Below are 922,746 nucleotides of genomic sequence, written 5' to 3'. Positions count from 1 at the left end.
AAAGAAAACATCATGCGTTAGTAAAATCCATTATGAAAGAAATGGGGGCTAATGTTCAAATTCTTGGCGAACAGTCCGGACTTCATATTGTTTTATGTGTCCATAACAGTATGAATGAAAACGAACTGATTGAATCCGCTAAAAAACAAAGCGTTAAATTATACCCGCTTTCTCCATATGATTTCGTGAATGATTTACGTAAGGAATCATACGTATTACTCGGTTTTGGTAGTATTCCAGAAAATAAAATTGAAACGTTGGCTACATTATTGAAAGACGCTTGGTTCCCTAGTTGCAAGGAAACTTGTTAACAGTGGGTTTAACTTGTAACATACTAACAATTCAACAAAATAAAAAAGAAGGCTGTTCCAAAATAACTTTTTGGACAGCCTTCTGCTAGTTATTCACCTGACCTAGCTTTCCTTCCCGGACGTTTCACACCAGTCGTTTCTGTTGAATAAGAAGCTTCAATTATAGCGGTTGGATCTACAGAGAGAACGAGATCTTTCATTTTCGGATAAATGAATCGGTTTGTAATGCAATAAATGATTCTCTTATGCTCCCCTAAAAAACCACCTTCTCCATGTAGATACGTAACAGATAGTTGCAATTCTTTCATAAGTAAATCGCCTATTTCTTTATTCTTACCAGAAATAATCATAACGCTCTTACCTTGATTTATACCATCTAATATAAAATCAATCATTTTCGTAACAATATAGAAAATGGCTAATGAGAACATCGCTTGTTCGATTGAAAATAAAATGGCAACAAAGATGAAAATAACTGCATTTACTGCAAGTAAAAATGTACTAATCGGTACATTAAAGTGTTTATTCATCCAAACTGCTAACATTTCCGAACCGTCAATTGCTCCACCCATTTTAACAACAATCCCAACACCAATTCCGAACAGCACTCCACCATAAAGTACAATTAATAACTCAGAAGTCGTAATTGCTGGAAATGGTTTTAAATAAATTAATCCGAGTGTTGTAACTACATTCGCATAAGATGTACGGATAAAAAATTTCTTTCCCATTACTTTTGCAGTAAATAATAAAATTGGGATATTAATTCCTAAGAACACACCATAAAGCGGCAATCCTGCGACTTTATTTGCCATAATAGCAATAGCCGTTACCCCGCCATCTACTAATCCATTAGGTGCTAAAATAAGCTCTAATGAACCTGCTACTATAATTGAGCCAATTGTTAATAATACGTATTCAAATACTTTCTTCATTCATTACCCCCAAAACTTATATATTTTCTTAGTATTATTTTAACGTAATTTTACTACTAATTCAAAGGTATCGATTTATATACAAAAAAGTTTCACCTTTATCGCTATTTTTATGTAACACGTAATACTAGAAACACACTTACAAATTAAAAGTAAGTGTGTTTCTAACATCTATTTAATCTTTACGTATGGCTTCATTTTTAATTCAAATATTTCCTCAACTGCCCTTTGATATCCACCAGCATTTCTAAGCGACTCTCCCACTTTACGACTATTTTCCTTAAACGTCACATCATCCATTACTTTCTTTACAGTTTCACGTAACAATTCAGAAGTTAAATCGTTACGATTAAGTGTTATGCCTGCCCCTACTTCAGTCAATCGTTTTGCAACGAATGGCTGATCTCCTGTTACCGGAATTACAACTAATGGAACACCGTAATATAACGCTTCACTCGAACTATTCATACCACCATGTGTCACGAATACATCAGCATGCTGTAAAACTTCTAATTGCGGGACATAATTATACAACTTAAAGTTTTTCGGGATATTTTCAAATTGACTTATATTTATCTTCTTACCAACGACTAATACGACTGTCGCATCTACATCTTTAAACGCTTCAAAACATTTTTCATACAAAGCAGGTTGTTCATTAAAAACTGTTCCCATAGAAATGAAAATCACTTTTTCATTTTTTAAATCTTCGGTAGGAAAACTCCCCACTTCTTTTCGAGCAGCAATTGATGGACCTACAAATTTATACGATTCATCAAATAAATCTGCACGCGGCTGATATTCTTTTGAAGTATATACAATCGTAATATCACCAGGATGGTTCATAATATCATACATACTATTACATTTCATTCCATACTGCTTATTCCATCTTTCCATTCCCGCTAAACAAGATTGATATAATGGATTCATTTCGTCTACTTGTCTCGATTCTTGCCCATCATGAAAATTAATGTACTGATTAACAGCAAACGTTGTACAAGATGAAACGCTTGGTAATTGTAAAATATTCGCTATAATACGCCCTACTGGAAAATGATTATCATATATTAAATAATCGTATTTTTCCTCTTTTGTTTCCTCTACAATTTGAGTAACAATACGCTCTGATGCTTCAATCATATGAGATAGCATCGTCAAAGGGCTCCCACCTTCATTTACTCGTTCCATAATATTAATTTGAGAGAGAAAATTCTCAAACACTCGGAATTCCGCACCTGTTGCTTCAATCTTCTTTCTATAATCTTCAATACAATAAGAAACAACTGTTTCCCCTCGTTGGATTAACTCACTTACAATAGCTAAAGTCGGATTAATATGACCTTCCCCAGGGAAATTTATTACGAGTACATTTGCCATAATATTCTCTCCTATCCAATCAATCTTATAAAGTTAACAATTAATTATATTAATTAATTTAAGTCTATTATAAATGAATGCATTCTACTTCTTCATGCTTTTCTCTTCATTTTATTATTGAGAAATATTTTCTATAGTCTACATTATTGTGATTCACAATCTTATAAATGAATGCTTAATTTTACTTTTACTCTTCATAGATTTAAAGATATGAGTCTTACATTCAAGTCTTACTACTGTATTTTCAGACAATTCACACAAAAATGTAGAAATATAATGTTTTTAATGAATTTTCGCTATAAATGTAACTATGCTTTCAATCTTTTTATCTTTATCCTCCTAACACATCATCTGTTATATAATTAATTTATAGAATTTACAGAAAAGGGAGTCTTTTCATGCTACAACAACTATTCAATTCACCTATTCTATCCGTTCAAGCCTTGCACCCAGGTTATGAAGATCATGCAAGTGATGTTTTTCTCGTTCAAACAGAAGATACAGAAGTTATCGTTCGTACTTCTAAAATAAATGAAGAACCAAATAATGATTTTTGGTGGGGATGTAAAAATCTATTTGGAATTGATCCAAGGAACGTCCATCATTTAGAAACTGTACATACATTGCTACAAGAACATACGAATCTTCCTATCCCAACAATATTAGAAAAACATGTTTTAAATGGCCGTGAATTTGTGGTGGTCGAAAAGTTAGTAGGTAACACAGTTCAATCTTTTATCGAGCAACCAGATTCTATTTTATTTAGCCTAGGAAAAGGACTTGCAGAAATACATAAGTTTAAAGCCGATTTTATAGGAAATCCGTCAGGCACGTTCCAAGTTCCACTAGATGAATTCCAATCACATATTTTAAACGTGAGTAAAGAGCTTGTGAATATGTTTTATTCCGATGATGAAAGCATACAAAATGCTTTTCCTACCTTTGAATCACAGCTTTCTTCCCTGTCCATACCAAAAGAAGCTACACTCGTCTTACTTGATATGGACCCTACCCAATTTTTATATGACGGTACAACTATTACGGGTTTAGTAGATACTGAAGCTTACGCGGTTGCCCCGCGAGAGTTTGATTTTATCGGACTAGAATATGTACTTACCGAAAAAGAAGCACATGCCTTTAAAAGTGGTTACGAAACAATTATGCCTATTCCTCATCTTGAAGAATGTAGACGACCATATCGTTATTTATACCGACTGTTATCTGTGCAAGGTAGTGTGGAATTAAAGGAATGGTTAAGTCACCCATCCTATTTTTAAATACAATTGAGAGGGAGTATACAATGGATATTCAGAAAAAGCGTTCTGTAACAGAAAGTGAAATACAGCAAATGAAGGATTTGGCTTATATTTGCGGGCAACAAGACAATCTTGATTACTCTTCAGATTTACATATCAACTTTTTAAAAAATCGAAATGAAGATCATATAAACGATTTTCTTCTTTATAACGGTACTCAATTAATTGGCACTTTAAATATGTATGATTTCGAAAGACCAGCAAAGCTTGAACTAATAGGCTTTGTACATCCTCATTTTAGAAAACAACGTTTCGGAACTACCCTTTTACAAACTGCAATGAAAGAAATACAAAATAGAGAGGCAGATGAAGCTCTTCTTATTATCAATGGGGATTCTATTTCTGGGAATGAATTTGTAAAACATATGAAGTTACCGTATTTATATAGTGAATATAGTATGGAGTTCAAAATAAACGAAATTCAAAAAACAACAGAAAGTAATATACAGCTTACTCTTGCAGCTTCAGAATCACTTCTTGACCTTATTGAAATTTCTAGTAAAGCTTTTGGTGATTCAGTAGACAATACGGCTACATGGTTACAAAAAATGATGACTTCACCTTCTCATAAAGTTTACAGTGCTCTTATTAACGAAAAAGCTATTGGAACAATTACAGTTACTGAGCAAGAACAATCTACTACACTATCAGGATTCGCCGTTCATCCTTCTTATCAAGGTAAAGGATATGGAAAAGATATTCTTAGTTATATGGTACATACCCTTATTACAGAAGGAACTTCAACAATTGAATTAGACGTCGAAACGAAAAATAACCATGCTTTAAAACTATATACACAATGTGGTTTTAAAATTAAAACGAAGCATGACTATTATAATTTAATGAATAGCACGGAGAATATTTATGTCTAAAAAACTTATTTATTCTGATTACGATATTTTCGCATCTATTTATAATAAACATTGGGGACATTTTGCCGAACACTCCTATCTTGCTTTTGAAAAACTCGTTTTACAATATGCACAACCACATTCTCATATTTTAGATCTTTGTTGCGGGACTGGTCATCTTACTAGGAAACTACTTGATAACAATTTTGTAGTAACTGGTATAGATGGTTCTACTCAAATGATTGAATATGCACGTGAAAATGCGCCAGATGCAACCTTTTTCGTCGATGACGCTCGCTATTTCAATATAAATGAGCAATTCCACTACGTCATCTCTGCCGGTGATAGTTTAAACCATATTATGAATTTAGATGAACTAAAAAGTGTGTTTCACAACGTTTACTCCGTATTACATAACGAGGGTATATTCGCATTTGATATGAATATGGAAAAAGGATTTCTTGAAAACTGGATTGCTTCGTTTCATATTTCAGAGAAAGAATATGTTTGTACGATTGACTCTACATTTAATAATAAAAACAAAAAAGCAGAAATGAATTTCATATTATTTACACGTGATACAAATGATATTTGGAAAAGAAGTGACTTTTCTTTTAAAGAAACATGTTACACTAAAGACGAAATTACTCATGCATTACAATCTGTAGGTTTTAAAAATATTCAATCGTACGGTACAAATAGAGCATTTTTCACTTGCCAAAAATAAAAAAACTGAATCTAAATGATTCAGTTTTTTCTTAATATATTTACAACTGCAGTTGTTTCGTCATTTTCTTTATAAACACGCGGAATTCTTCTATCTAGCATACATGTAACTTCATAGTTTATTGTACTTAACATATCCGCTATTTCTTCTACTGTGATATTTTCTTCACCTTGTTTACCGTAGAATACTACTTCGTCTCCTACTTGTACTGGCATCGCTTTTGAAACATCCAACATTAACTGATCCATACAAACACGGCCAATTACAGGTACTCGAACCCCGTTAATTAACGCATAGCCTTTATTAGATAATTGACGATTATAACCATCAGCATAACCAATTGGTACAGTCGCAATCCATTCTTCACCAGTTGTTACATACGTATTCCCATAACTTACACCACGATTTTTCTTCGCATGTTTAATATGAGCCACTTTTGATTTTAACGACAACGCAGGCTGTAAAGAAACGACTGAATGATCCACCTCTTTTGATGGATACATACCGTACACTCCTATTCCAACGCGCACCATATTTTGAAATGTGTTACTTAATTCCATTGATCCTGCACTATTTGAACTATGAATATATGGTATTTGAATTCCTAATTCTTTCGCTGTATTAACAGCTTTTTCAAATAAACTTGTTTGCATATTCGTATATGATTTATCGATTTCATCTGCCGTAGAGTAATGCGTAAATATCCCTACTACTTCTATATACTCCATACGGTTTAATTCTTCTAAAAATGGTTTAACTTCTTCTTCTTGTAAACCGATACGACTCATTCCCGTATCAATTTTCACTTGAATTTGTACTTTCTTTTGAAGACGGTTTGCAATTTCATTTATACCATGTAAATCTTCTACTCTATAAACAGTCATCATAACGTCATATTGAATTACATCTTCTACAGCCGCTACTGGTGTGTATCCTAAAATTAAAATCGGCACAGTAATTCCTGCTTCTCTTAATTCTATTGCTTCATCTACAAATGCAACTGCAAGTTGATTTATTCCAGCTTCAATTGCAGCTTTGGCAACTTCAACTGCCCCATGGCCATACCCATTCGCTTTTACAGCAGCCATCATCTTAATTTCTTCATCATTTACATGTTTTTTAAATTCTTTTACATTATGTTTTACAGCATTTAAGTCAATTTCTACAATTGTATCTCTTCCATATTTCAAACTCATTGGTCTAACTCCTAACTCAATAATTGCATTCCATTCTATTTCACGTTTCATATGACCTTTTACAATATAATACTTTTCATTATGCTAGTCAAACTACTAGAATTTTCGGAATTTTGAGTATGATATAATATCCTCAAGAAACTATTATATACGGAGACAAGGAGAATTACAATGTTTGTTCAATCTGCATTACATCAACTAAAAGTTGCTATTGATACTTCTATTTATATGCTTAACCAATATAGTGAAAACGATTTAAAAATACAACCGATTCACTCAAAACGATCATTATTTGAAATGTGTACACATCTTTCTCTTATTTGTCATGCTGATTTGCTCATTTTAAATGGTATTCCAGAAAAAGAATTACATACCTTTTATATAGAACATACGCCCGTAACAGTTGCTCAAATGCAACAAACGATGATTGAAGGATACAACCTTCTCTCCAAAACATTTCTTTCCTACTCCCAAATAGAATTAGCAGAAGTTATGACTGCCTATTGGGGTATTTCTTATTCGCGCTTTGAATGGTTACTTGAAATCGTTGCACACTTTTATCATCATCGTGGACAAATTCATCTTTTATTATGTGAGCATATGAAAGATCCTCGCATTCCTTTATTTGAGTGATTTTCCACTTATTCATTAATTATAAATAGAGAAGCTACAAAACCAATAAAAAGTAGCATTCCTAATAAAATAAATGTTTGAGCATACCCTCCTATTTTCATTAGATAAATAGAAATGATAGGTCCTATACTAGTACCTAAAAATAAAATAAAAGTATAAATAGATACTGCTATTCCCCTCGCTTTCCCTCCTAATTGACCTACAAGAGAAACTAAAGACGGAACGGATATAGCAATACCTATTACAAAACAGACACTCATCATTACAAGTAGAGATAGATACGAAACAAAGCCCATTGAACTTAGACTAAAAATAGCGATCAACAATCCTCCCTGAAGAACTTTTCTTACTTCAAACCTCTTCGTTAAACGACCTGCAAGCGGTGATAGCAACATACCAAATAGCCCCGCTAAGCGAAAATAAAGAATTTGTTCTGCAGTTAAATTGTAAGTAGGAGAGCTCAAATAATTCCCTAAAACAGTATACATATTAACAAAAGCCATTAATAAAACAAATGCAATTATATAGCTTAATACTAAGCTTTTATTTGTAAAAACTTTACCCATCTGTTTAATTGGCCCCAAAATATCAGTATAGGATTGAGACGTCTCTCCTTTCGGAAGAGAATAATAAACCCATATAGCAGTACTTATATAGACAATGCTAAGAAGAATGAAAACCATATGCCATCCAAAATGCTGACTAACAGCAGTACTTATTACCTGCCCTACAATTCCAGCTACTAAAAAACCAGTACTAACAAATCCTATTGTTGTAACCCTTCTTTCTACTGGGAACATTTCTACAACGTAGGCTAGCGCTACTGGAGAAAATGTAGCTGCTGCTATCCCTTGTATACCTCTAAAAATAACAAGCCAAAATAAACTATCTACAAACCCTAAGCAAAAAGAAACAATCGACAGTGCAAGCAATCCAATAAAAATCACTTTTTTTCGTCCATATTTATCAGAAATTGCCCCAAATAACAAACACCCTATAGCAAAGCCAACAGAAAATATACTTCCTGTAGCTGCCGATTGTGCTAATGACGTATTAAAAATGTTTGAAAATAGAGAGATTAAAGGTATTGTTACATATAGGCTAGACATAACTACCATACCCGACCAACATAATACTGCTGTCATTATTGTATAATTCTTTTCACTATTTACTTCCTTTCCTATTTCCATCATAAACTCTCTCCCTTATTACGATTTGTTTTTATTAGTTTAAACTCTCTAAATTACTAAAATAGCATTCCTTTAACTCTTATTTATTTTAATTACATAGCAAAAATTATCACCGTTCATAAAGTTAGTTAAGCATATAATAAGGTAAGCTAATTATATGTCCAAATAAATAAGTTGATCTTCATAATCAACTTATTTACCTACCTTCTCCTAATTTCACCTGCATAGTTGTTTGCATTTTATTTAATAACTTTTCTAAAACTTGACGCTCTTCTTGATTAAAGCCATCAACTAACGAAGCGCAAGATAACCAAAAAGTTGGTAAAGAATGTGTAACTAGTTCTTTTCCTTTCGGAGTAATTTTCACCTTTAATCTTCTTCGATCTTCAGAATGGTGGAATCTTACGATTAACTCTCGTTTCTCCATCCAATCTAATAAGCCAGTGACAGAAGCACGTGTAATCCCTAATCGACTCGCAATATCCGAAGGACTCATGTTCACCTCTTCCCCATTCGCTTCCATTTCACGCAAAATAAACAATAGTAAAAAATCTAATTTACTCTCTGAAATACCAAGCGGAGCTAAATCTACGTCAACCGCATCAAGAACATTATCAGACGTCCATAACATTAACAAACCAAGTTTTGCTGCGATTGGATCCGTTTCCGCTGATGCTGTCTTTTTGATTAACTCTGCGTACGGCTCAATCCCTAAAGGAAGAGAATCTTTTCTTGAATCCATTCATCTTCACTCTCCTTTCTCATTAAATAATTAGCTTACCTAATTACTTTCTCATTATACTCATATTTTTCCTTTTATTGCAAGCACATTGTTGAACAAAAAAATCCTATTATTAAAACAGGATTTTTCACACTGACTAGCTATCAGTTTTAAATAATGTGCAACTTCTTTAAGGCATAAGAAATTCCGCCTTCACTCGCCTTCGTTGTAACGAAATCAGCCCTTCTCTTCAACTCCTCTCCACCATTTCCCATCGCAACTCCTAATCCTACATACTGCAACATCTCAATATCATTTCCACCATCACCAAAAGCAATGGCTTCTGATTTACTAATATTTAAATGTTCCAATACTTTTTGAATTGCAGTTAGCTTCGATACTTTACTATCTTCCAATACATTCATAACGTAACCATGAAAACGGTCAAACGTAAGTGCTGGATATCTTTCAATGAATTTTTGAGCTTCTGCTTCATCAGCATACAGACATATGCAATACATCTCATCTGACAAGTTTTTAACTTTGTCAGGATACCTCTCTAAATTTAAAGTTTCATTTAACGCTCGTATGACACGTTCATCTTTGGAGGCAATATCATTCATTGCAAATTCTTCTGTAAAGTAAGAAACACTGTGACCATGTAATTCAGCAAAAATTGAAATATCATGAACGATTTCGCTTGAAAGTACTGATTTATGTATAACTTTTTCCCCACATTTTATATGTGCACCATTTGCAGAAATATACGTTTTTATGCCTAGCCCCTTAAATTGTGAGCATAAACTATATGGTCTCCCTGTTGTAACAACTACGTGAATCCCCTTATCTATTAATCTTTGTACCGCTTCTTTTGTACTTTCGTGCATACTTCTATCAATCTCGCTTAAAAGCGTACCGTCAACATCAAAAAATGCAACTTTGTACATAAGTCTTTACATCCCGTCCAAATGATTCGTATCATTAATGAAATGCACCGTTTTTTGTTCACCCTCAATTTCAATTAAACTTATTCCCGTATCTCCCATTTTGAAATAGTAGTCCATTGAAATTGGCATTTTGAAAAATGCACGTAATAGACTATTAATTACGCCTCCATGGGCAACAATTGCAATTCGATCATATGTATTCTCTGTCATAATTTTAGAAAAAATCCCTTCTATTCTCATTCGGAACTCAATAAATGACTCTCCGTTTTCAAAACGGTCATGAAGAAACTTTGGCTCTGGATATTTCTTTGCTTCTTCAAATGATAAACCAGCTTGTATTCCATTATTAAACTCCATTAATTCCTCTTCTAATTGAATTGGACAACCAATTGCTTCTGCTAATGTTTCACCCGTTTCGCGAGCGCGTTTTAATGTGCTTGCCCAAATGAAATCTGGTGCAAAATCTTTTTTCACTTTCTGTACAAGTCTTTGTACTTGTCGTCTCCCTTTGTCAGTCAACTCAAAATCAGCTCGTCCTTCATGCACATGTAAAATATCAGCTTCTGATTCTCCGTGGCGTATTAGTAGTATTTGCATGTTTCTCTCTCCCCCTTTATTTAACATTCACAAAATTCTATTATATCACATTTTAAGATTTCAAAATAAAAAGGAACGGTCTCCCGTCCCTCATCCATTCACTTTTTCCGCATCATTCCAATAATATTTACTAAACGCTTCTGTTAACACATCAATTGTGTTATATAATTCATCTAACGTATTATCAACACCACCAACTTCAATTAACATCGCATTTTTCGATAGATCTTGGTTATAAACGCCATTTCCATCTTTTTTATACTTCGGAAAAATCCCTCTACTTAATCCGTAATAGTTTTCATCTAAATAACTATTGATCGCTCTTGCAATTTTTTCATTTTCAACACGGCCTTCATTTTCCATCCCAATAATAAAATATAATCTTGCATACGATTTTCCATTAATTACTTTTGTTGTTACTTTCTTACGCTGATCATCACGATGTATATCAATCGGAAACGCAATTTTATTATTTTGTGCTAATGCTCCTTTTACATATTCATGAGATGCTTTATATGACTGATACCATACCCACTTTTTACTCGCTAATAAATCACCCATATTCGTTTTATCGTGAATTACTGGAATTCCTTGCCCCTCAAGTTGTTCCTTCATACGTTTTCCTAGTAAGGACACATTTACATCTGGGCTAGATGGATCAGTTGCCCCTGGTAATAATGGAAAGAAGGATTCCCAGCTATGTGTATGATAAATATATACTGCACTTTCACCTTTTTTCGCTCCGTTCTTTTTCTGAACCGGATTATTCTTTTCCGCTTCTGTAACTTTATCTTTTGCTACTTCCCGTTCTTTCGTTACTTCTTCAATCGGTACACTAGATTCATTTGGGATATTCGTCAAGTTTGTCCCTTCCCCAGCTACGATAATATTAGAATAATACTTTGACATACCAGGTACTTCTTTACCGACGAATGTTCTTAAATCTTTAATTTTCAAATCTGTCGCAATAGAGAACATTAAATTCCCAACTGACTCTCTTTTATTCTGCTTAAAATAATCAAATCCGTAATAGTGATTCTCACTTTCTATCATTTGAACAAAACCTTGCATCGATACTTTTCCAAACCATTGATTTGCATAATTCGATTTCATTGTATGTAAAAGTGACGTCAAAATCGACGCTATTATAATTACTATTAGCGCATATAAAAGGAGTAACGAAATTAATTTCTTCCCATGTATTCGAGTTGCATACTTTTTCACTGCATCACCTTCTTTATACATGGATATGTACAAGCTTTTCGGAATATACGCACAAAAAAAGAGAAATGGCATCCCATTTCTCTTCCTCACTTTTATTGTTCTTTTCCTGTATCATTTGAAGGTAGTTTCTTCGCTTGTTTTTCTTTAAATATTTCTCCAATTGCCCCAAGAGTACCAAGTGTTTCAATTGCATTAGACGGAATAAAGACTTTATTTGCTGGTCCTTTTGCAACTTCAGCTAATGATTCGAATGATTTGTAAGCAAGTATGCGCTCATCCAAATTCGCTTCACGAAGCAATTCAATACGGTTTTGTTCTGCTTTTGCGATTTCTTCAATTGCTCGCGCTTCCCCTTGTGCCTCTAATTCTTTTGCTTCTCTTATACCTTCAGCTTCGCGAATACGCGCTTCTTTATCCCCTTCAGCCATCAAGATTTTACTTTGCTTTTCCCCTTCAGCACGAAGAACTTTATCTTGTTTTGCTGCTTCAGCTTCTAAAATAATTGCACGTTTATTACGCTCAGCCTTCATTTGTTTTTCCATTGATGCTTGCACATCTTTTGGCGGGTTAATATCAACAACTTCGACACGTTCAATACGTACGCCCCATTTTTCTGTTGCTTCATCAAGCGCTAAGCGGATTTCTGTTGAAATTTTTTCACGACCAGATAACGTTTCATCCAGTTCCATTTTACCGATAATTTGACGCATCGTTGCTGAAGTAATATTACGAACACCATATTCATAGTTTGAAATACCATATGTCGCAAGTTCTGGTTCAACAATTTGATAGAAAATAATTGTATCTATTTCTACTTGAACATTATCTTTCGTAATTACTTTTTGCGGTGGTACATTCGTTTGTTGAATACGTAAGTCGTGATATACACGAACACGATCTACAATTGGGATTAAAATATTTAATCCTGGGTGCATGATACGTTGAAACTTACCAAATCTTTCAACAACCCCAACTTTTTGCTGAGGAATAATTTTAATTGTTAATGCGATAAATGTAACTACAATTAGTGCGAATATAATCGTTAACGTTAATGCTACCATATTTATTCACTCTCCTTTTTTACTTGTAATATAGTACTATGCCTCTTTATAACAACGACTTTTTCTCCAGCATCAATTGAAGAATCTGCAATAGCTGTCCAAGTATCTCCATCCACCTTTACAATACCATTCGCTTCATTTGTAATCGCTTGCATAACAATCCCTTTTTTACCAACAAGCATATCTACTGTATCCGTAAAACCTTTTGCTTCTCGAAAGTTTTTTGAAATTCTTTTCGTAAAGAATGTCAAAGTTAAACTTACAATTGCGCCAACAGTAACTTGTAACAGTAGTGCATCAGGAGCAAACAAAGCAATAAGACCTCCGACAACAGCTCCAATTCCAAGCCAAAGCATGTAAAATGTAATCGACAACATTTCTGCAATAAATAAAATACCAGCTATTATAAACCAAATTACCCAAGCAGCCATATGCAACCCTCACTTTCTTTCTCATTTTCTATATGTATATGAAGAAAAGAATGGTTTATCCGCCCTTTCTTACACTTGGGCGTTTGCTACAAGCTATTGTACATACTCACTGTTACAATAATTATTAATATAATACTATATCAATATATTCTTCATTATACATGAAAATTCCTTTCAAAAAGTGACAAAAAATTAAATTCTTTAAAAATTTCATTTTTTAAATTACAATTATTCTAATTACTAAATACTATTTTTATAGAGGTGTTATTCTTATTGAGAAACCTGTCACTAACCTACTACTTAGGTTCCAAAACATGCATTACTCTCGCTGACATCGTATATGTAATGATTATTACAACTCATATTTATATAGCAACTAAATCAGCTACTATTACTGCTCTTTTTCCATTATTACAAGTTATCACAAATCTAATTGCTAACATCTCTGCACCACTAATAATAAATCGTTTTCCATCTTATACGTTGTTATATACGCTACAATGGCTAAAAACAGTCTTTTTACTATTATTAATGATTTTGTTTCCAGTCTTATCCACAAACATTATAGCTCTATTAACTTTTATTTTTTTCATTTCATTATGTAGTGGATGGAGCGCTCCATTACTATACAGCATTCTTCCGCGCCTTACACCGAAAGAAAAATTAGTAAAAGTAAATAGTATCTTTTCCTTTTCAACACAAATTGCGCAAGCCGCCGCTTATTCATTTACGAGTGTTATCGTTCTTCTCATTGGCGCTACATCTACACTCATGATTAATAACATGTTAATGATTTTTGGATGTATTGCATTACACTTTTCATTACGTACCATACATACTGAACGAATAGCAGATCCTCCCTCTTCAAAAAGTACTGCTTTATCGGAAGGTTGGAAACTCTTATTTCAAAATCCTTCTCTCCGTACCGTTACATATATGGACTTAATTGAAACTTTCGCCGGGACAATATGGATTGGTGCTATTACGATGGCATATGTTACGACTATCCTTCATAAAGGCGAGGAATGGTGGGGATATATTAATACAAGTTATTATGTTGGCACGTTAATCGGTGGTCTATTGGCATGGAAAATCAGTTCCTATATTCAAAACAATTTAATACGCTCCATGTCAATAGGCTCTCTTATGTTTAGCATTCTTACATTTTTATATGGTATGACAAGCAGCGGATTTATTGCGCTTTTTCTATGTGTTCTAATGGGACCATGTTATCAAATTAGAGATATTTCTCAAACGACTGTTTTACAATCAAGTGTCACCCCTTCTTTATTATCAAAAATGTATACAGCACATGGCGCCCTTCTTTCAACAGCTTCTGGTCTTTCTATGCTTAGCGTTGGCATTATTACCGATATGTTCGGTGTTCGTACAATTTATATCATCGCATCTATTCTTATTTTATGTTCCGCTTGTTTATCTTTTAGTTTATTAAAATATCATAAAACAGAGCAGAACGATATTTCACTTTAATCACTAAAACAAAAAGGACAGGCATTCCCTGTCCTTTTTATTTATTCTATTCATGACAAGTTTGGGATTTTTCTATGTTTTGTCGCCTGTTCAAAAGCGTAAGCTAGCTTAATTAACATCCCTTCACTAAAGGCAGTACTTGCAATCGTAATTCCAAAAGGTCTCCCGCTTTCCATATACCCTGCAGGTATTGCTATAGACGGATAACCCGCTTTCGCACATATAGTAGAAGCTATATAGGAAGGAAACAGTATCGCATCAAGATTATATTTTTCCAATGCAAAATCAATGCCTTGTTCTTGTGAAAAATATATATCTTCTAATCTTGCATTTAAATATTCTGGATTTCGTAACGTATTAGGAAAATCTTTTCTTCCCTCTAACTTAGTTTGTCCATATTTTAAAGCTCTTTCTGCTATGTTTTTATTAAACTCCATTAACTCCGAAATAGAATGTACCGGAATAGTAGAAGGTAATTTAGAAAGATAGTTATCTAAACTATGCTTCAGTTCATAAAGCGGCACTCCCCAACTCCATTCTCTATGAAAAGAAGGAATATTAATATTTTCTACTACTGTCGCTCCTTCATTACGTAATACTTGGATCGTTTCCTTAAACAAGATTTCATCATACTCACCATTTTCGTAATAATCTTTTGGTGCATCGTTAAACACACCAATCTTCGCTCCATTTAAGCCATTAACATTAAGATATTTTGTATAATCCTGCTCTGCCCTACCTTCACTTCTATGAGTAGCAACATCTTTCTCATCTACTCCAATTAAACTCCCTAGCAAAATAGCAGCATCTGTTACCGTTCTAGCAAATGGTCCAGCTGTATCTTGCGAATAAGTAAATGGAATAATTCCTCTACGACTAATTAAACCGACAGTTGGTTTAATACCTACTACAGAATTTTGAACAGCGGGGCTCAAAATAGAAGCATCGGTTTCTGTCCCAATAGATACTACTGTAAAGTTAGCGGCAACTGCTATCGCAGATCCTGTACTAGATCCGCCAACAAACATATGGTCCTTGCCCGTTCCGTATGGATTGATTGTTTGACCACCTCTTGCACTATATCCAGCCCACATTTCAAAAGACATTGCATTTGCTAATTCTGTCATATTTGTTTTTCCTATTATTACTGCTCCGGCTTCTCGTAATTTTGTAACGAGAAATGCATCTTCACTGCTTATATTTTGTTCTAGAGCAATCGTACCTGCACTTGTATGCATGGAGTCATTCGTTTCAATATTGTCTTTAAGCAAAACAGGTATACCATGTAATGGACCCCTTATACCTTTTGTCTTTCTTTCATAATCTAACGCTTCTGCAATAAAAATAGCATCTGGATTGATTTCTAAAATAGAATTAATTTCCGGTCCGTCTTGGTCATACTTTGCGATTCTATGAAGATAATACATCACTAATTCCTTTGAAGTTAACTGCCCAGATTCCATTTCGGTTTGTATATCATGAATTGTTAATTCTTTTTTTAATACTGGATTAAACTGAATCTCCATTTATATTCTCCCTTATAGCAACTTTTTTGCGTATAACTCTTACTTTTTCATCTTTTCACCCCAACTATTCCAAACTAATATTCCTTTAAAGAAATTCAATTTATCTATTCAAAAAGCCTTTAATTTCCCGAAAAATAAAAAGAGTCTGAAACGAATGAACTTTCGCTTCAGACTCTTTTATTACTTTACATATATCTCATCTAATAAGTGTAAAAACTCTCCTTGTTTCCCTGCTAATTCAGAGCATTTTGCAATATTAACCCATTCGTAGCTAAACGCTAAACCTTGATCTTTCTCACCAGCACTTACTATATGTTCCCATGTATCTTTTACATCAGTTAGTAAAGTTACATGAAAAAAGTGACGTTTTTCATATTCCTGTTTTTCCTTCACATGTATAATGTAATCTGCTAAAAAACGCTCTATACATAAATGACGTAATCCGGATTCTTCCTGTACTTCACGCAATATAGCCGCTTCTAACGTTTCACCTTCATCAACCGTTCCCCCTGGCACTTGAATACCAGCTTCATGTATATCACGATGTTTAAAAACCAGTAATTGCATAACCCCCTCTTTTTCTCTTGTAATATATGCATGTACTTTTTTCTTATATAACATCGTCATTATACGTCTCTCCCCTCAATCATTTACTCTGTTACTTCTTCAAGCGTCAGTTGATTATCATACAAATATGTAGCTTGTGGATTTCCCACATACCTTACGTGCCATGGTTCATACCGATAGCCCGTAATCGTTTCTTTCGCTTTTGTGTATCGAATCACAAAACCAAATTTATGGGCATTTTCAGAAAGCCACTGACCTTCTTTCGTTTCCCCAAAAACCGTCTCTAACTGAAATTTAGCAGATTGAGACGTAATATCCATAGCTAATCCAGTTTGATGCTCACTTGTGCCAGGAACCGCGCTAGACATTGCTGTTTTTGCTTCCCCATCTTGTTTTTTATACATCGTATTTAATGCTTTTTGTCGATCAAAGGATCTAAATCCAGAAACTGCAAAAAGGAAAATACGCTCGTTGTTAGCTTGCTGGAACATTTCCTCAAGCGCCCTCGCTGCCTCTTTTCTCATCTTTTTCTTTTCTTGATCACCTTCACTAGAGTAGCGCACTTTCGGAATAACTAAATCTGGCGGTCTATAACCATCTGGTAAACGCCTACTTTTATTCACAAGTACAAGCATTGAATTCGGATTATTAATTACCGCAATATCCCCATCCATATTAGCAATCGTTTCTTTCGCTTTTGGAAATATACTATTTACACTTACTTCCCGCGCCTGCTTATCCTTATACATTTTATAATTGATTCCTGCTACTCCAACAATAATTATTGCAGCTACGATACCGAGTAGTGCCCATCTTTTTTTCATATAACGACCTCTTATTTTAATAATTTGGCCATTTCATACTCATCGATGTCCTTTCCATCGATAATAAGAGCAGCTTTTTTGACACCTTCTTTCTCAAATCCAGCTTTTTTATATAGTGCCTGAGCTCTTGTATTGTGGGCCATTACTGTTAATTCTAAACGCCATACATCATGTAATTTTGCCCACTTCTCAACCTCTTTAAACAATCTCGTCCCAATACCTCGCCCGTTATACTCTTGCAAAATACCAATTACAATGCTTGCCACATGCCTCTTTCTTTGAATGTTATTTCCATTCACTAATATAAAACCTATTATTCTCTCATCTTCAACTGCTACAAATATTGTTGCATATTCATTTTCTATAAATCGCTGGATCATTTTTTCTTGTTGCTCAGCTGTAGTTTTCCTTTCTCCTGGTTCATATAACATAAACTTCGTTTCTTCATCTAATTGCTTACTTAATTGCAAAAATGATGCTGCATCTTCTACTTTGATCTCCCTAATCACCTAAATCACCCTATCAATTTCATAATATAAAAATTTTCCTTGTAAAAAGATTTTCTCTGCCATTTCAAAAATCCCTTTCTAATTCTCCTATTATAATTAGACAAATTTCGATATCGCTATAATAATTATTAATCATGTCCATTTTGTGAAATCTTGCTATCCACATTTCAAACCAACACAAAAAACGTAAGCATTACACTTACGCTTTTCCAAGATTGAAGTGAGCTAATAATTATCGATAGATACCCTGGCTAATTCAAGTTTCACTTTATCCATTCACTTTTTCTGCCTGCCAAAAATATTCACCAAATGCTTTAGCAAGTGCATCAATTGATCGATTCAATTCTTCCTCCGTATTATCTACACCGCCAACTTCTATTAATATCGCTTGTCCTGATAAATCTTGATTATAGATTCCATTTCCTGTTTGGAAACCTTTTTGAATGACCCCACGACTCACTCCTGGATATTTCTTATTAATCGCCTCATGTAAAGCTGTCGCTAATTGTAAGTTTTTTTCATAATTTTTATTTCCTTTCCCTACTACAAATGCAAGCTTCGCATATGATTTATCTCCAATTGTTTTTGTCGTTACATTCTTTCGAGCACTATCACGATGCAAATCAAAAAAGTATTGAAGATCTTTATTTCCAGCCATAGCTTGCTGCACAATTTCTCGTGACATTTTATACGAACTATTACTGTTTAAACCCTTACTTATTAACTTTTGACCAACATCACTCTTATCGTTAGTAGCTCCAATCCCTTCACCTTCTAGTTGTTCACGGAAACGATCTCCTAATATAGAAATATTCGATACAGAACTCGTTGCTTTATTCGGATTCGGGTCATTCGTTAAGTTAAGTAAAGGTAAATAAGATTCCCAGCTATGTGTATGATAAATAAACGCAACTTGTCTTTTCCCGGTCGTTTGGGACGGCTGTTTTTTCTCTTTATTCGTATCTTGTTTAGGTGCTTGTCCAGTTCCACTAGTCCGTTCTTTCACTACTTCTTCAAGAGGTACACTCGACTCTATCGGTAAGTTAGAATAGTTTGTGCCCTCACCCGCAATAACAATTTCTGTATCGTACTTACCAAACCCGGGTAGCTCTTTCCCGACAAAACTGCGTACATCATTAAAGCGAATATTTGTAGCCATAGAAAAGAGAAAAGAAGAAATTGAAAAATCTTGATTCAAATTTCGATACTCCTGTGTAAAATAATGATTCTCTTTTCCAAGTACATACATGTAACCATTCATCGATAACTCATTTAACCAATTATATAAATACGTTGACTTCGTCTCTTTCATAGAGGTTACCATCATACTAATAAGAAAAAAAGTCGCTAGCACTGTAGTAATAACAAATAAAACTAACTTACGCATACTTGTAAACTTCATAAAAAAAAAGCCCCGATTCATACTATCACCTCTCTATTTCAAGTTATGTACAAGCCCTAGAGAATAGACCGTTAAAATTTCGGCTATATTGTTAATGAGGTGAAATGAATTGAAGCTATTAATAGGAATATTACCAATCGCTCTATCATTCATTTTTTATTTGTCCGCTAAGCATCCAAAAATCTCTATTGTACTACATATTTCTGCGTACTTGGCACTGTATGTACTCGGTACAATTATTTCCATTAATATATACGATGTTTTAATACAAGATTTAGTTTTCATGACGAGCATTCATGGGATTTTACTGAATCCATTTTTCCTTATTGCAGGAGCGTATATAGGAACATACACGTTGTACCTACTTATGTCTCACATTATTATAAAAATAAAAAATGGAGCGTAATGAAATGCAACCAACATTTATCTGTCATACATGCAAAAAAAGAATTGTGAGAAAGAAAGATCTTATTACCGCCACATGGTACTTCCGCTTTTATTTATTTCACAGTGATTGTTTTAAACGACAGCAAGTGTTCCTCTCACGATTTATCCCAGTGAATACACTTTTCAATTTCTTTCTTATTATGTATGGACTTATTTTTGGCAGCATTCTTTTGATTACAGAACCATCTATTATTTGGCTGATTTTCTTATTTCCCATTTTTTATCGGTTTCTTTCTTATTATTATGTGGAACGTTTTTTCTCTACATAACGTGCAGACTGACCTCTCGGAATACTTAAACATTCCCACTCATTTTCTTTTAACATCTTCCCAATATAAATAATCTGACCAATATGCAATGCATAATGAGAAATTTGCCTTTCAATTGCTTGCATGACAGTATGTGCTTCACCGCGAATGTATACCGTCTTCAATAAGTGCTCCGGCGCTAAAGTATTCATCGTATTAAAAACATATTTCCATCCTTCTTGCCAAGCTATAAGGGCTTCTTCTTTTGAATGATAGCATCCCTCAAATTCACCATCTCGATTACGATCTGTTTTTTCACCATCAGACGTTAAAAAATCCGTCCATCTAGAACGCATATTACCGTGCAGATGCTTAATAATAATCGCTATACTATTTGTTTCTTCATGAGAAGACCATTGTATTTGTTCATATGATAATTGAGAAAGTGCCCGTTCCCCTTGTTTCTTTGTTGCTTCAAAGTTCGAAATCGCACATTGCAAATATTCTCGTCCGATATCCATATTAGCCCCTACCTTCACCCTAGCTAATTTTTGTTCCATTTGGCAATTCCATATTAGGCTGAAGTAACACGACATCATCAGCTTCAGGAACACCACCAAGCACAAGCACTTCTGATTTGAATCCAGCTACACGCTTCGGTGGAAAGTTTACAACCCCAACGATTTGTTGACCGACTAAATCTTCTGGACTGTACCTTTTCGTAATTTGGGCACTTGACTGCTTTATCCCGATTTCTCCAAAATCTATTGCTAGTTTAATCGCTGGTACTCTCGCTTCTTTAAATTCCTCTGCATGTATTACAGTTCCAATTCTCAAATCCAAATTTAAAAAATCTTCAAAATTAGCCATTTATCATTCCCCCCAATTATTACTTAGACAAAATTCAAAAATCCCCTTCAAAAAAAGAAAGGTGCCTAAGCACCTTTCTTTTGTAATTCACTTGATTCATTTGATTTATAGAAGAAGAAACCGAGAATCCCGCCAATACATGATGGAATTAACCATCCGATTCCTTCGTTATATAACGGTAACATTTGTAGTACATTAGAAATCGCGTCAATTTTAATTTTCGCACTTTCTAAACCGTTAAAGAAACTAATTAAAAATGCACCTAAAATAGCTCCAATATAAATTGTATTACGCTTCCCAATCCACTTATGGAAATACGAAAGTACGATTAATACAATTGCAACTGGATAAATGATCATTAACACAGGTAATGTTACTGCGATTAATTGTGTTAAACCTAGGTTAGATACAATTAAACTAAATACACATACCATTGTTACAATCGTTTTATGCGAAAGTTTTGGGAATAAGTTTGTAAAGAAACCCGCACACGCCGATGTTAACCCAACAGAAGTTGTTAAACAAGCGAGTATAATAACAAGTCCTAATAAAACTTTACCACTCGTCCCATATAGCTCATTTACAACATTCGTTAAAATAAGACCACCGTTTTCTGAGACACCAAGTGATGTACTTGTTGAACCAAGATAAGCAAGTGATAAATAGATTAACGTTAAACCAAGTACAGCAATAATACCTGATACGACTGTTATTTTTGCAATTTGGCTACTCTCTTTTATCCCTTTAGAGCGAATAACTTGTACAACGACAATTCCAAATACGAGAGCACTAATTGCATCCATCGTTAAATACCCTTGAATAAATCCACCAAAGAAAGCATTCTCTTGGTAAGCAGCTAACGGCGCAGCCGGCTCTCCAATTGGATCAATAATTGCCTTTCCGACAATAACAGCAACAATTAATACTAATAATGGAGTAAGAAACTTCCCAAACCAATCCACTAATTTAGATGGATTTAATGATAAATACCACGTTATTCCGAAGAAAACTATCGTGAAAAGAAATAGCATGTACCACTCTGAAACCATTGCCTCTGATAAAAACGGCTTCATACCCATTTCAAACGAAACAGCTCCAGTACGAGGAATCGCGAAAAATGGTCCAATTGCTAAATAACTAATCAATGGGAAAATAAACGCAAATATAGGGTGGACTCTAGAAGATAGCGCTTTCAAGTCCCCCTCTACAAACGCGACAGCTGTTACAGCTAGTAGGGGTAATCCGACTCCCGTTACAAGGAATCCTATTGTAGCAATCCAAACATTCTCTCCTGCTTGTTGACCTAAAACTGGCGGGAAAATTAAATTTCCTGCTCCTAAAAATAATGCAAATAGCATCAAACCAATTGCTACCGTATCACCTGGCCTTAAACGTCCCTTCATGCTCTTCATTTGCATAGCATTTTTTCATTGTTTATCTCTATATTTTACAATATGCTATGCATCCTCCTCTCTGCTCAAGATGATAAAATATGCCCCTTACAAAGCAGTGTCTTTCTCCATAATTTCTCCATTCCCCTTATTTTTACTCTAATCATTAATACAATTGTTATTTTTGAATTTTGAGTTTTTTGAATTTTTAAATCATTAGAGTGTTATTACGTGGAGTATAGTTGTCAGACCTCTTTGTTTTTATCACACATATAGTAACATATTTAGTTGCAAAATAAAAACATATTTTCAAATTGATTTTTTTGAAAATCGAAATTATCTACATTTTTTATTCTCTTACACAAATATTGTTATAATCTCACCTATTATCTTGTCGTTATTTTAAAATAACTTTACACACGTAACATAACAAAAGCCATCCAAGATAATTAGATGGCTTTTGTATGTTACTCTATCGTTTCAACTTCACGTGGATTTTTCATCTCTTCCACATATACAACTCTAAATCCGTGATCTTCTAAATCTTTCAATAATGTCTCTAATTCACCGTCGTTAAACTCTTCTCCTAATGTAAACATAATTCTACGAACTAATAAGGCATCATTATCAAAAGTCATCAAACTTTGAATACCAGTGTATTTCTTTAAAACTGTCGATAACTTTTGGATTGCTCCATTATAGTCTTGCGTTCCAATCATGACAGAGTATTTACTAGAGTGAACGCCCCATGCATCCTCTAATAACTCAAAAACTTTTTTATGCGTTAAAATTCCAAGGAAAACCCCTTTTTCGTCAACTACTGATAAATAAGGCAATTTTTTTATTGTAAAAAATACTTTAAAGAAAGAAGAATCTTCTCTCACAAATCCCTCTTTATCGTTTAATAATTGCATTACACTCTCGTCAAGTGATCCTTTATATTCTAAAATATCTACTTTATATATATTCCCTAAAAATTTCTCTTTTTTTTCATCTAAAACTGGTACACAACGATACCCCGTTTTATTTAAATGCTCTAACGCTTCCCCTATCGTAATCGAACTTGAGCACAGTAAAACTTCCCTTTTTGGCACGTAATTCCCTTTAATCCTCATAAAAAGCCTCCTTATGTTAAAATACTTTCTGTGCCATAACTATATTATATTTTCAGAAAAAAATAAATAATTTATTTTATTTTTCTGAAAATTATTCATTTTCTTGTCATAATTTATTCATGAATCCTTCACTTGCACTTTCTTCCGCATCCAAAACCCTCCCTCTGAATTCTGAATCACTTCAATGTATCATTGTACGGACCTAATTGTTTTTTAGAAAAGTAATAATTTGTCTCCTTACTTTTCATTAACATATTTCCTTTTATAATTAAAAAATAGGTAGCTATTAGAAAGTAGATCACCCCAAATAACCAATCCAAATTTGTAGCCAGATTGTGTAAAAGAATATACCTCATATATACATAACCAATTGGAACATGTAGTAATACAACCGCACCTAATCCCGGATTATATATTGTTTTAGCTTTTATATTCGCAAAAATACCATGCCATATGAATTGAAAAAATCCCATTAAAATAGGTGCCAACCCAAGCCATATTATATTTTGAAAAAAAACCGGGAGTAAATAAAAAACATACGCAATCAAAATATTTATTACCATAGCAGATTGCGTATTTAATGGATAGCGGTCTGGTATATCACTTTTAAATATAACTACATTAAACAGACCAGCAAAATAACCTGGCCAACGATACTCTTCAAATTGATGCACTAAAATGGCCACAAAACTTAACCCTAACAGTACTTTTATTTCACTCATTTCTCCCAAATTCGCGACTAAAGAAACAACGACAATAATAGCGACAACTAACCCTATATCACACCAATGCTTTCTAAAGAAACTAGCCACCTCTATCACCCACTATCTCAATTTTTATAAAAATAGCGTTCAAATAGGAAATCAATCTGTTTTTCTACAGATGGTACTTTTATATCTGCCCCTGATTCGAGAATTGGCATCATTAATGTGGGAAGAAAAATGGATCCAAATATTTGCACCGTCATCATCATTAAAATTTCCCGATCCGTTTCATTTGTTATCTCGCTCAAAATATTCTTCACTTTACTGAAACCTAGCCTCTTCAAAAAATCCCCATATTCGTATTGAGATGTAAATACCGTAGTTCCCATTGCAATAATCTTCCTAACTAACTCCGGATATTGCCGAATTACTAGTACATAATCCAATAAAAATATTTTTAATCTTTCTTTTGCTGGCACTGTAATATTATCTAAAATAGAATAAGTGCCTTGAAAGCTAATTAATAAAACTCTAATCGTCTCACTAATTAACTTTTCTTTTGAACCAAAATGGTAATTTACTAGCGCTATATTTACATCTGACAATGCTGCAATTTTTCTTATCGTTACCTTTTCAAAACCTTCTTTTTTAATTAATTCCAATGTTGTATTTAAAATCTTTTCTTTCGTTGATACGTTTTCATTCCCCCCCAATTCATCTCCCCCTCTAGAATGTATCAGTTAAACAACGATTTAAACATCGTTTAATTTTATGGTATCACTTTCCAATTTTAAAAATCTATTTAATACTTTCGACATTTCCCTACATTCTCTTCATTCCACACAAAAAGCGTGAAAATGCAAAACTGTTCACGCTTTTTGTATTTGTACTGTTACATACCAGTTTCTGCTTTATATTCCACACATAAAATAGATTTCTAAATACAATTTAAAATTATCCATATGCCCATACATGAAGAAAAATATATTGTAACTTGCTCCAAAAACGGCTAAAATAAGAATAAGAATTTTCTGAATATTCAAAGAGTAGGTGGTTTATATGTCCTTATTACGCTCACATATATGTAAATTTATAATTGGTGTTATTGTTATTTTTGCCATAAGTCCTATTCCAGCTGTTTTTATTACACACAATTACTCTTATCAAAATGGATTTATTAGCATTTTTCAAAACTTCGCACAGCTTTCTTCTATATCAATTCCAAAGGTTGATTGGATGCATGAATCTATCTTTTTCTCAGCAAATCAAATGATACATACTTCTAATCATTCAACACCATTATTCCCTTACATATGGGAAATATATTTTATATCGATTGTTCGTTTTACTTTTACCCTTGCGATCGGATTTTTCATAAGTTTGGGTATCGGCCATTTATTTTTCAAAGTACCTAACTCGTTTAAAAAGTTTACTACTGTATTGAATTGGATACCTTACTCTTTTTGCACTGTAGTATTACAATGTTCAGTCTTATTACTACTTCTATACGTCGCACAATTTATAAACCTTCCTTACTACTCATCTTTTATCATCGTATGTAGTACTTCCATGATTATCGTTATGCAAGCAGTAAAAAAATGGATTCCTTTCTTGAAAAACACAAATGAATATGAAATAAAACATGATTCTTTTCTTGTGGATACATTGTTTTTGGCGCTTACTTCGAACCATAAATCAATTTTAGGTTCCATCATTCTTTCATTCGTTTTTATGGAATGCGTTTTTCATGCAAGTGGACTGTTACAATTTATCGTTCAATTTGGCGGAAATTCACCCATAATTGTTACAATCGGCTTATTACTACTCTATATCCCATATAGCATACTTTCTTTCCTTCAAACACTATGGACCACAAACTACTCCAAGCAACAGTCATACACTTTAACGAGAAGTGTTCCAAAACCTTAATTGAAATAACCCTCTATAATCTAAAAGTAGGGGGTTATTCCTTTTGTATAGCGGACAAAATAACAGCAAATTCAAAAACTATTACAGAAACATACCAATATTTGCCCTTTTCCTTTGACTATTCTTTTCATTTGGATTTATTATAAAAGTATAACATAATTGCAGGAGGTGACATCTTTATTCCAAACCTTGGAATGGAGAACACACTTGGACATATTAAATATTTTTCTCATCTTTGTACTTATTCTTATTTCTGGCTTTTTCGTTGCATCAGAATTCGCTGTTGTAAAAGTACGAAAAAGTCGAATTGACCAACTTGCAAATGAAGGTAATAAACAAGCTTTAGCTGCAAGAAGCGTCCTATCTAATTTAGATGTTTATTTATCAGCTTGTCAGCTCGGGATTACGATCACTTCTTTAGGGCTTGGTTGGCTTGGTGAACCGACTGTGGAACATATACTACGACCGCTCTTTGAAAAAATTAATATTACTGGAACAATGGCTAACACTTTATCTTTTGTTATTGCTTTTAGTGTTATTACATTTTTCCACGTTGTATTAGGTGAGTTAGTTCCAAAGTCTTTCGCAATTCAAAAAGCAGAAGCAATCACACTCAAATTTGCAAGACCTCTTATTTTATTTGATAAAATTATGTATCCATTTATTTGGTTACTCAATAGTGCAGCTATATTTTTCACAAAACTACTCGGATTAGAACCTGCCAAAGAAAATGAACTTGCTCATTCTGAAGAGGAATTGCGACTCATCTTAGGTGAAAGTTTTAAAAGCGGTGAAATAAACCAAACCGAATATAAATATGTAAATAACATTTTTGAATTTGATGATCGAGTTGCGAAAGAAATAATGGTTCCTCGTACCGAAATGATTTGCTTATCTACTGAAAATACGTTAGAAGAAAATATGGATATCGTCGCAACTGAAAAATATACACGCTATCCAATCATTGAAAAAGATAAAGATGATATCATCGGGATGATTAATACGAAAGAAGTATTCCATGATCAAACGAAAGGTATTTATAAACCACTTGAATCTTATATACATCCTGTTTTAACAGTATTTGAAACAGTTCCAATTCGTAAAACGTTAGTCCATCTTCAAAAAAATCGCGTTCAGATGGCAATCGTTATGGATGAATATGGTGGCACTGCCGGACTTTTAACGATGGAAGATATTCTTGAAGAAATCATTGGAGAAATTCAAGATGAATTCGATGCGGATGAATCACCTATGATTGAAAAGCGTACACCTAAGCTTACTGTTTTAGATGGAAAGGTGCTCATTTCTGAAGTAAATGATATGTTTGGCCTACATATTGATGATAGTGATTTAGATACAATTGGAGGATGGCTTCTCTCTCAAGCAGTTGACTTAAATATTGAAGCTGGTTATTCCATTGAATATGCTGGTTTTCAATTTAAAGTATTAGAACTTGATGGACATCAAGTCAAAAAAGTTGCTGTCCATAAACTAGATATTAAAAAGGAGCTATAAAGTGACTGTTTTATTAACAATTTGTATCATTGCCTGTTTCCTTGTTTCATTTCTCGCCTTTATTTATCCCATTATCCCTGGCATATTTGCTGTCTGGGCTGGATATTTAATTTACCATTTCGGTATAAATGGAGGAGAATTAACAACTTCTTTTTGGATTATTCAAGTCATTTTCACTCTTTTCATTTTCGTTGCTGATTTTATTGCAAATGGATATTTCTTAAAAAAATACGGTAGTTCTAAATGGGGCGAACGTGTCGGAATGATTTCTATCATTGTCGGATCGTTCTTCTTCCCACCATTCGGACTTATTATCATACCGTTTTTATCAGTATTTATAACAGAACTAGTGCATAAAAAAGCGCCAAAAGATGCCTTTCTAGTTGGAGTCGCTACTGTAGTTGGTTTTTTAAGCAGTACAGTAGCGAAAGCAATTCTCCAAATCATTATGATTGTCATCTTCTTGTGTTATATCATATTTTAACCATCCCGACTTCGGGATGGTTTTTTAATATGCAATACCTACTCGACTATTTTCATATATGTTTTTCTTACATAGATCCCATGCAAAGTGTGCTGTATCACCCACTGTAATTTTTGATCCACCTTCTGGCAATATATCTTTTTCAGTTCGATATACCTCTGTCGCCTCACCGTCTATTAAATGTGTCGGACAAACAACTGTCCAACATAAATTATTACTATTACTTAGTACTTTATATGCAGCCAAATGATCTTCTGCTGCTGTTGTCGTTTTCCTTTTTGATTCCGTTGATTGAAAACGATATAAATTTAGATCCGTTCTTGCTTGTAAAATACCAGCCGTTCCTATTGTTATGATCTTATGAACCCCTTCTTCTTCCATTTGCTTAATAATTTGCGGCATACTCTTCGCTAATGTTCCATTTTGATCCGTTCCAAGTGCACTAATTACTATATCGCTTCCTTCTATCGCTTTTTTTATATCATTTTCGTTCAATACATTACCTTCTATCACTCGTAACCTTTCATGTTGTATTTCTATTCTATTAAAATCACGCGCTAATGCAGTCACTTCAGCTGAATCCTTTAATGCTAAATTAATTATGTTTGAACCTACTCGTCCTGTTGCTCCCAATATACATACTTTCATTTGTTTTCCCCCTCTTTCATTCTCTTTCTATTTTTCAATAATATCAATCAATTTACAACAAAAAAGCTTCCTCATATATGAGAGGAAGCTTTATTATTACTTTATTTTTTCTCTTTAGAATCAGTAGACTTCTCGGTTCCGCTTGTTTCTTTATCCTTTTTATCCTCTTGTTGTGTTGTTGTGTCGTCTTCTTTCTTCTTGTCTTCACCTTTACTACAACCTACCATTAATAAAGAACTTGCAAGTGCCATAGCAGTTAATGATTTAACCCATTTGTTCATTTGCGTTTCCTCCCTGTGATAGAATATGTACAACCTCATATTACTCTCTATTTTTAAAGGAGAGATTGAAAAACAGTAAATATACGGTAAATTTTTGTAAATCTTCTGATAACAAAAACTAATTTAAATTTACATATTTCATTTCCAATCGATACACAATAAAACTAATTTTTTTCTCTAAATGGACATAAAAAAACTAAGGCGCATACCATTCCGCCTTAGTTTCTCATGCAAACTTTTCATTTTCATATAGATGTGTAATCTTATATTCCTTCTTCATAACATATTGCCACACACTATAAGCGTAACGGTTCATTTTCAGGAAACAATTTTCCAAAAATGAGCGGAACTCCGGATTAGCAACTTCCACTGCAACTTGAGCAAACTTTAGAGCTAATCGTTTTAAGTGCGCAATATAACATGTTGCAATATGAATATCCCCTGTATATTTACTAACTGTTTCCTTTTCCATTTCATGCAAACCAAACTCCGTTGTTTCACAGGTTATATGTTGCACATTCTCTCCTTCTTGAAAATTTACTTGTTCATTATATGCTTGTAACATATATGGTAAATGGTGCTGTAATAGATTTTTTAATTCTTCGTCTCTGACCTTTCCAGCATACTCTCCAACCTTGTATATTAGCATATAACTATATCTCATTAACTCTTTCATACAATCCATGAAAGTGCCTCCCTTCTCTAGGGTCTATATGTTATAAATATGATGCTAAAACATTTGCTATTCTTGCTAAAAACCAATCCCATCTACTAATTTTCTCAAAATCTTCTTCAGAAAATCGTTTTGATTTATGAAAGTCTACCTTTAATCGACTCCATACTTCATCAACAACTGTTTTATCATATATGATACAGTTAGACTCACAATTTAAATAAAAACTTCTATTATCAAAATTCGCTGTCCCAATATCAACAATTTCTCCATCAATGATTGTTACTTTCCCATGAAAAAATCCATTTCGATATTGATAAATCTCCGCTCCAGCATGTAACATATCTTTCAAATATGGATAGGCAGCTTGTTTTAACAATATGGCATCACTTTTAAATGGCACGAGAATTTTCACATTAACACCACGATTTAATGCAGCTTTTAACTCTTTCACCATTTCTTTACTTGGTACAAAATATGGTGTAGCGATAATTAAAGACTTTTTAGCCTTTTTTAAAAGTGCCCCATACTTTTCCCATAAGCCTTTTCCATTTGAAAATAAATATTGATATTTTACATTCCCTAATGTCGGTATACTTTCATGTATAGGCATTTTTTCTCCTGTATCTTCTTTCCAATCTTCGGCGAACTTTCTTTCCATATCCGCTGCACCCTCACCATGGATGCGCATGTGATAATCACGCCATGGCCCAAACTTCGGATCTTGTCCAAGGTACTCCTTTCCGATATTAAAACCACCGACGTATGATACCTTTCCATCTATCGTAACAATACGTCTATGATTTCGTTGATGCAAAGAATAGAAAACATTTTTCAGTTTCGGTTTTTTACTAAATGTAAACTTCACACCGTTTTCCTTTAATCGGCTAATTACCTTTTTCTTCAGCTTATATCCACCTATCCGATCGACTGACAATTTCACTTCTACTCCACTAGATGCTTTTTTCTCTAATAACTGTAAAAACTCTTCGCTTATTTCATCTTTTCCTACAATATAAAAATGGATATATATATACTTTTCTGCTTCGTTTATATCCTCAAATAATTTTCTATATAACTCTTCACCGTTCGTATATAGTTGAAATTCACCTAATCGAACTTGTCCTAATTCATATTCACTAGCCATTTCCTTCCCCATTTCCACATCGATGTTCATCCAAATGAATACACCTATTAAACAAAGGATTATAGCGAAAAAGTGCTTCATGGATAAATTCCTTTCTCCACTTACTGTTATTTCTATATCTTCCCTTTTTTATTACATTATCATTCAAGAAAATATGTCATTGCATGATATATGTCCATATCAAACAATAGCTCATTTGCATATTGTATGTTGTATCTTAAAATAAAAGGAGGAAATAACAATGGGCTTCGCACATGGTAATGGATTTGCGCTATTAGTCGTATTATTTATCCTCTTAATCATCGTCGGTGCTGCTTGCTTCTGCTAAGTAGCTACTGTCATATGATATGTGGATGAAAAAACTATAAAAGCGGACACCTATTTTTAGGTGTCCGCTTTTCATTTTAAAACCATTTCCGCCTGCTATTGTAACTTAAATGGCTAAACATTTATCTCAAAAGGTTAACAATGTAGCTACTTTCTTACTCTCTGCCTTACGTATATGACGCTGCTCTGCACGTAACACTGCAATACGATGTAATTCTTTCTCTTCTTCTGTTTCAGGGATAACACGCGGTACTGGAACTGGATTATTTCCCTTACTAAGTGCAACAAAAGTAACGAATGACGTTGCCGCTATACGCTTCTCACCTGAAATTAAATCTTCAGCCACTACCTTCACAAACACTTCCATCGAAGTTCTTCCCGTCCAAATTACGAAAGATTCATAACTAACACAATCTGAAGAACGAACAGGATGTAAGAAATCAACCCAGTCCATAGATGCTGTGACACATTCCTTTCTCGAATGTCTGGATGCTGAAATAGAAGCAACCATATCCATCTCCGCTAATATCTTCCCACCAAATAGCGTGTTATGATCATTTAAATCTGTTGGGAATACCCGGCTCGTTTTGAACACCCTTGACTCATTGGCTGTTTTCCCCTTTACTTCTGTCATTGTTATCACCCCTTTAATGATCTATCCCTAATATTTCAATAATCCCTATACCAAATGAACTACACGTTTAATATTAGCAACATTCAGAACTTTTAGTCCACAAAAAAGAACCGATTTTATCAATCGGCTCCTCTAAATACATATTGTTCTTTCGGCTGTTCAACTTTATTCCATTTTGTTACTTCTAATACAGGAATATTCGCATGAAACGGCTGATAAAACTCAGTAGTTATCTCTCCTTCTACTTGAATCCAGTCATCATTATTCCACTCTACGCCTTCTGGTTTTTTCACTAACATACCATATACACCAGAATCCGCTACACAGTGTATAATACCGAAACGGAATAAGAAATATTGTTCTTTTTTAGAAGAATCATCTCTAAAAACAAACCCTTTAAAAGATAATTTTTTCCCAGTAAACTCGCCAGGATAATTATAAATTGTTTCCATACCCTTTAGGAAGTCTTCATCTTTCAAATTAATATTGTCTTTCGTAACAAACTCTTTCTTCCCTTTTTCCATTACACCGCGGTATCCTTCTTTCCCGTAATAAATGCTCGTATCAGGTCTTAGAAATTGTCTTGTCATAAATGGATCCTTACTTTCTGCTTGTGCAACAGGAAAATGAAATCCTTTCGCCTTAACAATATCTGAATCTAACGTTGCAATCGGGAAAAATAAGCCTGAGATAATTGGAAAACAAAACAAGGAGTACGAAAATGCTTTTTTCCACCATGTATTCTCATCTTTTGAATGATCATGTCCGCAATGGCTATGGTCACAACTGCAATCATTTTTCTCTTTTTCCTTTTGGTGCTCTTTTTGGAAAACGACGATAATTTGTACAATCGTTAAGAAACCTAAAATAATTGCTGCTGTTGTTGATAAATAGGCATACTTCATATTGATATACTTCGTAATGTTACCGGAAATATGAAGCTGCGCAATTAATATTGTAAAACCTAATAATATATATGCTCGAAACATAACCTACCACCCCATCGCATAAATGAGTAGTGAGCTTGCATAAACAACAAGAGTAACTGTAACTATAACAACAATTACAAATTTAGTTTTAAATGTCGCAAGCATCATAAACATATTTTTAATATCCACCATCGGTCCGTAAACGAGGAACGCGACAAGTGAAGCTGTTGAAAACGTACTTTGGAACGAAGAAGCGATAAATGCATCTGCCTCTGAACAAAGTGATAATATATAAGCAAGTCCCATCATAACAGCTGATGAAGAAAACGGACCTTGTCCAATAGCAAGAAGTGTTGAAGTTTGTACAAACGTTTGTACCGCTGCTGCAATTAACGCACCTAGTACTAAATATTTTCCCATTGAGAAGAATTCCTCAACAGCGTGTGTACATACATCCCACATTTTTTTACGCAGTGGACGCTTATTATTCACTTCTGGGAAGTGATCATCTCTTAATTGATGTTCTTTAAACATAAAGGATAATATAATTCCAACGATAATGGCTACGATAATCGCTACAATAGAACGATACCATACCATGTGCATACTACTCCCAAAGGCAACGTATGTTGCAAATAAAACAACTGGATTAATAATTGGACCAGTTAACATAAATGCAATCCCTGCGTATGGTGGAACGCCTTTTCCGATTAATCGTCTTACAATCGGAACAATTCCACATTCACAACCTGGAAACAACATGCCTAAAAAAGTAGCTAATAAAACAGACAGAAATCGGTTCTTCGGCATCCATTTAGCCACCATATCTTCTGTCACGAACATTTGAATGAATCCTGAAATAAATACACCAATTAGCACAAACGGAAGTGCTTCGATCAATATGGAGATAAAAATTGTATTCATTTGCAGGAATGCTTTCGGTAATTGAAACAATTCCATGATGTATTTCCTCCAACTTTTCATTAACAATATGTAATTTTAACCCCATTTCATTAATTGGACAAGGTTTATATGGCATACATACCCTTTATATACATTACATTGTACAAGTTATATTCTATTCAAAATTTGAGATTTCATAGCAAAAAAGCTGCTCTAGCGTAGTTATATAACTATGCTAGAGCAGCTTTCTTATCGTTAAAAGTAACGTTTCTTCCAAAAAACAAAAGCTAACGTGAAAGATAGTGTTACACATATGATGAGTACAATTACAAAACCGTGGGCTTCCCCTTCAAACGGAACCTTTACGTTCATTCCAAAGAAACTAGAAACCATCGTCGGTAAAGATAAAATGATCGTAATTGACGTTAACAGTTTCATAACACTATTTAAATTATTTGATATAACGGAGCTAAAAGTATTCATCATTCCACTTAAAATGTGACTATATATTTCCGCCATTTCAATAGCCTGTTTATTTTCAATTAATACATCTTCTAATAAATCTTGATCATCTTCATACATTTTTAAAAATGTACTATTACGCATTAACTTTTGAATTACAATTTTATTAGCCTTTAATGACGTTGTAAAGTATACTAAACTTTTCTCAAGGCCTAATAATGTGAAAATCTCTTTATTTTTCATTGACTGATTTAGTTGATGCTCTAAATCAATTGTTTTTCGATTTATTTGCTTTAAGTATCTTAAATAATAAGTAGAAATCGTATATAAGAGCTGAAGTGCAAAGCGCGTCTTTTTAAACGTATAAAATTCTTTAATACGTTGATTAATAAAACGTTCAAAAATTGGATTCTCTTCTAAGCAGATTGTAACAAAACAATCCGGCATCACAATCATACCTATTGGAATCGTGTCATAAATCGAATTTCCTTCTTCGTCATGTCTAACTGTCGGAATATCCACGATAATTAAAGTATTATTGTCTTCCTTTTCAATACGAGAGCGTTCTTCATCATCCAAAGGGTCTTTAATGAAATCTAAGTCTACATTTAAAGTTTGTACTAGATATTGAATTTCTTCTTCTGTTGGATGAAGTACATTAATCCAGCACCCCTTTTGCATTTCCTCAATCTCTTGTAGTTTTCCGTTTCGGTCTGTTAAATATATATTTAACATACTATCACCCCGATTCTTTTTACATGTAGGAATCTACCTCTCTTAAATCACAGTTTTTAAACCGCCATTCTCAGCATATGAAACATACGTTTAAATTTCAATAGAAAAATTATTTTGAAAACGTTTTTATAGGAAAAATATTATAAAGTGAAACTTTAATCAGTGGGTGGCTTCATCCCCCCACTGATTATTAGCCCTCACAAATCGGGCTTTTACAGGCTACCCGCCCCCAACCAAACTTCTTTTCTTTCGCTGAATTTTGAGGTGAGGGTCTCACTGCCCGTTAAAGCGGGATAAACATAGAAAAAGACAGAGTGCTCTCTGCCTTAAAAGCTTATGTTGCCTTTATAACATATTTAGAAAGCATCCACAAGTTAAAACCGACTGAAATCGTATAGCCAGCGTATGTTGAAATGATAAAACTTACATAATCGAAATACGGAAGCAATACAATATTTAAAACTATCTTCACAATAATTCCAATCACTAGTCCTAGCACCGTCTTCTGCTGTTGATTGATTCCTTGTAGCATAGCAGCCGTTACTGTAAAAAGAGAAAATAGTATGCAAGCGGGAGCATAATACTGTAAAATGATTCTCCCCATCTCTGGATCATTTCCAGCACCGAATAAAAGAGTATATACAGGTTTGGCTAACACCATCATTCCAATTGCCGCCGGTACCGTAATTGCTACTACTAATACATTTGTTCTCGTAAAATGTTTGTACAATAGCTTCGTATTTCCTGCTGTGTAAGCTTTCGTCATCTCTGGTACGAGAGACATACTAAAAGCTGTCGCAACGGATACCGGGATAAGCACAACCATTTGAACAAGACCAATTATCGCATTAATTTTTTCCGCTTCTCCTTGCATATACCCTATTTGTATAAGTAGTTTATTAATTGTAAATGTATCAATCGTCTGATACAACGGAATTGCTAAGCCCACCACAACAAAAGGAATAGAATATGTAAAGAGCTCCTTATACAATGAGAAAAAAGATTTCGTTGTTTGTGGTATACTTTCCATCTCTTTTTTCTTTAAGTGCCTTCTCCTTCTTATATAATACGCACTTAAAACAGTTAATCCACCAACCGCTCCCATAAAGGCACCAAATGTTGAAATACCAACTGCTAGCGAGACAGATACTTTTAAAATATATAAAACGACAAAGCTTCCTATTAAAATGGTTAAAACCCGAAAAAATTGCTCTACAACGACACTTAATGCAGAAGGCCCCATCGATTGGAATCCTTGAAAGAAGCCCCTTAATAAACTCATTACTGGCACAAGTATTAACGCAAAACTTACAATTCGAATATTAGTAGTAACCGCTCCTACACTATTCCCCGTTTGATCATTCCCATCGATGACAAGCTTAGCTAAATGCGGAGCTAGCATATATAACGTAAAACACGAAATGACTCCCATTATAAACATAAACACGATTCCACTTTTCAACACTCTCTTAACCGTATGATAATCATTCAGTTGATCATATTTTGATACCATTTTTGAAACTGCAAGTGGTAATCCCATTGTCGCAATGCTGAGCATAATGGTATAGGGACGATATGCATACGTGTATAAAACATACCCACTCGTACCGACCATTGCTGTAAATGGTATAACATATATAAATCCTAACATTTTTGATATCATCGTTGCCATCGTTAAAAATATAGTTCCACGTATAAACGGTGACCCTTTCATCACATTCCTCCGCTACGCTTTATTATTACACATTATGGACAACTCCTTTTTTTTAGAACCGGAAACAAATAAAAAAGCCAATGAAAAATCATTGACTTTAACGCGCAGCTTTTTTCTTTTTGAAATACTTTAAACCAAAGTATAGAGCAATAAAAAGAACAGCTCCTATAATTATGTAATGTGTGTAATCAGATGCATACTCTTTAATTTGTCGCCAATTCCCACCAAGTTTTTCACCTAAGTATATAAATAGAATTGACCACGGAATGATCGCTACAACCGTATAAAGTGTAAATAGTTTTAATGGCATCTTAGCTAGTCCTGCTGGAATAGAGATCGCATGACGTACTACTGGTATAAAGCGCGCAGAAAATATTACGCCTGCTCCATAACGTTTAAACCAACCTTCTGCTATGTCTAAATGATGTTTATTAATAAGTAGATATTTCCCGTATTTCTCTACAACCGGACGCCCTCCGTAGTATCCAAGCCAGTATAAAAAGATTTGTGCTAAAGTACCACCAATCGTTCCGGCGATAACTGCACCAACAAAACTAATTTTACCATTCGCTACTAAAAAGCCAGCATACGAAAGTACAATTTCACTTGGGATTACTTCAATCATTAAAGCAAGAGCTACTCCAAAGTAACCTAAGCTTGCAAAAAATTGCAATAACTGATCTATTATGTTTGCTAACATGTTCTTTTTTATCTCCTTTTTTCTTCACATACCATCCCATTATTACATAAAGGCTGCAATCTGCCAATATCTTCATTTTAACAATATGTACAATTCAAGCAGGATTAATCTATTAATTTCTCTTTCTGTGGGTCTTTCATGTAGGCAAACATCTCTTTAATTTGGTCTTCTGTATTTCTAGCAATTGATAAATTAGGCAATTCATTTTCACCAAAAAACTCCACCTCTTCTGTTTCAATGCTAGTTTTCTTTTCTCCACCAATAATCTCGCATCCAATGAAAATCTTATATACATGCGTCGCCGATGGAGATGGTTGATGTTTTTCTTTATCAAATATAGCTAGTAACTTAAAATGATCTACCTCATAACCAGTCTCTTCGAAAACTTCTTTTGCTGCAACTTCGGTTGGCGTATAACCGACATCAGCCCATCCACCTGGCAATGCCCATTTTCCATCGCTTTTTTCTTTCACAAATAATAACTTTTCATTTTGAAAAACAACCGCTCTTATATCAACTTTAGGTGTTTGATAGCCTGTCTCACTTGCAAATAATTTCTCTACGACTTCCCAATCTGTTTTCGTGTAATGTGACATCATTGAAATAGAAATATCTCGTAATTGCTGGAAACGCTCAATATCATACACATCCTTAGAATACGTTAAACCCGCTTGAGCTATAGATTGTATTTGTTTTACCCAATCAATCCATTTAATCGTCATATATCCGCATCCCCATTCTCTATCAAATATATTACTTCATTTTTATTGATACATCTTTATTATACAAAAAAAAGAGATTGATAACGTTTCAATCTCTTTCAAAATTAATCCAATTCATGTAAGTGGTCTTGTATATACTTTCTTCTTTTATTTATATATTTATAAATCATATCAGCCTCTTGATCAAATGTTTCTAATTTTTCTTTCATGTATGGATCTTGTAGTAAATATGGGCGAATCAATTCACACAACCCTTCTACTTTCGGCCTCATAAACGAAACTGTAAATTGATTTTCTAATATTTCTTCCAAAATACTTCGATACTGCTTTCTAAATACAGGTATGTCTAGCAATCTTGCACTTAACGTATTATACCCTTGAATGCGAATATATTCATGATTAAGTGGTCTCCCTTGTACATCTCGCCCCCAAGTCGCATCATAATCCCACGGTATAACTTCAAATAAATTTGTTTCATCGTTATGATATAGTGCATAGTTATGAACGAAACCATCAAAGTTTTGCGTAAAAATAACTCCTGCTAACCATCGTAAATATTTATCTACATGTAGAAACTTCCCAATTTCTTTTTCATAGGCTTCCCTCGTCAAAGTATTCGCTTGAAATACAAATTCACTCAGTTGTTCTTCACTATTTTTATTCGAATATTTAAATTCATAACCCGCAAAGAGCTCTGTCTTAACATCTTTATCTCGTTCACTCATTAATGAAAAATTCGCATCATCATCTATCGCATAATAAATAGAACCACTCGGTAATCCTCTATTTTTCAAAAAATTTTCATCAACCGATTCTAACTGTAAATACACACCTTGAATTTGACCATTAATTTTTATAAATACATGTTGTGATTTTGGCGAAAGTACACCAATATCATGAAAAAAATCTAAAGATAATTTATTTCGTATGAGAGACGGATCCATAAACTCCGAATTTAAATGAAACTCTTTCGCACCTTGAAATTTTTTAGGCTTATAAAACATAACATGATAAGACTTTTTCTCAAATTCGCGAATATGAGCCCCACGGTATACGATATCAATGTCATACTTCTTTTTTCCATAAGTTAATTTTGCCGGCACTGGACTATCTGACCAAATGTCCTTTTTCAATTCCACTAAGTACATTGGATGAACAAAAAAATCATATGAAGGCAGCATGTTTTCTCATCCCTTCTCAGTTCTCTTCATTCAATGTATGCGCCTTGTCTTGTCCATACATCCGCAATCATCTATTTATATAAAATTACACTCTTGTCCTGTTCAGAAAGATGCCTACATACATATCATGTTAAGGAAAAAGAATACCTTTTCACTTTAATACATGATAAGGAGGATTTCTATGAAACGTGATATTAGAAAAGCTGTCGAAGAAATCAAAAGTGCTGGGATGGAGGATTTCTTACACCAAGATCCAAGTACTTTTGAATGCGATGATGATAAATTCACTCATCATCATTGTACAACTGGATGTAAATGTACAACTGGGGGTAAATGTCCAAGAACAAGATGTACTCGCGTGAAACATTGTACGTTCGTTACAAAATGTACACATGTAAAAAAATGGACATTCGTTACGAAATGTACTCGTGTACGTGTTCAAAAATGGACGTTCGTTACGAAAGTAACGCGTAGAAAAGAATGCGTTTTAGTTACAAAACGTACTCGCAGAAAACATTGCACTTTCGTTACAAAATGCATACGCTTTGAAAAGAAATTTTTCTGGACAAAACGAAGTTTCTGTAAAAAATGCGAATTCTTCCCTAACAGACACGGTCACTCTTGCGATGGTTCATGTGATCATGGTAAAGACTGTCACGATAGCGGACACAAATGGAATGATTGCAAAGGCGGACATAAATTCCCATCTTGCAAAAATAAGAAATTCGATCACTTCTGGTATAAAAAACGTAATTGCTAGTTTTTATACCACCAAAAAGGGCCGCTTTGCGGCCTTTTTTTCATTCATTGAAAGTGACTTATATCTGCAAATTGTTTCACTTTACCAATACCCTCTTCAAATTCTATTATGCTCAAACTGGCACTATGCATAAATGGATCATCCCACACATTTTCTATTTCAATTCCCGCGAAATGCCCTACAAGTAATTTTGCTGCTGCCGCATGAGAAACAATCAATATGTTTTGTCCTTTATGCTTCTCTAAAAGAAGCTGCATCCCTTCAATTACTCTTTCATAAACGGCCTCGAAATTTTCGCCTGATGTTGACTGAAAAAGATGTGGCTCATTCCAAAATAGATGTACTTCTTCTGGAAATTGCTTTTCTATATCCGCGATTGTTTGTCCTTCCCATATACCCATGTTGATTTCATAGAAATGCTCATCCGCTATAATGGGTATATCACGTTCCCCTTTTATTAACTCTGCCGTATGAAGTGTTCTTTCGCTCGGACTACTATAGATCGCATGAATTGGTAAATCTTTCATTCGATTCCCTAATTGTTTTGCCTGAACTATACCATTTTCAGTTAAAGCAGAATTTTTCCGTCCCTGCATTCGCTTCGCTACATTCCACTCTGTTTCACCATGCCTTGTTACATATATAGTTGTTTTCATTTCTTACTCCCCCTCACCATGTTGGTTGTAATTCCCACGGTTCAACTCTCCCTACAATCCACTCCGCTCGTTTACTTTCAATCCCTTTTATAACTCCATCAGCTATCTCTTCATGCGTAAGCCATCTTCCATATGTATCTTCTAAAATAAAACCTAAAATAATTCTATAATAAATACATCGCGTACTTCCTATTTTTTGTGCAGGCATACGTGATGCTTTACTACCTAAAATATGAAATAAACTATATGTTTTAGACGACAAATCTAGTTCTTTACAAATATTTGATAGTGCATGCTTTGCACTTGTGTGTACCCATGCAACAACTAATGTGATCGGGCCATTTTTCTTAATTGTACTTTTAATAGCTAGCTTTACATCTTCATCATTATGATAATCTAACGAAAGGCATGTAATATTTTCTGGTGCAGAACTCATTCGCTTAACATTTTCTAAATTCACTTCATCTCGCCCGATAATAGAAACATAAAATCCTTTCTCACAAAGCCACATAGAAACTTTCTTTAGCATTCCTGTTCCACCAATTACAAGTGCATGCAAATGCTATTCCTCCCTAATAAAATGTCATATGAGGTTTCTCATCCCTATAATAATTTAAACGGTCTTGCAGTGTCCCTGAGTGAAACTCAAATTTATGACCGTCAGGATCAACAAAGTATATAGATTCACAATCTCTGATATCACGTTCTCTTCCTTGTAAAATATGAACATCATTTTCTTCTAATCGCTGTATTAAACATTCAAAGTCTTCTCGTTCAACAGAAAATGCAATGTGCGTATAGGATTGATGAATCTCATTTCTCGGAATATGCGTCTCTTCATTAAGCGCTATCCATACTCCACATATGTTAAAATAAGCCAATTTTCTTCCTTTAACTAATAATTCTCCTTCTAATACTTTTTCATAAAACATAATAGAGTTTTCTAAATTAGATACCGAAAAACAAATATGATTGATTCCCCTTAACAACTATAATTCCTCCTTATACAAATAAAAGATGAGCGAAAATTCACTCATCTTTTATTATACTATTTTTTTGTAATATATGCCCATTTATAACTGAAGTCCCCACCAAACGTATGATTAGCAATACCTTTTACAAATGGCTTCTCTAAATAAGCTGTACTTTGTTGGTACGTAGGAGAAATTGCTGCGTCTTGACCAATTAAGATTTTTTCAGCTTCCGCAAGTGCATTCCAGCGTGCTTTATCATCTTTTAATAGCTCTCCTTTTGATTTCGCTACTAAATCATCATACTTCGGATTAGAATAATCCATTTCATTAAATGAGCTTCCAGTAACAAACATATCAATATAAGTCATTGGATCCGGATAATCAGGGCTCCATGCAGATAATGAGAATTCATATTGGAATTTCTTTTCTAAATCTAGCTTTTGCTTGTATGGTTGCTGTTTCAAATTCACTTTAATACCAGGCAAGTTTTTCTCTAGTTCTTCCTTAATAAAGTCACCCACTTTTTTCCGGCTACCGTTATCATCGTTTAGTAATTCAACTGTAATTGTATCTTGACCAAGCTCTTTCTTCGCTTCTTCCCATAATTTTTTTGCTTTCTCTGCATTATCTTTACTATCACGGAAGTTTTTATTTACAGAGCGGAAATCTTTTCCATCCGGACCTGTCGTGAATTTTTCAGGTACTAAGAAATATGCTGGCAATGAACCGTCATTTAAAATGACATCAGCAATTCCTTTTTTATCGTATGCTAAATCAATCGCTTCACGTACTTTTTGGTTTTTAAATGTTGCATTTTTTTGGTTAAAACGCAAGAAATATATGCGTGGATCTAACTTCGTTTTAAATTCATCTGGCTTATTCTTTTTATATTTATCAACAAATTCAGAAGTTAAAATAACTCGATCTGCTTGATCACTATCATATAAATTTACTCCCGTGCTTGTTTCCTTCACAATACTTACATTAATTTCGTCTAATTTTACAGTATCTTTATCCCAATAATTAGGATTTTTCTTCAACTGATAATTTTGTTCATGTTTCCATTGACTCATTGTAAATGGTCCATTATATAATAATTTATCTGCTTCTAATCCGTATTTATCTCCTTGCTCTTTCACATATTTTTCATTTAATGGGAAAAATGTAGGGAACGACGTAAGCTCAAGAAAATAAGGTGCTGGTTGCTCTAATTCTACTACCAACGTTTTATCATCCTTCGCTTTAACACCCAATTGATCTGCCGGTAATTCACCTTTATTTACTTTCTGTGCATTTTTCACATCAAATAAAATGAATGCATATTCTGCCGCTAATGCTTTATCTAATGTACGTTGCCATGCATATACAAAATCTTGTGCTCGAACTGGATCACCATTTGACCATTTCGCATCACGTAATTCAAATGTATATGTCTTTTTATCTTCACTAATCTTCACATCTTTTGCCATACCTGGTGTTGGTTTATTATCTTTATCTAGACGATATAAACCTTCCATTGCATTTACAAATACACGGAAAGATACAGAATCCGTTGATTTAGATGTATCCATTGAAGGAATTTCAGCTGTTTCTAGCAAATTTAAAACTTGTTTATCGGCCATTCCCTTATTCGATTCTTTCTTCGTTGTCGAAGCCTTCTCACCATTCCCACATCCTGCAACCAATACACTTGTCGTTAACGCAAGTGCAGCAATTGTTGTTGTCTTTCTCTTCATTCTTCCTTCCCCCAATCTATATGTATAAGTTAAATCCTATATAATATATTTCATTATACAAAAGATTCTGATTATTTTAAATATTTATTTTAACAAACATAGAAAAAAGCGATCGGAAATTTCTTTCCAGTCGCTTTCTTGAATAGCATTTACTTGTAATCCATCCTCTATATCAAATGGATTTTGAACTTTAAATATTTCTTCCATCAGCTTCAAAAACTCTTCTTCAGTTTTAGATTCACCATTAACCATAAGTGAGTATGGTTCCACTTCACCTAATTTATAATCGACAACAAATTGAATCTTCACCTTTTGTCTTGGCGTTCCGGTGTTATATCCTTGGAATTCTACTAATTCTAACCCTTCCGTTCCACGATAATATATCCAACCTGAATTTTGAAAATAATTTTCGAAAGATTCACCTATTGAAAAGAAAGGATATTCATAAAGCGAGCTTGTACGAACCTTTTGAATAACGTCTCGATCAGTCGGAAAAAAGAAATGACTAAAAAATATGCTAGCAACTGCTAAAATAGTAACAATTGTCGCTCCCATTTTGCTCGTTCCGCCGCTATCATTGATTAGATAGTTTTCAACTGATTTATCTTTTATTTCTCTTGCTTTTATTCGGTATATACGTCTTTCCGCAAATTGATAGTATAATCCATTTGCAAAAATCCCCATTCCAAACAGAATAAAAATGAGTAATAAAAACGTCAGAGGCACCATATTAATGATTGGCAACGCTACATTAAATCCCATATAGTACGAAAATGCATCACAAGCTACTAATAACAGCATAAATAAAGCAGCTGGTATATAATATTTACGATATCCTAGCCAGCCTATATTGAAAATAGCAGCCCAACCATTCCAACTCCACCTAGCAATCCGCTTATTCTCAAGCTCCCATTTCCTTTGATAATACGGATATTGTCTCCCTACATATACTTCCAGTTCATTATCTATTAACGAGCTACCTTCCTCTTGTTCATTATCCAAGTTTCGCTGACAACTTGCACAATTTAACTGTTCCTCCTCGCAAGGTTGCCCACAATTTATACATTTCAAAACAATCCCTCTTCCCATCCATACGTCATTTCAAAATACCTTCGTGTTTTAATAGCCACTCTTTCCTCCATAAACCACCAGCATATCCAACAAGCTTTCCACTCTTTCCTATTACACGGTGACATGGAACAATTATTGAAATTGGATTCCGACTATTCGCCCCTCCTATTGCCCGTACAGCTTTTATATTTCCAACTTTCTCTGCAATATCTAAATATGAAGCACTTACGCCGTATGGAATAGTATAAAGTGCATCCCATACATTTTTTTGAAATGCTGTTCCCTCTGCAGACAGCGGGACCGTAAACTCTTTTCTTTTCCCTTTAAAATATTCATCTAACTCATTTATACATTGTTCTATCATTTCATTTTTATTTTCTTCTTGTCGTTCATCAACAAATATAACAGACGTAATTCCTTCTTGATTCGCTTTAATTTCAAGCAAACCTACTTCGCTTTCATAATAAGCCTGGTACATATGCCATCCTCCAATTCAGTTCATATTAGTCATTGTAACACGAATATACAAAATTTTTCGTATAAGCGTTTTATTAGAGAAACAAAAAAGAGAATGGTAAAATATAAGAAAATTCAATCAAGGAGGCTATTTGATGAATTCCAAGCTTTTTTCACCTTATACAATTAAGAACGTTACACTAAAAAATCGTATCGTTATGTCGCCTATGTGTATGTATTCGTCGGAAAACGAGGATGGCCAAGTAACAAATTTCCATCTCATTCATTATGGAACAAGAGCTGCCGGTCAAGTTGGTTTAGTTATGATTGAAGCAACAGCCGTGTTACCTGAAGGTCGAATTTCTAACAAAGACTTGGGCATTTGGGATGACAACCTAACTGAAGGCTTACATAAAACGACTACTTTTATACATGATAACGGCGCAAAAGCTGCCATTCAACTCGCTCACGCCGGAAGAAAAGCTGAATTAGATACGAATGCTTTCGCTCCTTCTGCAATTCCTTTTAATGATAAGATGAAAATACCAGTAGAAATGAATATACAGCAAATCAAAGAGACTATATTAGCTTTTCAGAGGGCCGCGTTACGTTCAAAACAAGCCGGATTTGATGTTATCGAATTACATGGCGCTCACGGTTACCTTATCAATGAATTCCTATCACCACTTACTAATAAACGAACGGATGAATACGGCGGCTCACCTGAAAACCGCTATCGTTTCTTACGCGAAATTATCGACTCTGTAAATGAAGTTTGGGACGGACCAATATTCGTTCGTATTTCAGCAAATGATTATCATCCTGACGGGCTAACAGTTCAAGATTATGTTCAGTATACAAAGTGGATGAAAGAACAGGGAATAGATTTAATCGATTGTAGTTCTGGTGCAGTTGTACCAGCACATATTGATGTGTATCCTGGTTACCAAGTACAATACGCCAAACATGTTAAAGAGCATACTAAGATTGCAACTGGTGCAGTTGGATTGATTACGACTGGGTCACAAGCAGAACAAATTTTAAATAAGAACGAAGCAGATTTAATTTTCATCGGACGTGAGTTACTTCGCAATCCGTACTTCCCAAGAATAGCGGCCAATGAACTTGGCTTTGAATTGCAAGAACCTCACCAATATAAGCGAGCACCAGGAAAAATTCATACGAATAAATAAAACCGAGAAGTCATTCTTCTCGGTTTTATTTATTCTATCGTTGTAATTTCATTTGAATTATAAGTATGGATACCCGATTCTTCTCGCAGCGCGGTTATATACATACCTTTCGCCACATCTTTAGCTGAAATTGGTTTATACTTTTTGAAAGCCCCTTTAAAAATAAAAGGAATAATACGAGATAACTTTTCAGCCATTCGTTCGCCGAAACGAAATTCTTGTCGGTTTCCTACTAATAATGATGGTCTAAAAATGTGAATACCACCGATCACTAACTTTTGCAATTCTTCTTCCATTTTTCCTTTCACTTGTGAATAAAAGAAAAATGATTTAGGATTCGCTCCCATAGAAGACACAACAAGGAAATTTTGCACCCCTTGTTTTTCAGCTAAACAAGCAGCTCGTAACGTATATTCATAATCTACTTTTTTAAAATTTGCTTTTGTTTTTGCTTTTTTTATTGTTGTTCCTAAGCAACTAAAAACATCATCCACAGCAAAGAACTCTTTATATTCCTCTAATACCGAAAAATCAACTTGTTTCTGCTGTAACTTCTCATGTTGCAATTGCATTGGCTCTCTTACAAAAATAGTAACCGAATCGTAGTAATCTGATTCAAGTAATAGACGCGTTATCTCTTGTCCAACTAAACCACTTGCACCAAGTATTAACGCTGTTCGCTTATTCATATATGCATATACCTCTTATTTTACTTTTCTCTCCTTCAGTAAAATACAACCTTTAGGAGTTTCCTGCTCTTATTTTACCACAAGTAAAACACTATGCGTACGCATAGTGCTTTACTCACTCTTTTTTCTCATCTCTCTCTTGTAATTTCGTTATTGTTGTAGCGTCCCCTAAATTACTTATTAATCTTCTTAAAAAAATTAATACGAAAGATAATGGCAATACTACCGCTAATATTAATAAAATAGCTTCCATTAAGTAACCCAAGCGCTCATCCCCCTCTTTACCTCCTTTTCAATATATGAAAACAGCGTTGTCACATATGCATGCATTTGCAAAAATAATACACCTATATTTGACAACTTTATAACAAAAACAAATCGGAATGATTATTATTTATTGCAACTTTATTAAAGATGTATTATACTAAGTTCGCAAACTAAAACGTAATTATTCCGTTTTGTATTAAAATGATATTTTTCTTCTATAATTGGGGAAAATATATCCGTAAAAAAGAAAAGAGGAGAACTTCATGCCTAAAAGATTGACTATATTTTCATTCTTACTTATTTTTACCTTAATTTTCGCTGGCTGCTCAAATAAAAAAGAAAGTAATGCCAAGAAAGATGGAAAGCTAACAGTTTATACAACGATTTTCCCACTTGCTGATTTCGCAAAGAAAATCGGTGGCGACTATGTAAATGTTGAAGCAATTTACCCACCTGGTGCAGATTCACATACATTTGAACCAAGTCAAAAACAAACAGTACAAGTTGCAAAAGCCAATTTATTCGTTTATAACGGCGCTGAATTAGAACCATTTGCTGAAAAAATGGAAAAAACATTACAAAAAGAAAATGTTAAAATTGTAAATGCATCTAAAGGTATTGAGCTTCGTGCTTCTACTGAAGAAGAGCATCATGATCATGGAGATGGCCATAAAGAAGATGAACATCATCACGATAAAGACCCACATGTTTGGTTAGATCCTACTCTAGCAATGAAACAGGCAGAAAAAATTAAAAATGCACTTGTAGAATTACAACCTGAACATAAAAAAGAATTCGAAAAAAACTTTGCAGCACTTCAAACTAAATTTACTGATTTAGACGATCAATTTAAGGCAGCTGTAGCGAACGCAAAAACGAAAGAAATTTTAGTTTCTCATGCTGCCTATGGTTACTGGGAACAACGATACGGCCTAAAACAAATTCCTATCGCTGGAATTTCAGCTTCTGATGAGCCATCTCAAAAACAGCTTGCTGACATTACAAAAACAGTAAAAGAACATAATCTAAAATATATTTTATTCGAAACTTTCTCTACTCCAAAAGTAGCATCTGTTATTCAAAAAGAAACTGGTACAAAAGTTTTACGCTTAAATCACTTAGCTACTGTTTCTGAAGATGATGCAAAAAATAATAAAGATTACTTCACTTTAATGGAAGAAAACGTAAACACATTGAAAGAAGCAACAAACTAATACATTATATTTTCTAGGCAGCTGAATCTAGTATTCAGCTGCCTTTTTATGTATTTATCCTTGACTTGACCAAAATAACAAGTAAAATTATCCATATTAGCTTTAAAGCTATATTAATTTAGAAGGTGAGTTGGAATTATGAATCTTCACATTTGTGAAGTAACAGCAAAAAATTGGCGTTCAGTAGTTGCTTTAGACGTCGCAAAAGATCAGCAACAATTTATTGAAAGTAACGCGTTTTCTTTAGCAGAATCATTATATGAAGGAAACGGAACGTCAGTAGGTTTATATGATGGAGAAACACTTGTAGGTTATGCAATGTATGGATGGTATTCAGTAAAACATAAAAGTGTATGGCTCGATCGCTTTATGATTGACCAACAATATCAAGGAAAAGGATACGCAAAACGTTTCCTTCGCTTACTCATTCAATTCTTACAAGAAAAATTTGAATGCAAAATAATTTACTTAAGTTTACATCCAGCCAACAAACTTGCAATGGGACTGTATGAATCATTTGGTTTCCGCTTAAATGGTGATATTGATGATGAAGGTCCAGTTGTGGGTGTTGTAATGGAGTTACTAATAGACGAAAATACAAGCCTGTGAAAACAGGCTTTTTATTATACATGTATCAATTTTTAGTTTCTTTCCCTTATTTAATTCTGTTTTGTAATCTAATAGAATGCTCATAAAAAATAAGCCTGCAATTTACGCAGACTTATTTCACACACTCCTCGAAATGTTCTTGGAACCACTCTTTATTAATATCTCTTCCGATAAAAACTACTTCACTTACTCGCTCTTCACCCTCTTGCCACTCTCTATCGTACGAAGCGGCAAATAACGTATGTACACCTTGGAAAACGATACGTTTATCTACTCCGTCTATCGATAAAATTCCTTTGTAACGATATAAATATTCCCCTAGCTCTTGAACGACAGCTGACATCCACTCATTAAGCTTTTGTAAATCCAGCTGACGTTCTTCACGTAATACAAATGATTTCACACCTTCTAAGTGGTTATGTTCTTTATGAGGGTAAATTTGCAACGTATCTTTCGTTTTAAACGTTTGAATTTGTAATAAAGATGGTATATCTACCTCACAGTTAGTCGCCTCGATTAACTTTGCAGTCGGGTTAATTCCTTGAAGTTCATGCAAAAGATTTTCTTTCTCACTCTCTTCAATTAAGTCTAATTTATTTACTAAAACGACATCAGCAAACGCAATTTGCTCTTTTGCTTCTAATCCTTTTTCAAAATGTTTATGTATATGATAACTATCTACCACCGTTACAACACCATTAATTTGGTATGCAGATTGAATGACTGGATCTAAAAAGAATGTTTGAATAATCGGCCCTGGATTTGCAAGGCCAGTCGTTTCAATTACTAAACCATCAAAATCCATTTTCCCTTCCGCTTTTACGTCCAGTAACTGTTTTAAAGCAACGAGTAAATCTTCACGTACAGTACAGCATAAACAGCCATTTGTCATTTCCATAATTTCTTCTTCCACATTCATAATCAACTGATTATCAATGCCAATTTGCCCTATTTCATTTACAATCACCGCTAATTTCTTACCGTGATTTTCTGATAAAATACGATTTAATAATGTCGTTTTCCCAGATCCAAGAAAACCAGTTAATATTGTTACTGGAATCATTTCGTACATCTCCTTCTAGCTATATGTTTCTACATTATAGCATATGAACACTCCCCCACTTAGCAAATCTTGAAGTGGGGGTTTCTAACGTTTCGACCTAACGGACGATTAACGTGAGGGGAGTTAACACATTAGCGAGCTGTTTCACGCCTAACCCCTCTATCCCATTTGTCCATGCATTTGGGATTACCTTTCGTAAAATGTTAGCCGCAGCATTTACATCTGCATTAATTAAAGTTTTATTTGCTGAACGATATATGCCGCGCTCTATTCGTTTTCCTGAAAAAGTTGTATTTTGGTCATTTTCTCCATACGTTGGAATGAAGTCGTTATCCAGAAAACTTGCTTTCGATGTATATGATTCTTCAGTTACAACAACTTGAATGCCTACAGCATTTGCTTTGTATGTAATCATTTGAATCAATAAACTATGTGGGATATGACAAAACGTTTGGTTATTTCTTTTTCCCATATTCGTTTCTTGTTTCCAACTTTTGTTTTGACCAATAACAATTTTACAAACTTCTTCTTCTTGAGCTAGTTTTACGATATGGTGACTAACTTTATGGAAGACGTCTTTTATTTTCAAGTAACGTTTTTGATGAAGTTTTTCTATCCTTTTAGAAGTAAAAGGCCCTTCATTCGTTTGTTTTCCATTTCTAAGAACGCTTGTAAAATGACTCTTCATTTTGTTGTAATATTGATTTATGCTTTTGACATGTTTGCCCTTAACAAGGACAGGTTTCATACCTGTGTTTGTTACGATGGTTGCAAGGTTATCAATCCCTAAATCAATACTCATATAACGAGCATTCTCTTCAATCATTTGTTGTTCAGAAGGAACATCAATTACCAATTCCACTACATATTCATTGTATTTTGGAATCACACGAACTTGTTTCAGTTTACCCTCAGTGAAACCTAGTTTCCCAATATTTAATTGCAATTTCGTCTTTGGAAACTTTAAAAATCTATCGTTTTTAATGATGCAATCTTGGTTTGTATACAGAATCTCTTTTTCAGAAGAACGAATATACTTTGGAATTCTAGGCGGTCCAGCATATTTGTTTGGATTCTTTTTATAGTCTTTTAAACTAGCAAAAAAAGATTTCCAATTTTGGAACAAACCTTTCATGATTGACTGGCTACATTGCGTAGGCAAAGCTCGATAATCATTTTGAATCATAGCCTTAAATAGTGCATCTAGAAAGTTGTAATCTACATAAGGTTTTTCAAAATTAGGTTCTGAAAACAAATTACATGTAATCTCTTTCTGTTCTTCTTTAGGCTTTAATTTCTCTTTTTCCAATTTCTTCTGATAGGCAAGACGTTGTGTGTCATTCATCTTACCAATATTTTTATGAATATGATCCAGAACTTCTTTTTGCAAAGGCTGCAACTCTTTTTCTTGCGTTAATCCAGTGTACACCTGGCGTATATAAAAGTTTGTGGTGTTGTACATGTTCTTAGCGTTATGACAACATTCTTGAAAATAAGAATACATACGATGCCCTTTTTTAATCCAGATTTGAAGAGTTTTATAGTTTGATGGATTTTCCTTTGTCATTTTATTCACCTCCTGTTAAGGATATTATAGCAAAAACGGAACATACGTTTCTGTTTTTTTGCTTGAAAATAAAATATTTCTTTCGATTCACCTCACCACCTTCATTTACGTTTAGAGGTGGGAGTCCTCTCGAAAGGCATGATAGAAAAAATCGTTTTTATAGCAAAACATATTTATTGTTTGTACACCTAATTAACTATATAATAATATGTAGTAAGAAAGCCTTTTCAAAACATTATTATTCATCAAGGGGGTACTTATAATGGAGCGAGTTCAAATGGCTGAAACGCTAGAATTTTCTCGTATTATTCAAGGATTTTGGCGTTTAGCAGAATGGAATATGACAAAACAAGAATTACTTTCTTTCATTGAAGATTGTATGGATATGGGAATTACTACTTTTGATCACGCTGATATTTACGGCGGATATACGTGTGAAGGGTTATTTGGCGAAGCTTTACAATTAAAGCCTTCCTTACGAGAAAACATGCAAATTATTACAAAGTGTGGAATCGCTCCCCCATCACCGAAATTTCCAGAGCGATATGTTGCTCACTACAATACTAGTGCAGAGCATATTATGCAAAGTGTAGAAGCATCACTTAAAAATTTACATACAAATTATATTGACGTATTACTTATTCATCGTCCCGATCCTTTTATGGATCCAAATGAAGTGGCAAAAGCATTTACACAATTAAAACAAGAAGGAAAAGTTCGTCACTTCGGTGTATCTAACTTCTTACCTTCACAATTTAATATGTTAAGTTCGTACTTAGATTTTCCACTTATTACGAACCAAATTGAAGTTTCTGCATTGCAGCTTGAGCATTTTGAAAAAGGAACAATTGACTTATGCCAAGAAAAACGAATCAATCCAATGATTTGGTCACCTCTTGCTGGTGGTGAGATCTTTACTGGTCAATCAGAACGTGCTGTACGTGTACGCGAAACTGTGCAAAAAGTTGCTACTGAGCTAGGTGTTTCTAGTATCGATACGGTTATGTATGCTTGGTTACTTGCTCATCCAACTAATATGATGCCAATCGTTGGCTCTGGTAAATTAGATCGCGTAAAAACTGCCGCTCTTGCTACAAAAGTTAACTTAGACCGTCAACAATGGTTTACAATTTTCGAAAGCTCTAACGGACATCCTGTACCATAATGCATAAAAAGAAGAGCTGTTTTCTTACAGCTCTTCTTTTTCATATGTATTTCTAGTCATGGCAAATACACACATATCCCTTAATCCGTTTCCATCTACCGCAACACTCGCACTTTCTAACGTACCTTCTAACTTAAAGCCTAATTTCTCAGGTATCGCTCTACTCTTTTTATTTAAAGAATCACAACGAATTTCTACACGGTTTGCTTTCAATTCAGAAAAAGCGTAATCCGTTATACCTTTCGCAGCCTCTACCATATAGCCTTTTCCGCTAAACCTTGTATCAATCCAATATCCGATTTCAAATTGAGGTATATCCCAATTAATACGATGTAATCCGGCTGAAGCAATAAATTCACCTGTTTCTTTCGAAAACACTAGTAATCTTAAATCCTCACGTTGCAAAAATTGAATATGTGATTTTCTAATACTTTCTTCTATTTCTTGCTCTGTTTGCTCTTTTTGTGCAAACACCATCCAAGGTTTTAGTTCTTCTATTGAAGCCTGAATTGCATCATATACAACTTTACCATCTCCTGGTTTCGGCATTCGAATAAAAAGCCTGTCAGTATAAAATTCAGAAGGAAAATCGAATAATAACGGATTCACTGTAAACACTCCCCATAATTCTTTTATATATAATAATATCCATCTCAAGTTATATAGTAAAGAATTTTCTGAATTGAAAACCTTTTACTCATTCACTTCCAACGCTACACGAATTCCAGATTCAATCGCACCTTGAATCCATCCGTGATATAGCGTTGTATGATCTCCAGCGAAGAATATTCTCCCCTCTGGTTTGACAATCGCTGGTTGCAGCTCAGATTCTTGACCTGCTTGAAAAAGTGCAAACCCTCCAAGCGCATACGGATCCAATGTCCAGCTTTTTGATATTCCAGCTATGAACTCATCATACACTTGACCACCTAATATTGTTGCTAAGTTGTGTAATGCGTAATAAATACGATCACCTTTTGATAAACCATCCCATAACAATGCGTCATAAGACCATGTATAGCTACCTAACATCATAGCCGGTCCTTTCTCACCAATTCCATAACTTGGATAATAGGCATAACGAATTGGCAAATCTGTTATAATTCTGCCACCTAATTGTCCTTGTTCTTCCCAAAATCGGCTTTTAAATTGAATTCCTATTTTCGTCGCAGGCATATAATGTAATTCACGAATTGCTTTCCATTTTTCATGAGATATAGAATCAAACGGATCTACTTCTACAAAACGCATTGTCGAAAACGGAATGGTAACAATAACTAAATCTCCTGTAATACTGCTATATTCAAAAGTTTCCTCGTTCCGATAGAAAGCTGTCACACCATTATCGTGTTGATGTAGCTTCATTAATTTTTGATTATATATAATATTCTCTTCTAATTGCGGTAAAAATGACTTTGGCAATCTATCGTTCCCGCCCACAATTTCACAAAATCCGCTCTCCTCTTGCATAATGTATAGAAAGCGTAAAGTCTCTACAAACGATCGTTCCAAAAAACCTTCTAAATCTAATAGAACACCAATCATCTCAATTGTTACTGGCGAAAAGTAAGTATTATACTGATAAGGGTGATACTTCAAAAATTGTCCTGTGGAATATCTCCCAAAATCCTTCACTACAACATCCCAATTTTTCTCTGGATTTCTTTTAATAAAATTTATTATCGGCTGTACTGCTAATAACAATAGTTCTTCAGACGTTTTTCCCACTTCATTCATTTCCACAGGATACCTTAAAATACTTGGATTCTTTTCATATTGTTTCAACGTCGTTTTCCGTCCATTTACGTATATAATATCCGTCTCATTTCTATTAATAAAAGGACTCACCTGTAGCCCAAATTTTCTTATATACGCCATCGTTAATGTATGTGAATACGGAATTCTCATTGCTCCGACATCTAAATATAATCCGGTATCTTCCATTCTAACCGTTTCTATACGGCCACCTACCCGGTTGTTTGCTTCAAAAATTTTCACATCATGTCCTGCAGCCTTTAATAAAGATGCTGAAACTAATCCAGCCATACCAGCTCCCACTACAATAATTTGTTTTGGATTTATCGTCTTCTTCAATCCTTTATCTATAACTTTTAACGCTTCATCCATTTCAGTGTTATACATTATATCTTTCTGCACAATTCCACCCCTTACTTCATCAAATGGACGTTAGTGGTTTAGTGCATTTTATTCATAAATCTCCATAAACATAACACCCTTGCAATTTGAATATTCACTAAAAGTACATAAGAGACAGATTTCATATTTCTTTATGCTTCGTATAATATAGCAACCGCAACGAAGGAGTGACTAAAAAATGAAACATACTTATGATTACCACGCTACAAAAAAGCATTTAGAATTAAAGAAACAAAACTTATGTAAAAAACTTAGCAATATGACACTATCTGAAAAAGAACGTGAACAGCTAAAATGTGAAATTGACAACTATGAATATATTTTAAATCTGGTCGAAATGAATCATTATGAACGCGGATTTTCTCGTTAAAAGCGGAAATAGGATTATCCGCTTTTCATTTTGAGCATTTCACTACGCATTTTTCATAAGTAAATATATAATAGGATGTACATTAAGATTGAGAGGTATATTCTATGATCAAGTTAAGTGTATTAGACCAATCACCTATTTCAGATGGTAGCACAGCAGCCCAAGCTTTTTCACATACAGTTACGCTTGCACAAGAAGTTGAAAAACTCGGATTCACACGTTTTTGGGTATCCGAACATCATAATTCCGTAAGCTTAGCTGGTTCAAGTCCAGAAATACTTATTTCTCATATTGCCGCAAAAACGGATCGTATTAGAGTCGGTTCAGGTGGTGTTATGTTACCACATTATAGCCCATATAAAGTTGCTGAGAATTTCCGTGTTCTAGAAGCACTGTATCCGAACCGCATCGATCTCGGTGTTGGTAGAGCTCCTGGTGGTATGCCAATAGCAACTCGCGCACTTCAAGAAGGAAAAATGGTCTCACTTGATCAATATCCAGAACAAATTGCAGACGTTGCAATGTACTTACATGATCAAATACCAGAAAACCATCACTATGCAAACTTAAAAGCTACTCCAGTTATCCCAACATCTCCTGAAATGTGGATGCTCGGTTCTAGCGGAGAGAGCGCTAAAATTGCTGCAAACAACGGAGCTTCTTTCGCATTTGCACAATTTATTAATGGCTTCGGAGGCCCTGAAGTTATGAGGGCTTACCAAGAACAATATCAGCCTTCATTTTTAGGAGATAGGCCTAATTCAATCGTTGCCATCTTTGTTATATGCGGAGAAACAAATGAAGAAGCGGAAAAAATTGCTTCTAGTTTAGATTTATCAATCTTATTATTAGAGCAAGGAAAACGAACTACTGGTACACCTTCTATTGAAACTGCTCAAAATTATTCATACAGTGCTTATGATTTATTCCGTATAAAAGAAAATCGTCAACGTATGATTGTTGGTGATCCGCCTTCTGTAAAAGAAAAAATAATAAACTTAAGCAAATCATACAATACTGACGAATTTATGATTGTCACGATTACCCATCAATTTGAACATAAATTAAAGTCTTATCGCTTACTAGCAAATGCTTTTAATTTATAACTCTAAAAAGAGATGCATCACATATGATGCATCTCTTTTTCTTACTACTTATTGTTTTTATTTCCTATATATTCAATAGCTTCTTTTAATAGCTCATCAAAGTTAATAGGATAATCATGATCTAAGTTAGGCACAACTTTATACTTATGTTCTATATTCTTATCTCTTAATAATCGTACAAATTGCTGCGTGGATTCGAAACAATCTTCATCTTGATCCCCGCATACTATATATCCTTTTATATGTTTATCCTGCAGCACTCTTAGCAACTCATCCCATTCTTCAATCTCAGGAAGCCATGGTGCCATAAAAATAAAACCATCTACATCTATATCTTTTTGTAAAATCGTATATAAAGCTACTCTTGCCCCTGCAGAAAAACCACCAATTATCACATTTTCTACTGTATGATTTTCTATAAACTTATTGTAATGCTCTTTTAATTCCCCTTTCCCTCTCTCTAAATCATCCCAAACAAATCCATCTGAAAACTGAATTTGTGAAGACTGTAGTAAAGCTAACGTGTAATCTTGTGTCAAAACTGATTTCCAATATGGCTCTATTATTTGAATATTTTCTTGGTCACCATGTATTGTAAGTAGTAGATTCCCCTCTTTCTTGCTATATATATATTTCACATCTGGTCTTTCCTTTTTATGTGCTAATTCTTCTCTTTCTTTACATAATTGCACCATTGTATGAAATTCTTTAAATTTATGTAGTGATTTTAAATCTTCGTCGGAAATTAAATATTCATTTCCATACCAGAATCCCTTTTCTATAATGGCCTCCCTCATTAAATGTAATGCTTCTTTTTCAAGTCCTGATGCACTTGCGAGCGCATACTTAAAATTATATATTTGCGCCTCATTCCCTATTACACCTATAGCGTTTTCCATTATATAATTGTACGCTTCAAAACTTCCTTTATTTGCATAACAACGTAACGTTTCATTTAATAATTGAATGTAAGTCATACTATTTTTCATGTACCAATTCCCCCGAAACTTTTTATAATATTTATTTTGCGAATCTTTATACCACTTTGTGAAGATTTTATATAACTCGCCCTAGCAATATCTTATTCTCCGAATGATACTTAATAGTTATCCTTCCCTATCCAATACATTTAATATAAATATTAATAAACTGAAAAGTCAATATTTTAACAAACAAAAAAAGACAACAATATATGTATTGTTGTTTTCATTACGTCTACCCGCTCTTTTGTTTTTTTCTATCTGGTTTACTTGAAACTAAATAATGTTTTTCTGAAATATATAAGTCTCTTTTTAAGCTACGATTTAAGTAAGGTCCTAGTTTCATTCCGCATATGAGGCGATCTTCGCTACCTTCAACAATTGGGAACATTTCTTTTTCTGTTACGTATTGATCTACTGCCTTTTGTACGACATCAATTTCTTTCACTAGGTTTAAATTTTCTGCTGTATGTTCAAATACCTCAAGCGTTTCCTTCGTTATGAGAAAATCATTTGTTGGAAATGCAGGTAAATACGGTTTTAACAAATCATAATTTACTGTATAATCTTCATTTACTAATACTGTATAAACGATATTAGCATTCGTTTCTAAAAACTGAGCCATCGCTTGTTCTAATTCATCTTTCGTAATTTCCCGCTCTTCTTTTCCAGTTCTGAAAAAGCGAAACATCGCATCGCCTCCTTTTTACTATATTATAGCATATAAGAAAACTGAAAAATCATAAAAAAACCCATTGAAATAATTTTTCAATGGGTTTCTTTATATTTTTTATCGTTATTTTAAGAATGCACTTAGCATCCATACATGTTGTTCTAATGTTGTATGAATTGCTAACAGCATGTCAGCTGATGTTTCATCGCCAGCTTCGCCCGCAACTTCCATACCTTCTTTTAATTCTTGAATAAGTGCAGAATAATCATTCACTAATGTTTGCACCATTTCTTCTGCAGATTCTTTGCTTGTCCCTTCGCTGACACTAGATGTTGCAAGATATTCTTTCATTGTCGCTAATGGTTTACCTTCTAAAGCTAAAATACGTTCTGCTAACTCATCAATATACGTTCCAGCTTCATTATAAAACTCTTCAAATTTCTCATGTAATGTAAAGAAGTGTGGCCCTGTCACATACCAGTGATAATTATGTAGTTTCACATATAACACATTCCAGTTTGCTACCTGCTTGTTTAATACTTCAACAACATTTGTTTTCGTACTCATACAATCCACTCCTCTTATCATTTTGTAATGTTTATCTTTTAATAACCTAATTACATTTTACCATACATTCCCTTTCCTTTCGAACAATCGGCTTATATGTAACAAAGTTTTAACACCTTTAATACTTCCCTAATATCATTTAATTCATGTATTTTTTCAAACACTTCATACGTCTAATTGTCCAAGCTCATACATATGCATAATAGTACATCAAGCTCATCATAGTAGAAAGAGGGATAACATGGACAATCAACAATGGCAAGTAGCAAAGAAAGTAGCCGCTACTTATATCGGAACTGTCGTTGGAGCTGGATTTGCTACTGGACGAGAAATTGTTGAATTTTTCACAGTGAATGGATTATACGGGACAATTGGCATATGTGTAAGTGGATTTTTTTTTATTTGGCTCGGCACAAAGATGATGTTACTTTCATCACAAATCGGGGCATTTTCAGCGCAAGAATTTAACAAGTATTTATTTGGGGATGTATTTGGGAATGTTGTAAACACATTATTATTACTCGTTTTATTCGGCGTAACGAGCGTTATGTTATCAGGGGCTGGTGCAGTATTTGAAGAGCAACTTCGCTTACCAAGACAACTCGGTATTCTCATTACAGTTATCGCTTGTCTCATTATAAGTAGCCGCGGATTACAAGGTGTTTTTGAAGTAAATACACTTGTCGTACCTATTATGATGATTTTTATTATCGGACTTGCTATTACAACCTTTTTTCACGGTACACCTTCCATTAATAACACTATTCCTGCAGAGAGTTGGAATATGAAATGGATTACTAGCCCTATTACATATGTCGCCTTAAATCTTTCTCTTGCCCAAAGTGTTCTCGTCCCATTAGCCAGTGAAGTAAAGGATCGAAAAGCCATTTTTTGGGGTGGGATTTTAGGTGGTGCTGGACTTTCTTTAATTTTATTATGCAGCCATTTAGCAATCTTATCAGTCGATCAATTTTATCAATATAACATCCCAATGGCTGAAGTCATAAGAAGATTTAATGCAACTTTTCACTTCTTCTTCGTTCTCATTATTTTCGGTGAAGTTTTCACAACTTTAGTTGGTAATGTGTTCGGGATGACAAAACAGATGCAATCTATTACCGGGTGGAAAAATAACAATATTATTTTCTTCATTTTACTAATTAGTTATTGCTTTAGTTACATCGGTTACAGTGACTTACTTCACATTCTATATCCTATCATCGGATGGGTAAGTATTGTTATACTTCCAATCATTGCGTTTAAACAACTTCAAAAAACATAAAAAAGCATCCATGTTATTGGATGCTTTTTTATGTTCATTCACAATCATCACATACTTCCCAGTACGGCCCCATTTCTAATGCTAAATATGGCTTTAATTGCAACCGAATCATTCGACTAGGCATGCGCTCTAAAACAAATTGAATACCCTCTTCATCTTCGTCTAATTCAACTTTTGAAATCACAATTCTTTGTATAGTCGTAATGGGAATTCCATCTTTATATAAAGTGATTTTCACCTCATCGTATTCATTAAAATACAATTCGACACTCATTTGATTTTTCAGTATTTCATCAACAATTTTATATGTATCATTTTGTTCTTGGATTATATATTTCCATCCGCCTCTATCTTCTTTCGGAGCTGTTTGAAATAATGTCTCCAAATCCTCGTATAGCATAAGATAACCCCTCTCTTACTAAAAAACGATGAGTATTTTATATACCCTTTATCTCTATCACTATCCATAGCTATTGTACCATATATCACCGTTCTTACCGTATTCATTTGCTTCATAGATACTTATAAAATAACTAATTCTATCTCCATTATTATGTATATTACCTCATTACTCCATACACTCTTACAAGTTTAAATAGCGTCAGACTTTAATCCATGCAAATATTGTCTACTCTCCGCTTTTATTAGCTCACAGCATTCATACTTTTACATATAATAAGACTACCACAAATAAAAAAGGAGAGTGACTTATACCACTCCCCTTAAAAGAACTTCCCTATAGCTGCTAAAACTAATACGATTATTAAAATTGCAAATAATAATGAGACAATGAAACTAAAAATAGGTAACGCTTTCTTTTCATTCTTCTTAAATAGTAACTTTAAACTAAGAAAAATATTTACTGGTACAAGTATAAAATAAAAATATTTAACAATTTGTACCGAGCTATTCGAAAGTGTTTTTAATATAAACACTTCAATTAGAAAAACAATAAAAAATGAAATACTTAGCCAAAATGAGACGTAACTAAGCCAAGAATGTCTTTTTGTCCCCCAATACACTCCCATAATACTCTCCTTTTATTTGTATTCTATACGTTAATAATTATACACAAAGCTAACAAATACCTCTATTTTTCGACAAACATTATGTAAAATGCCATTTTAAACGTCATAAAGAAAGTCTACATCCCTATTTGATTTTACACAATAAAACAGACTACCCTCTAGTGGCATAATGCTACTAGGGGATAGTCTGTTCTCTATTAAACTTTAAATCTGTCAATTAGTCCTTGTAACTCTTCAGCCATTTGAGATAGCGTGCCCGCTGCGGATCCAATTTCCTCCATCGAAGCTAGCTGTTCTTCAGCTGAAGCCGCAACGTTTTGTGTGCTTGTCGCATTATTTTGCGCTGTCATTGCAATTTGTCCTACCGAAATAGATACTTCATTTGCCCCTTTTGACATTCCATTAGCCGTTTCAACCATCGTCTTAATTTGATTAGCTATTTCATTTGTAGATTGTAAAATTTCAGCAAAGTTTTGCTTCGTTTCATTTGCGATAACAAGTCCAGATTGAACTTCCTCATTTACATGATTCATAGATTTGACTGTCTTACCCATATCATCTTGTATTTCACATATTAATTTACTAATTTCACTAGAAGATACGCTAGACTGCTCTGCCAATTTACGCACTTCATCTGCAACAATTGCGAAACCTCTTCCATGCTCACCGGCTCTTGCGGCTTCAATCGCCGCATTTAAAGCTAGAAGGTTTGTTTGATCTGCAATATTTTGAATTACTTCTAAAATATCACCAATTTGTTTTGATTTATTATTTAGTAATTGTATAACTGCATCTGATTGTGACACAGATTCTGCAATAGACTGCATCTGGTTTACTGTTCTTCCTACTAGTTTCCCACCATCTTCTGCTTTTTCACGAGTATGTGCAGAAGCCGTATTAATAGATGATGAACTATTTGCTACATGCTGAATTCCTTCTGTTACATTAAACAGTAACATAGCACCATTTTCTACACTTGTTGTTTGCGTCGTTGCCCCACTTGATATTTCATCCATTGCGATTGTGATTTGCTCAGTCGCTTCACTTGCTTGCCTTACACTTGCAGTTAGCTCTTCTGATGCCGCTGCAACATGCCCAGCTGAATCGTTAATTCTTCCGATTAACGTCCGTAACGAATTCGTCATCTCATTAAATCCTTTAGCAAGTTGGCCGATTTCATCATTAGAATGAATTTCAATTGTTTGCGTTAAATCCCCTTCACTTATTTCTTTAGAGGTAACAACTAATCTCTTTAAAGGCTTCGTAATTGAAAGTGTTACAAAATAAATAAGTGCTCCACCTATTACTAATGAGATAAGCATAACAATTAACATATTATAAAATACAGGTTGAGCAGCTTCAATTACTTCACTTGAGTACATAGTCCCACCAATTTTCCAACCTGTTTTTACATTTGTAGCAAATACCATATTCTTTTCACTACCGCCATAAGAATATGAAAAAGCACCGTGATTATCTTCATAAATTTTCTTTGCCCAAGAATCAGCCGCTTTTTCCCCTGATTTTTCTTGTGGATGAGCAATTATTTTTTGCTTTCCATCTAAAATGAAGGCATATCCTTTTTTACCAATATTAATTAACTTTGATGTTTTTAATAAATTATCTAAACTTAAATCTAGCGCAACAACCCCATTTTTATCTTCTGTTTGTTTTGCGATTGTTACAACAATATGTCCATTTCCTTTTGCCTTATATGGCTCAGTAACAACAATACCACCTTGTTTTGCAACTGCATCTTTATACCAAGAACGCTCTGTTGGATCATAGTCTGCTGCCATTTGTATATTTGGTTCTTGTACAAATTTTTTATCATTTCCGGCAACATATACTTGTTCAACATCTTTATTTAAATTTATATATTGAGATAACATTTTTCTTAATTCATCCTGATTATCTCCTTGATACATATTCCCCTGAATCACCCGTGCAAAATTATTTACATCATTAAATTTTGCATCAATCATTTGATTGATTAAATTATCCAGTATTTTTATATTGTCGTTGGCACTACTCTTAATTTGCGATTCAAAATTCTTTTTGGCTGTTTGATAAGACATGCCTCCGATAATAGACACAGCCGCAATTAAAATTACAAAGAATGAAATTAATAGCTTTTTTGCTACTTTCATATCACGAAACAAATTTAATAGTTTATCCATTATGAACCTCCTAATTTTCAAATTTTAAAGTTAAATTGAGTTAATTATGAATATTTCCCAATCCCTAATTATTATTTTCATAACCCATTATGATGAATACTTTGTAAAGTTTAAACAATTAAGTTCCCTTTGTCTATATATATGAATAATATTATTATAAAATTTACAAATAGAAAAAACCAAAGGGGCACCCTTTGGTTTTTACATTTTTTTATGTTGTTTAGAAAGCTTTTTCCACTTATCACGCTCTGCTCTGGCAAGGATTACATCTTGTTTTCTCATAAAATACGCCAGTTCTCTTTGTAATTTTTTATAGCTTTTCAAACGATCTATCGTAATAAGTCCGTTATCAATTGCACTATGCACCGCGCATCCTGGTTCATCCTCATGCTTACAATCACGAAAACGGCATGTTGTCGCAAGTTTTTCAATATCAGAGAATGTTGTTTGAATCGCTTCGCTTCCTTCCCAAAGTTGCAATTCTCTCATGCCGGGAGTATCAATTACGAGAGCACCACTTGGCAATTGAAATAACTCTCGATGCGTTGTCGTATGCCTCCCCCTACTATCCTCTTCACGTATATCTCCCGTTTTTGCTACCTCAATTCCTATTAGCGCATTTAATAAAGTTGACTTTCCTACCCCTGATGACCCAACTAAAGCAATTGTTTTCCCTGAAGAAACGAATTGTTTCAACGAATCAATACCTGTATGCTCTAAACTATCAACAACGAAAATAGGAACACCAATTGCTATAGCTTCCGTTTCTACAATTTTCTGTTCTACATCATTACATATACTACTCTTTGTTAAAACAATAACTGGCATAGCGCCACTTTCATACGCTAATAATAAATAACGTTCCATCCTTCTAACATTAAAATCATGATTAAGTGCATTCACTAAAAATAAATAATCTACATTTGCTGCTATTACTTGTTCTTCCGTTCGAGTACCAGCTTCTTGTCTAGAAAAAGAGCTTCTTCTCGGAAAAACACGATGAATAATAGCTTTCTTTTCATTCTCTATTTTCTTTATATACACCCAATCACCAACAGCTGGATAATCTCCCTTCGTTACTGCTTCATGCCGAAACTTTCCAGACAGTTCTGCCATATATTCACCATCATTACAAATAATTCGATATATATGCTTATGCTCAAGTAAAATACGCCCTACTTCAAAGTTCTCTACAGCTTGTTCCTCAAAAAAAGAATCCCAGCCATACGATTCTAAAATATTTTGATTCAAATTGATATCCTCCCTAGTTTAAGCTAAGTGGAAGGATAGTGCGCTCACTTATATCGTTTCGCCCTTTCCATCCACCTTTGTATTTGGTTTATTATTCATATAAGTTATTTTCGCCATAATACATCACCCCGTTCTTATTTTAATTACTCTCATTATATGGAATTCTCCTATAAAAAGCTACATCATTTAACGTAATTTTCAAATAACTTGTTTTTGAGCATTCTAATTTGTCCTCGGTGACTAATTTCATCTTCTAGCACATGAAACCAAAGATAGTGCTGGTTATATACTACACCGTTAGGCCACTTTCTTTCTGACATGAGCCACTCATTACCTTGTTCACTTAAATACTTCAGAGATTCTTCTCGAACACTTTGTAGAAGTTGTACATAATACTGTATTTCATGACCACAGATCGCTCTACCTGCTTCCCCTAAATACAATGCATCTTCCCATATTTCTAATTCTTCTTTTGTAAAGTCACGATCTTGAAATGAAATAAGCTGATGAACTTTTTCAATAGCTGCTATATGCTTTAATAAGGCGCCAATTGAATTTCCGCTGCTCTGCATAATTAAATCTAATTGCTCAACTGATAAATTTTTTACTTCGCCTAATGTTACAGCTCTCGTATGCTCAAGCATGCTTACTAATTCCCCTATTTTTTTTGTATAACCATCTACACTTCTTATTCGATAATCTATATTCATATGACGCACCCCTTTCTGCATTCATATTATTGTAAAAATGATTCATATAATAGACTGAAATCTATCGGAATTTTCTGTTATAATTAAATTGAATACAAAATATACCCAAACAAACTTTCTCAATATGCTTATATGAAATATTAAAAGGAATCAATATAAAATAATCGAATCTTATTCACTAAAAGGAGTGGATTCGATGGAAATGTATCAATGGCTAACCGCTGTTCTCGTTGGTGGCATTACTGGCTTCGTTTCCCATCTAATCAATAACCAAGGTAAGTTATTGCTTCCACGCCGTTTGAAAACTTTTTTTCACTTTGGATTTTTAACTGATGTTTTTACCGGTAGCCTAGCTGCACTTCTTGGACTCGTTTTATTCGATGTCACCGCAATAAAAGAAATTATAAAAGTATCCATTGTAACTGCTATTTCCGGTCAAACTTTCTTACTACATCAAGCTCTTGGTGGCGAACAGGCTAAAAATACGCAAATTGGGAAAGCTGATGAGAAGATTCAAGAAATTGACAAATTATTGCGACGTTAGTGTATACTTTCTTTTAAAATTATTGTTATAATGAGAAATAAATATTTTCTATTGCGTCGTTTGTCAGGAGAAAGGGTGTTTCGTATGACAAAAAAGAAAATAGAAGATTTCTTAACAAACTCCGAAAAAGAGGAACTGCTAGAAAACTATAAATGTTTACGAGAAGCCCGCACAAAAAGCGAAGCTAACTATTTTGGTGAAGCAGTAAACCATCTATTAAATAAAGCAAAACAACGAATTATTAAAGATGCAGGTATACATGATGAAAATGCTGCAACTGTTCAATCAAAGAGAAAAGCACTGTTTTAGCTACATTAGCTAAAACAGTGCTTTTTATTACAACATTTTTCACATTACTTTCACATCTATTTCACAATTATAAGTACTCCTATATGTTAAACTAGGTATATCCTTTTCCGAGGAGCTATATGCCGATATATAAACCCCTATCTATATAGGGGTTTTTTATTTCCCCATAATTTTATTACAAATCCTTTTCAATCATACAGCTCAACGACGAATTATTAAAAATACAGCAACTATGCAATCAAAAAGCACCTTTTTAACTTATCCTAAAAAATTGTTTTTTGATTTACTAAAACTTTATGATGCAATTCCTTTTTCATTATCTTTACTAATGTTTTCACCTTTTCTAAACAGAAATAAAGCTACAACATATAATAACGCTGTAAAGCTACCTACTAGTATAAAATTGTGAGATGTTGCAAATAACATTCCTGCTATTACCGCACCAATCATTTGGCCAATGTACATCGAGGCGTTAGCAAGGGCAGCACCTGTTCCCCGTGCTATAGTAGACATGTTTTGTAAATGTCCCATCATTAATACAAACAAAATTCCTGTCACAAAAAATAAAACAAAGAAAAAGAATTCAACAAAAATAAGATTCTTTAAATAGGGAAGTATTACATATAACACTGCCGTAAATACAATTCCACCATAGAAAGAAAGATTGTATCCAATTTTATTTACAAGTCTAGGGCCAAAAATATTACCAGCTAAATTTCCTAATCCTAGTGCAAGCATAGCCGTACCTACTTCATGAACCTGTAAGCCAAATTGAATGGAAAGCCATACACCAAAAAATGAAAATGCAGCAAAATTTCCGGTTTGAAAAACAAAGTATGCAAAATAAGAAAGTGAAACCTTTGAATCTGTAAGTAATTGTTTATAACGCTGTAAAATCACTTTTTTATTTCCACCTATATGAACCGACTGTATTTCTGGTAATACAACATAAATAAGAATAACAAGTAGTGCTGATAATATACCAATGAAATAGAATGGGATTGTATAATGTATCGTTGCTAAATAAGCTCCCAGTGGCAGCCCTAAAATTTGAGAGATTGATAACCCTGCTGTTGCAACCCCAATTGCTTTCACAATTTGCTTTTTCTCTATAAGGAGCGGAATGGATGCCCACACTTGTGGAGATACAAAAGCTGCACTTACACCTGCTAAAAATCTAAATGTTAGCATCCATAAAAAACTCGGTGCAATTCCACACAAAAACGTACTTATTGCAAAAAAACTCATACCTAGTACCATCACTTTTTTTCTGTTTAATCCATCTGATATAGGACCAGCAATAAGCGCAAATCCAGCATACCCTAAAGCATACGAACTCACCATCCATCCTGACAACTCGGTTGAAACATGATACACCTGTTGTAATGTCGGCAACAGTGGTGAAATTAAGAAAGTGTCTGTACCGATCATAAACATTATCGTGAAAAATACAGCTAGTACTCTATTCATTTAGACCTTCTCCTTATATAAACAGAGGGTACTATCCCTCTGTTTCACTAATCTTCTAAAATAGATTGGATTTCTTTCATGACTCTTTCATTCAATGAAACGTCTACCGCTTTCACACTTTCTCTTATTTGCTCTGCCCGCTTTCCACCAGGTATAACTGTATCAATTCCTTCTTTATTTAATAACCATGCTAACGCTAAATGAGACACTTCAATATCATTTTCTTTAGCTAGCCCTTTTAACTTTTCCACTTTCTTAAAATTACTCTTATATGTATTTTCTTCAAATAGATTTACATTTTGGCGCCAATCAACTTCGTTCAATTTAAAATCTTCTGTATATTTTCCGCCTAATATTCCAAAAGCAAGAGGCCCATATGGAATAAATGAAATACCCGCTTCTATACAATACGGCAACAGTTCTTCCTCAGCCGTACGTTCTAACACATTGTACGGAGATTGTACAACATCTATATGACCATGTTGGTTCGCTTCTTTTAATTGTTCTATGTTTACGTTCGATATTCCAATTGAACGAATTTTCCCTTCTTCTTTTAAACGAGTAAGCTCTCCGATTGAATCTATGTAACTTGTTTCAGGATTTGTAAAATGTAAATAATATAAATCAATATAATCAGTCTGTAATCTTCTTAAGCTATTCTCCACAGCATTTCTTAAATAACTTGGTTCATTGTTAATATAAGTTTCTCCATTTAACAACGGTTGAATTCCACCTTTTGTAGCAAGTATAAACTCATGACGTTTTCCCTTTAATACTTCTCCTACTAATTCCTCTGATCTACCGAAACCATATGAATCTGCTGTATCAAAAAATGTAATCCTTTGCTGAATAGCTTCTTCTACTAATCGCTTTCCTTCTTCTTCATTCACATCAGCATATAAATTATGTCCCCCTACTGCATTTGTACCTAAACCCAACTTTGAAATATTTAATCCTGCCTTTTGCAATTTTGTATACTTCATTTTTTCTCCCCCTATATTTCTATTGTTCGAATATTTTCGAACAATAGAAATATACCACTTTATATGTTATAGTGCAAATATCTTAACTTATACAAGTAGGTGAAATATGCGTACACTCTATCATCCAAATCGAGAAGAAATTCAATTTTCTTCTGTCTTATATGCACTTAGCGATCAAATTCGTTTACAAATTGTAAATATGTTACTAGAGAAAAGTGAACAATCTTGTGGTGCTTTAAACATCCCTATTGCGAAATCAACTTTATCTCACCATTTCAAAGTTTTACGTGAGTCAGGTGTTATGTACACGCGCCTTGAAGGAACACAACGTTTCATTTCAATTCGTGAAGAAGATTTAAATGCTAGATTCCCAGGTTTGTTACAAGTTGTATTACATGCGACAAAGCCATATTAAAAAACATCTCATATTCATATGAGATGTTTTTTAATATGGCTATTCTTTTAATAAATCTATTAATCCATTCCCTTCAGATGTACGTTCGTACCCTAAAGGTACAGTTCTTTTAATAAGTTGTGCATATATTTCCGGCTCTGATAACTTTCGACCGTATTCTTTCTCACACTGTTTAATGAGCAAGGCGAGCGCCCCAGCAATATGCGGCGTCGCCATAGAAGTTCCACTTAACACAGCATATTTCCCATCTGGATACGTAGATAATATTTCATCACCTGGCGCTACTAGATCAATTTCTTGATTTGAATTACTAAAACATGCAATCTTCCGCTCTAAATTAACAGCACCAACTTCAATTACCTCAGAGTAAGCACCTGGGAAATCTAATTCCTCTGTTTCATCATCGCAATCTCCATTATTTCCAGCAGCACATACAACGAGAACATCCTGCTTTACCGCATTTTGAATTGCTTCATGTAATTCTGGAACATCTTGCGGACCACCAAGTGACATTGAAATAATTCTCACTTTCTCTTGATTCGGCCCTCTCCAATTTACAGCATAATGAATTGCCTCAATAATTTGCTCATAACTTCCAGAACCATCTCCCGCTAAAACTTTTAATACTAACATTTTAGCAAGTGGTGCAACTCCTAATACACCGACACCATTTTCAGTCGCGGCAATCGTCCCCGCTACATGAGTACCATGTCCGTTATTATCAAGATACACATTTGGATCAGCTTCATAATCTTTTGTGAAATTTCTTCCGTCGATAATACGATCTTTTAAATCTATATGATTAGTATCACACCCTGTATCTAATACGGCAACGACTACATCTTGCCCCTTCACACTCTTTTCCCATACTTGCGGAGCGTGAATCATTTGTACACCTGGTGGAATTTCATTTACTTGTTCTACCACCTTATTTACGGTAAACGGAATCAATTGTATACCTTTTTGTTTATTCACTGTACTACTCATCGTAATCCCTCCTGAAAATGTATTATTTTCATTTCAGACCACTTTTGAATACGTGTAAATGTAACATTCGTTTTATTCTTTTTGTTTTCCTTCTTTTCAAATATTTCTCAACATCATTTACTAACTCTATACTACTTTTTTATTTTCCCTATGATTTGTAGGAAGTAACACCCCATGTCGTTCAACTACTAACCAAAATAAGAGAACCAATTAATGGTCCTCTTACAGTCTTTTAAAAGAATGATATGTAATTTGAAAAATAATATAAATTAAGACTAAACCTCACTCTTGTTTAAAAACTTTTCTATTTCTTTTACTAAATATTCCGCTCCCTCTATCCCAACAGTAATATTTCCATTTGCTAATGATATGTTCTGTTCTGAAACATCACCTGTGATTTGGCAAGCATTGTAAGGTTGATATTTTTGTAAAATGATTTTATCTGCTTCTACAAAAATTTCAAGCGGTGATTTGATTTGTATTCCCAATACATCGCGTAATTCTTTAGGGATAACAATTCGTCCTAATTCGTCTACTTTTCGAATAACTCCTGTTGCTTTCATATTTCTCCCCCCCTTACTCTATATTAATTTTTTCACCTCGCTTTTTCCATTTTATCACTTTTTGGCAATACTTGCCTCTTTTTAGAAAATTTTGTACTCGAGTTAAAAAAACACATTTAATGCATACGTAATCTCTCTTTCAATTGTTTTACATAACGGGATCTTATAAGTAAGAAGTATACAATTTGAATACCTATGAAAATACTTAATACAACTGTATTTTCTTTAAACAATGAGTACTCAAACATTTGCCCTAACGCAGTTAAGGCTACTGCCCCATGTAATGTTGCAACACCAATTGGAACGAAGAATAAAAGCGCCAATCGAATCGTAACTACCTTCGATAATTCCCCACTCGTCAATCCAACTTTTCGAATCATTTCGAACAAGCGAACATCATCCTCCAAATCGGAGAATAAACGGAAGTAAAGGAAACTTCCTGCGCAAACGAAAAATACTATACCAATAAAGAAACCTACAAATAAAATCGGTCCTGCAATTTGTAAACTTTGGTTTTGTTCGTACTCTTCCGCACTAAACGTTGACTGTTCTTGATACGGTTTAATTTGATGAGTAAGCTCTTTACCAATTTCAATCTCATCTTTCGTTCTTTCAGTTTTATACATATAATCTTTTGTCTCTATAAATCCATCTTGTAATGAATCATATTGATTATTAGAAATTACATAAACATTTCCTCTTAATATTTTCCCCAATGAAGATGAAGTAACTTTTTTCACCTTTAAACTTTCATTCATATTGGGTAAAGTAATTTCTTTTCTTTCTTTCATCGCTGGCCCTGGTATATCAGCTGACAAAAATACAATCTCTTTATTGGCTACAGTATTAAATGGTTCTCCTGTTAACTTTGCATATTCCTTATAATCTGATTCTTTTATAAAAGTGGCGCTTCTTAACGACTGTTCCTCCGTTTTCTTTGTCGAAATATTAGTTTTTGAAGCTGCTATATTATGTTTCTTTAATCCTTTGTCAATCATTTGTATATGTTGTGATTCGTTACTATTCCCTTGCTTAGAATGGTAATGAAACGCAATTGGTCTCTCCATTATCCCTTTCGTCATGGATGCGAATCCGACTAATGTCCCTATTGCGGAAAATGCTACAGTAGAAATAATGGTTACAATAAAGAACATTCTTGCGTTATCTCTCATGCGATACGCTAAATCTGATAACGTAATAATATTAGTCTGTGTCCAATAGAAACGTTTACTTTTTTTACATAATCGAATAATAAAGACACTCAGCTGCTTGTACAACAAATACGTCCCAATAATAACTACCGTTGTAACAGGAATCATCATAATAAATACCATTGCGCCATGCGATAGAAGAGCTCCTACATAGCCAGCACTAAGCAATACTACTGCTAATATTGAAGAAATGATTGATGCTTTCGGTTCCGGTTTTGCCTCTGCTGACCCTCTAAACAACTTCATAATTTTATTTTTACGAATCATTCCTGCACTAAACAATGATATGATCATAAATAATATGAAAAACATAATACTTGTTACAACAATTGCTTTCATCGGTATGTAATAGGATAAGGATATATCTAGTTTTAATATCATCGGGGCGACAAATAGTAATACCCCTGAAAATAACATACCTGAAAGAATACCAAAAATAATTGCCCCTATTCCAATCATAATATTTTCAAAAAAGATAAGACGCTTTAATTGATATTTCGTCATACCTAGCATCATTAAAATTCCTAGCTCACGCTTTCTCGTTTTTAAAAACATTCCCATCGAATATAAAATAAAGAAGAATGTAAATAAATAAATAATAGACTGTGCAAAAGACATACTTACGAATACGTACTGACCCAATTCTCCTGCACTTAATGCCGGATGAAACGCAAAAAATGAATACACAAAAAAGGCCATAATAGCAAATGCACTACTCAAAAAATAGGCTGAGTATGTCCGTCTATTTCGCGTTACATTCCGATATGCGAGTTCTCTAATGTTCATATTACTTCTCCGCCCTTCTTTCTACTAACTATGTTTTTATATTAGTAAAGTACGGAAATACCTTCCATCGATTCAAATGACAAAAACCTTACAGTTTTGAAAGGTTTAAAAAAATTGCTTATACGTAGTACTTTATTTATAATGACTACATTCATATTCATACACACATCCTATTGTATATTCGTTAGTTTTGCGAAATAATAAAGGATAGAAGTATGTACCATTATACATATAAACTTATTTACCGCTTTAATATGAATAGGAGGAAAACATAATGACATTACAAGAACAGATTATGAAAGCATTACATGTTCAGCCTGTAATTGATCCAAAAGTTGAAATTCGTAAACGAGTTGATTTCTTAAAAGATTATGTAAAAAAAACAGGCGCAAAAGGATTTGTACTTGGTATTAGCGGCGGCCAAGACTCTACATTAGCAGGACGCTTAGCACAACTTGCAGTTGAAGAAATTCGTAACGAAGGTGGTAATGTAACGTTTATCGCCGTACGTCTTCCTTATAAAGTACAAAAAGATGAAGATGATGCACAATTAGCATTACAATTCATTCAAGCAGATCAATCTGTTGCATTTGATATTGCTTCAACTGTTGATGCTTTTTCAAATCAATATGAAAACTTATTGGGTGAATCATTAACAGATTTCAATAAAGGTAACGTGAAAGCACGTATCCGTATGGTTACTCAATATGCAATTGGTGGACAAAAAGGGCTACTTGTTATCGGAACAGATCACGCTGCAGAAGCTGTAACAGGGTTCTTTACAAAATTCGGAGATGGTGGTGCAGATTTATTACCATTAACGGGATTAACGAAGCGCCAAGGACGTGCATTATTACAAGAGTTAGGTGCAGACGAGCGACTTTACTTAAAAATGCCAACAGCTGATTTATTAGATGAAAAACCAGGTCAAGCTGACGAAACAGAGTTAGGTATTACTTATGATCAATTAGATGATTATTTAGAAGGTAAAGCAGTTCCAGCTGACGTTGCAGAGAAAATTGAAAAACGTTACACAGTGAGTGAGCATAAAAGACAAGTACCAGCGTCAATGTTTGATGATTGGTGGAAATAAAACATAAAAAAGAAGCTAATCTCATTTAGCTTCTTTTTTATATGTTAACGATATACCCCTACTCTTTTCTCCAATAAATCTTGCAGGCAATCTTCATGCTGTTTACAAAATAACGGTGGCATGTCGTCTAACGGGAAAAACTTCAAATCCAACGTTTCATCACCATCTACTTTTTTGTCGCCCCCAACTATTGAGCATGAAAAACACATCACAATTGACTGTGCCTTGTCTCCATTTGGATATGATTGAAAATATTTTGTATACACTCCAATAAGCTCATTTATTTCTACATCATACCCGGTTTCTTCTTTTATTTCTCGGATTGCAGTTTCCGCAGCCGATTCTCCTATCTCCATTGCGCCACCTGGAAAGCCCCAAGCGTTAAAGTCTCCTCTTTTTTGCAGTAATACTTCTCCTTCTTTATTAAATACACAACCACCGGCAAAGTTTAAGAAAACATAATCATGCCCTACTTTTTCACGTAATTCTTTTATATAATTCGCCATTCTCTTCCCCTTTTCATACTTCTTCTATCGCTATTTCTCATCTTTTTCAAGCAATTCAATAATTCGATCTAGCTTCTGGTTCATATTAATCACGTGGTGTTTCTTTGCAACGCTGCTTTGTAATACTCTTCTAATAAACAAAGTAAATGATATGAAAAACAAAACGATAAGTCCGATTACTAAACAATTATATATCAATATGAAAATATTACTTTCGAACAAGTTCATTCAGCATTCACATCCTCTCCTTTTTATTTTATCACATAATTCCCAATATTTTAAAGTAATCAACAAATATAAAAAGAGCATCTTTTACAGATGCTCTTTCTCATTGCTTAATACGTAAATGTAATTGTCGCCAATGAATAACCAGCCAATGCACTATAAGGTGCTACTTGATAAGACACACGCTTTGCACCTTTTGGCCAATTTATTTCATTTAATACTTTCTTTATATCTTGCATCGTTCCATCCATGGACTGCTTATATCGTACTTCTACTTTTTCTGGTTTGACTGCAAACTGTTGCTGCAACTTTTGCTTAAATTCATTATAATTTTCTGCTCCGTATTCTGCAGATAAGTATTGTAAATTTGTTTCTTTTAACATCTGCTCATATACAACAGTTTTTGAGCTACCAGCTTTTATTTTATTTGTTAATTCACCAAAATAACTTGTAGTAGCCGCTGGATATTTGCTACGATCCCATTCGTGATCTTTACTTAACTGTTCGTCAGACATATTAAAATATGAGTAAGTTATACGCCCTGCTTTATCTGGTACTGGATCATCAAATGTAGTATCTAGGTGATACCATTTGTTTTCGATGTTCACTAAATTCCACGCGTGAGCTTGTCCATTTCCTGTGCCTGTTACAATATGGTTTTGAATACCTGCCTCTTTTAACAACTCATACGTTAATAAAGTATATCCTTGGCAAACGGCAGAACGATTCGCTAACGCTTCATATGCTGTATACGCTTGATAAGACGTATCATAAGACACATGCTTCACAACGTAATCGTGAATAGCTTTTACTTTCTCATGCTCATCCATCCCTAGTTTTACAATTGATCCAACAATTGCTTTCGCCTGCGCTTTTACATATTGAGTTTGTTCTTTTGATTCACGGTATTTTACTTGCAGTGTAAACGTATAGTTCCCTGGCATTCCTTTAATAGAATATCTAGTAGACGCTACATTATATTTTACATACTCATCAGCATCTACAATTTTATTAAACTCACCATACAATTGATCCATAATATTTCTAGCATTTCTATCTTTTGTTTTATATGTGATTGTAATATTTTCTTCTCGATTATCAATCTGTTTTTTTAATTCTTTTCTGAAATCATCTAATAACTTTACATCTGATTGTGCTGTCACTGCAGTCGGATTTGTAGCTGCATAAGATACAGATGACGCTTGTAAGCCTCCCATTACTATAGTTGAACAAAGTGCGGCAGCTGTCACATACTTGCTTGTCTTTCCCATCTTGTCACTCCTTACATTCTATAACTATACGAAAAAGTATCGTATAGTTTCAGAGTATACAATACTTTTTCGTATAGGTCATATGAGATTATGCATATTAACTAATTCACATAAAAAGGTTGTTCTTTTTAAAAGAACAACCTTTTTTCATTAGCAAGTTTGTAATACGCAGCATGTATTTTCAAAACGTTGATTTTTCAAATCTTCATTACTAATACAGAAATATAGCATCCCTAGTTCTCCCCAAACCATATTACAATTTTTATGATCTGAATCAATTTGGAATAAAAGAGTCATTTGCTGCGGGTTTACTCCCATATATTCTCCTGTCTCATATAACACTTCTTCTTGTACAGAGAATGGTTCACCAAACATTTGATGGTTATCGTAGTTATCCGGAATTAGCTCTTCAAGTAATTGTAAGAAACGATCTGAATCAGCCTCATCTTCAATGAAAAGCTCTGGTAATTTGTATGTCAGTTCAAAAGTAATTGCACACTGGTTATATTTCGTTTGTATTTCATTTTCTCTTCGTAATTGCTCTACAGGAACATCATAATAAAGTGCACGCCCAGCTTCTGTTAGATTCACATTTTCTTCAAAATAATTTTCAATGTAAAAGAAATACAGCATCCCCGTCTTAGGAAGATTGTGATCCATACCAACGTTTTGTAAATCACTTAAGTTAAATTGCGCGATAAATTGTAGCGGCTTTCCTTTATGCTTTGGATATTCAAACAAAGCTGGTAAATCAGGAACTCCCCCCATTTTCGAACTACCTATCGCAACAGTTTCCTGCTGCTTTGGCACAACTTTTATACAAGGAAATACAGTATTAATAAGTTCCTCTTTCAAGTGTGTTAGTTCATATTTATCAATTAATACTTCAATTTTTTTATTCATAAATTCTCCTTACATTTACATACTTATTTATATCATAGTACAAAGATTATACTTCATTCTTTACAAAATCAACAAGCCTCCAAAAAACGGGCTTATCCTTCGTACGCGAACAAGTTTAAAAAAGCATACTATACATTGTTCCTACAAACACGATAATTCTTTAGTTCTTCCAGTACATTTTCCCCTCGTTCATTTTCATTTTTAATATAAGGAGGAATTCCACATGGGTTACGGATATAGTTGCGGCGGTTACGGTTACGGCGGTAGCTGTGGTGGTTGTGGTTACGGAGGTTTCGCTTTATTAATCGTTTTATTTATCCTTCTAATCATCATCGGAGCTAGCTGTTGGGGCGGCTTTGTAGGCTGCTAGTAAACTTAAAAACTATTGTAAAAAAGCACGTACCATACGTGCTTTTTTGCCATTTCCAAATCTTTCATTCGAAAGGAAGTATGTTTAATGAAGATTGATGGTGTTTTTGAAGGAGGCGGTGTGCGTGGTATTGCGCATGTCGGGGCAATTTGCGCGTTAGCCGAAAAAGGTTATGAATGGGAACGTGTAGCTGGTACATCGGCTGGTTCGATTATTGCAGCGCTCCTAGCAGCAGGATATTCTTGTTCAGAGTTAAAAACGATTATTACTGATATTGATTATAATAAATTTACGAAAAGAACTTTTATTGATAGAATTCCTTTTATCGGTAAGGGACTAAGTGCATGGACTACTCTAGGTATATACTCTAATGTATTTATAGAAGAATGGATTGAAGAATTACTTCGAAAAAAAGGTGTTCATTTATTTACTGATTTACCAGATCTAAACAAACTCAAAATCATTGCCTCTGACATTAGTAATGGTAAAATGGTTGTCTTTCCTGACGACTTACCAAACTACGGATTTTTAAATTATCGCTTCTCTATCGCTAAAGCGGTAAGAATGAGTAGTACAATCCCCTTCTTCTTTGAACCCGTAAAATGGAGAACTCCAAAATGGAAGCAGCCTTGTTATATGGTTGATGGAGGAATTCTAAGTAATTATCCAATTTGGATCTTCGATTCACCTACCGCTCCTCGCTGGCCGACTTTCGGATTTCATTTTGTAAAAGATGAGATTCAAGCTGACCCTGCTCACTATAACGAGCCTATTTCTATGTTCAAAGGACTATTTAAAACAATGATGCAAGCTCACGATTTACGTCATTTAGATAAGGAATCAAAAGCAAGAACCATTACAATTCCAACAGGAACGATTACAAGTACTAATTTTGAACTGACAAAGGAAGAAAAAGAATGGCTTTACAATTCTGGTTATAACTCTGCTAATAAATTTTTACAAGCTTGGAACTTTAGGCAATATATTGATGAATATAGAAAAGGAAATCAAGACCGAAAGACAAATCGATTTTTTCGTCAACTTGACTCATAATATTATTATTTTGCATACAAAAACGTTTGACAAATTAATAGTAAATAAGCCTAGTAATTTCTTATATTACTAGGCTTATTTACTTCCTATACAATCTCGTACATTGTTTAAGGGTACGATAACCCTTCGGCTTCTTCTGCAGTAATAACTATGTAACGATTTCCCGTTCTTAATCCTAACAGTTCTGCTTTTTCAATTGCTTCTTGCTGCGTCTCCGCATAAGCAGCTAAATATTTTTCTCCATTGATCATTTGGCAAATTACATATTGTTTCATTACTTTCTCCTCTTACTTTTTCATTAGTTGTGCAAGTTTTTTTATACCTATTTCAATTTCTTCTAACGTTGCGTATGAATACGATAGGCGCAAAAATTGATTTGCACTTCTATCATATAAAGTACCTGGGTTTAATAAAACCTTTTCTTGCAGAGCTTTATCAAATAAACTGCGATATGAAATGGGTATTTTTATATGTACCCATATATAAAACCCGCCTGTTGGTTCATGCCAAGTTGCTATTTCATGAAGATATTTATCTAACATTAGTAACATAAAATCTCTTCGTTTTTTCAATTCACTTCTTACAAATCGCAAATGCTCATCATATAGACCATTTGTAAACCACTCTGCTGCAATTTGCTGAGATATAGTGCTTGAACCATAATCTGTTTGCATTTTTATGTCTGACAATCTTTGAATTACTGGCTCGGGTCCAACAATCCATCCAATTCTTAAACCTGGACTAATTACTTTGGACATGCTTCCAATATGTAGTACAATTCCATTTTTATCATAGGCTTTTAAAGGTTTCGAACTAGGTACATCAAACCATAAGTCTTGATACACTGCGTCCTCTATAATAGGTAATCCAATTTCATTACATACTTCCATTATTTCTTTTCGCTTCTTAGTATTCATACTAAAATTCGTCGGATTATGAAAAGACGGGATTGTATATAAAATAGAGGCATTGAACTGCTTCTTATATTTCTTAATATATGATGTATGTAACCCGCTCTCATCCATTGGGATTCCAATTAAACGTACTCCTGCTGATTGAAAAACATTAAGCGAATATAAATAGGATGGTTTCTCTAATAAGATTGATGCCCCTTTCGAAAGAAGCCCCATAGAAATAAGTTGCAACGCTTGAATTGCTCCTGAAACAATTAATATAGAGGCAGGAGATACATATACGCCATGCTCCTTTAAGTATTCGGAAATCTTTTCCCTTAAATACAGATTTCCTTTCGGCTCTTCATACCCAAGCGTCACATTTGACTTTAAAAGCTTATTCATAATTTCTTTCATCTTTTTCTCAGGTAAGAGACTCGGCGCGAGCTCACCTGTTCCTAACCGAATTACATGTGGATAAAATTCAGCTTGATTAATCTCTTGAATAGCTGGGAGATTCGGATAATGAACTCCTGTTTCTACATAAGACTGCCAATTAGGCGGGGATGCGTAAGTTGAAGCATTCTCATTATTATTTACAACAATTGTTCCTTTCCTGCCATTCCCTTCAATATATCCCTTCGCAACTAGTTCATCGAAAGCCATTACAATTGTGCTTCGATTCACACCAAATGTATGGGCCAAATCTCTTTGTGAAGGTAATTTCGTTCCAACGGTCCATTCTCCATTAACGATCCTTTCTTTTATATACGTTTCTATTTGTTTATACAGCGGCGTCGCTAGAGACATATCCGGTTTCCAAACGAATCTTTCCATCATATCACCTTATATTCTTTTTGGTTGGTAAACTCCCCAACCATATGGATGGATACAAATTTTCATTTCTTCTATACAATATACACTATCATAATGAATTAAAATAGGAGGTAATATAATGAGTGAAGCAATTATTCATGGTATCATTCTTGCATTTGGACTTATCATTCCATTAGGTGTACAAAATGTTTTTGTCTTTAACCAAGGCGCTAGCCAACCAAACATTTGGAGGGCAGCCCCTGTAGTATTAACTGCCTCTATATGTGATACGTTACTCATATTGATTGCGGTGCAAGGTGTCTCCCTTGTACTCCTTACTTTTTCTTGGCTAACTAACTCGTTATATATAATTGGATTTTTCTTTCTCCTATATATGGGCTTTGTTATTTGGAGAAGTAACCCTTCCAACGATGTAAAACAAGAAAAAAGTATGCCCTTAAAAAAGCAAATCCTTTTCGCAGCATCAGTTTCGTTATTAAATCCACATGCTATTTTAGACACAATCGGTGTAATTGGAACAAATTCTATTCAATACATAGGAAGTGAAAAATGGGCTTTCACACTTGCAACTATTATCGTTTCTTGGATTTGGTTTATAAGCTTAGCTTTAGCGGGGAAATTTCTAAAAAGACTAGACTCAACCGGAAAGACAATTTTATTATTAAATAAATTTTCTGGTCTCATCATATGGGGTGTCGCACTTTATATGTTAAAACAAGTTATTTATTCTTAATGAACGAAAGAGAATTGCATGTTACTCAAAACATCATGCAATTCTCTTACAAATTATGAAGTAGGTTCCGGTTTCTGTTTTACCGCCTTTGCATCTTTTGCTGGTTTAATCCAAATGATTGCTATAACAGCACCAATGGCAGCGAAAATACTAGTCAAATAAAACACTTCATGGTCCGCCCCTTTCATGAAAAAAGAATATAAAGGTGGTCCAGCTGCTACACCGATAAATCGCATTGAACTGTAAAATGACGTAACTGTTCCCCTTTGCTCCTTTTCAATTCCTTGTGTAATGAGGGCATCTAAACATGGGAGTGCCATACCAATCCCTATCCCCATAATAACGAGACAAAGAAGTAGTAAATAAATCCCTTTTATAAATAAAGGAATGATGACTGATGCAGCTGCCATTAAAAAACCAATATAAATACACTTCTTCATAACATTTTGATTATCTCCAATTTTTTTACCGGCCATATAGGAACTAAGTGACAGTACAAGTAACGGGATAGCAAGCACACACCCTTTCCATATACCATGAATGTCATACTTTGATTCCAGTATAGTCGACAAATAAAAGAGAATTCCGAATAAAATAAGCATAATAATTGCACCTAATGCAAAAATGGCAATTAACCATCTTCCTTTTTCTCGAAACGTAGACAGAATAGATTTTATAAACTCTTTAAGTGGTGGTACTTCTCCTTCTTGTTTCTTTGCCTTTACTAGAACAAGTAATAAAACAATTGATACTACGCATAAAATTGGAATCGCCCAAAATGGTAAGAACCATACAACGGCAGCAAGAGCAGACCCTAAAATAGGGCTCAGCACTTTCCCAAATGTATTAGATGTTTCTATGATTCCTAAACCTGTACTAACTTGTTTTTCGTCTTTGTATAAATCACCAACACACGGTATAACAACTGGCATTGCACCAGCAGCACCAATACCTTGAATCGCTCTACCAATCAATATCCAATTGTAGGGATTATCAACTTTCCAAGATACCCAACCAGTTATCGCTCCTCCTATAGCTGCAATCAGCAAACTCGGAACCATTACCATCTTTCGTCCCCATCTATCTGATAAATAACCAGCAATCGGTATAAGTAGAATGGCTACGATAGAGTAAATTGTAATAATCATGGATACTTGAAACGATGAAATATGTAATTTCTTTTCAATAGTCGGCAAGATTGGGATGAGCATTGAATTCCCTAATGTCATAACAAGTGGAACTGATGCAAGCGCAATTAAACAACAGTTTTCTTTTTTTAACATGTTGGCTTCGAAACCTTTCATCATATATTTCTTACCATATAATAGCCCCGCTGGAACGTAACTTTTCATTCCACCAGGGCTATTACATCTTTACTACTTCCCATTCACAACAAAAGAAATTGGGGAAATTATAGTATTATTCCTATTCTTTGAATCCAGTTCACAATATATCCATACCAATTAATTGAAAAAAAAAGAAAGGAAGAATCCTTCCTTTCTCCTATAACCTTCTACAATTAGCGAGTATATCCGCCACCAAGTTGTTGTTCTGCCATCGCTACAAGGCGTTTTGTAATTTCACCGCCTACAGAACCGTTTGCACGTGAAGAAGTATCAGCGCCAAGTTGTACACCAAACTCTTGTGCAATTTCATATTTCATTTGATCTAAAGCTGCTTGTGCTCCATGTGATGCTAATTGATTAGAATTACGATTTCTAGCCATTACCAATCACCTCCTTATTTATATATAAATTGTGTTAAATTCAAATTAAAATACATGGAAATTTTTGGTTATTTTTTACCATAAAAAAAGAGCCTCTAAACGAGACTCTCACATCATTTCACATTACGAAGTTACTACTTCTAATTTTCTATTTATTAATACTTTCATTTCTTCTTTTAATATCTCTTTTGCATTATGTCCAAACCATTCTAAGGAAACAAAAAGATCCGTACCTCTCACTTTCTGAATAATCTCATCATAATTTACAATACCTTCAAATAACGGAACCATACCAATACGACTTCCTGCTGCAGCATATACATTATTAGGTTCAAACACATGCAAATAATCCGCTGAAGATATATTCTTAAAATGGTAATGTAGTATCCACGGCTTTAATCGATGGAAACTGTCTATTGGATCTGCGCCAGACTCCCATATATGAAGAAAATCAAGATTTATTTTTAAATTCGGATGGTTTACTTCTTCTAATAACTCTATAGTAGAAGGCAATGTGTCCGTTAGTGTATTGGGATGTGTTTCTAACAGCACATACATATTGTTCTGAGCAAACACATCACAAATCTTACGTATTCGCTTCACATACTCTTTTCTCTCTTGTTCCGAGAAGTCCTTGCTCCCTTTTTGCCCAGCAAACGTGCGAATTTTATTCGTATTAAACCAATTAGCTAGTACTACAAGTTGTTCACTTTTCTCTATCGTTTTTTCAAAATCTGCTGATAATGATATATCTAAGTAATCACTTATCATCGTAATTTCTAAGTTTTTATCCTTTAGAAAATTCAATTCTCGTTCTGTCGTTTCACGTTCTTGCATGTACAAATTTTGTGCATGCGTCCCCCATAATTCAATTCCTTCAAAACCGTTTTCATATGCAAATTGAACAATATCAGTAAATGAAATTAATTGATGACGAAATGAAATGGTACATAGCGAATATTTCATAGCATTAAACTCTCCTATCTTAAATTCAGTTAGCTTATTAAAGAGTTGCGACAGATTGATTTGTTTTCATACCTTTCCATGATAGAAACTGTCTCTCTAATTCCTTCTTAATTTGCAGTTCAATTGCATTCATTTCATCCAGTTTTTCAATAATCGATACTAGCATACCTTTATTATTCGTCATTGCCATTTTAATTGCACGATACTGTACATTTGTAAATCCTTGTACAATATCCTCTACTCGATCACACCAATAATCAAATTCTTGCTCCGAATATTGCAACGTTTCACGGAAGTATGCAAAGGCATGCTCATAACTATATTTACGAATTGCAAGTACTGGTATTTGTTTTACTGCTGCTACAAGTCCAGAAAGCGCATATCCTTCTTCCTCATTTGCCATTTTTACAATTAAATTTTTCAGTTCCATAGTCAGTTCATTGTCGTTCTTTTTGAATGTTTCTGTGAAATAACTAGCTACTGTTTCTTGCGTTGGCTCTCCAATTCCTTCTATATCAATGAAATAACCTCCACCAAATGGGTTATCTTGAATAGAGTGAAGTACTTTTTCTCTTTCCATATTTCCTTCCCAACGAAAATCAGGATCTAGCATGAACCATTCTTCTTCTTTCTCTGTTTTTGATATCATTAAATAATGTGGAAACGGTTTTTGATGAAATTTATTTTCCCTCTCTGGTAATAGAGACATATCAACCATTACAATGACATAACGATTTTCCGGCTTGTTTTCTACTAATTCTAAAAACGTTTCTACATTGCTATCTTTATCTTTTGCATGATCATACCATTCGTTTACTTTAATACCGTACAATTTTTCAAACCAAAGTAAATAATGATCATGGTTAATGTTTTCAGAGTGATATGAAATAATTCCGCCTTCTGTTATATCAAAATCTCCATCCCATAGTCCAAAATAAAATGGACGAAAATCAATGTCGCTACGCCTTTTTATAATTTCACAAAAACAACTCACTAAACAGTGCACTTTAATTGAAGTCATACTCTCATCCCCTTTCCTAAAGGTTAGTTATTCACATTTACTTCCTGTAACGGCTCTAACTCTTCCATAAAATCAAGCAAAGATCCTACAGTAAGAAATGCCTTTGGGTCTACCTCATCCTCTGGAACGCATAGCTTTACATCCATTTCTATGTATACAATAAGCTGTAACATCATTACCGAATCTATATATAAATCTTGATTTAAGCGCATCGTTTCTTCTAAATGCGTTACATTTTTCAGTTCCATTTTTTCTATCATAATTTTTAACACGGCATTCTTTAACGCTTCCCGTCTCATGTTGTAACCTCTCCCATCTCTAGTAACTTTCTACTTACTTTTCCAGTTTTATTTTTAGGAATTTCATTTACACTTTCAATTTCATACGGAACTTTATAAGAAGGTAAGTGCTGAATACACCATTCTCTTATTTTCACTGGATCAACATGAGAGATCACTTTCGCTTTAACTATTTCGCCCATCACAGGATGTTTCCCTCGATATACAATTGCCTCTTGCACACCTTCCAATTGAAGCATCGTTTCTTCTACCTCTATAGGAAAGACTTTTAATCCTGAAACATTAATTACATCGTCCATACGCCCCATAAAATGAATGCCACGCTCAGATTTATACCCTAAATCTTTCGTGAAAATTTCCTTATCATTCATTTTCACGACGATTTCTTCCGGTGCATTTTCATCTGAACCTATGCTTATACTCGCATGAGATAGAGGGTTTCCTAAATCTAAATGGCTCTTCATATCATGACATATACTAATACAACCTGCTTCAGAACAACCGTATTGCTGCATCATATATGTTGTCATTTCTTTTAGTTTATAAAATAGTGCTTCTGGCAAAGGCGATCCTGATGTCATAATTTTATGAAACTGGAACGTTCCTAATGGAAAACTCCCCATAATGTGTAACATAAGTGGTACTGCATATATGATATGTTTTTCTGTATTGCGAACTATATTTAATGCGAATTTAGGATTTTTGTTCGTAATAATTACAGGTTTGCTCCCCCTCGTAATTGCGGATAACGTACCACATATTAGTCCGTATGAATGTGAAACAGGAGCCATAACGATTGGCACTTCATCTACTTCACAGTTTAAAGCTTCATTATAGGCAGTAATTTCTGTATCAACTTCCATCCATGCTCTACGAATCAGTTTCGGTTCTCCCGTAGTTCCCGAACTATATTGCAATAAAGAAGGCTCTTCTAGTAAAAAGTTCCCTACTTCTAATTTTGTAAAATCGCCATATTCTCCATATAAAATCCCTACACAATTTGCACGCTTTGCCATTTCAATAGCCGTTTCTTTTGGCGTATCTTCATGTATAAGTAATACTGATGATTTCTTTTCTTTTAAGAAAAACACAAGCGTAATAATATCGAATGGATCTTTCAGACAAAGTGCAAATCTATTTCCTTCTGCTTTTTGAAATTGTTCCATTTCCTCATAAACTTGTAATCTCAATTCAAAATCACTTTTGCTATACTCTTGTTTATTAACAATTAGCATAATTTCCTCCTGTAACAACTGATTTTTGTTTCATAAGTTGTCTTACTCTATACAATGGATTTGGAACTTCATGAACAAGCGATTCCACATCCATATATAATCGACGTTTCGTTAATTGTTCAGCATAGAATGTAGGTGCATATAATTGAATATTTTCAAATCTACCTTTCAAATGTGGATATATTCTTAAATGATCTTCAATTTCTTCAACAACCATCATCCAAAAATGTTCTTCTTTCAATCCATACTCATCCGCAAGTACGAATGCTAATTCTCCTAAATTAAACAGGAAAAGTGCATCTAACACCATCTCTTGCAAACATTCGATGCGATCCATTTCAAAGAAATCATTCATTTTTCCATTCGCATATGTTTTATGCATTTTAGTAAAGTCGGGACATTTGTCAACTTCTTTCAAATATGGACGATAAAACTCAAGCCCTTCATGAAAATCCTTTAACGCAATACGAACAGGCACCCCTTCTTTATGGACTAGAATCATATTTTGTCCATGTGATTCCATTGCGATACCATGCTCTACAACAAGATGTATAACTGGTATTATCGCTTTTTGAATAAGTAATTGTAGCCAATCCTTCATTCCATATTTGTTCAACCACGCATCAATAATTGGTGTACCATCTTTCTCTTTAGCGTATAAACCATTAAAAGGAATTGCATCCTCTTGTGCATCTAAATACTTATGAATGCTTTCGCGCCAAATACATCCTAATGAACCATATATAGCTTTCTTATTCGTGTCATAAGTTACACTTGAAAACTCGCTTAACAAGATTAAACGTGCTTCATCCATTAAATAAGCGTCATTACTTACAACATCATTTAACCAATTTGATATTGCTGGTGCACTCACAACAGAGTATGGTTTCAGTGTACGGAGTGTTGAAGTGTTGAGTAAATTCATCGATAATTTAACGTACGGTTTCTTTGGACTAGTAATATTTCTTAACGTTCTCATTGACTGTTGCGCGCAATAATCGTCCTCTGATGTTCCTAAATAAATAATAAAATTACCCTGTATATGATCCCCATAATTTGAAATGATGAAATTCTCCCACTGCCATGGGTGAACAGGTATAAACACGTACTGTTTTGGATAACATCCCCTATTACGAATTCGTTCCATAAACTCTTCTAATTTACGATCGCCAATCTCCTCTTTTAAAAGGTCGTTATACATCACTTCATTCTCATAACCTACAGTCGCATAATTCTTATGCGCTGCAATCCATATGAGTTTTATTGGCTGCATAAATTCATATCCATATTGAAAATTGTCACGATATTGAAATCCAACACGTGCTTTATAACTAGGGTGATATGGATGGCCGTCTATTAAATGGCTTTCAAACTCATCGTAAGATTTTTGAGTATATTCTTTCTTATTATTTCTTTCATATTGTGCAATCGTGTCTTTAAATATTGTTTGTTCTAATTCGTGCATAAAAGAATCTAATTTAGCTTGTTCTATACTAGCAACCCGAAAAACTTCTTCTAGAAATTGCGAGACAGATTGTATTTCTTGCTGTTCATCTTGGACTCTTACTATTAATGAGTCTAACGAAATACGTCCAAATGTCATCCGTTCCCTGCCATAGCATTTGTACGTGACACTTTTGTCTTCTTCATCAAGTCCTTGTATTATAAAAAGAATTTGTTCTTCTTTTTCTATGCGAACCGGTGTAATAATCCCCTCATAAATTAACGATTCTACTAATTGACGTAGCACTCTTCTTCGTACTGAAATGTAATCTTCTGATTCGAGCGCCTTCAATACTTTCGTATGATACATGTCCACTCTCATAAAACCCTCCACCTTATGACAAAATACCATTATTTGTATTACGTGAAATTTTAACGCTATTTATGAACGAACAATCACTTCTCTAACGAGCGGATTATGTACTTGCACATAAATTGCTTGCTCTAATGGATTACTTAACTCATCGACATCGAAAAATCTCGTTAGTAAATTTGCTTTACACGCTAACTTATCTTCGTCCAATAATTCTCTTAAAAATGTTGAAGGTTCCCGGTTATACGGAAGGAATGATTCAAGTACAGACCTTAATTCCAAGAGAAGAATTTCCTCCTTAATTAATCCTGCTGTGCCAAAACCATTAATGAGGCCAAACATATGATTGAAAATTAAGTAGTAACGAAATCTCTCATCCACAATATAGTCGTCATATAAATTTCCAGTACGTTCTCCAATACCAACTAATTCATTATTAAGCATCTCTTTCATTGAATTACAGAAATAAAATCCTTGATTATCACGGAAATAATATTTGACCGGATAACCATCTTTTAGTTGAACAACGCTATTTTGCTGATGAGCTTCTAATGCAACACCATACTGTAAATACATCCATACCATTGGCTTTAAAGAAATATTCATATATCGTCTAAACCACTCTAAGCTTACTTCTTCACAGCTTTTACTTTCTAAATCTGCTAGGCGATGAATAATATTCGATAACCGCGTACGCTCCCCAGGTATAGCGTCTTGAACTAGCCCAGCAATTAATGTTGCGTCGTTTGCATGTTCACTATAAAAAGGGTTCTCGCGAATAATCACTTCAAATCCAGATTCTTGTGTTCCATAATTTAATGTAATATAGGCTGGATCACAAATAAAATCAAAGCCTGGAAATCTTTCTCGTACTTCACCAATAGCCGTCTTTAACATTTCCTTCCCTTCAAGACCACTCTCAAGTTCTTTCAGTTTATTAATACGCATTGAATTCGTTACTTTCACCGGAAATGAAAACTTAAGCATATACTTCGAATCGGGATGATACAGTGTCCTTAGTGATGATGTTGCCATATAATACTTACCTACAGGTCCAATATACTCAAGCAATTCTTGAACTATCCAATCTTGTACGTAAGTTTGATGCAAGAGCCATTCTGACTGAAGCGGATGAATTGGAATTAATGCATATTGATCTTCCTTACAGTACTTCTCTATAAATTCCTTACTAACCATCTCATCATTACTTAATTCTTCTTTTATAATCGTTGTTGTAGAATCTGATAATAATGATTTTTCATTTACTATACTTTTATGGGCCCGAAAATAATGAAGCTGACATTCTCCTTTTAATTCTGGAGAATACATTGCATTTTTCCAATCCAATATCCCCTGTCTACTCTTTGGTGTAGGATGAGTTAAATGCCCAAATAATAAAGACTGCTCCGCTTCTATAAAAGTTGTATGGAAACCGTATAATGCGGACGTATCTTCTATTCTCTCTTTTGTAAATTCCTCAATATTTTGACAACTATGGATAACTCGAAGCATAAGTTCCGCAGGATTCGTCCCTTCTCCGTAGTTGATAGACATCTCTTTTATTAAAAATGTAATAACTGTAACGTAATCTGCTTTAATAACAGAATTACTATCTCCAATTTGATAATAAAATTGTTCTCCAAACAAATGACGATCTGTTGATGATTTATATATAACTTCTCCATACAAAGTAACGTTCTGTGCCGATAGCCGACAACATAAATATGTGGGGACTGTATCTCTATTCAACGTATTACTGAAGATAATCTTCATTCTTTCATCCTCTGTAATCCATTCTCCACTCCCTGTTTCTCTTAAATAACAGTTTAAAAAGCTTTGTAATGTTGCATGTTCTGCGATTTGTTTCGCATGCTGCATGTTGGTCCTCCTCTTTATATTAAAGCTATCGAAATTTTATATAATAAACGATAATTGAATGTCGTTATCAATTACGATTCTAATTGATAATGATATTCAATTCAAGAGTATATTTCAGAATTTTTTTATCTGATTTAATTTTTCTTGTTTTCTCTCTTTTCTTTAATCTAGTTAAAAATACACGAAAAAAATACTCAGTTTCATACTACATACTTACTATTTTTCATTAGTAATCTATCCAAAATGGTTAAACAAAAGAGGTATACCTTAATTGGTATACCTCTTTCAAACATAAAGTTTACATAATAATATTATTTAAGCAAATCTATATAACTTTTTGTATAACAAATTCAAATCTCTCCAACAATACGCTGTTTCTTCTACCCTTACTCTCTCTAAAAATTTCGTATCAATTTTTTCAGGGTTAAATTTTTCATAAAACTTTTTAGAAGGATTATTCGTAACAACCCAAACTAAAAGTGATTGCATATCATTGTTTATACAATCCGATAATAAAGCTTGAAATAACTTTTGTCCTATTTTCATTCCTTGATACTCTTGTAAAAGGTAGATTGCATATAATTCTCCATCACAATTATATGTACCAGTTCTTTCTACTCCCCCATCGACGAATCCAACTATGTCTCCATTTAAATTCTCTGCTACAAATCTAAATTGATGATTACCTTCTTTTTGAAAAATATCTTCCCATTGTTTTTCTCGTTTCTCATATGCTACATTATCTAGAATTTCGTCAGCAAATATCCCTTTATACGTTGTTTTCCAACTATCAACATGCACCTTCGCTATACCTGGTATATCATCCTTTATTGCTCTTCTAATATGTATTCCCATCATTTCTCCCCCTTGTTACTCATCATTATATCAATTTCATTCCTTAAAAATCCAAATAAAAAAGAGTGAATTCACTTCACTCTTTTTTATCACAATTATCTACTTTCCACTTCAACTGAAACTACTCGATCAATCTCTTTCAGGGAACTATATAACTCTGTTGTATATAAATCTTCTGGAGCTAAAATAACCATCTCCAGTTGCTGAAATGCTCCACTATCTATATCTTTAATTTTCACGCGTTTCACATGCATGCCTAAATTTTTAATTTGCTTAAATATACCATCTAACTCATGATGCTCTTTAACAGTAATTTTTATAGATAAATCCTTTTGTCTTAATGAATACGGTCCTGCAATTTTCACAAGTTGCGGAAGTACATTAATCGCTAAAATAATTAAAACCATAGCAACTGTCGCTTGTAAATAAAATCCCGCACCAATTGCGATCCCTAAAGCTGAAGCAGCCCACACCATAGAAGCTGTTGTTAATCCAGAAATAACATCATTACTTCTTCGTAAAATGACACCTGCGCCAAGAAAACCAATTCCACTAACAATTTGAGCGGCCAGTCGCATCGGATCCATATTTGTATGTCCTGGAACAGAATATACATGCACAGATTCAATTGAAACCATCGTAATTAAACAACTTGCTACAGAAATAACCATACTTGTTTTCACACCAAGTGGTTTATTCTTTAGCTGCCTATCTATCCCGATGAATAATCCTAAAAAGAGTGCTAAACCTAATTTGAGTAAAAATTCATATGACATATTTCCATTCTCCTTACTTTACAATGTTTCCCTTAGAATAACTCACTATAACTCTTTTATGATATCAATTCCAGTCTTTTCTATTCATTTAACGTAAAAAACCGAAAAAACATTTATAACGATGTTTCTCCGGCTTTTTATTACACTTTAGATTCTTCTTTATTTCTGATCTTTAATCTTAATTTCTGCATCTTTGTAGAATGCTAATTTACTGTCATTATACTCTTTTGTAAATTTGTTAAACTGCTCTTTCGACTTTTGTGCTTCCACATTTAATTCATTAACAGTTTTAACTTTTTCACCGATTTCTTTTAATTTCGTTTCTTTTACTTTTAATTTTTCATACAGTTCTTTTTCAGTCGCTAACACTTTCGTGTAATTTTCATGCATCTTTTTGAATGCATCATAACGATTTTTATACGACTCTTCTACTGCTTTTGCTTGTTTTTGTAACTTCTTATCTTCAATCTTCTCTATATTACTTTGAACAGATTTCGTTTCCTTCTGTGCTTTTTCTAACATTTCTTTTTCACTTTTCAATACTTTTTCACGATCATCTACATTTGCAGTAGCTTGCTCTATTTTCTTCACAACTGCTTCATTATGATCTTTACCTTCTTGCAAAATTTGAGCATATAATTCTTGCCCTTGTTTCTCTAACTGCTCTAATTTTTTTGCTTCATCCACTAAAGATTTTTCTTGTGTTGCTGCTGTTTCAAAAGCTGTATATAAATTTTCTTCTGGTTTTTCACCGAAACAACCTGTTAAAAGTCCTACTGATAATGCTCCAACTACTGCTACTTTTCCATACTTCAACGTTCATTCCTCCATTACATACGGTTATCATGCCAGAAGTTCACTGGGAAGTGACTCTCTTCATGATAAGCTTCAAACTCATAACCCTTTTCTTTTAGCCCCTTTAAAATTGCTGGCACAGCAGCAACTGATTGCGGGTGAATATCATGCATTAAAATTACTTCCTGCGGTTTTGTTGCGTTTGTTAATACGTTTTGAGCAATTTGTGCTGCAGCTGCATCAACTGGCATTTTATTGTATTTCCAATCTAATGAATCAATTGTCCAATCCCATACTTTAAATCCGCCTTCTACCACTTTATTTCGAAGACCTTCATTCAATCCAGGCATCGAACCATATGGAGGACGTGTTAATTTAGGTGATTTCCCAATAATATTAGCGATTAAACCTTGATCTTCTTTCATCTCATTTACATACTCGCCATTTTTATATAACTTTGCAAAATTATGTGTCATACTATGCATGCCTACATAATGACCCTCAGCATTTTCACGTTTCACTAAATCAGGAAATTCTTTGACATTCGCTCCAATTAAAAAGAACGTCGCCTTCGCATCATGTTGTTTTAGCGTATTTAATAATTCAGCCGTATATTTCCCTGGCCCATCGTCAAATGTAAGATAAGCAACTTTTCTTTCTTTTCCATTAAAACGACTTGGTGCCGTTTTATTCATTTCAACTTTCGGCTGTTCACTTGCAAGCTGCACTACATTTTCTTGTTTCGCAACAGCTTTTGCTGGTGAAGTAATTGATTGAAACATGTAATACCCAATAGCTACTGCGGCAATCGCTATTAAAACGACTACTATTTGTTTAATTTTTAAAGCTTTTTCCATTCTATCGAATTCCTCTCCCTATTAATCTTATATATAAATCGCCCAATATAATTATACATCTATTTATTTTTATTTCACCATGTAAACAGATTTTTTTGTATTATAATGGGAGTTTTATCAAAAGTATTGTTCCATGTGTTTATACGACTAAACGTATCTCCATGAAGGTCCACCATTTTTTTTGACGATAGCTAAGCACCTATTGTTTGATTATTAATCTGGTAAAATAGCTGGTCAATATATGATACATGATCTTTCGCAATTACTATCTCTTCGTCTTTCACCTTAATCGCTTCATTGTGTATGAATATGTAATTGCATTTTGAACAGTCTTTCTTTAACCTGTTTCAATTTCCACCAATTCAATTGTTCTATAAATAGTGATAAATTGAATTTCCTTCCCTTCAACTTTAGGAGCTAATTTCCAAATAGTCCCCTCTAGTATATCGTATAATTACACCTTTTGTTTATATAAATTAAAATGATTTTAGTATAATTTTTCCGCAACAAAAAAACGTTATTAAAAAGTTGCTAATCCACTTCAAAAAAAAGATTGGCAAAAGCCAATCTTTTTTTATTATTCGTTTCGAACTGGTTTTGGCGTTACACCTAAATGATCATTTAATTTTTTTGAAATATCTTTTACATTTTTTTCATTTGGAATGTAATAATAAATACCACCGATACGTTTATCTGTACCTTCTATTTGCATTTTTTCCATTTCCAAATTAGATCCTGCCATATTTTTTGTAATGGCAAGCATATCGTCAAATGTTAAGTTCGTTTTCATGTTTTTATCAACCGCATCTAGTAAAGAGCCCATTTTGCTAATTGATTGAACAGACATTGCTTTTTTAGCAATTGCTTCTATTACAAGTTGCTGTCTCTGTCCACGCATTGCGTCACTATCAATTTTACGCGTTCTTGCAAGTGCAAGTGCTTGTTCTCCATTTAAATGTTGGTAACCTTTTTCTAAATGGATCATACCAGCTTGGTCTTTACTATCTTGTTCAGTGAAAGTAACTGGTACATCAATATCAATACCACCAATTGAATCGACAATTTGTACGAATGATTCAAAGTTAAACTTCACATAATAATCAACAGGGACATTTAAAAATCTTTCCACTGTATCGCGTGTGCTTTCTACGCCACCAAATACGTGAGCATGAGTAATTTTATCTAATTTTTTTCTAGTTGGAATATAAACACGTGAATCACGTGGAATACTTACTAGCTTAACAGACTTATCATCTTTATTAATTGTTGCTAATAAAAGTGCATCTGTTCGAACTGCTTCGCCATATTGGCTTTTTCTCATTTCACTTCCATCTACACCCATGATTAATATTGAAATATTATCCTTTAAAGGTTCAACTTCTTTATCACGCTTTGATGACTTTTCAATTTTCGCATACGCATCATTTACAACAGCTTTTGCTTTATTATATATAAACGAACCATATCCTATTCCTCCAAAAATAAGTAGGAAAAATGGAATTAATATGAACCATTTTATTGACTTTCTTTTAGAACGCTTTTTATTACTTCTAGTATTTTGTTCTAATTCAGAGCTCATACCCATTCGCCTCTCTTTCTCTTTACCAAGTATAATGTAAGTCTATTTATCTTCATATTGAATTTCCTTTCATTAACCTTACAATTTTGTAAGGTTACTACTTAAACCCAATATGTATTCCATTTCACATTATACTCTCGTACTTATTTTTGGCAAGTCACTATTTACCAATTTCAAAAATTTAACACTTCGCAACATGCAAATTTATAAATTCATTAACTCTTTCATTTTAAATTAGGATATCTTTTTCCAGATAAACGATATGAATAAAGAGTCCAGCTAATGATAAAACCTCTATGAATACAGTATATTTCACGTTATTATTTCTCAAGCGGCGTATACATGCTTTTCTTCCCCTGATTATCAATAAAAGCCGACTTTGCTTTTATTTTCGTTTTTTCTACTTCCATATCTTCATTTGAGAAGTTCACAATGATTTTAATATTTTTTCCATAAGAAACAGATTGTACTAGCTTATCTTCTGACAAATACGCAAAATTCGTCATCTCTTCTTTTACTGCTTTTTCATGAACTTCATTCCAAACTTTTAGATGCTCTGTAATTTCTTTTTTATGTTTATTCCACTCTACTTCATCTAAATGGTACAACGGAGGAACATTATACAATAATTCAGACAGCATTCGATTTCCAACTTCACCTTTTACCTTTAAACTTCCCCATTCCCAATGGTGCGTTGTAATAACGGAATCATTGTATACTAATTTATATAATGGTACCGAATATACTGGGTTTAAATATACTTGTTTATATTCTTCTTTCAATGGTACTTGTTTTGCATATTTTTCGGGAACATTTTGATTTGGTGACCAATATCCACCGACATAATACGGACTTGTTTTATTTTTCCGCATATCTTCATCGTCCCATTTAATAACAGGTGTTTCAATTCCGTGTGCAAATGCAATCGTACTACTAGCAAAATCATTTCCACCTTCAGAACCAACGACCATACCCTTTTCTTGCGCAATGTAGTCCATTCGTTTTAAACGTGCTTTTAAATCTTGTTCTTGTGTCGTTATATGTTTCGCTGAATAGTCATCGTAAATTTCACCTGTCGCATCACAATCAATAAACCATGAATTATATTTAGGACCATTTTGTAATATATCATTCATGCGTTCCTTTACACTAGGCAGTGATAAAGTCGGGTTTAACTTGCGACCTCTGCCTAAAAAGCCTTGCACCTTTTCTCCGTTTTTCTTCGTTACAGTAGCCTCATCATATAGTGATGGGTCATTAAAGGATGCTGTGTTCCAATTTTTATCACTTTTTTCGTGAATGGAATGATATGAATCATACGGACCAACTAAATACCCCATTTCCTTAGCTTTTGTCACGAAATTAGGTTGCATAAATCCTTGTTCCCAGTTCGGCAGACCAATCCACGCATTTTCTATTCCTACCTCTTTCATTTCCTTTAGTATGTCCGTTCCATCTGCATTACCCCATTTACTTACCTCTTCAACCGCATCACCAAGTAGCGACTTTAATAAATGCTTATTTAAGCTATACAATTCTGTGTTCGTTAAGTGACCTACACCTTTCTTTAATAGCACACTAGCTTCCTGATCAACGTTTTGAAAAATATCCTCTTTATAAAATTCCTTCATGGATAATACTTCGTTTGTATAACGTAAAATAACATTTTTTTGATACTTATCAATGAAATCTTGTTTACTTACTTGATCTAATACATTCAGTTCCCCAGGCTCTGAACTATTCTTTTGAATAAGTTCTTTTAAATGACTAAACAGCGAGCTATTTATTTGTTCCCTTAGTTTTGGCCAATTTATATTACTTTCTGATAAACCATTTTGATTCCAAAAATAAAAATGCGCCGCTCCATATAACTTTTCGATTTCTTTATTTTTTCTAGCCTTTTCTTGTAATGTTTTAAATTCACCTTTTCGAACAATATCATCCTTATACAGTTTAGCAATGCTTACCGCATCATTATTTGTCACATATAATTGAAATCCATATGTTTTATTTTTATTTATGCTCGGAAATTCATGTGTAAAATCAAATCCTATTTTCGGATCCGAATGAAATTTCAATTCATTATTAAACATATTGTTTGCAATATATACAATTGAATATTTCGAACCATTTAATGCGAAAAACTTCATAGAAAATGATTCAGCAAATGAATATGCATCATCCTTTAAAAACTTCTTCCAATTCTCATCATTGCTCGGAATTTGCTTACCCTCCCATAACGGAAGTGTATAATTTTCAGCTTCTACTTTCGGCCATGTAAAGCTTTCTGCACCAGTCGATTCCACTTCAATGTTTAAGTGGTCTTTTTTCTTTTCTAATTTTATTTTCACTTTTTGATCTGGATATTCCCACGATGTACGATCCTTTTCTTTTTTTACATTCGATACCTTCATTTTCGGTAGGGGTTGTGATGCCTGTTCCTTTACCCCCTCATGTTCTACAGTTAATGTGAATGTTTCTGGATTTACATCATAAGTAAAATCTTTATACGTCGATTTCTTTATTTTAGACTCTTGTACAGCATTACTACCTTTTACGTCACAACCGACTAAAGTCGAAAATGGCATAGTTGTTAGAAGACATATCGCTATCATTTTTTTCATCCTCTGCACCTCCACCAATGAATATACAGGTGGTTTGTTACAGGAATGTGGCAAAAAATAATAGAGCTAGCATTTTGCTAGCTCTATTTGGAGTATTAAAAGTTGATATGAACAACTATAATTTGCTTAGAAGATATGTAATACAGTAACTGCATTTTTTCTCAACAATTATGAAACTAAACAAATCAAAATTTTAACAAGCATTCTTTAACTGAAAAAATAAGTGTATACAATGTATCCTAAAAGTAGTACTAAAATGATTATCCCTGTAGCTTTCCAATTCATACCGCCTGCTATATCAACTGGACTACCTGTTTCCGCTCTATTGAGTCCGTCATGTAAAGAACCCGTAGGATTACTTTTTAATTCACTTTGTCTCATACGCTCTCTTTTTTCTTCTGGTGACTCTTTATTCATTTAATCACCTCCAAAATGAATACACTCTTTACTTACATTATTCAAAATCAACATTTGTTTTATATTTTTTTCCGAAAAAACCTAATTTAAAATAGGTTTGCAACGTAAAGAAAGCTAGCCATGCCAGCTTTCTTTACGATCCAATATGCTCTTCCTTATTTACAATAATACCTTTATGGTCGATTTCAAGCTCACATACTTTCATATCTGTAAATACTCTCGCTAATTGCTCAGCGATTTCTTGACGTTTCTCATATGGCGTTAATATAAAAATAGATGGTCCCGCACCGCTAAGTGCTGTGCCGTACGCACCAAATTCTTTTGCGCATTTACGAATAGATGGTAATAACGGTACGAGTTCTAAACGATATGGCTCGTGAAAATGGTCTCTCTCCATCATTTCACCTACAACTTCCCACCGCTTTTGACATAATGCAGCTACTAATACGTTACTTATCGCACTAGCTTTAACTGCCTCATGAAACGGAAACATCTTTGGTAATACAGAGCGACTTTCATCTGTATTTAATTCTTCATTCGGAATAAGAGAAATTACCCCTAATTCCTTGCTCTCAATTCTTACGACGGAAATATCCTTTCCATCAAGTGCTCCGATTACAGTTCCACCTAATATAGAAGCAGCAACATTATCAGGATGTCCTTCAAAATTTGTAGCAATTTGAACTTTTTGATCAGCAGTTAAGTTCAAATTGCCTAGTTGATTCGCAAGCTCTATCCCAGCTACAATCGCTGATGCACTACTTCCTAGCCCTCTTGTTAATGGGATATTACTAGTAACTTCTATTATATGGGGTGATATAGAAGGACATACTTTACATGCCGTGCTAACGATTAAATTTTTATCGTCTGTCGGAATTGATTCTTCAAAGGAATGGATTACTTGCCATTTATCAGCTTTTTCTTTAACCACCACATCTAAATACAATGACAAAGCTATTCCAACTGAATCAAATCCAGGACCAACATTCGCCGTACTAGCAGGGACACGAACACTTAATGGTATCACGACATAATCACCCCTTTAATATGATCTTTAATTTGTTCTATATCATTTGACACACTTGCGATGTCTAGTTGATTTGAAGAAATAGCGATATCAGGATCCTTCAAACCATTTCCAGTTAATACTGCAACAACTGTTTCTCCCTTTTTGATTTTTCCAGATTTAACATGCTTAATTACGCCGGCTAATGAAGCATTTGATCCTGGTTCAGCGAAAACTCCTTCAGTTTTTGCCAATAACCTATACGCATGTAAAATTTCTTCATCTGATACCATATCTATTTCACCACAAGACTGCTCGGCAGCCTCTACTGCATACGACCAACTTGCTGGGTTACCAATGCGAATTGCTGTTGCAATTGTTTCAGGCTCTTCAATTACATGCCCTTTTACAATTGCCGCTGCTCCTTCTGCTTCAAAGCCATGAATTCTTGGCTTCTTATAACCTTTTTCTTTCTCATATTCACAGAAGCCTTTCCAATATGCTGTAATATTCCCTGCGTTCCCAACAGGGATAGCTAGAACATCTGGTGCATTTTGCAATTGGTCACAAATTTCAAATGCTGCTGTTTTTTGTCCTTCAATTCGATAAGGATTCACTGAATTTACTAATGTAATCGGCTCTTCTGCAGCAATATTTCTTACAGCCTTAAGTGCATCATCGAAATTCCCTTCTATTGAAATAATTTCAGCTCCATAAGCGACCGCTTGCGCTAATTTTCCATGCGCAATCTTTCCTTCAGGGATTACGATTATACATTTCATCCCAAGACGTGCCGCATATGCTGCAGCTGATGCTGATGTATTACCTGTTGATGCACAAATGATTGCTTCTGAACCTTCTTCTTTCGCCTTAGCAACTGCCATCACCATACCACGATCTTTAAAAGAACCTGTCGGATTCGCTCCTTCGTACTTACCATATAGCTGAATCCCTAATTGCTTTGATATATTTAATAACGGAATAAGAGGTGTGTTTCCTTCCATTAAACTGACATCAGGTGTGTTTTCATTCACCGGTAAATAAGAAGCATATTGTTTTAATAGTCCTTTATACATATTGTTTTTCCTCCTCAATAATGTAGTAACTGTTTATTTCACTTGCGACAGCTTCTATCGCTCCTAAAACTCGTTCGAATTGATACTTGGAAGTTCGATGTGTCACAATAACAACTTCTGCCAGTTCACGGTTTAAAGGTAATTGAATAACTTCTTTTAAACTTACAGAGTAATTAACGAAACATTCTGTTATTTTTTGTAACATCCCAGGCTCATCTCGTAATGAAATACGCAAGAAATATTTCGAAACTACTTCTTCATCACCTTGTAATTCATAAGGAACTGGTTCTTTTAACGCACTTTTATTTTTCGGCACTTGATTCATATTTTTAACGATGGAAATAATATCACTTACTACAGCAGAACCAGTTGGCAACTTTCCAGCTCCAGGTCCGTAAAACATTACTTCTCCTACCGCTTGACCGTGAACATATACTGCATTAAATTCATTATTTACATTCGATAATGGATGACGACTTGGTAAAAGTGTCGGTTCTACACTTAAATGAATGGCTGATCCTTGTTTTTCTGCTTTCCCAATTAACTTCATAGTAAATCCCAACTTTTCAGCCATTTGTAAATCTTCTTTTTCAACCTTTCGAATCCCTCTTACTTGCACATCATCTAATGAAACATTCATCGAAAAACCTAAGTTTGCAAGAATTGCTACCTTTCGCGCCGCATCTAGTCCATCTACATCTGCTGTCGGATCCGATTCTGCAAAACCTAATTTTTGCGCTTCCTGTAAAGCCTCTTCATAAGACCACCCATTTTGACTCATTTTTGTTAACATATAATTTGTTGTACCATTTACAATTCCCATTATTTTTTCAATTTGATCTGATGCTAGCCCGTCAGTTAGTCCTCTTAACACTGGAATACCGCCTGCTACGCTCGCTTCATAACATAAATCACAATCATTATCGTTTGCCAGTTGAAGAAGCTCTGCACCATATACAGCCATTAAATCTTTATTTGCTGTTACGACATGTTTTTTATTTTCTAAAGCCTTAACAATATGCTGTTTTGCTTCTTCAATTCCGCCCATTACCTCTACTACAATATCAATATTTGAATCATTTAGAACTTCATCTGCATGACTTGTGACTGCAATTCCGTCAATACAAACATCGCGTTCTTTTTCCAAATCACGTACAACGACTGTTTTCACTTTCACTTCGTATCCTGTATCAAGAGCGATTTTTTTATAATGTTCTTTCAAAATATGAACAACACCACTTCCGACCGTGCCTAAACCTAATACCCCAACATTTATAACGTTATTCATCTTCTAATCTCCTCCTAAAAGTTTAATTGTTACACCTATAAATCACCTTACTCTGCTTTTTTGTCATGCAGGTGGTGGTTATTTCTGTACTTATAAATAGTTTCATGTTACCGCACCTCCCTTCAAAGTAATAAAAAAACACACCCATCCCTAGGAAAGGGACGAATGTGTTTTCGTGGTTCCACCCTTGTTCCAATCTAGACGTATTTCTCCCTAGATTGCTCAAGTTCAGATAACGGCTGATACCGTCAATAATTACTAGATTACTCGTTCACTATTGAAGTTCAAAGGTGGTAAAATCATTTCTCGTGTTAGGAAGCTCACACCCTTGGCTTCCCTCTCTGTAAACCGTAAAAATGATTTCTTGTCCTTATCGTTACTTTTTCGTTCATGTTTATTTGTTAACTCATTATACTCGCATAAAAAACAAAATCAACACTATTTTTTAATTATTTTAAATTTTCAATCTCTAAAACCGTAAAAAAACACACTCATCCCTAGGAAAGGGACGAATGTGTTTTCGTGGTTCCACCCTTGTTCCAACCTAGACGTATTTCTTCCTAGATTGCTCAAGTTCAGATAACGGCTGATACCGTCAATAATTACTAGATTACTCGTTCACTATTGAAGTTCAAAGGTGGTAAAACCATTTCTCGTGTTAGGAAGCTCACACCCTAGACTTCCCTCTCTGTAAACCGTAAAAATGATTTCTTGTCCTTATCGTTACTTTTTCGTTCATGTCTATTTGTTAACTTATTATAGTTATCAACTTTTTAAAAAGCAAGCCTATTTTTACTAACTATTTTCAAGAATTTTTTTTATAATATTTTACAATAGCATTATGCAACCGCCACTCAATTTACCTATTTTGTTATTTCTCCATTTTATAAATCAACGGTTCATATATAAATTCCCCATTCTAAAACCCGTACATATCCGCTCTACAAAACTATATTAATAAAATTTCTAATACAATCTTTTTGTATAACTTTCTTCTAAAGAACGTGCAACATCTTCTTCTGAAGTATTCACTTTCGCATGCTCCAGCAACATTTTTGCTGCTGAAGGTAACTCTTTTTTATTTAACCAAGATTCTGGATCCCACATCTTAGAACGAATAAAAGCTTTTGCACAATGAATATAACACTCTTCTATTTCAACAACAATTCCAAGCAACGGATTGCGTCCATTCGCCTGCATTTCTTTCAAAATTTCTTCGTCGTTTATAATATACGCTCGGCCATTTATTCTGAGTGTCTCCCCAAGACCTGGAATAAAAAAGATTAGTCCTACACGTGGATTTGAAATAATATTCAAAATGGAGTCTATACGACGATTTCCTGGTCTTTCTGGAATGATAATTTTATTATTATTGAGTACGTATACAAATCCAGGTGCGTCTCCTCGCGGCGAGGCGTCACACTCCCCTAACTTATTTGCAGTAGATAATACTAGAAAAGGAGATTTAGAAAGGAAATCTACACAATGGTGGTCTAATGATGAAATAACTTTTTTCAATGCTCGCTCACTTGGTTGCCCCAATATTTTCCGTAACTCTTCCTCTGTTGAAATAATCGATTTTATTTCCGTACGCTCTATCCCCACTTATAACCACTCCTTTTTCTTTATTTTCCCAAAATTCAATACAAATATTGTATAATAAAATTTGAGGAAAGGGGAATTAAAATGACAGAGTGGTTAACAATATTTGATCCTGAAAGAAATACACTTGGGAAGAAATTACGTGATGAAGTGCATCGTGACGGCGATTGGCACGAAACATTTCATTGCTGGTTTGTAGAAAAAGATAATGAAGATATGTTTTTATATTTCCAATTACGCTCTAAAAATAAAAAAGAAGCTCCATGTATATGGGATATTACTTCAGCTGGACATATTATGCATGATGAAGATGTACAAATTGGTGGTCTTCGTGAAATTGAGGAAGAATTAGGGCTTTCCTTTCAAACTAATGATTTAACATACAAGGGAATCTTTAAAATAGATTATGAAATTTCAAATCTTACTGATCGCGAGTTTTGTCATATGTATTTTCACAACGTCATCAATCCACTTCCATTCGCACCAGGTGAAGAAGTAGACGATGTGATGAAAGTACATGCAACTTCTTTTCTACAACTATTAAAAGGAGAGATTTCATCTTTAACGACTATTTCAGTCTTAAACAATACACCGATTACGATAACATTTGAAGATATTTATCCGTATGATCTTGCATACTATGAATTTGTTATAGAGCAAGGAAAAGAATTATTAAAAAATAATAGTTAATAAATAAAATAGGACTCCTAGCAAAATATTGCGTAGAGTCCTATTTTTTTATTATTGTTCAAGTATTTTTAATCTACTCTCTACTTGTATAAATAAACGAATGATTAATAACAGCATAACCACTATAATCGCTATTATTGTATGTGGATATCTAAACAGTATACTAATAACACTTCCAATTAACATCATGATAAATCCGTTTTGCTTCATCACTTCTGCACTATACCTGTTACCCGCATCCCATAATTCCTTATTTTTCATAGATCGTTTCGTACGATAACCATATGCCGCATTAATATCGGTCGGTGGATTTTTTTGAAGAATAATTGCCGCAAGTATAAAAATAATACCAATCAATATGCTTATTCCTATGTTTACTAGTGCATCAATCAATTATATCCCCCCCTAACTTACACTTTCATTATACGACACAACCCTTATTTTTCCAATTTATAACACGTTCACTTTCTTTCTTTCGATGTCTGGAACATACTTGGAAGTGTTACAAAACGTGCCCCTTTCGTTTTTAACTGCGGAATAATTTTGTCTAGTGCATCAACAGATCCTTGTAAATGCCCACCTGGAGTAGAATGCTGCAGTATGACACTACCTGGAAATGAATTCCCTAACACATTATTTGTAATCGTATCGGCACTTACACCTTTCCAATCAACTGTATCAACACTCCACTGTACAATCATAAAATTTTGCTCAGTTGCCCAATTCAATTGATTTTCAAGTATTTCACCATACGGTGGACGTATAAATTTAGGAGCATAGCCGGCTAAACGTTTTAATATTTCTTCCGTTTTTATAATTTGATTACGGTACTCAGCGTCATTTACTTTCGCTAAATTCGGATGACTGTACGTATGATTACCAATTACATGCCCTTCATTTGCAATACGCTTTACTACATTCGGAAATTTTTCTGCGTTTTCACCAAGTAAGAAAAAAGTAGCTTTTACATTATGTTGTTTTAACTTATCTAATATTTTTGGCGTGAATTCAGAATCTGGTCCATCATCAAATGTAAGAGCTACTTCCGCTTTATTATACGGTCCTGAAAATGCGTACGCATATTTTTCAACCCATGTAAATGGTGTCCACGATCCACGATCATCTGCTTTCATTTGTACTTCATAGCTTTGAGGGATATATGCGTATGGCAATGCGCTTATATAGTCTCCATAATAAAATGAGTTATATGGCATATAAGCATACGAAACATCTCGTTCTAGTCCCCATTGATATGGAGCAAACATTTCTGGCGAATAAAAATAATACATGATAAAAAACCTCCCTAAATTTTCATATGTGATTCATCTGCACTTTGTTAGAGAAATTGTTATTCATAAACAAAAATAAGACTGTCCTTAATTAGGACAGTCTTACTGCTTACTATTATTAATAAATCGATGTACTATCTTTTGGCAAAGCTTTCACATATTTTAAATAGTTCGTCACTTTATCATCATCATCTTGCGGATATTGATATTCATATTTGTTAGCGATTTCGTTCGCCACTTCCCTAAATAAATCACCCATGACAAAGAAAGACTCCCATATGTTTTCATATTCTGCATTAGAAAATGTTCTTTTAAATTGCACCCACATATCTTTTTCAATATATTGCTCGAAATGCTTTCCAAACTTCCCTGCATTAACTGTAAAATCTGTTTTCATACCAATATACCATTCTAGCATTACGATGAACATATCTCGCACTGGTCCCTCAAGCATTCCTTTTGCATAAGAAAGCTCTTCTCTCCATAGCCCTTTTGCCACATTCGTACTACACCACCAAAATTCATTACAACAATCCAAAAACTCTTTTTCTGTAGGCTTTTTTATTAAGTAATCTTTATCGCTTGCTGGCGGGAATCCTTCCATACAATTATCTTTATCGAGAAGTAATTTACTTAAACTATCTTGTCCAACGAACTTTTTTATTAACTCAACTGGAACTAGCGTTAAATCAATCCGATTCCCATCCATGAACTGCATTAAATACGGAAACTTCCCATCTTCATCTGGTTGAACTAACGACATTTCTTCTGGCATTTGTACTATCATTATTTCTCCAAATCTATGAACCCAATTATGATTAGACGTAAAAGATTGTATATCATTTACAACATACATAATATCATAGTCTTGAAAACAATCTCTTTTCACATTTGGATTTACACGCGATCCATTCATGATAACTGCTCGAATTCTTCCATCCTCTTTTGCTGTATTAATAATTAAGTCTAGCATTTCTTTTTCAGTTCTCATCTACTTATAGCCTCCAATTTTTTGATATATAATATAGTGTTATGTATGTCGGAGGCCCACGAGCTAATCTCGTTATACAAGATACATGTTATAATTTTTCAAACATCTTTTTCATTCTATCTATCTCCTCACCTCATTCTTTTACGATTGCCATTACAAATCCATCGTATCCCTTACTTCCGACAGTTTGAAGCGCTGTAGCACTAACACGTGGCTCAGCAGCTATTAATTCATAGAAACGACGTATCCCTTGTACACGAGGATCGGTACTAGTATTGTCAATAACTTCTCCTTCACGTACTACGTTATCCCCAATAATTACAGTACCCGGTCGTGATAGTTTTAGTGCCCATTCAAAATAAGCAGGGTTATTTTGTTTATCAGCATCTATAAAAATAAAATCAAACGGTTCATACTTCTCGTTTTCTATTTGTTGTAAAGAATCTAACGCTAATCCTGTTCGTATTTCAATTTTATCAGTCAAATTAGCACGCTCAATATTGCTACGTGCAATTTCAGCATGTTTTTCACTTGCTTCCAATGTAACAACTCGGCCTCCAGATGGCAATGCTCTAGCAAGCCATATCGTGCTATACCCGCCTAGCGTGCCAATTTCTAAAACATTACGAGCCCCTTGAATTTGTACTAATAGTTGTAAAAACTTCCCTTGCATTGGTGATACATCATGTGCTGGCAAATTAGCTGCAACATTAGTTTGAAGAACCCCTTCTAATGTAGAATCTTTCGGTATTAATACATCACTCATATATTGATCAACAGCCGTCCATTTCTCAATTGTACTCATGTAAATACCATCCCTTTCAATTTCCCAATGCTTTCTACCATTCACTTTTAATTATACCGAAAATTCTGTCTCCAATACAAAAAATAAAGAAGGTACATCTACCCCTTACAGAATAGATATCCCTTCTTTTAAAGTTAAATTTACTTCCTATGGATTAGTAGACCAAAGCCCAGCAGATTTAATAAATGTACGTTTATTTAATTTCAGCTGCGCTACGATAAATTCTGCAATATCTTCTGCTTGCATTACTTTATCAGGGTTTCCATCAGTTAATCCTAAATCTACAGCCATATCAGTCGCTACTGTACTTGGAGTTAAAGCTGTTACACGAATGTTATGTTTGCGAACTTCCATCGCTAACGATTCTGTTAGGCCAAGGACACCAAATTTAGACGCACTATATGCACTTGTTACAGGTGCACCTTTTTGTCCTGCTGTAGATGAAATGTTAATGATATCACCAGATTGTTGTTCAATCATGCTCGGTAAAGCAGCACGAGTTGCATAATATACACCCATTAAGTTTACTTGAATGATTTTTTCCCAATCAGCAACATCTAATTCTAAAAACTTACCGAACTTAGAAATACCAGCGTTATTAATTAAAATATCGATAGATCCTAAACCATTTTTTAACGTTTCAATCGCAGTAGTCACTTCTTCGTATGAAGAAACATCAGCAGTTGCAATAACAGCTTTTACACCTTCTGCTTCTACTTCTTTCGCTACAGCTTTTAAGTTTTCTTCTGAACGAGCTAATAGTCCTACATTTACGCCTTCTTTCGCTAATGCGATTGCGACAGCGCGACCAATCCCTCTACCTGCTCCTGTAATTAAAGCATTTTTGCCTTGTAATAATTCTGCCAAGTATAACACTCCTTAATCATCTCAGTTATGTATTATATTAAAATTGTATCTATGTTTATGTAAAAAGGCAATGATGCACTTTCATGTGCGTAGGTTACTTGTAGGTAACTATAGAAAGTTTTTATTTATAAGTTTCATTTTTTTACCATTATTCATGTAAAATAAAAACAAATCCAGCATAGGGGAGTGTATGAGTATGAAAAGAAAAAAATGGGTCTTGTTACTAACTGCAGTCGGACTATTTATCATATTGTTTGCCCTGTACTTTATATTTGGTAATCCACTAAATTATAAAGTAATAGAAAAAGATACTAGCAATTATCTCCATATTAAAAAAGGTTATAAGCAAGAAGAAATACAAGACATAACCGGAAAATATACTCCCATTTATAATATTGGCTATTATGCAACAGTAGTATATAAAGACGAACCATATTTTACATACTCTTATACATACGATGATAATAAAAAAATAATACAAGACAACGGTATTTTAGGAAGACATACTGAGTCATTTGAACATCTTAATTTAAACTGGTCGTTGTTTGACCAGTTAGTAGATGGTATTCATACAAACTTGCAAGGAAGAGGTTTAAAAGAAAAGAAAGATTATTCTATACGAAACGTTCAATTCATTGATATAGATGACGATAAAAACGGTGCAGAAGCATACGTTGACTTTAAGAACGATAAAGAATCTGATTACTCATACCGTATGAATAGCGAAGGAAAAGCTTATCAATATAATTGCAGTAACGGTAAATGCATTTTTAAAGAGAAATAGTGTTAGAAGGTTCTCCTTCTAACACTATTTCTCTTCATGATTCGGCATACGCACAATAAATTCAGTACCTTTTCCTTCCTCACTCTCCACTTTTATCTCTCCTTGATGAAGGTCGAGTACTTTCTTTACAATAGCTAAACCTAAGCCACTTCCTCCATAGGCACGATTTCGTGAAGAATCCGCTTTATAAAAACGCTCAAAAATATGTTGTTTCTGTTCTTCTGATATACCAATTCCTGAATCACGGATACGCACTTCCACTACTGTCTCATGTTCCTTTAACTGAATAGTAATCGTACCACCGCTTGGAGTAAATTTAATACTATTATGAATTAAATTAATCCACACTTGACTCATACTTTCTTGGTCAGCAATAACATGTACTTTTTCTAAATCTAGTTCTAACTCGATTTCTTTTTCAGCCCAGAGTGGTTCACTATTTAACACAATTTGCTTTAACTGCTGATCTAATCGATAACTCACTCTTTCTGGTATATACTCTTCTGATTCTAAAAGAGTTAGCTTCAATAAGTTTTGACTTAGTTTAGATAATCTCGTTGTTTCAGTTTCAATAATGGTAAGATAATGTTTTCTTTTTTCCTCAGAAAGATTATCGTCTTGTAGTGCTCTAGCAAATCCTTTTATAGAAGTTAATGGTGACTGTATTTCATGAGAAACATTCGATACAAATTCTTGTCTCATTTTCTCCATCGTATTCAGTTCATCTGTCATATCATTTATACTTTTTACGAGCACACCAATTTCTCCATCATACTTTTCTTCATTTCGTATTTTTACGGAGAAGTCTCCTTTTGCAATTTTTTGTATCGGTTCAATAATAGTCCAAATCATTGCCTCTCGTTTTGGCCTCATTAATATTCCAATTAATGTCCAAATAAGAATAATAAATACAAAACCGACCATATCACTAATTAGAAAGGCAACAAATGGCGATACGTTTACGTCAAAAGCATTCAATATACTAGTTGCTACATAAAATGCGATAGACCAAATGATAGTAAGAAAAGAAAAGAGCGCTAATACCGCTCCAAATACTTTCAGCATCTTCAACTTACTCATTCGTTTTCTTTTTCTCATTTACTTACCTCTAAGCGATACCCTAATCCTCTTATTGTTTTAATACTAAATTTCGACTGCTCTTCTTGAAACTTCTCACGTAACCGATTAATATGAACGTCTAGTGTACGTTCATTCCCTTCAAAATCATATCCCCATATTTCTTCAATTAATTGCTCTCTCGAACAAGTTCTTCCCGATTTAGACCCTAAAGTAAAGAGCAGCTCAAATTCTTTTAACGGTAACATAACCGTTTGTTCTCCAGATGTAACTTCGAATGTTTTACGATTTAATAATACATTTCCAACTTGAATCGATTGTGAAACTGTAATTTGGTAACGTTTCAATAATGCCTTTACTCTCACTACTAGTTCTATAGGGTCAAATGGCTTTACAAGATAATCATCTGTCCCAAGGTGAAATCCTTTTACTTTTTGTGATGTTTCCCCTTTGGCAGTTAGCATCAGAACCGGGATATCATAGTATTTTCTTAATTCAAAACATACATCAAATCCATCCATATTTGGCATCATGATATCAAGAATAACCATATCGACTTTTACGTCATCCATTTTCCGAAGTGCATCTACTCCATCAATTGCCTCATATGTTTGAAAACCTTCTCGTTCTAAAAATACAGAAACGAGTTCCCTAATGTGTGGATCGTCGTCTACTATTAAAATTTTAGGTATCAAAGGAACCATTTCCTTTCTACTTAGCATCTAATATATTTTTTTAAAATGCACCCTCTTTAATTTTCAATTGTTGCGTTGCAAACTCACGATACATATCATGCGTCTGTAATAATTCATCATGCGTACCACTACCTGTAAGATTCCCTTTTTCAATAAAGATAATTTTATCTGCATCTACAACAGTAGAAAGTCTATGCGCAATCACTAACGTTGTTCTGCCTTTCATTAAGTTATTTAACGCTTTTTGAACGACAGACTCAGATTTACTATCTAAGCTTGAAGTTGCCTCATCGAGCATAAGAATTTGCGGATTTCGAAGTAACGCTCGGGCAATGGCAATTCGCTGTCTTTGTCCACCAGAAAGCTTCACACCGCGTTCTCCAACTTCTGTTGCATAACCGTTTGGTAAGTCATGAATAAATGCATCAACATATGCCATTGCTGCTACTTTTTCAATTTCTTCATCCGTTACTTCACCTTCAACGCCGTAACAAATATTATCACGAATCGTTCCATCGATTAATGGACTATCTTGTGATACGTAACCGATTTGACGTCGCCATGACTGTAATGAATAACTCGTAATTGATTCTTTTCCTAATTTAATGGCACCACTAGTTGGCTCATAAAAACGTTCCAGTAATGAGAATAACGTTGTTTTCCCACTACCACTTGGTCCTACAATCGCTGTCACTTTTCCAGATTCAATTATGAAATCAATATTTTTCAAAACTTGCTCTTCTTCGTTATACTCAAAATGTACATTTTCAAGAACGATCGGCTGCTTAGCATTTGTTACTTTCACACCAGTTTCATGATCTTCTACTTTATATTCTAAAATCGTACTAATTCTTTCCGTTGCACCAATTGCCTTTTGGAATTGTGTAAAGAACATAGATAATTGACTCATCGGCATTACAATTTGAACTAAATACAAAATAAACGCTACAAGTTCACCAGTTGTTAATGCACCGCTAGAAACTCTCATCCCGCCATATCCTACGATAATAACAAGTAGTGCCATTAAAACAAACGACATAACTGGCGAAATTAATGCTTGCACTTTTCCTTCTTTCAAACCAAATTGTAATAACTTTTGTATACCTGTATTACCCGTTTCATATTCTCTTTTTTCTGTATTTGAAGATTTCACTAAACGAATTTCTGATAACACTTGCGTTAACACACTTGTAAAAGATGCCGTTTCATCTTGAAGCGCTTTTGAAATCTTATACATTTTTCGTCCGAGTGGAACTAAAATTAATACAGACAACGGAATAACCGTTAAAAGTAACGCAGTCATTTTCCAATCTAACACAAATAATACAATTAACGATCCAACAATTGAAATACCACCTGTTAATAAGTTTGACAAATGCTCAGAAATTAACGTTTTCACAACACCTGTATCATTCGTCATACGGCTAATGGTATCACCTGTTCTATTTTGATCGTAATAAGATACCGGCAAGATAAGTACCTTTTTCCACAAACGTTCTCTTAGTCCCGCTACAATCTTCTGCCCAATATAATTTAGTAAATATATAGACAACCCTGCCGCAATAGTTTGCATTACAAAGAAAGCAACTAACCCAACAATTTGTCCTGCACTAATTGAAGAAAGCGAAAAATTATCTACTAATCCTTTTGTTAGCATAGGAATAAATAAACTCGCTCCCGTAGAAAGCAAACTCATTAATAACGCAAAAACTAAAATTCCTTTCGGAGGATTTGTATCTTGAATAAGGCGTAAAAACTGCCTCCAGCTCCCTTTTTTCTTCATTTCATTTCTAACTTCCATTCCTGTTCATCTCCTCATGTTAAACCAAACTATTCTTTCTAAAATTAGAATACGATACAAATGTAAACTGAATGTAAACACACTTTTTCTATTTTTACAAAATATACATAAAAACTCATCTTTACAACAGGTATAAACATCTGATATTATTACCTGGTACTTAATATTATTCTATGTGAATTATAGATAAATAATTTAAAACACGATATAAATCTCCAGTTAGTGAAAGGAGTATCCTTTTTGCAAACAAATATACATTCTGAAAAGGAAACAATTATTTTTATTCATGGATTAGTTGGCAATCGTCGCGCCTTCAAAAAGGAGCAAAAACGATTTTCTGCCTCCTACAACATTATAACTTATGACTTATTAGGTCACGGTGATGATAAAGGAGAAGCAATCGACTTTTCATTACAGCGTCTCGTAGATCAATTATTAAACTTATATGAACAAGAAGGTATTAAAAAAGCTCATATTTGTGCGCTAAGTTACGGCTGTTACATCTCTACAATTTTTGCACAAATGCATCCAGAAAAAGTATTAAGTATTTGTCATATTGGAGGACATTACAATAACCCTTCTCGCTTATATAGCGTATTCCAAAATTTTTGGGAGAAGCGAGGGGATGAATACTCTAAATGGCTCTCTCAATACGCAAATACTATTTTTCCAAGTGGTATACTAAAAGCAAATCCGTTTGCAGTCATTTCAAGAAATATTTACTACCGTTTCGGATTACAATTACATTCATCCATTATTGCCCAGTCATTACGACATCGGTTAGACTTCGATTTAAAGTCTAAATTAAAATCACTTCCTCACCCTATACTATGGGTAATGGGCGAGCATGATCATCTCTATAAATCTTGTCTATTTGATTTGAAATCTATTTTACCTAACGTTCTATATAAGGAAATACCTTTAGCAGGACATGCAGCGAACTTATTTCGTCCTAACTATTTCCATGACTTATATGATCGATTTTTAAATGGAAATTTAAAATAAAAACTATTAAACTTCCAATTTATACAACTATAAAAAGGCTTCCCAAGTTTCCTTGGAAAGCCTTTTCTCTATACGAAAAGTATATAAAACTACTTTTTTTTAGTATGCTTTTGTGTAACCTAATAGGTGCTTGCTCCAGTAAGAGTTACTTACAGAACTAATACGTACACCAGTTGCATCTGTTTCTGCACTAATGAACTGACCGTTTCCTAAGTAAACACCCATGTGAGAAGGACCTGATTTATAAGTATTTTGGAAGTATACTAAATCACCTGGTTGTGGATTACTAGTTTTTGTTTTAGAGCTCCAGTATCCAGCAACTGTTTGACGAGCGCCTTTATGACCAGTTTGATTTAATACGTAGTGAATGAATCCACTGCAGTCAAAACCAGCAGGTGTTGTACCAGCAGTTCTGTATGGTGAACCATTTAAAGATCTAGCGAATCCAGCGATTGAAGATGTATCTCCACCTGTTGTTGGTTTTTGTACGTCTTTACCTGGTTGTTGAACGTTATTTGTAACGTTATTGTTATTGTTATTGTTATTTGTAACGTTGTTTACTCCGCCTTTTACAAACTTAACGAAGTCTGCACTTACGTAACCCGTGCGGCCGTTATGGTTAATTTTGTACCAGCCATTTTCAGCGCCAGTAACGTTTAGTACTTTACCATTTGTTACTCCACCGATTACAGCGTTGTATGTAGCTGGGCCTGTACGTACTTTTAAAGCACCAGTGTTAACAACATAAGAACCACCAGTTTGAACTGTTGTAGTATTGTTGTTTGTAGTTGGTTGTTGTGTTTCGTTAGATACAGCAGAACCACCTTTTGTTACGAAGTCTTTGCTTACGTATCCAGTTCCACCATTGAAGTTGATTTTAAACCAATCTTGTACTTCACCTACAACTTGTACTGTTTTACCTTTGTTTACAGAACCTAATACTGTATGAGATGTACTTGGGCCTGTACGTACGTTAAGTGAAGAAACGTTTACTGTGTAAGTACCTGTTCCTTGTTGAACAGTCGTTCCTGTTTTGCCACCAGTCGTTACGAAGTCACCACTTACATAACCTGTTTGACCATTTACGTTTACTTTGAACCAACCGTTTTCTTGTCCAACTACTTGTAGCACTTGACCTGATTTCACTTTAGAAATAACGTTATGTCCTGTACCAGCACCTGAACGAACATTTAATACATCAGCAGTTACTGTGTATTTTAATTCAGAAGTTGTTTCTACAGTTTTTGTTTCAGTTACAGTCGTTTGAGTTTGAGTTTGTCCATTAATTTCTTTTAGCGCTTCATTTGAAACTTGTGCATGAGCAGAATCCATTCCTGGAACTGCAACGCCAGCTACAGAAGCTGCTGCTAAACCTGCAATTACTTTTTTCATAAGTTGTCTTTACTTCCTTTCCCTACTATCCTCTTAAAAAAACTTAAAACTTTAATACTTTACAATATTATCAAAGTAAAATATTCATCCAGTTCCATTTTTTAGCAAGAGTTTTATTTTTCACACAGAGTTCATTTTAAATGAACAAAGTGAAATCCGTGTGAACTTCATGTGAACTTTATCATTAATTATAGTGTTTTTGCAATGATTTTTTCAAATTTCTTATATATCGCATGAAAATTCGACATTTCATTTAATATCTCAATATAAAACATCCCTTTTCTATCTTCTATAAAAAATTCTATTAACCTAATACAAACCACACTATGTATTTCCTTATAAAGCTCCTTACATGAAGTATACTTTCATCATGACAAAAATCACTCTATTTATCAATAGTATAATATTTTTAGAAAACTAAATTTCTATACTATCTACAATTTTGAAATAATTTGACGAATTGTAAGATTTATTTCACAAAAACCATTTCTCCTTTAAAGAAAACACACACTATACCAACTGTTTTCTTTTCCGATAATGGAATTTATAAGATAATCATAGTATTATATATCATAATAAAATAAAACTTTAATTAGTAAAGGTTTTATCCCCCCGCTAATTATTAACCCTCACTACTCGGGCTACCCATTAATGCGGAATTTTATTGGAATAAAAAGAGGAGGCATATTTGTGAGAAATATAATAGATGATCCATTACAAAAAAATATAGAGCCATACTATGCTTTTATTCAATTCGTTTCAATGATAACATTACAAAAAGTATCAGCTATTGAAATACGTAAAAATGAATTAAAAAATCAGATGAAAAATGCTGGACAAAAAAACCCTTATTACGTATAAAAAAGGTGAACAGGTTATATTCCTGTTCACCTTCTATCAAATTATTTTATTTATAAATTTTCACACGGTTTTCTAACGGTTGGAATTCTTTTTCACCAGCATGTACTACCGGTTTACCAAATGGCATTTGCGCAGCGAGCTTCCAATTTGCTGGAACATCCCACTCTTTTCTCACTTCTTCATCAATTAGCGGATTGTAATGCTGCAACGTAGCACCAAACCCTTCAATTTCTAAAGCTGTCCAAATTGCAAATTGTAACATTCCTGATGATTGCTGAGACCAAGTTGGGAAATTATCTTTATATAATGCAAAGTTTGCTTGAAGTCCTTCCACAACTTCACTGTCTTCAAAATATAAAACCGTTCCATAACCACTTTTAAATGCATTCATTTTTTCTTCAGTAGGTGCAAAGTTATTTTCAGGTACAATTTTTCTTAATGTTTCTTTCGTAATATCCCATAATTTATCATGTTGTTCTCCTAATAAAACAACAACGCGAGCACTTTGAGAATTAAAAGCTGAAGGTGTATGTTTTACAGCATGATAAATCACTTCTTGAATTTTCTCATCAGAAACTACTTGCTCTTTACTAATTGCATAAATAGATCTTCTGTCTTCAATTGCTGAGTAAAAATCTTTTGCCATCATAATTCCCTCCAATTTTCAATTGAGGCTATTTCATATGTATATGTCATATTACGCCCCTTAAACTTATTATTAATAAGCTTATAACTTTATAATATCACAGCAACAAATAAACTCAAATGATAACACTTGTATTTAGAATCTTTTTCCTTTTTAAAGTTAAAATAAAAAGACCGTTTGTTGTTATCTAAAATTAGTAACAACAAACAGTCTTACTTATGTAGCGATCTAGATTCGTATTTTACTTACTTAATTAACTAAGCCAAATGCATACGACATTAACTTATTTGTCTCTGTAAAACGTTTTGTTTTACTTGATGTCCCCATGACCACTGTAATAATTCGATTATCACCTTGCTTTGCAGTCCCCGTAAAACAATATCCTGCACTATCTGTAAATCCTGTTTTTAGTCCGTCCATTCCTTCTATATATAAACTTTTATTATTTTTGTTTAACATGTCGTTTGTGCTTATAACATTTATATTATTAAATGCTAGCTGACTTTGACGCAAGTGAGTCACTTCTAATATTTCCGGATAATCTTTTATAAGATGATACGCCAATTGTGCTACATCAGCAGCCGTCATTTTTGTTTCACTTCCATCTGGCTCTTGTAATCCAGAAGCATTTGCAAATTTAGCATGTTCCGACATTTTTAACTGTTTCGCTTTTGCATCCATAAGCTGAACGAAATCTTTCTCCGATTTTGCCATATGTTCTGCTAAAGCCACAGCTGAATTATTAGCTGACTCAATCATTAATGCATGATATAAATCTTTAACAGTTAATGTGTCATTAACTTGTACTGGGATTCTCGCTCCCTCTGTTTGTGCCGCCTTCGCACTCATTTTAACTGGATCTTCCCAGCGAACTTTCCCGTTATGTATACTCTCTAGTAGGAGATACGCTGTCATCATCTTAGACATACTAGCCGGTGCAAAAGCTTCATTTTCATTATATTGATAAATAATATCTCCATCACTCGCATCGATAATCATAGCCGCTTTTGCGTTAATTTCTGGTGGGATGTACTTTGGCGGGACTACTTTTTCAGTAAATCCTGCTTTAGGTAGTTCTGCCACTTGCAAAGGTTGTCCTTCTACATTCGCTACGCTCTTTTGATTTCCTTGGAATAAGAACCAACATATCCCTAAAATAATGACTAATAGGACTGTCATCCTTCCCCATTTTAACCGATTCATTTCAAAACTCCTTTAGCAAACCTTTTATACACTCACATTTAACCTTAACAACAATTCCTTTATACAGTCAAGGTAAAAAGTATATTTATTCATATACAGTAATTATTATTTTAATTTGTTTATGTTACACTTATAATACTGAAATATAAGAATATTCAACAATAAAATCTTGTAAATAAACTATTTAATAGAAGGGATTCATACAAATGCTACTTCCAAAATCATTAAAATATGGAGACACAATTAGGATCTACTCCCCTTCTTCACCAGTAACCTACACTTCTCCAAAAAGATTTGAACGAGCAAAATCTTACTTACAACAGAAAGGGTTTCGTATATTAGAAGGTTCATTAACAAGTCGATATGATTTTTATCGTTCTGGTAGCATACAAGAGCGTGCTGATGAACTAAATACCTTGATAAGAAACCCTAATATTTCTTGTATTATGTCAACAATTGGTGGGATGAATTCAAATTCAATATTACCTTATATTGATTATGACGCTTTTCTAAATAACCCTAAAATAATGATTGGATATTCAGATGCAACTGCTTTATTACTAGGAATTTATGCTAAAACAGGAATCCCTACATTTTATGGGCCCGCTCTCGTCCCTTCCTTTGGCGAATTTGAACCTTTTGTTAACTGCACATACAAATATTTTGCAGAAACTTTACTACATGATCAATCTCTTCCTTATCATATAAAACAACCATTATTTTGGTCAGATGAATTTATTAATTGGGAAGAAAAGACGAAGGAGAAAGAACTTCGACCAAACAATTGGATTTCAGTAATTGAAGGAAAAGCTACTGGGCGTATTATTGGCGGGAATTTAAACACGATACAAGGAATTTGGGCTAGCCCCTATATGCCACATATTCAAGAAGGCGATATTCTCTTTATTGAGGACAGTTCAAAAGATGCAGCTACTATCGAAAGAAGCTTTTCATTCCTTAAAATTAACGGTGTATTTGATAAAATTTCAGGTATCATTCTTGGAAAACATGAGCAATTTGATGATTGTGGTACAAATCGAAAACCTTTTGAAATACTGTTGGAAGTACTTCAAAATCAAAGAATTCCTTTTCTAGCTGACTTCGATTGTTGTCATACACATCCAATGATTACTATACCTTTCGGTGTTCAAGTAGAGTTGGATGCAACAAATAAAACGATACATATTGTAGAATCTTGGAAAAAATGAATGCATGGCTTCTATTGTTTTACAATAAAAGCCATGATACTATATAATTTGGAATGTGAAAGATTAAACAAAATATATTTCTATATCTATCATTAAAAAAACAGATATAAATAGATATTTATATGTAAAAGAGAGTGAATAAATGAAACCAACTATTAAAAATTATGTATTTTTACATGTAGCTTTTTTGATATATTCTATCATTATGGTTTACATGAAATGGGCAGCTCAATTTCCAATTGCTTCAATCTCATTTTTTGTTGCTTATTTCGGACTTGTTTTACTTTTATTCGGATATGCAATTTTATGGCAACAAGTAATTAAACATTTCGAAATTTCAAAAGCATATTCACATCGAGGGATTATTATACTATGGTCAATGCTTTGGTCAGTATTTCTATTTGGAGATACAATTCAGTGGAATCATTTACTTGGTGCAGCTATTATTATCGTCGGAATTGTGGTGGTGACAAAAGATGAATAGTTATATGCTATTGTTTATTTTCGGGATAATTTTAGCAAATTACTCACAAATATTATTAAAAAAAGCTACTTTACAACAATACGATTCTAGAATAAAAGAATATGTGAATCCTTATGTTATTATCGGTTACTCTTTATTTGTACTTAATGCTGGATTAAATGTAATCGCCATGAAGGGCATGGAATTAAAACAAGCATCAGCATTAGAATCCTTAAGTTATATCATCATATTAATTTTCGGTTGGTATTTCCTAGGGGAAAAAATAACGAAACGTAAACTCATCGGCAACATGATTATTATCGTTGGTGTAATCGTTTATTGTATCCAATAACAAAAAGCTCCGTTTGTAACAAACGGAGCTTTTTGTTATTGACCTAAATTTTGCACCTTATCTTTCAAATCACGAACTTGATCTATCGTCTGCATGAGCTCTGAGTTTTTAAATTGCTCTACGTCCATTTTTCCTTCTTCTATCTTTTTCATAGACGTATCAATTAACGAATTTAGCTTTTCATTATATCCAACGATTTGTTGATGAAGATCCTTCGCCACATCTGGTGGCGTTAATTCATTGAAAGCTGGTATATCTTGTTTAATTTCATTCAGCTTCGTTTCTAATTCTTTTCGAGCTGTCCCATCGTTAATAGCTTTCTCTGCTAATGCCGGTGCTTCATTTGCAAATGCGCTTATTTCATTTACATAGTCTGTCGCCTTTTGAGCATAATCTATGGAGTTCTTTCCTTCCTCCACTATTGAACATCCCATTAAACCAATTGAAACTATAAATACTAATAAAATTGATTTTATTTTCATTTCAGACTCCCTTCGTCTTTATAATTGTCTATAATTTTCTCTATCATAACTTCTAGCTAAATTGCTTACAACCTTTTTTCAAATAGCTATTTATACTCTTACATGCCCTATTATCGTTACAACATCTATTTCTATATGTACGCTTATAATATCTTCAATTATATCCATATATCCTTGTCCTATAGCTGCTCCATAGTGTAATGTAATCCCCTTCTTTTCATACACTGACTGTGGCACTAAAAAAATAAATCTCCTCAAGTTTCTTTCATCAGCTGGTTCCATAATTAAAACAATCCCATCCTCATCAAACATATACGCTCGCCCTCCAACTTTACATTCACTATGGCTCAGTATTGCCTTGGTCAGCAAAATTTAAAACATAATAAGTTTAGATACACTCTGCTCTATCATAAAGTGAAACTTTAATCAGCTCCCACCTAATTTCTTTGCTTTCGCTGAATTTTGAGGTGAAGTCTTACTGCCCGGCAAATAGCGAGATAAAAATAAAAAGCATTCATTCTTTTTTATTAAGAATGAATGCTTTTTAAAAAATCAATTTCCAACTCTAGCATCTTTTTTTGACGAGGTTTTACTTTCCTTACGGGAACTCCAGCGTAAATATACCAATCATCTAAACTCTCTTTTACCATACTCATCGCGCCGACTGCCGTTCCTTCTCCTACCGTTACATTTGGAAAAATAATAGAATTAGCACCAATAATCACATGTTTTTTTAAAATAACTTTTTCTGCTTTCACATTCCTATATTGATTCGGGACGGTTGGCCCCATTAATGTATTTCCACTGAAATCATCAAGTACTGCATATACGATTGTTTTAGCTGAGATGTTTGCAAAATCATGCATTTCAATCCCAACTTCCCCTCCATATAACGCTGTATACGCTGATATGTGCGAATAACTTCCAATTGTAATTTTACCACTTAAAATGCAAAAATCATCAATTCTTACATGATTGCCAACTGATATAGCACTCGGATTATATATACTTGCTTTTTTACTAACCAATACATTTTTCCCAACAGATAAAAATCCAATTTTCTTTAGTTCTTCTTGACTATAAAAACTATTCATCTACCGACACCACCTTCTGCTCTAAACAGATTACAATTTGCTCTACTAGTTCTTTCGTCATTCCTTCCCATAAAGGTAAACTTACGATTCGTTTTGCTATTTTATTCGTTTTTGTTAAATCTGTAGACTTATAGTTTTTAAAAAGAACTTGTTGGTGGCAAGATGGTGAAAAGTATAATCTAGCTTCTATTTTCTGTTTTTTCAGTTCTTCTATTACTTGTATGTTGCGAACTTCTTCTGGACAAATGATAGGCATAAATTGGTGAATAACTGCTTCTGTCTTTTGGACTTTCCACCCTTTTTTCATTAACCCAGTATTTTGTAACAACTGTTTATACCATTCAGAAATACGGGTGCGTTCTTTTAATTTTTGATCCCACTTTTTTATAGTCGCAATCCCAATAGCTGCTGCGTATTCAGACATTTTACAATTAAACCCCATCATCGTGCATTCACGATTTTTATCAAATCCGAAATTCCCCATTCTTTTAATACGTTGTATATCTTCTTCGTTTTTACTATATATGAGCCCTCCTTCACCAATTCCGAACGGCTTTGTTGCATGAAAGCTATATACGATCATTCCAATAAAATCTTGACCATAATGCATCCCTCCATTCATTAATCCAAATCCCGGCGCCGCATCTACGACAACCGGAATCCCCTTCTTCTCTAATTCTTCATATTCTTCTAAGTTCATCCATGATCCAAAGGTGGCGTACGGGACAACAATCGCAACCTCTTCTTTTAATTCTTCTATCTTATCCAAAAGTACCGTTTTATCCATATACCAATCATCTATTGAAATATCAATAAAGTAAGGTTCCAATCCACACCAAATAGCGGCTAAGGCAGTCGCAGGGAATGTAAAGCTAGGCATGAGAGCATACTTTCCCTTTCTTCTTTTCTTTAGTTGAATAGCCGCCATTAACCCTAACGTTGCGTTTGCTACTGTTGTAACAGCTCCCCTGTTTTGAAAAAATGACGACATAATTGTTTCCTCAAAACGTTGATTTATAGGTCCATAATTCGTATATATGTGAGATGTATCAATTTCCTTCAATTCGTCCAAATACTCACTTACAGGTACAGTTGAAGCACGTAAAAAAGGAATATTCTCCATATCTATCTATTCCTTCCTATCATTTTCGGACAATATAGAGCATATCTGTTTCAGATAATCCAAATTTCCTAGCACTTTTCATTCCTTGTTTTTCCGCTATGTTATATAATTCCACCTTAAATCCTGCATTCATTAATCTTTGAATAAATCCCGATTGATTATAAATTCTCACATGATCTTCTTGACCAAAAGCTAGTTTCCTCAATTGTGGTGTTACAATTAATTCATTCTCTACAATAAAATCTATATTCATTACGATTGGTACTTGAATAATTCCCCATCCATTTGGCTTTAATACTCTATATAACTCTCGCATTGCTTTGTCATCATCAGGAACGTGTTCTAACACATGGCTACATAATATTACATCAAAAGTATTACTATCATATGTAATCCTTGTAACATCAATTTCCTTCATTAATGGATCCTTTGGTTCTAAGTCACCACATACATACGTAATATTTTTATACTCGTTAAACCAATCTCTTAACTTCGCTTCAGGTGCAATATGAAGCATTGTATAGTTTCTATTTAACAAGTCCGTTTCCGTTTCAATGTACGCACGATACAATCTTTCACGATCCATCGAATTACAAACTGGACATATCCCTGTATCTTTATTCCACATCTCAAATTTATATTTCGGAAAATCATAATGTGCTGGCCAAGGTGAAAATTTTTCAAATTGTTTATTGCAATATTGACAATAACAAGATTCTTTCTCGAACATATGAGCAACTAACTTGTTTAATCCTTTTTTTATCTTTTCATTATAAATTTGATCTAGTTCGCCATTTCTTACTGCATCCTTAACTATAAATCCCGCATTTTCTAAACAATAAGATAAACTCTCTTTATACTCACTTTCGGAACTTAAAAATCCACTATTATATGCATCTATAATTAATTCAATCCACTCTTCAATTGTCATTAAAATAAAATGCATTTGTTTTTGATTTTGTCCACTATGTTGTCTAAAATAACTAAGAGGTTCTTGTATATAAACTACTTTTCCTTTCCTCATCATATCTAGCCAAGTTGCAATGTCATTAATAGCAGAATAAGCCTTTCCTTTAAAATATCCAAACTTCCCGTCAAACAAATTCCGATTAAACAAAACAGTTGTCGGCTCACCAACTACATTTTTCAAGTTTTTTAACATATAATTCCCTAATTCTTTTCCTTCAAAAAGTGTAGTTTCTTTCGCGATTTTCATATTTAATGTTGAAGGGGGTAATATCTCTCCATTCTCATCAATCAGTTCACGATATGACGTCACAAATGAAATATTTTCTAACGTCAAAAAGTATTGCATCATTCTCTCGATCTTTTCATGATGAAATAAATCATCATCTAATAAAAAGTTTATATAATCACCATTCGCAAGTTCTATACACTTATTAAAGTTTTCGGCAACTAATGGCGTTTCATTTTTAACATATGTAATACACTCATATTCACGTAAGTACGGTTGAATCATAGCATTGACTTCATTATTTGTACTGTCGTCAGAAATAATAATTTCTATATTTTCATATGTTTGATTCAGAGCACTGTTGAGCGCTAATTCCAAGTAATAAGGTCTATTGTACGCAGGAATAAGTATACTTACTTTCGGTAAAGAAGAATTATTATTTATATGTTGTTTTTTCTTTTCTATGTTTATTTTCTTCGCTCTAATTTTTTGGTAATAGTCTAATGTATATAATATGGATGATGGAACTATCCTTCTTGCATAATCTAGAAAATTAGTTACCGCTTTGTCTAACTCTTTTTCGGTGGATAAGAAACCATATTGTTCTCCTGCTATAATACTGTGTGAAAAATCTTCTAACCCATCCATCATTTTATTAGATTCATTTAACTGTTGATCTGGATGTAATCGAAAGTAACTAAGTGTTTCTGCTATATATACTGCTTTTCCTTTACTTAATAAAGATAACCATGAAGCTATATCTACGTTACATAAATACCGCCTCTTATCAAAAATCCCATATGGTTCTTGTAAATCATTTTTACGAAATAAAACTGTTGTCGGTTCTCCAATATAATTTTTTTGATCCACTATTACCTTATTTCCTAATTCTGTTCCCTCTATAATCGTATCTTCATCAAATAAACGGACAGTTGAATAAATATGTCGCAGTTCTTTCCCTTTATCATCAATTACTTGACGATGAGATGTTACAAGCTTAATTTCATTATCTAAATCATTGAAAAAATACTTCATCATTTTTTCAATTTTATTTACATGAAATACATCATCATCCATTAAAAAATTTATATACTCACCGTTCGCTTCATGAAATAACATTAACGCATTTTCAAATTGTCCGAGAGTTGATCTATTTTTTATATACATAATATTTGAATGATCACATAAGTATTTTTGTAACACTTTTTCTGTTTCATCATTCGTGCTGTCATCTCCAACTATAATTTCTATATTAGGGTATGTTTGTTCTAATACACTACATAACGCCTTTTCAAAGTAACGAGGACGATTATACGTAGGAATTAATACACTTACCAACGGAAGTTGCTCTACCACCTCTTCAGTTCTTTCAATACGAGTTCTCATTTTAACTCTCTCACCTCTTCGCATATTATTTATATACGCGACACAAAAATCACATTACTTTAACTGTATGGAGCCTATATACATTTATGCAAACATGAAACAAAATATCATACTTTTCGTTCCTGAATAAACATATTTAATAACGCGGACATTTTATTTGCACCTTTTTTATTCATATGATCACTATCATAAAAATCATCCTCACAAAATAATGGCGAATCAAATAGATCTATAATTTGAAAAGAATATTGAGTTTGAAACTCATTTATAACTTTATAAAAATCTTCTTTTAATTTCTTACTACTACAATTGAAATAATGTGAAGTAACAGGGAATACAACAATTAATGGCTTTATATCGTTTTTTAACAGTAATTCTAAATATTTCTTAAAAATCATTTTATTTTCAACTAAAGTATGAGGATACGCCAATTTAGCATGTGAAGCTGCTCTTATTTTCCCGTGTTCTTCAAAAGGAATGTGAAGTGGAATGATATTCCATTCAGCATTTATCCAAGGCAGTATCAATGATTCATCTTTTAGTTCATCTAATAAAATATATTCAAAATGCAAATTAAAAATAGAAAGAAGTGGTTTCGGAGTATTTAGATGTAAGAATCCATCAGTGGGTAGAGGAGAATGAACTACAGTATGATGACCATCTTGAAACAATGGATAATATACTTTGTGAATTCTATACGATTCAGATGATAACGACATATCAAAGAAAAACGAGAAATAGGCTATTCCTATTAAACAATATTGAAATGAATGAGTGTTTGATAGAAGTTGTGACGCTATTAAATAATCATAGTATAGATCTTGAGATGGAAGTGTTAATTTTATTGACTTTTTTGAGAGGAGCTCCGTACTTATGCCACAATGTGGATAAGACAAACCGGTAGCAAACAATTCATACGTCGGATCACTCTTTGCTTTTTTCATAGAAATGTATAAAGACATAAGATCCGGATTTATTTGATAGATAGAAATTAATTTGTCCTTCCATTCATACATGTATTTTGTTAAATTAATAATTTTTGAACTTTGCACGCCCCTATTTATCAATTCATTTGTAAGTTTTTCTGCGTCCACTCTCCAAATGACTATATATTGAAAAGAATTTTCTATTCGAACAACATCTGAAACGTCTACAACATGAACTATTGTTTTACATTTATTTTTGTCTAATGTATTTCGAATCCTATCCCCTGATAATTCATCACTTAAAACAATGATTTTATATTGCTCCTTCATGTACATCCCTCCATTATATGTATAATATGAAATTCATTTTTAATTCGTAACAATCATATACACCTGCAATCTAACAAAAAAAAATAGCTTCACCATTAGGCGTAGCTATTTTTACAATTATTGCTTATTCAAATTATATTCCTTTATCTAACTCATAAAGTTTACGATACTTTTCATTTTCTTTCAGAAGTTGTTTATGACTACCTTGCATGACAATTTGGCCACGATCAAGGAATATAACTTCGTCTACATGTTCTATTCCTACAAGATGGTGCGTAATCCAAATAACCGTCTTTTCTTCCGTTGCAGAAAACATTGTTTCAATTAAAGACAATTCTGTTTTCGGATCTAAACCGATAGTCGGTTCATCAAGTACAATGATGGGTGTTTCTTGCATAAGAGTTCTAGCAAAAGCAACCCTTTGTCTTTCCCCACCAGAAAACCGCTTTCCCATTTCATGCATTTTTGTTTGTAATCCGTCTGGAAGAGAAGTAACATGTGAAGCTAGTTGTGCTTTCTCTAAAGCTTTCCATATCTCTTCATCCGTCGCCTCTGGTTTGCCAATTCGTACATTATTTCCAATTGTCGTATCAAACAAATGCGGCTTTTGATTTAATACAGAAATATATTTAGATAAAAGATTCGTATGAGCTCGTTCACCATTCAATACAACTTGGCCATTTACTGGGCTTAACGCCCCTGTTAACAATTTTAGTAAAGTAGATTTCCCTGTCCCACTTCTCCCTAAAATAGCAATTTTCTTCCCTGCTTTTATTTGTAATGATACATCTTTTAATACAATCTCATTACTATCTGGATAACTATACGATACGTGATTCAGTTCAATATCTACACGTTTTGGTTCAATATAATCTTTCTCTCCATGCAAATCCATTTCATCGTGTAAAACACTATCACTTTCTACGCCATTAAGACGATGGGTAGATTCTACATACGACGGGATTCGATCGATGGCATCTGCAATAGGAATAAGCGCGTTCGTTACAGATAAAGTCATTAATACGAAAGCTGCGATAACTGTAGGAGCAATTTGTTCACTTGCCGCTCCATTCCCAGTCCATATGATCATCGAAATAACTACAATACCTACTACTAATTGAATGATACTGTCCCGAATATGATACCAGCGTTTCACTCTCTTTTCGATTTTTAACAACTGATCATTTTGTTTTACATACTCATTAATAAATTCATCTTTACGACCACTTGCTTGCCAATCAGATAATCCAAAAACAGCATCTGTCAGTTGTTGATACAAACGGCTTCTGCCTTGCTTTAAAGTAACATGGTGTTTCTTCATCAAAAGTAATGATACAAATGGAAGAAGAAACACGATAATAGCTAACATACAACCTACAATAAGTGCAAAAACAAAATCAAATGCACCGATAACAAGTACGAAGATACTATAAACAACTAGCGCTAATATACTAGGAAATATTGTACGTAAATATAGGTTTTGCAAATGCTCTATATCTTCGGATAACACTCCTAACATATCACCCGTTTGAAATCGAGAACGGAAAAATAACGCCTGTGGTTCTACGATTCTATATAGCTTCGTTCTCATTTTTTCTAATATACGTAGTACGACATCATGTCCGACTAAGCGCTCTATATAATGAAACACAGCTTGCCCTATACTAAACGCTCTTGTTGCAACAATAGGAACATATACAGCCATTACATTTTCTGGTCTAAGGGCAGATTTTGAGATTAAATAACCTGAAATAAAAAGTAACATCGCTCCTGAACTAACTCCAAGAAGACCAAGGAAAATAGTTAAAGTCATTCTACCTTTATTTTGTTTTATATAAGGTTTAACCCAGTTACTCATTTCTCTCCCCTCTCTTCCCTATGAAAATGTAATGTCTCATTCTCTAAAAGTTCTTCATACGTCCCACTTTCTTTCATTTCCCCTTTATTTAAAATAAGGATATGGTCCATATGTTTCATCCAATGTAGACGGTGAGTTGCTAAAAATACTAACTTTCCATTAAATAGACGTAACATCGCTTGCTTTATTTCAAATTCGGTTTCAATATCAAGATGTGCCGTAGGCTCATCTAATAAAATGATTGGTTTTTTACTTAAAAGCGCACGCGCCATAGCAACACGCTGTTCTTGTCCGCCACTTAGCATACGTCCACCTTCTCCAATTCTTTCGTGCATCCCATTTGGAAGTGATGTAACGAGTGAACAAAGGCCGACTTCATTAATAACTCTTTCAACTTCTTCATCTGTTGCATTTGTTTCATAAAAACGAATATTATCCTTTAATGAAAGCGGAAAAATATAAGGTTGCTGCGGAATATAAGCAATATTTTTTTGCCAATCTTCACGAGTAGATCCATCAACTTCTACACCATTTACTAAAATCTTTCCACTCGAAGGAGATAAAAAACCTGCTAATACGTCGATTAACGTCGATTTCCCTGCACCACTTTCACCAATAACACCAATAGCACCGTTACCTTCCCAAGTAAAATTAATCCCTTCTAATATAGCCTTTTCAGATTCAGCATTATTAACTTTGATATCTTGTAATTTCAAGCTACTAGAGGCATTCCATACTATATCTTCATTTAAATCTTTCTTTTGTATTCCTTTTTGTTGTTGCAAAATCTCTTCTATTTGCTCCATCGCAATTTGTCCATCTAATGTCGCATGATAATTTGCTCCCACTTGTTTAATCGGCAGAAAATATTCCGGAGCTAAAATCAAAATTGTAAGGGCTGGTAATAGTATAATCGTTCCATCTATTAAACGTATCCCTAATCCAACTGCAACAAACGCGATTGATAAACTCGTAAAGAAATCTAATGCAAAAGAAGAAAGAAAAGCAACTCGCAAAGTACGCATCGTTGCTTTTCTATATCTTTTACTTACTTTTTCAATCTTTCCTTCGTGCTGTTCACTTTTCCCTAAATACTTTAATGTTTCTAAACCTTTTAACGTATCTACAAAATGATTCGAAAGTACACGATATATCTCATACTGACTATCTGCCATTTTTTGCGCTGCTAATCCGAGAAGAATCATAAATATGATCACGATAGGAATCGTTACAACTAAAATGATTCCAGACTCAATATCTAGCGTAAAAACGTATAGTACAATTAGACCTGGAACGATACTACTTCTAATCATTTTAGGAATCGTTAATTCAATATATGTTTTAAATTTCTCAATCCCCTCAATTGATAAGGTAACCAGATGACCAGTTCCAACAGTTTGAACATACCTTGGACCTAATGTGAAATATGCCTCTATCAATTGTTTTCTTAGTAACGACCCTGTTTTTTCAGCAAAACGTTCCACTAATATTTGTGATGTTCGAACTACTATGTTACGCGCTGCAAACGCGATACCAAAATAAACAACTTCACTTAATATTGTTTGTACTGTCTCTCCATGAAATAAAAACGTAATAGCTCGTGCTAAAAAGATTGTTTGCGCAATAATACTAAAAGCTTCTAAAATACTAATAATCGTTAACGCTACATATAAAATACGGCTACCGGGATAAGACGGAAGTCCTCTTTTTCTTTTCATTAGTACTCCAAATCGTTGTCTGACTTAACAGGTTGTCTAAATACATAATAACTCCATATTTGACTTCCGATAACGAAAGGCAAAATAGCAATCGCAAAGTAAGTCATAAGTTTTAATGCATAAGCTCCTGATGCTGCGTTGTAAATTGTCAAATCATTCATTGCTCCTAAAGAGCTAATCATAACACGTGGGAACATACCGATAAATACACTCGCACTTAGTAAAATGATCGTTAAACTCGTCATAAAGAAAGCCCAACCATCTCTTCTTCTTTTATTTAATAAAGTGGACACTAATAGTGCTACAAAAGCTCCGATTGGTACCATAATCCATTCTGTTCCATGAGCAGTGAAAATGTCGGTTTTCCATAACCCCACACCAGCAAAAACAAGAAGTGTAATTAATGAAAATGGTGCAATTTTTATTGCAGCAATTCGTGCACGTTCTCTCAATTTACCAGTTGTACGTATCGTAAGAAATTGTAATCCGTGAACAATACATAGTAGGAGAAACATTACTCCTCCAAGTAACGCAAATGGATGAAGTAATTGCAAGAATCCACCTACAACATTTTTACTCTCATCAATAGGTACACCTACCATAAAGTTTGCAATCGCAACTCCCCAAAGGATAGGAGGTAACATACTTCCAATAAACATCCCCCAATCCCATGCGCTCTTCCATTTATGATTATCTATTTTCGCACGAAATTTAAAGGAAACACCTCTTAAAATTAAAGCAAGAAGCATAAATACAAATGGAATATAAAAACCACTAAATAAAGTTGCATACCAGTGCGGAAATGCCGCAAACATGGCTCCACCAGCACAAACAAGCCATACTTCATTCGCGTGCCAGAACGGTCCTATTGTATTTAAGTAAACTCGTTTTTCAAAATCATTTTTTCCTAAAAACCTCGAAACCATTCCTACACCAAAATCGAAACCTTCCAGTACGAAGAATCCAACAAACAAGATTGCAATAACTAAAAACCACAACTCATTAAGAGATAACATACTCTTCCTCCTTATCAAATGGATCATGGCTTTGATAATCCTTTTTCGTTTTCTTATTCGTGTGGCCCTTAATGGTACGAACAAATAAGTACACACAAATTCCACCCATAATTAAATACATTGATGTGAATGAAATAAGTGAGAATAATACTTCACCGAATGTTACATTTGGTGATACAGCATCTTCTGTTTTCATTACACCAAATACTACCCAAGGTTGACGACCCATTTCAGTCATAATCCACCCTACTGTATTACCGATGAATGGAAGAGAAATTGCATACACCATTAATTTTAAATACCACGTTTTTTCAGCTAAACGATCTTTTCTTGATAAGAACCATCCGTAAGCTCCTAGAAGAAGCATGAATGTTCCACTCATTACCATCGCTCTAAAACTCCAAAACATTGTATGCACTGGAGGAATATAATCTCCAGGTCCATATTTTTCCTCATATTGTTTTTGAATTTGATTCATCCCTTCAACTTGACCGCTAAACTTATCATACGATAATAGACTTAGCATATAAGGGATTTGAATTTCAAACGAATTTTCTTTCTTCTCTGTATCAATTTTCGAAAATACTGTAAATGGTGCTGGATCCTCACTTGTATTCCATAGCGCTTCAGCTGCCGCCATCTTCATTGGATGTGTCTTAATTAATTGTTGCGCTTGTGCATGACCAAAGAACAATACAAGCGCCGTTGTAATTGTTCCAACAATGATAGAAATTCGGAAAGATTTTTTAAATACTACAGTTTCTTGTCCTTTTGTAATTTTCCATGCACTTACACCCGCAATAAAGAATGCACCTGTTGCAATTGCCGCTGTAATTGTATGCGGGAATTGTACCCATAGTTGTGGGTTTTGAATAATGGCTAAGAAATCATTCATTTGCGCACGACCATCAGCTGCCATTTCATACCCGACAGGTGACTGCATAAATGCACTTGCAGTTAAAATCCAGAATGCTGATAACATCGTTCCAATTGAAAGGAGCCAAATACACATTAAGTGAATTCGCTTCGGTAATTTATCCTCACCGAATACCCATAAACCTAGGAATGTAGACTCAATGAAAAATGCCAGTAATCCTTCAATTGCAAGCGAGGGACCAAATACATCACCTACAAAACGTGAATACGTTGACCAGTTCATACCAAACTGAAATTCTTGTAAAATACCTGTTACTACACCTACTGCAAAGTTAATAAGGAATAATTGCGTCCAAAACTTTGCCATCTTCTTATATACTTCTTGTCCTTTTACCACATACAACGTTTGCATGATCGCAATAATAAAAGCTAAACCAATTGACAGCGGAACAAAAAAGTAATGGAAAATCGTTGTTGATGCGAACTGTATTCGTGCCAATTCGAGCGTTTCCATACTAAAATCACTTCCTTCATAATTTTTATAATAAAAGTTAATTGAGCAATCTTATCAAACTCAATTATTAAGAAATACGAAAAGACAAAAACATTTTGTATGTATTGTCGAAAAATATGAAGTTTCAGTTTTTCAAACTATTGCAATGCTAATTTTTACCTTTTCACTATTTCTGTAGTGTTTTATTCGTTAATCGAATTGTATAATATACCTGCATAGTAAATTCAGGTTATTTTTGACGTATTATTGACATCATTTTGTCTGAAATATGTCTTTTGTCATTTTTTTGAATCAGATTTTTTTCATTAGCAAAATGTGTTTTTTCAATATACTTCTTACTTTTATATCTATAAAACAATCGTTTTTTCTTCATACACTTGACTTTCAACCGAAAAAATGTCCTCGAAACTACCCTCGATAAATGCTTATTTTTTGTCAAGAGAAAAATGTATTTTCAAAATTCAAACTCGAAATAATGTTATTCAAAAATAGAAAATAACTTCCCTCTCCCTCGACTAAAAGTTCATTTTTTTGTCATTTTCCCATAACAAATAAAAAACTGAGAGTCAATTAGACTCCCAGTTTTTTTATTTATTTTGCTGTATGTTTTCTAACGGCTGGTAATATTTCAGTAGCAATTAATTCAATATTTTTCTCAATTTTATCAAATGGTACACCGCCAAAATCAATTTGTGCCATAAAGCGTTGTTGGCCAAACAATTCATATTGGTAAAGCATTTTCTCAATGATTTGTTGTGGGCTACCAACCATTAAAGCATCACGGTAATCTATTGCATTTGTAAATTGCTGTTTCGGATACCCACCACCGCGCAGTGTAAGCATACCAGCATTAATGTGAGGATAATATTCACTAAGTGCATCTTGTGAATTTTTTGCCGTATAAAATAAACTCGTTGTCGCAACTGGTAAACTAGCTGGATCAAATCCACTTTGCTGAGCAGCCTCGCGGTAAGCATCTACTGACACTTTAAAGTTAATTGCTGGACCACCAAGTGTTGTTATCATCATTGGCACACCTGCACGTCCTGCTTTAATTGCACTAGCTGGTGGACCTCCAACTGCACGCCAAATTGGTAAGTTATTATTTTTCGCTCTCGGAATAACCGATGCATGTGCGAGCGGTGCTCTGAACTGTCCATTCCATGTGACATGTTCCTCGTTATTAATTTTTAATAAAAGATCCATCTTCTCTTCGAATAATTCTTCATAATCATTCACGTCATAACCAAGTAAACTATATCCCCCAATACGAGATCCACGACCAGCCACAATTTCTGCACGTCCATTAGAAATCAAGTCAATTGTAGCGAAATCCTCATATACTCGAACTGGGTCAGATGTACTTAATATCGTTGCTGAACTTGCAATTTTTATATTTTTCGTAGCTTGCGCGACCGCACCTAAAATAACTGTATGAGCTTGCGTTGTAAAATGTGTTTGATGACTTTCGCCGACAGCAAACACATCAAGTCCTGCCTCATCTGCTAACTTAGCTGTATCAATTAGTTCGTGAATTCTTTTCTCTGGCGTAATTTTCTCCCCATTATGTGGATTTAAAACATGATCACCAATTGAATATAACCCAAACTCAATTCCTTTTCTTGTATCTATACGGTATTTTTCCATAGTTACTCTCCCCTTTAATACTGTAGTATTAGTTTTTCTTCTAAAAACGTTGGTAAGTCAAGTATATCTCCGTATTACCTATCTCATCACTTGATTAGTCAATTGATGATGTAAAAAAAATTACTCTTGCGGTAATTCTTTTTTTTCGCTATGCTTATGAACTTTCGTCATCAGCTCGTATAATATTTTCTGCTCTTCTTCATTTAATACATCATCAAAAAACGAAGATTGAAATGCAAGTTGCTCTGGCAATGCTCTCTCTAAAGCTGCTTCTCCTTGCTCTGTAAGACTAATTGTTTTCGTTTTCCAATCTTGTTTTCGTACAATATATCCTTCTTTTTCAAGACGAGTTAACATTCGAGAAATGCCACCTTGTGTAACAGTTACCTTTTCAGCTAACTCCATTTGTGTGAGTGGTTGATACGTACGTATTTGCAAAAGCACATCAAATTGAGCTGTCGTTAAATCAAAACGTTTTAAAAACTCATTTGACATTTGATTACTTTGGTTCGTAAATCGTATTAAACGTAACCATATTAATGATCCTATCGTATTATCACGCATGTTTCATCACTTCCTAGCGTTCATCTTACTATCACTTTACTACGCAAGTGATAAAAAAGCAAGATAAAATGTAATAAATATAGCGATAGAGTATTGCATAAATAATGATAAGTAAGAATTCATATAAACATGAATTCTTACTTATCATTATTCTTAACTTTTCATTTCATTCATTACTATATTTAAAGCTGCCATAGCTTTTGGCCAACCAACGTAAAAAGCCATATGTGTTATTAATGCAACCAATTCATTCTCCATAACCCCATTTTGTTTAGCTAGCTTCAGATGAAATTGTAATTGTTCTGTATTACCGAGACTGATTAGTGCTGACACAGTACACAAACTTCTTTCTCTTAATGTTAAAGTGGCATCCCGCCACACTTCCTCAAATAATATCTTTTCACTATAATGAGCAAATGCAGGTGACATTTCTCTCATTTTCTTTTTAATATGTACTTCAATAAGTTCATTTTTCATTTTTTTCTCCCTTTATTTTCACCATTTGTGCTATTCCTTGACCAAATGACCAGTTTTCAGCAGCTGTCTCATTTAGTGTAATAAAAATATCCGAAGTTTTAACGTCGGAATATTCCGTAATTTTCAAGGATACCGATTGATACAAATCTTTTTTCTGTTGCACCGTTCTTCCCGGTCCACATGTAATAGAAACATAAATCATATTCTCTGTTCTCTTTTCTCCTCTTTCCAACAAATAATATGGATTATATAAAAATTTGTTTTGTTGGTAAGGTAAGAACATTTGAAAATAATCATTTTCAGGGATGTTAAAATGTTCAATTAATGAAAGATGGATACATTCACCCATTTTTTCCAACTCTTCTTCATTTAATATGTTTTCAGAATAATAAATCTTCACAAAAGGCATAGACTTTCATTCCTTTTCTTATTTTTAATATACAACAAAATTTCATCGTGAAATGTGTAAAATCTCATATACTGTAACACCCTTATTCACTACAATATCAGGCTTCTCTTCATAAAACTCAAACCTACTATACCCCCATTTATCCGAATTATAAACGATTACATTCCCTAAACACTTTTCGTTGTTTTGTACATCTTCATTCATAGTGCTTAATTGAGTCCCAATCAGTGTTTTACTTTGAGAAATACTTCCTGCATATTCAACAACATATCTACTTTTCTTAAATCCATCACTTAGATTAACCACTAATGGAACACCTATATGTATTTGTTGCCATCCAAAAGATTGTAAAATGTTATCGTAATACCCTTCAAAGATAAATTTATTCATCCCTTCATGACCATTCCAAATATATAAAGGTGCATAGCAGTTATAAAAATTCCCGTCTTTCTCCGTTTCCGTAATTAAATAAGCTTTAAAATTTAGTTCTTGGAAACCATCAGTTTTATAGCCATTATCCTTTACCCTTTTCTTAATAATTTCCATGTCATAATCCTTTGGAAGAATGACCTTATATTGCATTCCAATCATGTTTATCACTCGCTTTCAATCTTATATACATTATGATAAATCGATAAGCGGCTAACGTAAAATAGGTATAAATTATGTTTGGTATCATTTATAATGATAGTGCATAAGGGGCTGAGATACATGGAAATAAATGATCTTATTATATTCAAAACTGTGGCCAGTGAGGGTTCTATTAGTAAAGCTGCTAAAGAGTTAGGATATGTTCAACCGAACGTAACTGAGCGAATCAAAAAATTAGAACAAGAATTAGAAACGCCTTTACTACATAGAGATAACAAAGGTGTTTCCTTGTTACCTGCTGGTGACATTTTATTAGATTACACGAATAAAATATTAACTCTATTAGAAGAAGTAAAAGATGAAATTAAAACGAGTGGTTCTTCTTATATAATAGCGACGTCACAATCTATTTTGACAAATTATTTAAGTAAGCGTATTAAAGTAAATTTCAGAAATTATCAAATATATGTAGAAAGTAGTAGTCATTTGCAAAAATTACTGCAGCAACAAAAAGTTGATATGGTCTTAACTTATGAGGATTATCCTGACGCATCGTTTAAAAAAGTGTTCACAACCTCAATTTCTGTAGGCTTATTAAAAGCGAAAGAAAAATGTACCATTGATTATTCAAAAGAAATTTTCTTCGTTAGCAATGACAAAAAGTGCCCTTTTAGGAATAAGACAATACAATTTCTAAAAGAAAACAATCTATCTCTGCGACAACTTCAACAGTTGGATTCTTATTCGCTTATGGAAGAGTTTATTAATGATGGAAAAGGAATAGCTTTTTTACCGATTAAAAATGATACATTAGTAATAATTGAAGATGTTCCCCTTGAGAATTTAGCTGTTCATTTTTTTACGAATCAAACCTTTATAAAGCATATCCCTGATGAACTATTTGATTAATAAAATGACTTTGATTACAAACTTTTTTCAAAATAAAAATCCCTCTTTAACGAATATAAAAGAGGGATTTTTATTTTGTATACAATTGATTTTTCACACGTTTTGCTCCACTTCTGTACTTTTCTCCTTTTTATTCCTTTTAAAACTCTTCAATTTCTTAACCGTCCCAACCAATCCTTTCGGAAAAACGAGTAGCACGATAATATACAATAAACCTAGAATAATCGTCCATCTTTCAAAAATCGGATATTCCGTCGCTAGTTCTGATAAATAATATTTTAGTGATTCAATAATCCCAGACCCAGCAATAGCTCCAATTAATGTTCCCACTCCTCCAATCATTGTCATTAAGAGTGCATTTAGTGTCATTTCAATTGAAAATACAGTCGTATTGACAAAGCGCAATGTAATAACAAATAAACCACCGCTAATTGCAGCTACTATTCCTGCGACTACACTTGCGATTATTTTATAATGGAGGACTTTATATCCAAGTGCTTCAACACGTTGTTCATTTTGTGAAATTGCCTTTAATACTTTCCCAATAGAAGACTTTGTAAAAAGACGTAATAGAATAAAAATGAAGCATAAACATACAAGTGATACATAATAAAAAGTAAAACGATCACGGAATATTTCTGGTACCCCAAATGTAAAACCATCTCCTCCGTGAGTAAGCCCACGCCATTTTTCAGCAAGTACGAAAAACAACTGTGAAATAGCAAGTGTTAACATTGCATAAAAATGACTTTTCAATCGTAAAGAAAGTAAACCAATTATATAACTAACGATTGCTGAAATGATAATTGCAGCTACTATTCCAATTAAAAAGTTCGTTATTGATACGCCTTGTCGATCAAATAAAAGCGCTACCCCATATGCTCCTATACCAAAGAACATACAATGACCGAACGATACAATTCCTGTATACCCAAGCAATACATCAAAACTCATTGCAAAAATAGCAAAGATGAAGATTTGAGTGAACAAAATTAACAGGCTCCGTGAATCATTTACGAACGGAAATACACTTAAACAAATGAGCATACATACTCCGAAGTATACTTTAATTCGGTCCAATGTGTTGTTCACCATTTCACCCCTTTTCACCAACAAGCCCAGTTGGCTTTACTATTAAGAAAAATAGTAACATTAACATATTAATTGCAAGTGATAAATCTGGTATAAAATACGCTGTAAAAGCACCAGCTAATCCGACAATTAAAGAAGCAATAGCTGAACCTTGTACGCTTCCTAATCCTCCGATAATTACTACTATAAAAGCTAAAATTGCATACTGCATGCCCATCTCGGCGAAAATAACGCCCGAATACGGTGCTAATAAGAAACCTCCCAAAGCTGCCATCCCTGCTCCTAATAAAAAGACGAAAGAAAATATCGCTTTTACATTAATGCCAAGCGCTTGAACCATTTCTTTATCCATTACACCTGCACGGATCATAAGACCTATCTTCGTCTTTTTGAGTAATAATAGTAGTGCAATGTAAATAATTACCCCAATCAAAATAACAAATAGACGATATTTAATTAATATAATACCTCCGGATGTAAAACTTCCTTGTAACCATAACGGTAATTTTGCACTAATAGGGTTTGGCCCCCAAAATATTTTAATACACTCACTAAGAACGAGCATTCCCCCAAGCGTAACGAGCAGCTGTCGAACATGATTTCCATATACTGGTCTAATAAGAAACCTTTCTAAAATAAATCCTAGGAACATTCCCATAGCTACTGCTCCAACTAAAGCTAATATATAACTTCCTGTCATATTAAATAACCAAACACCTGTAAATGCTCCCCACGCAAATAAACCACCGTGTGCAAAGTTTAAAACGCTCATTAGACCGAAAATAAGTGAAAGACCTGATGCTAACAAAAAAATGAGCATCCCTGTTGAAATCCCATTTACAAATAAATTGATTAACACATCCATCCTTTTCACCTCGGATTCATGTTAAGAGATTCCTAAATATTTATGACACATTTCCTTATCCTTTTTTAATTCATTCATAAAACCGTTATGAACAATTCGTCCGTTATCCATAATGTAAAAATAATCGCCAATTTGACTAGCCATCATAAAATTTTGCTCAACAAGTAAAACTGTTGTTTTCTCTTTCATCTTCAAAATAGCTACCATTAATTTCTCCACCATTATCGGGGATAGCCCTTTGCTCGGTTCATCAATAAGTAATAATCCATCACTATTAATAAACGCTCTTGAAATAGCCAACATTTGCTTTTGCCCTCCGCTCAAGAGCCCACTTTTCTTATTCCAAAACTGCTTTAAATCCGGAAATAGTTCTAGCATCCACTCTATTTTCCCTTCTACTTCTTCACCTTTCCCCCTAGCAAGAGCGAATGTTTCTTCTACTGTCAAATCATGAAAAATACCTTGATTTTCTGGTACATATCCTATTCCTTTCCTTGAAATTAAATGTGTAGGTAATCCACTTACTTTTGCACTATCATAATAAATTTCACCATCTGCAATGCGGTGAAACCCCATCACTGAACGTAATGTCGTTGTTTTCCCTGCCCCGTTTCTACCAAACAGTACAGTAATCGTCCCTTTCTCAACAGTAAGAGATACTCCTTGCAAAATATGAAACTGATCTAAATACGTTTCTATATTATTCACTTGTAATAGTGCCACTATATAATCCCCCTAAATAAGCACTTTGTACACGCTCATCTTTCATAATTTCTTCTGGCAATCCTTCAGCCAATAACTCTCCATGAAATAAAACGATAAGATGATCTGACAAACCTAGTATCATATCCATTTTGTGTTCGATAAGTACAATTGTGCTCTCTGGATGTTTCTTAATATTTTCAATCACTTGTAATATAGCAGGGACCTCTTCAATCGAAATACCTGCCGTCGGCTCATCAAGTAATAACACATCCGTTTTTAAAGCTAATAACATCGCAAGTTCTAGCTTTCTTTTCTCTCCATGTGCCAAATCTTTCGCTAATACGTTCTCTTTCTCGTGAAGTAATACTGTTTTTAAGAAACGTCTCGCCTCTCCAACTTGTTGCTTTAATTTTGCTGAACTCGGGAAAAAACTATAGTAATCTTGTACGAATGATTGAACACTTAAACGGACATTTTCAAGTACCGTTAATTCTGGGAATATGTTTGTAAGTTGAAAAGAGCGACCGATTCCTAAGCGTGTTCGATCTGAAATCGATAGTTTTGTAATATCTTGCCCTTTAAAATACACTTCACCTGTTGTGGGTGAAATCTGTCCACTTAGTAAATTAAATAATGTTGTCTTCCCCGCACCATTTGGCCCGATAATAGAAATGAGCTTTCCTTTTTGGACAGTTAAATTTACATCTTTAATAACATGATGTTCACCAAAAGATACGCTAAGATTTTTCGTCTCTAGCAAATGTGTCACGAAATCCCTCCCTTTAAAGCCGTGAGTATGAAAGAAATATGTATAAAGAGGGTCCCCCCTCTTTATACAAAAACAACAGAAAATTCAGTCTATTTATTTTGAACTGGTGGTTCTGTTTCTTTCATCGTTAATTCTCGCTCTAACACTGGCACCGGATAATCAACACCGTCTTGCTTTTTCAATGTGATAGAATACAGTGTCTGCATCGCTTGGTGGTCCTTCTCTCTAAACTTCATCTTTCCTTTCGGTGTATCAAATTCCATTCCTTCCATTTTCTTAATCAAGGTATCTACATCTGTATCACCTTTTGTTTTCTTTAAGGCTTCTACAATAGAAATTGCTGCTGACATTCCTCCCGCTGTAAACAAATCTGGCACTGCACCATTAAAACGTTTTTTATGCTCTTCAACTAGCCAATCATTCACTTTATTTTTTGGAAGTGTGTGATAATATACAGAAAAACCTTGCATACCTACTAATGCATCCATTGTTTTTAATGCTGGTATATCTGGCGCACCTGTAGAAATTTTAATACCTTGCGCTTCCACATTCATATCTTTCAACTGTTTCCAAGGTGAATTTGCCCCTGCCCAAACGATAAATAAATAATCTGGTTTTGAACTAATGATATTTTGAATATTCGCTGTAAAATCTGTTGAATTTGTATCCGCGTATTGCTCATTCACAATGTTCGCACCTAATTTTTTCGCACCCGCTTTAAATGCAGCAATCCCTTCACGACCAAAAGCGTTATCTGGGGCAAATGTCGCAATCTTTACATCTTTTTTCGCAATTGCTGCTGCTCCTGCAATCGCATCTTGTGAGGAACTTCTTCCGGTTCTAAAAATATATTTATTCCAGTTCTTCCCGGTAATACTATCCGCAACTGCCGGTTCTACAACCATAATCTTTTCATATTCTTCAGCCAGTGGTAAAACCGCTAACGTATCACTTGAACTAGACGATCCAACTAAAAAATCAACTTTCTCTTCTTCTAATAACTTCGTAGCTTTTTTAACTGCTACATCCGCTTTCGTTTCTGTATCTTCTACAACAACCTTAATCTTTTTCCCATCTACTTTCCCAGTTCCACCAGTTGCATAATCTAACCCTAATTCAAATCCGTTCACTGTTTGTTTTCCATACGATTCTAGCGGTCCTGTTAAAGAAGCAAGGACTCCTACCTTAATCGTTTTTTCATCCTCTGTACTTGTTTTCTTTCCTGAACAAGCTGCCGTTATTAATAACGAACCTAAAACACAACCAGTAAACATTATCTTTAGCCACTTACGTTTTTTCATCGACATTGTGATCCTCCCCATACTTTACTTTCTGATAGAATCAAACACGCCAAAATCCCCTGTCCGTAATCATGACTAACTAATTCGATAGATAATGGAAAACTCTTGTAGTACCCTCTACATTCGGCACAAATATATAATCACCTTCCTATGTAATGGAAACGGACATACAATCAATATATATTCTGCAATCCAATTGAAAATACTGTTTCATTTCAGTAATGACCATACAAAAAGACTAACTTATTTTTAAGTTAGTCTTTTCCCCTTAATTAGAGTTAAGTTCTACTTTCTCTAACCCTTCAGCCAATTGTTTCTTATCTAGTCCTTCTCCTATTACTACTAAGTTTGTCGGGAAACCGAAGTCTTGTTCTAGTAAAGTTGGTACTCCGAACGAATATTGGAATAGGTGAGGGTATTTATCTCCATGGAATTTCACAAAACCTTTCACTCGATAAATACTATCTGGTAAATTCGAAAGCCATTCATATAATTTGTCTTGATCAATCGGTTTCGTAAATTGATACGTCATCGTTTGTATATGTAAATGCTGTTTGACATGTAGTGTCTCATGTTCCTCATCATTCGGAAATTCTGCTTCCTCTATATCTTTTAAAGATATATTGCAATACTTTGTCTCATACATTTTCGCATGATCATTTATTGCCTTTACTTCTTCAAATACTGTGTTCTTATCTTCATCTGTTAGTAAATCTGCTTTATTAACAAGAATGTGACTACCAAATTTCAGTTGCTCATGCAATAGCTGTTGTACATTTGCACTTAATATACTTCGGTTTAACCACCTTACTGCATCTAAAACGACTACAATTGATTTTACTTCCAGAAAAGGAGCTAAAATTGGCGAGACACACGCGTCTAACACTTCAATTGGATGCGCAACACCTGTCGTTTCTATATAAATTACATCTGGTCTTTCTTGTTGGTATAACGAATGTAATTGTATTTCAAGCTCTTCTTTTAATGTACAACAAATACATCCTTTAAGTAGTTCTCTTAAAACATTCTCTTTTCCAATAATATCTGTATCTACCGAGTATTCACCAATTTCATTCATTAATACTGCAACTTTTCTATTCTTCTTTTTCTCTGCTAACAATAAATTTTGTAATAATGTTGATTTTCCACTACCTAAAAAACCACCTAATATATGAATCTCCACTTTATTCATTCAACCGACCATCCATTTCTTTACTTCAAATGTATTCAAAGCGTAATAATTACGATTTATATTTATCATTTTATTAAAAGAATGACCATTTGTAAATATAAGAGATTCACTGTTCATTTACTTCATATGCAACTCTTACTCCAGACTCAATTGCCCCTTGCATCCATCCATGTGTTAATGTCGTATGCTCTCCTGCAAAATGTACTTTTCCAGATGGTGGTGTAATATACGGAAATAACTCGAGCTCTTGGCCTGGTTCGAAAGCTGTAAATGCACCGCAAGAATACGGATTTTTACTCCAGCTAAAAGATGTTCCAGTGACAAACTCACTATAGACGATGTCACCGTATATTTCCGCTAAATTTTTTAATGCGTAACGAATACGATCTCTTTGCGGGAGACTATCCCATGTTAACGCCTCATCTGCCCACGTATAACTTGCTATTACGATAGCTGGTCCTGGAGTATGAATGCCATAACTCGGATAGTATGTAAACCGTATCGGTAAATCAGTAATAGATTTACCGCCACACTGTCCCGCTTTCTCCCAAAATCTACTTTTAAACTCTATTGCAATTTTAGTTGCAGCAATATAATTTAATTCACGAATTGCTCTTTTTTTAAAATAAGAGAATAAATAGTATGGCTGAACTTCTACAAATCTTAACGCTGAAAATGGAATTGTAATAATAGCAAAATCACTTGTTATTGTAAATTGCTCTAACGTTTGTTCATGATTTCCTTGTAACATTACTTTATTATCTTCTTGTATGATTTTATCAACCTTATACGGCATTAAAATATGTTCTCTTAATTGTGGTAAGAATGCATTCGATAACTTATCCATTCCACCAGTTATTTCATAATATTTCGTTGTTGAAGTAAAGAAAATCATTTCACGTAATACTTCAATTAAGGACATTCCCATATAAGCTTCCATATCAAGAAGTACCCCAATCATATCTATTGCACCATCTGAATAATACTCCATTAAAAATGAACCAAGCGAATACGTTTTATACTTTTTTTCAACAATAAGCCAGTTTTTATCAGGATCCTTCTTAATATAATTTAGTATTGGTTCTAATACCTCAATCATTAGCTCTTCTGCCGTTTTTCCTTTTTCTTTATCCAAAACCGGATATTCAAGTACACTTGGATCATTTTCAAACACATTCAATCTCGTTTGAATGTTATTCGTATAAATGATATCTGCAAAAGTTTTATTTATAAAAAGGTTTAAAGGTAGTTTAAATTTATGAATATACGCTAAGGTTAACTTATGGGTATCAGGGATTCTCATCGGTCCCGCATTAAAATATAAACCCACACTAAATGGTTCCTGAATCGTATACACCCTGCCACCTATTCTGTTATTTGCTTCTATAATCGTTACTTCGTGCCCAGCCTCTTTTAATAAAGAACCTGCAACTAATCCAGAAATCCCTGCACCTGCAATCGTAATCCGTTTTGGGTTATTCTTTTTAACAAGCCCTGCATGAATAATATGAAGCATTTCTTCCATTGCTAATGGATTCCCCATGCCATTTCCCCTTTTACAAAGGATTTTACTGAATTATATTCGGTTCACTGAATTCCTATGTTTTGTTCGCGGATTTGCACGGATACATTTTCAAATACTTGAATATCTTTTATAAAATGTAATAAACTAGATATGACTCTATAGAAGTAAGACGTATTATCTTACATAATAAAATCAATGAAATTGCGAGGAATTTTGAAATGAAAAAAGGGATTAACCGTGTTGTATTAGTAGGAACAGGAGCAGTTGGATGTAGTTATGCTTACTGCATGATTAACCAAGCTGTAGCTGAAGAATTTGTTTTAGTCGATGTAAATGAAGCAAAAGCTGAAGGAGAAGCAATGGATTTAAGTCATGCTGTTCCATTCGCACCAGCTCCAACTAGAGTATGGAAAGGCAGCTACGAAGATTGTAAAGATGCTGACCTTGTAGTTATTACAGCTGGATTACCACAAAAGCCAGGCGAAACACGTTTAGATTTAGTTGAGAAAAACGCTAAAATCTTTAAACAAATCGTTCGCAGTATTATGGATAGCGGATTTGATGGCATCTTCTTAATCGCAACAAACCCTGTAGATATTTTAACTTACGTAACTTGGAAAGAATCTGGTTTACCGAAAGAACGTGTAATCGGTTCTGGTACAACGCTTGATTCTGCTCGTTTCCGCTATATGTTAGGTGAGTACTTCGATATTGGTCCACACAACATTCACGCTTATATTATCGGAGAACACGGCGATACTGAACTTCCTGTTTGGAGTCATGTTTCCGTTGGTATCCAAAAACTACAAACACTGCTTGAAAAAGACAACACGTATAATCAAGAAGATTTAGACAAAATTTTCATAAACGTCCGTGATGCAGCTTACCATATTATTGAGCGTAAAGGCGCAACTTATTATGGTATCGGTATGTCACTTCTACGTGTTACAAAAGCAATTTTAAACGACGAAAATAGTGTATTAACTGTATCAGCTTACTTAGAAGGGCAATATGGTCAAAAAGATGTTTATATCGGGGTACCTGCTGTTTTAAATCGTGGCGGTGTTCGTGAAATTTTAGAGGTTGAATTAAGTGAAGAAGAAGAATTAAAATTCGATCACTCTGTTCAAGTATTAAAAGAAACAATGGCTCCGGTTCTTTAATTAAGATAAAAAAGCAATCCAATTTATTTTGGATTGCTTTTTTATCTTAATTATCCCCTATGACCTTTTAATGATTTTCTATCATTTCTTATTTTTTAGTCGCATCCTCATTATTTATATCAAGTACATCTAATAAAAAGATAAAGATTGGTATCCCGATAATAAGCCCCCATATTCCGAGGAAATGCTCTGAGAAGATGAGAATCATAAATGTATAAAAGATTGGTAAATTTGTTTTTGCAGACATAAACTTCGGATTTAAAAAATAACTTTCAAGAGCGTGGATTACTGTTATGAACACGAGTATGTATACTACGTACATAACTCCGCCTACGTTGTAAGCAATGATACAAAGTGGAAACAAAGAAATAATCACACCTGCAACAGGAATCAACCCTAGTAAGAAAACCATAACAGCTAATACAAGTAGCTGTGGAAATCCTAAAACAATTAATGCAATGACAGTAAGAATACAATTTACAACGGCAATTAAAAACTGAGCTTCAATTACTTTTCCGAACGATCTTGCAAATCTTTCACCAAAATATGCAATTTCCTCATAAAAGATTTTTAACTTACTATCTTTAAACTTAGATGTAAATGTAATAATACGCTCTTTTTCTAATAAGAAAAATAAGCTTAAAATTAGAGATAATAATATTTGTAAACTTACCTTCCCTATATTTGCTATTGATTGATATATAACATCTACACCTTGTTCTATATATTTTGATACTTCCATCCCATTAATTGTCGAAAGTACATATTTAACGATTTCATTATCAGGTGGATTTTGAAAAAATAGTTTAAATTGATAAATTAATTGTGAAATTTGTATCGTCAGCACAGGTAAATATTTATATAACGTTGTGCCTATAAAGGAAACTAGTATTATATACAAACATGCAATAACAATTTTCCGGTTTACTTTCAATTTTCTTGAAATAAAACGTTGAAATCGATCCATTAAAAACGTCAGTATAAACGTAATTAATATTAAATTGATCATACTTTTTAATGCGTATAATACAAGCGCTACTATTATTAAAACGAGAAACCGTTGAAACCCTCTACTTCGAAAAAAACTCTTTACTTCATTCATTAAGAATTAACCTCCCCCTTCAATGGATGGAAATTGAATATATTACATTTTATGAACTCCTATAGACAATCTTTCTTACTAATTGAGAAGAATCCTTTTTTTCTTTTCATATTGTTAGATTCGTTTAACTGGAATCCACCAACATAATTTCGGTGGATTCCAGTTATTTTTCATATAATCTTTTATAAACTAGGTGATTTTCTATTTTTAGACTGCTGTTCATACGCATATCCCATATTGAAAAGCTCTCTTTCACCAAACTGTTTCCCTACAAACACTACACCGATTGGTTCTCCATTTTTATCATATCCAGCAGGAACCGCTAATTCCGGATAACCAGCTACAGCTGATAGAAGAACTTCATCGTTATTAATCATAACTAGAGCATCCAAACCTTTTTCTACTAAATACCTATCTAGCTCTTTTTTTGCATTTGCTTGACTCGTTTGTACTACGTTTTCGAACTCTTCTTTCGTTATAGCAGATTTTTCAGACCCCTCAATTAATGTTTGTCCGTATTTTATTCGTCTTTTACTATCCTTTTTATTAAACGCTATAATCTCTTCTAACGATTTTACCGGTACATTCTTTTGCTGTGAAAGATAGTCGTTTACATTATGCTTGAACTCATATTCTAATGTTTGCAAATTATCTACACCCTCAGCACTTAACTGGATATTATCAGTTAATATCGCACCTGCATCTTGAAGGTCTTTTCTAATTTTTTCTGCTACTACTTTTCTATTTTCATCTTGTTGGTCTACAGAAAAAAGAAGCCCTATCTTTTTCCCTTTTAATCCATCTATTGATAAATCCTTTGTATAATCAATTCTTTCTTTATCTTTCATTTTTTCTGTCATAACATCTTTTTCGTCATAACCTATCATTGCATTAAATAACGTTGCTACATCTTTTACTGTTCTTGCCATAGGTCCTGCTGTATCAAGAGTTTCAGCTAATGGAATAATTCCTGTTCTACTTACCCTACCTAAAGATGGACGTAACCCAACTACTGATTGCTGCGCCGCTGGTGCAACAATCGATCCCGTCGTTTCTGTTCCAATTGCAAGCGGCGCAAAATCTGCTGCAACTACTGTAGCAGATCCTGAACTTGATCCTGAAGTATCGAATGTAATCGGACCGTACGGGTTTAAATTTTGTCCTTTCTTCCCGCTATACCCGCTTGGCATTGTAAAAGATAAATAGTTCGCCCACTCAGACATATTCGCTTTTCCTAAAACAAATGCTCCTTCTTCTTTCAACTGCTTCACAATTGTTGCGTCTTGATCTGCAATCCAATCTTTTAATACATAAGTTCCTGCACTAGTCGGCATCACTTTTTCCGTCTGTACATTATCTTTTACAACGACAGGAATACCATATAAATTCGAATTTTTGTTTCTACCCCGCTCTTGATCTAACTTTCTTGCTTCTTCCATCGCATTAGGATTTATCTCTGTAACAGAATTTAATGTTATTCCATTTTGATCATGTTCTTGTATTCTAAAGAGATAAATACTCGTTAATTCTTCATATGACAACTTTCCATCATCAATCATTTTTTGAAGCTCATCTACATTCGCATTTACGACTTCTCTTTCTTTTATCTTTACATTTTCTATATTGATTCCTTTAAGCTGATTATGTATCGGTTGTAGCACTCTTTCTTTATCATATACAATACGCTCAGGTTCCTTTGGAAAATAATTTTTATACACGTAATATCCGCCGGCACACGCTAATAAGACAATGCCTCCAGTGATAGACAGCGTTACCTTTACCCATTTCTTCATGTTGCTTCCTCCACTCTATAAGATGCTTAGCTATACAAAAAAGAGAGTTACCTTTTACTTAACTCTCTCCAATCAAAATGCTAAATGAAAAAATGAAAGATTTCAATCTAATTACTTCTTTTTTTGCATTTGCTTTGCTAACATTTCTTTCACTTGATTATACGTTAACCCTGAATTTTTATTTAAACGCTTTACTTCCTCAACATCAGTACCTACCACTGTATATTTTTTCTCATCATTCATTTTTCTAATTCCCTTCTCACCGGATTATTTCTTATATTTCTTCCCTAAATGCACATAAATTAACACCACTACAAAAAAGGAAGCTGTTTTTAAGCACAGCTTCCTTCTCGTTACATATTGTATTTCTTAATAAAATTTCACTACATCTTCAGTAGGCAAGAACGTTCTTTCTGCTGGTTGTTCGTTTGGTTCACCAAATGGCATTTGACCTACTAAGCTCCACTCTGCCGGAATGTTCCAAGTTTCTTTCACTTCAGCATCTACGATTGGGTTGTAATGTTGTAATGACGCCCCAATTCCTTCAGCAGATAATAGCATCCACACAGTATGTTGTAACATCGCATTTCCTTGATGAGACCAGAATGGGAACTGATCTTTGTATAATGGGGCATTTTCTTGCATTTTTTCTACAGTTGCTTGATCTTCAAAAAATAGAACTGTTCCTACACCTGCATGGAAGCCTTTTAGTCTTTCTACAGTCGCTTCAAAGTTTTCTGCTGGTACGCGTGCTCTTAGTGTTTCTTTAACGATATCCCAAAACTTTTCATGCTCTCCATCCATTAATACAACCATACGACCACTTTGCATATTGAAAGATGTTGGTGCGTGTAAAGCTGTTTTTAACACTTCTTCAATTCTTTCTTTCGTAATTGCATCGTTTTTTGTTACTTTACGAATTGAACGGCGGTTCACGATTGCTTCTTTTAAGTTTGTTGTAGTTGCTGACATTTTAATTCCTCCAAATGTTTGTTTTATCATTTATTTTGTTATTTCATAACAAGCGAATTAGCAATAACCATCGGTATTACATTGCATACCTTCAAATGAATTTGTTTTATCCTTTTCAATTTCTTTATCAATGACCCTTTCTAGTGTTTCTTTACTAGCAAGCCCTTGAATGACTTCATCTCCAATCATGACAGTTGGAACAGCCATAATATTCGCTTCATCATATGCGTGTTGAATTGCTTCTTGATGCTTTTCTTTATATTTACGAGTTACTAAAGCATCTTTAAATTCCGCCTCAGGAAGTCCTACTTCTACCGCTAATTTTGTTAACACATCAATATCTTCAATGTTTTGCTCTTCTTGGAAAAATGCTGTGAATACGCGGTGATGATACTCATTACCTAGTCCACGTTCTTTCGCAAATTGACATCCTTCGAAAGCTAAATGTGTATATGGATGTGGTGAAACACGTGGCAAGCGCATATCAATTCCAAACTTCTTCGCTGTCGGAAGAATGAAAGCATCCCATGAACCTAATTTTTCTGGTTCATTCCATGGATCTATTTTTGAATATGGACTTGGACGTAATTCAAATGGCATCCATTCAATCTCTACACCTTTCTCTTTCGCTACCTCATCTAATGGACCTTTTGCTAAAAAACAAAACGGACATATAAAATCTGAGTATACTTTCATTTTTACAGTCATAACTTTTACACCTTACCTTATCGTTGTAATCAAACCAGTTACATTAATGATAAAAAAATATAAATATTATTTAAACATTCATTTTTTCTTGCAAAGTTTCAAACAACTGCCCCATCGTAATATTTCTCAAAACTTCTTCCATCGCGGATTGTGCTTGAATTAAAATAATTTCTAACACCGCTTGAATGTTCGCCCCAATTGGACAATCTGGATTCGGTTGCTCGTGAATATGAAATAGCTTGTCTTCTTCGACTACGTTCACTGCATGATACACATCTAACAATGTAATTTCATGTAAATCCTTTAGTAATCCCGCGCCACCCGGTCCACGATTTACGTAAACAAAGCCAGCTTGTTTCAAGTACGACATGATTTTACGAATGACTACTGGATTTGTATTGACACTCTCAGCCATATAGTCTGAAGTACAAAGTGAAGATGGATTGTTTTTCAAAATAGATAAAATATGAACAGCTATGGAAAAGCGGCTACTAATTTTCATCGTAATCATCACCTCGATGTAATTATTATAGTTACAACTAAAAAATAAGTCAATCCTTTTCATAGATTTTTTATAAGTAAATTAAAAAGTGTCCCATTATGATATATGAGACACCTCTTTTTATTCTGCGAATAGCGCTTGAAATTCTTCAATAAATAGCTGCACAGCGATTGAAGAATCCTTTAATGAAGGAACAGCTAAAGCAATTTCTCTCCATACTTGTGGTTCCAATTCTCTCGTTTGCACATTTTTTGGTAAATTCGTTAAAGATAATTCAGCTAATATTGCAATGCCTAATCCTTCTTGAATCATATTTAAAGCTGTAGTAACTGTCGAAATTACATACTCAGCCCGAAGTGGTACATTTACTTGTTTAAACATATCAATAATAGGTGGTTCGTATCCGCCCTTACATAATATGATCGGTTCATTCTCTAAATCACTAATTGTAATAAAGTCCTTCTTACAGAGAGAATGATCCTCTCTTAAGATAGCAACCATTTTCCCCTTCGTTAATGGAACAATCTCCATATCTTTATTAGGCAAAATAACAATCCCTATATCAATAACCCTCGATACTAACCAATCTTCAACTTCTTTAATCGTTCCTTCACAAAGAACCACTTCTAATTTCGGATACTTCTCCTTAAAAAGGTTTATCATTTTGGGTAAGAAATGTGCAGAAGCACTCGGAAAACTACCAATTCGAATCGTCCCAACTTCGTGTCCTTTCTCCATCGCAACTTCTTGTTCAATCTTCTCTACACCGTTCAAAATCTCTCTAATATGTACAAGAATCCTGTTTCCTACATCCGTAACGAGGAGCCCTTTTCGTTTATCACGTATAAGAATAGTAACTCCTAACTCTGACTCAATACTTGAAATCGCATGACTAACAGCTGGCTGCGTCATATTTAATACCCTGGCAGCTTTCGTAAAACTACCTAACTCAACAGTTTTTATTAATACTTGCAGTTGTGTAATGGTCATAACTAATCACTTATACTCCTCATAAAAAAGATTCATTTTATTTATTACAGTCGATATCATATCATAGTGAAATGAATAACAACAAGGAGGTCTTTCAGTGACACAGCTTTCTCGAACTAAGACGGCCATAATCCTTACCTTTCTCGTTTTCATGTGGGGAATCAATTGGCCTTTATCAAAGTTTGCCCTGCATTATACACCACCTGTTTTATTCGCAGGCGTTCGAACTTTAATTGGAGGATTCATTTTACTCCTGTTCGCATTACCGAAATACAAAGAGTTACATTTAAAAGAAACGTGGCATTTATACGTTATTTCTTCTTTACTTAACATCATTATATTTTACGGATTACAAACTGTCGGCCTTCAATATATGCCTGCTGGGTTATTTTCCGCCATTGTATTTCTACAACCAGTTTTACTCGGTATTTTCTCGTGGATATGGCTTGAAGAATCAATGTACGGCTTGAAAATTTTCGGGCTTGTTCTCGGATTTATTGGTGTAGGCGTTATTAGCTCAAGCAGTTTAACAGGACATATTTCTGTTATTGGAATCCTTCTCGCGTTAGGATGCGCTATTGGCTGGGCACTTGGCACAGTATTCATTAAGAAGACTGGTCACCGTGTTAATGCCATTTGGATGGTAACACTTCAGCTTATTATTGGTGGCCTTTGCTTAATTGGATTTGGTTCAGAGTTTGAAAGCTGGTCTAGTATCGCTTGGAGTATGCCATTTGTTAGCGTACTTCTCTTTATTTCATTCTTTGTTATTGCAATGGGGTGGCTTGCATACTTCACACTTGTTGGAGCTGGTGAAGCAAGTAAAGTTGGGGCTTATACATTCCTCATTCCACTAATAGCTATTATTGTAAGTTCAATTTTCTTACATGAGGCTATTACCATTAGCTTATTCATCGGACTATTATTTATTGTTGTGAGTATTTGTTTTGTAAATATCAAACCGAAAACACTTGCTGTAAGGCAGCAAGTTGAAATGAAATAAACGTAAGAAAGAGCCTACTGTTTGTAGGCTCTTTCTTACGTCTTACTTTTTACGACGTACTACAAGAACACACGCACTTACCGACGATACTATCGCCAAAATAGATAAGACAATTGCTATCAATTGCATATTACTAGTACCTTCATTCTTTTCTACACTAGACACTTCACCATGTTCTCCTGTTAATGACGTACCTTTTGCAATTGTAGTAAGTGAATGCGGTTTTTCAGCTTTTTCATCACCTGTCCATTCAACAATTTCTCCGTCTTTATATTGTTGATATGCGTCCCAAGCTATTTTTTGCTCTTTATCCGGATTTTTAGCGACGAAAGTAAATCGCTGGAACTGGCCGGTTAAAATCCCTTCTCCTGTCGCTTCCCATACTACAGTTTTAACTTTTCCGGCTGTATCTTTTTGCTCCTCAACTTTCCATCCTGGGACTGGTTCATACTGTTGGAACTCTACTCCAGACGGTATTTTCAGTGTAACTTTCGTCGTTGCTTCATTTTTTTCAACTGGTACTTTTATCGTATAAGTCTCCCAAGAACCAATATCAGAAGTTGCTGGTTTTACAGTGACGTGCGCACTAACAGGTAACGAAAAAATTCCCATTGCAATAATTGTTGCGATCATTGTTGTTCCTAATTTTTTTATACGTTTCATTTTCTATTAGCTCCTTTTCATACATAGCTTCTTTTTATCTGCCACCGACAATAAATTTAAAATCTGTATCGAAACTATCAAGAGATTTTGTTAATCCATGAACATGTATATTCCAGTTTCCTGTCATGTTAATATACATACCTTCTGCTTCATATTCTCCCGGTGAAACTACTGAAACTTTAAATGAACCTTTTCCCATGTTCATATCTAATGATTGAGTCGTCAATATCATTTGTTCCATATCAGTAATAGGCTGTCCCTTTTCATCCTTTAGTGTAATATGGAATTTATTTTGTCCTACCTTATTCGGACTTACATTTAGCGTAAGTTCATATCCATTATCTAATTGCTTACTCTCTGTAAAAGGTCCAGTAGGAGGCATCGGTGGTGTTTGTACGTTTGTCATAAAAGCTACGATGACGAAAATGATAATTCCAATGATAAACTCTACTTTCACCGTAGCTCCTAATCCTTGCTGCGCTCGCATTCTCCCTTTCACATAATGAATAATTCCCAATATCCCCATGAAAATGAATAAAAGTATCTTTGTTAATAAAGCCAATCCATACTTCGTATCAAATAACGAGTGGATTGTTGGAATAAAAAATGTACTGTTAAAAAGGCCTGTTATTAAAATCACGATGACAGCACCTGTTGCCCACGGTGAAAAACGCTTAATCATATCCCAATACATATGCCACTTGTTATCCTCATTACGTAAAAGAAGAATAATAGATGATAAACCACCCACCCATAATGAAGCTGCGAATAAATGTAGAAAATCCATAACGACAGCAATGTCTTTAAACTTTAAACCGTATGCGTGACTATTAAAGGCCTTCATAACAAGTAACCCTATAAACAATAGTATTGGAATACTCCATACTTTAAACGACGAAAACTTCTCATGCTTCACCACAAAATACGTAACAATTATAAGCGTACTAATGAGAACCATTTGAGTAATCCATACATAACCAAAAACAGAAAGCTGTAATGTTTCTTTTAATAGTAAAGGGTTGAATGCTTCTAGCCATGAAACATCAGCATTTATTTTCGCTTGCAGTGGTAGATTGAATAACAAGCTAATCAATATCCCAAATAAAGAGATCCATATTATGTTCTTACTCCTTAATCGAACCGAGGTTGCATTCCCTTTATACATAATAAGATTAAAGAAGAGAACTCCTAAAAATAGCGAGAAACTCGTATATAGAATCCCACGTTCCATAATCATATCGATTTGCGGGACATACCCCATCTCTTCCACTTGTACATCGTCTGTTCCCGCTTCCGCTAATCCAATACGGAATGGAATAACCCCTTGAATTGGATGCCCATCAGCTGAAATAGCTTTCCACTGAATAGAGTAGAGACCATTTTTGAGATTTTCTTTTAATCCGGCTTCTAATAGTTTTTTATTTTTTTTATCAATATGAGCATCTTTTAAATCGACTCTTTTACCTGATGTATCTCTCACGTACAATGTATTAAAACTTGAAACTTGTATGTCCTCATCGAATTCGATTTTTACAACAGATGGTGCTTTCTTCAATGTTTCATTTTCAGTAGGGTTTGATTTCACAACGTACGCATGAGCAGATGCACTTTGCGGTATCAATATGATAAGCACACACACAAGTAATAGCCATGTCCCTAATCTTCTCATTACTTTCACACTCATTTCACTTCTTTCTTCCTCATTGCTCTATTTTCATTACTTTAACTTCCGAAGTTTGATTCTCGGGCGAAATATTAACCTGATTAAATATAAACTTCTATAAAGTATAACTCTTATTTCTCTTCCACCTCTAAACTTCTAATATAATAGTAACTATCACGATAGATACAACTTACATTTTTAAAGCTGATTGTTATTATATCATAAAATATATTTATGTAAGTTATCAAAGAAGAAAAGTTATCGTGAATCATTTGTGAAGAAAATGTGAAATACATAAATAAAAAGGTATTACGTTATTACGTAACACCTTTAAAAAAATATCCCTCTTCTATTTCTCTTCCGGATAATCACAATACTCGATAATCGTTCCTTCTGTATCCGCTGGGTTAAGATAAATTAACCTTCTACCGTGCTTATTAATGCGTAGTGTATGCTCTAATGTCCGAATACCTTGTTCTTTTAACTCTTCTAGAGCCACATCTAAATCATCGACACGATACGCAACGTGATGAACACCTTTACCTTTTTGTTTAATAAAACGGGCAATTGGAGATGTTGTATTATTCGTCGGTGCAAGTAATTCAATTCTATCTCCAGCCACTTCAAGAATGGCTACTTCGCTTTCCACACCAGGAGCTTTACTTACGTAACGATCTATTAATTCTCCTGATAGAACCTGTTCATAAAAACGTATCGTACTATCTATATCACGAACTGCGATTCCGATATGATCAATTGTTTTTTTCATTTTATTTCCCCTACTACTTTATTTTTTCTATCCTTATCAATAGTAACAAAAAAAGTTATAGAAACAAGTTCTATAACTTTTTTATTTAACCTATTTTCTTATCCGCTCTAGTTGCTGGTTGAACTTGATTTTTTGCTTTTACAACGCTAATGCCATATCCGATAAATCCACCGATAATCGCTGGGAAGATCCAGCCTAATCCTACTTCCTGCATCGGAAGGAATTTAGTGAACACTTGGCTTACTACTTCAATGTTAACTCCAGCTGCACTTAATCCATCGAATAAGCTGATGATAAATGTTACGATTAAGCTCACTTGATAAACTTCAGCTCTTCCTTTGAATAATGAATGGAAGAATGTTAAGAAAATCAATACGATTGCTAGTGGATAAATTGCTGTTAATACTGGAACAGAAACTGCGATTAACTGTGTTAATCCTACGTTTGCAACAATTGCACTAAATACACATAGTGTGATTGCAATTGCTTTGTAAGGAACATTTGGGAATAACTTATGGAAGAATGAAGAACATGCTGATACAAGTCCCACACTAGTTGTTAAACAAGCTACTGTAATCATTAATCCTAATAATACTCCGCCATATGATCCGAAATAGTAGTTAGAAACTTTCGCTAATACTTCTCCGCCGTTTTCTAAATGTCCAAGCTTTGCAACACTTGAAGCACCCATATAAGAAAGAGCTGTATAGATAATTGCTAAAATAGATGCTGCAATTATTGTCGCTTTTGCACAAACGACCATAATTTGTGTTTTCGTTTTCGCACCTTTTTCTTTAATAGCATTGATAATGATAATCCCGAATACGAATGATGCAAGCGTATCCATCGTTAAGTATCCTTCTTGGAATCCTTTAAAGAATGCATGTGATGTATAAGCTTCCACTGGTGCTTGCATATCTCCAATCGGATGTATAAAAGCAACGATTACTAAAATACCGATGAAAGTCAACTTAATTGGCGTTAAGATTTTTCCAACAATATCGACAATTTTCGCGGGATTTAGCGAAAAAAAACAAGTGATACTAAAGAATATAATTGTGAAAAGAATTAAAGGTGTAGAACCTACTCCTTCTGGCATAAACGGCTTAAGACCAATTTCATAAGAAACATTTCCTGTTCTAGGTATTGCAAATAACGGACCGATTGCTAAGTATAAAACTGTTGTAAACACAATCCCGAACACTGGGTGAGCGCGACTTGCTAATGACTGTAAATCATCTTTACCTGAAAAACCAAATGCTAGTACACCTAGTAATGGTAATCCAACACCAGTTACTAAAAATCCAGCGTTAGCAATCCATACATTCTCTCCTGCTGATTGACCAAGCATCGCTGGGAAAATTAAATTTCCTGCTCCAAAAAATAGTGCAAATAACATTAATCCAATAACTACTATGAACGAAAACGGTACTTTATTCGCCATAATATAACCCCCATTCAAATTTCCTTATCTCATTTTCCAATTTTAACTAATTGAATTTTCTGAATATTTAATTTAAGTATCAACTATTCTTGAACTCATTATAGTTTGCTATATAATATTTTGCAATACTATTTTCGAACTTTTCTTTTATTTTATAAATATACATTTTTTAACATGAAAAATAGACTAAAAAACCAACACGGTCATCCATGTTGGTTTTTCCATTTACTATCATAAATTAAAATTTCGCTGCTACTTTTTTAACGTTTTCTAGACCTTCTTCAACAATTTGTTGTGAACGATCTGGATATTGATTGTGTCCTTCAATTACAACTGTCTCTGGATTTGTAATTCCCCAGAATCCAAGTACAGTTGTTACGTAATTAACTGCCATTTCCATAGGAGCCATTTGCTCTGAAGAGTAATCTGAACCACGAGCACCTAACACAACTACTTTCTTACCACCAACTAAACCTTCTGGGCCATTTGCTGTATATTTAAACGTTTTTCCAGCTTGAGATAAGTATGAAATATATGTGATTAATGGTGCTGGTACTGTAAAGTTCCATAATGGGAATGCAAATACAACCTTATCAGCTTCTAAAAACTGATTTAAATATTGATCTACTGTAGCAACTGCCTTCTCTTCTTCAGCTGTTAACTCCATGCCTTGGCTACGTTTATATCCACCTGAAATCGCGATATTTCCGTAATAAGGAAGATCTAATGCAAATAAATCTAATTCCGTAATTTCTGTATTTGGATTTGCTTCTTTATAAGTACTTACAAATGTTTCATACATTTTTGAACTAACTGCTTGCTCCGCTGGACGATCGTTTGCTTTTACAAATAATACTTTTGACATTTTTTTATTCCCCTCTACATTCGTATTTTCTTCTTTTTTACCAAATAATGAGCTAAATAGTCCCATTTTCTTCACCTAATCTTTCTTTTCATATTCATTATTCATCATCATAAAAATTCTTATTCTAAGAAAAAGTTCCAATAGATACCTTAAGTTAAGCCGCCGAAACTTTTTGTTATTTAATTACCTTATGTAAGTGATTGTAATATAGTCACTTACTTTAGTCAAGTAACTTTTAATAAAAAATAAAATCTCAATTTAAAAATATTAACTAAAATACAATTGAACACCAAATACATCTTTATTACTTGTATAATAAACTTAGAGAGGAAAATTCATATATAGAAAGGATTTATTCATGAGCACTATAGAAAAGATTCAAACTTTTATTATTCTTTTTGCTGTTACATGCGGCATCGTACTCGGACAATTTAATATGATACATACGTATTCAGACCAGTTTATTGTCCCCTTCTTATTTTTCATGCTATATGGATTATTCCTCAGCATCCCATTAAAAGAAATAAAAAACGGATTTCGTAATTTAAAATTTGCTGGAACAAGTCTTACTATTAACTTCTTATGGACACCTTTACTCGCTTGGGGATTAGGAGCACTATTTCTTTCAGATCATCCAGCACTTTGGGTTGGATTTATAATGTTAATGGTTACTCCATGCACAGATTGGTACTTAATCTTTACTGAAATAGCGAAAGGAAATGTAGCACTTTCTACTGCAATTTTACCTGTAAATTTAATTTTGCAAGTACTACTCCTTCCAATTTATTTATTTTTATTTGCTGGTGTCATGAAAACTGTAGCGGTTTCTGTTTTAGTAGAAAGTATTGTTATCGTAATCGTCTTACCATTTATACTTGCACACGCTACAAAATTCATTATGAATAAAATGAATAAAGCTGAAACTCTCGAGAATAAACTCATTCCGTTTTTCAGCTCTGCTCAAATTGTATTTTTAAGTTTAGCAATAGTAGCGATGTTTGCATCACAAGGTAAATATTTACTGCAAAATATGAATGTCGTTTTATTATTACTCGTTCCTGTTCTATTGTTCTTCATCATTAATTTTTTACTAGGACAATTTATCGGGCGCATCATGCATTTATCTTACAAAGATACAGTAAGTCTAAGCTTAACAACGTTAGCAAGAAACTCACCTGTTGCACTCGCTATCGCTGTAACAGCTTTTCCAGACGAGCCTCTTATCGCACTTGCACTCGTTATTGGACCGTTGATTGAGTTACCGGTACTAGCTTGTGTTTCACAAGTTTTGTTGCTTATTAAGAAAAAACGGCAATACGCATAATAAAAAACCGTCCCATTTTGGGACGGTTTTTATTATGGAAAGATTACATACAAGACTTATTTCTTATTTATCAATACAAATGAAATTACCGAAACTACAAACGTAATAATACCAATTGTAATATAGTGAAACTTTAATCATTGGGGGTTTTGTTCATCCCCCAATGATTATTAGCCCTCACCACTCCCGCATTAACAGATCCTTTCTAATTAAAAATGATAGGAAACGTAAATATAACGAAAGCTGCCCAAAGTCCGTATATTGGCAAAAACTTCGTAACGGCATCTTGGATAGCTTTTGGTCCTGATTTATTTTGCAAGAAACGCATATAGGCAAACATAATCCAAATGAGATTTGCCCAAATCACTATGTTTACACCTAAAACAGCAAGTCTATTAGGTGTAATCCCGTAAGAAGAAAGTCTAAATACTATGGCTGACAATGCGACAGTGTCAATAATAAGCGCCAGAACAATTAAGGAAAAATTTATATAATCTGAAATATTCTTTTTCTCGTCCGAGTCACTTTCAACGATAGAAAATATGGTAACAGCCAATACACCAAGGAGGATTCCGTTGAAGGCCATTAAGAAATTGCGATCCAAGAACGGATTTTTCCCGACCCAAATTACCGTTATAAGATAGATAAGCAACGTGATCAGGACGAGAGGACTAAAAATTTTAGATATGTATGGTGTAATATTTTTAGCAAACTTAAGATTCATTGATACTAAGTATGCAGCCACAATAGCGAGAGCCGCTGCTCCAAATAAAACAACATTACTAAAATAGAATTCTCCTATATCTAAGTCAACAAAGCTAAATAAACGCATGGTGAATACTGCTAGTATCATTCCGCTCACTGCCATGCTGGCGTAGAGAAGACAATATTCTAAATTAAATTTTATATAGGCTAATCTTGTACTGCCTTTTGAATATTCATTTCCTGTAAACGCAAGCCCTACTAAGACCCATAAAAATATAGGAAGATGTAAATAAGCAAGAATGGTACTGTCTTTATAATTTAATGGCAACGTATTAAGATACATCCCGGAAATTAGGAACAACGCTGCAAGGGAATAAATAATACTTTTTTTGGAAGTATTATTGTAAATAAAATAAGCAGCAATAAAGGGAATTACACCAAAAGCCAAGTTAATTGGAGCAATTGCTTCCTGCTCAACAAAGTGGAAAATGATCCTGGTGCTTATGCCGGCCAGAATAGCTAAAAGGCCCATGAATAAGAAACCTTTTTGAAACAAAGATGTTTTTTCTTTATTTACTTTCTCCTTGAAATGCAACCTTTCATACCAAGCACCTAGAATCTGAGAATCAGGGTTTTGGTCCCATGCTTGTGAGAATGCTTTTTTAAAAGCTTTCGGATCTTTTCTATACATCTTCTCCAACTCATGGGGGTTATCCATATTTTTAACAATCAAATTGTTAATGTTCATAGTTATACCTCCTCTAATTTTAAAAATAAGGTTGTTACCTTTTAACAAAAGCACCTCACTCATTTATTATGATTTTGATTTTAATACAAAATTTATCGTTTTACAATAAAAAATTATTATTTAAAAGATTTTTTTTATCGTTAAATTTTATATAAAAGAAAAACAAAAGAGCATGACAGTTTTATGTCATGCTCTTTTAACAAATTAATTCTCAAATACAAAATTAATCTTATTATCTTTCCACTCTAATTTCGCATCAAACGTTTTCTCGCCCTTTTTAAAGCCTCTAATTAAATCAGTCTTTTCACCTTTTAAGAGCTTTGTCATATTCTTTTGCGAAATTGTTTTACTTAATATCTTCTTTGAAATGGTGAAATCACATTGCGTTGTATTATAGTTAGAACAACCGTAAAACGTTGACTTATCAATTACATCACCATCACATTTTTTACAGCTACCAACCTTTTTACCCGTTGTAAATTTCGATCCTTTCCGTTCAATCGATTCAACATGTAGTCCCGTGAAATCCCACTTCTCAGACATTTCCACTGCATCTTCAATAATTTTAGCTGATAGCTTTTTCGTCTGTTCCATAAATGTAGCTGGTGAAGCTGTACCTTCACCAATTTCCGCAAGACGTTGTTCCCATTTCGCAGTCATTTCCGGTGAAGCTAGTATTTTATCACCAATTGCGGTAATTAATACTTTTCCTTTATCAGTCGCATACACTTGGTTTTTCTTTACATCTATATACTTACGGTCTTTCAGCATCGTAATAATACCTGCGCGAGTCGCTTCCGTACCTAAACCTTCTGTTTTCTTCAATACCTTCTCTAGCTCTTCATTCTCTAAATACTTACCAGCTGTTTTCATTAACGTAATAAGTTGTCCTTCTGTATAGCGCTTCGGTGGCTGTGTTTTTCCTTCTTTCACTTTCACCTTTACAACTTTTCCTTCTTCGCCTTCAGCTACAATTGGAAGAATGGTTTCGTCATCTTTATCGTCTTGGAAAATAACTTTACGCCAACCTTCTTGAATTTGCTGTTTTCCTTTTGAAATGAATTCAGCACGTTCATCTACAAGCGTTACAATCGTTGTATAGTCAAAGATTGCAACTTCATAATGAGCTGCAATAAGCCTTCTTACGATCATATCGTATATTTTCTTTTCATCACCTGATAGTCTGCTTGGGTTTGTAACTTGCTCTGTCGGAATAATTGCGTAGTGATCTGTTACTTTCTTTTCATTTACATAACGCTTGTTATTCATAATGGATTCAACCGGAGCCGGTAATAAGCCTTTATATTCATCAAACTGACTTAACTTCTGTAAAATATCAGGGAACGTCGCTGCTTCTCCTTGTGTAACATAGTTAGAATCTGAACGTGGATAAGAAACAATCCCTTTTTGATAGAGTGCTTGCGTTATATCAAGCGTCTTTTTCGGTGAAAACTTAAAGGCTTTATTTGCCGTTGCTTGCAGTGATGATAAGTTAAATAAAAGCGGCGGCTGAAACTCTTTACGCTCCGTTTTCATTTCCTTCACAACAGCCGGTTTCCCTTGGCAAAATGCCGCAATTTTATTCGCCATATCAGGGTCTTTTAAGCGGGATTCATTATCCTTTTCCCATTTTCCGTCATATTTCTTTCCTTCTATATTAAAGGTTGCAAACACTTCCCAGAAAGGCTCTGACTTAAAGTTTTCAATTTCTTTCTCTCGCTTTACAATCAATGCTAACGTTGGTGTCTGGACACGACCAGCAGAAAATACATCATTCATTCCTTTTTTCTTTAGCAAAATACTAAAGACACGTGATGCATTCATACCAACAACCCAGTCAGCGCAAGATCTTGTATATGCTTCGTAATACGTATTAATTGTATCTGATTCATCAAGTAAATTTTTAAACCCCTGATAAATAGCTTGCTTCGTTAAAGACGAAATCCATAGACGCTTCATCGGCTTTTGCACGTTACAAAGATTAATAATATTTCGTACGATCAGTTCCCCTTCACGCCCAGCATCGCCTGCGTGAATGATTTCTGTTACCTGTGGATTATGTAACAGCTGTTTCACAACGTTAAATTGCTTATACTTTGACTTTGTTACTTCAAATTGAAAACGTTCTGGAATCATCGGTAATGTATTAAGTGACCATTTTTTCCACTCTGCGTGATAATGCTCTGGATTACATAACTGCGTCAAATGACCAATTGCCCATGTACAGTACGCTCCATTTGGAAATAACTCATTCGCTTCTACCTCTAAATATCCATCTTTCCGGCGATATTTAAACTGTGAAACAAGAGCCAACCCTTGATCTGGTTTCTCGGCAATAATTAATTTCATTTTATAACTCCCTATCTGTATTCCAGTGTTACTTTCATTATATATATGTTTAGAAGCGATGATAAAACAACAATCTTATTTATCATTCGCGGTTTGTCTCGCAAATGTGAGACCTATAATATTATACGCTTATTCTTTATGGCTTCACAATAGAAACTCATAATATAACAATTTCTTTCACATGCTTATAATTAAAAAAGACGCCCTAAAAAATCAAGCGTTCCTTTGCTTACATCTATGAAATTGTGCAGATAATATGCAGATATTAATAAGCATAAGTACCCTCCATATAAACATATGATGAAATGAACGATAGGACAAGGAGGTATCATAATGTTTGCTTATACGTTAACTACCTTAACACTTTGCTGTACCTCGATTCTTATTACATCCTATATTTCTAAACGTAAGGGTACCCTAATGGAGTATATGGTATTTATTATGTCTTTTAGTATGAGTATCGGTTTAAGTATTGGTTTTTACTTAGGCATTCTCTTTAAGGGGGAATTACTATATTCTACTTTGCTTGCTATTTTAATTAGTGGTTTTATCGGTTTCTTAATCGGTCTACGTTTTCACCTATATACTGCTTTAGAAGGAATGTTCTCTGGATTAATGGCAAGTATGATGGGAGCAATGATTACAGAAATGTTAAACGCTCAACAAGCTCATAGTATATTGTTCATTAGCCTTTTACTTACTATAACGATTACTATGTCCTGTGTGATTCAATTATTATCGGAGAACTTTTCTACTTTTATCCAACAGCGTTTTTTGTTATTACTTTCAATTAGTGTAGTAATTATCGTTGCCGTATTCGCGACATTCCCAAATCATACTCCTTCACCTGGGCATAATCAACATATACATTAGTACTTGCAACAAAAATGAATAAGCAGCTATCCATAGGATAACTGCTTCCTATTATTCTGGCTTATTAGGAATGTTTTGGTTTGGAACATAGTCAGATTTATAATCTGTATAGTTCACTTCCGTTACCATCCCTGCTGAAGCATGGTGTAAATCGTGACAGTGGAACATCCACTCACCCGGATTGTCTGCTACAAAGGCTACTTCATATTCTTCACCCGGTTTTAAGTTCAATGTATCTTTTACAATTGGAGAACCTTCTAGCGGTTTTCCATCTTTACTCAACACCTGGAAAAAGTGTCCGTGTAAATGCATTGGGTGATCATCCATTTTAGAACGATTTACCAATCTCACTTTTACTAAATCACCCTTTTTCACTTGAATTGGGTCAATATCCGGAAATACCTTTCCGTTAATTGTATATACCATTTCATTTCCATTCATTTGCGTATTTAAGTCCATATTATATGTGGCAGTATACTCTTGATTTAACGTGAAATTACCTAATTTTTTAGTACCATATTTCATTATATCTACTTTCGGTAATTTTTCTTTTTCGTCTGTTTTATCTTTCATCTCTTTGCTGCCATCATACTCAATAACAGCTTTCATTCCTTTTGCACCTTTATTTTTTGAATGGTCTTCAACATACCATTTCCCAGGATTATTAGCAGTAAATTCAATATCATAACGTTCACCCGGTGCGATTGAAATTACTTTATCCTTTATAACTTTTGGATCGTTTATTGGTTGACCATCTGTCGCAATTACTTTTATATCATGGCCATGAACATGTATATCATGTGATAGATAACCAGCATTGACGAGTCTAAGACGAACGTTATCTCCCTTATTCACTTTTAATGGCGCTATTAAATCACCGCTTTTTCCATTGATTGTGAATAAATCGTACATACTCATATCATGACCTTCCATCTTCATATTTCCATGGTCCATTCCTTCCATATTACTAGAGTCTTTTTTATCACTGCCCATGTTCATATCAGAATGATCCATGCCGTTCTTATCATCATTCTTTTCCCCATTTTCATTACCTTTAGATTTATTACCTATTTGCCCTTTTGTCATTTCTTTTAACTGCTTATTAATTTCTTCTTTATCTGTAACCCATTCATCCAACATTAATGTGTAATCTTTATCATATTTTTCCTTTGTATCTTCTACAATGAGCACTCCATACAAACCTCTATTTAATTGATTTACAGAATCTTGATGCGAGTGATACCAGTACGTTCCTGGTACGTTCGCTTCAAATTCGTAAGTGAAACTTTTTCCTGGTTCAACTGCATCTTGTGTCACGCCTGGAATTCCATCCATGTTATTTGGGACAGGATATCCATGCCAATGAATAGATACTGGTGCAGATAATTCATTTTTTAATGTCACTTTCACCTTTTCACCTTTTTTCACCCGAATTTCTGAACCAGGAGATGAGCCATTAAATGTCCAGACTGGAACAATAACACCGTTACTTAATTTTTGCTTTTCTTCTTTCGCTATTAAAGTAACTTCTGGTCCTTTTTCAACCTTCAATGGTGTTGTAGCTGTTTCAGTCTGTAGTGTTTTTTTATCATTCATATTTTTATGATCATTTGTTGTATTTGTCGTCACAGAACAGGCAGCAATTAAAAATATTACAGAGACTGTAATGGCTGCTAATACAAATCGCTTCATGGAAAATCCCCCCTTTTTCTTTTTCAAAATCATTATAGAAGTTGATTTTCAAGAAAATAAGGAGATGTAATTAGATCTTACGTAAGCTAATTGGAAGATTACTAAAAGCGGAGACATTACAAGAGGCGAATATTTTAGAAATACAAAATATTTTCCTTGTAGCGACTATACTAGCCGTTCTCGTATTTGTTTTGACGTTATTTCTTAAGAAACAATAACACTGCTATTATTAAATAAGAAAAATGTAGCTAAAATGCTCTTCACAAAAGAACTTAGATTTTTGTATAATAAGAACTAATGTTCCTTACAGACAATGTACTCAAATTACACAAATATATCAAATAGAAGAGGATTGATATACGATGAAAATTGATAGACCAAAAATTTCACCAGAGTTATCTTCAAAGAATTTTCAAGATATTTTTTATGAAGAAGATCCAACATTAGAAGTGTGTGAAATTATAGACTCCACTTTCGAAAATGAATCTGTAGATAGAGTGCGATTGTATGATGCAGTGATAAAGAATTGTAAATTCACTAATACAGACTTTAGCAATATTGATATTACAGATGTTTGTTTTGAAAACTGCGATTTATCAAATGTTAATTTAAGCAATTCTTCTGTTCATAGAGTCGAATTTAAAAATAGTAAATTAATCGGGGTTAATTTTGCAGAATCTAGCTTAGGAAATGTTAAATTTGAGAATTCAATTTTGAATTTAGCGGCATTTGGAAATTCTAAACTAGAAAAAATTATATTTAATGAAACTTCATTAAATAATGCAGATTTTTTTGACTGTAAACTTAAAAAAGTTGAATTCCAATTATGTAGTCTTGATGAAGCTAATTTTGATCAGACATCACTGAAGGGGATAGATATTAGTTCTTCTACCTTTGATACACTTACAGTTTCAGTGAACGATTTAAGAGGATGTAAAGTATCAACATATCAAGCTGTTCAGTTTGCTACTTTATTAGGATTGATAATTAAAGATTAGTATTTCGAAGAAAAGAACCTTATCCCGAATCATGGATTTTTTAATTGTCCACGATTCGAGATAAAGTTCAAATAAATTAGTGATGACTCTTTTATTATTTAACTACAGCTTGGTTTCCTTTTACATGTTCATTATTTACACTCATAAATTCTTCAATTTCTTCAACTTCTCTAATGATATCTTTTGACAAGTTTTCATACCCGTCTTTCGTTACAAGAATGTCATCTTCAATACGAATTCCAATTGATTCTTCTTCAATATAAAGACCAGGTTCAATTGTTATAACCATACCTTCTTCTAACATTCTATCTTTATATGTTCCTACATCATGTGTATCTAAACCAAGGAAATGGCTGACACCATGATAATAGTATTTTGATAACTCTTCATCTTCTTGAATTAAACCAATTGCTTTACACTCTTCTGCCAGTACCTTTTTTGTATGCTCATTTAATACAGCGAACTTTAATCCCGGCTTAATAATCTCTGTTGTTTCTTTTAATGCTTTTAATACAATATTATAAATTTGTTTTTGACGACTAGAGAATATTCCATTTGCCGGGAATGTATAACTAATATCAGCGTTATAGTAGTCTTTTTGAGCACCTAAATCTAGCAATACTAAATCACCATTTTGAATTTGTGCATCATTATCTTCATAGTGAAGAACTGTAGCATTTTTACCACTTGCCAAAATTGTATTGAACGCATGATGCTTAATGCCAGATGATTTCAGTGTAAAATCAAATTGAGCTTCTAATTCATACTCCATCATGTCTGCTTTTGCATGCTTAAGTACGTTGTAAATACCGTCTTTCGTTATAGCAATCGCTTCTTTAATAATTTCAATTTCTTCCTCGGTTTTAAAAACTCGTAATTCACAAATGTTCGGATATACATTACCAATTGTTACGTGTGGATATTTTTCTCTTACATGTTTAGCAAATGCTAATGTTTTTGTCTCCGTACCATTCCACTCGCGACGTTCTATATCTAAATATAGATGCTTCGCATTTTCTGTAAAGAGTATATTTGATACTGCTTTTTCAAAGCTATCTAAATATAAAACTTTCTTTATACCTGAAATTCCCTCTGCTTCTTCGCTAGAAACTGTCTTCCCAACCCATTTTTCCATTACTGGATCTGATTTTTCAATGAAAAGTGTCTCTTCTACACTATTCCCAAACTTTTTCAGCATAAAAATAACATTTGGTTCATCGATTCCCGTTAAGTAGTAAAAATTACGATTCGGTACAAATTTATAATGTGCATCAGCTGACATATGCGGTGCTTGTCCCGCAAATAAAATCGTAACGGATTCATCAGGTAATGTTTTCGTTAGTCTTTCTCTATTTTGAGCAAAAAATGTTGATTTCATAATAATCCCCCTAGTGTCCTATGTATGCTTGTGAAACTAATCATCAATACAATTTATTCTATTATTGTTATAATTTTTCGTCAATTAATTATACTCATAGCGAAAGGAGAATTTTCATTACTCGGGCCTCTTCCACGCTAAATTATGCATACCACTCCACAATTTCTTGATATTTATTCCATATACTTAAAATCTCATATATAGGAAAGGAGCCATAACTTTGAAACATTATGTAGCAACAGGGTTAGCAATTACTTCTTTATTAATAATTTCAGGATGTTCTAGCAACGTCGAAACAGCATCAGTGAAAAAAGAAACGGTGCAATCTCAGCCAAAAAATATAGAAACAGCAAATACGAGTCCGCAAGACTTCTATAAAGAAATTACATCTGGAAAAATCGAGCACATTCACGGAATTGGCTATGCAGGAAATATGTCTGGGGTTTCTATCGCCACTCATAGCGGGATAAAAGTTTATCAAAATGGAAAATGGCTTGAAGCTAAAACTGGACTACATGATTATATGGGCTTTCAGGCAACGAAGAACGGGTTCTTTGCCAGCGGTCATCCTGAACCAGGAGCAAATTTAAAAAATCCTTTAGGATTAATGAAAAGTTCTGATGGTGGTAATACTCTCGAAAAGCTAGCTTTTTATGGAGAATCTGATTTTCATAACCTTGCTGTCGGATATAATACGGAAACAATTTATTTATACAATGAACGTCCAAATTCTAAATTGCAACAAGGTTTTTACTTCAGTACGAACAATGGACAAGAATGGAAAACTAGTAAATTGAAGGGGCTTTCAAGTGCAATCCACTCCTTTTCAGTACATCCAGATCAATCTAGTGTAGTCGCGGTAAGTGCTAAAGATGGTGTTTACTTATCTACAGATTACGGAAATACATTTGAACTATTCTCTAAATCACTTGAATCGACCGCAATTACATTAAGTAATGAAGATGTTATTTACGCCCCTATTAATAAGCAAATCGTAACGAAGAAATCAATTGCTACAAATGAAGAAACAAACATACAAATTCCACCTTTAGATTCTAAAGATGCAATTATGTATATTTCACAAAACCCTCAAAATTCAGCCGAAATCGTATTTGCTACAATGAAATCAAATGTATTCCTCTCTACAGATGAGGGTAATACGTGGAAGCAGATTGCTAATGAAGGAACATTCCAATTTAAGTAGAAGGGTGAATATAACGTGTTTTCAACAATAAGTGAATGGAGCTATCAACTCATGTCTCCTTTAATGGATGCCGCGAATGCTACGAAATCTGTACCTCTTTTATTTTCGTTTTTATTAGGCATAGTAGGTACCCTTGCTCCTTGCCAATTAACAGGAAACATTAGTGCTATTACACTTTATAGCAACCAATCTTTACAAAAGGGACATGTATGGAAACATATACTTTTATTCATTTTAGGAAAAATAATGGCTTTTACGACGCTTGGACTATTAGTATGTTTTTTAGGAAAAGAGATTCAGCAAATATTGACTTTGTATTTTCCATGGTTACGAAAAATGATGGGACCCCTATTAATTTTAATGGGGCTACTGTTGTCAGGTATTATAAAAAGAAGATATTTCTTCTCGATTAAATTTATACGAAATCAAAATGAAGTTGGTTCATTTTTACTCGGATTCTTCTTTTCCTTAGCTTTTTGTCCGACTATGTTCGTTCTATTTTTTGGAACGTTAATCCCTTTATCTTTATCATTTAATTACGGGTACTTGTTTCCAACGTTCTTTTCGATAGGAACTGCTCTTCCTATCGTCGTATTAATGTCCTTCATCTCCTATCTGGGATTAAACGGGGCATTACTAAAGAAGAGCAGGAAAATAGGAAATAGCATTCAGCGTATAGCTGGTTTTCTCCTTATTTTAATCGGATTTTATGATACTGCTCTTTATTGGTAATACATACAAAAGATAAGCTCTAGTGAAATGAGCTTATCTTTTGTAATATTATATTCATTTTTTCTTTTGCTGTAGTTGAGCTAATAAATTCTTAACAAACGCGAGAAACAGCGGGTCATTCTCTTTTTTAGGTGACCATTGCATAATAAGTTGTCGTGGAATTGTAATTTCTATCGGCTGTACAATGAAGTCATGAATAATTTGCTTATGTAGTCCTGATAACGGAACGATTGTTATGCCATTAACTTGTATAGTAAGTGCTAATGCTGAACTAATTGATTCTGACTCCATCACTTTATTAACTGTTATTTCATTTTTCATCAAATACGGTTCGAGCACTTCTTTGCAACCAGAAAGTGGCATAATAAAAGGATAATTTTTTATATCATTAATAGTAAGGTTAGGCGGAACTTTTTTTGAAGAAACCATAACATACGGATCTTCACCAATGACATCATAATGAAATCCTTGTATTAAATTTTCTTTTATAGAAATAGAAAAATCTGCACTACCTGATGATAGCCAATCTAACACTTCTTGATAGCTTCCTTCTCGAACTGCAAGTACATATTGACTATGATCAATATTCCCTAGTTGAATACACTCCGCCAAACAATATACAGTAACGGAAGGATACGTAGCTAGTACAATTTTATACAAGCTTTTATTCTTCAACTGGAAAGCTGTTTCCTCAAGTTTTTCATACTCCATTAGAAGTCGATTCACACCAACTAAAAATTCTTTGCCATTTTCAGTTAGAATCGTTCCTTGTCTAGAGCGATCAAATAACGTTATAGCATATCGTTTCTCTAATTTGTTAATAATATGGGTTATTGCTGGCTGTGTCATATGTAATTCCTTTGCTGCCAGACTAATACTATTTAAACGAGCCACATATGTAAAGACTTTAAAATCAAAAACATTCATTCTGTTCTCCTTATATAAAATATATTTATATCATCTATAAATAACCTTCATTATATTTATGAAACCACTTCATTTACACTGAGTATACATCATCAATATTACAAATAGATGAAACTTATATACCCTAGAGGAGTGTTGATTAAATGAGTACTTACATTTTAGTACATGGAGCATGGCAAGGTGAATGGGCATGGGAATTAGTAAAACCTCAACTAGAGGCTTTAGGTCACACTGTTATTACACTAGACTTACCTGGAAGTGGGAAAGATACAACTCCTTCACAAAATATAACGTTAGATTCCTATGTTGATGCAGTAACAGCTAATATAAATCAACAAAATGAAAAGGTTATTCTTGTTGGACATAGTATGGGTGGAATCGTTATTACTCAAACTGCTGAACTTATACCAAATAAAATCGATAAATTAGTATATCTTTGTGCTTTCTTACCACGAAATGGAGAAAGTCTTGGTAGTAAATTAGACGGAGAAGATGGCCCGCAATTCACTATAAATGAAAATGACTTGACTGCTGAACTTATACCTAATCTAATTGAACAAACATTTTTAAATGCTACAGAAGACGGTTCTATTAAAGAAGCATCTTTTAATCAAATGCGTCCTCAACCACTAGGACCCTTCCAACAAGAGCTGAAAATATCTGAAGAAAACTTTGGAGCCATAGATCGCATTTATATTGAAACGACTCTAGATAGAGCGATTCCAATTGATTTTCAGCGCCGAATGAATACAGAAACACCTTGCAAGAAAATTATTACTTTAGAAGCTGATCATTCTCCATTTTTCTCTAAAGCATCGGAACTTGTTCATTACTTAAATGAATTAAACTAAATTTTTCATAAAATAAATAGACACTCACAGGTGTCTATTTATTTTACTAATTAAAAGCTATCTTTACTCTATCTACATTGCCATGCCCTTTTGCTTCATCTCCCACTTTTTATACAGTAGTACTGCACCAAATAAAAATACTCCCGCAACAAATGAAGCTACTGGTAACATCTTTATCATTCCATCTGGAAATACGAGCGGCAATAATGGAAATGCATACACTGCTGGAATACGTACACCAACAATTTTTAATAAAATAAGCATTAATATCATATTTAATAAAGTGACTACAATCCATGAATCAATCGCAAAGTACAATATTGTTCCAACAGTTGCAGATGTAGTTAATACTACTATTTGTTTAAAAGCCATTTTTTCATTGTACATCGGCTTTTGAAGTGATTCATATACAACAACTAATATTGGTGGAATAACTGCTAATTGTTCATAACCAGTTATCCAACATAAACTAATCCATACGAAATTTAGTATGAGAAATACAGTCATATATTTATACTGTATTTGCACTTTTCGCTTAATACCGTTATTCAATTTAAATATAAGAACACCAACCATTAAAATAAATGTTAAAGCGAATACCGCGATAACAAATGACCATTCCGTCGCATTTGTTACTAATGGTAATAAACCTGTCGCAATAGATGGTGCTAAATTGGATTGAATTACACGTAAAAAAAGCATCATGAATACAAGCGTTAAACTTACTTTCCCTAAATAAGCAATATCCATTTGATTCACCATAAAACCAATCACAGCTGTTATTGACGGTGCAATGAAGATTTTTTCTGGTTGCCTTAACCATCCTGGCTCACGATACGCCCATAAAGCAATTGCCATCGCTGCTATTTCCGGCAAAATAACTTCCGGATCATTTAATAACACACCCGCTGTTACCATGGCTAAAATAAATAAAATAGCAATCGTATATGAGATGATTGTTTCTTTCTTTGAAATTACTGCATTCATTATTACATACTCCTTATTGCTTTCATAATGTAAAACAACAACTTAATATACCCTACCATAGTATTGTATATTAACATCTTTTCTATTTCAAGTATTAGTAGTCATTTACATTCTCTCTCACCCCATACACTTACAAAACAAGGCATTTTATAGACATTGACACTTATTAAAAGATAGGTTAAAATAACTATACATTAGTAAGTAGCTAATGTAATTAAATCTAACTAGAGGTGAAACAAATGAAAAATATTTTATTCCGTATTAACGAATTGTCCAAAAAAGAAAAAGCAACTGGATTAACAGTTGATGAAAAACAAGAACAACAAATGTTGCGTCAAAACTATACACAAACATTTCGTGGAAGCTTAGATTCCATTTTATTAAACACAAAAATTGTTGATCAAAATGGTCTTAACGTTACACCAGCCGCATTACAAGATGCTCAAATACGTTTAAAATTAAGCAAATGAGTTCCGCGCTAAAGAATTTTAATAAAACATAAACAGAGCTGGATTTCCTATATAGAAATTCCAGCTCTGTTTATTGTCTTTTCTAATTTAGTAAACGAGCGATACATCGCAATTCTCCACGACACAATCATCGCAAATGCAAGTAAGAAAAACATTCCGCTTAACTCTGCCAAATCAATTGATTGGCTTAAATATGACTTTAATGCCACGCGTACAGCTAATAAGCCTACTAAAATAAATATGAATACTTTTGACGGTTTCATAAATATATGTTCGCCTTTTATTTCGAACTTAGTTGTTTTAATAAGAAAAATAGAGAAAATAAGCCCTATACTAATTGCCTCGACTATTTCTAACGATGTTAATCGAAACTCTGGTAAAAAGTACATCATCGCGCCTGTACTCATAAAAATTGGCGGCAATATAATTTTCTTTTTCGTTACCGGCTTTTTCGCTGCTTTAAAACGTAGAAACATTACCCCAACAGCCATACAAACTGCTACGACACTTGATAAAAGTGCTATCATACTTTCCACTCCTATCTATTTAAATGACTTTTTTAACAAAATCATAAACCAAATGAGCCCTACACTTATAATAACGTGACCTACCCCAGCCATATGGCTTAAACCGTTAAAGTCAGTTCCGTTTACTTGTAATAGACCTCTAAATAGCATTGTTGCAATATTAAAAATTAATCCTACATTATAAACAATAAACCATGCACGAAAGCTCTTTGTTTCTTGTACATGAAACACTTTACATAAAGCGAAAGCAATTAAAAAAAATAAGAAACCAAGCACTAGTACATGTGTATGTACTAATTGCAACATTGTGGATCCTTTAATTCCTTGTGCTTTCGAATACTCTCTTGCAAATACTCCTGATAATAAACCGATAATTAAGTAAATGAATGATGCATTATATAAATTCTTCATTTTATTCCTCCTATTGTAAACTTTCCATATTCGCTACAATCATTTTACGGAAAGTTTATGAACGGAATATGAATAAAATATTACATCCTATTTTCAAATAAAAAACCATTTTGTTTATATTGGTTTACCCATTTCAAAATTACGGTGTCTCTTATACCAATAGCTTTACTAATTTCTCGGTAACTTTCATTTCCGTTCAAATAACGTTGAACGATGTATATTTTTTCATCAGTTGTGAATTTAACCATAGAAAAACTGCACCTCCAATTGTTAGACTGTGTCTAACAATTGGAGGTGCAGTTTTTAATGGTGGGATGCTCTTTTATAATTTATTCATTATTGATTATTTTCCATCCTGTAAGTTTCTAGTTTAATTTAAACCATTGCTTCAGTTTCTATAATTACTAAAATTACCCTTTTCTCATAACCGTCTAATATTCCTAGAATTTCCGGGATTTTTGAGTTCATGCGGTTAAGCCCTCTCAATTATTTTAGAACTTAACTAATCTCAGTTTGCAACTCCATTCCAAACATCGACATCATTATCATCTAAAATGGCTTTGATTTTATCTTTCTCAAAAACTACCAGATATTCATAAGGTAAGGCTAAAACTTGAATAATTGAAGGTCTAATTTTTAGTAGCTGATATGCGTAATATGCTTCTAATTCACCGTCAGTTTCTTCTGTTTCATCGACAGGACCGATATACCAACCAGAATCACCTTTATCACAATCCCTAGCTCTTTGTAAATAAACCTCATCTAGTTGTAACACATTTTTTGAAGTCACTATTTTATCGCTAAACTTTATTGTTTCACCGTCAATATTTAACTGACGTAAACAATGTACTTGTTCTAATTGCACCCATAAAGCAATTGTTAGATCATTTGTAGTATCCTTAAATGGATTTTTTGTATAATCTGGGGCAATAATGTGATACCCATCTTCACGTTTGGATAGAACAAAAATAGACCAACCAACTTGCATAGAAAATCTATCAACTAATTTGTTATCTTCTACTTTAGTTAGCAAATACAATAACTTTTCTATCTGGGGGCCTAAATGTTCTTCTGCTGTAGCTATTATCTTTTTACCACCTATATTTTTAACTATTGTTTTCAATGGGTTGTAACCTCTCTTTTATTGATTTTTTCAAAGCTTCTCTAGCCACTGCTTCACGTTCTAACATTTCTAGTCTTATAATTTCCGGAACCTTACCGTATTTAGGGTGCCCCGGCCATGTACTCCAATCTTTTGCATTCTTAGAAGCATTTGTTGGTAGGGTGTTTTTTAGAGTACGAAAGGTAATTCAATTATAAAAATAGCCTATCATCTTTTAATATTAATTGGGAATTTATATTGTACTTACACTACATTAATATTTAATTTTTAAAATTTCACATGTGATAAAATAATAAATTGATGAAAAAGGGGACGAAATATCAGTAAATAATTCACCGCAATATAAAGTAAAAAAACTGCCCCTCCAATTGTTATGCGTTTCTAACAACTGGAGGGGCAGTTCACTTTTCAACTTATTTTAGATTTTCTATTGTGAAAGCACCTGGAAGTAATTGCTCAACAGTCACTTCTTTTTCATCACCTTTTACATTCGTTAGTAATACAGGCATTTTCGGATCACAGAATTCAACAATTACTTGTCTACACGCACCACATGGTGAAATCGGTCCATCAGTTTCTCCTGTAATAACTAAGTAACTAAAATCGCGCTCACCTTCTGATACTGCTTTAAATATTGCTGTTCTTTCTGCACAGTTACATAAACCATAAGAAGCATTTTCTATATTACAACCAGTATAGATTTTCCCTTCTTTCGTAACTAACGCTGTGCCAACAGGAAATTTAGAATACGGAATATACGCTTTCGATAACATCTTGTTTGCTTCTTCAATATATTTTTTCTTATCCATATTATTTCCCCCTCAAAGTAAATGAAATGATCATTAGTCAGTAATAACTGTATGAACTAATTTAGGAGCCACTGCTGTTTCAGCGATAGAGATGTTCTCATAAATTTTTGCTTTTACATCTTCTACATTTTCACGATTTGCGTAGATTGTTACGAACGGCTCGCCTTCTTTTACTGCATCGCCAACTTTTTTACGTAACATTAATCCTACTGCTAAATCGATTTCATCTTCCTTCGTTGCACGACCTGCACCAAGTAACATAGCTGCAATACCAATCTCATCTGCAACAATGTTAGAAATAACACCTGAAGTTTTTGCAGGTACATCAATTACATACTTCGCTTGTGGCATTTTTTCTGGATTGTCTACAATTGAGCTATCTCCGCCTTGATTGCTTAAGAACTCTTTAAATTTCGCAGTTGCTTTTCCGTTTTTCATCACTTCAATTAGCATTTCACGAGCTTCTTCTAACGTATTTGCTTTTTTCGCAAGTACGACCATTTGACTTCCTAATACAAGTACTAATTCTGTTAAATCTTCTGGACCTTCACCTTTTAACGTATCAATCGCTTCTTTCACTTCTAGAGCATTACCAATCGCAAATCCAAGAGGCTGTGACATATCTGAAATAACTGCCATTGTTTGACGTCCTACGTTATTTCCGATACGTACCATTGCATGTGCTAATTCTTTTGCATCTTCTTCTGTTTTCATAAATGCACCAGCACCTGTTTTTACATCAAGTACGATTGCGTCAGCACCAGCTGCAATTTTTTTACTCATAATTGAACTTGCGATTAAAGGAATTGAGTTAACAGTTCCTGTTACGTCGCGTAATGCATAAATCTTTTTATCTGCAGGTGTTAAGTTTCCTGTTTGTCCAATAACAGCTACTTTGTCACGGTTTACAATATCAATGAATTGTTCTTTCGTAATTTCAACGTGGAATCCTTCTACCGCTTCTAATTTATCAATTGTTCCGCCTGTATGTCCTAAACCACGACCAGACATTTTTGCTACTGGTACATCTAAAGCAGCTACTAACGGTCCTAATACTAATGTTGTTGTATCACCAACACCGCCAGTTGAATGTTTGTCTACTTTAATTCCTTCAATTGCTGATAAGTCGATCGTTTCTCCAGACTCAACCATCGCCATCGTTAAATCTGCACGTTCGCGATCTGTCATATCTTTAAAGAAGATTGCCATTGCAAGCGCACTCACTTGATAATCAGGAATACTTCCGTCTGTATATCCATTAATAAAGAATTTGATTTCTTCAGTCGTTAATTCTTTGCCGTCACGTTTTTTTGCAATAATATCTACCATTCTCATTACAATCACCATTCCTTTTTATATTATATAAATCTATTAAAATAATAAGCCAACGATTGTTGCTGATAAGAAACTTACTAATGTTGCACCGAATAGTAATTTCAAACCAAATCTTGCGACTACATTCCCTTGCTTTTCATTTAAGCTCTTAACTGCCCCTGCAATAATCCCAATTGAAGAGAAGTTTGCAAATGAAACTAAGAATACAGAGATAATCGCTGTCGTTCTATCTGAGAAATTAAAGTTTCCTTGTGCTAAATCTGTCATAGCGACAAATTCATTTGATACTAATTTTGTTGCCATAATATTTCCGGCATTAACTGCTTCATGCCAAGGTACACCCATAATAAATGCAAATGGTGCAAATGCATAACCAAGAATTTCTTGGAATGAAATACCGATTACACCTTTAAATACTGCATTAATGAATGCGATAAGAGCAACGAAACCGACTAACATAGCTGCTACTGTAATCGCAACTTTAAATCCATCAATAATGTATTCCCCTAATACTTCAAAGAAGGTCTTCTTCTCTTCTTCTTGTACTTCTAACATATCTTCTTCCTCAGTAACTTCATATGGGTTAATGATAGAAGCAATGATGAAACCACCGAATAAGTTAAGCACTAAAGCGGTTACAACATATTGTGGTTTTAATAACACCATATATGATCCAACGATAGACATAGAAACTGTAGACATTGCTGATGCACATAATGTATACATTCTTTTCTCTGGCAATAACCCTAGTTGTTTCTTAACTGAAATAAACACTTCAGATTGTCCTAAAATCGCAGATGCAACAGCGTTATATGATTCTAGTTTCCCCATTCCATTTACTTTACTTAATGCTAGACCGATAGATTTTACAATAATAGGTAATACTTTAATATGTTGCAAAATACCTATTAAGGCTGATATAAATACGATTGGCATTAATACACTTAAAAAGAACGAAAACTCTTTTTGATTTACTAATCCACCAAATACGAAATTCACACCGTCAGCGGCATATTTTAATAGCTCTCCAAAACCATCTGCTATTCCGCTAATTAATATATTCCCTACACTTGTATTTAATAATAGAAACCCCAAAATGAATTGTAATATAACCATCGTTATGATTGGACGATATTTGACTTTCTTTCTATCATTACTAGCAAGCCAAGCGATACCTAAAATCAATACGAGGCCAAAAACACCGATTAAGTATTTCATAAGCCGTTTCCTCCCATTCGTATCCGCTTACATTTTTTTCAATTATTAAAGCAATAGATATACTTTAAACGTATATCTATTGCTTTAAGCTTTTATCGATTAGTAGTTATCTGTAGCACCTTTTGCATCATTTAATACGATTGCAACACTAGCACTTGCTCCAACGCGAGAAGCTCCAGCAGCTACCATTTTGTCTGCATCTTCACGTGTACGAACACCGCCAGATGCTTTTACACCAACGTTTGGTCCTACTGTTTTACGCATTAATGCGATATCTTCAGCAGTTGCTCCGCCAGTTGAGAATCCAGTTGAAGTTTTTACGAAATCAGCACCAGCTTTTACTGATAATTCACAAGCACGTACTTTCTCTTCATCTGTTAATAGGCATGTTTCAATGATTACTTTTACAAGAGCTTTTCCTTTTGCTGCTTGTACTACTTCATAAATGTCTTTTTCAACAAATTCGTTATCGCCATCTTTTAAAGCGCCTACGTTGATTACCATATCAACTTCAGTTGCACCTTTTGCGATAGCATCTTTTGTTTCAAATGCTTTTGTTTCAGTAGTGCTTGCTCCTAATGGGAAACCGATTACAGTACAAACGTCTACATCATGTCCAGCTAGTTCATCAGCCGCTAATTTTACCCATGTTGGGTTAATACAAACAGAAGCGAATTTATATTCCTTTGCTTCTTCGATTACTTTCATAACATCTTCTTTAGTAGTATTAGCTTTTAAAATTGTATGGTCAATTAACTTTGCAATGTTCATTATCTTCACTCCTCATATCTTTTAACAACTTCATTCTAACTCTTAGTTGAACAAATGTAAATACACTTTTGAAATTTTGTTCATTCTTTTTTAAAAGGCATTTTCTTGTAGTAAATAAAGCGTATTCTAACAAAGAACACTTCATATATAATCAAATTTTCTATGTTAACAATGGTAGTATGTATCTCCATATCCATAATTATTTTTAAAAAGGCAATTTGTGTTCAAAAAAGACTCCTATCATTCATACATAACAAAATAAAAGGAGTTCTCAAAATTAACATTTTGAGAACTCCTTTTATTTCTAACCTTTTTCATAATGTAACAGTTCTTTTGCTGTATGCTGATCGATAATTAATACATTTGCATACCCGCCACGTAACGCACCATCAATTGCTTTTATTTTTCTATTACCACCTGCAACTAAAATAGAGCGTTTCTTTAATTTCAGTTCCTCTAACTCAATTCCAATTGTACGCTGATTAATCTCTTCGCTACTAATATTTCCGTCTCCATCAAAGAAACGTGAACAAATGTCACCGACTGATTGTTTTTTGAGTAAACTTGTTTCATCCTTATCGAAATAACCTAATCGGAATAACAGCGCTTCGTCTCGCACTGTTCCTACAGTGAAAACTGCAATATTCGCTTGTTTCCCCATTTCGATAATGTGATGAATATGTCGATCCTGCTCTACTAATTCTTTTGTCACTGCATTATCAAATATAACTGGAAGAGGTAAATTTCTTGGCGTCGTTTGAAAAGCATCTGCAAATAAAGCTATCGTCTCATTCGCATATGTATTTACACTCGAATGACTAATGCCACCTTTTAGCTGGACAACCTCTACCCCTTTTACATGTTGCGGTACGATTTTTCTAGCAATTTCATACATCGTCATTCCCCAGCTTACACCAACAATATCACCGTTTTTAACCGTCTTTTCCATATACTCAGCAGCATATTTACTTATATACTCTGTAATCGTTGCATATTCCGGTACTGGAGAAAACACAACATGTGCCTCTAACAAGTTGTACTTTTCTTTCAGTAAATTCCCAACGTTATCTAAATCCGCAAATGGATCGGCGATGCTAATTTGAACAAACCCTTTTTCTTTCGCGTACTTTAACAATCTAGAAATCGTCGGTCTTGAAATATTTAATTTGTTAGCAATTTCTTGCTGACTATAATCTGATTGATAATATAATCTTGCAACTTCAACGCTTAATTGTTGTTTATCTTTTTCCATAGTAACTCATTACAAATCCCTTCCTGTATTTCCCTTTCGTTACAAGCATTATACAGCTTTATGCAAAAAAATTCGACTACCGAATTTTATCTAACTGAACTTCTATTCTACGTATTATATACAATGAAACCTTATTGTGTAGATTTACAAACTCAATATAGAAACACTTACAACATATAAATCAGTTTATATGTAATTCATTCTTTATTGCTTTTCCTGTAGTAACGATAACAAAGCCGTTCAATAAGAAACATGAAACATCGTCTAAAAGCTATTCAAATACCCCTCATAAACAAAAGATACTGTTCATAAGGGGTATGTATTCAATTTAAGTTTATAAAAATCGGATGGAAACACTGCAAGTTCTCACTTATTTAGAATAAGAGAAAAGATGATGTTTTATTTGTTCAATAAAATAATGATGGTGTATATTATCGTTAGATACGCGACTTGCCATAATAGCTCCCTCCATTGAAGATGCAAGAAAAGAAGCGAGCGATATAATATCTATATCTTCTTTAAGTTCTTGTTTCTCTATTCCTTCTTTTATGAGAGAAGCCATTAACATTACTGTATCATCATAACCTTTTGCTGCTGCTTTTTGTAATTCTAGAAATACTCCAGTACTTTCAATTGCGCTATTAAGTAATGGACAGCCTCCAGCAATAGGAGGATTATTAGCTGCATCTTGATATACAAGGAAAATTGCAAGGATTTTATCAATTGCTGTCTTTTTATTTTCCATTGCTTTATGAAAATGACTCCACATAATCTCACCACTTTTGTCGTAGGCAGCAAGGACAATTTCTTCTTTACTTTTGAATCTACGATAAATAGATCCTTTAGGTAATTCAGTAGCTGTCATTATATCCTGGATGGATGTGCGAGTTATCCCATTAGTATTAAATAAATATAAAGATGTTTCAATAATTTTTTCTTTAACCTTATCAACTTTAGTCATGCTTTGTAATCCTCCTAATAAAAACGAGCTTAATATTTCAGGTGATATTTACCATCTATTTTCTTGGATTTTTTTGTAAGTATAAAGAAGTTTGGAACAAAAATATCTTATCAACCCCTATATTATCTGAACCTCAAACAATACGGTTTGAAAAGAGGTTAATCAAATTGTATTATCTATATCACTCAAATAAATTTTCTGTCAAAATTAACATGACCAATTATTCAATTCAGTCATGTTATACAACTACTTTCACCTAACTTCGTAGCAGGGGTAAAAATATATAGTTAATTTTAACGTATAGACATATGATTATTATATATAATTTTTATTAATATGTTTAGCTAAAGTGTTCGAACTCCCCCCACTTTCACTTCATTCTATAAAAGATTAATCATTAATGATTACTGGAATTAAATTGTAACAAAGCAACTGAGATATAAATATATTTGCTTTGTTCCATTTTGATTTTGTTAATACTTTGTAAAAAAGGTTTAAAAAACTAGAAACTTGTAGTATTATTAGATTTTAATTCAGACCGAACCGTCCGGTTTTTAATATAAATATATTTAGAAGGAGAACGTTATGCAGAAAGAAAAATCAAAGATTATAGGTAATTTAATTACGGGGGCAATAAAGTGAACTTTATAAAAATGAATAAAAAAGAAATTATTATGCTAATAGTTTATACAATGTTTGCACTACTCCAAATTGGCTTGTTCATATTATTTGGCCTATCACTTTTAACTAACAGTAATTTAGTTGAATCAGAATTTGCTCTTAGTGCCATCGGTTTGACTGTACCTGCTATTGTAGGAATAATTTTCTTTAGGAAAGAAATTATTGAAAGTTTTACTTATTTTAAAGAGAAAACAATTTTGAAAATAGTAAGTATTCCTATGGTGGTTTTATTTACGGTAATTGTGGAACAGTCTGTTATGCATTTTCTAGCAACTGCCCAGCCAGAGAACCAAGAACAGCTCCTTGAAACAGGCACGGGGATACCTCTTATTTTTACATTGCTAGTATTTGGTATTCTAGGGCCATTGCTTGAAGAAATTGTGTTTCGTCATATAATATTAAATCGTTTTTCACATTATATTGGTACTGCTATTGCATCTATCATTTCGATTATAATTTTTACAGTTCTTCATACGAATCAGCTTTCGGATATTGCTATTTATTTACCTGGCTCGGTGATACTTACTGTAGCTTATCTTATTTCTAAGAGATCCATTGCATATGTTATGGCGATACATATGTTAAACAATTGCATCACTTTCATTCAATTGCATATGTCATAGCGATACATATGTTAAACAATTGCATCACTTTCATTCAATTGCATATGTCATAGCGATACATATGTTAAACAATTGCATCACTTTCATTCAATTGCATATGTCATAGCGATACATATGTTAAACAATTGAAGGTTTTGATGCAAAAATACTCTATGTTTCTATCGAGTATTTTTGGCACCAGAACCACTTTTTCTAAGGCATAAGAAATCTTATCAAAACTACAACTTATTAGGAGAGTGTCAGTCATGATTGTAACAACAACTTCTGGAATTCAAGGTAAAGAAATTATTGAGTATATCGATATTGTAAATGGTGAAGCTATTATGGGTGCAAATATTGTCCGCGATTTATTCGCTTCAGTTCGTGATGTTGTCGGTGGCCGTGCTGGTGCTTATGAAAGTAAGCTAAAAGACGCTCGTGATATTGCGATGGACGAAATGAAAGAACTTGCAAAACAAAAAGGTGCGAACGCTATCGTTGGTATTGACGTAGATTACGAAGTTGTACGTGATGGAATGTTAATGGTTGCTGTAAGTGGTACAGCTGTACGTATATAAGTAAATAAAAAAACGGTTCCTCCCTTGAAATTTATACTTTGAGGGGGGTCCTGGTTCTGTTGCAGATTTTAAAGAATAAAAAGAGATGTTGATAAATCATTGTACGTTGAAAAAACACAGTTTGAGTGTAAACTGTGTTTTTTTATATAGAGGCCCCATCCCATCACTATCAAGCTAAAATTTTGTGTTAACTTGTACAAAATGTACATTTTTTACTTTGGGGTAATTTTGAATCCTTAAGTTTATGGGCATGTGGTAGTACCCTCTAATACTGTACAAATTTTTTATAAATGGTTGTAAGGTTCTACGTTTTTGACCATTCTGTACAACGATAACTTTGGTTTATTGATTTCACCTGTAATCTGGTAGCCTATCCTCTGATACAATTTAATGGCAAGTTGGTTCTCTTTCTTTACTGTTAGAGAGCATTTGGCAAAGCCTTGCAGCGAAGCTTGTTCCTCAGCAAATTCAATTAGTCTGGTACCTATCCCTAGTCCTCGACTTTCGGGCAGTAAGGCAATTGTTCCGATGTGAAACTCGTCATCTTCTCCCTCCTTCAAGGTAAACATGGAATAAAGCATTTTGATATTCAGAATGTTATAAACAACAAAACCCAGCTTTCGGAACGAAAGCAGCTGTTTAAAAGTGGGCCAGGCAAGACGATTTAAAACGGATATGGGATAGCAAGTAATCATCCCTAAAGTTTTCCCATCCATTTGAGCTTCATAGGCGTATTGATGACTAAAACGGTTGTTCTCCTGCCGCCATAGCTTACAAAATGTCCAATCGACTGTGTTCTTCTCCTCAGATCCTGCAAGTGGAAACGCCATGTATTCCAATGCCATTACATTTAGCTGGGCGCCGACCATGGATTGATGAACAGCCTTTACAATAGAGATTTTATTCATTATCCTATTGCTCCTTTTCACTTTCTATATTATCAATATTGATTATCATGGATTTGAATCAGTTCACTTCCCTCTCAATTCATCCTTAGCTTTGAAACCATAATAAAATGTATTTAAAACAAGCTCTGCAGCAGATTTTTTAGCCACATTTCCTTCATGTACCTGTTCCCAAGTATGGAAAAGCAGAGCATAAAGCGTATTCAAAATCCATTCACTGCTAACTGTTTGCTGAAAGTAACCTCTTTGTTGTAGCAATTCAATAACGCGTCTTAAGGGTTCCCTCAGCTTCTCTTCTGCTTCACCTAATTCTTTGTTGTTAAATACAGATGCATCATGACCTAGAAAATAGATTTTGTCACCTAAAGGGATTAACGCTTCAATGAGTTCCGGGATATAGTTTTCGCTTCTTTCCTCATCCAGTGGAATCTGGTTTACAGTATCACTTACCAGTTGTATAGCCCGATGGCCCAAGAACAGCATCAATTTCTCCCTGCTTTCGACGTAGCGATGGAGTGTAGCAATTCCAATTCCCGCATATTCCGCAATTTCATTCATCGAAGCAGTAGGATTTTCAACAAGCAATATAGTAGCTGAATCAAGAATTGCATTAAATCTCGCTTCCTTCAACGCTGACAAGTCTTTCTTCATCGTCAATCTCTCCCTTTTTCTGTATAAAGTCGTCATTTTTGATAGATAAATATATCATTTGATATTATAATAAACAATCTCAAATAAAGTGTCCAGCTGCTGAATGTAGCTTTTCAAAAAGAATTATATTCCTGAAACTGATAGTACTTTGAATGTTTCATTTTTAGCATTTCATTATTTAGATAACGATGAAGAAATTAAATTCTTTAATGTAATAAATACAAGAGCCAAAGGAAATGGTACGAATCGCTTTCTTAGTAGAAAAAATGATTACCTTATCTGGTTTTTTTAACTATTTTTATGACGAATTAATAATTACAGTAATTTTTCTACTTTTATTAAATCCGTTTGCACTTCATTTAATTATTGAATATTTTATAATGAAGTTACTTTCTGCATAAAGTTATCGGTTTACTTTAAAATTCACTTCCGGGTATTTGGTCATCAGCCTTTTAAGGGTTGAGCCGTCATCCTTCTGTTTTACATACTGGTCAAAAAATGCCAGGCTGAATTCGTTAATAATACGATGGACTTCCTTTGGATTTTCACCTGGGCTCTGCAACAGAGGTGAGAACAAATGTAAATCGGTAAAGCTTGTATGATCCGTATGAGGAATGACCATTGACATACCACCACCAGCTAACCCACGTCCGTATCGCTCCCTCACTTCAAAGGGATCTGCTTCATCAGGCTCTTCTGCACTCATGAGCAGAAATGGTTTTCCAATGCCACTTTCAGGCAAGATTTCACCATACAATGTACCATCCATATTGATAGCTGCTTTGACACGAGAATCTTTTGCAAGTATTTGTGCTGCGGTAGCTCCACCGTAAGAGTGGCCAAACATTCCAATTCGCGAGGTATCCAGTCTTCCTGTAAAGAAACCAGTCTCATCGTTTTCGTTAAGTTTCTCTATCTGATTAAGGACAAAGCTGACATCTTCCTCCCATAATTTTATGTGACTATCTCCTTCATCAGTTAAATTAATGGGCTGTACGTAAGCAGTTCGACCACCTGGAAAGACGGTAGCTGCAGCATCGAAGGTATGATCGATACTTAGAACAATATATCCTTGACTAGCCAACTCCTCAACTTGAAACGTGTTTTGATTACGAAAACCATTAAAACCATGAGAGAAGAGTAATATGGGATAGTGATTCTCTGAGTCTGAGAGTTGTAAATCCATAAACGAATGAGACTTTACCAATTCCATGTGGCTGAATGCAAATGCAGGAATAGACAATGTTTTTTCCAATCCCTTGGAGAGCTCATTTATGTTACGAATATAAGGTTCTGGATCCCCCTTGCTTTTTTCAGCTGCAGGATACCAAATTTGCACCATCAGTTCGCGCCGATCATTTGGATTTTTCGAATATGGTTCATTTCTCTGATGATCAACCCAATGATATAGCTTCGTACCGATCTTATGTGGACCAGTTGGTTCTTCAAATGAAAATACTGGCATAAGTAAGGGTAGCGCAACTGCTACAAACAAATAGATACATAGTAACGAAGTCTTAACTATGAATATACCCGAACTTCTAAAGCCCTTTTTCCGCCCAGTTAATAAATAGCATAAAATTAAGATAACTGGGGATACATATGCTGGAATCATCTGCCACCTAAAACCTTCTGCCAATAACTGAACTGTAACCATTACAACGGCAATCAAAGTAGCTAATTTAGACCACTTTTTCGTTTCTCTGCCTATTAACAGTATCCAACTCAATAGACTAAAATTCACTACTATCAAAACAACTTCCCAGAAATTCATTGGCCTATCTCCTTTGCATGCATTTTACTTCTAATTAAAGAGGTAGTTTTCAGCCTAAGCAAAAGCAGGTGAAACACCTATATAGTTGCACCAATTATGCTTAGTAACCGTTTCATCCACTCTACTCCTTTATTCAAATTAAAAACTTAAAATGCCCAGCTACCTTTACGGAAAATTGGTTCTACAGTTCCATCTGGTAGAATACCGTCGATATCCATCTCACTGCTGCCAATCATAAAGTCCTCATGTGTTATTGAAATATTTGCCCCTAACGTTTCAAGCTGATCGTTTTCTAAATCTCTTCCATCCTCTAAGCAAGTTGGATAAGCTTTACCAATCGCTAAATGGTTCGATGCATTTTCATCAAACAATGTATTAAAATATAAAATTCCCGATGCTGAAATTGGTGATTCATGTGGTACAAGTGCTACTTCACCTAAATAGCAAGAGCCTTCATCCACATTAATAAGCTCCTGTAATAAATCATGTCCTACCTGTGCTTCAGCTTTAACAATTTTTCCTTGTTCAAATGTCAGTGTAAAGCCATCGATAATATTCCCTTGATAAACTAATGGTTTTGTATTGCTTACATAGCCATTTACACCTTGTTTCATCGGTAACGTATAAACCTCTTCTGTCGGCATATTAGCCATAAAGATAGTATCATCAGGAGTTTTACCACCTCCAGTAACCCATTTATGCTGTGGTGCTAATGCAATTGTTAAATCAGTACCTGGCGCTGTATAGTGAAGCTTCATGTATTTTTTATTGTTCAGTAGGACCGCACGAGATTCTAAATTTGTTACATGTTCACGCCATTTTTCAATAGCACTGCCGTCACCAATACGAACAGCTTTAAAAATAGCCTCCCATAATGCTGGTACTTGATCCTCAGTTGCTAAACCTGGGAACACCTTCGATGCCCACTTTGGTGAAGGAACTGCTACCATCGACCAAGCTATTGAATCCTTCATTACGGCGTTGCGATTGTTTCTCAGAGCAGCTCCTGCTACCTTTTGATAGGTAGCTAGGCGATCAGATGAAATACCTGTAAATTTATCAGGATCTGTAGCATCTATCATTAATAGTGCTCCTTTACGTTCGATCAGCTCATCATTCATTTTGACTATCCACTCTGGGAAGCGATTAAATTCTTCATCTGAGGCATAATCAAAGTAAGCACGTTCCATTTCTTCATCCGAAAAATTAACATGAACACGCCCTGCCCCAGCCTTATAAGCCTCTTTCACAATTATACGGGCGAAATCCAATGCATCCACTGATGTATTGACTAATAAGTATTGCCCTGGTTGAATATTGACACCGATTTTCACCGTAAGTTCTGCATATGCTTGTAATTTTTCTTCAAAAGTCATATTATTTACCTCGCTTTTATTAAATTGGTTTTGAATTCCCCTCACTAACTTACTTTCATACCATACTTTCTGAACAGGTTTTCTCAGAATTTCCATTTTCTATTTTTTACATTTTTTTATCAGGACATGATAACAACTAATGGATTTTTTCTACTACTCATATATTTAATTTCTAAACTTTGATTCAATTAATATTGATTTGTTTTTCAAAAAATCTAATCGAAGGGTATCAAACACTACATAAAGTTATAGAGTTCTTTATTGTGAAAGCTCACTCATTTCTTCCCAAACTTTTCAATGCTGCTGTACCTAAAGACTTACCATCAATAGGGCGTTTAACATTCTCAATCACTCCTTTATCTTTACAAAAGCATTTTTGATAGATAAACATATCATTTGATATAAGATTAAATCATTTTAAATGAATTATCAAGCCTTAAAATTTAATTTTTAAAAAATTCGGTAAAAAAACCATATGAAAATGGATTCTATCAAAGGGAGCGATAACAAAAAGATTTTTATACACACATGGATAAAACACATGACAAACTTATATATAATTGCAAGTTCAACTCTCACAAAAAACAGGATAAAAAAATAAACAGCAGAACTAGTCCACTGTTTACTTTGCCACACCTTCATGTAATTTTTCTGTATAATCCTTTACATCTTTCCAGCTATCTTTCGCTGTATGTAAATCTTCTTTTATAAACGTAAACTCTTCTGGAGTAATTCCTTTTACGTTTTGTAGTAAATTATTATATTTTGCACCTACTGTATACCATTGATTTGATATGTTTTGTAGTGCTGTAATTGCTGCATCAATTGTTTCTGTCATGTTTGTTGTTTTATTTTTTACATCAGTCAAAATTAAGACTTCTGCTTGTGCTCCTGAAATTCTATCTTTTAAATTGGCGATTTCTCTTTCTGCATTTGCGATATCTTTTTTCGCAACCGCAATCATCGGCCCGCCAGCAAGACATGTTATTAGCGCTACGCAAAGTACGCCACCAGCAATGACCATATCATTACTCTTTTTAATTGAATCGTTATATGTATTTATTTGTTGCTCTAGAGCTGGAATACCAGCATTCGTACTTGCCAATATCGCTGTTAACTGATTTGTATCCTCTTTGAAACTATTTGTATCTTTCGCCATTCTATCGCGAAAAGCTTTCAAATTTCCTAATAATCCATCTACCTCATTTTGATTCTTTACAATATCCGCATACAACTTTTCTAAATCCGCTTTTAATTTTCCGCTATCCTTTTGATCAATCGCTATTAACATGTCATTATAATAAGATTGGAAAGTATTATTGTAATTAATAATATTTTGATCCGTTTTCATAATTTGAGGCTTCATATTATTTAACCAATATGCTGCATTAACTTTTGCATCTCTTTGATGCTGAATCATATTCCCTTTAAATTCACTATTAATCGAACTTATTTCACTTAAATCCGTCTCTTGTTGATTTTGAATTAATTTTGCATATGAATCCATTGCAAATATACTTGATGTTGTTTGTGCCATTACATCTTGGAATCCAGCTGGTCCAAGAGAATAGTTTTTCACATTTTCTTGTAGCACCTTTACATTTTGTTCTGCTGCAAAAGGATGTAAAGGGAATGCGTTACTCGTTGCCACCCCAGCAATCATTACCACTAAAAGACATTTTTTATAAAAACTTTTCTGCATATTTTTCACCTATTCTCTTTATAAGGATATCAAAAGCTCCTGCTCACAACTGAACAGGAGCTTCAAATCATTCATCAACACTTAACGCTCTAACGATTCGTATTCGATTATGCTTTTTTCGTATCTACTACTTTAATATCTTCAGCATAAATCTTTTCTGCATAGTCTTTAATGTTTTTCCAGCTATCTTTCGCAATGTTTAAATCTTCTTTAATGAAAACTAGGTCGTTTGGACTAATAGAATCTACATTTTGAAGTAAAGAATTGTATTTTGATCCCATTGTGTACCATTGGTTTGAAATATTTTGTAACGCTGTAATTGCAGTATCAATTGTATTTGTTAAATACTCTGTTTGTGTTTTAATGTTCGTTAATCCTGCTACTTCTAATTGCGCAGTTGTAACTTGTCCTGTTATCTTTTGAATTTCTGCTTGTGCATTATCAAGCTCTTTCTTCGCTAATACGATTCCAGCTGTACCACCGCCTACAGCTGCTGCACCACCTGCAATTAATGCTACTCCTAGCGGTGTTCCTGCGCCCGTAGCAATAACTACTGCACCACCGATAATTGCAATTGGTCCTAGAGCTGTCGCAACAGATGAACCGATAATAATTGCATTATATTTACTAATTGCTTCATTGTACGTTGTAATTTGATTTTGCAGAAGCGGAATTCCTGCATCTTGACTAGCTAATATAGATGTAATTTGATTTGCATCACCCTTGAAGTTTTGCGTATCCGAAGTCATTTTATTTCGGAATTTCTTCAAGTCTTCTACTAACTGATCCACTTGCGCTTTATTTTCATTAATACTACTTGATAATCTAGTTAAGCCTTTCGTAAGAGTCGCTTTATCCTTTGCATCAACTGCAGCAACTAAAGTATCATAATAGTTTTGGAATTTCGTATTGTAGTTAATGATATTTTGATTCGTTGAAATAAGCTGTGGTTTTAATACATCTAACCATTGCTTCGCATTTCCTCTAGCTGTATCTTGGTGCTGAATTACTTTCCCTTTTAAAGCCGCATCAACAGACGATACATTTCCAAAGTTAACATTACCTTGTTTAATAATTGTTAAAGCGTACAGATCCATTACTAAAGCATTTGAACCTGTTCTTTCCATTGCATCTTTCAAGCCTTCTGGTCCTAATGAGTATTCTTCATAGTCATTATAAGCTTTTGCTACCGCATGAACTGGAGCTTGTTTCACTGTACTTTCAGCTGCATACGTATGAGCCGGCAAAATATTTCCTGCTGCAAATACTGCCATAAGTGCTGATAGAGCCATTACTTTATAAGGTTTTTTTGTCATTTTTCTTCTCTCCCTATATCGCTAATTATTTTTCTGTTTAATGTACTTCAACGTTTGTAACGTAATCTTCAAATTGATTTGTTTGCTTATTCATTTCATCACTTACTTTTTTAATTTGATTGAAATGTTTTTGAAGTAAACTACTGTCTGTATACGTGCCTTCTTCAACATTCTTTTGAATTTGAATCATATTATTATTTAAAACTTTCCAATCCGTTAATAACGTTTCTAAAGTTGTAATTTGACGATCAATTAATTCTGTAAAGCTATTTACTTGATCTTCAACGAATGTAATTTGAGTCGCCTCTGCTTCAGTTTGTGATAACTTTTGAATAAGTGGTAATAACTCTTTTTGCTTTTGTTGAATGCGAAGAGCTGCTTCTCTCGTTTGACTATCTGCAGCATTTACAATTTCATTACTTAAAGTACCGATAGAAACAAAATCGATTGTTTTCGTTTGTGCAGTTTGATTTGTGATTGTAAATACTTGTTTACCGATATTAATAGAACCTTTAATGATTTCTTGAGGTCTATTCAAAATAGTAGTTAGTTCAGCTTGAATTTCCCCTTGAATTCTTTTAATATCTTCTCTTAATTTCACAATATCTCCACTTGATCCTTGCAGTGTTTTTATTGCTTCATCGGCTTTAATTGATAAGTTGTTACTATCTTTGTCTAATACTGTTTTAAATCGATTTAACTCTAATAAATCTTGCTCCATACTCTCTTGGATGCTTTGTACTTGCAATTGTAATTTTCCATATGCACTCATAAAATCTGCTTTTGCTTGCTGATCTTCATTTACGTTTCCTGCTAGTTCATAGAGCTTACTATAATAGCTATTAAATCTAGTGCTGTATCTCATCATTTCTTGATTTAAGTCAATTAGCTTCGGATTATATTCATCAATCCACTCTCGCACATTCGCCTTTGCGAACTTTTGATGATTCGTTAAGCTACTCATCGCATTTACCTTAATGTCTGGCTGTTGCAAAATAATTAATCCGTATGCTTGAATAAGCGGTGATTGTGATCCTAACATTCTAATTGAATTGGATAATGTATTTGGAGCAATTACATTTTGCGCATATACTGTTTTCACTTCCGTTTGCCCCTCCTTAGCGTAAGCGCTTACAGGAATGAAGCAACTCGTAGATACTGCTGTAACCAATAACCCTGTAATTAAAGTCTTTTTCACTTTAACTCCTCCTATGTATTAGCAACTATTACTATCGCATTTTATTATTCTATTTTTTTGCCCATAACTTGAGATGGTTAAAATAGAGAACGTCCTCACCACGATCCATGTATGAACCACCTCTCTCATATTGCTACAGTACTTACTTATCGCCACAAAACATTTCATTATTTTTCATATGTGTTTAGTATGAATAATATTGTATAAATTTTCTATTTCATCGAAATTCCCACATTCACATAGTGAATATATTACGTAAAAATATTATTCATTTTAAACTAAAAAACATGCGTAAATATGAAATTTCGTTTTGTTTTCATATATGTTTTGTACTGTAAGGTCATTTAAACACAGCTGTTTATATAACGTAAAGAAGTATTTTCATTCCCTTTATTTCCAAGCTTTCATGTCCTTATTTCAAAATATAATCCGATTCACTTTATCGATTGAAATATCTATATATCACAACAGAAAACACTACTTATAAATAACTAATAAAATTATATCCATATAACTTTTAAACCCATATGCAATTATGCATAGCATATACACAAAAAGGATAGCTTCATTTTCACGAAGCTATCCTTCAAAAATCTTCTTATTTTTTTAAATGATATGGAACTGTCGTAATAACAACATTTCTTTTATAAAGTAAATACGCACGTATGAGTAAACTGGATTGATTATGAAGAATGTTATGCCAACCTTTTTTCGGAATAAACTGTGGTATAACGACCGTAACGCGGTAATTCGATTCACTTGCCTTATATTGCACTGTATCAATGAACTTCGTTAACGGCTGAATAATACTTCTATAATGAGAATGTAATGTAACAAGCCTTACTTCAGGTTGCCACACCTTCCATTTCTCTTCAAATTTCTTTTCCTCTTCTCTGTCAAAAGCAACATATACAGCGATAACTTGATCTGCAGAAAGAGATTTCGCATAATTCAATGAATTTTCTACTACATGCGTCATACCTGCTACAGGAACGACAATTACATTCCCCTCAATTGGAATAAGAGGCTCGCAAGTTTTTAAACTTAATTGATCACCCACTGCATCATAATGCTTCTTAATTCGATGGAATAAGAAGATAATAACTGGTAAGAAAATAAGAATCGACCAAACTTGTGCAAATTTAGTTAAAAAGAACATGCTCATTACGATAAAACTAATAACTGCACCAATTAAATTAACCGTTAATTTTAAAGCCCATCCTTCAGGTTTTTCACGAAGCCACTTTAATACCATCCCTGTTTGAGAAAGTGTAAATGGAATAAATACACCTACTGCATATAACGGAATTAAATGTTCTGTTTGTCCTTGGAAAGCTACAATTAAAATAATCGAAGCAACTCCAAGTATTATAATACCGTTTGAGTAACCTAGACGGTCTCCTCTAATCGTAAACATTCTCGGTATGAATTTATCTTTTGCGAGGTTAACCGCTAATAAAGGAAATGCAGAATAGCCTGTATTAGCTGCGAGAATTAATATTAAAGCTGTTGTACCTTGTATGAAATAGTACATGAAATTACGTCCAAATGTTTGTTCAGCAATTTGAGAAACAACTGTTACTTCCTTACTCGGCGTCACTCCGTAATAATAAGCTAAAAATACAATTCCTGAAAATAACACAGCAAGTAATGCACCCATTGCAAGCAATGTTTTTGCAGCATTGTTTGGCGCAGGATCTTTAAAGTTCGGAATTGCATTTGAAATTGCTTCAACACCTGTTAAAGCAGAACTACCTGATGCAAATGCTCTTAACAGTAAAAACAAACTAATACCCGCAACCGGCGTTCCGATCGGCGTGTGTAAAGTTGGTGAAACGTGACCAGTCAAAATATTATATATGCCTACACCAATTAATATAAATAGGGCTAAAACAAATAAATAAACAGGATATGCTAAAACAGAAGCTGATTCCGTTACTCCTCTTAAATTTAAGATCGTAATAAATATAACAAATATAATCGCAATGATTACATTATGTGCATGTAAACTAGGAAAAGCAGATGTTAGCGCATCTGTACCTGCAGATACACTTACCGCAACAGTTAAAATATAGTCGACTAATAAAGATCCTCCAGCAATTAAGCCTGGATTCATCCCTAAATTTTCTTTTGATACAACATACGCTCCCCCGCCATGCGGATAAGCAAAAATAATTTGACGATAAGATAAAATAAGGGCTGTCAATAATACTAATACCCCAACAGCGATCGGAATGGAATACCAATAAGCGATCGCTCCCACACCTGCTAAAGCAATTAAAATTTGCTCTGGACCGTAAGCAACTGATGACAATGCATCAGAAGATAAAATAGCTAAAGCTTTCGTTTTATTAAGCTTTTGTTCTCCAAGCTCTGTTGATTTTAACGGTCTTCCAATTAAAAATCTTTTAATAGATGAAACCAATGCTGTCCACTCTCCAATAATTTTGTACGAACTTTTCTGCTTGTTACAGCCAGTAAACGATTTCTTCAGAAAACAAAAAATGTCTACAAGCCATAGCGAAATAGACTTGTAGACATTATTTTTTTTGTCGCACAAGCTCCACCTTCCTTCTCAATATAACGCTTACGAGGTTAGCTGTCGGATTCGGGCCTATGAGTAGCCCTACCTTTTTCAAGGATTCACCCCATCGGATTATGTACTAATCCGTAAAAACGGGTCCCCCGTACCATGCGGTTTCAGCGATTTAGAAAATTGAAACTGTGGATTATAATACTCCTTTATTTTCAAAAAGTAAACAAAAATTTTTAATAAGAAAAAAATTAAAATGATTGCGCATAATCCGCTGAGAAATATACATAATGAATATTAAAAATCCGCAAAGGAGACCCATATGTCTAAAGAAAAGAAGCCTATTTTTTCCGATTCATATTTAGATGCAGTAGCAAATGAAATTAATCAGTTATATGGTAAACGTGAACAGGAAATAAATTTGACAGATAGAACGAAAAGAAATAAATAATTTATCATACAAAAAAATAAAAAAGATAGCAATACACTTATATATTGCTATCTTTTTTATTTTTTCATACATCTAATTCTATTACAGATTTGTTAAAGGTCATCTCTTCATACACCTTTAAATTTTGATATATAGATTCTAATAATGGTGCCGCTATAGAAAATTTCTCTGCTACATCCAGTAAATATCCTTGCAAGTGCTTCCCTTCAATAAACGAACCCTTTTCCATATCACGTTGCATTGATGACTTCATATCATACGAAATTTTATCAATCGTTTTCATATGTTCCTGGGCAATATTAGCCTTTACTGGAGCTCCTAATACTCTCATGATTTGTACAGATTCCTCAAACACATTACGGATAAAATCACGGCCGCCTTCACTTTCACGGATTGGTCCAATTGGTGCACGCATTAACGTTGTCACACCTGACATTACAGTAATAAATAAATATTTATGCCACATATCTTGCGTAATATTTTCACTTAAAACAAAACTAGACTTCGTACCTGAAAATGCTTTAGAAATATGCTTTACTCTCTCTGAATTTTGAGACTTAATTTCTCCAAACACAAGTCTGTTGGCAGCGCTAGTTTGTACAATTTCTCCTTGATCGTTTAACGTCGTCTCGATAAAGCATAAACCGCCAATTACTTTTTCTTCGCCGAATTCTTTTTGTAGTAGTGATAAATGAGCGATACCATTTAACAATGGAATGATTACAGTATTATCGTCAACAAACGGCTTCAAATCTTGAATAGCCTCGTTTAAGTGATACGCTTTTGTTGAAAATAAAATAACATCAAATTGAGAAGTTCTCTCTTCTTTCGTTATTAATTTCGGTTGGAAGGAAAAATCCCCGTTAACACTTCGGATTACAAGTCCTCTTTCCTCTAATTGTTTTTTCCGTTTACTACGAACAAGAAACGTGACATCTTCTCCCTTCTCGACTAATCTGCCACCAAAAAATCCTCCGACTCCACCAGCGCCTAATACTAAAATCCTCATACAGCATGCCCCTTTTCAAAATACAATTTTATAACTTTTAGTATACATAACATTATACATGTCCTCTACTAAATAAGCTGAATTTTCACTCTCAATTGAGTATAAAAGAGTGGTTATTTTCAAATAAATTTGGGCATGTTGTTTCTATAGCATATATGGAAAGGACACAATGTAGATGGAGGCAATACAATCAATTGAGGAAAAAGGTGTAGCAACAGCTATATTCCAATTTATATTCCCGTTTTCGTTTAAAGCTGGATATGAACAAAATATGTTCCCTTTCTTACAAAAAAACGATTTTCTTCCTTTTCGGCTCGATCATCTCGATGATGAAAATACATATTATGGGGAGTTTAAAGTTTCACATCAAAATATGGAAGCATACTATCTTTCATTTACAAATAAAATTCTCTTTCCTCATTCAGAGCATCAAAAGGGCTTGCAACGTTATTCAAAGGACCTTAACTTAACTGGACATTTAACTACAAACCTTATTTCAATCCCATTCAAGATACACTCTATTGATGTAACACTTTGTCCTTATGAACTTGGCTTCTTAACAATTCGAAGAGAAGTAAACACTGCTCCAAACATGACTTTATCTGAAGCAATCGAATTCGCTGCTCGCTTCCGTGTACTTGAAACTAAAACTGATACAAATGAGTCTATTTGTATTGAATGTAACGGAAAAAAGTATTCCCAAGTTGAAAAATTCATTTTTGGTTATTTATTTCATGGCGTAACTGATTTCTTTGAAAAGAAGAGATTAAGAAGTTCATACTTTCAAACCTTCCCTTTCTTTGAAGACCAAAGAATGTACGTTCAAACTTTATTGTCACTAAAAGAAGGTATGGAACTTAATGAAGTGGATGTTTATCGTACTTCCAGTCTTTCCGGATTAACAAGTGATGGTAAACCATATGTAAGTGCAAATAACATTCCTTACATTCATGACTATTTAAAAAAACACGCTTACCAGAGATGGGCTCCAAATCGTTATTTCATTATGGAAGAACATATTTTTACATGTGTAACAAATGAAGGCGAACGCGAAATCTCTAAACTTGCTAGTCAAATGTACGGAGAATTTTATTACGCTTTATTATTAAACCTATTCCATAAAATTGTTTTATTAAAAATGGCAAACGCCTATGCTGAGCTAAACATTGAACAAGATACTAATGAAATAGAGAAATTAATTTATTCGATCAATTCGTTCACTGCTAATTATTTTTCTTTAGAATTAGTATCCCAATCACAAAGTGAAGATATTTTCTTCCGCTTAAGAAAACTTTTTAATATTGAGGTTCTATACTCAAACGCGAAACAAAATCTTGATAGTTTGTTTAAATATCAAGAAAATGTCGCCTCTAAAAAAGATAGCCTTTTATTATTAATTTTAACGCTCTACTCTGTAGTGGGCCAAATGTTAGGGTTTACTATGATTGACCTTTTAAGAAACACCGATTCAAACAAAATATCGTCCCCTCTTGAATTTTTCGCTCTATTAATTGCGATTAGCGGCATTGTCATTTCACTTATTTTAGGAGCCCAAAGTTTATATCAATGGGGTCTACAGCATAAACAAAGAAAAGCTTGGGTAAAACAAACGGTACTTTCTGCCGTTAAAGAGAAAGAGGATAAAAACTAAAGAAGGTGATTTTCAAATTCTTGGTGTGCTGCAGTAAGTGAAATTTTTATCAGCGATTTTCCGATTATATCAGCGCAACTCGAAATATATCAGCGATTTTTTAAATATATCGACTTACCGACAAAAAACGACAAATGACAGGACTGTATAATGAAAAAAGGGTGCTCCAAAATAAAACTTGGAGTACCCTTTTTATTATACGAATTCAGCTTACTTCCCTGCTTCGATTTTCTCTAATGCAGCAGCTACTTGCTCTTCCGTTAATTCATGTTGTATTACGTAGCGGTTACGTGGACTTACACGACATTCATGAGAACATGCACGTAAATATTTCGCTTCGTTTTCTTCAGAACATAAAATTTTCTTATTACATTCTGGATTTGAACAGTTTACATAGCGCTCACATGGTTCACCTGTAAAGTGATCTTTACCAACGATAACATGTTCTTTTTGGTTTACTGGAACAGCGATACGCTCATCAAACACGTAACATTGTCCATCCCAAAGCTCACCTTGTACTTCTGGATCTTTTCCGTACGTTACAATTCCGCCGTGAAGCTGACTTACATCTTCAAAACCTTCACGAACTAACCAACCAGAGAATTTCTCACAACGAATTCCACCTGTACAGTAAGTTAAAATCTTTTTACCTTCAAGTGTTTCTTTGTTTTCTCTAATCCAATCTGGTAATTCACGGAATGATTCGATATCAGGTTTAATCGCACCTTTGAAGTGTCCTAAATCAAACTCATAATCATTTCGTGCATCAATGATAACTGTATCTTCTTGTTTCATTGCCTCATAAAAATCTTTTGGCTCTAAATACTTCCCAGTTATTTCATGTGGGTTAATGTCATCTTCTAGACGAAGTGTAACTAATTCTGGACGAGGACGTACGTGCATTTTCTTGAATGCATGCCCTTCTTCTTCATCTATTTTAAATACGATACCATCAAAACGTGGATCATTATTCATTGCTTCCATGTATTTCTCTGTTTGCTCTACAGTTCCAGAACAAGTTCCGTTAATACCTTCTTTTGCTACAAGAATTCTTCCTTTTAATTCAAGTGCATTACAAAATTCTAAATGCTCTGCAGCAAATTCTTCTGGGTTTTCAATTGTTGTGTACATGTAATATAGTAATACTCTGTATGGTTTTGTAGTTGCCAATGTATTTCTACCACCTATCTAATTTTTAAAATCATGTATAAGTTAACGTTCATATCAAAACATATATAATAAGAAAATGAATCCCATTTTCTTTTCTTTATACTATTTTCTATCAGTTAACAAAAATAAAAAACAAGATTACACATCATAACACTATGGTTATGTTGTAATCCCAATATATTATATATCATACAATTGCAATTCCATCAATTAATATGCTGTATTATCAGCTTTATGTTCACATAAATTTCAAAAACAGCCCTTTAATTCACTATGTTTCCCCATGTCACCACACCATAAACTCCCAATTCATTTTACATTATCACACCATCCATTGCATAAAGGCATATAATTTGCATTAAGGAAACTTTCGTGTTCAAATGAAATTATCACATAACATATTTAAATGTATTGAAATAATGAGTAAGAATAAATACAATAATTTCATCAAGTTAACATTTTAAAGGGGAAAACTACTATGAATAAAGATATAACAAAAGATAAACATCTCCCTTCTGAAAGTACAACTGTACAATCAGCTCACTTAGCTTTAAGTGGAGAAACAAAAGGCTGGAAAAGACTGTTACCATTTTTAGGACCCGCTTTTATCGCGTCCGTTGCTTATATTGATCCTGGCAACTTTGCTACAAATATCGCAGCTGGTTCACAATATGGATATTTACTATTATGGGTTATACTCGCTTCTAACTTAATGGCTGTATTAATCCAAACTTTATCAGCTAAATTAGGAATTGCTACAGGAAACAATTTACCCGAAATAGCTCGTGAAAACTTTCCAAAGCCTGTGTCTATCGGCTTATGGATACAAGGTGAACTAGTTATTATGGCTACAGATTTAGCGGAATTTATTGGAGCTGCATTGGGGCTTTACTTACTATTTGGAATCCCCATGCTACCTGCCGCTTTAATTACAGCAGCCGGATCATTTATTATCCTTGAATTTCAACGTAGAGGATTTCGTCCACTAGAAGCTATTATTACAGGAATGATTTTCATTGTAGTAATTGCTTTTGGGATTCAAGTTTTTTATGCAAAACCAGAATTAAGTCCCCTTCTTTCAGGACTATTTATTCCAAAATTCCAAGGTGTAGACAGTATATTACTTGCAGCAGGGATTTTAGGTGCGACAGTTATGCCGCATGCAATATACTTGCATTCTGCATTAACACAACGCCGTGTGGTCGGAACAACTGACGAACAAAAGAAAAAGATTTTTCGTTTCGAATTTATCGATATTATTATTGCAATGGTTATTGCTGGAGCAATTAATGCAAGTATGTTAATTGTAGCAGCTGCACTATTTTTTAAAAATGGCTTGCACGTTGAAGATTTAGATGTTGCTTACACTCAATTTACCAATTTAGTAGGTCCTGTATCGGCTGCATTATTTGGGATTGGACTTTTATCAGCAGGACTATCTAGCTCTTCTGTCGGTACAATGTCGGGTGATATTATTATGCAAGGTTTCATTCGCATGCATATTCCGTTATATTTACGCCGATTTATTACAATGATTCCACCACTAGTAATTATCGCTTTAGGTGTAAATCCAACATACGCTCTAGTCATGAGCCAAGTCGTCTTATCATTCGGTATTGCATTTGCACTTGTACCACTTATTATGTTTACAAGTAATAAAAAGATTATGGGTGCACTCGTTAACCACCGTATAACAACATTTATCGCATGGATAATTGCTGCTCTCGTTATCGTTTTAAATATCTTCTTACTGTATCAAACATTTGTAGGGTAATGAAAAAAGGGTATTCCAATTTTTATTTGGAATACCCTTTTTCAATTCATTATTTGTATTAATCCTATAAACTCTTTTTAAGATAAATTATATAATCTATTTCCAGACAATAATTCCCTTACGCCTTGAATAATCTTTATTTTCAGATTAAATTATATAATAACAAATACATTCTATTTTCATGTGAAAAGGAGCGAAAATATGTTTCCTTTATTAAAAACTGAAAGACTCATTTTAAGAGAACTTACCGAAAAAGATGCACCACGTATACTACAATGCTTTTCTAATACTAATGTACTGCGCTATTATGGCCAAAAACCGTTACAAGATGTTGATCAAGTGAAACAAATCATTCATAACTTTAAGTTGAGCTACAATGCAAGAAGCGGTATAAAATGGGGAATCGAATTAAAAGACAAGAAAGAACTCATCGGTACCATTGGTTTTCACGATTGGTCTTCTGAGCATAAACGAGCCAATATAAGTTATGCCTTTTTGCCTGAACACTGGGGAAAAGGATATGCGACTGAAGCTGTTTCTGAGGTTATATCATACGGTTTCCATACGATTCATTTAAAGCGGATCGGGGCAATTGTATTTCTTGAAAATGAAGCTTCCAATAAAGTACTATTAAAATTAGGCTTTGAAAAAGAAGGTGTTCTAAAAAATTATATGTATCAAGATGATATCCCATATGATACGAATTTTTACGCTTTATTAAAATCAGTTTAATAGAATTTATGTGTAAAAAACCTTACTTTTAAAAAGTAAGGTTTTTTGTATTTATTCATTAGCAATATAAGCATTCTTATAAGTATAAATACCACCAAATTGATGTTTTTCAATCCCTTTTACATAATCCTTTTGTACATACGCTGAGCCAATATGATAAAGCGGTGCCACAGCTGCATCTTCTAATAATACCTGCTCAGCTTCTCGCAACGCTTCCCATCGTTTTTCCGTATCTAGTACAAAATCCGTTTTCGCTTTCTTTATTAATTCATCGTAACGAACATTAGAATAATTCATTTTATTATTCGGATTCCCTGTCGTAAATAACTCTAAATAACTAATTGGGTCTTTATAGTCAGGTCCCCAATTTGCCATAGTTATATCGTAATCACCTATTTGTTCTAACTGTAATTTTTGCTTAAATGGCTGTTGTTTAATTTGTATCGTTAACCCTTGCAAATTCTTCTCTAAATCACCTTTTATATATTCTGCCATACGTATTGCGTTATCTTGTTCGAACGTTAAGAACTCTAGGTTTACTTGTTCTACCCCAAGCTCTTTTTTCGCTTCTTCCCAAATTTTTTTCGCATTTTGCAAATCATATGAGGAAATATCTCCATTTTCTTTTCTAAAATCTTTACCAGTCACTTCATTTACATGACCAACTGGTACAAGTCCACTTGCAGGTTTTGCTCCGTTATTAATAAAGTGAGCAACGAAATCATCTTTATTTAACGCTAATGAAATAGATTGACGCACCTTTTTATTTGCTAACGCGTTATTTTTTTCATTAAAACGAAGCATAGCAATTCCAGGATCACTCGACATATGTAATTCCTTATTCCCTTTATACTTGTCTACAACTTGCGAATTAATAGGTACTCGATCCAAATCTCCGGCTTCATATAAATTTACAGCTGTCATTGTATCCTTTAGGATATGAAAGTTTATTTCATCTAATTTCACTTTCTTTCGATCCCAATATGTAGTATTTTTCTTTAATTGAAACTCTTGTTCATGCTTCCATTTTTCTAATACAAATGGACCGTTATATATGAGATTACTAGGTTCCAATGCATAATTGTTTCCTTGTTCTTTCAAAAATGATTCATGCTGTGGTAAGTATATAGGTAGTGCTAACAACTGTAAAAAATACGGAACTGGCTGTTCGAGTTCAACTTCTAACGTATAATTATTTATCGCTTTAACCCCAAGTGCATCAAGAGGCATTGTTCCCTTATTGATCTCTTTCGCATTTTTTACATAAAAGAGCATGGACGCATATTGAGAGGCTGTTTCAGGGTTAATTGCACGTTTCCAAGCAAATATAAAATCATTTGCTGTTACATTATCCCCATTTGACCATTTTGCATCTTTACGCAAGTCAAATGTATATTTCTTACCATCTTCACTTCTTTTAAACGATTTTGCTATGGCTGGAGTAGGCTGATCTTGATCGTTTAATACATATAACCCTTCAAATATATTCTGCATAATGTGTGCTGATGTACCATCTGTTGTTTTCACAGTGTCCAGAGAAGGAATTTCTTCTGATACTGTTACATTTAACACTTGTTTTTTAACCTCTGTGTCACTTTTATCCGCTTTATTATTACAAGCTGTTAATAATAAAGATGTAACAAGTGCCATTACCATTAAATGACTCTTTTTTCGCTTCATGAGTTGTTCTCCTTAAATATAAAATATTATAAAGCGTAATATATTATAGCAGAAATACTAACAGAAAGACGCGACATTCTTTTGAATATTTATTCGTTCAAGAAAAAAGCTATCCTTTTAAAAGGATATGGATTACCTTGGAATCTTTTCGATTTTTAACGAAAAAAACATATAAACTAATAGGAGCTTAACTTTTCCTCAATAAAATCGAATTTAATTGTCGCTTCAATACATACTTTCTATTTTATAGCATCTAAATACCACAATACCAAATTAACATTTACGGATATTTTACGAAACTTTCGGAAATTAAGACGAATATTCTGGACTTATCGTTCCGGAATATTTATACTAAGTTACATGAATGGAGGTGTTATAAATTGGGTAGAAGTATTAGTTTTAACAAAGAACACGCTTTAAATAAAGCTATGCATTTATTCTGGGAAAAAGGTTATGATGCTACATATATATCAGATCTTATTGAAACGATGGGTATAAGTCGATCTACTCTCTACGATAGCTTTGGAGATAAGGATGCACTATTTAAACTAGTTTTGGAACATTATAAAAATTATGGCTCTCAAAAGAGAAATTTACTTTTTAGTGGTATAAACACAAAAGCATCACTTAAATCCTTTTTTTATCAACATATTGAAAAATGTTATTCAGGTGAAATTCCAAAAGGTTGTATGATAACTAATTCTTCACTGCTTATTGGACAAATTGACCCTGCCATAGAAGAAATACTCATAAATGATTTTAATGAACTTGAAAAAGTATTTAAGCAAGTTATCGAAGAAGGAAAAAAGAAAGGAGAAATTTCACAAGAGGTTGATACTGAATTAGTTGCATATTCTTTATTAAGTTTAAATCATAGTTTGAATGTAATGTCTAAATATAAAAAAGAGAAAAATTCAGCCTATCATCTAGTAGATAAGACTATTGCAGACCTATAGTCTTTCTTTTTTAATGATTCCGGAATGAACGTTCCAAAAAGAAAGGAATGATAAAATTGACTAAAAAGACAAATTTTCTAATATTTATTTTAGCAATTAGTTGTGGTTCACTTGCTGCAAATATTTATTATGCACAACCAATTGTACAATTCATTGCAAAAGATCTGAACATTTCTTCTGATTTATCTGGATTGCTCACTACTTTGACACAAATTGGGTATGGATTGGGGTTATTTTTTATCGTACCGATGGCTGATTTATTGAAAAGTAAGAAAATAATAGGAATTCTTATCGGGTTAACTATTTTTTCATTAATTGGTACGCTAATTTCGACAAACGGAATTATTTTTTTACTATTAACAACTATAATTGGCATTGGGGCCTGTGCAGCTCAAATGTTAGTTCCACTAACAATGAGAATCGTGCCAATTGAAGAGGCAGGTAAATATGTGGGTAAAGTGATGAGTGGTTTATTGATTGGGATTATGATTGCTCGCCCATTATCTATCGGAATAACAGAGTGGTTTAGCTGGAGAATGGTATTTCTTTTTTCATTAATAACCCTAGTTACCGTATTACTGTTAATTCTAAAATTTTTACCCAACTATGAAGTTATCTCAACTAGTAACATGACATATCCAAATTTAATAACTTCTATGGTAAAGCTACTAATAAATACTTCTCCTTTACAACAAAGAGCTTTTTATCACGCATGTTTATTTGCTGCATTTAGCCTTTATTGGACAGCTATTCCAATTTTATTAAGATCAGAGCCATTACATTTTTCAAATAATGAAATTGCATTATTTGGCTTTGTTGCAATTGCTGGAGCTTTATTAACTCCTACTATTGGTAAAATAGCAGATAAAGGTTATATTTTTACAATGACTAATGTATCATTGGCACTCGTACTATTATCGATCGTACTATTATTCTTTGTTCAAGATCATTCACTATTTAGCATAATTTTAATTCTTATCTCAGGTATCTGCATTGATATTGGTGTAGCAGGAAATTTATTATTAGGTCAAAAAATTATCTTTGGTTTGAATCCCGAGATAAGAAACAGACTTAATGGATTATATATGACTATTTTCTTTTTGGGAGGAGCCTTTGGTTCATGGATTGGAAGTTATACTTACTATAAATTTAATAGTGAAGTAACTTTACTCATTGGAGCTGCTTTACCTTTAATCGCCTTAATAGTTCATTTAATACACAATAATACAATAAGTTTATTAAAAACCAAAAATAAATACATGTCCTAACTATCAATGTACTCTAAAACTAGCGTCAACATCTAATTTTTTGGGTAGTGTTAGCATTATCACTTCTGTTGCAAAGTTTTAAAAAATATAGTGAGGTTTACAAATTAGAAATAGGCTGTGGAGAAGATTCTCTCCACAGCCTAAAAAAGTTATCTTTGTAAACCTCGTTTATATCGACTTGCTTCAAATATAATACGCTCTTCATCTAACGTTTTACATTCACCATTCCAAACGACACGTTTTCCGTTAATAATTACATCGCTTATATCTTTCCCACTCGCAGCATATACAAGGTGTGATAACACTTCATCCGCTGGTTGTAGATGCGGCTTATTAGACGGGTCAATCGTAATAAAATCAGCACACTTACCAGCTTCTAGTGACCCTGTTTGTTTCATCCCGATTACTTCCGCAGCTCCTTTTGTCGCAAGAGAAAGAGCTGTTTCAACTGGTAATGCTGTTGCATCTTGGTGAATACCTTTTTGTAATAAAGTCGCTATGCGCATTTCTTCAAACATGTCTAAATTATTGTTAGATGCAACACTATCTGTTGCAATTCCTACTTTTATTCCTGCTTCTAGCATCGCTTTTACATTCGCTATACCAGAACCTAGTTTTAAATTACTATTTGGGTTATGTGCTACTCGAACATCATGTTCTGCTAAAAATGCACGCTCATCATCATTTAATACTACACCGTGTGCAATAACTGTTGGGCGTTTAAACAATCCGCAGCTCGCTGCATATTCTACTGGACGTTTTCCGTACTGTGCTTCAATATCACGTACTTCACGCTCTGTTTCAGAAAGGTGGATATGAACCATTGTTTGATTCTCTACTGCAATACGAGCACACTCTTCTAACAATTCTGTACTACATGTATATGGACTATGTGGTGCAACCATCGTAGTTAACATGCCACTTTCTTTATAATAACGCTTCACATATTTCTCAGCTTCTTCAATCGCTTTCTTTTCATCGTCTTTCGTTCCGAAGCTAAATAAAGTCCTTGAAACAGCAGCTCGCATCCCGCTCCTTGATACCGTTTCCATAATTGCGTCTTGATCCACTCCAATTGGATTAAACATGTCAGAGAATGATGTTGTACCACTTTTCACCATCTCAAGTAATCCTAATTCCGTACTAGCGACCGCAAGCTCTGGAGTAAATTGACTTTCCAGTGGCCAAATTCTCGTCTCAAGCCATGGCTGTAATAACATATCATCTCCAATACCTCTTAGGAGACTCATTACAACGTGTGTATGTGTATTTACAAGCCCTGGTAAAACCCACTTTCCTTTCATGTCAATTACTTCATCTACTTCAAAATCATTTGCAAATTCTCCGCTCTTTACATCTATAATTTGATCATTTTCTACAATGATATATCCATTTTCTATCACTTCGTTTTGTTCATTCATCGTTACAATTGTAGCGTTTACATAAGTTGTTTTCAAAAGTATTTCCCCTTTCAACTCTATGAAGTTCCCTTTAATAAGTTACCACCATTATAGTAACTTATCAAAGATTAAGAGTCAAAAGATAATTTTAATTCTTTCGTTATTTTTCCCTTCAAAATGCTATATTGTTTTTCATTTGTATCTGCAAATGCTTCTTCCCGATTTGACTTTTCATCCATATAATTCAATTTCCCATTGAATTGAGTCTCTGTAAAATCAAATCTCTGCCCATCTATAAAGTTATAAAAGTGCCATACCTCTCTTACTTTTGTCTTTTTAAATTCTCCTCCGTATATGTCTTGAACGACAAGAGCTGTAACACCACATTGTCCCTTTGCTGGGTTTTCAATTGTCCACTTTGAACTTGTTTCTATTGACCAAGATCTTATTAACGCCTCATATATTTGCTTTTTCTTTACATCATCCATTCTAATCTTCCCCTACTATTAATAGTTTTACACATCATATTTCAAAAGAGGCAGTAAACGACCCTTAAAGACAGTTGATGGTGTCTCTCCTATTAACTGTGCTCCCATTTTCAAGTAATATCCTTTTGCATTCGGATCACTATCAATTGTAAAACTTTTTAATCCTAGTTCATTGGCTTTTTCTATTACATACTCCCAAAGTATTTTCCCGTAACCTTTTCCTTTGTAATGAGGATGAATGTACAAGAAATCGAGAGCTTTATCATTACGTAAAAATGAGAAAAAACCAATCTTCGCATTATCGTTTACTAAAACATATACAAAATTATTTTTTATGTACTCTTCCGTAATTGTTAAATCTTCCTTACAAGCAAGTATGAATTCTTCACTATAATTCCACGTTGCTTTTGAATGTAGTGCGAGTTCACTTAATTCATTTGCTTCACTTAATAATGCTTCTCTTATCTTCATGGTTCTTTTTCCTCACTTTCAATATGTACACTACTAAATTGATTCGGAAAGCACTTCAAAAAAACCTTTAATTTCCATAAATTAGAAATTATTTTCATAAATCTTTATTATAATCAGTACGATTTTCAACAAATTTTTTAAAGAAAAAGAACGCCATCCCTAAAAGTTGGCGTTCTCTTTTTCTAAAATTTAATCTTCAAACTCACTCATTCGTTTTACTATTTCGTACGATACAAACCTATACAGTTTCTACTACCGCTTCAAGCATTGTTCCATTTTTAGCATAATTCGTATGCCAAGAAAAAGCTTTTTCTAAAATATGAGGAGTTTGTCCACCTCTTGTTTTTGCTTCTTCGTAATAAGCACGTAGTTGATCACGATACATTGGATGTGCGCAATTCTCAATAATAAGTTCCACTCTTTCTCTTGGCGCAAGCCCTCTTAAGTCAGCATACCCCTGTTCAGTGACGATAACATCTACATCATGTTCTGTATGATCTACATGTGAAACGAAAGGAACGATGCTTGAAATGTTCCCACCCTTCGCAATCGATTTAGTAACAAAGATAGCTAGGCGGGCATTTCTTGCAAAATCACCAGACCCACCAATACCATTCATCATTTTTGTACCTAAAACGTGAGTAGAGTTAACATTACCATATATATCCAATTCTAAAGCAGTATTAATTGAGATTAATCCAAGGCGACGAATGATTTCAGGATGATTGGAAATCTCTTGTGGACGCATCATTAATTTGTCACGATATTTTTCAAAGTTAGAAAATACTTGTTGCATTTTCTCTTCAGAAAGCGTGATAGAACAACAAGAAGCAAAATTGACTTTTCCAGCATCCATAAGATCAAAAACTGCATCTTGCAAAACCTCGGAATATACTTCTAAATCTTCAAATTCTGAACCTAACATTCCATGCAATACTGCGTTAGCCACTGAACCAATTCCTGATTGTAACGGCGCTAAACGATTTGTTAATCGGCCTACTTTGACTTCTTCTCGAAGGAATTCTATTAAATGCTGTGCCATAATAACAGTTTCTTCATCCGGAGGAACAATTGTCGATGGCGAATCCAATTGATTCGTAAACACAATTCCCTTTACTTTTTCAGGATCAATTGGAATACCGATTGTTCCAATTCGGTCATCCGTTTTCACAAGCGGAATTGGAAGCCTCTCTCCTTGTTTACCTGGTTCATATAGATCATGTAGCCCCTCTAATTGCGCGGATTGAGCCATATTCATTTCAATAATAATAGACTTAGCATTTAAGGAAAACGCTAAGGAATTTCCAATTGAAGTGGTTGGAATAATCATTCCGCCCTCTGTAATCGCAACCGCTTCCAAAATAGCGAAATCTATATCTAGAACGTCAGCACGAAGTAACTCTGCTGTATGAGATAAGTGCTGATCTACAAATAAAAAGTCTCCGTTATTAATTCCTTTTCGCATTGTCGCATCAGCTTGGAAAGGCAATCGTTTCCCTAAAATTCCTGCCTCAGCAAATAATTTGTCTACATCCGAGCCTAAAGAAGCCCCAGTATAAACATTTACTTTAAAAGATTCATCATTCTTAACTCGGTTTACAAGCGCAAATGGGACTGCTTTCACATCACCTGCACGTGTAAACCCACTTAAGCCTAAAGTCATTCCACTTTGAATCCAGGAAGCTGCTTCTTCAGGTGTAACTACCCGATCTTTTAGACGTTGATCTCTGATTCTATCTAAATTGTTCTCCATATGTAATCCCTCTCTCATTGAATATTCATAATTATTTTACACATTAACACTATCAAAATAGGGATTTTAGTATACAATGCCGAAAATTCAGACAGAACAGCAAATCTAGGTTCTAAAGCAGAGAAATTTAGAATCCTAGAAGTTTACGGAAATAACTAGCGTATGATTGACTAACTGGTACTCTCTCACCATTATCCATCGAAAGTACAAAAGTAGAATGGGTATCAGGATAAATCGCTTTAATATGATTAACATTTACAATAAACGAACGGTGACATCTAATAAATGAATCTTTCGGAAGCAAGTATTCGAATTCTTGCAGAGAGTATTTATGTGTTCCTGATAACTCTTCTGAATTCACATACGTCTTTTTATCTTTAGCCTCTAAATACATAACCTTTGAAAAAGGAACCGGAATCCAGCCGTCTGTTGTTTTTAAAGTAACAACTGACTTTCCATCCGTTAAAGCTGGATAAATTGCCGTTACGCACCCTTCAAGCTTTCCATTGTTTGAAAATGGTACAGCCATTCCATGATAAGGAATACCAAAAACATCCCGATTAATAAACTCAGAGGTTTTTTGATTCATCACCATCGCTTTATGAGCAATCGTTCCTTCCTTTATAGGATCCCCGACACTAATCTTTAAATCAATTCGTTTACTTGGCCGATAGTAAATATATTCTTTCGTATTCGAAACAGCAATTGAAATTTCATCTGAAAATAATTCCCCAACAACATCTAGTAATAAACCTAACGTTCTATCTTCCATTCTATTAACACCTCATTCACTATTATACTACTATTATGAACGAGCATCTGTTGCTTTATAAAAAGTTTGATTTTAAGTTACTTTTAAAATTAGTTTTATTCACTATTACTTCGTTACTACAAAAAACCTCACTTCAGAAAAGTAAGGTTTCCTCTCATACAATATTTCTTTATTTTTTTAACGACTCTAGTAACTTTTTAACAAAATAAATTGAATTATGCGAAGCAGATACACAATTATCTTCGAACACTTCTATGCCAGAAGCTTCTTCTGTATCTGTTATTGATCTCACTGCTAAAAACGGAATCGTATTTGCATAGCAGACGTGGGCTATACTTGCAGTTTCCATATCTACACAAAGTGGATTGTATTTAGAGATTATTTCTGTACGACCACTCTCACTAATAAACGCTTCTCCAGTAACAACTTTTCCAAAATAAACATTTTGAGCGAATTGATTGTTCTCAACCACTTCTCTGCTTAATTCAAGCAGGTTTCTATCCGTTCTAAAATATACACTTTCCATCCAAGGATGATATTCAGTTAATATCCCTTCATCAACATCATGATATGCTATTTCTGTTGAAATTACTGTATCTCCAATTTTCAATACTTTGTCGATTGCTCCTGCAACACCTGTGACAATAATATGCGTTACATTGAATTTATCGATTAATATTTGAGTTGCAATAGCTGCATTAACTTTACATACACCACAATATAAGGCAACAACTTCTACATTCTCATATTTCCCACTGTGAAATGTTAACATCGCAAGATTCGTTATTTCCTTATTAGACATTTCTTCAATAAAAGGCGTAATTTCATCTTCTGATGGACCGATAATTCCAAATCTCATACATTCATCTCCTTACTTACACAGAGCTTGCTATCTGTTTAATTATATAGAATAAGATTTATTTTTTATTAAGTAAAGTGAATTTAAGAATTTATTGCCCCTATTTCTGTAAAATATATAAGCCCAAACTACAAACAGTTTGGGCTTATTTTTCTCATTTATTATGCTCATCTAACCACGAAATTAAATCTTTAAATACTTCATCCTTATTTACTTCATGAAACATTTCATGTCTACCATTTTCATATAAACGTAGTGTCACGTCTTTCACACCACATTTTTTATAATTTTCATATACTTCTTTTACACCTTTCCCCATATCGCCAACAGGATCACGATCACCAGAGAATATATGTATTGGAAGATTCTTTGGCGTCTTCTTGTATTCTTCTAGTTTATTTACTTCTAATACTCCAGAAAATAATTCTCGGTAAAAACTCGTCGTACAAATGAAACCACATAACGGATCCGCAATATATTTATCAACTTGATTATTATCTGAAGATAACCAATCAAATTTTGTACGATTTGGCTTAAAGTTCGAATTGAAGTTTCCGAAAGATAAAAAGTTTAACATTGGACTTTTCGTTTTTGCCCCGCGCAATTTCATTTCGATTGTTGCTACTTTATGACCAATAGCTCCTAAAAGCCCTGGATTTCCACCTGTTCCTGAAATTAGAAATCCATCATATAGTTCACCCCTAAGTTGTACAGCACGTCTTGATAAAAAAGAACCCATACTATGTCCAAGTAAAAACAAAGGACTTGACTGTTCTTCTTTTATCCTTTCTGAAACAAAGATAACATCCGATACAACTTGATTCCACCCTATATTTGGTTCAAAATGACCATAATCTTCTTCTTTTTTTACTGTTTTCCCATGTCCTTTATGATCATGCGCATAAACACCATACCCTGCTTCCAATAAAGCATCTACAAATTCTGTATACACCCCTGCATGCTCTGTCATGCCATGTGCAATTTGAATAATTCCTCTCGGATCTCCTTCTGGTAACCATTTACGCAAATAAATTTCCGATCCATCCAATGCCGTAACGAAACTTTCCTGTACATTCATTTCGTCAGCCCCCAAATTTATTATGTATACCTTTAAGAAAAATGAATATCCATTCACTTTTCTTATTTTATATTATATGTAATTGCTTTCATTATGACAAATGATGTATTTTTCAGACTTGCTTTCAAACTAATCTCTTGACGAATCAAAAATAAAATTATATAGTTACTTACATAAAGTAATTATATAATTTTTAGGAGGTTTCTACTATTATGATGCCATCACTATTTTTAGCACATGGTTCGCCTATGCTCGCTATTCAAGATACAGACTATACACGATTTTTAAAAACACTTGGAGAAACATATAAACCGAAAGCAATTGTTATTTTCACTGCTCACTGGGAAACTGAAGTATTAACGATTTCCTCATCAGATAACGAATATGAAACAATTTATGATTTTGGAGGTTTCCCCCCTGAGTTATACGAAATCAAATATCGTGCGAAAGGCTCTTCTAGCATTGCATCTATGTTAGAAACAAAATTTAGAAACAAAGGTATTCCAGTCCATCATAATATGACGAGAGGTTTAGATCATGGTTCATGGACACTCCTGCACCGCATGTATCCAGAAGCAAATATTCCTGTCGTGCAAATATCAGTAAATCCATTCCTTTCTGCAAAAGAACAATTTGAAATTGGAGAAGCACTTAAAGGACTCGGACAAGAAGATATTTTAGTAATCGGTAGTGGCGTTACCGTTCATAATTTACGAGCACTGAAATGGAATCAAACTACACCTGAAAAATGGGCAATTGAATTTGATGATTGGATTATTAAACATATGCAGAATAACGATAAAGATGCATTGTTTAATTGGGAGAATAATGCTCCTCATGCACAATTAGCCGTACCAAGAGCAGAGCATTTTGTTCCTTTGTTTATTGCAATGGGAAGTGGCGAGAATAGCGGTGAAGTCATTCACCGTAGTTATGAGCTTGGTACATTAAGTTATCTCTGTCTTCGATTTTAAAGAAAAAGGATGAAGCACATGTTGCTTCATCCTTTTTCTTTTTCATTCACTTAGTTAACTAACTTCCAAACGTTGTTTCTCTGATACTTCTTCGTTCTTATTATGAAAATAAACCCAAATACACGCAATAAATAATAGTGATGATGTAGAGAGGAAAACATATTGGAAGCCTGCATGCGCTGCAATTTGTCCCCCGAGCACTGGACCAATCATATTTCCTAAAAACTGAAACGACTGATTATATCCAAATATTCGTCCCGTAACATGAGTTGGTGTATGTTGTTTTAGTAGAGTTTGTACGGAAGGCAATAATCCTGCTTGTGCGATACCTAATAAAAATCGAAGAATTAATAGTTGCCAAGCTGAGGTTACAAATGCTTGCGGGATAAAAATAATTCCTGCTGCAAATAACGCTACAACTAACGTTTTTTGAGGACCGATATGATCTGATAATCTTCCTAGTCTTGGTGCTGCCAAAATAACTGCTAATCCTGTTGCTGACATAACTGCTCCCGCAATTGTTTCAATATGTGCAGTATGAGGACCTACTAAATTTTTCACGTACAATGTAACAATTGGTTGAACCGACATATTAGCAAGTTGAATAATAAATGTTGTTACAAATAAACTAATAATTAAATGCTTCGCTGGGACCATCGTCCATACTTTTTTCGGCTGTGTTTTTTTTGCTTGAGCAGAGTGATTTTCTTCATGCAAGAAGAAAAAAACGATGAGAAAGGAAAGGAATAAAAAAGCTCCTGTAACAAGAAAGACATGACGCATTCCAATTAACTCAGACAAATAACCTCCAAGTAACGGGCCAAGTAACGAACCGCTCACACCACCAGTTGAAATTGTGGAAATCGCCCAACCTGAATGTTCTTTCGGAGTTTCTGCTGCAATAAATGTCATTGCGGTTGAAAGGAAACCAGATACTGCTCCCATTAAAAATCTTAGTGCGACTAGTTGATACACATCCGTTACAAACCCCATAAGCGTCATAATAATCGCCATGCCAAGGCTAGCACGAATAAGCATCAATTTCCGTCCATGTATATCACCAAGCTTCCCCCATATTGGTGATACGATCGCACCCATTAAAAATGTTACACCAAATGCAAGTCCCGACCACTGTGCAATGCTTGAAGTGCCAGTTACTCCTAATTCCTCAATATAAAAAGATAAGAAAGGAATTACTAAACTCATACCGGCTGCAGTGGTAAAACAACCTAGCCAACAAATCATTAAATTCCGTTTCCAGCTGGCCATTTTCACACCTTCTTTCTTTAGATACCCATTCTACACCCTTTCTTGTAAAAAGTTTAGTAATTTGCTTTATATGCAAGATTTACTACAAAACCCGCTATTTTCTAGTAAAAACCACTACATCTCTACATCATTTTCATAATAAAACCAACTCCTCTATATGAAGTTGGTTACTTATTATCTATCGGTATTAAACGAGCATTACAATTTCTCTCGTAAAACTCAATGGGACCTGCTTGTCCAATAATCGCATATTCATATCCATCTTGCTTCATATTATATAAACAATGATGCAATAATTCTTTTCCTACACCTTTCACACGATTTTGTTTCGCTATGCCCATTGGACCAAACAAGCCTTTCTTTCCTCTCACTACATCGTAACAGGCGAAACCAACTATTACTTCCTCCTGCTGTGCAATATAGATAGGTAACTTTTCGTTATATGTCCGAAATCCATAATCAACCGACTGTAACCACCGTTCACCAAATTCGTCCACTACAAATCGTGATAACTTATCAAAATCAGAAGGACTAACTCTTCTTACATGACAAAATAATGTATTATAAGTAGATTTAAAACTATTTAAATCAACCGCTAAGTCTCTCGGTGCAGCTGTAATACGTAATATATCTTTTTGCATTTGTGTATGTATAAATCCACCAATATTTGTATCTACACGAAATAATGCATACATAACATGTCCTTCATTTACTACTACTTGCTGAAAGCGTTCCATACGTTTCTTCGCTATTTGTAAAATTTCTATCGCCTTATAAGATAGTTTATATTGCCCTATTTTTTTATACTCTTGATTATGTAAATCGAATCGTTTTCGTAACGAAAGTTTTTCTAAAAAATCTGGACCGACTTTATGAAACAAATACATAAATAACTCAGCGCAAACTCCTGTACCTTCTTTACACATACCTATAAACAGATGGACTGGTTGAATTATGTTATACTCACTCTCTTTTGCTGCAATCTCCAATATTTTATGCACACGTTTTGTAAATTGAAATTCCTCCATATGTGTTTCCATCCTCTACTAATTTACTAACAAACCGTAACCATAAATAATTGAAACAATTACACCCACTACCAATATACCTGGAAGTAAATTTGCCACCTTGATTTTAATAATACTAAGCAAGTTCAATCCAATAGCAGATATCATAATGCCACCCGTAGCCGTCATCTCCACTATAAATTGGTTCATTAATTCTTTCGGGACAAAACTATTAATTTGTGTTGCAAAAACTGCAATACCACCTTCATATAAAACAACTGGAATCGCCGAAAATACTACGCCAATTCCTAGAGTTGTCGTTAATATAATAGAAATAAATCCATCGATAATCGCCTTTGTAAATAAAATATCATGATTTCCGCGAATCCCACTGTCAAGTGCACCAAGTATCCCCATCGCGCCAATTGCAAAAATTAAAGTAGCTGTTACAAAACCTTCTGATATGCTACCTTTCCCTTTCGATCCAACTTTATTTTCTAGCCAATCCCCTAAATGTTTTAACTTTTCTTCTAATTGTAACCATTCTCCAATTACCGTACCAATCACTAAACTCAGTATGACAACAAGAAAGTTTTCACTTTTTAATGCCATTTGAAGCCCAAGCACAGTAACCGCTAAACCGATTGCGTGCATTATCGTCCCTTTCATACTTTCTGGAATCCTACTAAATAATTTACCAAGTAAAGTACCAAATATAATACAAATCCCATTTACAACTGCTCCTAATATAACCATTTCTCATTCTTCACCCTTCGAATTCTTTATTTCTATATTTTGGTTTATACATTGATTTACAGGTTATCTATATGTTAACTTAATATTGAGAATATTAACAAATGTTTTCCACTACATAACCCGCTATTTTTTGTAACTTTAATTACCTTTAATAGATTCAGTGTTAATTTAATTGCGGGATAATATTAAAAGGGAAGGTATATATGAAAACTTTACTAAAACGATTTTTGTTAATAGCCTTTTTCATTACACCGATTGTTTTATTAATCAATTACTCTTTTATTTCAAAAGCAAAAGACAAACCCGATTTGCAAAACAAATCTAGTAAAACCGCTTCAAAAAGCGAAAAGAAAATAGAAGACCAAGAAATCACACTCACCTTCTCTGGTGATACAATGTTTGATTGGCAATTACGTCCTATAATCGAAAAGAATGGGGCTGATTACCCATTTCAACATGTAAAAGAAGAAATAAAAAAAGCTGATATTTCTTTTGTGAATTTAGAGTCGGCATTTACAACGAAAGAAAAGAAAGCACCTGGGCAACTGTTTTGGATTAAAAGTGATCCATCTACACTACAAGCTATTAAAAACACTGGATATGACATCGTAAATATTGGGAATAACCACACACTTGATTATGGGCAAGATGGATTATTAGATACGATTTCTCACGTAGAAAAATTAAAGTTCCCTTACATTGGAGCCGGAAAAAATGCGAAAGATGCATATACAGCACGAGAAATGACCGTAAAAGGGAAAAAGTTTAAATTTCTTTCCTTCGTTCGATTTATGCTTGATTCTAATTGGGTAGCTGGTGAGAATAAACCTGGCGTTGCGAATGGCTATGATTTAAATCTTGTAACAAAAACAATTAAAGAACAAAAACAAGATGCAGACTATTTAATCGTCTATATGCATTGGGGCGTTGAAAAATCAAATCGTCCGGTAGAATACCAAAAGCAATATGTACCTAAAATGGTTGAAGCAGGAGCTAACGCAATTGTCGGAAGCCATCCACATTGGTTACAAGGGTTTGAGTATTATAATAAAGTTCCTATCGCTTACTCATTAGGTAACTTTTTATTCCCGAGTTATGTGAATGGGAAAAGCGCTGAAACTGGCGTATTAACTTTAACTTTTAAAGGAAAGGATGTCCAAATGTCATTCAATCCTTATATCATTCGCAACAACCAAGTTTCCCCTGTAAATGAGGGAGAAAAGAAAAAAGCTCTTCAATATTTACAAACAATTTCAACTGATGTAGAAATTGATGATACAGGGAAAATAAAAAACAAACGAAACTAGACAGCTCAAGATCTATTTCTCTGTAATATACTTTACAGAATAGGTGATAAACATGCTGAAAGACTTATTAGAAAATGTAAGTTTGTTAGAGAACGTTTATAAAATGTCTATAGCAATCCTACTTTTATGTTCCTTTTATTCTGTGAGACTATTTAAAAAAATAAAGCGAGAGAGAAATCTTACTCCCTTTGAATTTACAATGTATGTAATTATTCGCATTGCGATATTTTTTTGGTTAGCTAGCTTTATTCTTCTTGAATTTAATGAGTACCTAGTTTAACTATAAAAAAGATAGAACAAGCACTATATTTCCTCGCTTGTATCTATCTTTTTTATTTTAATTACAATCGGATTCTAACTCTTTCCTTCTATTAAATAAGTAAATCAAACAAAACAGGGTTTTTATTAAGCTCCATAAATTGAATATTATTTTCTTTAAAGCGAGTAATTAATTGCTCATAATCTTCTTTATGTTTTAATTCTACGCCGACTAATGCTGGACCATTTTCTTTATTATGTTTCTTAATATACTCAAAGCGCGTAATGTCATCTTCTGGTCCTAATCCTTTATCAAGAAATTCTCTTAGCGCACCTGAACGCTGTGGAAATTCAATGATGAAATAATGCTTTAACCCTTCGTAAATGAGAGAACGTTCTTTCATTTCTTGCATTCTATCAATATCATTATTTCCACCACTTAGCGTACATACAACTGTTTTACCTTTTATTTCATCCCTGTATAGATCAAGGGCTGCAATAGAGAGTGCACCAGCCGGTTCAGCTACAATCGCATTTTTCTTATACAGTTCTAAAATCGTCGTACAAACTTTCCCCTCTGGTACTAAAATAATATCGTCAATTACATCTTTACAAGTTTCAAATGTTAACTTTCCTACTTTTTTAACAGCTGCCCCATCAACAAAGCTATCTATTTTCTCCAATGCTACATTTTCATTTTGAAGAAAAGCCTCTTTCATAGATGCAGCTCCCATTGGCTCTACACCAATAACCTTTGTAGTAGGACTAACACCTTTTACATATGTACCAACTCCTGATGCTAATCCACCACCACCGATTGCTGTAAAGATATAATCAACCGGTTTCTCCATATCATGCATAATTTCAACTGCCACTGTCCCTTGACCAGCAACGACATACGGATCATCAAACGGATGAACAAATGTCATTCTATTTTCTTCACAATAACACTGTGCTTCTTGGAAAGAGCTATCGAATGTATCACCAACTAATACAATCTCTGCGAAATCACCACCGAAAAATTGTACTTGTGATACTTTTTGTTTCGGTGTTGTTGTGGGCATAAATATTTTTGACGTAATCTTCAATAAATTACACGTATAAGCAACTCCTTGCGCATGATTACCAGCACTTGCGCAAACAACACCGTTTTGTAATTTTTCTTTCGGTAAGCTTTGAATTAAATTGTACGCACCACGAATTTTGAAAGAGCGAATTAATTGTAAGTCTTCTCGTTTTACATAAACGTCACAATCATATTTCTCAGATAAAACTGTATCACGTTGTAACGGTGTTTTAATAACGATATCTTTCAGGCAATTATGAGCCATTAAGATATCTTCAATTTTCACTCTCTCCTTTACCTTTTGCACCATTATATATCATCCTTATCTCTTTTAAATTGGCTCAATCAAAATGTGGGATTTTCAGGACAGCCCCTGTATTCGCCGATGTTACCATTTGTGCATAACGTCCGAGCCAGCCAGTTTTTACTTTCGGTTCTGGTCGTTTCCATTCTTTTTTACGCTTATCTAATTCTTCATCACTCACTCTTACTTCTAGCAAGCGTTCTTCAACATCAATACATACAATATCCCCTTGTTCAAGAAGTGCAATCATCCCGCCAGCTGCTGCTTCTGGTGAAATATGTCCTACTGAAATTCCACGTGAAGCTCCAGAGAAACGTCCATCCGTTAATAATGCAACCTCAGCACCTAATCCCATTCCAGCAATTGCTGATGTTGGTGCTAACATTTCTGGCATACCAGGGCCACCTCTTGGTCCTTCATAACGAATGACAACTACATCTCCTTTTTTCACTTTCCCAAGCATAATGCCAGCAAGTGCCTCATCTTGTGAATTAAAAATAACGCAAGGTCCTTCAAAACGCTTTACTTCTGTTGCACCGCTTTTAATAACTGCTCCATCTTTCGCAAGGTTGCCTTTTAATATACGCAATCCTCCTTCCTCACTATGAGGGTTTTCGAGAGAGTGAATAACTTCCTTATCTTTAATCTCTGCCTCAGCAATATTTTCTCTTAATGTTTGCCCAGTAGCAGTTATTCGATCAAGATGAAGTACTCCTTCTTTCCGGCTCATCTCTTTCAAAATTGCACTAATCCCGCCCGCACGATCAATATCTTCCATATGCCAATTTGAGGCTGGACTTACTTTACATAAATGAGGTACACGTCTTGAAACTGCATCAATACGGTTCATATCATAATCTAGTCCTGCCTCTTGTGCGAGTGCTAGCGTATGTAATACTGTATTCGTTGATCCGCCCATCGCCATATCAAGTGCAAAAGCATCGTCAATTGCTTCTTCTGTTACAATATCACGCGGCTTAATATCTCTTTCAATTAAAATTTTCAATTTCTCTGCTGCTTGTTTAATTAACTCTTCGCGTCTTGGATCAATTGCTAAAATACTCCCGTTACCAGGAAGAGCTAAACCTAACACTTCACATAAACAATTCATAGAGTTCGCGGTAAACATACCCGAACAAGAGCCACAAGATGGACAGCCATGATCTTCAATATCTTTTAATTCTTCTTCTGAAATTTTCCCAGATTGATAAGCTCCTACTCCTTCAAAAACGGAACTCAGATCAACAACTTCTCCTTTAGATGTTTTTCCTGCTGCCATCGGGCCGCCTGAAACAAACACAGTCGGAATATTAATACGTAGTGCAGCCATCATCATACCTGGTGTAATTTTGTCACAGTTTGGGATACAAATCATGCCGTCAAACCAGTGTGCATTTACAACCGTTTCTACTGAATCTGCAATAATTTCACGACTCGGAAGAGAATAACGCATACCGATATGTCCCATCGCAATACCATCGTCAACTCCAATTGTATTGAATTCGAATGGTACCATACCTGCCGCGCGAACTGCCTCTTTTACAAGTTTCCCAAACTCGTTCAAGTGTTTATGCCCTGGAATAATTTCAATAAAAGAATTACAAATCGCTATGAAAGGTTTATCAAAATCTTCATCTTTCAAACCAGTTGCTTTTAATAAACTACGGTGCGGTGCTTTATCAAAACCTTTTTTAATCATGTCACTTCTCATCTTGTCAAATCCCCTCTTACATATTTTTCATTTATACTCTCTTACTCTATTTCTTTACTAATTCTTTCGGTGCATGAATCCAGCTCATCATTTCACGAAGCTCTGCTCCCACTTTTTCTAATTGATGATTTTGTTCTGCTTTTTTCATTGCGTTATACGTCGGACGCCCTGCTTGATTTTCTAAAATCCATTTCTTCGCAAATTCACCTTGCTGAATTTCTGTCAGAACACGCTTCATTTCCTTCTTCGTTTCATCTGTAACAATTCTCGATCCTGTTACATAATCTCCAAACTCTGCCGTATCTGAAATAGAATGGCGCATAGTCGTTAATCCACCTTCGTACATTAAGTCAACAATTAGCTTTAATTCATGCAAACATTCAAAGTATGCAATTTCAGGACGATATCCACCTTCCGTTAACGTTTCGAACCCGGCCTTCACAAGTGCAGTTACCCCGCCGCAAAGTACAGCTTGCTCACCGAATAAATCCGTTTCGGTTTCTTCTTGGAATGTCGTTTCAATTACCCCCGCACGTGTACACCCTACACCTTTTGCATACGCCAGTGCTACATGTAGCGCTGTTCCCGTCGCATCTTGATGCACTGCGACTAATGCTGGAACACCATTTCCTTCTTGAAATACACGGCGAACGAGATGACCTGGACTTTTTGGCGCGACCATCGCTACATCTACGTAACTTGGCGGATTAATTTGTCCGAAGTGAATGTTAAATCCATGTGAGAAAAGTAACATTTGTCCTTCACGAAGATTCTCTTCTACCTCTGCTTTATACACATGAGCTTGCTGTTCATCTGGCAATAACATTTGTACAACTTGTGCGGTTCGAACCGCTTCTGAAACAGACATTACTTCAAATCCATCCGCTTTCGCTACTTCATACGACTTACCAGGACGAACACCAACTACAACCTCTACACCAGAATCACGTAAATTTTGTGCTTGCGCATGACCTTGTGATCCATAACCAACTACTGCAACAGTTTTTCCTTGTAATAACTCTACATTTGCATCTTTTTCATAATATGTTTTCATATTCCATACACTCCTTATAATTTATTTACTTGCAGAACATCAATTAATTTTTTCAACTGACTAACAAGTAATGTCGCTTCATTTTCAGTACAAACTGCTGTGAGTTTCATTTCAGAAACACCACTAGTATCTCTTTCTTTTAAATGTAAAGAAGAAATATAATAACCACGCCGAGCAAAAATCCCACTTATACGTAATAAGACGCTTGGCTCGTTATGAATAACGAGTGAAAAAGTATGACTCATTCTTCCCACCTCTTCATAATCATTTCGTTATTCCCTTTGTTTGGCGGAACCATCGGAAATACGTTTTCACCTTCTTCTACACAAAAATCAACTACGACAGGACCTTCGTGAGCAAATGCTTCTAACATCACTTGTTTTGCCTCGGTTGAATTTGTTGCTCTTAATCCCTTTACTCCATAAGCTTCTGCTACTTTCACAAAATCTGGTGATCCAATTTTTGATTCTGATAAACGATTTTCATAAAACATTTCTTGCCATTGCCTTACCATCCCTAAAAATTTGTTATTTATGATAAATACTTTTAAAGGGATGTTATTTTCAGCAATTGTTTGTAGTTCTTGAATGTTCATTTGAAAAGAAGCGTCACCTGCAATACAAATGACAAGTTCTTCTTTTTTAGCTAGCTGAGCACCAATTGCTGCTGGAAAACCAAACCCCATTGTTCCTAATCCTCCAGAGGTAAGGAACGTCCGAGGTTTTCTTGCTTTATAGAAGTGAGCAGCCCACATTTGATGCTGACCTACTTCTGTTGTGACAATCGCTTCACCATTCGTTAATTCACTTACTAAGTTGATCACATGCTGTGGTTTTAACTCAGATTCTTTTTGCTTATAAGAAAGTGGATATTCTTCTTTCCATGTCTTTACTTTCTGAAGCCATTCGTCTGTTTGTGTATAAATAGACATATGTAACAGCATGTGTAACGCTTTTTTTACATCACCAACAATCGGATGTTCCACAGTTACATTTTTATGAAACTCAGAAGAATCAATATCAATATGTACTTTTTTCGAGTTCGGAGAAAAAAGTTCTAATTTTCCTGTTACACGATCATCGAAGCGAACACCTAATGCAAGTAGTAAATCACATTCTGTTACCGCCATATTAGCAGCGTATGTCCCATGCATACCAAGCATCCCTAGAAACAATGGATCATCCGGTGGATATGCACCAAGTCCCATTAAAGTTGAAACGACTGGAATACGGTTCTCCCTTGCGAATTCGAAGAGTTCATCGGATCCACCTGAATGAATGACACCTCCTCCAATATAAAGAAGTGGACGCTTAGATTTTGAAATTGCTTTAGCCACCTCTCTAAGTTTCATGCTGTCTGGTACAAGTTCTGGTTTGTACCCCGGAATATCAACTTCTTCATTAAAGAAACTGGTGACTTTTGCATTTTGAATATCTTTTGGAATATCAATTAATACTGGTCCCGGGCGCCCGCTTTTGGCGATGTAAAAAGCTTCTTGCACAATTCGTGATACATGATTCACATCACGAACCTGGTAATTATGCTTCGTAACAGGTACTGTAATTCCGACAACATCCGCTTCTTGAAATCCATCTTTACCAATTAAAGGCGTTGCAACTTGCCCGGTAATGACGACTAAAGGAATCGAATCCATATAAGCGTCTGCTAAACCCGTAACTAAATTTGTCGCTCCTGGGCCAGAGGTAGCAAAGACTACCCCGACCTTTCCAGAAGCTCTCACATATCCTTCAGCCGCATGAATGGCAGCTTGTTCATGACGAGTTAAAACATGTTTCAAACCACTTTCGTATAACGCATCGTATACTGGTAAAATCGCTCCGCCTGGATAGCCGAAAACGGTCGTTACACCCAATTTCTTCAAACATTGAATCACGTGCCCAGCGCCTGTCATTTCTTCATACTGTAATTTCTCATACGCTGTATACTGCTGCTTCATTTCCATTAACTCCTCTCCTTATTTACGCTAAGCTTTCCGTCAGCCCGGGAACACGTACTCCTCTTTCTCTCGTTAATTTTTTAAATTCTTCGGTCAATTGTTTCGTTACACTTCCTGGTTTCCCATCTCCAATTTCTCTGGAATCAACTTTTACAACTGGAATTAACTCCGCTGCTGTTCCTGTTAAAAATACTTCATCCGCTACATATACATCATGGCGAGTGAACGGTCTTTCCTCACACGGAATACTCAGTCGCTCACATAGCTCGATAACACTATTTCTCGTAATACCTTCTAATGCTCCTAAATAGGATGGCGGGGTTAATACTTTTCCATCTTTCACAACGAAAACATTATCACCAGAACCTTCACAAACATATCCTTGTTGATTTAACATAAGAGCCTCTAACACTCCTGCTTGTGCTGCTTCAATTTTTACAAGTACGTTATTTAAATAATTCATTGACTTAATACGTGGATCTAACGCATCTGGCGTATTACGTCTTGATGCAACCGATACAACGCTTAGCCCATTATCATAAAATTCTTGTGGGAATAACTTTAATTGTTCTGCAATGATAATTACGCTCGGCTTCACACAACTTCTCGGATCGAGCCCTAAGTCACCTTTTCCTCTTGAGACAATTAAGCGAATGTAAGCATCAGTATATTCGTTTTTTTGGAGTGTATGTAAAACTGCTTCTTCCATTTCTTCTACCGTCATTGGAATTGTTAGTAAAATAGATTTCGCTGATTCATACAATCGTTTCACATGTTCTTTTAAACAAAATACATTTCCTCCGTAACTACGAATCCCTTCAAATACACCGTCTCCGTATAAAAAACCGTGATCATATACTGAAACAACTGCCTTTTCTTTTTCTACAAATTCCCCATTCATGTAAATGTACTGGTTTCCCATCTCACATCGCTCCTCTTTTTTTCTCTATTTTTTGCAATCTATTTCTACATCGATTGCTGAGATGAGTATTTTTAACAGAATATTCAGTATATAAACCTTAAAAATATACTCGTCTCAACAATCGATTACTTACATACTTGTAGCAATCCATTGCTGAGACGAGGGAATCGTGGTACCACTCAGCTTCCTTATACTTCTCACGAAATATAAGCTCTGCAAGTCCAATTAGACTTTTGTTTTTCTATCGGGAACAACCCCGCTACTTTTTACTAGTTTTCAAAAGTAGTGCTCCAAGGTGATTTTCAATGAGTGAATTGTTACCACCCTCACAGCCTCGGGGCAGCTCTCTGAAACAATCTTTATCATTTACTCTCCTCTTCTACGCATTCTCTTCTTCTATTTTTAAAAATAAAAACTCTCGCCTCAGCAATCAACTACTACAATTTAGTAGCTTTGATTGCTGAGGCGAGAGTTTCGCGTTACCACTCAGCTTCCTTATACTTCTCACGAAATATAAGCTTTGTAGGTCCAATCAGACCTCCGTCCTTTTACCGGAGACGATGCCGCCGCCCTCTACTCAGTTTCCCTTTCGCAAGCGATGCTCCGAGGTGATCTTCAATGATTCGATTGTTACTACCCTCACAGCCTTGGAGTAGCTCTCTGAAACGATCATAATCATCTACTTTCCTCTTCTTTGCATATACAACATATAAAGTTAGAAAATTCTTAATTAACTTTTATTTGTTACACGTATTATAGGACGTTGTTCTTTTCCTTGTCAACATGTTTTTTCAAAAAAATCAAAATTCATTCTATTTATTTTTTCTCAAATCAAAATTGGAATGCATTACTTACATACACTCATATATTACTTAAGTATGTTTGCATTACTACATAAAGAAAAACTTATAAAGTTTATGAGGAGATGAGGAAACTATGTTAAAAGGGAAAGTAGCGTTAGTTACAGGAGCAAGCCGAGGAATTGGACGAGCAATCGCTAAACGTTTAGCAAATGACGGTGCATTGGTTGCTGTTCATTACGGTAATCGAAAAGATGACGCTGAAGAAACTGTTCATGAAATTCAATCAAATGGTGGCCAAGCTTTTTCTATCGGCGCAAATTTAGAATCCTTACACGGTGTAGAAAACCTTTATAAAGCTTTAGATACTGAATTACAAAAGCGCACTGGTGAAACACAATTTGATATTTTAATAAACAATGCTGGCATTGGTCCTGGTGCTTTTATTGAAGAAACGACTGAACAATTTTTTGATAGAATGTTTTCAGTAAATGCAAAAGCACCATTCTTTATCATTCAACAAGCACTGCCACGTTTACGTGACAATAGCCGAATTATTAATATTTCATCCGCTGCCACCCGCATTTCTTTACCTGATTTTGTTGCATATAGTATGACGAAAGGCGCTATTAATACAATGACTTTTACGCTAGCAAAACAGCTTGGAGCACGAGGAATAACGGTGAATGCAATACTTCCAGGATTTATTAAAACAGATATGAATGCAGAACTCTTGAGCGACCCGATGATGAAGCAGTACGCTACTACTATTTCCGCTTTCAATCGCTTAGGTGAAGTAGAAGACATTGCCGATACTGCTGCATTCCTTGCTTCTCCAGACAGCCGCTGGGTTACTGGACAATTAATTGATGTGAGCGGAGGATCTTGTTTATAAAAAACATATATTTTCAAATCTTTTTTATTGCGCAATAAAACAATTTATATAATACTATATAAAACATATACATTTAGGAGGATTACAGCAATGTCCGAAAAAACATACGAACTCGCAACCTTCGCAGGCGGTTGCTTTTGGTGCATGGTAAAACCATTTGATGAACTTCCTGGTATTCATAAAGTACTTTCTGGCTATGCAGGAGGTCATGTAGAAAACCCAACATATGAACAAGTAAAAGCTGGAACATCTGGACATTTAGAAGTTGTTCAAATTACATTCGATCCTTCTATTTTTCCTTATCAGAAATTACTAGACTTATATTGGCCACAAATCGATCCAACTGATGATGGCGGACAATTTTTTGACCGTGGTCCATCTTATCGTACCGCTATTTTTTATCATAACGAAACACAAAAAGGGCTTGCTGAAAAATCAAAACAAGCTCTTGCAGAAAGCGGTATGTTTAAAGATCCAATCGTGACTGAAATTCGTCCTGCTGCACCTTTTTACGAAGCAGAGGAATACCACCAACATTTCTATAAAAAGAATCCAGAGAAATATGCTACTGAGCAAAAGGAATCTGGTCGTGAAGACTTTATAAAAGAAAATTGGCAAAAAAAATAATAAAAACGCATCGTGCTTTTTGAGTACGATGCGTTTTTATTTTTGATAAAAGTACCATACAATTAATAGAACAATTGCTGTTAGTGACCAAAGTACTATCTCGTTTTTCACTCTATTCTTTTTCTTAGTCATTTCATTCCCTCCTAATAACTATTAAACATATTCAATTTTTTCTTTGTTTAATTGTCCATCTTATATACGTGAATACATCCTTACAAATTCTAATAGCAAGACCACCAATAATTCCGATTGCAATGGAAATTACTAGCATCTGTCCAAAACTAAAAGAATTTGTGTACATTATGTAGAGAACGATACATATAAGTAAAACATCCGGTAAAGAAAGTAAAAACCTTTTAAGCATTCCTTTATCTCCTCTATACTTTTTAATTTATATCTTCTACTGTAATTTTGAAATAAAATTTGTTCAAAAATTCCATTTATACCCTCATTTTATGAAAAATAATAAGAATCCCTTTTCAAAAGAGATTCTTATTCAGCAGATTTAAGTTTAATTATTTTCTACATATCCTATTCCATAATTACTCCTAAAATAGAATAATATTACTAATGATTTATTGTAAATTGACTATTTGCCAGGCAACCGAATGTCGCGCCAGCTACCTACATCGCATTGGCCAAATTCATTATTACCTACCGCGATCACCGTGCCGTCTGATTTTAGTCCGACTGTATGTGCACAACCAGCCGCTATCGCTACAATATCTCTCCAATCACTTACGTTACATTGACCATACTCATTCCAACCCACTGCCACCACGGTACCGTTTGATTTAAGTCCGATTGTATGATTCGTACCAGCCGCTATTGCTACAATATCTCGCCAACCACTTACATCACACTGGTTATGTTTATCATTCCCCATTGCTGTCACCGTACCGTCTCGTTTAAGACCAACAGTATGAAGATACCCAGCCTTGACCGCTACAATACCTCGCCAGCTACTTACATTGCATTGACCATATCGATTATTCCCCACAGTCGTCAATGTGCCGTCCAATTTAAGACCGACTGTATGCCAGTCACCCGCTGTGACTGCCACAATACCTTGCCAACTGCTTACATTGCATTCTCCTTCTTTATTTCGGCCCACCGCTACTACCGTGCCATCCGATTTCAGGCCAATAGTACGACGCCACCCTGCCGCAACCGCTTCAATATTATGCCAATCGTTTACATCACATTGTTCATGCTTATTCCAACCCACTGCTACCGCAGTACTGTCACATGTAAGACCGATTGTATGAGCATTACCCGTGTTCGTTGCCATATGAACATTGCCCACTGCGACTGCTTCAATATCTCGCCAGCCACTTACATTACATTCCCCTTCTTTATTCCGGCCCACCGCTACTACCGTGCCATCCGATTTCAGGCCAACTGTATGACAACGCCCCGCCGCTATCATATCTTTGGGCCATCGCTTCACTTTTTCTTTCGATAAAAGGTAATCCATGTTTTACCTCCTTGCATATAAGCAACTGTATCATAATAGATATTTTTATCAAATTTCATTATAAATCTACATTTACAAAGAAAGCTTATTTTACTTCTTCAAAAAATAAAAACCTCCAGTTTAAATACTAGAGGTTTTCTCGTTATTTCTTCAAGCGTTCAATAAAATCGTTCAATTTACCTAGCGATTTCATATTCTGATTGCAAGCTACACCATCTTTGCAAATGTAGTTTCCCTTTTTAACAAAAGTTCCTGGTACATCGCCTTTAATTTCAACTAAAAACATTCCTACTTCTTCATGTCCATGACATAACGAACAAATGCTTTTTTTATTTAAACTTTGGAACGTTCCTTGCAGACCAACAAATTTATTTTTATCATTTTTCGCTATAATAAATTTCCTGCTTGACCCCTTATCAATCCAGCTTAAATAAGATATTTCTTTCATATCCATTTCTTCCATATCAGGAAGTTTTAACTTTTTCGCTTTAGGAAATAATTTTTTTAATGTTTGTGCTGTAACTTCTTGAAACGGAATTACATACGGATTTATTTTCATTAAAAATGATTCTGCATCTTCTCTATTTTGAACTGTTAATACCGTATCAATTAACTCTTTCTGTTCATCCGTTAAATTCTCAAATACATGTATTATCTTTTCAATCGCAAGCGATTTTAACGCTTGAATTACACCTCTATCATTTGCCGTTGCATGCCCGTTTGCTAAAATATAAGCTTGTGATTTTATAAAATTATATTGATCACTTCTAATAAACGCTTCCATCTTTATCACTCCATACAAATTGTTGATCTAGTTTTATTGTATACAATGATTACGTTTTTTGATATGTAAAAGATAACTTAGAAACAAACATTACATATATCACTTATTCTCTACCGCTGCATTTCCTGACAAAAGAAGCCATCATCTGTTTTCCATTCCGCATATAATACGTCTTCAAATTTAGTAATTCCTTTTTGCTTTATTTGTTTATAAAGCCATCCTTCATCAAATCCCGCTTCCCTCAAATTATCCTTAACTACTTTTCCATCACTAATTAATGAAATTGGTAAGTATACAGGCTTATGTTTTAAACTTAAATCATTTATAGTAGGAGATTCGTATTTACTTTTTTTCAGAACGCTTATGTTTCCGTTCGGTTCCAATATCATATATTCAACTTCTCGGATTGAAAATATATCTTTTTGTTGCCTAAGCATTTGTTGTAATTGGTTTATATCCAAATGATTTACGCTTAATTGTTCACGATCAATCTTTCCGTTACGAATAATAATTGAAGGATACCCTTCAAAAAACCTTCTTGTTCCTCTTACTTTTTGTGTTATCACTTCTATAGTATAAATTAAAATTACCCAAACAAATACTGAATATAAAATAGACCATACTTTAATTTTAGGATCATATATTGAATTTCCAACGAGCTCACCTAGGACGATTGCAGAAATAAAATCAAATGGCGTTAGCTGAGATATTTGTGTTTTCCCTAATATTTTTGTAGCAATTAATAGAACAAAAAAACCAACTAAAAGCTCTATCGTTATTTGTCCAATATGATTCATATATGTTCACCTTTCTACTTTTCAAGTGCTCTGTATACCATTTAATAAAAAAACGGCACATTTTTTCTATTATCATGCCCGTTCACACCTCATATATCCAATACACATAAAACAAAAAGAGTCTGATTCAAAGTAATATATGAATCAGACTCTTTTCCTCTTATTTAGAATACACAATCTTTTTAATCGTTTCCCCAGAAAGAAAATATTCTTCTGCAAGTTGATGAATAGCAATCCCACTTTTAAACGCTTCTTTAATTGCTTTATTTCTTTCATCTAGTTGTTTTCTTCCGCCAGATCGTGTACCCCATTTATAATGTTTCGTTTCTTGTTTCGGAATGTAAATTGTTTCACCTTGTATATACTTTTGAATTTCAGTAATTAAACTCTCTGGTAAAACAGCATTAGCTTTTACGTATTTCATTTCTGCTCGCCCCTTATTTTTTATGGTCCATTTCAATAAGGTGCAAAGCCAAATATAAAAAATGATACGAGCTCATATAGGCGATTGTATATTACTTGTCTACCTCACGCAAAGTATCGCCATTTCCATACTTGGCTTTGCATGAGACGTTGCAGTGTCTGGCAATTGAATTATAATCGCCATATAAACACCTCCTAATATACCTTTTGCATTTTATTATATGATAAATTCCTTCTCCTTGCATCCACACCCTTCTTAAAGCACGAAATTACTTAGTTTGATATAATACTTTTTAACTGAATTAAAAATCATTGTGAGGTTACATTATGAAGAAAAAAATTATCATTACAATCGTTACACTATTCTTTATTATCACGGCATTATTCGGAACATACAAATTGATGAACGCAAGAAGCTTTCAATTATTTGGAGATTTAACACAACGCGTAGAAACAAATGAAAAAGTGATTGCTTTAACTTTTGATGATGGCCCTACTAACAATGTAAAACAAATATTACCGCTACTAGATAAATACAACGCTAAAGCTACTTTCTTTTTAATTGGAAATGAATTAGAGCAAAATTTATCGTTAGGAGAAGCTATCGCGCAATCTGGGCACCAACTTGGAAACCATACATATTCTCATAATAGAATGGTTTTCAAAACACCTTCTTTTATTAAAGATGAAATAGAAAAAACGAATTCATTAATCCGCCAAACAGGATTTACAGACGAAATTGATTTTAGGCCCCCTAACGGAAAAAAATTAATTGGACTACCATATTATTTAAATAAAAATAATATCGAAACGATTATATGGGATCTTGAGCCCGATACTTTTTATAAATCTGCAGCTGATAAAATTGAATATGTTAATAAAAATGTAAAACCAGGTTCTATCATTTTACTGCATTCTATGTATGATGAGTCTAATGAAAATTTTAAAACGATTGAAGGTATTTTAGATTCTTTATCTAAGAAGGGCTATCAGTTCGTAACAGTAAATGAATTGCAAAAAAGAGCAAAATAAAAAGGTAGCGTATCTATGTATGATACGCTACCTTTCTTTTTATATAATGCCAAGTACATTTAAGAATACGATAATAATCGCAATTGGTGCGATAAAGCGAAGTAAGAATAACCATAACACAAATAGTTTGTATCCTTTATTTTTACTTACACCTAGCTCTTTCATTAATACATCTTTCTTCATTTTTAAAGGAACAAAGATAGAAACTAATAATACACCAAGTGGCATTAAAACGTTACTTACTGCATAGTCCGCTAAATCAAAGACTGTCTTTCCGAAAATCTTCAGATCACTTAATATACCGAATGATAATGCTGATGGTACCCCAACAACGAAGATTAATAACCCTACGATTAAGGCCATTTTTTCACGTTTCCCTTTACCTTTTGATGTTAACGATGCAACACTAATTTCTAACATCGAAATTGCTGATGTAATCGTAGCGAAGAAGAATAGTAATAAGAAAACAATGAAGAATAATTTTCCGAACGCCATTTTACTGAAAATAGCTGGCAACACGATAAATAATAGTCCCGGCCCTTGAGATGGTTCCATTCCAAATGCGAACACAACTGGGAAAATTGCAAGTCCTGCAAGTAATGTAATAACAAGAGTTAAGGCTACGATAGAAAATGCTGAACGTGGTAAGCTTTCTTCTTTCGGTAAGTATGAGCTATACGTTACCATAACGGCTACCCCGACAGATAATGAGAAGAACGATTGCCCCATTGCGTATAATATAACTTCTGATGTTACATGTGAGAAATCAGGTTGTAAGAAGAAACGAACGCCTTCTCCAGCACCATCTAATGTAAGTGCACGAACGATTAATACAAAGAATAAAACGAATAATGCTGGCATGAAATATTTATTTACTTTTTCAACACCATTTTGTACACCTTTACTAACGATGAAAATAGTAATAAGGATGAATAATAGCTGTGATCCAACTGCTAAATATGGATTGGAAATGATTTCACCAAACGTAGCTTCGTATGCTCCATTTCCTTCCCATAGTCTACCTGTAATTGCATTCCATAAATATAATAAAATCCAGCCTCCTACAACACTGTAGAAAGAAAGTAATATGAAACATGTTACAATTCCTAATTTACCTAACCAAGGCCATAACGTTTTAGGAGCAATCTCTCTATATGCATCGACAGCCTCTTTTTGTGTACTTCTTCCAATAACAAATTCAGCTAATAATAGCGGTAAACCAATTAATAATGTGAAACCGATGAAAATTAGGAAGAACGCTCCGCCTCCTCCAATGCCGGCCATATATGGGAATTTCCAAATCGCCCCAAGACCAATTGCCGAACCTGCTGCAGCTAATACGAAACCTAATTTCGATGTCCATTGCTGTGAATTCATTTGTTAATCTCCTCTCTATCTCTTTTTCTTTGTTACAACTCGGTATTTATATTGTTCTATCAATACTCTTTTCTAATACGTTCACTTCCTCCCTAATAATAAAAAACGCCCCTACGTAAATACGTAGGGACGACAAAAATATCGCGGTACCACCCTAGTTGTGAAGAACACTAAGAAACCACCTAAATAAAAACGCCCCTACGCAAAAACGTAGGGACGATAAAATATCGCGGTACCACCCTAGTTATGAAGCCACACCAAAGTTAGGACCTAAATAAAAAACGTCCCTACGTAAATACGTAGGGACGATAAATATCGCGGTACCACCCTAGTTGTGAAAAGATCTTCACCACTTTATTTGATAACGGTATAAACTACCGTCTTTCATTTCCTCATAATGTGAGATTTATGAAAGATGCTCCAGGACGAACTTCATGAATAATCTATATACTGATTCACACCAACCATCAGCTCTCTGAAATAGGGAGATATTCACTACTATACCCTTTCATTGCCCAAATATTATTTTCCGAATTGATTACTATTATTTTTATCACACATTAAAAATAGTGTCAACTTATATTTCGAATTTTTATGTATTACAATCTATTTCAAAATTCAAAATGTGAGTTTTCTTTTAGGAACAATCGATAAAAATCTATTTTCTATTTCACAAAATAAAAAATAGATTTTTCTTGCTCATCCACATTTACTCCTGGCGCGTATGTATGAACTTGTTGCAACACTTCTTCTATTAGCAACTCTAACTCCTGCACACTATTTTCTGGATTCCCTATTAATGTATCTGCCATACGTTCATATAATTTTTCAGGTTTAATAGTCATTCGTTCCACGTTATTAGGCATCCATTTAAACGCTGGATGATGTACATACATTTTATTCAAACCAAATAAAACACCGAATACGTTCCTTTGTACTTCGCAAATAACGTCATAAAGCATAAGCCAATCTTTCCGTTTTAAAAGCGCCTTTCGATTGTGCCAACGATTACTTAACCATAGATTTTCTGAAATCATTCGTTTTGCTAGTTCATCTGGATATGCCGCTACTCTATCTTTTAATTCATTCACTTTCCCTTCTCCATACAAACTAACACCATCATGAACGGATGATACAATACATTGTTTTTCATAACTTATATCATATTGATTCACCACATCCGAAATCACTTTCTCTACTGTCTCTGTTAAAAAGTTACTAATCTCTAATTTGATTCCCTCTTTCGTTAAATACGTTTCCGACCATTCTTCTTCCTCATACGGATGATACGATAATATTGTCCCATCAATATGATGAATAGGAGCCCTACGGTCCTCATCTTCTGGCGGTGTTGACCATAAAATATGTAATTCTATATCTGAATGTTCATCTTCTAGCTTTCTAGCTACTGAACCTGCTAAAATAATAGCTTCTACTTTCGGATTTTGCCTATAAATCCCTGACATCTCTATTGCTTTCTCTTTTAATCCCATTTCATTTCCCCCTAAAATTGCAGTAATCCCCTATATTTCATTTATCTATTTCGATATTACAGCTTGCATTACCTTTTCAAATTTCTACCAAATCATATTTCTACCCAATAACGTTGAACAATTTCACCAGTATGAGAAGAAACTACTTCATTTTCTAACACACCACCAACCTTTTGAATCGTTTTAGCAGAACCGATATTGGATTTATCGCAAGTTATTAACACTTTCTGTAATCCTAATTTTTGCGCTTCAGCTAATGCAAGCTTTAGTTGTTTCGTAGCGTAACCGTGGCGACGTTTATTTGGATGGACACTATATCCAATATGACCGCTTTCCCGTAATAATTCTGGATTTAATCTATGTCTAATATTCACAAAGCCTATAAGTTCCCCTTTTTCAAAACTTAAAAACTGGCTAGATGGCACTCGATTAGCTAGTAAATTTTCTCCTAGTTCTTGTTTACTCACTTTTTCAAACCATTCATCAAGAGAATCAAAGTTTTGTAAAGAACTACTTCCATGTGGTTGTTCCCCTGAGTTTAAAAACGCGTGTCTATACGCTGTAATATGCTCACTATATTCATGGGTTGGTTTTAATAGTTTCATTGTTCTTCTCCCCCTCTTCATTCCATAAAACAAACACCTTAATAGCAGCTATTCACTATTAAGGTGCTTCTATCCTTTTTATTCAAATAACCCCATGCTCAAATAACGTTCACCTGTATCAGGCGCAATACATAAAACTTTTTTACCAGCGCCTAGACGTTTCGCTATCATGATTGCAGCGTAAACAGATGCTCCAGAAGACGGCCCAACTAATAATCCCTCTTGTCTAGCTAAGTTTCTCATTGTCGTTAAAGCCTCTTCGTCTGCAATTTGAATAATTTCGTTATACACTTCTATATTTAAGTTTTTCGGGATAAACCCTGGGCTTGTTCCTACTAGTTTATGAGGACCTGGCACACCACCTGATAAAACGGGTGATCCTTTCGGTTCCACTACTGCAATATATAAGTTTGGTAATTTCTCTTTTAACGTTTCACCAGTCCCTGTAATCGTTCCGCCTGTTCCTGCCGTTGCAACAAAAGCGTCCAGCTCTCCATCCATTTGTTCGTAAATTTCAAGCGCAGTCGTATAACGGTGAATATTCGGATTAGCTGGGTTTTCAAATTGTTGCGGAATAAAACTATTCGGTATTTGCTTTTGCAATTCTAACGCCTTCGCAATTGCTCCTGGCATTCTTTGTTCTGCTGGTGTTAAAACTACTTCTGCTCCGTATGCTTTCAATAAATTAATACGCTCTTTTGACATATTATCTGGCATAATTAAAATCGCTTTATACCCTTTAGCTGCTGCATTCATCGCTAAACCAATCCCTGTATTCCCGCTTGTCGGTTCAATAATTGTATCTCCTGGTTTGATGAGACCATTTTCTTCTGCAACGTGAAGTAAATTATAAGCAGCACGGTCTTTCACACTGCGCGATGGATTAAACATTTCTAGTTTCACATACACATCTGCTGCGTCTTCCGGAATAAATTTAGATAATCGGACGACAGGTGTATCTCCTATTAATTCCGTAACGTTTTCACACAATTTCATAGCGCATCCCCTATTCTATCGTTTTCTTATCACTTGGCAGTAACCATGAAGTGAGTCCAATTAATGGTAGACAACTACATAATAGCATAATAAATTGCAGGCTATATATATCTGCTAATTTCCCAAGAACTACAGCACCTAATGCTCCAAGTCCAAACGCAAGACCTACGATTAATCCTGACACCATTCCCACTTTTCCAGGTACAAGCTCTTGTGCATATACAACAATTACACTAAAACTACTTGAACTAATAAAACCGATACATAAAAATAACGGTACGACCCACACAAGTGAGACATGTGGTAATAACAGTGCAAGTGGCGCTGAACCTAACATTGAAAATACGATGATATTTTTCTTACCAAATCGATCTGCTAACGGTCCTCCGAAGAAAGTTCCTAACACACCAGCAATCATAAATGCGAATACGAAATACTGGGCATTTTTTATAGATAAACCGTAATGCTCTATTAAGTAAAATTGATAGAAATTCCCGATACCAGCACCGTACCAAGAGCGTACAAAAGTAAGAAAAACAAGAAGTATAATAACGAATTTAATGTGTGTACTTACAATTGCATTTTCCGCCTCAAGTGCAGCCCTCTTCTTCCTTCTTACAGCACCGGTTGCTAATTCATTTTTGTACCAATTCGATACGAAAATTAATAATACAATTCCTACTGCTGCAAATGCTGTAAAACCTAATGAACCAATTTGACCGAGTGGAACGAAAATTAGCGCTGTAAAAATAGGAGCTAAAGAATTCCCCGTGTTTCCCCCAACTTGATAAATTGCTTGCGCTAACCCTCGTTTTGCACCTGCCGCCATATACGCAACACGAGCGCCTTCTGGATGAAAGACCGCGGAACCTAAACCAATAAATAAAACAGAAATAATAACAATAATAAAGTTTGGTGCAAACGCGAGTCCAATCATTCCAAGCATACTTGAAAACATGCCGAGTGGTAATAAAAATGGTGACGGCTTCTTATCTGAATACATACCAAACACCGGTTGCATAATCGATGACGTCATATTTAATGCAAACGCAATCCACCCTACTTGCATATAGGATAAATTCATCGTTTTTTCCAAAATAGGAAACAACGCCGGCACAACTGCTTGCATCGAATCATTTAAAAAATGCCCAAAGCTAATCGCAAATAAAATTCGATATATTGTCGGTGTTTCTACAGTTTTTTTGTGTGAAACTGCCTGCATATGTGAATCTCCCCTTTCTGTACAAAATATATATTTATTACAGTAGGTGTAATAAATTCTGACTTTTGAAACATTTCTATTCTATACTGCTTTCATTTCTTTTTCCAGAAATATAACTTAACTCCCGTCATTGGCTTGCATCCTTGTAACTTTCAGCGGTAAAACAGTACAAAAAAAAGACAACCCAATCACATACTGGGTTGCCTCTTACATTAAATTGCAAAATGCTTATACTTCTCGTAATCACTCGTCTTACATTCTATTTCTAATTTGGTACCCTCGTTTTCGTAACTCGTAGATAAAACGTGTGCATGATTATTGAAATACGAAACTACCTGTCCTTGATCATATGGAATTAACATTTCACACTTCGTATATTCTTTATAGATGTGTGAGCGAATCATTTCTACAAGTTCTTCAATTCCAACATGTTTCTTCGCTGATAAATAAACGCGATCTTCTTGCACTTTCGGAATTTCAACATCTACCATATCTGATTTATTATAAGCATAGATCGTTGGAATATTTTCTACTCCAATTTTCTTTAACGTTTCATTTGTAATATCAATTAATTGTTCATAATTTGGATTTGCGTAATCTACAACGTGAATAAGTAGGTCTGCTTCCGCTACTTCTTCTAACGTTGAACGGAACGCCTTCACAAGATGATGTGGTAATTTACTTACAAATCCAACTGTATCTGTTAATAAAAATGATTTATTATCTGGCAAATCAATATTTCGTACAGATGTTTCTAACGTCGCGAATAACATATCTTTTTCAAATACTTGTTTTTCTTCTGTACCATTATAAATTTCAAGCATTGCATTCATCGTCGTTGACTTTCCTGCATTCGTATAACCTACTAATGCTACAACAGGTATTTCATTTTTCTTACGCTGCTTTCGCTGCGTTTGACGCTGGGCAACGAGCGCTTCTAAATCTTTATTCAAAACTGAAATTTGTTCTTCAATTTTACGACGGTCTAACTCTAACTTCTTTTCACCGACACCTTTATTTTTCGTACCAACGCCGCCGCTCTGTCTCCCTAACGATTCACGAAGACCGATTAAACGAGGCATCATATACTGAAGGTGTGCTACTTCTACTTGTAGCTGTGCTTCTTTCGTTTTCGCACGTTGCGCAAAAATATCTAAAATTAAAATGGTACGATCAATTACCTTACAATCTAAATCCTCTTCTAAATTTCGAATTTGTGAAGGAGATAATTCATCATTAAAGATAACCATATTCGCATCTATTTCTTGTACATACGCTGCAACTTCTTCAATCTTTCCTTTTCCGATATAATGCGATGGATTTACTCGTTGTAAATTTTGCGTTACTTGCCCAATTACCTCTACATCACAAGCTTCCGCAAGATTTGTTAACTCTTCCATCGAATATGCAAAATCATCTTCATTACCTACATTTACTCCAACTAAAACTGCTCTTTGTAATACTTCTTCCATATATTTATTCCTCCATTTCGATTACGTAAAATAAAAAACACAGGTCGCTGCCTGTGTTTTCGTAAACGGATAAGGGTTCACCAAAGAAATAGAAGAAAGCTATGCTTTCATCCTATTTTATAGTCAAAAAGTCCCAAGATTGTATACGTATCCACAGTAAGTGTTCACTTATACAATCCCATTCTATTTATAAAGGCAAAACAAAAAGAGGGCGTATTCGTCCCTCCCTCTTTTTCACATATAAGCTTAATAAAGGGTTCCTTTAAAATAGGCAGACCAATCCCGTTCACTCTGTACACAGACAGAGCCTTTGAGCGCTATTCAATTATTGGCACAAAGTATTGAGACGTAATCTGATTAAGATCAAAGGAAGCCCCTCCGTTCATTTTAAGTTACATAAAGTGTAGCATAAGTAATTCGCTTTCACAAGGTTTAACAACCTATATCACACTAAAGAGAATCTTTATATTTTTACTTTAATCGTCATTTTTTGCGAGTTTTTCTCACAATAAAAATAACAAAAACAATCATCAATAACAAACCAATGGAAATAATAGCAACTTGCCGCCAATTTAAACCGCTCACCATCTCACCTTTTAAATCCACTTTCTTCGTCGGAACAGACTCTTTTGCAATTTGACTTAAAGCCGCTTTGTCCGCCCCTGCCTCATCCAATCTCTTCGTTCCACTACAACTATTTGTGTGTAATTGTTTTTCTGATCCTCTTTGAGTAGAAAATACTAAGTACTCTCCTTCTTCTACAAAGCGAAACATACAATCACCACCCTTTGTATATACGATAATTTGCGAAGAAGTTGTCCCTTTCCAAATTTTCTTCACTTCAAATAACACTTCAGTTCCAACCTCTTCTTTCCTTCCAACCTCAATTACCTTTCCCTCAAACACTACATCGTTTTTTTGAAATGCATCTTCTGTTGATACTTTAATACAATCACAAGCATAAGATTTCTCAGGAAAAATAATAAGAATAAAGCTACAAATGATGACGACAGGAAACATGTGTAAAATCCTTTTCAAGGAGCTTAACTCCCTTCATTATCAATTTTAGAAACTTCTCGTATATTATTTTTACAGCACTCGCCAAATTCCTTCATAGTAAGTTAAGTATTATCGTTTTAATACAACAAAAATCTTTATTGACATTTTTATAACCTAATATTAGTATCAGGTTATAAAAATAAAAGTTAGGAGATGTTCCTATGCATTCTAAATCTCGTATTACTGCAATTGGTACTTATGTTCCAGATCAAATATTGTCTAATAACGATTTAGAAAAGATGGTCCATACGAATGATGAATGGATTGTACAAAGAACAGGAATGAAGGAAAGAAGAATCGCTAGCGACGAAGAATACTCCTCAAACTTAGCCATTAAAGCAATTGAAAATTTATGTACAACATATAAGAAAAACTTAGAAGATGTCGACTGTATCATTGTCGCTACTACTACTGCTGATTACGTTTTCCCTAGTGTTGCTTGCCAAATACAACAATACTTCAACATACCTCATACACTAGCTTTTGATTTAAATGCAACTTGTGCTGGTTTTACATATGGACTACACGTCGGTAATAGCTTAATCACTTCTGGATCACATGAAAAAGTACTTGTCGTAGCGACAGAGACATTATCTAAAGTTACTGATTATACCGATAGAACGACCTGTATTTTATTCGGTGATGGTGCTGGAGCTATTTTATTAGAAAGAGATGAAAACACCCAAAGCTTTATCGCTGCTCACATGGGAACAAACGGTGATGGCGGCATTCATCTATATAGAACAAACTTATCTACTACTATGAATGGCACACCACTGCAAACAAATGAAAAAATCGTTCAAAATGGAAGAGAAGTATATAAATGGGCAACACGCACGGTACCAAAAGGCATAAAAAATTTATTACATACCGTAAATATGCAAGTAGATGATATAGACTGGTTCATACCCCACAGCGCTAACTTACGAATGATCGAATCTATTTGCGAAAAATCTCAAATTCCAATACAAAAAACATTAACGAGTGTGGAATATATGGGGAATACCTCTTCAGTCACCATTCCACTCGCTTTAAATTTAGCTATAAAAGAAGGGAAATTAAATAACGGAGACACACTTTTACTATACGGATTTGGTGGCGGACTTACGCATTTAGGGCTTATTGTAGAGTGGAATTTAATTTAAGTGTATAAAAAGAGGCTCTAGTCAGTAACTAGAACCTCTTTTTCATTTAATTTCTTGCCCCTTTTCGAGACCATATCACAACAGGAATAAGTAATAACGCTAACACGCCTCCAGCCAATGACAATGCCGCATAACTTGAATTCGCTACTACCATACCTGACATTGCTCCACCAGAAGCTCCAGCTAGCGCAATAAAAACATCTATTTTCCCTTGTGTTTTAGCACGTGTAGACGGTGTTGTGGAATCAACGATTTGTGCTGTACCACTTATCAATCCGAGGTTCCATCCTAGCCCAAGTAAAGACAGAGCAACGATTAATAATAATAAAGAATCACTTGGCGCTATCGCAGCTATGACACCCGCTGCAAGTAAAATCACTCCACCAGCTATGCTCATTGTAGTTCGGCCAATTTTATCAATTAACATTCCTGTAACGAGAGATGGAAGATACATTGCACCTACATGAAAACCTATCACAAGTCCTACTGCACTTAAACCGTGACCGTGGTGTCCCATATGAACTGGCGTCATCGTCATAATCGCAACCATCACTATTTGCGTAAGTATCATTACGATTGCTCCAACTGTAATACCTCGTTTATTTTCTTTCGCTTCTTCTGTTATTGGTTGTCCTTTATATGTATGTTCCTGTTTATATCTTTCTATAATGTTAGCAATAATCAAAGGATCTGGACGAAGCATAACAAAAAGAACTAGACCCGCCAGTATAAATGCTGCTGCCGATAGTATGAACGGACCTGCAAGTTTAGGAACTCCAATTGAATGAGCAAAACTTCCCATTACCCCTACTAAATTTGGTCCTGCAACTGCACCGAAAGTCGTCATTACCATCGTAATACTAACAGCCGTTGCTCTCTGCTTCTTATCTGCTAAATCTGTACCTGCATAACGAGCTTGTAGATTTGTGGCTGTACCGGCACCATATATAAGTAAAGAAATAAGTAAAAGAATAATACTATTTGTTAAAGCTGCCATTACAACACCAATTGCTCCAAATCCGCCTACTATAAACCCTGTTGCAAGACCTATCCGGCGTCCATATCGTTGCGAAAGCTTCCCTACTATGAAAGCTGCTAATGCCGATCCTAATGTAAACATAGCAGTTGGTAATCCTGCAAATGCATCTGTTCCAAGCATTTGCTGCGCAAGAAGTGCTCCCACTGTAATACCAGCAGCTAGTCCTGCACCGCCAAACATTTGTGAAATGCTGACGATTATTAACGTTCGTTTGTATAGTTTTTGTTGCTCTTCTTCTGTGTACACATGATTATCTATTAAAGCCCCTGCCTTATCTAGCAATTCCCCATCCTCCTTTTAAAATTAATCCCTCTTGTTAATGTACTATGTATAACGTTACATATTCAATGGCATTTTCCATTCCTTCCTTTCATTCTAAAAAACTTTCTAATCATACTCGACTTATCCCATGCTATATTAAAAATACTACTATTCACAATATGCAAGGAGAAAACAATGAAAAAAACAGTAGAATTATGTGAAGCTTGCAAACATGATCCAGTATATAAAATAGAAGAATCCGATCAAGCAAATCAACCTTATAAATTATGTAACCAATGTCATGAGCGTCTTATTTCGTTATCTTTACATCCTAAAGAATGGTACCACCTTGTAATGATTCACTCACCTTATAAATATTATTTGCATGATAGTTTCTATGAAGAAGATGGTAAAGCGAAGCAACCAAAATTAGAGATGAATGAGCACAAACTTACACCCGTGCCCACTTTAGAAGAAGTTCGTTCTAGTTTAGAGGAATTACTTGATTACACCATGACTAGATGGTTTCTTCAAGAAGCAGAAATTGAAGCTCTTAATAGGTACGATCAAAACGAAGTACTAGATGCTGTTATAAACCGCTTTTCAAACACAATGAATGGTGTAATTAAAACTAGATTACTTGAGATTGTTATATGTATACTAGGAGAATTCGCCTCAGATTGGATAAGAAAACTGTGGAAGGCATTTGATGAAGATTTACTTGCACCTCTTTCTCACGCTGCAGCTTATTGTTTACCATTTGAAGAAGCCTTTCCTTTAGTAATAGAAAGGCTAAAAACAGTATTAAAAAGTGAGCTTCCGACCACTTCCTTCATTTGTCTGCATTCTTTTCAATCCTCAGAAACATTAGATTGGATAGAGGAACATGCAGTATCATTTCATAACGATTGGGCGCGATTAGCTGCAGTATCACAACTAACTTGGAGACGAATTAAGTCTTGGCTAACAAAAGGACACCCTTTAAGTTTAATAGCACTTGATGCAATGGTTAGCTGTATACCTGCAAATGAAGATGTACTACATGAAATGGATCCAAAAATTTTATTAGCAGATCCGTCAGAAATAAAGTCAACCTTAATAGCTTACAAACAAAGAGACAATGTTCCAACTGTCAAAAGAATTGTTGAAACTATTTTAGAAAACAAGACAGAAATATTTCAATACATGAATCCTTTACAAATATCTATCAAAAAGAAACCACAAAACTTTTTAGTTATGGATGGCACAGTACAAATCCATGAAAACAGACTGGATGAATACGTAGACTTCATTAATACAAACAACTTTACTGATGTTTACATTAATGATCTTAGGTATAGTTTGCACCATATTAATTTTCTTGAACACTGCCCGCAAATTGAAAGCCTACACATTAGTAGTATATATATTACTGATTATTCAGCCCTATATAAATTAAAAAACTTAAAATCTTTATCACTAGAAGAACCACAAGTTCCACTAAACTTAACAGAGCTAGAAAGCTTTACAAATTTAGAGGAACTTCACATAAAGTGTAATAAAAACATTAAAGGCTTCGAATCTTGTCCTAACTTAAAAGAACTATACATTTGGAAATACAAACCGAAACAAAAGAACCTTGAAGAATTAATGTCTTTACAAAAAATTGAAAAACTAAGCATTACACAAGGGAACATTAATTCATTAAAAGGATGTAGGTCATTACCTAAATTAAAGCATTTAGAACTCAATTATTTAAGAAATTTAGAGCATATTGATGAAATTGAAAACAATGCTTCAACTTTAAAACACATCGAATTCGACCATTGCAGTAAGCTTAAAAACCACGAATATTTGCGCTATTTAACGGAATTAGAAACTCTCATCTTATCAAGTTGTGGTAACATACGAAATCTACAATTCATTAAAGAACTACAAAAATTAAAACATTTAAGCTTCGTGGATTCTACGATTGTAGACGGAAATTTAGAATCTTGCGTCGGAATTGATTTTGTTGGTTTTAATAATAAAAGGCATTATAGTCATAAATTTAAAGAATTAAATCCAGATTTTTCATACTAAAGTAAGGAAAACAGGCTAATAGCAGCCTTTTTTCCTTTACGCTTCTTCTACTATCCTTCCCTTTCTCTTTTTACTCAAAGCTTTCCCTTCCCAAAACAACAAACTTACGAAAGCACAAATTAAAATAATTGGCACACTTGCTTTATATAAATCTGTAAAACTCATAGCCATCTGATTCTTGGCATAATGATTCACATCATTTGAAAATGTGAGTACTTCTTTCTTTATACTTTCCTCTTGTTTTTCAACTTCTTTTGTCACTTGCCTCATAACTTCTTCTCTTTTTACATCTCTATATTCTACTGGAACTTTTCTTAATATTTCATCCGTCTTGTCGCGAATCAATTCTTCCTTTTTCTCTTTACTTAATCCCATTGTCATTGCATTTTGTTTCTTATTTATATTCGACTCTAAACTTTGATTCTCTATTTTTTCTTTAGTCATTTGTAAAATTTCAGTTTGCTCAGTACTATTCACATGAATAGTACGCACCTTTTCTTCTGCATAACGATATACTTTTTCTTTATTTACAGTTAAATTGTGAGTTAAGTTAGAGACAAATATTGCGACTGCCAATACAATTCCGACTTGTCGTAACATTGATACAACACTTTGAGAAGCAGTTAACAATTCTCCTTCAAACGAAGACGCACTTAAAACTGTAATTGGCCCCACTACTAAACCATATCCAACACCTAATATCATACATGGAATAATAATTTCTATATTTGTTGAATGAACATCAATCATTTGCAACCAATAGTAGGAAAGCCCCATAATAAGAAATCCTGACAAAATAATAGTTACTTTTCCGAGTTTTTTAATTAAAGTTGCTGCAACTGGTGAGACAAAAAATATCATTGCTGAAATAGGTGTCACTAAAAAAGCCGCTTCAATTTCCGTTCGACCTTGTAGTTTCGTCAAGAACGTTGGAAGCAATACAGTAACTCCAATTAAAAATAAATTACTTAATATAACAACGATAGACGCTCCGACAAACATTCGATCTTGAAATAACTTTAAATTCACCATTGGATTATGAATCTTTCGTTCTACTAAAACAAATAGAATAAGAGAAATAGTGCTAATTGCATAACAAGACAAAGCAATATTACTTTGCCATCCCCATGTATTACCTTTTACTAATATGAGAGTAAATGAAAAAATTGCTGTGCTACTTAATAGTAGTCCTATCCAATCTATTTTTGAGATAATACGTTCTTCATTTTTTATTTGTAGCATGATGCAACATAACACGATTCCTATTATACAAACCGGAACATTAACGAAAAACACCCATCTCCATCCTAAATTTTGCGTAATAATTCCACCTATTACTGGTCCCATAGCAGCTGACAATCCTTGTGTTACTCCTAAAATTGCAAGCGCAACATGCCTCTTAGCTAATGGCATAGCTGATACACCAATTACCATACTTGTTGGAAATAAAATCGCTGCCCCAATACTTTGTATAAAACGAGAAAAAATAAGAAAATCACCTGTATTAGCAAAAGCGCAAAGTACCGATCCACCACCAAAAATCACCAGACCAAGAATATACATCTTTGCTTTTCCAAAGATATCAGCTATCCGCCCTAACGGAATGGCAAGTACTGCAATCGTCATTGTATAAACATTTAATACCCAAGACATCTTTTCTAACGAAGTATTTACACTCGATTGTATTGCCGGTAAAGCTATATTCATAATTGTCGTATCAATCATACAAAGAAAGATACCTAGACACATTAAAAAGACAATCTTAATACCCTTTGATTGCTCCATCTTTATATACCCCTTTATTTATTGTGAACGCGTTTTTCATTCTTCTGTTTTATTGTTTTCTTTCGCCTCTAACTCTTCTAATTTTTTCTTCAAAGTCTCCACTTGTGCACTATACGATGCAATACCTACATCTAGTGAAATTTCTTCGACGAAAGTAATACCTACTCTCCACTTTTCATATTTCAATCGAAGATCTGCAATGTACGCTTCTTTTCTTTCAATTTCATCTTTAATCCATTTTTTTATTGTTACATCATCACTATAGTTACCAAAATACATTCTCATTAAAAAATCCGAACGTAAAACATCCTTCTCTACAGGTGTCTGCATGTATTGATAAAATTCTTCACGCCCCTCATCTGTAATAAAGTACATTTTCTTATTCGGTTTTCCCTCTTGCATGACAACCTCTTTTTTTATTTTCCCTTCATTCTCCAATTGTCGTAACGTTGGATAAATCATTCCAAAACTTCCATCAAAAAAATGAGTAAATACGTCTTCAAACACAATTTTAATATCGTAACCAGACAATTCCTTTTCCATTAATAAACCTAAAACAACATCTCTTCCCTTCAAAGTAAAACCCCCACATAGTATATAATCAATAATCATATTAACAATGTTAATATGATTATTGATTATATACCTTATTCTGTTAATTGTAAAATGTTTCTAAATAAAAAAGCCCCATAATTTGGTTTCACCAATTCACAGGACCATTTTCTTTTTTACTCTTTAACACCTACATCTTGCAAAACTTCAATATCCTCTTTCATTTCATAATAATAAGAAGGCAATTCTATACCATGTTCTAAGAAATAATCCTCAATGAATGAAATAATGATTTTTAACGTTTTCACACGGGCATACAATTTATCGTTACTTTCAATAATATGCCACTTCGCATTTGGCTTACTTGTTTTTTCAAACATGTCTTCCATTGCTTCAACATATTCATCCCATTTTTCACGATTACGCCAATCTTCGTCTGTAATTTTCCATCTTTTCAAAGGATTTTTCTCTCTATCTTTAAATCTCTTTAACTGTTCCTCTTTACTTATATGGTAGAAGAACTTCCCTATTATGTAATGGTCATCTGTTAGTAGTTTTTCAAAATCATTAATCTCATCATATGCTCTCATCCACTCTTCCTTTGTAGCAAATCCTTCAACACGCTCAACTAACACACGACCGTACCATGAGCGATCAAAAATGGTGATTTGCCCGTACTGTGGAATTTTGCGCCAGAAACGTTGCAAATAATGGTAACGTTTTTCATGAGTTGCAGGTGCTCCAATTGGATTTACTTGGAACCCACGTGGGTCAAGATGTTCCGTCACCCGCTTAATTGCCCCACCTTTACCAGCCGCATCCCATCCTTCCATAACAAGCATAACCGCGATTTTTTCTTCTTTCAAAATTTGTTGTAATGCTAATAAGCGCCTTTGATATTTTTCGAGTTTCTTGTTGTACTTAGATTTTGATTCAATTTTTTTCGTTAAGTCTACTTTAGCAAGATGTCCATTTTCCATAAAACAAATCCCCCTTGTTGTATGACAATGTTATTTTAACATATTTTTGGAAATTTTTTCATATCCTAAAAAGCTGTGTAGAAACATCTCTACACAGCTTCCTTCTCTAATTTCACATATATAAGCACATTTAACTACATTAAAATAAATAATTTATACGGAACTCTTAGGATATTCTTTTTATTAAAACGTAAAAATAGCCCTTTTAAAAAGGGCGGCAATCTAAGTATAGAAAAAATAAATTTATTCTTTCTTACTACATACGTAATTATGCCAGCTATAAGAGTAGTGAATAAGATATTAATTCACTACTCACAATAACCACTTTACATTATATGGTATATTCACTCGTAAAAAGAAGATAATAACAAGTAAATCCATTAAAGAATGGGAGCTCTCAAAAAATGAAACGAAAAATATTAACTCTCTTTACGCTTATATGTTTAGCACTACCAATGCAAGCTAGTGCTTACACATTTCAGTCACTACCGATTGCATCAAAGTCTAAACAATGGTATGTCGAAATTGATAAATCTCATAACTCAAACAAGCAAGCAATCCAGCCGAAACAAGGTGTATTTGATACGTATAGTTTACTCGTAAAAAACATCGGTCATGATGTATCAAACGTATCCGTGGAAATACTTGATAACAATCCTACCTCTAAGGCTACCTTTAAACCTACTACACCTAATGAAAATATTTCTAAAAGTCATACAAGCTTTGACTACATGGTATTCCCATTAGACTTTAATAGTCATAATTTTAAAGTTGTGATCACTTGGGAAGAAAAGAATTTCTCTTATAACGGCCATCCGGTAAATGAAGGTAAAAAAATGAAACAAACATTTGTATTTAATGAAGAATAAGTCCTAATTTCTTTAGGGCTTATTCTTCTTTTTTGAAACCTGCTTGTATCGCTTCCATCACTTCTTTTGTGATTTCCAATTCTGTTGCTTCCATACTAATTTTTTTGTGCCAAATATGTATGGAAGGTTTTTCATTACAAAGATGTTTTATTAATACTAGTTGATTATATGCTAAGTTATTTTCTATTTGGGTAGAGATATAGACTGTAAAATTTTTTGCTTCAAAGACCTTTTCTTCCAAAATGTATTTACTCTCTAATTGCCTTGTTACTATATCTTTCAAGTTTTCTATAGTCATGCATATCGCCCTCTTTTCCCATATAATCAATCAAATCGACGAATACTCGGTACAGACAATGCGATTCCAATTGTTAAAATTACTAAACTAGCTAGTGTTATAATAGTTATCTCGCCACCTATGACAGTAGCTAACCAGCCTACAACTACGTACCCTAATGGCAATAAAGCAAAAGAACCCAACATATCAAGGCTTGCCACTCTTCCGAACGCTTCTTCTGGTACAAGCTCCTGTAAACTCGTTTCCCAAATGAGTCCAAATATCATCATGCCGAATCCTTCAATTGCCATTAAGAATATTAAAGCAGGTGCCCAAGAAATGAATGGCATAATTAATAAAGCAATCCCACTAATTAAAACACCTCCATAAGCCAGTAATCCTCTCTTCTGCCACCGCTCTTTCCCACCAAATATTAATGCAGCAATTACAGCTCCACCACCAGAAAAGGCCATGCCAAGTCCATACACGTAAGCTTCAAAATGATGATGAACATTAAATAACCATGGAATTAATACGACGATAATGCCGGCATAACAAATATTTATAAAAGAAAAGACTAAAATTGTAATCCATAGCCAAGGATGACTTTTTAAAACGAAAACACCTGCCATAAACTCTTGTTTGTAATCAATGTTACTCTTTTCAATAGACTTTACTTTTTTAAACTTAATTTCTTTTAAAAATAATAAACATAAAAATGATAATAAGTACGTTACTGCATCTAGTCCGAAGCCTATCCCTGCAGACGCAACCGATACGATTAACCCACCAAGTGCTGGTCCAATTAATCGTATACCTTGATTACTCATTTGAGTGAGTGCGTTAGCTGCATTACGAATTTCAGGAACAAATACTTTCGCTCTTACAGCAGCATATGCTGGTTGGAATATCCCTTCCATAAGTCCGTATAAGGCAACGAGAATATATAAAATTGTAATTGTTAATAAATCCATAAATATAAGCGATGCAAGTAATAGCATTAATATACAGCGGATTATATCCGTAAATAACATTAATTTAACCCGATCAATTCGGTCTACAACTAAACCCGCAAACGGTAAGGCAAGAATATTAGGTAGCATGTACATTGCCATCGTCATCCCCATTACAACTGTTGAACCAGTTAATGAATACACAACAACTGGGAGTATGACCATAGTTATCGAACTACCTAAGACCGAGAGTAATTGTCCAATCCATAAAAATTTAAAGTGTGGTGATACTTTAACCGGTAATAATAATTTACCAACATAACCCAAACTTTTCTCCTTTTGTATTTCTCCTTGCATGTCTCTCCCCTCTTTTCGAATGACTATAGAATTTATAATATATAACTGAAAATTTATAACATTCCATTTCTAATTATATAAGAAACAATTATGTTATGGTAAAATTATCAAAAAAATATAAAGGAGAATACATCATTATGCCTCCAAATTCACATAACATCGAACATCAGATCTATACAATGTGTATGATCCAACGTAACAATGAAATTTTACTCATAAAACGCCCCAGCCATCGAGGTTTCCCTGGCTACATCGCTCCTGGCGGCAAAGTAGATTTCCCCGAAAGTATCGTTCAAGCCGCTATAAGAGAAGTAAAAGAAGAAACTGGATTACTTGTTTCCAATTTAACTTTTAAAGGATTAGATGAATATGTCAATCCGAAAGGTAATGTTCGATATATGGTATTTAACTATTGGACAGACTCATTTGAAGGTGAACTTCTTTTGAATCCTCCTGAGGGTGAATTATTATGGATACCAATCGATACAGCACTAAAGCTACCTATGCAAACTTGGTTTAAAGATAGATTCCCATTATTTTTTGAAACAGGCACTTTTGAAATTCAACGTGTTTGGGATAATGAGCTAAATAAACAAATTTCTATGACAATTACCCATACATAAAAAAGCTTGGAAACCCATCCAAGCCTTTCTTACTTCTGTGCAATTTTTTCAATCTTATAATGAATATGTAAAAATTCAAGTCCAAATAGCCACATGCTATGATGAGCTGTTAACATTTTATCCTTATCCTCTGTAATGATGATAGTCTCTGCTAACGGTAAACGGATTGTCAAGAACCGAGTATGTAAATAAATCCCCTCATCTCCCTGACCATTTTCTCTTAACTTACTAGTAATAATTAAATCATGACTATCATTATATAGTTTCAAAATACCAGTCATATTCGAATAAGGTAAAGGTAAGGCGATATTCATATATGTCTCATTCTTATTTGTATGCTTTGAATAAAGAGCTACAAAAATAGATTTACCTGCTTCATTTTTTCTTAGCCAAGCCCTTACATTCTCTCTTCCATCTTTCTCATCTATGACACTAATGATAGAGCCATGCATCGTTTCCCAATTGCCGCCCATCCCTAAATGTATTTGTTCTACACGCTTACTCATTTTCTCATAGCAAAGTGCGAACGGACGGAACCAACGAGCCCATTTAATATTCGATTGCAATTCATACTCTGCTGTATTTTCATAAAAATGAATAATACTTAAAGGAACCTTCTTCACATCAAATGCCTCACTATGAAAGTCATTTACTTTATCAACTAAACCGTTGTATTCCTTACTGTCTACTAAATTGCTGCTATATAAATAAGCCTCACCAATTGCCATATTTCCTCTTAACTTACTCATTGGTTTCCCATAGTATTTATAATTCGGAACACTCTTTTCGATCACCCAGCCGACAAATGCCGGTAACGCTACTCCAATTCCGTTGACAACACCGTGAATCCAAACCATTTGAGCAATGGTAATCGTCAAGACATGCTTCAAATTCCCGTATGAATATATAAGTGAGAACATAATTGTAACCATGAGTGTACTAGACGAAACGATTAGAAGAATCTTTGCACTGATAGCATTAAATTTTGCTCTCCAAACGTAAAATCCATACCCATAAATCGCACATAAATATAGGAACACTGCAAAAAATTCAAATATTCTTGAGTATGTAATTCCTATTGCAACTGTCATAGGTGAAATCATGATGATAAACATAATAGCATCATACACTTTACTTCTCTTTTCTCTTTTTCTCCCTATTAAACCAGCTGATAATGGCAATAGAAACGCCGAATAATGAAAATGTGCAGCTGTGAGTAAAACAATGTCAGAGCTAAAATGCATAATTGAAAGTTTTGCTACTGAAGCAAAAAACCAAAAACCACCTAAAAACAAATAAATAAACGCACTATCTATGACGGTCTCCTCTAACGGCTTCCATCCTCTTTCTAGCAATCTACTTACACCAAATAACGCAACAATTCCTGTATATACAAACCAAACTAGCGCAAATAAATAGTGATTTGTGACGAAAGCTAGCATTGCACAAATTGCTGCGATTGGATATAAAAACGATACGAATTTATAAAATAATAAATACGATCCATCTCTTTTTCTTTTATCACTAATACAAAGTGACATTGGTATAAATAATAAAACAGATAATAATATAATTGCTTCAACAGGATTTATATTCGACCACTCATATATTAGAAAAACAACATAACAAGCAAGCCCAAATATTATATTTTTCATATCGTTTATTTCCTTTCCACAAATGTTCCCTTATATGAAAAAAGCGAGCCAATTAACGGGTTTCGTACTTGTACATGAATTCGAAAACACTGTAGTGTTGCATCATAACTTTCAACAATTTTTGCTTCACCATACAAAAATTTTGGTAACGGCATTTTTCTTCCAAACATATAAAACCATTGTTTCTTTGAAGAAATATGCATTGCCCCTAACTCATCGATATGAAAATGCAGTGTAGAAACGAGTAAATGTGGTTCGCCAAAATAATCTACAATTTCATTTTCGTTTCCATCCAATTGCATAACTGCGTTAAAATATCTTTTCTTATTATGAAAATAAAAAGTACGGTTCCACCTTACTAATTCTTGTCCATATTCATCTCGCTCAGCTATGTTTTGTATCGTAAATGGGATTTCCTCTCCTCGTTCCGAGAAAAACATTCGAAACTTCGATGCAATTTTTAATATAAATTTCACGAAAAAAGAGCCACCGTAAATTTCATCCATCTTTCCTTCACCTGTAAAACTATTCTCTTCTGTAATCGCATAACGCTTCTGCAATTCAGGATGAAGATTTTTATAGGTATCCCCTAATAATCGTTCATATATATTAGCCATACACTTATCCCTTTCTCGCCCTATTGCAATTTTTCGCTCTTGGTAAATCGAAACTATTTATATAACCGACAATTGATAACCCCATTAGAAGAACATTTAATGTAATCGGATTAAACGGCCCTGTAAAGCTTGCAATATTCGTAAATCCTGCCGCTAATGTTAAAACTAGTAATACAATAATATGCAGTATAAATAATTTTCGTTTTGTTATTGGCAACAGCCATACAACACCGAAAATTATTTCTAACACCCCAATTATTTTAAGTATATATACACTATTTTCATTTGAACCGATTAATACAGAAAGCATCTTTACTTCTTCTAAATGAGTAAAAAGTAGTTTTGGCACTATCCCTTGATATATCCATACAAAAGCAAATAAAAAACATACGAGCCAATACGTCATTGTTCTTCTAATTAGTAACCTAGGATGAAGCCCCTTTTCTAACCATAATTTTAAGGCATCAAAACTCCAAGCAGTCGCCCAACCTAATAACGGACGAAAAATATAGGAATCTATCACATTTCCTATACGACCAAATCTTGTATCATAATCATATTGTGTCTCAAAATGGATGTATTCTTTATTCGGCGTATACTTCCAATAACCACGTCCTATTTTAATAAGAGATAATGTATTATCCGTCCAAAATTTTAAAGAAGAAATTCTTTCACCAGTTTCTTTTCTTATTTCACCTATTGATTCCCCTTCTCCAGCTATTTCAAGCCCAAATCCAATCTTTGTTTTATACAAAAACTTCTGTGGTTCTCCTTCTTTTTTCTCTAAATACGAAATTTCAGTAAAGCGAGCATCCCACTCTGTATGTATATCTGGTTCTTGCGTATATTCCCATAATTTTCCCATCGTCGTGTTCATTTTTGTCGCAACATAAATAGGCTGTTTCCTTTTCATTCTCCCACCTCCTATGCACTATAAGTTTAATGTACATGCAATGAATTTATTTTGCTACATTTTTCACAAACTCCCTCAGAAAAAGAAAGAATTTTTAAAATATATACAAAACACTTGATTCCCCGAAAAATTTAAATTATTATAAAACAAATGTTACCAACAACTTCATAAATCAAACACTCTCGCCTAAAACGTGAGATAGAGGTTGCGATACTTATGAGTATTCTAATGGAGACACAGAGATGTCTATGAACTTAGATGAAAGGAAGTATTGCCGAAATTGATAAGTTTCTCTGCATTTATCAATTGGGGCTGTTTTCGAATAGAAACAGAACTGTCATATGTACAGACGTGTACGTATGAAGAGCTATCTACAAAAAAGAGATATCATTTTTTATGATATTCCTTTTTTGGCGGTTTTTTTATTAGCTCCGTTTTCTGTTTCCCTTTTCCTGTAACAGCACCATCCTCACTTATTTGAGATGGTGTTTTTTGTTTGTCTTTCTGGTAACTACAGGAGTATTGGGATTTATATATTTCCTAATCTATTCTTAAAAATAGACGAAAGAAGGAATTTGTAATGGAAACAACTGTTCAAAAATTTGGTGGCACTTCTGTCGGAAGCGTCGAGCGCATTCAACATGTAGCAAATTTAATTATTGAAGAATATGAACGAGGTCATAGCGTTGTCTCTGTCGTTTCAGCAATGGGAAAAAGCACGGATGAACTTGTCGCACTCGCTAACGTTATTACAGAAAATCCAAGTAAACGTGAAATGGATATGCTTCTATCTACAGGAGAACAAGTAACTATTTCATTATTAACAATGGCACTGCAAGCAAAAGGCTATCGTGCAATTTCATTAACAGGGTGGCAAGCTGGTCTTACGACAGAATCTGTACATAGTAGTGCACGGATTACTGACATTCATACAGATCGTATTCAATCTTATCTTGCTGAAGGCACAATTGTTATCGTAGCTGGTTTCCAAGGTATAAGTGTAGAAAATGAAATTACAACGCTTGGCCGTGGTGGCTCTGATACGACTGCTGTCGCACTAGCCGCTGCACTTAAAGCAAAAAAATGTGATATTTATACGGATGTGACAGGCGTATATACAACGGACCCACGAGTTGTAAAAGACGCTTACAAATTAGACGAAATTTCTTATGACGAAATGTTAGAGCTTGCTAATCTCGGTGCTGGCGTATTACACCCGCGCGCTGTTGAGTTTGCTAAAAATCATAACGTAGTTTTAGAAGTTCGCTCAAGTATGGAACAAGAAAACGGAACAATTGTAAAAGGAGAATGTAACATGGAACAACAATCAATCGTTAAAGGTATTGCATTTGAGGATAACATTACACGTGTCACAATTAAAGGACTAGAACAAGGCTCGCTTTCAACAGTTTTCTCTACATTAGCAGCAGCACACATTAATGTAGATATCATCATTCAAAGTATTACAAATGAAGGAACTGTACATCTCTCTTTCTCCATTCACTCGAATGATTTAAGAGAAACTTTAAAAGTTTTGGAACAAAATCAAGAAACTCTCCACTACGAATCTGTAGAACATGAAAATCACTTAGCAAAAGTATCAATCGTAGGATCTGGCATGGTATCTAACCCTGGTGTCGCTGCAAATATGTTTACTACTTTAAAAGAAGAAGATATTCATATTAAAATGGTAAGTACATCAGAAATTAAAGTGTCTGTCGTTATTGACCGCCTTCATTTAGTAACAGGGGTTGAGGCGCTACATCAATCATTTATGGCGAAAATTGGGCCTTTAGTACAAATGAGCTAATTTGATATGCTCAGTAACACTTATAAAAAAATCATATTAATCTACTTCCTTCCTATTAAATAAAAGCTGTTCGTTAACAAGATGCTATATGACATATAAAAAAACACCTTGTCACATTTTCCTATACTATGACAAGGTGTTTTTGACTGAAAGGAATTTGTAACTACTTAGTAGTATAATTATGAGGATGATTAAATAATAAATTTTTATACATAAGGAGATAAGACTATGGCAAAAAACAAATTACTACGAATGGACAATGTCAGCATCGTTGTAGAATCCCTTGATGACGCAATCTCTTTCTTTGAGGAGATTGGCTTGAATCTCGAAGGTCGAGCCAATGTCGAAGGTGAATGGGCTGGTCGCGTAACTGGACTCGGTTCTCAGTGCGTAGAGATTGCTATGATGGTCACTCCAGATGGCCACAGCCGAATTGAACTTTCGCGATTTCTCACCCCTCCTACTATAGCAGATCACCGAAAAGCTCCTGTAAACGCCCTCGGTTATCTACGCGTCATGTTCACCGTTCAAGATATTGACGAAATGGTATCCAGACTCACTAAGCATGGTGCAGAGCTCGTTAGCGAAGTAGTTCAGTACGAGAACTCGTATCGTCTCTGCTACATTCGTGGAGTCGAAGGAATTTTAATCGGTTTAGCGGAAGAACTCGGTAATAAATAAGCAAGTGACGTTTTATAAAAAGGCACTATCATTGAATAAAACGTAGACTCTTAAGCGATTTTATTATTATATTTTGAACCCCGTCCTAGCTTTAGAACGGGGTTATGCTTGTTTGAGCTTTTAAAATTAAATAACTTTATTATCATTTTACATATAGATTTCAAGGATCTACCCAAATAGCTTTCATATTACCGATATCCTAAAATCATTATAATACAATGAAAATATTCGTTATACCCTTTCCTAGGAAATATAACTAACTCTTCTCACTTTTTATCACATATATCTTTTCACTCTTTCTCTTGAAAAAACGATCTATATTCATTCAAAATAACTTTCTTCACATTCGAATAAAAAACCATCATGAATAGTGCAACTCCTAATACAAATACTTGTATTCCTTCATAATCAATGAATGCACTCATAATTAGCAATCCAAACCCAATATAAAAGCCAAAATCATTCTCTTTCTCAAAATCCTCATCTTCTTCATCAATATGTATTTTTTCTTTAATATTCTGTTTCCCTTTTATTAACTCATCAAGCGTAACATTGTACATTTCGCTTAGTAAAATTAGATTATCAATATCAGGATAACTTTTATCATTTTCCCATTTGTACACTGCTTGCCTCGTCACACCAATCTTTTTAGCAACATCCTCTTGCGAAAACCCCTTTGATTCTCGTAGTTTTTTTAGCTGCTCTCCTATGCTCATAACGTCCCCTCCTTTAACAAATTATTACATAAAAAGAGATATAAATGAAAGAAACCATTAGTAAAACTCTCTGTAAACCATTCGTTTACACAATTAAAAAAAGAGGGAATAGCTCTATATTTAAGCTATTCCCTCACTTCTATTAAAACAGATGAATGTTTTCTTTTTTACAAGCTGCACGTAAATCGTCAGGCCATACAGAAGATTGAACTTCACCGATATGTGCTTTACGTAAGAAGTACATGCACATTCTTGATTGTCCAATGCCACCGCCGATTGTTAATGGTAGTACGTCTTCTAATATACCTTTATGGAAATCATACTCACGTTTGAAGTCTTCACCAGTTTTCGTTAACTGCTCATCAAGCGATTTACTATCAACACGAATTCCCATTGATGATAACTCAAATGAAGATTGTAGTACTGGGTGCCAGAATAAAATGTCACCGTTTAATTTCCAATCGTCATAATCAGCTGCGCGTCCGTCATGCTTTTCACCTGAACGAAGTGCATCACCAATTCCGATAATGAAGACTGCACCGTGTTCTTTTGCAATTGCATGTTCACGATCTTTCGGTGTTAATTCTGGATATTTATCTTCTAATTCTTGAGAAGTAACGAAAACAATTTCTTCCGGTAAATACTTTCCAAGGAACGGATATTTTTCAAATAAGTGATCTTCTAAATCTTTGAATATTCCATAAATTGTTTGTACTGTTTTTTGTAAGTATTCAACAGTACGCCATTCTTTTTGAACGATTTTTTCCCAATCCCATTGGTCAACATAAATGGAATGCGTTGCATCAAGTTCTTCATCACGACGAATCGCGTTCATGTTTGTATATAAACCTTCACCAGCTTCATATCCGTATTCATGTAATGCAAATCGTTTCCATTTCGCTAGTGAATGAACAATTTCTAATTCTTCTCCTGAATGTAACATATCAAATTCAATTGGACGTTCTACACCGTTTAGGTGATCGTTTAATCCTGATTTTTTCGTTACGAATAATGGTGCAGATACGCGGAATAGTTCAAGGCGTTTTGCTAATTGGTCCTCGAAGAATGTTTTAACTTCCTTAATTGCGATTTGAGTCTCTCTTACTGTCATTAATGATTGATACATGGTGGTTTCCTCCTAAAATGTTTGGATGTTGTGAAAAGAAGCCAACAAAAAAAGCCCTTCTTTCCCAAAAAACTGGGACGAAAGGCTTTGGTTCCGCGGTACCACCCAAATTAGCAACAGAGGTTGCTCACTTATACAATACGGAGATGAAATATCTCGATACTGTTCTTCTTGTAACGGCGAAGTTCCCGGCTAAGTCTACTTTCCTATAAAGGATTTCGGTTAGCAACTCCAGGAGGTTCTTCATAATAGGCTTCGTATCAGGCTCACACCACCCCTGACTCGCTTAAACTACGTCCTACTACTACTCGTCCTTTCATAGTCGTTTTGTTGTCACATCTCTGAAACATTTTATTAATGATTATTCTATACAAAAAATAAAGAAAGTCAACAAAAAGTTTTAAAATGTTTTTCAATTCTTTATTTTACGGCTTTATTGATTGTTGTTAATTTAACATCTTTACTTTTTCTGCCTCGTCAATCCAAAAAATGTTTCACTGACCGAAACTAACATATACACAACAATTAATGTGATCGTTCGGAATATAGAATCTGCAGTATTTCTTATTATTTTCATTTTCTTTATAATTCCTTTCAGTTTACTTGCAAATTCATGTTATACTATAGCATTCAAGCAGTTTATTTTTACTTAAAGCAATCATAGTCATTTATAAAGAGTATTTTCTAAATCATTGACTATTATCAAATAAGATTTTTATATAACGGAGTGATCATATGAGTAAAACGAAAGCAAAACCGAAAAAAGGTGTAGGACAAGGTACAGGAAGTAAAGGATGGAACCGTTGGCAATCAAGTGCAAAGAAAAAGGCAGCTGCCAAACCATACAAAAGTAAAGGTACAAAGAAGTAATTTAAATAACATTTGATTTCTTTACTTTGTACAAAACAAAATATAATTATTACAACAAAAAGCTATGCCCTCATAAATTTGAAGGCATAGCTTTTTTATATTAAATCATTAAAATATCTCGAATTTCTTCCTCTGTGATTGAGGACAATTTCTCTTCTCCCGGCTCAATCACTTCAGCGATTAAATTTTTCTTACTTTCTTGCAGTTCATGCATTTTCTCCTCAATTGTTCCCTGAGCTACTAGCTTTATAACTTGCACTGTATTTTTTTGTCCCATTCGATACGCCCTATCGGCCGCTTGTTGTTCAACAGCTGGATTCCACCATAAATCATATAATATTACTGTATCTGCACCAGTTAAATTAAGTCCGGTACCACCAGCTTTTAAAGAAATGAGAAATAGATCTCCTTCTCCTTCGTTAAACCGATCGCACAGCTCTACACGATCCTGCGCTGGTGTACTCCCGTCTAAATAAAAGTATGGAATTGCTTGTCGATTTAACTCACGACCAATAATGGAAAGCATCTTCGTAAATTGAGAAAAAATTAATATTCTCTTCCCTGTACTTCTACATTCCTCTAAAATCTCTAACAGCTGTTCAAATTTAGCTGAACTTCCTTTGTAATCATCAACAAATAAAGCGGGATGACAACAAATTTGTCGCAATCTCGTTAAACCAGCTAAAATTCTAATTTTATTTTTACGTAACGTGTCTTTGTCTAAATGCTTTAACGTTTCTTCCCTTAACTTCGCTAAATAAGCAGCATAGAGACTCTTTTGATCGGGTAATAACTCCGATGATTGTAAGTGCTCTATTTTCTCTGGCAACTCATTTAATACGTCCCCTTTTAATCGTCTTAATACGAATGGTTTCACTCGCTTCGCTATATCTTCACGCCTTAAATCACCGAACTCTTTCCTTCCTGGTAATAATTCCGGGAAGACGACATGGAAGATAGACCATAGCTCTTCTAATGAATTTTCTACAGGTGTACCAGTTAGTCCGAAACGGTATTCAGCTTGAATTGTTTTCACAGCTCTTGCCGTTTGCGTTGTAGGGTTTTTAAACGCCTGTGCTTCATCAAGAAATAGTGTATGAAATGGTCTTGCATATAATCTTATATCTCTTCTCAGTAATGGATATGACGTGATTACGACATCAAATTCCGTTATATCTTTCAAAATTTTCCGACGCTCTGCTTGGTTTCCATCTGCAATAACTGCTCTAATATGCGGGGCGAATTTTTTCAATTCACTAAACCAATTATAAACAAGAGATGATGGTGAAACGACTAATATTGACAGTTTCTTTTCTCGAATCTCAGTCAAAACAGAATCTATAAAAGCAATGCTTTGCAACGTTTTTCCAAGTCCCATATCATCTGCTAAAATACCGCCAAAACGGTAATGAGCAAGTGTTTTCATCCATTCGAACCCATATACTTGATACTTTCTCATTTCTGCATTTAAAGTATTTGGCACAGCAAACTTTAATTTTTTCGGGTTTTGAATGTTTTCTACTAACTCTTGAACTGAATCATCCAAACTTAAAACATTGCCTTCGTGAAGTCCGTTCATCCATTTTACACTCCGAATAAGCGGAACATTTACCTCTTCTCCATGTAAAAATTCTTTCCGAATACCTGATTCTTTTATAAACTGATTAATTTCATTAAACTCTTTACTCTCTAGCGACAAAAACGAACCGTTCGCCAATCGATAATATTTACGTTTCTCTTCAAGGGCCGCTAATACACCTTTAATTTCTGCTTCTGGTATTCCTTTTATATCAAAACGAAATGACAACCAATCAATTCTTTCTTTTCTTCTCACTCTAATAAGAGGAACTGCATCCCCTTTACTAATTCGCAATTTGATTGCTGTCGTCGCATAAATATCAACTAAACCTTTTAATGTTGGCACGACGTGATATAAAAAGTTATACTCAGCTTCTTCATTATGCATAAAGTAACCGCCTTCTGTTTTTGCAAAGGCACTTTCACTCATAATGTCTAAAATCTCTTTTTCTTTTTTCTCATCACGATTAAAAACAGACGGCTGTCCATCCTCTTCTAGCGGATTAATCATGACATTCCCATAGTGAAATTCAAGACCTGCTAATAAGCGATTTTTCACGCGGTCTAAATACAATTTCGCTTTTAGCGAAGGTGTTTCAACACGATCCGATATTACTTCATCAATGTGTACAGTTCCGAGCTTCATTAATCCTGGTACAACTTTCGCGACGAAATGTTCCATCTTACTTTCTGGAATATAAAACTGATTACTATTTGAGCGACTCATCATCTTTTGTAATTCAATAAGTCGCATACAATCTTCAATGTGTAAGTGATATAATTTCCCACCATAAAGTGCATTGTTATACATATCCATAACTTGTACACGATTTAGACCATCTATATGAAGTGTAAATCCGCCATTATTTCCCTTCGTAAATTCAAAGTGTAACGGCAACAAACCTTTTGAAACTTGTAATCCCTGAAACAGTTGTTTATTTTGTTTCAGCTGTACATATTCAACTTTAGAAAGTGAAGAGAGCATATCTTTCCATGAAGCTGGTGGTATAAATATCATACTTTCATCTTGTTTCGCATGTACTTCTAGCGCATCCTCATACATTTTTTCGTTATGATACATTTTAATGAGCTGCTGAATAATTGCATCCGTTTCTTGTTTAAAACTATGTACATCTGGTGTATATGTAAATTCATTTGAACAATGAAAAGACTCTCTTTTCTCCACCTTAGAAAGAAATTCTCTAATATGATTTATGAAATACACCTTGGCAAGTTTCAATTGAATTCCAAGAAGAGCACCACCACTTCTCGTAGCTACTGGTCTACATATAAACTCAACATCTAATATTTCACGTGTATCAAAACGGTGTTGTTTACTTTTTGGCCTCAGTGGTTTGTCTGCAAACAGCTGAAACATACCACTTGTCAATTGATCATTTCTGTTACTAGTGGAGCTCATTCCACCTGTTTGTTGATTATAGTTTATTTGTATTAATACTGCTGCAACATGTTGACAGTACGTTTGAAAAGACGCTAATGAAGGACAACTACATTTTGCAACAACATCACCCTTTTTGGCTTTTGCTACTGTAACATGGAAATCCTCGTTCCCTTTTACTGTCGCCTCACAAATTTCTTTATTTTCATCGTAATGATCTATTATCACTTTATTTGATTTATAATAGGTTTCACCTCTTTTATATGAGGTCTCTCCGCACACTTCTTTAATAATCGATTTATTCAATGTGAAACTCATCGCTTTGACACTTCCTTAATATAAAACCATTTTCTCTTACTTAACATTTTACATGCTCCACGAGAAAATATAAAATGTTGATTTAACAAAAAAAGATGCTTATTTATAAGCATCTTCTTCACTCTATCTCCATCAACCTCTTCGCCTCAAAATACAACACTTGAATAAACTTCTTCGTATTAATTCGCGTATGACCAGAAGATGCGAGTTCATCTTTCGTCATTTCTGTCATCCGTTTTCTAACTACGGTGAAATCGAAAAATTTTGGAGCATAGCTTTCAAATTTTGGATTTGAAAAGTCTGTTAGTCCTAAAGAAGCCAAATGATTTAACGACTGATAAATAGCTCGACGTACTCTTTGTTCAGACGCTTTTTTCTCTTTATCAATATCCGCACCTAAAGCTAGATCCCCTAATTTCTTTATCGTAATATGATGAAAAATTTCTTTTAACGCAGGAAAGCCAAACTCAAATGTCTGTGCCTTTTCTTGACCATATAAATATTCCAGCATACTAAGTAAATCTTTACTTCCATTCTCTCCCGCAATACCGAGTTCTGATAGTAAAAAGCGTCCTAAATCCCCTATCTTTTTTCCTTCTTGCACTGGTTCAGTACGCAATTGCGGTTTTTCCCACTGAAACACGTTATTCAATGATTTTTGAATATCATGTATAGAACGCTCCAATCTAATACGCTCCATCACTTTGCGTACAACAGATACAACTTCGATTTTATTTAATGGTTTTGTAATATAATATTCTACACCAAGTGTATATGCCTCACCTATAAGCTGCTTCGATTCCACTTGAGAAATCATAATGATTTTCCCCGTGAAAGTTGACGCAATGTGACGAACTGTTTCAATTCCGTCCCTCATCGGCATCAACAAATCAATAAATAAAATATCTACTTTTTTAAAATTTAGTTGATCGGCTTCAATAAAAGCTCCGTCATCCGCCTCACCAATTACTTCTCCAAGATCTCCATCTTCAATAATTTGCGAAAGCATCGAACGAAAAACTTCATCATCGTCTACGATATAATAAAACAAATCTATTCCCCTTCCCGCTTTAAACTATCCTCCGGTAAACAAACGATAAACTTACATCCTCTTTTATTTTCTCGGTCTTCTAATTTCACTTCTCCGCCTAGCTCTGTTACCATTTCATTTATGTAAGAAAGCCCAATACCAGTTGACGGTGTTCCCGTTTGATCATACTTAGAAGTAAATCCTGGCTTAAATACTAATTTCTTATACTTTTGTGTAATACCAGGCCCATCGTCAATTACTTCAAAAAATATATGCTGATTTCTTTTATATAGCTTAATAATAACGAAACCTTTATCTTCAATTGCTTCAACTGCATTCGCAACTAAGTTATTAAAAATTGATAACACTGTATACACATGGTATGCAGCATGCTCACCTTCTATATGTTTAGAAAAACGTATATCCTTTTCTAGCATTTCAGCATACTTCTCGTTTATTCTAACAATCATTTCTGCTAACTCATGTCCTTCTACATATTCAGCCACATTTTTATCTAATAACAGTTTAGATAACCCTGCAAATATCCTTTGATTATCCTTTTTTATTTCATGCACTTCCCCCGCTATTTTCAATGCTGTTTTACTACTTGAATCAGCGCTTACTTGTAAATTTCGATATAGTTGATATGCTTCTTGTGTAATTAACTCCGCATTTTGTAACGTCTTTTTCAAATGAACAGATTCCACATATAAATTAGAAAGATGCATTAACATATTTTCATTTTCTTTTCGAACTTGCGATTCTTTTAATTTCGTTTCATATAAATTCATCATATTTAAAAAACCAAGTGCAAAGAAACTACGAAAAATAGCAATAATAATAAGTTTATTCACTTCAGAAATCGTTATTGTTGTACCTAGTACTAACATGTGATAAAACGCAAGTTCTGACATACTTGCAACAATTTCAATTGAAATTCCAAGGCATCCAATAATGATTGGTTTCTGATGGAACTTATTTACCCTACAAAGCGAAAAAAAACTGCCATAAATAAAATAATAGAAGAACACAGGATAACGCAAATAAAATGATTCTGTCATATGAAATGAACCTTGCATGATCCAGTCAAGACATACTCGGAATAAGACTACAGATATACCAACAAGAATACCTGCAACTCCTGCTGGTACTCTTCTTAAAAATAATAATAAAAAGAAGAATAGCGGTGTACCGAAGCTAACTCGAAACGTATCATTAAAGGGATGAAAGTTCAGCTCCCCAGCAATCGGAACAACGACCATTAATATAATTAAAAGGGACATATCTTTCTTCCATAATTGATTCCAATTCAAAGGTGACACTTCCTATACTTTTTTTCAGTAGTAAAAGTGAAAGCCCGCTTATTGTTATAAACGGGCTTTTTTTCTATATTCTAACCTTTTCTACCGCTTTTATTTGGCGATACTCTGGCTTCCACATTGCTTCTTGCACTGCCATCTTGATATCGTTATCACTTAAGTTCACTCTTGCAACACCTTCTGCAACTGCAACTTTCGCTACTTCAATTGCAACCATTTCTGAGATATTACGTAATTCTTCGACCTCTGGTAAAATAGGTGCTCCTGGCTGACTTGTATCTACCATACTTGCAACTGCTTCAGCAGCCGCTGCGAACATTCCATCCGTCATGACGCTTGCTCGTACTACAATTGTTCCAAGACCAAGCCCTGGGAAAATAAGTGCATTATTTGATTGTCCAATCACATACGTTACACCGTTATATGTAACTGGTTCAAATGGACTTCCTGTTGCAACTAACGCTCTTCCTTCTGTCCACTCGATTAAATCTGCTGGTTTTGCTTCAGCAAGCGGCGTTGGATTCGACATTGGTAAAATGATTGGTCTTTCTACGTGAGAAGCCATTTCTTTAATAATCTCTTCTTTAAATGCACCTGCAACAGTAGACGTACCAATTAAAATTGTCGGTTTTACATGTTTCACAACTTCTGCAAGTCCGATCACATCATTTTCTTTCCACTCACTTACTTCTGCTTCTTTTCTTGCGTACGGAATTTGGAAATCAAGAAGATCTTCCATGTTATCTGTAACTAATCCGTTTCGGTCAATACACCAGAAACGATTATGTGACTCTTCTTCTGATAAGCCAGCACGGACCATTGCATCTCTTACTTGATCTGCGATACCGATTCCAGCTGTACCAGCGCCAAACACAACAACGCGGTGTTCACTCAGTGGTACACCAGAAGCTTTCACCGCTGATAATACAGCAGCAAGTGAAACTGCACCTGTACCTTGAATATCATCATTAAATGTACAAACGTCATGACGGTATTTATCTAAAATTTTTCGTGCGTTACGAGAGCTAAAGTCTTCCCAATGTAAAAGTGCTTTCGGGAATTGTTTATTTACCGCTTGTACAAACGTATCAATAAATTCATCGTAAGCTTCACCTGTTATACGAGGGTGACGATTTCCAATATAAAATGGATTGTTTAATAGTTCCTCACGGTTTGTACCTACATCTAAAATTACCGGTAATACGCGGCTAGGATCGATTCCAACTGCGGCCGTATAAACAGCTAGCTTTCCGATTGCAATGTTAATACCACCAACGCCCCAGTCACCAATTCCTAATATGCCTTCTCCATCTGTTACAACGACTAAATCAATGTTCTCAGCTGTTGCACCAATATTGGTGAATGCTTCTTCAATACCTGATGGATCGTTAATCGATAAATAAACACCACGTGGTTTACGATATTCATGACTATATCTTTGAATTGCTACACCGACAGTTGGTGTATATACAATCGGTAACATTTCACGTAAATGATCTGTTAATATACGATAAAATAATACTTCATTTCGATCATGTAACGCAGTTAAGTATACATTCTTTAATAAATCATCCGGCTGAGAACTAAATTGTTCGTATGCTCGGCGTGCCTGTTCTTCTAACGTTAAAACCGCTGGCGGTAATAACCCTTTTAAACCTAACTCTTCTCTTTCATTTTGTGTGAAAGCTACCCCTTTATTTAAAAGTGGTGTTGATAATACTTCTGCTCCTCTTAATGTGGTTTCTAATGCACCATTAGAAGCTACTGTAAACTTGCTCATAACATCCCTACCTCTATTCATATATAGCATTTCTATATTGTAAACAAAAAAGAGAGGCTTGTCCCCCCTCTCCTTTTAATTTTTCTTTAAAAGAGTTGCTCCTGCAATCCCTGGGTGCGTCATTTCGAATGGATCTAGAATTAACTCTAAGTCTTCTTGTGACAGTACACCATTTTTCACACAAAGTTCTCGAACGGATTGCCCTGTCGCGATTGCTTCTTTCGCAACGCGAGCTGCTGCTTCATAACCGATATGAGGGTTCACGGCTGTAATAATCCCTACACTCTTCTCAACATACTCTTTTAAGCGATCTTCATTCGCTTCAATTCCTTTTAAGCAATTATCTGTAAAGGCACGGAAACCGTTATTCATAATGCTAATCGATTGCAGTAAGTTGAAAACAAGTACTGGTTCCATAACGTTTAATTCTAATTGTCCTGCTTCTGAAGCAAGGCAAATTGTATGATCATTACCTATTACTTGGAACGCAATTTGATTAATAACTTCTGGCATAACAGGGTTTACTTTCCCTGGCATAATAGATGAACCTGGTTGACGAGCTGGTAACATAATTTCTGCTAAACCAACACGTGGACCTGATGCCATTAAGCGAAGGTCATTCGCAATTTTAGACATATTCATCATACATACTTTCAGTGCTGCAGATACTTCTGTGTATGCATCTGTATTTTGCGTTGCATCTACTAAGTCTTCTGCACCAACTAGTGGTAGTTCACTAATTGCAGCTAAATGTTTTACAACTGCTTCAATATATTCTGGGTCTGCATTTAAGCCTGTACCAACTGCAGTTGCTCCCATGTTCACTTCATATAAGTGTTGACGTGATTGCTGAATTCGTTTCATATCACGTTCAAGTACACGAGAGTACGCTTTAAATTCTTGTCCAAGGCGAATTGGCACAGCGTCTTGTAAATGTGTACGACCCATTTTAATCACATGATCGAACTGTTCTGCTTTTAATTCAAATACATCGTGCATATAACCCATCGTTTGTAATAAGCCTTCTAATGCATTTAACGTTGCGATATGAATCGCCGTTGGGAATGCATCATTTGTTGATTGCGCCATGTTTACATGACTATTTGGACTAATATAGTGATAGTCTCCCTTTTCCATTCCTAATAATTCAAGAGCACGATTGGCAATGACTTCATTTGCATTCATGTTCATTGAAGTACCTGCTCCGCCTTGAATTGGATCTACGATGAAATGATCATGCCATTTTCCATCAAGAATTTCTTGAGCAGCTTCTGCGATTACGCCACCCTTGTTCAATTCCAATCTTCCTACATCTGTATTCGCAAGTGCTGCTGCTTTTTTTACAATTGCGAACGCTCTAATTAAGCCTTCATGGATTTTGTATCCTGTAATTGGGAAATTTTCAACTGCACGCATTGTTTGTACGCCGTAGTATGCATAGTTTGGTACTTCTTTTTCACCTAAAAAATCTTTTTCAATTCGAACACCATTTTTAACTTCAGTTAATGTTGCCATGATTATTCACTCCTTAACGATTTCTTATGCTGCTTTTGTTTCTTTGACTGTTTCTACATATTGTTTTGCTTTCTCATTATCGAATTCGCCTTCCCACTTCGACATAACAATGGCCGCTAATGCATTTCCTAATACATTGACAGATGAGCGAATCATATCTAAAATGCGGTCAATTCCCGCAATTAACGCGATACCTTCTAGTGGTAGCCCCATTGAACCTAACGTTGCTAATACAACAACGAACGATGCACCTGGAACTCCCGCCATACCTTTGGATGTTAACATGAGAACGAATAATAACGTTATTTGCTCCGTTAGTGACATGTGCACACCGTACATTTGTGCAACAAACAATGCCGCTAACGCTTGATAAATAGCCGATCCAGTCAAGTTAAATGTATAACCTGTCGGAATTACGAAAGAGGCAACTGCCTTTGGACAACCGAACTCTTCCATTTTTCTCATTATATTAGGTAAAACAGCTTCTGAACTTGCTGTCGTAAACGAAAGAATCAGTTCTTCTTTTAAAATTTTTATTAATGTAAAAATGTTTACTCCAACCATTCGTGCATTAATACCTAATACAATCACAACGAATAGTATAACAGTTACGTATACAGCTAGCACTAGTTTTCCTAGCGGAAGTAATGTTGCTACACCAAATTTTGCAACTGTAACGGCAATTAATGCGAATACACCAAATGGTGCAAATTTCATAACTTGATTTGTAACCCAAAACATTGCTTCGAGTACGCCTTCAAAGAAGTTAAAAACAGGCTTTCCTTTTTCCCCAATTGCCGCAACTCCTAAGCCGAATAGTACTGAGAAGAATATAATCGGTAATAGGTCACCTTGTGCAATCGATTCAAATACGTTTTTTGGTACAATGTGAACAATTGTCTCAGCAAAACCTTTCTTCTCCGTTGCATCTGCTGTTTGTTTATAAGAAGAAATATCACTTTGCTGTAAATTACTCATATCAACACCAGTACCTGGTTGGAATATATTCGCTGCAAGTAATCCCATTAAAATAGCAATCGTCGTAATAATTTCGAAATAAAGAATTGTCTTACCGCCCAGTTTCCCAAGCTTTTTCATATCTCCTACACCAGCTACCGCAACAATTAAGGCTGAAATAACAATTGGTACTACAATCATCTTAATTAAGTGAATAAATATATCCCCAATTGGTGTGATATAAGAAATCGCCGTTTTATTGCCATAAAAGACTGCCCCTACTACAATCCCTAAAACAAGCGCGACAAAAATTTGTGTTGCCAATCCGAATTTTTTCATTTATGTTCATCCCCTTCATGCGAACGCTTTCAATTTGAATTTATAAAAGCTACTCACACATCTTATAAGCGAACCTACAAAATCATACAAAAACCTACAAGTTCGTCACAAAAAATTCAAATATTTTTCTTCTTTTTTTCATTGACACCATTTTGTTAAAAAACGATAAAATAAACTTGATAAGTAATCAGATTGTTTCGTATAATCAAAAAGATATATACTTAAAACAAATCAAAATGAAAAGGAGTGGATGTTATGAAAAACTATACAAAGCAATTCGTCCTATCTTCTTCTTTTCTTTTTCATTTTCTTAAAAAGGAACAAAGGCATTCGCCTTTGTTCCTTTTTTATTGCGATCTATATAGGGGGAATTGTTATGAGACCATATAAACGTGTCTTAATTAAATTAAGCGGCGGTGCACTTGCCGATCAAACTGGAAATAGCTTTAACTCCAAACGATTAGAACATATCGCAAACGAAATTTTATCCATTGTTGATTTAGGTATCGAAGTATCCATCGTCATCGGTGGCGGTAACATTTTTAGGGGACATCTAGCTGAAGAGTGGGGAATTGATCGCGTAGAAGCTGATAATATCGGTACGTTAGGTACAATCATTAACAGCTTAATGCTTCGCGGTGTTTTAACAAGTAAAACAAATAGAGAAGTACGCGTTATGACTTCCATTCCATTTAATGCAGTAGCTGAACCATACATTCGCTTGCGTGCAGTCCACCATTTAGATAACGGTTATATCGTTATCTTTGGAGGCGGTAACGGCCAACCGTTCGTGACGACAGATTATCCAAGTGTACAAAGAGCCATCGAGATGAATAGTGATGCCATATTAGTCGCAAAACAAGGGGTCGATGGCGTCTTTACAAGTGATCCAAAGCATAATAAATCAGCAAAAATGTACAGCAAACTAAACTATAATGATGTCGTTAGACAAAATATACAAGTCATGGATCAAGCGGCATTACTGCTTGCCAGGGACTACAATTTACCAGCACATGTCTTTAACTTTGATGAGCCTGGTGTCATGAAGAAAATATGTTTAGGCGAACATGTGGGGACGTTGATCAATGATGATGTTACGATGCTGGTGCATGAGAAATAATGATTTCCCACCAAAAAGGGTGCCTTTTGTAGGCACCCTTTCCTAATTCATCGTTACAAATAAAAATCAAACAATCCCGCCACTTTCTCCTTACAACGCTCCCAAAAAGATAACTTCTCAAAAAACTCTTTCGTCATTTCTTTTGAATCACGAAAATCCTCTGTTAACGCCTTATTCACGTCCGATACAATAGTCCCGCCATGAATATACAAATTCATCTCATCATTTATATAGAAGCTACGGGCAGTAAAGTTTGTTGTACCTATAACAGTTAACTCATTATCAATTAGCATTAACTTTCCATGAAACATCCCTTTTTTATAACCATATACCGTAATCCCGTTATTAACAGCTTGACGTATATACGGATATGCCGCCTCTTTAATAAGGGGGATATCTGGTTTATATGACCAAAGTATTTTTACTGTAACACCACGTTTTTGCGCTTCAATTAAAGCATTCATTAATTCTTTATTTTTCGCTATAAAATAAGGTGTTGTAATGACGATTGAATGCTGCGCTTGCTTTATTAGCTGTATATATGTTTCAGCGACGTAATGCCCATTGTAACTAGTCATAGTATGTAAAGTATTCCCTTTACTAGCTTTATTCGTACTTCTCTTTATCTCTTCTTTCGTATCTCGTTTCCAATCTAAAGCGAATTGCTGTTCTAAATCTTTTGCCCCTTCTCCTTTAAGACGTACATGATAATCACGCCAATATCCAAATCGCTTATCTTTCCCTAAGTACTCATCTCCTATGTTAAATCCGCCTGTATAGCCAATCTCCCCATCAATCGTCGTAATACGGCGATGATTACGATGGTGAAGTGAATAAAATCCGAATGGTAATGAAGGTTTTCTACTATATGTAAAATGTACACCACTTTCCCGCAATTCATTTATCCCCTTTCTTTCAAATGATAAATCATTAATGCGATCAACTGATAAATAGACGTTTACTCCTTCTTTTGCCTTCTCTTTTAATAAGTTTAAAAAAGTATGGCTACTTTTATCATCCGACAAAATGAAGAAATAAGTGTAGATGGAGCTTTTCGCTTCTCTTATATCAGTAAATAATTGTTTATAAAAAGACTTCCCTTCTACATATAATTGAAAGTCACTATAATGAGATGCATACTCTGTCGGCATGTTTTTCCCAGCTTCCATTTTCCTACCTAAGGTAACATCGATATGCATCCAAATTAAAATAAAAACAAAAATAGCAATAATAATAGAAGTAACTCGTAATATTTTTTTAATCATTTTGATTTCCTTCCGATCAAATTACTTTCTACTCTGTAGTGTTTCATTTAAATATGTTTTCATACGAAATGTATTTCTATTGATACCAAACGATTAAAGGAGAGAGAAATATGAAAAGAGGAAAAATCCCTATTGTTTTTATCCCAGGTCTTTTCGGTTCAATGAGTAATATTATCATTCCAGGTACTGGTAATTGGAGTTTTGGACTTTCTGCATTTGTTTACGAACCATTCATCATGATGTTAGAAAGTATGGGGTACGAACGAAATAAAGACTTGTTCATCTGTTTTTATGACTGGCGGCAGCGCATTGTTTTTTCTACACAAAAATATTTATTACAAACAATTGCCTATGCTAAAAAAATTACAGGGTGCGATAAGCTAAATCTAATGTGTCATAGTATGGGCGGGCTTCTTGGACGTTCTTACGTTCAAAGTGAAACATATAAAAATGATGTGAATCAACTTATAATACTCTGCACACCAAACGCTGGATCTCCACCAAATTATAGTTATTGGACTGGAGGTAGTCTCCCTATCCATGCCTCTTCTAAAATAAATATCGTTCATTTTTATATGGAACAATATATTCGTTACTTAAGCATCTTACATAAACTGAATAAGGTTGAGGCGATACATCTTTACTTTCCAGGATTACAAGATGTTATTCCTTGTAAAGATTACGGAAATTATTTATTTATAAGATCTGACTCTTCTCTTACATTTCTTCCTTATAGTAATATGCAAACGAAAAACCCTTTCCTCGATACATTAAATGAAAATAGATTTATTATACAAAAAAGAAATATTGAAACTACACTCATTGCCGGAGATGGAGAGGAAACAATTCAATATTTACAAGTTGTCCCTTCACACTCCAAACTGAAATGGACAGACGGCAAAGTCGTCGGTGATTTACTTACAAAACATGGTGACGGCAACGCTGTTTTACATAGCGTTTTTCTTCTAGAGGGAAATAAATATGTTGTGCATGCTTCACATAACGAAGTGCTCTACAAAAGCATTCCTATATTACAAAAGATACTCTAAATTACAAACAAAAAAGGTATGGCATTAAGCCACACCTTTTCACATTAAACAAAATTCCTCGCATCATTATTTCTTCCAAACTTATAAATCGCAATTAAGAAGAATGCAATTGCGAAAGCAAATAAAATTAAAATGTTTAAATACAACTCCGAGAATGGTATTCCTTGTTGTAGTTTCGATACTGTATCTAACAACCAGCGCTGTGGAAGAAAATTAGCTACTTTTTGTACTGCACTTGGCATAATGTCATATGGGAAATAACATCCTGCAAGTAAGCATGTTGGTACAATGACCATGTTTTGCATCGCATTTGCCGATGCTGAGTTTTTCGAAAAAGCTACAAGGACTAATGATATTCCAATTGCGATTAATGCAAATAGCATTAGTACGCCCATCATCACTATAAAAGGCATATTGATATTCGTATGAAAAACATTCGTTAGGAATAGGATTGTAATCAAAATTTGTACTGTTAGTATTATCATATTTACCCCGACATTAGATAATATGAACTTCTTCCCATCTATCGGCGTTGATAATAGTCTAAAGTACGTTCTATTCTCTTTTTCTTTTAAAATATGACCTGATAAGTTCGCTGCTGAAAACAGCATAAACATAATAAGGTAACCCATCGTTTGATTTGTCATATCTTTATTTTTCGAAGTATCTTCTAGCGTCTCAGTTTTCATTTTAAATGAACTTTTTTGATACCCTGCGTACATATTGTCGAATGTACTTTGATCTGTTCCTGCTACTTTACTAATAGCTGCTATATTATCAATATAATTATATAAATATGATTTTATAAATCCTGTTACTTGATCACCTTTAATCGATGAAATTTCAATATGCTCTGGTTTCCCTTCTCGAACACTTTTTGAAAAACCAGAATCTAATGTAATAACTCCATCAAGTTTTTTGGAAGTGAGTTTATCTTCTACTTCAGACTCCTTAACCTTACTCACATTCACATGATTTAATCCTTCTAAAAACTTTATCGTATCATTTGCTATCGGCTCATTTTCTTTATTTACAATCCCGATATTTAACGTTCCTTGCCCTGCATTTCCGTATATCGAGAAGGAAATGAGCGTCCCTATTATCGGCAAGCTAATTATAATGAGTAAACTTTTTTTATTTTTCAAAAGCACAGATAACGTTTTTTGTATGAGCCATAAAATATCCTTCATACTATAGCCCCTCCCGTCTACGTAATGCAATAATTGCAATTAATAAAAAGAGTGCTGAAATTCCAAGGTTTAAAGAAATGACTGGTAATGCTGCCCCTACATCATTTGCATAAATAATTTTCATAACAGCTGTATTTGCCCAAGTTAATGGTGATAAATTCGTAATGAAATTTTCTTCTATTACGAAATATGCACCTCCAAAAATAGAAGCTAATTGCACAACAACCATAATAATTGCCCTAGACGCTTCAGCTGTTTTCGTAATATATCCGATTCCTAAACCGAAGCTAATTGCTAGAAAGACTTCTGTTAATAAAATAAGAAATATGATTCCAAGATGGTCGCCCCAATTCGCTTGAAAAACAAATTTACTAAATAACATGACGAGTAATATGCACAGGGCATTCGCTACTATGCTACCAAGTACTTTTCCAATGAATATTTCAGCTTTACTTATAGGTGCAGCAATGAGACGATCTCCTGTTTTACGTATTCGTTCTCCTCGAATTAAAGAACTCGCTCCCATCGCAGCATATAGTGCAATCATCGTTGTCATTACAACCGCATAGTAATCCATAGAACCTGGTTTTTTCGCAGCTTGTAAAGATGTTTCTTTTATATAATCATTATGATTTCCGTTTGAAATAACCGTACTAACCTTAGTAGGATCTACTTTTGCAACTTCGACCGCTACATTGTACTTATCAACAAATGTTGTAAGCATTCCTTCCACAATACTTCCCTCAATACTACTTTTGTCACTTCCATAAAATTTTGCACCATCTTTATTTAACTCTACATAAGCGGCATATTTATTTTGCTTCACTTCTTCTTTCCCATCTATACTGCCGGAAGCTTTTTTAAAATGAATACCTGATTTATCCACTTCTTTCGTAAATGCTTCAAATGATTGAGAAAACGTGCTACTCGCTTCATCTTTATATAGCACTTGTATATCTTTAATCGAATGACTATCACTATTAAATGCGTTGGTTAACGCTGTTCCTAACACAAGCATAAGCACAATCGGAAATGCTAACATAAAAACTAAAGTCCTTACGTCTCTGAAATCTCTTTTAATATGCATAATTGCAATATTGAAGATGTTCAATTGATGAACCTCCCTTTACCTTTTCTTCATTTACTTTTTATTTATCTCGTAAGTTTCTTCCCGTCAATGTAAGAAATACTGTTTCTAAGTTGGGAGCCTGCTCCTCTAATGAACGAATTTCAATATCATGATTGATACAGTGTTGAATGATTTTATTTAAATTATTTAATCCCGCATCAGAATTCACTTTAATTACGTTTTCTTCAATTTGAACTGCTTTCACACCGTTTATCTCTTTTAATTTTTCCACGTCTAAATTTTCCACCGACTTCACTTCAATCCAAATATCTTTCGTATCAGTAATAATCGATTTTAGTTGTTCTTTCGTACCTTCTGCAATTACTTTACCGTGATCTACTATTGCTATTTTCGTACAAATCTCTTCTACCTCTTCCATGTAGTGACTCGTATAAATAATTGTACTTCCCATTTCATTTAATTTACGTACTGACTGCAAAATGTAGTTTCTTGACTGTGGATCAATTCCAACTGTCGGCTCATCCATAATAATTAACTTCGGTCTATGAGCAATTGCACAAGCGATATTCAGTCTTCGCTTCATCCCACCAGAAAAGTTCTTCGGATAGCTTTTCTGTTTATCACTAAGTCCTACAAATTGAAGAGCTTCCTCTACCCTAGCTTTTAATTCGGTTCCTCGTAATCCGTACAATCCAGCAAAGAATTTCACATTTTCATAGGCAGTTAGCTCTTCATAAATCGCAATATCTTGTGGAACAATACCGATATTCATTTTCGCAAATCGATTATGTTTCTTTATATTTTTTCCTAGTATGCTAATTTCACCTTCATTACTTCTTAACAAACCAGCAATCATATTTATCGTTGTACTCTTACCAGCACCATTTGATCCTAAAAAGCCAAATATTTCTCCTTCTTTAATAGATAAAGACATATTATCAACTGCGATGAAATCACCAAATTTTTTCGTTAAATTTTTAATTTCTAATGTATTCATCATTTTCACCCCTATTTCGGTTTCTCTGCTATTAGTATAAACAAAAAGAATGAACCTGCTCAGTGCAGAAGTTCATTCTTTTCACATGAGAATATTCACTTTTTTCATATGAGATGGTTCATCCTCGTCCCATTCTCTTTATATTGGCAACAACATCGTTACTGAAAAACCACTTGTCCCATCTACAATAATTTTTCCGTTTACAGACGCCGTTCGCTCCTCCATCCCCATAATACCGAGACCTTTTTTAACAAGTACTGCACCTTTGCCGTTATCCTTCACTTGTACCTTTACCATCTTGTTAAGTACATGAATATCTATAGAAATGACTGTCGCATCAGCATATTTCATTGCATTTGTTAGTGCTTCTGTAACATTCTCACCGATAATTTTCCACTGAATGGGAGAAATCATATCTAAGTTCCCTTTGTACACAAAAGGAATATTCACATTATTCTTACCGGCAAATTCCTCTATGAATAATTTCATACGATGAATGCCAATTTGCTCAGTTGGTGGTTTCATATTTTTTAATGTAATCCGAATGCTTTCAATACCATCTTTTGAAATGTGAATTGCATTTTGTAATAACTCGGCTGATTTTTCTTTATCTATCTCCATTAACCTCTTTGCTGCTTCCATTTGAATAAGTGCACCTGTCATCGAGTGGCCAATTTTATCATGAATTTCTTGAGAAAGTCGATTTCTCTCTTCTAACTTAAATGTGTATTCTGATTGCCTTATGTACTCTTTATTTTCATGTAAGCTTTTCGTCAATCGCTGCATATCTTTTCGCATCTTATCATTTTGTGATTCAAGCTTTACTACACGTGATATATATCGATCTGCCATAGTTAAAACGAGAAAAGTAAATGCAACAATTAATCCATAAGTCATTCGAATACTTTCATCTGAAATCGTAATTGGGAGCATCATAATGACAAAGCGTGGCCAATTCTTTTCTATGTAATAGAATGTAATTTCGTATAAATTCAAAGGTAAAAACAAAATAAAAAATGGATGAACCCTCCATGTAAATAACATAACTACACCAATTGACATACAGATTAATATTTTTTTATACGTATCTTTTTTAAATATAGAAATCATTACGTTTACAGAGAGGTAAATAAGTAAAGTAAATATAACCCACGATAAATTTGCTACATTTGCGTAAATATAACTAAACACAATATATAAAAAGACAATTAATTTACTTACAGTTAACCAAAATTCCATATCATTAATCTACTTTCCCTGTTAAGTAATAAATCGCAATTTGTGTGCGATGTTCAAGTCCAGTTTTCCCTAAAACTGATGTAATATAATTTGCGATTGTTCCTTCAGATATAAAAAGCTGCTTCGAAATTTCTTTATTTGAGAAACCTTTTGCAATTAATGCGATAATACTAAGCTCCCTTTCTGTGAAAAGGCTCTTATCAATTTTACATTCTTCCTCTTTACTTTCCATTAAATTAGACTTAATTTTATCGAGGACAACATCTTGCATAACAGTTTGACCGTTATATACTCCTTTTATCGCATCACGAATCCGCTCCGGATCGTTATTTTTTAATAAATAACCTTTCGCTCCGTTTTTTACTGCATCCAAAATATATTCATCATCATCAAACGTCGTCAAAATAAGCGGTTTTGTTTTCGTCTCTTCACAAATGAACTTCGTCGCCTCTACCCCGTTCATATTTGGCATGCGAACATCTAATAGAGCGATATCAACATCGTTCTTTTTGCAATACTCCACTGCTTCTTTTCCATCATTTACTGTATCTACAACTTCAAACTCTTCATATGTATTTAAAATAATTTTCATGCCTTCTCTAATAAAAGAGTTATCATCTGCTATTAATATTTTAATTTTCATGTTTGTTAGTATGGACCATCCGTACTAACATTCACATCCTTTCTTCCCGTAACATTTCCTACTTGCTCATTATATACTTCTCTTTACCATTTTTTCACACCTTTTTTCATCTAGCTCTCCTGCAAAAAATATATTATTCTTTTTTTATAAAATGTGTAGGGTGACTTATCATTCTTTACGTCTATATAATAGAATGCGTCAAAAAGGAGGGAGAGACCGATTGAGGAAAAACAATTAATTGAAAAAGCACAGCAAGGAAGCGAGCATGCTTTTCGTATCCTTGTACAAACATATCGTCATTATATTTTTCAAGTTATCTTTTCTATTTTAAGACATGAAGAAGATGCTAAAGATGTTACACAAGAAGTATTCGTAAAAATTCATACCTCTCTCCCAAATTATCAATTTCGCGGATTAAAAACGTGGATGGCACGTATTGCCACCAATCACGCTATTGATTATAAGAGAAAGAAAGCTAGAGAACACGAAGAACTCTCCTTATGTAAAGAAACAGAGGAAAATATAAAATCCTCTCATAACATTGAAGCTTTACTATTGACGAAAGAGCAAAAATTACTTATTGCTCAAAAACTGAGAGAACTTCCGGAAAATTACCGTGACGTTGTTCTCGCGCATTACTTGGAGGAAAAAAGTTATCAAGAAATTGCTTTCCAAGAAAACATCGAAGTGAAAACAGTAGAAATGAAACTGTATCGGGCAAGAAAATGGATAAAAAAACATTGGAAGGAGGAAGAGTTTCTATGATGCATTATTCAAAAGAAGATTGGCGCAATTATACATTAGATTTTATAGAAAACAATGAACGTGAATCTATGGAAGAACATCTTTATGAATGTGATCATTGTTTAGCACTTTATATGGAAAGTATTGATGAACAACATGAAAACCTTCCAATGATAAATGATGATTCATTTACGAACGAAGTTATGACGCAAATTAATTTTGAAACGCTACAACCTAATGAAAATATAAAAACAAACTCACTAAAACGCACAATTATTCACTACATAATTGCGACTGCAGCTACAATTATTTTTATGGTAAGTGGTTTATTCCAATATATTTTTACAGCGACATCAAATTTCGAGAAATCTTCAAAACATAACGAGTCTTCTATCTCACAACAAATTGTAAACAAATCGGTAGATACATCAAAAAAGGACGGAGGTTTAAAGCATGAATAAAAACCCCTTTTTAGCACTTGTATTAGGGCTAATTCCTGGGCTTGGACATTTATACTTAAAAAAGCTAGGACGGTTTATTCTATATAGCGGAGGATCTTTATTTCTATTCTCCTTTGCAGTATTTTGTACCATAGTAGTAAGAGGACGTGATATTGCTTTTCTTTCTCTATTTTTACTAGCTGTTCTATGGGTAATTAACTTACTAGATTTAGTTATCACCATTATAAAACAAACGAAAAAACAAGAAGCTGGAGAATTGATAAATTCTTCTAAAGAGAGCGAACGATTTTATATCATTCTCCTATCCATCATCCCTGGACTTGGCCATTTCCAATTAGGACTTATGCAACGCGGTCTTACGTTTTTAGTCGCTTGCGCTGGCTTAGGCAGCATGATTATATTTGTAACATTATTAACATCTCAAGGAAGTTTCCTTATCTTTCTTATTACGTTACCTGTTTTATGGATTTATAATTTCTTTGACGTTGTTCAGCAACTACAGAAAAAAGAACGCGACGAGCAATTAATTGACCGTACTATTTTCGAAGATTTTGAAGAACATCGAGAGCAAGGAAAGAAAAGTAAAACATTTGCTTCTATTTTAGCGATGTTCCCTGGAGCAGGTCATATGTATTTAGGTTTACAACGCCGTGGTCTTCAGCTTATGGCAGCCTTTTTACTATCTATTTATTTACTCGACTTATTAAGACTTTCTGCGTTTTTATTTTTAGTACCAATCATTTGGTTCTATAGCTTTTTTGATGCGTTACAGCAAACAGCAAAATACGGAAAAGAACGAATACAAGACGAACCCATTATCGATTATTTTATAAATCATCAAAGATGGATTGGTATCGGATTAATTACACTCGGTGGTTATTATTTATTAAATCAAACAGTCCTTCCTATTTTGAATGATTATTTTGTAACTATATTTAATATTCATCTTAGTGAACTATATTATCGCTATTTCCAGACATCTATCGTTGCGCTCCTTTTAATTGGTGGCGGCTTTAAATTGTTACTTGGAAATAAAGAAAACAAAGGTGGGACAAGCGAATGAGGACTTGGCGTGTTGGAACATTCTCAATGGGGCTTTCTATTATATCGTTAGGATGCTTTTTACTATTTTCAGTAGTAAAAGGAATTCAAGTATTAGATACACTAACTGCATGGTGGCCAGTTTTACTTATCATACTTGGAGCTGAAGTTTTACTATACCTTCTATTTTCTAAGAAGGAACAATCATTTATTAAATATGATATTTTTAGTATTTTCTTTATCGGTGTTTTAGGAAGCGTCGGAATTGCTTTTTACTGTTTATTATCAACTGGATTACTAGAAGAAGTTCGTCACTCTATTAACACAACGAGGCAAACGAGTAATATTCCAGACGGACAATTTGATATACCTGAATCTATCAAAAAAATCGTAGTAGATGCAGGACATCAGCCTCTAACGATAGAGGGAAATAATACAAATCAAATTCACCTTTTGGGAACTTATGAAATGACGACGAAAGCAAATGAAAAACTCAATTTAAAACGAGATGATTTCCTTTCGGTTCAAACGGCTGGAGAAACGATGTACATCGCTTTAAAATCATTACCTGTTCAGCATACGTTATTTAACTCAGCACCACAGGTGAAACCTACGCTTGTTCTTCCGCAAAATAAAAATGTGGAAATTCGCGCTTCAAATAACGAGCTATCTCTTTATCCTGGCCAATTACAAAATAATTGGTTTGTACAAAACAACTCAAGTGTATCTGTTCATTTAGCTAAAGAAAGTGATGTTTCTTTAACAGCAATAACAAATCAAAAAGAAACACACGGAAACACACCTTGGGAGCAAGTAGAAGATTTAACGAAAAAAGAAAATAATTCTTCAGAAGAACATCCAGAATTAAACGAGCAAGAACATTGGTATAAAAATTCGATTAAAACTGGAAATGGGACGTACAAGTTAAATATTGAGAAAGCTTATAATTTGAATATGAGCGTTATCGAAAAATAAGAAAAACCTTCCACAATTGTGGAAGGTTTTTCTTATATAATCGCTTTAATTCCTTCTAATATTAATCCAATCATAAATCCACACACAGCACCGTTCACACGGATCCACTGCAAATCTTTACCGACATTATTTTCAATCATTTCGATTAATGTTTTATCATCTAACTTATCCAGGTTTTCTTGTACAAGCTTACCGATTTTCGAATGGTTCTTCTCAACAAGATTCACAACTTGTTTTTGTAACCAATCTTCTATTTTTTGAACAGTCATTTCGTCTTCTTTTATTTTATTCATTTGTTTTTGTAAAAATGGAATAACATATTCATCAGCAAATTCTTCATTATTTACAAAAGTAACTGCTCTTTGTTGCACTTGCTCTAGCATCTCTTTTATTTTGTCAGTAGCATTCCAATTCGCAATCCACTTTTCTTTCCAATTTTCTAATTCCTTTAATAAGGCTTCATTTTCTTTTACATTGATAATTTCTTGACGAATCTTCGCTAATATAAGTTGTCTTGTGCTATTATCAGCCTCTTGTAAGCTGTTAATATTACTAATGATAAACTTCTGCAAAATGCCGCCAATTTTATCTTCATCTACAATATTCATAAATGATTTCAAAGTAAACTGCAAGAATCCATCTACTTTTATATTTTCCATCGCCTTCATACCTAAGCTACCGAGCTGGTAACGAGCTTCATCTTGCGCTGTCCAATCTTTTACCTTCACTAATATGTAATCAAGTGTCTTTTCATCATATTCTTGCACAACTAATTGATCAACAAGCACTTGTAAAATGTTACTTGTATTAATTGTATGCAAATATGTTTTTAATTCTTTTTCAATAATAACAGCTAACTTTTCTGTATCTATTGTAACAATTGCTTTCTCTGCAATCGTTACAATCCCCTTTTTCACAGCATCAGACTGCATTTCTCTCTCAGCAATTTGCAGTACCATTTGTGCTAACTGCATCTCTTTTACTTTATTCGTAATACTTTCTTTCGTCAGCCATTCATTTTCTAACGTATGAATGAGCCCTTTCGTTACCCGTTTACGGTTTTTAGGTAACAAAGCTGTATGCGGAATTGGTATTCCCATCGGATGACGGAATAAAGCAGTAACCGCAAACCAATCCGCAAGTCCACCAACCAATCCAGCTTCAAATCCCCCTTGTATAATCTCTCCTGCTACCGTTCCTTGAAAAGGGATAGAAGCCGCAAAGCCGACACCCATAACCCCAAGCGAAATACCCGCTATATATTTAGTCTGTAATGACATCGTATACACATCCTCTTATTATGTAAAATAAAGCTTTTTTGTTGTATTTATTCAATATTAGTTATCCTTTATATATACTATAAAGAACTATTGTGAAAATAACAAAGATTTTTATGTACATGAAAAAATGAGGCTACAACTAGCCTCATTTTTCTTATACCGTTAAATCCAAACCTTTCCTATAATACTCATTCATTACATCTTTTGGAACCATACTTCCACCCGTTCCCCACACAATATGAGTACCTTTTTTCACCTTCTCTGTTACCTGTTGCTTTTGTAAATACTCACCTTCTTTGCATACTTTCATTGGCCCTATCATACCTGCTAGTGCAGAAGGCTCTAAATAAATATTTTCCGTATCAGCTAGTTCTTTTAACAATCTATATAACTCTTCATCGCTTACTGTGTAATTCCCACTCAAAAATGGTTCCATCGTTTTACCGACAAATCCAGATGGCCTTCCTACCGCAAGTCCATCCGCATCTGTTACATTATCAATTCCGATATCTTGAACGGAAATTTTGTCATGAAGGCCTGTCATTAAGCCGAGTAACATACAAGGAGAATGTGTTGGCTCTGCGAAGAAACAATGAACATTGTCTTTATACAATAACTTTAAACCGAATGCTACTCCGCCAGGTCCTCCTCCTACTCCGCACGGAAGATAAACAAATAAAGGATGATTTTCATCTACTACCACCTCTAACTCTTCTAATTGCTTTTGTAATCGTGATGCTGCTACTGCGTATCCTAAAAATAAATCATGCGAGTTTTCATCGTCTACAAAATAACAGCTAGGATCCGCATCCGCTTGTCTTCTTCCTTCTTCTACTGCTTTGCTATAATCATCTTCATATTCAATAACGTTTACACCTTTACTTCTTAATAAATCTTTCTTCCATTTTTTTGCGTCTGCTGACATATGAACAGTTACATTAAAACCTAGATTCGCACTCATAATCCCTATGCTAAGTCCTAAATTCCCTGTAGAACCTACTGCAATTGAATATTTCGAGAAAAACTCTCTACATGTATCACTATCTAAAACGGAATAATTATCTTCTTCTGTTACCATTCCGTGCTGCAATGCTAGTTGCTCAGCATGTTTCAACACTTCATAAATGCCGCCCCTAGCTTTAATTGATCCTGATATTGGAAGATGACTATCACATTTTAATAATAATTCTCCTAAAATAGGTTGCTCATATTTTCTCTCTAAAGCTTCTTTCATAGAAGGTATTTTCACTAAAGGTGATTCGATTATGCCGTTCGCCCCTTTCGTTTCAGGAAAAACTTTCGCAATATATGGTGCAAAACGCTTTAATCTCTCTTCCGCATCTTTTACATTCTCTTCATTAAGTGGTGAATCTTTTATTGCTGTTTCATACTTTTCTATGTTTGGATTTATCCAAAATACTTCTTCTGTTGCAATAAGCTTATTCACTAATGGATATTCTGCTTGTAATGCCCCTATTTCTTTCATTTTGTTTCCTCCTTATATCCTTGTAGCTCACCATACAATAAATTATAATTAAATTAATTTTAATATAGTTTAACACAAATAATCCAATTAAGTTAATTTTAATTTAATTTATTTAAATATAATTTAATAATTATTAAGGAGATTTTCATTATGGAAAATATAGATATTGGTAAAAAAATTGAAAAACAAAGAAAAGAAAAAGGTTTAACTAGTAAAGAACTAGCAAAGATGGCCGATATTACACCATCAATGTTAAGTCAAATTGAGCGCGGGTCCGCTAACCCTTCTATCCAAACATTAAAAGTGCTTGCTAAAGCTCTTGATGTGCCAACATTTAGCTTTTTACTTGAAGATACAAATACAGACGATTTAATTGTACGTTCCCATAAACGAAAGAAAATGATTATTGATAATTTATCATATGAAATGCTTTCACCTGATTTCACTGGAAATTTAGCAACAGCAATTATGACCGTCCCGCCTAATACAGCTTCATCAGAAAATGTGCTAGAACATAAAGGAGAAGAATTAGCATTTGTCTTAGATGGGAAAATCACATTATATTTAAATGAGGAAGAATACGTATTAGAAACTGGCGACAGTGTAAAAATACCTGCTTATTTAAAGCATAAATGGGTGAATCATTTTGAAAAAAACGCGATAGTCTTATTTTCTGTTACTCCGCCGATTTTTTAATATATGTAATAAAAAATAGCCATGTACGGAGAATATCCGTTAATGGCTATTTTTTATTTTTTAGGCACCAACAAAATCCCTAAACTAATAATACAAAAGCTCATTATTTGCTCTGCTGATAGACCAAACAGAACCGAATTTTGTTCACTAACAAGCGAAATAATAATATGAGCAAACCCCTCAATAATTAGAAAAACACTTATATTCTTTCCATTTCCGAGCCTTTCATTTTTCATCCATAACAAGCCCATTATACAAAGAGCAAGGATGATCTCGTATACGAATATAGGGTGATATAAAAGTTTAGATTCATATATTTTCATTCCCCATGGTAGTGTCGTTTGTGCACCTACTTCATGATGTAATAGAAAATAAAAGATAATACTCACACACAGACCAAAAGGCAATGCATCAAGTAAAATACGAAGCGAAAATTGCTCCTTTTTACTTTTCCAAACAATGTATACACTCGCAATTACGCATCCTACTACAATATGTTGCATACTTCCAACAGCTAATATTGCTTGCACTGGCGCCCCAAAGGCCCATACAGGATTTAAAATTGCTGGTGCAAACTTCCATACAAATACGATGATAAGAAAAGCATTTGTTACGGCATCCATCATTTTTTCATATGATACATTTTGATGCCTCATCTTTCGTTTCATCAACATAAATCCAAATAGACTTCCAATTATAAGAGATATGGGTTGTAACCTCACGATCCACTCCATCGTCACCAAATCTCCTTTTAATTCTCAATCAATTTCTTAAATTTCTTTTCTAATTGATCTGGTGGTAATACACCTCGTACATGATCTACTATAATTCCATCTTTATTAACAAAAAATGTCGTCGGTAAAGAGAATACTTTATAATCTAGTCCAGCTACTCCGTCCATATCTAGTAGAACAGGAAACTCAAAACCATAACGATTAGCAAATGCGCTTGCTTCTTGTACTGGGTCACTAACAGTTGCATTCACCGCAAAAATTTCAACATCCTTTTTATATTTATCATACATATGAACTAAGTCAGGTGCCTCCATTTCACACGGCCCACACCATGATGCCCAAAAATTAATAATATACGGTTTTCCCTTTGCATCATTTAACGACTGTAACTTTCCGTCTAATCCTTTTAATGTGATGCTAGGTGCTTTAAAACCGACTTGTGGTAATACTTCTTTCTCCTGTAACTCTGCTTGCTTTGCTTTTCTTTCCTTCTCTTCTTTCTTTGAATTATAAAAGTTAACCCCCGCCCAAACGAGTGCCCCTACTAATATAATAGCAATTAGTTTCTTCACTTTTCTTCCTCCTCATTTTTAAAAACCTGTAAATCCACCGAATAGACGAATAAAGAATGCTGTAATTTTCGTCATTTGATTTGTATACAATAAAATACCTGTTACAATCATCATTCCACCGCCAATTTTCATCATGACATTGGCATATGTAACAATCCATTTTACCTTCCCAATAAAGAATGCCATCACGAAAAATGGAACCGCAAACCCAAGAGTATACGCTGTAATATAAAGAAGTGCCCCTTCAGGATTCGTCGCGCCAAGCATGAGTACAGCTGAAAATATCGGTCCAACACATGGCGTCCAACCTGCTGCATATGTCATACCGACTAAAATCGAGCGAATATATCCAGTCGATTTACTTCTATACTGCACCTTTTTCTCTGCCATAAGCCACTTAGGCTGAAACAAGCCCGTCATAAATAGCCCCATTAAAACAATAAAAATCCCACCAATTTGTTGAATCAATTTTTGGTTAGATGAAAATGTTATTCCAATCCAGCTTACCGATAAACCTAACGCGTAAAATATAACCGAAAATCCGATCATAAAAAATACTGTATGTATAATCGCTGATTTTTGCATAATCCCACGATTTTCTTTTAAATCTTGGATAGACACACCTGTAATATAAGATAAATAAGATGGATATAGCGGTAAAGAGCACGGTGATATAAATGACAATACTCCCGCCCCAGCCACAAGCCAAATTGTTAAATCTGCTGCATTCATTTTATTCCCCCCTAAAACACTACAATGGGTAGTGTTTATTCTTAAAAAAAGAGGCTATATGCACTCTCCGACAATAAGTACAACCGACATACAGAATAAACCTACTGTTACATATCCCGAATTCGTATGTAACGGAATAGTAAGCTTAACAACCTTTTCATTTAACACTTGCTCGATTCGTAAATTTATTGCTGTTTTTGCAAATAAAGCTGTAACACATCGATTTTCCATTGTCTTTATTTTAATTAATTTTAATAACGCGCTACCTAACTCAAGTGAGGATTCCATTTTTTGCATCGCATATTTATCAGCAGCTAGTTCCTGATACGTATGATATCGCTGTAACAACCCTTTTAATATTGGTATGTACATCATTCCTTCTGCTAATAGCGTAAAACAAAATAATTTTAGCGGATCCCAATTCTTTTGATGATATTCTTCATGGAAAATAATTGCATCCATTTCTTCATCTGAAAATGTTTGAAGCATCCCTTCTGACATGACAACTTTCGGACGAAATAGCCCAATTGTAAATGCCGCAACTTCCGTAGTCGGCAATATATATATTTGTTTTCCTTTTCGGATGAAAGGGATAAGTACTTTTTGTAATTTTTTACTATAGAAAAATTGTCGCCAAATTCTTTTGCACACGATTAATACAGTAAGTAATAATAATCCAGCGATTATTATACGAATCAGCGATAATTCTTTCATATGTTTTTCTAACTGGAACAAGCAAAATTTTGAAAGAAGGAACATCTTATTTTGAAACAGAAATGGATATGTAACGTAATACAGTAACAAGCTGAAAAAGAGGGTACTAACAATTACTGCTAACAATACGATTTTACGCATTTGCCATTTCATTTCATTAATCCTCTTTTTTTAACTGACTCAATTTGTCTTCTAACTTTTTTATTAAAGTCGGATCAGCCTGCTCTAACTCATCTAACATATGATTTACAACTAAATCTCCAAATTCCCCCATCAATTCCTGTGTCATTTTCTTCGTTTGATTGGATAAGAATTCTTCTTTCGTTTGTACAGCACGATATATGCCACTTCTTTTCACAGTCTGTTTTTCTAAGTGTAATTTCTCTACTAACCTGTTCATAACTGTCATAACAGTGTTAAAATTCACAGGTGATTCTTCACTTAATTTCTGCTGCACTTCTTTAATCGTAATACCATCGCTAGACCAAACAATCTCCATAATTTTTGCTTCAAGCGGTCCAAAGAAATGATTTAACCCGTGCTCATTTAACTTATAGTTTTGAGTAAACATTGTACAACTCCTTTCACACTACGAATTGTAGTATAAATTAAATGAAAGGTCAAACGTAAATGATATATACGAAAATTAACTACCTATAAATACATAGGCTATTCCATTCATTTTAAACCTAATTTTTCTCCAAATGTATCAAAAAGGTACTGCTCTAATATTTGTACACTAAACTTCTCATTACGCCCAAGGGCAAATAATTCCCGATCTTTCGCTACGATAGTATCTAACGGAATAACTACATTATCCACTATTTTTACAATTTCAATTATATTACTTTTCACATTCACTTCTGTTTTAAATTCAACGTTTTCTAACACTATATGTGAACGTCTTCCTGATGCAAAAAAAGTAAAATTAGGATTTTTAACAACGCCAATTTCAGTCTCTAACGCATATAAATAGTGAAAAATTACATCTCTATGTCCATCTTTTATTATTTTTTCATCCTTCTCATCGTCTAAGTATTCTTTCAGCTTCGTTGTAAATTCAAATCGAAAATCCACTTTTTTCACGCTCCTTCTTTGTATTTCATATTAAATAAATATATTGAAATAATTTTACCATATTGTAATACAACTTCCTATTAAAAGTAAAAACTGTTTTAGAAAATCGCTATTATTTCCGATACCCTTTTAAAATATAAGTATAAATTCAATATGAACGAATGCGTCATTATATCTATTTAAACATATTTTTTCCATATTTTGAAACATTAGTATGAAATATTATATATCAATGAATGGTTTCTAATGCATTGGTATATATAGTCAGTAGTTTCTTTACTATTCCGATATACTTAAGCTATATTTTCTAATTATTGATTACATTACGGAAGGAATGTAACTCTCTTCTATCGAATTTTTATATAACAAAAATGATTAGGTGGTGCTTTACTATGAAATTAGCTGTCATTGGTGGCGGTGATTTACAAGATTCAAATCACTTGCCTATTAATGAACGCCTTATAGAATTAACAAATAAACAGTACCCAAAAATATTGTTTATTCCAACGGCTAGTCATGATGATGAAAGCTATATAAAATTATTTTTAGACACGTTTGAAAAACAATTACATTGTGAAGTACAAATTTTACGTACTACAACAGATTCACCTTCTAAGTATGAAATAGACGAGATGATTCATTCAGCCGATTTAATTTATCTAGGTGGCGGGAACTATATTCACATGCTTACGCAATGGAAAGAACATAGACTCGATGAAAAATTATTATTGGCTCTGCAACAAGGAACACTTATTGCTGGTTATAGCGCTGGTGCTATGTGTTGGTTCACGTCTAGTATCCGATCAGATTATGAAGGTTCTGGTTATATAGAAAGTAACGGATGGGGTATTGTTAATAAAAGATTTTGTCCACATTATAATCAATTAAACAGAATGAACGCCTTCCATTCCTTTTTACAAAATCATCAAGGGAATATAGAAGGAATTGCACTCGAGGATAATTGCGCTTTATATATTACAGAAGAATCCTTTGAGATTATCGGTGAACCGGAAAAAGCGTGGGAGTTTTATATGAGTGATAAAACACTCATTAGACAACATTTTGATATCACTTTAAAAAGCTATTTGTAAACCTGCACTTACGAAAAAATGTCCCTAAGTCTAATAACTTAGGGACATTTTTTCTATTTAGCTAACTAATCGTGTAATTCGTTTCTTTTGCCATGAAAGCTTATAATATGCATACTGTAATATTAAGCTGACAATAAATGCTGCTGGATACCCGATCCAGATGCCTTCTATTCCAAGACTTGTATGGTAAGAAAGATAATATGCTACGGGTACTTCTACAAGCCAAATTGAAACAACTCCAATAACAGTTGGCCAAAGTACTGTACCGCTCGCTCGCATTGTCGCACTAATAATTTGTGCATGACCGAAAATTAAATAACTCCATAACGTAATCATAACTAAGCTATGAGCAATTTCAATTGTAGTTTGACTTGTTAAAAATAGTGATAAGATGTCTCTTGAGAATAAGTAAATAAGAGATATTAACACACCACCGATGACGTAGTTCATAATAATTCCAGCCTTCACAACTTTCTGCAATCGATCAAATTGATTCGCACCAATCGATTGTGCCGCAAAAATGGAAACTGTAATACCAAGGCTAACTGCTGGCATTTGTACATAACTTGCAACTTGATTCACAACGCCGTAAGCAGCTGTTGCATCCGAACCGTAACGATTTACAAATGCGATTACGGCAATCTCAGATAATGATACTAATATCATATTTATACTTGCTGGTATACCGAGCCTTAGCAATAGCTTTAATAACTCCCCATCCATTCGAAGGTATTTTCTAACCGTGCCATCTAGTTGTAATGGGTGATTTTTCTTCTTTAAATACACAAGCATGACAATAAACGTAATAACTGTAGATATAACAGATGCATAGGCCGCTCCATACACATCTAATTTCGGAGCTCCTAACCATCCAAAAATAAGAACTGGTAATAAAATCATATTTAGCGCTGTACTTACAATTAAAAAGTAAAATGGCGTTTTAGAATCTCCTGTACCTCTCATAAATGTTGTATATGCGAAATATAAAAATAATACTGGCATCGATATAAATAAAATCCGTGCATAATGTACACTTATTTCAATAATATTTTCTGGCGTTCCCATTAGACGCATAATATCCATCGCAAAAATACTACCTATTATCGCCAACACAACTCCAATAATAAAGGTAAACGTCAACGTCGTACCAACGATAGCTTTTAAACGATCTTCGTTTTTAGCACCAAACGCCTGACCAATTAAAATAGAGCTTCCTGAACCGATACCAATTACAAATGAAACGAGCAAGAAAAATAATGGGAAGAATGCTGATATAGCCGCTAAATCATTAACTCCAAGCCATCTTCCTACTACTACCATACCAAATAATTGTCCAACTGATTGTAGTACATTACTTAATAATAACGGTACTAAAAACATCGACATCGATTTCCAAATCGGTTTACTCTCACTTTCCAACTTATGTGACTCCGCACCTTCTTTATTGTTATCTGCAGGTGGTTTCAAATTTCATTTCTCCTTTTATTAAACATCTATTTTCAATCTCTATCTCTTTGTATAGTTGTTATAATACTGTGCTTCTATTCATTTTCTTTTCGTATGATTATAACTTCACCCAATATTGACTTCCATCGGCTGTTCGATCTAAAAATCCATATTCGATTAAATATCTTCTTAATGTTACAAAATCAGGGTATACATTTTCTATCACTGTATTTACTTCTTTTTCAGTATACTTTTTATTACTATCAAACTTCTTCACTAAATGGCGCAATATAATTAATTTACGCTTTTGTTTCTTCGGAAATTTAGAGAGAGGTCCATCTAATCCTTCTGTAAAATGAGCTTTTAATACTTCATCATTTTCTTCTTCCGTAATATTGTATCGATCATCCACCATCGTTGCTGTTCTATGAATTGGCACAAATTTCGTTTGTACTTTTGATTTTTCTTCTGATAATTCCATTAGCGCTAAAAATACTTTTGCTTGCTTCATTTTCTCTCGCAGTGTAAATCGATGATTACGAATTGTTGATGTACTTCCGCCATCCATTTCTTTTACAATTTCTTTATCATTCAGTCCCATATGGAAAAACTGAACCATTTTCTTTTGTAAATCCGTTAAACCAGTAAATTTCTTATCCATATTTAACAAATAATCAAACATAGACGTATGCTCATTTTGAATATGCAATTGGACGAACTTCTCTGCTTCATACAAAATTTGGTTATCTTGATAAATAACACCTTTAATAAATGTTTCACCACAAGCTAAGCAAATGTACTCCTCTTTTTCTTCATCAAACACATACCCTTTCTTTAATTCCTCTATTGACGCATCCCAAAACTTCTCTGAAATATCACTCATACTAAACACTCCTTTAAAATATTTATTTAAAACCAAACAAATCAGCATAACGTTTACTATCACTTCACCATCTTATCACAACGCAAACAAACATTTCAATGTTTCGTTTACCCATTTTATAAACTTTTATAAAAACATCTAACAAAAGGGTTTAATACAAAGAAAAGCGAATATGTTTATACAAATTCATTTTATAGGATGTGAAATAGAACATAAATATTCTTCAAGACCCTTAGTTTACCGATAAACAAATTGCACAGAATACATATGCGATTAGTGAATATGGAACTGGTATTCACTCATTCCAAAACTTCAGTATTCAATTTTAACTACAAAAAAGATGTTTTCGTATAAGAAAACATCCTTTACTTTTTATATATTCTATTTACAGTCTCTACTAAAACCTTACTTGCTTGTACAAATGTATGCTTTCGATTTCTATTTTCAACAAATTTATTAGCACAACTACTCATAATCATCATACAACTAATTATGACTAACGCTATCTTTCTATTCTTGTAAGTCACTTCATGCCACTCCACTATTACAAAACTTCTTTTGAATTTATCCCATCAAGAAATTTTACATGAATAATAAAACGTGTGAATATGCAATTCTGCATATTCACACGTTTTATCACAATGTTATGATTTAATTTAGTTAAAGAACAAGTATACCGAGGTGACAAACTTGAAATTTAAAGCGAAAAAAAATCCATTCCACGTCATTTTCATTACATTATTTATAATTATTTTTTTCGTTTCGTTATTCTTCCAAAATGAAAATTCTATTTTTTTCACTCTCATGATGCTGCTAAATATCGTGAACCTTTCTTCATTCTATTTCTCTCACTACAACGTAACGGAATCATCTCTTGTTGTAAAACACGGTTTCATACTTCGTACTGAAATCCCATTTAAAGACATTCGTCATATTAAGTACTCTGGCAAAAAACTTCGTTCAAAAAAATGGACGAGGCAACAATTAGAAATTAATTATAATTTATTTGACTCAGTGACCACTTTCGTACCACAAGAAGAAGAAAAATTCATTTCACTCTTAAAAGAGAACTGCCCACAGATGAAAGTAATGAATACGCCTGCTAACAAATAATATATTTTGAAGCTTGCATTATTGCAAGTAGATGAAACTTAAAAATGAACATCAAAAAAGCCAAGATTCTATACTAAGAATCTTGGCTTTTTCTATTACTCTTTTGGAGCAATCATTTTCTTTGGATCTACAATTTCATCAAATTGCTCTTCTGTTAGTAGTCCAGATTGCAATGCTGCTTCTTTTAAAGTTAATCCTTCTTTATGAGCATGCTTCGCAATTTTCGCTGCATTTTCATATCCGATATGTGGGTTTAGCGCTGTTACAAGCATTAGTGAACGATTCACATTTTCATTAATTACTTCTTCATCTGCTTCAATACCAACTGCACAATTGTCATTAAACGAAACAATTGCATCCGCTAATAAGTGAGCTGATTGTAAGAAGTTATAAGCAATTACAGGTTTAAATACGTTTAACTCAAAGTTACCTTGGCTCGCAGCAAATCCGATTGTTGCATCATTCCCCATCACTTGCGCTACAACCATCGTTAATGCTTCACTTTGCGTTGGATTTACTTTACCAGGCATAATAGAGCTCCCTGGTTCATTTGCTGGAATAATAATTTCTCCAAGACCACTACGTGGACCACTTGCAAGCCAACGTACATCGTTAGCAATCTTCATTAGATCCGCAGCTAATGCTTTTAATGCACCGTGAGTATATACAACTTCATCATGGCTCGTTAATGCATGGAACTTATTTGGTGCAGAAACAAATTGTTTACCTGTAAATTGACTAATTTCCTCTGATACCATCTCACCAAATTTAGGATGAGCATTAATACCTGTTCCAACCGCAGTTCCACCAATTGCTAACTCTTTCATATATGTATTGCTCTCTGCAATCATACGCTCTGTTTTTTCAAGCATACGGTGCCATCCGCTAATTTCTTGCCCTAAAGTTAACGGCGTTGCATCTTGTAAATGTGTACGACCAATTTTTATAATATGTTCAAATGCAGTTACTTTTTCTGCTAAAGTTTCTTTTAATTTCGTAATTGCTGGTAATACGTGATTTTCTACTGCGATTACACAAGCTACATGAAGCGCCGTTGGAAATGTATCATTTGAACTTTGTGACATGTTCACATCATCATTCGGATGAATGTGTACGTCAGATCCCTTCTCTTTCAAAATTTGATTCCCACGATTTGCAATTACTTCATTCACATTCATGTTTGACTGTGTACCACTACCTGTTTGCCATACGACAAGCGGAAAATGTTCATTCCATTTCCCTGCAATCACTTCATCCGCAGCTTCTACAATTGCTTCTGCTTTTTCTTCTGATAGCTTTCCTAATTTTTGATTGCTAAGCGCTGCACTCTTCTTTAAAATTGCAAATGCTTTTACAATTTCAAGCGGCATTGGCTCTGTTCCAATTGGAAAGTTTTCTTTACTACGTTGTGTTTGTGCTGCCCATAATTTATCAGCTGGAACTTTTATTTCTCCTAATGTATCTCTTTCAATTCTGTACTCCATGTTTTCATCCCCTTGAAAATATAATACCTACATCTCTTATAATAACAGACTTTCTCTTAAATGATAAGAATTCTCACTCTTATATATAGATATTCTATATTTATTTTAAAAAATTCCTCTTGACCTAAACTTAAGTTTAGGCTGTATCCTTTCCATTGTAACCTACTATAACACTACTGGAGGAATTCAATATGAAAAAATATGCTTTTATAACAGGTGCGAATAAAGGAATTGGATATGAACTTGTTCGTCAATTAGCAGAAAAAGATTATCACGTATTTTTAGGTGCTCGTAATGAACAACTTGGACAACAAGCCGTAGAATCTTTAAATGTTTCAAACGTTTCCTATATTCAAGTAGATATTTCAAATTCACAATCCATTCAAGAAGCAACAAAGAAAATTTACGAAACGACTGACCACTTACATTTATTAATTAATAACGCAGGCATAGCGCTAGACTTCAATACGCTACCTAGTGAATTAAATATTGAAACTTTACGCCAAGGATTTGAAGTTAACTTTTTTGGAACTTTCCAAATGATGCAAGCCTTTTTACCATTATTAAAGAAATCAAGCAACAGTAAAATCATAAATGTAACAACTGACATGGCCTCACTAACAATGTTTGCTAATGGTGAAACACATCCAATTAATACACTAGGATATAATTCTTCCAAAACAGCTATTAATGCTTTAACATTAGCTTTTAGTAAAGAATTTGCCACTAACGGTCCACAAGTATTTGGGGTAACTCCTGGTTTTACAACTACGGATCTTAATGGAAATTCCCCCGGTGGCCATACAACCACTGAAAGTGCTAAAATTATTATTAAATATGCATTAAGTGAAACAAATTATAATGGTAAAATACTAAATAAAGATGGCATTATACCTTGGTAATAAAAGGATGAATGATATGTATTATACAATTGGGCAAGTCGCCAAAATGCAACATTTAACTATTTCTCAAATACATTATTACGATAAACAAGGACTGTTCCCTTTTCTTCAAAGAAATGAAAAAGGAGATCGAGTTTTTGACGAAGAAGCACTGAAATATTTAGAGATGATTTTGTGTTTAAAAAACACTGGTATGCCAATTCAAAAAATAAAACAATTTATCGACTGGTCTATGGAAGGAGAATCTACTATCTTTCAACGGCTGGAATTAATGAAACAACAGGAAACCAATGTCTTACAGCTCATTCAAGACACTGAAAAAAACTTAAAAAAGATACAACAAAAAATTGCTAAATACGAGAATGAAATAACTTCAGAAAATGCTATTAAAAAATAAAAAATCACCTTCTACATATTGTAGAAGGTGATTTTTATTTTATGATGCTTGCTTTCCTTTATCTGCATCATCTACATACCAGATGAATTTGCCTGTATATCCATAAATAACTGCTAAAATTAACGATACGAAGCTTAACCACATAAACGGAACGTATGAGAACGTTGCTACACCTAAAATACCAGCCATAAAAATACCATTATCAGACCATGGAACCATACCTGAAGTTAACGTTCCACCTACTTCTGAGTTACGCGCTAATACACGACGGTCTATTTTTAATTTATCATAGCTATCTTCCATAATTTTTGGTGTTAAAATTAGTGATACATACATCGCACAACCAAATATATTAGCTAAGAATGCCACGATTAAGGTAGACAATGTTACATTACCTGCAGAATTTAATTTCTTCTCGAATTTTGATACGATTACTTTTAAAACACCTAATTTTTCAAGTAATCCACCAAATCCTAAACCGAAAATAATAACGGCTACTGAGCCAAGCATGCCGTTAATTCCACCACGGTTTAATAACTTGTCAACAAACTCAACACCAGATTGAATTGAGAATCCGTTATAAGCTGTTCCAATCGCCTCTCCAAAGTTCATCCCTTGGAAAAGAGTTGCCCAAATTGCACCAATTAAAGCTCCCATTGCAATTGTTGGCATAGATGGTTTCTTCATCGCTAATAGAACGATAACAATGACCGCTGGAATAAGCATCCATATTTTAATATCAAATTGCTTTAATAAAGCTTCTTTTAAAAATTCTACTCGATTCAAATCTACATTATCGCCGCCATACATCCAACCAGCTACAGTAAACATAATACTAGTAATAATATAAGCCGGAACATCTAATACGAGCATAGCTCGAACGTGAGCAATAACATCTACTTTCGCCATAGAAGCTGCAAGAACTGTGCTATCAGAAAGTGGTGATAATTTGTCGCCGAAATAAGCTCCTGAAAGAACTGCACCAGCAACAAGCGGAAGTGGTAAACCAAGTCCTTCACCAATCGCCATCATAGCAATACCTGCTGTTCCCACTGTTCCCCAAGACGTTCCTGTTGCGATAGAAGTTATAGAACAAATAATTAATGTTGCTAATAGGAATATGCTAGGGTGAATAAATTCTAATCCATAATAGATTAATGTTGGTACTACCCCACCAGCAATCCATGTTCCAATTAAAGCACCTACTGCAACTAAAATCAGTATTGCTTCTAATCCGTTAGAAATCCCTTTCGTAATTGCATCTTGCAATTCTTGATAACGAAATCCTAATCTTAATCCAAGCGCAATTACTAAAAACCATGAAATAAATAGCGCTAATTGAATTGGGAGATCAAAAATCGTTTGGAAGGAAAAGACAACAGCAAGAAATAGTAATAAAAGAACTATGATTTCTAGCATCGATGGTAATCTTACACTTTTCATTTTTTTCTCTCCTTACAAGTCGATAACATGACGTATGTCGTCTTACATGTATGTAATATACAATTAGCGAAGACAAAACAAAATTTTCATATTATTTCGATTTATTTTTCCAGTATAATATATTCACAACCCTTTCTATTGTAAAAGTAGATTACGTTTTTCGCAATGAAAAATATAAAAAATGTTGTATTTTTATTTATCCCGATATTTTCGGTCAATAAGACCCTTGTATCAAAATTTAGTAAGTGCAAAGCACTTAGTTAAGAAATTAACTACTGTAAAATCCCGAATTGACATGAACCTATTAAAGCTTCACTTTATTTACAAAAAACAATCCCATACTAACTCTTTTAATATTTGCTGCAACAAAACTTTTTACAACTATCTTCACTTTTTAATTCAAACCATAATTCCCCAAACAAAAATAGGGCACACATCATTAAAATGATGCATGCCCTACCTTTATTTATACATATTTTGTATTTCTTCTTTATTTTTAAGTATTTCCTCAAACTTATCACTACAACCCTTCGGAAATAACACTCCCAGTCCATATGAATGCGCAAATTGAAAATGAGGGTACTTCGCTTTTACCTCATCCCAAAACTTATATACGCCGAAATCACCACTTCTAACTTCAATATCATGAAATAATACAATACCGTTTTTCGCGACTTTCGGTAGCCATGTATTATAATCGTGAGAAACAGCTTCATACGTATGATAGCCATCAATATGCAAAAGATTTATCGTTTCATCTTGAAACCGCTCTACAGCATCATCAAAAGTAGATCGAATTAAATTTCCTATATTAAGGTAGTTATCACTCACTACTTTTTCTACTATTTGAAAAACCCCTTCTCCATATGGACCTGTATGCCCATCTCCAGCCCAAGTATCTACTGCAAAGCATTTAGTCGATAACCCTCCATCTTTTACTCCTTGACAAAAACTGAAGAAAGAAGCACCTAGATGTGTACCTAACTCAACTAAAGTTTCTGGTTTTTCAAATCGTACTAAGTCATATGCAAAATCTAAATGTCCACTCCACGCAGATTGTGACCGAATAATAGGACTAAATGTTTCAAATTCAAATGATGGTTTATGAGTAACCCAGTTCATCGCATAACTCCTTCTGCACATATTTTTAACAAACCAAATTACTCTTATCTTTATTTTTTTATCGCCTTGATTATGATTCTATTTCATGAAAATATGAAGAATTTATTCTTTTCTATTAAGGTAAAGCATCATATACATATGGGTCAGTTGGCTTATTAATTTTCTCGATTTTGTTTACTTTTACAAGTGGAAAGACTGTTCCTTTATATGTCGTTTCATCTAATAATCCTGTTATTTTCACCCATGTTTCTTCTGGAGTTTTTTCAATATTTTTCCCGGTAACAATCATCCCCCAGACTGATGCATCCGCAATACAACAAGTTATACCATATCGAGCCACTACTGCTTTATTACCCGTCACATCTTTATCCTTATATATAAACCCTAAGAATGTAATTTCTTTCCCTTTAAACCAATTAACATTTTGACCAATTACATTCATTGTTTGAACATAGTCCTTATCCTTTACTTGTAGTTTACGCTGTCCTAACATACTTTTTACTACTTGCTCTTCCGTTTTATAAGTCGTTGATAAATTTGATGTTTCTTCTGGATCAACGGATACTTCTCGCCCATCAAACTTAACCTGTTCCCCCTCTTTTTCGTTCCTTTCTAGACTTCTCGCCTGTACACTTTGATTCATACCCCTTTTTCCTGCTAAACTTCCATCAATTGTTACACTTCCAAAGAGAAAAGCACTAACTATCGGAACGACAAATAAAACATATACAAAGAAACTTTTTATCCCTGATTTTGATGTTGTATGATGTTTACAACAATTACAATCATGCTGTTTTTCTCTTCCATCTCCCAAAACTTGCACAGTACCAACAATTAAAATTACTACAAAAGCTATATACGTAAATTTGATCATTTTTGGAGCGATAAAATTATAAATATTCCCTGTTACAAGTAGCTTAAATAAGAGCATTGCTAAACCAATTAAAATAATGCCACGTATATAGCGATGATATGCCTTCCGCTCCTCTTTCTCCATTCTTTCTCACCTCCTATAACATTATGATTTGCAGGATGGTATACACAGATGCAATGACAATTCCTATCAAAAAGAATACAAATCTCTTTTGAAAATATGCAAATAGCATTAACGTATTTTTCATATCAAGCATAGGCCCAAACACAAGAAATGCGAGAAGTGCCTTTACCGAGAAAACATTTCCAAAAGATGCCGCTATAAAAGCATCTGCTGCAGAGCAAATTGATAGAACATAACCAAATCCCATCATAATAAAGGGGGCAATTACTTCGTTATGTGCTATTGCATCCAGTACATTCCGATCAAAAAACGTTTGAAATACACTTGCTAAAAAAGCACCAATCAATAAATACTTACCAGTATCAAAAAACTCATCTACAATATGATTCATAACATCTTTCCAACTCTTTTTTTTGCTTGTTTGAACTGAAACCTCTACATCTTTTAAAACATTTCTTTCGCGATAGCAATAATACACAATTAGACCTATGAATAGAGCAACTAAAATTGTTATCCCAAAGCGTGCATATACTACGTAATCATTTTTTGGAAACGCATATACAGTAGATAAAAGAACAACTGGATTCATAATGGGTGCACTCAGTAAAATAACAATGCCTACATGAAGTGGTAACCCCTTTTGAATGAGCCTTCTTACAATTGGTATAATGACACATTCACACATTGGAAAAAGAACTCCCACAAATACTGCCGGAATCATTGCAACAATCGGAGATTTCGGCATTACTTTTTGAATCATATCTTCCGTCACAAACACTTGAATACATGAAGAAACAATTACCCCTAATAAAATAAAGGGTATTGCTTCAAAAATGATACTTAAAAATACTGTATTCACATTCAACCATTCCTGTGGCATATTTTTGTGCAAATTTGCTAGACTTGTAAAATCTACAAAAAATAATAAAAAGAGAAACATAGCGATAAGAGCTATGCCTACTAATTCTTTTGAAACTCTATTAAAGACCAAGCTTCTCGCCTCCATTTTATTTATATGTAAACATGTGCTTGTCCAAATGCTCCATACTACAGCACAAATTTTATAGTCTATTTCTATTCTTAAATCGTAATCATTATGATTTATTCTTGCTTTTTCTTTTCTCATCGTTTAACATAAAACGTAATCATTACGATTTAAAGGAGAGATCATTTCATGAAAAAAGTACCTATCACTGTATTAAGTGGTTTTTTAGGATCTGGAAAAACTACCTTACTACATCACATCTTGACTAATAAGAATAACTTAAAAGTAGCTGTCATCGTTAATGATATGGGCGAAGTAAACATTGATGCATCTCTTATAAAAAAGGGTGGTTTTTCACGTACGGAGGAAAAACTAGTAGAAATTCAAAATGGCTGTATTTGTTGTACACTACGAGAAGATTTAATGATAGAAGTGAATCGTCTTGTTGAAAATGGTGATATTGACTATATTATTATTGAATCTTCTGGTATAAGTGAGCCTATTCCAGTTGCTCAAACATTTACTTATACAGACGAAGTTCTTAACATTGATTTAACGAGAAATTGTCGCCTCGATACGATGGTTACAGTTGTAGATGCAAATAGGTTTTGGGATGATTTTGCAGACGGAGAAAGTTTATTAGACCGAAAACAAGCAATCGATGAGAATGATACCCGGGAAGTTATTGATTTATTAATAGATCAAATTGAGTTTGCAAACGTAATTATTCTTAATAAAATAGATTTGCTAGAAAAAGAAGATGTGATAGAGCTTCATCATTTACTAAAAAAATTAAATCCTAATGCAAAAATTCTTGAAGCTTCGTTTAGCAAAGTACCATTACAAGAAATTTTAAACACAAATCTATTTAATTATGAAGAAGCTAGTCAATCGGCCGGCTGGATACAAGAATTAAATAGTGAACATCATACACCGGAAACGGAAGAATACGGTATCAATTCCTTTGTTTACCGTCGCAAATATCCTTTCCATCCCGAGCGCCTTATGAATTGGCTAGAAAAATGGCCTTTAGATGTTGTAAGAGCGAAAGGATTCTTCTGGCTCGCATCTCGTAATAATATGATAGGGCTTCTATCTCAAGCAGGTTCCTCTATTACAATTCAAGGAGCCGGTGAATGGATAGCCGCATTACCTGAAACTGAAAGAAATCAAATGATTGCAGAAGAACCTGAAATATTAAAAAACTGGGACGAGCGATATGGAGATCGAATAACTGAGCTCGTATTTATCGGTATTGATATAAATCGTTCTGTGATTGAACAATCATTAGATGATTGTCTATTAACAGAAAAGGAAATGGAACAAAAGTGGAATACATTTATTGATCCTATTCCGGCTTTTACTTATACTTCATAATAATTAATAAAAAGGCTTCAGTAGAATGAAGCCTTTTTATTTTATAGCACTCTTATTTAATAAGTTTGCTTTAATTATAAATACAACTGTACCTAAAACAATTAATATAGCATATATGATACCAACTACATCACCTATTTTTTCTAAGCCAAGCGGTAATATTATAGTAGCAACTCCAACTATATAAGAAAATGCTCCTGAAAGCTTCGCTAATTTATTTTTATCTCCAACAAACGTTTCTTCTTGATATCCTGCTAACAAAAACAACCTCTTTTTCACATGTATTTGATACACTAAAAAAATGATAAGTAACCCAACAAATAAACAAACTAAAAATCCAGCTAACATATACTCCCCCTCCTCTACAATATTTTACTATACATAAAAAACAAATTAGAAATTTCAGTTTATTAACGAGTCATTCTGTGATATATTGCATATTGTATTCAATTTATATTTTTAGAAAGGAGAATTTTAGATCATATGGATTCAAATCGATTAAAAGGAATTATAATGGTCATAATCGGTGCTTGTTTATGGGGCTTGTCTGGTACAGCTGCACAACAACTTTTTCAATATGACAATGTTTCAACCGAATGGTTAGTTACGATCCGTTTACTTATATCTGGAATTATTTTGCTCATTATTTCCTCATTCGGAACGAGAAAAAAAGAGATATTTGGCATTTGGAAAAAAAAATCTGATGCTATTAAAATGATTTTGTTTGGTCTATTCGGTATGCTTGCTGTACAGTATACGTATTTCGCTTCAATTAAAGAAGGAAATGCTGCCGTGGCAACATTATTACAATATTTAGCTCCTATATTCATCACTGTATACTTACTTTTCAAATGGAACGTTCGTCCATCAAAAATTGATTTCATTTCAATTACCCTTTCATTAGTAGGCACTTTTCTCTTACTAACAAACGGGTCTGTTCATAACTTGGCTGTTTCTACACCAGCTATTATTTGGGGTGTTTTATCTGGATTATCTCTCGCTTTTTATAGTTTATATTCAAAGGAATTGTTAGAAAAATGGTCTTCCTCCGTTATCGTTGGATGGGGCATGATTATTGGGGGTATTGGTGTAACGATTGTACACTTTATTTCTACAAACGAATTCATTTTATTATCAACTATGAAATATGTAAAACTAAGTACCCTACCGCTCATCACATTTGTCGTCATTTTCGGGACACTTATTGCCTTTTATTTATACTTAGACAGCATAAGATACCTGACTCCGAAAGAAACAACATTATTTGGTTGCACAGAACCACTCGCAGCTATTATTTCTTCTGTACTTATATTGCACGTGCCATTTCAATCTTTTCAGTTATTAGGCGCTTTTTGTGTCATTGTAATGGTGCTCATCTTAAGCCAAAAGCCGGATGAAGGGAAAGAAAAATTAAAGCTTGTTCATGCAAAAAAGGAAAATATACAATGAAAGGATTGAATTCACTATGCCTGTCCCTCAAAATTATAAAAAACCAGGAAGAATTTCAGCAAAATCACTCGTTTTAAATCAACTACAAAATTGGATTATTAAAGGTGTACTGAAGCCCAATGAAAAAATTAATGATGGGGAATTGGCTGAGGCACTAGGAGTAAGCAGAACACCTGTAAGGGAAGCACTTCAAATATTAGAGCTTTCTGGATTAGTGGAAATGGTACCAGGGCAAAAAACGAAAATTGCTCCTATTAAGTTAGACGACGTATCTATCATTTATGAAACGATGGCTGGTCTTCACTCTATTATAGGAAAGCAAGCTCTTCAAAACATTACAGACGCTGATATTCAACTACTTTCTGAAATAAATGATCATTTTCAGCACTCTATAGAGAAAAAAAACGCAAAACAAGCTTTAGAATTAGATATACAATTCCACAATACAATTTCTTCTATTGCTAAAAATCAATATATTGAACCCTTTCTAGAAAATATGCAACTTCACGTTTTACGTCTTGAATATTTGTTTTTCCAAAACTTTGTTCCAGCAAGTCAATCTATTGAAGAACATCACTCTATCATTCAAGCATTGCAGAAGCAGGACGAAAAACAAATGGAACAAATAATGACTCAAAACTGGCTCCGTCCCATGAAAGAAATACAAAAAATAATTTCTACGAAATAAAAAGAGAGCTGGTTACACAAAATCGTAACCAGCTCTCCTTTTACTAATCTATATAGCTACGCCTGAATATTTGCATAATCTTCCATATCTTCGTACTCTTTTTCCAATTCCTCTAAAGACAGCTCGTATAATTGTCGGTCGCGAATCTTAAACACACCTGCTCCAATTAACTCATCAATTAAATGCCTCTTACGATTTTCAACAGCAAAACGGAGTTGACTACTCATCTTTTAAAAAACTCCTTTCTACGATCATTGAAAATGATAATCTTTATCAATTACCACTTTTGATTATAAAAGATGACTCTTTATAAGTAAAGTAATTTCATGAAATATTTACCTTGCAAAGTATTTGTGGCCACATTATATATATGTATGCCGTGCGAAAAATGTTATGACACTTTTTCTTATCCTTTTTCTTTCATACTTTGCAAGTTGTCTCATCATGATTAAATTCACCATCTATTTCTACTTGAATGGTGACATGTTCTACATGAAATTTCTCCTTTAATACATACGTAGCCTCTTTTAATACACTTTGCGTTTCATTCCCTTTAATAATAAGATGACATGTTAATACTTGAAAATCTGATGTGACAGACCATATGTGCAAATCATGAACTTCTTTGACAATCGGAATATTTAATAACGTACTTTTTACCTCTTCAACATTTATGTGCTGTGGTGCACCTTCCATTAATATATGAACCGTATCACGTGTTACACGCCATCCACTAATAATGACTAAAATAGACACAAAAATACTAGCAATCGCATCTGCAGCAGTCCATCCGAAAAATTTAATAAGTAACGCAGCAATGATCGCTCCGACGGAACCCAATAGATCGCCTAGTACGTGTAAGAAAGCGCTTCTTAAATTCAAATTACCTTTCACATCTCCGCCTCTCATTAATATCCAAGCTGATAAAATATTAATAAGCAGACCAAGGACTGCAATAATGAGCATCCCATTACTAGCAATCTCAACTGGTTCTTTAAAACGACGGATTGCTTCAATAAAAATGTATACCGAAATGACAATAAGAACGACACCGTTACATAATGCTGCTAACATTTCGACTCGCTTATATCCATATGTTTTCACAGTTGTTGCTGTTTTTTCTCCGAGCTTAAACGCAAGTAAACTTAAAGCTAAAGATACTGCATCACTTAGCATATGCCCCGCGTCAGATAGTAGTGCTAAGCTATTTGTTACAAATCCACCAATAACTTCTGCAATCATAAAACTTGTTGTTAGTAGGAAGGCAATTAGTAACGCCTTTTTATTTTTTGAATGACCATGATCATGCGAATGTCCCATACTTATACTCCTTTAAGTACAATATCTGTATGTTAGTATGAAACAAACTCCCCATCTTTATCCCGAATTGACTGATTGTAAACGCCCGCTTCCTCTATATACACACTTCGCTACTTTTTAAACAATCCCTTTTTCTCAAATAAAACAAGACTACTTCTTTTTTATTTTCATATTGTTTACTAATGAAAGATTTTTTAAGGAGGTTACTTAAATGCAACGTTTATTTCTCTGTATGGAACGTGAACTTGTTGTAGTGAAAGAACAATATGATAACTATGAAACGACTTACCACTTACAAAATATGCAACCTACCTGTATCGCTGTTGATCCGTTCCACCCAAACCGTGTATATTGCGGAACATTTGGACGAGGTTTATGGTTAAGCGATGATGGTGGGGATTCTTGGCGACCAATTGGGGATTCCTATCGTTACTTTGATTTCCCTAAAGAAGATGGTATTTTGCACTCCTCTATCACTTCCATAACAATAAGCTCAAATGAACAAGTGAACGGATATGGGGTCGTTTATGTCGGCACAGAACCGAGCGCTTTATTTCGCTCTGAAAATGGTGGTGAAACGTGGACTGAACTTAAAAATATGAAATCATTATTATCTTCTTATACGTGGGCTTTCCCGCCTAGACCTTTTACCCATCACGTACGCTGGATTACAGTTGATCCAAACAACCCTAATACAATACACGTTTCAATCGAAGCTGGTGCTGTTATTCAAAGTAATGATAAAGGGCATACATGGATTGATAAAAAATTCGGTGCTCCTATCGATGCTCATCAATTACTTATGCACCCTGAAGCACCAAATCGTCTTTATGCATCATGTGGTGACGGATTTATGGGCGGACCTGATCGTGCTTATCTTGAAAGTTATAACAATGGAAACAGCTGGATCTCATGTAGTGAAGGACTTGAACATCATTATTTATACAGCATGGCAATTGATCCAGCTGATTGTAATACGATTCTAGTTTCTGCCGCGCCAAGTGCTGATCTGGCTCATCACCGTATCCCTTATGAATCTTATATTTATCGAAAAACGAAAGATACTCCTTTCCAGCAAGTACAACAAGGACTACCATCTGCAATCGGTACAGTCATTTCAATGTTTGCGACAAACAAGGCTGAACCACATACGTTTTACACGTTAAATAACAATGGCGTCTTTCAATCCAATGATAGCGGCGAATCGTGGGAACAACTAAATATTCCGTGGAAAGATGAATATAAAACGCAGCATCCGCATGCATTGCTCGTTACTAGTTCTTAACGAAAAAAAGACTGCCTAAATGGTTTTAGGCAGTCTCTCTTTTATTTCTTTAAATCAATGACAATATCATCTAACACAATATCTTTACTCTTCGCTTCTTTTTTCGGCACTTCTATTTTCTTCTCTTTCCCATTCACATATTCTACTCCACCATGATTTTCAGGTGTATGTACTCGCAAGTGCACGCGAGGTGTAACGATAAGCTTTGTTGCATTTTCGTTTAACTTTTTGAATGTAGCACTCCAACTACTTTTATGTGGCTCCGCTACTGTACTACTTCCGCCATTTCCTTCACCAGCATAATGATTTCCTAAATCATCTTTTATTTCTAACTCAACATCCGCACTATCCCATATATTTCTTAATGCCTTAGATTCTTCCTGATTGAAAAAAACGATATATGACATCGGGGTTACTTCCATTTTGTCTATATTTACTTTTATTAATTCATTTTCAGACACCTTATTAACTTTTAATTCCTTACTATCCATTGCTTTTAAACTAAGCGCGAAATTCCAGTTCCCCTTTATTGCCTTACCTTCATAATCCAACTCAATTGCCTCTATATCCCACCAAACATTTGCAACATCTAACCTTTCACTACCATGACCACTCATCGTAGTCATACCTACATATTTTCCCTCTCCAACTTTTGTAACGTTCGAACTACCTCCTCCGCCATTAAAGCCCCTAACTTGCGGACTTCCAAATGGGAACGGTTTCTCTCCTAAATCTTTTTCGCTTTCAATAGAATATGTGATTGTAATTGTTCTACCATCAAACACAGCATCATTAATGGTAACCTTAACTCCATTACTCTCTCTCGTCATATTCAACTCAGTCGAAAATTCTTTATAATTTTCATATAACCCTGTTCTACCATTATCTAAAAATCGGAATATGTCACCGACAATTGGCAATCCCCCCGCATATGTAGGAAATCCGATACCGAGTGTTGCAACTGATAATCCTACTAACATAGATGCAGCAGCGACACCTTTTTTCCAACTTTTCATCTTTTTCTTCGTACGTATCGATTGTTTTACATTTCGTTTTACTTTTTCCTTTTCAATTTCAGAAGCCTCAATTTCTTCTAGTTCTTTTTCATCTATATCAATATCATTTAATAGTTCATAAATGTCTTTCATATCGCACTACCTCCAAAACTAATATTCGTAGCATTTTGTTGTAGTTTCTTTTTCCCCCGGTACACTCGATTATCAATTGCTGCCCGAGTTAATCCTAACTTGTCACCTATTTCCTCTGTCTTCATACCAAGTAAATATTTCATAATGAACACCTTTTGATCTAGCGGTTCTAATTGATTAATGAGCTTCAATAATTCTTCCCTATCTTCCATAACGATTAATTCGTCTTCTGCTGATTTTTCTGTACTGATATGAAACTCATCTGAAATGATTTCTACTGTTTTAGTCGATTTCCGGTAATAATCAATTGCTTTAAACTTCGCAATCGCTGCAATCCACTTTTTAAAATCGCTCGGCTCTCCATGAAATTTATTTGCGTTATTCCAAATGGAAAGAAATATATCGTTTATACATTCCTCTATGAGTCCATCATTTTGAATTGGAAGTAGAACTTTATGCGTGATTCCCTTTATGAGTGGTAAGTATGTATCGACAACAAATTCTAACGCGTCTTCTTTTTGCCGTTGTAATCTTTTTATAAAATTTTTCTCATTTGATTTCATGTAGCGATTCCCCTTATTGTTTTGTAAAAGCTTTTACACCCTATATAACGTCTGAGAAAATTTTTTCTCTCATCTTTTTTATTTTTTGTATGTAATGGAATACTTTTCCTTAGCCATTGTCTCACATAACTATGCGTTCAAAGAAAATTTTCTCAAGTCTACAATTTGGTTCATGTAGTACACTATTTATATAGTCATTCTTTAACTTGGTGTATATTTTATTTCGTTAATCTACTATTTTAAATTAGGAGATGAGATATGTATGTGTGGAATTACAGGTTGGGTAGATTGGAAAGAAGACCTTTCAAATCAACATGTTATTTTAAAAAAGATGGCAAATAGTATTCAGCATCGTGGTCCGGATGCTGAAGGATTTTGGTTTTCACCTCGCGCAGCTTTTGCACACCGCCGATTAATCGTAATAGATCCTAAAGGAGGAACGCAGCCAAAAACATTTCGTGCTGGTGATTATACGTATGCTCTTACTTATAATGGAGAAATTTATAATTTCCGTGAACTTAGAGAGCAGCTTCAAAAATGTGGGCATGCATTTGAAACCCATTCAGATACAGAAGTATTACTACATGCTTATTTAGAATGGAAAGAAGACTGCGTACGACATTTAAACGGAATTTTCGCTTTTGCCTTATGGGATGATCAGAAGCAACAATTGTTTTTAGCACGAGATCATTTAGGTGTAAAACCACTCTTTTTTACAGAAAGAAATGGCAGTATTATTTTCGGCTCTGAAATTAAAGCATTATTAGCGCATCCATCTGTCCCTGCTGAAATTGATGCGGATGGAATAAATGAAGTATTTGGATTAGGCTTATTTCGCACTCCAGGATGTGGCGTCTTTAAAAATATTCAAGAAGTACGTGCTGGACATTCTATAACATTTACACGTCATAAAAAAGTAGTTACGAAGTATTGGAATTTAGAAAGTAAGTTCCATACAGACTCTATAGAAGATACATCTTCGCATATTTTATCTATTTTACAAGATACAGTAAAAAGACAATTAATTGCCGATGTTCCTCTCGTTTGTATGTTATCAGGCGGATTAGACTCTAGCGGTATTACTGCACTTGCGGGTAAAGAATTTGCTGCTGAAAATAAAACACTTCATACGTATTCTGTTGACTTTGTAAATAGCGCAAAAGACTTCGAACTGACATTTGCTCGCACTGGTTTAGATGCACCTTGGGTAAAACGCGTTTCTGAACATGTCGGGACAGCGCATCATGATATTATTGTGAATGCTGAAGAATTAGCAAATCAATTATTCGTTCCCCTTCATGCAAAAGATTTACCGAGTGCTGGTGAAATGGAAACTTCACTATATTTACTATTTTGCGAAATGAAAAAAGATGCGACCGTAGCTTTATCCGGCGAATCGGCTGATGAAGTATTCGGTGGATATCCTTGGTTTCATCAAGAAGAACTACTATATGTAGATAAGTTTCCTTGGCTAACAAATTGGAAAAATACATCTCCTCTTCTACTAAATGAGGTAAGTAACCAATGTAATCTAGAAGACTATATTGATACACGATTCCAAGAGGCGATACTTGAAGTACCTACTCTTGAAGGCGAAAGTAAAAAATCCGCGAAACAACGCCAAATGTTTTATTTATTTTTAACACGATTCCTTCCTTTCTTACTTGACCGTAAAGATCGCATGAGTATGGCTGTTGGATTTGAAGTTCGTGTACCGTTTTGTGATTATAGATTAGTTGAATATTTATGGAATGTTCCTTTCAACATAAAAAGTATTGATAATATTGAAAAAGGCATTTTACGTAGAGCACTACAACCAGCTTTACCTGACGATGTACGCAATAGAAGAAAAAGCGCTTATCCAACTTCACAAGATCCACTCTACTTACAAACAATCCGTAATTTAACACTTGATATGTGTAACAATAAAAACAATCCTATTTTCTCACTTATTAACCATTCCATCTTACTTTCAATTGCTGATCAAAGTAATAAAGAGATTAACAATTTTGAGGCAAGAAGTGCCATGGAGTATATGCTACAAGTAAATGAATGGTTGAAAACATATCACATCCATATTGCTTAACAAAAAGGAGTTCAAGGATAAAAACCTTGAACTCCTTTTATATTAATTAGCACATTGTTTATTATCAGTATCAATAGACCATCCAATAATCGTGGCACAGTCTCTACCTTTCCACTGCAGTACATTTGTTAATACGGGCTCAATCTGCAAGCTATTTCCGTCGTGTAATATTTCTACTAAAGATTGATCATCATCAAACCTTCGTTTGTCACACTCTAAAATACCGTCTGTTGCCATTACAATGTGATTCATTCCTTTTTCTAATCCTCTTACACCTGACGTAAAGCAAGGTGTATTTGCTGCAAAAATATTTTTCCTGCCAATATATTCGTAATTTTTCCGTTTATTTAATCGTCCTTTTCCATTTTTCGTTTTCTCAGAATGGAATAAATACGCGAAACAATCACCAACTGATAACCAATATAAAAATTCGCCTTTTCGTAAACAAATTAAGCAAGCGAGTTCCTCATCATCTTGATCACACTTTTTAATAAATAACTCATCTGTAAATAACGCTAATAGGTACATATGTGTATGATGGAAAGCTAAATGTATTGGATATGAGAATAACTCTTTTAGTTTTTCTTTTCTTTCCGAAATCGCTTCTATTATATAATCTATATTTTTTGTTTTGTGATGTGTATCAAAAATCATAACAAATTCAAATTGTAATTCAGGATCCCACCAAGCCAGCACCGCATCTCCTCGTTCATATGCATCACTCTCTTGATTTCCCCCATATACGCCGACTGAAAGAGGACCACATTTTTCAACATGTATTTCATCTACATACATCTGTTCATGACTAATCCATTTGAATGTATTCACAGCTATCATCCTCTCTCTTGCTAAATGTATACCTTTACACATAGATTACCTTATATTTCAATAAAAATAAACTTTTTCAACATTTTTTATCCAAATAAAAGGATTTTATTTCTAAAACAACGAATATATCTTACTATACGATATAAAAAAGGGGATTTATTATTATGAACAACATTAATCAACATTGGGAGAGCATTTATTATCACTTACGATACGAATACGAGGACAACCTTTCCCACCAAGCAATTCGTATTTTACAAATCGTTTCTCGTGAGAAAGGTATAACAATTGGAAAAGTCGCTACTGAGCTTAGTCTTTCTCATAACACAGCGTCTGAACACATAAAGCGCCTTATTCAAAAGGGCTTCATCATTAAAGAGCGAAATAAAAAAGATGAAAGAGTTGTAAATCTTACATTAACAATTGAAGGAATTGAAGTATTAGAAAAACATACTTTACTAGATAAAGAAAAGATAAAAATATTAGAATTACAGTTATCAAAAGAAGAACAACAATTAATTGAAAAAGCATTTTCGTTATTAGCGAAGGAGGCAAAATATGCATTTCCTCGTTAAAGTAATCGTTTCGGCACTTATTATCGGCATTATCACTGAAGTTGCTAAACATTACAGTACGATAGGTGGCTTTATTGCTGCCCTTCCTCTCGTGAGTTTACTTAGTTTATTTTGGATTTCATTCGAAGGCGGAAATAAACAAGAATTGAGTCAATTTGCTTTAGGGGTATTATATGGATTCCCCGCATCAGCACTACTATTATTTATCGTCTATATTGGTTTAAAAAATTCATTTACACTTAGTACATCTGTCCTACTTGGTATAGGTGTTTGGTGTATCGTTTTTGCTTGTCAAAAATTATTTCAAGCTTAGGAGGAATTAACATTCATAAATTTGTAGAAATAATGGGGCAAAATATAGAAGTACATATAAAAGGAGGTGGTAAACAAACTGTAGTCATTCAAACCGGAATGACTTGCTCATTTTATGATTGGTTTCCTATTATAGAAAAGCTTTCAGAGCACTTTACAGTCGTTTCATACCATCGCCCAGGTTACGGAAAAAGTGATTTAGGCAATCAGCCGCGTACAATAAGGCAAGTTACAAAAGAGCTACATATGTTACTAAACAAACTAGCTATTCAAGAGCCATTTATTCTAATCGGTCATTCCTATGGAGGATTATGTGCACAACATTTTGCGATGTTACATGGAGATAAGCTGCAAGCACTTATTTTAGTTGATTCTACTTCGATGAACTTACACCGTTTAGATGAACTTCATTTACCAATTTCTGATCAAACTGATTCTGATGATGTTTGGTTTCAAAAATATAATATATATTCCAAAATGGATGTAGACACACTTTATAATGAACTAAAACCTATGCTCACCGATCAATCAAAACAGCAAATTGAATTCTCTACCTCGCCTTCATTATATAAAGCGACAGCTTCTGAACTATCGGAGTGGAAAAACTGTGCTCTCTCACTAAAAGAGCTATGTAAAACATTAGAAATACCATTAATCGTTATCGGTAGAGATCCTCAATATTCTATTACTCAATTGACTAATGGCGGCATGCCTAAAGAGGAAGCAACACAACTTGAAGCAATGTGGCAAGAACTAATTCACGAACAATTACACCTCTCAACTAACAACCAATATATGCTTGCCGAACATGCGAGTCACGGTATAGAAAATGATCGACCAGATATTATTATTGAGGCGATTCATTTCTTACAAATAAAAAAAGGAAGCAACTAAAGCTGCTTCCTTACTTATCTATTCATAATCTTCTTCATCATCGATTTCTTCGTAATATGAACTTCCATTACTTACATATATAGGGCCATTCGCAACATCAATACGTAGTACCCACGCCCATGGCACAGCTAAACGTTTATGTATCGCTCGCCAAAAGCTCATTGATTTTCTTTCGTACTCCTGGAACTCCTGAAGTAACTCTTTGTAGGAGGAACCGTCTAACTGAATATTTGCTTCTAACAAACGAGAATGGGCATAGTACTGTAACTCTAGTTCAGCAGCAATTTCCATTTCTTCTTCCGTTGCCATACCAATAATTGTTCCATCTTCTGGTGCAATTTCATATACGTTTTGAACTTCAATAAGCCCTTCTTTCTCTTTCTCAAACATGTAAACAGCCTCCTTTAACATATATTTTTTATGTTACAAAGTCATACTTCTACAATAACTTCTCTCTTTCCTCTTTTTTTGATAAACTTTTACAAAATATTTAACCGATGACCTGTTTTCTCTATTCTTTCAGCAGAAATGAAACGATTTTTATCAAAATTTAATTGATACACATCAGGCATATGAAGTGTTTTCCAAAACTCTAAATCATATTTCGAATTAAAATAATTCATGAGTAATACCATAATATTTCCATGCGTACCTATTACAATATTCTTACCTTCATATTGTTTTAATATATTTTGCATACATATTACAGCGCGCCTTTGTGCGACATCATTCGATTCTCCGCCTTCGTATGCAAAACTCCAATCTTCCCACACATTCTGCATAGCATCATTAAAATTTGATACCGGCTCTGTGCTCAATAATCTTTCACGCAAATCTTCTTCTGTTTGTATTGATAATTTATATGTATTCGCAATTCCTTGTACAGTTTGGATTGCTCTTTTATACGGGCTAGAAATCACAACCTCAATATGTTTATCTTTTAATAAGCGTGTTACATTCTCTGCATCTAAGTACCCTTTTTCAGATAAAGGTCGCTCCCGTTCTTCTTTTGTATAGGTAGAATGGGCATGGCGAACGAAATATATTGTTGTCATTTTTCAACCTCCTTTCTTATTTTCAATTTATATTCAATAACAAGATTGGAAAATCCTGTATTAAAAAAGAGCGCTTTGCATAAGCGCTCTTTTGTTTACATAATAAAATTATTTCATTATAATTTATTTCTGAATTCCTCACTTATGGCAATGTCTCGAATAAAGTAATCCATATTACTTAGAAGTTTTTCAAATGCTTTTTCACTCAAATTGTTCATCATAAAGACAATCTCAATCTTATTCCCTTTTTTATCAGTACCATAGAAACTATTTGTTAATACAAATGCCGTAGAACCACCTTTCTGTCCAGCAAATTCGAACATACCCTCTCCTACGGTTCCTTTAAATATATTCTCAATCTCACCTTGCATTTGTGGTGTAAAATAATTTCTGCTATTTATCTTTTCCAGTAAACTCATGTAATCCTTCGCATTTGCACCTATAAACCGATCTGACCAAATACGCTGAAAGTCCATATCGGCTTTTAACGATATCTCGCGTTTTGTCCATTCTTTCTCGTCTTTCATCCATTCATGTATTTGCCATACATGCTTAACATATTCATCATTAGACATATTACGTAGCTTGTCCAATGCTTTATTTTGAGGAATATGCAGTTCTTTTTCAACATAGCCCCTCATATATAATGCCCCTGTATACGTTGGATAAAATTCATCGTGACTATTTAAGCCTAACTCTTTCAAACTTTCATTTATCCGCGCTGCTCCAAGCTTGTCCAATAAATATGATGTATTCGCATTCGAACTATAATGGATCATTCCTTTCACTACTTCTTCTAAAGAAGTTTGACCACCCTTCACTAACTCTTTAACTTTTACATCATCTAGCCATGCAGGGTGTGCACCACCATCAGTATTTTTCACATAGTATTTTTCTAATTCTTTCAATGAAATTTGCTCGTCTTTTCTTATTTTCCCTTCAGCTACTTGCTTAGCATATTCAATTGCTATAACGATTTTCGACATACTTGCTAGCGGTAGTTTTTCTTTTTCATTTATTGATGTCAATGTTTCACCATTTCTTTTAACAATTAAAGAAGTTGTTTTATCATCCTTATGTTCTTTTATGTAATTTAGCACATAATTAGAGTCTTCTTTGGAATTGACATATTCCTTCACTGAAAAGAAAGCTATACAGCCTACTATAGTAATTCCAGCTATAATTCCAACAACTTTTAATCCCCTCATGATACTCCCCCTAAAATAAACATATTATATATTATACTAAATAAATTTCCCTTTTTAAGTAATAATTAGATTATTTATACAAAAATACTTCTTTTCTTAAACAACAAAAAAACATGCCTTCATTAGAAAAGCATGTTTTGTGATATTCTTCACATTGTTTCGTTAAAAAATTATCTTTTTATTTACCATGATGTAACATTAAATCACTAAGTTCTTCTTCAATGTGATTTAATTTCGCAACGCCTTCTTTCCATTTATGAATATAACGTGAAACCCCAACGAAAAACAAAACAATAATTGTGGAAAGAATAATACCATATACGATTGCTACAGTACTCATAGTTACACTTCCTTATAATTAGTAATGTGGTTATTAGTTATATTTTTATTATAAACCTTTTTCTTTTAAAATACTTCGATTTCAACTTTTTGTAACAAAATTGATTTTTCTAACATTTTGTTCGTAAAAATGGCATATTTTTCACAAATTATACAAAACTTCACCATATGTACTATTACCATATGAGTTATATTATTAAATAGAATAAAGGGGATGATATACTATGACGACTTGGTTTATTGTGATGTTAGTTGTATTTGGAGCATTTAAAATTATCGTTTCTAGCCTTCCTAACACTGTTATTGAATCCATTATTAGCAAGTACGAAACACATCCACAACTTGACGAAGAGAATGTGACTATTACAATTCACGGAAATAACGTAGAAGGCGAAAAGAAATCAAAAATTATTCATGATTTTAACGAAGGTTTATTTTTAGATCGCTATTATGCACCACCCCATAATGAAGGCACTCCTTTAATTATCAATGCAAAACGTGGTAAAAAAGATTTCACATTTTATATTTACAGTCATGAAGAGCATGTTGATGTTGTAAAACAATATAAAAAGAAGGTAGTTGCTTATAGTTTACGCTCTAAAAATCTTCAAAACAGTGATATGTTCGTGTCAGCTGATTTGTATAGTGATAATAAAGTTATTGAATTTTGACTAAAAAAGATAAGAGGCTTACTACATTCTATATGCAGCAAGCCTCTTTAAAGTTGTTTCAAATTATATCCATCTGCTTATGTAATGCTTAAAAAATGAATAATAAAGTTGTTTACTTCTTATTGAACTAACGCCCCCGTTAGTTTAAGTGTAACTCTTCACAATTATTTCATATTATATAGGTAAATAGAAAGATAAATTAGAATTTAGTTTATAGTTATAAAAATAAGTTATTTATATCCTTATAATTCTTCAAAAAGGAGAGTGTATGAAAAAGACTATTGTTTTTGTATTAACGATATTTATATTATTCCCAGGATTCGCAACACAAAGTTATGCGTTGTCAGATTCGAAATCTGAGGCAATACAAGCATTGCTAGATGATGCCTGTCGTACATCAGGTGTGCCTGGAATGTCAATCTCAATACTTGCTGATGGTGAAGTGTTCTACTTTTCTTCTGGGTATGCAGATCTTGAAAAGGGATTGTCTGCAAGTGAAAATACACTCTATGAGTTGGCCTCGGTGAGTAAAGCTTTTACTGGTATGGGGATTTTGCTATTGGAAGAGCAAGGGCTGCTATCAATGACTGACCCTATCCAAAAATATTTACCTTGGTTTACGTTAAAGTATCAAGGTAAACCTGTTGATATGCAAAACCTTACACTAAATAACTTTCTTCACCATACCAGCGGCCTAACAAATATTAGACATCTTCAAAATATTCCACAAGGTAATACGCCTGATATGTTGCAAAAGACCGTGGAAACGCTGGTAGATGCAGAATTGGCGTTCTCTCCCGGTGAACAATATAACTATGGAACCGTTAATTATGACGTATTGGGTTTGGTTATTGAGATTGTATCACGACAAAGCTATGAAGACTTTATGAAGGAGCAGGTATTTATACCCTTAGGTCTTCACCAGACGTATGTTTATAAAGAAGATGCTCAAGCCACTGGACAGTTAGCACAGGGCTACCGTTCTTCCTTTTTTATAACAACTCCATTTAACGCTCCGGATTATGCTGGGAATAAACCTGCCGGCTATATCATTTCTAATACAAAAGATATGGCGCGTTGGATGGGCATACAGATGGGTATTGTGCAGGACATACCCGAAATATTTCACAGGGCTATCGAAAAATCACATAGGGGTGATATGTCTGTTTCGGCTGTCAATGATATGTATTATGCGGCAGGTTGGTCGGTAAACGCCGAACAAACGTTTATAGAACACACTGGGGGTAATCCAAATTTTAGTACCGAAGTAGCCATACTGCCAAATGAAAGAACAGCCATCTGCTTACTGAGCAACGGCGCAAATACCAATATAAACCTGGTACTAAAAGTTAAAAATATATTAAACGGCAATCTAACTCAGTCATATGAGATAAGCGGCACACAGCTTTTGGACATCATTTTGTCGTCTACCACAATTATTCTTTGCCTATTAGCCGTTCTGTTATTTTTCTTAGGATTAAGAAAAAGGAAAACGAATGAGCAGCAGCCAATGACAAAAAAGAGAACAATCGTAACAATTATTTTCCTAATCGCTACGATTGCCCAGTGTATAATGTTTTTTGCCCTCGATTGGTCAACGATACTTATTTGGCAAACATATAGTGTTCTTACAGCTTTAATTTCGTCAACATTATTAACAGCAAGCATTACTTGGTTTGTATATACTCACCGATTAGATGCCTCGGTCCGAAAATAAGTATAATGTTAAGTAAATAAATCCTAATTTATCGATATTTTTAATTTAAAAAACAGAAGACACCTCGGTGTCTTCTTTAATGTCATCGACACTTCTCCTAGTTAAACCCACTTGCTATTTCTTCCACTAACCTGCCTCGTTAGTAGAAGAAGGATTTTTAAACAACTATATTATTTTTTAAATGACTTTATTGTAAATTAAACAACTTTATTATCTCTGTACATGATTTAGCTTAATACTCATATATAAAAAGGAATCCACGAAATATGGATTCCTTTTTTCTCATTTACTGAAAAATAAGCTCTGTCTTTAAACTATCTTTCGGTAACAACCAGTCTTTTTTCTCTAAACTCCCCATTAATAATTCCCTTTGTTTTGTCGCAATACTTTCTTCATTTGTTTTAAATGACACTTCTATTACGAAGTCATCTTCTAATTTTCCGGTATTACTTAATGGCCAAATTTCAATATTTGCTTTTATGTTTTCAAACTCTCCTGTATATCGTTTCATTAATACAGGACCGTAAATACGGGAATTCTTTAACATCTCTTCTCCCCAATTTGTATACAACCATTTGTTCATTTTCCCTGGTAACTTTTCTATTAACATGTTTTGAGCAGCTTGTTCATTTGGTAAATCAAGTACCCCATATCCTTTAGCACTGTAGCTTTTCTTATTTGAAATGCTTAATGTTTTCTTCTCAAATCCCCAATCTATTTCCGCCTCATAACTATCCGTATTACTATCGAATCCTTCTTTTTTAGCTACTTCTAGTGCATCTTGAATTACACCATTTTGAATAGGGTATCTTTTTTTATATGTTAGTTCAAAATCTTTACTAAATTCTTTTTTTCGAATTCTAGCAAACCAACCTTCATCGCTTAAACTTTTATTCGCAGTATCTAAAAATTGCACTTGTATTCTTTCATATTTTGTACCAGCATGGAAATGTTCTAGCACCTCTTGCTTCATCTCTTTGTTATAACCTAATACTTGTTCTGGCTTTAATAATAACTTCACTTCAAAACTAGGTTTCATTGGACTAGCAGTAAACCCTTCCTTAACGTTATAAAGGAAACAACAAAAGAAAATGCTTACGAATACAAATACTTTTTTCATATACCTATCCCCTTTGTATTTTAAATGACTTCTATACGTTCCATTGCAAGTGAATATACATTTTCATATCCTGCTGTACTTAGCTTTTGTTGTAATCGATCTGTATCCTCTTTCAAAGCGTGTACTAGCACCGTATGTTCTGGTAATAATGTATTTAACATCTTTTTAACGTCTCTTATACTTTGGTGAACTTTATACGAAACTCGATTCACCCTACATGTACTCCTTACATGTTCTTTCATAACTCTTTCTGCAAAACTCCCTTTAGCAATATGCCCAGTAAAAATAACGGAATTACGTTTTTCATTCCGAAGCTGTCCATAGTATAACTGTGCTCGTTTCGTTTGCATATTCGCATCACTCATTACAACTATTCCGTAACTATTTTGCATACAAATGTCATTATCCATAACTATTATGTTTCTTTTTAGACTCTTCATAACCCATTTAAGTTCTTCATTATTTTTTATCCAATCTTTGTATACGAACATCTCTTCAAATCCAGCCAAGATTTCTTTATCTACTATAAGAGGAAATTCTTTATATCGTTCATATAAATACAATACTATATCTTGCGCCCTACCAAGTTGTGGCAGCGGTAATAATGCTATTCCTTTATTTTGCATAACTCGTTCAATTTCTGCACATAGATCGTCTAATCTTTCATTTTGCGAAACATCATCTGTGTGATAAGCGGCATCTACAATTGCAACTTTTATATTGTGATCCAATTTCTCAGGTAAATTAGCTCGTAGTATATTAGACTCTGCTGAATAGTCGCCTGAATAAAATACGTATGTATTATACATATCAACTAAAAACCAAACAGCTCCCAATACATGCCCACTATATCCCCATTGAAACCGCAATGTAGGAGTAATTTGTACCCATTCATTTGGATTGCTAATCTCATCAATACATACATAATTTAAATCTTTTATATTTTGGTCGATATAAGGTAAATTCCACCCTTTCATCACATTATAGTTTCTCCATTTTTCATAATATAACGGCAGTTGCTCCTTCGTATAACGAGTCGTCCAAATTTTTTTCTTATATCCATACTTCGCTAATAAAGGTAAACCCATCGTATGATCTTCATGAATATGTGATAAAAATACCGCATCTAAAAACGGAACAGCTTCTCTCTCTATTTTTGGATAACTATTCTCATATGATCGATTAATACCACAATCAAATACTATTTTCGCCTCTTTATTTTTTACAAAATAGCAGGAGCGACCGTATTCTCCTGCTCCTCCCCATACTTCCACTCTCATCATGCTACCCCTTTTCGTTTTTGCTCCATATGTTGCAGCAGTAATAAGCATATTGTTGTAAGTCCAACAGAAACAACGGCCATCGCCATTCCTATAGATACTTCACCCTGTTCAAATTGAGCAAAAATAAATGTTGCTGAAGTTTCTACTGATGGAGGTAATACGAGAAGCGATGCTACTAACTCTCTTATCGAAATTGTAAATGTCATCGCCCATCCAGCAAGAATGCCTGGGATAATAAGAGGCAATATTATTTTTCTAAAAATATAAATATAATTTCCAGAAAAAACACTTCCTGCCTGCATGAGAGAATCATCAATTTGTCCGAGTGATGATTTTACATATTGCACCGTGTAAGGTAAAAACAGCACAACATACGTTACGATAACCATAACTGGTGTATTGTAAATTGACATAGGCATATATGGTGAATTCCAAAATAGAATAAGACCTACAACCATAACGATTCCTGGTACCATATTCGGTAACATACCGCACATATCAAGCCATTTTTCAGAGGTTTTTTTCCCCTTTCGAATCATAAGTGCCAAAAAGACTCCAATCATTACCGCGATAATCGCTGTTACGAGTGAAAAAAGAAAACTATTCCATAAAGCCTCTAATCCCGGAGATCCTATTGTAAACAATGCCTCATAATGGCTTGTTGTAAAGTTATTTACATGTAAACCGCCGCCTCTTAATTTTGACAAAGAAGCAATAAGTATAGAAAAGTATGGAATTCCAATTGATACGATTAATAAACCAATTACATACATCCATGCTACAACGCGCGTAAATATAGACAAAGTATATCTTTTAGATTTCACACCTTTTCCACTAACCATTGCATATGAATACTTTCGATTCAATACATTTTGCATATACCAAATAAGCATACAAGCACTAAGTAATAAAGAAGATAATGCTGTTGCACTACTAAAATCAATTGGCCAACTCGAAATAAATTTATGGATTTCTGATGTTAACACGTGGAATCCTATTCTACGTCCGAATGTAGCCGGTGTTCCAAATTCAGCAATCGTCTTTACGAAAATGAGTAAAGCACCCATTACATAACTTGATACTAATAACGGCAATATTATTTTTCTTAAACGATAGAAAAAACTTCCGCCATGAACTGCTGCAGCTTCTTCTTTACTACTCCCAATCTGAAGTAACGTGTTTTTCAGCATGAAATAAAGGAATGGGAATAAATGCAGACTCATAATTAAGACCATACCTCCTAAACTAAAAAACGATGATGAAACTGTCTTTAGCATCGGAAAAAATTGTTCAAAATAGCCGTTAGGTTGCATGAACAAAATCCAGCCCATTGATCCAATATACGGCGGTGTCATAAATGGAATCATAAAAACAATATCTAACTTACTATACTTTCCTACATCTGTTTTGCTCATAATAAACGCCAATGGAAATGCAAATATTGTAGCTCCTATTACAACGAGTACACCTAGAAGCAGCGAATTCAGAAAAATCCCAGCTAATCCACCACTCTGCATCACTTCAAAAGGCTTTAAAAAGTTCCAACTGCTATTTTCATATATACTAGAAAATAAAATAAGAAAAAGGGGAATGACGATTAACATCGCCACAAGCAATAACGCTACCGTCATTCCAACTTGCCTTACTGATACGAATCGATTTACCATGGAATCACCATCTTATTGAAATACTTTCTTAAATTGTTTTCCTATTTCATCTTGCTCTTTCTCAACTGTTTTCCAATCAATATTTAATACTGGAATCTCTTCTACATTTGGTCTATTTTCAGCTTTTATATCTGTTCTACCAGGCAATAAATACGCTTTAGAAACTTGTTTTTGTACATCATCGGATAATAAATAATCAATAAACTCTTTTGCGCCTTCTACATTTTTACTATCCTTCAAAATTCCCGCTGCGCGTGGACTAATAACTGTTCCGCTTTTTGGATATACGATATCAACAGGTTCACCCTTTGCTTTTGCGCTGTACGTCATATAATCAACACCCGCAATTACCATATCTTTCGCACCTGTTACAACTGGGTCTAACGCTTCCTGATTTGCTCCTGCTACTGTAACTTCATTTTTCTTAAGTTGTTCAAATAAATTCCATCCATCTTTTCCATTCTTTTTCACGTATCCTGTTACAAAGTCTAAAGCTGAACCTGAAAGTGCTGGATCTGGAAAATTCACTTTCCCTTTCCATTCTCCTTTCGTTATATCGCTCCAATCTTCAGGCGCTGTCTTCACATTTTTTGTATTGTACACAATCCCTAATGCTGAAGCACTATACCCGAAATAATATCCTCTATCATCTGACCATTCAGAACGCAGCTTATCAGCTTGTTTCGCTTCTTTATAAGCTAACGTTTGACCCTCTTTCTTTAATCCTTCCATCGCTGGTAATGATGCAAGTACGACTACATCAACGACTGGATTTTTCTTTTCAGCTTCCATTCTCGCTAAAATTTTACCAGTTGTCCCTTGAAACATTTCCACCTTTATACCAGTTTTCTTTTCAAAGTCTTTTTGAATTTTTTCTGCTAACCCTTTTGGCCCTGCACTATATACAACAATTTTCTTTTCAGTCGTATTTTTACTTTTTGCATCTGCATTGCCTGTCTTTGAACTACACCCTGTTACTACAGCCGAAAATAATAAAGTACATACAAATAAAGACTTAAGCGAACTGAATTTCTTCATATGATTCTCCCCCTATATGATGAATACATTTTTTTGGCACATATAACGATACTGGTTTACCGATGCTTAATTTACTATTGTGATAAGCTGTCCATATTCCGAGTGCCCCCATGTTTACTTTTATTTCATACCGTTCTCCTACATATGTAACGTGCTTAATTTCACCTGTATACATTTCGCACACTTCATTTTTCGTCCAGCTCACATGCTCTGGACGAACCATTTTTTTACCCTCTACAAGCCAATTCGCCTTACCAACAAATTTGGCAACAAATTCATGAGACGGTTTCACATAAATATCTTCCGGTGTTCCTTTTTGTAATACTTCTCCTTGCTTCATGACAATAATTTGGTCTGACATTGACATTGCTTCTGTTTGGTCGTGAGTGACATACAGTGCAGTTAAACCAATGGAATGAACGATATCCATAAGCTCTATTCTCATTTCTTCTCGCAAAATTGCATCGAGTGCACTTAGCGGTTCATCAAACAAAATAAAATGAGGTTTTGTTACAATTGCTCTAGCGAATGCGACACGTTGTTGCTGTCCACCAGAAAGTTCGTGTGGATACCTTTTCTCCATACCTTGCAGGCGAACTCGCTTTATCGCATCTTCTACTTTTTCTCGCAATTGATTCGTTTGCTTTGTAGCTCTTAAACCAAATGCAACATTTTCAAAAACAGTCATGTGCGGCCATAAAGCAAAATCTTGAAATACCATACCGATATTCCGTTCATGAGGAGATGTCTTTATCTTTTTTGTAGCAGAATACATGCACTGTTCTCCAAAATATATTTCTCCCTTATCCGGTTCTTCAAGCCCTGCTATCATTCTAAGTAAAGTCGTTTTCCCACACCCCGAAGGCCCTAAAAGTGTAGTGAATTCCCCTTGTTTCATTACAATCTGCAACGTCTTTAACGCCTGTATTTTTCCAAATGCCTTTTCTAATCCACTAATTGTAATATCCATTGCTTCACCTCTCTCCCCTCATTCTTAACCTGCTTTCATTCTATATGGAAGATTTATACTGAATGTTAATGTACTGTAAAGATTAAATTAAAAAACTTCTAATAAACTATTTATTTCTATAGATTTTTTCTATAGTTAAAATAAAAAAGGCGGCAATTCATAATGAATCTCTTAAAATTAGAAATTGTAGTACTTATTAAGAAATACAAAAAGCTTACAATCGTTGCAGAAAAACTTGGCGTTAAACAACCAACTATTACATTTCATATAAAAAGCTTAGAAGAAGAACTCGGTGTATCTCTATTCGAATTACGTTCTGGAAGGTATTTCTTAACAGAGGCTGGTGAGGCTTTGCACCATTATGCTTGTAAAATAGATGCACTTATGAAAGAAGCTAGACGTGTCACGCAAGAGTTTAAAGATTTTCATAAAGGTGCTATAACAATCGGCGCTAGTTATGTACCAGCGACTTATCTTTTGCCAGAAGTCGTTCATCAATTTCAATGTGAATTTCCCAATATAAAAATAACGCTACTAGTGAAAACAGCCCCTGAAATTCGAATGATGCTACAAAATCACGAAATCGATCTTGGGATAATTTCCGCTGCTCCATTTGATGAACCACTTTTAAAACAAACGAATATAATGCCCGATACACTTGTTCTTGCCTTTTCCAAAGAACATCATTTTTCAAAGAAAGACAATGTATCGTTACAAAATATCGAAAAGGAACGCATACTATTGCATCGTAATCCATCTACAACGAGAGATTTACTTACACAATGGACGTTGGCGCACAACATTACATTCCAATCTGAAATTGAATTAGACTCATTAGAAACGATGAAACAAATTTTAAAATATGGTAATGGAATTGCCTTTATTTCTAAACTTGCTATCGAGCAAGAAATACAACGAAATGAGCTATGCTATATACCAATCCCTGAATTTGAATTTCAGCGTAACATTTATACGATTCATCATGAGGACAGATGGAATTCTAAAATCATTTCTTTTTTACTACAGAGCATCACTTCATTTGCAACAAAAAATTAAAAGGCTGTCGTTATGCACGACAGCCTTTCAAACTATAAATCTATTTATTTTTCTTTGCCTCAATTTTTGCTTGCGCCTCTTCAGCCTTATCTAATGCTTCTGATACTTTCTTCTCTTTTTCTTTCACTTCATCTATACTATCGACAGCTTTAATAATTTTATCGATTCCTTCTTCTTCTACCTTTCTACGCTTTGCCACTCTTTCATTTACTTTCTCTTCCACATCTTTTGCTTTTTGAAGCATATTCTCTGCATTTGATGTTACAGCTTTTTCAAGTTCAGCATCTTTTTTCTTTTGTAACACTTCATTTGCAATGTCTTTCGCTTCTAAATACTTACCATCTTTTAATGCTGTTGCTCCGTGATCCATTTTCTCAGCAACTTCTTTATATGATTTCGCTTCATTTCCTGATTTCTCTTTTTCTGCTTTTTCGAACCACATTGTTGCATCACTATACTTTTCATCTTTCAATGATTGCATACCTGTTTCAATATATGTGTCATAATTGCTACATCCAGCCATTACGACTAATAGAAAAAGCATAACAAAACTTAATTTTTTCATGCTGTTGTCTCCTTTTCTTTGCAAGCTCACTTTACTTTAACATACATGAAAAAGAGTTTCAAAAACTAAAATACTAATTTAGTCATTTTTATAATGATAAGTCAAATTTTTATTATTTTCTTATTTTTAAGCGGACACATCTACTTGTTTTTTCGCCATATGTTGCTTTACTCCAACTAATACAACTAACAATAAACCTCCGCCTATTGTCATCATAACAATGCTAGTTGGCAACATATCTAATAGTAGTCCATATACAATCATACCAAGTGGTGCGATTGCAGTCGCAATTGTTTCAAGTAGGCCAAACACACGCCCTAGGTAGCTCGGATCTGTCGTTTTTTGCATATGTACTTGCATTGGAATGTTTACAATCATAATTGCTATACCAGTTAACATCATAAAAGCAATATAGTAAATAAAACTTGCTACTTTTGGAATGACAACTAACAACGGAAAGACTGTACATAAACTTAAACCTGCAAACAAAAACAGTCCAGTATAAATAGAACGAAACGGATTATTCACTTCTTTACGCACTGATAAAGCAATCGCTCCCATTAGCATCCCGACTGCTAACATTCCCTCTACAGTACCGAGTTGCTTTGAAGATAAATGCAATGTATGGACGATAATGTATGGAAGTGCAACTGTTAGACCACACGCAAAAAAGTTTACCCACAATGCTATTTTCATTAAACCATATATTTCACGTTGTCTTTTTACATATAAAAAACCTTCTTTTATACTCGTCAAGAAATGCTCTGTACTCTCAGCCACTTCTTTTTTATATAAATCAAATACGATAAATAATTGCAAAATAACTGCTAAAAAGAACGTAATACTATTTAATAGGAAAAACGATTTAATTGAAAAGAAACCATATACAACTCCGCCAATAATCGGCCCTAAAATATTTGATAAAGAAGCCGCCGTTTGATTTAAAGCACTCGCTTTTTGAATACGTCCTTCATCTACTAAACTCGGAATAGACGAAGTTAATGCAACGGAATAAAAACTTGCACAAATTGATAATAATGCTGCTGAAATATAAATAAAAAGAAGTGATGGTCCAAATATAGTAGCAAGAATAAACATACTAAGCATCGTTAAACTACTTAATAAATCAGTACCAATGACAAGCCATTTTCGATTCACACGGTCTGCTACAGCACCAGCAATTGGGCCACAGATCATCCTTGGAAGTGATCCGCAAACGAGCGTAATTGCAAACCCCATCCCTGAACCAGTAGTCTTTAATACATATAACCCCATTGCGAACGTATAAATACCTGCGCCTAATAAAGACGTCATTTTTCCAATCATCATTAAAATGATATTTCTAGTTGCAATCTTCATTCTTGAATCATGTTGTCCTATACTTATATCTCCCATTTTTGACTCTCTCCCCTTAAAAGTTAAATTGTGTTAAACTTATTATATAATCAACTTTCCAATTTTCACAACAAAAAGTTAAATACAATTAAACTTCTTGAATATAAAGGAGCAATAATATGGCAACTCTCGGTGAAAAAATTAAAGCATTACGAAAAGAAAAAAAGCTTACGCAAACAGCACTGGCAGGTTCGGAACTGACAAAAAGTATGCTTAGTCAAATTGAAAATGGAAAAGCTACACCTTCTATGAAAACATTACAATATATTGCGGAAAAACTTGAATGTGAAACGAGCTTTTTATTAGAAGAAGATGAAGAAGAAATTGTGGAACTCATTCAAAAAATGGAGCCATTAATAAAATCAAATAAATGCGATGAAGTATACAAGACTTTACTACCTATCGTTCAAAAAGAACTACCCCTTACTTTAAACACAGCACGTTTATATAAACAGTTCATAACTGGAGCGGCCATTATGAACGATTACAATATTGAATATTACGTTGAAACAGCTGTTTCTATATTTGAAAAATATACTTTGTATCGTGAAAGTACTGAAACGAAACTACTGTTTTACTATATGCTCTACAAACGGAAAAAATATAAAGAATGTTTACAGTTGATTACCAAAATTCGCGATGAATATAAAACGAAGAATTTAGAAATGGATCTCATTACACATATACAACTATACTTAAAAGAAGCCATTATTTTACTCGCATACGGCAATTATAAAAAATGTGAAAAAGTCATTTTAGATGCACTTGCATTTTCAAAAAAACATCAAGTGTATTATAAAACAGATGAATTTTATCGCATTTTATCTTACCAAAAAGTCATTACAGCTGATAAAGAACAGTATTTATATTACATAAAAAAATCGGAGCAATTTGCCATTTTTACAGAAGATATTCTATCCATTGCGATTATTGATATTTTAAAAGCTTACTACTACAACACAATTACTAATGAATATACAATCGCATTAGAACATCTAGAACAATTCCGAGAAAAACTAAAAGATGAACCAATCTTTCAAGACGATGGATTATATTATCTTGAAAAAGGAAAATCTTTGTATGGCTTAAAACGTTATAAGGAAGCTTTGGCAATATTAAAACACGCTACCATACCAGATTATATGACTCATCCACTTGATCAATCGTGGGTATTAACAGCCGGGTCTTATCGTGCCCTGTGTCATATAAAACTTCAAGATAAACCAGCTGCTCTGAAAGAAGCAAAAGAAGCAGTTCAAACGATAGATGGTTATCCTGATTCCATCTTCACTTCATTTATTAAAGAAACATTACAAATAATACAAAAACTTTAAGAATGTCTCTAAATGGTATATTATTCCTCTTTTTTAGCAAAGATAATAATGATGGGAGGAATATAAATGAATATACAACGTGCAATAGAGCTTTCTGTGTCAGCGGAACAAGCCAATGTCAGTTTTCAAGGCATGCCTGTTATGATTCAACACGTCGATGAAAGCAATGAAACCGCCCGCATATATGAAGTAAAAAACCCAGGACGCGAATTAACTGTTCCAGTTAATAGCTTAGAGGAAATATAAGAAATGCCACTTCTCTTTTGAAGTGGCATTTTTCTTATGAATCAAAAATATAACTATTATTTCTTCTAATTTTTTAAACTTATAATAAGAAAATGTAAAATTTATACTCTAAACCTATATTTTGTGATAATGTATGATTTGGAAATAACTAAATCTTTATAAACGAATAATATAAAGTTTTTCCTGTTTCCCACTCTACACATAAAGGAGGAATTGTATGAGCCTTTCTATATACGAAGGTTTAGGTATTATTTTTTTCGTAATCATTATGACTTACGCCCTTGCACACAAATATTTATGGTCAAAAAAATTACTTATTATTCTATTTCTCATTTGTAATGCTATTTATCTTATTTGGCGAACTTTTTATTCGTTACCAACTATTAATCTCATAAGTATTATCGCTGGTATTATATTGTTAATTACAGAATGGGCTGGTTACTTACAATCTATCGTTTTCAGCATTGTTTCATGGAAGCCATATAAACGGAAAGAAGTACCATTATCCACTTTCGAAAAACTACCCACTGTCGACATATTTATTGCAACTTACAATGAACCGATCGATTTATTAAAACGTACTGTAGCTGGTTGTACGTTGATTACTTATCCGAAAGAGTTACTAAACATTTATATTTGTGACGACGGGCGCCGTGAAAGTGTAAAGCAACTTGCGGCAGAGTTTTCTGTTCATCACATAACTCGCACCGAAAATAAGCATGCAAAAGCTGGAAATTTAAATCATGCGATGCTTCATTCAAAAGGTGATATTATCGTAACAATGGATGCTGATATGATACCACGAGCTAACTTTTTAGAGCGAACGATTGGTTATTTTTCTAAAAATAATGTTGTATTCGTTCAAGCACCACAAGTTTTTTACAATGCTGATCCTTTCCAATATAATTTGTTTTTTGAAGATAACATCGCCAATGAACAAGATTTCTTTATGCGCCAGTTAGAAGAAGGAAAAGATCGCTTTAATGCTACGATGTATGTTGGTAGTAACGCTCTATTTCGCCGCACCGCTCTTGAAGAAATTGGAGGATTTGCGACTGGAGTTATTACTGAGGATATGGCAACTGGTATGCTACTACAAGCTAACAAATGGGAAACTATATTTGTCAATGAAACACTTGCTGTTGGATTATCCCCAGAAACATTTAGTGATTTATTAAAACAACGGGACCGCTGGTGTAGAGGGAATATTCAAGTCGTAAAAAAGTGGAATCCTTTCACTATAAAAGGATTATCTTTTATGCAGCGTCTTTTATATGCAGATGGAATTCATTATTGGTTTTTCGGTGTTTATAAAATGATATTTTTACTAGCACCGCTATTGTTTTTAATATTTGATATTTATAGTTTAGAAATTAATTTTATGCACTTATTTATGTTCTGGGCACCTGCTTTTTTAACATCACAGCTTATTTTCAAAGCTGTTTCTAATAAAAAACGAACAACTACGTGGAGTCATGTGTACGAAGTTGCTATGGCTCCTTATATGGGATTTGCTATTTTATCAGAAACTTTCTTACGTAAAAAATTTCAATTTCATGTGACAAGAAAGGGAGTTCAAAATAATACAAGGCATTTTTTATGGATTGCAAGCGTCCCTCACCTCGTATTACTCATTTTAACAATTATTGCACTGATTCGGGCAACACTTATGCTCTTATATCCTGAGCAATATCATATTGAAAGAGAGAGCTTATATATTAATATTTTTTGGGTACTATATAACGGGATAGCTATTGTCACTTCACTATTTGTAGCATTTGAAAGACCGCGTTTTCGAAATTCAGAACGTTTCGTAGTAAATTTACCAGGTACTTTATATGCCGAAGATATGATCATTTCTTGCCATGTCCTTGATATTAGTGAAACGGGGGCACGTTTTGAATTAGATCCCTCCATTCCATTTGAAACTTTATCAAGTCTATCTTCCTATACGCTATCTTTTGGCGAGGTAGAAAAGATTCATAGTACAAAAAAATGGATTCGGAGACAAGAAAATTCTGTACAAGTTGGTGTATCATTTGATGATGTATCCCATGAGCAATATTGTAAACTCATTCTTCATCTATTTAGTAAACCGGTTAATGACCGGGTGGAAAAGGTGTACGATAAAGTATTTCTTACACTAGCAATTGCATCTTTCATAAAAAATACCAAAAAAGCACCAAGACAATTTCGCAGGCAACATATACGTGAGCAACTGATGTCTTCTGGAACATTGCATATGAATGGGATGCCGATTGAAGCGACCATTGTCGACTATAGTACAGGTGGGTGCCAAGTACAAACGAACATCCCTCTTGTGATTGACCAAATTATACAAGTAACAATGGAAGAACGTAATATTCAAAAGAGAAATGCACAAGTATGTTGGATTCAAAAAAAGGGTCGTAAAATATATGCTGGATTAAAATTCACAGCGTAAAAAAAGAAAAGAAGCGTACTGCTTCTTTTCTTTTTTACATGCTAAAATACTTATTAAAGGGGGATTTTATATGGAAAATGCTTCACAAAAGGCGAATCATTATTATGCGGTGATATTCACTTCTAATTTATCAAATGATACAACAGACTATAATACCGTTGCCGAAGAAATGGAGGAACTTGCAAAGCAACAACCTGGATTTTTAAGTGTAGAAAGTGCACGAGGTAATTCTGGACTCGGAATAACAATTTCTTATTGGGAATCACTTGATGCGATTGAAAATTGGAAAAAGAACACCTTACATAAAGAAGCGAAAAAAAGAGGTCGTGAGCAATGGTATGAAAACTTCCACCTGCGTATCTGCCTTGTTGAGAAAGAATTTAAGTTTCAAAGAGGCACAATATAACTATGAAGAAAAAAGTAGCTCTCGTTATTGTTCATGAAATATATGGTGTGAACGACCATATGCATCACGTTACCAACCACTTTACTTCATCTCATATAGACGTATTCTGTCCTAACCTTCTACAATCGCAACATGCATTTCATTATAGTGATGAAGAAAAAGCATATGAACATTTTGTAAATCATATTGGATTTGATTATGGAAAAAAGCAAATTGAAGAATTCATTTCTCATCTTTCTAGTAGTTATACACATATTGGTCTTATCGGCTTTAGCGTTGGAGCTACCGTCTCATGGCTATGTAGTAACAATCCGAAAATAGATTTTATTATCGGATGTTACGGTTCTCGTATACGCGACTATGTTCACATAAAGCCTACATGCGCTACACTACTTATATTTCCTGAAAAAGAAGCTAGTTTTTCAGTATCCTCTTTAATTCAAACATTGCAGCAACAAAAAAATCCTTTATTAGAAATAAAACAACTACACGGTGAACATGGATTTCTAAATCCGTACACTGAAAAATATAACAGGCACTCTACAAAACAAGCATACAATTTAATAGATTCATTTCTTGTAAAGTAAAACTTCAATCAATGGGGGATGTTCATCCCCCACCTAATCTCTTTTCTTACGTTGAGTTTTAAGGTGTGGGTCTTACTGCCCATGCGTGATAAAAACAATCTTATAAAGGAGAATCAAATGACGCTGACATTACTCTTACTTATTTTCATACTCATTGCCTTTATCTCAGCGCTAACTATCATTTTTAAAACCGTAAAAAAAGGGAGATTTTTCAACCGCCCCTACCTACAATCTATTATCATTTGCATTTTATTTTTTACTAATTGGATTTTATATGTAACAACTTTTTATTCGTTACTCCCCGAGAAAGTTAGCGAGTTCATATTCCTGCCCATTTGGTTTTTCCTTTGTATTTTAGGATTTATCGCTTTTTGGCACGAATGGAGAAATAATCGTGTGTTCTCGATATGTATTGGTTTTCTTTCCTTTATTAGTTTTCTATTTGGGCTGTTGTTGTTAGTTCTTTCGGGGATGTAATAGAAGAAGGAAGAAAAGCCAACTTTCAACTTTTCTTCCTTCTATGTTTACCTTTAGCTTTCACTGTCACTGATTCACAAGGTGTATAATATATTTGAGGCGTCGCCTTATCAACAAACATCATAAATGTAATAAAACCGAGAATAAAGAAAATAAACAACGTTAACAAAATTGCTCCTATCGTTAAAAGTATCATAACACCACCCCTATATTTTTCATGTTATTACACTTTTCGCTATTATATGAGCGTAATCCTTTTTAGAAAAAGAAACGTAACAAAATAATCACAAACACTCCCGTTAATACTGTACCTAATAAACTACGAGTATATATTGCAACAAGAAATGTTGGGATTGCTGTAATAAGATAATCCCACTGCATCGTCTCATGCATAAATAAAACTTGTGCTAAAAGCGCTGCTAATATCGCAATTGGTATGTAATTTAACCATTTTAAACCCCAGTCAGGAATTTGTAGTTTACTAAATACGAGTAGAGGTAAAATACGTGGCACGAGTGTAACAGCTCCTGCTGCTAGTAAAAGTAATAATACATCTAATCTCATTTCCATTTTTCAATCACCACTCCAATCGTCGCAGCTAGTAATGTTGCGATAATAACCGCTATACTATCTGGCATAAATAGGTGTGAAACGTATGCGATAATAATCGCTACAATTGCAACACTTAAATGAATTGCTAGCTTTGGTTTACTACTTATGAGCTGAAGTACAAATAACCCGATAAACATCGCTGGTAATGCATAATCCATCCCATATGTATGCGGGTCTGGTATCCACTCACCAAATAGCCCGCCAATAATGGTAGCAAGTATCCAATTTAAATACGCTGTTACGTTAAGCCCAATCATCCATCTTTCACCTAAATATCCTTTTTGCGCTGCATGCTGCACTGCAACGCCGAAAGTTTCATCTGTAATTTGAGAACTGATAATGACGTTTTTTAATAGAGGTAGTTTCGTAAAGTACGGTGCGAGGGCAGCACTCATTAATAAATGGCGTAAATTAACAAAAAATACAGTAAAAATAATTGCGGAAGCAGGAGCACCGGCTGCATACATACCAGCTAATATAAATTGGGCAGAACCTGCATAAATTAAAGTGGACATAAATGCAATTTCAATGATAGAAAAACCTGCTGTTTTTGCAATTACACCAGCTGCTATACCGATGCTCAAATAACCAAATACAGTTGGTAAACAATCTTTTACTCCTTGCTGAAATGTATCATCGCTCTGCAAAGCTACATGTGCCTCAGCTTTACTCATCTCTATCATCCTCCATTCCTTCTAAAGTTCGTTTTCCTGTTACGACATGAACTAAATCTATATTTTCACGCCATAACGTATCTAACTTATCAGCTCCAAATTCCTTTGTGATTTCTTCAACCATAATATCGTGCCGCACATACTCTGTCGCAACGAGAACTAGCGCTGGGTCATACGTTGTAACGGCCCATGAAGTGCTATCATTTGAGAAGTTCGCAATTAATACTTCCTCTCCGTCACGAGCAATAACAGTTAAATGACCACCCATTCTCTTTTCAACAACGTGGGGCGTCATATAATTATGATGAAACGTGGCTCCTATTTTTGTTTCTGGAGCTCCAAATAAGATTGAAAATATATGTACGCCTTCCTCTTCCTTTTGATGAATGTACGGCTCAATTTCATGCACTTGATCTTCCCATACAGAAATCCATAATTCTTCCTTTGCCCTATTAATTATATTGCATATTTCTTTTAAAACACGATCATTTGAGCGAATATGCGAAATTACATCTATTTGTCGCTCTTGTTCTAAACAATTTAGTTTCTCATCTAAAAATTCAAAGGACTTTTCAAAGTCTTTTCGCATTCGATTCATTAATTCGGTAGCTGGTACTGGTACATATTTAACTGGTTCAGAAGGTACAATATGCACCGCTCCTTTATCCATTAACTTACCGAGTACCTCGTAAATCATAGAACGAGGTACTCCTGTTTGTTTACTCACTTCATAGCCTGTTACTGGGGAGTGTTTTAACAATCCAATATACGCTTTACATTCATACTGGGAAAATCCTAACTTTTGTAATTCCTTTATAATTTCATCCATCGGTAACCCCTCACAATCTAAATCGCCCTTACTTCAAAACGACGATTTTGCTTCCCTTTACTTTTCACTTTATCAATAACAAGTGTTCCTATTTCACTCGTATTTTTCACATGTGTGCCTCCACAAGCTTGTTCGTCTAAATTTTCAATTGTAACAATGCGGATTTCTTGGATAGTAGTTGGCAGGAGATTTATTGCTGTTTTAATCATTCCTACAGCATTTTCTGCTTCTTCGCGGCTCATATAACGAGTGGAAATTTCTTTATTTTGCTCAATAAGTTTATTCACTTCCTCAACAATTTCTTCTACTTCCACGCTCGATAACTCTTGTAACTCATTAAAATCGATACGTGCTTTATCAGGATAAATTTGGTTTCCGGTGCATAGTGCTCCATACTTTTCATAAACAACAGCTCCGATAAGATGCAGTAAAGAGTGATGACGCATTAAATTATGACGTCTTTCCCAATTAATCTCTAATTTAACTGGACCTAATTTTACTTGAGATTCATCTTTTATATAGTGAACTATTTCTCCCTGCTCCCTCTTTACTTTTTCAACTTCAAATACAGACCCATCTTGTACAATGACACCCGTATCACATTCCTGCCCTCCACCAGTTGGATAAAAAACTGTTTCTTTTAGAAATACTTTATTCCCTTCTACTTTTATCACTTCTGTTTCGCAACTCGTTTTGTATGCATCTTCTAAATATAATGCCGTTGTCATACTCTCACCTCTTTAGTAGTTATAGTTATACCTACTAATATAAAAAATAACATTCATACAGTCAACTCATATTTCAGAATTTTTAATTTTAAACAAAAAAAGCCTTTTACAATAAGGCTTTTTTCTACATGCTATTATTTTAACTGTAAAGTATTTAATATGTTCCCCGCCAAATGCTCCCGTAAAGTAGAACCTGTATACTCTTCCCTAAATACACCCGCCTTCACAAATAAAGGGATGACTTCACTAAAGAATAGATTTAGTGACTTTGGAGGTCCTCCTGGAATAGCAATAAATCCATCTAACGCCCCTGCCTCAAACCTATCCATAATTTGCTTCGCAACGTCCTGTGGTGTACCAACCGCAACCCAATGAGCCGATCCAACAACTTCTGGTCGTTCTAGTATTTGTTCAACTGTTGGTTCATTTTTAATAATGAAGTTCCGTAATAACTCGGCATGAGTTTTACTACGTACAGTTTGATCCCGACTTGGCAGCATCTCTTCCGTAATTTTACTTCCTAGCGGAATCCCTCTCGCATCTAATCCGAGAACCATTTCAAGTAACGTATATCTCTTCTCTTTTGTGAGATGTTGATGAGCTTGCCTATGCATTTCTAACGCCTCTTCATATGTATCACCTATAAAGAAATATAATCCAGGTAATACGCGTATAGCATCTTGCTTTCGGCCATGTTTTTCTGCTCTTCTTCTTAAATCTTGACGAAGTTCAATACCTGACTCTACATCTGGCGTTGCAGCAAAAATTGCATCAGCAACAGAAGCAGCAAAATTCCGACCAGACTCAGAAGCACCGGCTTGAAATAATGGCATTTCTCCTGATATATGCTGCGGAATATTAAGTGGACCTTTTACCTTAAAGTACTCACCATTATGCTCAATAGGCTTTACCATCTCTCTAATAATATCAGGATTATCTACTTTCAATACTTCATTAGGGTGACTCCTCCAAAGTTTTCTTACTAACTCTGTACATTCTGCCGCTTTCGCGTATCGTTCCTCAGATGATGGCATCCCTTCCTCACCAAAGTTTTCAGCACCGTCAATGGATGTAACAATATTCCACCCTACTCGGCCGTTACTAATCCAGTGTAACGATTGTAATTGCCTTGCTAATATATATGGTGGATAAAACGAAGTTGAAGCAGTTGTAACGACTCCAATTTTTTCTGTCGCATAAGCAATAGCAGTAAACAGTAACGTCGGGTCTAAAATGACACTCCCTTTATTACGAGCAATTAAATCTGGGTGCGCCACTAAATAATCGGCTTTAAAAACAAAATCTAACTTAGCCTTTTCTGCCTGTAGTGCCAACTCTACTTGTTCATCAATTCCGGAATTAAACTCATTCAATTCTTCTTTCTTTCTAGAAATTAAACATAATCCAATGCAAAGTTGATTGTTTGTAGACATATATACACCATCCCCTTGTTTTTAATTCACTTAGTTAAACAAATGTTGCTGTCATTATGAAATTCTATTCTTATGAAAATAGATAGAACGATATTGATAATCATTATCATTTTATGATGTAACTGTAATAAAAGTAATAACAAAAAAGACTCCCACTTTTGGAAGTCCTTTATCTCAATATTTCATTCGCTTCTTTTTCATAAATTTTATCAAATGACGTCATAACGCGCTGTGATGCTTGAATCATCTTTTGATCTGTCATAAGATCTGCCATCTCTTTCGTCATATCTACATTTGAATTTTCTAGCATATGATTTTTTACTATTCCTGTTCCGTTCGGTAAATTAGCAATGTTTCCTTCTGCTAGTGTAAAGCTTTTATTTTCACGTTGCACGAGTCGAGCATTCGTTTCTGCATCTACTGTTTTTGTTTGTAAACGAGCAATATTATTTTGTGTTACTTCATCATATAATGTACCGTCTGCTTGTACAGCAACCTTTGCTCCTTCTGGAATACGAATACGCTCATTATTCTCTCCCATTACGAAAGCACCTGAAGAAGTTTGTAAATAACGATCACTATTTAATGTGAAACTACCATCTCTCGTTAAAAACGTTTCATTATTTTTAGAAGTAACGAAAAATGATGTTGTGCCGGCTGCGCCGTCATCTAAAAAGAAATCTGTAGCGCTATTTGTCATTTGTATATTTCCTTGTACTAAATTCACATGTGTTGCAGCTGGTACTACAGCATAATCGACCGAACCGATATTTGTTACCGCCCCATCTCCGCGGCGATATGTGTCTTGTACATCAAATACTTTAGACGTCATATTTTCTGCTTTAAATCCTGTCGTTTGAGCATTTGCAACGTTATTCGAATGAACATTAATTCGCTGCATGTAGTTCATCATACCCATAGAACCTATATAAAGACCGTTCATATTCGTTTGAATAAGGCAAGCGCCTTATTCTTCACCTCTTTTCTACGATGTTTGTAACATTTGTTTCGCTAAATGTTCAGCTGTAGCGATATGTATATTTTTCCTTATGTCTTGGCCGTCTGTCATTAATACGATAGGAGCTGATGATACTGCTGGAATTTTCAACAATTCACCACTACTTGCTGTTTCATCAAATTTTGTAAACACAATACCATCTATATGAATATCTTTAAAGTTTGTAATGATTTCAATCATATCTTTACTTTTCATCGAAGCTGATAACGTTAAACAAATATAATCTGGTTCTACTTGTCCCATTGTTTCAATCATTTCTTCTACTGTTTCTGACGTACGATAATTTTTTCCAGCTGTATCAATTAAAATATAATCGACGCGCGCTTCTTCTTTAAAATACGTAAGCGCTCTTGTCATTGCAGCTTCATCACGCACAGCAATTACTTCCGATCCAATTGTCTTTACGTTATCTTGCAATTGCTGCACTGTCCCTATGCGCGAATGATCTGTCGTTATAAAACCAACTGTTTTGTTCTTATCGTGAAATTGCCATGCCATTTTCGCAAGCGTCGTCGTTTTACCAACACCAGTTGGACCGATTAATGCAATTGTTTGTACTTCTTTTTCAAAGACGTTTTCCGTATTGAAATGAGATTTCATATCTTCCAATATGTACCTAATAACTTCTTCTTCCGTAATCATCGTTGCATTTTCAAACTTTATTTTTAACTTTTCAGCATATGCATAAATGAAATATTGTTCCACATCGTTTTGTTCTAGCATCCGAATTACCTTTTGAATAATAAACGGTACAGATTCTTGACTTTCTTTCTTTGGAACTACTTCTTCTTTCTTTACCGGAACGACTTGTTTCACAACTTTTTTCTTTTTCGGTACTTCCGTTTCTTTCGTCTGTTTCACCACGACAATTCCTTTTTCAAACAGCTTTAATAGTTTTTCTTTTTTTCTTGCCCATTCTTCACTATTTCCTGTTTGCATTGCCGCGTATGACATAGAAGTCGTTACGTTTTCTAAATTGTGCAGTACTGATTGAATTCCATTCGCCTTCACAATTTGTTCTGAAGGATCATTCACGACATCCATTAACTGTTCATGAAATTGTGCTGTACCTTCATTCACTTCTTCCTGTTTTTCTTCTGGAAAAGCAACTAACATTTCATAATCCTTTTTCCAGAAAAACGGTATATTTCGTTTTACACTTTCATCGACAACGTAATAATAATCTGTACCATATTGGTCAAATAACTTTCGATACAATTCATTTTTCGAAGCTGCTTTTATTCGCATTAACGCTTCTTTCTTTTCTGTACTTTCCATTACTTCACCCCCTACTATTCAATATAGGCAATTTGATCCACAACAATTTCTGGTGCTAATTCGCTAATACAAAGTACTTGTGCTTCCACTTGATAACGTTCTAGCAGTCTTACAATCGCAAATCTAAAATCTTTTCTACGTGTTAATAACACTGGTTCTCTTCCCATTAAACGTGCTTGCTTAAAGACGCGTTGCACTTGCTCAACGACACGTGTTTCTAAATCTAAATCCCAGTTTAATAAGTAACCTTGATATGAATTATTCACAACATCCGCATCTAACTCAATTGAATCAGAGAAGAGCGCTGCATATATTTTTCCGTCCGGATTTTTCGCATTTTCACAAATAACTTTTGAAATACATTCACGAACAAATGATGTCACACCGTCAACGTGGTTTTGATAAATTTCTTTGCCGTCAATAATACCTTCAATAATTGTTGGTAAATCACGAATAGAAATACCTTCTTTTAGAAGTTGTTTAATAACATTTTGAACGAGTGATAAATCAATTTCTTTCTTCTTAATCTCTTCTAATAGAACGCCATTATCATTTTCAAGCGAGTTAATTAAGTCTTTTACATGTTGACGCTGAATTAATTCATGAAGATTACGTCTAACGATAACATCTAAATGTGTAATTAATATGCTAAGTGGCTCTAACACTTGATAGCCTTTCATTTGTGCATCTTGCACCATATGCTCTAAAATCCAATATCCATCTTCACCGAAAATTGGATCTTTCGCTGGCTCTGCATCTAAATCAGCCATTACGTTCGGTGTTTTCAGTGCTAATAAATAACCTGATTTTAAAACACCTTCAGCCGCCTTCGCACCTTTAATACGAATAATGTAACGACCACGTGGTCTAAAACTCGTATTATCTTTAAAGTTAATTCCAGGAACGTTAATACCAAGGTCAGTAATAATCGACTTCCGCATAAGAACAACTTTATCACGAGCTGTTTCCCCGTTAATTTTCTGCTTTACAAGTGCTGCTAAATCTAAACCAAGCTCTACTATAATTGGATATTTATCCGTAAATACTCCGAATGAATCTTCCACTTGTTGTAATTGCTCATCTTCGCCTTGAATCATTTCTAATTCTTTTTGGAGCTCGTCTTCTTTTTCTTTCTTTATTCGATTTTTATTACGAATGCCTAAGAAGATAATCGTTCCACCAACGAGTGCGAATGGTAGAAACGGTAGCGGAGTAAAAATACCCATTGCGATAAATAAACCACCTAGTGCATATACTTCATGCGCTAATAACTCTTTAAAGATACCTTCTGTTACTGTATCCGGTGAGCCGTCAAATACACGCGTTACGATAATACCTGTTGAAATTGCAAGCATTAATGAACCGATTTGGTTTACGATTCCGTCACCGACAGTTAACTGTGTATAATGAAGAGCTGCATCTGCAAAGCTCATTCCTTGCTGCATCATTCCGACAATTAAACCGAAAATAATATTTACGAATAAAATGACAATCCCGAAAATAACGTCCCCTTTAATGAACTTCCCGGCACCATCCATCGCTCCGTAAAACTCTGTTTCCATATTTAATTTTTTACGTTTTGCCTGTGCATCTTTTTCTGAAATAATACGCTGGTTTAAATCAGCATCGATAGACATTTGTTTCCCTGGTAAAGAATCAAGTGTAAAACGAGCTGCTACTTCAGCTGTACGAGATGCACCGTTTGCAACGATAAACTGGAATATGATTAATACTGTAAAAATAACGATACCAATTAATAAGTTTCCGCCAATTACGAATTGGCCGAACTCTTCAATAACATGACCGGCATTTCCATCTGTCAAAATCGCTCGCGTCGTCGAAACGTTAATCGATACGCGGAAAATCCCGATTAATAACAACATCGTCGGAAATGACTTTAATTCATCCCACTCGTTAATACTTGTCGCTCGCATATAAATAAGTACTGACATACTTAGTAGAAAAACGATAATGATATCAAGTATAAATGGTGGAAGTGGAATTAAGAGCGCCACTACGAATGACGCTGCTAAAAAGATAGAAAAATAGGTTCTTGCAGAATCTATCTTAAACAAAGAGATCTCCTCCAAACGCGCTATTATACTTCAAGTTCATTCGTCTGAATTAAATAGCGCATAACTTCAATTACAGCTACGTATAAATCTTCAGGAATCGTCTCATCTTCCTCGACTTGATAATATAAAGAACGAGCAAGCGGACGGTTTTCCACCATTGGTATTTCTTGTTCACGGGCAAGTGTTCGTATATATAATGCGAGCTCATCTTCCCCTTTTGCAACGACAATTGGTGCTGCATCAACATGTTTATTGTAACGAAGTACGACCGAAATATGAGTCGGGTTGTTTACAATAAACGTTGCGCCATCCATCTTCTTCGCAATTGTTCCTTGCAAGATTGCATGCATAAAGTTTTTTCGTTTCCCTTTTACTTGCGGGTCCCCTTCATTATCTTTATGCTCCCTTTTTACTTCTTCTTTTTTCATCTTAATATCTTGTTCGTACTCCCATTTTTGGTAAATGAAATCAATAATAGAAAGAATGATTAAAATAATTAAAATGGCTAAAAAGATAAATTTAATTTGGCTAATAATTTCAGTAAGTGACGCTGTCCAGTTAAATCCAATCATACTAACAATCTTCTCTAAATTCTTTTTAAAGAGAACGTACGAAACGTAACCGATTAATCCCATGTAAAACAGTGATTTCAAAATATCTACTAAACTTTTACGACTAAACAATCTCGTAAAATAGTTTTTCGGATTAATACGTGACGCTTTCGGTTTAATGACTTTAGAAGAAAATAGGAAGCCGACTTGAATCATATAATTGAATAAATGAAAAGCATATACGAGTATTAATATCGGAGCCGATACTTTCAGTAATAAAATCCCCATTAAATAAAAATACTCGGTTGAATCTGTATTTTTTCCAATTTGATCAAACAGTACCGCTACGGAATTCGCAATCTCAAACCCTAGCCAATCTCCGAAAAAGTAAACGACAACTGCTAATACGAGAATGGAAAATAAATTATTTAAATCTTTACTCCGGGCAATATTCCCTTCTTCACGCGATTTTTTACGCTTCTGCGGGGTGGCCTTTTCTGTTTTATTATCCTTTGCCATGCGCGTCCCCCTACTTCGTTAAGAAAAAGTTAAATAGTTTCGTATATTCTTCAAGTAATACATCCGTCATATTTTTAAACACATAACCGAGCATCGGTACACTCATCGCAATAAACAAAATACCACATGTAATTTTAATTACATATGCATTCATAAAAACGTTTAATTGCGGAGCGTTTTTTGCAATTAAAATTAGAACAAAGTTAATGATGAATAAACTTCCCATAAGCGGAAGAGCAATTTCAACCGCTGATGTGATCGCAAATAATAACGTTGCGAGTAGACTATCTAAAAAACTAGTCGTCAACAATTTTGAAATCGCCTCTGTATATTGAAACGACTTTAAAATCGTGGCAACGAAATAGTTAATGCCGCCAAGTGAAATAAAAATAATGAGAAAAAATATATCAAAAATGGTTGATAGTAAAGTAGACTGTGAGCCCGCATTTACATCAAACAAACTTGCTTGTGATAAACCAATATCAAAGTCTAAAATATGCCCTGCCATTTTCGGAATGTTCCACAGCATCTCTACAATTTTTGAAAGTGATAAACCAATTACAATTTGCGTTCCTGCATAAGCTGCAACATCCCAAACTGTCTTGATGTGAGAGACATCCACTTGATCGGCCACTGTAATTGAAAGAGCAAGTCCAACTGTAACCTTCGCCATTGCTGGAATGGATCGGCCTGAGAAAAACGGTAAAAAATATAAAAATGAAGTAATGCGACAAAACGCAAAAAACGTTGCCGCCCATAATTCCATATTCATTTCAGTTCACCTATCTTAGTACGAACGCAATAGCGATGGGATTTTATCAAATAAATCTAAAATAAGCATCGTTAACTCTTGGAACATCCACGGACCTAAAATGATAATAACGAGCACAATACTCGCCATTTTCGGTAAAAACGTCAGCGTTTGCTCTTGAATTTGCATCATTGCCATAATAACCGCGATAATAATAACGACAATCAGACTTACAACGGCAATCGGCATTAAAATCATAACCCCTTTATAAAAAAAGGTTTGGAAAATATCTATAATTGGTGACGTATTCATTTATATGACTCCTATCACATAGCATCAAACGCTTCAGGCGACCGTCTTAAACATAATATCGACGATTTTTGTATATCCACCTAAATATACGAAAACGAGTATTTTAAACGGTAAACTTAAAATCATCGGCGGTACCATCATCATCCCGAGGTACATTAAAAGTGTACTAATAATCAAATCTATAAATACAAACGCTAAATAAATGAACATCCCTGTTAGTAAACCTTTTTGAATTTGCGTTAACGTAAAGGATGGTACGAGTGTAAATAAGGAAAGATCTTTCAAATCTTTCGGTAACTCTTCTCCGCGTACTTTCAGCATCATTTTCAAATCATGCTTATACGTATGCTTTGACATATATTCTTTCATAATAGGAGCTGTCGTTTCCGCAGCTTGGCTTACTGTTATTTTCTCTTTCGTCATCGGATCCCACACATCGCTCTTCAGTTGCCCGAGTACAGGCTGCATCGTAAAGAGTGATAAAAATAATGCAAGTCCAACAAGCACTTGGTTTGGTGGTAAATTCATTACCCCAAGTCCTTGACGTGTAATCCCAAGAACGATCATAAAATAAGTAAAATGTGTAAATAATAGAACGATAGAAGAAGATAATGATAAAAGGGTAACGAGCGCAAATAGTTGTACACTTGAATTACTCGTAAACTCTTTTCCATTTTCGAAATTAATAAAACCGTTCGGGGCCGCATACGCTGGATTTACAAAAATAATTGAAAAAACGATAGAAAATACGAAAATAACGGCTAATAATGATAACTGTTTCTTTATTCTCATGATGGATCCTCTACTTTTTTGGTTTCAGTCTTCACCGCGTCTTCTAGTGCTTGTTGAAACTGATTTCCTGTTCCCGTTAATTGCACAGACTGCACACCGTTATTACTAATAACAGTGAACACTTGCTTTCCGTCCACTTCAAATAAAAAGGCACTCGTTTGATGATTTAAATACACGCCGTCTTTTACTTGAATATGGCCATTTTCACCCTGCTTAAAAAACTGCTGTTTGCGCGTCTTTTTCGTCATATAATATGCACCGTAACCGAGCGCACCAAACAGTAAAACGACTTGAAATAAGGTCGTCATATACGACATATGACTCCTCCTCTACTCTTTATCTTGCATTTGACTTTGCGCTTTCATAAGCGCCGCTTGTTTCTTATCAGCTTCAATTTCAGAAATGATAATACCGAATTTCTCGTCCATTACAATTGCTTCACCGATGCCGACTTTCATATTACTTAAATACACATCTACTTTATGTCCTAAGTTTTTCTCTACTTCAAGAACATCGCCAACTTTTAACTGCTTTACATCACCAAGCGTAATAGATGACTTTCCAAGCTTTACACCAAGTTCAATCGAAATATCTGAAACAGTATCGATATGTGCTTTGCCTGCTTCATTTCGCTTTCCTGCAAAATCTTCTAATCCCATTAATGACACAGGAGATACTTCATGCTTCATATGGATCCTCCTACTCTACAAAACTTTTAAATAGGAGCGCCTTACGCGTTCCATCTTTTCCAATAAAACAATTAAATTTATGCTTTCCATCTACATAACCAAGTAATTCATCCGAAACTTTCGTATGAAGCGGAATAATATCGCCTTCTTCAATTTGTTCAATCTCACTCATTGTCATTTTCTGCTCACCAATCGCAACGTGAACAGGTTTGTACACTTGATTTACTTTCACTTCCACTTCAGACGTATACTTCCTACGTTTGTCTGAAGAATGTTCGACAATATTTTCAGACGTTAACTTATCCATAATTTCTTCAACAGATAAGAACGGAATCCCGATACGCACCGTCGTATTCCAGAAATCTGTTTTCATATTTACGTTAAGTAATGAAATTATATCGCTCGCTGTCGTAATCTTTAATGCATTCGGATCTGTTTCCGTCGTTACAAATTTTGGTTCAATCGCAACAACACTTTCAAATGATTGCTCTAAATTTTTACAAAGAAGCAAGAATATATTATCAAGCGTTAAAAACTCAAATGCTGTTAACGGTCTGCGCATCGTAAAGTTACGCTTACTATCTCCGCCAAGCCAACATTCATGAATATAAATAACGAATGCTAAATCAATCTCAATAACAATTTCTCCAAGCTCTGGTAAACCGAGATCAATCACGCAATATAAATAATAATCTTTCGGCATTTTCTCCACATACTCACTCGTAAATGGAACTTGCTCAACTGTTGAAGGCTCTAGTTCAATTGGAATACGCATACGCGCTGATAACGTCTGTGACGTCTGTTTTCCAAACGTAGAAGCAATCGCTTGCAAACTACGTAAATGCTCAACACCGAACTTCTCTGGTCTATTAAAATCATACTCTTGAAATTTCTCTTGCTTTCCTGCTTCTTGTGCGAAAGCTGGCATTTCCTCGCCTTCATTTACCGCCTTCAGCAGGGCATCAATTTGCTCTTGGCTTAATTTTTCGCCACTCATGACAATCCCCTTCCCTACCTTTTCAATTCAACGATTTCAACGTACATCTTCCCATTCTTCGTTAAAATCTTTCCGGTTCCAATCTCTTCATTCTCAAGCATAAGACGCACCGTATTTTTCGTTGAATTTTCAAGACGATACAATGTACCTTTCGTAATATGAAGCAGATCTTCAATTTTCTTTTTCGTATTTCCGATTTCAAAATAAATTGTTAACGGAATATCATCTTGTAATTTCAAATCTAGCCAACTCCCATATCATGTTCACGAAGATTTCATGTTCTCTCTATATATGAAACTTCTTATTTTGAAACGTCGATATTTAATATTTTTTTAATATATCCTTGCGTTTCTTTAAATGGCGGTACGCCTCCGTACTTTCTCACATTACCAGGACCAGCATTGTAAGAAGCAAGTGCCAATACTAAGTCACCGTTATTTTTCTTTAAATAACCACTTAACTCTTTCACGCCACCTTCAATACTTTCAGCTGGTGAAAAGGGATTCTTCACACCCATCTCCTTCACATTCGCTGGCATAAGCTGCATAAGACCCATCGCACCGGCATGTGATACCGTTTTCGGATTAAAATTAGACTCTACTTCAATCATTTTTTGAATTAACGTTTTTGGAATTCCGTATGTACGACTTACACGATCAATAATGTCCTCATACTTCCCTTCATTGGAAGAACGTATTTTTTGAATATTATACTTCTTCGTTAATTCCCACGTATCAGCAGCCTCATTTTTCGTTTCTGGGAAACGTCGTTCAAACTCTTTTTGCGCAACTTGCACTTCATCTGCTTTCTTCGTTTCAACCTTTTCTTCAGGCTTACTCGCTTCCTCTACTTTATTAATAGTTTCTGCCGGCTTATTAACAACCGCTTCTATTTTCGTAGATTGTACCGGCTGACTCATATCTTCTACTTTTGCCGGCTGCGTAGTAGCCTTCGTCTCCTTCGCAGGTTCACTCTGCAACTTCTCTTGAAAACGACTACTAACAAATGCTTGTGGACTACTTAGCTTTTGCTGAATTTGTCCTTTTTTATATGCAAGCACTTCTTTTACTATATTTCCAACTATCATAATATCACCTTTTCGGTAAACAAAGATAATCTAATATTAGAGTTTTTTTTTAAAGTTTGCAATAATCCTTTTGATAATATTGTAATAAAAAAATGAACAAATAGGAAATTATCATTTTTTTATATTCATTAATTACAATTATTCGTTGACACGATATATACCAAGGATTACAATTAATCTCGAAATTGATTTTTTTGCATATTTACGTTTAACAATTAACAGAAAAATCAATATAAAAAAATGGGGGTTTCTTAACATGAGAATTAATACAAACATTAACAGTATGCGTACGCAAGAGTACATGCGACAAAACCAAGACAAAATGAATACTGCGATGAATCGTTTATCTAGCGGTAAATCTATTAACAGTGCAGCTGACGATGCGGCTGGTTTAGCTATCGCTACTCGTATGCGTGCAAAAGAAGGCGGATTAAACGTCGGAGCTCGTAACACGCAAGACGCTATGTCTGCTTTACGTACTGGTGACGCTGCTTTAGGCTCAATTTCTAACATCTTACTTCGTATGCGTGATCTTGCTACACAAGCTGCTAGTGGTACGAATAACGTTAAAGACTCGGCTTCTTTAAACAAAGAGTACCAACAATTAGCAAAGGAAATTGACCATATTGCTGAAAAAACTAACTTTAACGGTAATTCATTCTTAAACCAAGCTGGTGGTGGTACAGATATTAAGATTCAACTTTCTGACGCGGCAAACGATACACTTGATATTACAGCTATTAATGCAAAGGCAGATACATTACTTGGAGCGGCTGTTGGAACTTTAACTGGTGCTGATACAGCAGCTGCTGTAACTGCAGCAACAACTGAAATGGGTAAAATTGATACTGCTATTCAAGCTGTCGCTGACGCCCGAGCAACTTTCGGTTCTCAATTAAACCGCTTAGACCATAACTTAAACAACGTAACTAGCCAAGCTACTAACATGGCTTCTGCTGCTTCTCAAATCGAAGACGCTGACATGGCAAAAGAAATGTCTGAAATGACTAAGTTCAAAATCTTGAACGAAGCTGGTATCAGCATGCTTTCTCAAGCTAACCAAACACCACAAATGGTTTCTAAATTATTACAATAAGCCATTTGATTATATAAATCTCTTTGTAATCAAAGAGATTTATATATAACTAAAAATTCAAGATAAAAAATGGAGGTTCTTTATATGAGAATTAATACAAACATTAACAGTATGCGTACGCAAGAGTACATGCGACAAAACCAAGACAAAATGAATACTGCGATGAATCGTTTATCTAGCGGTAAATCTATTAACAGTGCGGCTGACGATGCGGCTGGATTAGCTATCGCTACTCGTATGCGTGCGAAAGAAGGCGGATTAAACGTCGGAGCTCGTAACACACAAGACGCTATGTCTGCTCTACGTACTGGTGACGCTGCTTTAGGCTCAATTTCTAACATCTTACTTCGTATGCGTGATCTTGCTACACAAGCTGCTAGTGGTACGAATAACGCAAAAGATACTGCTTCTTTAAATAAAGAGTATGAACAATTAAAAGGTGAAATTGATCATATCGCTGGAAAAACTAACTTTAACGGCAATGCATTCCTAGACAAAGCTGATCCTACTAATCCAGGTAAAGATATTACGATTCAACTTTCTGATGCGGCAAACGATACACTTGTTATTGAAGCTATCGATACAAAGGCACTTACAAGTGGAACCTTATCAACTTTAGCAGACGTAGCTGGTGCAACAACTGAAATGGGTAAAATTGATACTGCTATTCAAGCTGTCGCTGACGCCCGAGCAACTTTCGGTTCTCAATTAAATCGTTTAGACCATAACTTAAACAACGTAACTAGCCAAGCTACTAACATGGCTTCTGCTGCTTCTCAAATCGAAGACGCTGACATGGCAAAAGAAATGTCTGAAATGACTAAGTTCAAAATCTTGAACGAAGCTGGTATCAGCATGCTTTCTCAAGCTAACCAAACACCACAAATGGTTTCTAAATTATTACAATAAGCCATTTGATTATATAAATCTCTTTGTAATCAAAGAGATTTATATATAACTAAAAATTCAAGATAAAAAAATGGAGGTTCTTTATATGAGAATTAATACAAATATTAACAGTATGCGTACGCAAGAGTACATGCGACAAAACCAAGACAAAATGAATACTGCGATGAACCGTTTATCTAGCGGTAAATCTATTAACAGTGCGGCTGACGATGCGGCTGGATTAGCTATCGCTACTCGTATGCGTGCGAAAGAAGGCGGATTAAACGTCGGAGCTCGTAACACGCAAGACGCTATGTCTGCTCTACGTACTGGTGACGCTGCTTTAGGCTCAATTTCTAACATCTTACTTCGTATGCGTGATCTTGCTACACAAGCTGCTAGTGGTACGAATAATCTTAAGGACTCAGCTTCTCTAAACAAAGAGTACAAACAATTAGCTGAAGAAATTGACCATATTGCTGAAAAAACTAACTTTAACGGTAATTCATTCTTAAATCAAGCTGGTGGTGGTACGAATATTAAGATTCAACTTTCTGACGCTGCAAATGATACACTTGATATTACAGCTATTAATGCAAAAGCAGCTACATTACTTGGAGCGGCCGTTGGAACTTTAACAGACGCTGCTGATCCAGCAGCTGCTATCACTGCAGCAACAGCAGAAATGGAAAAAATCGACACAGCTATCCAAGCTGTCGCTGATGCTCGAGCAACTTTCGGTTCTCAATTAAATCGCTTAGACCATAACTTAAACAACGTAACTAGCCAAGCTACTAACATGGCTTCTGCTGCTTCTCAAATTGAAGACGCTGACATGGCGAAAGAAATGTCTGAAATGACTAAGTTCAAAATCTTGAACGAAGCTGGTATCAGCATGCTTTCTCAAGCAAACCAAACACCACAAATGGTTTCTAAATTATTACAATAAGCCATTTGAGTTAGTTTCCTGAATAAACCTCCCTGCTTGCAGAGAGGTTTATTTATTCTATATAGATAGATTAATTATAAAAATTTCTTTTTTATGTGGAAGAGAGTATCCGCGATGCTTAGAAGCGGTCAGTGCTTATCTTAATCCCCTCTTATGTTAAAACACAAACAGTAAATAAGCATAAGCCCCTCTATCCTTCCATAACTGTTTATTAGATTAAAAGATACCGATTCTATTAATCTATAAGGAGTGTCTATTATGCGTATTAGTACGAATGTTTTAAGTATGAATGCTAGGCAGTCGTTGTATGAGAATGAGACACGTATGAATGTGGCAATGGAGCATTTGGCGACCGGTAAGAAGTTGAATCATGCTTCTGATAATCCTGCTAATATTACAATTGTGACTCGTATGCATGCGAGAGCAAGTGGTATGCGCGTGACGATTCGTAATAATGAGGATGCAATATCGATGCTTCGCACGGCAGAAGCTGCTCTTCAAACTGTGATGATTATTTTGCAGCGTATGCGTGATTTAGCTGTTCAATCTGCGAACGGTACAAATTCAAATGCAAATCGTGATTTGCTGAATAAAGAGTTGCGCTTAGTATGGTTTCACAAGCAAATTAAATTCCGCAAATGGTTTCTAAACTACTACAATCGTAAAAATTCATCTTCCTTCTTTGGAACGATTCCATACAAAATAAAAGGGAAATACATATAAACTATGTATCTCCCTTTTATTTTGTACCCAAATTTTATTACTGTGTTACGGTCATAACTTGTCCGCTACGATCAACCATAATTTTCATTTTACCGTCCTGTGCATTATATAGCCCTAGTTTATGTAATTCCATTTTACAATCTTGTACGAAAGTTGGTAATTTACGTATTTGATCAATATCAGAACTTGTAATGAAATGAATTAAAAGCTGCGTCATACCTTTAATATCTTGTACAAGATCTTCTTTCTCTCGTTTTAGCCTTTCATTTTCTAGTTGTAACGACTGCAATTCATCTTCTAAGCTACGTGTATTCTTTGCTTCTCTAGAACGCCCTGCCGCCATACTAGAAAGCTTATAAATACCTTCCATAAACTGATGTAGTTCGTCTTCTTTCCTTTCACTACATTGATTAATTGTTTCAAAGTTATCAACGATACCAGATATAACTGTTACAAGATTTTTTTCATCCTCTTTATGCTGGATTTCTTCTTTTAATTCGTACTCGTTTTCTTGTTTTCTTGCAACGATTGTCTCTTTTACTGGTATATATTTTCGCTTTCGTCCCGGTTTTTGTTTTTCAATATTTTCAAACGGTATTTCACGTTTTTTCAATTTATAATACGTATTTTGCAATTGACTTTCCGTTTTAGGAAAAAGATTTAGTTCATTTTTACTTACGTATTTTGAAATATTTAAAATGTTTAAACCGTGACGCTGACAAAATTGATACACTTCATACAGTAGCTCTAGTTCAGACTTCAGCCATGTAATTGTTGATTTTTCATATGCTCGCATCCCGCCATTTTTTTCTATATCTATTTGGAATAATACCATTCTATTATGTAAATCAACTAATTCTTCATACTTTACTTGGAATTCTTTTTCTATTTTTTTAAATTCCACCTCTAGTTGCATATCGTTCATTTTATTATTTGACATGTTTTGTAAAAGACCTAATACATTAATTGCTGTGTGGTGATACATAATCTGTGCCACTCCCCCTCATCCTTTCACAATTCTCATCTGACTCCCATGTCTTTCAAGAAAATAGCAATTTTTACATATCCATATTATAACAGTTCGAAATTATCTGTCAAATAATAAACATACAAAAATGTATAGAAAGTATAAAAATTTGGAAAATATTTTTTAATTAATATGTAAAATTGCATATTAATTACATTTAATTATATTATATGGTATTTTACATGTTTTTTCACCGAAAAAATTTGCGTTACCACGAAAATATTACTAAAATAATCCAAAAAATACGTTCTCTTATATTTTCAAATCAAAAATCTTCAAATGAAGATTATACTTACATTCAGCGACAAACACCTCAGAAACCTTTTATTTTTCTGCCAGCTTAAAGTATAGAATACTAAAAAGGAACTAGCCAATGCTACACATGGCTAATTCCTTCCTCTCTCTAACAGAATAGAGTTATAAACCCAGTCTTCAAATCCTCAATCGAAGTCTCACTTCTTCTTACCTAAAACTACTTCATACCTCTGAACTCACATCGCATGAGACTCTATTAAGCACTGAAAACTTCCTTACATTAGTAGTTCCTCTATTCCTACTAAATAGAAAAATGTTATACACCAGCTCTTCTACTTACCTATAACCACTCCATATCTCTGGTCTCAACATCGCATAGGGCTCTATTAAGCGTTGATCGCTCAACACTTGGCTAGAGCTTCTATTCCGGCTAAATAGAAACTTTTAAAGTACTAACTTATCAACTAAACCAATTAGCTCTTGAATATCTGGCTTACTTACTTGAGCATTTGCTCCTACAGCTTCACCTTTATGGAATAATTCATTTGTAATTAATGAAGAGAAAATAATGACTGGTAAACGATTCATTACTTCACTATCCTTAACTACTTTTGTTAAATGATGTCCATCCATTTTTGGCATTTCAATATCCGTAATTAGCAGGTGAATATGTTCAAACATTTTTTCGCCTTGCTCTTTCGCTAATTTTTCAATTTGCGCTAACGCTTCTGCACCATTGCTGAAGAAGTTCATTTTCGTATATCCAGCTGATGATAATGTTTCTTCTAATATTTGACGAAGCATCGCTGAATCTTCTGCAATATAAATTACTTTTTCAGCTCGATCTGTTTTTTGTTCTAACCCTGCAATTGATTTATTGTCATAACCAGTGCCGCTAATTTCACATACAATTTTTTCATAATCTAATAGTAAGATGATTTTGCCATCTAGTTTTACAATACCAGATGTCGTTTCTTCTAGTCCCATAGATAATGAAGCTGGTTCATCAATTTGTTCCCACGAAATACGTTGAATACGATGCACTTCATCAACGCGGAAAATAACTTTCATTTGGTTTAATTCTGAGATGATAAATTTCGTTTGATCAAGTGGCTTTGTTGACTTTAAATTAAGAGCCATTGCCAAGTTAATAACAGGTAAAATTTCACCACGTACTTGAACAACACCTTCAACTGCATGATGAGATTCTGGCACAGTTGTAACAGGGAATGGATTAATGATTTCACGTACTTTCATTACATTAATACTAAATAAGTTTTCACCAACAGTGTACGTAACAATCTCTAATTCATTTGTTCCGCTTTCTAATAAAATACTTTGTGCTTGTGACATAAAGGTGTCGCTCCCCTTCCATTAATTCCGTATATCTAATTATTAAGCTTTATAAAAGAGAAAAAGTCAACTACCTATATAAAAAACATAGATAGTCGAACGATTCATTTTATTAAAAAACAATTAATCTTGTATAAACGAAGCAAGTGCCTCTAATAACACTTCTTGTGCTCCTACAATTTCCGTCGGCATTGCTTCCCATTTTTTCGAAAGCTCCGTCTCTACTCTTATTCTCAGCTCTGAATTCATTTCTGCTAGCACATATTCTTTCGTTGCTATATCAACATCAAGTAGCGCGAGTGCATATAGTTCCGGGTCATTTATTTTTTCGAATAATCGTTTTAATACTACTGGTGCTATATGTTTTAATTTTTCAATATGAATTTCCTTATCCGAAAATAGTAACTCATATTGAATAAACGTAACATTTTCTTTAATCACTTTAAAATAACAATTATTTTTTTTATCATTCACAAAATAACCATTTGGATCTGCGATAATACTTTCTACTTTACGAATTAAATCTGGCAAACTATTCGCTGCCATTACAGTCCGCTGCTCAACCTCACTCGGCGAAATGAATGTAACGCGATACTTATTTTGCGCCATCCTCCTCACCTCTCCTTTTATAAAAATCTATCATCACAAACATATGAAATGAAACTAGCATACTCTCATTTCATTGCCCTATTGTCACAACTCACAGGCTATAAAAAAGTACTGGCTTGCTATAAAGAGATTATTGTTCAACCATTCCAGTAGATTTCTATAGTTCTCTTCTTACAGCTCCGAGCCACCTAAGCCTAAAAACATTTTTAAGCGCCTTTAAGCAACTCGATATTGTTGAACCAAAACGCAATTTGCTGATCTGTAATGCCTGATAATGTAACAAAAAACTCACGGCACTTCATCTCGTCCTTAAACAGTTGATACTTCCATGCGCCATCACTGCCAACACTGACGAAATAAAACTCATGAATACGACCAATAATCGCTTTCTTTTCAGCAAATGAATACGGGGGCACTTGCTTAATTTCAAATTGATCTGGTAAATATACATGCTCTTCTCGTTCCATTTTTAGCACTTGCTCAGCAAGTTCACGTTTATTCTCGAAAAATGGCAATTGTAAAATTCGTTCTTGTCTTGTCATACGAATAAAAACCCTTTCTACTACATTACGATCTTTCTTTATAATATATTATCGAATTAAGTTTACAACTTCATTTAATACTTCATCTGACACTTTAATTACTTTCGCATTTCCTTGGAATCCACGTTGATATAACATTAAATCAACGAATTCTACAGATAAATCTACGTTTGAACTTTCTTTTGCTGAACCCCTTACATTACCTGCACCATTCTCACCAGCAACACCTATCCCTGGAATCCCTGCTGATGGTGTGGCAATGTAATTGCCATTCCCAGTTTTCATTAATCCACCTGAATTAGGGAATGTAGCTACAGCTAGTTGTCCTACAACCTTCATACTACCATCCGAATATCTCATCATAACGAAACCACCGTCAGAAATTGAATAGTCATTTGCAATTGCAGCTGGACGCCCCGTTACTTCTGTTGTAGAAATAGTTTTCCCTGTCGGATAATTTGTTAAACCACTTAAGTCCAGTGTCAGTCCCTTACCAAAAGGAATTTTAACCGTTCCACCTTTAGTAATTTCACCAGTTACTGGATTTTTTTGTACAGCTTCATCTGTCTCCTTTAGATTTCCTAATGTATCAAATTTAAGATTTTTTTCGCCCGTCATGCCTTCAACCGGCTTAAACTCTTTTTCGTTTTTAGAATCATTTCTTACAGAAACTGTATACGTATATTCACCTGGCACAGGCTTTTCAACTTCTTTACCATCTACAGTCTCTTTTGTAGTCTTTTGTTTAATATTTACACGTAACGTTAACGAGTTCCCTTCCTCATCAAAAACTGTGAATTCGTGAGATAATGCATTTTGATTTCTAGGAAGGTTTCCACCTATTGTTGCTTTATCTGTTTGAATCCCACCAACAGCTGATCCCATTGGAATATGAATTGGACTTGGTCGTGAAGAAAAATCTATTTCTTGAGTTCCTGTTTTCACACCATACCCTAGCACATACTGACCACTTGTATTTGTAACATAGTTATCTTTCGATACACCGAAAGACCCTTTTCTCGTATACTCTACATTTCCGCTATTACGATCGCCAACTAAAAATAAACCATTTCCCTCTATGGCTGTCTCCATTTTATCACTAGTTAAAGTAATAGAACCATCACTAAAATCTGTAGATGTCCCACTAAACTTTACACCGTTACCAATACTCTTTGGATTCGTACCAGCATAAGCACCATCCCCACGTGAACCAACCGTATTATTATATAGCAGATCATCAAAAATAGCTTTTTGCTTTTTATATCCAACTGTTTGTGCATTTGCAATATTATTTGAAGTAACACTTAATGCATTTTGTGCTGCATTCATCCCTGTAATACTTGTATATAACGCTTTAATCATAACCTATATACACTCCTTTTATTAATTTTGCTTAACCTCTTCATTTTTTTCTATATCATCTTTCTTCTCATCTTCTGGATTTGCTTCTACTATCGGTTTATCTGAAACCCTTTCTACAAAACGAAGTGAGACAACTTGATTATTAACAATAAGTTGTACATCGTTATTTTCGGCAAGTCGAACTGTTTCCACTTGACCAGTCACTTGCTCTCCCTTATTGTTTATACCTCTAACATACTTTCCTAAAAATTTCATCCCTCCATCAAGAGCTGTCGTATACATCGTTGATTGTAGTTTATCTACTGCTTTCGTCATATTTTGTACTTGCTCCATAAGCGATAGTTGAGCCGTTTGATTCATCATTTGGTTCATATCCATCGCATTAAACGGGTCTTGATGTTGAAAGCTTGCTAAAAAAAGTTTCAGGAAATCATCTTTATCCATAATACCGGGTGTTTTTTGATTACTTGCTGATAATCCGTTTGTTTGTTGCACTGGCGATTGTACACCATTAACAGATGCGTTTTTTGCTTGCGCTCCTGCTTGTAACGGAATATGATTTGTACTCGTTGTATTTAACCCAACTGTTGGCACGCTTTATTCCTCCAATAATCCCGCAAATTCTGTTGATTGTTGTTTTTCATGATTTGTATTTGCTAATTTCTGTTTTTGCCTTTGCTCTTGTTCTCGCTGTTCTTTACGATTTTCATCTTTATCTGAATAGCTAATTTGAATATTGATTTCTTTTTCTTTTAACTTTAATTTCAATTCATCAAAAATGATTTCAACACGTTTTTTCGCATCGTGTTTTTCCATTTCTACGTGAACGTCAATTTGATCTCCTTGTTTTTTCATAAACACTGTTAATGTACCAAGTTTTTCTGGATTTAACTGAAATAAAACACGTTCTTGTTTCACTACAAATTTTTGCAAGGCTTCTACTTGCGCTTCCATTTTCTTTCCTAAATCAGGTAATGAAACTTTCTCAGCACCACTATTTGATTTCCCTACTTGTTCGGTACTTGTCGTTTTATTTAATAACTCTGCACCTGCAGAGCTCGAATCATTTAATGCATCAACCTCTGGCAACTCTACCTTTGCATCATCGCTCTCAAGTTTCGGAAGATCTACCTCTTTAGACTCTTCTTGTTCCTTTGCAATATTACAAGTTTCTGTTTCTACAACTTTCAATGCTTGCATCGTTTGCTCTGGCATCTTCATTTTGTCTAATACCATTTGCATTGTATCTTCTAAACATATAGCATTTTTGATATTCATATTTGAAAGAAGTTCTTGTAATTGTTGTAATTCAGCTGCAGGTAATTCATTAAGTTTAATATTGCCATATTCTTTATATAGCTCTTGTATTTTTTGTATGTATTGATATAACAATTCCGGCTGCACATGTAATTGCTCAATTGCAACCATTTGCTCAGATACAGCTAATAACAACTGTTCTGTCTCTTTTTTTTCTTCTTTCTTTACATTTGGTTCTTCTTTCGTTACCGATTTTTTAGAAAGAATATAATCTTTTTTCTCTTCTGTTGGTGCTTCTTCTCGTTTCGTTTTCTCCGTTTGCGGCTGTTTTTTATTTTCCATTCTCATCGTACGATCGAATGAAGAATCTTCATTTTTTGATTGTACTTCTAGCCCTTTTTCTTTTTGCGGAGGTAAACTTTGTTGCACCGGTAATACAGACTGTATCACTACATTCACCTCATCCATTCATACACATTTTCAAATCCAGAAGCATTTTTTCTTCCAGCTTTTCTTGTGCTTTCGCAAGCTTTTTACAATTTTCTTGATACATCTCATCAATGACACGTTCTTTTTCTTTTACTTGCTCTAAAAGGCTTTCATTTTTTTGAATAAAACCTTCTGTTTTTTTAATTCTTCGATTCCATTCTTCTATTCTTTCAGGTGAAAACGTATGTGAAGAAAGCATGCCAGCCATAATACGTTGCCCAGTTTGTACGACTTTACTACGCGATTTCACAACATATAAATCATATTCTTTTTTTTGTTCTATTTTTCTTTTTTCAGCTGTTAATTCATACACTTCTTTTAAAATATGCTCTTTTTCTTGATTTATTTGCAATTTTATTGTGTCGTACTGCTGTTTATCCACCTGTTTTCATAGCCCCTTTCTATTATAACGTTCTCTTTTTCTATTATATAGTTTTTTCCCAAAAAAATCTGTGAAATATTAAAAAACAAAAAAATAAGACCTCTTGGGCAGAGGCCTTATACTATATGGTGTATCGCTTCAACGATATCATCAAATGGGAAACTATCCGATCGGCCTTGCTTTAAAAATGTATTTATGCCTTCTACTTTATTTTTACATTCAAAAATATAAGCATTTTCTTCATTTTCTTGAATCGTTCCTAGCTTAAAATACAATTCATTTTCTTTATAAATTGATAAAATCTTTCTCATTTCATTTGCAAGTTGCCAATGATGTGGCGAAACAATTTCTTCCATAATCCTACTTACTGAATCTAATACTGAAATTGCAGGATAATGACTAAGCGTTGCAAGCTCACGCTTTAATACGATATGTCCATCTAAAATACCACGTGCTAAATCTGGTACAGGGCCATTTAAATCATCCCCATCAACAAGCACCGTATAAATACCTGTTATAGATCCCTTCTGTGTTTTCCCAGACCGCTCTAACAACTTCTTCATATAACTTTCCATTAACAGTGTTTTACCACCAATCGGTAACTCTTTAACAGCAATATCAACACTTCTTCGTGCATCGGCAAAACGAGTAACAGAGTCCATCATAAGTAATACGTTATTACCTTGATCACGGAAGTATTCAGCAATAGACGTTGCAAGTTTCGCTGCACGAAGTTGCATAAGATGACTTTCATCTGACGTCGCTACAACAACGACGCTTTTTCGCATCCCTTCCTCGCCTAACTCTTTTCGAATAAAGTCTTTTACTTCCCGGCCACGTTCTCCTACTAAACTAATAACGTTTATATCAGCTTTTGCATTTTTTGCTATCATTCCAAGTAAAGTTGATTTACCAACACCTGACCCAGCAAAAATACCAATCTTTTGACCGATACCAATTGTTAGCATAGAATCAATTGATTTTATTCCTGTTTCAAATACATCGGTAATCTCTTCACGTTCAAATGCATGTATAGGCGGTGCATCTAGTTTGATTTTCTGTAATGGAATGTTTTCAGCTTTCTCATTTAACACTTCACCATTTGCACTTAACACTTTTCCGAGCAAGTGATTACCACGTGGTACAACAACATCTTCTGAAACTAATGTCACTGAATCTCCATAACATACTTTTTCTGTCTGTTCAAATGGAAGTAGCATATTATTTTCTTTTTCAATGGCAATCACTTCACATAAGACGTTATGTTCTCCCACGAAGCAAACATCACCGATCTTCGCTTTCGGCCCTTTTGCTACGAAAAACTGTTCTTGTACACTATGAACTTTGCCTACTTTCGTATACAGCGGTGTTTCAATGAACTTATTCCATTTTTCGTTCTCATTCATTAACAGGCGGCTCATACATTTTGCTCCTCAAATAACTTCTCTTCTTCCCATTTCTGACGAAGTTTCGCAAATATAGGTGCAAATTTAAATTCAAAGAACTCTTTCTCTTCTTCCAGAACAAATTCACCAAACTGCAGGGAGAAATCATATTTCCATTCTACTAATTGTAGCAACCAATATTCTTTCGTATTCTCCTTCTCTTCTTGAATACGTTCAAACGTTTCAGGATGTACTGTAATGATTAATTTTTCAAACGAAGTTGGCAATGTTTGCACGATGCCAGTTAAAATAGGTAACACATCAAGCAATCGTGAATCTACCGCTTGATTCACGATTTTTTCTGCTAAATGAAATGATTGATCCCATAATAACTCTGTCCATTCATATGCTATTTCTTGTTGTTCTTTTTGAAACTGCACACGCGCTGCTTCCATCTGTTCCATTTGTTCATGAATATGCATTTGAAATTGTTCTTTATCTTGTAATAACTGCTGACGCTCTCGTTCTAGCATTTGCTGCTCTTGCCTTAGCTGATTCATTTCCATATGTAATGATTCTTGCTGGGCACGAAGCTCTGCATGATCTGCTTGTAATTCTTCCTCTTCTATTTGAACTGAAGCTGGTTTTGGAAATTGTAATTCATACGTTTCTTCAGAAAAAGAAACAGAATTCTTCGGAATTCTGTTTTTAAATAAGGACATCCTCTTCACCTCTTTGAACGATAATTCTTCCTTCTTTCTCTAGCTTTTTCACTGTACCAGTGATCGTTTGCTGCGCTTTTTCAGCATCCGTCATCTTAAGCGGTCCTAAGCCATCTAATTCTTCTAGAATCATCTCTTTACGGTTTGAAGACATACATGTAAATAATTTCTCTTTAATTTCTTCTTTTGCAATTTTAAGTGCTTTCGCAAGAACACCGTTATCTGTAATTTCTTCTAATACACGGCGAAGCGCAAGATCTTCAAGACCAAGTAAGTCTTCAAAGACAAACATATTTTCTTTAATTTTCTCAGATAACTCATAATCGACTTCATCCAGCTTTTGAAAGACTGTTTTTTCAACACCTCGTGAAACATTATTTAAAATGTTTACGATTGTTTTCAAGCCATCAGTTTTATTAATTGCACTAAATGCCATATTATTTAATTTCGTTTTTAACAACTCACCAATTTGATTAATTAATTCACCATCAACTTGTTCTAGTTTCGCAATACCCATTACCGTTTCTACTCGCTTATGATCTGGCAATCTCTCAATTAATTGAGACGCAAGTTGCGGTTTAATATAAGAAGCGATAATTGCAATTGTTTGTGGTGACTCATCATTAAGCACTGTAAGAAGTGGCTCTAAATCTGTAAGTGAATTTAAGAATTCAAATGGATTATCTTTGTTATACCAAAGATCTTCCAATAATTTTTCAAGTTCGTCTTCTGGCATGTTTTTAAATATGCGACGAATATACTCTTTATCTGGAGTGACTAAGTTCAATTCTTTTACATTTAATTCATATAAGAACTCTCCTAGTACATTTTCTAACGTTTCTGGTTTGTATACACGAAACTTTGCGATTTCACGAAGTAATACTTCTTTTTCCTCAGCTGTCATATATTCAATGACTTTTGCTGCCACCCCTTCTTCTAATGTACGAATAAGGATGGCAGCTTTTTCTTTGGAGGAGATTTCATCTAACATCGTTGTTCCTCCCTTACTGTCCGTTTAACCATTTTTTAATTACTTTTGCAGTTCCTTCTACATGTTCTTTCGTAGCATCCTGCACTTGTTCATCTAACGTTGGTTCTTTCGGTTCTTCTGGTTCAGGTTTTGGCTCTGGCACTATTTTTTCTTCAGGAATTTCCAAGATACTTTCATTACTTGCAGCAATTTCCTCTTCTGCTAAGTATTCTTCATATTCCTCTTCTTCTTTCTTTCTCTTACGTCTTGCTAATAAGAACCATACTAGGCCACCAATCGCTAATAAGCCAGCTGTAATTCCACCGAATAACCACCAGTTCATACCACTTTTTTCTGGTTCTTTCTCTTTTTCGGCTTTCGGCTGATCGAACTGAACAGTTACAACGTTAACTTGACCATTTATAAAGTTACCGTTCGGATCAGCTTGAAGTCCTGCCGCTGTTCCGATTGCTTCTTTAAAAGTTGTCATATCAATTCTACGTTTTACTAGCGTATCATTATCTACCCATACAACAACATTTGTTTTCGTTAATTCTGGGTGTTTCTTAATTGTTTCAACTGTTTTATCTATTTCATAGTTTTCGATTTTGTTACCATTTTTATTATCATAGACAACTTTACCATTTTGATTATTGTTCGTACCGTAGTTTGGCACTTCACCGTTCGCTGTAATACCAGCACCTTGCTTCATATCTGCCCCTTCTTGCGCAGTAGAGCTTTCCTCTTGCTCTTGTTTACTACGAAGTACACCTTTATCACCATACTTTTCTGACTGACGTGTAACTTCATCGTAGTTTACAGATACTTTCGTATTCACTTTATATTCATTCGGTTTAAACATCGTCATTAACGTTGCATCAATATCTTGCTTTAATTTACCTTCAAGTTGGTGCTGCATCTCTACTTCTTTCTCGTAAGAAGAGGAACTACTAGAATGTGCTTCATCTGTACCTTTTGAGATAACACCTTTTTTACTATCAATAACACTTACTTCTTCTGCCTTCACACCAGGAACTGCTGCACTAATCATTTGCTGTATACCTGCAACTTGATCAGCTGTTAACAATTGGCCACGTTTCACTCCAACCGTAATCGCTGCTGTTCCTTTTGCTTTTTCTTCATCAAAAATTGTCTCTTTTTCAGGCAATGTAATTTGAACATTTGCCGTTTCAACTGTCGCAAAGTTTCTTACAATATCTTGCTCCAATTGCTTCTTCGTCCCGACAATTTGCTTCATTTTTTTATCTTGTTCACTTGAACCGAGCGAGCTTTCTAATAAAATTTCTTCACCGCTTTTCGAATTAAACGGTAAGCCCATCCCATTCATTTCTTTTCGAACCCATGGAGCATCATTCTTTTGCACACGAATTGAACCATCGGCCGCTAATTGGTAATCGACACCTAACTTCGATAATTCTGCTGTAATCTCTTGTTTATCTGCATCATTTAAATTTTGATATACAACAACATATTTATCTGGCAAGGTGAAGTATAAAAGTGCTCCTGTTACAATCGCTAAAAGCGCAGCACCGATTACTAACTTATGCCACGTTTTTAACGATTGGATAACATTTTTCATCTTTTCCATTTAAACACACCCGTCCACTTTCCTAAATTTGCATATTAATTAGTGACTTATAATTTTCAATAAGATTATCACGTACGAGAGCAGCCGTTTTCATTTGAGATTCAGCTTTCTTTTGCTGAATTAAAACGTCATGTGTTTCTCCTACCCCTTTAGTTAGTAAATCATATACTGCTGTTTGTGCATTGTTTTGCGTTTGATTCATATCTTCCAATAAATCAATAAACTTTTTCCCCTCAACTACAGATGTTTGAGAAGTTTTCAGTGCACCAATTGACTGAATTGCTCCAAATGGTTGTGTATGTAACATTGGTTGAATTTTCATATTACTATCTTCCCCCTTATCCTCGGCCGATTTCTAAATCTTTATCAAGCATTTTTTTATTCGCATTTAATACACTCGTATTCGCTTCATACATTTTTTGAGCAACCATTACATTCGTCATTTCAGCAGTTACATCAATATTAGGATAACGTACATATCCCTCTTCATTTGCGTGCGGATGCGTCGGATCATACACTAAATTTTCCGTTTTATCTGCTTCAATACTTTTTATTTTTACTCCGTTAGTAGGAGCCCCATCTAGCATACTTGCAAAACTATTGTTTGATTCTAGCACTACACTACGACGCTCATATAAATCTGCCCCCGGAGCCGCCGTCGTATTTGCATTTACAATATTGTTAGAAGTAACTTCCATCCACTTTCTCGCTGTCGTTAGCCCTGAGCCACTTGCATTAATTGCCTGAAACATCCGTTGTCTCTCCCTCTACTTTTAACGTCCGCGTGCCGCTTGGTTAATTGCATATTGTGTATTAATTGCGTTAATTGAAATACCGTATAACTGATTTACTTTCATTAAATCTAGCATTTCTGTCGTAACATCCACACTATTTCCGTCTTTATTCGTTTGCATTGATTTTGTTTGAATCTTTGCATATGTATTTTTCGTATTTACTGTCGGTAAGTGCATTTCATTCGTTTGATATAAATCTGGATTGCTCTTTAAATCAGCCGCATTATTTTTATATAACGCACTACTTTTATTCATCTGCTCAGCAAATGTTACATCTTGTGCTTTATAGCCAGGTGTATTCGCATTTGCAATATTACTAGAAACAGTATTTCGTTTCGTCACTAAATAATTCATATAATGGCTTACATCACTCACTAAATCTGGCATATTCCACACCCTTCCTTTTCTAACGTAATGATCCACTGATAGAAGTTTCACTTCATTATTTATTTTCTTATATGCGTTTATTAAAATATTTACTATTATGTACCCTTACATATTTTATTCCATTTTTTCATTGTTGTCTTTAGAAAAATACAAAAATATAAAAAAGAATGCAAAAAAACTGTATACACATAGTAATCTATAGAACATTTCAATAGATAAACTACAAACTAAAGTCCATTTTTCTATTATTTAGATTACTATTATTGTTTCATCACAGTCATAAAATGAAACCTCAATCAGCGGAGTTCTTTATGTAAACGAAGGAATAGACCCCCTTTTAAAAGGGGAATCTGTTTCCAAACATTATTATTAATATTTACCGTAAAATGAATTAGCCTTCATTCGCCCATCATTTGCCATTATCATTTCTTCCAAAATCTTTTGCTTATCTCGAATGTGCTGTGCTGCCTTAATAATGAATGGGCTTACTTCTGCTGCAACTTGTGCACGTCTTTCTTCATCTAGTGTCATCATCCAGCGATTTAACATCTCACTCTTCTCAGCAAACTCTTCATCTGACACTTGTAATTCACCGATTTCATTAAAACAACTGACAAACGTTCGATAAATATCATTGTTCATTTTCAAGCGCTCCACGGTATCCATCTATTAAATCTTGTAACACTTGCACAATGGCATCAATGTCTTTTACTTCACGCGTGACTTTCATCGTTTGAATTTGAATGCTAATCCAATCATATAAACCAAATAAACTATCGTATAAATCTTTCGTAATATCAGGATTTAACTGGAGCTTCAACTCTTCAAATATACGTTCTAACTTTTCAAGAAGTTCATCACCATCTTGAAGTTTGAATGTATTTAAAAGTTCTTCCAATTTACGAAACTCAATGATGCATCTTTCATAAATAAATATTGTATTTTTAATTGGATTACTCGTCATAATATCATTTTGCATATAACGTTGCCATGCTTGCATACAATCACTTCCTCAGCTTTCATTAGTCATCACTTTTTGTTTTTGTCATTGCTTGAATTGTCTTCAACTGACTATCAAGCAATGCTAACTGACTTTCTAATTTTGCATATTTATCAATAATTGTTTTTTGTTTTTCCTTATTAACTGTATCAATATCTTGAATTTTTCTCTCTAAATCAGTTACTTGCTTTTCAATACTTTTAGAACGTTTCCCGATAATTCCTTCATCTCCAAATATCCCGTCTAACTTTTTCTCTGTATCATGACCTAGACCATTTAAGCCAAAGAAAAATTGTTTGGTAGATTCCGGATTCTCTTTAAAAGCTGTTTTTAATTTTTCTTCATCAAGAGTCATATTACCTTTTTTATCAATTTGAATTCCAAAAGAAAATAAATACTTATCATCTTGGGAAAATTTAAAAATACCTGTCATTGCATTATTGATAGCAAATGACACATTATTCCCTTGCATTACTCCATCTTCTCCAGCAAATAAATCTAAACTCTTAACAGCCTTATTATACTCGTCTTTCATTTTTTTTATTAAATCTATCGAATTTTTTATATCAGAATCTTCAATAGTTAATTTTATTGGTTCTGTAGTTTCCTTTTCTAAATTGATAGTTAATCCTGGAATTGTATCAATCTTATTTGTTTTACTAGTCCCTTTAATTCCATTTATTGTATACTCAGCATTTATTGCTCCTGTCACTTGATGTGCAACAACATTCGTTCCATCCGTATTTTTTGCAGAAGTAACTAGCCCTATATTTTGTAAAAAACCATTGGCACCATCCGTTAATTTCAGCTCCCCAGCTTCTCCTGCAGTAGTCGATGTAAAAAATAGTTGATCTCCTAATGTATATACTGACGCACCATAATTCCCATTATTTATCTTATTGACCAGATCTTTATACGTCATATCTTTCGAGATTTTAACTTCTTTTCCATTTATCTGAAATACATCATCTACTCCAAGTTTTAAATCTAAACTAAATTTTTGCTCCATACCTTCAGGAGTTTTTGAAGGAGTAAGTGGAGCTGTAGTTATTTGATGTCTTTCAGCTACCCGTTCTACTGTAATCGTGTATGTTCCGGGAATTGTAGCAGTGTCAGCTTGTGCTTTTATAAAACCATCTTTGGATAGAGTGGTTTTCTTTTCATCACCTTTAAATGCGTATAAATCTTTGAACACTTGTACAAGATTTCCAAATTCTTTTTTCATACTTGCATACACATTTTTTTCATTTGTTAATGTTTGTTTTTGTGTAGTATAAGGTGATTTTTTCATTTCCAATGCTTGTAACTCTAAATCTACTAACTTCTTTGTATCTATTATGTTATTTCCTAAATTCCATATTTGTTGTCTGCCACCATAATCAGATATTGTTCCTGCCATATTTTTCACTCCTTATCATTTACATGTAATCTAAAATACTCGTTTTACTCATTGTACTAACAGCTTTTAATGTCGCTTCGTACGTTGCGTTTATATAAGCTAAATCAGAAATTGCGACCGCTAAATCAACATCCTCAATTTCTTTACGGTTTTCTTGAAGTGCTACATTTTGCTCGCTTAAAATTGTTTTAAACGTCTCCATTGTGTTCATTGTTGAACCAACTTCAGTTGTACGGTTAATGATGCCATCTAAGTTTTGCTTATTTCCTTCTAATAACGGTTTTAGTGCTTTTTGGTCACCGTTTTGCATCGCTTCACTCATCTGTTTTAACGTTTTTATAACAGGGGATAATAATGCTTCACCGTTACGGAACGCTTTGAATTCATAACCGTCATTTAGTTTCCAGTTCACATCATTTTTTCCACCCTGGTACGTACCATCTTCTGTAAATGGCAGATTTTCTGCACTATCACCACCGAAAATATAACGACCTTGTTCTTTTGTATTCGCTAAATAGACGACCTGTTTTAAAATTTGATCAAGCTCTACACCAATAGCCTGCAATTCTTTTTCACTATTTGTACCATTTAACGCTTGTACTGTTAATTGGTCTGCTCTTGTTAAAGATTTCAAAACACCTTGTAAAGTATTTTCAGTTTGTGTTAATACATTTTTCGAATCCGCTATATCTTTCTGCATTTGCTCCATATTTGCCAATGAATGTTGAATCGCAAATGATTTACTTGCTGCAAGTGGATCTTCACTCATAAGAAGGTTCTTCTTCCCTGAGGTTACTTGATTTCGGTGGTATTGCTGTTGCACATTTAAATCCATCAACTGATTCTTTGCCCAGTTTGCATTTTGAAATGTAGATACTCTCATTTCTATCTCCTCCTTAAATATTTCCAATTACCAACTATACATGACTACTCCTTATCTAATAATCGAAAACAAACTATCAAACACTTCATTCATCGTAGTTATAGCTTTAGAATTCGCCACGAAGTATTTCTGGAAGGCCATTAAATTAACCATTTCTTCTTCCATATTTACGCCCTCGATGCTCATCTTTTCTTGCTGGATACCTTCTAATAAATCCTTATGAATATTTTGATATGCATTTACTGAACTTTTATCAGAGGCTACCCCAACTAAAAATTGATCTAAGGCTTGCTTATATGTAAGTCCATCCTTATAGCCTTTATCTGTAATAGCCGCAAGGTTGTTGGCAGTTTCAGCCGAAATTTTCATTTTTGAAATATCTTTTATAAAATCAGGATTCAATTCAAGTTTCTTCGCATCTTCTCCTACAAAAAGTTCTTTCTTCATAGTATTATTCACTTGTTTTTTTAACGAATTTACAAACTCATTCAGATTATCTTTATAATTTGTAATCTTTGCTTTCGTATCAATTGCCGATAAAATTGTTCCACCACTTAATGGGATATCTGTTCCAGATATTTGTACAGACATTGGCTTTTTATCCTTCTGTAATTGAAGTGGATATGTATCTTGACCATTTACAGTTAAAACACCATTCATCCTAACACTTGCAATATTAGGATTTGTAGCTTCATAAGATACTTCTATATCTGCATACTGAGACATTTCTGTCATAATACGATCACGTTCATCTAATAATTGATTTGGTACTTGTGTACCAGCTTGTCCAATTTTCTTGTTCGCTTCTGCTAAACTAGCAGCAAGTCGATTAAATTCATTAACATGCGCTTCAATATCTTCTGTCGTCTGTGCTTCCACTGTATCTAAATTTTTCGCTAGACGACTTACTTGACTTGTGAACTTCCCCGTTTCAGCAATTAATGTATCGTAGTAATTTGATTGCTCCGGATTTTTTGCAACTTCACGAAAAGCATTGAAAAACCCATCCATTAAACTAGATAATGAATTTTTACCTGTCGTTCCTACCATAGACTCTACTCGCGACAAAGTAGAATTCATATATGCATAGTAAGAGAACTGTGACATTTGATCATTATATTGCTTTGCCTTCACTTCATCTGTAATACGATCAACACCTAATGTTTGTACACCATACCCTATGCTTTGTTCTGGTGCATACCCTTTACTCCCTCCAGCAGATCCGTAATTCACCATTTGACGAACATAACCCGGTGTATGAATGTTAGACAAGTTTTGTTTTGTTGTTTGTAACCCCATTTGAGCCGCTAACATACCCGATAGCGGTGTATTATAATCAGATAATCTCATAAAGCTTCACTTCTCCTTTACAATAGTTCGTTCATAAAGATTTGCGAATTATTGTTTCGCTCTAAGTTATATTCAGAAACAGAATCCACAATACTTTCTGTAGTTTTTAATAGTACGTTTAAGTAATATTGATTTTTCAAAAGAATCATTTTTACATTCTCTTCTAATTCAGTTACGTTTTTTTGTAATTCTTCCATTTTTTTAATTTCTTCTTGAGAAAAATACGAAAATAACGCACTTACACGAAACGATTCAACTCCTTGTTCTTTACAGAACTGAACAACCATTTCTTCAAATGAGCTTGATAACCCTTTTAAACCATCAATGTACTGCAATTGCTCTACTTGTAACTTTTGAACTGCATTTACATTTTTGCTTTTTAAATTCTCATATATTTGCTCTCCAAGCGCTTGAATATTTTCATACGCTTTTTGAATAATAACGAGTTTTTCATATAATTGTATGTACATATAGCTTCCTTCCTTTTACAAGACTAAATTCACAATTAAACCATGGATTTCTCCAATTTGATTTAACATTTCTAAATGTCCTGTTTTCGTATTAATTAAATTCATCACATCTTCTAATTCATTCAATCCCATTTCTGCCTGTTTCACAATCGTCATTTTCTGTGAATATCCGTAACGTGGGTGACGAGACATGACATCTTTATACTGCAATACATTATCAACGTAAAAATTCAAAAATGATTTTACTGTATTTTTGTATTCCATTACATTATCAAGCGTTAATTCCATTTCAATTTTCTCTTTAATTTCTCCAATATTATCGACAAACGCTTCCATTTGTTCTAGTAATTTATCTTTTTTCGGATCTGCATGCAAATTATCCGAAAATGCAAGTCCTGTCCTGACATTTGCTTCTTTCGGCATTTGAGTAGCAGGCGGTATATGCGATAAAATTGGATTATGCGAGATAGAACGTAGCATATATATCACCTATTTATTTTTTTATTTCTTCCTAAACTTAATCGTAAAATCCAGTTATTTATAATTATACTCTGAACAGTAATATTTTGCAGTTATTTTTTATAAAAGATATGTTACAATTTAGCATGAGGTGGCACAATTCTATGAATATTTTCCTTTGTGGTTCAAATCAATTAACAGCATTAGATCAAGAAGAAATTAAAAAATTTTTAACTGACTATGCTCACAAACATAAAATTTACATATTATGTTATAAATCTATTGAAAATGAGGTTCTTCGTTTTTTCGTTGAGAATGAAAGACTCGCTCAAAATTTATGCCTTTACACGCTGCAACCATTGCAAGCAATAACAGATGAATTTCAAGAAGTCGTTGATTACTTAAAAAAACACGGAGCCGAATATGTTGCTTTTGATCATCCTTCTGACTCCATTTACCGATCAGATTATATGTTTTTTGTTAAACAAATTATTGAAGACACTGATTTAGTTCTCTGTTTTTATAATGGGGACAAACATACATCTGTCATCCCTGTCGATGTTGCAAAAGAAGCAGGTATTGATGCTGTCATTTATGATTTACCAGGATTACATGAAAAGCAAATGAAAAAAAGCTTTGAACAAAAAATTCGTATGATGTAAAGGGGGAGGCACAATATCATTATTGTGCCCATTGTAAATATGATAATTGAACAAGATTATGATCATTTTATCGCGAGTTTTAAACAACAATTCAATATGGATATCGCTTCTTATAAACAAGATAGAATGCGCCGTAGAATCGATGCTTTCATTTCGAGAAAAGGCTTCGAAAACTACACTAATTTTTTAAACAAATTACGCGCTGATCAAAATTTATTTTTAAATTTTATTGACTATATTACAATTAACGTTTCAGAGTTTTTTAGAAATAAAGAACGCTGGCAAACTTTAGAGTCGAAAGCACTACCAAAATTACTCGAACAAAATAGCGGAAAATTAAAGGTATGGAGTGCCGCTTGCGCTGCTGGTGAAGAACCGTACACACTCTCTTTAATTTTATCAAAGCATCTAGCTCCATTTCGTTTTGAAATTCAAGCAACAGATCTTGATTTTCATATTTTAGAAACCGCAAAACGCGGTCAATATACAGAACGTTCTCTGAAGGAATTACCTAATGATTTGAAAGAACGTCATTTCACAAAAGAGAATGGTCTATATTCATTGCATCAAAACATTAAACAAAACGTCTCGTTTAAACAACATGACCTTTTAATGCAGTCATTCGATACAAATTATGATTTGATTATTTGTCGTAATGTAATGATATATTTCACAGAAGAAGCAAGAATAAAACTTTACGAAAAATTTAGTCGTTCTTTACGAAAAGGCGGTGTACTATTTGTTGGTAGTACGGAACAAATTTTAACACCCGAACGTTACAATCTTCAGCGATTTGATACATTCTTCTACGAAAAAATATAAAAGAGGTCGTCACAATGGAGTGACGACCTTTTTACATAACTCGAATTAAAATAATACCGACAATCCATATGAAGAGAAAAAGAAACGTCATAGACCATTTATGTTCTTGCATCGTTTGTTTCAATGCCTGTGATAATTGTGTCATGTTCATTTCCGCAAGCGCTCTCCATACACTTACATCCCGATCTTTAGCAATGCGGTCTGTAACGCTAATTAAAATCGTTTCGTTAGACAATTTCGTTATATAAGCAGTAATAACCGTTACCATCAAATTTATATTTCCTTCTGAAGAATCACTTTCCACTCTAGAGATGAGTGCACTTACATCTAGTAAAGGAATATGTACTTTTCTACCAAATGATAGTTGCACTTCAGCGAAATCATATGTTCCATCTAACAAAGGAAGTTCTTTTATATGCGCCTGCTTAATAAGTCCTTGCAGGCTTCTAATTACTTGTTCAAACACTTTTTCTGATTGCTTTCCTTCTTCAGATAACGTATGTAACTTTTTAAAAAGTTGTAACACTGTATCCATCTCTTTAGAAAGCATTTCCTTCATAATCTTTCCATCACTTAAACTTGCAAGTAAAATACCTATCTCATTATTTTTCGAAATAATTTTAGACTGTCCAGTAAACACTAAATTGCTACGCTTTCGTTCTTTCTGGATTTCATGTTCCGAAATAGCTGCAGGCTGTTTTAATGGTTGTAGCGTCTTATCTTCAATTGTCGTACGTTTAATCTCCATTTAAGCGCCTCCACTACTATGAAATAATTAGCCCCATTCTTTATTACTCTTTAAAACTAAAAACAGTACGAACAAACCTGACATGATAGTAAATACATCCGAAGCTTGTACTCCCTGTTCACCTTTTTCTTCTTCCTTGTCTTTCGTTTCTTCTTTTTGTTCTTTCTTTTTAGAGACAACTTGTTTGTTATTTTTCTCTTTTTGGTCCTTCGCCTTATGTACTTCCTTGTTGTCTTCGAACGGCTCTTTTATAACGTAAGTAAATTTCTCTTTCTCTTTCAACGGTTCTTTTATAAACTTATTTACTTTCTCATCTTGCTTCGGAATTTGAACAACCGGCAATTTTTCTTCTAGAAGCGGGTTTTTGATTTTCAAATCTTCTTGCTTCTCATTTTCTTTCTTATCTTCTAATTCATTTTCTAGTTTATTATCTAATTTCTCTTCTTTCTCTTCTATCTTTTTATCATCTTCGTTTTTTGGCGCCAAAACAGAAATGGTATATTCACTTTCTTCAACAAGTTTATTACCTGCTGCATCTATTATCTCTACAAGTAATTCGTATGGCCCAGCCGTCAATGCTTCTGTTATTTCAAATACTTTTTGCCAATCCATATCATGCTTGTTGTAGTCTAATAAAAACGAAAGCTCTTTATTTTCTTTCCCTTTTAATGTAACGCGCACTTCTTTTACAACCGATTCTATATCTGACGCTTTTACTCGTATATGTATAGAATCTCCCTGTTTTCGTTCAACTAAGTTCTCTTTTACTTCATCAATAGTAACTTTCTGTAACTTTGGCAATTCTTTATCTATAGTTGGCGTTTCATTTTTAATACGAATGAGCGGGACTTTCACTTCATTTTTTACGATTTCTTCTTTCTCATTCTCTTTGTAACTTTGAACGAGCTGAAGATTCCAATCACCTTGCAAATCAAAATTCCCTGCTTTATAGTTAGCAACCCAGCTCTTCGTTTCTTCATCATACTCAAAAGATAGTATTCTTTCTTGCGCATATTGCTCGCCATTTTTTTGTAGCTGCAATATACCTTTCATACTTTGAATGTTTTTCCCATTTGGTTCTACAGCAATTCGCACTTCTTCGCCAACTTTAAGCTCCGGCTTATTTACTGTAATAATTCCCTGTTCTGTTTCTATCTTTCTTTCACTCAATTGTTTATTTGCTACTTCTTGTTGTTCTGCTTCTTTTTGTTTCTCCTCTTTTTGTTTCTCTTCTTTTTGTTTCTCTTCATCTTGTTTCGTTTCCACTTGCTCTGGCGGTTCTTGAGATTCCTTATTTTCTTCTTGTACATTCACTTCATTTATTTTTTGATCTGGCTCAATTTGTTCCTCAGCCTGACTTTGCAAGGGGAAGAACAAGCACACATGTATGCATAGCCAAGTCATTAGAAAAAACTTTACGTTTTTCATCTACTAGTTCAAACTCCTATTTCAATGCCTTATAGTGATTTCGTCACTTTTACTCCGAAAAATCCATCTACATTTACAAGTTCACCATACGCCACTAATACATCATTTACATAAATACGAATTGGTTCATCAATATCCTCATCTAGTACAACTGCTTCATTTTCTTGTAAACTTAATATATCTTGAATCGTTTTTACTGTACTTCCAAATACAAATTTCACGTTCATTTCTACATTTTGTAGAATGGACGTGTCCATATATACTGGTTCCATTTGTTTTACTTCTTTAAATTCAATAGGTTGCACAACTGGTTCTACAATTTTTTCTTCTTCAATTTCTTCTGTGGCAATCTCTTCTTCCACCATTGGATACAGAAGTCGCCTTACCATTTCTTTCGCTTCAGAAATCGGCAAAATTTGATACATTTTCGATTGAAGCAGATCACCAATTTCAAGATTGAACGTAATTTGAACGAGTTCGTCCACTTCCATTGACTCTCCCAAATACTCCATTTCTTCTTTTAACGTTACAAATTTAACATTTGGCGGCGTCATGTCCATTTTTTCTTGGAACATTTCTGACATCGCCGTAGCAGCGTGACCCATCATTTGGTTCATTATTTCTTTAATACCGCTCAGTTCTAATTCAGTAAGCTCTTTTTCCGGATCAACTTCCCCTGTTCCCATCATCATTAAATCTACCATTGTTAAGGCGACATCTTTCGTAAATACGAATACATTCTCATTCTTTAGCCCTTCAACAAAGTCAACATTTAAAATAACAAATGGCACTGGTACTCCATCATAATGACGAACATTGATTGCTTCCACATTTGGTGTACTAATTGTAACTGGCTGATTTAAAAGCGTTGACAATACTGTTGAAGCGGAACCAATTGAAATATTTGCAATTTCACCAAGCACATCTTTCTCTTCTTGTGTTAAATGCTCTTTTTCAACTTCTTCTACAATCTCAGTTTCCACTACTTCTGCTGGCTCGTCTTTTTCTTCTACTCCACCAGATAATTGCATTAATTTATTTACCATTTGTTTCGCATGCTCAACTGAAACAATTTGTACAAGTTTAGAGTTTACAAGATTATCTATCTTTAAATCAAACGACACTTTAACAATCGTATGATTCCCATCGATTTCAGAGATTTTCTCCATTTCTTCTGATAACTTTACAACATTAATCGTCGGCGGAGACATATCTACTGTATCTTGGAAGAATTCCGACATAGATGTAGCTGCGAATCCCATCATTTGATTCATCGCTTCTTGTACAGCACTTAGTTCTAATTCACCAAGTTCTTTTCCATCCTCCACTTCACCTGTTCCCATCATCATTAAATCAGCAATGGACAATGCAACATCTTGTTTAAGAACAAGAAGGTTTTCCATATCTAATCCTTTTGTAAAATGAATGTTTAATACAACATGTGGAACTTCGACATCTCTTGAATCATATAAATCTACCAACTCTATGCGAGGAGCAGTAATGCTTACTTGCCTATTTAAAATCGTTGATAATACAGTCGAAGCTGAACCAAATGATATATTTGCAATTTCGCCAAGAATATCGCATTCTTGAGGCGTTAAATGCTCATTTTCTTTTTCTAGCACAATCGTGCTCGTATCCCCTTTTGTGTGTTGCTCAGGCATTTTCCCTGCCTCCTCATTTCTGTTTTTCTATCAAATAATATAAACTCTCATTTGATTTTAGCAAACTTATTATATAAAACGTTAATATGTATGTATTCCCATTATTAGATTGGTAACGATTAGCCAAAAAGCTCCCCAATTGTATACAAGTGGGGAGCTTTCCTTCATTCCTATTATAAACCTTCTGGGTTTAAAATGAGGACCACTCGTCCATCACCGAGAATCGTCGCACCAGAGAAATAGTTAGAACTCTCTGCAAAGAAGTCACCTAATGACTTTAAGACTATTTCTCTTTGACCGATAATTGTGTTTACAATAAGTCCATAGCTGCGATGTGTATTACGAACAATTAACACAGGAACCATTTGACCATCATATGACGCAAACGCCTCATCTACTGTTTTTTCACCAAATACAGTACTTAAATGTTTCACTTCAATAATTTGATTACGATAATTTAACACATCTTTTCCTTGTAAGGATTGGATGTCTTCTCTCTTAATTCGAATTGCTTCAACGATATTTCCAAGAGGTAAAGCATAACGCTTATCATTCGTTTGAACAAGCATAGATTGAATAATAGACAACGTTAACGGAAGTTCAATTCTAAATGTACTTCCCTTTCCTTCCTCAGAATCAATGATTAAATGTCCACCTAAACTATGAATCGTATGTTTTACAACATCTAATCCGACACCGCGTCCAGAAAGATCTGATACAACTTCAGCTGTACTAAATCCTGGTTGGAAAATAAGATCAAACACTTCACGATCTGTTAATCTATTTGCATCTGCTTCAGTTACAACGCCATTTTTAATCGCTTTTTCTAATACTTTCCCTTTATTAATACCGTTTCCATCATCCGTAATTTGAATAACGACATGATTTCCACTATGAAAGGCTTCTAATTTAATAGTACCTGTCTCATTTTTACCTGCATCACGTCGTTTTTCAACAGTTTCAACACCATGATCGATTGCATTTCGAATTAAATGAACGAGTGGATCACCGATTTCATCAATAACAATTTTATCTACTTCAGTATCTTCACCTGTAATTTGTAAATCGATTTTTTTCCCTAAATCTTTCGCTAACATACGTACCATACGTGGGAAACGATTGAACACAGTTTCAATCGGCACCATACGCATATTTAATAGTACGTTTTGAATATCTTTTGAAATATCGCCTAATCGATTTAAATGTTCAATTAACTCCTTGTTTTGAATCGTTTGAGCCAATTCATCAATGCGCCCCCGTTCAATTACACTTTCTTCAAACATATTCATTAATCTTTCGATTTTCTCTAATTGAACACGAATTGAACGATTCTCCACTTTAGCATTTTTCGTTTTTGTAGTACTTTTAGCTGGCATAGCACTTGTAGGTTGATTCGTTGCCACTATCGGTGATTCTACCTGCGTAGCCACAGCTGGTTGTAGCATTTCTTCTACTTGCACAACTTCTTGTGTAACAACTTTTTTAGAAGCTACTTCCCTCGATATAGGTTCTCCTTGCTTTACTTCCACTTTCTCAATTTCAGAAACATGAAGTACTACTTGTTTCAATTCTTCTATACTACAATCAGTATCCATAAATACTGTAAATTCAAATCCGAAAGCATCTGCTTCAATTTCTTCAATACTCGGAGCTGTTTTTTGTATATTCCCTACATTCTGCAATGCTTCAATACACATAATGGCACGTACTGCTTTTAAAATTGCTTGCTGTTCAACTGTTATATGCACTTCATGTGAAACTGCATCATCATTGTCTATATGATTTTGCTCTACATGTTCCGTAGGAGTTTCTACATTTCCGTTCAATAATGCTTCTAATTTCTGTTTAGTTGAGACTACATCAATATTGCCCATTCCACCTTGTTGCACATCTGCAACCATCTTCTCCAAATTATCAATGCACTCAAAAATCACATCAATAATATCCGCATTTACAACTATATTTCCATGACGAATTTCATCTAACACATTTTCCATCTTATGCGTTAAATCAGCCATCTCTGTAAATTCCATACTCGCAGACATACCTTTGAATGTATGAGCGGAGCGGAATATTTCTCCTACAACATCCATATCAGCAGGATTTTGCTCTAACACTAGCACATTTTCATTTAGCGACTGTAAATGTTCTTCTGACTCTTCGAAAAATATATTTAATAGATCTGTTTGCATTTTTATCCCCTACCTGTCTAACAAACATTTCATTTATGTATAACAATTTAGTGTTTTATAATGAGAAAAAAGGGGGCCACACGTCGATCCGCTATCACTGTTTTGATTCCTTGTGGCACCCCTTCTATATTAACTATTTGCTACTTTTGTTAAAGCTTCAATTACACGATCCGCTTGGAATGGCTTTACAATAAAGTCTTTTGCCCCGCCCTTAATTGCATCTAATACCATACCTTGTTGTCCCATTGCAGAACAAATAACAACCTTTGCACTTGAATCAATTTTAATAATTTCTTTTAATGCTTCAAGCCCGTCCATTTCTGGCATAGTAATATCTAATGTTACAATATCAGGTTGAAGTTCTTTATATTTTTGAATTGCTTCTACCCCATTCTCTGCTTCGCCGATAACTTCAAATTCAGCATTACTTTTTAATAAGTTTTTAATCATCGTTCGCATAAACATCGCATCGTCTACTACTAAAATTTTATGTGCCATTCTTTTTAATTCTCTCCTTCTATGTATAAATATATCTTAATATTTCACCTTATCATTCTCACTCATTATACAAAATAAAATGATAAAATTTAATATTTTTTTAAAAGAATTTTCGTATTTTTATTATTTTATTATTAAAATAATAATATACTACTCTTTTATATAAATAACAACGCGACGGTTTTTTTCCCAGTTTTGCGGTGAATCATTTGGTACAATTGGCTTTGTGTCTGCATATCCTACCGCAGCTAGCCTTTTATCATCCACATTATACACTTCAATTAAATGGTGAATCATATTTGCCGCTCGTGCTGAAGATAACTCCCAATTAGAAGGGAATTTCTCGTTATGAATAGGTCTACTATCTGTATGTCCCTCTACAACAATTGGGTTAGGTACGGATTGGAAAAATCCAACTAATTGACTTATTATCCCTTTCGCTTCGGGCTTAACGTTCGCATCGCCTGTATCAAATATTAAATTATCTACTATAACGACGCTTACCCCTGTATCCTCTCGATATACATTCACTTGACTAATACCGTTATTATCTACATACGCTTTCAACTTCTTATATAATTCATCCATTCTCTTTTTTGAGATCATTTTTTCATCATTTTTTTCATGTGAAATATCTGGTATTGTATTTTCCATTACTTTTGCATCTACTTGCCCCGTATCACTAAACTTTTCAAGCATCTTTGACAATTTTACTGCATCTTGCTTTGATGTAGCAACTAGTAATACGAAGAAAGTTAATAATAACATCGTTAAATCTGTAAAAGTCGTCATCCAACGAGGCGATCCCTTTTGCGGTCCTTTACTCATCATACCACTCCTTGAAATATTAGGCTGCTCCTTTTACCTTTTTTACCTTTGTTTCGTATACGTATGTATCCAGTTTCAACTTTAATTTAGAAGGGATTTGTCCGCGATACAATTCTGAAATTGCTTCTATTACAAACTTCTTCTCTGTATATAAATCTTCAATACCACGGTATACTTTTTCCGACAGAGGGATTGCAATCATATTCGCAAGTACAGACCCATATAATGTCGTTAACATCGCAACTGCCATCCCTGTACCAATTTGCGATGTATCTTGTAAGTTTTGGAGCATAATGATAAGACCGATTAACGTACCAATCATTCCCCAAGCTGGAGCAAAATCACCAATTTTATCTAATAATGCTGCTCCTTTTCTTAACTCATACACTTCCGTTTCAATATCTTTCAATAACACTTCTTTTAATTCATCTTCATCGTAACCGCTTAACATTAATCGAATTCCTTTTTGAATAAAAGGATTGTCTACTTGCTCTCCATCAACCTCTAAAGAAAGTAAGCCATTCTTTTTAGACTTTTTCGAAAAATCAACAAACAAATCCGTTAACTGTTCTAAATCTTCTTCTCTTCTATGTAAAACAGTGAAAATACTTTTCGTATATTTTTTTATTTCTCCAAATCGATATGCCACAACAATTGTCGCTGTCGTTCCCCCTATGACAATTAAAATAGATGAAATATCTAAAAAGTTTTTGAAAGCTTTTATTCCACCGCCGCCAAGCATAATCGCCGCTATCACTATGATGAAACCTACTATGATGCCCACTGGGCTAGAAATATCAAACTTCCTTTTTCTTCTTTGTGGTCTAGCTAACACTTGATTTTTTTCTCCCATATTTCTGCCCTTTCCTTTCCATTTTCATATAACATTTTTTTATTTTAATAATACGTTTTCACATATAACATGTATTATACGCTTATCATCTGTTTATCGCAATATACTCATGAAATTGACACATTTCATTTCTATATTAGAATTATGGTATAAAAACATGAGGAGGCTCACGATGGAACACAACATTTTACAAGTCATTGCATTAGCAGAAAAATTAAAATATGAAATGCGACACAGCTGGCTTTCCAACGGACGTCAAGAAAGTGTTGCCGAGCATACATGGCGTATGTCTCTAATGGCCATTTTAGTTGAACCTTATTTGGATCAAAAAGTAAATATTGAGAAATTACTTAAGATGGTTATTATTCACGACCTAGTCGAAGCCGAAGCTGGTGATATCCCTGCATTTGATACGATGAATAGTCACGAATTACAGCTACAAAAACAAAAAAATGAACTAGAAGCTATTTTAAATATTAAACAAACGTTAACAGGTTCTCTCGGTGAGGAATTATATGACTTATGGATGGAGTTTGAAGCAAAAGAAACGTACGAAGCAAAAGTTGCTAATGCACTCGATAAACTTGAGGTGAAAATCCAGCATAACGAAGCTGATATTGATACGTGGCTACCAATTGAACATAAAATGACATTCCAAGTAGCAAAGCATACAAACTTTGATTCTTTCCTATCTAAATTACAAAAAATTATTGAACAAGATGGAGAAAAGAAGTTAATTGCTGCCGGCATTGATGTTGAGGCATGCAAGCAATAATGAAATAAGACACTCAACAAGAGTGTCTTATTTCATTATTGTTGATATAGCCTGCTTATAAATAAGCTGCTGTTTTCCATCCACTAAAATTAAAACTGTAAATTTATCTACTCCAACAACTTCTCCTACTATTCTAACGCCACTCTTTAAGAAAATTGTAACTGTACCTTTTTCTTCTTTTATTTGTTTATACAATTCTTCCTGTAAATGTTCCAATTACTGTCCTCTCCTTTCTGTGAAACATCTTAATATAAAAAACTATAAATTTTTTATTTATGCACTTTGTCTTTTATATTCATAAACTTATTAATTAGTATATCTAAATCACGACTAAATAACAAAACTTTATCATGATCCAATCCGTGTCTCGCAACAAGTTGAATTAACTCTTTCTTTTTGTTTTCTATTTTATTTTGTAATTGTCCCATCTCCATCTCTATACTAAAACTCCCTTTTCCCATAATATTACTTGTAAAATTATAGTACATATTCTCTCATAAAAAAATGGTTTTTTTTACAATTTTTATTTTTCTATGCCTAAATTACGAATCATGTAAAGGTTTATTTACAAATCACTAACATACAATCCTAATGAATCTACAGGCATTTGTCTAATTATAAATGAGACTGGCTCGTTTTCTATACAAAAAACATACTGTATATAGTAGTCCATGAACCATATAGATTAACTTACTAAAAAGGAGGAAAACATATGAGTTATGGTGGAAGTTGCGCTGGTTTCGGCGGTGGATTTGCTTTGCTTATCGTACTATTCATCCTTCTAATCATCATCGGATGTAGCTGTTGGGGTGGCGGCGGATACGGATATTAATATATCCTATCCTTGACAAATGAACTAAAAACTATAGAAAAACAGCTCATATTTGAGCTGTTTTTTTCATACTTTCGTATGAATTTATATCCCTCTTATTTGCGATTTCAACTAGCAACATATTGTTTACTATGGAATAAGAAACATTTTTACTAAGGGGGATTACAATGATTAGATGTCTTTACGAAGCACATTTACCTGTCCGCAACTTAAAAGTATCAATACCTTTTTATGAATCACTAGGGCTAAAATTATATAAACGAGGAGATAATATTGCTTTCTTTTGGATTAAAGAAAATGAGAGTTGGCTCGGCCTTTGGGAAGGCACAGAATACAAAGTGAATTATCACCCCTCTTTACGACATATCGCCTTTCAAGTAAGTTTACATGATTTAGAAAATGCGATTCGTTGGCTAAATCAAAAAGGAATTTCAGCACGAAAAGACTTTGGAATGGAACCAATTGAACCGATTGTTTTTCCGGAATTAGCACATGCAGCCGTATACTTTAACGACCCTGATGGAAATAGTTTAGAATTGATTGCACAATTACCTGTTGGACTTCCTACAGCGGAAAAAGTGTATTTAAGTGAGTGGAAAGAACAAATTCAAACATCGTCATTACATAAGGAGTAATCTATTTATGTCGGTTTCTTATTCCACACTTCTTAAAACAAATAAAAACTTCAATAAACTATTTTATGGGCAAACATTAAGTGTACTTGGGGATTGGTTCCATACGGTAGCTTTATTAACATTTGTCTACAGCATAACGGAATCGCCGTTTATGATCGCACTTACTTTTATAAGTAAAAGTTTACCACAGCTTCTTCTTAGTCCATTCATAGGCGGAATTGTAGATCGTTTCTCTAAAAAGAATATTATGATTTTTACCGATATTACACGGGGAATTCTAGTCCTTACTTACTTACTCGCAGGCTATAAAATTGAGATTATTTTCATTGCTAATATATGTTTATCTGTACTTGCTTGTTTATTTGAACCGGCTAAACAAGCAACCCTAAAAAATATCGTACACCAAAATCATTTCGTAATTGCTAACTCTCTTTCTAGTACAATTAATGGTTTTATGTCTATTATGGGGGCTTCTTTGGGCGGAGTAATTGCACAATCTTTACATATTGAGTTCGCTTTTTTAGTAAATAGCCTATCATACTTTCTTTCAGCCTATTTTATTTATAATATGAGTATTCCTGCTCATGATACTTGTAACAAGAACAAAGCCTTTTTCACTGATATAAAAGGTGGTTATACATACATATTACAAACAAAAATCATTTTAACATTAATTCTTGTCGGCATTTCATGGGGGATTATTGGAGGCGCTTATCAAATACTTCTAACGACCTATGCCGAAAAAATTTTCCATACGAACATTGGGATTTTATATACAGTTCAAGGGGCTGGACTTATGATAGGAAGCCTTCTCGTTAATCTTTATATATCCCATAATAAAGAAAAAATGAAAAAAGTATTCGGTTGGGCCTACTTATTACAAGGAATTTTCTTTCTCGGATTCATTCTATCCGATCAACTTATTATCGGTACCATTACTTTATTTTGTATGCGTATAGCAGGAGGAATCATCGTTCCACTTGATACGACATTACTTCAAACTTACACACACGAAAATATGATAGGTAAAGTTTTTTCATTCCATTATTGTATTTACGGATCTCTTATTCAGTTATCGATGTTTTTTACAGGAGGGCTGTTAGAAATTCTTTCTCCTCAAATGATTGGCAGTTTATTAGCTACATGCTGTATTTTTGTAAGTTTTATATGGCTGTTCTTGTTTTATCGCGGGGATCTCAGTGAATAATTTAATGATAATCAATAAATTTTGATCCCATTCATTATTTGTTTCCCAATAATAAAATTGTTTAAAAATGGCAGTCTGATTTTTTAGTTAAAGAGCCTTATATGGCAACACTATTTGAGAAAAAACTAGATATTTATGTTAAAATATAAACAAGTTTGTGAAATATTGCACTTAAATAATAGACTTTAACTAGTTAAACTGAATTAAATAGGAGGGCTTTTTTGGGTATCACATTCATTTTCGTATGTATTATATTAGTGGCTTCTATTCTGCAAGCAAGTACAGGTTTTGGCTTTTCCATAATGGCAACCCCTTTCTTACTTATGTTATTTCTGCCACAAGAAGCTATACAAATAAACATTATTTTATCTTTAATTATTTCCATTTCACTCATTTGGAAAATAAGAATGGATGTTGATTTTATTCTACTGAAAAGGTTTATTTTTGGAAGTATAGTTGGTGTTCCTTTTGGCATTTTCATTTTCACTTCCATTAACATCAACACTTTTAAATTAGCAATTAGCATCCTGCTTTTACTATTAACGTTGATGCTAATATGCAACTTTAAGATTAAATCAACAAAATCTAGAGATTTCTTAGTGGGCGGATTATCCGGTCTTTTAACGACAAGTATCGGTATGCCAGGACCACCCCTGTTACTTTACTTTACAGGAACTGATACGAAAAAAGAGAAATTGAGAGCAACTACTTTAGCTTTTTATCTATTTATATATTTCATTAGCCTACTAACTCAAATACTCTTTACTGGCACAAACAAAACAATTTGGGAATCAAGTTTTTACGCTATTCCAATCGTATTTCTAGGTTTGTATATAGGGCAAATTATTTTCAAACGGCTTAATCAACGAATTTTCAAAATATTTACGTACATCCTTTTAAGTTGCACGGGTATGTATCTTCTTATTGAAAGTTTGCATTTATTATAAGTAAGTTTTTCAAAATACAAAATCATAAATAAAATACTAACCAAACGATAAAAAGCGGCTATTATGCCGCTTTTTATTTTCACATTAAATATTTTAAAACTAGAAGCCCAGCTATCGCTATTACAAACACATTGAAAAAAATCATCCAACTTTTTTCGAAATCTTTATATCTCTCTTCTTTCACTCCACATTGTTTTAGCTTTCCAATTAAAACTGTTAATTCTTGATTATACTCTTTACTTCCTAATTGTATATAATTGTTATTTATTTTAATTCCATATACATTTTTCATTTTTTTATGTTGCGAAACTGCTTGAATTGAGTTTACTAATACACTGTATTCATTTAACTTTTTAAAATAACAATCTAACGCTATAATTTGTAACCTTGTATTAGTTAAAACAATGTAATAATAAAATGTAGCACCTGTGGTTAATATATTAGGTATAACTTTAGAATTTACAAGACTTCCTTCTTCCACTAATATTTCACATTGTATTTCCTCTCCTTCTTGCAACTCTTTCCGAACTGATTCTTCCAACATTTGCACCGTTAATTTCTTCAATAACTCCCCGTTTTTCACATAATACTTATCTATATTGATAGACTCATTTGCTTCTTTCTCTAAACGTGTAATTTCTTCCTCTGAATATTGGAGCTCATTTAACATCGATAATAATCTTTTATCCATATTACACACTCCCTTTCCACAGTTTTTGAAGTTTTTTCTTCCCACGAGAAATTCGATTGTATATATAATCTGCCGTTACTTTTAATTCTTTTGCAATATCGTCAATGGAATACCCATCAATATACCTCTTTAAAAAGATATACCGATCTTTCTTATTTAAATCTTGAACAATTTCCATAATCTCTTCTTCTTGTTCTATTTCATACCTATCATGGACACTTGTATCTATTTCTACGTCCTTATCGATTTTATTCTCTTTATATACTTTCTTTTTATATTCCAATACCTTCAATTTAGTAATACCAATCATCCAAGATTTTAAGTTTCCCTTTTCTGTATCAAATTGGTCGATATTAAACCAAATAACAGTAAATACATCGTTATAACAATCATCCACATATTGTTTTTCAGTAGGGGTACTTAATGATTTATGAATAATGTACAAAATTAATTTTCCATATTGATCAATCACTTCTTTCAAAGCATCTTGATCATGTTTTTTCATAGCTATAATTAAATCCTCTTCAGAATCGAAAATCATATGCATCTTCCTTCCTCAGTTCCCCTTTAGCAGCTGCCTTTACTTACTATTGGTATTTCATTCTCATTTTCTATCACTTTTGTAAAAATTTATTAACTTTTATTTCTATGTATATGATAACAAATAAAATACCTAAGTTCAGAAAGTGGTATCTACATTCTGAACTTAGGTATTAATAATTAAATAATTAAATTATTCATTTATACTAACGTTTCATCACAAAGCTCTGTTACATTTTTAAAGTATTGCAAGTTCTCCTTCGCTTCAACTTCATTAAATAAATTGAGTTGCTTCATTATTTCAGCAGCAAATTCAACGTACGCAGACCCTACCGCTGTTATGATTTTCCCATCCACAGTTACATCTTTATTTTGTTTATATTCCCATTCATGTAAATGTGCTAAGTGTTTTTCATCTGATGTTAATGATGTTGAGAATTTCTTCTTATTCAGCACTCCTGCCGCATGCAGTAAAGATGTTCCTGCACAAATACCCGCTATCCATTTGTTCTGCTTATGTAATTCGTTCACGCTAGATAACAATTGTTCATTTTCTAAATGGTCAAAGATATGTCCTCCTGGTATGATAAGCACTTCATAATCCGCTACTTCAATATGCTCGATAGAGACATGTGGTTGACACAAAAACCCACCTTCTCCTGTAACTGTTTTTCCGTCTACAGTTGCTGTTATGATTTCAAATTCCTTACTTATCAAAAATAAACTCGCTATATTCACTTCAAATTCTGCAAATCCATCAAATAAAAAGATTAAAGCTTTTTTCATAGTATCGCCTCCCTCTATACTTATTCGAAGACAATCACTTTTCTCCTCCAAAAAGGGCAAACCCGCATCACAGGTTTGCCTCTTTACTCACTTCTTATTTAATCCTTTTTCACTTAAAAACTCTTTCATATGCATTCTTTTTTCTTTAGACATAAACGAACTCATTGATTCCGTCCATGTTACGCTTTTCTTGTTTGATGATCTTTCTTTGTAATACGAGTTCATCGTTTCATCATATTCATTTAATAATTCATCATATTTCTTTTCATCATATCCATTTTCATGAAGAACCGCTGCTACCGGTAAGCGTGGTTTAACTCCATGTTCTTCATCTGGTACACCGACTGTCATTCCGAATACAGGATATACTTTATCTGGTAAATGAAGCAATTCGCTCACTTCTCTCGGATTATTACGAATACCACCAATATAACAAATACCGTATCCTAATGACTCTGCTGCTAACGCTAAGTTTTGCGCAAAAAGTGAAGCATCTACCGTCGCAACGATAAAGTCTTCCACCCCTTCATGCTTTATCTCTGTACCATGTTTTTCACATGCAATTTCAAGTCGTTTTAAATCTGCACAACAAACAAAGAATGCTGCGCAGTCTTTCACATGGCGATTTCCGGATAACTCTGCTAATTTAGCCTTTAATTCCTGATTTGTTACATATATGACAGAATACGCCTGTACAAAATGTGATGAAGCCGCATGCTGTGCAGCGTGCACCATTTTTTCTACTACATCTTTCGGAATTGATTCTTCTTTATATTTACGAACTGAAACGTGTTGCTCCATCTTATGTATGATCTCATTCATGAAAATCACTCCTTTTTTCTCTTCATAATGAAAAATTAACATATCTTTTTTAATATTCACAACTTATAAGCACAAAAAGAGCAATTCTTTTTTTGAATTGCTCTTTTTTTAAAACGTCTATGAATACGGTAAATGAAATTTTTCATTGTCTTATTACGCCGTTTTCAACACTTTAATACCTTTTACGATATTCCAAATGAAATAGTAAATTCCTACAAGAATGAACACTGCATATGTGATAATCATTCCAATTCCAGCACCGTCAGATTGATTAAAACCTAAACTGTACATGCCTGATACTGCTAGTCCTCCAAATAAGATTGCGTATGGGAAAACATGTGACCAAAATGCTTTTTTCGCGTGATATTTCACTTCATCTTCTGCAACAAAGTACACGATAATCGGTAGTAAAAATGGTGCAAAAAAGATACTAAAGTAACATAACGAAGATAAAATATTATTTCCTTTCATCCGATTCACCTCTAAATAGTTTTTGTTACCTTCATTATGTCAGGAAACCATTCTAGAAACTATCGCTTTACCTTTCACTAACGTGACATATTTGTAAGATTTTCCTCAAATTAAATCCCGTCTGAATTTTCAGGCGGAATCACTTTCACTATATTCGATTCATAAACCAATACTGTGTAATTGCTAAATATTCTCGTACATTCGATGGAATGATGATTGGTTTCGGTGTTTTTGCCGGAAGACCTTCTAATTGTAAACCTTGTTTGGCCGCTATTTTTTTCGCTCTAAACATATGAAAATCGTTTGTTACGATCATACCTTTTTTCATATCGGCTGGAATTAACGTTTTTGAGAATGTAATATTCTCATCTGTACTCGTAGATTTGTCCTCCATTATAATACGGTCTTCTGCGATGTTTTGTTTTATTAGTCCTTGTTTCATTGCTAATGCTTCTGAAATGTCTTCACCTTTTCCTTGTCCTCCAGATACGATAGCGATTGTTTTCTCATGTGATTTTAAATATTCAGCTGCTTTATCAATACGATATTGCAATGAATAAGATGGTTTCGTTCCATTTACTTTCGATCCTAGTACAATTATGTACTCAGCATCGTCACTTGCATTCATATGTCCATGCTTATAAATGTGATATTGTAAAAACCCCGCATATACGGCGCAAATTATTATAACAACTAAAATACACTTTATTATTTTCTTCTTTCTCATACTCATATACTCCTATTTTCTTTTACTTCCTTCATGATAATATCCATTTATTTGTTTGTATACAGACAAATTCCAATAAACCCTAAATTATCCTCTGAAAGGTAATATTTATATTACTTTCGGGAATAGTAAGTACAACTTTACACCAAGGAGTGTCTCTATTGCTTCTCTTTTTATGTAACGTGTCGTTCTTTTTCATCTTATTTTTACTATCGCTTAAGTTACTCGGTAAATCCGCGTTAGCACAACTAACTCCTCATGATTTTGGGGCTATAATCTTTTTATCTTATTTAGCTTTCCAGGCCATACCCGTCTCTGGTGCTTTACAAGCATTTCTCGGTATGGTTGTTATTACATGTTTACATTTACTCCTTACAAAATTAAGCCTATTCAACAAACTAAATCGTTTTATTCTCGGACACCCTATCATTTTAATTAAACATGGTGATATTATTTTTGAGAACTTACAAAAAAGTAGATATCCCATTGCCGAACTACTTTCTAATCTTCGCGTTGCAGGATATCCGAGTGTTCATGAAATTGAATACGCCATTTTAGAAGCGAACGGAGCTATTAGTATTTTACCAAAAAGAGAACTTGTACCATTAACTCCAAAAGATTTAAACATAGATGTTAAGTATGCTGGATTACCAATTGCACTTATCGTCGATTCACAAATTCAATACGATAACTTAAAGTTAATCCATAAAGATGAAAAATGGTTATATAAAGAATTAAAAGAAAAAGGAATTACAAATATTAAAAACGTTGCTTTCGCTTCTGTTCAAGAAACGGATGGATCTTTTGCGATTAGTTTAAAGGAATAAAAAAATCCCCTTAATTGCTTAAGGGGATTTTCTTCATCATATCGCTTCTTTCTCTCCTGCCATATTTAATGGAACAGGATGTTTCATACGATTCATCGTAAATACGATAATTGCTGTCATTACTTCAGCAACTGGCATAACGAGCCAAATTCCGTTTATCCCAAATAATTTCGGCATAATCCATAACAATGGAATGATAAATAGTAACCCTCGGCTCATTATAATCAGTACTGATTTCTTCGTTTGTCGCACTGATTGGAAGTACTCTCCATACACAATGTTATAGCCTAAAAATACGTATTGAATAAAGAATAAGCTAATACCCGTTAATGTTAACTCCAATAATTCTGGAGATTGGACATCAAATAGACCAATGATATATTTCCCGAAGAATAATCCGACAATTATCGCAATGCCCCCAAGTACAACAGCAATTTTCACAGCAAACTGCAATCCTTCACGCAATCTTTCTGATAAGTTTGCCCCGTAATGGAAACTAGCAATCGGTTGCAATGCAGCACCTACACCGAAGAATAATAGTAATGCCATTGCATGAATACTATTCACCATCGCATAGGAAGCTACTCCTACTTCTCCTGCATATTGGACGAATGCGATATTAAAACCAATCGTTACGATTGCAACCGTACTTTCTGCTGTAAAACTTGGGAAACCAATCACCATAATTTGTTTGACAGTATCCCATTCAAAATGGAATTTCGTCCATTTTAAAATACTACTTTTTCTAAAGAAATGAGTTAATAATACAAGGAAACCAATCGCTGCCGAAAGAATAGTCGCTGAAGCAGCACCTGTTACCCCCCATCCAAAGATAAAAATAAAGATATAGTCAAATACTATATTTAATACAGCCGTTACAACAAGACCTGCCATTGCTAAATTAGGATTTCCATCATTTCGTATAAATGTACTTAAAATATTTTCTAAAACGTATATCATTCCAAATGTTAATAATACGTGTAAATAGTCTAACGCATATGGTAAAATCACTTCATTTGCACCAAATAAGTACGCTAAATCTTCTATTCTCCATAAACAAATAGCCGCTAAAACACCTACGATAACAACTGCTACCGTCATGGATTGAGTAAAAATAGACCTTGCTCTTTCTCGTTTATTTTCACCTAATGCAATGGAATATAACGTTGCCCCGCCCATTCCGATCCATAATGAAATAGAGAAAAAAATCGAAAACGCTGGAATAGCCACGTTTACTCCTGCTAAACCGTTCGCCCCAACTCCTCTACTAATCATGACCGCATCAATTACAATATTAACTGACATTAATACCATTCCTAGAACAGCTGGTATTAAATAAGAAATAAATAAACTTTTTATCGGTTTTTCTCTTAATTTTTCTGTTGCTTCCATACTCTAATATGCTCCTTTTTTCAACTCTCTTTCCTTAGTTTAAACCTTCAAGTAACTTGAAGGTCAATAGAGAATTAAAAAATAGGTAACTTAATTATCGCGTTTGATGCTCATTTGTAATTATACGAGTCCTATAACTTATTGCTTTGTTTTTTCATTATAGGAATTTGAATTTCTGTTACTTGCTCCTCTGGATTTTCTGTTACAGACCAATCAATTAATGCAATCTCAATCGAATCTCCGTCTATTTCATATCCTTCTTGATCAATATATTTTATTAATTTCTTATATGTTTCATCAGTTTCTTCATATGGCCCGTGGTGATATACACAGGCAAACATACCTGCTTTAATTTCATCTGAACTATTCACTTGAAAGGGCATGTAATCCAAAAGAATGAAAACACTACTATATGCTTGAAACTCATTTTGCATTAATCCTTTTTTCGCAACAGTTACACCAATATCTCCAGAAAATAAACTATCATCCATTTGCCTCATATTTTTTTGCAACGAATGGATGTAGTACTCAAACATATCATCCGTCGTATTTGGAGCAACCGCAATTGCTGTAATTTTCCGCTGCGGGATCTCTTTAATTACCATTTGTTCAGCTTTTGCTTTTGTTGCTTCCTTAATTAAATGAATTCTATGTTCCATTTTTGCTAAAGCATATTCAATTTCTCTTTGTTTCTTCAGCATCATTTCTTGTTGTTTTTCCAGTAAATTGAGTGCGTATGTTGGATTTCTTTCATCAATATATTTCTTAATTTCCTTTAACGGAATATTTAACTGGCGTAAAAATTTAATCGTATCTAACAGTGAAAATTGATCGATTGTATAATAACGATAATTCGTTTGAGGATCAACAATGGACGGATGAAAAATTCCTTTTTCATCATAATACCTCAATGTAGATTCTGCAATATTATGCATTTTTGCCATTTCTCCAATTGTAAAGCGTTTATTTAATAACATGTTTCCTTCTCCAATTCATTAAAAATATTGCCTTATTTCTTCTTATTATATAGCCATTCCCTTCATACCTAAATCAAATTCCATCATGAAAATCTGCTATTTTTTCATTGATTTTTAATAAATTTTATTATATATTAATTACAGGTTCAAATTACGAGTTCAAAAGAACTCGTAATCAGACCCTTTTGTTTAATGGGTTTTACATATTTTCATTAGGCAAATTCCGAGAAATCGTATGATAAAATTAAAAATGACGAGGAGAGGATCAGATGGAATTCGAATTTTTCTTTCAAATTGCACTTATTTTATTAAGTACAAAGCTTGCTGGTGATCTTAGTGTTAGATTAGGTCAACCTTCTGTACTAGGTAAATTAATTGTCGGTATCGTTATCGGTCCAGCTGTATTAGGTTGGATTGAAAATTCAGAGCTTCTAACTCAATTAAGTAATGTCGGAGTTATTCTTTTAATGTTTATGGCTGGACTTGAAACAGACTTAGAAGAATTAAACGCAAATCGTAATTCTTCTTTAGCAGTTGCACTCGGAGGTATCATTCTTCCATTCGTAGGTGGTTACGTTTCCGGTCTTGTTATGGGAATGGAACAAGGAAACGCTGTATTCTTAGGATTACTTCTATGTGCGACAAGTGTTAGTATTTCCGTACAAACACTTCGTGATTTAGGTAAAATGAAAACACGTGAAAGTACGACGATGCTTGGAGCCGCTGTATTTGATGACATTCTTGTTGTTATTTTATTAGCATTTGCAATGAGCTTCTTAGGTACTGATGATGTTAACTTAACAATGGTTATCTTGAAGAAAGTAGTATTCTTCGCTTCTATTATTTTAATCGGATGGAAAGGTGTTCCTGCGATTATGCGCTGGTTATCACCACTGCGCGTATCTGAGTCTATCGTGAGCGCGGCTCTTATCATCTGTTTCTCATTCGCATATTTCGGCGAATTATTAGGAATTGCTGGTATTATCGGTGCTTTCGCTGCTGGTATTGCAATTTCTCAAACAAACTACAAACATGAAGTAGAAAAGAAAGTAGAACCAATTGCTTACGCTATGTTCGTTCCCGTATTCTTCGTTAGTATCGGTATGAATATTACATTTGACGGTATCGGCAATCAAATTTGGTTCATCTTAGCATTAACTGTTATCGCTGTATTAACGAAATTAATCGGCTGTGGATTCGGTGCTCGAATGACTGGATTTGACGCTAAGTCTTCTGCAATTATCGGTGCTGGAATGGTTTCTCGTGGTGAAGTTGCACTTATCATCGCAGGAACAGGACTTTCTTCAGGTCTATTGGCACAAGATTACTTTACAGCAATCGTTATTGTCGTTATTTTAACTACAATGATTACACCACCAATGTTAAAATACACTTTTGGTGCAAAAGATAAAGCAATGAAAGCAAGTAAATAAATTTACTATAATAAAAGGAGATTGCTATTTTATAAGATAGCAATCTCCTTTTTGTTTTATCTTTAAACAATCCCGTTCTTTTTTAACCATTTTTCAAAAATAATTCGTGCTTCATCATCATCAATATCATTCCCAAATGAATACACCATAATGCCATAATCATCTATATATTTACCTAGCTTCATTCCCTCCACTTTCTTATAAAAATCGTCTGCCTCATAGTGCGGAATATAAGCATCCCAAACTGGTTCATTTATTCTTTTGTACGCCGTCACTTCTAAATCATATCCGTCTTCATAATATCCGATGTGATAATGTTTGTTAGGATCATATTTCTCCATTAAAAGTCCCCTCCTACTAAACAAGAGCGAGCCTTATATTACAGCTCGCTCCTCTCTCTATTTATTAAATACGCTCCATCGCTGTCTTCAACGTTCCAACAACGAAAGCAATCTCTTCACTTGAAATAACAAGAGGCGGCGCTAATGTTAAAACGTTATTATATCCTGCTGTTGTCATACCGTTTCGTCCTATAATTAAGCCCTTTTCTTTACAAGCATTTACAACACTTGCTATTTTATCATTATCAATTGGCTCTTTCGTCTCTTTATCATTTACTAATTCAATCCCAACTAATAGACCTTTTCCTCTAATATTCCCAACAAGTGGATGTTCCCCAATTTCATCTTTTAGTTGCTCTAATAAAAGGGAACCCATTTGTGCAGATCGCTCAATTAAATTTTCATTTTCCATAATCTCTAAATTTTTAAGTGCTAATGCACAAGCTGCTGGATTCCCACCAAATGTATTAATATGGCGGAAAAATTCATATTCTCCTTTACCTTTAAAAGCCTCATATATTTCTTTTTTCACAGCTGTTGCAGATAATGGTAAATATGCGCTCGTAATACCTTTTGCCATTGTAATAATATCTGGCTTCACATCATAATTCATAAATCCGAATGCTTTTCCTGTACGTCCAAAACCGCAAATCACTTCATCACTAATAAGCAAGGCACCGTGTTTTTGACACGTCTCATGAACAGCTTTCATATAGTCTTGTGGTGGCATTAATATGCCCCCGCCTGTAATAATAGGTTCCATAATAAACGCAGCAATTGTTTCACTTAATTCCCACGTCATAACACGATCGACTTCTTTCACACATTCTACATCATAAATATGCTGCCCTTCAATTTCAGGCATACGGTAACAATCCGGTGGTGTTACATGTAAAAAACCTGAAGCAAACGGCTCATATTGATATCTACGCTGCGCTTGTCCCGTCGCTGCCATTGTCGCCATTGTATTCCCGTGATACCCACGGTAACGTGACATAAATTTATAACGATGTGGTTCACCTTTTTGAGCATAGTATTGTCTTGCTATTTTAAAAGCTGTTTCGTTCGCTTCTGAACCACTATTTGAGAAGAAAATAACATACTCTCCCCCAAGCCACTCATTTAACTTTTCAGCAAGCTTTATAGCTGGCTCATGGGATTGTGACATTGGAAAGTATGATAATGTTTGTAATTGCTTATAAGCCGCTTCTGCGAGCTCTTTTCTTCCATATCCACTATTCACACACCAAAGGCCACTCATACCATCTAAATATCTTTTTCCTTGTATATCTTCAACCCAGCACCCTTCAGCTTTTGCCCCTACCATTGTACTATTTGGACTAAAGGGACGCATTCCGTGCCAAACATATTGCTCATCTTTTGCTAATAATTCATCAGTTTGCTTCGTTTTCATCATTACTTCCACCTTCCATAACAACTTATTTTTCACAAAAGCTGCGCTGGTGCCATGATGACTTAAATTTCTCCCTGCTATTTTCATTCCACAAAATTAAGACAAATCCTACTTACAAATCAGTAATATTTACAAGAAAATGACAAAAGAAAAAAGAGCTTTTCTTATCTATCGAAAAGCTCCTCTTTTATTTAATGTGAAGACGCATCGCTAATGCCATGACCAGTATTAGATTTCACGAGAATTTCATCAAATTTCGCTGCATCTTCTTTCTTACTAGATAAAACCGTTCCTAAATATGCTGCAAGAAATCCGAGTGGAATTGAAATAATTCCTGGTGTCGTATATGGGAATAACGCTTCCCCAACAAAAATAGCTTTTCCAGCTACAGGGTTCCAAACATTCGGACTCAACGCTACGAGAACAATTGCTGATACGAGACCTACAATCATACCCGAAATAGCACCCGTTGTATTAAAACGCTTCCAATATATTGTAAATAAAATTACTGGTAGATTTGCACTCGCTGCAACTGCAAATGCTAATGATACTAAAAATGCTACGTTTAATGTTTGGGCAAATAATGCAAGTATGATAGATAGTATCGCTACTCCAATAGATGCATAACGAGCCATGGATACTTGCTCTTTTTCCGTTGATTTTCCTTTACGAATGATTTCATTATAAAAATCATGAGCGAATGCTGATGCTGCTGTTAATACAAGACCTGCCACTACAGCCAAAATCGTTGCAAAAGCAATTGCTGATACGAAAGCAAATAAGAAGTCTCCACCTAACGCTTTGGCTAATAAAGGTGCCGCCATATTACCAGCTGGGTTCGCTTTAATAATCGCTTCATTTCCTACAAACGCTGCCGCACCAAATCCTAAGAAAATCGTCATAATATAAAATGCACCAATTAACCACGTCGCATATACGACAGATTGACGCGCAGTTTTTGCATCACGTACTGTAAAAAAGCGGACAAGTATATGTGGTAATCCAGCTGTACCAAGTACTAGTCCTAAATTTAAAGAAAGTGTATCAAGACCATCCTTATACTTTACACCTGGATTTAAAAATGAATCTTTTAAAGGTGTAGCTGTTTTCATTTGAGCGAACATTTCAGTCACGCTGAAGTTGAATTTTGCGAAAACGATAACAGAAATAATAAACGTACCAGCCATAAGCAATACAGCCTTTACGATTTGTACCCAGCTCGTTGCTGTCATACCTCCAAAAATAACATATACCGTCATAAGTGTTCCAACGATTAATACAGATGTCGTATATTCAATTCCTAATAATAATTTAATAAGTGCACCCGCGCCAACTAATTGTGCAATCATATAAAAGATAGAAATCGTCATCGTATTAAGAGCTGCAACTCCGCGAACTTTTTTCGCATCAAAGCGTGCTGCAATCATATCCGCCAAAGTGTACTTTCCTAAATTTCTAAGCGGTTCTGCAACAAGATACAGTACAACTAAATAAGCAACTAAAAAACCGATACTATAAAAGAATCCATCAAACCCAGTTAATGCGATTGCTCCGGCTATACCAAGAAATGAAGCAGCAGACATGTAATCTCCAGCGATGGCCAAACCATTTTGCCAACCAGTTAATCCCCCTCCGGCCGTATAAAATTCACTCGCATTTTTCGTTTTTTTCGATGCAAAATATGTTATGACGAGCGTACCAAGAACAATAATTAAAAATAGTGCAAATGCAGTAGTATTCAAGTTCAGCCCCTCCTTTTTTGCATATCTTGCAGAATTTTTTGGGAGATTTCATCAAATGACTCTGCTTTTTTGCTATAAATCATACATAGTGCCCATGTCATAATAAATTGGGAAAAAGCAAATACCCACGCCCATGTAACGTCACCAAATGCAGGTGTATTAAGCACCTTTGAATACGACGTTAAAATAGGTAATGCGATAAAAAAACTAAAAAAGAAAATACTCATTGGAATGATAAACTTCTTTTTCGTATTTAATAACAATTGAAATTCTTCCGACTGAACAACCTCTGTATAATTCACCTCATTTTGCAACTTACGTGCTGACGTATCATCTCGTTTCATTAACCGATCCCCTCTCTTACTTGAAATACACTTCCCCCTTGCATACCTAAAGACTAAATTTTATAAATATTCAGAAACTTATACTCATTTTAGACAATCCATACATTCATGCAAAGATTTTTCGATAGACATTTTTCGGCAATTTCCCCCAAATTTTTAATATACTTTTTCAAAATAAAGTGACACCTTACTTTTTTTCTTCATTAAGACAAAAGCAGTGCTTAACGCACTACTTTTGTCTTTTTTTCCTTTTCCAAATTACGAGCTGTTTCGCTTAACTCAACATCTTTTCCGTCTTTAAGTGTTCCAAATATAAAATCGAATACTGGATTTGAAACACCAAACCAAAACTTTTCGTTTTTATAATGGTGTAATATATGTTGTTTTTTTAGCCATCTTCCAAACTTAGTGACGGGACGAATCGGTCTATGGGCAATATAATGTTTCCATTCGTAAACGAGCAGCATGATAATCATTCCGATTCCAAATGAAAGTGTAATAGTAACACTTTTTGCAATACCAAATGCTATAAGCAAATAAATAGTAAAACTAGGTATACTAAACCATACAGGTAAAAACAAAAGTTTTAAATCCTCTGGATATACGTGGTGATCATAATGTAATCTTCTTAACATTTTTAATAGAAATGTGTTTTTAGGTGGTTTTATATGGAATAAAAAACGATGTGTCATATATTCATTAAGTGTATAGAAAACAATCCCAAACATACATGCTAACATGCCAACCCAAGAGAAAAGTTGCATTTTTAAAATAATAATGAAAATAAATAGAATGCTATACATAATAACGATATCATGTTGTAAAAAGAACTCTTTCCCCACTTTCTTCATCTTGTTTCCCCCTTTTCCCAAAAAACAGCCGCAACATATCGTTACGACTATTTCTTTTCTATTCTTATTCTATTCACTTTACAAATTTGCCTGCTGTTCTATTGTCGAGAAAAAATTATTTGGTCCAAATATATTTTGCTTCGAAATAATATGTTCCACTGCAAACACTGTTACTTCTCCTCTTTGCACTTCTCCAATAATGAGACCAAATATTTCATGATTTACTGCAAACGTCGGTTGCTTTGTTTGTAGCAATCTTGCAGCATTATGAAATACCGCTTCATATAGTGGATTTCTATCAGTAATTTCTTTTCGGATTTTTGGCGCTAACGTAATGATAATTTCTTTTCCGTCAATAGTGGTTCGATACATAAAAATCTCCCCTTCAATCTTATGTGAACAACTGTAAAGCTTTGTATGCAAAATGTATAGAGTAACCTACTAAAATAATACCTGCTCCAGCTGTTATGTAGCCAAGTGCTTTTGGTTTTAATAAAGTTCTTCCAAAATGTACAGAAAAAGCAATATTTAAATTCCATAAAATAATGCCAGCAATAATGCAAAGACTGTACAAAAAAGCTTCTTGTTTCGTTACCTTCGTAAGTAATGAGCTAAGTGTACTTCCGTATATACCAAACCAAAAAACAAGATTTAATGGATTGGATATCGCAATTAAAAATCCTGCCATAAACGATTGCTTAAGGCCACCTACCTCTTCTTTTTTATATTCCATATTCGAGTGGAAAATTCCTTGTTTTACACTTTGAAATCCTAAATAAAATAACAAGAAAAAACCCGTGCAATACATGAAGGCTTGTACATATGTATACATAAACACAGAAGATAAACCGAAATAAATAAGTAACATAAATAAAACATCTGCAGTCATTCCACCAATTCCAACAACCCAAGCATGCCAAAACCCACGTTCAATTCCTCGTTTTAACATTTCAATATTAATCGGCCCTACTGGTGCAGCTAATGAAATACCTAATACGATTTGCTGTATAATTGCTCCAAACATCGCTCTATCCTTTCTACTCTCTTTATTACTAGTTAATGATATAATTTGAAAAAATAGACTAGCTTTCGTAATAAAATACCCTTTTTTATCCAAAATATACAAAAGAGCCATCTAGGTGATGGCTCTTACTTTTTTATCTTATGAATAAAAGGGCATTTCCCTTTTATTGGTTCTACATCGTCTCCTATGAAATATTGTTTCCATTCACGATGCTCTGGGTCACCATAATGACTAATGTTAGGATGTTTCGGCAATTGATCCCACTTTTCAACTCGCTCACGGACCATTTGTCTTGAATATGCTCCTTTAGGACGATCTCCCTCTAATCCATCAAAAATAGTGCGTGGCTGAAACCCAATAACGAGAGCATTCCCTAAATGTCTAGTTTTTCGTTGTTTATAAGCTGGCGCATTTCCAAATGCGAATATTGGCTCACCACCAAATGAAAATTCCCATAAATAATGGTCTGGATCTTCAGGAATTTGCTTTGGCCATGCTTGATCATCGTTTTCATGCAAATACTGTAGCACTTTCCAAAAAGAATCGCGGTAATATTCGAGTGATTGTTCTTCACATTCCGGTTCTATAAAAAGGAAAAAGCCCCTTCTTACAATCGGCCTCTCTTTCATTAACTCTAAAAAAGATAACATTGTATGCGGCAAATGACTCCAATCATTATGAGAAAGAAATGAATAACGAAGTTCATTCTTTTTCAAAGCTGTTAAACCGAAATAACATGGAAAAGTTGGTTCTAACACAACACTTGAAAAAATCTCAAATTCTTTTGCAACCCAATCCGGTATGTCGGTTCTCGTTCTCATTTCTTCATTATCTAATAAGTAAGACTTATTCATTCTTTCACCTCATTATGTATAGCATTCAATTAAGAATATTACATACTCGGCCTGTCCTATACCTATTTAAAAATTCGACTGAAAAATTATTTAAAAATACAAAAAATAAAATCGCTTACTTGACTAAATTCTCCCAATTCGTGTATATTTAAATTAATCATTTAGCAGAATATTCAAGAATATAGCATTTTTAGTTTATATTATTTTTCAAATGAATTTCACTAAATGAAAATAGTAAACGCTTTTAGGAGGAATTATAACATGCAAGGAAAAGTAAAATGGTTTAACAACGAAAAAGGTTTTGGATTTATCGAAATGGAAGGCGCTGACGATGTATTCGTACATTTCTCTGCTATTCAAGGAGATGGCTACAAAGCTTTAGAAGAAGGTCAAGAAGTATCTTTCGACATTACTGAAGGTAACCGTGGACCTCAAGCTGCTAACGTAGTAAAACTTTAATCCAACATATAACAGGAGGTTACCTTACTTGGTAACCTCCTTTATTATTCCTTTGTATATTTCCGTTTTACAGAGCAAAAACTATGTGAAATGCGCAATATACAAAGGAGGCAGTAACAATGGGATCAGAAGTAAATGATTTTGAAGAAGTAAAATTCCGTGTAGAAACAGCACAAAAAATGGTAGGCTCAGCAACAATTTCAATGGATCCAGATACATTAGAGCATGCTACTACTGCAGTAGAAGCAGCTCGCTCACAGCTTGAAATTATGAAATCTGTTGCAGTAGATTTAGATGAACCATTTTTAATGAACGAGGAAAAGAAACTAAGCAAATGCGAGCAGCAATTAAACGAAGCAAAGCACTAAAAAAACATCCAGAGAATTTTCTCTGGATGTTTTTTCATGACAACTGTTCTCCATACTTTTTCAATGTTTCACCAACTGTACATTGCCTTATACAAAATGAATGAGCATAATACTTACTATTTGTCTTTCGATTATGTTCTCGCAAAAAACATCCTTCACAATACGTTTCTAATAAGTCATTTACCTCTGTAATGAGTTGCTTTTTATCCACCTTTGCACCTCTCTATTCGGTTATTTCTTTATGACTATCAATAACTGTTCCTTCTAATGCTTGCGTTGCTAATTGATGTGCTTCTTTATTTTGTTTTCTAGATATCGGTTCACATACAAGTTTTAATTTCATTTGCTTCGCCTTTTGTTCAATTTGATCTAAATAATGGTTTAAATGCTCATCATAACAAGGCCATTCTCCGGCTAATTGCTGCAGTACCACTTGTGAATCTCCGCGAAGTGTAACTGCTTCATACTTAATCCCTAGTTCCTCGAGTATATTCATACCGTATAATAATGATGCATATTCCGCTTCATTATTATCATATATACCTTCTATATATGCATTGCGGCGAATACGGTAGTTTGTATTTCCTTTTTTATAATACACACATATACCAACGCCAGCTTCTTTCGTTTGCACATCATACCCCCCATCAAAATAAACGAGTATTTCTTGGGGCTCTTCCTCTACTTGCTTACTTAACTTTTTCATCTCTTTTAATGACCATTCTGCGTCCATTTCATCGTAAAATAAAAGTTCCTTAGCTCTTCCTGTTTTCTCAAAATCCTCTGCAAATTGAAGTACTTCTTCTATGTTCATATACTCTGTTGTTAATTCCGTCTGCAATCCACGCTTCGTTTTATACAACCAATGAATTTTATATTTCATACTACATTCCCCTTATGTAAGACTTCTTATATATATCCGGCTAATTGAAGCCTCACTTTATTTTATTATATTTTATCTAGAGTCACAGCATTATATTCAATATGATTACATACAAAAAGAGCTATCCCTATAGGAATAGCTCTTTCATCTATTACATAAATCTTTCAAATTGTACTCGCTTATTAATCCAGTACATTACAGGCATACCGATCGCCATGACAACAAATTCACCAATTGCACAAGTTAACCAAGACAACATAAATGGTAAACCCAATGCAAGATGAAGTTCAATTGCAATCATAAACATTGTAATCGTAAAGATAACTGTATTAAAAATCATACGAGCCCAAACACCTTTAATAAATCGCATAGAAATAATCGTTGCAACTAACGCAAGAATAGATTGCCCTACTCCAAATACTAAATCGTAAGCGATCATAGGTGAGAAAAAGAGATTCGTTAAAAATACACCTAATACAATTCCGTAAATTGCTTTCTTGTTAAATACAACGAGATGATTAAACATCTCTGAAATACGAAATTGTACATTCGTAAAGCCAAATGGCTGAATAAGCATAGAAACAGCAATATATAATGCCGCTAAAATACCATTACCGACTAAAGTTCTAATATTCATGACAAAATCTCCTTAGTTTTTTTACGTGGGATGGTTTCGAACCACGTTATTCGTTTTTTAAGCAACAAGATTATATTTTACGTGGTAGCCCCTCTTTCGTCAATAGATTCCTATCATAAACTACCTTTTTCCTTTTAGACAACGTATAATGAAACATATGAAAGATTTAGGAGGTTTCACTTCATGACAGCAACAATTCAAAATGAAAAAGTGATCGTTTCCATTTCTGACAAAGGTGCAGAATTACAGAGCGTTCGCTTAAAAGAAGACAACACAGAATATTTATGGCAAGGTGATTCTACTTATTGGGGACGCCGTGCACCAATTTTGTTCCCAATTGTCGGCCGATTAGTAGATAATACATACTACGTAGACGGTAAATCATATTCATTAACACAACACGGTTTCGCTCGTGATCTTACTTTCTCTGTGAAAGAACAAAGCGAAACAAAAATCACTTATATCGTTACTAGTAATGAAGAAACATTAAAAAAATACCCATACGAATTCGAACTACTCGTTTCTTATGAGCTAGATGGACAAATCGTTCATGTAACATATGAAGTAAACAATCCTACTTCAAAAGAGATGTTCTTCTCAATCGGAGCACATCCTGGCTTCAACTTCCCTTTATTGGATGGTGAATCATTTACAGATTATCATTTATCGTTTAATGGTTCGGAACGCTTAGAAACAAGCGTATTAGAAGGACCTTATCTTTCAAACAAAAAGCAATTAATCGCTGAAAATACAACTGAATTGCCACTTACATATGATTTATTCAAAAATGATGCGCTTATTTTTGAAAATATGAATACGAATGAAATTTCGATTCGTTCTCATAAACATAATAAATTTGTAAAAGTAGAATTTGATGGCTTCCCATTTGTCGGCGTATGGACACCAGGGGATAACGCACCTTTCTTATGTATTGAACCTTGGTATGGAATCGCTGATGAAATAAATCCAGCAAAAGATTTCAAGGACAAAAAGGGAATTCAATCGTTACAAGCGAATGAAACATTTACATGTTGTTATAGCATCACAATCGGATAACTACTCTATCCCCTACTTCAAAAAGCATTTAAGTAGGGGATAATCTTATAATTTGGAGGTTTCTCATTTTGATTGAAGTATATATTGATGGTGCATCAAAAGGAAATCCTGGTCCTTCTGGTGCAGGAGTGTTTATTAAAGGCGTTCAGCCGCCTGTACAATTATCATTACCACTTGGAACAATGTCCAATCATGAAGCAGAATACCGCGCTTTACTTCTAGCATTAAAATATTGCATCGAGCATAATTATAGCACTGTCTCTTTTCGTACAGATTCCCAGCTTGTCGAACGGGCTGTTGAAAAGGAATACGCAAAAAATAAAATATTTGCACCTCTTTTAGATGAAGCACTGCAGTACATAAAAAACTTCGATCTCTTTTTTATTAAGTGGATTCCAAGTAGTCAAAATAAAGTAGCTGATGAATTAGCTAGAAAAGCTATATTACAAAATTAACGGGGGTATGAGTGTGAAAAAAGAGTGGATTGCTCCTCTTGCTTTATTATTTGTCTCTTTTATTTGGGGAGCTACGTTTGTTGTCGTTCAAAACGCTATGTCTTTCGTTGGTCCATTTACGTTTAATGGTATTCGCTTTTTATTCGCTGGAATTATTTTATTATTCGTTCAAATTATTTTCTCACAAAAAACTTCAAAACAAGATATAAAACATAGTAGCACGGCAGGGATAATCGTTGGTTTTTTCTTATTTGTCGGTTATTTATTGCAAACATTTGGCTTACTCTATACAACATCTTCAAAAGCAGGTTTCTTAACTGGGCTAAGCATTGTTATGGTCCCAATCTTATCATTTATCTTTTTAAAACAAAAAGCTACCATTTTCATCGTACTTGGTATTGCTGTAGCTACAACAGGTTTGTACTTATTAACAGCTGCTGATTCTTTCCAATTAAATATAGGAGATATACTTGTTCTCGGTTGTGCAGTCGCTTTCGCTGCCCATATTCTTATTAACGGCTTCTTTTCTAAAAAAATATCACCTTTATTATTAAGCACATCTCAAGTATTAGCTGTTGGTATATTTTCTTCTATTTGCGCTTTCTTGTTTGAAGATTGGGAAAAGTTATTTTCAGTATCACTATGGACGAATCAATCCTTTTTATTCGCACTCTTTCTAACTGCTCTGTTTGCAACATCTATTGCTTTTTTCATTCAAACATCGGCACAAAAACACACTTCTCCAACGAGAGTAGCAATTATTTTCGCAATGGAGCCCGTTTTTGCTGCCTTAACAGGCGTTCTCGTTGCAAATGAACAACTTTCTATTTCTGCTATTATCGGATGTCTATGTATTTTCCTAGGCATGATTTTTGTTGAATTACCTTCCAAAACAAAAAAAGAAGCGCAGGCTGCGTGAAGTTACGCTTGTAACTTCCGCATAAAAGCCTTAGCGCTTTTTTTATCTGTAATTTCTTCTTCTTTCAATCGTTCTAATAACGCAACGAAATAACTACCATCAAACTGCAATTGATGTTTAATTGTCGCTTCTATTGCTGCGTTCACAATCCCATCAGACGCTCCAGTATATCCTTGTCCAAACATAATAAACCCCTGTGCTTCCTCTGATAATTTAAATCCTTTCGTATGTAAGAATGAAAGATAATCTTCTACTGTTTGCATGTTATTCCCACCTACTCAAAAATTCTCCATCTCCTATCATACATGTTTTTACACGCTATGAGAATGAAATTTCTTTGACAACTTTGTAAATCAATCTTCTACTTCGCTTACAATGGAGGATTTTCTAACAATCTGAAGGAATATGTAAAGTGGAACTTATTTCATATTAAAGGGGAGACACGATGAAACAAGCACTATTAATTATCGACGCTCAACAAGAATTAATTGATGGAAATGAGCAAGAAAATGAAGTTTTTCGTAAAACCGAGCTATTATCTACACTAAATATAGCACTGCAGAAAGCAATAGATTCAAATGCTCTTATTGTTTTCGTAAGAGATATCGATGTTGCTTCTGGTAGTGGCGAAGGATTTGAAGTACATAATCAAATTCAAGTACCCCAGTCTGCAATCCTTATTAATAAAGCAGCAACCAATTCATTCTACGGCACTTCTTTACTTGAGCTTTTAAAAGAAGAAAACATTAATCATATTGTTATAGGCGGATGTAAAACAGAACATTGCATTGACACTGCGGTTAGGACAGCAACTGTACAAGGATTTGACGTTACATTAATTAAAAACGGTCATTCAACAACTGATTCTAACGTATTGTCTGCAGAGCAAATTATTGGTCATCACAATAAAACTTTACACGGCCATTATAACGTTGATCATTTTTCAGTTGTTAGAGATGTCGAGGAAGACCTCTTTCAACCTACTCATGACCAATATCGTGATTAAGTTGGCTATAAAAAAGAATCCTTTTCACGAAAGGATTCTTTTTTCACCCAAAAACTTGTGCTGCAATGCTATACAGTTCATTACTCCTTTTTAATAATTTATCGCTATTTTTCATCATAATTGGCGGTGTATTCACCTTTTTAAAACCAGCAATCTCTAATTCTTTCATGAAACCGTTTTTTCCTTCTGGTACATCCATTCTTAATTTTCCATTATGCCCTCTTGCTAAATCATGTACTATTCTCATTGCCATCGCATTATTTTTAGCAACGACTGGTCCTATTATTTTATTTTCCGACGTTTGTATACTTATACCGTATCCTACTACATCTTCTTTCGTATCCTTTACAACGACACACCGCTCACTTTGCATAATTCTTTGTTTTAAAAACCCGTTTCGGCTTGTCCCAAATGCGCCTTCATCTATTTTTATTATTCCTTCTAAATCACTCTCTCTATAAACCATCATATATTCTTCATTTTCTGCACATTTATGATTGGCATTGTACGAGTTACAAATATATTTAGAAACATAGCTTACTACCCTAAATCCTAATTTTTCATATAAGGGCTTCCCTTCATCCGTAGCAATAAGCATAATTGGAGTTTGAGCTGATACGCTATTCATGCATGAATTCGTTATCACCTTTCCAATTCCTCTTCCCTTATAATCTGGATGTACAATTACCATTCCGATAGATGCTAACGCCTCCCCATATAATATTATTGCTGCGCTAGCAATAAGTTCTTTTCTCTCATTCCATACACCGTATACAATACCTGAGTTGAAAATTGTTTCAACTTCTTCTCTGTTATAATCCCATCCAATATAAGAAGATAATGCTACAATATCGCCTATTTGTTCTTTCCTAAGACACTCCACCCTAATTTCTAATTCAACCATACTCCATCCCCTTATCTAGACATTTAAATCATTATTACGAAATCAACTTGTACATGTTTCCCTTTATTTGTCACACACATATGTTATTTTGACCAAGACTATATTGTAAATGAGGTGACAACATGCCCATTACGAATCGATTTTCTACCACCACTAACGGCGCACTCGCTATTACAGGCAATACTTTAGGCTTAAGTAAAATTAGTAATCAAAACCGTGCTGGTACAATCGGGGCAATTGGTGCATTCGTAACTACGAATACTGCTTTACAAGTAACTACTTTTCCTGCTGGTACAACGTTAAACTATACACAAAATAGTTCTACCGCTATTTTAAATATCCCTGCTGGTAGTACTATTCTTTACGCAGAACTCGTTTGGGGTGGAAACTATTTATCTCGTGATCAAAACATTACGAGTGTATTAGGAAACCCAGTTTCTTTTACAACACCTGTTTCAACATACTCGATTACTCCTTCAGCTGTTACAGCTTCAAATCAAACATTCGTTTCAAACTCTATTACATTTGGCTTTTACACTCGTTCAGCAGACGTAACAACTCTTATTCAAGCGGGAGGTTCTGGTTCCTATACTACAGGAGCGGTTCCTGGACTTGTAGATCCTATAGATGCTTCTAATGGAACAATTAATTCGGCTGGATGGACGCTTATCGTCGCTTATCAAAACGGGACATTGCCAGCAAGAAACTTAACCATTTATGTAGCTGGTAACCGTGTTTCTGCAGAAACTGGTAGTGCTGATGTATCTGTTTCTGGATTTTTAACACCTTCAGGTGGACCAGTAAGCGGGAGATTATTTTTAAGTTCTACTGAAGGAGATGCAGATTTAACCGGGGATCAAGCTTTATTTGGACCAAATTTCAGTTCATTAAATGCTTTATCTGGACCAAACAATGCTATAAATAATTTCTTCGGTTCTCAAGTTAATAATGCTGCAGGAAACTTAGATACAACAGGGACATTTGGAACGCGAAATCAAAGTGCTTCTACAAGTACAAACATCTCCGCAGGAAGACAGGGCTGGGACATTACTTCCATTGATATTTCTCCTTATTTAACAAACTCACAAGTATCCGCCGCAATCCGTTTAACTACTAACGGAGACGCATATATGTTAAATACAGTAGGCTTACAAATTAATATAAACTCACCAAATATACAAGCGACGAAAAGCGTGAATAAAAGTGTTGCTGCAATTGGAGATATTCTCACTTATACAGTTACTATCCCTAACACCGGGCTTCTTCCTGCCAATAACGCTATTTTTATAGATAGTCTCCCTAACGGTACTTCTTTTATACCCGGCACTGTAACAGTAGATAACGTACCACAAACAAATGCAAATCCTGCGGCTGGTATATCTCTTGGAACAATTAATAATGGTGCTTCTCGTATAGTAACTTTCCAAGCTACTGTCGTTTCTCTTCCAAGTCAAAATCCTATCTCTAACACTGCTAATATTACATTTCAATATACACCAATCGCCGGAGGAACAACTTTTAATGGTCTTGCAACAAGTAACTCTGCTGGAACACAAATTAACCTTGCAGATATTAATGGAACAAAATCAGTTAACAAACTTTTTACCGATATTGGTGAAACATTAACTTACAGTATTGCCTTAGCTAATATAGGAAATATCGCTGCAACGAATGTGATATATACGGATCCGATTCCTAGCGGGACTACTTTCATTCCAGGGAGTGTAACTGTGAACGGAGTTACTCAAGCTGGCGCAAATCCTGCTAATGGTATACCAATTGGTTCAATTGCCGCAAATTCCACTACTACTATTTCATTCCAAGTGCTCGTTCCTTCTATCCCTCAAACAAACCCAATATTAAATAGTGGAACAACAACATATCAATACATTCCTGTACCTAATCAACCAGCAGTAAGTGGGACTGATACGACAAATATTGTCTCCACTCAAGTGAATAATGCTACTGTAACAATGACGAAAGCAGTAGATAAAAATTTTGCAGATATTGGTGATACACTAACGTACACTGTTTCCTTTACAGGTACAGGTAATACAAATGCGAACAATGTTATTTTTACAGATGTCATCCCTACTGGAACAACTTTCGTTCTAAACAGTTTAACAATAGATGGCACGACACAAGTGGGCGCAAATCCCGCTACCGGCGTGAACATTGGATCCATAACAAGCGGCACAACAAAAAATGTTGCATTTCAAGTAGTAGTAAACACAATACCCACGTCAAATGTCGTATCTAATGGATCAAGCGCTTCTTATCAATATACTGTCAATCCTAGCCAATCACCTGTTACAAAAAATATTTCTTCGAATCTCGTTTCCACTCAAATTAACAATGCGAATGTAACATTAACAAAATCAACTAACAAACAATTTGCCACAATTGGCGAAACGATAAGTTATACAATCCTTATTACAAACAGTGGAAATGTAGCCGCTAATAACGTGCAACTAACTGATCCACTTCCAAACGGAACGATATTGACTCCTGGTACTGTAACACTAAACGGAGTTTTACAAAATGTAGATTCTCTCGTTGCTTTACCTATCGGCACAATTCCTGGTGGAGCTACTTTTACCTTATCCTTTCAAGTAACAGTCATTAACATTACTGCCCAAAACCCTATTATTAATAACGCTTTCGCCTCTTATATTTACACTGTAAATCCAAGTTTGCCACCGACTTCAAAAACAGCAAATTCTAATTCTGTTACATCAACAATTAGACTAGCAAATCTCCATATTAATAAATCTGTAGATAAAACGTTTGCGGAAGTTGGCGATGTATTAACTTACACCTTTGCTCTTACTAACGATGGAAATGTTGCAGCGAACAATATATTACTATCTGATTCAATTGCGAATGGAACCGCCTTTGTCCCAAACAGCGTTATAGTTAACAGTGTTACTCAGCCAGGCGTTACACCAGCTAGCATCAATATTGGTAGCATCAATGCTAATACTACAATTACAGCTTCATTCCAAGTAGTAATAACTAGCATTCCAAATCCAAACCCTATTTCAAATAGCGCTTCCATCTCCTATAACTTTATCGTTGATCCAAACACTTCACCTGTAAGTAAGAACACTACTTCAACCACTACATTTACTCAAGTAAACGATGCAAATGTCATTTCAGCCAAAACAGTGGATCGAGAGTTCGCTACCGTAGGGGATATATTAACTTATACTGTTACTTTGACGAATGCAGGAAGTGTTTCTGCTGATAGCCCTACTTTCGTAGATACGAATCCAGACGGTACTACCTTTATTCCAAATACTTTTCTTATTAATGGTGTACTTCAAAATAACGCAGATCCAAATATAGGTGTTCCGCTACCTTCCATTGCTGCTAATGGCTCACTTACTGTCTCTTATCAAGTAACCGTCAACTCTTTACCAACACAAAACCCAACATTAAATTCATCTAGTACACAGTATAGCTTTATTCTAAATCCGGGCGATCCACCAACTATAGAAACATCTGTAAGTAACACTGTAAGTACACAAATTAATTTAGCAAATGTAGTGATTGTCAAAGAAGTAGATTTAACTATCGCCGATGTCGGGCAACCAATCACATATACAATTTCTTTAGCTAATCTTGGCAATACTACAGCAAATAATGTTATTGTTACCGATATAATCCCTAATGGCTCCACTATCGTACCAAATAGTATTTTTATAGGTGGTACTTTACAACTAGGTGCAGACCCTAGTACCGGTCTCCAAGTGGGCTCCATTCCTTCGGGTGGTTTTACAACGATTGTTTTTCAAATAAGTACAAATGGGCTACCTTCACCAAACCCAATTCAAAACAGCGCTGTACTTCAATATAGCTTTATCGCTGATCCAAACTTACCTGCTCTTGTTAGAAACACTGCTAGCAATATAGTAACTACACAAATTAATACTGCTAATATCGTTGCTACAAAACTAACGAGTACAAACTTCGCTGATATTGGTGATGTAATACTATATGCGACTATTTTAACGAATAACGGGAATACCCCTGCTGCTAATGTAACATTTACAGATATCATTCCAGCGGGTACCCTCTTCATTCCTAATACTGTAACGATTAATAATGTCCCTATAGCTAATGCAAATCCTGCTAACGGCATTTCAATTGGTACGATAGGAGCGAGTTCATCAAGCACCGTTGCATTCCAAGTTTTTGTACCAACTATCCCTGCTGTAAACCCGATTACAAATCAATCCGGCACAACATTCCAATATACGTATGATCCATCCAAACCAGCTGTAATGCAGATGGTTGCTTCTAACACTGTACAGACAACTATTAATAACGCCTCAATTGCCGCTACTAAATCGGCAGATAAACAGTTTGCTAACGTAAATGATATTATTACGTACACGACTACTTTAACGAATAACGGGAACACACTTGCATCAAATGTAATATTTACAGATGTAATTCCAAACGGGACATCGTTCATCCCTAATAGTGTTACTGTAAACGGGAATACACTGCCTAATGTCAATCCAGCAAGCGGAATTGCAATCGACCCAATAAATCCGAATGCAAATACGATTATCTCATTCCAAGTACAAGTAAATTCTATCCCGAATCCAAATCCAATCCCGAACCAAAGCAATACAACGTACCAGTATGTCGTAGATCCTAACTTACCTCCAGCATCCGCCAATACGTTAAGTAACGTAATAACAACTCAAATTAATAACGCTACTATTGTCGCTACTAAGTCTGTGAATACACCGACAGCTGCAATTGGTGATATCGTTACCTATACGATTGCAGTAACAAATACGGGTAATATCCCTGCTAGTGCAACTGTTTTAACAGATGGGCTTGGCGCAGGAGCTTCATTTATCCAAAACTCCGTAACTATCAATAATGTTCCACAACCAGGATTAGATCCGTCACTTGGTGTTCACTTGGCAGATATTTCGCCAGGAGATACTGTATTCATTACTTTTCAAGCACAAATTTTAGCTATACCACCTAGTGGCACATTAACAAATAATGCTCTTGTAAATTATGAATATACCGTGAATCCAAACCAATCTCCTGCTGTTGGTAGCACCGTAACAAATACAACAGTTACACCAATTATTGACGCTACTTTAGTAATAAATAAAAGCGCTAGTACAACTTTCGCTACAATTGGTGATACAATTACATTCACTTCATCTATTACAAACACCGGAAATACTATTGCGAACAACATTATTTTTACTGATACAATTCCAAACGGTACTACCTTTATCCCAAATAGCTTTAAGATAAATGGTGTAACCGTTCCGAATGCAAATCCACAAAACGGTATCAATATTGGTAACTTGAATTCAAATGCATCTGCTACACTCAGTTTTCAAGTAAACATTACAACACTTCCAAACCCTAATCCAATCCCGAACAAATCATCGCTTCAATATAGCTTTATTGTAGATATAAATGAACCGCCAGTTTCACGAACAATTAAATCTAATAAAACTTTTACACAAGTAAATACTGCTTCTGTTATCGCAACAAAAACTGCAAGCAGTGCTTTTGCTGCTGTCGGAGATACAATTACGTATACAACTACCCTCACTAATAGCGGAAATACTACCGCAAACACACCTGTTTTTATCGATATATTACCACCTGAACTTTCATTCATTCCCGATAGCGTACAAATTAATACCATCCCACAACTTGGATTTAGACCAGATAGCGGGATTTCTTTAGACTCAATTCCAGTTGGAGGAACGACAACAATTAGCTTTCAAGCTATCGTTGGCTCAATACCAGTTACAAACCCAACTTTGAACCAGTCTAGCACGACATACTCGATCATTGTTGATCCTACCCAGCCGCCGGTGACAGAAACAGCTACAAGTAATCCAACTTTAGTTCAAATTAACGAAGCGATTATTCAAGCAACGAAAAGTGTGGATCGGCTATTTTCTGACATAGCACCTGGAAATTCATTTTTAACGTATACAGTTTTATTAGAAAATGTAGGAAACACAACTGCTACGAATATCATTTTTACAGATCCGATTCCAAATAACGCAGTATTTATAGAAGATAGCGTTCGAGTAGGTGGAGTTTTATTACCTGGAGTAAATCCAGCGAATGGGATACCAATTGGGGATATTATTGCAGGAGATTTTATAAACGTTACCTTCCGTGTGCAAGTAGTTAGCATTCCAAATCCAATTTTCACAATTGGACCAGGCGGACCAAACTCACCGGTTGTAAACGGCGCTTCCATTAATTATCAATTTATGACAGGTCCAAACTTGCCACTCGTTTCAAGAAGTACGACATCCAATCCGGTTTCGACACAAATAAATTCTGGGGAAATTGTGGCAATCAAATCTGTAGATAAAACTTTCGCTACAATTGGCGATACAATTTCTTATACGATTACATTAAGTAACCCTGGAAATGTCACTTCACAAAATATAATTTTTACGGATACTTTACCTGATGGAACGACATTCATATCTGGCACTCTTACAAACGATTCTGGTACACAGCAAATCGGAAATCCAACTAACGGGATTCAGATTGGAAATATAAATCCGAGTGGAACGGCCATTATTACTCTCAATGTACTTGTTACAAACATTCCAAGTATAAACCCAATTTCTAATTTTAGTTCTGTACAATTTCAGCATATTGTCGATCCAAATCAACCAGTTATAACTCAAACTGCTTCATCGAATACCGTTACTACGACAATAAATAGCGCAATATTAACTACCACAAAAAATGCTGATAAATCCATTATTTCTGTTGGCGATACGATTACGTATACATCTACTATTACAAATACAGGAAATACAACAGCAACGAATATTACATTCACAAGCGCTATTCCAGCTAACACTACATTTATACCAAATTCTTTCACAATCAATGGTATACCGCAATTTGGTGCACGGCCAGCGCTCGGAGTAACTATACCAAATATCGCTACTGGTAAAACAGTAACCGTTACTTTCCAAGTAAATGTTATTTCTGTGCCTCCTTCAAGTTCAATTATGGATAACGATACAATTTTATACTCTTATACTGTTGATCCAAGTGCCGCTCCTATTACAACTTCTACTTCAACGAATATCGTTACAAACCCGGTACTAGATGCTATGATAACGATGGTAAAATCGGTCGATCAAACAATTGTTACACTAGGTGATACTATTACCTATACAACCATTTTAACGAATAATGGCAATACAAATGCAACGAATATTACTTTCACTGATCTTATTCCAGACGGCACAACTTTCATTCCGAATAGTGTCACAATCAATGGCAGTACACACATCGGACTCGATCCTAATACAGGTATAACAATCGGATCAATTGCTCCTAACAACTCAATATCTATCGCATTTCAAGTTACTGCTACTTCTACACCAAACCAAAATCCTGTAGCCAATTCCGCTACTGCGTCTTACACATTTATCGCTGATCCAAATGCACCGATCGTTTCAAGAAACGTTACTTCAAACACAGTGTTTACTACGATTAATACAGCTAACATTCTTTCATTAAAACAAGTCGATAAATCCTTTAGTCGTATTGGAGACACACTCACTTATACTGTCGTTTTAACAAACAATGGAAACTCATCTGCACAAAATGTTATATTTACAGATACAGTGCCAAGCGTCACTACATTTATTGCAAACACATTTTCTATTAATGGAGTTCCTCAAAGTGGGGCGGATCCATCGAACGGTGTGAATATTGGGACAATAACAGCCGGGACTACAGTAACAGTTTCGTTCCAAGTTACTGTAACATCATTACCAAACCAAAACCCAATTGTAAATTTCTCATCAACATCGTATCAATTAGTCTCACCGCCTGATGCAGAAACTTCAATTAGTAATCCTGTTTCAACACAAATTAACGAAGCAATATTGTCTATGACGAAAAATGAAAGTGTATCCTTTGCAGATATCGGGCAAACTGCTTTTTATACTACTTCTATTACCAATGTAGGCAATACCGATGCAACTAATATTGTATTCACAGATGCATTACCAAGTGGACTCACATTTGTTCCTAACACATTAACTGTCGATGGCGTTTTACAACCTAACGCGGATCCAAATACAGGTGTATTACTTGCAACACTTCCACCAAATGAAATATATAGTATCGTCTTTCAAGTTACAGTAAACAATATTCCTCCTAGTAACCCAGCACCAAATACAGCATCAACGACGTATGAATTTACTGTTGATCCTGTTAATCCTCCCGTTTCAAGTGCAGCTACTTCCAACACTACACTCCTTCAAATAAACAACGCAACTATTATTAGCACCAAAACAGCAGATCTTACTTTTGCGGATGTTGGTAATACAATAACATTTACACTTAACCTCCCTAATACTGGGAATGTGACCGCAACTGATGTAACTATTATCGATATACTTGATAGCAATTTAAGTTTCGTTCCAAATAGTTTCACAGTTAATGGGCAAACCATTCCAAACGCCGATTTATCAACTGGTGTAAATATTGGTTCCATTAATGGTGGTAATACGGCAATCGTTACATTCCAAGCAACTGTTATTACACTTCCAACACTTAATCCCATTTCTAACTCTGCTTCTACCACATATCATTATGTCGTTGATCCTAGCCAGCCACCTATTACAACTTCCAATCAATCTAATACAACGACAACACAAATTAATAGCGCTATCCTTACTGCACAAAAAAATTCAAATGTATCTACGGTAGATATCGGGCAGGATATTACCTACACCGTTACAATTACAAATAGCGGAAATGTGAGTGCAACGAATGTTATTTTTACCGACCTTATTCCAGACGGAACTTCCTTTGAACCGAATAGCTTTACACTGAACGGAACTAGCATCCCAAATGCAGATATCATTACAGGCGTTCCAATCGGTGATATCGCGCCAAACGAATCTGTCATCGTAGCATTTCACATTATCGCCAATGGAATTCCGCCCATAAATCCAATTACTAATCAAGCTAGCGTTAGCTTTCAACATATCGTTAATCCTGCTAATCCTCCAGTTTCAAAAAATATTATTTCTAACAACTTTACAACAAAAATTGAAAGTGCTATTTTAAATACTATTAAAATAGGAGATAAAACTTTTGCAACGATTGGTGATACAATTACGTATACAACGACTATTACGAACACAGGCAATATTCCTGCTAACAATGTTGTATTCTCAGACCCTATACCATCGTGGACACAATTTGTTGTAGGATCAGTTATTGTTGATGGCACTCCATTACCATCGGCTTCTATCATTGACGGTGTTGGCATAAATACAATCAATCCAAATCAAACTGTTACAATCATATTCCAAGTACAAATCGTAAGTAATCCAACAACGTTCACACCTGAACTCCAAAACTTAGGATTTGTTAACTTCCAATATAACGTAGGCAATGTATTACTGGCTCAGCCTGGCAATGTGGAAACGAATGTCTTCGTTACTTCTATTAATACAGCAATACTTTCAGCTGTAAAAACTGCTAATACAGCCTTTGCAAATATTGGAGATACGATCACTTATACAGTTTCGATTCAAAATAACGGCAATACAAACGCTACGAATGTAAATTTCTCAGACCCAGTTCCAGCAGGAACAATCTTTGTTGAAAATAGTTTTGCTGTAAATGGAAATACACTTCCAGGTGCAAATCCAAATAACGGAGTGAATATCGGAACAGTTAGCGCAGGTAGTTCCTTAACCGTTACTTTCCAAGTCATAGTTACATCAACTCCACCTTCAAATCCGATTACAAACGTAGCATCTATTCAATACGCATTCATCGTTGATCCGGCCTCTCCTCCTGTTACAGGCACGATAAATTCTAATAGCGCTTCAACACAAATTAATAACGCAACTGTTACAACTGTTTTACAAGCAAATCGAACAATCGTATCTATTGGAGATGTAATTACGTATACAGCGACATTAACAAATACTGGAAATTTTCCTGCAAACTCTGTATTACTCATTAACGGAGTTCCTGAAGGAGCATTATTTGTTCCAAATAGTGTTACGCTCAACGGAATTTCACTTCCAGATGCAAGTCCAACTCTCGGTATTCCAGTTGGTATTATCGCACCAGGTGATTCTGCTACTATTACGTTCCAATTTCTTGCAAGTTCTATCCCGCCGCAAGGAGCGATTATAAATCAAGCACTTACAAGTTACACGTATATTGTCGATCCAAGTCAACCTCCAGTTACAGCAACATCCTCATCTAATACAGTTAATACAGCTGTTGTTGATGCATCATTATCCGCAATTAAAAGTACAGATTCTCTCGTACAATCTACTGACGGTACAATCACTTACACAGTAGTCGTTCAAAATAACGGAAATACTACTGCAAATACAGTTACTTTAACAGATTTGGTCCCAGAAGGAACTGCATTTATTCCGAATAGCGTAACTATTAATAGCGTTTCCGTTCCAGATGCTGATCCTAACGTAGGAATACCATTAAACTCCATCACACCGTCAGAAATCGTCACTGTAACATTCCAGGTTATCGTTCAATCTATTCCAAGCGTGAACCCAATTTCTAATACAGCCCGTATTGACTACACTTTTATCGCCGATCCAACTGCTCCTATCATCTCTCGAACAATTACGTCTAATCCCGCTTTCACACAAATTTCAGATGCGACTATCCTTTCTTTAAAAGGAGTCAATGCACAACAAGCAACAACAGGTGATATTTTGACTTATACGATAACACTAGAAAATACCGGAAATATTCCAGCTACTAATCTCATATTTTCAGATACTATTCCCCAAAATACTACATTCGTAGAAAATAGTTTTACACTTAATGGAACAACTATACTTGGTGCCAATCCAAATGTAGGTGTTACTTTGCCTACCCTAGTAGCAAACGCTACTCATCTTATTTCGTTCCAAATTCTTATTAACGATTCATTCTCGCAAGAATCGATTACAAATCAATCCAATACAACATATACAATCCAACCAGACCCAGGGCAACCGCCTATTACTGAAACATCTACTAGTAATATCGTCATTACAAATTTCGTGCAAGCACAATTAACAATTATAAAAACATCCAATCCAACAACTGTAGATATCGGTGGAACTATACTTTATATTTCTGAAGTGAAAAATATCGGTAATGTTGACGCAATAAATATTAATTTCACAGATTCTATCCCAGCTGGGACTACATTCGTTCCCGATAGTGTCACAATTAACGGTGTCCTTCAGCCAGGTGTAAATCCTGAAAACGGAATACCGATTGGAACAATTCCAGCAAGCAGTTCCAAAACGATACTATTTCAAGTGCAAACAAATAATCCACCGAATGAAACTGAAATTGTAAATCAATCTTCAGCAACTTACCAATATGTAAGTATTCCTACAGCCCCACCAGTAAATCGCTCTGCAAATTCTAACATTGTTACAACATCACTTCAAAATGCAAATATTATTTCTGTTAAAAGCGCGGATGTAAATTTCATATCAATCGGGCAAATGATTACCTACACAAATACACTACAAAATATAGGAACCGTTCCAGCTAACAATACCGTGTTCATTGATAACATTCCAGAAGGTACTATATTCATTGAAGATAGCTTAGCAATAAATAATGTAATTCAGCCTGGCGTGAATCCTGAAAACGGAGTAACTCTCGGCACGATACAACCAAATGAAACAGTCACTATTTCATTCCAAGTACAACTTACAAATATACCAGAGGGCAATACAGTCATTAATATTTCAGACACTTCGTACGAATACCAAATTGACCCTAGTTCTCCAATTATTCAGCGTAGATCGTTATCAAATGCAGTAAATACTGAAGTGCGAACGGCAAATGTTAATGCAATTAAATCTGCTAACAGATCCATTACACGTATCGGTCAAATCATCACATATACAGTCGCAGTTACAAACGCCGGTACAATACCTATTACAAATACTCTCCTACTTGACGCAATTGCTTCTGGCACCACATTCGTTCCAAATAGCATTCTTGTAGATGGCGTACCAAGACCTAACGAAAATCCAATTACCGGTATCAATCTTGATATAATTCTTCCAAATAATACGATTATTGTTACGTTCCAAGTAAGCGTAGTTTCTATACCGCCACAAAATAACATTAATAATATCGCCGTCATTCACTATGAGTATCGACCAGACCCAAGCACACCACCAATTTCAGAAACGACCTCTTCCAATGCTACAAACATACAATTTATTGATGCTATTCTTATTGCTACAAAATCTGCTAATACTGTATTAGCTACTATTGATGAAACCATTGAATATACAGTATTCATTCAAAATAATGGATCGGCTACAACTAACTCCATCTTTTTTACAGATACTATAGCAGATGGAACAGTATTTATTCCAGGAAGTGTAATAGTTAATAATACTGTACTTCCTGCAGCAGATCCGAATATCGGCTTTTCCATTCCTAATGTCGCAGCAGGTCAAATGGCTACAATAACATTCCAAGTTTCCGTTACGAATTTACCTACTGTAAATCCAACACCTAATACTGCAAACATCGCCTACGACTTTATTTTCAATCCTGACTTTGCACCAATTCAAAAATCTACTACTTCCAATACTACTTTCGTTCAAATTAATGATGCTGATATCGTTTCACTTAAAACTGTTGATTTAACCTCTGTAACGATTGGTGACATTTTAACTTATACAACAACTTTAACGAATACAGGGAATACGGATGCCACTGCTGTTGTATTTACAGACAATATACCTGATGGAACAACCTTTATTGACGGTAGCGTTTTAGTAAATAACATTCCTCAGCTTAACGCCAACCCAAGTGTAGGTATACTTGTGGGAACGATTGCTCCTAACATTTCTATCCCAGTCACATTTTCTGTTACCGTCGTAGCTCTTCCTGCTAGCGGTCATGTTCAAAATCAATCAACTTCTCGTTATACAATAAACGTGGAAGAACAAATATCGACTAGCAATATTACCTTCACTGAAGTTATTTCCGCTAATGTAATTGCGACAAAAACAACACCTATCCAATATGCTGACTTACAAACTATCATCCCTTATACAATTTCCATCATAAATAACGGAAATATACAAGTCGAAAACATTATTGTTACAGATATTATCCCGGCAAATACGAGCTTTATAGAGAATAGTGTTATCGTGAACGGCAACGCTCGGCCAAATGACAACCCTCTTAACGGTATACAAATTGATACCATTCCACCTAATACGACAGCAACCATTCTATTCCAAGTACGGGTTACTTCGATTCCACAAACAAATCCAATCTCTAACACGAGTACAATTGAATATGAATACACGGTACCAGATCGACCACCTATTACCGAAACTATTATTTCATCAGCTGCCGCAACAGAAATTAATCACGCAAATTTGAATAGTAATAAAGCTGTTGACCTTACATTTGCAACGGTTGGTGATACGTTAACGTATACGATTACACTAAGTCAAACCGGTAATGTTGCAGTAAATGATGTAATCATTCAAGATATTATTCCTCAAGGTACTACGTTTATAGAAAATAGCGTCATTGTAAACGGAGAAACTCTTCCAGGAGTGAATCCAGTAAGCGGCATACCAATTGGTACTATAACTATTGGTGGAGATGCTATCGTTTCATTCAAAGTAACTGTGACTTCTATTCCAACACCAAATGAACTAAACAACAACGCAATTACTACTTTTAACTATATAGTCAACCCAAATAACGTACCTGTTACAAATACGACTACAACAAACACCGTCACAACTACTGTCCAAAATGATAATGTCATTGCCATAAAATCTGTTGATGTAACGAATGCCTTACCTGCTCAAACTTTAACGTATACAATTACGATTATGAATAGCGGTAATGTAACGATTGAAGACCTTCTTGCTATAGACACCATACCAATAGATACGACTTTTGTTGCTGGTAGTGTTACAATTAACGGAATCAATCAGCCTAATGAGAATCCTGAAAATGGTATTACGTTAGGAAATCTTGCTCCTAATGACTCTGCTATTATTACGTTCCAAGTGACAATATCTTCTTCTACTCTTCAACCTACAATTAATAACGATGCTTCTGTTTCCTATACCGTTATCATTGATCCAACAAAACCACCTATTACAATTACAAAGCAAACAAATACCGTTACAACGACAGTCATTGATCCGATGGTTCGTATTGAAAAAACAACTGACAAATCTATTGTCGTTATAGGGGATATCATTACATTCACATTAGCGGTATTTAATCACTCCCCAATTCCGACAATCAGCACTTCTGTTATAGACACAATTCCAGCTGGTACAACATTTATAGAAAACAGCGTAACAATTAACGGTACTCCCGTTCCAAATGTTCGTCCAGACACTGGTATTAATATCGGCTCTTTACCTGCAGATTCAGTAGCAACTATAACATTCCAAGTTCTCGTAACTTCTATTCCTTCAAATAGTACAATTATAAATTCTGCAACAGTTACCGCTGCCTTTCAATTGACACCACAGGATCCAATTATTACTTTCATTGTTAATTCAAATATCGTTCGTATACCAGTTCAATTTATAACTACAACAGTCACGAAAAATGCTTCCGTCAGCTCAGCTTATTTAAATCAATATTTTGATTACACGGTGCGTATTACAAATACTTCCGAAATTTCACTCTCAAATATTTCTTTACAAGATACCATTCCAGCAGGTTTACAATTTATAAACGGCACTGTCTTTATTAACGGTGAACGCTCTCCACTAGCGAATCCGAATATCGGTTTCCTAGTTGCCACTAATTTAGAGCCAAACGAAACAATTATCGTGTTATTCACAGTACAAGTAATAAGTCCACCTGTTAATAATCAATTTAAAAATACGGCCAATATTTCGTTACAACTTCAAGTCTCGCCTACCGATCCACCAATTACAGTAACCGTTACAAGTAACGAAAACATCGTCACCTTTGTTCCAGAAAATCCAGATGAAACACTTCCAAATTTAAATTGCTTCTTTGACGGTGAACGCTTCATTCGCATTACTCCTCGAAATGTACGAAATTACCTTTGGACTTGGATTTTGTGGAAGTAATTTAAACAAAAAAAGAGATTGTAGTTTGGTTGAAACCAAATTACAATCTCTTTTTCATTACCTTTATCACACTACAATGGAACTCGTCCAAGGATATATAATTAAATATCATCTTAAGTTACCTTAGTCGTAATAAGTTGGCCAGCTTCATTAATAGTAACTTTCCACTTCACTCCACTAGCAGTCTTCATGATTATACCTTTACTTGCCTCTATTTCAATATCTCCAAACATTCTTCCGCCAGTTGTCGCTAACCAAGCACTCCCATTTTCCATAGAAGATCTTGCAAAGATACGATTAATTCGAAAACGTTTATGATCTTGGGAATAACCACTTAATGTAATTCTAACTTTATATAACTGACTCGCCTTCATATTCGATATAATTGTATCACCAACGTTTAATGGAACATCCAACGCGATAACCCAACTTCCAGTTGCACTTAATGCATATTCAATTTTAATTTTCTTTGGACTCTCTCCCCACCCAAAATACATTCCAAAACAATTTAACATTTGTATTGGTTTTTTCGTAAAATCCAGTTCAATTACAACTGGATTACTATCTGGAACGTCAATATAGTTTACACTTTGTTCATCTATTAAATTAAAGCAATTTGTGAGATTCCCCCCGTACGGCACTTTCCCACTTACTTGCTTAACATTATATTTCTGCTGAGCATTTACTAAAATATCATCTTGGTTTCCTATTAAATGAGGTCTATTTAACGTCAACGGTAACTGAATTCGTAGGGATTCTTCATAAGTAGACTTACAAACATTGTATTGTCCTTTATCTACAATAGTTGTCGAAAGCAGATTTGAAAAAAGGTAGTTACGATGAGAATTGGAAGAAAATTCAATAACAATTTGTTCACTACTCATCCGGTACGTATCCCAAATCATACAATCAAATGTATTATATGCACCTGAGCAACGAATTGCTTTTTTCGTTTGTTGTCTACATTGCACTTGAATATCATGAAACGTATTTCCTGAACTTTCATTTGGCAAATCACTATTTCCATCGACTTCAATCCCATACACACATCCATCAATAAATATAGATTGAAATACATTGGCGTTAATCCAACAAGGTGTATTGATATCATCTATATACTCTGTTTTCAAATATATTGCAGTTTGAAAGTTTTTAATTTGAATAAATTTAACTTGAAAGAAACTAATATAATCCCATGCCTTTTGACAATAAAAATGTATAGCTTTTCCTTTATACGATGGAGTTGTATTTATTATATTTATATTTGATATAACAGATTGATTAGGTAGTTCGATTTGTTGTGAACCAGAAACATAAATGACAGCAGATTGAAACAATGAATTTATAACTTGAATAGTACCACCAACAATCGAAGCGTTACTTTGTAGCTCAAACGCATTAAAATCCCCATCAATTTGCAGCGTTACGGTAGGATCTAATTCTAATCTTACGTTTGATTTAATAACAATCGGCTTTACAATTTTGTACGTATTTACCCCTGTAATTCTAACCGTCGAAATTCGATTCGCTACACAATAATCAATAGCTTGCTGAATTGCTAATGAGCTATCATTTCCCGAGTTTGGAACTGCGCCAAAACAATCGATGTGAACGCTACCTTCTGGCGCACAATCTTCTTGGGAAGAAATATATTCTGACAAAATAAATTCACTCCTCATATTACCTTTTTTCATATAATATGTGAGTTCTCTCTTAAAAGTTTCTATAATAAAAAAAACAAACGACCTACCCGGTCATTTGTTTAACTCATATATATTTTTCGTTTCTTCTATCATTTTAGTTAACGAGAAATACCTCACTGCTTTCTCTCGTGCTTTCAATCTAATATCATTTACCCTTTCTTCATTCCCTTGTAGTTCTTCAAGTGCACTTGCGAATTCAGATTCGCAATATTCAGATATTAAAACACCTGATTCTCCATCTATTACCGCTTCATGTATTCCGCCAACATCTATTGAAACAATTGGTGTCCCTGTAGCCATCGCTTCAATTACTACCATTGGAAACACTTCACGAAAAGATAATAAAAGTAAGGCATCCATATTCCCAATAAACTCATGCGGCTCTGAAATATTCCCTAACATCTTTACACTCTGTTGCAATCCATATTTTTCTATTTCTTTCATAATCGATTCTTTCTCTGGTCCATCACCAGCAATATAAAACATAAAATCATTTCTCTTTTTCAATACATTTGCAATTTTGACAAATAGTTGATGGTTTTTTTCTTTGGATAATCTAGCTAATATCCCTATTTTATATGTAGATTCTTTCTTCTTTTGCTGGAATAAAAACTTTTCAATATCGACACCGTTATAAATTGTATTTATTTTTTCTTCTGCTACATGAATTGAAATTAAATTATTCTTTTCAAACTCACTTACTGTAATAATATTGTTTACATATTTATTCATGAAATAACGAAAAAGCGTTGGCATTTTCTTTTCTAATATCGTTACATTATGTTTCGTATAAACAATTTTCATCTTTTTTTTAATAAACTTTTGAATTAGAAAAGCATATAATACCATTCGCAAACTATTTGCATGAATAAGTTCTATCTTTCGTTTACAAATTTCGTTTCGTAAATAATAAATATTTCTCAAATGATTCCATCGACTAAGTAATATAAAATTTTCTTTTCTAGTAAGAGATTCATATAGTTCTCCATCACCTGCAGCTGTATAAATCTTAAAATCATCATAACCCAAATTACTTTCCAATTTACAGAAATAGCTCTCAGCTCCGCCAGTTATCAATTTATCTGTCATCAACAGTATATTCATAATTGCGTCTTCCCAACTACATTGATTTTATTTTTTTTATAAGCATGATAAGCATACTTACTAAAATAGTAAAAAATTTGCACCGAATTCAGTCGTTCTTGTTCCCTTAACAATTTCCAATACCGGAAAGCTGCTCTAATTTTATTTCTAGAAACAGAATTTGTAACAATTCTATATTTTGCTAACACTTGCTGTATCCCTTTTGCTTCATACCCTTCATGTAATAAGTTCAGCCATAACGCTGTATCTTCCGGCTGTATACTAGGCATTTCGACATACGGAATTTTTTTACGATCAATCATCACTGTTAAACAACCGATAATTGTATTTCCTACTAAATAATGATAGTCAACAGATTTTGGTGCACTCACTTCGCGATTTAATTCATTACCATTTTCATCAATTAAACTATACGACGCATATGAAAAAGCAATATTCATTTCTTCCATAAATAACAATTGTGTCTTCAATTTATGTGGCAACCATATATCATCACTATCTAAAAAGGCAATGTACCTTCCTCTTGCCTCTTTGATCGCTAAATTCCGAGCTTTAGCAGCACCGACATTTTCTTTTAATGATAATAACCTAATTCGTGAGTCTCCTTCTATTATCTCTTTAATTTTTGCGGCAGATTGGTCGGTTGAACAGTCATCAACGATAATCATTTCCCAGTTTTCATACGATTGATTCTGTACAGATGAAATTGTCTCACCTATAAATCGTATACTATTATAAGAAGGTGTTATTACAGAAACATAAGGCGGCTCGTTATGTGCTGATAGACATTTTACCATCTATCTTTCCCCTTCCTTCATATATTGAAATATACTTCACAACAACTGCTAAAAATAAAAAGAACGCTTCGTTAATAATGAGTGACAATGACATCATCTGAAATAAAAATGCAATCATAGTCAATAGAAGATATGGTTTTTCACGAAACAAAGTATGCTGCGCTAACTTGAACATTAATATGAATAAAAACGCGCTATATAGAAGAAAACCAATTGTACCCGATTCAGACAAAATTTCTAAAAATGTATTGTGTACAAATAATTTTTCATTAAATTGATACTCATAATAATTCGAAAAGTTAAAAGCGCCAATTCCAATATATGGATTGGATAAATAATATTTAAAAGCAGCTTCCCATAATGTAAATCTACCACTTCCATTATCATGGGAAAAATCAGAAATTCGTTTATTTAATATGTCATCTAATTGGCCCCCCATTACACTGTTCGATAAACTAAAAATAACTACACTAAACAATACTAAACTCATAATTATTTTTATTTTTTTGGCGAAACTAGACATACATATATATACAAAAACGACAAGCACAAGCGCTAATATCCCCCCCCTTGAAAAGGTTAATAAACTCGTCGTAACACATAAAATTAACCCTAGGATGTTAGTGATATTTTGTAAATTCGTCATATAGTACATAAAAAATATTGTATTATAGAAAATAAAAATGTTAGGATCATCTAGCAATCCAATTAACCGTGGATATCCTCTATCAACTAATAACCCGGCAAAAATTTCTCTCTCTTCTCCACCGTATAAACTAAAGTATTGTAAACCGATTATATAGAGTATTAGACTTACTACATTAAATACTACTCCTACATAAGCAATAGATGATTCAAGTACCACTATTTCAGTATTGCCCAATAAATTCCTCATTATAAAATAGCATCCTAAAACAAGTAGCACGCCAAAAATCATACGAATACTAGCATTTAAATACATAGAAAGAATTCCACTCGAACAATAAATGAAATAAAACAGTAAAAATATAACTTCATGAAAATATAACTTTTGAATATGAAAGTCTTTAATTGTTAAACAAAAATATATGACTAAAAAAATCATATATATTTTCAATGAAAATCCAATATATAAATTGTATTTACTTAACATAACAAATAATATTAGAAGAATAATCCATCCCATCGATACTTTCATATTATTTTCCATAGGCTATATCCCCTGTTTCGTAATATAATCCTTTTTGCGTATTTTTCTTATAAAAGAAAGAAGAAGTTTTTTTAGCTCATAATCATATAGGAATATGGCAGCTACTACAATTAGTATATTAAGAACAAGCGCAATTAAATGATATGTATGTAATATATATTGCACTCCAATAAAGGTTACACCAAAATAAATTGTATACGGTATTACAATTTGGAATACAATTTTTTTCTTCACTACACTCACCGCTATATATCCCACTAAAGCGACTATTTCAAATAAAACCATAGCGTATGCCGCTCCTATCACTCCACCAATACTACTAAAGCTATAAAGCATAACTCCACCGATCACCAATGCTACACACTGCACAACAGTCCTCTTATTTTGACATCCACTCGTCGTTAAACCGTCAGCAATAGCAATATTTAAACTTTGTAGCACAATAAGAAATGATAATATTTGGAGTGGTTCTACTGCATTGCGCCATTCTTCATGAAAAAATATAGAAATAAAGTATGGTGCTAAATGATATAAACCGATCGTCATACATATTCCTACAATCGCCATTGATTTAATTTGAAGCAAATTTAATTTCGTATGCTCTTCTATATTATTCTGGTTATAATGCTTAAAGAGCACTGGAAAAAATGCACCTGCAATTACCCCTGGTACTTGATATAAAGCTGCCGGCATTCGGTACGCCACTGCAAAAACACCTACCATACTTAATGGCAATGTATAGTTAAGCAAGATAGGTGCTAATTGTGGCGTACTCATTATTAAAAAACCGCTAATAATAAAGGGAGTTAATTGCCAAAATAAAGCTTTATGAATTACGACTTTCATATTCATTTTCGTCTTTCTTCTCATGATATATATACTGAATAAACCACCGATCATATACCCAAAAGCATATAAGCGAGCCGTTACATACACCGGTAACTCTCCGAAAATACAAAAACATGTAATTATAATGACAACCGATGCTGATACAACTTTAATGAGCGCTATATACTTCATACGTTCCGTCAGTTGAAAATAGGCAATTCCTATGTTTTGCCAAGTTAATCCTATTAACATGAAAAACATTACGTTTATCATCATATAAATTAAATTTTTATCCGCATACATATAATGAATAACAATATAACCGATTATAGAAATAAGAATAAGTAGAATCATCCTTATTTTTATATACGATGATAAAATCTTCTCTAAATCTGCTCCATCCTTTGCCCCTTCTCGAAGAAACGTATTACTAAGTCCTAAGTCTGTAAAAAATAACATAACAAACGTCACTGCTATGGCAACACTAAACATCCCATAATGTTGTGCGTTAAAAAAGTTTGCTAAAACAATTAAACTGACGGCCTGAAGAAGGTTAGCTAAAATCGTACTATAAAATAGATGGATAATATTGTTTAGAATAGATCTACCCATACAAGTTCTCCTTTGCAAGTAACCTACTTACATATGTTGTTTGTTTACATATATATTTATCTTGCACCATTACCGTTCAATACAATTAAAACGGTTTTACATAAAATACGGATGTCCAGCCGAAATGTTTTCATTTCAATATACTCCATGTCCAGCCTCAACTTTTCCTTTGGATCAAGATTATATCCTCCATTTATTTGTGCCCATCCTGTTAATCCTGGTTTTACCATTAAACGATCCTTAAATTCTGGAATAAACGTATCAAACTCATTATAAAAAAACTCTCTCTCTGGTCTAGGGCCTACAAAAGACATATCTCCTCTTAAAATATTTAAAAGTTGTGGTAATTCATCAATTCTCGTTTTTCTTATAAACAATCCAACTTTTGTAATTCTTGAATCATGTTCTTTTGCCCATTGTGGGCCATTTATTTCAGCATCCTTTACCATTGATCTTAATTTAAATACATTAAACTTCTTCCCGTTTATACCTAAACGTTCTTGAAAGTAAATTGGAGCCCCTGATGTTTCTAAAGTAATCATAATACAAAAGAACAACATAATTGGTATCGTTAATAGTAACAATATGATTGAAAATATAATATCAAACAAGCGTTTTACACTTCGATTCAATATGCTAGGCTTTTCTTGAGCCGGAATCGTATACAACTTGGCTTGATTTGTTTCACGAATCATGGATCGTTACCCCCACATTCAAGAATATAAAATTATACCTATTAATTCACATTCTTTCCTATTTATATCCGCTATTACTTTTTGCACTGTACGTAGTGAATCTTTTCGCTTTTTAACTGCTAAGACCATTCCATCGCATTTCTCTGCAATAATGTGCGTAGCAGGAAGATCAAATACTTCAGAAGAATAAAAGAAAATGTAATCAAAATCTTCTTTCCACTTAGCAATCGCATTATCAAATTCATCCATAGCAACTAAGGGCGTCCCTGTGTGTACTGTTTTTTTTGCAGGAATACAATATAAGTATTTAGACAAATTACTAGAAAAAGATTCATAATTGCAGGGGAAAGAGCTTATTATATCGTTTACGGTTATCATGTGATCACTTTGTAATAATACATGTAATTTAGGGTCAGAAAAATTCACATCAATAAGTAACACCTTTTTCTTCATTTCTGCAAACACTAGACCCATATTTACTATAAGTGAGGCAACAACCCCTCTGTCCTTCGTTGAACTAACTGTGAATAGTTGTTTTCCAGATTTTCTCAGCTCGTGATACACCGTATAAAACTGCTCTTTCATCAGATCATCATGCAAATCGAATGGCAGCTGTTTCTTTGTCCTAAACATCGACATGTTCACCTCGATATATAGATGATTGTTTATCAATCTCTGTAGATTTCTGTTTTCTATTCGGTTTCACATTTATGTGACCAATAACAGAGACTGTTGTTATTTTCTCTAAATCTTGTTCCGTGTATATACGTTCATCAAAATAATCTCGAAATACAGCTAAACCTATCCCAACAAAAAAACTAACAATTAAAGAAATAGGAATGATCAGTTGAAATTTCGGAAACAATTTTTCAGCCTGTTCCTGTAACTCAGGATCCGTCAACACTTTCACACCTTGTACATTTGTGTACTGTTGAAAACTTTGTTGTGATTGCTCTGCCAATGTCTTTACAATGTCTTTCACGACTTTCGGATTGGAATCTTTTACTGTAACAGTTACAATTTGTGAATTGTCCGTATTCACTACCGAGATTTTTTGTGCTAATTCATAACTTGATTGCTCTAATTTCAAAGTTTTTTTGACTGTTGAAATAATTAATGGGCTTTTTAAAATATCAACATACGATGTTACTAGTTGCTTATTTTCTTGTGTTTTATTTGTTGAATTTTCCTTATTAAACTCATCTAAATTCCCAACAAGAATTTGCGTTGAATATTGATATGACGGCTTTAAAACATACATAGAGATAAGAACTAAAGAAGCGGTTAAACAACACATCGTTAAAATAATCGTTACGAATCTTCTTTTCAATAATTGTTGAAAATCTTTTATACTCATTTCTTGCTTCAATTATTTCACCGCCCTTTTCTGAATAACATCCTGCAAGTCACTCTTTACAGATACCCCTCTCTTCTTTCTATCCACTTGTTTTGTTACATACTTTCCGACTCTGAATGCAAATTTTTCTACATATATATACGAAAGTATTGCAAGTATAAACGAAAATATAAGTGAAAAAATTAAAATAATAGGCAACGGTAATATTTCATGGAACATGTATATAAGGGAAAACAACGATATAATATGGTATAAATAAAGACTGTAAGAAATCTTCCCCAAATATAACAAGTATTTATTGCGTAGCAAGGATGACAAAGTTGATATTGACAAACTTAATATGACAAATAGACTTGCACTTATCGCCACTACGTAGTCTCGAAATATAAAATTATTGAGTACTTTAATTTCTCCAATAAGTCCTTCATACATAAAAAGTAAAATCGCAAATAAAAACCATGCAATTTTCGTGTTTTTAGTACAATTACTATAAAAAACTATTAAATTATTTTTATACTTCGCAACTAGTGCCCCCAATAAAAACAGCACCGTATAATGCAACGTTAATGCATAGCTTGTTAATGTTAAGCCCGAGCGAAACAAAAATAATATTACGACAGAACATATACTAAAACTAAACAATAATAGTAATGAACACCTTAACGTTTTTCGTAAACAAATCATCAAAATTAACGGAAAAATTATTGATATTCGCATTTCATGGACAAGTGACCAAATCACACCGTTATATGCATCTGTATTATATTTCCCAACCAATAAAATATGTTGCGCTATTAAGCTTGGAGAACTTTCAATCGTCCATGAGCGATTAAACCATTCACTTAAATAAGAAATACCATATTCACTAATTGTAGCCTGGCATATAATAGCTATAATTATTGCCACAATATAAGGAATATATATTCTGCATATACGTTTTAAAAGGTATGACCCATAGCTACTATAGGTTTTTTGAATAGATTCATACAAAACAAATCCGCTCAAAACAAAAAAGATAATAACAGATTCGTTACCACTACTAAAAATAAGACGAGCAGGCGTTTCTTTTAATAGATACACAACAAATGGTTTATTATCTTCATAGCTGTAATTTTGAAATGCTGAAAAAATCATTAAATGATGACCGATCATTACTATTAATGAAGAAATCCCTCTTATAGAATCCAATTCCTCGTATCTCTTCATCTTTTTACATCAACTCCTAATGAAATGATAATAATCATTTCAAAGCGACATCTTTATTCATATTCCTCTCCTTTCTTTTCATTCCAATTTTTCATATTAAAATGATTTTATAGTATAAATTTGAGTGTATTGTAACATTTTTTGTAATATTATGAATAGCGAATCTCAAAAATTGGTATATACCAATTTCAACCTCGAAAAATGAGTAATATTGATAGAAAAACACTATAAAAATTTCTTGCATATTTACAAAATTAAAGAGATGAATAGCGTTTTTTCAATATAAAATAAAAAAGATAGCCTACATAGGCTATCTTTTTTATTTTATTTAATTACTAGCACCACTATATGCTACATGTCGTTTCTCAATTCTCTCTTCAATTTCTTTCATATTTTCTTTATTATTTAATAGTGATTGTTTATTTTCAATTAATAATTGTTTAAAAGATTTTCTCACTTTTTTTCTCATTTTCATTGTCCTCCTTGGGGGATGGTTTATATAAAAGATAAAGAATTATCTGTGTGTCCTTATAATAATTGATTGTTGTGAATTCTATTTGAACTTCATATGAAAATTCCATTTATTTTCTGACAACTTTGTGAACATGAAAAAAAGACTCTCTAAAACTATGTTGAAATTAATTCACTTCATTATAAAAATTACTATTCCCATCAACTTTTATCATTATATCTTGTCGAAACATTTATATATTTAAAATTGAGTTCGACATAATTTTATTTACTATAATACTGTTTACAAAAACAAAAAGAAGGTGTCACCAAGTCAAATTTCGACTTATGCAACATCCCTCTTTCCAAACTATTTATAGCATATTTATTAATATTTCAGGTCTTCCCCAATTCATTTCTTCACAAACAAATCTAAGTTTTTCTTCATCCATTGTGTGTAATCCCTCTTCTAGTAAACATGAAATTGGAACTTCACAGTGAATTTGTGCTAATTGCAACGAAATATTTAAGTTCTCTAAATCACTTTCAATCTTCGTACGCTGCGCTTTTGTTAATGATTCTACATTTTCTAGTACAGCGGATACTGTTCCGTGCTCTTGAATAAGCTTATACGCTGTTTTTTCACCGATACCTTTTACACCTGGATAATTATCACTTGTATCTCCCATGAAAGCTTTTGCATGGACGATTTGCCACGGCTCTACACCTTTTTCTTCCATGATTTTCTCCGGTGTGTAATATTCGTAATTTCCAATTCCTTTACGCAGAAGCATAACCGTAACGTTCTTATCAACAAGTTGAAGTAAATCTGTATCACCAGTTAAAATATAAACTTCAGCTTCATTGCAGTATTGTTTTGCAAGCGTACCGATACAATCGTCCGCTTCGTAGCCTTTCATACCGATAACTGGAATGGATAATTTCGCAGTCATTTCTTGTACTAAATCAAATTGAGGAATTAATTCTTCTGGTGGCGCTGCACGATTTGCTTTATAATTCGAGAACGATTCTGTTCTAAATGTCGTACTTCCCATATCCCAGCATGTAACGATATGTGTTGGTTCAATCGCTTGCGTAGCTGTTAACAAGTGTTTCATATAACCATGAATCCCATTCGTAGGGGTTCCATCTTGTCGTTTCATAAATTGTCCGTAGACACTTGTTGCGTAAAAAGCACGAAATAATAGTGCCATACCATCAACTAATAATACTTTTTTCATAATTCCTCTCCTATTAAAAAAATAATAACCTCACGTTATCACGTAAGGTTATATAAATAGATTACCATTCTACGTTTTTGCTCAACTTTGTCTATTATACATTGTTTTTGTATATTTAGCACCATTAACACATTAAGACGTTCTACTACAACAAGTATGCAATATGCCTGAATACGTATTTTTTCCAGTAGAAACAACGACAGCCTTTGCACTTCCACTAACGATATGTGAACCTTTAAAACATACATTTTCAAGCTCAAGTGGATTATAATCTTTCATCCGTTTTAATGGAATAAATCGTTTACGTTCAAGGTGATAGCAGCTTTCAAACTTCTCTATACTCGCTTCGTTTCCCGTTAACACAGACTCATTCACTAATAAATCATCTGCATAAATAATACGTACATCAGCTGGCACAGCATCTCCAGCCGAAAGAAAAATCATATCTCCAGGTACAAGTTCTTGCACTGGTATCTCCATCATTTTCAGTTCACTATTTAGCCCTGTACTACTAGAACATTCTACTCTAGATACAGTAATCGTTTCACGTTGTAATTCATCACACACACGTTGTTTTGAAAAACCTGGAATCATGCCACCAAGCTTCATCATTACTTCTGCAAGAATTGCTCTTTTTGAAGTTAGTTCATTTCGGCCATATACTTGAATACGTTTTTGCGCCTCTTTCATTGATAGTCCGTCTCTTGTTGTTTTAAAATATGCAAATACAGATTTTACATCTCTTGTTGCAATTTCAATTAATAAATCTTTATTTTTTTGGAGCATTGTTTGTTCTTTTATTGATTTTTTATTTAGTTTATATGACGTGTTACCCACAGTTTTGTTTGCATATAACATATTATCGTCTCCTCCTTTACAACATAGGAAGAAACGCTTTGTTTCTCAATTTATCCACTTTACTGTGAAAGTGTCTAGCGCTTTATAAACGCTACATTGTGATAAATATAGAGGGAGGAACAAATCGTTTCCTGCCTACATCATATATTTTTGATTTGAAGTATATGGGTAACGGAACCGAGTCAGAATTTGACATGCTCCTCACCTCCTCGTTTAATTTTATAGTTTATACTATGAAATTACTCATAGCTTGGTAACAAAAAAGACCCCTACCCTTAAGAGAGTAGTGGCCATTACATACACAAATAAACGATTTCTAATATAATTAGAAATCTACGGACCTCTCCCTCGCCGAGTTTTAGCACTGTATAGCATAGGTACATTACCAGCTACGTTAAGAAAAACCTTAATTCGATCATTCCTGTTGACCCATTGGCGTCTCTCGACATTTTTGGGCAGTAGCATTTCTCTATACAGGAGCCTCACCTAACAGAGACTTATTTTCATTACATTGAAAATGTTACTCTTATTTAAAATAGATGTCAACCGTAGCCTACAATTTTTTCAAAAGGTATGGCAAACTAACGTATATAAAGTGAAACTTTAATCAGTGGGGGTTTTGTTCATCCCCCACTGATTATTAGCCCTCACCAATCGGGCTGCCCGGCAAATAGCGGGATAAAATTAAAAACTTTACGTTTAAACGTAAAGTTTTTAATAAGTTATACAACCAGCGATTACAATCCCAATCGAAAGCGATAAAAACATAAGAAAAAGACCGACTGCTTGATTATCTTCTTCGAGACTTTTGTTTATATTAAAGCGTGGTGTAAGCCACTCAGCTAAATAAAAGACGATAATTTGAGCCAAAATCCCAACTGCTCCCCACGAAATCATATCAAGAAGTGAAATTGAATTAGCTGCTGTCGAATATAAAACAACAGCTAACCCAAGTAATCGTCCTCCAAGCACATAGCTTACCGCCTTATTTCCTTGAGCCATTAACTTAAATTCCTTTACTTTCGTTGTCACTTCCATCAAGAACAGACCTATACATAAAAGGCCGAGTGTTACTGCTAAATATAATAAAAAATTAATCATTTTTCCCCCTCCTTTTTATACCTACCGGTAAATAGTACGATTCATTTCCTGTAATCTTTTCTCCCGCACGAATACCGATACTACTCGCTTTTCCAGCAATTAAAAACGAACCAAACACATATGACAGTTTCTCGATCCCTTTTTCTGTTTCCAAGGATACGACTGGCAGTTCGGTATACTTTTGAAATATCGGCAGTGACGCTTTATACGTTTCGTATGCATTTTGAAGCATAATATTTTCGTCTTTATCGCGAATCGTAATTGTATCTCCTTCTCTCCCAAATGAAGGTTTTTGAACGAAAGAACCTTTTCCTAAAAATAAATCTGGTTCTAAATATGTAGGTAACATATATTCTTTAATCCACTGTTGTTCCTCATTTGTATAAAAGACCTCTTCTTCTGCTAACCCCCAAATAAGGCACTGAATTGATTTTGGCTGAAGTAAAAATGCTGACAAAGGATTTATTATAAAAAGCTTTCCGGCTTTTACAAGTTGTAACAGTTCCACACCTACCAAATCTCCTGTTTCAGGATCTTGATCCTCAATTAAATCTTCTATCGGATATGTTTGGCGATATAAAACATCAATCTTCGCCCCATCTTTATCGACTAGAGCATCCTTTGTAATTCTAAGTTCTGACATTGGCACTACTTTATTTTCAACATGGCATAGCTGACTTAAATACATAGTGGTATTCCAATCCTCGATATGTTCATGATGTGCTGTAAAAACAACATTTGGATTATCTAATCCCTTTGTCGCTTCCATTACTGCTTTCGTTACACCAGAAGATAGCAATCGTTCTTGATCCGAGTTTGGATCATCATAGCCTAGATTTTCACATACTTTCCCATTCATTCGAAAACATTCCACAATAAAAGTTGGTGTATCACTATTAAACTCAAGCATTTTGATTTTATTATCCTCTGTTACAGCAAAATCAAATCGCGAAATTACAGATTCAGGATAAAGCCCTTTCATTCTAATGAATGATAAACTCGCGGATGGAAAGCCAAGATCTAGAAGCTGTTCGTCACTTAAATTACGCAGCAGTCTAGCAGTCTTAAAAAATATTTTCCCCATTCGTTCAGTCGCTAAGTGTAATTGGTCCAAAGTCTGATTTGTTATAGAAAAAACATGAAACAAACTATACTCACATTCATATAAATCCGACCAAAAATTCGGATATTTTAAATAAAATTCTTTTCGATTTCTTATGTATTGCGACATATTTTAGCCCCCAAATCCTCCCTTTGAACCGCTTCCAATTCCACCTTTAAATTCAGCAGACGATTGATACGATTTAAACGCCGATGAATTTTTAAAGGTGGACTTATTTTGATAGTATCGCCCACCATAGAAATAATGCCCACGATAACCTGAACTACTATCATCACACTGCCATACCCCAAGTTCATCATCCCAATCCCAATCAGAACAACTATTATCATTCGGTTTTGGGGGAAGATCTTGTGCGCAGCCAAATAAAGTGCCAGTCATTAAAGATGTTACGACACCACCTACTAGCCATTTCGTTTTTGTCACCTTCGCACTCCCCTTTTTAAATTCTATTCCTATTATATAGGATGGCATGATAAAGTAGAAGAAAAAGGAAGAAGAGGGATTAAATGCGCTTAGAATATCGACTTAATGATGAAACGAAAGGGTATCCTGCTTTATGGAACTACGCCAATATTTCTAATTCTGAAATTATCGCACGCATGACTTGTGAATATTTTATTAAAGAGAAAAATACTTATGTTGTTACTGCAACTTCGGTTGATCCAGACGGAACAGCGGTTATTTATATTCAAAAAGAAGTTTTCGTCAATGACCCTTCAGACCCTACATACTCCCACATCGGTTTTGAAATTAGAGAACTAAGTGAAACGAGTTCAAGCTTAGTAGATAGTCAAGATGTATGGAACTACGAAGAAATTTTACCATCTCTTCATTCAGATATTATATATATTCAGCGAGACGGCATGTCTATGGAATTCTCCTTGGATTCAAGAGGGATTGATGAAGACAGAAAGTGCTACATTTATTACGGAAACTTCACAGGTGAATCAAGATAATATTGATATATCTATGCAACAAAAAAACCTTACGTATAAAACGTAAGGTTTTTATATAGCCCCACATATGCCGTTCTCTCTAGATGTCCATAAACCTGCTCTCACAGGTGGATGCTCTCACAAATGTTTGTAACTTCCTTCTTAAAAAGATGGCATGTTAGCTACATTTAAATATTGAACTTCCATATTAAACTTATTGGTTTAAGACATGCATAAGCTACGTACACCGTAGGAATTTTATATAAGGTTAGTTGAAATAAGACCCCCGCACGTGCCGCTCCTCGTAAATGTCCAAAAACCCGCTACTCGCAGGTGGATGCCCTCACAGTTACCGTACATCTTCCTCCACAAGGAAGGCTTGATGATGGTCGCTAAATATTGAGCTTCCGTATAACTAACATCGGTTTTAGACATAAATAAGTTACGTACACCGCAGGATGTATTATTTACTTGTCGTTATATTATCACATTGTTTCCAATGTGTAAAATACAAAGTTTTTCGAGCAATCTCTTGCTTGTGACCTTATTTTAATACAAATTATTTTTGCATGCAAGTGATTAATCTTCTTCTTTTGCAATTTGATTTTCTGGATAAGAAATCCAATCACTCCAGCTACCTGCATACAATTTAACATTTTGGAATCCAGCCAATTTTAACGCAATGATATTTGGACATGCCGTAACACCAGAACCACAATATACAATGGTTTCCTTATCTTTCGACAGATTTTGGAATCGTTCTTGTTGCTCAGCTTCATTCTTAAATTGTCCTGATTGCAATATTCCATCCTTCCAAAAATAGTTTGTTGCTGTCGGAATATGTCCTGCTTTATGATCGACAAGTTCCTCTACACCAGCATAACGTTTTGGCTCTCTTGAATCAATTAACGTAACATCTGCACCTGCCTGGATATTCTCTCTTACTGTTTCCATCGATACAAGCATATGATCTTGTATGTTTGTTTTAAATGTTTTTCGTATAACAACAGGAATTTCCGTTGTTGTCGGTAGTCCCTTCTCTTTCCAAACCGGGAAACCACCATCTAATATATATACTTTCTCATGTCCTACATAGTTATATAACCACCATAAACGAGCAGCATTTGCACCAGCTTGACTGTCATACGCAATTACTGTCGTATGTTCATCAATACCAACCTCCGAAAGCTTGTCCGCAAACTCTTCAATGCTTGGCAACGGATGGCGGCCACCATGTTCTGCTATAGGACTTGATAAATCTAAATTCAAATCAAAATATAACGCATGAGGAATATGTTCTTCTTCATACTTTTCTCTACCCCAATTAGGATTCGCTAAATCAAAACGACAATCGATTACACGGACGTTCTCATCTTCTATATGCTCACGTAACCATTCGACTGTAACTATCATCTTTAACGACCTTCTTTCTCTTGTAAACGACTTACATACTCCATAACCATTTCTTCTGTAACATATTTACGCTGCAAGGTAACACCATTTTTTGCAAGATCATTAATTTGCTTTGTTACAACATTAATGACATCAACCGAAAATTCTTTCCCATTTGACGCAAGAGATACGGCTGCTTCAATAGCTGCTTCACGCTGCGCATCTAATTGTAAACATGCTTTTACACTTTCATTTTGTTTACGAGAATGTGCTGTAATTGCTTTATGTACTTCCATCTTCTCTTCCCCCTAAATAAGTTATACGTTCTAATTCAATTCCATTGCAAGCCGAATCATATCACGGCATACAATGCCATTTTCAATAATCTCTTCTTCATAATGCTTCGAAAAGTAATCAAAATCAATAGAAAAAATACGAAATCCACATTTTTGATATAAAGCAAGTTGTGAAACACTAGAATTTCCTGTACCAATTTCAAGTTTTGACATACCATATCCTTTAGCAGTTTCTACGGCATGCCTTAATAGCTTCTTCCCAATCCCTTTTCCTTGCAAATGCTCTGCAACCGCAATATTCATGATTTCCATCGTCTTCGGCCTTGTTTCCAAAAGAACATACACACCGATGATGCTGCCCCCTTGCTTTGCTACGTATGTTAACCCTCTTTGTACATATATAGCTATTTGCCGTTCACTTGGATCAGCAAGTAGCAATAAAGACTTCGGTATAGCCTCTTTTAAAATACGTTCTATTACAAAAGACATAAAAAATCCCCCCATCTCTATTGTTCTAAACCCTCCTTGTCTACCATAAATAATAGAAAGGAGGGATTCACCATGGACAACAATGAGAAAAAATGCAACGTCATCTCTATTGATGGAAAGAAGAAGAAAAGCGACACGTATTCCTATCCAAAATTAGTAGTTGAAAATAAAACATACGAATTTTCTTCATTCGTCTTATGCGGTGAAACACCAGATGGCAGACGACTCGTTCTTACTCATATGATTTCTACCGATGAATTTGCTGGATTTGTCAAATCTTTAGATACTGTACTGCAAAAGAAAATTGAACGAATCTTTTTCTCATAACGACTATATAACATAAATTTCTTTTTCAATCTCTACTAACTGATTGTGCAATTGTTCTTTACTTTGTTCATATAGAGATACATCGATCGTTTCAGCCAATGCAAACAATATACTTTCATAATAGTTCATTACATCTTGTTGCATCACTTTTTGGAATAAGTTCCACTTCATATCCCATTCTTGCTTATAATGATGGACAAATAAATCTTTTTCATCGGCTACATAGTTTGATACAAGCGGTTCTAATACAAATTTAGCGTCTTCTTGCATAAAAGCTTTGTCATTCTTTTCAAAAAAGCTTTTCTCATTTTTAAAATGTGCCAGTGCTTTTTTGAAATCTTTTATTTCAACTGAAGGGAACGGTTCTTTATGTGTAATATCTTTATATTCATACTCAACTGTTCCATTCATAGAAATTGATTGATTTTCTACTTTACAGTTCACTACAATTTCGTCCTTTACACGCTTCATCGCTTCGTCTATCCATTTTTCAAGACGTAATGATGTCGCACGCATTTCTTGTAATAAATCATGCTGAATAAATGCTACTAATTCCATAACACACTGTTGCAATTGTGTTTTCACATTTCCATCCGTTCGAAGTGACGCCGGATTAATAAATTCAGTAAACACATCGTTATAACGTAGGAATAGACGCTGTTGCACGTAATAAAGCAACTCTTTCACTTCATTTTGCATCGCCTGTTCTTCAGCAAGTACACTATATGATGAAATAATATGAAGTAGTTGATCACGCTCTGCTTCATATTTTTTCGTTTGCTTCTCTTTCTCTTCATTCCCCTGCTTTGCACCATTTATCATGTTTACTAAAAGCTGATTTGCCCCTTGCAACGCACCATATAGAGCATGCACAGAAACAAGCATTAAATCTCTCATCATAAAGGACGTAAATGATTCCTCAAACTTAGTAATTCCAGAGTTTTGTAAAATACCATACTTCTCTTTTTCAACATTCTTTCCTTGTTTCTCTTCAAGCGCACATAAACTTGAAATTGCAAATAAACGCGGATTTCTAATACCGTATTGCAGTAGCTGATCTGCGATATAACCTTTTACCATTTCAAGTTCTTCTTCAGACTCTGCTAAATCCGCCGCATTAATTAAGAAGAACATTTTATCAAGGGCAAAAGTATCCTTTACACGCCCAAGCTGAATTAAAAATTCACGATCAGCACGAGAGAATACATGGTTATAATATGTTACAAATAAAATAGCATCTGCATTTTTAATATACTGGAATGCAACATCCGTATGGCGAGCATTAATAGAATCCGCTCCAGGTGTGTCTACAAGCGCTACTCCCTGCCTTGTTAAAGCACAATCATAATAAAGCTCCATATACTCAACGAAGCATGATTTTTCTTCATTCGCTACATAATCAGAGAACTCTTCTAATGTGACTTGTACTTGTTCTCCTAAATAAGTAGAAACTGCATCATACCCTTTTTGTACCGCTCGTAAAAAGCTAAATGTTGTTTTTTGCTTCCCAGTCGGTGAAGGATATTTCATAACTTTATCAATTTGTGCTAACGCCTCATCTAACGTAGTAATCTCATAATGAAACAGCTTATAAACAGCTTTCATATCTTCTAATAGAGCTTGCTTTGATTTGAATTGAACCATTACTGTTCCGTGTGGTTTTTCCTCTGTAACCGGCAATATTTGATTAATCGTTGCCGTCGTCGGATTTGGTGATACAGGAAGTACCTTCTCACCAAGTAAGGCATTGGCAAATGATGATTTCCCAGCACTAAAAGCTCCGAATAACGCTACTGTAAATTGTTTCGTTTCCACACGACGCCTTTTTTCTATCACCTCTTGCTGTACATGTTTCAGCGCTGGCAATGGCTCTAATATCATTTCAGCTTTCTTCACTTTCTCTAATATACGCTGAATATTTAAAGCTGCCGTTCCTTTTATCTCTTCTTCATGAGCCGCTACGTTATCATTTACCATTTCCTGCTCTTGTAGTGTGAATTTCTCACTAACAATTTGTTTTTCACGTTGCAATATCTCCTCTATTTGCAATCCTTCTGGTGTAGCAACACGCTCGTGCCAAACATTTTGTAAATAACTTTCATATGTCTCTAAATTGTTACTGTATTGTAATTCCGTCTCTTTTGCCGTTTGCAACATCGTATATTTTTCAATCTCTTCTTCCATACGAGCAACTGCTTCCTTCACTTTTTGCTTTAAAACAACTGCACTTTTATCAAAAATTTGCTGTGCTTTTGTAAAATAACGTTTCTTCAGTTCATTCGCTACATCCGCTGTATAAAGAAGTAAGTAATCACCTGTGAAACCTGCACCTTGTTTAATGACTTCAGCTAACATTTCTGGTCCAAAAGCGATTTCTAAAGCATATATGTCTTTCCCAATTTCCTCCGTGAACAATCCTTCTTCTTTTAAGAAGGCTACAATAAATTCTTTCACATGAAAATCAAGTTGCGTTTCAACAGTCTTTTGAAGGGCAGAATAAAACGCCTCTACACGTCTTTGTTTTTCTTGCTCCGTCTTTCCTTTCGCAAATAGCAAACCAACTTTAAACTTTGTTAATTTCGTTTCTAAATATGCATTTGCCAATTCTCTCATTTCAAATGGCATTAAATACGCGTTATCTAATATAGCTTGTAAACCTTTTATAAATTCGTTTCTCACATGAGATTCTTTACTAGCCTCGCGATGTTTAGTTTCCGTTAGCTCTTCTTTCTTTTCAACTATTTCTGAAATCAAAAGCGGTGATGCTAACTCTTCCTCATATGTCAAAAGAGCTTTTTCATTTTCAGAAACAATAAACGAGAAATGTTCTCCCATTAAATGTTCTGTTTCTCGCTCCATTCCCTCTCTTACATACTGCTCTTTTTCTTTCATAATAGAAGTAATTAATGTTTCTAAGCTTCCAATTTCATTATGTGGATGGTTCATCATTCGTAATGACGTATAATAAACTCCATCTACTTCAATATCCCAGTTAGAGAACGATTGTTTCACACTATCTTTATAATCCTCAAATGATAATTCATTTTCTTTATGTTTATCTATTTGATTTACAACGAGATAAACCGTTTTATTACGTTGTTTCAATTCTTTAACAAATTGCAAATTCACTTCCGATTGGACGTGATTATAATCCATCATATAAAAAATTACGTCTGCTAGATGTAGCGTTGATTCTGTCGCTAGTTGATGGGCATCATCTGTTGAGTCAATCCCTGGTGTATCAACTAACATAACACCCTCAGGAATTGGTGCATCATTCCGATAAATATGAACACCAATTACCTCATCGCCATCTTTACAAATTTGCTTTAATTCTTCTGCTGAATATGCACCGTCATATTCGTACTGTTCTCCAGATTTAATCGTTACAACAACACGATCAAATCCCTTTTCAATTTTAACGACGTTAGCGCTTGTCGGAATTGGACTTGTTGGTAACAACTGCGCTTTATATAGATGATTCATCATCGTTGATTTCCCTGCTGAGAAGTGACCGCAGAACGCTATCATAAGCTGCTCTCGTTTATATTTTTGAATTACTTCAAACAACTTTAAGCTATTCTCTGCATCGCCGTGTTTTTGCCACTCTTCATAAAAACAAACAAGTTTTTTCATACCGTTTGTCTGTACTATGTTTGTCATCCCCTTGTTCCCCTTTATCCAAGATGTATATACTTTTCCCCGCTAATTGCGAGCTCATAACCAGTGAGAGTTACACATACCCATTGATTACAGTTTCACTTTACTATCATACTAAATTTTCAGCATATTCTCATTAAAAATAAAAAATCCCTTTCATTCTTTTTACAAATGAAAGGGATTTTATGTCATATCACTCATTTTGCTGTTCCTACTCCATTTAAAACATACTTTGCAATAACTGCATATACAGCAACTGTACCTGCTACTAATGCATATACCATACTCATGCACCAACCTTTTTTTGATAATGATTATCACTTTTGAATACATTTTATCATTAAAGAGAATCATTATCAACACTTTTCATAAAGAAAGCTCCTTATAAGAAGGAGCTTTACTGCCTGTTTTGAAAAAGGTTAAAACTTGTTGTGCACTCTTATTATATCTCATCCTACATAACTTAACAGTTTAAAAAAATGGAAATATCCCCTATCCCCTCCATCTTACATTTTGTATAATAAAAGGGAATTACTTAACAAGGAGGAAAAAAATGACACAAAATCTCACACAAGGCGAGAGGATACACTCCATTGATATTATTAGAGGAATAGCTGTATTAGGTATTTTTCTTGTTAACTGGCCAATTATTGCCGGGGTTGACTCACGTGATATTACAGGAATTTACGAAGGGATAGACAGCTATATTCGCCTATTTTACGATATGTTTATTCAAACGAAATTTTATACAATTTTTTCGTTTTTATTCGGATTAGGTTTTTATATTTTTATGAATCGTGCTGAGGCGAAGACCGATCGTCCAAAAACTTTGTTTGTTCGCCGCTTACTTATCTTATTATTATTCGGGTTCTTACATTACGTTCTTTTATGGGACGGTGACATTTTACATACTTATGCAATTACCGGGTTTTTCTTATTTTTATTTTACAAAAGAAAGACACGTACTATTTTAATATGGTCAATTGTACTATTAAGTTTCATGCAATTGTTCACATTATTAGGTTCTCTTGTCATGTTATTAGTGCCGGTAGATGAACTAGGCCTTTCCATAGCCATTATGCCGTTAGAAAACTGGGGCTTACAAATTACAGACAGATTCTATTCATTCTATTCTGAAGCAATAAGTAACAGTCTTATTATGCTGCCTGAAACACTAGGATTGTTTTTACTCGGATTATATGCCGGTAAAAAAGACATTTTCCGCCGTGCTAAGGAATTAGATCCAAAACTTAAAAAATGGCAAATCATTATGTTCATTTTAACATTACCGATGTGGTTTATTATGGTTTACTTCTTTATGAACAATCAACCATACACACCATTTTCACTTATGGGCATTACGATGATAAGCGGAAAGACATTGTTCATCTTCTACATTGTCACGTTAATGCGTTTATTACAAAAAGAAAAATGGCAAACGTTATTACGTCCATTCCAATACGTTGGACGAATGGCATTAACAAATTACATCTCGCATACAATTGTTACATTACTTGTATTCGGGCTATTGTTTAAAAATGATTATCTGGCTCCACTATGGGTTGGACCACTATTCTGCATTAGTTTCTACACGTTACAAATCTTTATTAGCCGCTGGTGGCTTTCACATTACCAATACGGACCACTTGAGTACATTTGGCGTCTTGGTACTTACGGGAAAATGATGCCACTTAAAAAGAAAAGCAAGGTCTCATAACGAGACCTTGCTTTTTTACGCTTCTCTTACTGCACTTTGCATAGACACCGGCTCTTCTTTTACTTTCACTTTACGCTGCGGCACCATATTAAATACGATATTTAAAAGTACTGCTGACGCACTTCCAAGTACAATTCCGTTATCTGTTAAAATACGAATGTTTTCAGGAAGTTGTGAGAATAATGTAGGAACAACTGTAACCCCAAGCCCAATTCCGACAGAACATGCAACAATTAATAAGTTTTCTTGTTTGCCAAAATCAACGCTACTTAACATTTTAATACCATATGCCATTACCATACCGAACATTGCGAGCATAGCACCGCCAAGTACTGATTTCGGAATGATTGTTGTAATAGCTGCGATTTTAGGAATGAATCCAAGAACGATTAACATACCACCGCAAGTATAAATAATAACGCGATTTCTTACTCCAGTTAATTGAACAAGTCCTACGTTTTGAGAGTAAGTTGTATATGGGAACGCGTTGAAAATGCCACCTAACACCATCGCTAATCCTTCTGCTCGATAGCCCTTTGTTAATTCTTTTTCACCGATTTTTTTATTGCAAATATCAGATAATGCAAAGTATACACCCGTTGCTTCCACAATCCCTACACAAGCAACGAGAATCATCGTAATAACTGGTGTTAATTCAAATGTTGGTGTACCAAAGTAAAATGGTTGAATACCATGGAACCAATCAGCCTCTCCAACCGCTTGCAAGCTTACTTTCCCCATAAACGCTGCAACGATTGTACCGAACAATAGACCTAGTAAAATAGAGATTGAACGAATAAATCCATCAAAGAAACGATACATAATGATGATAAATAGTAACACACCAAATGCTAATGCTAAATTTTCAAGACTACCGAAATCCTTACTTCCTACTCCGCCAGCCATATCATTAATTGCTGCTGGAACAAGTGTAACTCCAATTACAGTAACAACAGATCCTGTTACAACAGGTGGAAATAGTTTTACAAGCTTTCCAAATAATTTCGCAAAAATAACAACGAATAACCCAGCAGCAATAATTGCTCCATAAATAGAAGACACACCGTATTGTTTTCCAATCGCAATCATCGGTCCAACGGCTGTAAATGTACAACCGAGTACAACGGGAAGTCCAATACCGAAAAAGCGATTTGATAATGCTTGTAAAATTGTTGCAACGCCGCACATTAATAAATCAATTGAGACTAAATATGTTAATTCTTTTTGATTTAAACCAAGTCCACCGCCCACAATAAGCGGAACGATAATTGCTCCAGCATACATTGCAAGCATATGTTGCATACCAAGCGATGCAATTTTAAATGGATGCTGCTTCATCGTTTATTTCACCTCCGCAGTTTCTTGCTGTACAAATGTAACTGTGCCGTTATCAAGTGATGCAATTTCTGCTAGTGATTCAACACGAACGCCTTGTTCACGAAGCTTCTTTCCTCCATCTTGAAATGCTTTTTCAATAACAATTCCAATTCCTGCAATACTTGCTCCTGCTTGCTCTACCAAACTCATTAAACCTAAAGCAGCCTGACCGTTTGCTAAAAAGTCATCTATGATTAGCACGCGATCATTTTCATCAATATGATTTCGAGATAATGAAATTTCATTTGTTTCTTGTTTTGTAAATGAATATACGTTTGCAACGTACATATTATCTTGTAACGTTAACGATTTACGTTTTCTTGCAAAGATTACTTTTACACCAAGCTCTAATGCAGCCATAACAGATGGTGCAATGCCTGAAGATTCAATCGTCACGATTTTTGTAATGTTCTCTTCTTTAAAACGTTTAGCAAATTCTTTTCCGATTTCTTGCATAAGTACTGGATCAATTTGGTGATTTAAAAATGCATCCACCTTTAATACGTCACCAGATAAAACCTTTCCTTCATTCAAAATCTTTTCTTGTAATACTTTCATGTTTGTTCCCCCTCTTATGCAATAAAAAAACTCCAAAAGCCGCCACCACTCGTTACAAGTGAGAGACGCGCTTTTGGAGTTTCGCAAAAAAGAATGCCAAACAAGCAATTATATTCGTCCTCACTCATAGTCAAAGTATTTACGGTACTTCGGTAGAAACTTGCAGGCCATATCCCCGCGATTATATGAGTGTAGCTAACTATTTATTTTATAGAAGGATTATAACGCACTTTTTATACTTTGAAAAGCATTTATCGAAAAAACACGTACAAATTTTAAAAAACTACTATTTTTGTTCGAGTTTTGCAAACTCTTTCATTTCCAATTACAGCTTCGTTAAAATGATTGGTCCATCTTTTGTAATCGCAATTGTATGCTCATATTGAGCTGATAATTTCCCATCCATCGTTCGTGCAGTCCACCCATTTAAATCTACTTTAGAATATCGCATACCTACATTGACAATCGGCTCAATCGTAATCACCATTCCTTCTTGTAACTGAGGCCCTTGTCCTTGTTTCCCAAAATGAAAAATTGCTGGTTCTTCATGAATCTCTTTACCAATTCCATGTCCCGTAAAGTCTCTTGCGACAGAAAAACCTTCATTTGTTACATAACTTTCAATTGCATAGCCAATGTCTCCTACATGATTACCAATTACCGCCTGATCAATTCCTTTATACAAAGCATTCTCAGCTACTAGCAACAACTTTTCTGCTTCATCAGAAACTTTTCCAACTCTATACGTCCAAGCAGAATCTGAAAGACCCCCATTTAAGTTTACTACCGTGTCAATTGTTACAATATCACCCTCAGTTAAAGGAACATCGGCCGGAAACGCATGACACATTTCATCGTTTACAGATGCACATATCGCATATGGATAACCATTGTAATCTTTCTGTTCAGATGTGGCACCATGCTTTTTTAAATACATTTCAACAAACGTATTAATCTCTTGCGTCGTTATACCTGACTTTATCATTTTCGCAATTTCTTTATGACATGAAGCAAGTAATTTTCCAGATTCATGCATCAAATCTATTTCATTTTTCGTTTTAATTGTAATCATACTACCTCTACCTTTCCTTGCTAAACCTACTATTCGCTACTAAACTTCTATCATACACATCCTTTACCAAAATTTCAAAACCCTCAATTACAACAAGTAAAAAAATATGTATCATATATTTCTAAATCAAAATAAAAAAACAGAAGATCCCTCTGTTTTTTAATCACGTTTACATATATAGTTCATTTTCAAAAACTCAAAACAACTACCATTTGTTTTCTGTATAAACGTTCCAACCACTTCAAATCCCGCCCTTTTATACACTTTTATCGCTCTCTCATTAAATGTCGCTACTGATAGTGTTATATATTTGCATCCGTATTTTTCTTTGCTAAAAGCTAGTCCAGCATTCACGAACTGTAAACCAAATCCATTGCCAGTTATATCAGGTCTCATTCCAAGTCCTATATCAACCGTTCCATCATTCATTTTACAAACAGTAAAAAAACCAATGAGAATGCCATTTTGCTTCACAGAAAATGTATGATCTCCTCTACTCTCACCATGTAAAAATTCAGCTAAATCTTCTTCATCTGCCTCTATATCATAAAAAGAATATTTCCCTTCATAATGCCAGTTATACGCAATTTCCTCCGCTTCTTCTTGCTTCATTACTGTATATGTATAACCCATTCTATCATCCCCTTTAATAAAAAGAGCTGCAATTAAGCAGCTCTTTTTTTACAACTCATAAATCGCTCTATATTTCGCTTCTAAATAATCGGCTAAGTAGTTTGCATTTAAGCCTTCACCTGTTACATCTTCTAAAATTTCAAGCGGCTTTTTCGTTTTACCATATTGGTGAATATGTTCTGTTAACCATTCACGAATCGGTGTTACGTTTCCTTCTTCTAATAATGCATCAAAGTTCGGAATGTCTTTTAACATTCTTTGCTTAAATTGCGCTGCATACATGTAACCAAGCGCATAAGATGGGAAGTATCCAAATGAGCCACCAGCCCAGTGAACATCTTGCAATACACCTTGCGCATCATTTTCCGGACGAATTCCTAAATATGCTTCCATCTTATCATTCCAAGCTGCTGGTAAGTCCTTCACTTGTAATGTACCATCAAATAATTCTTTCTCTAATTCATAACGCACCATAACATGAAGCGGGTATGTAAGCTCATCTGCTTCTATACGAATGAATGACGGCTTCGATTCGTTAATTGCATCATAAAACTCATCGACTGACATATCATCAAATTGACCATCGCTATACTCTTTTAATAAATCATAATTTTTCTTCCAGAATGATTTATTACGGCCGATAAAGTTCTCAAAGAATAATGATTGTGATTCGTGAATACCCATAGATGTACCACTGCAAAGTGGTGTACCTTCAAATTGTTCTGCAATGTTTTGTTCATATACTGCATGACCACATTCATGAATTGTTCCAAATACAGCCATACGGAAATCTTTTTCATCATAGCGTGTCGTAATACGAACATCCCCTCTATTTAATGTAATTTCGAAAGGATGTACTGTTTCATCAAGACGACCTGCTTCAAAGTCATAATTCAATTGCTTTAATAGTTCTAATGTAAAGTTCTTTTGTTTTTCTTTTGAAAACTGTTCCGATAAAGCACTTGTTTTTAATCCTTTTTTAGACTCAGAGATTTCTTTTACAAGCGGCACGATACGCTCACGAAGTTGACCAAATACGTGATCTAAAACTTCTACTGTAATACCTGGCTCATACATGTCTAATAATGTATTGTATTTATATGTTTCATAACCCCAATATGTAATAAATTTCTTTTTAAATTCAACAATTTTTTCTAAGTACGGGCGGAACATTTCGAAATCAGATTTTTCGCGAGCTTCTTCCCACACACTCTCTGCTTTCGCTTCTAATTTCACATAAGCCTCATATTCAGCTTGTGGAATTTTTTTATTTCTATCATATTCTTTCCGACACTCTTCAACCATTTTCGTTGTCGTTTCAGAAAGTTTATCTTCACGTATTAAAGCTTCAAGTTCTGTTAAATAGTTTCCCATCTCATCTGAAGTCGACATAGCAAACACTTCTGACGAAAGCATACCAATTACTTCTGAACGCTGATCTACACCTTTTTTTGGTGCACCTGTTCTTAAATCCCAAAACATTAAACTTAATGCTTCTCCGTAATTCTGTATCTTCTTCACGTATGTTAAAAATTGTTTTTCTACCTCATATGTAGCAACTGTCATCGTATAAAAGCCTCCTTTTTCTACCTCAAACTTAATTCGACACGGAAACATAAATTCCTTTTATAATAGAAAAAAAGCTTGGCAAGCGCCAAGCTTTCTCCTTATAATTCTTTACCTTCTACTGGCAGTACATTTTTCACAGCTGCAACTACTTTCTCATCTTCTGAATCAGATAAGAAGATTGATATAGCACCTTTATCTTCACTTGTACGAATTAAACGCCCAATTCCTTGACGAAGTCGTAAAATCATATATGGTACATCTACATCCCAGAATGGATCATTTACGTGCTTACGTTTCGCTTCAAACACAGGATCGTTTGGAGGGAATGGTAATGACCAAATAATAACGTGTGATAATGATGAACCAGGAATATCTAAACCTTCCCATAAATGAACCGCACAAAGTACAGTCTCTTCTTCATTTTGGAAACGAGAAACGAGCTGGCTAATTTCCTGATCTCCCTCATATAAGAACGGAACCGACATTTGCTCCTTACTTACATACTCTTTGAACGCTGCAAGCTCTTGCGTTGTACGGAATAATACAAGCGTACGTCCATTTGTTTTTTGTATATTTTCAAGTGTATATTGACACTTTCTTTCCCATTCATTTTCTTTCGTATGCGATAGTAAGTTTACTGCCATTTGCTCTTCGTAATCAAACGGTGAAGCAACTGAGAATGATAAGTAATCTTTTACCCCTAGGCTATTAGCTGTAAACGCGAATGAATCATTGTTCGATAATGTCGCAGAAGAGAAAATATACGGTATTTTCTTCGAGAACACTTTCTCTTGTAATACTTCTTCAACTGCACGCGGCATAATCACTAACGTGAAGGCACCATCACCTTCTTCACCCCAAGTAATTACATTTTTCTCGTGCATGAACAGACGAAGTGAATGTTCTAATACATCTAAATGCTCATCAACAATATTTAAATCATACGTGTTTACTGTATGCATTTCACTTTCGAATACTAATGCATCTCCAACTTCACCGATTTTTGCATAAAGTCGTTTCGCTTCAGCTGTTACTTTTTCTGTCACAGTAATTTCTAAACGATCAGAACCGGCAATTTCTTTTTTGTTTTCTTGTAACACATCAAAGAATCGCTCTGTTTGCCAAATTGTTTCTTCTACTAAATGTGCAAACTCCTCACGAATATCGTTTTGTAGCAATCTCGTTAAAAGTTGCTCCATCATCGTTTGCTTTAAACGGTATGTTAAAGCTTTTTGAGCTGCATATTCTACAAGATGTCCTTCATCGAATACAACGCAGCTACTTTCTGGTAATAATGGAATTTGTCCTTCACGCTTACGAGCATCGTACGTCCAAATATGATCCATATAGAAATCTTGAGAACAAATAATTAAATCTGCTGCTTTACGATAATGTTCACGAGAAAGAGTTTGTCCACAACGATGACGAGAATCACAAGTAAAGCAATCTTGGAAGTAATCCCAATTTACTTTTGACCATTCTTCGTCATTTAACAGTGGAAATTCTTTTCTGTCACCATAGTGAGTAAAGTTTTGCATCGTACCATGATCGAATACAAACTGTGGTAACTCATAATATACGTCTTCAATTACTTCTGGAGCTCGTCCACTCATAACATCTTCAAGTTTACGTAAGCATAAATAATTATCCATTGATTTTGCAAGCCTTACATCAACAGATAGCCCTAATGCTTCAGATAACTTAGCGATGTCCCCTTCTTCTTTCACAAGCTGCTCAATTAACGTTTCATCTGCACAAGCAATAATAGCTGGTTTCCCAGTATAACGCGCGTAACAAATTGCATATAGAAGATATACAATTGTTTTCCCTGTTCCTACACCAGCTTCTGCGAACATAACTTTCTTTTCTTGGAAAGCGCGTTCTAACTGAAACGCCATAAAAATTTGTTCATCACGCTCTTCAAAGCCTTTTTCCGGAAGGATGTCGTAAAACACATCTCCAATCCACTCATTCAACTTATCATAAAAATTATCTTGTTTTCCTACTTCAAATGGTAATCTCTTCTCAGTAAACATCCTTAGCCTCCAACCAAAAAGTTTTTCTATAAAAAGATAATAGCAACTGCTACGCATATGTATGCATTTGCTTTCCCCTGTTGCAATACATAGAAATTCACGAAAAAAAATTTTCCTTTCGAAAAAGGAAAATTTTCTTCTATATTAATGACTTTAAATACCGTTTATCAATCGCTGTTTCATGTGAAAGAGCTGACAAATATTCTTCTTGTGCTTTTTGTATTTCATCTACAATCGCACCTTGACTATCCACTTCTTTTCCGAGCTCATCATACGTACGGTGAATAGCTTTTTGAATCATTGATAATTGGAAATTATCCATATCACTTCCTCCTTTACGCATTACATAATAGCCAGTATATGCGCGCTGGAGGAGTTTTATACTATGAATTACGCGGTGGACGTTTTCCGAAGTATTGGTAGTAATCTGTACGGATAAATCCGTTAAACAGTTTACGCTTCTTCGACGCATCTTTTCCGTAACACTTCTCAAATGCTTCGTAGCTTGTTAATACATACGCTGACCATGTATCTAACGGGCGGAATACTTGTCCCATTTCTTTATACAGTTGTTCAACGAGTGCTTTTTCACTTAAACGTTCTCCGTATGGAGGATTCGTTACAACGTAGCCATAATCCTCTTTTGTTGTGAAATCTTTTACTTGCATTTGTTTAAATGTAATTAAATCGCCTAAGCCCACTTCTTCTGCGTTATCTTGAGCAACTCGAATCATACGATGATCAATATCTGATCCAATGATTTGTAATCGTTGATCATAGTTCGCTAAATCTTCAGCTTCTTGACGAGCTTCACGCCAGTTTTGTTTACCTACCCAGCCCCACTCGTCAGATGCGAAACCACGGTTAAATCCTGGTGCAATGTTTTGTCCAATTAATGCTGCTTCAATTGGAATTGTACCTGATCCACAGAATGGATCAACAAATGGACGATCTGGCTTCCAGTTTGTTAATTTAATTAAAGACGCAGCTAATGTTTCTTTTAACGGAGCTTCCCCTTGATCCATACGGTATCCACGTTTATGAAGTCCAACACCACTCGCATCAATTGTTAATGTTGCAATATCCTTGAGCATTGCAATCTCGATACGGAATAACGGACCATCTTCTTCAAACCAAGTTGTACGTTTATATGTTGTTTTTAATTTTTCAACGACAGCTTTTTTAACGATACGTTGGCAATCCGAAACACTGAATAATTCAGATTTTAAAGATTTACCGATAACAGGGAACTCGCCATTCTCTGGAATATAATCTCCCCAGTTTAATGCTTTCGTTTTTTCAAATAGCTCATCAAATGTTGTTGCTTTAAATTCGCCAACTTTAATTTTTACACGGTCCGCAGTGCGTAACCATAAATTCGTGCGACAAATCGCCTTTTCATCTGCTTCAAATGTTACTTTGCTGTTTTCTACTTGACATTCATAACCAAGATCGCGAACTTCTCGGGCAACTAACGCTTCAATACCCATTGCCGCTGTTGCAATTAAAGTAACTTTTCCCATTTGCATTCACCTCTTATGTATATTCAAACAATAATTAATAGCAATTGGTCCTATTAATCATTACATTTTACGAAAAATTTTCTCATTAAACATTTTAACTCATACTTTATAACTTCATACAAATAAAAAGCCCTCCTCTAACAAAGGAGAGCTGAGTTATTTCATAGTTGGTTCATAACGTTCTGTAAGCCATGTTCTGTTCCTTTGTACTACAAACGGCCCACGCCTCGTACTCCGGTGGCAATCATCTATCTACAGGTTATAAAACCTGTCCTTTCCCGTCGTTCATTTCCTTGGAAAAGATTCCCCTACCATTATTTGGGTTTCTCGCTCGTGGGGTTTACCTCGTTCCACTCCTATCATTTCTTCAAGGACTTCGTCACTGTGGCACTTTAAAGGTAGTCAAACCATATCCGAAAGGACTTAGGTTTTTTCCCTGCCGTTAAACCAGCATTACAGCCAGAATACCCTAGCTTATGAATTGGCTAGGCACGAACACTACAGCCATCTCAGGCCGTGCGAGCATGGACTTTCCTCTACAACGTTGGCGTTGCAGCGATTACCCAAACGTTATGACATCCATTAGTATAGTGGAAACAAAAAGATTTTGCAACGTTTTTTTCTATGTAAAACGCTTAAACCTTTTCCCACCTTACATCATTCGTATAACTTACTTCCAAATACAGCTTTTTCTAAGTTAGATAAGCGTTTTAAAATATCCGTATTCGTGTTGTTATAAACCGGTTGTGCAACTGGTGTTTGTACAGGTTGTTGTGGAACTTGCGTTACTACTAGTTTTTGTTCCTCTAATTCACGCTTTAAACGAGCATTTTGTTGCTTTAATTGCTCAAACTCTTTGTGGAAAGCTTCATAGTCTTTAATGATCATATCAAGAAACTTGTCTACTTCTTCTTGCTGATAACCTCTCATACCTGTTTTAAATTCTTTTTCTAAAATATCTTTCGCTGTTAATTTAATTTTATCCGAAATCATTTTCTTCACCTCAAATTTTTACCAAAACTTTCATTAACTAAATTTTTTCAGAAACAATGCTTTTTGTCAATCATATATACGAGTACTATATTACATATTACTCTGCATTATTCCACTGTTCCTCTTCTATTATATCTTGTAAATCAGAAAAAAGAATGAAATAACTGTGATAATTTTCTATTTCCCCTTTTTTCTTTGCTGCTTCTACAATATATTTGGGACTTCCTGGTTTTTCTTCATCATATACCGCTAAAAGCGCATCACTTTTTTCAATAAAAAATTGATTTTTTAATTTAAATTGTTCTGGGCTTTCATACTTCCGTTTCGTGATACTATCAACATGGTCTGCTTGAGAAAGAATAAATTCGTAATATTCACGATTATCTTCTTTCCAATTTTCTTCTTGTTCTAAAAACGGAGTAAATACCGCTAATTTTAAGTCTGGATATTCTACTTGAATTTCAAAAACAACTTCAGCAGCCCATAATTCTACACCTAACTGGCCGCTTATTATAACCCACTCTAAACCATCTTCTACAAAAGTGGTTAATTTGCGGTGTAATGCCTTTTTTATACACTCCACCCCTGGATGATCATTTTTAAATATTCCAAGTTCAAATGGCTTATATCCTGTTACTGCAATAACTTTCATATCAACACTCCAATTACAAAAAAAGAACTAGCATTTCGCTAGTTCTAACATATCATTTACTTTTTAAATATTCCACCAACGTTTGGTCCGATATTTGGACCTACTGGTGATACATTGTTTGGTAAAAACGGTGATACATTTGGTCCTGGTCCAAACGGTGATACATTCGGTCCTGGCCCAAATGGAGATATTTGATGACCGTGGTGATGATGACCATGGCCACACGGTCCACATCCACCGCCGAATCCTGGGTCGATTGGGTCCACAACATTTACATTTGAATTTGTTTGTGGGAAGAAGTTTTGGTTTTTAATTTGTTGATGATGTACATGTGTTGTATGTGTTGGGAAAATGTGTGGCACCACCGTTGTTGAAAAAGAGTGTGTTACGCATTGTTTCGTCGGATGAACGACAGGAGCAGTTGTACAAATAGGTCCTACAGGCTTATGCCCTCCAAAACAAGGATGACAATGATGCATAGTTTTTTTCTCTCCTCTCTCGTTAAAAAAATCTGATTACACTTTACAGTATGAGAAAAGAGAGAAAGCCGTTTGTTATATATACCCATTTATTACAAGGAAATTTGTCTAGTCCTTTATTTCATATACAATACTTTCATAGACAACCCTTCAACATTACTTACCAAAGAAGCCTCCAACTTGCTTTACAATACCTGTCACCTGATTCATCGCATTCATCATCTGGCCAGCTGTGTTCATCATTTTATTTACATCATAGTTACCATCTGATGTTTTAAATTGAGAAACAAAACTAGAAAACTGACTTGGCTGTTGTTGCTTTTGTTTACTCTGCGTCGGATACGGTTGTTTTGGTGGATAAAACATCCCTTGTTGATTAGCATAGGGCGCTTGTGGTGGCATATAATATTGTGAATTCATATAAGGCTGCTGCTGTTGTTGATTCATGTATGGTTGCTGAGCTTGTGATTGTTGAGCTTGATTCACATAAGGTTGCTGCTGTTGTGGTTGTTGGGCCTGATTTACATAAGGTTGCTGCTGTTGTTGAGCTTGATTCATAAATGACACTTCAAACGGTTGATAATAATTTTGATTTCCATAATAAGGCTCGAAAGGATACATATTATACCGTAAATATGTATCCGTATTATATTGGTACATATTTTGCTGTGCATATGGATACGTTTGCTGATATACGTTAGATTGTTGAAACATGCATTCTCTCCTCCTTTACATAAGTTTCTACATATATAATATGTACCTATAAAATAATATGTGTGATGGAGTATCTGTCTATTTTTGTCGGAAGTTTAAATTTTTAAAAAATTAAAAAAGAAAACCCTTCCATGCTATGATAATTAAGAAGAAGATTCTCATGGGGGAGGAATCAACATGGTATTAGGGGATTTAAAACAAGCGTTTTCTCAAAAAAAGGGGTATTGCACAGAGAATGCAAATGAATTATTAGACTTTGCGAGACATTGGTATCTCGAAGGAAAAATATGCATATCAGATTATCGAACATTAATAAAAGAATTAGAAATAAACGGCGCAACAAAACCTACAACAATGACAGAAGCATAAAAATAACAAGAGGGTTCTCCCTCTTGTTATTTACATTGCTCAACTATATTTTGCAAAGTATACGAAACGGCTTGGTGTGTTTCAAAGAATCGTTTACCTTTACCTTTATTTACAAAGCATTGTAACACATTCGTTTGTAAATTATCGTATACTTGATCAATTTGCTGTACATGTATATACTTTGGCTTTTCTTCTTTAATCCACGTATAAGCTAATTCTTTCCACTTCTCTAATTCCTCATCTACCATATCTACAAACGGTTTCATATCCTTATAAAAATCGTATTCAATCAGTTCTCTTTTTTTTACATTCGCTTCATTATTATACTGCATGAGTTTTTCTGAAGACTGTATTAATGCTTCATTCTTCATTTCTTTCCCACCTTATTATGCACTCACTACGACGTTTTGAAATGTCTTTACCCAATTCCCTTTTTCTTCGTGATGCACTAATTTATTTTCCATATGTTCAATATGCATTTCTGTTATTTCTATCTTATTGCATATTTTTTCACTCGCATCCTTTAATGCATGATTCATTCTAATCCCTATATTCATTTCCAGCAAATCGAGAGAACTTAACATTTGATCCATTTTTTTCATTACATCTTCCTTCTGAACCATCGCCATATACAAAACGCCTCCTTCTTTGCTTTTCCTTTGTCATGTAATTTCGCCGAATGATTCACCACTCCTGCCCACATGACAAAACTAGTTGTTATTCGTCAAAGAAATCATTTCGTATGTCATTTATAGAAATGGTAACAATACAAAAAGGAGGTGTATTACAATGGCAAAGAACAAAAATGAAAAAAAGAAAAACCAAAACAAACAACAAAATAAACCCGAGACTGGCAATCCAAAGCTAGATGGTCCAAACTTCCCTGCTACATAAAGCGAGACTTTATTACGAACAGGTAGATTTCAAATCATCCTTAATCTCCTACTAGCATTACGTTTTGAAATTAAAGTTGTAGCACTCATAGCAGGATTGTTTCAAATTAAGAAGTCCCGTCTTCAAAATGGAAGACGGGACTTCTTTTTTATTATATCATGAACTCATCCATCCTTTTAGCAAAACGATTTACGATAGATAGCCTATAGATTTGTTCTCTCTTTCTTCTATACCATTCTGTTATATTAACTTCCTCTTTAGGTTCTTCAAGTACAAATAGCACATTCATTTTCATATTTGCACAAAACCAATCTCTCATTTTTATTTCTTCATGTAAAATAACAGGATAAATATCTCTAAGTGTTGGCGTATAAGACTTTCGAGTTTCCTGTGCGTAAACTTCATAATCTTCTCTAGACCCAGTATGTGTAGTTTGCAATGCGAATTTATAAAACGAACCATTATAAATTGGATGAAACAATAACCATGCTAATTTTTTTCCTAGTTCTATACGCTGTTGTAACGTTTCAAATTGATAAACCGAAAATCCATACATCCTCCCTTCAATTGTTGGGAAGATAACTGCACTAATATGAAATCTTTCTTGTACTTTAAAAAGTGCAGTATGGAATACATGTTTTTTAAAATATGTGTTCTCAATGACTGGTTTTTGAATTTTATTTTGTTCATTTATAATAAGCGCTGTCATAAGCCTATTCATATCTCTTCTTTCCCAGAAAAGTAACCATTCTTTTTCCATAAAAATTGATACGCTGAAATATTGCAACAAATGAAAGAGAGGTGCCCGTCTCTTCTTACTTTCCTCATACAATAATAGCTGAGGAAATGCATCTAAGAAAATAATCCAATTAGCTTGTTCGTACAGAAGAAATAAATGTTTTTTTACCGTTTCAGGTAATACAGTGGCATAATATCTCCCTTCTAAATCAGTCATATTCCATCCCGCATTTCTCGAAACCATACTCGCTAAAAAGGCCCACCTGATTTCACTATTTCTTAAATAATATTCTTGATAAGATTGTGTCCGAGAAATATTGTCCACATTAGCTATTTCTGTTTTCTTTTTAATATTGCGAATGATCGCTTTTTCTTTCTCTGTACAAAAATTTTTTTCTCGATTTTGTTTAATTTTCATATAATCATTCCATGTAAACATAAATAAGTCATCATACCTTTCATCAAAAAGGTCACATCTTTTTTCATTTTTTGATATAATCACCTTTGTAAGTAATTCTTAGCAAGTTGGGAGTGGACACACTATGACCATTCGTTACCCAAATGGAAAAAGGTATAATCAAGCTTCACAACCTCAAAAAACACCTATAAAAACACATACTTATAGTAATAGAGGTATGTCCCTTGAAGAGGAATTGAATGAAACAAATCAATATTACTTAACCCATAATATTGCATGTGTACATAAAAAGCCTACACCTCTTCAAATTGTAAAAGTAGATTACCCCGCTCGAAGTGCTGCAGTGGTAAAAGAAGCGTATTTTAAACAACCTTCTACGACAGATTACAACGGTGTATACAAAGGGAAATACATCGATTTTGAAGCAAAGGAAACAAAAAATAAAACTAGTTTCCCACTTCAAAACTTCCACCTTCATCAAATAGAACATATGAAGCAAGTGGTTGCTCATAATGGAATTGCATTTGTCATTATTAAATTTACACTTTTTGATGAATTTTATTTATTAGATGCAAAACATATTATTGCATTTTGGAATCGTCAAAATACAGGTGGACGCAAGTCGATTACGAAAGAAGAAATAGAAGAGCATGGATCCTTATTATCATGCGGTTATCACCCTCGGATTGACTATATCCGTGTACTAGACACGGTTTATTTTTCGTGATAGAGTCATCACTAAGGCTCTTTTTTCGACTTTTGGGGGAGAGAATGAAAGGTAGGAGAAAGTATAATGTCAGATAATTATCGTTCTCGTACAGAACGAAATCATGTAAAAAATCAAGAGAAAAAAACAAATAAAGAAGAAAAACCAAAGAAAAAAGGCTCCTTTTTCAAGAAATTCCTTATAGGTTGTCTACTTCTTGGTATCGTTGGTCTTGTAGCCGGCGTTTCCGCTTTCTTTGTTATGGTAAAGGACGCTCCAAAATTAGATAAATCCAAACTTGTTAATCCTTTATCAACAAAGTTTCTTGATAAAAACGGAAATTTCTTCTATGAATACGGTGCTGAAAAACGAACGCATGTTACTTATGATCAAATTCCAAAAGTAGTTGAAAATGCATTCCTTGCAACTGAGGATTCGCGTTTCTATGATCATAATGGAATTGACTTTAAACGAACTACAAAAGCAGTTATGGAAAATGTCACTGGTGGTTTCGGTTCCCAAGGTGGTAGTACGATTACACAGCAAGTCGTTAAAAACTATTTTCTAACGATGGACAAAACTGCTAAAAGAAAAGTGCAAGAATGGTACTTATCTTACAAACTAGAGCAACAATACTCTAAACATGAGATTTTAGAAATGTACTTAAATAAGATTAATTTAGGTAACCGTTCATACGGTATTGCGACAGCAGCGCAAAAATATTATGGTAAAGATTTAAAAGACTTGCAATTACATGAAGCTGCTATGCTCGCTGGTTTACCCCAAGGTCCAAACATTTATGATCCAACAAAAAAGGAAAATGTTGAACGAGCAACAAATCGTCGTAATGTCGTATTATCATTAATGAATCGACATGGTTATATAACAAAAGAAGAAATGAATAACGCCGTTAAGATTCCAGTAACTGAGGGCCTTCAACCGTCTTCAGAAGTAACTGAGATGAAGTATCAAGCATTTTTAGATGCGGTTGTAAAAGAAGTTGAAAAAGAATATCCTGATGTAAATATCGGTTCAGATGGTTTAACGATTCATACAACACTTGATCAAGATGCTCAAGATTACGCCGACAAAATTATGGATGGCAATCTTATTAAGTATCCGGACGATCAATTCCAAGGGTCATTCGTATTTATGGATACACAGTCTGGAGAAGTTCGAGCAATTGGTGCTGGACGTAAAGAAAGTAAGTCTACTTTCAAAGGTCATAATATGGCAACTGATTTAAAACGCCAAGTTGGTTCAACAATGAAACCAATTTTCGACTATGGTCCGGCAATTGAAAATTTACAATGGTCTACATACCATCAATTAAACGACTCAGAGTATACGTATTCCAATGGTAAGAAAATACAAAATGCAACAAAGAGTTACAAAGGTGACGTTTCACTACGTGAAGCTTTGAAAAAGTCATTAAACATTCCAGCTTTAAAGACAGCACAAACAGTTGGTCTTAATAAGTCAAAAGAATTTGCTGAAGGTTTAGGCATGACCTTTAAAGAAGGAAAAGTCTACGAATCAACAGCAATCGGTAGTAACGATAGTTCTCCATTAGAAGTAGCAGGTGCATATGCAACCTTTGGTAATAGTGGTAACTATAATAAACCACACTTCGTAAAAGAAGTAACCTTCCCGGACGGGAAAAAGAAAAGCTTTAAACCGAAAGAACATCGCGCAATGCAAGACTATACAGCTTATATGGTTACTGACGTTCTTCGTGACGTAGTAAAACCTGGTTCTGGTGGTACAGGTCCAACAGCATACGTTTCAGGTGTTGACGTAGCAGGTAAAACAGGAACACAAAACTTTGATGAATCCGTTCTTCAAAAATATGACATCCCAGCTGATGCAAATAGAGATAGCTGGTTTGCTGGATATACGCCACAATACACAATGGCTGTTTGGACCGGTTACGAAAAAGATGGTCCAAAAAATTATGTTAGCGATCGCTCCACTAGAATTGCACAGCAAATGTTCCAAGTAATGATGAGCAAATTCGCTACAGATAAATCACGCTTTGAACGTCCTTCTTCTGTACAAGAAATAAACGGAGAGTTATACGTAAAAGGTGCGAAAAAAGATGCAATTAAACAAATTAAAGTAGATGCTCCTAGTGGTCTGAATGTCACTTTTGATGGCGCTAGCACAGTTACACTAAACTGGTCTGGACCAGCAGAAGTTGATGCATATGCAGCCAGCTATAAAGCAACTGACGGTTCAAGTGGTAGCCTATCAATAAGTGGTACGACAGCTACTCTTGGTGGTATTAAACCAGGTGTTACTTACAGCTTCTCTGTAGTAGCGAAAAAAGGCACTGGAACAAGCCCAGCAGTTGGTGCATCCTTCACTGCGCCTGGCGGAACTCCAGATGCGAAAAAAGCTGAAGAAGAGGCTAAGAAAAAGGCCGATGAAGAAGCTAAGAAAAAAGCTGATGAGGAAGCCCAGAAAAAGGCTAATGAAGATAAAGTAAAACAAGACGAAGCTAAGAAAAAAGCTGAAGAAGAGGCTAAGAAACAACAAGAACAGCAACAAGAACAACAACGTAAACAGCAAGAAGAAGCTCAAAAGAAAGCTGATGAGGAAGCTAGAAGAAAAGCTGAAGAAGAAGCTAAGAAAAAAGCTGAAGAAGAAGCTAAGAAGAAAGCTGAAGAAGAGGCCAAGAAAAAAGCTGAAGAAGAAGCTAAGAAACAACAAGAACAGCAACATCAAAATACCGGAGGAGATACACCTCACGCAGACGGTACTGTTATTACAACAGAGTCCTAATAAACAAAAAAGAAGTCCGTTTCTCTTAACGAGAAGCGGACTTCTTTTTTGTTATCATTTTTTTTACATACAGCTTTTCTATTTCGATATACAACTGCGCTAATTGAATATAAGAATGATAATTACTCGGTTTCTTTATTATGAATGAATATCTTTCCATAAAATTAACAGGTTGCACTTTTAATTTATTCGTATTTATTTGCATTTCATTCAAACTATGAACAGGTTGCTCATTTAGCCAATAGACAACCGATAACAAGTGAGCTGCAAAAAGAATCATTGGCCCCTCAGCCTCTTGCTTATTTCTATTTCGAAACAGTATAGCAATGTCTTCATGCTTATTTTTCCATACATTCAACATCGCTGGAATACTGTTTTCAATTTCCTTCCATGGCTCATACTGTCTTTCAATATCAAATATAAAGTAAGTATTTTGTATTATTTCTTCAAAAGACTCGTCTGTATGATACTCAATTGAATTTACGCTTTCTTTAAAAAATGGTAAGCAGTGAAATTCTTTCGGTATTTCTATAACTCGCTCCATCCCTTATTTCACCTTCATTCGCTTCTTTCCTTCACGACATACTTCTAACAGTCTGCACTCCTCACATTGCGGTCGTTGTGCTTTACAATGATAACGTCCAAAGAAAATCATACGATGATGCGTGACCCCCCACTCATCCATCGGTACTTTCTTCATTAACGTTTTTTCTACTTCTAACACAGAATCTTTCCATCTACAAATCGCTAATCGTTTACTCACTCGCTCCACATGTGTATCAACAGCAATTGCAGGAATCCCAAACGCTACGGAAACTACAACATTCGCTGTTTTCCTTCCTACACCGGGTAATTTCGTAAGTTCATCTCGATCGCTCGGTACCTCCCCATTATAGTCATTTAATAACATTCGGCATAATTTTTGAATGTTTTTTGCTTTATTTCTATACAATCCGATAGAGCGTATATCTTGTTGTAATTCTTCTAGAGAAACACTTAAATAATCTTCTGGTGTTTTATATTTTTGAAATAAATTTCTTGTCACTTTATTTACAAGTACATCTGTACATTGTGCAGATAACGCCACCGCGATTACAAGTTCAAATGGATTATCATGAACCAATTCACAATGCGCTTCTGGATACATATCCGCCATTGTGTCTAAACAATAACGGATTTGCGTTTTGTTAAGCATATTTCTCCTCCTATATTACTGCTCCAACCAATTATAAAAAGGCACTTTTCCAGTAAATTTCGTCTCTTGTTTTGTCATTTGTTGTGCTCTTTGTTGATTCGCTCTAAATTTTTGACCTTGATTTTGAGCCTGATCTACCGTTTTAATTCCATTCTTTTTCCACTCAAATAAAATACGATCAATATATCGGAAATTTAGTTTCCCACTCATTACAGCTTCTCTAAGAGCTGCTTGAATTAAATTTGGATGATGTTGATCTTGGTCCTCCCACATTCCTAACGTTTCACATTCGAACGGCGAAAGTGGTCTTCCAAATTCTTTTTCAAATACTGTATATAAATTTACTTGCAGCTGTTTTTTTTCTTTTTGCTCTTCCTCTATTGATTCATCCATTAAGAAATGTAATATTTTTTCCCATAACGGTTGTAAAGAATAACTTTCGCACATCATTGCTTCTGATCTTTGTCCACCTTCTAGTGATAAAAAACCTTTTTGAATCAACGCTTGAATTACTTCCATACATTTCATTTCCGTTATCGTCATCCGTTCAGAAATCTCTGAAGGAGTCGGAAACGAATTACCTGATTCTAAAAATGTGTGTACATGAAGTACAACCATAAATTCCGTCTCATTTAAACCTAATTTTTTATAATGCATCATAAGCAATTTTGGAATTGCAATGCTTCCCTGCTCAAACCACTGTAGCATCATTTTCTTTTTCATCACCAAACACCTCGCTCTCTAGTATAACACACCTTTAGCTATTTCTTTTTGCCACAATTCGTCAAAAAAACCTCCCCATCAATAGGGAGGTTTTTTATATTACATGAATGAAATATAAAATTAAGCTTGCACTTTACTTTTCATAAATGTATGGATACGTTCTAATGCTTTCTCTACTTGTTCAAGAGATGTCGCATATGATAAACGAACATTATTTGGAGCACCAAATCCTGTACCTGGTACAAGAGCCACTTTTTCCTCTTCTAATAGAGCCTTTGCCCAATCATCAACTGTTGCATATCCTGATAAAGCTACAGCTTCTTTTACGTTAGGGAATAAGTAAAATGCACCTTGCGGTTTAATACAAGTAAAGCCAGGGATTTGAATTAATTTATCATAAATGATGTTTAATCTCTCTTCAAAGGCTTGACGCATTGTTTCCACAGGTTCTTGTGAGCCTGCATATGCCGCAATTGCGCCGTATTGAGCGATTGAAGTAGGGTTTGACGTACTATGACTCGCTAAGTTCGTCATCGCTTTAATAAGCTGCTTATTTCCTGCTGCATATCCAATACGCCATCCTGTCATAGAATGAGATTTAGATACACCATTAATAATAAGTGTTTGTTCTTTTAATGCATTAGAAAGCTGGGCAATTGAAGTATATTCTACGCCACCATAAATTAATTTTTCATAAATTTCATCAGAAACGATTAAAATATCATGTTCTAAACATACTTCTCCAAGCTGTTGTAATTCTTCTTTGCTATAAATCATTCCTGTTGGATTGCTCGGTGAATTAATAATAACTGCTTTCGTTTTCTCTGTAATTGCCTCACGCAGCTGCTTTGCTGTAATTTTGTACTCATTGTCTTCTAAACCTTCTACATAAACCGGCTTACCGCCAGCAAGCTTTACTTGCTCTGGATAGCTTACCCAGTAAGGAGTTGGAATGATAACTTCATCTCCCTCATCAAGTAATACTTGGAATAATGTATATAATGCATGCTTTGCGCCATTACATACAATAATTTCAGATGGATCATACGCAATACCTTGATCGCGAGTAAATTTCTTCACAATTTCTTGTTTTAACGATTGTAATCCACCTGTTGGTGTATACTTCGTATGCCCTTCTAACATCGCTTTATGTGCAGCATCCATAATATGCTCTGGTGTATTAAAGTCAGGTTCCCCTGCCCCTAATCCAATTACATCATGACCCTCTGCTTTTAATGCTTGTGCCTTTGCTGTAATTTCTAAAGTTGAAGACGGTGTTAAAGCAGCTACTCGCTTTGCTAATTTCATTTGTAGTTCCCCCTACATCTATTTTTCAATGCTATATCGTCTTAAAAATTTTCCATCTTTAAATTCAAGATAGTAATAACTATAACGATTGTCATCATCAATATATGTAACTTCCCATAGTGGTACATCATTTTCAAAGCCTAATTTCACTTTCATAATCTCTTTCGGCTTACTTTTTGATTCCTTACTTTCATTGCCGACTTGTTCTAATGTTCTTTGTATAGCCTCTTTTTCAGAAATACCTTCGCTCTTTTTCCTTACTACAGTATCCCCTTTTTTCTCCGGCACCCAAACGATAAGTTGTTCTCCCTTTTCATCTGTACCTTGCACGACTATATATGCAGATTTTCCGTTGTAATAATCAACAGATTTCACCTTTGTAAGCTTTGCTTTTTCTTTAGCAATTTCTACAAATTTCGACTCTTTTGGAATTTTCTTCCCCATTGCTTTATTATAAACATACGCCCCATATATTCCGCTAGCAACGATAACAATAATGATTGCAAAGATCCACTTTTTCATTGTATCACTACGTTCTGTAAATCGTAAATACAGCTGTTTCTTTATCTTTTTCGTCTAATGCTAGTCCGAACATGAGGTCCTGCTCTTTTAACGTACGATTCAAACTATCAACAATTTTATACAAATCAGACGAATATTTAATACGCGTCGTTGATAGTACTTCGATTTTCTTCTCCATGAAAAAACTCCTCCGTTACACAAAAATTTCTAATTATAGAAGAACGCAATGCGGTTACAATAAGAGTACATTCTTTACAACCCCTGCTTCATCACCCATCTATTATAGCAGGACATGTACAGCAAAAAAAGGTTTCAAGTCGAAAACCAACACATTTTGTATACAAGAAGTAAGAAAAATAAAATTCCTCCTACCCACATTTTTTACGCCTGAAGTTTATAAATACTTCAGGCGTATTTTTCTTCCATTTTTATTCATTTGATGGTTCTTCTAATTGTACTAATAATTCTTCTAATGGTCCTTCATAAAGAGGTACGTTAGGGATCGATTGTAGAAATCGTTTTCCATAGGAAGAACTCGTCAAACGACGATCTAACACTACTACCGTTCCTGTATCTGTATTCGTTCGAATTAAGCGGCCGAATCCTTGTTTGAAACGTAATATTGCTTGTGGCAGCGCTAATTTAGCGAATACATCCTCACCTTGATTTTTTAGCCACTCACCTTTCGCTTCCATCATCGGCTGATGAGGCGGCGTAAATGGTAGACGGACAATAACAAGACAACTTAAGGCATCTCCTGGAATATCTATCCCTTCCCAGAAACTGCTCGTCCCTAATAAAATTGATTTGTCGACCTCTTGAAACTTTCGAATTAAGCGGCTTCGACTTCTATTATTCACACTTTGTGTGAGTAATAAATAACCCTCTAATTCATCATTATTTTTTAAATTCGCATACGCTTCTTTTAACATTTCATACGAAGTGAATAAAACGAGCATTCTGCCCTTTGTGGCTTTCGCTATCTTTGCAATATGTTCCGATACAGATTCAATATATCGCTCATTACTTACTTGCTTAATAAAAGGTACATCCGTTGAAACCATTAATTTCATTTGTTCATCATAACGAAATGGCGACGGAACCTTTAAAGTATTTGGAGCGAAATCATGCAAACCAAGTTCCTCTTTTATATAATCAAACGTATCGTTAACTGTTAGTGTGGCGGATGTAAAAATAACACTCTTTTTTTCTGTTAAAAATTCATCAGCAAATCTTTCACCAATATGAACAGGCTGTGCATATAGAACTGTTGAATGAATCGTCCCTTTCGTTTCAGTCTCCATCCAAGTTACATACGAATTCTTTTCTAATACGAGTAACTGTAATGATTCTGCCATCTTTCTCAGTAACTCAATTAAATGCATAAATTCACCTGTTACAACATGCATCTCCCATTCTAACTTACTTTGCAATATATCCACTTGCTTCTCAAGAGCAGTTACTACCCTTCTTAATTCATATATAAAACGATTTGTTAATTCAACGATACTATCCCACAACTTACCTTTTTCTAGTTCTGCGTTATACCTATAGATGAGCGGCATATTATTCGTTCCTTGTTCTTGCTTTGTTTGTTTAAATATAAAAGTACGTAACATTTGGAAGAGTTCATCCGCATCAAACTTAAGTTCCTTCAAACTATAACTTATCATACGGAAAGTTGAACGAGATGCTTGCTCTGATTTTTTCATCATTTTATATACTTTGGACAGTACATCTTCTGTTTCTAGCGTCCCAAGACGAGATATAACCAATTGAAAATACATACAAGAGAACTGTTCACCCAATGTTCTACTCGCAGCTTCTTCAATATGGTGAGCTTCATCAAAAATAATATGTTCGCATGAAGCAAACAGCGGTTCTTCACTTGAAAAATCTTGAAATAATAACGCATGATTTGTGATAACGATATCTGCAAATAAAGCTTTATTCTTCGCTCGCTGGTAAAAACAACGACTAAACCAATTACTTTGCATACCGCCTGGACTATACGCATCACTACAAATACGATTCCAAAGTAACTTTCCGCCCTCAGGAATATTTAGTTCGTCTCGATCACCCGTTTCAGTTTTCAATAGCCAAACTAAAATCTTCGCCTTCGTAAGTGCCATATCATAATTTTTTTCTTCCTCTTGCAAAGCATACTCAAATTTATGCAAGCAAAGATAATGCTTTCTTCCTTTTAGAAGAGCTGCCTCAAATGAAAATGGCATTATTTTTTGTAATAACGGAATTTCTTTTTCTAATATTTGTTGTTGGAGTTGTACCGTTTGTGTACTTATAATGACGGGTTCTTCTTTTCTCTTTGCAAAATAAAGACTAGGAAGCAAATACGCAAGAGTCTTTCCTGTTCCTGTACCGGCTTCAATTAGTGAAAAACGAGAATCTCTTAACGCCGTATATATCTCTTTCATCATCAGTTGTTGACTTTCTCTTCTTTCAAACTTTGGCATATGTGATTCCAATTTATCCATCGTTTTATTCAAGAAAGCATCAAACTTTGATGAACACGTTTCTCCAAGGTTTAAGGAGTAGTTCCGCTTTTTCAGCGCAATATTTCGATGTATTTCATACTCCGCTATATCTTCTTTACCATTCATTACTTTCTTTAAAATATTTTCAGAAAGCACATCAGCTATATCACTTTGGAACACATCGCTTAATTCATAAAGCGATTGCAACGTGACAAGTGGTAACTTTTCAATTTCATTTAAAAATTGTAAAAATAATTCCGCTGTTGCAAGAGCATCACTATCCGCACGATGTGGTTGATCATGTTCTAGTTCATGCTTCTTAGCTAAATCACGTAATTTATAACTATCAGCTGTCGGTAAAAGAATTTGAGCCAATTCAACCGTGTCGATTTTAGGACAATGTATTTCTGTATATCCAGCTTGCCTTAATTCTTCATTTAAAAAATTCCAATCAAAGTGAACATTATGCGCAACGAAAGCCGCACCTTGTAATAGCTCAACAATCATCGGGGCTACATCTTGAAATAACGGGGCTTGTTTTACAAGACTTTCATCAATCCCTGTTAATTCTGTAATAAATGGTGGGATCTCTCTTTTTGGGTTAACAAAAGACGAAAAAATCTCCAATATCTCTCCATCTTCTACTACAACAGCTGCAATTTGGGTAATTTTATCCTTCCCATCTTTCCAGGAGTTCCCTGTCGTCTCTAAATCAACAACGACATAACGCTTACTCATATATGTAACACCTCAATTTCTTACCTTTCAAACAACAATAATTTATATAATGTTACTATACCACGTTTTATCTCATCTTAATGAAAAGATGCACAAAAAAGCTATCTCCGCAATGGAGATAGCCTTTCTACTTATAATATCGTACCCGCTTTTTCAGCACCTAACATTTCAATAATTTGATTATTATCGTCTAGTACTGCAATTTTGGGTTCTTGTTTATGAACCTCTTCTTCCGTAACTAGCCCATAACAAATAATAATTACTTTGTCCCCTGGTTGTACAAGCCTTGCCGCAGCACCGTTTAAACAAACAACACCACTACCGCGTTCCCCTTTAATAACGTATGTCTCTAAACGAGCACCATTATTATTATTTACAATTTGGACTTTTTCGTTTTCTACAATATTTACTGCATCCATTAAATCTTCATCAATTGTAATACTACCTACATAATTTAAATTTGCCTCCGTTACAGTTGCACGATGTAACTTTGCTCTCATCATTGTGCGAAACATAGGTGCTCCCCCTTATTTAACCGTTAATGTTATATTGTCAATTAATCTTACATTTTCAAACTTAACTGCAATAGCTAAAATGATTCGTCCTTCGACTTTCTCTACCATTGTTAATGACGGATATGCATATAAATCCGCATAATCTACAGTGCCTTTCGTATGCGTCTCAATATACTCTTTCACAAGATTTGTAATGATTTCCGGATTACGTTCACCTACCTCAATTCTTTCTTTCGCTATACATAGGCTGCGGTATAAATGAAGAGCCTCTTCACGTTCATCTTGTGATAGGTACACGTTACGAGAACTTTTCGCTAATCCATCTTCTTCCCTTACAATATCAACTGGTACGATTGTAACCGGAATATTGAAATCAGTTACAAATCCTTCAATTACTGCAACTTGTTGAGCATCTTTCATACCGAAATAAGCACGCGTTGGCAGCGTAATATTAAATAGTTTCATTAGTACAGTTGCAACACCAGCAAAATGACCAGGTCTTTGTTGACCGCATAATACGTCCGTGCGCTTCACAACTTCTACTGTTGTTGTTTGTTCTGCTGGATACATTTCTTCTAAACTCGGATAAAATAAATAATCTACACCGTTTTCTTTTGCTACATTTTCATCTCTATTAATATCACGAGGATATCGATCTAAATCTTCATTTGGGCCAAATTGCAGCGGGTTTACAAATACACTTAAAACTACAATTTCATTTTCTTCTCTTGCCTTACGTAATAAGGTAGCATGCCCTTCATGTAAATAACCCATCGTTGGAACAAAACCAATACTCTTTCCACTTGCACGAAGTTCGTTTGTAATTTGCTGCATCTCTTGCACTGTAGTTACGATTTTCATTATTGTTTTCCTCCGTATAACGCTAAGCATTCTTCCTCTTTCATTGTGAACGAATGTTTTTCTTCAGGAAATTGCCTTGTCTTTACTTCAGTAACATATTGTGAAATCCCACGCACAATCTCCTCTTGAACAGATGTATATTGCTTCACAAATTTCGGCACACGATTCACGCCGTATGAGATAAGATCATGATAAACAAGCACTTGCCCATCTACTTTTTGTCCTGCACCAATCCCAATTGTCGGTATTGTTAGTTGCTCTGAAATAAGTTCTGCTAACTGCATTGGTACACATTCTAACACAAGCGCTATTGCACCAGCTTCTTCACATTTCTTTGCATCTTCTATTAATTTCTTTGCACTCTCCGCATCTTTTCCTTGCACTTTATATCCACCCAACACTCCTACAGATTGAGGGGTTAAACCTAAATGCGCTACAACAGGAATTCCTGCGTTCGTCAAATATTGAATCGTTGATATAACTTCTCCAGCACCTTCTACCTTCAGTGCATGCGCCCCGCTCTCTTGAACGATGCGGCGTGCATTCACCATCGTTTCTTGTAATGATACGTGATACGACATAAATGGCATATCAGTTACAATAAACGTCTCTTTCGCTCCGCGGCGTACAGCTTTCGTATGATGAATCATATCCTCTACTGTTACAGGTACTGTTGAATCGTATCCGAGTACAACCATTCCAAGAGAATCTCCAACTAAAATCATATCAACTTCAGCTTCTTCTGCTAATTTAGCAGATGGATAATCATACGCCGTTAGCATTGTAATCGGCTCACCTTGCTCTTTCATCTTCAAAAAATCTGTTTTTGTTTTCAAAAACTACTCCTCCTTTATGCAGGAGAGAGGAGATGGCCGCAATCATATAAAAAACCCCTCTGGCCATAAAAGGGCAGAAGGGTTGTGTGTTAGTCGGCATTATTCATCCCTCTGTCCCAGTCCGTTATTGGATCAAGGCAGAATCCAAGTTATTATTTTTCGTATTACTTCGAATCATGGTGCAGTTCGCTCTGATACTGCCCACATTCGAACTAATTATAGCAAACTACAAAAGGGAATTACTACATTTTTTCGAAAAAATAATTTTTTATTCTTATTACGGTATATGAAATTTAATAAGAGAGTATATATGCTAGAAAGTGAAACTTTAATCAGCCCGATCCCCACCTAACTTCTTTGCTTCCGCTGAATTTTGAGGTGGAGGTCTTATTGCCCAGTAAATAGCGTGATAAAGTTTTTATAGATAATTCAATCCTGAAAAGATACATGTTTTTTCAACGCATGTTAAAAAAGTCCAAGTTAATTTCTTCTGTAATCAATTTAACTGTATAGTATAACTCTTAAACTAATGATGCAGGTTAATGGAGGAAAAGTACTTAACAAAGGAGAATTGCAGATGTCTATGAACAGGTGGTTATTTCGATTCAGCAGTTTGCTTGTAATGATTGTATGGTGGATGTCTTTAGGATCCTTTCATGTATTTGCCTCAGTTAATGTCGTAACACAACCCATCGATGTAACGAACGTGATTGAGGTTGAACTAAATGATGATTACTTTAATCCAAATGTCATCACGATTCCGCTTGAAGGATCAACAACATTACTATTGAAAAATAAAGGTAAAAACGAGCACACCTTTACAGTGAAAAAACTCGGCATTGACGTCGTAGTTGAGTCAGGAAAAGAAAAGAATATTACCGTGAAACCTAAAAATGCTGGTACATATGAATTAATATGTCGATACCATCTCCTTAAAGGAATGGAAGGCAAAGTAATCGTTAAATAACATGCCAGGCCAACTAGACGGAAGATATCTTGAAATGAACTTTAAATATGAAAAGGATTTATTATCATGTTACAAATTTAACTCAAAAATATTGAAATAAAAAGAAGTTCCAAAAGAGGAACTTCTTTTACTTAATTTCGATATCTGCAGAATGAATATGATGTACTTTCCCCTCATGATCCTCCAGAAGTAATACACCATCCTCTGTGATTCCTTTTGCTAACCCCGTAATCGTCTCTCTCATCGTTCGAGCGGTAATTTCTTTCCCGATGCTCACAGCGTAACTTTCCCAAAGAATTTTAATGACAGAGAAACCATTTTGTAAATACTCTTCATATAATTTTTCTAGTTGTAAATAGATTTGTTGCATAAGTTCTGCACGAACAATCGGCTTACCTGATTCAATCGCTAATGAAGTAGCAATGTGCTGAATTTCTTCATCAAAATGTTCTTGCTTTTGATTCGCATTAATGCCGATGCCCATAATGACAGCATTAATTTTATCAGGATCCGCTTGCATTTCTGTTAATATACCTACAGCCTTTTTACCTTGAATTAAAATGTCATTTGGCCATTTTATTCCCACGTCTACACCTGTACATTTTTCAATTGCCTGTGCAACACTAACAGCCGCTAACAAAGTAAGTTGCGGTGCATGATGAACTGGAATCGATGGGCGTAAAATAATACTCATCCAAATTCCTGTTCCTTTTGGTGAATGCCATTTTCTGCTTAAACGACCTCTTCCCGCTGTTTGTTCTTCTGCTACAACGATAGTTCCTTCTTCTGCACCTTCATAAGCAAGTTTTGCTGCAATGTGCTGCGTTGATTCAACAGTTTCTTCAAAATACACTGTTCTACCAATTCGCTTCGTTTGTAGCCCTAACTGAATTTCATTAGCAGTCACTTTGTCTGGCTTACTTGCAATTCGGTAACCTAATCGGCGCACAGCTTCAAGTTCATATCCCTCACTCCGGAGATCTTCCATATGTTTCCACACAGCAGTTCTTGAACAACCAAGTTTATCACTAATCGTTTGGCCGGATACAAACTCGCCATCCGCTTCAGAAAAAACTTGTAATAACTGCTTTCTTATAGTAGATTGCATCCTTGCAGCCACTCCCTTATACGCTCTTTCTCATTAACTACGTTTCCTTTTACAATTGCTTCCTCGATTTTCTGAAGCATGTCAGCAACCCACGGGCCAGGCTTTTTGTTTGCCCAGTTTAATAAATCATTACCAGTCACATTCATTTCTTGACGACCCTGGATTGGCAATGCATGAAACATTGATTGTACTCGTTTAACAGATGTAGGATCATAGCTTTCAATCATCGCTTCATATACTCTCTCTGCCATTTCAGCGATATAAATTCCCGTTTTATAAAGAAGGACTGTATCCCAATCCTTCTCCTTTCTAGTACGGATTGCCAATAAAACTGCAACAATATCTTTTATTTTTTTATTCGAAAACTTCCATTGACGTAAAAAGACAGATGGATGTTCTTCTCCGATACAATATAAGAAAAATGCCCACGCCTCAATATCCGTTTCGAAAGAATCCCATTTATACTGCGTAGCTTTTAACAGTCTCTCTTCTGACATTTGTAAATATGGCAAATGAGAAAATAGCTTCGTCTCTACTAATTCTTTGAGACCTTTCACACAATATGTACCAGTTAACAATTTCTCAAACTCTACTGTAATGCGCTCAATTGCTATATGTTCTAGCAAATGTCCATACGTTTCAATCGCTTGCTTCGTTTTCGTTTCTAATGAAAAACCTAACGCGCTTACAAACCGAATACCACGCATCATTCGCAGGGCATCTTCTTGAAAACGATCCGCAGCATTTCCAACTGTCACAATTTCTCTCTGTTGAATGGCTTCCTGTCCAGCAAATAAATCAACCATTTCGCCTTCTTCTGTCATAGCAACTGCATTCATCGTGAAATCACGACGTTTTAAATCCTCTTCTAATGAACGAACAAATTGAACACTACTAGGTCTTCGAAAATCTTCATATTCGCTTTCTGTTCGAAAAGTAGTTACCTCATAAGGCTCACCATTTTCTAAAACAATTACAGTTCCATGCTCAAGACCAACAGGAACATTTCTTGGGAATATAGCCATCACTTCTTCTGGTAAAGCAGATGTCGCAATATCAATATCTCCAATCGGCCTATCGATAATAAGATCTCGTACGCTCCCACCAACAAAGTAAGCCTCATGTCCTTGTTGTTTTAATGTCTCAATAATAGAACTAGCTTTTTTAAATCTTTCCATTTTTGTCATCCCTTAGTACGTCATAGTAAATCGTTTCATATTGTGAAACAATTTTTTCTGAGCGAAATTGCTCATAAACACTTTCTCTTGCTCGTTCTCCCATATTACGGTGAAGTTCCTCGTCCTTTAATAGCTGAGTAGCTTGATTTGCCACTCCTGTTGTATCGCCAACTTCACATAAATATCCTGTTTCCCCGTGTTGAATAACCTCTGGAATACCTCCAACCCGTGTTCCGATACAAGGTACACCACACGCCATTGCTTCTAATAAAACAAGACCAAAACTTTCCTTCTCTGATAGAAGCAACATTAAATCACTCATCGCAAGTAGTTCTGCAACATTATCTTGCTTCCCTAGGAATAAAACACGATCTTCAATATGTAAATTCTTCACTATCTGTAAAATCGTACAGAATTCTGGTCCGTCTCCAACAAGAAGCAACTTCGCATCTACTTCTTTAACAATTTTAGCAAATGCCTCAACAACATCCTGCACACGTTTCACTTTACGGAAATTCGAAATATGAATAAGTACTTTTTCACTCTCACTTATACCGTATTCTTTCTTTAATTGAGACATATTACGTTTGAAATATACACGTTCGTCTATAAAGTTATATACCGTTTGAATTTCTTTACTTGGTTTTACAAGCTCATGCGTTTCGTTAATTAATGAATGCGAGACAGCAGTAACAACATCCGATTGCTCAATACCAAAACGAATTAAATTATTTAACGAAGGGTCGGAACCTAACACAGTAATATCTGTTCCATGCAAGGTTGTAACAATTTTAATACGCTCTCCGATCATTTGTTTTGCTAAATATGCACAAATTGCATGTGGTATTGCGTAATGCACATGTAAAATGTCTAAGTTTTCTCTTTGTGCAACCTCTGCCATTTTACTTGCTAACGCTAAATCGTATGGTGGATATTGAAATACAGAGTACTGGCTTACCGTCACTTCATGAAAATATATGTTTGGATATACTTTATTTAACCGGAATGGTAAACCCGATGTAATAAAGTGAATTTCATGCCCGCGTTCCGCCAATTGCTTTCCTAATTCTGTTCCAACAACTCCAGAACCACCTACAGAAGGATAACATGTAATACCTATTTTTAATTTCATTTACATCCCCCTAATAAATCAGCATGTAATAAAACCGGTTTCTTACTCATAAATCCCTCGGCATACAAGACTCCAACTTCTTTTCCAAACATCTTCTCACGAGCAATCACAGTTTCAACGTATCCTTCTGTTAACGGTGTCTTAACACCATCACTTCCTGTTGAAAATTGACTTTCATATGCTTCTAATGCTTCCACCTTTATAGAGAGGTACTCACTTATATCTATACAAAAATTCGGTTTATGAAAACCATTAATCATATAATTATAAAAAGACTCCACACGATGTGGTGAAAGTTCCGGCATATATTTACGGATTCCTGCTGAAAAAATAGCCTCTTCCACAAGCTTTGCACAATTTGCATGATCTGGATGACGATCTTCATAGTATGGCGCAAAAACTAGTTTTGGTTTATATGTACGGATCACCTTGACAATTTCACGTATATACTCTTCTTTCATATACAAACCACGGTCTGGCATCGCTAAATTCAGCCTCGTTTTTACTCCCATTATACGAGCTGCGACCTCTGCTTCTTCTTTTCTCAACTCTATCGTTCCATTGGAAGAAAGATCAGCTTCTGTTAAATCACAAATACCTACTTCATACCCTTGCTTTGTATATTTAGCGATGGTACCAGCCATGCCGATTTCAACATCATCGGCATGAGCACCAAACGCTAATATATGTAATCCACTCATAATTGTTCCCCTCATTTTCTTAACTTACGATAATCTAAATCTCCTCGCTCTAATGCGTGCATCAACATTTCAGCACTTGCCATATTCGTTGCAAGTGGAATCGCATATACATCACATAAACGAAGCAATGCATTCACATCCGGTTCATGCGGCTGTGCTGTTAATGGATCGCGGAAGAAAATCACCATATCTAAATCGTTTTTTGCAATCATTGCACCAATTTCTTGATCTCCACCAAGAGGGCCAGATTGATATCTTGTTACAACTAATCCAGTCGCTTCCATAATACGAAGCCCTGTCGTTCCTGTTGCAAATAATTCATGTTGCTCAAAAATTGGTTTATATGCGTATGCAAACGAAACCATATCATTTTTCTTTTTGTCATGTGCGATTAAGGCAATTTTCATCCGTTGTCTCCCCTTTAGTCGATAATATTTTCTAAACCGTACACAAGATGATCAAGGTTCATTACTGTCTCAATTGATAGTTTTACACCTGACATAAATGATGCACGATTGAATGAATCATGACGAACTGTTAACATTTGTCCATCTCCACCGAACATTACTTCTTGGTGTGCAATAAGCCCTGGCAAACGTACACTATGAATGTGAATACCGTCTACATTTGCACCACGTGCACCTGCTAGTTGCTCTACTTCATTTGGATGACCTTGCTGCTTTGATTCACGATTTTGACGAATTAATTCTACCGTTTTTACAGCTGTACCAGACGGTGCGTCTAATTTTTGATCATGATGTAATTCAATTACCTCAACATCTTGGAAATATTTCGCTGCCATTTGTGAGAATTTCATCATAAGAACTGCACCAATTGCAAAGTTTGGAGCAATAATTGTTCCTACTGCTTTTTCTTTTGCATTCTCTGTTAAATGTGCCAATTCTTCTTCTGTAAATCCAGTTGTACCAATAACAGAACGAAGTCCACGCTCAACTGCAAGTGTAACGTGTTGTTTCCCAACTTCTGGTGTTGTTAAATCTAACAACACATCTGCTTCTACTTCATCTAAACAAGTATGTAAATCAGCGTAAATCGGTGCATGTAATGCTGGCATGCCAGGTAAATCAGAAATCTTCTCACCACCATGCTTATAATCCACTGCTGCTACTAAATTAAAATGTTCCGTTCTTTCCATAAGAAGGACTGCTTCATGTCCCATACGTCCTCTTGGTCCGGCGATAATTACTTTAATTTCTTTCATTATTCTTTCTCTCCCTCATCAATACGTGTCCAGCGATCTTTATCACGTGTATTAAATTTATTCATTACAATGTTATGTGCTGTCTCTAAATCAATATTTAAACTATTTGCCATACAAATCATAACAAATAATACATCTCCAAGCTCTTCTTCAATACTTCTTTCTTTTTCAGTTGTTTTCTTCGGTTTCTCACCATAATAATGATTTACCTCTCTCGCAAGCTCTCCCATTTCTTCCGTTAAACGAGCCATCATTGCAAGCGGACTGAAATAACCTTCTTTAAACTGACCAATATATGCATCTACTTCTTTCTGCATATCTTTCATCGTTTTTGCTTCCATACTATTCACCTCTAATCCTTCCTCTTTCATGTTAGCCAATTCATCGCGATTTGACAAATATTATTCCCCGCCAAACACCTATTTGCGACCCTTTTTTGGATAGACTATAATAAAGTGAAACTTTCTTTTGCGCTTTTTGCAAAAGATTAGTTGAACCAATCGGGTTCCTACGGCTGGTTCGTCTTTCTTCAGAGCTTTATCTCCTACCAGCCGTTGGAACGGGGTAAAGTGAAACTTTCTTTTGCGCTTTTTGCAAAAGATTAGCCCATACTAATCGAGTTCTTACTATTTTCACTAGCAACTAGAAATTACTTATTATTATGTTTTACCGTTTCAGCGGAGCAATGTAATCATTACATAATTAGGGGGATTTCTATATGACATCAAAATTGAAGATGCGAAATATTATTTTTATTTTAATCGGTTCCGCTATATTTTCTTTCGGTATTGTCAATATCAATATTGAAAACCACCTTGCAGAAGGTGGGTTTACTGGTATTACACTATTATTGTATTTTTTATTTAAGTTTGATCCTTCCTACTCAAACTTAATTTTAAATATCCCTATATTTTTTATTGGTTGGAGGTTACTTGGCAGAACGACATTTTTATATACATTAATCGGCACATTTAGCGTATCTTTATTTCTATGGATTTTCCAGCGTTACGAAGTGCTCAACTTACATTTAAACTTGCAAAATGATATGACACTCGCAGCTTTATTCGCCGGGGCATTTATTGGTATCGGTCTTGGGATAATATTTAAATATGGCGGGACTACTGGCGGTGTAGATATTATCGCACGACTAGCTCACAAATATGTTGGCTGGAGTATGGGTAAAACGATGTTTATGTTCGATGCTGTCGTTATCGTCGTCTCTATTCTTACCTATTTATCATACCGCGAGGGTATGTATACGTTAGTTGCTGTTTTTATCGGAGCTAAAGTCATTGATTTTATGCAAGAAGGAGCCTATGCCGCCAAAGGAGCGACTATTATCTCAGAGAAAAACGATGAAATTGCTGCCAAAATTTTATCTGAAATGGAGCGCGGAGCAACCTTTTTAAAGGCTGTTGGATCGTATACAAAAGTGGAACGTAACGTACTGTATTGCGTTGTTGCTAAAAATGAAATCGTGAAATTAAAGAATATTATTACTTCAGTAGATCCTCATGCATTTGTCGCTGTAAGTGATGTACATGATGTAGTTGGTGAAGGATTTACGTTAGATGAAAATAAAAACCCTTTACATAATTAAATGTAACTAGAAAAGCGCCTTAGCTTTTCTAGTTTTTTATTACAAGTCTTTTAAGCTTCTCCAAATCCTCATAAATAAGCTCCAATAAACTCCGATTATAAAAAATGGAAGCTGGATGAAAAGTTGGAAAAACATGATATTCATTCTCTGACCATGTAAACTCTGCACTTTGCATATCCTTTAATTTTTGAATGGGCTGTTTTAATAATTGCCCGTGTACATCTGTGATTTTTTTATTTTTTCCTGTTAAACGTTGAAGACCAATATTTCCAAGTGTGACGATAAGCCTCGGATTTATTTTCTCTAATTCATAATCTAACAAAGGCGCATGGGCAACTATTTCTCCTTGATTTGGCGTTCTATTATACTTTTTTTGTATGCTTTCACCATTTCGTTCTTTTTTCTCTCGCCATTTATAAGGTCTACTCCGAACAGCGCTCGTAATATATACTTCTTCCCTCGTAACGTGAATACGCTCTAAAAAACCCATTAATTGTTTTCCCGACCTCCCGCTAAACGGAATCCCATTATGAATTTCTGTTTCACCAGGCGCTTCTCCTAACAACATAAATTTGGGATTTTCAGGACCTTGTCCACTTAAAAAACCTTCTAGTTGATAAGGAGCACTACGCTCTTTCACTTGTTTTACTAAATGGTCTGGATATTTCATTTCCCCCACCGCCTTTCCGCATTACTTCTATTATTTCTATTTGTAATACATTATATAATTCAATCCACACAACAAAAAAAGACTATCAAAATTGATAGTCTTTAGTCGTCGCTACGCTGCATACCAGTATACATTAATACGAGACGTAATAATTCAAATACCGCTACAGCTGCAGCTGCTACATATGTTAATGCTGCTGCATTTAATACTTTACGAGCTTGGCCATATTCATCTGTTGATACGATACCTAACGCTTCAATTTGTTGCATTGCACGCTTTGAAGCATCGAACTCAACTGGTAATGTAACAAGTTGGAACACAACACCTGCAGCCATTAAAATAATTCCTAATAACAATAGTTTCGACATTGTCGCAAATATACCAATCATAATAAATACCCATGATATATTCGATCCAAAATTCGCCACAGGAACTAACGAATGACGAATACGCATAAAGTTATAATCTTGCGCATCTTGAATTGCGTGTCCTACTTCATGTGCTGCCACTGCTGTACCAGCAACTGAATGTCCATAATAGTTATCTGTTGATAATCGAACCGTCTTGGCCGTTGGATCATAATGGTCTGATAAATGACCTGGTGTTTCTTCCACAGCTACATTGTATAATCCATTTTCATCTAAAATTTTTCGAGCCACTTCCGCTCCTGTCATACCTGATGTTGAATAAACTTGTGAATACTTGCTATAGGCACTTCGTACTCTTGACTGTGCATACAACGGTATGATCATTATGATCGCGAAGTAAATTAAATAAAACATCATGAACCTCCATTGAAGTTTTAATTATAGTACTTCTCATTCTATTTTCTTCTGCCACTATTGTCAATGAATAAACCTTACAATCCATATCTTTACTTATTACATTATCTATTTTTAGAATGCACATTACTTTTTCTTTTTTCTCTCTCTCCTTTATACTTTCTCCATCCAACATAAGTTAATGTGAATAAAATAAGTCCCCCAGTAATTGTCATAAACCAAATGAGAGAAGGTGCAATTTCATCCTTTTTTACTGTGTGAAATATCTTTTGCAAATCCCCTTTAATAATCCCTAATTGCATTTGGCCACCTTTCGTTTTTAACATAACGTTACGAAATTCATCCAAATAAGATAAATGAACATTTACACGCTGTACCTCGTTTTCTGGCAAAGCAATCATTAAACTTGGATAAATAATATTGAATTCATTTAAAAATGTATTTAATGTTTGTTGAAACTGCCCAGCATCTTCTTTTTCCATCGCTTTTTCCATTTGAGAAAAGGCATCCATTACTTTCCTTTCTCTTTCCATCCAAAGTGGTTGATATTTCGATACTTGTGCATCAACAGCAAGTTGTAATGCCAACACATTATCCATTTTAGCTTGCTTACCTAAACCTTCTTCAGAGAGCGATTGCTGCGCCTTGTCGTAAGCTAAAGAAATAACTCTAACTTGATCTGGTGTTACTTCATGCTTCTTTTCATTCCCCTTCATTAAAAATTGCTCTGAGAAAAGTTGTAATACTTGTACCGCTTTTTCATCTTCATTACGCTTCACTAACTGTAACGAGTCGTCTAACAACCCTGTTAGCTCATTCCACTCTTCAGCATATATACGTAACGGAAACATTATAATTAGAAATGCTATCAATCCAATTAATGTTCTCTTCATCCCGGTCCCCCCTATAACTACTAGTACAAAATATGTTAATTGGGACAAGAATAGAACAGAACTGAACCGAAAAATATATTATCGTTTTACAAAGAAAAAATTCTCTTTAAGCAGAGAATTTTTTCTTTGACATCCTTTTCTTTTTTACGAAATATCTATATAAGCTATAACAAAGTATACTACCACCTAAAATGAATAATAAAATAGCACACGCAGCATGCATAAAGAACTCCTCTGGTAGCATTAATATAACTGGATCCGTTTCAATATCAAACATCCAATAATCATTACTGAATAAAAGCTTATGGAATAATACAAAGCTCTTTTCAAAATTAATAGCGATTGGTAACATAAGCGCTATCGGAAAAATGATTGTTAAAATTGATCCGTGCAGTAAAAACTTTTCATTTTTCTTTTTTAATAAATAAATTCCCCCTATCACTGCAATCATAATTGTCGCATACATCACATATTGAATCTTTACTAAAATATTTTTAACATCTACAAAATGAATACGGCCATTTGTAGACATATCTAATGTTGGCAAATGTAATGCTCCGTCATAAAACGGGGATAAATATGTAATAAGCACATCGTAATTTCTTTTAATTTCATCCTTCGTCATATCCGCTAAATCAGGAATATTTAAAAAATCAATTTCAAAATAATACAGCCATTTTCCATACACAACTGCCGTTGTTGCGAGTGCAAAAATAGAAAATGCTATGCTATATGAAACAACTAAAGTAATCAATCGATCCAATATTTTTGTACCACTCTTATTTTTCTCCATGTTCTCCCCCTAAATGTTCTAACCATCATAAAGAAAATTGTTTCCTGTGCTCACGTAAGCAACAATAATATGTAATACATAGTACAGCAACGCTTAACCAAAACGTAAAATAACCAATTTCCTCTACAAACAAATGCATAATTCCATATCGTGGCATTTGCCAAAATAAATAATCAATTGCATCGTTATGCAACGTCCATACACCCGCTACTATAAAATGCCATTTTTTTATACGGTAAAATGGAGCATATAAAACACCTTGCACTGCCATCGCAAAGTGCGAAAGCATTAACATGTAGCCCATAAGGCCAATAGGACCTTTTACGTAAATCATAATCGCATTTACAACAACAGCCCAAATACCATATTTTATTAAAGTAACAATCGCTAGCGCTTCTATTAATCCCCAGTTTCTCTTTGTCAAAAAAGCAATTAAAACAAAGACAAAAAAGAGACTCGCCATAGGACTATCTGGTACAAACGGCCAAAATATAGGTGACGTTTCTTTCAGTTGATTTCCGTACCATATAAACCCGTAAATTGTACCTAATATGTTAACAACCAATAAAAATAATAATACCGAGCGTTGTCTTAACATTGCATACAAGTACACCAATCTGTATGTCCAACACCTTTCAAGCAAAGTAATTCATTCACTAAATCCTACTCTATTATAACAAACTTCATCCAACTAAATAGAAAAGCTGACTACAAATTTTGTAGTCAGCTTTTTATTATTTTTTATTATACTTTGCAACGAATTCCGAAAGCTTCTTCAGTTCCTCATCTGTACCTTTAAATACACCTTTAGGCATGGAACCTTTTCCATCTTTCGCAATTTTAGCAATTTCTTCTGGCTTTAAAGTTAAGTTTTGCAGTGCTGGTGCTGCCGCCCCGCCCTGTAAGTTGTCACCATGACATGTTAAACAAGTATTTTTTTGCATTAATTTATAGCCATCATCATTTTTATCAACTGGCGCGGTTTTTACAATTGCTCCTTGTTTCTTTGCAGCTTCCCAGTCGTGGTGTGCTACAGATTCCCAAGTTAAAAAGATAATCGATGCAATTGCTAAAAGCATAAATCCAGTTGCTACAGGACGCTTCAATGGACGTCTTTCTGGACCTCGATCAAGAAATGGAGCTAACAGTAATGCACCAAACGCAATCCCTGGCATAATAAACGCTCCAATTACAGTAAATGAACCGGAAGCATAAGAATACTTTAATAACTGATACAAGAATAAGAAATACCAATCTGGAAGTGGTATATATCCAGCATCTGTTGGATCCGCCATTCTCTCAAGCGGCGACGGATGCGCCACTGTTAAACATAAATAACCGATTAAAAAAACTGCACCAACCATCCATTCTTTTAACAAGAAGTTCGGCCAAAATGCTTCTGTTTTCCCTGGGTATTCAGAATAGTCTTTTGGAATATTTGGTTTCCGAGCTACCGGTACCCGAGAATCTCCTACAAACTTCATCCCTTTGCCGCGATGCATAATCTCCCTCCTTTAGTTCTTTCCCCTTTAATTTAGCAATCTCTTATAGTGGACCGGAAATACCTTGTTTGCGAATCATGATGAAGTGGAAGGCCATTAAACCTAGAAGTGCTGCTGGTAAGAAGAAGACGTGAATAGCAAAGAAGCGAGTTAATGTTTGAGCGCCAACAATTTCGGAATGACCAGCGAGTAATGTTTTAATATAAGGACCAATGAGCGGTGTTTGCTCTGCAATTTGAATCCCTACTTTTGTAGCAAATAAAGCTTTCATATCCCACGGTAATAAATATCCGGTAAAACCAAGACCTAACATAACAAAGAAAATAAGAACACCAACAATCCAGTTTAACTCACGGGGCTTTTTATACGCACCTTGGAAGAAAACTCTGAGTGTATGTAAAAACATCATTACAATTACGAGACTAGCACCCCAGTGGTGCATACCACGAACAATTTGCCCATAAGCAACTTCATTTTGTAAATAGTAAACTGATTCCCAAGCATTTTTAATATCAGGCACATAATACATCGTCAAAAACATTCCAGATAAAATTTGAATTACAGTAACGAAAAAGGTAAGTCCTCCAAAGCAATAGACGAATGCAGAAAAGTGATGTGCCGGGTTTACATGTTCAGGTACTTCATGATCAGCGATATCACGCCATATCGGTGTAATATCTAATCTTTCATCTACCCAATCATAAATTTTATTTAACATCTACTTTGCACCCCCTCTTGGCTTCGCTTTTCCTAGATACAGCGTTCCATCTTTCACTTTAGACTCGTACACATCCAGCGGAGCAAGGGGTGGCGTACCTTTAATGTTCATCCCATCTTTTGTATAACGACCCCCGTGACATGGACAAAAGAATTGATTCGGATGTGCTTTGTCCGAATTCCAGTTAACTGTACATCCTAAATGTTTACATACTGGAGAGAACGCAACAATGTCTCCGCTTTCATCTTTATGAACCCACGCCGATTTTGGTTCTTCAGACTTGTACCAACCATCAACCTGTTTCACTTTAAAATCGAAACGCTTCGGCTCTGTTGTAATATCCTTTACTTGCGCAACAGCAACCATATCTGTTCCGGCTTCTTTTCTTAACACCGGATCAAGCGCAAATCGCGTCATCGGCATTAAAATACCGGCAGCCATAAAGCCTCCTACCCCTGTGAGTGTGTAATTTAAAAATTGTCTTCTTGACACGCGATGTTCTTTCTCGCTCACGAAAATTTCCCCCCTCTATCAGAAATTGTCCCCTCGTGATAAATTATATAAAAAATAAAAACTAGGACACTATCATGATATAATACGCTCATGCACAGGTCAATATCATACTACTCATAATAATAAGAACTTTCTGTTTATTACGAGTTTCCCCACTTCTCTTCCAACATCACCATTATATTTTTTATATGCGCATGAATAACTTCTCTTTTTGCTTGATCACTAAATTGTTCTAATGCTAATGAAGGAAACCAAAATAAATCTCCCTGTAACTCTTGCATATCCTCTTTCCATGAAAAATCACTTGTAACATAAGCAATATGCTTAAAACCTTCGCTTCGTAAATGATTTGTCCATTCTTGCAAACGACCTTTTTCATTCTTTTGACTTTCTACCAAATACGTAAACGCAGGTAGTAAAAGCACTCTTCCTTTATACTCTCTTTCCAATTCCGTGCTCAACAATTCGATAAATTCACCTTGTTCTACAACCATTTTCATTTCTTGTGCTGCCGAAATTGATAAAAGCGGTATTACTCCTGTATCAACATACTCTCTTGCTTGTTCAAACTGTTCCACATCTTTTACACTCCACTTCAAATTCCTTCCCTCCTTCACTTGCAAATGACAGAACTTTCACTTTATATATATTAAACCATACTAAAAGAGGTAAAAAAAGAAAAACTACCCAATATAGGTAGTTTTTCTTGGTGAAAGTCTGAAATTTGTAAAAATTTATTAATCCAAATAAATTCTATAAAGTCTTTAACTCGGCCGTTAATCTATGAAACGCTTCCTTATCTTGCTTATCTAACGCTTCATCAATTTGTTTCAAAAGGCGTTCTCTCCTAAATGAAAATACACTTTCTTCCAAAAACCTTTCTGCAAGTAAACGATCTTTTTCATTTACTTCAATATGCTTTGGTAGATATGGGTTTTCTTCTAATACAGCTACATAATTCGCATTTTGAAACGATGATTTAAAGTTGAGTTGAATATAAATATCCTCATCTCGATTTAAACGAATATCATGAAACGATTTTTCAGCATCTGTTGTCATAACATTTTGTTTAAAAAAGTGAAACGGTGTGTCTTTCACACAATTCGCTGACATCACTAAGCCACGCGGACAATATTTTGCATGCTCTACGAAGTGGACTTTATGCATCAATTGGTCGTGACTCATTAAATAATTCAGAATCCATACACATTCACGCTGTTTCAGTTGGTAATTATTCAAAAACCATTTTACAAAATCCTTCTTCTCGTTTACAGAAACAGGGGTATTCATAGCAATTAAGTCCCTCCTCTGTCTTTCTCTTTTCTTTTTAGATTCAAGAAGCGGCATTCAGTTTCCTTCCAACTTATGAAAAATCCTCTAAATTATATAACAACTCTTCAATATGAATTTGTGTCGGGTCTAGTTGTAATAACTGGGTAAATACTTCTTTCGCCTCTTTTCGCTTTCCTTCTTCCAATAAGAAATAACCGTATTCTTCTAAGAAGTCTGGATGATTCTTAAAAGAAGTATATGCACTTTCATAGTGTTTTAATGCATCCGAATACATTTCTAATTGTTTTTTTGCATACGCAAGGTCCCAAAGTAGTTGTGTATCTGGTTCTCCACTATCAATAGCACGCTCTACAATTGCAATTAACTCTTCGTACTTTTCTTGTCCTTTTAAGATATACGCATATTTTAATGTTGCGCCTAAATGCCCTGGGTCTAACTCAAGTGCTTTTTGAAGAACTTCCTCTGCTTCTACTATTTTTCCTAATTTCGCCGCAATGTTCGCTAACTCTACATAAAACGGAACTGAAAGCTCATCTACTTTAATTCCTTCATGAAGCGTTTCATAGCTTTCTTGAAGCATTCCTTCTTTTTCATAGCTTTTCGCTAAATACATGTACAGTGATGCGTACTCAGGGTCTAATTCTTTTAGTTCTTGCCAAGCACCGATTGCTCTCTGATATTCTTCACCTTGGTATAATGTGAAGGCATATCCAAATAATGAGTGAATATCTTTTTGTTCCTCTAGGCCTGCTTCATAATAAGAAATCGCCTCTTCCCAGTTTCCAATCGCACTTAACGTTTCTGCAAGGCGAAGTGCGATCACAACACCACCCATTACTTTATGTTCAGCTAATAGCGATTCATAATAAGTAATTGCCTTTTGTTCTTCACCTTTACTACTATATAATTCTGCTAACCCAAACGTAATAACAGGTTCATCAGGCATCATTTCTTTCGCCTTTAATAGTTTTTGCTCTGCTACATCATCAAAACCTTGCATTTGGAATAAATCTGCAACAAGTAATAAAGATTGAACATATAAATCGTCATTTTCTGGAATATCATGAAGTACTTCAATCGCTTCATCTTCTTTATCTAGATCAATATATAATTCTGCTAAAAATACAGTGAATTCACTTTCTTCCGGATACAGTAAACGTAAGTCTTCAGTAATCGCTAATGCCTCATCTGTAAATCCAAGTGTATGATAGTAACGAGCGATATCATACTTCTCTTCATCATTTGCAATTTTTAATTGTTCTTTTAATAATTGTAATCCTTTTTCCGCTTCACCATTTTCAATATATGAAACAGCTTGTTCAAACTTTTGCATAAACGTCTCCTTTAATTCTAAAAAATATTCTCTTCTGTTCATTTATCATAAGCAACTCACTGTTAGAACGCAACCTTTAGAATGAGCATGCTTCTTCTTATACTTCTTCTTACAGAGTAGGTAATTGTTCAAAAGGTTCGGATATGACACCGATACCTTATCATCATCTTCTATTGTACCGCTTTCTTTTATGACCGTGCAAATAACTTCTCTCACTAATTATCAAGCCATACAAACCGTGATTTACAGAACAACTTAATTACCAGTCTTCAACCTTTATTTTTAATACGATAAAAAAGGCTCCTATAATAGGAGCCTTCACAATCTCTTAAGAATATGTTTCTTCTTTCTGTACTTGCTCATTTACAAGCTCTTTCAGCAACTCTATAATTTCATCATTTTCTTCTTTCAAACCGACAGTAATACGAATACCATCATCGATACCAAATGCAGCACCAGAACGAACGATATATCCTTTTTTCATTAATCGTTCGAAAGCTTCATTACCTGGTATACCAAGTTTTAAGAAAATGAAATTTGTTTGAGATGGATAATAGATTACGTTATATTCTTTACAAAATGCATAATACTGATTTAGACCTTCAGCATTCTTTTTCACACAATCTTGTAAAAAGGCTTGATCTTCTAATGCAGCGAGTGCTACAGATTGCGCTACAGTTGATGTATTGAATGGTAACCTCGCTACTTCTAGCTGTCCGATTAACTTCGCATCCCCAATCGCATATCCGATACGAAAAGCAGCTAAACCATATGCTTTTGAAAACGTGCGTAAAACCATAAGATTTTCATACTTTTCAAGAAGTGGCAATGTTTGCGGATAGTCTTCTGCTTCCGCGTATTCATAATATGCTTCGTCCATAATAACGAGAGCCGACTTAGGAACTGATTCTAAAAATGAAAGTAATTTTTGTTTCTCAACATATGTACCTGTCGGATTATTCGGATTACAAATCCATACAATTTTCGTTTTATCATCTACTTGCTCTAGCATTGCATCTAAATCGTGAATACCGTCTTTAAGTGATACTTCACGAACTTCTGCTCCTTCAATAACAGCATGGTGATGATATTGTGAAAACGTAGGATTCGCCATTACAACGTTTGTTCCTTCATGTAGTAACGCTCGGCTAATCATTTGAATGACTTCATCTAATCCACTACCAAATAGTAGTTGTTCTGCTTTTACACCTAAATGTTCCGCTGCTTTTGTCCGAAGTTCAAAGGCATATCCATCTGGATAAAGGGCATATTGGCTCGCTAAAGAAGTTAATGCTTCTGTCACACGCGCTGAGCAACCGAATGGATTTTCGTTCGATGCTAATTTCACAATTTTCGATAATCCATATTCCCTTTTTACTTCTTCAATGTTTTTCCCAGGCACATACGCTCTCAAAGTTAACAATTGCTCTTTCACTCTCATTTTTCTTCCCCCAGTCATTTCATTCAATTTGATTACAATACAGTTATAGCCCCTTACTGTAATCTTTTATCATAACCGTCACTATTACGAGAATACCTCTAAATGAGCACTTCACAACACTTCGCTATCATTTTAAACCATATCTTTTTGAAATGCCTCTAACGCAATATGAACAGTCTCATCTGAAATAGATACGACATTCACTACCCCATATTCCTGCATAAGCACCATATGAATTGCTCCTGCATTTGCTTTCTTATCTTGTTTCATCAATTGAACGAGGCGCTCTACATTCAAATCTCTTGGCATTTTTGGATAGCCGTATTTCAAGAACCACTGCTTCATATCTTCATAAGCAAGATCAACCTTGTACACTTGCTCACTTAAAAATATGGCGAATAACATTCCAACCGCTACGCCGTCACCGTGAGTAATATTCCCATACCCTAGCTCTTTTTCAAGAGCATGTCCTAACGTATGTCCAAAGTTCAAATGGGCACGTACACCCTTCTCTGTTTCATCTTGTGACACAACATTTGCCTTTACAGGAATCGCCTTCGTTAATATATGGATTAACTTCTCATCACGAAGATCCGCTAATGTTTGCACTTCTTCTTTTAACCAATGATATAGCTCCACATCACCAATAAGAGCATGCTTTATCACCTCTGCATAACCTGAACGCCACTCTTTTTCAGGAAGAGACTGTAAAAACGGTGTATGATATACAACCACTTCTGGCTGATGGAATGCACCAATCATATTTTTACCTAACGGATGATTAATCGCTACTTTCCCACCTACTGCGCTATCGTGCGCTAATAAAGTCGTCGGAACCTGCACAAAGCGAATACCCCGCATAAAAGATGCAGCAACAAAACCAGCTAAATCTCCAATCATTCCGCCTCCAAGTGCAAGAATTAAAGAATTTCTATCTAATTTATTTTCAAGAGCTGACGTATGAGCCGCATAGAAATTTTCGAAAGACTTCTCTTTTTCGCCACTTGGTACAACAAACGAAAACACGTCCTGCTCCACTTGTAATGCATCGATAACTATCTGTAAATGTAGTGATGCAACAGCTTCATCTGAAATGATCATTACGTTAGATACAGCTGGCTGCATATTTTGAACGATCATTGTTAAGTTTGACAACGCTTCTTTACCAACATGTACATCATATTCTTTTGATTTCGTTTGAATATGTATGTTTCCCATTAAAATCCCCTCGCATATTCATTATGTTTCTCAATATTTTCACGAATTAGTTCCATACGATCTAATCCGAATTGTTCTATTAAAGCTGTTGCTAATTCCCAAGCCACAACCGCTTCTGCAACGACACTAGCTGCTGGCACTGCACAACTATCTGAACGTTCAATGCTCGCTGTAAAAGGCTCTTTCGTATCAATATCTACACTTTGAAGAGGTTTATAAAGTGTAGGTATCGGTTTCATCACACCGCGCACAACAATTGGCATTCCAGTCGTCATACCGCCTTCTAATCCACCTGCATTATTTGTTCTTCTTGTATATCCATGCTCCTCATTCCATAGAATTTCATCATGAACTTCACTTCCCGGTCTATGCGCTGCTTCAAAACCAATTCCAATCTCGACACCTTTAAAAGCATTAATACTCATAATTGCAGCTGCTAATTTCGCATCCAGTTTTCGATCATAATGCACGTAGCTACCTACTCCAATTGGCATTCCTTCCACAATTACTTCAACGATTCCACCAATTGAATCACCATTTGCTTTCGCATCATCAATCGCTTTCATCATTTGGTTACCAGCTTCGTCATCTAAGCAACGTACAGGAGATGCTTCTGTAATACTCTTTAATTCTTCAATTGAACTATACGTAACCTCCTTAGCTTGTACACCGCCAATTTCAATTACATGGCCCGCCACTTTAATACCAAGTTCTGCTAACACCTTTTTAGCAACCGCACCAGTAGCAACACGCACCGTCGTTTCGCGCGCTGACGAACGTTCCAGTACATTCCTCATATCTCTATGACCATATTTAATTGCACCATTTAAATCAGCATGCCCAGGCCTTGGTTTTGTCACTTTCCTTTTTATCTCTTTTTCTTCCTGCTCAGTTAAAGGCTCTGCCCCCATAATTTTTGTCCAATGGGCAAAATCACGATTTTCAACAACGAGTGCAATAGGGGAACCTAATGTTTCTCCATGTCTAACACCACTTAAAATTTGCACTTGATCCGTTTCAATTTGCATGCGTCTACCACGCCCATATCCCTTTTGCCTTCTAGCTAACTCTTCGTTTATATCATCCGCTACTAAAGACAATCCTGCTGGAACACCTTCTATAATCGTTGTAAGTTGCGGACCATGAGATTCACCAGCCGTAATATATCGCATACGTTATTCCTCTTTTCGTATATGTATTTATCTCACTATATTAACTTTTATCATTCTAAAAATATTAAAGAAATTATATCATAAATCGACCATTTTCTTATTCTATATTTCCGATAGGCCTAATTTAAATATCAATATATCATAACAGCTCAAACTTCGTAACTAATTGAAAATAAAAAAAGTGCAAGAAGAATACCCCTATTCTCCTTGCACTTTTTACTATTATCACAGTGATTAAAGCGTTTACAAATTATTTCAAAATAATTAGTAAATCCATTCATTCATTAATTTTGAGTAGTCAACTAATTCTTCTTCTTTAAAGAAAATAGCAATCTCGCGCTCTGCGCTTTCTAAAGAATCAGAACCATGAATAATATTTTTCGCAACAGTTACACCGAAATCTCCACGAATTGTTCCAGGAGCTGCTTCATGTGGTCTTGTTTTCCCCATCATGTTACGCGCTGTATCTACTACACCTTCACCTTGCCATACCATTGCGAATACAGGTCCAGATGTAATAAAGTCTACTAACTCACCAAAGAAAGGTTTTTCCTTATGCTCAGCGTAGTGTTGTCCAGCAATTTCCGGAGTGACTTGCATTAATTTTGCACCAACTAATTGAAATCCTTTTTTCTCAAAACGAGCTACAATTTCCCCAATGAAGGCACGTTGTACACCGTCTGGTTTTACCATTAGAAATGTTTTTTCCATAAAAAATCTCTCCACTTCTGAATTATGTATGTAATTGTATATCCCCACACACATATTATCACCCTTATCACAATTGTGCAATAGTTTTGAAATAGAGAGATTATTTTATTTTTTAGAATAAACATTAAAATTTTCGTTTTCCAATATACTTTGCAACATTTTGTAATGCATACTTTGCTTTTCCACGTGGGAGTGGTTTTATTATTTCTAAAGCTTTATGTAAATAACGTTCACTAAACGCAAATGCTTGATCAATTGCTGGACTATTTTTTACAGCATCAATAATTTCTTGCATTTCACTTGCTGTTGTATTTTCATGTACAGATGTGATTTTTTGACGAAGTACTGGATCTTCCATCGCATATAAAGCAGGGAGCGTTATGTTTCCTTGTAATAAATCTCCACCAGCAGGTTTTCCAAGTTTCTCTTCTGTGGAAACGAAGTCTAAAATGTCATCAATAATTTGATAAGACATTCCTACAAAATACCCATACCAAAATAGACGATTTACTGTATCACGATTAGCACCAGCAGCAATCGCTCCCAATTGACAACTCGCGGCAATTAATAATGCTGTTTTTCGCTTTATTCTTCTTAAATACGTTCTTAAATTTTGGTCATAATTGTATTTATCTTTAATTTGTTCAATTTCACCTTTACAGACTTCTAAAATAGTATGTGATAACGCTTGATGCGCCTCTGGGATTTCGATATTTGTTATACATTCAAGAGACTTAGCGAACAAATAGTCCCCTGTATACATCGCAATACGATCTCCCCATTTCGCATTCACAGTCGCACTGCCGCGTCGTAAAAATGCAGCATCAATAACATCATCGTGAACAAGAGAAGCCATATGAATAAGCTCTAACGCAACAGCAACATGCTTAATCGCATCTAACTTATAATCTCCAAATTTCCCTGCAAGCAACACAAATACAGGACGAATTCGCTTCCCACCAGCTTCAATAAGTTGTAATGCTGCCTCTTCTACTAATGGCTGTTCAGAAGCAACTGTCTTTTTTAATTCTTTTTCTATCACATTAATATCCGATCGTAAAAAAGAGTACATAAGTTGTAACTTCATATTGTTCACCTTAACCTAAAACTTCTTTTTTCTTTTTTCTATTTTGATTCTGGTTTAATACCTAAATGCATCGCTGCTACCCCAAAAGTAAATGGTTTCACTTGCACACGTTCAAGTCCAGCTTGCTCAAACATTTGGGCCAATTCTTTCATCCCTGGGAATGCACTAGCAGATTCTTGAAGCCATGAATATTCTTTATAACTTTTCGCAAACATCTTTCCAAATAACGGCATGATATATTTAAAGTATAAAATATACCCTTGTCGAAAACCAATCATTGTTGGTTGAGATGTTTCTAAACAGATTACTTTTCCACCTGGTTTTACTACACGCGTCATTTCTTTTAATACGTGCATATAATCCGGTACGTTACGTAAACCAAACCCAATTGTTACATAATCAAACGTATTATCTTCAAATGGAAGCTCCATTGCATTCCCATGTAGAAGTTCTACTTGTTTTAATTGTAACGCCTCTACCTTTTTCTTACCGACAGATAACATATTTTCACTGAAGTCTAAGCCAACAACCTTTCCTTGCTCACCTACCGCTCCAGCTAGCGCAATTGTCCAATCTGCGGTTCCGCAGCATACATCAAGCGCTTTACTGCCAGGTTGTACATCCATAATTCGCATCGTTTCTTTACGCCACGCTTTATGTCTTTGAAAACTAATTACAGAATTCATCACATCGTATTTATCAGAAATCTTTTCAAATACGTCATGTACTCTTTCTTCTTTTGATTGTTGCATGCTCGTACCTTCTTCCAATGTAAAATTGCTTATGTCTTCTATTTATCCCTTAACACAGAATTTATTTCATTTACGTCTGTGTGATTTTCTAAAAATTGTTTTTCTTTCTTTCTCAATTCCATCATCCAACCATTAATCACTACTTCTGCTTTATCCCCTAAAGCATCTTGCACCGCTTGAAAAACAGGTGAATGTTGTTTATCAGCATACAATTGAATTTCTTTTTGAAGGCGATTTCCACCTAATACGTATGTGATAAATGGCTTCCAATGTGATAAATGAAAATGATCACATGTTTTTTGAAGGAGCGCAGACTCAATCGTTACTACGCTTTTCATTATGTCATCCGTCGTTTCATGCGCTTTTTGGTATAACATAATTTTGTGTTCATTTATCTCTTTAATTCCTTCAGCAAGTGCACGAATTAAAACAATATCACGATTCATAGACAATAAATAATAATATAGTCCACTATAGTAATCGCCTGCAAGTACTGTTAATTGACGACATTTATGGAATTCAATCTCTTCCTCGCCTGCTTTATTTGATACCCTTTCATGCGTATCAAGCGCAATTTGTACAAGCATAATTGTTACTACGTAATGCTCAATTTGTTCTATATGTAAGTTTGCACTCTTTAAAGCACCATATAACAATGCTATCTTTTCTTCATCAATAAATGGTTCTTCAATATAGTTTATAAAATAAGGATGGCGTAATTTCTCCATCAATTTCTCTTTTATACCCGCATACCCTCCGTAGATGTCACACACAAAAAATCACCCTTGTTTTCTAATTCATAAAACTTATTATAACACATACACTCTATTTTCTATAACCAAAACTTGGCTACACCTACCATTCATGTAAGCAATCTTTCTAATCTCACTCTGTCTAGCTAAAACTATATCATTTATTTACTAAAAAAAAAAAGAAAAGCAGTTTCCCGCTTTTCTTTACTTCGCTTTAATAAACGATAAAATTTCACTGCGCGCTGCAGCATCATTTTCAAGCACACCACGCACTGCTGTCGTTACTGTTTTCGCACCTGGTTTTTTCACACCACGCATCGTCATACACATATGTTCTGCTTCTACTACTACCATTACACCATGAGGCTCTAGTACTTCCATAATAGAGTTCGCTACTGTTGATGTAATACGTTCTTGCAGTTGTGGACGACGTGCAATTGTATCTACAGTACGAGCTAATTTACTTAACCCTGTCACCTTTCCACCTTGCGGAATATATGCAACGTGAGCAACTCCATAGAATGGAACTAAATGATGCTCACACATCGAATAAAATGGTATATCTTTTACTAGTACAAGCTCTTCGTGATCTTCTCCGAATACTTTATGCAAATGCTCTTTCGGATCTTCATGCATACCTGAGAACACTTCTGCGTACATTTTTGCAACACGCTTTGGCGTATCAAGTACTCCCTCACGATTTGGATCATCCCCAATCGCCTCTAAAATAAGGCGTACTGCATGTTCAATTTGTTCTAAATTAACTTTTGCCATCCGCTAGCCCTCCCGAAAACCTAAAAGTGATACGAACACATTCTAGCATATTTATGTTTTTAAAAGCAAAAAGAAGAGTTCCCAAAAAGGAAACTCTTCTTCCCTGTTAATATGTAAGGATTATTTAACCGCATCTTTTAACGCTTTACCAGGTTTGAATGCAGGTACTTTACTTGCAGCGATTTCAATCTCCTCACCTGTTTGTGGGTTACGACCTTTACGAGCCGCACGCTCACGAACTTCGAAGTTACCGAATCCGATCAGTTGTACTTTATCACCTTGTTTTAAAGCTTCTAAGATAGAATCAAAAACAGCGTCTACTGCTTTTGTTGCGTCCTTTTTAGAAAGGGAACTTGCTTCTGCAACAGCATTGATTAAATCTGTCTTGTTCATGCCATTCACCTCCTCCCAAAGATAAGACTGTATAATGATCATAAAATGAGTCTTACTTTCATTTGTAGGCAATTTTTACAAATTCTATACTACAAAGATGTAGATAAATCATTATCAACGCCTATATTATACGATTCTCCTTTATAATTCAATATTTTTAAGGAAATTGTTACTCTGAAAATGTGAAAATCTGATGAAACTTGACAATTTACAACAATGTATTAGATAATGACTGTTTATTTTTCTATTTTATAATCGAAAAAACAAAAAATCCCTCTACAGTGAGAGGGATTTTTCTTATAGTATAATCGCAATTAATCCGCCAGATCCTTCATTAATAATTCTTTCTAGCGTTTCTTTTAATTTATATCTAGCATTTTCTGGCATTAAAGATAATTTCGCCTGAATTCCTTCTCGAACAATCGAGCTAAGCGAACGTCCAAATATATCAGAATTCCAAATTGATAACGGGTCATCTTCAAAATCTTGCATTAAATAACGAACTAATTCTTCACTTTGCTTTTCAGTACCAATGATCGGCTCAAACGTTGACTCTACATCTACTTTAATCATATGAATAGATGGCGCTACCGCTTTTAACTTCACACCAAACCTTGAACCGTGACGAATAATTTCTGGCTCATCTAAGCTCATATCCGCTAGCGCAGGGGCTGCTACACCATATCCTGTTTGCTTAACCATACGCAATGCATCTGCCACTTGGTCGTATTCTATTTTCGCATGAGATAAATCGAGCATAAGCTTCAATAAATGATCTTTCCCTCGAATTTCTACTCCTACTACTTCTTTTAAAATCTGATCATATAATTCATCTGGCGCATATAAATCAATCTCCGCCACACCTTGCCCCATATCAATGCCAGCTAGGCTCGCTCGATCAATAAATTCATATTGACTAAACTGCCAAACAACGCGATCCACATCACGAAGACGTTTTATATCCTTCACAGTTTCTTGAACTGCTTCTTGATAACTTTGACGCAACCAATGCCCTTCATTTAGCACCATTACCCAGCTCGGAAGGTTCACATTCACTTCTAATACAGGGAATTCAAATAGCGCTTCACGAAGTACATTATATACATCTGTTTCTCTTAAACTCTCCACACTCATTGCAATAACCGGGATATCATATTCTTCTGATAAACTTTGGCGTAATTGCTCTGTATCTGGATGATACGGCTGTACCGTATTAATTATCATAATGAAAGGTTTTCCTACTTCTTTCAACTCATTTACAACGCGTTCTTCTGCCTCTATATAATCTCTTCTTGGAATTTCACCAATTGTTCCATCTGTTGTAATTACAACACCAATTGTTGAATGTTCTTGAATTACTTTACGCGTGCCGATTTCTGCAGCTTCATGGAATGGAATAGGTTCTTCATACCAAGGGGTATTAATCATGCGCGGGCCATTCTCATCTTCATAGCCCTTCGCTCCTGGAACCGTATATCCAACACAATCTACTAATCGAATGTTCACTTCAAGTCCTTCATCTACTTCGATAGAAACCGCTTGGTTTGGAACAAACTTCGGTTCCGTCGTCATAATTGTACGACCAGCAGCACTTTGAGGCAATTCATCCTGCGCTCTTTGACGGTCAGACTCATTCTCAATATTTGGAATAACTACAAGTTCCATAAATTTTTTAATGAATGTTGATTTCCCTGTTCGAACAGCTCCTACAACTCCAAAATAAATATCACCGCCTGTTCGTTCTGCAATATCTTTAAAAATATCTACCTTTTCCAAGTGATTCCCTCCCTCAAAATTTTTGGGAATAATTCCGCGTTTATAGTCAACTAATACCTTCTCTAACGTTGCCTATAATATCTGATATAATATAATGGTATTCTAGAAGTTCGGACAATATATCATATAATTTTGTCCAATTTCATATGACTATTAAAAAATATCTTTTGTTTGCATCGTAAGTTGTATAACATAAAAAACCTTTCTTCTAGAACTTATTCACTAAAAGAAAGGTTCATGACTTATGATTTTAAAAAAATTGGTTCTCCGTTCTTTACTGTGTACGGTAAAGAATAAGCTGGTACAAACGGGGAACCTTTCGAAAGTATATTTCGAATATCTTCTCCCTCCGTAAACTGCCCTTCATTTTTTTTCAAAGCGTCATATAAGTCGATTCTATAATCAACAAAAACTTCTCCTTTTTCATTAATTACAAAAGGAAGCCCTTTACCAGAATATGGACTTGTCACTTGTGGCACATCTTTATATCCTAGTTTTTTGAAATCCAATTCATATACACCATCTGAAATTACTTTTTTAAAAGGTGGATATTGATGTTCATCACGATACATCCTAAGTTTTAAAGATAATTCCTGAATTTGTTCAGCCATCCTAACATCAATTAACTTTACTGTTGGATTTGTTTCAACGTCTATTAATACGTATTGATATACTCCTCCACTTTCATATGCATTCCCTGGCGCTTCTTGTATGTAACGCGGAGTAATCTGTTGAAAATCGATTGGATACTTTTGATAAATAGGTGTACTCATATCCCTCGTCTTAATTGGCAATATCCCATCATTTTGCTCCTTAAATGTCACAACAGCTTTTTGAACAACCTGTAGCTGATCTTCATAAGGAACCGCATTTTGCTTCATATTTTCTTTCGGATACAGACACCCCGTTAAAAGGCTCATACAACAAAATATTAAAATAATATGGACTTTTTTCACTAGCATCACCTTTTCATACTAATATAACTTGCTCTGTATGTAGTATTTTCGAGACCATTCCATTTACTGCTGTACAGGTCCACTAAATACAACAAGAAAAATAACAATTCCTGACACAACCATAAGGGTGTACGCTACTAACGCTGTAATCCCTTTCAAAAATTTATTCTTTATTTTATGTCTACTTAATAAAATAAAACTTACTGCAAAAAACATAAATCCAATTGCCCCTAAAGCCAACCACATTTTCATAAGCCCTTCTGACATATACACACCCCTTTTTATTAATCTATTTTTATACTATTTTAACAAATTAAAATCTTTAAACAAATACAAAAAGAACATTTTACTACAAATCGCAAATATGTAACTTTAATCAATAGGTTTTTCAGCATCTTCCACCAATCTAGATAAAAATAAAACCGAAGCGATTATATCTCTCGCTTCGGTTGACCAAATATGCCCAAAAACAGCTCTATTCCCATTCTTTCATGGCTATCATATGCAATCTACAAACTCTTTGTTTCTCATAATTTATTTTTTAAACATTTTGCTTAACGAGCCAAAATCCGCTGGCATATTATTATTAATAATCGCTTTTACAATTTGATCCTCTTGCTCTTTCGGCACTTCACGTCCCGCCATAAGAGCCACTTGATGAATCAATTGACGAAGTACAGTTTCATCACGTAAATTCGCATTTTGCACGGATGATGCTAATTTAAAAATATCCTCTTTATTTACTTTCGCTTCCTTCTCAATATTATTAAAAATGTTATTATCCATTCTTTTCACCCTCTCCTCAAGTTACTCTTCATCCTATGCAAAAATAAATAAATGGTGAAAAGACCCATAAAATAAAAAAGCGACAGAAGTACAAATGTACTTCTGTCGCTTTTCTTTACAGTAAGTCAGGTATAGCTTCCACTTCATGTTTTCGAACACGTCCCATTAATGAGCCTACCGCATCTTTTACGTTATTCCCATTGAACAGTACGTCATATAAAGCAGCTGTAATCGGCATTTCAACTTCCATTTTCTCTGCCAATTCATGAGCAGCTTTCGTTGTTCTTACACCTTCCACAACCATACCCATGCTTTCTAACACTTCTTCTAAAGAATGTCCTTTTCCAAGCATATTTCCAGCGCGCCAATTTCGGCTATGAACACTTGTACAAGTTACAATTAAGTCTCCCATACCAGTTAGACCAGCAAACGTTAACGGATTCCCGCCCATTTTTCTTCCTAAACGAGCAATCTCTGTTAAACCACGTGTCATCAATGCCGCTTTTGCATTATCACCTAATCCAAGACCATCAGTTATACCAGCAGCTAATGCGATAATATTTTTTAACGCACCACCAAGTTCAACTCCAACGATATCTGGATTTGTGTATACACGGAAATAACTATTCATGAATAAATCTTGTACTTCCTCAGCCGCTTCCATACGCTTTGCTGCAGACGTAACTGTTGTCGCTTGTCGTAAACCAACTTCTTCAGCATGACTCGGTCCAGACAATACAACAACATCTTTAATTAAGTTCTCTGGAATTTCTTCCTCGATTACTTCCGAAATACGTTTTGACGTACCAGGTTCAATCCCTTTACTCGCATGAATCCAAGTAATCGGTTCTGTAACAATTTCTTTCATCTCTTGTAATACATCTCTGTACGCTTTCGTCGGTACTACTAGCAGTACTGTATTTACATCTACTAATGCTTCTTCTAAAGAAGAGTAGGCTACGATTGTGCTTGGCAATGTAATGCCTGGGAGATATCGACTATTCTCATGTTTCGTATTCATTTCATCCATAAGTTCTGAGCGATTTCCCCAAATACGTACATCATGTCCATTGTCAGCTAATACCATCGCTAACGCTGTTCCCCAGCTACCTGCTCCTACTACTGTGATTTTTGTCATAAAATCACATCCTCTCCATTAGTCTCTTGCTCGAGCAATAATGTGAATCGGCGTTCCTACAAAACCGAACGCTTCACGTAAACGATTCTTTAAGAAGCGCTCATATGAAAAGTGCATTAATTCTGTATCGTTTACAAACACAACAAATGTCGGTGGTTTTACCGCAACCTGTGTCGCATAGAAGATTTTCAGACGGCTACCATTATGAGTCGGTGTTGGATTCATCGCTACCGCATCCATAATTACATCGTTTAATACGTTTGTTTGTACACGGATACTATGGCTTTCATTTACCTCATTGATAACCGGTAATAACGTTTGTGTACGTTTTTTCGTTTTTGCAGATAAGAATACAATCGGCGCATAATCCAAGAATTGGAAATGAGCACGAATGTTTTCTTCAAATGCTTTCATTGTTTTTTCATCTTTTTTCACTGCATCCCATTTGTTTACAACGATAATAACAGCTCGTCCTGAATCATGAGCATATCCAGCGATTTTTTTATCTTGCTCAATAATTCCTTCTTCTCCGTCTAAAACAACTAAAACAACGTCAGAACGTTCAATCGCTCTAAGTGCACGAAGTACACTATACTTTTCTGTACTTTCATATACTTTTCCTTTTTTACGCATACCAGCTGTATCGATGATTACATAATCTTGATCATCTTTACTATATGGTGTATCGACAGCATCACGCGTCGTTCCTGCGATATTACTTACAATTACACGTTCTTGACCAAGAAGTGCATTTACAAGCGATGATTTCCCTACGTTTGGACGTCCAATTAAAGAGAAACGGATTGTTTCATCGTCATACGCTTCTTCTTCAATCTTTGGAAAATGATTTGCAGCTTCATCTAACAAATCACCAAGTCCTAAACCGTGTGTACCTGAAATCGGGAATGGCTCGCCAAATCCTAATGAATAAAAATCATAAATATCACTACGCATTTCTGGATTATCAACTTTATTTACCGCAAGTACAATTGGTTTTTTAGAACGATACAAAATTTTAGCAACTTCTTCATCCGCTGCAGTTACACCATCGCGACCATTCGTCATAAAAATGATAACATCTGCTTCATCAATCGCAACTTCCGCCTGTTGACGAATTTGTGTCAAGAACGGCTCGTCTCCAATATCAATTCCACCTGTATCAATAATGTTAAACTCATGATTTAACCATTCTCCCGCACTATAAATACGGTCTCGAGTTATACCTGGGATATCTTCTACGATTGAAACTCTTTCTCCAACTATTCTATTGAAAATAGTAGATTTTCCTACGTTCGGGCGGCCTACTATTGCTATTACTGGTTTCGGCATATACTTTCATCCTTTCAACTTGCTTCTGTTTATTATGTAAAAAACCCTTCTTTGTGCAAGAAGGGATTTGCATTCCAGAATATTTCTCAACGTATCAAAACACCTCACATTATAACACACGTTCCTAATGTTTCACAATAATATATACATTCTCTTGTAAGCGATGCGCAATACCATCTAAAATTGCCTCTAAATTATTTGCAACAAATTCTAGTTCCTCCATCGACTCACAAACAAATAAAGGAGCACCACCTGCAAATTTTTCTGGCGCTGTTGTAATAACTGCCAGGATAACGCTTTCTAACATCATCTCTTATCTCCCCTTCCTTTCGGGGCTTCCGATGACATATGGACAGCACTTTCTAACGTTGGTACATTTCCTATGACACTTATCGCTTTCTCTGCATCTTGATCTTGCGGTAAGACAAAAATCCCAACCCTGCCATCCTCTAAATCACGCTTTGCTAACGGTACAAGCGCTGGTGTACCAGAATCTCTATAAATCCCTAACGCCACCGAAACATCGTGTAAAATAGCTTGCCGTTGCCCTAAATTTGAGATTGTCACCATCGCATCAATTGATTTCGGTTTTAATATAAACCCCATGCCATATTTCATAATCTCTTCTTGCCTCACCGGCAATCCAATATTCATAATATAAATATTATCGATATAAAGCCCTGCTCCTTCAAAACGCAGCGGAACATGCTCAATATCTACAAGGTCATGGAGTCTTCTACCAGACATTAATTTTTTCGCAATAAAAAATGCGATTATAGCCATAATTACTCCAGCAATCCATGAACGGAACCCTATATACGCAAACGTCGTTGCAAACGACGTTAACATCGCCAAATAGTTGCGACTTTCAAAAACCAATGCAATCCCTTCAATGTACGTATTTCCACGCGGTACGAGCTCATATCCATCTAATTGTTGAAGTGTATTTCTTTCCATATTACGTACATCACGAAATTGTGTCGCTGCTAACGTAAGAAATGTAATGGCAGAAAAATCTTTTTTCAAAATAGATGGGATTGCAATCGCTCCTAAAGCTGCTGCAATTAACCCCATTGCAATATGAATAATCTTTCCATGTAGCCTCGTCGGATATTGCCGTGTATCCGTCCGAAGCATTAACACCCTTGTAACTGTCCCTGCTATTACGCCGCATAAAATGGCTGGTGTATATTCAGTCATGTATTACCCTCACCTTTCTTTTACGTGTTTTTCTCTTAAACTGTTCCATGTATACTGATGCTTTTGCAATCCAAAACAATACTGCCATGAATAATGTAGAAACGGCGACGATATCAAAAAATGCTAAACTACCGTAATCATATGGAAAATTCAATTTCCGAAAAATAAATGTCACTAGCAACTCTCCTTGTAACATCCCTACATATAGGGAACATAATCGTAATATGCGATCCCCATGCAATAACACCGATGCATACACAAGAGTACTACTTAGCAGAAACACTCTATCCACCACAATCCAAATCGGATCATATATCTCTAACAGATGAAAACTTGTATATAACATCGCAATAATAAGTGCCGAAAGTAAGCTATATAATTTTTTCCAAACAGAATACAGCGCGATCCCTATAAAAGAAATAATACAAAGTAAAAGAGCATTTACTGATACCATGAATGAGGCGATCGTTACATGTAACGGAGAGCAAATTATAAAAATCAATATACAAGCGCCTAACTTCCACCGAATATGGTCCTTTTTCATAAAAAAGGTTACGACAACCCACCCTATCCAAGCTATAAAATAAAAAGTACTTCCATCCATCTACTTCACCTCCTATGTTTTCCATTATGGGAATTTTTTATGAAAGTTAATCCACTTTATTTACGCATAGTTTTTTCTTATAACAGCAACACTTTTAACAAGGAGGTGTTATTCATTATGGGTAAAGATCGCCAAGAACGAAAACTACGAGAATCACGCCGCGTTGAATCTGATCGTGATCAATCACTACAATATCCAGGTGCAACTGGACTTGATACACCAGAGCAGGCTCGAAAACAAAACCAGCACTAATGAATACAAAAAGACGGTTTCGATATTGTACGAAACCGTCTTTTACATAATCATTTTAATGATTTTTATTTATATCGAAATAATATTTTGTGTACTATATCCTCCTATCACTTCTTTTTACCTCCACCTATTTCCTTTAGAAAATCAAGCCCTCTCCAAAAATCTAGTAACTAATCATCTTCATTTTTTAACCTTTTTTCAATTACAATTTTTATAAAATACCAATTCCATTTTATATTACGAGAAAGAAAACAAAACAAAAAAATCAACCGAACGGTTGATTTTTTATCTCCTACTATAATGCGCAGTATCAATACCACGCTGCATTAACCAATGATATGTTTCACCTTTTACAACAAGAGGTACAGATTGCAACTCTTCTATCGTCTTTGCACCAAGAGCTGTCATAATAAATTTCAAATCTGTATGTAGAAGCTCAATTTCATCCACTAATTTCTCGATACCATCTTGCATTAAAATACGTAAAAAGTAACCAGCAAACGCAGTTGTATTCGCCCCTAATGCGATTGCTTTCGCTACGTCAAGCGCTGTCTGTATACCCCCTGATGCAATAAAAGAGAGGTTATTATTTGTAGAGGTTGCTTCAATAATCGAGGTTGCTGTTTGTATGCCCCAGTTATTAAAATAAGAAAGCATTCGCTGTCTTCTTTCATTTTCAACAGCAGCAAAATTCGTACCACCTTGCCCACCAATATCAATTGCCGTTACACCTACGTTCGCTAACTGTTGCATTGTTTCCTTGCTCATCCCAAATCCAACTTCTTTTACAATGACAGGAACTTTACTATTTAAAACAATTTTCTCTATGCGCTGAAGTACACCAGTAAAGTCACGGTCTCCTTCTGGCATCGTTAACTCTTGTATGACATTTAAATGAATTTGCAATGCATTCGCTTCAATCATATCAACGGCACGCTCTGCCTGCTCGATAGTTGCCTCACTACCTAAATTAGCAAAGAAAATACCATTCGGGTTTACCTTTCTAATCACCTTATAAGAAGCAGCCTCATTTTCATCTTTTAACGCCGCCATTTGCGACCCTACAGCCATAGCAAGGTTATGCTGTTTCGCTACATATGCTAATTGCTCATTAATATGTAACGTTTTCTCTCCTCCACCACCAGTCATCGCATTGATAAAAATCGGCGAACTTAGTGAAAGTTCGCCGATTTTTGTTTCACATGTTATTGTGTCATAATTTGAATTTGGCAAGCTTTGATGCACAAAATCAATATCATGAAAGCCATGCGTACGAGACTGACCAGTAGAAAGAGCGTATTCAATATGATCTAATTTACGTTTTGCCCTTACCACTTGTACCCCTCATTATTTCTTTAATTTTTTCAGTTGTTCACCAATAATATCACTTAATTGGAAAGTAGCAGAATCAGCATTTGGCTCATACTGACTATAATCTTCAATTACATTATTTTCCTCAAGCGCTTCTTTTATACTTAAAGAAATACGTTTCTCTGCTACGTGAACTTCAAGTACTTTCACTTTTACTTCTTGTCCCATTTCCAATACTTCATTCGGGTTTTTCACGTGACGATTTGCAATTTGAGATACGTGTACAAGTCCTTCAACGCCAGGTAAAATCTCAACGAATGCACCAAATGTAACAAGGCGTTTTACTACTCCCTCACGAATATCTCCAGCTTTTATTTCGCCAGCAACGTTTTCCCAAGGTCCTGGTTGAGCCGCTTTAATTGATAAAGAAATACGTTGTGTATCAGCATCAACAGATAACACCTTTACCTTAACCTTTTGACCTTGCTCTAATACTTCAGAAGGTTGCTCTACACGTTCGTGTGAAATTTGTGAAATGTGAACTAAACCGTCCACGCCACCAACGTTAACGAAAGCACCAAAGTCAGTTAATCGTTGCACTGTTCCTTCAACAACGTCACCTTCTTTTAATGAAGAAATTGCTTCTTTTTTCTTAGAATCTAGTTCTAATTCTACTACCGCTTTATGCGAAAGGATTACACGATTTTTTTCACGGTCTAATTCAACAATTTTCACCGCTAATGTTTTACCTTTATAGTCAGTAAAGTCTTCTACATAATGTACTTCTACAAGTGAAGCTGGAATAAAACCGCGAACACCAAGGTCCACAACTAATCCGCCATTCACAATATCTTTTACAGTAACATCAAATACATGACCAGAAGTAAATTTCTCTTGTAATTCTACCCATGCTTTTTCTGCATCAACAGCACGTTTAGATAAGACAAGATCATCTTCTTCTAATTTAATAATTTTCAACTCTAGTGTTTGATCTAATTCTACAACATCGCTTGCTTTTTCAATATGAACGTTAGCTAATTCACTAATTGGAATTACGCCATCTGTTTTGTATCCAACATTTACAAGCACTTGTTTCTCTTCAACTTTCGTTACAGAACCTGTAACAACGTCACCAACTTGTAATTCTTTTGAATCCATAACTTCTTCATTCATTTTCTCTACCATGGAAATACCTCCCTACAGAATTGACAAAGCATTTTTTTATGTATATACGAAATGAAAACAAAGTTTTCATTTGCATGTTTAAGAATTTCTCATCACATACTCTTTTTCAATACCATTCACAAGAAAATATATTAAACCTATATAAATAGTATACAGCAAAACCAGCTTGAAAAAAGTATGTTTTGAAATATAATAGCGAATATATTCTGACAGTTTTATTCCTCTTTAACTAACTTCTTACAAATCAGCTCATTTGTCAAGGAAAGAGACTCACAATTCACGTATCCTTTACATTTCTATTTCAACAAAAAAAGAAAGAGGATTATCCCCTTTCTTTATTTCGCAAACACTCCTGAAACAATACTCATAATTTTTTGGACAACTTCTTCAATTGATAAAGAAGTCGTATCTAATTCCAATGCATCATCAGCCTTTTTTAGTGGAGAAACTTCGCGTTCTGAATCTAATTTATCACGCTGAGCAATTTCTTCTTTTAGCTGCTCTAAATTAGAAGCGAAACCTTTATTTAAATTTTCTAAATGCCTTCTTTCCGCTCTTTCTTCAACAGAAGCAAGCATAAAGATTTTCACTTCAGCATCCGGTAATACATGTGTACCAATATCACGGCCGTCCATTACAACGCCGCCTTTTTTCGCTAACTCTTGCTGACGACGTACCATTTCTTCACGAACAAGGCGATGCTTCGCTACAATAGATACTCGATTCGTCACATCAGGTGTACGGATTACTTCAGAAACATCTTGTCCATTCAAAAATACAAGCTGCGTATTTTCTCCTTGCTGAAATTCAATATTTACATTCTTTACAACTTCCATTAACTGTTCTTCATTTTCAATATCTACTTTTTGTTCAAGGGCTGCATATGTAAGCGTACGGTACATCGCGCCTGTATCAATATAAACGTAAGAAAGTTCCTTCGCAACAACTTTTGCCACTGTACTTTTCCCAGCAGCTGCTGGACCATCTATAGCAATTGAAATTCGTTTATCCATTGTAACACCTCATTTTTTCACTTATAAAACAAAACGAAAAGCAGGTGTTCACCCTGCTTCTTCTCATTTGCTTCACGTCATTAAATCCTCAATTATTGTAGCATAATCCTTCATAGAAGAAAATGAAAACTACCTATTCACCTGCAAGATTTCTGCTTTATTTTTTACCATGACACCTTCGTAATAAACAATTTTAGATAAATATTTCACTGATGACTTATGTATAAATAACAATTGTACAACAGAAAGACAAATGAATTGTATTATTAATATACGAATAAAAATTCTCTCCATCTTTTTCAACATAATTGCCCCTCCTATACTATATTTGCACATTTCGTTTCGTGATTTTATACATCGTACATATAGCAGTTAATTTTATTGTCATTTTCGAGGCATACTTTTATACATTTCCATTGTCGAATTTACTCAAAACATGTTATGTTCTAAATGTATTTTTTACTTGAAAGGGGTATAAGCATTGAAAAGAATCCTAGTTTTACACACAGGTGGAACAATTGCAATGGAGGAAGATAAAGAAACTGGGGTCGTACAACCAGGTGAAAAAAATCCTCTTTTAAAATTCATTCCTGATTTAGAAGGCGATGTTGATTTAATCGTTGAAGATGTGTTCCATCTACCATCTCCTCATATGACACCGAGCGAAATGTTACAATTACAAGTCATCATTGATGAAAGAGTAAAACAAGACAACATTCATGGCGTAGTCATTACGCATGGTACGGATACATTAGAAGAAACAGCTTATTTCTTAGATTTAACAGTACAAGCAACCATTCCGATTGTTGTGACAGGTGCAATGCGCTCTAGCAATGAGTTAGGTGCTGATGGTCTATATAACTTCTTATCAGCTGTAAAAGTTGCTAGTTGTGATGAAGCTGCAGAAAAAGGTGTTTTAGTCGTATTAAACGACGAAATTCATTGCGCTACAAATGTAACGAAAACACATACAAGTAATGTCGCAACATTCCAAAGCCCACAATATGGACCAATTGGAATGGTAACAAAACGCGGTGTTGTCTTCCATCACGCTTTAGTACATCACGAAACATATACGATAAACAAAGTATCTAAAAATGTAGTTGTTCTAAAAGCATATGCCGGCATGGATGATACATTATTAGCAGCAATCGAAAATCTTCCTGTAGACGGTATTGTTATCGAAGCGCTTGGACAAGGTAATCTACCTCCAAGAACACTTCCTAGTCTAGAACGATTATTAAATAAAGGTATTCCTGTCGTATTAGTTTCTCGCTGTTTCAACGGTATCGTTCAAGACGTATATTCGTATGAAGGTGGCGGTAAACACTTAAAAGATATGGGCATTGTATTCACATACGGCTTAAATGCACAAAAAGCACGCATTAAATTACTTGTCGCATTAGAGAATACAAATTCTCATGAATCCATTCAAAATATGTTTATGCACGAATAAAAAGGAGCTGTCGAGGTTTTCCCGACAGCTCCTTTTTATTTTTCTCTTGATGCAATAGTTTGTGCAATCGCATCTCCATGAAATCTACCGTTCTCGATAAATATTTCATTTGCATTATTTCCAGCAGCTATGACACCTGCAATGAAAATATTTTCAGCATTCGTTTCCATTCTATCCTCTGTATAAATTGGACGTCCTGTTTCTTCATCAATCTTAACACCCATCTTTGTTAAGAAGCTATGATCAGGATGATAACCAGTCATCGCAAATACAAAATCATTTTGGATTGTAAAATCTTCACCATCAACTGTAAACGTTAATGTATGCTCAGTAATTTCTTTCACATGAGCCCCGAAATGCATTTGAATTGTGTCATTTCGTACTAACGCCTCAAATTCCGGCAAAATCCAAGGCTTTATGCTTGGTGAATACTCACTTCCACGATACAGTACCGTTACACGCGCACCAGCTTTAACAAGTTCTAACGCGGCATCTACACTCGAGTTTTTCCCACCTATAACTACTACATCTCGATCAAAATAAGGATGCCCCTCTTTAAAATAGTGAGCTACTTTCTTCAATTCCTCACCTGGAACATTCATATAATTTGGATTATCATAATATCCAGTTGCTACAACAATATATTTCGCTATATATATTTCTTTACTTCCGTCACGCTTTGTCGTCTCAACCTGAAAAACTTCTCCATCGTTTTGAACTTTCTCCACTCGCTCAAAAGCATTTACACGTACAGATTTACGTTTTACTACTTCACGATAATACGCAAGCGCTTGATTTCGAACTGGCTTACGATTTTCTGTAATAAAAGCTACATCACCAATTTCTAATTTTTCACTAGAAGAGAAAAATGTTTGATGAGTTGGATAATTATAAATGGCATTTACAATGTTTCCTTTTTCAATTACTAACGGATTTATCCCTACCTTTTGCAACGAAATCGCTGCCGCTAATCCGCACGGACCGCCTCCGATTATAATAACTGTTTCTTTCTGCATACTCGTCCACTCCTAGTCTTCTACCAATACACTATTTATAAAAACAAGAAAAAACCTACTTACAGCAGTAGGCACCTATCTTTATTGTATTCATTTTTCATATATTTGTCATCTAAACGAAACGTACATCCGATAGACATCTGCTAAAAACTGCTGAAATTTAATACCTTGTTTCCCTAATACATTCTCAGGATCAATCTTTCTAGCTGGATCAAGCGTTTTATGTGACACGATATCTTTTTTCGGATTTAAGCCAAAATTTTGGCATAAATACGCATGATACCATGTAAAACGATTATATGCTTCCCAAAAGTTAACATCACCGCCATAACAAAGTTCCACTCCAATGGCCGCCTTATTCGCGTCATAGCCGTATAAGTCATTATCCGTCGGCACACCATATCGAACATGATATGCAACTTCATTTATAGGAATAATCTCCAATATTGTTTTATCATCTATAAATGTATGCGCCGAAGCTTTCGGTTGTAATTCATTAAAGTAATCTCGATTTCCTATCGCATTGCTTCCAGGATTCCCCGTATCATGACTTACAATAAATCTCACTTTAGTTAGAGGAATCCCCGGTCGTGAACTTCCATATCCTATATAGTTGCGCTCTATAGGAAACATCGCCATTGCTACCAACTCCCGCTCTAGAAGATTACCTTACTTCCTTATATATGTATTCGGTAGCAATGTCCTTATCGCATATTTCTTACGCGAAGAGAAAATCGAAAATATTTGAAGTGAACACCATAAACAACAAGATACTTACAGCCACTCCATAAAAACCGTAAAACCAAACACAATCTTCTTTCGTATCTAAACCGAAAAATTTGTTTACCGATTGTAATAATGTGCCACGCTTGCTTTGTTTGTTTCGTAATACTTCCACTCGCTCTACAACATCTGCTGGCATCATAAATCTTTGGTCTACTGTCATTTTCATCATTTATCTCTCCTTAAAATCATTTCCGTTTTGTTTATCTAAGGAGAGTATAGCACGTTTGTTCGCATAGAACAAGCGTTCTTTTTATTTTTATTTTATTTTATTTTTCAGCAAGCCAAGTAAAAATTGAGATTACAACGGCAATAATCGGCCCTACTACAACCATACCAAATATCAAAAACAGTAGCCCTTCCCCGAATATCCGAACAGTACTTATTTTTCGAGCTTTCACCGTTCTTGCAAGTTCTCCCTCTAACCTCTTAACCTTTTCTTCTAATTGTTCTACTCGTTCCAGCATTTCATTCTCCATATACAACACCTCATTTAATACTTCAACAAAAAAACGTGATTCCCTCGAAAGGAAATCACGTTTTCTCAAGATATAATATTTTATACCCAACCTCTGAAGCGGCTTGCTTCAGCCATTTTACGAACACCAATCATGTACGCCGCTAAGCGCATGTTCACTTTACGAACTTGTGCTGTTTCATAAATAGAATCAAATGATTTTACCATTACTTTTTCTAAACGTTGTTCTACTTCTTCTTCAGTCCAGTAGTAACCTTGGTTATTTTGTACCCACTCAAAGTAAGATACCGTTACACCACCAGCACTTGCTAATACGTCTGGAACAAGTAAAATTCCGCGATCTGTTAAAATTTTAGTCGCTTCTAATGTTGTTGGACCATTTGCAGCTTCAACAACGATTTTCGCTTTAATATCATTAGCATTTTCTTCTGTAATTTGGTTCTCAATTGCAGCTGGAACTAAAATATCGCAATCAAGCTCTAACAATTCTTTGTTTGAAATTGTATTGTTAAATAGCTTTGTTACTGTACCGAAGCTATCACGACGGTCTAATAAATAATCAATATCTAATCCGTTTGGATCATGTAAAGCGCCGTAAGCATCTGAGATTGCAATAACTTTCGCACCTGCATCATGCATAAATTTAGCTAAGAAGCTACCAGCATTACCGAACCCTTGAACAACAACGCGTGCACCCTTAATATCAATGCCACGTTTTTTCGCAGCTTCGCGAATACAAATTGTTACACCTTTCGCAGTTGCTGTTTCACGTCCATGTGATCCACCTAATACAAGCGGTTTACCTGTAATAAATCCTGGTGAATTAAATTCATCAATACGGCTATACTCATCCATCATCCATGCCATAATTTGAGAGTTTGTGAATACATCTGGAGCTGGAATATCTTTCGTCGGACCTACGATTTGGCTAATTGCTCGTACATAACCGCGGCTTAATCTTTCTAACTCACGGAATGACATTTCACGTGGATCACAGATAATTCCACCCTTACCTCCACCATATGGTAAATCAACAATACCACATTTTAAACTCATCCAGATTGAAAGTGCTTTCACTTCATTTTCTGTTACATTCGGATGGAAGCGAATTCCACCTTTCGTTGGACCAACAGCATCATTATGTTGTGCACGATATCCTGTAAATATTTTAACAGTCCCGTCATCCATACGAACTGGTATTTTCACTGTCATCATACGAATTGGTTCTTTTAATAATTCATATACTTCGTTTGGATAACCCAATTTTTCTAACGCTTCACTAATAACAATTTGTGTTGAATTCAATAGTTCAAAATGTTGTTCCCTTTGTTGTTGTGTTTTTGTTTGAGTTCCCTTTTCGGCTACCATAGTAAGTAAACCCCCTGTAATTTCACTTGTTTAGTAAACCTTCATTGCCTAGTATACACCCTTAAATTTGGAATGCAATAGAAAACGCTAACAAATATATACAAACTATTTTCTGTTGCAAGCGTTTTCACTATTATTATAGTCCTTTTATTACTTTTAGAAAAGTAAAATACTTAAATATTTAAATATTTTTTATTTTCCTCAGCGACGCTCCCATAAAACTGCATATTTTATTTTCAAAAAGTATGTTCGCGTATTTACTATCATCCCTTCCCTTATCCAAATAAAAACAAAACCTCAGCTATGTTGTATTAGCTGAGGTTTTGTTTTTTCACAAAGTAATTGTGTATTTGTTCTATCGCGTTAAAATCCATTAATTCTTTACCGTACTCCATGATGCGATAAATAGTTGCTGTAGACGGATTGCCGTATTCCGCTAAAATAGCTATAAAATCCGCTTTTAACAATTGAATTTGTTCCTCTTCTTCCACCCAAAGATAGAAGCGCTCATCCCACGTATATAGCTTTCCGCCAGTTACACCAAGGTTATATAAGCGATTCGACAGGTTAATTATATCATCTAGCGTAGCAAACTCATATAATATATGTTCACTTTCATCTAGAGTCACTTGCATTTCAATAAACTCGTCACGGAACTCATCATCCGTATCCATTTCTTGATTTTCTTTCGTTACAATTACAACCATCCCTTGTGCTTGTAGAGAAAACACTTCAACTGCAATCGGACCATCTGCTTCAAATCCTAATTCCTTATTTGCTTCTTGCATCATATCACGAAATAATTGCTGTACTTTCGGCGCATTTCTCCATAAATCTTCTTTCGTTAATCCTCTTTCAGATAAATCATCAAATGTTAGAAAAATTTTTATCTTATTGTAATTTAATCGTTCCAGCCTCATCTCATACCCTCCCTACGTAACCAATGCATCTAATTTTTATTATATGAAATAGAAAATAGATGGTTCTTTTCGAACAACTATTCCGACATTTTTAACCATTCATCCCATTCTTCTTTCGTATCACCAATTAAGATTGTTTCAATGTCCAACTGGTTTAGAACGCCTAGCTTTCCGATAAATCCAACAGAAAGAGATTCCCTTTTTTCTTGTAATACATTTATAAAGTTCATCGTCTTTTTCATTTCTAGTTCGTCAGCAAAAGATACAAACACATATTTCGGCTGTATTTCCTCTACCGCTGACAACATACCATCTTCAGCTAAGCTTGTCCTAATATATATCGCCTCATATCCTTTTAAGCGTAAATAAGTTGAAAAAATAAATCCTTTCAATGCATTCTTTTCTAACACAATAACTTTGTGTAAAGAAGAAAACATTGAGGCATTGTGATACACCATCCCTAGACGCGTTTGTAAAAATGATAGTGCATATTGAAATTGCACCATTGAAATCTCATTATTATTTTTTGACGTTAATAATTTGTCTGTCACTCGAAGAACGATACTGGCAACAACCTTTTCTGTTGAATATATACTAAAAGCTTCGTTTAATAATGCAGCAATTGTAATTTCATCAAATTTTAACAAAGCTTGTAGCAAATCGTCCACTAAAACAACTTCTTTATCGAAATGTATCTCTTTTTGAACTGTACTCTGCAAACGATTCTCTTCTAATAACTGAACTGCTTGTCCAATCATCATACCGGAAGAAACTTTTTCCATTAACCATTTTAAAATTTGAATATGCTCTTCTGTATATAAACGATGCCCAGCTTGATTCCGCTTTGGGGCAATAATTTGATATCGTCTTTCCCATGCGCGAAGCGTACTCGGCTGAACTCCAATTATATTTGAAACAGCTTTTATATTATATTTTCCACTAAGAGTTGGCATCATTTCCCTCCGCACAATGTAATAATATGTGTTTGAGCAGGCGCTCGGAAACGAAGTGGTATCAATGTTGTTCCGTACCCATTACTAACAAAGAGAATCGTATTCAAATGGTTATATACGCCACCTTTTAAATATTTTTTAGATGGGAATAATCGGATTTGTCCTCCATGCGTATGTCCACTTAATACAAGTGAAATCTGTTCATTTCCAGACATCTTTTTTATTATATCAGGGTTGTGACTAACTAAGATACGAAAACCATCTTCTTTACAATCCGCCAATGCCAAATCTAAACGATCACGGTGCAATCCAACATCATCTATACCGAGCAAACAAATTTTCTCGCCTAATTCAGACTCAAATACCACTCTTGTATTATCTAAAACTTTTACGTTATTTTCTAATAATAAAGCATCTAATTCATGATATTCTATCTCATAATCATTGTTTCCCCACACAAAATATACAGGAGCTATCTCTCTTAACTTTTGAATATTGGCAGAGATTTTTGATAAAGAGACTCCTTTCTCTGCTAAATCTCCTCCGATAATTACGAGATCTACTTTTCCTTTTACTTGTTCAATTAACAAATTCGAAATGACTCTTCTATGAATATCAGAAATAAAAAACACATTTACTTTTTGAAAACTTTTCGGAAATTCTTTAAATACTAAAGTATGTTCCAACACTGTATTACGCATCGCTTCTTTATACATCACAAGAAGTAATAAAATCCCCATTCCTATGAGAGTACTGAATAATATAATCCATATCATATTTTTTACTCCCCTCATCATAAAGATAACCCTAGGCTTTTATAACAAACTGCGTTCGCCTAATTCACTAGCTCTCTTGCTTTGTGGACTTATCTTTTATCGGAATTTTTAATTCTTGACCTGCACTCACTTCATCTTCTTGCAAGTTATTATACTTTTTAATTACTTCAACCCCATTTTCATCTGAAAAATATTGCTTCGCTATACTTTCTAAAGTTTCTCCCTCTTTCACAGTATGCGTTATCGCTTTTTCAGACTGTTTCTGCGACTCAGATTTAGCTGAATCAAAGAAGATTACTTCAAACGCACTTTTCCCGGCATTATTACTATCGCCCTTCACCTGAATATATTTATCCGTATACCACAAAATACTAATCGGCAGCAGAATGAATAGAAATGTTAAAACCCGGACGAAAATATGATTTATTTTAAACTTTTGTTTTTTCTCTTTATTTCTATGAATTTCACTACGCGGCGGTAAACTTTCTTTTTCTTCTACTCGCTCAACTTCTAATTCCTCTTCAAAATCAGGAATTCGTTTCCTCATGTTGTTCACCACCACCTTCCATTTATTTTCTTAATTGGAGTCCCATTATAAAATCAACAAGAAAGTGTGCAAAGATTGTTATAAACAAATTCCCTGTCCATTCAAATACATAACCAAAGACAAAACTAATGAAACAGACGAAACAAAACAAAAATGGCTTTGTTATATAACGAATATGTAACACTGCAAATACGAAACTCGCAATTACAATTCCAAAATGAGTCTGCACTACACCTCTAAATAAAAATTCTTCTGCAAAACCGATTACGAACGTAATAATGAGTAAATGCAGAACCGACATTCCTCGAAACATCTTATCGTTAATACCACCATCATCAAACCAAGACTCTGGAAACACTCGCATTGCAACATAATCTAATAACACAATACCAATCGCTAACAAACCACCTATAATAAGTATAGATACTGGTTCCCATCTCCATAAATTAAACACTTCTTTTACATCTTGAAATAATATATATGCTAGTAAACAGCCAATACCGATAATAATTAACTGTGTTATATATAGATTCAGCCTTATTTCCTGCGGACTCATATCTTCAACATTATGCCTTTGAATGTTCATCATTCCCCCATCTTTTCTAGGCCGAAAAGCTTTTGTAACTCTGTTTCCCAATTATAGTCGAAATCCGATTGTTGCGCTCGTCTTTTTTTATAATCTTCTTTTGTAATACCACAATAATCACAGCAATTATTTAACTCTTTCTCTTTCCTATAACCGAACTGTTGCAACACATATTCACGTCTACATCCTTTAACTCGTATCCATGACTTCATATTTTCTAGCTCACTATATTTATTACGCAACCTTATTTCTACTTCAGCTATTAATCGGTTCATAATTTCATCTGACAAACTCTCTAATAATAATCTTCGTTGTTGTATAATTCCAACCTGTTCGAGATGATAACGAACGAAACGCCAATATTGCTCATTAAATCTTGCTGCATTATAACAAATTTCTTCTACATCTTCTATTGGTAATTCTTTCGTTTGAAACATTCTTTCTTGTAGTAAAGAAAATAAAAATTGTATTTGCGACTTACTTGGCAATTCATCCTCAATGATTGAAATTGGTAAATCATGATCCAACGGACTACACAATAAAATAGCTATACTCGGTTCGCCATCTCTTCCAGCTCTTCCGATTTCTTGTAAGTAAGAAGCTATATTAGTTGGATAATGAAAATGAATAATATATTGCGTATTCGCCTTATTTACCCCCATACCAAATGCACTTGTACATATTACAAGCTGCAATTGATCGTTCATAAACTGTTGTTGAATTAACATACGCTCTTCATGTTCCATACCACCATGATAAAAAGCTACACCAGTAACACCTTTTCCTCTCAAGTATTCCGTTAACCTTTCTGTCCACGCTCTACTTGAACAATATACAATTCCCGGCCCTTGTAAATACATCACCTGCTCCAAAAGCGCCTCTTTCTTTTCTTCTATCGTCTCTACAAATTGCACCTCCATTGCAATATTAGGACGGTCAATAGAGTATACATGTTCCGCGGCACCCTTTAAATTTAAACTGTCTGCGATATCTTGTAGTACCCCTTTTGTCGCTGTGGCTGTCAATGCTAATACTGTAGGAGAACCAATATTTTCAATAACTACATTTAGTTTCTTATAGTCCGGTCTAAAATCATAACCCCATTGAGAAATACAATGAGCCTCATCAACAACAAATAATGAAATATGAATTTTCTTCAATTCCCTAATTAATAACTCCGACTGTAACATCTCTGGTGAAACAAAAATAAATTTATATGAAGATAATTTTTTCATCGCTTCTCTTTTTTCATTTAATGTCCGAAAACTATTAAATGCTATCACTCGGTTTTTCACAACATACTTTAATTGTGTCACTTGATCTTCCATTAAAGATAATAACGGTGATACAACAAGCACTGTTCCTTCTCGCATAAGCCCCGGAAACTGATAGCACATAGATTTCCCTCTTCCAGTCGGAAGCATTGCTATCACATCTTTTCCTTCTAATAAATCTGTAATAACTCCTTTTTGACCTGGACGAAATTCAGAATATCCAAACCACTTATATAAATATTCTTCAAGTTTCATTTACACCCTCCATCCGCGCTAATACAAGACGAACTTCAAAATAAGAGATATCTTCTCCAACCGCTTGTTTCAAAACACGTAACTTCCGCGTTTGTAATGCTTCAATTACTCTTATTACTTTGTCTACCTTTTCTTTTTCCATAAACACTTCAATAGAAAAATCTTTTTCTCGCAAAGCAATTTCAACAAAATGATCTTCTATCGTTGCAACCTTTAAATTCCGAATCGTCGCTATTTCTTCTAAAGAACGCCCTTGTCTCCAAAAATTATATGTTTTTTTCGTGGATAAACTAAATAATTCAGCTCTCTCATTTGGATAAGATATAATTTCAGCTAATAGTGGAAATTCATTTTCTTTATCACGAACTTCTTGTATAAAGAAATGCATTGTACCCCAAAATAAAAAATACACCCTGAATATATCTTGTTTCGTAATTTCTGCTAATTGTTGCAATGTACAACCAATACGTTCATAGCCCGTTAGTCGATATGTTACAATCGTCGCTTCTATCGCATTACTCTTTTCCAAAAGATTATGTACTTCCGTCCATAGTTTCCTCGCCAACTCACTTCTTTTATATGGCCTTCCTGTTAGAAAACGTTTTACCCACATCATTATTTCTGTATCTTGTTGAATTGGGATAAACTTCGTATTATTCTGTTGTAAATTTGATATGGTTTGAATAATCAATGATAATCTTTTCCAAAATGTTTCACCTAATTCACCATAATGTAAACCATGCAAATGTGCTGGAAAAGCATAAACTTCCTCCCATTTATGTAACTGCATTTTACCCGTAGGTGTTAACACATATGTATTTTCATGTATTTCTTGAATAAAATCCGCTTGCAACAACTTTACAACTTCACCATCATAGTCATTTCTATTTAATGATTTATATATTCCGAATAAAAAAGAAATCCGGAACATATTTCCATCTTGTAAAGTTTGCGAAGAACGTTTGCCCTTTAGTAAATAATAAATAGAAGAAACGGTTCTTTCACCATTCAATTGTTTTAAACAATGCAACAAAGTATATTGTATTTGCATGACCGCTTCCACCTTCCAATCTTAACTTCATTCTTTTCAGTACAATTACACTATCTACTGTCGCTCATTAAACTTATCATATAAGAACTATATACTTGTATATATTCTATTGTATCAAACGAAATCACATTTACGTATTTTGAAAATCTTATGACATAATTCAAAAATAAGTTGACACTCTAATTGATAAGCATTATCATTATAATTTTATGTTGAAAAGTTTCACAAACCGTTTTACAATAAGGTTATAATTTTTATGGCGAGCTTTTCACATACATATTATCAGGAGGGAAAAAAGATGGCAAAATATACAATCGTTGATAAAGATACTTGTATTGCATGTGGTGCTTGTGGCGCTGCTGCACCCGACATTTATGACTATGATGATGAAGGTATTGCATTTGTAACATTAGACGATAACCAAGGTATCGTTGAAATTCCAGATGTATTAATTGAAGATATGATGGATGCATTCGAAGGCTGTCCAACTGACTCAATTAAAGTTGCTGACGAATCATTCGACGGAGACGCTTTAAAATTCGAATAGTCTTTTATTAACTTCAAAAAACGCCCCTCATATTGATGAGGGGCGTTTTTTGTATCTAAATTTTATTTTCCTTAATAAAAAACCATTAGTAGTTCCACACTACTAATGGTTTTAATATATATTATGCATTTTTCATTTTTGCAAACACCCATACTTTCAGGCGTGAGAATAATGCTACAAATACAATTGTTACAACAATTCCTTTAATTAAATTAAATGGTAAGATTGCCGTTACAACCGTTGTTCTGATAGCTTCGCTAGACATAGCCGGTGAATTTAAAAACCAAGTGTAAGCCGGGAATATGATGATGTAGTTTAATACACTCATAATAAGTGCCATTGTAATTGTCCCTAGCATTAATCCTGTCGTTAAACTCTTCACAGTACGATACTTTCTAAATAAGAAAGCTGCTGGTCCAATAAATAAACATCCTGCAATAAAGTTTGCAATTTCTCCAACTGGTACTCCTGTTAAACTTCCTTGAATCCCGTAATGTAAAATGTTCTTTATCGCCTCTACAATCACTCCTGCTAATGGTCCAAAGATAATTGCTGCAATTAGAGCTGGTACATCACTAAAATCAATTTTCAAAAATGGCGGAAGCCCTGGGAACGGGAAATCCAACATCATTAGTAAATATGCAATACTACTTAGCATCGCTACACTCACCATCTGCACTACACTGTTTTTTTGTTTCATCTTTCTCTCTCCTTTTCCATCGATCATCTCATGGAAAGTGGAAAGGTTCTGCTATGCCTATTTTTTCATAGAACGAAAAAACCCTTTGCGTTTTACACAAAGGGAGAATTTAAGGCACATCAAACAGACGTTCAAATCCATATCTTTTTTGAACGCTTGAACCTCCATCTTCTCCCATCCAGACTATACTGTCGGCTTTGGAATCACACCAAATCCTGCCTTAACGGCTCGCGGGCTTAGAACAAAATCATAAATAGTTCATCACCGCCGGTCGGGATTTTCACCCTGCCCCGAAGATAGACCGATATTCTATTTTCCCCTTCATTATACAACAACCTCATAACATTGTGAACTAAAAAATTGTAACTTATTTAAAATTAGTTATTTATTTTTCGTAACAACAAATGAATTGCGAAATATTTTACAATACAATCCATATTTTTTATTATTCGGCATTTCTCTTTTGAATTACCTAGTCATATATAATTAAAAGTGATAAGATATTGAATTGTTAAGATAAGAACATTTTCTGAGTTATGGAGGAAATGTCATGAAAAAAGAAAAGAGACATTCTATTCGAGAAGCAATGAAAAAAAACTTAAGAAAAGAATACTTTTACTTAAAAAAAGAATTACTTTTCTACTGCCCAATTGATTTAGGCACATTCTCAAACGAGACATACTATGCTACTTTCGATGAAGATGGCATCAGTATTTATCAGTATGATAAGAAAACAGAAAGTAAATTAAAATTGTGTGAGCGTCATCCGTGGAAGAGTTGGAGTAAAGTGAAGATTGATCACTATTTGACAACTTCTCAATTTATTTTTCAGGGTGAGCGAAATTGGATCTTATCTCTTTTTCAAAAAGGAAAAGAAGCTCAAAAAATTATTGAAGAGCATACATCTTTACAAACAGAAGTTGTTTCCCGCTCTTTCTTAAAAAAACTTCCTGGCTTTCGTTCTAATACACCACTGAATAAATACATCGGTAGCATTTGTTACACTGCACTTATTGCATTTTTATTAAAATGGATGATTCCATTTCAAGCACCACAAATCGCCCTGTATTCTATTTCGATTGGTTGTATGCTTCTTGGCCTACTTTGTTTGACAATCGGTTTAATTGAACCGACTATCGTACTGTTTCGAACAAAAGAGAAAACAAGAACAAAAGTTTTTTACTTATATAGCTATTTAGCTATTTCTGGATTTATATGTGTCTTTATTTTTTGGTAAAAGAAACCGTCCCAAAATAAATTTTGGGACGGTTTCTTTTAAATATAGATACTCTAATTCACTCAATACTTCTAGGAGAAGCGCCCATATAATTTCATTTACATTGAACCTTATTTAAGAATATTCAAAGTTTAATTTTTGAGACGTTGCCTTTACTTAACATATAATTGTTGATTAGGATAAATTAGCTCTTGCTGCAATCCATTTTTTTCTTTAATTTCCTTAAGTGTCATACTAAATTTCCGTGCAATACTAACTAAAGTATCCCCTTTTTGTACGACATATAATGATGAAGAAACAACTTCATTTCTTTGTTCACTTAAAACAAGCAATGGGTTCATCGCATTCTTTTTCGCCATCGTCCATCTTCCTTGATGAAGTTCTAGATGTAAGTGTGCACCTCGCGATTCTCCCGTGTTCCCTACTTCTCCAATTTTTTCTCCTTTTGAAATATAATCCCCTTGAACTACATATCTCTTATTTAAATGTGCATACACAGCCTCATATTCTCCATGTTTAATAAATATAACGTTTCCATAACTACTTGAATAATAAGACTTTGTTACCTTCCCTTCTTGAATAGCTGACACAGGCGTGCCGATCGGTGCCGCTATATCTATACCGTAGTGTTTTCCGTGTCTTGTCCCAAAATAATCACTTATCTGTCCTTCAACAGGCCATGCCCATTGATTTCCCTCTGCGTACACATGTAATTGAGATAAAAGCAGTACTGTCAATAACATAACGCCGTATTTTAAAACTTTCATATACATCCTCCGTTTTCTAATTACCACCATACCTTCTCTATTTTGGTATATTACAGAAAAAAGTATACAAAAAAGAAAGTGAATCACTCCACTTCCTTCTCTTTCTTATCACGAAAAACGATTGCACTGCGATTATACTCTACATCTTTTACTTGTAATCGAGCGTTTATTACTCTAGCTACTGCAAATAAATAGTCAGATAATCTATTTACATACTTTAGAACAACTTCATTTATTTTTCCTTCTTTTTGTAAGGACACGATACATCGTTCTGCTCGCCTTACAACTGTACGTGCAATATGAATAGTAGCTGCCGACTCGCTTCCACCTGGTAAAATAAAGCGCTCTAGCGGCGGTGCTTCTTCTATATACGAATCAATCCTACTTTCTAAGTTTTCGACCATTTCAATTTTTACTTTATAAGGTATCTTCTCGCCTACTATCGCCAAGTCTCCCCCGCAATCAAATAGTTCATGTTGAATCGTTTCAAGTTCATTGTAAATATCTCCGAAAGGCCCGCCTTGTAGTTTAGTCATTGCATATCCGATATGAGAATTCGCCTCGTCTATTGTTCCATACGCTTCCACACGGATATCATCTTTATCAACCCTACCACCTATTACACTTGTCGTTCCTTTATCTCCTGTTTTTGTATATAATTTCATTTCTTCACAGCACCTCTCTTGTTATTCTTTATTCGAGCAACATAGAAAAAAGTTCTACCATTCTTTATTTAATTGAGTTTACAAAAAAATAAAAAACAGCAGAACTTTATTCATTATCAACTTTAAAAACGTATATCTAAATTATACGATTCGGTAAATAGACAGAAAATGTAGTTCCTTCTCCAACAACACTTGATACAGAAATTTTACCATCATGGCCTTGAACAATATTTTTCGCAATCGCAAGCCCGAGTCCTGTTCCACCTTTTTTCCCACGTGTTCTTGCTTTATCAGCTTTATAGAAACGATCAAATAAAAATGGAATATCTTCTTCTGGAATACCAACGCCCGAATCTTGTACTTCAAAAATGAGACCATTATTTTTCGTATCAATTACAAGTGTTACATGTCCGCCTGCGTTCGTATGACGTATTGCGTTATCAATTAAATTCGTCAATACTTGTTCCATACGATCTGCATCAAACGGGTATTGTTCAATTGGATTTTTGAAATCAACTGTTAGTTCAACTTCTTTATCCTTTGCGATCCCTTGGAATTTACGACCAATTTTTTCAACAAACGGATGTATGTCCACTTCACCTATATGTAACTCTACATTACCACTTTCCATGCGTGCTAAATCTAATAATTCATTTACAAGTTTACCTAAACGAACGGATTCATCATAAATGATTTGAACAAACTCATTAATTTCTTCTTTCGTTTGCACAATATCATCTAAAATTGCTTCACTATACCCTTGCAGCATGACCATCGGTGTACGAAGTTCATGCGATACATTCGCAATAAAGTCTTGACGCATCTTTTCAAGACGACGTTCTTCCGTCATATCTCGCAGTACTGCTACAGCCCCGCGAATTTTCGTTTGATTGTAGAGCGGCGTCATAAGAACTACATAGTTCCCTTTTTGTAAATTAATTTCAACAACTTGTTGTTGTTCGCTTTCTACAACGAGATGGAATAGTTCAACAAGTTCAGAAGGCAGTTTTTTACTGAGCTCTATCTCTTTTTCTTCTTGCCAAACTTGTAAGAAATGTTCAGCCGGCGGATTGATTACTACAACTTCACCTTCTTGATTTAATGTAATAACCCCATCTGCCATACTACTCAAAATACTTGCTAACTGTTCTTTCTCTTGCTGCAGGGCATTCATATTAAACTTCAACTGTTTCCCCATTTGATTTAAGGCCGTTGCAAGCTCACCAATCTCGTCCTGAGATACCATAGGAGCTTTCGCATCAAACTTCCCACGCGACACTTCAAAAGCAACCTCACGCATTTTACGAAGTGGTGCTGTAATTCGAGTAGATAAGAAGAATGCAAAGAAAGTTGTTAATATAATCGCAATCCCTGCTGATAAGAATATAAAATCAGTCGTTCTTTCCATACCTTGTATCGGCACTTGTAAAGATTCGTACACAAACACTGCACTTTGATTTTTTGATTGCACTGGTTTTCCGACAATCATAATATCATTTTCAGTATTTTTATTCTTTCTACTATTAGAGGCTTTTCTAATGTTATTCTTAATTTCTTTTTTGTCTGTAAACACAGCCGCTAATTCTTTATCTTCTTTTAAGTCATCCATTGTAAGAGTGACTAAGCCTTCTTGTTTCGGTGAAGAAGAGATTTCTTTACCATCTTCTACAATAATAATCCTTGAAAGTGGATCAGAGAATTTGTAAGCGATATTCTCAATCGTTTTTACATCGGCACCTTCTTCAATTAACTCTGAAACACTTGTTGCGACTTTTTGAAGCCTAGCTTCACTCATATCAACATAATACGTTCTAAAAAACTGTGAAAGTAAAATCGCAACAAATCCAAGAACAAACGAAACGAGAAGTAATATGGTCATCCATAACTTCCCTACTACACTTCTCCAAAGCATCAGTCGTTCACAACCTCAAATTTGTAACCTACACCCCAAACAGTAACAATCATTTTCGCTGCATCTGGTGATTTTTTGCTTAACTTCTCACGTAAACGCTTTACATGTGTATCAACTGTACGTAAATCTCCGAAGAATTCATATTGCCATACTTCTTTTAACAGTTGCTCACGATCGAATACTTTATCAGGAGCTTTCGCTAAAAATAATAGTAACTCATATTCTTTCGGCGTTAAGTTTACTTCATTACCATCTGCAGTAACACGGTGTGCATCGTTGTCAATTGTTAAGTGCGGGAATACAGTAACATCTTTTGTCGTTGTATCTTGTGTAAAGAATGTTGTTGGTACAGCACGACGTAATACCGCTTTCACACGTAGCACGACCTCACGTGGACTAAATGGCTTTACAATATAATCATCTGTTCCAACTTCAAATCCTTGTACTCTATTTACTTCTTCACCTTTTGCTGTCAGCATAATAATTGGTGTCGCTTTCTTCTCACGAACCCCTTTACATACTTCAATGCCATCTTTACCAGGCATCATAAGATCTAATAAGATTAAATCGTAATCATTTTGTAACGCCATTTCTAAAGCTGTATCACCATTATCTGCTTCTTCAATTGTGTATTGTTCTCTTTCTAAGTACATTTTCAATAAACGACGAATACGATCCTCATCATCTACAATTAAAATTCTTGATTCATTTTCCATCTCTACCCGCTGCGTACTCTCACTTCAGCGGTTCACACCTACCCTTCTTTACTATTATGTTGCGCTATTCTCGTTTATTTAAGCAATCTTCTAAATGTTTCACTTCCCATATTATGCTTCACAAGAATAATAAATTTTGTTCAATTTTTTTCCAAAACTATGTATTTTTTTTGAACAGTATATAATGTCCTCGACATCATTTTACAAAATCAACCGCTACTTTGTCATGTTTTTCTCAAAAAAGAAGAAAAGTTGACAAAAATAAAATAGGAAAGTGACATGCACTCTCCTATTTTATTTCTCTATGCATATGAATGTAAACCGGCAATAATTAAGTTTACTACAATAAAGTTAAACATAATAATTGCAAAACCAATTACTGCAAGCCAAGCTGATTTCTCTCCATGCCACCCTTTAGATAATCGTAAATGTAGTACTGCAGCATAAAAGAGCCACGTTATAAGTGCCCAAACCTCTTTCGGATCCCAGCCCCAAAAACGCGTCCACGCTATTTGAGCCCAAATCATTGCAAAAATTAACGCTCCTAATGTGAAAACTGGGAATCCAATTGCAATAGATCGATATCCGATTTCATCTAGTAAATCACTATTCGTATTCTTTACTAACGGCTGAAGTGCTGCCGATACTCGCTTCCGTAAAACAAGTCTTAATACAATATAAAGTAATGTTCCAACTAACACTGACCAAATAACAGTATTTAATTTCTTCGCATTTACAATCGCTGGAACTTCAACTGCCGGTTCTAATTTATTTTCTGTCAGTAACTTCCCTTCATGCGGTCCAACTAAAGCCGGAAGATTGTACTTCATTTCCAGTTGCTGTTCATTTTTATCAACCCATTGAAACTTCGCTTCATATTTCATACTAGAAAATACCGTTGTTACTCCAATAAATCCAACTGTACAAACAAGTGTAAATACTACCGTCTCTAGCCAAAATGTCCGTTTACTTCTCGTTGATTGATCTACATTTTTTAATAAATACATAACGCCCGTAATAAAACTAATCGCTAAAATTGCTTGTCCTGCTGCTGCAGTCGTCACGTGAATATGTAACCAATTACTTTTTAAAGATGGAATAAGCGGAGATATTTCCCTCGGAAACATACTTGCATAGGCAATTAATAAAAGCGCAACTGGTAATGCAAATAGTCCAATTATACTTACACGGTACATAAAATACATTACAATAAATGCTCCTACAAGCATCATGCCGAAAAATGTACCGAATTCAAAAAAGTTACTAACTGGTGCATGCCCTGATGCGATCCACCTTGTAACAAAATATACTGTTTGTGCTATAAACCCTAAAATTGTAATTGTTATTCCTACATTTGCCCATTTATGACCCTTTTCTTTAATGGCTCCACCAAAAAATAGAGTCGCAATTAAATATAAAATAAATGCGGTAAAGAGAAAGTTACTACTTATTTGCACCATATCGTTTCCCCACCTTAACTAATTTTTTTATCGATTACTTTATCATTTGGCTGTGGAATTGCTGTACCTTCTATTACTCTTTCAATATCTTTCTTTAAACCGAACCAATTTTTATTCGTATGCCCTGCAATCCACCATTCATCATTAACACGTTGTATCCAAATACGGCGATGATTCCAATACATACCTTGAATGACACCAACCATAAATATAAACCCTCCAATACCGAGAATCCAAAGCGTTAAATCTTTTCTTACAGTAAGTGCTGTTGCATTTTGCATTTCAACACCTGCAAACGACATTTTATATTTGTTGTTTCCATCAGGTTCTATATTTTGCTGAATACCAACAAAACTCACTTCACCATCTGGTGTTTCAGGTGTAAACATTTTAAATACAAATGCAGGATTGTTCGGTAATTTCGTTTTTGTATTTGGTTTTCCATTCTCATCAAAATAAAAATCAGGAAAATAGCTTAATAGTTCTAGAGAATAACCATTTCCTAAATCATATTTTTCCTTAGGATTCGTTAAATCTACTTTAATCGGTCCCCATTTTTGATTATTTTCTTTATTTTGCAAGTTGAAGGACATACTTTTAAATTCACTTTCTTTATAATCCACTTGATACACTGCAAATTGATCAAATTTCAGTGGTTCATTTACTCGAATTTCCGCTTCTTTTACTTTTTCCAACTTTGGTTTTTGCCCTGCTATATTTTCGCCCACAGCTTTATATAATACAGCATTCGTTTGGAAGTTTTTCGCAATCATTTTATCGCCTACACGATCAATCGCTTCCTCAAAAACTTCCTTGTCCTTACTTTTATCATAAACTTCTTTTATAAATTTCTCGTTTTTTAAGTAGTATTGTCCATCCGTCCCTGGTATTTCTTTCGTTTCACCATCACGTAACCAAAGTGCTTCGTCTACGTACATACTCGGTAAAAAACGAAGCATCGCACCGAATAAAAAGATAATAAGACCGATATGATTTACATATGGACCCCAACGCGAGAAGCGTCCCTTTTCTGCTAAAACGTTTCCGTCTTCCACTTTCACGTTATAGTTTCTTTTCTTTAAATTCTTTTGCACTCTTTCCAGGTCACCATCTTTCGGTGTACCAGTCCCATATAATCTCTGTCTCTTTAAAAAGCTAGGATGTCTTTTTACGCCTTGCTTTTTTAAAGCTTTATAAAGTGGAATAACGCGGTCTAAACTACATATCACAAGTGAAATACCGATAGAAGCAATCAAAATCATATACCACCATGAACCGTATAAATTATTAAATCCTAATTGATAGTATAATTGCCCTAAAAATCCGTATTCTTGTTTATAATATTCAGCTGGTGCAATCCCTGGAGTTATGTACATTTCTTGCGGAAAAATAGTTCCTATCGCTGATGCAGCTAAAGTTATTACGATTAGCCATACACCCACTTTTACAGAAGAGAAAAAGCTCCAAATTTTATCGACTATCGTTTTTGTTTGCGTGAGAGATCTCCGTGCACTCCCCTCATAGCGCATATCCAATAGTTTTGCATTTTCATTGCTTTCAAATGGTTTCCCGCAAGCTTCACAAAAAACGGTTCCTATCGGATTAACATGTCCACATTCACATTTAATTTCTTTCAACACTCTCACCGCCCCTGTCTCTATATGTACTATTGTATATTCTAACCTCGAGTTACCGCAATACTCAGAATTTTTAAACCAGAGGCACTATAGACACGCACCTCTTATGTAAAGGCTTTCTTTATTACGGAGTAATTTTCTTTAAATACCCTTCTAACTGTTCTTTCGTTTGTTCACCTATAATTTGCTCCACTACTTTTCCATCTTTATCAATCAAAAAGCTTGTCGGTAATGGACCTACTCCATATGTTCCTATAATCTTTTGTCCTTTATCAATAGCAACTGGGAATTTCAAACCATATTGGTTCACAAAGTTCTTTACTGCAATATCCGTTTCATCTGCATCTAACGCTATGATTTCAACGCCTTTTTCTTTATACTTTGGATATAATTCATTCATATAAGGCATTTCTTTTTCACAAGGTTTACACCACGTACCCCAAAAGTTTAAAAATACACCTTTTCCCTTTAAATCTTTTAGTTCAATTTTCTTCCCTTCTAAATCCGTCACAACAAAGTTAGGTGCTTCTTTTCCGATTTGCATTTTCTCTTTATTAGCAAAGAATCCTTGATAAAGGGTAAATCCTACAGCACCACATAAAATGAGTAGAATAATAACGCGAAATAATAAGCGATTTTTCTTCATATTACCTCTCCTCTCCTCGGTAAATGTTATGTATTATCTTCTGTAAATGTTGTATTGAATAAATCACCAGCAGAGCACTCCACTGGTGAATTTTTAACTCTATAGCTTATCTTGGCTTTGTAGAAGCAAGCGCGCGTAATTGTTTCACCTCATGTGGTGTCAATTCTCTCGCATCACCAGGTCGCAGGCTTCCTACTTCTAAGAAAGCATAACGTTCACGTTTTAATTTCACTACTTTACAGTCTAACGCTTCAAACATACGACGTACTTGACGGTTACGTCCTTCATGAATTGTTAATTGTACAATAGCCATTTCTTTACGCTTGTCCCAAGAAATAATTTTCACATGTGCTGGTGCTGTTTTACCGTCTTCTAGTGCAACACCGCGTTCTAACATGCGAATTTTCTCACCTGTTAATGGGCCTTTTATTTTTGCAACATACGTTTTTTCAACTTTATATTTAGGATGCATTAATATATTTGCGAAGTCCCCGTCGTTTGTCATTAATAATACTCCTGACGTATCATAATCTAGACGTCCGATTGGGAATAAACGTTGTGTAATTTCAGGGAAAAAGTCTGTTACAACACTTCTACCTTTATCATCTGATACACTTGAAATTACACCAGTTGGTTTATATAGTAAAAAATAAACAGGTTCTTCTTTTTCAAGAGGGATGTTATTTACTTCTACTTTATCTTGAGGAGTTACTTTTGTTCCTAACTCTTTCACTATTTTTCCGTTAACTTTCACTTTTCCTTGCTGAATTAATTCCTCAGCCTTTCTTCTCGATGCAATACCTGCTTGCGCAATCACTTTTTGTAATCGTTCCATTTCTTTTTTTCACCTCGAATTTATCTTACCTTACATTAGAAAGACTTGGCAACCGCATACGCTTTACGGTTATTCGCTCCGTCTCACTTAAACAACATAGCGATGATATTAAACATATAAAGGTCAAATCATGTTTTTATCCTTTATTATTGTCCATATTTTTCATATTTCTCACAATAAAAGTTCATCATTTTGTCAAAAATATCACATAAAAAAACCACTATTAAGCTACACCTTAATAGTGGTCGTATACGTATTATACGCGAAATAGCATAAAAAATGAATAGCTTTACTGAAACAATAGGGAAACAAAGACAATCGAGCAAATAATTCCGATTAAATCTGCAAAAAGACCTACTTTTAATGCATCTCCCATTTTTCTAATACCAACAGCTCCGAAGTATACTGTTAAAATATAAAAAGTCGTATCTGTACTCCCTTGCATCGTAGAAGCTAATCTCCCAATGAATGAGTCTGGCCCATATGTGGCAATTAAATCAGTCGTAATACTTAGACCAGCAGAACCTGAAATAGGGCGTATTAGTGCTAATGGAACGATTTCTGCTGGAACATGAATTAAATCTAGCATTGGCTTCATTACTGATATCATTGCATCTAGCGCACCTGAAGATCGGAATATAGAAATAGAAACAAGCATTCCAACCATAAACGGTAAAATGGAAATTGCAATTTGAATCCCTTCTTTTCCTCCCTCAACGAACGATTCATACGTCGGCACTTTCTTTATCGTGCCATATAAAAGGATAAAACCAATTACACAAGGGATTACCCATAAGGAAATTGTATTTACAATACTCATTTTTTCCGCCCCTTTCTACTCCTTCTTCGGTAAAAATAGCGGTCAATCCAAATCGCTCCAATCATAGAAAGTACTTGTGCAATAAATGTTACCCCAACAATTTCAGTAGGATTGGCTGATTCATACGTCATTCGAATTGAAATGACTGTCGTAGGAATTAATGTAATAGCTGATGTATTTAATGCTAGAAACGTCACCATAGAACGGCTCGCCGAATCCTTTCCTCCATTTAACTCTTTTAGTTGTTCCATCGCTTTAATACCAAGAGGGGTTGCTGCATTACCTAGACCAAAAAAGTTTGCCATCATATTTGATAGAATAAATCCCATGGACGGATGATCCTTTGGTATTTCTGGAAACAACCTTTTTACTATCGGCATAAAAAGTGAAACTAATTTTTTTAACAATCCGGCTTCCTCTGCAATTTTCATTAAACCAAGCCAAAATACTAAAACACTAATAAGTCCTATACAAATCGTTACTGCATCTTTTGCTCCGTCAAATACAGCCTTATTCACTTCTTCCATCGTTCCATTTATCATGGCGTATACAATCCCAATGACAGCCATCGCTACCCATACGAGATTAACCATCGTTCCCAACACCTATCATGTAAGAAAAAATTTCTTTCACATTATTCCAGTAAAGTCCCGTTGTAGCTACTAACTTCCGTTTACTATAAAATAAATTCCGTTCTCCAACTTTCTCATTGCCAACATAAACGTCTGTCTTTCCAACCTTTACTCCATCCTCAAGCGTTATACTTTTATCCAGTTCAACTTTTAATAACACGTTCTTTCTTTCCTCTTCAGTTAACGGCACGGAAAAACTATTTTTTGTATAAACATGGTTGGCATACTTCTTTTCATTTATTTCAGCAATTGCTCCTTGTCCTAAAACTTTCGTTTGTTTGAAACGTTCAAAACCTTTATCAAACAAATTCATATGATCATCCCAATCACTAGAAGCACTCAAAGTTACGACAATTAAATCTAGTCCATCTTTTGATGCCGTTGTAACAAGCGTTCTTCCTGCTTTCTTCGTAAAGCCAGTTTTTCCTCCTGTTGCAAATTCATAATAAGACGTTACCAACTTATGTTTATTTTTCCACGGGTAATCCCAAGAATCGGATTTATACGTTTTTGTTCCAAAGATTTTTTTAAATGACTCGTTTCCCATTGCATACTTTGTTAATAACGCCATATCGTAAGCCGACGAATAATGTGATCCATCTCCATCTAAACCATGAGGGTTTGAGAAGTGAGTATCTTTCATTCCAATTTCTTTCGCCTTTTCATTCATTAAATATACGAATCCATCTATACTCCCACCCACACTTTCAGCAATTACTTGCGCTGCGTCATTACCAGATCTAAGCATGAGTCCGTATACTAAATCTTCTAACTTCACTTTTTGTCCAGGCTTTAAATAGATTGCTGATCCTTCCACCCTCACCGCTTCATTGCTAACTGACACCATTTCTTTCATCTTCCCTGATTCAGCAGCTAACAAGGCAGTCATAATTTTTGTTATACTAGCAATTTTTTGAGGTTCATGTTCTGCTTTTCCGTATAATACACGACCAGACTGTTGCTCCATTAATACAGCATTTCGAGCACTGACATTGCTGTTCATCTTTGCATATGTAGGAATTGGCATAACGCTTGCGTACATAATAAGAAGCGTAATGATTACACAAATTCGTCTCATATTTCCCCCCACGTCCTTTTGGCACTTTTTGTACAAGTGTATGCTTGGCCTTTTAAAATATGAACGAAATCTTCCTTCTGCTTCCATTAAAAAAGACGCAGAGAATTTGCGTCTAATATGGTGTCCATTCAATTTGTTTCGCAGTTTCAAACCTTTTTTCTACATCAGGCCAATTTACAACATTCCACCAGTTTTTAATATATTCATCTTTTCGATTTTGGTATTGTAAATAATACGCATGTTCCCAGACATCTAGTACAAGGAGTGGTATCGTATCCCATTGTGTAAATAATTGATGAAGTGTACTTTGCAAAATTTCTAACCTTCCAGACCGGGGCACCCAAACGAGAATTGCCCAACCTGAACCTTCTACTTTAGAGGCCGCTTCTGTAAAATGTTTTTGGAAACGTAAAAAGCTTCCAAAATCTTGTTCGATTTGTTGTGAAAAAGCACCTCTTGGACTTCCACCACCGTCTTTTTTCATGTTATTCCAAAATATCGTGTGTAAGTAATGACCTGACCCATGAAAAGCCGCTTCTCTTTCCCAATGCTTAATTAAATCAAATTGATTTGTTTTTCTCGCTTCTTCCATCATCTTCTCTGCTTTATTTAACCCTTCCACGTAACTCCGATGATGTTTATCATGGTGTAACATCATAATTTCTTTAGAAATATACGGTTCTAACGCATTATACGGATAAGGTAATGGCGGTAGTGTATGTCCTCCAATTGGAACAGCTCGTTCGCTATCCCCTCTTTCATATAATTCATATTCCTCTTCTTCTTGCATAAATACTTCCTGCAAGTGATGCTGAATATGTTCTACATCATCACTTATTTCATACATAAACTCTGCATCTGTTTCATACTCATGCTCTTTCATACGCTCTAACAACGTCTGAATTTTATAAGCAAGCATATGGACATCATACACTTCCATTGCGCGGCTATCTAATACGTGAAGAACACTTTCACACCAATTTTCTACTTCATGAAAGTAATCTGTAAATACACCTTGCTGATTCATGTTGCACCTCCCTAATGCTATCCACTTAACTATATTCAATGAAAATCCCTTATATAACTGTACAAAAGGAAAAGAAGCTAAGTCACCTTAGCTTCTTTTCCGCAATCAATATTTGTGTAACATCTTTGTCTGATAATCCGTCTCATAATATTCTAGTTCTTCACGCATCAATTGAAATTTACCTTCTAAACTCTTCATCACTTGCCCCAAAGATGCAGGTGGTGTTTGTTGAAAAACGATAGAATTTTTTCCTGTATATGCAGACCGACTATTTTCATACCAATAATCACTCTTCGGTGAAAAAAACTCTGCAATTACTTGATGGTAAATCTTATATAAAATTTTTTCAGCTGCTGTTTTTCGAAATGGCTGACTATTCAACAAAACAAAACATGCATCATGTCCTTCTTCGCAAAAAACGAGAAGTCGTCTCATTGATGCTAATAACCCTTTATAATATTGCTCGTTCCCTGCCGGTGTCTCCTCTAATAAAGAAGGTAACGTATGATAATTTACATAATTGGTTATTAAATGAATAGCATCTTCTAAAAATATAGAAACTTGTTCTGTTTGATTTTCAACCATCAAATTAGACATTTTTTCTCTCTCCTTTGCCATTTCACGCTATTTCTACTCTTTTATTTTTATGTAATTCAGCCAATATTTCTTGTACTTTCAACACCGTTCCCTCATCAAAATATTGTTGAAATTCTTCCATATTATTTAAATACAAACGTTTTTGCGCACGAAGCTCCCTATCTTTCACTAAACAACATATCGCTACAATATCGCGCAAATATATGTTTTGTTCTTCTACTTTATACACTGGATTTCCTTCAAAAGGAGTAATTTCTTGTAAAACTTCTTCAAAATATCGAACGTATAAAACCGAAAAAGTTTTCTCTTTATCATTTAATATATATGTCACTTCAGATCTGTTAAAAAAATCCTCTGATGTATTAGGTTTCGCTTTTTCTAACTCATATCCTACATAACCTTTTATAATCATATACTCCCCCCTCCTCCTTCTTTTATCTTATTCTAACTTAATTTTCTGATAAACAAAATATTCTTTTAAATATACCTATATAAAAAATAGCTCCCCTATACAGGAATTTACCTTTTTATTTTTCTTGAAGTTTGTCATAATAATATTATTGTCTCAGTTTTCTTACACAAGGAGAGTTGTATTTATGTCGTTTTCATGGAAACGTTTCTTACAAATCGGGAAAATTATCTTCCCATTTGTTGTATTAACAATTGTATTCTTTCAAGCAAAAAAAGAATTAGCGGGCATTTCTTTTTTAGAAGCGATTGATACAATTAAAAACATTCCAACTGGAGGAGTCTTTTTAGCAATTACACTTGGTGCATTCGCTGTATCAACAATGTTCTTTTATGACTATGTTATGCTTCGTTACTTAAAAGCTGATATTCCTGTCCAAAAGATTTTCCGTATCTCGTGGATTGCTAATACTTTAAATGGATTTATCGGGTTTGGTGGTCTCGTTGGAGCCGGCGTACGCACAATGCTTTATCGTCCATACATAAAAGAAAATGGAAAACTTATTAAAAGTATCGCTTGGATGACAACTGCCTTTATTAATGGATTAGCCATTCTTTCATTTCTTGGTCTTATCGGAATATTAGACACGAGATTTATTTTGCATGAAAAACCATGGCTATGGCCTGTTCTTATCTTCTTCGCTCTTTTCGTTCCTATATATATCGGGTTTTCTAAATTAAAAAATAGAAAAGCGACGCAAACAGAGGGACAAGAAGAAGAGGAGAAAAACCCAACCGTTTTATACTCATTAGTTTCATTAGTCGAATGGGTATCTGCTGGTATTGTTATGTACGTCATATTATTATTATTTGGCATTGAAATCGAATTCCAAAAGTTTTTAGGCGTATATGTCATTGCTGCTTTAGCTGGTGTCGTTAGTCTTGTTCCTGGTGGCCTTGGATCATTTGATCTTGTCTTCTTAACTGGGCTTGGGCAATACGGCATCGATACAGGTGTTTTACTCCCTGCTATGTTATTATATCGTCTCGTCTATTACATCTTACCATTCTGCCTTGGTCTCATTTTTGCAGCTTTTGAAATGACAGGAGTAGCCATTAAAAAGTTTGAAGATAAACCTTTTATTGCGCCTGCATTAGAGACAACTGGTGTTATATGGACTTTGCAGCGTGACTTTCTAGGAAAGTTAGGTTCTTGGGCATCTGCTGCTTTAACAGTATTTGCTGGCTTAATGGTTATTTTATCAACCATTCTACCGACAAGTATAAATCGGGCACACGCCTTACATATTCTAGCTCCAAAACACCTTATTCAATTTTCTTTTAGCTTATCGCTAACATTCGGTATTCTCCTACTCATTCTTTCACGGGGGATATATTACGGAACAAAACGTTCTTATTATATGACGATTGTTTCTTTAATTGGAGCGGCTATTTTTAATACACTAAAAGGAATTGATGTTGAAGAAACGTTTATTTTATTAATCGTACTCGCTGTATTGTATATGCTTCGTAAAAGGTTTGTACGTGAGAAAATGGAAGTCTCACTTTCCGATATCGTAAAAGTTTTTATATTCCTACTTGTAACGTTATATTTATATAAAAACTTAGGTATTTTATTTGCAGGTGCAAAGGAAGCTTTCAAACCTGATTTTGTCGTTCGTAATATTACACAAGTGAAACGAAGTGCATTAGCAGCTGCCTTTTTTGTTCCTACTTTTTTACTAATTGGTTCACTCATTGCAAATCGTTATCGAAATGAATTTCCCGGGCAACCAGCTAATGATAAAAGATTACAAAACTTCTTAGATGAACATGGTGGAAACGTACTTAGTCATTTAGGTTTTTTAGGAGATAAGCAGTTCTTTTTCAGTAGTGATGGAAAAGCACTCATTCTCTTCTCAATAACTGGAAAACGACTTATTGTACTAGGTGATCCAATTGGGGACCCTTCCTCCTATCGTACTGTACTGCAAGAGTTTTTAGCTGAGGCTGATCGATTTGGATACATTTGTGTATTCTACCAAATTGAAAGTAAATGGATGAGTTTATATCACGATTTTGGTTATAACTTCTTTAAGCTCGGTGAAGAAGCTGTTGTTGATTTAAATACATTTACAATAACAGGAAAGAAACGCGCTGGCATGCGAGCTACTTTCAACCGTTTTGAAAGAGAAGGCTATACATTCTCTATTCACGAGCCACCTTTCTCAGACGAATTATATGAAGAGTTAAGAAAAGTTTCAGATGCATGGCTTGGTGGAAAAAAAGAGAAAGGTTTTTCACTCGGATACTTCGATCGTGAATATATTAGTCGTGCTCCTATTGCAACATTATCTGATGCAGATGGAAAAATTATTGCATTCACAACATTCATGCCCGTATATCAAAACGGATCATTATCTGTCGATTTAATGCGATATTATCCAGATGCGCCTAGCGGCATTATGGACGCAATTTTCATCCACTTATTCCAGTGGGCAAAAGAAAATGAATACCACTCCTTTAATATTGGTATGGCACCACTTTCAAATGTTGGTTTATCCACACAGTCTTTCTGGTCTGAACGAGTGGCTGCTGCAATCTTTAATAACGTTCGTTATACGTATAGTTTCAGCGGATTACGCCATTTTAAAGAAAAATATAAACCAGCATGGAGCGGTAAATATTTAGCATTTAGGAAGAATCATTCTTTACCAATTACAATGCTCTCTGTAACAAAATTAATAGGAAAAAGAAAAAACAGCTAAATTCTTAGCTGTTTTTTCTTTTTTGAACTTGTACAATAAATTCTTTTTCATACTTCTTACCATTTATATAGAAATTCCCCCACATTTTATACGTGCCCTCGGCAGGAAATGTAATCCGGTATTGTAATTGCTCATCCGTATCTACAGGCATAGCGTATAAAAAGTTCTCCTTCGTTTCATCCACGATATAGAGTGACTCTACTTCTCCTCTCTCTGAATGTAATTTCAATTTTTCACCCTTTTTCGCTTGAAACTGAAATGTTAACGTAACTGGTTCATTCGGATGTAATGCACCAAATAAAAGAGAAACTTCATACTCTCCTATTTTTTTTGTAAGTACACTGTCGATTGGAAATTTCACTTTTTTCTTATTGTTCTCCTCTTTCGTTCTACCAAAATCTTTCCTAGCGAATGACTCTACGGACTTATTTTTATCTTCGTATAAAAATATTGTATATTCTTCGTCTTTCGCTATTTTGGAAGATAACTTATATGACCCGTTCCCTGCAAATGTAGGTTTAATTTGTTGTATGTGTTTTAACTGTCCATCTACAATCACTGCCCGAATTTGATCATTTACACCACGAATTTCATTATTCTTTTTGTTTAACAACTGAAATACAATATCTACTTTCTCATTTCCCTTTCCATTTGACACATCCCACTTTACTTCCTGAACATCTCCTACAGTCTCTTCGTTTTCTTGATATTTTTTTATGTAAAATCCTCCTGCCACAATAAGTACTAACGCAATAAGTCCAATGACAAGATTTTTCAAAACATCACCTACCATTTTTATTGTCTCTGTTCATACAAAACTTCTTAAGGTATATATTCTAGATTATGATTTATGAAATCCTCCTATTTTGCACATATTACAAATAATAAAAAGATTTTAATTGAAAGGATTCGTAGTGTATAATGCAAATGATATTGATTTCTATCAATACATTATAAGGAGGACTTTTCATGAGTGTACATATCGAAGCAAAACAAGGCGAAATCGCTGAATCTATTCTATTACCTGGTGATCCATTACGTGCAAAATATATCGCTGAAACATTTCTAGAGGATGTTACTTGCTATAATAACGTACGTGGTATGTTAGGTTTCACTGGAACTTATAAAGGAAAACGTGTATCTGTTCAAGGTACAGGTATGGGTGTTCCTTCTATTTCTATTTATGTAAACGAATTAATCCAAAGCTACGGAGTTAAAAATTTAATTCGCGTTGGAACTTGCGGTGCAATTCAAAAAGATGTAAAAGTTCGTGATGTTATTATCGCAATGACGGCTTGTACTGATTCTAATATGAACCGTTTAACATTCCCAGGATTTGATTTTGCACCAGCTGCAAACTTTGATCTTTTAAAGAAAGCTTACGATGCTGGAACTGAAAAAGGATTACACGTTCGTGTCGGTAACGTTTTAACAGCAGATGTGTTTTATCGTGAAAGCATGGACATGGTTAAAAAACTTGGAGATTACGGTGTATTAGCAGTAGAAATGGAAACAACTGCTCTTTACACATTAGCAGCGAAATACGGTGTAAATGCATTATCTGTATTAACAGTTAGCGATCACATCTTCACTGGCGAAGAAACAACATCTGAAGAGCGTCAAACTACATTTAACGAAATGATTGAAATCGCTTTAGATGCAGCAATTCAACAATAATACACTAAAGAACTTGTCATACGTCTGGCGAGTTCTTTTTATGTGACTTTTTATAAATAACTATTTTATAAAGAGACAGATTTCTCCCCTCTACTTTCTTGTAACGTTTGTTATAATAAAGTGAAACTTTAATCAGTGGGGATTTTTCCCATTCTCCATTGATTATTAGTTGAACCAATCAGGATTTTACGGGCAGTTGATCTCCCGCCTAACTCCCTTGTATTTGCCGAATTTTGAAGTAGGAGTCTTATTACCTGTTAAGGCGGGATAAAGAAATCATTTACAGTATTTCTCATAAGAGGTGACGCAGTGAAAAACAGAAGTATCGTCTTTAAACTATTTTTATTAACATCAACTTTATTTACAATAATATTCCTACTTTTTTTCCTAGGACAATCTCTATTTTTAGAGAAATTTTATATTAATAAAAAAGTAAAAACAGTTCAAACTGCTTTTGAAAAATTCGTAGATAATTATGACAAAAGTGATAAAAGTTATGAGAAAGTTAGAAAACTAAAACAAGAATTTCATGATAAAACAAATGCCGATATGCAGTTTTTGGATTCTAACGGTATTATTAAAAGTGATAACAATTACTATATCGATGTATTTAATCCCAACAATAATAAACAGTATTCCATTCCACTCAATAATCTTTTAACACCAGAAGAATATAATAAATTCGAAAATTTAGGTTTAAAAAAAGATGTAATAATTAATGTTGATGGAGTCGTACAAGAGAATAATATAATCACACCACAAAAATTAGGAACGAATTATAATCAATGGCAAAACGAACATTTCTATTCGGATTTTCAGTCAATTAATGGTAATCCTTCCAAGAATAGACTTACAAGCCGATACAAATCTACAACTCGCATCGTCTTTACAGGTGTTATAACTAAGTTACAGCTCCCATCAAAAGCTGAGGTTCGTCTTGCAAATGATATTGAAACATTACAAGCCGTTCAATATTTTGCAGATATTATTAGAGATGGCACTTCTAACTCGAACCAATTAAACACGTTCATATTAGATGGCGGAGAAAATATAAAAAATAGTATCTTTGTAAAACCGATTATAGAAAACGGAAAGATTACAGAATATGCTTTTGCGATAGCATCTTTGCAGCCCGTTAATGAAGCGATGCTCGTTTTAAAAGACTATTATGTTTATGCCTTAATCATCGTGTTTCTCGTTATTATTTTGTTATCCTTCTACTACTCAAAAATCATTGTTAAGCCATTAATTAAAATAAATCGTGTTACAAAAAAAATGGCTAATTTTGATTTCAGCGAGAAATTACCTGTTACAGCTGACGATGAAATTGGCGGGCTTTCTGGCAGTATCAATACATTATCTGTAAATTTAAAAGATCGAATCGATCGATTAAATGTCGCTAATACAAAGTTACAACAAGATATTGAACGTGAACGTCAATTAGAAAAAACAAGAAAAGAATTCATTTCTGGCGTGTCACACGAATTAAAAACACCACTGAGTGTAATTAGAAGTTTTGCAGAAGGAATTAAAGATGGTGTTAGTAAGGATACTTCGTATTATACTGATGTTATTTTAGAAGAAACAGAAAATATGAACAGGCTGATTGTTGAAATGTTAGAATTAGCAAAGTTGGAATCTGGTACTTACAAACTAGATATGACGACGTTCTCAATCGGTGAATTAACGCAACAAGTCTACACAAAATTATTATTTAGCATGGAAGAAAAACATTTACAAGTGAATGTCGATGCAGACCCTTCTATACTTGTTAAAGCAAATCGCAGCCGTATTGAGCAAGTAGTTGTGAACTTACTAAGTAATGCAATCCGTTATACGCCAGATGGAGAAAAAATACAAGTCTCTATTATAGAAGCAGAAGATACCGTAAAAGTCGAAATCGAAAATACAGGAAACCCTATCCCTGAAGAAAGTCTTGAAAAAATTTGGGATCGCTTCTATCGTCTAGATGCATCACGTAGCCGTCACACTGGAGGTACCGGTCTCGGATTATCTATTGTAAAAAACATTTTAGACCTCCATCATGCCGAATACGGTGTGTATAATACGACTAACAGTGTTGTATTCTATTTCAATTTACAAAAAGTAAAAGAAGTCAAATAATTTGTCTTAATTTCACTAGGAGTTCACATGAAATTCACACTCTCCCTTTATAGTAAGAAACAAGTTAATCCTTTCCTTTACACATATAAAAGAGGAGAGTGCGTGAAATGAAACAAGCAGGACAACCTATTCAAAATGAAAAACAATTAGAAACTATCAAAAATATACTTTTACAATCTTCGAAACGTGATGGCTTATTATTCGTATTAGCTGTAAATTCTGGCTTAAAAGTAAGTGAAATCTTACAATTAAAAGTTAGTGATGTAATCGATGAAAATGAAAATGTTCGCCATTCCATTTTATTTTACAATGAAAAAGTGAAGAAACATAAATGGTTTGCTGTAAATGAAGACTTACAGCACGCAATCGAAGACTACATGAAAGAACGTAAAACTTGGAAACGTAATGAACCATTGTTAAAATCTCAAAAAGGAACAAAATCTATTACGAGACAACATGCATGGTACATTTTAAACAAAGCTGCAAAAGAAGTTGGATTAGAAGGGATTAGCTCACATACACTTCGAAAAACTTGGGGTTATTGTGCATACAAATCAGGTGTTGATATTGCATTTTTACAACACTTCTTTGATCACAGTACTCCATCAAAAACTTTAAAGTATATCGGTATTGCTTAATAACTCTTATACATAAAAAAGGTTACCATTTGAAAATTTGGTAACCTTTTTTATATTTCATATTCTCTTTTCTTGTCTCTCCTATACTGTAGTGGTACTCTAATACTAAGGGGGAGAAATTATGAACACACTTACAATTGAATTACCAAAAGAAACGGCTGAAAAACTTGATTTATTAAAACAAGCTTATGAAAAGAAAACAGGTGCTTCTATCTCTGAGAGCACTCTCGTTCAAACACTTATCTCAAAAGAATTTATCCAGGCGATAACTCCTTTTGATTTACAACAATTTGTCAACGGAAAAGAACAGCATTAATGCTGTTCTTTTTTTATCTCTATTTAAAATATACAAAGTTTTTTATATATTTTTAGAAAAACCATTGACAATGATAATGATAACCATTATCATTTATTATGAAGCCAACAATTGATGAATCAACCAAACGCTCAGTAACATTGTTACCCCTCTTTTTCATATAGAAAGGCACTGTACATTCCCCCTGTTTGTACAGTGCCTTTCTTGTTTATTATCATTCAAAAAAATTTAATTGCTCCGGCTTCGGCTCACCATATGTAATGTTCATCATTTTCATAAGCTGTTTCGCATTATCTGCTGCATCCCCACCTGAATTGTTGTTAAACAGTACGTATATATCCTTTGTTTTCTTTTTTAATTGCTCTAGTCGTTCAACCCATTCTTCCAGTTCTTTATTGTTGTAGCGATATAAACAGCGAACCGCTCTCCAATTTTCCCCTTTATCAAGCCAACCATGAACATTTCGACCGTGAAAACGTATTAATGCCATGTCTGAATTCGTAACCTCTAACACGAGTGGCACAGAACCTATCCCAGCCTGTGGTTCATCACAAATTGTATGAACCCATTTCTCCTGTTCTAGAAACTGTAACGTCTTATCTCTCATTTCTGGATAAAACCATGTTTGATTTCGAAATTCTATTGCACATGGTAAACCTTCCATTTTTTCTTTCGTATATCGAAGAAAATCTACATTTTTCTTTTTGCAATCAAACCATGGTGGATATTGAAATAAAATTGTTTTTAATTTATCAGCTTCTAATAAAGGAAGAATAGACTGTTTATACAAATCAAACATCTCATCGAACGTAGAAAAAGGAATTTCACCTTTCATATGTCCTGTCATTCCTTGATACGCTTTTACGACAAAAGAAAAATCTTTCGGCGTTTCCATTGCCCATTTTATATAATTTCGTGCAGGTTGCATCGCGTAAAATGAACTATCCACTTCCACAATAGGAAAATACTCGCTATATGTTCGTAATTTATTTCTATTTTCATAGGAATCTATGTATAAAGAATTATGATCTCCCCATCCTGTCACTCCAATGAACAGCACATATATCCCTCCCTTTTTAACTTCATCTTCTATTCACTTTCCAAACACTTTGCATCATGTAGCCTTTTCTTTAAGAGTATCCTTATAAAAATATGATATACTATATGGAAGAATTTTTAAAATGAGGGGTTATTTATTTATGCTTCCAAACGATGCTACTGTATCTCATGAAAAACGAATTGAAGAACTAGAAAATAAAGTACGTTTTTATGAAGAACTTGTGAATCAATTACCACATCATTTCACATACAAAAATCCACATATTGGTTTACGAATAAAGAAAACCAGAACAACTCATTCCATTCAAGAAATACCAAAAGAAAATAAAGAAGCTAATTTTCAACTTACTTGTGATTCATTATTTTTATTTGAACAACTTGAAAAACACTTTGTTCATATTTTTGATGCCTTTTCACATCATGTAACCTTTGTCGATAGTAAAGGGAATATTACTTTATGTAATCAAGTTGCCGCAGATGATTTCGGTGTAATACGCAATGATATTATTGGAAAACCAATTCAACAATTACTAAACTTGCCGGAAGAAAAAATTAAAGCAATTGAAACATTAAGAACGGGAACAGAAATATATAATGAAGAAGTTTTAGACAAAAATTACGGTATTATAAATAACCGAATTATTCGTGATTATAACGGTGAGATTTTTAGAGTTATTAGTGTCTTTCATTATTTAAATACAGAACGTGATGCAGAGAAGTTTTCGTTAGCAGGGCGAATCGCAGCTGGAATTGCACACGAAGTACGAAATCCTCTTACAACAGTACGAGGATACTTACAATTTTTACAAGAAAGCGTTTCTACATCAAATCAAGAGTTATTTAAAAACTTGCTTATCCCTGAATTAGATCGTGCAAATAATATTATTACAAAATTTTTAGCTGTTTCAAAAACACGGGAATTTACAAGAGAACCGTTTCCGATCAATACATTTTTACGTGACTATATTCAACAGTTACTAGCTAGTGAAGTCTCCTTGCATAACATTTCAATTGATTATAACTTCTCTAATGAATTAGATGATATTTTAGTCAATATTGATCGACATGAACTTGTTCAAGTGTTTTTAAATCTATTTCAAAATGCCGTCGATGCTCAAGGCGACAAACCTCTTTCTATTCAAATCACTAGTTATCGCCTTGATAACTTCGTTCGGATTACTTTCACAGATAATGGAATTGGTATTCCTCCAGCTATTCAAGAATATATCTTTGATCCATTCTTCTCAACGAAGGATTCGGGAACAGGACTAGGCTTGTCAGTAACAAAAAAAATCATCCAAAATCATAACGGTACGCTCAAAATGACTAGTGCTCCAGACGGTACAACCTTCACTATTTCTATTCCGATTTTACCTAAAGTAAATCGTGAAGCAATTAACTTATAAAATGATAATGCTGTTCTATGAACTCCCTTTAATTGTTAAGCAAACTCTAACAATTAAAGGGAGTTTTTTTATGCTAATTTATTCTCTTTAAAACATATAGATTTTTCTCTACTTTTTTATTATTCGTGTTAGGTAGGTAAACTTCTTATTTTTTGAGAAATAGTAGTTTGTCCATCACGAATTTAATTTGAATTTCATTTTAATATATAGTAACGACTATTTATTCTATGAAAGAAAGAAATGAAAAGATGAACAATAAAAATAAAGGAAAAGTATTTTATGGTAATGATTGTTGCGAAGTAAGAGCATGTAGCCATATTAACATCTCTAAGTCAGAACTTACAGAATTTGTTAGACTTCTTCAAGCTCTTGGTCAAGCTATTCAAGCTGTCTTCCAAAACCCTTCTCAAAATAATATTGATAATCTGATTAACGTCTTAAATAATCTCCAACGATTCCTCAATTGCTTAGATTTGTCTCCTGCACAAAAACAAATTGCAAATTCTATTATCGCTAATCTGTTAACTATTTTAAGAACAACACCTTTTTCATGTGGGGCATTATACGTTGAACTACAAAGCCTGCTTAATTATTTATTGTATATCGCTAAGTTATTCAAAATTGATTGCTGTGCTATCGATAATCTCGTTAAACTCATTTCAGAAATTCAAGCTATCTTAGTTCAATATGGATCTGGTTGCCTAGGTGGAGGAACTACTGGTGCTACGGGGGCTACTGGTGCTACTGGACCTCAAGGCGCTACTGGACCCCAAGGACCGGCGGGCGCTCAAGGGCCAGCGGGTGCTCAAGGCGCTACTGGCGCTCAAGGACCTCAAGGTGCTCAGGGACCAGCAGGTGCTCAAGGTGCTACTGGACCTCAAGGTGCTACTGGCGCTCAAGGTCCAGCGGGCGCTCAAGGTGCTACTGGACCTCAAGGTCCAGCGGGTGCTCAAGGTGCTACTGGACCTCAAGGTCCAGCGGGCGCTCAAGGTGCTACTGGCGCTCAAGGTCCAGCGGGTGCTCAAGGTCCAGCGGGCGCTCAAGGTGCTACTGGCGCTCAAGGTCCAGCGGGCGCTCAAGGTGCTACTGGCGCTCAAGGTCCAGCGGGTGCTCAAGGTGCTACTGGCGCTCAAGGTGCTACTGGCGCTCAAGGTCCAGCTGGTGCTCAAGGTCCAGCGGGCGCTCAAGGTGCTACTGGCGCTCAAGGTCCGGCTGGTGCTCAAGGTCCGGCGGGCGCTCAAGGTGCTACTGGCGCTCAAGGTCCGGCGGGCGCTCAAGGTGCTACTGGCGCTCAAGGTCCGGCGGGCGCTCAAGGTGCTACTGGCGCAACAGGACCAGCAGGTACTCCGATTCCTATAACTACAGCTGTCTTAGGTAACACAAATGCACAAACAGTATCACCAGGAAGCAATATACAATTCAATGAAACATTCGAATTAACAAACCTCTCCTTTAACGGCTCTGATACTCTAACTGTTTTAGAAACTGGTGTATACGATATTAACTTCTCCGCATCTACAACATTCCCAGGCTCTTCACCATTTGGTTTCGGTCTTTCATTTAATGGCCAACCACCTAGTCGTAATTTTTCAACTAACGTTATCGGTAGTGCGGTTTCTTTCTCAACGATTATTACTTTAACAGCTGGTACAACAATCTCTGTACAACCTACAGCAAATACTATCTCTATTCCAAATACAGGTGAAACAACTGCAGTACTAACCGTCTTCCGAATTTACTAATTTTCGTCAAATAATCATATTTATAGTTATATGTTTAATTGATTGTCTATTAAATCTCTCTTTTAATAAAAAGGAGCACTTATTTGGGAGGATAAGTGCTCCTTCTTTACGTTTCTTTACCTCAAATTTACTCTATCTTAATCCTCATTTTGTATGATAAATAATGAAGTCAAAGATATGAAAGAGGGATGAAAAATGAGAGTTATGTCACTGATACGCATTTGGATTGCTCTTATGGTATGCATTATTTTATGTGTAGGATTTTTTTTAACTCTAAAATACTCCACTATTTCAAAAGCAGAGAGAAAAACAGTTCCATACAAACTTTTGTATACGAAACAAAACGACATCCTTTATTCCAATTCCACAAATAATGAAAAAAAAGTTATAAAAGGAATGCTTATTACGAAAGCTTCTAATTACGAAACTCTACTTCAAATTGCTGAATCGATTAAAGATCAGTATACAAATAAAGGAATTGATGAAATCACGCTGTCTATCCATAATGAAAATAATGGTAGTTATGAAGAAGAATTACCTTACGAACCGATTAGTAAAGGAAAAATAATCGTCACATACGATTCTCAATCCTTTGGCAGTACGAATATTACTCTTAATGAATAGTAGCATTTATCTCACTCATTATGAGCTCACTTTATTTTTCACACGAGAAAGAGGCGAATAATGAAATTCGCCTCTTTTTTTACCATAATGATGGAATCCACTCTTTCACTTTATCAAACCACTCTTGCTGTTCTTTTTTCCTTTGTTGCTCTTCTTCTTGCCTTTTCTTTTCTTCTTCTTTTCTTCGCTTTTCTTCTTCAATTGTTTGCAATTGTTTTTTATAGTCCGCCTCAGATATTAACGACAATTGGAACGCTTTTTGGGCTGGGTTTGCATTTGCTTTTTTCATGATGTCCCGGAACATCGTCGTCGTAATTTGACTACCACCTGGCACATAATGCTCGCTATCTGTTTTGTCATATCCCACCCAAATCGCACCTACTAAATCTGGTGTGTACCCTACAAACCACGAGTCCTTCGCTCCTACGCTCGGACCATTTACAAGTTGAGTCGTCCCTGTCTTTCCTGCTGTATCAACATTATTAACTTTCGCTTTTTCACCTGTTCCCTTTTCGACTACACCTTTTAATAAATACGTCATCTTTTGAGCAATTTTTTCACTCGTCACTCGTGTCTCTTTTTTATACCATTTTCCTATTATTTCCCCTTCAGCATTTTGAACTTCTCTAATTGCATGAGCCTCTACTTGAACCCCATCATTAGCGAATGTACTATATGCTTGGGCCATTACAAATGGAGATGTCCCTACATGCATCCCACCTAAAGCAATTGGATACGTACGGTCTTCTGGTACTAATGGAATACCAAATCGCTCTAAAGATTTCAATCCTTTATCTAATCCTATTTGCTCTAATAACCACACAGCAGAAACATTATACGACTTTGCTACCGCTTCATACATTGTCACATTACCATGAAAAGCCTGATCACTATTTTTCGGTTCATATTCTTTAATATGAAATGGTTCATCCTTTAATATATCGTATACCTCATACCCTTGTTCTAAAGCGGGTACATATACAGCTAGAGGCTTTAATGTTGAACCTGGCTGTCTTTTTAATTGCGTAGCATGATTAAATTGTAAAAACTGATATGGTCCTCTCCCCCCAACTAAAGCTGGAACACCGCCTGTTTTGGGATTTATAAGGACTACACCCGTTTGCATAAGTTGATCTGAGCCACTATCTTTAAAATAACTATCATTATTCACAACATCTTCTACAGCTTGTTGTTTTTTCGGATCCAACTCTGTATAAATACGATAACCACCTGCTAAAATTTCATTTTGTGTTAATTCATACTTATCCATCGCTTCCCTAACTATATAGTCTACATATTGGGAGTATTTACCTTTATATTTATCATCAACCCCACGTTTTAATACAAGTCCTGACTCTTTTTCTTTATTGTATTGCTCTTCAGAAATATATCCTTGTTCCTTCATTAAACTTAATACGACATTACGTCGTTCAATTGATTTATTAAAGTTTTTATAAGGCGAATACGCAGACGGCGCTTTAATTAAGCCCGCGATCGTTGCAGCTTCTGAAATTGATAAATCTTTTACCTCTTTATCAAAATAAGATTTAGCTGCCCTCTTTATCCCCCAAGCACCTTCCCCAAAATAAATTTGATTCATATACATTTCAATAATTTCATCTTTTGTATAAGTACGTTCTATTTTTTTCGTTAAAAAGTATTCCTTTATTTTACGAGAAAATGTACGATCTTGTGTCAGAAATACATTCTTCGCAAGCTGCTGTGTAATTGTACTTCCCCCTGCTACAACTTCTCCTGCTGTAATATTTTTAAAAACTGCACTTATAATTCCACTATAATAAATACCATGATGGTTAAAAAATTCCTTATCTTCTACTGCAACAATTGCCTGAACCATAATATCAGGAATATCTTTTCTTTTAACGCCTTCTGTTTTCGAAGAAGCTAATTTAGTTGCGACCTCATTATTTGCATCATAAATTAAAGTCGGTTGTGGAACAGCTTGTTTTAATTCAGATATGTCTTGAATGGAAATTATTATATTTACAGCAATAAATATAGTAACGAGTACACTTCCCAATACAATTAATGAATTACGAAGTTTCTTCCTCTTATTGAACCACTCAAGCATTTTTTTAAAATGAGTGTTCTTCAATTTCATTCGTTCACTTCCTTCATTTATTTACACTCTTCTTTTTAAAAGGAAGAATATACCGCCTTTTAAATTTATTATAATAACGTAGTCATTCCTATAGTGTAAAGCTTTTCTTTTACATTCATACTTTTTGCAAGAAAAGGACATTCTACAAGTAAGATATTCACTATTGGATATTAATATTATTAATAGAACAACGAGAGTTATGTTAAGTTTTTGTAAACTTTTCGATAAAATGTTTTAAAAAACGACAGTTTTTTGTTAGAATTGATTAGCCAATATATTTTACATATATTACTTTTGTGGGGGTAACAATAATGGTCTTTAAATCAAAAAAAGATAAATTTTCTGAAATGTTAATGAATGTTTCCGAAAATTTAAAAGAAGGCGCGCAATTTTTCGTGGAGTATAAAATTAAAAATGCTAGCGATTTAAAAGAGTTTTCTATGCGCATGAAAGAGTATGAGTCAAAAGGTGACTCATTTATTCACGAAATCATTATGGAGCTAAACAAAGCGTTTATTACTCCGATTGAACGTGAGGACATCCTACAACTTGCAATGAGTATGGATGATGTATTAGACGGATTAGATCACAGTGCTGGTCTGTTCGAAATGTATTCTATTACAGAAGCTGATGAATACATGATTAAATTCGTAGAAGCAATTAATCAATGTGCAATTGAAATTGCACATTCTGTTGAACTACTGTCTAAAAAGAAGTTAGTCGACATTCGTACGAACGCAATCAAGATTAAGGATTACGAATCACAATGCGATGATATTCGTCGTCATGCGATTAAGCACTTATTCTCTCGTGAGAAAGATCCGATTAAGATTATTCAATTTAAAGAGATTTACGAAGAGCTTGAAGAAGTAGCTGATAGCTGTCAAAGCGTTGCAAACGTATTAGAAACAATTATTATGAAGAACGCGTAAGGAGTTTGATCATGGATACACTCTTGATACTGACCGTTTTAGTAGTCATTTGCGCTTTAGCTTTTGACTTTATCAATGGATTTCACGATACAGCAAACGCTATTGCAACGGCTGTTTCAACGAAAGCTCTAAAGCCTAGACATGCAATTATTATGGCAGCTATTATGAACTTTTTAGGTGCAATGACATTTACAGGTGTAGCAAAAACGATTACAAAAGATATCGTTGACCCATTTGCTTTACAAAATGGTTCTCTTGTAATTTTAGCTGCTTTACTTGCGGCGATAGCATGGAACTTAATTACTTGGTACTACGGTATCCCAAGTAGTTCTTCGCATGCAATTATTGGCTCAATCGCAGGTGCAGCCATTGCTGCTGCTGGTATTAGCTCATTAAACCTTAAAGGATTCATTAAAATTCTTGAAGCTTTAATCATTTCACCAATTATCGCTTTCGTTATTGGTTATATCGTATACAGTATTTTTAAAGTGGTCTTTAAAAACTTTAACTTAACGAAAACGAACAAAAACTTCCGTATATTCCAGATTTTCACTGCAGCATTACAAGCCTATACACACGGTACGAATGATGCACAAAAAGCAATGGGTATCATTACGATGGCTCTTATGGCTAATAACTATCATACTTCTAGCGATATTCCGTTCTGGGTACAATTATCTTGTGCTATCGCAATGGGGCTTGGTACTTCTGTCGGTGGATGGAAAATTATTAAAACTGTCGGTGGACAAATTATGAAAATTCGTCCTGTAAATGGTGTAGCTGCCGATTTATCATCATCACTTGTTATTTTCGGTGCAACATTCATTCACTTACCGGTTAGTACGACGCACGTTATCTCTTCTTCTATTTTAGGGGTTGGTGCTTCTCACCGTGTGAAAGGGGTAAAATGGGGAACTGCAAAACGTATGTTAATTACATGGGTTATTACACTTCCTATTTCAGCTTCTTTAGCTGCTCTATTTTACTACCTATTACATTTTGTTTTCTAATCAAAAGTCGTCTTCCTTATTTTTCTAGGAAGACGACTTTTTTGTGAACAAGCCTATTTCTCATTAAAAAGCGTGTATAATAATTGGTGGATAAGTTATTTAGAGGAGTTGGCAATTTTGGAATACATCATGTTACTTTTCATCGGACTAATCGCCGGGACAGTCGGCAGCCTAGTTGGGCTTGGAGGCGGAATTATTATTGTTCCGTTATTAATTGGATTACACAGTTTATCACCACAACTTGCAGTAGGGACTTCTATGGTAACAGTCGTTTTTACAGGGCTATCTTCCACCCTTACTTATATGAAGCATAAACGAGTAGATTATAAAAGTGGACTTATTTTATTTATCGGAAGTGGCCCTGGTGGTATTATCGGATCATGGGCAAATAAATTTTTAAACCAAGACACATTTTCTTTATACTTTGGGGTTTTCCTTATATTCGTCTCAATTCTACTTATGCTTCGAGACAAATTAAAACCTCTTTCCCTCTCAAATACGTCTGTAATTAAGCGTTCTTTTACAGATAATGATGGAAATACTGTATACTACCAATTCCCACCGTTTCTTGCTATCTTTATTGCCTTTATAGTTGGGTTTATATCTGGGTTATTTGGAATTGGTGGCGGTGCCTTACTTGTTCCAGCAATGATGCTTCTTTTTGCATTCCCAGCACATATTGCAGTAGCAACTTCAATGTTCATCGTATTTCTATCAGCAATTGTAAGTTCTGCAACTCACATCTCACTTGGAAATGTCAGCTGGATTTATGCATTAATCCTTATTCCTGGTGCATGGATCGGCGGAAAAATCGGGGCTTACATTAATACAAAACTAAGTGGTAACGCCGTAATTAATTTATTACGTATTACGTTAATTATTCTTGGAACTAGATTAATCATTATTTCCCTTTTATAACGTATTCTTTTTAGAATGCGTTTTTCTTATACGCATGAATATAAAAATCCTCCGAGGAGAACAAATAAAATTAAACAAACAAATAATAACATATAATTTGAAATATGTACTTTCTTCAAGTTGACCACTCCTATAACTGCGACTGTTATCTTTATGATAGCGAAAAATTAGTTCACTTGCAGTTACAGAGTGCTAACAATGCAAAATCAATTATTACAAATTTTATCCTTATATTTCATTTCTTTGTATATTCTATCGATTTAATAAAAAAAGATGTCATATTGACATCTTTTTTAGTGAAGAAGTGACCATCCCATAAAGTCTTCATGTACTTGGCACGCCCTCTTATCATTTCGATCATATAATTCAGCATAACTATCTGTTTCTTCATCATAAGCCATCGTATAAATAATTTGGCCGTCTACTTCAACGGATAAAACGACTCCACCTTTCATCTCTTCTACATGAATGATAGCATTCGCCGGAATTCTCATATCCGTCATTCTCATCGCATCTAACAATATACTAAACCCCCTACAGCGTATTCATTGCTAGTACTATTACACACTAAATAGTATACTACTGTAATAGCATACATTTCGTCAATGAAATTGCTGTTGAAATAGCATATTGTCTATATACATATACGCTAAAATAGAAGAAATAGAAACATATTAATGGGGGGCTAACATTGATTCTACACAAAGGAGATGTACTATTCCGTCAAGGCGAGGACGGTCCTTTATACTTTATAAAAACAGGCTTATTAAAAGTAGTTCGGCTAGAGGAAGACGGAACACCATTTTTATTCAACATTATCGTTCCAGGTGAAACGATACCTCATCATTCTTTGATTTCACCGAAAGAATATCACGGTACAGCTATCGCTTTAATAAAAACAGAAGTTGAACCGATCACTAGTAGTGAATGGTATGAGAGACTTCAAGCAAATCCTGAATCATATGCCAACATCGCTATGCAATTGCAATCGAAATTAAGAATGATGCAACAACGAATTGATCAATTGACAACCGTCTCACCAAAAGAACGTCTTCATCGTTTACAAGAATGGTTCACATTATATTTAGATGACATTCCTATATATGAAATATTAACACAAACTGAAATTGGTCAACTGATAGGCATACGCCGTGAAACAGTTAACCGTTTATTACGAGAACAAATAAAAAACGAGGTAAAATAAATACCTCGTTTTTTTGTTTATTCTCATTCGTCTTATTGTAAGCTTATCGCTGGGCCGAAAAATTCATAATGAATATGCTCTTGTTTCACACCTAAATCAGTTAGTGCAGCATTTATATGCTTCATAAATGCTACTGGACCACAAAAATAAAATTCTGCTTCAGTTGTCGGAATAATAGTTTTTAACCATTCGCTTTCAACGAAACCTTCTTTATCAAAGTTCTTCATTTCTAAATCTTTTTCAGTCGGTGCAGAATAACAAGTATATGCTTTAACTTGTTCATATTCATTTTCTACTGCCTTAACGTGTTCTTTCATTGCATGTGTATTACTATTTATTGCTGCATGAACAAAATATACATTACGTTTTGAATCTTGTTCAATTAACGTATTTAACATACTCATCATCGGTGTAATCCCTACTCCACCACTAATTAGTACAACTGGTAATGTTGAATCCATATTTAACACGAAATCTCCCGCTGGTGCACTTACTGGTAAAACATCTCCTTCTTTTACATGTTCATGTAAGTAATTAGACACTTTACCGTCTGGTGTATCTACACCTTTTTCTTTCTTTACACTAATACGATAATATTCTTTCCCAGGTGCATCGGATAAACTGTATTGACGATTATGTGTATATGTCTCACCTTCAATATTGATTTGAACCGTTACATATTGACCTGGGATGAATGAAGAAACTTTCCCTCCATCTTCAGGTTTCAAATAAAATGACGTAATAACATCGCTTTCCTTCACTTTTTTAACAATCACAAAGTTGCGGAAGTCTTTCCATCCACCTTCTTTATGTGCAGCTTCTTCATACATCTCTGCTTCAATGTTAATAAATGCATCAGCAATGACACCATATGCTTCTCCCCATGCATTTAAAACTTCATCAGGTGCACCTGCGACTTCTTTAATGGCACGTAGTAAACATGTACCTACAATCGGATAATGCTCAGCTTTAATACCTAAACTTCTATGCTTATGACCAATTTGTTTTACAACTGGAATAATTGCTTCTAAATTATCAATGTACGTTGCAGCTGCATAAACAGCATTCGCTAACGCTTGTTGTTGTCTTCCCTTTTTCTGATTCGTATGGTTAAAAATATTCAATAACTCCGGATGTTCTGAAAATAAAATTTGATAAAATCTCGTTGTAATTTCAACGCCTTTTTCTTGTAATAATGGTACTGTTGACTTTACGATTTCAATTGTTTTTGCACTTAACATTGTATCCCACTCCTCTATTTCCTTAACTGTTTTTAGTTTAACTGAATCTTATAATGCAGATTGTGATTTTAATCACTATTAACACGTTGTTTTTGTGAATAATATATGAACATTGCATTTACAAAAGAAAATAAGCTAACTAGAATTCTAGCTAGCTTATTATTTTGTTTGTATAGCTTGTTCAATTACCTTTCTATCTTTCCCATCACCAAACTCCGTATACCCCCAGATATTCGTTTCACCTCTATATTTATTTACGATAATATCCAAATCATGATATACACGGTGGGCATACACTACATACTCAATATTTTGAAGTTCCACACCTTTTTTTACAATTTCATAGCTTCTATTTACATCGCGTTTTATTTTTTCATTCTTTATTTCCGTATGTATATTTTTTAAAGATGGTTCTTGTTGTTGAAACCATTGCTTAAATTGCTTCCAATCCCCGTCTGTATAATTCTCTGCTTTACCGTAATTTAAGAAATTATTATAGCTTTCATGTGTCATTCGAATAAAATCTAGCACTTTTGTCTCTTCTTGCACATCTTCTACTTGAGCTATTGTATTTACCTCAGCAGGCTTATTCGCATAATGTAACAGCACTTTCATAAGACTATAACTCGCAATGATCATTACGATAATAATCCCGAATACACTTAACAATTTCTTCATATACAGAACTCCTTCTCTACTAAAGATATTACAATGTATGACTATACTTGTAACATTCTCTCGTAGAAATATAATTCCTGTATTAATTCTTCCTATCATTTCGACAATATTTTTCTACACATTTCGTCTTGGCAAATGCTCCTGTAAAACAATATAACCTTCATAAGCTGTATAACCAAGTATAGCTATTAATCCGATATAACAAGCAAATACTGTCCATTTCGTTTTCGTATCCACTTTATAATAGTTTTCTTGTTGTTCCTTTTCTGTTTTCCATTCATTTAATTTTCTTTCTGACGCTTCAAATGCTTCTCTTATGTGAATAGTATACTCATCTATTTCATCTTCATATGGAACATAATCTAACGGTTCAAACTTCGGTAAAAGATACTCTAACACTTCCATTTTTTGAAGTTCACCTATTTGTAACTCTTTTTCCCGTTCACTTTGTCTTAATGCATTCATCTCATGATGCATCATGTATATAGTCCGATGTACAGCTCCAGTTTCTTTTAATTCCTCTTCAAGCCTAGCAACATATTCTTTCATTCCATCAATTTTATGCCCTAATTCCTTAATCGGCTCATCTCTCTTTATCACTCTGTATAATTCCATACAACCGATAATAACAATAAATCCTCCCAAAATACTTTTAAAGTAAATTGAATAGCCAAGTAATAAAATAAGGCCTGCTCCCCAAATTTTAGTACTGACAACTGAAATAATTCGCCCACCATCTAGCGGCGAAACAGGAATTAAATTAAAGAAATTAATCATACTTCCAAGCAAAATAACAAGCGCCCAAAACGGCTCTTGCGTCATTATATAAAGTGGGATCGCTGGTAAAAATGAAAGAAGTCCGAAAAGCGGCCCCATATAGGCGATGTAAGCTTCATCTTTCGCATTTTTCGGCATCTCTTTCATTCCAATAAGGGCCCCCATAAACGGAATAAAGATTGCTGGCGATGTTGGGATCCCCTTTCTTTTCGCAGCCCATAAATGGCCCATTTCATGAACAAACAACAAATAAATGAGCGCCACTCCAAATTTCCAACCATATAGAACTGCGTATGCGCCAAGCGATAGAAACATACTAAATACCGTTGAAAACTTTGCTAATTTAAAAATTGCAAATACCCACTTTAACTTAGACAGTAAAAATAGACCTATCGCAACAATAATTCCCCATAATCCTTTTTTATTATTTTTCATATTCCTCTCCTTTATCTCTCATTAATGAATCATATTCATTCATCAAAGCTTGTTCTTTTCTCTATTATGACATATTTTTTTCTATTGTTAGAAATAATGTTTATTTAATCCATTTTTAGCCAAAAATATAAATAAAGGAGGTATATACGAATGAATTTACAATCTCTCATAATAAGTGTTTTATCATTTTTAGCTTCAACTCTTATTTTTTATACAGTGAGCTATGTATTATTATTAGATTGGTTGCCAAATCACTTACTTATCACTCTTATCATTCTTTCCGCTCTTATGATTTCATTTCTTATTACACGAAAATCAATGAATGAGCCATCTGCAAAAGCAAAATAATAGAGAGGGTGTTCTTCCCCCCTCTCTATTATCATTTCCTAGGAAAGGCTACATACAATTTCAATTCAGCTACAGCCAATAAGGATCTTATCTCAAAATTCAGTTGGAACAAAGAAGTTAAGCGGGAATCAACGCCGAATTGGCAAAGACTATTAATCAACGAAAAATGAGCATCCTCTGCCGATTAAAGTCTCACTTTATCTTTGAAAATTCATTTTTTCACCATACTCTTTAACGATTTGAATTATATTTTGAAACACGCCTATTTTTTCTTTTTCACTGTTTAATATTTTCAAATCATACTTTTCGTAATATGTTTCTAATGATTTTAATTGTGATTCTGAAGCACCTTTTATCGGAACAGTAGCATGCAATTCATATTGCTTATACCCTTCCTTTACTTTTTCACCTAAAATCATTTCACTCTCTTTTGCTCCAATTAATTTTTGAACTTTTTCTGGGAAAGTGAGTTGCAAATAATACTCTCGTTCCTTCACTAACTTGTTATATAGTGATTGTGAAATCGTATACCGTACCATATAATTCACGTTTTGATCGCCCGCTTTAATATGAAACGCAGTAATCTGCAAATCTTTTTTTGTTACTTCCGTTAAAGGACCTACCTGCATCTCATCTTCTTTTTGTTCTGAAACATTTGGAAATATAGCCAAAAGCTTTTCCGTATCTTTTTCATTCAACATATACATAGCTTTCTTATATTGCACCCATCCTCGTCTATCTTCTCCCCTTAACCATGCATAATAAGTTTCTTTTTTCCCATCTCTACTAATTTGTATTTCATATTCAGGTTCACCGAAGCTTCCGGTTATTTCTTGTTTCTCAGCTTTATCCAAAATGTCTATTACTAACTTCGCTTCTGATTCCTGCAACTTTTTCTCTTTATGTTTTTTTTGTATAACGGTTACCCCAATTGTTTCTTTCACTTCATTCACCGTCTCTTCTACTTTTTTTGTTTCTTTTTTTTGCTCAGCTTGACCACAAGCTGCTAGTAACATAACAAATAACAACAATACATATTTCCCTTTCAAATTAATCCTCCTTTTACGATAAGAAATTCTTATAATCTTCATACATAAAACAAAAACGTGACATCCTATTAAATAAGTTATACTAATCATTGAAAGGAGGTCTTTATCATGTCCATTAATTTTCATGATCCAAATAATAAATACACATACGCAACAAGAAACGCTCATATTTCTTGGGCTGAAATGGTAAAAAACATTACAGACATACAAAACAAGCAAATAATTGATATTGGCTGCGGTGGCGGGATTTATACGAAAGAACTTGCTCTTATGGGAGCCAAAAATGTTGTGGGACTTGATTTTTCAAAAGAAATATTACAAGCTGCAAAAGAAAATTGCGGCAACATTCCAAATATTTCTTTCATCCACGGTGATGCACATAATATCCCATACCCTAATGAAACATTCGACATAGTTATTTCTCGTGCAGTTATTCATCATTTACAAGACATTCCTACATTTTTATGTGAAGCTTCTCGTATATTAAATAAAAACGGTGTACTTATTTTACAAGATCGAACGATTGAAGATTGTACAGTTCCAGGAAGTCCCGAACACATTCGTGGATATTTTTTCTCTATATTTCCAAAACTCATTGAAATAGAGTCAAAAAGACGTCCAAAAACCAACACGATACAGAAAGAATTACAAAAACATTCTCTTCACGTGCTTCCCACACAAACACAATGGGAAGTACGAAAAATACATGATTCTGTAGAAGCATTGCTACAAGATTTATCTCCTCGAACAGGTCGATCCATTCTATATGAGTTAACAGATGATGAACTTTCTCAACTTCTACAACATATACAGACCGCATTACAAAACGTCTCTCCTATTATTGAAAGAGATCGATGGACAATTTGGAGCGCCATGAAGTTGTAAGGAAGGAAGCCTCACAAAATAATGTGAGGCTTCCTTTCTTTCATAATCTAATTTTGCAACACTCTTGATATCCTCCACTTCTGGCCTGTGCACTTCCACACTTCGGACATACTAAATATCTAGACTGATTTGTCAACAAACTACCTTTTTGAAAGAGTAAAACTTCTGCTTGTTTAAACGAACGCGAATAATATAACCACATAAAACCAATTATAGCAATAATGCCAAATAATACTCCCATCGCAAGCATTTCAGTCACCTCTTTTGGTTTGTTCTTTCCAGCAAGTGGATTGTTGTAATATTCTCTGTAAATTCAAATAATCCCTTCTTTACTCCTATAAATATCAACTTTCTCTATAAATTTTACAATTCTCCACAAATTTTTACTCCCATTTTACAATTCATTATTCCTTTTGCAACAACGAATATTACTTTCGATATTTCCGTATATAAATATATCTTTCAAAAAACATATTGACTTTCTAAAAAAAACATGCAACAATACTGTCAGAATACTTGAATAAAAATTCATTGACGAGAACGAGTACGTTATAGAACTGTTCCCCAGAGAGTTGGCGATTTGCTGAAAGCCAACGTTCAGTGCGTAACCGAAAATCATCTCCGAGAAGTAGAACCGAATGTTACAGTAAGTTCTTACCGGCCGTCCCCCGTTACAAGGAACACGTATCATGTTGTACGTTGCAAAGCCGTATACATATAGATTTATTTCTACATGTGTAAATTAGGGTGGTATCGCGGGTAAATATAACTCGTCCCTTTCTTTAGGGACGAGTTTTTTGTGTTCTTACAAATGAATTTAAAAAAGGAGGAAAAACAATGAACACTGTATCAAAAAAACATATTTTTTTCACGGGTCTTATGCTATTTTCTTTATTTTTTGGGGCAGGTAATTTAATTTTCCCTCCCATGCTTGGACAAAACGCAGGTGAAAATTTTTGGCCAGCAATGATTGGATTTTTACTAACAGGAGTTGGCTTACCACTACTAACTGTTATCGCAATTTCTCTATCAGGAAATGGGATGCAGCAACTTGCAAGTCATGTCCATCCATTATTCGGAATTTTCTTTACAGTAGTTGTATACATTGCCATCGGTCCATCCATGGGCATCCCACGTGTTGCAAATGTTGCTTATGAAATGGGTGTTAGTTCTTTCTTACCAGAAACAATCCGCTCTAGCAGCCTAGTGCTATTTGTATATACAATCATATTCTTTACTTTCGTATTTTGGCTGAGCTTAAATCCATCTAAACTTGTCGATCGTATTGGAAATATATTAACACCTATTTTATTAATCTCAATTTTCTTATTGTTTGTTAAAAGTGTCTTTACACCACTTGGGCAATCAGGACCAGCTATGCAAGAGTATCAAACTTCTCCAATCTTCAAAGGCTTTATGGAAGGGTACTTAACAATGGACACCATTTCAGCACTTGCATTTGGAATTATCGTTGTAAATGCAATTCGCTCTAAAGGTGTGAATGATCGTAAGTCCATTGCCATCGCCACAGCAAAAGCAGGGCTTATTGCCGCTACAGGACTCGTACTTGTATATGGTGCACTCGGCTGGCTGGGGGCAACTAGTGTCTCTCTCGGATATGCAAAAAATGGTGGACAGCTACTTACTGTTATCGTACAACAATTATTCGGTCCGTATGGTTTGCTCCTATTATCTCTTATCGTTACACTCGCTTGTTTAACGACATGCGTTGGACTCGTATCTGCGTGCAGCCAATATTTTTCAACATTATTGACTACATTTTCATACAAAACATTCGCGAGTATCATTTGCGCATTAGGATTATTAGTTGCCAACTTAGGTTTAACGAAAATTATCGCAATCTCTGTTCCAATTCTACTTGTTGTGTATCCAATTGCGATTGTACTCGTACTACTATCGTTACTTCATAAATACTTCGGTGGATATCGCTCTGTTTATGTATGTGCTTTAATCGGATCAGCTGTAGTGAGCGTATTTGATGGATTAAAACAAGGTGGTATTTCAGTTTCATTCATCACACCATATTTTGAATTTATCCCTTTATATAATGAAGGAATCGGTTGGCTAATACCAGCATTAGCAGGAGCTCTTCTTGGCCTTACAATCGCTAAGTTAAGCGGTACGAAAAAAGTTCCATTACTAATCGAATCTAACGAAGTAAAAGCCTCCTAAAAAAACTCCCAAAAGGGAGTTTTTTTACATTTGATAAGCAGTATGATTAAAACTGCTTATTTTATAAGCTTTCGTATAATATTCAATATTTGTATCAACTGTTTCTACCTTGACAACATCATAGCGCTCTTCTTGCTTTACTAAAAATAAATAGTATTCCTCTGTTGCCTCAATAATCGCAATTTTATCTGTTTCAACATTATATTGTTCACAAAGTGCTTGTAATGCGTTCACATACTCCCCTAATTTTTTAGACTTATCCATTCCGAATATAGTTTGAACTAACATATACATTCTCCCCTTTATATGTACTGTTAACACCTTAATGATAACGCTTACATTATTTATCGTCAATAAAAACATTCGATGGTTTTAACGCCAAATCTATATTGTAGCGAGCCAATAATCAGCGAGGAATTCCCCGCCAATTAAAGCTTCACTTTATCACTTCGTTAATTGATGCCTAAATGCATAAATAACTGCCTGAGTACGATCACTTACATTCAATTTATTTAATATGTTACTCACATGTGTCTTTACCGTTTTCAGTGCAATAAATAACTCGTCCGCAATCTCTTGATTACTTTTTCCCTCTGCAATTAATAACAAAATCTCAAACTCTCTTTCCGTTAAGTCATCATGCAAAGGTTGCTCTTTCTTTTGACGCATACGGGACATCATTTTCCCGGTAACTTTCGGCTCTAATACTGTTTCTCCATCATAAGTAGCTCGTACAGCATCGGCAATATCACTTGCTCTTGATGTTTTTAATAAGTAACTGGTCGCACCAGCCTCAATAACAGGGTACAATTTTTCGTCATCTAAAAAGCTTGTTACAACTACAATTTTTGCTTCTGGCCATTCTTGAATAATAGCACGTGTTGCTTCGACGCCATCCATCTCATCCATAACAAGGTCCATTAAAATAATATCCGGTCTTAATTGCAATGCTAATTCTGATCCTTTTCGTCCATTCTCAGCTTCCCCTACTACTTCAATATCTGGCTGTGTAGATAAATATGCCGATACACCCATACGAACCATTTCATGATCATCGACAAGCAATACTTTGATCATACTTCTCCCCCTCTCTCAATCATAATCGGTACTTTTACTTCTATTTGTGTACCTTTGGCCGGGAAACTAAGCACCTTGAGTGTCCCACCAATTTCATGAACACGCTCTTGCATCGATCTTAGGCCATATGAACCTGCCTTATTAACGCCTACTTCAAACCCAACGCCGTCATCAATAATTTTTAAAATCGCATATTGATCAATTTTTCGAAGGCGCACTTCTGTTTTCTTTGCCTTCGCGTGTCGCAACGTGTTTGATAACGCTTCTTGCACAATACGGAATAAATGATCTTCTACACCTTTTTTTAATTCTATTGGCTCAATAAGCCATTCAATTTTCATATGTTGTTTTCGCGATAATTCCGTTAATAATTCCTCTATACCTTCTGTCAGTTTCTTACCTTCCAATTGTACAGGACGTAAATGAAGGAGCAATGCTCTCATTTCTGATTGAGCATTTACAACCATATTTTCAACAAGTTGTAATTGTTTTTTTGTCACATCTGGAAATTCAGTTATTTGTTCATTAATCGCTGACATCATCATCGACATTGCGAAAAGCTGCTGACTTACTGAATCATGCAACTCCCTTGCTAAACGATGCCTTTCTTGAGAAATCGCTTCTTGTCTCATCTCTTCATTCCAATGAGCTCGTTCATTCGTTACTTTTTGAAAGAGTCCAGCTTGCTCCTCTAATCGACGAGCCAAAACGATTACTTTTCGTTCCACTTCATGAAATTCATCATCTGCAGTAAACGAAACATCGCTCGGAAAATTCCCTCGCTCTACTTCAAATAGAAACGTATTTAATCCTTGTATACGCTGCTCTATATAGTAACCGATTGCATATCCTACAATTCCCCCGATAAGTAAACTTGTAGTCATAATAAACAAGCCAATTGGAACAGAAGCGATGGATTCCTTCCATAATAAATCATACACTTGTTGCTCGCTTTTCCATACATATACAATTGTACAAATGAGTGCGATACTAACTGAGGACAACATAGAATAACGAATATACATCCACGAAATATTTTTTTGTTTCTTCATTATACTTTCCTCACTTCCGTGTCGCCTACGACAAGCGAAGAAATAATTTTAATACGACGAGGAGCCTCTTTATACTGCTCTGTTCTAAATGTAACATTGCGGTTAAACCCTGTCTCTTCATGACCTGGCAAGAGCACACGTCCGACAATAACAGAATGATTTAAAGAAAGTTCAATATCATATGGCACATATAAACGAATATTACCAACGACACCCCGAATAACAATTACCGTTTCCCCTTCTGGAATCATAGCAGTAGTTAAATCTATTTCCACATCACAAGCACCGTATTGAACATTAATATCCTCAAGTTCATAAATATGATCCATCATTCGTACATTGCCTACAAACATATTTTTCAAATATGGTTCTGTACGATATATTTGCTTCTCTTCGTCTATAATCCCTTTTTCTTTAATTTCAACCTTCATCGCTTTTTGCTGATGCCCTTGTTGAATCAATTGATAACCAATTAAAGCTAAACAAGCAAATACGACAAGAACAAATGCTGCTGATGAAAATAAGAAGAATAAAAATACGATACCACCAACAAATAAAAATACATTTCCCCGTACATAACGATTCTTTTTACGATAATGCCTTCCAAACATAAGCATAATAAATGCAAAAATGAGACCACCTGGTTCAAAATGTCCAAGTATCATATCAAGAAAAAGACCGAATCCAAATATGATGAGGAGCATCCCCATTAATTGTGTCTTTGAAAAATGTTTCTTCATTTCAGCTCCCCCCTTCTTGTCACATATACATAGAAGAAAAGGCATTGCTTTCCAACACCTTTTCTCCTATCACTATATCATAAGCCTGTTTTATAATATACTACTATTATTTTGTTAACTCTTTCGTTAACGATACATCATTCTTTTCTTTCATTTCACGCTCAAGTTTTGCAATTTTCATATCAAATGTGTCACGCTCATGTTCTTCATTCATACGAGTTTCTAAGTCACGAATGTGATCTTCAATTTCTTCAAATCGTAAGAACGGATTATTTTCATCCATTTTATGCATCGCAGTATTCATACGACGATTTGCATGTGCCATATTTTCACGTGCCATTAGTTCCATACGCTTTGCGTGCATTTCTTTTAATTTATTTTTCATTTCAGAAAGACGACGCTCTAACTCATCAATTTGCTCTACAACACCTGCATACATTTCTTCTAATCGAGTTACTTGCCCTTCATAATAAGCTACCTCTTCTAACGCACGTTCGTGCAATTGTAATTCGCCTGCTTCTTGAGCAATGATAGCTTGCTTTGATCTTTTGTTAACGAAATAACGTGCTTGCTCAAGCTCACGAGCAAAGTTAGATTTTAATGTTTTATGACGTTCAATTAACTTCTCAATTTTTGTTATTTCACGCTCACTATCACGTAAATATTGGTTTAACATCGCAATTGGATTTTTTCTTTCCTTCTCATCTAACACGTTATGAAAATCAGCTAAAATTGCATCGCGTACACGTCCGAATAAAGATTGTTTCATTATAAATCTTCCTCTCTTCTACTTTATTTATAATTTGATTTATTGTTTTAGTTTTTCATTAATTTGTTCCACTCATCTTCAAAGTTGCTATATGGTTTAGAACTTTCTGGAGCAGATTCAACAACTACATCTTTTTCTTTTTTCCACTCACGGTATCCGTAGTATAAAACCACTAAAGCAGCGATACCGATTAATGCTGGTGAATGAGAAAGCGCAATGGATAAACCGATTAAACCAACAATACCCCAAGCTAACTTTCCAAAAAATGACTTAGCTCGCACAAATGATTTATAGCTCCAATATACAACTCCTGCTCCGATTGCGAATCCTACAATACCAGCAAGACTACCAAGAGCAATTAAAGCCAAAATACCGGCTGCGATAAACGCTAGAAATTGTTTCATCTTGTGCTTGCCTCCCTTCGATTTGATACTCTTATCTTAACTATTTTTTCATCTTTCCATAACGAGCTTAAGAACCGTTTTTAACTCAGACTTAAGACCGAGTCATATTCAGCCCTTTACGCAAAAAAACGTGCAGAGTTTATTCTCTGCACGTTTTTTTAATTACTAACATTCATATTAAATTAAGCTGTTTTATGATACTCTTTTTTCTCAGCTACTTTCGAAAATCTTGGAAATCCAATTAAAATAGAAACAATCCCACATACTCCAACTAAGATTGGATAAAATGCATATGGCAACAATTCAACCGGAGATAACGCTGCAAATCCTGCTGCCGTTAACATTTGGGCACCGTACGGAATTAATCCTTGTACACAACATGAGAAAAGATCTAATACACTCGCTGATTTACGAGGGTCTATTTCATATTGATCTGCAATATTTTTTGCAAGCGGGCCTGTAAAGATAATCGAAATCGTATTATTCGCTGTACACATATTCGTCATACTTACTAAACCAGCAATACCAAATTCTGCACCTTTTTTCGAACGAATATTACGTGTTAATACATTCATTAAATATTGAATACCACCATTATATTGGATTAATTCAACCATACCGCCAATTAATATAGCAAGTAATACTAACTCCATCATACCGCCCATTCCAGTCGTTACACTTTTAAAGAAACTTTCTAACGTGTAACTTCCATCTATAAGACCGATAACACCAGATAATACAGTTCCACCAGTTAATACAATAAGTACATTCCAGCCAAGTAGCGCTGTAATAAGTACTCCTGCGTACGGTAAAATCTTTATCCAATCAAAGCTATGTGCTTTAATTTGCGTGTCACTTCCTGAAGTAACTATTACTAATAGTACAATTGTAATAATAGCCGCTGGTAACACAATTAAAAAATTCGTTTTAAACTTATCTTTCATTTCTGTTCCTTGTGAACGAACAGCTGCGATTGTTGTATCTGAAATAAATGATAAATTATCACCAAACATCGCTCCCCCAACAACAGTAGCCATTGCAAGCGCAATTGAGATATCAGTTTGACCACTAATACCTACAGCAATCGGCGCTAATGCTGCAATTGTTCCCATTGAAGTTCCCATTGCTAATGAAATAAATGCACCAATAACAAAGATTCCAGCTACGATAAATCCTGGCGGTAAAATAGTTAACGCTAAATTAACAGTTGAGTCTACTCCGCCCATTCCTTTAGCCGTTTCAGAAAATGCACCTGCAAGCACAAAAATTAATACCATAATCATAATATCCGGATTTCCTGCACCTTTAGCGAACCGCTCGACTTTCACATTAAAACTTTCTTTACGATTCATCACTAAAGCGACTCCTACAGCAATTGAAATTGCTACAAGTATCGGCAATTTATAGAAATCACCTGTAATAATTCCAGAACCAATAAATAGCGCCAAAAATATCCCAAGTGGTAATAAAGCTAAACCATTTCCTCTCGTTTCTTTCAAAGTACCATCTCTCCCTAGTTTCAACCTTTTTCTAATGAATAACAAAAGACCTCTTCCGATGAGAAGAGGTCTTATACATCTATAAGAAACGCTCTTCTCATCTTTCAAGCACATGCTTGCTGGATTTGGCACAGCACTCTGAAATCGAGTCCGCTGCCGAGGCATCGTAGGGCCAGTCCCTCCGCCTCTCTTTATAAGAAGGTTTCATATTTATTTTTTAATAATAATTTCTTCCCTAACTTTACTCGCTTACAAAACAAAAGTCAATTATTTTTTGTATAGATTTTTTTGGTAATTATACAAAAATTTGAATACAATAATCATTTTAACTTTTCGATTTCTTCTTCCAATATTGAAATCCAATAAAATTCACTATTTTTTATTGCTGCTAATATCCATTTCGTAGTGTACCAAGCTAACTCATACTCTTCCTTCGTGACATCGCCACTTTTATAAGCATCCTCTAGCTCCTCTTCATCTAATACATACACCTTACCGCTAGGTAATAATACTACATCTAAATATAAATCATCAAAATACGGTAAACCACGATCGTCTATTTCATATTCTTTCGTCACATCAATATAATATTGCACTAAATTGTGCCTATCATCTAACATAGCTGTAATCGCAAAGTTCTTTCCATTAATGAAATATTGAACCCACGTATACCCATCACTTGCAATACAAATTTCTTTACCATCATATTCTTTACAACTAGGCTCTCTCACCTTTTTTATATCCAGTATTCCGAGCATTCCCTCTTCCACTTGCTTAAGCCTATAACTCTTTTCTATTAGTCTTTTCCACGAAGAACCGTCACCATATTTACGTTTCATTATGTATACTCCTCTTCTATATACAGAAAAGCTCCCACATATTATGTGAGAGCTTGTTCATATTATAATTAAGCAGCTTGACCCTTTTCAGAAATCTCTTTTAAATAAGCTTGTCCTTTTTCAGCGTCATATTGACCTTCCCACTTAGACATAACTACAGCTGCTAAAGAGTTTCCTACAACGTTAACTGCTGTACGAGCCATATCTAAAATACGGTCAATACCAGCAATGAACGCTAAACCTTCAGGTGGAATACCTACTGTACCAAGTGTCGCTAATAATACAACGAATGATACGCCCGGTACACCTGCGATACCTTTTGATGTAACCATTAATACAAGTAATAATGTAATTTGTTGTGTAATAGATAAATCAATACCGTACATTTGCGCCAAGAAAATAGCCGCAATTGCTTGATATAAAGTTGATCCATCTAAGTTAAATGAATAACCTGTCGGAATAACGAAAGATGTAATTGCTTTCGGACAACCGAATTTCTCCATTTTCTCCATGATTTTTGGTAAAACTGTTTCTGAGCTTGCTGTAGAATACGCTAAGATCAGCTCGTCTTTTAAAATCTTAAAGAATTGGAAAATGTTAATTCCAAATATTTTCGCTGTAAGTCCTAAGACAACTACGACGAAGAAGATCATTGCCCCATATACGACAATTAGCAATTTCCCTAATGGAATTAATGAAGCAAGACCAAATGTAGAAACTGTAACACCAATTAGTGCAAACACACCAAATGGTGCAAATTTCATAACTTGGTTTGTTACATAAAACATTGCGTCAGCTACACCTTGGAAAAATTGAAGAACTGGTCTTCCTCTTTCACCAATTGCTGCTACACCTAAACCAAATAGTACAGAGAAGAAGATAATAGCAAGCATATCTCCGTCAGCCAATGACTTCATAATGTTTGTTGGAACAATATTTACAAACGTATCTGCAAATGAATGACTTTGTACTTGCTCTGTCGTATGTGTATATTTCGAAATATCTGTCTTTGTTAACTGCTCCATATTTACGCCTTTTCCTGGTTGGAAAATATTCGCTATTAATAGACCAACAATAATTGCAATTGTTGTAATAATTTCAAAGTAAATAATTGTTTTTCCGCCTAGTCGACCTAGTTTTTTAACATCGCCAACACCAGCAACCCCAACAACAATACTTGCTACAACAATCGGTACAACGATCATTTTAATTAATCGGATGAAAATATCACCAATTGGTTGTAAGTACTTCACAACAGCTGGATTATCAAAGAAAATCGCCCCAACCGCAATACCAAGCGCAAGCCCTATTAATATTTGCCATGCAAGTCCTATTCTTTTCATATTTGTTGTAACCCCCTCTTCGATGTGTCACTCTATCTCTCATTCTATCTCTATAAAACTAAGAAATTAAGAGTATTACATATTATTCGACAATTCACTACATTTTGTCCCTGTTAAAAATCATAAATCAAAATTTAAAATCTGACAACAAAATAACTTTGCCCGAATGCAAATAATTTTCTTGACAAAAAATAAACCCATGTTAGAAAACCTCACATGAGAACGATTCCTTACTAGTGTTTTATTAGCTTTCTAAGTACTATTTCACTCCATAAAAACTATTACTTTCCTCCTGTATTTTACAGACAAATCCCAAAATATACCTTTATTACAGCCATAAATAAAATGTAAGTACTATGACAATTAAAGTTGAAAAATGATAAATTCCGACAAAACTTAGCAATTTTATAAAGTTTTCTTTACATTATGATTACAACGATAGACACTCTTCTTCTTATGATATATAACATTCATAGGGAAAGGAGTCAGACAACTATGAAAAAGAAATTTGCAGCGTTTAGTGTTTTAGCAGCAGGAACGATATTTGCTTCCCCGTTACTTTCACCCGTATACGCTGAAACAAATCAAGATAAATTATCTAACATTCAATCTGAATTAGAAGGCAAACAAAGTGACTTACAAAATAAATCAGTCGAGAAAGAACAAATAGAAAAAGAAATTCAAGAATTACAGAAGAAAATCGATGAATTAACTACTTCTATTAATAAAAACGAGGCTGAATTAAACGATACAAAAAAAGAAATTAGCAAAACACAACAAGTAATTACTGACAAAAAGAAACATATAGAACAATTACAAACAAACATAGATACACGTCAGGAAGTTATTAAACAACGATTACAATCTATGCAAGAAAAACCGCGTACAAATATCATTACAGAAGTATTAACAAACTCTACAAACATTGCTGATCTTGTTGATAATATGTACTCCGTAAGTTTAATATTAAACAACGATACAGATATTGTAAAAAAACAAACATCTGATCAAAATGCTGTAACTACAGAAAAAGAAGCTGTTGAGAAAAAAGAACAACAACTGAAAGAATCTGAGCAAAAACTAGAACAAAAACAACAAGAATTACAAAATAACCAACAGCAGCAACAGACTCTTATTAACGATCTACATACGAAAGTAGCAAAAGTAGATTCAGAGATTGAAGGATTAGAAGAATCCAAAGGCATTTTAGAAAATCAACGTCAAGCTGTGCAAAAAGCAATTGAAGAAGAAAAACGGGCCGAAGAAGCTCGTAAAGCGGAAGAAGCTCGCCAGGCAGAAGAGGCTCGCAAACAACAAGCTACTAAATCTGCTCAAGCAACTCAAGCAGCTCCAACACCACATGATACAAACATCGGTGGCTTTATCAAACCAGCAGCTGGATCAAAAACTTCCGGATTTGGTGTACGTTCTTTAGATAACCATAAAGGAATTGACATCGCCGCTTCGGGAACGGTTCCAATTATCGCTGCTGCAGATGGCGTTGTTATTCGCTCAGAATTATCATCTAGTTACGGAAACGTAGTGTATTTATCTCACCGTATAAACGGAAAAACATATACGACAGTATATGCTCATATGAATAGCCGTTCTGTATCGAATGGACAAACTGTAAAACAAGGCGATCAGCTTGGATTTATGGGGAACACGGGCCAATCATACGGACAACATTTACACTTCGAACTTCATCTTGGAGAATGGAATGTCGGCAAGACAAACGCAGTCGACCCATCTCCTTATATCGGATTATAAAAAACCTCGGTACCTACCGAGGTTTTTTATTTACACTTCACACAATATAGGCATTCTACATAGACTATAACTAAATGCCTATAGTTTACGAGGTGATCAATATGAATACGCAATTACAACAAAAAATAGAAGAAGCTAGAGCGACATTTATCGGCCGGATATTTACATTTGGCGGATCAGTTTTATTTTTAATCGGTTCATTCCTCGCAGTCACCACAGCCTATAAAGCGTATAATCGTCTATTACATTCAACAACATAAAAAAAGACGGGAGATCCCCGCCTTTTTTTATGCAAACATTTTAAATACACCTATCACATTTAAAAATACAATTATTACAGTTACCGGAATGACATAACGAAGTAAGAAGAACCAAATGTTAAATAACGTTTTCCCCTTCGTTTCCGTCACTTCTAATTCTTTCATCAACAACTCTTTACTCATTTTATTTGGTACAAATAATGAAATAGCTAGTACTCCTAACGGCAGCAATACGTTACTTACCGAAAAGTCGACTAAATCAAAGAATGTTTTCCCAAATATTTTCACGTCACTCATAATCCCAAATGATAACGCTGATGGAATACCGACTGCAAAAATAAGAATACCAATTAATAATGATGCTGACGGACGCTTCTTCTCATTACCTTTCGCAACAGATGCTACTACAATTTCAAGCATTGAAATTGCTGATGTTAAAGTCGCAAAGAAGAATAAAATTAAAAACATAATAAAGAAAAATTGACCAAATGGTATTTTTGCAAATACTGCTGGAAGGACGATAAACAGTAATCCCGGTCCTTCAGTCGGTTTAACTCCTAATGCGAAAATCGCTGGGAAAATTGCTAATCCTGCAAGTACTGTAACAAAAACAGTTAAACTTACAATAGATGTTGCCGATTTCGCTAAATGTTCCTCTTTCTTCAAATATGAACTATACGTTACCATTACCGAGGCACCTACAGTTAGCGAGAAGAAAGATTGTCCCATCGCATATAAAATTGTATCTGCTGTAAGCTTTGAAAAATCTGGTTTTAAGAAGAACTCTACTCCAGCAAAAGCACCATCGAGTGTTAACGCACGAACAATAATCGCAATAAATAAAATAAATAATAGCGGCATCATGTACTTACTTGCCTTTTCTATACCTTTCTCTACACCTTTACTTACAACAAAAATCGTACAAAGCATAAAGATAAATTGCGCTCCAATCGCACTTAACGGATTTGAAATCGTTTCACCGAACAATTGTCCATAATCAGCTACTCCATTCCAGAAACTTCCTGTCACACTATAATATAAATAAAGTAAAATCCATCCACCTACAACACTATAAAAAGATAGTACACTAAAACAAGTAACAACTCCCATACGACCAATCCAAGGATATAATTTGCTATTTGGCACTAGTACTTTATAAGCTGTGACCGCCTCTTTTTGCGTACTACGTCCAATAACAAACTCCGCTATTAGAAGAGGCATACCTATAAATAAAGTTAACAGTAAAAATACAAGGAAGAATGCGCCTCCCCCGCCATTACCTGCAACATATGGAAATTTCCATATCGCACCAAGACCTACTGCGGCTCCGGCTGCTGCGAGTACAAAGCCTATTTTCGACGTCCATTGCTGTGTTTCTTTCATCATAAATTCTCCTTTTCTGAATATTTAAACTTTTGTTAATTATACACTTTCATTTCATACTCGCACACCTCCTTTAGAAAATAAAAAAGTCCCCTACACGCAAATATGCATGTAGAGGACGATATATGTAATGTAAATACCGTGGTACCACCTCAATTGGATTGATAAATCCCACTTGTTCAAGTACAGGAATAATTCCGATACTCTATCCTTTTAACGGCGGAACCCGGGTTGCCTACTACAATGTTCAACATACCTCTCGCAAGCCCATTCTGTATAATTTATCGTACCGGGCTCCCACCTAACCCCAGCTCTCTGAACGCATCAAATATACGTACTCTTCTTGCTCATCGATTTCATCTATTGAAGTTACTTGTGATTATAAATTATATTTTTATATTTGTAAAGCGCACTTTATCTTTTATTATTTTAAAACCTTTCCCTCTAATTCTCGCAAAAAACTTTCTCTTTCTCTCTCGTTTTGCACATATACTGATTTCAACACTTCTTGGAGTAATATATTTCGTTCTCTCTTTTCTAACTGTAAATCTTTTAACTTCACCCTTACTTCATATAAAAAATCTAAATACGATTCATATGTCTCATCATATTTATTTGCAATCTCATCTCTAATTTTTTTTGCGAGCTTTGGGCTCGCTCCCCCAGTAGAAACTGCTATATTAAGCAAACCATGATGAATCGCTGCTGGAAAGTGAACATTACCACTTTCCGGATTTGTAATAACATTTACTAATTGATTCTCTGCGGCATCTTCAGCAACTTGTTCATTTAATATTGAATCACTACTCGCTGCAACAACTAAAAAAGCATTTTTAATATCACTTTTTTCATATTCTCTTTGATACCAACGAATTTTCTTTTCTTCCACAAGTTTTACTAAATTCGCATCTAATTCTGGACTGATCACAACTATATCCGCACCTTGTTTGAGTAAAGGAATAATTTTAAATCCTGCAACTTTTCCCCCACCAATAACAACAACGCGTTTCTCATTAACTCGCACTGTAAGTGGATACATACTGATCTCCTTTCAATAACTCCGTCGTTTTCTGAATTAACATATCTTGTAACGCTTCATTCTTCCCTAAATATGGACTGATTTTTATCTCTTCCAATGCATATTGGCGCACTTCTTTCTCAATATGTTTCATAAGTAAACCTGTAAATAACAAATAAGGTAGCACAACGATGTTCTCCACTTCCCGTTCTACAACTTCCTTCAATTTCCTCTCAAATTTCGGCTCCGCAGCCGCTAAATAACAAACCTCAACTTTTTTAATTTTCTCCTCAGCTTGAAATAAAGAGGCGATCCATTTTATATCTTGTAATACTTCAGGATCACTACTTCCTCTTGCAACGAGCAGAAGGGTCACTTCAGCCTTCCCTTCCTTTTCAATACCACTTCCGTTATATACTGATTTGATAAGTGTTTCTGATACACCAAACGGATTACCATAAGTCACTTTAACATTCGGATATTGATTCTTGAGCTTTACCAATTTAAATGGAATATCTTTCTTCACATGACCTGCCGCTAATAAAAAAACAGGGATGGCAATAATCTCCGTGGCCCCACGCTTCACACATGTACGAAAACCATCTTCAATAGAAGGATTCGCTAACTCTAAAAAACAAACTTCTTGAATATTCGCTTCTATACGACTCATACACGATGTAATAAATTGAATCGCCTCTTCTTTCGCTGTCTTCAAACGACTTCCATGACATATATATAAGACGGCTTTCATTTTACAACACTCCACTTACTTGATAAGCATTTTCCGTTTGCTTCTCAAACCAATGGATTTTTTCTCTAAAACGGACAACTTCTCCAATTACAATCATGCTCGGATTTTGAATTTGCTCTTTTTTCGCAACATCTACAATTGTTCCTAATGTCCCAACAACTGTACGTTGCATAGACGTCGTCCCCTGCTCAATAATAGCAGCTGGCGTACTTTTATCTTTTCCATGCTTCATAAGTTGCTCACATATGTAGGGCAAATTACTAACCCCCATATATATCGCTAAAGTCTCTACACCTTTCGCTAAACTTTCCCATTTCACTTCTTCTTCAGCACCTTCTTTCCTATGCCCAGTCACAATAGCAAAACTTGCACTTGCATCACGGTGCGTCACTGGAATACCAGCATAAGCAGGTGCAGCTATTCCAGATGAAATACCTGGGACGATTTCAAATGGTACACCTTGCTTTGCTAATGCTTCCGCTTCTTCTCCCCCTCTACCAAATACAAATGGATCGCCGCCCTTAAGCCTCGTTACTACTTTCCCTTTTTTCGCATACTTAATAAGAAATGTATTAATTGTTTCTTGCTTCATCGTGTGATAATTCGGGAGTTTCCCGCAATAAATTAAATCCGCGTCAGGCTTTGCGTGTGAAAGCAGCTCTTTATTCACAAGGCGATCGTATAAAATAACATCTGCCTTCTCAATACATTTCAACCCTTTAACAGTAATTAAATCTGGATCGCCAGGACCCGCTCCAACAATATAAACCTTCCCCATCATCTCTCCTCATTTCTACTATTAAAATGAAACTTCCATTCGTATATAAGAATGGAAGTTTTTATTTTTTCGTATTACTAATCTCTACTCATGAATAACAAATGCTGCACCTTTTCGAATCTTCTTTTTTTCAAACAAAGAAATCTCTTTTACCTCTGGCAACGGTAAAAAATGTTTTTCAAGCTCAATCTCCGCAAGCTTAAATGCCTGTTCTTCACTTTGAGCAACAACAACAATCGGAACAATATCACTCACTAATACAGCTTCAAATCGATATAAATCCATATTGTCCCCCCTAAGACGCTATGACTTCTTCTAACACGTTATTTAACGCTATTTGTAATGTGTCTACACCAACACGACCTACAAAATCATAAAATGTTTCGGCTGGTAATTTATTCTCTTTGAAATAACTTATAAATGATGCGAGTACATCAGGTAAATCCTCGCCATCTATTTTTCCTTTTAACTTTTGATTGTAGGCACCGCCATCTAACAACGTTCCACCTACATATATCTCAAATGCTTCAACAATTCCCTTTTCCTTCGTTTTCATTTTCACCCCTTGTAACCCAATGTCAGCAATTTGACGTTGACCACATGAATTCGGGCAGCCTACCATATGAATTCGAACTGGAACATCGAGTGCAATTTGTGTATCTAAGTATTCTGCAATTTTTCGTAATCTTTCTTTCGTTTCTACTAATGCAAGATTACAATATTCAATACCGGTACATGAAACCGCATGACCAATAAATGATTTTGGGCTTGCAGATATCGCTTCAAACAACGGTTCACTAAGTAATCCTTTTACATTTTCCGGAGGAACGTTCGGAATAATGAAATTTTGTGAATTACATGTACGAATTTGTCCATTTCCATATTGCTTTGCGATTCTTGCAATCTCAAACATTTCTTCTGCATGTAAACGACCTACCGGTACATTAAAACCTACATATTTTAATCCCTCTTGTTTTTGGTCTTGAACACCATAAAAATAGCCTGCATTCCATCCTTTGAGTGCACTTTCCCCTTTACTTTGTAAAGGCCCTGTATACTCTATTAGTTTCTCTTTAAATTTCTCTGCTCCCCAGTCCGCAACAAGAAATTTCAAACGGGCTAAATGACGTTTCTCACGATATCCAAAATCACGGAATATAGTAGCAATTGCAATTGCCACTGCCTTCACTTCTTCTGGTAAAACGAACACATCTAATTCATCAGCTAAATATGGACGGGCTGATAATCCTCCGCCTACTTTTATATGAAAACCAACTTTTTTCTCACCATCTATTTCTTTCGTAGCAGGTGTAAATGCAACACAGTTAATCTCTGCGTTTGCTGAGTTATAAATATTAGAACTAATAGACATTTTAAATTTACGTGGCAAATTAGAAAACTCTTCATTATGTTGGAAATAGTCATATACCTCTTTCACAATATGTGTCGTATCAAATAGTTCATTTGCATCAATTCCAGCAAGCGGATTACCTGTAATATTCCGCGTTATATCACCACAAGCCCCCGCTGAAGATAATCCAACTCTTGCTAATCTTTTAAAAATATCTGGTATTTGCTGAATTTCTAACCAGTGAAACTGAATCGCCTGTCTCGTAGTAATATCTATTACATCACGTCCATAATCCTCAGCGATAGAAGCAAGTACTTCTGCCTGCGCATTTGTAATAATCCCTGACGGAATATTTACCCGCATCATAAAATAACCAGCTTCTTTTGGACGTTGTAAATACAATCCCGCCCATTTAAAGGCATCCCACTCTTCTTTCGGAATAGATTCAAATCCATTTTCCGCATAGTAAGGAATATCATTAAAAATTTCTAATCCATCTTTTTCTAATTTATTTTTCTCCGTTTGATTTAGTTTTTCATTGTTAGCCCATACTTTTTCATAACTCATTTTTAAATCCCCCTATATAAAGTGAAACTTTAATCAGTAGAGTTTTGTTCATCCCACGCTGATTATTAGCCTTAACCAATCGGGTATTTACGGGCAGCCCGACCCCCACCTAACTTCCTTGCCCCAATCGAACTTTGAGGTAGGAATTTTACTTCCCGGCAAATAGCGGGATAAAACTACGCTCTTGTAAGTACTTCACGATTTGTTCTGCACATTCTTCAATAGAATATTTGTGCGTTTCTACAATTAATTCTGCTTGCTCTGGCTCTTCATAAGGCGAATCAATACCTGTGAAATCCTTAATATCACCTTTTCTTGCCTTTTTATAAAGCCCTTTCGGATCACGTTTCTCACACTCTTCAATCGGACACTTCACAAAAATTTCAATAAATTCATCTGCCGCTAATAAATCTCTTACTTGTTTGCGGTCTACTCGAAATGGTGAAATAAATGCTGTAAGGACAACTGTTCCTTGATCTACAAATAACTTTGCCACTTCGCCAATACGTCTTATATTTTCCATGCGATCACTTTCAGAAAATCCTAAGTCTTTATTTAAACCGTGGCGAATGTTATCCCCATCCAGCACATAATTTCCAATATTCTTTTCAAACAGTTTACGAGCGACCGCATTCGCTACTGTAGATTTACCCGAAGCTGATAAACCAGTAAACCAAATTACAAAACTGTGATGTCCATTCTTCACTCTTCTCTCATCTTTTGAAACCGAAGCTGTATGCCAAGTAATATTCGTATCCATCTCGTTCTCTCCCTATTCTGTTACTACTTCTTTTTTTAAACCTTTAATTAGCACTTCTACTACTTCTTTACGACTAAATGTACTTGGTGGAATCTCACCGTTTCTTAATAATTCTCTTACTTTCGTACCTGATAAAATAACATGATCTTCTTTTCCGTGCGGACATGTTTTTGTTGAAGCCATCGCTTCACATTTCGTGCAGTAAAAACTATGTTCAAAGAATAGTGGTGTAATGCCTAACTCTTCTATCGTAAAATTCGTGAAGATTTCTTGCGCTTCGTATGTTCCGTAATAATCTCCTACTCCGGCATGATCACGTCCTACAATAAAGTGGGTACATCCAAAATTCTTTCTTACTAACGCATGAAATATCGCTTCTCTTGGTCCTGCGTAACGCATTGCAGCAGGAAATACACTTAAAAAGACACGATTTTTCGGATAATAGTTTTGAAGGAGTACTTCATAGCTTTCCATTCTTACATCAGCAGGAATATCATCCGATTTCGTTTCTCCTACGAGTGGATTTAAAAAGAGACCATCTACAATTTCAAGAGCAGATTTTTGAATATACTCATGGGCACGATGTACCGGGTTTCTCGTTTGAAATCCGACTACTGTTTTCCACCCACGTTTTTTAAATTCTTCTCTCGTTTCAATTGGGTCTAAATGATAAGAAGGAAATTGATTATTTTCAAAGCGTTTTGTTAGAATAATAGTTCCTCCAACGTAAACGTTTGGTCGTTCATATAATTTTTTCACTCCTGGATGAGCCTCATCCGTTGTTTTATATACAAGTAACGCTTCTTTTTCTTTATCTGGTACGAAAATATCTTCTATTTTAATAGCACCATATATATTTCCATTGTTGACAAGCTTTACTTCCTCTCCGGTCTTCAGGCTTTCTGCGACTTCTTCTGTTACCGGTAATGTAATTGGTATACTCCACACACTACCATTTGCTAAACGAAGCGTTTCTACGACTGAATCATAATCTTCCTTCCCCAAAAAACCAGTAAGCGGGCTATATCCACCTGTCGCCAATAGTTCTAAATCACTTAAAGCAATGTTGTCTAATTTAATTTCTTTTTCAATTTGTGATATATCATATGTCTCATCTATACGGTTTACTAATTCGTTTACTGTGCTCATTTTCTATATCCCCTCTTAGCTTTATTTCAAGATTCATCTTATTGATAATGAAGACCACATTCGGTTTTCACTTTCCCAGCCCATCTACCATCTCTTGAATCGCCACCATCCCCTACAGGTAAAGTACATTTCTCACACCCAATACTTGGATAGCCAACATCATGCAACGGGTTATACGGCAAGCTATGTTTGTATACATATCGCCAAACTTCTTTCCACGTCCAATGAATGAGTGGACAAACTTTAATAGATTGAAAACGATGATCTTGATTTATAAACTTTGTATGCTTACGTGTTTCTGATTGTTCCCTTCTTAAGCCCGATATCCATGCTTTTTCCACGACTAATGATTTTTCTAAAGGTAAAATTTTTCTAATCTTACAACAAAGATTCGGATTGCTCTCCCACAGTTTTTCACCATGCAACTTCGCCTGTTCATCAAGTGTAAGTTCTGGCTGCTTTTCTATAATATTCAATGAAGGAAATCGTTCCCTCACTCTTTGAATTAATTCATATGTTTCTTGAAAATGAACATTTGTATCCAAAAATACAACTTTAGCAGATGGATTTACTTGGTTTATAAGGTGCAGCAATACCATACCTTCCACCCCAAAGCTACATGCGTAGACGATTTCATCTTTATACTCTTCATAAGCCCAATTTAATACTGATAACGCGCCTTTTGTTTCATCTTCTTCCGAAAACGAAACAACAATTTCTTCCCACGTTTCATACGTCAACATGTTTTTTCCCCCTGTAAAAGCAAAAAGACGGTTTTAACCTAATGAAAATAGGTTAAAACCGCCTCTAGTTTTTCTAGTCAGCGCTTTTCACTTTAAACGTACTTTTTCACTTTTCTCTAACTGAATTACTTTTCCATCTTGCACAACAATTGTAATTGAGCCATATTTCATATCAGCAAGCATCGCTTCAATCTTCTCGGATACTTCATCAAAATGTTCCCGTACACCCACGCGAACAGCCCCCCTTTTTATTCATAAAAAAAATCTTTCCCATTTCGAAAAGACTGTTCGGTAATATATTTTACCTTATCTTTCAAAATGGATTCCATTTTGCTGGATTTAGCACCTTGCTTTCTATAAGCAGGTTGCCGAGCTTCTTCGGGCCAGTTCCCTCCGCTTCTCTTGATAAGCTTTGTATTTGTATTTTATCACAATTCTGATTTTTTTCAATCCTAGTTTTCCGATATATTTTAATTATTTTATTTTACAAAAAAGGAATTGCCCATCCGAACAACTCCTTTTTCTATTTAAACAAGCTCTTTAATACGTATGCGATCGTTCCCAATAATATTTTCATATGTTTCGCGTTCCACAACTACTTGCGATGTTCCGCCTTTTGCAAAGACAACGGCTGGTCTTCGAATCCGATTGTAATTATTCGCCATCGAGTACCCGTAGGCTCCTGTACAGGAAACTGCTAGTAAATCAGCAGAAGCGACTTTCGGTAAATGAATATCCCAAATCAACATATCTCCGCTCTCACAACATTTCCCCGCAATCGAAACGAGTTCCTCATTCTCATCATTCCCTCGATTCGCTAACATTGCTTCATAACGCGCACTATATAAAGCAGGTCTTAAATTATCTGTCATTCCACCATCGACTGATACATATTTCCGAATACCAGGAATATCTTTCACAGACCCAACTGTATAAATTGTTGTCCCAGCATCACCTACAATGCTACGGCCTGGTTCAATCCATATTTCTGGCAATGGATATTCACATACAGTAAATTGTTCTCTCACTGCACTTGTTACAGCTCGCACATATGTCTCAAGAGTTAACGGTGTATCCGACTCTGTGTAGCGTATTCCAAATCCCCCGCCTACATTTAACACTTTTACTACATAGTTTGTTTGCTCTCTCACTTCTTCTAAAAATTGGCGAAGAACTTCAATCGCTCGAACAAAGCCAGCTGTTTCAAATATTTGCGATCCGATATGTGAATGAATCCCTAGCACATTATAATTGGATTTTTGTAAAGCAAATCCAATTGCCTGTATCGCTTGACCGTTTGAAACGCCAAATCCAAATTTCGAATCATCTTGGCCTGTTGTAATATATTCATGTGTGTGCGCCTCTACTCCAGGCGTTACACGAATTAATATGTTCACAAACTTTCCATGTTGCATCGCTAAATCGTGTAAAACTTCTAATTCAAAGAAATTATCTACGACAAAACAACCGATATTCGCCTGAAGAGCCATCACTATCTCTTCTTCTGTTTTATTATTTCCATGAAAATGAATACGTGATGCTGGAAATCCTGCTTGGAGCGCAGTATATAATTCTCCTCCAGAAACAACGTCTAATGACATATTCTCTTCACGAGCTACTCGGCACATCTCCATGCACAAGAACGCCTTGCTTGCATATGCTACTTGATAAGAGAAACCACTTTCTTTAAAAGCACGATGAAATGCTCGGCATTTTCCTCGAATAGACTCTTCATCGTATACATAAAGTGGTGTTCCGTATTGCTTTGCTAGCTGCGTCGTATCGCACCCTCCAATTTCTAAGTGTCCTTGCCCATTAATTCGGCTTGTGCCGTGTAAATACATTTAAATTCCTCCCTTATTTCCTCTAAAACTCATAACCCCAATCTTCTATTCATTGCAGCACGCTTTTAGATAGACAAAAAACGCGCGGAACAATGTTCACACGCGTTTCTTATTAGGAAAAATATATATTGAAAAAATAAACGAGTTGTTATCTCCTCAAAATAAGAAACCGCATCAACATCTCCAAATAGCTCTCCATAAAATAAATCTTATGACAGTACTACATTTATTCAATGTAGTCCCAATATATGAATAAGATGGTTATTCTTATATTTCGGCAATAGTCCCTTTCAGCCTATGATCACAGATTCCATGAAATCTCCCATAGCTTACTCTTTCCTATCGCGGCCTCTACCTTTGAGAGTAGATGAGGTAAGTCTATTTAATTTTCAAACATCTAATTGTTGCTATTAACAATACCAAAGGACCATTTTATTTGTCAAACAATTTTTTATATTGTTTTTTTACAGTTTAATTTTGCATCATTTGGTAAGCGCTTTACTGAAATCTTTTTCACTTCCCATTCGCCTTCTTCGTTATTAAATGTAATCGTTACCTTCTCAAATGGGGGAGCAATTTTCCCAGCAACACGTTCATACTTTGTCACTTCAATACTTGCTTGAAATAAATATGTACCGCTATACACTTTTTTTAAACTAATAATTTTAGGACATTGATACGGTTTCAAACTTCCATATTGTTTTTCAATTGCTTTATTTATTTTTGGAAATAAAACAGAATAAAGTGCATCTTCCATAAGAGGTGCATCATATTGAGCTATTGACACACTCGGTGAGGTAAAAAGTATAACACTACTACATGCTATAAAATATAATAATTTTCGCATTATAACCTCCGTATTATCACGCGATTCTTTCTGCGTACGATAATTATCATACATAGAAATTCTGTTTTATTGTCTCCCACCACTCTTTTTCTACTCGATTATTATAAAAAAGCCCACAACTCTCTTTTATTTTCGTATAATGATACTCATAGTATAATAATCATAATAACAAAGGACTGTTCGTATATATAAAATGAGTCGTTAAGCAAACTGACTCACAAGAACTGTCATGCTTTTTAGGAGAGGAGTATATTATGCTACAACATCTGTTTCCAAAACTGCGATTTGCACTCGTTGCAGTCGTTTTACTATGGATTAAAACATATATTGTGTACAAGCTAGCATTTGATATTAAAATTGATAATTTCTTTGAAGAATTCATGCTTTTTATTAATCCACTAGCTGCGTTACTTTTATTTTTCGGCTTAGCTTTACTTGCATCTAAGCACCGAAACCGAATTATAATTGGAATCAGTTTTATACTGTCATTTATTTTATTTGGAAACGCAATGTTTTATGGGTTCTATAACGATTTCGTTACTTTCCCGGTTTTATTCCAAACAAACAATATGGCTGATTTAGGGACAAGTATAAAAGAACTCTTTACGTACAAAACATTACTTTTATTTGCAGATGCAATTATTTTAATGTTTATTTCGCGTAAATTCCCATCATTTGGCGACAAAACACCACTTTCCCGCTCAGAGAAGCGAACTTTCTTTAGCGGTGTAACAGCTTTATTAGCACTACAAATTGTTGTATCAGTTATTTATAAACCACAAATGTTCTCGCGCTCATTTGACCGTCAAACTGTCGTAAAGAATTTAGGTTTATACACATATCATCTATTTGATATTACACTTCAATCCAAGTCTTCAGCTGAGCGTGTATTTGCAAGTGGGGATGGATTTTCTGAAATCAAAAACTATACAGACTCAAAAGACAAACAAGTTGATAAAAACTTATTTGGAGCTGCAAAAGGTAAAAATGTAATTTTAATTTCAATGGAATCTACACAAAGCTTTGTTATTAATAAAAAAATAAATGGAAAAGAAATTACCCCATTTTTAAATGAATTTATTAAGGATAGTTTCTATTTCGATAACTTCTATCATCAAACTGGACAAGGCAAAACTTCTGATGCTGAATTTATCGTTGAAAACTCACTTTATCCGCTAGATCGTGGTTCTGTATTCTTTACTCATGCAACAAACGAATACACAGCGACACCAGAACAATTAAAGAAATACGGATATTCTTCTGCCGTCTTCCATTCAAATGATAAAACGTTTTGGAATCGGGATGTAATGTATCCTGCGCTTGGATATGATCGTTACTTTAATTTAAATGATTACGCAGGAACGGAACAAATGTCTGTCGGTTGGGGATTAAAAGATAAACAGTTCTTTGAACAATCTATTCCAAAGTTAAAATCTTTACCGCAACCGTTCTATACAAAATTTATTACATTAACAAATCATTTTCCGTTTCTTCTAAATCCGGAAGACCAATATGTTGATGAATTCAACTCAGAAAGTGGTGTTGTAAACCGCTACTTCCCAACTGTTCGTTACACAGATGAAGCTCTTAAATTATTTATTAAACAATTAAAAGAAGAAGGACTGTATGATAATTCCGTTATTGTCATTTATGGTGATCATTATGGTATTTCCGAAAATCATAACGCAGCTATGGCACAGTTCCTAGGAAAAGATACTATTACACCATTCGATTCTATGCAATTACAACGAGTTCCTCTTATTATTCATGTGCCTGGTCAAGAAGGCAAAGTTGTTTCTAAAGTATCTGGTCAAATTGATATTAAACCAACGCTCCTTCATTTACTTGGTATTAAAACAAATAAATCCGTTGAATTTGGAACTGACTTATTTATTAAAGAAAAAGACCCGCTTATGGTAATGCGTGATGGTAGCTTTGTTTCTGAAGAGTATGTTTATACAAAAAATATGTGCTACAAAAGAAGTACGGGTGAAGAAGCTGATATGACGCTATGTCAGCCGTATATTGAAAAAACAAAAACAGAATTAAAACTCTCCGATAAATTAATTTATGGAGATTTATTACGTTTCGATCCTAATAATCAATATAAAACTGGAACGATGACAACGAAATTTGAATAGTAAAGGAAGCAACTTTATACAAGTTGCTTCCTCTTTTTATTTTCACTTAATTTTTAAATCATCCTTCTATGAAATCTTTCACAAATTGGTAATTTCTTTCGTATGAGGAATAAATTTATGGTATGATAAAATAAGTAAACTTTCATACACTAATTAAGAATTTATTACAGAAAGCAAGGGATCAGATTTTGTATAGAGCAGCTATTCCAAACTTATTTACGCTCGGAAATTTATATAGCGGATTTTTATCAATCGGCTATGCATCTTTAGGATATTATAAATCAGCTGCTATTTTAGTACTTATCGGGATGATGTTAGATAGTCTTGATGGTCGTGTTGCTCGTTTATTACGTGTTGATTCACAAATGGGAAAAGAGCTCGACTCGCTTGCAGATGTCGTAACATTTGGTGCAGCACCTGCTGTTTTAATGTATTACACATCTTTCTCAAACTACGGAATCATCGGATTATACATAGCGGGATTATTCCCTCTTTTCGGAGCATATCGTTTAGCACGATTTAATGTAACACCATCTTCTACTTCAATGAAATATTTCACTGGAGTACCGATTACAGCAGCGGGAGGGCTTGTTGCTTTCTTAACATTATTTTCACATACCATTCCAAAAATCGTTCTTATTACCGTATTTGTAACGTTCGCATTTTTAATGGTGAGCCGCATTCGTATCCCAAGTTTAAAAGATGTACCAATTCCACGATATAGCATCATTATTACACTATTTTTAGTTGGAATCATTATTACAATGTATCAAACAGGATTTGGCAATTTTTCTGTTTTCTTATTCATTGCCATTCCACTATATATTTTGTACATGTTATCTCAATTCATTAGACAAAGACCGTCTAAAAAAGCGAATAAAGAAAAATAAGAAAACCTTCCGAGTCCGGAAGGTTTCTTTTTATTTTGTGACTAATACCTTTTGATTTACAGGTGTTACTGGCTCTTCGCCGTTTAATACAGCTAAAATATTTCTGACAGCCATTTCAGCCATCGCATCACGAGTTTCAAACGTTGCATTCCCTACGTGTGGAGCAAGTACTACATTCTTTAACTCTTTTAGCTCTTCTGTAATTTTCGGTTCAAATTCAAACACATCAAGAGCTGCCCCTTCAATTTCATTCGTTTTTAATGCATAAGCAAGTGCTGCTTCATTCATAATTGGTCCACGTGAAGCATTTACAATATACGCTGTTTTCTTCATCATTTTAAACTGCTCTTCATCAATCATATGATGTAATTTCGGATTATAAGCACAGTTAATTGTAATAAAATCTGCTGTTTGTAATAATTTTTCCAACGTCACATACGTTGCTCCCAGTTCACTTTCAGCTTCAAACTTACGATTTGGCCCTGTATATAAAACATCCATTCCAAATGCTTTCGCACGTTTTGCAACAGCCTTCCCGATTTCTCCAAGACCAATAATTCCGATTGTCTTACCGTGGACTTCTCGTCCTAAGAAAAATAACGGTGCCCACCCGTTAAATCCAGTCGTACGACATAACGTATCCCCTTCAGGAATTCTACGCGCCGCTGCTAAAAGAAGTGCAAATGTTAATTCTGCAGTCGCTTCCGTTGATACTTTCGGTGTATTCGTAACTGCAATTCCTTTTTCACCCGCATACGTGTAATCAATATTGTCGTAACCAGCACCATAGTTTGCAACAATCTTTAAATGAGACGCTGCATCAATAACTTCTTTTGGCACCTTTGTCGAAAGTAAACTTAACAATGCATCTTTATCTTTTACACGCTCTGTTAATTCATCTATAGAAATTAATTCCTCTTTATCGTACATTTCTACATCATGATCTTTTAATAGTTCTAATCCAATTTCCGGAATTTTTCCCGCTACTAATATTTTTGCCACTACTAACACCTCTTCTATAGAAAATAAGATATCTCTTATATTTCATTGTAAGAAATCCACATATAAAAACCAAGGAATTTGATTATAGTTTTGAAAATCGACACTTTTCCATGAAAAAAGAGGAGATGCAACTCTCCCCTCTTCTTACGCTTTTTCCTGCGATTCTTTTCCGAGCTTCACATCAATAGTTCCTTCTGCAACCGTATCGCTAATTTGCTCCTCAATAACCGATTGAGATGCAGAATTCGTTTCAGAAGTATAAGCTTGTTGCTGTGCAACTTGTACATTTTGTTTATTTTGTTGTTTCGCCATTTCTTACCCTCCTTTTCATTCTTTCTTATTTTGAACAAAAAGGGTGGTTTTCATCAAAAAATTGCGTTTCATTTTGAATTTGTTACTTCTTCTTCAAGCGACCTCATTACTCTTGCTCGCTTCGTAAATGTTGCAACCTGAGTAACACCGTGCGCTCGTAATGTTTGTACATTCTCTTGTACATAGTTCCCTAAATCATTTGGATAATGGGCATCCGAAGAAATCGTAATTGGAACACCATACTTAGCTAATACTTGTAAATATAGTGGACTTGGGCACATTTCACGAACAGGATAACGATAGTACAATCCTGCATTTATTTCTGTTGCCGTATTCGTTTCTACTAACGCACAGGCAATTTCCTCATAATAAGAAAGCTGTTCATTCTCATCCAATCGATAATTAAATACCTTTATATTATCTAGATGAGCGATAATATCAAATAACTCGGTACGAATCGCACTCTCAACTGTTTTAAAAAACGTATCGTATAATGCGCGTAGGTCATGCACCTCAAAATATTCTTTCGTATCTGGATTATCAAATCCCCAGCCATTTAGAAAATGAACGGAGCCAATTACATAATCAAAGTCTCCTAGCGCTAATAATTCTTTTAACTCTCCTTCACAACCAATAAAATAATCCGCTTCAATTCCAAGTTTAAGTGTGACACCTCTTTTACTCCATCGTTCTTTCGCCTCTTCAATTGCCTTTGTAAAATCATACAGTGAAACTACCCTTACTTGATCTAACCATTCTTTCTGTATACGACCGAGCTTAGAATCACTAATATCTACATATTTTTCATAATATCCTTTCGCTTCATGAAAACGATATAGATGATCAACAATTCCCACTTCTTTTATTCCTTTTCGCACAGCTTCTTCTAAATATAGATCTATCCATTCTGTTGTAAATGGCCCTTCCTTCACACGTTTTTGCAAACGCTCTTGTGTTTTCATAAGCCAATCCATAGAATGCCTTTCTTGAAGCGGTTCATAACATTCCAACGCTTCATTTATTTTAGCAAGCCATCCTATTGAATACGGTCCTTCTTCTAAGTGAAGATGATAATCTACTTTCATATACATTCCCCCTTATAATGTATCTATTTCCCTTCTATCCCCAACTCTCGAAAGCTTTCCATTTCGTTCTTTCACCTCTCGCATGACATCTTCCAATGCGATATTTTTTTCAGCTAATAAAACGAAACAGTGATAAAATACATCAACCATTTCTTTCACTACTTCTTCTTTATCATTATTTTTACATGCGATAATTACTTCAGCACACTCTTCACCAATTTTCTTTAAAATTTTATCTTCTCCTTTTGAAAATAAATAATTTGTATACGATTCAGGAAGTGGGCTTTCCTTTCGTTCTTCAATTGTTTTATACAGCAACTTAAAGGCATTTTCCATATGTATCCCCCTATATAATTTGATAGTGAAAACATGTCTTCTCCCCCGTATGACAAGCAGGTCCTACTTGTTTCACATTCACAACAATTGAATCTTGATCACAATCTAAGTATAGAGATTGCACATATTGAACATTCCCTGATGTTTCTCCCTTATTCCATAACGACTGCCTCGAACGAGAGTAAAACCATGTTCTTTTCGTCTCTAACGTTTTTTCATATGCTTCTTCATTCATATAAGCTAGCATTAAAACTTCTTTCGTACCTTCTTCGATGACAATTGCCGGTATTAATCCTTTTGAAAAATTAGGTTTCATAACCGCACCTCAACATTTGCATCTCTTAATTTTCGCTTTACACTCTGCACTGTCGCCTCACCATAATGAAAGATGGATGCCGCTAATGCTGCATCAACTGTTGTCTTTTGAAAAACTTCTATAATGTGATCCGTATGACCACAGCCTCCTGATGCGATGACTGGAATGGAAACACTTTTTGAAATTTCTTCTGTTAAACGAAGATCATATCCACTTTTCGTTCCATCTGCATCCATACTCGTTAACAAAATTTCACCCGCCCCGAGCTTAACAACACGCTTCGCCCATTCTATGGCATCCATTCCTGTGTCAACTCTTCCGCCGTTGACGTATACGTTCCATTTATCTTCTGCTACTTTTCTAGCGTCAATTGCCACGACAATACATTGTGATCCAAAGTGTTCTGCGCCCTCTTCGATTAGCTTCGGATTTCGCACTGCCGCTGAGTTTATTGAAACTTTGTCTGCTCCAGCTCTTAGTAAATTGTACATATCTTTCACACTTGAAATCCCCCCGCCAACCGTAAGAGGAATAAATACTTTAGCTGCTGTTTTTTCTACAACATCTATAATCGTTTTTCTTCCTTCATGAGTCGCTGTAATATCTAAAAATACGATTTCATCTGCCCCTGCCACGTTATATGCTTCAGCTATTTCAACCGGATCACCGACATCTTGTAATCCTATAAAATTTACACCCTTTACGACTCGCCCTTCTTTCACATCTAGACATGGAATAATTCGTTTCGCTAACATAACTTCGTTACCTGTAACACTTCTTCTAAATCAATCGTTTTCTCGTAAAGCGCCTTTCCAATTATGACACCATATATATTCATATCATTTAACTTTTTCACATCTTGAATAGATGCCACTCCTCCAGAGGCAATGAGACGAATGCCCACACTTTTTTGAAGTAACGCCAATTGTTCAAAATTTGGCCCTGCAAGCGTCCCGTCTTTCGAAATGTCTGTAAACACAATCGTTTGAACATCTAAACTTTCCATTTGTTTCGCTAAACTAATATAAGAAATTTCAGACAGATCAAGCCAACCTCTCGTTGCTACGAAGCCATTTTTCGCATCAATTCCAACAATGATTTTCTCTTTATATAGACGAACTGCTTCCTCTAAAAATGACTTATCATAAAGAGCTGCTGTTCCTAAAATCACTTTTTCTACACCTACTGACAATAACTTCTCCACCGCTACAAGTGAACGAATTCCTCCTCCCACTTGCACAGGAATACGTACCGCCTTACAGATTTTTTCAATGACGGGCAAATTTAAAGACTCGCCAGCAATTGCACCGTCTAAATCAACAATGTGTAGTATTTCCGCTCCAAGCTTTTCAAATATGATTGCCTGCGCTACCGGATCTTCATTCATCACCGTTTCTTTACTAAACTCTCCTTGATAAAGTCTAACGCATCGTCCTTCTTTTAAATCGATAGCTGGGAAGATTTCCATGCTTCTACCACCCCTTGAAAATTTTTTAATATTTGCATGCCAATTTCACCACTTTTTTCTGGATGAAACTGTGCACCAAATACATTTCCTTTCGCTACAAACCCTGGTACTTGCATTCCATAATCACTTACTCCGCATACAATTTCATCTGGACAATCCGCGTAATATGAGTGAACATAATAAACGAAAGAACCATCCACTAATCCATTCCAAAGCGGAAATTCTCTTTCCTTCCTTAATTCATTCCATCCCATATGAGGAATTTTATACGAAACTTTTAACTTACGAATTTCCCCTGGTAGTAAACCTAACCCGCTACAATCTTTTAGTTCCTCACTTCGTTCAAATAAAAGCTGCATGCCCAAACATATACCGAGGAGAGGTTTTCCTATATCACAAACCTCTTTTAGTACACACACTAAATCTCTTTCTTCTAATACGTCCATCGCTTTCGGAAATGCACCTACTCCCGGTAAAATCACGCCATCGCTTCTCAATATCTCTTCTTTATCACTCGTTACAATGTACTCTGCCCCAATATATTTTAACGCTTGCTCTACACTGCGAATATTCCCCATTCGATAATCTATAATGGCAATCAATTACAACATCCCTTTCGTTGAATTTACACCAGTAATGTTGGCATTTTTTTCGACCGCTTCTCTAAGCGCTCTACCAAAAGCTTTAAATACTGCTTCAATTTTGTGATGCGTATTACTTCCGTATAGAACGCGCGCATGTAATGTAATATTGGCAGCATGTGCAACTGCTCTAAAAAATTCTTCCGTCAATTCTGTATCAAAATCCCCAAGCTTCGGATTTGTTAATTCCCCTTGAAATACACAATATGAGCGTCCACTTATATCAATTGCGACAAATCCTAAAGATTCATCCATCGGTACGTACGCTGAACCGTAACGATTAATTCCCTCTTTGTTTTGCAATGCTTCTTTCAAGCAATTTCCGAGTACAATTCCAACATCTTCAACGGTGTGATGTGCATCGATAAATGCATCCCCTTCTGCTTCAACTTGCAATCCAAATCTTCCATGTCTAGCAAATAAAGTAAGCATATGATCGAAAAAACCAACCCCTGTTTGAATAGATACATTTGTACTTTCATCAAGCTGCAAATTTAATTTAATTTTTGTTTCTGTCGTCTCACGTACTTGACTGGACTGACGCATTATTTTTCCTCCTCAAACCTTATTTGGATTGCTCTCGCATGTGCATGTAACCCTTCTTTATTTGCAAGCTCTACAATGTGATGCTGTACATTTTTTAATGCTTCCTCCGTATAAGAAATAAAACTTGATTTTTTCACGAAATCATCGACTGATAACGGAGAAAAAAATCTTGCCGTTCCGCTCGTTGGTAATACATGATTCGGTCCCGCTAAATAATCCCCGAGCGGTTCAGGTGCATATGACCCAAGGAAAATAGAACCTGCATGTTTCACATAATCTAGAGCATTCATCGGTTCTTTTATATGTAACTCTAAATGTTCTGGAGCAATTTCATTTGATAACTTTAGTGCCTCCTCTAAAGAAGGAACGATAAAGATGGCTCCATTTCTATTTATTGATTCACGTGCAATTTCACTTCTTGGTAACATTTCTAACTGTCTTTCTATCTCTTTTTCTACTTCTTTAGCTAGTTCCATATTCGTTGTAATACAAATCGCCGTTGCTCTCTCATCATGCTCTGCTTGCGATAATAAATCCGCTGCGATATATTTTGCATTACCTGTTTCATCCGCGACAACTACAATTTCTGATGGACCAGCAATCATATCAATATTTACTATTCCGTATACTTCTCGCTTCGCTAGAGCGACATACAAATTTCCCGGTCCAACTATTTTATCCACTTTCGGAATCGATTCCGTCCCGTATGCTAAAGCAGCAATTGCTTGCGCGCCACCTATCGTATAAATTTCATCTACTCCCGCAAGATTTGCAGCAGCTAATATATGCGGATCAATTCCTCCTTTCCTCGGCGGTGTTACCATTACAATCTTTTTCACACCTGCGAGTTTCGCCGGCAATACATTCATTAATACTGAAGAAGGATATGAGGCTGTCCCACCCGGTACATATACACCTACATTTTCTAACGGCCGAATGAGTTGCCCTCTAATTATGCCTTTACTTTCACAATCGAATATTGAGTGCTTCTTTTGCTTTTCGTGATACGAAACAATGTTTTTCTTCGCCTCTTTTAAAGCTTCTAAAAATGAATTCATTACAAACATACTCGCTTGCTGTATTTCTTCTTCACTTACACGAAAATCTTTCATCTCTACACCATCAAACTTTTTTGTATAGAAAGATAAAGCTTCATCTTTCCCTTCCCTTACATTTCTAATGATTTCTCTTACACTTCTTTGAACAGTTTCTTCTATTATATTAGCGTTTTCTCTTAGCACTTTTACTTTAGATAATGCCTCCTTAAAGTCTTCATAAATGATTTTCATTTTAAGTCCTCCTATTTCCCTGATAAGATTTCTTGCTCCATCATATTTATAATACTGAATATTTCGTCTTTTTTAGTTTTTAAGGCTGCCTTATTTACAATCATCCGAGCCGATATAGAGTGCATTTCCTCAAATACAATAAGTCCATTCTCTTGTAATGTTTTTCCTGTTTCAACAATATCTACAATCGCATCTGCCAATCCAAGAAGAGGAGCGATTTCTACAGAACCTTCTATTTTAATTATTTCTACATCCTCTCCCTTATCATGAAAATAAGTAGAAGTAATATGCGGGTATTTCGTAGCAATTCTTTTCTTCCGGTAACTCTTCGGATTATACGTAGGAATAGAAGCAACACAAAACTTACAAATCCCCACTCCTAAATCCAGCATTTCATAAATATCTTTCTCGTTTTCCATTAAAATATCTTTTCCAACGATCCCAATATCAGCTACCCCATGTTCTACATAAGTAGCAACATCAACCGCTTTTACTAAAATAAATGAAACATTTGTATTTTTACTTTGAAATACAAGCTTCCGACCTTTATTTTTGAGATCGGAACAATCAATTCCAATCTGCTCAAAAAGTGGAATGACATGTTTTTCTAACCTTCCTTTCGTTAACGCAATTTGAATGTTACGCATGAAGCCTCTCCTTCTTTCTGGACTACCCATTTCTCATTCCATACATATTCCACTAAATATTCATTCTTTGCCTCAACGACCGTTCCTATTTTATTTTTTCTTGCAAATTGAAAGGTATCGCTTAAATTAGAGAATAGAGATAACCAAGCATTTTTCCCATCCTTTCGAAGTAAATTTCGTAACCTTTCTGCTTCCGCTAATCTATTTAACTCATAATGAATCACAATATCAATTTGATTTCGTTCATATGGTTCTTGCTGCTCTTGCAGCGCCTTCACAATTTGATTTACTTGTACCGCGAGTCCAACAGCTGGCAGCATTTCTCCAAAATTCCCAATTAGCTCATCGTATCTTCCGCCACTAACGATTTCTTCTCCAATTTCATATATATATCCTTTGAAAATAACACCTGTATAGTAATCTAAGTGTTGAATCATGCCCAAATCAATTGATATGTAAGAACCATATCCTAACGTTTCAATTGTTTCATACATTTCTTTTACTCTTGCAATTGCCATTTTCATTTCATTACTTGAAGCAAGCTTTTCTGCCTCCTCAATAACTTCTAAATTTCCAAATAGCCTTGGTAATTTCTCAAGTAATCTTACTGTCTCATCGCATCGATCTAATTTCTTTTCTCCGATAAAATTTGAGAGGGCAGCATAATTTTTACTTTCTATATACGTTCTAAGTACCCTTTCTTCTTCATCATGGATGGAGAGCTTTTTTACAATACATTTATATAACTGTACTTGCCCAATCTCAATTGTAAAAGATTGCACCTTCAACTTTTGAAGTGCTTGAATGACACTTATTACACATTCAATTTCAGCTCTTACATTATCAATCCCGATAACTTCAATACCACTTTGTACGATTTCATTATATTTTCCAGAATGGGATTCATTCGCTCGAAATACATTCCCGCTATACGTCACTTTAAGTGGCGTATCCCATCTCTGTGTTCCAATCACTCTTGCTAAAGGAATTGTCATATCTGGACGTAAAACGATAATCCTTCCCTTCTCATCAAAAAATTTATACATCTTCTCTTCATCTATCGGTCTATTTTGAAATGCAAAAACATCATAAAATTCAATTGTAGGTGTTCTTATTTCCTCATAACCTCTCTCTAAAAAAGTAAGCCTTAATTTTTGCTCCACTTCTTCAATTAACGTACATTCTTCGAATAAATAATCTCTCGTTCCATTCGGGTTCGCCCGTTTCCATTTTGTCATCTAAATTTTCACACCTTTCCCCTTCTAATGTATGCCTATTTCATTCACCTAAGCCGAAAATAAAAAGAGCCTTGTAGACAAAATACCTACAAGGCTCTTCAGTAGAGTGTAGGTACAACGGGAATAACCCTTGTACCTACACGTTTTCACGCTAGGTTCAAGGGTTTCATGTATGATGATGTAGTTGTGTAAGCATTGTAATAGATTTTATTGTATTCATAATACTTACTCCCTTTCTCCTCTGATTTTCACATAGTATATAACAGTTAATTTTGAATGTAAATACATTTTTAATATTCCGTCACTTTTTTTAATGTAAAGCCACTTTTCTTTCATACTCTTTTATTTCTTGTTCATATTGCATTGTAATACTAATTTCATCTAAACCATTCAATAACTTCTCTTTCCACATTTTCTCGATTGTAAAATGGAATCTGTGCATATTCGTTATAATTATTTCATTTTCTAAATCAACTGTGATTTGTTCCCTCGCATCTGTTTTTGCAAGTTGTTCACGCATATCTTTGTCCATTACAATCGGTAACATGCCATTCTTCATACAATTCATATAAAAGATATCGGCAAATCCTCCAGCGATAATAACGCGGAAACCATAATCAGCAAGCGCCCATGGAGCATGTTCTCTAGAAGAGCCACATCCAAAATTATCACCTGTGATTAATATGCTGGCTCCTTTTCTTTCTTGCGCATTAAGCGGGAAATTAGGGTTTTCTTGGCGATTATTATCATATCGCCACTCATCAAATAAAAACTTCCCAAACCCAGTTCTTTCAATTCTCTTTAAATATTGCTTCGGAATAATTTGATCTGTATCAATGTTATCATTCATCAGTACTGCGGCAGTACCTTTATGAATACGAAATGGCTCCATCATAACTCTCCTTTCTAATATCAACAAAATGACCATGTAACGCAGCCGCTGCCGCCATTGCCGGGCTAACTAAATGCGTTCGTGCTCCCTTTCCTTGTCTTCCTTCAAAATTGCGATTTGACGTAGAGGCACAATGTTCTCCTTCAGGCACTTGATCTGGATTCATACCTAGACACATTGAGCATCCGGGCTCTCTCCATTCAAATCCAGCTTCTTCAAATATGCGATGTAATCCTTTATGCATCGCTGCTTCTCTTACCCTTTGAGATCCAGGTACAACAAGTGCTCGCACACCTTCTTTTACTTTTTTACCTTTCACGACAGATGCAGCAATTTCTAAATCAGAAAGCCTAGAATTTGTACAAGATCCAATGAAAACATGTTGAACTGGAATGTCATACGTACTTTGTCCAGGACTCAACCCCATATAAGAAAACGCTCTTTCGTCATTTGCATCATGCTTTTCTGGCAATTTCTCATCAATCCGAACACCCATACTAGGATTTGTTCCCCACGTAACGTACGGCGCTAAATCCGTAACATCTACTAGAATATGTAAATCATAAGCTGCATCTAAATCTGTATAAAGTTCTGACCATTTTTCCTTAATAGATTCATAGTCTTTCGGCGCATATTTACGCCCTTTTACGTAAGCAACCGTTTTTTCATCTGGCGCAATAATGCCAGCCTTTGCTCCCCCTTCAATTGCCATATTGCAAAGCGTCATCCTCTCTTCCATATCCATAGCATGAATGGTCTCTCCGTAAAATTCCATTACGTAACCTGTTCCAACTGCTACTCCGTACTTTGAAAGAAGGTGTAAAATAATATCTTTCGCATAAACACCTTGCGGTAACTTTCCTTTTAACTCAATGCCCATCGCTTTCGGCTTTCGTTGCCATAACGTTTGCGTTGCCAATACATGTTCCACTTCACTCGTACCAATACCAAACGCTAGTGCGCCAAAAGCACCGTGTGTTGCTGTATGACTATCACCACAAACAATCGTTTTTCCTGGCTGTGTGAGTCCAAGTTCTGGTCCTATAACATGAACGATCCCTTGCTCTTCATCTCCGATATCCGCTAATGGCACCTGAAATTGTTTACAGTTTTCCCGAAGTGTATCTAGTTGCTGCTTCGCAATGCGGTCGGTAATATTCCAAACATCTTTCGTTGGAATATTATGATCCATCGTTGCAAATGTTAAATCTGGTCTGCGGACTGTTCGATTTGTAAGCCGCAAGCCTTCAAAGGCTTGCGGTGACGTTACTTCATGAACAAGATGTAGATCGATATATAATAAATCCAATCCATTTTCATTTGTCGCAACTACATGTCTTTCCCAAAGCTTATCTAGTAACCTTTTCCCCATTATCTTCCTCTCCCTACTAACGCTTGCTCTTCCATTTCTTGAATAACTGCCTTTGTAAATGAAGTTGTCGTTTCAGTCCCCCCGATATCTGCTGTACATTTTCCAGATTTAAGGACTGCAGAAACTGCTTCTTCAATTGCACATCCTTCTCTCGTTAATCCGAACGATTGCCCAAGCATCATTGCAACAGAACGCATCATCGCAATTGGATTCGCCTTATTTTTCCCCGCAATATCCGGTGCTGATCCGTGAATAGGCTCGTATAATGAAGGCCCCTTTTCAGCGTGACTTGCTGATGGAAGCATTCCTAATGATCCAGCTAATACTGAAGCCTCATCACTTAAAATATCACCAAATAAATTTTCCGTTACAATAACGTCAAATCTTCCTGGATTCCGAATTAATTCCATAGCCGCTGCATCTACTAAAATGTGTTCTACTTCCACATTTGGGTAGCGAAGTGCTACTTCTTCTGTCACATTTCTCCATAGTTTACTAGACTCTAAAACATTCGCTTTATCAATAGATGTTACTTTTTTCTTCCGCTTATTTGCTAATTGAAAGGCATACGAAACGATACGTTCAATTTCATGTCGATGATACGTAAGTGTATCTGTCGCCACTTCTTCCGTTCGCTCTTTCGGATAAGAAAAATAAATTCCGCCTGTTAATTCACGAACGACAACGAAATCAATTTCATCAGCATTTTTTAATGGTGATAAATGTGCAGTTGCACTTTCTACCGTTACAGGGCGAACATTCGCAAATACACCGAGTCCTTTTCTTAATGCTAATAATCCTTTCTCAGGCCTTTCTTTCGCACTATCCCACCTTGGTCCACCTACTGCTCCAAGTAAAACCGCATCACTCGCTAAACAGGCGGCAAGTGTTCGCTGTGGTAATGGTTGCCCAGTTAAATCGATAGCAACACCACCAAAGTACTCATCTTGCAAATGAAAATGATGTCCATATAGCCTTTCTACCATATGCAATACTTCCTTCGCACTTTCCATAACTTCTGGACCAACACCATCACCAGCTAAACAAACGATACGTTTTTCCATTTTTAACACTCCTTTTAACTGAATTTTCAGAACCTTGATTTGATAGGTGAGGAAAGCTTCTCTCGCCTATCAAATATTTATTTCACAAGCGCTATAAGAGATTTTAATTTCCCTGCTGCATGGACATAAGCTCTCGCCGACGCTTCCAATACGTCTTGCGCAACTCCGAAACCTGATATTTGGTGACTACCTTCTTTTAATTCAACATGAACGTGAGCAAGTGCATCTTGACCTTGTGTAATAGATTGTATGCGATAATCTGCCAATTCACATTCTAATCCTAAAATTCTTTGAATCGCATTGTATATCGCTTCAATACTACCAGAACCAGTGGCTGCATCTTCATATACATTTCCTTCCTCATCCTTCAGCACAACTGTTGCGCATTGTGTACTATTTGATACGAAATGCACTTGTAATTGCGTAATGTTATATTGCTGGGCTGCAAATGCTGCTTCACCAAGCATAATTGCGCGTAAATCTTCCTCAGTAATTTCCTTTTTACGATCCGCCAATTTTTTAAATGCTTCGAATGCCGCATCTCGCTCTTCATTTGTAAATTCATAACCAAGTTCTTTCATTTTTTCCGTAAACGCATGACGGCCAGAATGTTTCCCAAGTACAAAGAGATTTTGAGATTCTCCTATAAGCGCTGGTTCGATAATTTCATAAGTTGTTACTTCTTTTAGAACCCCATCTTGGTGGATGCCTGATTCATGAGCAAATGCATTCGCTCCAACGATTGCTTTATTTTTCGGTACAACCATACCCGTTAACCTGCTTACTAATGTACTCGTTGCCTTAATCTCTTTTAAAGTCATCGAAGGTTCTGCTTTATAAAAATCTTTTCTAATATGAAGAGCAACCGCAACTTCTTCTAACGCTGCATTCCCTGCTCTTTCTCCAATGCCATTAATCGTTCCTTCTACTTGCAATGCTCCGCCTTCAACCGCAGCTAACGAATTTGCTACTGCCATACCAAGATCGTCGTGACAATGACAAGAAAAAATCGCTTTTTCATATGATGGAACGGATTCTTGTAAGTATTTAAAAAGAGAATAATATTCTTCCGGATTCGTATATCCAACTGTATCCGGAATATTAATTACATTCGCTCCTGCGCGAATCGCAGTTTCTACTGCTTCAGCTAAAAATGCTCTCGATGTTCTTGTCGCATCTTCTGCAGAAAATTGTACTGTCGGAAATAATGATTTTCCAAGCGTAACCGAACGATGAATACTATTTAACACATCTTCTTTTGACATACAAAGTTTATATTTCATATGAATATCACTCGTAGCTAGAAATACGTGTAGACGAGGAGATACAGCACCTTTCACAGCTTCATATGCTCTTCGAATGTCACTTTCTTTCGCTCTAGCTAAACTCATAACCGTAGCATTTTGAATTGTATTCGCGATGCGTTTTACCGATTGGAAGTCACCTTCGGAAGCTGCCGCGAATCCAGCTTCCATTACATGAATACCAAGCCTCTCTAATTGTCTAGCAATTTGTAACTTCTCTTGTTCATTTAAATTTACTCCTGGTGATTGTTCGCCATCACGAAGCGTTGTATCCATGAACAAAATCTGCTTCATATTATTTAATCCCTACCTTTACTCGCGGCTGTACGAATGGCATCATTTCACGTAATTTACGTCCTACTACTTCGATTTCATGTTCATTCTCTTTCTCATTTGTCGCGTGGAAATTTGGTCTTCCTGCTTTATGCTCTGCAATCCAGCCTCTTGCAAATGTACCATCTTGAATTTCTGCTAATACTGCCCCCATCGCTTTCTTCGTATCTTCAGTAACAACGCGTGGTCCTGATACGAAGTCTCCCCACTGCGCTGTATCTGAAACTGAATATCTCATATTTTCAAGTCCACCTTCATACATAAGGTCAACGATTAGCTTCAGTTCATGTAAACATTCAAAATATGCAAGTTCAGGCTGGTATCCCGCATCAACTAACGTTTCAAATCCTGCTTTTACAAGTGCAGTTACTCCGCCGCAGAGTACAGCTTGCTCTCCAAATAAATCTGTTTCTGTTTCTTCTTTAAACGTCGTTTCTAATACACCAGCTCTCGTTGCTCCAATTCCGTCAGCATAAGAAAGTGCTTTTTCAGTCGCAACTCCTGTTGCATCTTGATATACTGCAAATAATGCAGGAACAGCCCCTCCCTCGGCGAACGTACGGCGTACGAGATGCCCCGGTCCTTTTGGCGCTACTAGAAATACATCTACATTAGCTGGTGGTTTTACTTGATCAAAGTGAACATTAAATCCATGTGCGAACACGAGAGAGTTTCCAGCCTGTAAATTTGGTGCAATTTCAGCTTCATATACTTCTGGTTGTAATTCATCAGGTAATAGAATCATTACTACATCAGCTTTTTCCGCTGCTTCTGCTACTGTATATACAGAAAACCCATCTTCATTCGCTTTATCCCAAGACTTACCTTTTCTTAAACCTACTACTACATCAAATCCGTTATCACGTAAATTTTGCGCATGCGCATGACCTTGCGAGCCATATCCGATGATTGCTACTTTCTTTTCCTTTAATACATTTACTGTTACATCTTTCTCATAATAAACTTTTGCCATTTTCATTTCCCCCTATATTTAAATGATTATTGAATTAACATAACTTGCTTATCTTGTTTTTTCATACTACGTGTAAATGCTGTTACACCTGTTCTAGCAATTTCTTTTAAACCGTATGGACGAAGTAATTCAATTAACGCTTCTACTTTATCTTGCGTACCTGTTACTTGCACAACTATGGAATCCTTCCCAACATCTATTACAGCGGCTCGAAATGGTTCAATTAAACTATATAATTCTGCCCTCGCTACAGAAGTTGCTACTTTAATAAGAGCAAGCTCTCTAGCAATCATTGCTTCTTCTGTAATATCTGATACTTTCAGAACATCGATTTGCTTATGAAGTTGTTTAATTAACTGCTCAACTTGCTGTTCACTTTCAACGTGTACAACAATCGTCATTCGCGATATATCTGATGATTCTGTATGACCTACTGAAATACTTTCAATATTAAAATGTCTTCGTGTCATAACCCCTGTAATTCTGTTTAACACACCACTTTGATTTCGAACTGTCGCTGTAACAATTCTCTTCACCCTTTTTCCACTCCCTCCATTTGGTGAACACCTTTTCCTGGTGCAACCATCGGCATAACCTTCTCTGATTGAAGTACACGACAATCGATTACGACTGGCTCTTGTAATTCGATCGCATGCTGGATTTGCTTCTTTGTAAGAAGTGGATCGTCAATACGAACACCTTTTATACCATACGCATTCGCAAGAGCGACGAAATCTGGTTGGCATGGCAATAAAGAATGTGAATATCTTTGATTGTAAAATTCATCTTGCCATTGTCTTACCATTCCTAAAGCTTCATTATTTAAAATAAATACTTTAACGGGTAAAGCGTGTTCTTTTAATACACTTAATTCTTGCAGAGTCATTTGAAACCCAGCATCACCAACAATTGCAATAACTAATTCTTCAGGCTTTGCAATTTGCGCACCGATTGCTGCTGGAAATCCGAACCCCATCGTTCCTAATCCGCCAGAAGTTACCCATTTATCTGGATTTTTCAACGGATAGTATTGTGCTGTCCACATTTGATGTTGCCCAACGTCTGTTGTTACAATCGCTTCTCCTTTCGTGATTTCATATAGCATATCAATCGCGTATTGAGGTTTAATACTTTCAGAATTTCGTTTATAAGAGAATGGGTACTTTTCTTTTCTACTCTTTAATAAAGAGAGCCATTCATGATGATTTTCTTTCTTTCCTTCTGATTGAAGCAATACTTCTAACGCCCGCTTAGCACTTGCAACAATAGGAATCTCTGTTGGCACATTTTTCCCGATTTCTGCTGGATCAATATCGATATGTGCAACAGTCGCCCCTTTAGCAAAAAAAGCTAAATTCCCAGTAAGACGATCGTCAAATCTCGCACCTATATTAATGAGTAAGTCGCATTCATATAACGCCATATTGGCTGTGTAAGAACCGTGCATTCCCCCCATCCCTAGAAATAGCCCCTCATCTGGCGGAAAACCACCAAGTCCAAGTAACGTATGCACAACAGGGATTTCATATTTACGGGCAAAACTTGTCAATTCTTTCGAAGCTTTCGCATGCAGTATACCTGCTCCAGCTAAAATTAACGGTTTTTTTGCGGTTTCAATTGCTTGTAGTAATTTGTTTATTTGAAGTAGATTCGGTTCATAATTAGGGTTATATCCTGGTAAATCCATTTGTACATTGCTACATCGCTCACCTTTCTCGACTACCATATCTTTCGGAAGGTCAATAACGACTGGTCCTGGTCTTCCTGTTTTAGCAATATGAAATGCTTCTTTAATAATTCGAGGTAAATCTGAGGCCTTTCGCACTTGATAGTTATGTTTTGTCACTGGCATCGTAAGTCCCATAATATCCGCCTCTTGAAAAGCATCGCTCCCAATTAACGTTGTTGCTACTTGGCCTGTAAATACAACAAGTGGCAATGAATCAATCATCGCATCCGCTAGACCCGTAATTACATTTGTAGCACCTGGTCCACTCGTTGCAATTACAACCCCTGGGTTCCCTGTAATTCTGGCATACCCTTCAGCAGCGTGAATTGCCCCTTGCTCATGCCTTGTTAAAATATGCGGAATTTCACAATCATACAGTGCATCATAGAGAGGTAAAACGGCACCACCCGGATAACCGAAAATCACTTTTACGCCTTCCTTTTCTAGCGCTTCTAACAATAGCTGTGCACCAGTTGCCAGTTTCTCTTCCGTTTTTGAAGACATTGTTCTTATAAGCCCCCTTTTTCAAACTTTTATACAATAAAAAAATCCTACGTCCACACTCCAGCTATGTGCTGAAGGGACGAAAGATTTCGCGGTACCACCCTTCTTTGCAAGAATACTCTTGCCTCAGTGATCCATAAATGGATCTAGCTAATAACGGAGCTACCGTCTAAGCCTAGACAAATCCTTTAGCTTAGCACTCAAGGGCGATGTTCGTCGACGTGAACCATCGGTTTTCAGCAACCACCGACTCTCTGTGAGGCTTCACAATCAACTACTCCTCCCTATCAACGCTTTCTTATGTTAAAAAAGTTGTTATCCAACTTTATTTTCTTCGTAAATTTTCTCTCCATCTTCTACAACTAACTTACGAAACTCTTCTAATAAACGGTTCGTATGTGGACCTGTTTGCCCTAAGCCAATCGTTCTACCATCTACTGTCGTAACAGCAATAACTTCAGCAGCTGTTCCTGTTAAAAACACTTCATCAGCTACATATACATCATGTCTTGTAAATAACTCTTCTCTTACGTCATATCCAAGTTTTTCGCCGATTTCTAAAATGGCGTTTCGTGTAATACCTTCTAACGCTCCAGCAGAACTTGGTGGTGTAATTAATTTATTTCCTTTAACAATAAACACGTTATCTCCTGAGCCTTCAGCTACATATCCTTGATCATTTAACATAAGTGCTTCTTGTACTCCAGCTAATTTCGCTTCAATACGAACTAAAATATTGTTTAAGTAATTTAAAGATTTTACTTGAGGGGATAAAACATCGGGACGATTTCGGCGCGTTGCAACTGTTACAACTGGAATCCCTTTCTCATAATATTCTTGTGGGAATAAAGATAATTGTTCTGCAATTACTACTACATTCGGCTTCTTACATGAATCGGGATCCAATCCAAGATTTCCTGCTCCTCTTGATACAACAAGGCGAATGTATCCATTAGATAATTTATTTTGTCGAATCGTCTCAACAACAATATTTGTTACTTCATCTAATGAATATGGAATTTCTAAAAGGATTGATTTTGCTGATTCATACAACCGGACAAGATGCTCTCTCAAACGGAAAACATTACCGCTATAAACTCTAATTCCTTCAAACACTCCATCGCCATATAAATAGCCATGATCATATACTGAAACTTTTGCCTCATCTTTTGGAACAAATTCTCCATTTAAGAAAATCCATTGCTCATTCACTAGAAGCGCCTCCTATGTTCTATGAATTTTTTATTGTTTCCTAGTTTACTCTCCTTTCTAAATAAATCAAGTGAATTTTTAGAAAATTTATAATTTTTAATCGTACGTACTTCTTTACTTATATTGATTTAACAACATTGTTAACGTTTACAAAAAGCCAAAAAATTTTTTTCGCCAATTTCCACTAAAAAAAATATTTGTTTAAAAGAAGGATTTTCATCAATTGATACGAATCTATTGTATTCAATAAACGAACGTCCGATTTTATAAATCCGGGAATATATAACGACTTTTGCTGAAAAAGGGGGGAAATAACAAAAATAGCGCTGTCTAAAAATAACATTCATATTTTTCATTTCGTAATCATAATCCTATTTTTAAAAAACAATTTGTCAAAATGAAGGAGGAAATAAATATGGCGTGTGTACAAATTAAAGGAACGAGACAAGAGGTAGTAGAAATGCTGCGATTATTTGATCTAATGGATACGAAAGGTTTTTGTAAATTCGATAATTACGTAGAGGTAGAACCAAATACGCAAGAACATAATCATTTTATTGCTTCAATCGACATCCATTCAAATACTTCTTCTGCCCAAGATACATTAAACGATCAATTCGTTAGTCAAATGCTTACTGGCGTATATAACGACTAAACAAAGATTTACTTCCTACCGTCTTTTCATAAATGCAGTGAACTTGAGCATACTAGCAATTAGATGGTAGGAGGTGAGAATTATGGCTAGAATTGGCGTTGAAAACTCATTAACAGACGTTCAACAAGCTCTTCAGCAACAAGGTCATGAAGTTGTTACACTTAACTCAGAACAGGATGCACAAGGGTGTGATTGTTGCGTTGTAACTGGGCAAGATTCTAATGTGATGGGCATTGCAGATGCATCAATTAAAGGATCAGTCATTACAGCTCACGGTTTAACAACGGATGAAATTTGTCAACAAGTTGAAAGTCGCACTTAAAAAATGAAAGAGGACTCCTTTTAAAAGGAGTCCTCTTTTTTATATTCACCTAACGGGAAAGTAACATATACTGGATGAAAGCCCTACCTCTCTCTCATCATTACGGTTCCACTGACCGCTCCTTGATTCACTAGTATACATATATAGCTTACAAATACAATTTATAGGGTTTGTTCACAAAAGTTGTTGATAAAATTACCCGATCTTTCGCAAACTTTTCGTATTGCATTCATAAGAGATATTTACTTTACACTAGCTGTAACCGAGACACGAATTAAAATTCTAACACCAATACAATAGCTTGTCAATATTTTTCCGCAAATTAAAAACAGACATTAACGGTTTGTCTGTTTTAGAATGGAGCTTTTTCTTTTATTACATATACAACAAAGCCGCTTACTAACATAAATAAGCCAACTACTAAGTTTTTGATATTAATCATAAATTCCTCTCCCTTATTCCACACATCATATATATTTACATTTCAATTATTCCGATCATCCTAAAGCGCACTTTTTCTAATATATCATAATTCCTAAAAAATGCAAGTTCACTTTTGACGACCATTCACAAATTTATCTACAGTGCTTGGTACAGTACTTAAAGCCTTTTCAATTAAATGTGTACTGCTGTTGAGATGTAATACTTGCACCCCATTAGAACCAACTACTAAAAAAGCTACTGGACTAATAGAAACCCCAGCCCCGCTTCCTCCTCCAAATGGATGCCCTTGCTTGTTCTCTTTATGCTGATTTTGCCCACCGTTATGTTTTTCAGTAATGAAACCCCCTTTAAAATCACTTCCACCAGCTCCAAAACCAAAAGCCACTTGAGATACTGTTAATACAACATTTCCGTCAGCTGTTGAAACCGGGCTCCCAACAATTGTATTTACATCTACCATCTCTTTTAAATTTGTCATTGCCGTTTTCATTAAATTTTCAATTGGATGTTCCATTATGTATTGCACCCTTTCCTCATTATTCCTTTTTATACTTTCCAAAATAGAGGAAGTCATACTAACTTTTCCTATTTCAAGAAAACATTTTCCTCCTTTTAATAGATATTACTGCCCGTTAATGCGGGATAAAAAAGAAAAAGAGATACATACTACTATTGAACCTTGTTATGAAAGGAGCCATGACTTTGACTGAGAAATTTGATGATTATAAAAGAAGAGATAGAATAGATAGTGATTATAGTGACTATAAAGAAGAGTATGCCGCTGAGGTTGCACCACAACGCATTGATTATGATTACGATGATAAAGACGATAAAGATGTTGTAAAATCGTCCGCTGCTGGATCAACTGCTGGTTTTATCGCTCTTGCGCTATCTATCTTATCGCTATTTACATTCCCAACACTATTTGGTCTTGTTTCTGTTTTACTCGGTATTTACGCTTATAATCGCGGAGCTACTGTAACTGGCGGTATCGCTGCAGTTGTCGGTGGGATTGCTGCACTTATCGCAATTTTATTCCGAGTAGCACTTATTGGTTTATTGTTCTCCCTTTTCTAAAAAAGAAAAAGGTATCTCGCTTAACGCGGGATACCTTATCCTGTAAACACATCTTCCGATGGATATTTTATTTTTTGTTTTGCTGGTCGCGCTAAAGAGAACACAAGTGTTAATGGTCCAATTAATCCGCAGAACATAACAAACATAATAATACATTTTCCGAATGCCGATAGCTTTGCAGTAATTCCCATCGTTAATCCGACTGTACCAAACGCTGATATTGTCTCAAATAATAATTGAATAAAGCTGAAGTTTTCTGTAAGCATTAATATAAATACCGCTGCAAAAATAAGTATTTGACTGGCAACAGCAATCGCTAAGGCCCTCGTTACTGTCGACATTTTAATTGTACGCTGAAATAAAACAATTTCCTCCTTTTTTCTAAAGAAAGAAAGGACAGATGTAATTAAGATAACAAACGTTGTTAATTTAATTCCTCCACCTGTTGATACACTTCCTGCACCAATAAACATTAAAATCATCGTAAATAATATAGATGATTCTTCCATACCTCCATAGTCAACCGTATTAAATCCAGCTGTCCGCGGGGTAATACCTTGAAAGAAGGAAGCCCATAGTTTTTCATTTAAAGATAAATTCCCTAACGTCTTCACATTATTATATTCCAATACAAAAATTACAATCATTGCTATAACATTTAGCACTACTGTTCCAATAATCATTATTTTTGAGTGAAGTGATAATTTTCGAAAACTGCGACTATACCATATATCAATTAATACGGTAAAACCGAGTCCACCTATTACAATTAAAGAGCAAATCCCAATATTAATAATGGGATCTCCTACATATCTTGTTAAATTATCTGGCCATAAAGCAAAGCCTGCATTATTATAAGATGCAATTACATGAAAAATACTATAGTATAAACCTTTTCCAAAACCAAACTCTGGAATAAAGCGAAACGATAAAAAGATGACCCCAATAAGCTCAATACAAATCGAAAATATAAAGACACGCTTTACTAATTTTACAAGACCACCTATATTTGTTTGATTAAACGCTTCTCCAATTAATAAACGATGGCGTAATCCGATTTTTTTGCCTAATACCCAAACAATTAAAATGGCAATTGTCATAAGACCTAGACCACCTGTTTGAATTAAAAACATAATAACAATTTCGCCAAACATCGTAAATGTACTTGCTGTATCCACTACTCCCAAACCAGTTACGGTCGCTGCTGACGTTGCTGTAAAGAAAGCATCTACCCAACTAATATGTGCTTTCGTTGCGAATGGTAACTTTAATAACAAACCGCCAACCACAATTAAGCAGAAAAAACCTAACGCTAATATTTGTGGTGGGTTTAATCGTATAAGACGATTATACAGCCCTTGTTTTTTTGTTACTTCCATATCACTAACTCCCTTATTAAAGTGAAGCTTTCCCCTCATAAATAAAAAGCTTTTTAAAAGCCCTTAAAGAATTAGGACAAACCTTATATTCTTATAATATAGTTGAGCATAATCCTTTTTTTCATAGATTACAACTTTTATTTATATTCAGACTTCTTTTTCTTTTATGCTGGAAAACTATATATCCTAACTCAATATTGCTAGCAATAACAATTTCATATGTACTATTTTTCAAATCCCCATATCTTTCACTCTATGTTCACATAGAGGTCACATTCACCTTTTATAGTATATGTATCGAAGCTGTTCCTCCCTAATTTATAAGACATTCCCCAGTGTCTTTGAATAGCTTCCATCCCTAATTAAATTGACATAAATTGTCCCCTTCCCTTGACCATCTTATATGTGATGGTCTTATTTTTTTGTCTTTCTATCTTTTATTTAAAACTTCCTCTCTCTTTCACTCGATGTTCACACAGAGGTCACATCCACCTTTTATAGTATATATATCGAAGCTGTTCCTCCCTAATTTATAAGACATTCCCCAGTGTCTTTGAATAGCTTCCATCCCTAATTAAATTGACATAAATTGTCCCCTTCCCTTGACCATCTTATGTGATGGTCTTATTTTTTTGTCTTTCTATCTTTTATTTAAAACTTCCTCTCTCTTTCACTCGATGTTCACACAGAGGTCACATCTACCTTTTATAGTATATGTATCGAAGTTGTTCCTCCCTAATTTATAAGACATTCCCCAGTGTCTTTGAACAGCTTCCATCCCTAATTAAATTGACATAAATTGTCCCCTTCCTTGACCATCTTATAAATGATGGTCTTATTTTTTTGTCTTTCTATCTTTTATTTAAAACTCCCTCTCTCTTTCACCCTATGTTCACATGAGAGTCACACCTATCTTTTATAGTATATGTATCGAAGTTGTTCCTCCCTAATTTATAAGACATTCCCCAGTGTCTTAAAGCAACTTCCATCCCTAATTAAATTGACATAAATTGTCCCCTTCCCTTGACCATCCTATGTGATGGTCTCTTTTATTTTCCAAACACAAAATCAATCTATCTGTACTTAAATAAAAACCTAAAAATTCAGAAAATATTGTCAAATTAGGTATTTTTTCGGTTTAATTACTTTAGGAAGGAATTTCGCAAAAACAAAAGGGGGATTTTATTGAAACAAACAAAAGCAATCTTAATCGCATTATTTCTAGGCCTAGTTGTTGGACTCACTCTAAATTTAGCCGCTCCATCTATCTTTGAGCCACTAAATCAATATGTGTTCAACCCAATTGGTCAATTGTTTATTCGACTTATTAAAATGCTAGTTGTTCCTGTTGTATTCATTTCTATCGTACTTGGTGCTGCCGGCCTTGGAGATCCGAAACAACTTGGAAGAATCGGTTTAAAATCAATTTCATTCTTTCTCGTAACAACTGCGGTTGCCATCTCTATAGCGGTTACATTTGCACTTATTATAAAACCAGGAGCTGGCGGTAATTTTAAAACAGAAGGTCTTAAGTATGAAGGTGCAAAAACTGAAACATCTTTCGTCGACACATTGCTAAATATCGTACCAGATAACCCAGCAAAAGCGATGGCTGACGGAAACATGTTACAAATCATTGCCTTTGCCGTATTGATTGGACTCGGTATAGCTATTTTAGGAAAACGAGTTCAAGGTATCCATTCATTACTTGAACAGGGCAACGAATTAATGATGTATCTCGTTAATCTCGTTATGAAATTAGCCCCAATTGGAACATTCGGTTTGCTCGCTTCATCCGTTGGTAAAATGGGGCTTGCAGGCGTCGCTGCGATGTTCAAGTATATGATTGTCGTTATGTTAGTACTCATTATTCACGGGGGCTTTGTATATGGTGGCTTATTAAAGGTATTAGCAAAAGAAAGTATTGTTCGTTTCTTTAAACATTTCGGACCAGTAATGGCAATTGGATTTAGTACATCTAGCTCTAATGCATCGCTTCCATTTGCAATGAAAACAGCACAAGATAAGCTTGGCGTTCCAAAAGCGATAAGCTCATTTGTACAACCACTAGGGGCAACTATTAATATGGATGGTACTGCCATTATGCAAGGGGTGGCAACTGTATTTATCGCTCAAGTATACGGAGTTGAACTTACATTACCGCAATTAGCTATGGTCGTATTAACTGCTGTACTAGCTAGTATCGGTACTGCTGGTGTACCAGGTGTTGGACTTGTAATGCTTACAATGGTTTTAAATCAAGTAAATCTACCAGTAGAAGGTATCGCTTTAATTATCGGTATTGACCGTATTCTAGATATGTCTAGAACAGCTGTAAACATTTCTGGGGATGCAATTTGCGCAATGATTGTCGCAAAATCAGAAGAAAAATATAATACTGATCAATCGGCAGCATCGTAAATCAAAAAAGGAGTGAATATATTCACTCCTTTTTTGATTTACTCCCTTTTTTAGAACGATATTCTTTCCCTTTATTATCATTACCAGTTTCAAATTCAGTGCTAAATTCCTGATTAAACTGGCCGGACTTTGGTGATCCTTGATTACCGCTCCCTTTACTACCGTTACGATTCGTCATATTTCTCCCTCCCTTCCTTGTATTAGTAGTATGGCGCTCTATCTTTTTTCATACACATTTTATTTTTTAACATCTATTACACACGAAAGAAGACCTTCCATATATAAGGAAGATCTTCTCTTTCATCACGTAAGCGTTTTCTTGTTTATAATCACTTAAATAAGTTTTTTGGAAATCGAAATCATTACATTCATTTCATCTTCTGAAAGTGTAGAGAATCTTTCTTGTAAATATTGTTTTTTCGCATCTTCCATTTTCGCAACTAAATCTTTCCCTTGTTCTGTAATCTCTAAATACACAACTCGGCGATCTGATGTAGAACGTGAACGAGTTACAAAACCTTTATTAATTAATTTTTCTGTAACAGCTGTAATATGACTATTCGACACATTTAATTCATTTGCTACACGCGATACCATTTCTTTATTCGTACGATTTAATATTCTCAGGACGATGAATTCATTCCACGGTATGTAACCACCGAATATTTTTCCGATATCATTACGCAATGTGCGAAACATAGCAAACACATTTGTCGATAGTTCTTCCATTAATTGCTCTCGATTTTGAGACAACTTTGACAGCTCCTTTTATTTCATTTAGTTAAATAAAAACCTTATTAATAATTTTACATGAAATCTTACTTTTTGTCACCTTATTTTCCCATAATTCGTAGTTTTTTAATATGTATTTCATGATAAAATGAAGTTAACTTCCAGAAAAAGGGGGTATTTTAATGCATGAGGAGGAAAAATTCTCAAATCTCAGCCTAAAAGATAAAACGATTATCATTAGTATTATCGCTCTTTTTCTCATTATAATTTTTGCATTTATATTTTTTGTATATGTAGGAATCTTTCAAATTACAGGTATAGAGTATAGTTCACGTACTGCGTTACTTCTCTTTTTTTATTAATCACTTTCTTAGACAGTATTACATTTTTCATCTTCAGTTTCTTCAAAGCGCTGCTATATCCACTAACACAAAACATGCCAAATTGGATTTCTATTACTCTTTTCTCATTCATTGAAATTACACTAGATTGGTTCGTCATTCATACTGCTGATGATTGGATAGAAAGCGTACAAATGTCCAACATAGCTGAATTATGTGTCGTACTATTCTTTTTCCTCTTAAATAAATTATTAAGTGACGAGAAAGAGTAAGAATACAAGCTTTTCTATATAAAAATTGGTACAATGAAAGCAAATCTTACTAAAGAGGTGTTAATTATGAACTTACAACAATGGGCTGATAAAGGTATGTCCTTTGATACATATGTGAATGAAATGCAAGTAAACCAATACGAGCTACTACACATTTACAATAACTTTTTAATTCCAAATGAATTACTTCCTGTATTAGAAGAACGTCAAAATGACGGCTGGCGTGTTATCGTATTAACTGCTGATTGGTGTGGCGATGCTCTTTTATGCGTACCTGTTATGAAACGAATTTCTGAAGTTGCAAATATTGAAATGAGTTTATTAATTCGCGACGAAAACTTAGAATTAATGGATCAATATTTAACAAATGGAACAGCACGTGCGATTCCAATCTTTATTTTCATTGATAAAGATGGAAATGAACAAGCCGTCTTTGGACCACGCGCTCCAAAAGTACAAGAATTAGTAACTTCAATGCGCGCTACATTACCTGAAAAAGAAGATCCAACATTCGAAGAAAAACAAAAAGAAATGTATGCTAATTTCCGTGCTACATTAGCTGATGATACTTCTCTTTGGGAGCATGTAATGGAAAATATGGTGGAAAAAATAGTAAAATAAAAAAACCTGCCGAGCTCGGCAGGTTTTTTTATTACATAATGAAGAAATAGAATACCGCAGCTAAAATGAAACGATAATAAGCGAACGGTGTTAATTTCACACGAGATAATAATTTCAAGAATGAAACAATTGCAAGCATCGCAACAACGAATGCAGTTACAAATCCTGTTACAAATAGCGTTATATCTGCTGAGCTTAATACATCCCAGCTTTTAATTAAATCTAATCCACTTGCAGCTACCATCATCGGTACCGCTAAAATGAACGTATATTCAGCTGCCGCTGTATGCGACACGCGAGCTAATAAACCACCACTGATTGTAGAACCAGAACGAGAGAATCCTGGCCAAAGAGCTAAACATTGAAACATTCCAATTGTAAATGCCTGTTTATATGTGATTTCATCTAACGTTCTTGCTGTACTTGGTTTTGAAAACTTCTCAGCAACAATCATTAAAATACCACCGGCTACTAAGCTAATAACAACTGGTCCTGGACCAAATAAAACCTCTTTAATAGTGCTATGGAATAATACGCCAAGTATCCCGGCAGGAATCATCCCGATAATAATATGTAATAAATTTAACGATGGTCCGTCTGTTACTTTACCTATTCCAACTAACGACCATAGACGCTTCCAAAATATAACAACAACTGCTAAAATCGATCCCAATTGGATAACAACTTCAAAAACTTTCGCTCTCTCATCGTCAAATCCAATTAAATGTCCTGTTAAAATCATATGTCCTGTTGATGATACTGGTAGAAACTCTGTTAACCCTTCAACAGCACCCATGATTAAACCAATTAACCAATCAGCCACAAGTAGTGCCTCCTTAATAACAAATAATATGTAATTTTTTCACACCTTATCATAATACCTTATCCCTTTTCAAAGTGCATCCTTTTTTTATTGGTTTCATATGTTGTAGGCGCGTATTTCTTTTCTAATCTTTGATTAAATTGTATGATAGTAAGAGTTTGTTTTTTTATATGGAAAGGGGATTTTATGAAAGAAACTACTTCATTTTCACAAAAGTTAAAGCAATTTGTATTACTATTTTTTCCGATTTTCGTAACGCAAATGTCATTATTTGCGATGAGTTTTTTTGATACAACAATGTCAGGACATGCAAGTCCAACTGATTTAGCAGGTGTTGCAATTGGAACAAGTATATGGCTTCCAGTTAGTACGGGATTAACAGGAATTTTAATGGCTACTACTCCCATTGTTGCACAACTCGTCGGATCCAAGAAAAAAAAGGACGTTCCCCACGTTGTCATACAAGCAGTTTATTTAGCAATTTGTGCTAGCTTCGTTGTTATCCTCATCGGTTTCTTCGTCGTTTCACCTATTTTAAACGGCATGCGCTTAGAAGAACCTGTGGAACGAATTGCAGCTCAATTTTTAAGTATTATCGCAATAGGAATTATACCTTTATTCACTTACACTGTTTTACGTGGATTTATTGATGCATTAGGAAAAACTCGCACAACGATGATTATTACATTACTATCATTACCAATTAACGTAATATTAAATTACCTATTAATTTTTGGTAACTTCGGTTTCCCAAAGCTTGGTGGTGTCGGAGCAGCAATTGCTTCCACTGCAACATATTGGTGCATTTTAATTATTACAGTCATTATTATTCAGACGAAAGAGCCTTTTGCCTCTTTCAACATTTTCAAACAATTATATCGCCCTTCTCTTTCGAGTTGGACAACATTCTTAAAGCTTGGCGTTCCTATCGGATTTGCTATTTTTTTTGAAACGAGTATTTTCGCTGCGGTAACGCTCATGATGAGTAATTTTAGTACGACAACTATTGCAGCTCACCAAGCAGCTATGAACTTTGCTTCCTTGTTATATATGACTCCGCTAAGTTTAGCAATGGCAATGACTATTGCAGTCGGATTCGAAGTTGGAGCAAAACGTTACGATAATGCAAAACAATACGGACTGATTGGAATTGGATTAGCCCTTGCCTTTGCTTTATTATATTCAATTCTTCTCTACTTCTTTGATAATCAAATTGCTTCTATTTATACGACAGATGCAAAAGTTCATCATTTAGCAAAAGAATTTCTTATCTTTGCGATTTTATTTCAAATTTCAGATGCAATTGCAACCCCTGTACAAGGAGCTCTGCGTGGGTATAAAGATGTAAATGTTGCTCTAATTATGACTTTAATTGCTTATTGGATAATAGGTCTACCACTAGGTTACATATTAGCAACATATACAGAATGGGCCGCAAAAGGTTATTGGATCGGTCTTATTATCGGTCTAGCATTTGGCGCTGCCTTCCTCCTTATCCGTCTCTTTCAAGTACAACGAAAATATACAACACAAAACAGCCGCTAATAATAAAGCGGCTGTTTTCTTTATGCATATTTTTTCTTGTAACGTATAATATAATGAAAAAGAAAGGTGGGTACATATGGACGACAAAGAAAAAAAGCAATCATTCGATGAAGAATTTGCCCCTGAAATTTCACCTGGATATCGGCAAGATGTACATAAGCCACCTAAATATAAAAACACTTCGTTTTTAATGGGCATTACCATTTTCGCTGCTGTATTACTCATACTTATCATTTTCGTTTATTTTTGATGAAAGGTGGCCTATTATATGAAGAAACAAAATTCCAATCGTTCCAAAAGAACTGTTAAAACACAAAAAGGATATGCAGGCGATTCTGTTCATACACTTAAACAAGTGGAGCAAGGAAATTTATATATTGCTCAAAAAGAACTTGGTCAACAAAATGAAAATCTTTAAAGGTCCTTGATTCCTTGAGGGCCTTTTTATTCCGCATTAAGTAGTACACCCCCAAATGATCTATTGAGCAATGAATTTCCTTTATTGTACGCGCTGCTTTTGTTCTAGCACCATAAATATATTATTAACCTTTACAATTTTCACTTCATAATTCAATTTCATTTCGCTTCTCTTACCATTTTCAGTACCCGCAACGTACGCTACAGCTTGATAGAGAAAACTCTCATCTGTCTCTTCACGTATCTCCTCGCTTGTAAATTTATACTCTAAATCTTGAAAACGATTGGGATAATAATTTTCTATTAATTGTTCATACCCTCTATTTAAAAATAGTTCTTCACCTTTTCGTTTCACGTCTTCTTTATTATTAAACTCAAACACGGATAGTTGCTCGGTCACAAAATGCTCTCCTACCTTTTTCATTTCATTATGAGTTAAATTTTCTATACTTTTGTTCTTTAATTCCTTATTTAACTCGTACTGATCAATCGGTTTAAAGGTAGCAAAAACCTCCTCTTTATATGACCAAAACAATACAAAAGCGATACATAGAGAAATGATTAACAGTCTTTTTTTCGTAATACTCCCGCCCTTCTCCATAATGATAGCTATATTTTAACATATAGAAAGAAAATTCTGATATCATAAAGTAGAATAACTTAACTCAGAAACGAGGAACAATTATGGACTCTTACAAACATTATATAAAAGAAGCTTTGCCTAATCTTTCTATACATTCATATAAACAAAATGAAGAAGGTTGGGATAATGTAGCAATTATAGTAAATGATGAGCTACTGTTTCGTTTCCCGCGAAAACAGGAATATGCAATGCGAATTCCGTTAGAAAAAGAACTATGCACACTTCTCTCTTGTTCACTACATGAAATTAAAGTTCCAAAGTATCACCTATTCTATAAAAAGGAGACTGATGCTATTCCGCTTTGTAGTTACTATACTCTCATTCATGGTGAACCTTTAAAAACAGAAATAGTTACTACACTAGAAAAACAAGAACGAAAAGCACTTATTACACAATTAGCAACTTTCCTTGCTGCTCTACATAGTATTCCTCTAAAAAGTGTTACAGCGTTAGGATTCCCTATTGAAAAAACACTTACCTACTGGAAAGAGCTACAAACTAAATTAAATCAGTATGTTACTAACAATCTTACTTCGTTCCAGAAATCAGCCTTAAATCGTTTATTCGAGAATTTCTTTGCCTGTCTAGCTACATCTAAATTTCAAAATACAATCATTCACGCTGATTTTACACATCATCACATTTTATTTAACAAGCAGAACAAACGCATTTCAGGTGTTATCGATTTTGGTGATGCGCAAATTGGCGATCCTGCTTTTGATTTTGCAGGACTATATTATGATTTCGGACATGAGTTTACTACATCTGTATATGAACAGTACAGTACACTTATTTCTCATCATGATCCATTACTCATTCACCGCATTACTACCTTTTATCAATATAGTCCTTTACTACATAATATTATTTATAACTTTGAATCAGAGAATGAACTCGAATTCATTACAAGTACAGAACAACTAAAAACGATATTACAGGGATGAGATTACATTCTCTCCCTATATACTCTCTCCTCATACATCATTAACTTTTTATCCATTTCAACAATAACTTTATACAATTGAAATGCCTGTAAAATTTGCAGTTGAATTTCAAAAGGAGCATTTTGTTCTTTTAACCATTGAAATACTTTCGTTTCATCTTTCATTGATTATTCCTCCCTTTATCCCGCTATTTGCCGGTAGCCCGATTGACCCCTACTGATTAAAGTTTCACTTTATTAAAATCTGCTACAAATATACCGTAAATGATGAAAAGCTTTTCATGTCAATAACAAAAAAGGATGCAAAATTGCATCCTTTAATGTACTATATTTTTCTTCTGTTTCGCTTCTTTCTTTACTTCTTCCCCTTGGCATTCACTACGAAACGCACAACTTATACACTCAGAACGAAAATGACGCTCTGTATAATGCTCAGGTTGCTGTAACATTTCTTTCATTCTAGATAAATCAGCCATTCCAGTTATAATATCTTCCTGTTTCGGAATGTACTCATACTTAGTTCCTTCTATTAAATTAATAACTTCAATTTTTCCTGGAAGAACGCCGAAAGCTTTATAACTGAATACTGTCATTAGCTTCTGACAAAGAGCAAGCATTTCCTCATCCGCATCGACAACATACTTTTTAATTACAAACGACTCAGCATTCCACTCACCAACTTCAAATGTCAATGACATGTGGACACCTAACTCTTCCATATATGTTTGAAACTTCTCGTATAAAAACAATGGTGGTGTCTGACTATCATCCCTTTCAACAAACTGTAATAAGTGATCCGTTAGCTTCGCTAATACAATATAGTACTCCGTCTTCGAAGCAAACATATTAATCCTTACTTTTTTCCAATACTTTTCTATTAATATTAAAAGTACAATTTTCGTTTGTTGACCCGCAGGTAGCGTGTAATACTCGTTAATAATTTGATTCACAATCATTTGCGCTATTTGTTGCCATTCAAATGAAGAAGGTTCTCTTCTTTTTATATGACGAAAATAAAATTTATGCGGACACCGCATAAAATCATACAAATGATAATCTGTCATCGTTTTGATTGAGATTTTCTCATGCACTTGCTCTTCAGCTCCCTTCTGCCATTAAGAAAGGTGTTTTACAAATTCAGCTCCAAACTGTAAACATTTTTCTACATCTTCATCTTCTGGCGTTAATTCTACTTTTAGTCCTTTTAACACAACTGTTGCCCCGCGCTCTTGTAGCTTTTCTATTAAAATGTCAACCGCCACTCCGTATTTCGGATAAGCCGAATCACATGATCCGAATACTGCCGCTTTTTTCCCAGTTAAATCAATAGAATCCATTGCATCATAAAAATCTAAGAAATCATCAGGAAGATCACCATCTCCCCATGTGTATGCACCTAAAATAATTCCATCATACTGTTCCAATATAGAAGCTTCTGGTGAATCCATAATATCAATAACTTCAATTTCATTTTCTGTTTCACGAATTACGCCGGCAATATGATCAGCCATTTCCTCTGTATTTCCACTCATACTTGCAAAAATCATTACTAACTTACTCAACTGAACCTCTCCCTTTACTTTGTATCTCTTTTTCTGTTTGAATGCTCTTCTTCTCATCTACATATTCAGACCGAATTACATTTCGTTGCCATTCCATATGCTGATCAACATCTTTATTTTTATCTTTTAATCCCCTCCGTAGAAGGTGAAATTTTTTTCTCATTAACATGTCGCATCCATCCTATTGATAATAATTATCAATTTCAACTATATTTAGATTAATTGACATTGATTATCAATGTCAACAACTATTTTAAAAAAAATGATTAAAATGTACAAGCTTGTCCGTTAGCTATTCATATACTATAAATGAGCATAGTTCTTTCTCAGCCCTCTCTGACGGAAAGAAATAAAAGCAACTGCGATAGAGCGCAGTTGCCTTTTTTTGTTTTTCTATGATTTTAGTAATCTTATAGTAGTCTCTAAGAATAGCTCCACTCCACAAATTAATGCTGATTCATCCACGTCAAATTTCGGATGATGATGTGGATAACAAGTATATATATTTTCATTACCTGTTCCTAATTTAATGAAACAACCAGGTGCTTTTCTTAAATATGCTGAAAAATCTTCCCCACCCATAGAAGGTTCAAGCTTCACAACACGCTCATTCCCAAACAAATGTAGTGCACTTTCTTCTACTATTTTCGTAATATATTCATCATTAATAACCGGATCATATCCATATCGATACGTATATGTATACGATCCTCCATGTGCTTCTGTAATTCCTTTCACAATTTTTTCGATTTTCCCTTCTGCTTCCACCCTCAATGCTTGATTAAATGAACGAACAGTTCCCATTAAAGTTGCTGTACTAGGAATAATATTGTCAGCCACTCCCCCATGAAACTGCGTAACTGAAACGACTCTTTGCATGAAAGCACTTGTATTTCTAGATACGATATGTTGTAGATTTGTAATAATCTGCGCTCCGATTGCGATAGGATCAATCGTTTCTTCTGGCCGCGCCGCATGCCCTCCTTTGCCTTGGATCTCAACTGTAAATACGTCTGGTGCTGCCATCATCGGTCCAGATACAATTCCTACATTCCCACTTTCCAAGCCAGACATAACATGTAAACCTATTACATAATCAACACCGTCCATAACACCAGCCTCAACCATTTCTTGTCCACCACCAGGGTATACTTCTTCTGCATGCTGAAAGAATAGACGAATTTCTCCTACAAACTCTTCCTTCATATTATTAAGCACCTCTGCAGTGCTTAATAATATAGCTGCGTGAGCATCGTGCCCACATGCATGCATCATTCCTTTTTTCACAGATGTATAAGATTTACTTGTCTCCTCTTGAATTGGCAAAGCATCTATATCAGCTCGAATCGCAATTACTTTCCCTTGCTTCACACCCCTTTTGATTGCTAGTACACTATACTTCGTCGGTCTCGTTACTTCAAAAGAAGAAAATGAGCATAATGTATCATATATAAATTGCGAAGTTTCTTTTTCATGAAATGATAATTCCGGATACTTATGAAAATGCCTTCTCCATTTCACGATATTTTCTTCCGAAATTAGACTCTTCCACACTCTATTCATGATAATTTCCTCCTTTTCAAAAGAACTAGAAATTTTAAATTTTACTCCGTCTTAAATGATTAATAAAAACAAATACTGCATTTTTACGTATTCTTATAGTCCACTTTTATGTATTCACACAATCCACTTTCTATTTACATGTCAAACCCATTACAAATTCATGCTGAATGTAATATAATTGCTAAGTTAGGGATTTTCTTTTTTAGTATTTAGTGCTAATATCAGAAAAGAGCCTTTTGACTTATTTTTACCTAAAATGTGGGATTTTGTTTTTTTCACAATAATGTAGGACATGATACCTACAAAGAGCTATTATTTCATTAAGAGAGGGAAAGACATGGAAAGATTAAAAGAGATATGGTCTCGACCACTCACACAATGGGTTGCAAAGACGGTTTATTATCTTGCAATTTTATTTGCATTACTTTGGTTGTATGGATTCCATGATACAAACACAAGTACATTTATTTACAATGAATTCTAGGGTGGGAACGTTATGAAGTTATTAGAACAAATTGAAAAGTGGGCTGCAGAAACGCCTGATCAAACCGCTTTTGTTTGGCGAGATGCGAAAATTACGTACAAACAATTAAAGGAAGATTCTGATGCGTTAGCACATTGGATTTCTTCTGAGTATCCAGACGATCGTTCACCAATTATGGTGTATGGCCATATGCAACCTGAAATGATTATTAACTTTTTAGGATGTGTAAAAGCTGGACATGCTTACATTCCTGTAGATTTATCTATCCCAGCTGATCGTGTACAACGTATTGCTGAAAATTCTGGTGCGAAATTACTTTTATCGGCAACAGCAGTAACTGTAACTGATTTACCAGTTCGCATCGTAAGTGAAGACAACTTAAAAGATATTTTCTTTACTCATAAAGGGAACACTCCAAATCCTGAACATGCGGTAAAAGGTTATGAGAACTTCTACATTATTTACACATCAGGAAGCACAGGTAATCCGAAAGGGGTTCAGATTACTTATAACTGCCTTGTTAGCTTTACAAAATGGGCTGTAGAAGATTTCAACTTACAAACAGGGCAAGTATTCTTAAACCAAGCACCTTTCTCATTCGATTTATCTGTAATGGATATTTACCCATCATTAGTAACAGGTGGTACACTTTGGGCAATCGATAAAGATATGATTGCGCGTCCAAAAGACTTGTTTGCTTCTTTAGAGCAATCGGATATTCAAGTATGGACTTCCACACCTTCTTTCGCTGAAATGTGTTTAATGGAAGCATCTTTCTCTGAGAATATGCTACCGAACATGAAAACATTCTTATTCTGCGGTGAAGTGTTACCAAATGAAGTAGCTAGAAAATTAATTGAGCGTTTCCCGAAAGCAACAATTATGAATACGTATGGTCCAACAGAAGCTACTGTCGCTGTAACAGGTATTCACGTGACAGAAGAAGTGCTTGATCAATACAAATCACTTCCAGTTGGCTATTGTAAATCAGACTGTCGCCTTCTTATTATGAAAGAAGATGGCACGATTGCACCTGATGGTGAAAAAGGTGAAATCGTAATTGTCGGTCCAAGCGTAAGCGTTGGATATTTAGGAAGCCCTGAATTAACAGAAAAAGCATTTACTATGATTGACGGTGAGCGTGCCTATAAAACAGGCGATGCTGGCTATGTTGAAAATGGTCTTCTATTCTATAATGGTCGTCTTGATTTCCAAATTAAGCTGCATGGTTATCGAATGGAATTAGAAGAAATTGAGCATCACCTTCGTGCGTGTTCTTACGTAGAAGGAGCAGTTATCGTTCCAATTAAAAAAGGTGAGAAATACGATTATTTATTAGCGGTTGTTGTTCCTGGGGAGCATTCGTTTGAAAAAGAATTCAAATTAACATCTGCAATCAAAAAAGAACTCAATGAGCGATTACCAAACTACATGATTCCACGTAAATTCATGTATCAATCTTCTATTCCAATGACACCAAATGGAAAGGTAGATCGCAAAAAATTATTGAGTGAGGTTACAGCATGACCGCATATGGATCATTTTATTTTTTCGCTATAGTGGGCATTTTATTAATACCTACTATCATAGCTGGATTAAAAGGTAAAATGTTGCGTAAATATAATGCCGTTTTAACATTAGTCATGATTGCTATTATCTTCTCGGATAAACCGAAGCAAGCGATTATGTTAGCCGCATTTATTATTTGGCAATATGCCCTTATTAAAGGCTATTTAATTTTAAGAAAACAAAATAATAGTACATTCATGTTTTGTGTAGCTGTTATTTTATCGATTTTGCCACTTATTTTGGCAAAAGTCGCACCATTTGTACCTGAATTGCATTTTATTGTTTTCGCAGGTATGTCTTATGTAACATTTAGAGCTGTACAAATGGTCTTTGAAGTTCGTGATAATTTAATTAAAGAACTTTCCTTCTTTAATTTCTGGGAATTCGTTTTATTCTTCCCTGCGATTTCAAGTGGACCTATCGATCGTTACCGTAGATTCCAAAAAGATATTCAAAAGCCGCCTAGTGCTGAGGAATATCAAAAGTTACTATATACAGGGTTTAACCGTATTTTCCAAGGTTTCCTGTATAAATTTATAATCGCGCACTTGATAACAACATATCTTGTAAAGGCTGTATTCGCCAATCAAGATACACTTTTATCTAATGTGATTTTTATGTACGCTACTAGCATGCAATTATTCTTTGACTTTGCAGGTTATAGTGCGTTCGTAATTGGTATCAGTTATATGATGGGAATTAAAACGCCAGAAAACTTTAATAAGCCATTCCTTAGTCGTAATATTAAAGACTTCTGGAACCGCTGGCACATGAGTTTATCATTCTGGTTCCGTGATTTTATTTACATGCGTTTCGTCTTTTTTGCAACGAAGAAAAAGTTAATTAAAAACCGTTACACAATTTCGTATATCGGTGCATTTTTAAACTTCTTCATTATGGGAATTTGGCACATCCAAGGAAGCGCTGTTGCGCAGTATGTTATTTATGGTCTATATCATGCCGCACTGTTTATTTTATTTGATATTTTCGAACGAAAAAACAAAAAGCATAAGTTTTGGCCAAACAATAAATTTACACACGTCCTTGCGATTGTAATTACGTTCCACGTTGTATGTTTCGGTTTCCTAATTTTCTCTGGACACCTTAACAGATACTTTTAATGCACCCTTCTTATTCCATTAAGAAGTTGCACATATAATATATTTCGGATATAAAGGAGATTTTAAAAATGGCAGAATTCAAAGAGCAAGTATTAGATATTTTAGAAGAAGTATGTGAAAACGATATTGTGAAAGAAAACTTAGATGTTCAATTATTTGAAGAAGGTATTCTTGATTCTTTCGCTGTAGTATCTTTATTAGTTGAATTCCAAGAGCGTTTAGATATTGAAGTTTCTATTTCTGATTTTGACCGTGACGAGTGGGCTACACCAAACATGGTTATTAAAAAGTTGGAAGAAATCCGATGAACAAAGCAAAATTTGGTCCGATGCTTTTAGCATTGGCCCTTTTTGCTGTATTCTTACTTATTCCAACGCGCTTCCTACTTCCACTTTTAAGTGATGAAAAAGTAGAACAAGCTGCTACTTCTTTAAAAGAAGAAAAAATTCAAAGTATGATTTTACAGCAAAAGATGTTAGCAAATCCAAAATATCTTCCGATGTACGGTTCATCGGAATTCGCACGTATGGATGCTTTCCATCCATCTAATTATTTTAAAGTAAAGCCTGAAGGGTTCACACCATTCCTTCTTGGACGCGGCGGAACACAAGACCTAGTACATGTGTTAAACTTCGCATCTACAATGGATCAATTGAAAGATAAGAAAATGGTATTCGTTCTTTCTCCGCAATGGTTTGTACCACAAGGTATTGATGAAACGCACTTTGCACCTAACTTTTCAAAGCAACAAGGTTACCATTTCATTTTCAACAATGATTTAAAACCTGAAATGAAAAAACAAATTGCAAAGCGTTTATTAAACTTTGAGATTGTAAAAAAAGAAACTTTATTAAAAATTTCGCTTGAAGGCATTGCTTATGATGATACGAAGTATAAAGTAAAAGCACTTGCTGCTAAACCTTTCGCTTATATTTATCGTAACATTTTAGATCGTAAAGATTTATTTACAGCTATGTTTAATATTAAACCGCACAAAGAAAAGCTTGATCCTTCATTAAAACAAATGAACTGGGAAGAGGCTCGTAAACATGCGGATCAAACAGGTGCAGTAGAATCTGGATCTAATGAATACGGTATTGAAGATGATTATTTCAATAGCAAAATTAAGAAAAAATTAAAGCAACGTGAAGGTTACTTAAAAAATGATGCTTATGACCAATCGCCAGAATATGAAGATTTACAAATTGTACTTGATTTATTAAAACAATCTGGTGCAAAACCGCTCTTCATTTCTGTTCCTGTCAAAGGTCCTTGGTACGACTACGCTGGCTTCCCGAAAGAACGCCGCGAAGCATACTATAAGAAAGTTCATGAGCAAATCGAAAAAGCTGGTTATCCAATTGCCGACTTCTCAAATCATGAATACGATAAATACTTCTTAAAAGATCATATGCACTTAGGTTGGAAAGGCTGGGTTTACATCGACGAAGCCATCCAACAATTTTATAAAGCAAACTAATGAAAAGACCGCTTGAATTACTCAAGTGGTCTTTTTGTATATATTTTGTAATTGCTCGATTGCATTCTCCGCTTCTTTCATAACTCGCTCCACTACATGCTGAGCTGATTCGATTCGTGCCAACGATGCTGCCTGTCCTGCCCAAAGTGACATATATTCTTCCTTATTTTGCTTCGCTGCCTCTTGGCGTATTTTAGAAGTTAATACGTTTTGCACTGGATACATCGGAAGCCCTTCTTCTTTTCCTTCATGTCTCTCTATAAATTCATTCCGGATACCCCGTGCATATTTCCCGGAAAACGCGCGAGTTACCGTTGTGCTCGTATCTGTACTATGTAAAACCGCTTCTTTATACACATCGTGCGTAATACTCTCTTCACTTGTTAAAAAGGCCGATCCCATTTGAACACCTTCTGCTCCTAGTGCCAATGCCGCAACAAGCCCTTGTCCGTTCATTACACCACCTGCTGCGACAATTGGGATATGCGGAACAGCTTCTACTAACTGAGGTACTAACGCAAAAGTACCAATCATAGCATCTCGTTCTTTCCCAATAAACGTTCCTCTATGCCCTCCTGCTTCGCTACCTTGTCCGATAATAATATCTACTCCTAGCTCGGCAAGTACTTTCGCTTCCTTCACATGGGTAGCTGTTCCGATAACTTTTATTCCACTTCTTTTTAAATCATTTATTTCTTCTTTTTCTAACGTTTGAAATGCAAAACTAACGACCGGTACTTTTTCATCTAATAGCACTTGTAATTGTTCCTTATAGCTTTTTGGAAGCTTTAACGTTCCTTCTACTTCTATACCTAATTCTCTATTCACTCCGCTTAGTAATACTTTCGCCTCATTTACCTTCTCTTCTTCTATTTGTATCTCTTTCGTTACAAGTAAATTAACACCGAAAGGCTTATCTGTTAGTTCTCTTATTCTATAAATCGCTTCACGAATTTGTTCTGGGCTCATATAGCCCGCTCCAAGCGTCCCTAATCCTCCGCTATTACTTACTGCTGCAACGAGTTCTGGCGTCGTAATCGCGCCTGCCATACCGGCTTGAACAACGGGATACTCAATTTTTAATATGTCTGTTACTCGACTTGTAAACATCATTTTCCCTCCTATTTCCCTTATATCTTCTTTATTTGATAAGCTTTCCCCTGCTTTTGCAAGGGTTGGACCTCAAATGAAGCGAATATATTGAAAGAGAAGGAGGCTGAGCTTAATGATTTATCCAAATGCATTAAAACAAGGTGATACAGTAATGATTATTGCACCATCTGGTCCACCTACAACCGAAAATGTATTAAAAGGTGTGAATGTATTACAAGAGATGGGGTTATCCGTAATAATCGGGAAGAGTGTTCACGAGAAATATGGATTTTTAGCCGGAAGTGATCAAGTTCGGCTTGACGATATACATGAAGCATTTACAAATAATGAAGTGAAGGCAATTTTTTGTGCACGAGGTGGTTATGGAAGTGCTCGTCTTCTTCCTCACATTCAATATGAAGTTATTAGGCAGAATCCAAAAATCTTTTGGGGATATAGCGATATTACAGCTTTACATACTGCTGTTTCACGTTATGCAAAGCTTATAACATTTCATGGTCCGATGATTGAAGAACTAGGAAAAGGTATTGATTCCCTATCTTTATCCTCTTTTAATCAGCTATTCCATCCGTATTCAACCATTTTATCTGCATCAGAATGTATCGTACCTAGCTCTCACAGTACAGTTACAAGTACGTTAGTTGGAGGAAATTTAGCTGTGTTAGCAAGTATAATTGGCTCGCCCTACGAGATAAATACGGACAATACACTTTTATTACTTGAAGACATTGGTGAAGAACCTTACCGCATTGACCGTATGTTAAATCAGCTACTTTTATCTGGAAAGTTTAATGAATGCAGGGGCGTTATTTTCACAAGTTGTCACGACTGCACTCCTTCAAAGCCATCTCAATCATTGCAAACAATATTATATGAATATTTCGCGCCATATCATATACCTGTCCTATTCGATTTACCAATTGGACATATAAGTCCAAACATCGGTATTCCACTTGGAGCTACAGCGACAATAAACACGAATAATAAAACAGTCTCTATTTCTTCTGGTATAGCCACTTCATATTCAAATTAAAAAGTAAAAGGAAAAGCGATTACGCTTTTCCTTTTACTTATAATAATTAAAAATTCGTCCAGATGCGATATCTGCAATTTCTTCTGGAATAAATGTTTTACTTATATCAGTGCCAACATTTAATACAGCTGTAGCATCTTTCTCAATGCTACCAAATAACTCTTTCCCACGTATCGTAATAAGGGGCGTTCCTTCTGGCAACACATCTTTTACAAATTCCATTTGTGTAAAGAACGGAACGATCCATCTACCTTCTCCTTGGAAATGACGCAAACGAAGTATTCCTTCTGTTGCCCCGTCCTCTGCTTCTAGTGAACCAGCAACATAAAACTCAGTAGATAAGAGCAATTCATAAAATTCCTTTTGCTTCTGTTTATCATCCCCTGCTACAACAAGTACCTCTTCTAATTTCTTTACTGAAATTTGCTCCATATGATGCCACCCCTATTTTCAAAATGATTGTACTTAGATTATACGAAATATTCTTATTTTTTTCTACATAATTTGCAATTATTTTCTTAAAATAATTTTAACACTTCTTTTGTTGTCACAATCGTAGCAAACTCTTCATGTAAATTTACAAGTGTCATATTGTGAATATCTTCTGCACTATACTCTTTACCATCTAAACCTATACGGTTAAAAGTAGCTGTTGCATCACTCACTAAATATGTTGTAAATCCTAAATTCCCTGCCATTCGCGTCGTAGTTTCCACGCAATGATTTGTCGTTAATCCTACAACCACTACTGCATTACATTTGTTCTTTCTTAATTGCTCTTCTAAATTTGTCCCAATGAACGCGCTGTTAACGAATTTCTGAATAACCACTTCACCAAGTAGTGGTTGCACTTCTTCTTTAAAGTTTACCGTTTCCGCTCTCTCATAAAACATTGACTGAGCATTTTCTTTATTTACATGTTGAATATGAAAAACTGGTCGTTTCCTTTTTCTCCATTCTTCTAACAAAATTCTCATGTTTTCTTCAGCAAAAATATTATTTCTCTCGCCCCAATCTGGTAATTGAAATGCCTTTTGTACATCGATTATGATAAGTGCTATTTGATTTGTCATCATTTCCCCCTTAATTTGGCTGTAATTGAAATAGAAAACCAAGTTGTTGTGACGCAGTAATAAAGCAAACATAGGCGCAAAGCTCTACAATTTCTTTTTCTGTCCAATATTGTTTTAAAGCGTGAAACATAGTATCATCTATTGCTTTTCGGTCATGAACAAATGTATGCGCAAAAGTAACGGCTACACCAATCTCCTCTGCCTTTTGCACATCATCAGGTCTTCCCTTTGCCATACAGTACGGACATTCATTCCCATACGCTAATGTTCTTCTCACTTGCTCCTTCAACTCTGCTGAAAGAGTTCCTTTATTGTACAGTGTATCTTCTAACTTACTCCACGAGTGTAATATATCCGAATTATGCCCTAATAACTTTTGAAACTTTGTATCTCCTACATTTGATAATGAAATTCTCTCCATCATTTTCCCTCCTATTTCCTTCTGTTTTATTGTAAAATAAATAACGTTCACTTTACATTTCATATGAATCTTAATTTATATTTTTCCTTTACAAAAATCATTATTTTACTGGAGGTGTATTTACAAATGCAACTAGACCGTGTTGATCGAAAAATTTTAAATGAATTATATAATGATAGTCGCCTTTCTATGCGTGAATTGGCGAAACGAGTAAACTTATCTGCTCCGTCTACTGCAGAACGTGTTCGTAAACTTGAAAGTGAAGGCGTTATTCAAAAATATACAATCGATATCGACTATAAAAAAGCAGGACTAGTTTTAGATTGTATTTTAGAAATCACTTTAAAAAATGGTGATACAACACGTATGCAACAGTTTATTCAGTCTTATCCATCTGCAAGTTTTTGTTACCGAGTAACAGGAAGCTTATGCTACATTGTAAAAATTTCTGTTCCTTCACTCGTTGAACTTGAAGAATTTATCAATGATGTTTCTTCATATGCAACGACAGTTTCTCATATCGTATTATCAGAAGTATCTCTTACTCCTGATATTGAACATATCTTCCCAGAAGATTAATTTATTTTTATTCATAAATTATAAAAAAACCCCTTACATTAAGAATAAAAATAATATATTATGTATTAAAATACATAAAGTTCGAGAAAGGGGCTTTACATTGAAAATCTGGTTTTATGAAAAAACGGCACAATTAGATGACTTGCTTGGTATTTGGGACAATGTTCCAACCATCCCGCGAATTGGTGAAAAAGTGGAGATTTTGAAGACGGTCCGCACTGTTACAGATATTAAATATGTAAAGAACGGTAATAATTTTCGTGTGGAAATTATTACAAATTAAAAAGTAGCTCTTAAGGAGCTACTTTTTAATTATCTATTATGTGCTTTCTTTATAACGATTTTATCGTCTTCTACAGATACTGTTACATAATCATTTTCTTCTAACCGAAGCTTATTTACAGCCTCATCTGGTAACTCTATGGCCATCAATCTATCGGTTACGATCACTTGACTATACACTTCATTTTCTTGTGATGAATTCACTACTTTTTGCTCATTTATAAAACGTACTGGTGGCACGCCAACTTCTTTTACTGTACGCCATTGTTTCCAAACATACGGAATTAACCATAGTAATCCAACAACTGTAAGACCGATACCAATCCATAAATTACTTTGCGCTTGTAATTCAGTAATTGAGATTGTACCACTTTCTTCTCCACCGAAAAATTGCATACTTGTTGCAATCAAATTATTTAGAGCGTGCACAGCTATATTCGTCCATATATTTTTTGTCTTTATGTATAAAAGACACATAACGACACCAAACATGAACGCACCAATAACATCAAAATGTCCTAGGCCAAAAATAATTGAAGATATAATTACAGCTTTTTTAATTCCCCATTTATGAGCCATTCGCTGTAAGAAAAATCCCCTAAAAATAACCTCTTCCATAATAGGTGCTAACACACATGCTGAAATGAAAGTAAATATCGTCATATATACGTTACTCGTATTAATAACATTTCCGTCTTCTAGCATAGTAACTAAGAAATTCGGTAACGTATGTGCTAATATGTAAAATTGAATCTGAGATATGCCAACTGAAAAAATCATCCCCATTATCGTTGCTAATACAATTAAGCCCCAAGATAAACGTCCTGGCTTATCAAAAAAACTGTTAAATACAACATTATTTTTATTTGTTTTTACGTATAGCCAAAGTAACGGAAATACAAAAAATACAGTTATTTGTGAAATAACCTCCATCGTATTCTCAGAAACATTTGCTAGACCTAATGGTATCATTATAAGGAACACCCCTATAATCATCCATCCAAAAAAGCTACGTAGCCTTATACGTGAAAATGCATAGTGCATATAGAACACCCCCAAAGATAGTAAAAATAAAATAAAACTTTAATCAGTACTTTATAGGCAATCCTTTCCCTATAAATAGCAGGATAACTAAATTATAATATGAATATAGTTGAAATCCTTCCTATTTTTCTCAAATCATTTCAAACAGCATAGCTCTTAAAATACCATATCGCTGTTCTTCAAGTTGCAATCCAAGTGAAATTTATGTAATAAAAATCCCCGTTTTTACAAGCGGGGATTTCTTTTATTATAATACGTCACGTTTTTGGAATAATGCACTTGATGCTACAAGTAACACAACAAAGTATGCAGCTACAAGTAATAATGAAGTTGTAAACGTAAATTCTGTAAATGTTGGTTCTATTCCACCATTGATTAATTTATTACTATCGTAAGCTCTTAAATCCAAATGGTTGAATACTACAAACTTCGCTACACCTTTTGCAAACATTATTAATACCATGTTAATTGCACCTTGTAAGAAGAATAGGAACATCGTAATAATTAATGGTAATACAGACTTTCTAAAGACATTTGCTAGGAAAAATGCAAGTGTTGCAAAAAAGAACGGTGAAAGTAGTTGATATAAAGTGGACTTCATTACGATTCCTAACGTTAATTCTGTTTTACTACCATCCATTACAATACCGCCAATAATCATTGCAATTAGCATACCAGCTAATACGATAAATAACATTGCTAATAACACTGTAATATATTTAGAAAATAAAACTGCAAGTCTTTTTCTTGGACGGATTAACAATTGTTTAATTGTACCCTTTTGGAACTCATCAGTAAGAGTACGGGCAGCAAGTGTAATCCCAAAAATCGTTGTAAATAAAACAATTAAGCCAATCTCTGAGTTTGCATAATCTAAATATGATCCCTTAAACTCATCACCTTTTCCCCACTTCAACATTGCTAAAGTACCTAAAATTTCGAGTGCCGCAATGACACCAATTAAAATATACATACCTTTTTTCGCATGCAACTTTAAAAATTCATTTTGAATTAATTTAAACATTATGCTTTCACTCCCCCAGTAATCGCTAAGAACTCATCCTCTAACGTTTTATTTTGAACAGTAACTCCGTATACAAGCACATCAGCATGAACAAGTTTTTTTACAAGTTGCGGAATGTTGTCTTTTGTTACAGATGCTACAATTATATTCCCTTTTGCTTTACCTTTAATGATTTCATTTGCTTTCTGAACTTCATCTACTTCAAACGCTACAACGACTGCCTCATCATGTTTCACTTTTTCATGTAAGTTGTACTCTTGTACAAACTCACCTTGTTTAATAATAACAACGCGATCACACATTAATTCAATTTCACTTAATAAGTGACTTGATACGATTACAGCAATATTCTCTTCTTTCGCTAAACGTTGTAAATAATCACGAATTTGGCGAATACCAGCTGGATCTAATCCATTTGTCGGCTCATCTAAAATTAAGATTTTCGGCTGATGAAGTAATGCTTGTGCAATTCCTAAACGTTGTTTCATACCAAGTGAATATGTTTTCACCTTTTTATGAATCGCATGCTCTAATTCAACAAGCTTTACAATCTCAGCAATACGCTCTTTACTAATTGGAGTAATGGCCATGTTCGCAAAATGCTTTAAGTTTTGCATTCCTGTCATATAATCATATAGTTCAGGATTTTCTACAATCGCTCCAATTTGCTCTAGTGCCTTTTCACGCTCCGAGCGAATACTATGTCCACAAATTGTAATATCGCCCTCTGTCATTGAAATAAGACCTGTCATCATACGGATCGTCGTCGTCTTACCGCTACCGTTCGGTCCAAGGAATCCGTATACTTCTCCTTCACGAACCTCAAATGATAAACCACGAATAATTTCCGTTCCACCAATCCTTTTTCGAACATTCTCTAACTTTACTACTACGTTTCCCAATGCTGATTCCTCCTTTAGACTTCTAGTTTTTTATCGACTATGTGACCTGTAACTACTAGTAATATAATTGTTAATAAACAATTAAAAAATAGATTTAAAATTGTAACCTCTGTACCAGAATAAAATGATGTATTTAAAAAACCATTTTGATCTATAAATCCAATATTATTTATAGCAAACACATACTTTTCTATTTGCTGAAAAATATACGTTATTCCTCCATTAAATACGGTAAAAATGACGAATAAAACTAAACAAGCAACTTTATTCATCGATGATTTCACATTTAATAGTTTTACAATTACTATAATAAAATAAATAGAAACTAGCATATTAAGAAAATCTAGTCCCCATAAGAAAATAGATAACATATGATGTAATATTCCATAATTATATAAACTGTGTATTGCTTGCTGAATACCTAAATTAGTTTTTCCATTGTAAATATTTAAAGAAAAATAGTATAGAAAAATGATTCCTATTCCTAGCAAAATCATAAAGAGTAGTACACAGAATAAAATATTTGCACATATGTACTTTTTTGCTGAAATAGAAGTATAACGTAGCATAGAGTTTTTTAACATTTTCCGAAAAGACGATATACCTGTTAAAAGAATTGCAAATCCATTTATACCTAGTACGATAAAGAATATAATAATAATTATATCTTGCCTACCTGAAATTCTAACTCCTGAAACTCCTTTCATATTAAATAAAAGAATTAATGAAACTGTAATAAAACCAAAGTAAATAATGGCTATCTTTCTCTTATTACAATTATACAGATAAAGAAAAAGCTGACTCATTTCTCATAGGCCTCCTTAAACAGCTCATGTACTGCTTTACCCTTTTGAAATCGTAGTTCTTCCACATTTTCATGTAATATTATTTCTCCATCTTTCAAAAAGATTACTTCATCAAATATATTTTCGATTTCTCTTATTAAATGAGTCGATATAAGTAGCGTACAATCTTCACGATAAAATTTAAGTATTAACTCAAGTACATGTTCTCTAGAAACAAGATCTATCCCGCCCAATGGCTCATCCAGTACGTATAGCTTCGCTTTTCGAGAAAATGTTAAAATGATTTGCAGCTTCTCTATCATACCTTTTGACAATGCTGTAATTTTTTCTTCTAACGGTATTTTAAATTCTGTAATCGTATCTACCGCTTTTTGAATATCGAAATCTTTATAAAAATCCCGGTAGAAAAATAAAGCGTCTTTTACAGTCATCCAATCATCAAAGACTGGCTTATCGGACATGAATGAAACGATTTCTTTCGTCTGTAATCCTACCTTTTTACCGTCTATTGTGATACTACCTTCAGAAGGGTGTTGCAAGCCTGCAATCATTTTCAATAACGTCGTTTTCCCGCTCCCGTTATCTCCAACAAGCCCAACGATTTTCCCTTCCGTAATCTCTATGTTTAATTCACGGATCACTGCTTTTAATCCGTATCTCTTCCATAAGTTTTCTATTTTTAATAGCTCTGTCATTGGCTCTCCTCCCTCTTATCATGTAATGAAGAACGAAGAATTGTAAGAATTTCTTCTTCTGAAAAACCTAAATTGTCCATTCCATCTATAAAAGAATGAAGTAATTCTTTCGCCATCTCTTTTCGCAGCTCCATAATTTTCTCCCCTTCATTCGTTACATACCGTCCCATTCCTCTACGTGTTACAACAACTCCATCCCGTTCTAGCTCTTGAAATGTACGCTGAATCGTATTTGGATTCACTTGTAATTCACTCGCTAATTCACGGACAGAGGGAATTTTATCACCAGGCAATAAATGTCCTGTTACGATCTCTTTTTTTATGTATTCCATTACCTGAATGTAAATTGGTATATTTGGAGAAAACTCTATTTTCATTTCTTCCCTCCTTTCGTATCGGTGTACTAGTTAAATAATACACTGATACAAAAAGTTTGTAAATACCCATTTAATTACAAAAAGTTCTATCCGTTAACCGAATAGAACTTCCCAAACATAAATCGCTATATAGAAATAATAGTGTTATGTAAACAAAATTATAAAGAAAAGCTGTCTTATCAATGAATAAGACAGCTTTTCTTTATAATCCTATATTAAAAGTTAAACACGAAGTCATCGTCAGCTAACTTTTCAACGTTCGTTGCTTTTACGTAACCATTTCCTTTTACAGAGAAGAAATCATGGTTTTTCGTATCTGTACGTAAACCATTTAAAACGATTGGGTTAATTTCTTCTTCTTCAAACTTCGGCTCAAGTCCTAAGTTCATAAGCCCTTTATTCGCATTGTAACGAACGAAACGATTTACATCTTCTACAAGACCGATAGAAGTGTAAATTTCTTCTGTATAGGCCATTTCAATTTCATATAGTTCCATTAATAACTCTTGTGTTTCTTTTTGCACTTCTTGTTGCTCTTCTGCAGAAAGTTCTGCGAAGATTTGTTGTGCTAAAATACCGACGAATACGCCGTGTATTGACTCATCACGAATTATCAAGTTGATAATCTCACCACTTGCTGTTAGTTTTCCTTGACCAGCTAAGTAAAGCGGATAGAAGAATCCACTATAGAATAAATAACTTTCTAAGAACACACTTGCTACCATTGCCATATATAGCTCTTTTTTCGTTACTTCAGGCTTTAACAAACGACGATAGTAACCAGTAATAATACCGGCCTTTTTCTCAAGTAACGGATGATTGTCTACCCAGTCAAAAATATCATCAATTTCTTCTTCAGTAGCTAACGTTGTAAAGATATGACTGTAACTCTTCGCATGTACTTCTTCCATAGCTCCCATGAAAGCTAATACACTTTTCGCTTGTAAATTTTCAAGATGAACAAGTACAAGTGGCATTCCTTCGCCACCTTGTTTCGTATCTAAAAGTGTTAAACCACCTAATACACGCTTATAAGCAATTTGCTCTTCTTTCGATAATTGCACCCAAGTATTTTTGTCAGACGAAACCGCAATTTCTTCTTCTGTCCAAAACTGAGCGATGTTTTGCTTCCAAAACATTAAACTAAAATCATCTTCTTTTTTGTTCCAGTTTACCGCACGCATTAAATCGCCCCTTCTCTAAATATGATAACTAAGCATGAGCAGGGTTCAGAAAACCCTGCTCATCATGTCTCACTTTTTATATTAAACGGTACAAGCCACACACTCTTCCACGCTTAGTTTACGTGTTCTCGTATAATACAGACTCTTTAAGCCTTTTTTATGTGCATAGATGTAGTAACGTGCTAATTCACGTGTTGAAATATCACTATTAACGTAAAGAATTGTACTAATTCCTTGGTCAATATGTTCTTGAATTTCTGCGATTAAATCAATTAATTTAAACTGATTCATATCGTAAGAAGATTTATAGTACCAGAACGTATCTTTTGATAAATACGGCATTGGATAATATGTTGTCGCGTTCGCATATGTTCTTGATTCGATTTGACTTACGATCGGCATTACGCTTGAAGTTGCATTTTGAACGTAACTGATTGATTGTGTTGGAGCAATGGCAAGACGATATGAGTTGTATAAACCATTCTTCTGCACTTGCTCTTTTAAACTTGTCCAATCTTCTTTTGTCGGAATATGAATTCCTTCAAATAGTTGCTGAACTTTTTCAGTTACAGGACTGTAATCTGTCGTTTCATACTTTTCGAAGTATGTGCCATTCGCATAATCAGATTTATCGAAGTCTTTAAATGTCTCGCCTTTTTCTGTAGCGATTTCCATACTTTTCTCAATAGAATAGTAATTTAACATCATAAAGAATGTACGAGCGAATTCTTTCGCTTCTGCACTTTCATAAGCGATTTTATTTTTTGCTAAATATCCGTGTAAGTTCATTGCTCCAAGTCCAACTGAATGAAGCTCGTCATTTGCTTTTTTCACAGTTGGTGCATTCGGAATAATCGTCATATCAGAAACAGCTGTTAAAGCTTCCATTCCCGCATGAACTGCTTCACGAATTTCTTTATTTTCCATTACGTTTACGATATTTAACGATCCTAAGTTACAGTTAATATCACGACGGATAATGTCATCTGTACCGTAATCATTTATTTCTGAAGTTTCTTGAAGCTGGAAGATTTCTGTACATAAGTTCGACATCTTCACAGTTCCAATATCCTTCAATGGATGTTGATTATTTGCATTTGATTTAAACATTAAGTATGGGTAACCAGACTCAAGCTGAATCATAGCGATTTTAATAAGCATATCACGTGCACTAATATCTAGTGGCTTCTTCTTCACTTTCGGATTGCTCATTAATTCATCGTACATTTCATCAATGTCAATATCATCTAAATGCTTGCCATATTCTTTATAAACCGTATAAGGCGCGAAAACATGGAAAGGTTCGTTTTTCTCAGCAAGCTCAAAGAACTTACTTGGAACGATAATTCCGATTGATAGAGACTGAATACGACTCTTCTCATCGGCATTTATTTTTTTTGTATCAAGGAATTCAATAATATCCCAATGGAAAATGTTTAAATATACTGCACCGGCACCTTTTCGTTGGCCAAGTTGATTCGCATATGAAAACGAATCTTCAAGCAATTTCATAACAGGTACTACACCACTTGCAGCGTTGTCGATACCTTTAATTTGCTCACCACGTGCGCGTAGCTTAGATAAGTTTAAAGCTACTCCCCCGCCGATTTTCGATAATTGCATCGCAGTATTAATGTTAAAGCCGATCGAATTTAAGCTATCGTCCATCTCTAACAAGAAACAAGACACCATTTCTCCTCTTCTGCTTCTTCCCGCATTTAAAAAGGTTGGTGTCGCTGGTTGGTAGTTTTGTTTTACAATCATGCTTGCGAATTGTCTTGCCTTCGAAACATCACCGCGTCCTAAGTATAATGAAACAATTGCTACACGATCTTCATAGCTTTCTAAGTATTGTTTTTGATCATTCGTTTTTAACGCATAATCTTTGTAGAACTTAGATGCTGCCATATAAGATTGGAACTCGAAGTTTTCACCATAAGCGATGTTATATACTTCCTCTACTTCCTCCAAGCTATACTCGTCCAGAACGTTGTAATAGTAATCATGTTCTTTCATATACTCCATTCGCTCTGCCACGCTATTAAAAGGAACGGTATTCTCTCTAGCTTCTTCCATAAAGACTTCTAATGCCTCTTTATCTTTATGAAGCTGATAAAAACCGTCCTGCATTTGCGTGATTTCATTATTCAGTTCAATGTGTCGCAATCTCCCGCACCCTTTCCTTAAAATATTCTACATCGTTATTTGTTCCAGATAACTCAAATTTTGATACAATAGGCACTTCATATTTAGTAGAAATCTTGTCAGCACTTGCACCGAACATGTCTCCCCAGTTACGATTGCCGCTTGCAGATACGCCTTTTAATTTTTCATTATTGCGCTCTAAAAAGTCTAAAACACGTTCTGGTACATTGCCAAAACCTGTTGTATACGTAATAAGAATAAAGTCTTCATCTATTACTAGATCTTCATCAATTTGAACGGCCGGCATATTTAATTTGTGAATGAAACGCTTCACGTTTCCTGTCATAGAATCATATGCAACTAACATTTCCGACCCTCCCTCTCAAATCTATATTCTCTATATGTTGTTCTCGATTTCTCTATATATTGTATTACGTTTCAAAATAAGACACAAGATATATGTATAAATTCTTTCTTTTTTTAACTTTTACTTTTCGACATGATAGCCGTTTTTTTTCAATACAATGACTATGAAACAACATTCTAAAACTCATGTCAATAAAGTGCTTTTCAAAAAAGTTGTCAACGAATTTAACCTTATTTTTAAAAAAGTTAACAATATATTTTGTCATAAAACGGTAGATGCTGAAGAAATATATTTCTCCAGCATCACGCAAAAAAGAACAGATATAAAACGATAATCTGCTCTAAAAAACGATTACATTTATCAAATTTACCTTATTAAATATATTATACATATACTTTCGTCTCTCGTTACATACTAAAAGATAACTATTATAGAAAAAGATTATTATTATGGAACTTCAATTTATTTATGAAAAGTTTATTCAGAGTGCTCAATACGCAAAATATCTTTTACAAATATGTGATGTGGATTTTCATCTTTATCAAGCATTGTACATACAGGAGCCTCTTCATCAAAGTATACAATCATTCCTTCTACATACTGATATGTATGTTGAACTTGTACAGTTACTTTAATTTCTATCGCTTCTTCATATGCTCTTTTTATTTTCTGAAGCATTTTTGCTGAACATTTTCGTTTCTCTGGATACATAACCATTCCCATAAATCTATTGCCGGCTCTATCTTTCCACATATAATCCCAATGTGGTAAAATGCCTTGTTTAAAATCGCCCATAATTCCCCTCTCCTTTATCTTTTATTTATCCCGCATTAAACGTCCAGTTGGTGAAGGTTACTAATCAGTGAGGGATGCCCTGCTGATCAAAATTCCCCTTTATGAACGTGGCGTTTCTGAATATGTATAAATCACTTGCCCGCCTCGCTGTGCGTTACCAATGAAATGCTTAAAGTCTTCTCTATTTACAACAACTTCTCTGAACGTATAAAATACATCTTTCGTAACAACATACTCCGTTATTTCACCATTTTTCAGCTGATCTAAAATTGTATTTGCTAATTCTTTATCCATGTATTTCACCTCTCTGCAATATTTTATTCTATCGTATATTCTATAGGTCAACAACTGTAAAATTATCCCGCTATTTGCGGGTAGTCCGATTGGTGTTGACTACTAATCAGTCGTGGAATGAACAAAAAATCTTACTGATTAACATTTCACTTTATCTTGTTGTTATGCCATGATTTTATTTTCGTTATTTCGCAAACAATATCGTTTTACTATATGTCCACTAAATATCATATACTAACATAGCTACTTCTCTATATCAAACATTTCGGCATTCAATTATGCAAAGTTCCATACCACTATGCTACAATATACAAATAGAACTAGGAGGGATACTATGATTCGGAAAGCAAAAAAGACAGATGCAATGGCAATAGCTCCTTTATTGTATAATGCTCTGCATGAAATTGCTGAAAAAATCACAGGTAGCACAGTTGAAGCAGAAGTATTACTAGGACTTGAGACATGGTTCTCAAAAGAAAATAACCGTCTGAGCTACGAAAACTGTTTTATTTATGAACAAGACGAGAGTGCAGTTGGAATTATTGTCGCTTATCACGGTAGTGAAGCAACACAGCTTGACGCACCAATTGTACATCACTTAAGAGAATTACATAAAGATGAATCGATTACGTTAGAAAAAGAAGCTGAGCTTGATGAGTATTACATTGATACATTATCAGTTTCAAGTGCACACGGTGGAAAAGGTATTGGTTCTAAATTAATTGAAGCTGCCGAAATCTATGCAACTGAAAAAGGGCATGAAAAAATCGCTTTACTTGTTAATTTAGAAAACACACGCGCCTATTCACTATACGAAAAGTTAGGTTATAAAAAAGATGAAATTGTTATGCTAGTAGGCGAACCTTATGCTCATCTCGTAAAACCATTAAACGTCAAAATTTCTATATCTTAAAAAGAAAGCACACGATTTATATAAATCGTGTGCTTTTATGTTAAATTCGTATTTAATATATTTCCATCCATCGCCTCGTGAAACGTATATGTTGTACATCCCCATGGCTTTCTATGCAAAATAGGAGAACCAGACCATCCCATTGCCCTCAGCTCCGTTCCAATCATCGAATTAAAATAATTATGACCTACAAGAGCAATACTTCCATGTACGAGAGCATAACGATGTAACAGGTAAGCCGCTTGCCTTGCCCTCTCTCTTACTTCCTTATAAGACTCAACATCTTTATGGTAGCCAAGTATCCATAATGTGCGCCCAATGAACATCCATACCTTAATTGTGCATTTCAACCACTTCGGAGCAAAAAAGTATGAAGGAACTTCAGCTTCTCTAAAAAGAGAGTTTTGCATAAAAGATAAAGAATCCGTTAATTCAGCTGCTGATTGTACAGCACGCCTTTGATCACTTGTTAAGACAAATTTCGCTGCTTCAATTGCCTCTATTGTTTCTATCGGCATTTTAGCTTTTTGTATCATTGACTCGGAATCATACTGTTTCATCCATTCGTGAAATGAATTAATTGTCACCGGTTCTCTTATACGACCTAAACAACCATGACGAATAAAAGAAATCTTCATTCTTTTCACTCTCCATTCATCACTTACGAACTCTATTATGCACTAGTTCTAAACATCATACCACGCAAGAAAAGAAAGTCATATACCTTTACATCTCCCCACCACTATCATGCGTTATCGAAGCATGGATACCATCCATCCCATCAAAATATGTACTCGTATCATATTGACGAATCTTTTTTAAATGCATATAAGAAAATAAAAATAAAATTAAAGCTATAACACTCCCCACAAATTCAAACATCATTTTACCGCCTCTAATTTCTCCCACTTCAGCAGGTTATTCTACTTTTTCATTATACCTCGATATAAAGATTCCCGCATTTTTGCTATTTTTTTCAAATAACATGGATTTTCTACATATTTTCTTACAAAAAGTGAATATTTTTCGAATTTTTACTTTGGAAACATTTACAAAGTAGGAAATATGGTTCAAAATAGGAGGAAATAAAAAAAACCCAAATTTATTCTTTTTTTGGGAAAACTGTAACAAGGAGAGTTGCTTATGCAGATCGCAGAAACTGGAGATATCATCGAATTTAAAGGTGGAATGCAAGGCCGTGTTCAAAAAGTAAATCAAAACTCTGTTATTGTTGATATAACAATTATGAAGAATTTTAGAGAACTAGATATGGAACCTCTTACAGTTGTAAGTCATAAAAACTATACTGTCATTAATCAAAATGCATAATATAATAGAAAGAAAGGGCCTGTATAGTATACAGGCCCTTTCTTTCTATTAACGATTATCAATTGTTTCCGGATATAGATCGTGGTTCATCATGCGGTAGTCAGCCATTTGTTCATACTTCGTCCCTGGGCGACCGTAGTTGCAGTATGGATCAATTGAAATGCCACCACGTGGTGTGAATTTCCCCCATACCTCAATGTAACGTGGATCCATTAATTTAATTAAATCGTTCATAATAACGTTCATGCAATCTTCGTGGAAATCACCATGATTGCGGAAACTAAATAAATACAACTTTAAAGATTTACTCTCTACCATTTTTTGCTCTGGAATATAGCTAATATAAATTGTTGCAAAATCTGGTTGTCCTGTTTTCGGACATAAACTTGTAAATTCAGGACAATTGAATTTTACAAAATAATCACGGTTTGGATGATTATTATCAAATACCTCTAATATTTCTGGGCTATATTCAAATAAATATTTTGTATTTTGATTTCCTAATAATGTTACATCTTTTAAATCTTCATCTAATCTTCCAGTCATTTTAAACATCCCTTCTCGTTATACGCCGCGTTTATTTCCCCATACTAACGCATGAAGCTGAGGCAATACTTTTGCATCATTCATCTCTTTACAATTTACAGCTTTATCAATCAGCCACTCATACTTATCTAATAATTTTTTAATAAGCATCGCATCATCCACTGTTTTTGTATCATCGTTTCCTACTTGCAGGAAAAATGGTACACCTGGATAACGTTCGTGCATCTTAACTGCATATTCAAAATCATGATCATCGAATACTACTACTTTTAAACTAATATCTTTTCCTGCTAGTTTCTGAATAATAGCATCTAACTTCTGAAAATCTGTTTTCATCGTCGAACTTGGTGGTTTTGGAGAAATTGTTACCTCATCAATTTGAAGTAACCAATCTTGCCATTTACTCCCTTGCGTTTCAATTGCCGTTCGCATTCCATTTTCTTTTAATATTGAAAGAAGAAACTCAATATTTTTCAGTAATGCCGGATTTCCGCCTGAAATCGTAACATGAGAAAAATTTTCTCCTCCAATTGCAACAAGCTCATCCCAAATATCTTCTGGTGTCATCTGTCTAATTTGATCTTTAGCTGATCCATCCCACGTAAAAGCAGAATCACACCAAGCACAGCTATAATCACAACCAGCTGTACGGATAAACATTGTCTTTTGCCCTACAACCATTCCTTCACCTTGAATAGTCGGACCGAATATTTCTAAGACAGGGATTTTACTCATCAAGCATCCACTCCCGTCTTACTTCCGCATAACTAGTCGGCGTCTCAAATAGACGAACAAATTCAACGCGGGCTCCTTTATATTCGTTCACTCGATTCTCTTTTGTTAGTGCTTCTGCCATCTTTTCATAAATCCAAACGACCATATTTTCAGCAGTCGTATTCATTGCAGGTAACGTTTCGTTTAAATAACGATGATCCAAATAAATTTCGATTTCATTCTTCCAAATTTCTTTTATATCTCCAAAGTCAATTGCAAGACCTATTTCATTTACATATCCACTAATTCCAAATACAACTTTATATGTGTGACCATGTAAGTTTTTACATTTCCCTTCATAACAGTGTAAATGGTGTGCTGCATCAAATGTAAATTCCTTGCTGACCATTACTCTTTTATTATGGTATTTGAGTTGTTTACGCTGAATATCCTTGTCCATTTTTTGCAAATTCTCTACGATGCGAAATCCAAAAAAGTTATCCATTAGTTGTTCGCTCCTTCGCGTTCCTGTAGGTACGTATCTAATCCTGCTTTACGAAGTTGACATGCTGGACATTCACCGCAACCATCACCAATGATTCCGTTATAACATGTTAATGTTTTTTCCCGAACAAACTCAAATGCTCCAAGTTCATCTGATAATTTCCATGTTTCAGCTTTATCAATCCACATAAGTGGCGTGTGTATGACAAACGGGTAATCCATAGATAAATTTAAAGTAACGTTTAACGATTTCACAAACACGTCACGGCAGTCTGGATAACCACTGAAATCAGTTTCACATACACCTGTTACAATATGACGTGCTCCAACTTGTTTTGCTAATACAGCAGCAAATGATAGGAAGAGTAAATTTCGTCCATCTACAAATGTCGATGGCAATTCACCTTCTTCATGTGTAATCTCCATATCCGTTCTCGTTAACGCATTTGGAGCAAGTTGATTTAATAGACTCATATCTAGTACCGTATGCTTTATTCCTAGCTCTTTTGCAATTTCCGCTGCACAATCAATTTCTAGCTTATGACGTTGATTGTAATTAAATGTTACAGCTTCTACCTCTGCAAACTGCTCTATTGCCCAAAATAAACATGTCGTACTATCTTGTCCTCCACTAAAAACAACAACTGCTTTTTCTTTTTTCATTTCACTCATTCTCCTTCTCTACTATAAATAAGAAGAAAGAACGTTCTTGAACTGTCACAATAAAAAAACAAAACAATACCTAAGGATATTGTTGTTTCCATAGTTTTTTATAGAGGGAGTTCGCGAACCTCTCCCGCGCGGTGCACGGAATTTCTTCTTTCATTGACACAGCTTATTGTAACATATTGTATACTAGCGTAAAAATTTCTGATTTTTCCGCTATTTATCATTTCATTTCTTTCATTTTATAGTATGATTAATTTAATATAAGAAGAGAGGAGGCATCCCACTGAAATCCTTTATTATTTATCTCTTTTTAAATATATTATTCATCCTGATTACAATGCTCGTATATCATTTATTTTGGAATCAAAAAGGGAAACGCTCTCCTAAATTAAATTCAGCTATATTCATTGTACTCTGTTGCCTCGCTACCGTACTCTGTATTACATTTGCAGCAAAAACAAATAATGGTTTTCAATTTGATATGCGCCATATTGTATTAATTGTCGGTACATTAACGGGAGGGCCTATTGCTGGTGGTTCTATCTTAGTCGTATTAAACATATATCGCTTATTATTAGGTGGGATCGGTGTTTTCCCATCTCTTATCGGTTCTGTTCTTCTATTTATTGTTCTACTATTAACATATAAATTTTTCAATCGAACTTCTAATCGTATAAAAATAACACTTGCTATTATCTACAGTCTCACATACGGATTTAGTTGGATACCCTTCTTCCTTTCAAAGGTTACAAATAAGACTGATTATATACCGCATATTATTGTGTATGAGTTATGTTCAATGCTTGGTACGATTCTAATTTTATATTTACTACACATATTACAAACTCAAGTTCGTCTCCAAAACGAACTTATAAATGCTGAAAAATTTCATTTAATTGGTGAAATGGCAGCGTCTATCTCTCATGAAATTCGCAATCCATTAACTTCAACAAAAGGGTTTTTACAACTGTTACAATCAGATACATGCACTGAGCAGGAACGAAAATTATATATCGACATTGCCATTAACGGCATTGAACAAGCAAATCATGTTCTTACAGATTATTTAACCTTTGCTAAACCAAGCATTGAAAAAGAACAAACATTACAGTTAGAAGAAGAATTACTACATGCATTGTCGTTAATTACACCGCTTGCTAATTTAACAAATGTACGTACTCATTATATAAAGCAAAGCACTTCTTTTTTTATCGCTGGAGAAAAGCAAAAACTAAATCAATGTTTATTAAATATTTTAAAAAATTGCATTGAGGCTATGCCAAAAGGCGGTGATCTTTATTTCACATTAGTTCCTGATCATAAGCATATTCAGTTATATATAAAAGATACAGGAGTCGGTATGGATTCAGAACAAGTAAAACGTCTTGGCTCGCCTTTCTATTCAACGAAAGAAAAAGGCACTGGACTTGGAATGATGGTCGTATTCAGTGTTGTTCAAGCTATGAATGGAAAAATTGATATTATAAGTGAAAAAGGAATCGGTACAACCTTTTTATTAACTTTTCCACTCATACAAAAAACGTGATGAAATAATCATCACGTTTTTTCTGTTCCTTCAACTAATTCAGCAAAAGCTTTCACTTTTCCGTGCGGTTGTTGATTTTCTTTACGCGCTTTCCAGGCGCGCTCTTCTTCTCGCTTCTTCTTAGACATATTTTTTCAACTCCTTCTTTTCTTTCTCCATGTAGTATTCCAAAATAAGAAAGAAAACTATGCACGTATCAAAAAAAGAAGTGGTTTCCCACTTCTTCCACTTTAGCGCTGCAAAATTGCATGTTTCGCCTCTTTTAATTGCGTAAGATGTCTTTGTTCATGCAAATCAAGAAATTGAACCCATTGATACAAATTCAGATCATTAAAAACAGGATGCTTTAATCCATTTTCAAATAGATCTTTTTCATCTATAACACTATGAAGCGCATGTAATAGTTCTTGTCGTGAATGTTCTAGTAATTGAATTCCTTGCTGTTTTTTCATTAAAGTTTCTGTTGGTTGCATTTGCTGAGGAGCTTCTCGTTTATGTGTGCGATCAATCGTAAGTTGGAGGTCTTTAAATGGAGTCATGTTTCTTTCATTTTTTTGTAAAGCATATACAAGGGCAGACGTGACAGATTGTTCAACTAAATGCAAGTGGTGTAAAATTTGAATAATACTCCATTTATCACGGCGTGGCTTTACATTCACTTCTGTATCATTTAACATTTCAATTTCTGATAATAGCGTGCTTCGAGTAGACTGTAATGAGCTTACTAAACTTTCTAAACTCACATCCATATTAGATTGAAGCATACTTCTTTCCCCCCTTTTTGTTGGTGAAAAGAGGTGCTCCTTATTAGAAACACCTCTTTAGTATTCTGAATTTTCTTTTATTATCTCATCATTTTCCCATTATGTCGATGTTAAACATGTGAAAAAAAGCGCATGTTTTTTACAATTTTGTGTCGTCAATCGCATGTAACCATGCTTCAATTTCTGTAATAACACTTTTCACACAGCCTTCAGCAAATGGTGATGTTAAATTTGCAACTTCTACTAATTCTAAGAACGATTTACTTCCACCTTGTTGGCACAGATTCACATAATCTTCCCATGCCTCTTGTCTATTATCTCTTGCACGTTTCCAAAATTGTAGCGCACAAATTTGAGCAAGCGTGTAATCAATATAATAGAAAGGTGAGCTATAAATATGCCCTTGACGTTGCCAAAAACCACCGCGCTCTAAATAATCATTATCCTCATAATCACGATGCGGTAAATATTTCTTCTCTATGTTACGCCACGCTGTCTTACGCTCTTCAGGTGATGCTTCAGGATTTTCATATACATAATGTTGATATTCATCAACAGATACACCATAAGGTAAAAACAGAAGTGCTGAACTTAAGTGAGAGAAGTAATATTTATCTGCATCTTCTTCAAAGAATAGCTTCATCCATGGCCATGTAAAGAATTCCATACTCATAGAGTGGATTTCACATGCCTCATATGTTGGCCAATTATATTCTGGAATTTCAAATTTACGACTTTCATATACTTGGAAAGCATGACCTGCTTCATGTGTTAATACATCAATGTCACCAGATGTTCCATTGAAGTTTGAGAAAATAAATGGCGCTTTATAATTCTCAATATATGTACAATATCCGCCACCAGCTTTTCCTTTTTTCGCAACTAAATCTAATAAATCGTTATCTAGCATGAAATTGAAAAATTCATCTGTTTCAGCCGATAACTCTTTATACATCGTCTTTCCATGATCAACAATCCAATCCGCATCTCCTTTTGGAGTTGGGTTACCTGTAGCAAACTCAAAGTTTTCGTCGTAATAAGCTAACTTCTCTACACCGATACGTGCTTGTTGTCGCTTTCTTAATTCCGTTGTAACGGGAACGATATAATCCAGCACTTGCTGACGGTAATTAGCCACCATCTCCGCATTATAATCTGTACGGTACATTCTTGCATATCCAAGTTCAACAAAGGTTTTGAAACCTAAAGATTTTGCGATTTTCGTTCTCACTTTAACAAGCTCATCATAAATACGATCTAGTTCTTCCTCATTTCCAGCTAAAAATCCGTAGTATGCTTCACTTGCTGCTTTACGTTCGCTTCTTTCTTTTCCTTGCATAAACGGAATCAATTGCGATAACGTTCTTTCTTCTCCAGCAAAGTCAATTTTTGCGGATGCTAATAACTGTGTATATTGCGACGATAATTTATTTTCTAATTGTAAATCTTTCACGACTTCATCTGAATATGTTTTTAAATCACATTCTGCTAGAGCAAATAATTGTTTTCCATAATACGCCTCTAATTCTTCACGAAATGGAGAATTAATAAGTGCCTTATAATATTTTGTACCATATCCTTGTACAACTGGAGAGAATTCATCAAAGAAATCCTGCTCCTCCTTATAAAAAGTATCCGTCGTATCAACAGAATGGCGAATGTAACAAAGGTTTCCCATTGTACCAAAATCGTTGCGAATTTCATTAATTGAATGAATGACTTGTTTTTGTTCTTCTACAGTTTTTGCGTTATCAAACTTCTCTAAAGCAACAGTAAATTTCTCTTTTAACTCTTCAATATTTGGGCGTTTATATTCATAGTCTTTAAATGACATGAACGAGCCTCCTCTCCATTACATACCTTTATTATAATTCAATACGTATTCTCGAATTCCCTCTTAATTTTCAACAAAATTCGGCAGTGACTACTCTGAGTTCATTGCAAATAAAAAAGCCCTGGATTTATTTATCCAAAGCTCCTTTGGAACATATTATTATTTTTCATACTTCCCAATTTTTTTTAATAGATCAAGTAATTCATCTTTTTCATCTTTCGTTAACATTTCAAAAGACTGATGTATAACTTTCTCATGCCCCGGAAAAATAGAAGCAATAAAGTTCTCGCCAGACTCAGTTAATTGCGCGTAAATAACACGTCTGTCATTCGGACATGGGATTCTCTTTACTAATCCCTTTTTCTCCAGCTTATCTACAACATATGTAATGCTGCCACTGGCTATTAAAATGCGCTCACCAATTTGCTGGAGTGGTTGACCGCCTTTATGATATAGCAGTTCTAATACAGCAAATTCAGTTGGATTTAACCCGTTACTTTGTATAGATTTATTTGTAGTATCCATAACAGAACGATGTACACGAGATAATGCAATAAATACTTTTAAAGATTGAGAAATATCTTCTCGTTCATTATTTGATGTCATAGAACTTTCAACCCTTCACTTAAATTCTCAGCAATAAAAAGAAAATGCCACTTCATACTTCATGTGAATTCCGAATGAGCATTCACTCATCCATTTCCTCTCCCCTAATATATTAAGAATCATTCTTGAATAAAAACATGACAATTTTAACATAGTTTATATATAATGATAATAAAAAAAGAAGGAGTACCACATTTGAAAGTCAAATTCCAAAGCATAATTATATATATATTGCTTGTTATCCTACCGACAATAGGGATTGGTGCTACATTTTATTCGTATCATACATATAAAATGAAACAGGAAAACAAATTATCCGCTCATACAGTTCTCTTTTTATATAGAGATTATTTAGATCATCATCTTGGTGAAGCAATTTCTGCTTTAGACATGCTTGCAAAAGTTGTAGGCACCGAGACTGGTAATATAAACGGCATTAAACAAATTGTACATGATACAGATGGGAACGATGCACGCTTCTCTGGTTTATATTACGCTACACCAGAAGGGGTCATTACAATCTCATCTGAAGATGAATCAAAGCCTATAGATGTTTCAGACCGTAAATATATTCAAGACGTGCTACAAACTAAAAAAACCACTGTATCATCAGTCATTACTGATCGCGTTCTTGGACATAAAGCTATTATGATTGCTACCCCCATATTCAATAAACAGAAAGAGCTCTCAGGATTATTATTAGCTAGTTTACGCTTTGATTACATTTCATCTTCTTTAAATGCCATTAAACCACAATACCATTTTGAGGTAACTGATAAACATGATGTAGTTTTTCTAACCGATGATAATAACGACACAAGTGATACGCATTCTAATATGCTTACTACCCCACTCCAAAGATTAAATTGGAAGGTCTCTGTTTCTCCATTACCTATTCATCAGAAAACCTTATACCAGTGGGTTGCAATAGAGTGTATCGCTACTTTATTTTTAATATCTATTTTATTTTTACTTGCTCAATATATGTTGTTAAAACGTCAAACAAAACTTGAAAGACAACAAAACGAACTACAGAAAATTGAATTAGTTGGAACTTTTGCAGCAAGTACAGCACACGAAATCCGTAATCCTCTTACTGGAATTAAAGGACTCGTCGCTCTATTAAAAGAGAAATATAAAGATGAACAAGATCAGTTCTACTTTTCCGTAATTGAACAAGAAATAGAGCGAATCAATGAAATTGTAAGTGAATTTCTTATTCTCGGAAAGCCAACCGCCATCATCGAACAAACATATGATGTAAGAACAATTCTAAATGAGGTAGCATTAATTATTCAATCTGAGGCGAATTTACATAACATTGTATTCCATTTACATTTGCCAGACCATCCTGTTCATATCCGTTGTTCGAAAGACCATATGAAACAAGTGGTTTTAAACATTACAAAAAATGCAATTGAGGCTATGACTTCTAGTGATACACTAACCATTGTAGTAAAAAACAATGAAACACATGCACAATTGCAGATTATAGATACTGGGAAAGGGATTCCACAACATATTCAAAAACACCTCTTTCATCCGTTCTTTACTAATAAAGATACTGGAACAGGTCTTGGACTTGTCATATGTAAACGAATTGTAGAGATGTATAATGGGCATATTTTTATCGACAGTACAGAAAATGAAGGAACGACAGTTCATATCGAAATTCCGTTACACATAGTATAATTATCCTTATCCTATAAGGGTAATTATACTTATTTCATAAAACCAGCCACAAGCATTCGCCAAAAATTATTTGATTTTCCTTCATACCCGATTTGGAAAATAGGTATTTTTATAATTGAAAACCATTTCGGTGTTTGTTTTTCTTTATAACATTGATATTGTAAAATAAGCTTGTCCAATTCTTGACTAACTTGAATTGTCTCCCTACTATTTAGCCCACTTGTTAATCCTAGTTGAATCATTTCTTCACGTTTCATATGAATATCACGTGAAAGCTTTTCTAATGTGTACTTCCTTTTTACAGTAAACATCCATATCCCCCTTATTATACTTCCATGCTCTTAACTTCACTTCTCCATTGAATTTTTTTAACTACTTAATCATATGCAAATTTGAAGAATCAGAAAATTTAACATTTTCTCCCTGTAATTTACAAATCTTTACCCTCACTTTGAGAATTATTACAAATTATTCTATCTTTGTAAATACATTCGCAATAATAGACATTTTTTTCATCTTCTTTTTTTATAAATTCTACGTAAACCGGGGATTCTTAATTTTCCACCTACTTTTCTTCGACATTTTTTGTTTAATTTATATAAAAAAGCAAAACATAATGATGATTGATAAAGTGAAACTTTCATCAGTGTTTTTTGTTCAGCCCCACTGATTATTAGCATTCATCAATCGGGCGTTTATTGGCAGTGAATCTCCCACCTATCCAGCCCAATGTTGAGGTGGGAGTCTTACTACCCACAAATAGCGGGATAACAAGAGAAAGGAAATATTTATATGCGAAAATATACGATTGCATTATTCATCATTGTTTTGTTTTTACCGTCCTTCTTATTTCCTATTCAAGCAACTGCTCATACGAATAAAGTTGCTATTGTCATTGATGATTTCGGTAATAATATGAAGGGGACTAATCAAATGTTGTCACTTCCAATTCCACTAACTGTTGCTGTTATGCCTTTTCTTCCTTCCACAAAAGAAGATGCAATAGCTGCCCATAAGAAAGGCCATGAAGTTATTATACATATGCCAATGGAACCTATTAAAGGTAAAAAAGAATGGCTTGGGCCGAAAGCCATTACAACCGATTTAAGCGATGAAGAAATAAACAACCGACTTGAACAAGCGATTCAAGAAGTTCCGCATGCAATTGGAATGAACAATCATATGGGGTCAAAAGTAACAGCGGATGAAAGAATTGTTCGCCTTATACTTGCTGCTTGTAAAAAACACGGTTTATTTTACCTAGATAGTAAAACGAATCCTAAGAGTGTCGTCCCAAAAATCGGAAAAGAATTAGGAGTTCCTATTATTGAAAACCAACTATTTTTTGATGATGTGTATACAGCAGGACATATTTCAAAACAAGCCCAATTACTCATCAAAAAAATTCAAGAAAAACCCATTATGGTAGCTATCGGGCATGTGGGCCCCCCAGGTGAAATTACATCACGCGTTATTGAAACTTCTATCCCTAAAATTCGTGAGCATGCAGACTTTATTTTTTTATCTGATCTAGCATTATCCCCGCCTCCTGTTTCAAAATAAAGTTCATTACTCACATATAACCAGCCCTCACCAATCGGACTTTTACGGGAAGCCCCCCATTGCTTTCACTGAATTTTGAGGTGGGGATCTTACCGCCCACAAATAGCGGGACAAAAAAGTACCTATCTGTATATAACAGATAGGTACTTTTTTAACTTAAATATAATCTACATGACTCACTCTGAATCCTTTTTTCTCTATTTTTCCGATTAATTGCTTTAATCTTCTTTCATCTAACTCATCTGATATATTTACAATAACCCGACGGATATATTGATCACCGTTATCGAGTGTAAACAAACCACCGATATTATATGCTTTTAACAATGTCCCAAGCTCTTTAATCGTCCCCTTACAATCTTGTGTTGCAATTGTTAATATATAACCACCTGTTCGCATACCAAATGAATCTTCAATAACATCAAATATATTCGAATGCGTTAACATACCGACAAATTCATTATAATCATTTAGCACGGCTAAAAACGGAAGCCGACGAATTACATAAAAGGCTCTGAAGAAGGAATCCTTTTCAAAAATAAATGCATTAGAATTGTCAAGCATATCTCCTGCACTTACATGATCTAATCCGCTATTGCATTTTTTTTCTAATAAATCTACTTTATAAATAATCCCCGTGAATTTCTTCTCATCTTCTGCTAATACCGGGATGGCTCGAAATCCCGTTTCGTTCATCATTTGCAGTGCCTCTTCACCAGAATCATTTATTTTGCAAAATGTTACTTGCTGCTTTGGCAGAAAATGATATTTAACTCGCAAAATATGTTCCTCCTTACATGTCAACATGTAATCTATATATAATAAGGAGACCTATATTTTATGAGTGAAATTATTTTTAAAACGCTTTCATTTATTTATTAACTTGTATCCATATCACATACATTTTTATATAACAGAGCTCCTTGCGCCCTTAATCATTAATAACTTTACATGATAGTTCATTAAATATTCTATACCCTCTAGCCATTTTTTTGATTCTTCTGGCGTTTTCCCCCACACAATCATGCCGTAATTATGAACAAGAACTACTCCTCCACCTTCAATGAAATTCGGAACATTACTTTCTAATAAATCAGCGAATTTTTTTTCATCTTCTACAATTGGAATTGTCATTTCTGTTATACCTTCTTTTCCGAAAACACGCTCCACACTGCGTTTATCGAACGTTACTTCTCCTTCTTCTCCATATAACTCTGATATTAAATGACTATCTACAGTCTGCACTTGTAAAATACATCCTGCACTACTTTTTTTATAAATATCTGCATGCATAAATGACTCTGCAGCTGGTTTTTCTTCATTTTCAAATACTGACTCGCACATGCAATTTACGACAATAAAATCTTCTTCCGAAAATAGCCCTTTATCTCTTCCCTCAACATTTACTAAGAATGTTAACGGCTCTTTTGACGTACATAGCGATAAACTAATTTTGGTACCATAAAACCAATCACGAAGTGCCAATTCAGATTTCACATCTTTTAATTCATTCCATCTCTTCAGAAAAAATAACATTTCGTCACCCCCGGCATAATATTCATATAAGGTTCGAATCCTTTCTATGTAAAAGGAATATTTTTTGATTATTCTAAAAATTTAATTGAATTATCACATGAGAACGCTTTTTTGTCAATATAGTTTCGTGGTTCTTCTTTAAAATAGGCTATTCATATGTCTATACTCCTATCTATTTCCTATTTCATTTTGCACATAAAAAAATACGCTATTCTTTAATTAAAGAATAGCGTATTTTCCTCATTTTTTATCCCGCTATTTACCGGGCAGTAAGACCCCCACTGATTAAAGCTTCACTTTATTTCTTTATTGCATTATATAAAAACTGTGCGTATTGTTCACGTGTTACGAAATTATCTCCTAAAAAGTTCCCTTCCCCGTCACCTTTTGATATTTTATTATCTACTAAAGCTTTCACATATCCTTTCGCCCAATGGCCATTTGGTATATCTTTAAAATTCTCTGCACTATTTTCATTTTCTTTTAACTGAAATACTCTTTGTAGTACTACTGACATTTCATATCGAGTTAATACTCCATCTGGACGGAATGTATCATTTCCATACCCTGTCATAATCCCAGCTTGAACTACTGCATCAATAGCCGTTTCATACATATTTCCTTTCGTATCTGTAAAGGTCGTTTTTGGTTTTAGATTATTTTCTAATTTTAAGTACCTTTGTATTAGAAGTGCTACTTGTCCACGAGTAATGTTATCCCCAAATCCAAATTCACCATTTCCATAGCCTATAAATAACTTTTCTTTCGCTAAGTAATTAATTGCTTCTTCTGACCAATGTCCTTTTGGCACATCTTTAAACTCTACCACTTCTGTTTTCTCATCTTCTTTAGATGTATTACCGTCTTTACTTTCTACTACATTTTGAATAACAGATCCTGTAAAGAAGATTCCTGTATCCGCGAATGGATCTTTCACACCAAATTCATATACTTTCTCACCTGGTGTACTCCATTTCACTACACCATTACTATACGTACCGTTATCGCTCTTCAGACGGATTTTCGTAGAAACCTCACCATCTTTTTCATATATAGGTACTTTTACTTCTTTATTTACTTCTGTTTCCTCTAAAAATACTTTTTGATTTTGGACATTAATATAAGCCGTCTTACTTAGTTCTATAACTGGTCGGACATCACGGATTTCATTTGCAACAAAACTTAGAAATACTAATTTTTTCAAATTGCTCACTGGTGATAAGTCTGAAATATAATTCGCTTCTAAATCAAGCTTTTGTAAGTTTACTAGACTTGATAATGGCGTAATATCCTTTAACTCATTGTTAGGTAAGTGTAATTGTTTTAACTGTGTCATCTTACTTAGAGGAGTAACATCTTTTATTTCATTTTTCCCGATCCACAATTCTTCTAATTGCTTCATTTGCTCAATGCCGGATAAATCTTTAACTTTATTACGTGTTAATACTAAATCTGTTAAAGGTAATGAATATAACGCTTTAATATCTTCAATTTGATTACCTGCTAAAGTTAAGTATGTTACATTTTTCAAAGCGCTTAATGGAGCAACGTTCGTAATTTTATTATTTGCTAAATTCAAGTAATCTAGTTGTTCCATTTTCGCTAATGCTGTTACATCTTCTATTTGGTTGCCTGATAGATATAAACTTTTTACATTTTTCATTTCAGTTAGTGGTGCAACGTTTGTAATTTTATTATTACTTAAATCAAGAGATTCTAAATTATCCATCTTAACAAGTGGCGTTACATCTGCAAATTCATTACCACGCAAAGCTAAATGATTTAATTGCTTTAAGTTCGCAAAGAACGACGGGTCTTTTATCTTCGCATTCGCAACTGTTAAAGATTTTAAATTTGGCATATATTTTAATGCACTATAATCAAGTATCTCATTTGTATTTAAAAATAAATCCTTTACTTGTAATAACTCTTCTTTCGTAATTGGTGTATTTAAATCTTTTCTATTAAATACTTTTTTATTCACAAGTTCTCTTAATTTGTTATCTGTTATCATATTTTGATTATCAACTGGATTATCCGTTTCCGTATTGCCTGAATTAGAGTTATCATCTAGTTTCTCTGTTTCTTTGTTACCTACAGTTGGATCTTTAATTTCAAATTGAACTTGATATTTGTGATCATATCCAATAGCTGGAATAAGTATATGCATTTGCATATTGTGCTTCTTCTCAAACTCGCCAATTTCAAATTGGACTACTTTCGTTCCGTTCTTCCTCTTATCTTCTGACAAAACCTTCACATCATGAAATACACCAGGCTGGTTTCTATCTTCTATTCTAAGATATTGAAAATAATCGCTATCTTGCATTGTTACAGTGACAATTTTTTTACCAGCTGCAATCGTTACTTTAGGATCTTTTATATATTGAGAAACCATAGATGGCTCGTCTTTTTGGTCCTTATATATTTTAATTTCAGTATCATACGTGCGATCACTCGCTGCTGCTACCGATTGATTTGCTTCAACTTTTAATGCCGCTAATGCTGGAGTAGAATACGTAGCAAATGGAATTGCTAATGTTGTCGCTACTACTAGCGCCTTCATATAATTTTTTTTCAAAATAATATCCCCTATCATATATAATTTTTATAATTGATAACCCTTATCAATTACCCACAAATAAATGATAATGAATATCATTATCATTGTCAATGAGAATATTACATTAAATTTATATTTTTAAAGATAAAAAATAAAAAGCCCTTTATTCAAAGGGCTTTTTTACCTATCGTATGAAGAATTTCACTTTTTTCCTTCTCATTGATGACACCAATTTTTTGCAAAATATTCGCGTACAATACAAGTTTATTATATATTCGTTCTGACATGTTCTCCCTTCTTTCCTTCGGCCAACTTTTTTTGTATTGGTAAATTATATGAAAGAGATGAGAAAATGTGTCCACTTTTTGCATAAATGCAAATCTTTTATTTTACGATTTGCAGACAATAAAACTCCCTCCTAAAAATTAGGCGGGAGTTTAGGTACTTTCACTTTATTTAACAAACTGTCCACTGAATATTATGCTTCATAAGTTCTTCTTCAAAACTATATGGCATTTTTTTATCACAAATTACATGTTGAATACGTGAAAATGCTGCTATACGATAATTCCCTTTCACGCCTACCTTCGTATGATCACATAAAATATATGTCTTCTCAGCTAATTTCATCATCGCCTCTGACAATTTCGCTTTCTCTAATTCAAAGCTGGAAACTCCAAAACTAGGTAATAACCCATCAATCGAAACGAACGCTTTATGAAAATGGAATTGCTGTATTACTTGCTGAGAAATAGACCCTGATACACGCGAATGCTTTGGAGATACTTTTCCACCTATAAATAAAACTTCACCGTGAAACATCTTTTTATTAATAGAAGAAATTAATTGTGTTGCGACTGGAAATGAACTTGTTACAATCGTTAAGTTTTTACGATGAACAAGGTATGGAACCATTTGAAGCGGTGTACTTCCATCATCAATTGCAATGACATCACCATCTTCTACAAATGTCGCTGCTTTATAACCAATTCTTTTCTTCTCTTCTATATGTAGCATTTCTCTTTCTAACATTGGCGCCTCTACCCCAGCGCCTGGAAGTTGAACAGCTCCACCATACACTTTTTTCAGCTTCTTTTCACGATCTAATTCTTCTAAATATCGACGAATCGTTTCTGTTGATACAGCAAATTCTCTCGCTAATTCTGAAACCTTTACTTTTCCTTTAAATTCTACCTTTTCAAGAATGGTTCGCTTTCTTTCTTCTCCTACTACAGACATAGATTCACCTCATTTATATCTCCCTCATAAGCTTCCTTGCTTATACAAAGTTATAATTTTCTTTGTAAGTAGAAACTTCTTCATGAATATGAATACCGCGCTTTGCTAGTTCATCAAAAATTAATTGTGGATTTTCAAAAGCTTCTTCAGGCGTAACAACACCCACCCTACTTACATTTCCAGTTGCAATTAACTCTGCAGCAATCCCAAATGGAATACCGACGTTTCTCGTATACGCCCTTAATTTTTCCCATCCTACAACAGAACCATCAGATAACGGATGTGTATGATATAACACATGTCTTTGCTTCTCATTATTTTTCATACCTATTACTTCTACATGAAGTGCATAACCATAAAGCTCTGTTTCTTGTCCTTCTTTCGATTGCAATAAATACTGCGAAATACAATCCATAATGCCTATTTCTTTCCCGTTTATTTCAATCTGATCATTACGCAATATGCCGTAATCATATAAAGCACGTACAAGTTGCATATTTTGCTTCGGCCAAGTTCCTCTCGTCTCTATCAGTTTGACACCTTTATTTTCTAGTGCCTTTGCTAACGTAATCGTTTCAGAATGCGGAATGATATACTGCGTTTCCTTACCATAAGGCGCTGGCAATTCTATTTCTCTCGGACGCGCAAACGGAAGTACTTGTTTAAATTCACCATCTTCATACACTGTACGCGATGGTAAATGTGGATCATATTCATATGTCGTTGTCTCTGTAATTGAAGCAGAAAAAGCAATCGGACGATACGAACCGTGACTTACGCGGACAGACTCTACAGTATCCAGTTGATTTGCTGCATGCATTGCCATCATTTGCGTTACACCTGGCGTCATGCCAAACCCAGGCAAACATGTTTTTTCATTTTGAACAAATATAGCATGCGATTCATTTTCTTCACCAAATCCATTTAGGTTCACACCGTGGCAGCCTGCTTCTGCAATACAGCGAGTCGACAATCCGTTTAGCTTTATCGTCGTACCGTCCAATACAATGTCATAACCTTTCATTTTTGCAACCGTATCCTCGTGATTCGTTACATCTACTTTTACAAAATCAACACGAGGATCGTTGAGCCATTCTACTACTTTACAGCCCTCTTCCTCGTTAAAATCGGCTACAGTAATCGTCTCAAAAGATGAAAATTGAACTAAATCCCAAATAGCTTCACGACAAATTTTACCTGCTCCACCTAAACAAAATACTTTCACCCAATAACAGCTCCTTTAGCAATACTATCAACTAAGCGATTAATATCTTCTTCATGTACATCACCTATATTTCCAATCCGGAACGTATCTACTTTCGAAATTTTCCCAGGGTAAATAACAAATCCATAGCATTTTAATTCGTTATATAACTGTTGAAACTCGAACTCCCCTTTTGGATAAATGAAAGATGTAATAATAGGAGATTGATATTTCTCATCTACTAGTGGCTTAAATCCGATTTCTCCCATTCTATTCACTAGTAGTTTTTGATTGTTGTAATATCGATTGTAACGCGCTCTTACTCCACCCTCTTTTTCTAGTTCAAGTAGTGCTTGATAAAAAGCATGTACAACATGTGTAGGTGAAGTAAAACGCCATTTCCCATTTTGTTTTTCCATCGTTTCCCATTGATCATATAAATCAAGAGATAAAGAGCGTCCTTGCCCTTTACACTTCAATAATTCATCACGTTTTGCGATTACAAATCCAAATCCAGGAACCCCTTGAATACACTTATTCGCACTACTAATTAAAAAATCAATTTGTAAATCAGCAATTTCTATTTCAATCCCGCCGAAACTACTCATCGCATCAACAATTGTAACCTTTCCATACTGCTTTCCTAATCTACATACATCTACAATTGGATTTATAATGCCTGTCGTTGTTTCACAATGAACAACTGCAATATGCGTAATCTCTTTATCTTCTTCCAATAACTTTTCTACTTCTACAATATTAGTAGGTTCCCACTCTTCTGTTTGGCTGACCACTACATCAATCTGTAACATCTCTGCCATTTGTACAATGCGCTTACCGTACGCACCATTTGTACAAACGAGAAGCTTCCCATTTCCCGGAATAACAGAGCCAATTACTGCTTCAACTGAAAACGTACCGCTTCCTTGCATTAACACTGTTGTATATTTCTCTTCTTCCTTCGTCGCTAACGATACAAGTTTAGCTCTTACTTCTTGCACCATCGTATTATATTCAACATCCCACGTACACCAATCGTATAGCATAACTTCTTTTACTGATTTTGTTGTCGTTAATGGTCCTGGTGTTAATAATAAGTAGTGATTTTCATTCATGATCCCGTACCCCTTTTATGAAATAATAAGTTCTTGTTTCTCGATATGTTCCATTACGTTTTCGAGCTCCTGCATCGTTTCAATCGTAAAATGAGCCCCATTTTCAACAAACCGATTACGAACTATTTCTATTTTTTCACGAAGCTCTACCGAATCCATACTCTCCACTTCCTCTTCCGTTAAACCGAGCTCACTACTTCCAAGAATTACACCAACTGTCCACATTCCAGCATTTCTACCTTCTTTCATATCTGATACTGTGTCCCCTACTTTTATCATATGGTTCATCGGATACACACCAAGTTCCATTGCATTTTTATAGCACATCCATGGGTATGGGCGGCCTGCTGGAACATCATCTGGCGTAACAAGAAAATCAGGTTTATATCCTTGTAAAGCTGCTTCCTTTGCTACAATATCCATCATTTCTCTCGTATAACCAGTTGTTGAACCGATTTTAATGCCTCTCTCACGTAAAGAAGCGATTACTTCTTTTATTCCATCAATCGGCGTAGCATAACTTGGCAAAATAGAAAAGAGAATTTCTTCAAACTCTTCATACATCTCATGAATGTCTGCTTCTGTTGGTAAGTGACCAAAGACATGCTTCCACTCATCCGCAATACGAGGCATTTCTGTTAGTGCCCTTACATGATCTATTTTTAATAATCCCATTGGCTTACGTGCTTCTTCTGCTGTAATTTCAACGCCGCGTTTATGAAAAATCTTCATGAATACTTCTAGTGGTGCAAAGCATCCGTAATCAACCGTCGTACCTGCCCAATCAAAAATAACTGCTTCAATTTTCATTCTGTCCATCACCCTTCTTACTTATCTTTTTTGCCATTGTGAAGTTCGGTTACGAAGTGCTTTCGTTCCCCATTCATATACAACTCTCACTACAATATTTGTAACAACAATAAGTACACTCATTGCAGCTGCTGGCGCTACATTTCCTGCATCATCCATATTTACGATTGATACGGCAGCTAGTTTAAAATCAGCTGCATATAGGAACACAACTGCCGATACAGTTACCATTGAATTTACGAAGTAGTACATTACCATTTCTAAAATTGCTGGTAAACACATTGGTACTGTTACTCGGAAGAATGTTTTATAAAACGGAATACCCATCGACTGTGAAACAAGCTCAAACTCTCGGTCTAATTTCTTTAAGGCAGTCGTTGCCGTAACAAATGTTACAGAATAAAAATGAATGATATTTACTAGTACTAATACAGCAATTGTTCCGTATAAAGAATGAAACGGATTCGTTACTGATAGTCCAAGAATTTGAATCGTTGGTTGACTAAAGAAAAAGACATATCCTAATCCGAGTACTAAACCTGGTATCGCTAACGGCACTATAGAGAAAAAGTAACCTGTTTTTCTGAAAAATTGTAGCTGGTCTATTTTCTCAATTGCATATGCGAATACAAATGTTAAAATTGCCCCAATAACTGCTGTAACTGCTGAAACAATTACGCTATTTTTAAATGCTTCAAGTCCATCTCCTGTTAAACTTGAAAAATTAAAATGCTCAAATGTAAAACTCATATTATATGGCCATACTTTCACACTTGCAGCAATACCAACTGCAACAAACAATAGAATGATCATAAGGGTAATCACACTACAATATATGAATGAGATTACATCTCTTTTCTTATTAGCTATTATTCTGTATGGTACTGCTTTTGAAGATAAGAAATTCGCCTGCTTTCTTTGCGTAATACGATCAACTACAAATGCGAATATAGCTGGGATTAATAAAATCATTCCGACAGTTGCACCCATCGGCATATTTTGCTGTCCAATTACTTGTTTGTATACGTCAGTAGCAAGCACATTATATTGCCCACCAACAATTTTTGGTGCCCCAAAATCAGTAAAACTAAGTGTAAACACAACAAACATTGCACTAATTAATCCGTACTTTACACTAGGTAAAGTAACCGTGAAAAATTGCTTTGTTTTACTGGCTCCTAACATATTAGAAGCTTCATATAAACGATAATCAGATCCTTGAAAGGCAATTAGCAATATGAGAAAGGCTTGCGGAAATGTATACATAACTTCAGCTATTACAATTCCTACTGGTCCATATAAAGGGATTTGTATACCTTCAAATAAACCAAACATTCCTTTCGTTACTAGCCCTTGATTACCAAATAAATATGTAAGTGCTATACCGTGCATCATCGTTGGTGCAAACAATGGTAATAACGCTACATACTGAAATACGCGCTTTCCAAAAACATTCGTACGGGCAATTGCATATGCGTAAACGAATGCGATTGCAACTGAAATAATTGTTGTTGCGCCCGAAATCCATACTGTATTTTGTAAAGACTGCACTAAAGTTGGTGTTGTGAAATATTTACTGAAATTCGCTAAACCAATGAAAACTCCATCTTTATTATAAAAAGCTTGTGTAAATAGTTGTAATAGCGGTAATACAAGTATGATAAGGAAGGAAAGAATCATACCGATAATTACGAGCCTTTGGATCCATTCCTCTTTCCCTATACTTCTCTTAATCTTTTTTTTCGTACTTTCTACCTTATAGTTTTCTAACATCTCCATCTATACAATGACCTTCTTTCCATATGACAACATATGATTTTCTGAGAAAGAGATTTGAATCGGCTTTCCTTTTCTAATAGCCGTTGCTTCTACTTCTGATGCTAATATATCCACTACAATTTTCTCATTATAAAGGTGTGTGTTTTCTTCTACGACTCGCACTTCCGTCCGATATACAGATCCGCGAAATTCCATACTTTCCACAACTGTTTTAATACCGTCCTTTTGTACAATTGTTACATGTTCAGGACGAATTGCATGTTCTTCGTTATTTTTCGAAAAGAAATTAATAGAACCAATAAAATCTGCCACAAACGGATTGGCTGGTCTTTGATAAATCTCCTCTGGTGTTCCAATCTGCATAATTTCCGCATGATTCATTACAACAATTTTATCAGCCATCGTTAATGCCTCTTCTTGATCATGCGTTACCATAATCGTCGTTATTCCTATTTTCTCTTGCAAATCACGCATTTCCCTACGTAATTTTTCACGCACTTTTGCATCTAAAGCTGATAACGGCTCATCGAGTAACAAAATATCTGGAGACAGAGCGAGCGCACGTGCAAGTGCTACTCGCTGCTGTTGTCCACCAGACATTTGAGCAGGATATTTATCTTTTACATTCAGCAAATCTACAAGTTTTAACGCATCTAGCGCTTTCTCTTTCACTTCTGCTTTCCCATATTTTTTTGTCTTTAAGCCGTATTCAATATTTTCAAGTGCTGTTAAATTCGGAAATAAAGCATACGATTGGAAAACCATTCCGAAGTTTCTCTTCCCAGAAGGCAATGCTGTAATATCTTTTCCATTCACAGCTATACTGCCAGTCGTTGGTTCCTCTAGTCCCGCTAAAATGCGAAGCAACGTCGTTTTCCCACAGCCACTCGGGCCTAATAAACAAACAAACTCATTTTTGTTCACAGTAAAAGAAATATCTTTTAACGCTGTAAATGCATCAAACTGTTTTTGAATGTGTTGAATTGATAAATATTCGCTCATTTTTCTCTCTCCCACTCACTTACTTTTTCGGTTCTGCTTTTTGGCCAAACTCTTTTTCCCATTTTTCTAAAATTTTGTCACGATTTTCTGCTGCCCATTTAAAGTCATTCTTTTTATATAATTTTTCAGTAACATCTTTCGGGAATCCCTCTGGAAGTTTATAATCATTTTTAATTGTCGCAAATCCATTTTTCTCAAAGTATAACTTCATTACATCATCAGTAATTGCCCAATCTAAAAATGCTTGTGCTAATTTATCATTTTTCGCATTATCTTTCTTAATAAGTGCGTTCGCTTCTACTTCCCACCCTAATCCTTCTTTCGGCAGTACAACTTCAACTGGTGCACCTTTTTGTTTCTCTTTTAAAGCACTATAAACCATTGATACACCGACTGGATATTCACCTGCTCCTGCTAATTTCGCTGGTTTTGATCCTGAATGCGTATAACTTGCCATATTATCATGAAGTTTCTTCATGTAATCCCAGCCTTTATCTTCACCCATGATTTGTAGCCATGCAGAAACTGTTAAAAATCCTGTTCCAGATGATGCTGGATGTGGCATAACAAGTGTTCCTTTATACTCTGGTTTCGTTAAATCTTCATATGATTCTGGCATCGGTAAATTTTTCTTCTTTAACTCTTCTTTATTTACAGCAATCCCCGTCATAAATGCAGTATTTCCTACCCATTTTTCAGGTTGCTTGTCATCTTTAAATTGTGGAAGAACACGATCTGCTCCTTTTGGAGAGTATCCTTTTAACATATCTTTTTTATCTAAAGCTAATAGACTTGATGCCGCAGTTCCCCATACAACATCTGCTTGTGTATTTTTCCCTTCAGCTAGCAATTTCGCAGTAATAACTCCTGTTGAATCACGTACAATGTTCAATTTCACATCAGGATATTTCTTTTTAAAGGAATCAAGATAAATTGGTACAAGCTCTTCTTCAATTGCTGTGTAAACAGTTAATGATCCAGATAATTTGTCATCTTTCACTTTCGCTCCAGCACTTTCTTCCTTCTTTGCACCACACCCCATTAATAACGAAAATACCATTCCAGTCGCTACAGCTTTAAAGATTGTTTTTTTCACTGTTTCTCTCTCCTTTTACAAATCTTATGTACAACTCAAATATAAACAACTAGTGTAAAAGCAGTATTAAACCAACATTAATCTTTTGTTTGTTGTTTGTTTTTGTGTAATACGTTGCTACTTCTATGTTTTTTCGCATTTTTCTGCTAATAGAAAACACTAAATTTACAAATAATTAAAAAAACCTTTATAATCCCACAAAAAAATGAGGCGTTTGTAAAAAACGCCTCATTTTTGTTTCCCTTTTTTTGAATTACGATTAGCATACTTTGCGCTATTTTCTCCTTCATACTCTAATGCAAATTCTGCATCTGGTAAGCTTTCTTTCGGAGTTTTATTATTATTGATTGCCGCATTTTGTTTCACTTTTCTTTTTACCAATACATTCACCTGCTCTCAAGAAATCACTTTCTACTCTAGTTTGAAACAACTTAAAATAATTATTACTGGCAAGTGTTAACAAGTACATAAGGGGCGTTAGATGGAAATACTACAAATGAAGAAATCATTATAAAAAGGAGCGATAATTTTGAAGAAAAAAGAAAAGATTCAATCACCAATTTTAGACGAAACGCTCCCGCATCAAATGAATTTTCCATCTTTTAAAGGAACAGGAAAAACGATGCAACAACCTTTTGTGAATCAATATAATGTTGTAATTGGAGACAGTAAATATAATTCCGAGAACAGTCCGCTTAACAATTGGAGTGATGAAGTAGATCCTGCCATTATGGCTGGCGATGAGTGGATCCATCCGACAAATGATATTGGGTGGATTTCAGAAGAAAATCAAGAGTTACTAAAAAACGAAGTGGATAATAAAAATGAAGCTTTTATGCATCCACAATTTGGAATTAACGACTAAAAAACCATTCTACCTAACGTAGGTAGAATGGTTTCATACTATCCAATAATAATCCGCTCTTTCGGGTATTTATAGCGAGGTGGTTGTTCCCTTCCACCACTAGCTAAAATAAATGTTAAAATACCAACGCGTCCGATAAACATAAGCACAATGAGTACAAGTTTCCCAACAGTTGTTAAATCAGGCGTAACACCTGTTGATAGTCCCGTCGTTCCGAAAGCAGAACAAACTTCAACAATTAAGCTCATAAGCGGTACATTTTCCGTAATAGATAAAATGAATAGCGCAGTAGCACATAACAAAATCCCCATCGTCATAACGACAGATGCTTTTAGTACATCCTCTTCATGTAGCTGACGTTTGAAGACTCTAACTGTTCTACCGCCCCTTGCAAAGGTGTATAGTGACAATATACTAACAGCAAATGTAGTTGTACGTATTCCGCCCCCAACCGAACTGGGAGATGCCCCTATAAACATTAATATACTCATAAATAAAAGCGTCGGTTGTGACAATTCACGTATATCCATCGTAGCAAGTCCACCACTTCGCGTCGTCACAGATTGGAATAATGTATAAAATACCGTTTCATGCCATGACTTTCCTACTAAAAAGTGATTTCTCTCCAGTAAAAAAATCATAATTGTACCAACAACAACGAGTGCAAAAAATGTTGTTGTCGTCAATTTTGTAAATAATGAAAAACGAAATAATTGTTGTCCTCTTTTACTAAGGAATTGTTTCACTTCCATTAGCACAGGGAAACCAATCGCTCCTAAAATAATTAGTAACATATGGATCATTTGAACAATATAATCTTTTTTATACGGAATTAACGATTGTCCTGTTAAATCAAATCCACCGTTCGTAGTCGCACTAACTGCTGCAAAGAAACCGTGAAAATAAGCTTCTTGCCAAGTCGGAAAGTAAAGTAAAAATCTTGTACCTAATAGGATTGCTCCAATAAGTTCTATCGAAATAATTACAATTAAAATAGAACGCATCAATTCTACAAGACCCGATAAATTTCCTTGATTATGGTCTGCCATAATTAATCTTCTTCTTTGCAAACCAATCTTTTTCCCCGTAATGATCCAAACAAATGTACCAAGCGCCATAATTCCTAAGCCGCCTAATTGTAAAATAAGGGCTAAAACAATAATTCCTGCTGTAGTAAACGTATCTGAAATCGTAATAACAGACAGCCCCGTAACACTTACCGCACTAACCGATGTAAAAAGGGCATCTATAAATGTCCATTTCACACCAGGTTTCGTAACAAACGGTAAACTAAGCAAGATTACCGATACAACTACTGCTAATAAATAAAATAAAACAATGAGTTGTACTGGACGTAATTTTTGTAAAAACTTTTTTATATCTCTCATTCCATCACTTCGCTACCTTTTTTCTATCGATTAAATAAAGAAAAATCTTCCCTTTCTTTATTTGTAAATAACTGTTCAAATAATTTGGCAAAGACCATTCCATATACAGTTCCATTACCTCCATACGGCAATGCGTAAAACAAATTATGTATCTTTTCGTCTTCTTTTAAAATGGGGAGACCATCATGAGTACCACCAAATGCTGCTGCCCAATAGTAGTCTGCCTGTATATTTTTATACTGCGGGAACATCTCTTTTACAATATTAATAAGGATATCACGCTTATGCAATAATTTCGTATCACCGATTGTTTGAATTTGCATCGCTTCATCTAATCCGCCTACAATAATGCGGTTTCGATACGTTCGAAAATATAAGTAAGGCCGTTCCGTTTCCCAAATTAACGATCGCTCATGCCAGCCTTCAAACTGATCTATTTCATTTGTTACAATTGCATAAGAAGTTTCTACTGTTGTATTTTTTTCTTTCTTTCCAAAAAGCGCTTCATAACCTGTCGCCATAATAATATTCTTTGCTACAATTTGATTTCCTGTTTTCGTGTAACAAATTAAATCATTTTGGCGTTTTTTTATATGTATTGCCTCTGTATGTTCATATATATTAGCTCCTATTTGGTTTGCTTTATGCAAAAAACTATGCGCTAATAAATACGGATTCACCTCAGCATCACCTTGCGTATATAACGCTGCTTGTTTTGCAAAAGAATAACGTTTCTTAATATCAGCTTCTGTAAAATATTCAACTGGAAATCCATAATTCTGTAACGTATTATATTCCTCTTGTAAAAATGAGACATCCTCACTTTTACTTGCATAATATAAACTATTTCGCGGAATAAAATGGGGATCAATATCAAGAGTCGGTATAACCTCTTCCATTGTTCTTAGCGCTTCATAACAAAGCTTATATGCTCGTACCCCTTTTTCTTTACCAAATGTATGGATAAGGGAGGTTAACGATTTATCATGAAGGAATTGTAGTAAACCTGTATTAGCAGCTGTGCTACCACACCCAATTGCTCTTTTTTCAATAAGCGTAACACTCATGCCAATTTTCGCTAACGAATGCGCTATATGAGCACCAGCTTCGCCGCTTCCGACTACGAGCACATCACATATCATATCATTTTCTAACAGCGGATAACAAGGTACAGAAACTCCTGTATTCCAAAACAACTTACCGTTCATAAGTTTCATAATTATACTCCTAAAATATAAGTTTCTCCTTTCTATGTTTTGTTATTTCCCATAAAAAAATCCAACTAACATAGGCTAGTTGGATTTTTTATTTTTAATTAGAACGCTCTTCAAGCCAATTTCCAATCGTCGGATATGTTTGTTTTACAGCTGTTCCACCGTAAACGATAGACATATGCCCTGTCGGTAAACATACATATTGTTTATCTGTGCTAGAAATATGGTCTAGTAATGCTTCTACTTGACATGGCAAAGCGATATGATCACGTTTCCCGGAAATATTTAAGACATTCGCCTTAATATTTGCAAGGTCTACCTTTTGTCCGCGAATAACGAGTTCACCCTTAACCAGTTTATTATTTTGATAAAAATCACGAATCCACTGTCTGTATGATTCACCTGGGAACGGAATACCATCACCAACCCACTTTTGAACCAATCTCCAGCTTTCGACGAAGCGCTCATTCTCTGAACGATCTACTAAAGCAACATATGGACCGACAAAGTTTGTAATTGGTTTTAACATTTTGTTTCCGAAATCAATCATTTCTGGCGGAATATTTCCAAATGTATCCACCGCTTTATCTAAATTGAAGTATTTCTCATCTAACAAAGGACCATACAATCCTGTTTCAGAGAAATCAAAAGGACTTGTCATGAAAATTAAATTACGAATTGGCATGTGCGGATGAAGTGCTGCATAAATAGAAGTTAGCGTTCCACCCATGCAATAACCAAGTAAAGAAATCTCGTCCGATTTTGCAGTTCGCATTACTTTTTTTACTGCTTTTGCAATATAATCAAACACGAAATCATCAAATTTCAAATGACTATCTTCTAAACCAAATGTGCCCCAATCAAGCATATACACATCAAAACCACGATCCACTAGATATTCCACTAAACTATTTCCAGGAGTTAAATCCATAATATATGGTTTATTAATAAGAGCATATATTAACAGAATTGGAACTCTTTGTGTTTTTTCTTGTTTTGGAATGTAGCGATAAAGCTTCGTCTTATTCTTCGTCCAAATAACCTCTTTCGGCGTTAATCCTACTTGTGGCTCTGGTTCACGTAATAAAATTTCACTCGCCCTTTTCACTCGGCGGTATGCTTTTCGGTACTCTTCTGGGTATAGCTCTAATTGCTTTTCCCATTCTGTTGCGAATGTAGTCATTTTTTTATCTCCTTTTTGGTCGATTTCCTTCTTAAAAAAAGAAGTGCATTCCTGCTATGGATATGCACTTTTTTCTTACTTCATTACATATATAATCCGCCGTTAATGTTTAATTGCTGACCTGTGATATACGCACCGTCACGGCATAGGTATACTACACCTTTTGCAATTTCATCAGCTTGACCAAAACGTTTTTTCGGGATTTTTGCAACGATTTTTTGACGTACTTCTTCTGGCACTTCTGCTACCATTTCAGTATCAATAAATCCTGGGCAAATTGCATTTACAGTGACATTTGTTTTTGCAAGTTCTAACGCTAATGATTTTGTAAATCCTAACATACCCGCTTTTGCTGCTGAGTAGTTTGTTTGGCCAAATCCACCTGCTTGACCAATAATAGAAGAAATGCTAATAATTCTTCCTTCTTCCGCTTCCGTTATGTATGGAAGAACCGCGCTTGTCGTATTAAATACGCTACTTAAATTCACGTCAATTACGCGCTCCCAATCTTCACGATTTAACTTTTTGAATGTACGATCTCTTGTAATACCAGCATTATTAACAAGAATATCAACTTTACCAAAATGATTCACAGCTTCTTCTACAAGTCGGTTTGCATCTTCTACTTTAGAAACATCCGCTTGCACTGCATAAACGTCATGTCCGTCTTTTCCTAGTTCATTTACTAAGTTTTCAGCTGCTTCTTTACTGCTATTATAGTTAATAACTACTTTCGCTCCCTCTTGTGCTAATGCTACTGTAATTGCTTTTCCAATTCCTTTTGCTCCACCTGTTACGATTGCTACTTTTCCATTTAATTGAACCATTTCTTTTCCCCCTTAAATGAATTTGTGAACGATTGTTATGAATCATTTTGGTACTCATACTGTAGAGTCCCTATATAATTATGTTTCGCTGTTTACACGTGAAAAGAGATTCTCCCTCTCTCTTTTACCTGTTATAAACAAGCGCTTTTATCATTTTTTATTTTCCGGCTTATTCGCAGGCTTTACCTCTTCTTTTACAGGTACTTGTAGTTTAGCTAGTACTGCATTTTGCTTTTCTAGCAATTCTAAAATTTGATCAACTTTTGTTTCAAGCGTACGAATATCTTGTTTCACTTTTGTCACATCACGCTTTAATGTAGGAGCTTGTCCTAAAGAATCTACTTTCTCCTCTAGAAACTCCTCAATGTTATCTACTTTATTTTCTAAGTTAATAACAAGCGTAGCTACTCTTGCGATATCCTCTTTCGTCGGCACATTTACTTGTTCTAAATAGTTTTTTGTCGTATCATTTAATGCTTTTTGATAAAACAAATTCAAATCTAGAACGCTGCCCATCCAAGCAGAATATTCTTCTGTTTTAATTGTTTCATTGAGCGCTTTTCCCCAAAATGTTTCGGTTTGTTCATAAGCATTTTTCCATGCTTGTAGTGGATCGAATTTTTGATCAATCACTTTACCTACACTCCCTTTTTCGTTTTTGAAACAATTCAACCTATTCACTATTTTCTAATATTCTGAATAAAACTTCAAGTCTATATTTTATTTTTTTCTATTTTCTAACAAATGTGTTGACTTTAAAAACAGATAGGTGTAAATTGCACTTATAAGCAAAAAATTCCATCTAACTGATTCATGAGGTGATGCACAATCATGCTACAAAATGAACCAGAACAACGCGAAAGTTTGGAGAACAACCAAGCGAAACAACCAAACTCCATGCCAAAAAACTTCTTAGTTCCCTTCTTACTTCTCTGTCTAAAAGACTGGAGTCTTCATGGTTACAAACTTATTCAAATGCTAATGGATATCGGCTTTTCTTCTGTTGACCAAGGTAATGTTTATAGAACACTACGCAAATTAGAAAAAGAAAACCTTATTTCTTCTACTTGGGATACAAGCGATGGAGGGCCGGCAAAAAGAATTTATTCTTTAACTGAATATGGAGAGCAATATTTAACAACATGTGCGACTTCTTTTGAACATTATCAAAATATGTTGCGGACGTTTTTCACGTTATACACCAATGCATTCTTTCCATTTTCTACTTCTCCAGAAAAGGATGAAAAGGATTCTTCATCTTCACCTGGTGGTACAGCAGAGTAATCTGCGTTCACAATATGCAAAAAAACATTTGGGGGTCAAACAATGGAAACTAAACCATACGAATTAGTCGATGCATTTTGGAAAAACTGGTCTCAATCACTTTCCCTTTTTTCTTCAGCTGGGAAACAATTAGAGCAACTTACTTTAGAAACATTAAAACAACAACAAGACGCTTTGCATAAATTAACATCAGGAGTAGATGAACTAGAAAAAGAACTACAACAATTCACTGCTCAGTTCAATAACCAATATACAGATTACGTGAAACAATTAACTGGTAACTCCTTAAATGATCAAATTAACGAGTGGCAAGACAAGTGGAAAGAACTTTCTGCTCATATGCAGCAACTTACTGTTTCTCCTACAAAAACATCTTTGTCAATTCTTACACAAACAAGCGGTCAATTTGAAGAAACAACAAAACAATTTATTGAGCAACAACAATTACAACGTGAAGAGGCTCAAAAACAGTTAGAGGGTTTTTTGGAAGAGTTCAAGTCAAAACAGTTGGAACTCGCAAAAAAGTTCGAGGAAAACTCAAAAAATCTATTTACTTCCATCAAATAAGAAAAATGTGGGAGCTAACTGCAGCACAAACAAAACTCTTTCTTCCTCCTACTACATCAAGATGGCTAACATTTTTCGATATGGAAAAGAAGGAGGACAAAATGAATCCATTTCAAGAAGCACAAACTGTTCCGGAGCTTCGTTATGATGAGATTCAAGTCGGTGATCAAGCATCCCTTACAAAAACAATTACAGATGAAGATGTTATCAATTTTGCAAAATTGACTGGAGATGTGAATCCTATTCACATTTTAGATTCTTTTGCAAAAACGACAATGTTTAAAGAACGTATTGCTCACGGTATGCTCGTTTCGAGTTTTATTTCTACCATCCTTGGAACGAAACTCCCAGGCAAAAATACGATTTATTTATCCCAAAATGTTTCATTCCGTGCCCCTGTCAAAATCGGTGATACACTTCGCGTTGTGGCAGAGGTTATTAAGAAGCGTGACGATAAAAAAATCATCACGTTGCAAACAAACATATATAATCAATCGGATGATATTGTCGTGGAAGGTACAGCGACAATACTGAAAAAAGAGTAGCAAATTTGCTACTCTTTTTTTCTATCCAAGAACTTCTAATCGCACCGATTACTTCCGCGTATGAGTATGTCATTTCCACATAAAATAACGTTACCAGTTTAGATAAGAACTTAGCTGAACTGGACTACTCATAAGGATGTGTATCAACATGGTAAAAACAAACAAATTATTAGTTCCAGGTGCAGAACAAGCGCTTGAACAATTTAAATATGAAATTGCACAAGAATTTGGTGTAAGCTTAGGTTCTAATACAGCATCTCGTTCTAACGGTTCAGTTGGCGGTGAAGTAACAAAACGTCTTGTTGCTTTAGCTCAACAACAATTACGTGGATAATAATATAACATATGGCTTAGAGGCAGATATTATCTGCCTCTTTCTATTTTCAACATACATAATAGTGCTTTTTCACATACTAATCAAAGCAAAACGAAAGGAGCAATATGTGACATGAAACGGATTAATATTAGCATGAGCCCTCCCCGCGTTCTTACTTTATCTTTTATTGTATTATCAGTTGTCGGCACATGCTTATTAAAACTGCCAATTGCTACGACAACGTCCATTTCATGGCTCGATGCCTTATTTACAACCGTTTCCGCTTGTACTGTTACTGGACTTGGTGTTGTGGATACTGGAAAAGTGTTTACTTTATTTGGACAATGTGTCATTTTAACGCTTATACAAGTTGGCGGGCTTGGCATTATGAGCTTTGCGGTCTTAATTGCTATTATGCTCGGAAGAAAAATCGGTCTTCAAAACCGTATTTTATTACAACAAGCATTAAATCAAACGAATATCGGCGGCGTTATCCGTCTTGCCAAAGCATTATTTTTATTCTCTTTTACAGTCGAATGTATCGCTACTTTAATTCTTTCTTTTGAATGGGTACCCAAATATGGGGTTGCCAAAGGGATCTATTATAGTTTTTTCCATTCAATCTCAGCCTTTAACAATGCTGGTTTTTCTGTGTGGAACGATAATTTAATGTCCCATTCTCATAGCATTCTTGTCAATTTCGTCATTTCCTCTCTCATCATTTTAGGTGGAATTGGTTTTACAGTAATTGTAGACATAAAAAGAAAGAAAAACTTTAAAAACCTTACACTACATTCAAAACTTATGCTCACTTCTACTCTAATCGTCAACATTATTTCTACCCTTTTTATTTTTATATTCGAGTTCCATAACTCCCTTTCTATGAGAGGTTTTACCCCATTTGAAGAAGGAATGGCCTCTTATTTTCAAGCAATTTCAACACGAACTGCCGGGTTTAATACTGTTGATATTTCTACATTGTCAAAACCTTCCCTCCTATTAATGATGCTCCTTATGTTTATTGGTGCTGGTAGTGCTTCAACGGGTGGTGGGATTAAGTTAACAACATTTTTAATCATATTTTTTGGCGTATTTAAATTTTTACAAGAACAAGAGGATATTGTCGTATTTAAAAAATCCATTAAAAATACTCTCATTGTCAAATCATTAACCATTACTATTATTTCCATTTCATTTATCTTTTTTGCTATTTTAATTTTGAGTATTACTGAGCGAGTTCCTCTATTGATGAGTGCTTTCGAAGTATTTTCAGCATTCGGCACTGTTGGCCTCAGTATGAACTTAACACCCCACTTAACTATAATCGGAAAAGCTATTATTATCTTTATGATGTTTTTTGGGAAAATGGGTCCTTTAACATTGGCTTTTTCATTTGCTCGTAAAAAGAACCGGAAAATAAAATATCCTAATGAAGATATTTTAACAGGTTGACAACCGTATCAATTATCCATATAATGAGAATACAATAACATATCTCCAAAGGGGAGTAGCGTCCAAGAATATTTCTTGGAAACAAAGTCGTCATTACGTAGAACTTAGTTCTTCCGGCTTTGTTGGCATTTTTATTACATATGTCTAGCAAGACCTTTGCCTATTAACGGCAGAGGTCTTTTTTGCATTCATTTCCAAATTCTTCCAAAGTTAATAGGCAGGAGTATGGGGAAACTAAATAGTGGGGAAATTCTTCACTTATTTAGAACTTATAGAGATGAGAGGAGAATGTACATGGATGTATCATTATTATTGGAGTATGGTTGGGTATTACTCATCCTAATTGCACTTGAAGGGATTTTAGCGGCTGATAACGCTCTTGTTCTTGCAATTATGGTAAAACATTTACCAGAAGAAAAACGAAAGAAAGCACTATTTTACGGATTAGCGGGGGCATTTGTTTTCCGATTTGGATCGTTATTTATGATTTCGTTCTTAGTCGATGTATGGCAAGTGCAAGCAATCGGTGCCATCTACCTTATGTTTATCGCTGGTAATCACTTATTTAAAACATATGTGAAAAAGAATACAGATGAAGAAACAGAAGAAAAAGAAGCAAAGAAAAAACAAGAGAACTTCTGGTGGACTGTATTTAAAGTTGAAGTTGCTGATATCGCCTTCGCAGTTGATTCAATTTTAGCTGCGGTTGCACTAGCAATGACTTTACCAAAAACAGGATTAGGTACAATTGGTAGTCTAGATACTGGGCAATTCGTTGTTATCTTTGTAGGTGGACTTATCGGATTAATCATTATGCGATTTGCAGCAACTGCATTCGTACAAATCTTAAAACGTAAACCAGGACTTGAAACTGCAGCATTCTTAATTGTAGGTTGGGTTGGTGTGAAGCTAGCAGTTTATACATTAGCACACCCTGCATTAAATGTAATTCCACATTCATTCCCAGAATCCACTCCGTGGAAGCTTACATTCTGGATTGTATTAGTCGGAATCGCAGTTGGTGGTTGGTTCTTCTCAAAAGAAGTAGAAGTAAAAGTAGAAAAGAATTTAGACGAAAAAGCGCTGTAATTACAGCGCTTTTTCTTTTTCCTTTCTTCCTCTCAATGTCCAGAAAAAATTCCATTATACTACCTTTTGTAAACGTTTTCTTAACGTATGTATGTCCTTTTTGTGAAACATTGCACAAACTTATTGAAAGTGAGAACAATTCCATGTACTTTATTCATATAAGGAGTATTTATAGAAGATTTACTAAAGGAGCGTATTACTCATGCTAGAACAAGGACTAGATTATGTTGTCAAACTGGCTAAAAGCAAAAAGAAAATGCTAGATACAAACCCAATGCAATATTTCATTCGTGCTGCACTTGCGGGTATTTATATCGGTTTTATTATTGTACTATGTTTTAAATTAGGTAACTTTTTTCACATTGCAGATTCACCAGCAACTTATTTAGCTACTTCTATGTTTTTCGGGATTGCTCTCGTACTTATTATATATGGCGGTGCTGAATTGTTTACTGGAAACACAATGTACTTTACTGTAGCAACTTTAAGAAAAGAAACAACGATTTCTGATACACTTCGTAACTGGGTTGCTTGTTATGCAGGTAACTTAGCCGGCGCGTTATTCTTTGCCTTACTATTTTACGCAACTGGAATTTTTGAAGCAATTGATCACGGTCACTTAATGAATAAAGTCGTTGAAGGAAAGATGAACACACCTACAATGCAGTTATTCTTTAAAGCCATTTTATGTAACTGGCTCGTATGTCTTGCTTGCTTCTTACCATCTCAGGTTAAAGGCGACACGGCAAAAATAATGGTCATGATGCTACTTGTTTTCACATTCTTCTTATCTGGTTACGAACATAGTATTGCAAACTTGTCACTCTTTGCTTTATCTTTAGTTTCACCACATCCTGAGACAATTTCTTTTTCAGGTGCTATTCATAACTTAATTCCTGTTACAATCGGTAACATTATTGGCGGATCAGTATTTGTCGGTATGGTATACCACTACTTAACAAAAAAAACACCTGAAATTCAACAGGAAGAAACTGAAATCGCAGCAGCTCAACAAGAAGAGATTATTCCTTTACAAGCACATATGAAACATTAAAAACTCCAAAGTTTTACTTTGGAGTTTTTAGCTTCCCACGTATTTAACAACAAGGTGAGGATTAATTTCTCCTTCTTCCTTTCCCTTATCCATTCTCTGTTTCATCTTGTGCATACCGATGACATCATTCGTATGAAGGTGAATTTCATTTACATATAACCCCTCTGTACAAAAAGCTTCTACAAAATCCAGTCCATTTTTTGCTCCCCACCCCATATTAAAATCAAGGGAAAGAATATTCACATCATAATCCCGAACCATTTGCAAAGCACATTCTACTGTAGTTGCGGGCACATACCCGAACGGGCAACTTCTTTGATCATCCATATATACGTTCATTTTCTATTCCCTCTCTAATTTGAATATGCGGCCAATACATAACATATTGCCCCAAGACTAATAAAAGGACCAAATGGAATTGGTTTTCGTACTTCTATACGTTTTAATACGATACCCACCCCAAAGAAACAAAGACTGAAACAAGATGCTAAAAATAAAATGATAAAAACGCCTTTCACTCCTACTATAAACCCAAGTAACGAAAGTAGTTTTATATCACCTCCGCCAAGCCCTTCTGGATATATCTTTTGCATGCAATATAACAAAATGAATATAACACCACTACCAACTATACTATCTGTCCAAGTAACTAATTGTACAAAAACACTTTCAAGAATGAGTAACACGGCAAACGAAATTAAAATACAATCAGGAATTAACATATATAAGTAATCTGTAACTGAAATAATAAGAAGTAGCGAAAAAAGGGATAAAATGATAATAAGCTCTCGTTCTATTCCAATCATATACACGGTAAGAAGAAATATACTTCCTGTTATACATTCAAATGCTACATACATAATTGGAATTTTCCTCTTACAATTCGTACAACAGCCTCTTTGTATATAAAATGAAATGATGGGGATTAGTTCTTTTGGCCTTAGCACATATTTGCAATAATAACAATGTGAACGCGGGGTAATAATAGACGCACCTAATGGAACCCTCATCGCAACTAGCATAAAAAAAGAACCAAACACCATCCCTGCTAACAGTGCATATAAATAAGTGAACATCCCTTCCTCTCCTTTCCCAAAAAACATAGCAAAAAAAGGAGAGAACTTCTACTTCATATTATCCTTTATTCTACTAAAAAGCAGGCCATTTTCTGGCCTGCTTTCCCCTCTTTTATACGATGAAATATACTGCTTTTAATGGTCCATGTACTCCGACAACAAGATTCATCTCAATGTCAGCCGAGTTACTTGGCCCTGTAATAAAGTTAATACAAGATGCCGCTGTCTCCCCATTTTCTACGCGTAAGTTCATATCCTGAACTGCTTGTGTAATACGAGGCACAAGTGTTTCACGTGGAATAATAGCAAAATATACAGTCGGTAAAAAGTGTAAAGAACGTCCTTGCCCTTTATGACTTTGTACAACAATTGTACCAGATTCAGCTAATGTATAATCACTAAATGCAATACCAATATTCGCTTTTTCAGCTAAACGCATATTTTCGTCTTTTCTCTCTGGATCCCATACGTTTACTTCAACGTCTCGCTTTGGAAGTTCTTCTTTAAATAAAGATGTTAAACCATATGCATCAAAACGCTCATCTGCTGATAATAAAATAGGTCCACCGCCGTTTTCCATGATTACTTTTTGAAGGTCTTCACCTAATCGGTCATTTGTCGTTTCTACTACAGTTGTATGAATGTTTGTACATTGCTTTTTAAACACTTCTAGTAATTCTTCTTGTGAACAATCTTTTAACGTTTCTATATTCACATTACTTTTCCATACTGGTCGCTCTACACCTTCTGTTTTACGCGCGCGCCCAAGTTCTTTTGCAATGTTATCTAGAAAGGCATCACGGTTTTGAATTAATCCTGTCATTATTTATCCCCGCCTTTCTTATGATCTTTATACCAATCACGGAATCGCTCTTTACTTGGAGCTGGGAATTCCCGAATATCCGTCCAGTTTTTAAGTGGTCCAACACCTTTTGATACACGATTACCAGATGTAAATGGACTCATTGCCGCTGGTGCCATTTTTGATCCCATTTTATATAAAGCAGCTGAAGAAGCACCCATACTAAACATTTTCATCGCTAGTTTTTCTGCAAGTGGTGCACGACCTTCTTGCTCAACAATAACTTGACGATGTTTTAATAATAAATCATGCAATGGAATTTTTACTGGACAAGCTTCTGTACATGCTCCGCATAAACTAGATGCATAAGGAAGCTCTTTGTAATCATCATATCCACCTAGAAGCGGTGTTAATACCGCACCGATTGGTCCTGAGTAAATCGATCCATATGAATGTCCACCAACGTGACGATATACAGGACATACATTAACACAAGCAGCGCAACGAATACATTGTAATACTGAACGGAATTCAGATCCCAGAATTTGAGAGCGACCATTATCAACAACAACTAAATGGAATTCTTCAGGTCCATCAACTTCCTCTTCTTGAATTGGTCCTGCTACTGTTACATAACTTGTTAATTTTTGACCTACTGCACTACGACATAGTAAACCAACTAAAACATCTAATTCTTCCATTGTCGGAACCATACGTTCCATACCCATTACCGCAATTTGTGTTTTCGGAATTGACATAACAAGATCTGCATTACCTTCATTCGTTACTAAACAAAGAGAGCCAGTATTTGCAACAGCAAAATTACAACCAGTTACACCAATTTCTGCATCCATAAATTTCTCACGAAGTTGTTTACGAACAAACTTTGTCATTTCATACGGGTCATCAGAATTTTCATAGCCTAGCTTTTCTTTAAATACATCGCGAATTTGCGTTCTATTTTTATGAAGTGCAGGTGCAATAATATGTGAAGGTGGATCGTTATCTACTTGCAAGATATACTCTCCTAAGTCACTCTCTAACACTTCACAGCCAATCTCTTCAAGCGCATGATTCATACTGATTTCTTCTGTTACCATCGACTTTGATTTTACTACTTTTTTCGCTTGTTTCTTTTTGGCAACGTCTTGAATATACTTTGCTGCTTCCTCTTTCGTCTTCGCAAAGTACACGTGTCCGCCTCTTTTTGATACATTTTCACTTAACTGCATTAAATAATAATCAAGATTTTCTAACGTATGTTGACGAATTTGTTCACCTAGTTCTCGCCACTCTTCCCAGTTTCCTAATTCATCTGCGGCTTTTAAGCGATTCGTATATAAACGCGTTTGTGCAGAAGAAACTGCTCCGCGCATAAACGAATCTTGAATTCCATCACCAACGCGATCATTAAATTTTTTCTCACTGATTTTCATAGACATAGCTTATGTTCCCCCTTCATGAGCGACTATTCAGTACCTCAGCAATATGCATTACTTTTACTTCTTTTCCTAAACGCTCAATACGTCCGCCAATGTTTAACAAACACCCACAATCTGCACCGATTAAATAATCTGCACCTGTTTCCATTACACTATCTACTTTTTCGTCTACCATTTGCTCAGAAATTGGAGTCATCTTAACTGAAAACGTTCCCCCAAACCCGCAACAATTTTGCACGTTTGGTAAATCTCTCACAGTTAATCCTTTTACATTTGATAATAAAATTCCTGGTGCTTCTTTTATTCCGAGCATACGTGTCATATGACATGATTTATGAATAGTAGCTATCCCTGGTAAACTTGCACCAACATCTGTAACTTTTAAAACATCTACAATAAACTGTGTAAATTCATAGGTTTTATCAGCAACTTTTTGTGCACGTTTAGCCCACTTTGGATCATCTTTGAAAACATGCGGATACTCATGAAACATTGTCGCACACGAACCAGATGGCGTAACGATATATTCTGCATCTTCGAAAGTTTCAATCATATGTTTCATCGCCTCTTTTGCTGCTTCTACATGGCCACTATTATAAGCAGGCTGGCCACAACAAACTTGTGCTTCTGGAAATTCAATTTCACAACCTAAACGCTCCAACACTTCAACTGTTGCTTTGCCGACATTTGTTTCGAACATATCGACTAAACAAGTAACAAATAAAGTAACTTTCATAACTATTACTCCCCCTTTTTACAACTTCGCCAACAAACATATGGTCATCAGATGACTGAGTAGAGAAGAAATAGGCTCAACCATGGCCTATCCTCTCCCTCTTCTAAAGAAAACGCTTACTTAATCTTTCTCTATTTTATCAGAAAATTAAATTTTTAAAAGATTAAATTACGAATTTATATCGTTTTTACCTGTGACAATATGTTCTACATTTGTTAAATGATCTAGCATTGCTTGCTGCGCTAATTCTACATCTTGTTTTAACACCGCATCATATATAACTTGATGCTCTTCTATAAGTCGTTCTGATGTCGTTTGTTCACCATATAAAATAATGCGTCTTGATTCACCAATCGTTTCAGCAATCATCTCTGAAACATGATTCATGAGTTCAAGCAAAATGTTATTATGCGAAGACTCTGCAATTCCCATATGGAATTGAAAATCGGCTTTTTCGCCAGCCTTTTCATCTCCAATGCTCTTTGCCATTTCATCTAACCAATGTTTCATATTTTGTAAATTATCTTCCGTACGTTTTGCCGCCGCTACTCGAACTGCCCCCACTTCAAGCACCTTTCGTACTTCTAATAAATTCAAAATATCTTCTTTCTTCATTAATAATCTATTGTTTAATGATTTCGTTAATGAAGAAGAATCGAAGTTCTTCACATATGTACCTTCTCCTTGTTTCATCTCAATTAAGCCCATCGCTCTTAGCGCACTTAGCGCTTCACGAACAGCAGATCTACCAACTTGAAACTGCTCAGCTAATTGATGCACAGGGAGTAGTTTGTCACCAGGTTTTAACGTACCATTTTTAATCATTGTTAAAATAGCTTCAGATACTTCTTCGTAAATTTTTTTCGGTTTAATAGATTTGTACTCCAGTTAAATCACCTCAGTATCTTCCAAACAACAATTGAAACGATTTATAAGAACTTTGCATCATAACTATTTTAGACCGAATTGATAAGAAGTACAAATGTTTTGTTCATAAAATAGTCAAATTTTCGATATTTATTACATATTAATTTATATTTTTACGTATAAAGTGAAACTTTAATCAGTAGGGGTTTTGTTCATCCCCCACTGATTATTAGCCCTCACCAATCGGGCTTTTACGGACAGCAGGGCCTCCACCTAACTTCTTTGCTTCCGTTGAATTTTGAGGTGAGGGTCTTACTGTCCGGCAAATAGCGGGATAAATATTTTCTTCAATATAAAGAACATGTCCTAAAAATTAGAACATGCCCCCCTCATCCTGTACATTCAGTTTAATAATAACCGTTGTTCCCTTATCTTTTTCACTTTCAATTTTCCACTGTCCACCATGTATATGAACAATTTGTTTCACAATAGCAAGGCCTAAACCTGTTCCACCGTGTTGACGACTTCTCGCTTTATCAACTCGGTAAAAGCGTTCCCCAAGATTCTCCAAATGCTCTATATCAATGCCAATTCCTGTATCTTTTATTTTCAATTCACAGTAATCATCGATTTGCTCTAAAGTTATAACGATATTTCCGTTTTGATTTGTATACCGTATCGCATTATCTAACACATTATGAAGCACTTGTTGCATACGATCCTCATCAATCATGACAATGATCTCTGGATTTAAATTGGTTGAAATATGAAGTTCCTTTTCTATAAACTTAATCTCATACGTATCTAATACGTCTTCAATCAGCTGTGAAAAAACGATAGGTTGCTTCTTTAACGGAAAGTGCTCACCTTCTAATTGTGCTAAGTCTAACAAGTCATGAACGAGACGCTGCATACGACCTGCTTCTTTATGAATTAGCTGCGTTACTTTTTCCTGCTGCGGTCCCTTAGCAACGCCATCTAAAATAGCCTCGCTATACCCTTTTATATAACTAAGTGGTGTTCTAAGTTCATGCGAAACATTTGCTAAAAATTCCTTACGCTTTACATCTTCTGTTTCTAATGAATTGGCCATTTTATTAAATGCTTTTCCTAGTCGTCCAATCTCATCCTCTGAAGAAACTGTAATCCGCTCCGAGAAATCTCCCGTAGCCAAATGATTTGCAACCCGTTCCATTTGCGAAAGTGGCTTCGTAATTGCAATTATAATTTTTCTTCCAACCCATATAGTAATTAAAATCATAGCAATTGCTAACGGTGCTAAAATAAGACCCATATCATAGATTAAATCTTTTATACTTTTTAAAGGAATATACGAATAGACAATTCCGACTAATTTTTTATTTTCCAATACAGGGATGACAACCCCCATAATATTACGGTCAAAATGTTCTTCATATCCTATTTTTGTCACAGTTTTCCCATCTAATAGCGTTTGCCTATCTCCTTCACTTATAAGGGAATGATGATGCACATCAAAAGGCAAACATGCACTTAAATCACGCGGATTAGACACGAAAATAACGTCTGAACTAGATATTTGATCAAACGATCTTACTTTCTCTTCAAAAGTTGATATTCCTTCGTGCTTATCATATTGGGCAGCAAGATTTTTTCCTTCCATTACTAATGAACCTTTTAAATTATCAACGTATAATTTTTCATACGAGTATAAAGATACGAAATAAAGAAAGGACACTGTTACACATACTGCACATACTACTGTAAGCCAAAGTTTTTGTACCATTGTAAACATACATTACACCTCGAATTTATAGCCTACACCCCAAACAGTTTGAATGTAGTTTCCACTTTCTCCAAGCTTCAAGCGCATCGTTTTCACATGCGTATCTACTGTTCTTGTACTTCCGGCATAATCATATCCCCATACCTTTTCAAGTAATTGCTCCCGGCTAAATACTTGTCCTGTATGTTGGCAAAGAAAATATAGTAAATCAAACTCTTTTACAGTAAGAGAAATCGACTCACCATCCGCCTCGATTCGTCTACTTTTTTCATTGATAAGAATTGGTCCAAATTGAATCTCTTCTTGCTGTTCTTGCTTTGTATATCTTCTTAGCACAGCTTCCATACGGGCAACCAATTCACCAGGACTAAACGGTTTTACAATATAATCATCTGCTCCCATACGTAAACCGTTCACCCTATTCCACTCTTCACCTTTTGCGGTTAAAAATATAATCGGTACATCTGACGTTTTTCTAATTTCTTTACAAACTGAAAGTCCATCCATTTCTGGCATCATAATATCTAATACAACGAAGTCATAATGATCTGTTTCTATTTTTTTAAGAGCCTCTTTTCCATTTTCAGCTTCTCCCCACTCATATCCGAAGTTATCCAAATACATTCCAACAAGCTGCCTCATATCACTTTCATCATCTACAACTAGCACTCTATATTTATTCATTGTCCTTCCCTTCCCTCTCTATGAGTTGAAACGGTCCTTTTCCGACTTTAATTGTTTGTTTTATTTTCAAATTCTTCATATCCATAACGCATACTTCATCACTATCATAACTTGCTACATATCCTTCTGCTCCGCTCTCCAAAAATGCAAATGGATTCGACCCTACTTCTACAGAAGCTATTTCTTTATATGTGCTAATATCAAACTTTCTAAGTGTATTCGACCCATGACTTAATGCATATACGTACTTACTATCCTTCGTTATATTCACAGGCATAAATGGAGCATGTAAAGAACGTACCATTTCTCCACCCTGCAAAGAATATACTAACACTTTCTCATTTACTTGATTTCCATCACCATGTCCGCCAATCCATATTTCTTTCCCATCAGGACTAATCGTTGCTCCTGTTGATGCTGGTGGAATCATAAAGGATTGAACAACCTCTTTTTTCTTCGTATCAATTGTCGTTAGTTTCGTATCATAAAAGTTTAATACAGATAACCGATTATGATACTCTACCATCGTTATAGGTCCTTTGCCTGTTGAAACATTTCCTGTCTCTTTCCCATTTATCGTAAAGAACCTTACCTTTTGAACATTTTGATCGGCAGCAAATAATTGTTTTTTATCTTCTGATACGACCACATTTACAATGCCCTTTCCAGTTTTATATTTTCCCACTTGCCTTCCTTCCGCTAGTGAATATACATACATATATTCTAATTGCTTACCGTATACAAGTATTTCCTCACCATTTGGAAGCAGTGTGATTCCAGCCATTGGCTCATTTAGTTCCCATGTCGTGATTAACTTTTTATCTTTTTTATCAATAAAACTAATACTGCCTTCTTTTATATTCGTTGTTATAATAACATTTTTATCTTTAGCAATTGGTGTATATGCACTTCCTTGACACCCTACTAATAGAAATAAAAAACAGAGAAGAAAAACATACTTTCTCAAAAGATTCCCTCCATCTTCGGATGATTTCGTTATAATTGTAAAATAACAAATAAATGTGTGGAAAGTGTGAAATTTTCCTTTCTTACTCAATTTACATATATAATGTACAACAAATAGAATTTGAGGTGTGTCAATTATGCTATTTCCTGATTTAGCGAATAAAATTGTACGAGAAGTACGCAGACTAATTACAGAAAATATTATTATCATTAATATAGAAGGCGTTATTATCGCAAGTACAGATACAGAAAGAATTGGTCAATTTCATGAAGGTGCACTCCGCTGCGCCAAACAAAAGAAAACCGTCATCATTACAAAAGAAGATGAAAGGCAATTGCAAGGTGTAAAGGCTGGGATGAATCTTCCTTTATTATTTCATGATGAAGTAATTGGTGTCATTGGAATTACAGGAGAACCTGAAAATATTTCACGATACGGCGAAATATTGCGTAAGATGACGGAATTATTAATTCATGAAAACTACTTTTTAGAGCAACTAGAACTTGAGCACCGTTCTTATGAAGCTTTCGTCTTTGATTGGCTTCAAAATACAGAGTGGTCCCCGAGTTTTCTCGATCGCGCCAAAACACTTGGCATTGATTTATATAAGAAAAAACAACTTATTTTGTTTTCTATTGGCAAAAATGACACGATGCTCCAGCGTAAAATATGGCAACACATACGTAATATTTTAACAAAAGAGCATCTATTTGTTCGTTGGGGAAATGATCGTTTTATTTTATTTACAGCAACGAGCTCCAAAGAGCAAACTTATCAATTTTTAAAACGGTTAAAACAAGACTGCGAAACTTTATTTTCTATTCCTTTATATATCGGGATTGGCCAAACAGTTACCTCAAACAATATGAACATATGTTACGAACAAGCATTACGCGCTCTTTCTGTATCATTGGAAACGAAAAAAATTGTATTTAATGAAGATTTACGTTTAGAAATGTGTTTACAAGATATTTCTGCCGAAACGCGTGAACAATTTCTAGAGCGTACCATCGAAAACTTATTATCATTTCCTGAGCTTATGCATACTTTGCGCTTATTTATCGATTATAACCAATCTTATAAACAGGCGGCTAAACAATTACATATACACATTAACACATTACATTACAGGCTAAAAAAGATTGAAGAACATACAGGACTTGATCCAAAACAATTCAAAGACTTAAACGTTTTATACTTCGCACTCCTCCTATTAGATGATCATACAAAAAAGAACGATAAAACAGATTAACCTTTAGATGATTATACATAGAAAGAATCCCTCGACTTTTTTATCATTATAATGAAAGCACTGTTACCACGTTGTTTATTATAACTAAACACGTTAACAGTTTGAGGGGGATTTCCAATGTTAGAAAAACAAATTATTCATTCATTCGTATCTATTGTTGGCGAAGATAATGTAGATACATCCAATATGGGGCGTTTAACTTATAGTTATGATGCCACTCCAAACTTCCAAGCAATGCCTGATGCAGTCATTGCTCCTCGTAATACAAATGAAGTAGCTGAAGTGTTAAAAGTATGTAACACTCACAAAATTCCTGTGTATGTGCGCGGGTCTGGAACAAATCTTTGCGCAGGAACATGTCCACTTGAAGGCGGTATCGTCCTTATTTTCCGCCATATGAACAATATTTTAGAAATTGATGAAGAAAACTTAACAATTACTGTACAAGCTGGTGTCATTACACTTGATATTATTAAAGCGGTAGAAGAAAAAGGTTTATTTTATCCACCAGATCCAAGCTCGATGAAAATTTCTACAATCGGCGGTAATATTAATGAAAACTCAGGTGGATTACGCGGTTTGAAATACGGCGTAACACGTGATTATGTAATGGGGCTTGAACTTGTCTTACCAAATGGCGATATTATTCGCACTGGTGGTAAATTAGCAAAAGATGTAGCTGGTTACGATTTAACTCGTTTATTTATCGGTTCTGAAGGAACACTTGGCGTGGTAACAGAAGCTATATTAAAACTTGTTCCTATGCCTGAAACAAAGAAAACAATGCTTGCACTATATGAAGATATTAATGAAGCTGCACGTGCTGTTTCTTCTATTATTGCAAATAAAATCATTCCAGCAACACTGGAGTTTTTAGACCAACCGACAATTGAAGTAGTAGAAGAGTTTGCGCAAATCGGTTTACCTACAGATGTAAAAGCAATTTTATTAATTGAACAAGACGGCCCTCCCGAAGTAGTCAATCGAGATATTGAAAACATGGCTAATGTTTGCCGCTCTATGAATGCAGTTGATGTTCGCATTGCAAAAGACGAAACAGAAGCAGATGCGCTTCGTACCGCTCGCCGTAGTGCTCTATCAGCGCTCGCACGATTAAAACCTACTACAATATTAGAAGATGCGACTGTACCACGTTCACAAATCGCTCCGATGGTTGAAGCTATTAATGCCATTGCAAAAAAATATAATATTCCTATTTGTACGTTTGGACACGCTGGTGATGGTAATTTACATCCAACTTGTATGACAGACGCTCGTAATGCAGAAGAAATGCACCGAGCTGAACAAGCTTTTGCTGAAATATTTGCGAAAGCAATTGAACTTGGTGGCACAATTACTGGTGAACATGGTGTTGGTGCAATGAAAGCTCCATATTTAGAAATGAAATTAGGTAAAGAAGGTATTGCAGCTATGCAAGGAATAAAGCAAGCTTTCGATCCAAATAACATTATGAATCCTGGAAAAATGTTCGCGAAAGACACTCGAAAAAGAGTGGTGGTTGAGCAATGACCACATTAAATAAAGAAAATATTCAAAAAGAATTTAAAGAACGATTAAGTGAAGATGAATTACTAAACTGTATGCGATGCGGTTTTTGTTTACCTACTTGTCCTACCTACATTCAATCCGGATATAAAGAGTCACATTCACCACGCGGACGTATCGCATTGATGAAAGCAGTCGTTGATGGTTTAATCGAACCAGATGAAGATGTTGAACATACATTAAACGTTTGTCTTGGTTGCCGTGCTTGTGAACCTGTTTGTCCATCTGGTGTAAATTATGGACATTTATTAGAAGAAGCTCGTGATATTATTAATCAAAATAAAAAATTCTCAGTGCCAGTGAAAGCTGTTCGAAAAGTCGTTTTTGAAGGACTATTCCCCCATCAAAATCGAATGAGAACATTAACTGGACTAATCGGATTTTATCAACGTTCTGGTTTACAAACGCTAACACATAAAACAGGGATTATGAAGTTATTCCCTGAAACACTTGCAACGATGGATCTCGTTTTACCAAAAGTCCCTAAAATGAAAGCCATGAAAGATCGTCCTTCATTTTTACCTGCAGAAAGTACAAAGAAAAAACAAGTTGCATTCTTCACAGGCTGCTTAATGGATACGATGTTTTTAGAAACAAATAACGCAACGATGAAACTTCTTCAATTAGCTGGTTGTGATATCGTTATTCCAAAAACACAAAGTTGCTGCGGTGCATTGCATGGACATGCTGGTGAAAAGAGTGGAGCAAAAAAATTAGCAAAGCGAAATATAAAAGCATTCGAAGATTTAAACATCGACTATGTTATTACGAATGCAGGTGGTTGCGGGGCTTATCTCGTAGACTATGATTACCTTTTAAAGGATGATCCGGATTGGGCTGAACGTGCTAAGCAGTTTGTTTCTAAAATTAAAGATATTACTGCTATACTAGTAGAACTAGACTTCCATAAGCGAACTGACTTACGACTCACACCGCAAGTTATTACGTATCAAGACTCTTGTCATTTACGCAATGTTATGCGCACATCTTCTGAACCTCGTATGTTACTAGAGGCTATCCAGGGTGCAACATATCGAGAAATGAAAGATGCCGACCGCTGCTGTGGCTCTGCTGGTATTTACAATATTGTTCATTCAGAGTTATCAATGGAATTTCTAGATTACAAAATGGACCGTGTGCATGAAACAGACGCAGCAACCATTGTTACTGCAAATCCAGGTTGTTTATTACAAATGAAATTGGGCATTGAGCGAGAAGGGCTTTCTCATAAAATGAGAGGAATTCACATTGTGGATTTATTATTAGAAGCAATTGAAACTAACTCGTAATAACTCGTAACATACGTAATAATAGGAAAACGGCTATCTCCTTCGTCTATGTAAAGAGATAGCCGCTTTTTTGTCTGCTACAACATTAAAAATATGTTACTTTATTATAAAAAAGAACAACAGAAACATTACAGTTTTGTAAAAATCAATCCATTATATTCCTCAAAAAAACGTTCAAACCATTGATACAATAGGATTCTTCATTTTCTATTTAGGTAACTTTATCCAAAAACCCCCTCTTAAAACCAAGTATAAAAACACTATAAATTCCTTTTATACTCTATATTTCTCTTATTTTTGCCCCCTTCTTCTCTTAGGATAAATTAGGTAATTTTAAAGTCTATGAATTTTTTTCCATCTTTTTTCTCGCAAATTGTATGCTACGATGAATTTGTCAGTCAGACAGGCTGTCAAAAACAAATCGTGTGAAAACAAATTAAAACTTTATATAGGGGGACACACATCATGAAAAAGCGTGTTTTATTATCTGTAGCTGCTGCAACAGCTCTTACTTTAGGAGTATCTTCTCTAGATGCACAAGCTGCAACAGTACAACCATCTAACGTAAAGGTTCAAAATATTCAGCATTCAAAAGTAATGATGAAACAAATGAGCCAACAAGAATTACAAGCATTCTTACAATCTATGGGAGTTGAATCATTAGCACAATGGCAACAAGGAAACTTCCAACCAAACTGCTTCATTCCTGGTCAACAACCTACTGAAAATGTTGTAACTGAGCAACCAACAGCTAAGCCAGAAACTCAAAAGCCAGTTGAGCAAAAACCTGCCGAGCAAAAGCCTGCTGAAGAAGTTCAAAAACCAGAAGCTCAAAAGCCTGCTGAAAACAACAATACTCAAAAACCTGCTGAACAAAAACCAGCTGAGCAAAAGCCTGCTGAAGAAGCAAAATCTTTAAGCGAGTTTGAACAACGTGTTGTTGAATTAACAAACGCTGAGCGTGCAAAACAAGGCTTACCAGCACTAAAAATCGATACTGAATTAAGCAAAGTAGCACGTATTAAGTCTGAAGATATGCAAAAAAACAACTACTTTGATCATAACAGCCCTACATACGGGTCTCCGTTTGACATGATGAAGAAATTTGGTATTTCTTATACATCTGCAGGTGAAAACATCGCTCAAGGTCAACGTACACCTGAAGAAGTAGTACAAGCTTGGATGAACAGCGCTGGACACCGTGCAAACATCTTAAATAACGGCTTCACTCACATCGGTGTTGGTTATGTAGAAAGCGGCAACTACTGGACACAACAATTTATTACGAAGTAAATAAATTAAAAGAGTCTTCTCATAATGAGAAGACTCTTTTTTAAGTTTCATAGCTTTCTATTATGTATGAATAGAAAATATATAACATAAACAACATAGATCCACAGCTTATTACACTAAGCAATACATAAAATCCCCACTCTAAGTTCAAAAACAATGAAAACAATATGCCACATGCCATCACTTGAAAAATCCGTCTACTCACTAAACAAATTTTTTGTAATTTAATTGGGTCTTTTTCTTTTTCTTTGCCTTTTATTTTCTTAAATTCTTTACTCAGCATAAAAAGAAACATACTAATCCCAATCGTTAATCCTGTTTGAAAGGATATCAAATCCTCAAAATTAATAAAGAGGATAAGCATATGAATAAACAACATAAATAACGTAATTTTCTTTATAAATCCGTCTATAATACAATGCTCTCTTTCATTAAACTTAAATATATTATGTGAAATAATATACAAAAATCCATATGAAAAAATAATAAAACAAGGAATAAATGCTACAACAACGTGTTTACTCATAAACACGTTTGGCTCACCATTTACATTCCAATGTACTGCCATACGAGTTGGTAAATAGGGATAGAGACATAGAGTAACTAAAAGACAAGCGAAAAATATTCCAAGTACATACTTATATTTGATCAAGTGATTCTCACCTCTCTTTTCTCTTAACGGCTTCGCTTCTTTTAGAGAAATCCCTGCAAAAATCTACTTTTTTCAAATTAAAACTTATACTTTACGCATTTTCTTTTTGAAATTCTCTTATTTTATTATCTAACTTTGTAGGAAACGGCACATCAACTTCAATCGCTTCTTTCGTAATTGGATGTAAGAAATTTATCTTCATCGCATGCAATGCTTGACTGGACATATATTTTGTTTGTCCACCATATAATACATCCCCAACTAGTGGATTACCATTATGGCTCATATGAACACGAATTTGATGCGTTCTACCCGTTTCTAATTGTAACGTTACAAAAGTCGTGTTTTGCTTCTTAAAATACTTTTCTACTTTATAATATGTGATAGCTTGGTCACCTTTTGGAGAAATACGACGCCTTGTAGCATGATGGCGATCCCTTCCAATAGCAGCATCAATCATTCCTTGTTTCTTCTTTACTTTCCCTTCAACGAGCGCTGCGTACGTCCTTTTAATTTTTCGTTCCATTAATAAACGATCCATAATTGCACCAGCAATTCTATGCTTAGCAAATACGACACCACCTGTCGTATCTTTATCTAAACGATGAATATGACGCACCTTCGTCTCTAAACCTTGCATTTGAAAATGAAAAGCAACAAGATTTGCAAGCGTCCCGGTTCCACCTTTTTCAGCAGGATGTGTGTCCATTTTCTCTGGTTTATTTACGATGAGTACGTGATCATCTTCGTATACTACATGCAATTCACCATATTCTGGATCCACACCGTACTCTTCCTCCGCAAACATATGAACTTGTAACTTATCGTTCTCTTTTAAAAGCTCATTCCATCTTCTTTGTTCTCCGTTAACCGTAACACCTTTTTCCATACGAAGCTGATGTAATAGCTTTTTCGGTATTTCCCATTCTACTTTTAATACCGATTCAATACTTATACCATTCCATTTAGCTGGAACGGTAATTTCACACCATTCGCCCTTTTTCTTTGTTTCCATACTGTTTATCACCTTATTTCTATTGATTCTCTCATTGTAACGGAAAACACACTTTGGTGCACCGTCAAAAATAGAGGACAGTCTTATAATAGACTGCCCCTCAAGCTCTAAGTCTTTTCATTTCTAACAATACTTCTTCAGCTTTTTGTTCATACGATAAATCTTTAAAGAAATCCGCCAACCTTTTATAGTCATTGTAAGCATCTAATAAATCGTCCATCCTTTCTATTTTCATCACTTGTTGTTTTTGTTTCATTTTTACTGGATAACGATAACCTGACACTTCTTGTATTTTGTAATACTCATCCTCTACTTGAACGACCTTTACAAGTTCTTCCTCCTCTGCATCCATCGTATACCCGTCAAATTCTCTAAGTAGTTCATAAATGATATGAGTCCATTCATCTTTTGGATAAAATCCCTTTTCTAACCGATAACCGACAATGCGATACATATGCCCATCGTTTTCTGCAAACTGTACTGTATCATTTAACTTAAACTTAAAATAACGAAACATTGCCTTCACCTACTTGTATGTAATGTTCTTATCACATACTATTTGCAAAATGTAGGTCTTGCTATTCATAAAAAATGCTCATCAATATGATGAGCATTTTTTTACGATGATTTTTCTCGTTTTTTTCGAAATGGTAACCACCAATTCCAGTCTCCAAATAACTTCATTAAGCTTGGAACGAGCATAAGACGAATAATTGTTGCATCAAGAAATATTGCTAATGCCACGCCAAGCCCCATCTGCTTTACTGGTAAAATATCAGTAAATGCGAATGCACCCGTTACAACAATCATAATTAATGCAGCTGATGTAATGATTCTACTTGTTGAAACGAGCCCTTCTAACGTTGCTTGATCGTTATCTCCTGTTTCTTCATAGAGCTCGTGAATACGTGAAATAAGAAATACTTCATAATCCATACTAAGCCCAAATACGAGGCCAAAAATGAAGATTGGTAAGACAAACAGAACCGGACTCGCTTCTAAACCGAAATGACCACCTTCAAATAACCAAACAACAATTCCAATGGTTGCACTCAAACTAAGTATATTCATAATAATTGCCTTAATTGGAATGAGTATAGATCGGAATGCAAATAATAATATAACAAAGGTCGATCCAAATATAACAGACATACCAATTACAACTTTATCTTTAATTTCATCTTCTAATTCTTGTTGAAACGTCGTCATTCCGCCTAGATAATACGTAACATTCGTTTCTTTATAGTTCTTTTTAAAGTCACGCACCCACTGTTTTGCAGTCTCTGTACGTGGTTTTGTTTTCAAAAAGACTTCTATCGTCGTCTTATTCCCTTTTGTGTATGCTTCAAATACAGGGGTTAGTTTCGCTGCTTCTGGCGACTGCAATATTCCAACAACTTGATCTGCTTTCATTCCAGTTAACCCGTCGTATAAACTTCTTACTTCATATACTTTCTTATCATCTTTTAACTTTTGGACGACTTCTTCTATCTTTTGTAGACTTTCTTTTTCTTTCATATCTTTTTTCGTCTCTACAACTAACGTAACATCAGCGTGTGTTTTGACAGTTTTATTAAATGCTTCTTCATACTTTTCATATGCAATCCTTGTATCACTCTTTTCAGGTAAAGCTTCAACACTAGGGAACTGCAAATTAGCTGTACGTAACGGTAATAAGCAAATAACAATAAATGTTGTAACAACAACAATCATTGCAATTGGATGTTTCATCACAAATTGTGCAAATTTACGCCATGCTTTTGCCGGCGTATGTGCTACTTGATTCTTTTTTAATATCTTTTTACCGATTAACGATAATAACGCTGGAAGAAGTGTGAGTGAGAATAAAATGCTCATAATCACAACAATCATTCCGCTAATTGCGACAGATTGAATATAATCTATCTTAAAGAAAAACAAACCGGATAACCCAACAAATACGCATAATCCTGAAAATACAATTGCACGTCCTGCCGTCTGATATGTAATTGCTATCGCTTCTTTTACCGTTCGTTTAGCAACTTCCTCTCGAAAACGGTTCACAAATAATAGCGCAAAATCAATAGATAGTGCAAGTCCAATCATCGGTGCAACGTTTAACACGAAAATAGATAGTTCTTTATCCACACCGATGAAATATAATATACCCATCGTGCTAATAACACTAAGCGCTCCATTCAAAATCGGTAAAATTGATGCCAAAAGGCTACCAAACGAAAATAGTAATACAAGAAACGCAATTGGTAATCCAATCATTTCTGCTACTTTTAAATCATTTTGCGTTCTTTCATTAATCTCTTGATTAATTTTCGGAAATCCTGTAGGTGTTACTTTTAATGCTACATTACTTTCTTTCTCAATCTCATTAGCAAATTGTAATGTCTTTTCCAGTCTTTCTTTATTTGTTTTCCCGGAAAATAAAATTGTCGCATAACCGATGTCATCTTGTAGCATTTCTTTATTTTGGATTGGGTGATGGAAAGATTCATAGTTCTCTTTCTCTTGAACATTCTTTACAATTTCATCTATTCGCTTTTTAAATTCCTCATGCGAAGCATCTTTATTTTTCTCAAAAACGAGCAGAAGCGTATCTTGAGACTTCTTAAAATCTTTATCTAAAATTTCTTTTGTTTTTTGATAGTCGCCTTCCGTTTGGAAACCGTCACCACCTAATACTCCCGGTAGCTTTGGAGCAAAAATCCCAAGTGCGATTGCAAGCAACAGTAACGCTACAATTACTGTATAACGAAATTGATACAAAAAAGCTCCTAACTTCCCCCACTTATCAACTTTATGAACATTTGTCTTCACACATTTTCACCTACTTTAAATAATTCAATTGTCACTTATACTGTATCATATCTTTATACAAACAAAAAACGCCTAGGAACACTATAATGATAGTTTTTCCAGGCGTTTTTTCTATCTCTCTTTATTAAGCCCCAATCTCTCAGTAAGTAAACGATGATAGTAAATAGCGATAACTAACAAAATACCACCTACGCAGTAACCAGCTAAAATATCAGTTGGGTAATGTACATTTAAAATGACTCTACTTAATCCAATCGATAGGATTACTATACCCATCAAAATCGTTATGACACATTTCCCAGCTATGCTTTTCAAATTAGCAGCAATGATATAAGCAAGAAATCCAAATGTCATAATCGATAGCATTGCATGTCCACTAGGAAAACTATATCCAAGTGCATCTAACGCTTCATTTAATGACGGACGTTCTCTCTTTACAATCTCTTTTATCCCTTTATTCACAAGATGTGTTATTAAAATTCCCATTGGATACACAATCATCGCAGCATAATAACGCTTCTTCCAAAAAACAAGCAAACTTATAACGAGCGTAGCAGCTATCCCAATTGCTGACCCCAATTTTGTAAAGTACGAGAAAAATGTAAGGGAACTTTCCGTTTGTAGCCCTTTTACTAATCCGCGGACATATGTATCCATTACTGTAACGCCACCTGCATGTACGCGCCAAGCAACAATACTAAATACAGCAAATAATAAACCGATACATATTACCTCATACTGATGTAACTTCTTCTTCAAACGATTTCCTCCTACTATGAAAAAATGCGATTTCTACTTTAGAAACCGCATTTTCTTACTTATTTACCTTTTGTTTTTAGCTCTGTCCAGTAACGATCATAGTCTTTTAACTTATCGTCTACATCAACAAGCCATTCTGTACGATCTAACTCTTCTTTCGTTAAGAAAATCATGTGATTATCACGGTATTCTTTACTATGAAGAGGATGAGCTTTTTCATTTGGATTACTGTAACCAATTGACTCGTAGTTTTTCACACTTACTTTTTCATCAAGTAAGTAGTTCATAAACTTCTCAGCAAGCTCTTTATGTTTTGCACCTTTTGGAATTGCTAACGTATCAGCCCAAATTGTGCCACCTTCTTTTGGTACAACGTATTCTACATCTTTATTATCTTTTGCGATAAATGCTGCATCTCCAGACCAAACTGTTCCGATCCAAGCATCTTCTGTAATGAATTTTTGTTTAATGTTATCTGTATCAAATGCTAATAAGTTTGGAAGCAGCTTCTTTAAATCATCCGCTGCTGTCTTTAACTCTGCATCTTCTTTTGTACTGTTTGAGAACCCGTGCTTCTTAAGACCCACTCCTAATACTTCACGAGAATCGTTTAATAACGTTACATGTCCTTTATATTTCTCATTCCATAAGTCAGCCCAGCTTGTAGGTGCTTCTTTCACATACTTTTTATTGTATGCAATCCCTGTTACACCCCAAGTGTACACTAAAGAATATTTATTCTCTGGATCAAACGCAGGTGTTTTGAAATTAGAAACCATGTTTTCGATATTTGGGATATTCTTTTTATCTAACGGCGCTAATAAATCCATTTTTGCCATTGTTTTAACCATGTAATCAGATGGTTGAATTAAATCATACTTTGCGCCACCAGCTTGTAATTTCGCAAGCATTTCTTCGTTACTTGCGTACTTATCATAGTTAATTTTCACATTATACTTCTTTTCAAAATCTCTTAGCACTTGCTCATCAAAATTGTCAGCCCAGCTATAAATATTTAATTCTTCTTTCTTTTCACCACAACCAGCAAGCACACCAGCAACAAGGCTAAAGCTAATTGCTGCGCCAGCTATTCTTTTCATTAATTTCATCGGTTTATTACCCCCTCGTACTTTCTATATCGTTCGTATTATAAAGGAAGGTGTCCTCCAGAGTTTTCTTCACCATCTGCACCTTTGTTACGGAAGATTTCAGATAGAACCATTAATCCTACGATAGCAACAATTAAAATTGTAGAAAGAGCATTAATTTCTGGTGATACTCCGCGCTTAACCATACTGTAAATGTATAATGGCAATGTTGTTGATCCTGGTCCTGATACGAAGAAACTAATTACAAAATCATCAATTGATAATGTGAATGTTAATAATGCTGCTGAAATAACTCCCGGTGCAATTGCTGGGAACGTTACAAAACGGAACGTTTGCCAAGGCGTTGCTCCTAAATCATTTGCAGCTTCTTCTAAGTCACGTCCCATACTTGAAAGACGCGCAGCTAAAATAACAACAACAAACGAAATACTAAATGTAATATGTGCAATAATAATCGTTGTTTGTCCAAGTTCCATTCCTAGCTGACTGAAAAGAATTAGTAAAGATAATCCCATTAAAATATCAGGAATTAAAATTGGTAAATATACAAGGCCATTAATAGCCCCTTCGAAACGATATTTATAACGATGTAAAGCAATCGCAAAGAATACACCAAGTACCGTTGTCACAATCGTTGTTATAACTGCAATCGTAATACTATTTACAAATGCATCAATAACATCTTGTTTTTGAAATAAATCTGTATACCAATGGAATGTAAAACCTTCCCACTCCGCATTAATGCGAGAGTCGTTGAAAGAATAGACCATTAAAACCATCATTGGAAAATACAAGAATAACAAAATTAACCAAGAATAAGAAACTAAAAACTTCTTCATCTTTGCCTATTCCCCTCCGTTCTCATTATATTTATATACTTTCGTTGCACGATAATATAAGTAAATTAACAGAACAGAGAATAGAACAACGATAATTGATAACGCAGATCCAAACGGCCAGTCACGTGCACCTAAGAATTGGTTTTGAATAACGTTTCCGATTAATGCTACTTTTGATCCGCCCATCACGTCTGATACAACAAACATTCCGATAGAAGAAACGAATACTAAAATAGAACCAGTCGCAATTCCTGACATTGTCATCGGCACTGTTATATTCCAAAATGCCTTTATTGGTGTTGCTCCTAAATCATAAGCCGCTTCTAGCTTACGCTTATCCAGCTGCTCAATTGCTGCATATACTGGTAAAATCATAAATGGTAATAAAGAATAGACCATTCCGAGTATTACAGAAGGCGTATTATATAATAAATTTAACGGTTCACTAATAATGCCGAGTTTTAATAACAACGTATTCACAAGACCTTGTGAACGTAAAATAACAATCCATGCGTATGAACGAACAAGAAAGTTAATCCAAAACGGGATCGTTGCCAATAATAAAAGAATAGAACGATATTTGCGGTCAACAATTGTAATTGTATACGCAAATGGATAACCAATTAATAAACATATTACTGTAGTAATAACTGCAATCTTAACAGTTTCCCATAACGTTCCTAAGTACAATGGATCAAACACACGGGATATATTCTCCAGCGTAAATTGCATTTCTACTGTCCCGTAAGCTCCGCGCTGCATGAAGGCGAATCCTAATACGAATACGAGCGGGATTAGGAAGAAAATTAACAGCCACGCGACTGTAGGTAGTGCGAGTAATTTCCCTTTTTTCAATTTAAGGTCACCTCGTCCTCTTGCTCCCAGCCTACATATACATTATCTCCAATGCTCCACTGCGCTGCCTCTTCAGCAGTTTGATATGCCATTAGTAATTCTGATGTTTTCTCATCACGTACATAAAGCTTCTCCATATTTCCGACAAACTCGATATCTTCAATATGTCCAAGATGGTATTCTTTTAAAATTGGTTCTTCAACCGAACGTACTTTCACATTTTCAGGGCGAATTGCTACATAGCCTTCCCCATTTTTCACAATATTATTTTCACCGATGAATGTCGCAACGAACAATGTTTTCGGCTTATTATAAATTTCTTTCGGCGTTCCAATTTGTTCGATATGTCCTTTATTCATAACGACGATACGATCGCTCATGCTCATTGCTTCTTCTTGATCGTGCGTTACGTATATAAACGTAATTCCTAAATTACGTTGTAAGTTTTTCAATTCACGTTGCAAGTCTTTTCGTAACTTAAAGTCAAGCGCTCCAAGTGGCTCATCTAATAGTAATACACGCGGATTATTTACAATCGCTCTTGCAATTGCAACACGCTGCTGTTGTCCACCAGAAAGCTTAGCAGGTTTACGATTACGGAACTCAAGTAACTGCGTTAAACGCATTGCCTCTTCAGCACGCTCTTTCTGCTCTGCTGCTGATACTTTCTGCATTTTCATACCAAAACAAATATTCTTCTCTACTGTCATATGTGGGAATAGTGCGTAATGTTGGAACACTAGGTTCATATGACGCTTATATGGCGGCAAATCGTTAATTCTTTCATCATCTAATAAAAGATTCCCTTTAGTTGGAGTTTCAAATCCTGCGATCATACGAAGTAAAGTCGTTTTCCCGCAGCCACTCGGCCCTAAAATTGTTAAAAACTCTCCCTCTTTAATATCTAAAGAAAGAGGTGGGATAATCACTTGATTTCCAAAATGTTTTTCAACTGCTTCAACTTTAATAATCTTTTTCATTTTCCCGTCCTATCTACCTTAAATTTTAAATTTTTATATTCATGAATAAATATTTATGTTCTATAGACTATTTTTTGTTTCGATCCAAACAAAAATGGTTATTTAGCAAGCGTTCGTTTCTATTCTTTATGTAGTATGTTTGATTCATTTTCGCATGATACATAACGTCGAACAGAAAAACCCCTTCCATCGCGAAGGGGCTATTATCATACGGCTACGCCTACTGATAAACACCATCATCATTTTAACAACTTTCGTATGAATTTTAAAGCACTTTTTGTAGAAGAGTAACGAATTTTCATGTCGAATGCTGTAGATTGGGCTAAAATGCTTTTATAATGTGAAAAAGTCCGAAAACTTTCTTCCCCATGATAACCCCCTAATCCACTACTTCCAACACCCCCAAAAGGTAAATATGGCGTGGCAAGATGGTAGACAACATCATTAATACAGCCTCCACCATATGAAATATTACTCGTCACTTTCTTTTGTACTTCTTTATCTTCCGAAAATACATATAACGCTAACGGCTTCGGATGTTGCTGGATTGTGCCAATTACATCTTCTATATTGTCGTACTCTATGATTGGTAAAATCGGACCAAAAATTTCATCTTCCATAACAGCATCTTGCCATGTAACATCCGCTAGTACTGTCGGTTCAATATGTAATGTATCTTTCTCATAGTTTCCACCAATTACGACTTGACCATCCTGTAAAAATCCACATAATCGTTCAAAATGACGCTCACTTACAATACGCACATAATTTTCATTTTGCAAAGGTTCTTTACTATACTGCTCTGTAATTTCATGTCGCAGTGCCTCAACTAGCTGTTCTTTCACGGAAGAATGCACGTACATATAATCAGGCGCTACACACGTCTGCCCTGCATTTAAAAACTTACCCCAAACAATTCTTCTTGCTGTCATCTCTATCTTTGCATCTCTATGTACAATACAAGGACTTTTCCCGCCAAGTTCTAACGTAAGCGGCGTCAACTGTTTCGCTGCTGCTTCCATTACAACTTTTCCAACGCCAACACTACCAGTAAAGAAAATATAATCAATTGGTTCCCTCAGCAAAGATGTACTCTCTTCAACGCCACCTTCTACTACCGCTACAAGCTCTTCTGGGAATAATTCACCTAACATTCTCTTAAGCACTTTTGAAACGCTTGGCGTTAACTCTGACGGCTTTAAAACGATTGTATTTCCAGCTGCCAGTGCCCCTACAAGTGGTGCAATTGCTAATTGAAAAGGATAGTTCCACGGTGCAATAATAAGCGTCACACCATACGGTTCTGGCACTACTTTTCCTTTTGATCCAAAATGAGTGAGTGCTGTTCGAACTCGCTTCGGTTTACTCCATGATGACATATGTTTCAATTGAAAGGAAATTTCTTTTAATACATATCCAACTTCCGTTGTAAACGACTCGTGAACTGACTTATTTAAATCTAATTTCAACGCCTGAAATATTTCTTCTTCAAAATGCTGAATGCCTTCATAAAGCTTCTTCAAATTATTCTTTCTTATTTCGATGCTTCTCGTATGCCCTTTTAAAAAATATTCCTTTTGCCTACTTACAATAGAGGAAATACTCATTCACTCACCTTCTCCCACTATTTTTATCCAATTCTTTCATTATTTATATAGACTTCATATATAACAAATTTCTATTCTTAAAGTTACATTATATATGACTTTTTCAGCTATATAAAATTCATTGCTCACAAAAAAACTACCGAAAGAAAATCTCTCGGTAGTTTTACTGTATTAACGATATAAACGAACAGCACCTGCAGAATTATCATCAGCTTGTCCTACTACTTCAAATTTCAAACCAAGCTTCGGTAAAATACGTCCTGCATCTGGAATCTGTTGATTAATATACGTTTTAGAATCATCAAACTTCGGTACGCCTGCTAAGCCATCATACGTAAATGTTCCACGCGTTGGAGATACAACTTTCCAAGCTGGTGTTTTGTCGAATGAGAACGCAGCATCAGCGATTTGGAATCGTGTACTGCTCTTAACTGTTGGTTTACCATTTAAAGTACCAACAATTGCTTCTGGATGAGAATCAACAACACCAAGGAAACCGTGTCCTGGATGTACACCAACCCAGTTATCTGTATAAGCTGAATCTGCATACCATACAACCATACCAGTGTTAAATACTGGACCGCGAGCAAATTTCAACGCGTTATCTGCCCCAGCATAGTTTCTCCACTCAACATAGTAGTTATGTTTTTTCTTTTCTGTTCCGTTAGATACAACGAAACCATCTAATTTTAATTGTGGTGTACCTTCTGCATCATCAGAGAATACTACTTTACCATCTACTGTTAATGAAGCATTATCAAGAGCGAATCCATTTAATGCTAAACCACCATCAGTAATGTAATCAAATGTTAATTTTACTTTCTTGCCTTTGAATTGACTTAAATCATATGATTTGTCAATCCATTTTCCATTTGTCGAATCTGCATTTCCACTAGTTGCTTTCTCGCCAAGTCTTTCAATTAACGTTTGTTTACCATCTTCTGTTACAGCGTGTACTTCAAGGAAATCATAACCTGCTTCAATCTCATATAATGACTTGAAATCAAATTTTGCATTCGTTGCATTCGTTAAATCGAACAACGGTGTTTCCATCTTCGTATGAAGATCGTCACCTTTTGTGCTGTAATAATATTGTTTACCAAATGCTGGCTCAATTGTTTTAACATCTTTATCTGGTAAGTTAACACGGATCATACCTGGTCGATCTGATTTCGTAACACTTTGGTCCAAATATGTCGCTAGACCGATACCTTTATTTAATTTCTCGTAATCTACTTCTACGATATTTGCCCAGTTACCACCAATTGTTTTTTGGAAAAACTCTTTATTTTGTGGTGAGAAACTCGTTGGCGTCGTTCCTGCGATTTTACCAGCCCAGCTTCCGCCACTCATAATAGACCAAGCTTCAATCGGCTCACCTTGACCACTATATTGTGTATCGTACTCATCTGGAAGACCTAAATCGTGACCATATTCATGTGCGAATACACCAACCGCTCCATCTTCTGGTTCAATTGTGTAGTCGAATGCTGCCATCTTTCCGCCCCAATATGGAACTTTCGCTTGTGTACCTTCAATTGGGAATGGCTTTGGTCCAACTGTCCAACGGTGCGACCAAATTGCATCATCGCCTAATTTACCACCGCCTGCTTCTTGTCCAACACCCGCATGAATAATCATTAAGTGATCGATTAAACCATCTGGTTGATTTTTATTTCCATCACCATTTACATCGTATTGATCAAATTGATCGAACTCTGATAAATCAATACCACTATCTACAGCTGCTTTTAATGCATCTTTTACTAAATCACGTGGTCCTTTTGGTCCTTTATTATCATGACCTGTCGCACCATCTGCACCGTAATCAGCAGCTTTACCAGGAACTGTTAACCATTTTGTAACTGTTCCGTCTACTGTATAACTACCGCCAGATTGCTCTTCGTAATATTGTTTAAACGTTTCGATTTTGCTTCCATCATCTAATGCGAATGGCTCATTACCGAATAACATTTTTTCATAATGTTCTTTATTAAAATCGTTAGAATACATATATCCAGGCTCTTTGTCGATATTATTATGTTTAAAGTCAGCGTACTCTACAAGTAAAACGAGTACTTTGTCTTTACGAACTTCACCGTTATAGTCTTTTTGTTTTGCTGGAGAAGTTGGCACTTTACCATTTAGTCCGCCTTTAACTGGGCCTGACGCTGCAGGTGCCCCTGTTGCTGGTTCATTTAATTTTTCTTTCGTGTCTGCTTTCGCATCTTTTACTTTCTTTAAAAAGTCGGATGCATCTTTCGTAAGCTGGTCCCCATTTGCTGCTTCTTTTCCAGGATTTTCACCCTTTTTGTTCTCTACATACTTTTCGACTGCTTTCTTTGTTTCTGTCTCTGAAGCCTTCGAATCAATTACCCCACGTTTTTTTAGCGCATCTGCTAAACGTTCTTCCGGAATTAAATGATCATCAACTGGGCTCGTAGCTGTTTTATTCACAGGCGTTTCAGCATATGCAGATTGAGTGCCAGCTCCGAATGAAAGGCCTAATACAGCTGTCAAAGCGATTGATGACAAAACTTTGAACGGTTTCTTGTTCATCCCATATTTCCTCCCCTAATAAATAATATGTATTACAAATTGAATTTTATTAAAAATTCAATATTTTTTCAATATTTAGTCACATTATGTAATGTTTTTAATATATTTGTAAAAATTTCATAGTTAGCATACGAATATATCACAATTCAACAATGTTTTCTGAAAATATTGAAAGTTTTTATCGAACAATTTATAATTTCCATAGAGGGAGTTTAATGGGGATTTTATCTTTGTTTCATCTACACAATATTTGATAATTCACTATATAAAACACAAAATCCGATTGCATTATCATGTATTTTGTAGCAGCAATTATGACCGATAATTAGGGAGGAATTACATTTGTACAAAGATAAGACAGACGCACTGGATCAAGAATGGATTGATTTAATACTTGAAGCTCTAGATGCTGGTATCGCCATGCAAGACATCGAGCAATTTTTCCAACGTATGAAGCCATCCAGTCAGGCTCAATAGGTTTGTTCTTTTTAACGAAGTTTATGTTATAATAATGACATCATAAGACAACTACATATTGATAGAAAGGTGCGCAAATATGATTGGAGAACGTATAAAACGCCTTCGTTTACAAAAAGGTATTTCATTAACTGAACTTGCCGAAAAAGCTGGCGTTGCTAAATCTTACATTAGTTCTATAGAACGAAATTTACAAAAAAACCCTTCCATTCAGTTTCTTGAAAAGATCGCAGCAGTTCTACAAATTCCAGTTGATACTTTACTTCATGATGAAACAACAAAGGAAACTAACCTAGACTCCGAATGGACACAACTTGTTAAAGATGCAATGAACTCTGGTGTCTCCAAAGAACAATTTCGTGAATTTCTTGAATTTACAAAGTGGAAGCAAAATAATAAATAGAAAGAAGTGCTTACAATCAGCACTTCTTTTTCTTTATAAAAAAAAGCGGGAATACCCGCTTTTTCATTATTTTTCTTCCCCAGCTTCTTGATTAGCATTGAATGTCCATTCTAAATTCAATGTATCACCTTGGAAGATATTTTGGTCTTTTCCGTCATCTACAAATTCAAATTGCACCCATAGATAATCCTCTGTACCAGCTGCTAATCCACCCTTTTCTCCCCACTCAGGAGCAAAGATGTCTTTAGCTAAAAGATCTGGATCAACTTTTTGTAAGTCTGCTAAAGTTGTTTCGTATACAGGCTCACTTTGTTTATCCCAGTTCCAAAGGAATTTTACTTTAACGTGCTTACCAAAGTCTTCACCAGCATTATCACCTTTTGCATCTTTAACAGTATACTTTGTTGCTAATTTAACGTCTTTAATAGTTAACGAACCGCTGTTTTGTAATAAGAACTCTTTCTTAACAGAATCCCCTGGTTTTAAATCTTTAATATCTACAAGCGTCTTAGGGTTTAATGTAAGGTCTAACGTCCCAGCTGCAAATGTATTGTTTGATACTTCTTTATCGCTAAAGAATGCAAATGTTCCTCCACCAATTAAAGCTAACCCCAATGCTGCTGATGCAACTCCCATACCTAATTTCTTTTTCAGACTCACAATCAATTCCCCCTAGCTTTTTTTTATATTTTTATCACTTATTTTTCAATAAGAGATGTAAAGAAAACTATATTAGCTTAGCTAATATGTGTTCTTTTTTAAAAACCTTATGTTCATTATAACGAACAAAACTATATAAACACAACACATATTTATTAATATTTTCAGTTATTTTTATTTCTCAATATTATTTAGACTTTTCAGAAAAATGAATGATAATTTATATCTTTTTTCACACTCAAATCATTTAATACTATAAGAAAAAGCAAAACAAAGAGGTGAGGGCTAACTTTCCCTCACACTCGTATAAATATTACTAGTCTTGCTTATTCGTTCACACTCTCTTACACCACATTCTTGTTTTCCGGCTGTTTCACTAAAGCAGTTACTCCGCTTTCTTCTGCTCTTCTACTTTCTTTTGTTCTTCTACTTTCTTCTGTTCTTCTACTTTCTTTTGTTCTTCTACTTTCTTCTGTTCTTCTACTTTCTTCTGTTCTTCTACTTTCTTCTGTTCTTCTACTTTCTTCTGTTCTTCTACTTTCTTCTGTTCTTCTACTTTCTTCTGTTCTTCTACTTTCTTTTGTCCTTCCGCTTCAATTGCAACGTTTAATTGTTGCTGAAGAGCCTGAATTTGCTCATCAATAGCTTTCAAGCTAATTTCTTTCTCAATATAGTCACGTTTCTCTTTGATACTGCGAAAGCCTTCATTTACATATACGGACACTTGCTGCATCGACTCATCTTTATTTACCTTTAATTCTTCTTGTATTTGATTGTAAGGAGCTTCTATTTCAGTATATACATTTTGCAGAGCTTCCTTCTCAGCAACAATTTTCTCACGCCCTTGTTGCCATACAGAAATCGCCTGTTTTATTTCTTCAATAGAAGTTGCTTTCGATTTTCCCTTCATCGTTCCATACTCACGCTCAATAAACTGTTTATGTTTCTCAGATTGCTCTTTTAACGTATTAACTGTTTTCGGAAATATAATTGCTGTAGAAAGCGTTGCTTCTACTTTCGTTTCATGAATGAACGCCGCTTCTGTATGCGTCATAATTTGAGATCCTAAATAAAACGTAATAGAACACATACACGGCAATATAAGCATTTTTTTAAAATTACGCGGTCTTTTCAGCATCTTAATCTCTCCCATCGAACATTACGTTCTTTATACAGAACATTACCTATATTATAGTAAAGAACTATTAAAATTGATAGACAAATACTAGAAAAATAGAAAAAGGGCTATCCATGTGATAGCCCTTTTTCTTATTATCTTTCTTCACCTGCTGTTTGTTGTGCATCAAACGTCCAATTTAATTGTAACTTATCGCCTTGGAATTGATTTTGATCTTTTCCATTATCAACGAACTCAAATTTCACTTTGAATTTATCAGATTTACCTGCTGAAATACCTTTTTCATCCCAGAACCAAGCCGATAAATCATTATCTACAGCTGTAAGTGTGTCACCTTTTAATTTATCTAAAGTAGTTTGTTTCACAATTGTCTCATGCTTATCTACATTTTTTAAGAATGTTACTTTAATATGTTTACCAAAATCATCTTTATTATCTTTCTTTACATCTTCTACATTATAATCTGTTTTCAGTAGAACCTTTTTAATATCTAAAGAGCCTTTATTTTCTAGTTTAAATTCTTTTTCAATTGTATCCCCAGGTTTTAAATTCGATACGTTAACAACTGTTGATGGATTTAATGCTAAATCCAGTGTCCCAGCCGCAAATGTATTGTTTGACACTTCTTTATCACTGAAAAATGCAAATGTTCCTCCACCAACTAACGCTGCTCCTAGTACTGCTGATGTAATACCCATTCCTAATTTTTTCTTTAAAGTCATGTCCATATCCCCTTAATATATATATTTGTTAACTTCCTAAACGGAAAGTATAACCAAACGAACTAGACGGATTGTTCTACTTTTTTATCTTTCTTTTCTCCGTCAATGCTACGAATAGCCCCAAAAATAGAAATCGCGGAATATCCAAGTAAAAAGACTCCTGGAATAATAAGAAGTAATGCTGCTCCCGCTTTTGAATTCGCATAATTCAGTAAATAACCAACGTACGGAACTGTAATATCTGCATACTTTCCAACTACATTTTCTGCAAGTACTGGCTCTAAATCTGGTCCGTTGTTGTTATCCCCTTTTGTTTCATACATTACTTTTCCATTTGTATCTTTCACACCGATAATACGGTGAGTGATAATTTTTTGATCTTTCTCTTTAAAGGTAATAACATCACCTTTTTGATATTTAGAACCATCTTTGTTTGGTTCTATTGCAATGATTGATCCCGTTAAAAACGTCGGCTCCATTGATCCTGAAAGAACGCTCTTAAATTGATATCCCATCACTGTCGGATCACCACCGCTTGCTTTTGAAGAAATAACTACAAAAGCTAAAAAAACCATCAATGCAAATAAAACAAATGAGATCGCGTTGCTAATTATCTTCCATATTAATTTCATCGTCTCTCTCCCTCTCCGTTGTTTTATATTATTTGAAGTATGCAATGTTCATTTACCCTCGTTCTTTAACAAGAACACAAGTAAATGATATAACGAACTTTAAGTTATTGCAATAAGAAAATTTACAATTATTAGTTAAATATCTTTTTAGCATATAAAAAAGACTGTGACAAAATCTCTCCACAGCCTTTTTACTACTACGTTATTTTTCTTCTGTTTTCATTCCTTTTGTATTTCGGCGTAGTACTACATATAAAATGGCTCCAAATAGTACAAGGGCGCCTATCCCAACACTTATTACTTTCACATCTAACTCTTTTTCTTCAGATGCAATTGTATCTTTTTTAGGCATCGTAAAAGTGACATCTTCTGTCGAAAGAACGTTTACCGTCGCAATTGTTTGATTATTTTTCGTAATATCAACTGCACCAACTACCTCACCACGATGTATTCCTTTATGATATAAAGATTCTTTATCTAATGAAGCCGCCCGGAAAATAGTTTTCACATTTTTCCCTTCATCTTTCTTAAGCATAAGCTCCGCACTTTGTTCCAACTCAGAATTAACATCTTTATTTAAATATGTTGTTTTTTGATGCCAATTATGTTTATCCAGCACCATTTGCTTCGTAAATTGACCGAAAGAATATTCCGCCATCTGCTTCAAATCTTCATAAATTTCAGGTCTTTGAGAAGCCATTACTACGCTTATAATACGATTTCCATCTTTCTCATTTAATAAAACAAGTGTATTACGCGCTTCATTCGTAAACCCTGTCTTACCGCCAATGCTATATGGATTTTCAAAAAAATTAGATTTATTAAAAATAGACACCGTCTGCCTAGACGTCGTAACTGTCGTTCTTTTCGTATTCATCGCTTGTAAAATTTCAGGATACTTTTGCACACCCTTCGTAATCATAGCCATATCATACGGCGTCGTATAATGGTTCGGATCATGCAGTCCATTCGGTGTTACAAAGTGGCTATCTTTCGCCCCTAATTGCTTCGCTTTCTCATTCATCATATTAGCGAAATTCTCAACACTCCCGCCAATCCGCTCCGCAATCGCATACGACACATCATTCGCACTCAGCACCATTAAAATCATAAGCGCAGTATTTCTATTAATTGTCTCTCCAGGTTGAAACTCAATTTGATAATTACTCTTCTCTTGATCTAATGCTAATTGTGAAAATGTAAATTGATCCTCTGGCTTTGTATGCTCCATGAGTAAAATCGCTGTTAACACCTTCGTCGTACTAGCAGGATATGCTCGGTGATATGCGTTTTTGTCATACAAAACATCTCCTGTTTTCGCATCAATTGTCGTTGCAAACTGACTAAAAACATTCGGTCCTTCTGCAGGTGGTGGTGCAACTTGTTCTGGATTTACTCCAATATTCGTCTCAGCACGCAATGTCATAGGTGTCAACAAAAACAAACAAATAACTGTAATAAAAACCAAAATTTTCTTAAAATTTACCATATGACTCTCCCTTTTCCATTTACTCCTCTAACAAAATAATAAATCTACCAATCATATGTAATTTGTATTAAACTGGAAGAATTTTCACTATTTTTTACTATATCATATTTTTACGATAAAGAACATAAATATACAATAAAAATAAGAAGGAATTACTCTTTCTTATCCTTCTCATCAATCAACGAATCTATTAACTTTTGACTAGCTTCCTCGGGCGTAATCTCATCCGTTATCCCCATAAACGACCAACCTTTAGAATCGACCCACTCAACAAACTCTTGTAAAAATTCATCATGTGTAACATCCACATCAAGAATCGAGCCATTAATCGAAATCGTTCTATTTTTAGACACGCGCATCTTGAATGTTTTTCTTACCATTACAACTTTTCTCCCTCTACTTCTGAATATTTATAAAGTGAAACTTTAATCAACCCTCACCAATCGGACTTTTACGGCCATCCCGACCCCAACCTAACTTCTTTACTTTTGCTAAATTTCGAGGTAAGGGATCTTACTGCCCGCAAATAGCGAGATAAAATAATCATGTATCTCTGTTATACATGATTTTCAGTAAATTGTAAAAAGGATATATTGGCCAATTTAAATAGCAAAAATGAAAATCTCTTACCTACGTAAACGTAATACGACATACAATCGCTCATAAATTATTAAATAAATCCATAAAAATATACACTTTAAAACATAATTGAGTAAGCCATTCTAGTCTTTTGGAAGATATTATCTAAAATAGTATACTAAACGGATAAAGGATATTTGAATAAAGAAACTGAGGCTTTCTATTTAGCTGGACTCTTAAATTGTAGACTTAGAGACTGATGCCGGAATTCATATTTAATTTCTATTTCTGTACATAATATCGTAAGAAAGAAGGTAGTACTGTGAAAACAACAGAAAATTTTACTGACAGGGCCGATATATATGCAAAATATCGCCCTAGTTATCCTAATGAATATATTGATTACTTGCTTTCAGCTAACCAACTGAAAGGGAATCGGATTGTGGCTGATATTGGTTCAGGTACGGGGATATTTAGCCACCAGCTGCTTGAAAGTGGTTTACATGTTATTGGAGTTGAACCAAATGATGATATGAGGAAGATCGCTGAGCAATCGTTAAAACTATATTCTCGTTTTCAATCCATAAAAGCAACTGCTGAACATACCACTTTAAAAGAAAATAGTGTAGATTTAGTAACTGTTGCCCAAGCATTTCATTGGTTTAATAAAGAGGCTTTCAAAATCGAATGCCAACGAATTTTAAAACAAAAAGCAAATGTTGCTCTTGTTTGGAATAGTAGAGATTTAACTAGTCCACTTATTAAAGAGAACGCAGAAATTTGCCAGAAAACCTGTCCAAACTTTAAAGGATTTAGCGGTGGAATAGATGAAACTCCAGAAGTATTTAATAGCTTTTTTAAGGATGGAAAGTATGAGTTTAAAGAATATCAAAATGATTTACTTTTTGATTATGAAGGGTTTTTGGGAAGGAATTTATCAGCTTCTTATGCTCCGAAAGAAAATGACGAACAGTATAAAAATTTTATTTTTCTCCTATCAGAGCTATTCGAAAAACACAGTAAAAATGGAAAAATTATTCTCCCGAATTTAACGCGAAGTTATCTAGGCAATGTATAAACAGCCTGATACAAAGAGACTTTGATCGAAATTAAAACAAGCCTAGCCCCTTCCCACATGTACAACGGGGTTAGGCTTGTTTTGTATTTTACCACATCAAATTCAAATGACTTTCGTACAATAAAGTAGAATCTATTAGAAAACACCTTAAAATGAGGAGGAACTCAATGGCGCGTTGTACGTATTGTAAAACGAAATGGAAAGTAAAAGACGTATGGTCGATACTCTTGGCATTTGAAAAAGATTGTCCGTATTGTTTTGGGAGGCAATATCTATCAAAGAAAACAGTGAACGCTATGCCAGAACTTATAAGCTTACCTTTACACTTCTTGTTCCCTTTTCTTGTTGATTTGAGTGATGAAGGTCCTTTGGATTGGTATCGGAAATAATATAACCTCTACATCCAAAGACTACTTTCTACTAAATTCGCTTCTCATCATTATCCCTTCATACATTACTCTCATAATCGCTTATACTTTCCCTCTTGAAGATCCCGTAGCTCAGCAGAAAGGGCGTCCCCTGGACAAGGTTTATCAATTATGACTTTAATAAACGATGATATATGTATAAGCATTAGGTTCCAATCAAATATTAATTGAAACTCAACACTGCTTGTATTCTGTAATTCAGAATACAAGCAGTGTTTTTTATTATGCACTTTTGCATACAGTATGATTTTCTCTTGTAAATAGATAATAATGGTATATAATAAAATCAATGTTTTACCAATAAAAGGTAATAAAAAGTAGTGGGATAAGCAATTAACCAAAACGTATTAACAGATTTGTTCTATGTAAATCATGATACATATATGGAATCAAAACTATGAAATTTTATGTAGAGATTAGATTACTACAAGATGAAAGATTCATAGCGAATGCACTCGAGGAAAAAAGTGTTCGATTAGATTAACGTTATAAAACTACTTAATGTGATATCTATGGAACGAATTGAAAATATACTTAGGGGGAATTTTAAGTGAAAGCATTTGGTAAAGTATTATTAACAGGAGCTTTAGCTTTAGGCGGTTTAACAGCTATGAACATTGATACACCGAAGGCAAATGCTGACGGAGCAAGCGAGTTCTGTCGTTATATTTGTGGTCCTAGCGAAACGTTGAATGGTGTTACAGTTCAAGTACACGCTACAGAATATAGCTTCGGTCAAAACGTAATTGCAAGAATTACAAATGAACGAGCTGAAGATATTCATTACAATGTCAGCATCGAGAAAAAATATGGCGATAACTGGGGAGAATATGATACTTTCTTCCATTGGCAAAATCAATGGGTTCCAGCTGGAAGTAATGATGAAATTTCTACTTTCACAGGATATGGCGAAAACATTTCAGACAATGGAACATATCGCTATAAAGTTGAAGTTTTAAGTGCTGACGGTTCTGTAGATACAATTTACACAGCAGGAATGACAGTTACAGGACGATAGCTCATGAACGAGCTCTATTATTTATGCTTGTATTTTTGATAATATCATTGATAATTGCGGTGATATTATTATTATTATTGAAATAAGCTCTTCGGGGCTTATTTTTTATATACAAATTGGAATAGTAATATTCAGAAAATTACATCTTTACACTATTGAATTTTGTTGCTATTATAGGAATACATCAAATGTTACAATATTCAATAAATTATACAAATCCTCCGATTACACGAATGAAATGAAAACACATTGCTGGTCGTAATATTTATAGTTGGGATCCCGTAGCTCAGCAGGGAGAGCGCCACCTTGACAGGGTGGAGGTCGCTGGTTCGAGGCCAGTCGGGATCATAGGAAAAACCCCTTGATATTCAAGGGGTTTTCTTTATGTAGCAAATAAATGATTATTATTAAAACTAAATTCCCCCCCTACTTCTTGTCTTCATTTTGGAGAAAGACATAAATTATATCAATCATCGCTCTGCGTTGTTCGCCAGAACTCGATTCTTTACTCTCTTTTGGGATCTTTTTAAAGTTCTCTTTGAAAAATAGCTTAATACAATAATTTATATATAAAAATTATCGTAACAACAAAAAACTACATAGATTAACTATGTAGTCTTTTTAAATATGAATAAACCAATCCTATTTTTGCCCTAACTTGATTGCCTTTTTGATATTACTAAATGCACCTTTACCATATATTAATACGCCACCGCGGTAAACACGACTCGTTAAACCAATCATTATACATATTGTTGCGATTAGAATCCCTAATGCTAGCGCAATCTCCCATACTGGGATATTAAGGAATCCAATTCGTACAAGCATAACTATAGGAGTAAAGAAAGGTACATAACTAGTAATGGTAACAACCATGCTACTTGGATTTGACATTCCATAAATTGCGATATACAAAGCAGCAAGTAACATAAACATCAGCGGCATAACAGCTTGAGAAGATTCCTCTATACGCGTAATGATAGAGCCAAATAGACAAGATAATGAGCCATATAATAAGAATCCTAATGTGAAGAATAGAATCCCATAAAACACTAGAGTTGGAGCAACAGAATTTAAATCAATACTATTTAAAATATCATTTTTCGAATCATTAATTGCTGTTTTATATCCAACAGTTGCGACCAAGCCCCAAATTATGATTTGCGTAATACCAGCCGATAATGTCGAGAATAGCTTCGCATATAAATGTTTGGTAGGCGAAATACTTGAAACAACTAACTCCATAACACGAGAAGATTTCTCTGTTGCAACATCTGTCGCTAATTGTGCAGCATACATTAATATCATTACATAATTTAGCATGATAAAGACATTAATTAAAATCCCTACACCCTCAGTATGTTCTCCATCTTTAACCTTATCTGAAACCGTTTTGGTATGAATTTCTACTGGCGTTGTTAACACCTTTAATTCATCTTGCGATAGATTCAATTGCTGGGCGAAGTTAGAAGATTGTATTTGAGATAAAATCGTTTGAACCTTGCTAACATCTTGCTGATTTACATCCGTCTCAGTTATATACGTAGCCTTTAATTGTTTATTATTCAATTCCTCTACAACGATTGCATATGTATAATCACCATTTTTAACACCTGATTCTGCTTTTTGTTTATCCGTGCTACGTTTAACTTGTATCTTACTATCGACATTTTTAAACACTTGATGAATGGTTGAATATAATTCTTCTTTTTCTGTAACAACAACAACTTGATCGTCCTCGTTACCTGCAAACAAGTTATAAATCTTGTCAAAATTCATCAATCCTATAATTAACATAGAAACTATTATTGTAATAGCAAAATATGATTTTGATTTCACTTTAGATTTATAGTTTTGTAAAAAAATTGTCCAGAAACTACTCATTTTGTGCACCTACTTTCGCAATAAAGATATCATTTAATGTAGGCTCTTCTACTGCAAACTTTTTAACATACCCTAATTTTGTTATCTCTTTAAATAAAACATGTGACACTTCTTCATATGAAATTTTAAGAGTAACTGCATTTTTACGTTTCTTCATACTTTCTACACCTTTTATTTCTTTCAAATGGTCAAAGTCATGATCGCCAACGATTACAACGTTCTTTTTACCAAAATCACTTTTAATTTTGGCAATGTCACCCTGAACAACAGGTACACCTTTGTGCATAATACAAATGTGTTGGCATAACTCTTCCACATGTTCCATACGATGTGAACTAAAAAGAATTGACGACCCTTGTTTTTGCATATCAAGAACAGCGTCTTTTAACATTTCAACATTTACTGGGTCTAAACCACTAAATGGTTCATCTAAAATTAAGAGTTCAGGCTTATGTATAATCGCTGTTATCAGCTGGATTTTTTGCTGATTCCCTTTAGAAAGTTCTCCTACCTTTTTGTTCAGATGCTCAGTAATATTAAAACGCTCCAGCCAATAGTGAAGTTCTTTTTCTGCATCTTTACTTTTCATGTTCTTTAGTTTTGCAAAAAAGTTAACTTGTTCTTTGACAGTCATTTTCGCATAAAGACCACGTTCTTCTGGTAAATACCCAATTTTATCTGTAACACCATAATTTATAGGTTTACCATTCCATGAAATGGTCCCACTTGATTTCGATAAAAGTCCAAGTATCATTCGAAATGTAGTCGTTTTACCTGCTCCATTCCCGCCCAAGAATCCAAATATTTCACCTTTTGGTATCTCGATATTCAAATTATTCACTGCAACATGCTCGTCAAATTTCTTTGTTAAATCTTTAATTAGTAAACTCATTATCCACACCCTTAATTCCCAAGATGATTTATTTATACAATTGTATATCCATAGTCAACCACAATATTTTGCCCTCTAATGGCATCGCTTTTATCAGACATTAAAAATAAAATGACATCTGTTACATCTGAAATTTCAACAAATTTTCTATATGGAATTTTTTTCAATAACTTATTTCCTTCAAAGGACTTCAAATAACTTTCGTTATTATTGTTTATGCTATAGGACAGTGAATTGTATACCACTGTAATGATTAATTTTTTATCTTTCAAAAATTAATTATTACCAACAAATGTTATATTTCGCATTATAAGGTTAGCATAAGATTTAAAATATTTAATATGCAATTTTACATATTTTAAAACTCTCAATTATTTACATAGCGTTGACCATCTTTATTTAAAGCGGCCCCCCACATTCACAAAATTCACTTAAAACAAGAATTTGTTTATCCATACTTTTTCTTTAATTTTTCATGGAAGAACTGAAATTAATTAGTACCCCTGTTAAACACCTAAATCTGATACTTAAACTAACTAATCTTCCTCTAATAAATTGTTGTCTTATTTAACTTCACAATTAATAGTATTCAGCAGACATAGTCACAACATCTTCGCACACCTCCTCATTAAAACTGAAGGAAAACTAATTAAAATCTGGTCCAGAAATTTTACCTTTCTACGCTATAGGATCCGCATAAGAAAACATAGAATACAGTACCTCCTCTGTTACAACTAGCTTGATGTATTAAATCAAAGAATCATAATATAAAATTTATAGAATTAATACCGTGAGTTCAAACCTCTCCAGGTTCATAAAAAAGAGACACCATATCAACCTTTTACGTGATATGGTGTCTCTTTTTTATCTCATTCAATTACTTCCCACCAAACATCTTCTCCAAAGACTTCGCATTGGCAAACAATACTTCTTTCAAGTTATCGTCAGCAACGATTTTATAGTCGCCATCTTTGTCTTTCTTTAAGTTCAATGTAACTTCGCGAGTTGCCATTGCTGCATCTTTATCCGTTAAGTTTTTGATGATAGTTGAGGTCATTGTTTTTTCGATTGCTTTTTCAGATTGTTCTTTGTCTTCACTAAATGCGCTAGCGAAGGCCATTGGCATAACTTCTCCCACTGCTTTTGTTACAGCAACGGATAGATCAGCAGATGTAATTTTTACTTTCACTTCTGCTTTGTCATCCTTTTTCGATACTTCTTCTAGCTTTTCAAATTTAAAGTTCTTTGTAATTGCACTTAGCATTGCTTTTGCCTCAGCATCATCTGTTTTTTCATTTAGTTTATTAAATTCTTTGTCACTCTCAACAAATGTACGAGCCTTTTCTACATCACCTTTTTGTATCGCTGTTAAAAATTCTTCTGTAGTATCTTTCGGATTTGCACACCCTGCTAAAACACCTGCTGTTAATCCTACTACCATCATTAATAGCAATAATCTCTTTATTTTTTGCACGCTCATTCTCCTCTTATCTTTTCTAGTAAGTCAGCATCATACAATATTATGAAACTGACATTACAAACATTTTTTAGTATAGCATTTATATGATTCGTTTTCTATTAATTCCCAAAAGATAAAGGGCCTTGCAGCATTCCTACAAGGTCCCTCTTCTATCAATCTGTATCCGTAGCACAAATGAACCATATTTTCTGTTCCCTACTATCTAACACCATCCAAGTAACATCCCACGCAACATCGTAAAACCAATCTGTCCAAGGGCGATAGCTTTCGAACACTTTAATATCTTCGTATCGATCTTGGAACATATATTGACATACATTGACTGCTAATTGTTTTGCGATAACTGGTCGTTCCTTAAACCCTTCATATGCTCCGCCCCACAAAATTTGCGTAGCAATGCTACCATCAAGCATAACTGCCAGCTGCTCTTTAAAACGAAACTTATATTTGTCTGATGTATGTATTTTTAACTCTTCTAAGTTATTGATTATATCTAAAGAGTTGAAGATTCTTCTAAAGAAGTGCTCATGTCCATCTTTCGAATGTGGTATTTCTTTAAAAAAATTTTCGTTATGCACTTTAAAACAGCTTATTATTGCTCCACCAATTAAGTTTTGTTCCTTAAACGTGTTTATAAGTTGCTCAACAGATGAGTTATTCGTGTCTATTTTTTCAAACGTTCCCTCTTTCCATTTCATAACGCCCACTACTCTCTATTAAAAATTTGTTTCTTCATTATAAATAGCAAAATAAAAACCAGCAACTTTAAGGTTGCTGGCTTAGCTCTTATTCATATTCGAAAAAACAATAACAACTGCTCCAAACAAATAATGCCCTACTACCATCCACATACTCCAATCAAAAATCATAAACAATAACCAAAGTGATATATTCATAGCAGCAAATAATAAATATAAAATCTCTCTTTTGTATCGCTCCTCTATTCATCAAAATGTAAACAGCACCGATAGGAGGAAAAAGACAAATATTTTTCTTAACACCCACGGATACGAAATTACTGTCTGCATATGAATCTCCTTTTCATCATAATACTTGCTTCAAAATCGGCCTCACTACCCTATATTTATCACTATAAGCTTCCTTTATGATTAAAGGCGGGTAATCACTTTTTTCTTCCTCAATCATTGTGAATACTTCTGTTTTCTCTTGTAATGTATTAGATTCTTTATTTTTAGTAGGGTTTTTACTTGTTTTAATTTTCTTTGTTACTTCGCCAAGTTTTTGCCCAACTTCTTCTATTTTGGTAGATTCATTCGTAACATAGTATTCTTGTTCGTCCCATACTAACATAGGTGGCACTTGTTCTCGTTTGTTACATATTATATAAGTAGTACTAGCTACAAGTAGTAGACAAGTTAATAAATAGAAGATAGTTTTTTTATTCATATACTACACTCCTTATCTATCATTTCATTGGATTATATAATACAAGTCATTTATAGTAAATGGATTTAGTGGTAATTTTTAGGTTGAACAATAAAGAAAAAACCTTACCGAAGTAAGGTTCCATTTTTTAATTTTATAGTGACCGACTTATTAAAACAATCATTACAATAATCGCAATAAACATAACAACTAAACAGCCGATCATTTTATAAAATCCTCGTTTCGTTAACGTCCCGCCTTGAACGTCTTTACGAATAAATAAGAATACTGCTAAAAATAATACAAGCCCAATGCCAAAAGCATACATCATTTGCATATGTTAATCTTCCTTTCTCTCTTCCATCTTAATATCTTTTTGCCAAAACAACAAATGAGATAAAGACGGTACTCATCGTAAGTGCCATAAGTATATTCAATAATTCAGTAGCAGATAGTGTAAGTATTTTTAAGTTTAAGCCGATAGAGAAAAGAAGATAATATGCCGTTAACGCAAAAAAACTGAAGAACATTCCTTTATAACGAATGAGTTTCATTCGCTCATCTTTTTCTTTAAATTGCGGGTGTAAGTAACTAAGGCAGAAACACATAACCATCATTGCAAGTAATGTATAAGTAGGACTTGGCGGTGCAGAATGCGTCATTATACCTGTTAATATCATAAATCCACTCATAAATAGAAAAATAATCCCCATAATTACAAAGTACTTTTGTGAATAATTCATCCCTATTCCCCCTCTTCTTTTCCTTCATAAATAAATACATGTTCTATCTTTGTCTGAAATGTTTTCGCTATTTCAAATGCTAGCGGAAGTGATGGATCGTATTTCCCTTTTTCAATTGAGATAATGGTTTGTCTGGAAACCCCGAGTTTCTCAGCCAGTTTTTCTTGAGATAGTCCAAATTTCTTTCGGTATTCGACCATTTTATTTTCCAAGGAAATTTCTCCCTCCTCCCATATATCGAGTATATATGTAAAGTAAACTTTACGTCAAGGTTCCTTTACATTTACCCCAATCATTTTTCACTCTATTTATATAGAAGAAACTTGTTCGATTTGAGCACGTCTATTTTGTAATAAAACATGGAACACTGTATGTAATCGTTACTATATTTCCTCCTCACCTTTTTTAAAATTTAATATCTTCATATTTGTTTTATCCTTTTAAAATATTTCATTCTCTTCTTTATTAGATGAAATGTGTTATTGGTTTTACGGTGTTTTTTGGCATATTTATAGAAACTAACGGGTTATGAACCATTTTTTATGTTTAACAACTTTTTTTGTAGAAATCCTTCATTTTCCTTTCGATATTTAACACTATCGAAATAAAGTTTACGATAAATTCATAATTTTTTATTTTTTATACTATATTCCGTTATATTGTTGTATAATATCTATGAAAGCGCTTATTATTTCAATATACATAATTCAAACTAAATTTTATCAAAACATTCTAACTATTATACCTATATTTAAATGCAACAATTATAGCTATTAGTATAGGCATACCAAATATATCCACCCCATTTTTCTGTAAAATTACTTTATAAAGTGAAAGATTAACTTGGGTGATAAGTTATTGTGAATGTTTTTTTACAAAACAGATAAGTAATAGTGTTTGGTATTATGTAAATTATTGTAATAACATAAGAGTAAAGAAAACATTTACATTGATTATTGATTCATTACTTATTGAAAAAGAGCAAAATGCACCTTTGTATGGAAAAGGATTATATGCATTGGGAGGTTTAAACAAATGACGAGGAAGAATACAACGACAAACCCTTGGGCCAAGTTCCACGGTCCGAACCTTGGTTATGTTATTGAGCAGTATGATCTTTACGTAACTGGAGCAGGTTCTGTTGATCCGGAATTACAAGAGCTTTTTGAAATTTTTGGAGCTCCTTCGTTTCAAGATGATGTCGTAACAGGGGACAACACAGCAACACATTTTTCTCCTCAAAACACAGGTAACATTGAAAAAATTCTTAAAGTCGTTCAACTTGTTGAGCAAATTCGTTCTTTCGGGCACACGTTGGCTCACATTAATCCGATGGAAGATGCTGCAAATGGACAATCACTTCTTGAGAAAGCAATGAGTGAACTGAGCGATGCTGACTTGAAAGCGATTCCAGCGAAAACAGTATGGCAAGATGCACCAGAAGGTATTCACACTGCACTTGATGTAATTCATAGATTAAAAGACGTTTATACAAAATCTTTAGCTTATGAATTTTCTCATATACAAGATAGTGAAGAACGCGCGTGGTTGCATCAAATGGTGGAATCAAATTCATTGCGTCAACCACTATCAAATAAAAAACGAACTGCTCTTTTAAAACGTTTAACAGCTGTTGAAGGTTTCGAGCAATTCTTGCATAAAACATTCGTTGGGCAAAAACGTTTCTCTATCGAGGGCGTTGATATGCTTGTACCTGTTTTAGATGAAATTGTTCTAGAAGGTGCTAAGAACGGCGTAGAGGATGTCATGATTGGTATGGCTCACCGCGGTCGTCTAAGCGTACTTGCTCACGTATTAGAAAAACCATATAGTCACATGTTTGCTGAGTTCAAACATGCAAAAATAGAAGGCGCAGTAGCCAATTCTGGCTGGACTGGCGACGTAAAATACCACCTAGGTAGAGAACAAGTCGTTAGTAACGAAGAAGTTAGCACTCGCGTGACATTAGCAAATAACCCGAGTCATCTTGAGTTCGTGAATCCTGTAGTAGAAGGTTTCGCACGTGCTGCTCAAGAGAATCGTAAAAAATCTGGTCTTCCAGATCAAGATACTTCAAAATCATTCGTAATTTTAGTTCATGGTGATGCTGCATTCCCTGGTCAAGGTATTGTATCTGAAACGTTGAACTTAAGCAGATTGAACGCGTATCAAACAGGCGGAACGATTCATGTTATCGCAAACAATGCAGTTGGTTTTACGACTGATAGTTATGATTCTCGTTCTACGAAATATTCAAGTGACCTTGCAAAAGGTTTCGATATTCCTATTGTTCACGTGAACGCTGATGATCCGGAAGCTTGTCTTGCTGCTGCTAACCTTGCGATTCAATATCGCATGTTGTTCAAAAAAGACTTCTTAATCGATTTAATTGGTTACCGCCGCTACGGTCATAACGAAATGGATGACCCAGCAGTTACGCAACCACAAGTGTACAAAAAAATTAAAAATCACCCAACTGTAAGAGCAATTTATGCAGATCAATTACAAGCTGCTGGTGTTCTAAATGCAGATGAAGTTGAAACAATTACACAGTTTATACAAGAGCAATTAAAATCCGACTATGCACAAGTACCACCAGCTGATACGGGTGATGCAACAATTCACGTTAAAGTGCCAGATGTTGTTGCAAAAGGTATTCAACCAATCGATACTGGTGTTGAGATTGACTCACTTCGTGCAATTAATGAAGGTCTACTATCCTGGCCAGAAGGATTTAACGTATATCCAAAAGTGAAGAAAATTCTTGAGCGCCGTAAAGATGCTCTTGAAGAGAACGGTAAAATTGAATGGGCACTTGCTGAATCGTTAGCATTCGCTTCTATTTTACAAGAAGGTACGCCAATTCGTTTAACTGGTCAAGATTCACAACGTGGTACATTCGCACACCGTCATATAGTATTACACGATACTGATACAAACGAAACATATTCACCGTTACACCGTTTACCAAACATTAATGCTTCGTTCTCTGTTCATAACAGTCCGTTATCAGAGGCCGCTGTTGTTGGTTACGAATATGGTTATAACGTATTCGCTCCAGAAACTCTTGTTATGTGGGAAGCGCAATATGGTGACTTCTCAAATACTGCGCAAGCATTATTTGATCAATATGTTTCAGCTGGAAGAGCAAAATGGGGTCAAAAATCTGGTTTAGTTCTTCTATTACCACACGGTTATGAAGGTCAAGGACCAGAGCACTCTAGTGCACGTCCAGAGCGTTTCTTACAGTTAGCTGCTGAGAATAACTGGACAGTTGCAAACTTAACGAGCGCGGCACAATACTTCCATATCCTGCGTCGTCAAGCATCTATCTTAGGAACAGAAGCTGTTCGACCATTAGTACTGATGACGCCGAAGAGTTTATTACGTCACCCACTTACGCTTTCAACTGCTAGTCAGTTAAGCGAAGGACGATTCCAACCTGCTTTAGAACAAGAAAACCTTGGTATGAAACCAAATAAAGTAAAACGTCTTGTTTTAAGTACAGGTAAAATGGCGATTGACTTAGCAGCAGAAATCGAGTCTGGTAAACACGAGTACAACTTAGACGAAGTTCATGTCGTTCGTATTGAGCAATTGTACCCATTCCCTGCTGAGAAAGTTCAATCTATTATTAAACGCTTTAAAAACTTAGAAGAAATCATTTGGGTTCAAGAAGAACCTCGTAATATGGGCGCATGGCATTACATGGCTCCAATTCTGTTCGAACTTGCTGGAGATAAAGTGAAAACAGGTTACATTGGACGTCCTGATCGCTCTAGTCCATCTGGAGGCGATCCATTCGCTCACAAAGCTGAGCAAGAACTAATTGTTGCACATGCTTTAGATGTGAAGTATAACTTCCGTCAAGATAAACAAGAAATTGAAGTTTACAGCAACTAAAAAGTAACAATGAAGGTTTCTAGCTTGTTCCTTGGGCAGAATATCTGCCCAAGGCCAGGCTAACAAATGGAGATTACCGAAGACAAAAGAAGAAAAAACACACCGTTAGGCAAATAAGGGGAGGACATTTAAAATGATCGAAATTAAAGTACCTGAGCTTGCAGAATCTATTACCGAAGGAACTATTTCACAATGGTTTATCAACGTAGGCGACAAAGTTGAGAAAGGTGGCAGCGTTGTTGAGCTTGAAACTGATAAAGTCAATGTAGAAATCATTGCAGAAGATTCAGGTATTGTATCGAAGTTACTAGGCGAACCTGGGGATACAGTTGAAGTTGGCGCAACTATCGCAATTTTAGATGCTAATGGAGCACCAGTTGCAGTAAGTACACCTGCTCCAGCTGCTGAGCAACCAAAACAAGAAACAGCTGAAGCACCGAAAGCTGCGGCTCCAAATGCTGAACAAACTACGGGTCTACAAGGCTTACCAAATACGAACCGTCCTATCGCATCACCAGCTGCTAGAAAAATGGCTCGTGAATTAGGAATCGACTTAAACGACGTACGTAGCACAGATCCACTTGGACGTGTGAGACCACATGATGTACAAGCTCATGCTGCAGCACCAAAAGAAGCACCAGCTGCTCCAAAGAGCCCAGCTCCTGCTCCAGTTGCAAAAACTGAATTCGAAAAACCAGTTGAGCGCGTGAAAATGTCCCGCCGCCGTCAAACAATTGCAAAACGTCTTGTAGAAGTTCAACAAACATCTGCAATGTTAACAACATTTAACGAAGTTGATATGAGCGCGATCATGGAATTACGTAAAGAACGCAAAGATGCTTTCGAGAAAAAACATGATGTGCGTCTTGGCTTCATGTCATTCTTCACAAAAGCAGTTGTTGCAGCATTAAAACAATTCCCATTATTAAATGCTGAAATTCAAGGTGACGAGCTTATCATCAAAAAATTCTATGATATCGGTATTGCTGTAGCAGCTCCAGATGGATTAGTTGTTCCAGTTGTACGCGATGCTAACCAATTAAACTTCGCTGAAATCGAAAGTGAAATTCGTAATTTAGGTATGAAAGCACGTGATAACAAACTTTCATTAAAAGAACTACAAGGTGGTACATTTACAATTACAAACGGTGGTGTATTCGGTTCTCTAATGTCAACACCAATCCTAAATAGCCCTCAAGTTGGTATTTTAGGAATGCATAAAATCCAAGTACGCCCAGTTGCAATTGATAACGAGCGTATGGAAAACCGCCCAATGATGTACATTGCTTTATCTTACGATCACCGTATTGTTGATGGTAAAGAAGCAGTTAGCTTCCTTGTTGCTGTTAAAGATATGCTTGAAGATCCAAAGTCATTATTATTAGAAGGTTGATAGATTAAAATCTATTAAAGGCTGTAGAATGAATCATTCTACAGCCTTTTTTTATTGTGTTCATACGGGACAAATTTCATGACATAAAGTAATAATGTATGCCTAAACGTAAGGAGGATTAAAATGAATAACCTTCCAATTCATGCAAAACTTAAAGTAAATAAGGATACTTTCTTCCTCCCCGATTCAAACGGGGGTGTCTATTTTCGAAATAACGCCAGTTCATTTCGCATGGACGGTGATGGAATTTATGACTGGATTGAAAAATTAATTCCCATGTTTAACGGTAATTATTCTTTAGCAGAAATAACTGATGGACTCCCTCTCCCCTATCAAAATCGTGTATTTGAAATTGGAGAGGTTTTATATGAAAATGGTTTCGTTCGTGATGTAAATCAAGATGCACCTCATGAATTAAACAGTACATTACTCGACAGATATGCTTCACAAATTGAATTTTTAGAAGCTGATTCTCATTCAGGTGCTTTAAAATTCGAAACGTACCGCGGGGCAAATGTACTTGTACTTGGTTCTGGGGATATGCTTACTTCCTTAGTTTCTTCTTTGTTAGAATCTGGTTTACCTACATTTCATTACCTCGTTACAGATCGGGATGAAACAAACTATGACAGAATACATGAGCTAATAGAACGTGCATATGAAGTTGATAACAATGTACTTGTTCAAGAAATCGATACTACAATTGACCGTCCCTTGCATGAAGTATTCGAACCTTTTGATTGGATTTTATATGTTTCCCAAAATGGAGACATTGATGGTTTACAAACAGTTCACACTATTTGTAGAGAAACGAAAAAGAATTTCATACCAGCTATTTGTTTATCTACACTCGGTATAGCTGGGCCTGTCGTAACGGAAAATCGTGATGAATGCTGGGAATCCGCATGGCATCGACTACATGAAACGAATTTACAAAATGAAAATTCATCTGATTCCTTCTCACCAATTACATCTGCAATGTTAACAAATGTAATCGTTTTTGAATTATTTAAGCATGTCGCAGATGATTCACATCGGGAAAAAGAAGCACAATTCTTTTTATTAAACTATGAAACACTTGAAGGAACGTGGCATTCTTTTATAAAACATCCTCTTGCAACTGATGAAAGTTTTACAATTGATACGATAGAAAATCTTTCTGAAAAACTTGAGCATCGGTCGAACCAACATACTTCAACTGATGTATTCCGATTTTTTGACTCATTAACTTCTAAAGAAGCCGGTATATTCCATGTATGGGATGAACAAGATTCATATCAATTACCGTTATCACAATGCTATATTCAAGTAGCCACTCCACTATCAGATGGCCCAGCTCCCCTTCTACCTCTTATGACTTGCAGTGGATTGACTCATAATGAAGCACGCCGAGAAGCTGGTTTAACAGGAATTGAAACATATGTAGCAGAAATCATTCACCGCCTTATTCCTGAACATAACGATATCGGTATCGGTGCTGGAGAAACGATGACAGAAGGATTTTACCGGGCACTACAGCAACATTTAAACAATAAACTGTATGAGCGGCAGACACATATGCTAGAAGAACTTACAACGATTGATTTAACTGATATTCACGATAAACATTGTAGATTTTATTACGAAGCTCTCTCTACAATTCATGAAACACCTAAAATCGCAATGAGTGAAGAGATTCTCAGTTTTCCAGCCGTTTGGGTTGGTATAAATGATAGATGGTACGGTGCATCTAATATTAATATGACGTTAGCGTTACGAAACGCACTACAACTATCACTCTTTCACGTTCAAAATGAAGAAATTCCTTACAGAGCTAATATTTTGTATGACTCATCTATTATTTTATATGACACTGATTCTTTTAGGGTGGAAATACAAGCGGAAGAAGAAATTCCAAGCGTACAATCTTTACAACTCGCCTTACAACATTTAGAAGAACATAATTTTTATCCATTCGTATTTGATTTAGCGATTGAACCATTTTTGAAAGAAAACTTAGACGGTGTGTACGGAGTATTAATTGCAAAGGAGGACGGTCTATGACTCAAAATATATTGCTTATAGGGGATGGCCTTCTTGCAGACTATGTACATGATCAATTATGCAAACAATATTCCATCATTCGTCAGCATACCCTTACAGAAGAACTCCCTGAAAATATTTATCTCGCTCTCGTATTACATGATGGATCTCCTTCTACTATTCATCATGATGCTGAGCTAATTTTTCGGTCAAATCATATTCCGTGGCTACGTGGTTTTACTTCATTTGGCGAAGGTATTATCGGTCCTTACATTCATCCTCTTACGCCCGGATGTTCCCATTGTTCTGATGGACGCCGTTTTATCGCTGGCTTTGATCAAAAAGAAATGTGGGAACTACAGCGGAAATATGCCTTTAAAGCCGAAAATGGAACGAGGCGTGATGTACGTGCCACCCAAAATGGAATGTTACAAATGTGCCATCTTATTTGCGCAGAAACAGAAAAAATATTAACTCATAACCATTCTTCTTTAGAAAATGAACTTATTTTACTAAACTTACAAACATTACAATGTACGCGGCATTCTTTTCTTCCAGATCCTCTCTGTCCTGTATGTAGCAATTTACCTGATGATACTGCGGATGCGGCGGAAGTTTCTTTACAACCGAGTTTAAAAGTAAGCACCGAAACGTATCGCTGCCGTTCCATTCATGAATTAAACACATTTTTAACGAAAGACTATTTAGATTATCGGATTGGTATGTTGAACGGCAAAATGCAGCATTCTTTATTGCCATTCGCTGACGTCATTATAAACATGCCATTAATGTTTGGAAATGAAGGTGTTGCAGGCCGAACTCATTCATTTGCAGTGAGTGAAGCAACTGCTATTTTAGAAGGTTTAGAACGATATTGCGGTATGTCGCCTCGCGGGAAAAAGACAAATGTGCATGGTAGTTTTCATGATTTAGAGGAACATGCACTAAATCCCCTCACACTCGGTGTACATACAAATGAACATTACAATCGTGATAATTTTCCATTTAAGCCGTTTGATCCTGATTATGAGCAAAACTGGGTATGGGGATATTCTTTATCACAAAACAGACCGCTTTTAGTTCCTGAATCAATTGCTTATTATAGCCTCGGTCATCGAGATGCTTTCGTGTATGAAACATCAAATGGATGTGCAATTGGCGGTAGTTTAGAAGAAGCGATTTTTCACGGCATTTTAGAAATTGTAGAGCGTGATGCCTTCTTACTCACTTGGTATGCCGAATTACCTCTTCCCCGCCTTGATCTGAGTTCAGCAAATGATACAGAATTACAATTAATGATTCAGCGGTTACGTACGATTACCGGATATGAATTACACGCTTTTAATGCGACGATGGAACACGGCATCCCGAGCTTATGGGTAATTGCAAAAAATACACGTGAAAATGGAATGAACGTTGTTTGTGCGGGAGGCGCTCATTTAGATCCTATTCGAGCTTTAAAAAGTGCCATTCAAGAAATCGCAGGCATGTTACTTATAACAGACGATGAGCTCGAGCACAAAAGAGAATACTATGAAAAATGCTTACAAGATCCTTATTTCGTTAATAAAATGGAAGACCATAGTATGCTGTACGGATTGAAAGAAACGGAAGAACGTCTTCACTTCCTTTTACGAGAAGATGTACCGGTGCAAACGTTCCAAGAAATGAATGTATCACAGTCATTTGATATGGATTTAACATCCGATCTCCACCAACTTTTAAATCGTTTGCATCAATCTAATCTTGAAATAATCGTTGTAGATCAAACCGTTCCCCTTATAGAAAAGAACGGACTACACTGTGTAAAAGTCATTATTCCAGGCATGTTACCGATGACATTCGGCCATCACCTTACTCGTGTTACAGGATTAGATAGAGTCTATACCGTACCGATGACACTTGGATATAGCACTGAACCGTTAACAAATGAACAATTAAATCCACATCCGCACCCGTTTCCATAGTAAAGGAGGGATTTCATGCAGCTAGATACTTTTTTACATCATCTCCATTTCTCTATTGATGAAATTATGCCGAATCATGAGGTGGACTGGAAAGACGCACCGCTTCCTTATAAATTATATCGAAATGTACCTACCATCCCGCTCTCCTTAGAAATCCCATTATCTTTATCGAACTCTTCTACTACACCTACTCTAAATGAGATTGGTCACTACCTTTGGTATTCATTTGGTGTAACACAATTATGTCAGCTAAATAGCGAGAGAAATGTATTACGCAGATCCATTCCTTCAGGCGGTGCTTTATATCCGAATGAATTGTATATCTATTTAAAGATTGACGATTATCCAGACGGCATTTACCATTATGACGCCGCGCATCATCGACTTATTTTACTTCGCGAAGGAAATTTCGATTCTTATTTAGCAGACGCACTCGGTAATCGCTGTAATATACATGATTGTTTCGGTGCCGCATTCGTATCCACTATGTTTTGGAAAAACTTCTTTAAATACAATAACTTTTCATATCGCCTTCAAGGATTAGATAGCGGGGTTCTCATTGGACAATTACTAGAATGTGCAAAACAGTTCGGTTATACGAACGGCGTATACTTTCAATTTCTAGACCGTGCACTGAACCATTTACTCGGATTGTCAGAAGGTGAAGAAAGTGTGTATGCCGTTATTCCTTTAAGTACAGAGCCAGAAACTAATTGGTTTCACAATGATTACCGTGAAAATAAAACAGTTACTTCTCATGAGTTGTTGCAACAAATTCCGCCGCTCGCACATGAACATTTCGTTCGCTCAAAACATGTAAATGAACATCCGATGATAACAAAAATAAATGAAGCTTCTATGATTGAATCGACAGAACACTTCCAAACACTACATCATGAAGAGCACTATCAACATAATACGTACGCTGTACAGCTACCGAAAGTAGAACGGTTATCGTATGATTTCCTACAACTTTGTAAAAAACGATATTCTCCTGATGCGGACTTTATTTTAACGAAATGGGATGCAGCTGAGCTCGCTACTTTACTACAAGAAGCGAGCCTCTCCTTCCCCTATTACAGCGACCTTGATGGTAAGTATATAAATGAAAATGCACGCGTCTCATTATATGGATGTTTCTATAACGTAAAAGATATAGAAAACGGCGCTTACACTTATAACAGTAAAACACATTCCATACAACCACTTCGATATGGGGACCTTCGTTATCTCCTTCAATCTAGTATGACGATGGATAACGTAAACCTTTTTCAAGTACCCCTTTGCTTACATGTAGTCGGAAAGAAAGATTACTATACAAATGCATTAGGCTATAGAGGATACCGCATTCACCAAATGGAAGCTGGTATCCTCGTTCATAAACTCGTTTTTGCTGCAACTGCTATGGGGATGGGCGGGCATCCTTTACTAAGTTTTGATACAAATTCATGTGATCAATTGTACGGAATTGATGCTGGAAATGAAACGTCTCTCATTCAAATTCCTGTTGGGGCGTATCGGGCGCGGAATTGGTTAAAAGGGGCTTTGCATAATTAGAAGCACGCCGGTAGACGGCGTGCTTTTTTTAAAGGACTTAATTTATAAAAAGCGAAATGAGTATATATTCTTACATAAAAGGAGAATGTAACTTGAACATTTTACAACGATTAATTCAGCAAGCAAAAAACCCTCGCGGGACAATTGGTTCTTCCATGCTTTGTATTATGAACGCTGCACATATGAGACTAACAAATTGGGGATTACAGAAAGTACATATAAAGACAGATGCAGTCGTATTAGACATCGGCTGTGGTGGAGGCAAAACCATACACACTCTTTCAAAACGAACTCCACTTGGGGGAATATATGGGATTGATTACTCCGATCAAGCTGTGAAAAATTCTATACAGACGAATGCAAAAGATGTTCAAAAACAAAAAGTAATTGTTCAACAAGCAAGCGTTTCTTCTATTCCACATCATACGAACTTCTTCGATCTCATTACCGCCTTTCAAACTCATTATTTTTGGCCTGATATTGAACAAGATATAAAAGAAGTATTTCGCGTCTTAAAACCAGACGGCTCCTTTTTATTAGTGGCTGAAACTTTCAAAATTCAATACCATATGGAGAAATTTAAAACAAATGAAGAATTAATAAACCTATTTTATAAGACAGGATTTACAAAAGTGCAATGTTATGAAGAAAAAGGGTGCCTTTGTGTAATAGGAAATAAGTAAAAAAGCAGACCTTTATGGGCCTGCTTTTTACTAGATTAACTTAAAAATACTCTTAATTTGTCTAGCAAATAACCAATTTTTCGTACCGTAGTTATCATTTAAACTATCTAAATTAATAGATTGTCCGTTAGTAAACTTTAATTCTAACGTTGTATTTTTGTCATTTGTTTTTAAATTATTATTTGTAATGTCATCATACTTTAATTTTTCAATCTCAATATATTCGTCTTTTTCTTGTCCAATCACGACATGGTCTTGGAAGAAGAAAAATACTTCTACTTTTTTACCGAAACAAAATACATTTTTCGTATAAATTAATGTCGCGTTATCAAGTCCGACACATACTTCTTTCATTTCTTCCACAACGTGTCCAAAGTCTTCTTCATGTCTTGCATTTGATTCAACAATCCATTCTTCGATTGTTTTCATATTAATTGCCATACTGCGCCCCCTGGTTCGTTCATTGCTTCGTTTAAAAAATAAATACTATATGAAAATATAAGCGATTAGTAATATGTTTTCAAGGGGGAACGGTATATTCAAAATAAAGCGAAACTTTAATCAATAGGGGTCTTGATCCCCACTGATTATTAGTTGAACCAATCGGGCTTTTGCGGGATAAAGTTAAATTTCAAAGTAATATAAAAAGAACACCAATTTCATTAAATTTTAAACGTTTGAACGAGACATTCTTCATCATCAATTAACTGCTCTTTCTCATCAAATTCAATGTTCAGTTTTTTATATACGTTCTTCCAAAACGACACTGCTGGTACATTTTTTAGAAGTTCGATAACGAAATATTGTCCTCTTTTCTGTTCTAGTAAATTTTCAACAGCTTGTTTACCGATTCCTTTTCCTTTATGTTGATTCAATATGAAAATATCATTAATACCAAAATCATTTTCCTTCTTCAAAAACGGACGTTCCAGTAGTAATAAGAACCCTGCAATACTATGATCAATTTTTATAAAATACGGCGTGATTCCGTCATTTACCCAAAACATATGCAAATCTTTGTATTCAAAAAATCCGTTCGCTCCGATAGTTATATTCATAGTGAACTTAGAAAGGTCATGAAGATATAAAGCGTACAGATTACGTAATATTTCTTTTTCTGATTCTTGAACTTTTTGAAGTGCTACAATCATAAAAAAACTCCCCTTCCACATATGTAACTATTTCCCGATCCTCTTCATTCGACAAAAATGATAATTCCCCTTTAACAAAAAAATAGCACTTTAAAAAGTGCTATTCTGCTCTCCTTGCCGCTTGCTGAATTGGATCCCAAACGCTGTTATATGGTGGTGCATAACTTAAATCGACATCTTCTAAATCATGAATGCTCATTTTATTGAAAAGTGCCATCGCGATCACATCAATACGTTTATCTACGCCTTCTTCTCCAATTACTTGCCCGCCCAATAATTGTTTCGTATCGGAGCGATATAGTAATTTCAAGTAAAGTGGTTTTGCATTTGGATAATAGCCCGCCATATTTGTAGAATCTACTTTGACCGTTTTATACGGAATGTGTAGCCCTTTTGCTTCTTTTTCATTTAACCCTGTTCTTGCGAGTGTCAAATCCATAAATTTAATAATGCCTGTGCCTAACGTACCTTTAAAAGCTCTTCGTTTATCAAGCATATTCAGTCCAGCAAGTCGCCCTTGCTTATTGGCAGTCGTTCCGAGCGGGATATGATCATGAATTTCCTTTATAACGTGGTAATGTGTTGCGCAATCACCGGCTGCATATACGTCTTGCACATTTGTTTGCATATATGCATTTACTTCGATTGCTCCTTTATGATTCTTACGTATATTTGTCCCTTCAAGAAAATCAGTATTTGGCTTCACTCCAACCGACACTAAAACAAGATCTGCTTTATACGTACCTTTATCCGTTTCGATTGCTTCTACTCGTTCATTTCCTTTAAATGCTTTTACATTTTCATTCGTTAAAATTTCAATATGATGCTTATCTGCTTCTTTATGTATGTACTCTGCCATATCTGCATCATAAATCGTACCGATATGATCATTTCGCTCAATCATTCTTACTTTCTTACCAAGTTCGACGAATGTTTCTGCCATCTCAAGTCCAATGGCACCACCGCCAATAATCGTTACATCTTCAACTTTATTCGTTTCTAGCGTTTTTAATATGCGCTCAGCATCAGGAATTGTTTTTAAAAGATGAACGCCTTGTAATTCCCGTCCTTCCCATTCTGGCATAACAGGACGCACTCCAGTCGCAATTAATAATCGATCATACGGAAATTCAAAGACATCCTTCGTCTTCGTATGCTCTGCGTACACCATTTTCTTTTCCGTATCTACTTTCGTTACTTCATGACGCACTTTCGCATCAATTCCATATTTCTCACGAAACGTCTTTACGTTGCGCGCGATTAACTTTTCAGTTGAAGCGATAGCACCACTAATAACATAAGGTAATCCGCACTGAGCGTATGAATAGATTTCACCTTTTTCTAGCGTCACAACATTTGCAGTTTCATCGTTTCTAATAATTTGCATAGCTGCACTCATACCAGCTGCATCTCCGCCAATAATGACATAGTTCACTTTACCACTCCTTCTTTTTTTACATACTCTTTACGTTTTCCATATTTTATAGAAATAACACCTACTTCCATTGTAAAGAAAGAGAATTTCATCTTCAAATTTGGTGCACAAACCTATGCTTGAATAGGTAACCGTCGTGTCTTATATACAACATGTTTAATATGCTATAACAGTAGCTATTGAAAGTAGGTGAAACATACATGTGCGCCGGCCTTCTCGTCCAGCTTCCAGAGGAACCGATAGAACCGAAACCCGCCCTCCCGCTTGAACAGGAGTTTACCGTTAGTGTAACTTTATACAGTGCTCGTGCTTGGTTATCTGACAATGACACTTTCTCACAAACTATTTGGAAAGCTACCCGCTTCGCTTCTGCATCACACACTCGCAAGGCCATCTTTCCAGTCGGTACTGTTAAAATTATAAATTTTTCTGACGATACAATAACAGTTACTGCATCATCAGAATCAGATAATACGCTTAAAATAATCGTCCCTCCTCATTCCGAAGCTGCTTTAACGTCTAGTTCTTTATCTGATGTGCAAGCCAGTACATCAGGGGGAGCAAGTAAAGTCACATTTCTCTTTCATATCTTTTTCTCTAGGGATCCTGGTCCAGCTAAATAATCATAAAAAGGTACAGTAATATACACTGTACCTTTTTCCCGCGCTCTATTCTCTTGATTTAATTAGTTCAATATTATAAGTTTCGATATCTGTTAACTTTCCTGTAAAATAAGGATTTTCTCTATACCAAGACTGTTTTGCAAAATACGTTTGCATATCTTTCGTTTGAAAAATATGTCCATGCCTTGCATATATTTCATTTCTAGCAATTTTCAACTGCTCTTTCGATAAATATGTTAAATCTGTGCTCGTTAATTTTCGAATATCACTATCAGGAAAGATGAAACCATTATATACATACCCAGTCGTAGGTGGCGGGGTAACATTATAAACAACTGTTTTTTCTGTACTTTTCGTTTGGAATGGAAGATTATAAGACGAAAGTGCCGTTACCTTCTCTACTTTTGTCGTTTCCCGTCCGCTTTCTCCATTTCGTTCTAAATAAATCGTCGCACTTCCATCAGTCGCTACAGGCCCCCATGTAATTTCTTCTCCTGCAAGCGCTGTAACTGGTTTTTGATTTACGTACAATGTTGCACCAGGCGCGTTCGTTTGAACTGTAATATATTGACCTTGCAACGTTAAATCTATCGTTACGTTATTTTGGCTTTGTTTCATAAGTACAACCTTTTCCTCACGAGATAGTTTTACATAGTCATTTTTATATTCTGATTGAAACACTTGATTTCCCGGAAGAAATGGCCCATATTGCTTCTCAAACTTTTTGTCATCTGTCTTATCAATTTCTTTTCCGTTCATTTTTAACGATACGCCTTTTTCATTTGTAAGCAAAGTTGTATAGTACGTCTTCGCTTTCAATTTATATCGATCAAATATAAAGAAATACTTTCCGTCTTTCGTTAATGAAAAATCAGCTCTTTCTATTCCGTCCCGTTGTTTTTCACCTTGTCTCAAATACTCTTTTAATTCATTTACGTAAGATGGATTTTCTTTTATATATGAAAATAGAGGCTTTACACTCTCTCTCGTTATCGTAACCGATGGATCATCTGTCGTAACGATCTCAGCTAATTTCTCTCCGTCCCGCTCTTGTAAAATCGTAATCATCCGGTCTACTTGTGCCACCTGCGTATAATACGATGATCCGTACAAATACAATCCAATAATCGCTATAACAAATAGTGCTAACAGTGTAATGCCAACTTTTGTACCACCGCTCATGTTCTTCTTTACTACAGGACTTCCCCTCTTCGTCCCACAGTTTTGACAAAATTGCACACTATCTTCAAACTGAACTCCGCACTTTGTACATACATTCATTCAGTCAACCACCTTTTCATTAGAAGCCAGTTATTCCCTGTGTTAAGGCTTGAATTATCGTGCTAATGTAAGACCAAAGTACAATGAACGTTGCAATTCCAATTAAAACATTTGCAATAATAAGTGTGTAAACGAGATCTAATCCGCCATTGTCTAGTTTTAATACGGCTACAGTTATACTAATCCCTATATAAGTTGCAACTACCGATAATAATATCGGTAAGAAAAAGATTAATAAAAAACTAAAAAGAAAAGAAAGAACTAATATGACAATAGCCGGCGTCGCTATCGTTCCCCATATACCAAATACTTCAAGAAACGAAAAAGATGATTTCATCATCTTACCACTTACAAAAATAATAAATCCGACAAATAAAGTTAAAATTAATAAAAAGAAAAAGACCGTTATAGATTCTCCAAAAAACGTGGGAGTAGATATATCTGGTGCAAATGTTCTCGTAACTGCTGATGCTGCACTCATCATTCTATAAAAAATACATGCTCCTAAAAAACAAATAAGAACAAGACTTACAATTCCATTTCGCACTTCAATAGTGCCGCTTTTCATAATCGCTGTCGGTGCTTGTAATGCATGTTTAAAAAATTGAAAATAGCCGCTCGCAAACCGCTTCGCTTGTTCTACCGTTTCATTTGGACGCGTTTCCTTTTCTTGTGCCGCGCGCGCTTGTTCCTGCCCTTCTTCTTTGCCACTACTTGCCACTACTTCTTCCGTTAACGAATGTCCACAATTCCCGCAAAACTTTGCCTCTACTGCATGTTCTATATGACATGACGGACATTTCATTCTCTTATCCCTCCTTAAGCATATACCTTATAGGGTGTTACAAGTTCAATATATGAATTTGTACATAAAACATGACTACAAGAAAAAGATTCTGAAATCCTTCTTCCGAAAGAAAATATATGTGCTAGCAATCTTGAAAAAAAATGCTATTATGAAACAGAATAAATAATATTTTTAACAGATTGGATGAAAGAAAATGGAATTGGTAAACTCAATTTTTCAAATACTCCTTACAAGCGTAATCCAATTATTATCTTTAATTGGCGTTATCATTGTAATTGGATTTCTATTAGGCTATTTAGAATCTCTCACACGCATGTATTGGTCGAGAGCTTTTGGAAGAAAAGGATTCCTATTAACGGCTTGGATCGGTGTTCCGATTCACGAACTTGGACATGCCATTATGTGCGTACTGTTCCGTCATAAAATTGTGGCGACTCAGTTCTTCCCAACAGATACAAGTCAAGGGGCTTTAGGTTATATACAACATCAATACAATCAAAAAAGTGTGTATCAACGAATTGGGAATTTCTTTATCGGCATTGGGCCTATTATTTCTGGTATTACTGCATTAATCCTTTTAATGCGCTATTTCGTACCAGAATCATATTTTTTATTTAATACAACTCTCGAAAAAACGATTGCTTCTACTTCTATTAATGTAGAAATGATTCAAAACATGCTCTTGTCGACGTTTGTATTATTGAAAAGCTTATTTACAATCGGCAATTTATTGAATCCTTCCTTTTGGTTATTTTTATTTATCGCCATTTGCATTTCCGCACATATCGCTTTAAGTAAACCAGACATTAAAGGATCAATAGACGGTGTTGTCGTCATGTTTATCGTGTTATTTTTATTCAACATAATAGCAGGACTGTTTCAATACGACAGTAATCAGCTAATTGGACAGGTTATGAAATATAACATGTATCTCATTGCGTTTTCTAGTGTGGCACTGCTGTTCTCTTGTCTTTCTACACTCGTTAGTTTTTCGTTTTATAAAATAAGAAGAGGGCGTTCCTTTTGAACGCCCTCTTCTTATTAATTATTCCCCTTATAATCACAATGCTCAACAGGCACACGAGCATGCCCCTCTTCATCGGTACACCATGACTGTGATTGGAAGGCAAGAAAGATACCAATCCATTCTTCTTCCTTTTCAAAGTGAATGAGTATTCCTCCATCTTGCCAGATGCCATCATCACCTTGCCATTTTTCTACATTCCCTTGATTCATGTGAATATCATGTATACCGTTTCCTGGTTTGAAATGAAAATAGGAATCTGGTGTATTTTCTTCTGGTCCCCATCTTTCGCCAAACGCGTAAATAATTGCTTTTTCTTCCATCGCTCGCTTTATATAACGTTCTATTTTTTCGTTTAAATCATTATCTGCTCCTGCTTTTTCGGGAGGCAAAGGAATCATTTGTTTTGAGTCAAATAGATTTCCTCTTACATAATCTAAAGCTACTTTCGGTTCATTATTTTTTACTTCCGTAAAACCAAATGGTAATGTCGGTAAAATATGAATCGCCTCTGACCTAATATTGTTACTCGCAAAATATAAAACTTCTGACGGATAACTTTGCGACTTTACGTTAATAGCAATACGATAATCTACTCCAGTCTCGCCCTGTAAATGAACTTGATAATGAGGTGTTTTCCCTTTTCCAATCTTTGATTGTATAACTGTACCTTTTAACACACCGTAGTTTTTTAGGGGCATACATTTCATCTCCTATTCATTTAGTAGAAGCTATTCATATTTAAATCATTATCCACTCATAAAAAAAATCCTCCTATGTTAGGAGGATTTTTAATTTCTCAACATATACCAAACAATAACTTCTACCATTACAAGCAAAACCGCACCAAAAATCATTAACGTCGTCTTCTTTAATAGTTCATTTTCACGGTAAGGGATATTACATAAGTAAGCACCTAGTGTAATCCGTGATGGACAAGCGATTGTCGCTACTGATGATGCGGTGTTTTGAAGTGTTGTGACATATTGCCACGGGAGTGCTACGTTTTGTGCGGTTTGCATTTGTAGTTTTATAAACATTGCATTTGATCCTGCGTTACTACCTGTTAAAAATCCACCAATAGCGCCAATAAACGGCGCAACGAAAACGAAAAATGTTCCAAATGTATCACCAGCTGTCTTTGCGAGTAATGAATGCATGCCTGATGCACCCATTAGTTCTGAAATGGCGATAAACATTGTCGTCGTAATCGCAAAAGGAATCCATTGTTTGATCGTTTGTGAGAGTGATTGTTTAATAATATTAGACGGGATGCGGAAGAAAATAATAGTAAATAAGCAAGTCATACCGAGCCAAAATCCTGGTGAATATAGTAACTCTAGTTTGTAAGAGTATGATTTCAAATCAAGAACCGCATATGATCTGAACAAATCATGTAATGCTGGAACGAGGCGAGAAAGTAAAATACAAACTGTTAGAAATATATAAGGGCTAATAATTTTTATAATGGATACTTCTCTCTCCGTTGCAGCCGCATGCTCTGTTATAAGATTTTGCCCACTTTTTCCTTTTAATTTAATGATAAAAAAGCCAAAGGTAATCGTAACGATAGAACTTAATATCCCGGCTAGTTCAACACTTACGTACGCATTAGAAAGATAAATTCCGAGAGAAAATAATAGAAAGAATCCTACTCCTTCTTTCCACTTTTCTATAACCGCTTGCCAGCCGCCAACAACGTGTAAAGAAAGAATAACGAAGTAAGCAAACATCGGAATACTTAATAGCGCTGTATTTGTGCCAAGTGTTGTAAGAGGCATATTTATTAGCTGCGAACCGATAATCGTACCAGTTGCCATTGCGCCCCATGAACTAGCTAGTAAGCCGATGAATGAGAGTAGTACAGCTTGAAATGGTTTATATCCTAGTGAAAGAAAAATAGGTGCTGCAACCATGAAGCCGATACCGAATCCACTTACTGATTCAATAAGCGGGCAAATGCCAAAACACATAAGCAGCATTTGTAATAAGCGATCCTGAGTAACTTCTTCTAGAAAACGTGCTACTTGATCGATGTACCCCATTTTGTTCATGAGGTGAAATAAAAAAATACCGAAAAATAAAACGTACCCGACAATAAAACAAATTAACCACCCTTTAATCGTTGCGTGCACAGTTTCACTTATCCCTAATTGAAACGTTGGCGAGAGTAAAACGATTCCAACACATACAGCATAAGAAATTAACGAAGACCTTAATGACGTTTGTTTAAATAAAAATAAACAAATGAAAATCATCATAATTGGGATAAGTGCCAACAATATGGCCATGTTATCATCTCATTTCGTTTAAAATACAATTTTTAACTATTATATAACAGATGCTATAATTTTCAATTGTTTTTAAAACAGATTCAAAAAAGGAACCAAACGGCTCCTTTTCATTCACTCCCATTTTCTATTATCCTGAAAAACTGTCTGCTTTCCGACTATTTCTTTCAACACAACAAACACAATGTAAGTACATATTGCTTGCAATATAATATTCCAAAATTTCATTAATGTAAATGAATGAATCCGTAGAAATAATTCGTTTAATAATACAATCGAAACGATACTAAATAATTCTATACTAATCGAAAATAGACATATTTCTAAAATAGACTGTTCTTGAATGCGATTTAAGTTGGAAAAGATGAATACATATCCTAAAAATAGAGCCATTAACTCTATTTTCGTCATGCTAATGAGCCAAGCGTATAATGGTACAGTTAAAAATAGATATAGTAATTTACGTCTTAGCATGCCTTCTCCCCCTCTGAATTATATGTATTTTCTGTATATTTTAACATTTATTACGCAAAACAAAAAGAAGAGACTACGCCTCTTCTTTTTGTTTTGTTGCATATATTAATTCACATATTTCTTCTCGCTTTTCAGTTTCTAAAAGCTCAATGATCTTACTTCCAACGACAACTCCGTCGCATATTGTAGCCATTTCTTCTACATGTTCTTTTGTTGAAATGCCGAATCCAGCGACTACTGGTAAGTTGACGTGTGATTTTACTTTTTCTAAGTAACTATGAATCTCCTCTTTAAAGTTTTGACGTACTCCCGTTACGCCCGCTACTGTAACAGCATAAACGAACCCTTCTGATTCACTCGTGATTTTTTCAATTCTTTCAATAGGACTCGTTACGGTAACGAGTGGAATGAGCGCAATGTTTGCCTCTCGAAGTAACGGCGCAATAATATTTTGTTCTTCATACGGTAAGTCTGGAACGATAATACCATCCACACCGGCCTCTAAGCACTTCTCTACAAATCGTTCTTTTCCGAATGCGAGTACTGGATTTAAATATGTCATGAGTACAAACGGAATTTGCACTTCTTTCCTTACCTCTATTAATGCTTGAAAAATACCTTTTACTGTTACACCGCTATCTAGCGCTCGTTTCCCTGCTCTTTGAATCGTTGGACCGTCTGCGACTGGATCCGAAAACGGAATGCCGATTTCAACGATGCTCGCTCCTGCTTCATCTAAAAAACGAATTCTTTCTTTTAATTTTTCAAAGCCACCATCTCCGCCCATTACGTACGGAATAAATGCTTTCTTACCATTTTCAAACGCTGCTTTAATTTTTTCTACTCCCATTTTTTACACCTCTTCCATATAACGTTTTATACTCTCTACATCTTTATCCCCGCGGCCAGATAAACAAATGACGAGCCCTTCGTCTGTCTTCATTTGCGGCGCTAATTTTAATGCGTATGCGACAGCATGTGAACTTTCTAACGCCGGGATAATGCCTTCTTTTTTCGTTAATAATTGAAATGCTTCTAATGCTTCTTCGTCTGTTATCGACTGATAAGAAACGCGGCCAATATCTTTTAGCAAACTATGTTCTGGACCAACACCTGGATAATCAAGTCCTGCTGAAATAGAGTGTGCTTCTTGAATTTGCCCTTCTTCATTTTGCAGAAGATACATCATTGATCCGTGTAAAACTCCAACGCTTCCTTTCGTTAAAGTTGCTGCATGCTTTTCTGTATGAACTCCTTTTCCAGCTGCTTCTACGCCGTAAAGAGCAACTTCTTCATCATGTACAAATGGATAAAACATTCCCATCGCGTTACTCCCACCACCAATGCAAGCAACAACTGCTTCTGGTAATTTCCCCTCTAATTCTTCATATTGTTTCTTCGTCTCATTCCCAATTACACTTTGGAAATCACGGACAATTTGCGGGAATGGATGTGGTCCGAGAACAGATCCCATAATGTAGTGCGTATCATGCACATGTGAAACCCAGTAACGAAGCGCCTCATTTACCGCATCTTTTAATGTACCGCTACCTGCCGCTACACTTTCTACTTTCGCTCCGAGTAATTCCATTCGGAACACATTTAATTTTTGACGTCTTACATCTTCTTCTCCCATAAAAATGACGCATTCTAATCCGAGAAGAGCACATACAGTAGCTGTTGCAACTCCGTGTTGTCCTGCTCCTGTTTCAGCGACAACTTTTTTCTTACCCATTCGCACCGCAAGTAGTGCCTGACCGATTGTATTGTTAATTTTATGAGCTCCTGTATGATTCAAATCTTCACGTTTTAAATAAATCTTTGCACCTCCGCAATACTTCGTCAGATTTTCAGCGAAATAAAGCGGTGTTTCTCTTCCGACGTACGTTTTTAAATAATGATTTAATTCCTTTTGAAATGCCTCATCTTGCATCGCTTCTTTATATGCTTCTTCTAGTTCTAGTACAGATTGCATTAACGTTTCTGGAACGTATCGTCCTCCGTATATACCGTAATGTCCTTTTTCATCTGGATATGCGTAGTTCATTTGGAACACTCCTTCGCTTTTATAATAAATTGTTTTATTTTCTCTACATCTTTCTTTCCTTCTGTCTCTACTCCGCTGCTCACATCGACCATATAAGGCCGAACAGTTCGAATTGCTTCTTCTATATTAAGAGCGTTTAATCCACCAGCTAATATCGTTTTCTTTCGCAATTCTTTTGGCATATGCCCAAGTAGTTCCCATGAAAATGTCTTTCCATTTCCTCCATGAAACTTTTCTTTCGGGCTATCAAATAATATATAATCCGTTTCATACCCTTGAGCGTTTTTCATATCACTTTCTGAAGTTACTCCTAGTGATTTTATAGACGGAATATTCAATCTTCTAATTTGATAATTATCTTCATCTCCATGTAGTTGTACATGTGTTAACCCGCACTCATCTGCAATTTTCTGGATCACTTCTACTGATTCATTTACGAAAACACCGATTTTTAACACGTTGGCTGGAAGCTCCTGAATGATTTCTTCCGCTCTCTTTGGAGTGATTTTCCGCTTACTTTCTGCAAAAACAAATCCGAGTGCATCTGCGCCGTATTCGCAAGCACGTTTTGCTGTTTCCATATCAGTGATGCCGCAAATTTTCACTTTCATATATTCACCTTACAGTCTTCAAAAAAGTTACTAATAGAAGATGATGTCATAAGTGCCTCTCCAATTAATACACCTTTTGCTCCTGCTTTTTTAACACGAATAATATCCTCTTTTAAATGAATCCCGCTTTCACTAATCCAAAGTAGTTTCTCCTCATTCAATCTTTTTCCAAGCTTTTCAGTTTGGCTTAAATCTACTTCGAACGTTTTTAAATTACGATTATTAATGCCAATAACGTGCGGATTTAATACAATCGCAGTTTCTAATTCCTGTTCATCATGAACTTCAACAATCGCTTCCAATCCTTTTTCTAACACGTAGCTATACAACTCTTTTAACTTCTCTTTCGTTAACGCTGCTACAATTAGTAAAATAATATCTGCTCCCGCTTCATACGCTCTATCGATTTGAATCTTATCGATTATGAAATCTTTACATAAAAGCGGAATGTTACTTTCTTCTCTTGCTGTTTGTAAATCGTGAAACGATCCTTTAAAAAATTGACCATCTGTTAAAACAGATACTGCTCCTGCACCACATTTCTCATATTTTCCCACTTGTTTTCGTACGTCAACGTGTAAATTGATATCTCCTTTTGATGGTGATGCTCGCTTTACTTCTGCAATGACAGTAAACTGCTGTAACGCTTCTACAAGTGAATGTGTCTTTCTTTTTGTTTTTACTGGTGTATATATTTCATATAACTCCGCAACTTCCTTTTTCTTCTGTTCTACAATTTTATCTAAAATCGTCCCCACTTTAGTTCACCCTTTCTAATTTTTCGTTGCTTGCTACAATTAATAAGTTTAATTTGGCTAATGCTTTTCCAGAGTCAATGCTATGTGCCGCGAGTTTAATTCCTTCTTCAATCGTTTCCGTTTTTCCATTTGCAAAAAGAGCTAGACCTGCATTTAATAAAACGGTATCGCGATAAACACTCTTTTCTCCGCTCAATACGCCGACCGTAATCTTTGCATTTTCTTTTGAATTCCCTCCTCTAATCTCTTCATTTTTCACTCTTGAAAAACCATACTTTTCTGAATCAATACTCATTTCTACTATTTCATTATCTTTTAAAATGACAACATGATTCTCTCCTTGTAATGATGCTTCATCTAAAAATCCACTTCCGTTTACGACAAGCGCTTGTTTTCTTCCCAGCTTCTGTAATACTTGCGCAACTGGTAGTAACATATCTCGTTTATAAATGCCGACAAATTGTGTTTCTAAATTTACCGGATTTGTTAAAGGACCAATTAAGTTAAAAATTGTCGGCACATTCAATTCTTTTCTTATTTTCATAATGCGTCTTAATGCTGGGTGCATCGCTGGTGCGAATAAAAATGCGATGCCGACATGCTCTAATAAATAATCAATTTCGTTTGGCGTACTGCTAATATTTACACCTAATTCTTCTAATAAGTCCGCACTTCCTGTTTTACTAGAAACAGCTCGATTACCATGTTTTGCAACCTTTACGCCAGCTCCTGCCAGTACAAATGCCGATGTTGTACTAATATTAAACGTTTGGGCACCGTCACCACCCGTTCCGCAATTGTCCATTGCTCCTTGTATATGGTTCGAAAACGGCAATGCCTTTTCGCGAAGAGCTCGAACAAGGCCGTATATTTCTTCTGCAGTTTCACCTTTCGCTTTCAGTAAGACTAAGAAAGCTGCAATTTCACTTTCTAATATGTTTTCACTTAATAAAAGTAGTCCTGCTCTATACATTTCCTCTTCTGTTAAATGTTGCCCCTCCACTAATTTACGAAGATAGTTATTCATACTCTTTCCTCCTCTTTTACTTCTGTTAAAAAAGCACGTATTAACTTTCCGCCTTCTTCTGTTGCGATTGATTCCGGATGAAACTGTAATCCGAAGAGCGGATAATAATTGTGACGGACTGCCATTATTTCTCCGTCGTCCATCGCTGTCGCTAATATGTCAAAACACTTTGGCAAGCTCGTTTGCTCTGCAACAAGGGAATGATAGCGCATTGCCGTTAGCGGCTGTGTAGCGTATGAAAAGATTGACGTTCCGTTATGTTTCACACGCGATGTTTTTCCGTGTTTAATACGTTCTGCTCTAACAATGTCTCCTCCAAATGCAGCTATGATCGCTTGGTGGCCTAGACAAATCCCTAATATGGGAACGTTCTTATAAAAATGGCGGATGACGTCGATACAAATGCCAGCATCCTCTGGTTTTCCTGGTCCTGGTGAAAGTACAATTCCTCTTGGATTCATCTCTTCTAACTGTTCTACCGTTATTTCATCATTTCTTACAACTACAATTTCTTCTTCATGTTCGCCTAACAGTTGGTACAAGTTATATGTGAACGAATCGTAATTATCGATAAGTACAATCATTTCATAACCTCCAAAAGCGCTCTCGCTTTATTTAATGTTTCTTCATATTCAGCTACTGGATCTGAATCGTAAACAATTCCTGCTCCTGCTTGAACGTATGCTTTTTCATCCTTTACGACCATCGTTCGAATGGCGAGCGCCATATCAAGTTTTCCTGAAAAACTAACGTATCCAACTGCTCCGGCGTATACATTTCTTTTTTCATTCTCTAGCTCATTTATAATTTCCATCGCTCTAATTTTCGGAGCTCCCGACACTGTTCCTGCTGGTAGACAATACGCTAACGCATCAAATCCACTCATTTGTTTTCGCAATGTTCCGTAAACTTCAGATACAATGTGCATAACGTGAGAGTATTTTTCTACTTTCATATATTTATCTATCGTAACCGAGCCGATTTCGCTCACTCTACCAATATCGTTTCGCCCAAGATCTACAAGCATCATATGCTCTGCTCGCTCTTTCTCATTGTCTAACAGTTCTTTTGCGATTTCCTCATCTTCCCTCTTCGTTTTCCCTCTCGGTCTTGTACCAGCAATTGGATTCGTCATCACTTTATTCTCTCTTACTGATAGCAAACTTTCCGGTGAAGAACCGAGTACAACATAATCTTGAAAATCGATATAGAACATATATGGTGATGGATTTGCAATTCGAAGTTTTCGGTATAACGCGAATGGATCACCAATACATTCACTTTGTAAACGCTGTGACAGTACGACTTGGAATATGTCTCCGGCTCTTATATGTTCTTTCGCCATTTCTACCATCTCACAAAACTCTTTTTCCGTTATAGAAGAAGTGAATGATAATGTGGATTGTATTGCATTTACTTCAGTTTCTTCTCCTTGTAGCACTTCCTCTTTGTATACTCGTAGCCTTTCGTATACTTCCTCATAATCTGCTGAATCATCTTCCCTGCATACATATACAAACGACAACCTTTGGCGTAAATGATCGTAAACGATAAACTCACGATATAGTAAGAGGTGTACTTCCGGAATATTTAATGGGTCGTGTAAATCCGCTCCAATGTTTTCATACTGCCGAATGACATCATATCCAATATAACCAACTGCTCCTCCGCAAAATGGAAATGGGCTGTCTACTTGTGATGGTGCGATTATTTCTTCTAACACTTGTAGTACGTTACCTTGTAACTTTTCTGCCCGGCCGAAAATCGTTCGTTCTACTTCCGTACCAACGCTTTTTACTTCTCCATAAGGATTACATCCTAAGTAAGAATAACGCCCTTTATCTTGATGAAGCTGTGAACTTTCTAATAAAAATTTCTTCTTTCCTTTCATACGTCTATATAAAGAAATTGGCGTAATGCTATCTCCTTCTTCTTCAGTAATTACTAAAAATGTCTTTCTCTCTTTTTTTTGTTTTATAAATTCTTCTTTCGTCATCATGTCCTTCACCTCACTCTGAAAAATAAAAAAGTCCCCTACATATCGAAAATATGTAGAGGACGATAAATATACCGCGGTACCACCTCGTGTTGGATGCAAAAGCATCCCGCTTTGTTCAGGTACAAATTTTATACCTTATCCTTGTAACGGCGGAACCCGGGTTGCCTACTAAAAATAATTGTTCAGCATACCTCTCGTAAGCCCATTCCGTATATGGCACCGTACCGGGCTCCCACCTATTCCCGGCTCTCTGTAACGTCTCCAATATACGTACTCTTCTTACTTAAACGATTTCATTTATTTAATTTTTTATACACAAAAAGGGAGTACTCATCCTATAGAAAGGACGGGTACTCCCGTGGTGCCACCTTAATTCGTTACAAATGTAACGCACTTTACCGTATCAAAAACAATACGTGTCTCTTGTATCGATGAGATCATGTCGCCAAAGCCTACTTCTTTCGTTTCGGTTTGGAAGCTCCGAAGCCCATTCCACATCAATTCCATACTGATTCGCACCAACCATCAGCTCTCTGACATGTTCATCATGTGTACTCTTCTTCATCAACGCTTGCATTTTTTTAAGTTGCACTCATTATAGACCTGACTTTTTTCACAAGTCAATACTTTTTTAAAAATTTTATTTTTCTTTCCTTTCAATATTATATTGACAAAACAACCTCTTTTTATGTAAATATAATAAATACTCTATTAAAAATAAGGTTTTTTGTATGAATATTATATATTAAAAAAGTAAAATGACATCAAAAAACGCTTACATTTCTGAAAATTCGTATTTCTATATGGATTTTTCAGAATAATCATGATAGATTATAAAGTGAAACTTTAATCAGTAGAGGGGGGTCATCCCCACTGATTATTAGTTGAACCAATCGGGCATTTACGGACAGTTGATCTCCCACCTAACTTCCTTGCCCAGCCAATTTTAAGGTGGGGGGTTTACTGCCCGTTAATGCGGGATAAATATGCATAACGCATCAAAAGACCTGACAAAAGAAAGGGGAACTACATGAGTACGCAGATGTTAACTTTAACTTCTATCTCTATTTACATGCTCGGGATGTTAGTAATCGGCTATTTCGCCTACAAACGAACGTCCAACTTAACAGATTATATGCTTGGCGGGCGTACACTAGGCCCCGCAGTAACAGCATTAAGTGCTGGAGCATCCGATATGAGTGGTTGGCTTTTAATGGGATTACCCGGTGCAATGTTTAGCGTTGGATTAAGTAGTAGTTGGATTGCGATCGGCCTAACACTAGGCGCATACGCAAACTGGCTTTATGTCGCTCCTCGCTTACGTACCTACTCAGAAATTGCAAACAACTCTATTACTATTCCAGAATTTTTGGAACACCGTTTCCACGACAAATCTCATATGCTACGCTTAGTATCCGGACTTGTTATTATGATTTTCTTTACTTTTTATGTAGCTTCAGGATTAGTTTCAGGCGCTGTATTATTTGAAAATTCATTTGGCATGAACTATCATGTTGGATTATTCATTGTTGCAGGCGTTGTTGTCGCTTACACATTATTTGGTGGTTTCTTAGCAGTAAGTTGGACAGACTTCGTACAAGGAATCATTATGGTGGTCGCTCTTATTCTTGTTCCTATCGTAACAATTATGAATTCGAACGGACTTGGACCTGCATTTGATACAATTCGATCTGTAGATCCAACACGTCTAGATATTTTTAAAGGTGCCTCTACTTTAGGAATGATTTCTCTATTCGCATGGGGCCTTGGTTATGTCGGACAACCTCATATTATCGTACGCTTTATGGCAATTTCTTCTGTAAAAGAACTTAAAAGTGCACGAAGAATTGGTATGAGCTGGATGATTTTCTCTGTTGTTGGAGCTATGTTTACTGGTCTTATTGGTATTGCTTACTATTCACAACAAGAGTTAACATTATCTAATCCAGAAACAATTTTCCTTGAACTTGGAAAAATTTTATTCCACCCACTTATTACTGGATTTTTATTAGCCGCTATTTTAGCAGCGATCATGAGTACAATCTCATCTCAGTTACTCGTTACTTCTAGTGCCGTAACGGAAGACTTATATCGTACATTCTTCAAACGTTCTGCATCTGATAAAGAACTTGTATTTGTCGGTCGTATGGCTGTGCTTGTTATTGCCTTAGTTGGGTGCGCTTTAGCGTTTAAACAAAATGATACGATTTTAGCTCTTGTTGGGTACGCTTGGGCTGGTTTTGGTTCTTCATTTGGACCTGCTATTTTATTAAGCTTATATTGGAAACGTATGACGAAATGGGGCGCGCTTGCTGGTATGATTTCTGGTGCCGCTACTGTTATTATATGGACTCAATTCAAATTCTTAAAAGATTTCTTATATGAAATGATTCCAGGTTTCGCTATTAGTTTACTAGCCATCGTAATTGTTAGTTTACTAACACAACCTTCAAAAGAAGTTGAAGAGCAATTTGAGGATTTCGAAAAACAACATCGTCATAATTTATAAAAAAATCTCTGCTGTTATCGTAACAGCAGAGATTTTTTACAGTTCGACAATCTTCTTATCAAATTTAACAAATTCTTTATGTTTCGTTAAATTTAACATAACACTACTCCTTTATAGTATGAGTATCAGCACTTATACAGAAAGGGGACTCCAACATGTTAGCAGCTTTCCAGCAACAACAAACACGAAAATTTTCACCTATCACAAATACTTCTGCGTCTTGTTTAAACATGCAACCTAACCCGCCTAAAATTTCAATTGCTCCTTCTGTTATTTCAGTCATTGGTGTTCATATGGAAAAACATAAATTAAAAATAAAAACGGGACAAAACATTGTGTTATCAGCTTCCATTTTGCCAATACAAGCAACGCATAAAGAGCTTATTTGGTCAAATATGAATTCTGATATCATCACCCTATATCCAAAAGGCGACACCGTGACAATTACTGGAAAAAGCGCAGGTAGAGCAGTCGTAATTGTCACAACTGCTGAAGGCAAATTCCGTGACCTATGTGTCATTCATGTACAACCTTATATGACAAATCCAAAGTAAAAGAGTGGCTTTGTAGCCACTCTTTTACTTGATTTCAATATTTGAGTTTTTACTTTTTACAAGATTAATAAATTGTTCTTTATTTCTTGGAGAAATAATTTCTGCTTTATATGTATCGTAAACAATTTCAAGTCGGTCAAATGATAATGCATGGGCTGCTATTGGATTTTTCGTATTTGAAATTTGTTTTATATCTCGTATAAAAATACGTTTTTTAATAAAACCTGACCTAATGATAATCATTTCCTCTTCCACAATATATTTGGTTGAAAACCACCCAAAAATAAATACTATGGCTAACGGAATCGTAAAAAATAAAAGAAAATATTCTCTCTCTGCAAATATAGGAGCAAAACACGCTCCTATGACAACAAAAAAAATCGGATATAACCATACATCTTTTTTTGATGGAAATTCCACTAAACTTTCCCCCTCTTGATTTAAGTCAATGAATCTCCTCCTCTTCCCTATTACAATGAAAACAATATTAGAAAAGGAGGACGTATTATGACTGAACGAAAGTACGCCTTATTTGCTGGCACCTCTCTTCTTGTTATGGCATTCATTGCATTTTTTTCTTACGGTTTTGTTCATGGAAATCTCGTTGTACAAGGAGATGCGAGTACAACATTCCATAATATCCAAACTTCAAATTCACTTTTCAAAGCAGAAATCTTCGGATGGATTACCATTTTTATTACTGATATTGTCGCCGCATGGGCTCTTTATTTCTTTCTAAAACCAATTCATACTAGCCTCTCATTACTAGCAGCTTGGCTTCGTCTTATGTATACAGCTATACTTGGGATTGCAATATTCAATCTAATATTGGCATTGTTGCTTTCAAAAAATACAATTGCGAATCCAGAAACATATACGATGTTGTTTCTCAGTGCATTCGAATACATTTGGTCTGTAGGATTGATCATTTTTGGATTGCATCTTTTCGTTTTAGGATATGTAGCTTTTCTCTCTAAACAGATACCAAAGTTTATTAGTATACTGCTGTTCATTGCTGCTACCGGTTATATGCTAATTCACGTTATGAATACAATGTTTACACAATACGATACAATGATTTCAATCATACAATCACTATTCCAATTACCTATGATTGCAGGTGAATTAGGACTTGCGATATGGCTACTATTGAAAGGTGGTAAACACTCTAATTAAGCCGTTTCTTAATTCTACTTAATGATTCTGGTGTCATGCCAAGATAGCTTGCTAGCTGATATTGTGGAACGCGATTAATTAAATACGGGCGTTTCCGTAACAATGTTTTATATCGCTCTTCTGGTGTCGATGAGATAAATACAGCAAGTTCATCTTGTACTTCACCGAAATTGTACTCGATCATTTTACGCGTCATTTCTTCTAATTGTGAATACTTATTATACATGTCCTTTTCACTATGTAGATCACCAACAACTACAGTACAATCTTCTAAACACGTTAACGTATATGATGAAGATTTATCTTGTTTATGATGATTGAAATTCGAAATTGCCTGTTCTTCTGTATAAAAATTTGATGTAACTTCTTTCCCTGCTTCATCTATACTATGTTGCCTAACACATCCTTTTAATACAAAATAACATTTTAACGGAACATTTCCTTGTCTTAGGAGTACTGTTCCTTTTTTATATTCTTCAATTTGTAATTCACTGAGGATCATTTGCTGCTCTTCTTCACTTAATGTTGTAAGATTCTTCATATACTTCTTTAATATCTCTGCCATTTCCCTCCCCCTTCTACGCCCGTATTTCTAAAAAAAAAAGAGAAGTATCACAACTTCTCTTTTCTCCCCTAACACTATAATTCCTGTGTATACACCGGCTCGTTTACGACATTTTTTGATGTTCGCTTTTGTTGCTGCAGTAAGAAAACAGATACACCAAACAATACGAGCATGCTACCGATAATTTGCATTGCATTTAATTTTTCTCCAAGTAAGAAGAACGCAAGTATAGATGCTCCAACAGGTTCTCCTAAAATACTCATTGAAATTGTCGTTGCATTTACATAATTTAATAGCCAGTTATTAATTACATGTGACACTGTCGGCACAACCGCAAGTAAAAGAAAAACGGTCCAATCCCACTTCGTATAACCTGTAAAGGGTACTTGCAATATGACATTATAAATCCCCATAAAAAGACCTGCGAATGCAAAGACTGTAAAGCTATAAATCCAGTGTGATACTTTCTTTACTGTCGTTTGCCCGATAAATAAATAACCGACAACTGCTATTACACTTAGAAAGGATAATATGTCTCCATAAATTGCTTGCTTACTTAAACCTAAATCTCCCCAACCAATGCACATTACGCCTAGAATAGCGATTCCCATCGTTGCAATGGCTGAATATGTTGTTCTTTCTTTGAACAGAAAAAAACCTCCAACTAAAGATACGATCGGTTGAAGTGCCAAAATAATTGTTGAACTAGCAACTGTTGTATGCTTTAAAGATTCAAACCATAAAAGAAAATGAAGTGCTAAAAAGAAACCAGATCCAATTAAAAAGCCCCAATCTTTCATTTGAATCCTATTAAATTCCTCTCTTTTTTTCCATACGATAGGCAGCATAATAAGTACGATAATCCATAAGCGGTACATACTTAATATTGAAGATGGTGCTGAGGACATCTTTACAAAAACTGCTGCAAAGGAAATAGCAATTATAGAAATAGCCAATGGTAGTGCGATTGATTTTTCTTGTTTCAAATCCTGTCTCCCCTCTCACCTGTCAAAAATCCCACTTCATTATATCCGTTTTCTTTCGTAACTTAAATACTAATTTTTTAGATTCTTCGTACCATTATGGTAAAATAGAAATTAAGGCACCAATTAGTGAATATTTATTTCCTTTTTCACTACAAGCGTCGCTCTTACAATCGTTACAGTAAATTTTTATTTAGGGGGATCTACATGAGTCAAACAATAGGGAGAATTGAAGAAATTTCATTTTATAGCGCATCACTTCAAGAAGACGTTACGCTTCTCGTTTATTTGCCAGTAAATTACACACCACTGCACAAACATACAGTTGTAATTGCACAAGATGGTAGAGATTATTTTCAGCTTGGTAAAGCGCACCGTGTAATTGAGCGCCTTCGTGAAACTGAAGAAATTGACCGTACAATTATTGTCGGTATTCCATATAAAAATGTACAGGATCGTAAAGAAAAATATTTCCCAAGTGAAGTGAAAAATGCTGCATATATTCGTTTCCTTGCTCATGAACTTGCACCATATATTGATGAAAATTATCCAACGTACCAAATGGGAAAAGGTCGTGTTTTAATTGGTGATTCTCTTGGCGGAACAGTTTCCTTTATGACTGCACTTATGTATCCGCATACATTCGGTAAAGTCGTTATGCAATCACCATTTGTGGATGAGACAGTGATGAACTTAGCAAAAGACTTCAAAGATCCACAAGCATTAGAACTGTATCACGTCATTGGTACAGAAGAAACGGCTGTAAAGCGTACTGATGGACAAGTATCTGATTTCGTAGAACCAAACCGTGAGTTAAATACACTTCTCACAGATAGAAATTTCATTACGCATTACGAGGAGTTTGAAGGTAATCATACTTGGAAATATTGGCAAACTGATTTACCGAAAGCCTTCTCTCATATTCTATCAATGAAATAATAGAGAGCAGTATTCAGAATAATTTGATATAATAGATAAAGAGATTTATTTATCTCAAAATCTAACTAGACTTACAAAGGGAGGAATTGGAACATGAAATTAGGCATTGTAATTTTTCCATCTAAAATGATTCAAGATAAAGCGAACGGATTGCGTAAGCGTTATGACCCGCACTACGCATTAGTTCCGCCACATATTACATTGAAAACACCCTTTGAGACGCAAGATGAACAATTAGAATCGATTGTAAACGAGCTACATACAATCGCAGGTAAAACGAATCCTTTCACCCTTCATGTTGGGAAAGTTGGTTCATTCGCACCTGTTAATAACGTCCTTTATTTTAAAGTAGAAAAAACACCTGAACTTACTTTCTTAAATGAAGAAATGCATGGCGGGTTATTCACACAAGAACGCGAATATGCTTTCGTACCTCACTTAACAATCGGACAAGGCTTATCAGATGCAGAGCATGCTGATGTATTGGGTCGATTACGTATGAAAGATTTCTATTATGAACAACCAATTGATCGTTTCCATCTTCTATATCAATTAGAAAATGGAACATGGACTGTACACGAAACATTCCACCTTGGAAAGGGGAACAACTAATTTGCACGCACAGATTGTACAAACGGACGAACAACTAAGAGATGCATTCTCTGTACGTAAACAAGTGTTTGTAAATGAACAACGTGTCTCTGCTGAAGAAGAGTACGATGAGTTTGAAGAAACTTCAACACACGTTGTTATATATGACAATGATGTTCCAGTTGGTGCTGGACGTTTTCGCACCCTTGATGGTATAGGGAAAATGGAACGCATTTGCGTGCTAGGTTCCCATCGTAAAAAAGGTATCGGAAAAATTGTTATGGATGCGCTTGAAGCGTATGCAAAAGAAAATTCGCTACCAAAATTGAAACTTCATGCTCAAACACATGCTGAAGATTTCTATAAAAAACTTGGCTATGTAACGAGTTCTGATGTATTTATGGAAGCAAATATCCCGCACGTCGTAATGATAAAAGAATTGTAATTTGAAAGCAGGAGGTGACCCCTCCTGTTTTTTACATTGCTATTTTCTTTTTCTTCCGCTAAAGTTAAATGTTGATGCTATAGTTTTGAAGGTGAACATATGACACAAGAAAAATTTTCACAAAAATCGTTAACACACGCCGATATCCCGCGTGCGACATATCATATTCCGAAAACATCTACCCATTTAATTATGGAAGAAGATGTAGATGCGGCTTATTTCCGCGCTCTCGAACAACAAAATGTTTTTTTAAATGAAAAACAATTAGAAGCCGTGCGCACAACAGAAGGTCCTGTTCTCACACTAGCTGGTGCTGGAAGCGGGAAAACATCTGTTTTAACAACTCGCGTTGGTTATTTAGTAAATGTAAAACAAGTTCATCCACGAAATATTTTATTACTTACATTTACACAAAAAGCAGCTGAAGAAATCCGAAGTCGTGTTGCGAAGTTACCAGGTATGGATCATGCAGCAAGTAGCTATGTTGTTGCTGGTACATTCCACTCTGTTTTCTTAAAATTGCTTCGTAGTCAAGGGTATAATCAGCAAATTTTAGCAAATGAAAAACATAAACAAATTATGATAAAGAAAATCTTAAAAGAATTGCGTTTAAAAGACGATTACGATGCGGAAACGATACTCGCGATGATTTCACTTGAGAAAAACAAATTAAATCGTCCGAAAGATGTAAAAGCGAAAACACCAGTGGAACAAGAATTTAAAGAAGTATATGAACGTTTTGAAGAAGTAAAACAACGATACAATTATATTGATTTCGATGACATCTTATTGGAAACATATTATATGTTAGAAAATAATGCTCCTTTACTAACTCAATTACAACAACGTTTTCACTACATTGAAGTAGATGAGTTTCAAGATACATCGTATGCACAATATGAAATTGTAAAATTGTTAGCCACACCAAGAAATAATTTGTTCATCGCAGGTGATGATGATCAAGCTATCTATGGCTGGCGAGGGGCAAGTCACCAAATTATTTTATCTTTTCCAAAAGAATTTGATAACACAACAATTATTGCACTAAATACGAATTATCGATCCAATCCCTTTATCGTCGGGCTTGGAAATGAAGTTATAAAATTAAATCAAGAACGTTTTGATAAAGAGCTATACTCCGTTCGGGAGGAAGGTGTACAACCTTTTTATGCAAGACCTGCTACGACTCTTGATGAAGCAAATCAAATTTTACAGCTCATTCAAGAAAAAGTGGATAGCGGTGAACGAAATTATAAAGATTTTTGTTTACTGTATCGCACACATTCTGTAAGCCGTTCGTTACTTGATCAGCTTACCATTCATAAAATCCCGTTTATTAAACACGGGGCGAGCCAATCATTTTATGAACATTCTTTAATTAAGCCTGTATTAGATCATTTAAGACTCGTGATTGAGCCATTTCGACTAGAATCACTTTCAAACATATTGCCGACGATGTATATCGGACGTGATGATTGTATTTCATTTATTGAGCGTGAACAATGGAAATATGGTGAAGGCCGTTTTCCTTCTCTTCTTCATTTCTTATTATTAAATCCGAGCTTAAAACCTTTTCAAGTGAAAAAGGTAAATGAGCGTATTGATTTTATTAAATTTATTAAAGAATTAGAACCGAAAAAAGCATTAAAAGAAATCATTCATGGTAAAGGAAAATATTTAGAGTACTTACAAAGTAACGATCGCTCTTCCTTTACGATGCATAAAGACATACAAGAAGAAATGTTGGAAGAATTAATGGAGTCTGCAACTCGTTTCACCGATATTCCAGCTTATTTACAATTTATTGACGAAGCGATTCAAGGTCAAAAAGAAATGGAAGCATTAAAAACAATGCCGCAAAAAGATGCAGTTTCACTTATGTCAATTCATAACGCAAAAGGCCTTGAATTTCCATGTGTCTTTTTACTTGGAGCGAGTGATGGGATCCTGCCGCATACTTCTTCTTTAAAAGATGCAAATGATCGTGTTACGGAAACTTCTGAAGCATTAGAAGAAGAACGCCGATTACTTTATGTCGCCATTACACGTGCGAAAGAAGAACTTTACATTTCTTCTCCGCAATTTTTCAGAGGAAAGAAATTAGATATATCTCGTTTTTTATATACTGTGCGAAAAGATTTACCTGAAAAGACATCCACTAAATAAGGATGTCTTTTTTTATAATGCGTTATGTACATCCCTCCTATATAAATTCCTTATTTTTATCATAAGAATTAACGTAATATCAACCATATCCCACTCATATTGTAATAGTGTATGTCAGAACTCACGAGAAGGAGTGAACATAATGAGCTGCAATTGTAATGAAGATCATCAACATGAGTGTGATTTCAACTGTGTATCGAATGTTGTTCGTTTTATACATGAACTACAAGAATGTGCAACGACAACATGTGGATCTGGTTGCGAAGTTCCATTTTTAGGTGCACATAACAATGCATCAGTAGCTAATACACGTCCTTTTATTTTATACACAAAAACTGGAGAACCTTTTGAAGCATTTGCACCATCTTCAAGCCTTACTAGTTGCCGATCTCCTATTTTCCGCGTAGAAAGTATAGATGATGATGACTGTGCTGTATTGCGTGTATTAACTGTAGTTTTAGGTGATGGTACCGCTGTACCACCTGGTGACGACCCAATCTGTACGTTTTTAGCTGTACCAAATGCAAGACTAATATCAACCTCCACTTGCATTACTGTTGATTTAAGTTGCTTCTGCGCGATTCAATGCTTACGCGATGTTTCTATATAAAACTAAATACTGATTTAAGCATGGATTGGGTGGCAGAATTATCTGCCACCCAATCCATGCTTAAAGAGTATTATTATGTAAATTTCTTAAAATTGGGAACTTGTCTAGAACATAGAACCTGTCCTTTTCATTAACTGAAAGTAGAAACAGATAAAGGAGTGAAAAACATGTTCTCTTCTGATTGCGAATTTACTAAAATTGATTGTGAGGCGAAGCCAGCTAGTACACTACCTGCCTTTGGTTTTGCTTTCAATGCTTCTGCACCTCAGTTTGCTTCACTATTTACACCACTATTATTACCTAGCGTAAGTCCAAATCCAAATATTACTGTTCCTGTAATCAACGATACAGTAAGTGTCGGAGATGGCATTCGAATTCTACGAGCTGGTATTTATCAAATCAGTTATACATTAACAATTAGTCTTGATAACGTACCTACTGCACCAGAAGCTGGTCGTTTCTTCTTATCATTAAATACGCCAGCTAACATTATTCCTGGATCAGGTACAGCAGTTCGTTCTAACGTTATTGGTACTGGTGAAGTAGATGTATCCAGTGGTGTTATTCTTATTAACTTAAATCCTGGTGACTTAATTCAAATTGTGCCAGTTCAGTTAATTGGAACTGTAGACATTCGTGCTGCAGCATTAACAGTTGCACAAATTAGCTAGTAAAAAGCGGTATTTCTAATACAGAAATACCGCTTTTTATATATAATAAAAAACACTCACAGTAGCATGAGTGTTTCATTCTTCATATTGTTTTATTGTATTCTTCTTTTTCCCGCAATTGCAGCCCTTTTTCTTCACAAATCCTTGTTGTTGTAATTGTTCTTGATATGCCTGTTGTTGTGCTTGGTGTTGTTGCTGTATATGATACCACTGCTGCAGGTCATATGAATTTTGCCTTGGATTATTGCTCACAGCAAACATCTCCTCTACTGTCAATTCTGTCTATTTACTATATGAACAACTCTTTATTTCCGTTCCCTCATTCTTTTAAACTCCGCTTTTTCTCGTATTATGAAAATATATTATTCTCCCATAAAATATCCTGTAATTGTTTCAATGATTGCTGCTGCTCCTGCAATGGCTAATAATGCAAGTAACGGCTCCGCAACGATAGGAATCCAATTATATAAAACTAATAAAAAAGCACTAACCCATACACCTGTACACCAATAACAGCTTAATAATTCGCCAATCCACTTTCTTAATCCATTACCTTTAACTTTTGTAAACGTTGATACACTTCCATCCGGCTCCGTAATCTCTAATTCATCAATAAATGGTCTTCGCAAAAAGGCTGTTATTTTATCATATACAATTAAACGAGTGAGCCTAAAAGCAGCTAACGCAAAAATAAAAAATAAAAGCCAGCTTGTAAACAGCATAATTCCACCTTCCCTTATCCTCTTTCGCCTATTTAAAAAAAAAGGTCTTGAGATTGTGACCAAATCTCCTCGACTCCAATATCTTATTAATGTAAATACAAACAAGAAGATAAGGAGTGACATTAATGAGTTGTAACGAAAATAAACACCATGGCTCTTCTCATTGTGTAGTTGACGTTGTAAAATTCATCAATGAATTACAAGATTGTTCTACAACAACATGTGGATCTGGTTGTGAAATCCCATTCTTAGGTGCACATAATACTGCATCAGTAGCAAATACACGCCCTTTTATTTTATACACAAAAACTGGAGAACCTTTTGAAGCATTTGCACCATCAGCAAGCCTTACTAGCTGCCGATCTCCAATTTTCCGTGTGGAAAGCGTAGATGATGATAGCTGTGCTGTGCTACGTGTATTAACTGTAGTATTAGGTGACGGTACTCCGGTACCACCTGGTGACGATCCAATTTGTACGTTTTTAGCTGTACCAAATGCAAGATTAATATCGACAACTACTTGCCTTACTGTTGATTTAAGCTGTTTCTGTGCGATTCAATGCTTACGCGACGTTTCTATCGTAAAGTAAACTAAAAAACTATTGGGGTGGTAGAAGCTTTCTACCACCTTTACATATTTAAAAGCCGGCCATACTAATCGATTGGATATCATCTATAGACAACCTAATATCTCTCATACTATTTTGCGGCATAATAGATACAATGCCATTACGATACGATATGATCGATCCAATATAAGAAACTGTAGCTGTTTTTATTCTGCACCTTACTTTCGGAATGTAATGAGGGCGGTTTAGTAAAAAATGAATTTTTTCATCATTATTCATATCCTTAAATGATTTATTATACGGGACAGTTCTTACTGGTTCTGGTTCTTGCTCTTCTTGTTCTGCATGTTCTTCTTTTTCCTCTTCTTCTATTTTTTCTTCCACTTGCTGCTCTTCTTGTTGTTCTTGCTCTAATACCTCTTCCACAGCACTGCTTACAATATTTTCTTGTCTATTACTTTGCTCTTTTTGATCTTCATTTTCAAAGTTTGTCAGGATAATCCTTTTTATTTTCGGTGCAGCAAGTTCTAAACTTACTTGCGCAATATATAACAACGGTTTTCCAACTGTTGAACTTTTATTTTTATTCTTCACACTCGTCCCTCCCACTTCCATACGTAGCTGAATAAATCGTGTACTATTATAGTTATATTCATCACGTGGTAAGAACTTTCGTTAAAAATCGTTCTTTCTCAGAACAAATAAAAAGGACAATCTCAGCATTTAGAGATTGTCCTTTAAAAATTAATATTATATTTATCCTAGGATATGATACCCTGAATCAACGTGAATGTTTTCTCCTGTTACTCCACGTGCTAAATCACTGAATAGGAATACTGCTGTATCGCCAACTTCTTCTGGAGTTGTTGTACGACGAAGTGGTGCGCGCTCTTCAATTTCTCTTAAGATTGAGTTGAAATCGCCTACACCTTTTGCAGATAACGTACGAATTGGTCCTGCAGAAATAGCGTTGACGCGAATACCATGTTGACCTAAATCGTTCGCTAAATATTTCACGCTCGCTTCTAATGAAGCTTTCGCAACACCCATAACGTTATAATTTTTCACAACGCGCTCGCCGCCAAGGTATGTTAATGTTAAAATATTTCCGCCTTCTGTCATTACTTTCTTCGCTTCTCTTGCTACAGCTGTTAAAGAGAATGCACTAATATTTTGTGCAAGTAAAAATCCATCGCGAGAAGTATCTACAAATTCACCTTTTAAGTCATCGCGATTTGCAAAAGCAATACAATGTGCTACACCGTGAATAGTACCTACTTCTTGTTTAATTGTTTCAAAGCAAGCTGTAAGTTCCTCATCATTCGTTACATCACAAGGTAATACAAGTGATTCTTGTCCTTCTAATGTGTCCGCTAATTCACGAACATTTCTTTCTAAACGTTCTCCTGCATATGTGAATATTAATTTTGCACCTGCATTATGCAAAGAGCGAGCAATTCCCCATGCAATACTTCTTTGGTTCGCAACGCCCATAACAACAAATGTTTTCCCTTGTAATAGTTCCATGATATATCCTCCCAGAAATACTTATACTTGTTATTAGTACCTGATACTATAATTATAGTACCATAAAACCGCTTAAAGGCAAACAAAAAAGTCATTAACAGAAATTTGTTAATGACTTTTGGTTTCTATAAAAAAACGCTCTAATCCTTCTTCCCAAGAAGGCATTTGTGAAAAACCATTTAATCGTAGCATGTTATGTTGAAAGATAGAATATTTTGGCCTCGCAGCTGCAGCCCCGAATTCTTCCGTTGAAACAGGTAATACATTCACTTTCATATTTGCATACGAAAATATCTTTTGTGCAAATTCAAACCAAGAGCATGAGCCTCTGTTTGATACGTGGTATGTACCGTATAAAGAAGTATGAATGAGCTTATTAATAACCATATTTAAATCCGCCACATACGTAGGCGAGCCAACTTGATCCGCTACAACAGATATTTCATCTCTTTCTTTTCCTAATCTCATCATCGTTTTCACAAAATTATTTCCATATTTACCATATAGCCACGATGTGCGAACGATAAAATATTTATTATGTAACTCTTTGACGAACTGCTCCCCTGCATACTTAGAGGCTCCATATATATTTATCGGCGCTGGACTATGAAATTCGTCGTATCCATCTGGTCTGGCACCTTGAAATACATAATCAGTACTAATATAAACTAGCTTCGCTCCTACTAATTGTGAAGCAACCGCTACATTTCGAGCTCCGATTGCATTTATTCTATATGCAAGATCCTGTTCTTTCTCCGCATGATCTACTTTCGTATAAGCAGCACAATGAATAATTATATGTGGTTTTATTTCTTGTACTACTTGTTGTATTCGGGATATATTTGTCACATCTAATAACTTTTTATCAAATGGATATATATCATATTCTTCAGAATCTAACTCTTCAAATAGTTGCTTTCCTAATTGACCGTTTGCTCCTGTTATGATAACCCTCTCTTTCATTTAACATGCCCCTTACTGGTCTTTTAGTGGTTTCCACCATTCCTTATTCTTTTCATACCATTTCACCGTCTCTTGTAATCCTTGTTCAAACGTATATTTCGGTTCCCAATCAAATTCATTCTTCATTTTCTCTGCATCAATCGCATAACGACGATCGTGCCCTAAACGATCTGTAACATATTCAATGTCTTTTTTTGTTTTTCCTAAAAGAGTAATAATTTGTTCCACAACTTCTACATTTGTTTTTTCATTATTTCCACCTATATTATATACTTCTCCTACACGTCCCTTATGCAGAACAACGTCAATCGCACTGCAATGATCCGTTACATGTAACCAATCTCTTACATTTAAACCATCACCATATAACGGTAGTTTTTTTCCTTCCAGTGCATTCGTAACCATTAACGGAATTAATTTTTCTGGATACTGGTACGGCCCATAATTGTTAGAACAACGCGTTACTATAACCGGTAATTGATATGTTTTATAGTAAGATAAAGCTATCATGTCCGCGCTCGCCTTACTGGAAGAATATGGACTATTTGGAGCTAACGGCGTTATCTCTGTGAACTTCCCTGTTTTCCCTAAAGAGCCATACACTTCATCCGTTGATACTTGCACAAGTTTTATATGCGAATATTTTTTAACTAGTTCTAATAAAGTGACCGTCCCAATTACATTTGTATCATAAAAAGGAATCGGATTTTCAATACTACGGTCCACATGTGATTCAGCTGCAAAATTTACAATCACTTGTACGTCTCGCTCTTTTATAACGTGTTCTAATAGCTCTCCATTTTGAATTTCTCCTTTTACAAAAGAGTAATTCGGGTGATCTTGAAGAGATTTTACGTTATTTAAATTTCCACTATATGTTAATGCATCGTAATTAATAATTTTATATGTTTCATAACTTTGTAGCATGTAATGAACGAAATTACTTCCAATAAATCCAGCCCCACCTGTTACTAATATATTCATAAACAACGCTCCTACTTAAAAACTATCTTCATATTCCTCTAATAATGGTAATATCTGATCCTTACCAGACAATATAGGATCGGTTACTGGCCAAGGAATTGCTAAATCTTTATCTTCCCAAAGTAATCCAGAGTCATGCTCTGCGCTATAATATTCATCTACTTTATACATAACGATAGTATGCGGGACAAGCGTGCAAAATCCATGTGCAAACCCTCTTGGCACTAGTAATTGCCGATGGTTATCTGCACTTAAAATATACCCTTTCCATTGTTTAAATGTTGGTGATTTTTTTCGTAAATCAACGATAACATCATAAATTGCCCCTTGCATAACTTGAATGAGTTTCGTTTGTGCTTTCGGTTTTTTTTGAAAGTGTAGTCCTCGAATCGTTCCAGCCTTAGCCGAATAAGATACGTTATCCTGTACAAATGAATACGTAATCCCTAATGTTTCTAGCACCTGCTTATTATAACTCTCTGAAAAAAAACCACGCTCGTCTCCAAATAACCTCGGTTCTAACAATTTTGCATCGGTAAAATTTGTTTCTATAACTTTCATATTCTCACCTATTCTCCGTTAAACTGTTTCCCAAAGTTAATATCTCGCGCTAACGTATTCGCCTTTTGAAGCGAAGCATGAGTTCCCGCATCAGTCCACCAGCCGCTCATTTCATTATAAGTAAGTACCCCTCGTTTTAAATACCAATTATTTATATCTGTAATTTCAAGTTCTCCCCGTGCAGAAGGTTTTAATTCTTTAATATAAGAAAAGACTTTCGAATCATACAAATAAATTCCCGTAACCGCATAAGAACTTTTCGGCTCTTTCGGCTTTTCTTCAATTTCAACTATTTTTCGATTTTGAATATGTGCTACGCCAAATCTTTCGGGATCTTCTACAGATTGCAATAGCACTTTCGCACCTTCTTTTTGATTTGCAAACTCTTCAACATACGGAAGAATATCATCTGAAAAAATATTATCCCCTAATATAACTACCATACGATCATTCCCGACGAAATCTTCACAAAGCCCTAACGCCTGTGCAATACCGCCTGCTTTATCTTGCACACGATACGTAAAGGACACGCCAAATTCATGACCACTTCCTAAAAAGCTAACAACATCCCCCATATGCTCTTTACCTGTAATAATCATAATATCTGTAATATCACATTGTTTTAGCTTATATACCGCATGATAAATCATCGGATACCGACCAACAGGAAGTAAATGTTTATTCGTTACTTTCGTTATTGGATATAATCTCGATCCAGTACCACCTGCTAAAATAATTCCTTTCACTTTACATCTCTCCTTTATGATGGAGATAATATATCTTTGTAATGTTCTACAAACACTTTCCGGTACTTCTCATATGTATCCGCATCAAACTCATCCCCGTTGTAATGAATACACCATAAATTTGCTTGATTTGGGATACCGATTAAATAACCAGCCCTTTGAAACTCTAAAGACTGTGACACATCATAAAAGTGAAACCCTTGAAACAAATCTTCTCGCCACGGAATATCATACTGCGTTGCCATGAATAAACCATCAATTGCCTGAACTGACAAAAATGGTTGATTACCATAAAAAACCTGATCTAAATTTAATAATTGATAATTCTGTCTTCTATACTCAATCACTTTCCCTACTAAATTTTTTCCTTCCCACCATATCCCGTTATTCGGTAAAAACTGAGCTCCAGCGACTCCTATTAAACCAAGCTTTTCATTTTCTTTAAAAAGAGATATAAGTGTAGAAAACATGTCTCGATTAATAAGATATGTATCTTGATGTATATACACTTTGTATTTCGCTGGATATGAAAGGGCTCGGTTGTATGCACTCGCCATACTTTGTGCATCTCGTATCGGAAAAATTTGTACGACATAACCAGGGGGAACAAAAATGTTTCTTATTTGGCTCTCACATTGTTTGAAAAGCTCCTCATTATTTACACAAACAACGACTAATATTGTATGATCTTTCATTTTTGTCCCCCCTTTTATTCTTCCTTATTTATATCTGACATATAGTGTTCCACAAATATTTTTCGATACTTTTCATAGTTCGTCATATTCACATCAAAATGATAATGGATACACCAAGCATCGCGCTGTACAGGTACACCAACTGTATATCCTGCTTTTTTAAATTCAAACGATTGAGATACATCATAAAAATCAAATCCGTTAAATAAGTCTTCTCGCCACGGAACATCATATTGTGTCGCCATTAATAAACCATCAATACATTCTACAGGAATAAATGTTTTTGATTCATGATACGGTTGTTCTAAACTTGCCATATAAAACAAATCATTCATATAACCAATGACCTTTCCTACAATTCCACGCCCTTCGTTCCATACACCAGTTGGAGGAACATATTGCGCTCCAACCATCCCAATCATACCAAGATGTTCATGTTCCTCAAATAATTGAAGTAATCCGTATAAAAAGGCTCTATTTATAATAAAAACATCTTGATGTATATACACTTTATACTTTGCTGGATGCGAAATGGCTTGATTGTATCCACTCGTCATACTTTTCGCATTTCGAATCGGCATAAATTGGACAATATATCCTGGCGGTACTAACAATTGCAATATATGTCGCACGCAGTTTGCATACAATTTCCGATCATTTATACATGTAACAAATAATATTGTTTTGTCTGCAGCACTCATAATTGTGATTTTTCAGCTTCAATAATATACTGAAATACAACTGTCTCAGCCATGAAGCCACTTCCAAGACGATATTTTTTACAAATTCCATATAACTCCTCAATAAGTGGTTCATACATTTTATGATCAACATATACACGATCTACTTTACTAATTGAATATCCTGCTTTTAAAAACATTCTTAGCATTTCATTGAATGTAAAGAAACGAATATGTGTTTTATCTAATAAACCATATTCTGTATACGTCCAATTTCCAGCAAGTAAGGGAGCTAATACTGAAATATGAGCAACGTTTGGTATACTTGCTAAAATCACACCATTTTGCTTTATATATGGCTTTACTTTTTCTATTACAGCCCACGGATCAAATAAATGCTCTAATACATCCCCAAATATGACGCAATCAAATTGCCCCTCCTCATAAGGAAGATCTATTTTTTCTATATCCCCTAAAATAACATGATCTAGTCTTTCTTTCGCTTTTTCTGCCGCCTCTGGAAATGCCTCAATTCCTGATACACGTGTACCATTTTCTTTAATAGCCGCTCCCAATGCACCGCTCGAGCAACCAATATCAAGAACTTCTTTCCATTCCTTTTTTATATGCTTTAATAAATTCGGATTCGCTGCATTATAATAATGCTCGGATTTTTCTTCATATAAAGAACTTTTTTCGCGATTCATTTCACACACTCCTTATGCAAATTGAATTAGAAATATAAATCTCATATGAATTCTATAAAGTGCAGATTTTTTTCATCCCCCAATGATTATTAGCCCGCAAATAGCAGTATAAAATATTTTTTTTATATTGGTTACGTTACTGATACTCTAATATATAACCAATCTATTAGAGTTAGAATAGCGATAAATCATTTCTAAAAAACGAAACCTATTACACTTTATATGGTTTATCAAAAACTCCCCGAAAATATTTACGGTTATATTCAATTGCAGCATTATTCGGAACATAAGAAGCTGCTAATTCATTGTAATAATACGCTTTATCCTGCTCCCCTAACCTGCTATAACAAATACACATTTGTAAATAGGGTAGCCATGTGTAGCTAGCTGGACTATGGAAAGGGCTTTCCGTTGCCATTGGTACTTCCGTAGCAAGTTTAAACCAAAATATCGCTTCATTATATTTTTCTTGTTCCATATATATATATCCTATTCTTGTACAATTCTCTCCTCTAGGGACGTCATACCGAAACGACTTCACACAAGATTCGATTGCCTTCTCCCACATTCCGAGCTTTGCATAGCAATCTCCTAACTTACCACATGCATAAATTTTCTCTTCATACCATCCTTCGTCTTGATTAAGAAATGTTTCATATAGAAGAACTGCATCATCATATTTTTGGTTATCCGTAGATTCATTTGCGTAATAAAATAAATCTCTCGGACTTAATTCTTCACCTGCCGCTACAGTATTTTGAAAAATTTTCAAATTACGATTTGTTACTTTTTTTTCTTTTTTATGTGTAATAGCAACATTACTACTAAAAACCTCACCAGAAATAGCTAAATACTCATGAACCTTTCCAAACCATTGAAATTGTTTTTCACGCTTTACAAGTCGATTTCTTTTTGTACAATATAAAGGTTTCCCGTTAGAATCCATTGCAAGGTGATAAGGCATCGAAACAGCATCAATTTTAGGATCTAATTCTCTTTTTAAAAGTTTCAATGCTTCTTGAGCATCTTCTAATAATACGTCATCTGCATCTAGCCACAATATATACTCTTGCGTCGCTTTTGAAAAAGAAAAATTTCTTGCTGCTGCAAAATCATCAATCCACTGGAAATCATATATGTTAGAAGTGTATTTCTCTACGATTTCTTTCGTTCGATCGACGGAACCTGTATCAACTACTATAATTTCATCCACAATTTTCTCAACTGTGTCTAAACAACGGGCTATTGTCTCCTCCTCATCTCGAACAATCATACATAAACTGATTGTAATTCCTTGCTTGTTCAACATAATCACCCTCTTCCAAATCAATCATATGTTAGACATATACTAAACTTTCCATTTTTTTAAATTGTTCAAGTAGTTTAAGATTTCTTTTCAATAATTCAAATGTCCGTGTCATTTTCTTTCGGTTTTGCATCTACTATATAATGAACGCTTTATGGAGGTGAATTTATGTCAAATAATAATTATTCAGATGGATTAAATCCCGATGAATCTTTATCAGCTAGTGCATTTGACCCTAATCTTGTAGGACCAACATTACCACCGATACCACCGTTTACCCTTCCGACTGGGCCTACTGGACCGACCGGACCGACTGGGCCGACCGGGCCTACTGGACCTACTGGGCCTACTGGGCCTACTGGACCTACTGGTGGCACTGGGACTACTGGACCTACGGGGCCTACTGGTGGCACTGGGACTACTGGACCTACGGGGCCTACTGGTGACACTGGAGCTACGGGACCTACGGGGCCTACTGGTGACACTGGGGCTACGGGACCTACGGGGCCTACTGGTGACACTGGAGCTACGGGACCTACGGGGCCTACTGGTGACACTGGGGCTACGGGACCTACGGGGCCTACTGGTAACACTGGGGCTACGGGACCTACGGGGCCTACTGGACCATCCGGACTAGGGCTTCCAGCAGGATTGTATGCATTTAACTCCGCTGGGATTTCTTTGGATATTGGACTTAATGCTCCAATACCATTTAATACTGTTGGATCTCAGTTTGGTACAGCAATTTCTCAATTAGATCCTGATACTTTCGTAATTAGTCAAACTGGATTCTATAAAATCACTGTTATCGTATACACTGCAGCAGTAAGTCTATTAGGAGGACTTACAATCCAAGTAAATGGGGTATCTGTTCCAGGTACTGGGGCCACTTTAATCTCAGTTGGAGCACCTATCGTTGTTCAAGCAATTACGCAAATTACGACAACTCCATCATTAATTGAAGTAATCGTTACAGGGCTTGGGCTATCATTAGCTCTTGGTACAAATGCATCTATTATTATTGAAAAAATCGCTTAATTTTTTACTTAGCAGTAAAACTGATATCAGTTTTACTGCTTTTTCAATTTCAAATTCAATCATGAAACATTCGCTATCTACATAATCATATTGTTGTATGACATTTTGCAGGAGGCACAAATATGGAAAGTAAATCTGCTGTTCAGCTTTATCTCGAATTGCTAAAGAAGACCATTTTATTTGAAATATGGTTAGAATATGAGGCATACTTACCCGCATCTCTACATATTTCAAAAGAACTAGAATTCGAACCAGTTACAGTCCCTCTCCCTTTATTCATTAAGCAATATGCCGAAAACCATAACTTAAAAATTGTAAAACCAAATGTCTCAAAAAGTGAACGTCATGATGGCATGGATTGGCCAAGAGCAGCACATAGCATGATTGGTCGAGAACGTATGAACCAATTACAAGAGGCAATGGAAACCGTTGTTCGTGAAAATATAGAAGGTGATTTTATTGAAACAGGCGTATGGCGCGGAGGATCATGCATTTTTATGAATGGTTTTTTACAAGCAAACAACATTACGAACCGTAATGTGTGGGTTGCAGATTCATTTGAAGGTTTGCCAGCACCGAATCTAGAACAATATCCAAAAGATTACGGTGATTATTTACACACATTCGATTACTTACGCGTCTCTTTAGAACAAGTACAAGAGAATTTCAAAAAATATGATTTACTAAATGATCAAGTGAAATTTTTAAAAGGTTGGTTTAAAGATACTTTACCAACAGCACCAATTGAAAAAATAGCAATTGCACGGCTTGATGGTGATATGTACGAATCCACAATGGATGGTCTCGTGAACTTATATGATAAAGTTTCTAAAGGTGGCTATATAATTATCGATGACTACGGGCTACCGCCATGCGCTGAGGCTGTGACAGACTTTAGAAATCAACGGAATTTAAAAGCCCCTATTACTAAAATTGATGTATTTGGCGTTTATTGGAGAAAAGAATAAAAAAAGATTTAATCTATAGGAGATTCTATTTTCACTCATCCTTCTCTCACTTCTAATCCAATTAAGTATTCTTTTTCGGAATCTCCTTACATATAACAATTTTTTTCCTGTGTTCTCTCACTACAAATTGAAAATTTTATTAATAGATTTACTGCATCTTCTCATACAAGAAAGGGGTATACTCATGAGCGAACTTAACAAAGAAATGACTTTACTCCCCCCTCCTGAACTCGTCCAATATGTAGGTGGCGACTTCAAAAAAGTTGGAAAAGAGTTCCTAAAGCATTTTATTCAAATTGGCGCTTTAAAATCAAATGAAAAAGTATTAGATGTAGGCTGCGGCGTCGGCCGAATGGCTGTACCATTATTGAATTACTTAAATGATGATGGAGCGTATTATGGATTTGATTTGTTTAAAGATGGAATTACTTGGTGTCAAAATAACATTTCAACTATGCGTAATAATTTTCACTTTGAACATGTTGACATATACAATCAATTCTATAATCCAGAAGGAAAAGAAGATGCCTCTCAATATCGTTTTCCCTATGAAGACGGGACATTCGATTTTATCTTTTTAACTTCTGTATTTACGCATCTTCTCCCAAAAGAATTAGAACATTACGTATCTGAAATTGTACGTGTATTAAAAAAAGATGGGAGATGTTTCATTACATTCTTTCTTATAAATCCTGAATCGTCCTATTATTTAAATGCAGGACAAAGTACATTAGGTTTTTATCATCGAATTGAAAATTGCTACGTTGTGAATAAAGATATTCCGAATTTTGCAGTTGCTTATCCTGAGACAGATATTTGCAATCTATTGAATAAGTACGGCCTAGAAATAATTAATAAGCCGCATTACGGTTTATGGTGCGGCAGAAATGAATATACAAGTTACCAAGATATTGTTCTTACAAAAAAAAGCTTCTGAAAGGAAGTTATGTATGATGAATGAAAAAAATCCACCTCTCGTTTCCATCCTTATTCCCACTTATAATCGGCCTCATTATTTTAAAATCGCTCTAGAAAGTGCATTGGCACAAACTTATTCAAATATTGAAATCATCATCGGAGATGACAGCACAAATGATGAAACAGAAACTTTAATACGCGAACAATACTTACCAAATTATAAAAATATAACATACATTCGAAATATCCCTACTCTAGGACAATTTCACAATGACCTTATGCTCATAGAAAAATCAAATGGTGAGTATATAAATTTTTTAATGGACGATGACGTGTTTTATAAGCATAAAATACAAAAAATGATGGCCTATTTTGAGCAAGATCCCAATAAAAATCTTGCTCTTGTTACTTCTTATCGAGTACGTATTGATGATCATGGAAATCTAATCGGTGATTCCCATCCAACACAAAGGTTATATAGTGAAGACACTCCATTAAACGGGATATTTTTAGGTAATTGGATGTTAAAGGGCGGGCACAACATTATCGGTGAGCCTACAACTACTTTGTTCCGAAAAGAATTGCTCACTGATCCTTTTGGTACCCTTAAAGAGCGACAATATTCTTGTAGTGTTGATATGGCCTCATGGATTTCTTTACTTTCTAAAGGAAATGCAATATACATTTCTGAGCCTTTAAGTCAATTTCGCTACCATGCAGGACAACAAATACACAATAAGCTCCTTCAAGGTTGTGAAGATTTCACACACCTTGTTATAACAGCAAAAGAATATGGCTTTTTACAAAATACTACGGACTATAGAGCAGCTCTACTTAGTGCTTACCAATGGTGTAAAAGTTCCTTAAAATACTATCTTCATCAACTAGATATTTTTCCTGATGCACATGTACGTCTTTCCCATTGTTTGGATATAATTATTAAAGAGTTAAACAATTAAACTACTCTGCAAAATCAAAAGTGTATGGGCTATATGCGAATCATTCGTATAGTTCATACATTCTTTCTCATACTATAAAATCCATTACTATAAAGAGCAGTAGAAAGGAATACCTACATTGAAAGATCCAAATTCTCAATATCAAATAGACTACGTATTACTATTTATTTTATTTGCCATTGGGATTGTTAGTTGCTGTGCTATTGCAAGTGCGCAAGCCTCTTTACCACCATTTTTACAAAACGTCAATTTTGTACTAAAGCAAATCCAATGGTACTTCATTGGATTTATAGCCATTGGTGTTATTATGATTATCGATTTCGATCGTTATCAAAAAATTGCTTGGTATTTGTATAGCTTTGCAATGGTACTACTTATAGGACTAGAACTTCAAGTACCAGGTGCCGTTACAATTAAAGGCGCTACTGCTTGGTACAGGCTCTCAGGCATCGGGAATTTTCAGCCTTCTGAAATTATGAAATTATTTTTAATTATCGTCATTGGACGAATTATAGCAAATCATAATGAGAAATATTTTTCCAGAACAGTGCGTGACGATTTTTTATTACTTGGAAAAATATTTGCGACAAGTTTGCCACCACTACTACTTATTGCAAAAGAACCAGATTTAGGAAACACAATGGTCATTTCAGCGATGCTTGCAGCAATGATACTAGTTTCTGGCATACGATGGCGTTTTATTTTCGGATTAGTTTCAGGTACTTTCGTCGCTGGATCTACATTAATATATATTTTTTTTACTCACACAGATTTCTTTAAAGCACACATTTTAAAAGAATATCAACTAAATCGCTTCTACGGATGGTTAGCACCTTACAAATATGATGCACAAGGCTATCAATTAAGACAAGCATTCTTAGCGACTGGATCCGGAGAAATGCAAGGAAAAGGGTGGGAAAATGGACAAGTATATTTTCCAGAACCACATACAGATTTTATTTTCACTAATGTCGCTGAACAATTTGGATTTCTAGGCGCAAGTGTCATTATTTCACTTTTTTTCTTACTCATTTTTCGAATGATTCATATCGCTTTAGAAAGTAATGACCCTTTCGGTAGTTACATTTGCGCTGGTACAATCGGAATGTTTACTTTCCAAGTATTCCAAAATATCGGGATGACAATCGGATTACTTCCCATTACAGGGATAACATTACCTCTTATGAGCTACGGAGGAAGTTCACTACTTACATACATGATTGCGATTGGATTCATTTTAAATGTTCGCTCAAGAACGAAAATCTTTATGTTTAAATGAACAACAAAAAAACGCTATATTTTTATCTCTATCCTTTTTTAGATATACTAATGAAAAATACGATGGAGGTTTAAATATGAAATATGACATTATAGGAGATATTCATGGATGCTTCCAAGAGTTTCAAAATTTAACAGAGAAGCTAGGATATAACTGGAGTAGCGGTCTACCGGTTCACCCTGACCAACGTAAACTTGCATTCGTTGGCGATATTACAGACCGTGGTCCTCATTCATTACGTATGATCGAAATTGTATGGGAACTTGTCATACATAAAAAAGAAGCTTATTACGCTCCTGGAAATCACTGTAATAAACTATATCGATTTTTCCTTGGACGTAATGTAACAGTCGCTCACGGACTTGAAACAACTGTTGCTGAATATGAAGCACTTCCTTCTCGTAAGCAAAACATTATAAAAGAAAAGTTTACCACTCTTTATGAACAATCACCGCTCTACCACATACTAGATGAAAAAAGAGTAATCGTATGTCACGCTGGGATTCGGCAAGATTACATAGGAAGACGAGATAAAAAAGTACAAACCTTTGTATTATATGGCGATATTACAGGAGAAAAGCATGCCGATGGCTCACCTGTCCGTCGTGATTGGGCGCAAGAATACAAGGGGCAAGCTTGGATTGTATATGGACATACACCAGTAGCAGAACCTCGATTCGTCAATCAGACAGTCAATATTGATACTGGTGCTGTATTTGGTGGCAAATTAACCGGATTACGTTATCCTGAAATGGAGACTATCTCTGTCCCTTCTTCGTTACCTTTTGTCGCTGAGAAATTCCGTCCAATTTCATAACTACCTTACTTAGCATTATTTAGGCAGATATCATATAAAACTAGGTAAAGTAATTAAAAAAAGATGCAATAAAGTGCATCTTTTTTTAATTACCCTACATATAATGTCGCAGGAGGTGACAGAATGAAGAAAAAATCTTCTAAACAAAAAAGAAAATTTCCCCCTTTATATCTGCCCATGTACGGAATTAACAACTGGTGTAGTATTCGAGCTGCAGCGATAGAAGAACTGGAAGAACAAGAGTCATCAAAAAAAAGCAAAGTAAAACCAACATATGTCTCTTTAGAAAATGCTGTGATGAGCCGCATAATCGATCGTAAAAAAATAAAGATGCAACAAAAAAATAAACAGCTCTCAAATCAAGATGAACAGGTACTACATTCTAACCAAACAGAAGAAAAGGCGGAAGAAAATATTTCTGTAGCAATAAATAAAAAAGTGGAACCAGAAATTCCAGCTGCTATTATAAACAAAGTAAAAAAAATAAAAGAAGCATTAGCTTCATCGAATGATATACAAACTGAAAAACCACTCATAATTGAGACACCTACACCTGAAAATACAAAAGTTAAAAGGGGCGGCCGATATGCATATGCGGAGGGGCTTCACTCTCATGCGGAAGGCATGGCAGCACATGCGGAAGGCTTATTAACGCACGCAAAAGGTTCTTTCTCTCATGCAGAAGGATCAAACTCAAAAGCAACTGGACATAGTTCGCATAGTGAGGGAAGTGAAACGACAGCAGGCGGTGCTTATTCTCATGCGGAGGGTAAACAGACGATTGCTTTAGGCGAAGCAGCACACGCAGAAGGAACCGCAACTATCGCTAACGGATCCTCTTCTCATGCGGAAGGTCATCATACATCAACAGCTCATTTTGCAGGTAGCCATATTATGGGGCGCTTCGGCACTGCAGAAGAAGCTTATTCTTGGTTTATTGCAAATGGTGTAAACGACACCGACTATAATATCGGTGCTAAATGGCTTGCCCATAATGGAGAAATGTACATTGAGGGCGCGTCTTACAATGCAAGCGGAACGGATTTTGCACAAATGTTTGAAACAGAAGGTCATAAACCTATTGATGTCGGTTATTTCGTTACATTTAGTAGCGAAGAAAAAATTCGGATAGCTACTTCACACGATTCGTTCATTTTAGGAATATCTAGTGCAACCCCTGCACTTATAGGAAATAGCGGGGCTTTAAGTTGGCAAAAACGCTATAAAACAGATAACTTTGGGAAACGCCAATATGTATGGACGGAAACAGAAGAAATACAACCTCTTTTAAATACAGAATGGGATCCAGCTTGCAAATATGTAGCAAGAAAAGATCGCACCGAGTGGCTTCCTGTCGGATTAATTGGGCAAATGTTAGTACGTGATGACAGCACTTGCGAAACTCATGGATATTGTCGTCCAAATGACAATGGCATTGCTACAAAAGCCGAAAGTGGATTTTTCGTTATAAAGCGTACGGGTGAAAACCAAATTTTAATATTATTCCGCTAAGAAAAAAGGGAACAAAATTCTTTATAATATAAGAATTTTGTTCCCTTTTTAAGCATTCCTAAGTAGCTCTTGCATATCGCTTGGAATTTTTATAGTGAAAGACATTTCTTTCTCTAAAATAGGATGATAAAACGTCAAAGATTTACTATGAAGTGCTTGCCGTTTCATTTCATCCCTTCTTCCTCCATATAAGTTATCACCAAGTAATGGATGTCCTATATGAGCCATATGTACACGAATTTGATGCGTTCTTCCTGTCTCAAGCTCCAGCGCTACATGTGTCTTATCATATGTACTATCAATTACTTTAAAATGAGTAACCGCCCTTTGTCCATCCTCACAAACCGTTCGCTCAATAATGCTATCAGATTTCCGACCAATTGGTGCATCAATCATTCCTTCTCGTTCTACCATCTCACCGTGAACAATTGCTTCATACGTTCGTTTCACAGCTTTTTGTTGATGCTGCTTAGATAAAAGATGATGCACGAAACGATTTTTTGCAATAAGCATAAGCCCTGAAGTATCACGATCTAACCGTGTTACAATGTGCACTGTACTTGCCAGATGCTGCTTATCATAATGAGATAAAATCGCATTGGCAACACTCCCTGTCGGATGTTCTCTAGACGGAATCGTTGACATGTTCGCCTCTTTATCAATGATAAGAACCGCATCATCTTCATATACAATGCATAAAGGGATATCTTCTGCCATCATCCCTTCGCTTCTTTCCTCCACTGGAAAAAAGACACTTAATTCTTCACCAGCGCGCAACTGATGACGAACACTCGCATGTTGACTATTTACTTCAATTGCCCCGCCGTGAAACTTTATATCCGTTAAAGCGGCTTTAGAAATACCTTTCGTTTTCAAAAATTCCCTAACTAAAGTTCCCTCTTCAGCCAGCCCTATATCCCATTTCAATGTAAATCTGTTCAAATATATAACCCTTTCTATTTATCTGCAACAAACGAGTCACGAACTCGTTTCCAGAACGGGAACGGGCGGAAACGAACAAATCGTACTTTCTCGTTTGCTACGCGATACTGGATTGATTTCACATCTTGATGGACCATTGTTAAATGATCCACTGTAATTTGTAAGTTCATTCCTGCAGCCGGCTTTAACACACATGTATGATGCTTCGGCAATACGAGTGGCGATCCTACAGTACGAAACACACGATTGTTAATGGACGCCATTTCTGCAATTTGAATCGCTTCAATAGATGGGTGAATAATTGCTCCGCCAAGCGCTTTATTATACGCAGTACTTCCTGAAGGAGTAGAAATACAAAGGCCGTCCCCGCGGAATGTTTCAAAATATTCTCCGCGTATTTCTACTTCTGTTACTAATGTACCTTCTGCACTTTTTACAGTCGCCTCATTCATCGCTAAATACTGTGACTCTTTACTTCCATTCACATAGCGAATAATAACTTCTAAAAGCGGATATTCCACCACTTGGAATGGTGTTTTTGCAATCGCAATTACTAATTTCTCTACTTCTGTCGGTAACCAATCTGCATAGAAACCTAAATGTCCTGTATGTACACCAACAAATGCTGTTTCATCCAATCGATTATAATAACGATGAAACGCATACAAAAGCGTTCCATCTCCCCCAACAGAAATTACAATATCGGGTTCCTTTTCATCCATTATAAATCCAAAATCTAGCAAGTACTCTTTCATCGTGCTTGCCAGTGTATCTGATGATTGATCTCCCTTTGACATAATTGTAAATTTCATCGCCCAACACCCTTTAGTTTATGATTCGGAATCTTTCGTTTCTTGCTTTCTTGAAAAAGCCTTTTGCGCTTCTTGAATTTCAAGACGAATAGAAGACATTTCTTCATCTAATAAAAACGCCGCTTCAGCTGCACGTTGCAGGCGTATTTTAATATCTTCAGGAAAACGTCCACTATATTTATAATTTAAAGAATGCTCAATTGTTGCCCAAAAGTTCATTGCTAGCGTGCGTATTTGGATTTCTACCAATACTTTTTGTTCACCCTGAATCGTTTGAACAGGATAACTAATGACAACATGATAAGAACGATAACCGCTATCTTTCTTTTGCGTGACATAATCACGTTCTTCCACGATTTCAAAGTCATTTCGTTTTCGAAGATATTCTACAACAGGCTTAATCTCATCAACAAATTGACACATCATTCTAAGCCCAGCAATATCCTGCATATCTTCTCTCAATCGGTCTAGCGGTACATTTCTCTTCTCCGCTTTATCAATAATACTTGCAACCGACTTTACCCTTCCTGTTACAAACTCAATTGGAGAATGCTCTGTTAACATTGCAAATTGAGTACGCATTCCTTTTAGTTTCACTTTCAGCTCTGCCACCGCTTGGTGGTAAGGTGCTAAAAATTCTTCCCAATTTCGATTCATTTCAACCACCACCAAAATCAATCCATTTGCTTATAGAAATACTTTTTCTACAGCAGTTACTAATTCTTCTCCGTAATTTGCATTACCTTCAATATTTTCAACTAAATATTCTACTTCTTCTTTTAATCCTTCTAATTCCATTTCAATGTCATTCACGCTAACGAACATAACCACATCGTTATTCATCGCTTCATGCATTGCTTCCCAGCATGTGTGCGGAATACTTACATAAATGAAAGATGATTCATTTTCTAAGATATATAAAAATGATAAATTGTCTGAGTCTACAAGTACGTGATTACGTGCACTTAACTCCTTTACCTCTATTTCACTATTTTCCGCACAAAAAATAAGAGCATTCTCTCTCTTTTCTACGCTCTTAACTTGGATTTTATTTTGCATGCTCTAACTCCTCCATCTCAACTTCCTGTCTTACTTAACAGTATTATTGTATCATAACATGGACGCAAACAAATAAAACATTGAACCAAATTTATGAAAAAGCGATAATGTGTAAAGAATTATTTTTCAAAAGGAGATTATACAATGACACAAGAAATTGAAATTGAATTCAAAAATATCGTTACAAAAGAAGAATTCGATACATTATGTAAATCGTTTTCTATTGAAGCATTTACGAAACAAGTGAATCACTACTTTGAAACACCTGACTTCTCGTTAAAAGAAGCTGGCTCTGCACTTCGTATTCGTCATAAAGGAGAAACTTATACGTTAACGTTGAAACAACCTGCAGAAATCGGTTTATTAGAAACGCATCAAGTCGTAACAGAAGACGAAGCAAAAATGATGATGGAATCAAACACAATCATTCAAGGAGCAGTAGTAGATCAATTACACAAATTACAAATTCCTGTTTCTGCTTTAACATATATGGGTAGTTTAACAACAGAAAGAGCAGAAACATTATTTAAAGGCGGAACGCTTGTCTTTGATCATAGTTTCTATTACAATCACGATGATTATGAAATTGAATTTGAAGTACAAGATGAAGAAACAGGAAAAGCTGCATTTATTCATTTATTAACGCAACATAACATACCTGTTCGCCATACAAATAACAAAGTAAAACGCTTTTTCCTTGCCAAACAAAACAAAGCACGCTAAAGTGAAAATTCCACTAGTGAATATGTTTCACTAGTGGATACATCTCACTAAAAAAGTTTACACCCGTAGAATAAGCAAAGAATCTTTGAGAAGACTGTTTATTTGCCCTCTCGAACATTCCATTGCTACAATAGATATACATTTCATGGAAAAAGGAGTTTATAAAGGATGAGCAAGCAACCGATGACACCATTTGAAGCAATTGGCGGTGAACAATGCATTGCAATATTAGTAGATACATTTTATTCCTATGTCAGTAAACACCCTGACTTATCTCCCATCTTCCCGGAAGATTTAACAGAAACCGCTAGGAAGCAGAAGCAATTTTTAACACAATATTTAGGTGGTCCTAATTTGTACACTGAAGAACATGGTCATCCTATGTTAAGAGCACGCCATCTTCCGTTTGAGATTACTCCAAAACGAGCAGAGGCTTGGCTATCATGCATGGAGCAAGCAATGGATGATACTGGAGTGCATGGTCATATAAGAGAGTTTGTCTTTGAACGTTTAGCATTAACCGCTCAGCATATGGTTAATACTCCAAACGAAACAGGTGAAGTGTAATGGATAAGCAGGAAGCAAAGCATATAAATATGCCATCTCCTTCCGCATGTGAGCATAAGTCTGTAGAAGCATATTTATTTATTGATCCACTTTGTAAAGATTGCTGGGAAATTGAGCCTTTTATTATTAAACTATGGCTTGAATACGGGAAATACTTCTCTATTCGTCATATCGTAACAGGAAAAGTGGATGGAACGAACGCTTCCTCACACAAATGGAATAAACCTGCTAATATTCGATTTGTGTGGGAAAAGACAACAAGTTTACAAGGTTTTTCATGCGATGGAAAGGTACATATGCAAGAAGCATCTTCAACACCATATTTAGTTTCGATGGCAATTAAGGCAGCGGAGTTGCAAGGCCGAAAAGCAGGTTCGAAGTTTTTGCGAAAACTCCAAGAATACATTTTCCTTGAAAATGTATCAAGCCCTGACTGCGAACTATTACTTGCATGTGCGAAAGATAGCAATATTGATGTAGAAGAATTTAAAAAAGATCTACATTCTGCTAGTGCAAAAAAAGCTTTCCAATGTGACTTGAAATTCACGAATGAAATGCATATTACAGAAATACCCTCCCTCGTCTTTTTTCATGCGAACTCAGATGAAGAAGGTATTAAAATCGCTGGAAATTATTCCTACGATGTATACGTACAATTATTGAAAGAACTTGTAAAATGTGAAATTGAGCCAGAACCATTACCACCTTTAGAAGTGCTACTAGAAGCAACACAATTTATATCTTCAAAAGAAGTAGCATTTATTTATGACTGTCCGCAACAAGAAATTGAGCGCGAACTTAAAAAATTACAACTGAAACGAAAAGTACAAATGATAGAAGTAAAATGCGAACGTTATTGGAAATGGATAGCAAAAGAAAAAGACCTGGTGTAAACACCAGGTCTTCTTCTTTACGGCTTATAAAAATATTAAAGGGGATGGGAGAAATTTTCACGTTCAAACAAAGGGGTATATGTTTGTATGTGAATTCGTTCACGCTTATTATATTACAAGATTCGACGTCAGATGACAACCCCTTTTGTCGAATTTCACACTTTTGTCACATTCTAAACGTTTTCATTTTTGAATAAGCTATAAAAAAGGTCATTTAGGGGGTTTATTTATGAAAAAATCTTATATTGCTCTTCTCTTTCTAGCTGTCATCGTTTCTTTTTTCTTGTACATCCTCTCTCTACTACAAGCTTTTCCTAAAATTATTGCCTTACCTCTTTTATTCGGAATCATTGTTATCACTCTCTCTTATTTCAATCATAAAAAACGATTCAAAGGGTTTTAATTTCAAAAATCAGCCGTAAAACTATCCTTTCAGTTAGAAAAAACAAAGAAATTCACCTTGTTTTTCGACATATATCGACATTTAATCTATTCAAAAAAAGACGAGGATACAATCCCTCGTCTTTTTTCATTACTTTTCTTCAAATAATAATGCTTCTAATTCATTTAATTTCTCTTCAAATACTTGTAGTGCCTCTTTTACTGGTTCAGGAGATGCCATATCTACTCCTGCTTTTTTCAGTACTTCAATTGGATAATCAGAGCTTCCTGCTTTTAAGAACTCGTTAATATAACGTTCTACTGCTGGTTGTCCTTCTTCTAAAATCTGTTTAGATAGAGCTGTCGCTGCACTAAATCCTGTTGCGTATTGATATACGTAATAGTTGTAGTAGAAGTGTGGAATACGAGACCATTCTAAACCAATCTCTTCGTCGATTACTAAAGCTTCACCGAAATATTTCTTATTTAAATCATAGTAGATTTCCGTTAGCATATCTGGCGTAACAGCATGTCCTTCTTGTACTTTCTTATGAATAATATGTTCAAACTCTGCAAACATCGTTTGACGGAATACAGTACCACGGAATCCTTCTAAATAATGATTTAATAAATATAGACGCTCTTTCTTATCTTCTGTCGTTTTTAATAAATAATCATTTAGAAGCGCTTCATTACAAGTTGATGCCACTTCTGCTACGAAGATGGAATAATCACCATATACGTGTGGTTGTGTTTTTCTTGTATAGTAACTATGCACCGAATGACCAAACTCATGAGCAAGTGTAAATAAATTATTTACATTATCATGCCAGTTCATTAAAATATACGGATTTGTTCCATATGCACCAGATGAGTATGCCCCGCTTCGTTTTCCTTTATTCTCATACACATCTACCCAGCGATTTTCATATGCTTCTTTCAAAATATCAACATATTCATCACCAAGTACGTTTAAAGATTTTAATAAAAGGTCTTGTGCTTCTTCGTATTTCACATTCATTTTCACTTCTGGTACAAGTGGTGTATATAAATCATACATATGAAGCTCATCAAGTCCTAATGCACGCTTACGAATATCGATGTAACGGTGTAATAAATGTAAGTTGTCATTTACCGTTTCAACGAGTTGATCGTATACTGCTTCCGGAATATTATTATTGCTCAGTGCAGCTTGGCGAGCAGAATCATATTTACGAACACGCGCATTGAAATTATTACGTTTTACTGCTCCACTTAGCGTACTTGCGAATGTATTTTTAAATTTCCCATACGTTTCATATACAGCTTTAAATGCATCTTCGCGAACACGAGGATCATCACTTTCTAAAAACTGAATGTAACGGCCATGTGTAATTTCTATTTCTTCTCCGTCTTCACCTTTAATAGATGGGAACTTTAAATCCGCGTTATTCAACATACCGAATGTATTGCTTGACGAACTCATTACTTCAGATGCTTCCGCTAATAAAGCCTCCTCAGCTTCTGATAATACGTGCGGGCGTTGACGTGTAATTTCTTCTAATGCATGTTCATATACACTTAAATCTCTATTTTCCTTCAAGAATGTTTGCAGTGTATCTGCTGAAATCGATAAAATTTCAGGCACAATATACGCTGTGCTACTAGATACTTGTGAATATAAATTTGTTGCACGATCATTTAATGCTTGATATACAGAGTTTGTTGTATCTTGATCGTAACGCATATGAGCATATGTATATAGCTTACCTAATCGCATTGAAATTTCATCTTCATATTGCAATGCCTCAAGTAAATTGTCCGCAGAGTCACCAAGTTTCCCTTTAAATTCAGTTAACTTCGGTAATAGCTCTTTAATAGCCTGGAATTCTTTTTCCCATTCTGCATCCGTTTGGAAAATATCTTCTAATCGCCACGTACTTGCTTCTTCAATCTCGTTGCGATCTGGTAATGCTTTCGTTTTGTTTTGTTCAGACATTCTTTAAGCCCTCCTTTAAATATCTCTACTTAAGTACAATTCGTTTTTTCTTATGTAATTCCTTCACAATCATTCTTTATTATATCCCCTTTTCCTCCTCTCATGTTAAAATTTGCCTCAAATAAAGATAGCGCATGTATTAAGCAAATCTCATCATATTTCATAATTTCCTCCTCTGTTTTTAACATCACTACATCCCTTATTTTTCGGTACGTATAACTTCCCGCTTTATGCAATACACCTATATAGCATAAAAATGTCATATATTCAGTAACTGCCACTTTCCATGTGTGCTGTGAAAAGTACGGAAGTATCCGCCTTTTCGTATACCTTTTTACATAACTACACACATATTGAAGAGAAATACACTCTCCTACTGCAAGCCCCCCTATACACTTCATATATAGAAAAGCTTGCCATATAAATGGGTTTGTTTGAAAAGCAAATCCAGAAGGGAGTGGAACACCAATTTCAGAAGGAAAACTCGCTGGGGTACATTTAAATTGATATAAGAGGCGTAATAATGACTTATAATTATAATTCCAAATCGGCAGGGAATTTTTGCGGAAGTAGTTCTTTCTCTTCTTCCACTCTTCCCTTAGTATCTCTTTCTCGAAAGGAACGGGAGAAAAAAGCATTTCAAAAGTAGTTTTATCGATTGGTAAATATACAGTATGCGCGAAAAAGATGTTTGTAGAAAATGGAGTGACAAATGCACATTTCATAAATGATTTCTCTTTCGAACAGAAGAAAATAAGAAATGGTTGAGGATAAGATTGTAAGGAGAAAGCCATAAGTGAGGAGAATTTCATCCAATATGCAGATTGCTTTTTCAATTGATTTCCACCAACGATCCAAATGACCTGTATACCAGCTCGCCAATATGAATAGGTTCTTTTGTACAGCTGTTCTATAGCAAGGTTTGCACATTGGTATTCAATTGCAATTTTTCTGCCCGCCCTCTCTACAAAAATATCTGGTCGTTGCTTAATTTCCGGAAGGTAGTACTCTATATCCACCTGAAAGTTTTGACGTTTGAACCATCTATATAACAATTCTTTACCGTGCATATGATACGTTGATTCCGCTTCATAAAAGGCAAGACATGAATCCACTTTTTTATGAGCAAAATGCCAACTTTTTTGTTTCCCTAATTTCATTTGCACTTCCTTTCCACAAGCTACACAAAAGAATCGTTCCTGTTGGCGCATACGGCGCAAAAGCTCTTCATTACAATTATAGAGTAAATGAATTTTTTCTCCGTTTTCTCTTTTAGCTATAAATATCGGAATCACACCCTTTCAGCTCCTTATATTCTACAATTTATTACAAATTCCTTTTAAAAAAGAGATGTCCCAATTTCGGACATCTCTTTTTATAATAATGGCGATAATAACCGGTACGTTGATTCAACAATTCGTCTATGCAGACGCCTTTTATGAAAACGATCGACGTGAATTTCACTGGATTCTTCTAAATCGTCTTTAAAGTCTTGAACAAGTCTTTTAATGCTATCTGTATCATATAAAAAGGCATTTACTTCAAAATTCAAATGAAAACTTCTCATATCCATATTAGCTGTCCCAATTGAAGCTAAATCAGAATCAACGATGACAATTTTACTATGAAGAAAACCTTTTTCGTATTCATATATCTTTACTCCTGCGTCTAAAAGCTCTGGGAAGTACGATCTCGATGCGTAAAAGACAGTGCGCTTATCAGGTTTACTCGGCATTAATAAACGAACATCAATACCAGCAAGTGCAGCAACCTTTAATGCGGATAAAATATCATCATCCGGAATAAAATACGGCGTTGCAATCCAAATAGATTTCCGAGCAGACGCAATCATTGCGAAATATAAATGCTTAATCGTTTCCCACTTATTATCGGGGCCGCCTGCGACAAGCTGTACTCCTCCCCAATGATCACCCTCAACTGCTTTTGCTTGTAAATATTCCGGAGCTAGCACAGCCTCTCCAGTCATATAAAACCAATCTTGAAGGAAAATAAGCTGTAAACTTTGAACCGCTTCACCACGTAAATACAAATGCGTGTCTCGCCAAAAGCCAAAATATTTACTTTTTCCTAAATACTCATCACCGATATTTAATCCGCCTACAAACCCTTCGTTCCCATCAATCACAACAATTTTCCTATGATTTCGATAATTAATCTTATCGTTTAAAATCGGAAAGCGCACAGGAAAGAACGGAATCATTTCTACACCTGCATCGTTTAATTCTTCAATATACGATTTCGATAACTTAAAACTTCCAACCGCATCATATAAAAAGCGAACAACAACGCCCTCTTTTGATTTTTGTATTAAAATATCTTTAATTTCTGTTCCTAATTTATCATCACGCACAATGTAATATTCCATATGAATGTGATGTTTCGCTCGTTTTAACCCATTTAAAATGGCCTGAAACGTTTCATCTCCATTTGTTAATGTCCTCGTTTCAGTTTGAAATGAAATATTTAAAGCACCTAATCGATCCGCTAAACGAAATAACAGTTCTTGATGCTTATGATTGCGTAAAATTCGTTCTTCGTAATCTTCATGCCCTTTATATTGTAAAAACGCCTGTTCATCAAGTAACGCCTTCTTTTGAAACATTCTTTTTCTCCGAAAATTTTGCCCAAATAATAAATAAGCAAAGAAGCCAAATACCGGAAAAATCCCTAACACAATTAACCATGTAAGTGTTTTAGATGGATGGCGATTTTCTAAGAAAATAACGCAACCAATTAAAAACGCAGATACTGTAAATAAAATACTAATAATACCTAAAATCGAAACATCTTTTATCCCAATCACATCTGAATAAAATGCTACATCAATAAACATACGTAACGAAACAAATAATGCGAACAATAGCAGGATAAAGAAAATCAGCTTTAACGTATTTTTCATCTCTTACCTCCTAACTAAGAAAGCTTTCCTATTCTTCATATAAAAAGCCGATTTCATACTACAGAAATCGGCCTACGTTTTAGCAGGAAAATTATTGCGAATCGTTTCAAGCGCATGCTCTTTCACAATTTGTTTTCCATACTCACTTACACGATGAATTGTTAAAGTTGATTCTTCCCCATATTCTAAAACAATACTTAAAATACGATCGATTTCTTCTTCATCATGTAGCACTTCATCGAATTCCACATATACATAATAGCGGTCCTCAAATGAATACAGCTCATCTTTTATATCTTCAAAGATAAGACGATGACTTAATGAAATGACATCTTCAAAATCATTAAATTTAATTAAAAAGCCAAACGTACCATCTTCATTAAAGTTTGTTCCTGTTTGTTCTTCTACCTCTTCGACTAACTCTTGTTGGAATAATGATTCAATGCCTTCATCTAGAGGAATATCTATAATTTTGTCTACCCCTATCGGTAGTTCCAGCTTTTGCCCATCCTTTGAAAGCTCTGCTTTCGTGACAAGTACTTCAATCCCTTTATCGACTGCTTGCACTTGGATCCATAACGGCCCATCAATAAAGAAATCGTCATGATCACGAGCTTCGTCCATCATCTCCCAAAAGAGCTCTTCACTTCGTTCGCGATCATACCAAATTTCTTCACGATTAAATCCTCTATCCTCTATATCAATGTACGTAATAAAAAATTTCATCGTATGATCATTAATTCTTTCAATATCCAAAATACAACTCTCCCTTCCTGCTTAGAATTGTTATGAAGGGATTCCCCACTCATATGACAAATCAATAGATTCTTGTACTCTCATTTTATGATAAGATTCTCCAGAATGGAAATAAAATCGATTTATTTTACAAAAATAGTTATATGCCTATCTTTACTCGATCAACTACATAAATATATTATTATAGCGATTTCTTACTTACAAAAAATTTGGACATACATTTCCACATTCCCCCGTACACTGTAATAAGGTGAAACTTCTATTAGAAGAGATTATTTAACAACAACTTTCTTCATCACATACATACAGTTCGCTTATTAAAACATCATAAATGGAGGCAGACGAATGGACTTAGAGTTTTTAACATCCGTACTAATGATTGTCGGTATCGATGTTGTATTAGGTGGTGACAATGCAATCGTCATCGCACTAGCTAGCCGAAATTTACCTGAATCGAAACGAAATAAAGCTATTTTAATCGGTACTCTTTTAGCAATCGTACTAAGAATTGTCCTTACTATACTAGCTGTCTATTTACTCGACATTCCATTTCTACAATTGATTGGCGGGGTTTTACTTACATTAATTGCAGTCAATTTATTAACTGATGATAGCAATGACCTTTCTGCCATTCAAGGAAAAACAACTTTATTTCAAGCTGTGCGGACAATTGTTTTCGCGGATCTCGTTATGGGGTTTGATAATGTTATTGCCATTGCTGGTGCAGCTCACGGGAGATTTTTACTCGTCATAATCGGCTTACTCATTTCTATCCCTATTATTATTTGGGGCAGTAAACTTATTTTAATACTTATGGAACGATTTCCATTCCTCATTTATTGTGGTGCAGCAATTCTTGCCTATACTGCAGGGAAAATGGTTACACATGAAGACAGACTTGCAATCTTTTTTCATAACAACCCAAGTTTCACCGCAAGCATTCCTTATTTGTTCATTTTCACTATTTTATGCATCGGCTTTATCGTAAAACAAGTTCGATTACGCAATGTGAAACATTAAAAAAAACCTTCTACTATATAATAGGTAGAAGGTTTTCATATTATTATAATTAATTTACAAGACGTTGTGCTTCACGTAATTGGAACGTTCTTACTGTACGTGGTAAGAAACGGCGAATTTCGTCTTCGTTATAACCAACTTGAAGGCGTTTCTCGTCAATCATAATTGGACGACGTAAAATCCCCGGATAGTCACGAATCATCTTATATAAATCTTGAAGTGGTAAAGATTCTAAGTTTACATTCAATTCTTGGAAAACTTTCGAACGAGTAGAAATAATCTCATCCGTTCCGCTTTCTGTCATACGTAAAATCTCTTTAATTTCCTCAATCGTTAATGGATCTGAGAAAATATTACGTTCTGTATAGGGAATATGATTTTCCTCTAGCCATAATTTCGCCTTTCTACAAGACGTACAGCTTGGAGAACTATATAATGTTACCATACAAAGCTCACTCTCCTTAAAGAGTACAAATTCTGTACTAAATACAGTTTTAATTTCTAACTTCAGCAATTTTTCGCGATAACTTGTCTTATTGAAAAGTACAAAAATCACATTTCATGTAAGCAACAACTTATAATAAACAACAATTACTTTTAATAAGTAACTTCTATAATCATTATACAATAGATTTTGCAAGAAATATACAGTAAATTTCCTGCTAGTTGAGAAAACTCTTCCGTGTATTCCACTGCTATGTAACATGATTACGCTCAATTTAGCTGTACTTGAACAATAACTTTCAACCCTTTTAATACTTATTTCCTCTAGATTTTTCATATAATATATAGTTATTTATCTATAATCTTCCCTATGAAAAAGAGAACGTTTTCTTACTTTTTCCTGATAAATCAATTAAGAAATGTAAGACTATATAAATGAGAATAAAAAAGAACGTTTGTTCTTATTTTAACAAACATTCTCCCTCCTGTCTACACGATTTCTAAAGTAAATTAAATATTTTTCTGACATTTCTTTCTTTTTCATTTTTTATCTCATACAATAAACATACAGACAGGCAAAGGGGGAGTTTGCAAATGATTGCTTTTTTTATTGATTTTATTACGGTTGCTGCCCTCATCATCGGAATAACAGCATTGATTGGTGTCATTACAAATAGCATCGGTGAAAAGCTCTTTGGTGGAAAAGAAAAAATGAAGTTTGTTAACAAGAGTTTGGATGTACAATCTGGCTGGAACCAAGTTGGCGGAAAAGGCATTTATAAAAAACGCACGTATTAAAAAAAAGCAGGTGGTTAGCCTGCTTTTTTTTATTTTCCTACGGTTGCCCACTTAAAGCTTAAATCTCCGCCATATTTATGGTTGTACATATCTTTAATTGTTTCTCTTTGTAAGTATGCTCTACCACGTTGATATACTGGAACGATTGCAGCGTCATCAAGTAACATTTTTTCTGCTTCTAATAAGTTCTTCCAACGAGCATTTACATCGCTTCCATCTTTTTTCGCCTTCATAATGATTTCATCGTATTTCGGATTAGAGTACTTCATCTTATTTTGTGACCCATCTGTTACAAACATATCAAGATATGTAATTGGATCTGGGAAGTCCGCACTCCATCCAGAGAATGACATGACATAATCACCCGCATCTTCTAATTTTAGTTTTTGTGCGAATGGTTGTTGTTTAATTTTTACTGTTAAACCTGGTAAATTCTTTTCTAATTCACCTTTTAAATATTCACCAGTTTTCTTTGATAACTCTACATCTTCATTTAATAATTCTAATTCGATTTCATTTTTACCAAGTTCTTTTTTACCAGCTTCCCAATATTTCTTCGCTTCTTTCACGTTCGGTTTTACAATATCCCCGTTTACAGCACGGAAATCTTTTTTATCTGGTCCTTTAATGAAGTTATCAGGAATTAATCCTGTTGCTGGCTTAGAACCGTTATTTAATAATGTATCCACGAATGGCTTACGGTCAAAAGCAAGTGAAATTGCTTTACGAATATTTTTATTTGCTAAAGCTGGATCTTTTTGATTTAAACGTAGGAAGAATACAGATGTATCTTCTACTGTTTGGAAATCTGGTTTTCCTTTATATTTATCGATAAACTCCGCTAATAACGACGCTCGATCAATTGCATTTGTTTCATATAAGTTAATTGGCGTAGATGTATCTTTTACAATATTAAAGTTTACTTCTTCAATCTTCACTTCTTTATTGTCCCAATATGATGGGTTCTTTGTCATTTTAAAGCTACGTTCATGCTGCCAATCGCTTAATGTAAATGGTCCGTTATAAAGTGTAGTATTTGCTTCTAAACCAAACTTTGCACCTTGCTCTTTAACAAATTTCTCATTCACAGGATAGAAGATTGGATATACCATTAAATCTACAAGATATGGAATGGAATTGTCTAATTCAACTTCTAATGTGTAATCATCAATTGCTTTTACACCTAGTTGATCAGGACTCATCTCTTTTTTATTAATTTTCTCTGCATTTTTTATATCGTACATAATATAAGCTGATTTCGCAGCTATATCTGGATTAATCGCTCTTTGCCATGCGTATACGAAATCTTTCGCTGTCACAGGCTCACCGTTTGACCATTTCGCGTCTTCACGTAACTTAAACGTATACTTTTTACCGTCTTCTGACTTTTTAAATTCCTTCGCTACACCTGGAACTAGCTTATCATCTTTTCCTAAAATGTATAAGCCTTCCATCGTATTGTTCATTACTCTTGAAGAAACTGCGTCAGCTGATAATGCTGTGTCCATCGTTGGAATTTCTTGTGTTTCAATTAAGTTAATAACTTGCTTCGCACCGCTTTTCCCGCTATCCCCTTTTGCGTTTGCCTGCGGTTCATCTTTTTGATAGCTACATGCCCCTAACATCATGCTCATCGCTACTGTTGATGCTACAAAAACTGGTATCTTTTTTTTCATACTTCCACCCTCCAAAAAAATGTTAGCCCTTTCATTTTCAAACAGAAAGAAATATATATATGTTCTAATAATTCATATTATACACACAAATATATTTTTTGTATATTTATATTTCTATTTCATTAAAATTTCCTGTTAAAAAATAAATCTTTGTAAACGTTTCATATTGCTGATTATTATTACTAAAGTGTTAAAAACAATATTTTTTATACTTTTCTAAATTATCAGAGAAAAATAAATTTTATATTTTATAATACTTTATGTATAATTATCCCAACCTTTTTAACATAAAATAGCAGTCCCTTCATATTAAAAATATGTAGGCTAAAATGAGTGCAAAGGATAAGAAAGTATGTTACGATACATTTTGCTAAAAATAGATATCGGTAAAGAGGGGACGGACATGACAGCAATTCAGGAAAAAAATGGGCCGACAGAGAAATTAAGTTTATTCTTATTAACATGGCCTATTTTTCTAGAAGTTTTTCTTTTTATGTTGATGGGGATCGCTGATACTTTCATGTTAAGTGCATTATCAGACGATGCTGTATCTGGGGTTGGTGCAGCGAATCAATATCTCCATATTGCGATTTTGGTATTAGAAGTCATCGGGAACGGCGCTGCTATCGTTGTATCTCAATACCTCGGTTCCAGACGCTTTATGGAAGCATCTAAAATATCAGCATTAGCCGTCACATTAAATTTAATAGTTGGGCTCGTTATAAGCGCTGGTTTTCTTTTATTTTCGAAACATATGATGCTCGCAATGAACTTACAAGGCGATGTACTAACGTATGCGCAAAACTACTTATCTATCGTCGGAGGAGCTATCTTCCTGCAAGCTATCATTAACTCATTAGCCGCAATTATCCGTGTACACGGTTTCACAAAGCAAGCGATGTTTATTTCACTCGGAATGAATATTATTCATATCGCTGGAAACTACGTACTCATTTTCGGGAAATTTGGTTTCCCTGAGCTCGGTGTACAAGGGGCTGCAATTTCTTCCGCTATCAGTCGATTGATCGCACTTATTGTTTTCTTCTGGTTACTATACCGCGTTATGGAATATCGCGTGAAATTACAATATTACTTCACTTTATCCAAAGAATACATTGGGAAAATTTTAAAAATCGGTATTCCATCTGCATTTGAACAAGTGATGTATCAAGCTTGTCAAATCGTCTTCCTTTATTACGCAACGTACTTAGGAACGGAATCATTAGCTGCTAGACAATACGCTACTAACATTTCCATGTTCACTTATTTATTTGCAATTGCGATTGGTATGGGAACAGCCATTATTATTGGCCGCCTTGTTGGTGGTGGCGAAAAGGATGAAGCATACGAACGCTTATGGAAAAGTGTAAAATGGGCGATTGGTGTAACTCTATGTATGGTCGCTCTCGTTATTACATTCCGTACACAATTAATGGGACTGTTTACAGATAATCCGCACATTATCGGGTTAGGCGCAAGTGTTCTTTTACTAAGTGTACTACTTGAAACAGGACGTACGATGAATATCGTCATCATTAATTCGCTTCGTGCAGCTGGTGATGCAAAATATCCTGTTTTAATCGGTGCATTCTCTATGGTGTTAATGAGTTTACCACTAGGTTACTTTTTCGCCTTTCATTTAGATATGGGGCTCGTTGGTATTTGGCTAGCGATCGCCATCGACGAATGGACGCGTGCCATTATTATGTTCTTCCGCTGGAAAAGCAGGGCGTGGGAACGTTACGCACTTGTGAAACCAGAAGAGCAAGACGAGATTGGTTCTGTTCAGGCACAGTAGTACTTGTTTGATCATGATGTAGTTATTAATAAATGCAATTTATATCGACTTACCGACAACTCATTTATATAGTATAGAAAAAAGCCATCCTTCCTTAATGGAAGAATGGCTTTTTTTATTATTGATAAATCTCTTTATATTTCTTATACTCTGCTTCAGAACATAGTACGAAATGTCCTGGGCGAATTTCACGCATTGTTGGCACTTCGCTACCGTAATCATGCTGCGATGAATCGTATACGATACGTTTACGATTGCGCTCATAATCTGGATCTGGTAGCGGAATTGCTGATAATAGTGATTTCGTATATGGATGAACTGGATTCGCATATAACTCTTCACTTGTTGTTAGCTCAACGATTTGACCACGGTACATTACACCGATGCGGTCACTAATGTATTTTACCATTGATAAATCATGGGCAATAAATAAGTATGTTAGACCTTTTTCTTTTTGTAGCTTTTTCAATAAGTTTACAACTTGCGCCTGAATCGATACGTCAAGTGCTGAGATCGGCTCATCGGCAATGATAAATTCTGGTTCTACAGCAAGCGCTCGAGCGATACCGATACGCTGACGTTGTCCACCTGAGAATTCGTGCGGGAAACGGTTTGCGTGCTCTTTATTTAAACCAACTGTGTTTAATAGTTCATGAACACGGTCCATGCGCTCTTTTTTACTTTTCGCTAATCCGTGAATATCAATACCTTCTGCGATAATATCCCCTACTGTCATACGAGGATTTAATGATGCGTATGGATCTTGGAAAATCATTTGCATTTTACGGTTGAATTTCTTCAATTCTGCGCGTGATTTCTTACCATGTACGTTTTCACCATCGAACAATACTTCACCAGCAGTTGCATCATATAAACGAATAATCGTTCTTCCAGTTGTTGATTTACCACAACCTGATTCTCCTACAAGACCAAATGTTTCTCCGCGGTAAATATCAAATGAAATATCATTAACCGCTTTGACAACACCACCACTCACGTCGAAGTGCTGCTTTACATTTTTTACTTCAATTAATTTCTCACGTTGTTTAGTCATGTTGTTCACCTGCTTTCATTTGAAGAATACGTTTTTCAACGACTGCCGGCGGTTTTACTTCTGGAGCTTGCTCGTGAAGTAACCAAGTTGCCGCATAGTGTGTATCACTTACTTTAAATAAAGGTGGGTCCATTTCAAAATCAATTTTTAGTGCCTGTGGGTTACGTGGTGCAAAAGCATCACCCTTTGGCGGCTTTAATAAATCCGGAGGCGTTCCAGGAATTGCATATAACTCTTCCTCTGAGCCATCTAAACTTGGCATAGATGCGATTAAGCCCCAAGTATATGGATGTTTCGGATTATAGAAAATTTCATCTACAGTTCCAATTTCAACAACTTTACCAGCGTACATAACTGCCACTCGGTCAGCAACGTTTGCTACTACACCTAAGTCATGCGTAATGAAAATAATTGCCGCTTCTGTTTTTTGCTGAATGTCTTTCATAAGTTCTAAAATTTGTGCCTGAATCGTAACGTCTAGCGCTGTTGTCGGCTCATCGGCAATTAATAATTTCGGGTTACAAGCTAACGCCATCGCAATAACTACACGCTGTCTCATACCACCTGAGAATTGGTGAGGATATTGTTTTAAACGAGCTTCTGGATTTGGAATACCTACAAGGTCGATTAATTCTAAAGCAACTTTACGTGCGTCTGCTTTACTCATCCCTTGGTGTTTAATAAGGCCTTCCATAATTTGATTTCCAATTGTCATCGTTGGGTTTAATGATGTCATTGGATCTTGGAAAATCATCGCGATATCTTTACCACGTACTTGCTGCATTTCTTTTTCTGTTAATTTCGTTAAGTCACGACCTTCAAATACGATCTCACCATTTTTAATGCGTCCAGGAGGATTCGGAATTAATCCCATTAACGCTTTAGAAGTAACTGATTTCCCTGAACCAGATTCTCCTACAATCGCCAATGTCTCTCCTTTTTTCAAATCAAAAGTAACGCCGCGTACAGCTTGTACTTCACCTGCATGTGTATCAAAGGAGACTTGTAAATCTTTTACCTCTAACAATGTTTTCATCTTTGCCTCTCCCCTCTTTTACTTACGCATTTTTGGATCTAACGCGTCGCGTAATCCGTCTGCCATTAAGTTAAACGCTAAAATTAATATACTGATGACAACCGCAGGGATGAACATCATATGCGGATACGTTTGAATAGATTTATAACCATCATTTACAAGAGAACCTAGTGACGCAAATGGTGGCTGAATTCCTAAACCGATGAAACTTAAGAACGCTTCACCAAACACCGCTGATGGAATTGTAAACATTGTCATTACGATAATAGGTCCCATTACGTTCGGGATTAAGTGTTTTACAATTAATTGTGTATTTGTTGCACCTAATGTACGAGATGCTAATACATATTCTTGGTTTTTTAATTTCAGGATTTGTCCACGAACGATACGCGACATCCCTATCCAACCTGTAATTGCCATTGCGAGTGTAATTGACCATATACCAGATCCCATAATGATTACCATTAAGATAACGATGATTAAGTATGGAATACCGTTAATAATCTCCATAATACGTTGCATAATATTATCTACTCTGCCACCATAAAACGCTGAAATACCTCCATATGCAACCCCAATTACTAAGTCAATTGCTGCTGCTAAAAGAGCGATATATAATGATACGCGTGTACCTTCCCATGTTCTTGTCCATAAATCACGACCAAGATCATCTGTACCAAACCAGAAGTACTCTTTAATATCACGTTTTTCATATTGGTCAACACCATATTGATCTGTACCGTCAAATGGTAACCAATGAACATTTTCAATAACAGGAATTTTCGGTGGCATTTTCGCACGACCTAAATCTTGCTCTTTATACGAGTGTTTACTTACCATCGGTCCAAAAATCGCTAGTAATATAATAAGGCTTAATAATACGAAACCAATCATCGCACCTTTATGTTGGAACAAACGTCTTCTTACATCTTGCCAAAACGTTAAGCTTGGACGGGCAATGACTTCATTATCAACATTATTTTGATTGGCTTGTTGAAATAAATCTGGAGATAATTTTTGTACATCTTTCATCATTTTTTCCCTCCCGCTAAACGAATACGAGGATCAATAATTCCGTATAAAATATCAACAATGAAAATAACTAAAATGAAGATCGCACTATAGAAAATCGTAGTTCCCATAATAACTGTATAGTCATTCACTGTAATAGATTTAACGAATTGTTCCCCAAGTCCTGGTACAGCATAAATTTGCTCGATAACAAGTGTTCCTGTAATTAATGCCGCAACCATTGGTCCTAAAATTGTTACTACTGGAATTAATGCGTTACGAAGTGCGTGTTTGACAATGATAACGCCTTGGCTAATTCCTTTCGCTTTTGCTGTTAAAATGTAATCGGCTTGCATAACTTCAATTAATTCTGCACGAGAGAAACGTGCGATTGTTGCGATAACTGCCATCGATAAAGCAATTGTAGGCATTACTGTAAACTCTGGTCCTTTCCAGAACGCTACTGGGAACCAACCAAGTTTTACCCCTACGAAATATTGTAGTAAAGCAGCGAATACGAATGATGGTACCGACATCCCGAGTACGGAAATAATTGTCGCTCCATAATCGACCCATGTATTGTTACGAAGTGCCGCAACGATTCCTAAAATTAAACCTATAAATGTTCCTAATATAATCGCTTGTAAACCAAGCTGTGCTGATGGTCCAATGCGATCCACAATCATATCTGTTACTGGACGGTTATCATATTGGAATGATACCCCTAAATCACCTTTTGCTAAGTTACCTAAGTAACGTGCGTATTGAACTGGTACCGGATCATTTAAACCATATTTTTCCAGAATGATTTCTTTTTGTGCCGGTGATAGCTTCTCCTGGTTTTTAAGCGGAGAACCCGGAAGTAATTTCATCAAAAAGAAAGTCAGCGTAGTAATTAAAAATAATGTCAAAGCCATGTACACGAAACGTTTTAATACATAACGTCCCATAGTCAAGCACCTCCCCGTTTTTCTCAAAAGCAATAAGATAGTTTAAAATATTCTTACTTTTATTTTTTTAAAATAAGAGCATATGCCCATCATAGGCATATACCCCTGTAAACGATGGAAAAAAAGATTATTTTTGTTCAACAGATGCCCATTTGTAAGTTAATCTACCACCATAGTTGATTGGTATAATATCTTTTACAGCATCTTTTACTATATATGCTGAACCTTTTTGGAAGATTGGAGTGATAACTGCATCCTCTTTAATTAACATCTTCTCTACTTCTAAAAGGTTATTCCAGCGTGCTTGTAAATCTTTTGTATCTGTTTTAGCTTTTAGAATTAACTCATCATATTTCTGATTAGAATACCCTGTTTTATTTTGAGAACCATTTGTAACAAACATATCTAAATATGAGATTGGATCTGGGAAATCTGGGCCCCAAATACCAAACGCAATATCATATTGCTGAGAATCTTCTAATTTATTTTTTTGTGCAAATGGCTGCTGTTTAATTTTAATTGATAAACCAGGTAAGTTTTTTTCCATCTCACCTTTTAAGAATTCACCAACCTTTTTTGCATCTTCATTATCAAAGTTTAAGAATTCTAGTTCGATTTTATCAGTGCCAAGCTCTTTCTTCGCTGTTTCCCAAAGCTTTTTCGCTTCTTTTGGATTCGTTTCAACTAGCTTTCCATTTTCAGCTCGGAAATCTTTTTTATTCGGACCTTCAGCGAAATCTTTTCCAACAAATCCATAAGCTCCAATCGCACCATTATTTAAAATAACTTTCGCAATGTTATCACGATCAAAGGACATTGAAATTGCTTTTCTTAAGTTTTTATTACTTAAGTATTGATTACTTTGATTAAATCTTAGGTAAGCAACCCCTGCTTCTTTTCTTGTGTGGAATTCTGAGCTTTGTCTAAACTTATCAACAAATTCTGAAGTTAGAGCCGCACGATCAATCGAGTTTGTCTCATATAAATTTACATCAGTTGACGTATTTTTTACAATATTAAAGTTAATCTCTTCGATTTTAACCGTTTTATTATCCCAATATGATGGGTTCTTCTTAAACTGGAAGCTTTGCTCATGTTTCCAATCACTCATAACAAATGGCCCATTATATAATGTTGTATTTGCCTCTAACCCAAACTTATCACCTTGTGCTTTTACAAAGTTTTCATTTAGTGGGTAAAATACCGGATAAACTGTTAAATCAACAAAGTAAGGAACGGGATTGTCTAATTCCACTTCTAATGTATAATCATCAATCGCTTTTACACCTAATTGGTCAGCAGGTAATTCTTTTTTATGAATTTTCTCTGCATTTTTAATATCAAACATAATGTACGAATACGTCGCTTTTGTATCTGGATTTACTGCTCTTTTCCATGAATACACAAAGTCTTTTGCTGTTACAGGCTCCCCATTCGACCATTTTGCATCTTTTCTTAATTTAAATATGTATTTCTTTCCGTCATCTAGCTTTTGAACATCTTCTGCAATTCCAGGCACTCTCTTTTGATCTTTGCCGATACGATATAAACCTTCCATCGTATTATTTAATGCTGTAGAAGATGCAGAGTCAGATGCTAGCGATGCATCCATTGACGGAATTTCAGATAACTCTGTTAAATTAAGAACCTGCTTTCCGTTACTACTACTCGTAGTGTTTTCTTTCCCTTTTGCTTTTGCGTCATCTTTTTGGTAGCTACACGCACCCAGCAACATACTTGCAGTTAAAGTCGATGCAAGTAATAACGGTATCTTTTTCTTCATGTTGTGTTGCCTCCCCTAATTGCACTTCCTGTACCCTCACTTGTTAAAAAGTAGAATTGAAAGAATAATCTCCAAGTTTCTACAATTTTCATTATACATATAATATAACAATTGTGAATATAGTTTTTTGTTTTTTTGTTAAAATTTTTAATAAAATGTTTATATTTTTATTTTTTTTGTAAAGGGATACGTTAACATTGATACCATCATCTTGAAATCAGACCTTTAATTGCGTATAATTTTCAAAAAATTAATTCTAGTACATATTATAGCTTTTATAGTATAATAATTCTAGTAATATTTTGACGGAGGGGAACATTTTGAATAAAGTTTTTTTTCATACTTGTATACTAATTTTCATAGCGATAATCGCTTCTAGTATTGGCGCATTCCTCATTTCATCGCAATTTTTGTTGAATTTTGTCAACATCTTGTTTTATATTGCACTGTTTTTTATTCTTATCGGCGGTTTTTTATACATATTTCAAAATGGTTTTTTCAATGTAACCATTTACGCATTCCAAAGAGTATTTGGTACGAATAAAAAGATTGACTCTTTAATTGAAGAAGTCGAGGAACCTACAGATAAGAAAGAACGTATTTATAAAACATATTCATTCAAATGGACATATCCAATTTGTATTACAGGTATCGTTCTTGGGTTGTTCTCGACCCTTATTAGCTTTACTATTTTGATGTAGTTTGCAAACACTATCCCATATGATATAATAATCAGCAAAACATTTTGTTATAAAACTTTAGTTCTTTCATATTAAAAGAGCTCAAGTAACAATAAATAAATTTATATGTATGCGATGATAAAGAAGAGTACATATTGAGGCAATTTCAGAGAGCTTGTGGTCGGTGTGAACAAGTAATTGTACAGTATGGAATGGGCTTTTGAGCACCAAACCGAACCGAAAGTAGTAGGCTTTGGCGTTATATCCAAACGTTATTATGGATTAGAGAGATTTCACAGTAGTGAAATAATTAGGGTGGTACCGCGGTCCATTCGTCCCTATAGTTTTTGGGATGAATGGGCTTTTTTGTTTGCCTTCTCTTCCCCCATCACGCATTCAATTTTAGGAGGAATTACTTATGTCAGTTATCTTTTCTGGTATTCAGCCAAGTGGAACGATTACACTTGGAAACTATTTAGGAGCAATGAAGCAGTTTACAGAGCTTCAAAATGAACACGACTGTTATTTCTGTATTGTAAACCAACATGCGATTACAGTACCTCAAGATCCCGTACAACTTCGTAAAAACATCCGCAGTCTTGCTGCACTTTATGTGGCATGTGGCATTGACCCTGAAAAAGCTACTTTATTTGTACAATCAGAAGTACCAGCACACGCTCAACTAGGTTGGATCATGCAATCTGTTGCTTACGTTGGAGAATTAGAGCGTATGACGCAATATAAAGATAAAGCTTCTGGTAGAGATTCAGTTCCAGCTGGATTACTTACGTATCCACCATTAATGGCTGCTGATATTTTACTTTACAATACTGAAATCGTGCCGGTTGGTGATGATCAAAAGCAACATATCGAATTAACACGTGACCTAGCAGAGCGTTTCAACAAACGTTACCGTGAAATCTTCACAATGCCTGAAATTCGTATTCCAAAAGTAGGAGCTCGCGTTATGTCATTAACAGAACCTACGAAAAAAATGAGCAAATCTGATCCGAATCCAAAATCAATGATTAGTATGCTTGATGAGCCAAAAACAATTGAAAAGAAAATTAAGAGTGCTGTTACTGACTCTGAAGGTATTGTGAAATTTGATAAAGAAAACAAACCTGGTATCTCTAACTTATTAACAATCTACTCTTCATTCTCTGGAAAAACAGTTGAAGAAATTGAAGCAATGTACGAAGGAAAAGGATACGGCGACTTCAAAGGCGACCTAGCGCAAGTAGTCGTAGAAGCAATTCGTCCAATCCAAGACAAATATAACGAACTTATCAACTCACCAGAACTAGACGAAATTCTAGACAAAGGTGCAGAAAAAGCAAACCGCGTTGCATTCAAACAACTACGCAAAGTAGAAAACGCAATGGGACTAAGCAGAAAACGTAGGTAACATATAAAGCGGAGGCGGCTAGTTTAGAATGTGAGGGGGATGAAGCTCCTGACGTAGAGGCGCTTTTTGCCTCGCAGGAAGGCGCGAAGCCACCGAACATTCTTGCCGCTGGAACTAGATTACTACAAAATTAAAAAACCGCCAATTGGCGGTTTTTTAATTTACCTTTTGCTCATTTTCCATTTCCCATAACTTTTCAAAAAATGGCTGTCCTTTTACGAGACGCTCGCATAATTGTTCATGTTTCTCAGACCAGCCAGCTTTCGCTTCATCATACAGTCTAGCCCAAATATCCTCGAACTCCATATGTTGAACCGTTCCATATGCTGATGGATCCCACTCTGTGTACCAATAGCGAATCTCCGCTGTATTTTTCGTTGTATGTAATTGATCTAACGCCATAAATAATAATTGTTTCAGCTGTCTTTCTTTACGAGTCAAGCCATTCATAATGAAAGGCGATGGTGATAAAATGTGGTGTTCTTTTTCTGTTTCTTCTACTTGGAACTCATACTTTTCTGCTTGTACGTTTTCTACCATCTCATATACCATCTGCTCTTGGCGTGGTATAAGTCTGCTTTTGCGAATTGGTACATTGTAACCAATTGTGTCAATCGCAATAATTCCTTTTCCATCTGTAACAACAAAGCAATACTCTTGCTGCAAACGTTCATGATTTTTACGAATATAAGCCTTATGATGTACGTCTTCCAGCATTTTTTGCGGAAGCTCTAACAATTCGTTCTCGATGTAATGATATAATGTGGCATCTACTTTTAATAATGGCACTTGATCTAATAGCTCAATCGTATCATCTTTCCGCCATTCGTAAAAATGACAAACGTTATACCCATTCTCTTCACCTTCAAACCAATTTACCCATACATCATGTAGATATAACATTCACTACCCCTCACTTCACTACTGTTTGTACCAATCATTATGTTCATTTTTGCTTAACTTTATTCCACTTGAGGAAATATATTCTAATTATTATTTTTTCTTCTATTAATACTAAAAAAAACAGGAAATAGAATTCCTGTTTTTTTATATATGAAATGTATTTGCTTTATTCAATATTTCTTTTGCATCTATAGATAATAAAGAAAGTGTATCTTCTCCTTCCAAAGTTACACAATCTTTGACAATATGAAATCCAAGCGCATAGCCAAGCATCTTCGGATAAGAGTGAAAGCCATTTAATAAGATGTCATGTTCCCTTGTTCCTCGTTTTATACTTATTCTTTCATGTACAACATTTTTCCAATAATAAATAGCCTCTTCTTTTGAAAGATACGCCGTCCACGGTGCATTGTTTTTTTCTGAATATCTTTCCGTCACTGCTTGCTCAGCTAGCCCTTCCATAATCATTGTATCAAGTAATGTATATTCTGTTTCTTTCGTCTCAATTTGATGTAACCTGCATATGTGATGGTATTCATGCGCCAATAACACTTTTAATTCTTCTACCGAATTCCGTCCACATACGAATAAGAAAATAACATGACGCATAGATAATCCAGCCCTACCGTTATACTCTTCTTGCACAGTTCGATTATAGGAATCTGATAATAAAATAAAGACAGGGACATCCGGACCTTTCAACCAATTTTTCAATTTATCATACTCCAGGCTCAACTCTTTCCAAATTTCCTTTTCCTCTAATTCTTTAATTTCCTTTTCCCCGCGCATGATCGGGCGATACATCCCTTTTGAAATTAAAAAGCGATACAACCTTTCTTTTGGCAACGGAATATACTTCGTAAATTTCTCACAAAGTTTTTCTGGCCGTCCATAATATAAATGTAGCCATTCAGCTGTTTCAACAATCCCCATCTTTATCCCTCCTTTTTCTTATGTATATGCTACAGGAGAAAAAGACGTAAAAATAAATAAGGAGTTTTTTCGCAATATAATGCGGAAAAACTCCTTATTTTATCTATTATTTATACGATTTAAATACTAACACTGCGTTATGACCACCGAATCCTAATGAGTTACTTAATACTGCATTTACTTCTTGATGTCTCGCTTGATTCGGTACGTAATCTAAGTCACATTCTGGATCTGGTGTCTCATAGTTAATTGTTGGAGGAATTACTCCGTCTGTAATTGATTTAATAGAGAAAATCGCTTCAACAGCACCAGCTGCTCCTAATAAGTGACCTGTCATTGATTTCGTTGAGCTAATTGCTACTTTATACGCGTGCTCACCGAAAGTTTCTTTAATTGCCATCGTTTCATATTTTTCATTCGCATCCGTACTTGTACCATGCGCATTAATGTAATCAATATCTTCTGGCTGTAGGCCTGCATCAGCTAAAGCTTGACGCATTGCACGCACTCCGCCTTCACCACCAGGAGCAGGCATTGTAATATGGAATGCATCACCAGTTGCACCGTAACCAGCGATTTCCGCGTAAATGTGAGCACCGCGCGCTAATGCGTGCTCTAATTCTTCAAGAATTAGAATACCTGAGCCTTCACCCATTACGAAACCGCTACGGTTTTTATCAAATGGACGGCAAGCCGTTGCTGGGTCTTCATTAAATGTTAATGCTTTCGCTGAGCTAAATCCTGCGAATGCCATACTTGTTAGCGGTGCTTCTGCTCCGCCTGTAATCATTGCATCAGCATCACCACGCTGAATTGCTTTAAATGCATCACCAATTGAGTTTGCACCAGATGCACAAGCCGTTACAGAACAAGTGTTAATTCCTTTTGCTCCTGTTGCGATTGATACTTGACCTGCTGCCATATCTGGAATCATCATCGGCACGAAGAATGGGCTCACGCGGCGTGGGCCTTTCTCAGTAAAAATCTTAAATTGTTCTTCGTATGTTTCCATACCGCCAATACCAGATCCAATCCATACACCAATTCGAGGTCCGTTTTCTTCTGTAATTTCAAGCTTTGCATCTGCAACTGCCATTTTCGCTGCTGCTACTGCATATTGTGTAAAGCGATCCATACGGCGCGCTTCTTTTTTATCAATATATTTCTCGACTTCAAAGTCGTTAATTTCCGCTGCTACTTTTGCTGGAAATAGTTCTGGATCAATTCTTGTAAGTCGCCCGATTCCAGATACACCCTTTTTAATGTTTTCCCATGCTGTTTCAACATCTGTTCCGACCGGTGTAACAGCTCCTAGTCCTGTAATTACGACCCTCTTTTTTTCCATACAAAATACACTCCTTTTTTTCTCTCAGTCCTTATTTACCCCAACGAAGAGCAACTGCTCCCCATGTTAATCCGCCGCCAAAACCAACAAGTATAATTAAATCACCGTCTTGAATACGTCCGTTTTGCAATTCCTCTACCATTGCAATCGGAATTGAAGAAGCTGATGTATTACCAAACTTTTCAATTGTCATACTCATTTTTTCTTGTGGTAAATTTAATCTCTCTCTTGCAGATTCCATAATACGAATATTCGCTTGATGCGGTACTAAGAAATCTACATCCTCTTTTGTAAGACCAGCCTTATCCAGCACGCGAAGGCAAGATTCACCAAGTTGACGAACGGCAAATTTAAAGACTTCTCTGCCATTCATCATAACATACTCGTCTTGATATAGATGCTTACCGCCGCTTCCGTCTGCTCCTAATTCGAAAGATAGAACGCCTCTTCCTTCTGAAACTGCTCCCATTACGATAGCACCGGCTCCGTCTCCAAATAATACCGCTGTATTTCGATCATTCCAGTCTACAATTTTAGATAGCTTATCACTACCAACTACTAATACGTTTTTATAAGTCCCCGTTTGAATAAATTGCTGCGCTGTAATCATTCCGTACATAAAACCAGCGCATGCTGCACCTACATCCATTGCAGCTGCATGTTTCGCTCCAATCGCTTCTTGAATGACACAAGCTACTGCTGGAAACGCACGATCTGGTGTTACTGTCGCCACTAAAATAAGATCGATATCTTCTCCGCTAACCCCTGCATCTTCAAGTGCTTTTTTTGCAGCCTCTACGGCCATATATGAAGTATCTATTGTATCATCGGCAATGCGTCTTTCTGCAATTCCCGTTCTCGTACGAATCCATTCATCGGATGTATCCATTATTTTCTCTAAATCGTGATTTGTGACTACTTTTTCTGGCACATATCTTCCGATCCCTAAAATGCCCACGTTCACATCGCAGCCCTCCGTTTTATATCAATTATTATGACTTGGTACTAATTTTAAAACATAAATGTATTTTTGTCTAGAATATATTTCGCATAAAACAGAAAGCTAACGCATTATCCACTTTATTTTTCATTAAAAGAAACAGAATCATACCTTTTCGTGTTTCATTCCAAATAAAAAGGCCCGAACCGCTTCTACTCACGATTCGAGCCTCCCCTCCATCAAAAAAGAAGGATTTTATTCTTTATCTGCTTTCCCAAGCTCATAAGCTTCGTTCATAACTTTCATTAACAACTCTAACACCGGCTGTGCCTTCTCCATATCAAGTGCAATTCCATTATCATCTAAAATTGCCTTTGCTTCCGGTAAATGCTTCATTGCGATTTGTAAAAACTGCATGCTTTTTTCGTTCATATTATACTCTTCCTCTCCATTAAAACTTTCACATACAATAGTGTAACACGCGTGCTACTCTTCGTATAACTCTTTATATTTTTTCATGTGTGCCAGTTGCTTATTTAAACCGTATTCTAACGGGGTATTTCTTTTTATCGAAATTACCTCGATAGCCTCATCTCTTATTTCATTATTATTTTTATTTACTTTATCATCCGCGCGTAAAAGATTCATACCTTTTTCCCATAATGACTGTTTACCACTAAGTAAATTGTATATACCAAGATGCGCCCCGTTCGTTCCATTTTCCCATAAGTATTCACATACATCTTCAATATAAAGTAAATCACTTCCTTTTTCCTCACTCGTACAACGGCACTCTTTCTCGTCTAATTCTGATAAAATGAGCTGATGATACATCATAAAGGATGGTTGCCACGGTCCATATAATGTAGGAACTCGAAATACACTATATTTTAAATTCCCTTTTTTCAACCCTTCTTCTACTTTCAAAAATATTCGCTTATTTTCGGATTCACCTGTACTACTTACTTCAATAGAAGAAATTAAATTTAACTTCACTTTTTGTTCTTCACACATTCTTATAATTCGCTTTAAATATTGTAATATGACTCTTTCATTCCGAAATCCACATTGCTGATTTGGCTCATATAAGCAAAAGTAGACAGTATCGAATCTCTCTTCCTCTACCGATCTCCATCCATCTTCATCTCTTATCGAATAATACGTAAATAACGCATTTCGCCCAATTAACAATAACTTCTCTTCATTAATTTTGGTCATACTATCGAATTCATCAAAATCAAGACCATACACTTCTACTTCTTCTGCGATCATTTTATTCACAAGGTGATAACCTACAAACGTAAGTGCACCTATTATCAGCACGCGTTCCATACCACCAACCCTTTCCCTTTGAAACAAATAGCTCCTCATTTATGTATATGGGAGCTTCACAATTCTTCTTCATATTTTTTAAAGAAATCGGTCGTTTGCCTAACCATTTTATATTTCACATCTTGCAGATGGAATAAGACAGAAGTATCACATTGATTTAATTGCCTCATTTTCTCATATCTCCGCAACTGCTGTTTTCTTCCTCTTTTTTCTTGTGTTGATACGAAAATTTTAACAGGTACACAAGATGGAAGAAGCGTAAATGATTTCTTATTTATTTTTAAATCTAATTCTTCTTCTTTGGAATCATACGCCAAACTTAATTCCTTCACGAGTCTCTTGTAAAAAAACTTATGCTCTTTCTCAAAACCCACATATTCTGGTAAATCTAAACACGGATTTAACATAACAACAGAACGAATACATTCAGGATATTTGTTCATCATTTCAAGTGCCACAAGCGCTCCCATACCATCTGCCATAATGTGCATCTTCGCATTTAACGTCTCTTTTCTCAAAACAACATCATATAAACGTTTTGCCAGACGAACAGATTGATCGTTCCCCCAATGTCTTCCGTATAAATTAGAGGAAAAGACCGTGTAGCCTTGCTCAATAAGACCATGTAAGAAATAAGATTTACCCGCATGTTGTGTCCATAAACTTGTACCATTCTCAATAAAGTAGTTATAATCACCGAGGAGCATAACAGAAAATCCATTTGGCTTCTCCGGTAAATAAATGACACATGGTTCTTTTTCTAAGTAAAAAAAACGTTCCGTAATACTCATTTTTCCCCCGCCTTATTTTCTAAACATATAAAACCACTCTTTTATAATGTATGAACGGAATGCAAATTTGCGTTGAAAAATCTACAAATATTTTTCTATATTCTTTTTTCAATTGTGTTACAATAAGGACAGATTGAACGAATAGAGGTGTAAAATATGCGTTTCATTTGGGCATTAATTTGGTCGTTCTTACTTGTACATATGATGAGCTACGTAATTGGCTCTATGACTGGCGGTACATACGACTTTAACCAAGCGTCTATTTTCTCAGTTGTTCTTGCTGTATTAGTACTCGCAATTTCAGCTGCAATTCCAAACGAGCCAGTAGAACAACACTAAAAAAAGAGTCCGGATTTTATCCGAACTCTTTTTTATTTTCATTTCACATGAACGACTAATTCGTTATTTTCTACATCAACAACTACGTGACTATTGTCTGTAATTGTTCCTGCAATTAATTCTCTTGCTAATTTCGTTTCCACTTGACGTTGTACGTATCGTTTTAATGGACGAGCTCCGTACATTGGGTCGAAACCAGCTTCTACAACAAATTCTTTTGCTGCATCTGTTAATTCTACTGTAATGTGACGGTCAGCTAGACGGCCTTGTAGTTCTTTTACAATTTTATCAACAATGCCTTTAATTTCATTCGTTGTAAGAGGTTTGAATAAAATAATTTCATCAACACGGTTTAAAAATTCAGGGCGGAAATGTCCTCTTAATTGCCCCATTACAAGGTCTCTTGATTCCTCTTTAATCGAACCATCTTCTTCTAATCCCTCTAGTAAATGAGCAGATCCAATATTTGAAGTCATAATAATAACTGTGTTTTTAAAGTCTACTGTTCTTCCTTGTGAATCTGTAATGCGTCCATCATCTAACATTTGTAATAAAATGTTGAATACTTCTGGATGTGCTTTTTCGATTTCGTCTAACAAAATAACTGAATATGGTTTACGTCTTACCGCTTCTGTTAATTGACCGCCCTCTTCATATCCTACATATCCAGGAGGCGCACCAATTAAGCGTGACACAGCGTGTTTCTCCATATACTCAGACATGTCAATACGAATCATTTGCTCTTCACTATCGAATAAAGACTGCGCTAACGTTTTTGCAAGTTCTGTTTTACCAACACCCGTAGGGCCTAAGAAAATGAAGGAACCAATTGGACGATTCGGGTCTTTAATACCAGCGCGTGCACGAAGAACCGCGTCTGATACTAGGCTTACTGCTTCCTCTTGTCCGATGACACGCTCTGATAAGATTTGCTCTAAGCGTAGTAATTTCTCACGTTCGCCTTCAACAAGTTTAGCAACAGGAATACCAGTCCAGCGTGAAACAATATCTGCAATTTCTTCTTCACTTACTTCCTCACGTAATAAACGATTTTCTTCTTTATTATGCGCGCCCATTTCTTCCGCTTCTTTTAATTCTTTTTCGATTGCAGGAATTTTCCCGTGACGAAGTTCGGCTGCTTTATTTAAATCGTAATTACCTTCTGCTTCTTCTAATTCACGGCGCAGACGTTCTAAATGTTCACGTAAGTCACGAACTTTGTGAATGTCTTCTTTTTCTTTCTCCCATTTCGCTCTCATACCACTTGCAACTTCTTTTAAATCCGATAATTCACGTTGCAATGTTTTTAGACGCTCTTGGCTACCACGATCCGTTTCTTTTCCAAGAGCCGCTTCTTCAATTTCCAGCTGCATAATACGACGCGTTACTTCATCTAATTCTGTCGGCATAGAATCGATTTCTGTACGAATTGTTGCGCACGCTTCATCAACAAGGTCAATCGCTTTATCCGGTAAGAAGCGATCTGAAATATATCGATCTGATAAAACTGACGCTGCTACAATCGCACGGTCATGAATATTTACACCGTGATAAATTTCAAAGCGTTCTTTTAATCCACGTAATATGGAAATCGTATCTTCAACAGTTGGTTCTTCTGCTAATACTTGTTGGAAACGTCTTTCTAGTGCTGGATCTTTTTCAATATATTTACGATATTCATCTAATGTTGTCGCCCCGATACAATGCAGTTCACCACGAGCAAGCATCGGTTTTAACATATTTCCTGCATCCATCGCACCTTCTGTTTTACCAGCTCCAACGATTGTATGAAGTTCATCAATGAATAATAAAATGCGTCCTTCACTCTTTTTAATTTCATTTAATACAGCTTGCAGACGCTCTTCGAACTCACCACGGAATTTCGCACCTGCTACGAGCGCACTCATATCTAACGCAAAAATCGTTCTATCTTTCAATCCTTCAGGTACATCCTTTTTCACAATACGCTGTGCTAATCCTTCAACGATTGCTGTTTTACCAACACCTGGCTCACCAATTAAAACAGGATTGTTTTTCGTTTTACGTGAAAGAATGCGGATAACGCGTCGAATTTCACTATCTCGGCCGATAACAGGATCAATTTTCCCGGCTCTCACTTCTGCCACTAAATCACGGCCATATTTTTCTAACGCTTCATAAGTTGCTTCTGGATTTTGACTAGTCACTCTTTGATTCCCCCGAACTGTCATTAAAGACTGTAATAAGTTATCTTTCGTAATATGCAATCTTGCAAATAATTGATTTATATCGCCTTTTTCTTCGGAAAAAGCAAGCAATACATGTTCGACTGAAATGTAATCATCCTGCAGTTTTTCTGCTTCTTCCCCTGCTCTTACAAGCAGTTGTTGCAGAGCGCTCGTTACATACAATTTTCCAACTTCTGCACCGCTTCCCGTTACAGAAGGTTTCTTTTTAATTAAGCTTTCAGCGCCTTGCTTTAACGCTTCTATATCAACATTCATTTTTTGAAATATACGTACTGCTAATCCATCTTGCTCTTCTAATAACGCAAGTAATAGATGAACAGTATCCACCTCTTGGTGATGATGAGATACCGCTAAAGATTGGGCACTCATAATCGCCTCTTGTGTTTTTGTTGTCATTTGATTTAAGTCCATCTTTACAGCCCTCCAAAAGTTTGACTTTCTTTGACCTTTGATTTGATTATACGCCAACTGACTTTTTTATACAATAATTTTGCCTATGTATTTTCAAACTTATTATTGGAAAAAGAAAAAGGAAGCATTCATTATATTGTTTTAAAAATACGGTAAATGAAATTATAATGTGTAACGACAAAAAAGCCGCAATAACGATTGCGGCTTCTGTTACGGTTTTCTTTTATATGTCCACTGACGGTTATGATTCGTATTATCTGGAAACTTTTCACCGGCAGTTAATTGTACCATTTGCGGATTTTTCACCATACTTCCCGTTTCACCAATTTCTACATAAATACCATCATTCGGCGCTTTTTGTCCAGAACGAAACCTGCGATTTTGTCCCATTTTCATTCTCCTTCCATGACGTCTTTGCCTCATTAGTATATCCATTTTAAAAGAAAGGTTTTCTGTCATGTTTAGGAAACAGTACTACATCTCGTCCTTGTACATATATATGAATGATACAAGCGTAAGCAGGGATTTCTTTCCTACTTGTAGAAAAAAAAAAGAAACCAACCTACTCTAGGCTAGTTTCAAAGGAGAGTCAAACATATACGAGAAGATTACATGTTCATTATAAGTCTCATCACACGAGCAATGTAACCCTTTTCACAATTTGTACATAATGAAAGAAACATTGTTTGAACTTTCTAAAAAGATGTTGACTTTTCTTAATTTCCAACGATAAATAGTAGACACCGCAGCACTTTGAGACGTAAGATGGATATATAGTGAAATTTCCATCTATGGTGATTTCACCGAGTCTAACCTCTTATTTCTGCATATTAAAAACGGAAATACAGATAGATACAAAAAAATTATTATAAGAGGTGAAATTATGAACAAACAACATTTAATCGCATTAGACTTAGACGGTACTTTATTAACAGACAACAAAATAATTTCCACTCGAACGAAACATACAATTGCAAAAGCAAAGGAACAGGGACATATTGTTGTTATTTCAACAGGACGTCCATTCCGTGCTAGTTATGATTACTATAAAGAACTTGCTCTTAACACACCTATCGTAAACTTTAACGGTGCTTACGTACATCATCCTCTTGATACAAGCTGGGGAACACATCACTCTCCTCTTGAGCTAGCAACAGCGCAAGAAATTGTACGAGCTTGCTTTGATTTCGGCGTAAAAAATATATACGCGGAAGTAATGGACGATGTGTATGTTCGAGAAATTGATGAAGATAAAAAACATATTTTCGAATTCGGCTCTCCTAAGATTTTTACGGGAGACTTATTAAATATTTTAAACGATCATCCAACTTGCTTATTAATTGATGCACATGACGAGCATTCCACTGCAATTCGTCAACATTTAACGGATATGCACGCGGAAGTAATCGATCATAGAAAATGGGGCGCACCTTGGCCGATTATTGAGATTGTGAAAAGCGGATTAAATAAAGCGGTTGGATTACAAAAAATTTCTAGTCATTACAACATTCCACAAGAGCGAATTATCGCTTTCGGTGACGAAGATAATGATTTTGAAATGATTGAATTTGCTGGTCACGGCATCGCAATGGGGAATGCCATCCCTGAATTAAAATCACTCGCAAACCATACGACGTTAACGAACGAAGAAGATGGAATTGCTTTATATTTAGAAGAGGTTCTTGGGTTGTAATCTAAAAATTCCCTACTTATAGTTTCCTGCCAAATGTCCATACTATAAGTAGACGCAAGAGACATCGCGTCGATTGTTTTCAGCTAAATAAAGGGGGTTTTTCGAATGGGTAAAAAGAACAAATCAAAGCGTTTTATCCAACAAGGAGCCGATGCTGTTATGAAGCATGATGCAAGATTCCCGTACAGAGGTACATTAGCTGAGGCAGAAAAGGCAAGAAGTAACTCTTCTTTTGGAGGGGTTTAAATGGGGAACTTACTATTCCAACAAGCTAGAAATGCTGTTGAAAATGCCGTATCTTGTTCAAGCGGTACTGAGCAACAAGATCTCGTATATAGAGCAAAAAATGCTTTGCAATCTGCTTACGCAAACTCTTCAACTGCTGAAAAAGTTCAGCTCCGTGAAATGCAAGAGCAATTGCAAAACATTACGAATGTACATTAAAAAAGAGGACCAACTTCGGTCCTCTTTAATCTTTCCGAAACAATCCGAACACCCCAACTGTTTGCAGTATATTTGTAAATGCACCTGGGTCCACTTGTTTAATAATCCTCTCCAATTCGTATAACTCGTAACGGGTAATAACCATCATTAACATTTCTTTATTTTCATTCGTATAAGCACCTGTTGCTGGTATCGTTGTAATTCCTCTTACTAATCGCGAGTGAATCGCCTTTCTTACGTCCGCCCCATTCTTCGTAACAATTAATGCTGTAATCTTTACATGACGAGTATGAATTGCATCAATAATTCTCGTCGATACATATAAAGTCACTAACGTATATAACGCTTTTTCCCATCCATATACATAGCCAGCAGCGATAATGATAATTGCATTAAAAAAGAAAAAGTATGTACCGACAGGCTTATCTTTTATTTTTGATAAAATCATGGCGATAATATCTAATCCACCTGTAGAAGCACCCCACTTTAAAGCAATCCCTACTCCAATTGCCGAAATAATCCCGCCAAAAATCGCATTTAATATGATATCATTCGAAACCGCTCTAACAGGGATGATTTCTAGAAACAAAGTCATAAATATAACACAAAGAAAACTAAAAAAGGTGAAGGCCTTTCCAACCTTTTTCCACGCTAAAATAACGACAGGAATATTAAATAAGCTAAACAATACTCCCGTAGATATGTGAATCGATAAAAAATCACCTAATATTTGTGATAATAATTGAGACAATCCAGCAAAGCCGCTCGCATACACTTTCGCTGGCGTTAAAAATAAATTCATCCCAATCGCGTTTAATAAACCTGCGATGATTACAACGATTAACTTCTTTATAAGTTCAGTATAATTCAACTTCAAATCCATTTCGAATCCACCTTTACCCTTCATAAATGCACCGCTATACATAGTCTTTACGAAAAAGGAAATGATAAACGTACAACGTTTAGAAATGGAGTTGATACATATGCCACATACGAGTGATAACGACAAAAAAGCACGCGATAATAATGCAAAACGCACACAAAAAAATGAGCAAGAGCAAAAAAATATTCAGCAAGGTAAACGTGCATACTCTAAAAAGACCGATCACCTTTGATTCCATCGTACATCAACAATTATGTTGATGTACTTTTTTACATTTTAAAGGAAAAAAACATTAAAAATTCACTTCATGTTCACTTCTATATTCTACAATAGCGATAACATATTCGGATGAGGTGTTGGCATGAGAGGGAAACATATTTTCATTATTACTGCACTAATAAGTATATTGATGCTATCTGCTTGCGGACAAAAAAACGGATCAGCTACAGTCGCCACAGCAACAGACTCGACTGTTACGAAGGACGACTTCGAAAAACAATTGAAAGATCGTTACGGAAAAGACATGCTATACGAAATGATGGCACAAGACGTCATCACAAAAAAATATAAAGTACCTGATGAAGAGGTAAATAAAGAAGTAGAAAAAGTAAAAAAACAATATGGAGATCAATTCAAAAAAGTATTAGAAAATTATGGTTTAAAAGATGAAGAGGATTTCAAAAATCAAATTAAGTTCAAACTTGCTATGAATGAAGCGATTAAGAAAAGCATTACAGAAAAAGACGTAAAAGACCACTATAAGCCAGAAATTAAAGCGAGTCACATTTTAGTAAGTGACGAAAATGAAGCGAAAGAAATAAAGAGTAAACTAGATGCTGGTGCTTCATTTGAAGAATTAGCAAAACAAGAATCACAAGATCTGCTATCAAAAGATAAAGGTGGAGACCTTGGATACTTCAATTCAGGTACAATGGCTCCTGAATTCGAAACCGCTGCCTACAAACTAAATGTTGGACAAATTAGCAATCCCGTAAAATCATCAAACGGTTATCACGTTATTAAATTAACTGATAAAAAAGCTTTAAAGCCTTATGATGAAGTGAAAGACTCTATTCGCAAAAACTTAGAGGAAGAACGTACTGCTGATCCTGTATTCAGCAAAAAATTGTTACAAGAGGAATTAAAAAAGGCAAATATTAAAATAAATGATAGTGATTTGAAAGATACGTTTACTCTTGTTTCACCGCAAGGAAATTAAAAAAGCACAACCTTATCTTTTTAAATAAGGTTGTGCTTTTTAATCTTCTATCTTATTTCTTAAAGTAAGTCCAACCTTCTTCTTGGTAAACTTTTTCTTCTTTCATCAATTTACCAAGTGCGCGCTTAAATGCAGCTTTACTCATGTTAAAGCGTTCTTTAATATCTTCCGGATGGCTCTTATCCCAAAACGGCATTGCTCCGCCTCGTTCTTCCATATATGCATAAATTACTGCCGCATCGTCTTCCATTCCTTCTTCTTTACGAGGAAGAAGTGAAATGTTAATTGTACCATCATCTTTCACGTCAATAATACGGCCCGTTACACGCTCACCGATGCGAACTTGTTCTTTTCTTTCTGTATGGTGTAAGAAAGCACGGAAATGCTCATCAGTTAGTATGAATGAACCAACTTGAAGCGAACGATATACACGTCCATTTACGTTTTTATTACGCATAGATGGCGTTGCATCTACGATAATTTCTTGCATATCACTGTCTCTTGCCGGAAGAGCAATTAAACGATCACGATTCGTTAATTTTAACGTACAATATAATTCGTCGCCTACTTCTGGCCATACTGGCATATAAATCGGGAACTCATCAGCTGGAATTAGTATATCTTTTGACACACCAATATCAACAAACACACCTAAACTAGGAATGACTTCTACAACCTTTACCCAGTTCCAATCATAAGTTGTAATAATCGGTTCCTTCATTGTTGCTGAAATACGATTTTGGTGATCAAGGTATAAGAATACATCAATCGTATCGCCTTCTTCAATTTCTCCAGCTACTTCGTTTTTATGTAGGAAAATTTCTTCTTCTTCATTCCCAACCATATATCCGATTTCCGTTTCGCGTAAAACAGTTACCTGTTCAATCGATCCTATTTGCAAATACATATTTTTTAATTCCCTTCTATATATATAAAATTATCTTTTTTATCATTCCAAACAAAAGTTAATTATAACATGATTTTTCCTGTATTTGTCCAACTGCCCAAAATTCACTATAATAAAATGAGGTTCCATGAATATAAGTACGAAAACACTTAAGTCTAGACTCGTTTTCAGCTATACTTTAGTATGTACAGTACATAACAAGATTAGAAATTTATTTGGAGGTGCTAACTATGGCAAAAGATAGTTCTTTTGACATCGTTTCGAAAGTAGAATTACCTGAAGTAACAAACGCAATTAATATCGCATTAAAAGAAATCCAAAACCGATATGACTTTAAAGGAAGTAAAAGTGATATTAAATTAGAAAAAGAAGTACTAGTTTTAACTTCTGACGACGAGTTCAAATTAGACCAAGTAAAAGACGTTTTAATTTCTAAACTTGTAAAACGTAACGTTCCAATTAAGAACTTAGATTACGGAAAAGTTGAAGCTGCAACTGGCAACACTGTTCGCCAACGTGCAACACTTCAACAAGGTATCGATAAAGATAACGCTAAAAAAATTAACAACATCATTAAAGAAATGAAATTAAAAGTAAAAACACAAGTACAAGACGATCAAGTACGTGTTACAGCGAAAAGCCGTGATGACTTACAAGCCGTAATCGCAGCTGTTCGTAGCGCTGATTTACCAATCGACGTACAGTTCATTAACTACCGCTAAAAAAAACTCCTCTTAATTAGAGGAGTTTTCTTTTTAGCCTTGCAGAGACAATATTACAAGAACAAACCATAGAAAAAGGGTATGTGTGGTAAAAATCGCTAAGTAAATTGAAAATAAGGAAAAGACACCTTAAGACGTTTTCCCTTCATTTGAATTACTTTTCTTAGTAATTACATCCTAGGCCAAAGTCATCTTAAAAATTGCTATAACTCATAATTCCTCTCCTCGCCAAAACGTAACAATTTATGAGTATAAGAATATTTTCCAACCTTTAATGTAATGTAAAATTAATAAGTATTTTAAAAAATGTTAATTAAAAAAGAGTTAGAAGTGGTTATTTGAAGAAATTAATATTATGGTTTTTATTGGCCACATTCTCCCTAAATACTGTAGGATGTTCTAATAATACGAATACACTAACGGATAAGTCTAACTGTATCAACAAAGCTTGGTACAAAAAAAATATGTCATGTAATCATTTAAAAAACATTAAATAGTTAATGATAAAGGTCATAAAAAAAAAGACACCTCAAAGTGCCTTCCTCCGACTTGAACCATCTCAATTTTAACAATATTTGGTTGTAATTAAAAAGAAGCATAAATTGTTAATAAAGATGCAGACTTCAAAATAAAAAGTACACTAAGTAAACTCTTATTCAAAAATTTATATTAAACACTAATATTTTAGAAGCAAGTTTATAGGTGTAAAACCTACAGGGATTTCCCCTGTAGGTTTTATTATATTTCAAGTTATTTAAAATTGTATTATGAGTGGCTTTTTTCAGTTTGGTTTTCAAAATATTTTTCTTTAACCATTTTTATCAAATTTTCTTTTTCTGTTAGTTCCAATATAAATAATGCTTTTTTCATGTTATTTGCAATATCTTCTTCATTCTGTTGTTTAAATCTTAATAAATTCCATCCTTTTAAATACTAAAGTTCACCTAATAAGTATAAAGTATTTAGATTAATAGCTAATTTGACTTTGTGAACATATTCCATGACATAATTCGGATTGTGATATATTTTTTTAATTCTAAGCTCTTTAATGGTAATACCCAAATCGTAAAACTCCATTTTTCCACCTACTATTTAGCACTATATTAGTATAAGAGTATTCTCTAACTTTTAATGTAATGTAAAATTAATATAGTTGCAATTATTGTTCGTTTCAAAGATCTTTCTCTATCCGTATGGACACAAAAACAGGCTAGGAAGAAGACTTTCTCCCTAACCTGGCCCCACCGAACAAACTTACAAATCCAATAAGAAGACATGAACATAGAGTGCGTAACTTCTCATCTCATCTACGTTTCCTTTTAACTGCAATTAAAAACGCAATAAATAATACATTCACACCAACGATTAAGGAGATAAATAACCAATTCACACCTGTTTCTCTGTTAACTTTATACACGTTTGATTCTTCACGCTTTAAAACGAGATAAAATTTTCCGTTTTCCTCTCTTATAATTTCATTCTGCAACAATCCTCTTAACTCTTGTTTTTCACCAATTGCACTTGCAGGTAAGGAGACTTTTTGTGTTTCTTTCGTATTATTAATTGCTACTAAAGTTACTTCATCTTTATATTTTCGTTTTAGTATGCTCATCCCGCTCTTATCATACAGAAGCTCAAACGTACCACGTCGTAAAGACGGTCTCGCCTGCCTAAGTTCACCTAGTTTTGTTATGTGCTGCATAAATTTTTCGTCTGACTTAAAATCCATTAATCGTCTATTATCGGGTACACTTCCTCCATCTAATGCAATTTCAGTTCCGTAATAAAAATTCGGAATCCCAGGTGATGTTAACAAATATGTAAGCGCCAGTTTTAAACGTGATGGCGGATAATACATATTTTCTTTTGCAATACGCGCATATCTTTTTGTTTCTTGATCATCTAAAAACGTAACAAATTCCCCTTCTTTTTTACTCACATCGTATAACGATTTCACCGATACATCTGCTTTGGAAAACGATTCTACTATTTTTTCGTTGTATTCGCTATCCTCCTTTGTCATAATACGAAAATCTTTCTTTATCACTTGCATATCTTTTTGCGCGTTATCCCAAAAGGAACGCGGCTTTTTTTCACTATGTATAACATAGCTTCCGTCTAAATTAACTTCTTTTATCCACCATTTCATTGCATCAATTACCTGTCGTTCGTTTTCTCCAAGTGGAAATTGAAATACAACTTTCATTCCTTTTGCCTGAGCTTCTTTTACAAGTTCTTTTACATCATTTTCTGTCCCGAAATGTTCATTTACTTTTTTAAAATTTCGCACGTCTAATCCATCGTACTTTCCACTTTCAAAAAGTGGCGAAAGCATAACGGTAGTAAAACCCATTTCTTTTATGTAATCCAACCTTTTTATAATTCCTCTTATATCCCCGCCTTGATACCCTTCTAAATTACCGACTTCTAATTGTTTGTCATTTTTCGGTTCTCCATTATTGAAGCGATCAATCATAATGGAGTATATAACTTCATCTTTCCACTCTCTTTTTTCGTCTGCAAAAGTATGTATTGGTACAAACAAAACAAAAGCTAAGCAAAAACAAATGAATAGTTTCCTAGTCCGTATTTTTCCCACACGCATCCCCCAAGTTTTTTAATTGTAAGAATATTATACCAATTTTCTGGATGAAACGCATATGTCGATTTCAACCCTCACAAAATAATATATGTTAGATTTCCTAACATCATGTATATAATTTTCTGAATTTTTAGTTGATTTTTAGTTTAATTTCGAATATGATATGAAACATAACAAAATGATGTTATTTTTTCTAACATTATAGGAGGGAAAATCATGAATATGGGAGATACGGTTTTTATGTTTGTAACGACAGTAATGGTCATGTTAATGACACCAGGATTGGCACTTTTTTATGGAGGTATGGTTCGCAGCAAAAATGTACTCAGTACAACGATGCATAGTTATAGCGCAATGGCTATCGTTTCGATTCAATGGATTGTTATCGGCTATTCTTTATCATTCGGACCAGATTGGCACGGGATTATCGGTACACTTGATTGGTTCGGGCTAAACGGAGTTACCTACGCACCAAATCCAGACTACTCATCTACTATTCCTCACAATTTATTCATGATGTTTCAACTCATGTTCGCCATTTTAACTCCAGCTTTAATTTCAGGTGCATTCGCTGAAAGAATGCGATTTTCTGCCTTTCTTATTTTTATCCTTCTATGGACAACGATCGTTTACAATCCTGTCGCTCATTGGGTATGGGGCGTCGGCGGGTGGCTAAGGGAACTTGGGGCACTAGACTTCGCTGGCGGAAACGTCGTTCACATCACTTCCGGAGTTGCTGGTCTTGTATTAGCTATTTTCCTTGGAAAACGAAAAAACATAAATGGTTCTTCTCCTCACCATTTGCCATTTACAATGTTAGGCGCAGGCTTATTATGGTTTGGCTGGTTCGGTTTTAACGTCGGCAGCGCATTATCCTTAAACGACGTAGCTTTAACTGCATTTATTAATACAAATATAGCCGCTGCTGCCTCCGCTCTAACTTGGATGCTTTCTGAATGGTTCTTCCAATCAAAACCGACTGCGATGGGAGCTGCTTGTGGCGCCGTTTCCGGTCTAGTCGCTATTACACCAGCTTGCGGGTTCGTTACACCTTTCTCAGCTCTTCTTATCGGGGCAATTGGTGGTATATTATGCTTTGGCGCCGTTTTCTTCTTAAAAACAAAATTCGGGTATGACGATACACTTGATGCCTTTGGATGCCACGGCATCGGAGGAACTTGGGGCGGTATTGCAACAGGACTATTTGCAACTACTACCATAAACGGAGATGGTGCAAACGGATTATTTTACGGAAATTCCGCTTTACTGTTTAAACAATTTATAGCGATCGGTGCAACATATGCATTCACGATCATCATGACGTATGCCATTATTAAAGCGATTAACTTCTTCCTCCCTGTTCGGGTTGATGAGCACCAGGAACACATGGGACTTGATATTTCGATGCATGGCGAGAAGGCTTATGAACATGCAGAACGAGTAAACTAAAAAAGAGATGCAATCTATTAGTAATAGATTGCATCTCTTTTTTGCGTACTAGGCAACATACCCCACCTAGTATAAATGTAAATATATCATCGGTTTTTTGGATATATCAACGATTTTTCAAATATATCGATTGTTTCTTTCAATATATCAACGGTTCGACACAACATATCGATTTACAAACAAATTCCGACATAATTTACAAGCAAAATACCCCACATAACTTTATACAAAAAAGACGACCGAAACCCGGTCGTCTTTTCCTATTTATTTCGGAGCATTTCCTACATATTGCGTAATATCAACATTTAATGCCTGCGCTAAACGCATACCGTATTCTTGATCTGCACGGAAGAAGTTACAAACAGCTAGTAATTTCGTGCGTTCATTTACGTCTTTTAAGTCATTTGTTAAGTTTGCAATTAAGTTATCTTGCTCTTCTTTAGAGAATGAACGGTAACGCTCACCTGCTTGTTTGAAGTCATTTGGTTTCTCGATTTTTTCACGAGATACATAGCCTTCTACTTTCATAGTTGAATCGCGGTAAGCTGAGTCTTCAACTGGATTCTCTGCATGACGGCTCGGTTCGTAGTTGATTGTAGATGGGTTTTGATTCACTTGCATCGCACCATCACGTTGTTGATTATGAACAGCTGCGTATGGGCAGTTTACAGGAATTTGTAAGTAATTTGCACCAAGACGATAACGCTGTGTATCTGGGTAAGAGAATAAACGACCTTGTAATAATTTATCTTCCGATGGCTCAATACCATTTACAGTTGCACTTGGAGAGAACGCTACTTGTTCTACTTCTGCAAAGAAGTTTTTCGGATTACGATTTAACGTCATTCTCCCTACTTCCATTAATGGGAAGCGATCTTCTGGCCACACTTTCGTTGGATCTAATGGATCAAAGTCTAAAGAGTCCATTTCATCTAATTGCATAACTTGTACGTGTAAATCCCATTTCGGGTGATTTCCTTTTTCGATTGCGTCGAACAAGTCACGAGTTGCATGATTGAAGTCTTTCCCTTGTACTTCTTGCACTTCCTTCGCATTTAAGTTACGTACACCTTGCTGTGGTTTCCAGTGGTATTTAATATAAACAATTTTACCTTCTTCATTAATCCATTTAAATGAATGGACGCCGAAACCTTCCATTTCACGATAACTTGCTGGTGTACCGTAATCAGAAAATACCCATGTCATCATGTGTGTAGATTCTGGAGTTAACGTCATGAAATCCCAGTAACGATCTGGCGTTTGAATATTCGTATCAGGTGCTGGTTTTAAAGAATGTACCATATCAGGGAATTTAATTGCATCACGAATGAAGAAAACTGGTAAATGATTACCTACGATATCGTAGTTTCCTTCTTCTGTATAAAATTTAACAGCGAACCCACGTGGGTCACGTGCTGTTTCAGGAGAACCTTGACCATGAATAACCGTTGAAAAACGAACAAATACAGGCGTTTCAGTTCCTTCATTTTGTAAAAATGCCGCTTTCGTATATTGCTTCATACTATTTTTCGTTACGAATACACCGTGAGCACCTGCACCACGTGCATGCACAACACGCTCCGGAATACGTTCACGATCAAAGTGCGCAAGTTTTTCTACTAAATGATAGTCTTCTAATAATACTGGTCCACGACGACCAGCTGTACGAGAATTTTGGTTATCTCCAACTGGAGCACCTTGGTTTGTTGTTAAGCGATTATTTGGATTCATCTAGGGGGATCCTCCTCTTTCTTTCATAGTAATTATTATTTATTTAAAATTATTATAAATTAATTATTATTCAAAACTAAACCTTTGTCAACTATTTCCTTCACTTTTTTTGAAACAATTTCAGCCAAACAGTCGATAAATGCAGATTGTGCATTCGGCATACTTGGTCTAAAATATTTGGCATTTAATTCATCAGTTACAACTTTACATTCATAATCGTTGTCATATAAAACTTCTAAATGCTCCGCTACAAAACCAACTGGGCAATATACGAAAGATTCGTACCCATGCTCTGCATATAAATCTTTCGTTAAATCTTGCACATCTGGACCAATCCATGGATCAGGAGTATTCCCAGCACTTTGCCAACCGATTGTATAGTTTTGAATATTTGCAGCTTCTGCAATTAAATCTGCCGTATGCTTTAGTTGTTCTACATATGGGTCTCCTGCTGCAATAATCTTTTCTGGCAAACTATGCGCTGAGAAAATTACGACTGCTTTCTCTTTATCATCAATTTCTGTAAACGTTTCTTTTATTTGGTCTGCCCAATACGAAATAAATTTCGGTTCATCATACCATTGTTCAATTGGTTCAATAACAGGACCACCGATTTCTTTTGAAAGACGAATAGCACGGTCATTATACGCTTTAATGCTAAATGTAGAATAGTGCGGCGCTAATACGATACTAATCGCCTGCTCAATTCCATCTCGCTTCATTTCCTCTACAGCATCTTCTATAAATGGCGCAGTATGTTTTAAACCTAAGTAACAAGTAAATTCATACTCTGTAAATATGTTATTCATTGAATCTGTTAATTTATGCGCCTGCTCTTTCGTAATTTTTGCAAGCGGCGAAATTCCACCAATCGCTTTATAGCGCCCAATTAAATCTTCAAGCGCTTCTTCTGACGGCTTACGCCCGTGACGGATATGTGTATAATATGCCTCTACATCGTCTAATGATTCTGGTGTTCCATACGCCATTACGAGTAAACCTATTTTTTTCTTTGTCATCTATATAACACCTCAATTTTATAAATGAGAATCCTTTTCAGAACGTTCGTTTCCAATTATAACAAGCAATAATAAGTACGTCAAAATAATAATTCTAATTAAGTATTATTTATAAGGTGATTTTTAATTTTATATGACAATTTATTTAATAAAAAGCGACTTACATAAGTGTAAGCCGCTTTTCCCTTATTCCTTAATATTTACCCCATATTCTTTAAACCAAACGTGAATTTGTGCTAAATGAGCTAAAAGCTGTGGCCCAGTCATCAATTGACCAAACCATGGTGTTTGAAATGCACTGCCACCAGACTGAATTAATCCGTTCAACTGCTCTTTATCAAACAATTCGTGTAAAATTGAACCTTTATCCGTTAATAGATTTTGAAGCCATACTGTTACTGCTTTTGTATAGTGTGGATTGTGTGTTTTCGGATAAGGGCTCTTCTTTCTATATAAGATGTCATGTGGAAGTACATCTTCTAACGCTTTACGTAATAGACCTTTTTCGCGGTTTTTATACATTTTCATTTCCCAAGGAATATTCCACGCATATTCGACAAGGCGATGATCTGCAAATGGAACACGTACTTCTAAACTTGCCCCCATACTCATGCGGTCTTTTCTGTCTAATAAAGTTGTCATAAACCATACCATATTTAAATAAAATAATTGGCGTCTTTTTGCTTCTAGCGGACTTTCTCCCTCTAAAATAGGAACTTCTTGAATCGACTCTTCATAGCGCCTTTGTACATATTGTTGTAAATTTAATTTATTTCTCCATTCTTTCTTTAGCAGTTGTTCACGTGCTTCTGTAGAGCGCATCCACGGAAAGGCACTCGATTGTAAATCATCTTCTCTATAAAACCACGGATATCCACCAAATATTTCATCTGCACATTCCCCAGATAAACCGACGACAAAATCTTGTTTAATTTCGCGGCAAAACCATAATAATGACGAATCGATATCTGCCATACCAGGCAAATCACGAACGAGTACTGCTTCAGTTAAATACTCTGCTAATTTTTCATTCGAAATGACGCAGCGATGATGGGTTGTTTGAAATGTCTCAGTCATTAAATTAATAAACGGAGCATCTGAATTTGGCTGGAACGCATTCGCTTTAAAGTATTTGTCATTATCTTCGTAATCAATAGAATACGTGTGTAATTGCCCTTTTCCTGATCTCTCGTATTCTTTCGCTGCGATAGCTGTAATAGCGCTCGAATCTACACCACCTGATAAAAAAGTACATAGTGGCACATCAGAAACAAGCTGTCTTGTAATGGCATCTTGTAATAAAAAGCGCGTTTTCTCTACTGTTTCTTCAAAAGAGTCTTCATGTTTTTTACTTTCTACATTCCAATATCTCCATATACATAAACCGTTCTTTGAAAATGTCATCGCATGACCTGGACGTAATTCTTTTATACCAGCATAAATACCATGGCCAGGCGTTCTTGACGGTCCGAGGCCGAATATTTCGGATAACCCTTCTAACGTTACTTCCTCCTTCACATCTGGATGAGCCAGTATCGCTTTTAACTCTGAACCAAATAGTAATCGCCCACTATCATATTTATAAAATAGCGGTTTTACACCTAGTCGATCTCGCGCAATAAATACTTGTTCTTTCTGTTCATCCCATACAGCAAACGCATATATACCGTTTAAATGATCGACACATTCTTCTTTCCATTCAATATAAGAAGCTAATAATACTTCTGTATCAGAATGACCTTTGAACGTATATCCTCTTCTTAATAATTCCTTTCGAATGTCTTCTGTGTTATAAAGTTCACCGTTATAGCAAATGGCGTAATTCGTTTCATCTTTTAAACAAGTCATCGGTTGTTTCCCGCCCTCAGGGTCAACAACGATTAATCGTTTATGCCCAAATGCGACATTGCCTTTAATCCAAACTTTATTATCATCCGGACCACGTTTCGCTAACGTCTCAGCCATCTTCGTAACGACATCTCTTTCTCCTTCTAATGAGCGTTTATAATCCACCCACCCTGTAATCCCGCACATATAAATCATCCTTCCATCTTATTTCTTTTCTTGAACGTGCAGTAATCCCCACCCTAAGAGTGCGGATCAAAAAATGGAAAACTTGACAATAACCTACTATCCACATATGGAATAGCATTCTCACTCAGTAAAACGTGTTTTATTGTATGCCCACCTATGTCTAGATGTGTCTAGTTATAAAGAATGCACGAACTGTCTATAACAGGAATAACTACTTTTCATAAAGGAGAAATCATGTATGATACAACGTAACCATATTTTATATAACCAGCCCCGCGCTCATACAGTCGGTAATGTAGAATATATAAACAATGAATGGGTATTCTTTGATGATGAAAATGATGAAGCATTTTTATTAGAAGATATTGCCGAAGATGGTTTTGAGATTTTATATAACAACAACTGGCTACCAGCTCGTTTCTATGAACAAGATATATTACAAATCGCCAACGAACAGCACCACCTGCAAAACGGGGAAATGATACGTATTCGAAAAAAATTGCTTCTTAGCTATAATGAATGGCTCGAGGAATTACCTGACTCTGTGTTCACATTATTAACCGAATCATTGCAATCACTTCACTACTCTTTATATGATTGCATGTATTGTCATAATTATTTATCTTTCTTACCGAAAGAGGAGTCACGTGAAGGAGTAAATATTCTTTTGTTTGATAACGAAGAGATGATCTGTACACTGCAGCACCATTTCGTCCGTCACACTACATCCAATAAAAATATGTTCCGTTTTACGAAAGTAAATGGGGAAGAATTGCATATCGATGCGACATAAAAAATAAAAACCACCTTATCTCCCAAGTCTTTGAGATTATAAGGTGGTTTTATTTTTTATTAGAATACTTTCCAGCCAATCGGTAATTTCAGCCCAAGGTAAAATACTGCTACTAGCGCAACAATAAATAAGCCCCAAACCGCCCCTGTTGGTTTGTTTTTGCTCATTTTCACAAGAACCATTTCCATTCCACCGATAACTAAAATACCAGCTAACATTTTTAAGCCGTACCACATGTGCATGCTACCTGTTGCTGTCTTCACAATACTCATGTACAACATGAAGCCTGTCACAATAATGAAGATATACACTAGGCGAAGCCCCATATGTACACCTTTACCTTTTCTCCCTGCTGAATAAAGTGAATACGCAACGAAGAATAAAATTAAACCTAACGCCCATGCTGTAATATGCATATGTACCATCGTATCCCTTACCTCCTCTTTTCACACTTTTTCACTCTATATGATAACATGTTCATTTATTTTCAGGAAATGTTTCGCTTTTTTACATTTAAATGCTATAATATTTAGAGTATTTACAAACTTCTTGTAATAACAAAAGGGGGAACAATCATGATTCAAACTAAGGATATTATCGAACTTACAGACACATACGGAGCAAATAACTATCACCCACTTCCAATCGTTATTTCTAAAGCAGAAGGTGTTTGGGTAGAAGATCCTGAAGGAAACCGCTATATGGACTTATTAAGTGCATATTCTGCAGTAAACCAAGGTCATCGTCACCCGAAAATTATTAACGCTTTAATTGACCAAGCTAATCGTGTTACGTTAACTTCTCGTGCTTTCCATAGCGATCAATTAGGTCCTTGGTACGAAAAAGTTGCGAAACTAACTAATAAAGAAATGGTACTTCCAATGAATACAGGTGCTGAAGCTGTTGAAACTGCAATTAAAACAGTTCGTCGCTGGGCTTATGATGTGAAGAAAGTAGAAGCAAACCGTGCTGAAATCATCGTTTGTGAAGATAACTTCCACGGACGTACAATGGGTTCTGTTTCTATGTCTTCAAATGAAGAGTACAAGCGTGGATTCGGTCCAATGCTTCCTGGCATCGTTGTAATTCCTTACGGTGATTTAGAAGCATTAAAAGCCGCAATTACACCAAACACAGCAGCATTCATTTTAGAGCCAATTCAAGGTGAAGCAGGAATTAACATCCCACCAGCTGGTTACTTAAAAGAAGCTCTTGAAGTATGTAAAAAAGAAAACGTTTTATTCGTAGCAGATGAAATCCAAACAGGCTTAGGCCGTACTGGTAAAGTATTCGCTTGTGACTGGGACGATGTAACTCCTGACATGTACATACTTGGTAAAGCCCTTGGTGGCGGTGTGTTCCCGATCTCTTGTGTTGCAGCAAACCGCGACATTTTAGGTGTATTTGAGCCAGGTTCTCATGGTTCTACATTCGGCGGTAACCCACTTGCATGTGCTGTTTCTATCGCAGCTCTTGAAGTTTTAGAAGAAGAAAAATTAACAGAGCGTTCTCTTCAATTAGGAGAAAAATTAGTTGGGCAATTAAAAGAAATTGATAACCCAATGATCACTGAAGTTCGCGGTAAAGGTTTATTCATCGGTATCGAATTAAACGAGCCAGCTCGTCCTTACTGTGAACAACTAAAAGCAGCTGGTCTACTATGTAAAGAAACACACGAAAACGTAATTCGTATCGCACCACCTCTAGTAATCTCTGAAGAAGATTTAGAGTGGGCATTCCAAAAAATTAAAGCTGTATTATCGTAATAATAGAGAGGTTGTCCAACATGTTGGGACAACCTCTTTCTTTTTATATTCAATTATATTAAGATGAAATTGTAATTTTCTGTATTTTAAATTCATAAAGGAGCTGCGATATGCTACTAAGATATGGTAAACATATTAACTATTTAGCTACAGCTTTTATTTTAGTTACATTCTTTAGTTTCCTACTTTCCACAACATGGCTTCATTACTCAACTCCTACTACACTCACACTACTGAAAGCATCATTTTGGACTGCTGTTATTCTTACTATTATTGGATTTGGACGAGAAAAAAGCGCACTTGCGGTTATATTATTTGGCATTTGTACACTTGCATTAATTGGTCTTTACACTTTTGCCGTTATAGATTATCTCTATAATCCGAGACCATAGAAAAGAGCTATCTTTATACAAGATAGCTCTTTTCTCATTTCACTACATTTCGCAAAGTACCAATTCTTTCCACTGTAATGACCACTTCATCACCAGCATGTAAAAACCTCGGTGGTGTAAAACCTTTTCCGACACCAGCCGGCGTTCCTGTTGCGATAATATCGCCTGGTTCTAAAGTCATTCCTTTGCTTATCGTTGAAATAATTTCTTCTATTGAAAAAATCATTTTATTTGTGTTGGAAGTTTGCCTTACTTCTCCATTTACTACCGTTTCAATGTGTAATGCATTCGGCGTTTCAACCACCGATTTATGAATTAAATAAGGTCCCATCGGACAAAATGTATCGAAGCTTTTCCCAAGGAAAAACTGTTTATGTTTTCTTTGAATGTCTCGAGCTGTTACATCATTTATAATCGTATAACCAAAAACATGCTCAAGCGCTTTTTCTTTTTTAATTTGCTTCCCTCGCTTACCAATAATGATAGCTAGTTCTCCTTCGTAATCTAGTTCGTCCGTTGCATGAGGGTGACCATTAATTTGCTCATTTATGCCAATAACTGTTGTTGGTGCTTTCGTAAAGATCATTATATTTTCTGGAAGAGACTCTACTCCGCCCATTTCTACCGCATGCTCACGATAGTTTTTTCCAACGCACAAAATATTCTTTCTTGGCCTTGGAATCGGCGCTAATATTTTCACCTCTGTTAACGGATAATAAGCCGCTTCCCCGTTCTCTTTTGCCCAATTTACAATTTCACATACTTTCTCAAAGCATTCAGTCCCTCTTTCAATACACTCTAACATTGTAATAGGGATTGTAACCTTTTCCCCTTTTTGTCTTTGCGCTTCTCTTAAGTGTAATACCTTTTCTTCTTCTTCATCCACAATACCTACAAATACCTTTTCTTCTTTCTTCGCCGTTACAAAACGCAATATTTCCACTCTCCATCCTAAAACTCATGCCCTTTAATTGTATTCGCATCCGCAAGAAAAAAAACCTTCTCATGCACGCTAATTTTTACAATATTCTTCTCGCATCTTATTCGTTACTTATTCATTATTTAGCATAAAATGTAGAAATTTTACTTTTTTTAGCGAAGGCATTTCTTTTTTATGAATTTTTTGTATAATATGTACTACATATATACTAAAAATTTCATTTAGAGATGGAGCCGATTTCAATGTTTGAGCAAGCTATTGAAAAAAAACGTGAAAAAATGATCTATTTTGCTGAACGCTATGGAATGACTTCTCAAAGAACAGTGGATTGTAGCCAAGAACTGGACAGGCTCTTAAATGTAATTTGTCATGTACATACGGATTTACACCCTACTCAAACGTTCAACACACACACGCAATAACGCGTGTGTTTCTTTTATTTCAAAAAAACACACATTTTATTGGAAACGCCCATACAATAGTAGAAAAGAAAATTTTAAAAACGAAGGGTGTTTTGTATGCCAGCTATGGTCGGACATATTCGTATCGTCAATATTGGATCAAGTGGTATTTTTCATATTGGAGATGTATTTGCGATTAGGCCTATTAGTTACTCACGTGCTTTCGCCGGGGCCGGTTCTTTCAACGTTGGAGATAATGTTTCTGTCTACAATTATCAAAGTGCAACGACTGTCAACGATTCAGATGTAATCGATCAAGCGATAATTGGCTCAACTTAAAGGAGGCAATTGAATTGAATTTTTATGTAAACCAAAGTATCATCATCAACAGTATTAAAATTGATAGCATCACAACCTCTTCTGTATTCCAAATTGGTACTGCCGGAAGTATTAAAGCCCTATCTAAATTTTCAAATACAGGCGGATTTACGGAGCCACTTCGCCCATTACAGGCAAAAGGACAAATTATTTCTATCAAACCATCAACTAGTTCTTCTTAAGACATCCTTGTCATAAATATATAGCAGGAATATTTTTACCCTCCCTATTGAAAAGGAGGTTTCACAAATGAATCAAGATATATATACTTACTTACACCAACTTCAACAAGCTCTTCAAACACAACAAGCAGCCATCCTGAATTTAGAAAATCAAGTGCGACAACTCCAAGAAGAGCTTAACGAATTAAAAAATCGCCCCTCCTCTTCTGTAGGAAAAGTGGAATACAAATTCGATCAATTAAAAGTCGAAAACTTAAATGGTACTTTAAATATTGGTTTAAATCCATTTTCAGCAAAAGGACAACAAATTGAAGATTTTCAAGTGGATACAGAAACATTGAAGGTAAATCCTGAAACCGAAACAAACCCAGACTTTTATCAAGGTATCCTTCAAGAAATGCATCGATACTTAGATGAAGAAGCATATAATCGTATTCTACATTTTGAACAAGAAGAGAGAACACCGCTTGATGAAATGTATCGACAAATGATGGTGGATGACATAAAAAAACAGATGGAGCATCGACTCCCTTATTATTTATCACAAGTTCAATCATATGAAGGTATTTCAACAGATCCAGATTATTTACGAGATATCATTATTCAGGCAATGAAACAAGATATTGACAAAGCCTTTCTCTCCTTTATTCAGCACATACCGGGAAATTTCCGAAAGGAGTAAGTATGTATGAACCTTAACGTTGTAAACCGTGAGTTAAAAGTCGGACAGATTAAAATGAACGGTGTATCATCGTCCGCACTCTTTTTAATTGGAGATGCAAATCTCCTCATTCTATCTTCTATTCTCGATACACCATTTGAAACAGTTACAGAGGGTCCATTTGTACCATTAGTAACAGATGTCCCTCCTACTCCAGGTTAAGGAGACTGAGAAATTATGTTGCATCATGTGTCCATTGTCCAAAATGTTTCTATTATTTCTTTAGGGATTACTGCCGTATTGCAAGTTGGAGATGCGAACCAAATGGAATTAAAAAGTAGAGCTCTTGCCGTCCACCGTGAAATTCCTTGTTATATAAGGGGAGAAGGTCGTTTTGATGCTTTTGAAATCTTTACAGATGAACACATTACAATTCCAAAACGAACGACAGATGTAAAATTAAATATTGTAAATGAATGCCCTTTTATTGAAGTTAATAACGTTGAATTACGGACACTTTTAAATTCTGGTTGCTTTCAAATTGGAAATGTTGATTATGTTTTTAATAACTCTCGTATTATGCAAATCCGCCAATATATTACAGATGAACCTTCCGCACAATAATTCATATAGTAATTAAAAAGCTTAGTAAAGTAGGTGGATGGTATGCCTTCGGTTGTAGGAAATCTCGTCGTTCAAAACAGTAACGGCTCTTTCAACTTAGGAGATTTTTATAACGTGTCTCCGAAAGAAAACACGAAAGCCTATAACGGATCTGGAGCTTCCAATGTTGGGTTTGTTGTGAATACTTTTAGCGGTGTTAGTGCAACAAATACATTTGATTCTGATGTGGCGGATCAAGATCAGATTGGAACAGCGTAAAAAAAGTAGGAGATATTCTCCTACTTTTTTCTTTTATCTAATTCAAATTATTAGAATGAAATTTTAATCAGCAAGAGCTTTACTGTTCACAAATAGTAGTATAAACAAGTAAGTAGTGAAGAGGCACTATTTCATTTTATTTAAATGATAACCCACTCTCCTCCAAAGCCCTCCTAAGCTTCGGCAAAGACGCAGGTCCCATACCATGCAGTTTTAATATTTCTTTTTCACTATATTTTGAGAGTTCTTCTACAGTTTGAATTCCGTGGTGCTCTAATGCCCTTCTTGCTGGCGCTGAAAGAAGAGAGAGAAAACCTTCTTTTGGTTTTCTCTCTTTCTCACAGGTTGGGCAAGTTGTACAATCGCTACTTTTATAATACTCGTGTCCCTGTTCACAAGTTCTTAACGTTGTCATTTTTTATAGCCCCTTTCTGTTGTCTATCCTTCAATATTTACAACGTGATTCCCATCAAAGAAGTATAAACATTTCTCTTTGACAGGATGTTGTAAGCTTTTCTCGAGTGCTTTTGCATATAACGAAAGTTGCACTTTATATCGATCTTCTAAAATTGGTTTTGCTTGTTCGAATCCGCCTGGGAATTTCCCTTCAATCGTATCTGTTTTGAAGTCGATTAACGTAATGCCATCTTCCTCTTCAATCATGCAGTCGATAACCCCTTGGACAAGAATCGTTTCTTCACTCTTCCCTTGCCAATCTTGATATGCTTCTTCTGCTGCAAGCATCATCGTAAATGGTACTTCACGCTCAACACTTTTCGCCGCTAATACCCTTTTACCTAAGTCACTGTCAAAGAATGAAATTACTTTTTCAATTGCTATTTCTTCCGCCTGCTCGAATGTTAATAATTCCTTATTTACCATTCCTGCGATTTGTTCTTGTAGCGTTTCGGCCGTAATCGGTTTCTTCAAATCTACATGCTGCATAACGGCATGGACTGCTGTTCCACGCTCTGCGTACGTTAACCCTTTTTTCTCCATAAAGCGCGGACGTGTTTTAATTGGTGCACGTAGTTTTTTAATAAAGGCGTTATCGCTACCTTCTTCAGATTGATAATTTCTCTTTATTTCTGTAACAGATTGCTTCGCACGATGAGATGTCGCATCCTCATATCCGTACTTCCACATTAATCTGTCGTACACTTCTTCTTTCCGTTCACTTTGCAGGGGAACAGCCTTTTTCTCACGAAGCGCTTCTAACAATTCTTGTTTCTCTTCTTGAACTGGCTCTGGTGCAAGTAGCGTGTTACCGTCCACAACTTCTACTTTCCAGCTAGTGTCATACCCGTAAATTTCATCCGGAATGCTTCCTTGTCCTAATTCAAGAAGCATTTCACTATCACGATGTCTATATAATGAAGGTGCAATCCAGTCTAAATAACAAGACGCTCCGGCACGTATGTGATCTGGTAATAACCATTCATTATGTTCCCTCGCATCAAGCCATTTTTCCATTTCCTTATTTGCATCCTTAACTGTTCCGATTAAAATTAACTTCTCTTTCGCACGCGTTAACGCTACATATAATACACGCATTTCTTCCGCGATTAATTCCATTTTCATTTTGCGTTTAATTGCAAGTTGCGATAATGTCGTATATTTAATTCGTTTACGCGGATCGATAAATTGTGAACCGAAACCGAAATCTTTATGCAGTAAGAAACGCTTCATTAAGTCTTGGGTATTAAAACGACGACCGAGTCCAGCTACAAATACGACCGGGAACTCTAGCCCTTTACTTTTATGAATCGTCATAATTCGAACGACGTCTTCTTGTTCACCGAGAGCTCTTGCCGTACCCATATCATCACCGCGTTCTAAAATACGTTCAATAAAACGCAAGAAGCGGAATAATCCTCTAAATGATGTTGCTTCATATTGTCTTGCGCGGTCATATAGTACGCGTAAGTTTGCTTGTCTTTGCTTTCCTGCTGGTAAACCGCCAACGAAGTCGTAATAACCTGTCTCACCGTACACTTTCCAAATTAAATCAGAAAGGGATTGTTGACGGGCAAATTCACGCCATCCTTGCAGTAAATTATAAAACCACTCTAATTTATCATGAAGTTCTTGCTCTTCTTCAAGCGGTGCTCCTTTTAAGAACGAGCTCATTACTTCATAAAATGACCCTTTCTTCCCATGAGCACGAAGCGTCGCAAGGTCTTCATCATTTAGTCCCACAATCGGTGAACGAAGTACAGCTGCAAGCGGAATATCTTGCATCGGATTATCAATAACGCGGAATACGTTCATCATAATATTTACTTCTGTCGCTTCAAAATAACCAGTCGCAAGGTCAGCATATACTGGAATTCCTTGCAATTTTAACTCTTCCATAATTTGCGGCGCCCACGGCATCGAGCGGAGTAAAATAACGAAATCACGGTATTGTACAGGGCGCATACTATCCGTTTTACGATCATACACTTCATAACCTGAATCAACCATCGCTTTAATACGCTGCGCCATAAGACGAGCTTCTAGCTGTGCTTTTTCGACTTCTGCACCTTCTTCTCCATCCATTACTTCTTCTTCCGTTTGCTGAATACATAATAGCTCTGCCGCTACATCTTCACCTTCTGGATAGCTAGCACCTAGCTTTAATTCAGCGTCAGCATCGTAATCGATTTCCCCAACTTCTTCGCCCATAATTTGTTTGAAGATGAAGTTCGTTCCTGCTAGCACTTCATGACGACTACGAAAATTTTTCGCTAAGTCAATCTTCATTCCGCCGCCCGATCCTTCTTGCGTAAAGCGTTTATACTTTCCTAGGAATAAGCCTGGTTCGGCTAGTCGGAAACGATAAATTGACTGCTTTACGTCGCCAACCATGAACAAGTTTCCTTCACTCTCAGAATCTTTCGTTACGAATTTAATAATGGATTCCTGTACAAAGTTCGTATCTTGATATTCATCGACTAACACTTCAGCAAATTTATTACGATATTGAAGCGCTACTGCTGAAGGATTCATTTCACCATTTTCACTTTGTTCACTTAAAATTTGTAAACAGAAATGCTCTAAATCTGTGAAATCGACCATTCCTTTGTCTCGCTTCATCGCTTGGAAACGCTCTGTAAATACTTTTACAAGTTGAACAAGCTTTTCTAATACTGGGTGCATATCTTGAAAATCTCGTAAGAAACTTTCAGGTTTGCGGCTAAATAACTCTTCCTGTAATTTCTTCACTTCATCTTTCGCTTTATTACGAAGAGAGTCTACTTGTTTTACAACATCTTCATTGTAATCACTTTTCTTAATACGCTTTAACGTTTGCCACGATACGTTTTGCATCGCTTCATACAAACTTGTCCACGACTCACGAGCAGCTGATGATAGCGTTCCAAGTAAAGCTACATCTGCTTGCAGGGTTTCAATGCGAGGCGCTGGACCTTCAGGAAGCATTGCGAGTTCAGTTGCCTTACGAATATGCTGTTCCGCTGTTTCAAGCTGGAATTTCACATCTTCTAATAAATAAGAAGCATATACTAAATCCTCAATTGTCTTTCCTTCTACGTCATATGCTTCTACTAATTTATCAAGCCATTTTTCCGGATTTGGATGCGCTCTTGATTCTGTATGAAGCGCTAAAATCATACGTTGTAAGTCATCATCACTACGGTCACTCGTATAACGATCAACGAGTTCAAAGAATATCGTATTATCTTCGATGCCATACTCTTCTTCTAATATGTCATCTAGCACTTCTTCTTTTAACAATTCATTTTCTGTTTGATTCGCAATACGGAAACGAGGATCAACATCAAGCATGTAGTAATATCCTCTAATGACTTGTAAACAAAATGAATGAATTGTTGAAATGGAAGCTTTATTTAATAGGCTCAGCTGCTTTCTTACGTGTTGAGAGCCTGGTTCATCAATTAATACCTTTTCTAACGCTTCTCCGATTCGGTTTTTCATCTCTTGTGCTGCTGCATTCGTAAAGGTTACAACGAGCAGGCGGTCGACATCGACTGGATTTTCTTCATTAATAATCTTCTTGATAATACGTTCAACTAATACTGCTGTTTTACCTGACCCAGCTGCAGCCGCAACTAAAATATCACGTCCGTTCGCTACAACAGCTTTCCACTGGTCATCTGTCCATTGACTACCTTCTGGTTTTTTAGGCCAATTTTCTATCATTCTCCGCCAACCTCCTCTCTTATTTTATCCATCGCTTCGCTATCTTTCATATCTTTTAACGATCGGAACTGATTATCTTCAAGTGACTCATCAAATTGACAAACAGATTTGAAGTTACAGAACGTACATGCTGCTTTATTTCCCATTTTATAAGGAGCAATATCGATAACACCTTCTGTAATATCTTTTCCGATATTTTCAAACGTATGGTGTACATATTTTTGCAGTACGTTAAACTCTTGCTCACTTGCAATACTTGAACGCGCACTAAAGCTACCGTCTTTTTTCAGGCCAGCAGAAATAATATCTGAGCTTCCTGTTGAAAGTTTGTTATCCATTAAACGAACAACGTCAGCATCTCCTAATACGAGTCCTTTCATTTTAAATTTCTTTAAAATTTCTTTTTCAATTTCAGCTTCAGATGCGTCACCTTTCATCTCAACGATTGGGTTATGAATATGGAAATACAATACACCAGCTGGTGATGCTGCGTGGCCTTTTTTCATCCACGTCTGTGCATTCGAAGTAACAACATCTAAATACGTTAACATTTGAAGTGCTAATCCGTAATACACTTCCGTTAAATCTAACGCTTTTGAACTTGATTTATAATCAATAATACGTAAGAACGTCCCGTTTTCATCTTCTGCCTTATCAACACGGTCAATACGGCCGACTACTTCCATCTTTACACCATTTGGTAATGAGAATTCCATCGGCGGAAGTGACCCTGTACCTCCCATACCGAACGGCACCTCTAAATCAACTGGTACGAATCCGCTTGACTTCGCATGTTCACGAAGAATGATTGACGTACGGAAAATGATTTGTTGTAGTTTTTGTTTTAAATAGAAATGACGGTTTGAACTTAATAAAATTTGTCGTTGTAATAACGGCGCAATTTCTTCTATTACTAAAACAGAAAGATGCTCACACTCTTTTATGGATAAATCCGCCCAAGTGCGGTTTTCACGCAATAACTTGTCCGCAATTTTCTTTAATGCCGCATGGAATAATTCGCCGATGTCTGGCGCATCAAGCTTGAAAATATCACGCTCTCTAAGCGATAAACCGTGCTGCGCAAAATGAGCGTATGCACAACGATTAAATAGTTCCATACGAGAGACGCTTCCTTTAATTATATCTCCGTATAAATCTCTACTTACTGCTGTACTTAGTTTCTTCGCACGATTTCGGTAGAATAAACTTGATAAGACGCGGCTACTTTTTTGTTTCCATTCATCTGAAGTTACGTAGAAATTATATACGTCCCACCAAAAGTCTAAATTCCCTTCAAATCCGTATCGCTTCCACGTTTGTAGTTGCTGCATAACGTAAGATAACGTTACTTCTGGCGTTGCTACATATGAAATTTGTTCTGAACGTGATAAATCATTTACGTCATTCGTAATAAATGAATCTTTCACATTAGGGAACATTCTTTTTATTTTCTTAATAAAGCTAGACGCAAGTAACGTCTTCCCTTCTTCATCTGCAAGCGGGCATGAAATGTATAACTTCTCAGATGCTCTCGTTACCATTTGATACATAACGAACTGTTCTTCTAACAAAGTTTGTCTCGTCGTTGGCGCTAATTCAATCCCTGCCGCACCAAGAACTTCTCTTTCCTCATCAGAAAGCATACCTTCATCCATAGGTGCTGCTGGAATGACCCCCTCATTTACACCTATAATAAACGTTGCTCTCACATCAGATAATCTGGAGTGATCAATATTAGCAATTAACACTTGGTCTAATGAAGGCGGAATGTTAGCAAATTGAAGTGCCTCAAGACCTGTCGACATAACGTCAGTAAACATAGAAAGAGACATTTTCTCTGCCCCAAGCATCTCTACAAATGTATCAAGAAGGCTCATTACTTCTTCCCATACTTGTTCATGATCTGTCGCAAATAAGAAATCTCCACTTTCTTCTGCACGTATACGTAATTCTTCTAGTTTCTTCGGAACATCCAGTTCTTCTAAAAACAAGTAAACTGCTTCACACATTTGCATAACTGTTCCTGCACGCTTTAACCTTTTTTGCATGCGAATAACAGGTGTTCTTACAACGTCACGTAGCCTATTTATTTTCTCTTCCATTTCACGTTCACTGTCTGTAATCATCCCGTTCGTATCATCAAGAGAACGATAACGGCGATACATCCATGGATCTTCAGCAGTCCATCTCTTTCCTTGTACACCGTACGCTAAACAGTAATTTTCAAATTCATCCATTTCTTCACGCATCGCTTCTTTTCTTACGTCTAATGGATATAAAAGCTCTGTTTTCACGCAACGGAACACCGCATCATAACGCCAATTCCCACTAATAATCTCGAGTGCAGAACGAATACATTCTACCAATGGGTGGTGTGACATCGGGCGCTTTTCATCGATGAAGTGCGGGATATTGTAATCTGTAAATAACGTTCGCATCACATCGTAATAACTTTCCCCATTACGAAGAAGCACTGCAATATCTCGGTAACGATATTTTTCATCCGCAACAAGTTTACGAATTTCACGAGCAACACCTTCTACCTCCGCTCGTAAATTCGCAGCTGTACTAATCGTTACACTCGCTTCACCGTTAAATTTTTCATTCGGACGCGCTTCATAATGAGCTTCTAAATGCGCTAATGCTGGAGAATGAAAACGCGGCTGTTCCATAAGTGGAATTGTTTTTTCAATTTCTATTTTCTCTTCACGCGCTACTTGTTTTATTTTTTCATACGTTAACGTCGTTTCATAAAATAAATCGAGTTCATTTACTGGTTGCGCTAACGTTTTTTCATCTATCGTTAACGTGATCGTAACTTTCGCTCCGCAAATCATAAGCTGTCTTACAATCTCTAACTCTTGCGGGGAGAATGAATGAAATCCATCTATATAAATTTCCGCACCATTTACATATTCAGATTGCGGAAGCTTTTCCACTAGCAATTGCAGGTAGTCTTCTGAATCTAAGTATTTTCCAATTAAAGCACGTTCAAAATCATCGTATAGTAACTGTAAATCATACACTTTATTCGCTAGTAACTTTTGTTCGGCACTGCTACTATGCGCATCTAATTGTTGCCACATTTCATATACGTTAGATGGCGTTACATTGTAACGTTTAAACTCCGCGATCATACTGCCAAGATGTTCAAAGAAACCATTTTGCTCCGCTGCTTTTTGGAACACCGATAATCCATCTTTACGAGACTCTACAATTTTACGGAGTAACATATGTACACCAGCTTCATCAATATGAAGACGACTCGCTCCGCCAACTTCTTGCAGCACCTTCCACGCTAATCGTGAAAAACTAAAAACTTGTGCCCGAATAGAACCTCTTACATCCTCACTTCCAATTAACGCCTGCTGCGTCTGGAATGTCATCTGTTCTGGCACAAGATATAATATTGTTTTCCCTCTCGGGCGCTGTTTTAACTCTTCTTGCACTTCACGTAAACAAAGTGTACTTTTTCCACTTCCCGCTCTACCAATCACAAATCGAAGTGACATGTAACCCCACCTTTCACTTACATAACGAACGTTAGTTTGCTACTATAATTGTATTATAGTACACGAAAAAAGACAAACTGAGTTGTTTGTCTTTTCTATACTTCTACTTCATTATATCAACCTTTTGAAAAATTCGTTTGCACCTCTTGAATTGGCCAATATCGCAAATCAACTTTGCCGACGACTGTATCAGCTTTTACAAAGCCAAAGTGTCTACTATCCCAGCTCCCAAGCCGGTTATCACCTACTACAAAAATAAACCCGGGTGGCACCAGTTTTTCTTTCGTTAACTCTTCTAATGTAAAGTCGCCTGTTAGTTGCCTTCCATTTATTTCTTTCTTATACTTCTCTAAATACGGCTCATCAATAAATTGTCCATTTATATATAACTTATCATGCTTATATTCAATATGATCTCCAGGTAAACCGATAATTCGCTTTACATAGTCCTCTTTTTTATTCGCATGAAACACCACAACATCAAATCTGTTCAAGTCCCCAACTTGATAACTCACCTTATTTACAACGAGCATATTGCCATCTTGCAATGTCGGCATCATTGACTTCCCCTCTACAACATACGTTGAAAAGAAAAACGTTCGAAAAAATACAGCTAATAATACACCAATTAAAATTGTTCGTATCCACTCTATGCCTTCTTTTTTCAAAGTTTTCTTCATCTGCTTCTCCCCTTATCCTTTAATACTGAAGCTTTCCTTTACAAAGAAGACTCTTCTTAATGTAGTTCTAATTTTACTTCAATTTTCTTACCGACATACCATAAAATAAAAATACCAATCGCTACAATGACTGATTTCACCGGATTATGAATAAATGACATTAAATCATGACCGATATACGTTAAAATAAAAATCATCACAAGTTTTCCGAATGCTAACGCTAGTCCAAACTGTTTTACACTAATTCGGGATAAACCAGCGACAACATTTATGAGCGCTGACGGTGTAAACGGAAAACAAAATATAACAAAAATCGGTGCGAATCCTTTCCTTTCAATCCACCCCATTGCTTTTCGTACTCTCTCATGCTTATTTACAAACGAAAAGAAACGGCTGCGGCCAAAATGGCGGATGATGAAAAAGACAAGTAATGCACCCATTACTGATCCAATCCATGAATAAAGAAAACCGAGCCAAAAGCCAAATGCAACAGCATTCGCCAGTACAAATACAATAAGCGGTAATGCTGGAATCAACGCCTCTATCATCGGTAAACCAATACCAAGAAGTGGTCCGAACGCTTTATAACTCTCAACAATATGATCCATATTTTCTGGTGAAAAATACTCTTTGATTGTCTGAAAATCCATTCTACACTTTACCCCTTTACTCTAAATACTATCCCTACTGTATCATCGCTTATATGAAAGAGGAAATGGTAGATACGACATATGGAGATGTATTTATTAAAGTTTCCATATCTTTCATAAGAATTCCTTCATTATTTAGCTATGATAATCTATCAATATTTGACAAGATATTACATATTAATAACACCCTATCCAACAATATTCTTATATCCCTTCAAAAATAGTATATTGCAAATAATTTATTTAACTATAAAAAAATAGTATTTTTTACATTTTTTATTAAAATAACATCATAAATCTGCTATACTTAATATCGCAATATATTTATTTTATGTTTTTAGGAGGAAATACTTTGAAAGACACAGTAAAATTATTAAAATGGGTTACTGGTGCCTTAGAGGCTTTACTGGGAATACCTGTACTCGGAGGAACTATTGTTGTTTCTTTACTTTGGTTACCACTTCTTTTCATGCTAGTATTACATATCGTTACTTTAGTATTGGCTAAAAAAGCTAATATGAGTGCTAACGGTAATGTGCTAGGAATTGTAACTTCTTGCCTTGCATGGATTCCGTTTGTAGGAATGATTTTGCATATTTTATCAGCTATCTTCATTATGATGGATGCTGCCCGTAAGGAAGAAACTTATTAATATTTAAATAGCAAAAAAGCTGTCCTAGAATGTCGCTTAAAGCAACATTCTAGAGGCAGCTTTTTCTATATTACACTTCATCTTCTCTAACAACATACACCTTCTCATAAGCGGGTCTTAATGTTGATTCCTCTTTTTTATCAATCTCTTTAAAACAAGGGCTCCCTTGTTTTTTCCTACGATCTTCATATTCAGTACGTAATTTCGCTGTACGATTTTGTTGATTTTCAAAACTAGTTTTTGATATTTCTAATTTCACAGCAAAGCCATTTATAAATCTAATAATAAGATTTCCATCTTTTAATTCTTTATTACTTTCAATATAAAAATGAGACAACCAAGCGCACTCTTTTCTAGAGTAAGAATAGGTAGGAAAAAAATAAAGTTGATCTGTAGGACTAATCGCAATTGGTGCTTTATGTGTAATATGAGTTAACTCTTTCGTTCCTTCTTTTCTGCCTAAGAAACTCGAGCCATGCTTGCGGCAACTTCTTTCTATAATATCTAGAGGTTTTTGAAATACGAAAAAAGAATCATTCATTTCAACGACTCGAGTAACAATTTTCTTTTCACTTAGAATAACAGGAAGTAAGGCCATCGTATTTTTCGTTACAACATAATTTTCGACATAGCGTTCCACTTTACTTTCCATGCTCTATTATCTCCTTTTTTCCATTTATATTAGCAGCTGCATATATAATTTTAGCACCTATGAAAAGAAAACGGATTGCATATTCCACTATTTTACATAGATTTATTATTTATCAACCATTCTTTAAATTTAAAATTAACTATATAATAATAAAAAGATAATAATGTACACAAAAAACATTTATACTACTATAAATATTTGAAATCACTTCCTCATTTCACATCATTACAACAACTAACTTTGCTATAATTAAAATATAAATCCAATATATGGAGGGCCACTATGGAAGAAAAAGAAATCCAACCATCGATTCAAATGAAAAATAGCAGCGTCATTATCGTGAAAAACTCAGCTAGCATTATATTCGGTTTATTTTTCATTCTGCTATTCTTTGCTAAACCGTTTCGTAAATCAAAATGTCCAGAATGTAAAAAACGTGAGAAGAAAAAATCAGGGCAAGAACAATAAAAGGCCTTCCTTTATGGAATGCCTTTTTACATTTGTAGTATCATTTTATTTATTCTTCTTCACTCTAAAAAAACTATATTTTCTTCCAAGGTTCTCTACATCTTTTTTGATTTGTAATATGATCCTTATCTAAAACATGAGAAAAAGTATTTGTACTTGTTACTCGCTTTTAATTTTTATTAATAACTTCAAATTTGTACACCTTTATCCATCACTAATAATTCGTTAATTAGTTAACTTTATAATATAAGTTTTGTATATAATTTCATTCAAAAACACAATATATATAAGTGGTCATTTTATAATTACATTGCTTTTTATCGAATTCCAAAAAGGAGCTGTATACTATGGATAAAGAAAACCTATTAAGCCAGCAGGTTAATAGCATCCCCTCAGATGCTCTGAATACCCCTAGTAAGGAACAAGAACAACTGTTAGAAACATCATCTCAAAACGTACAAAATTCCAACAACAATGCTAACAAAAAAGATGTTACTCAAGGTCTACCTGGAAAAGAACCCCTTATTTCGATGAAGAATACAAATTTATAGTTATTTACTATCATACGCAGTAAATGCTCTTGCTGAACTAATTCTTCTACAGAAACTAATACGCATTCCAGATAATTTTTCACCCGTTGTAACATAGAAAAAGAGATTTAGATATAAAAACAGGCTCTGAAAAAACTTTCCCCACAACAAAAAAAGGATGGCATAAGCCATCCTTTTTTCCATCATCAACTATAAAATTATAGTTTGATTACGTTTTTAGCTTGAGGTCCACGGTTACCTTCTTCGATTTCGAAGCTAACTTTTTGGCCTTCTTCTAGAGATTTGAAACCTTCAGTTTCGATTGCAGAGAAGTGTACGAATACGTCGTTTTCGCCTGGAACTTCGATGAAACCGAAGCCTTTTTCGTTGTTAAACCATTTTACTTGTCCTGTTACTGCCATGATTATTTCCTCCTAAGAAAATACAAATTTAATTTTTTTAGTCTTCCTGTCTAAAAAAAGAATCCACACATTATCAAATACGAAACATAAACTAGTTCTCACATACTTTTTCTCGTTCGTTTTCAGCACTTGATAACATATGGATTGCTTAATTTAACTATTCAACTGACATCATCATAGCACATTAAAATAAAATGTACAATCTTTTTCTAAAATGGAATTTCTAATTTTTAGTATTTCTTATAAAATATAATTATCTCTATTCCAAATAAGGAGGAATTTATGAACAACAAAATTCCTAGAAAAACATTAAAAAGAATCGAAGAGGATATTGAAAATAATAATCTTGGAAAAGCAAGAGATAGATTGCATGGCCTCATCTTTACATACCCAAATGAATTACATCTTCGAAAACAACTCGGAGATATTTATTATACATTACAATATCCAGAAATGGCTGGACGTTACTGGTATCTAGAGAAACATAAAACAGACATTATGCATGAATCATGTTTATTATTTGAAAAATCAATGGGAAATAATCCTCATCATATTGCACGTGCTTTAAAGTTTAAAGGCGATTCTAACCATATAAAAGGTTTGTATAAAGATCAACCTTTATCTTCAGTGCAGAAGAAAGTAGCAGAGGAGTTAATTTATGAGTATAAAGAAACATGGCAAGATAAGCTAGTTCCTTTTGGCTGTCTAGCATTCCTTGCTTGCCTTCTCTTTTCTGCCATTGTTGGTCTATTTACTATTTGGAATTGGATTTTTTAATCACAGGGGGAATTTTCACATGTCAAACTACGCTAAAGAAGAAAGGCTAACAGGGGGAAACGTCTCAAACGTATATCGTTCTGAAAATACTGTTCGGCGAGAGTTAAAGCCGGGCGGTGAAAAGATTCATAAGCTATTGCAACATTTAGAAAACAAAGGATTTCATTATGCTCCAAAGTTTTTAGGTGTAGATGAAAAAGATAGAGAGATTTTATCCTTTATTGAAGGAGAAGCTGGCAATTATCCTTTAAAAGAATATATGCGATCTAATGATGTATTAAAAGAAATCGCAAAGATGCTCCGCCTTTACCATGATGCTGTAAGTGATTTTCCGTTATTAGATGATTGGAAACCGATGGATCACACGCCAAATAACATTGAGGTTTTATGTCACAATGATTTTGCCATATATAACATTATTTTTAATAATGAGAAGCCAGTAGGGATTATTGATTTCGATGTTGCTGCTCCTGGTCCAAGACTATGGGATATAGCTTATACACTCTATACTTGTGTGCCTTTAAGTAGAGTGTATTATACAGAATCCGGTGAAGCCGTTCATTATGACTCATCGCAACATGCAGATCGTATTAAAGAGAGAATGAATTTGTTCGTTCAGTCCTATGATAAAAATATGGATGAAGATTACTTAGGAATGGTGTTACTTCGATTAGAAGGGTTATGTACATATATGAAACGAAAAGCGCAAGAAGGCGACTTGAATTTCCAAAGAATGATTGATGAAGGACATCTAGAGCATTATGAGAAAGATATGAAGTTTATTCGTGATCATAGGGCTGAGTGGAGTTGATTTAGTAATAAAGAAAAGGAAGTATCATTTTTGCCGATAAATCGATATCTCTTTTCGAATCGTTCACAAACTAACAAGGGGCACCTTTCAAAAAGGTGCCCCTTCCTTTTATTTCGTAAACTGTGCTTCTTCTGTAGATCCTTTTAACGCTGTCGTTGATGAAGTTCCGCCTGTAATCACTTGTGCAACTTCATCAAAGTAACCTGTTCCTACTTCGCGTTGATGACGTGTTGCAGAGTAGCCGTGTTTTTCAGCTGCGAATTCTGCTTGTTGTAGTTCAGAGTATGCTGCCATGCCGCGCTCTTTATAGCCACGTGCTAGTTCAAACATACCGTAATTTAATGAATGGAATCCAGCAAGTGTTACGAATTGGAACTTGTAACCGTAAGATGCGATTTCCTTTTGGAAGCTTGCAATTGTTTTTTCATCTAGTTTTTGTTTCCAGTTGAATGAAGGTGAGCAGTTATATGCAAGTAGCTTCCCTGGATGCTCCTTATGAATTGCGTCCGCAAATCGTTTTGCATCTTCTAAATTTGGTTCCGACGTTTCACACCAAACGAGGTCTGCATACGGTGCATACGCTAAACCGCGCGCAATTGCTTGATCAAGACCTGCATTCGTACGGTAAAATCCTTCTGGTGTTCTTTCTCCTGTAATAAATGCTTTATCAACAGGATCGATATCGCTCGTAATTAAATCAGCTGCATCCGCATCTGTTCTTGCAACGATAATTGTCGGCACTCCCATTACATCTGCTGCAAGGCGTGCAGAAATTAAATTGCGTACTGCTGTTTGCGTTGGTAGTAGTACTTTTCCGCCTAAATGGCCACATTTTTTCTCTGAAGATAATTGATCTTCAAAATGCACACCTGATGCACCTGCTTCAATCATACCTTTCATCAGTTCGAATACGTTTAATTGTCCACCAAATCCAGCTTCTGCATCTGCTACAATCGGTACGAAATAGTCTGTATCATCGCTTCCTTCCATATGCTGAATTTGATCCGCACGTTGAAGCGTTTGATTAATTCGTTTCACTACAGCAGGTACGCTGTTCGCTGGATATAAACTTTGGTCTGGATACATATGTCCAGAAAGGTTTGCATCAGCTGCTACTTGCCAACCACTTAAGTAAATCGCTTTTAACCCAGCTTTTACTTGTTGCATCGCTTGGTTTCCTGTTAATGCGCCAAGTGCGTTAATATAGTCTTCTGTATGAAGCGATGTCCAAAGCTTCTCCGCACCGCGGCGCGCTAATGTATGTTCAATATCAATCGATCCGCGCAGGCGAATTACATCTTCTGCCGAATATGGACGTGTAATCCCTTTCCAACGCTCATCTAATTCCCAGTTTTCTTGTAATTTCTCGATTCTTTCGTTTTTCATTTGTTCCATCCCCTTCTCATTTTTTATAAAATTTCATAACCCGGTAATGTTAAAAATGGTACGAATTCATCATTTCGAACGAGATTTGTAAACAACGTTGTCGCCTCTTGGAATCTCCCTTTCTTAAAGGCTTCCTTACCAATCTCTCTTTCTATTTTTGCTAATTCTTCTTCTTTTAGCTCTTCCATTAATTCAAGCGTAATATTACGACCATCATTTAGTTTTCCACCTTCATGACGAATCCATTGCCATACTTGTGCTCTTGAAATTTCAGCAGTTGCCGCATCTTCCATTAAGTTATAAATGGGTGCTGCTCCCCGTCCGCTTAACCAAGATGCAATATATTGAATACCTACGCTAATATTCATGCGAAGGCCCTCTTCTGTAATCGTTCCCACTGGTACATCTAGTAAATCGTTTTCTGTTACATATATTTCTTCACGTTTTCTAAAAATTTGATTCGGTGTTTTCATAATGTGATTAAATACTTCCATTGCAACCGGTACAAGTCCAGGGTGGGCAACCCAAGTCCCGTCATGACCGTCTAAAGCTTCGCGTTCCTTATCAGCACGCACTTTTTCAAAAGCTGCTTCATTTGCTTCTGGATTATTTTTAATCGGAATTTGTGCCGCCATTCCTCCAATTGCTGGTGCATTACGGCGGTGACATGTTTGAATTACTTTCAAAGAATACGAACGCATAAATGGCGCCGTCATCGTGACTTGTGCTCTATCTGGTAGTAAGAATTTATTATGATTACGGAAACTCTTTAAAAAGCTAAAAATATAATCCCATCTTCCGCAGTTTAAGCCAGCAGAATGATCTTTTAGCTCATATAAAATTTCATCCATTTCAAACGAAGCGTGAATCGTTTCCAGTAACACAGTTGCTTTAATCGTTCCATTTGGAATGCCGATATATTTTTGAGCAAATACGAATACATCATTCCATAATCTCGCTTCTAAATAACTTTCCATTTTTGGTAAGTAAAAGTATGGGCCGCTCCCTTTTGCTAAAAGAGCTTTCGCATTATGGAAAAAGTACAAGCCGAAATCTACTAAGCTACCCGACATATTCTTCCCATCAACTTGCATATGCTTTTCCTCTAAATGCCATCCTCTTGGACGTACAATGAGTACAGCTGTTTTCTCATTTAATCTATATTCTTTCCCTTTATCATTTTTATGTGAAATCGTTCCCTTTACTGCATCTCGTAAATTGATTTGACCTTCAACTGCGTTTTCCCAAGTTGGTGCATTCGAATCTTCAAAATCCGCCATAAAAAGATGCGCTCCTGAATTTAAAGCGTTAATGACCATCTTTCTATCTACCGGTCCAGTAATCTCTACGCGGCGATCCTCTAAGTCTTTTGGCAGCTTGGCAATTGTCCAATCCGCTTCACGTATGTGTTTTGTTTCTTCTAGAAACTTCGGAAACTCCCCTGCATCAATTCTCTTTTGTTTTTCTACACGTTTTTGTAAAAGTTCTATGCGGCGCTCATTGAAATTCTCATGTAGTTCCTTCAAAAAACTAAGCACCTCAGGTGTCAATATTTCGTTGTACGCTGGTAACATTTCTCCAACGAGTGTAACCCGTGAAGTTTGCGTCGACATATTAGCATCCCCTTCTTAAACTGTTTTATAACAGATTTGATTTCATGTTTTATATTATATAACAAATCTTCAGAAAAGGAAGTTTTTTTTGAAAATTCATTTCATTTTTTTTCAAAACGCCATTCTTTCGTGCTTTATTTCATACAAAAAAGGCCGCTGTTATACAACAACGACCTTTTTGTATTATTTTTAAATTTCACTTTGACTAGTTAAACTTTATTACTGCCCTTGTTCCATATCATGCAATATTGCTCTATGTAAAAACTGTGCGTATTGTTCTCTCGTTACCTTCATAGACGGACCGAATTTACCTTCTCCGATTCCCATTGTAATACCATTTGTTTGTACTGCACTAATTGCATTCGTTGCCCATGAATTTGCTGAAACATCATTAAAGTTATGAGATCCCTTGGCCTGTAAGTCAAAAGCATTCGTAAGAACTTGTGCCATTTCCGCACGCGTTAACGTCGCCTTCGGTCTAAAGTTTCCATTCTCGTCTCCCTGGAAAATTCCCATTTCCGTTAAAGCCAATATCTCCTCGATAAAGCTTGTTGAATTTTCATCAATATCTCCATATGGGTTTTCATATTCATCTTGTTCTTCCATATCAAACACACGGTAAATTAAAGCTGCAACTTGCTCACGTGTTACATTATCCCCAAAACCGAATATTCCATCGCCATATCCCAAAATAATTTCTTGTTCCGCTAATTCATGAATTGCCTCATATGCCCAATGTCCTTTTGGTACATCTTTAAATACAATTGTATTTGTTTTTTGCAACGGTGCACTTTCCGCTTTTACACTGTTACTCTCTGCTGAGAATAACACCCCACCCATAATTGTTAATGCTGTAGCTGTTTTTAATAATTTTTTGCTCATCAAATTATCTCCCCAATATGTATATGTTTTTTTAAAAATATACAGAATAAATGGTATAGTGACAATATATTTTTCGACACATTTCGTGACGGTTTTGTGAATCATATTACACATCATGTCTTGTTTATGAGGTTGATTATAAAGCTTATGTATAACATTAAAAATACAAATAAACGAATAATAATTCTTTTTTAAACAAACAAAAAAGCACAAATATTTCTATTTGTGCTTTCATATTTCACTCTATTTCCAATCCTCTTTCAAATGATAATTAATAATCGCATTATTAATAAACTGAGCATATTGTTCTCTAGGTACAGGGCGATTTAATTCATACATGCCATTCCCAGTTCCTCTTACAACATTATTAGATTGTAGCGCACTAATTGCATCTTCTGCCCAGTGGCCTTTTGGAATATCTTTAAATGTATGTTTTTGTTTCGTTTCAAAATTAAATGCTCGTTTTAAAATGACAGCCATTTCCGCTCTAGAGATTGGTGCTTTCGGCCTAAAATTCCCTTGGCCATCCCCTGTAAAAACACCACGTTTTGTTAACGCCAAAATTTCCTTTTTAAAAGTTGTTGTACTATCAGAAACATCTTTATATGGATTCGCTACTAATCCTTCTTCTTTTATCTCAAGTGTTCTGTAAATAGTCCCAGCTACTTGTTCACGTGTTATAAGATCACCAACACCATACTTCCCGTTTCCATACCCTAATATAATTTTATGATATGCTAAATCCATAATAGCATCATATGCCCAAAATCCGTATGGAACATCTTCAAACACAATCATTTGTGGATACTCTTCCGCTTTTACAGGCGTCACATTCGTCCCTGCAAATATACCTCCTGCCATTGTCGCAATCATCATTACACCCAATATTTTTTTCTTCATTATCCTCTCTCCCTATTTCATTCAAATAAAATGAATTTCATTGTTTCAGGAGTACTCTTTTTTGGTGAATGTAAGATAAAATGCAAATCTTCTAGGAGAAATATTTCCACTACCTTTCTGCTTTATGCCTTCTTCTTTCTTTTTCAAAAAGGAAGTTGTCACATCTAAGGTGTTATATACTAAAACATTCTACAATTTCTTTATAAACTCCTTTTCACTTTACAACTTCCCTTTATTGGGACCTAAAGGAGATACCTAATGGCGATTACTATATTCATGATTTATATTTCAGAGGTAGCATTCCCTTCACTGATAACTCGCCTTCTCTTCCCTTGCGAAAAGTTAGTGCCATCCCTACAAATATAAGGATAATCCCTATTACTTGCATCTAAATCCGGTCTAATAGTTTGGCAACAGCAGGATCTAAAAACACTAATACAGAAATGAGTCTCGTCGATAAATCTCTTAAACTGTCAAAAAATAAGTAATATACAAATCTAGTATGTATAAGTCCTGTAGCTGTAATCATCGCCTTGAAAATGCCGGAAATCTACGAATAGTAGTAATAAAAAAAGCATCCTTTTTTATTAAAAGAGGATGCTTTTTTTATATTTATTAACACTCAAATATGCTACTACTTTTGAAGAGTAAATTGGGCAACTATTTGTTTTAATTTTCCTGCTGCATTATGCATATGTTCAATTGAAACCGAAATCTCTTGAACAGATTTTTCTTGCTGTTGAATAGACTCTTTTACCCTATCAGTTCGGTCAGATGATCTTTGGGAAATTTGAGCCATGTCTTCTGCAGAAGCCGAGATTTCCTCACTACTCGCTGCAATTTCATCTGTAGACATAGATACCGTTTGAATTTGCTCAGATACTTGTTGTACTTTTTCTGTAATTGTTCCAAATACTTTTTCTGTGTGCATTACTACTTGTGTACCTGCCTCTACCTCATTATCTACTTTCCCCATCATATGTACCGTATGGTTCGTTGTTCCCATAACTTGAGTAATAAGATTCTCAATTTGTTTTGCAGAATCACTAGATTGTTCTGCTAATTTCCGCACTTCATCTGCCACAATTGCAAATCCTCTACCACTTTCACCAGCACGTGCAGCCTCAATTGCGGCGTTTAATGCTAATAAGTTAATCTGAGAGGTAATACCTTGCATTACATCAATGATTTTAACAATTTCTTCTGATTGTTCTTTCATAGTCTCTACTTGTTTCACACCGCTATGTACCGAATTTTGGATTGTATCCATCTGTTGAATCATTTGTTTCATTAATTTGTTACCACTCTCTGCATCTAATGCTGATTGAGCAGATAATTCATTTACAGAGGATGATGTATTGACTATACTCTGCATTCCTTGTGTCAACTCTTCCATCGCACCCGCAGTTTGTTCCATTGCTTGCATTTGACTCTCTGCGCCATTTGCGACTTCTTCAATATCCATAGTGATTTTTTTTGCTGCACTACTAGATACTTCTGATGCAGATGCTACTCCGTCTGCATGTTGGAATAGAAGCTGAATATTATTCTCTACTTCTTGCATATTTGTTCTTAGCCCTGCAATCATCTCGTTAAAATTACTTACTAATACACCTAATTCATCCTTAGCAGTATAATCACCATGTACGGTTAAATCTCCTTCTTTCGCTCTTTCCATCATACGACTAACCGTTTGTAAAGGTGCAACTATAAGCTTACTAATAATATAACTTACTATACATATAACGATTGTAGTAACTACTACAAGAATGATAAAGGTAATAACGGATCGATCAATCATTTTTTGAGAATCTTTAAACACTTGATCAGCTAAGTTTGAAACATACGATTCTAGATCCACTGCATAACCAGCTAACTCTACTCCCTTTGGTTTTAAGTCTTTTTGAAATTCGTTTACCATTTGAGATTCATTTGTTACCTTCGCTTTGTCAAACAACTTCTTGTATGTCTCCATATAACTTGGCAAAGATTTCTTCATCTTTTGAAACAACTCATCCTCTTGCTTACTTAAATTAACGCCATCATCATATTCTTTTAATAAAGAATCATATTTTTTAAGATCCTTTTCAATATTATCAATTATCCCCTCTTTATTTACCACTTCATTTTGTGACGCCGTAATTAATTCTAGTAAGTTATATTCTAGTGAATTTTGTGTACGAAGCATTCCTTCTAATAAAATTGCGGAATTTTGATAATCATCTACTACAACCTCTGTATCGTGCTTAATCTTATTAATGGAATTAATTGCTACACTGCTCATAATTACCATACCTAAAACTGCTAATGAAATAAGCGCTAATAATTTATATTTCACTTTTAAATTTTGTAAAAAATACATTTTTTCACCTTTATTCCTTTATATATAGATTTTTAGAATTTTATAGCTTATTATTTACAAAATCACAGTAAAAAGCAATGATAAATATTCCCAATATAAAACTTATTTTTCTATAAAAAAAAGTAGCATAATAGCTACTCCTTTTTTCTTTGTTTCTCATATTGTTCAAACGTATGAATTCTTTCAAAAATTGGTGGGTGCGTGTATAAGAAAAACTTCACTAACGCAGGCGGATTTACTTGGCTTAAACTTGTTTTTGATAAATATTGAAAAGTTTTCACACCAGATTTCCCATCCTTCGTCATATTTAAAGCATATTGATCTGCCGCTCTTTCTTCTATACGTGAAACGTAGTTTGTTGCTGGTTGTGCTGCAAAAGAGAGTACAGAAGAAATTAAGAAAAATAAAGGTAAAATGGAGAAACATGCTACTTTTGAAATTTGCAATGTATCTCCCCATTTGCGAATACACATATTTATAATACGACTAATTAAAAACATACCTATAAACGATAGCAATACATAACTTGCAACGCCAAAATATATATGCTTCATAACATAATGCCCCATCTCATGGGCCATGATAAATAAAATCTCTTTATCTTTTAACTGCTTAAGCGTTGTATCCCACATTACAATACGGGCGTTAGGGCCAATTCCTGTTACGTAAGCATTTAATGCATTCGTTTTTTCTGACATATTTACTTCATATACGTGCTTAGCAGGAATGTCCGCTTTGTCTGCTATCGCTAAAATTTTCGTTTCTAATTCTTTATTTTTCAGCGTCGAAAAGTCGTTATACAGTGGGTCAATAACGACAGGCTGTATGAATGTTAAAAAGATTGTAAATGGAACAGAGAGCGCCCACCCTGCTAGCCACCATCTCTTCGGAAATTTACGGATAAGCCATAATAGAACGGTCACTACAATTAACATAGTCGCATAACTTTCCCAAAAACCGATAACATGATCTTTAATCCAGCTTTGTGTGCTTTGCGTTGAAATGCCGTAATCAACGGACACTTTCCGGCCAATCCATTGCATCGGTAAGGCAAGCACTGTTGTCAGTAATGATAAATAAAAGAAATAAATCGCAACTTGCAAGACACTTATTTTAGTCGTTTCCTTCGACCATTTCTCAAACTTTCTTGAAATACCTAGCACAAGTACAAACAATAAAATAATCCATTCAAGAGGCGTCGCTAAAAAGTATAGTAAATTTTTCACGCGCGAATAATCTTGGCTTAGCGTAAGCTCTCTCGCACTCATAAACGTTTCTGGATCTGCACTTGTTCCTTTATACATGTCCGGAATAACTTCATGATTCCATCCAAATAAATACCAATATATAAGTAACGCAAATCCAACGTACAAAAAAAGCGACCAACCAATAACCTTCCTCACGCTATTCCCTCCTCTATGCTGCCTGTCTATTATTATTGTAAGTTCGTACACGCTAAATTAGAACAAGCTTATTATGTGAATTGCTCGAGATCCTTTTATTTACATAAAAAAACTCTTCTACACAAGAAGAGTTTTACCTATCTTTAAACACTTTCTTTAGTTCATAATCCGGAATAAGGATCGCACGTACAAACCAACACACGTACCCTACTTGCTTTTTAGATAACATAAAAAGCCTCTTTAAGGAAGTACATCTATTAATAAATTAAAATCTTGTAAAGAGAAAGAACTATATTTCATAATACCTTGTACAGCTAAAAGTAAAACAAGACCGATAACACACATATAATTAACGCTTTCTTCATTCTTTTTTTCAGTAACCACTCCACCACTTATACATAAAATCCCTAGCAAATGAAGCGCTAAATACATGAAAAAGTAAGCTTCCTCCCAGCGCAAAATAACATTCACTGTCGTTATTAACACTAGACTAAGTAAAATCAAATAAAAAAACTTATTTGATGATATCGTTTCATTCATATAATTTTATACATCCCTTTCAAATTTTGAATTAATGATGTTTCAAAGCTATAAAGTAAATGATTGTTTTTATACCATAAAACAAAAGGAAAGCCACCATTACTTTCTCGAATACTTTATGAATCCACATATACTTCTCTTCATTCTTTCTGAAGATGCGCTTCATCATTTCTTCTACAATTAGACCAAATATTAGTAAAACCCCGAACACAATAAGAAGAGAAATAATATTTTCTTTTAAATGAGTACTAGAAAATAAGTAATACTCTGGAAACACAATCGTATCTACTACAGGTTGAAGCCAATGACAAACGCTTTTATCACACATATCTGTAATAGACGTAGCATCTATAATGTCTTTTAATATTTTTTCAACCGTCTTCTTCATCTCATTTACTCCCCACTATATCTGAAAAGCTCTTTTCCTGCTCTGCATATATAACTGGCACTTCTTTACTCCAATATTTACGATTAACAAATAAAAAGATAAGTACTAAGTTTAATCCTGTTATAAAAATAATAAGTCCAGGAAAGAATGTCGTGTAATTTGAGAAATCAGCAAAACTTATAATTTTTTCTCTACTTATTAAAAAAGACGCACCCATTACAAATGCATTGTTTAACATATGTATTGCAATTGGCATGAGTAAACTTTTCGTACGAATATATACGATTGATAATACGATGCTGAATATGGCTGCACCGAGGAAATCAACATGTAACAACGCAAACAATATTGCTACAACGATGGTCGCTATGCTCGTTCCCCATTTTGTTGCAAAACGTTGAAGTAAAAATCCGCGAAAAACAAACTCCCCGATAATTGGTGCGATGAATACGACCCTAATGACTTGATATACATATCCCCCAGTACTATCTATAATCGGTTCATGCAGGGCATTCATAATAAAGTCCGGTGTAATCCATGAAAAACTATACATATACAAAATAAGATACCCGTAACTAAACATGCACAACATAACCGTAATGTATAAAACTTGCACCAAGTTAAATGTTTCATTTTTATTAACAAACAATGAAAATGAAATGCGATGCTTTCTATACTCATAAAAAATCCATACGATCGGAAGGATATAGAATATAAGGATATTTATAAAAGAAGAATTTTGTATATGAAATATACTTGTTAGCAAATCGCCACTACTTCTCGCTATTAAAATTAATAGTGCAAATACAATTAAAAAATATCTAGCTCGCATCACTTGAAACGGATTCACACTCATCTCCTCCCCTATGTTACTTTTATCATATCATTTGATTCTTAATTTTTTGCGAAAGAAAACCTTAAAATTTCCTTAAAAATTCCATAAGTTACAAAATGATGATATGATATTCGAGAAAATTAGGAGGGATTTTTATGTACCAAGCAAATATTTTACTTGTTGATGATGAAACAGCAATTTTACAATTACTAACTACCATTCTTGAAAAAGAAGGTTTTTCTCATATTACAACTGCAACATCAGCTGAAATAGCTTTATCTCTAACTAAGCAAAACAATTACGATTTAATTATTTTAGATGTAATGCTTCCTGGACAATCCGGTTTTGATATTTGTCCAATCATTCGCCAACAAACAGATTGTCCAATTTTCTTCCTATCAGCAAAAGCATCTGATTTAGATAAAATATCCGGATTTTCATACGGTGCGGATGATTATATTACGAAGCCCTTTAATCCATTAGAAGTAGTAGCACGTATGAAAGCACAGCTTCGGAGACATATGAAACAAACCGTACCACACGAACAAAAATCACACTCGATTTCATTTGGCAGATTTGAAATTGATCAGCACTCTGCAGAACTGACAGTGAATGGTCACATTGTCGAATGTTCCGCTCAACTCTTTCAACTACTACTCTTCTTTTGCGAGAATCCAAACTACGTATTTTCGAAAGAGGAAATATACGAAAAAGTTTGGGGAGCACCTGCCTATAATGGCGATGACAACACTGTTATGGTCCACATTCGAAAACTACGTGAAAAAATTGAACACGATCCAAGTAAACCAGAATATATAAAAACCGTTCGCGGGCTTGGTTATAAGTTCGTTACAAAGTAGGGTGACGATATGAATTTTAATAAACGACTTATTATTCAATTTATCATGCAACACGTTTTTGTTTTAGTTACATTACTTATCGCTGTAGTTGCTGCTTTTACTTATTTAATTTTTCTTCTTACTAGTACTTTATACGAACCTAATATTCCAGATTCTGATAGTTTTACAATTTCAAGATACATCTCTTCAGAAGATGGGCATATTTCGTTACAATCTGAAGTGCAAGATTTAATAAAGGAGAAAAATGATTGGCTCCAAGTTGTAGATGAAAACGGAAAAATCCTCTACCACTTTAATACACCAAATGATGTTCCGAATGCTTATACGAAGACATCTTTAGTCGCATATATACAACATCATATCGAAAGTAATTATAAATTTACATATTGGGAAATTGAATTAGAAGAAAAGAAAGTACTTGTTATTTATGGTGGTATGTTAAAAAGCAATGCGTTACTGACAGCAATTCAAAAGGATCACTCCTCTTTAACGATGGATTCGTTTACATTAACAGATCAAGAAAAACAGTTACTGTCTAAAGAAAAAGCAGCACTTCAAATATTTAATCAAAATGGCGAAGAGGTTTTTGCCTATCCAGCTGGAAAGAAAAAAACATTTTCAGCAATACAAATCGCCCTTAATGAAAAAGAACCGTGGAATCATAAAGAAAACACGTCTAGCTTTTACGATGCAAATAGTGGCAACCTTCTCGTTGTGACTGCGAAAAATGATCACTACTATCCAGATGACGAAATTGAAGATGTATTTACTAAGAAGTTTCTCATCGGATGCGGATTAATCCTTCTTATCGTATTTGTTTATTTAGTCATTCTTTCTATTTGGTACGGTAATAAATTCGGGAAACCGTTATTACATGCGATGCGCTGGCTTAAAAATATCGCTGGTGGAAAGTATGAAGAACCCATTAGTAAAAAAGGAAAACCTGTCAGGTTCCGGCGATCTGGTAAAGAAAAATGGTCATTCCGTTTGTTTAGAGATGTAACAAGTTCACTAGAACACCTTTCTATTACACTCAAAAAAAACGATGCGATGAGGCAAGTACTTCAGCAAACACGAGAAGAATGGATTACCGGTCTAACGCATGATTTAAAAACACCACTTAGCTCTATATATGGCTACGCATTATTACTCGAATCGAATCAATATAACTGGACTGATCGTGATATTCAGCAATTTGGTAGTGTTATGAAAGAGAAATCTCAATATATGACGACATTAATTGATGATTTAAGCTTAACGTATCAATTAAAAAATAACAGCCTTCCTGCCCAACACGTAAACGTTGAAATCAATCAGTTCGTCCAAAAAGTATTATTGCAATTTATTAATAATCCAACACTTCAAAATCAAAATATTGAATTCGTACCGAGCTCAAATAAAATTCAATATTTCATTGAAGAAAAATGGTTCCAGCGTATTATCGAAAACTTACTAGTAAATGCTGTAAAACATAATAACGAAACAACTACTGTCATCGTAAAATTATCACAAAACGCTAATTCCTTTACACTCTCCATTTCAGATGACGGAAAAGGAATGGATGAAAAAACGAAAGAACTTCTATTTGAACGATATTACCGCGGAACAAACACAGAAGAAAGCAACATCGGAACTGGACTTGGCCTAGCCATTACAAAACAGCTCGTTCATGCTCATAACGGGACAATTTCCGTTGATAGTGCACTCGGAAAAGGAACGACGATTATTCTTGTATTTCCGTTTCGTTCGTAGGAAAGACGCTATGTGGCGTCTTTTTTTCTTTTCTGGGAGAATTTTACGGTATATGAAATTATGCGGATCGTTTTTTTTTGAGGTGTTTTATCGGTATATGAAATTATATCAGCGATTTTTTGAATATATCAGCGCAACTCGAATTATATCAGCGATTTTCTAGATATATCGACTTACCGAAAAAAACGACAATACTAACCTACTTCCTCTACTACTATACAAATTAAAAATAACCCTTCATAACTCACTATGAAAGGTCACTCCATATTTCAGCTATTTCCCTACTAACACAAACACATTCTCATCAGGTGCTTCCATTACTGCAACATGTCCTGATTCTGTTGGAAATGGTTCGCGAATCCATTTTACATCTTTATTATCTTTTAAACTTTCATACGTTTGTTGTACATCTTCTACTAATACTTCGACTTCCGTAAAATTAATATCCGGATGATTGCTTATTACTAACTCCGAACTTTTCTCATCTGGAAACTTCAATCCTATTAACGTCCAAATAACCCCTTCTTCTAATTCTCTTTCTATCATCCAGTTTTGCTTCATTCCCATTTCTTTATAGAAAGAAACTGATCTTTCTATATCTTTCGTATGTATAGATACACATTCTAGTTTTTTGAACATTTTCCCATTTCCCCCTTTATGAAAAAGCGAACCATCTCCCAACGATTCGCTCTTACCCTATTATTTTTTCTTCACCGGTATCCAAAGCTCTACTTGTGCAAACTCACTCTTATCTTCGTGGCAACGCTCATCGTACAGTTCAAACTCCGTAACGCCGCAATGTTCATATCCTGAATGCGGGAACCATTCTGAGAATACTGCATTCCAAGTTTGGTGAATAGACGATACCATTTCTTCATGAGGAACTTTCGGCGTTGTAAATACTGCATATGTTGCTGCCGGGAAAGTACGCTTCGCAATTTCATTTGGTACATTTTCAAAGTCTGTAACTTCCATTCCGATAATGTAAGTGAAGTCCCCTGTTTCTAAATTAAAATCAGTACATAATCCAAGCTCTACCCATTGGCTCGTATCTTTACGATTGGGAATTGTTGTCCCAAGATCTTTTTGTAAATATTCTTGCCAAAATACTGGAATGTCTTGATGGTTTTTCCCTTCTTTACTTGTCGTCTTCAATTCATAACCCGCCACTAAAAATTCTGGTTTATTTACAATACGATATTCCATTTGTATGCCCCCTAAATACGGATTTAATTTCCTTTGCTTTACATTCACTCTGTAATACATCGGTGTTTCGATTTCTTGTTTTCGATATTCACTCGGTGTCATTTGAAATAATTTTTTAAAGGCTCTCGTGAACGTTTCGTGAGATTGAAAGCCATGTTCAAACGCGATATCAATAACTTTTTCATCCGTATGAGAAAGTTGATAAGCTGCCCGGGCTAACCTCCTCTTTCGAACATACTCCATTACTGTATCACCTACTAATGCCTGAAATACACGGTGAAAATGCGACTCAGAAAAACCTGCAATGCGAGCTAAATTACGCAGCGTTTGTTTTTCCATTACATCTTCCTCAATATAATCAATTGACCTTTGAATTTGTGTTTCATAGCTTTCCATCTCTGTTCACCCGCCTTATATGTATTATGATAAAAGAGAACGCAATCCAATTCTTGACGTTTTTTACTATAATTCCATAAAAAATTGTAACTTTTTTATATGTATTTCGTTGTTATGTATGAAGGGAGGGAAATTAGTGAAACGCAAACAATCATTAGAAGACATTTATTCAGATCATATGCATGATTTATTTCGCTATCTTCTCTCCCTAACCGGAGATTCTCATTTTGCTGAAGATCTCATGCAGGAAACCTTTTACCGCATGCTCGTCCATATTGATTATTATAAAGGCGAAGAAATTAGGCCGTGGTTATTTACAATAGCCTACAACGCCTTTATCGATTGGTATCGAAAAGAAAAAAAATATAAAACAACTACAGTGGAAGAATTCCATTTACCAAACGTGCCAAGTACAGAACATGAATATTTCGTAAAATTTGAGATCGCTAGTTGGTTAGAAAGTTTATCTTCTATTCCGCTCGAAAGACGAAATGTCCTACTACTACGAGATTACTACGGATTCTCGTATAAAGAAATAGCAGAAATGACCGGTCTCTCATTAGCGAAAGTGAAAATTGAATTACACCGCGGACGGAAAGAAGCGAGAAACATAGAGGAGTGATACAGATGGGATGTGCAGAATTTAAAACACTATGGGAGAAGTACGAAAACGGAACGCTCACACGTGATGAACAAGAAGAATTAGAAAATCATATAGAGACTTGTGAGGAATGTGAAGTGTATTTGGATGAATTGCTTACGAAGAGTGCACCGATCAAGAAAAGACTACCACCACAAAATCTTAATGTCCCATTTTGGAAAATAAAATGGAAACAGCGTTGGCAAACTGTTAGTTTTGTTCTTGCGGTTTGTATAGCAATCTATTTTGCCGATCATTTTTCATCTTCTCTTTACTTCAATAATATGAAAAAGTTAGCTGAAGTAAATGAGATTCCAGCACTCGCACTAGAAGCAACAATTCCAAATATTCGTTCCACTGGAGGCAGTACAAAAATCAAACCCTTTTTCCGTACAGAAAATGAAATGAATTTAGTTAAAACTGTCGGCAAAAAAGAAGTTCAATTCGGTACAGTAACAACGAAAAGCTTCTTATCGTCTGTAACTGTTACAAATAAATCTTGGGCAAACAAATTGAATTACTCTAAACTTTCCTTTGTTCATCCGAAAATAAAGCAAGGTGATCATTTGAAAGAACCATCTAAAAAAGTGTGGGATACACTTGCAAAAGTACATGAGGGAACCGTTGCAGAAGTAGCGATATCTTTTGACAAACTTTACACTTTACAAGAATTAGAATCTATTCTATATAGCACATTTGAAGCACAAGAAATGCCACCAACTCCTGTATGGTACGCTTTAGACACAGGACAAGAGAGAATAGATGAGGAAGATTTCATCCTACATGGCGGAGAGGTTATCGGATTTCCAGAACATATAAACCTCCCTGATAGTGAAGCAGAACGACCGAAGACAAAAGAAGATGAAGTACTCGAAATGATGCGCATTCTTTCTGAGCATAAAAAAACTGTAAGTAAAACTACTTGGACTCTTGAAAAAGAGCTGAACTTAGATAAGCGTTATGAGTATGTAAAAGAGAACGGTGTAAAAGTATACGGAATTGTTATTACTGGCCCATCGAAAGAGTTATTAAAATTACAAAACTCCCCGCACGTACGTTATGCGACTCTTGGAGATATTGAGATTTGGAATTGGTTTGACCAGTAATGTGAAACAAGTAGAGCATCTAGAAGTGATGCTCTACTTGTTTTATTCCCTCTCCACAAACTTCCAAACTAAAAATGCTGCACATAGATAGGAAAGCCCAATAACTAAAAAACTATAGCTTGCCCCTCTGTACCAATTCGATGATTCATTTAAAATGATTCCCATAATCGCTATACCGACTAATGCACCAATTTGACGATTTACATTTAAAGTTGCTCCAGCCATATTGCCATTTTCACGACCGGCAGATTTCATTACAATTGTAGTCATGGCAGGTACTGCTATACCGATTCCAAGATTAACAACACTGTAAATGAGTGCAATTCCTATATAACTCACATTTTTCACTAGAAACATTAATAATACAGATCCTATACTAGCTATAAATAACGCTATGAATAATAGCAAGTTTGAGCCAAACTTAGTCACCATTTTTGCAAATAATAAATTTCCAATAACAAATACACTCATCATCGGCAATAGTTGTAATCCTGCTACAAATGGACTTGCTCCGTATGCTTTTTGTAAAAAGAGTCCAAACATAAATATTCCGCCAAATAAAGCAAAGTTTATTAGAAACCCAACTATATTCGCTGAGGTAAACGTCTCGTTTTGGAACAACACTCTTGGCACAACCGAGTTTTTTGACTTTCGTTCTGCATAAACAAAGAGAATTGCGGTTAATACCGTCCCTACTATTCCTCCTAAAATTTGAGACGAGGACCATCCATAACTTGGACCTTCAATTAGAGTAAACGCCAATAATGTTATTGCAATTATACCGATTAAATGATTCGCTACATTTATTTTCTCCTTTTCCGGTAAAACATTTGGAATAATTACAAAAGCCACTACAATACCAATCATCCCAATTGGAAGGTTTATAATAAAAATGCTTCGCCAACCAAATGTATTTACTAAAAGGCCACCAATAAAAGGACCCGTACCAGAAGCAATGGATACAATTGCCGACCATATACCAAACATTTTAGCTCTCTTCTTTTCATCCGGGAATGATACTACTAATAAACTAAGTGAACTTGGCATAAATAAAGCCGCTCCAACACCTTGAATTACCCGCCCCATAACAAGAATGTTCCCAGTTGTAGCAATCACACATAAAAGAGATGCGAACACAAAAATAATTAAACCAATCATATATATTTTTTTTGCTCCAAATCGATTGGCTAATGACCCCCCAGCCAATAATAATGCCGCAAAAGATAAAATATATCCGTCGACAATCCATGTCGAACTATACAATGCCAGTCCTAATGTTTCTTGAATATTCACCACTGCAACATTTACTACTGTTACATCTAACGTTGCCATAATAAATCCCATTGCCAAAGCGAATAAAATGATAATACCCGATTTCTCTTTTGTTTGAACATCTGAATTTCTACTAGCCACCCCACCCACTTGCTAACTCCCCTTTCAAAAATTAGTAATTTACCTATATATTCCTTTAGAACTATAATAAAGAAAGTACTTTAATTATAAAATTACTGATTTTTTATATAGTACCTATACTTTTATATAGTAAGGAGTGTTTATATGGAAAATAAAAACGATGAAATTTTATTGAAATGTCCCATTGAAAAAACAATGTCTGTAATAGGTGGAAAGTGGACTTTCTTAATTTTAAGAGATTTGTTCTATAGTCCTAAACGTTTTGCTGAGCTTGAAAGACGTCTAAGTGGCATTAGCCCACGCACACTCTCTCTTCGCTTAAAAGAACTTGAACAAGAAAATATTATAAAGAGAAAAATCTATTCAACTATGCCACCTCACGTGGAATATTCACTAACAAAAAAAGGCGAAACACTCCGTCCTATTTTTGACGCGATGAAGGACTGGGGAAATGAGTGGAAAATATTAGATGAATAAAAAGAAGGTATCATCTTATGTGATGATACCTTCTTTTTGCTAATCCGCAATCACTTTCACATACATCCCTCTCACCGCTTTTTCATAAGCGATATCACTCATCTGTCTTATTTTTTCTGATACAACAGACGACTGAACAATTTTCCCTTCACGAAGTAACAGCGGATCAATAAGACGCACTTTATTTTTCTGATGTAAATCATAATCATTTCTATCTTCTTTTACTTTTACATTTTGATGAACTTTGCTTAATAAAGCTTCTACTTCGGGGTCATTACATTGCTGCAATTTCGAAATAAGCTCCTCATCTTCAAGAAGAAAATCATCTGCATGAATAATCCTTTTATGAAGAGCTACCTTTAACGTTTTCGCTAACATATCATTTCCGTAAATATTCATTGGTTCCATAAAGAAATCGATTACTTCTTTGTAATACGTTTCTGTAAACCATTCCGCTATTTCGATATTTTGAAGAACCATTTTCCCCTCTACTTCGATGACATCCTCTAAAAAACTGTGAACTTCTTCTAAAGAAATATACCCATATGTATACATATCTCGTAATGTATAATCCACTCGGTCTGCGCATAATTCTGGTGCTGACCTTTCTAGTAATGCCCACTTCGAATCATCTAATAAATTATCTTCATAGTTATAACCATGCTTCGCAAGGATCGCTGGAATTTCTGAGTTTTTCACAACAGAACTAAATATCTCTTCATGATAACTTTCATCTTCATTATCAAAAACGTAATCAATTACGTGGGAAAAAGCAGTATGCGATACGTCATGCAGTAAACCAGCAATCTGTTCTTCTACTGAACCACCTAGTTTTTTAACTAATAACATAACACCAACTGAATGATCAAAGCGCGTTACATTCCATTTCTCGTTCATTAAGTAACTTGCGCCTGCTTGATGAATTCCCTTTAATCTTTGCATAGACTTACTTAAAATTAATTCTTCTAGCACTGCATCCACTTCAAATTCTCCGTATAGTACATCTGATATGATCACTTATAATCCCCCTTTTCAAGCAAAGCCTTTTTATATTATCTTTTTTTGAAGAAGCGTAAATATGCTATTCTATAATTTGAATATAAACGTTTTGTTTTTATAAAAAACAGGTCCTCTTATTCTTATCAAATTTAATCAAAAAAAGAAAACATTTCCACGACTCCTCTTTTTTGTTTTAATAGATTTATACATACATATTTATTAAAGAAAAAAGCAGCGAATAGAGTCAATTAGAAACTGACTTACAATTATAATATGAAAGGTCGAATAACTATGGACAGTTATTTTCCAAAATCGGGGAAGTTAATTGGCGGTATCATTATGCTTATTATCTTGCTTTCATCTCTTTGGCTTATATGGATTGGAGAAACGAACATTCGTTACAGTGGAGATCATAAGGGCACAATCCCTTTTTGGTACAAGTGGATCCCTGTTATTGTCGGTATACTCCTTGTCCGTTTCCTACCATTTCATCATAAAAACTATAATCCCCTTCAACAATTTGAACCAAGGCGCATCATAATTCAAACTGCTATCTTATTCTTAAGTGGCTCCCTCTTCACGATTTGTCTTCTCACCACGAACTTTGAAGGAATGGCATTACAATTGTGGTTTATGATATTTAAAATTATTTTATTATTATTCACTCCATTAATGCTGCTTTTGTTTTATAAAAATAACCCCGAAAAAGAACGACCAAAATCAGTAAAATTAACAGGGGATATTAGATGGCATCAGTTTACACCACTTATTGTCATTATAATCTGGGGTTACTTCAACTTCTTTTCTATATTCTCTACACCATTTGTTTCAATGAAAATGGAACCCACGATTTTAATCTCCATTTTACTTGTAGGGTTTCTTATAAATAGTGTACTTGAAGAGATTTTTTATAGAGTTTGGTTGCAAACACGTTTGGAATTATTACTAGGTACTTGGCCGGCTATTCTTCTTACATCATTGTTATGGGCAAGCTGGCATATCGCATTACATGGCTCTGGTCATTGGGATATTGATACAGCTACGGTCATTGTGAACCTTGGTATCGTAGGTCTATTCCTTGGATATTTGTGGGCGCGTTATCGTAAGGTATGGGTAATTATTATTGTTCATGGATTAATTAATGCACATCCACAACAACTAATTGAGATTATATTTAAGTAAAGAGCGCGATTGAGAAATAAAAAATAAAAGGGATTATACATGATTAATATGTATAATCCCTTTTATTTAACCTTATTCAAACGTAACTTCTACCTGCACAATCTCCGACCTACTACCAAGTCTAAGCGGTGGTCCCCAAAATCCAAATCCAGAAGAAACAATTGCGTGGAACGCGCCTTTTTGTACGTATCCCCAGTCTAGCTCGTACATTCTTCTCGTTACAATATGATTGGGCGCCATTTGTCCGCGGTGCGTATGACCGGACAACAATAAGTCTACACCAGCATCCGCTGCCTGTTTCAACTCAAATGGCTGATGATCCATTGCGATAACTGGCATGGATTTATCCACTGTACTCATAAGTTTTTCAAAGCTTTGGCGATCTCGCTCTGTTTTATCTCTTCTTCCAACGAGATAGAAATCATCTTCAATGGTGATTACTTCATCTAAAAGAATACGAATATCAATCTTATCCATCTCTTGTAAAAACTCTGGAACCGCTCTGCCGTAGTATTCATGGTTTCCTAATACGCCATATACACCTAATGGTGCTTTCATTTGTTTCATGATTGGTCCCATATTCTTTTGAATGAACACACCTGGATGATCATCGATAATATCACCTGGCAGCAAAATAATATCAGGTTCCATCTCATTTACATGACGAACAAGTCTTTTTAAATGTGAAACGCCAGACAGTTTACCGAAATGCATATCAGAAGCCATCGCAATGCGTAAACTTTTACGCCCCTCTACTTTTTTCGGTATGTGCACTTCGTACTTTCTTACTACCGGACTATACGCATTAAATACTCCGTACGCAAAGATAAAGATAAATGCAGCTATCACAGCCGCCCCTGTCCAAATAATTGCCGCTTCTTTCTCTACTGAAAAATGTAAAAGAAAGACCATAATATCAGCTAATGGCAACAACATAAGCGCATATTGTATGACCGCAAACCAAATCGAACCTATCGTTCGCAGAAATGGCAGAAACTTAAACACTTGCACGAGGATGTACGCATATGAAATAAATGCGACTATGAAAGCATAATATCCCCAAGATTCCCAGCCAAATACCGCATGAAGCCAAACCCATCCGTTCCAGCCGATGTAAAACATAAGTAGTGTGTATATAATTAATATGGTAAATATATTGAGATAACGAAGATTCTTCACAGCCAGCCTCCTTATTGATTTCTTCTATTATAACTTGTTATGCACTTATAACGTAAATATTAAGCACTTCAATCTTCCCAATAAAAACATTGGTAAACATATCGTCTTAAAATTTTTAGGAACGGCTGTAATGGGCATTTTAGAGTCTTAAGTGTTGGATGAAATTCTATTATCTTTATCCTTCAAAACTCACCTATGCAATTATGCATATACATCTATTCCGTTTTATTTTTATGTTACGATATGAATGAAATACGACATATATCGACAAAGATAAAAGGAAGTGATTGTATGAAACGTTCTAAAACATATTTAAAATGTTTAGCATTATCCGCTGTTTTTGCTAGTAGCGCTGTAACTCTTTCAACACCTGCTGCTTATGCTCAAACAACATCACAAGTTGTAACAGATATCGGACAAAACGCAAAAACACATACGAGCTATAATACATTTAATAATGATCAAGCTGATAATATGACAATGTCTTTAAAGGTAACTTTTATCGATGACCCAAGCGCTGATAAACAGATTGCCGTTATTAATACAACTGGTAGTTTTCTAAAAGCAAATCCTACTATAAGTGATGCACCTATTGATAACTACCCAATCCCTGGCGCTAGTGCAACATTACGTTATCCTTCACAATATGATGTTGCATTTAACCTTCAAGATAACAGCGCTCGTTTCTTTAACGTAGCGCCTACAAATGCTGTAGAAGAAACGACTGTAACATCTAGCGTATCTTATCAACTTGGTGGCTCTGTTAAAGCTTCTGTAACGCCTAATGGCCCTAGCGGTGAAGCTGGTGCAACTGGTCAAGTCACTTGGTCTGACTCTGTAAGCTATAAACAAACTAGTTATAAAACAAATTTAATTGACCAAACAAACAAAAACGTAAAGTGGAACGTATTCTTTAACGGATATAACAATCAAAACTGGGGTATTTACACACGTGACTCCTATCATTCTTTATATGGAAACCAACTTTTCATGTACTCTCGCACATACCTATATGAATCTGATGCAAAAGGTAATTTAATACCGATGGATCAACTTCCAGCATTAACAAATAGCGGTTTCTCTCCTGGTATGATTGCTGTTGTTATCTCTGAAAAAAATACAGATCAATCTAACTTACAAGTCGCTTATACAAAACACGCCGATGACTACCAACTTCGTCCAGGCTTCACATTCGGAACTGCAAACTGGGTTGGAAACAACGTAAAAGACGTTGATCAAAAAACATTTAATAAATTGTTCACACTAGATTGGAAGAATAAGAAATTGGTAGAGAAAAAATAAAGTAAAAAAAAACGAAGGGACTATTTAGACTCTTCGTTTTTTACTTATTCATAATAAGATCCCGCGAGTAATATCGTCGCTATGAAATTTTATGATATATTTTTAGGCATCTCTTCACCTTTATTTTGAAAAGCATCCATTAAAATATCAATGCTTTCATCACTTATAATCAATTTATCCCCTTTTATTTCCTCTTTATAAAAAGACATATTTTCTCTCCTTTACTCTCTTATACATATCCCTTGAAGACTCTCTTTTTCTTTCTATCACACTAAACCACGCACCACTTCTTCTAATAATAAATTCAACCATTCATCCAATTTGTTTCAAAACACTCTAATACATTCAGCCTTCTTTCCATAGTACTATCTCGACATTATACTCATTCTTTAGAAAAGAAAAAGCACTTCTCATTGCTTCATCTACTACAATAAGGCTAGAATAAATTAATCCTCTTTGAGCATCGTCATATCCAATGAAATGTAATACTTCTTTTGTATATAACATGAAATCTTCTAATTCTAATTGCACACCAAAGTCCCAATTTTCATGTGCATACCATACAATAATCTTCTTAGACAATAAACTAGTTAATTCACGTTCAAATTCTTTTATTTCATTGATAACTTGTTCAGCATTTAATTCACTCATAACTTTGATAGGATTCGGTGTTTCATCAATTAAAAAGTTTACTAATGAAGCAATTTTCTTCCCGCTAATAATCTCAAATTCTTTTATAGACGGACATAACATTAAAAACTTTTCTCTAGTAGCCTTTTCCTCTACCTTTTCTCTTAACATTGCAATTTTCTTTAGACGTTCATTCACATTTATCACCTCATACATTCAGTAAATTAACATAATAAAGCGTATCATCCGTTTGAAAATACATAACCGATCCGCGGCTATAATAATTAACAAATTGAATCGGCTCTCCAAAATGTTCATAGTATTTTTTCTGAATGTCACTTAATTTATTTTTTCGAAAAAAAATTCATTTATGCTCTACAACCCTCCTTCTACTATACAACCTTGTTATTAAAGATAGATTTCTTCTTTCCAACTACTGGATTTAGATTGAACTACTATTAGATTTTCACTTTCCCATTTTAATGTACCCAAAAATCTTGCATACACCATTTCATTCCCTACCTCTTCCACCAATAATTGATCTCGAATCTTTAATCCCTTTTCATCATACACTTCACATCGTAGCTGGAAACCTTTAACACGATGAATTCCTTTTAATATGGCTATCTTCTTACGGCTTGGGCTTTTCTTAGGTGTCTTCCCAACTAAAAATATACCTTCATAGTTTTGCTTCACAATCTCTTCTAAAGTCTCCTCTATATACCCTTTAACAATAGATGATGAAAGAGTAGAGTTTTCTTCAAGTCCAGGGACAACATATTGGCGTACTAATTTGCAAAACTCTTTGTATTTCTCTTCAACTGATTCCAGTGTTAAGAAATTCATAAAATCATAAGGAACCAGTATACTAATTTCACCCGATGCCCTATTCACTTTATATGAAACATCAGTGTGCTCCTTAGCTAAACAATAAACAGTAACTTTCTCAATTTCTTTTAATCCCATCTCAAACTCGCTAACTTTCTTTGCGAAAATCAACTCAAAAATCCTAATTTCATGTACAAGCAAATAATGTTTTTTAGGACGTTTTTTTTTCCAATCGTAAAACTTTACTTCAAGCAATATAATTCACTCCTTTAAATTTATCACCATGGCATCAGGGACCTATGATACCTTTTATTAATTTATTAAACTGTACTCCTTTTTCATTCTACCTTATCTATATTTTTAATATGCTTACTCACAACGCACGCGGTGACATAACAGCCATAAATACATCACTTCTCTCACCTGGTGCCATATACATTCCTTCTGCATCTAAATATTCAATGGAAAAGGCTGCTAGCTCATACGCCATTTCTTGATCGCATTCAAAAAGTGGATTTATAAAAACCTCACTTCCTGTAATCTTTTGTAAATCTTTCAAACAGTTAGACTTACTTCTTGTATAATCAGCCACATTCTCATTAGCCCAAGACCACATCCAACTGTTACTCTTTCTAGACCAGGACCCTATAAAAACAACACTAAATTCAAGTAACACTTGACCATTTTTTTTAAACTGTAATATACATTGATCTTGATCATACCAATACTCATCAAAGTTATAGATATTATAATCCGAAATGAATTTTTGCTGTTTACTTTCTAATTTGTCATAACACATAACAAGATAATTCTCGAATTGTTCATCCGTCATTGCCAATTATCACACGCTTCCTTCCTTCAAGATCCTCGCTACAAACAATATATCTTACTCTCTCAAAACCTATATAAAGTGAAACTTTAATCAGCCCTTACCAATTGGGCTTTTACAGGCAGCCCGCCCCCCACATATCATATACGTTTCTACCACTAAGCTATCTTAATATATACAAAGAAACAAGAGCTTATATAAGCTCTTGTTTCCATAAATAGTTTCTTTACTCAGTCCAATTTATTTTATCACGATAAATAAATTCAATATTACACAAATGCACCCCAACCATCTGTATATCCCCCAAACTCTTCACCCAGTTTATTCAATTCCTTTTGCATCTCTACGATATCCTCATAAATTAAGAACATTTCTTTAGAACAAGTACATGTCCAATCTTCAAATTCTTCATTATGTACAATAAACTGATTAATCCTCTCTTGAACAAGTAAACTTAAATTATCAACATTACGATTATAATCATCAAATAAATCTGTTTCATAAATATCAGTTACATTACTAACACGATATATATTTGCATCTTCAATACGTTGAACCTTTTCGAATGTAAACTCCATAATACACCTTCTTTTCTCTCAAAGTTATATTTATTCCCATCCTATTCTCATTTAATAATATTAAGTTTATTATTCCTAATTGTTTTTATAAATCAATAATAATCTAATTCTCCTCATAGAGAATCCGCTTTTCACCTTATAATACGCTACTTGTAGAGTACGCATACCGTTCCCTTTTTCATATCTGTTTCGTATAACGGATTAATGTTGTCTCCATTAAAATCAAAATTCCGAATTATAGGCATTTAAATCCCTAGCTTCTTTAAAGTAATTTCTAAATTTATCATCAATATTTATATCGTTACTTAATAACAACATCAAACTGGAATCCCAACAAACAATTTCAAGTTTTGCTTGAGGGTGCTGGATATTTGGACTTGGTACCCAGAGTCCTTCGTTTCCATTTGCATAGGGCTCTACAAGCAAATTATTAATATCAATGTTTATAGATTTATCAAACGCAGATAGTACGCCCCAAATAAATTGAGGATTATATTTATTTACGATATTTGAAAGATCTTCACCTGCTATCCAAACTATTGGATGCGACATTTTAGGATAATCTCGGATAAGTTTCTCTTCCTGATGTGCGACAATCTCCATGTCTGTTATAAGCCAATTAAACTCTTTTTCCCTACCTTGAAATGAGTCAAAAACGGAAGCTAAAACTGTATGTTTAGATCCATATAAAATGAAGTTCATCCAATCCCTCCAATTAGTAACAATCGATAAATTAGCCTTCTTGAACTTATTATGTGTAGATGATTAAACAAATACCAATGAATACTGTTACCATACACAATATAATAGTTGTTGCAGTATCTAGCAAAATGCTTACGGCTAGGAAAATTATTGATTTAAGAGCAAAAGAAGGTCCTTTTTCTTTCCATTGCCGATAGATTTGTATCATTGCATAAATTAATGGAATCATACCACCTATAATCAGAATAATCCCTATTATTTTCCCCATGTTTCCCCTCCTTTTAAAGATTCGAATCAATAAATATACTATATAATCATACGCCCTCAGAATATATCCTTATATTTTTGGGGTTATTCTACACATGCAAAACTCTCTAATCATAGCTACACTCGTATTAAGCGCATTGTTAAAAGTTATATAATCTTTCATTCTGTAATTAACGTAACTTTCCATCTGCTAAAAACTTTGCAATACAGCTTAACATTTTCTAGGGTATTAAATTTCCTAAGATATCAATTAGCTCTTCTAATGCTCTTCCCAAATCGTTTATATTGTCTCGTTCATCAAAACCTTTTTCCATTAATTCATCTACTATAATATCTCTCAATTTATTTTTTCAGTTTCTATCATACTTAAGTCTTCATAAACATTTAACCATAGTAAATGTTTATTTTGTGATTCTAATGTCTGTTTCAATAAAATCTGCATCTCTTTATTTAATTTAAACAACCTTATCTTCTCCTTTCCCAGTTTATTTTGAACCCTTAGCAAAAGTTGTAATTACTTTACCTTTTTTATTTAAAACTACTACAGCCTGTTTACTAGTAGATTTAGTTCTACCACCACTTTGTATAACTTTTTCGCCAGTTTTAACGGCATTTAAAATGGCCTTAGATGATACTCCTATACCATTACGACCAATTGATTAATTTATAGCATATTTAAGTATATTCAGTGATTTGACCTGCTACTGTTTTCTTATATTTGTACTTTAATGGCTGCTTTACAGCAAGCTTAGCTACTGGAACAAACCACGCTAAATGACCATCTGGATCTACTCTGCATACGTATATCCATTTTGCGTCACTGGATCAGGATTCACCGATAAGGACACACCATGGTCTGGATTGTAATAACGTGCAATCAGATAATACATGCCAATTTCTTTATCATACATGTATCCCGCATATCCAAATGGATTATCTGCTGCGATACCTTTTTCGTCACTCTTTAATGCGTTACCCCACGAATACATTGCTTTCACCTTGTTTTGTGATCGCTACAATTTGGTCATCTTCGTTCCATGTATACTTATATTTTCAATCAGATGTACGATTGCCATTCGCATCATAAGTTAAAGATTCGTTTCCGAATTGTATAAGTTTATTTCCCATAGCATCAGCAGTACACATAAGGTTTTCTGTTTATTTAAAATAAAAAAGTGTATCTCAAAATCAAACTATTTGTTTAGATTTTGAGATACACTGAATTTACTTTTCTTTTTCAAAAACAACAGCCAATAATTATCAAAGATATTCTGATTAATAAATTAATTTTATTAATCAAGAACGACCTATATGGAGTAAAGGCTGTTATGATTATATATTAGACTTACTACTAAAATCGTTACCACCCTATAACGTCTCTTTTTCAGCAGAAATACCAATAAATGTATTTCCATCTCCATTTTACTAATTATCTTCCCCTTTTCTTTTATAAAATCCCACTGGCTATCCCAACACACATACATAGAAAACAGTCTGCAAGAACGATAAGTTGTGAGTAGTTTACTGACGAGAAGATTCATAATCAAATATAACACATGATAGTATTACCAAAAATACTACACCACCATATTGTATAGCAAGAGGAATACCATTTAAAACAGACCCTAATATGTTTGTAAATGTAACAATAAAAAGTAGTGTAAGTATCGTTAACATAAGTACGGCTGAAAATAAGTAACCTTGTTTGATACATTTAAAAATCCAGCCTATTCCAATACATATTAAAATTATACGTACTGGATACTTTAAAAGTATCGAAAATAAATTCTCTACACTATTAAAATTCATCATCATATTCACCAAGATCACTTTCTGAATTTTTTATTATTTTAGCGATAGTTTTTATATGCTTTTTTATACCCTTTGTATGCTGCCGAACCAAAAACATAAGCATCTTCTATTAATCCAAAGCCCCAAAATGCTTTGAGACCTACTTTTAAACCTGCTTTTCTAGCAGCTTTATTTACATATGCTTTGTTATAGACCGGCTTATTTTTATTTATATAATTCTGTTTACCTGTAGCATACCCATAAAAATACCCTGCGCCCAAAGCCAACCCTTTTCCAATACTCAGATAACTATCAACCCACGCTTTCCCACCAGCTTTCGCGCCAGCCTTTGTTGCATACCAAATACGTTTTGCTTTCTTTTTCCATGCTTTATGCCCATCCGGATCCACCATCATCACCGGATTATTATCCGCATACGTATACCCATTCTGCGTTACTGGATCATCCTCATCACCTGAATCTGGATCCACCGATAAGAACACACCATGATCTGGGTTATAGTATCTCGCAATCAAGTAATACATACCAACTTCTCTATCATACATGTATCCCGCATATCCAAATGGACTGTCCGCTGCGATTCCTTTCGCTTCGCTCTTTAGGACGTTCCCCCATGCATCATATTCATAGCTTGCGACTATTTGTCCATCCTTGTCGGTCATTGCTATTACGTCACCGCGCGGGTTGTAGTGGTAGTATACCGATTGACCTTGGATTTTCATTGCTAGGCGGACGCCGTCTTTGTTGTAAACGTATTGTCGGAGGACTTTTCCGTTCCCGTCTGTTTCGTATAGCGGGTTAATGCTGTCACCGTCGTAGAAGTAACGGGTTACTTGTCCGTTTACGTTCTTTTCACCTTTTCTCGTTAAGGCAACAAGTTGATCTATCTCGTCCTATATAAGTAAGGACATAAAGTTATGTCCCTACTTACTATCATCGTACTTCCAATCAACTACACAATTTCTATTAATAAAAGAAATCACCTAGTTTTATAAAACACAAATGAGCAACAAACAGCCAGCGCAAAAAAGAATAAAATCAAAATTTTAATACCCCAACTTAAAAAGTTAAAATATGGAGTGAAGATTATAACTATTATATATATGAGCCATATTACTGTAATAGTAAACGGAATGTATTCTCTTGATTTTAAGAACATTATTGACAAATATAAAATCCAACCTATCCCTATACTCCATGTAATAATTGTTCCACCTTCAATAAAAACCATCTCCTATCTTCTTTTTTTCTTCTTAGGCCTATAATTTATATAGGCTTTTTTATACTCTTTTTGATATTCATACAAGAAGATGCCTGCGTCCGCAGCAAACCCATATACTCCTACAGCTTTACTACCTCTTACTATAGCAGCCTTTATTGCTTGTTTACCTGCACCTTTCAACACACTTTGCATCCCTTTTCGATTTCCAACTTTTACTTGAGATGCCTTTACCTTTGATTTTGTTTTAGATTGTTTCCACCCTTTAGATGCTCCCGTTATAAATGGTCCCAATTTACTAACAAAATTCCCTCCACCCATAAGATTAAAACTATAGCTCTCTGCCCAACCTTTTATTCCGGCTCGTACTGCTCTATCATTGGCATAAGCCGTTCTCTTATCATAAACCCACAATTGTGTCGTTCCCCAAGGACGATATGCCCAATGCCCATCCGGATCCACCATCATCACCGGATTATTATCACCATACGTATACCCATTCATTGTAACCGGATCATCTTCATCACCCGGATCTGGATCTACCGATAAGAACACACCATGGTCTGGGTTATAGTATCTCGCAATCAAGTAATACATACCAATTTCTTTCTCATACATGTATCCTGCATACCCGAATGGATTGTCTGCTGCGATACCTTTTGCGCCACTTTTTAATACGTTACCCCATGCATCATATTCATACGTTGCTACAGCTTCCCTATTTTGATCTGTCATCGCGACTACGTCACCATGAAGAAGTTGTAGTATACTGTTTGTCTTCGTGATTTCATTGCTCAACGTACACCATTTATTAAATGCATATATTGACGAAGGGCAGTCCCATTTCCATCTATCCCATATAACAGGGTGATACTCTCTGCCTTAGGAGTAATAGGTTATTTAAAATAAAAAGTGCATCTCAAAAATTACCTGTTTAATTTTCGAGATGCACTGAATCTATAAAACTTTATATTCCACTCATCATTAAAAAGAATATTAGCAATGAATTAATTTTATAATCCTAGAACGACATGTATAAAATATTACTACTTTCAATACTTGCATTGTCATTCCTTTATTGCAGACCAGCATAGTTTTCAATTAAAGCTTTCCTATACCTTTTTCCTCCATCGCGAAAAATTTCTTTATGGTACTCCTCCGTTTCAATAAGAAAATCAGAAAGAGGCTGCCATATCGTTGTATCAATCATCTGATCCCTATAAATATCTTTTTCACTAATTAGCAACGCTACGTCGTCACGAACATCAATCACCAACAATACCTTTCCAGAAGAAAATAGTATATAAAGTACAAAATGATCACGCAGTGAGCATCCGAACTCTTTTCCATCCTTTTCTTCCCGCCATGTGATAATATCCCAATAGTCTTCTGATGATATATTCACATCAAACTTTGCTGCCTTTTTTACATCTTCATCATAATATCCGCTCTTAGTCCAAAATAGAAAAGTTCGATATCGAAAAGTTTGTTTTGTACATATATATGCCGTACGCTCTCCTAAAACTTCGCCTATTTGTTTTAACGAATCAATAAATCCCTCAGCACCAAAATCATAACAACTAAATAACAATACATATTTATCAAGGTCACCCCTGACTACATACTCTGGTAAACTTTTTTCCATATCTACCATCTCGGCAATTCTTTTATAAACAAAACTATACTCTTCCTCGGTAAGTTGAAATAAGCTATCTATTTTTCTCAACCTTTTTCCCCTTTCCCTTTAACCTAAATTTAATAACATCTTTCTTTTTTTTCTTCCCTCTTCCATAATACTCAGCAGTATTCTCACCATTACTCGATCCATTGCGAGTAGTTATTTTCCTTCCGTTTTTAGTAAAATTCCTAATTTGCAAACCATTTCGGTAAGTTATGTCTTGATTCCATCCTGCTTTTCCTAATCTATTGTGTAATTGGCGCAGACTTATATTAACCCTAAAATTTGATACAGAATTTCCAACTGTAGTATTAGTAAAATTAAGCTTTTTGCCATATTTAAATGTATTATATGCTAATTTCGCACCTTTATAAGCTGCTCCACCAACTAATCCGACACCAACAGCTACTGCAGCTGCTTTCCAACCATTCTTTTTATACGCTTGATACCCATCATAAGCTGCGAATCCTGCGTTTAATACCATCCATGCAAAATGACCATCTGGATCGGTTAGCATGACTGGATTATTATCCGCATACGTATACCCATTCATTGTAACCGGATCATCTTCATCACCTGGATCAGGATCCACTGATAAGAACACTCCATGATCTGGATTATAATAACGCGCAATCAGATAATACATGCCAATTTCTTTATCATACATGTATCCCGCATATCCAAATTTAAATAAAAGAAAGAGTAAAGTAAATATAATTTTAAAATTCAGAATATTTCGTGTACAAAATCCGACAATTTAACAACATTTTCCTAAACATAATCACAGAATACTTTTTTTATTATATAATTGAAGTTTAAAGATAAATAAATCTATCATAAAAAAGAAAAGACGATTTCTTATCTCATTAATGCTTGTAGTATCCCCACCCCATTTAACGATTGATAAAATAAGACAAGGGCCTTTTGGAATCATCGGTTAAACTTGCAATTTAGTTGAAGAAGGAACGTAACTGATGATGCGGAAAAACGTAGTATATAGAAGACTATGTAAGGAGTTTGTCATATGATTGATAACAGAATTTCGAAAGATTATGATCATGAAATAGATGATTCTTTAAAAGAAATTACAGATACAACCATCTTACTTAATTTTCAAAAAGCGATTGTAAGTTTATATCCTCATCTAATACCAATTCATGCTTTTGCCTATGACGCATGGGATGATATTGTAATGCCATTGTTTTATGAGATGGTATATAAAACTTTTGCTTTTAAATACGGGATAGATATTAACTTTAAAGAAACTCATACCTATATGTTTTCGCTTAATAGTTATAAAGGGATACATCACATCGAGTGTGTTCCAAAGTGCACGACATTTAAGATTTATATTAACGAAGAATGGATTGAAATGGATAATAAAAGTTTGAAAGAAAATGTATTTGTATTTAAGTCATTTGGGGATGGATTGCATTTTCTAACTGGTGGAATTGAAATTGAAGATGCTTATCGTGTAGGATTTGACCTTGTTGAGGTTGATATTGTTTCTACCATAACAGGTCTTCCATCTAAAACAAGTATTTTTATTGATAAAGAGCATGTAGACTTTGTGTTTGTCGCAGAAACATATGATACAAATATACAAAATTAAAAATTTTATGTAAGAACGTAGGAAGAATATCTTCATTACTACTCGTATCAAATAGTTGTTTGAACACGCTCCGCTATTATATATACAAACTTCCGACTACATTTCATATGAGAAAAAGTTATTACGATAAACAAAGAAAAGGTCTCCTAAAATATCTTTTAGGAGACCTTTTCTTATTAATAGATTTTGTAATTTAAGAGTGAACACTCTTAAATCACAAAATCCTCCGGAATAAACACCTTCACTTCTTTCGGCTGTACGTATACAACATCACCAGCTTGAATGCTGAGATGCTTGAACTGTTCTTTACTTATTTCTGCTTCTAAGTACTCATCTGTTCCATCTCGTTTTAATTCTACATATACGACAGGTCCAACTGCGTGAGAGTATGATACTTTGGCCGGGATTGCATCTACGCTTTGTTTCGTACGAGAGATTGATAAGTCATGCGGCCTTACGTAGGCTATTCCATCTACGTTGGAAACGTGCTTATGCTCTGGTGCTTCTAGTTCGACCGATCCTACATTTAGCTTTCCTTTATGAACGCGGCCGTGAAATAAATTTACATTTCCTAAAAAGTCATATACAAACGGACTTGCTGGGTTTTCATATACTTCTTCCGGTGTTCCCATTTGTTCAATGCAGCCTTCATTCATTACAACGATGCGGTCTGCAACGTCTAACGCCTCTTCTTGATCATGTGTCACGAATACGCTCGTAATTTGAAATTCGTCATGTAATTTTCGGAGCCATCTGCGTAATTCTTTTCTCACCTTTGCATCAAGTGCACCGAACGGTTCATCGAGTAATAAAATTTTCGGTTCGACTGCAAGTGCCCGGGCTAGTGCAATACGTTGACGTTGTCCACCAGATAATTGCGCTGGATAACGTTTAGCAAAGCCATCCATTTTTACGAGCTTTAATAATTCTGTTACCTTTTCTTCTATTGCTTCTGCTGACGGTCTTAAGCTTTTCTTTCTTACTTTTAAACCGAAAGCGACATTCTCAAATACATTCATATGCTTAAAGAGCGCATAGTGCTGGAAGACGAAACCGACTTGCCTGTTTTTCACGTGAATGTCTGTTAGATCTTCCCCATCAAATGAAATAGAGCCTCCATCCGCTTCTTCTAATCCTGCAATAATGCGTAATAACGTCGTTTTCCCAGAACCTGACGGGCCTAATAAGGCAACAAGTTCACCTTTTGGAATATCCAAATGAATGTCTGTTAGTGCTTGAAATGTACCATATTGCTTTGATACACCTTGAATTTGAATACTCACCGTAATCCCCCTCTTATTGTCGTTTTTCCATTCGCCATTCAATCCAGTTTTTTATAACGAGTGTAAACACTGCAATTAATGACATTAACGTCGCTACTGCAAATGCTGCTGAAAATTGATATTCATTGTACAAAATTTCAATATGGAGCGGCATCGTATTCGTAATGCCACGCACGTGACCTGATACGACAGAAACAGCCCCAAACTCACCGATAGCACGGGCATTACATAGAATCATGCCGTATAAAAGCCCCCATTTTATATTTGGAAGCGTAACGCGCCAAAACATTTTCCAGCCACTTGCGCCAAGTGATAAAGCTGCCTCTTCTTCACTTTTCCCTTGCGCCTGCATAATCGGAATTAATTCACGTGCAACGAACGGGAAGGTTACAAAGATTGTTGCGATAATAATGCCTGGTACAGAGAAAATGAGTTTCACTCCATGTTCAAGTAACCATTCGCCAAGAGCACCCCTCGGTGTGAAAAGTAAAACGAATACTAATCCTGCGATAACTGGTGACACAGCAAACGGTAGTTCAATAAGAGAGAGTAATACTTGTTTTCCTTTAAACTGAAACTTTGTAATAAGCCACGCGGCCGCTACCCCAAATATCGTATTAAGAGGCACAACGATTAACGCAACGAGAAGCGTTAATCTAATTGCTGAAAATGCTTCTTGATCTGTAATAGCGGCAATGTATACATCCATCCCTCTTTCAAAGGCTTTTAGAAAAATAGTTATGAGTGGCAGTAATAGAAAGAGAGATAAAAATAAAACTGTAATCGTAATTAATATGCCTGGTACAAGCTTAGATTCTTTTTTAGCTGATACGCTTTTTACTATTTTCTTTTCTAATACTGTTGGTTCCATTTTCTCTCCTCCTATTCACTTTTTAGTTCATGCCTTCTACTCCAGCTTTGAATCATATTAATAAGAAGAAGGAAAAGGAGAGAAATAATAAGCATCACAGTCGCTACAGCTGTTGCCCCCGCGTAATCATATTGTTCTAGTTTCGTCATAATCATCAGTGGTGCAATTTCTGTTTTCATCGGCATATTACCTGCGATGAAAACGACAGATCCGTATTCTCCTAATGCTCTTGCAAATGCAAGTGAAAAACCGGCAAGAAGAGCGGGAAAGATCTCTGGTAAAATGATTTTCACAAATATTTGCAAGCGGGATGCACCTAAACTCGAAGCCGCCTCTTCTACTTCTTTATCAATATTTTGCAGCACTGGTTGCACCATTCGAACGACAAATGGTAAACCGATAAAAGTAAGCGCAACGATAATTCCGAGTGGTGTAAAAGCTACTTTTATATGAAACAGACTAAATATTTTCCCAATCCATCCATTTTCCGCATAAAGCGTTGTAAGTGTAATACCAGCTACAGCTGTCGGAAGTGCAAACGGTAAATCAATAAGTCCATCTAATAGTCGTTTCCCTGGAAATTTGTAGCGTACGAGCACCCAAGCTATTAATAAACCGAAAATGGCATTTACAATAGCAGCTGCAAATGAAGTTGTAAAACTAACTTGATAGGAATGCAACACACGCTCGTTCGTTATAACCCCAGCGAACTTCTTCCAACCTAACTGTGAAGTTTGAATAAATACGATAGAAAGTGGTATAAGTACGAATAAACTCATGTACAACATTGTAAATCCAAGCGATAATCCAAACCCTGGTAAAACACGCTTCTTCCTCATCCTCTTTCACCTCATCCCCCTTTAGCAGTACGCATTATTTTTGATAAATTTTATCGAATACGCCGCCGTCATTAAAGTGTTTTTCTTGTGCTTTTTTCCAACCACCAAATAGTTCATCTACTGTAAATAATTGAACTTTCGGAAATTGGGATGCATATTTTTCTGCTACTTTTTCATTACGCGGACGATAAAAGTTTTTCGCCGCAATTTCCTGTCCTTTTTCTGAGTACAAATATTCAAGATACCCTTCTGCTACTTTTTTCGTTCCTTTTTTATCAACGACTTTATCTACAACCGCTACTGGTGGTTCTGCAAGTACACTAATAGAAGGGGTTACAATTTCAAATTTATCTTTTCCAAGCTCTTTTTGAGATAATAACGCTTCATTTTCCCATGCGATTAATACGTCACCAATTCCTTTTTCAACAAATGTTGTCGTTGCTCCGCGCGCTCCTGAATCTAATACTTCTACGTTTTTATAAATTTGGCTAACAAACTCTTTCGCCTTATCTTCACTATTATTATATTTTTTCAATGCGTATCCCCACGCCGCTAAATAGTTCCAACGTGCTCCGCCTGATGTTTTTGGATTTGGTGTAATGACAGACACACCTTTTTTCGTTAAATCATCCCAGTCTTTAATTCCTTTCGGGTTTCCTTTTCGAACAAGAAATACAATTGTTGACGTGTATGGAGTGGAATTATTCGCAAGTCGCTTCTGCCAATCTTCTGCTAATTGTTTTTTCTTGCTAATGGCATCAATATCATAAGCAAGTGCTAGTGTAACAACGTCTGCTTCTAAGCCATCAATAACAGAGCGCGCTTGACTTCCAGATCCCCCATGTGATTGTTTTACATTTACTGTTTGCCCATGCTTCTCTTTCCAATACTTCGCAAATTCTTTATTAAAATCTTGATATAACTCCCTAGTTGGATCATAAGAAACATTTAAAAGCTCAACTGTTTTTTTATCTCCACTTCCTTCAGAATTACTAGTGGATGTTGCCGAACCACACCCTGATAAAAGTACAACTGCTGATAATAAAACACCTGTACTTTTCATAAACGCTGTCTTACCCCACTTTTTCATCGTTAAGCCCCCTTAGTTTATACAATAGAAAAAGGCACACAATATATTCACAAATGTGAACATTGTGCGCCTTCAGTTTATCTGATTAGCTTCTAATGTATTGTATTCGATTTCTTTTCATTTTAATTCTGTAATTCATATGTGTCAACTTGGAATTTGAATTTTCTTACTAAACTAAAATATTGGCATACTTCGAGCCCAATGATTTTTCAAATCAGCAAATTCTTTTGGTAACTTACTATTTTCATTCCATTCTAATTTATATGCATTTACTAACACCGTAGCCATTTATTCACGGTTCATTACTCCATTTTGATTAAAATTACCGTTCTTATCACTTTCAGAGTTCATTTCATCCATAATATCACAAATAAGATATTGCACTCGCCGTAAGCGTTAATTCCTTCTGTTCTACGTATATCTCCTCCTTGTTGGTCATATGAAGGTTTAAATATATGGCACCACCGCTTAATCAATACACAAAAAATGAGGCAACCACCTTCAAAGATGGTTGCCTCATTTTTACACTTGCATCGCTTTCTCTCTCAATGCTCTTCTTAACAACTTACCAGTCGTATTCTTCGGCAATTCTATTAAAAACTCAATGCTTTTCGGCACTTTATATTTCGCTAAATGTAACGTGCAGTAATGCATTAGTTCTTCTTCTGTTACGTTCATTTGTTTCAGAACGACGTAAGCTCGCACTGCTTCTCCTAAGTTTTCATCAGGAACACCGATTACGACAACTTCCGCTACTGATTCGTGCGTATATAATACTTCTTCTACTTCACGAGGGTATACGTTATAACCGCCAACTAGGACGATATCTTTTTTACGATCAACGATATAGAAGTAACCTTCTTCATCCATTTTCGCCAAGTCACCTGTATATAGCCAGCCGTCTTTCAATGTCGCAGCTGTATCTTCTGGTGCATTATAGTATCCTTTCATAACGTTAGGTCCGCGAACGATTAATTCACCGACTGCGCCGACAGGTACTTCTTCCCCAAGTTCATTTACAATTTTATTTTCTACATGCCAAATATTTGTGCCAATCGACCCTGGTTTACGAGGACGATCTAGCGGATTGAAACAAGTAACTGGTGATGCTTCTGATAAACCGTATCCTTCTGAAACAATAACGTTAAAACGTTTTTCAAAGTTTTGCAGAAGAGCAACAGGCATCGATGCACCACCGGAAATACAAAGGCGAAGCGTCTTCACATCTTCTGCGCTTGCTTCTTCAAATAAATATAAATAATTGTACATCGTCGGTACGCCAGCAAAGATCGTTGGTTCATACGTACGACAAATACGGAATACTTCTTTCGGACTAAATTTCGGTAACATTAAAATCGTTGCCCCGTTCACAATCGGTGCATTTACCGCAACTGTTAAACAGAATACATGGAACATAGGCAGTGCCGCAACAACGCGGTCATCAGCCGTATATTGTAAATACGAAGCCACATCGCTCGCATTACTATATAAATTTTTATGTGTGAGCATAGCGCCTTTCGGTTTTCCAGTTGTGCCCGAAGTGTATAGGATAACCGCTACATCTTCTTCATCTAGTTCAGGACCTTCGTAAGTTGTATCTCCAGTCCCCACAAAACTAGTAAACGTTTTCATTTTTTCGGTTTCTGTATGGTTAAAATCTGATGAGGTTTCGCATATGATGATGTTTTCTAATGAAGGAAGTCTTGTTGTAAGAGATTGTATAACAGGTAGAAGGACGTCGAGTACGATGATTGTTTTTACATCTCCATTTTGTAAAATGTAATGCATTTCGTCTGCTGTATAAATTGGATTAACTGGAATAACAGTTGCTCCGGCTTTCATTGTTCCGTATAAACCGACCAAAAAATGTGGTGAGTTCCCAACAACTAATGCGACATTGTCCCCTTTTCCAATGCCCATTTCTGCTAAATTGCTAGAAAACCTTGTGACCATTTTGTTTAATTGGTCATATGAGACCGACTGATCCATAAATATATAAGCCGGTTTATCCCCCTTCTTTTTTGCCGTTTCAGCCAAAGATTGAACGAGATTCACAAAAACCCCACCTTTATAAAATTTAGAATATTTAAAAATTCTAAATTAATTATATTAAAAGAAAATTAAAGTGGCAAGTGATATTCTATTAACTGCATATAGACAGATCACCTTCTCTTAGTTTACTTTGGAAAAATAAGGGGATTTTATTTACAAGTAATTTATGAAACTAGACCAGAAATCATTTTAGGATAATATGCATTCATCTTTTCTCTAAGTTTATTAAGTTCCTCTTTATTTAACGTCGTATGCTCGCCGTGCAAGTTAAGAGCGTCCGCTCCATCTTCATGAAAATACACCGTAACATATAACGTCGGTAACCCTTTGTTGTTTTCATCTATTGATAAGACGACATCTGGCTTTTTATTAACAGTGCTGAATGTTTCATTTCTTTTCCACTTCTTATTTTGAAACATGTCTTGTATATCATGTATCTTTCGTTTGTTATCTGTATGCGTAAAATATATAACATTATCCTCAGCCGGTTTTCCGATAGACAAAATTGTACGACTTGAGGGCAATCCACTGTTACACGCTGTCATTCCGATGACGAAGCTGAGTAATAATACAACGTACATCACCCTTTTCATATCAATCCGCCTCCTTTTGAATATATATATTCCTTTATAAGAGGCAGATGTCCTGTGATTTTATGTTTTGTGGTAAATGAAATTATATGAGCGATTTTTCAGTTATATCAGCGCAACTCGGTTTATATCGGCGATTCTCCAAATATATCAGCGCAACTCAATTTATATCGGCGATTTTTCAGTTATATCGACTTACCGACAAAACCTGACAATCTACGCGAAAAGAAAGAGGCTGCCCGTTATGGAAGCCTCCCTCATTTTTAGAAGAATAAATGTAAGAAATCTTCTGTTGTAATGTTACCGAAGTAGCGTGCGATATCTACGCCTTCTAAAGCTGCAGTGAATGCATCTTTATCGAACTGAACACCTGTTAGACGCTCTTCGATATCATGAACATCTAGTGAACCGAAGAAGTCGCCGTAAATTTTACATTCTGTTACTGTTCCTTTTTTCACTTCAAGACGAACATCAACTTGTCCAACTGGGAAGCGGTGTGAATGTTGTAAGTTGAACTTCGGTGATTTTCCGTAGTTCCAATCCCAATTTTGGTAACGTTCTTCAGAAAGTTTGTGGATCTCTTTCCAATCATTTTCTGTTAATTCATACGTTGGGATTTCTGTTTCTCCTTCGAAAATTGTTTCTAGAAGAAGTTGTCTAAACTCCTCTGTCGTCATTTCTTCGTTTAGGAACTCTGTAATGTTCGCAACGCGGCTACGGATTGATTTAATACCTTTTGATTGAATCTTATCCATTTTTACTTTTAACGCTGATACAACGTGATCGATTTCAGAGTCAAATAGTAACGTACCGTGGCTGAACATACGACCTTTCGTTGAGAACTGCGCGTTACCTGAAATTTTTCTACCTTCAGCTAAAATGTCGTTACGACCACTTAGTTCTGCCTTTACACCTAATTTACTAAGCGCTTTCGTTACAGGCTCTGTGAATTTTTTGAAGTTGCTGAAACTGTCTCCATCATCTTTCGTAATAAAACTGAAGTTTAAGTTTCCTAAATCATGATATACTGCGCCTCCGCCTGATAGACGACGAACGACATGAATACCTTTTTCTTTTACGTAATCTGCATTAATTTCTTCTACTGTGTTTTGATTTTTACCAATGATAATCGAAGGCTCATTAATGTAGAACAGTAAATATGTTTCGTTAATATCTAAATTCTTCACACAATATTCTTCGATCGCTAAGTTTATTCTAGGATCTGTAATTCCTTTATTATCAATAAATAACATCGTATCACCTCATGAGTTCCATACGTAGCCACTATGCGCTAGCGTAATATGGCCACTGAAAATTTGTTTTGCTTCTGTTACTAAATCAGATGGGTTGCCTGTATGCGGTAAGTGCGTTAATAAAAGTTCTTTTACATTCGCATCTTTTGCAATACTTGCTACTTCTGTACTATTCATATGCCCTGCTTTTGCAGCCTCTTGATGTGCATACATATTACACTCACAAATGAAAAGATTAGCATCTTTCGTGAATGGAATGAATTCAGGAATATAACTTGAATCAGCGCTGTATACTACAGCATCATCTCCAGCTGTAATACGCATCGCAAAGCATGTAACAGGATGAACAGTTTTTAAGAACGAAATCGAGAACGGTCCAACTTGAAGTGTTTCTTCTGGATTGTACGCGATTCCTTTCGTATGTGGTTCATGTGTTAAAGAATGGAATCCATTCTCGTCAAACGTATGACCGTATATTGGTAATTCCGGTAGTTGCCTTGTTGTCGCACTCGTAATTAATCTCGCATATTGCAATACCCCAATGTCCGCAACATGATCGTGATGATAGTGTGACAGTACAACTGCATCTATATGAGATGGTGTTATATATTTTTGAAGCTGTGCTAGTACACCACTACCACAGTCTACAAGTAAACGAAAACCATCGTGTTCAAACAAATACCCCGACGTTGCTTCTCCCGCTTCTGGAAAGCCGCCCCAAAAGCCGACAACAGTCATTTTCATATGTATCCATCCTTTCTAAAACCGAGTAGGAATGCAGTTTTTCTCCGTACTTGAGAAAGTTTTTTACTTACATCCTACATTGTTAACTATAATCCATTTCCTAAACTTTTTCATTAATTTTCAATTTTGTTATAAAACAGTTGTTGACTTTTATTTTTTGTACTAATACAATGATAGTAAGAAATGGAAATGGAGGGATTGACATGATCGATCAACCAATGGAGTTTTTCAGAAATTTACCGACGAAAACTTGTGCGCACTGTGGGAAAGAAATTGATGAGCAGCACGAAGCATACCATAACAAATGTGACGATTGCGTTCACGAAGAATAGTAGTTTGTGAACATAAAAAAACCTAGCAGACATAGTCTACTAGGCTAATAACATCTTATCCTTCATCGTTGAACCTTTCACCAAGAGCTCCAGTTCAAACTCATACAATTCTTTTTTTCGATAATTTTTCGTATGGATTTTATCCATCATTAGGTCGACAACTTTTCGGGCCATTTCATCAATTGGCTGTTCAATTGTCGTAATACCTGGTTCTGTAATCTGCGATAATATTTGATTATCAAAACCGATAACAGCGAGATCATCTGGAATGCTCCAGTTATGGCGTTTCGCCTCTGAGATAATTCCAGCTGCTACCTCATCGCCTCCTGCCAAAATCGCGGTAGGATTTTTTTTGTCCTTTAACACTTCATGGAATATTCGTTTTCCATCTTCCCAAGAGAAAGCGTTTTCAAGAAAGTCAATCGCTTCTACTTGGCGGCTCTTCTCAGTTATTGCACGTAAAAAGCCCATTTTTCGCTGCTGGCTAACGACTTTGGTTTCGTTACCACGGCAAAAAATAAGATTACGATATCCTTGATCTAACACATGCTTCGCAGCTATGTATGCTCCTTGCGCATGATCAAACTTCACTGTTGGAATATTTGCTTCCTCAATATATTCATTACACAACACGATTGGACCGTGCTGTAAGTATGGCTCTACATCTTCCCACGGATTTTCTAGTGAACATAGAATAATCCCATCTACTTGCTTCGTAGATAATAATTGTAAATACTCCATCTCTTTTTCCGGTAAATATCTTGTTTGACAAATAATCAGTTTATATTTATGTTCAGAAGCAGCAATCTCGATTGCTTCGATAAATCTACTGAAGAAAGGATTTGTAATCCTTGGAACTAGCACCGCAATTGTTTCCGTTTTTTGTTTACGAAGCCTTCTCGCCGCAGAATTAGGAACGAAGCCTAAATGCTTCATTGCTAATTGAACCCTTTTTTTCTTCTCATCTGAAACATATGGATGATTATTAATCACCCTAGAAACCGTTGTCCTTGATAACCCCGCTAATTTCGCCACGTCCTCTATAGTCGACACGAAATTCTCCCCCTTTGCATGAAAACGTTTTCTTAAATTGATTATATAGTATATTATTGGAAACTGCAATATCGGTTGTTATGATTTTACTATATTAATATTATACATAGGTAAAAGTCTGTTAATGCAGGGGCAATATACTGCTTTTAGAAATTTACGTTATGTACATTCCTTTTCTTAATACCATATATCCTTTATTCAATATAAAACCCCATCAATACGTCATCTCCATATGATCCATCCTCATATTTAATTTGCTTTCGTTGTCTGCCTTCTTCTACAAAGCCCATACGTTTGTACACTTTAATTGCCCGATCATTAACAGAAACTACACCTAAACAAATTTTTTCTAAACCTTTCTGCCCTTTCGCCCAACTAATAAGAAATTCAATTAATTTCGTGCCTATGCCTTGATTACAATACGCCTCTTTAATCCCCATTCCCATTGTGCCTGCGTGTTGTAACCGTTCTAGTTCATATCGGTTGAAAATTAAAAATCCAACTACCTTCCCATCTACTTCATACACGATATAAAGATTACCTTTCTCATTACTTTTCCGTATCTTTTCTCTTTCTGCATTCATATCATTCGGTAACTTCTTTGGGGATACTATGAAAAATTTTGTAGTAGTTTCCGATAATATAATTTCTTTTCTAATATTCATAATTGCTTCTGCATCACTCTCTTTTACTAACCGTATCATTGAATCACCTCGTACTTTTTCTTTTGAAAAATAATATTACAACTATAAAACGCCCAATATGCAATATTACATATTGAGAATCTTTTTACTCTTGATACAATATTCATACATCAAAATAAAAGGAATGTATGCAATGAATCCAATCTTAACAGCTGCAAAACAACTATTACATAAAGAAGAAAAGGTTTTATCTACTTTAAAATGTTCACTTACTGGCTATATGATTACGCATAAAGTCCCGTATCCTGGCATGTTACTTGCTACTAATCAAAGACTTCTCTTTTTTAGCCAATATAAAAACACATTCATTGCCGAATTTGATTATGAAAAAATTCTATCCATAGAAACGAAGAGAAGAATCTTTGACAAAAAAATAATATTTTACTATGAAGATGAATATATAACGCTTGGATACATTACAAGTTCGAATGTTGAAGCGTTCATAGACTTACTACAAAGAAACAGCAAGACTAGCACAGGCTTATAATCAGCGGGGATCCCCTCGCTGATTCATTATTTTAACTCCTCCCACTTCGTCCAAACTTCTCTCCCGTTTATACGGTACATATTATCCTCTCTATCCATAAACCTATGTACAATAAATTCACGTCTAATTGTACAAAAATCATCATGATATTGTTTTATAAATGTATTAATTTCTTTTTCTGTATATTGATTTTCAGCATTTAACTTGCTAACTAAATGCTCTAACAATACTAGTTTTTTCTTTTTTTGACCTGGAATCGATTTTAAACGATCCTCTTTATCGAAAAAGTTACGAATGGTCGTATCCCTAAATTTCATTTCACTTTCAGTCATTTTGTTGTCCTCCATCAGCTTTTATGTAATACAACTTTATTGTTTTTCTTTACCGTTTTTCTTTATTTTTTCACTTAAAATATCAATAAAGTAATATCCACTAATTAACACATAGTAAGATACAAGTATCCCTATTGCATCTTTCATACTTGTATATTTTTCTTTATGAAACAAGATAGGTGAAAGGGCGTAAACAAGAAAGATTATTAGCGGATTTACGATAAAATAATAAGTAAGATTTCCTCTTATCATATCAGCTCCTCTACCCTATGTTTCTCTGTAAATTGTTGTAATTCCTTTTCTTTCGTTTCTATAGCTTTTAGAAAGATTTATAGATGAACTAAGGAAAAGATGCCCTCTATTAAAAGAAAAAAGCACCAAAAAGGTGCTTTTTTCTACGCTTCAACCGATTGATTTTCAACCACATTTTTAAATTTTCGTTTGTGCATCAAAGTTAAGGAAACGATCGTTCCAAGTGATAATACAAAGATAAAAATCATGAGTACTCCTATGTTTTGCCACATAAAGTTAAAGTCTCCACTTGATACGACTGCTTTAAATCCTGATACAGAGTATGTCATCGGTAACCAAGCATGAAATGGTTGTAAAAACTTCGGAATCAACTCTAGTGGGAATGTTCCAGCACTTGTTGTAAGCTGCATAATTAATGTTATGATGGCGATAAAACGCCCTGCATCACCGAATGCTGTTACTAAACATTGAATTAATGCGATAAACGCTAAACTTGTAATGATGCTAAAGAGTATGAAGTATGGAATGCTTTGTACTTCTACACCCAATCCGAACAGTAATATGACATCTGCTACTATTGCTTGAATAATACCGACTGATAATAAAACACCGAACTTACTAATAAACCAGCTAAATTCTGATTTTGGAACGCCTACTGTATCACGTAATGGGTATACGATTGATAATAGTAGAGCCCCAACGAATAAACCAAGTGATAAGAAGTACGGTGTAAATCCAGTTCCGTAGTTTGGAACTTCCGCCATTTTCTCCGTCTTCACCTTTACAGGGCTTGCAAACATATCATACGTTTTATCTGTTCCTTTTACTTCACCAGTTTTTTCTGCCCCTTCACCAAGTTTCTCAGCAAGTTCACCTGAACCATCGTTTACTTTCACTAGTCCATCAGTTACTTTTCCTGATCCGTCTGCTAGTTTATTTACGCCGTCGATTAGCTGGGTTGAGCCATTTGATAATGTACCTAAGCCTGTTGTTACTTGACCGGAGCCATCTGCTAATTGATTTACTCCACCTGCCATTTGATTTGCGCCTACAGATAATGTACCTAAACCGCCTGTTACTTGGTTTGATCCATCTGCTAATTGATTTACTCCACCTGCCATTTGGTTTGCTCCTGCAGATAATTGACCTAGGCCGCCTGTTACTTGGCTTGATCCATCTGCTAATTGATTTACACCACCTGCCATTTGATTTGCTCCTGCAGATAATGTGTCTAAGCCTGTTGTTACTTGACCAGAGCCATCTGCTAATTGATTTATCGCATCTATTAATTGACCAGACTCGTTTTTAAATTTATTTGCGCCTTCTTTAGCAGTATTTAACTTCGCACCAAACCCTTGGAATTTTTCAACAAATCCTTTTTGTGCACTGGATAATTGCTCAATACCAGCAGTTAAGGATTGTAATTCCGCTGCATTCGGCAGTTTGCTTTGTCCATCACCTGTTTTTTGATTTATTTCGCTTTTTAATTGTTTTACTTCTTCATTTAATTTATTTGTTCCACCTGCTACTCCGGCAGCTTTTTGCTGAACTGTCGCTGTACTTTTTACAGCACTTGCTATGAATGGTTGTAATTGCTCTTGATATTCTTTTGGTAAACTTTCAATTTGCTTTTGTAAAATTACTACCTCTTGCGCTGCATTTTTTGCATCTCCTGCTGTTGATTGCGTAAGTTCATTTAACTGATTTACATTCGCCCCAGCCGCATCTATTTTCTCATTTACTGTACTCAATATAGAAGGAACTTTCGACTGCATTTCCTCTAAGCCTGCAGCAGACTTTTGTACGTTACTATTTAAATCTTGCAATCCCTTTTGAATTTCTCGAGACCCTTTTTCTAATTGACTTTGCCCTTCAACAAGTTTCCCCATACCATTTGATAGATCAGTTGTTCCTGTTTTTAATTCACCGGATTTACTTACTAATTTGTTCAAACCACCGGTCACTTTCTCAGATCCATCATGCAATTCACCAATTCCTTTTTGCATTTCACCCGTTTTGCTATTTAACGTATTTAAACCGTCTGTTACTTTTCCTGATCCATCTACTAATTTTCCGATACCTGCTTGCATCTCACTTGTTTTACTATTTAACGTATTTAAACCGTTCGTTACTTTTCCTGACCCATCTACTAATTTCCCAATACCTATTTGCATTTCACCTGTTTTGCTATTTAACGTATTTAAACCTGCTGTTACTTTCCCAGATCCATCAAATAGTTTCCCTACACCTGTCTGTATCTCCCCAGATTTCCCTTGAAGTGTATGAAGGCCATCCGTCACTTTACTTGAACCATCATGTAATTCACTTGATCCGTCGTGTAGTTTACTTGCCCCTTCCGCTCCATCTGCTAATCCTTTTGAGACGTCTTTAATAGAATCGAACATTTTCTCTGCATATGTTTTCGTTAACGTGCTTGATACTTCAGTTTTAATCTTTTCAATGGCTGTTCCTCCAATTTGTGAAGATAAGAAGTTTAAACTTTCGTTTGGAATGTACTCTAAGTTTAATGGCTTTGGATTGTCTTTTAGTAACGTTGTTGCGTTACTTGAGAAGTCATCTGGAATGCGCACTAACATGTAATACTTTCTACCTTCCATTCCTTTCTTTGCTTCTTTTTCACTTACGAACTCCCATTTAAAACTTTTATTATCTTTTAAATTATCAACGAGCCCTTTTCCGACCTCAATTGGTTTCCCATCAAATACTGCGCCTTTATCTAAATTGACTACTGCAACTGGTAAGTCATCTAACTGTTTATACGGATCCCAAAAGGCCCACAAAAACATCCCTGCATATAAAATCGGTACGAATAAGACCGCAATAATTGGAATTAATATTTTTTTACTTTTTATAATTTCCGTGAACTCTTTCCGAAGTAACTGATTCCCTTTCATAATTTCTCCCCCTTTTATAAAATGACCAAAATGTTCATATGGTCATTTTTACCCAAACAAAAAGGCTATACTTGTTCATACATATGCCTTATCCCCGAATTTATTACTATGCAACTTTTTCTCATTATGATTATAATTTTTCTATATCCCCCCTTAACTTAAATATATGACCACATTGTTCATTTGGTCATTTTTTATAAAATTAAAAGGATTATCTTAGTTTGACAATCCTTTTAGTAAATAAAGTTCAAATAACTCTGCAATTTTTTCTTTTTCTAGCGGTTCATGATTTTTTTCCCAATCAAAAATAAGCGATACATATAGACGAAGCATAATAAATGCTGTAATTTCTGGATCACATTTGCTAATTTCACCTTTTTCAATCGCAATCTTTAAATACGATTGAATAACAGAAACGATTTCCACATCAACTTGTTGCATAACTTCTTGTACTTCTTTCGTTCCCATATCGCGCTCTTCTTGAATTAATTTAATCATGAGCTGATGTTCTTTTCTAAATTCCAAGATGCTATATAATGCTCTATGTACATTTTCAAAAAATGAAACATCTGAACGAATTGCATTTTCTGCAACTTGCTTCATTTCTGTAATTAAATTAGAAATAATTTCACCAAATAGCTCTTCTTTATTTTTGAAAAAAGTATAAATCGTTCCTTTTCCTACATTCGCTAACTTCGCTACTTGATCCATCGTTGTTGCTTTATAACCGAACGCTGAAAAAGACTTTGTTGCAGCTTCAATAATAGAACGTTTTCGATCTATCGCCACATTGTCACCTCCAAAAATGACCAATTGGATAATATAGTCAATCAGTACATCTTTGATATTACCACACGCTTACATTCTATACAAGTTCTCTTTTTATTATTTCCAGTATAAAAAAATTCCAGTCAGTGTATATCATACTGTCCATAGTTTATCAGAAGAAAAGAGAAAAGGAAAAGGTGTTCTTGAGATATACATCTTAAGAACACCTTTTTATTATTTCAACATAGAAAGCATAACCTTCTCTAGCTCTTCTTTATTTACATTCTTATCAAATACTGCTTCTCCTTGCTTCTCTAAACTATGATTAATAATGACAATTTGATATGCACTATCTTTCCCTTTTGCTGGAACAATCATCTTCATACCTTGTAAATTACTATCCGAGTGATGAGTAGCATAGAATATTTGATTCCCTTCTAGTTCGTACTTTTCTATATTTTCAGGCACTATAAACTGGTGGCTAAATGGGTCTTTGCTTTTCCCAAAAACTTGCGATTGAGAAATTGTATAATTTCCTTTCCTGTTTGTATATTCTAAATTAATAATTAATTCAGGTCTTCTCTTAATAAAATAACTTACATTTTCATTCTTCAGATTGTATCCTTCAATTGTGTACGTCGGCTTCTTAATTTGAAAATCAACATGTTCCTGCGCTTCCTTAACCGTATAATTTAAAGATTCATGCACTTTGTCATCAAATGGTTTTGCTTGATCATAAAGTGCATATAATTTGTCACGATCGGCTTTTGATAAACGCTCTTCTCTAAAAAATGTTGACTCGTAGTCAGAATCTCTCGGAGCCCCTTTTTTCTGTATATTAATAATTTCTTTAGATAATTTTATGTACTGCTGGAATTCATCTTTTGTTAAAGCCTTTTCAGCTAAATATATATAATCTGTCTTTTGTTCATACACTCTTGCTGAATAATGATATTCTTTTTTCGCATGTTCTTCTGTACCATACAGCATATCTACAGCATTTTGGAAAGCATCCTTTGACTGCTCTACTTTATCCTCTTGCTTTTCTTTTCCTTCCGTTGTACGTGCGTTGAATAAAGAAAGGGATGCTATAGCAACTATAGCAATAATCCCAAGTAAAGAAAGACAATACGATTTCTTTTGGAATTTTTTAATCATAATGATTCTCCTTTTTAGTGTTCGTTTATTTCTACTTAAATTTGCTAGGCTTGGTACTTGATAGGAATAGTGTTCTAAGAGGGTAATAATTGTATGACCGTATGCAATTTGCTCCTCTTTATCAATAAAAGTAAGTGCATATGCATCACAGGCTAATTCTTGATCTTCTCGCATACAAAAATAGGCATACCAAAGAATCGGATTGAACCAATTTAATAGGATTAAACTGTACATAATCCAATTTACAGCTACGTCGTTTCTTTTAATATGAGCTAACTCATGGTAAAAGACATATTGTAATTGTTGCTCATTTAATACTTTCATATGTTTTTTTGATAGTAATACTTTTGGGCGGAAGAAACTAAACACAGTTGGACTTGCAATCTTTCCCGCTAGACGTAACGAAACTGCCTTCTTCGTTTTCATAGATTGCTTACAGCGATTAAACACTGTAATGGCCTGTTCATCCGTAATATCCGGTTGTTTCTTTATGTAAGAATATAAACGTCTATTTGTAAGAAACGTGATGGCTGCTAATACGTTTACCCCAGCTAGCCAAACATACAAAGCAATTTTGTATAAAGACAATGTAGTCTGTTGTTCCGAACTCGCGTTTACTTCAGGTTCACTATTTTTTGTCACAGTTTCAGAATTTGATTCCAATTCCACTTTTCGATCGCTTTCTATGTTCACTATATTCTCAGTAGCCGGCATATTTTTTGGAATAACTTCCGATACGCTAGAACTATAAGAAAGTAATGAGTAAATGCTATAAGAGCTATCTGGCGACCACGGTAAAAGGAGTCTTATCATTAATACGATCCACAGCATATATTGCCATCGGGGGGTTAATTTATTTCTAAATAGAACTTTTATACATAAAATAAATCCAACTAATATGCTGGCCATAAGTGACGTTTCTATAAGCCAATCAAAAAAATGAGGAAGGTATACATTTATAAGCGTGTTTATCATTTTTATCGATCCTTCCTCTTATTCTCCTCTGTCTTCTCATCTAAAATGCGTTTCAGTTCATTAATATCTTCTGAAGACAATTTTTCCTCTTTTAAAAAATTAACAAGTAACGGTTTAAACGCTGCACCGCAAAAACGCTTTAGTAAAGATTTCGTTTCCACTTGCAAATAATTATCTTGTGATACTAACGGATAATAAGCATACATTCGCCCTTTATCTTGATGGTAAGAAACGGCTTCCTTTTGTACTAATCGATTAATTAATGTGCGGATTGTTTTCGGTTTCCAGTCCATTGCATCTTCCAGTTCTTCTATAATTTCATTCGCTGTTTGTGGAGAATTCGACCAAAGTACTTTCATAATTTCTAATTCCGCTTCAGATATTTTAGGTAATTGATTTGTCATCGTATGTTTCACTCCTAAGTATTACATTTGTAATCTACAATTAAGATTACAAATGTAATACTTAATTGTCAACCATATTTTAGAAAAATTAATTTCAGCTAAACCTTACTTCACAACAACAAAATTCCTCTTTTTCAAATAATCAAATAAAAAAACAAGAAAATCTTTACAATTAATAGTAATATAGAAAATAGACAAGTTTATCAAAATAGTGGAGGCTTTTTCAGTCATGATGCGTGCGCTTCGTTTAAATATAAAGCAAGCTTTTTGTAATCGTGTTTCTTTAATTATTATGTTCAGTGGATTTGTTCTTATTTGTATTTATCATTATTATTATGTAATTCGTTATTTAGGAGACGCTGCGAATGGACCTATATCGACGGATATTAAATGGATTGGATTTCGTGGTAATGAGATGGATGTTTATTTATTATTAATGCCAGTTATTGCGAGTCTTCCCTTTAGTACAAGTTATAACTCGGATAAGTCCGATGGTTTTAAACCGTTTGTCAGTAAAGAAATTTCTTTATTTTCTTATTCAGTAACGAAATATATCGTTACATTTTTTTGCGGCGGACTTCTTTATACATTTCCATTCATCTTATCATTATTATTTTGCAAATTAACCATTCCAGACGGAGTACCAACGGCTGGTTCAGGCATTATAAATGATAACGGGATGTTCGCAAACTTATATGAAACTTCTCCCATCACTTACATTGCTGTATATATCGGAATTAATTTTTTATTTGCAGGTTTGATGGCTCTTTTAGGACTTGCTGCATCTGCATGGTCCCAAAAGGACTATATGGCGCTTCTATTTCCATTTGCAACTACCTCTATTCCTTACGTCCTGCTAAATACGGTACTCCCTACAATAGGCGGAGCACCTATTCATTTATATGATCCAAGGCAGCCGCTGCATGGCATGTCGCCATATATTTTGACAATACAATGTACCTTCTTCCTCCTCGTTAGCTTAATCATGTATATACAAGGAGTAAAACGTGATAGAAAAAAATATAGAAGAAGGTTGCAAAGAAGAGAGCGGTGTAGAAAGGCGTTTCAAGTATAATAAAACCCTAATTTCCTTACTATATTGGAAATTAGGGTTTTATTTACTATTCACTTACGGTGTACCAGCCAATCCCCATAAAATAACAACCGCTACAAAATAAATCGCTTTAATCGCTACTACTAAACATAATGAAACAATTGCATATTTACTTAATTCTCTTCTTGCACCTATTAAAGTAAAAATAACCGCCAAACTAAATGTTATATAAGAAGCTGTTATATTAATTAAGTTATACGTAATATCTAAATTGCTTGTAAGTCCTGTTATATCAGCTACAAACTGAAGCATGACGATCGTACTAAAAAAAATTGCAAGCTGATTCATTAACTTTCCATTTATTTGTAACTGCATTGTTGTCCTCCTTTAAAAAACTAAATATTCAATTAATTTTATCATTAGATTACAAAAAAAGGAATCATCTCTTTATACTATTCTATAACAATGAAAAAAAAGAACGCTTAGTCACCTAAGCGTTCCTTTCTTTAAGAAGCTTTCTTCAAATCAATTTGAGCAAGTACTGGGTCATGGTCGCTTACACGTCCGTGCTCTTTCATTATGTTTGAGTTTAAGTGCACTGGATCTACAATTGTGTGCGGTGCGATGTTGTTTGTTACTAAAATATGATCTAACACTTGTGCATTTCCTTCATGAATGTAAGTGTAACGATTCTCTTTCGGCACTGTGTTTAACATATCTTTTAAGATTGTTCCCTCTAGTGCTTTTAGTGGTTTAGAGAACTCGAAATCGTTCATATCACCTAACACGACAACTGGTCCATTCGTATTCTTTTTCTGAATTCCTTGCACGAAATGATTTACTTCTTGTGCTAACTGAATTCGTTTGTCTTCACTTTTTAATACGAGCGGCTGCACTTTTCCAAATGGCGTTGCATCTCCTAGTTTTGAGTTTAAGTGATTTGCAACGACAACAATGTTTTGTCCTTGGAACGTAAATTCTGCCGCTAACGGTTTACGGGTACTTTCAAATAATGGATTTTCGTCTCCAATACGAACAACATTTTTATCAAGTAACTTTGGTACCGTCGCTAATTTCACGCGTGATGGATTATAGAAGAAGCCGACGCGAATATTCGCTCCTGGTGCTCCTCCGTCTTGATTATTGTTTGGAGCGATTTCTACATACTCGTACTTCGGTCCACGAATTTCTAGGACTGCATCAATGATACGTTTTGCGCTTAATGACGCATCTGTTGTACCGTCATTAATTGATCCGTTATTATCTTGCATTTCCTCTACACCGATAATATCTGGCATTTTTAAGTTGTATTTAATAGAATACGCTAACGCTTTTACCTTTTCATCTGTTGTTTCTTTTTTATTCGCTGAGAAGTTTTCAATGTTATATGTAGCAACCGTTAACTTATCAAGACGTGGCTGAATATTTGCGCCTACTTGCTTAAATCCACCATCCACTACAGCTGGCAGTTCTGTTATTGGCGAAATACGGAAAGAACCGTAATCATATCCTACTACCCCTGTTATATCTCCAGTGAAAGTATCTCCTACTTTTGCTACATAATCGCGAGGTACTTTTACAGAAAGACGCTCTGGGTTTAATTGATTTTCATCTAATAGAGGTGTCCCATATTGTGTTACTATTTTATCTCCACCATTTTTTACTGTTACATATAAATTCCCGTTTTTCTGAGGTGTAATAATTTTTGGTGTTGGCATCGTAACACGCATACCTTCTATACTTTCATAGAAGTCGATTGCATCTTCATTTGGATCAAATAAACCAAATGCATCATTATCAATAATCTGGTCCGGGATTTTCACACCGTTTTCTCCAAGTACAATCGGTGCTGGTAAAGTTTGATTTTTTGCGATTACAGCAACGCGACTCGCCTTAATTTCTGTCGTCGTTAAGTCTGTTTCAAATCGCTCTGCATATCCTGGTCCAACATATTCTTCTACTACTCCATCAACTTGAATAAGATCCCCTACTGCTACATTCGCATCTTTTTTATATACGTAAATACCTTCTGAAGTAGCTGGATCATTATCCGGCTGATTATCTTCTATATAAAAGCCGTTTTTATCAAGCGCTGTGACAACGCCTTCCACATTGTTTACTTTCTTCCCGTTGTAAGGAGAAATATGTGATTTTCCTTGAATGTCATGAATACGAACTGGTTCATTATTTACGATAATAAATGAAAATGTCGAAATTGCTGAAGAAGTAAGCCCTTCTTTTTCCGCGATTGCTTTCACTACACTATTTTCAGTCATTACAATTTGTCCATTATAACGAACACTTTTATTAGTAGGATTAGAGCCATCTAACGTATAGTAGATTGTTGCCCCTTCTGTATTCGTCGTTAATGTTATCGCTGTTCCTTTAGCAACTTCTCCGCCGTTCGGTGAAGCTACTACATCGCTAACACAGTTTTGTCCTTCACCTTGAAACTTATAAGCTGTTACTGATTTTAGACCTGGGTTACTAAAATATAATTCAAGAGTCCCAGTCAAACTAACTTTCTTCCCGATATTTTCAGGGTGATCTTTTACATTCACTGCCGTTCTCACATCACCTTTTGGCAACTGAACGGGCATGATTTTGTCTGGATTCGTTTCGTTTGGCGAATCTGCAATTGCTACGTTTGTATCATCAAACTTAGCTGGATCCTTCGTATATTTAGAAGAACTTTGCGTATATCCAACAATATATCCTTCCACAATCCCCTTCGTTTTCCCTTGCTGCTTAAATACTTGAATTGCTTTTTCTACTGACATAGAAGCAGTTTCTTCTGCTTGCGCTAAAGTTCCAGTAAATGAAAGCAATAGCAAGAATGATAAAAAGACGCTTAACAATTTCTTCACAGCCATTTTCCTCTCCCTATTTCATATTTTCTCAGCATTTCTATCATAACAAATGATTCGTTATATAGAACTATATTTCGACAAATTTTACAAAAGATTTATTTAATTTACAAGCTTTCAAACTATAATACAAAATAATAATTTTACACCTTCTACAAATGCACTCTATAATGTTAGGGAGAGAAAACAGAAAATATCGACATTTGATTGGCATGTAAAATGGATTCATTTGAATAGGAGTGATTGGATGGAAGTGCAAACAGAAACATACCGCGCAGCTATGAATGGAACATTAGAACGTCATTTTTCAGATATGATTGCTGTTATACCAACTAGAATTACAATTGAGCAGTTAAAACACCGACTAGAAATTATCGCTACTAAAGTTGATGAGTTAAAAATTGTTTATAGTGATGAGACAAGCCTTATTGTTGAATTACATATGGGTGAAACAGTCATACCGTATGAACTGCATATTGATGAGGCGAACGACCCAGAAGAATATAAAATGTACAATAGACAAGATTCTACAATTGTAGATCGTAATTTTGAAGATGTGGCTTTCGGCACTGAAATTTTCACTCGTACGCTATTTGTAGGCGATGTACTGGACTGCTTTTTCCAGCAGTTACAGTTTTTATGGAATCTCGCCCCAGATTTGTTATTTGTAATCGATTCAAGTGCAGCAATGAAAGTGATATCTACAAGCTATATTGAATATCACGTTGAAAATGAATTATTACCTGACATTCCTGACTTGTACGTTATTCATTCTGTTTATGAAGACGATAAAGATGATGAGCCTACGCAATATTGGTTTCATACACATGGTCTTTTAAGAGCAGGCGTAACTGAAATAGAGTTAATTATTCCAAATCGCATTTCTTCCTACTACGGCATTGGCGATCTCTTTCAAACATTTGCTAATAATGCCGTTGAGAATGGACAAGTCCCTATGAATGAACCTATCGTTATCGCGCATAGTCAGCAAGGTTCTATACATACAGTCGCTGTTCCGTGGGAAAAAGGATTATCTTATATAGGGCATAAAACGAGTATGGACCAATTATCTTCAATCGAGGATGAGGAAGTGAAACTACAACCAATAGATGCACAAAATACATTCTTAGGCGGAATGGATGCCCGAGATGAATACCATCAATCTCCATCCGTTCTCTTATTCAAATTTAATACTTCAGAAGAATATATTGAAAGTTTTTTCAAAGAACACGAGGAAGCTACAGGGCTCATGTTCTATAAAACAAATAGTGAAACGGCTCGTATGGCTTACAATGCGAAAAATACTTTCGGGTATTTCAGCAACATTTTTCATATTGAACAATCAAATGAAGATTTTCGTTTCCTTGCTAAGTTTGATGTCTCCTACGAAGAAGGAAAAAGTGAACATATGTGGTTTGAAATGCAAAACATTACGGAAGATTTCATTCAAGGAATACTCATTAATGAACCATATTTTATAAAAGATATGAGTGAAGGAAATAGTTATCATTTAGATTTTGATAACTTAACAGAGTGGGTTATTTATGCAGGAGATGCCGTTATAAAGCCAAATAACTTATATATGTTTATTGGCGAATAAATATTTTATATAATAAACGAAACGCCTTCAATATGATTGAAGGCGTTTCTTATAGTTTATTGTGCGATTAATTCAGCATCTATTACTTTCTCCAAATGAGATAATACACGCTTTGCAGCTTCCTCACCTTGATTAATACAATCTGAAAGTCCAGCACCAGCATAGGAGCTACCTGCCAAATATATACCAGGTAACTCTTTCTCCATAAATGTCGTGAGCTTTTTCATTCGCTCGTTATGACCTACTGTATATTGGGGCATCGCTTCTTTCCAGCGACTTACGATTGTAAACTCTGGATCCTCTGTAATATCCATCGTCTTTCTTAAATCTTCTAGTACAAGCTGAACGAGTTCTTCTTCAGTTTGTTCTACAACCGCTTCATCACCAGCACGTCCAACGTAACAGCGAAGGAGTGTTTTTCCTTCTGGCGTTGTATGTGGCCATTTTTTATGCGTCCACGTACATGCTGTAATAGTGTAATCGCTATTTCGTGATACGACAAATCCTGTACCATTAATATCGCGCTGGATTGCGGACTTTTGGAAAGCAAGTGCGACATTCGCAACGGATGTGGATGGAATATTACGGAAGAAACGAAACTGCTTGTACTGAGCAAACATGGACGGCAATACTTTATGCGAAGTTGCCACTACGATGGCGTCCGCTTCTATTTCTTTTCCGTTACTAAGAGTAATCGTATAACCATCACCCTGTTTTGCAATTTTTTCAATGCGAGTTCCCTTTATTATCGTACCTTCATGCATCTTTGCTTCGAGAGATTTTACGATAGATTCTAAACCTGTTTTCACTGTTTGGAACATTCCCTTTTTCGGTTCAGCTTTCTCTTCTTTCGGAGCGAGCGTACGCATACCGAGTGAAATACTGCGATGTTTCTGCTCAATTTGATACATTTGCGGGAATGTTGACATTAAGCTCATTTCATCAATATCCCCTGCATAAATACCCGATAGTAACGGTTCTATTAAGTTTTCAACCACTTCATTTCCAAGACGATGTCTGAAAAATTGTCCGAGTGATTGGTCAGATACTGGCTTTGACCTCGGCATTAATAAATCAAAGCCAGCTCTTAGTTTACCAATTGGGGAGAACAGCCCGGAAAATAGAAACGGCGTAATTTGCGTTGGAATTCCCATCATTGATCCATTCGGCATTTTATGTAACCGATTGTTTACGAGGATAAATGATTGACCGGCTTGATTATTTACAACTTCATCGCCGAGACCTAATTCTTTCACTAATCTAGCTGCACTTTCTTTTCGTGCTAAGAAAGAATCCGGTCCGCGCTCAATTGTAAATCCATCTTTTCGAACGGTTTGAATTTTTCCGCCAAGTTTACCCGATGCTTCTATAAGTAATGTATCAATCGGCAAGTTTTTTTCATGAATATTTTTTTGTAAGTTATACATTGCTGTTAATCCAGTGATGCCTCCGCCGACGATCACAACTTTTTTCCTCAAGCAGGCTCCCCCTTTCTTCTTACAGTACAGATTCTTTTTTCTTTAATACAACATCTGTTAAACAATCAATAAATGCGTCCGATGCATTTGGCATTTCTGGACGATAATATTTCGCACCAATTTCATCCGTTACAACTTTACACTCAAAGTCGTTGTCATATAAAACTTCTAAATGTTCCGCAACAAATCCAACTGGTGCATATACGAATGAAGTATAACCGTGCTTTTCATTTAGTTCTCTCGTTAAATCTTGTACATCTGGACCAATCCAAGGATCTGGTGTGTTTCCTGCACTTTGCCAGCCTACTGCATAGTTTGCTACTTCAGCTCCGCGCGCGATATAGTCCGCTGTTTCATTTAATTGATCTGGATATGGATCGCCCATTGCAATAATTTTCTCTGGTAAACTATGTGCAGATACGATTAATACTGCTTTTTCACGCTCTGCATCTGACATACCGTTATATATACCCTTCACTGCATCAACCCAGTACTGGATGAATTTCGGCTCTTTATACCAGCTATCAATGCCGTGAATTGTTAAGTTTCCAAGTTTCTCAGCTTCTTCTTGTGCTCGTCCAACGTATGATTTCACGCTAAACGTAGAATAGTGAGGTGCAAGAACAAGTGCGATTGCATCTTGTATTCCGTCGTTATGCATATCTTTCACCGCATCTTCAATAAACGGTTCAATATGTTTTAAGCCAAGGTACATATGGTACTCTACTTCATCTTGTACTTCATTTAAACGCTTCTCTAACTTCTTAGCTTGCTCTAATGTAATAGTAGCTAAAGGAGAAATACCACCAATTGCACGGTAACGCTCTGTTAAATCTTCCAGCATTTCAGGACTTGGCTTTCTTCCTCTGCGAATATGTGTATAGTAACGTTCAATATCTTCTTCTTTATATGGCGTTCCGTATGCCATTACAAGCAAACCAATTTTCTTTTTCATACAGCAATTCTCCTTTACTTCGCTAACTGCCCTTTAGAGTATTCATGAATAAATGTAGTTAAACGTTTTAATGTATCTGGATTTACTTCTGGGAATACACCGTGACCTAAGTTAAAGATATAACCCGGCTGTTTCATCCCTTGATCTAAAATACCTTTTACATGTTCTTCAATAACAGACCATGGTGCAAGTAAGAATGAAGGGTCCATATTACCTTGTACCGCCTTATGAACGCCACGTGCACGTGCTTCTTCAATCGGTAAGCGCCAGTCTAAGCCGACTACATCAAGCGGTAAGTCGTGCCACTCATTCACTAAGTGTGCAGCTCCTACGCCGTGCATAATCATCGGTACACCCATCTTACGAACTTCTGCAAAAATACGCTCCATTGCTGGTTTAATAAATACGCGATAATCTGCTACATTTACTGTTCCAACCCAAGAATCGAAAATTTGAACTGCTTTTGCTCCTGCGTTAATTTGCGCTTTTAAATATGTAATAACCATATCTGCTAGTTTATCCATTAAAGCGAACCAAGCTTTTGGCTCTGCATACATGAACGCTTTCGTATTATGGTAGTTACGAGATGGACCGCCTTCAATCATATAGCTCGCTAATGTAAATGGAGCTCCTGAAAAACCGATTAACGGTACGTCTAACATTTCTGTCGTTAATAAACGAATTGTATCTAGTATGTACGGTACGTCATCTTCTGGATTGATTTCCCCTAGTTTTTCTACGTCTTGTAAAGAACGGATTGGATTATCGATAACTGGGCCAATACCTGATTTAATTTCTACGTCCACACCAATTGCAGGTAGTGGTGACATAATATCTTTATAAAGAATTGCTGCGTCTACGTTATATTGATCAACCGGCAATTTTGTAACGTAAGCACATAACTCTGGATTGTGTGTAATTTCAAATAAAGAATACTTTTCTTTAATCTTTCTATATTCCGGCTGTGAACGACCTGCTTGACGCATATACCATGCTGGTACATAATCGGTACGTTCCCCCCTACATGCTTTTAAAAATGTCTCATTTATAGTTCTTACCAAGACCGTTGCTCCCTTCCTTACCAATGCTTCGAATACGCTCGATATTTATCTTTTTTTACTATACAGCTTGTAAAAACAAAATGCATAATATTATGTACGTTGTTCATTAAATTGACACAAACATTCTTAAAAACGCTTACTTTTTTCACAACATTCTTATTATAACACAGAGAAAAACTATGGTTTAGCTACTTTTGACTTTTCTCCTTCGCGATTCGTTTGTGTATTATATGGTACAACGTAAAAGCTCGGTTTTGAAAATATGTTAACGAACTTTTCCTCATATTCTCCAGCACCGTTTACAGTGCTAACATGCATATGAATTCCATTCTCCACTCTATAGATTCGGTACATAATTCTGTTATCTGGAAGTGGCGTCCAGCTTAATTTTGCTTTAAATAAACCGAAAGGACTAAATGATAGTTTCATTTTTACATCTTCAATTCTTCGCAGCCGAATCGGAGCACCGATTGTTTCCACACCTTCAGGCTTCATAAACTTCTCTTTATGTTCTACATTAGCCTTCGTTAAAATTTTCTTAAATAATTTTGTCGCAGATGCACTTTCTCCTTGCAACTGATGCTCCTTATCCGTACGGTCATAACCAATCCAAACAGCGCCTACTAAGTTCGGTGTATAGCCGACGAACCACATATCTCTTGCTCCCTTATCGTCATTTGGCAATGAAGTTGTACCTGTTTTCCCAGCTAACGCACCGTTATATACACCAACTCTCGCTGTTCCTTCCTTCACAACCCCTTCTAACATTTTCGTCATATACCATGCTGTCTGCTTCGAGAAGATTTTCGTCTCTACTTTTGGAGATTCCCCAATGACTGCACCGTGTCTATTTAATACTTTATCAATAACGTGTGGCTCGATAATATTTCCATTTGCTAAAAATGAACGATACATTTTTACAAGATCAAATGTTGAAACGCCATTTTTCAATCCGCCAAGCGCTGTACTTAAACCAGCATCTGCAATATGGACATTTCCTTTTTCTAAATACTGCTTTCCTTCTTCTACCCCTAACTCATTTAATAAAGAAACTGCTGGTACGTTTGCCGACTCTAAAATCGCATCATACATCGTCATTTCTTTTGAATACTCATGATTATAATTTCGAGGTTCATACCCTTCAAAAGAATTTCTTTCATTTGTTAATAAAGAATACGGATTATACTTTTTCGTTTCTAGTGCTGGTGCATAAACGATAAGTGGTTTTAAAACAGATCCGGGCTGCCTTTTGGCAAAAACACGATTAAATCCTCTCGGGACGTACTTTCTTCCCCCAATCGCCGCTTTAATCCCTCCCGTACGATTATCCATTAATAAAAATGCACCTTGAGCCCCCTCTTCTTTCCCAGGAAAATTCCTTGCATCTTGAAACTGGTTATACGCTACCTTTTGAATTTTTTCATCCATTGGTACGACAAACGTATATCCCCCTCGGAGTACCTCTTGATGAGACAACCCGTATAAACGAGCGGCTTCATCTATGACCATATCAATATACGGCATATATGCGAGTTCATTCTCATCTAAGTTTTTATAAAGAGCAATTGTCTTTCCTTGATAGCGAACGCTTTCTTCGGCAGTCAAATAGCCTTGTTTATGCATAAGTGACAACACGAGATCGCGGCGTTCCTTACTCTTCTCTGCAGAGTAGTACGGTGAATATCCGTTTGGTGACTTCGGAAGGCCTGCAAGCATTGCCCCTTCCTCTACTGTTAAATCCTCAACATTTTTATTAAAATACAACTTTGCTGCCGCTTGAATACCGTAAGCCCCATGACCAAAATAAATATGATTCATATACATTTCAAGAATTTGTTGCTTCGTATATTTTTGCTCTAATTGAAGAGAAATTGCGACTTCCTTCAATTTGCGCGTAAATGTTTTTTCACGAGTTAAAAAGACATTTTTAGCGAGTTGCTGCGTAATGGTACTACCGCCCTCTACCTTTTCTCCGGCTAACGTATCTTTATAAAGAGCCCGGAATATAGACGGATAATCAATTCCTTGATGCTCATAAAAACGGGAATCTTCCACCGCAACAAACGCTTGCTGCACATACTTCGGAATTTGCTCGACTGGTACGAGTTCCCTATTTTCTACGTATAATTTCGTAATTTCTTTTCCTTTCTGGTCAACAATACGTGATGAAGAGTGGAAAACGAGCTGCTTTTCATCCATCATATAGCCACCAGCTAACACGATAAGTTTATAGAGTACAATTGCTACTACAAACGTTGCGACGCCGCCTAATAAAGTCCACTTTACTTTCTTCATACATCGTCCTTCTTTCCAAATGATGGTACATTTATTATTTGAAAAAGAAGTATCTTTATGTATATAATCTTCGAAGTTTTTTAAGAGAGTTGATATAATAGAAACAAACTATTAAGGGGGCATTAAAATGAAGGCTATTATTTCATACGAAACACCTCTAGAACAATCACATTTCACTGCAAAAAATGATGAGAAAAATATATTTTATAAAGAAAATACAGAAGAATCTGTAGAAGGTTCACTTCAGTATGACGTACTAGATGCTGTCGGTGAATTTAAAGGACAATCTGGCTATATCGTTTGTAACAACATTTCTGTCACAGACGAAGGTCGCCTAGTATTTGAAAACCGCTTTAAAAACCGCGCAGGCCTTATTGAAAACGAACCAGGATTCCAAGCGATCCGTGTTTTACGCCCATTAAGTAACGATACATATGTCATCTTAACGATGTGGGAAACAGAGCAAAACTTTAAAGACTGGACAGAATCACGTTCATTCGAAAATGCTCATAAAAAACGTCCTGCACAAGCAGAAGGACAAGCTCCAGCGCATCCACATGCGGAACAGCAAAAGAGTATTTTCTCTCGTCCTTCTTTTGTGACTACTTTTGATGTGTTAGTTTAATTTTTTGGAGTTTAGAGTTCGGAAACCACGGTATGCGAACTTATATCGGCGATTCTTCGAATATATCGACTTATCGACAAATCATGACACAAAAAGGAAACACCATTACACACCGGTGTTTCCTTTTTCTTTGTACCAATTATATATACGAAGTGAATCTTTTTTTCTCATATGCTTTACTTCATAACCGCGCCCGGCTACCGCTACAAGAGTTGTACATAATTCATCTTTTCTTTGAAAATACGATTGATCATAACCTACTACTTGAACATGTCTTCTTCGCATTATTCCTGTATATTTCGAAAAATTACGATATACAACCGTTAGTTGATTTTCTCTTAATTCATAACCGCCACTTTTATATCTAGCATACGCAAGTAACGAAAACACGATAAATAACGGTAAAATAACAAACAACGCAATATATTGTTTAAAATATATACTCACGCTGGCAATTAGAACTGTGAGTATGATACTTATTGACCAGCCCATAATGAAATAACGATGCAACGCTGTTTTTGGTAAGTGAACGATCTCCGCTTCGATTTCATAAGGTAACTCTAAATATGTGAGCAGGTGCTGTACATCTTTTTTCTTCATAAATGGATGCAACATTACTTCGTTACTTGCTGCTCCAATACTTTGAATTGCTTCCACTTCAACAGCACAATAACCAAACGGCTGGCGAAGCATACCTTCTTTTACAGTAATCGCTTGAATGCGGTGCAATTTTAAGACAAACTCTTTCTTTTCAAATAATCCTTGAACGATACGAATCTCTTCCCCTTTTCGCTCAATTTTAAAGTTTGCATATTTCAACACATATCCAGCCGTGGAAATAATCCATGAAATTACCATTAAAATTAATGCAATTACAATTAGTTTATAAACACCGTTTCCCATCACATACGCTTCTACTTTACTTGTGAATCCTTCAGGAAGAACAAAATCAAACTTTGTGTAAAGAAGTACTAGTCCAGAGAACACTAGTCCGAACCGACCAGATGTAATCGCTGCGGCTAAAACCTCTTTCGTTGTTAACTGATAAACCGTCTTGCTTTCTTCCTCTTCTATTTCTTCTTTTACAGTAGTTTCTTTCTTATGTAATAAAGAGATTAAATGTTTTGCCTCGTCTTCTTTAATACCAGCCAACATCACTTCTGGCTCACTACCGCCGCCTGCTACTTCTATATTTAGCTTCATAAGTCCGAGCATTTGATAAATGGCGTTAGAAGATGTACTAATATTTTGTACACGCTCTTTATTTAAATAGCTTTCCTTCTTTACAAAAACACCGTGCTTTATATGTAAAATATTATTCTCAATCCAGTACACTTTAAAATACCATTTAATTGCTGAAAAAATAGCCATGATGAATAAAACAACCAGAAGGAAAAGATAAAATAAATACCAAGGTTCCACTTGTTCATCAGGTTTAAATAAAACAAGAATAATAAGTGGCAACAAACTCGCAACCCTAATACCTAACAATATCGTGATCGGATGTTGCCTCTTATACATCCTCATCACTCACTTTCGCAAGTTCTCCAATTTGTCTTTTCAGCTGTTCTGCTTCTTCTTTCGTTAAACCTGGGATACTATGAGAAGTTGCGGCTGTTGAAATGTGTAATTCTGCTAAATTATACTTTCTCATAATCGGCCCTTGCTCAATCGTTACGTGCTGCACACGGATCATCGGAATAAGTACGCGTTTTACAACGAACATTCCCTTTTGAATCTCAATCTCTTCTTCATTTAATCTGTAACTATAATAGCGCTGACGTAAATTTGGAAACACAAAATAATCAAGTGGAATAAATATAATGGCTCCTGTTACTAATAGTCCAAACAACCAGCCCCACCAGTTAAAGTTAATCATAAAAAAGAAATACGCAATTACGACTGTTAGTATAACTGCCGCCCCAATTAAAGCGTGAATCCTCCACACTTTCAGCATATTAGAATGAATCTCCCTTTCTAACGGCTGCATCTCATCACTCCAATTCTATGAATTTATTACTTATATATTATCAAAAAATAAGGTTTTATATACAATTTTGTAAATTTATAGTCAAATAAAAATAGTTGAATCAAAAGCATGTTAAAAAACATACCTCAGTTTTTAAAATTACATATTATAAATATGAATTATATTGAACCAAATAAACCCTGCATGATTCATGCAAGGTTTATCGTTTTATACACAATATATTTCATTATTGTTGAGATATACTAGCATCGCTTTCAATTCGCTTTTCTTTTTGGCTCAGTTTTTTATCTTTAGATTTTTTTAATGTTAAAGTCATGCCAATAAAAATAAAAAGAATTCCTGTTATTTGCATTAAAGTTGGACGGAATCCAGTAAGTACAGTATCTAATAATATTGCCACTGCCGGATCTAAAAAAACTAATATTGAGATTGTTTTTGTAGATAAATGGCGTAAACTATCAAAAAACAGATAATACACTATCCCTGTGTGAATAAAACCAGTAGCTATAATATATGTCCAATTACTTTGAGTGAGGCCACTAAAAGCATCTAAATCTATAAATGGTATTAAAAGAAATATCCCCAAGAATGTTTGTAAAAATGTCATTGCATACGCACTCATTTTGTTAATCCCTTTACCAAATAAAGTTGTAAATGCATAAAAGAGAGCTGCAAGAAATCCCCATATCATACCCGAAGACATTAATGAACCGAAAGAGAAGCTTCCATCGATACCAGCAATTAATAAAGCTCCCACAAAACACACAACTATTGAAATGATAGATATTAATGTTAATTTTTCTTTAAAGACGATACTTCCAATTAACAGTACAATTACTGGTGCAAGATGATAAACTGAGATAGCAATTGTAACTGACATATTTTCAAAGGCTTTAAATAAGAAAACCCAATTAAATACTAAGAAAAAACCACATATTAAAACTTGAATAACTTCTTTTCGTTCCCATTTATCTTGTTTATATTGCCCTGTAAGCAACCAACATACACTTAAAAATATTGTCGCAAAAATACACCTTACAAACACTAATTCAAACGAAGGTAAGTTTGTTTGAACAGAAAAAAATCCAACTGATCCAAAGATAACCATTGATGCTATCATCTTTAAGGCCGGTACCGTTTTCTCTTGCTTAAAACTTTTTTGAAGCAAATTAATTCCCCTCCAATAAAAACTCGGTTTATAGTGAGAAAAACACCAGCCTAAAAAAGGACAGGTGCTTTTCCTCAAAAACACTCAATTACAAATTTTTCCCTGCAGTCCAACCACCATCAATTACAAAATTAGAACCAGTAATAAAGCGGGCCTGATCAGAAATCAAGTAATCAATACATGAAACAATATCCTGCGGCAACCCCCAAGTATCTAAAGATTGATTACTTTTTATCATAGACATCAAGGATTTATTACTAAAGTATTCTTCTGTAAGTTCAGTTCTAATAACACCGGGAGAAATACTATTTACTCTTATATTTTGCTTCCCAAATTCCATAGCCATCTGTTTAGTCAATCCGATTAAGGCATGCTTTGATGCCACATAAGCAGCTCGCTCTGGTTCAGCCATTAATCCAGAAACCGATGCTATATTCACAATACAACCTTTTATTTTCGATTCACACCATCGCTTAGCTACTTCCCTAGAAAGGATAAATGGGGCTACTAAATTTACATCAATTACTTTTTTAAACATATCATCGGATAAATGTAAAACAGGTGTTATCTCTCGAATACCAGCTGCATTTATTAATATATCAGGAGAAAGCTTTTCTAAATCTAATTGAGTAAAAAGATTATGAATCGCTTCGCTATTACTTAAATCAATTTGCACTACTTTCAAAGGCATATCTGTTTTCATATAATCTATTAAGTTATTATTATTAATATCAAGAGCTATTACATGAAATGATTTTTCTAAAAAGTATTTTATACAAGCATGACCTATACCGCTATTGGCTCCAGAAATCATAATTATTTTATTCTCTCTCATTTTGTCTCCTTATAAGAAAATGTTACTAATAAAATATCACGAAAAGCCTCCGTACTACATTCTGTTCCAAGTGGCGTTACGGCATGGAAGACCTTTTGTCCAAATACTAAAGTTTCTAACGGCTCCTTCAAACTTATAAACTGATTAATTTCCCGAGGAGAATTAGCTATTAAATTATCTCCACCAATAGCTGTATTACTTAAATTCATAAGGTGTAAAAACACTACTGGTTCATCATCTTTATGTAACCAAATAGGTGAACTAAAAGATGGTCTTTCTTTAGTAGCTTTATATCTTACTTGATGTAAACCTATAATTAAGTCTTTACTTGTATCTATTATATTTGTTTTAAATGCAAATTCAGTATCGAAACGCACCATATTTTGAATTAAAGGATTATATAAAAAGCTATCATTTATGCTATTAAACTGTCTAACTTTCCCGCCATCATCATAGTTATATTCTTTAGATTGGAAGTAATCATTACTATTATCTAAAATATAATCTGGTGAATCAACATACTTTATATACCTTGAATAAGATCTAGCACGGCATTCACCGTACGCATCATCTTCCAAATTATAATAATCTAACTGTGCTTGTGTTAATAAGCGATGATTCTCTTCCTCTTGTAAAAAGATTTCATTTGAGATTTCAAGAAACCCTTTAGATTCAAATTCATGTACCTTTTCTTCTATGCTAAAGCCACTCATTTTACTAAGAACAAACGTCATTATAAAAACCTCCACACTATTGTATTTTTCTATCTCACCCTATGTTAGAAATGCAATAAGTAACCGAGATTCTTGCTTAATAAAATTAAAAATTATGATATTCAATTAATACACCAAATGAAATATATGTAATCCATTAAAACTATTTCTTAAGCAATATTATATATCCTTTTGGACATTATTTCTAATTATCTGAAGATTTATCAACATTAGTCTTAATATTCGGAACTAAAGAAATAACTTTTTCAGGAAGATAAAACTGCGAGTATTGCAATTATTTATGTATATAACTTTTTTTAAAATTATATTTTAAATATAGCTAGTTTTTTATAAATTTTTTGATATAATTACATACGGGAAACGGGAAGAATTTTGTCTTCCCATGTGTTTTTATTTGCATCTAGTTCTTTTGCTAGATGCTTTTTTTATGCTAAAAAAGGTATCCTCAAATACTTTGAGGATACCTTTTCACTTTTATTATCTCTGCTGTTTTCTACCTAATACGAATAATCCAAAACTCATCATTACAAGAAGTGCTCCCATATATGGTTCCACAGGCATTTTCTGCCCTGTCTTCGGTAATTCTTTTTCCGGTTTTTCTGAATTCGGTGTTCCAGGCTTTTCTGGATCTGGTGTTCCAGGTTTTTCTGGATTCGGTGTTCCAGGCTTTTCTGGATCTGGTGTTCCAGGTTTTTCTGGATCTGGTGTTCCAGGTTTTTCTGGATCTGGTGTTCCAGGTTTTTCTGGATTTGGTGTTCCAGGTTTCTCTGGATTCGGTGTTCCAGGTTTTTCTGGATCTGGTGTTTCTGGACCTGGTGGTGCTAAATGATTCAATTTGTTTAATACTTCTAATTGAACTGCATTTATCATTCCATTTGTAATTTCAAATGGAATTGGATTAGTTAATTTTTCATATCCTTTTGGTGCTTCTACTTCTACTAGTGTGTAGTTACCTACAGATAGATCTGCGATTTTTGCCTTTCCATCTTTATCTGTTGTTACTTTCACTACTACTTTTCCCTTGTCATCATGAACTTCAAACACAGCTCCTGATAAGACTTCCTTGCTTTCAGCGGCCATTTTTGTAATCTCCACTGAACCTTTGTCTAACTTTTCATTCTCTACTTTCAATGATAAGAATTTTGTCATACCTTTTTTAATTTCGAATGATACTGGTTCCGTTAACTTCTTGTAACCTGGTAAGCTCTTCGTCTCTACTAATTTGTATTTTCCTACTGATAGATCTGAAACTGTTGCTTTTCCTTCTTTATCTGTCGTTACTTCTGTTACTACTTTACCTTGCTCATCTTGTACTTCGAAGACTACGCCTTCTAATACTTTTTGGCTATCTTTATCTACTTTTGTTACTTCTACATTTCCCTTGTCTAACATTTCATTTTCTACTGTTAAAGCAAGAGATTTTGTCATGCCTTTTTCAATTTGGAAAGTAATCGGATCTACCAATTGCTTATATCCTTTTGGTGCTTTTACTTCTACTAACTTGTATGTTCCAACTGATAAATTAGTAACTTGTACTTGTCCTTTTTTATCTGTCGTTATTTTAGCAACTACTTGTCCTGCTTCATCTTGAATCTCAAATACAGCATCAGCTAAAGCATCTTTCGTTTCTTTGTCTACTTTTGTAATTTCTACATTTCCTACATCCACTAATTCATTTTCTACAGTCAATTGTAATGCTGTAACTCTACCTTTTTCAATTTCGAATGAAACTGGCTTTTCTAGTGGTTTGTATCCTGCCGGTGTTTCTACTTCTACTAACTCATACTTTCCAATAGATAAATCTGAAACGTTTGCTTTTCCTTCTTTATCCGTTGTTACTTTTGCAACTACTTTTCCTTTTGAATCACGTACTTCAAATACAACATTTTCTAATGGTGCTTTACTGTCTTTATCTATTTTTGTGATTTCTACATTCCCCGTATCTACCATTTCATTTTCTACAGTGAACGTTAAAGATTTTGTCATACCTTTTTTAATTTCAAATGGTACAGGCTTTTCTAATTTTTTGTAGCCTGGTAAACTCTCTACTTCTACTAACTTGTACTTTCCTACTGATAAATCTGAAACTGTTGCTTTTCCAGCTTTATCTGTCGTTACTTTCGTTACCACCTTGCCTTTGTCGTCTTGAACTTCAAAGACTACACCTGCTAACGGTGCCTTATTATCTTTATCTATTTTTGTAATTTCTACATTTCCCGTATCTACCATTTCATTTTCTATTTTTAATGATAGAACTTCTGTCATTCCTTTTTTGATTTCAAACGATACTGGTTCTGTTAATTGTTTGTAACCTGGTAAGCTTTCTTTCTCTACTAATTTGTACTTTCCTACAGATAAGTCTGAGATTTTTGCTTTACCATTTTTATCTGTTTTTACTTCCGTTACTACTTTGCCTTGTTCGTCTTGTACTTCGAAAACTACGCCTTCTAATACTTTTTGACTATCTTTATCTACTTTTGTAATTTCTACTGAACCTTTGTCTAACTGTTCATTCTCTACTTTTAATGATAAGACTTCTGTCATACCCTTTTTAATTTCGAATGATACTGGCTCTGTTAATTTTTTGTAGCCTGGTAAATTCTCTACTTCTACTAGTTTGTAACTTCCTACAGATAGATCTGAAATTTTTGCTTTTCCTTCTTTATCTGTTGTTACTTTCGTTACTACTTTGCCTTTTTCATCTTGCACTTCGAATGTTACGCCTTCTAATACCTTCTGGCTGTCTTTGTCCACTTTTGTAATTTCTACTGAACCTTTATCTAACTGTTCATTCTCTACTTTTAGTGATAAGACTTCTGTCATGCCTTTTTTAATTTCAAACGATACTGGTTTTGCTAATTTTTTATATCCTGGTAAGCTTTCTACCTCTACTAGCTTATATTTTCCTACTGGTAAATCTGAAATTGTTGCTTGTCCTTCTTTATCTGTCGTTACTTTTGTTACTACTTTATCTTTTTCATCTTGCACTTCGAATGTTACGCCCGCTAATACTGCGCCACTTTCTTTGTCCACTTTTGTAATCTCTACTGAACCTTTATCTAACTGTTCGTTCTCTACTTTCAATGATAAAACTTTCGTCATACCTTTTTTGATTTCGAATGATACTGGTTCCGTTAATTTTTTATAACCTGGTAAGCTCTTCGTCTCTACTAATTTGTATTTTCCTACTGATAGATCTGAAACGTTTGCTTTTCCATCTTTATCTGTCGTTACTTCTGTTACTACTTTGCCTTTGTCGTCTTGAACTTCGAAGACTACGCCTTCTAATACTTTTTGGCTATCTTTATCTACTTTTGTAATTTCTACTGAACCTTTGTCTAACTGTTCATTCTCTACTTTTAATGATAAGACTTCTGTCATACCCTTTTTAATTTCGAATGATACTGGCTCTGTTAGCTTTTTGTAGCCTGGTAAGCTTTCTACTTCTACTAGTTTGTAATTCCCTACAGATAGATCTGAAATTTTCGCTTTTCCTTCTTTATCTGTTTTTACTTTCGTTACTACTTTGCCTTTTTCATCTTGCACTTCGAATGTTACGCCTTCTAATGCCTTCTGGCTGTCTTTGTCCACTTTTGTAATTTCTACTGAACCTTTATCTAACTGTTCATTCTCTACTTTTAGTGATAAGACTTCTGTCATGCCTTTTTTAATTTCAAACGATACTGGTTTCGCTAGTTTTTTATATCCTGGTAAGCTCTCTACCTCTACTAGCTTATATTTTCCTACTGATAAATCTGAAATTGTTGCTTTTCCTTCTTTATCTGTCGTTACTTTTGTTACTACTTTATCTTTTTCATCTTGCACTTCGAATGTTACGCCCGCTAATACTGCGCCACTTTCTTTGTCCACTTTTGTAATCTCTACTGAACCTTTATCTAACTGTTCGTTCTCTACTTTCAATGATAAAACTTTCGTCATACCTTTTTTGATTTCGAATGATACTGGTTCTATTAATTTTTTGTAACCTGGTAAGCTCTTCGTCTCTACTAATTTGTATTTTCCTACTGATAGATCTGAAACGTTTGCTTTTCCATCTTTATCTGTCGTTACTTCTGTTACTACTTTGCCTTTGTCGTCTTGAACTTCGAAGACTACGCCTTCTAATACTTTTTGACTATCTTTATCTACTTTTGTTACTTCCACATTTCCCTTGTCTAACATTTCGTTTTCTACTGTTAAAGCAAGAGATTTTGTCATGCCTTTTTCAATTTGGAAAGTAATCGGATCTACTAATTGTTTATACCCTTTTGGTGCCTTTACTTCTACTAACTTGTATGTGCCGACTGATAAATTAGTAACTTGTGCTTGTCCTTTTTTATCTGTCGTTATTTTAGCGACTACTTGTCCTGCTGCATCTTGAATCTCAAATACTGCATCAGCTAAAGCATCTTTATTTTCTTTATCTACTTTTGTAATATCTACATTTCCTGTATCCACTAATTCATTTTCTACTGTTAGCTTTAGCGCTGTTACTCTACCCTTTTCAATTTCGAATGAAACTGGCTTTTCTAGTGGTTTGTATCCTGCCGGTGTTTCTACTTCCACCAACTCATACTTCCCAATAGGTAAATCTGAAACGTTTGCTTTTCCTTCTTTATCCGTCGTTACTTTCGCAACTACTTTTCCTTTTGAATCACGTACTTCAAATACAACATTTTCTAATGGAGCTTTACTATCTTTATCTATTTTTGTTATCTCTACATTCCCTGTATTCACCATTTCATTTTCTACTTTTAATGATAGAACCTCGGTCATGCCTTTTTTGATTTCAAATGATACTGGTTTTTCTAGTTTTTTATAACCAGGCAAACTTTCTACCTCTACTAATTCATACTTTCCTACAGGTAAATCTGAAACATTTGCTTTTCCTTCTTTATCTGTCGTTACTTTTGTAACTTCATTCCCCTTTTCATCTTGGACGATGAATGTTACTCCCGCTAACGGTGCTTTATTATCTTTATCTATCTTTGTTATCTCTACATTTCCCGTATCTACCATTTCATTTTCTATTTTTAATGATAGAACTTCAGTCATGCCTTTTTTGATTTCAAATAATACTGGATCTGTTAGTTTCTTATAGCCTGGTAAACTTTCTTTCTCTACTAATTTGTACTTTCCTACTGATAGATCTGAGATTTTTGCTTTACCATCTTTATCTGTTTTTACTTCCTTTACTACTGTTCCAGCTTCATCTTGCACTTCAAAGACTACGCCTTTTAATGCTTTTTTGTTGTCTTTATCTACTTTTGTAATTTCTACTGAACCTTTATCTAACTGTTCATTTTCTACTTTCAATGATAAGACTTCTGTCATACCCTTTTTAATTTCGAATGATACTGGCTCTGTTAGCTTTTTGTAGCCTGGTAAACTTTTCGTCTCTACTAATTTGTACTTTCCTACTGATAAATCTGAGATTTTTGCTTTACCATCTTTATCTGTTTTTACTTCTGTTACTACTTTTCCTTGCTCATCTTGCACTTCGAAGACTACGCCTTCTAATACTTTTTGACTATCTTTATCTATTTTTGTAATTTCTACTGAGCCTTTGTCTAACTGCTCATTTTCTACTTTTATTACTAAAGCTTTTGTCATACCTTTTGTAATTTCAAATGGTACTGGTTCTGCTAGATTTTTGTAACCTGGTAAGCTTTTCGTCTCTACTAATTTGTACTTTCCTACTGATAGATCTGAAACGTTTGCTTTTCCTTCTTTATCTGTTACTACTTTTCTTACTACGCCATCTTTCTCATCTTGGACTTCAAATTCGACACCGGCTAATACTGCCCCGTTTTCTTTGTCCACTTTTGTAATTTCTATATTACCTTTGTCTACCATTGCATTTTCCACTTGTATTGGGAATATGCCGTCCCCTGTTACATTTACTTCGAACTCTGTTTCTTTTAATTGGTAGCCTTCAGGTGCTTTTGTTTCTTTTAAAATATATTTTCCTGGTGCTAACGGTTTAGAGATTGCCTTACCATCTTTATCTGTAACAATATGTTCGACTACTACACCGTCTTTTACTATATCAAACTCTGCATTTGCTAATGGTTTCTCACCATTTTCCGAATCAATTTTCTTTACTTCAATTTGACCCTTTTGCATAGTATTTTTAATTTCAATTGTTTTTGTTTCTCCAGCTTGAAGTGTAACCTCTACTGGACTTGTTAATTTTTGATATCCTTCTGGTGCTACTGTTTCATATACTTTATACGTCCCAGGAGCTAAAGTTTGAGGTACTGAAAAACCTTTTTCGTCCGTTTTCAGTTTTGCAACAACTTCATTTGCACTATTTCGGACTTCAAATTCGGCAGCTTTTAACCCTTTGTTCGGATTCTCAGAATCTATTTTATGAAGCGATACTGTACCATCTTTTGGAGCTTCAGGCGGCGTAATAGTTACTTCTTTTGATGTTAAAGTTTTATCATCAAAATGTAATTCCGCTTTATTAGGAATCTTCTTATCTACGTAAGAAGATAAGTCTGCATTATTTTTGATTTTCGCCTTGATACTGAGATTAATTATCTGGTCTTCATACGACTTATAGTCAAAACTCTCACCAAACGTAAATGTTACTTCACTTCTTTGTTTATCTATATTTAACGTTCCTTTAGAAGTAATATCTTGGCCATTTTGATCATACACTTTTGCCTCTAATACTTCTAAAACATCTTCTAAATCATCACTAATTACCATAGATGTGTATTTAGGAGGATCGTTCGGTATGTGTGTACCAACTTGGTATTGAATAACTTGATCCATTTTTGTTAACTGCTCATTCTCTACAAGCTTGCCATTCTCATCAACTATATTTTTTTCAATGCTAGGTGGATTATTGTCACCTGAACCGGATCCTCCCCCACCACTTACAAATACTTGTCCTACTTTTTCTTCAGTTTTAATATTTTTACCTTCTAATTTCACAGTATTTTTATGAGGCTTCGCAGCAGGATTTGTAACCTTTGTTTTATATCTTAAAATATAGCCTTTTGAACTGTCTGGAAACTCAATTGTAAATCCAGCCTTTGTTGCATTAATTTTAATGTTAGATAAATCTGCTGGCTTAATATTTGTTGGTGCATAACCATCTTCAAATACAGCCTCTTCTAATACTACGCTGTCTGTAATTAACTCATGTCCAGGTCCTAATGTATCTGTTAATTTAAGATCTTGCATTTCTGTTCCAGTTGCATTTACATATACAAGCCAATCAGCAATCGAAGGATCTTCTTGATTATAAGAACCCCATTTCAATAGATTATCTGTATTGGGCTGTGGCTTCGGTCTCTCTGTCGTATTACTTACATTTACTTCTTTATTAACGATTTGACCATCAACGTTAAATTCTAATGGAATTTCTTTAACACCATCATATGCTTCTAAACCAAAGTAGAATTCTACGAATAAAGAACCTTTAATGTTATTCTTTCCTTCTACGTAATCACCCATAGTACACGTTAATAGACCCTTTTTCATCTCACATGTACCAACTGTTTTTCCTTCAGCATCTTTTAAAGGAAAACTCATATTCATAAGGTCTTTTCGAAACTCTTTTGGCATATCAATTGTGAATTGATCTCCACTTTTTATTTTTTCTTTAGCTGACCACTTCACTTCTACTTTCATACCATCTGAGGCTTGATACGGTTCAGATGTCGTGCCATCAGTACGGGAAATATTAATTTCGTCCACTGGACTTTTCATCACAGCAGCTTGAATAACTGGAGCCCACACATTCAGCACTGAAAATAATACTAGAAAAACTAATGAAACCATTGAAATATGCCTTTTAGTACTTTTCATTTGCATAGTTCCCTCCTATTTTTTTATATTTATATAACAAAAAAAGACCGTCCGGTTGCATCAAAAATGTGCAACCAGACGATCTTAGTAACCAATATGTATTACCGTAGACTCTAAGCTTTGCGGCCTATCCTTTCGAATAGTGTGCTAAAAATATCTTTTATTCTTTTTTTGTTTCATTTTCCTCTTAAACCAAATATTACTATACCGTCTGGACGGTTATAATTCAATACTCTATAAAATTGTTCTATTTTTCTAATAAAAAAAACAATTCACCACTACATTAAATAAGTAATGGTGAATTGTTTTCGCATTATATAGTTCGTATATTCTATTTATATGAATTACTAATAAGAGCTTGAATCACTTTTTCTCTTAACTCGGGGCTTAGTCTGCCAACCCCTAAATATTCCGAATACCATAATCCATCTGCTGCTAATCTAATAATTGTTGCACAAACTGAATCTATCTCATCGTTTTCTATATTCTTTTGCAGTTGCTGAAATGATTGTTGTAATGGCTCAAGTAATTCAGGTTTTAACATGAATGCTGCCATCATACTACTAGACAACTCTTCTGTTCTTCTCTCATTACTTAATCTTTCCTCTACAAAAGAGCGAACCCATCTCCCTTTCCTCTCTGAGTCTTCCGCTACTTTATTGTAAATAGCGCCCTCATTATCCTCTATCCCTCTGACTATCATACCTTCTATTAAAGCTTCTTTATTTGCAAAGTGATACAATAATCCACCTTTACTTACACCCGCCTCTTTTGCCACTGCTTCTAAGGTTAATTTAGCAACCCCTTTACATTGCACAATTTGAGAAGCGGCCGCCAAAATCTTTTGCCGCGTTATGCTGATACTCATTCCTTTTTAAAACCCCATTTCTACTAAATTTATATAAATACGAATCTTATTTTTAATATTGTTGATTACTACTAAGTATTTTCTTTATACAACAAAAGCTGCATTACCTTTGAATTTTTAGTTACTTATTCTATTAAAAATTTCCATATCATTCAATATGATAACATCAAATACATAACATTGACTATACATCTATACTTTTATATTCATCGAAAATATATCCATAAACACGAAATGTATAAAAATTGATTATCCTTATACATCTAATCTATAATTTAAAGAGGTTTATATTTTCATAAAAATAAAGTGAAATTTTATAAGGATGATTCCATTGAAAAAATTTTCTATTAGTTATTTAATATGCTTACTGTTTTTTTCTATCATTGTGAATGTTTTACAGTATACAAGCGTTCCAAATTATGCGGATTCATGGGGGCCGATTTGGGTATCTATTATTATGCTTTCAATTCTTGGAAGTATTCCTGTTCTTATCGCTTGTTTAATAGGCGAATTTTGTTATAGAAAAATAAAAGGAAGTCACGAATTAAAAATCGGTATTCCTTTATTTATAGTGTTAGGTATTTCCTACAATCATTTCTTCTTTATGTTGTTTAACGACCGATATTTTCTATCCTTTAATTTAGAAGCCTTTTTGGAAACAGGCCTACCTATTACGTTATCATCTTTATTATTTTACCTTATAAGACGCCGTTAATTCTTTCATCATTACATAAAAAAATGTTATTACTCTTGTTACATCGAGTAATAACATTTTTATTTAAATCTATTTAACTAATTTGCTTCCAACTAGTATCCTTCACATCTTCGCTAGTCGGCTTTCTAACTGATTTCACAAAACATTCCTCGCAAGCACCAAATGCAATGAAGTTTTTCTGTGCTTGTCTTAACGAGACTTCATTTGCCCCGCCTTCAAAGTCAGGATCGTTAAACTGTACCTCATCATCTTCCCAGTAACATATATTACAAATTTCATATGTACCTGGTGGTTCTTCTTCTATTGTTCTATACCCGCAGCACGGACATGTATATTTCATTCCGTTACTCCATTATTCATTTCTTTTTTCTCCCATATATTCCGGCCCATAAAGAATGTAACAGCGCAAATCATAGTTATTACCATGAAAGTAGTATTAGAATCCTCATATGTAGTTGGAATTCCAATCGTTACAGAAACAATACTAAAAGCTAAAAGTAAATATAATAATAAAGATAGAATATAGCTTAGTTTAAATCGTAAAATGATACCTCTAAACAATAGCTCACCAAGTAGACAGCCACCTAAAATGATAGGTACTCCGAAATATAATGTAAGGACTCCCATTTGCGCAGTAGATTGAATTATCTTACCGATTATGTTCGGCGAAACCAGCTCACTATTGTTTCCCATCCTATCATATAAATCAAGTGCCGTTACTGAAATAAAGAAACTTAATATAGAAAACGAATACGGTATTAAAAATTTGCTCACTCTCATTCACCTCACTTTTTTTGTTTCACATATATTATTCATTACTTTCACAAAAAAAATAGCCCTCTATGCTAAAACATAGAGGGCATAATTTTTATATAAAAACCTATACCTTATCCTGAAATCCCCCCTAAACAGAACATCTAAACTATCTGTGCCCTATATTCTTTAGGGGATAGGTGGTTATTAGAAAGTAGTGCCTTCTTTTTTATAATATTCTTTTGAAATCTCTTCATAAAATGCGGCTGATGTCGCGTAGAAATACGGTGCTAACCATAAGAAACCGATTCCTATAGTAAGAATACTTAATATGAACCAGCCTAAGAAACTTAAGCATAGTAAAAAGTAATCCATTTTATGTCCATTCATCATATGACGACTCTCAGTAATCGCTTGATTCGCTGTATATTCTGGATGATCATTCAAAATAAAATATGTCATAGAATAAGAAAATGATTTAATAATACCTGGAATAATAAGAAGTAATGTCCATAGAGTCAAGTATACATACATTAGTAAATATGTTAAAAACGACTTCATCAACTTACTTCCATCGCTAAACCATCTAAATATATGACCAATGCGAGCATCAGTCCCACGAATTGCATTTAAAACAAGATAATAGGCACCTATTGTTAATGGACCAATAACAAGCATTACTATAATACTTACTGTAAGTGAATCACTTGCCTCTTCCCAACCCCAAAATATCGAGAAAATACCTGTTGTTAGCATTTCAACAGCTCCAATAAGGATTCCAATTAATAAAGTTGCCCCTACCGCTAATCCCCATCTTCCTTTTAATGCATCAAGTGCTTCTCTTTTCAACTGACTTATCATATATAACCTCCTAATACTATTTATATTTTAGTATACCATTTATATCAAAAATTCCACAGATTTCCCTGAAATAGAAGCATACTCCTTTTTGCATACGTATTAATACATGTGTGCTGTAGTTGTACTAATATATGGATTAAACGACTCTTTTCCCTATAACAAAAAAGCTTGCCCTTCAGAATAGGCAAGCTTTCTCAAATTATTCCTCACTGATTCTCTTCTTATACCAATCCTGCATTCTCTCCGCATCTTCTACTCTCGTATGCTCTAATTTGTAACTAGATGATGCACTAGAAAACTTATACGTACATAAATCCGCTCGGCGCTGGAAATATGATTGTGTCTTCTCCATTGATTGGACATGTCTTCTTCTAATAAGTCCTGTATATTTTCCGACGCTACGATAGACAAGTGTAATTTGTTCTCCGTTAACACTGTAACCATTTGTTTTAAATGTTGCGTATCCAAGTGTAAAGATGAGGATCGCGAGCGGAATTAATGCCCACATGATGAAGTGCTTTTCAGAGTATATACTTATTCCAGTAAGCGGGATTGCGAGCATAGCGAAAAAGATAAAACTATCAATGAGATAACGGCGCAATGCTGCTTTTGGTAATGCAATAATGTTTGCATTCAGTTCGTATGGTAATTGTAAATGGGCGAGTAACTGTTGTACTCGATCTTTTCGAATGATTGGGTGCAGTGTAACCTTTTCTTTTTCGTCACTCATTCCTTTACTTTGAATGACTTCTACTTGCACAGCACAATAACCGAATGGTTGGCGTAAAATACTTTCTTTTATCGTAATACCTTGAATACGATGCAATTTTAGTACGAGCTCTTTTTTCTCAAGCAATCCTTGCGAAATGCGGACTTCGTCATTTCTTCGATTCACTGTGAAATCGCCATGTTTTAACGCGTAACCGATTGTAGATATAATCCAAGAAAGAACGAGTAACATGGCTACCATGAAAATCCAGCCATATATATCATGTTCCATTACATACGACTTTACGCCATTCTCTATCCATTTCGGAATGTACTCATCTACTTGGTGATAAACGAAAAAGATTAAAGAGAATAATAGTCCAAATTGACCAGATGTAACAGATGCTAATAAAATCTCTTTCCAAGTTAATTTATATTCTGTCGCTTGTTTTTCTTCTGTAACAATTTCTTTTTCTACTACATTTTCTGCTGCTTCGTCTAATGTTCCTTCTGCTTTCACTTCTGGAGTTGGCTCATTTAGCAAAGTAATAAGCTCCGCCGCTTCTTCTGCCGTAATACCAGCTAAGCTAACTTCTGCTTCATCGCCCCCACCAGCTGTTTCAATCTGAATTTTTTTCAAACCGAGCATTTGATATAGTACGTTAGAACTTGTATTAATCGTTTGAACACGTTCTTTATTTAAGTAGCTCTCCTTTTTCACGAAGAGACCTTTTTTCACATGTAATACGTTATTTTCAACCCAATATGTTGTGTAATACCATTTTTCAAATGCTGAAAAAACGGTGAGTAAACCAAATGCTGCGGGAATTAAATACCAAAACGGGAATTTTCCGTTTAAGCTAAACATGAAAATAATGAGTGGTATAAAATCTGTTATTTTTAATTCTAATAACATCGTGATTGGATGCTGCCTCTTATACATCCTCATCACTCACTTTCGCTAATTCTGCGATTTTCGTTTTCAACATTTCTGCTTCATACATCGTTAAGCCTGGGATGCTATGAGAAGTTGCTGCTGTTGAAATGTGTAATTCTGCTAAGCCATATTTTCTCATAATTGGTCCTTGTTCAATCGTTACGTGCTGCACACGAATCATCGGTACTAATACGCGCTTTACGACCAAAAGACCATGCTGAATTTCAAGCTCTTCTTCATTTAGTTGGTAGCTGTAATAACGTTGACGTAGTTTCGGGAATAAGAAGTACGAAAATGGTGCGAACACAACTGTCAGCCCAATCATTACATACAAAATCCACGCCCACCAATCAAACTTTATCATGAGGAAAAGGTAAGCTAAAATGACGAGTATACCGATCCCTTCTTCAATCACAGCACGAACTTTCCACACCTTGACCATGTCAGGGTGAATTTCATTTTTCAATGGATCCATGTAACCACTCCAAATCTAGTAATCTAATATATGAATACTCTTAATCTACATTTTACATAACTTTACAGAAAATTGAAATTTAATCTTCTTTCTTCTCAGGAATAAAATATCCGAACCAAAGTAACCAAATGAAACCGATTAACTTCATCCAACTTCCATCCGCTTGAAAAGCTTCAATCATACCTGGTATTTTATAAATCCCAATAAATCCAAGAAAACCGAGCCACCAGTTTTTTTGCATTTTCATCTTTACTCCTCCTTCATGACGTTTTTCACATTTCGAATCCAAATTTCTTTATACTTTAAATGGAATCCCATGAGCATATAGTTGCTCATATTATCGATCACAAGCGCTAGCGTATGAGCATTTTCTTCCGTTTCATGTTGTGACACAACGCACAGTCTCGCGCCTTTCTTCAATAAATCGTGGAAACCATGTAAAAAATCCTCTTGTATTTCAAATAAACGTTTCTGGTACTTTTCATTTCGCGATGCAGTTACGATAAATTCATTGATAACGCGTAGTATTCCTTCTTGCCCTTCATACTCAGAGAGCATATGTAAACCATCTGCGATTAGCTTTTCTGCAAAGTTTTCTTTCGTATACTGCTCTTTATCGAAGTAATTTGCAAAATGATAATCAGAAAAAATCTCTTCAAATAAAAAATCAACTAACGCTTCTTTAGAAGAAAAATGATAGTAAATAGCCGGTTTTGAAATACCTACCTCTTTCGCAATCATGGAAAGACTCATCTTCTCAATGCCGTGTTCTGCCATAAGTTTAAACGATGCCTCTACAATGTTCTGCGATGTTTGTAAATTCTTCGTCATATTGTACCTCACTTATTTTTACTTACCGGTCGGTAAGTAAATTATAAAACAAAACGAAATGATTTTCAATTTAGTTAGCACTACAGAAGGTGTTTATTGGAAAATACAGAAAGTTATAAAGTAAAAGCAATATATAGCAATAAGGAGGATATCATATGGGACTTGGTGGTAATGGCGGCGGTGAAGCGGGAAAAGCTGGTAAGAGCTGATTTTCATTAATCATTGTACTTTTTATCGTATTGATTATAGTTGGAGTTAGCTATATCGGACTTAGCTTCTAAGAAAAGGCGTCCTACATTACACATGTAGGACGCCTTCTTTTTAATCCCTATTCAGCAACCGCATACGATAACAATTCATCGTTACTTCCCCAAGTCTTTGCAGTAATTGATAGTTCGCATACGCGCCGACCGGGGCACCGATTATTGGTACGAGCTGAAGCATTTTTGCTAAATCGATATAGTCTCGGTACTCTGTTTGGAACTTTTCCCAGTCCATATGATTTTCTTCTTCTGTATCCCACGTTTCGATGGCTTTCCATATTTCTTTTCGGTGGTCGTCACTTGAAAAGGCAAGCTGGAAAACGTGAAGGATAAAAAGGCGCTCTTCTTTGTCGCTCGTATCAAATCCGTACAATGTTGCTGCATCGAATAAAAATTTAATTTTAATGCCGAGTAAAAGCGGAAAGTCAGCAAGGCCAAGGAGAATACCGCCTGCTCCCGTCCCTGCTCCTTCTGCCGCTGCTATTTTTTTGTACTCATCCATTTTTTTACGTACTTCATCGTCTCGTCTTTGCAATGACCAGTTCGTCTCTTTTAATTTCGGCTTTATAAAGTTTGATCCGGCGCTAATTGTTTGTACCATCATCCGAATCGTTTCTGTTAATACTTTTTGCACTTTCGCCGGAATAAGCTGTTGTACTTTCGTCTGCACTTTCTTTGAGAACCGTGTCATCATAGAAGAATCTTTCATGAATGTAGCTTTCCATTGCTCCAGTTCTTTTATAACCTTTTCTTCATATGTAATCATAGGTTCATTCCCTTCAATTTAAACGCTCAATACGTTTTGCCCCGTATTGATAAACGAAACCGATACTAAATACTATGCTTACGACTAGTAAAATTCCCGTCATTATGAAATCTTTCGTCGCAAGTGCAAATATAACTGTAAAGATTACGCTCCCGATGATTAGAATCGTATTTAATAAAGTAAGAAAATCTTTCTTCTTTTCATCTACCTTTACTGGATACAAATCAAGCCAAATTTTCATGCGGTGATGTTTCCATAAAGTTAATAGCTGATAACCGATTAAGTATAGGAAAATAAAACTTACGATAAATCGTCCATATAAAAATGGAATGAAGTAAAGAATAACTCCGCCAAGAGCGAGCAGACGCACATATAATCCAAAATAGTTACCTGATCTTAAAAATGTTCTCGTATATAAGTATAAATATGTACGCTTTTCGCCGATTATCGACAGAATGAAATCCAGCCATTTTCGGCGAGATACTCTTTCTTTTAATGCTGGTACATCAACGAACATATTCGCAATTCGGTACAGCAGCATCATTTTCTTACCTTCTTCAGAAATTAAATACTCCCAGTTTAGCGGCTTTCCTTTTACCATTTGATGCATGATAGCAAGATATAACACCATGAGCAGAACGATTCCGCCAATGAAAAGAACTGAAGTACGTTCTACAAGGAAATATACAAATAAACTGTTTAAGATAAAACGAATAAACCAATCAGCCCTTTGTATATTTTGATCTGTTAAAAATGACTTTTCCCACGCTACAAATAAATTCCACGCTTTTACAATGACAAATGCGAGGACAATCCAAATGTATCCAGCACCTGTTTGCTTCATTTGTTGGAAGTATAACGGAGCAAGCGCAGCTGCTACGATTGCGATTATGTATAACTGAATCATAAATGTAAAAAGAAATGCCTTGGTGAAGTAAGGTTTTAACTTTTCTTCAACTGGCAGTAAGTAAACGAGATCCGCTTCTTTTAATAACGTTTGAATGGATCCAGCTGTTAACACGAGTCCAAGCAACACTGCCATAACAAGCGCTGTCGGAAACGAAGGTGTTAACGTTTGTAACCATTGCTGGTAATAATACGCTCCTGCGCCGATGATAAATACAAAAATAAATTTCAAATGATCATTAAATACGTATTTACTATATGTACGAACTTCTTTTAGGAAGTGACGAAATCGTTCTTTCCATAATGCTGTGCTATTCATAGTCTTCTTCCTTCGTTAATGCAATATAAATATCATCTAACGTTGCACCCGGCATATTAAACTGTGATTGTAGTTCAGCTAATGTTCCCTTCGCTCTTACTTCACCTTGATGCAAAATAATGAACGAATCACAATAACGCTCTGCCGTCGCTAAAATATGTGTGCTCATTAAAATGCCGGCGCCACTCTTTTTCATTTGATCCATCATTTGAAGAAGTGATTGAATTGCTAACGGGTCTAATCCAACGAAAGGTTCGTCTACTATGTAAAGAGATGGCTCAACTAAAAACGCGCTCATAATCATTACTTTTTGTTTCATCCCTTTTGAGAAATGAGATGGAAACCATTTTAAACGATTTTTCATGCGAAATTCATGTAATAGTTGTCCTACACGTTCTTCATATTGTTTTTCATCGACACCGTACGCCATCGCTGTTAGCTTCAAATGTTCTTCTAGCGTTAGCTCATCATATAATACAGGTGTTTCTGGGATGAACGAAAAACTAGAACGGTATGCTGTCATATCATCACGAATTGTTTTCCCATTAATTGTGACAGTTCCTTTGTTCGGTTCCATTAAACCGATAATATGTTTAATCGTCGTACTTTTACCAGCTCCATTTAAACCGATTAAGCCGACAAGTTCGCCTTTATTAACAGAGAACGAAACATCTTTTAATACAGGTCGTTTCGTATATCCTCCTGTAACATTTTCTACACGCAATAACTCGCTCATACGACACCACTTTCTTCATTAGTATTCATTCTATATTCATCTTACCAAAAATTATGCTGTACTACATAGTATCCATGTACTCAAAAAAAAATTTTAAATTTATTAGCATATATTTTCCCGAAAGCGGACATCATAATTAGTGAAGAAGGAACACATTGAAAAAGCGACCACCAATTGATGAGTACAACAACATAGTGAAGTCATCATGAAATGGGGTGTCCATGTTGGACAATGAAATTTACACATAACCAGATTATTTGTTTCATTTTCGAAACGGGGTGTCTCTGAAAGAGCATATACTGTTTTAAAAAATAAACAATTTCATTTTAAAAAAGATTGCAATTCATTTCACTTGAAAATGGGGTGTCTACGGCAGAAACTTTAGCCGATTTACCGTGCATTTCTTAAATAAATGAGGTGTCTGCGAAACGTA

Annotated in this window: 945 protein-coding genes, 1 tRNA gene, 3 other RNA genes, 13 pseudogenes, 12 riboswitches and 11 other annotated features (1 of these 985 only partly in view); of the genes and pseudogenes, 260 read left to right on the top strand and 702 right to left on the bottom strand. The window is 34.9% G+C overall.

Going from position 1 to position 922,746, the window contains the following annotated elements; genetic code table 11:
• Positions 1-311 carry the final stretch of a MocR-like pyridoxine biosynthesis transcription factor PdxR gene (gene pdxR / locus ACW0JX_RS10220; RefSeq protein ID WP_459245641.1) on the top strand. 1,105 nt of this gene lie to the left of the window's left edge, so only the last 311 of its 1,416 coding nucleotides appear in the window; its start codon lies off the left edge, out of view; its stop codon occupies positions 309-311.
• Between the two features lie 89 nt (positions 312-400).
• On the opposite strand, the gene ACW0JX_RS10215 is transcribed toward pdxR, so the two are convergent.
• Both ACW0JX_RS10215 and ACW0JX_RS10210 read right to left on the bottom strand, forming a co-directional pair.
• The gene (locus ACW0JX_RS10215; RefSeq protein ID WP_000755126.1) at positions 401-1,246 is read right to left on the bottom strand and encodes a YitT family protein; all 846 of its coding nucleotides are present in this window, start codon (positions 1,244-1,246) and stop codon (positions 401-403) included.
• A gap of 171 nt (positions 1,247-1,417) precedes the next feature.
• Positions 1,418-2,626, bottom strand: a complete 1,209-nt coding sequence (locus ACW0JX_RS10210) for a macrolide family glycosyltransferase (RefSeq protein WP_459245640.1) — start codon at positions 2,624-2,626, stop codon at positions 1,418-1,420.
• A 398-nt stretch (positions 2,627-3,024) separates the two neighbouring features.
• Here ACW0JX_RS10210 and ACW0JX_RS10205 point away from each other — a divergent pair, with 398 nt between their 5' ends.
• The 3 genes from ACW0JX_RS10205 to ACW0JX_RS10195 are packed head-to-tail and all read left to right on the top strand — an operon-like array spanning position 3,025 to position 5,520.
• Positions 3,025-3,903, top strand: a complete 879-nt coding sequence (locus tag ACW0JX_RS10205; protein WP_459245639.1) for an aminoglycoside phosphotransferase family protein — start codon at positions 3,025-3,027, stop codon at positions 3,901-3,903.
• A gap of 23 nt (positions 3,904-3,926) precedes the next feature.
• Complete coding sequence (locus ACW0JX_RS10200; RefSeq protein WP_459245638.1) at positions 3,927-4,814, top strand: GNAT family N-acetyltransferase; 888 nt, start codon at positions 3,927-3,929, stop codon at positions 4,812-4,814.
• Positions 4,807-5,520 carry a class I SAM-dependent methyltransferase gene (locus ACW0JX_RS10195; RefSeq protein WP_459245637.1) on the top strand — a complete coding sequence of 238 codons (714 nt, stop codon included), beginning with the start codon at positions 4,807-4,809 and terminating at the stop codon, positions 5,518-5,520. Before ACW0JX_RS10200 ends, ACW0JX_RS10195 begins: the two co-directional genes overlap by 8 nt.
• Positions 5,521-5,540: 20 nt before the next feature.
• Here the strand turns inward: ACW0JX_RS10195 and alr are convergent, their stop codons facing one another.
• Positions 5,541-6,716 carry an alanine racemase gene (gene alr / locus ACW0JX_RS10190; RefSeq protein ID WP_002093966.1) on the bottom strand — a complete coding sequence of 392 codons (1,176 nt, stop codon included), beginning with the start codon at positions 6,714-6,716 and terminating at the stop codon, positions 5,541-5,543.
• A gap of 171 nt (positions 6,717-6,887) precedes the next feature.
• Here alr and ACW0JX_RS10185 point away from each other — a divergent pair, with 171 nt between their 5' ends.
• Complete coding sequence (locus tag ACW0JX_RS10185; RefSeq protein ID WP_000498006.1) at positions 6,888-7,349, top strand: DinB family protein; 462 nt, start codon at positions 6,888-6,890, stop codon at positions 7,347-7,349.
• Positions 7,350-7,357: 8 nt separating this feature from the next.
• Here ACW0JX_RS10185 and ACW0JX_RS10180 read toward each other — a convergent pair whose 3' ends face one another.
• The 7 genes from ACW0JX_RS10180 to ACW0JX_RS10150 all read right to left on the bottom strand — a co-directional run bounded on the left by ACW0JX_RS10180 (position 7,358) and on the right by ACW0JX_RS10150 (position 13,520).
• Positions 7,358-8,539: an MFS transporter gene (locus tag ACW0JX_RS10180; protein WP_459245636.1), complete on the bottom strand. Its 1,182-nt coding sequence runs from the start codon at positions 8,537-8,539 to the stop codon at positions 7,358-7,360.
• 196 nt (positions 8,540-8,735) lie between these two features.
• Positions 8,736-9,281, bottom strand: coding sequence for a MarR family winged helix-turn-helix transcriptional regulator (locus ACW0JX_RS10175; RefSeq protein ID WP_000378333.1), 546 nt, complete (start codon positions 9,279-9,281; stop codon positions 8,736-8,738).
• A gap of 149 nt (positions 9,282-9,430) precedes the next feature.
• Complete coding sequence (locus ACW0JX_RS10170) at positions 9,431-10,207, bottom strand: Cof-type HAD-IIB family hydrolase (protein WP_089170859.1); 777 nt, start codon at positions 10,205-10,207, stop codon at positions 9,431-9,433.
• A 6-nt stretch (positions 10,208-10,213) separates the two neighbouring features.
• Complete coding sequence (locus tag ACW0JX_RS10165) at positions 10,214-10,804, bottom strand: histidine phosphatase family protein (RefSeq protein WP_001166441.1); 591 nt, start codon at positions 10,802-10,804, stop codon at positions 10,214-10,216.
• A 90-nt stretch (positions 10,805-10,894) separates the two neighbouring features.
• Positions 10,895-12,100, bottom strand: coding sequence for a stage II sporulation protein P (gene spoIIP, locus ACW0JX_RS10160; RefSeq protein ID WP_459245635.1), 1,206 nt, complete (start codon positions 12,098-12,100; stop codon positions 10,895-10,897).
• Positions 12,101-12,120: 20 nt separating this feature from the next.
• Positions 12,121-13,089 carry an SPFH domain-containing protein gene (locus ACW0JX_RS10155; RefSeq protein ID WP_000226254.1) on the bottom strand — a complete coding sequence of 323 codons (969 nt, stop codon included), beginning with the start codon at positions 13,087-13,089 and terminating at the stop codon, positions 12,121-12,123.
• A 2-nt stretch (positions 13,090-13,091) separates the two neighbouring features.
• Positions 13,092-13,520 carry an NfeD family protein gene (locus ACW0JX_RS10150; protein WP_000741974.1) on the bottom strand — a complete coding sequence of 143 codons (429 nt, stop codon included), beginning with the start codon at positions 13,518-13,520 and terminating at the stop codon, positions 13,092-13,094.
• A gap of 273 nt (positions 13,521-13,793) precedes the next feature.
• Between ACW0JX_RS10150 and ACW0JX_RS10145 the strand changes: the two genes are divergently transcribed.
• Positions 13,794-15,011, top strand: a complete 1,218-nt coding sequence (locus ACW0JX_RS10145; protein ID WP_141241082.1) for an MFS transporter — start codon at positions 13,794-13,796, stop codon at positions 15,009-15,011.
• Between the two features lie 50 nt (positions 15,012-15,061).
• On the opposite strand, the gene ACW0JX_RS10140 is transcribed toward ACW0JX_RS10145, so the two are convergent.
• From ACW0JX_RS10140 to spoIIP (ACW0JX_RS10120), 5 genes are all read right to left on the bottom strand, one after another.
• The gene (locus ACW0JX_RS10140; protein ID WP_088023984.1) at positions 15,062-16,537 is read right to left on the bottom strand and encodes an amidase family protein; all 1,476 of its coding nucleotides are present in this window, start codon (positions 16,535-16,537) and stop codon (positions 15,062-15,064) included.
• Positions 16,538-16,717: 180 nt separating this feature from the next.
• Complete coding sequence (locus ACW0JX_RS10135; protein WP_095691037.1) at positions 16,718-17,164, bottom strand: NUDIX hydrolase; 447 nt, start codon at positions 17,162-17,164, stop codon at positions 16,718-16,720.
• Positions 17,165-17,187: 23 nt separating this feature from the next.
• Positions 17,188-17,928 carry a M15 family metallopeptidase gene (locus tag ACW0JX_RS10130; protein ID WP_000747650.1) on the bottom strand — a complete coding sequence of 247 codons (741 nt, stop codon included), beginning with the start codon at positions 17,926-17,928 and terminating at the stop codon, positions 17,188-17,190.
• 11 nt (positions 17,929-17,939) lie between these two features.
• On the bottom strand, positions 17,940-18,437 hold the full coding sequence (locus tag ACW0JX_RS10125) for a GNAT family N-acetyltransferase (RefSeq protein ID WP_002093964.1): 498 nt from the start codon (positions 18,435-18,437) through the stop codon (positions 17,940-17,942).
• A 268-nt stretch (positions 18,438-18,705) separates the two neighbouring features.
• On the bottom strand, positions 18,706-19,860 hold the full coding sequence (gene spoIIP, locus ACW0JX_RS10120; RefSeq protein ID WP_001079283.1) for a stage II sporulation protein P: 1,155 nt from the start codon (positions 19,858-19,860) through the stop codon (positions 18,706-18,708).
• 88 nt (positions 19,861-19,948) lie between these two features.
• Here spoIIP (ACW0JX_RS10120) and ACW0JX_RS10115 point away from each other — a divergent pair, with 88 nt between their 5' ends.
• On the top strand, positions 19,949-20,245 hold the full coding sequence (locus tag ACW0JX_RS10115) for a hypothetical protein (protein WP_000770728.1): 297 nt from the start codon (positions 19,949-19,951) through the stop codon (positions 20,243-20,245).
• A 4-nt stretch (positions 20,246-20,249) separates the two neighbouring features.
• The gene (locus ACW0JX_RS10110) at positions 20,250-20,555 is read left to right on the top strand and encodes a permease (protein ID WP_141241083.1); all 306 of its coding nucleotides are present in this window, start codon (positions 20,250-20,252) and stop codon (positions 20,553-20,555) included.
• On the opposite strand, the gene ACW0JX_RS10105 is transcribed toward ACW0JX_RS10110, so the two are convergent.
• The 6 genes from ACW0JX_RS10105 to ACW0JX_RS10080 form a co-directional block, all read right to left on the bottom strand.
• Complete coding sequence (locus ACW0JX_RS10105; RefSeq protein WP_071730034.1) at positions 20,528-21,094, bottom strand: DUF1572 domain-containing protein; 567 nt, start codon at positions 21,092-21,094, stop codon at positions 20,528-20,530. The genes ACW0JX_RS10110 and ACW0JX_RS10105 overlap by 28 nt on opposite strands.
• Positions 21,075-21,404 (bottom strand): chaperone CsaA, encoded by a 330-nt coding sequence (csaA, locus tag ACW0JX_RS10100; RefSeq protein ID WP_075719638.1) that lies wholly within the window; start codon positions 21,402-21,404, stop codon positions 21,075-21,077. Before csaA ends, ACW0JX_RS10105 begins: the two co-directional genes overlap by 20 nt.
• A gap of 65 nt (positions 21,405-21,469) precedes the next feature.
• Positions 21,470-22,807, bottom strand: a complete 1,338-nt coding sequence (gene brnQ4, locus ACW0JX_RS10095; protein WP_459245784.1) for a branched-chain amino acid transport system II carrier protein BrnQ4 — start codon at positions 22,805-22,807, stop codon at positions 21,470-21,472.
• Positions 22,808-23,262: 455 nt separating this feature from the next.
• Positions 23,263-23,910, bottom strand: coding sequence for a cyclic di-AMP binding protein CbpA (gene cbpA, locus ACW0JX_RS10090; RefSeq protein WP_001220528.1), 648 nt, complete (start codon positions 23,908-23,910; stop codon positions 23,263-23,265).
• Positions 23,911-24,086: 176 nt separating this feature from the next.
• Positions 24,087-24,731: an HXXEE domain-containing protein gene (locus tag ACW0JX_RS10085; RefSeq protein ID WP_003270331.1), complete on the bottom strand. Its 645-nt coding sequence runs from the start codon at positions 24,729-24,731 to the stop codon at positions 24,087-24,089.
• A gap of 8 nt (positions 24,732-24,739) precedes the next feature.
• Positions 24,740-25,327, bottom strand: a complete 588-nt coding sequence (locus ACW0JX_RS10080; RefSeq protein WP_053564684.1) for a TetR/AcrR family transcriptional regulator — start codon at positions 25,325-25,327, stop codon at positions 24,740-24,742.
• Positions 25,328-25,673: 346 nt separating this feature from the next.
• On the opposite strand from ACW0JX_RS10080, the gene ACW0JX_RS10075 reads away from it, so the two are divergent.
• The 3 genes from ACW0JX_RS10075 (at position 25,674) to ACW0JX_RS10065 (ending at position 28,542) form a co-directional block, all read left to right on the top strand.
• Positions 25,674-26,543 carry a hypothetical protein gene (locus tag ACW0JX_RS10075; RefSeq protein WP_098127539.1) on the top strand — a complete coding sequence of 290 codons (870 nt, stop codon included), beginning with the start codon at positions 25,674-25,676 and terminating at the stop codon, positions 26,541-26,543.
• A gap of 207 nt (positions 26,544-26,750) precedes the next feature.
• Positions 26,751-28,058 carry a hemolysin family protein gene (locus tag ACW0JX_RS10070; RefSeq protein WP_000353735.1) on the top strand — a complete coding sequence of 436 codons (1,308 nt, stop codon included), beginning with the start codon at positions 26,751-26,753 and terminating at the stop codon, positions 28,056-28,058.
• A gap of 1 nt (position 28,059) precedes the next feature.
• Positions 28,060-28,542 carry a DUF456 domain-containing protein gene (locus ACW0JX_RS10065; protein ID WP_053564685.1) on the top strand — a complete coding sequence of 161 codons (483 nt, stop codon included), beginning with the start codon at positions 28,060-28,062 and terminating at the stop codon, positions 28,540-28,542.
• Positions 28,543-28,566: 24 nt separating this feature from the next.
• Here the strand turns inward: ACW0JX_RS10065 and ACW0JX_RS10060 are convergent, their stop codons facing one another.
• The 4 genes from ACW0JX_RS10060 to cls (ACW0JX_RS10045) all read right to left on the bottom strand — a co-directional run bounded on the left by ACW0JX_RS10060 (position 28,567) and on the right by cls (ACW0JX_RS10045) (position 31,372).
• Complete coding sequence (locus tag ACW0JX_RS10060) at positions 28,567-29,190, bottom strand: NAD(P)-dependent oxidoreductase (RefSeq protein ID WP_053564686.1); 624 nt, start codon at positions 29,188-29,190, stop codon at positions 28,567-28,569.
• A gap of 101 nt (positions 29,191-29,291) precedes the next feature.
• A complete protein-coding gene (locus ACW0JX_RS10055) occupies positions 29,292-29,471 on the bottom strand; it encodes a hypothetical protein (protein WP_001045960.1) in 180 nt (59 codons plus the stop codon).
• A gap of 226 nt (positions 29,472-29,697) precedes the next feature.
• Positions 29,698-30,156 carry a spore coat protein gene (locus tag ACW0JX_RS10050; RefSeq protein WP_000340543.1) on the bottom strand — a complete coding sequence of 153 codons (459 nt, stop codon included), beginning with the start codon at positions 30,154-30,156 and terminating at the stop codon, positions 29,698-29,700.
• A 31-nt stretch (positions 30,157-30,187) separates the two neighbouring features.
• Positions 30,188-31,372, bottom strand: a complete 1,185-nt coding sequence (cls, locus tag ACW0JX_RS10045; protein ID WP_142947183.1) for a cardiolipin synthase — start codon at positions 31,370-31,372, stop codon at positions 30,188-30,190.
• Positions 31,373-31,532: 160 nt separating this feature from the next.
• Here cls (ACW0JX_RS10045) and ACW0JX_RS10040 point away from each other — a divergent pair, with 160 nt between their 5' ends.
• On the top strand, positions 31,533-31,619 hold the full coding sequence (locus tag ACW0JX_RS10040) for a YjcZ family sporulation protein (protein ID WP_000505094.1): 87 nt from the start codon (positions 31,533-31,535) through the stop codon (positions 31,617-31,619).
• 126 nt (positions 31,620-31,745) lie between these two features.
• Here the strand turns inward: ACW0JX_RS10040 and ACW0JX_RS10035 are convergent, their stop codons facing one another.
• The 8 genes from ACW0JX_RS10035 to cotH form a co-directional block, all read right to left on the bottom strand.
• Positions 31,746-32,252: an acyl-CoA thioesterase gene (locus tag ACW0JX_RS10035; protein WP_053564687.1), complete on the bottom strand. Its 507-nt coding sequence runs from the start codon at positions 32,250-32,252 to the stop codon at positions 31,746-31,748.
• A gap of 119 nt (positions 32,253-32,371) precedes the next feature.
• On the bottom strand, positions 32,372-33,241 hold the full coding sequence (locus ACW0JX_RS10030) for a TIGR03943 family putative permease subunit (RefSeq protein WP_000488059.1): 870 nt from the start codon (positions 33,239-33,241) through the stop codon (positions 32,372-32,374).
• Positions 33,242-33,244: 3 nt separating this feature from the next.
• Positions 33,245-34,141, bottom strand: coding sequence for a permease (locus ACW0JX_RS10025; RefSeq protein ID WP_000418716.1), 897 nt, complete (start codon positions 34,139-34,141; stop codon positions 33,245-33,247).
• A gap of 198 nt (positions 34,142-34,339) precedes the next feature.
• Positions 34,340-35,281, bottom strand: a complete 942-nt coding sequence (locus tag ACW0JX_RS10020) for a magnesium transporter CorA family protein (protein WP_000932389.1) — start codon at positions 35,279-35,281, stop codon at positions 34,340-34,342.
• Positions 35,282-35,615: 334 nt separating this feature from the next.
• Positions 35,616-36,995 (bottom strand): putative polysaccharide biosynthesis protein, encoded by a 1,380-nt coding sequence (locus ACW0JX_RS10015; RefSeq protein ID WP_098127538.1) that lies wholly within the window; start codon positions 36,993-36,995, stop codon positions 35,616-35,618.
• Between the two features lie 97 nt (positions 36,996-37,092).
• The gene (uptA, locus tag ACW0JX_RS10010) at positions 37,093-37,695 is read right to left on the bottom strand and encodes an undecaprenyl phosphate transporter UptA (protein WP_000880691.1); all 603 of its coding nucleotides are present in this window, start codon (positions 37,693-37,695) and stop codon (positions 37,093-37,095) included.
• A gap of 104 nt (positions 37,696-37,799) precedes the next feature.
• Positions 37,800-38,417 (bottom strand): NUDIX hydrolase N-terminal domain-containing protein, encoded by a 618-nt coding sequence (locus ACW0JX_RS10005; protein WP_000153584.1) that lies wholly within the window; start codon positions 38,415-38,417, stop codon positions 37,800-37,802.
• Positions 38,418-38,521: 104 nt separating this feature from the next.
• The gene (cotH, locus tag ACW0JX_RS10000; protein ID WP_098127537.1) at positions 38,522-39,598 is read right to left on the bottom strand and encodes a spore coat protein CotH; all 1,077 of its coding nucleotides are present in this window, start codon (positions 39,596-39,598) and stop codon (positions 38,522-38,524) included.
• Between the two features lie 181 nt (positions 39,599-39,779).
• On the opposite strand from cotH, the gene exsB reads away from it, so the two are divergent.
• A complete protein-coding gene (gene exsB, locus ACW0JX_RS09995; protein ID WP_098127536.1) occupies positions 39,780-40,358 on the top strand; it encodes an exosporium protein ExsB in 579 nt (192 codons plus the stop codon).
• A 44-nt stretch (positions 40,359-40,402) separates the two neighbouring features.
• Here the strand turns inward: exsB and ACW0JX_RS09990 are convergent, their stop codons facing one another.
• From ACW0JX_RS09990 to ACW0JX_RS09965, 6 genes are all read right to left on the bottom strand, one after another.
• Positions 40,403-41,014 (bottom strand): phosphoserine phosphatase 1, encoded by a 612-nt coding sequence (locus ACW0JX_RS09990; RefSeq protein WP_000858827.1) that lies wholly within the window; start codon positions 41,012-41,014, stop codon positions 40,403-40,405.
• A 13-nt stretch (positions 41,015-41,027) separates the two neighbouring features.
• A complete protein-coding gene (locus ACW0JX_RS09985; RefSeq protein WP_098127534.1) occupies positions 41,028-41,573 on the bottom strand; it encodes a short-chain dehydrogenase in 546 nt (181 codons plus the stop codon).
• A gap of 13 nt (positions 41,574-41,586) precedes the next feature.
• Positions 41,587-42,003 carry a FosBx1 family fosfomycin resistance bacillithiol transferase gene (gene fosB, locus ACW0JX_RS09980; protein WP_000943771.1) on the bottom strand — a complete coding sequence of 139 codons (417 nt, stop codon included), beginning with the start codon at positions 42,001-42,003 and terminating at the stop codon, positions 41,587-41,589.
• Positions 42,004-42,062: 59 nt separating this feature from the next.
• Entirely contained in the window at positions 42,063-43,724 is a 1,662-nt protein-coding gene (locus ACW0JX_RS09975; RefSeq protein WP_000824276.1) for a peptide ABC transporter substrate-binding protein, read from the bottom strand.
• Positions 43,725-43,808: 84 nt separating this feature from the next.
• Positions 43,809-44,813, bottom strand: a complete 1,005-nt coding sequence (locus ACW0JX_RS09970; RefSeq protein WP_089170844.1) for a DUF2628 domain-containing protein — start codon at positions 44,811-44,813, stop codon at positions 43,809-43,811.
• 7 nt (positions 44,814-44,820) lie between these two features.
• A complete protein-coding gene (locus tag ACW0JX_RS09965) occupies positions 44,821-45,273 on the bottom strand; it encodes a methylated-DNA--[protein]-cysteine S-methyltransferase (protein WP_069355456.1) in 453 nt (150 codons plus the stop codon).
• Positions 45,274-45,406: 133 nt separating this feature from the next.
• Here ACW0JX_RS09965 and namA point away from each other — a divergent pair, with 133 nt between their 5' ends.
• The gene (gene namA / locus ACW0JX_RS09960; protein ID WP_078401164.1) at positions 45,407-46,444 is read left to right on the top strand and encodes an NADPH dehydrogenase NamA; all 1,038 of its coding nucleotides are present in this window, start codon (positions 45,407-45,409) and stop codon (positions 46,442-46,444) included.
• A gap of 29 nt (positions 46,445-46,473) precedes the next feature.
• Here the strand turns inward: namA and ACW0JX_RS09955 are convergent, their stop codons facing one another.
• Both ACW0JX_RS09955 and ACW0JX_RS09950 read right to left on the bottom strand, forming a co-directional pair.
• A complete protein-coding gene (locus tag ACW0JX_RS09955; protein WP_001042736.1) occupies positions 46,474-47,133 on the bottom strand; it encodes an oxidoreductase in 660 nt (219 codons plus the stop codon).
• A 115-nt stretch (positions 47,134-47,248) separates the two neighbouring features.
• Positions 47,249-47,398, bottom strand: coding sequence for a hypothetical protein (locus ACW0JX_RS09950; protein WP_000540932.1), 150 nt, complete (start codon positions 47,396-47,398; stop codon positions 47,249-47,251).
• A 265-nt stretch (positions 47,399-47,663) separates the two neighbouring features.
• Here ACW0JX_RS09950 and ACW0JX_RS09945 point away from each other — a divergent pair, with 265 nt between their 5' ends.
• Positions 47,664-48,614: a metal ABC transporter substrate-binding protein gene (locus ACW0JX_RS09945; protein ID WP_001126154.1), complete on the top strand. Its 951-nt coding sequence runs from the start codon at positions 47,664-47,666 to the stop codon at positions 48,612-48,614.
• A gap of 138 nt (positions 48,615-48,752) precedes the next feature.
• Positions 48,753-49,223 (top strand): GNAT family N-acetyltransferase, encoded by a 471-nt coding sequence (locus ACW0JX_RS09940; RefSeq protein WP_050843336.1) that lies wholly within the window; start codon positions 48,753-48,755, stop codon positions 49,221-49,223.
• A gap of 112 nt (positions 49,224-49,335) precedes the next feature.
• Here ACW0JX_RS09940 and ACW0JX_RS09935 read toward each other — a convergent pair whose 3' ends face one another.
• Both ACW0JX_RS09935 and ACW0JX_RS09930 read right to left on the bottom strand, forming a co-directional pair.
• Positions 49,336-50,286, bottom strand: a complete 951-nt coding sequence (locus ACW0JX_RS09935; protein WP_098976728.1) for a CobW family GTP-binding protein — start codon at positions 50,284-50,286, stop codon at positions 49,336-49,338.
• A gap of 97 nt (positions 50,287-50,383) precedes the next feature.
• On the bottom strand, positions 50,384-51,853 hold the full coding sequence (locus ACW0JX_RS09930; protein ID WP_016081968.1) for an RNA-guided endonuclease InsQ/TnpB family protein: 1,470 nt from the start codon (positions 51,851-51,853) through the stop codon (positions 50,384-50,386).
• Between the two features lie 262 nt (positions 51,854-52,115).
• Here ACW0JX_RS09930 and ACW0JX_RS09925 point away from each other — a divergent pair, with 262 nt between their 5' ends.
• On the top strand, positions 52,116-53,018 hold the full coding sequence (locus ACW0JX_RS09925; protein WP_069355452.1) for an aldo/keto reductase: 903 nt from the start codon (positions 52,116-52,118) through the stop codon (positions 53,016-53,018).
• A gap of 24 nt (positions 53,019-53,042) precedes the next feature.
• Here ACW0JX_RS09925 and ACW0JX_RS09920 read toward each other — a convergent pair whose 3' ends face one another.
• Positions 53,043-53,627, bottom strand: a complete 585-nt coding sequence (locus ACW0JX_RS09920; RefSeq protein WP_088025267.1) for a GNAT family N-acetyltransferase — start codon at positions 53,625-53,627, stop codon at positions 53,043-53,045.
• Positions 53,628-53,711: 84 nt separating this feature from the next.
• On the bottom strand, positions 53,712-55,175 hold the full coding sequence (locus ACW0JX_RS09915; RefSeq protein WP_141241085.1) for an FAD-dependent oxidoreductase: 1,464 nt from the start codon (positions 55,173-55,175) through the stop codon (positions 53,712-53,714).
• Positions 55,176-55,353: 178 nt separating this feature from the next.
• Between ACW0JX_RS09915 and ACW0JX_RS09910 the strand changes: the two genes are divergently transcribed.
• The gene (locus ACW0JX_RS09910) at positions 55,354-55,545 is read left to right on the top strand and encodes a DUF3896 domain-containing protein (RefSeq protein ID WP_000683366.1); all 192 of its coding nucleotides are present in this window, start codon (positions 55,354-55,356) and stop codon (positions 55,543-55,545) included.
• A gap of 104 nt (positions 55,546-55,649) precedes the next feature.
• Complete coding sequence (locus ACW0JX_RS09905; protein WP_095691046.1) at positions 55,650-56,651, top strand: LLM class flavin-dependent oxidoreductase; 1,002 nt, start codon at positions 55,650-55,652, stop codon at positions 56,649-56,651.
• A gap of 44 nt (positions 56,652-56,695) precedes the next feature.
• Here the strand turns inward: ACW0JX_RS09905 and ACW0JX_RS09900 are convergent, their stop codons facing one another.
• The 3 genes from ACW0JX_RS09900 to ACW0JX_RS09890 all read right to left on the bottom strand — a co-directional run bounded on the left by ACW0JX_RS09900 (position 56,696) and on the right by ACW0JX_RS09890 (position 58,871).
• Positions 56,696-57,640: an alpha/beta hydrolase gene (locus ACW0JX_RS09900; RefSeq protein WP_071731025.1), complete on the bottom strand. Its 945-nt coding sequence runs from the start codon at positions 57,638-57,640 to the stop codon at positions 56,696-56,698.
• A gap of 226 nt (positions 57,641-57,866) precedes the next feature.
• Positions 57,867-58,322, bottom strand: a complete 456-nt coding sequence (locus tag ACW0JX_RS09895; RefSeq protein ID WP_000488209.1) for a DUF3939 domain-containing protein — start codon at positions 58,320-58,322, stop codon at positions 57,867-57,869.
• A gap of 105 nt (positions 58,323-58,427) precedes the next feature.
• A complete protein-coding gene (locus ACW0JX_RS09890) occupies positions 58,428-58,871 on the bottom strand; it encodes a Dps family protein (RefSeq protein ID WP_000105199.1) in 444 nt (147 codons plus the stop codon).
• 241 nt (positions 58,872-59,112) lie between these two features.
• On the opposite strand from ACW0JX_RS09890, the gene ACW0JX_RS09885 reads away from it, so the two are divergent.
• Positions 59,113-60,153 (top strand): YkvI family membrane protein, encoded by a 1,041-nt coding sequence (locus ACW0JX_RS09885; RefSeq protein ID WP_000370209.1) that lies wholly within the window; start codon positions 59,113-59,115, stop codon positions 60,151-60,153.
• A gap of 34 nt (positions 60,154-60,187) precedes the next feature.
• On the opposite strand, the gene ACW0JX_RS09880 is transcribed toward ACW0JX_RS09885, so the two are convergent.
• From ACW0JX_RS09880 to ACW0JX_RS09860, 5 genes are all read right to left on the bottom strand, one after another.
• Positions 60,188-60,553, bottom strand: coding sequence for a DUF3979 family protein (locus tag ACW0JX_RS09880; RefSeq protein WP_000965063.1), 366 nt, complete (start codon positions 60,551-60,553; stop codon positions 60,188-60,190).
• Between the two features lie 322 nt (positions 60,554-60,875).
• Positions 60,876-61,181 (bottom strand): hypothetical protein, encoded by a 306-nt coding sequence (locus ACW0JX_RS09875; protein WP_000539571.1) that lies wholly within the window; start codon positions 61,179-61,181, stop codon positions 60,876-60,878.
• A gap of 197 nt (positions 61,182-61,378) precedes the next feature.
• Positions 61,379-63,361 carry a HAMP domain-containing methyl-accepting chemotaxis protein gene (locus ACW0JX_RS09870; RefSeq protein WP_065483269.1) on the bottom strand — a complete coding sequence of 661 codons (1,983 nt, stop codon included), beginning with the start codon at positions 63,359-63,361 and terminating at the stop codon, positions 61,379-61,381.
• 201 nt (positions 63,362-63,562) lie between these two features.
• Positions 63,563-64,612, bottom strand: a complete 1,050-nt coding sequence (gene rsgA / locus ACW0JX_RS09865; protein WP_001073089.1) for a ribosome small subunit-dependent GTPase A — start codon at positions 64,610-64,612, stop codon at positions 63,563-63,565.
• Positions 64,613-64,794: 182 nt separating this feature from the next.
• Positions 64,795-65,322: a DinB family protein gene (locus ACW0JX_RS09860; RefSeq protein ID WP_001018102.1), complete on the bottom strand. Its 528-nt coding sequence runs from the start codon at positions 65,320-65,322 to the stop codon at positions 64,795-64,797.
• 196 nt (positions 65,323-65,518) lie between these two features.
• On the opposite strand from ACW0JX_RS09860, the gene ACW0JX_RS09855 reads away from it, so the two are divergent.
• Both ACW0JX_RS09855 and ACW0JX_RS09850 read left to right on the top strand, forming a co-directional pair.
• Positions 65,519-65,866, top strand: a complete 348-nt coding sequence (locus ACW0JX_RS09855) for a DUF4257 domain-containing protein (RefSeq protein ID WP_000426321.1) — start codon at positions 65,519-65,521, stop codon at positions 65,864-65,866.
• 84 nt (positions 65,867-65,950) lie between these two features.
• Positions 65,951-66,175: a hypothetical protein gene (locus tag ACW0JX_RS09850; protein ID WP_000162602.1), complete on the top strand. Its 225-nt coding sequence runs from the start codon at positions 65,951-65,953 to the stop codon at positions 66,173-66,175.
• A gap of 294 nt (positions 66,176-66,469) precedes the next feature.
• Here the strand turns inward: ACW0JX_RS09850 and ACW0JX_RS09845 are convergent, their stop codons facing one another.
• Positions 66,470-67,645, bottom strand: a complete 1,176-nt coding sequence (locus tag ACW0JX_RS09845; protein WP_459245634.1) for an MFS transporter — start codon at positions 67,643-67,645, stop codon at positions 66,470-66,472.
• A 47-nt stretch (positions 67,646-67,692) separates the two neighbouring features.
• Positions 67,693-68,628 (bottom strand): aldo/keto reductase, encoded by a 936-nt coding sequence (locus ACW0JX_RS09840; protein WP_053564707.1) that lies wholly within the window; start codon positions 68,626-68,628, stop codon positions 67,693-67,695.
• A 106-nt stretch (positions 68,629-68,734) separates the two neighbouring features.
• On the opposite strand from ACW0JX_RS09840, the gene ACW0JX_RS09835 reads away from it, so the two are divergent.
• Positions 68,735-69,043 carry an ArsR/SmtB family transcription factor gene (locus ACW0JX_RS09835; protein WP_053564708.1) on the top strand — a complete coding sequence of 103 codons (309 nt, stop codon included), beginning with the start codon at positions 68,735-68,737 and terminating at the stop codon, positions 69,041-69,043.
• 39 nt (positions 69,044-69,082) lie between these two features.
• On the opposite strand, the gene ACW0JX_RS09830 is transcribed toward ACW0JX_RS09835, so the two are convergent.
• The 3 genes from ACW0JX_RS09830 to ACW0JX_RS09820 all read right to left on the bottom strand — a co-directional run bounded on the left by ACW0JX_RS09830 (position 69,083) and on the right by ACW0JX_RS09820 (position 72,590).
• Complete coding sequence (locus ACW0JX_RS09830) at positions 69,083-70,030, bottom strand: serine protease (RefSeq protein ID WP_053564709.1); 948 nt, start codon at positions 70,028-70,030, stop codon at positions 69,083-69,085.
• A gap of 275 nt (positions 70,031-70,305) precedes the next feature.
• Entirely contained in the window at positions 70,306-70,593 is a 288-nt protein-coding gene (locus tag ACW0JX_RS09825; protein ID WP_000648324.1) for an AbrB/MazE/SpoVT family DNA-binding domain-containing protein, read from the bottom strand.
• A 116-nt stretch (positions 70,594-70,709) separates the two neighbouring features.
• The gene (locus tag ACW0JX_RS09820; RefSeq protein ID WP_001025995.1) at positions 70,710-72,590 is read right to left on the bottom strand and encodes an FtsX-like permease family protein; all 1,881 of its coding nucleotides are present in this window, start codon (positions 72,588-72,590) and stop codon (positions 70,710-70,712) included.
• 274 nt (positions 72,591-72,864) lie between these two features.
• On the opposite strand from ACW0JX_RS09820, the gene nadE reads away from it, so the two are divergent.
• A complete protein-coding gene (gene nadE, locus ACW0JX_RS09815) occupies positions 72,865-73,683 on the top strand; it encodes an ammonia-dependent NAD(+) synthetase (protein WP_000174904.1) in 819 nt (272 codons plus the stop codon).
• A 44-nt stretch (positions 73,684-73,727) separates the two neighbouring features.
• Here nadE and ACW0JX_RS09810 read toward each other — a convergent pair whose 3' ends face one another.
• The 4 genes from ACW0JX_RS09810 to ACW0JX_RS09795 form a co-directional block, all read right to left on the bottom strand.
• Entirely contained in the window at positions 73,728-74,189 is a 462-nt protein-coding gene (locus ACW0JX_RS09810) for an NUDIX hydrolase (protein WP_000024996.1), read from the bottom strand.
• A 30-nt stretch (positions 74,190-74,219) separates the two neighbouring features.
• Complete coding sequence (locus ACW0JX_RS09805; protein WP_459245633.1) at positions 74,220-74,417, bottom strand: DUF4083 domain-containing protein; 198 nt, start codon at positions 74,415-74,417, stop codon at positions 74,220-74,222.
• Positions 74,418-74,524: 107 nt separating this feature from the next.
• Complete coding sequence (locus ACW0JX_RS09800; RefSeq protein WP_459245632.1) at positions 74,525-75,685, bottom strand: transglutaminase domain-containing protein; 1,161 nt, start codon at positions 75,683-75,685, stop codon at positions 74,525-74,527.
• Positions 75,686-75,835: 150 nt separating this feature from the next.
• On the bottom strand, positions 75,836-76,588 hold the full coding sequence (locus ACW0JX_RS09795) for a YwqG family protein (RefSeq protein WP_459245631.1): 753 nt from the start codon (positions 76,586-76,588) through the stop codon (positions 75,836-75,838).
• Positions 76,589-76,811: 223 nt separating this feature from the next.
• Here ACW0JX_RS09795 and ACW0JX_RS09790 point away from each other — a divergent pair, with 223 nt between their 5' ends.
• Positions 76,812-76,958: a YjcZ family sporulation protein gene (locus ACW0JX_RS09790; RefSeq protein WP_000540425.1), complete on the top strand. Its 147-nt coding sequence runs from the start codon at positions 76,812-76,814 to the stop codon at positions 76,956-76,958.
• Between the two features lie 87 nt (positions 76,959-77,045).
• Positions 77,046-78,011 (top strand): patatin-like phospholipase family protein, encoded by a 966-nt coding sequence (locus ACW0JX_RS09785; protein ID WP_000686807.1) that lies wholly within the window; start codon positions 77,046-77,048, stop codon positions 78,009-78,011.
• A 107-nt stretch (positions 78,012-78,118) separates the two neighbouring features.
• Here ACW0JX_RS09785 and ACW0JX_RS09780 read toward each other — a convergent pair whose 3' ends face one another.
• Together ACW0JX_RS09780 and ACW0JX_RS09775 are read right to left on the bottom strand one after the other, a co-directional pair.
• A complete protein-coding gene (locus tag ACW0JX_RS09780; protein ID WP_000816390.1) occupies positions 78,119-78,286 on the bottom strand; it encodes a DUF3933 family protein in 168 nt (55 codons plus the stop codon).
• Between the two features lie 12 nt (positions 78,287-78,298).
• Positions 78,299-79,741 carry an aminotransferase-like domain-containing protein gene (locus tag ACW0JX_RS09775; RefSeq protein WP_098976723.1) on the bottom strand — a complete coding sequence of 481 codons (1,443 nt, stop codon included), beginning with the start codon at positions 79,739-79,741 and terminating at the stop codon, positions 78,299-78,301.
• A gap of 118 nt (positions 79,742-79,859) precedes the next feature.
• Between ACW0JX_RS09775 and ACW0JX_RS09770 the strand changes: the two genes are divergently transcribed.
• A complete protein-coding gene (locus tag ACW0JX_RS09770; RefSeq protein WP_001287303.1) occupies positions 79,860-80,474 on the top strand; it encodes a LysE/ArgO family amino acid transporter in 615 nt (204 codons plus the stop codon).
• A 53-nt stretch (positions 80,475-80,527) separates the two neighbouring features.
• Here ACW0JX_RS09770 and ACW0JX_RS09765 read toward each other — a convergent pair whose 3' ends face one another.
• The 19 genes from ACW0JX_RS09765 to ACW0JX_RS09675 form a co-directional block, all read right to left on the bottom strand.
• The gene (locus ACW0JX_RS09765; protein ID WP_033667350.1) at positions 80,528-81,757 is read right to left on the bottom strand and encodes an MFS transporter; all 1,230 of its coding nucleotides are present in this window, start codon (positions 81,755-81,757) and stop codon (positions 80,528-80,530) included.
• A 236-nt stretch (positions 81,758-81,993) separates the two neighbouring features.
• Positions 81,994-82,200: an alpha/beta-type small acid-soluble spore protein gene (locus tag ACW0JX_RS09760; protein ID WP_000113545.1), complete on the bottom strand. Its 207-nt coding sequence runs from the start codon at positions 82,198-82,200 to the stop codon at positions 81,994-81,996.
• 123 nt (positions 82,201-82,323) lie between these two features.
• Complete coding sequence (locus ACW0JX_RS09755) at positions 82,324-83,166, bottom strand: sugar phosphate isomerase/epimerase family protein (protein ID WP_459245630.1); 843 nt, start codon at positions 83,164-83,166, stop codon at positions 82,324-82,326.
• Between the two features lie 37 nt (positions 83,167-83,203).
• Positions 83,204-84,187, bottom strand: coding sequence for a DUF6005 family protein (locus ACW0JX_RS09750; protein WP_000200705.1), 984 nt, complete (start codon positions 84,185-84,187; stop codon positions 83,204-83,206).
• A 23-nt stretch (positions 84,188-84,210) separates the two neighbouring features.
• Positions 84,211-84,486, bottom strand: a complete 276-nt coding sequence (gene asbD / locus ACW0JX_RS09745; protein WP_001250560.1) for a petrobactin biosynthesis protein AsbD — start codon at positions 84,484-84,486, stop codon at positions 84,211-84,213.
• Positions 84,483-85,721, bottom strand: coding sequence for an AMP-binding protein (locus ACW0JX_RS09740; protein ID WP_098127526.1), 1,239 nt, complete (start codon positions 85,719-85,721; stop codon positions 84,483-84,485). Before ACW0JX_RS09740 ends, asbD begins: the two co-directional genes overlap by 4 nt.
• Complete coding sequence (locus ACW0JX_RS09735; protein WP_141558608.1) at positions 85,708-87,546, bottom strand: IucA/IucC family protein; 1,839 nt, start codon at positions 87,544-87,546, stop codon at positions 85,708-85,710. Before ACW0JX_RS09735 ends, ACW0JX_RS09740 begins: the two co-directional genes overlap by 14 nt.
• A gap of 60 nt (positions 87,547-87,606) precedes the next feature.
• A complete protein-coding gene (locus ACW0JX_RS09730) occupies positions 87,607-89,415 on the bottom strand; it encodes an IucA/IucC family protein (RefSeq protein ID WP_098127525.1) in 1,809 nt (602 codons plus the stop codon).
• Between the two features lie 315 nt (positions 89,416-89,730).
• Positions 89,731-90,273, bottom strand: coding sequence for a GNAT family N-acetyltransferase (locus ACW0JX_RS09725; RefSeq protein ID WP_061661211.1), 543 nt, complete (start codon positions 90,271-90,273; stop codon positions 89,731-89,733).
• Between the two features lie 92 nt (positions 90,274-90,365).
• Positions 90,366-91,046 (bottom strand): MgtC/SapB family protein, encoded by a 681-nt coding sequence (locus tag ACW0JX_RS09720; RefSeq protein WP_000119510.1) that lies wholly within the window; start codon positions 91,044-91,046, stop codon positions 90,366-90,368.
• 159 nt (positions 91,047-91,205) lie between these two features.
• The gene (locus ACW0JX_RS09715) at positions 91,206-91,862 is read right to left on the bottom strand and encodes a YkyA family protein (protein WP_089170829.1); all 657 of its coding nucleotides are present in this window, start codon (positions 91,860-91,862) and stop codon (positions 91,206-91,208) included.
• Positions 91,863-91,876: 14 nt separating this feature from the next.
• Positions 91,877-92,698 (bottom strand): peptidoglycan-N-acetylglucosamine deacetylase, encoded by an 822-nt coding sequence (locus tag ACW0JX_RS09710; RefSeq protein WP_000409482.1) that lies wholly within the window; start codon positions 92,696-92,698, stop codon positions 91,877-91,879.
• 577 nt (positions 92,699-93,275) lie between these two features.
• Positions 93,276-94,277 (bottom strand): LCP family protein, encoded by a 1,002-nt coding sequence (locus tag ACW0JX_RS09705; protein ID WP_459245629.1) that lies wholly within the window; start codon positions 94,275-94,277, stop codon positions 93,276-93,278.
• A gap of 320 nt (positions 94,278-94,597) precedes the next feature.
• Complete coding sequence (locus tag ACW0JX_RS09700; protein WP_098976649.1) at positions 94,598-96,901, bottom strand: glycoside hydrolase; 2,304 nt, start codon at positions 96,899-96,901, stop codon at positions 94,598-94,600.
• Between the two features lie 207 nt (positions 96,902-97,108).
• On the bottom strand, positions 97,109-97,318 hold the full coding sequence (locus ACW0JX_RS09695; protein ID WP_088025281.1) for a DUF6366 family protein: 210 nt from the start codon (positions 97,316-97,318) through the stop codon (positions 97,109-97,111).
• 133 nt (positions 97,319-97,451) lie between these two features.
• Positions 97,452-98,345 carry a homoserine kinase gene (gene thrB / locus ACW0JX_RS09690; RefSeq protein WP_000612682.1) on the bottom strand — a complete coding sequence of 298 codons (894 nt, stop codon included), beginning with the start codon at positions 98,343-98,345 and terminating at the stop codon, positions 97,452-97,454.
• A complete protein-coding gene (gene thrC / locus ACW0JX_RS09685; protein WP_053564718.1) occupies positions 98,342-99,400 on the bottom strand; it encodes a threonine synthase in 1,059 nt (352 codons plus the stop codon). The genes thrB and thrC overlap by 4 nt, the downstream gene beginning before the upstream one ends.
• Entirely contained in the window at positions 99,393-100,688 is a 1,296-nt protein-coding gene (locus ACW0JX_RS09680; protein ID WP_098126073.1) for a homoserine dehydrogenase, read from the bottom strand. Before ACW0JX_RS09680 ends, thrC begins: the two co-directional genes overlap by 8 nt.
• Positions 100,689-100,842: 154 nt before the next feature.
• Positions 100,843-101,074 (bottom strand) — a binding site (T-box leader).
• 115 nt (positions 101,075-101,189) lie between these two features.
• Positions 101,190-101,421, bottom strand: a binding site (T-box leader).
• A gap of 233 nt (positions 101,422-101,654) precedes the next feature.
• Complete coding sequence (locus ACW0JX_RS09675; RefSeq protein ID WP_053564719.1) at positions 101,655-102,293, bottom strand: pyridoxamine 5'-phosphate oxidase family protein; 639 nt, start codon at positions 102,291-102,293, stop codon at positions 101,655-101,657.
• A gap of 81 nt (positions 102,294-102,374) precedes the next feature.
• Here ACW0JX_RS09675 and ACW0JX_RS09670 point away from each other — a divergent pair, with 81 nt between their 5' ends.
• Positions 102,375-102,980: an NUDIX hydrolase gene (locus ACW0JX_RS09670; RefSeq protein ID WP_053564720.1), complete on the top strand. Its 606-nt coding sequence runs from the start codon at positions 102,375-102,377 to the stop codon at positions 102,978-102,980.
• Between the two features lie 51 nt (positions 102,981-103,031).
• Here the strand turns inward: ACW0JX_RS09670 and ACW0JX_RS09665 are convergent, their stop codons facing one another.
• From ACW0JX_RS09665 to ACW0JX_RS09645, 5 genes are all read right to left on the bottom strand, one after another.
• Entirely contained in the window at positions 103,032-103,370 is a 339-nt protein-coding gene (locus tag ACW0JX_RS09665; RefSeq protein ID WP_025118474.1) for an SdpI family protein, read from the bottom strand.
• A 71-nt stretch (positions 103,371-103,441) separates the two neighbouring features.
• A complete protein-coding gene (locus ACW0JX_RS09660; RefSeq protein WP_000291203.1) occupies positions 103,442-104,269 on the bottom strand; it encodes a peptidoglycan-N-acetylglucosamine deacetylase in 828 nt (275 codons plus the stop codon).
• Between the two features lie 118 nt (positions 104,270-104,387).
• Positions 104,388-105,260: an aminoglycoside 6-adenylyltransferase gene (locus tag ACW0JX_RS09655; protein ID WP_098126075.1), complete on the bottom strand. Its 873-nt coding sequence runs from the start codon at positions 105,258-105,260 to the stop codon at positions 104,388-104,390.
• 133 nt (positions 105,261-105,393) lie between these two features.
• Positions 105,394-106,065, bottom strand: coding sequence for an O-methyltransferase (locus ACW0JX_RS09650; protein WP_053565514.1), 672 nt, complete (start codon positions 106,063-106,065; stop codon positions 105,394-105,396).
• Positions 106,066-106,212: 147 nt separating this feature from the next.
• The gene (locus ACW0JX_RS09645; protein WP_000818985.1) at positions 106,213-106,932 is read right to left on the bottom strand and encodes a 3-ketoacyl-ACP reductase; all 720 of its coding nucleotides are present in this window, start codon (positions 106,930-106,932) and stop codon (positions 106,213-106,215) included.
• 190 nt (positions 106,933-107,122) lie between these two features.
• Between ACW0JX_RS09645 and ACW0JX_RS09640 the strand changes: the two genes are divergently transcribed.
• Positions 107,123-107,716, top strand: coding sequence for a DUF3139 domain-containing protein (locus ACW0JX_RS09640; RefSeq protein ID WP_459245628.1), 594 nt, complete (start codon positions 107,123-107,125; stop codon positions 107,714-107,716).
• Positions 107,717-107,740: 24 nt separating this feature from the next.
• On the opposite strand, the gene hitS is transcribed toward ACW0JX_RS09640, so the two are convergent.
• The 3 genes from hitS to ACW0JX_RS09625 are packed head-to-tail and all read right to left on the bottom strand — an operon-like array spanning position 107,741 to position 111,289.
• Positions 107,741-108,814: an envelope stress sensor histidine kinase HitS gene (gene hitS / locus ACW0JX_RS09635; RefSeq protein ID WP_144608272.1), complete on the bottom strand. Its 1,074-nt coding sequence runs from the start codon at positions 108,812-108,814 to the stop codon at positions 107,741-107,743.
• A complete protein-coding gene (gene hitR / locus ACW0JX_RS09630; RefSeq protein ID WP_015055113.1) occupies positions 108,811-109,488 on the bottom strand; it encodes an envelope stress response regulator transcription factor HitR in 678 nt (225 codons plus the stop codon). Before hitR ends, hitS begins: the two co-directional genes overlap by 4 nt.
• A 40-nt stretch (positions 109,489-109,528) precedes the next feature.
• A complete protein-coding gene (locus tag ACW0JX_RS09625) occupies positions 109,529-111,289 on the bottom strand; it encodes an ABC transporter ATP-binding protein (protein WP_061660373.1) in 1,761 nt (586 codons plus the stop codon).
• A gap of 240 nt (positions 111,290-111,529) precedes the next feature.
• On the opposite strand from ACW0JX_RS09625, the gene ACW0JX_RS09620 reads away from it, so the two are divergent.
• Positions 111,530-112,294 (top strand): alpha/beta fold hydrolase, encoded by a 765-nt coding sequence (locus tag ACW0JX_RS09620; protein ID WP_075720028.1) that lies wholly within the window; start codon positions 111,530-111,532, stop codon positions 112,292-112,294.
• A 99-nt stretch (positions 112,295-112,393) separates the two neighbouring features.
• Here the strand turns inward: ACW0JX_RS09620 and entFM are convergent, their stop codons facing one another.
• Positions 112,394-113,686, bottom strand: a complete 1,293-nt coding sequence (gene entFM / locus ACW0JX_RS09615) for an enterotoxin EntFM (protein ID WP_075720030.1) — start codon at positions 113,684-113,686, stop codon at positions 112,394-112,396.
• Positions 113,687-114,376: 690 nt separating this feature from the next.
• Between entFM and ACW0JX_RS09610 the strand changes: the two genes are divergently transcribed.
• Positions 114,377-114,547 (top strand): DNA mismatch repair protein MutT, encoded by a 171-nt coding sequence (locus ACW0JX_RS09610; protein ID WP_459245627.1) that lies wholly within the window; start codon positions 114,377-114,379, stop codon positions 114,545-114,547.
• 46 nt (positions 114,548-114,593) lie between these two features.
• Here the strand turns inward: ACW0JX_RS09610 and ACW0JX_RS09605 are convergent, their stop codons facing one another.
• Entirely contained in the window at positions 114,594-115,196 is a 603-nt protein-coding gene (locus ACW0JX_RS09605) for a nitroreductase family protein (RefSeq protein WP_459245626.1), read from the bottom strand.
• A gap of 246 nt (positions 115,197-115,442) precedes the next feature.
• A complete protein-coding gene (locus ACW0JX_RS09600) occupies positions 115,443-116,396 on the bottom strand; it encodes a D-alanyl-D-alanine carboxypeptidase family protein (RefSeq protein ID WP_001080878.1) in 954 nt (317 codons plus the stop codon).
• Between the two features lie 206 nt (positions 116,397-116,602).
• On the opposite strand from ACW0JX_RS09600, the gene ACW0JX_RS09595 reads away from it, so the two are divergent.
• The 3 genes from ACW0JX_RS09595 to ACW0JX_RS09585 all read left to right on the top strand — a co-directional run bounded on the left by ACW0JX_RS09595 (position 116,603) and on the right by ACW0JX_RS09585 (position 118,419).
• Positions 116,603-117,604, top strand: coding sequence for a S66 family peptidase (locus tag ACW0JX_RS09595; RefSeq protein ID WP_459245625.1), 1,002 nt, complete (start codon positions 116,603-116,605; stop codon positions 117,602-117,604).
• 142 nt (positions 117,605-117,746) lie between these two features.
• A complete protein-coding gene (locus ACW0JX_RS09590; protein ID WP_075719850.1) occupies positions 117,747-118,088 on the top strand; it encodes an EamA family transporter in 342 nt (113 codons plus the stop codon).
• The gene (locus ACW0JX_RS09585) at positions 118,081-118,419 is read left to right on the top strand and encodes an EamA family transporter (RefSeq protein WP_001089874.1); all 339 of its coding nucleotides are present in this window, start codon (positions 118,081-118,083) and stop codon (positions 118,417-118,419) included. The genes ACW0JX_RS09590 and ACW0JX_RS09585 overlap by 8 nt, the downstream gene beginning before the upstream one ends.
• Before the next feature lie 35 nt (positions 118,420-118,454).
• Here ACW0JX_RS09585 and ACW0JX_RS09580 read toward each other — a convergent pair whose 3' ends face one another.
• The 15 genes from ACW0JX_RS09580 to ACW0JX_RS09510 form a co-directional block, all read right to left on the bottom strand.
• Positions 118,455-118,901: a DUF6376 family protein gene (locus tag ACW0JX_RS09580; RefSeq protein WP_000695205.1), complete on the bottom strand. Its 447-nt coding sequence runs from the start codon at positions 118,899-118,901 to the stop codon at positions 118,455-118,457.
• 90 nt (positions 118,902-118,991) lie between these two features.
• Positions 118,992-119,213 (bottom strand): hypothetical protein, encoded by a 222-nt coding sequence (locus ACW0JX_RS09575; protein ID WP_142238961.1) that lies wholly within the window; start codon positions 119,211-119,213, stop codon positions 118,992-118,994.
• Between the two features lie 215 nt (positions 119,214-119,428).
• Positions 119,429-119,995 carry an acyltransferase gene (locus ACW0JX_RS09570; protein WP_001084185.1) on the bottom strand — a complete coding sequence of 189 codons (567 nt, stop codon included), beginning with the start codon at positions 119,993-119,995 and terminating at the stop codon, positions 119,429-119,431.
• Positions 119,988-121,118 (bottom strand): DegT/DnrJ/EryC1/StrS aminotransferase family protein, encoded by a 1,131-nt coding sequence (locus ACW0JX_RS09565; RefSeq protein ID WP_075720013.1) that lies wholly within the window; start codon positions 121,116-121,118, stop codon positions 119,988-119,990. The genes ACW0JX_RS09570 and ACW0JX_RS09565 overlap by 8 nt, the downstream gene beginning before the upstream one ends.
• Positions 121,119-121,137: 19 nt before the next feature.
• The gene (locus tag ACW0JX_RS09560) at positions 121,138-123,699 is read right to left on the bottom strand and encodes a glycosyltransferase (RefSeq protein WP_459245624.1); all 2,562 of its coding nucleotides are present in this window, start codon (positions 123,697-123,699) and stop codon (positions 121,138-121,140) included.
• 107 nt (positions 123,700-123,806) lie between these two features.
• On the bottom strand, positions 123,807-124,955 hold the full coding sequence (locus ACW0JX_RS09555; protein ID WP_459245623.1) for a hypothetical protein: 1,149 nt from the start codon (positions 124,953-124,955) through the stop codon (positions 123,807-123,809).
• Positions 124,956-125,088: 133 nt separating this feature from the next.
• The gene (cydC, locus tag ACW0JX_RS09550) at positions 125,089-126,813 is read right to left on the bottom strand and encodes a thiol reductant ABC exporter subunit CydC (protein ID WP_089170821.1); all 1,725 of its coding nucleotides are present in this window, start codon (positions 126,811-126,813) and stop codon (positions 125,089-125,091) included.
• Positions 126,810-128,531: a thiol reductant ABC exporter subunit CydD gene (gene cydD / locus ACW0JX_RS09545; RefSeq protein ID WP_459245622.1), complete on the bottom strand. Its 1,722-nt coding sequence runs from the start codon at positions 128,529-128,531 to the stop codon at positions 126,810-126,812. The genes cydC and cydD overlap by 4 nt, the downstream gene beginning before the upstream one ends.
• The gene (gene cydB, locus ACW0JX_RS09540; protein ID WP_000950083.1) at positions 128,531-129,547 is read right to left on the bottom strand and encodes a cytochrome d ubiquinol oxidase subunit II; all 1,017 of its coding nucleotides are present in this window, start codon (positions 129,545-129,547) and stop codon (positions 128,531-128,533) included. The genes cydD and cydB overlap by 1 nt, the downstream gene beginning before the upstream one ends.
• Positions 129,534-130,937: a cytochrome ubiquinol oxidase subunit I gene (gene cydA, locus ACW0JX_RS09535; protein WP_000448870.1), complete on the bottom strand. Its 1,404-nt coding sequence runs from the start codon at positions 130,935-130,937 to the stop codon at positions 129,534-129,536. Before cydA ends, cydB begins: the two co-directional genes overlap by 14 nt.
• Positions 130,938-131,528: 591 nt before the next feature.
• The gene (locus ACW0JX_RS09530; RefSeq protein ID WP_089170819.1) at positions 131,529-132,584 is read right to left on the bottom strand and encodes an LLM class flavin-dependent oxidoreductase; all 1,056 of its coding nucleotides are present in this window, start codon (positions 132,582-132,584) and stop codon (positions 131,529-131,531) included.
• A 120-nt stretch (positions 132,585-132,704) separates the two neighbouring features.
• On the bottom strand, positions 132,705-133,148 hold the full coding sequence (locus ACW0JX_RS09525; protein ID WP_001205523.1) for a MarR family winged helix-turn-helix transcriptional regulator: 444 nt from the start codon (positions 133,146-133,148) through the stop codon (positions 132,705-132,707).
• Positions 133,149-133,301: 153 nt separating this feature from the next.
• On the bottom strand, positions 133,302-133,625 hold the full coding sequence (locus ACW0JX_RS09520; protein WP_000787201.1) for a carboxymuconolactone decarboxylase family protein: 324 nt from the start codon (positions 133,623-133,625) through the stop codon (positions 133,302-133,304).
• Positions 133,615-134,034: a tautomerase family protein gene (locus ACW0JX_RS09515; RefSeq protein ID WP_023521709.1), complete on the bottom strand. Its 420-nt coding sequence runs from the start codon at positions 134,032-134,034 to the stop codon at positions 133,615-133,617. Before ACW0JX_RS09515 ends, ACW0JX_RS09520 begins: the two co-directional genes overlap by 11 nt.
• 42 nt (positions 134,035-134,076) lie before the next feature.
• Positions 134,077-134,625 carry a DUF4865 family protein gene (locus tag ACW0JX_RS09510; RefSeq protein ID WP_459245621.1) on the bottom strand — a complete coding sequence of 183 codons (549 nt, stop codon included), beginning with the start codon at positions 134,623-134,625 and terminating at the stop codon, positions 134,077-134,079.
• Between the two features lie 120 nt (positions 134,626-134,745).
• On the opposite strand from ACW0JX_RS09510, the gene ACW0JX_RS09505 reads away from it, so the two are divergent.
• Positions 134,746-135,534 (top strand): LysR family transcriptional regulator, encoded by a 789-nt coding sequence (locus ACW0JX_RS09505; protein ID WP_446026020.1) that lies wholly within the window; start codon positions 134,746-134,748, stop codon positions 135,532-135,534.
• Positions 135,535-135,627: 93 nt separating this feature from the next.
• Here ACW0JX_RS09505 and ACW0JX_RS09500 read toward each other — a convergent pair whose 3' ends face one another.
• The 7 genes from ACW0JX_RS09500 to ACW0JX_RS09470 all read right to left on the bottom strand — a co-directional run bounded on the left by ACW0JX_RS09500 (position 135,628) and on the right by ACW0JX_RS09470 (position 143,001).
• Positions 135,628-136,581 carry a branched-chain amino acid ABC transporter permease gene (locus ACW0JX_RS09500; RefSeq protein ID WP_141558597.1) on the bottom strand — a complete coding sequence of 318 codons (954 nt, stop codon included), beginning with the start codon at positions 136,579-136,581 and terminating at the stop codon, positions 135,628-135,630.
• Between the two features lie 49 nt (positions 136,582-136,630).
• The gene (locus ACW0JX_RS09495; protein ID WP_089170816.1) at positions 136,631-137,491 is read right to left on the bottom strand and encodes a branched-chain amino acid ABC transporter permease; all 861 of its coding nucleotides are present in this window, start codon (positions 137,489-137,491) and stop codon (positions 136,631-136,633) included.
• A gap of 21 nt (positions 137,492-137,512) precedes the next feature.
• The gene (locus ACW0JX_RS09490) at positions 137,513-138,214 is read right to left on the bottom strand and encodes an ABC transporter ATP-binding protein (protein WP_001196709.1); all 702 of its coding nucleotides are present in this window, start codon (positions 138,212-138,214) and stop codon (positions 137,513-137,515) included.
• Positions 138,192-138,965 (bottom strand): ABC transporter ATP-binding protein, encoded by a 774-nt coding sequence (locus tag ACW0JX_RS09485; RefSeq protein WP_459245620.1) that lies wholly within the window; start codon positions 138,963-138,965, stop codon positions 138,192-138,194. The genes ACW0JX_RS09490 and ACW0JX_RS09485 overlap by 23 nt, the downstream gene beginning before the upstream one ends.
• Before the next feature lie 89 nt (positions 138,966-139,054).
• Positions 139,055-140,272 (bottom strand): substrate-binding domain-containing protein, encoded by a 1,218-nt coding sequence (locus ACW0JX_RS09480; RefSeq protein WP_459245619.1) that lies wholly within the window; start codon positions 140,270-140,272, stop codon positions 139,055-139,057.
• 262 nt (positions 140,273-140,534) lie between these two features.
• Positions 140,535-141,458, bottom strand: coding sequence for a CobW family GTP-binding protein (locus ACW0JX_RS09475; protein WP_001044939.1), 924 nt, complete (start codon positions 141,456-141,458; stop codon positions 140,535-140,537).
• A gap of 106 nt (positions 141,459-141,564) precedes the next feature.
• Positions 141,565-143,001, bottom strand: coding sequence for a flavin monoamine oxidase family protein (locus ACW0JX_RS09470; RefSeq protein WP_459245618.1), 1,437 nt, complete (start codon positions 142,999-143,001; stop codon positions 141,565-141,567).
• 200 nt (positions 143,002-143,201) lie between these two features.
• On the opposite strand from ACW0JX_RS09470, the gene ACW0JX_RS09465 reads away from it, so the two are divergent.
• Positions 143,202-144,146: an L-lactate dehydrogenase gene (locus ACW0JX_RS09465; RefSeq protein ID WP_000715322.1), complete on the top strand. Its 945-nt coding sequence runs from the start codon at positions 143,202-143,204 to the stop codon at positions 144,144-144,146.
• An 88-nt stretch (positions 144,147-144,234) separates the two neighbouring features.
• Here ACW0JX_RS09465 and ACW0JX_RS09460 read toward each other — a convergent pair whose 3' ends face one another.
• From ACW0JX_RS09460 to ACW0JX_RS09430, 7 genes are all read right to left on the bottom strand, one after another.
• The gene (locus ACW0JX_RS09460) at positions 144,235-145,248 is read right to left on the bottom strand and encodes an AI-2E family transporter (RefSeq protein ID WP_001006602.1); all 1,014 of its coding nucleotides are present in this window, start codon (positions 145,246-145,248) and stop codon (positions 144,235-144,237) included.
• Positions 145,249-145,430: 182 nt separating this feature from the next.
• On the bottom strand, positions 145,431-147,041 hold the full coding sequence (locus ACW0JX_RS09455) for an amidase family protein (protein ID WP_459245617.1): 1,611 nt from the start codon (positions 147,039-147,041) through the stop codon (positions 145,431-145,433).
• A gap of 111 nt (positions 147,042-147,152) precedes the next feature.
• A complete protein-coding gene (locus ACW0JX_RS09450; protein WP_000997344.1) occupies positions 147,153-147,284 on the bottom strand; it encodes a hypothetical protein in 132 nt (43 codons plus the stop codon).
• Positions 147,285-147,410: 126 nt separating this feature from the next.
• Complete coding sequence (locus ACW0JX_RS09445; RefSeq protein ID WP_001277021.1) at positions 147,411-148,013, bottom strand: nitroreductase family protein; 603 nt, start codon at positions 148,011-148,013, stop codon at positions 147,411-147,413.
• Between the two features lie 57 nt (positions 148,014-148,070).
• Positions 148,071-148,721, bottom strand: a complete 651-nt coding sequence (locus ACW0JX_RS09440; RefSeq protein WP_017656790.1) for a DsbA family oxidoreductase — start codon at positions 148,719-148,721, stop codon at positions 148,071-148,073.
• A gap of 70 nt (positions 148,722-148,791) precedes the next feature.
• A complete protein-coding gene (locus ACW0JX_RS09435) occupies positions 148,792-149,223 on the bottom strand; it encodes an Rrf2 family transcriptional regulator (protein ID WP_033695258.1) in 432 nt (143 codons plus the stop codon).
• A 120-nt stretch (positions 149,224-149,343) separates the two neighbouring features.
• Positions 149,344-150,213 (bottom strand): LysR family transcriptional regulator, encoded by an 870-nt coding sequence (locus ACW0JX_RS09430; RefSeq protein WP_459245616.1) that lies wholly within the window; start codon positions 150,211-150,213, stop codon positions 149,344-149,346.
• A gap of 97 nt (positions 150,214-150,310) precedes the next feature.
• Between ACW0JX_RS09430 and ACW0JX_RS09425 the strand changes: the two genes are divergently transcribed.
• Complete coding sequence (locus tag ACW0JX_RS09425) at positions 150,311-151,216, top strand: DMT family transporter (protein ID WP_098853086.1); 906 nt, start codon at positions 150,311-150,313, stop codon at positions 151,214-151,216.
• A gap of 42 nt (positions 151,217-151,258) precedes the next feature.
• On the opposite strand, the gene ACW0JX_RS09420 is transcribed toward ACW0JX_RS09425, so the two are convergent.
• The 5 genes from ACW0JX_RS09420 to ACW0JX_RS09400 form a co-directional block, all read right to left on the bottom strand.
• A complete protein-coding gene (locus ACW0JX_RS09420; RefSeq protein ID WP_065228652.1) occupies positions 151,259-151,879 on the bottom strand; it encodes a YcnI family copper-binding membrane protein in 621 nt (206 codons plus the stop codon).
• 34 nt (positions 151,880-151,913) lie between these two features.
• Positions 151,914-153,563, bottom strand: a complete 1,650-nt coding sequence (locus ACW0JX_RS09415) for a copper resistance CopC/CopD family protein (protein WP_459245615.1) — start codon at positions 153,561-153,563, stop codon at positions 151,914-151,916.
• 328 nt (positions 153,564-153,891) lie between these two features.
• Complete coding sequence (locus tag ACW0JX_RS09410; RefSeq protein WP_459245614.1) at positions 153,892-154,311, bottom strand: VOC family protein; 420 nt, start codon at positions 154,309-154,311, stop codon at positions 153,892-153,894.
• 85 nt (positions 154,312-154,396) lie between these two features.
• Positions 154,397-155,755 carry a branched-chain amino acid transport system II carrier protein gene (brnQ, locus tag ACW0JX_RS09405; protein WP_001284785.1) on the bottom strand — a complete coding sequence of 453 codons (1,359 nt, stop codon included), beginning with the start codon at positions 155,753-155,755 and terminating at the stop codon, positions 154,397-154,399.
• A gap of 238 nt (positions 155,756-155,993) precedes the next feature.
• Positions 155,994-156,686, bottom strand: a complete 693-nt coding sequence (locus tag ACW0JX_RS09400) for an FMN-dependent NADH-azoreductase (RefSeq protein WP_000522528.1) — start codon at positions 156,684-156,686, stop codon at positions 155,994-155,996.
• 292 nt (positions 156,687-156,978) lie between these two features.
• Between ACW0JX_RS09400 and ACW0JX_RS09395 the strand changes: the two genes are divergently transcribed.
• The gene (locus ACW0JX_RS09395; protein ID WP_459245613.1) at positions 156,979-157,944 is read left to right on the top strand and encodes an arsenic resistance protein; all 966 of its coding nucleotides are present in this window, start codon (positions 156,979-156,981) and stop codon (positions 157,942-157,944) included.
• Between the two features lie 205 nt (positions 157,945-158,149).
• Here the strand turns inward: ACW0JX_RS09395 and ACW0JX_RS09390 are convergent, their stop codons facing one another.
• Both ACW0JX_RS09390 and topB read right to left on the bottom strand, forming a co-directional pair.
• Positions 158,150-159,397: a DUF4153 domain-containing protein gene (locus tag ACW0JX_RS09390; protein ID WP_459245612.1), complete on the bottom strand. Its 1,248-nt coding sequence runs from the start codon at positions 159,395-159,397 to the stop codon at positions 158,150-158,152.
• Between the two features lie 204 nt (positions 159,398-159,601).
• A complete protein-coding gene (topB, locus tag ACW0JX_RS09385; RefSeq protein ID WP_459245611.1) occupies positions 159,602-161,746 on the bottom strand; it encodes a DNA topoisomerase III in 2,145 nt (714 codons plus the stop codon).
• Between the two features lie 333 nt (positions 161,747-162,079).
• Between topB and ACW0JX_RS09380 the strand changes: the two genes are divergently transcribed.
• Complete coding sequence (locus tag ACW0JX_RS09380; RefSeq protein ID WP_061660353.1) at positions 162,080-162,619, top strand: hypothetical protein; 540 nt, start codon at positions 162,080-162,082, stop codon at positions 162,617-162,619.
• Positions 162,620-162,670: 51 nt separating this feature from the next.
• Here the strand turns inward: ACW0JX_RS09380 and ACW0JX_RS09375 are convergent, their stop codons facing one another.
• On the bottom strand, positions 162,671-164,311 hold the full coding sequence (locus ACW0JX_RS09375; protein ID WP_459245610.1) for a multicopper oxidase family protein: 1,641 nt from the start codon (positions 164,309-164,311) through the stop codon (positions 162,671-162,673).
• 362 nt (positions 164,312-164,673) lie between these two features.
• Between ACW0JX_RS09375 and ACW0JX_RS09370 the strand changes: the two genes are divergently transcribed.
• Positions 164,674-165,309 (top strand): pentapeptide repeat-containing protein, encoded by a 636-nt coding sequence (locus ACW0JX_RS09370; protein WP_000687268.1) that lies wholly within the window; start codon positions 164,674-164,676, stop codon positions 165,307-165,309.
• A 94-nt stretch (positions 165,310-165,403) separates the two neighbouring features.
• Here ACW0JX_RS09370 and ACW0JX_RS09365 read toward each other — a convergent pair whose 3' ends face one another.
• Positions 165,404-166,687 (bottom strand): aminopeptidase P family protein, encoded by a 1,284-nt coding sequence (locus tag ACW0JX_RS09365; RefSeq protein ID WP_459245609.1) that lies wholly within the window; start codon positions 166,685-166,687, stop codon positions 165,404-165,406.
• Positions 166,688-166,907: 220 nt separating this feature from the next.
• Between ACW0JX_RS09365 and ACW0JX_RS09360 the strand changes: the two genes are divergently transcribed.
• On the top strand, positions 166,908-167,891 hold the full coding sequence (locus ACW0JX_RS09360) for a F510_1955 family glycosylhydrolase (protein ID WP_459245608.1): 984 nt from the start codon (positions 166,908-166,910) through the stop codon (positions 167,889-167,891).
• Positions 167,892-167,906: 15 nt separating this feature from the next.
• Positions 167,907-168,623 (top strand): urease accessory protein UreH domain-containing protein, encoded by a 717-nt coding sequence (locus ACW0JX_RS09355; protein WP_459245607.1) that lies wholly within the window; start codon positions 167,907-167,909, stop codon positions 168,621-168,623.
• Between the two features lie 54 nt (positions 168,624-168,677).
• Here the strand turns inward: ACW0JX_RS09355 and ACW0JX_RS09350 are convergent, their stop codons facing one another.
• Positions 168,678-169,550 (bottom strand): LysR family transcriptional regulator, encoded by an 873-nt coding sequence (locus tag ACW0JX_RS09350; protein WP_001100328.1) that lies wholly within the window; start codon positions 169,548-169,550, stop codon positions 168,678-168,680.
• A 143-nt stretch (positions 169,551-169,693) separates the two neighbouring features.
• On the opposite strand from ACW0JX_RS09350, the gene ACW0JX_RS09345 reads away from it, so the two are divergent.
• The gene (locus ACW0JX_RS09345) at positions 169,694-170,401 is read left to right on the top strand and encodes an alpha/beta fold hydrolase (protein ID WP_000109165.1); all 708 of its coding nucleotides are present in this window, start codon (positions 169,694-169,696) and stop codon (positions 170,399-170,401) included.
• Positions 170,402-170,473: 72 nt separating this feature from the next.
• Here ACW0JX_RS09345 and ACW0JX_RS09340 read toward each other — a convergent pair whose 3' ends face one another.
• The gene (locus tag ACW0JX_RS09340; protein ID WP_000994724.1) at positions 170,474-171,388 is read right to left on the bottom strand and encodes a membrane protein; all 915 of its coding nucleotides are present in this window, start codon (positions 171,386-171,388) and stop codon (positions 170,474-170,476) included.
• Positions 171,389-171,627: 239 nt separating this feature from the next.
• Between ACW0JX_RS09340 and ACW0JX_RS09335 the strand changes: the two genes are divergently transcribed.
• Entirely contained in the window at positions 171,628-171,858 is a 231-nt protein-coding gene (locus tag ACW0JX_RS09335) for a DUF896 domain-containing protein (RefSeq protein WP_000789783.1), read from the top strand.
• A 47-nt stretch (positions 171,859-171,905) separates the two neighbouring features.
• On the opposite strand, the gene ACW0JX_RS09330 is transcribed toward ACW0JX_RS09335, so the two are convergent.
• The 10 genes and pseudogenes from ACW0JX_RS09330 to ACW0JX_RS09285 all read right to left on the bottom strand — a co-directional run bounded on the left by ACW0JX_RS09330 (position 171,906) and on the right by ACW0JX_RS09285 (position 180,265).
• Positions 171,906-172,385: a CcdC family protein gene (locus ACW0JX_RS09330; RefSeq protein ID WP_459245606.1), complete on the bottom strand. Its 480-nt coding sequence runs from the start codon at positions 172,383-172,385 to the stop codon at positions 171,906-171,908.
• Positions 172,386-172,400: 15 nt separating this feature from the next.
• Positions 172,401-172,796, bottom strand: coding sequence for a DUF2871 domain-containing protein (locus tag ACW0JX_RS09325; RefSeq protein ID WP_098773570.1), 396 nt, complete (start codon positions 172,794-172,796; stop codon positions 172,401-172,403).
• A gap of 104 nt (positions 172,797-172,900) precedes the next feature.
• Positions 172,901-173,044: pseudogene (locus ACW0JX_RS09320) on the bottom strand (transposase); the annotation flags it as partial.
• A gap of 260 nt (positions 173,045-173,304) precedes the next feature.
• The gene (locus ACW0JX_RS09315; RefSeq protein WP_144465402.1) at positions 173,305-173,919 is read right to left on the bottom strand and encodes an immunity protein Imm33 domain-containing protein; all 615 of its coding nucleotides are present in this window, start codon (positions 173,917-173,919) and stop codon (positions 173,305-173,307) included.
• A gap of 413 nt (positions 173,920-174,332) precedes the next feature.
• The gene (locus ACW0JX_RS09310) at positions 174,333-174,728 is read right to left on the bottom strand and encodes a cytidine deaminase (protein ID WP_459245605.1); all 396 of its coding nucleotides are present in this window, start codon (positions 174,726-174,728) and stop codon (positions 174,333-174,335) included.
• 33 nt (positions 174,729-174,761) lie between these two features.
• Entirely contained in the window at positions 174,762-176,063 is a 1,302-nt protein-coding gene (locus ACW0JX_RS09305) for a pyrimidine-nucleoside phosphorylase (RefSeq protein WP_002093946.1), read from the bottom strand.
• Positions 176,064-176,099: 36 nt separating this feature from the next.
• Positions 176,100-177,281 (bottom strand): NupC/NupG family nucleoside CNT transporter, encoded by a 1,182-nt coding sequence (locus ACW0JX_RS09300; RefSeq protein WP_000876188.1) that lies wholly within the window; start codon positions 177,279-177,281, stop codon positions 176,100-176,102.
• A gap of 99 nt (positions 177,282-177,380) precedes the next feature.
• Positions 177,381-178,052, bottom strand: a complete 672-nt coding sequence (deoC, locus tag ACW0JX_RS09295; protein ID WP_001017440.1) for a deoxyribose-phosphate aldolase — start codon at positions 178,050-178,052, stop codon at positions 177,381-177,383.
• 304 nt (positions 178,053-178,356) lie between these two features.
• Entirely contained in the window at positions 178,357-179,304 is a 948-nt protein-coding gene (locus ACW0JX_RS09290; protein WP_016082054.1) for a sugar-binding transcriptional regulator, read from the bottom strand.
• 370 nt (positions 179,305-179,674) lie between these two features.
• Positions 179,675-180,265: a TetR/AcrR family transcriptional regulator gene (locus tag ACW0JX_RS09285; protein WP_075718068.1), complete on the bottom strand. Its 591-nt coding sequence runs from the start codon at positions 180,263-180,265 to the stop codon at positions 179,675-179,677.
• Between the two features lie 638 nt (positions 180,266-180,903).
• Here ACW0JX_RS09285 and ACW0JX_RS09280 point away from each other — a divergent pair.
• Together ACW0JX_RS09280 and ACW0JX_RS09275 are read left to right on the top strand one after the other, a co-directional pair.
• Entirely contained in the window at positions 180,904-181,569 is a 666-nt protein-coding gene (locus tag ACW0JX_RS09280) for a CPBP family intramembrane glutamic endopeptidase (RefSeq protein ID WP_089170807.1), read from the top strand.
• 245 nt (positions 181,570-181,814) lie between these two features.
• Positions 181,815-182,126: a heavy metal-binding domain-containing protein gene (locus tag ACW0JX_RS09275; RefSeq protein ID WP_000637505.1), complete on the top strand. Its 312-nt coding sequence runs from the start codon at positions 181,815-181,817 to the stop codon at positions 182,124-182,126.
• Between the two features lie 284 nt (positions 182,127-182,410).
• Here the strand turns inward: ACW0JX_RS09275 and ACW0JX_RS09270 are convergent, their stop codons facing one another.
• Both ACW0JX_RS09270 and ACW0JX_RS09265 read right to left on the bottom strand, forming a co-directional pair.
• On the bottom strand, positions 182,411-183,034 hold the full coding sequence (locus ACW0JX_RS09270) for a GNAT family N-acetyltransferase (protein ID WP_065382478.1): 624 nt from the start codon (positions 183,032-183,034) through the stop codon (positions 182,411-182,413).
• Positions 183,035-183,097: 63 nt separating this feature from the next.
• Positions 183,098-183,682 carry a TetR/AcrR family transcriptional regulator gene (locus tag ACW0JX_RS09265; protein ID WP_000710981.1) on the bottom strand — a complete coding sequence of 195 codons (585 nt, stop codon included), beginning with the start codon at positions 183,680-183,682 and terminating at the stop codon, positions 183,098-183,100.
• Positions 183,683-183,918: 236 nt separating this feature from the next.
• On the opposite strand from ACW0JX_RS09265, the gene ACW0JX_RS09260 reads away from it, so the two are divergent.
• On the top strand, positions 183,919-184,083 hold the full coding sequence (locus ACW0JX_RS09260) for a hypothetical protein (protein ID WP_016082058.1): 165 nt from the start codon (positions 183,919-183,921) through the stop codon (positions 184,081-184,083).
• Positions 184,084-184,085: 2 nt separating this feature from the next.
• Here the strand turns inward: ACW0JX_RS09260 and ACW0JX_RS09255 are convergent, their stop codons facing one another.
• From ACW0JX_RS09255 to ACW0JX_RS09230, 6 genes are all read right to left on the bottom strand, one after another.
• Entirely contained in the window at positions 184,086-185,456 is a 1,371-nt protein-coding gene (locus tag ACW0JX_RS09255; RefSeq protein ID WP_459245604.1) for an alpha/beta hydrolase family protein, read from the bottom strand.
• A gap of 146 nt (positions 185,457-185,602) precedes the next feature.
• Complete coding sequence (locus tag ACW0JX_RS09250; RefSeq protein ID WP_459245603.1) at positions 185,603-186,832, bottom strand: aminopeptidase; 1,230 nt, start codon at positions 186,830-186,832, stop codon at positions 185,603-185,605.
• A 622-nt stretch (positions 186,833-187,454) separates the two neighbouring features.
• The gene (gene nheC, locus ACW0JX_RS09245) at positions 187,455-188,534 is read right to left on the bottom strand and encodes a non-hemolytic enterotoxin subunit C (protein ID WP_459245602.1); all 1,080 of its coding nucleotides are present in this window, start codon (positions 188,532-188,534) and stop codon (positions 187,455-187,457) included.
• Between the two features lie 107 nt (positions 188,535-188,641).
• Positions 188,642-189,850: a non-hemolytic enterotoxin NHE subunit B gene (nheB, locus tag ACW0JX_RS09240; RefSeq protein ID WP_459245601.1), complete on the bottom strand. Its 1,209-nt coding sequence runs from the start codon at positions 189,848-189,850 to the stop codon at positions 188,642-188,644.
• 37 nt (positions 189,851-189,887) lie between these two features.
• Positions 189,888-191,048 (bottom strand): non-hemolytic enterotoxin NHE subunit A, encoded by a 1,161-nt coding sequence (nheA, locus tag ACW0JX_RS09235; RefSeq protein WP_000751827.1) that lies wholly within the window; start codon positions 191,046-191,048, stop codon positions 189,888-189,890.
• Between the two features lie 598 nt (positions 191,049-191,646).
• Positions 191,647-193,473, bottom strand: coding sequence for an APC family permease (locus ACW0JX_RS09230; RefSeq protein ID WP_088025339.1), 1,827 nt, complete (start codon positions 193,471-193,473; stop codon positions 191,647-191,649).
• A gap of 144 nt (positions 193,474-193,617) precedes the next feature.
• Positions 193,618-193,764: riboswitch (cyclic di-AMP (ydaO/yuaA leader) on the bottom strand.
• Between the two features lie 139 nt (positions 193,765-193,903).
• Between ACW0JX_RS09230 and ACW0JX_RS09225 the strand changes: the two genes are divergently transcribed.
• Positions 193,904-194,032, top strand: a complete 129-nt coding sequence (locus tag ACW0JX_RS09225) for a hypothetical protein (RefSeq protein WP_000031873.1) — start codon at positions 193,904-193,906, stop codon at positions 194,030-194,032.
• 64 nt (positions 194,033-194,096) lie between these two features.
• Here ACW0JX_RS09225 and panE read toward each other — a convergent pair whose 3' ends face one another.
• Positions 194,097-195,041 carry a 2-dehydropantoate 2-reductase gene (panE, locus tag ACW0JX_RS09220; protein ID WP_459245600.1) on the bottom strand — a complete coding sequence of 315 codons (945 nt, stop codon included), beginning with the start codon at positions 195,039-195,041 and terminating at the stop codon, positions 194,097-194,099.
• A gap of 175 nt (positions 195,042-195,216) precedes the next feature.
• On the opposite strand from panE, the gene ACW0JX_RS09215 reads away from it, so the two are divergent.
• Complete coding sequence (locus ACW0JX_RS09215; protein WP_459245599.1) at positions 195,217-196,692, top strand: hypothetical protein; 1,476 nt, start codon at positions 195,217-195,219, stop codon at positions 196,690-196,692.
• A gap of 210 nt (positions 196,693-196,902) precedes the next feature.
• On the opposite strand, the gene trhO is transcribed toward ACW0JX_RS09215, so the two are convergent.
• The gene (trhO, locus tag ACW0JX_RS09210; RefSeq protein ID WP_098679013.1) at positions 196,903-197,862 is read right to left on the bottom strand and encodes an oxygen-dependent tRNA uridine(34) hydroxylase TrhO; all 960 of its coding nucleotides are present in this window, start codon (positions 197,860-197,862) and stop codon (positions 196,903-196,905) included.
• A gap of 478 nt (positions 197,863-198,340) precedes the next feature.
• Here trhO and ACW0JX_RS09205 point away from each other — a divergent pair, with 478 nt between their 5' ends.
• Both ACW0JX_RS09205 and ACW0JX_RS09200 read left to right on the top strand, forming a co-directional pair.
• The gene (locus ACW0JX_RS09205) at positions 198,341-199,636 is read left to right on the top strand and encodes an Nramp family divalent metal transporter (RefSeq protein ID WP_023521681.1); all 1,296 of its coding nucleotides are present in this window, start codon (positions 198,341-198,343) and stop codon (positions 199,634-199,636) included.
• Positions 199,637-199,837: 201 nt separating this feature from the next.
• Positions 199,838-200,368, top strand: a complete 531-nt coding sequence (locus tag ACW0JX_RS09200; protein WP_000484228.1) for a GNAT family N-acetyltransferase — start codon at positions 199,838-199,840, stop codon at positions 200,366-200,368.
• A 51-nt stretch (positions 200,369-200,419) separates the two neighbouring features.
• Here ACW0JX_RS09200 and ACW0JX_RS09195 read toward each other — a convergent pair whose 3' ends face one another.
• Positions 200,420-202,048, bottom strand: a complete 1,629-nt coding sequence (locus tag ACW0JX_RS09195; RefSeq protein ID WP_459245598.1) for a peptide ABC transporter substrate-binding protein — start codon at positions 202,046-202,048, stop codon at positions 200,420-200,422.
• Between the two features lie 380 nt (positions 202,049-202,428).
• Between ACW0JX_RS09195 and ACW0JX_RS09190 the strand changes: the two genes are divergently transcribed.
• Positions 202,429-203,004, top strand: a complete 576-nt coding sequence (locus tag ACW0JX_RS09190; protein ID WP_000533752.1) for a TetR/AcrR family transcriptional regulator — start codon at positions 202,429-202,431, stop codon at positions 203,002-203,004.
• Between the two features lie 47 nt (positions 203,005-203,051).
• Positions 203,052-204,272 (top strand): MFS transporter, encoded by a 1,221-nt coding sequence (locus tag ACW0JX_RS09185; RefSeq protein ID WP_081367225.1) that lies wholly within the window; start codon positions 203,052-203,054, stop codon positions 204,270-204,272.
• A gap of 149 nt (positions 204,273-204,421) precedes the next feature.
• Here the strand turns inward: ACW0JX_RS09185 and ACW0JX_RS09180 are convergent, their stop codons facing one another.
• The 7 genes from ACW0JX_RS09180 to ACW0JX_RS09150 form a co-directional block, all read right to left on the bottom strand.
• Complete coding sequence (locus tag ACW0JX_RS09180) at positions 204,422-205,747, bottom strand: bifunctional S-methyl-5'-thioadenosine deaminase/S-adenosylhomocysteine deaminase (RefSeq protein ID WP_002093942.1); 1,326 nt, start codon at positions 205,745-205,747, stop codon at positions 204,422-204,424.
• A 53-nt stretch (positions 205,748-205,800) separates the two neighbouring features.
• Positions 205,801-206,160: a YunG family protein gene (locus tag ACW0JX_RS09175; protein ID WP_459245597.1), complete on the bottom strand. Its 360-nt coding sequence runs from the start codon at positions 206,158-206,160 to the stop codon at positions 205,801-205,803.
• Positions 206,161-206,187: 27 nt separating this feature from the next.
• Positions 206,188-206,631, bottom strand: a complete 444-nt coding sequence (locus ACW0JX_RS09170) for a GNAT family N-acetyltransferase (RefSeq protein WP_029441985.1) — start codon at positions 206,629-206,631, stop codon at positions 206,188-206,190.
• 238 nt (positions 206,632-206,869) lie between these two features.
• Positions 206,870-208,384 (bottom strand): acetyl-CoA hydrolase/transferase family protein, encoded by a 1,515-nt coding sequence (locus tag ACW0JX_RS09165; protein WP_459245596.1) that lies wholly within the window; start codon positions 208,382-208,384, stop codon positions 206,870-206,872.
• A 127-nt stretch (positions 208,385-208,511) separates the two neighbouring features.
• Complete coding sequence (locus ACW0JX_RS09160) at positions 208,512-209,156, bottom strand: LytTR family DNA-binding domain-containing protein (protein WP_000390209.1); 645 nt, start codon at positions 209,154-209,156, stop codon at positions 208,512-208,514.
• Between the two features lie 169 nt (positions 209,157-209,325).
• Positions 209,326-210,015 carry a 5'-methylthioadenosine/adenosylhomocysteine nucleosidase gene (locus ACW0JX_RS09155; RefSeq protein ID WP_016082075.1) on the bottom strand — a complete coding sequence of 230 codons (690 nt, stop codon included), beginning with the start codon at positions 210,013-210,015 and terminating at the stop codon, positions 209,326-209,328.
• A gap of 154 nt (positions 210,016-210,169) precedes the next feature.
• Positions 210,170-211,093 carry an alpha/beta hydrolase gene (locus ACW0JX_RS09150; RefSeq protein WP_182812139.1) on the bottom strand — a complete coding sequence of 308 codons (924 nt, stop codon included), beginning with the start codon at positions 211,091-211,093 and terminating at the stop codon, positions 210,170-210,172.
• A 212-nt stretch (positions 211,094-211,305) separates the two neighbouring features.
• Between ACW0JX_RS09150 and ACW0JX_RS09145 the strand changes: the two genes are divergently transcribed.
• Complete coding sequence (locus ACW0JX_RS09145; protein WP_016513025.1) at positions 211,306-212,067, top strand: DODA-type extradiol aromatic ring-opening family dioxygenase; 762 nt, start codon at positions 211,306-211,308, stop codon at positions 212,065-212,067.
• 54 nt (positions 212,068-212,121) lie between these two features.
• On the opposite strand, the gene ACW0JX_RS09140 is transcribed toward ACW0JX_RS09145, so the two are convergent.
• The 3 genes from ACW0JX_RS09140 to ACW0JX_RS09130 all read right to left on the bottom strand — a co-directional run bounded on the left by ACW0JX_RS09140 (position 212,122) and on the right by ACW0JX_RS09130 (position 215,099).
• Positions 212,122-213,336: a multidrug efflux MFS transporter gene (locus tag ACW0JX_RS09140; protein WP_000179302.1), complete on the bottom strand. Its 1,215-nt coding sequence runs from the start codon at positions 213,334-213,336 to the stop codon at positions 212,122-212,124.
• Positions 213,337-213,503: 167 nt separating this feature from the next.
• Positions 213,504-214,364 carry a GNAT family N-acetyltransferase gene (locus tag ACW0JX_RS09135; RefSeq protein WP_459245595.1) on the bottom strand — a complete coding sequence of 287 codons (861 nt, stop codon included), beginning with the start codon at positions 214,362-214,364 and terminating at the stop codon, positions 213,504-213,506.
• A gap of 18 nt (positions 214,365-214,382) precedes the next feature.
• Positions 214,383-215,099 (bottom strand): DUF554 domain-containing protein, encoded by a 717-nt coding sequence (locus ACW0JX_RS09130; protein ID WP_000236030.1) that lies wholly within the window; start codon positions 215,097-215,099, stop codon positions 214,383-214,385.
• Positions 215,100-215,302: 203 nt separating this feature from the next.
• Between ACW0JX_RS09130 and ACW0JX_RS09125 the strand changes: the two genes are divergently transcribed.
• A complete protein-coding gene (locus tag ACW0JX_RS09125) occupies positions 215,303-216,406 on the top strand; it encodes a CapA family protein (protein WP_459245594.1) in 1,104 nt (367 codons plus the stop codon).
• A 52-nt stretch (positions 216,407-216,458) separates the two neighbouring features.
• Positions 216,459-216,686, top strand: coding sequence for a hypothetical protein (locus tag ACW0JX_RS09120; protein WP_023521660.1), 228 nt, complete (start codon positions 216,459-216,461; stop codon positions 216,684-216,686).
• Positions 216,687-216,777: 91 nt separating this feature from the next.
• Here ACW0JX_RS09120 and ilvA read toward each other — a convergent pair whose 3' ends face one another.
• The 6 genes from ilvA to ilvE (ACW0JX_RS09090) are packed head-to-tail and all read right to left on the bottom strand — an operon-like array spanning position 216,778 to position 223,678.
• The gene (gene ilvA / locus ACW0JX_RS09115; protein WP_459245593.1) at positions 216,778-218,040 is read right to left on the bottom strand and encodes a threonine ammonia-lyase IlvA; all 1,263 of its coding nucleotides are present in this window, start codon (positions 218,038-218,040) and stop codon (positions 216,778-216,780) included.
• 31 nt (positions 218,041-218,071) lie between these two features.
• Entirely contained in the window at positions 218,072-219,745 is a 1,674-nt protein-coding gene (gene ilvD / locus ACW0JX_RS09110; RefSeq protein ID WP_001255813.1) for a dihydroxy-acid dehydratase, read from the bottom strand.
• 46 nt (positions 219,746-219,791) lie between these two features.
• Positions 219,792-220,799 carry a ketol-acid reductoisomerase gene (gene ilvC, locus ACW0JX_RS09105; RefSeq protein ID WP_000861143.1) on the bottom strand — a complete coding sequence of 336 codons (1,008 nt, stop codon included), beginning with the start codon at positions 220,797-220,799 and terminating at the stop codon, positions 219,792-219,794.
• 14 nt (positions 220,800-220,813) lie between these two features.
• Positions 220,814-221,044: an ACT domain-containing protein gene (locus ACW0JX_RS09100; RefSeq protein ID WP_000019909.1), complete on the bottom strand. Its 231-nt coding sequence runs from the start codon at positions 221,042-221,044 to the stop codon at positions 220,814-220,816.
• Positions 221,041-222,756 carry an acetolactate synthase large subunit gene (gene ilvB, locus ACW0JX_RS09095; RefSeq protein ID WP_157676183.1) on the bottom strand — a complete coding sequence of 572 codons (1,716 nt, stop codon included), beginning with the start codon at positions 222,754-222,756 and terminating at the stop codon, positions 221,041-221,043. The genes ACW0JX_RS09100 and ilvB (ACW0JX_RS09095) overlap by 4 nt, the downstream gene beginning before the upstream one ends.
• Before the next feature lie 22 nt (positions 222,757-222,778).
• Positions 222,779-223,678 (bottom strand): branched-chain-amino-acid transaminase, encoded by a 900-nt coding sequence (gene ilvE / locus ACW0JX_RS09090; protein WP_000528161.1) that lies wholly within the window; start codon positions 223,676-223,678, stop codon positions 222,779-222,781.
• 151 nt (positions 223,679-223,829) lie between these two features.
• Positions 223,830-224,069 (bottom strand) — a binding site (T-box leader).
• Between the two features lie 545 nt (positions 224,070-224,614).
• Here ilvE (ACW0JX_RS09090) and ACW0JX_RS09085 point away from each other — a divergent pair.
• On the top strand, positions 224,615-225,373 hold the full coding sequence (locus tag ACW0JX_RS09085) for an SDR family oxidoreductase (RefSeq protein WP_000911802.1): 759 nt from the start codon (positions 224,615-224,617) through the stop codon (positions 225,371-225,373).
• A 90-nt stretch (positions 225,374-225,463) separates the two neighbouring features.
• Positions 225,464-226,000, top strand: a complete 537-nt coding sequence (gene msrA / locus ACW0JX_RS09080) for a peptide-methionine (S)-S-oxide reductase MsrA (protein WP_001291883.1) — start codon at positions 225,464-225,466, stop codon at positions 225,998-226,000.
• 163 nt (positions 226,001-226,163) lie between these two features.
• Here the strand turns inward: msrA and ACW0JX_RS09075 are convergent, their stop codons facing one another.
• From ACW0JX_RS09075 to ACW0JX_RS09055, 5 genes are all read right to left on the bottom strand, one after another.
• Positions 226,164-226,364 carry a hypothetical protein gene (locus ACW0JX_RS09075; protein WP_000919314.1) on the bottom strand — a complete coding sequence of 67 codons (201 nt, stop codon included), beginning with the start codon at positions 226,362-226,364 and terminating at the stop codon, positions 226,164-226,166.
• Between the two features lie 225 nt (positions 226,365-226,589).
• Positions 226,590-227,477 carry an RCC1 domain-containing protein gene (locus tag ACW0JX_RS09070; RefSeq protein ID WP_459245592.1) on the bottom strand — a complete coding sequence of 296 codons (888 nt, stop codon included), beginning with the start codon at positions 227,475-227,477 and terminating at the stop codon, positions 226,590-226,592.
• 142 nt (positions 227,478-227,619) lie between these two features.
• Entirely contained in the window at positions 227,620-228,261 is a 642-nt protein-coding gene (locus tag ACW0JX_RS09065) for a FusB/FusC family EF-G-binding protein (RefSeq protein WP_459245591.1), read from the bottom strand.
• Positions 228,262-228,371: 110 nt separating this feature from the next.
• Positions 228,372-229,058: a DUF421 domain-containing protein gene (locus ACW0JX_RS09060; RefSeq protein WP_001015543.1), complete on the bottom strand. Its 687-nt coding sequence runs from the start codon at positions 229,056-229,058 to the stop codon at positions 228,372-228,374.
• A 160-nt stretch (positions 229,059-229,218) separates the two neighbouring features.
• Entirely contained in the window at positions 229,219-229,482 is a 264-nt protein-coding gene (locus ACW0JX_RS09055) for a CD3324 family protein (protein WP_000878325.1), read from the bottom strand.
• A 326-nt stretch (positions 229,483-229,808) separates the two neighbouring features.
• On the opposite strand from ACW0JX_RS09055, the gene ACW0JX_RS09050 reads away from it, so the two are divergent.
• Positions 229,809-230,513, top strand: a complete 705-nt coding sequence (locus tag ACW0JX_RS09050) for a polysaccharide deacetylase family protein (RefSeq protein ID WP_016513031.1) — start codon at positions 229,809-229,811, stop codon at positions 230,511-230,513.
• A 39-nt stretch (positions 230,514-230,552) separates the two neighbouring features.
• Here ACW0JX_RS09050 and ACW0JX_RS09045 read toward each other — a convergent pair whose 3' ends face one another.
• From ACW0JX_RS09045 to ACW0JX_RS09015, 7 genes are all read right to left on the bottom strand, one after another.
• Entirely contained in the window at positions 230,553-231,890 is a 1,338-nt protein-coding gene (locus ACW0JX_RS09045; protein WP_001088185.1) for a sodium-dependent transporter, read from the bottom strand.
• A 298-nt stretch (positions 231,891-232,188) separates the two neighbouring features.
• Positions 232,189-232,411 (bottom strand) — a binding site (T-box leader).
• A 144-nt stretch (positions 232,412-232,555) separates the two neighbouring features.
• Positions 232,556-233,383: a DUF4037 domain-containing protein gene (locus tag ACW0JX_RS09040; protein WP_016082090.1), complete on the bottom strand. Its 828-nt coding sequence runs from the start codon at positions 233,381-233,383 to the stop codon at positions 232,556-232,558.
• A 92-nt stretch (positions 233,384-233,475) separates the two neighbouring features.
• On the bottom strand, positions 233,476-233,988 hold the full coding sequence (locus tag ACW0JX_RS09035; RefSeq protein WP_459245590.1) for a GNAT family N-acetyltransferase: 513 nt from the start codon (positions 233,986-233,988) through the stop codon (positions 233,476-233,478).
• Between the two features lie 78 nt (positions 233,989-234,066).
• Positions 234,067-234,984: a cysteine synthase A gene (gene cysK / locus ACW0JX_RS09030; protein WP_000762269.1), complete on the bottom strand. Its 918-nt coding sequence runs from the start codon at positions 234,982-234,984 to the stop codon at positions 234,067-234,069.
• 10 nt (positions 234,985-234,994) lie between these two features.
• Positions 234,995-236,206, bottom strand: a complete 1,212-nt coding sequence (locus ACW0JX_RS09025; protein WP_001149399.1) for an MFS transporter — start codon at positions 236,204-236,206, stop codon at positions 234,995-234,997.
• A 212-nt stretch (positions 236,207-236,418) separates the two neighbouring features.
• Complete coding sequence (gene hflX / locus ACW0JX_RS09020; protein WP_000393281.1) at positions 236,419-237,678, bottom strand: GTPase HflX; 1,260 nt, start codon at positions 237,676-237,678, stop codon at positions 236,419-236,421.
• Between the two features lie 483 nt (positions 237,679-238,161).
• On the bottom strand, positions 238,162-238,698 hold the full coding sequence (locus tag ACW0JX_RS09015; RefSeq protein ID WP_459245783.1) for a cobalamin biosynthesis protein CbiN: 537 nt from the start codon (positions 238,696-238,698) through the stop codon (positions 238,162-238,164).
• Positions 238,699-238,898: 200 nt separating this feature from the next.
• On the opposite strand from ACW0JX_RS09015, the gene ACW0JX_RS09010 reads away from it, so the two are divergent.
• Entirely contained in the window at positions 238,899-239,882 is a 984-nt protein-coding gene (locus ACW0JX_RS09010; RefSeq protein WP_097984032.1) for a ketoacyl-ACP synthase III, read from the top strand.
• 46 nt (positions 239,883-239,928) lie between these two features.
• On the opposite strand, the gene ACW0JX_RS09005 is transcribed toward ACW0JX_RS09010, so the two are convergent.
• A complete protein-coding gene (locus ACW0JX_RS09005) occupies positions 239,929-241,203 on the bottom strand; it encodes an MFS transporter (RefSeq protein WP_000884513.1) in 1,275 nt (424 codons plus the stop codon).
• 174 nt (positions 241,204-241,377) lie between these two features.
• On the opposite strand from ACW0JX_RS09005, the gene ACW0JX_RS09000 reads away from it, so the two are divergent.
• Positions 241,378-243,243, top strand: a complete 1,866-nt coding sequence (locus ACW0JX_RS09000; RefSeq protein ID WP_459245589.1) for a leucine-rich repeat domain-containing protein — start codon at positions 241,378-241,380, stop codon at positions 243,241-243,243.
• 36 nt (positions 243,244-243,279) lie between these two features.
• Here ACW0JX_RS09000 and ACW0JX_RS08995 read toward each other — a convergent pair whose 3' ends face one another.
• The 3 genes from ACW0JX_RS08995 to ACW0JX_RS08985 all read right to left on the bottom strand — a co-directional run bounded on the left by ACW0JX_RS08995 (position 243,280) and on the right by ACW0JX_RS08985 (position 246,560).
• Positions 243,280-245,028 (bottom strand): MDR family MFS transporter, encoded by a 1,749-nt coding sequence (locus tag ACW0JX_RS08995; RefSeq protein ID WP_182812879.1) that lies wholly within the window; start codon positions 245,026-245,028, stop codon positions 243,280-243,282.
• 36 nt (positions 245,029-245,064) lie between these two features.
• Positions 245,065-245,604, bottom strand: a complete 540-nt coding sequence (locus ACW0JX_RS08990; protein WP_000678333.1) for a PadR family transcriptional regulator — start codon at positions 245,602-245,604, stop codon at positions 245,065-245,067.
• Positions 245,605-245,756: 152 nt separating this feature from the next.
• A complete protein-coding gene (locus ACW0JX_RS08985; RefSeq protein ID WP_459245588.1) occupies positions 245,757-246,560 on the bottom strand; it encodes a polyphosphate kinase 2 family protein in 804 nt (267 codons plus the stop codon).
• Between the two features lie 404 nt (positions 246,561-246,964).
• On the opposite strand from ACW0JX_RS08985, the gene ACW0JX_RS08980 reads away from it, so the two are divergent.
• Complete coding sequence (locus ACW0JX_RS08980) at positions 246,965-247,429, top strand: hypothetical protein (RefSeq protein ID WP_000823337.1); 465 nt, start codon at positions 246,965-246,967, stop codon at positions 247,427-247,429.
• A gap of 19 nt (positions 247,430-247,448) precedes the next feature.
• Here the strand turns inward: ACW0JX_RS08980 and ACW0JX_RS08975 are convergent, their stop codons facing one another.
• Complete coding sequence (locus ACW0JX_RS08975) at positions 247,449-247,727, bottom strand: hypothetical protein (RefSeq protein ID WP_069355389.1); 279 nt, start codon at positions 247,725-247,727, stop codon at positions 247,449-247,451.
• A gap of 26 nt (positions 247,728-247,753) precedes the next feature.
• The gene (locus ACW0JX_RS08970) at positions 247,754-249,016 is read right to left on the bottom strand and encodes an MFS transporter (protein WP_069355388.1); all 1,263 of its coding nucleotides are present in this window, start codon (positions 249,014-249,016) and stop codon (positions 247,754-247,756) included.
• A 137-nt stretch (positions 249,017-249,153) separates the two neighbouring features.
• Here ACW0JX_RS08970 and ACW0JX_RS08965 point away from each other — a divergent pair, with 137 nt between their 5' ends.
• Complete coding sequence (locus tag ACW0JX_RS08965) at positions 249,154-249,639, top strand: NUDIX domain-containing protein (protein WP_459245587.1); 486 nt, start codon at positions 249,154-249,156, stop codon at positions 249,637-249,639.
• Between the two features lie 29 nt (positions 249,640-249,668).
• On the opposite strand, the gene ACW0JX_RS08960 is transcribed toward ACW0JX_RS08965, so the two are convergent.
• The 3 genes from ACW0JX_RS08960 to ACW0JX_RS08950 are packed head-to-tail and all read right to left on the bottom strand — an operon-like array spanning position 249,669 to position 252,824.
• A complete protein-coding gene (locus tag ACW0JX_RS08960; protein WP_459245586.1) occupies positions 249,669-251,294 on the bottom strand; it encodes a YndJ family protein in 1,626 nt (541 codons plus the stop codon).
• Between the two features lie 5 nt (positions 251,295-251,299).
• Positions 251,300-251,911 carry a DUF4166 domain-containing protein gene (locus ACW0JX_RS08955; RefSeq protein WP_001284321.1) on the bottom strand — a complete coding sequence of 204 codons (612 nt, stop codon included), beginning with the start codon at positions 251,909-251,911 and terminating at the stop codon, positions 251,300-251,302.
• A gap of 4 nt (positions 251,912-251,915) precedes the next feature.
• Positions 251,916-252,824, bottom strand: a complete 909-nt coding sequence (locus tag ACW0JX_RS08950) for a DoxX-like family protein (RefSeq protein WP_459245585.1) — start codon at positions 252,822-252,824, stop codon at positions 251,916-251,918.
• Positions 252,825-253,015: 191 nt separating this feature from the next.
• A riboswitch (Lysine riboswitch) is annotated at positions 253,016-253,202 on the top strand.
• A 202-nt stretch (positions 253,203-253,404) separates the two neighbouring features.
• Here ACW0JX_RS08950 and ACW0JX_RS08945 point away from each other — a divergent pair.
• Complete coding sequence (locus ACW0JX_RS08945; protein WP_459245584.1) at positions 253,405-254,634, top strand: aspartate kinase; 1,230 nt, start codon at positions 253,405-253,407, stop codon at positions 254,632-254,634.
• Positions 254,635-254,862: 228 nt separating this feature from the next.
• Complete coding sequence (locus ACW0JX_RS08940; RefSeq protein ID WP_459245583.1) at positions 254,863-255,315, top strand: VOC family protein; 453 nt, start codon at positions 254,863-254,865, stop codon at positions 255,313-255,315.
• Positions 255,316-255,605: 290 nt separating this feature from the next.
• On the opposite strand, the gene ACW0JX_RS08935 is transcribed toward ACW0JX_RS08940, so the two are convergent.
• Positions 255,606-256,031, bottom strand: coding sequence for a helix-turn-helix domain-containing protein (locus tag ACW0JX_RS08935; RefSeq protein WP_063547018.1), 426 nt, complete (start codon positions 256,029-256,031; stop codon positions 255,606-255,608).
• A 142-nt stretch (positions 256,032-256,173) separates the two neighbouring features.
• Complete coding sequence (asnA, locus tag ACW0JX_RS08930) at positions 256,174-257,157, bottom strand: aspartate--ammonia ligase (RefSeq protein WP_000284916.1); 984 nt, start codon at positions 257,155-257,157, stop codon at positions 256,174-256,176.
• A 70-nt stretch (positions 257,158-257,227) separates the two neighbouring features.
• Positions 257,228-257,486: a binding site (T-box leader), on the bottom strand.
• A gap of 406 nt (positions 257,487-257,892) precedes the next feature.
• On the opposite strand from asnA, the gene ACW0JX_RS08925 reads away from it, so the two are divergent.
• Positions 257,893-258,027, top strand: coding sequence for a DUF3934 domain-containing protein (locus tag ACW0JX_RS08925; RefSeq protein ID WP_000047588.1), 135 nt, complete (start codon positions 257,893-257,895; stop codon positions 258,025-258,027).
• Between the two features lie 100 nt (positions 258,028-258,127).
• Here the strand turns inward: ACW0JX_RS08925 and ACW0JX_RS08920 are convergent, their stop codons facing one another.
• The 6 genes from ACW0JX_RS08920 to ACW0JX_RS08895 all read right to left on the bottom strand — a co-directional run bounded on the left by ACW0JX_RS08920 (position 258,128) and on the right by ACW0JX_RS08895 (position 268,262).
• Positions 258,128-261,322, bottom strand: a complete 3,195-nt coding sequence (locus ACW0JX_RS08920) for an SNF2 helicase associated domain-containing protein (protein ID WP_459245582.1) — start codon at positions 261,320-261,322, stop codon at positions 258,128-258,130.
• Between the two features lie 118 nt (positions 261,323-261,440).
• Entirely contained in the window at positions 261,441-262,373 is a 933-nt protein-coding gene (locus ACW0JX_RS08915; RefSeq protein WP_063547016.1) for a response regulator, read from the bottom strand.
• Between the two features lie 2 nt (positions 262,374-262,375).
• The gene (locus tag ACW0JX_RS08910) at positions 262,376-263,674 is read right to left on the bottom strand and encodes a sensor histidine kinase (protein WP_097821587.1); all 1,299 of its coding nucleotides are present in this window, start codon (positions 263,672-263,674) and stop codon (positions 262,376-262,378) included.
• 64 nt (positions 263,675-263,738) lie between these two features.
• Positions 263,739-265,451 carry an oxaloacetate-decarboxylating malate dehydrogenase gene (malS, locus tag ACW0JX_RS08905; protein ID WP_459245581.1) on the bottom strand — a complete coding sequence of 571 codons (1,713 nt, stop codon included), beginning with the start codon at positions 265,449-265,451 and terminating at the stop codon, positions 263,739-263,741.
• A gap of 75 nt (positions 265,452-265,526) precedes the next feature.
• Complete coding sequence (gene aspA, locus ACW0JX_RS08900; RefSeq protein WP_000224200.1) at positions 265,527-266,966, bottom strand: aspartate ammonia-lyase; 1,440 nt, start codon at positions 266,964-266,966, stop codon at positions 265,527-265,529.
• Positions 266,967-266,990: 24 nt separating this feature from the next.
• Positions 266,991-268,262: a cation:dicarboxylate symporter family transporter gene (locus tag ACW0JX_RS08895; protein WP_000713291.1), complete on the bottom strand. Its 1,272-nt coding sequence runs from the start codon at positions 268,260-268,262 to the stop codon at positions 266,991-266,993.
• Positions 268,263-268,638: 376 nt separating this feature from the next.
• Between ACW0JX_RS08895 and pyrH the strand changes: the two genes are divergently transcribed.
• Positions 268,639-269,382: a UMP kinase gene (gene pyrH / locus ACW0JX_RS08890; protein WP_001248059.1), complete on the top strand. Its 744-nt coding sequence runs from the start codon at positions 268,639-268,641 to the stop codon at positions 269,380-269,382.
• A gap of 53 nt (positions 269,383-269,435) precedes the next feature.
• Here the strand turns inward: pyrH and cls (ACW0JX_RS08885) are convergent, their stop codons facing one another.
• On the bottom strand, positions 269,436-270,647 hold the full coding sequence (gene cls / locus ACW0JX_RS08885) for a cardiolipin synthase (RefSeq protein ID WP_459245580.1): 1,212 nt from the start codon (positions 270,645-270,647) through the stop codon (positions 269,436-269,438).
• Positions 270,648-270,757: 110 nt separating this feature from the next.
• Between cls (ACW0JX_RS08885) and ACW0JX_RS08880 the strand changes: the two genes are divergently transcribed.
• The gene (locus ACW0JX_RS08880; protein ID WP_095691097.1) at positions 270,758-271,696 is read left to right on the top strand and encodes an esterase/lipase family protein; all 939 of its coding nucleotides are present in this window, start codon (positions 270,758-270,760) and stop codon (positions 271,694-271,696) included.
• 44 nt (positions 271,697-271,740) lie between these two features.
• On the opposite strand, the gene ACW0JX_RS08875 is transcribed toward ACW0JX_RS08880, so the two are convergent.
• From ACW0JX_RS08875 to ACW0JX_RS08855, 5 genes are all read right to left on the bottom strand, one after another.
• On the bottom strand, positions 271,741-272,886 hold the full coding sequence (locus ACW0JX_RS08875) for an ABC transporter permease (RefSeq protein ID WP_000651881.1): 1,146 nt from the start codon (positions 272,884-272,886) through the stop codon (positions 271,741-271,743).
• Position 272,887: 1 nt separating this feature from the next.
• Positions 272,888-273,997 (bottom strand): ABC transporter permease, encoded by a 1,110-nt coding sequence (locus ACW0JX_RS08870; protein WP_089170775.1) that lies wholly within the window; start codon positions 273,995-273,997, stop codon positions 272,888-272,890.
• 37 nt (positions 273,998-274,034) lie between these two features.
• A complete protein-coding gene (locus tag ACW0JX_RS08865; RefSeq protein WP_088023064.1) occupies positions 274,035-274,973 on the bottom strand; it encodes an ABC transporter ATP-binding protein in 939 nt (312 codons plus the stop codon).
• Positions 274,974-275,111: 138 nt separating this feature from the next.
• Positions 275,112-276,212 (bottom strand): sensor histidine kinase, encoded by a 1,101-nt coding sequence (locus tag ACW0JX_RS08860; protein WP_089170774.1) that lies wholly within the window; start codon positions 276,210-276,212, stop codon positions 275,112-275,114.
• 4 nt (positions 276,213-276,216) lie between these two features.
• Positions 276,217-276,855, bottom strand: coding sequence for a response regulator transcription factor (locus ACW0JX_RS08855; protein ID WP_000694106.1), 639 nt, complete (start codon positions 276,853-276,855; stop codon positions 276,217-276,219).
• A 219-nt stretch (positions 276,856-277,074) separates the two neighbouring features.
• Here ACW0JX_RS08855 and ACW0JX_RS08850 point away from each other — a divergent pair, with 219 nt between their 5' ends.
• From ACW0JX_RS08850 to exsE, 4 genes are read left to right on the top strand one after another with little or no spacing between them, the layout of a single operon-like run.
• Positions 277,075-277,620, top strand: coding sequence for an RNA polymerase sigma factor (locus ACW0JX_RS08850; RefSeq protein ID WP_306236426.1), 546 nt, complete (start codon positions 277,075-277,077; stop codon positions 277,618-277,620).
• Positions 277,617-278,060 (top strand): hypothetical protein, encoded by a 444-nt coding sequence (locus ACW0JX_RS08845; RefSeq protein WP_016082116.1) that lies wholly within the window; start codon positions 277,617-277,619, stop codon positions 278,058-278,060. The genes ACW0JX_RS08850 and ACW0JX_RS08845 overlap by 4 nt, the downstream gene beginning before the upstream one ends.
• The gene (locus ACW0JX_RS08840; RefSeq protein ID WP_459245579.1) at positions 278,053-279,123 is read left to right on the top strand and encodes a hypothetical protein; all 1,071 of its coding nucleotides are present in this window, start codon (positions 278,053-278,055) and stop codon (positions 279,121-279,123) included. The genes ACW0JX_RS08845 and ACW0JX_RS08840 overlap by 8 nt, the downstream gene beginning before the upstream one ends.
• On the top strand, positions 279,120-280,076 hold the full coding sequence (exsE, locus tag ACW0JX_RS08835; RefSeq protein ID WP_089170773.1) for an exosporium protein ExsE: 957 nt from the start codon (positions 279,120-279,122) through the stop codon (positions 280,074-280,076). Before ACW0JX_RS08840 ends, exsE begins: the two co-directional genes overlap by 4 nt.
• A 32-nt stretch (positions 280,077-280,108) precedes the next feature.
• Here the strand turns inward: exsE and ACW0JX_RS08830 are convergent, their stop codons facing one another.
• Together ACW0JX_RS08830 and ACW0JX_RS08825 are read right to left on the bottom strand one after the other, a co-directional pair.
• Positions 280,109-281,356, bottom strand: a complete 1,248-nt coding sequence (locus tag ACW0JX_RS08830) for a DUF445 domain-containing protein (RefSeq protein WP_242805961.1) — start codon at positions 281,354-281,356, stop codon at positions 280,109-280,111.
• Positions 281,357-281,510: 154 nt separating this feature from the next.
• Complete coding sequence (locus ACW0JX_RS08825; protein ID WP_088023076.1) at positions 281,511-282,842, bottom strand: D-serine ammonia-lyase; 1,332 nt, start codon at positions 282,840-282,842, stop codon at positions 281,511-281,513.
• A gap of 150 nt (positions 282,843-282,992) precedes the next feature.
• Between ACW0JX_RS08825 and ACW0JX_RS08820 the strand changes: the two genes are divergently transcribed.
• On the top strand, positions 282,993-283,538 hold the full coding sequence (locus tag ACW0JX_RS08820) for a helix-turn-helix domain-containing protein (protein ID WP_000427637.1): 546 nt from the start codon (positions 282,993-282,995) through the stop codon (positions 283,536-283,538).
• A gap of 53 nt (positions 283,539-283,591) precedes the next feature.
• On the opposite strand, the gene ACW0JX_RS08815 is transcribed toward ACW0JX_RS08820, so the two are convergent.
• The 6 genes from ACW0JX_RS08815 to ACW0JX_RS08790 form a co-directional block, all read right to left on the bottom strand.
• The gene (locus ACW0JX_RS08815; protein ID WP_098127815.1) at positions 283,592-284,272 is read right to left on the bottom strand and encodes a prolipoprotein diacylglyceryl transferase family protein; all 681 of its coding nucleotides are present in this window, start codon (positions 284,270-284,272) and stop codon (positions 283,592-283,594) included.
• Between the two features lie 17 nt (positions 284,273-284,289).
• Positions 284,290-284,844, bottom strand: a complete 555-nt coding sequence (locus ACW0JX_RS08810; protein WP_000733187.1) for a TlpA family protein disulfide reductase — start codon at positions 284,842-284,844, stop codon at positions 284,290-284,292.
• A gap of 18 nt (positions 284,845-284,862) precedes the next feature.
• Complete coding sequence (ccdA, locus tag ACW0JX_RS08805; RefSeq protein WP_000990443.1) at positions 284,863-285,576, bottom strand: cytochrome c-type biogenesis protein CcdA; 714 nt, start codon at positions 285,574-285,576, stop codon at positions 284,863-284,865.
• 54 nt (positions 285,577-285,630) lie between these two features.
• The gene (locus tag ACW0JX_RS08800) at positions 285,631-286,443 is read right to left on the bottom strand and encodes a M56 family metallopeptidase (RefSeq protein WP_053564798.1); all 813 of its coding nucleotides are present in this window, start codon (positions 286,441-286,443) and stop codon (positions 285,631-285,633) included.
• Positions 286,444-286,447: 4 nt separating this feature from the next.
• Positions 286,448-286,861, bottom strand: coding sequence for a BlaI/MecI/CopY family transcriptional regulator (locus ACW0JX_RS08795; RefSeq protein ID WP_000495052.1), 414 nt, complete (start codon positions 286,859-286,861; stop codon positions 286,448-286,450).
• A 107-nt stretch (positions 286,862-286,968) separates the two neighbouring features.
• Positions 286,969-287,367 carry a DUF3942 family protein gene (locus tag ACW0JX_RS08790; protein ID WP_000347529.1) on the bottom strand — a complete coding sequence of 133 codons (399 nt, stop codon included), beginning with the start codon at positions 287,365-287,367 and terminating at the stop codon, positions 286,969-286,971.
• Between the two features lie 392 nt (positions 287,368-287,759).
• Here ACW0JX_RS08790 and ACW0JX_RS08785 point away from each other — a divergent pair, with 392 nt between their 5' ends.
• Entirely contained in the window at positions 287,760-288,458 is a 699-nt protein-coding gene (locus ACW0JX_RS08785; RefSeq protein ID WP_000762116.1) for a peptidase E, read from the top strand.
• Between the two features lie 57 nt (positions 288,459-288,515).
• Here the strand turns inward: ACW0JX_RS08785 and ACW0JX_RS08780 are convergent, their stop codons facing one another.
• The 3 genes from ACW0JX_RS08780 to ACW0JX_RS08770 all read right to left on the bottom strand — a co-directional run bounded on the left by ACW0JX_RS08780 (position 288,516) and on the right by ACW0JX_RS08770 (position 291,314).
• Complete coding sequence (locus ACW0JX_RS08780; RefSeq protein ID WP_000804127.1) at positions 288,516-289,925, bottom strand: MATE family efflux transporter; 1,410 nt, start codon at positions 289,923-289,925, stop codon at positions 288,516-288,518.
• A 97-nt stretch (positions 289,926-290,022) separates the two neighbouring features.
• Entirely contained in the window at positions 290,023-290,787 is a 765-nt protein-coding gene (locus ACW0JX_RS08775; protein ID WP_001280271.1) for a DUF2087 domain-containing protein, read from the bottom strand.
• A gap of 365 nt (positions 290,788-291,152) precedes the next feature.
• The gene (locus tag ACW0JX_RS08770; RefSeq protein ID WP_459245578.1) at positions 291,153-291,314 is read right to left on the bottom strand and encodes a hypothetical protein; all 162 of its coding nucleotides are present in this window, start codon (positions 291,312-291,314) and stop codon (positions 291,153-291,155) included.
• A 163-nt stretch (positions 291,315-291,477) separates the two neighbouring features.
• On the opposite strand from ACW0JX_RS08770, the gene ACW0JX_RS08765 reads away from it, so the two are divergent.
• Positions 291,478-291,900: a PH domain-containing protein gene (locus ACW0JX_RS08765; RefSeq protein ID WP_000669072.1), complete on the top strand. Its 423-nt coding sequence runs from the start codon at positions 291,478-291,480 to the stop codon at positions 291,898-291,900.
• A 95-nt stretch (positions 291,901-291,995) separates the two neighbouring features.
• On the opposite strand, the gene fumC is transcribed toward ACW0JX_RS08765, so the two are convergent.
• A complete protein-coding gene (gene fumC / locus ACW0JX_RS08760; protein ID WP_168410433.1) occupies positions 291,996-293,384 on the bottom strand; it encodes a class II fumarate hydratase in 1,389 nt (462 codons plus the stop codon).
• Between the two features lie 191 nt (positions 293,385-293,575).
• Between fumC and ACW0JX_RS08755 the strand changes: the two genes are divergently transcribed.
• Positions 293,576-294,286: an SDR family NAD(P)-dependent oxidoreductase gene (locus ACW0JX_RS08755; protein WP_416474536.1), complete on the top strand. Its 711-nt coding sequence runs from the start codon at positions 293,576-293,578 to the stop codon at positions 294,284-294,286.
• Positions 294,287-294,302: 16 nt separating this feature from the next.
• The gene (locus tag ACW0JX_RS08750; protein ID WP_340784258.1) at positions 294,303-294,683 is read left to right on the top strand and encodes a MerR family transcriptional regulator; all 381 of its coding nucleotides are present in this window, start codon (positions 294,303-294,305) and stop codon (positions 294,681-294,683) included.
• A 39-nt stretch (positions 294,684-294,722) separates the two neighbouring features.
• On the opposite strand, the gene nhaC is transcribed toward ACW0JX_RS08750, so the two are convergent.
• The 4 genes from nhaC to ACW0JX_RS08730 form a co-directional block, all read right to left on the bottom strand.
• Positions 294,723-296,126 carry a Na+/H+ antiporter NhaC gene (gene nhaC / locus ACW0JX_RS08745; RefSeq protein WP_000843986.1) on the bottom strand — a complete coding sequence of 468 codons (1,404 nt, stop codon included), beginning with the start codon at positions 296,124-296,126 and terminating at the stop codon, positions 294,723-294,725.
• Between the two features lie 462 nt (positions 296,127-296,588).
• Positions 296,589-297,248 (bottom strand): class I SAM-dependent methyltransferase, encoded by a 660-nt coding sequence (locus tag ACW0JX_RS08740; RefSeq protein WP_089148932.1) that lies wholly within the window; start codon positions 297,246-297,248, stop codon positions 296,589-296,591.
• A 115-nt stretch (positions 297,249-297,363) separates the two neighbouring features.
• Entirely contained in the window at positions 297,364-298,245 is an 882-nt protein-coding gene (locus tag ACW0JX_RS08735; protein WP_340784262.1) for a TIGR03943 family putative permease subunit, read from the bottom strand.
• Between the two features lie 13 nt (positions 298,246-298,258).
• A complete protein-coding gene (locus ACW0JX_RS08730; RefSeq protein ID WP_459245782.1) occupies positions 298,259-299,251 on the bottom strand; it encodes a permease in 993 nt (330 codons plus the stop codon).
• A 168-nt stretch (positions 299,252-299,419) separates the two neighbouring features.
• Between ACW0JX_RS08730 and ACW0JX_RS08725 the strand changes: the two genes are divergently transcribed.
• On the top strand, positions 299,420-300,607 hold the full coding sequence (locus tag ACW0JX_RS08725) for a GTP-binding protein (RefSeq protein WP_340784264.1): 1,188 nt from the start codon (positions 299,420-299,422) through the stop codon (positions 300,605-300,607).
• Positions 300,608-300,643: 36 nt separating this feature from the next.
• Here ACW0JX_RS08725 and ACW0JX_RS08720 read toward each other — a convergent pair whose 3' ends face one another.
• Positions 300,644-300,955: a DUF3784 domain-containing protein gene (locus tag ACW0JX_RS08720; protein WP_065483072.1), complete on the bottom strand. Its 312-nt coding sequence runs from the start codon at positions 300,953-300,955 to the stop codon at positions 300,644-300,646.
• Between the two features lie 135 nt (positions 300,956-301,090).
• Between ACW0JX_RS08720 and ACW0JX_RS08715 the strand changes: the two genes are divergently transcribed.
• Both ACW0JX_RS08715 and ACW0JX_RS08710 read left to right on the top strand, forming a co-directional pair.
• On the top strand, positions 301,091-302,056 hold the full coding sequence (locus ACW0JX_RS08715) for a DMT family transporter (protein ID WP_071730872.1): 966 nt from the start codon (positions 301,091-301,093) through the stop codon (positions 302,054-302,056).
• Between the two features lie 16 nt (positions 302,057-302,072).
• Positions 302,073-302,744 (top strand): GntR family transcriptional regulator, encoded by a 672-nt coding sequence (locus ACW0JX_RS08710; RefSeq protein ID WP_459245577.1) that lies wholly within the window; start codon positions 302,073-302,075, stop codon positions 302,742-302,744.
• 56 nt (positions 302,745-302,800) lie between these two features.
• On the opposite strand, the gene fbpA is transcribed toward ACW0JX_RS08710, so the two are convergent.
• Together fbpA and ACW0JX_RS08700 are read right to left on the bottom strand one after the other, a co-directional pair.
• On the bottom strand, positions 302,801-302,971 hold the full coding sequence (gene fbpA / locus ACW0JX_RS08705) for a Fur-regulated basic protein FbpA (RefSeq protein ID WP_000098302.1): 171 nt from the start codon (positions 302,969-302,971) through the stop codon (positions 302,801-302,803).
• Positions 302,972-303,164: 193 nt separating this feature from the next.
• Complete coding sequence (locus ACW0JX_RS08700) at positions 303,165-304,064, bottom strand: cation diffusion facilitator family transporter (protein WP_053564806.1); 900 nt, start codon at positions 304,062-304,064, stop codon at positions 303,165-303,167.
• A gap of 211 nt (positions 304,065-304,275) precedes the next feature.
• Between ACW0JX_RS08700 and ACW0JX_RS08695 the strand changes: the two genes are divergently transcribed.
• Entirely contained in the window at positions 304,276-305,349 is a 1,074-nt protein-coding gene (locus tag ACW0JX_RS08695; protein WP_459245576.1) for a WD40/YVTN/BNR-like repeat-containing protein, read from the top strand.
• A 41-nt stretch (positions 305,350-305,390) separates the two neighbouring features.
• Here the strand turns inward: ACW0JX_RS08695 and ACW0JX_RS08690 are convergent, their stop codons facing one another.
• Both ACW0JX_RS08690 and ACW0JX_RS08685 read right to left on the bottom strand, forming a co-directional pair.
• On the bottom strand, positions 305,391-306,497 hold the full coding sequence (locus ACW0JX_RS08690) for a DUF4179 domain-containing protein (RefSeq protein WP_095691109.1): 1,107 nt from the start codon (positions 306,495-306,497) through the stop codon (positions 305,391-305,393).
• Positions 306,494-307,060, bottom strand: a complete 567-nt coding sequence (locus ACW0JX_RS08685; protein WP_000840007.1) for a sigma-70 family RNA polymerase sigma factor — start codon at positions 307,058-307,060, stop codon at positions 306,494-306,496. The genes ACW0JX_RS08690 and ACW0JX_RS08685 overlap by 4 nt, the downstream gene beginning before the upstream one ends.
• A gap of 262 nt (positions 307,061-307,322) precedes the next feature.
• On the opposite strand from ACW0JX_RS08685, the gene asnB (ACW0JX_RS08680) reads away from it, so the two are divergent.
• Entirely contained in the window at positions 307,323-309,146 is a 1,824-nt protein-coding gene (gene asnB / locus ACW0JX_RS08680; RefSeq protein WP_428880493.1) for an asparagine synthase (glutamine-hydrolyzing), read from the top strand.
• Between the two features lie 42 nt (positions 309,147-309,188).
• Here the strand turns inward: asnB (ACW0JX_RS08680) and ACW0JX_RS08675 are convergent, their stop codons facing one another.
• On the bottom strand, positions 309,189-310,016 hold the full coding sequence (locus ACW0JX_RS08675) for a protein phosphatase 2C domain-containing protein (RefSeq protein WP_002040904.1): 828 nt from the start codon (positions 310,014-310,016) through the stop codon (positions 309,189-309,191).
• A 122-nt stretch (positions 310,017-310,138) separates the two neighbouring features.
• On the opposite strand from ACW0JX_RS08675, the gene ACW0JX_RS08670 reads away from it, so the two are divergent.
• From ACW0JX_RS08670 to ACW0JX_RS08660, 3 genes are read left to right on the top strand one after another with little or no spacing between them, the layout of a single operon-like run.
• Entirely contained in the window at positions 310,139-310,549 is a 411-nt protein-coding gene (locus tag ACW0JX_RS08670) for a MarR family winged helix-turn-helix transcriptional regulator (RefSeq protein WP_053564811.1), read from the top strand.
• On the top strand, positions 310,533-310,862 hold the full coding sequence (locus ACW0JX_RS08665) for a DUF3147 family protein (RefSeq protein ID WP_000545616.1): 330 nt from the start codon (positions 310,533-310,535) through the stop codon (positions 310,860-310,862). Before ACW0JX_RS08670 ends, ACW0JX_RS08665 begins: the two co-directional genes overlap by 17 nt.
• Positions 310,823-311,755 carry an alpha/beta fold hydrolase gene (locus ACW0JX_RS08660; RefSeq protein WP_144465372.1) on the top strand — a complete coding sequence of 311 codons (933 nt, stop codon included), beginning with the start codon at positions 310,823-310,825 and terminating at the stop codon, positions 311,753-311,755. Before ACW0JX_RS08665 ends, ACW0JX_RS08660 begins: the two co-directional genes overlap by 40 nt.
• Before the next feature lie 18 nt (positions 311,756-311,773).
• On the opposite strand, the gene ACW0JX_RS08655 is transcribed toward ACW0JX_RS08660, so the two are convergent.
• The 5 genes from ACW0JX_RS08655 to ACW0JX_RS08635 form a co-directional block, all read right to left on the bottom strand.
• Entirely contained in the window at positions 311,774-312,145 is a 372-nt protein-coding gene (locus ACW0JX_RS08655; RefSeq protein WP_000461779.1) for a hypothetical protein, read from the bottom strand.
• Between the two features lie 89 nt (positions 312,146-312,234).
• Entirely contained in the window at positions 312,235-312,810 is a 576-nt protein-coding gene (locus tag ACW0JX_RS08650) for a histidine phosphatase family protein (protein ID WP_459245575.1), read from the bottom strand.
• A gap of 116 nt (positions 312,811-312,926) precedes the next feature.
• Positions 312,927-314,018, bottom strand: coding sequence for a serine hydrolase (locus tag ACW0JX_RS08645; protein ID WP_001214676.1), 1,092 nt, complete (start codon positions 314,016-314,018; stop codon positions 312,927-312,929).
• Between the two features lie 178 nt (positions 314,019-314,196).
• The gene (locus tag ACW0JX_RS08640; protein WP_000108701.1) at positions 314,197-314,358 is read right to left on the bottom strand and encodes a hypothetical protein; all 162 of its coding nucleotides are present in this window, start codon (positions 314,356-314,358) and stop codon (positions 314,197-314,199) included.
• Positions 314,359-314,423: 65 nt separating this feature from the next.
• Positions 314,424-314,540, bottom strand: coding sequence for a hypothetical protein (locus tag ACW0JX_RS08635; RefSeq protein WP_012593193.1), 117 nt, complete (start codon positions 314,538-314,540; stop codon positions 314,424-314,426).
• Positions 314,541-314,581: 41 nt separating this feature from the next.
• Here ACW0JX_RS08635 and ACW0JX_RS08630 point away from each other — a divergent pair, with 41 nt between their 5' ends.
• On the top strand, positions 314,582-315,028 hold the full coding sequence (locus ACW0JX_RS08630; RefSeq protein WP_029441929.1) for a YfmQ family protein: 447 nt from the start codon (positions 314,582-314,584) through the stop codon (positions 315,026-315,028).
• A gap of 268 nt (positions 315,029-315,296) precedes the next feature.
• Positions 315,297-316,745: a serine hydrolase domain-containing protein gene (locus tag ACW0JX_RS08625; RefSeq protein WP_098138324.1), complete on the top strand. Its 1,449-nt coding sequence runs from the start codon at positions 315,297-315,299 to the stop codon at positions 316,743-316,745.
• Between the two features lie 286 nt (positions 316,746-317,031).
• Here ACW0JX_RS08625 and ACW0JX_RS08620 read toward each other — a convergent pair whose 3' ends face one another.
• Genes ACW0JX_RS08620 through ACW0JX_RS08600 form a run of 5 tightly spaced genes read right to left on the bottom strand, consistent with a single transcriptional unit; the run spans position 317,032 to position 322,823 of the window.
• Positions 317,032-317,865 (bottom strand): hypothetical protein, encoded by an 834-nt coding sequence (locus ACW0JX_RS08620; protein ID WP_459245574.1) that lies wholly within the window; start codon positions 317,863-317,865, stop codon positions 317,032-317,034.
• 20 nt (positions 317,866-317,885) lie between these two features.
• Positions 317,886-319,148: an MBL fold metallo-hydrolase gene (locus ACW0JX_RS08615; protein WP_459245573.1), complete on the bottom strand. Its 1,263-nt coding sequence runs from the start codon at positions 319,146-319,148 to the stop codon at positions 317,886-317,888.
• Complete coding sequence (locus tag ACW0JX_RS08610; RefSeq protein WP_459245572.1) at positions 319,145-320,815, bottom strand: ABC transporter permease; 1,671 nt, start codon at positions 320,813-320,815, stop codon at positions 319,145-319,147. The genes ACW0JX_RS08615 and ACW0JX_RS08610 overlap by 4 nt, the downstream gene beginning before the upstream one ends.
• A 12-nt stretch (positions 320,816-320,827) precedes the next feature.
• The gene (locus ACW0JX_RS08605; protein WP_459245571.1) at positions 320,828-321,853 is read right to left on the bottom strand and encodes an ABC transporter substrate-binding protein; all 1,026 of its coding nucleotides are present in this window, start codon (positions 321,851-321,853) and stop codon (positions 320,828-320,830) included.
• On the bottom strand, positions 321,831-322,823 hold the full coding sequence (locus ACW0JX_RS08600; RefSeq protein ID WP_069355356.1) for an ABC transporter ATP-binding protein: 993 nt from the start codon (positions 322,821-322,823) through the stop codon (positions 321,831-321,833). The genes ACW0JX_RS08605 and ACW0JX_RS08600 overlap by 23 nt, the downstream gene beginning before the upstream one ends.
• Before the next feature lie 162 nt (positions 322,824-322,985).
• Between ACW0JX_RS08600 and ACW0JX_RS08595 the strand changes: the two genes are divergently transcribed.
• Entirely contained in the window at positions 322,986-323,879 is an 894-nt protein-coding gene (locus ACW0JX_RS08595; protein ID WP_001050611.1) for a LysR family transcriptional regulator, read from the top strand.
• A gap of 40 nt (positions 323,880-323,919) precedes the next feature.
• Here ACW0JX_RS08595 and ACW0JX_RS08590 read toward each other — a convergent pair whose 3' ends face one another.
• Both ACW0JX_RS08590 and ACW0JX_RS08585 read right to left on the bottom strand, forming a co-directional pair.
• Entirely contained in the window at positions 323,920-324,444 is a 525-nt protein-coding gene (locus ACW0JX_RS08590) for a DUF4398 domain-containing protein (protein ID WP_000736436.1), read from the bottom strand.
• A gap of 126 nt (positions 324,445-324,570) precedes the next feature.
• Complete coding sequence (locus ACW0JX_RS08585; protein WP_000502473.1) at positions 324,571-325,839, bottom strand: MFS transporter; 1,269 nt, start codon at positions 325,837-325,839, stop codon at positions 324,571-324,573.
• Positions 325,840-325,958: 119 nt separating this feature from the next.
• Between ACW0JX_RS08585 and ACW0JX_RS08580 the strand changes: the two genes are divergently transcribed.
• From ACW0JX_RS08580 to ACW0JX_RS08555, 6 genes are all read left to right on the top strand, one after another.
• Positions 325,959-327,173: a helix-turn-helix domain-containing protein gene (locus tag ACW0JX_RS08580; protein ID WP_459245570.1), complete on the top strand. Its 1,215-nt coding sequence runs from the start codon at positions 325,959-325,961 to the stop codon at positions 327,171-327,173.
• 66 nt (positions 327,174-327,239) lie between these two features.
• Positions 327,240-327,419, top strand: coding sequence for an H-type small acid-soluble spore protein (locus ACW0JX_RS08575; protein WP_001025734.1), 180 nt, complete (start codon positions 327,240-327,242; stop codon positions 327,417-327,419).
• A 217-nt stretch (positions 327,420-327,636) separates the two neighbouring features.
• A complete protein-coding gene (locus ACW0JX_RS08570) occupies positions 327,637-329,862 on the top strand; it encodes a glycosyltransferase (protein ID WP_459245569.1) in 2,226 nt (741 codons plus the stop codon).
• A 70-nt stretch (positions 329,863-329,932) separates the two neighbouring features.
• Positions 329,933-330,268, top strand: a complete 336-nt coding sequence (locus tag ACW0JX_RS08565) for an antibiotic biosynthesis monooxygenase family protein (RefSeq protein WP_459245568.1) — start codon at positions 329,933-329,935, stop codon at positions 330,266-330,268.
• Positions 330,269-330,270: 2 nt separating this feature from the next.
• Positions 330,271-330,855: a dienelactone hydrolase family protein gene (locus ACW0JX_RS08560; protein WP_078401707.1), complete on the top strand. Its 585-nt coding sequence runs from the start codon at positions 330,271-330,273 to the stop codon at positions 330,853-330,855.
• A 117-nt stretch (positions 330,856-330,972) separates the two neighbouring features.
• Positions 330,973-331,332: a hypothetical protein gene (locus tag ACW0JX_RS08555; protein ID WP_080681727.1), complete on the top strand. Its 360-nt coding sequence runs from the start codon at positions 330,973-330,975 to the stop codon at positions 331,330-331,332.
• Between the two features lie 25 nt (positions 331,333-331,357).
• Here ACW0JX_RS08555 and ACW0JX_RS08550 read toward each other — a convergent pair whose 3' ends face one another.
• The 18 genes from ACW0JX_RS08550 to ACW0JX_RS08465 all read right to left on the bottom strand — a co-directional run bounded on the left by ACW0JX_RS08550 (position 331,358) and on the right by ACW0JX_RS08465 (position 345,677).
• Positions 331,358-331,528, bottom strand: coding sequence for a DUF3951 domain-containing protein (locus ACW0JX_RS08550; protein ID WP_000602245.1), 171 nt, complete (start codon positions 331,526-331,528; stop codon positions 331,358-331,360).
• Positions 331,529-331,590: 62 nt separating this feature from the next.
• Positions 331,591-331,902: an AzlD domain-containing protein gene (locus ACW0JX_RS08545; RefSeq protein ID WP_459245567.1), complete on the bottom strand. Its 312-nt coding sequence runs from the start codon at positions 331,900-331,902 to the stop codon at positions 331,591-331,593.
• Complete coding sequence (locus ACW0JX_RS08540; protein ID WP_459245566.1) at positions 331,893-332,618, bottom strand: AzlC family ABC transporter permease; 726 nt, start codon at positions 332,616-332,618, stop codon at positions 331,893-331,895. The genes ACW0JX_RS08545 and ACW0JX_RS08540 overlap by 10 nt, the downstream gene beginning before the upstream one ends.
• Positions 332,611-333,447, bottom strand: coding sequence for a TrmB family transcriptional regulator (locus tag ACW0JX_RS08535; protein WP_016513054.1), 837 nt, complete (start codon positions 333,445-333,447; stop codon positions 332,611-332,613). Before ACW0JX_RS08535 ends, ACW0JX_RS08540 begins: the two co-directional genes overlap by 8 nt.
• A gap of 17 nt (positions 333,448-333,464) precedes the next feature.
• Positions 333,465-334,175, bottom strand: a complete 711-nt coding sequence (locus ACW0JX_RS08530) for an alanyl-tRNA editing protein (protein WP_459245565.1) — start codon at positions 334,173-334,175, stop codon at positions 333,465-333,467.
• A gap of 134 nt (positions 334,176-334,309) precedes the next feature.
• Positions 334,310-335,608: an NtaA/DmoA family FMN-dependent monooxygenase gene (locus ACW0JX_RS08525; protein WP_459245564.1), complete on the bottom strand. Its 1,299-nt coding sequence runs from the start codon at positions 335,606-335,608 to the stop codon at positions 334,310-334,312.
• A gap of 169 nt (positions 335,609-335,777) precedes the next feature.
• Positions 335,778-336,551 carry a flagellar basal-body rod protein FlgG gene (locus ACW0JX_RS08520; RefSeq protein ID WP_459245563.1) on the bottom strand — a complete coding sequence of 258 codons (774 nt, stop codon included), beginning with the start codon at positions 336,549-336,551 and terminating at the stop codon, positions 335,778-335,780.
• Positions 336,552-336,593: 42 nt separating this feature from the next.
• Positions 336,594-337,904 carry a flagellar biosynthesis protein FlhF gene (gene flhF / locus ACW0JX_RS08515; protein WP_459245562.1) on the bottom strand — a complete coding sequence of 437 codons (1,311 nt, stop codon included), beginning with the start codon at positions 337,902-337,904 and terminating at the stop codon, positions 336,594-336,596.
• Between the two features lie 14 nt (positions 337,905-337,918).
• Positions 337,919-339,979: a flagellar biosynthesis protein FlhA gene (flhA, locus tag ACW0JX_RS08510; RefSeq protein WP_459245561.1), complete on the bottom strand. Its 2,061-nt coding sequence runs from the start codon at positions 339,977-339,979 to the stop codon at positions 337,919-337,921.
• 23 nt (positions 339,980-340,002) lie between these two features.
• Positions 340,003-341,049 (bottom strand): flagellar type III secretion system protein FlhB, encoded by a 1,047-nt coding sequence (gene flhB / locus ACW0JX_RS08505; protein WP_065483016.1) that lies wholly within the window; start codon positions 341,047-341,049, stop codon positions 340,003-340,005.
• 10 nt (positions 341,050-341,059) lie between these two features.
• The gene (locus ACW0JX_RS08500) at positions 341,060-341,821 is read right to left on the bottom strand and encodes a flagellar biosynthetic protein FliR (RefSeq protein WP_001055718.1); all 762 of its coding nucleotides are present in this window, start codon (positions 341,819-341,821) and stop codon (positions 341,060-341,062) included.
• Between the two features lie 15 nt (positions 341,822-341,836).
• Positions 341,837-342,112: a flagellar biosynthetic protein FliQ gene (locus ACW0JX_RS08495; RefSeq protein WP_001098080.1), complete on the bottom strand. Its 276-nt coding sequence runs from the start codon at positions 342,110-342,112 to the stop codon at positions 341,837-341,839.
• A 33-nt stretch (positions 342,113-342,145) separates the two neighbouring features.
• Positions 342,146-342,904: a flagellar type III secretion system pore protein FliP gene (locus ACW0JX_RS08490; protein WP_001220582.1), complete on the bottom strand. Its 759-nt coding sequence runs from the start codon at positions 342,902-342,904 to the stop codon at positions 342,146-342,148.
• Complete coding sequence (locus tag ACW0JX_RS08485) at positions 342,901-343,221, bottom strand: hypothetical protein (RefSeq protein ID WP_000121178.1); 321 nt, start codon at positions 343,219-343,221, stop codon at positions 342,901-342,903. Before ACW0JX_RS08485 ends, ACW0JX_RS08490 begins: the two co-directional genes overlap by 4 nt.
• Before the next feature lie 12 nt (positions 343,222-343,233).
• Complete coding sequence (gene fliN, locus ACW0JX_RS08480; protein ID WP_000680010.1) at positions 343,234-343,593, bottom strand: flagellar motor switch protein FliN; 360 nt, start codon at positions 343,591-343,593, stop codon at positions 343,234-343,236.
• Positions 343,594-343,603: 10 nt separating this feature from the next.
• Positions 343,604-344,590, bottom strand: coding sequence for a flagellar motor switch protein FliM (gene fliM, locus ACW0JX_RS08475; RefSeq protein ID WP_000012361.1), 987 nt, complete (start codon positions 344,588-344,590; stop codon positions 343,604-343,606).
• A 14-nt stretch (positions 344,591-344,604) separates the two neighbouring features.
• Positions 344,605-344,829 (bottom strand): flagellar motor switch protein FliN, encoded by a 225-nt coding sequence (locus ACW0JX_RS08470; RefSeq protein ID WP_000775712.1) that lies wholly within the window; start codon positions 344,827-344,829, stop codon positions 344,605-344,607.
• A 62-nt stretch (positions 344,830-344,891) separates the two neighbouring features.
• Positions 344,892-345,677, bottom strand: coding sequence for a lytic transglycosylase domain-containing protein (locus tag ACW0JX_RS08465; RefSeq protein WP_000635224.1), 786 nt, complete (start codon positions 345,675-345,677; stop codon positions 344,892-344,894).
• Between the two features lie 256 nt (positions 345,678-345,933).
• Here ACW0JX_RS08465 and ACW0JX_RS08460 point away from each other — a divergent pair, with 256 nt between their 5' ends.
• The 4 genes and pseudogenes from ACW0JX_RS08460 to ACW0JX_RS08445 all read left to right on the top strand — a co-directional run.
• A complete protein-coding gene (locus tag ACW0JX_RS08460) occupies positions 345,934-346,773 on the top strand; it encodes a flagellin N-terminal helical domain-containing protein (RefSeq protein WP_043939927.1) in 840 nt (279 codons plus the stop codon).
• 84 nt (positions 346,774-346,857) lie between these two features.
• The gene (locus ACW0JX_RS08455) at positions 346,858-347,682 is read left to right on the top strand and encodes a flagellin N-terminal helical domain-containing protein (RefSeq protein ID WP_045353005.1); all 825 of its coding nucleotides are present in this window, start codon (positions 346,858-346,860) and stop codon (positions 347,680-347,682) included.
• Between the two features lie 85 nt (positions 347,683-347,767).
• Positions 347,768-348,610, top strand: coding sequence for a flagellin N-terminal helical domain-containing protein (locus ACW0JX_RS08450; RefSeq protein WP_045353001.1), 843 nt, complete (start codon positions 347,768-347,770; stop codon positions 348,608-348,610).
• Positions 348,611-348,868: 258 nt separating this feature from the next.
• Positions 348,869-349,213, top strand: a pseudogene (locus ACW0JX_RS08445) (flagellin N-terminal helical domain-containing protein); the annotation flags it as partial.
• 157 nt (positions 349,214-349,370) lie between these two features.
• On the opposite strand, the gene ACW0JX_RS08440 reads toward ACW0JX_RS08445, so the two are convergent.
• From ACW0JX_RS08440 to ACW0JX_RS08335, 22 genes are all read right to left on the bottom strand, one after another.
• Positions 349,371-350,318, bottom strand: a complete 948-nt coding sequence (locus ACW0JX_RS08440) for a DNA-binding domain-containing protein (RefSeq protein WP_000274687.1) — start codon at positions 350,316-350,318, stop codon at positions 349,371-349,373.
• Between the two features lie 741 nt (positions 350,319-351,059).
• On the bottom strand, positions 351,060-351,968 hold the full coding sequence (locus ACW0JX_RS08435) for a chemotaxis protein (protein WP_000075943.1): 909 nt from the start codon (positions 351,966-351,968) through the stop codon (positions 351,060-351,062).
• Positions 351,969-352,091: 123 nt separating this feature from the next.
• The gene (locus tag ACW0JX_RS08430) at positions 352,092-352,577 is read right to left on the bottom strand and encodes a hypothetical protein (protein ID WP_000068301.1); all 486 of its coding nucleotides are present in this window, start codon (positions 352,575-352,577) and stop codon (positions 352,092-352,094) included.
• A gap of 206 nt (positions 352,578-352,783) precedes the next feature.
• Positions 352,784-353,119: a DUF3964 family protein gene (locus tag ACW0JX_RS08425; RefSeq protein WP_000198176.1), complete on the bottom strand. Its 336-nt coding sequence runs from the start codon at positions 353,117-353,119 to the stop codon at positions 352,784-352,786.
• Between the two features lie 48 nt (positions 353,120-353,167).
• Positions 353,168-354,481 carry a flagellar hook protein FlgE gene (gene flgE / locus ACW0JX_RS08420; protein WP_000588310.1) on the bottom strand — a complete coding sequence of 438 codons (1,314 nt, stop codon included), beginning with the start codon at positions 354,479-354,481 and terminating at the stop codon, positions 353,168-353,170.
• 21 nt (positions 354,482-354,502) lie between these two features.
• Positions 354,503-355,075 carry a flagellar hook assembly protein FlgD gene (locus tag ACW0JX_RS08415; RefSeq protein ID WP_459245560.1) on the bottom strand — a complete coding sequence of 191 codons (573 nt, stop codon included), beginning with the start codon at positions 355,073-355,075 and terminating at the stop codon, positions 354,503-354,505.
• Between the two features lie 3 nt (positions 355,076-355,078).
• Entirely contained in the window at positions 355,079-356,188 is a 1,110-nt protein-coding gene (locus ACW0JX_RS08410) for a flagellar hook-length control protein FliK (RefSeq protein WP_254488856.1), read from the bottom strand.
• 10 nt (positions 356,189-356,198) lie between these two features.
• Entirely contained in the window at positions 356,199-356,609 is a 411-nt protein-coding gene (locus ACW0JX_RS08405; protein WP_254488859.1) for a cytoplasmic protein, read from the bottom strand.
• Between the two features lie 116 nt (positions 356,610-356,725).
• Positions 356,726-358,030 (bottom strand): flagellar protein export ATPase FliI, encoded by a 1,305-nt coding sequence (gene fliI, locus ACW0JX_RS08400; protein WP_017672970.1) that lies wholly within the window; start codon positions 358,028-358,030, stop codon positions 356,726-356,728.
• Positions 358,027-358,716 carry a FliH/SctL family protein gene (locus ACW0JX_RS08395; RefSeq protein WP_000051695.1) on the bottom strand — a complete coding sequence of 230 codons (690 nt, stop codon included), beginning with the start codon at positions 358,714-358,716 and terminating at the stop codon, positions 358,027-358,029. The genes fliI and ACW0JX_RS08395 overlap by 4 nt, the downstream gene beginning before the upstream one ends.
• Positions 358,703-359,707 (bottom strand): flagellar motor switch protein FliG, encoded by a 1,005-nt coding sequence (fliG, locus tag ACW0JX_RS08390; RefSeq protein WP_065224024.1) that lies wholly within the window; start codon positions 359,705-359,707, stop codon positions 358,703-358,705. Before fliG ends, ACW0JX_RS08395 begins: the two co-directional genes overlap by 14 nt.
• A gap of 13 nt (positions 359,708-359,720) precedes the next feature.
• Complete coding sequence (locus ACW0JX_RS08385) at positions 359,721-361,295, bottom strand: flagellar M-ring protein FliF C-terminal domain-containing protein (protein ID WP_098976421.1); 1,575 nt, start codon at positions 361,293-361,295, stop codon at positions 359,721-359,723.
• A 22-nt stretch (positions 361,296-361,317) separates the two neighbouring features.
• Positions 361,318-361,617, bottom strand: a complete 300-nt coding sequence (gene fliE / locus ACW0JX_RS08380; protein ID WP_098976422.1) for a flagellar hook-basal body complex protein FliE — start codon at positions 361,615-361,617, stop codon at positions 361,318-361,320.
• 16 nt (positions 361,618-361,633) lie between these two features.
• Positions 361,634-362,047, bottom strand: coding sequence for a flagellar basal body rod protein FlgC (gene flgC, locus ACW0JX_RS08375; RefSeq protein WP_000484680.1), 414 nt, complete (start codon positions 362,045-362,047; stop codon positions 361,634-361,636).
• Positions 362,048-362,068: 21 nt separating this feature from the next.
• Complete coding sequence (flgB, locus tag ACW0JX_RS08370) at positions 362,069-362,527, bottom strand: flagellar basal body rod protein FlgB (RefSeq protein ID WP_392389078.1); 459 nt, start codon at positions 362,525-362,527, stop codon at positions 362,069-362,071.
• Between the two features lie 318 nt (positions 362,528-362,845).
• Positions 362,846-363,118: a hypothetical protein gene (locus ACW0JX_RS08365; protein WP_001058084.1), complete on the bottom strand. Its 273-nt coding sequence runs from the start codon at positions 363,116-363,118 to the stop codon at positions 362,846-362,848.
• Complete coding sequence (locus ACW0JX_RS08360) at positions 363,108-363,476, bottom strand: flagellar export chaperone FliS (RefSeq protein ID WP_001149504.1); 369 nt, start codon at positions 363,474-363,476, stop codon at positions 363,108-363,110. The genes ACW0JX_RS08365 and ACW0JX_RS08360 overlap by 11 nt, the downstream gene beginning before the upstream one ends.
• Positions 363,477-363,498: 22 nt before the next feature.
• Positions 363,499-364,875: a flagellar hook-associated protein 2 gene (locus ACW0JX_RS08355; protein ID WP_000929217.1), complete on the bottom strand. Its 1,377-nt coding sequence runs from the start codon at positions 364,873-364,875 to the stop codon at positions 363,499-363,501.
• Between the two features lie 19 nt (positions 364,876-364,894).
• Positions 364,895-365,758 carry a flagellar hook-associated protein 3 gene (locus ACW0JX_RS08350; protein ID WP_001266412.1) on the bottom strand — a complete coding sequence of 288 codons (864 nt, stop codon included), beginning with the start codon at positions 365,756-365,758 and terminating at the stop codon, positions 364,895-364,897.
• A 51-nt stretch (positions 365,759-365,809) separates the two neighbouring features.
• Positions 365,810-367,108, bottom strand: a complete 1,299-nt coding sequence (gene flgK / locus ACW0JX_RS08345) for a flagellar hook-associated protein FlgK (RefSeq protein ID WP_459245559.1) — start codon at positions 367,106-367,108, stop codon at positions 365,810-365,812.
• Positions 367,109-367,125: 17 nt separating this feature from the next.
• Positions 367,126-367,578 carry a hypothetical protein gene (locus tag ACW0JX_RS08340; protein ID WP_459245558.1) on the bottom strand — a complete coding sequence of 151 codons (453 nt, stop codon included), beginning with the start codon at positions 367,576-367,578 and terminating at the stop codon, positions 367,126-367,128.
• Positions 367,579-367,593: 15 nt separating this feature from the next.
• On the bottom strand, positions 367,594-368,058 hold the full coding sequence (locus tag ACW0JX_RS08335) for a YaaR family protein (protein WP_000946323.1): 465 nt from the start codon (positions 368,056-368,058) through the stop codon (positions 367,594-367,596).
• Between the two features lie 143 nt (positions 368,059-368,201).
• On the opposite strand from ACW0JX_RS08335, the gene ACW0JX_RS08330 reads away from it, so the two are divergent.
• The gene (locus ACW0JX_RS08330; protein WP_001020110.1) at positions 368,202-368,699 is read left to right on the top strand and encodes a flagellar motor switch protein FliG; all 498 of its coding nucleotides are present in this window, start codon (positions 368,202-368,204) and stop codon (positions 368,697-368,699) included.
• A gap of 39 nt (positions 368,700-368,738) precedes the next feature.
• Complete coding sequence (locus tag ACW0JX_RS08325; RefSeq protein ID WP_459245557.1) at positions 368,739-369,521, top strand: CheR family methyltransferase; 783 nt, start codon at positions 368,739-368,741, stop codon at positions 369,519-369,521.
• Between the two features lie 31 nt (positions 369,522-369,552).
• Here ACW0JX_RS08325 and ACW0JX_RS08320 read toward each other — a convergent pair whose 3' ends face one another.
• From ACW0JX_RS08320 to ACW0JX_RS08290, 7 genes are all read right to left on the bottom strand, one after another.
• The gene (locus ACW0JX_RS08320) at positions 369,553-370,269 is read right to left on the bottom strand and encodes a hypothetical protein (RefSeq protein ID WP_000403962.1); all 717 of its coding nucleotides are present in this window, start codon (positions 370,267-370,269) and stop codon (positions 369,553-369,555) included.
• Between the two features lie 27 nt (positions 370,270-370,296).
• Positions 370,297-371,697, bottom strand: a complete 1,401-nt coding sequence (locus ACW0JX_RS08315) for a transglycosylase (RefSeq protein ID WP_459245556.1) — start codon at positions 371,695-371,697, stop codon at positions 370,297-370,299.
• A gap of 29 nt (positions 371,698-371,726) precedes the next feature.
• Positions 371,727-373,361, bottom strand: a complete 1,635-nt coding sequence (locus ACW0JX_RS08310; RefSeq protein ID WP_043938784.1) for a flagellar motor switch protein — start codon at positions 373,359-373,361, stop codon at positions 371,727-371,729.
• A 173-nt stretch (positions 373,362-373,534) separates the two neighbouring features.
• Complete coding sequence (locus tag ACW0JX_RS08305; protein ID WP_069355332.1) at positions 373,535-375,553, bottom strand: chemotaxis protein CheA; 2,019 nt, start codon at positions 375,551-375,553, stop codon at positions 373,535-373,537.
• A gap of 129 nt (positions 375,554-375,682) precedes the next feature.
• Entirely contained in the window at positions 375,683-376,051 is a 369-nt protein-coding gene (locus tag ACW0JX_RS08300) for a response regulator (RefSeq protein ID WP_000940568.1), read from the bottom strand.
• A gap of 150 nt (positions 376,052-376,201) precedes the next feature.
• Positions 376,202-376,879, bottom strand: a complete 678-nt coding sequence (locus ACW0JX_RS08295) for an OmpA family protein (protein WP_000033627.1) — start codon at positions 376,877-376,879, stop codon at positions 376,202-376,204.
• A gap of 19 nt (positions 376,880-376,898) precedes the next feature.
• On the bottom strand, positions 376,899-377,732 hold the full coding sequence (locus tag ACW0JX_RS08290) for a flagellar motor protein MotP (RefSeq protein ID WP_000504186.1): 834 nt from the start codon (positions 377,730-377,732) through the stop codon (positions 376,899-376,901).
• A gap of 172 nt (positions 377,733-377,904) precedes the next feature.
• Between ACW0JX_RS08290 and ACW0JX_RS08285 the strand changes: the two genes are divergently transcribed.
• Entirely contained in the window at positions 377,905-378,507 is a 603-nt protein-coding gene (locus ACW0JX_RS08285; protein ID WP_016513063.1) for an HD domain-containing protein, read from the top strand.
• 27 nt (positions 378,508-378,534) lie between these two features.
• Here ACW0JX_RS08285 and hfq read toward each other — a convergent pair whose 3' ends face one another.
• Together hfq and ACW0JX_RS08275 are read right to left on the bottom strand one after the other, a co-directional pair.
• Entirely contained in the window at positions 378,535-378,723 is a 189-nt protein-coding gene (gene hfq, locus ACW0JX_RS08280) for an RNA chaperone Hfq (protein ID WP_000400665.1), read from the bottom strand.
• A 53-nt stretch (positions 378,724-378,776) separates the two neighbouring features.
• Complete coding sequence (locus ACW0JX_RS08275; protein ID WP_000291691.1) at positions 378,777-378,995, bottom strand: aspartyl-phosphate phosphatase Spo0E family protein; 219 nt, start codon at positions 378,993-378,995, stop codon at positions 378,777-378,779.
• A gap of 224 nt (positions 378,996-379,219) precedes the next feature.
• Between ACW0JX_RS08275 and ACW0JX_RS08270 the strand changes: the two genes are divergently transcribed.
• The 4 genes from ACW0JX_RS08270 to ACW0JX_RS08255 all read left to right on the top strand — a co-directional run bounded on the left by ACW0JX_RS08270 (position 379,220) and on the right by ACW0JX_RS08255 (position 382,128).
• The gene (locus ACW0JX_RS08270; RefSeq protein WP_000120179.1) at positions 379,220-379,339 is read left to right on the top strand and encodes a YjcZ family sporulation protein; all 120 of its coding nucleotides are present in this window, start codon (positions 379,220-379,222) and stop codon (positions 379,337-379,339) included.
• A 167-nt stretch (positions 379,340-379,506) separates the two neighbouring features.
• Positions 379,507-379,974 carry a VOC family protein gene (locus ACW0JX_RS08265; RefSeq protein ID WP_459245555.1) on the top strand — a complete coding sequence of 156 codons (468 nt, stop codon included), beginning with the start codon at positions 379,507-379,509 and terminating at the stop codon, positions 379,972-379,974.
• A 7-nt stretch (positions 379,975-379,981) separates the two neighbouring features.
• Positions 379,982-381,181, top strand: a complete 1,200-nt coding sequence (locus tag ACW0JX_RS08260; protein ID WP_459245554.1) for an MFS transporter — start codon at positions 379,982-379,984, stop codon at positions 381,179-381,181.
• A 221-nt stretch (positions 381,182-381,402) separates the two neighbouring features.
• Entirely contained in the window at positions 381,403-382,128 is a 726-nt protein-coding gene (locus tag ACW0JX_RS08255) for a sulfite exporter TauE/SafE family protein (RefSeq protein ID WP_459245553.1), read from the top strand.
• A 79-nt stretch (positions 382,129-382,207) separates the two neighbouring features.
• Here ACW0JX_RS08255 and ACW0JX_RS08250 read toward each other — a convergent pair whose 3' ends face one another.
• The 6 genes from ACW0JX_RS08250 to ACW0JX_RS08225 form a co-directional block, all read right to left on the bottom strand.
• Complete coding sequence (locus tag ACW0JX_RS08250; RefSeq protein WP_000361356.1) at positions 382,208-382,819, bottom strand: flagellar motor switch protein FliG; 612 nt, start codon at positions 382,817-382,819, stop codon at positions 382,208-382,210.
• A gap of 1 nt (position 382,820) precedes the next feature.
• On the bottom strand, positions 382,821-383,366 hold the full coding sequence (locus ACW0JX_RS08245; RefSeq protein WP_459245552.1) for a sigma-70 family RNA polymerase sigma factor: 546 nt from the start codon (positions 383,364-383,366) through the stop codon (positions 382,821-382,823).
• Positions 383,367-383,560: 194 nt separating this feature from the next.
• Positions 383,561-384,145: a DJ-1/PfpI family protein gene (locus ACW0JX_RS08240; protein WP_095691134.1), complete on the bottom strand. Its 585-nt coding sequence runs from the start codon at positions 384,143-384,145 to the stop codon at positions 383,561-383,563.
• Between the two features lie 87 nt (positions 384,146-384,232).
• Complete coding sequence (gene nfsA, locus ACW0JX_RS08235; RefSeq protein ID WP_459245551.1) at positions 384,233-384,967, bottom strand: oxygen-insensitive NADPH nitroreductase; 735 nt, start codon at positions 384,965-384,967, stop codon at positions 384,233-384,235.
• A 153-nt stretch (positions 384,968-385,120) separates the two neighbouring features.
• Complete coding sequence (locus tag ACW0JX_RS08230) at positions 385,121-385,438, bottom strand: DUF4870 domain-containing protein (protein ID WP_053564853.1); 318 nt, start codon at positions 385,436-385,438, stop codon at positions 385,121-385,123.
• A 148-nt stretch (positions 385,439-385,586) separates the two neighbouring features.
• Positions 385,587-386,165, bottom strand: coding sequence for a YdcF family protein (locus tag ACW0JX_RS08225; protein WP_459245550.1), 579 nt, complete (start codon positions 386,163-386,165; stop codon positions 385,587-385,589).
• Between the two features lie 161 nt (positions 386,166-386,326).
• Here ACW0JX_RS08225 and ACW0JX_RS08220 point away from each other — a divergent pair, with 161 nt between their 5' ends.
• A complete protein-coding gene (locus ACW0JX_RS08220) occupies positions 386,327-386,992 on the top strand; it encodes a DUF421 domain-containing protein (protein WP_000923922.1) in 666 nt (221 codons plus the stop codon).
• Positions 386,993-387,028: 36 nt separating this feature from the next.
• Here ACW0JX_RS08220 and ACW0JX_RS08215 read toward each other — a convergent pair whose 3' ends face one another.
• Both ACW0JX_RS08215 and ACW0JX_RS08210 read right to left on the bottom strand, forming a co-directional pair.
• Entirely contained in the window at positions 387,029-388,384 is a 1,356-nt protein-coding gene (locus ACW0JX_RS08215; protein ID WP_000388396.1) for an MATE family efflux transporter, read from the bottom strand.
• 131 nt (positions 388,385-388,515) lie between these two features.
• A complete protein-coding gene (locus ACW0JX_RS08210; RefSeq protein WP_459245549.1) occupies positions 388,516-389,361 on the bottom strand; it encodes a MerR family transcriptional regulator in 846 nt (281 codons plus the stop codon).
• A gap of 269 nt (positions 389,362-389,630) precedes the next feature.
• Here ACW0JX_RS08210 and ACW0JX_RS08205 point away from each other — a divergent pair, with 269 nt between their 5' ends.
• Positions 389,631-390,794 carry a cation:proton antiporter gene (locus ACW0JX_RS08205; RefSeq protein WP_000393901.1) on the top strand — a complete coding sequence of 388 codons (1,164 nt, stop codon included), beginning with the start codon at positions 389,631-389,633 and terminating at the stop codon, positions 390,792-390,794.
• A 62-nt stretch (positions 390,795-390,856) separates the two neighbouring features.
• Here ACW0JX_RS08205 and ACW0JX_RS08200 read toward each other — a convergent pair whose 3' ends face one another.
• The 8 genes from ACW0JX_RS08200 to ACW0JX_RS08165 all read right to left on the bottom strand — a co-directional run bounded on the left by ACW0JX_RS08200 (position 390,857) and on the right by ACW0JX_RS08165 (position 397,364).
• Entirely contained in the window at positions 390,857-391,135 is a 279-nt protein-coding gene (locus ACW0JX_RS08200) for a DUF3986 family protein (protein WP_000417068.1), read from the bottom strand.
• Positions 391,136-391,199: 64 nt separating this feature from the next.
• Positions 391,200-392,549, bottom strand: a complete 1,350-nt coding sequence (locus ACW0JX_RS08195) for an aspartate aminotransferase family protein (protein ID WP_000850962.1) — start codon at positions 392,547-392,549, stop codon at positions 391,200-391,202.
• Between the two features lie 191 nt (positions 392,550-392,740).
• On the bottom strand, positions 392,741-394,291 hold the full coding sequence (locus ACW0JX_RS08190; protein WP_001098239.1) for a solute symporter family protein: 1,551 nt from the start codon (positions 394,289-394,291) through the stop codon (positions 392,741-392,743).
• 2 nt (positions 394,292-394,293) lie between these two features.
• Positions 394,294-394,635 carry a DUF485 domain-containing protein gene (locus tag ACW0JX_RS08185; protein ID WP_098976430.1) on the bottom strand — a complete coding sequence of 114 codons (342 nt, stop codon included), beginning with the start codon at positions 394,633-394,635 and terminating at the stop codon, positions 394,294-394,296.
• A 221-nt stretch (positions 394,636-394,856) separates the two neighbouring features.
• A complete protein-coding gene (locus ACW0JX_RS08180; protein ID WP_098976431.1) occupies positions 394,857-395,486 on the bottom strand; it encodes a sterol desaturase family protein in 630 nt (209 codons plus the stop codon).
• Positions 395,487-395,564: 78 nt separating this feature from the next.
• The gene (locus ACW0JX_RS08175; protein ID WP_459245548.1) at positions 395,565-395,858 is read right to left on the bottom strand and encodes a cytoplasmic protein; all 294 of its coding nucleotides are present in this window, start codon (positions 395,856-395,858) and stop codon (positions 395,565-395,567) included.
• Between the two features lie 19 nt (positions 395,859-395,877).
• Entirely contained in the window at positions 395,878-396,621 is a 744-nt protein-coding gene (locus ACW0JX_RS08170) for a LysE family transporter (protein WP_016513073.1), read from the bottom strand.
• A 14-nt stretch (positions 396,622-396,635) separates the two neighbouring features.
• A complete protein-coding gene (locus ACW0JX_RS08165; protein ID WP_098976432.1) occupies positions 396,636-397,364 on the bottom strand; it encodes a YqcI/YcgG family protein in 729 nt (242 codons plus the stop codon).
• 261 nt (positions 397,365-397,625) lie between these two features.
• Here ACW0JX_RS08165 and cspB point away from each other — a divergent pair, with 261 nt between their 5' ends.
• The gene (gene cspB, locus ACW0JX_RS08160) at positions 397,626-397,823 is read left to right on the top strand and encodes a cold shock-like protein CspB (RefSeq protein ID WP_001161731.1); all 198 of its coding nucleotides are present in this window, start codon (positions 397,626-397,628) and stop codon (positions 397,821-397,823) included.
• A gap of 119 nt (positions 397,824-397,942) precedes the next feature.
• Positions 397,943-398,191: a DUF2564 family protein gene (locus tag ACW0JX_RS08155; RefSeq protein WP_000534400.1), complete on the top strand. Its 249-nt coding sequence runs from the start codon at positions 397,943-397,945 to the stop codon at positions 398,189-398,191.
• A gap of 34 nt (positions 398,192-398,225) precedes the next feature.
• On the opposite strand, the gene ACW0JX_RS08150 is transcribed toward ACW0JX_RS08155, so the two are convergent.
• The 3 genes from ACW0JX_RS08150 to ACW0JX_RS08140 form a co-directional block, all read right to left on the bottom strand.
• On the bottom strand, positions 398,226-398,402 hold the full coding sequence (locus ACW0JX_RS08150; RefSeq protein WP_000358801.1) for a zinc-finger domain-containing protein: 177 nt from the start codon (positions 398,400-398,402) through the stop codon (positions 398,226-398,228).
• Positions 398,403-398,414: 12 nt separating this feature from the next.
• Entirely contained in the window at positions 398,415-399,074 is a 660-nt protein-coding gene (locus tag ACW0JX_RS08145; RefSeq protein WP_000875548.1) for a ribonuclease H family protein, read from the bottom strand.
• A gap of 151 nt (positions 399,075-399,225) precedes the next feature.
• Entirely contained in the window at positions 399,226-399,711 is a 486-nt protein-coding gene (locus ACW0JX_RS08140) for a QueT transporter family protein (RefSeq protein WP_001026474.1), read from the bottom strand.
• A 6-nt stretch (positions 399,712-399,717) separates the two neighbouring features.
• Positions 399,718-399,762: riboswitch (PreQ1 riboswitch) on the bottom strand.
• Between the two features lie 132 nt (positions 399,763-399,894).
• Between ACW0JX_RS08140 and ACW0JX_RS08135 the strand changes: the two genes are divergently transcribed.
• From ACW0JX_RS08135 to ACW0JX_RS08125, 3 genes are all read left to right on the top strand, one after another.
• On the top strand, positions 399,895-400,767 hold the full coding sequence (locus ACW0JX_RS08135; RefSeq protein WP_049108358.1) for an aldose 1-epimerase family protein: 873 nt from the start codon (positions 399,895-399,897) through the stop codon (positions 400,765-400,767).
• A gap of 68 nt (positions 400,768-400,835) precedes the next feature.
• On the top strand, positions 400,836-401,222 hold the full coding sequence (locus ACW0JX_RS08130) for a reverse transcriptase-like protein (protein WP_000573877.1): 387 nt from the start codon (positions 400,836-400,838) through the stop codon (positions 401,220-401,222).
• Positions 401,223-401,235: 13 nt separating this feature from the next.
• On the top strand, positions 401,236-402,141 hold the full coding sequence (locus tag ACW0JX_RS08125) for a DMT family transporter (protein WP_000712599.1): 906 nt from the start codon (positions 401,236-401,238) through the stop codon (positions 402,139-402,141).
• 2 nt (positions 402,142-402,143) lie between these two features.
• Here the strand turns inward: ACW0JX_RS08125 and ACW0JX_RS08120 are convergent, their stop codons facing one another.
• Positions 402,144-402,404 carry a DUF6123 family protein gene (locus ACW0JX_RS08120; RefSeq protein WP_001195212.1) on the bottom strand — a complete coding sequence of 87 codons (261 nt, stop codon included), beginning with the start codon at positions 402,402-402,404 and terminating at the stop codon, positions 402,144-402,146.
• 182 nt (positions 402,405-402,586) lie between these two features.
• Between ACW0JX_RS08120 and ACW0JX_RS08115 the strand changes: the two genes are divergently transcribed.
• Positions 402,587-403,147: a cysteine hydrolase family protein gene (locus ACW0JX_RS08115; protein ID WP_098976434.1), complete on the top strand. Its 561-nt coding sequence runs from the start codon at positions 402,587-402,589 to the stop codon at positions 403,145-403,147.
• Positions 403,148-403,190: 43 nt separating this feature from the next.
• On the opposite strand, the gene ACW0JX_RS08110 is transcribed toward ACW0JX_RS08115, so the two are convergent.
• Positions 403,191-404,051 (bottom strand): GNAT family N-acetyltransferase, encoded by an 861-nt coding sequence (locus ACW0JX_RS08110; RefSeq protein ID WP_095691141.1) that lies wholly within the window; start codon positions 404,049-404,051, stop codon positions 403,191-403,193.
• A 122-nt stretch (positions 404,052-404,173) separates the two neighbouring features.
• On the opposite strand from ACW0JX_RS08110, the gene ACW0JX_RS08105 reads away from it, so the two are divergent.
• On the top strand, positions 404,174-419,206 hold the full coding sequence (locus ACW0JX_RS08105; protein ID WP_459245547.1) for a DUF7507 domain-containing protein: 15,033 nt from the start codon (positions 404,174-404,176) through the stop codon (positions 419,204-419,206).
• Between the two features lie 113 nt (positions 419,207-419,319).
• On the opposite strand, the gene ACW0JX_RS08100 is transcribed toward ACW0JX_RS08105, so the two are convergent.
• The 15 genes from ACW0JX_RS08100 to ACW0JX_RS08030 all read right to left on the bottom strand — a co-directional run bounded on the left by ACW0JX_RS08100 (position 419,320) and on the right by ACW0JX_RS08030 (position 433,893).
• Positions 419,320-420,867 (bottom strand): glycoside hydrolase family protein, encoded by a 1,548-nt coding sequence (locus ACW0JX_RS08100; protein ID WP_141241092.1) that lies wholly within the window; start codon positions 420,865-420,867, stop codon positions 419,320-419,322.
• A gap of 93 nt (positions 420,868-420,960) precedes the next feature.
• Positions 420,961-422,013, bottom strand: a complete 1,053-nt coding sequence (locus tag ACW0JX_RS08095) for a glycosyltransferase family 4 protein (protein WP_095691143.1) — start codon at positions 422,011-422,013, stop codon at positions 420,961-420,963.
• The gene (locus tag ACW0JX_RS08090) at positions 422,010-422,810 is read right to left on the bottom strand and encodes a glycosyltransferase family 2 protein (protein WP_095691144.1); all 801 of its coding nucleotides are present in this window, start codon (positions 422,808-422,810) and stop codon (positions 422,010-422,012) included. Before ACW0JX_RS08090 ends, ACW0JX_RS08095 begins: the two co-directional genes overlap by 4 nt.
• A complete protein-coding gene (locus ACW0JX_RS08085; RefSeq protein ID WP_095691145.1) occupies positions 422,785-423,999 on the bottom strand; it encodes an O-antigen ligase family protein in 1,215 nt (404 codons plus the stop codon). Before ACW0JX_RS08085 ends, ACW0JX_RS08090 begins: the two co-directional genes overlap by 26 nt.
• Positions 424,000-424,002: 3 nt before the next feature.
• Positions 424,003-425,439 (bottom strand): oligosaccharide flippase family protein, encoded by a 1,437-nt coding sequence (locus ACW0JX_RS08080; protein WP_141241093.1) that lies wholly within the window; start codon positions 425,437-425,439, stop codon positions 424,003-424,005.
• Between the two features lie 56 nt (positions 425,440-425,495).
• Positions 425,496-426,134: a sugar transferase gene (locus ACW0JX_RS08075; protein WP_000617645.1), complete on the bottom strand. Its 639-nt coding sequence runs from the start codon at positions 426,132-426,134 to the stop codon at positions 425,496-425,498.
• Positions 426,135-426,152: 18 nt separating this feature from the next.
• Positions 426,153-426,773, bottom strand: coding sequence for a CpsD/CapB family tyrosine-protein kinase (locus tag ACW0JX_RS08070; protein WP_049108365.1), 621 nt, complete (start codon positions 426,771-426,773; stop codon positions 426,153-426,155).
• Positions 426,760-427,503: a YveK family protein gene (locus ACW0JX_RS08065; protein ID WP_000807062.1), complete on the bottom strand. Its 744-nt coding sequence runs from the start codon at positions 427,501-427,503 to the stop codon at positions 426,760-426,762. Before ACW0JX_RS08065 ends, ACW0JX_RS08070 begins: the two co-directional genes overlap by 14 nt.
• Positions 427,504-428,697, bottom strand: a complete 1,194-nt coding sequence (locus tag ACW0JX_RS08060; RefSeq protein WP_049108366.1) for an acyltransferase family protein — start codon at positions 428,695-428,697, stop codon at positions 427,504-427,506.
• 328 nt (positions 428,698-429,025) lie between these two features.
• Entirely contained in the window at positions 429,026-429,166 is a 141-nt protein-coding gene (locus ACW0JX_RS08055; RefSeq protein WP_001228048.1) for an FbpB family small basic protein, read from the bottom strand.
• Between the two features lie 355 nt (positions 429,167-429,521).
• Positions 429,522-430,388, bottom strand: a complete 867-nt coding sequence (locus tag ACW0JX_RS08050; protein WP_000757069.1) for a 5'-3' exonuclease — start codon at positions 430,386-430,388, stop codon at positions 429,522-429,524.
• A 132-nt stretch (positions 430,389-430,520) separates the two neighbouring features.
• Complete coding sequence (locus ACW0JX_RS08045; protein WP_000964944.1) at positions 430,521-431,246, bottom strand: P-type ATPase; 726 nt, start codon at positions 431,244-431,246, stop codon at positions 430,521-430,523.
• A gap of 335 nt (positions 431,247-431,581) precedes the next feature.
• Positions 431,582-431,747, bottom strand: a riboswitch (M-box (ykoK) riboswitch).
• A 213-nt stretch (positions 431,748-431,960) separates the two neighbouring features.
• Positions 431,961-432,347: a DUF350 domain-containing protein gene (locus ACW0JX_RS08040; protein WP_000606862.1), complete on the bottom strand. Its 387-nt coding sequence runs from the start codon at positions 432,345-432,347 to the stop codon at positions 431,961-431,963.
• Entirely contained in the window at positions 432,340-433,578 is a 1,239-nt protein-coding gene (locus ACW0JX_RS08035) for a glutathionylspermidine synthase family protein (protein WP_095691148.1), read from the bottom strand. Before ACW0JX_RS08035 ends, ACW0JX_RS08040 begins: the two co-directional genes overlap by 8 nt.
• Before the next feature lie 3 nt (positions 433,579-433,581).
• The gene (locus tag ACW0JX_RS08030) at positions 433,582-433,893 is read right to left on the bottom strand and encodes a hypothetical protein (protein WP_000169030.1); all 312 of its coding nucleotides are present in this window, start codon (positions 433,891-433,893) and stop codon (positions 433,582-433,584) included.
• A gap of 83 nt (positions 433,894-433,976) precedes the next feature.
• Between ACW0JX_RS08030 and ACW0JX_RS08025 the strand changes: the two genes are divergently transcribed.
• The gene (locus tag ACW0JX_RS08025) at positions 433,977-434,426 is read left to right on the top strand and encodes a hypothetical protein (protein WP_459245546.1); all 450 of its coding nucleotides are present in this window, start codon (positions 433,977-433,979) and stop codon (positions 434,424-434,426) included.
• A 54-nt stretch (positions 434,427-434,480) separates the two neighbouring features.
• On the opposite strand, the gene ssrS (ACW0JX_RS08020) is transcribed toward ACW0JX_RS08025, so the two are convergent.
• From ssrS (ACW0JX_RS08020) to ACW0JX_RS08000, 5 genes are all read right to left on the bottom strand, one after another.
• Positions 434,481-434,664: non-coding RNA, 6S RNA (gene ssrS, locus ACW0JX_RS08020), on the bottom strand.
• Between the two features lie 21 nt (positions 434,665-434,685).
• Positions 434,686-434,868, bottom strand: a non-coding RNA gene (ssrS, locus tag ACW0JX_RS08015) — 6S RNA.
• 116 nt (positions 434,869-434,984) lie between these two features.
• Positions 434,985-435,818 (bottom strand): sulfurtransferase, encoded by an 834-nt coding sequence (locus tag ACW0JX_RS08010; RefSeq protein ID WP_095691149.1) that lies wholly within the window; start codon positions 435,816-435,818, stop codon positions 434,985-434,987.
• A gap of 2 nt (positions 435,819-435,820) precedes the next feature.
• Positions 435,821-436,093 carry a YpbS family protein gene (locus ACW0JX_RS08005; protein ID WP_000451820.1) on the bottom strand — a complete coding sequence of 91 codons (273 nt, stop codon included), beginning with the start codon at positions 436,091-436,093 and terminating at the stop codon, positions 435,821-435,823.
• 30 nt (positions 436,094-436,123) lie between these two features.
• Entirely contained in the window at positions 436,124-436,582 is a 459-nt protein-coding gene (locus ACW0JX_RS08000) for a GNAT family N-acetyltransferase (RefSeq protein WP_000011410.1), read from the bottom strand.
• A gap of 72 nt (positions 436,583-436,654) precedes the next feature.
• Between ACW0JX_RS08000 and ACW0JX_RS07995 the strand changes: the two genes are divergently transcribed.
• Positions 436,655-436,909 carry a DUF3931 domain-containing protein gene (locus tag ACW0JX_RS07995; protein ID WP_000369740.1) on the top strand — a complete coding sequence of 85 codons (255 nt, stop codon included), beginning with the start codon at positions 436,655-436,657 and terminating at the stop codon, positions 436,907-436,909.
• 3 nt (positions 436,910-436,912) lie between these two features.
• On the opposite strand, the gene ACW0JX_RS07990 is transcribed toward ACW0JX_RS07995, so the two are convergent.
• Positions 436,913-440,572: a dynamin family protein gene (locus ACW0JX_RS07990; RefSeq protein WP_459245545.1), complete on the bottom strand. Its 3,660-nt coding sequence runs from the start codon at positions 440,570-440,572 to the stop codon at positions 436,913-436,915.
• Positions 440,573-441,122: 550 nt separating this feature from the next.
• Between ACW0JX_RS07990 and ACW0JX_RS07985 the strand changes: the two genes are divergently transcribed.
• Entirely contained in the window at positions 441,123-442,286 is a 1,164-nt protein-coding gene (locus ACW0JX_RS07985) for a DUF418 domain-containing protein (RefSeq protein ID WP_000193179.1), read from the top strand.
• Positions 442,287-442,301: 15 nt separating this feature from the next.
• On the opposite strand, the gene pbuX is transcribed toward ACW0JX_RS07985, so the two are convergent.
• From pbuX to ACW0JX_RS07920, 13 genes are all read right to left on the bottom strand, one after another.
• Positions 442,302-443,624, bottom strand: a complete 1,323-nt coding sequence (gene pbuX, locus ACW0JX_RS07980; RefSeq protein ID WP_000809230.1) for a xanthine permease PbuX — start codon at positions 443,622-443,624, stop codon at positions 442,302-442,304.
• A 3-nt stretch (positions 443,625-443,627) separates the two neighbouring features.
• Complete coding sequence (locus tag ACW0JX_RS07975) at positions 443,628-444,221, bottom strand: xanthine phosphoribosyltransferase (protein ID WP_000866496.1); 594 nt, start codon at positions 444,219-444,221, stop codon at positions 443,628-443,630.
• A 107-nt stretch (positions 444,222-444,328) separates the two neighbouring features.
• A riboswitch (purine riboswitch) is annotated at positions 444,329-444,430 on the bottom strand.
• A 116-nt stretch (positions 444,431-444,546) separates the two neighbouring features.
• Positions 444,547-445,293, bottom strand: a complete 747-nt coding sequence (locus ACW0JX_RS07970; RefSeq protein ID WP_168410466.1) for a type I methionyl aminopeptidase — start codon at positions 445,291-445,293, stop codon at positions 444,547-444,549.
• 159 nt (positions 445,294-445,452) lie between these two features.
• Complete coding sequence (locus ACW0JX_RS07965; RefSeq protein ID WP_053564873.1) at positions 445,453-445,926, bottom strand: GNAT family N-acetyltransferase; 474 nt, start codon at positions 445,924-445,926, stop codon at positions 445,453-445,455.
• A 48-nt stretch (positions 445,927-445,974) separates the two neighbouring features.
• Positions 445,975-447,492 carry a carboxypeptidase gene (gene ypwA, locus ACW0JX_RS07960; RefSeq protein WP_069355319.1) on the bottom strand — a complete coding sequence of 506 codons (1,518 nt, stop codon included), beginning with the start codon at positions 447,490-447,492 and terminating at the stop codon, positions 445,975-445,977.
• 101 nt (positions 447,493-447,593) lie between these two features.
• On the bottom strand, positions 447,594-449,531 hold the full coding sequence (locus tag ACW0JX_RS07955) for an ATP-dependent DNA helicase (protein ID WP_000493700.1): 1,938 nt from the start codon (positions 449,529-449,531) through the stop codon (positions 447,594-447,596).
• A 139-nt stretch (positions 449,532-449,670) separates the two neighbouring features.
• Complete coding sequence (locus ACW0JX_RS07950) at positions 449,671-449,853, bottom strand: DUF3921 domain-containing protein (protein WP_000368570.1); 183 nt, start codon at positions 449,851-449,853, stop codon at positions 449,671-449,673.
• A 61-nt stretch (positions 449,854-449,914) separates the two neighbouring features.
• Positions 449,915-451,054 carry a THUMP domain-containing class I SAM-dependent RNA methyltransferase gene (locus ACW0JX_RS07945; protein ID WP_000521224.1) on the bottom strand — a complete coding sequence of 380 codons (1,140 nt, stop codon included), beginning with the start codon at positions 451,052-451,054 and terminating at the stop codon, positions 449,915-449,917.
• A 180-nt stretch (positions 451,055-451,234) separates the two neighbouring features.
• Positions 451,235-451,625: RNase P RNA component class B (rnpB, locus tag ACW0JX_RS07940), an RNA gene on the bottom strand.
• Between the two features lie 86 nt (positions 451,626-451,711).
• Positions 451,712-452,047, bottom strand: a complete 336-nt coding sequence (gpsB, locus tag ACW0JX_RS07935) for a cell division regulator GpsB (protein ID WP_089170715.1) — start codon at positions 452,045-452,047, stop codon at positions 451,712-451,714.
• 97 nt (positions 452,048-452,144) lie between these two features.
• On the bottom strand, positions 452,145-452,699 hold the full coding sequence (locus tag ACW0JX_RS07930; RefSeq protein ID WP_000862916.1) for an SLOG family protein: 555 nt from the start codon (positions 452,697-452,699) through the stop codon (positions 452,145-452,147).
• A gap of 56 nt (positions 452,700-452,755) precedes the next feature.
• The gene (locus tag ACW0JX_RS07925; protein WP_000546292.1) at positions 452,756-453,178 is read right to left on the bottom strand and encodes a CotD family spore coat protein; all 423 of its coding nucleotides are present in this window, start codon (positions 453,176-453,178) and stop codon (positions 452,756-452,758) included.
• Between the two features lie 156 nt (positions 453,179-453,334).
• Entirely contained in the window at positions 453,335-453,892 is a 558-nt protein-coding gene (locus ACW0JX_RS07920) for a YppG family protein (protein ID WP_000487718.1), read from the bottom strand.
• A gap of 177 nt (positions 453,893-454,069) precedes the next feature.
• On the opposite strand from ACW0JX_RS07920, the gene ACW0JX_RS07915 reads away from it, so the two are divergent.
• Complete coding sequence (locus ACW0JX_RS07915) at positions 454,070-454,261, top strand: YppF family protein (protein WP_000242652.1); 192 nt, start codon at positions 454,070-454,072, stop codon at positions 454,259-454,261.
• 26 nt (positions 454,262-454,287) lie between these two features.
• On the opposite strand, the gene ACW0JX_RS07910 is transcribed toward ACW0JX_RS07915, so the two are convergent.
• Positions 454,288-454,632: a YppE family protein gene (locus ACW0JX_RS07910; RefSeq protein ID WP_000786937.1), complete on the bottom strand. Its 345-nt coding sequence runs from the start codon at positions 454,630-454,632 to the stop codon at positions 454,288-454,290.
• 15 nt (positions 454,633-454,647) lie between these two features.
• On the bottom strand, positions 454,648-454,890 hold the full coding sequence (locus ACW0JX_RS07905; protein WP_001252036.1) for a hypothetical protein: 243 nt from the start codon (positions 454,888-454,890) through the stop codon (positions 454,648-454,650).
• A gap of 85 nt (positions 454,891-454,975) precedes the next feature.
• On the opposite strand from ACW0JX_RS07905, the gene ACW0JX_RS07900 reads away from it, so the two are divergent.
• On the top strand, positions 454,976-455,155 hold the full coding sequence (locus ACW0JX_RS07900) for a hypothetical protein (protein ID WP_001987054.1): 180 nt from the start codon (positions 454,976-454,978) through the stop codon (positions 455,153-455,155).
• Between the two features lie 151 nt (positions 455,156-455,306).
• On the opposite strand, the gene ACW0JX_RS07895 is transcribed toward ACW0JX_RS07900, so the two are convergent.
• Complete coding sequence (locus tag ACW0JX_RS07895; RefSeq protein WP_089170712.1) at positions 455,307-456,332, bottom strand: DUF2515 domain-containing protein; 1,026 nt, start codon at positions 456,330-456,332, stop codon at positions 455,307-455,309.
• Positions 456,333-456,435: 103 nt separating this feature from the next.
• Between ACW0JX_RS07895 and recU the strand changes: the two genes are divergently transcribed.
• A complete protein-coding gene (gene recU, locus ACW0JX_RS07890; RefSeq protein WP_000155599.1) occupies positions 456,436-457,038 on the top strand; it encodes a Holliday junction resolvase RecU in 603 nt (200 codons plus the stop codon).
• A 66-nt stretch (positions 457,039-457,104) separates the two neighbouring features.
• Entirely contained in the window at positions 457,105-459,801 is a 2,697-nt protein-coding gene (locus ACW0JX_RS07885) for a PBP1A family penicillin-binding protein (RefSeq protein ID WP_097987172.1), read from the top strand.
• A gap of 25 nt (positions 459,802-459,826) precedes the next feature.
• Here ACW0JX_RS07885 and ACW0JX_RS07880 read toward each other — a convergent pair whose 3' ends face one another.
• The 10 genes from ACW0JX_RS07880 to panB form a co-directional block, all read right to left on the bottom strand.
• Positions 459,827-460,345, bottom strand: coding sequence for a YpoC family protein (locus ACW0JX_RS07880; protein WP_029441862.1), 519 nt, complete (start codon positions 460,343-460,345; stop codon positions 459,827-459,829).
• 3 nt (positions 460,346-460,348) lie between these two features.
• Positions 460,349-460,996 carry an endonuclease III gene (gene nth, locus ACW0JX_RS07875; RefSeq protein WP_459245544.1) on the bottom strand — a complete coding sequence of 216 codons (648 nt, stop codon included), beginning with the start codon at positions 460,994-460,996 and terminating at the stop codon, positions 460,349-460,351.
• Between the two features lie 15 nt (positions 460,997-461,011).
• On the bottom strand, positions 461,012-461,719 hold the full coding sequence (gene dnaD, locus ACW0JX_RS07870) for a DNA replication protein DnaD (protein WP_000728542.1): 708 nt from the start codon (positions 461,717-461,719) through the stop codon (positions 461,012-461,014).
• A gap of 120 nt (positions 461,720-461,839) precedes the next feature.
• On the bottom strand, positions 461,840-463,027 hold the full coding sequence (gene aspB, locus ACW0JX_RS07865) for an aspartate transaminase AspB (RefSeq protein ID WP_000761571.1): 1,188 nt from the start codon (positions 463,025-463,027) through the stop codon (positions 461,840-461,842).
• A gap of 18 nt (positions 463,028-463,045) precedes the next feature.
• Positions 463,046-463,549 carry a cell wall elongation regulator TseB-like domain-containing protein gene (locus ACW0JX_RS07860; protein WP_000758740.1) on the bottom strand — a complete coding sequence of 168 codons (504 nt, stop codon included), beginning with the start codon at positions 463,547-463,549 and terminating at the stop codon, positions 463,046-463,048.
• A 7-nt stretch (positions 463,550-463,556) separates the two neighbouring features.
• The gene (locus tag ACW0JX_RS07855) at positions 463,557-463,727 is read right to left on the bottom strand and encodes a YpmA family protein (protein WP_000412179.1); all 171 of its coding nucleotides are present in this window, start codon (positions 463,725-463,727) and stop codon (positions 463,557-463,559) included.
• A gap of 250 nt (positions 463,728-463,977) precedes the next feature.
• The gene (gene dinG / locus ACW0JX_RS07850) at positions 463,978-466,782 is read right to left on the bottom strand and encodes an ATP-dependent DNA helicase DinG (protein ID WP_459245543.1); all 2,805 of its coding nucleotides are present in this window, start codon (positions 466,780-466,782) and stop codon (positions 463,978-463,980) included.
• A 131-nt stretch (positions 466,783-466,913) separates the two neighbouring features.
• On the bottom strand, positions 466,914-467,297 hold the full coding sequence (gene panD, locus ACW0JX_RS07845) for an aspartate 1-decarboxylase (protein WP_000490186.1): 384 nt from the start codon (positions 467,295-467,297) through the stop codon (positions 466,914-466,916).
• A gap of 12 nt (positions 467,298-467,309) precedes the next feature.
• Entirely contained in the window at positions 467,310-468,158 is an 849-nt protein-coding gene (gene panC / locus ACW0JX_RS07840) for a pantoate--beta-alanine ligase (RefSeq protein ID WP_459245542.1), read from the bottom strand.
• Entirely contained in the window at positions 468,158-468,994 is an 837-nt protein-coding gene (gene panB, locus ACW0JX_RS07835; protein ID WP_000851108.1) for a 3-methyl-2-oxobutanoate hydroxymethyltransferase, read from the bottom strand. The genes panC and panB overlap by 1 nt, the downstream gene beginning before the upstream one ends.
• Before the next feature lie 577 nt (positions 468,995-469,571).
• Here panB and ACW0JX_RS07830 point away from each other — a divergent pair.
• Positions 469,572-469,961 carry a cupredoxin domain-containing protein gene (locus ACW0JX_RS07830; protein ID WP_459245541.1) on the top strand — a complete coding sequence of 130 codons (390 nt, stop codon included), beginning with the start codon at positions 469,572-469,574 and terminating at the stop codon, positions 469,959-469,961.
• A gap of 127 nt (positions 469,962-470,088) precedes the next feature.
• Here the strand turns inward: ACW0JX_RS07830 and ACW0JX_RS07825 are convergent, their stop codons facing one another.
• Genes ACW0JX_RS07825 through ACW0JX_RS07795 form a run of 7 tightly spaced genes read right to left on the bottom strand, consistent with a single transcriptional unit; the run spans position 470,089 to position 475,643 of the window.
• A complete protein-coding gene (locus ACW0JX_RS07825) occupies positions 470,089-471,069 on the bottom strand; it encodes a biotin--[acetyl-CoA-carboxylase] ligase (protein ID WP_001192056.1) in 981 nt (326 codons plus the stop codon).
• Positions 471,054-472,247: a CCA tRNA nucleotidyltransferase gene (locus ACW0JX_RS07820; RefSeq protein ID WP_459245540.1), complete on the bottom strand. Its 1,194-nt coding sequence runs from the start codon at positions 472,245-472,247 to the stop codon at positions 471,054-471,056. The genes ACW0JX_RS07825 and ACW0JX_RS07820 overlap by 16 nt, the downstream gene beginning before the upstream one ends.
• On the bottom strand, positions 472,234-473,379 hold the full coding sequence (gene bshA, locus ACW0JX_RS07815; protein ID WP_000768317.1) for an N-acetyl-alpha-D-glucosaminyl L-malate synthase BshA: 1,146 nt from the start codon (positions 473,377-473,379) through the stop codon (positions 472,234-472,236). Before bshA ends, ACW0JX_RS07820 begins: the two co-directional genes overlap by 14 nt.
• On the bottom strand, positions 473,376-474,080 hold the full coding sequence (gene bshB1 / locus ACW0JX_RS07810) for a bacillithiol biosynthesis deacetylase BshB1 (protein ID WP_000015660.1): 705 nt from the start codon (positions 474,078-474,080) through the stop codon (positions 473,376-473,378). The genes bshA and bshB1 overlap by 4 nt, the downstream gene beginning before the upstream one ends.
• A gap of 11 nt (positions 474,081-474,091) precedes the next feature.
• Positions 474,092-474,487, bottom strand: a complete 396-nt coding sequence (gene mgsA / locus ACW0JX_RS07805; protein WP_000684765.1) for a methylglyoxal synthase — start codon at positions 474,485-474,487, stop codon at positions 474,092-474,094.
• A 14-nt stretch (positions 474,488-474,501) separates the two neighbouring features.
• Positions 474,502-475,302 (bottom strand): dihydrodipicolinate reductase, encoded by an 801-nt coding sequence (gene dapB / locus ACW0JX_RS07800; protein ID WP_000658808.1) that lies wholly within the window; start codon positions 475,300-475,302, stop codon positions 474,502-474,504.
• Entirely contained in the window at positions 475,302-475,643 is a 342-nt protein-coding gene (locus tag ACW0JX_RS07795) for a nucleotide pyrophosphohydrolase (protein WP_002108639.1), read from the bottom strand. The genes dapB and ACW0JX_RS07795 overlap by 1 nt, the downstream gene beginning before the upstream one ends.
• A gap of 377 nt (positions 475,644-476,020) precedes the next feature.
• Between ACW0JX_RS07795 and ACW0JX_RS07790 the strand changes: the two genes are divergently transcribed.
• A complete protein-coding gene (locus ACW0JX_RS07790) occupies positions 476,021-476,902 on the top strand; it encodes a YitT family protein (RefSeq protein WP_000202121.1) in 882 nt (293 codons plus the stop codon).
• 28 nt (positions 476,903-476,930) lie between these two features.
• On the opposite strand, the gene ACW0JX_RS07785 is transcribed toward ACW0JX_RS07790, so the two are convergent.
• The 29 genes from ACW0JX_RS07785 to ACW0JX_RS07645 all read right to left on the bottom strand — a co-directional run bounded on the left by ACW0JX_RS07785 (position 476,931) and on the right by ACW0JX_RS07645 (position 501,488).
• Positions 476,931-477,572, bottom strand: a complete 642-nt coding sequence (locus ACW0JX_RS07785) for a uracil-DNA glycosylase (RefSeq protein ID WP_000876861.1) — start codon at positions 477,570-477,572, stop codon at positions 476,931-476,933.
• 101 nt (positions 477,573-477,673) lie between these two features.
• A complete protein-coding gene (locus tag ACW0JX_RS07780) occupies positions 477,674-478,357 on the bottom strand; it encodes a zinc metallopeptidase (protein WP_011109966.1) in 684 nt (227 codons plus the stop codon).
• A gap of 101 nt (positions 478,358-478,458) precedes the next feature.
• The gene (ypjB, locus tag ACW0JX_RS07775) at positions 478,459-479,247 is read right to left on the bottom strand and encodes a sporulation protein YpjB (protein WP_000831589.1); all 789 of its coding nucleotides are present in this window, start codon (positions 479,245-479,247) and stop codon (positions 478,459-478,461) included.
• A gap of 106 nt (positions 479,248-479,353) precedes the next feature.
• On the bottom strand, positions 479,354-480,040 hold the full coding sequence (lit, locus tag ACW0JX_RS07770) for a lipoprotein intramolecular transacylase Lit (protein WP_000414374.1): 687 nt from the start codon (positions 480,038-480,040) through the stop codon (positions 479,354-479,356).
• Positions 480,041-480,065: 25 nt separating this feature from the next.
• A complete protein-coding gene (gene lhaT, locus ACW0JX_RS07765) occupies positions 480,066-480,656 on the bottom strand; it encodes a lipoprotein heptaprenylglyceryl N-acetyltransferase LhaT (RefSeq protein ID WP_000262838.1) in 591 nt (196 codons plus the stop codon).
• A 118-nt stretch (positions 480,657-480,774) separates the two neighbouring features.
• The gene (gene qcrC, locus ACW0JX_RS07760) at positions 480,775-481,542 is read right to left on the bottom strand and encodes a menaquinol-cytochrome c reductase cytochrome b/c subunit (protein ID WP_000554601.1); all 768 of its coding nucleotides are present in this window, start codon (positions 481,540-481,542) and stop codon (positions 480,775-480,777) included.
• 43 nt (positions 481,543-481,585) lie between these two features.
• A complete protein-coding gene (gene qcrB / locus ACW0JX_RS07755; RefSeq protein WP_000932700.1) occupies positions 481,586-482,260 on the bottom strand; it encodes a menaquinol-cytochrome c reductase cytochrome b subunit in 675 nt (224 codons plus the stop codon).
• On the bottom strand, positions 482,261-482,773 hold the full coding sequence (gene qcrA, locus ACW0JX_RS07750; RefSeq protein WP_001290420.1) for a menaquinol-cytochrome c reductase iron-sulfur subunit: 513 nt from the start codon (positions 482,771-482,773) through the stop codon (positions 482,261-482,263).
• Positions 482,774-482,913: 140 nt separating this feature from the next.
• Positions 482,914-483,372, bottom strand: a complete 459-nt coding sequence (locus ACW0JX_RS07745; protein WP_000872170.1) for a YpiF family protein — start codon at positions 483,370-483,372, stop codon at positions 482,914-482,916.
• 154 nt (positions 483,373-483,526) lie between these two features.
• A complete protein-coding gene (locus ACW0JX_RS07740) occupies positions 483,527-484,063 on the bottom strand; it encodes a ReoY family proteolytic degradation factor (RefSeq protein ID WP_001095925.1) in 537 nt (178 codons plus the stop codon).
• A 73-nt stretch (positions 484,064-484,136) separates the two neighbouring features.
• Positions 484,137-485,399: a tetratricopeptide repeat protein gene (locus tag ACW0JX_RS07735; RefSeq protein WP_001168673.1), complete on the bottom strand. Its 1,263-nt coding sequence runs from the start codon at positions 485,397-485,399 to the stop codon at positions 484,137-484,139.
• A gap of 328 nt (positions 485,400-485,727) precedes the next feature.
• Positions 485,728-486,840 carry a histidinol-phosphate transaminase gene (hisC, locus tag ACW0JX_RS07730; RefSeq protein ID WP_459245539.1) on the bottom strand — a complete coding sequence of 371 codons (1,113 nt, stop codon included), beginning with the start codon at positions 486,838-486,840 and terminating at the stop codon, positions 485,728-485,730.
• A 132-nt stretch (positions 486,841-486,972) separates the two neighbouring features.
• Positions 486,973-488,058, bottom strand: a complete 1,086-nt coding sequence (gene aroB, locus ACW0JX_RS07725; protein ID WP_459245538.1) for a 3-dehydroquinate synthase — start codon at positions 488,056-488,058, stop codon at positions 486,973-486,975.
• Positions 488,058-489,230, bottom strand: coding sequence for a chorismate synthase (aroC, locus tag ACW0JX_RS07720; protein ID WP_089170703.1), 1,173 nt, complete (start codon positions 489,228-489,230; stop codon positions 488,058-488,060). Before aroC ends, aroB begins: the two co-directional genes overlap by 1 nt.
• Before the next feature lie 264 nt (positions 489,231-489,494).
• Positions 489,495-489,941, bottom strand: coding sequence for a nucleoside-diphosphate kinase (gene ndk / locus ACW0JX_RS07715; protein ID WP_000415883.1), 447 nt, complete (start codon positions 489,939-489,941; stop codon positions 489,495-489,497).
• 124 nt (positions 489,942-490,065) lie between these two features.
• On the bottom strand, positions 490,066-491,028 hold the full coding sequence (gene hepT, locus ACW0JX_RS07710; RefSeq protein ID WP_000776079.1) for a heptaprenyl diphosphate synthase component II: 963 nt from the start codon (positions 491,026-491,028) through the stop codon (positions 490,066-490,068).
• 38 nt (positions 491,029-491,066) lie between these two features.
• Complete coding sequence (gene menG, locus ACW0JX_RS07705) at positions 491,067-491,780, bottom strand: 2-heptaprenyl-1,4-naphthoquinone methyltransferase (RefSeq protein WP_459245537.1); 714 nt, start codon at positions 491,778-491,780, stop codon at positions 491,067-491,069.
• A 38-nt stretch (positions 491,781-491,818) separates the two neighbouring features.
• A complete protein-coding gene (locus ACW0JX_RS07700; protein WP_053564889.1) occupies positions 491,819-492,553 on the bottom strand; it encodes a heptaprenyl diphosphate synthase component 1 in 735 nt (244 codons plus the stop codon).
• Positions 492,554-492,736: 183 nt separating this feature from the next.
• A complete protein-coding gene (gene folE, locus ACW0JX_RS07695) occupies positions 492,737-493,306 on the bottom strand; it encodes a GTP cyclohydrolase I FolE (RefSeq protein WP_001151481.1) in 570 nt (189 codons plus the stop codon).
• A gap of 120 nt (positions 493,307-493,426) precedes the next feature.
• Entirely contained in the window at positions 493,427-493,699 is a 273-nt protein-coding gene (locus tag ACW0JX_RS07690) for an HU family DNA-binding protein (protein ID WP_001043860.1), read from the bottom strand.
• Positions 493,700-493,996: 297 nt separating this feature from the next.
• Positions 493,997-495,475: a stage IV sporulation protein A gene (gene spoIVA / locus ACW0JX_RS07685; RefSeq protein ID WP_000416519.1), complete on the bottom strand. Its 1,479-nt coding sequence runs from the start codon at positions 495,473-495,475 to the stop codon at positions 493,997-493,999.
• 242 nt (positions 495,476-495,717) lie between these two features.
• On the bottom strand, positions 495,718-496,431 hold the full coding sequence (locus ACW0JX_RS07680) for a hypothetical protein (RefSeq protein WP_141241096.1): 714 nt from the start codon (positions 496,429-496,431) through the stop codon (positions 495,718-495,720).
• Between the two features lie 63 nt (positions 496,432-496,494).
• Positions 496,495-496,698 carry a DUF2768 domain-containing protein gene (locus tag ACW0JX_RS07675; RefSeq protein ID WP_001289005.1) on the bottom strand — a complete coding sequence of 68 codons (204 nt, stop codon included), beginning with the start codon at positions 496,696-496,698 and terminating at the stop codon, positions 496,495-496,497.
• Positions 496,699-496,965: 267 nt separating this feature from the next.
• On the bottom strand, positions 496,966-497,217 hold the full coding sequence (locus ACW0JX_RS07670) for a stage VI sporulation protein F (protein WP_000369753.1): 252 nt from the start codon (positions 497,215-497,217) through the stop codon (positions 496,966-496,968).
• A 115-nt stretch (positions 497,218-497,332) separates the two neighbouring features.
• The gene (locus ACW0JX_RS07665; RefSeq protein WP_000161783.1) at positions 497,333-498,355 is read right to left on the bottom strand and encodes an NAD(P)H-dependent glycerol-3-phosphate dehydrogenase; all 1,023 of its coding nucleotides are present in this window, start codon (positions 498,353-498,355) and stop codon (positions 497,333-497,335) included.
• A gap of 18 nt (positions 498,356-498,373) precedes the next feature.
• Positions 498,374-499,684, bottom strand: a complete 1,311-nt coding sequence (der, locus tag ACW0JX_RS07660) for a ribosome biogenesis GTPase Der (RefSeq protein ID WP_001125890.1) — start codon at positions 499,682-499,684, stop codon at positions 498,374-498,376.
• A 124-nt stretch (positions 499,685-499,808) separates the two neighbouring features.
• A complete protein-coding gene (locus tag ACW0JX_RS07655) occupies positions 499,809-499,994 on the bottom strand; it encodes a capping complex subunit for YIEGIA (RefSeq protein WP_000979048.1) in 186 nt (61 codons plus the stop codon).
• Positions 499,991-500,884, bottom strand: coding sequence for a YIEGIA family protein (locus ACW0JX_RS07650; RefSeq protein ID WP_000141599.1), 894 nt, complete (start codon positions 500,882-500,884; stop codon positions 499,991-499,993). The genes ACW0JX_RS07655 and ACW0JX_RS07650 overlap by 4 nt, the downstream gene beginning before the upstream one ends.
• Positions 500,877-501,488 (bottom strand): YphA family membrane protein, encoded by a 612-nt coding sequence (locus ACW0JX_RS07645; RefSeq protein ID WP_459245536.1) that lies wholly within the window; start codon positions 501,486-501,488, stop codon positions 500,877-500,879. The genes ACW0JX_RS07650 and ACW0JX_RS07645 overlap by 8 nt, the downstream gene beginning before the upstream one ends.
• Before the next feature lie 117 nt (positions 501,489-501,605).
• Here ACW0JX_RS07645 and ACW0JX_RS07640 point away from each other — a divergent pair, with 117 nt between their 5' ends.
• Positions 501,606-501,740: a YpzI family protein gene (locus ACW0JX_RS07640; protein ID WP_000513900.1), complete on the top strand. Its 135-nt coding sequence runs from the start codon at positions 501,606-501,608 to the stop codon at positions 501,738-501,740.
• A gap of 285 nt (positions 501,741-502,025) precedes the next feature.
• On the opposite strand, the gene ACW0JX_RS07635 is transcribed toward ACW0JX_RS07640, so the two are convergent.
• The 4 genes from ACW0JX_RS07635 to ACW0JX_RS07620 all read right to left on the bottom strand — a co-directional run bounded on the left by ACW0JX_RS07635 (position 502,026) and on the right by ACW0JX_RS07620 (position 505,552).
• Positions 502,026-503,075 (bottom strand): type 2 isopentenyl-diphosphate Delta-isomerase, encoded by a 1,050-nt coding sequence (locus ACW0JX_RS07635; RefSeq protein WP_095691159.1) that lies wholly within the window; start codon positions 503,073-503,075, stop codon positions 502,026-502,028.
• 12 nt (positions 503,076-503,087) lie between these two features.
• The gene (rpsA, locus tag ACW0JX_RS07630) at positions 503,088-504,236 is read right to left on the bottom strand and encodes a 30S ribosomal protein S1 (RefSeq protein ID WP_000229558.1); all 1,149 of its coding nucleotides are present in this window, start codon (positions 504,234-504,236) and stop codon (positions 503,088-503,090) included.
• A 335-nt stretch (positions 504,237-504,571) separates the two neighbouring features.
• Positions 504,572-505,249 carry a (d)CMP kinase gene (gene cmk / locus ACW0JX_RS07625; RefSeq protein ID WP_095691160.1) on the bottom strand — a complete coding sequence of 226 codons (678 nt, stop codon included), beginning with the start codon at positions 505,247-505,249 and terminating at the stop codon, positions 504,572-504,574.
• 129 nt (positions 505,250-505,378) lie between these two features.
• Positions 505,379-505,552 carry a YpfB family protein gene (locus ACW0JX_RS07620; protein WP_023521499.1) on the bottom strand — a complete coding sequence of 58 codons (174 nt, stop codon included), beginning with the start codon at positions 505,550-505,552 and terminating at the stop codon, positions 505,379-505,381.
• Between the two features lie 178 nt (positions 505,553-505,730).
• Between ACW0JX_RS07620 and ansA the strand changes: the two genes are divergently transcribed.
• Positions 505,731-506,705 carry an asparaginase gene (ansA, locus tag ACW0JX_RS07615; protein ID WP_000822009.1) on the top strand — a complete coding sequence of 325 codons (975 nt, stop codon included), beginning with the start codon at positions 505,731-505,733 and terminating at the stop codon, positions 506,703-506,705.
• A 35-nt stretch (positions 506,706-506,740) separates the two neighbouring features.
• On the opposite strand, the gene ACW0JX_RS07610 is transcribed toward ansA, so the two are convergent.
• From ACW0JX_RS07610 to ACW0JX_RS07555, 12 genes are all read right to left on the bottom strand, one after another.
• Positions 506,741-507,721, bottom strand: a complete 981-nt coding sequence (locus ACW0JX_RS07610) for a YpdA family putative bacillithiol disulfide reductase (protein ID WP_001168518.1) — start codon at positions 507,719-507,721, stop codon at positions 506,741-506,743.
• 108 nt (positions 507,722-507,829) lie between these two features.
• Complete coding sequence (locus ACW0JX_RS07605) at positions 507,830-508,360, bottom strand: peptidoglycan recognition protein family protein (RefSeq protein WP_001240655.1); 531 nt, start codon at positions 508,358-508,360, stop codon at positions 507,830-507,832.
• 79 nt (positions 508,361-508,439) lie between these two features.
• Complete coding sequence (locus tag ACW0JX_RS07600) at positions 508,440-508,676, bottom strand: DUF3961 domain-containing protein (RefSeq protein WP_001983018.1); 237 nt, start codon at positions 508,674-508,676, stop codon at positions 508,440-508,442.
• Between the two features lie 97 nt (positions 508,677-508,773).
• Entirely contained in the window at positions 508,774-508,983 is a 210-nt protein-coding gene (locus tag ACW0JX_RS07595) for a hypothetical protein (protein ID WP_000426766.1), read from the bottom strand.
• 80 nt (positions 508,984-509,063) lie between these two features.
• Positions 509,064-510,350: an NAD-specific glutamate dehydrogenase gene (gene gudB, locus ACW0JX_RS07590; RefSeq protein ID WP_000225172.1), complete on the bottom strand. Its 1,287-nt coding sequence runs from the start codon at positions 510,348-510,350 to the stop codon at positions 509,064-509,066.
• 311 nt (positions 510,351-510,661) lie between these two features.
• Complete coding sequence (locus tag ACW0JX_RS07585; RefSeq protein WP_001235398.1) at positions 510,662-511,270, bottom strand: genetic competence negative regulator; 609 nt, start codon at positions 511,268-511,270, stop codon at positions 510,662-510,664.
• Positions 511,271-511,347: 77 nt separating this feature from the next.
• Positions 511,348-512,223: a MerR family transcriptional regulator gene (locus tag ACW0JX_RS07580; RefSeq protein WP_065228528.1), complete on the bottom strand. Its 876-nt coding sequence runs from the start codon at positions 512,221-512,223 to the stop codon at positions 511,348-511,350.
• Positions 512,223-512,999, bottom strand: coding sequence for a metallophosphoesterase (locus tag ACW0JX_RS07575; protein ID WP_000637796.1), 777 nt, complete (start codon positions 512,997-512,999; stop codon positions 512,223-512,225). Before ACW0JX_RS07575 ends, ACW0JX_RS07580 begins: the two co-directional genes overlap by 1 nt.
• Positions 513,000-513,066: 67 nt before the next feature.
• Positions 513,067-513,546 (bottom strand): LysM peptidoglycan-binding domain-containing protein, encoded by a 480-nt coding sequence (locus ACW0JX_RS07570; protein WP_001231555.1) that lies wholly within the window; start codon positions 513,544-513,546, stop codon positions 513,067-513,069.
• Positions 513,547-513,568: 22 nt separating this feature from the next.
• Positions 513,569-514,132, bottom strand: coding sequence for a CPBP family intramembrane glutamic endopeptidase (locus tag ACW0JX_RS07565; protein ID WP_001025783.1), 564 nt, complete (start codon positions 514,130-514,132; stop codon positions 513,569-513,571).
• Complete coding sequence (gene recQ, locus ACW0JX_RS07560; protein ID WP_000762977.1) at positions 514,132-515,661, bottom strand: ATP-dependent DNA helicase RecQ; 1,530 nt, start codon at positions 515,659-515,661, stop codon at positions 514,132-514,134. Before recQ ends, ACW0JX_RS07565 begins: the two co-directional genes overlap by 1 nt.
• Positions 515,651-516,712, bottom strand: a complete 1,062-nt coding sequence (locus tag ACW0JX_RS07555; protein WP_095691161.1) for a YpbB family protein — start codon at positions 516,710-516,712, stop codon at positions 515,651-515,653. Before ACW0JX_RS07555 ends, recQ begins: the two co-directional genes overlap by 11 nt.
• Before the next feature lie 298 nt (positions 516,713-517,010).
• Here ACW0JX_RS07555 and ACW0JX_RS07550 point away from each other — a divergent pair, with 298 nt between their 5' ends.
• Positions 517,011-517,259 carry a ferredoxin gene (locus ACW0JX_RS07550; protein WP_001151993.1) on the top strand — a complete coding sequence of 83 codons (249 nt, stop codon included), beginning with the start codon at positions 517,011-517,013 and terminating at the stop codon, positions 517,257-517,259.
• A gap of 121 nt (positions 517,260-517,380) precedes the next feature.
• Here the strand turns inward: ACW0JX_RS07550 and ACW0JX_RS07545 are convergent, their stop codons facing one another.
• Positions 517,381-517,959 (bottom strand): ECF transporter S component, encoded by a 579-nt coding sequence (locus tag ACW0JX_RS07545; protein ID WP_095691162.1) that lies wholly within the window; start codon positions 517,957-517,959, stop codon positions 517,381-517,383.
• A 162-nt stretch (positions 517,960-518,121) separates the two neighbouring features.
• A riboswitch (FMN riboswitch) is annotated at positions 518,122-518,261 on the bottom strand.
• A 248-nt stretch (positions 518,262-518,509) separates the two neighbouring features.
• Between ACW0JX_RS07545 and ACW0JX_RS07540 the strand changes: the two genes are divergently transcribed.
• The gene (locus tag ACW0JX_RS07540) at positions 518,510-519,196 is read left to right on the top strand and encodes a hypothetical protein (RefSeq protein ID WP_000711798.1); all 687 of its coding nucleotides are present in this window, start codon (positions 518,510-518,512) and stop codon (positions 519,194-519,196) included.
• Between the two features lie 152 nt (positions 519,197-519,348).
• Here the strand turns inward: ACW0JX_RS07540 and ACW0JX_RS07535 are convergent, their stop codons facing one another.
• The 14 genes from ACW0JX_RS07535 to ACW0JX_RS07470 all read right to left on the bottom strand — a co-directional run bounded on the left by ACW0JX_RS07535 (position 519,349) and on the right by ACW0JX_RS07470 (position 532,400).
• Positions 519,349-519,963 carry a peptidoglycan DD-metalloendopeptidase family protein gene (locus ACW0JX_RS07535; RefSeq protein ID WP_095691163.1) on the bottom strand — a complete coding sequence of 205 codons (615 nt, stop codon included), beginning with the start codon at positions 519,961-519,963 and terminating at the stop codon, positions 519,349-519,351.
• 83 nt (positions 519,964-520,046) lie between these two features.
• Positions 520,047-520,628, bottom strand: coding sequence for a cob(I)yrinic acid a,c-diamide adenosyltransferase (locus ACW0JX_RS07530; protein WP_053564894.1), 582 nt, complete (start codon positions 520,626-520,628; stop codon positions 520,047-520,049).
• Between the two features lie 136 nt (positions 520,629-520,764).
• Entirely contained in the window at positions 520,765-522,540 is a 1,776-nt protein-coding gene (gene resE, locus ACW0JX_RS07525; RefSeq protein ID WP_000964683.1) for a sensor histidine kinase ResE, read from the bottom strand.
• Positions 522,540-523,256 (bottom strand): DNA-binding response regulator ResD, encoded by a 717-nt coding sequence (gene resD / locus ACW0JX_RS07520; RefSeq protein ID WP_000426861.1) that lies wholly within the window; start codon positions 523,254-523,256, stop codon positions 522,540-522,542. The genes resE and resD overlap by 1 nt, the downstream gene beginning before the upstream one ends.
• Positions 523,257-523,558: 302 nt before the next feature.
• Positions 523,559-524,716: a cytochrome c biogenesis protein ResC gene (resC, locus tag ACW0JX_RS07515; RefSeq protein WP_000250087.1), complete on the bottom strand. Its 1,158-nt coding sequence runs from the start codon at positions 524,714-524,716 to the stop codon at positions 523,559-523,561.
• Between the two features lie 14 nt (positions 524,717-524,730).
• Positions 524,731-526,356: a cytochrome c biogenesis protein ResB gene (resB, locus tag ACW0JX_RS07510; RefSeq protein WP_000910517.1), complete on the bottom strand. Its 1,626-nt coding sequence runs from the start codon at positions 526,354-526,356 to the stop codon at positions 524,731-524,733.
• Positions 526,357-526,477: 121 nt separating this feature from the next.
• Complete coding sequence (gene resA / locus ACW0JX_RS07505) at positions 526,478-526,999, bottom strand: thiol-disulfide oxidoreductase ResA (RefSeq protein WP_000742194.1); 522 nt, start codon at positions 526,997-526,999, stop codon at positions 526,478-526,480.
• 106 nt (positions 527,000-527,105) lie between these two features.
• The gene (rluB, locus tag ACW0JX_RS07500; RefSeq protein WP_000440553.1) at positions 527,106-527,834 is read right to left on the bottom strand and encodes a 23S rRNA pseudouridine(2605) synthase RluB; all 729 of its coding nucleotides are present in this window, start codon (positions 527,832-527,834) and stop codon (positions 527,106-527,108) included.
• A gap of 289 nt (positions 527,835-528,123) precedes the next feature.
• Positions 528,124-528,654, bottom strand: a complete 531-nt coding sequence (spmB, locus tag ACW0JX_RS07495; RefSeq protein ID WP_000029514.1) for a spore maturation protein SpmB — start codon at positions 528,652-528,654, stop codon at positions 528,124-528,126.
• Positions 528,651-529,247, bottom strand: coding sequence for a spore maturation protein SpmA (gene spmA / locus ACW0JX_RS07490; protein ID WP_000247810.1), 597 nt, complete (start codon positions 529,245-529,247; stop codon positions 528,651-528,653). Before spmA ends, spmB begins: the two co-directional genes overlap by 4 nt.
• Complete coding sequence (locus ACW0JX_RS07485) at positions 529,240-530,364, bottom strand: D-alanyl-D-alanine carboxypeptidase family protein (RefSeq protein WP_001252626.1); 1,125 nt, start codon at positions 530,362-530,364, stop codon at positions 529,240-529,242. Before ACW0JX_RS07485 ends, spmA begins: the two co-directional genes overlap by 8 nt.
• 112 nt (positions 530,365-530,476) lie before the next feature.
• Positions 530,477-531,391: a superoxide dismutase gene (locus ACW0JX_RS07480; RefSeq protein WP_001075742.1), complete on the bottom strand. Its 915-nt coding sequence runs from the start codon at positions 531,389-531,391 to the stop codon at positions 530,477-530,479.
• Positions 531,392-531,496: 105 nt separating this feature from the next.
• The gene (locus tag ACW0JX_RS07475; protein WP_000067551.1) at positions 531,497-531,988 is read right to left on the bottom strand and encodes a YpuI family protein; all 492 of its coding nucleotides are present in this window, start codon (positions 531,986-531,988) and stop codon (positions 531,497-531,499) included.
• A 22-nt stretch (positions 531,989-532,010) separates the two neighbouring features.
• On the bottom strand, positions 532,011-532,400 hold the full coding sequence (locus ACW0JX_RS07470) for a hypothetical protein (RefSeq protein WP_053564895.1): 390 nt from the start codon (positions 532,398-532,400) through the stop codon (positions 532,011-532,013).
• Positions 532,401-532,584: 184 nt separating this feature from the next.
• Between ACW0JX_RS07470 and mprF the strand changes: the two genes are divergently transcribed.
• The gene (mprF, locus tag ACW0JX_RS07465; RefSeq protein WP_000010853.1) at positions 532,585-535,164 is read left to right on the top strand and encodes a bifunctional lysylphosphatidylglycerol flippase/synthetase MprF; all 2,580 of its coding nucleotides are present in this window, start codon (positions 532,585-532,587) and stop codon (positions 535,162-535,164) included.
• Between the two features lie 4 nt (positions 535,165-535,168).
• Here the strand turns inward: mprF and ACW0JX_RS07460 are convergent, their stop codons facing one another.
• A complete protein-coding gene (locus ACW0JX_RS07460) occupies positions 535,169-535,957 on the bottom strand; it encodes a hypothetical protein (RefSeq protein ID WP_000232602.1) in 789 nt (262 codons plus the stop codon).
• Positions 535,958-536,133: 176 nt separating this feature from the next.
• Between ACW0JX_RS07460 and deoD the strand changes: the two genes are divergently transcribed.
• The 4 genes from deoD to ACW0JX_RS07440 all read left to right on the top strand — a co-directional run bounded on the left by deoD (position 536,134) and on the right by ACW0JX_RS07440 (position 539,919).
• Positions 536,134-536,841 (top strand): purine-nucleoside phosphorylase, encoded by a 708-nt coding sequence (gene deoD, locus ACW0JX_RS07455; protein WP_000110707.1) that lies wholly within the window; start codon positions 536,134-536,136, stop codon positions 536,839-536,841.
• Between the two features lie 309 nt (positions 536,842-537,150).
• The gene (locus tag ACW0JX_RS07450; RefSeq protein WP_069355308.1) at positions 537,151-538,965 is read left to right on the top strand and encodes a sensor histidine kinase; all 1,815 of its coding nucleotides are present in this window, start codon (positions 537,151-537,153) and stop codon (positions 538,963-538,965) included.
• Between the two features lie 107 nt (positions 538,966-539,072).
• Entirely contained in the window at positions 539,073-539,603 is a 531-nt protein-coding gene (locus ACW0JX_RS07445; RefSeq protein ID WP_000806236.1) for a tyrosine-type recombinase/integrase, read from the top strand.
• A 121-nt stretch (positions 539,604-539,724) separates the two neighbouring features.
• On the top strand, positions 539,725-539,919 hold the full coding sequence (locus ACW0JX_RS07440) for a DUF3924 domain-containing protein (protein WP_001094860.1): 195 nt from the start codon (positions 539,725-539,727) through the stop codon (positions 539,917-539,919).
• Positions 539,920-540,133: 214 nt separating this feature from the next.
• Here the strand turns inward: ACW0JX_RS07440 and ACW0JX_RS07435 are convergent, their stop codons facing one another.
• Positions 540,134-540,979, bottom strand: a complete 846-nt coding sequence (locus ACW0JX_RS07435) for a DUF72 domain-containing protein (RefSeq protein WP_000897363.1) — start codon at positions 540,977-540,979, stop codon at positions 540,134-540,136.
• Positions 540,980-541,118: 139 nt separating this feature from the next.
• Here ACW0JX_RS07435 and ACW0JX_RS07430 point away from each other — a divergent pair, with 139 nt between their 5' ends.
• The 3 genes from ACW0JX_RS07430 (at position 541,119) to ACW0JX_RS07420 (ending at position 544,750) form a co-directional block, all read left to right on the top strand.
• Entirely contained in the window at positions 541,119-542,384 is a 1,266-nt protein-coding gene (locus ACW0JX_RS07430; RefSeq protein WP_053564899.1) for an ATP-binding protein, read from the top strand.
• A 248-nt stretch (positions 542,385-542,632) separates the two neighbouring features.
• On the top strand, positions 542,633-544,126 hold the full coding sequence (locus ACW0JX_RS07425) for a Gly-Xaa-Xaa repeat protein (protein WP_459245535.1): 1,494 nt from the start codon (positions 542,633-542,635) through the stop codon (positions 544,124-544,126).
• A gap of 195 nt (positions 544,127-544,321) precedes the next feature.
• Positions 544,322-544,750, top strand: a complete 429-nt coding sequence (locus tag ACW0JX_RS07420) for a hypothetical protein (RefSeq protein WP_459245534.1) — start codon at positions 544,322-544,324, stop codon at positions 544,748-544,750.
• A 79-nt stretch (positions 544,751-544,829) separates the two neighbouring features.
• Here the strand turns inward: ACW0JX_RS07420 and ACW0JX_RS07415 are convergent, their stop codons facing one another.
• A complete protein-coding gene (locus tag ACW0JX_RS07415; protein ID WP_053564901.1) occupies positions 544,830-546,872 on the bottom strand; it encodes a transglycosylase domain-containing protein in 2,043 nt (680 codons plus the stop codon).
• 311 nt (positions 546,873-547,183) lie between these two features.
• On the opposite strand from ACW0JX_RS07415, the gene ACW0JX_RS07410 reads away from it, so the two are divergent.
• The 3 genes from ACW0JX_RS07410 (at position 547,184) to ACW0JX_RS07400 (ending at position 549,732) form a co-directional block, all read left to right on the top strand.
• The gene (locus tag ACW0JX_RS07410; protein ID WP_097821908.1) at positions 547,184-547,804 is read left to right on the top strand and encodes a DUF47 domain-containing protein; all 621 of its coding nucleotides are present in this window, start codon (positions 547,184-547,186) and stop codon (positions 547,802-547,804) included.
• An 11-nt stretch (positions 547,805-547,815) separates the two neighbouring features.
• Entirely contained in the window at positions 547,816-548,814 is a 999-nt protein-coding gene (locus ACW0JX_RS07405) for an inorganic phosphate transporter (RefSeq protein ID WP_000380276.1), read from the top strand.
• Between the two features lie 117 nt (positions 548,815-548,931).
• Positions 548,932-549,732 carry a sulfite exporter TauE/SafE family protein gene (locus tag ACW0JX_RS07400; RefSeq protein ID WP_459245533.1) on the top strand — a complete coding sequence of 267 codons (801 nt, stop codon included), beginning with the start codon at positions 548,932-548,934 and terminating at the stop codon, positions 549,730-549,732.
• 293 nt (positions 549,733-550,025) lie between these two features.
• Here ACW0JX_RS07400 and ACW0JX_RS07395 read toward each other — a convergent pair whose 3' ends face one another.
• Positions 550,026-550,253 (bottom strand): hypothetical protein, encoded by a 228-nt coding sequence (locus tag ACW0JX_RS07395; RefSeq protein ID WP_000883009.1) that lies wholly within the window; start codon positions 550,251-550,253, stop codon positions 550,026-550,028.
• 170 nt (positions 550,254-550,423) lie between these two features.
• Between ACW0JX_RS07395 and ACW0JX_RS07390 the strand changes: the two genes are divergently transcribed.
• Positions 550,424-550,936 (top strand): Crp/Fnr family transcriptional regulator, encoded by a 513-nt coding sequence (locus ACW0JX_RS07390; RefSeq protein WP_016082299.1) that lies wholly within the window; start codon positions 550,424-550,426, stop codon positions 550,934-550,936.
• A gap of 32 nt (positions 550,937-550,968) precedes the next feature.
• Here the strand turns inward: ACW0JX_RS07390 and hmpA are convergent, their stop codons facing one another.
• The 3 genes from hmpA to ACW0JX_RS07375 form a co-directional block, all read right to left on the bottom strand.
• Positions 550,969-552,177 (bottom strand): NO-inducible flavohemoprotein, encoded by a 1,209-nt coding sequence (hmpA, locus tag ACW0JX_RS07385; protein WP_459245532.1) that lies wholly within the window; start codon positions 552,175-552,177, stop codon positions 550,969-550,971.
• A gap of 159 nt (positions 552,178-552,336) precedes the next feature.
• A complete protein-coding gene (locus ACW0JX_RS07380; RefSeq protein ID WP_053564903.1) occupies positions 552,337-552,855 on the bottom strand; it encodes a hypothetical protein in 519 nt (172 codons plus the stop codon).
• Between the two features lie 114 nt (positions 552,856-552,969).
• On the bottom strand, positions 552,970-554,067 hold the full coding sequence (locus ACW0JX_RS07375; protein ID WP_064531931.1) for a site-2 protease family protein: 1,098 nt from the start codon (positions 554,065-554,067) through the stop codon (positions 552,970-552,972).
• Positions 554,068-554,217: 150 nt separating this feature from the next.
• Here ACW0JX_RS07375 and ACW0JX_RS07370 point away from each other — a divergent pair, with 150 nt between their 5' ends.
• Positions 554,218-554,415 (top strand): hypothetical protein, encoded by a 198-nt coding sequence (locus ACW0JX_RS07370; protein WP_001053359.1) that lies wholly within the window; start codon positions 554,218-554,220, stop codon positions 554,413-554,415.
• Between the two features lie 197 nt (positions 554,416-554,612).
• On the opposite strand, the gene ACW0JX_RS07365 is transcribed toward ACW0JX_RS07370, so the two are convergent.
• On the bottom strand, positions 554,613-555,464 hold the full coding sequence (locus tag ACW0JX_RS07365; RefSeq protein WP_053564905.1) for a hypothetical protein: 852 nt from the start codon (positions 555,462-555,464) through the stop codon (positions 554,613-554,615).
• Positions 555,465-555,572: 108 nt separating this feature from the next.
• Between ACW0JX_RS07365 and ACW0JX_RS07360 the strand changes: the two genes are divergently transcribed.
• Positions 555,573-556,349: a class I SAM-dependent methyltransferase gene (locus tag ACW0JX_RS07360; RefSeq protein WP_000026288.1), complete on the top strand. Its 777-nt coding sequence runs from the start codon at positions 555,573-555,575 to the stop codon at positions 556,347-556,349.
• Between the two features lie 40 nt (positions 556,350-556,389).
• Here ACW0JX_RS07360 and ACW0JX_RS07355 read toward each other — a convergent pair whose 3' ends face one another.
• Complete coding sequence (locus ACW0JX_RS07355; RefSeq protein WP_000880630.1) at positions 556,390-556,599, bottom strand: hypothetical protein; 210 nt, start codon at positions 556,597-556,599, stop codon at positions 556,390-556,392.
• Between the two features lie 272 nt (positions 556,600-556,871).
• Positions 556,872-557,130, top strand: a binding site (T-box leader).
• Positions 557,131-557,186: 56 nt separating this feature from the next.
• Here ACW0JX_RS07355 and brnQ3 point away from each other — a divergent pair.
• Positions 557,187-558,542 carry a branched-chain amino acid transport system II carrier protein BrnQ3 gene (gene brnQ3, locus ACW0JX_RS07350; RefSeq protein ID WP_053564907.1) on the top strand — a complete coding sequence of 452 codons (1,356 nt, stop codon included), beginning with the start codon at positions 557,187-557,189 and terminating at the stop codon, positions 558,540-558,542.
• 24 nt (positions 558,543-558,566) lie between these two features.
• Here brnQ3 and ACW0JX_RS07345 read toward each other — a convergent pair whose 3' ends face one another.
• The 9 genes from ACW0JX_RS07345 to gltP all read right to left on the bottom strand — a co-directional run bounded on the left by ACW0JX_RS07345 (position 558,567) and on the right by gltP (position 566,265).
• On the bottom strand, positions 558,567-558,905 hold the full coding sequence (locus ACW0JX_RS07345) for a DUF3922 domain-containing protein (protein ID WP_072939635.1): 339 nt from the start codon (positions 558,903-558,905) through the stop codon (positions 558,567-558,569).
• An 81-nt stretch (positions 558,906-558,986) separates the two neighbouring features.
• Positions 558,987-559,619: a response regulator gene (locus ACW0JX_RS07340; protein WP_000598707.1), complete on the bottom strand. Its 633-nt coding sequence runs from the start codon at positions 559,617-559,619 to the stop codon at positions 558,987-558,989.
• A complete protein-coding gene (locus ACW0JX_RS07335) occupies positions 559,616-560,671 on the bottom strand; it encodes a sensor histidine kinase (protein WP_000744326.1) in 1,056 nt (351 codons plus the stop codon). Before ACW0JX_RS07335 ends, ACW0JX_RS07340 begins: the two co-directional genes overlap by 4 nt.
• Positions 560,671-561,411 (bottom strand): cell wall-active antibiotics response protein LiaF, encoded by a 741-nt coding sequence (liaF, locus tag ACW0JX_RS07330; protein ID WP_000716094.1) that lies wholly within the window; start codon positions 561,409-561,411, stop codon positions 560,671-560,673. The genes ACW0JX_RS07335 and liaF overlap by 1 nt, the downstream gene beginning before the upstream one ends.
• A 106-nt stretch (positions 561,412-561,517) precedes the next feature.
• Complete coding sequence (locus ACW0JX_RS07325) at positions 561,518-562,180, bottom strand: PspA/IM30 family protein (protein ID WP_000814127.1); 663 nt, start codon at positions 562,178-562,180, stop codon at positions 561,518-561,520.
• A 47-nt stretch (positions 562,181-562,227) separates the two neighbouring features.
• Positions 562,228-562,584 carry a lmo0954 family membrane protein gene (locus ACW0JX_RS07320; RefSeq protein ID WP_000808640.1) on the bottom strand — a complete coding sequence of 119 codons (357 nt, stop codon included), beginning with the start codon at positions 562,582-562,584 and terminating at the stop codon, positions 562,228-562,230.
• Between the two features lie 182 nt (positions 562,585-562,766).
• Positions 562,767-564,083, bottom strand: a complete 1,317-nt coding sequence (locus tag ACW0JX_RS07315; RefSeq protein ID WP_000665496.1) for a Na+/H+ antiporter NhaC family protein — start codon at positions 564,081-564,083, stop codon at positions 562,767-562,769.
• A gap of 94 nt (positions 564,084-564,177) precedes the next feature.
• Positions 564,178-564,283, bottom strand: a riboswitch (SAM riboswitch).
• Between the two features lie 120 nt (positions 564,284-564,403).
• On the bottom strand, positions 564,404-564,922 hold the full coding sequence (locus ACW0JX_RS07310) for a ribonuclease FAU-1 family protein (protein ID WP_000824654.1): 519 nt from the start codon (positions 564,920-564,922) through the stop codon (positions 564,404-564,406).
• Between the two features lie 68 nt (positions 564,923-564,990).
• Positions 564,991-566,265 (bottom strand): glutamate/aspartate:proton symporter GltP, encoded by a 1,275-nt coding sequence (gltP, locus tag ACW0JX_RS07305; RefSeq protein WP_000821126.1) that lies wholly within the window; start codon positions 566,263-566,265, stop codon positions 564,991-564,993.
• Between the two features lie 495 nt (positions 566,266-566,760).
• Between gltP and ACW0JX_RS07300 the strand changes: the two genes are divergently transcribed.
• Positions 566,761-568,035, top strand: a complete 1,275-nt coding sequence (locus ACW0JX_RS07300; RefSeq protein WP_000726083.1) for a murein hydrolase activator EnvC family protein — start codon at positions 566,761-566,763, stop codon at positions 568,033-568,035.
• A gap of 101 nt (positions 568,036-568,136) precedes the next feature.
• Positions 568,137-568,295, top strand: coding sequence for a hypothetical protein (locus tag ACW0JX_RS07295; protein ID WP_001095997.1), 159 nt, complete (start codon positions 568,137-568,139; stop codon positions 568,293-568,295).
• A 27-nt stretch (positions 568,296-568,322) separates the two neighbouring features.
• On the opposite strand, the gene ACW0JX_RS07290 is transcribed toward ACW0JX_RS07295, so the two are convergent.
• From ACW0JX_RS07290 to ACW0JX_RS07235, 12 genes are all read right to left on the bottom strand, one after another.
• Positions 568,323-569,678 carry a sodium-dependent transporter gene (locus ACW0JX_RS07290; protein ID WP_053564908.1) on the bottom strand — a complete coding sequence of 452 codons (1,356 nt, stop codon included), beginning with the start codon at positions 569,676-569,678 and terminating at the stop codon, positions 568,323-568,325.
• A 111-nt stretch (positions 569,679-569,789) separates the two neighbouring features.
• Positions 569,790-570,038: a binding site (T-box leader), on the bottom strand.
• Between the two features lie 64 nt (positions 570,039-570,102).
• Positions 570,103-570,717 carry an NAD(P)-binding protein gene (locus ACW0JX_RS07285; RefSeq protein ID WP_053564909.1) on the bottom strand — a complete coding sequence of 205 codons (615 nt, stop codon included), beginning with the start codon at positions 570,715-570,717 and terminating at the stop codon, positions 570,103-570,105.
• A complete protein-coding gene (locus tag ACW0JX_RS07280) occupies positions 570,692-571,447 on the bottom strand; it encodes a sirohydrochlorin chelatase (RefSeq protein WP_459245531.1) in 756 nt (251 codons plus the stop codon). Before ACW0JX_RS07280 ends, ACW0JX_RS07285 begins: the two co-directional genes overlap by 26 nt.
• 1 nt (position 571,448) lies before the next feature.
• Positions 571,449-572,225: a uroporphyrinogen-III C-methyltransferase gene (gene cobA, locus ACW0JX_RS07275; RefSeq protein ID WP_000521256.1), complete on the bottom strand. Its 777-nt coding sequence runs from the start codon at positions 572,223-572,225 to the stop codon at positions 571,449-571,451.
• Between the two features lie 84 nt (positions 572,226-572,309).
• Complete coding sequence (locus tag ACW0JX_RS07270; RefSeq protein WP_000366918.1) at positions 572,310-572,510, bottom strand: DUF3906 family protein; 201 nt, start codon at positions 572,508-572,510, stop codon at positions 572,310-572,312.
• 10 nt (positions 572,511-572,520) lie between these two features.
• Positions 572,521-574,143: a nitrite/sulfite reductase gene (locus tag ACW0JX_RS07265; protein WP_000119611.1), complete on the bottom strand. Its 1,623-nt coding sequence runs from the start codon at positions 574,141-574,143 to the stop codon at positions 572,521-572,523.
• 148 nt (positions 574,144-574,291) lie between these two features.
• Positions 574,292-574,903: an adenylyl-sulfate kinase gene (gene cysC / locus ACW0JX_RS07260; protein WP_029441817.1), complete on the bottom strand. Its 612-nt coding sequence runs from the start codon at positions 574,901-574,903 to the stop codon at positions 574,292-574,294.
• Positions 574,904-574,915: 12 nt separating this feature from the next.
• Entirely contained in the window at positions 574,916-576,052 is a 1,137-nt protein-coding gene (gene sat, locus ACW0JX_RS07255) for a sulfate adenylyltransferase (protein ID WP_064531921.1), read from the bottom strand.
• Between the two features lie 38 nt (positions 576,053-576,090).
• Complete coding sequence (locus ACW0JX_RS07250) at positions 576,091-576,795, bottom strand: phosphoadenylyl-sulfate reductase (RefSeq protein WP_423098457.1); 705 nt, start codon at positions 576,793-576,795, stop codon at positions 576,091-576,093.
• 87 nt (positions 576,796-576,882) lie between these two features.
• Entirely contained in the window at positions 576,883-577,026 is a 144-nt protein-coding gene (locus ACW0JX_RS07245; RefSeq protein ID WP_000538896.1) for a YezD family protein, read from the bottom strand.
• Between the two features lie 72 nt (positions 577,027-577,098).
• Positions 577,099-577,207: riboswitch (SAM riboswitch) on the bottom strand.
• A gap of 115 nt (positions 577,208-577,322) precedes the next feature.
• Entirely contained in the window at positions 577,323-578,639 is a 1,317-nt protein-coding gene (lysA, locus tag ACW0JX_RS07240; protein WP_254488933.1) for a diaminopimelate decarboxylase, read from the bottom strand.
• Positions 578,640-578,819: 180 nt separating this feature from the next.
• A riboswitch (Lysine riboswitch) is annotated at positions 578,820-579,001 on the bottom strand.
• A gap of 89 nt (positions 579,002-579,090) precedes the next feature.
• Positions 579,091-579,486 carry a DUF3888 domain-containing protein gene (locus ACW0JX_RS07235; RefSeq protein WP_366986920.1) on the bottom strand — a complete coding sequence of 132 codons (396 nt, stop codon included), beginning with the start codon at positions 579,484-579,486 and terminating at the stop codon, positions 579,091-579,093.
• A 254-nt stretch (positions 579,487-579,740) separates the two neighbouring features.
• Here ACW0JX_RS07235 and ACW0JX_RS07230 point away from each other — a divergent pair, with 254 nt between their 5' ends.
• Together ACW0JX_RS07230 and pssA are read left to right on the top strand one after the other, a co-directional pair.
• Positions 579,741-581,627, top strand: a complete 1,887-nt coding sequence (locus ACW0JX_RS07230; RefSeq protein ID WP_454500523.1) for an LTA synthase family protein — start codon at positions 579,741-579,743, stop codon at positions 581,625-581,627.
• A 188-nt stretch (positions 581,628-581,815) separates the two neighbouring features.
• Positions 581,816-582,517 carry a CDP-diacylglycerol--serine O-phosphatidyltransferase gene (gene pssA / locus ACW0JX_RS07225; protein ID WP_000285417.1) on the top strand — a complete coding sequence of 234 codons (702 nt, stop codon included), beginning with the start codon at positions 581,816-581,818 and terminating at the stop codon, positions 582,515-582,517.
• A 30-nt stretch (positions 582,518-582,547) separates the two neighbouring features.
• Here the strand turns inward: pssA and ACW0JX_RS07220 are convergent, their stop codons facing one another.
• The 21 genes from ACW0JX_RS07220 to ACW0JX_RS07120 form a co-directional block, all read right to left on the bottom strand.
• Entirely contained in the window at positions 582,548-583,519 is a 972-nt protein-coding gene (locus ACW0JX_RS07220; protein WP_053564912.1) for an NAD(P)-dependent oxidoreductase, read from the bottom strand.
• Positions 583,520-583,663: 144 nt separating this feature from the next.
• Positions 583,664-583,831 (bottom strand): DUF4025 domain-containing protein, encoded by a 168-nt coding sequence (locus ACW0JX_RS07215; protein WP_095691170.1) that lies wholly within the window; start codon positions 583,829-583,831, stop codon positions 583,664-583,666.
• A gap of 68 nt (positions 583,832-583,899) precedes the next feature.
• On the bottom strand, positions 583,900-584,916 hold the full coding sequence (locus ACW0JX_RS07210; protein ID WP_000861843.1) for a histidinol phosphate phosphatase domain-containing protein: 1,017 nt from the start codon (positions 584,914-584,916) through the stop codon (positions 583,900-583,902).
• Positions 584,917-584,928: 12 nt separating this feature from the next.
• Positions 584,929-585,252 carry a phosphoribosyl-ATP diphosphatase gene (hisE, locus tag ACW0JX_RS07205; protein ID WP_000426355.1) on the bottom strand — a complete coding sequence of 108 codons (324 nt, stop codon included), beginning with the start codon at positions 585,250-585,252 and terminating at the stop codon, positions 584,929-584,931.
• 10 nt (positions 585,253-585,262) lie between these two features.
• Positions 585,263-585,568: a phosphoribosyl-AMP cyclohydrolase gene (gene hisI, locus ACW0JX_RS07200; RefSeq protein WP_000803964.1), complete on the bottom strand. Its 306-nt coding sequence runs from the start codon at positions 585,566-585,568 to the stop codon at positions 585,263-585,265.
• The gene (gene hisF / locus ACW0JX_RS07195) at positions 585,565-586,323 is read right to left on the bottom strand and encodes an imidazoleglycerol phosphate synthase cyclase subunit (protein WP_023521478.1); all 759 of its coding nucleotides are present in this window, start codon (positions 586,321-586,323) and stop codon (positions 585,565-585,567) included. Before hisF ends, hisI begins: the two co-directional genes overlap by 4 nt.
• Positions 586,317-587,036 (bottom strand): 1-(5-phosphoribosyl)-5-[(5-phosphoribosylamino)methylideneamino]imidazole-4-carboxamide isomerase, encoded by a 720-nt coding sequence (gene hisA, locus ACW0JX_RS07190; RefSeq protein WP_000402295.1) that lies wholly within the window; start codon positions 587,034-587,036, stop codon positions 586,317-586,319. The genes hisF and hisA overlap by 7 nt, the downstream gene beginning before the upstream one ends.
• Positions 587,009-587,638, bottom strand: a complete 630-nt coding sequence (hisH, locus tag ACW0JX_RS07185; protein WP_459245530.1) for an imidazole glycerol phosphate synthase subunit HisH — start codon at positions 587,636-587,638, stop codon at positions 587,009-587,011. Before hisH ends, hisA begins: the two co-directional genes overlap by 28 nt.
• Complete coding sequence (gene hisB / locus ACW0JX_RS07180) at positions 587,639-588,223, bottom strand: imidazoleglycerol-phosphate dehydratase HisB (protein WP_423098447.1); 585 nt, start codon at positions 588,221-588,223, stop codon at positions 587,639-587,641. It lies immediately after the preceding gene.
• The gene (gene hisD / locus ACW0JX_RS07175; RefSeq protein ID WP_366986924.1) at positions 588,223-589,512 is read right to left on the bottom strand and encodes a histidinol dehydrogenase; all 1,290 of its coding nucleotides are present in this window, start codon (positions 589,510-589,512) and stop codon (positions 588,223-588,225) included. Before hisD ends, hisB begins: the two co-directional genes overlap by 1 nt.
• Positions 589,513-589,523: 11 nt before the next feature.
• On the bottom strand, positions 589,524-590,159 hold the full coding sequence (gene hisG, locus ACW0JX_RS07170) for an ATP phosphoribosyltransferase (RefSeq protein ID WP_029441809.1): 636 nt from the start codon (positions 590,157-590,159) through the stop codon (positions 589,524-589,526).
• On the bottom strand, positions 590,135-591,397 hold the full coding sequence (locus ACW0JX_RS07165) for an ATP phosphoribosyltransferase regulatory subunit (RefSeq protein WP_000170292.1): 1,263 nt from the start codon (positions 591,395-591,397) through the stop codon (positions 590,135-590,137). The genes hisG and ACW0JX_RS07165 overlap by 25 nt, the downstream gene beginning before the upstream one ends.
• Positions 591,398-591,707: 310 nt before the next feature.
• Entirely contained in the window at positions 591,708-592,289 is a 582-nt protein-coding gene (leuD, locus tag ACW0JX_RS07160; protein ID WP_000433187.1) for a 3-isopropylmalate dehydratase small subunit, read from the bottom strand.
• Positions 592,267-593,661: a 3-isopropylmalate dehydratase large subunit gene (leuC, locus tag ACW0JX_RS07155; protein ID WP_064531914.1), complete on the bottom strand. Its 1,395-nt coding sequence runs from the start codon at positions 593,659-593,661 to the stop codon at positions 592,267-592,269. The genes leuD and leuC overlap by 23 nt, the downstream gene beginning before the upstream one ends.
• Positions 593,661-594,725, bottom strand: coding sequence for a 3-isopropylmalate dehydrogenase (gene leuB / locus ACW0JX_RS07150; RefSeq protein WP_053564917.1), 1,065 nt, complete (start codon positions 594,723-594,725; stop codon positions 593,661-593,663). The genes leuC and leuB overlap by 1 nt, the downstream gene beginning before the upstream one ends.
• Before the next feature lie 77 nt (positions 594,726-594,802).
• A complete protein-coding gene (leuA, locus tag ACW0JX_RS07145; protein ID WP_000809593.1) occupies positions 594,803-596,323 on the bottom strand; it encodes a 2-isopropylmalate synthase in 1,521 nt (506 codons plus the stop codon).
• A gap of 1 nt (position 596,324) precedes the next feature.
• Complete coding sequence (gene ilvC, locus ACW0JX_RS07140; RefSeq protein WP_001151740.1) at positions 596,325-597,335, bottom strand: ketol-acid reductoisomerase; 1,011 nt, start codon at positions 597,333-597,335, stop codon at positions 596,325-596,327.
• Positions 597,336-597,361: 26 nt separating this feature from the next.
• On the bottom strand, positions 597,362-597,871 hold the full coding sequence (gene ilvN / locus ACW0JX_RS07135; protein ID WP_000822952.1) for an acetolactate synthase small subunit: 510 nt from the start codon (positions 597,869-597,871) through the stop codon (positions 597,362-597,364).
• A complete protein-coding gene (gene ilvB, locus ACW0JX_RS07130) occupies positions 597,868-599,568 on the bottom strand; it encodes an acetolactate synthase large subunit (protein WP_459245529.1) in 1,701 nt (566 codons plus the stop codon). Before ilvB (ACW0JX_RS07130) ends, ilvN begins: the two co-directional genes overlap by 4 nt.
• Positions 599,569-599,640: 72 nt before the next feature.
• Positions 599,641-599,868, bottom strand: a binding site (T-box leader).
• A gap of 15 nt (positions 599,869-599,883) precedes the next feature.
• Positions 599,884-600,780, bottom strand: coding sequence for a branched-chain-amino-acid transaminase (gene ilvE / locus ACW0JX_RS07125; protein ID WP_001005486.1), 897 nt, complete (start codon positions 600,778-600,780; stop codon positions 599,884-599,886).
• Between the two features lie 140 nt (positions 600,781-600,920).
• Positions 600,921-601,136, bottom strand: a complete 216-nt coding sequence (locus ACW0JX_RS07120; protein ID WP_459245528.1) for a hypothetical protein — start codon at positions 601,134-601,136, stop codon at positions 600,921-600,923.
• A gap of 59 nt (positions 601,137-601,195) precedes the next feature.
• Here ACW0JX_RS07120 and ACW0JX_RS07115 point away from each other — a divergent pair, with 59 nt between their 5' ends.
• Entirely contained in the window at positions 601,196-601,435 is a 240-nt protein-coding gene (locus ACW0JX_RS07115) for a DUF3911 family protein (protein ID WP_242806164.1), read from the top strand.
• 82 nt (positions 601,436-601,517) lie between these two features.
• A complete protein-coding gene (locus tag ACW0JX_RS07110; protein WP_000101021.1) occupies positions 601,518-601,757 on the top strand; it encodes a YkuS family protein in 240 nt (79 codons plus the stop codon).
• Between the two features lie 352 nt (positions 601,758-602,109).
• On the opposite strand, the gene ACW0JX_RS07105 is transcribed toward ACW0JX_RS07110, so the two are convergent.
• Together ACW0JX_RS07105 and ytfJ are read right to left on the bottom strand one after the other, a co-directional pair.
• Positions 602,110-602,199, bottom strand: coding sequence for a hypothetical protein (locus ACW0JX_RS07105; RefSeq protein WP_000608227.1), 90 nt, complete (start codon positions 602,197-602,199; stop codon positions 602,110-602,112).
• Positions 602,200-602,307: 108 nt separating this feature from the next.
• A complete protein-coding gene (gene ytfJ, locus ACW0JX_RS07100) occupies positions 602,308-602,775 on the bottom strand; it encodes a GerW family sporulation protein (protein ID WP_069355290.1) in 468 nt (155 codons plus the stop codon).
• 128 nt (positions 602,776-602,903) lie between these two features.
• On the opposite strand from ytfJ, the gene ACW0JX_RS07095 reads away from it, so the two are divergent.
• Positions 602,904-603,278 (top strand): hypothetical protein, encoded by a 375-nt coding sequence (locus ACW0JX_RS07095; RefSeq protein ID WP_000136546.1) that lies wholly within the window; start codon positions 602,904-602,906, stop codon positions 603,276-603,278.
• A 35-nt stretch (positions 603,279-603,313) separates the two neighbouring features.
• On the opposite strand, the gene ACW0JX_RS07090 is transcribed toward ACW0JX_RS07095, so the two are convergent.
• Positions 603,314-604,657 carry a TrkH family potassium uptake protein gene (locus ACW0JX_RS07090; protein WP_000454115.1) on the bottom strand — a complete coding sequence of 448 codons (1,344 nt, stop codon included), beginning with the start codon at positions 604,655-604,657 and terminating at the stop codon, positions 603,314-603,316.
• 1,185 nt (positions 604,658-605,842) lie between these two features.
• Between ACW0JX_RS07090 and ACW0JX_RS07085 the strand changes: the two genes are divergently transcribed.
• The gene (locus ACW0JX_RS07085) at positions 605,843-607,078 is read left to right on the top strand and encodes a dicarboxylate/amino acid:cation symporter (protein WP_000814806.1); all 1,236 of its coding nucleotides are present in this window, start codon (positions 605,843-605,845) and stop codon (positions 607,076-607,078) included.
• A 22-nt stretch (positions 607,079-607,100) separates the two neighbouring features.
• Here ACW0JX_RS07085 and ACW0JX_RS07080 read toward each other — a convergent pair whose 3' ends face one another.
• On the bottom strand, positions 607,101-607,256 hold the full coding sequence (locus tag ACW0JX_RS07080) for a hypothetical protein (protein WP_000184928.1): 156 nt from the start codon (positions 607,254-607,256) through the stop codon (positions 607,101-607,103).
• A gap of 155 nt (positions 607,257-607,411) precedes the next feature.
• The gene (locus ACW0JX_RS07075) at positions 607,412-607,831 is read right to left on the bottom strand and encodes a MarR family winged helix-turn-helix transcriptional regulator (RefSeq protein ID WP_000081434.1); all 420 of its coding nucleotides are present in this window, start codon (positions 607,829-607,831) and stop codon (positions 607,412-607,414) included.
• 161 nt (positions 607,832-607,992) lie between these two features.
• Between ACW0JX_RS07075 and ACW0JX_RS07070 the strand changes: the two are divergent.
• Positions 607,993-608,423 (top strand): annotated as a pseudogene (locus tag ACW0JX_RS07070) (YrvL family regulatory protein).
• A 33-nt stretch (positions 608,424-608,456) separates the two neighbouring features.
• Complete coding sequence (locus ACW0JX_RS07065) at positions 608,457-609,044, top strand: thioredoxin family protein (RefSeq protein ID WP_002040836.1); 588 nt, start codon at positions 608,457-608,459, stop codon at positions 609,042-609,044.
• 31 nt (positions 609,045-609,075) lie between these two features.
• Here ACW0JX_RS07065 and uppP read toward each other — a convergent pair whose 3' ends face one another.
• On the bottom strand, positions 609,076-609,867 hold the full coding sequence (uppP, locus tag ACW0JX_RS07060; protein ID WP_000796253.1) for a bacitracin resistance undecaprenyl-diphosphatase: 792 nt from the start codon (positions 609,865-609,867) through the stop codon (positions 609,076-609,078).
• Positions 609,868-610,053: 186 nt separating this feature from the next.
• Here uppP and ACW0JX_RS07055 point away from each other — a divergent pair, with 186 nt between their 5' ends.
• The 3 genes from ACW0JX_RS07055 to ACW0JX_RS07045 all read left to right on the top strand — a co-directional run bounded on the left by ACW0JX_RS07055 (position 610,054) and on the right by ACW0JX_RS07045 (position 611,830).
• Positions 610,054-611,412 carry an MATE family efflux transporter gene (locus ACW0JX_RS07055; protein ID WP_029441800.1) on the top strand — a complete coding sequence of 453 codons (1,359 nt, stop codon included), beginning with the start codon at positions 610,054-610,056 and terminating at the stop codon, positions 611,410-611,412.
• A gap of 76 nt (positions 611,413-611,488) precedes the next feature.
• Positions 611,489-611,662 (top strand): hypothetical protein, encoded by a 174-nt coding sequence (locus ACW0JX_RS07050; protein WP_000341062.1) that lies wholly within the window; start codon positions 611,489-611,491, stop codon positions 611,660-611,662.
• Positions 611,663-611,680: 18 nt separating this feature from the next.
• Positions 611,681-611,830 carry a hypothetical protein gene (locus tag ACW0JX_RS07045; protein ID WP_000744623.1) on the top strand — a complete coding sequence of 50 codons (150 nt, stop codon included), beginning with the start codon at positions 611,681-611,683 and terminating at the stop codon, positions 611,828-611,830.
• Positions 611,831-611,911: 81 nt separating this feature from the next.
• Here the strand turns inward: ACW0JX_RS07045 and ACW0JX_RS07040 are convergent, their stop codons facing one another.
• A complete protein-coding gene (locus ACW0JX_RS07040; RefSeq protein ID WP_459245527.1) occupies positions 611,912-612,430 on the bottom strand; it encodes a biotin transporter BioY in 519 nt (172 codons plus the stop codon).
• A gap of 83 nt (positions 612,431-612,513) precedes the next feature.
• Here ACW0JX_RS07040 and ACW0JX_RS07035 point away from each other — a divergent pair, with 83 nt between their 5' ends.
• Positions 612,514-613,416, top strand: coding sequence for an aminoglycoside phosphotransferase family protein (locus ACW0JX_RS07035; protein WP_053564926.1), 903 nt, complete (start codon positions 612,514-612,516; stop codon positions 613,414-613,416).
• Between the two features lie 2 nt (positions 613,417-613,418).
• Here ACW0JX_RS07035 and ACW0JX_RS07030 read toward each other — a convergent pair whose 3' ends face one another.
• The 5 genes from ACW0JX_RS07030 to ACW0JX_RS07010 all read right to left on the bottom strand — a co-directional run bounded on the left by ACW0JX_RS07030 (position 613,419) and on the right by ACW0JX_RS07010 (position 616,540).
• On the bottom strand, positions 613,419-613,580 hold the full coding sequence (locus ACW0JX_RS07030) for a hypothetical protein (protein WP_000651086.1): 162 nt from the start codon (positions 613,578-613,580) through the stop codon (positions 613,419-613,421).
• 152 nt (positions 613,581-613,732) lie between these two features.
• Positions 613,733-614,506 (bottom strand): hypothetical protein, encoded by a 774-nt coding sequence (locus tag ACW0JX_RS07025; RefSeq protein ID WP_000544579.1) that lies wholly within the window; start codon positions 614,504-614,506, stop codon positions 613,733-613,735.
• Positions 614,507-614,530: 24 nt separating this feature from the next.
• Positions 614,531-614,977: a flavodoxin gene (locus ACW0JX_RS07020; protein WP_088022517.1), complete on the bottom strand. Its 447-nt coding sequence runs from the start codon at positions 614,975-614,977 to the stop codon at positions 614,531-614,533.
• Positions 614,970-615,146, bottom strand: a complete 177-nt coding sequence (locus ACW0JX_RS07015) for a hypothetical protein (protein ID WP_000929009.1) — start codon at positions 615,144-615,146, stop codon at positions 614,970-614,972. The genes ACW0JX_RS07020 and ACW0JX_RS07015 overlap by 8 nt, the downstream gene beginning before the upstream one ends.
• Before the next feature lie 224 nt (positions 615,147-615,370).
• Entirely contained in the window at positions 615,371-616,540 is a 1,170-nt protein-coding gene (locus ACW0JX_RS07010) for an amidohydrolase (RefSeq protein ID WP_089170678.1), read from the bottom strand.
• A gap of 337 nt (positions 616,541-616,877) precedes the next feature.
• On the opposite strand from ACW0JX_RS07010, the gene ACW0JX_RS07005 reads away from it, so the two are divergent.
• The 5 genes from ACW0JX_RS07005 (at position 616,878) to dltD (ending at position 621,194) form a co-directional block, all read left to right on the top strand.
• Positions 616,878-617,024 carry a teichoic acid D-Ala incorporation-associated protein DltX gene (locus tag ACW0JX_RS07005; protein WP_000440293.1) on the top strand — a complete coding sequence of 49 codons (147 nt, stop codon included), beginning with the start codon at positions 616,878-616,880 and terminating at the stop codon, positions 617,022-617,024.
• Between the two features lie 12 nt (positions 617,025-617,036).
• A complete protein-coding gene (gene dltA, locus ACW0JX_RS07000; RefSeq protein ID WP_459245526.1) occupies positions 617,037-618,551 on the top strand; it encodes a D-alanine--poly(phosphoribitol) ligase subunit DltA in 1,515 nt (504 codons plus the stop codon).
• Positions 618,548-619,714 (top strand): D-alanyl-lipoteichoic acid biosynthesis protein DltB, encoded by a 1,167-nt coding sequence (gene dltB / locus ACW0JX_RS06995; protein ID WP_053564929.1) that lies wholly within the window; start codon positions 618,548-618,550, stop codon positions 619,712-619,714. The genes dltA and dltB overlap by 4 nt, the downstream gene beginning before the upstream one ends.
• A 68-nt stretch (positions 619,715-619,782) precedes the next feature.
• Positions 619,783-620,022 carry a D-alanine--poly(phosphoribitol) ligase subunit DltC gene (gene dltC / locus ACW0JX_RS06990; protein ID WP_000807310.1) on the top strand — a complete coding sequence of 80 codons (240 nt, stop codon included), beginning with the start codon at positions 619,783-619,785 and terminating at the stop codon, positions 620,020-620,022.
• Complete coding sequence (gene dltD / locus ACW0JX_RS06985; RefSeq protein ID WP_001030287.1) at positions 620,019-621,194, top strand: D-alanyl-lipoteichoic acid biosynthesis protein DltD; 1,176 nt, start codon at positions 620,019-620,021, stop codon at positions 621,192-621,194. Before dltC ends, dltD begins: the two co-directional genes overlap by 4 nt.
• Before the next feature lie 21 nt (positions 621,195-621,215).
• On the opposite strand, the gene ACW0JX_RS06980 is transcribed toward dltD, so the two are convergent.
• On the bottom strand, positions 621,216-622,304 hold the full coding sequence (locus ACW0JX_RS06980; RefSeq protein WP_088022513.1) for an NAD(P)H-dependent flavin oxidoreductase: 1,089 nt from the start codon (positions 622,302-622,304) through the stop codon (positions 621,216-621,218).
• A 115-nt stretch (positions 622,305-622,419) separates the two neighbouring features.
• On the opposite strand from ACW0JX_RS06980, the gene ACW0JX_RS06975 reads away from it, so the two are divergent.
• Positions 622,420-623,340, top strand: a complete 921-nt coding sequence (locus ACW0JX_RS06975) for a S66 peptidase family protein (RefSeq protein WP_095691178.1) — start codon at positions 622,420-622,422, stop codon at positions 623,338-623,340.
• Positions 623,341-623,373: 33 nt separating this feature from the next.
• On the opposite strand, the gene ACW0JX_RS06970 is transcribed toward ACW0JX_RS06975, so the two are convergent.
• The 3 genes from ACW0JX_RS06970 to ACW0JX_RS06960 all read right to left on the bottom strand — a co-directional run bounded on the left by ACW0JX_RS06970 (position 623,374) and on the right by ACW0JX_RS06960 (position 624,834).
• Positions 623,374-623,772, bottom strand: a complete 399-nt coding sequence (locus ACW0JX_RS06970; protein WP_000435265.1) for an SseB family protein — start codon at positions 623,770-623,772, stop codon at positions 623,374-623,376.
• Positions 623,773-623,858: 86 nt separating this feature from the next.
• On the bottom strand, positions 623,859-624,413 hold the full coding sequence (locus tag ACW0JX_RS06965) for a cysteine hydrolase family protein (protein WP_000184436.1): 555 nt from the start codon (positions 624,411-624,413) through the stop codon (positions 623,859-623,861).
• A gap of 10 nt (positions 624,414-624,423) precedes the next feature.
• Positions 624,424-624,834 carry a carboxymuconolactone decarboxylase family protein gene (locus ACW0JX_RS06960; protein ID WP_016082359.1) on the bottom strand — a complete coding sequence of 137 codons (411 nt, stop codon included), beginning with the start codon at positions 624,832-624,834 and terminating at the stop codon, positions 624,424-624,426.
• 126 nt (positions 624,835-624,960) lie between these two features.
• Between ACW0JX_RS06960 and ACW0JX_RS06955 the strand changes: the two genes are divergently transcribed.
• Both ACW0JX_RS06955 and ACW0JX_RS06950 read left to right on the top strand, forming a co-directional pair.
• The gene (locus ACW0JX_RS06955; protein WP_001175498.1) at positions 624,961-625,413 is read left to right on the top strand and encodes an Lrp/AsnC family transcriptional regulator; all 453 of its coding nucleotides are present in this window, start codon (positions 624,961-624,963) and stop codon (positions 625,411-625,413) included.
• Between the two features lie 100 nt (positions 625,414-625,513).
• The gene (locus ACW0JX_RS06950) at positions 625,514-625,696 is read left to right on the top strand and encodes a DUF3913 family protein (protein ID WP_000707107.1); all 183 of its coding nucleotides are present in this window, start codon (positions 625,514-625,516) and stop codon (positions 625,694-625,696) included.
• A 29-nt stretch (positions 625,697-625,725) separates the two neighbouring features.
• On the opposite strand, the gene ACW0JX_RS06945 is transcribed toward ACW0JX_RS06950, so the two are convergent.
• From ACW0JX_RS06945 to ACW0JX_RS06895, 11 genes are all read right to left on the bottom strand, one after another.
• Positions 625,726-626,739, bottom strand: coding sequence for a CPBP family intramembrane glutamic endopeptidase (locus ACW0JX_RS06945; protein ID WP_095691179.1), 1,014 nt, complete (start codon positions 626,737-626,739; stop codon positions 625,726-625,728).
• 247 nt (positions 626,740-626,986) lie between these two features.
• Positions 626,987-627,763, bottom strand: a complete 777-nt coding sequence (locus ACW0JX_RS06940) for an ABC transporter permease (protein ID WP_459245525.1) — start codon at positions 627,761-627,763, stop codon at positions 626,987-626,989.
• The gene (locus tag ACW0JX_RS06935) at positions 627,763-628,665 is read right to left on the bottom strand and encodes an ABC transporter ATP-binding protein (RefSeq protein ID WP_459245524.1); all 903 of its coding nucleotides are present in this window, start codon (positions 628,663-628,665) and stop codon (positions 627,763-627,765) included. Before ACW0JX_RS06935 ends, ACW0JX_RS06940 begins: the two co-directional genes overlap by 1 nt.
• A gap of 14 nt (positions 628,666-628,679) precedes the next feature.
• Positions 628,680-629,471, bottom strand: a complete 792-nt coding sequence (locus tag ACW0JX_RS06930; RefSeq protein WP_242806160.1) for an ABC transporter permease — start codon at positions 629,469-629,471, stop codon at positions 628,680-628,682.
• The gene (locus ACW0JX_RS06925; RefSeq protein ID WP_459245523.1) at positions 629,468-630,166 is read right to left on the bottom strand and encodes an ABC transporter ATP-binding protein; all 699 of its coding nucleotides are present in this window, start codon (positions 630,164-630,166) and stop codon (positions 629,468-629,470) included. Before ACW0JX_RS06925 ends, ACW0JX_RS06930 begins: the two co-directional genes overlap by 4 nt.
• On the bottom strand, positions 630,163-630,543 hold the full coding sequence (locus tag ACW0JX_RS06920) for a GntR family transcriptional regulator (protein ID WP_000687503.1): 381 nt from the start codon (positions 630,541-630,543) through the stop codon (positions 630,163-630,165). Before ACW0JX_RS06920 ends, ACW0JX_RS06925 begins: the two co-directional genes overlap by 4 nt.
• A gap of 215 nt (positions 630,544-630,758) precedes the next feature.
• Positions 630,759-631,727 carry a class 1b ribonucleoside-diphosphate reductase subunit beta gene (gene nrdF, locus ACW0JX_RS06915; protein ID WP_001203025.1) on the bottom strand — a complete coding sequence of 323 codons (969 nt, stop codon included), beginning with the start codon at positions 631,725-631,727 and terminating at the stop codon, positions 630,759-630,761.
• A gap of 81 nt (positions 631,728-631,808) precedes the next feature.
• On the bottom strand, positions 631,809-633,893 hold the full coding sequence (gene nrdE / locus ACW0JX_RS06910) for a class 1b ribonucleoside-diphosphate reductase subunit alpha (RefSeq protein WP_001215839.1): 2,085 nt from the start codon (positions 633,891-633,893) through the stop codon (positions 631,809-631,811).
• Positions 633,880-634,239 carry a class Ib ribonucleoside-diphosphate reductase assembly flavoprotein NrdI gene (gene nrdI / locus ACW0JX_RS06905; protein WP_000959447.1) on the bottom strand — a complete coding sequence of 120 codons (360 nt, stop codon included), beginning with the start codon at positions 634,237-634,239 and terminating at the stop codon, positions 633,880-633,882. Before nrdI ends, nrdE begins: the two co-directional genes overlap by 14 nt.
• A gap of 477 nt (positions 634,240-634,716) precedes the next feature.
• On the bottom strand, positions 634,717-635,034 hold the full coding sequence (locus ACW0JX_RS06900) for a hypothetical protein (protein WP_000502199.1): 318 nt from the start codon (positions 635,032-635,034) through the stop codon (positions 634,717-634,719).
• 99 nt (positions 635,035-635,133) lie between these two features.
• Entirely contained in the window at positions 635,134-635,328 is a 195-nt protein-coding gene (locus ACW0JX_RS06895; RefSeq protein ID WP_000356686.1) for a hypothetical protein, read from the bottom strand.
• Between the two features lie 334 nt (positions 635,329-635,662).
• Between ACW0JX_RS06895 and ACW0JX_RS06890 the strand changes: the two genes are divergently transcribed.
• Entirely contained in the window at positions 635,663-636,241 is a 579-nt protein-coding gene (locus ACW0JX_RS06890; protein WP_000619547.1) for a GNAT family N-acetyltransferase, read from the top strand.
• Positions 636,242-636,276: 35 nt separating this feature from the next.
• Here ACW0JX_RS06890 and ACW0JX_RS06885 read toward each other — a convergent pair whose 3' ends face one another.
• Positions 636,277-636,879 (bottom strand): histidine phosphatase family protein, encoded by a 603-nt coding sequence (locus ACW0JX_RS06885; RefSeq protein ID WP_144465516.1) that lies wholly within the window; start codon positions 636,877-636,879, stop codon positions 636,277-636,279.
• An 88-nt stretch (positions 636,880-636,967) separates the two neighbouring features.
• Positions 636,968-637,123, bottom strand: a complete 156-nt coding sequence (locus ACW0JX_RS06880) for a hypothetical protein (RefSeq protein WP_000461432.1) — start codon at positions 637,121-637,123, stop codon at positions 636,968-636,970.
• A 261-nt stretch (positions 637,124-637,384) separates the two neighbouring features.
• Between ACW0JX_RS06880 and ACW0JX_RS06875 the strand changes: the two genes are divergently transcribed.
• Positions 637,385-637,570, top strand: a complete 186-nt coding sequence (locus ACW0JX_RS06875; protein WP_001165082.1) for a YkvS family protein — start codon at positions 637,385-637,387, stop codon at positions 637,568-637,570.
• Positions 637,571-637,618: 48 nt separating this feature from the next.
• Here the strand turns inward: ACW0JX_RS06875 and queF are convergent, their stop codons facing one another.
• From queF to queC, 4 genes are read right to left on the bottom strand one after another with little or no spacing between them, the layout of a single operon-like run.
• Positions 637,619-638,116, bottom strand: a complete 498-nt coding sequence (gene queF / locus ACW0JX_RS06870; protein WP_001986050.1) for a preQ(1) synthase — start codon at positions 638,114-638,116, stop codon at positions 637,619-637,621.
• Positions 638,117-638,134: 18 nt separating this feature from the next.
• Positions 638,135-638,851 (bottom strand): 7-carboxy-7-deazaguanine synthase QueE, encoded by a 717-nt coding sequence (queE, locus tag ACW0JX_RS06865; protein WP_000036299.1) that lies wholly within the window; start codon positions 638,849-638,851, stop codon positions 638,135-638,137.
• Positions 638,844-639,335, bottom strand: coding sequence for a 6-carboxytetrahydropterin synthase QueD (gene queD, locus ACW0JX_RS06860; RefSeq protein ID WP_000368414.1), 492 nt, complete (start codon positions 639,333-639,335; stop codon positions 638,844-638,846). Before queD ends, queE begins: the two co-directional genes overlap by 8 nt.
• Positions 639,335-639,997, bottom strand: coding sequence for a 7-cyano-7-deazaguanine synthase QueC (gene queC / locus ACW0JX_RS06855; RefSeq protein WP_000711595.1), 663 nt, complete (start codon positions 639,995-639,997; stop codon positions 639,335-639,337). The genes queD and queC overlap by 1 nt, the downstream gene beginning before the upstream one ends.
• A gap of 93 nt (positions 639,998-640,090) precedes the next feature.
• A riboswitch (PreQ1 riboswitch) is annotated at positions 640,091-640,134 on the bottom strand.
• A 206-nt stretch (positions 640,135-640,340) separates the two neighbouring features.
• Here queC and kinB point away from each other — a divergent pair.
• Positions 640,341-641,549 (top strand): sporulation sensor histidine kinase KinB, encoded by a 1,209-nt coding sequence (gene kinB, locus ACW0JX_RS06850; protein ID WP_000964151.1) that lies wholly within the window; start codon positions 640,341-640,343, stop codon positions 641,547-641,549.
• 11 nt (positions 641,550-641,560) lie between these two features.
• Here kinB and ACW0JX_RS06845 read toward each other — a convergent pair whose 3' ends face one another.
• From ACW0JX_RS06845 to ACW0JX_RS06830, 4 genes are all read right to left on the bottom strand, one after another.
• Entirely contained in the window at positions 641,561-641,677 is a 117-nt protein-coding gene (locus tag ACW0JX_RS06845; RefSeq protein WP_000038355.1) for a DUF6254 family protein, read from the bottom strand.
• Positions 641,678-641,779: 102 nt separating this feature from the next.
• Positions 641,780-642,313: a DinB family protein gene (locus tag ACW0JX_RS06840; RefSeq protein ID WP_098975727.1), complete on the bottom strand. Its 534-nt coding sequence runs from the start codon at positions 642,311-642,313 to the stop codon at positions 641,780-641,782.
• A gap of 139 nt (positions 642,314-642,452) precedes the next feature.
• A complete protein-coding gene (locus ACW0JX_RS06835) occupies positions 642,453-644,147 on the bottom strand; it encodes a M3 family oligoendopeptidase (protein WP_063546912.1) in 1,695 nt (564 codons plus the stop codon).
• Between the two features lie 159 nt (positions 644,148-644,306).
• On the bottom strand, positions 644,307-644,753 hold the full coding sequence (locus ACW0JX_RS06830; protein ID WP_000203336.1) for a MarR family winged helix-turn-helix transcriptional regulator: 447 nt from the start codon (positions 644,751-644,753) through the stop codon (positions 644,307-644,309).
• Positions 644,754-644,948: 195 nt separating this feature from the next.
• Between ACW0JX_RS06830 and ACW0JX_RS06825 the strand changes: the two genes are divergently transcribed.
• Positions 644,949-646,445: a DUF3149 domain-containing protein gene (locus ACW0JX_RS06825; RefSeq protein WP_098975726.1), complete on the top strand. Its 1,497-nt coding sequence runs from the start codon at positions 644,949-644,951 to the stop codon at positions 646,443-646,445.
• Between the two features lie 29 nt (positions 646,446-646,474).
• Here ACW0JX_RS06825 and ACW0JX_RS06820 read toward each other — a convergent pair whose 3' ends face one another.
• The gene (locus tag ACW0JX_RS06820) at positions 646,475-646,756 is read right to left on the bottom strand and encodes an aspartyl-phosphate phosphatase Spo0E family protein (RefSeq protein ID WP_000495536.1); all 282 of its coding nucleotides are present in this window, start codon (positions 646,754-646,756) and stop codon (positions 646,475-646,477) included.
• A 481-nt stretch (positions 646,757-647,237) separates the two neighbouring features.
• Between ACW0JX_RS06820 and ACW0JX_RS06815 the strand changes: the two genes are divergently transcribed.
• On the top strand, positions 647,238-648,008 hold the full coding sequence (locus ACW0JX_RS06815; RefSeq protein ID WP_001234111.1) for a divergent polysaccharide deacetylase family protein: 771 nt from the start codon (positions 647,238-647,240) through the stop codon (positions 648,006-648,008).
• Positions 648,009-648,164: 156 nt separating this feature from the next.
• Here the strand turns inward: ACW0JX_RS06815 and cbpA (ACW0JX_RS06810) are convergent, their stop codons facing one another.
• The 11 genes from cbpA (ACW0JX_RS06810) to ACW0JX_RS06760 all read right to left on the bottom strand — a co-directional run bounded on the left by cbpA (ACW0JX_RS06810) (position 648,165) and on the right by ACW0JX_RS06760 (position 660,733).
• Positions 648,165-648,788, bottom strand: coding sequence for a cyclic di-AMP binding protein CbpA (gene cbpA / locus ACW0JX_RS06810; protein WP_016082373.1), 624 nt, complete (start codon positions 648,786-648,788; stop codon positions 648,165-648,167).
• Between the two features lie 126 nt (positions 648,789-648,914).
• A complete protein-coding gene (locus ACW0JX_RS06805) occupies positions 648,915-649,544 on the bottom strand; it encodes a class II aldolase/adducin family protein (RefSeq protein WP_000896010.1) in 630 nt (209 codons plus the stop codon).
• Positions 649,545-649,842: 298 nt separating this feature from the next.
• Positions 649,843-652,143 (bottom strand): NEAT domain-containing leucine-rich repeat protein, encoded by a 2,301-nt coding sequence (locus ACW0JX_RS06800; RefSeq protein ID WP_095691185.1) that lies wholly within the window; start codon positions 652,141-652,143, stop codon positions 649,843-649,845.
• A gap of 420 nt (positions 652,144-652,563) precedes the next feature.
• A complete protein-coding gene (locus ACW0JX_RS06795) occupies positions 652,564-653,346 on the bottom strand; it encodes a DeoR/GlpR family DNA-binding transcription regulator (protein ID WP_000117666.1) in 783 nt (260 codons plus the stop codon).
• A 40-nt stretch (positions 653,347-653,386) separates the two neighbouring features.
• On the bottom strand, positions 653,387-654,571 hold the full coding sequence (locus tag ACW0JX_RS06790) for a saccharopine dehydrogenase family protein (RefSeq protein ID WP_095691187.1): 1,185 nt from the start codon (positions 654,569-654,571) through the stop codon (positions 653,387-653,389).
• Positions 654,568-655,665 (bottom strand): 2-aminoethylphosphonate--pyruvate transaminase, encoded by a 1,098-nt coding sequence (gene phnW, locus ACW0JX_RS06785; protein WP_095691188.1) that lies wholly within the window; start codon positions 655,663-655,665, stop codon positions 654,568-654,570. The genes ACW0JX_RS06790 and phnW overlap by 4 nt, the downstream gene beginning before the upstream one ends.
• A gap of 15 nt (positions 655,666-655,680) precedes the next feature.
• Positions 655,681-656,475 carry a phosphonoacetaldehyde hydrolase gene (phnX, locus tag ACW0JX_RS06780; protein WP_095691189.1) on the bottom strand — a complete coding sequence of 265 codons (795 nt, stop codon included), beginning with the start codon at positions 656,473-656,475 and terminating at the stop codon, positions 655,681-655,683.
• A 21-nt stretch (positions 656,476-656,496) separates the two neighbouring features.
• Complete coding sequence (locus ACW0JX_RS06775; RefSeq protein ID WP_000425530.1) at positions 656,497-658,254, bottom strand: putative 2-aminoethylphosphonate ABC transporter permease subunit; 1,758 nt, start codon at positions 658,252-658,254, stop codon at positions 656,497-656,499.
• A complete protein-coding gene (locus ACW0JX_RS06770) occupies positions 658,255-659,256 on the bottom strand; it encodes a putative 2-aminoethylphosphonate ABC transporter ATP-binding protein (protein ID WP_095691190.1) in 1,002 nt (333 codons plus the stop codon).
• Between the two features lie 19 nt (positions 659,257-659,275).
• Positions 659,276-660,352: a putative 2-aminoethylphosphonate ABC transporter substrate-binding protein gene (locus ACW0JX_RS06765; protein ID WP_000750893.1), complete on the bottom strand. Its 1,077-nt coding sequence runs from the start codon at positions 660,350-660,352 to the stop codon at positions 659,276-659,278.
• A gap of 228 nt (positions 660,353-660,580) precedes the next feature.
• The gene (locus ACW0JX_RS06760; protein ID WP_000240799.1) at positions 660,581-660,733 is read right to left on the bottom strand and encodes a hypothetical protein; all 153 of its coding nucleotides are present in this window, start codon (positions 660,731-660,733) and stop codon (positions 660,581-660,583) included.
• Positions 660,734-660,881: 148 nt separating this feature from the next.
• Between ACW0JX_RS06760 and ACW0JX_RS06755 the strand changes: the two genes are divergently transcribed.
• Positions 660,882-661,217: a DUF3905 domain-containing protein gene (locus ACW0JX_RS06755; protein ID WP_000726028.1), complete on the top strand. Its 336-nt coding sequence runs from the start codon at positions 660,882-660,884 to the stop codon at positions 661,215-661,217.
• A 38-nt stretch (positions 661,218-661,255) separates the two neighbouring features.
• Here the strand turns inward: ACW0JX_RS06755 and ACW0JX_RS06750 are convergent, their stop codons facing one another.
• The 5 genes from ACW0JX_RS06750 to phaR all read right to left on the bottom strand — a co-directional run bounded on the left by ACW0JX_RS06750 (position 661,256) and on the right by phaR (position 666,462).
• Positions 661,256-662,605 carry a TrkH family potassium uptake protein gene (locus ACW0JX_RS06750; protein ID WP_001204706.1) on the bottom strand — a complete coding sequence of 450 codons (1,350 nt, stop codon included), beginning with the start codon at positions 662,603-662,605 and terminating at the stop codon, positions 661,256-661,258.
• A gap of 23 nt (positions 662,606-662,628) precedes the next feature.
• The gene (locus ACW0JX_RS06745) at positions 662,629-663,822 is read right to left on the bottom strand and encodes an NAD(P)/FAD-dependent oxidoreductase (protein WP_000772526.1); all 1,194 of its coding nucleotides are present in this window, start codon (positions 663,820-663,822) and stop codon (positions 662,629-662,631) included.
• Between the two features lie 94 nt (positions 663,823-663,916).
• Positions 663,917-665,002 (bottom strand): class III poly(R)-hydroxyalkanoic acid synthase subunit PhaC, encoded by a 1,086-nt coding sequence (gene phaC / locus ACW0JX_RS06740; RefSeq protein ID WP_000206336.1) that lies wholly within the window; start codon positions 665,000-665,002, stop codon positions 663,917-663,919.
• An 83-nt stretch (positions 665,003-665,085) separates the two neighbouring features.
• Positions 665,086-665,829, bottom strand: coding sequence for an acetoacetyl-CoA reductase (locus tag ACW0JX_RS06735; RefSeq protein WP_000250407.1), 744 nt, complete (start codon positions 665,827-665,829; stop codon positions 665,086-665,088).
• A 150-nt stretch (positions 665,830-665,979) separates the two neighbouring features.
• The gene (gene phaR / locus ACW0JX_RS06730; RefSeq protein ID WP_000566942.1) at positions 665,980-666,462 is read right to left on the bottom strand and encodes a polyhydroxyalkanoic acid synthase subunit PhaR; all 483 of its coding nucleotides are present in this window, start codon (positions 666,460-666,462) and stop codon (positions 665,980-665,982) included.
• A gap of 198 nt (positions 666,463-666,660) precedes the next feature.
• On the opposite strand from phaR, the gene phaQ reads away from it, so the two are divergent.
• The 7 genes from phaQ to ACW0JX_RS06695 all read left to right on the top strand — a co-directional run bounded on the left by phaQ (position 666,661) and on the right by ACW0JX_RS06695 (position 672,136).
• Positions 666,661-667,113 carry a poly-beta-hydroxybutyrate-responsive repressor gene (gene phaQ / locus ACW0JX_RS06725; protein WP_000939954.1) on the top strand — a complete coding sequence of 151 codons (453 nt, stop codon included), beginning with the start codon at positions 666,661-666,663 and terminating at the stop codon, positions 667,111-667,113.
• 42 nt (positions 667,114-667,155) lie between these two features.
• Complete coding sequence (phaP, locus tag ACW0JX_RS06720) at positions 667,156-667,680, top strand: polyhydroxyalkanoic acid inclusion protein PhaP (protein WP_087965320.1); 525 nt, start codon at positions 667,156-667,158, stop codon at positions 667,678-667,680.
• A 101-nt stretch (positions 667,681-667,781) separates the two neighbouring features.
• Positions 667,782-668,225: a MaoC family dehydratase gene (locus ACW0JX_RS06715; protein WP_001067916.1), complete on the top strand. Its 444-nt coding sequence runs from the start codon at positions 667,782-667,784 to the stop codon at positions 668,223-668,225.
• 148 nt (positions 668,226-668,373) lie between these two features.
• The gene (locus ACW0JX_RS06710; RefSeq protein WP_000241212.1) at positions 668,374-668,559 is read left to right on the top strand and encodes an alpha/beta-type small acid-soluble spore protein; all 186 of its coding nucleotides are present in this window, start codon (positions 668,374-668,376) and stop codon (positions 668,557-668,559) included.
• A 114-nt stretch (positions 668,560-668,673) separates the two neighbouring features.
• Complete coding sequence (locus ACW0JX_RS06705) at positions 668,674-669,993, top strand: TrkH family potassium uptake protein (RefSeq protein ID WP_459245522.1); 1,320 nt, start codon at positions 668,674-668,676, stop codon at positions 669,991-669,993.
• A 38-nt stretch (positions 669,994-670,031) separates the two neighbouring features.
• Positions 670,032-670,197: riboswitch (yybP-ykoY riboswitch) on the top strand.
• 90 nt (positions 670,198-670,287) lie between these two features.
• On the top strand, positions 670,288-671,082 hold the full coding sequence (locus tag ACW0JX_RS06700; protein WP_000383326.1) for a TerC family protein: 795 nt from the start codon (positions 670,288-670,290) through the stop codon (positions 671,080-671,082).
• Positions 671,083-671,284: 202 nt separating this feature from the next.
• A complete protein-coding gene (locus ACW0JX_RS06695; RefSeq protein ID WP_075718809.1) occupies positions 671,285-672,136 on the top strand; it encodes a formate/nitrite transporter family protein in 852 nt (283 codons plus the stop codon).
• Positions 672,137-672,163: 27 nt separating this feature from the next.
• Here the strand turns inward: ACW0JX_RS06695 and ACW0JX_RS06690 are convergent, their stop codons facing one another.
• The 9 genes from ACW0JX_RS06690 to ACW0JX_RS06650 all read right to left on the bottom strand — a co-directional run bounded on the left by ACW0JX_RS06690 (position 672,164) and on the right by ACW0JX_RS06650 (position 680,475).
• On the bottom strand, positions 672,164-672,475 hold the full coding sequence (locus ACW0JX_RS06690; RefSeq protein ID WP_001103762.1) for a cyclic-phosphate processing receiver domain-containing protein: 312 nt from the start codon (positions 672,473-672,475) through the stop codon (positions 672,164-672,166).
• Positions 672,476-672,489: 14 nt separating this feature from the next.
• Positions 672,490-673,212, bottom strand: coding sequence for a prepilin peptidase (locus tag ACW0JX_RS06685; RefSeq protein WP_000495719.1), 723 nt, complete (start codon positions 673,210-673,212; stop codon positions 672,490-672,492).
• 112 nt (positions 673,213-673,324) lie between these two features.
• Entirely contained in the window at positions 673,325-674,035 is a 711-nt protein-coding gene (locus tag ACW0JX_RS06680) for a LutC/YkgG family protein (protein WP_000147182.1), read from the bottom strand.
• Positions 674,035-675,456 (bottom strand): LutB/LldF family L-lactate oxidation iron-sulfur protein, encoded by a 1,422-nt coding sequence (locus ACW0JX_RS06675; RefSeq protein ID WP_000061930.1) that lies wholly within the window; start codon positions 675,454-675,456, stop codon positions 674,035-674,037. Before ACW0JX_RS06675 ends, ACW0JX_RS06680 begins: the two co-directional genes overlap by 1 nt.
• Before the next feature lie 16 nt (positions 675,457-675,472).
• Positions 675,473-676,192: a (Fe-S)-binding protein gene (locus ACW0JX_RS06670; RefSeq protein ID WP_000869147.1), complete on the bottom strand. Its 720-nt coding sequence runs from the start codon at positions 676,190-676,192 to the stop codon at positions 675,473-675,475.
• Positions 676,193-676,360: 168 nt separating this feature from the next.
• The gene (locus ACW0JX_RS06665) at positions 676,361-677,050 is read right to left on the bottom strand and encodes a FadR/GntR family transcriptional regulator (protein WP_254904515.1); all 690 of its coding nucleotides are present in this window, start codon (positions 677,048-677,050) and stop codon (positions 676,361-676,363) included.
• A gap of 382 nt (positions 677,051-677,432) precedes the next feature.
• A complete protein-coding gene (locus ACW0JX_RS06660) occupies positions 677,433-678,833 on the bottom strand; it encodes a sensor histidine kinase (protein WP_053564942.1) in 1,401 nt (466 codons plus the stop codon).
• A gap of 3 nt (positions 678,834-678,836) precedes the next feature.
• Positions 678,837-679,508, bottom strand: a complete 672-nt coding sequence (locus tag ACW0JX_RS06655; protein WP_016082390.1) for a response regulator transcription factor — start codon at positions 679,506-679,508, stop codon at positions 678,837-678,839.
• On the bottom strand, positions 679,501-680,475 hold the full coding sequence (locus tag ACW0JX_RS06650) for a YncE family protein (RefSeq protein WP_095691192.1): 975 nt from the start codon (positions 680,473-680,475) through the stop codon (positions 679,501-679,503). Before ACW0JX_RS06650 ends, ACW0JX_RS06655 begins: the two co-directional genes overlap by 8 nt.
• A gap of 136 nt (positions 680,476-680,611) precedes the next feature.
• Between ACW0JX_RS06650 and ACW0JX_RS06645 the strand changes: the two genes are divergently transcribed.
• From ACW0JX_RS06645 to ACW0JX_RS06630, 4 genes are all read left to right on the top strand, one after another.
• A complete protein-coding gene (locus ACW0JX_RS06645; RefSeq protein WP_095691193.1) occupies positions 680,612-681,727 on the top strand; it encodes a CdaR family transcriptional regulator in 1,116 nt (371 codons plus the stop codon).
• 117 nt (positions 681,728-681,844) lie between these two features.
• The gene (gene glcD, locus ACW0JX_RS06640; protein ID WP_000890755.1) at positions 681,845-683,257 is read left to right on the top strand and encodes a glycolate oxidase subunit GlcD; all 1,413 of its coding nucleotides are present in this window, start codon (positions 681,845-681,847) and stop codon (positions 683,255-683,257) included.
• Positions 683,254-684,582 (top strand): (Fe-S)-binding protein, encoded by a 1,329-nt coding sequence (locus tag ACW0JX_RS06635; RefSeq protein WP_459245521.1) that lies wholly within the window; start codon positions 683,254-683,256, stop codon positions 684,580-684,582. Before glcD ends, ACW0JX_RS06635 begins: the two co-directional genes overlap by 4 nt.
• A 465-nt stretch (positions 684,583-685,047) precedes the next feature.
• Complete coding sequence (locus tag ACW0JX_RS06630; protein WP_000747596.1) at positions 685,048-685,875, top strand: CAP domain-containing protein; 828 nt, start codon at positions 685,048-685,050, stop codon at positions 685,873-685,875.
• A 40-nt stretch (positions 685,876-685,915) separates the two neighbouring features.
• On the opposite strand, the gene ACW0JX_RS06625 is transcribed toward ACW0JX_RS06630, so the two are convergent.
• The 11 genes from ACW0JX_RS06625 to inhA1 form a co-directional block, all read right to left on the bottom strand.
• Positions 685,916-686,527, bottom strand: coding sequence for a DUF1648 domain-containing protein (locus tag ACW0JX_RS06625; RefSeq protein ID WP_459245520.1), 612 nt, complete (start codon positions 686,525-686,527; stop codon positions 685,916-685,918).
• Between the two features lie 91 nt (positions 686,528-686,618).
• Positions 686,619-687,542, bottom strand: a complete 924-nt coding sequence (locus ACW0JX_RS06620; protein WP_089170658.1) for an RluA family pseudouridine synthase — start codon at positions 687,540-687,542, stop codon at positions 686,619-686,621.
• A gap of 100 nt (positions 687,543-687,642) precedes the next feature.
• Positions 687,643-688,059 carry a hypothetical protein gene (locus ACW0JX_RS06615; protein WP_000490302.1) on the bottom strand — a complete coding sequence of 139 codons (417 nt, stop codon included), beginning with the start codon at positions 688,057-688,059 and terminating at the stop codon, positions 687,643-687,645.
• Between the two features lie 101 nt (positions 688,060-688,160).
• Positions 688,161-690,353 (bottom strand): MMPL family transporter, encoded by a 2,193-nt coding sequence (locus ACW0JX_RS06610; RefSeq protein ID WP_075718793.1) that lies wholly within the window; start codon positions 690,351-690,353, stop codon positions 688,161-688,163.
• A gap of 111 nt (positions 690,354-690,464) precedes the next feature.
• On the bottom strand, positions 690,465-691,112 hold the full coding sequence (locus tag ACW0JX_RS06605) for a phosphatase PAP2 family protein (RefSeq protein WP_053564950.1): 648 nt from the start codon (positions 691,110-691,112) through the stop codon (positions 690,465-690,467).
• A gap of 59 nt (positions 691,113-691,171) precedes the next feature.
• Complete coding sequence (gene potD, locus ACW0JX_RS06600; RefSeq protein ID WP_000772490.1) at positions 691,172-692,221, bottom strand: spermidine/putrescine ABC transporter substrate-binding protein PotD; 1,050 nt, start codon at positions 692,219-692,221, stop codon at positions 691,172-691,174.
• Positions 692,222-692,259: 38 nt separating this feature from the next.
• Positions 692,260-693,060 (bottom strand): spermidine/putrescine ABC transporter permease PotC, encoded by an 801-nt coding sequence (potC, locus tag ACW0JX_RS06595; protein ID WP_000714190.1) that lies wholly within the window; start codon positions 693,058-693,060, stop codon positions 692,260-692,262.
• Positions 693,061-693,066: 6 nt separating this feature from the next.
• On the bottom strand, positions 693,067-693,915 hold the full coding sequence (gene potB, locus ACW0JX_RS06590; RefSeq protein WP_000715500.1) for a spermidine/putrescine ABC transporter permease PotB: 849 nt from the start codon (positions 693,913-693,915) through the stop codon (positions 693,067-693,069).
• The gene (gene potA, locus ACW0JX_RS06585) at positions 693,912-694,895 is read right to left on the bottom strand and encodes a spermidine/putrescine ABC transporter ATP-binding protein PotA (RefSeq protein WP_000720333.1); all 984 of its coding nucleotides are present in this window, start codon (positions 694,893-694,895) and stop codon (positions 693,912-693,914) included. Before potA ends, potB begins: the two co-directional genes overlap by 4 nt.
• A gap of 239 nt (positions 694,896-695,134) precedes the next feature.
• Positions 695,135-696,502 (bottom strand): aldehyde dehydrogenase, encoded by a 1,368-nt coding sequence (locus ACW0JX_RS06580; RefSeq protein ID WP_089170656.1) that lies wholly within the window; start codon positions 696,500-696,502, stop codon positions 695,135-695,137.
• 171 nt (positions 696,503-696,673) lie between these two features.
• The gene (inhA1, locus tag ACW0JX_RS06575; protein WP_089170655.1) at positions 696,674-699,061 is read right to left on the bottom strand and encodes a M6 family metalloprotease immune inhibitor InhA1; all 2,388 of its coding nucleotides are present in this window, start codon (positions 699,059-699,061) and stop codon (positions 696,674-696,676) included.
• Between the two features lie 342 nt (positions 699,062-699,403).
• On the opposite strand from inhA1, the gene ACW0JX_RS06570 reads away from it, so the two are divergent.
• Together ACW0JX_RS06570 and ACW0JX_RS06565 are read left to right on the top strand one after the other, a co-directional pair.
• On the top strand, positions 699,404-699,538 hold the full coding sequence (locus tag ACW0JX_RS06570) for an anti-repressor SinI family protein (protein WP_000276219.1): 135 nt from the start codon (positions 699,404-699,406) through the stop codon (positions 699,536-699,538).
• Between the two features lie 79 nt (positions 699,539-699,617).
• Positions 699,618-699,941, top strand: a complete 324-nt coding sequence (locus ACW0JX_RS06565; protein WP_000578884.1) for a helix-turn-helix domain-containing protein — start codon at positions 699,618-699,620, stop codon at positions 699,939-699,941.
• Between the two features lie 66 nt (positions 699,942-700,007).
• On the opposite strand, the gene calY is transcribed toward ACW0JX_RS06565, so the two are convergent.
• The 6 genes from calY to ACW0JX_RS06535 all read right to left on the bottom strand — a co-directional run bounded on the left by calY (position 700,008) and on the right by ACW0JX_RS06535 (position 704,962).
• A complete protein-coding gene (calY, locus tag ACW0JX_RS06560; RefSeq protein WP_000053713.1) occupies positions 700,008-700,601 on the bottom strand; it encodes a biofilm matrix protein CalY in 594 nt (197 codons plus the stop codon).
• A 385-nt stretch (positions 700,602-700,986) separates the two neighbouring features.
• Positions 700,987-701,754, bottom strand: coding sequence for a DUF4047 domain-containing protein (locus ACW0JX_RS06555; protein WP_459245519.1), 768 nt, complete (start codon positions 701,752-701,754; stop codon positions 700,987-700,989).
• 119 nt (positions 701,755-701,873) lie between these two features.
• Positions 701,874-702,461 carry a CalY family protein gene (locus tag ACW0JX_RS06550; protein WP_000172852.1) on the bottom strand — a complete coding sequence of 196 codons (588 nt, stop codon included), beginning with the start codon at positions 702,459-702,461 and terminating at the stop codon, positions 701,874-701,876.
• Between the two features lie 62 nt (positions 702,462-702,523).
• Entirely contained in the window at positions 702,524-703,093 is a 570-nt protein-coding gene (gene sipW, locus ACW0JX_RS06545) for a signal peptidase I SipW (protein ID WP_000767792.1), read from the bottom strand.
• Between the two features lie 202 nt (positions 703,094-703,295).
• On the bottom strand, positions 703,296-704,582 hold the full coding sequence (locus ACW0JX_RS06540; protein WP_088024907.1) for a D-alanyl-D-alanine carboxypeptidase family protein: 1,287 nt from the start codon (positions 704,580-704,582) through the stop codon (positions 703,296-703,298).
• A 152-nt stretch (positions 704,583-704,734) separates the two neighbouring features.
• The gene (locus ACW0JX_RS06535; RefSeq protein ID WP_000251856.1) at positions 704,735-704,962 is read right to left on the bottom strand and encodes a hypothetical protein; all 228 of its coding nucleotides are present in this window, start codon (positions 704,960-704,962) and stop codon (positions 704,735-704,737) included.
• A 521-nt stretch (positions 704,963-705,483) separates the two neighbouring features.
• On the opposite strand from ACW0JX_RS06535, the gene ACW0JX_RS06530 reads away from it, so the two are divergent.
• From ACW0JX_RS06530 to ACW0JX_RS06515, 4 genes are all read left to right on the top strand, one after another.
• Positions 705,484-706,239 carry a class I SAM-dependent methyltransferase gene (locus ACW0JX_RS06530; protein WP_098126052.1) on the top strand — a complete coding sequence of 252 codons (756 nt, stop codon included), beginning with the start codon at positions 705,484-705,486 and terminating at the stop codon, positions 706,237-706,239.
• Positions 706,240-706,406: 167 nt separating this feature from the next.
• The gene (locus ACW0JX_RS06525) at positions 706,407-706,628 is read left to right on the top strand and encodes a hypothetical protein (RefSeq protein ID WP_000090211.1); all 222 of its coding nucleotides are present in this window, start codon (positions 706,407-706,409) and stop codon (positions 706,626-706,628) included.
• A 589-nt stretch (positions 706,629-707,217) separates the two neighbouring features.
• Entirely contained in the window at positions 707,218-707,685 is a 468-nt protein-coding gene (locus ACW0JX_RS06520; protein ID WP_459245518.1) for a hypothetical protein, read from the top strand.
• Positions 707,686-707,960: 275 nt separating this feature from the next.
• Positions 707,961-708,033 (top strand) — tRNA-Val (locus ACW0JX_RS06515).
• 294 nt (positions 708,034-708,327) lie between these two features.
• Here ACW0JX_RS06515 and ACW0JX_RS06510 read toward each other — a convergent pair.
• The 10 genes and pseudogenes from ACW0JX_RS06510 to ACW0JX_RS06465 form a co-directional block, all read right to left on the bottom strand.
• On the bottom strand, positions 708,328-709,569 hold the full coding sequence (locus tag ACW0JX_RS06510; RefSeq protein ID WP_446025968.1) for an ABC transporter permease: 1,242 nt from the start codon (positions 709,567-709,569) through the stop codon (positions 708,328-708,330).
• Positions 709,562-710,461, bottom strand: coding sequence for an ABC transporter ATP-binding protein (locus ACW0JX_RS06505; protein WP_000054722.1), 900 nt, complete (start codon positions 710,459-710,461; stop codon positions 709,562-709,564). The genes ACW0JX_RS06510 and ACW0JX_RS06505 overlap by 8 nt, the downstream gene beginning before the upstream one ends.
• 32 nt (positions 710,462-710,493) lie before the next feature.
• The gene (locus ACW0JX_RS06500; protein WP_255300913.1) at positions 710,494-710,628 is read right to left on the bottom strand and encodes an SDR family oxidoreductase; all 135 of its coding nucleotides are present in this window, start codon (positions 710,626-710,628) and stop codon (positions 710,494-710,496) included.
• Positions 710,629-711,338: 710 nt separating this feature from the next.
• A complete protein-coding gene (locus tag ACW0JX_RS06495) occupies positions 711,339-711,935 on the bottom strand; it encodes a DUF4878 domain-containing protein (RefSeq protein WP_001169495.1) in 597 nt (198 codons plus the stop codon).
• A gap of 158 nt (positions 711,936-712,093) precedes the next feature.
• Positions 712,094-712,639, bottom strand: a complete 546-nt coding sequence (locus ACW0JX_RS06490; RefSeq protein ID WP_459245517.1) for a hypothetical protein — start codon at positions 712,637-712,639, stop codon at positions 712,094-712,096.
• Positions 712,640-712,720: 81 nt separating this feature from the next.
• Positions 712,721-712,969: pseudogene (locus ACW0JX_RS06485) on the bottom strand (hypothetical protein).
• 16 nt (positions 712,970-712,985) lie between these two features.
• Positions 712,986-713,348 carry a hypothetical protein gene (locus ACW0JX_RS06480; RefSeq protein ID WP_459245516.1) on the bottom strand — a complete coding sequence of 121 codons (363 nt, stop codon included), beginning with the start codon at positions 713,346-713,348 and terminating at the stop codon, positions 712,986-712,988.
• A gap of 133 nt (positions 713,349-713,481) precedes the next feature.
• Positions 713,482-713,664, bottom strand: a complete 183-nt coding sequence (locus ACW0JX_RS06475) for a DUF3976 domain-containing protein (RefSeq protein ID WP_001178303.1) — start codon at positions 713,662-713,664, stop codon at positions 713,482-713,484.
• 28 nt (positions 713,665-713,692) lie between these two features.
• Positions 713,693-714,070: a hypothetical protein gene (locus ACW0JX_RS06470; protein ID WP_001109912.1), complete on the bottom strand. Its 378-nt coding sequence runs from the start codon at positions 714,068-714,070 to the stop codon at positions 713,693-713,695.
• 2 nt (positions 714,071-714,072) lie between these two features.
• Positions 714,073-714,282 carry a helix-turn-helix transcriptional regulator gene (locus ACW0JX_RS06465; protein ID WP_095691204.1) on the bottom strand — a complete coding sequence of 70 codons (210 nt, stop codon included), beginning with the start codon at positions 714,280-714,282 and terminating at the stop codon, positions 714,073-714,075.
• Positions 714,283-715,105: 823 nt separating this feature from the next.
• Here ACW0JX_RS06465 and odhA point away from each other — a divergent pair.
• The 6 genes from odhA (at position 715,106) to ACW0JX_RS06435 (ending at position 725,595) form a co-directional block, all read left to right on the top strand.
• On the top strand, positions 715,106-717,973 hold the full coding sequence (odhA, locus tag ACW0JX_RS06460) for a 2-oxoglutarate dehydrogenase E1 component (RefSeq protein ID WP_098014706.1): 2,868 nt from the start codon (positions 715,106-715,108) through the stop codon (positions 717,971-717,973).
• 133 nt (positions 717,974-718,106) lie between these two features.
• A complete protein-coding gene (gene odhB, locus ACW0JX_RS06455) occupies positions 718,107-719,366 on the top strand; it encodes a 2-oxoglutarate dehydrogenase complex dihydrolipoyllysine-residue succinyltransferase (protein ID WP_459245515.1) in 1,260 nt (419 codons plus the stop codon).
• Positions 719,367-719,489: 123 nt separating this feature from the next.
• Complete coding sequence (locus ACW0JX_RS06450; RefSeq protein WP_459245514.1) at positions 719,490-721,409, top strand: putative thiazole-containing bacteriocin maturation protein; 1,920 nt, start codon at positions 719,490-719,492, stop codon at positions 721,407-721,409.
• Positions 721,406-723,355 carry a TOMM precursor leader peptide-binding protein gene (locus ACW0JX_RS06445; protein ID WP_459245513.1) on the top strand — a complete coding sequence of 650 codons (1,950 nt, stop codon included), beginning with the start codon at positions 721,406-721,408 and terminating at the stop codon, positions 723,353-723,355. The genes ACW0JX_RS06450 and ACW0JX_RS06445 overlap by 4 nt, the downstream gene beginning before the upstream one ends.
• A gap of 15 nt (positions 723,356-723,370) precedes the next feature.
• Positions 723,371-724,912, top strand: coding sequence for a SagB family peptide dehydrogenase (locus ACW0JX_RS06440; RefSeq protein ID WP_459245512.1), 1,542 nt, complete (start codon positions 723,371-723,373; stop codon positions 724,910-724,912).
• Between the two features lie 92 nt (positions 724,913-725,004).
• Positions 725,005-725,595 carry a class I SAM-dependent methyltransferase gene (locus ACW0JX_RS06435; RefSeq protein WP_089170634.1) on the top strand — a complete coding sequence of 197 codons (591 nt, stop codon included), beginning with the start codon at positions 725,005-725,007 and terminating at the stop codon, positions 725,593-725,595.
• Between the two features lie 30 nt (positions 725,596-725,625).
• Here ACW0JX_RS06435 and ACW0JX_RS06430 read toward each other — a convergent pair whose 3' ends face one another.
• The 3 genes from ACW0JX_RS06430 to ACW0JX_RS06420 all read right to left on the bottom strand — a co-directional run bounded on the left by ACW0JX_RS06430 (position 725,626) and on the right by ACW0JX_RS06420 (position 728,181).
• Entirely contained in the window at positions 725,626-726,036 is a 411-nt protein-coding gene (locus tag ACW0JX_RS06430) for a DUF3908 family protein (RefSeq protein WP_089170633.1), read from the bottom strand.
• A gap of 221 nt (positions 726,037-726,257) precedes the next feature.
• On the bottom strand, positions 726,258-726,746 hold the full coding sequence (locus ACW0JX_RS06425; protein WP_459245511.1) for a GNAT family N-acetyltransferase: 489 nt from the start codon (positions 726,744-726,746) through the stop codon (positions 726,258-726,260).
• Between the two features lie 100 nt (positions 726,747-726,846).
• On the bottom strand, positions 726,847-728,181 hold the full coding sequence (locus ACW0JX_RS06420; protein WP_095691211.1) for an FAD-dependent oxidoreductase: 1,335 nt from the start codon (positions 728,179-728,181) through the stop codon (positions 726,847-726,849).
• Between the two features lie 200 nt (positions 728,182-728,381).
• Between ACW0JX_RS06420 and ACW0JX_RS06415 the strand changes: the two genes are divergently transcribed.
• Complete coding sequence (locus tag ACW0JX_RS06415) at positions 728,382-728,804, top strand: hypothetical protein (RefSeq protein ID WP_089170629.1); 423 nt, start codon at positions 728,382-728,384, stop codon at positions 728,802-728,804.
• Between the two features lie 45 nt (positions 728,805-728,849).
• Here the strand turns inward: ACW0JX_RS06415 and ACW0JX_RS06410 are convergent, their stop codons facing one another.
• Positions 728,850-730,085 (bottom strand): TcaA 3rd/4th domain-containing protein, encoded by a 1,236-nt coding sequence (locus ACW0JX_RS06410; RefSeq protein WP_459245510.1) that lies wholly within the window; start codon positions 730,083-730,085, stop codon positions 728,850-728,852.
• A 19-nt stretch (positions 730,086-730,104) separates the two neighbouring features.
• Positions 730,105-730,890, bottom strand: coding sequence for a zinc ribbon domain-containing protein (locus tag ACW0JX_RS06405; RefSeq protein WP_459245509.1), 786 nt, complete (start codon positions 730,888-730,890; stop codon positions 730,105-730,107).
• Between the two features lie 196 nt (positions 730,891-731,086).
• Between ACW0JX_RS06405 and ACW0JX_RS06400 the strand changes: the two genes are divergently transcribed.
• Positions 731,087-731,920, top strand: coding sequence for a hypothetical protein (locus tag ACW0JX_RS06400; protein ID WP_000424522.1), 834 nt, complete (start codon positions 731,087-731,089; stop codon positions 731,918-731,920).
• Positions 731,921-731,934: 14 nt separating this feature from the next.
• Here ACW0JX_RS06400 and ACW0JX_RS06395 read toward each other — a convergent pair whose 3' ends face one another.
• The 10 genes from ACW0JX_RS06395 to trpE all read right to left on the bottom strand — a co-directional run bounded on the left by ACW0JX_RS06395 (position 731,935) and on the right by trpE (position 741,124).
• Entirely contained in the window at positions 731,935-732,618 is a 684-nt protein-coding gene (locus ACW0JX_RS06395) for a DUF2278 family protein (protein WP_001128611.1), read from the bottom strand.
• 90 nt (positions 732,619-732,708) lie between these two features.
• Positions 732,709-734,208: an L-lactate permease gene (locus ACW0JX_RS06390; RefSeq protein ID WP_459245508.1), complete on the bottom strand. Its 1,500-nt coding sequence runs from the start codon at positions 734,206-734,208 to the stop codon at positions 732,709-732,711.
• 114 nt (positions 734,209-734,322) lie between these two features.
• Entirely contained in the window at positions 734,323-734,682 is a 360-nt protein-coding gene (locus tag ACW0JX_RS06385) for a DUF4029 domain-containing protein (RefSeq protein WP_000946131.1), read from the bottom strand.
• Positions 734,683-734,755: 73 nt separating this feature from the next.
• Positions 734,756-735,532 carry a tryptophan synthase subunit alpha gene (gene trpA, locus ACW0JX_RS06380; protein WP_095691217.1) on the bottom strand — a complete coding sequence of 259 codons (777 nt, stop codon included), beginning with the start codon at positions 735,530-735,532 and terminating at the stop codon, positions 734,756-734,758.
• A 3-nt stretch (positions 735,533-735,535) separates the two neighbouring features.
• On the bottom strand, positions 735,536-736,729 hold the full coding sequence (gene trpB / locus ACW0JX_RS06375) for a tryptophan synthase subunit beta (protein WP_168411193.1): 1,194 nt from the start codon (positions 736,727-736,729) through the stop codon (positions 735,536-735,538).
• Complete coding sequence (gene trpF, locus ACW0JX_RS06370) at positions 736,726-737,340, bottom strand: N-(5'phosphoribosyl)anthranilate isomerase (protein WP_000865118.1); 615 nt, start codon at positions 737,338-737,340, stop codon at positions 736,726-736,728. The genes trpB and trpF overlap by 4 nt, the downstream gene beginning before the upstream one ends.
• Positions 737,337-738,098, bottom strand: coding sequence for an indole-3-glycerol phosphate synthase TrpC (trpC, locus tag ACW0JX_RS06365; RefSeq protein WP_168411192.1), 762 nt, complete (start codon positions 738,096-738,098; stop codon positions 737,337-737,339). Before trpC ends, trpF begins: the two co-directional genes overlap by 4 nt.
• A gap of 1 nt (position 738,099) precedes the next feature.
• Complete coding sequence (trpD, locus tag ACW0JX_RS06360) at positions 738,100-739,125, bottom strand: anthranilate phosphoribosyltransferase (protein ID WP_168411191.1); 1,026 nt, start codon at positions 739,123-739,125, stop codon at positions 738,100-738,102.
• Complete coding sequence (locus ACW0JX_RS06355; RefSeq protein ID WP_098976214.1) at positions 739,122-739,709, bottom strand: aminodeoxychorismate/anthranilate synthase component II; 588 nt, start codon at positions 739,707-739,709, stop codon at positions 739,122-739,124. The genes trpD and ACW0JX_RS06355 overlap by 4 nt, the downstream gene beginning before the upstream one ends.
• Complete coding sequence (trpE, locus tag ACW0JX_RS06350) at positions 739,706-741,124, bottom strand: anthranilate synthase component I (protein WP_168411190.1); 1,419 nt, start codon at positions 741,122-741,124, stop codon at positions 739,706-739,708. Before trpE ends, ACW0JX_RS06355 begins: the two co-directional genes overlap by 4 nt.
• A 52-nt stretch (positions 741,125-741,176) precedes the next feature.
• Positions 741,177-741,421: a binding site (T-box leader), on the bottom strand.
• Positions 741,422-741,463: 42 nt separating this feature from the next.
• Positions 741,464-741,701, bottom strand: a binding site (T-box leader).
• 453 nt (positions 741,702-742,154) lie between these two features.
• On the opposite strand from trpE, the gene putP reads away from it, so the two are divergent.
• Positions 742,155-743,633, top strand: a complete 1,479-nt coding sequence (putP, locus tag ACW0JX_RS06345) for a sodium/proline symporter PutP (RefSeq protein ID WP_000107210.1) — start codon at positions 742,155-742,157, stop codon at positions 743,631-743,633.
• A gap of 155 nt (positions 743,634-743,788) precedes the next feature.
• Positions 743,789-744,187, top strand: a complete 399-nt coding sequence (locus ACW0JX_RS06340; protein WP_168411189.1) for a hypothetical protein — start codon at positions 743,789-743,791, stop codon at positions 744,185-744,187.
• A gap of 24 nt (positions 744,188-744,211) precedes the next feature.
• On the opposite strand, the gene ACW0JX_RS06335 is transcribed toward ACW0JX_RS06340, so the two are convergent.
• Positions 744,212-744,607, bottom strand: coding sequence for a PH domain-containing protein (locus tag ACW0JX_RS06335; RefSeq protein WP_075718263.1), 396 nt, complete (start codon positions 744,605-744,607; stop codon positions 744,212-744,214).
• A gap of 87 nt (positions 744,608-744,694) precedes the next feature.
• Between ACW0JX_RS06335 and ACW0JX_RS06330 the strand changes: the two genes are divergently transcribed.
• Entirely contained in the window at positions 744,695-745,363 is a 669-nt protein-coding gene (locus ACW0JX_RS06330; protein ID WP_089170618.1) for a DUF4386 domain-containing protein, read from the top strand.
• On the opposite strand, the gene ACW0JX_RS06325 is transcribed toward ACW0JX_RS06330, so the two are convergent.
• Both ACW0JX_RS06325 and ACW0JX_RS06320 read right to left on the bottom strand, forming a co-directional pair.
• The gene (locus ACW0JX_RS06325; protein WP_075718259.1) at positions 745,356-745,928 is read right to left on the bottom strand and encodes a Crp/Fnr family transcriptional regulator; all 573 of its coding nucleotides are present in this window, start codon (positions 745,926-745,928) and stop codon (positions 745,356-745,358) included. The genes ACW0JX_RS06330 and ACW0JX_RS06325 overlap by 8 nt on opposite strands.
• Before the next feature lie 74 nt (positions 745,929-746,002).
• Positions 746,003-746,914 (bottom strand): DMT family transporter, encoded by a 912-nt coding sequence (locus tag ACW0JX_RS06320; protein WP_016082441.1) that lies wholly within the window; start codon positions 746,912-746,914, stop codon positions 746,003-746,005.
• A gap of 204 nt (positions 746,915-747,118) precedes the next feature.
• Between ACW0JX_RS06320 and ACW0JX_RS06315 the strand changes: the two genes are divergently transcribed.
• The 6 genes from ACW0JX_RS06315 (at position 747,119) to exsF (ending at position 752,333) form a co-directional block, all read left to right on the top strand.
• Positions 747,119-747,850, top strand: a complete 732-nt coding sequence (locus ACW0JX_RS06315; RefSeq protein ID WP_000084015.1) for an alpha/beta hydrolase — start codon at positions 747,119-747,121, stop codon at positions 747,848-747,850.
• A gap of 93 nt (positions 747,851-747,943) precedes the next feature.
• The gene (locus tag ACW0JX_RS06310; protein WP_000765871.1) at positions 747,944-748,462 is read left to right on the top strand and encodes a YjcG family protein; all 519 of its coding nucleotides are present in this window, start codon (positions 747,944-747,946) and stop codon (positions 748,460-748,462) included.
• Between the two features lies 1 nt (position 748,463).
• Positions 748,464-748,886 carry a GNAT family N-acetyltransferase gene (locus ACW0JX_RS06305; protein WP_000543305.1) on the top strand — a complete coding sequence of 141 codons (423 nt, stop codon included), beginning with the start codon at positions 748,464-748,466 and terminating at the stop codon, positions 748,884-748,886.
• 99 nt (positions 748,887-748,985) lie between these two features.
• A complete protein-coding gene (locus tag ACW0JX_RS06300) occupies positions 748,986-751,052 on the top strand; it encodes an ATP-dependent helicase (protein ID WP_459245507.1) in 2,067 nt (688 codons plus the stop codon).
• A 142-nt stretch (positions 751,053-751,194) separates the two neighbouring features.
• Complete coding sequence (gene cotY / locus ACW0JX_RS06295; protein WP_001277719.1) at positions 751,195-751,662, top strand: spore coat protein CotY; 468 nt, start codon at positions 751,195-751,197, stop codon at positions 751,660-751,662.
• Between the two features lie 167 nt (positions 751,663-751,829).
• Complete coding sequence (gene exsF, locus ACW0JX_RS06290; RefSeq protein ID WP_000492943.1) at positions 751,830-752,333, top strand: exosporium protein ExsF; 504 nt, start codon at positions 751,830-751,832, stop codon at positions 752,331-752,333.
• A 75-nt stretch (positions 752,334-752,408) separates the two neighbouring features.
• Here exsF and ACW0JX_RS06285 read toward each other — a convergent pair whose 3' ends face one another.
• A complete protein-coding gene (locus ACW0JX_RS06285; protein ID WP_029948404.1) occupies positions 752,409-752,594 on the bottom strand; it encodes a hypothetical protein in 186 nt (61 codons plus the stop codon).
• A gap of 101 nt (positions 752,595-752,695) precedes the next feature.
• Positions 752,696-753,055, bottom strand: a complete 360-nt coding sequence (locus tag ACW0JX_RS06280) for a DUF1360 domain-containing protein (RefSeq protein ID WP_000899664.1) — start codon at positions 753,053-753,055, stop codon at positions 752,696-752,698.
• Between the two features lie 125 nt (positions 753,056-753,180).
• Here ACW0JX_RS06280 and exsY point away from each other — a divergent pair, with 125 nt between their 5' ends.
• Complete coding sequence (gene exsY / locus ACW0JX_RS06275) at positions 753,181-753,645, top strand: exosporium assembly protein ExsY (protein ID WP_001277739.1); 465 nt, start codon at positions 753,181-753,183, stop codon at positions 753,643-753,645.
• 48 nt (positions 753,646-753,693) lie between these two features.
• Here the strand turns inward: exsY and ACW0JX_RS06270 are convergent, their stop codons facing one another.
• The 10 genes from ACW0JX_RS06270 to ACW0JX_RS06225 form a co-directional block, all read right to left on the bottom strand.
• Positions 753,694-754,239: a spore coat CotO family protein gene (locus tag ACW0JX_RS06270; protein ID WP_080117245.1), complete on the bottom strand. Its 546-nt coding sequence runs from the start codon at positions 754,237-754,239 to the stop codon at positions 753,694-753,696.
• A 141-nt stretch (positions 754,240-754,380) separates the two neighbouring features.
• On the bottom strand, positions 754,381-755,151 hold the full coding sequence (gene fabI / locus ACW0JX_RS06265; protein WP_000421885.1) for an enoyl-ACP reductase FabI: 771 nt from the start codon (positions 755,149-755,151) through the stop codon (positions 754,381-754,383).
• Positions 755,152-755,259: 108 nt separating this feature from the next.
• Positions 755,260-756,114 (bottom strand): dTDP-4-dehydrorhamnose reductase, encoded by an 855-nt coding sequence (gene rfbD / locus ACW0JX_RS06260; protein ID WP_000664653.1) that lies wholly within the window; start codon positions 756,112-756,114, stop codon positions 755,260-755,262.
• 12 nt (positions 756,115-756,126) lie between these two features.
• Positions 756,127-757,098, bottom strand: a complete 972-nt coding sequence (gene rfbB, locus ACW0JX_RS06255; RefSeq protein ID WP_016082449.1) for a dTDP-glucose 4,6-dehydratase — start codon at positions 757,096-757,098, stop codon at positions 756,127-756,129.
• Positions 757,099-757,113: 15 nt separating this feature from the next.
• Positions 757,114-757,659, bottom strand: coding sequence for a dTDP-4-dehydrorhamnose 3,5-epimerase (gene rfbC / locus ACW0JX_RS06250; protein ID WP_088024967.1), 546 nt, complete (start codon positions 757,657-757,659; stop codon positions 757,114-757,116).
• Positions 757,660-757,667: 8 nt separating this feature from the next.
• Positions 757,668-758,405 carry a sugar phosphate nucleotidyltransferase gene (locus ACW0JX_RS06245; RefSeq protein ID WP_000676160.1) on the bottom strand — a complete coding sequence of 246 codons (738 nt, stop codon included), beginning with the start codon at positions 758,403-758,405 and terminating at the stop codon, positions 757,668-757,670.
• A gap of 14 nt (positions 758,406-758,419) precedes the next feature.
• Positions 758,420-759,100 (bottom strand): glycosyltransferase family protein, encoded by a 681-nt coding sequence (locus ACW0JX_RS06240; protein ID WP_000651524.1) that lies wholly within the window; start codon positions 759,098-759,100, stop codon positions 758,420-758,422.
• A 14-nt stretch (positions 759,101-759,114) separates the two neighbouring features.
• The gene (locus ACW0JX_RS06235) at positions 759,115-759,801 is read right to left on the bottom strand and encodes a glycosyltransferase family protein (RefSeq protein ID WP_459245506.1); all 687 of its coding nucleotides are present in this window, start codon (positions 759,799-759,801) and stop codon (positions 759,115-759,117) included.
• A complete protein-coding gene (locus tag ACW0JX_RS06230; RefSeq protein ID WP_001078430.1) occupies positions 759,798-760,487 on the bottom strand; it encodes a class I SAM-dependent methyltransferase in 690 nt (229 codons plus the stop codon). Before ACW0JX_RS06230 ends, ACW0JX_RS06235 begins: the two co-directional genes overlap by 4 nt.
• Before the next feature lie 211 nt (positions 760,488-760,698).
• Positions 760,699-761,796 (bottom strand): glycosyltransferase, encoded by a 1,098-nt coding sequence (locus ACW0JX_RS06225; RefSeq protein ID WP_078401509.1) that lies wholly within the window; start codon positions 761,794-761,796, stop codon positions 760,699-760,701.
• A gap of 165 nt (positions 761,797-761,961) precedes the next feature.
• On the opposite strand from ACW0JX_RS06225, the gene ACW0JX_RS06220 reads away from it, so the two are divergent.
• The 7 genes from ACW0JX_RS06220 to ACW0JX_RS06190 all read left to right on the top strand — a co-directional run bounded on the left by ACW0JX_RS06220 (position 761,962) and on the right by ACW0JX_RS06190 (position 769,284).
• The gene (locus tag ACW0JX_RS06220; RefSeq protein ID WP_168411183.1) at positions 761,962-762,831 is read left to right on the top strand and encodes a collagen-like protein; all 870 of its coding nucleotides are present in this window, start codon (positions 761,962-761,964) and stop codon (positions 762,829-762,831) included.
• A gap of 122 nt (positions 762,832-762,953) precedes the next feature.
• Positions 762,954-763,799 (top strand): TylF/MycF family methyltransferase, encoded by an 846-nt coding sequence (locus tag ACW0JX_RS06215; protein WP_000444386.1) that lies wholly within the window; start codon positions 762,954-762,956, stop codon positions 763,797-763,799.
• Positions 763,800-763,983: 184 nt separating this feature from the next.
• On the top strand, positions 763,984-764,736 hold the full coding sequence (locus ACW0JX_RS06210; RefSeq protein ID WP_001292839.1) for a class I SAM-dependent methyltransferase: 753 nt from the start codon (positions 763,984-763,986) through the stop codon (positions 764,734-764,736).
• Between the two features lie 13 nt (positions 764,737-764,749).
• A complete protein-coding gene (locus tag ACW0JX_RS06205) occupies positions 764,750-765,676 on the top strand; it encodes a glycosyltransferase family 2 protein (RefSeq protein WP_003269828.1) in 927 nt (308 codons plus the stop codon).
• A 118-nt stretch (positions 765,677-765,794) separates the two neighbouring features.
• Positions 765,795-766,955: an FtsW/RodA/SpoVE family cell cycle protein gene (locus ACW0JX_RS06200; protein WP_053565012.1), complete on the top strand. Its 1,161-nt coding sequence runs from the start codon at positions 765,795-765,797 to the stop codon at positions 766,953-766,955.
• 76 nt (positions 766,956-767,031) lie between these two features.
• Positions 767,032-767,772 carry a bis(5'-nucleosyl)-tetraphosphatase PrpE gene (gene prpE, locus ACW0JX_RS06195; RefSeq protein WP_000872701.1) on the top strand — a complete coding sequence of 247 codons (741 nt, stop codon included), beginning with the start codon at positions 767,032-767,034 and terminating at the stop codon, positions 767,770-767,772.
• Between the two features lie 123 nt (positions 767,773-767,895).
• The gene (locus ACW0JX_RS06190) at positions 767,896-769,284 is read left to right on the top strand and encodes a peptidase G2 autoproteolytic cleavage domain-containing protein (RefSeq protein ID WP_459245505.1); all 1,389 of its coding nucleotides are present in this window, start codon (positions 767,896-767,898) and stop codon (positions 769,282-769,284) included.
• 48 nt (positions 769,285-769,332) lie between these two features.
• Here ACW0JX_RS06190 and ACW0JX_RS06185 read toward each other — a convergent pair whose 3' ends face one another.
• Genes ACW0JX_RS06185 through ACW0JX_RS06170 form a run of 4 tightly spaced genes read right to left on the bottom strand, consistent with a single transcriptional unit; the run spans position 769,333 to position 772,097 of the window.
• The gene (locus ACW0JX_RS06185; RefSeq protein ID WP_001079126.1) at positions 769,333-770,226 is read right to left on the bottom strand and encodes an RluA family pseudouridine synthase; all 894 of its coding nucleotides are present in this window, start codon (positions 770,224-770,226) and stop codon (positions 769,333-769,335) included.
• 14 nt (positions 770,227-770,240) lie between these two features.
• A complete protein-coding gene (locus ACW0JX_RS06180) occupies positions 770,241-771,038 on the bottom strand; it encodes an NAD kinase (protein WP_000673190.1) in 798 nt (265 codons plus the stop codon).
• Positions 771,039-771,056: 18 nt separating this feature from the next.
• On the bottom strand, positions 771,057-771,695 hold the full coding sequence (locus ACW0JX_RS06175) for a GTP pyrophosphokinase (RefSeq protein ID WP_001081482.1): 639 nt from the start codon (positions 771,693-771,695) through the stop codon (positions 771,057-771,059).
• Positions 771,696-771,725: 30 nt separating this feature from the next.
• Positions 771,726-772,097 (bottom strand): UPF0738 family protein, encoded by a 372-nt coding sequence (locus ACW0JX_RS06170; RefSeq protein ID WP_001180005.1) that lies wholly within the window; start codon positions 772,095-772,097, stop codon positions 771,726-771,728.
• A 144-nt stretch (positions 772,098-772,241) separates the two neighbouring features.
• Here ACW0JX_RS06170 and ACW0JX_RS06165 point away from each other — a divergent pair, with 144 nt between their 5' ends.
• The 4 genes from ACW0JX_RS06165 to ACW0JX_RS06150 all read left to right on the top strand — a co-directional run bounded on the left by ACW0JX_RS06165 (position 772,242) and on the right by ACW0JX_RS06150 (position 774,683).
• Complete coding sequence (locus ACW0JX_RS06165) at positions 772,242-772,820, top strand: CYTH domain-containing protein (protein WP_000191118.1); 579 nt, start codon at positions 772,242-772,244, stop codon at positions 772,818-772,820.
• A 168-nt stretch (positions 772,821-772,988) separates the two neighbouring features.
• On the top strand, positions 772,989-773,387 hold the full coding sequence (locus tag ACW0JX_RS06160) for a globin domain-containing protein (RefSeq protein WP_000043386.1): 399 nt from the start codon (positions 772,989-772,991) through the stop codon (positions 773,385-773,387).
• Positions 773,387-774,280 carry a ClpXP adapter SpxH family protein gene (locus ACW0JX_RS06155; RefSeq protein WP_053565015.1) on the top strand — a complete coding sequence of 298 codons (894 nt, stop codon included), beginning with the start codon at positions 773,387-773,389 and terminating at the stop codon, positions 774,278-774,280. Before ACW0JX_RS06160 ends, ACW0JX_RS06155 begins: the two co-directional genes overlap by 1 nt.
• Positions 774,281-774,509: 229 nt before the next feature.
• Complete coding sequence (locus ACW0JX_RS06150; protein ID WP_000750354.1) at positions 774,510-774,683, top strand: hypothetical protein; 174 nt, start codon at positions 774,510-774,512, stop codon at positions 774,681-774,683.
• 129 nt (positions 774,684-774,812) lie between these two features.
• Here ACW0JX_RS06150 and pepF read toward each other — a convergent pair whose 3' ends face one another.
• The 4 genes from pepF to mecA form a co-directional block, all read right to left on the bottom strand.
• Positions 774,813-776,639: an oligoendopeptidase F gene (gene pepF, locus ACW0JX_RS06145; RefSeq protein ID WP_459245504.1), complete on the bottom strand. Its 1,827-nt coding sequence runs from the start codon at positions 776,637-776,639 to the stop codon at positions 774,813-774,815.
• 50 nt (positions 776,640-776,689) lie between these two features.
• Complete coding sequence (locus ACW0JX_RS06140; RefSeq protein ID WP_459245503.1) at positions 776,690-777,934, bottom strand: competence protein CoiA; 1,245 nt, start codon at positions 777,932-777,934, stop codon at positions 776,690-776,692.
• Between the two features lie 80 nt (positions 777,935-778,014).
• On the bottom strand, positions 778,015-779,559 hold the full coding sequence (locus ACW0JX_RS06135; RefSeq protein WP_000799191.1) for a cardiolipin synthase: 1,545 nt from the start codon (positions 779,557-779,559) through the stop codon (positions 778,015-778,017).
• Between the two features lie 72 nt (positions 779,560-779,631).
• A complete protein-coding gene (gene mecA / locus ACW0JX_RS06130) occupies positions 779,632-780,315 on the bottom strand; it encodes an adaptor protein MecA (protein ID WP_000350715.1) in 684 nt (227 codons plus the stop codon).
• Positions 780,316-780,660: 345 nt separating this feature from the next.
• Between mecA and ACW0JX_RS06125 the strand changes: the two genes are divergently transcribed.
• Positions 780,661-781,335, top strand: coding sequence for a TerC family protein (locus ACW0JX_RS06125; RefSeq protein ID WP_069355211.1), 675 nt, complete (start codon positions 780,661-780,663; stop codon positions 781,333-781,335).
• Positions 781,336-781,384: 49 nt separating this feature from the next.
• Here the strand turns inward: ACW0JX_RS06125 and spx are convergent, their stop codons facing one another.
• Positions 781,385-781,780: a transcriptional regulator Spx gene (gene spx / locus ACW0JX_RS06120; RefSeq protein ID WP_000258267.1), complete on the bottom strand. Its 396-nt coding sequence runs from the start codon at positions 781,778-781,780 to the stop codon at positions 781,385-781,387.
• A gap of 593 nt (positions 781,781-782,373) precedes the next feature.
• Here spx and ACW0JX_RS06115 point away from each other — a divergent pair.
• On the top strand, positions 782,374-782,577 hold the full coding sequence (locus tag ACW0JX_RS06115) for a hypothetical protein (RefSeq protein WP_000559971.1): 204 nt from the start codon (positions 782,374-782,376) through the stop codon (positions 782,575-782,577).
• A gap of 29 nt (positions 782,578-782,606) precedes the next feature.
• On the opposite strand, the gene ACW0JX_RS06110 is transcribed toward ACW0JX_RS06115, so the two are convergent.
• Entirely contained in the window at positions 782,607-784,253 is a 1,647-nt protein-coding gene (locus tag ACW0JX_RS06110; RefSeq protein WP_459245502.1) for a peptide ABC transporter substrate-binding protein, read from the bottom strand.
• 352 nt (positions 784,254-784,605) lie between these two features.
• Between ACW0JX_RS06110 and ACW0JX_RS06105 the strand changes: the two genes are divergently transcribed.
• Entirely contained in the window at positions 784,606-786,051 is a 1,446-nt protein-coding gene (locus ACW0JX_RS06105; RefSeq protein ID WP_003291568.1) for an MATE family efflux transporter, read from the top strand.
• A 118-nt stretch (positions 786,052-786,169) separates the two neighbouring features.
• On the opposite strand, the gene ACW0JX_RS06100 is transcribed toward ACW0JX_RS06105, so the two are convergent.
• From ACW0JX_RS06100 to ACW0JX_RS06080, 5 genes are all read right to left on the bottom strand, one after another.
• Complete coding sequence (locus tag ACW0JX_RS06100) at positions 786,170-787,105, bottom strand: ABC transporter ATP-binding protein (protein WP_459245501.1); 936 nt, start codon at positions 787,103-787,105, stop codon at positions 786,170-786,172.
• A complete protein-coding gene (locus ACW0JX_RS06095; RefSeq protein WP_000854346.1) occupies positions 787,098-788,141 on the bottom strand; it encodes an ABC transporter ATP-binding protein in 1,044 nt (347 codons plus the stop codon). Before ACW0JX_RS06095 ends, ACW0JX_RS06100 begins: the two co-directional genes overlap by 8 nt.
• 18 nt (positions 788,142-788,159) lie before the next feature.
• On the bottom strand, positions 788,160-789,176 hold the full coding sequence (gene opp3C, locus ACW0JX_RS06090; RefSeq protein WP_000974103.1) for an oligopeptide ABC transporter permease: 1,017 nt from the start codon (positions 789,174-789,176) through the stop codon (positions 788,160-788,162).
• Positions 789,173-790,102: an oligopeptide ABC transporter permease gene (opp3b, locus tag ACW0JX_RS06085; protein ID WP_000534166.1), complete on the bottom strand. Its 930-nt coding sequence runs from the start codon at positions 790,100-790,102 to the stop codon at positions 789,173-789,175. The genes opp3C and opp3b overlap by 4 nt, the downstream gene beginning before the upstream one ends.
• Positions 790,103-790,229: 127 nt before the next feature.
• Entirely contained in the window at positions 790,230-791,885 is a 1,656-nt protein-coding gene (locus tag ACW0JX_RS06080; RefSeq protein WP_000727213.1) for a peptide ABC transporter substrate-binding protein, read from the bottom strand.
• A 320-nt stretch (positions 791,886-792,205) separates the two neighbouring features.
• On the opposite strand from ACW0JX_RS06080, the gene ACW0JX_RS06075 reads away from it, so the two are divergent.
• Both ACW0JX_RS06075 and trpS read left to right on the top strand, forming a co-directional pair.
• A complete protein-coding gene (locus ACW0JX_RS06075; RefSeq protein ID WP_001044985.1) occupies positions 792,206-792,586 on the top strand; it encodes a DUF3899 domain-containing protein in 381 nt (126 codons plus the stop codon).
• A gap of 105 nt (positions 792,587-792,691) precedes the next feature.
• Positions 792,692-792,908: a binding site (T-box leader), on the top strand.
• A 75-nt stretch (positions 792,909-792,983) separates the two neighbouring features.
• Entirely contained in the window at positions 792,984-793,973 is a 990-nt protein-coding gene (trpS, locus tag ACW0JX_RS06070) for a tryptophan--tRNA ligase (RefSeq protein ID WP_063546790.1), read from the top strand.
• Positions 793,974-794,129: 156 nt separating this feature from the next.
• On the opposite strand, the gene ACW0JX_RS06065 is transcribed toward trpS, so the two are convergent.
• From ACW0JX_RS06065 to ACW0JX_RS06035, 7 genes are all read right to left on the bottom strand, one after another.
• Positions 794,130-794,876, bottom strand: coding sequence for a YjbA family protein (locus ACW0JX_RS06065; protein WP_000966129.1), 747 nt, complete (start codon positions 794,874-794,876; stop codon positions 794,130-794,132).
• 144 nt (positions 794,877-795,020) lie between these two features.
• Positions 795,021-795,809 (bottom strand): DUF2268 domain-containing putative Zn-dependent protease, encoded by a 789-nt coding sequence (locus ACW0JX_RS06060; protein ID WP_053565023.1) that lies wholly within the window; start codon positions 795,807-795,809, stop codon positions 795,021-795,023.
• A gap of 106 nt (positions 795,810-795,915) precedes the next feature.
• A complete protein-coding gene (gene fabF / locus ACW0JX_RS06055) occupies positions 795,916-797,154 on the bottom strand; it encodes a beta-ketoacyl-ACP synthase II (protein WP_000412656.1) in 1,239 nt (412 codons plus the stop codon).
• Between the two features lie 31 nt (positions 797,155-797,185).
• Entirely contained in the window at positions 797,186-798,118 is a 933-nt protein-coding gene (gene fabH, locus ACW0JX_RS06050) for a beta-ketoacyl-ACP synthase III (protein WP_001100533.1), read from the bottom strand.
• 231 nt (positions 798,119-798,349) lie between these two features.
• Positions 798,350-798,526: a ComZ family protein gene (locus ACW0JX_RS06045; protein ID WP_001986215.1), complete on the bottom strand. Its 177-nt coding sequence runs from the start codon at positions 798,524-798,526 to the stop codon at positions 798,350-798,352.
• 54 nt (positions 798,527-798,580) lie between these two features.
• The gene (locus ACW0JX_RS06040; protein ID WP_459245500.1) at positions 798,581-799,453 is read right to left on the bottom strand and encodes an NAD-dependent epimerase/dehydratase family protein; all 873 of its coding nucleotides are present in this window, start codon (positions 799,451-799,453) and stop codon (positions 798,581-798,583) included.
• 29 nt (positions 799,454-799,482) lie between these two features.
• Positions 799,483-800,217 carry a lipase family protein gene (locus ACW0JX_RS06035; protein ID WP_000028690.1) on the bottom strand — a complete coding sequence of 245 codons (735 nt, stop codon included), beginning with the start codon at positions 800,215-800,217 and terminating at the stop codon, positions 799,483-799,485.
• A gap of 156 nt (positions 800,218-800,373) precedes the next feature.
• Between ACW0JX_RS06035 and ACW0JX_RS06030 the strand changes: the two genes are divergently transcribed.
• A complete protein-coding gene (locus ACW0JX_RS06030) occupies positions 800,374-800,556 on the top strand; it encodes a YjzD family protein (protein ID WP_001211116.1) in 183 nt (60 codons plus the stop codon).
• Positions 800,557-800,594: 38 nt separating this feature from the next.
• Here the strand turns inward: ACW0JX_RS06030 and clpB are convergent, their stop codons facing one another.
• Together clpB and ACW0JX_RS06020 are read right to left on the bottom strand one after the other, a co-directional pair.
• Positions 800,595-803,195 carry an ATP-dependent chaperone ClpB gene (gene clpB, locus ACW0JX_RS06025; protein ID WP_168411127.1) on the bottom strand — a complete coding sequence of 867 codons (2,601 nt, stop codon included), beginning with the start codon at positions 803,193-803,195 and terminating at the stop codon, positions 800,595-800,597.
• A gap of 210 nt (positions 803,196-803,405) precedes the next feature.
• Positions 803,406-803,585, bottom strand: coding sequence for a YjzC family protein (locus ACW0JX_RS06020; protein ID WP_000531422.1), 180 nt, complete (start codon positions 803,583-803,585; stop codon positions 803,406-803,408).
• A gap of 493 nt (positions 803,586-804,078) precedes the next feature.
• Here ACW0JX_RS06020 and ACW0JX_RS06015 point away from each other — a divergent pair, with 493 nt between their 5' ends.
• From ACW0JX_RS06015 to ACW0JX_RS06005, 3 genes are all read left to right on the top strand, one after another.
• On the top strand, positions 804,079-804,888 hold the full coding sequence (locus ACW0JX_RS06015) for a Cof-type HAD-IIB family hydrolase (RefSeq protein WP_089170601.1): 810 nt from the start codon (positions 804,079-804,081) through the stop codon (positions 804,886-804,888).
• Positions 804,889-804,993: 105 nt separating this feature from the next.
• On the top strand, positions 804,994-805,134 hold the full coding sequence (locus tag ACW0JX_RS06010; RefSeq protein WP_000516816.1) for a hypothetical protein: 141 nt from the start codon (positions 804,994-804,996) through the stop codon (positions 805,132-805,134).
• On the top strand, positions 805,135-805,332 hold the full coding sequence (locus tag ACW0JX_RS06005) for a DUF3813 domain-containing protein (protein ID WP_089170600.1): 198 nt from the start codon (positions 805,135-805,137) through the stop codon (positions 805,330-805,332).
• Positions 805,333-805,357: 25 nt separating this feature from the next.
• Here the strand turns inward: ACW0JX_RS06005 and ACW0JX_RS06000 are convergent, their stop codons facing one another.
• Positions 805,358-806,215: a YitT family protein gene (locus ACW0JX_RS06000; protein ID WP_000364431.1), complete on the bottom strand. Its 858-nt coding sequence runs from the start codon at positions 806,213-806,215 to the stop codon at positions 805,358-805,360.
• Between the two features lie 100 nt (positions 806,216-806,315).
• On the opposite strand from ACW0JX_RS06000, the gene ACW0JX_RS05995 reads away from it, so the two are divergent.
• Both ACW0JX_RS05995 and prsA read left to right on the top strand, forming a co-directional pair.
• Positions 806,316-806,447, top strand: coding sequence for a DUF3941 domain-containing protein (locus tag ACW0JX_RS05995; protein ID WP_001120851.1), 132 nt, complete (start codon positions 806,316-806,318; stop codon positions 806,445-806,447).
• Positions 806,448-806,576: 129 nt separating this feature from the next.
• Positions 806,577-807,434 carry a peptidylprolyl isomerase PrsA gene (gene prsA, locus ACW0JX_RS05990; RefSeq protein ID WP_097987120.1) on the top strand — a complete coding sequence of 286 codons (858 nt, stop codon included), beginning with the start codon at positions 806,577-806,579 and terminating at the stop codon, positions 807,432-807,434.
• 52 nt (positions 807,435-807,486) lie between these two features.
• Here the strand turns inward: prsA and ACW0JX_RS05985 are convergent, their stop codons facing one another.
• On the bottom strand, positions 807,487-808,341 hold the full coding sequence (locus ACW0JX_RS05985; protein WP_000281259.1) for a CvfB family protein: 855 nt from the start codon (positions 808,339-808,341) through the stop codon (positions 807,487-807,489).
• A 230-nt stretch (positions 808,342-808,571) separates the two neighbouring features.
• Here ACW0JX_RS05985 and ACW0JX_RS05980 point away from each other — a divergent pair, with 230 nt between their 5' ends.
• Entirely contained in the window at positions 808,572-809,063 is a 492-nt protein-coding gene (locus tag ACW0JX_RS05980; RefSeq protein WP_001040146.1) for a YajQ family cyclic di-GMP-binding protein, read from the top strand.
• 765 nt (positions 809,064-809,828) lie between these two features.
• On the opposite strand, the pseudogene ACW0JX_RS05975 reads toward ACW0JX_RS05980, so the two are convergent.
• A pseudogene (locus ACW0JX_RS05975) lies at positions 809,829-810,047 on the bottom strand (hypothetical protein); the annotation flags it as partial.
• A gap of 319 nt (positions 810,048-810,366) precedes the next feature.
• Entirely contained in the window at positions 810,367-811,668 is a 1,302-nt protein-coding gene (locus ACW0JX_RS05970; protein ID WP_459245499.1) for an alpha-amylase family glycosyl hydrolase, read from the bottom strand.
• A 213-nt stretch (positions 811,669-811,881) separates the two neighbouring features.
• Here ACW0JX_RS05970 and ACW0JX_RS05965 point away from each other — a divergent pair, with 213 nt between their 5' ends.
• Complete coding sequence (locus ACW0JX_RS05965; RefSeq protein ID WP_089170597.1) at positions 811,882-813,114, top strand: ammonium transporter; 1,233 nt, start codon at positions 811,882-811,884, stop codon at positions 813,112-813,114.
• Positions 813,115-813,378: 264 nt separating this feature from the next.
• Here the strand turns inward: ACW0JX_RS05965 and katB are convergent, their stop codons facing one another.
• From katB to asnB (ACW0JX_RS05950), 3 genes are all read right to left on the bottom strand, one after another.
• A complete protein-coding gene (katB, locus tag ACW0JX_RS05960) occupies positions 813,379-814,845 on the bottom strand; it encodes a catalase KatB (protein WP_459245498.1) in 1,467 nt (488 codons plus the stop codon).
• Between the two features lie 59 nt (positions 814,846-814,904).
• Positions 814,905-815,864 carry a ferrochelatase gene (gene hemH / locus ACW0JX_RS05955; RefSeq protein ID WP_459245497.1) on the bottom strand — a complete coding sequence of 320 codons (960 nt, stop codon included), beginning with the start codon at positions 815,862-815,864 and terminating at the stop codon, positions 814,905-814,907.
• A gap of 186 nt (positions 815,865-816,050) precedes the next feature.
• The gene (gene asnB, locus ACW0JX_RS05950) at positions 816,051-817,898 is read right to left on the bottom strand and encodes an asparagine synthase (glutamine-hydrolyzing) (RefSeq protein WP_459245496.1); all 1,848 of its coding nucleotides are present in this window, start codon (positions 817,896-817,898) and stop codon (positions 816,051-816,053) included.
• Between the two features lie 238 nt (positions 817,899-818,136).
• Here asnB (ACW0JX_RS05950) and ACW0JX_RS05945 point away from each other — a divergent pair, with 238 nt between their 5' ends.
• A complete protein-coding gene (locus ACW0JX_RS05945; RefSeq protein ID WP_000616066.1) occupies positions 818,137-818,691 on the top strand; it encodes a DUF2777 domain-containing protein in 555 nt (184 codons plus the stop codon).
• A gap of 59 nt (positions 818,692-818,750) precedes the next feature.
• Here the strand turns inward: ACW0JX_RS05945 and ACW0JX_RS05940 are convergent, their stop codons facing one another.
• On the bottom strand, positions 818,751-819,116 hold the full coding sequence (locus tag ACW0JX_RS05940) for a YisL family protein (protein ID WP_029442123.1): 366 nt from the start codon (positions 819,114-819,116) through the stop codon (positions 818,751-818,753).
• A gap of 150 nt (positions 819,117-819,266) precedes the next feature.
• On the opposite strand from ACW0JX_RS05940, the gene rocD reads away from it, so the two are divergent.
• Entirely contained in the window at positions 819,267-820,457 is a 1,191-nt protein-coding gene (gene rocD / locus ACW0JX_RS05935; protein ID WP_000616660.1) for an ornithine aminotransferase, read from the top strand.
• Between the two features lie 110 nt (positions 820,458-820,567).
• The gene (locus ACW0JX_RS05930; protein ID WP_000926859.1) at positions 820,568-820,849 is read left to right on the top strand and encodes a hypothetical protein; all 282 of its coding nucleotides are present in this window, start codon (positions 820,568-820,570) and stop codon (positions 820,847-820,849) included.
• A gap of 34 nt (positions 820,850-820,883) precedes the next feature.
• Here ACW0JX_RS05930 and ACW0JX_RS05925 read toward each other — a convergent pair whose 3' ends face one another.
• Complete coding sequence (locus ACW0JX_RS05925) at positions 820,884-821,783, bottom strand: fumarylacetoacetate hydrolase family protein (protein ID WP_459245495.1); 900 nt, start codon at positions 821,781-821,783, stop codon at positions 820,884-820,886.
• A 248-nt stretch (positions 821,784-822,031) separates the two neighbouring features.
• On the opposite strand from ACW0JX_RS05925, the gene ACW0JX_RS05920 reads away from it, so the two are divergent.
• From ACW0JX_RS05920 to gerPF, 7 genes are all read left to right on the top strand, one after another.
• On the top strand, positions 822,032-822,211 hold the full coding sequence (locus ACW0JX_RS05920; RefSeq protein WP_000462857.1) for an aspartyl-phosphate phosphatase Spo0E family protein: 180 nt from the start codon (positions 822,032-822,034) through the stop codon (positions 822,209-822,211).
• Between the two features lie 96 nt (positions 822,212-822,307).
• Positions 822,308-822,529 (top strand): spore germination protein GerPA, encoded by a 222-nt coding sequence (gene gerPA, locus ACW0JX_RS05915; protein WP_001111187.1) that lies wholly within the window; start codon positions 822,308-822,310, stop codon positions 822,527-822,529.
• A 14-nt stretch (positions 822,530-822,543) separates the two neighbouring features.
• Positions 822,544-822,750 (top strand): spore germination protein GerPB, encoded by a 207-nt coding sequence (gene gerPB, locus ACW0JX_RS05910; protein WP_001012508.1) that lies wholly within the window; start codon positions 822,544-822,546, stop codon positions 822,748-822,750.
• Positions 822,751-822,817: 67 nt separating this feature from the next.
• Positions 822,818-823,432: a spore germination protein GerPC gene (gerPC, locus tag ACW0JX_RS05905; protein WP_089170592.1), complete on the top strand. Its 615-nt coding sequence runs from the start codon at positions 822,818-822,820 to the stop codon at positions 823,430-823,432.
• 6 nt (positions 823,433-823,438) lie between these two features.
• The gene (gerPD, locus tag ACW0JX_RS05900) at positions 823,439-823,633 is read left to right on the top strand and encodes a spore germination protein GerPD (RefSeq protein ID WP_001052807.1); all 195 of its coding nucleotides are present in this window, start codon (positions 823,439-823,441) and stop codon (positions 823,631-823,633) included.
• A gap of 15 nt (positions 823,634-823,648) precedes the next feature.
• Positions 823,649-824,035 (top strand): spore germination protein GerPE, encoded by a 387-nt coding sequence (locus ACW0JX_RS05895; RefSeq protein WP_000902329.1) that lies wholly within the window; start codon positions 823,649-823,651, stop codon positions 824,033-824,035.
• Between the two features lie 42 nt (positions 824,036-824,077).
• Positions 824,078-824,293, top strand: coding sequence for a spore germination protein GerPF (gene gerPF / locus ACW0JX_RS05890; protein ID WP_001141570.1), 216 nt, complete (start codon positions 824,078-824,080; stop codon positions 824,291-824,293).
• 136 nt (positions 824,294-824,429) lie between these two features.
• On the opposite strand, the gene ACW0JX_RS05885 is transcribed toward gerPF, so the two are convergent.
• The 5 genes from ACW0JX_RS05885 to ACW0JX_RS05865 all read right to left on the bottom strand — a co-directional run bounded on the left by ACW0JX_RS05885 (position 824,430) and on the right by ACW0JX_RS05865 (position 833,299).
• Positions 824,430-824,708: an RNA polymerase alpha subunit C-terminal domain-containing protein gene (locus tag ACW0JX_RS05885; protein ID WP_089170591.1), complete on the bottom strand. Its 279-nt coding sequence runs from the start codon at positions 824,706-824,708 to the stop codon at positions 824,430-824,432.
• 23 nt (positions 824,709-824,731) lie between these two features.
• Complete coding sequence (gene addA / locus ACW0JX_RS05880; RefSeq protein WP_089170590.1) at positions 824,732-828,457, bottom strand: helicase-exonuclease AddAB subunit AddA; 3,726 nt, start codon at positions 828,455-828,457, stop codon at positions 824,732-824,734.
• On the bottom strand, positions 828,454-831,969 hold the full coding sequence (gene addB, locus ACW0JX_RS05875; RefSeq protein ID WP_459245494.1) for a helicase-exonuclease AddAB subunit AddB: 3,516 nt from the start codon (positions 831,967-831,969) through the stop codon (positions 828,454-828,456). Before addB ends, addA begins: the two co-directional genes overlap by 4 nt.
• A 116-nt stretch (positions 831,970-832,085) precedes the next feature.
• On the bottom strand, positions 832,086-832,649 hold the full coding sequence (lepB, locus tag ACW0JX_RS05870) for a signal peptidase I (RefSeq protein ID WP_000751897.1): 564 nt from the start codon (positions 832,647-832,649) through the stop codon (positions 832,086-832,088).
• Between the two features lie 56 nt (positions 832,650-832,705).
• Complete coding sequence (locus ACW0JX_RS05865) at positions 832,706-833,299, bottom strand: TVP38/TMEM64 family protein (RefSeq protein ID WP_071714132.1); 594 nt, start codon at positions 833,297-833,299, stop codon at positions 832,706-832,708.
• A 352-nt stretch (positions 833,300-833,651) separates the two neighbouring features.
• Here ACW0JX_RS05865 and ACW0JX_RS05860 point away from each other — a divergent pair, with 352 nt between their 5' ends.
• Positions 833,652-833,951: a hypothetical protein gene (locus tag ACW0JX_RS05860; protein WP_000655757.1), complete on the top strand. Its 300-nt coding sequence runs from the start codon at positions 833,652-833,654 to the stop codon at positions 833,949-833,951.
• A 70-nt stretch (positions 833,952-834,021) separates the two neighbouring features.
• Here ACW0JX_RS05860 and ACW0JX_RS05855 read toward each other — a convergent pair whose 3' ends face one another.
• Positions 834,022-834,603 carry a competence protein ComK gene (locus ACW0JX_RS05855; protein WP_075720553.1) on the bottom strand — a complete coding sequence of 194 codons (582 nt, stop codon included), beginning with the start codon at positions 834,601-834,603 and terminating at the stop codon, positions 834,022-834,024.
• Positions 834,604-834,885: 282 nt separating this feature from the next.
• Here ACW0JX_RS05855 and ACW0JX_RS05850 point away from each other — a divergent pair, with 282 nt between their 5' ends.
• Both ACW0JX_RS05850 and ACW0JX_RS05845 read left to right on the top strand, forming a co-directional pair.
• Entirely contained in the window at positions 834,886-835,071 is a 186-nt protein-coding gene (locus ACW0JX_RS05850; RefSeq protein WP_000391373.1) for a hypothetical protein, read from the top strand.
• Positions 835,072-835,418: 347 nt separating this feature from the next.
• Entirely contained in the window at positions 835,419-835,622 is a 204-nt protein-coding gene (locus tag ACW0JX_RS05845; RefSeq protein ID WP_459245493.1) for a hypothetical protein, read from the top strand.
• Between the two features lie 197 nt (positions 835,623-835,819).
• Here ACW0JX_RS05845 and cspA read toward each other — a convergent pair whose 3' ends face one another.
• A complete protein-coding gene (gene cspA / locus ACW0JX_RS05840; RefSeq protein WP_000301522.1) occupies positions 835,820-836,023 on the bottom strand; it encodes an RNA chaperone/antiterminator CspA in 204 nt (67 codons plus the stop codon).
• A gap of 282 nt (positions 836,024-836,305) precedes the next feature.
• Between cspA and ACW0JX_RS05835 the strand changes: the two genes are divergently transcribed.
• Positions 836,306-836,800: a DUF6584 family protein gene (locus ACW0JX_RS05835; RefSeq protein WP_459245492.1), complete on the top strand. Its 495-nt coding sequence runs from the start codon at positions 836,306-836,308 to the stop codon at positions 836,798-836,800.
• A 19-nt stretch (positions 836,801-836,819) separates the two neighbouring features.
• Positions 836,820-837,611 (top strand): phosphotransferase, encoded by a 792-nt coding sequence (locus tag ACW0JX_RS05830; protein WP_459245491.1) that lies wholly within the window; start codon positions 836,820-836,822, stop codon positions 837,609-837,611.
• Between the two features lie 108 nt (positions 837,612-837,719).
• On the opposite strand, the gene aceA is transcribed toward ACW0JX_RS05830, so the two are convergent.
• The 11 genes and pseudogenes from aceA to ACW0JX_RS05775 form a co-directional block, all read right to left on the bottom strand.
• Positions 837,720-838,997, bottom strand: a complete 1,278-nt coding sequence (gene aceA, locus ACW0JX_RS05825; RefSeq protein ID WP_089170586.1) for an isocitrate lyase — start codon at positions 838,995-838,997, stop codon at positions 837,720-837,722.
• Between the two features lie 23 nt (positions 838,998-839,020).
• Positions 839,021-840,610 (bottom strand): malate synthase A, encoded by a 1,590-nt coding sequence (aceB, locus tag ACW0JX_RS05820; RefSeq protein ID WP_459245490.1) that lies wholly within the window; start codon positions 840,608-840,610, stop codon positions 839,021-839,023.
• Between the two features lie 219 nt (positions 840,611-840,829).
• On the bottom strand, positions 840,830-841,597 hold the full coding sequence (locus ACW0JX_RS05815; protein WP_113304420.1) for an S-layer homology domain-containing protein: 768 nt from the start codon (positions 841,595-841,597) through the stop codon (positions 840,830-840,832).
• A gap of 138 nt (positions 841,598-841,735) precedes the next feature.
• Positions 841,736-842,392 (bottom strand): S-layer homology domain-containing protein, encoded by a 657-nt coding sequence (locus ACW0JX_RS05810; protein ID WP_459245489.1) that lies wholly within the window; start codon positions 842,390-842,392, stop codon positions 841,736-841,738.
• A gap of 281 nt (positions 842,393-842,673) precedes the next feature.
• Positions 842,674-842,967 (bottom strand): annotated as a pseudogene (locus tag ACW0JX_RS05805) (EamA family transporter); the annotation flags it as partial.
• A gap of 59 nt (positions 842,968-843,026) precedes the next feature.
• Positions 843,027-843,818, bottom strand: coding sequence for a methyl-accepting chemotaxis protein (locus ACW0JX_RS05800; RefSeq protein WP_459245781.1), 792 nt, complete (start codon positions 843,816-843,818; stop codon positions 843,027-843,029).
• A gap of 156 nt (positions 843,819-843,974) precedes the next feature.
• A pseudogene (locus ACW0JX_RS05795) lies at positions 843,975-844,754 on the bottom strand (MCP four helix bundle domain-containing protein); the annotation flags it as partial.
• A gap of 134 nt (positions 844,755-844,888) precedes the next feature.
• Positions 844,889-846,157, bottom strand: coding sequence for a M48 family metallopeptidase (locus ACW0JX_RS05790; protein WP_459245488.1), 1,269 nt, complete (start codon positions 846,155-846,157; stop codon positions 844,889-844,891).
• Between the two features lie 240 nt (positions 846,158-846,397).
• Positions 846,398-846,697 (bottom strand): DUF2101 family protein, encoded by a 300-nt coding sequence (locus ACW0JX_RS05785; protein WP_016082517.1) that lies wholly within the window; start codon positions 846,695-846,697, stop codon positions 846,398-846,400.
• Positions 846,698-846,728: 31 nt separating this feature from the next.
• Entirely contained in the window at positions 846,729-847,085 is a 357-nt protein-coding gene (locus ACW0JX_RS05780; RefSeq protein WP_023521404.1) for a hypothetical protein, read from the bottom strand.
• A gap of 1 nt (position 847,086) precedes the next feature.
• Positions 847,087-847,935, bottom strand: a complete 849-nt coding sequence (locus ACW0JX_RS05775; protein ID WP_459245487.1) for a CPBP family intramembrane glutamic endopeptidase — start codon at positions 847,933-847,935, stop codon at positions 847,087-847,089.
• Between the two features lie 140 nt (positions 847,936-848,075).
• Between ACW0JX_RS05775 and ACW0JX_RS05770 the strand changes: the two genes are divergently transcribed.
• Positions 848,076-848,780 (top strand): response regulator transcription factor, encoded by a 705-nt coding sequence (locus tag ACW0JX_RS05770; protein WP_459245486.1) that lies wholly within the window; start codon positions 848,076-848,078, stop codon positions 848,778-848,780.
• Between the two features lie 9 nt (positions 848,781-848,789).
• Positions 848,790-850,532 carry a sensor histidine kinase gene (locus ACW0JX_RS05765; RefSeq protein WP_001010445.1) on the top strand — a complete coding sequence of 581 codons (1,743 nt, stop codon included), beginning with the start codon at positions 848,790-848,792 and terminating at the stop codon, positions 850,530-850,532.
• Positions 850,533-850,805: 273 nt separating this feature from the next.
• Here ACW0JX_RS05765 and ACW0JX_RS05760 read toward each other — a convergent pair whose 3' ends face one another.
• Positions 850,806-851,171, bottom strand: a complete 366-nt coding sequence (locus tag ACW0JX_RS05760) for a VOC family protein (RefSeq protein WP_000473644.1) — start codon at positions 851,169-851,171, stop codon at positions 850,806-850,808.
• Positions 851,172-851,231: 60 nt separating this feature from the next.
• Positions 851,232-852,134, bottom strand: coding sequence for an AraC family transcriptional regulator (locus tag ACW0JX_RS05755; protein WP_000446842.1), 903 nt, complete (start codon positions 852,132-852,134; stop codon positions 851,232-851,234).
• 118 nt (positions 852,135-852,252) lie between these two features.
• Between ACW0JX_RS05755 and ACW0JX_RS05750 the strand changes: the two genes are divergently transcribed.
• Positions 852,253-852,756, top strand: coding sequence for an RNA polymerase sigma factor (locus tag ACW0JX_RS05750; protein WP_003269770.1), 504 nt, complete (start codon positions 852,253-852,255; stop codon positions 852,754-852,756).
• Positions 852,757-852,761: 5 nt separating this feature from the next.
• A complete protein-coding gene (locus ACW0JX_RS05745) occupies positions 852,762-853,880 on the top strand; it encodes an anti-sigma factor (protein WP_064532865.1) in 1,119 nt (372 codons plus the stop codon).
• Positions 853,881-853,922: 42 nt separating this feature from the next.
• Here ACW0JX_RS05745 and ACW0JX_RS05740 read toward each other — a convergent pair whose 3' ends face one another.
• Positions 853,923-855,302 carry an MFS transporter gene (locus ACW0JX_RS05740; protein WP_197234240.1) on the bottom strand — a complete coding sequence of 460 codons (1,380 nt, stop codon included), beginning with the start codon at positions 855,300-855,302 and terminating at the stop codon, positions 853,923-853,925.
• Positions 855,303-855,437: 135 nt separating this feature from the next.
• Between ACW0JX_RS05740 and ACW0JX_RS05735 the strand changes: the two genes are divergently transcribed.
• Positions 855,438-855,770: a winged helix-turn-helix transcriptional regulator gene (locus ACW0JX_RS05735; protein WP_064532861.1), complete on the top strand. Its 333-nt coding sequence runs from the start codon at positions 855,438-855,440 to the stop codon at positions 855,768-855,770.
• Between the two features lie 39 nt (positions 855,771-855,809).
• On the opposite strand, the gene ACW0JX_RS05730 is transcribed toward ACW0JX_RS05735, so the two are convergent.
• On the bottom strand, positions 855,810-856,787 hold the full coding sequence (locus tag ACW0JX_RS05730; RefSeq protein ID WP_406651847.1) for an HD domain-containing protein: 978 nt from the start codon (positions 856,785-856,787) through the stop codon (positions 855,810-855,812).
• A 273-nt stretch (positions 856,788-857,060) separates the two neighbouring features.
• Between ACW0JX_RS05730 and ACW0JX_RS05725 the strand changes: the two genes are divergently transcribed.
• The gene (locus ACW0JX_RS05725; RefSeq protein ID WP_428191919.1) at positions 857,061-857,951 is read left to right on the top strand and encodes a CPBP family intramembrane glutamic endopeptidase; all 891 of its coding nucleotides are present in this window, start codon (positions 857,061-857,063) and stop codon (positions 857,949-857,951) included.
• A 72-nt stretch (positions 857,952-858,023) separates the two neighbouring features.
• Here the strand turns inward: ACW0JX_RS05725 and ACW0JX_RS05720 are convergent, their stop codons facing one another.
• Positions 858,024-859,130, bottom strand: a complete 1,107-nt coding sequence (locus tag ACW0JX_RS05720) for a metallophosphoesterase (RefSeq protein ID WP_459245485.1) — start codon at positions 859,128-859,130, stop codon at positions 858,024-858,026.
• 34 nt (positions 859,131-859,164) lie between these two features.
• Between ACW0JX_RS05720 and ACW0JX_RS05715 the strand changes: the two are divergent.
• Both ACW0JX_RS05715 and cytK2 read left to right on the top strand, forming a co-directional pair.
• A pseudogene (locus tag ACW0JX_RS05715) lies at positions 859,165-859,278 on the top strand (TetR family transcriptional regulator); the annotation flags it as partial.
• Positions 859,279-859,421: 143 nt separating this feature from the next.
• On the top strand, positions 859,422-860,432 hold the full coding sequence (gene cytK2 / locus ACW0JX_RS05710) for a beta-channel forming cytolysin CytK2 (RefSeq protein WP_000830627.1): 1,011 nt from the start codon (positions 859,422-859,424) through the stop codon (positions 860,430-860,432).
• A 345-nt stretch (positions 860,433-860,777) separates the two neighbouring features.
• Here cytK2 and ACW0JX_RS05705 read toward each other — a convergent pair whose 3' ends face one another.
• From ACW0JX_RS05705 to ACW0JX_RS05655, 11 genes and pseudogenes are all read right to left on the bottom strand, one after another.
• Positions 860,778-861,260 carry a hypothetical protein gene (locus tag ACW0JX_RS05705; RefSeq protein ID WP_001005735.1) on the bottom strand — a complete coding sequence of 161 codons (483 nt, stop codon included), beginning with the start codon at positions 861,258-861,260 and terminating at the stop codon, positions 860,778-860,780.
• A gap of 210 nt (positions 861,261-861,470) precedes the next feature.
• Entirely contained in the window at positions 861,471-862,145 is a 675-nt protein-coding gene (locus ACW0JX_RS05700) for a hypothetical protein (RefSeq protein ID WP_000895165.1), read from the bottom strand.
• 118 nt (positions 862,146-862,263) lie between these two features.
• The gene (locus ACW0JX_RS05695) at positions 862,264-862,728 is read right to left on the bottom strand and encodes a DUF6882 domain-containing protein (protein WP_459245484.1); all 465 of its coding nucleotides are present in this window, start codon (positions 862,726-862,728) and stop codon (positions 862,264-862,266) included.
• A 260-nt stretch (positions 862,729-862,988) separates the two neighbouring features.
• Positions 862,989-863,297 carry a ribonuclease E inhibitor RraB gene (locus tag ACW0JX_RS05690; RefSeq protein WP_050842816.1) on the bottom strand — a complete coding sequence of 103 codons (309 nt, stop codon included), beginning with the start codon at positions 863,295-863,297 and terminating at the stop codon, positions 862,989-862,991.
• Between the two features lie 222 nt (positions 863,298-863,519).
• A complete protein-coding gene (locus ACW0JX_RS05685; RefSeq protein ID WP_016082555.1) occupies positions 863,520-863,999 on the bottom strand; it encodes a hypothetical protein in 480 nt (159 codons plus the stop codon).
• 49 nt (positions 864,000-864,048) lie between these two features.
• Positions 864,049-864,267 (bottom strand): hypothetical protein, encoded by a 219-nt coding sequence (locus tag ACW0JX_RS05680; protein WP_043936595.1) that lies wholly within the window; start codon positions 864,265-864,267, stop codon positions 864,049-864,051.
• A gap of 790 nt (positions 864,268-865,057) precedes the next feature.
• A pseudogene (locus ACW0JX_RS05675) lies at positions 865,058-865,391 on the bottom strand (RHS repeat-associated core domain-containing protein); the annotation flags it as partial.
• A 725-nt stretch (positions 865,392-866,116) separates the two neighbouring features.
• Positions 866,117-866,971, bottom strand: a pseudogene (locus ACW0JX_RS05670) (RHS repeat-associated core domain-containing protein); the annotation flags it as partial.
• 341 nt (positions 866,972-867,312) lie between these two features.
• Positions 867,313-868,032: an RHS repeat-associated core domain-containing protein gene (locus ACW0JX_RS05665; RefSeq protein WP_459245780.1), complete on the bottom strand. Its 720-nt coding sequence runs from the start codon at positions 868,030-868,032 to the stop codon at positions 867,313-867,315.
• Positions 868,033-868,372: 340 nt separating this feature from the next.
• A complete protein-coding gene (locus tag ACW0JX_RS05660; protein ID WP_001225774.1) occupies positions 868,373-869,023 on the bottom strand; it encodes a hypothetical protein in 651 nt (216 codons plus the stop codon).
• Positions 869,007-869,660, bottom strand: a pseudogene (locus tag ACW0JX_RS05655) (RHS repeat-associated core domain-containing protein); the annotation flags it as partial. The pseudogene ACW0JX_RS05655 and the gene ACW0JX_RS05660, both read right to left, overlap by 17 nt.
• A 339-nt stretch (positions 869,661-869,999) precedes the next feature.
• Here ACW0JX_RS05655 and ACW0JX_RS05650 point away from each other — a divergent pair.
• Positions 870,000-870,587, top strand: a complete 588-nt coding sequence (locus ACW0JX_RS05650) for a hypothetical protein (protein WP_000566764.1) — start codon at positions 870,000-870,002, stop codon at positions 870,585-870,587.
• Between the two features lie 209 nt (positions 870,588-870,796).
• Here the strand turns inward: ACW0JX_RS05650 and ACW0JX_RS05645 are convergent, their stop codons facing one another.
• The 9 genes and pseudogenes from ACW0JX_RS05645 to ACW0JX_RS05605 all read right to left on the bottom strand — a co-directional run bounded on the left by ACW0JX_RS05645 (position 870,797) and on the right by ACW0JX_RS05605 (position 879,309).
• Positions 870,797-871,870 carry a sulfate/molybdate ABC transporter ATP-binding protein gene (locus ACW0JX_RS05645; protein ID WP_459245483.1) on the bottom strand — a complete coding sequence of 358 codons (1,074 nt, stop codon included), beginning with the start codon at positions 871,868-871,870 and terminating at the stop codon, positions 870,797-870,799.
• A gap of 13 nt (positions 871,871-871,883) precedes the next feature.
• The gene (cysW, locus tag ACW0JX_RS05640; protein ID WP_000433860.1) at positions 871,884-872,741 is read right to left on the bottom strand and encodes a sulfate ABC transporter permease subunit CysW; all 858 of its coding nucleotides are present in this window, start codon (positions 872,739-872,741) and stop codon (positions 871,884-871,886) included.
• A gap of 11 nt (positions 872,742-872,752) precedes the next feature.
• Complete coding sequence (gene cysT, locus ACW0JX_RS05635) at positions 872,753-873,580, bottom strand: sulfate ABC transporter permease subunit CysT (protein WP_001227879.1); 828 nt, start codon at positions 873,578-873,580, stop codon at positions 872,753-872,755.
• A 34-nt stretch (positions 873,581-873,614) separates the two neighbouring features.
• The gene (locus ACW0JX_RS05630; protein WP_098874261.1) at positions 873,615-874,670 is read right to left on the bottom strand and encodes a sulfate ABC transporter substrate-binding protein; all 1,056 of its coding nucleotides are present in this window, start codon (positions 874,668-874,670) and stop codon (positions 873,615-873,617) included.
• Positions 874,671-874,844: 174 nt separating this feature from the next.
• A pseudogene (locus ACW0JX_RS05625) lies at positions 874,845-875,021 on the bottom strand (S-layer protein).
• A gap of 171 nt (positions 875,022-875,192) precedes the next feature.
• Positions 875,193-876,725, bottom strand: a complete 1,533-nt coding sequence (locus ACW0JX_RS05620) for a fatty acid--CoA ligase family protein (protein WP_459245482.1) — start codon at positions 876,723-876,725, stop codon at positions 875,193-875,195.
• A 161-nt stretch (positions 876,726-876,886) separates the two neighbouring features.
• Positions 876,887-877,315 (bottom strand): hypothetical protein, encoded by a 429-nt coding sequence (locus ACW0JX_RS05615; RefSeq protein WP_029442086.1) that lies wholly within the window; start codon positions 877,313-877,315, stop codon positions 876,887-876,889.
• A gap of 260 nt (positions 877,316-877,575) precedes the next feature.
• Positions 877,576-878,565: a lipoate--protein ligase gene (locus tag ACW0JX_RS05610; RefSeq protein WP_000897273.1), complete on the bottom strand. Its 990-nt coding sequence runs from the start codon at positions 878,563-878,565 to the stop codon at positions 877,576-877,578.
• A 9-nt stretch (positions 878,566-878,574) separates the two neighbouring features.
• A complete protein-coding gene (locus tag ACW0JX_RS05605; protein WP_095691263.1) occupies positions 878,575-879,309 on the bottom strand; it encodes an MBL fold metallo-hydrolase in 735 nt (244 codons plus the stop codon).
• A 203-nt stretch (positions 879,310-879,512) separates the two neighbouring features.
• On the opposite strand from ACW0JX_RS05605, the gene yhfH reads away from it, so the two are divergent.
• Positions 879,513-879,641 carry a protein YhfH gene (yhfH, locus tag ACW0JX_RS05600; protein ID WP_000567010.1) on the top strand — a complete coding sequence of 43 codons (129 nt, stop codon included), beginning with the start codon at positions 879,513-879,515 and terminating at the stop codon, positions 879,639-879,641.
• 39 nt (positions 879,642-879,680) lie between these two features.
• On the opposite strand, the gene ACW0JX_RS05595 is transcribed toward yhfH, so the two are convergent.
• Entirely contained in the window at positions 879,681-880,694 is a 1,014-nt protein-coding gene (locus tag ACW0JX_RS05595; RefSeq protein WP_000103715.1) for a LacI family DNA-binding transcriptional regulator, read from the bottom strand.
• Between the two features lie 194 nt (positions 880,695-880,888).
• The gene (locus ACW0JX_RS05590) at positions 880,889-881,398 is read right to left on the bottom strand and encodes a GNAT family N-acetyltransferase (protein ID WP_089170570.1); all 510 of its coding nucleotides are present in this window, start codon (positions 881,396-881,398) and stop codon (positions 880,889-880,891) included.
• Positions 881,399-881,531: 133 nt separating this feature from the next.
• On the opposite strand from ACW0JX_RS05590, the gene ACW0JX_RS05585 reads away from it, so the two are divergent.
• On the top strand, positions 881,532-881,885 hold the full coding sequence (locus tag ACW0JX_RS05585) for a PH domain-containing protein (protein ID WP_001068226.1): 354 nt from the start codon (positions 881,532-881,534) through the stop codon (positions 881,883-881,885).
• A gap of 26 nt (positions 881,886-881,911) precedes the next feature.
• Here ACW0JX_RS05585 and ACW0JX_RS05580 read toward each other — a convergent pair whose 3' ends face one another.
• The 6 genes from ACW0JX_RS05580 to ACW0JX_RS05555 all read right to left on the bottom strand — a co-directional run bounded on the left by ACW0JX_RS05580 (position 881,912) and on the right by ACW0JX_RS05555 (position 888,689).
• Complete coding sequence (locus ACW0JX_RS05580) at positions 881,912-882,217, bottom strand: DUF2087 domain-containing protein (protein ID WP_000140298.1); 306 nt, start codon at positions 882,215-882,217, stop codon at positions 881,912-881,914.
• Between the two features lie 36 nt (positions 882,218-882,253).
• Complete coding sequence (locus tag ACW0JX_RS05575) at positions 882,254-882,469, bottom strand: hypothetical protein (RefSeq protein WP_459245481.1); 216 nt, start codon at positions 882,467-882,469, stop codon at positions 882,254-882,256.
• Positions 882,470-882,612: 143 nt separating this feature from the next.
• Positions 882,613-885,384: a YhgE/Pip family protein gene (locus tag ACW0JX_RS05570; RefSeq protein ID WP_459245480.1), complete on the bottom strand. Its 2,772-nt coding sequence runs from the start codon at positions 885,382-885,384 to the stop codon at positions 882,613-882,615.
• Positions 885,385-885,600: 216 nt separating this feature from the next.
• Positions 885,601-886,173 carry a TetR/AcrR family transcriptional regulator gene (locus ACW0JX_RS05565; protein WP_000963378.1) on the bottom strand — a complete coding sequence of 191 codons (573 nt, stop codon included), beginning with the start codon at positions 886,171-886,173 and terminating at the stop codon, positions 885,601-885,603.
• Between the two features lie 213 nt (positions 886,174-886,386).
• On the bottom strand, positions 886,387-888,285 hold the full coding sequence (locus tag ACW0JX_RS05560; RefSeq protein WP_459245479.1) for a M56 family metallopeptidase: 1,899 nt from the start codon (positions 888,283-888,285) through the stop codon (positions 886,387-886,389).
• 2 nt (positions 888,286-888,287) lie between these two features.
• A complete protein-coding gene (locus ACW0JX_RS05555) occupies positions 888,288-888,689 on the bottom strand; it encodes a BlaI/MecI/CopY family transcriptional regulator (protein ID WP_000184503.1) in 402 nt (133 codons plus the stop codon).
• 229 nt (positions 888,690-888,918) lie between these two features.
• On the opposite strand from ACW0JX_RS05555, the gene ACW0JX_RS05550 reads away from it, so the two are divergent.
• Positions 888,919-889,764 carry a hypothetical protein gene (locus ACW0JX_RS05550; protein WP_053565064.1) on the top strand — a complete coding sequence of 282 codons (846 nt, stop codon included), beginning with the start codon at positions 888,919-888,921 and terminating at the stop codon, positions 889,762-889,764.
• Positions 889,765-889,818: 54 nt separating this feature from the next.
• Here ACW0JX_RS05550 and ACW0JX_RS05545 read toward each other — a convergent pair whose 3' ends face one another.
• Complete coding sequence (locus ACW0JX_RS05545) at positions 889,819-890,118, bottom strand: hypothetical protein (protein ID WP_459245478.1); 300 nt, start codon at positions 890,116-890,118, stop codon at positions 889,819-889,821.
• Between the two features lie 131 nt (positions 890,119-890,249).
• Positions 890,250-892,616 carry a DUF6359 domain-containing protein gene (locus ACW0JX_RS05540; protein ID WP_459245477.1) on the bottom strand — a complete coding sequence of 789 codons (2,367 nt, stop codon included), beginning with the start codon at positions 892,614-892,616 and terminating at the stop codon, positions 890,250-890,252.
• Positions 892,617-892,857: 241 nt separating this feature from the next.
• Here ACW0JX_RS05540 and ACW0JX_RS05535 point away from each other — a divergent pair, with 241 nt between their 5' ends.
• On the top strand, positions 892,858-894,210 hold the full coding sequence (locus ACW0JX_RS05535) for a DUF4026 domain-containing protein (protein ID WP_459245476.1): 1,353 nt from the start codon (positions 892,858-892,860) through the stop codon (positions 894,208-894,210).
• 56 nt (positions 894,211-894,266) lie between these two features.
• Here ACW0JX_RS05535 and hemY read toward each other — a convergent pair whose 3' ends face one another.
• The 4 genes from hemY to ACW0JX_RS05515 all read right to left on the bottom strand — a co-directional run bounded on the left by hemY (position 894,267) and on the right by ACW0JX_RS05515 (position 899,999).
• Positions 894,267-895,688, bottom strand: a complete 1,422-nt coding sequence (gene hemY, locus ACW0JX_RS05530; protein ID WP_459245475.1) for a protoporphyrinogen oxidase — start codon at positions 895,686-895,688, stop codon at positions 894,267-894,269.
• 19 nt (positions 895,689-895,707) lie between these two features.
• On the bottom strand, positions 895,708-896,643 hold the full coding sequence (gene hemH / locus ACW0JX_RS05525) for a ferrochelatase (protein WP_000726775.1): 936 nt from the start codon (positions 896,641-896,643) through the stop codon (positions 895,708-895,710).
• A 14-nt stretch (positions 896,644-896,657) separates the two neighbouring features.
• Entirely contained in the window at positions 896,658-897,704 is a 1,047-nt protein-coding gene (gene hemE / locus ACW0JX_RS05520; RefSeq protein ID WP_000252605.1) for a uroporphyrinogen decarboxylase, read from the bottom strand.
• Positions 897,705-897,881: 177 nt separating this feature from the next.
• Positions 897,882-899,999, bottom strand: a complete 2,118-nt coding sequence (locus tag ACW0JX_RS05515) for a transglycosylase domain-containing protein (RefSeq protein ID WP_459245474.1) — start codon at positions 899,997-899,999, stop codon at positions 897,882-897,884.
• Between the two features lie 127 nt (positions 900,000-900,126).
• Here ACW0JX_RS05515 and hmoB point away from each other — a divergent pair, with 127 nt between their 5' ends.
• Complete coding sequence (hmoB, locus tag ACW0JX_RS05510; protein ID WP_459245473.1) at positions 900,127-900,624, top strand: heme-degrading monooxygenase HmoB; 498 nt, start codon at positions 900,127-900,129, stop codon at positions 900,622-900,624.
• A 105-nt stretch (positions 900,625-900,729) separates the two neighbouring features.
• On the opposite strand, the gene ACW0JX_RS05505 is transcribed toward hmoB, so the two are convergent.
• From ACW0JX_RS05505 to ACW0JX_RS05475, 7 genes are all read right to left on the bottom strand, one after another.
• Positions 900,730-902,145 carry a PH domain-containing protein gene (locus ACW0JX_RS05505; RefSeq protein WP_459245472.1) on the bottom strand — a complete coding sequence of 472 codons (1,416 nt, stop codon included), beginning with the start codon at positions 902,143-902,145 and terminating at the stop codon, positions 900,730-900,732.
• Positions 902,138-902,614, bottom strand: a complete 477-nt coding sequence (locus ACW0JX_RS05500) for a PH domain-containing protein (protein WP_001182719.1) — start codon at positions 902,612-902,614, stop codon at positions 902,138-902,140. Before ACW0JX_RS05500 ends, ACW0JX_RS05505 begins: the two co-directional genes overlap by 8 nt.
• A 226-nt stretch (positions 902,615-902,840) precedes the next feature.
• The gene (locus ACW0JX_RS05495; RefSeq protein ID WP_000939632.1) at positions 902,841-903,782 is read right to left on the bottom strand and encodes a DMT family transporter; all 942 of its coding nucleotides are present in this window, start codon (positions 903,780-903,782) and stop codon (positions 902,841-902,843) included.
• Between the two features lie 88 nt (positions 903,783-903,870).
• Positions 903,871-904,617, bottom strand: coding sequence for an SDR family NAD(P)-dependent oxidoreductase (locus ACW0JX_RS05490; RefSeq protein WP_141544836.1), 747 nt, complete (start codon positions 904,615-904,617; stop codon positions 903,871-903,873).
• Entirely contained in the window at positions 904,614-905,351 is a 738-nt protein-coding gene (locus ACW0JX_RS05485) for a 2OG-Fe dioxygenase family protein (RefSeq protein ID WP_053565070.1), read from the bottom strand. Before ACW0JX_RS05485 ends, ACW0JX_RS05490 begins: the two co-directional genes overlap by 4 nt.
• 477 nt (positions 905,352-905,828) lie before the next feature.
• Positions 905,829-913,181 carry a SpaA isopeptide-forming pilin-related protein gene (locus ACW0JX_RS05480; protein WP_459245471.1) on the bottom strand — a complete coding sequence of 2,451 codons (7,353 nt, stop codon included), beginning with the start codon at positions 913,179-913,181 and terminating at the stop codon, positions 905,829-905,831.
• A gap of 60 nt (positions 913,182-913,241) precedes the next feature.
• Positions 913,242-913,334: riboswitch (cyclic di-GMP riboswitch) on the bottom strand.
• 172 nt (positions 913,335-913,506) lie between these two features.
• On the bottom strand, positions 913,507-914,043 hold the full coding sequence (locus ACW0JX_RS05475; RefSeq protein WP_000028013.1) for a TetR/AcrR family transcriptional regulator: 537 nt from the start codon (positions 914,041-914,043) through the stop codon (positions 913,507-913,509).
• Positions 914,044-914,374: 331 nt separating this feature from the next.
• Here ACW0JX_RS05475 and ACW0JX_RS05470 point away from each other — a divergent pair, with 331 nt between their 5' ends.
• Positions 914,375-914,758 (top strand): hypothetical protein, encoded by a 384-nt coding sequence (locus ACW0JX_RS05470; protein WP_089170559.1) that lies wholly within the window; start codon positions 914,375-914,377, stop codon positions 914,756-914,758.
• Between the two features lie 73 nt (positions 914,759-914,831).
• Here the strand turns inward: ACW0JX_RS05470 and ACW0JX_RS05465 are convergent, their stop codons facing one another.
• The 7 genes from ACW0JX_RS05465 to ACW0JX_RS05435 all read right to left on the bottom strand — a co-directional run bounded on the left by ACW0JX_RS05465 (position 914,832) and on the right by ACW0JX_RS05435 (position 919,323).
• Positions 914,832-915,098 carry a CPCC family cysteine-rich protein gene (locus ACW0JX_RS05465; protein ID WP_000877837.1) on the bottom strand — a complete coding sequence of 89 codons (267 nt, stop codon included), beginning with the start codon at positions 915,096-915,098 and terminating at the stop codon, positions 914,832-914,834.
• On the bottom strand, positions 915,095-915,538 hold the full coding sequence (locus ACW0JX_RS05460; protein ID WP_078400421.1) for a hypothetical protein: 444 nt from the start codon (positions 915,536-915,538) through the stop codon (positions 915,095-915,097). Before ACW0JX_RS05460 ends, ACW0JX_RS05465 begins: the two co-directional genes overlap by 4 nt.
• Positions 915,539-915,718: 180 nt before the next feature.
• Positions 915,719-916,372 carry a DUF975 family protein gene (locus ACW0JX_RS05455; protein ID WP_000625399.1) on the bottom strand — a complete coding sequence of 218 codons (654 nt, stop codon included), beginning with the start codon at positions 916,370-916,372 and terminating at the stop codon, positions 915,719-915,721.
• Positions 916,373-916,571: 199 nt separating this feature from the next.
• Positions 916,572-918,023, bottom strand: coding sequence for a PH domain-containing protein (locus tag ACW0JX_RS05450; RefSeq protein WP_197241407.1), 1,452 nt, complete (start codon positions 918,021-918,023; stop codon positions 916,572-916,574).
• Complete coding sequence (locus ACW0JX_RS05445; RefSeq protein ID WP_089170557.1) at positions 918,016-918,492, bottom strand: PH domain-containing protein; 477 nt, start codon at positions 918,490-918,492, stop codon at positions 918,016-918,018. Before ACW0JX_RS05445 ends, ACW0JX_RS05450 begins: the two co-directional genes overlap by 8 nt.
• A gap of 79 nt (positions 918,493-918,571) precedes the next feature.
• Entirely contained in the window at positions 918,572-918,739 is a 168-nt protein-coding gene (locus ACW0JX_RS05440; RefSeq protein ID WP_000783808.1) for a hypothetical protein, read from the bottom strand.
• Between the two features lie 2 nt (positions 918,740-918,741).
• Positions 918,742-919,323, bottom strand: coding sequence for a TetR/AcrR family transcriptional regulator (locus ACW0JX_RS05435; RefSeq protein ID WP_459245470.1), 582 nt, complete (start codon positions 919,321-919,323; stop codon positions 918,742-918,744).
• Positions 919,324-919,478: 155 nt separating this feature from the next.
• Here ACW0JX_RS05435 and ACW0JX_RS05430 point away from each other — a divergent pair.
• A pseudogene (locus ACW0JX_RS05430) lies at positions 919,479-919,604 on the top strand (YjcZ family sporulation protein).
• A 40-nt stretch (positions 919,605-919,644) separates the two neighbouring features.
• Here the strand turns inward: ACW0JX_RS05430 and ecsC are convergent.
• The 3 genes from ecsC to ecsA are packed head-to-tail and all read right to left on the bottom strand — an operon-like array spanning position 919,645 to position 922,313.
• On the bottom strand, positions 919,645-920,352 hold the full coding sequence (ecsC, locus tag ACW0JX_RS05425) for an ecs operon protein EcsC (RefSeq protein WP_000634126.1): 708 nt from the start codon (positions 920,350-920,352) through the stop codon (positions 919,645-919,647).
• Positions 920,353-920,365: 13 nt separating this feature from the next.
• Positions 920,366-921,577, bottom strand: a complete 1,212-nt coding sequence (gene ecsB, locus ACW0JX_RS05420) for an ABC transporter permease EcsB (RefSeq protein WP_459245469.1) — start codon at positions 921,575-921,577, stop codon at positions 920,366-920,368.
• Positions 921,570-922,313, bottom strand: coding sequence for an ABC transporter ATP-binding protein EcsA (gene ecsA, locus ACW0JX_RS05415; protein WP_459245468.1), 744 nt, complete (start codon positions 922,311-922,313; stop codon positions 921,570-921,572). Before ecsA ends, ecsB begins: the two co-directional genes overlap by 8 nt.
• Positions 922,314-922,746: the final 433 nt, after the last annotated feature.

The organism is Bacillus sp. C-3-6 (genome assembly GCF_054509685.1).
This window is presented reverse-complemented; position numbering and strand designations above follow the sequence as displayed.

Coding starts and splice junctions, on each gene's coding strand:
- trpD (WP_168411191.1), bottom strand. CDS start 739,125: ATGAATAACTATCTTCGTAAATTAGTGGAGGGGCAACATTTAACAGAA.
- ACW0JX_RS08550 (WP_000602245.1), bottom strand. CDS start 331,528: ATGATACTTTTAACGATAGGAGCAATTTTGTTAACGTTGTTTATTTTC.
- nadE (WP_000174904.1), top strand. CDS start 72,865: ATGACATTACAAGAACAGATTATGAAAGCATTACATGTTCAGCCTGTA.
- ACW0JX_RS07595 (WP_000426766.1), bottom strand. CDS start 508,983: ATGGAGAATGAAATGCTGGAACGAGTAGAACAATTAGAAGAAAAGGTT.
- ACW0JX_RS09270 (WP_065382478.1), bottom strand. CDS start 183,034: ATGAATAAAATCTCTATTGTAAAGGCTGTTCATCAATCCATGGTCGGC.
- gerPA (WP_001111187.1), top strand. CDS start 822,308: ATGCCAGCTATGGTCGGACATATTCGTATCGTCAATATTGGATCAAGT.
- ACW0JX_RS08600 (WP_069355356.1), bottom strand. CDS start 322,823: ATGGATATTACAATTAGTGGATTAGAAAAGGCATTTGGAAAAATACAG.
- ACW0JX_RS07440 (WP_001094860.1), top strand. CDS start 539,725: ATGAACACACTTACAATTGAATTACCAAAAGAAACGGCTGAAAAACTT.
- ACW0JX_RS06945 (WP_095691179.1), bottom strand. CDS start 626,739: ATGCACTATGCATTTTCACGTATAAGGCTACGTAGCTTTTTTGGATGG.
- ACW0JX_RS09735 (WP_141558608.1), bottom strand. CDS start 87,546: ATGAGAGTGGACATGTATCATACGAAAGTATTGAAGGCGCTCGAATCA.
- ACW0JX_RS10050 (WP_000340543.1), bottom strand. CDS start 30,156: ATGGATTGTATGAAAGAGTTAATGAGATATAGTTATATGCTAATATAC.
- ACW0JX_RS07040 (WP_459245527.1), bottom strand. CDS start 612,430: ATGGAGAAGGGCGGGAGTATTACGAAAAAAAGACTGTTAATCATTTCT.
- ACW0JX_RS08570 (WP_459245569.1), top strand. CDS start 327,637: ATGAGCCTTTCTATATACGAAGGTTTAGGTATTATTTTTTTCGTAATC.
- mgsA (WP_000684765.1), bottom strand. CDS start 474,487: ATGAAAATTGCCTTAATCGCACATGACAAAAAGAAAAATGATATGGTT.
- ACW0JX_RS08460 (WP_043939927.1), top strand. CDS start 345,934: ATGAGAATTAATACAAACATTAACAGTATGCGTACGCAAGAGTACATG.
- ACW0JX_RS09795 (WP_459245631.1), bottom strand. CDS start 76,588: ATGAATAAAAAAATTGAAGTATTAATTGATAAATATGAACTAACACAC.
- ACW0JX_RS07670 (WP_000369753.1), bottom strand. CDS start 497,217: ATGGATAATAACATTTTTAATAATATTGAGAAGGAAGCGAAAGTAAAT.
- ACW0JX_RS07310 (WP_000824654.1), bottom strand. CDS start 564,922: ATGAAACGTAAATATGGTGACGGTTCTTCGTGGAAAAGACTAATAGAA.
- ACW0JX_RS07470 (WP_053564895.1), bottom strand. CDS start 532,400: ATGATTATAAAAGGTTATGTAGGATATGAGTTAGAAAAAGCGAAACCT.
- ACW0JX_RS09870 (WP_065483269.1), bottom strand. CDS start 63,361: ATGGATAAACTATTAAATTTGTTTCGTGATATGAAAGTAGCAAAAAAG.
- ACW0JX_RS09150 (WP_182812139.1), bottom strand. CDS start 211,093: ATGAATGTACAGGAAAGTTTCGTTACGGCATTGGATGGATCGGAAATT.
- ACW0JX_RS06655 (WP_016082390.1), bottom strand. CDS start 679,508: ATGAATAAATATAGAGTGCTAGTTGTAGATGATGAAAGTGATATGAGG.
- ACW0JX_RS09780 (WP_000816390.1), bottom strand. CDS start 78,286: ATGAAACAATATGTAATTTGCCAAATGATCAATGGAGAAAAATATTTA.
- ACW0JX_RS06715 (WP_001067916.1), top strand. CDS start 667,782: ATGAATCCATTTCAAGAAGCACAAACTGTTCCGGAGCTTCGTTATGAT.
- ACW0JX_RS06490 (WP_459245517.1), bottom strand. CDS start 712,639: ATGAAATGGAAAGAGGGAACGTTTGAAAAAATAGACACGAATAACTCA.
- hisB (WP_423098447.1), bottom strand. CDS start 588,223: ATGCGTCAGTCCAGTCAAGTACGTGAGACGACAGAAACAAAAATTAAA.
- hisI (WP_000803964.1), bottom strand. CDS start 585,568: ATGAAACCTAATTTTTCAAAAGGATTAATACCGGCAATTGTCATCGAA.
- ACW0JX_RS05835 (WP_459245492.1), top strand. CDS start 836,306: ATGAACAACAAAATTCCTAGAAAAACATTAAAAAGAATCGAAGAGGAT.
- ACW0JX_RS05980 (WP_001040146.1), top strand. CDS start 808,572: ATGGCAAAAGATAGTTCTTTTGACATCGTTTCGAAAGTAGAATTACCT.
- ACW0JX_RS06410 (WP_459245510.1), bottom strand. CDS start 730,085: ATGAATGTATGTACAAAGTGCGGAGTTCAGTTTGAAGATAGTGTGCAA.
- ACW0JX_RS07300 (WP_000726083.1), top strand. CDS start 566,761: ATGAAAAAGAAATTTGCAGCGTTTAGTGTTTTAGCAGCAGGAACGATA.
- fbpA (WP_000098302.1), bottom strand. CDS start 302,971: ATGAGTAGTCAACTCCGTTTTGCTGTTGAAAATCGTAAGAGGCATTTA.
- ACW0JX_RS07335 (WP_000744326.1), bottom strand. CDS start 560,671: ATGAAGAAACAAAAAAATATTTCGTGGATGTATATTCGTTATTCTATG.
- ACW0JX_RS05780 (WP_023521404.1), bottom strand. CDS start 847,085: ATGAAGAAGACGGTTGAAAAAATATTAAAAGACATTATAGATGCTACG.
- ACW0JX_RS06885 (WP_144465516.1), bottom strand. CDS start 636,879: ATGAAGATTTCTTTTATTCGTCATGGTTGTTTAGGTCGTATAAGAGAA.
- ACW0JX_RS09145 (WP_016513025.1), top strand. CDS start 211,306: ATGATGCCATCACTATTTTTAGCACATGGTTCGCCTATGCTCGCTATT.
- ACW0JX_RS09515 (WP_023521709.1), bottom strand. CDS start 134,034: ATGCCTTTTGTGAAGATTTATTATTCTGAAAACATATTAAATGAAGAA.
- ACW0JX_RS06965 (WP_000184436.1), bottom strand. CDS start 624,413: ATGACAAATCAAATAGCACTTATCATAATCGATGTACAAAAGGCATTT.
- ACW0JX_RS06045 (WP_001986215.1), bottom strand. CDS start 798,526: ATGAACGAAAAAAGCATGCAGTTTTTACAAATCGCAATGAAGCATTTA.
- ACW0JX_RS08875 (WP_000651881.1), bottom strand. CDS start 272,886: ATGAAGGATATTTTATGGCTCATACAAAAAACGTTATCTGTGCTTTTG.
- ACW0JX_RS08365 (WP_001058084.1), bottom strand. CDS start 363,118: ATGAACAATGATATTTATCGAACGTTTGTCAGTTGTTTTAATGAAATC.
- ACW0JX_RS07655 (WP_000979048.1), bottom strand. CDS start 499,994: ATGATGTTAGAAAGCGTTATCCTGGCAGTTATTACAACAGCGCCAGAA.
- ACW0JX_RS07320 (WP_000808640.1), bottom strand. CDS start 562,584: ATGAAACAATTTCTAGCGTTTATCGCAGCCGGTATTTTGGCTTTAATT.
- ACW0JX_RS08540 (WP_459245566.1), bottom strand. CDS start 332,618: ATGAGTAAAGCTGAGGCACATGTAGCTTTGCAGAGCGATGATACATTT.
- ACW0JX_RS09305 (WP_002093946.1), bottom strand. CDS start 176,063: ATGAGAATGGTAGATATTATTGCAAAAAAACGTGACGGCAAAGAATTA.
- ACW0JX_RS07265 (WP_000119611.1), bottom strand. CDS start 574,143: ATGAGTTATGAAAAAGTATGGGCTAACAATGAAAAACTAAATCAAACG.
- hepT (WP_000776079.1), bottom strand. CDS start 491,028: ATGAAGTTACAACTTATGTACTCTTTTTTACGATCGGATATTAATGTG.
- ACW0JX_RS08275 (WP_000291691.1), bottom strand. CDS start 378,995: ATGTACTATAATTTTACAAGTAATATTATGGGAAAAGGGAGTTTTAGT.
- ACW0JX_RS09680 (WP_098126073.1), bottom strand. CDS start 100,688: ATGAATAACGTTATAAATGTTGGGGTATTAGGTTTAGGCACGGTCGGA.
- ACW0JX_RS06385 (WP_000946131.1), bottom strand. CDS start 734,682: ATGCTAAGACGTAAATTACTATATCTATTTTTAACTGTACCATTATAC.
- ACW0JX_RS10025 (WP_000418716.1), bottom strand. CDS start 34,141: ATGGAATTGTTTCAATTACCGAAAGCATTCCTGCAAATGAATACAATT.
- ACW0JX_RS06150 (WP_000750354.1), top strand. CDS start 774,510: ATGAAAAAATCTTATATTGCTCTTCTCTTTCTAGCTGTCATCGTTTCT.
- ACW0JX_RS05450 (WP_197241407.1), bottom strand. CDS start 918,023: ATGTATAAGAGGCAGCATCCAATCACGATGTTATTAGAATTAAAAATA.
- gerPC (WP_089170592.1), top strand. CDS start 822,818: ATGAATCAAGATATATATACTTACTTACACCAACTTCAACAAGCTCTT.
- resA (WP_000742194.1), bottom strand. CDS start 526,999: ATGAAGAAAAATCGCTTATTATTTCGCGTTATTATTCTACTCATTTTA.
- hisA (WP_000402295.1), bottom strand. CDS start 587,036: ATGGAAATCTTCCCAGCTATCGATTTAAAAGAAGGACGATGCGTTAGA.
- ACW0JX_RS09510 (WP_459245621.1), bottom strand. CDS start 134,625: ATGATTGGAATGCAATATAAGGTCATTCTTCCAAAGGATTATGACATG.
- ndk (WP_000415883.1), bottom strand. CDS start 489,941: ATGGAAAAAACATTTCTAATGGTAAAACCAGACGGTGTACAACGTGCC.
- ACW0JX_RS05440 (WP_000783808.1), bottom strand. CDS start 918,739: ATGAAAATGCAAAAAAACTGGTGGCTCGGTTTTCTTGGATTTATTGGG.
- ACW0JX_RS08265 (WP_459245555.1), top strand. CDS start 379,507: ATGATTAGATGTCTTTACGAAGCACATTTACCTGTCCGCAACTTAAAA.
- ACW0JX_RS05540 (WP_459245477.1), bottom strand. CDS start 892,616: ATGGCTGTGAAGAAATTGTTAAGCGTCTTTTTATCATTCTTGCTATTG.
- entFM (WP_075720030.1), bottom strand. CDS start 113,686: ATGAAAAAAGTAATTGCAGGTTTAGCAGCAGCTTCTGTAGCTGGCGTT.
- gltP (WP_000821126.1), bottom strand. CDS start 566,265: ATGAAAAGAATAGGACTTGCATGGCAAATATTAATAGGGCTTGCGCTT.
- ACW0JX_RS10055 (WP_001045960.1), bottom strand. CDS start 29,471: ATGAACAAATGGGTTAAATCATTAACTGCTATGGCACTTGCAAGTTCT.
- ACW0JX_RS09025 (WP_001149399.1), bottom strand. CDS start 236,206: ATGCAGGCAGTTTCACACAAAAAAACTGTAGAAACACCGACAATATAT.
- ACW0JX_RS06815 (WP_001234111.1), top strand. CDS start 647,238: ATGCGAAAATATACGATTGCATTATTCATCATTGTTTTGTTTTTACCG.
- ACW0JX_RS08005 (WP_000451820.1), bottom strand. CDS start 436,093: ATGGAAGTACATAAAGCAATTACAGCACATTCTCGTAAACAAAATGAA.
- ilvC (WP_001151740.1), bottom strand. CDS start 597,335: ATGGCAAAAGTTTATTATGAGAAAGATGTAACAGTAAATGTATTAAAG.
- clpB (WP_168411127.1), bottom strand. CDS start 803,195: ATGGACTTAAATCAAATGACAACAAAAACACAAGAGGCGATTATGAGT.
- ACW0JX_RS08170 (WP_016513073.1), bottom strand. CDS start 396,621: ATGGCTCTTTTGTATATTTTGGATAAAAAAGGGTATTTTATTACGAAA.
- ACW0JX_RS10060 (WP_053564686.1), bottom strand. CDS start 29,190: ATGAAAGTATGTATATTGGGAGCAACAGGACGAGTAGGTTCAAACATA.
- ACW0JX_RS05585 (WP_001068226.1), top strand. CDS start 881,532: ATGAATCCAATCTTAACAGCTGCAAAACAACTATTACATAAAGAAGAA.
- ACW0JX_RS08290 (WP_000504186.1), bottom strand. CDS start 377,732: ATGGGAGAAAAAAATCAAGTGTTAGCTAGACCACAAAGAAGAAAAAGG.
- ACW0JX_RS06565 (WP_000578884.1), top strand. CDS start 699,618: ATGATTGGAGAACGTATAAAACGCCTTCGTTTACAAAAAGGTATTTCA.
- ACW0JX_RS07115 (WP_242806164.1), top strand. CDS start 601,196: ATGGCGTGTGTACAAATTAAAGGAACGAGACAAGAGGTAGTAGAAATG.
- hemH (WP_459245497.1), bottom strand. CDS start 815,864: ATGACAAAGAAAAAAATAGGTTTACTCGTAATGGCGTATGGAACACCA.
- trpB (WP_168411193.1), bottom strand. CDS start 736,729: ATGAACTACGCATATCCAGATGAAAAAGGACATTACGGTATATACGGA.
- ACW0JX_RS07925 (WP_000546292.1), bottom strand. CDS start 453,178: ATGCATCATTGTCATCCTTGTTTTGGAGGGCATAAGCCTGTAGGACCT.
- ACW0JX_RS08335 (WP_000946323.1), bottom strand. CDS start 368,058: ATGCTACGTTCTATCTCGCATAATCCAATTTTATCGCATATACCGCCT.
- ACW0JX_RS06880 (WP_000461432.1), bottom strand. CDS start 637,123: ATGTTTGAATTTGTGGGGAGTGTTATAGCTTTAATTTTATTTTTATTT.
- ACW0JX_RS09050 (WP_016513031.1), top strand. CDS start 229,809: ATGAAGAAAAAAATTATCATTACAATCGTTACACTATTCTTTATTATC.
- ACW0JX_RS09710 (WP_000409482.1), bottom strand. CDS start 92,698: ATGGAAAAAGCTTTAAAAATTAAACAAATAGTAGTCGTTTTAATAGCG.
- aceA (WP_089170586.1), bottom strand. CDS start 838,997: ATGAAAAACGAAAGAATCGAGAAATTACAAGAAAACTGGGAATTAGAT.
- ACW0JX_RS09085 (WP_000911802.1), top strand. CDS start 224,615: ATGTTAAAAGGGAAAGTAGCGTTAGTTACAGGAGCAAGCCGAGGAATT.
- ACW0JX_RS09300 (WP_000876188.1), bottom strand. CDS start 177,281: ATGAAATACTTAATCGGTGTTTTTGGCCTCGTATTGATTTTAGGTATC.
- opp3b (WP_000534166.1), bottom strand. CDS start 790,102: ATGGGACGTTATGTATTAAAACGTTTCGTGTACATGGCTTTGACATTA.
- ACW0JX_RS07375 (WP_064531931.1), bottom strand. CDS start 554,067: ATGAAAAATAATAAAAAAGGATTATGGGGAATTATTGTTGCGATAGGT.
- ACW0JX_RS07565 (WP_001025783.1), bottom strand. CDS start 514,132: ATGAACATTCAAAGGCATAATGTTGAAGATATGAGTCCGCAGGAAATA.
- ACW0JX_RS08590 (WP_000736436.1), bottom strand. CDS start 324,444: ATGAAAAAATTAAGTTTTGTTATGCTTTTTCTATTAGTCGTAATGGCT.
- ACW0JX_RS06980 (WP_088022513.1), bottom strand. CDS start 622,304: ATGTTTACAAGTCGAGTAACAGACATATTAAAAATTGAGTATCCCGTT.
- hitS (WP_144608272.1), bottom strand. CDS start 108,814: ATGAGAAAAAGAAAACGAATGAGTAAGTTGAAGATGCTGAAAGTATTT.
- ACW0JX_RS08555 (WP_080681727.1), top strand. CDS start 330,973: ATGACGCTGACATTACTCTTACTTATTTTCATACTCATTGCCTTTATC.
- ACW0JX_RS09740 (WP_098127526.1), bottom strand. CDS start 85,721: ATGCTAATTGTTAATAAACAAGAGTATAGCAAAAGTGATTTTGAATTG.
- ACW0JX_RS09850 (WP_000162602.1), top strand. CDS start 65,951: ATGACAAAAAAGAAAATAGAAGATTTCTTAACAAACTCCGAAAAAGAG.
- ACW0JX_RS09940 (WP_050843336.1), top strand. CDS start 48,753: ATGAATCTTCACATTTGTGAAGTAACAGCAAAAAATTGGCGTTCAGTA.
- ACW0JX_RS07355 (WP_000880630.1), bottom strand. CDS start 556,599: ATGCTTGCGATGGGAGTATTATTTGGCATTATTGCTATAATTGGTTTT.
- deoD (WP_000110707.1), top strand. CDS start 536,134: ATGAGTGTACATATCGAAGCAAAACAAGGCGAAATCGCTGAATCTATT.
- ACW0JX_RS08615 (WP_459245573.1), bottom strand. CDS start 319,148: ATGATGAGAGTGGAAGTATGGGGAGGAGCAGGAGAATACGGTCGCTCC.
- ACW0JX_RS09430 (WP_459245616.1), bottom strand. CDS start 150,213: ATGACCATTACACAACTGCAAGTATTAATAAAAACTGTTGAGTTAGGT.
- ACW0JX_RS08785 (WP_000762116.1), top strand. CDS start 287,760: ATGAAATTAGCTGTCATTGGTGGCGGTGATTTACAAGATTCAAATCAC.
- nhaC (WP_000843986.1), bottom strand. CDS start 296,126: ATGAAAAGTGTAAGATTACCATCGATGCTAGAAATCATAGTTCTTTTA.
- ACW0JX_RS09790 (WP_000540425.1), top strand. CDS start 76,812: ATGGGTTACGGATATAGTTGCGGCGGTTACGGTTACGGCGGTAGCTGT.
- ACW0JX_RS05455 (WP_000625399.1), bottom strand. CDS start 916,372: ATGATAAGTCAGTTGAAAAGAGAAGCACTTGATGCATTAAAAGGAAGA.
- ACW0JX_RS07250 (WP_423098457.1), bottom strand. CDS start 576,795: ATGTTGACGTATGAAACGTGGGAAGAAATTGTTGTTTCGTTTTCGGAA.
- gudB (WP_000225172.1), bottom strand. CDS start 510,350: ATGGTAGCCGAAAAGGGAACTCAAACAAAAACACAACAACAAAGGGAA.
- ACW0JX_RS05755 (WP_000446842.1), bottom strand. CDS start 852,134: ATGGAAAGCTATGAAACACAAATTCAAAGGTCAATTGATTATATTGAG.
- ACW0JX_RS08755 (WP_416474536.1), top strand. CDS start 293,576: ATGAAAAAATATGCTTTTATAACAGGTGCGAATAAAGGAATTGGATAT.
- ACW0JX_RS07280 (WP_459245531.1), bottom strand. CDS start 571,447: ATGAAAGCCGTCTTATATATATGTCATGGAAGTCGTTTGAAGACAGCG.
- ACW0JX_RS08710 (WP_459245577.1), top strand. CDS start 302,073: ATGCCTGTCCCTCAAAATTATAAAAAACCAGGAAGAATTTCAGCAAAA.
- ACW0JX_RS09750 (WP_000200705.1), bottom strand. CDS start 84,187: ATGACTTCAATTAAAGTGCACTGTTTAGTGAGTTGTTTTTGTGAAATT.
- ACW0JX_RS09860 (WP_001018102.1), bottom strand. CDS start 65,322: ATGAATATAGATTATCGAATAAGAAGTGTAGATGGTTATACAAAAAAA.
- ACW0JX_RS07410 (WP_097821908.1), top strand. CDS start 547,184: ATGGTCTTTAAATCAAAAAAAGATAAATTTTCTGAAATGTTAATGAAT.
- ACW0JX_RS08210 (WP_459245549.1), bottom strand. CDS start 389,361: ATGTTATTAAATAAACGCTTTACAATTGGAGAAATGGCAAAAATGCAT.
- ACW0JX_RS08950 (WP_459245585.1), bottom strand. CDS start 252,824: ATGAAAAGGAAACAGCCTATTTATGTTGCGACAAAAATGAACACGACG.
- ACW0JX_RS09650 (WP_053565514.1), bottom strand. CDS start 106,065: ATGAGTACAATTGAGAAATGGACGGCTGTTGATCAATATATGAGTGAT.
- ACW0JX_RS09045 (WP_001088185.1), bottom strand. CDS start 231,890: ATGAATTCACAGCAATGGACATCGAAATTAGGTTTCGTATTAGCTGCA.
- ACW0JX_RS08495 (WP_001098080.1), bottom strand. CDS start 342,112: ATGAATACGTCACCAATTATAGATATTTTCCAAACCTTTTTTTATAAA.
- ACW0JX_RS06165 (WP_000191118.1), top strand. CDS start 772,242: ATGACACAAGAAATTGAAATTGAATTCAAAAATATCGTTACAAAAGAA.
- ACW0JX_RS07065 (WP_002040836.1), top strand. CDS start 608,457: ATGAAAGCAAATCTTACTAAAGAGGTGTTAATTATGAACTTACAACAA.
- phaC (WP_000206336.1), bottom strand. CDS start 665,002: ATGACTACATTCGCAACAGAATGGGAAAAGCAATTAGAGCTATACCCA.
- ACW0JX_RS08465 (WP_000635224.1), bottom strand. CDS start 345,677: ATGATAGTTGGAAATATAGTAAAAGAAGTGCTTGCATATAAAAAAGGA.
- ACW0JX_RS06175 (WP_001081482.1), bottom strand. CDS start 771,695: ATGAATCGAAATTGGGAAGAATTTTTAGCACCTTACCACCAAGCGGTG.
- ACW0JX_RS09755 (WP_459245630.1), bottom strand. CDS start 83,166: ATGAAATATTCGCTATGTACCATTTCATTTCGTCATCAATTAATTTCA.
- ACW0JX_RS09035 (WP_459245590.1), bottom strand. CDS start 233,988: ATGAAACTATTAAAACCAACCCATGAATATAGTGAGCATATTACAGCG.
- lysA (WP_254488933.1), bottom strand. CDS start 578,639: ATGTATTTACACGGCACAAGCCGAATTAATGGGCAAGGACACTTAGAA.
- ACW0JX_RS05970 (WP_459245499.1), bottom strand. CDS start 811,668: ATGCGTGTGGGAAAAATACGGACTAGGAAACTATTCATTTGTTTTTGC.
- ACW0JX_RS05550 (WP_053565064.1), top strand. CDS start 888,919: ATGATGCGTGCGCTTCGTTTAAATATAAAGCAAGCTTTTTGTAATCGT.
- ACW0JX_RS06750 (WP_001204706.1), bottom strand. CDS start 662,605: ATGAGAGATATAAAAAAGTTTTTACAAAAATTACGTCCAGTACAACTC.
- recQ (WP_000762977.1), bottom strand. CDS start 515,661: ATGAAACTTGAAGAATATTTATATAAGTGGTTTGGATATTCTGAATTT.
- spoIIP (WP_459245635.1), bottom strand. CDS start 12,100: ATGCCATTTCTCTTTTTTTGTGCGTATATTCCGAAAAGCTTGTACATA.
- dapB (WP_000658808.1), bottom strand. CDS start 475,302: ATGAAAGAAATTAAAGTAATTATCGCCGGACCAAGAGGACGTATGGGA.
- asnA (WP_000284916.1), bottom strand. CDS start 257,157: ATGTATCAATCATTAATGACAGTAAGAGAGACTCAAATCGCAATTAAG.
- ACW0JX_RS09820 (WP_001025995.1), bottom strand. CDS start 72,590: ATGAACATTAGAGAACTCGCATATCGGAATGTAACGCGAAATAGACGG.
- ACW0JX_RS08350 (WP_001266412.1), bottom strand. CDS start 365,758: ATGAGAGTATCTACATTTCAAAATGCAAACTGGGCAAAGAATCAGTTG.
- panD (WP_000490186.1), bottom strand. CDS start 467,297: ATGTTTCGCACAATGATGAGAGCAAAGTTACATCGTGCAACTGTAACG.
- topB (WP_459245611.1), bottom strand. CDS start 161,746: ATGAAATTAATTATTGCCGAGAAACCAGATCAAGGGTTGGCTCTTGTT.
- fabF (WP_000412656.1), bottom strand. CDS start 797,154: ATGGAAAAAAAGAGGGTCGTAATTACAGGACTAGGAGCTGTTACACCG.
- ACW0JX_RS06840 (WP_098975727.1), bottom strand. CDS start 642,313: ATGCTTCAATCTAATATGGATGTGAGTTTAGAAAGTTTAGTAAGCTCA.
- bshB1 (WP_000015660.1), bottom strand. CDS start 474,080: ATGAGTGGATTACATATATTAGCGTTTGGTGCTCATGCCGATGATGTT.
- ACW0JX_RS06065 (WP_000966129.1), bottom strand. CDS start 794,876: ATGTTATATCTACATGATGTATGGGTAAATTGGTTTGAAGGTGAAGAG.
- cotH (WP_098127537.1), bottom strand. CDS start 39,598: ATGCTGCCTTCATATGATTTTTTTGTTCATCCAATGTACTTAGTGGAA.
- ACW0JX_RS10200 (WP_459245638.1), top strand. CDS start 3,927: ATGGATATTCAGAAAAAGCGTTCTGTAACAGAAAGTGAAATACAGCAA.
- ACW0JX_RS06735 (WP_000250407.1), bottom strand. CDS start 665,829: ATGGTTCAATTAAATGGAAAAGTAGCAATCGTAACAGGTGGAGCAAAA.
- ACW0JX_RS08630 (WP_029441929.1), top strand. CDS start 314,582: ATGACGACTTGGTTTATTGTGATGTTAGTTGTATTTGGAGCATTTAAA.
- ACW0JX_RS08355 (WP_000929217.1), bottom strand. CDS start 364,875: ATGGCAGGAACAATATCTGATTATGGTGGCAGACAACAAATATGGAAT.
- ACW0JX_RS05570 (WP_459245480.1), bottom strand. CDS start 885,384: ATGAAAGGGAATCAGTTACTTCGGAAAGAGTTCACGGAAATTATAAAA.
- ACW0JX_RS08655 (WP_000461779.1), bottom strand. CDS start 312,145: ATGTTTGAGAAAGAGAAAGAAGGGCTTATTGAAGTTCAAAACGTATAT.
- ACW0JX_RS08305 (WP_069355332.1), bottom strand. CDS start 375,553: ATGCAAACAGATCTATTAAATATATTTTTCGAAGAGTCAGAAGAACAT.
- ACW0JX_RS09945 (WP_001126154.1), top strand. CDS start 47,664: ATGCCTAAAAGATTGACTATATTTTCATTCTTACTTATTTTTACCTTA.
- ACW0JX_RS05855 (WP_075720553.1), bottom strand. CDS start 834,603: ATGGAAAGTAAAGTGGAACGCTATGTCGAAAATTATGTTGTAACGAAA.
- ACW0JX_RS08940 (WP_459245583.1), top strand. CDS start 254,863: ATGGCAAAAAACAAATTACTACGAATGGACAATGTCAGCATCGTTGTA.
- ACW0JX_RS09935 (WP_098976728.1), bottom strand. CDS start 50,286: ATGATTCCAGTAACAATATTAACTGGTTTTCTTGGATCTGGGAAAACG.
- queD (WP_000368414.1), bottom strand. CDS start 639,335: ATGGATAACTTTTTTGGATTTCGCATCGTAGAGAATTTGCAAAAAATG.
- ACW0JX_RS06210 (WP_001292839.1), top strand. CDS start 763,984: ATGAGCGAACTTAACAAAGAAATGACTTTACTCCCCCCTCCTGAACTC.
- ACW0JX_RS08520 (WP_459245563.1), bottom strand. CDS start 336,551: ATGAACGGTCTTTATATAGGTTCTATGGGTATGATGAACTACATGCAG.
- ACW0JX_RS07405 (WP_000380276.1), top strand. CDS start 547,816: ATGGATACACTCTTGATACTGACCGTTTTAGTAGTCATTTGCGCTTTA.
- ACW0JX_RS09140 (WP_000179302.1), bottom strand. CDS start 213,336: ATGGCCAGCTGGAAACGGAATTTAATGATTTGTTGGCTAGGTTGTTTT.
- hisF (WP_023521478.1), bottom strand. CDS start 586,323: ATGTTAGCGAAACGAATTATTCCATGTCTAGATGTGAAAGAAGGGCGA.
- ACW0JX_RS06930 (WP_242806160.1), bottom strand. CDS start 629,471: ATGAGTCAGCTTTTTCTTTATCTGTATAATTGTAATAAGAGAAAGATA.
- ACW0JX_RS07665 (WP_000161783.1), bottom strand. CDS start 498,355: ATGACAAAAATCACAGTAGTAGGAGCAGGTAGCTGGGGAACAGCGTTA.
- ACW0JX_RS06005 (WP_089170600.1), top strand. CDS start 805,135: ATGGGGAACTTACTATTCCAACAAGCTAGAAATGCTGTTGAAAATGCC.
- queC (WP_000711595.1), bottom strand. CDS start 639,997: ATGAAAAAAGAAAAAGCAGTTGTTGTTTTTAGTGGAGGACAAGATAGT.
- ACW0JX_RS06620 (WP_089170658.1), bottom strand. CDS start 687,542: ATGGAAACAAAGAAAAAGGGCGAATGGTGTGAAATTACCGTTCCAGCT.
- ACW0JX_RS06535 (WP_000251856.1), bottom strand. CDS start 704,962: ATGGTAAGAAAAACATTCAAGATGCGCGTGTCTAAAAATAGAACGATT.
- ACW0JX_RS08585 (WP_000502473.1), bottom strand. CDS start 325,839: ATGGGAGATATAAGTATAGGACAACATGATTCAAGAATGAAGATTGCA.
- ACW0JX_RS07950 (WP_000368570.1), bottom strand. CDS start 449,853: ATGGATAATTTCCAATTATCAATGATTCAAAAAGCTATTCACCGTACG.
- hflX (WP_000393281.1), bottom strand. CDS start 237,678: ATGGAAGAAGTATTACAAAGAGCAGTTTTAGTTGGAGTAAATGTAGGT.
- aceB (WP_459245490.1), bottom strand. CDS start 840,610: ATGTCGACGCAAACTTCACGGGTTACACTCGTTGGAGAAATGTTACCA.
- ACW0JX_RS09825 (WP_000648324.1), bottom strand. CDS start 70,593: ATGAAAGCAACAGGAGTTATTCGAAAAGTAGACGAATTAGGACGAATT.
- ACW0JX_RS08860 (WP_089170774.1), bottom strand. CDS start 276,212: ATGGAATTTTGGTTAACTGTAAGTAAATTAATTGTCTTTTTATATATT.
- ACW0JX_RS06415 (WP_089170629.1), top strand. CDS start 728,382: ATGTGCGCCGGCCTTCTCGTCCAGCTTCCAGAGGAACCGATAGAACCG.
- fliE (WP_098976422.1), bottom strand. CDS start 361,617: ATGAAAATTCAACCAATGTTACATACACAACCATTTGGAGCAATTCAG.
- ACW0JX_RS08995 (WP_182812879.1), bottom strand. CDS start 245,028: ATGGAGCAATCAAAGGGTATTAAGATTGTCTTTTTAATGTGTCTAGGT.
- flhB (WP_065483016.1), bottom strand. CDS start 341,049: ATGGCAAAGGATAATAAAACAGAAAAGGCCACCCCGCAGAAGCGTAAA.
- ACW0JX_RS07215 (WP_095691170.1), bottom strand. CDS start 583,831: ATGGCGAAACAACAAAATAAACAAAATGTACAAGTTGCACAGCAACAA.
- ACW0JX_RS10185 (WP_000498006.1), top strand. CDS start 6,888: ATGTTTGTTCAATCTGCATTACATCAACTAAAAGTTGCTATTGATACT.
- ACW0JX_RS09265 (WP_000710981.1), bottom strand. CDS start 183,682: ATGAAGAAAGACTTGTCAGCGTTGAAGGAAGCGAGATTTAATGCAATT.
- ACW0JX_RS09350 (WP_001100328.1), bottom strand. CDS start 169,550: ATGAATGTTTTTGATTTTAAAGTCTTTACATATGTGGCTCGTTTAAAT.
- nheB (WP_459245601.1), bottom strand. CDS start 189,850: ATGACAAAAAAACCTTATAAAGTAATGGCTCTATCAGCACTTATGGCA.
- ACW0JX_RS09195 (WP_459245598.1), bottom strand. CDS start 202,048: ATGAAGCGAAAAAAGAGTCATTTAATGGTAATGGCACTTGTTACATCT.
- ACW0JX_RS05465 (WP_000877837.1), bottom strand. CDS start 915,098: ATGAAATATACATGTCCGTGCTGCGGGTATAGAACAATAGAAGAAGAA.
- ACW0JX_RS08700 (WP_053564806.1), bottom strand. CDS start 304,064: ATGGGACATTCGCATGATCATGGTCATTCAAAAAATAAAAAGGCGTTA.
- ACW0JX_RS10105 (WP_071730034.1), bottom strand. CDS start 21,094: ATGGAACAAAAATTAGCTAGGGTGAAGGTAGGGGCTAATATGGATATC.
- ACW0JX_RS09390 (WP_459245612.1), bottom strand. CDS start 159,397: ATGAACATTAACAATTTGATTGTTAAAAATATGGATAACCCCCATGAG.
- ACW0JX_RS08085 (WP_095691145.1), bottom strand. CDS start 423,999: ATGGAAAATAATATGAAAGTATCGATGGGATGGATTATTCTTCTAATA.
- ACW0JX_RS09410 (WP_459245614.1), bottom strand. CDS start 154,311: ATGAAAAAAACAATTGATCATATCGGAATCGCAGTTCGTGATATAGAT.
- ACW0JX_RS06480 (WP_459245516.1), bottom strand. CDS start 713,348: ATGAATAAAAAAACTATCTTCTATTTATTAACTTGTCTACTACTTGTA.
- ACW0JX_RS07570 (WP_001231555.1), bottom strand. CDS start 513,546: ATGAGGAAACGAATTCCTGATTTTGAAGAGGAATTAGAAGTTGAGCGA.
- ACW0JX_RS09120 (WP_023521660.1), top strand. CDS start 216,459: ATGCTGAAAGACTTATTAGAAAATGTAAGTTTGTTAGAGAACGTTTAT.
- ACW0JX_RS09805 (WP_459245633.1), bottom strand. CDS start 74,417: ATGAACTTGTTCGAAAGTAATATTTTCATATTGATATATAATTGTTTA.
- ACW0JX_RS05605 (WP_095691263.1), bottom strand. CDS start 879,309: ATGAAAATGACTGTTGTCGGCTTTTGGGGCGGCTTTCCAGAAGCGGGA.
- asnB (WP_428880493.1), top strand. CDS start 307,323: ATGTGTGGAATTACAGGTTGGGTAGATTGGAAAGAAGACCTTTCAAAT.
- ACW0JX_RS08740 (WP_089148932.1), bottom strand. CDS start 297,248: ATGAACTGGGTTACTCATAAACCATCATTTGAATTTGAAACATTTAGT.
- ACW0JX_RS06645 (WP_095691193.1), top strand. CDS start 680,612: ATGCTATTTCCTGATTTAGCGAATAAAATTGTACGAGAAGTACGCAGA.
- fliI (WP_017672970.1), bottom strand. CDS start 358,030: ATGAGCCGCCTGTTAATGAATGAGAACGAAAAATGGAATAAGTTCATT.
- cls (WP_142947183.1), bottom strand. CDS start 31,372: ATGAAGCACTTTTTCGCTATAATCCTTTGTTTAATAGGTGTATTCATT.
- ACW0JX_RS06795 (WP_000117666.1), bottom strand. CDS start 653,346: ATGTCTGTAGTAGGAGAAGAAAGAAAGCGAACCATTCTTGAAAAGGTA.
- ACW0JX_RS06215 (WP_000444386.1), top strand. CDS start 762,954: ATGGAAAGTAAATCTGCTGTTCAGCTTTATCTCGAATTGCTAAAGAAG.
- ACW0JX_RS08795 (WP_000495052.1), bottom strand. CDS start 286,861: ATGTTTACTCAAAACTATAAGTTAAATGAGCACGGGTTAAATCATTTC.
- exsB (WP_098127536.1), top strand. CDS start 39,780: ATGAAACGTGATATTAGAAAAGCTGTCGAAGAAATCAAAAGTGCTGGG.
- ACW0JX_RS09290 (WP_016082054.1), bottom strand. CDS start 179,304: ATGGAAAAAGATAAACAACAATTAAGCGTTGAAGTTGCAAGATTATAT.
- ACW0JX_RS09420 (WP_065228652.1), bottom strand. CDS start 151,879: ATGAAACGTATAAAAAAATTAGGAACAACAATGATCGCAACAATTATT.
- ACW0JX_RS08610 (WP_459245572.1), bottom strand. CDS start 320,815: ATGGTAAATCGATTCGTATCAGTAAGGCAAGTTGGAATGACGGTAGCG.
- ACW0JX_RS08385 (WP_098976421.1), bottom strand. CDS start 361,295: ATGGAAAAGATGAAAAATGTTATCCAATCGTTAAAAACGTGGCATAAG.
- ACW0JX_RS09400 (WP_000522528.1), bottom strand. CDS start 156,686: ATGGGACTATTTAGCTCATTATTTGGTAAAAAAGAAGAAAATACGAAT.
- flgC (WP_000484680.1), bottom strand. CDS start 362,047: ATGTTTCAGGCAATTAATGCAAGTGGCTCAGGGCTAACGACAGCGAGA.
- ACW0JX_RS08360 (WP_001149504.1), bottom strand. CDS start 363,476: ATGCAAGCATGGCAACGTTATATGCAAAATGATATTATGACGAGTAAT.
- ACW0JX_RS07555 (WP_095691161.1), bottom strand. CDS start 516,712: ATGCAAATACAATATACTTTGTTGCATTGTTTAAAACAATTGAATGGT.
- ACW0JX_RS05580 (WP_000140298.1), bottom strand. CDS start 882,217: ATGACTGAAAGTGAAATGAAATTTAGGGATACGACCATTCGTAACTTT.
- ACW0JX_RS09255 (WP_459245604.1), bottom strand. CDS start 185,456: ATGAATTTCTGGGAAGTTGTTTTGATAGTAGTGAATTTTAGTCTATTG.
- ACW0JX_RS10195 (WP_459245637.1), top strand. CDS start 4,807: ATGTCTAAAAAACTTATTTATTCTGATTACGATATTTTCGCATCTATT.
- ACW0JX_RS06000 (WP_000364431.1), bottom strand. CDS start 806,215: ATGGATTTGAAGTTGAATTATACTGAACTTATAAAGAAGTTAATCGTT.
- ACW0JX_RS09175 (WP_459245597.1), bottom strand. CDS start 206,160: ATGGATGATGTAAAGAAAAAGCAAATATATGAGGCGTTAATAAGATCT.
- ACW0JX_RS06300 (WP_459245507.1), top strand. CDS start 748,986: ATGACACAAGAAAAATTTTCACAAAAATCGTTAACACACGCCGATATC.
- dnaD (WP_000728542.1), bottom strand. CDS start 461,719: ATGAAAAAGAAAATGATGCTACAGTGGTTTGAGCAGGGAAGCATTGCA.
- ACW0JX_RS09800 (WP_459245632.1), bottom strand. CDS start 75,685: ATGGGAAAGACAAGCAAGTATGTGACAGCTGCCGCACTTTGTTCAACT.
- ACW0JX_RS08640 (WP_000108701.1), bottom strand. CDS start 314,358: ATGAGTACTGTAGCAATCGTATATGGTATTATTCTTTCCACAATTATT.
- ACW0JX_RS07325 (WP_000814127.1), bottom strand. CDS start 562,180: ATGAAACAATCTTTATTCGGACGTGTACGCGATGCAATTTTAGCTGAT.
- ACW0JX_RS08155 (WP_000534400.1), top strand. CDS start 397,943: ATGGGATCAGAAGTAAATGATTTTGAAGAAGTAAAATTCCGTGTAGAA.
- ACW0JX_RS07460 (WP_000232602.1), bottom strand. CDS start 535,957: ATGGTAGGTGATGTTTTGAAAAATCTTGTCATTGGACTTATTGCGTTA.
- ACW0JX_RS06400 (WP_000424522.1), top strand. CDS start 731,087: ATGGAATTGGTAAACTCAATTTTTCAAATACTCCTTACAAGCGTAATC.
- ACW0JX_RS06705 (WP_459245522.1), top strand. CDS start 668,674: ATGAAACGGATTAATATTAGCATGAGCCCTCCCCGCGTTCTTACTTTA.
- ACW0JX_RS06015 (WP_089170601.1), top strand. CDS start 804,079: ATGAACAAACAACATTTAATCGCATTAGACTTAGACGGTACTTTATTA.
- ACW0JX_RS05750 (WP_003269770.1), top strand. CDS start 852,253: ATGAAGGGAGGGAAATTAGTGAAACGCAAACAATCATTAGAAGACATT.
- ACW0JX_RS09285 (WP_075718068.1), bottom strand. CDS start 180,265: ATGACTAAAGTTGATAAGGTTAAAGAAAAAATTATTGAAACATCTTTA.
- trpS (WP_063546790.1), top strand. CDS start 792,984: ATGTCAGTTATCTTTTCTGGTATTCAGCCAAGTGGAACGATTACACTT.
- ACW0JX_RS05760 (WP_000473644.1), bottom strand. CDS start 851,171: ATGTTCAAAAAACTAGAATGTGTATCTATACATACGAAAGATATAGAA.
- ACW0JX_RS09055 (WP_000878325.1), bottom strand. CDS start 229,482: ATGAAATACGTAAAAGCTAATGCTGTTTTACCAGAGAGTTTAATTACT.
- recU (WP_000155599.1), top strand. CDS start 456,436: ATGACCATTCGTTACCCAAATGGAAAAAGGTATAATCAAGCTTCACAA.
- ACW0JX_RS06390 (WP_459245508.1), bottom strand. CDS start 734,208: ATGGCCATATTGTTGGCACTTATCCCAATTATGATGATTTTCATTTGT.
- ACW0JX_RS08820 (WP_000427637.1), top strand. CDS start 282,993: ATGGAAAATATAGATATTGGTAAAAAAATTGAAAAACAAAGAAAAGAA.
- ACW0JX_RS06550 (WP_000172852.1), bottom strand. CDS start 702,461: ATGACTTTAAAGAAAAAATTAGGAATGGGTATTACATCAGCAGTACTA.
- ACW0JX_RS09905 (WP_095691046.1), top strand. CDS start 55,650: ATGATCAAGTTAAGTGTATTAGACCAATCACCTATTTCAGATGGTAGC.
- ACW0JX_RS10150 (WP_000741974.1), bottom strand. CDS start 13,520: ATGGCTGCTTGGGTAATTTGGTTTATAATAGCTGGTATTTTATTTATT.
- ACW0JX_RS07295 (WP_001095997.1), top strand. CDS start 568,137: ATGAATACGCAATTACAACAAAAAATAGAAGAAGCTAGAGCGACATTT.
- ACW0JX_RS06925 (WP_459245523.1), bottom strand. CDS start 630,166: ATGACAGAGCTATTAAAAATAGAAAACTTATGGAAGAGATACGGATTA.
- odhA (WP_098014706.1), top strand. CDS start 715,106: ATGACGAGGAAGAATACAACGACAAACCCTTGGGCCAAGTTCCACGGT.
- ACW0JX_RS06555 (WP_459245519.1), bottom strand. CDS start 701,754: ATGGGAGAGATTAAGATGCTGAAAAGACCGCGTAATTTTAAAAAAATG.
- ACW0JX_RS05745 (WP_064532865.1), top strand. CDS start 852,762: ATGGGATGTGCAGAATTTAAAACACTATGGGAGAAGTACGAAAACGGA.
- ACW0JX_RS08145 (WP_000875548.1), bottom strand. CDS start 399,074: ATGAAATATAAAATTCATTGGTTGTATAAAACGAAGCGTGGATTGCAG.
- fliN (WP_000680010.1), bottom strand. CDS start 343,593: ATGAAGCATGAAGTATCTCCTGTGTCATTAATGGGATTAGAAGATTTT.
- ACW0JX_RS07120 (WP_459245528.1), bottom strand. CDS start 601,136: ATGAAAAATATGAATGTTATTTTTAGACAGCGCTATTTTTGTTATTTC.
- phnW (WP_095691188.1), bottom strand. CDS start 655,665: ATGAATGAAAATCACTACTTATTATTAACACCAGGACCATTAACGACA.
- ACW0JX_RS09375 (WP_459245610.1), bottom strand. CDS start 164,311: ATGAAGCGATTTGTATTAGCAGCCATTACAGTCTCTGTAATATTTTTA.
- lepB (WP_000751897.1), bottom strand. CDS start 832,649: ATGAAGAAAACTTTGAAAAAAGAAGGCATAGAGTGGATACGAACAATT.
- ACW0JX_RS09525 (WP_001205523.1), bottom strand. CDS start 133,148: ATGCGTGATAATACGATAGGATCATTAATATGGTTACGTTTAATACGA.
- ACW0JX_RS06395 (WP_001128611.1), bottom strand. CDS start 732,618: ATGCCCCTAAAAAACTACGGTGTGTTAAAAGGTACAGTTATACAATCA.
- rpsA (WP_000229558.1), bottom strand. CDS start 504,236: ATGGTAGAGAAAATGAATGAAGAAGTTATGGATTCAAAAGAATTACAA.
- ACW0JX_RS05665 (WP_459245780.1), bottom strand. CDS start 868,032: ATGACAGATCAAAATAGGGAAGCTGTAGCAACGTATGAATATGATGCA.
- trpE (WP_168411190.1), bottom strand. CDS start 741,124: ATGATGACGAAAGAAGAATTTATAAAACAAAAAAAAGAGAGAAAGACA.
- aspB (WP_000761571.1), bottom strand. CDS start 463,027: ATGAAATTAGCAAAGCGAGTAGCTGCTTTAACACCGTCTTCAACTTTA.
- ACW0JX_RS09165 (WP_459245596.1), bottom strand. CDS start 208,384: ATGGAGAACAATTTAGATAGAATCAGAGATCAACGTCTAAAAGATCGG.
- ACW0JX_RS07425 (WP_459245535.1), top strand. CDS start 542,633: ATGAACAATAAAAATAAAGGAAAAGTATTTTATGGTAATGATTGTTGC.
- ACW0JX_RS09970 (WP_089170844.1), bottom strand. CDS start 44,813: ATGGGAAGAGGGATTGTTTTGAAATGTATAAATTGTGGGCAACCTTGC.
- ACW0JX_RS09720 (WP_000119510.1), bottom strand. CDS start 91,046: ATGTCATATGAATTTTTACTCAAATTAGGTTTAGCACTCTTTTTAGGA.
- ACW0JX_RS08180 (WP_098976431.1), bottom strand. CDS start 395,486: ATGAAGAAAGTGGGGAAAGAGTTCTTTTTACAACATGATATCGTTATT.
- ACW0JX_RS09880 (WP_000965063.1), bottom strand. CDS start 60,553: ATGCTATACGAGGATTTGGAGACATTATTTCAAACAGCTCCGAAAGAA.
- ACW0JX_RS08070 (WP_049108365.1), bottom strand. CDS start 426,773: ATGTCGATGTTTAGGACAAAGAAACAGCTGCCATTCGATTTGCATGAT.
- ACW0JX_RS10180 (WP_459245636.1), bottom strand. CDS start 8,539: ATGGAAATAGGAAAGGAAGTAAATAGTGAAAAGAATTATACAATAATG.
- ACW0JX_RS07860 (WP_000758740.1), bottom strand. CDS start 463,549: ATGAAAAAGTGGATCTTTGCAATCATTATTGTTATCGTTGCTAGCGGA.
- ACW0JX_RS10140 (WP_088023984.1), bottom strand. CDS start 16,537: ATGGAGATTCAGTTTAATCCAGTATTAAAAAAAGAATTAACAATTCAT.
- ACW0JX_RS05575 (WP_459245481.1), bottom strand. CDS start 882,469: ATGATAAGAGGAAATCTTACTTATTATTTTATCGTAAATCCGCTAATA.
- ilvD (WP_001255813.1), bottom strand. CDS start 219,745: ATGAGAAGTGACATGATTAAAAAAGGTTTTGATAAAGCACCGCACCGT.
- dinG (WP_459245543.1), bottom strand. CDS start 466,782: ATGAGTAAGCGTTATGTCGTTGTTGATTTAGAGACGACAGGGAACTCC.
- ACW0JX_RS06020 (WP_000531422.1), bottom strand. CDS start 803,585: ATGGGACAAAATCGCAGGTTTCGTTCTGGACAAAAAGCGCCGAATGAT.
- ACW0JX_RS07090 (WP_000454115.1), bottom strand. CDS start 604,657: ATGGAAGTAACAAAAAAACAAGGGCTGTATAATCGTCTTATACGATTA.
- ACW0JX_RS08240 (WP_095691134.1), bottom strand. CDS start 384,145: ATGAAAAAAGCTTTAATCTTTTTATTTGATGGATTTGCAGAATTTGAA.
- ACW0JX_RS05800 (WP_459245781.1), bottom strand. CDS start 843,818: ATGCAAGCAATGGAACAAACTGCGGGTGCGATGGAAGAGTTGACACAA.
- ACW0JX_RS08110 (WP_095691141.1), bottom strand. CDS start 404,051: ATGGTTGAATTAGAAATTAGGGTGGAGTGTCTTAGGAAAGAACAAATA.
- ACW0JX_RS07360 (WP_000026288.1), top strand. CDS start 555,573: ATGTCCATTAATTTTCATGATCCAAATAATAAATACACATACGCAACA.
- rfbD (WP_000664653.1), bottom strand. CDS start 756,114: ATGAAAGAGAGGGTTATCATAACAGGAGCAAACGGTCAATTAGGAAAG.
- potD (WP_000772490.1), bottom strand. CDS start 692,221: ATGAAATTAATGAAAAGAATAGCTGGCGCAGCAATTAGCTTTAGCCTT.
- ACW0JX_RS05500 (WP_001182719.1), bottom strand. CDS start 902,614: ATGCAGCCGTTAGAAAGGGAGATTCATTCTAATATGCTGAAAGTGTGG.
- ACW0JX_RS06225 (WP_078401509.1), bottom strand. CDS start 761,796: ATGTTGAACAAGCAAGGAATTACAATCAGTTTATGTATGATTGTTCGA.
- ACW0JX_RS05765 (WP_001010445.1), top strand. CDS start 848,790: ATGAATTTTAATAAACGACTTATTATTCAATTTATCATGCAACACGTT.
- ACW0JX_RS09855 (WP_000426321.1), top strand. CDS start 65,519: ATGGAAATGTATCAATGGCTAACCGCTGTTCTCGTTGGTGGCATTACT.
- ACW0JX_RS09900 (WP_071731025.1), bottom strand. CDS start 57,640: ATGAAAAATAGTATGACTTACATTCAATTATTAAATGAAACGTTACGT.
- ACW0JX_RS09100 (WP_000019909.1), bottom strand. CDS start 221,044: ATGAGTCATACTTTTTCACTCGTTATTCATAACGAGCCAAGCGTCTTA.
- ACW0JX_RS09000 (WP_459245589.1), top strand. CDS start 241,378: ATGAAAAAAACAGTAGAATTATGTGAAGCTTGCAAACATGATCCAGTA.
- ACW0JX_RS08690 (WP_095691109.1), bottom strand. CDS start 306,497: ATGAAAGACATTTATGAACTATTAAATGATATTGATATAGATGAAAAA.
- malS (WP_459245581.1), bottom strand. CDS start 265,451: ATGAGCAAGTTTACAGTAGCTTCTAATGGTGCATTAGAAACCACATTA.
- ACW0JX_RS06635 (WP_459245521.1), top strand. CDS start 683,254: ATGACCACATTAAATAAAGAAAATATTCAAAAAGAATTTAAAGAACGA.
- ACW0JX_RS09330 (WP_459245606.1), bottom strand. CDS start 172,385: ATGATAGCACTTTTATCAAGTGTCGTAGCAGTTTGTATGGCTGTTGGG.
- uptA (WP_000880691.1), bottom strand. CDS start 37,695: ATGTTAGCAAACATAATAGATCAGTTATTGCAATTTTTTGCAAGCTTA.
- ACW0JX_RS08750 (WP_340784258.1), top strand. CDS start 294,303: ATGTATTATACAATTGGGCAAGTCGCCAAAATGCAACATTTAACTATT.
- brnQ (WP_001284785.1), bottom strand. CDS start 155,755: ATGGCGAATAAAGTACCGTTTTCGTTCATAGTAGTTATTGGATTAATG.
- putP (WP_000107210.1), top strand. CDS start 742,155: ATGAGTACGCAGATGTTAACTTTAACTTCTATCTCTATTTACATGCTC.
- glcD (WP_000890755.1), top strand. CDS start 681,845: ATGTTAGAAAAACAAATTATTCATTCATTCGTATCTATTGTTGGCGAA.
- ACW0JX_RS05615 (WP_029442086.1), bottom strand. CDS start 877,315: ATGAAAAGGGTGATGTACGTTGTATTATTACTCAGCTTCGTCATCGGA.
- ACW0JX_RS08965 (WP_459245587.1), top strand. CDS start 249,154: ATGCCTCCAAATTCACATAACATCGAACATCAGATCTATACAATGTGT.
- ACW0JX_RS08315 (WP_459245556.1), bottom strand. CDS start 371,697: ATGAAAAACGTAAAGTTTTTTCTAATGACTTGGCTATGCATACATGTG.
- ACW0JX_RS09010 (WP_097984032.1), top strand. CDS start 238,899: ATGCATTCTAAATCTCGTATTACTGCAATTGGTACTTATGTTCCAGAT.
- phaP (WP_087965320.1), top strand. CDS start 667,156: ATGGAAACTAAACCATACGAATTAGTCGATGCATTTTGGAAAAACTGG.
- ACW0JX_RS07015 (WP_000929009.1), bottom strand. CDS start 615,146: ATGTTAATGAGAAAAAAATTTCACCTTCTACGGAGGGGATTAAAAGAT.
- ACW0JX_RS08865 (WP_088023064.1), bottom strand. CDS start 274,973: ATGAATACATTAGAAATTAAAAATTTAACGAAAAAATTTGGTGATTTC.
- hisG (WP_029441809.1), bottom strand. CDS start 590,159: ATGCGTAACATTCAAATTGCGTTAACGAAAGGAAGGTTAGAAAAACAT.
- ACW0JX_RS07785 (WP_000876861.1), bottom strand. CDS start 477,572: ATGAAATATCCAGACCATTTAGTAAAACAAGTGAAAGAGCGTAGTGCT.
- alr (WP_002093966.1), bottom strand. CDS start 6,716: ATGAGTTTGAAATATGGAAGAGATACAATTGTAGAAATTGACTTAAAT.
- addB (WP_459245494.1), bottom strand. CDS start 831,969: ATGTCACTTCGATTTGTGATTGGTAGAGCGGGAAGTGGAAAAAGTACA.
- ACW0JX_RS09695 (WP_088025281.1), bottom strand. CDS start 97,318: ATGAATAAAGAGTCACCAGAAGAAAAAAGAGAGCGTATGAGACAAAGT.
- ACW0JX_RS08435 (WP_000075943.1), bottom strand. CDS start 351,968: ATGTCACAAGCACAAAGTATTTTATTAGAAAGCGGAACAAATGAATTA.
- ACW0JX_RS09015 (WP_459245783.1), bottom strand. CDS start 238,698: ATGTTTCCTGTCGTCATCATTTGTAGCTTTATTCTTATTATTTTTCCT.
- gpsB (WP_089170715.1), bottom strand. CDS start 452,047: ATGATTTCGGATAAAATTAAATTAACAGCGAAAGATATTTTAGAAAAA.
- ACW0JX_RS09345 (WP_000109165.1), top strand. CDS start 169,694: ATGAGTACTTACATTTTAGTACATGGAGCATGGCAAGGTGAATGGGCA.
- ACW0JX_RS09600 (WP_001080878.1), bottom strand. CDS start 116,396: ATGAATCGGTTAAAATGGGGAAGGATGACAGTCCTATTAGTCATTATT.
- ACW0JX_RS09910 (WP_000683366.1), top strand. CDS start 55,354: ATGAAACATACTTATGATTACCACGCTACAAAAAAGCATTTAGAATTA.
- ACW0JX_RS09845 (WP_459245634.1), bottom strand. CDS start 67,645: ATGAATAGAGTACTAGCTGTATTTTTCACGATAATGTTTATGATCGGT.
- hisC (WP_459245539.1), bottom strand. CDS start 486,840: ATGAGAGTGAAAGAGCAATTGTTAACTTTGAGAGCGTATGTGCCTGGG.
- ACW0JX_RS05735 (WP_064532861.1), top strand. CDS start 855,438: ATGGAAAATAAAAACGATGAAATTTTATTGAAATGTCCCATTGAAAAA.
- ACW0JX_RS05475 (WP_000028013.1), bottom strand. CDS start 914,043: ATGAGTATCAGCATAACGCGGCAAAAGATTTTGGCGGCCGCTTCTCAA.
- cydD (WP_459245622.1), bottom strand. CDS start 128,531: ATGAAAAGAAAAAGAGGACTTCCGTCTTATCCCGGTAGCCGTATTTTA.
- ACW0JX_RS09730 (WP_098127525.1), bottom strand. CDS start 89,415: ATGCAGCATGCGAAACAAATCGCAGAACATGCAACATTACAAAGCTTT.
- sipW (WP_000767792.1), bottom strand. CDS start 703,093: ATGAAATTAATATGGAAGATAATTAGCAACGCGATCTCATTTGTTTTA.
- cysT (WP_001227879.1), bottom strand. CDS start 873,580: ATGAGGAAGAAGCGTGTTTTACCAGGGTTTGGATTATCGCTTGGATTT.
- ACW0JX_RS07945 (WP_000521224.1), bottom strand. CDS start 451,054: ATGGGAAAAGTTACTTTAATTGCAACAGCGGCAATGGGTATTGAAGCG.
- ACW0JX_RS09435 (WP_033695258.1), bottom strand. CDS start 149,223: ATGAAAATTAGTAGCCGCTTTTCCATAGCTGTTCATATTTTATCTATT.
- ACW0JX_RS09885 (WP_000370209.1), top strand. CDS start 59,113: ATGGACAATCAACAATGGCAAGTAGCAAAGAAAGTAGCCGCTACTTAT.
- ACW0JX_RS09520 (WP_000787201.1), bottom strand. CDS start 133,625: ATGAAAAATGAACTTATTGAAGTACATATTAAAAAGAAAATGAGAGAA.
- ACW0JX_RS06220 (WP_168411183.1), top strand. CDS start 761,962: ATGTCAAATAATAATTATTCAGATGGATTAAATCCCGATGAATCTTTA.
- ACW0JX_RS09505 (WP_446026020.1), top strand. CDS start 134,746: ATGGAAATAAATGATCTTATTATATTCAAAACTGTGGCCAGTGAGGGT.
- ACW0JX_RS10005 (WP_000153584.1), bottom strand. CDS start 38,417: ATGACGATTAAATGGATTGATTGGGTAAAACAAATACAATCTATAGCT.
- exsF (WP_000492943.1), top strand. CDS start 751,830: ATGTTCTCTTCTGATTGCGAATTTACTAAAATTGATTGTGAGGCGAAG.
- ACW0JX_RS07010 (WP_089170678.1), bottom strand. CDS start 616,540: ATGAATAGAGTGTGGAAGAGTCTAATTTCGGAAGAAAATATCGTGAAA.
- ACW0JX_RS09975 (WP_000824276.1), bottom strand. CDS start 43,724: ATGAAGAGAAAGACAACAACAATTGCTGCACTTGCGTTAACGACAAGT.
- ACW0JX_RS09495 (WP_089170816.1), bottom strand. CDS start 137,491: ATGGATGTGTTAATCAATTTATTTGTAAATGGGATTTCAACAGGGATG.
- ACW0JX_RS06690 (WP_001103762.1), bottom strand. CDS start 672,475: ATGAACGTATATATGGATGATCAAAGAAGTTGCCCGTTCGGGTATGTG.
- ACW0JX_RS06900 (WP_000502199.1), bottom strand. CDS start 635,034: ATGGGCGATTTTAAACAAGGCATTTTACCACATTGGGATTATATGTGG.
- ACW0JX_RS08270 (WP_000120179.1), top strand. CDS start 379,220: ATGAGTTATGGTGGAAGTTGCGCTGGTTTCGGCGGTGGATTTGCTTTG.
- ACW0JX_RS09840 (WP_053564707.1), bottom strand. CDS start 68,628: ATGAAGTATACAAAATTGCAAAAGGCAGGATTAAATATTTCAAAGTTG.
- flhF (WP_459245562.1), bottom strand. CDS start 337,904: ATGGAAAGTACAGAAAAGAAAGAAGCGTTAATGCGAATAAAAGCAGCT.
- ACW0JX_RS08855 (WP_000694106.1), bottom strand. CDS start 276,855: ATGAAAATTAAAATATTAATAGCAGATGATAACTCTTTTATTAGAGAA.
- ACW0JX_RS08425 (WP_000198176.1), bottom strand. CDS start 353,119: ATGACAAGACAAGAACGAATTTTACAATTGCCATTTTTCGAGAATAAA.
- ACW0JX_RS08025 (WP_459245546.1), top strand. CDS start 433,977: ATGCGCTTAGAATATCGACTTAATGATGAAACGAAAGGGTATCCTGCT.
- ACW0JX_RS07290 (WP_053564908.1), bottom strand. CDS start 569,678: ATGAAAGAAACACAGCAATGGACGTCGAAAATAGGCTTTGTACTCGCA.
- ACW0JX_RS09930 (WP_016081968.1), bottom strand. CDS start 51,853: ATGACAAAGGAAAATCCATCAAACTATAAAACTCTTCAAATCTGGATT.
- ACW0JX_RS07105 (WP_000608227.1), bottom strand. CDS start 602,199: ATGATTAATATCAAAAACTTAGTAGTTGGCTTATTTATGTTAGTAAGC.
- ACW0JX_RS09595 (WP_459245625.1), top strand. CDS start 116,603: ATGCTACTTCCAAAATCATTAAAATATGGAGACACAATTAGGATCTAC.
- spmB (WP_000029514.1), bottom strand. CDS start 528,654: ATGAGTATTGTAAATACAATTTCCTTATGGGTAATCCCTTGTGTAATT.
- ACW0JX_RS08945 (WP_459245584.1), top strand. CDS start 253,405: ATGGAAACAACTGTTCAAAAATTTGGTGGCACTTCTGTCGGAAGCGTC.
- ACW0JX_RS05920 (WP_000462857.1), top strand. CDS start 822,032: ATGTTTGAGCAAGCTATTGAAAAAAAACGTGAAAAAATGATCTATTTT.
- ACW0JX_RS10035 (WP_053564687.1), bottom strand. CDS start 32,252: ATGACAGAAGTAAAGGGGAAAACAGCCAATGAGTCAAGGGTGTTCAAA.
- ACW0JX_RS07480 (WP_001075742.1), bottom strand. CDS start 531,391: ATGAATCAGCAAGGTGTATTTACAGATTACTTTCATGAAGTAGAAAAT.
- ACW0JX_RS06035 (WP_000028690.1), bottom strand. CDS start 800,217: ATGAGTATTACGGAACGTTTTTTTTACTTAGAAAAAGAACCATGTGTC.
- ACW0JX_RS08920 (WP_459245582.1), bottom strand. CDS start 261,322: ATGAGTTTCACATTGAATAAATCGATTATTAAAGAAGTGTGCGGAGAG.
- mprF (WP_000010853.1), top strand. CDS start 532,585: ATGTCGTTTTCATGGAAACGTTTCTTACAAATCGGGAAAATTATCTTC.
- ACW0JX_RS06835 (WP_063546912.1), bottom strand. CDS start 644,147: ATGTCATTTAAAGACTATGAATATAAACGCCCAAATATTGAAGAGTTA.
- ACW0JX_RS06170 (WP_001180005.1), bottom strand. CDS start 772,097: ATGCAAAATAAAATCCAAGTTAAGAGCGTAGAAAAGAGAGAGAATGCT.
- ACW0JX_RS09200 (WP_000484228.1), top strand. CDS start 199,838: ATGTTTCCTTTATTAAAAACTGAAAGACTCATTTTAAGAGAACTTACC.
- ACW0JX_RS06190 (WP_459245505.1), top strand. CDS start 767,896: ATGAAGAAAAAATCTTCTAAACAAAAAAGAAAATTTCCCCCTTTATAT.
- ACW0JX_RS08525 (WP_459245564.1), bottom strand. CDS start 335,608: ATGTCTACAAACAATCAACTTTGCATTGGATTATGTTTAATTTCTAGA.
- prsA (WP_097987120.1), top strand. CDS start 806,577: ATGAGAGGGAAACATATTTTCATTATTACTGCACTAATAAGTATATTG.
- ACW0JX_RS09655 (WP_098126075.1), bottom strand. CDS start 105,260: ATGAGAACTGAAAAAGAAATGCTAGACTTAATTATTAATACAGCAAAA.
- ilvE (WP_000528161.1), bottom strand. CDS start 223,678: ATGGGAAACCAGTACATTTACATGAATGGGGAATTTGTAGAAAAAGAA.
- ACW0JX_RS05895 (WP_000902329.1), top strand. CDS start 823,649: ATGTTGCATCATGTGTCCATTGTCCAAAATGTTTCTATTATTTCTTTA.
- ACW0JX_RS09450 (WP_000997344.1), bottom strand. CDS start 147,284: ATGAATGATGAGAAAAAATATACAGTGGTAGGTACTGATGTTGAGGAA.
- ilvC (WP_000861143.1), bottom strand. CDS start 220,799: ATGAAAACATATTATGAAAAAGATGCAAATGTAGAGTTATTACAAGGA.
- hmpA (WP_459245532.1), bottom strand. CDS start 552,177: ATGTTAAGTGCAAAAACAATTGAAATCGTAAAGTCAACAGTACCATTA.
- ACW0JX_RS05850 (WP_000391373.1), top strand. CDS start 834,886: ATGGAAGAAAAAGAAATCCAACCATCGATTCAAATGAAAAATAGCAGC.
- ACW0JX_RS06405 (WP_459245509.1), bottom strand. CDS start 730,890: ATGAAATGTCCGTCATGTCATATAGAACATGCAGTAGAGGCAAAGTTT.
- cbpA (WP_001220528.1), bottom strand. CDS start 23,910: ATGAGGATTAAAGGGAATTACGTGCCAAAAAGGGAAGTTTTACTGTGC.
- ACW0JX_RS09955 (WP_001042736.1), bottom strand. CDS start 47,133: ATGAATAAGCGAACAGCGTTAATACTTGGTGCAAGTGGTTTAGTTGGA.
- ACW0JX_RS06325 (WP_075718259.1), bottom strand. CDS start 745,928: ATGGCAGAGATATTAAAGAAGTATATGAAGAATCTTACAACATTAAGT.
- ACW0JX_RS05725 (WP_428191919.1), top strand. CDS start 857,061: ATGGACAGTTATTTTCCAAAATCGGGGAAGTTAATTGGCGGTATCATT.
- ACW0JX_RS07415 (WP_053564901.1), bottom strand. CDS start 546,872: ATGAAATTGAAGAACACTCATTTTAAAAAAATGCTTGAGTGGTTCAAT.
- ACW0JX_RS08560 (WP_078401707.1), top strand. CDS start 330,271: ATGAAGAAAAAAGTAGCTCTCGTTATTGTTCATGAAATATATGGTGTG.
- ACW0JX_RS05845 (WP_459245493.1), top strand. CDS start 835,419: ATGGATAAAGAAAACCTATTAAGCCAGCAGGTTAATAGCATCCCCTCA.
- ACW0JX_RS06960 (WP_016082359.1), bottom strand. CDS start 624,834: ATGGAGAGAATTTCATTATCAAATGTAGGAGATACAAAGTTTCAAAAG.
- leuA (WP_000809593.1), bottom strand. CDS start 596,323: ATGAAGCAGATTTTGTTCATGGATACAACGCTTCGTGATGGCGAACAA.
- ACW0JX_RS08200 (WP_000417068.1), bottom strand. CDS start 391,135: ATGGAGAAATATGATCCTAACAAACATTATCACATCGGATATTATGAA.
- ACW0JX_RS08960 (WP_459245586.1), bottom strand. CDS start 251,294: ATGAAAAATATAATATTTGGGCTTGCTTGTTATGTTGTTTTTCTAATA.
- ACW0JX_RS07740 (WP_001095925.1), bottom strand. CDS start 484,063: ATGAATACCCCTGTTTCTGTAAACGAGAAGAAGGATTTTGTAAAATGG.
- ACW0JX_RS07050 (WP_000341062.1), top strand. CDS start 611,489: ATGGACGACAAAGAAAAAAAGCAATCATTCGATGAAGAATTTGCCCCT.
- ACW0JX_RS08650 (WP_459245575.1), bottom strand. CDS start 312,810: ATGACAACAATATATTTCGTTCGCCATGCCCATTCTACCTATACAAAA.
- ACW0JX_RS06115 (WP_000559971.1), top strand. CDS start 782,374: ATGATTGCTTTTTTTATTGATTTTATTACGGTTGCTGCCCTCATCATC.
- ACW0JX_RS07530 (WP_053564894.1), bottom strand. CDS start 520,628: ATGAAATTATATACAAAAACAGGAGATAAAGGAACGACAAGTGTAATA.
- ACW0JX_RS08035 (WP_095691148.1), bottom strand. CDS start 433,578: ATGTCGCAATACATAAGAAATCGAAAAGAATTTTATTTAAAATATCCG.
- ACW0JX_RS09325 (WP_098773570.1), bottom strand. CDS start 172,796: ATGAAGAATTTATATAATGCATCATTCATTTACTTAATTATCGGTTTA.
- ACW0JX_RS08545 (WP_459245567.1), bottom strand. CDS start 331,902: ATGGAAATGAGATTAGATGTATTATTACTTTTACTAGCAGCAGGAGCT.
- ACW0JX_RS07270 (WP_000366918.1), bottom strand. CDS start 572,510: ATGGATTTATATCGATTTGAAGCTGTATTAGTGAGTGATATTGTTCCG.
- leuD (WP_000433187.1), bottom strand. CDS start 592,289: ATGGAGCCATTTCGTATTCATAAAGGTACTGCCGCAGTACTGATGAAT.
- ACW0JX_RS08135 (WP_049108358.1), top strand. CDS start 399,895: ATGACAGCAACAATTCAAAATGAAAAAGTGATCGTTTCCATTTCTGAC.
- trpA (WP_095691217.1), bottom strand. CDS start 735,532: ATGGGAGTAGAAAAAATTAAAGCAGCGTTTGAAAATGGTAAGAAAGCA.
- ACW0JX_RS06630 (WP_000747596.1), top strand. CDS start 685,048: ATGAAAAAGCGTGTTTTATTATCTGTAGCTGCTGCAACAGCTCTTACT.
- ACW0JX_RS08225 (WP_459245550.1), bottom strand. CDS start 386,165: ATGAGAAAGAAGAAAATAATAAAGTGTATTTTAGTTGTTATAATAATT.
- ACW0JX_RS08980 (WP_000823337.1), top strand. CDS start 246,965: ATGAAACGAAAAATATTAACTCTCTTTACGCTTATATGTTTAGCACTA.
- ACW0JX_RS06890 (WP_000619547.1), top strand. CDS start 635,663: ATGATTCGGAAAGCAAAAAAGACAGATGCAATGGCAATAGCTCCTTTA.
- rluB (WP_000440553.1), bottom strand. CDS start 527,834: ATGGAACGATTACAAAAAGTGATTGCGCAAGCAGGTATTGCATCGAGA.
- potC (WP_000714190.1), bottom strand. CDS start 693,060: ATGAAGAAGTTTTTAGTTTCTTATTCTTGGTTAATTTTGTTATTCTTG.
- ACW0JX_RS07345 (WP_072939635.1), bottom strand. CDS start 558,905: ATGTTTTTATTGACGATAAATAATGTAAGCGTTATCATTAAGGTGTTA.
- ACW0JX_RS07880 (WP_029441862.1), bottom strand. CDS start 460,345: ATGGAGCGAGTTATAGAAATACCGAAAGAATTTCACTGCTTACCATTT.
- flgE (WP_000588310.1), bottom strand. CDS start 354,481: ATGATTAAAGCGTTATATACAAGTATTACAGGGATGAATGCAGCACAA.
- ACW0JX_RS08120 (WP_001195212.1), bottom strand. CDS start 402,404: ATGCAAACAGTAGAAGATTATCTTTCATTCTTACATACGAAAGGATTT.
- ACW0JX_RS05490 (WP_141544836.1), bottom strand. CDS start 904,617: ATGAGAGAGAATAAAATAATTATGATTTCTGGAGCCAATAGCGGTATA.
- queF (WP_001986050.1), bottom strand. CDS start 638,116: ATGACTGGAAGATTAGATGAAGATTTAAAAGATGTAACATTATTAGGA.
- panE (WP_459245600.1), bottom strand. CDS start 195,041: ATGAGGATTTTAGTATTAGGCGCTGGTGGAGTCGGAGGATTTTTTGGT.
- ACW0JX_RS08195 (WP_000850962.1), bottom strand. CDS start 392,549: ATGAAAACGAAGCAAACTGATGAATTATTAGCAAAAGATGAGCAATAT.
- ACW0JX_RS06180 (WP_000673190.1), bottom strand. CDS start 771,038: ATGAAATTTACAATTATGTCAAAGGGAGATCAATCATCAGATACACTG.
- ACW0JX_RS06510 (WP_446025968.1), bottom strand. CDS start 709,569: ATGAGTAGTTTCTGGACAATTTTTTTACAAAACTATAAATCTAAAGTG.
- ACW0JX_RS07485 (WP_001252626.1), bottom strand. CDS start 530,364: ATGAGACGAATTTGTGTAATCATTACGCTTCTTATTATGTACGCAAGC.
- ACW0JX_RS08715 (WP_071730872.1), top strand. CDS start 301,091: ATGGATTCAAATCGATTAAAAGGAATTATAATGGTCATAATCGGTGCT.
- ACW0JX_RS07990 (WP_459245545.1), bottom strand. CDS start 440,572: ATGACAAACATAGTACAGACAAACGGTATGAAAAAACTTGTTTGTTTT.
- ACW0JX_RS08320 (WP_000403962.1), bottom strand. CDS start 370,269: ATGGAGATTAAACGTACGACAATTGAAGATAAGACGCTACAACCATTA.
- ACW0JX_RS06235 (WP_459245506.1), bottom strand. CDS start 759,801: ATGAGTGCTGCAGACAAAACAATATTATTTGTTACATGTATAAATGAT.
- ACW0JX_RS10135 (WP_095691037.1), bottom strand. CDS start 17,164: ATGACGATGTTATATAAGAAAAAAGTACATGCATATATTACAAGAGAA.
- ACW0JX_RS06675 (WP_000061930.1), bottom strand. CDS start 675,456: ATGTCTATGAAAATCAGTGAGAAAAAATTTAATGATCGCGTTGGTGAT.
- ACW0JX_RS08895 (WP_000713291.1), bottom strand. CDS start 268,262: ATGAAAAAATTCGGATTGGCAACACAAATTTTTGTCGCGCTTGTTTTA.
- ACW0JX_RS06685 (WP_000495719.1), bottom strand. CDS start 673,212: ATGTTCACTTATTTATATGCACTGTTAGCAGGGATGGTGTTTGGTTCT.
- brnQ3 (WP_053564907.1), top strand. CDS start 557,187: ATGAACACTGTATCAAAAAAACATATTTTTTTCACGGGTCTTATGCTA.
- ACW0JX_RS08095 (WP_095691143.1), bottom strand. CDS start 422,013: ATGAATATACTGTTGATGACAGATAAATTGATAACTGGCGGAGCTGAG.
- ACW0JX_RS06135 (WP_000799191.1), bottom strand. CDS start 779,559: ATGAAAAATACGTTAAAGCTGATTTTCTTTATCCTGCTATTGTTCGCA.
- ACW0JX_RS07690 (WP_001043860.1), bottom strand. CDS start 493,699: ATGAACAAGACAGATTTAATCAATGCTGTTGCAGAAGCAAGTTCCCTT.
- ACW0JX_RS09580 (WP_000695205.1), bottom strand. CDS start 118,901: ATGAAAATAAAATCAATTTTATTAGTATTTATAGTTTCAATTGGTTTA.
- ACW0JX_RS05690 (WP_050842816.1), bottom strand. CDS start 863,297: ATGGAGTTTACATTCGAAAAGGTTCAACGTATTGAAGATGCAAATATA.
- ACW0JX_RS06975 (WP_095691178.1), top strand. CDS start 622,420: ATGATTTATCCAAATGCATTAAAACAAGGTGATACAGTAATGATTATT.
- ACW0JX_RS08625 (WP_098138324.1), top strand. CDS start 315,297: ATGAAAAAGACTATTGTTTTTGTATTAACGATATTTATATTATTCCCA.
- bshA (WP_000768317.1), bottom strand. CDS start 473,379: ATGAAATTAAAAATAGGTATTACATGTTATCCTTCTGTAGGTGGTTCT.
- ACW0JX_RS08880 (WP_095691097.1), top strand. CDS start 270,758: ATGAAAAGAGGAAAAATCCCTATTGTTTTTATCCCAGGTCTTTTCGGT.
- ACW0JX_RS09455 (WP_459245617.1), bottom strand. CDS start 147,041: ATGAAGAAATGGGTAAAGGTAACGCTGTCTATCACTGGAGGCATTGTC.
- ACW0JX_RS07540 (WP_000711798.1), top strand. CDS start 518,510: ATGAAAAAAGAAAAGAGACATTCTATTCGAGAAGCAATGAAAAAAAAC.
- ACW0JX_RS09340 (WP_000994724.1), bottom strand. CDS start 171,388: ATGAATGCAGTAATTTCAAAGAAAGAAACAATCATCTCATATACGATT.
- folE (WP_001151481.1), bottom strand. CDS start 493,306: ATGGCAAAAGTTAATTTAGAACAAATTGAACATGCAGTACGCCTTATT.
- spmA (WP_000247810.1), bottom strand. CDS start 529,247: ATGGTTAATCTCGTATGGGTAGCGATGGCTGTCATTGGGATTGTATAC.
- cysK (WP_000762269.1), bottom strand. CDS start 234,984: ATGAAATTGTGTGAAAACGTTACGGAATTAATAGGAGATACACCTGTC.
- dltA (WP_459245526.1), top strand. CDS start 617,037: ATGAAGTTATTAGAACAAATTGAAAAGTGGGCTGCAGAAACGCCTGAT.
- ACW0JX_RS05770 (WP_459245486.1), top strand. CDS start 848,076: ATGTACCAAGCAAATATTTTACTTGTTGATGATGAAACAGCAATTTTA.
- ACW0JX_RS09770 (WP_001287303.1), top strand. CDS start 79,860: ATGAGTGAAGCAATTATTCATGGTATCATTCTTGCATTTGGACTTATC.
- menG (WP_459245537.1), bottom strand. CDS start 491,780: ATGCAACAATCAAAAGAAGAAAGAGTACATGACGTATTTGAAAAGATT.
- ACW0JX_RS06230 (WP_001078430.1), bottom strand. CDS start 760,487: ATGAATCGCGAAAAAAGTTCTTTATATGAAGAAAAATCCGAGCATTAT.
- ACW0JX_RS09415 (WP_459245615.1), bottom strand. CDS start 153,563: ATGAGTGTGAAAGTAATGAGAAGATTAGGGACATGGCTATTACTTGTG.
- ACW0JX_RS05930 (WP_000926859.1), top strand. CDS start 820,568: ATGCTACTAAGATATGGTAAACATATTAACTATTTAGCTACAGCTTTT.
- ACW0JX_RS05560 (WP_459245479.1), bottom strand. CDS start 888,285: ATGATAAACACGCTTATAAATGTATACCTTCCTCATTTTTTTGATTGG.
- ACW0JX_RS05985 (WP_000281259.1), bottom strand. CDS start 808,341: ATGTATTTGCAAATAGGATCGATTGAACAGGTAACTGTTTTACGCGAA.
- ACW0JX_RS06105 (WP_003291568.1), top strand. CDS start 784,606: ATGTTACGATACATTTTGCTAAAAATAGATATCGGTAAAGAGGGGACG.
- ACW0JX_RS06670 (WP_000869147.1), bottom strand. CDS start 676,192: ATGAAAGTTACTTTATTTGTTACTTGTTTAGTCGATATGTTCGAAACA.
- ACW0JX_RS07230 (WP_454500523.1), top strand. CDS start 579,741: ATGCTACAACATCTGTTTCCAAAACTGCGATTTGCACTCGTTGCAGTC.
- ACW0JX_RS06940 (WP_459245525.1), bottom strand. CDS start 627,763: ATGTTTAAATTAATTCAAAATGAATTTTTAAAGTTGCATGCGAAAAAA.
- msrA (WP_001291883.1), top strand. CDS start 225,464: ATGTCCGAAAAAACATACGAACTCGCAACCTTCGCAGGCGGTTGCTTT.
- ACW0JX_RS09135 (WP_459245595.1), bottom strand. CDS start 214,364: ATGGAGGAATTTCAATTTACAAAACGTGTGCATAAAATATTGGAGATT.
- ACW0JX_RS09530 (WP_089170819.1), bottom strand. CDS start 132,584: ATGGAAAAATACCGTATAGATACAAGAAAAGGAATTGAGTTTGGGTTA.
- qcrC (WP_000554601.1), bottom strand. CDS start 481,542: ATGCATCGCGGCAAAGGGATGAAGTTTGTAGGAGATTCTCGGGTACCG.
- ACW0JX_RS08575 (WP_001025734.1), top strand. CDS start 327,240: ATGAATATACAACGTGCAATAGAGCTTTCTGTGTCAGCGGAACAAGCC.
- ACW0JX_RS09170 (WP_029441985.1), bottom strand. CDS start 206,631: ATGAAGATAAGAGAAGCATTATTAAGTGAAGCAAATGAATTAAGTGAA.
- ACW0JX_RS08970 (WP_069355388.1), bottom strand. CDS start 249,016: ATGCAAGGAGAAATACAAAAGGAGAAAAGTTTGGGTTATGTTGGTAAA.
- ACW0JX_RS07380 (WP_053564903.1), bottom strand. CDS start 552,855: ATGAAGAAATTGTTAAGTGTATTCGGGATTATTATCGTAATGATCATT.
- cobA (WP_000521256.1), bottom strand. CDS start 572,225: ATGGGGAAGGTTTATATTGTTGGAGCGGGTCCTGGCGATCCAGATTTA.
- ACW0JX_RS06540 (WP_088024907.1), bottom strand. CDS start 704,582: ATGGTAAATTTTAAGAAAATTTTGGTTTTTATTACAGTTATTTGTTTG.
- ACW0JX_RS10030 (WP_000488059.1), bottom strand. CDS start 33,241: ATGTTTCGAGCATATATATTATTAGGTTTTACAATATTAATTGCGCAG.
- ACW0JX_RS10110 (WP_141241083.1), top strand. CDS start 20,250: ATGCAACCAACATTTATCTGTCATACATGCAAAAAAAGAATTGTGAGA.
- ACW0JX_RS08925 (WP_000047588.1), top strand. CDS start 257,893: ATGAGTAAAACGAAAGCAAAACCGAAAAAAGGTGTAGGACAAGGTACA.
- ACW0JX_RS09895 (WP_000488209.1), bottom strand. CDS start 58,322: ATGTTTCGCTTTTTCAGAACTGGAAAAGAAGAGCGGGAAATTACGAAA.
- ecsA (WP_459245468.1), bottom strand. CDS start 922,313: ATGAGCGAGTTATTGCGTGTAGAAAATGTTACAGGAGGATATACGAAA.
- cydC (WP_089170821.1), bottom strand. CDS start 126,813: ATGAGTAACTGGGTTAAACCTTATATAAAACAAAATAAAGGTAGAATG.
- ypjB (WP_000831589.1), bottom strand. CDS start 479,247: ATGAAGAGAACATTAATTGGATTGATAGCATTTCTAATTATAATGTTT.
- ACW0JX_RS09875 (WP_000539571.1), bottom strand. CDS start 61,181: ATGGGAGTGTATTGGGGGACAAAAAGACATTCTTGGCTTAGTTACGTC.
- ACW0JX_RS09310 (WP_459245605.1), bottom strand. CDS start 174,728: ATGGATAAGAAAAAATATATTGAAGAAGCAAACAAGATGTTATCGAAA.
- ACW0JX_RS10040 (WP_000505094.1), top strand. CDS start 31,533: ATGGGCTTCGCACATGGTAATGGATTTGCGCTATTAGTCGTATTATTT.
- ACW0JX_RS10075 (WP_098127539.1), top strand. CDS start 25,674: ATGTCCTTATTACGCTCACATATATGTAAATTTATAATTGGTGTTATT.
- ACW0JX_RS07830 (WP_459245541.1), top strand. CDS start 469,572: ATGTCTATGAACAGGTGGTTATTTCGATTCAGCAGTTTGCTTGTAATG.
- qcrB (WP_000932700.1), bottom strand. CDS start 482,260: ATGTTAAATAAAATTTATGATTGGGTAGATGAAAGATTAGATATTACA.
- ACW0JX_RS07035 (WP_053564926.1), top strand. CDS start 612,514: ATGGACTCTTACAAACATTATATAAAAGAAGCTTTGCCTAATCTTTCT.
- namA (WP_078401164.1), top strand. CDS start 45,407: ATGAATTCCAAGCTTTTTTCACCTTATACAATTAAGAACGTTACACTA.
- ACW0JX_RS05650 (WP_000566764.1), top strand. CDS start 870,000: ATGATTGATAACAGAATTTCGAAAGATTATGATCATGAAATAGATGAT.
- ACW0JX_RS08185 (WP_098976430.1), bottom strand. CDS start 394,635: ATGAAACGAGATGATACGTCAGCACGTAAGTTGCAAAATGAGGTGAAT.
- ACW0JX_RS07640 (WP_000513900.1), top strand. CDS start 501,606: ATGGGTAAAGATCGCCAAGAACGAAAACTACGAGAATCACGCCGCGTT.
- ACW0JX_RS05965 (WP_089170597.1), top strand. CDS start 811,882: ATGAATATGGGAGATACGGTTTTTATGTTTGTAACGACAGTAATGGTC.
- ACW0JX_RS06580 (WP_089170656.1), bottom strand. CDS start 696,502: ATGAGTATTTCCTCTATTGTAAGTAGGCAAAAGGAATATTTTTTAAAA.
- ACW0JX_RS06270 (WP_080117245.1), bottom strand. CDS start 754,239: ATGGAAGTGGGAGGGACGAGTGTGAAGAATAAAAATAAAAGTTCAACA.
- ACW0JX_RS07790 (WP_000202121.1), top strand. CDS start 476,021: ATGACATCAAAATTGAAGATGCGAAATATTATTTTTATTTTAATCGGT.
- ACW0JX_RS08485 (WP_000121178.1), bottom strand. CDS start 343,221: ATGTCGTATATGACGACCTTATTTCAAGTCGTTTTACTGTTTGGTGCG.
- ACW0JX_RS06770 (WP_095691190.1), bottom strand. CDS start 659,256: ATGAGCGAATATTTATCAATTCAACACATTCAAAAACAGTTTGATGCA.
- ACW0JX_RS08140 (WP_001026474.1), bottom strand. CDS start 399,711: ATGAATATTAGAACTTTAGTCGGTAATGGTATTTTAGCGGCATTATAT.
- ACW0JX_RS07475 (WP_000067551.1), bottom strand. CDS start 531,988: ATGTCTAATTTGATGGTTGAAAATCAAACAGAACAAGTTTCTATATTT.
- ACW0JX_RS06095 (WP_000854346.1), bottom strand. CDS start 788,141: ATGAAAACATTGTTAGAGGTAAAAGATTTACAAGTCTCCTTTGATACA.
- ACW0JX_RS07080 (WP_000184928.1), bottom strand. CDS start 607,256: ATGACGAATCGTAACGGTAGTAAAGGGAGCGGTAATCAAGGATCACCA.
- resC (WP_000250087.1), bottom strand. CDS start 524,716: ATGGTGCAAATAAGTAGTAACTTTCTCTTTACCGCATTTATTTTATAT.
- ACW0JX_RS06430 (WP_089170633.1), bottom strand. CDS start 726,036: ATGGCAATTAATATGAAAACAATCGAAGAATGGATTGTTGAATCAAAT.
- ACW0JX_RS07885 (WP_097987172.1), top strand. CDS start 457,105: ATGTCAGATAATTATCGTTCTCGTACAGAACGAAATCATGTAAAAAAT.
- ACW0JX_RS09070 (WP_459245592.1), bottom strand. CDS start 227,477: ATGGATTACCTTTTATCGAAAGAAAAAGTGAAGCGATGGCCCAAAGAT.
- cydA (WP_000448870.1), bottom strand. CDS start 130,937: ATGGAAACGCTCGAATTGGCACGAATACAGTTCGCATCAACAACGATT.
- ACW0JX_RS08695 (WP_459245576.1), top strand. CDS start 304,276: ATGCAACGTTTATTTCTCTGTATGGAACGTGAACTTGTTGTAGTGAAA.
- ACW0JX_RS07675 (WP_001289005.1), bottom strand. CDS start 496,698: ATGTCAGAAGGGCTTATGAAAATGTGGTTGGCTTTAGGGGCAATTGGA.
- potA (WP_000720333.1), bottom strand. CDS start 694,895: ATGAAAAAGATTATTAAAGTTGAAGCAGTTGAAAAACATTTTGGAAAT.
- ACW0JX_RS09890 (WP_000105199.1), bottom strand. CDS start 58,871: ATGAGTACGAAAACAAATGTTGTTGAAGTATTAAACAAGCAGGTAGCA.
- ACW0JX_RS05485 (WP_053565070.1), bottom strand. CDS start 905,351: ATGACGTTTGTTCTTAGTAAAATGAGTGGCTTTAGCATAGAAGAAAAG.
- ACW0JX_RS08595 (WP_001050611.1), top strand. CDS start 322,986: ATGAATCTCTTAAAATTAGAAATTGTAGTACTTATTAAGAAATACAAA.
- ACW0JX_RS08325 (WP_459245557.1), top strand. CDS start 368,739: ATGATAATTGAACAAGATTATGATCATTTTATCGCGAGTTTTAAACAA.
- ACW0JX_RS07920 (WP_000487718.1), bottom strand. CDS start 453,892: ATGTTTCAACAATCTAACGTATATCAGCAAACGTATCCATATGCACAG.
- der (WP_001125890.1), bottom strand. CDS start 499,684: ATGCCGAAACCAGTAATAGCAATAGTAGGCCGCCCGAACGTAGGAAAA.
- cmk (WP_095691160.1), bottom strand. CDS start 505,249: ATGGATAAACGAATTTCAATTGCTATAGATGGTCCAGCAGCTGCTGGG.
- ACW0JX_RS05810 (WP_459245489.1), bottom strand. CDS start 842,392: ATGAAGAAAAAAATATTGGGTGTAATGATGATTGCGACAATGGCAGGA.
- ACW0JX_RS05555 (WP_000184503.1), bottom strand. CDS start 888,689: ATGACAAATCAATTACCTAAAATATCTGAAGCGGAATTAGAAATTATG.
- ACW0JX_RS07585 (WP_001235398.1), bottom strand. CDS start 511,270: ATGAGGCTGGAACGATTAAATTACAATAAGATAAAAATTTTTCTAACA.
- asbD (WP_001250560.1), bottom strand. CDS start 84,486: ATGAGACGGGAAGCGTTAAAGAATGCCGTGTTAAAAATTATGATAGAA.
- exsY (WP_001277739.1), top strand. CDS start 753,181: ATGAGTTGTAACGAAAATAAACACCATGGCTCTTCTCATTGTGTAGTT.
- ACW0JX_RS08000 (WP_000011410.1), bottom strand. CDS start 436,582: ATGTCTTTTGTAATAGAACGTATTTTAAAAGAGGCTATACCGAAGTCT.
- fabI (WP_000421885.1), bottom strand. CDS start 755,151: ATGGAACTATTACAAGGGAAAACATTTGTTGTTATGGGCGTTGCGAAC.
- ACW0JX_RS09060 (WP_001015543.1), bottom strand. CDS start 229,058: ATGAATCATATTGGACAAATAACGATAGAGCTTTTAGTTGGTTTTTTT.
- ACW0JX_RS10215 (WP_000755126.1), bottom strand. CDS start 1,246: ATGAAGAAAGTATTTGAATACGTATTATTAACAATTGGCTCAATTATA.
- ACW0JX_RS06285 (WP_029948404.1), bottom strand. CDS start 752,594: ATGTTTGCTGTGAGCAATAATCCAAGGCAAAATTCATATGACCTGCAG.
- ACW0JX_RS09125 (WP_459245594.1), top strand. CDS start 215,303: ATGAAAACTTTACTAAAACGATTTTTGTTAATAGCCTTTTTCATTACA.
- sat (WP_064531921.1), bottom strand. CDS start 576,052: ATGAGCACAGTAAACGAATTAGTAAACCGTATAGATGAGACATATGAT.
- ACW0JX_RS08330 (WP_001020110.1), top strand. CDS start 368,202: ATGAATATTTTCCTTTGTGGTTCAAATCAATTAACAGCATTAGATCAA.
- ACW0JX_RS07965 (WP_053564873.1), bottom strand. CDS start 445,926: ATGGGTTATACATATACAGTAATGAAGCAAGAAGAAGCGGAGGAAATT.
- ACW0JX_RS09705 (WP_459245629.1), bottom strand. CDS start 94,277: ATGAGCTCTGAATTAGAACAAAATACTAGAAGTAATAAAAAGCGTTCT.
- ACW0JX_RS06155 (WP_053565015.1), top strand. CDS start 773,387: ATGGATAAGCAGGAAGCAAAGCATATAAATATGCCATCTCCTTCCGCA.
- ACW0JX_RS08635 (WP_012593193.1), bottom strand. CDS start 314,540: ATGGTAATAGTACATATGGTGAAGTTTTGTATAATTTGTGAAAAATAT.
- dltD (WP_001030287.1), top strand. CDS start 620,019: ATGAACAAAGCAAAATTTGGTCCGATGCTTTTAGCATTGGCCCTTTTT.
- ACW0JX_RS07985 (WP_000193179.1), top strand. CDS start 441,123: ATGACACAAAATCTCACACAAGGCGAGAGGATACACTCCATTGATATT.
- ACW0JX_RS09475 (WP_001044939.1), bottom strand. CDS start 141,458: ATGAATAAAGTGGAGATTCATATATTAGGTGGTTTTTTAGGTAGTGGA.
- ytfJ (WP_069355290.1), bottom strand. CDS start 602,775: ATGACTTCCTCTATTTTGGAAAGTATAAAAAGGAATAATGAGGAAAGG.
- nth (WP_459245544.1), bottom strand. CDS start 460,996: ATGCTTAACAAAACGCAAATCCGTTATTGTTTAGACACAATGGCGGAT.
- ACW0JX_RS08040 (WP_000606862.1), bottom strand. CDS start 432,347: ATGATTAATTTTTTATTATATTTAGCAGTAACACTCGGCCTTTTATGT.
- liaF (WP_000716094.1), bottom strand. CDS start 561,411: ATGAAGAAACATTTTTCAAAGACACAATTAATGGGGATGCTCCTCATC.
- ACW0JX_RS08045 (WP_000964944.1), bottom strand. CDS start 431,246: ATGTTATATGCAAACAAAACTGTGGGTAACACGTCATATAAACTAAAT.
- ACW0JX_RS07825 (WP_001192056.1), bottom strand. CDS start 471,069: ATGCAATCTACTATAAGAAAGCAGTTATTACAAGTTTTTTCTGAAGCG.
- kinB (WP_000964151.1), top strand. CDS start 640,341: ATGCTCGTATATCATTTATTTTGGAATCAAAAAGGGAAACGCTCTCCT.
- ACW0JX_RS09670 (WP_053564720.1), top strand. CDS start 102,375: ATGACAGAGTGGTTAACAATATTTGATCCTGAAAGAAATACACTTGGG.
- ACW0JX_RS09765 (WP_033667350.1), bottom strand. CDS start 81,757: ATGTTAAAAAAAGAAAACTGTTGTTTAATTGCGCTTGCATCAGTTCCA.
- ACW0JX_RS07820 (WP_459245540.1), bottom strand. CDS start 472,247: ATGGAAAGATTTAAAAAAGCTAGTTCTATTATTGAGACATTAAAACAA.
- hmoB (WP_459245473.1), top strand. CDS start 900,127: ATGAAGGCTATTATTTCATACGAAACACCTCTAGAACAATCACATTTC.
- rocD (WP_000616660.1), top strand. CDS start 819,267: ATGATTCAAACTAAGGATATTATCGAACTTACAGACACATACGGAGCA.
- ACW0JX_RS06470 (WP_001109912.1), bottom strand. CDS start 714,070: ATGAATTATTCACAAAAGTACTTTGTAATTATGGGGATTATTTTTCTA.
- ACW0JX_RS09225 (WP_000031873.1), top strand. CDS start 193,904: ATGTCTAAAGAAAAGAAGCCTATTTTTTCCGATTCATATTTAGATGCA.
- ACW0JX_RS06775 (WP_000425530.1), bottom strand. CDS start 658,254: ATGGAGATGTTAGAAAACTATAAGGTAGAAAGTACGAAAAAAAAGATT.
- ACW0JX_RS08010 (WP_095691149.1), bottom strand. CDS start 435,818: ATGATAGTTACAGTCGAATGGTTACGTGAGCATATAGAAGATGAGAAC.
- ACW0JX_RS06830 (WP_000203336.1), bottom strand. CDS start 644,753: ATGACATCAAATAATGAACGAGAAGATATTTCTCAATCTTTAAAAGTA.
- ACW0JX_RS08685 (WP_000840007.1), bottom strand. CDS start 307,060: ATGAAATCAAATGAGAAAAATTTTATAAAAAGATTACAACGGCAAAAA.
- ACW0JX_RS05685 (WP_016082555.1), bottom strand. CDS start 863,999: ATGAACTTCATTTTATATGGATCTAAACATACAGTTTTAGCTTCCGTT.
- ACW0JX_RS08675 (WP_002040904.1), bottom strand. CDS start 310,016: ATGTGTAAAGGTATACATTTAGCAAGAGAGAGGATGATAGCTGTGAAT.
- ACW0JX_RS09925 (WP_069355452.1), top strand. CDS start 52,116: ATGGAGCGAGTTCAAATGGCTGAAACGCTAGAATTTTCTCGTATTATT.
- ACW0JX_RS06525 (WP_000090211.1), top strand. CDS start 706,407: ATGGCGCGTTGTACGTATTGTAAAACGAAATGGAAAGTAAAAGACGTA.
- ACW0JX_RS08060 (WP_049108366.1), bottom strand. CDS start 428,697: ATGAAGAGATACGAGGAATTGGATTCTATAAGAGGGATTTCTTCATTA.
- queE (WP_000036299.1), bottom strand. CDS start 638,851: ATGAGTAAAATCCCTGTCTTAGAAATATTCGGTCCGACTATTCAAGGT.
- ACW0JX_RS08985 (WP_459245588.1), bottom strand. CDS start 246,560: ATGGAAAATGGACATCTTGCTAAAGTAGACTTAACGAAAAAAATTGAA.
- ACW0JX_RS10210 (WP_459245640.1), bottom strand. CDS start 2,626: ATGGCAAATGTACTCGTAATAAATTTCCCTGGGGAAGGTCATATTAAT.
- ACW0JX_RS06160 (WP_000043386.1), top strand. CDS start 772,989: ATGAGCAAGCAACCGATGACACCATTTGAAGCAATTGGCGGTGAACAA.
- ACW0JX_RS05785 (WP_016082517.1), bottom strand. CDS start 846,697: ATGAATGAAACGATATCATCAAATAAGTTTTTTTATTTGATTTTACTT.
- ACW0JX_RS07605 (WP_001240655.1), bottom strand. CDS start 508,360: ATGGCGATGTTTCCTATAGAGCGCAACTATATAGGATATGGAAGTTCA.
- ACW0JX_RS07420 (WP_459245534.1), top strand. CDS start 544,322: ATGAGAGTTATGTCACTGATACGCATTTGGATTGCTCTTATGGTATGC.
- ilvB (WP_459245529.1), bottom strand. CDS start 599,568: ATGTCTTCAAAAACGGAAGAGAAACTGGCAACTGGTGCACAGCTATTG.
- fumC (WP_168410433.1), bottom strand. CDS start 293,384: ATGGAGTACAGAATTGAAAGAGATACATTAGGAGAAATAAAAGTTCCA.
- ACW0JX_RS08395 (WP_000051695.1), bottom strand. CDS start 358,716: ATGTCCTTATTTAAAAACAGAATTCCGAAGAATTCTGTTTCTTTTTCT.
- yhfH (WP_000567010.1), top strand. CDS start 879,513: ATGATCGATCAACCAATGGAGTTTTTCAGAAATTTACCGACGAAAACT.
- ACW0JX_RS09590 (WP_075719850.1), top strand. CDS start 117,747: ATGAAACCAACTATTAAAAATTATGTATTTTTACATGTAGCTTTTTTG.
- cysC (WP_029441817.1), bottom strand. CDS start 574,903: ATGGATACGAATATTACTTGGCATACAGCTTCGGTTTCAAAAGATGAG.
- ACW0JX_RS08285 (WP_016513063.1), top strand. CDS start 377,905: ATGGAACACAACATTTTACAAGTCATTGCATTAGCAGAAAAATTAAAA.
- ACW0JX_RS07430 (WP_053564899.1), top strand. CDS start 541,119: ATGCTTCCAAACGATGCTACTGTATCTCATGAAAAACGAATTGAAGAA.
- ACW0JX_RS10020 (WP_000932389.1), bottom strand. CDS start 35,281: ATGTTAAATATATATTTAACAGACCGAAACGGAAAACTACAAGAGATT.
- ACW0JX_RS09810 (WP_000024996.1), bottom strand. CDS start 74,189: ATGGCGAATTATATAAAAGAATTACGTGAAAAAGTAGGGCATGATTAT.
- ACW0JX_RS06695 (WP_075718809.1), top strand. CDS start 671,285: ATGCTAGAACAAGGACTAGATTATGTTGTCAAACTGGCTAAAAGCAAA.
- rfbC (WP_088024967.1), bottom strand. CDS start 757,659: ATGAAAGTTATAGAAACAAATTTTACCGATGCAAAATTGTTAGAACCG.
- flgK (WP_459245559.1), bottom strand. CDS start 367,108: ATGAGATTATCTGATTATAATACACCGCTATCGGGTATGTTAGCGGCT.
- ilvB (WP_157676183.1), bottom strand. CDS start 222,756: ATGAAGCAGCAGTATACAGCGTATGAGAAATTACAGTATGAAGAAATG.
- ACW0JX_RS06205 (WP_003269828.1), top strand. CDS start 764,750: ATGATGAATGAAAAAAATCCACCTCTCGTTTCCATCCTTATTCCCACT.
- ACW0JX_RS06100 (WP_459245501.1), bottom strand. CDS start 787,105: ATGACTAAACAACGTGAGAAATTAATTGAAGTAAAAAATGTAAAGCAG.
- cspA (WP_000301522.1), bottom strand. CDS start 836,023: ATGGCAGTAACAGGACAAGTAAAATGGTTTAACAACGAAAAAGGCTTC.
- ACW0JX_RS06505 (WP_000054722.1), bottom strand. CDS start 710,461: ATGAGTTTACTAATTAAAGATTTAACAAAGAAATTTGACGAGCATGTT.
- ilvA (WP_459245593.1), bottom strand. CDS start 218,040: ATGGTGCAAAAGGTAAAGGAGAGAGTGAAAATTGAAGATATCTTAATG.
- ecsB (WP_459245469.1), bottom strand. CDS start 921,577: ATGAATAGCACAGCATTATGGAAAGAACGATTTCGTCACTTCCTAAAA.
- hisE (WP_000426355.1), bottom strand. CDS start 585,252: ATGGAAAATGCCTTTAAGTTGCTGTATAAAACAATTGAAGAACGAAAG.
- ACW0JX_RS06745 (WP_000772526.1), bottom strand. CDS start 663,822: ATGAAACTTATGAACGGTAAGTTGTTTTGGAATACAGGAGTTTCTGTA.
- ACW0JX_RS09470 (WP_459245618.1), bottom strand. CDS start 143,001: ATGGGGAATCCATTAGCAATGGAAGAAATGCTTCATATTATTCATGCA.
- fliM (WP_000012361.1), bottom strand. CDS start 344,590: ATGAGTGGCGAAAAATTAAGCCAAGAGCAAATTGATGCCCTGCTGAAG.
- ACW0JX_RS09205 (WP_023521681.1), top strand. CDS start 198,341: ATGAATAAAGATATAACAAAAGATAAACATCTCCCTTCTGAAAGTACA.
- ACW0JX_RS07600 (WP_001983018.1), bottom strand. CDS start 508,676: ATGATGAAAATGACAGTAGACCAAAGATTTATGATGCCAGCAGATGTT.
- ACW0JX_RS09760 (WP_000113545.1), bottom strand. CDS start 82,200: ATGGCTAGAAATCGTAATTCTAATCAATTAGCATCACATGGAGCACAA.
- ACW0JX_RS10205 (WP_459245639.1), top strand. CDS start 3,025: ATGCTACAACAACTATTCAATTCACCTATTCTATCCGTTCAAGCCTTG.
- gerPD (WP_001052807.1), top strand. CDS start 823,439: ATGAACCTTAACGTTGTAAACCGTGAGTTAAAAGTCGGACAGATTAAA.
- ecsC (WP_000634126.1), bottom strand. CDS start 920,352: ATGATTACATATGAAGAAAAGGTTATAAAAGAACTGGAGCAATGGAAA.
- ACW0JX_RS07650 (WP_000141599.1), bottom strand. CDS start 500,884: ATGACTGAATATACACCAGCCATTTTATGCGGCGTAATAGCAGGGACA.
- ACW0JX_RS10015 (WP_098127538.1), bottom strand. CDS start 36,995: ATGAAAGGGTCACCGTTTATACGTGGAACTATATTTTTAACGATGGCA.
- ACW0JX_RS08815 (WP_098127815.1), bottom strand. CDS start 284,272: ATGGAGTGGATCGTGAGGTTACAACCCATATCTCTTATAATTGGAAGT.
- ACW0JX_RS08955 (WP_001284321.1), bottom strand. CDS start 251,911: ATGGCTAATATATATGAACGATTATTAGGGGATACCTATAAAAATCTT.
- ACW0JX_RS05865 (WP_071714132.1), bottom strand. CDS start 833,299: ATGGATTTTCAGACAATCAAAGAGTATTTTTCACCAGAAAATATGGAT.
- ACW0JX_RS05590 (WP_089170570.1), bottom strand. CDS start 881,398: ATGATACGGTTAGTAAAAGAGAGTGATGCAGAAGCAATTATGAATATT.
- ACW0JX_RS08165 (WP_098976432.1), bottom strand. CDS start 397,364: ATGAATAAGTCTTACTTATTAGATAATGAAGAAATGAGAACGAGAACC.
- ACW0JX_RS08490 (WP_001220582.1), bottom strand. CDS start 342,904: ATGAGAATAAAGAAACAGTTATCATTATTAGCCGTTATTTTCGTATTT.
- ACW0JX_RS06060 (WP_053565023.1), bottom strand. CDS start 795,809: ATGGGGATTGTTGAAACAGCTGAATGGCTACATTTATATTATGGACGG.
- ACW0JX_RS08080 (WP_141241093.1), bottom strand. CDS start 425,439: ATGGGTAGATCTATTCTAAACAATATTATCCATCTATTTTATAGTACG.
- ACW0JX_RS07055 (WP_029441800.1), top strand. CDS start 610,054: ATGAAAGAAACTACTTCATTTTCACAAAAGTTAAAGCAATTTGTATTA.
- ACW0JX_RS08975 (WP_069355389.1), bottom strand. CDS start 247,727: ATGACTATAGAAAACTTGAAAGATATAGTAACAAGGCAATTAGAGAGT.
- ccdA (WP_000990443.1), bottom strand. CDS start 285,576: ATGAATGCAGCAGATTTAACAATTTGGCTTGTGGCTGGGGCGGGAGTA.
- resE (WP_000964683.1), bottom strand. CDS start 522,540: ATGCTTTGGAGAAGTGTAGTAGGGAAGTTATGGATGACCATATTACTT.
- ACW0JX_RS09500 (WP_141558597.1), bottom strand. CDS start 136,581: ATGCTCATTTGTTTAAGTGTATTTCCGTTCGTAAATGATTCACGGAGC.
- pbuX (WP_000809230.1), bottom strand. CDS start 443,624: ATGAAGCAGCATCCATTTAAAATTGCATCGCTTGGTATGCAACATATG.
- odhB (WP_459245515.1), top strand. CDS start 718,107: ATGATCGAAATTAAAGTACCTGAGCTTGCAGAATCTATTACCGAAGGA.
- ACW0JX_RS05815 (WP_113304420.1), bottom strand. CDS start 841,597: ATGATTCACAAAACCGTCACGAAATGTGTCGAAAAATATATTGTCACT.
- ACW0JX_RS07285 (WP_053564909.1), bottom strand. CDS start 570,717: ATGTATCCACTTACAGTGCGAGTTAATGAGAAACGCGTTGTTGTTATT.
- aroB (WP_459245538.1), bottom strand. CDS start 488,058: ATGGGAAACATACATATTCAAACGAAATCAAAAGAATATGATGTACAT.
- ACW0JX_RS06330 (WP_089170618.1), top strand. CDS start 744,695: ATGACTGAACGAAAGTACGCCTTATTTGCTGGCACCTCTCTTCTTGTT.
- ACW0JX_RS07780 (WP_011109966.1), bottom strand. CDS start 478,357: ATGATGTTTTATTTAATTTACTTCGCGATCATAATGATCATACCGTTG.
- ACW0JX_RS08500 (WP_001055718.1), bottom strand. CDS start 341,821: ATGAATATGGAATTATGGGCGGCAACGTTTTTTGCGTTTTGTCGCATT.
- csaA (WP_075719638.1), bottom strand. CDS start 21,404: ATGGCTAATTTTGAAGATTTTTTAAATTTGGATTTGAGAATTGGAACT.
- ACW0JX_RS10175 (WP_000378333.1), bottom strand. CDS start 9,281: ATGGATTCAAGAAAAGATTCTCTTCCTTTAGGGATTGAGCCGTACGCA.
- ACW0JX_RS10165 (WP_001166441.1), bottom strand. CDS start 10,804: ATGCAAATACTACTAATACGCCACGGAGAATCAGAAGCTGATATTTTA.
- ACW0JX_RS06710 (WP_000241212.1), top strand. CDS start 668,374: ATGGTAAAAACAAACAAATTATTAGTTCCAGGTGCAGAACAAGCGCTT.
- ACW0JX_RS09460 (WP_001006602.1), bottom strand. CDS start 145,248: ATGAATGAAGTAAAGAGTTTTTTTCGAAGTAGAGGGTTTCAACGGTTT.
- ACW0JX_RS08105 (WP_459245547.1), top strand. CDS start 404,174: ATGCCCATTACGAATCGATTTTCTACCACCACTAACGGCGCACTCGCT.
- ACW0JX_RS08340 (WP_459245558.1), bottom strand. CDS start 367,578: ATGTACATACAATTATATGAAAAACTCGTTATTATTCAAAAAGCGTAT.
- ACW0JX_RS08455 (WP_045353005.1), top strand. CDS start 346,858: ATGAGAATTAATACAAACATTAACAGTATGCGTACGCAAGAGTACATG.
- ACW0JX_RS09990 (WP_000858827.1), bottom strand. CDS start 41,014: ATGAAAACAACTATATATGTAACAAGGCATGGTGAAACAGAGTGGAAT.
- ACW0JX_RS07915 (WP_000242652.1), top strand. CDS start 454,070: ATGGTATTAGGGGATTTAAAACAAGCGTTTTCTCAAAAAAAGGGGTAT.
- ACW0JX_RS06340 (WP_168411189.1), top strand. CDS start 743,789: ATGTTAGCAGCTTTCCAGCAACAACAAACACGAAAATTTTCACCTATC.
- ACW0JX_RS08310 (WP_043938784.1), bottom strand. CDS start 373,361: ATGCCTGAGCAACACACAAAAGGGGATACGAGCACGATTGTGCTAGAA.
- resD (WP_000426861.1), bottom strand. CDS start 523,256: ATGGAAAATGAATCAAGAATTTTAATTGTAGATGATGAGGATCGTATT.
- ACW0JX_RS08735 (WP_340784262.1), bottom strand. CDS start 298,245: ATGGAGAAAGAGGAGCGGAAGGCATATCATCGCTATATACGTGGCATT.
- ACW0JX_RS09725 (WP_061661211.1), bottom strand. CDS start 90,273: ATGATGGGAATACATATTAGAAGAGCAATAAAGGATGATATACCAGGT.
- ACW0JX_RS08250 (WP_000361356.1), bottom strand. CDS start 382,819: ATGGATAAAAGATTATTATCGATGTTAAATGAGCTCCAATATTCAGAG.
- ACW0JX_RS08450 (WP_045353001.1), top strand. CDS start 347,768: ATGAGAATTAATACAAATATTAACAGTATGCGTACGCAAGAGTACATG.
- ACW0JX_RS05610 (WP_000897273.1), bottom strand. CDS start 878,565: ATGTTATTTATTGATAATAAAGGAATTACAGATCCTAGAATAAACTTA.
- ACW0JX_RS09625 (WP_061660373.1), bottom strand. CDS start 111,289: ATGGAAGTTAGAAATGAAATGAAGAAAAAAGGGAGCTGGAGGCAGTTT.
- ACW0JX_RS05435 (WP_459245470.1), bottom strand. CDS start 919,323: ATGACGAAGAATTTACAAACATCGCAGAACATTGTAGAGGCATCGTTT.
- ACW0JX_RS09570 (WP_001084185.1), bottom strand. CDS start 119,995: ATGAATAGTTTTTATAGTCAAGAAGAACTAAAGAAAATTGGATTTTTA.
- ACW0JX_RS06440 (WP_459245512.1), top strand. CDS start 723,371: ATGCAGCTAGATACTTTTTTACATCATCTCCATTTCTCTATTGATGAA.
- ACW0JX_RS09335 (WP_000789783.1), top strand. CDS start 171,628: ATGAAAAATATTTTATTCCGTATTAACGAATTGTCCAAAAAAGAAAAA.
- ACW0JX_RS07910 (WP_000786937.1), bottom strand. CDS start 454,632: ATGAAGAATGAAGCATTAATACAGTCTTCAGAAAAACTCATGCAGTAT.
- ACW0JX_RS08605 (WP_459245571.1), bottom strand. CDS start 321,853: ATGAAGAAATTCAGTTCGCTTAAGTCTTTATTTGTATGTACTTTATTA.
- ACW0JX_RS06355 (WP_098976214.1), bottom strand. CDS start 739,709: ATGATTGTACTTATCGATAATTACGATTCGTTCACATATAACTTGTAC.
- ACW0JX_RS08260 (WP_459245554.1), top strand. CDS start 379,982: ATGTCGGTTTCTTATTCCACACTTCTTAAAACAAATAAAAACTTCAAT.
- ACW0JX_RS08530 (WP_459245565.1), bottom strand. CDS start 334,175: ATGACAACGGCATTATATTTAGAAGATGCATACAAAACGAGTTGCGAA.
- ACW0JX_RS05535 (WP_459245476.1), top strand. CDS start 892,858: ATGGAAGTGCAAACAGAAACATACCGCGCAGCTATGAATGGAACATTA.
- ACW0JX_RS09260 (WP_016082058.1), top strand. CDS start 183,919: ATGGTACGAATCGCTTTCTTAGTAGAAAAAATGATTACCTTATCTGGT.
- ACW0JX_RS06845 (WP_000038355.1), bottom strand. CDS start 641,677: ATGTCTAAGAAGAAGCGAGAAGAAGAGCGCGCCTGGAAAGCGCGTAAA.
- addA (WP_089170590.1), bottom strand. CDS start 828,457: ATGATAGAAAATTGGCCTAAAAAACCAGAAGGTAGTCAATGGACAGAT.
- ACW0JX_RS08840 (WP_459245579.1), top strand. CDS start 278,053: ATGAATAAAAACCCCTTTTTAGCACTTGTATTAGGGCTAATTCCTGGG.
- cspB (WP_001161731.1), top strand. CDS start 397,626: ATGCAAGGAAAAGTAAAATGGTTTAACAACGAAAAAGGTTTTGGATTT.
- cytK2 (WP_000830627.1), top strand. CDS start 859,422: ATGAAACGTTCTAAAACATATTTAAAATGTTTAGCATTATCCGCTGTT.
- ACW0JX_RS07970 (WP_168410466.1), bottom strand. CDS start 445,293: ATGATTACAATTAAAACGAAAAATGAAATAGATTTGATGCATGAATCT.
- ACW0JX_RS10130 (WP_000747650.1), bottom strand. CDS start 17,928: ATGAAAAAAAGATGGGCACTACTCGGTATCGTAGCTGCAATAATTATT.
- nrdF (WP_001203025.1), bottom strand. CDS start 631,727: ATGCGTGCGGTAAACTGGAACAAAAAAGAAGATGATTTTAGTTTAATG.
- cysW (WP_000433860.1), bottom strand. CDS start 872,741: ATGGAACCAACAGTATTAGAAAAGAAAATAGTAAAAAGCGTATCAGCT.
- ACW0JX_RS06080 (WP_000727213.1), bottom strand. CDS start 791,885: ATGAAGAAAAAGATACCGTTATTACTTGCATCGACTTTAACTGCAAGT.
- ACW0JX_RS05505 (WP_459245472.1), bottom strand. CDS start 902,145: ATGTATAAGAGGCAACATCCGATCACGATATTGTTAGGTATTAGGGTT.
- ACW0JX_RS07550 (WP_001151993.1), top strand. CDS start 517,011: ATGGCAAAATATACAATCGTTGATAAAGATACTTGTATTGCATGTGGT.
- ACW0JX_RS09215 (WP_459245599.1), top strand. CDS start 195,217: ATGGAGGCAATACAATCAATTGAGGAAAAAGGTGTAGCAACAGCTATA.
- ACW0JX_RS06920 (WP_000687503.1), bottom strand. CDS start 630,543: ATGAAAATAGAGTTTTCTCCAAATATACCAATTTACATTCAGGTAATG.
- ACW0JX_RS07955 (WP_000493700.1), bottom strand. CDS start 449,531: ATGTTTACTGAGAAGAGATTACCATTTGAAGTAGGAAAACAAGATAAT.
- ACW0JX_RS05460 (WP_078400421.1), bottom strand. CDS start 915,538: ATGAGAGTGAGCAAATTTTTAATACCGTATTCGTTTTCTATATTAAGT.
- ACW0JX_RS08430 (WP_000068301.1), bottom strand. CDS start 352,577: ATGGCGCAAAATAAGTATCGCGTTACATTCATTTCGCCGAGTGAGGTT.
- ACW0JX_RS06970 (WP_000435265.1), bottom strand. CDS start 623,772: ATGGAGCAAATTTCAGTAAAGAAATTAGAAGAGGTACTTGTTGTAGCA.
- ACW0JX_RS09185 (WP_081367225.1), top strand. CDS start 203,052: ATGATAAAATTGACTAAAAAGACAAATTTTCTAATATTTATTTTAGCA.
- ACW0JX_RS06125 (WP_069355211.1), top strand. CDS start 780,661: ATGGACTTAGAGTTTTTAACATCCGTACTAATGATTGTCGGTATCGAT.
- ACW0JX_RS09370 (WP_000687268.1), top strand. CDS start 164,674: ATGAAAATTGATAGACCAAAAATTTCACCAGAGTTATCTTCAAAGAAT.
- ACW0JX_RS08825 (WP_088023076.1), bottom strand. CDS start 282,842: ATGAAAGAAATAGGGGCATTACAAGCAGAATATCCATTAGTGAATAAG.
- ACW0JX_RS07735 (WP_001168673.1), bottom strand. CDS start 485,399: ATGCAAAAGTTTGAACAAGCTGTTTCATATATTGAAAATGGTGAAGCG.
- brnQ4 (WP_459245784.1), bottom strand. CDS start 22,807: ATGAAGGGACGTTTAAGGCCAGGTGATACGGTAGCAATTGGTTTGATG.
- exsE (WP_089170773.1), top strand. CDS start 279,120: ATGAGGACTTGGCGTGTTGGAACATTCTCAATGGGGCTTTCTATTATA.
- ACW0JX_RS09155 (WP_016082075.1), bottom strand. CDS start 210,015: ATGAGATTTGGAATTATCGGTCCATCAGAAGATGAAATTACGCCTTTT.
- ACW0JX_RS09560 (WP_459245624.1), bottom strand. CDS start 123,699: ATGAGAACTCGTATTGAAAGAACTGAAGAGGTGGTAGAGCAACTTCCG.
- ACW0JX_RS09785 (WP_000686807.1), top strand. CDS start 77,046: ATGAAGATTGATGGTGTTTTTGAAGGAGGCGGTGTGCGTGGTATTGCG.
- ACW0JX_RS05480 (WP_459245471.1), bottom strand. CDS start 913,181: ATGCAAATGAAAAGTACTAAAAGGCATATTTCAATGGTTTCATTAGTT.
- ACW0JX_RS09130 (WP_000236030.1), bottom strand. CDS start 215,099: ATGGTTATATTAGGAGCAGTTGTAAATGGGATTTGTATTATATTTGGT.
- ACW0JX_RS05515 (WP_459245474.1), bottom strand. CDS start 899,999: ATGAAGAAAGTAAAGTGGACTTTATTAGGCGGCGTCGCAACGTTTGTA.
- opp3C (WP_000974103.1), bottom strand. CDS start 789,176: ATGATGAAAGATGTACAAAAATTATCTCCAGATTTATTTCAACAAGCC.
- ACW0JX_RS09075 (WP_000919314.1), bottom strand. CDS start 226,364: ATGCTTAAAAGGTTTTTACTTTCTTTACCGGATGTTTTACTTATATGT.
- ACW0JX_RS07165 (WP_000170292.1), bottom strand. CDS start 591,397: ATGACAAAATGGAAACGGGCGAACCCGAATGGAACGAGAGATTATTTA.
- ACW0JX_RS08580 (WP_459245570.1), top strand. CDS start 325,959: ATGGCAACTCTCGGTGAAAAAATTAAAGCATTACGAAAAGAAAAAAAG.
- hisD (WP_366986924.1), bottom strand. CDS start 589,512: ATGAAAATCATTTATGAAGACTTTAAGGAGGCATTATCTAAAGTAAAA.
- ACW0JX_RS08050 (WP_000757069.1), bottom strand. CDS start 430,388: ATGAAAAAAGTATTATTAGTTGATGGTATGGCACTATTATTTCGTGCT.
- ACW0JX_RS07610 (WP_001168518.1), bottom strand. CDS start 507,721: ATGCAGAAAGAAACAGTTATTATAATCGGAGGCGGTCCGTGCGGATTA.
- ACW0JX_RS09365 (WP_459245609.1), bottom strand. CDS start 166,687: ATGAAATCAACATTTTTTGCTCAAAATAGAGAAAGACTAACGAAAACA.
- ACW0JX_RS08295 (WP_000033627.1), bottom strand. CDS start 376,879: ATGAGTAAAGGACCGCAAAAGGGATCGCCTCGTTGGATGACGACTTTT.
- leuC (WP_064531914.1), bottom strand. CDS start 593,661: ATGGGGAAAAGGTTACTAGATAAGCTTTGGGAAAGACATGTAGTTGCG.
- panC (WP_459245542.1), bottom strand. CDS start 468,158: ATGAAAATCGTAACTACAGTGCAAGAGATGCAGCAAATTACAAACGAA.
- asnB (WP_459245496.1), bottom strand. CDS start 817,898: ATGTGCGGGATTACAGGGTGGGTGGATTATAAACGCTCATTAGAAGGA.
- ACW0JX_RS07575 (WP_000637796.1), bottom strand. CDS start 512,999: ATGATATGGATTATATTATTCAGTACTCTCATAGGAATGGGGATTTTA.
- ACW0JX_RS05545 (WP_459245478.1), bottom strand. CDS start 890,118: ATGCAGTTACAAATAAATGGAAAGTTAATGAATCAGCTTGCAATTTTT.
- ACW0JX_RS07235 (WP_366986920.1), bottom strand. CDS start 579,486: ATGCGAAAATTATTATATTTTATAGCATGTAGTAGTGTTATACTTTTT.
- ACW0JX_RS09065 (WP_459245591.1), bottom strand. CDS start 228,261: ATGGAAGCGTTTATTAGAAGTGATCAATATAATTTTATAAAATCACAA.
- ACW0JX_RS06310 (WP_000765871.1), top strand. CDS start 747,944: ATGAAATTAGGCATTGTAATTTTTCCATCTAAAATGATTCAAGATAAA.
- ACW0JX_RS06445 (WP_459245513.1), top strand. CDS start 721,406: ATGACTCAAAATATATTGCTTATAGGGGATGGCCTTCTTGCAGACTAT.
- pepF (WP_459245504.1), bottom strand. CDS start 776,639: ATGTCTGAACAAAACAAAACGAAAGCATTACCAGATCGCAACGAGATT.
- ACW0JX_RS09380 (WP_061660353.1), top strand. CDS start 162,080: ATGTTTGCTTATACGTTAACTACCTTAACACTTTGCTGTACCTCGATT.
- ACW0JX_RS08205 (WP_000393901.1), top strand. CDS start 389,631: ATGGAATTCGAATTTTTCTTTCAAATTGCACTTATTTTATTAAGTACA.
- ACW0JX_RS06280 (WP_000899664.1), bottom strand. CDS start 753,055: ATGCTGTTTACAAGCTGGCTTTTATTTTTTATTTTTGCGTTAGCTGCT.
- ACW0JX_RS08720 (WP_065483072.1), bottom strand. CDS start 300,955: ATGTTAGCTGGATTTTTAGTTTGTTTATTTGTTGGGTTACTTATCATT.
- ACW0JX_RS06010 (WP_000516816.1), top strand. CDS start 804,994: ATGGGTAAAAAGAACAAATCAAAGCGTTTTATCCAACAAGGAGCCGAT.
- ACW0JX_RS08055 (WP_001228048.1), bottom strand. CDS start 429,166: ATGAGAAAAAAAGTGAGAAAATCTTTTAAACAATTATTAATTGAAAAT.
- ACW0JX_RS06700 (WP_000383326.1), top strand. CDS start 670,288: ATGGATGTATCATTATTATTGGAGTATGGTTGGGTATTACTCATCCTA.
- ACW0JX_RS08830 (WP_242805961.1), bottom strand. CDS start 281,356: ATGTCATTACAGACTAAATATATAGCGGGTATTTCGCTTGGGGTTATG.
- ACW0JX_RS07445 (WP_000806236.1), top strand. CDS start 539,073: ATGAAACAAGCAGGACAACCTATTCAAAATGAAAAACAATTAGAAACT.
- ACW0JX_RS09640 (WP_459245628.1), top strand. CDS start 107,123: ATGAGTATGAAAAGAAAAAAATGGGTCTTGTTACTAACTGCAGTCGGA.
- ACW0JX_RS07545 (WP_095691162.1), bottom strand. CDS start 517,959: ATGAAACAAAAAAACAGTGTAGTGCAGATGGTGAGTGTAGCGATGCTA.
- dltC (WP_000807310.1), top strand. CDS start 619,783: ATGGCAGAATTCAAAGAGCAAGTATTAGATATTTTAGAAGAAGTATGT.
- ACW0JX_RS08115 (WP_098976434.1), top strand. CDS start 402,587: ATGAAACAAGCACTATTAATTATCGACGCTCAACAAGAATTAATTGAT.
- ACW0JX_RS07340 (WP_000598707.1), bottom strand. CDS start 559,619: ATGATCAAAGTATTGCTTGTCGATGATCATGAAATGGTTCGTATGGGT.
- spx (WP_000258267.1), bottom strand. CDS start 781,780: ATGGTAACATTATATAGTTCTCCAAGCTGTACGTCTTGTAGAAAGGCG.
- ACW0JX_RS09250 (WP_459245603.1), bottom strand. CDS start 186,832: ATGACTTTTGAAGAAAAATTACAAGCATATGCAGAACTTACGGTGAAA.
- ACW0JX_RS06240 (WP_000651524.1), bottom strand. CDS start 759,100: ATGAAAGATCATACAATATTAGTCGTTGTTTGTGTAAATAATGAGGAG.
- ACW0JX_RS09480 (WP_459245619.1), bottom strand. CDS start 140,272: ATGTCGATGAAAAAACGTAAGTGGCTAAAGATAATGTTTACTGGTTGT.
- ACW0JX_RS07905 (WP_001252036.1), bottom strand. CDS start 454,890: ATGGCGATGGTTCAGAAGGAAGATGTAATGAAAAAAATGGATCAAATG.
- ACW0JX_RS07795 (WP_002108639.1), bottom strand. CDS start 475,643: ATGGAAGCAAAAACGATGAAAGATATGCAGAAAGAAGTAGATGCATAT.
- ACW0JX_RS06875 (WP_001165082.1), top strand. CDS start 637,385: ATGCAGATCGCAGAAACTGGAGATATCATCGAATTTAAAGGTGGAATG.
- ACW0JX_RS08565 (WP_459245568.1), top strand. CDS start 329,933: ATGGAAAATGCTTCACAAAAGGCGAATCATTATTATGCGGTGATATTC.
- ACW0JX_RS08175 (WP_459245548.1), bottom strand. CDS start 395,858: ATGTATCGAACCACTATTGACGGAAAAGAAATTATCATTACGTTAGCG.
- ACW0JX_RS09465 (WP_000715322.1), top strand. CDS start 143,202: ATGAAAAAAGGGATTAACCGTGTTGTATTAGTAGGAACAGGAGCAGTT.
- ACW0JX_RS08075 (WP_000617645.1), bottom strand. CDS start 426,134: ATGATTCGTGAAACAAATCAAGCCAAGTTGTATACGATTCCGGCTCAA.
- ACW0JX_RS09700 (WP_098976649.1), bottom strand. CDS start 96,901: ATGAAAAAAATGATAGCGATATGTCTTCTAACAACTATGCCATTTTCG.
- ACW0JX_RS09965 (WP_069355456.1), bottom strand. CDS start 45,273: ATGTACCAGGCTTATTATGAAAGCGAAGTAGGTTTGCTTGAAATTAAA.
- ACW0JX_RS07995 (WP_000369740.1), top strand. CDS start 436,655: ATGGACAACAATGAGAAAAAATGCAACGTCATCTCTATTGATGGAAAG.
- ACW0JX_RS08230 (WP_053564853.1), bottom strand. CDS start 385,438: ATGAAAGGAAATAATATTTTATCTTCGTTATGTTACTTTAGTATCTTT.
- ACW0JX_RS09275 (WP_000637505.1), top strand. CDS start 181,815: ATGATTGTAACAACAACTTCTGGAATTCAAGGTAAAGAAATTATTGAG.
- ACW0JX_RS06030 (WP_001211116.1), top strand. CDS start 800,374: ATGCGTTTCATTTGGGCATTAATTTGGTCGTTCTTACTTGTACATATG.
- ACW0JX_RS08215 (WP_000388396.1), bottom strand. CDS start 388,384: ATGGAAGCAACAGAAAAATTAAGAGAAAAACCGATAAAAAGTTTATTT.
- ACW0JX_RS08090 (WP_095691144.1), bottom strand. CDS start 422,810: ATGGTAAAATGTCTATCAGCACATAACGAGCCGCCTTATGTTTCTGTA.
- ACW0JX_RS07030 (WP_000651086.1), bottom strand. CDS start 613,580: ATGAAAGATGAAACGAAAGTATTTCAATGGTTAAAAGAACAAAATGCT.
- ypwA (WP_069355319.1), bottom strand. CDS start 447,492: ATGACAGTTGCTACATATGAGGTAGAAAAACAATTTTTAACATACGTG.
- ACW0JX_RS09040 (WP_016082090.1), bottom strand. CDS start 233,383: ATGGGATTAAAAGAGAAAGCAATAGAGATGTCAGGGATTTATAGGCAA.
- ACW0JX_RS07895 (WP_089170712.1), bottom strand. CDS start 456,332: ATGTTTACATGGAATGATTATATGAAAATTAAACAAAATCGAGAAAAA.
- gerPF (WP_001141570.1), top strand. CDS start 824,078: ATGCCTTCGGTTGTAGGAAATCTCGTCGTTCAAAACAGTAACGGCTCT.
- ACW0JX_RS09440 (WP_017656790.1), bottom strand. CDS start 148,721: ATGACTGTAAAAATGAAAGTATACTCAGATTTTATATGTCCGTTTTGT.
- ACW0JX_RS09605 (WP_459245626.1), bottom strand. CDS start 115,196: ATGATGGCAAAAGATTTTTACTCAGCAATTGAAGACAGAAGATCTATT.
- lit (WP_000414374.1), bottom strand. CDS start 480,040: ATGGAGAAAAATAAGAGTGGTACAAAAATATTGGATCGATTGATTACT.
- ACW0JX_RS08665 (WP_000545616.1), top strand. CDS start 310,533: ATGCATTTCCTCGTTAAAGTAATCGTTTCGGCACTTATTATCGGCATT.
- ACW0JX_RS07855 (WP_000412179.1), bottom strand. CDS start 463,727: ATGGAGAAGAAAATCGAAGTACTATCAACGACGCGTATTAAATATTCG.
- ACW0JX_RS09575 (WP_142238961.1), bottom strand. CDS start 119,213: ATGTTTGATGAGGATGGGATTGTTTTAATTATGGAACCAGCTGATGAA.
- fliG (WP_065224024.1), bottom strand. CDS start 359,707: ATGTTAGATGAAATCTCCTCCAAAGAAAAAGCTGCCATCCTTATTCGT.
- ACW0JX_RS08670 (WP_053564811.1), top strand. CDS start 310,139: ATGAACAACATTAATCAACATTGGGAGAGCATTTATTATCACTTACGA.
- ACW0JX_RS05945 (WP_000616066.1), top strand. CDS start 818,137: ATGATACAACGTAACCATATTTTATATAACCAGCCCCGCGCTCATACA.
- ACW0JX_RS06615 (WP_000490302.1), bottom strand. CDS start 688,059: ATGTTTCGTTATTTTAAGTTTAAGTTAAATGATACAGTACAGTTTGCA.
- ACW0JX_RS10170 (WP_089170859.1), bottom strand. CDS start 10,207: ATGTACAAAGTTGCATTTTTTGATGTTGACGGTACGCTTTTAAGCGAG.
- ACW0JX_RS09445 (WP_001277021.1), bottom strand. CDS start 148,013: ATGTCAGCAACTACAACAAACTTAAAAGAAGCAATCGTGAACCGCCGT.
- ACW0JX_RS08800 (WP_053564798.1), bottom strand. CDS start 286,443: ATGAAATGGCAAATGCGTAAAATCGTATTGTTAGCAGTAATTGTTAGT.
- ACW0JX_RS09565 (WP_075720013.1), bottom strand. CDS start 121,118: ATGGAGAATATTCCTTTTTTACGTGCTTCAACTGTACCTGTAAGTGAG.
- hemH (WP_000726775.1), bottom strand. CDS start 896,643: ATGAAAAAGAAAATTGGTTTGCTTGTAATGGCATACGGAACGCCATAT.
- ACW0JX_RS09835 (WP_053564708.1), top strand. CDS start 68,735: ATGCGTACACTCTATCATCCAAATCGAGAAGAAATTCAATTTTCTTCT.
- ACW0JX_RS09585 (WP_001089874.1), top strand. CDS start 118,081: ATGAATAGTTATATGCTATTGTTTATTTTCGGGATAATTTTAGCAAAT.
- ACW0JX_RS09660 (WP_000291203.1), bottom strand. CDS start 104,269: ATGTATTATTTTTATTCGCCAGAAATGTTTGCTCCATATCAATGGGGA.
- ACW0JX_RS09830 (WP_053564709.1), bottom strand. CDS start 70,030: ATGAGTAGTACAGTGAATAAACAAAAAGGTATACAATTGATTCCGTTT.
- ACW0JX_RS09160 (WP_000390209.1), bottom strand. CDS start 209,156: ATGGAAGATAGAACGTTAGGTTTATTACTAGATGTTGTTGGGGAATTA.
- ACW0JX_RS08845 (WP_016082116.1), top strand. CDS start 277,617: ATGATGCATTATTCAAAAGAAGATTGGCGCAATTATACATTAGATTTT.
- ACW0JX_RS08535 (WP_016513054.1), bottom strand. CDS start 333,447: ATGGATGAAATTATAAAGGAATTACAAAAGTTAGGATTTTCCCAGTAT.
- pyrH (WP_001248059.1), top strand. CDS start 268,639: ATGAGACCATATAAACGTGTCTTAATTAAATTAAGCGGCGGTGCACTT.
- ACW0JX_RS07930 (WP_000862916.1), bottom strand. CDS start 452,699: ATGAAAGTTATTGCAGTAACAGGATATAAGCCATTTGAACTTGGAATA.
- ACW0JX_RS10155 (WP_000226254.1), bottom strand. CDS start 13,089: ATGGTAGCATTAACGTTAACGATTATATTCGCACTAATTGTAGTTACA.
- prpE (WP_000872701.1), top strand. CDS start 767,032: ATGAAATATGACATTATAGGAGATATTCATGGATGCTTCCAAGAGTTT.
- ACW0JX_RS08620 (WP_459245574.1), bottom strand. CDS start 317,865: ATGAAAAAAGTATTTGTATTCGTAAGCATTTTCTTTTGTTGTTTCCTT.
- ACW0JX_RS09395 (WP_459245613.1), top strand. CDS start 156,979: ATGAGCACTATAGAAAAGATTCAAACTTTTATTATTCTTTTTGCTGTT.
- ACW0JX_RS06680 (WP_000147182.1), bottom strand. CDS start 674,035: ATGACAGGATTAATTCAAAACCGTGATGCCTTTCTAGATAACATTGCA.
- ACW0JX_RS09775 (WP_098976723.1), bottom strand. CDS start 79,741: ATGGAAAGATTCGTTTGGAAACCGGATATGTCTCTAGCGACGCCGCTG.
- deoC (WP_001017440.1), bottom strand. CDS start 178,052: ATGAACATTGCAAAGTTAATTGACCATACAATTTTAAAAGCTAATACT.
- ACW0JX_RS07370 (WP_001053359.1), top strand. CDS start 554,218: ATGAATTTACAATCTCTCATAATAAGTGTTTTATCATTTTTAGCTTCA.
- ACW0JX_RS05445 (WP_089170557.1), bottom strand. CDS start 918,492: ATGGATCCATTGAAAAATGAAATTCACCCTGACATGGTCAAGGTGTGG.
- nrdI (WP_000959447.1), bottom strand. CDS start 634,239: ATGTTAGTTGCATATGATTCTATGACAGGAAACGTGAAGCGTTTCATT.
- phnX (WP_095691189.1), bottom strand. CDS start 656,475: ATGAAAATTGAAGCAGTTATTTTTGATTGGGCAGGTACGACGGTTGAT.
- aroC (WP_089170703.1), bottom strand. CDS start 489,230: ATGCGATATATTACGGCTGGTGAATCTCATGGTCCGCAACTTACAACG.
- cydB (WP_000950083.1), bottom strand. CDS start 129,547: ATGTTATCTCTTAATGAGTTGTGGTTTTTAGTTATTGCAATCTTGTTT.
- katB (WP_459245498.1), bottom strand. CDS start 814,845: ATGAATCCAAATAATCGCTTAACAACAAACCAAGGTGCTCCAGTTGGA.
- inhA1 (WP_089170655.1), bottom strand. CDS start 699,061: ATGAACAAGAAACCGTTCAAAGTTTTGTCATCAATCGCTTTGACAGCT.
- ACW0JX_RS07210 (WP_000861843.1), bottom strand. CDS start 584,916: ATGAAAGTAGATTATCATCTTCACTTAGAAGAAGGACCGTATTCAATA.
- dltB (WP_053564929.1), top strand. CDS start 618,548: ATGACCGCATATGGATCATTTTATTTTTTCGCTATAGTGGGCATTTTA.
- ACW0JX_RS06660 (WP_053564942.1), bottom strand. CDS start 678,833: ATGTTTACAATGGTACAAAAACTTTGGCTTACAGTAGTATGTGCAGTA.
- trpF (WP_000865118.1), bottom strand. CDS start 737,340: ATGAAAGTGAAAATTTGCGGCATCACTGATATGGAAACAGCAAAACGT.
- cotY (WP_001277719.1), top strand. CDS start 751,195: ATGAGCTGCAATTGTAATGAAGATCATCAACATGAGTGTGATTTCAAC.
- aspA (WP_000224200.1), bottom strand. CDS start 266,966: ATGGCAACATTAACTGAAGTTAAAAATGGTGTTCGAATTGAAAAAGAT.
- ACW0JX_RS06450 (WP_459245514.1), top strand. CDS start 719,490: ATGAATAACCTTCCAATTCATGCAAAACTTAAAGTAAATAAGGATACT.
- ACW0JX_RS09555 (WP_459245623.1), bottom strand. CDS start 124,955: ATGAAGGAGCAATATAAAATCATTGTTTTAAGTGATGAATTATCAGGG.
- ACW0JX_RS06895 (WP_000356686.1), bottom strand. CDS start 635,328: ATGGATAAAGAATTAGCAAATACAATTTTAGATCAGCTGAAAAATGGT.
- ACW0JX_RS07975 (WP_000866496.1), bottom strand. CDS start 444,221: ATGAAAGTATTACAAGAAAAGATTTTGAATGAAGGAAAGGTTTTATCT.
- ACW0JX_RS06805 (WP_000896010.1), bottom strand. CDS start 649,544: ATGTTATTTTTTCTGAAGAGATGGAATGAATTAAAAGATGTGAAATCT.
- thrC (WP_053564718.1), bottom strand. CDS start 99,400: ATGTATAAAGGACTATTAAAACAATATGCTTCTTATTTACCGGTGAAT.
- ACW0JX_RS05995 (WP_001120851.1), top strand. CDS start 806,316: ATGCCACATACGAGTGATAACGACAAAAAAGCACGCGATAATAATGCA.
- ACW0JX_RS06110 (WP_459245502.1), bottom strand. CDS start 784,253: ATGAAAAAAAAGATACCAGTTTTTGTAGCATCAACAGTAGCGATGAGC.
- ACW0JX_RS06475 (WP_001178303.1), bottom strand. CDS start 713,664: ATGCAAATGATGTATGCTTTTGGCATTGGGCTTGTATTATTTTTAGCA.
- cls (WP_459245580.1), bottom strand. CDS start 270,647: ATGATTAAAAAAATATTACGAGTTACTTCTATTATTATTGCTATTTTT.
- ACW0JX_RS05940 (WP_029442123.1), bottom strand. CDS start 819,116: ATGGTACATATGCATATTACAGCATGGGCGTTAGGTTTAATTTTATTC.
- ACW0JX_RS08730 (WP_459245782.1), bottom strand. CDS start 299,251: ATGGAGGCGAGAAGCTTGGTCTTTAATAGAGTTTCAAAAGAATTAGTA.
- ACW0JX_RS05885 (WP_089170591.1), bottom strand. CDS start 824,708: ATGACAACGTTAAGAACTTGTGAACAGGGACACGAGTATTATAAAAGT.
- ACW0JX_RS07535 (WP_095691163.1), bottom strand. CDS start 519,963: ATGAAAGTTTTAAAATACGGCGTTATGTTATTGACAGTACTGCTTTTA.
- ACW0JX_RS08300 (WP_000940568.1), bottom strand. CDS start 376,051: ATGGCACATAAAATTTTAGTAGTAGACGATGCGATGTTTATGCGAACG.
- ACW0JX_RS06315 (WP_000084015.1), top strand. CDS start 747,119: ATGAGTCAAACAATAGGGAGAATTGAAGAAATTTCATTTTATAGCGCA.
- ACW0JX_RS05680 (WP_043936595.1), bottom strand. CDS start 864,267: ATGGGGAAAATAATAGGGATTATTCTGATTATAGGTGGTATGATTCCA.
- ACW0JX_RS05630 (WP_098874261.1), bottom strand. CDS start 874,670: ATGAAAAAGTGGGGTAAGACAGCGTTTATGAAAAGTACAGGTGTTTTA.
- ACW0JX_RS08440 (WP_000274687.1), bottom strand. CDS start 350,318: ATGTATCACCACACAGCAATTAATGTATTAGGTCTTTTACAAAACATG.
- ACW0JX_RS06425 (WP_459245511.1), bottom strand. CDS start 726,746: ATGATTGTAGCACTTCAAAAAGTTCAAGAATCAGAAAAAGAAATATTA.
- ACW0JX_RS08775 (WP_001280271.1), bottom strand. CDS start 290,787: ATGAGTGATATTTCAGAGAAGTTTTGGGATGCGTCAATAGAGGAATTA.
- ACW0JX_RS07110 (WP_000101021.1), top strand. CDS start 601,518: ATGGCTAGAATTGGCGTTGAAAACTCATTAACAGACGTTCAACAAGCT.
- ACW0JX_RS06955 (WP_001175498.1), top strand. CDS start 624,961: ATGCAACTAGACCGTGTTGATCGAAAAATTTTAAATGAATTATATAAT.
- ACW0JX_RS06820 (WP_000495536.1), bottom strand. CDS start 646,756: ATGTTTACTGTAAAAAGGAAGTACACATTAGAAAAGCTTTCACGTGAT.
- nheC (WP_459245602.1), bottom strand. CDS start 188,534: ATGCAGAAAAGTTTTTATAAAAAATGTCTTTTAGTGGTAATGATTGCT.
- spoIIP (WP_001079283.1), bottom strand. CDS start 19,860: ATGAATCGGGGCTTTTTTTTTATGAAGTTTACAAGTATGCGTAAGTTA.
- ACW0JX_RS07645 (WP_459245536.1), bottom strand. CDS start 501,488: ATGGATGGAAGTACTTTTTATTTTATAGCTTGGATAGGGTGGGTTGTC.
- phaQ (WP_000939954.1), top strand. CDS start 666,661: ATGCTACAAAATGAACCAGAACAACGCGAAAGTTTGGAGAACAACCAA.
- ACW0JX_RS08245 (WP_459245552.1), bottom strand. CDS start 383,366: ATGCATATGATTTTCGATTCTGAAGAGGATTTAATTATAGCTATGAAA.
- nfsA (WP_459245551.1), bottom strand. CDS start 384,967: ATGAATGAGATCATACATAAGATGGAGCAACACGTTTCAGTTCGTAAA.
- ACW0JX_RS08645 (WP_001214676.1), bottom strand. CDS start 314,018: ATGAGGGGATTAAAAGTTGTTGGAATTATAGCTGGAATTACTATAGTA.
- ACW0JX_RS08935 (WP_063547018.1), bottom strand. CDS start 256,031: ATGAGCATAGGAGAGCAGCTAAAAAAACTACGAGAATCAAAGGGGTTT.
- ACW0JX_RS08725 (WP_340784264.1), top strand. CDS start 299,420: ATGAAAAAAGTACCTATCACTGTATTAAGTGGTTTTTTAGGATCTGGA.
- leuB (WP_053564917.1), bottom strand. CDS start 594,725: ATGGAAAAACGTATCGTTTGTTTAGCTGGTGATGGTGTTGGTCCAGAA.
- rfbB (WP_016082449.1), bottom strand. CDS start 757,098: ATGAATATATTAGTAACAGGTGGGGCTGGATTTATTGGAAGTAATTTC.
- ACW0JX_RS06800 (WP_095691185.1), bottom strand. CDS start 652,143: ATGATAGGGGATATTATTTTGAAAAAAAATTATATGAAGGCGCTAGTA.
- ACW0JX_RS07005 (WP_000440293.1), top strand. CDS start 616,878: ATGGAAAGATTAAAAGAGATATGGTCTCGACCACTCACACAATGGGTT.
- ACW0JX_RS05830 (WP_459245491.1), top strand. CDS start 836,820: ATGTCAAACTACGCTAAAGAAGAAAGGCTAACAGGGGGAAACGTCTCA.
- ACW0JX_RS07580 (WP_065228528.1), bottom strand. CDS start 512,223: ATGCCAACTCTTAGTGGAAAATATAATATAAAAGCTGTTTCAAATATA.
- ACW0JX_RS07045 (WP_000744623.1), top strand. CDS start 611,681: ATGAAGAAACAAAATTCCAATCGTTCCAAAAGAACTGTTAAAACACAA.